The sequence below is a fragment of the Chryseobacterium arthrosphaerae genome, from assembly GCF_001684965.1.
GTDB lineage: Bacteria > Bacteroidota > Bacteroidia > Flavobacteriales > Weeksellaceae > Chryseobacterium > Chryseobacterium arthrosphaerae.
In genome coordinates this window covers 288358-1211103 of sequence record NZ_MAYG01000001.1, presented here as the reverse complement: position 1 = coordinate 1211103, position 922746 = coordinate 288358, and the positions used below count along the sequence as shown (strand labels likewise).

Here is a 922746-nt window from a genome sequence, read left to right as displayed (position 1 = left end):
GGATTTCTCCATTCAGCCGGAAGTATTGTACAGTGCAACGGGTGCAAAATCAAAAACCGACAGCAATACCAAGCTCAATCTGGAATACCTGTCTGTACCTGTTATGTTCCAATACAACATCATTCCTGATTTATATGTAGAAGCCGGTCCACAGTTCAACTTCTTAATTGATGCAAGATTGAAAAAGAGTGTATCAACCGCAGCTTATAAAAACGGAACCAAATCTTTTGATTTTGGAATCGGACTGGGAGCAGGTTATAATATTACCAAGAATATCGGAGTTAACGCACGATATGTTGCAGGACTATCCGATATTGTAAAAACGAGGTACTATTATGGTTATGACAATACCAATCCCGTGAAAAACGGAGTGTTCCAGATCGGTGCATCTTATAAATTCTAAATAAGAAATACCTTTAAGCCTTTACAGGAGACAGATCAGATCAGATCTATTCTGGTCTGTCTTTTCTTTTTTATCATAAAATATGTTAATAAACAGGTCCGCTATTTTAAAAACAGCTAAAAATAAAATGAACTACTCTAGCTCTTAAAAAACTGTAAACCATCACGGTAAAAGTATTTTTTGATTTTCTATTACTTTTCTGGCACAGGATTTGATAGTAAAAAAAGTGTTAAATAAAACTTAAATAACTATTAAATTAATATCTTATGAAAAAGATTCTTTTTGGCTTAGCTCTTGTAGCAGGTACTTTCACTTTCGCTCAGAAGACAGCAGCTTCTTCTCCTGTAAGATTCGGATTAAAAGCAGGTCTTAATATTTCAACGGTTTCCGGTGGTGATTCCAGTTCTAAGGCAGGATTCTACGGAGGTGCATTTGCCAATATCCCTGTAGCTCAGGACTTCTCTTTCCAACCGGAGGTTTTATACAGCGGAATGGGTGCTAAGGCTAAAGCCAACAGCGATTTAAAAGTAAACCTTGATTATATTTCCATACCGTTAATGCTTCAGTATAACGCTTTACCTAACTTATATCTTGAAGCAGGACCTCAATTCAGCTTTTTGATCAACTCAAAATTAAAGTATAAATCAAATTCTACCGACGGTAAAGATGTATTCAAAGGATTTGATTTCGGTCTTGGTATTGGTGCAGGATATTACTTCACACAAAACATCGGTGTAAGCGCAAGATATGTTGCAGGTTTAACGGATGTTATCAAAAACAGACCCGATCTTTCTGATGACAAATCTAAAAATGGAGTATTCCAGATTGGTTTAGCGTACAAATTCTAAACTGCGGTTTATTCCCGATAACAAATTTTTACATGTATACAACCCGGATGGTATCGTCCGGGTTTTGTATTGATGACCTCCTATCTTTTTATTTTTCAGTATAATAAATAAGTACCGCTCTCTCCCGGAAACTATACCAGTAAATTTTTCATCTTTAAATTTATTTTTGGCAAGAAATTTGCGTATACTATAAAGATTGTACCTATTCCAAAATGACTCCAATTCACGGTTCCGGTTTTATGGAAGATATGGTGATCTGTTAAAGATTACTGTATGATTCAGAAGCATGTCAACAGGACGGTATGGAAAGGATAGATGCAATTAGGGAGAATTTCTCCCGTAAGCATTAAAATACATTTTGATTTCAATAGAAAAAGTCAGGTTTATTCATTTAAGCCTGACTTTTTCGCTTATTTGTAAATACTCCATAAAGTGTTCAGTCTGTCTGTAGACAAATCTTTTTTCGGCTATGTACTTTCTATTTGAAATGTAGAAAATTATTTTTTAAACCATTAAGAATGATTGAAGAAGATAAGATTATCAAGAAGAGCTTCGCCTGATTTTTTTTTTAAATCTTGAGATTCCTTAATGGTTTTAAATTTCAGATTGTTTTTTTCAAATAAAATTTCATGTAAAATACCCGGATTTTGAGATAAAAGACAGTATCATCTGTACTTTTTGATGAATATTTGCCCTGATTTATCAATTTATTTTTTAAAATATTTCACTTTTTTCCAAAAAAAGACTATTTAAATTATAAACAGGAAAGGTTTTTTAGTATTAAAATGTTTTCAAAAAAATGATGTTAATGATATGTTTTTATATAAAAAACAGTTAAAAGCATAAAAGAAACCCACAGCAAAAACCACCGTAAAAGCCCTTTAAATAAGACTTTTTCAACTTTGGCAAGCAATTTGCAAAATAATTCAAGTCTGATTGAGAAATCATTCGCATAAAAAAAGCAAATAGTAAAAATTAAAAAATAAAATTATGAAGAAGTTATTTTTAGGATTAGCATTAACTGCTGGTACTTTAGCTTTCGCACAGGAAACGACAGAAACAAAAACAGTAAATGCATCACCTCTTAAAAACGATGTAAAACCGGTTAGATTCGGTATCAAAGCGGGTGGTAACTCAGCCTATTTCAGTGAGCAGAAGTTTGGTATGAATACCCAGAAGCTTGGTTTCCATGCAGGTGCATTCGTAAACATTCCGATTTCTAAGCAGTTCAGCCTTCAACCGGAAGTATTATACAACCAAATGGGAGCAAAAGATGTAGCGTATTCTACTGAAGTAACCTCAGGTGCAACGACTGTAAAAACTAAAGGAGAAAGTAAAGTTACAATGAACTATATTTCCGTTCCTTTAATGCTTCAGATGAGACCTGCGGATAATTTCTACATTGAGGCTGGTCCGGAATTCAGTTACTTCATCAACGGAAAAACAAAAAGTGAAGCTACTGTATCTACCACAACCGGAGGTGTTACTACCACTACATCACAATCTAACTCTAATGATTTAGAGAAAGATAATATCAACAGGTTCAACTTTGGTCTTGGTCTAGGTTTAGGATATGATATTACCAACAATATCGGAATCAGTGCAAGATATACCAACAGCTTGACAAAGATCGACAAAAGCAGACCTGCTGCTGAAAACAACAACAGAGTTTTCCAATTAGGTCTGAACTATAAGTTCTAATTAAAAGAAACCAATTTTTTAACCCAGATACAGATTTCTGTATCGTATAAAATAGCCGGAAGAAATTCTTCCGGCTATTTATATGGATAAGCTATTTTTTATGGCATTTACTCAAAAATCCTCGGATCATCGCTGATTACGCCATCTATTCCCATTTCTTTTAGCTCCTGTAATCTTTCTTTGGTATTGACAGTCCATGGAATTACTTTCATTCCTAATGCATGGCACTCCTTCACCAGCTGAGATGTTACAAGATGATGTTCCGGGCTGTAAATTGAAGGTGTAAAGCTTAGAAATTTCATATCTCCCGTTACCCCATTCATATGATCAGGATAAAGCCTGAACTTTTCAACAGGTATACTGCTGAAATGGGTCCGCTGCTGGGCCAGTTTTTTATCATCTACTTTTTCCACCAGTAAGGCAGTCATGATTTCAGGGTATTCTTTATGAATGATTTCCAGTGTTCTCGGATCAAAAGACTGGATAATTACCCTGTCCTGAATCTTTTTTTCTGCAATCACCTTCATCATCAGGTCTACAAATTCTTTGGGTTCAGGATGGAAGATATTATCGGAGAAAGGTCGGGTTTTGGTTTCTATATTATAAAAAGGCAATGGTCTTTTCAGTTCACGGGCATAGGTTTCACATGCATCTATCACGTCTGAGAAAAGAGGTTTCTGAGCCTTCATTTTCTTCTGATCAGGATAATTGTCCAGTTTCTTTAAGCCTACATCAAAGGTTTGGATCTTTGCATAAGGCATTTCATAAATTTTATAATAAAAACCGGAGTCTTTCGGAATATAAGTTCCATCAGGCCTTGTTACCAGCTCAGGATACAGGAAGGCATCATGGGATAAAATTACCTTTTTGTCTTTTGTAATGGCAAGGTCCATTTCCAGAGTAGTGATATTCATTTTTAAAGCATTCTTCATCGCCGGGATGGTATTTTCAGGATACAGGGACTTTCCTCCACGGTGGGCCTGCTTATCGAAAGACTGGGCGTTATAAAATTGGGTAAACGCAAGAAATAAACCGGCAAAAAGTACATTTTTCATTCTTCAGATTTTAATCCCGTAAAATTAAAAGCTGCATCTATACTGTATACTACAGGAATATTAAGCTTTTGCTACATTTAGTGCTCCGGATATGAAATGTAGGAGGAATGAAAGTTTGTAAAGAAAATTCAGGGAGTCGCATTGTATAAAAAATAAAGAGCCGGATAATACATATCCTGCTCTCTATTTTTATGTAAGAAATATTAATTGAATAATTCCGTCTCTTCTCCTTTTCCTACCGGATATTCTTCTGTAAAGCATCCGAAGCAGTGATTGGCAGACCCTAAAATTTCTTTCAGGTTGTCTATGCTTAAAAACTCTAAAGAGTCTACTCCCAGGTAATTTTTAAGCTCTTCTGTAGACATGTTTGCGGAAATCAGATCATCTTTTGACGGTGTATCAATCCCCAGATAACATGGAGCAATGATTGGTGGAGAAACACTTCTGAAGTGGATCTCTTTTACTCCTGCATCTTTTAAGATCTTAACAAGTCTTTTAGACGTTGTCCCACGAACGATTGAGTCGTCAATGATCACTACCCTTTTATCTTTCATTTCTGAAATAATCGGGTTCAGCTTAAGGTTTACTACCCTTTCTCTCATTTCCTGGGTAGGAACGATGAAACTTCTTCCGATATATCTGTTTTTGATCAGAACAGGACGGAAAGGTATTCCTGAAGCCTTGGAGAAACCAATAGCAGCCGGAACTCCGGAATCCGGAACGCCTATTACCAGATCAGCATCTACAGGAGCCTGTTCCCAGATCTTCTCCCCTGATTTTTCTCTGATCTCATAGACATTGATATTTTCTAAGGTAGAGTCAGGTCTTGCAAAGTAAATATATTCAAAAGAACAGATTCTTTGTTTTCCTTTGGCTTCATCCATCATATAAGAATGAAGTTTTCCAGGTTCATTTTCATTGGTGTAAATGATCTCACCCGGAAGAATATCACGTACATACTGAGCTCCTACAGCATCTAATGCAACAGATTCTGAAGCTACTACATAAGAGTTCTCATTGATTGCTCCTAAAACCAACGGACGGATTCCGTTGAAATCCCTGAAAGCAAAAAACTTGTTTCTTGTCATTCCGACAACGGAATAAGCCCCTTCAATTTTTTCCATGGTGGCTCTGATGGCACCACGAAGACCTAAATCAAGGTTCTTCTGGATGAGTCTCAGAATTACTTCAGAATCGGAAGTTGCTCTGAAAACCACGCCTTCAGCTTCTAATTCCGCTTTCAGTTCTTTTGCATTGGTAAGGTTACCGTTGTGCGCTATAGAAAGTATAATCTGGTCATATTCGTTTTTAGCGAAAAATGGCTGGAAATTATATTTCTTTTTATCTCCTGCAGTCGTATAACGGGTATGACCGATTGCAGAATTTCCCATAAAAGTTTCAGGTTCCTGAATGTCTTTATAAACGTCTAAAACCAGTCCTTCATCTTTCATATTGGTAATTTTTCCATCTTTTAAAACGGAAATACCACAAGCTTCCTGACCTCTGTGCTGTAATGCAAAAAGCCCGAATTGTGAAAGAGAAAACGTATCCAGATCATTATCCGAATACAATCCGAAAATTCCACATTCTTCGTTAGGGGCATCTAATCTTTCCTCCTCCTGAGTTCTGAAAAGATTCCTTCCGTAAACCTGGTTTTCAAACTGTTTTAAATATTCACTTTTATGAATGTCTAAACTTTTCATTTCTATTTTTTCTAATGATTAGAAGTTAGATATTAGATGTTAGAAATTAGTCTAAGTTAACTTCAATTATAATTTTAAACTTGCTTTTAATGAATAAAGCATTTCTGAATTTCAGCTAAAAGTTCTTTTATTGGAGCTGTTTTACTTTCAGAAATAAAATTCAAATCAATCAGTAACTGAAGTTGGGCTTGTAATTCATAAGTAGAACCAAACGCCATTCCGAGAAACTGACAGAACTCATTTTTATTATTTCTTCCGGCTCCTTCAGCAATATTAAATATCTGACTTCTAATTTCTGAAATTATTTTGCAAGTAAATTTTTAAGACGGTTATAGATTTCAACATAGGCTTCAGTTACTTCCCCTAAGTCTCTTCTGAATCTGTCTTTATCCAGCTTCTTCATGGTATCTTTATCCCAAAGTCTGCAGGTATCCGGAGAGATTTCGTCTGCAAGGATGATCTCACCGTCTGAAGTTTTCCCTAATTCGATTTTGAAATCTACCAGGATGATGTTGATTTTATCAAAAAGGTCGATAAGGATTTCATTGATATCCGAAGTAAGCTCATACATTTCGTCAAGCTCTTCATAAGTAGCAGCTCCTAAGAAAACGGCATGGTGATCGTTGATAAGCGGATCTCCCAACTCGTCTTTCTTGTAGCAGATATCGAAGATGGTTACCGGAGACTTGATCCCTTCTTCCACTCCTAATCTTTGTGCCATACTTCCTGCAGAGTAGTTTCTCACCACCATTTCAAGAGGAATGATTGATACTTTTCTTACCAGCTGCTCTCTTTCGTCTAATTGTTTAATGAAATGAGTTTTGATTCCTTTTTCATTTAAGTATTCAAAAATAAGAGTAGTGATGGCGTTGTTCATCTCTCCTTTCAGGTCTACCTGACCTTTCTTTTGAGCGTTAAATGCTGTAGCATCGTCTTTGAAACGTACTACTACTTCATCAGGATTATCGGTAGCAAATACCTGTTTTGCTTTCCCCTCGTACAACATTTCTTTCTTTTGACTCATAATTTTACTTTCTAAATTGTAGTTAGATTTATTGATTTATTTTATTATTATTCCTGTTAAGACAGCCAGCCCAAAACTCAGCAGTGTACCAATCAATACATATTCTGTAAGTTTTCTCTGTTTTGCCTGTGCAAGGTCGCTGAACCTGAAAACAGATTTGGCGGCGACCATGAAACCTACGCCTTCCCAGTGATTCACCATGATAAAAGTGAAGACCAGAAGACGTTCTAAAATTCCGATATATTTTCCGGCACTCGTTAAAGATTCGGTCTGAATCGTGTTGGGGCCATCCGGAGCAGGCGTCCATGATGACAAAAGGATCTTGATAAAAACAGAAGCCGGTGTTGTGAGAAACAAAGCTGCCATCAGTATCTTTAAAAATTCCTGATTCTGTAAAAAGCTGAAATTAAATTCCCCGAAATAAAAAGAGATCCCGGCAATTACCAGAATATGAAGCAGCTGATCGATAAAAAACCAGCTTTTTTTTGTTTTCACAGTCTGGAAACTAAGTTTGGCTGCATCAATGATAAAATGGCTGATCCCCACTAAAACAGCTACCCACCAAAGCTGCAGATCCCAAAGAAAAACCAGGCTTAATACCGTATGAATCAGAACATGAAGGTATAAAAACTTACTTTTCAGTTTATAGTGCTCCTTATCAGCAACCCATGAATTTGGCTGAAGTATAAAATCTCCGAGTAGATGTGCCAATATGAGTTTGATAAAGATCATGCTATAGTTCTGAGATTTTCTTTTTAAAATACTGATTGGTTTCCACGATGAGCTCATAGTTGGCCCGTTTCAGTCTCTGGCTTACAGAGGACTGTGAAATAGCAAATCTCCTGGCAAGATCTTCCTGGGTAATATCCTGGTTCATGATCATCTCATGAATAATTTCTGCCGTAGCCATCGTCCAGTTATCAAAATCTTTGGAAGACCATTTCAGGAGGATGTTAAGATCTCTGTCTACAGAATCGCTGGAGGTTTTGATGGCAACGGTGTGGCCGTCATTCTTCAGGTCATTCAGTAATCTTCCGGAGTTGACATAGGCTGTACCATTGGATTCAGTGATCTTTTCAGAAGAAAAACTTTCTTCACCTATGCCTATGGCCATCCTTACATCCAGGTTTTCCTGACTTTTAATGAGAGATTTTATGGCTAGAAAATGCCAGAAAACGGAGTCAATACTGCATTTGAACTGAAACTCATCTCCCCGGTAGATCTCCCATGTGTAAGGAGCGCTTCCCCAGGTTTCGAGAAGATTTTTAAGTCTGGTAATCCAAACCTCAGTGTCTGCATGCTGTGAATTTATAATATCACCGGTAATGACCGCTATCATACTGCAAATATAAGCATAATTACTTATAAATAAAAAATATAAGCAGAAACACTTATAGATATTGATTATTAGTGAATCTGCTTATATCGATTATATTGTAAACATAAGGTTTTTAAGGCTTTAAATAAAATTGTAAAATTACAGAAGACGGAATAATTGGATTATTTTTTTACAGTGACTGCATATGATCCTCCCTATTGCTTCGTACTTTATTTGTATATAAAACCAATAAACCTAACAGGTTTTAGAAACCTGTTAGGTTTAGAGAATAAGTCAGGGAAACGGTATGACTTTATTTACTTTTTAATAAACTGTTCTGCTCTATCATCCAGTCTTAACATGTACATTCCCGCTGGAATTCCCTGTACGGAAATATTTTTCTTATTTCTGAACGGATCTTTCTCTGTATAGATCACTCTTCCTGAAAAATCAAGGATTTGAGCCATCTTCACCTTTTCAACATCACCGCTTACGTAAATATTTTCATAAACAGGATTCGGGTAAATTTTAAATTCTTTGTCAGCAGATGCAATCAGCTCTGAAGTAGATAATGTACCCAGGTTCTGACAGTAATCAGACGGATAAGAATCCCATTCACTAATATTAAAGGTACTGGTCGGGCTATTGACTGCGCTTTTTCTATATAAAGATACGTTTCCGTTGTTATTGGTGGTATATTTTACTCCAATCGCATCTACGGTAACGGTTTTATTGTAGGCCAGTTCCACATAGTTCTCTCCTTTAAACGTCAGGGGATCAGATGCCGTTACGAACTTTGCCTGTGCCGGAGTATAACATGATAAAGTAGATTTCGGGTTTAAAATAACAAAAGTTTCATTGTTCGCTACTTTACCTTCCAGTTCATAGGTATCACCATTATAGATAGCCCCTGTGCTATTGTTCTTAAACTGAATATTAATCCTGTAATTATTTAAATTAACTTCATGACCAGTTTTATTAACGATTTCCAGGGCATTATTCTTAATGGTATTGGTACTATTATTGGTACCTGATATATACTTTGTAATGATAAGATCAGGAGCATAGGAATCTGAAGCAATTGTTGCAGCTGTAACCGTATTGCTGAATGGAGATTCCAGATATCCTTTATCAAAAGCCTTTACCGTAAAAGTATACGTTGTGGACGGGCTCAGGTGATCTATGGTTATAGAAGTTTCCTTTGTTACAGCCACAGGAATGGTTGAGCCATTCATATATATTCTGTACCCCAGAACATCAGTATCAGGAGAAGCCGTCCAGTTCAGGTTGACAAAATATGCATTCTGCTGTGTTGAAGTCAGTGATCCCGGAGCTGCCGGTGCAATATTGTCAGGATTTTCAGACCAGATCATATCGATCCATTCAGGATGATCAATAAATGGGTTCCTGTTTTTCTGAATAGCATATACCGCATTATTCCTGTCAATTTCCCTTTGTGAAACCGGATCTGCGGCACTCCACTGCTTCAGCATGGCCACATAGGGAAGATCTATAGCTCTTTCTTCGGTTCCATCCAGCGGGCACTGATCTGTAGCGGGCGTAATATTGGCAGAGGTAGTGTAAGCAGTATTGAATGATCCCAGCTTACCTTCGTATCTTACCGCAAAATAAAGCAAAGTCCTTGCAATATCACCTTTGAATTCATTAATAGGCTCATATACCCTTCCCGCATAAGGATAATTGGGAATCGCAGCATTAGCCATTTTTGAACCATTAGTAAAATTATAGTAGACTGTATTCCCTCCTATTCCGTAAGGATAATTATTTCTCCTCTGATTAATATAGGCATCAACGGGAATAATAAAATTAAGATCCGAATACATGGGATAATCGCTGATGGAAGAACTTGTACTGAATGTACTTTGTGGCATCATATGCTCCCTGTTGTACCCCAGACCTTCAGCTCCGGCAGTTGATATAAGCTGAGCCGTTGTATATTCGTAAGCATCCTGTCCTGAAGGAATTTCCGAATAAATATCCAGTAAAAACTCTGTATTGGCAGCAGTGTGATCATAATACTTATCAAGATCAGTCTGAGTATAAAATCCCGGAAGGTCATCATAGTGCCAGTTGACCGTCTTTTCCGAAATAATATCGTGAAGTTTCGTTTTCAGGGCATAGCCTGTCAGTCCAGCTGTTCCGTTATAATATCCGGCAGGAGCCTGCGCAGCGATATAAGAGGAAATTAAAATAATAGGAAGTAGAATTTTTTTCATGCCTTAAAAATTGGGCGACTAAAATAGTGAAATAAAACATGTAAAAGGCTGAAAATTTTATTAAGGAAATATTAATTCTCAAAATTTAAAAAACTGGGAATTAAAATATTGAGCTTATAATGGCAGGTATGAAATAATTTTTTTAGCATTCCGTCAATTTGGTTATCTTTGGGAACTAACTATTATCTATATGAATACAGAGACTATTGACAACATCAAAATGATAGCGGAGACAGCTAAAGAATTTGCAGAGAAGAATATCCGACCGAATATTATGGAGTGGGATGAAAGCCAGACATTTCCAAAAGATCTGTTTCACCAATTGGGGGAAATGGGATTTATGGGGATTGTAGTTCCTGAACAATACGGCGGTTCCGGTTTGGGATATCATGAGTATGTTGCTATTCTTGACGAAATTTCTCAGGTGGATCCATCAATCGGTCTTTCTGTAGCAGCTCACAATTCACTTTGTACCAACCACATCTATGAATTTGGAAATGAAGAGCAAAGAAACAAATGGCTTCCTCAGCTGGCCACCGGAAAAGTAATCGGAGCATGGGGATTGACAGAACACAATACAGGTTCGGATTCAGGAGGAATGTCTACAACTGCTGTAAAAGACGGGGATGAATGGATCATCAACGGAGCTAAAAACTTTATTACACACGCTATTTCAGGAGATATCGCAGTGGTAATGACCAGAACAGGTGAAAAAGGAGCCAAAAACAATTCTACAGCTTTCGTTTTGGAAAAAGGAATGCTTGGTTTCACTTCCGGAAAAAAAGAAAACAAATTGGGAATGCGTGCTTCCGAAACAGCAGAACTTATCTTTGATAACGTACGTGTACCGGACTCTCACCGTTTGGGAGAAGTAGGCGAAGGCTTCAAACAGGCTATGAAAATTCTTGACGGAGGTAGAATCTCTATCGCGGCTTTAAGCTTAGGAACAGCAAGAGGAGCTTATAAAGCGGCTTTAAAATATGCTAAAGAAAGACACCAGTTCGGAAAATCAATCTCTGAATTCCAGGCGATCAACTTTATGCTTGCTGATATGGCCACGGAAATTGATGCTGCAGAACTTTTGATCCAAAGAGCGGCAACATTGAAAAATGCTAAGCAGAAAATGACAAAAGAAGGAGCCATGGCAAAATTATACGCTTCTGAAGCTTGTGTAAGAATTTCCAACAATGCAGTACAGATCTTCGGAGGTTACGGATATACAAAAGACTTCCCTGCTGAGAAATTCTACAGAGATTCCAAGCTTTGTACAATTGGTGAGGGAACTTCTGAGATCCAGAGACTGGTGATCGGAAGAGATATTACGAAATAACCCAAAAACTGAATACCAATGATTAAACAGGCACTTTTAGGTGAATTTCTGTATGAAGCAGAAAACACCAGAAAAATTTTAAAAGCAATCCCTGACAGCGCCCTGGACTGGAAACCGTCTGAGAAAAACTGGACGACTGCTCAGCTTGCTTCTCATATTGCAGAAGTATACAACTGGTATGAACCCACCTTCAGCCAGGACATTTTTGATATGGGAAAATACGAGTACAACAAGGGAGATATTTCCAAAGCTGAAAACATCGTTGCAAAATTTGAAGAAAATGTCGCCAAAGCGCAGAAAGCCCTGGAAAACTCTGATGAATCCACTTATTTCAATGAATGGAAAATGGAAATGAATGGTAATGTCCTTTTCCCTCCTTCTCCAAGAATACAGGTGGTAAGAGGTTTTCTGTATAATCATTTGTACCATCACAGAGGCGAGCTGGTTGTTTATTTAAGATCAACCGGAAATGCAGTTCCCGGACTTTACGGGCCTACCGCTGATGATAAAATGTAACTGAATATTGATTATTCAACATAAAACAAGGCTGTTTCACTTTTTGAAACAGCTTTTTTTGTTACCGACTACAGAATTGTAGAAAATTCTATAAAAATATTATCTGCAAAAAAAACATACAATTTGGCGTCAAAAACACACTGTTGATTTTGTGAATTAATGATGTTTTTTCAATCAATATTATTGTCTCTTTTTTATAAAATAATTAAAAAAGTCACTTTAGTTTGATTTTTTCATAATAAAAAATTCAGTTTCCCAATTTCATTTTTCTTTTATTGATCGGCTTATTCAATTATATTCAATGTATTGCATAATAAATTAAACAGATAGTCAGAAATATTCTTAAATAATTTTATTTTTCGTAACATATTTTTTATTAGCTTTGATATTCCACAATCAAAACTTATATTTCGTATGAAAAAACAATTAACCCTGATTGGAATGCTCCTTATGAGTGGTATTTCTTTCGCACAAACTGACCGCCTTTGGTCTGAAAGCTCCAGAAAAGCTTCAACAGAGATCTTTGAAAACAAAGCAGGCATTGAAAATCCGAGGGTGTACAGCCTTAATATAGACGGATTGAAAAGTGTTCTGGCAAAAGCTCCTAAAAGGTTGGCAGCCGGCGAAAAATCCGAAATCATCATTTCTTTTCCCAATTCTGAAGGCAGAATGGAAAATTTCAAAGTAAGAGAGAATTCCAACTTCACTCCGGAACTGGCCGCAAAATATCCGGACATTAAATCTTACGTAGGTCAGGGTCTTGATGATCCGAATTCTACAGTTTATTTCAGTGTTTCCCCACTTGGTCTATCTTCAATGGAAATCTACGGCGACAAATCAGCTGTATTTATTGAACCTTATTCCAAAGACCTTTCCACTTATGTTGTATACAGAAAATCTGATAAGAAGGACGATCTTAACAAATTTGAATGTACCGTAGTGGATGCTGCACAAAAAGGGGTGGCGAATTCCGGACTTGCTGCAAGACCTAACGCAGACGATGCCAAACTGAGAACCTTCAGACTGGCTTTATCCTGTACAGGGGAATATACTGCGTATTTCGGGGGCACCAAAGCGCTGGCACTTGCTGCAATGAACACTACGATGACCCGTGTAAACGGTGTTTTTGAGAAAGATTTTGCTGCGAGAATGGTTCTGATCGCCAATAACGATGCCGTCATTTATACCAATGCTTCCACAGACCCTTATTCTGCCGCTTCAGGAATGAGCAACTGGAATTCTCAGCTTCAAAGTACCCTTACTTCTGTAATCGGTGAAGCCAATTATGACATCGGGCACTTGTTCGGAGCTTCCGGAGGCGGAGGAAATGCAGGCTGCATCGGCTGTATCTGTACCAACGGCTCAAAAGGAAGCGGATATACTTCGCCGGCAGATGCGATTCCTTCAGGGGATAATTTTGATATCGACTATGTAGCTCACGAAATGGGACACCAGTTCGGAGGAAACCATACTTTCTCAATGAATAATGAAGGAACCGGAGCCAATATGGAGCCTGGTTCAGGATCAACCATCATGGGATATGCCGGAATTACCAGCCAGGATATTCAGCCACACTCTGATGCATTTTTCCATGCTATAAGCATTCAGCAGATCACCAATAATATCAAAGCTAAAACCTGCTCTGTCAATACCAACACAGGAAACTCAATTCCAACCGCGAACGCAGGTGCAGATTATACCATTCCAAAAGGAACTCCGTTTATGCTGACAGGTACAGCAACGGATGCCGACGGAGATTCTCTGACTTACATCTGGGAACAAATGGATAACGCTTCTTCTTCTCAGACAGGAGCAAGCTCTGCAGCCAGCGCTACGAAGGCTTCAGGACCTAACTTCAGATCTTGGACACCTACCACTTCTCCTGTAAGATACTTCCCGAGAATGGCTTCCATATTAACAGGGGCCACTACCACAGCAGGATCCGAAATCACTGTTGAAGCGCTTTCTTCAGTAGCCAGAACACTCAACTTCAGATTCACTGCCCGTGATAACAGAGCCGGAGGTTCAGGAAACAACTCTGACGATGCGGTAATCACTGTAAACGGAACTGCAGGGCCATTCTCTGTAACTTCACAAAACTCAGCGACAACTTACGCAGGGGGAAGCTCTCAAACCATTACATGGAACGTAGCAGGAACTACTGCAAACGGTGTTAATGCAGCCAATGTAGATATTCTTTGGTCTACAGATAACGGAAATACATGGACTACCCTATTGGCGGGAACTCCTAATGACGGTACACAAGATGTGACAATTCCTAATGTTACCACTACAACAGGTAGAATCATGGTAAAAGGATCTAATCATATCTTCTTTGATGTGAATAATGCCAATATTTCAGTAAACGCCGGTTCAGGAACTCCTGATACGGTTGCTCCTACAGCTCCTACCCTTGCCGCTTCAGGAACAACTTCTACCAGCACAAATCTTTCATGGTCAGGTGCTACGGATAATGTAGGGGTTACAGGATATGATGTATACATGAATGCTTCATTGATAGGATCTACAGCTACTACAACGTATACCGTAACCGGATTGACTCCTTCTACATCTTACTCTTTCTCTGTGAAGGCAAAAGACGCAGCAGGAAACACATCCGTTTCAAGCAATACAGTAAATGTTACTACTCTTGCAGGAGGCGGAACAGTGACTTATTGCTCTGCTTCAGCATCCAACACAGCTGATGAGAGAATCGGAAATGTAAAATTCGGAACCATCAACAATACCTCTACAGGAACTGCAGGGTATGAAAACTTCACTTCAGTTTCTACCAATGTAACAGCAGGAAGTACTTATACGATTTCGATAACTCCGGTTTGGACTTCTACAAAATATAGCGAAGCCTATGCTGTGTACATTGATTATAACGGAGACGGAGACTTTACAGACAGCGGAGAACTGGCCTGGACAAAAGCAGGATCTACAACAACTCCGGTTACAGGATCTATTACCATTCCGGCGACCGCTACAGCAGGATCTACAAGAATGAGAGTGATGATGAAATACAGCTCTATTCCTACCTCATCGTGTGAAGCTTATACTTACGGACAGGTTGAAGACTATACCCTTAATATCGCTTCTTCAGGAAGAGGTATTACCGCTGATACCAAAGACCTGATTACCGATATTAAACTGTTCCCTAACCCTGCAAAAGATGTACTGCATATCTCAAACACTACTTCTGAAGAATATAAAATCTTCGATATGGGTGGGAAACTGGTTGACTCAGGAAAACTTCAAAGAGGCTCCATCAATGTAAGCAGCCTGATCAAAGGTGCTTATATGGTACAGGTTGGAGAAACCGCCAAGAGATTCATTAAAGACTAATACCCTTTAAAATTAAACGATGTTGAAACTGCCCTCACAGGGCAGTTTTTTTATTACTGTATTGAATCGGTTCCATTCTAAAATTCCGCAGAAGACAACAAGTAAAAAATAACGTCAATAAAATTGTTTTACGAAATTAATTTTAATAAACAATCTTATTTCAAACAAAACTACACATATTTAAGTTTTTTAGTTTAATTTTATCACCTGACTTTATTGTATCGTTTAATCCAGTTGGTATTGCAGAGGACGCATCATTTCTGATTGAAAATTCCGTACCTCTTCTGATTCTGTTTTTTTAAAATAATATTAAAAAACATGTATTCAGATCTGCTGTTGAACATTTCCGGGTACAACCATTTCCCGAAGATAATAATCCTGAAAAAACATTGAAAAGAGACATTGTTTCCAAGAGGTATCATTGCTATTCTCCGTAATACCTGTTTAATTTTTTAAATAATTTAAAATTTTTTATATGAAACATGTATTTAAGTACCTCTTTTTTTTCACTGCTGTTTTTTCCTCAATAGCCTGTAGCTCAGACAGAGAAGAGGAAGTTCAGCCTCCGAGCGATGTTACGACCGTTTTCTATAAATCTGCAGACGAACTTGCAGTAACCTATGACCCGAACGGCAATGTGAATGCCAGTGTCAGAAGCCAGATATTTGAGCTCTACAGGCAAGGTAAATGGAGCGAACTGGAAGCTCTTTTCAAAGCCAACAACCTGAATGGCGGATGGCCACCTGCCAATGGCGGTTATAATATCGTTGATGAAGTTCCCCTTCAGGCCGGCCAGAAATTCGACAGGTACAGCGGAGCGGTTGGCAGCTATAACGGAACCGGAGTTCCTACTTTAGGAGGAAGCTTTACCAGCCCTATTATTAATGGCTATGTCTATACTTTTACCCAAAGAGCATTAAACCAGCCCGAAAACAAGTATGATTTTTATTACGAAATTGATGTGCTGAACAATGCAATGCAGTTTAAAACCCAGACCGCAGATATTATTCCCTGGTTCAATCAAACCGGAAAGGGAAAACAGACCATGTGGAAAATTCCTATCGATATCAATACCGGCTATCAGAAAACATGGAACAAATTAGCGGAAGAAGGTTATATTAAAGTTACGATTAAAAAAAGCCCAAGCGGAAAATATCCTAACTTAGCAGGCACGGTTATTCAGCCTTAAAATAAACTCAGATGTACCCAATATCAAACAGAATCAACATTCTCCAAAAAGCTGCTGCAGCTAAAAGTACATTCATCAACGATGAAGCATTACCGTCTGCTGTAACCACATTCACCTGTTGTGACTGCAGCCATGAAAATCCCATTGAAATACAGCCTTATTCTTCAGGATTTCCGGTTATCCAGCTCTATCATGAGGATAAAGTACTTTCCGGAGATGAATTATTACAAAACGGAATGGTCTCAGAAACTTCAGACCGAATGCTACATTTCGGAGCCTTTACACTCGATGATCTGCCGACTTTATACTTTGGAACCGGCTGTTCATCCTGCCGTTCAAAATACATCTGTGTATTCAGCTATGGAGAAAAACAGCCTGGACTGATGAAATTAAATATTTCAGGCATCTGGAAATATGAGGATCTGTAATACTTTTGAATACAGTCAGTCATTTCAATAAAATATAAGATAAACGCCCGCAGCTCTCGATTGCGGGCGTTTATTAAAAGATGATATAGCATATAACAACTCTATCTAAACAAAAAAATCCCGTTGATCCGGGATTTTAATTTTTTTATATTGCAATTTATTTGATCTCTACAGGAACTGAGATTTTATCCCAATCCATTGTGAAACCATTACTGTTTATTTTATACACTAAATTTTCCTGTGTTGCCGGTAAAGCTTTTGTTTTTACATCCACACGTAAGGCATCTTTAGATTCTTCATATTTATAAGCACCCCATTGCTTTGGTTCTTTGTTAAAAATCGCAGTCCAGGTTCCGGACTCTTTAGGGATCAGGAAAAAGCTATATTTACCTGCAGGCAGCGGTTTACCCTGAACGGTAATATTTTTATCCGTTTCAAAGGTAGTTGCTTCATTGGCACCTGCACGCCAAACTTTATTATAAGCTTCTAAACCACCCCAGATGGTACGGCCTTTAACAGAAGGACTGCTATAGTTTATTGTAATGGTTGCATCTTTAATTTTTCCCGTAGCTGTAGCCGGAGGGCTGGCAGGTTTTTTAGTATCCTGTGCAAAGGCATTCACTGAAACAGTCATGACAGCCATAAGTACGGCAGCAGATTTAATAATCGTTTTCATAAATATTTTTATTTGTTTGTTTTTGTTATTGTTAGTTTACGAATTTACTATTTTCTGCTTATAAAACAGCAACCCGATTGCAGAAAATATAATCACTGCTGCTGCTCCGATGACGTTAAGCCAAAGGAAGGAAATGATATCAAACTGATAGACCGCAATAACTGTAATTTCTGATAAAACTGCAGCGATAAATACATTGGAGCCGGTAATTTTTTTATAATAAAAGGCGACAAGGAAGATTCCCAATATCGGACCGTAAAAAAGAGAACCCAATACATTAACCGCTTCAATAAGGGAACCCATCTGCGTGGCAAACATGGCTACCCCAATGGAGAAAATCCCCCAGGCTAAAGTATGCAGACGGCTATATTTCAATTCTGTGGCATCATCAGGAATTTCTTTGCTGAATAGTAAATGAACATCTTTTAATGAGCAGGCAGCAAGGGAATTCAGGGCCGCAGAAATTGAGCCCCAACTGGCCAGGAAAATGACGGCAAACAGTAAACCGATCATTCCTGCAGGTAAGGTACTTTTCACGAAATGCAGGAAAATATAATTCGTATCTGTTTTCTCCGCATTATAGTTTGAATTATTAATTGCTTCTTCTACCCTGCCGTGAAGTGCTTTTACCTGGGTTTGTGTGTTTTTAAAATCCTGAATGGCTTTTATAAGTTGAGGAGAATCATTTTCTTTCAATTTTAGGATTTCTTTCGAATCTGCATTAAATTGTATTTGTAAATTTTGATGCTCCTTTTCAAAAACCGCAGCCTGTTCAGGTTGTGTATCCTTAAAATGCTGATAAGAACGTTCGTTAAAATAGATCGGGGCCGGCTTCAGGGAAAAGAATGCGAAGAGCAAAGCACCAATCAGGAGAATGGCAAACTGCATCGGGATTTTAACCAATCCGTTCAGCAGCAGCCCCATTTTTGCATTGGTATTGTCTTTCGCCGTAATATACCTTCCAACCTGGCTCTGGTCTGTACCGAAATAAGACAAGGCGAGAAAAAAGCCGCCAATCAGCCCGCTCCAGATATTATATTTATCCTTCCAGTCGAATTCTGTGGTGATCACATTAAGCTTTCCGGACTTCCCTGCCAGATACAGCGCATCGTTAAAACCAATACCATCCGGCATATTCTGAATCAGCAGATATCCTGCAAAAGCCATTGTTCCCAGAATAATGAGAAATTGTAGTTTCTGGGTGTGTGCGATTGCTTTTGCCCCGCCAACATAGGTGTAAATCAACAGAATCCCGCCTGTTAAAACATTGGTTACATAAATATTCCAGTTTAAAACGCTTGACAGGATGATACTCGGAGCATAAATACTGATCCCCGTTGATAATCCTCTGGAAAAAAGAAAAAGCAGTGAAGTGAGTACCCTTGTTTTTTTATCAAAACGGTTTTCTAAATATTCATAGGCAGTATAAACATTCAAGCGCTGAAAAATAGGAATGAACGTAATACAGATCACAATCATCGCCAAAGGCAGACCAAAGTAATACTGAACAAAACGCATCCCATCTGTATACGCCTGGCCCGGCGCTGAAAGAAATGTAATGGCACTCGCCTGGGTAGCCATGATACCTAAAAGCACAATGTACCAGGGCATTTTATTATCTGCTTTCAGGTAGGATTCATTGCTTTTTTGACCACGGCCGATGAATACACCGTACACAACCACTACCACGAGGGTAAAGATTAAAACTGTCCAATCTATAGTACTCATGCCCAGAATTTAGTAAACCAATAATACAATGCGATCTGCAATACTAATGCAGCAGCTAATAACAGATACCAGGTATTCCAATTTTTAAGATTCTTGTTCATTAGTTTTTCTGTGCAGATAAAAAGTTTAGAAATAAACGTGCCGCTCCCACATTTCCGGCAGGCAGCTGTCTGAAAAATGCCAATGGGGTATAAATAAAATTACCCTTCCCGTATTTGGCGTATAAAGTTGATCCCTGCAAAGGCTCTTCGCCTGTATCATGCATTTCAAAAAGCGGCTCATAGGCTCCATCCCATTGAGAAGGGAAATAAGCGCCACGCTCCTGTACCCAGCCTTTAAAATCATCTGCAGTAATTTTGTTCGGAAAGTTCAGGAGTTTATGATTGGGATTTAAAAATTTAACCTCAGCATTTTCTTCGGTAACCCGTTTATTGGCAATGCTGAAATTGTACATTCCCAATTGAGCAACGGTTGTATCCTGGTTGGTGTTGTACTGCATCACCAGATTACCGCCGGCTTTTGCATACGACCATAAAAAAGGCATCCAGCGGCCCAGTTTTTTCTCTGTGTTATTGGCACGTACACCTAATATGATGGCATCATATTGCGACAGCTTGTTTTGCGTGTTGCTTCCGCCGGATGGTTCTGTGTAACCATAAAAATCTTCATCTTTCAGTACATCTACCTGAATACCGGCAATACGAAGGAAATCAGGAACAAAATCACCCGCACCTTCTATATAACCCACTTTTTTTACTTTCGCCTGAAGGTCCCCTTTCATTACGGTTACCGTTGCAGGCGAAAAATACTGTAAGGAAGGTAAATGCGGATATTGAATTAATACCTGTTTTTTATTATATGCTACTCCATCTGCAACATAATTGGCATCCAGCTGCAAACGGGAGGAATGGATTGAGGCAAGCTTAGTTTTTGGAATCACGAAATCAATAGTACTATCTTTCCCTGTAAACGAATTGACATCAGTATTTCCTATTTTTTCTCCGTTATGCATCAGGTTTAGCACACCTTTACTGAACTGTTTGCTGGAATTCACCTTAACATTTAAGTTCAAATGTAAATCTTCATTTTCTTTGACTACATAAAGGGGTTGTGTAAATTTCAGCTCCAATGCAGGAACAATACGCAAGGCTTCTACCACATCACCACGCACCGGATCTAGTTTCTTGAAAGATAAAGGAAGTTTAACCTGAAATTTTTCTGATCCGATTTTTAAACCAAGCAAAACATTCAAAGGTGATTCAGCCTCAGGTAAACCGATTAACGTATCATTGGGCACAGAGAAAGTCCCTGTGTTCGCAGGAGGTTTTGCCAGCCAGTAAGGTTCCGTAAGTGCTGCATCGGCAGGAATCTGAATGGTATGTTCAATGGTAATTAAAGAATCCTTTGAAAGTTCCCTGTTGAAGTTCTCCGATTGGCTTAACCATTGTACATTTTCTAAAATCACAGGATTCACAGCTCTTGAAATCAGATTTAACCTGAAACTGTAATCATCCCCGGCAACAGCTTCAGCCTGATTGGTAACGACCTCGCCCATAAACCCTGCACAGCTTAAAATGATACGGTCGAGCGATTTGATTTTATCTTTTTTCACTTCAGTATCTTTCAATGCCATGACCTTTTTTCGCAAAGCAAGCAAAGCCGGTAAGCTGAGATCAGGATTATTAAAATTGAAAGCGGAAATAATTTTATCCAATGCCAGATCAATGTCTGCATTTCCTTCTGAGGTCCAGGTTTTAACGACACCATCAAAAAGTGTTGCTTTTGCAGGTTCACCGGCAACGTGGGCAAAATATTCAGTTCTGATACCGGCTACAGACTGTGTTCCCGCTCCCTGGCTTTTATGTAAACTTCTGCTTAATCCTGCGAGCTCACCATAGCCCATTCCCAATTGTGCATCATATTGTCCAACGGTGACTTTCAGTTGATTTTCAGCTGTCGTATTGACCCCGCCAAACCGGAAAGTATTCCACAATACACGTTTTGGCTGCCATGCATTGACGTATTTCAGCTGATCCGGAAAAGCGGTTTTATCACCTGCCAGCTTAAAAGCTTTTTCCGCCACCACAGCCGAAGCGGCATGCTGCCCATGACCTGCCGCAGCAGTAGGAGGAAAACGACAAATAATAACATCCGGGCGGAATTTACGGATCACCCAGACTACATCTGCTATAATGCTGTTTTCATCCCATTGTTTAAAGGTATCGGTCGTATTTTTAGAGAAGCCGAAATCAATTGCCCGGGTAAAAAACTGTTGGGCACCGTCTAACTTTCTTGCTTCTAAAAGCTCATGTGTTCTGATTAAGCCCAATGCAGCCCCCTGTTCTGTACCTAATAAATTCTGACCACCATCTCCTCTGGTTAAGGACAGATAGCCCGTTTCTACATTCTGATCGTTGATTAACCAGGAAAGTAATCCTGTATTTTCATCATCGGGATGAGCTGCAAGGTATAGAACTTTAGGAAGATGTTTAAGGGTTTTGAGTTCACGGTAAATGTCAGATGATTTGGAAGGCCGTACCTGCTGGGCCAAACAAAAAACCGTATTAAAGCCAAGAATAAATACAGTGCTTACTTTTTTGAACATTTAAATTTGCTTTGCGACAAATATAAGTAAATCATCTTTCTTTCAGCCTTAAAAAGAAAAAGCAATGAATAATTCAAACATTTTATTATATCAAAGCTAATAAGAAAGCAAAAGTTGGAAAATAGAATATTGTTTATACCGGACTTGAAATTTAACACAAAACTTTATTTCCCTGCGGTATATTTCCAGGCAGCAAACAAAGAATCAACTCCCTTAATTCGATGAAAGGAATATGGCAAGATCATAATTTTTTACAATTAATAGAATTCTTACCCTGTGTCAACTTTATTCCGGTTACCTCCCCTTTTTTATTGAGTAGGAATTGAAATTTTGCGTTGGTTTCAAAAGAATAAAATTCATTTTCTCCTGTCCTTTTCAGCAGAGCCTTGCGGCTTTCCTTACCATTATCTTTTTCGCTGCTATGCATTTCAATATATAAATGATTTTTTCCTGCCTGTATTATTTTGAACTTTAAACCGCTTTCCTTAGAACGTTTTGCCAAAAGCATCCACAAAGCCACTCAATTCTTAAGACCGGTACAGCAGAACCACCCGCCCGTCGTCACAGAAAAAGGAAATGACTGCTTTTATGTGAAAAGTGATAAGTGTCTGGTGAAAATCAACCCTGCAGAATTAATTTATATTGAAGGAATGCGAAATTATATTAATCTGCACACCGAAACAGGTACAATAATGATTCACGCCACTTTAACTTCTTTTGAAGAAAATATAAAGCATCTCAATTACATTGGCAGAGTTCATAAATCATTTTTTATCAACTTCAACAAAATAAATTATCTCGAACAGCATGTCATTATATTGAGCAATAAAAAAACGATTCCTATAGGACTCAGTTACCGTGAAGAGTTTTATGCTCAATTAAAAATAATGAATATTAAATAAGCGGAAAAATAGGAAAACAACTATCTCAAGTAACTCTACAAAAAGATTGACACAAAGTTCATGAGTAATTCCGCTTTATTTTAGGTGGGTAATGTGGTGTAACTTTGTCGCTGATCAAGCGGCATGCCTAGTCATAAGGCTTCTACAAAAGTGAAAAACTTATAGAATATCCGTTGAGACACTTTTTAAAATATGTGAAGCAAAAAAATTAGCTTGTCTGATTTCTTTAAACTTATAAATGAATAATGCTGACGAAAGTTGGGATTTTTTTTGTTTTATGGAAAACCGTAATACTTAAAAGAAATAATAAAATAAGTTTGTACTGCGAAACCGTAAAAATTTTAATTATAACTTAATAATAAATCCATGAAAAAAATCGCTTTTTTTTTGATAATTCTATTATCAATGGCCTCTTGTACAAATTACTATACGGTATTACTAACTGAAGATACCAATGTATATGCAACCAGCAGTAATGAAAATATTATAACCACAATACCCAAAGACACTCAAGTCTATATATCAAATAAGCCAAACAAAAAGAATTACAAAAAAATAAAATGGGGAAATTATTATGGCTTGGCTTATAATCCAAGTTATACTTCTTATAGTGCTTATACATCGACTAGACACTACAATACATCCACTCCTTCCTACAATTACAGTCCCAGCACAAGCAGCGGAGGAACAGTGCATGTAAAAGGCTACACAAGAAAAGATGGGACTTATGTAAGTCCACATACCAGAAGTGCTCCGAAAAGAAGATAATGAATCATGTCGAAAAATAAAATTGAAAGTCTCTGACAGTCTTTAGAATATTTGCTCCCCAAATCTGTTGACTTGAGAATAATTTTAAACATTTAGCCTGTTTTGATGTAGTTCTGACTTTTAATGAGGTTCTTATTTGTAGTTTATGGAGTATTGTTCCAATCTAAATAATTTAACGATTCATTTTATTTATAAATTTGTGGCAGCCAACTATCAAATGTTCAATATATGAAGCTTTTCAATGTTGTAAATTCTCAACAAAATTACGGAAAAATTAAAATTCAAAGAGATATTTTAAAAACAAATCCCAATTGGGAAAAACATATCGAAGAAATTGAGTTAATAGATTATCAAGATGTGAAAGTTAATATTTACTCTCATACTTATGTAGATTTTTTTAAAATTTTCAAAGACTTCGAATTTAATTATTACCTAATAGAAAAAGAAAAAAACCAATTTTTAACACCAGAGAAATATATTGAAAAGCATTATTTTGGTGATATTAAAATTTTAGAGAACATTCTTTTTTCAAAGAATAGTCAAGAAGAACATAACGGGCAACTAAAACGAGAAATAGAAGTATCTCACTTTCCCAAACATTTTGAAGCTATAGCAGGTGATTTAATTTATACTTATGAGAAAAAACAACAAAAAGTTATTGATTATGTTTTCATAATAAGTGAAAAAGGTTTCTATCATTACAATAAAAAAGATTATTTTAATCATTTATACAAATTTTTGAAAGAAGATGTTTATCTATTGTTTAATGAATTAGAAAAAAAACATCATTCAGTTGTAGAACAACAATTAAATGATGGCAGCCTTATATCTCAAAATAAATTGTCAGATTTTATAAATGAAGTGGAAGTTTTTAAAGCTGATAAATTGTCCGATTTTGAAATAAGCATTGGAAAAAATGGAAATCACGATTACAATTATTTTTTGGATTATATAAATTCGACTGAAAATAAATTTGACAACAATAATTTAATAAAATATGTGATAATTTCTTATTTTACTGAAGATAATGTAATTAAATATCTTCGAGAAAGTTTTAAAAATTTTAAGAAAAAATATATTTATGCAACCATACATAATTATTTCGAAAAAAATGACAACTTCAAATTTTTAGCCAGTCGAATAAAAGAAATTGATTATTATATACTTGGAAATAATCCGTATCAAGATTTTTGGGGATCTAAGGATAAATTTAATGATTATGGTACATATAAAAATCACTTAGTATATTATTACAATAAAACCTTTTATTTTTTTGATTTAAAATATTTTGATTCAGATAATATTGATATGCATTTTAAACATATGAACAAAATATTTGATCGAGATTCGGAAAACCTTTTACGACGCAATACTACTGGTTACAAAGGAGATGGTTTAGAAAAGAGAGTTACCTCAGAAATAGAGTCTCAATTATCAAATTCCTCTGATATTGAAAAAATTACAGTTCCTCAAAAAATAAAAATCAAAGGAAGTTTACAATCAATTGGTTACTTATTTTCTGAATTAATCGAAAAAGGGTTCATTGAAGCTCCAAAAAGAAATGGAAAAGATAATACCAGCGCCATATCTAGAATGATTTTAGACCATTTTGAATTTATTGATAAAGAAGAGCAACCAAAGCCTGAAGATATACGCAAAACTCTTTTTACAGAAAATAAACTTTCAGCTGACAAACAAAATCAATTTAGAATTCCTCACTGTAAGATTATCAATACGGATTAAAACGTCAAAAATTAATTTACAGTTAATTATCACCTTTTTTGGATAAACTGGATAATGTTTTGGATAACACTCATATTCTGCAATAATTAATCTTTGTACTATCAATTAAAAAATATTGCAAATGAGTACAATTAAACTTATTGAGAAAAGTCAGACAAAATTTAATGAAGAAATCTTAACAAATTCTTATCAAGAATACAGAAGCAACATTTTTTTTAAAGATACTTCTGAAATACAAATCATTGTAGCTACGTACTTAATTTTTAAAATTTTTCAAAGAATCAAAATGAATTTCGATATCAATTTGAGAATTTCTGGAAGAAAAAAAAACTAAAGTAGTAACAAAAAAAATCCCAACTTTCGTTGGGATTTTTAAGCAAAAGATATCTAATCTTATAATCTTTACATTATTTTTTCACCAGCTCTACTCTACGGTTTTGCGCCTTCCCTTGTTCATGTTATGTTTTTCTGACGCAAAGATTTTATTTTTGAAACTGTTGATTTTTAAGGGAGCAAAGCATAAAATCAACAAAGTTGATTCGTTAAAGCGTATGGATAAGCACGCCTCTTCATCAGCGACAAAGTCGCAACTTTGCTCACTTAAAATAAACGGAATTCTTCATGAACTTTGCGTTAAAAATGATTCCAGGCATGATCTATGAAAGGCCAAAAACTTATGTTTTTCTGATTGTATCCTGCGTAAGATTAATATAATTAAACATACAAAACGTCGCTGCCGCCCCGAAAGTATGCCATAAAAAATGGGTCCCGAAACTGAACCAGTCCCATTTATCAGCGATACGGAAGGTCAATGCTAAAACAAACGACAATAAAGCAAAACCAACCCATTTACCGGCTTTCCATTGGGTATAAATCAAATAACTCAATACCGAGAAAAGGACAAATGAAGCCATGATTGCATAATTTACATTGATAAAAAGAGACATGTTATCTGCCAAAAGCCAGTTTCTCAATGCAAACATCAGGACCAGATATCCCAAGACCGTTACAACTGCATAATACCATCTGGTGCTCTGGGCTACAAAATAAAATCCGGCAGACAAACAGAGCAGCATGATGGGCAGCCAGTCCATCATAATAAATACCGGCCATTGCCTGAAAGAATGGTAAATGGTTCCCCCTATGGCACCAATGTATAATAAAACCAGGCAATAGGCTAAAAAAGGATATTGTTTAACATTACCTTTTATTTTAATGGTCCAGAAAATGGCTAAGGCTAAAAAAAACACAGCAGTTATTGCATTTAGCGGCTCAGGGAAAAGCTGAGCCATATCTGTTTCTTTGTATAACATACCTCCGTCCGGAGGTAATTGATTTATTGGCATCGTCCTCTTTATATTTGTTCTGCAAATACTTATTTACTTCTCTAAAGATAGAAAATTGATTTAATTTTTTAATTCATTCTTTAAAAATATTTTCTTCACAGCAATAATTAAAGTGTCTAGAACCCAATCATCTGCACATTTTTTTAATATTCGCAGATTGAACAGATAACGCAGTTTTATCTCATTTGTATTTGTGTAATCATTGCATTTCAGATTCCTGTTATCCCCTTTCATCAATACATTTTTTCCTGCTGTATATTTCCCTTTTTACAAATCCTTTTCTATCTTTGTGGGAAATAAAAAAATTCATGGATAAAATTGATAGTCTGAACCAAGTAGCAGAATTCCATACTACTTTCAAAGCCCCTATTTTAGATACCCCACAAATTCCTTCCCCTGAAAGATGCAATCTCAGAGTAGAACTTCTTCAGGAAGAGCTGAATGAGCTGAAACAGGCCATCGCAGACAATAATATTGTAGAGATTGCTGATGCACTGTGTGATTTACAGTATGTTTTGAGTGGTGCCGTACTTGAATTCGGACTTGGCAATAAATTTGTAGAGTTATTCAACGAGGTTCAGCGTTCCAATATGTCGAAGGCATGTGATAATGAAGAGCAGGCAAAGGAAACAGTTGAATTCTATAAAGAAAAAGAGGTAGAGTCTTTTTATGAGAAGTCTGGCGAAAAATTCAATGTATACAGACAGGCAGATCATAAAGTATTAAAGAATAAATACTACTCTCCTGCTGATTTAAAATCAATTATTGAGAAATAAAATATGAAGAAATTTATTACAAATCTTGTTGCCTTTTCAAGCTTATTTCTAGCTGCCCAGCAATTCAGTGCCCAGAAAGTGGTGGTCAACCGTGAGGTTACTACTGAGAAGGATGGAAAAATGCTTTTGGGTCATCAGCTGAAAGAGCAGTTTCTGAAAGCCCCTTATTCAGACTGGTATGTAAAGGAACATGACGAGTATAGCATTGATCAGAAAGCTGTCAGTGAACTTAAAAAAGGAAAACTCGGTTCCTACGACCTGATTGTTTTCATGGGAACATGGTGCGAAGACAGCCACAGGGATATTCCTAGACTGATGAAGATCCTTGAGGAAGCTAATTATCCGGAAAGTAAACTGACCATTATTGCCGTGAACCGCAAAAAAGAATCTCCTTCCGGGGATGAAGGTCTGTATAATGTACAGAAAGTCCCTACCATTATTGTAAAAAGATATGGTAAAGAAGTGGGCCGAATTGTAGAAATGCCTACCACAGGATATATTGAAAGAGATCTGGTTCAGATTTTGAAAAAAAATGATTCTTCTGTCATCAAAGAAATTTTTAAATAGATTTTGAGAAATTATAAAACAATTGTATCATTTGTAGCTGGTGCAGGAGTAATGGTACTTCTGTTCTTCGGCCTTAAATCCTGTCTGAATCTTGGCAATAAAACGGAAAAATCGGATTATTATATTCTGACCAACCAGATTTCCAAGATGAATAAGATGGTGGTGATGGAGCAGAATACTTCCAGTATGCAGAAAACCAAAATGGGCTATGAAGTATTCGGGAAAGAAATTTCCAGTAACAGCATTATTACCTATACAAAAACCAATGCCCAGGTTTCTTATGATCTTAATAAAATGAAGATCGAAGTAGACTCCATCAACAAAAAACTGGTGATCACAGAACTACCTGATGCGGACATAAGAATTACCCCAAGCGTTGAGATCCAGTCTCTGGACGACTCCTTTATCAACAGGATTTCAGAGAAAGATATCAAAAACGTAACGGAAAAAGCCAAAGAAACAGCGCTTAAATCAATTGACCAGAATCAGCTGAGAAGTGAAGGGCGTAAGCAGCTGATGGAAAACCTGGATAATATTTTTGTGTTGGCAAAAGCTCTGAATTATACGATAGAAGATAAGACCGGAAAGATTGGTATTTTGGGACTTTAGCATACAAGAATTCCGTTTGGCAAATACTTTGAATGATAGATATAAATTTAAAGTTATGAATTCAAAAGGAAACAGCCCAAAGAAAGAATCTGCCAATACTGCAGAAACGAAAAAGCAGAATCAGGATTTCCAGGATATTCCTGCTTCATCGAAAAAGACCAATCCACCTGAGATTGATAAGGAAGACATTCAGAAAGCTTCAAAAAACAAATCAGGAAAAACGGATAATACAAAAAATAAAAGTTAACCATTCAGGTTTGTAATATTCTTTAAAAACAAAAATTCTGTCTTATGATGAGGCAGGATTTTTTATTTTAACGGATCAAGGTAAAGCTTTCTTGTTCACATCTACTTTGTCATTCTGCAAGTATAACCGGCCAATTGAACTTAGCATTTTTTGTCAACCACAAAAGATACAAAAGCTTTTAAACACTTTAGTTTTTAAGTTATAAGCTATACGTATAACAAGTACACAGAAGTTCTTGAAAATCTCTGATTTTCTTTATTTTGCACCGTCTTTGTAACCTCAATACACACTTTGTCATTCCGCAAGGAATCTAGCCTTACCAATTGAACTTAGCATTTTTTTTAACCACAAAAGATACAAAAGCTCTTAAACACTTTAGTTTTTTAAGTTATAAGCTATACGTATAAAAAGTACACAGAAGTTCTTGAAAATCTCTGATTTTCTTTATTTTGTACCGTCTTTGTAACTCAATACACATTTTGTCATTCCACAATAATCTAATACAAATAGGATTTAACAAAAGATTAAACTCTCCCCCTTTGCTGAGTGAAACGCCCTTGCGACCGAAAAAATATACAGCATGAAAAATCCATAAGCGGACTCTTGCGTTTAACTTATTCCTTATTTATAAGTATTAAGATTGATCTTAACCTTCCTTAAATAGCTTCATTATTCTTAATGTTTTAAAATAAATTTAAAAATCTGTGCTATCTGCGTGAGAAACAGAAAATACTCATTATTCAAAGCGAAAGGTTCCGTCTCATACGAGGCGGAACCTTTCTTCTAACTATCTATCTAAGTGAACTTTGTTTTCTTTTATACAATCGTTGATTTTCCGATCTTTACATTTTCAAAATTATAATAAGACTTCTCTGAATATCTGATATAATCTGCAATAAAGCTTCCTACCTCACTGGTAGAATAATATTGCTTGGTATTCAGATCAATGGTGACATATTTATTTTCAATAGCATGTTCTACAGACTGTCTCAGCTTGGCGGCGGCCGGCTGTAACCCAAGATGATCCAGCATCATTGCCACACTTAGAATGGATGCTATAGGATTTGCAATTCCTTTTCCTTTCGCTTGCGGATAAGATCCGTGTATCGGCTCAAACAGTGAATTTTTCTCTCCAACGGATGCCGAAGGAAGCAATCCTATTGAACCACCGATAACGCTTGCTTCATCAGAAATGATATCGCCAAACATATTTTCCGTAAGGATCACATCAAACTGCTTTGGATTCAGGATCAACTGCATCGCTGCATTATCTACAAACATATAATCCAACTGTACTTCAGAATATTCCGGGGCAATTTCCTGACAGATTTTCCGCCATAATCTCGAAGTATCCAATACATTGGCTTTATCAATCAGGGTCAGCTTTTTATTTCTTTTCTGTGCTTCCTGAAAGGCCATATGGGCAATCGGAATAATGTCTTCTCTGCTGTATTTGCATACATCGTAAGCATATTCACCGTCCGGATCTGTAAATTTTTCGCCAAAATAAATCCCGCTTACCAGTTCTCTGAAAATCTGGATATCAGCCCCTTCAATGATTTCTCTTTTGAGCGGGCTCTTATCGATCAGGGATGCATAAGTCTTTAAAGGACGTATATTGGCAAATAATCCTAATTCTTTACGAAGTTTTAAAAGTCCCTGTTCCGGTCTTACTTTAGCTTCAGGATTATTATCAAAAGCAGGATCGCCAATAGCTCCGAAAAGCACAGCATCAGATTCTTTACAGATCTTCAGGGTTTCTTCGGGAAGGGGATTTCCTGTCTGAAAAATAGCTTCAGCGCCAATCAGACCATATTCAAAATGGAATTTGTATTGAAAAGCTTCAGCAATTACATCCAGGATTTTGATGCTTTCACTGATGATTTCCGGACCGATTCCGTCTCCGGGAAGGACTGCGATTTTAAAATAATTGTTGCTCATTGGTTTTTTGTGTTTTTAGTTCAAATTCTGTGATCGCCTGTTTTCTGCTGATTAAAAAATCAATATCGTCATAGCCGTTTAAAAGGCATATTTTCTTATAGGAATCAATCTCAAAAGTTTCGGTGGTATCTTTAAAGCTGATGGATTGTAATTCAACATCAATAGCAATTTCGTTATCCGGGTTTTCATGAATGCCTTCCAGGATTTCTTTTAAAAATCCTTCAGAAACTTTTACAGGAAGAAGTCCGTTATTCAGTGCATTGCCTTTGAAAATATCAGCAAAATAACTTGAAACAATTACCTTAAAACCATAATCGGTTAAAGACCAGGCGGCGTGCTCACGGCTGCTTCCACATCCGAAGTTGTTTCCCGCCACTAAAATTTCACCTTTAAATTTCGGATTATTCAGGACAAAGTCCGGATTCGGTTCCCCGGTGTGGATATTGAACCTCCAGTCTCTGAAAAGATTTTCTCCAAAACCTTTTCTGTCTATACTTTTTAAAAATCTTGCCGGAATAATCTGATCCGTATCTATATTTTCTGCCGGTAATGGAACCGCAGGGGATTTTATGACAACTAATTTTTGCATCTGTCTTTTAATCTGTTTAGTTTAAGCTTTCAAAAGCTGAGATTCTACCTTCTATAGCAGCTTTGGCAGCCGTTAACGGACTTGCCAGGATCGTTCTTGCTCCCTGTCCCTGTCTTCCTTCAAAATTCCTGTTGGAAGTGGAAACACAGTACTCTCCTTCCGGGATTTTATCATCATTCATGGCAAGACATGCCGAACAGCCGGGCTGGCGGATTTGGAATCCGGCATCACTGAATATTTTATCCAGTCCTTCTTCATAGATCTGTTTTACTACCTGCTGTGAGCCGGGAACGATCAGTGCTTTTACTGCTTCAGATTTACTTTTACCTTTGATATATTGGGCTGCCGAACGGAAATCTTCTATTCTTGCATTGGTACAGCTGCCTATGAAAACATAGTTCACTTTGATGCTCGAAAGTGCCTGACCGGCTTCCAATCCCATATACTTCAGGGCTTTTTCTTCTGATTCATTTTGAGGCGCAGGAATTGTTTCATTCAAAGAAATTCCCATTCCCGGATTGGTTCCGTAAGTAACCATAGGATAAATATCGGAAGCATCAAAATTGAGTTCATGATCAAAAACAGCTCCTTCATCCGTTTTTAAAGTAGTCCAATAGGCTACCTTTTCTTCCCATTCTTCACCTGTCGGGGCAAATTTCCTTCCTTTTACATAGTTGAAAGTAGTTTCATCAGGAGCAATCATACCTCCTCTGGCGCCCATTTCAATGCTCATGTTGCAGACGGTCATTCTTCCTTCCATCGACATTTCTTCGAATACATTTCCTGCATATTCACAGAAATAGCCGGTTCCGCCATCTGTTCCAATCTTTGAAATGATATATAAAATCACATCTTTAGGCTGTACATTCTCATTAAGCTTACCATTTACGGTAATCCTCATTGATTTGGGTTTATTGAGCAAAAGGCACTGGCTTGCAAACACCTGTGCGACCTGGCTTGTTCCGATTCCGAAAGCAATAGATCCAAATGCCCCATGGGTTGATGTATGGCTGTCTCCACATACGATGCTCATTCCCGGTTGTGTAATTCCAAGTTCCGGAGCAATGATGTGAACAATTCCCTGATACGGGTGCCCCAGCCCGAAGAGTTCTATATTATTTTTGGTACAGTTTTCTGTAAGCTGCTGAACCTGATTTCTTGATAATTCATCACGGATCGGCTGTTCCTGGTTAAGTGTGGGAACATTATGATCGGCTGTAGCTACAATCTGTTCCGGTCTGAAGATTTCCAGATTCCTGGATTCCAGTTCTGCAAAGGCCTGCGGACTGGTTACTTCATGGATCAGATGTTTGTCAATATAAATGATCTGCGGACCGTCAGGTACCGTTTCTACGACATGAGCGTCCCAAACCTTATCAAAAAGAGTCTTTTTACTGTTGTTCATTTTTTACTTTTTCCTGATTAAATCAAACCTATCCGATTTTTCTGCTGAAAGCTTCCATGATAAGGTTCAGATCGTCATTTCCTATTTCTTTTTTTAGATCAGCGATTTTTAAGAACTCCTGATACAGATAATCCAGCTCATTCTTCGTAACATCATGACCAATATGCTTAAATCTGTAGGCCAGTGCTGAACGTCCGCTCCTCGCCGTAAGAACGATGGAAGAAGCATTCACTCCTACTTCGGCCGGATCAATGATCTCATACGTTTCCCTGTTTTTGATAACACCGTCCTGGTGGATTCCTGAACTGTGAGCAAAAGCATTGGCTCCTACTATCGCTTTGTTGGGCTGTACAGACATTCCCATCAGATCAGAGACCATTGTGCTCATTTCATTCAGCATTTTTGAGTTCACATCCGTATGAAGGTTTAATTTTTTATGCTGCTTTAAGATCATCACAACCTCTTCCAACGCTGTATTTCCTGCTCTCTCTCCCAATCCGTTGATGGTACATTCAATCTGGCGGGCTCCGTTGATGGCTCCTGCTATGGAATTGGCTGTTGCCAACCCAAGATCGTTGTGACAATGGCAGGATAAAACTGCTTTTTCAATTCCTTTTACGTTTTCTTTCAGGTATTTTATTTTCTGGCCATACTCTTCCGGCAGGCAGTATCCTGTTGTATCAGGAATATTCAATACCGTTGCTCCTGCTTTGATCACGGCTTCACATACCTGTGCCAGATATTCATTGTCTGTTCTTCCGGCGTCTTCTGCATAAAATTCAACATCTTCCACATAGCTTTTTGCATACCTTACCGCTTCTGCCGCTCTTTCTATGATATCTTCTCTGGTAGAGTTGAATTTATACCTGATATGTGAATCTGAAGTTCCTATTCCGGTATGTATTCTTGGTCTTTTAGCATATTTCAGTGCTTCAGCGGCAGTGTCAATATCTTTTTTGTTGGCTCTTGTCAGGCCGCAAACCTTAGCATTTCTTACCAGTTTTGAAATTTCAGAAACAGATTCAAAATCTCCCGGACTGGAAATCGGAAATCCCGCCTCAATGATATCAACCCCCAATTCATCCAGCTTTTCGGCAATAACCAGTTTTTGCCCCGTGTTCAGTTTACATCCCGGAACCTGTTCCCCATCCCTTAGTGTGGTATCAAAAATTTCAATTTTTTCGGAATTCATAAATGAAGTTTTTTACTTAATTTTGGCTCAAAACTACAGCTTGCAATATTTTTTTGTTTTCAGTTTTCCTGAAAATTACAATATTCAATCGTTGAAGAAATACTCATATCTATTTATTAATCAATATTTTAATATTTAAAAATTTACAATGGCAGAATTGCAGAAAGATTTTTTGTTTGTACTGGTAAAGTCATTGACTACTTCAGAAAAACGACAGTTTAAGCTGTATGTGAACCGTCTCGGAATAAACGTAGATGCCAAATTTCTTCTGCTGTTTTCCGAGATTGATAAAATGAAGGAATACGATGAAAGTATCATCATAGAGAAGAAAATCTCAACAAAACAGCAGCTATCCAATCTTAAGGCCCACCTTTACAAGCAGATCCTGGTAAGTCTGCGCATGAACCCGAGTCATCAGAATTATAGAATCCAGCTTCGTGAGCAGTTGGATTTTGCAAATATTTTATACCAGAAAGGACTTTATAAACAGGCTTTAAAAATTCTTGATAAAACCAAACAAACAGCTTTGGAACTGGATGAAAAAAGCATTGCTTCCGAAGTTATAGACCTTGAGAAAGTCATTGAATCCCAATTCATTACCCGGAGTATCGTAGGCCGTGCAGATGAACTGATCCGGGAATCCAGGGAAATAAGCAGACAGAACCGTTACACCACAAAACTCTCCAATCTGTCGCTGAAACTTTACAGCGAAATGCTTACCCATGGCTATGTAAAAAATGATGCAGACCGGGAAGAAGTTATGGATCTCTTTAACGAAGAAATCAAAAACATAAGGCTTGATAAACTGAATTTCACTGAAAAACTATGGTATTTCAAAGCTCATGTATGGAAAAACCAGCTTCTTCAGGATTATAAGTATACTTTGAAATACGCTTATCAGTGGGTGGATCTTTTCCATAAAAAGCCCGAAATGATCTACAGTCATCCGGTATGGTATATCAAAGGAAATACTTACCTTCTGAAGATTCTTTTTCTATACGGAAATATTGATATCCTGGAGGAGCATTTTGAAAATTTCAATACAATGGTTCATGCTGAGAATTTTGCCCAGAATGAAAACCTTCAGTCGCTCATCTTTCTTACCCATTACAATACCTTGATGAATATTCATTTTGTGAAAGGTGAGTTTTTTACAGGAACCAAGCTTATTCCTGAAATTGAACTCAAGATGGAAAAGCTAAGGGAACGGATTGACGAGCATCATTTCATGATTCTTTATCTGAAAATGGCGGCGATGTTCTTTGGCAGCAAAATGTTTGAAAAATCAATAGAATATTCGATGCGGGTGATTGAGTCGAAAGGAAACGTACAGGAAGACCTGTTATTTCACACAAGAATTCTGATCCTGATGGCCAAATATGAATCCGGAAACGATGAAGATTATGACGAGTTTATTGCTTCTACTTTAAAATTTGCCAAAAAAATGAAGAAACCTGAGGAATTTCACTTTGAAAGCATTCAATTCTTTAAAACCCTGAATAATCAGGTCCCTGATCAGAGGCAGAAAGCTTTTGAAAGTTTTGATAAGAAACTTGAGGAATTTTCTAAAAATGAGTATTATAGAAGATCCTTATTTTATATTGATATTCATGGATGGATAAAGTCTAAGGTTCAGCATGTGGATGTGATTGAGATCATCAAACAGAAAGTCAAATACAAAAGGAAAAGCTAGTCGGCAATTGAATTTCCGGCTAGCTTTTTTATTTTTTACCTCTCGCTGATCAAACAAATTTCGCAGATCTTTTGATATTACTTATACATGCGCTCTATAAAGTTCAAAGCATTTTGGTGGCTTATCTTTTCTGTCAGTTCAGGTGAAAACCTTTCTTCAATTTCTTTGTTGAGAGCCGGATAAACTGAAGCATTGGAATGCTCAGGGAAGAAAAACGGATGACGGGATTTGTCCGGGTGATCTTTCCAGTAGAAATAATCTGCACCGTAAGCCATGCAGTCCTCAGCTCCAAGATCTAAGCCGTATTGAATATGTTCATACAGCCTTTCCGGGCTTTTGTTATCAACATAGTCTTTGATAAAATTGAGCCCGATCAGCCCTTTTCTTTTGATCAGTTCTTTGGCCAGTTCATCAGGAAGGTTTCTGTTGTTTTTATAAACGGTCCTGTAATTTGAATGGCTGGCAAGGATAGGAATTGAATAGTTTCTCTGATCCGTATAGTTGAAGATATCATAAGCCAGCTGATCGCTTGTATGCGCCAGGTCGATGGCAATTTTCCTGTCAGCGATATAATCTATTAAAACTTTCCCATCCTCTTTCAGACCTGCTGTAGCATTGTTTCCGCCTCCGAAACGGTTTTCCAGATGGTGTGTAATCCCGATATAGAAGATTTTCTGAGTATTTTCTATGATCTTTTCAAGGTTTTTAAACCCTGAATCCAGGCTTTGGGTTTCATCACAGAAAGCGGATCCGTTTTCAATGGCAGCGATCACGCCTACACGGCTTTCATTTTCCCTGTTTTTATAGTTATCACCGTCAAACAGGAAAAAGTTCTCATTTTTGATCAGATCTGAGAATATTTCACTCTGTTCAAGTCCGTTGGCTGTGCTTCCGGCACCTGTTCCTGCGTACATGGCCATGATCTGGAGTTTCACATTTCCTTCTTTTAAATAAGGTACTGAAGCGCCCATTTCCCTGTCGTCCAGGGCAGCATCCGATCTCAGCAGGTAACATAACAGATCACAGTGCAGATCAACATTTATCGTATTCATAATGGTTTATATTGGTATGATGTTATTTTTTGATTGGGGTAAGCTTGCTGTTGATAAACTCAACGGAACTGTTCTCAAAAACGTCCAGCAACTGAGGAACAAAGTCCCCGAATGTTTTATATTTTTTCCTGTTAGACTTATATTCTGTCAGCTTTTCTTCTAATTGAGGCAGGAAAATAAAATTGTTTTTCAGATGATATTCTTTCAGTTTTTCAGCTCTTTCAGCATCTTTCTGAATTTTTGCCGTTTCCATTTCTCCCAGTCTTACCAGATGTTCCACCACACACGTCTGGTAATCCCCATACCCACCGGTTTTGATCATGGCTTCTTTTAATTTTGATTTTTCAAACAGATCTTTAAACTGTATGAGCTGATCTTTACGCTTATCAACTTCTTTATTCACAAATGAATGCCCAAATTCATGAACACTTAAAAATCTCGCCTGAAACTGATTGTCATATCCGAACTGGCCCGGCTTTTCTACTCTCACAAACGGGCTTGCTATTTCGTAAATGTCTTTTTTTCCCGATTTTAAAACGACTTCCGCAGCAATTCCCCGCCCTTCGTTATCTTCTATAGGCCACATCATCATCGGAGAAATCAAAACGGTATAAGTATGAAACTTTTCTCCATAAAACTGTTCCATGGCATGGGTAAAACCAGCCGGAATCTGTTTGCTGTATTCCTCAATTCCGCCGCTATAAAAATCTTTATTATCTTTAAAAAACTGCTCAATATTCTCCTGGGTATAAAATTTGGAGAGTTCTGTGAGGTAATTTTTAATCAGATCAGTCGCTTCCCTGTTTTGTTCTTTGGTGAGATTATTGTTTTCAAAATGATATTCACTCACCCATTCAACGGACGGAAATTCTTTATGATACATTAGCGGTTTCATCAGAATATCATTTCCCGAACCATATTTTTCCATCAGAATATCATTAAGTTTTGCTGTTGAAACGGCAATAGCTGAATTTTTCAGACGGTCATATTTCTGTAAGGCATTTCTTACAACAGGCTGATAAACAGAACATTCTTTTATTTTGTAGAGTTCGAAATCCCTGTTATTTCTTCTGTGTTCTGCAGAAAGAATCTCTGCAAGAAAATAGGTTTCAATATTTTTGTTGTAACCTACTGAAAATTCAGACGTATTTTTCTGTGAAAAACCAAGTGTGAAACTCAGTGAGACAAAAACAACAAGGATCTTTTTCATTTTTAATATTAATTCTCATTCTAAATATATGCTAATATAGTATTTTATCTAAAAAATGCGTATTTTTGCATCTTAAAAATTTCTTAGTAAACAATGATAAAAATTACACTTCCAGACAATAGTGTCAAAGAATTCGAGGGAGCAGTTACTCCCCTAGATGTGGCAAAATCTATAAGCGAGGGATTGGCTAGAAACACCATTTCCGCAATTGTTAATGACAAACAAGTAGAAACAACCACACCTATAACCACGGATTCTACGGTACAACTTTTGACCTGGAATGATGATCTTGGAAAGAAGGCTTTCTGGCACTCTTCTGCCCACCTTCTGGCGCAGGCTATCCTTGAGTTTTATCCTGATGCTAAGTTGACCATTGGTCCGGCGATCGAAAGCGGATTCTACTATGATGTAGATTTCGGGGATGAAAGCTTATCTGAAAAAGATTTTGAGAAGATCGAAAAAAAGATCCTTGAAAATGCAAAGAAAGGATCAACATTCTCTTTGTATCCGGTTTCTAAAGAAGAAGCTTTAAAGACGTATGCAGACAATCCTTACAAAGTGGAACTGATCTCTAATCTTAATGATGGAGAAATCACTTTTGTGACCCATGATAACTTTACCGACTTATGTCGTGGAGGACACATTCCGAACACAGGAATTGTGAAAGCCGTAAAGATTTTAAATGCAGCAGGAGCTTACTGGAGAGGAAACGAAAAAAATCCTCAGCTGACAAGAGTATATGGTATTTCTTTCCCTAAGCAGAAAGATCTTACTGAATACCTTGAAAGACTGGAAGAAGCTAAAAGAAGGGACCACAGAAAATTAGGAAAAGAACTTGGTATTTTTGCATTCTCTGAAAAAGTAGGTGCCGGTCTTCCGCTATGGTTACCCAAAGGGACGGCTTTAAGAAGAAAGCTGGAGAATTTCCTTTCTGACGCTCAGAAAAAAGGAGGTTATGAATTTGTAATGTCTCCACATATCGGGGCAAAAGAATTATATGTAACTTCAGGACACTGGGATAAATACGGAGAAGACAGCTTCCAGCCGATCAAAACTCCGAATGAAGGAGAAGAATTCTTACTGAAGCCAATGAACTGTCCTCACCACTGTGAAATTTACAAAACTTCACAATGGAGCTACAGGGATTTGCCAAAAAGATATGCAGAATTCGGTACGGTATACAGATATGAGCAAAGTGGAGAGCTTCACGGACTGACAAGGGTTCGTGGGTTTACTCAGGATGATGCTCACTTATTCTGTACTCCGGATCAGCTTTCTGAAGAATTTGAAAAAGTAATTGACCTTACGCTTTATGTATTCAAATCTTTAGGGTTTGAAGATTTTGTAACTCAGGTTTCATTAAGAGATCCTGAAAACAAACAAAAGTATATCGGTTCTGATGAGAACTGGGAGAAAGCAGAAAGTGCGATCATCAATGCAGCGGAAAAGAAAGGCTTAAAAACGGTTATTGAATACGGAGAAGCAGCATTCTACGGTCCTAAGCTTGACTTTATGGTGAAAGATGCATTAGGAAGAAAATGGCAGCTGGGAACTATTCAGGTAGACTACAACTTACCGGAAAGATTTGACCTTCATTATATCGGAAGTGACAATGAAAAGCACAGACCGGTCATGATCCACAGAGCACCTTTCGGATCTATGGAGCGTTTCATTGCGATCTTATTAGAAAATACTGCAGGAGATTTTCCACTATGGTTAAGCCCTGATCAGTTTATTATTCTACCGATCAGTGAAAAATATGTAGATTATTCAAAAAAAGTTTCACAATTTTTGGAAAATCACGATATTAGCGGTCAGATTGATGACAGAAACGAGAAGACAGGTAAGAAGATCCGTGATGCTGAATTGAAGAAGATTCCTTTCATGCTTGTAGTAGGAGAAAATGAAGAAAAAGAAGGCACGATTTCTGTAAGAAGACGTGGTGAAGGAGACCTTGGAGTGATGAAACTGGAGGATTTCGTAGCTTACTTTAAAAAAGAAGCGGCAATATAAATTTAAAGATTCAAAGATTTAAAAACTTAAAGGGATCTTTCAATTTTTAAATTAAATCAATTAAATAGTAATTAACCAATAAAATTATAATACAATAGCACAAAGATTTAACAACAGGGGCCCACAAAGACGTCCTGTACAGGAGGACTTACACTTGATCAACGATAAAATTCGTGTGAGAGAGCTTCGTTTGGTGGGCGATAACGTAGAGCCGGGAATTTATCCAATTGACAAAGCAAGACAGATTGCTGCAGAACAGGAATTGGATTTAGTAGTAATTTCCGATAAGGCAGAACCTTTTATTGCAAGAATATTAGAATACAAAAAATTCTTATATGAGCAAAAGAAAAAACAGAAGGAACTTAAAGCTAAGCAGGTAAAAGTGGTAGTAAAAGAGATCCGTTTCGGACCTCAGACTGATGATCACGATTATGAATTCAAGAAGAAGCACGCTGAAAAATTCCTTGAAGAAGGTTCTAAATTAAAGACCTACGTATTTTTTAAAGGACGTTCGATTATCTTTAAGGATCAGGGAGAAATCCTGCTTTTAAAACTGGCTCAGGAACTGGAGCACGTTGGTAAAGTAGATCAGCTTCCTAAGCTTGAAGGAAAAAGAATGATTATGATGATGAGTCCTAAAAAACCGGCAAAATAATTCAATCATTATTTTACATATTAAAACCTCAAATTACTTTGAGGTTTTTTTTATTTTAATTTTTAGATGTAAGATTTTCAGCAGAGAATACAAAATTAAAATCTCCCGCGGATATAACAGATTTTATTCAGTGCAGAAATCTGCGTAATCTGTATGATCTGCGAGAGATAAGATAATCATTTGTTTTTTTTAAGGCCTCCAAACCTTCTGCAGGCTACCCTTCAAAATCGCCGCAATCATGCTCTTTGAAAAGAGATAAAGCCTTTTTGGTTGTAAAATACTTAGCGGGTCTCTTATTATTCAGTTCCAGTTTTTTACCTTCTATCGTCAATTCATAAACAGGTGCTGGATCGATCTGAGTGATAATATAAATTCTGTCTGATGTTTTCAGAATCGTTTTGTTTCCTTCGGCAGAAACGGAGAAATCACTGATTTCAAAAGTATCTTTCTGATCACAGATATTAGCCCAGACTATTTTAGTATTGGTTACAGATAAGCTTGCCAGATCACAGGAATAACAGTTCCCGGAGAATTCTATTCCATATTTCTCAAATACATCTGTGCTTTTGGTATTCAATACATCAATAGGAACCAATGCTGAAAGATCAGCCGGTACATCTGTTTTTGGAATGACCGTTTTTTGGAGAGTAATTTGAGAAACTGTATCTGTTTTTGCGGCTGTAGAGTCTGCTTTATCCACTTTTTTTCCCGTGGATGGTGAACAGGAAGCTAACAAAACTATTGCAACAGAAAAGCCGGTTATTATGTTTTTCATCTAATAAAAAAGAATTTGTAATACTTAAATTTATTGTTTGTAAAATTCTCCAAAATATGCGACTCCATATATCCCTGTTTTCAGCCATTTATTCCCTATTTCAAACGGTTTTATTGGTCTCTGCCATGAATACTGATACCTTTGCTGAAAAAAATTAAAATGAAACGCTTACACCCTTTCTTCCTGTCCTCTGCTATTGCTTTGATGGCCTGTAATCCTAAAAATACAACGGCAGAGACCAATAAGGCAGGCACAGAAACCAGGCAAAAAGCCATAACATTTGCTGATTTTAAAAAGATAAAAGGAGTAGATAATGTACAGGATGTACCCTTTGAGCTAACTGCCAAGCTGGATTCTGTACAGTTTTTTATGTCTCCGGATAAAGATGCTGCCCACCTGAAAATAGCTTACAGTAAACTTGATAACTATTACGGATTCGAAGAGTTTGATGACTTCTACTCTATTCATTACAGCATTAATAACAATATTTCAAACACCATAGAAGCTTTTGTTTTGAAATCAGAATTCACGGCAGCTTTTGATCTTACTTTAAATGGTGTGGATCTTTATGAAATCAGAAGCAGTACATTCAAGGAATCAAGTGATTTTAAAAATAAATCTTTTAAAAAATTCGGGAGTATTACTGAGGTATCAGAACAGGAATTTAAAGCGAGTTCAAAAAGACAAATCGGTGAAAACCTTGTAAGAAACCCAAATATACGACTACAGGAAGATAACTGGGTATACGAAGAAAATGGCAGAAAAGAAGTGATTACACAGCACGAAAACATCTCTACAGAGACCGGACCGCTTGCCAATGAATATGTTGGACGGTCACCTTATTTAAACCTGGAAGTATTCAAAGAGAATTCTGATGAAGTTGCAGACTCCTACTATTCTTTTTACAGTATAAAAAATGCAGTTATGTTTGAACTGGGCACAGAAGGGTATCCGCAAATCCTTCCAACTAAAGGCTGGGTTACCTTTGTCTCATCCAACAATGATGTAGGGAGTAATTTTGTTATTTCCAAATATTTTCCGCAAACAAAGAAACAGGATAATCTTTTGTATGTGAATTTCACCAACTTCAAAATAGCAGATGATAAAAAGGCATTCTGGACCGATAACGATACTTTTTATGCAGAAGTCTATCCTCTTAATTCAGCTTCCGGCAATGGTAAAAAACAGAAAACGGCTTATATAAAAATCCAGCTTAAACCCGGTTTGCTATAAAAGCTAAAGCTGGAATAAGATCAAAAACCCCTGAAACCAGCCAGTGTTTATGGAAGTAAAGTCTAATATCTTTGCAGCAGTTATTTAAAGAGATACAATGAAAAAAATAAGCTTAACAATCCTTTTCTGCTTACTGAGTTTTATGACTTTTGCACAATCGCTGAAAGTTATTATTAAACAGGACGGAAAAGTAATTGAACCTGTAAATGATGTTTACGATCTGAAAAAAGCACCTTTTCAATTTGAATTTACCGCTGCTAATCTTGAAGGTTTTTTAGTGGGAGCAACAACAAATAAGGATATTTATGCAGGTGCTTTAGGAGTTTTTGATACCGAAGTTCCATGGTTCCAGAGTACAGGGATGGCAGAGGAAATGTATAATAAGGATAAAGAGATGTTCCTGATGGATTCAGCGCCATCGTACTGGTACTACACAGATGTGAAAGATCACAGATTTGATAAAAATCCCAAGGGAAATTTAAAACAATGGACCGCTACCCGTACGATTACAAGGTTTTATGATATTATGGTAGCCCAACCTGTCAATTTAAAAGATTTTAACGGACGGGTTTACTTATTAATGTATCAGCCTGAATATAACGAGGATTATGATTTAACAGGAAAGAAAAACCTGTTCCAGGGTACACTGAGGTTCAAAGATTAATTATTGAAACACCTAATTTTTAATTTATATAGAGAAAAGGTCTGCTTTTACGATGTAAGCAGGCCTTTTTGTTTATTCTGACAGCTTAATTTGATGAAGCTGATGCTGAAACCTTGAAAATGTTTTAAGCCATTAAGATTTTTAAGATGATTTGTTCTGTAGCAGGTTTTTAACGCAAAGATTTATTTGTAATTCCGGATATTTGAAGGAAGCAAAGCCTGGAATCAATTTCATTGATTCTTTTTGAGCGTACGTATATCTAAGCTTATCCTACAGCTTTGCTGTCTCTTTTTTATTCTATAATTAAACCATATTCTATGGCCAGTTTAATGGCTGAACTCAGATTGGAGGTCTGAAACTTTTCGATAAGGTTTTTCCGGTGGCTCTCTACAGTGTGAGGGCTGATGAACAGCTTTTCTGCCATTTGATTGGTCGTTAGTCCTTTTGCTGCTTCCGCCAGAATTTCTTTTTCCCGTCGGGTCAGCTTGGGAACCTGATTCAGTCCATCCGGGGACTTTTTCTCCAATACAGCCCTGGTTTGTGAGCATAGAAACTGTTTTCCTTCATATACGGTATTGACCCCTTCCAGAATTTCGGAAACGGAAGCATTTTTTTGAATGTATCCCAAAGCTCCTTCGGCCAAAGTACTGTTAATGACAGGCAGTTCATTGTGAACGCTTAACATGATAATCTGGAGGTTGCCATATTTTTTCTTTAAAGGCTTTATGAGTTCAATGCTGTTGATATCTGCTAAATTGATGTCCAGCAACAGAATATCAACCGCCTGTTTCTTAAGACCAGCATTCATTTCTGAAACGTTTTTGAAGCAGTCTACGACGTCTATGGTATCGCTGTTTCCTAAAATATTCTTTAATCCTTCCAACAGAAGCGGATGATCGTCTGTTATGGCTACTTTTATCATATTTAATGAATGGGAATTTGAAGTTCTATACTGGTACCGATATTTAATTCGGAGGTGATATTCATCGTTCCTTTTAAAAACTGTACTCTTGATTCTATATTATGAAAACCTGCTGTTTTTCTCACCTCTACATGGGCAGGGTCAAAACCTTTACCGTTATCTTCCACCGTGAGATGCAATACGTGGTCTTCTTCACTTATCTGAATTATGATTTCCGAAGTATCGGCATGTTTTATGGCATTGTTTACCAGCTCCTGAATGATCCTGTAAATGATCAGCTGCTTTTCCTCCGACAGAGAATCTGTATACCCGATAAATTCGGTATGGATCTCCAGTGCGGGATTGGAGATTCGGGAGGCAAATTCCTGGATAGCTACTTTTAAACCGTATTTTACCAGTAAATCAGGCATCAGGTTATGGGCTACCCGTCTCAATTCTTCTACGGCACCATCGATCTGGCTGATTGATTTTGAAATTCCGTCTTCTATATTGTCAGATTGCTGAGGGTTTAAAGTAGACAACTGAAGTTTAGTTCCAGAAAGCAATCCTCCCAATCCATCATGAAGATCCCGGGCCAGGCGGCCACGCTCCTGCTCCTGCCCTTCCAGCAATGCGGTAAGCGTAGATATTTTAGAGTTTTGCTTCTCTTTTTCCATCGCAAGGGCATGCAGCTCGTCTCTTTGCTTGATCGATTTCACACGCTGCTTATAGGCATACAGCAATAAAAAGATCAAAACAATGAAAATCACAATAAAAATAATGTAATAGGTATTGATCTTTTCCTTGAATGCCAGAAGCTTTTTATAGCTGTTGATATCGTTATTTTTCTGTTCTGTCTCTAACTTTGCCAGACGAAGCTGCTGCTCTTTTTTCTCTGATTCAAGCTCTGAAAATTTCAATCGTTCCCGTTGGTTTTCCTCTACCAGTTTTAAGTTGTTGTACACCTGCTCACGCTGTGCCCTGAGAATGTTGATCAGCTTGATCTGCTGTGCTTTTTTATCACTTTCCAGCTGCAGCTTTATGTATTTCTGTTCCTGTCTTTCTTTTTCAAACTGGGATTCCAGTCTTTTGGTAATATCCAGTTTTTCCTGATCGTAAACGCTTTTGTACTGATCTACGTAACTTTTATAATAAGTCAGTGCTTCTTTGTAATTGCCCTGCTCTTCACTGATCCGCGACAGAGATTCAAGAATAGACAATTCAATATTATGGTCTCTCACCGGACTTCTCCCTATTTCCATGGAAGCTTTCAGAAAGTAAGATTTGGCTAAATCGTAATCTTTATGCTGCATGGCCAATTCTGCCAGGATCCCGAATGAAGAAGCAATATGGATAGCATTACCGGTTTCCAGACTCGCCCTGTTGGCTAACTGAGCATATTGCATCGCTTTATCCGGATTAAAATCGATATATAAATTGGCTAAATTAATGGCTGCATACGAAAGATTGGTCTTGTTGAGCATGGCCTCTTTACTTTTGTTGAACGTTGCAATAGCCAGCAGGTAATACTGTTCTGTTTTACTTCTTAAATCTGTATTTGAAGGGTTTTGAGCATATTTCTGTTCATACATATACCCCATTCTCATATAGGCATCGAAGATCAGATTAGGATCATTTTGTCTGGATGCCAATAACATAAACTGCTTGCTGTACTTTTCCTCCAGCTGATATTCATTGAGGTTAGAATAGATTGCAGACAGTTCTTTGACTGCAGAGGCAAATCTTGCGTAAAGTGTAGAAGTGGTTGGCGAATTCTCATAATAATGAATAGCTTTCAGATAAGCGGCAACGGCATCGGTTGTTTTATTATTACGCACAGCAACCCATCCCCTTGCATATTCATAATAGCCTTTGGCTTCAGTGCTATTCGTTTTTAAGCTGTAGGTTCTTGCTTTTTCCAGGCTTTTTAAAGATTCAGTTTCTTTATTATCCAGACGGTAGTTCATAGCCTGAACGGCATACAAAACAGTGGCGTATTTCCCATCAGGCTGTCTGGCTGCGATAGGAATACTGGTTTCTAAAATCTGATAAGATCTGGATTTAAAATCCCGGAAAAACAAAGCAGTTGCATATTTGGGTGCAACGTTCAGCTGCTCTGTCGTCTTGCCTGAAGCATTGTGATATTCCTTCTCTAATCTGCTTACAACATCTTGTGCCAGGGCAAAAAACGGACAAATAAGTAACGTAAATATAAATAATAACCTGTACCTCAAATCCTTCTCTTTATTAAGCTGTATTACATTATGGAACGTAAATATAAGTAAAAAATACCTGCTCATCGATTTTTAAAAACCATGTTATCCAACCAAAAGCTCAGGCTGCAATAAATAGATAAAAGGTAAAGACTCATTAAGAATCACCTCTTTGTCCTCAAGCTTCCTGTTCGCATCTTCCATCCTGCTTATTAAAAAACGCTATTTTCTTGTTAACCTGAGCTTCGCTTTTTCTTTTGAAATCTGAAAAGTCATAACTTTTACCGGTTTAAAAATCTTCGCAGGAGCTTCACATGTTCCCCTGGTAGTGATACTATCCACTTCCATTTCTATCTGTTCAGGCTCAGTAAAATAATATCTTCCATGTACTTCTGTGAAACAGTCATTTCCACATTCCCAGCTATCATAGCTTCTGAATTTTTCTTCGTCCAGAAAATCTATTGCGTGAAAGTTCAAGATCAGTGCAGTATCTATTCTTTTAGAAAGATAATAGGCTTTTTCTCCTTCCGGGGCAATCAGCCCCCCACTGTCAATGATCCAGTGTGTATTTTTCAGAGTATTCGGAAAATCTGTTTTTTTCTTTTCTTTTTTTCCGCAGCTGAATGTCATACTCAAAATGACACTGCAAAATACGAGGGCACAGTTTTTTTTCATTGCGTTTTTATTTACGGGCACTCATTCTATTCTGTATAATCGAATTTTGTATTTAATTTTTCAAATCTAATCTTCTGATTAATCAGTGTTTCAAGCTCATCAAAAGTAAGCAATCCTTCTGCCTCGAACTCCCTGCCACTGGGTGTTTTGTAGGAATATTCAAAAATATCACGTTGGTAGATATCTTCTAAAATCTCAATTTGTTCAGATGTTAAATATTTACGATGCGTGTTCAGCTGATTGTGCAGATCTTTTTTGATGTCGTCCTCAGAGTCTCCGTCAAACATAGAATATTCATCAATTTCCGTCAAAGATTCCAGGAGCTGCCTGAAGATAAAATCCTGAAGATTTTTGGCTAAAATCTCCGCTTCTGTTTCGTCATGAGGAAAAAAAGTAACAGGCACATCACCATTTACTTCCATATCCAATTGAAAAACATACAGATCGCCGGCACCGTTTTTTGCAAAAGGAACCATCCGGTATTTCGGGCTGATGTCGTAGATTTCACGGTTAATAATTTCCCTGATTCCATCATGGTAAACGACAGGGTCCCAGATTTCAATATCATTTCCGAACAAAAGCAAAGGAGGATTTTCCTTTAAAGCGGGAAAAACATTTTTATACCACCCGTCACCATCCGCTCCCCAATCAAGCATTTTATCATCATACAATTGCCTGTAAAGTGCCGGATAGGTAAAATTAAATTCTTTTTCTAAGTCTTGTAAAGTGTTCATAAGCATTTTTTAAACAGGTTTTCTGAAATTTCCGGTGTTTCCCATGCATTTTTTCTCTTTCTTGCAATCAGCTTTTTCATCAGTTTGAGGGGTATAGCTCAAAACCTTAAATAATATTTTCAAAATGATCCGCTAAAACAGGATTTATGGTGTACAAACTCTGTTGCATTGCTTTTTGAAGGGCAATGGTAATCAGGTATTTTTCCTGAATACGGTCCAGTTTCTGCAGCAGAAAACAAAGCTGAAGCCATTGATCAAAATGGATATTCATTTTTTGGGAAACCAGTTCTTCATCGATCTGTTCGTAATAAATAATATTCTGTTGATCGTCAAATGTCCAGTAATCATCAGCTGTGCTTGTAGCAAAAACCCATTCAGACGCTCTTTTCTGATTCTGATTTATATTTACTGCTTCTTCTATGCTTAGCAGTTTTGCTTCTACAGAAATAACCTGTGTTGCAATATCTGAAATGGTTTGAATATACAAATCGGGCAGCCAGGATGGCAAGGATCCCGTTAAAATGACATCGCACTGCTGTCTGACAAGCTGGTCTTTGAGCTGTTCAGCAGGTGTAACTTCTAAGTCAATATCACAGACTGTCTGATGCTCCTCTTTAATTTTATCATAACAGACTGCGCATATCATTTTAAAATCACACAGTTCTTCCCATTGTTCTCTTTCTGCTTCCGATTGGTTCATCAACTGCCAGCGCTCATGGCATTCATTGCACCAGGCATCAGGTTTCCCATGGCCTTCATCTTCCTGCTCATGAAAACCTGACTTCTTTTCATTCGTTAGAAGATGGGTACAAACTACCCCAAATGGCTGTGCTCCATGGCTGGAACATTCAATTAATTCCATATTTATAAACTACACATTTTGTTTTACATCAATAGATGATTTCTCTTTATTTATATCAGATGAAGCTGATGTTCCGTAATCCGTTTTCCATTCAATCAAAAAAATCCGTTCCAAGTTTTTCAGATCGAGAATACCTCCAGATATTTTTTGTGTAAGGACTGATTTTTCAGAGCTTCAATAAAAGACGTGAAATCCTGGGAAACCCATTCTGTTTCTTCAAATTCAGGTTCCTCACCATAATAGATTTTTCCAAAATTTTCTTCTGAGACATTGATCGCAAAATAAGCATATCCGTTTTTAACAGATAAAATAATGGGCAGATGCTGATCCCAAAATGCTTTTATCTTTTCCTGATTTTCAGAATCTCCTTCTAAAGCTTCCAATGACTGAAGTTCAAACTCATTCCAGCTAAAGGCACTTTCATCATTGGTCCCGTTAAAATCAGAAATACTGTTGAACCATGTAGTATCTGAAAGATTGGTGAGCAGGGAGAATGTATTTAAAAAAGTAAGATAATCATCCGGAATATGCGGATAACGAAGGTGAAATTCTTTATGTAAAGATTCATTTACATCGTCCTTTGTAAAAAAATCCGGAGATGTGCTTAATGCATTCATAGTATCGTTTTGAAACGTTTAGATTTTGGCAAAGAGATTAAATATCTTTTGGGCAATAGGTTTTTGTTTTGTATTTGAGGTATCATTGATCCGGTCTTCATACAGTTCGATTTTTATTGATTTAACATCATCAGGAAGTCTGTAGGTTTCATCTTTTGTATAATTATAACCGTTTACACCGGCACTTTCTTTACCGGGATATTTTCTGATTTCCGCATAATATCTCAGTGTAATGGTATGGCCATTTTGTTCTCCTTTTTCAAAACGGAGCTTTTCCACCTTATTTATAGTATGTCCGCCGGAACTGATGCTCCCCTGTATACGGAGTGTTATAGCTTCTTTAGTTTTAGAAATCATAACAATTCCGGGCTCAAGGCGCTCTGTTACTTCCTTCCGGGTTGAATAAGTGTGCACAGAACCTGTTTCCGTAACCTCTTTTGTTATCCTGCCAGGTTCTGTATAAATGGCAGAAACCTGTAATTTCTGTCCATTGTTTCTGCAGCTCAACAAGGTCAGAAATGAGGTCAGAATCACAAAATGCTTCACTTTTTAATTTTTAAAAATACCTGAACGAAAGATAATAAAAAGGATTAAATGAAAATATCCCTGATACCGGTGGTTTTTTGATGCCTGACCGGTTAGAACAAGATGTTTATGATTATTGTCCCTTTTCCGGTTCTCATTATTCTTTATATTCTTTTCCGGAATAAATATCAATATAATAATTAATGGTCTGCCCTGAAGGAAGTTGAACGTTTACCCAACCATCCGAATTAATGGACTGATACGCTTTTGATCCGATATTTTTTTTGGTCTTATTATCAAAAAGCATATACGGCCCGTCCTGCTCTGTCTGAAGCGCATAGATCTGTTTTTCAGTATCCAAAACCGAAATATCATGATAATCAGGCTTTATTTCCCATATTTTTTTACTGCTGTTCCACAATCCCATGGTTCTCAGTTGTTTTTCATCCTCAATCCGGATAAGGTAGTTATCCTGCATTCCTTCATAAGCGTTTATTTTCCCGAATTTCCAGTTTTTGCCTATGTACTGATCCGGTAAAATCATTTTTCTGTCAGGCCAGACCAGATTTCCAAGCTGATCCAGAACTTTAAAATGATAAGTACCAATGGAGTCTGTAACCTTCCCTTCCGTATCTACATAAAGCCAATCATACGCCCAGACCTCATGATCGTAATTAAAAACACCCAGCAGAAAATAAGGGGAATTGGTGACAGAATATACTAAAGATGTTTTTTTAATGAAATCAATCTGTGAAGCCGTTGCTTTGGTAATTTTCTTCGGAAATACTTTTTCATATTGCGGAAAAGGATAAACGTCACGGGTTTTATGATCCACCAAAAGCTTTGGAACATCCGGCTCATAACGTTCTTTATTCACTTCATCCAATGTTATGATTTCGTTTCCGTATTGTATTGAAAGCGTTTCGGAACCTTCCAGTTCACTGTGGACCGCTTTTTTCTGATTCAGCTCATATATAGAAAAACTTTTACCGGATGCTTTGATAAAGCGTTTATTCTCTAACAGCTCAGCAATATTATTTTCTATTTTATTTAAGCTGTTTTTTTTGATCCGGTAAAGAGCTCCATTCCAAAAAACGTGGTCTTCATCTACGGAAATAAAATTCAGGGCATAATTATCCTCCAGATACGGAATATCTTCTTTCAGTAAGATCTGCCGGCTTTCTATAATTCCGATCTCTATTGTATGGTAAGTCTGTTCTTTGCTGATGCCGCTTCCCATAATATTCCATTCCCATTTCCAGAAAGGCATTTTCTTATCATATTCAATATCTTTTTTATAGAAAGTGAGCCCGTTGACCACATTTAAACCGATCTGGCTGGGTGAAAAATCCAATACCACTTTTCCGGTTCCGTCTATGACAGCATATTCCCCTTTTTCATTCTCAACAACGGCATAGCCTGTAGGCGTAAATACCGATGCGCTTTTGAATTTTTGATTGATAACAGATTTCAGATTTGTTTTGTTTACATAGACAAAATCATTCTGCCGGGTTAAAAACGGAACAGCAGGTATGGCTTTCATTGCTGAAGGTCTGTCCTGTTTTTCCTGTGTACAGGCTATTATTGAATTCAACATAAAAAAACCACTCAATACTATCGTTTTCATACTTCAAAATTTTATTCATCCTATTCATCAATATTAAAGAGAAGTGAAGAATGCCGCAATCCCGATTATCAGCTATATTTTGTCGTTGTGCCTTTGATATTGCTTTTTACAATTGATTTTGAGAGGTGTAAGCTATCTGTTTGCTGTTAAATTAACGTTAATCATGCATTGGCTTGGGCTGTATATTCCGGTCAATTATTATCTTAGATCAATAAACAGTGAAAATTTTCTATCTAGATTTGTGGATATCAAAATTCAATCAACTATTTATACAACAACATTAAAATAAAAACAATGAACACACTTACCTTAAAAGACGGAACCGAAATTTATTATAAAGACTGGGGAAAAGGTCAGCCTATCTTCTTTCACCACGGATGGCCATTATCCAGTGATGACTGGGATGCACAAATGTTTTTCTTCCTGGAACAGGGCTACAGGGTGATTGCTCATGACAGAAGAGGACACGGAAGATCTGAGCAGACTCCTTACGGGCATGATATGGATACCTATGCTTCGGATGTAGCGGAAATTGTTGAGGCCCTGGATCTGAAAGATGCCATCCACGTAGGCCATTCTACAGGTGGTGGTGAAGTCATCCGGTATGTTGCCAAACATGGAAACGGCAGAGTTTCAAAAGCTGTTCTGATCAGTGCAGTCACTCCCATTATGGTTCAGAATGAGAATAATCCTGACGGAGTTCCTCTATCTGTTTTTGATGATATCAGAAACAATACAGCTCAACACAGAGCACAGTTCTATATTGATATTACTTTCCCTTTTTACGGCTATAACAGAGAAGGCGCCAAGGTTTCCGAAGGAATCCAGAGAAATTGGTGGAGACAGGGAATGAATGGTTCCATCAAGGCCCATTATGACTGTGTGAAGGCTTTTTCGGAAACAGATTTTACGGAAGACCTTAAAAGTGTAGATGTTCCTGTATTGGTCATGCATGGTGAGGACGACCAGATCGTACCGTTTGAAACAACAGGTAAGGTGGCCGCCACACTGGTTAAAAATGGTAAGCTTATCTCCTATCCAGGTTTCCCGCACGGGATGCCGACTACGGAAGCTGAGACGATTAACAGGGATCTTTTAGAGTTTATTAAATCCTAGCTCAGGCAGGAAGATTTATAGCGTCACCCACTCACGAACTTATTCTATGTCTCTGTGTTGTTAGGAAAAGAAATAACACAGAGACATAGTTTTTATTGTGTATCAATTATTGTACAGCCTTTGTACCGATACAATACTTACTTTCAAGCTTAAAAATTACTTTCAGGTATCAGTTTTTTTTTGTAATTTTGCAAACTATTATTCCTAATATCCTTAGGGGTAGCCAAAACAGATATTGATAACAAAAACAATAAAAAAGCAAGACAATGCCAAAATTAAAAACGAAATCAGGTGCTAAGAAACGTTTTGCTCTTACCGGAACAGGTAAGATCAAAAGAAAAAACGCTTACAAAAGCCACATCTTAACTAAAAAAGAAACTAAGCAGAAGAGAAATCTTACTACTACTTCTTACGTAGCTAAAGTGGATGAGAAAAGCGTTCAACGTCAATTAGCCATTAAGTAGTTTTTATAAATCTATATTCGGTTTATAAGAATTCAAACAAATTCAACATTTTAACCCTGAAATGGAGCAGCCAAGCACAATGAAACAGTTTGTCGCACATTTCAAAAAAACAATTTAAATTATGCCAAGATCAGTAAATGCGGTAGCTTCAAGAGCTCGCAGAAAGAAAATTTTTAAGCAAGCTAAAGGTTATTTCGGTAGAAGAAAGAACGTTTGGACTGTAGCTAAAAACGCGGTAGAAAAAGCAATGCAATATGCTTACCGTGGTAGAAAAGAGAAGAAAAGAAACTTCAGAGCACTTTGGATCACTCGTATCAATGCGGGAACCAGAGAGCACGGAATGTCTTACTCTCAGTTTATGGGAGCTCTTAAAAAGAACAACATTGAGCTTAACAGAAAAGTTTTAGCAGATTTAGCAATGAATCACCCTGAAGCTTTCAAAGCTGTTGTAGATCAAGTAAAATAATGTAGAATACTATTTTTGTTATCAATATAAGTCCCGGGTTTCCCGGGATTTTTTGTTTATATACGGAAAGCAGCGGATCAGACACAAAAATCCCCAAATCTTTCTTTCCGTAAAGAATTCAGACTTCTGAAAGTATTCTTTTTTAAGAAATTACATTTTGAATATTCCCGATATCCATCAATTTTGAAAAAATTTATCATACAAATAAAATAAAAAGAGAAAAAAATTAAATAAAAATCATGATTAAATGACTTTCAGACTATTATAATAATAAACTGCATAAAAAGATATATTATTATTGAAAAAACAATTAAAACACAATAAGCAATATATAATTATCAGTAAAAAGTCTTTATTTATTATTATATTAGCAATCTATAAAGAGAACAAGAAAAATGAAAAGAATTGCAGCTTTTTTGCTGACCTCTGTTGTGGTACAAAGTATTAGTGCACAAAGTTTTATTCAGGCTTATCAGGACAGGGCCAATATGGTTACCCAAGCAAATATTACAGCCAATCTTCAGGGCTTTGCCGGGCTGGGAGTAAAAACCACCGGTTCGCAAGCTAATACCAATGCACTGACCTGGCTTAAAAATAAATACCTCTCCTATGGGTATACAGCCGGTGATATGACAGAAGATTCATTTACTTACGGAAACGCAACTTCAAAAAATTTAATTATTACCAAAACCGGAACGTTATATCCTAACCAATATGTCATTATTTGCGGACATTACGATACGATTACAGGACCGGGAGTAAGCGACAACGGAAGCGGCACATCCATTATTCTGGAAGCTGCGAGGATTTTAAAAGATGTTCCTACAGAATATTCAGTAAAATTCATTCATTTTTCCGGCGAAGAGCAAAACCTGGTAGGCAGCGGACATTATGTAAACAATGTAGCTTATGTGGGAGGAGTCCGTCAGCTGGATATAAAACTTGTTTTCAATATTGATCAGGTAGGCGGGCTTATAGGAAACAATAACAATACGATCAAATGTGAGAGAGATACCGGCGGAGCAACTTCTTCCAATAATGCAGCGTCCGACACTGTAACCCAGGAACTGGCTACATGTACCGGACTTTACTCTCCCCTGCAAACTGTTATTTCCAATACCTACGGTTCTGACTATATGCCTTTTGAAGCGAAAGGATATACCATTACCGGGTTTTATGAGCATATCAGAAGTAATAATGAACACACCTCCAATGATACCTTTGCCAATATAGATCCGGTGTATGTCTTTAATGTAGGAAAAGCAGCTGTAGGTGCGTTGCAGCATTTTGCCGTAGCCAGTACCACCAACAATCTTTTAGGTACTCATGATGCTTCTGTAAAAAATTCACCAGACGCTATCAGAATTTATCCTAATCCGGCTAAAGATGCTATTCATATTGAGTTTCCGCAAAATGTAAAGCCATCTTTTAAAGCAGAAATCAGTGATATGACCGGTAATATTGTAATGAATGTTGAAAACCAGGAAAAAATAAATACTTCCGGGCTTACAAACGGAGTTTATATGGTTACGGTAAAGACAGATCAGGGAAATACTTCCAGAAAGCTTATCATTGAAAAATAAACATCAGCATTATTTTGTGAATATCTATTATATACCAATCTAAAATACGAATGAAAAAAATCACTACTTTATTAGTGGCTTCTTTAGCTTTACACAGTATAGAAGCTCAAAGTTTTATTCAGGCTTACCAGGACAGGGCCAATATGGTAACCCAGACCAATATTACGGCCAATCTTCAGGCATTTGCCAATTTAGGTGTGAAAACTACAGGCTCACAGGCGAATGCGAATGCGCTGACATGGCTTAAGGATCAGTATACTTCTTACGGATATTCAGCCAGCCAGATGGCCGAGGATTCTTTTCCTTATGGAAACGGGACATCAAAAAATCTGATCGTTACCAAAACCGGCACATTATATCCCAATACTTTTGTGGTTATCTGCGGGCATTTTGACAGCATCTACGGCCAGGGAGTAAACGATAATGGAAGCGGAACTTCTGTTATCCTTGAAGCAGCAAGGATCCTGAAGGATGTTCCAACCGAATATTCCGTAAAATTTATTCATTTCTCAGGGGAAGAACAGGGACTTATCGGAAGCAAGCATTATGTCAACTCAGTGGCTTATCAGGGTACCAGCCGTCTTCTGGACATCAAACTGGTCATTAATCTTGATCAGGTAGGAGGTGTCATGGGAAATAACAATAATACGGTCTTTTGTGATCAGGACCTGGGAGGTGTTTCTTCAAACAATGCAGCTTCTGCCACAGCCACCCAGGAACTCAGAAACTGCACAACGCTTTATTCTCCTCTTCTGACTGATGTGGATCCTGCGGAAAATTCCGATTATATTCCTTTTGAAGCCAAAGGTTATACGATTACCGGCTTTTTTGAAAAAATAAGAAGTTCTTATCCGCATTCTACACAAGACACATTTGCCAATACAGATCCCGTCTATATTTATAATATCGGAAAAGCAACGGTAGGAGCAATCCAGCACTTTGCTGTTGCCACCGGTACACTGGGAACCCGGGAAACGGTTGTAAAGAATTCTCTGGAAGATGTGAAGATCTATCCCAATCCGGTAAAAAACACCATCAATATTGAGCTTCCGGATCCGGGTATAAGAAATTTCAGTTTTGAAATCACAGACTTTCCGGGGCGGTCAATCCTGAAAACGAATAATGAAACCAAAATCAACGTCTCTGGATTAGAAAACGGTGCTTATCTCGGTATTTTAAAAGCAGGTGATAAGACGGTGGTAAGGAAAATACTGATTGAAAAATAACCATTGATTTATGAATGAATCAGTTTCACCGCAAAAGTCACAAAAGTTATTTTAAACACTTTAGCCCCCTTAAGTAAGTGTGAAATAATGCCTGAGAAAAGTTCATCAAAGATTTTTATAAAAATTAATTGGGGTTAAAAAACTCAAATACCTGTAACCTTTGGATCTTTTGTGGTTAGAGATTTCTACAAAAAGATTCTGCTTTTATGGCATTTACCATATAACCTTTGGATTTTTTCAAAGGTTTTTCTTTTTAAAGAGAAGAGTTAGCAGGAAATACAGCACTCACACTAAACTGATTTAATTTTTAAAATATTTTTAAATCATTAAACACTTTATTGTGATTTATTCACTACATTCGTGTCACCAAACTAAAATAAATAATATGAAAAAACTTACCACATTATTGTGTACTTCTCTGATCGTACAGGGAATTGGTGCTCAAACTTTTATTCAGACTTATAAGAACAGGGCCGATATGGTGACTCAGACCAACATCACAACCAATCTTCAGGAGTTTGCGAATCTGGGGGTGAAAACTACAGGTTCCCAGGCCAACACCAATACTTTAAACTGGATCAAAAACAAATATATTTCCTACGGGTATACAGCCAGTCAGATGGAGGAAAGCCCCTTCACTTTCGGATCAACAAGTTCTAAAAATCTGATCATCACCAAAACCGGAACATTATATCCCAATAAGTATGTGATTATCTGCGGGCATTTTGACACCATCTATGGCCCGGGGGTGAATGACAACGGCAGCGGAACCTCTATTATCCTGGAAGCAGCAAGAATATTACAAAACGTTCCTACTGAATATTCAATCAAATTCATTCACTTTTCCGGAGAGGAACAGGGGCTCAGAGGAAGCAGCCATTACGTGAATAATGTTGTATACCAGGGAGGTGTTCGTAAACTGGATATCAAACTGGTCTTTAACCTCGACCAGGTAGGCGGTGTAAAAGGAAATAACAACAATACGGTATATTGTGATGAAGACCAGGGAGGCCTTTCTTCCAACAATGCAGCCTCTGCCGCTGTTACCCAGCAACTCAGAAATTGCACAGCACTCTACTCTCCTCTTCAGACTGCCGTAGATCCTGCTGCCGATACGGATTATATTCCTTTTGAACAAAAAGGTGAAGTGATTACCGGTTTTTTTGAAAGAATAAGAAGTACCTATCCTCACTCTTCCAAAGATACTTTTGCCAATGTAGACCCTGTATATGTCTATAATATCGGAAAAGCAACGGTAGGCGCACTGCAGCATTTTGCAACAGCATCCACTGTTTCAGGAACCAATAAAACGGCTTCAAATCACACACTGGAAGGCACAAAGTTCTACCCTAACCCTGCCAATACGACTCTCAATATTGAACTTCCGGATTCTAAAGAAACCAACTTCAGTTTTGAAATCAGCAATTCAGTAGGAAGAACACTGCTGAAAGTGAACAATGAAAGAAAGATTGATGTTTCCGGTCTTCAAAACGGCGTGTATATCGGGACGTTAAAAGCAGGTGATCAGACCCTGGTTAAGAATATAATGATCGAAAGATAATTTCAAATAAAAAAACAGAGCAAAAACGTACATTTTTGCTCTGTTCTTCTTTATCAGGTATAAGCTTTTAAAGCTCTTCTACGATTTGTTCTTCCGATTTATTTTTCAGATCAATTTTTTTAACAGGAATAAGTTTGTTGGGCAAAATGTTTCCTGCAGGTCTTATCCATTCTTTTACTCCAAAAAGAAAATCCAGTTTTGTATTGGGCGTCCGGAAACTTATGAGTTCACCAAAATGATTAGGATGTCCTTTTTCCGGGATTTCACCCACCACTTCTGCCAGTTTATTATCCAGCACCATAGCTCCAAACATCATGGCACTTGAAAATGTATTTTTACCAATCACCACATAAGTTTTTCCGTTGAATCTTACCGGGTTCTCTCCGGCTTTGACCACTCTTGATCTGATAGGATAAAAATCCCCGTCTTTTACACTTTCATATTCAGGTACCGTCTTATTATTCGATTTTAGAAAATCAGAATATTCCTTACTTTTTTTCCATTTCCCCTGATAGCTGTTGTAGTTTTTATCTGAAAAATAGCTGATCAGAAGGTTTCCTATTGCTGAATTTCCCCCGGAATTGTTGTGAACATCAATCACAAGAGCCTGTACCTGGTCTTTTTTGATGCGGGTAAAAATACTGTCGAACTTCAGTTTCCATTCTTCCACAGAAAAAGTACGCTTATCATCAAACGTATTCACTGTTAAATAAGCAACGTTTTTAATTTTTTTATAATCAACGGGTTTCAATTCTTCTTTTCTCTGAGGCTGAGACTTTGAAGCATTGGCTTTCAGCTGTTCCAAAGAAATACTTTTCACAAGAGCTTCCTGCCTTCCTTTGAACTTCAGCTTATAATCGTCTGTAATAAAATAGCAGTATTTGTTGATCATGATCCAGAACTTATCAACCGCGATCGGAATACGCTCTTCCTTTGCTCCGGGAATCACCCTGGCGCAGGTTTCCAATACTTCATTGATTGGCATCCCGTTTAATGAAATTAATTCATCGCCGATATTTAAACTTGTATCAGAGAAATTTTCGGTCAGGATCATTTTCCCTTCTTCATATCTGAATTTTAAAGGCAAAACTTTCATACTGTTTCTGATACTGTCGGTCACGCAATAATCGGACATTCCGCTGTGTTCATCATTCAGGGTAACAATTAAGGGTTTCGCCAGATAATAGAAATCCTTTTGAGTCATTCCGTCCTGTAATGATTTCCGGATCTCCGAATATTTTTTTTCGAATTCTGATTTTGAAATTTCAGTGAACGGATTGATATGGACATTAACAATTTTCTCTCTTATAAAATCTACATCCTGCTCCAACTGCTGTTTTGTAAATTTCTGATTATACAATTCATTACAAGTTTTCTGAGCAAAGATTGAGCTGGCAGATAATGCCAGTAATAGCGCTAGCTTTAGTTTCATGGGAAGTTAGTCTTTGAGATGATTAGTAATGTCATGGTTTGTTTTGTTACAAAGTAAAGCTTCTCTGAAACCATTGCGAAGATACTGTAACAATAAAACAGAACCGGAAATTCCAGTTCCGTTTTTGTCATTTATTTTATTCATTTACAATGACTTTCTGAATCTCAGAAACTATTCTTTCGCTGATCCATTCTCTATCTTCCTGGGATAGCTCATTGAGAAAATTTCCGTTATTTTCATTGAAATCTGTGAAAACATCCTGTAAAAACTCTTCTTTTATATCAGCAATCCGGGCAAGATTATTCAGGTCAAGGGCACCAACTTTAGAAAGTACACTTTCCAGCCGGTTCTTTGTCACATATGTTCTTAATTCATCTGTAATGAAAGATAAATTTTCGGTTTTAGAAGAAATGTCGGGGATAAATGACCATTTTTCAGCTTTGTGAAATTTATCTTCTTCATCAAACTCCGGATTTTTCAGCTTGATAACCGGCCGGTCAGACAATAATGCTTTGTCCTTCAGATCATATGGTTTTATGACCACTCCTTCAATAAGGTTCTGCTCCAGTTCCGGAAGCCCTATTTGCATGGGAACAGGTGAATTGATGCGGGTATTAAAGTTTAAGGCGTCATTGAATTTACCTATCAGCAGGGGTTCTGCATGAGGAATTTCAAACTGTACAAAATAGGATACCGCCGATTCATAATCTAAATAATTCTTTACTCCATGTTCATCTACGATGGCAATGTCAAAGGCATAAAAATGAATATCCGGAGTATAGTAAACCCCTGTTTGTATGGCCTGTAAATGTTCTACCGCTTTCACATCGGGATGAGGGTATTTTCCTCCAAATAATTCTCCATAAACAATATATCGGGACCCGGGATTCATTATTCTCAGTTCCTCAAATAAGCGGACCATCTTACTCTCCAATCTGCCAACAACGATCTGGAAACCAAAGAAATCATCTGTCCAGTTAAGATACTCTCTCCTTTTGGCATATTTCAGCTGATTATTTTCATAAGAAAAACTAAAGTTGGCACCGTGGATCTTCTCCGTAACTACCCATTTTAATTTTTCCATTTTCAACATATCCCTCTCATTAAGGCCTATCTTCTTCAGGGAATCAGGCATCTTTTCATATCCTGAAAATTCATTCATATTCATTGGTTTTATAATGGTTATAATTTCCGGCAAAAATATACATTTGAATTTAGATTATAAGATACCGGCATCAGGTAATAACTGGTTTATTCTTCAGATCTTAATTTTATAATTTCATCAACCAGCAAAGGAATTACATTTCTTGCCATTGCAATAAAATCCTGATCTTCAGGTTTTATTTTTATAAATTCAATATCATAATCCCTATCGTCATGGCTGCCCGTCATGATAAAATCTGATCCTGATTCAAAATCCCTGCCTTCGATGCAGGAAACCCATGGCGATTTTGTCGCTTTATTACATATATCAAGAATGTTCTTTAAATCTAATTCTGTCATGATTATTGTATAGTTTTTTTCGTTTGGTTAGTTTATTATTTATAGTGTAGAATATGGGACTGTTCTTTGGAGATGAAGGTACAACATTCCTCTAAAAGATTTATTTGTGAGACACAAGCTAGAAGCTTACGGAAGCGAGGGAAGAATACTGCTTAATCAGTTATCCATTTTATTTTTTTCAAAAATATTTATTGAAAAAATATTGTTAATACAAAACTTCTGCATTTTGCAAGGGGGTTATGTTAGGCACCACACGATAGAATCGTGCGGGAGCGGGGAGAGCCTAGGAATTTAGGAAAGTTATTTCGATTCTATAAACTCTACTACTTCCTGTTTTGAGTTATAAATTCTACTGTCTTATGAGTTAAAGAGACTGTATTAAAAAACTCTCTAGCTTTTTGGATACTTTCACAGATATAGTATATTTCTTGATTTTTTGCATCATTTTGATAAATATTAAAATTTAGATCCAAAATAATACCTGTCTCTCTGTTCGCCATAACAATAGCAAACTCATATTCTTTTAAAATGGGAAAGTTCATATTTTTTATCTTTCTAATTTAACTTTTTTTTACATTCGCACCTTTTTATAAAACCTTCAACTAATATTTGTTACACTATTATTAAATAGTTCTTGTAAAATATCAGCTTGGGACTGTGACCAGTTGGGAGATATATTAAGCTTAAGGATCAGGAGAGTTTAATTTATCAATAAAATCTTTGTTAAAGGGATTTGTTAACTCATCCCCATAAATAAGGTCTAAATATTTTATTATATCGCCATCTTCATAATTAAAATTAATCTTAATTAAATGAAATGATGCATTCTTCGGTATTCTTTTTTTATTAAAAATTGTAACTATACTTTCTAAAGTTAGATTTTTACCTTTTTTGATTTCTTCTATAGTTTCTAAATGTTTCATTATTTAATTTCGAATTTTTTTGAATTTTGAACTCTTCCTGTTATCTTACCTGTCGCTCTTTGCCCATAATAACTAATTGATTTAATCCTTTATTTTTAGCCCAGGCTTCGATGCTATTCCTATAATCTTTTACCGGCATATCTGGAATATGCTTCTTCTAACGTGATTTCTCCAGATAATACCTTCGTTGGGATTATATCGACTTTCGCATTTATATGGGTGCCTTGTGGTTCTAAATTTGTGTATATAGTCATATCCGGTGCTTCACCATTTCCTTCAAATGAAAAAATAGCAAAATCCTCCCTTATTTCATCAATATTTAGGATTGTAGAAATATTTGATTCTACTTCTGCTGCGTTATAAATCCTCGCTCCATAATCTATATCTCTATCTTCTGGAGTTCCTCGCCATTGCACTTGTACTTTTTTGAAACATATCCCTGTCTCTTCTAATTCCTTGCCGTTGCAGTTGTAATTTAATAAAGCCACTATCCAGTGGCCTTATTGTTTAAATCCTAAATTTTATTCATCATCTTCTAAATTCTCATACTTATAGTCTGTCAAAACAAGTATTCCAAAATATTTCCACTCAAATTCATCTTGATAATTAATTCTTAATATTAATTTTTTTTTTGTTTTTTGAAGAACCTCAATGGATTTAATTATTTGAACATGTGATGGATATTTCCCGTATGGAGAAGAAGCAATGAAGCTTTTAGGATCTTGTTGGGTTAAATTAAATTCATGGAAGATCCCTAATTTTATTTTTTCCCGTGGTCTCAAATCTTCTGATTTTAAACAGATTATTTTTTGAAATGCCTTATTATCATTGTCATATTTAAATACACTTTCTTCGTCTGAATCATATTTTAAATATTCGTATTTCATCTTCGCAGTATCTTGTTTAAAATAATCAAAAATTCCACAGTCTATCTTTTCCTTATTTAACAATCCTGACCTGTAACTTATTATAATTGGCTTATAAAATTCCAAAATTTGACCTTTCGTTCTATTAGTAAAACTAATTATGAGTAATAAATATAAGAATATTATGAAATTATTTCTTTTTCTCATTTTTTTTATTTTTATTTTCTTCTCTAACTTTTAAAAGTTGATTTGTAATTACATCTGAAGGAGATCCAGTCGTACGGGGAGCTATAAGCTTGAATGCATCAGTACCATATTTTATGTGATCCTCATCAACATCACCAGTTGAATCTTCTATATGTGATTTTAATTCATGATAAAACTATATCATTGAATAATTGTTTTTTCTTTATTTGGAGTAAACTTTCTAATAGAACAGGTTATAGTATCCATTTTGTAATAACCAATTTCATTCCTGTTCTCTATTGCAAATTGTTTTTTATTCAAGTTTATTGTCTTACCAGATAGAGAATAGCAATTCTGATACTTATATTTTTTGTCTGTATATAGAAATATTGTATCTTTTTCCAAAACCTGAAAACCAACAAAATTTGTAGACGTTGGAGATTCTTGATGTTTCACTATCTCACAAATATTTTCTTGATTATCAGTAAATAAACTAACTATATAAACATTTGGAGTATCCGAAACTTTTTGATCTAATTTGATTTCTTTTAAAATATTTTCATTAAGTATTATCTCTTTGAAAGTCACTTTTTCTTTACAAGAGATGAGAATATTTAATATAATTAATATCCAATATTTATTCATTTTAAAATTATTTATTCGTGAACATTTTCTTTTCTCTGGTTTGGGAACCAATATCTTTGATCATTATAGTGAATTATATTAGGATTATTCTGTGTAGGCAAAAATATCCAAGCCTTTTCTGGCATTATTGTTTTATTAGATTCAAAAGACATTCTATCTCCGCCCTCACCAGATTTAATACTTCCATTAGGATTAAATCCTGACGGCCAATTAACCCCAAAGTACCCTGATTCTTTCATAAGAACCCCAAATGGATGATTATGACCAGTTTCTAACCATTTATATCCTTTGTCAACATAACTCTTTGGTATTCCATAATTAGTAACATCACCTATACGATGCTGAGATGTAATTAAATATACTGTTGTATTTCCAAATATTCCATCCTTAGAAAGTTTATCAAAACTCCATTCCTTATTAGTATTTGAGGCAAGGAAATAATAATAATTTTTAATTTGTTTAGAAGAAATATTAGGATTCTCTAGTGTTACCTTTGTTTCTATAGGAACATCTCCCTGTCCATATGATCTCCATTCTGTAGTTTGTTTAAAATTTTGTGTAAACTCTTTGTTCACTTTAATGGATTTGCTACCATCTTCATTATAGTATCTATCAAAACTATCTTGAGTCCTTCTCATTAATTCTAATCGACCATTTTTACGAAGTTTATAATCATCTTTAGGCTCTCTTCCATCCGGATCAATAAATCTCAAAGGATTATTAAACGCATAATTATAAGGACTATGTCTTGTCATTTTCTCCGCCAACGGATCTATCACACCCCATCTTCATAAATCCGGCATATACATCCTCGCTCCATAATCATACATCCCTGTTTCTTGCAGCTCCTTGCCATTGTACTTATACTTTTTGAAACTATTCTGTCCAAAATAAGCATTTCCGGTTTTCAAATGATTCATCCCAATGGATAATAATCATTAGGATCTGTGATTTCAAGAGCGCCTGTACTGTTTCTTCCGAAACTGATCTTCACATTTCCTAAATGATTTTACACTTACAAATAATGATTTCTTATATTGAAAATAAAGACCATTTCAAGTGCAATGATCTTTATTTATTTGTGAGACACAAGCTATATATTTTCATTACAGTTTTATTTTGCCCATTAATCACTATTTTTTCTCAACTTTATTTAAAGAGATACTAAATTTTTCAAAAATTTCTAATATCTTATTCTCTTGTTCAGGTAAAGAATAATTTATTAAATTCATTTTCTTATCAAAAAGAAGAAACCACTGATAAGGATCACTAGAAATGTTATTATTAGGTATAGTGAATTTTAAGTTTGAATTGTTTGTAATAGATTTATTGATTATAACTTTATTTAAAAATTCAAGATCTTTAGCAGTACCGCCCTTTAATATTAGATTAAATTTCTTATACTTAAAAAAGCTTAAATTTTTAGCTTTAGGATTAATCATAATATTACTATTATTTTCCCTAGTAATTGATATCATATATCCTTCATTATCATAATATAGGCTCGATATATAAATTGATGATAAAATCGGTGTAAAATTTTCATCGTTGTTTACATAAATAAAAGCATCAATAAAATTATTAATTTTATAATTATTTGATACGCAAGGAATTTGCGACCAACTTAACTGAAATATCAGAATAAAAAGTATTACTAATTTATTTTTCATATGCTCCGTTTTTATCATATATTATGATCCACAACTCCCTATCTCCCAATATCCGGTATATCCATCCTCGCCCCATAATCATACATACCTGTCTCCTGAAGCTCTTTACCGTTGTACTTGTATTGATAAATAGCCACCAATTTGGCGACTATATTTTTTATGATTATAGAGTTTATTTTTTTCCCAATGTTAGTTTTATCATGTATTCTCTCAAACTATCATTTACAAGATATTTTTTTCCATTTAATTCTATAACTCCAATACCGGAACAAAAATCTAACTTTTTAGAGCCGTCATAAACAAATCCATATAATCTTACATCTACATCTAGATTATTTTTTACTGGTATTAACTTAGAAAAAATATTTATTAATTTATTATTTTCATCGTTAGACAAAGTAAGTTGTTTTTTATTGGGATGTAATCTTAAACTATCGCAATTTATTGACCTTACCGGACTAATTCCCATATCAATATAATATATTTGTCCCTCTTGCTTTTGACAGCTAAGAACTAAAAACAAAAAAATTGTGAGAAATAATTTAAATATAACTTTCATTACTATTTTTTCTTTTTAACGGTTATTATCACCTCTTGGATTTCAGTTGGTTTTGGTTTTGTTGTATTTACCCCTGCTGTATCATATAATTCTCCTCTATGATCTTTCCTTGTAACTTCTTTTCCTTTTATTAACCCTAGTTTTTTAGCCGTGGTTTGTTCACTTACTTGTATAACTCGCATTTCTTCTGCATTATCATAATTATCTCCAGTAGGTTTTAAGACATTCATTATATGTTTTTCTGGATCCTTAAAGTAATTATTTGCATGATCAAATTCGTGGTCTAAAATAGCTGTTGCTGTTAGTTCTTTGCCATTTGTAGTTCTTAAACCTTTAGTAGGTTTCCATCTAATTTTATCTTTATTGTCGAAATTAGGTCCATCCTTATCATTATAACCATTATCTGTTACATATACTTTTTCCATTCTTGAATCTAAAGCCTTAAGGTTACCTTCTGCCCCAGATTCGATTAATGCCTTTGCTGCTCTATGAAAGGCAATCAAGTACTTATTTTTTCCAATATAACCTGCACCATATTTATAATCATATGTATGCATTTTTCCATCTGAAGCCAGATACCAAATTATAACATCATTTCCATCTGGATCCAAATATTTAATCGGATTATTGATGGCATAATTATAACCAGAGAAAGGAAAATATTTTTCAGCTTTATTATCAATCACACCCCATCTGCCGATATCCGGCATATACATCCTCGCCCCATAATCATACATCCCTGTTTCTTGCAGCTCCTTGCCATTGTACTTATAACTATAACCAATCTCATAAAATAGGAGATTATCTACCACACCATAGAATCGTGCGGTAGCTACCGGGGTACTTATAATTATAAGTAACCTCATAAAATACGAGGTTACTTATTATCTACCACACGATGCAATAGTGCAACAGAGTTATTTCGATTCTATAAACTCTACTACTTCCTGTTTTGAGTTATAAATTATAAATTCTACTGTCTTATGAGTTAAAGAGACTGTATTAACAAATTCTCTAGCTTTTTGGATACTTTCACAGATATAGTATATTTCTTGATTTTTTGCATCATTTTGATAAATATTAAAATTTAGATCCAAAATAATACCTGTCTCTCTGTTCGCCATTACAATAGCAAACTCATATTCTTTTAAAATGGGAAAGTTCATATTTTTTATCTTTCTAATTTAACTTTTTTTACATTCGCACCTTTTATAACACCTTCAACTAATGTTTCAGATTCACTTACAATTGTTCCTGGAGATTGAACTAGATTAACTGACTTTAAGTTTGGGCTTTGAACTAATTGATTATTAGGAATGTCAGCTGTTAAAACAACCCCCTCTCCACTTGTTCTTAAAGCAAAATTTTCAGCTACAGCTGGATTTGAGGACCAAGATGTATAAGGGCTTTCTGTTGTAAGAGTATTATGTTCTAAAGGTGTTGCTTTTCCACCTCTTGGAATTGCTACACCTTCAACAGCTTGACTATATGCGGGACTTGTACTATTTACTCCTCTATATAAAGTTGTGGTTCCTGTTTCAGCAGCCACTGTTTTCATACCACCTGTTTTAGAAAGAGCTTTACCACTTGCCACAATAACTGCTGCAGATCCAATTGCTTCAGGATCTCCTTTTGCAATACCTTTTGCAGTATGTACGACTGCTTTTACTCCAGTACTTTCATATAAAATATTTCCAGCCTCTCTTGTAGCAGCTTTCGCTCCTCCTTTCTGATAAGAGCCATAAACTCTTTTTCCTGCTTGATATGTATCATATATCCCAGCATAGCTCATCGTAACAGGATTGTATTTTACACCTGTTGAAGCAATACCTTTTATTGCATTTCCTGCACCTCTTGCAAATCCACCAGCAAAACTCTTAACTTGTTTCCATGTTGGCCACGGCCACATTCCATCCGGATCAATAAACATTACAGGATTGTCAAAAGCATAATTATATGGAGAAAATCTTCTTCCTAATTCAGCTGCAGGGTCTATCACTCCCCATCTTCCTAAATCCGGCATATACATCCTCGCTCCATAATCATACATCCCTGTTTCTTGCAGCTCCTTGCCATTGTACTTATACTTTTTGAAACTATTCTGTCCAAAATAAGCATTCCCGGTTTTCAAATGATTCATTCCAAAAGGGTAATAATCGTTGTTATCTACAATATCGATACCTCCTGCAAGATTCTTTTCAAAACTTACCCGCACATTGCCCAAATGATCTTTATATTGGTAAATATAAAGATCATTTGGGTAATCATAAAATCCTTCTGAAGTAGGAAAAAACTGTAAATCAGGAGTCATTACTGAGACTGTTCCAATCGGGCTATTTATACCTACAGGTGAAAACGCCTGTGGCTCAAATGCCCTTACTGTCATGAGTTCCGGCACTTCGATTCCACCACCTCCTGAAGTGTTGATATCCTTTTTATAATATTGAAATCCGTCCAGGTAATCTATATTTTCTGTTGTGACAGTAATGGTATTAAATCCTGAAACAGTACTTGTATTGGTTTTTTTCAATTTTATGCCATCGGCTCTATATAAACTATTGCTATAAGTTCCCAAATTTCCAAAATCAAAAACCAGTTCTTCAGGAAGATTCAAGTGATTGTATTTAACTTCTGTGATTTGCTTATCAGGTATGGATATCATATTCCCATTGGCATCATAACTGAAAGGATATCCGGAAGTTCCTTCATAGCCTGTAGAATTTGAGCTGGCATCCTTGATTTTAAAAGTACGGTTTCCATTGTAAGTATACGTTAAATCATCAATTTTAGTTGCTATAGTACTTCCGTTTTCCACCACTGAAGTTCTGTACAGGTGGGTGATGTTCCCATTCGCATCATAGGCCAGAGACTCTGTATTTTCTTTCGAAAACGGATTCAGAGGATTCTGATAGAATCCTGCCGTAATCCTGTTTAAAGAATCATATACATAACCATATCTTTTGGGAGTGAGCGAAGGATATACGCCAGGAGTTTCTACCGATCTCCAGTCGACTTCTGCAATATTCCCGTTATACCTGGGCTTTACATCTTTTCCGGGGAATAGAACAGGATCCGGATTTGTAATGCCACTCATTTGGTTATATTTGATTTTATAGGAGAACAGCTTTCCTCCTAAATCAGTAAGCCCCATCTGATCTTTGTTGATATCTGTCATCCATCCCCTTATATTGTAGGTATAATCAATGCTTTGCAGATTGTTGCCTACTTTTTTATTGATAAGTTGCGACAAATCATTATAAGTATTTTCTGCAAGAAGCTCTTCAGGCTGGGAATTCACCTGATGATAATGATACTTTACCCTGTTCTGGTCATCATATATAAATCTTTCCTTGACGGTAACTCCAACTTCGTCAGATTTTCTTTTGTGAACAGTTGCGGTTCTTAAAATATTTCCTGTAAAATCAAGTTCAGATTCCGTTTTTGTGTAACCTCCAAGATGATTCCAGCTCTGATTGCCCACCATTCTACCTTTGGTATCATAATAGAAGTATGTTCTGGTCCAGTTATCATCCTCAATATTTTTGGTGTAGACAGCTGTCGGCATACTTAGTGTTGAGACTCCTCCATTGTCGGCACCTATGTGATTTACTACATACTGGTTAAGGATTTTAGCAGGGGGAAATTCCTTGGTATCTCTTGGGTAAAAGTCATAATAGTGAATGGTAAGAACCGTTGAAAAATTTGAAAAGAAGGTATTGGTATAATACACCATCAATCCGTTTCTGTTAAACCCTGTTGCGATCTGTGTTTCACTGACCACCTGATTTCCGATCTGAGCCTGCATACCGGCTCTGCTTCCTCCTGCTAAAAGTCCGGTGTAGGCAATCCGTCCAAAAGAATCATATTTTGTCAGCATCCACAACCCCTGATTCTTCAGATTGGGATCCTGGGTAAGCACCGGGCGGTCTGCAGCATCATAAACAATAAATTCCCAGTCATCTTTTCCCGGCAGCCTCTTTTCCACCTGCCTTCCCTGGCCGTCATAGCGGTATTGATAGCAGAGTTCATTCAAAATATTCTGGGTAACCATATTGTTATTCTGTTCGATCTGCTGTACGGCCTTTGGGGGAATAACAAACGCCTGTTGTCCATACTCATTATAAACATAGTAGGTATCTGTATTTTGTATTCCATCTGAACGCCGTATGAGTACAACTTGTCCCCTTCCATTTTGAAATTGGGTTACCGGAGTGCCATCTTCATCTGTCACCGTATTTTTGTATAATGTTCCGGCATCATAAAAGATGTTTCCGGCTATAAAGGGTACAGAAGATTCTGTATTGGTAACCGTACCTACAGTATTCGTAGTTGTAGTAGTTAAAAATTTCTTTACTTCTGAAGACTCATTGACTTGATATCTGTACTTTACGGTATGCCCTGCGCCCATCTTCCAGTCATCACCAGGCTGGGCCTGCTGTAAAATCCTGTCCAGCGGAGAATTTTCAATTTCTTTTTCTGCATAAGCGTTGGCTACGCCATAATAGGAATTGGCAGAATTTTCATTGACAATTCCGGTATGAATTGCAGCATTGAGCGAACTAACCGGCACCGGGAGAATGTCTTTGGTTTGCCTTCCGGCTCCATCATAAACAACAGGGGTTACCAGGTCCTTTCCCGTGGATGTTGCTTTTATATTGACAATCTGCTTGGCCCGACCCAAACCATCAAAGTAAGTAATGATCTCGGTTTTCTTACTGCAATCCCCATTCAGGCAGGTTCCGGATTGTATGTAGTTTTCTGATACGCTTTGTGCATAGCCTACTGTAGCTGTAAACAGTAAACCTAATATCATTATATTTTTCATACTGTGTTTTACTGTTTATAGTTATACTTAAATTCTTTAACCTTCTTCAAAACATAGTTACCTGCATTATCCCTTTCCCTTGCTTGTATTTCCTGTAGCCGGTTCGCATTATCATAGATATACACTTCCCTTATTCCTGAAGGCGGGGTGACTGTGGTAATACCTATCAACGGGTCATAGGTGTAAGTGGTCTTCATTCCGGTGGGATTAAAGGCGTCTAATGCCAGCAGAAGATCTGCTTCCTTCGCAGGGTCCACAGCATCCTGATCGGATTTGGCCACAATATCGACGATCAGGTTTTCAACCTGACTATACAATGCTCCCACTATTTTGGCAATCGGTTTTGTTTTATGATACCCCCAGACAATACTTACAGGAGTACCGTCTTTGGTAGTATATTGCAGTATATTTCCATTCTGGTCATATTTATCATAGTTGACATCTTTGTAGGAAATAGTACTGCTCAGGTTATCAAACGTATGTTCAGATAAAGGGAGAATGAGATTCCCGGTTGTTGTATGAGGCAATGTTCCCGGATATATACTTTCTGTTCTGGAAATTACCTTGGTTACATTATCCACTGTTTGCTGCTGTTGCTTTTCTAATGGAAGACCCACTATATTTTTGCTGATCAGCAACGGATTGTTTTTCTCATAAGCATACTGATAGCTGGTTTCTGTAGAAGATAAATCCGGAAAAACGGTTTTCTGTGCTGTAAGCTGAGTATGCTGTGGATTGTTGTAGAAATACTGCGTTTCGGTTTTCATAGCAGTTCCGTTGAGGTATTCTGTGGTTTTTTGCGACTTCAGATGTTCAAAATAAGAAATGTTCTTATACTGAACGATATCAAGATTATCCATCCTCTCATCAAATGCAATAACATCTCCGATATTCCTTCCATAGCAAAGGTCCTTATAAACCTGCGTCACATTCTGGGCACCCATGGCATAGCAGTTCTTATAAAAGTCAGCGACCCGGTAATGATGCGAATGATTGGCTGTACAATAGGTCGTCTCCAGGGTTTTTGTAATGTCTGCTGCTTTACATGTTTTAGTGACATTCATCCCAATAGGGTTATCATAATTTTTTAGGATCGCAAAACCGTCAATCTGGATTTTTCTTGCCGGATCTTCTTCATAGCTGTTCTCTACAGATCTCACAAGGTTATTATTGCTGTCAAGGTATTTGGTAAGAATCTCTTTTCCATTTTTCCATCCAAAATTTGTGCGGGGTGCAGAATTAATATTATTACCATAGATAGTTTTACCAAAATAATCCGTATCTATTGCATAATAATGGACAGTATTAGATTTACCTTCTACAATTTCCTGTACGGTTTTATAAAAAGTATTCGGATGCAGTGCATTGAGCTCATGAATATTAGAGGAAGTCAATACATTATAAGTAAATCTTTCTATCCCTGTAGGAATACCACCTCCTATAGTTCCTGGTGAGGAATTGTTAAGACATGTTCTGGTTTTAAACAATGATTCTGAAAAAGAAGGCTGGCTGGCCGTTATAACACTTGCAAACGGCTCATTGAGATCTTTATATAAGAATTTCCGGGTGACAGCCACTCCGCTTTCTGAGTTATCTGTGATCTTACTGATTCTTAATCCTGCCGTAATGTCTTCTACATATCCCCATTCCGCTTCACCAGCTGTATAAGTAATGGCGACAGATGATCTGGTACATTCAAAACTGGTGGTGATGGTTAAGGTCAGTGGTATATCTTTTGGAATCCTTGCATAAAAAGGGCTTCCGTTCACCGGCAATGTATGTACGGTTCCGGTAACCGTCTCCCATCCGTTTGAAGCTCTTGTGTAAAAAGGAATCAACTCACCGGTAGCCTTTCTAAGGGTAACCCTTCCTCTGTGTTTCCCGGTAACGTGTAATTCAGGCGGACATTTCCATGCATTAAAAGAAGCGCCTCCTCCAAGAATCACTTCTTCATCTCTTATTGAGGTAAAGGTCACTGATTTGGACTGAAGGCTGGACCCAAAATCAATATCTGTACTTTCCGCACCTATCGAATGTCCTGCGGTATATGCAGGGACAACAACCTTGTAAGTTGATAGCGTATTGTTTTCGTAGAAAAATTCTGAGTTTCCTTTGGTAGGATACACCACTTTTGTCAGCATTCCGATTTGTGATTTTGCAGGCACCACATGCTGTTGAGCTCCGGAATAAGATATGGCCGAAGTAGGCATCTGAGGAATCAGATGAGTATTCGTCATCACCCCATTGTAATACCCTCCCGTATCCCGTGCAAATGAAAGCCTTACAGGAAATTCTTCAGGAGCATTATAGGTAAAGCTATGAACAGCTTTTGATACAATATCATTAACACTGTTCAGGAATAATCTTTTGTTGGCTGTAAGGGTATAATCGAAACTGATATCATTGATTGCAACTGAATTTATCTTCTTCTGTATCCTGCTCAGTTTTCCATAGTCCTCACTTCCGGTAGACGGAGTATAATCAAAAATAATTTCCCCATACCCGGGATTATTACTGTAGATCCTCCTGATCTGTTTCCCGTTGACAGATTGCAAATGACTGACCAGTCCGCTGATGACCGGAGGGAGAGAAAAGGCAGAGCCCCCACAGACAGACTGCTGTGCCGGACCAACGGTATATTTCAAAGTCTGGGAATTGCTTAATGTTGTGGAATACCCCGCATTCTGATTCTCAATCATAATATTTTCACCGCTCGACGGGTCTTCTATTTTGCTAAGGTACCAGGCAGTTGTATTATTGGATAAAAGAGAATGTCCGTCTCCAAGGGTACGGTTATTGGTCATTTCTTTATCCGTGAAGTAATATTTAACCCCATCATCCATCGTAATAGTGAAAGAGTCTCCCCCGCTACGGCCCTCTATCTTAACATCCTGTTGAGAATATACTACAGGCATTCCCCTCCTGTCAAAGAGAAAGCGTATGCTGTGCCCATTAAAGCTTGCCATATACATATCCTGTTCTGAATCTACCAGATCATTAGAAGCATCCTGAAAATACTGCATGACAACCGGATGACGAATACCCAGAGCGTCAATATCGGTAGGAAATGTGATATTTACATTGTCTTCATCAGCAAGGTCCCTGATCGTTCTGGTAATGACTCCCCCTGTTATCAAGCTCCATCCGAGGCCTGCAGAGCCATTCATATCATCAATTTTGATTCCGTTTGAGGAATAGTTGATGGCTACGGGAAGACTTAAATTCTTAGTTCTGAATTCCGTTAAAGGGATATTTACGTTCGCTTTGCCTGTAAATAAACTCACAGGAATATTTCCGTAGCTTCCTAACTTATAGGCTTCCGGTGAAGGAGGACGCAGATTGGGCAGAACCGATGGATCACTTCCCGTTATTTGTGGCCCTGAAGGCCCTCCGCCCTGTCCGGCAACAGTAATCACTGCTGAAAGCCCCAGAACAGTAAAAAATTTTTTTTTCATGATTTATGTTTATTGAAGAGTATTGTATGCGTTAGTTTTTATTTAAACATCTATCAGCACCATACTAAAAAGGCATAGTGATTGAGTACTTTAGTTTTGAATTTCAGAACTTTGAAATCGGTGAACCGTTTAAATTTTTATGTGTTGTAAATAGGTTTAGAGACCGCTAAGCAGCCATAATTATGCACAGAGTATGCATATAAAGGTATTTTCATTTTTTGTGTTTTTTTGTTATTAATAGTTTTTACTGATCGTAAATTTAATATTTTTAAAACATTATCATAATATATTAACACAAATTAACAATAATTTCACATCCCAACCTGATTTTCTTTAAATTTACACAAAAGGGATTTTAATATTCAAAGCAGGTCTGCATGCGCAATAAGCCGAATTGGATCAGAACCCGCTTTTTTCCATAAAAAAACCTTTGAAAAATTCAAAGGTTAGCGGTTTCTGTTTTGAAGAGCTTCTTCTATTTCTTCCAGTGAAAATCCTTTTGCTTTCAGTAAAATCAAAAAGTGATACAGCAGGTCGGCAGCTTCGTTTTTGAAAAGATTTTCATCATCATCCTTCGCTTCAATTACCAGCTCTACAGCTTCTTCCCCTACTTTCTGGGCAACTTTATTGATTCCCCTTTGGTAAAGTGAATACGTATAGGAACCTTCTGCCTTCGTGTCGATTCTCTGGCCGATCTTCTCTTCAAGCTCATATAAAAAGCCTTTAGACTCTTTCTCACCAAAGCAGCTGAAGCTTCCGGTGTGGCAAACTACATTCTTCGGAACAGCTTTGATCAGGACTGTATCCTGGTCACAGTCGACGGCGATGCTCTTTACCGTCAGAAAATTACCGGACTCCTCGCCTTTTGTCCATAACCTGTTTTTGGAACGGCTGAAAAAAGTGACTATCCCTTCCCGCTTTGTTTTTTCAAAGGCTTCTTCATTCATGTAACCCAGCATCAGGACCTGTAAGGTTCTTTCATCCTGAATAATGACAGGCACAAGACCATTATCTTTATTAAAATCTATATTCATCGTACTTCAATTTTTTGCGTTTTCAGCTGTTGTTTTAAATCCTGAATTCCTATTTCATTAAAATGGAATACACTGGCTGCCAATGCTCCCGTAGCTTTAGTTTCATCAAATACTTTAATAAAATCATCCACGGCTCCGGCACCTCCTGAAGCAATTACCGGAATACTGACAGCTTCAGAAACCAGCTTTGTAATCCTGAGATCAAATCCGTTTTTGGTTCCGTCACCATCCATAGAAGTAAGCAGGATTTCACCCGCTCCCAAAGCCGCAGCCTCTTTTGCCCACTCTACCGTATTCAGAGCTGTTGCCTGTCTTCCTCCTTTGACATGTACAAGATCTGTCTGCTCAACCCGTTTGGTATCAATAGCAACCACGATACACTGGCTTCCAAATTCTTTTGCCAATGCGGAGATCAGCTGCGGATCCTTTACCGCAGAAGAATTGATACTGATCTTGTCTGCACCAGCCTCCAGAAGTCTTCTCACATCTTCAACCGAAGAAATACCACCTCCTACCGTGAACGGAATGCTCAGTTCTTTTGCAATATCTTTTACCAGTTCTGCAAATGTTTTTCTGTTTTCAAGGGTTGCTGTAATATCGAGAAAGACCAGTTCATCCGCCCCTTCCAGCTCATATCTTTTGGCCAGTTCTACAGGATCTCCTGCATTCTTGAGATCTTCAAAGTTGATTCCTTTTACCGTGCATCCGTCTTTTATATCCAGACACGGAATAATTCTTTTTTTAAGCATTTTCAATAAAATTCTGAAGTTGTTGCAGGCTTATTTTGCCTTCATAAATTGCTTTTCCTATGATGGTCCCGGCACATCCGATATCTTTCATTTTATAGACGTCTTTGATGCCCGAAATACCACCGCTTGCCGTAAGCTGTACTGCCGTTTTATATAAAATTTCAATATAAAGGCCGGTGGAAGGTCCTTCCAGCATTCCATCCTTTGAAATATCGGTGCATATTGCCGACTGAATTCCTTTTTTCTGATACTGAAGAATGAAATCCACCACATCTTCATCACTTCCTTCCAGCCAGCCCGAGGTTCTGATCTTTCTGTTTTCAAAGTCTGCCCCCAGAATGATCTTTTCAGGGCCGTATTTTTGAATCATTTCAACACAAAATTCAGGGTTCTGAACGGCGATGCTTCCCAATGTGATCTGCCGGGCTCCCGAATTAAAGGCGGTTTCTATATCATCAGCACTTTTTAATCCGCCTCCGAAATCAATATGCAAGTCCGTTGACGATGCGATATTCTCCAGAACCTTTTGGTTGACAATATGCTTTGATTTCGCCCCATCGAGGTCTACCACGTGAAGAAACCGGATTCCGAAGCTTTCAAATTCCTTCGCTACTTCTACAGGATCTTCATTGTATATTTTCTTTGTACTGTAATCTCCTTTTGAAAGGCGGACACATTTGCCGTCGATAATATCAATTGCCGGAATAATTTTCATTTGTTTATTTTATTAGTTTGCTGCGGGTTACAGCTATTATTTCCTGAGTAAAATCTTGTAATCATCATTTGTTGTGAGGTGCCTCGCAGAGACATTTCATTATAGCAGGATAAAGTTCTTTAAAATCCGGTTGCCTACATTTCCCGATTTTTCCGGGTGAAACTGTACTGCATAGAAATTGTCCTTCTGCAATGAAGCGCTGAACGGCAGAATATAATCACAAACCGAAGTAGTACACTCTGAAAGCTCACAATAATAACTGTGAACAAAATAGACATCATTCTCCTGTTCCACCCCTGAAAATAATGGAGAAGTCTGGCCGGAAACGCTGTTCCATCCCATATGCGGAACAATATCCCTGGCCGGAAATTTTCTGACATTGATATCAAAAATCCCCATTCCTTCGGTGTTTCCTTCTTCATTCCCTTTACACATCAGCTGCATGCCGAGGCATATTCCCAGGACAGGCTGTTTCAAAGCCGGAATCAGCAAATCAAGTTCTTTCTCTTTCAATAGCTTCATCGTGGATGAGGCTTCCCCTACACCCGGGAAGATAACTTTATCAGCCTTCAGGATCAGCTCCGGGTCATCTGTAATGATGGAATCGGCCTCCAGTCTGTTCAGTGCATTCTGAACGGAATTTACATTTCCACCGTTATATTTTATTATTGCAATCATCGTTTTTAATAATTTGAGTGTCTAACATAATTAAGAGGAAAGCCAGAAGCTGGAAGTTATTTCCTCCCTCAAGAGCTTCACACCTGTTTTGTAAGTACTCCTATCTTAATTTTTAAACTTAATATAAGTTTTTACCTCTTTATAAACTTCCTTTTGTAGAGGGTAAACTGTAATTCGCATCCGACTGGTTCACTGCCATTTTAACCGCCTTGGCAAAAGCTTTGAAAATGGATTCTATCTTGTGATGCTCATTATCACCTTCCGCTTTGATATTCAGGTTTGATTTTGAAGAATCTGTAAAGGATTTGAAAAAGTGAAAGAACATTTCAGTAGGCATATCCCCGATTTTTTCTCTTCTGAACTCAGCATCCCAGACCAGCCACGGCCTTCCACCGAAGTCAATGGCCACCTGAGAAAGGCAATCATCCATCGGAAGGAGAAAACCATATCTTTCAATCCCTTTTTTCTTTCCTAATGCCTTTACAATAGCTTCACCCAGAACAATTCCCGTATCTTCTATGGTGTGGTGTTCGTCTACTGCAAGATCCCCATTGACTTTTATGGTAAGATCCATATTTCCATGCCTGGCGATCTGATCCAGCATGTGATCAAAAAAATGAAGTCCTGTTGAGATATCAGACTTTCCTTTACCATCAAGATTCACTTCAATTTCGATATCTGTTTCATTGGTCTTTCTGCTTATTCTGGCTGTCCGCATTCCTGATTTCAGGAACTGATAAATCTCTGCCCATGAAGTGGTGACCAAGCTCGCATCTGCATTAAAGTTTTTATTGAGAAAGACAGATTTAGTTCCCATATTTTTAGCCAGTTGTATATCGCTACCTCTATCACCAATTACATAGGAATTTTCCAGATCATAATTCCCGTAGATATATTTCCCCAGCATTCCGGTTCCCGGTTTCCGGGTTGGAAGATTTTCATGTTCAAAACTTTTGTCGATCAGAATGTCATTGAAGATAATTCCTTCATTTCTGAATGCTTCCAGCATCTTTTCATGGGGTGTAATAAAATCCTCAAACGGAAAACTTTCAGTTCCCAGACCATCCTGATTGGTTACCATCACAAGCTCATAATCAAGCTCATTGGCAATTCTGGAAAGGTTCTGAAACACTCCGGGGTAAAACTCAAGTTTTTCCAGAGAATCCACCTGAAAATCCATAGGCGGTTCAATGATCAGCGTGCCGTCCCGGTCTATAAAGAGTACTTTTTTCATAAAGATATAGTTTTCAACAGATTGATTAATTTTTCATTTTCCTGACGGCTTCCTACATTGATCCTGATGCATCCCGGGATCGCAGGATCTCTTCTGCTTGTCAGAATTTCGTTTTCCAGCATTTTTCCGTACACTTTTCCCACTTCCTTCATTTTAATTAAAAAGAAGTTGGCATCTGTAGGAAATACCTTGGTAATGCACTCCATTCCTTCCAGCTCTTGCTGCAGCCATGCTCTTTCTGCAAGAATAGTCTTTACATTTTCATTAAGCCGGTTCTCATCCAATATTTTCAGGATCAATTCCTGGCTCAATACATTAACGTTATAAGGTGCTTTTACGGTATTGACGAGCCTGATAATCTCTTCGGATGCATAAGCCATTCCTACCCTTGCCCCTGCAGTTCCCCACGCTTTTGAAAATGTCTGAAGAACGATCAGATTAGGATACTGATCCAGCAGTTCCAGGCTTGACTTCCTACCGGAAAACTCAATATAAGCCTCATCTACCACTACTATTCCATTAAAGTTCTGAAGATAGAATTCAATATCATCGATGCTGTTTCCTGTGGGATTATTGGGAGAGCATAAAAAGAAAACCTTTATAGATTCTTCTTTTACTTTATTCAGAAACTCATCTTTTACGATCTCAAAATTTTCATCCAGCTGAAGCTGTACAACCCTGTTTTCATTGATAGCCGCATAGAAACCGTACATCGCAAAGGAAGGATTCATCATTAAGATCGAATCTTTTTTAGGTTCACAAAAAATTTTAATAATCAGATCAATAAGCTCATCACTGCCGTTTCCGATGGCAATTTGCGACGGTGAAAGATTCTTAAGCTCTGCCAGACGGTTCTTAAGCTTTTTCTGGGTAGAATCCGGGTAACGGTTACACTCCCCAAAAGGACTTTCATTAGCATCCAGAAATACAGGCGCATTGAACTGGTTATGATCCCTAAAGCTGATATAAGGCTGTAATTTTAAAATATTTTCTCTTACTAAGCTCTTAATATTGATTGTTGTATTATTCATTGTATTGATTTTCATTCTTGATTGGTATAAATTCTTTAAGATGTCAGTTTGTGTTTTTGATCATCGCAAGGCAAAAAGATTAAGATAGTAAAGCTCTCGCAGATCACACAGATTTCGCAGATGTTTACGCTGAAATAGATCTGCTAAATTGCGAGCAATAAAAAAATAAGCGGCATCCTATTTTCTCTCTGATACAATTATTGCTTATTTTAAAACAGATTTTTCATTAATCTTTATGTCTTTTTGCTTCCAATTATAAAGATTTTAACCGTATTGATACTGCATTTTTGTGGGCAAGCAGTCCTTCTGCTTCTGCCATAACCTCTATTGTTTTTCCCAGGTTCTGAAGCCCTTCTTCTGAAAGATGCTGGAATGTAATTTTCTTTACAAAACTGTCCAGGGATACACCGCTGTAATTCTTTGCATAGGCATTGGTAGGAAGGGTGTGATTGGTCCCGCTGGCATAGTCTCCGGCACTTTCACAGGAATAGTTCCCGAGGAAAACCGATCCTGCATTCCGCACTTCAGGAATATATTTTTCAAAATCACCCAGGGCAAGGATAAGGTGTTCCGGTGCATACAGATTGCTGAATTCCACTGCTTCTTCAATAGAATTCATGACAATAAAAGAACTGTTTTCCAAAGCATTTCCGGCAAACTCACTTCTAGGTAAATCTTTTATTTGACGTTCAATAGCACCTATTGTCTCATCAAAAACTTTAAGATCTGTCGTGATAAAAACCACCTGACTGTCACTTCCGTGTTCTGCCTGAGAAAGAAGATCTGCGGCACAGAATTCAGGGACAGCCTGCTCATCTGCAATCACAAGGACCTCACTTGGACCTGCCGGCATATCAATGGCCACCCCGTAACGCTGGGCATATTCTTTAGCAGCCACTACAAACTGGTTACCCGGTCCAAAGATTTTGGACACTCCAGGAATACTTTCTGTTCCCAGGGTCATTGCTGCGATAGCCTGCGCTCCTCCGGTTTTAAATATTCCGGAAACCCCGCAAAGCTTTGCCGTATAGAGAATAGCCGGATTGATATTTCCGTTTTGATCCGGTGGCGTGCAGAGAACAATTTCTTTACAGCCAGCAAGATTGGCAGGAACGGCCAGCATCAGAACTGTGGAGAATAGAGGTGCCGTACCTCCCGGAATATAGATCCCTACCTTTTCTACAGCCCGGTTCTCTCTCCAGCAAACCACTCCTTTTGTGGTTTCAATTTTCTGGATCTCCTGCTTCTGAGAAGCGTGAAATTTTGAAATATTTTCTTTAGCCTGCCGGATAGCCTTTTTCAGGTCATCACTAATCAGATTTTCTGCGTTTTCAATTTCTTCTTCGGTCACTGAGATGCTTTGAGTGTCTGCTTTATCAAATTTTTTATTGAACTCTGTCAAAGCTTTATCTCCGTTTTTTTTAACTTCTGCAAATATTTCTGCAATAAGCTCTGAAATTTCCTTCTGCTCAAGAACAGGGCGCTTTACTAAGTCTTTCCAAGTGTCTTTTGTGGGATATCTGTATATTTTCATTCTATTACTTTTTAATTTTTGAACCATTAAACTGTTGGCTCATTTTTTTGATAAACGCAAAGGCGCAGGTTATTTGAATATTGTATTTTTTAAGGCGCAAAGGTTCTATCTCCGGTAAAATTGAATACTGTATCTTAATGATTAATTATATTTTCTAAATAACCATTTTATCTATGGGGATGATTAAAATATCCTGGGCTCCATTCTCTTTCAGTTCGTCAATGACTTCCCAGAAACGCTCTTCATCAATCACAGAATGAATACTGCTCCAGCCTTCTTCTGCGAGGGGAATTACCGTAGGACTTTTCAATACCGGAAGAACTTGCGATACTTTCTGTATTTTTTCATTGGGAACATTCATCAGGATGTATTTTGAGTTTTTTGCTTTTAAAACAGCCTGAATTCTGAACAGAAATTTCTGAAGAACAGCTTCCTTTTCAGGAGAGAGCTGTTGGGTCTGAGCAAGAACAGCCTCGGATTTCAGTAAAGTAACGGTTTCTCTTAATCCGTTTTTGAATAAAGTACTTCCTGAGCTTACAATATCACAGATCCCGTCTGCAAGGCCGATATTAGGTGCAATTTCCACAGATCCGGAAATGACGTGAATATCTGATGTAATTCCCTTTTTTTCCAGGAAATTTTTTAAAGTATTCGGGTAGGAAGTTGCTATTTTTTTACCCTGGAAGTAAGTGAGATCATCGGTTTCGATTTCTTTGGGAACAGCGATGGAAACACGGCATTTTGAAAAGCCAAGCTTCTCTACAATTCTGATGTCTTTCTGTTTTTCGATCAGAAGGTTTTCGCCCACAATGGCAACATCCACTACCCCGTCTTCAAGGTATTGCGGAATGTCGGAATTCCGGAGGTACATGATTTCCATCGGGAAATTGTCTACCGAAACTTTGAGCTGGTCTTTCCCGTTGTTGACAAAGATTCCGCAATCTTTGAGAAGCTGTAAAGATTCTTCGTAAAGCCGGCCGCTTTTCTGAATTGCAATTTTTAATTTACTCATTTCGTCTTGTATGAGTCTGAGTAAATAAAACTGATCTGATGAAATTTCTGAGGAGAATTCAGGAAACAAAAAAACCGTCTATTTACTCAGACGGTTTTTAATTATTTTTGATTTCAGCACAATCCTATATCAATCAATTCCGTCTAACAGATATGATGATGATAATGATGTAATGCTAAAAATATTGGCTTCATTGTATTGAATTATGATGCAAATGTAGGATTTATTTTTAAAATGCAAAGTTTTTTCAGATAATTTTTTGATAAAAATTCATTAATTCTCTGGCGATGGCCTCATCATTAAACTTCTGAACAAACTCAAAACCCTTTTCAGCACGGCGTTTTCTTTCGGATTCATTTTCCCATAAAAATTTAATCTTAGCCCTGATGTCAAGCTCATTATCAGGATTGATATAGACTGAATCTTTTCCACCCGCTTCGGGCAGGCAGCTTGTATTGCTCGTTACGACCACTGTATTGGAAAAAAGGGCTTCAATGACAGGTATCCCGAAACCTTCAAAGAAGCTGGGATACACCAATATATCAGCCAGTTTATAGATTGCAGCCAGCTCATCCATGGAAACTCCTTCCAGGAACAGCACCTGTTGCTGCATCTTGTTTTTCTTCAGGAAATTTTCTATTTTCCGATAGTATTTTGTCTTTCTCCCCACCACTACCAGTGGGATTCCGGTTCCGTTAATGGCTTTTACAATATTCAAAAGGTTTTTACGTTCTTCGATGGTTCCAACATTCAGAATGAATCTTTCGGGAAGGCTGAATTTCTCTCTGGTTTCCTGAATCATTTCCGGAGACTGCTGCTCTTTAAAAGCTTTGTGACAGCCCTGGTAAATGACTTCAATTTTATTTTCAGGGACTTTTAAAAATTCAATGATATCTCTTTTTGTCTGTTCTGAAATGGCAATGATCTTATCTGCTGTATCTGCCGCTTTTTTAAATTTCCAGAAATGGATCTTCCGGTCAAAAAAAGAATAATACTGCGGGTAACGTACAAAGATCAGATCATGAATGGTAACGACTTTTTTTATTGGCCTTTTGTCCCATTTCAAAGGGAGTTCACCGGATAAGCCATGAAAGATATCAGCGCCCTGCTTCTGGGCATCCTTTCCCATTTTAAACTGCCGGGAAAGGCTTCCTTTTGAAGTCTGTATAAATTTTACATCCGGCCGGTCCAGAATATCTTTTCCCCGCTCAGATCTGTTCTTATTGAGCAGCAGATATTCATTCTCCGGAAAGTACCGGGAAAGTATTCTTACAAGGTCTCTGGAATAGTTTCCCAGACCGGATGTGTTATGGAAAAAACGTTTGGCATCAAAAGCAATCTTCATCGTTGTATCTGTTTTTGAAATTCCTGAAATGTTCCGAATGTATGGCCTTTCTCTTTCAGCCAGCCTACAAACGAATCAAATCTTTCTACCATATCTTTTCCTGAGTTCTTTACTGTAAAACCAGGGAGTTTAAAGGCTTCGTCTTTGATCTCCGCAAATTCCCACGGATGGAAATAAATATTGAGATACTGATCTTTTTTCAGCGTATCAGAAGCCAGTTTTTTATAGACTGCCAGAGGAAAATTATGAAAGCTCAGCCAGAATAAAGGAATTCTGAAATGAGGAGATACCGATGCCGGCACCTGTGTTACATTCCCTTCCTTGAAATAGGTTCTGGATACTTTCAAATTATTATATCTTCCCGGTAAAAATGTAGGGTTGATGGAAGAATTGTATGAATATCCGGCTTTTTCAACCTCTTTTTCATCTACAGGCATCATTCTCGGCATTCTTAATCCGGTTACTTTTGTGGAAAATAATTCTTCCAGTTTTTCTCTCGATTCCTTCAGATGCCTTTCTTCAAACTCTGAATGAAACCATGTGTGAGAAGCCAGCTCATGGCCCTCCTCCAGTAATCTTGCAATAAGATGCTTACTGTTTTCTGCAAAAACTACCGTAGAGAAAAAGGTAGCTTTGGCGTTATGTTTTTTCAGGATATCGAGAATTCTTTCCAATCCTGTCTGTGAAATTGAAATCTGCTTTTCAAAGGGGATTTCCCCCTTATATTCTAACGGCATATCAAATTCTTCAATGTCAAAACTCAATAATACCATTCTAAAAATTTTTGTTTTTAATAATATAATTAGGTCTGTCTTTCACCTGTTTAAATATTTTGCCCAAATAAATTCCCATGATTCCCATAATGATCAGTTGCAGCCCCCCAAAGAAAACAATGGTCATGATCAATGATGCCCAACCTGAGATCTCGGTTTTTGCAATAAATGAATGGATAACATACGCCCCGTATCCAATTACAGAAAGAGCAGAGAATAAAAAGCCCAGATAAGCTGCCAGATACAGTGGTTTTACACTGAAAGCTGTAATTCCTGTAAAAGCGAAAGTAAACATTTTTTTAAGGTTGTAGCTGCTTTTTCCTGAAAGTCTTTCTGCAGCGGTGAAATCTATCCCTATCTGCCTGAAACCCATCCAGCTCGTCAGTCCCCTGAGGAACAGGTCGTCTTCATTAAAGTTTCTCATGACTTCTACGGCTTTTGCATCCAGTAATCTGAAATCTGAGCCTCCGCCTTTCGTTAAGTTAACATCCGATAAGCTTGATAAAAGTTTATAAAACAGGTCAGAGGTTTTTCTTTTAAAAAAGGAAATTTCCTTGGGATAGGTTCTGAAGGTAAAAACCACATCATATCCTTCTTCCCATTTTCTGATCATTTCAGGGATAATTTCCGGTGGATGCTGAAGGTCTCCATCCATAGAGATCACTGCATTTCCCTGAGCATTGTCCATTCCGGCCTTTACAGCAGGCTGATGTCCGAAATTCCTGGAAAATTCAATGAATTTAACTTCCTGATACCGATGGGAAAGCTCTTCAAGCTTTTGTTGTGTATTGTCTCTGCTGCCGTCATTTACAAATATGATTTCAAAGTCATAGCTGCTCAGACCATCAAAAACCTCTTTGATCTTCTGATGGATCATGGCAACATTTCCTTCTTCGTTATAGGCGGGAATTACAATTGAAATTTTCTTCATATGTACTAATTCAGGCTGTAATTTTTCTCAAAATCTTTTGTTAAAAGCTCATAAGCCACTCTCAACCAGATTACAATACAAGGTACTGCTTTTAATGAATATTTAATAATATAATTTTCTTTTACAAATTTTGGAAATAAATCTGACGTTGAAAAGCATGTAAAAATGATGACGAAAACCAGCAGTCCGATGATCAGCGGAGTTCTTTCTTTCTGAAGGAAAAACCATATCAGCACCCCTACCACCGCAATAATATAGGTAGGAGATTCTGAGCTGGAACTGAACAGTACCAGAAACAGTAGTGTTGAAGCCAGAATCATCAGTTGGAAAGCGTAATGTTTATACTGCTTAATCCTTACATAGGGTAAAGCAAACAACGGTAATCCGAATGCCAGAAATACAAGGTTGGAAATGGATGCATCCCCAAGGATCCTTCTTACAAATCCCATCAGGGAAATGTCCTGCATATTTCCAAGCACCTGATTTTCACTATTCTTTTCTACAATAGACTGAAACCAGTCTGTGTAACACTGGATGACAAATTTCGGGCTTGAATAGGCCATTGGAAGCACGAAAAACAAAATGGCAATTCCAATTCCTGAAAAAATAAATTTAGTTTTGTTTTTAATAAAGAAAAACTGGGTAAGCCCTACAATTCCGTAGATCTTCACGAATACTCCTATTAAAATTGCCGTAACCGATTTTACTTCTTTTCTTTCATAAATGTATACTGCAGATAACAGCAGAAGACCCGTCAGCGCCACATTGAACTGTAGACTTAAAGCTGCCGTAATGTATTCCTGAAGACAAAGCAGCCCGAAAACAGCTTTTTTTGCATCCGAAAACGGCAGTTTATAGACTCCGTAGATGAAGATAAAAGTATTGGCGATATTCCAGAGTGAAATTCCCAGCCAGTCAGGCATCATGGCAAACGGGGCAATCAGTGCACTGAAAAATACGCCGTAATGGTTTAAATCAAAATAAAGATCGGGATAATGGATGAATAAATTTTTCTGATGGATGGTATTAAAGAATACGTTTTTAAAAATCAGATAGTTATTGATCGCATAATCTCCTCTCAGATATTTGGAAATTGCTGTAACAACCGATATAATAAGATAAACCCCAAATATATATTTAGGGTTTAGCAATATTTTAAGAAATTTTTCTTTCAAGATTGGTGGTATTAGCTTAGAATATTAATCTTAAACAGCTACATTATTATCTCTCAATGCATCATTCAGAGATGTTTTCTTGTCTGTAGACTCTTTTCTCTGGCCAATGATCAATGCACAAGGAACCTGATATTCTCCGGCCGGATACTGTTTTGTATAGCTTCCAGGGATTACTACAGAACGTGCAGGAACTCTTCCTTTGATTTCCACAGGCTGATCTCCTGTCACATCAATAATTTTTGTGGATGCAGTTAAAACAACATTAGCTCCCAATACAGCTTCTTTTTCTACATGTACTCCTTCCACAACGATACATCTTGAACCGATGAAACAGTCATCTTCAATGATAACCGGTGCTGCCTGTAACGGCTCCAATACTCCACCGATACCTACACCACCACTCAGGTGAACGTTTTTACCGATCTGTGCACAGCTTCCTACTGTAGCCCATGTATCTACCATTGTTCCTGAATCTACGTATGCACCGATATTTACATAAGAAGGCATCATGATCACTCCTGGAGCAATATAAGCCCCTTCTCTCGCCACCGCATGAGGTACAACTCTTACTCCTTTTTCAGCATAATTTCTCTTTAAAGGCATCTTGTCATGAAATTCAAACGGACCTACTTCAATAGTTTCCATTTTCTGGATCGGGAAATACATTACTACGGCCTTTTTCACCCATTCATTTACCTGCCATCCGTTTTCAGTAGGCTCTGCTGTACGAAGTTCCCCTTTATCAACCAAAGAAATCACTTCTCTGATAGCCTTCTGGCTGTCTTCATTCTGCAATAAATCTCTGTTGTCCCAGATATTTTCAATAGTTTGTTGTAACGACATGTTTCTTATTTAAATTAGTTTGAAAAATTATACTGGCCAAAGATACAAAAAAGTTCAGCAAAATGATTTTTAACGTTATGCTTTTAATAAAGGCGTAGCATACGGTTCACCTTCATTTTATAAGCCTGATAGACCTCTCCGTGCTGTTTCAGCAGATGCTCTTCTTCAAGCCGGATCTGAATCTGCATCAAAACAGATCCAATAACAGCAAAAAAGAAAGCAATGGCAGTAGGAAAAGCTAAGAAAAAACCTGACAGGCTTACGCTCATTCCCAGAAAAACCGGATTTCTCGAAAACCTGAACAACCCGGTGGTAATGAGCTTTGTATTCACCTGATCATCAATACCAATCCTCCACGAGTCTTTCATCTGAAACTGTGCTATTACCACCCAGATAAATGCAAGAATCATCAGGATCGCGCCCGCATACTGAATGAATACAGTCTCCAGAAGCGTTATTTTAAAAGCTTTATCCATGGTTGCGGGAAACCATAAAAGCAGCAGGGTATATATAAAAAGAGCTGCCAGAACCAGCTTAAAATACCACCCGATCAAAGCATAAGCCGAGTCGTCTTTTGGTAAAACATTTGGATTTTTCCCGATTTTCTTAGCAACCGCTATACTGATTCCTAACAATGAGACTGTAAAGAATAAGATAAAGTAAATAGGGATAAAGAATCTGATGAAATCTGTCATGGTTAAATTTATTTATGGCAAATTTCAGCGGTTTTGCAGTGCAATCCTATTGCAATTTCTGACGAGGTAGTTTCCTAATCTCCTCAATAAGTTTTGCTAAAGCCCGTTTCTTTTTGAATTCAATATTATTAAAAAACAATAATTTGCATGTCCTAAATTAAACCATAGATTTAATATGTCCTTTTGTTTTTTTAAATTCAGTGAGGCTCATCTTATGTTGTTTTTTAAAGAACTTATTCAGGTGGCTTTCATCCGAAAATCCAAACTCGGTGACAATCTCATTAATCCTCATGTCACTGAACAGAAGCCTGTGTTCAATTAACCTCAATTTATAATTCAGGATATAATGGGTGATGGTTTCTCCACACTGGTTTTTGAAATAGCTGCCGAGATAGGTTTCCGAAAGCCCGAATTCCCCGGCAATCACAGACACTTTTAAAAGTGCCGGATCATGGATGTTTCCCTGAATATAATTAATAATATCCACAATTCTTTTATCTGTATTGGATGCTGTATGCTCAGCCCGCATTTTTGATATATTCCTTGCAGCGATCACTATCAATGCGTTCACATAATGCAGCGTCAACTCTTCCTGATAAAGATCCGGATGCTTCAGACCATGGAGCAGTGAAGTGACAATAGAGTCTACCAAAACAATATCGGGTTTATTCTGTAAAATACAGCCGGAAAGATAAGATGCACCATACAGCAAGCATCCTATCGAATTAATGTTATTCCATTTATAATCCTTTACATAGCGTTCACTGAACTTTACGAGTAACAGTTCGGTCTTTTGCTCAATTTCCAGGTGATGTTTATCATCAGGGGTCAGTAATATCAGGCTGCCTTTACCATATGACGCCATATTGTTATTGATTGTAAAGGAACCCCGCCCGGAAATTACATAAATGATCTGAAAAAAGGAGTATTGATTGCCTTTTAAAGGGCAATTTTCTGTGACATGATACTCTACCTTTACCAGTTGATCTATATTCTCTCTTTTCATGCGGTAAAAGTACTTATTTATCATTAAAATATACTGATTTTTTACAATTTTTCTGTTCAAATTTGCTACGTCAAAATTATTACAATCAATGAAAAGATCAATCTATGTACTGGCACTTGGGGCTTTCGGCATTATCACCACCGAATTCGGAGTTGTGGGTATTCTTCCTACCATCAGCAGACAGTTCGGCGTATCTATTGATACAGCAGGATGGTTATTGAGCGCTTTTGCCATTACCGTTGCCGTTTCTTCCCCTTTTATTACTTCGTTTACCAGTAAAATAAACCGTAAGTTCCTTTTATGCCTTGTGATGAGCATATTTGTACTTTCCAATCTTATATCGGCTTTTTCCACCAACTTTACCATGCTTATGATTGCCCGTGTATTGCCCGCGATACTGCATCCGCTGTTCTGGAATATTTCCATTGCCATTGCCTTCAAAGAAAAGGGTGCCAAAGGAGTATCTACCGTAATGCTTGGACTGAGCCTTGCCACGGTTCTCGGTATTCCGATGACGACCTATGCGGCTGATCTGTTTCATAATTGGAAGGCTTCCTTTTTCCTAAGCAGCGCCATCAGTTTAATTGCATTTATCGGGTTATTACTGTTTATTCCCTCCATGCCTGCAGAAAAGGAAAAACACGAACAGAACCAGTTCACTGTATTAAAAAATCCTCTTTTGTGGATCAACCTGATCTCAACCATCGGTACACTGGCAGCAATGTTCTCCAGCTATACCTATCTTACGGCTTATCTTGAAGAGATCACCAGGATGAATGGTGCCCAGATCAGCATTATGCTGCTTCTTTTCGGGGGAATGGGAACTCTTGGCAACTGGCTCATGGGGCTGGCTTTGAACAGGAATGTAAAGATCACAACAAGAGTATTCTTACTCCTGCTCATTACAGTACAGGTCCTGGCCTATTTCCTGGGTGGAATTTTTATTCCAATGATCATTATTGTATCTCTTTGGGGCATGATTCACACCGGCGGTTTTCTTGTGTGTAATATCCGGACTACCCAAACTATTCCTCATCATGCATTGGAATTTGTGAACAGCCTGCTTACCTCCTCCTTTAATATCGGAATTTCATTAGGAGCATTTCTTGGAGGAATTGTCAGTTCCTATTATGGTGTTGAGCATGTTCTTTCCGTGAGTGTTCTGCTCCTGGCTGCTACATTTTTCCTGAGCTTCTTTTCTTTTCCTGAAAAGATTACGGCTGATGAAGAAAATGAAGACAAAAAAGAACTTGCTATATCTGTTTGTGAACACATGTAGACCTTTATTATATTAAGAAAGCAACTCCACGAAAAATGGAGTTGCTTCTCATTAGGTTCCGGCTAAAGCCAATGGATTTAATTTTTCATATTAAACAGGCTAAAGCCCGATTCTATTGAATTGGCATTCAAAACAATATATCAGCTTATACTGAAAGAATTATTATTCAGATCATGATGTGTGACAGCTGTATTATCTTTCATCACAGATGACAAATTCCATGGTCTTTTGAATGTGTTTTCCTTTGATAATCCCTTCTGCGTATTTCCTGTTTCTTTCGCTATTGTATTTTGTCATATAGGCCTGGTTGATTTCAGCGGTAAGCTCATCAATATCTTCCGGGATCACTGCCTGTATATTGCAGGTCTCTTCGCCACATCTGATCTGCCCTTCAGGATTTTTCAAAAAAGCAGTATACCAGCTTCTTTCAGCCAGTCCCCAGGAACGTGCAAAAATTCTATTGCGGACGATAACCATCCATATTTCAAGAAAATCCGGTCTTTCTGCTCCGGCTTTTATCCCTATAAGGTTATGGGATTGGATATATGCATGTGCGCTGTCTTTGTTCATAGCTTCATTTTTTTTATAAAGCTAAGAGAATGGAAAATGAATAAAAACTTTTTTATATACATCAGCAGAAATCTGATGCGGATGTATGGTCTACTGATGCAGATGATTTTCAGAGCATCATCTTGTGGAGAACGTTCGTAAGGCATTCTTTATAGCTTTTGGCAAACGTGACTTTCAAATCACCGCATAGCAGTTGATTATCTTCAAAGGAATCAATATTGACCAGGTTGACAATATACGAATGGTGAACCCGCATAAATTCTTCCGGAAGACTTTCGATAAGATCTTTGAGGCTTTTATAATAAATGTATTTTTTATGGTCTGCAGTATGTATTTCTACATAGTTTCCCAGTCCTTTAATTACATTGATATCTTTAAAGAATAGTCTGACCAGCTTCTTATCTGTTTTAATGAAGGCAAATGTAGTATTCTTCATTGGCATCTGTTACAAAACCCGTTGAGCGTGAAGATAGGCTTTATTCCAGTATTTTTCATTGAGTGACGAGATAATAACCCCTTTGGAGGTTGAGGCATGAATGAATTTCACTTCTCCGTCAGGTCCGATATCATGAACGATCCCTACATGGGACACCCGGCTTCCTCCTGCTGTGGCAAAAAAGAGTAAATCTCCCGGCTTCACATCACTGATGTCTATATTTTTTCCTGTTTCCGCCTGATCAGAAGACCTTCTGGGAAGGGTAAAGGCATTTTCTTCAAAAACTTTTACGGTAAATCCTGAGCAATCGAATCCTGATGATGTATTTCCTCCGAATTTATAGGGAGTTCCAATATATTTTTCAGCGTCTTTCAATATATCATTGACCGATCTTGGTACTTTACCATCAAATTTTGAATCCAGTTTTCTGAGGTTTTCAGATTTGGTTACTGTTTTAGTTCCGGATTTCTTACCGGCAGAAGCATTTTTGGAAGAGCCGCAGGAAACCACCAAAGCAGAGGCAATCAGTAAAACAGACAGCTGCTTTATTCTCATTTTTTTCTGAAATAATCCCGTTCCCATATTCATCTGATTTATACTTGGTTAAGCAATTCCTGACAAATATACATTTTATATTTTAATTATACTATAACTATACTACAACTATATTATAAATATATGTTAAAATTTTGTTTTCAGGTATTTATTGGTATATTTGAGGCTAAGTTTGATAATATGGCAACTTATGAAAGTCTGATCAAGATCACAGGCGCTGTAGGCGACCTTGTATTCTATAACCTGAACGGGAAAAATGTGGTTCGGAAGAAAAGCGGGTTCAATAAAACTGCCTTTAAAAAGAATCCGTCTTATGAGAAGGTACGGCAAAACAGCTCGGAATTCGGACATTGCTCCAAAATAGGTAAAGCTATAAGGAAAAGTCTTGACCGTTATATAAAAAAAGCCGGTGATCCCCTACTCTATCAGAGGTTTGCAAAGCTGATGACTGAGATTAAAGACCTGGACCGGACTTCCGGAAGAGGTCAGCGAACGGTAGAAAATGGTTTAAAGACTGAGGAAGGAAAAAAGCTCCTGAAGACATTCCGGTTTGGAAATACGGAAAATATAAACGGCGGTGTTACCATTCAGGAACAAACATTATATGTGACCGGAAACTATAATACGGATAAAGCTGTAATCATAACGATAAAGCTGGACTCTGAAAACTACAGTACGGAATATAGAGAAGAAACAGTTTCTCTGGATCACCGGAAACCGGTTTTTGAAAAGCATTTCCAGGAAGAGGATTTTCTGCTTTATGTATTAGTCGTTGAGAATGAAAATGAAGAAATAACCCATATGGGATTCATATAAAAAAAGTCTGCATTGGGTAATGCAGACTTTTTATTTTATTTTTTCTCTCCTTTCCAGGATCCTGATTTTGCAGGAGTGGGAAGTGAATTGGCCCAGCTTCCGCTTCCTTTTTTATCCGTACCCAGTGTTCCTCTGAAATCACCTCCTGACGACGGAAAACCTACTTTTGCATTAAGATCTCCTGTCTCACTTAAATTTCCGGAAATACTATAGTTTTCATTATTAACATCAGAATGCATGGTTCCTACCACCTTACCATTGGTATCTACCACGAAGTTCCATACTCCTTTATCGCTCCCGTCATAGCTACCAGACCATGTTCCCACATAATCATAAATGGTATCATCATTAGAACTGCAGCCAATAAATAAAAACGCCGTTAATAAAAGTAAAAAAAGTTTCTTCATAGTTTCAGTAGTTTATATCCTAAAATTTTCTGGTTTCCTCTTCACCGTTCATTATGAATGCTGTAGAGAATAGACCTAATATGTATTATTTTTTGTTCCGTGCAAATCTACTAATTTTTTATTCAAATTATCTGAATTTTAATCAGGCTCCAATATGTTTATTAAAAAACAACATATTTCGGCTAAAATACAAATATTTTTCAAACAAAAAGAGGATACAACTATTTCAAGGTATTCCTACCCATAAAATACAAATAATGCAAAATTCACCACAATTAACACGTTATAATTTTAAAATTCATTTCATATTGCATTTAAAATATTTTTTTATTTCAATTTACAATATATTTCATAACTTAGTGAAAAAATAAACCTATTCAAATTTTAATATGAAAACAAAAACTTTCTTTTTGGCAGCAATTGCTTTGTATGGTGGCTTGGAAGCCCAGGTTGGGATTAACACAAATACTCCGACTCAAACTTTAGATGTGAATGGTCTGGTAAGAGTAAGAGGACTTGCAAATGCTGAAAAAAAAATTGTTGCAGCAGATGCACAGGGTGTTTTAACCCTTATTTCTCCTGAAGAAATCTTTGCTCCCAAAGCTGTATTGAATACTTCAACTTCTTCGGCTGAACAAAGATCCACCGTCTACGAAGGAAAATGCTTTCAGCCTGGTGACAATGCGTCATCCTGTACAGTTTCTATCAATCATTATACTTCCTGTGCCGGTTTTACCAACCCTGTAGACACCCAGATAATTGTGGGACAGGGTATCAATACCTCTAATGGTCAGTTTTTAGGAACATGGACAGCCCGTTATGTAGACAACAAAGGTTATAATACAGTGACGGCAATTGCCAATCAGACGGCACCGGATTATCCAAGAATCACTTATCCTGTTGATAATACGGTTAACTATCTGGGAAGCGGTAATTTTGGTGGGCAATGCAATACTGATCTTGTTACAACCATCAATCAGACCACCGGAAATATAAAAGTAGAGTCTGTAAAACGAAATATGTATGCACACCTTGTATACCTCATTAATATAGCGCGTTCCAGATCTTTATAATACTCAATATCTGATTTCAAGAAAGCAGCCATAATACCAATTGTGGCTGTTTTTGCTTTTACTCAATACAATTCTCTTTTTCAGGAAACCGGTAACTATCATCTCAAATTCCTCCCTATCTGCACTCATAATGAAATCCAGTTTCATATCGATGAACCGCCATGCCCTCCCCTTGACTGTACCTGTTTTCAGAATATTTTGATATGGGCTTCATATGATATTTTGTTTGACTATATTTGATTTAAATATGAAATATGAAAGTAGTTTTTGTGTCTGATGATTTCAAGGAAATTGATATTAACATTCCAGCGGTTGAATTTGAAACTGTACCGGTTGTTGGTGACTGGGTGAATATAGAATCATATATAGATGAAATGCAGTGGCAGGAAATTGAAAAGTATTTGTATTCCGTCAATAAACTGGCTTTTGGTTTGATTAACGGCCGAACATGGACCAGAGAAGCTAATGAAAATATACTCTATGTTCATTTAACGTTCAGTTCTCTTGATGAATAAATAGTCAAAAAACATCAATTATTGTTTTAAAAACGATCCTGTTCCTCATTTTTTTGTTCTCATCATCATTACCGAAAAAGAGGCCAACAGAAATAAGACTCCTGCCATCATAATGGCTGCTGCCGGATTGCCGCCCAGAATATATCTGTAAAAAGCTCCAAACGTCAGGGTCTGAATAAGCATCGGAATCACAATCATCATATTGATCACTCCCATATAAATTCCCCTTTTGTTTGCAGGAACAGATGGAGACACCATAGAATAAGGGAGGCCCATCATGGCAGCCCATCCAATTCCAAAAAGAACCATAGGCAGTAAAATCAGGTATTCGTTGGTAATGAATGGTAATACCAGCAATGATAATCCTGTACCTACCAGACAGAAAGCATATACATTTTTTGCAGAGTATTTCAGCGCAAACGGAATCAGAAGAAGTGCAGAGATCAGTGTAATAAAATTATAAAATCCATTCATAAGGCCGGTCTGCCCCACTGCTTTTTCTACCAGATTAAGTATATTTTTCGCCCACAAGAGATCATTCTGAGAAACAGCAAGTCCGTTTTTGGAAAGCTCAACCATCATGTTTGCCGTTTCTTCATCCGTTTCTGAAACATGATAAAGGGTCTGTTTGATCATCGGGGTAACAAACTGCCAATAACAGAACAGTGCATACCATTGAAACAGGTAAACCAATGCCAGCTGCCAGAGTATTTTCGGCATGTTCAGAATGGCCCTGGCAATATCGGTAAATGGCGTGAAGAGTGTATCGTTTTCTTTTTCAGCTTTTAGTTGAATAAGTTCTTCATCTGTAGGTGGTATTTCCGGTGTTTTATACACAGACCATACTACAGAAGCAATTGAACAGAATGAACCCAGGAAAAATGAATAATAGACCCATGCAGGAATTCCTCCTGCTTCCGTATTTCCTCCAAAATATTTCTGGAAAATAAAAAGAGAAAGATTAGCCAGTGTAATACCACCTCCTACGAAGAGACTCTGCATCTGAAAACCAAAAGTCTGCTGTTCTTCCGGAAGTTTATCTCCGATAAAAGCTCTGTAAGGCTCCATAGCCGTATTATTGGCAGCATCAAGGATCCAAAGAAGCCCCACCGCCATCCAGATGGAAGAACTGAACGGAAAAATAAATAACGCAAGGCTGCACAGTACAGCTCCCATCAGGAAAAAAGGTTTCCGGCGGCCCCATTTCACGCTCCATGTTTTATCACTTATTGCTCCTATCAGTGGCTGGATGAGCAATCCCGTAACAGGGCCTGCCAGGTTAAGGATAGGAAGCTGCTCTGCATGTGCTCCCAAAAAGGAATACAACGGGTTCACAGCTGTCTGCTGCAGTCCAAAGCTATACTGAATGCCGAAAAAACCGACATTCATATTCCATATCTGCCAAAAACTCAGTCTTGGTATTATTTTCTTATTCATAGCTCAGACTTTATGATATGATAATTCTTGTCCAGTATCAGATCTGCTTTTTCTTTCAACTGGCGGATGATTCCATGCTCAATCTGTAATACTCTTTCAATAAAATCACTCTGTACATCACGGTTTCTTTTCATCCTGTTTTCATAGGTATCTTTATAAGTACGGTCAATGAAAATACTGACATCAAAATCATCGATATCCAGCACATAAGTTCCTTCAACAATAAGAACCTGAATATCTTCTGCTTTAAGAACCTCTTCGGTGACAGAATTTTCAATATAATGAACAAGGGGTTTCGTGATGAAAGATTCTCCTTCTTTAAAGTTTTTTACTGTTTCCTGAATTTTATCCAGATATACTTCATGTACCCCAACATTTTTCAGGCTTTTCTGCCGGTTCTCGTGATTGCTTTTAGGCGGAAGCTTAAAATAATCATCCATCTGTATGACCAGGCTTTTTATCCCTTTTTCTTCCAAAACTTTTTTTAGGGCAAATGCGGTGACTGATTTTCCGCTGCCACTTTCCCCACAAATTCCTACCGACCATTTTTGAGGCTTCTGATGGGTTTCGCTGATTATTTTATAAATATTTTCAGCCGTCTCCAAATGCTTCTGCTCAAGATTTATGACATCTCCAATCATCTTTTAATCCGTTTTAAAAATATATAAATTGTATTGTAAACTGATCCGGGTCTCTACATCAGATCTTCATCAAAAGATACCCGGATGCTGAAAAACACAGAAACTCCGTTCCGGAAGGGATAAGCTGATCTGTAGAATAATATTCCCTGAAGTCAGCCCCTTTCTCTGCAAGAAGTTTCTCATATTGGTTGAGAATTTTTAATGGTATTTCATCATATCCCCTTTTCTTCAGCCCCAGACAAAGCCACCCAAGGTGGATGGGCCATGATCCGCCATTATGAAAATGATAAGGATGATTTTTAAATTGATAGCTGTAGTTATTTTCCAGCAAGTTCCAGTCAGCATCGTCAGGAAAAATAATGGGATAAAATACGGGCAGCATCCAATGCCCAGACTCTAGTTTTAATTCTTCCAGAAAACGAGTGAAGTCATTTAAATTCAGTTCCAGGCCTAAAAGAACAGCCAGAGCATTTCCCGCAAGGTCAAACCTTTCATCATACCCATTGGCATTCAATGATGCCCACAGATAAGGTTTTTCGCTGGCTTTTTGATAGGCGGACTCATGGTACCGGTCTGCCTTATCATTTTTTCTAAAATTATTTTCTATCAGCTCTTTTGTTGTTCCGGCAAGAGATTGCAGCTGCGCATCTTCATATACCTTTGCTGCAGTTCTGAATGCCCAGTAGCGGAGAACATTATCATATAAAACATAGCCTGAAGTAACATATTCATCTGCCCAGTTTCCTCCCAGCGGGCTGTAAAGTAAACCTCTCTGGTTGAATTCCCAGGTCTTCAAACAGGAAAATGCCTTATCTATTTTTTCTTTTAATTCTTTTTTTAAATCTTCATCTCCGGAATATAGGATGTATTCACAGGCTCCGATAATCCACCAGACCGTTGCATCCGTACGCCCTGCAAGTGTTCCGTAACTTACTTTTTCACCATCAACATTCGAAGGAATCTGACCATTTTCAGCCTGATGCTTTACGAGTGTTTGTATAGATTTTTTCAAGCCATCTGTAATTGTCCGGTTTTTGATTAAAATCCCGGTAATTCCTGTCATCATGGAATCTCTGGCCCATACCCTGGCATAATTATCCTTTCTTTCACAAGAGGCCAGAATCCCCTGCTCTGAAATGGATTGTTCTATAACCTGTAAAGCTTTCTGTGTAAACATAGTATTGAATCAATTGTTTTTATAAAAATCAGCGTAATGATTTCAGTGAGCTCACTATTATCCGGCTAGAAATCAAATTTCACACTTGCCCCTATTGTTCTTCCGGGCAGTGTTCTTGCCCTGACAATTCCATTGGTTCCCTGTAATGATCCTTCTTCCGCCTCAGTAATGGCAAGCGCATTGAATACATTATTAGCATTCACATTCAGAGTCAGGTTATTCAGAAGCCTGTATGAAATGTATGGATTTATAATGATATAACCGGACATGATCAGCTTATTGTTATCCTGGGTAAATGCTTTTGCAGATCCCACGGCAAAGAATCCCAAACTCAGCTTTTCTATATTGATATTAGGATTGAATGAATACATCAACCTCGGGGTTCTTCTTGGCATATTCCCTATTATTGAAGGATCAATTGCATTTTTAATTTCGGCATGAGTATAGGTAAGGCCTGCTTTGATATCAAAATTTTTATTGATCTTATAAAACCCGTCGAACTCAATTCCCCAGGACTGGTATTTATTTTCTGTTCTTAACTGTGTGGTTGCTTCGTAATTCGCTTCAATGGTTTTTGCGTAAAAGAAAGTTGTATTCAGAAAATAACTGGCTCCTCTCAATTTATAACCGGCTTCAAACTGGTTGAGTTTATTCACTTTTACAGCATCTAAAGCCGGGTCATCATTATTGGTATAATTGTAGCCGGCAAAAAGAATCCTGTCGGCTGAAGCACTTCCCCCCTGGCTTATTCTTGCAAACACCGCATGATGGGAGCTTAAAGTATAATTGGCTCCGAATGAGTACCCGAAAATACCATATTGATAATCCACAGGAACTGTTCCGTCTACCACAGCCACCGCAAGTTCGGGAGTTTCGATCATTCCGTTCTGATTTACATCTATAATGCGTGTTGTGTTTTTGGTTCCGGAAAAACTTCCCGATACATTTCCAAAATCATAACGGGCTCCCAGATCGAGGGTCAAGTTGGCAACCGGATTAATTTCTACCTGAGCGTGAGGTGCAATCACGGAATATTTCGTGTCATAATTTCTATTCACTCCTCCCCAATCCGGAACTCCGTAATGAAGCAGGCCGTTATCTGTAATTTTGGTTCCTGTATTGCTGATCACATCTACCAATCTTGCGTTATTATCTGAAACCTCCATCAAATAAGTATTCCAGTTCCAGGACAGGTTGATGTTTTGTGTACTGTTATAAACGCCGGCATTGAGTTTTACCTTACTCCATTTTTTACTGATGTTCAAATCACTGAAAAAGTTGTTCAGGTTATTCAGCTGGGTATTGAATAAAACTGTTTTCATATACTTTTTATCGTTATCTACGTCGGTGTTGGTTCCTGCATAGACCGCGCTTCCATATCCGGGAACCGATTCCAAAATTTCAGACTTGCTGCCCACTGCAGCTGGAAAAGGCGCTAAAAACTGTCCGTCATTTGCAGCATATCTTGCCCTGGCATCTAATTTCCATCCGGCACCCAGATCATAATTAAATTCCAAACCTGCCGTCCTGGATACTGAGTGCATCCCATCACGGATATCACTTTTAAGGATCTGTCCGTTTCCACCGAAAGTAAGGTCATTTTTAAAATGAGAAGACTGAAGGGCTCCGGTTAGGATATTATAATTGCTCAGAGAGCTGTAATCAGGGTTGGAATCTGAACCTGATACTGCAACCGGCATCGGCATATAAGCTGCAGTTCTGTCGTCAAGATATTTACCATAAATTCTGATACTTCCTTTTTCAAACTTCTTCAGTAAAGATATACGGAACTGTCCTCCGTTATTAGAGATATATCCTGCTTTTCTGGGACCGTCCCCACCCCTGTAAAAGCCGCCTACTCCAATATAAAAATCTTTTCCCAGCGGAGTTCCGTAGTCTACATCTGTTCTGAAGTTGTTATAATTCAAACCTACCTGCTGGGTAATGCTGCCTCCTTTCTTTTCTCCTGTTTTCGTAATAAAATTGATGATCCCTGCCGGGGAATTGGATGCAAAGACAGATGCAGATCCTCCTCTCAGGGCTTCAACCCTGGACACAAATGAATCAAATCTTGTAAACTGATCCTGCGTTCCAAAGGCAATATCTCCAAACTGCATGACAGGAAGGCCATCCTCCTGAATCAGCAGATATCTTGATCCTCCCGCAGAAACAGGAACTCCTCTTACCGTAATGTTCGAGTTTCCTTCACCTCCTGAAGATTCACTCCGGATCCCGGGGATCGTTCTGAAAATTTCAGCCGTAGTTCTTGGTGCGGCATTGATGATATCAGCCTGTTTTAACGTTGAAATTGAAGTACTTGTCCTGATGGAAGTTTTAGGATTGGAATTACCTGTAATAACAACTTCATCTATAACCTTGTTTCTGGCTGAAATCGTATCATGAACGGTCTCCTGAGAGAACATCAATGCAGCTGTATTGATCGTCCCTAAAATCAGCAATTTCTTTATCGACTGTGCTTCCATAGTATTTCTAATTTTTTGTTATGTCTCAAAAGTATTTTTTTTAGGGTCTCAAAAAAGAATTTTGAACAGGGTATGAACGCTATATTAATTTCAAACGATTGCGCAAACGGTTGCGGTGGATAAGTTTTTATGAAATTAACTTTTCTTTAACAAATTAAAGCTATTTATTTAACAAATATTAACAAAACATTTTGCTACAATTATTCTTAATTTCTCCCAATAATTAACATGAACTCTTACAATGAAAAGAATTACTATAAAAGATCTTGCGAAAATGCTCAACATTAGTACTTCAACGGTCTCCAGAGCATTGAAGGATCATCCTGATATAAGCAGTTCTGTTAAACGCAAAGTAAAGGAAGCAGCTGAAGCACTTAATTATGTTCCGAATGATTTTGCCATCAGTTTCAGGAAAAATTCTTCCAAGGTGATTGGTCTCATTGTTCCGGAAATCTCCATGTTCTTTTTACCGTCTATCATTAATGGAATTTCATCAGTTCTCAATAAAGAAGGATACCGGTTTTTCATCCTGTCTTCCAATGATTCCTATGAGACTGAAAAGGAACATATAGAAACCTGCATCAATTCCAGAGTAGATGGTGTTCTGATTTCATTAACAAATGAGACCAAAGATGCTGAACATCTGAAAAGACTGAAAGAAATGGAAATTCCCGTTATCATTTTCGATAAAACTGTTCCCCAGCATACTTTTGAATCTGTAATTTTTGACAATATAAAAACGGCTGAACAGTGTGCAGAAAAGCTCATGGATCAAAACTGCAACAATATACTGGCTATTTTTGGTGATGAAAACCTTGAAATCACCCAAAGCAGGCTCAGGTCTTTTGAAAACAGAATCAGACAGTCTCCGGCTGTACAACTGCACATTCTATTCTGCAAATCTGCTGATATGGTAAAACAGAAACTGGATATATTATTAGATGATCATTCATTTGATGGCTTTTTTGCAATGAGCGACGAAACATTAATGGGGCTTCACAGCTCATTAATCAAAAGAAATCTCAACAATACGAACAAAAAAGTGGTTGCTATAAGTGAAGGCACCCTTCCAAAATATCTTGATGAAACGTATGAATATCAAATCAATGACGGGTACAGAATGGGAACATTTGCTGCAACAAAACTAATGGAGGCGATCAGGAAATCAACGCCTGATCTTTCGGAGAAACCTGATAGCTGTTATTATTTATAATTTTACGTCTAAAAGCTTTTTTTATTTTATCTGGCTTCTGTTTTTATTAACAAGTTCCAGGTCTTTGATTATTAATTTGTTATGCAATAAGAAAGCAGCTTTTCCCCATAATGATTATATTTTCATTTAATATAATTGAATAAAAAGCTATAAAATATTTGGAAATATCATTTAAATACTTACTTTTGTACCGCTTTAAATAAAACGGGGGATTGGCGCAGTTGGCTAGCGCGTTTGACTGGCAGTCAAAAGGTCACGGGTTCGAATCCCGTATTCTCCACTACAGCTAAGCCCTTCCCACAAGGGCTTTTTTGGGATTCATACTTTTTGGAAGCGTATTAATCAGTAACAAAATTAATACGTATGAAAAACCTCAATTTCGGATGCAAGAGATCCGATTTCCTAGTGACCAGCTCAAAAGATGATTGGTTTATTCCATGTCGCTTTTACGAACCAGATCGGGAAAAACCATTTACCTACCGGCGAAGACTAAACAGGTTTAAGGATGAAAAAGAACAGAAGCAAATCGAAAAGCTGCTATTAAAGCAGATGACTACCCTACTCGACGAGAAAGATTATAATCCCAGAACTAAGCAATTCGTGTTTATGGAGGAAGAATTGAATCCCAATCTTTCATTGACCGAAGCATTAGAGAGAAAAACCTACACTCCGGAACATGTAAAAGTTGTTGAGTCGGCTTTGAATCGATTTAAACTGAATCTGACTAAACTGGAATTGGATTTCCTAAAAATCAAAGATGTTGAGCTCATCCATATAAAAAAGGTATTGGAAGCATGCAGTTTGTCAAATTACAGCTACAATCAGTACAAGAAAATGCTATCGTCGCTCTTCACTGATCTTGTTGATGAATCATGCAATTGTTCAGGAATTTGGAAAGAATGGCAGATATGACGCTCCGGGATGTAATGGAAGCGTCTCACCTGGTAGAATTATCGAAGTCAATATCTCTTACTTTGGATCAGTTCTGCCAGATAATCGGAAAGCCTAGAAGACGTGTTTACTCCTTAATCGACAACAAACTTTTACCTGAAGAATTGATTATAGGAGGCTATGAAAATAGAAAGCAGAAAACTAAATTAATGTTCCACACTCATAAGGTAATTGAGTGGCTTAAAAAATAAAAGATATGTTATCGGGAAAAGCAAAAACAGATTTTGAACAATGGCTGAAAGACGAAATTATTTTTCATCCTGAAGGCGGATTCGATAAACTGGCTGACAAGTTTCAGGACACTTTAATAATTGAATGGCTAGACTCAATAAACATATTTCTTATTCCATGGAAAGGAATATGTAGTATATATCCGTGGCAATACAAAATAAATGAGAACATTTACTGTGGAATACCTAACCGATTTGAAACAAGGCAACAAGCATTAGAAAAAGGGATTAGCCGTGCAATCGAAATTTATAATATGTGATGAAGAAATGCAGCTACTTCCCAACGGTAAAAAGAATTTGAAACCAAGAACTTTAAACCTAATTCCTTCTAAAATGCCCACATATGTATGCAAAATAAGACAGAATAATCGCAATTATTACGCAAACATAGGATAAAAGTAAATAGAATCTCTGGTTAAACTTAAAGTGAGCAACCCTTTTGTCAAACTGCTTGTCATTTTTCTCTCTTTTAAGAGTTCTAAGTATAGTAGGCCTGCTGTTTAAAGTGTCTTTGTAATATTGATGTTGTGCTGATGCATTAATTATTAAATCACTAATCTGATCTTCGATTTTATCGTTCTTTTTTATTTTATGCCTGAAGTAATTTTCTAAACTTTTAGAAAGCTGGTATTGAGAATTTATATATCTCAAATTTATTTCATACTCTGCTCCCCTCTCCTGAAGGTCAATTCCAGAATAAGCCTGTAATTTTCCAATGTCAAAAGGTAGTAGTGTATTAATGGACTTCAATTCACGCGCATAGTATTTAGAGGAATCCATCCTTTTCCCTTTACGGTTATAAAAAGCAACAGATTTTAATAATACATCCAGCTGTTTAGAATTTCTTTTAAAAACTGAGTCTTGAACCTGTTTAAAAGAAACCATTTTCGTTAATTTATACACATCTCTTTCCGTATTTTCTGCGATTGAGTCCAGTTCGCTAGATCTTTTATTATAAAGGTTCTCAATGTGTTCAATATTATATTGATTATAAAAGACAGCGAACATTGTTAAAGACGCAGAAAAAAAGAAAGAAATTAGCGCAATACTAATGTTTGCAGATATGTTTGTAAAATACCAAATTTTAAATTTTCTCATCATTTATAAAAATGCAAAATAGATAATAAAATATATAAAAACAAAATATAATTCTATGAGCAACTTTAATTTCTACAACTTCCTAACAGAAAACGGATATCAAAAAGAGACTATCCGGGAAGCAAACGGAACTACTTTCTGTACCAACTACCAGAAAGAACTTACAGAGAATATTTGGAACTCTCTGACGGTCCATAAGGACAAAACAATAACTGGCGCATCTCCTAAGGATGGAATTGTTTTTAAACAGATTCCGCAGCCAACAATAATTGAAGACGCAAATCTTCTTTTAAAGCAAATTGAAGAATATTAAACTCATATATTGTTTGCTTAGCAAAACCTAATTCTTTTTAAATCTTTGTATTATTGTAAAAAAATTACCTTATGAACAGTAACGAATTTAGATTGGGGAATTATATAAACTTTGGAAGTACACTATCTGAAATAACCGGTATTATGGCTGAGGAAATTATGTTTAGATATAAGTCCGGAGGAGAAAACCGATATGCTTTGCTTCAAACGCCAGGAATTAACTTAATTCCATTAACTGAGGAATGGCTACTAGGTTTTGGATTTGAAAGCAATGACGGTACAAAGTATAATCCAAGTGATGAATATGCAAGCCAATTTGAATACACTTTAGACAGTGGAATTTCTCACAGAGATTTTGTTTGTCGTCCGTCTAAAGGCTGGATCATAAAGTTGGGCGATTATGATGATGAATTAGAAGTAAAGTATGTTCATGAATTCCAAAATCTTTTCTACGCACTTAAAGGAAAAGAGTTATATTTGAAGAAAAACGATCATGAATAATCACTTTTTTAAAGCAGGTAATTTTGCTAACAATTCTGGAAATCATAATTACATTATATCAGAGCATGATGTTGAACAAATGGAAAAATTCGATGCTAATGCGTTTCAGCCAATACCATTATCAGAGGAATGGTTGGTTAAATTAGGATTTGAATTGGATGAAAAGAAAGGAAAAATTAAAACATACAGCAAAGATGTTAATGTCCAAGAAATATTGAAAATTGTCGTAGAAGAAGAGGATATTAAAGAATTTAATCTTTTATGCACTAATAACTTTGGTGAAACAAGCTATGAGCACATTACTAATCAAAAACATTTCTTTACAGTTCATTATCTTCAGAACTTAATAAAAGATCTAGAGAACCCTGGATATCCTTCTAGATATAAATAAAGCCCCCGATCAAGGGGGTTATTCTTTATGAATAGGAAGATCACTTTAGCCTTCTACTTACTAGTTTTTTAGCGAACATAATAAAAAAAACTTATGCATAAATATAGGTCATTTAAGGGGTTGCGTCTACAATTTATTATTATTTAGTCGATCAATTTTAAGATCACCCTGTACTTTCTTAATGAATTGATTACATTCGTATATAGATTTGGTTAGCGCTTCTTTGTATTGTTCTTCAGTATCATTTGTTTTATATGCTGGATTTAGTGTTTCAAGATACACTATAGAAAAAATAGCATCATGTATTGTTGATAAATCCTTAGATGTTTTATCACTCATAAATAATGCCTGCTCTGCTGTTAATTTTCTAAAATCATCCCAAATTTCACTACTTTTCTTCCTAGGTGTCGAGAATGTCAAAAAATTATCATTTCTTATTTTTTCTAATTCTCTTTTTGCATCGATCACCCCTTCAACTAATGCAGAATAAGTCTTAACTTTGTAAGTAAATAAATGGTCTCTTATTTTATCTTTTTTTTGAAACCTATATGTAAGATATGCACCAGCCATTGCTGCAAATAAAGGAATTATTGTTCGGCTAGTGTCTGTTAAAAAAGTCATTTCCTCTTTTGTCAAACTCAATAATAACATAGTTTAGTTTTCAACAAATATAACAAAAAGCCCTCTCAAAGAGAAGGCTGATGTAATTTTTCCATAGTACATTACTGAAAAGTTATTTCACCGAATTTATTTTCTCCATCACTACTTCTAGACTTTCCTTGCAAAATACATTATTACTGTCGTTCATTTTTATAAGTGCACCACCGCCACTCCAATTTTCAACTGTACATATGTTTTTTACATTAATAAAACATATTGAATCTTTCTTTGTGACTTGAATAAACATGTTTATAAATTTTAAGGTTATTTAATCAAATCTAGCAATTTTATTAATTAGTTGTTGACTGATTATTTAATTCTTTGCTTTTTATAGTTACCATTTCTTTCTTAATTTCCTCTTGCATTTTATCCACGTCCTTGATTCCGGCTTTCTCCATTGTTGCTTTTTGACTAAATAATGGCTGATTTCCATTGACTGACATTAGCATTTCATAGAACGTAGCCTCGTTATTGATAATGTAAGGAATTATTACAGGTTCTGCGTCCAAATCGCTATTGCGGAAACCTGTATTCATTAATTGGAAGAAAGATTTAACGATAGACATTCTACGTTTAAGGGCCGGCACGTAAACACTCATTTTGTCCATTACCTTAAGATGCGGTAGCATGAATAGGAAAGCAGCGTTTTCAGTCGCAAGCATATTCCCTAATCCCTCTAAAGCTTCTGGGGAAATGTTTACGGAATTGGTCATTTTGTATATAATGCTTTCAAGGTCTTTCTTCTCATTAGAAAGAGATTCGCTTGCATTAGGTGGTTGTACAAAGTTTGCACTGGCTTTATCTCCGTTAAGCTGCAGGACCTTACCGGTTTTGTCTTTGGAAAAACTTCCTGTCACTTCACCTGTAAGTGCTAATATTGGTGCCGAGAACTTCTTGTTAACCTCACCAGTATCACTGGCAATTTCCTCTAACCTTTCAATGGCTTTCTGAACTTTTGACCACTTTACGTTTTCAAACGAATACCAAACAATCGAAATTTTACCAATTGAATTGACAGTTTCTGAGACAAGTTCTATTCCACCGTTTGCATCCGCAGTATGGCAATCCTTTTTGCACCATTGATACGCTTCTCATATTCTCCGAGGAAAGCTATCATGTCGCTCTGGTCGTTAAAATATGGATACATTTTGTTTTATCTGGTGAAAGCAAAGTCACTTTCATTCGGAATTGAGAAGGAAATCCATAGAACTCATTGGGCTCATCACGTTGAATAAAATAAACTATTATAAAAAACGCAAAGAGAGATCATTTGAATGTTTTATTTTTAAGGTAGCAAAGAATGAAAAGCTTCGCCGTTGAAGGAGGTGTATGGCTATATGTCCGCTTCATAAGAATCAAATTCATTAATTCCATTCTTTGCACCCTCAGGAATATCAGAAAAGGTGATAAAACTTTGCATTAATTCAATTCATCAATACAAATAATATTATCCCCCAACTTTTGTACCTGCCCCATTTGTTTCCAAATATTTACGGGCATTGATATACTTGGAAAGTCTTTCAGCATCTTTCACTGTCACTTCATTAAGCCTGTTTACGTTCATATTGTCATCGAGGTCATTTAATTTAATTGCGACGGCCAGAGGATTTCCGGAAATTCGTTGGATAAAATCTGAATATTTTTCTCTGTCTTTTCTTGTCACAAGCTCCAATGCGGCGATGATATGCTGTGGAAACCCTTCTTCTTTCAGTTGTTCAAACGTCCAGTCGGTATCTTCCACCAGATCATGCAATATCCCTCCTATCATTTCATCTTCGCTTTTTCCTTTCATCATCACCCGCAAGACATGCAGAATATAAGGTTTCCCGGATTTATCTGTCTGGCCTGCGTGGGCCTGTACGGCAATAGCGATTGCTTTCTCAAGTAAATTTAAATTCATTGTTTAGCTTTTTGTAAATAAATATAATAAAAACCCTATAATAAATAAAACAATGTACTTATCACAATTTAAAAACATGTAAAAAATCATCAATATTCTTTAAAAACATTTATTTTATCCTAATTATCAAAGACAACTAATTATTAATTAAAATATTATGTAAAATTAACAGACCTGAAAAACAGTCTGTCAACTGCTCTATTCCCCTCTTTATCAAATCACATGATAAAGATTTAATACTCAATTCAAAAATAAATTTTCATCTTTGCAGCCTTAAAAATCAAACACGCTAGTTTATTTCATGAGCATTATTTTTAAAAAGCGACTATTTATAGCGCTTGTATTACCAACGGCCGCCTTATATTACGGGCAGAGTACGAAGGATTCTTTAGAAAAATCCAAATCTATTGATGAGGTGATGTTAGTGGGAAGAAACCTTTCCCAAACCGCCAAAGAAAGAAAAACTCCTGTTGCGGTTTCCACTATTAAATCTGCAGAAATTCAGGAAAAGCTGGGAAACAGGGAATTTCCGGAAATTATGAAGTCTACCCCATCCGTGTACGTTACCAAAGTAGGTGGCGGATTTGGAGACAGCAGGATCAACATGAGAGGATTTGATGGGGCCAATATTGCGGTTATCATCAATGGTCAGCCTGTTAATGACATGCAGGGAGGTACTGTGTACTGGTCAAACTGGACCGGGTTGGCTGATATTGCGAGCTCTATCCAGATCCAGAGAGGTCTTGGGGCTTCCAAATTTGTAGTTCCTTCTGTAGGAGGAACGATCAATATTGTGACGAAAGCTACCGATGCTGAACAAAAAGCAATGATCAAGGGTGAAGTTGGTAATGACAACTACTCCAGATTATCAGCAATGTATTCTTCCGGATTAAAAAACAAATGGGGAACCACAGTATTGCTTTCCCGCTGGCAAGGTGACGGATACATCAACGGAACCAAAGGAGAAGGTTACTCATGGTTTTTCTCTACAGGATTTAAGCCTAATGAAAAGCATGCCTTCAACTTCATTGCTACGGGAGCGCCTCAGGTACACGATACAAGAAGGTCTTCAGCAACCGGAGCGAATGTGGCTACCCTGAGACAATTGGATACCTACGGCAGAAGATATAATCCTCAAACGGGAATGCTGAACGGATCTCAATTCAATTTAGCACCGAACTTTTACCATAAGCCTATTGCCTCTCTTAACTGGGACTGGAATATTAATGATGCCCTGAAACTTTCCACTGTGGTTTACGGATCATGGGGACGTGGCGGCGGTGGTACCGGACTTAACGGTTCCATTAAAAACGCCAGCGGACAGACCATGAACTTCATGAACTACGGTCCGGGCGGAGACGGTACTATTAATTGGGATATGATTTACCGTTACAACAGAGGTGGTCTGGTAACCGATTATAATGGAAACAACTTCCAGAAATCAACATTTACGGCACCTGCAGGTTCCCCGTCTGATTATAACGGACAATATGTAGCGACCTTAAACGGAACCAGTGGTATTGTAAGAAAGCAAAGTATCAATGCTCATGACTGGTACGGAGCGATCGCAGACCTTAATTATAAGAAAAACAACTGGACCTTCAACGGAGGGATTGATCTTAAAACATACAAAGGAGCGCTTTATGATATCGTTACAGATATGTTAGGCTCGGATGCACTATTTGTTCCCGGTACAGCGAATGCTCCAAAAGGATATTATATTGACCGTACAGTAAAGCCTGAACCTCTTACAAAGGTTAATAATGCTCAGAAAGTATCGATCTACAACGAAGGGCTGGTAAAATGGGCCGGCGTATACGGAATGGTGGAATACAGTTCTGAAAAACTAAGTGCATCAGTTCAGGGATCGGTTTCCGAACAATATTATAAGCGAAGAGACTATATGCTGTATACTCCCGGAAATCAGGAAACCAAATGGTATCACAAAACGGGTTATATTGTAAAAGGAGGTGCCAACTATAATATAGATGATCACCACAATGTATTTTTCAATACCGGAGTGATCTCAAGACAGCCTTTATTTAATGCATTGTTCCCTTCCAACCAGAATATCTATAACGATGCGAAGAATGAAAGAATTTTCTCTGTAGAATTGGGATATGGGTTCAAATCACGTTATGTGGATGTGAACATCAATGCCTACAGGACGCAATGGGATGACAGATTCATCTCAAGAACATTCAATGCCACGGCAGCGGATGTTGCCAAGTTCTCTCAATTAAAACCTGGAAATGCTTATTTCTACAATGCCCTGAATGTGGGACAGCTTCACCAGGGAGTTGAGCTGGAAGCTAAAGCAAGACCTTTCTCCAACCTTAGACTGAGAGGGATGGTATCATTGGGTAACTGGAAATATAAAGGAAATGCAAATTTCAACATTCTGGATGTTCAAAGCAACCAGGAAGTTTCCGGAGCAACAGGGATGATCAACATCAAAGATCTTAAAGTGGGAGATGCAGCCCAGACAACGGCAAGCCTTGGTATTGACTATAATATTACCAAAGCTTTCAGCATTGATGCCAACTGGGAATATTATGACAAATTATATGCCCAGTTCAACCCTATCAACTTCCTTACTGAAGCAGATAGAGAAAGAGGAATTGTAAAATTACCAAGCTATAATCTTTTTGATGTAGGGGCTTCTTACAAGTTCACAATTGATGCGAAAAAATCTCTTACATTAAGAGCTAATGTGTACAACTTATTCAATAAATATTATATTTCTGAATTAAGTTCCAACATTTTCGCAGGGGATAAAATTGCCAATGGCCCTGATGCAGGAAAAACTTATCAGCAGGCCGGCAGAGTATATCAGGGAATTGCAGACGGCAATACAGGATTCTTAGGATTCGGAAGAACGTGGTCTGTAGCAGCGACCTTGAGATTCTAAAAAAAAATCATTGAAATGATAAAAAGAACAGTTGTAATTCAGGTAATTACAACTGTTTTTATTGATAATGGATTCTGATCCTGAAATAACCGATCATCTTAAAAGCGGTATAAAGAATTTCAGGCTAATATTGTTCAAGGAAAAATGATTGAGTCTCCGTAAGAAATATTCTTCAATAACTGTCTGAAATATGAAAAACCGGCCCATACTCCTTATGCAAAACTATGCAGATATTGAGCCTGTCATTGGACTCCTGACAATAACTGAAGTTATTCAGTATACAACCAGCCATGACCTATACTTCTTCCCATTCCCCATTTTGCGGATCATATTTGGCAAATTCCCCAGAGTCGGTAAACTCTGAAGCGATCATACCGATTTCAAAAATTGAATTGTGATTCCATCCGGCACTAAAATAAAGGCCGTGCGAAGTAAGTAATACCATGCCGTAATCTTCATCTTCATGATTAAAATGAAGTCCGTATTCATCTTCTTTTGTCAGATGATATCCATATTGCAGAAGTCTTTCTTTCAGTTCCTGAAACTGCTGATCTGTAAAGGGAACCAGGTTTTCATCATTCTCAAAAAAATCCTCTGACTTTAATTTTTGTTCCCGTTCTTTAGTTTCAATTCTGAATATTTGAATATTATAACTCATGTCTGATCTTTATAAATTATGCAATAATGATTATACATACTTTTCAAGAATGAATATTTTACAAGCGTCTTACGTTTGTCAATCATAAATCTACATTTATTTTTCATGTTATAGAAATAGAATTACAAATGCTTAATGAAATATTTTCCCAAGCTGGTGCGAGCATCTTGCCCGTACCAAAAATAATTTCTAAAATTAGATTTATTTCTATACTTCAAAAAATCATACTGGCAGCTCTTAGAGTAAACAACACTTTACGAAATAGTAAAGTGTTGTTATTTCATACAGATACGAGCGAGACACTTGCATCAATTGAGGGAAAAAATACGGTTTAATCAGTTATTCATTTTATATTTTTCAAAATATTTACTGAAAATATATTGTTAATACAAAGCCTCTGCATTTTGCCCCGCTGCTGGTGCGAGCATCTTGCTCGTACCAAAAATAATTTCTAAAATTACATTTATTTCTATACTTCAAAAAATCATACTAGCAGCTCTTACAGTAAACAACACTCTACAAAATAGTAAAGTGTTGTTATTTCATACAGATACAAGCGAGACGCTCGCACCAGCTTAGGGGAACATCTTGCCCGTACCAAACATAATTTCTAAAATTACACCTATCTTCTAAACTTCAAAAAATCATACTAGCAGTTCTAACAGTAAACAATACTCTACAAAATAGTAAAGTGTTGTTATTTCATACAGATACGAGCGCTCGCACCAGTTGAGGAAAGAATACTACTAAATCAGTTATTCATTTTATATTTTTCAAAAATATTTATTGAAAATATATTGTTAATATAAAACCCCTGCATTTGCAAGGAGTTTTATGTTATCCACCACACGATACAATCGTGCGGGAGCGGGGGGCACTTTATCCTTTAATTAGATTCTAAATCATTTTCAATTGGAGATGTAAAATCAAAAAAAACTTTTGAATAGTCTTCAGCGAAAACAAACAGCCTACTCGTAATATTATATCTTACAACAACAAATTTTACATATTCAACTGATTCGTTTTTAATTAAAAGAAGATTTTTTAATATCTCATATGTTAATTCTTTTATACTTTCGCTTTTGGCTAATTTATTTCTTCCTTTATAGGACAAAATTACATCATCCAACAATAGAGGATGATTTGAGTATGAGATTTCAAAATCATGTAATTGAGGATCAAATTCTTTTATTTTAGAATAAATTAATTCTTTCATTTTTAGATAGTATTTTATAATAAATTATTAAATTAAATCTACTTATTGTCCAGGTCTAGGAAGGACATATTCTACTTTTGCACCATAAACTACACCAGGAACAAGCCACTCGTTTTCACCCAAAGTATAGGGATTAGGATTTGCTACACCAACCTTAAAACTTTTTGACATTATAATTCCAGGAACTGCTGGTCCAAAAGCTATTCCTGTAGCAAAATCTCTAGCAGTTTCCTTACTAGTAGTCCAACTTGTCCAAATACTATAATTATCACTGTCTGCGTGTGCTTGCATATCTTGGTGGGGACCATAAAGTGAATTAACCTGTAAATATCCTTTCGGAATTGCAATTCCAAAATGTGCATTTATATATTGGCTATTATCATTATGAAATATTTTTGATGAAACGCCTCTATATAATGTAATCCTTTGCTCTGGGTCTGATTCATCAGTCGTTGTTGTAGCAGGAATATCAATAGTACCACTTATCGGCTTAGAATTCGCAGAAAAACTGCTATCTCCATTTAACATTAAAGGTAACCCCCATACGCCTAATCTTGCATAACCCGCCATTCTTGCTATAATTCGGCCAAATTCTACTGGAGGAGCAAAGCCTTCAAATGTAGCGGCACCGACAGAGACAACGCCTACAACTGCACTTTTACTCTTTCCAAAAAGCCTTCCAAAGAATTTTCCAATTTTTTTTATTAATCCTGGCCCAGTATTATTTTTAGGTTTAGGATTACTTACTCTTGAATCACTCATTCCTCCGCCTCCTTTTTTTTCCCATCGTTCCTGTCAGCAGATCCTGAAACGCTCCCATTCCATTATTCTGGGCTATAAATTCATTGAGCTCCGCACCATTGCCCCCGCCGTTGGCATAAAAAGACCACAATGACATTGGAAACATCCATTGAGCTTGGTCCTGGTCCGGAGCCTGGGGTTTTATTGTAAGCATAGTTATACGGTGAATATCCCCAACCGAGCATCTTGCTCATACCACATACCAAACAATAATAATTTTAAATTACACTTATTTTCTATACTTCAAAAAATCATACTGGCAGCTCTTACAGTAAACAACACTTTACAAAATAGTAAAGTGTTGTTATTTCATACAGATACGGGCAAGACGCTCGCACCAGCTTAAAGGGGGGATTAGAGTCTTGAAAGTTCAATTCACTAATTTTTACCCAATTGATACATTACTTATCGAGTTCCTTGTTTAAGCATATTTGAAATTTTCCATTCATCATTATTATCTCTTCTTTTTAAATAAATAACAATCCCTTCTTCTCTATCTGAATTTAAAAAAGTTAAACATGTCAAATTTCGATTGAGAATAAAATTTTTAATAGTTATATATTGATTATTTTGTGGTTTTAAAATCACTATATCAACTCTTTTAGATGCTGTATTAAAAGTTTTACCTGCTTTTACTAGCACTTTATTTTCATCATAAATAGTGATAGTTTCTCCACTATAAAAAGATTCTAGACTATTTATTATTCCATCATTATTAATAAATTGTTGGAGAAAAATATCTTTTTGTTTGTTCTCTTTTATAGATGCACACGAATTTAAAAAAGAGAATAAAAACAGGATTATTATAAAAAAAATGACTCTATTTTTCATATTTATTTGAATATTGATTGTAATAATTTAAAATTAGCCTTTACGTAGTTTCTAATACTCCCTGATATTCCTACAGAATATGAACCCATTCTACCACCGAAAGCTCTTTGTTCGAAAAAATTTCCTACATCACCATAAGTTGCTCCTAAACCAGTACTACCATATTTTACAGTTCTTTTTATATCGTCCCCCCAATGTGCTGATTCATGACCGATAAGAGCAGACATATACATTAGATTAGTTAAACCTTCTATTGACTGAGGATTTCTATTTGCTTTTTCAAACCAAGCTAAGACCGGTGTATCGATAGCTGCCATATTTCTGGTATTACTTTCTGTAATACCTCCATATAGGTATTCAGCATCTCCTAAAGTTAAATCCATAACTTTCAAAAACATTCCTTTTCCATATTTAAAGGACTCTGTAAGTTCTTCTACAGAAAATCCGCTGGCACTGCTTAAAGCTTTCATAAAATTACCATCCCCCACCATATTAGGTAATTGATTTTTTATAAAGTTATAGAAACCAGGATAATTTTTCTGATAAAAAGCCTCTGTTCCTTCTGGAAACCTGAAATTAGGCCCCATATTATTTCCCCCACCATTATTTCCATTCACCCATTCATCAAAAGACATCTGTCCTCCATTGCTTAATACAACTGCTCGTTCATAAGGGACCCCATTTTTCACAAAAGAATCAACATTTTTAGCATTCATTCCTCCACCTCCTTTTTTCCCCATCGTTCCTGTCAGCAGATCCTGAAACGCTCCCATTCCATTATTCTGGGCTATAAATTCATTAAGCTCCGCACCATTGCCCCCGCCGTTGGCATAAAAAGACCAAAGAGACATTGGAAACATCCATTGAGCCTGTTCCTGGTCCGGAGCCATAGGCTTCCTTCCATCCGGATCTGTAAACGTCACAGGATTATTGTAAGCATAGTTATACGGTGAGTATCTCCTCATCTGTTCGGCCAATGGATCTATCACGCCCCATCTTCCCAGATCCGGCATATAGAATCTGGCTCCAAAATCAAACATACCGGTTTCCTGAAGCTCTTTACCGCCGAACTTATAATTCAGATAACCGCCTAAAAGGCCTTTATCCTGTCCTATATGGCTCAATCCAAAAGGATAGTAATTGTTGGTATCTGTAATCTGAGGAGCACCTTCGCTGTTTCTTGTAAAACTTACCCTTACATTTCCTAAATGGTCACGGTATTGGTAAATATAACGGTTTTCCGTGAAACTGTAAAAACCTTCTGAAGTGGCTACAAAATCGAGGGTCCAGTCAGAGTTCACCGGTTGTAAAACTCCTGCTTTGGTGTAGGCCTGTTCCTCATAAGCTGACTCTGTCTTACAGGTCAGACAGGGCTGAATTCCCCCCAAATCCCTAAAATCATACTGAAAGCCATCCAGATAATCCGTCATAACAGTGCTCAAGGTACTTCCTCTTCCGCTTCTCTGGCTGGTATGGATTTTTCTTAGTTTTGTTCCGTCAGTACGGTATAAATAATTCAGATTCACGTAGCTTGTCTCTCCCAGAAAGGTCTGTATAATATTAAACGTATCAGGGAGATTCATAAAATTATAACCGACGGACTGTATGCCTTTATCCGGCATGGTCGTCATATTTCCATTGGCATCATAGCTCATGGTATTATTTCCCCCTTCATATCCGGTGTCATTCAATGCATTTTCAATTACCTTATCCAGGCGGTTTCCTGTATACTGATACACCAGATCATCTACCATGGTTGCTGTATTTCCAAAAATAGCAAAACCGTTTCTTTTCAGGGTTTTGATATTTCCATTAAGGTCATAAGTGACATGCTCATTATATTTATTGTTATAAGGAACCGTTGTTCCGGGTTCGGAGTAAATGGCATCTTTAAGGCGGTTCAGCGGATCGTATACATAAGAATACCTTTTAAGGATACCGTCTGAAGATACTTTCCAGTCTACCTCAGAGATATTCCCATTGCTTTTTCCCGGAGCTACATTGGCATATTCGGGGTTCTGGTATTTCACTTCATATCCGAAAAGCTTATTTCCCAGGTTGGCAGGATCATTAATTTTGGTAATCACGCCACGGATATCATAGCCATAATCTATTGTCTGAAGACCGTTTCCTACTTTTTTCTGTGAAAGCTGTGAAAGTTCGTTATAGGTATTTTCCGCCAGTATTTCTGTGGCACCACTATCTACCTGATGGGTTTGTTTCTTTAAACGGTTCTGACTGTCATACTCAAAATTCTGAGTAAGAACTTTTTCAGTATCGGTACTGAGTCTTTTATGATACACTTTGGTCTGCTTCACCACTCCGGCAAAATCAAGTTCCGATTCTGTTCTGGTATAGCCTCCAAGGTGATTGATGCTATGGGATCCCACCGATCTTCCTTTGACATCATAATAAACATAACTTTTGGTCCAGTTATCATCCTCTATATTTTTTACCAGGCTTAAGGTTGGCATAGCCTGGGTATTCACAGGAGCATTCTGGATATCGGTAATCACAGATTGCCCAAGTATTGACGTCGGAAAAGCAGGACTAAAACTATATTGTGGATAGGTATCATAATAGTTTAAGGATAATAGTGTCACCCACTTTGATGAATTGGGATATGTGGCATCCGGATTATCATAATAAACATCCATCCCCTGCCTCTCAAAAAAAGCGGTATTGATTCTATTGACTCTGTTTGCACTGTATCCATTGGCAATATCCTGCTCCTGAGACCTCTCGCTTCCTGTACATATTCCGGTAATAGCAACTCTCCCCAATCCGTCATATTTGGTATAGAGCCATTGTCCTTTTTTCTTTAATTCGGCATCCTGGGTAGCAATCAGTCGGTCTGCTTTATCATAGACCATATATTCCCAGCCTTTTCCGGGAAGTTTTTTCTCTACAAGCCTTCCCAGCCCGTCGTAACGGTATTGGTAACAAAGGTTATTCAATGCAGTCTGATCAGGAACAGCATCGCCAACGGCTAAAGGCGGAAGTACATACACCAATTGACCATATTCATTGTACAGATAATAAGTATCCACTTCTTTTGTTCCGTCATTCTTTCTTACCAGAACTGTCTGGCCTTCTCCATTCTGAAATTCAGTAGTGACGTTGCCATCAGGATCTGCGGCGGAAGTTTTCATCAACTGGTTGGCGGTATAGCTTCCGGATAGGGAAATCCCGGAATCGGTTCTTCCGTCCAGCCATCCGGTCGTGATGATAAACTTTCGGACTTCTCCGTCAGTATTGGTTCCGTAAGACATATTCGAAGGTTTCTGGGACCAGGAATTCCCTGGCGGCACCAACTGGTTCACTCTTCCTGTATAAATATGATCATAGATCTTTTCAGAATAGATCCTTTCATTTCCGTATCCGGCGGAAGATGCATTTCCCAACGGGTTGGTATAGATTGCCCCGTTCTGTGTTCCACTTTGAGGAACAGGAAGGTAATTCTTAGCCTCACGGCCTTTGGAATCATATTCTATAGGGGTTACCACATCTCTCCCTAAAGGAGTGGCTTTCAAGGCAATGGACTGAACGGGTCTTCCCAGGCCGTCAAAATATTGTACGGCTTCGGATCTTTTGATACAGTCTGCATCCAGGCAGGATTTTGTATAGATAAAGTTTTCTGAGGTACTCAGGTTGGTCTGCGCAATAATATTGAATGAAAAAAGAAGAATGAAAAGTGAAAAATATTTCCGGTTTTGCTTCCTTTTCAAGACTGGAGACCCAAAGAGTATTATTATATTTTTTTTCATGGTGTGTTAGTGTTTATAGTTGTACTGGTTCTCCTTCAATACCTTTCCCTGCGCATCGGTCACCTTAATTAACCGGTTGGCACTGTCATAAATATTGCTCGTCCTGATCCCATTGGCTGATATAGAATTGGTAACCCCTATCATCAGGTCGTAAGTGGATGCGCTGATGCTGAAGTTTTTGAGGGCAGGATCTTTCCTTAGGTTTTCCAATGCCTGCAGCAAAGCCGGCTCATTAGCTGGATTGTCATGATCTGCATCAGACGCTGAAATAGCAGCTGTAACAACCGGAAGTGCTGCTACCTGGGAATAGGAGGCTCCCGTGATCACGGCAATAGGCTGCGTCTGATAATATCCCCAGATCGTAGTGACCGGTATACCGTCTTTACCTGTAACCTGCACAAGGTTTCCTTTAGCATCATATACATCGAGTGTGGAAGCTGTAAAAGGGGCTTGGGTCTGCATATTATAACCTATAACAGAAGTTGGATACAAATGGGATGAGTCGTCAAACTTAGTTTCTGCTTTTCCGACTAGTTTACCATTTCTTTTGGTAGAAGTTTCCAAAGGAATATTGATCATATTGGCATTTACCAGTTTTTGTACGCCCTTATCAGCAGGATAAAGAAGGGTCTTTTCTACCACCGTACCATCCTGAAGGGTTTCTTTGGAAGCAATCATATTGCTGTAGGTATCATCAAAAATACTTTCTGAGCTTGTAACCAGTTTTTTAACAGTGCCAGAAATATAATTCTCCGTAGTAGATCCTTGTTTTGCAATGACAATCTTTTTCACAGGTGAAGGTGGGTAGCTGCCTTGCATAATATTTGGAAGCATCACTTCTTTAAACTGATAGTTTATCTCTGTTTTCTGAAGCATTTGCCCCTCGCTGTACGTTTCTTTTTTTTCAAGCAACCCCATCATGGAGAGGTAAGTATTCATCTCTTCTTCACCAGTATAAGAAGGCGTTATGCCAGGGGTAATGTTATAGGGATCTCTATAATAATATTTTGAATAACTCCCATTTATCATATCTGTAACCTTGATATTTGTGTATCCAACAGGCTTTATTTCCTTTCGGTCACCAATATAGTCTACATTCGGGCTAAAATCAAGTTCTTTTCCACTGGAGCGTGTTGGCTCTTCAAATATATTATATTCATATTTTGTGTAGGAAATTGGTGTGGAAGATCCGGGATTAAAATTTTTGATGCTTTTAATACGGAGGCCGTTTCCATACTCATTAGGATCAAACGCTGTTTTTTTGTACGCATAGAGCTCTATTCCACCTATACTTTTACCAGAAACACTGAAATTAAGCGTTCCCTGGCCTCCTCCTGTAAACACACGCTCACAGCTAAAATCCGTACCGTTATTTGTATAAGTATAAGGGGTAACTTCATAACCATTAACAGAAAGAAATGATTCCAATGGTGGTAATCCCGGCTTAACGGGACCATATGGATCATAATAAAATCTTATAAAAGCAACTTTATAATCTGCAGGCACAGTATAAGGTGCAGGGCCTTGACCCGGCTCTGTTTTATAGGTGATCGTATGGATTTTCTCCAAGGGAGAATAGGGATAGAAATTATAAGTCCCTGTTGTAGTGTAAGGTGATGATGTCGCCTGAGATTCAAATTCATACTCAGTTCTTCCTCCTGTGGGTAAAATAATGCTCTTTAATGCGCCATAGGAACAAGCATCATGGTATCTCTGACTCTCAATACGATAAACCCCGCTGTCAAAATCACAAGGTTTAAATCCATTGTGATAACCATATGAATCAACTCCTAATCCTGCCTGCGTGGGTATCGAATTATACTCAAAAGAGAATTTCTGAATCTGGTTACCATTCTTATCCAAATTAATGAGTCCTATTAGATTGCCTGATTTCTGAAATGTATATTGATTTACAACAGCATTTCTGGCATCTTTAAGGACAAGTTTGTTTAATTGGTACCAATCTTCATACTGATCCATACTTAATGATGGGTGCGACCCTACATTATTGTACAAATATTCCATACTTCCTACTCCTAGAACTGCAATCTTTTTTATTTTATGCCGTTGTAAAAAATCTGTTCCATTAAACGGTTCTGTAGTTGTTTCATAATCAATAGCAGCAACTTCTTCATTTTTAACATTGAAAATCTTTGAGAGAAGGAAAGCACTATTAACTGTTTTTGTGGTTGCAGTAATATCTGATATTACTATTTTGTTGACATTCACTTTATCAAACAGGTACGTATTTCCTTTTGTATCCGTAATAGTAAAAGATTTTATTTTCCCTTCTTTTGAGTCCTTAGTAATATTGATTTTATCATTAGATGGGGAAAGATGTAGGGCTATGGGTTCATTAGAAATACTATGGTTGGTGATAAAAAATTTTCCACCACCACCTGGATAGTTGTAGTTAAAAACATCAGAAGTTATCACATTACTGTTTTTAGCTTTCTTATAATCTTCTGCCATACGGGTTTTGTTCCTTACAATACTTCCCACACTGGAAATATTCCAGCCTTTACCAACATCACTGATAAGACTATAAGCAGCTAAACTTTCTGTAGTGTAATTTACCGAAAGATTAATTCCTACTCCTGCAGTCGGGATATCCAACCCAAATAATGGCAGGGAAATATTAGGTATTCCCTGATATATATTAGCATCTCCATTCGTTACATAATCATATTTCTGAAGTCCTATTTTTTCCTGCCCGGAAACCTCAATATTTCCTAAAAGCGCAGTCAGTAAAAAGGCACTCAATAGTATTTTTTTCATGATTCTCAGTTTTTTATTTCTTAATCAGCTTTGCATTCGCTGTTTTATTATTATCAGTTTTTATGGTCACCAGATAAGCGCCCTGTACCAAAGCTTGTGTATTAATCTTGGTCACATTATTCTTTGTCTTCAGACTCTGAAGTTGTCTTCCGCTCATATCATACAACAGAATATAAGCTTCTTTGAAATCAAAGCCGATTTCTACATAAGCATAATCAGATACGGGGTTCGGATAAATCTTGATATCCTGTTTTTCGATCAATTGGCTGACCTGCTTGTCTCCCAGCTTCACAATTTTCCAGTTCTCTTTCCCCAGTTCTTTGGCACTGGTCCCGGCCAGGATAATGGAACCATCCCGGTTCAGTTTCAAATCTGAAAGTCTTTCTTCTCTCTGCCTTGATTCTCCTGTCACATGCTTTCTCCACTGTTCATTACCATTCTGATCCAGGTACAGCATCCAGAAGGTTTCATCATCTTTTTCTATTCTGCCTTCAGCCTGGGTATAACCGCCTAGCAATATTCCTGTTGTAACATCTTGGCTCTTGGTTCTTGATTCCTGGGTCTTTGTAATCACACTCATTCCCATCAGAACATCACGGTTTTTGAAGTTGTATGACTTTTGCCACTGCTCATCGCCTCTTTCGTTTAGGGCGATTAACCATAAGTCAGTACCTTCTTGGGTACCTACTGTTTTGGTTCCTGATCTTTCGGATCTGGATTCGCCACCAATGACATAACCTGCGGATGTCAAAGCTAAAGTTCTGATATGGTCATCTCCTTTCCCGCCATAGTTCTTTTCCCATTCTACTTTTCCGTTCTTGTCCAGTTTTACGATCCAGTAGTCGCCTTCACCGAAATTGCTGCTGGCTTTTGGCATCTGGCTAATGGCTGTAGAGGTGGCAGATGAAAGGTTGCGGCTTGCAGTATTTGTAGTTGATGATTTGCTTTCAGAGGTGCTGATACCGGAACCTGAATCATGTACCTCGGAGCTTCTGGAATAAATTCCCAGTAAGGCTCCGCCATCTTTGGTTGGGATCATTTTTTCAACTTCATCCAGACCTTTTCCACCTAAAATAAGCTGTGAGAGTTCTTTTCCATCTTTATCAAGTCTTGTAATCCAGACGTCTTTGGAACCATAGCCTTTGGATGAGTTCTGGACATTGCCGGCAACAAAGAATCCTAAATCTGTGGCTTGAATGACTGATCGGGCTTCTTCATCTGAGGAAGTTCCTAATGTTTTCTGCCATAGTTCATCCCCGAATTCATTCAACCTGATCAGCCAGATATCGGATCCTCCTCTGGAATCCTCTTTCTTATCGAGTCCTTTCCCGGAATAGGAGGTTCCGGCCAGAAGGAATCCTCCGTCCTGGGTGGTAACGGTGGCTGACAGATAGTCATGATTCTGCCCTGAAAAATATTTTTCCCAGACCTGATCTCCCTGCTGGTTGAGTTTTACCAGATGGAAATCATAGCCATTATTCTGCTTTTGGCTGTTAGCTTCTGGCGACTGGCTTTTGGAGTGTATAGAGCTTCCCGTGATAAGGTATTGCTGATCAATGGTGGTGGTAACCTGGCTGAGAAAATCCTGGGTGGAGGACTGGATGTCTTTCTGCCATACCACTTCCTGGGCAGATAGCCCAAGGATTGTGCATAAGGTAAATGCACAGAGATACTTTTTTTTCATTCCCGTGTTTTTTATGAGTTAACAATTAGTTTTTTTAAAGCTTCGCAAATTTAACTTTTTTTAACACAATACAATCAAATTATTACAATTTAATATTAAATTTTCATCAACAACAGATATCTTTCATTGTCATCTATTGATTCTAAACGTCTTTATTGCAAAGTTAAATCCGCACTGCGACAGAAGCTGTCGTAATTGATTTTAATTCTTACAAAATCAAAATCCGGAATAATCAACTAAAAAAAACAATTAAAAAAACGCAAAGAAAGATTATTTGAATATTATGAAGAGGTGCATGGTTATATACACTTCATAAGAATCAATTTCATTGATTCCATTCTTTGCATCCTCAGGAATACGAGGTAAGGTGATAAAAACTTTGCGTTAATTCAATTCCATCAATACAAAGAATGAAAAGCAAATGCTTCAGCAGATGAAGTTCTAGTTTGTGGTAAGCTTTTCACGACTGTTATTCAGAAAAAATATTCACTCAAGCCTATTGTTACCCTCCTTTAAAATATAAGGAACATATATTTTTAAGGGACAATCAATGGCCTTATACTATTTATTTTGCTCAACAAAAATAGTGTACATTCTGTAATGCTCCCCTGTTTTGAATTTAATCCTCATTTCTTCGATAGCTCTTCGATACTTCTTCGGATGAGCTTCGGAAAAAGAATCATTTTATCGAAGCTCATCCGAACAACACCCGAAGGAAACCCGAAGATAAGCGTAAGAAGAATGTAGTCTGTAGCAGCGACTCTGAAATTCTAATAATATATCATTTTAACGGTCAACTAATTGAGTGTTCTGTAACGGAACAGCCTGTTTCTTTTCATATAAGACACCCTTAAAAATTTTTAGGCTTCTTGTTCTGAGCTGCCAGTATGGCTATTTCATCAATGCGTTTCTTCCGGGTTTCAGTTCTTTTGGCAAGAACAATCCATTGCAGCAGCATTTTTTTTACCGATTTACTCAGGCTAAGAAAATATGCTTCTGAACCGTCATGCATTTTAAATGCTTCATTCAGATCTTCAGGGATAACAAGTTCTTCCACACTGTCTAAAATATTCCAGGAGCCGTTCTCTTTTGCAATTCTGATCGTTTCAAATCCTGCCTTTGTCATCAGATTACTGTCTATGAGTTTCTGAACTTTCTCTTTATTGATCTTTGACCAGGTACTATTGGGTTTGCGTCTGCTGAACAGCTGCATAAATGAGCCTTCATCCACAGTTTTTCTTGTACTGTCAATCCAGCCGAAACAAAGCGCTTCATCCACCAGTTCACTCCAGGAAACAATGGGTAAATTTGATTTCCGCGTATTGCAGATAAGCCATACAGACTGTTCAATATGATGGTTCTGCTCCAGCCAATGCCGCCATTCTGCCTTTGTGCTGACATGAAAGGTCTGTTTCTCCGCAGTTTTTCCCATAGCTTTTCTTTTATTGATAATGTAAAGTTAGACTACTTTAGTGACAATAAGCTGTCAGTATTAAATTTCTATTTCCCAATGATGAGATCCTGTAATATAAGTTGATTTAAAAGAAAAATAATAAATTAGTCAGAATAAATTATTGAAAACGTTTTTACTTTTACAATCGAATATGGACCGGGAAACTATTAATTATGTGATCAGATATTTTAGTGAATTACTGACTGAAGATGAAGCATTAGCACTGAATCACCATATGTACACTTTAAAGAGTGCTGAAAATACTTCTTTAAGAAATAAAATGGCAGAACTCGGCTGGATCAATTCTGATCCTGAAATAACCAGACTATTGGAATTGGGATATGAAGTTTTTGAACAGAATGTTGTCACCCGGATAATGGTAGAAGTTCCCCAAAAAGTCTTCTTCAACAATTGCCCCAAATGCAATAAACTTGCCCGCACTCCATATGCAAAGCAATGCCGACATTGCGGTTATAGCTGGCATCATTTAACCTGACAAATAATCTGCTTATTTCGAATTCTTCACCTGCATCGCCCTCTGGTAAAAAGACTGGCTGGCAAGTTGATCTTCAGCTTCATCAATAGCCGTCAGCAGGTTGTTTTTATTATCCGCTATATCTCCCAGAACAGCCGCCATGAGTTCCCATACCGGTTTCATCTTTTCAATCAGGTCTTTACCTTTGGTTGTCAGACTGAATAATCTTTTACGTTCATCCTGTTTATCTTTTTGCCACTGTATCAGTTCCAGTTTTTCCAGTTCCTTCAGCAGTGTTATGGTGGATGGATGGGTATACCCTATTTCATTGGCAATTTCTACAACACTGGCCAGTTCTTTCTGATAAATGGTAAAAATGACAGGAAACCACTTCAGTTCAAAATCGATACCGAAAGCTTTATAGATCATCGCCCCATCTTTTCTCAGCTGTTCACTGAGGCGGTGAAGCCTTGTAGATATGGCAAGAATTCCTGCCTCGTTGATCACATTCATATTGAATCATTTTTTAAGTTTAAATGATAAAAAATATCGTCAGCACTCATTAACGGGAATAGAACCGGAAGCATTTCTTTTTCGATCTTTGTAAAATGATTTCTTTCATAGAAACGCTGGGCAGCCTTCAATACTGTTATTGTTCCTAAATACAGATCATCAATTCCGTTTTCATGGCAGAATGAGATTAAGATCTGCAGTAATATCTGTGCTATATTCAGTTCTTTTCCCCTGAAATCTTTTTTCACAAACATTTTTCTGATCGCTCCTGCCCTTTTGTCAAATTTCACCAGAGCAATAGATCCCACAAGCTCTCCATCAATAAAAGCGCCCCAGAAGTTTCCCCCTTTTTCCTGATAAAAGCTTTCAATCTGCATCAGGTCCGGCTGGTCTTCTACCGTAATAGGAATATTAAATTCCTTCTGCTGAATCGTCAGAATCAGATCTACAGCCTGTTCTGAATATGAATTGTTTAAAGATTGAATCTGTAATTTCATAGCGTAAATATTAAAGTATAAAACTACGTAGTTAAATACATATATACAAATAAATTGTAATCTTTAAAAGATTTTAACACAGCTTAAATAACCATGAAAGGAATTTCCATATATGGGCATAATTAACTAATTTTCTGCATCATAATAATTAAGCTCAAGCCCTTACATAATGAAAATAGAAAACCTGAAGCCTTTTAACGGCCAGCATTGTGAAACTACAGCCACTGGAACCTTATTGCAGCAAATCGGAATTGAGCTTTCCGAACCTATGCTTTTCGGCCTGGGGGAAGGCCTGGGCTTTATCTATTGGAATATGAAAACAATGGATTCTCCTTTTATCGGGGGCCGGATAAAAACAGACCTGCTGACCCGGAATATTGCCAGAAATTTACATCTTGAATTAACGGTTAAGGAAACGTCTTCCTCACAAAAAGCCTGGACTGAGGTAAAAAAACTTCTTGATAACGGACAGACGGTAGGTTTGAAACTGGACTGTTACCACCTGGAATATTTTTCAAATCCTTTTCATTTTGCAGGGCATTATGCTGCCATTTACGGCTATGATCATCAAAACGCTTTCCTGGTAGATACCATACAACAGGGCGGATTGGTGCATACCTCTTTAGAAAGCCTGGCGTTGGCAAGAGCAGAAAAAGGCCCCATGGCGTCTAAAAATCTGTATTATACCCTACAGAAAACAGACAGAGAAACCGACCTGAAAGAGATAATACCCATAGCGATCAGAAATAATGCCACCGAATATCTGAACCCTCCTATCACTAATATTTCTTATAAAGGAATTGTAAAAACCGGTAATGAAATTGTCAAATGGTTTCATGCAAGCAAAGATATTGAAGGTGAATTTAAGCTAACGGCCATGATGATGGAAAAAGCAGGAACAGGAGGGGCACTGTTCAGAAATCTGTACCGTGATTTTCTAAAGGAAAGTAATGAGTTACTCCAGCTTGATCTGTTAAAGACCGGTTATGAAGCCTTCAAAGAAACGGCAGAACTCTGGACCTCTGTGGCAAAACTGTTTGAAAAAGTAAGCGAAACAAAAGAATTAAGATACATCCGGCAGGCTTCAGATCTCTTAAAAACCATATCAGAAAAAGAAAGGCGTACCATGGAACTGCTGGCAACCCTATAACCGGATCCCGGAAATCTTTACCATAAAAAACGTGTGCCATTGCTGACACACGTTTTTATGATCTACTGCAAAATATTTCTATTTCCAGCCCCCGCCTAAAGCCTGGTAAAGCTCAACGGCCGCTTTCATTTTATTATATTGTGCATTGGAAATATTAAGTTCCGCATTCAATGAGTTCACGCTTGCGTTCAATACTTCAAGGTAGTTGGCCATACCATAGTTGACCAGTTCCTGGGAATAGTCAACTGATTTTTTGTAGGCATCCAGCTCTTTTTGTTTCAATTCTATGAAAGAATCCTGAACAGAGAAAACCCTGATGGCATCGGAAACTTCTTTTCCTGCTGTAAGCACTGTTTTTCTGAAGTTAAGATAAGCCGTTTCCTTATTGGCAAGACTTACATCATAATTCGTTTTAATCGTTCTTCTGTTCAGAATAGGCTGCGCCAGCCCTCCTACAATATTGGCAAATAATGAATTTACACTGAAGAGATGGTCAATGTCCACAGACTGTACCCCACCTGTTCCTGTAAGCTTCAATGTTGGATAAAACTGAGCTTTGGCCGCATTGGTCAGCTCAAATGCATTCATTAAGTTGTATTCTGCCCTCATCACATCCGGACGGTTAGCCAGTAACTGGGCGGGATATCCCAACCTAAGATCTATTGGAAGCTTCTGTCCCTGCAGGGTAGATCTTTCAATGGTGTGAGAAGATTCTCCCATCAAAAGGCTCATTGTATTTTCAAGCAACTGGATCTGCGTATCGATATCGATCAGTAAAGATTTCGCATTGAAAACAAGGGCTTCACTCTGCTGTACGGCAACTTCAGTAAGCGTTCCGGAAGCTTTGAGCGCTCTTGTAGTCTCCAGGTTCTTTTCACGTACCGCAATGGTCTCTGTAATGATCTTTTTCTGAGCATCGAAAGTCAGCAGCTGATAATAGGCAGAAGCAATAGAGGCAACAAGACTGCTTTTTACTGCTTTGTGAGCTGCAACGGTCCCCAGATAAGTGGCCAGCTGTGCTTTCTCCTGTGCTCTCAGTTTTCCCCAGATATCTGCTTCCCATCCGATACTTGCCGTAATGTCAAATTGGTTGACATACCGTCTTTCTCCGATGATCTGCCCGAACTGAGTATTGATAGACTGAGTCTGGAATGTATAATTGGGCCCGATAGAAAGGGTCGGCTGATAAGCTGCCTTGCTTTGTTTAAGGTATGCCTCCGCAGAGTTAATACTTTCTAAAGCAATTCTGATATCCAGATTATTCTCAAGTGCTTTGGAAATATGCCCCTGCAGTATAGGATCGGTAAATATTTCCTTCCACGAAATATTGGCGATGCTGGCACTGTCTGAAGGAAGCATATCTGTACGGAAAAGCTTCTCATCTACAACGTTTTTGGGCCTTTCATACTCTTTTCTGGCCATACAGGAAGTGACAGTCCCCAATATAACCGCTGAAAAAGTGATTCCTTTTATAATATTTAATAAACTCTTCATTGTTTTTAATTAGAAGTTAGAGTTTAGAAGTCAGAAGTTAGTTTTTAGATTCATCTCTAATTTCTAACTTCTAATTTCTTAAATCTTAATTTTATTCGGCTAAACTGATATCTTCTTTTTTAATAGGTTTGATCTTCTCCTGTATGGTTTCAAAGATCACATACAGAACAGGAATCACGAAAAGCCCTAAAACAGTACCGATCAGCAATCCGATAGCCGCACCGGTTGCAATAGACCTGTTACCTACCGCCCCGATTCCGCTTGCCAGAACCAATGGTAATAAACCGAAAATAAAGGCAAATGATGTCATCAGAATCGGTCTTACCCTGGCTTTGGCTGCATTGATCGCTGACATGACAATGGTTTCCCCATGATGCCTTCTCTGAACGGCAAATTCCACAATAAGGATCGCATTTTTCGCCAGTAGCCCCACAAGCATGATCAGTGCAATCTGGAAATAAATATTATTTTCCAGCCCCATGATCTTCTGCCCGAAATACGCTCCCATTACCCCAAGAGGAAGAGAGATCACAACGATCAGCGGAAGAATATAACTTTCATACTGTGCAGAAAGGATAAAGTAAACGAAGATCAGACTTAATCCGAAAATCAGAAGGGTCTGAGATCCTGAATTTAATTCTTCTCTTGTCAGTCCTGTAAATTCTACTGCATAGTTTTGGTTCAGGGTTTCGTCAGCTACCTGCTGTACAGCGGCAATGGCATCACCGGAACTGTATCCGTCAGAGTTGGCACCCGTCACCTTCACTGAGGTAAAGAGGTTATAACGGCTTACAGATTGTGGCCCATACGCTTTTTTCAACGTTACAAATTGCGAAATAGGAGACATTATACCGGAACCTGTTCTTATATAAAGCTCGTTTAGGTTTTCTATATTTTTCCTGTTTTCAGGAAGTGCCTGAACCATTACCCTGAACTGCTTCCCGTACTTGGTAAAGTCAGCGGTATAAATACCCCCGATATACCCCTGCATGGTTGCCAGAATTTCATTTACAGACACTCCAAGCTGTTTGCTCAGAGGCACATTGATCTCCATCTGATACTGAGGATATTTTGTATTGAATGAGGTTTGTGCAAACTGAATCTCCGGTCTCTGCATCAGCTTACCGATAAATTCATTCGTTTTATTATCCAGATCAGCATATTCCCCTCCTGATTTATCCAGCAATACCATTTCAAAACCGGCACTGTTACCAAATCCCGGTACACTTGGCGGCTGGAAGAATACTACTTTGGCATCAGGAACAGCCCCTACAATTCCAAATAGTCTTTTGGTGATCTCTTCAGAGGTCTGACCGTCTTTTTTTCTTTCTTCGAATGGTTTCAGCTTAACAAAGGCGAGACCGTTGTTACTTCCGTTTCCGGATAAGAATCCTCTCCCCGTAGAAATCGTTACGTTCTGCACGCCCGGAACTTTCAATGCTTTAGCCTGAAGTGTTTTCAGTGCATTATACGTTCTTTCCATGGAAGCTCCCGGAGGAAGCTGAACATCTGTAAAGATGATCCCTCTGTCTTCCGTAGGTACAAACCCTTTCTTCATACTGCTGCTTGCCCAGAACAGGATTACTCCGGTAACAGCGAAAATAACAAGGGTTACCCATTTATGTCTTAACAGAAATACAAATCCTCTTCCGTAACGTTCAGTAGTTGTTTTAAAAGCAATATTAAACTTATAGAAGAACTTCTGTAACAGGTTCAGGTTCTTATATTCTGCATGATGCGCTTCGTGAGGTTTCAGGAATAATGAACATAAAACCGGACTCAAGGTTAATGCGTTAATCGCAGAAATGATGATGGCTATGATCAGTGTAATCCCAAACTGCTGGTAGAATACCCCTGTAGGCCCCGTAATGAACGTTACCGGAATAAATACGGCCGCCATTACCAAGGTAATCGAAATAATAGCTCCTGTAATCTCATCCATCGCTTCTACCGTAGCTTTCTTAGCATCAGAAATACCGTGCTCCATCTTAGCATGAACCGCCTCGACGACCACAATGGCATCATCCACCACAATACCGATCGCAAGTACCAATGCAAACAGGGTTAACAGGTTTAATGAATATCCGAAGAGATTCAGGAAGAAGAACGCCCCTACAATAGATACCGGAACCGCAATGGCCGGGATCAGGGTGGATCTGAAGTCCTGAAGGAAAATATATACTACAATAAATACAAGGATGAAGGCTTCTATAAGGGTATGCACTACCTTTTCAATAGAAGCTTCCAGGAATTCATTGGTATCAAAGTTGAAAGTATATTTGATTCCCTGCGGAAAAGTTCCTTCTGCTGATTTCAGATAAGCTTTGATATTTTTAATAATCTCCTGGGCATTGGATCCCGGAGTCTGGAAAATCCCCATACTGATGGAAGGGTTGTTTCCGTTCTCCCCGATACCAGTATAAGACTGACCTGCCAGTTCTACTTTGGCAACGTCTTTCAGCATCAGGTTTTGTCCGTTTGCAAGAGATTTGATGATGATATTATCGTACTGTTCCTTATCGTTGAACTTCCCTACATATTTGATGATATATTCAAAAGAGCTTCCGCTGTTCTGGCCAATTGAACCTGCCGCAGCTTCTCTACTCTGCTCGTTGATCGCATTGGTAACATCTGTAGGCGTTACACTATAGGCAGCCATTTTTGCAGGATCCAGCCAGATTCTCATGGAATAGTTTTTACCACCGAAAACGTTGGCATCCCCTACACCATTCACCCTTTTAAGGTTGGGAATAATATTGATATTCAAAAAGTTCTGAAGGTATACGTCATCAAGGTCTTTGTTTTCAGAATAGAAAGACATATACATCAGGGCACTTGTCTGCTGTTTCTGGGTTACCACCCCCGAACGTGTTACTTCGGCAGGCAGCAAAGGTGTAGCTCTGGCCACACGGTTCTGTACGTTTACCGCAGCAATATCAGGATCTATCCCCTGTTTGAAGAACACCTGAATCTGGGCAGAACCGTCATTCCCGGCACTGGAAGTGATATAATCCATTCCTTCCACCCCGTTGATCTGTTCTTCCAAAGGTACAACTACACTTTTCATCACCGTTTCAGCATTCGCTCCCGTATAGTTTGCAGAAACACTTACGGTGGGTGGTGCAATATCCGGATACTGTGTAACCGGTAACGAGATCAGTCCCAGCACACCGAGAATCACAATCAGAATTGAGATTACGGTAGATAAAACCGGTCTGTTAATAAAGTTTTTTATCATTAGAATTTCGGTTTTATTGATTGAACAAGACTATCCATTTTAATAGGTTTCGGCTTTACTGCTGTTCCCGGTTTCAGACCTCCGATACCTGCCGCAATCACAGTTTCACCTTTATTCACCCCTGATTTGATAAGAGCCATATTGTCGATCCTGTCGATAACATTTACCACAACGTTTCTTGCAGTATCTCCTTTATCTACTTTGTATACGTAAACAATGCCCTGCTGTTCGTAAGTAGCACTTTCAGGAACTACCAGAACATTATCATATTGCTGAGGGAATCTGATGGTTCCACTGTTTCCGTTGCTTAATAATTTCTGAGCATTGGAGAATGCCACCCTGAACTGAATGGTCCCCGTTGTAGGATCAATCTGCCCTGTAATGGCTTCTATTCTTCCTTTTTCAGGATAAAGACTTCCGTTAGCCAGCTGAAGCTCCACCATCGGCAGGTTTTTGATTTTTTCAGGCATTGATGCCCCTGGTACCTTTTCAAGGAAATTAAAATATTCCTTTTCATTCATGGCAAAATAGGCAAAGATCTCAGAAGTATCAGAAATCGTTGTAAGAGGGGTCTGATCAGACGGTCCTACCAAACTTCCCACTTTCAAAGGAAGTCTTCCGATCACTCCGGAAATAGGCGCACGGATGATAGAATACTCGATATTGGCCTCTACGCCTTTATAATTGGCAACAGCCTGTTTTTTGGCTGCGGTTGCCTGCTGCAACTGAGCCTGAGCCTGGGCAAGATTGGCCTGAGCGGTTTGCAATTGTACGTTACTGATAATGTTTTTCTGTACCAGAGGTTTCAGTTTGTTTACTTCAACCTGAGCTGCATTCACAGAAGCCTGAGCTGCTGCAATACTGGATTCTGATGCTGCAATTCCTGCTTTGGAAGCGGCTGCATTTTCACTCAGAATATTGGTTTCAAGACGGAACAGAGGCTGTCCTTTGGTCACATACTGTCCCTCATCCACCAATACCTGGGTAATGTACCCCTGTATTTTTGCACGCACATCATTGTTTACCCTACCCTGTATGGTAGCCGGAAACGTCTGGTAACCCACTATATTTTTTGACTCCACAGAAACAACAGGGTAAGGCTTGGCACCATCCTGTTTCGGAGCTTCTTTTTTGCAGGCCGTAAGTGAAAGCGCTGCAATGGAAAGTATAACTAGCTTATTATTCATTTTATAGTTTATTAAGAGATTCCTGAATATTTTCTATGTTTTTATTTAAGAGTGCTTTGTAAACTTCTATTCTTTCGTTGTATCCATCGTCTTTACTTTTTTTAAAATTGTTTAAATCATCTAGTAGTTTTAATTCGTCCTGCATTTTCTGGACAATTTTCTCGAACCGAATTTTCTTGTATTCGTCATTGATAAAAAAATACCGTTTCCGTTCATCCATCTTGTTATGATCAACGATAAGCTGAGCATTGAGCAAGAGTGAAATACTTGTGGAAACAGAACTTTTGCTCGCAGAGAGCACTTCAACAAACTCATCAAAAGTAATTCCTACTTTCTCATAATCAAAAAGAAGGTAGGAATATATTTTTGAAGCTAAAGGAGGTAAGCTGAACACGGTGCCATAGAATTTTACGGCATCCTGAAAAATTTTTTCATCAATTTCTATACTTTGGTGCATAATATAAAAATTTGAACAAAAGTAAAAATTAGTTCAGAACCAAACGAACAAAGCTGATAGAGTTTATAAATACAGTCTCTTTTAAAAATTCAATGAAAGTTGATTTAACTTTTTACTTAAATAACAATCTTCTCAAAAGCTTTCCTTAATCCGTCCGCCAGAACAACTTCTCCGCAATAAGAATATCCTTTGCTTTCAAGGATTTTCAGCATGGCAATATTATCGTAGTTGGTATCTACTTTAATGCTCTGAATATCATGCGATCTGGCAAAGTCTTCAATGTGGTCAAACAGTTTTTTCGTCATTCCCTGGCCTGCAAATTTTTCATCAATGGCCACCCTGTGCACCACCACAAATTCTCCGTCACTCAGCCATGCTCCTTCAATTTTGCTGTACGCCGGCTCATCATTCAGAATCAGGGCACCATATACTGCAATGTCACCATCTACCGTAAGAACATATCCGAATCCTTTCGCAATATCACTTTCTACCGTACCCAGATTAGGATAGCCATTCTGCCACTGTGTACTCCCGTCCTGTTTTCTTCTTTCAATAGACTGCTGGATGATTCCCCAGATAGTGTCTCTGTCTTCAATTTGCGCTTTTCTTAGTTTGATTTCTGAATTCATGTTGCAAAATTTGATTTAAGAATTTAAAGATTAAAGAATTAAAAAAAATTAGAGAGGCTATATTTTACAGATTTCAATCTATTGGTAGCCATCTTTTCATCATTCAATTTTTTAATCTTTAAATGATAATATGATTAATTAAAAAACCGAAAACTAATTAAAATTAATTTTCGGTTCGAAGTAGTAAAATTTAAAATTATGAAATTGTTTATTGATTTTCACTTTGTTGAAGATAAGCATCAATAATTTCAAAGGCTTTCTTCTCATCTTCCAGATCTACCATTACTTTCAGCGAGGTTGCTGTGGGTGTTGTGGTAAATGTAAGATAGTTGTTTTCAACTGTATTTGTAATTTGCGCATCATCCAATTTAGACTTAACCAACTGAATTTCTGAAGGTTTGTCACTTTCATAAACAGATACTCTCGTGCTTCTTTCCATACTCTAAATGTTTGAATATCTAAATATACAATGTTTTTCTGAAAATTACAAATCTTTAGTTTTAAATCTTATTAATATTGTTTTCAATTTTATCCAAAGCCAGCTGAATTTCTTCTTTGGTTACATTCAGATGCGGTCTGAAACGCAAAGACTGATCTCCGCAAGGAAGAATGATCAATCTGTCATTGAAAAGTTCATTCATCAGCAGGTTTCTCTGTGCAGCCGTTGGAAGGTCGATGGCACACATCAATCCTCTTCCTCTTGCATTTGAAATTTTCTCAGGATATTTTTCTGCCAATGCTTTAAGGCTTTCCAGTAAGAAATCTCCAACTACTCTTGCATTCTCCACAAGGTTTTCTTTTTCGATTACTTCCATTACCAGCTGGAAACGAAGCATATCGATAAAGTTTCCTCCGAATGTAGAGTTGATTCTTGAGCTTTCTCTGAAAACGTTGTTCGGAACTTCGTCAAACTTTTCTTTATTGGCAAGAACACCGCATACCTGAGCTTTTTTACCGAAAGAAATGATATCCGGTTTTGCTGTAAAGTGCTGGAATGCCCACATTTTTCCTGTAATAGCGATTCCTGTCTGAACTTCATCAAAAATAAGTAAGATTTCGTTGTCATCACAGATTCTTCTTAATCCCAACAGGAATTCGTCTCTGAAATGGTTGTCACCTCCTTCTGCCTGAATAGGTTCAATAATGATGCAGGCCACTTTATCAGGGTTCATCAGAATAGCCTCTTCGATCTGAAGTAAAGCAAGGTTTTCATTTTTGATTGTTTCTTCAAGGTTCTCTTCTGTGATCGGGAACTTTAATTTCGGATTTAAGATTCTCGGCCAGTTGAACATTGGGAAATATTGGTATTTTCTCGGATCAGAAGTATTCGTTAAGCTTAAAGTATAACCGCTTCTTCCGTGGAATGCCTGTTTGAAGTGGATACAGATTCCTGCTTCAGTCTCAAGTCCTTTTGCAAAATTTTTGCGGGTCTTCCAGTCGAAACATGCCTTCATTGCATTTTCAACGCCTAAAGTCCCACCTTCGATAAAGAAAGCGTATTGTAATTCTTCAGGGATCACTACTCTTTCGAATACTTCAAGAAACTGAGCATATTCTTCTGAGTAAACGTCTGCCAGGGTCGGTTTGTTCACCGCCATTCTTCCCAGCCATTCTGATCTTTCTACAAGATAAGGGTGATTGTACCCTACAGATGCTGAGGCAAACATAGAGAACATATCCAGGTATTCCCTGTCTGTAAGTTTGTCATACAACCATGATCCGTGGGATTTTTCAATATCCATCACGAAATCGAAGCCGTCTGCCAGAACGTGTTTTCCTACTGTTTCTTTTACTTTATTTGCTTTTATATCCAATGTTTGTTCCATAATAAATTTGTTGTGTGATTTAATAAGTGAACGATCAGATGATCCGGAGAATGAAGCATCTGATCATTCAGGTTATTAAGTTTTATAGTTTTTTGTACGCTTTAAGTAAAGCTTTTATAAATCGAATTTAATTCCCTGTGCTAAAGGAAGTTGAGCCGTGTAATTTATAGTATTAGTTTGCCTTCTCATATAATACTTCCAGGCATCAGATCCTGATTCTCTTCCTCCTCCGGTTTCTTTTTCTCCACCGAAAGCACCTCCGATTTCAGCACCTGAAGTACCGATGTTTACGTTGGCAATACCACAGTCTGAACCTGCATGCGAAAGGAATAGTTCTGCTTCTCTAAGGTTCTGCGTCATGATGGCAGAAGATAATCCCTGAGGAACATCATTCTGAATCGCAATCGCTTCTTCTAATGTTTTGTATTTGATCAGGTATAGAATAGGAGCAAATGTTTCATGCTGAACGATCTCGTAAGAGTTTTTAACTTCTGCAACGCAAGGCTTCACATAGCATCCGGATTCATACTCTTTGCCGGATAAAACGCCGCCTTCAACAACAAATTTACCGCCTTCTTTTTTACATTTCTTAATGGCTTCCTCATACTGATTGACAGCATCCGTATCAATAAGTGGTCCTACGTGGTTATTTTCATCCAGCGGGTTTCCGATTTTCAACTGTCCGTAAGCTTTTGTCAGTCTTGTTTTCACTTCATTGTAAACGCTTTCGTGGATGATCAGCCTTCTTGTTGAAGTACATCTCTGACCAGCTGTTCCTACGGCTCCGAAAACGGCTCCGATGATAGACATATCAAGATCCGCTTCTTTTGTAATGATAATGGCGTTGTTTCCACCCAGTTCAAGGATAGATTTTCCGAATCTTTCCGCTACTTTGGAAGAAACCATTCTTCCTACTCTTGTAGATCCTGTGAAAGAAATCAAAGCAACTCTTTTATCATCTACCAGCTTCTGTCCTATTTCATGGTCAGCGATCAATACGCTGGAAATTCCTTCCGGAAGGTTGTTTTCCTTCAGAACTTCAGCCATGATATTCTGACATGCGACAGCACAAAGCGGTGTTTTTTCTGATGGCTTCCAGATCGTAACGTTACCGCAGATCCATGCTAACGCTGTATTCCACGACCAAACGGCTACCGGGAAGTTGAAAGCTGTGATGATTCCCACCACGCCAAGCGGATGGTATTGTTCGTACATTCTGTGACCAGGTCTTTCAGAGTGCATGGTATATCCCTGAAGCTGTCTTGAAAGTCCTACAGCGAAATCACAGATATCGATCATTTCCTGAACTTCACCAAGTCCTTCCTGCAGAGATTTACCCATTTCGTAAGAAACAAGTTTACCAAGGTCTTCTTTATATTCTCTTAATTTTAAACCAAGCTGCCTTACAATTTCTCCTCTTTTCGGAGCCGGGATCAGCCTGAATTCCTGAAATGCCTCTTGAGCGGTTTCAATTACTTTGTCATAATCACTTTCTCCGGAAGTCTTTACTTTAGCGATCAGCTTTCCGTCTACAGGAGAGATGCTTTCGATCACCTTTCCTGAAGCGAAATATTTTCCGCCTACCGAGGTACCTTTGTTTTCTTCTTTAATACCTAAGTTTTTTAATGTTTTTTCGATTCCGAAATCCTTTACTTTTTTTGACATAAAATCTTACTTTTCGTTCTCTCTAAAGATAAAAATATTATGTGAACCTCAAAACTTTAATTTTTAATAGGCTTTTTATTTGGACTAATTATAAACATGCTTATCTTTGCAGGGTAATCTTTTTGATATTCACCAATGGAAAATTCACAAGAAAATAACTCAAAGTTTAAAAAATGGTTCAAGCGTGTGGGATGGGCAGGATTGGCTTTCTTTACCATTAAAGGCTTGGTTTGGCTCGTAATATTCTACTTTGGAGCAGATACTCTTCAAAGCTGTATAAAATAAAAAAGCAGAGAAAAATTTCTCTGCTTTCTTTTTTACCGTAAAGACACCGAATTGTTATCTTTTCATTGAAAAGTTCAAAAAAAGTATCTTTTTTGTGTATTTCATAATTTAAAACCCGGAACGAAAGAACATTTTTCATTTATTCATCTTCCGAAAAAGCCTTTTAAATCTCAAAAAAAGGAGTTTCCAACTCAGTCATTCTTCTTTCTTCCGGCATTGACCAGGCTCTGATGTAAGAGGTATTCAATCTGTCCGTTCACACTTCTGAACTCATCGCCTGCCCACTTTTCAAGAAGTTTATACGTTGATTCATCTATTCTTATGACAAAGGATTTTTTGCCTTTAGCTTCTGAAGGGTTCTGAGCTTTTCCTGCTTTCATTTTTTAAATTTCTCTAGGATGATTATTTTAATTATTTCAGTGCAGATCTTCCCCACCTGACAATTGTAATTACTGATTTTCCATTCTTAATTATAAAGTGTTCCGGCATTCAGGATGGGTGTAGCTGCTTTTTCACCACAAAGAACGACCATCAGATTGCTTACCATGGCTGCTTTTCTTTCATCGTCAAGTTCAACGATATTTTCTTCGGAAAGTTTTTTCAAAGCAAGGTCTACCATTCCTACAGCTCCTTCTACAATTTTGGTTCTTGCCGCTACAATTGCCGTTGCCTGCTGTCTCTGAAGCATTGCTCCGGCGATTTCGGAAGCATAGGCAAGGTGAGAAATTCTAGCTTCCTGAATGACAATTCCTGCCTTTGAAAGACGGTCTGTAAGTTCCTGCTCCAAAATAGAGTTGATCTTGTCACCTCCTTCTCTTAAAGTAATCGGTGCATGATCGTCTTCTAAATTATCATAAGGAAAGCTCATAGCCAAATGACGGACTGCCGCTTCACTCTGCATTTTTACGAAATCAGAATAGCGTTCTACATCAAAAGCCGCTTTATAGGTATCTCCTACCTTCCATACCATTACCACTGCAATTTCGATAGGATTACCCATTTTATCATTTACTTTCAAAGTCTGCCCCTGTAAGTTTTCGGAACGCAATGACATTTTCTGGGATGAATACAAAGGATTGATAAAGAACAATCCGTTCTCTTTTACAGTTCCTACGTACTTTCCGAAGAAGTTCAATACCCGTGAATGGTTGGGCTGAATGATCATTAATCCTTTTAAGAAAAAGCATGATAACAGAAAGCAAAGCATGGCAATCACCACAAATGTGATACTCTGGTCTACTCCGCTGATGAAGAAGTATACTGCTGCTACAAACAAAGCCAGACAAATAACTAAGGTAAGATAACCTGACATAGGTTTTAATGTTTTTTCCATGATTGAATTTTTAATTTGATATTATTTTGATATCATAAAGATAGTAGTAAATTTTGAATTTTGAAATATAATTTCTGGATTTTTACGGATGAGTTCCGGGTGCTTTATCTAAACGCAAGGTTCGCTGGGTTTTTATTACTTTGCGTTTTATGTATGTCCGCAAAGCCACTTCGTTTAGCAACGAACACTATTTTATTTTGCTGAGTGAAACCGCCTTTGCGAACGATAAAATCAACACAATAAAAATATCATTGCGACCCTTTGCGCTAGAAAATATTTCAGGCTCTATTTTTTTCATGAACAATTAACTAAGCCTCTTTCTTTTTGCTGAGTGAAACGCCTTTGCGAACGATAAAATCAACACAATAAAAATATCATTGCGACCCTTTGCGCTAAAAAATATTTCACGCTGTATTTTTTTCATTAACAATTAACTAAGACTCTTTCTTCTTGCCGATTGAAGTGCCTTTACGAAGGATGCTTATTAATACACAAAATCATGAATTCAGGGTTTAGAAAAGCCACTCCAAAGCCAAAAACAATTGAACAAAAAAATCCCGGAAGATAACTTCCGGGATTGTAAATAATATGTTTGAAATTACTTCTTCGTTAACGCTTTAAACTTGAAATAAGAAACTGCTGATAAAGTAATCATCGTAGCGATTCCGATGTATACCCAAGCCGGTACCGGCACAGGATCTCCTGCTGCATAAGAGTGAAGACCACTCAGGTAATAATTTACCCCGAAATAGGTCATTACCATAGAGCAGAATGCAAACATCGTTGCCACGTGGAATGCCCATCTGCTTCTTAATCCCGGTACCAATCTCATGTGCAGTACAAAAGCATAGACCATGATAGAGATGAAAGCCCATGTTTCTTTAGGGTCCCAGCTCCAGTATCTACCCCATGATTCATTCGCCCAGATTCCTCCCAGGAAGTTTCCTACTGTAAGAGCAAAAAGACCGATCGTTAATGACATTTCAGAAACAACAACCAATTCCTTCAATGTGGTATCGTGGTGAATCTTATAGGTATCTTTATTGGAAATAATATAAAATACCAGAGAGATTACAGCAATGATCATTGAGAGGGCAAAGAAACCATAACTTGAGGTAATAATCGCTACGTGAACAATCAGCCAGTACGATTTCAATACCGGAACCAGCGGCGTGATCTGCGGATCAAGTGCTGAACCACCGTGAGCAAACCCCATCATGATAACTGCTACCATAAATCCTGCTGCAGGAATCAGCGCATTGACTCCAGCTCCGCCTTTAGGATTCACTGAATCTTCAGCAGTCAAAACTGTTTTTTTCCCAAGATTAGGTTTTGTAAATCCAAAATAGAACAACAATCCGGCAGTAATACCCACCCATGAAATAAAGATAATCGCTTCATATCCGTTACTCCAAGGAGCGTGTCCCGAGATATACCATCTTGCCACAAGACCTAAGAAATGACAGATATATCCTATCAATCCAACATAAATAGTTGCTTTGATAACCTTTTTTAATACTTTATTAGGTTTGAACAATTCAACAAATCCCAAAACCAGAAGAAGTCCGCCAATAATGGTGTAGAAAATCAATAGTTTAAAATTGATATCGGCTTTATTCATGAAAACCTCAAGATCCACTTTCGATTTTGCCGGAACCACTGCTTTCCCCCATTTCTGCTGGTAGTCTGAAAGCTTAGCTAATTCTTTATCTGCCTTGGTCCAGTCGTTTGTTTTCTGAGCATTAAGGGCTTCAGCAAAATAAGGTCCCATTACCTGCTGAGATTCCATATCCGGTTCAAATTTCTGATCCAGCCATGAATGCCATGTGTGGTTGGCATCGTTTTTCACAGGAACGATTCTCATAAACTGCCCGCTGAAGAATTCGTTGAAAATTTGAACTCTTTCGTTTACGGCAATAACTTCTTTATCATAATTCGTCTGATCCGCAGGTTTTTTACGGAAAGCCGTGTTATAATCATGCTCAAGAATATAGGTCAGGTTACCATTGGCATCTGCAGGGAAAAGATTCATTAAAGAAGTATACCCGTCATCATCAGCTTTTGTTTTATTCTTTAACTCATCCCCTCCTTTAGGTCCTACTTTGATTATAGGAACCATGGTCCAGCTTGGCGTGTCTGTATTGATAGAAAGGAACCATTGGTTAGCCGTCAGGTATTTTCCGTCTGTTCCTTTGAAACGATCATGCTTGTAAAGTTTTCTTAAAACATCTAAAGCCTGTGTATTGATCGGAACAATTCTTCCTTCAAAACTCTGAACCAAAAGATATCCGAATTTATCAGCGTGTTCTTTGCTGATTTTATTTCTTGCAATGATCTCATCGGGAGTAATTGTTCTCATTTTCCCCATTGGAGTAGCCAGTGAATTCTGCTTCGGAGCAGCACCGTCAAGCGGCTGAACATTCTGAGCCGGCGCATGAGAGTGGTCATCTCCCTGTACATGAACGTGGTCTCTGCTTCCGTCAGTTGTACCGTGAGTTTCAATTTTCTGGGCATTCAATCCTAAGCTAAGGAATATTAAAAGAACTGCCGCTGCTTTCTTTTTGTTTACATCCGTCAACATTTTGCTTAATTTCCAGAAATGTGTTCCCTTCCAGAAGAAAATGACAAACATTCCTAAGAAAAGCAATCCATATCCGATATAAGAAATCAATGTTCCCCAATAATCATGGTTTACGGATAATACGGTTCCCATTCTGTCCGGATCAAAACTTGCCTGGAAGAAACGGTATCCTTTATGATTCAGAACGTGGTTCATATAGATTTTATATGGAGTTTCTTTTCCTTCGTCAATGATTTTCACATGGCTTTCATAAGCACTTGGGGATGAACTTCCGGGATACGTTTCCATAACGAAGTCATCCAGCTTCAATGCAAAAGGTGTATTGTAGACTTTAGGTCCGAAACCTACCATGATGTTCAGACCATCCATTGTGATCTGCTTGTAGGCATTCGGGTTTCCTTTTTCCACAGAAAGATCTACCAGTTGCTTTGTTTTTGGCCCCTGCAGCTCAATCTGAAGCATATCCGGAACATTAGCATCTTTCTTTCTGTCTCCTTCAAAAGCGATAAGCCTTCCTTTTTTAAGTCCCTCAGGCACTACAAGTTTCAATTCGTTGATTGTATATAAACTTCTCAATGCCAGCGGCTGGAATTCGTCTTTCTTTGTGGTTCCCGTTGCCTGTGTTGCCATCGTCATATAGCTGGCATCTACAGGGGTTTTGATAGAGAGCTTACCTCCGTCATTTCTGAATTCAACCGCACCGTCAATAGCTCTGTTGAACGTTACCAAAGTTCCGTTGATTGATTTGGTTTCTCCCGGTTTGATGTATATATTCTGTCTTCCGGTATTCCCTGTAGAAACCAGATGAAGGTATTCTTTTCCGTTGGGTTCAGCTACCAGGCTGTCTTTCTTTCTCTGGATATACTCTTTTGCGATCACCTTTACTTCCTTTCCGTGGAAATCATAGGTTGCAGTAAGGTCTTTATGCAGTGGAGACATTAAATAAGGGATATCCTGATAGTTAAGGACATCTCCTTTTTCTTCGATCTGGATTTTAAGGAAGTTTTTATCTGTTATGATCTCATTGGAGGTCTCTCCTTCCCTGATGTGCATCGTTCCTTCGAAACTGATATAGCGGGTAATGGCTCCCCCCACAAAAATGAAAACAAAGGCAAGGTGAAAAACCAAAACCGGCCACTTATCCTTTTTCCACAGTCTGTATCTTCCGATATTTCCTATGAAGTTGAGAATAAGCAGAACCATGATCAGTTCAAACCATTTTGCCTCATAAATTAATGCTTTTGCTGTAGGAGTTCCGTAGTCGTTTTCTAAGAACGTTGCATAGGCCATAGCGAATGCGTACACCAGCAACAATACAGCCATTGTCCTGGTTGAGATAAGAATATCTTGGAGCTTCTTCATGATTTATATGTACTTGACATGCAAAAATAAGGATGATAAACTACAAAGAGCTGAAAAAAAGCTGTTTTTTATCACTTTGGCCTTGGTTTTGCTTATTTTGAAACATTCTTAATAAGCCCGAAAACATTAGGAAAAATTCAATTTTTAAAACCGAAGAAATACAGATTTATAATACCTATCCTGCCGATTGAAGGCTTCTATCTACCATTCTATAACCAACCACAACTGCTTGATATTAAATAATTTAAGAAAAGTGAAAATTTACAAAACAAAAACTAATCTGTAAAATCACTTTTCAAAAGCTATCTTTTTTCTGATTTTACTTAAAAACTCATGAGTAATCCCAAGATAGGAAGCAACCTGCTGTTGCGTCAGTCTTTGCTCCAGTCCCGGATATTTTTCTAAAAATTCCAGATAGCGCTTATCGGCTGTTTTACCCGTTAATGATAAAATTCTTCTTTGCAGGGCAACGGACGACTGCTGATTCATCATCCTGAAGAGTTTTTCTATCTGCGGCATGGTTTCATACAGACGTTCCTTCTCTTTTTTGGAAATCATCAGCACTTCGCTGTCTTCAAGCGCTTCAATATTCAGGATGCTGGGCACATGATTGATGAGGCTGTCTATATCTGTAATCCACCAATCTGTTACCGCAAAATACAATGTCTGCTCAGAACCGTTTTCGTTCAGGTAGTATATTTTAAAACATCCGTTCAGAACAAATCCTTCAAAAAGACAATAATCCCCTTCCCGGAGTACCTGATCCTTTTTAGTGAATTTTTTATACTCAAAAGGTTTTGCAAACTGAAGAAACTCTTCTTCTGAAAGGCTGATATATCTGCTGATATTTTTGTAAAGTAAACCGTACATTCTTTTTGATAAACAGAATAAAAGTACCAAAATTATAACACTTTGTGGTAAATATAATTGTAAAAGACAGAAACCGGAAGCTTGAACAGAGAGAGTCTTAAAGTCGGGAATCAGTAATTTCCAGCCTCCTGCTTCCATCTTTCTACTAAATATAAGTTTTATTAAGTTATTTTCTTTCTATAAAATCTTCGGTATTTGCAATACGGGCATAAAGATTTCCTAATGCTGATATTCCTGCAAGAAAAGACTTTTGAACTTCTGAAGCTTTTACCGTTTCACCGTTCAGTTCCCGATCCTTTGTTGCTGTAGCATTTCCGATAATCGTAGTATTGAATCCGAAATCAAAAGCCGCCCTTGTGGTAGATTCCACACAGACATCGGTCATCATCCCTGTAATGACGAGATTTTCTATATTCTCTGATTTGAGATATTCCAGTAGGTCCGTTTCCCTGAAGCTGTTCGGGAAATGTTTGGTAATAACTTTCTCACCCATATGTGGTGCAACCAACCGATTAATTTCAGCGCCGGAAGTTCCGGGAAGGAAAAAAGCAGCGCCTTCATTGGTAGAAATATGCATGATATGAACCACCGGAAGTTTATTCTGTCTGAAATACTGAAGAACTTTCCGGGTGTTTTGCCCCGCTTCTTCAGCGTTTTCCAATGTCATTTTTCCACCTGGGAAATAATCATTCTGTACGTCAATAATTAATAATGTAGTGTTTTCCATTTTTCTTTTTTGTTGTGCGTTTATTGTTACCAGTGAAGTTAAAACCAGGCATAGGGCCAGAACAGATCTGAATGTATTTTTCATTGATAAAATTTTATGGTACAAAACTACAGCGGCTGCAACTCCTGACCTTTGAACTAGTTCAAAAAAAAACAATGATAAATGGTCTTACAATGTGAATGGTATGATCTTATATTTTCAGAAGATTTTTAAGAAGATTTATAATGCTTATTAAAAGTAATATAATTATGATGATCTGTCAATTAATATAATTTAACAAATCCGGATTTGGAAAAACAAAAAAAAATGCCTTATTTTATTACTTACAATAACGGAAAAAGTTCTTCTCACCAATTTTAAATAATCACAGTAAAAATCGGGAATTGCAAAATGTTTTTTGAAGAAAAAAGATTCTTTTAGTATTGAAAAAACATTAAATTTGCGACATTGATATTATGGACAAAAAGACACAAAAAAAACCGACTGAATCGCCTGATAAAGGCAGAATTTTATCTAAGCCACGTATCTTTTTCGGGCTTAGTTTTATACTTTTCTCTGCCGTACTTGCATTTTCCTTCATTTCTTATTTAATGAACTGGAAAGCAGACCAAAGCCAGGCAGGAACCATGCTTGACAAGAGTATAAAATCTTCCAATATTTTTGGTAAAGTAGGCGACTGGTTAGGAAATATTTTCATCTTTGAAAGTATCGGTATCGCCTCATTCATTATTGCCTTCCTCTTTATGGTGGTAGGCACCCTTATTCTTAAAAAGAAGATCTTCAAACCATGGAAGACCATTGGTCATTCTCTGTTTTTCATCTGCTGGCTTCCGATCTTTATGGGAGCACTTACAAAAGGACAGGGCGTTCTGGGGGGGGTGTACGGTTATCAGATCATGGATTATCTGAATTCCATTATCGGTACTGTAGGTCTATGGACTGTACTGGCGGCAAGTATTCTTCTTTATTTTATTCTTGAATTCAACCTGCGTCCGAGCTCTATCAAAGCAAAGCTGAATACCATCAATGAAAACACCATAGGAAAGGTAAAATCTATGATGCCGGATTCTAATGAAGATTTCGAAGCAGATGAAGAGCTGAAAGAAGAACTTGAGGAAGTGGAAGAAGAAAAAGATGCAGCTCCTCATGTTACCGTAAGTGATGTTACCAACCCTGCTCCTGCCAATCCTGTCTCTACAATGAAAGTACAGGAACCGGTAAGTATACCTAAAGGATTCCCTGAGGTTCCGGTTGCAGCCGATATAGAAACGATTACAACGCCTAATCATACTTCTTTTGAGACAGAACCTAAAGAGGCGGCACAACCTGTAAGCTTAAATCTTTCTACCAAACCATCTGTTCCGCTATCATCTCCGGAAGAAGCATTTGATATCAGACCTTCTGCTCCGGTATCTGCAGTGGCTTCTGCCCCGGCTCAGGAAAACATTAAATTTAATGTGGAAGTTGCTCCGGTGATCGATATTCTGGATGATTCTGACAAAAAATCCCAGGAACTTGTAGAAAAACACGGTCTTTATGATCACAAGCTGGATCTTGCCAATTTCCAGATGCCTCCTGTTGATTTACTGAAAGATTACGGAAGTGAAGAAATTTCTATCAACAAAGAAGAATTAGAAGAAAATAAAAACAAGATCGTTGGACTTCTTAAAAATTTCAACGTAGGAATTGCAGAGATCAAAGCAACGATCGGGCCTACCGTTACCTTATATGAAATTGTACCGGAAGCAGGGATCAGAGTGGCAGCCATTAAAAAGCTGCAGGATGATATCGCCCTTAACCTTTCAGCTTTGGGGATCAGAATCATTGCTCCGATGCCAGGAAAAGGAACGATCGGAATTGAAGTACCCAGAAAGAATCCTACCATGGTCTCTATGCGTTCTGTAATTGCTTCTCAGAAATTCCAGAATACCGACATGGATCTTCCGGTGGTTTTCGGAAAAACGATTTCCAATGAAATTTTCATGGCCGACCTTTCCAAGATGCCTCACTTACTGATGGCAGGTGCTACAGGACAGGGTAAATCTGTTGGTATTAATGCCATCCTGACTTCTCTTCTTTATAAAAAACATCCTAGTGAGCTGAAGTTCGTCATGGTTGACCCTAAAAAGGTAGAACTTTCATTATATTCAAAAATTGAAAGACATTATCTGGCTAAACTACCGGATGCTGAGGAAGCCATCATCACGGATACCAACAAAGTAATCAATACCCTGAATTCATTGTGTATTGAAATGGACACCCGCTATGATCTTCTTAAAAATGCTTTCTGTAAAAACCTGAAAGAATACAACAAAAAGTTTACAGAAAGAAAACTGAACCCAGAGAACGGACACAGGTACCTGCCTTATATCGTATTGGTAGTGGACGAATTTGCGGATCTGATCATGACCGCAGGAAAAGAGGTGGAATTACCGATCGCCAGACTGGCACAGCTGGCAAGAGCCGTGGGAATTCACCTTATTGTAGCAACCCAGAGACCTTCCGTAAATGTAATTACAGGGATGATCAAGGCTAACTTCCCGGCAAGGGCAGCCTTCAGGGTAATCTCCAGTGTGGATTCAAGAACGATCCTTGACTCACCCGGAGCTGATCAGCTGATTGGTAAAGGAGATATGCTTTACTTCAACGGAAATGAGATTTTAAGACTTCAGTGTGCTTTCGTAGATACTCCGGAGGTGGAAAGAATTGCTGAGTTCATCGGGGAACAAAAAGGATATTCATCTGCGTTCCTTCTTCCTGAATATGTTTCTGAAGATGCCAACAGCTCGGCAGCAGGTTCTTTTGATCCTAATGAAAAGGATGCCTTATTTGAAGACGCAGCGAGAATCATTGTTTCTACACAGCAGGGCTCTACTTCAATGCTTCAGAGACAGCTTAAGCTTGGGTACAACAGAGCCGGAAGAATTATGGACCAGCTTGAGGCCAGTGGCATTGTGGGAGGTTTCAACGGAGCCAAGGCAAGAGAGGTCCTGATCAGCGATCTTCATTCTTTGGAACAGTTTTTGGAAGATCTGCGTAGTTAAAGGGAAATCTGATGATTTTAACCTTTCAAACTAAAAAATGTCTAAAAGATTATTAAATTAAAAAAATGAGAAATATTATTTCAAAAGTTATATTAGGAAGTTTTGTTGTAGGTGCGGTAGGAATGGCCAACGCTCAGAAGATTGATGCCAAAGCTAAAAAGATCCTGGATGATGTTACAGCCAACTACAAGTCTAAAAAGAATTCTTACTTCAAATTTTCTTTTGGAAGCGGCCTTAACGGGCAGGTTACAAAAACAGAGCCTGGTATTTATTATGTTGCCGGAGAAAAATACAAACTGAAGATCATGGATACAGAACAGATCTTCGACGGGAATAAAATCTACAACATCAATTCTGATGATATGGAAGTAACGGTTGCAAAGCCTAACGGAAGCAGCAGCATGTTCTCCCCTATCAACTACCTTAGCACTTACAGAAACGACTATAATGTAACCTATAACGGTAAGAAAATGGTAAACGGGGTTAATTCTGATTTTATCAAACTTACTCCGGTGAAAGCAAACGGAATACAGCATGTATATCTTTTCATAGATTCTGCGAAGAAACAAATGGTAAAACTGGAGCAGCACGGAAGCAACAAAGATGTAGCAGTAATTGCCATTAAAGAATATAAAGAGAACCAGGAACTGGATCCCAATATGTTTGTTTTTGACAAAAATAAGTTTAAAAACTACGTCGTTACAGAACTTTAAAATAAAAAAGTAAAACTGCAATTTTGCCCATCCGGCTTTCTGGAGTTTTACTATTGAAAAAAAATAACAAAATATGAAAAGCCACAAGTAAACTTTGTGGCTTTTTGATTAATTTTGACGCATGTTAAAAATACTAGACCGATATATCATAAAAACCTTCTTTGGACCGTTTTTCTTTATATTCAGCGTATTGTTTTTCATCTTTATTGTAAACATTATCTGGGTTCAGCTGGGGCAATTTATGGGTAAAGGATTAAGCTACTGGCAGATCCTTAAACTTCTTTTCTATCTTGGTGTAAGTGTTGTCAGTATGGTACTGCCGCTTACCATTCTTCTGGCAAGCATCATGTCCTTCGGGGAATTTGGTGAAAGATACGAGCTGGCAGCCATGAAAGCAGCAGGAATTTCACTGACAAGGGTAATGACACCACTGCTGGGAGTAGCAACCGGTCTCGCCATTATCCTCTATTTTTTCTCGAATAATATCAGTCCGGATTTTCAGAAGAAGGCCAAGAATATGCTTTTCAATATTGCACAGACCAAACCTGCACTTAACTTTACTCCCGGACAGTTCATTGATCAGATTCCAAGCTATATGGTAAAGTTTGACAAGATCTATGGTGATAACGGAGAAAATATTGACGGGGTTTTTATTCACAAAAAAGCAAACACATACGAAAACCAGCAGTCTATTGTTGCGGAAAAGGGAAAATTTGTTCCCGCAGCCAATAAGAACTTCCTGAAGCTTGTTCTGTACAACGGGTATGTATTTGAAGATACCTATGCAGGGAAAGGAGATAATGTAAGGCAGAAACAGCCGGATCAGGCTATTAAATTTGACACCCTGGTTTCTCACTTTGACATCAGTGAGATCATCAATAAAGCCATCGAAAAAGAGCAGATTACGGATGACTACCGTTTCCAGAGCTATAATCAGGTCAACGAAACGATTGCCAGAAGTAAAAAAGAAAACCAGCAGTTCTTTGATAACGTAGGTTCTGAGGTTCTGAACCAGACCAATTCTGTAATCAGCTACATGGATAAAGGGAATAAACATAAGGTGGCCCCAAAAGCCCAGATCAAATTAGATACGGTAAAGGGCGATAAAAAGCTGGAAATGATCTATTACTCCTACAACAGGCTGGACAACCTGAAATCTACCCTGGAATCTAAAAAGAATGAAGTCAACAATAATGTAAAATATTTCAGCAAGATTGTAATTTACCAGCAGAGAATTATTTCCTATTCTGTAACCTGTATCATCTTTTTCCTGATCGGAGCCAGTTTGGGATCTATTATCAGAAAAGGAGGTATGGGACTTCCTGTGATCATAGCCATTGTTATTTTCATCATTTTTTATGTAATGAACGTGGGAGTGGAAAACATGTCATGGAGCGGAAAAATGAATCCTTATCTGGCTGCATGGCTTCCGAATTTCATTCTCTTTCCTTTTGGAATATGGATGACTTATAAAGCACTTACTGATTCGCAGTTATTTGATGCGGAAAAATACAAAGCATTCTTTAAGCCGGTTACCAGGCTATTTGTTAAGGATAAAGAGCATAAAAGATATCAGTAATCTTTTCAATCAAGATATCATAAAAAAGACCCGGATTTTCCCGGGTCTTTTTTTGTAATTATCAAGATTTCCTTTTTAAATGTTGGGATGTATTCTTACGTTTAAAACTGATACACAAATGCATTGATATTCATTCCGGCTCCTACAGAAGCAAATAAAACCACATCATTTTTTCTGATCTCATGATGTTCCAGTTCTCCTTTTAAAATCATTGTGAGTAAAGACGGAATGGTTGCTACACTGCTGTTCCCAAGCTTCTGAATCACCATAGGCATGATATTTTCAGGAACCGGGACTCCATACAACTGATAAAACCGGTTGACGATGGCTTCATCCATTTTTTCATTGGCCTGGTGAATGATGATCTTATTCAGCTGATCGATGGAATATCCACTGCTGTCAAAGCACTTTTTCATGGCTGCAGGAACATTCAGCAGGGCAAACTCATATATTTTCCTGCCATCCATTTTGATATATCTGGTATCAGGGCATCTTTCATTGTTATATGATTTTCCGAAATACAGGTAATCTTTTTCATTGAGGGTATATGAAGCAGAGAGATGGGATTTTATACCTGCTTCATCCTCATTATTCACTTGCAGTACTGCTGCTCCTGCTCCATCAGCATAGATCATACTGTCCCTGTCATGAATATCCACTACCCGGGAAAGGGTTTCGGCACCAATGACCAGGCATCTTTTTGCAATCCCCGACTTAATAAATGCATTGGCCTGTATTACTCCTTCAATCCAGCCCGGGCATCCGAACAACACATCGTAGGCAACACAAAAATTATTTCTGATTCCCAGCAAATGCTTTACCCTGGCCGCAAGACTGGGCACCATATCAGACTGTACGGTTCCAAACCGGACATCTCCAAAGTTATGGGCAAATATTATATAGTCTAAGCTTTCAGGATCTATTCCTGCATTCTCAATGGCAGAACGGGCCGCAATGAACCCAAGGTCTGAAGTAACCTCTGTACTGTGTGCATATCTTCTTTCTTCAATACCGGTTATTTTTTTTAATTTATCCGTAATAGAAGCATTATTTTCTTTTAATAATACACCTTCTTCATTCAGGAAAATATGTTTATCAAAAAATAAATTGGTAATTGTTTCTGAAGGGATGTAGTTGCCTACACCAATAATCTTAGTCATCATCTTAAATTTTAAATTCCTGTTTTTTATAAGGTTACAGGAATAATATTATAAATATAATCAATTAACGGTAATACTTATCAATATATTATTATGCTACTCCTTGATTTCGATAAAAATCTAAAATAACTCAACAGAATGCATATATAAAAAAAGAGGCTTCCCACAGGAAACCTCTTTTTATTATTTTTCAGAGACTGAAAATTATACTTTCATAATTTCAGCTTCTTTAGTCTTAAGATGCTCGTCGCAAAGTTTTACATATTTATCAGTATAGTTCTGAATCTCTTCTTCCACTCCTTTTACAATATCTTCAGAAACCCCGTCAAGCTTTTTAAGTTCTTTCAAACCGTCCTGTCTTGCGTTTCTTACCGTCACTTTAGTCTGCTCAGCCTCCACTTTAGCCTGCTTTGCCAGTTCTTTTCTTCTTTCCTCAGTTAAAGGCGGAACATTAAGGATAATATTTTCCCCGTTATTAGAAGGAGCAAAACCTAAGTTTGAGTTGATAATCGCTTTTTCAATAGCGTTGATTGCAGTTCTGTCCCAAGGTTGAATAGAGATGGTCATTGCATCCGGAACAGAAACATTGGCAACCTGGTTGATAGGAGTCATCGCTCCATAGTATTCTACCATCACATCCTGAACCATCGCTGTAGAAGCACGTCCTGCTCTAATTCTTTGAAATGCGTGATCCAAATGCTTTACAGCTGCATCCATGTCCTGCTTTACAGATTCTAATATAAGATCTAATTCTTCCATTATTATAGTATAGTTTGATAAATTGCACATTAACTAGCTACTGAATATCAGATAATTAACACTTCCAACACTGTAAAAATTACGTTGTCGCCTGCTTTTTTACTATCCAGTGGTGCAAAAATAATGATTGTTTTCGATATTTCACTAAGCTTGTGATATCTATTTTAAGGTTATCTAATTATTTAAAAAGAAAAAAGAACTTCGCCAGGTTCTTTTGGATTACATACGTTACTTATTTCGTTTTTTATCCGGTATATTAATTACAAAAGCTTTTCTTCATACTTAAAATCTTATACAGAATAATAAAGCCCCTTAATCGGGACTGTAAATATGTCGCGGTGATTCAAAAATGTCTAATCTTTCTTTCCTATATTTTCAGCAAATAAAAGAATCTCTTTATTTACTGCATCAGCATTGGCTTTATTCGTAATGATACTGCCATGGCTTGCATTCATTACAATCTGTTTTCCATTAGAAGAGAGTTCTTTAAGTTCTTTTTGCATCTCAAACCATAATTGAACCTGTTTTTCAGGATCAATTCCCTCTTTTCTGTATCTGTCTTTCTGGGACTGCTTATACTGTTCTGTAGCAGTGAATACCAGGAGAGGCAATGAATCTAACCCTTTTGACTGACCTGCCCGAGCCAGTACATCATTAGTTAATTGATTCTCTCTTAAAAACATACGGAAAACATCCCCGGAACTATACGTCAGCGATTGTGAACGGCTGTAGACTTCCTGCGGTAAACCATCACCCTGATAAGTTGGCTTACTGATTATTTTATTATAAACACCCCAAATACCTAAATCCGCAAGTATAGATCCGATTTTTAGCAGCCTGGCCTGGCCGGCAGGAACCAATTCTTTCTGTGCCAATCGCTTCCATTGCTCGGGATGACTTGAGTCTATGAAAACCATTCCTTCTACTTCATTGGGATAGAGGTCTCTGAAGATTCTGCTGTAAGGACCTCCCATAGAATGCCCCACCAGGATATAAGGTGGCTTTTCGCCAGTTTTTTGTAATAATTCATGAAGCTGACGGGCATAAAATTCAGGAGATACAGTATCTTTATTACTTGATTCACTAAACCATTTTCCATCTCTATCATAGCGAATAACTCTGGTGTTATTTTTCAAACCTTCTGCTACCCAATGCAGCATATCTGTATTGCTGTGCGCACCGGCTTCAATAATAACTGTAGGCAAAGATTTCTTTTCACCTTCTACCCTTACATGAATATTGGTTCCGTTAACATTCACCAATTTACCTGGTGGAACTGTTTTGGGGCTGAATAGTTTGTAACACAGACCCAGGAACACTAATAATATCAGAATTCCCACAATAAGTTTACCTGTAAACTTAAAGGTTTTTAAAATTAATTTCATAGTTATTTTTAAATTTCATATTGACAATAGCAGAAATGCCGAAGCAGAATTTTTTTGAGAGAGACAAGGTGTCGATTATCTTTTCAGAATGAACATTATGGTATTACTGTTCACAATTGGATGTAAGATTTGTATCCACATTAGATAGAATCTTTAGTATGGGCATGGTTATTAATTTTCCTGCAAATATAGCAAAAAGCCCTCTCAAAGAGAAGGCAGCTCTATAATATAAATAGTCCGGTAATAGAAATTACAGCAGCTAATTTCCTTCCATCCATGTTTCCATTAAAGAACACGTACAAATACCTACCCCCTATTTCGGATGTTTACACTCGCATACATCCCATCTTTTATAGCTTATTTTACAGTATTCTTTTAATAGAACTTCTTAGCAGATATGGGAAGCTCAGATAGAAAAGATATTGCATGCAATTCCGGAAGAGAAATACATCAGGCAGGTGACTCCATTCCATGGAAATAAACAATTCTTACCCATTTTTCAACTCACTTAAAACATTCAAATCATGACAAATCCATCTTTAGACGCCTATCAGCAGGTTTTTAGCCTTGCATGTCTGGCCAACCGCGCCGGAGATTACAACGGCACCGGCAGTGAACTGCAACAACAGCTTCAATATGATCTGTCTTATTACCTGAACAACGTCCCCCCGGTTTCAGTAATGAGACAGCAAAGCCCGTCCATTGCCAATTCATCCGTTACTTCACAACTGGGCAGCTGGAACCTGGTCTGGGGTCCGGCCCTTATTGAAGAAACTGATGAAAATGGTCACCCAACAGGAGTTGCAGACAATGCATTATATGTAGCACAGTGTGATAATGTGGCCTTTCCCGGAGGACCATCATTGCCTGTTTATGTAGTAGCAATAGCAGCAACCAATCCTGCGTCGCTTTACGATTGGGAAACAGAGGATTTTTCCGTATCGCAGGTGGTCAACTGGACTACTTATGCCCCTTCAGATTTTACAACCTCAGATTATAACAGGGATTTCCCGTACATATCAAAAGGAACAGCCACAGGAACAGGGATTCTTCTCAGCCTTATAAGCCCGGATACAGCAGCGTCGCCTAACACTTCACTTCAACAGTTCCTGGCAGATTTAAAACTCACTCAGGAAACTGCAATTATCTTTTGTGGCCACAGTCTTGCCGGAGCTTTATCTCCTACCCTTGCCCTCTATCTGAAAGAGCAGAATCAGCTGGAAGCATTTAATACTACCCTGGTATATCCTACCGCCGGACCTACTCCGGGAGATGTCAATTTTGCCGGTTTATTCAATGCTGCATTTCCATCATTGCCAGCCGGATGGGATCCGCAGCCGGGCGATTACCAGAACTGGAATACCATGCACTGGAATACCCTGGATGTAGTTCCCCATGCGTGGCAGGAATCTACCCTGAAACTGATTGCCGATTTATATGGTCAATCACCTGACTCTTATACCGCCGATATCCTGACTGCGCTACAGGATTTTGCAATCATTGATTCGCTAAGATCAGGTGCCCCCTATACCATGATCAGAAATCAGTCATTGCCCGGTACACTTCAGCATTCCGGACCTTTGGGCAACATCAATGTTCCTCCTCAATCTTTACCGGATTACTTCAGCCAGCTCAGCTTACAACATGTAGAAATCTACTCCGGTCTTCCAGGTCTTCCCGGCCTTATTCTCAACAGTCCATTACCCGAACCGCCACCTCCGGTCCAACTCGTTCCGGGAGTCGTTAAAGTACCCAAAGACGAAATGATCATCAATATCATCAATCAGATCAAGGAATGGATTCAGTCTCATATTCATGTAACAAACCAGCAACCGGTAAAAACCGAAGCGGATGAATAAGGGACAATTTAATCATTAATAAGGAATAAGGAGAAAGCCGAAAATCCGGAAAAGAGTAGGCATATAATGAATACCCGTAAAAAATGAACTCATTACAACAAATCACAGATGCCTGGGGTAAATGGTACTCCCAGCAGCATGGTACTACCTGCAGATTTACTGCAAGTACAGATTATTCAAGTCAAAGTTTTCTTGATGACTATCATCAGTATCAGGTAAGCACAACGGCTCAGAACATTGTCTATGATGACAATTCGCTTCCTACCAACGGTTCAGAAATTGCTTTCAAAACTATTTATAACAACAATACACAGGCTGCTAATCAGCAAAGCCTTATAGAAACAGCAACATCAACCCAATCATTTGAATGGTCCATCACAGAAGCAGTTTCAATTGGTGTTGAAATATCAGCTACTGAAGGAGTCCCTGCCGTTGCCTCCAGTACGCAAAAAGTAACCGTTAACCTGTCGCTTTCCTCAACCCAGAAGAGCACCGTTACCAATACCCAGTCATGGTCCGTGAATACTATATTAACTATCCCTCCGCAAAGTACAATAAAAGCGGATATCGTAATCGGCACTCAAAGTTACAACATCAATTTTACACTATCTGTGATGCTGAACGGATATGTAGCGATCTGGAATAATGACAAAGTGAATGGCCACTGGCTGTGGTTTATTCCTATTACCCAGGTTTTTTCAGATTGTATAGCGAATAATATTATTGATACTTCAGGATACGATTTTGTAGGCGGAGGAATTTCAACAACGGCCAGCGGTGTTTTTACAGGAAGCCAGGGTATCAGTGTGGGTGTCAACACTACTCAATATCCTTTAAACAGCAATACTGATGCTGCAAAAGAGCCCGGTTTTATTGATACTCCTGCAGTTAGCAAAATAGTCGCTATGGCAGGTAAAGAGTAATATAATTTCATAAAAAAACCACCTGTCACAGCAGTTGAAGCTATGACAGGTGGTTTCAATTTTTATAGAAGTCTGATCGGGCAGGGAAAATAAAGGGAATAGTAAAATAATTTATTCTGATACCTATTATCGGCTACCTGCTGTCTCACTACAAATCTACTAAAGTTCCTACATTTTCGCCGTCTACAATTCTTTCCAGGTTTCCATCTTTATTCATATCGAATACAATGATCGGCAGTTTGTTTTCGTGGCTCAGGGTAAATGCAGTCATATCCATTACCTTTAGGTTTTTCTCAAATACTTCATCAAAAGATAATGAATTGTATTTTACAGCATCCGCATTCTTTTCAGGATCGCTGTCATAGATTCCGTCTACTCTAGTACCTTTTAAGATCACATCTGCTCCTATTTCGATGGCTCTCAGTGTAGCAGCGGTATCTGTTGTAAAATAAGGGTTTCCTGTTCCTGCACCGAAGATCACTACTCTTCCTTTTTCAAGGTGTCTTACCGCTCTTCTTTTGATGAAAGGTTCAGCTACTTTATCCATTTCAATGGCAGACTGAAGTCTTGTTTTGATTCCGGCATCTTCCAGCGCTCCCTGTAATGCCATCCCGTTGATCACGGTTGCAAGCATTCCCATATAGTCCCCCTGTACTCTGTCCATTCCTTTTGCAGCTCCGGCTACTCCACGGAAAATATTTCCTCCTCCAATGACGATCGCTACCTCACAGCCTTTCTCAACTACTTTTTTGATCTCAGCAGCATATTCCTGCAGTCTTTCGTTGTCAATACCGTACTGTCTGTTCCCCATTAATGCCTCTCCACTTAGTTTCAGAAGGATTCTTTTATATTTCATCTTTTATTTTTAATAACTTTTATTAGCGTTGTTTTCCCCAGAATTTGGTTTTGCAAATATAATCATTAAAAATATTGATAAAAGAAAAATATTTAAATAGAAATAATGTCCGAAATATTTTGAAAAGTACGAAAAAGGATTATTTTTGCATTAATTATAAATTGAGTTGAAGAAAATTATCATTTTTTCATTATTTCTATCAGGAATTGTTTCTTATGCACAAACAGGAACAAATGTTTATCCTTTCTTAAATGTACCTGTATCTGCAAGACAGGCTGCTTTGGGTGGAGATGCGATTTCGATAAGAGATTATGATGTTTCCTTTGCTATTGCAAACCCGGCCCTGTTAAATAAAGATTCAGACAAGCAGCTTTCTGTAAATGCCACGGCTTATCTTGCCGACTCAAAATACGGAACCATAGCGTATGCCAAAGATTTTGAGAATGGTCATATGGCGACCATCAATGCCCGGTATATGAGCTACGGAAGTACTCCGAGAACGGATGAGAGTGGTTTTCAGGACGGAGAATTCAAGGCTTCGGACGTTGCCATTGGTGCCGGCTATGCCTACCAGTTTGAAGAAGACTGGACGATTGGCGGAGGACTTAATTTCGTTACCTCAAAAATTGACAACTATACTTCTTCCGCTATTTCAGGAACTGCGGGGGTTACCTATCATAATAAAAAGAATAAGGAAGTACTTTCCCTGGTACTGAGAAATTTCGGTTTCCAGCTGAAATCATTCAACGGAGTAAGAGAAAACCTTCCGTTCAGAATTGACCTTGGATATACCAAAACGATCAAGAACTTCCCTCTTGCAGTTACCATTACAGCACACGACCTTCAGAAGTTTGATATTTCTTCAGAATATAATAAAGACGGGCAAAAGGTGAATGCAGGAAGAAAAATTGCAGACCATTTCTCATTAGGAGCTGAACTTTTCCCTGAAAAAAACTTCAACATCAGGCTTGGGTATAACGTAAGAAGAGGGAATGAGCTTGCCGTGGCAGATCAAAGAAACTTCTCCGGACTTTCTGCAGGATTTGGGGTGAAAGTATCCAGATTCCGTATCGATTATGCTCATGTAAGATATCACAACTCTTCGAACGTCAATCAGATAGGAATCTCCATGGACCTTTCCAGCCACAGAGGAGAATAAGCTACCTCCTGAAAAATCTTAAAATAAGTAAGAAATTTCTTAGCTTTTCTTGATTTTCTAAAAAAAATCTTGAAATTTGCAGTATGAAAAAACCTGTAATAGCTATCGATGGGTACTCGTCTACCGGAAAAAGTTCTATTTCTAAAATCATTGCTGATAAACTAGGACTTATCCATATGGACACAGGAGCGCTTTACAGAGGTGTTACCTGGTATGCACTGCAGCACTGCCTGAATGATAACGGCGAAATTGACCTGAATACCTTATTCTCTTCTTTCGGACGGATTCATCTTGAATTCAAAAACAATGAAGGAACACTGATCCTTTTCCTGAATGATACCGATATCTCCAAAGAAATCCGTACCAATATCGTTTCTGACAACGTAAGCCTTGTCGCCAAACAGAAAGAAGTAAGAGACTTCCTCTTGCAGTCACAGCGTTCTTTGGCAGAAAAAGGCGGCGTTATTATGGACGGACGTGACATTGGGACAGTAGTTCTGCCAAATGCAGACTATAAATTCTTCCTTACTGCCAGTATTGATGAAAGAACCAACAGAAGATTCCTGGAATTAAAAGGACTGGGTATAGAGGCAGATAAAGAGCAGGTAAAGCAGAACCTTATTGAACGGGACAAAATCGACAGTGAGCGTGAAATAGCTCCATTGAAGCAGGCTAACGATGCTATTGTTATTGACAATTCTGAACTGACCAAAGACGAAACGATTGAGCTTATTTTATCTCACATCGAAAAGATTTAACAATTTTTAATAGGCTTACAGCCTCCTTTGGTATACAAATTGTAAGTTTTATTACTGTAAAAACTAATCTATTATTAATTATTAAAAAACTTAAAATGTCTAGAAAAGGAAATAATACAGCAGGTATATTGGCAGGACTTCTTGCAGGTGCTGCGGCGGGTGTAATCTTAGGAATGCTTTACGCACCGGAAGAAGGAAAAGAAACCAGAAAAAAAATCAAAACAAAGGCCAATGATCTGAAAGACCAGGCTAAAAACAAATACGGTGAGGTTTCTGAAAAAGTAAAAGACCAATACAGCAATATTTCTTCTACTTTCAAAGAAACGGCAAACAGTGTGGCACATACTGTAAAAGACGGATATGACAAATACAAAGATCAGATCGTTTCTAAAACTGCAGACGTAGTAAAGGATGTAGAAGCGGAACTGAATGATCTTAAAAAATAATAAGTAATTTATCTTTTCAAGTAAATTACGGAAAGGAACTTTTGTGCGAAAGTTCCTTTTTTTGTAACTTTAAAAAAAAACAATGATAGAAACTATTAAAGAATACGCCTCAAAGAGAATAGATCTTCTGAAAATAGAAGCTACAGAAAAGTCTTCTCTTTCTGCCGGGCTCATTACCTACTTTGTAGTACTGCTTGTTGCTTTTGCTTTTTTTATTATCCTTTTTAACTTTGGAATCGCTTTCCTTATCGGAAAAGCGCTGGATAATTATTCCTATGGATTCTTAATTGTTGCTGCATTTTATGCGCTGGTAATGGCGTTTGTTGTTGCCTTCAAAACAAAGATCGTGAATACTGTTGCAGATCAGGTTATTAAATTTTTAAATCACTAAACTATGGGCAGAAAATACGAAAGCATAGAAGAATTAAGAAGAAAGAAAAAACTGCTCCAGGGTGAGATCAGTGATCTTGAAAACCTTCTTACCTTCAAAAATACAAAAGAAAGTTTAAGTGCCTTTACCAACGGACTGAGTGATCAGTATCTGCAGGAAAAAGTAGATGAAGACGGTGATGAAAAAGTAGTTCTGAGAAAAGATGTCATTGCCAGGCAGCTTACTTCAGAAGTAAAAGACCTGCTGATCAGTAAAAATACAGCTGTAGGACTTGCCAGTTCAGCGTTCAAAGGTTCCAATATCACAGACAGCCTTGTCAAACTTGGGGTAACAGCCATTGTAGGAAACTATGCCAAAAAGAATATGAAAAGCTCCAACTGGAAGAAAAAACTGATTGGTGCTGCCCTGATCTATCTTGCTCCCATTGCACTGAAATATGTCAGAAAGAAAATGGAAGTCTATCAGAAAAATAAAAGTGTCTCCAGTATGGAACAGCTTATTTAGAGGTTAGAAGTTAGATATTAGAAATTAGTGATGAAAGTCAAAATATCCTTACTTTATATTTTACTAAAATTTCTGGCCTCTAATATCTAACTTCTGATTTCTATTTTGAAAACAACTGTCCTAAAATAATCCCTGCAGCCATTGAAACATTCAGGCTTTCTGTAGACTGGGATTTTCCAAACCTTGGAATGGTGATGCATTTTTGCAGAAGCTTTTCTGTCTCAGGTCTCATTCCGTTCCCTTCATTTCCTAAAATCAGGTTGATTTTTTCAGGTCTTTCAAATGTATAGAGGTTTTCCCCTTCCATATCCGTCCCGATATTTACATTTTCCGTTTCAGAAAGATATTTCACAATATCAGTATACACCACATTCACCCTGGTGAAAGATCCCATACTGGCCTGGATGACTTTCGGATTGTAAACGTCTACCGTATCTTCACTGCAGATGATCTGTTCTATTCCGAACCAGTCTGCCAGACGGATAATTGTTCCCAGATTTCCCGGATCCTGGATTCCGTCCAAAACAAGCTGTATGTTTTTATCAGCCATCCTTTTTTCTTCTGCCAGATAACACACGGCAACAGAATCTTTAGGGGTTTTAAGAAAACTGATTTTTTTTAACTCATTTTCAGAGATATGGGTCACGGGGATATCAGTACGGTCCAATTTTTGTGGATCGGTTGATAATATTTCTTTAACTTTAAAGTTAGAATTGAAAAGTTCACAAATGATTTTATTACCTTCAACCAAAAACAAATTGTATTTTTGTCTGAACTTCTTTTTATCTAAAGATTGTAAAACTTTTATTGTATGAGCTGTAAGCATTATAAGAATTCTCCTCAAAAATATTATAAAATTATCTCATTTGCAACATTTGTTGGTCTCCTTTATGCTTGTAGTACGACAAAAAAAGTTCCTGACGGCGAATATCTGCTTACCAAGAACACTTTTGAATTCGAAGATAAGAAAGAGTTTTTCGACGAGGAACTGAAAGATTATATACAGCAAAAACCCAATAAGAAGCAGTTTCTATTTATGCCGCTGAGTCTTGCTCTTTACAATATGGCAGACCCGAAATATGACACGATCCTGAATGAATATATGACCTACCCCCGTGAAATGAGGAATCAAAAGCTGAGGGATTCATTATTCGTTAAGTATAATATGAAAAGCAGTGTAGGGAAAAGTCTGTTTTTCGACCGTCTGCTGCACAGCTGGGGAACTCCTCCGGTCATTCTGGATCAGGGAAAAACAGAAAAAAGTGCAGAATCTGTAAAGAAAAGACTTACGTACAGGGGATATTGGGATGCGGATGTAAAATTTAAACAAAACCTGGATTCTTCATCCAAAAAGGCTGCGGTCAATTATTTCATCAAGCATAATGACCCTACCCGTATTAAGGATTATTATTACAATATTCCCGACCAGGGGATCAAAGGGTATTATACTTATAATCTCAACAGAAGCCTTGTACGTTCAGGACAGGTTCTTGATCAGACGGTACTTGAAAAAGAAGTAACGAGAATTACGGATCTGATGCGGGAGTTTGGGTTTTACAAATTTAACAACCTTAATGATGAAGTGTATTTTGTTGCTGATTCCCTGAAAAGCAGAAAAAATATTCCTCTTACCCTGGAAATACACAAAGATTCATTAGATACTCCATATAAAATCTCAACATTCGGAAATATAGATGTTGCCATTGTGGATGAGACCGGTGACTATCCTAAAAATACAAAAAAAGACAGTTTAAGGAGAATACGGTTCCATACGATGAATAATAAATACAAACTTTCATCGATCTGGAGGGCTATCATCCCGGACAGCAAAAAGGTATTTGACCAGTCTAAACTGGATGTGACGAAAAGGAATATCCTGGCCATGAACAACTTCAGCATTGTAAAAGCAAGAGACTCCCTGAGACAAGGAGGAATATCTGCTCCCAATGACAGTATTGTGGATGTTCTGTATGTTCTGAAACCGCTTCCGAAATATGAGCTTAAAGTAGGAACCGACGTCAATTACTCCCAGATACTCAATCTGGGGATATCTCCTTCTGTAGACCTTACCACCAGAAATGTTTTCGGGGGGGCAGAAAACCTTTCTACCAGTCTTTCCGGAACATTCGGATCTATAAGAAGTACTGAAGATATCAGCAAAAGGGCTCTGGCTTATGAAATTGCTGCTCAGGTATCACTTAATTTCCCGAGATTATTATTGCCTTTCAACTATTACAAATTTATCCCGAAAAGATACACCCCTACTTCGTCTATCCTTCTGGGGTCTTCGATACAGACTAATATAGGTCTGGGAAGGGTCAACTTCAATGCCGGACTGAATTACCAGTTTAATGTGAATGATCAGATCTATCATAAGCTAACACTATTCAATACACAGGTCAGTCTTACTAAAAACAAAAATGCATATTATGATTATTTCGTCAACGACGGAGTTGTAAAAGATGCCACTTTTGCCAGTTATTTTAATGAATATCCTACATACGGACAGGAATTTATCGCCGGACAGCATACGATAGATGAGGTTTCTGAGAGAATTCTAAATGATAAAGCCTATCAGGCAGGGCTTGACCAGCAGGGTCTTGACCTATTGACTACATTCAGAGGGAGTCTTATCAACAAAGAAAGACAGACGGAAGATGTCCTGATCTCTTCAATGATCTATAACTTCGTATATAGCGAAATCGGTAAAAAAGATTATCCCAATGCCTTTTATTTTAACGGAAAAGTAGAGCTTGCCGGAAATGCTTTAAGTTTATTCAACAAAAAAAGTAATGACGGCGGAGTGGTTTCCGGACCACAAAAGACCATCTTTGGAATACCTTATGCGCAATTTGTGAAATTTGATGTGGATGCAAGAAAATATTTCAAATTCAATGGAAATCAGACTTTAGTTCTCCGCCAGTTTATCGGGGTAGGTGTACCTTACGGAAATTCCAGGGATATGCCTATCATCAAATCCTATTTCAACGGAGGATCCAATGATATCAGAGCATGGGTAGCATTCGGTGGATTGGGACCTGCAGAGTCTCAGGTAGATGAAAGAGTACGTACTTACATGACAAATGACGTAAAACTGACAACCAACATAGAATACCGGATTCCTTTTAACAATATGTACGAAGGGGCTTTATTTACGGATATCGGAAATACCTGGAGCCTTCGTAATCATGAAGATGCCCATAATGATCAGTTTAAATTTAATAAATTCCTGGGTCAGATGGGTATTGGTAGTGGATTCGGATTGAGGGTGAATGTAGCTTATATCACGCTCAGATTAGACTTTGCTTATAAAATCTATGATCCTAATAAACCGCAAGGCGACCGATGGAGATTTAAAAACTTCCAGCCGTTCAAGCCTACTCTTAATATAGCTTTCGGATATCCTTTCTAATCCGGAGAAATACCCAGAATAAAATATACTACAGCAATCACCCGGGCGAGGATTTCCCTCGTCTGGTTTCTGTAGAAACTTTCAGGTTTGGTTACATCCTGGGCATCAAACCCCAAGGCATTCATATCATTGTTTCTTGCAAAAAACAGGGCACGGAGATTATGGAATCCCTGGGACACAATAATGACATTTTTCTTTTTATAGACATCTTTACAGCGAAGAATACTTTTATAGGTATTAAAGCCTTTAGGATCTTCTATAATGATATCTCCGGGAACCCCTTCCTGATACACCAGATAGTTTTTCATGGCAGCAGGTTCGTTATACCCTTTGCTTTTTTCGCCGCTTACAATGATCTTTTTGATCTTACCATGATGGTAAAGAAGAGCTGCGGCATCCATTCTTTTGGTAAAATAAGGATTGGAAAGTCCGGATCTCATTTTAGGGGAAGTTCCGAGAACCAGTGCAATTTCCCTTGGCGGAATCTTGGATATTTTGGTATAGGTACGTCCATTTGTAAGCCCGAAAACCCAGACATTACAAAAACATATCATCAGAATTCCCAACTCTAATGATATAAAACCTAAATTGAATATGTTTCTAATAATTCTCAACTAAGATCAAAGTTAAGCTTTATTTTTTTACTTTTCACAATTGACATGCAGGCAAGTATATGCCCCTGCTGTTCTTCTTTTTCCGTAAGGTATTCATTTTCCAGCAGTTCCACTTCTCCTTCTTCCAGAGCACATTCACAACTTCCGCAAATTCCGGATTTGCAGGAATAAGGAACAGGAAATTTCTGTAACAGAAGCTGTTGAAGAATTTTATCTTTATTATCAGGAAGATGGGTGGTATAATTTTTTCCCAACATGGTAAATTCCACTTCTATATTTTTAATAAGAGGAAATTCTTTTTCTACAGGATAAATATCATCATTGAATTCTTCAAAAAGTTCAAAATGAATATTTTTTTTCGGAATTCCATGGTGATAGCAGGCATTAGCCAGGGTCCTGATCATTTCTCCTTTTCCGCAGATCAGCACTTCATCCACAGCGTCCCAGATGGTAGACTCTTCATCTGTATCGTCCAGGTGCAGGATCTGGTTGATAATAAGATTAAGTTTTTTTTCATCCAGCCTGCCATAGAAAAACTGATCCGCTGTTTTTTCCTGTGAGAAAAAATAAAAGATCTGCAGCCTGTCACCACAGGTTCTGGCAAGACTGTCCAATTGATCACGATAGATCAGGTCTTCTGAGCTTTTATTTCCGAAAAACAAAAACAGTCTTGTTCTGTGCTCATTATGAAGGATATTTTTAAAATGGCTTAAGATCGGGGTAATTCCGATGCCGGCAGCAAAAGCCACAATAGTTCTGAACTCACTGGGCTTGGAAACGAGCGTAAATCTTCCGTTAGGCTCACTTACCAGCAATTCATCTCCAGCCTGGTAATTCTGAAACAACTGTGAAGTTGCTCCCTCAGGAGAATTTACTTTTATTCCTAAAGATATTTTTTTCTCATAAGGTGCAGAAGTCATCGAATAGTCATTAATAACATCTTCACCATGAGACTGAAACTTTACACTGACAAACTGACCTGCTTCAAATGTAAAATTTTCTTTTAAATTCTCAGGAATATCAAACTCCAGAGAAAAAGTATTTTTGGTCAGCTCTTCCTTTTTCGCTATTTTTAACCGATGAAACCGTATAAGTTTCCCTTTGTAGATTTGTTGTTCCATAACTTCAATTCAAAAATAGATAAAAAATAATTTATGAAGAAGATAATTTTATCCACTTTAGTCATTACTGCACTTTACAGCTGTAAAAAAGACGGACAAAAAACTGAAGGTACAGCCACTGCAGACAGTCTTTCAGCAGCGCAAAACTCAAATACCGGAAGCCGTCCAAATATTCCGGTGGAAGTTTCTCCCGAAGACCTGAGTAAATACCTGGCTAAAAATAATGATACACTGTACATAACAAATTTTTTTGCAACCTGGTGCGGACCATGCATGAGAGAAATCCCGAGCTTTAAAGATAAAATGGAGCAATTAAAAGATAAACCGGTGAAATTCACTTTCGTCAACCTTGATGAAAGAACAGAATGGAATACTTCCGTTAAGGATTTCGCAACAGAAAATAACCTGGGCGGAAATATCATTTTACTGGACGGACAAAAGCTAAACCAGGATTTTTTCACGAATAATTTCAAACAATGGGACGGCGGATCTATTCCTTTTACATTGATGAGAAAAGGAGATAAAGCCGATGAATATTTAGGAATGATGACAGAAGACGTATTGGATTCAAAAATTAATTCGTTTTTAAAATAAAGCAGACTGCACTCTTTCTGAAACATGTCAACAAGATTTAAAATCCTGTGTTTATTTTTAATTATTGCTATCATTCTGGGAGCAGTCATTAATCTAAATACAGGATTTCTTAGTTTAAATATACAGGACTTTTTCCTGGATTCTTCCCAAAGCCAGATCGCTGAAATACGAGTCAACCGTGTTCTGGTTATGCTGCTGGCAGGAATTTCTATTCCCACTTCAGGCTTCCTGATGCAGGAATACTTCCAGAATCCACTTGCAGGACCGGATATCCTCGGCATTACTTCGGTAGCCAGTTTATCGGTAGCTTTTTATATTTTCTTTTCACACAATATTTTGCTGCCTGAATTTCTTCAGAACAGTTTTCTAAGTTTATCATCCATTGGCGGGAGTATTATTCTGATGCTGTTGCTGTTGTCGATGTCTAATAAGTTTCAGGATAAATCCTATCTTATTATTTTCGGATTTCTGGTATCTGCTTTTGCGGGAGCTATTGTTTCACTGCTTCAGTTTTATGCGGAGAATCAAAGCCTTAAAAATTACATTCTATGGTCGTTCGGAGCTAATAATATGGTGACCAGAAACCAGATCTATGTATTATTTACTTTAGTCCTGATTGGATTATTCTTCTGTTTCAAAACGATCAAACCGCTTATTGGAAATTCATTGGGGACTTCCTACGCACAAAGCCTGGGCGTCAACCTGAGACAGCTGAAGTTTCTGATCATTATTGCTTCTACCCTGCTTTCGGCTTCTATTACTGCTTTTTTAGGACCAATCCTGTTTATCGGAATTGTTGTTCCTCATTTCTGCAGACTGATCTATAATCCGTCTAAACTATGGCAGCAATGGATTCTTAATATGTTTCTGGGAATGCTGATCATGCTTTTTTTCTCTGTGATTGCAGAAAAAACACAGATTCCTTTGAATGTGATAAGCTCTGTATTCGGAATTCCTGTGATTTTGCTGATGCTTTTGAAACAGAATAAGGTGTAACTGTTTTATTCGTTAATCGCTAAGGCGCAAGGTTATTTGCTTTCTTCGTTATTGTAAATTTCCCGCAGATTAAGCAGATAGCGCAGATTCTTAAGAATAATTTTATAACTTTCTCTATATTTATAATAGGATAAAAAATCTCTTTGTGTCATTCCGTAGGAATCTAAACTAACGTTAAAAACAGACTTAATCATTATTTTTAATTCTTATTTTTATAAACATGCATTTACAGATCAGACAAGCCAATATCGGTTACAATTCAATTTTAATTTCCAATGCTCATGCAGATCTTAAATTGGGTGATGTATGTTTATTAATCGGGAATAATGGAGTGGGAAAAACAACGCTGATCAAATCGATTCTCCATCAGGTTCATTTGTTGGAGGGCGAAATATTAATCAATGGAAAAAATGTAAAACATCTTTCTGTAAAGGAAATTGCAGAAAATATTGCCATTGTCTTTTCAAAATCGCTGGTACCGCAGCATTATACGGTTGAAGATCTTATTTCTTTGGGAAAATACATCTACTATCCGTTTTATTTTGAACTTAAAAAGGAAGACCGTGAAGAGGTAAGTCATATCATTGATGAGCTGGAGCTGGGACAATACAGACATACGCTGTTGAAAAATCTTTCGGACGGGAATCTTCAGAAAGCATTTATCGGAAGGGCAATCACCCAGAATTCTCCTGTTATTATCCTGGATGAACCTACTACACACCTCGATGAAAAAAATAAGGTGATCATCCTTAAAACGCTTAGAAAGCTTGCCAAAGAACAAAAAAAACTGATCCTGTTTTCTTCCCATGACTGGCGTCTGGCTAAAGAATTTGCGGATAAAATATGGTATGTAAAAAATTCAAAGCTGTATTCCGGAATTGTTGAGGATATTTTGCTTCAGCATGATGAACTTACGAACGCTTCATTGTTTCAGATCAATGAGAGCTTTATTCCCCCTCATATCTCTGCCCCGCAGTTTCACAAGGAAATGCTGTATTCTTTGCTTCAAAAAAACTTCTCAAAAGACCTTTCTGCCCTTAATTTTGAATTCCAAAACGGTTTTTGGGTAATTACTAAGGATTCCTCAGTATACAAATGTGAATCTTTTGAAGAAATCATTAATTTCATTGTAAACATTTATTAATCTGTACTTTTCTTTGATTATTTCACATACTATGCATGCATAGTATTATGCAAGTCATACAATTTAATCTGTTTATTTTCAGTCCATTAACAAAATTTAACGTTAATAAATACTATGCATGCATAATATTTACTAAATTTGGGTAAAACCATTAGCGCAAAAATGATGGATCATAACAAGGAAAAAATAGAAAACGTAGACTTAATTTTAAAACAGACCTGGTTGGCTGTTTCGAAAATGTACACAGAACTGGCTCAGGAACATGATTCTACAGCAGTACAGGCCCTTACTCTTCTTAAAATTGATCCCAAAGAAGGAACCCGAAGCACGAATCTTGGTCCCAAGATGGCCATAGAGCCTACTTCTTTGACGAGAATCATTAAACTTCTGGAGGACAATGGCTATATCTATAAGGAAAAGACGACCACTGATAAAAGGGAGGTGATCATTAAGCTTACAGATAAAGGGCTTAACTCAAGAAATATGTCTAAAGAAGTTGTGGTCAACTTCAATAAGAAGGTTATGGAGAAAATAGCTCCGGAAAAGATGGAAACATTCAAAGAAGTAATGGCAGAGGTCATGAAAATCGCCAACGAATTATTAAACAACAGGAAATAAATGATATTGAAACCGTAAAGGTTCCATATGATCTCATTAAATAATAAAAATTTACATATGAAAAGAAGAATCAAACATGTAACGGTTCTTGGTTCAGGAATTATGGGCAGCGGTATTGCAGCTCACTTCGCTAATATCGGCGTTGAAGTGTCACTTTTAGACATTGTTCCTTTTGAACTGACTGAGGCTGAACAGAAAAAAGGTTTGACCAAAGATGATAAGGCAGTAAGAAACAGAATTGCTACCGAAAACTTTGAAAAACTAAAAAAAGCAAGTCCTGCACTTCTTTATTCTCCGAAATTTGCAGACAGAATCAAAGTTGGAAATTTTGACGATGATTTACAGAAAATAAAAAATACGGACTGGATCATTGAAGTAGTTGTAGAAAGACTTGATATCAAGAAGTCGGTATACGAAAAGATTGAGCAGTTCAGAAAGCCGGGAACTTTAATTTCTTCTAACACATCCGGAATTCCTATTCATCTACTGACAGAAGGGAGAAGTGAAGATTTCAAAAAATATTTTGCCGGGACCCACTTCTTCAACCCGGTAAGATACCTTCCTCTTCTTGAAATTATACCTACCAACGATACAGATCCTGAGATCATAGATTTCTATATGAACTATGGTGCTAAATTCTTAGGAAAAACTACCGTTTTAGCAAAAGATACTCCTGCATTCATTGCCAACAGAATCGGCGTATTCTCTATGATGGACCTTCTTCACAATGTACAGAAGTTAGGTTTAACTGTTTCTGATGTTGATAAACTGACAGGACCTGTCATCGGACGCCCGAAATCTGCAACGTTCAGAACTGCTGACGTTGTAGGTCTTGATACTTTAGTAATGGTAGCCAACGGCGTTCGCCAGAGCGGTGCTGAAGCCAATGATTTCAATGATGTCTTTGCCCTTCCTGACTACATCCAGAAAATGATGGATAATAAATGGTTAGGTTCAAAAACAGAGCAAGGTTTTTATAAAAAAGTAAAAAATGCTGAAGGAAAATCTGAAATCCACGGATTGAACCTTGATACATTAGAATACGAGCTTCAGGGGAAATCTTCATTCCCTACCCTGGAATTAACAAAGGCGATCGACAAACCAATCGACAGGTTTAAAGTACTGATCGGAGGTAAAGATAAAGCCGGTGAGCTATACAGAAAGTCTTTAGGGGCATTATTCGCTTATGTTTCGCATAAAGTTCCTGAAATCTCTGATGAAGTTTACAAAATTGACGATGCCATGAGAGCCGGTTTCGGATGGGAAAACGGACCATTCGAGATCTGGGATGCCGTGGGAGTTCAGAAAGGTATTGAACTGGCTAAAGATGCCGGATATGAAGTTTCCGACTGGGTGAAAAACGTAGAAACTTTCTACAAAGTGAATGATGAAGGACAAAGCATTTACGTTGATAAAAATTCAGGAGAATACAACAAAATCCCTGGTCAGGATGCCTTCATTATCCTGGATAACATCAGAAAAAATAAAACCCTTTGGAGCAATTCAGGGGCTGCCATTGAAGATCTTGGTGACGGTATCATCAATTTCGAGATCCGTTCAAAAATGAACTCTCTTGGAGGCGAAGTTCTTGACGGATTGAACAGAGCAATTGATCTTGCAGAAAAAGAATACGATGGACTGGTAGTAGGAAATCAAGGAGCTAACTTCTCTGTAGGAGCCAACCTTGCCATGATCCTTATGATGGCTATTGAGCAGGACTGGGATGATCTGAATATGGCTATCGCCTACTTCCAGAAATCAATGATGAGAGTACGCTACTCTTCTATTCCTGTAGTAGTTGCTCCTCACGGAATGACTTTGGGAGGCGGTTGCGAAATGACCATGCACGCAGACAGAGTGGTTGCAGCAGCAGAAACTTATATCGGTCTTGTAGAAACAGGTGTTGGGGTAATCCCTGGCGGAGGCGGAACGAAAGAGCTTACTCTGAGAACCTCCAGAGAGTTCCACAATGATGATGTTAAAAACAACAGACTTCGCGATGCCTTCATGAATATCGCTATGGGTAAAGTAGCCACTTCAGCCTATGAAGCGTATGATATGGGAATTCTTGAAAAAGGAAAAGATATTGTTTCCGTAAGCAAAAACAGACAGATTGCAGAAGCTAAAAAAGTAGCCAAACTATTGGCAGAACAGGGATATACCCAACCTATTGAACAGAAAGTAAAAGTTCTTGGTAAAGATGCATTAGGAATGTTTTATGTAGGAACAGACCAGATGTTAACAGGAAACTATATTTCCGCACACGATAAAAAGATTGCAGACAAATTAGCCAACGTAATGGTAGGTGGAAATTTATCTGAACCGACTGTAGTTACCGAGCAATACTTATTGAATCTTGAAAGAGAAACATTCCTTCAGCTTTGCGGTGAAAGAAAAACTTTAGAGAGAATTCAGTATATGTTGCAAAACGGAAAGCCTTTGAGAAACTAACGGGGAGCTCCGTAGGAGCGAACTGTTAATAGCAGAATAATTTTAAAAGTTGGAGAGCCTCGTAGAGGCGGCCTGTTAATTTATGGCAAATACCTACACTCAGATTTATATTCAAATTGTTTTCGCTGTAAAAGGAAGACAAAATCTGATTTCAAAAGAAAACAGAGAAGAATTACATCGGTTTATTACAGGTATTGTTTCCAATAGAAACCAAAAATTATTCGCAGTTTTTGCAATGCCGGACCATGTCCATATTCTTGTAAGTATGAATCCTGCACTTTCGGTTTCAGATTTAGTAAGAGATATTAAAGCGGGTTCTTCAAAATTCATCAATGAAAAAGGATGGATCAATGGAAAATTCAATTGGCAGGAAGGGTATGGAGCTTTTTCTTATTCTAAAAGCAGTGTTGATTCTGTTGTAAAATATATTTTAGATCAGGAAGAACATCATAAAAAGAAAACTTTTAGAGAAGAATATCTGGATTTTATGTCAAAATTTGAGATAGAATATGATCCCCGATATTTATTTGAATGGATTAATGATTAACAGGTCGCTCCTACGGAGCTCCACAAAAGCATAAACAAATATCTATGAACAGTTTACCTCTACGAGGCAAAAAATTCTTAAAACAATTTAATTAAACAAAAAAATGAAAACAGCATACATCGTAAAAGGATTCAGATCAGCAGTAGGAAAAGCACCAAAAGGTTCTCTGCGCTTTACACGTCCTGACGTAATGGCGGCTACCGTGATTGAAAAATTAATGGCTGAGCTTCCGCAATTAGATAAAAACAGAATTGATGACCTTATTGTAGGAAATGCAATGCCTGAGGCCGAGCAAGGGCTAAATGTAGCCCGTCTGATCTCCTTAATGGGATTAAATACAGATAAAGTTCCGGGAGTAACCGTAAACAGATATTGTGCATCAGGAAGTGAGGCTATTGCTATTGCTTCTGCAAAAATACAGGCGGGAATGGCAGATTGTATCATTGCCGGAGGTACTGAGTCCATGTCTTATATTCCGATGGGTGGTTATAAGCCGGTTCCCGAAACGGATATTGCAAAAACCAACCCTGATTATTATTGGGGAATGGGTTATACTGCTGAAGAAGTAGCGAAACAATACAATATTTCAAGAGAGGAACAGGATCAGTTTGCTTTTGAATCTCATATGAAAGCTTTAAAAGCTAACCAGGAAGGAAAATTTGCCAATCAGATCGTTCCGATTCCTGTACAATATAATTTCCTGGATGAAAACCAGAAAATGCAGACTAAAAAGTTTGATTTCTCTGTTGATGAAGGACCAAGAGCTGATACTTCACTGGCTGGTCTGGCAAAACTCAGACCTGTATTTGCCAATGGAGGAAGTGTAACAGCCGGAAACTCTTCTCAGATGAGTGACGGAGCAGCTTTCGTCATGGTCATGAGCGAGGAAATGGTAAAAGAATTAGGGTTGGAACCGGAAGCAAGATTGGTAGCTTATGCTGCTGCAGGTCTTGAACCGAGAATTATGGGTATGGGACCCATCTATGCTATTCCAAAAGCATTGAAACAGGCGGGATTAGAATTAAAGGATATTGATTTGATCGAGCTTAATGAAGCTTTCGCATCTCAATCAGTAGCAATCAAAAAAGAACTGGGTTTAAATCCTGAGATTCTAAACGTAAACGGGGGGGCAATTGCTTTAGGTCACCCACTGGGCTGTACAGGAACAAAACTGACGGTTCAGCTTCTGGATGAAATGAGAAGACGTGGAAACAAATACGGAATGGTTTCTATGTGTGTAGGAACTGGACAAGGAGCGGCAAGTATTTTTGAACTTCTTTAAAATAAATTGGGAAGACTGAATTTTCTTTCTTCCCAAATTTTAATTTTTTATGACAAACAAAGTATCTTTTTTTTCTCTTTTTGTGGTCATTCTGGTGAATTCTCAGCAGAAAAAAACGACGTATTTTGACAAATCCTGGAAAGAGACAACAAAAGATAAAGCAGCTTTTTACAGACCTGCTCCTGTTATATTAAATGATTCAATAGAATTTATCCGGGATTACTTTATCAATGGAAAACTACAGTATCAGGGATATTCTTTGAAAAAAGAAAATGATAAAAAAAGTATTGGTTCAGAATACTGGTATGACGAAAAGGGGTTTGACAACGGCTCAAAATATTCCCAAAGTAGTTTTAAAAATGTCAAAGATTTAGAACTTAAATTTTACTATCCGAACGGAAAACTCTGGAAAATTCAGAAACCGGATGGAAAAAAGGCATGGGAAGAAATTTATTTTGAAAACGGAAGTCTGAAAAGTAAGGATTCGGTAGATTACCAATCAAGAACTTCCGATACTGAAAAGGTATATTGGAACAATAGTAACACCCTCGCCTATGAGAAATTTTACAATACTGAAAAGCAGCTGGTTAAAATAAGAAATTATAAGCAGGATGGAACTCTGATCAGTGAAATAAATGCTGATAATATTATTGATGGCTATGTAATTAATCATGAATATTTTAAGTATGACATCCTTAATGGATTTGCCGTTGCTTCTGAAAAGCTTTCATTGAATGATAAAATATCTGTAAATCAATCAATTGATTTTCCCGGAGCTCATTTTATAGTATATGGTAAATATTCAGATATTCTTCAGAAAAAAGGAGATGAATATACTTTTTATACCTATAAAAGCTGGATTTCAGATGATCAGCGAAAAAACAGGGCATATACGGAACTGGAAAATGATGATAGAATTTTTAAACTCAAAGATATACAGGACTATTTAGGTGAAGAAAGTTTTCTTTTAGATGTTAATAAAATTAAAAAAGAAACTATTGGGAATTTTAAAAAAGAGATAACCAAAAAAGTCTTCAGCTATTATGACAAGGGCGAAGAATTATTATATAAATATTTTTTTCCTACCCCTGAAATAATGAGCAAACAAGTATATAAGTTTGAAGATAATGAGGCCAATGGATTTGGATATCATGAAACCGGTAAGGATGACCATGAAAAAAAATGGAGACTCTATTATTCGGAATCCTACCCGGCTTTCATATTTAATTTTCAAACCGATAGACCCATTATATCTTTTAAAGATTCATCAGAAAATTTCTTTATACCTCTTGAGGATGGATATTTATTAAATAATATCAATGTAAAGGCAGCAGATAAATCAGACAGTAAGGTTGATCATCATCTCGATGTTCAGAAGCATTATACCATTGTCGAAGAAAATGGCAAAAAGAAATTGTATTCAGTATTTGGAAATCCGATCATTTCAGACCGTTATGATGAAATTTTAATGAATGATTATTTTATTATAACTAAAAAAGGTTCCGATTATTCCATTTACGATTCATTTCTTAATAAATTGAATATCAACAATATAAAAAGTGTTCATCTAAAAGGTGACTATATTAATGTTTTATATGAGGGAAAAGTAAGAAGTCTCAATTCATCATTGGAAGATACTTTACCTAAAAAATATTTTTATATGACATGCAGCCAGGATCCGAATACCTATTATAAATTTTCCCCGGCTTATGATAAGAATTCAAAACGAGATGTAATTGTAAGAATAAGAAACAGATGGGATTCTTCTGAAACAGAATCATATGCTCTAAAAAATCTGCCTCAAAAGGCAAAACTAAATTATATCTATAATGACATAAAAGCAGGCAGAAAGGATATTCTACATTATTTTAAATACGATGATTATGATATTGAAGATTTTTTTATAACAGCAGAGTATCAGGGTAAAAAAGGACTTTTCTCTTTTGATAAGGAAAAAAGAAATTTTGTAAGAGACTCAAGAATAACAATTAAAGATAGAGAATTTGAAAAAAAATATTCTGAGATCACCCAGCAGGCACGTTTCAGCAAATATGATAAGGAGGATGAGGATGATCGTAAATTCAGGTATTATGATTTCAATTATGAACTTGATGCTATTACCCTATTACCAATGCAATATGATGATATTATTTTCAGAGATGAACTGATCATTTTTTACAAAGACAAAAAATACGGAGTTTATAAACTCAGCAAAGAACCAAAATACAAGAAAACAGGAATCCGAAAAGATAACTTTTTGGAAATAACAAACGAAAAAAATCAGCAAGGCTGGCTTGATCTTGCAACAAACACTGAATATTATAATTAAAAAATAAAAAATAAATATGGCTACACTAAAAGGAGGTGAATTCCTAATCAAACAAATTCCTGCAAACGAAATTTTCAGCATTGAAGAATTGAATGAAGAACAAAAAATGCTTCGTGATTCTGCAAAAGAATTTATAGACAGAGAAGTAGTTCCTCAAAGAGAGCGTTTCGAAAAGAAAGACTACGCATTTACGGAAGAAACAATGCGTAAACTTGGTGAAATGGGTATGTTGGGAATTGCAGTTCCTGAAGAATACGGAGGTCTTGGAATGGGCTTTGTGACTACAATGTTAGCTTGTGATTACCTATCAGGAACTACAGGTTCATTGGCAACGGCTTATGGAGCACACACCGGAATCGGTACCCTGCCGATCGTTCTTTACGGAACTGAAGAACAGAAGAAAAAATATCTTCCGGACTTGGCAACAGGAACAAAATTCGGGGCTTACTGCTTAACTGAGCCGGATGCTGGTTCTGACGCAAATTCTGGAAAAACAAAAGCTAAGCTTTCTGAAGACGGAAAACATTATATCATCAATGGTCAGAAAATGTGGATCTCTAATGCAGGCTTTGCAGATACATTCACTTTATTCGCTAAGATTGATGATGATAAAAACATCACTGGTTTCGTTATTAACCGTTCTGAACTTGAAAATCCTGAGAGCTTAACTTTCGGTGAGGAAGAACATAAATTAGGTATCCGTGCATCTTCTACCCGTCAGGTTTTCTTCAATGATATGAAAGTTCCTGTGGAAAATCTTCTGGGAGAAAGAAACAATGGTTTCAAAATCGCTCTGAATGCATTGAACGTTGGCCGTATTAAATTAGCGGCAGCTTGTCTGGATGCCCAGAGAAGAATCCTGAATCATTCTATTCAATATTCTAACGAAAGAAAACAGTTTGGTGTTTCTATCTCCACTTTCGGAGCAATCAGAAAGAAACTGGCTGAAATGGCAACCGGAGTTTTCGTAAGTGAGGCTGGTTCTTACAGAGCTGCTAAAAACATTCAGGATAAAATTGATGAATTGGTAGCAGGTGGTTTGGATCACCAGGCTGCTGAGCTTAAAGGTGTTGAAGAATTCGCTGTAGAATGTTCTATCCTTAAAGTATTCGTTTCTGACCTTGCACAGCACACTGCTGATGAAGGGATCCAGGTATACGGAGGTATGGGATTCTCTGAAGATACTCCTATGGAAGCAGCATGGAGAGATTCAAGAATTTCAAGAATCTATGAAGGAACTAACGAAATCAACAGACTATTAGCAGTAGGAATGCTGATCAAGAGAGCAATGAAAGGTGAATTGGATCTTTTATCTCCTGCAATGGCAATCAGCAAAGAACTGATGGGAATTCCTTCATTCGAAGTGCCTGATTATTCAGAATTCATGAGCGAAGAAAAAGCCATTATTGCTAACCTTAAGAAAGTATTCCTTATGGTTTCCGGAGCTGCTCTTCAGAAATATATGATGGATATTGAAAAGCAACAGCACTTATTACTGAATGCATCTGAAATCCTTAACCAGATCTATATGGCGGAATCTGCAGTATTAAGAGCAGAGAAACACTTCTCCCCTGAATCTGTAGAAGCAGCTATGGCTCAGTTAAACCTTTATAAAGCAGTTGAAAAAATCATCGTTGCAGCTAAAGAAGGAATTATTTCTTTCGCTGAAGGAGATGAGCAGAGAATGATGCTGTCAGGATTAAGAAGATTCACGAAGTACACCAACCATCCGAATGTAGTAGCATTAACTGAAAAAGTGGCGGCTCACTATATTGAAAAAGGAGTTTATTAGTCTTTATAACATAAATTTGATTTAAAACGTCCCGTTCCTGGGGCGTTTTTTATATATTTAATTATAAATATGATTCTTATTAATGAAATTAAAATTATATGCTCTTACAGCAATTTTTACCTCCGGAATTGTCTTTTCACAAATTAAAAAAAATGATACTTTACCGTGCGGCGGTCGTCTGGAAGATCCAGTTGTAAACAAAATAGTAGATGCCTACGGAAATAAGCCTGAAAAACCTAAGAAAACATTCACCAAAAACAGGTATGCCTACTGTGGAACTGAACTGATGAAAGAATTCGAAAAAACAGTATGTGATCATGCAAAGACCGTTCTTAAAGACTATCCTTTTTTGGTAGATGAAATGAAGAAGCTGGCTAAAGATCATTCTGATTATCTAAAATCAGATCTATTCTGGATAGACAGAAAAAAGGACACAAAAGATAAAAGCCTGCAGCGCTACAGAGAAGAGGCATTAAAAAAATGGATGCTTAAGGGCAATCATTCCTATTTTTCAGTGGTCATTATTTCAGATATAACAGATGACAGATATGAAAAAATAACCCTTACGGTAGGACTTCCGAAACAGTGATTACAAAACATTACAAATTATTATCTAAAACTTGATAATTTTTGCTAATTTTATTAAACTAAAAATCTAAACTCAGAGAGCACACATGAAAACCTTATTATTTCCCCTACTCTTACTTTCCGTTACACTTACAGCACAAGAAAAAGAAAAGTCCGAGCCTTTTTTCAAAAAAAGAGATACAACAAAGAAGTATAATAAAGAACAAATTGCTGGAATTTCCGGACCCGATGCCGATAAGAAACAAAAAGACCTTTATAAGATACTCGCTGTCAAACCAAAGGACACAGCTCTGTATGCCGCTTTAAAAGAGCAGAAAAAAGATCATTCAAAATTTAAAATTCTGAATCCTACCACTCCTGAAAAAATAAAATTGAATACCGACAAGGCAACAGCGCCTTCCAAATAACCACACTAAAAACTATTAACTATGGGAAAATTTATTATTTCAAAAAGAACGAACGGTGAGTTTCAGTTCAACCTTAAGGCAGGAAACGGGCAGGTCATTCTAACCAGCCAGGGATACAGCACCAAACCTTCCTGCGAAAACGGAATCGGATCAGTAAAAACCAATTCACAGGAAGATGCCAAATTTGAAAGAAATACGGCAAAAGACGGCAGATGTTATTTCAACCTTAAAGCAGGTAACGGACAGATCATCGGAACCAGCCAGATGTATGAATCTGACAACGGCATGGAAAACGGAATAGAATCTGTAAAGAACAATGCTCCACATGCTTCTGTAGAAGATGAAACAAGCCTGTAAAATCATCTGAAATAATATTCTAAAAATGTCTTATTTTTTTAAGGCATTTTTTATTTTTGTAGTCTATTTTTTTAGAAAAAATGACAAAAGAAGAATTACTGAATAAAGCCATCAAAATAGCCGATAAGGCACACAAAGGACAGACTGATAAATACCATGCTCCCTACATTGCCCACGTAATGCGTGTAATGGAATATGGCAAAACCATGGATGAAAAGATCGTAGGTGTGCTGCACGACGTAGTAGAGGACCATCCGCTGGAATTCAGCCTGGATTATCTGAGATCCGAGGGCTTTCCCGAATACATTATTTTCGCGGTGAGCTGCCTTACAAAATTTGATCCGGAAGAAGATTATGATGAGTTCGTCAAAAGAACAGAAAGATCTCCTTTAGCAGTGGCGGTCAAGTTAAACGACCTTCGTGATAATATGGACCTGAGAAGAGTCAACAGAGAGCTGACGCCCAAGGATATTAAAAGATTCAATAAATACCTGAAAGCCTATCGTTATCTGATAGAGAAATATTAATCTGCACCCGGGAAATGGTAAGTTTTCTCCTGATGATCCGTACCATCGATATTGATGTTCAGGGCAAGATAAATAAAATGTAAATTCTTGTTGCCTTTAGCCTCAAATTCACGCTGCCAGAGGTACCCGGTTACAATTCCGAAATAATCATCGATCTGATAGCCGAAACCGCCATAGACCCTGTTTCTGGCAAAAGTAGGCTTCATCGGGGATACGAAGAATATTTCGTCATAAGCATTAGCGAAAACAGTTCCTTTCTTAATGGTTTTAGAGTTTAAAGGCACACTTATATTCAAACGGTAACGGTAACGCATTCTCTGCGAAGTCTGGTCTGTTTTAGGCTCATAAAACCAGCTTTTCTCAGCACGTAAACGGTTTTCAAACTTAACGATACCTTTTTTAAAATCGATGATATCCTGAAGCCATACCCTGAACTCCTCTCTGCTTAAGCTGTGATCTTTGTAATTGACATATCTTCCAAGTCCTACAAAGGGTTTGTGATTTTTAGTAAGATTATACCCCAGCCCTCCTTTTATCTCATAATAATCGGGATAGGTATAATCTTCGTTACCACGCATCTGCCCTTCTGCATAAAGGAAAAACTTCGGATGAAACTTATAGGTGAGGGTCACTGCATTGAAGCTGGAAATATGTTCCTGAGCTTTGAAAAAAGAAATACCAAGTAGTAAACCTAAGCCTAAAAGACGTTTCATAAAAAATTTTTGCAAATGTAATTTTTTTAACAATTTGTTAATATTAAGTTTAATTAATACTAGATTAATATCTAATTAACATTGATCGTATAAGAAAAACCAATGTGGAACCACCTTTGCGGCATTCCTACCCCAAACGCTTCCGTATATTTTGTATTCGTAATATTATTAACCAAAACGTATACAGAATAGTCTTTCTTACTGAAACTCAGCTTCTCATCAACAAGATTATAGGTTCCGAGATTCACCCTTTCATTGTATCTGTAGACAAGCTCATTCGTAAAATTTTTCAGGAACTTTAGTTCCAGCCTGGAAATAAACTGATGCCTTAAATTATCAAGAATATACCTTGAAACAAGACCGTTCGTTTCCTCATATTTACTGTCGATATAGGTATATCCTACCGTGTATTTCAACCAATCCAAAGGTCTGTGGCTCCACTCTGCTTCAATTCCTTTTGTTTTGATTTCCCCTACATTCTGAGCATACCAAACCTTGTCATTTACATCTTTTTTAACCCAGTCAATAGAATTGCTGGAATTTCTTAAAAATCCGCTGACTTTGGCCAAAATATTTTTATTCTGGTACTGATAGCCAACTTCAGAAGAAACCGCATTTTCAGGCTGCAAATCAGGGTTTCCCTGTTCTGTTCTGCTGACATAATAAAGATCGGTAAAGGTAGGTACACGATGTACTTTCGCAATATTTCCGTAAATTTTACTGTTCGGATTGAAGTTATAGCCCACATCAAGCCCGGGATAAAAGAAATTACCTTCCTTAGAATAATTGGCCCATGAAATCCCCGGACTGATATTCAGTTTTTTGTCCAGTAATGAAAAATGATGTTCAAAGAAAACCTGGGAAACAAAACGGTTTCTGTCTCCCAAATTGCTGCTCACCAAAAGTTCCTTTCTCAGTTCAACCCCGATTCCGGTAGTTCCCAATCCCCACTGGTAGCTGGTATTCACTTCTCCGCCTACGTTATTTCCAATGTGCATATTTCTGTAAAAACCCGGATTCCATCTGTCATACAGATACATATCCTGCCCTCTTCTCCAATATACATTTGAGTTAAGTTTAAGCTTTCCGAAAGTCTGCTGGTGAGCCACACTTACAATAGAAGCCTGGGTCTCCTCATACTGTTTGGTCGCATCTTTGGACGCATAAAATCCATTGGCCCCGAATTTCTTTTCTGAAAAACCAGCCTGTACTCTTACATCCCCGTTTTTGATATTCAGTTTTCCCTGATAAAAAACATTTCGGATCTCATAATCCGTATTATACATATACCCTTCTGAGGCATTGGAATTGGCCTGAAGCGTATTTGAAAATTTTTCATTACCTATCTGGGCATTAAATCCTAAACTATAAGAACCGTAATCACCGCCTTCTGCGCTTATTTTGACCTTTTTTCCCGGTGTTGGCCTGGTAATGATATTGATGACTCCTGCATAAGCATTCTGCCCGAAACGTCTTGCTGCAGGTCCCTTGATGATCTCAATCTTCTCAACGTCTTCAAGATCTACCGGAACATTCATATTATTATGCCCTGTCTGGGAATCATTCATCCTGATCCCGTTCAGCAATAAGAGAACCTGCTCAAAAGAACTTCCACGAAAACCGATATCACTCTGTACCCCATTGGCACCTCTCCTTCTGATATCCATTCCCGGTACCTGCTGAAGAATCTCATCAATACTTTTAGCCGGCGAATTTTCAATTTCTTCCTTAGTAATGACACTGATGTTCTGATTGGCACTTTTGTAAGGGGTAGAGATAAATTTCCCTTGAAATTCAATGCTTTCAATATCTGTAGTCTTCTCCTGTGCATTTACCCAAAGTAAAGATCCCAGAAAAAAAGCACTTCCTATCTTTTTGATCATAATCGTTTCCGTAGTTTTCTTTTAACAGGATTCAAAAGTAAGGGAGTTCATCAATACGGGCAAATGATACTTGTCATAAAAAAAGATGCAGTGATATGCTGCATCTTGATTTTGAGGGAGTAATGACTATCTTTTTCTCATTAAATGTGTAACCAGATCTCTGAATAATTTTCTCATTTCTCTATTACATATTTATGAATACAATTTTAAAAATTTTTAAAATATAAAACAATACTCTGGTAAAAAATCATAATGAAATTCGCCTAACCATTTCAAATACAATAAAAATAAATGCAAAAAAATAAATAAGTCTACAAAACACTGTTTTATTTTTCATTTTTACAGGGTTTATTTCTTCATGATAAATCCTGTTTTCGTTTAAATTCATAAAATTTTAGTCATGAGAGAAGCATCTGATTTTCATCAAAAATTCGTAATTTTGTGGGTCTTAATTTTACGATGAAAATATTCTTTTTTTCAACTGTATTCAGGAGAAATGAAACCAGAAACAGATGAAGCTGAGAAGGATACCTCAAAGTTCAGTTGATGACGAAGGCCTGGAATATTCTATGCCCAAAACACCGGTACCGGAAGACCATAATATATCCGGTTACTTATATGAATAAACAAAATATGGCTAACACAACAGATATTGATATAAAAAAACAGATTTTCGTTAAGAATGCCCATCTTAACAATCTGAAGCATATAGACGTCCTTATCCCGAAAAACAAACTGATCGTTATTACAGGAGTTTCGGGAAGCGGTAAGTCTTCTCTTGCCTTTGATACCATCTATGCGGAAGGACAGAGAAGATATGTTGAAAGTTTAAGTTCCTATGCACGCCAGTTCTTGGGAAAACTTGAAAAACCTAAAGTGGATGATATTAAAGGGCTTGCCCCTTCTATCGCCATCCAGCAGAAAGTAATTTCTTCCAACCCGAGATCTACTGTGGGAACTTCTACCGAGATCTATGATTATATGAAACTTCTTTTTGCCAGAATCGGGAAAACCTATTCTCCCGTTTCCGGTGAAGAAGTAAAGAAAGATTCCGTTTCGGATGTTGTAGACTTCATTAAGGCCTCTGAAAAAGACACCTCCTTTCTATTGACAGCTCCTCTGGAATACGATGCTGAAAACTTTAAGGAAACACTGAATATCTTAAAACTGGCAGGTTTTACAAGACTGGAAATCAATGGAAATGTAGCAGGAATTGAAGATCTGGAAAGTTTCGGATTTACTCCGGAAAAAGGCATGGAGATCAATCTTGTCATTGACCGTTTTTCTTACGAAGATGATGAAAGTTTTCTCCAGCGGCTTGCAGATTCTATTCAGATGGCATTTTATGAAGGCCGTGGTTACTGCTCATTGAAGAATGCAGATACAGGGAAAGTAAAAGAATTCTCCAACAAATTTGAACTGGACGGAATAGAATTCCTGGAGCCGAATGTACACTTTTTCAGCTTCAACAATCCCTATGGTGCCTGCCCGGCCTGTGAAGGATACGGAAAGGTAATCGGTATTGATGAAGATCTTGTGGTACCGAATAAAACCCTCTCAGTATATGAAGATGCCGTAGTTTGCTGGAGAGGGGAAACCATGAGCGAATGGAAGAAAGATTTCATCAAAAAAGCAGGTGACTTTCCTATTCATAAGCCTTATCACCAACTGACCAAAGAACAGAAAAATTTCCTTTGGAAAGGTGACGGCAGAAGCAATTTCCCCTGTATCAATAATTTCTTCAAAATGCTTGAAGAAAACCTATATAAAATCCAGTACCGTGTGATGCTTTCCCGCTACAGGGGCAAAACCCTGTGCCCTACCTGTGAAGGATTAAGGCTTCGTGAGGAAACAAGCTGGGTAAAGGTTGACGGACATAATATCCAGTCGATGATTGAACTTCCTCTGGATGAGCTTGAACCAATGATTAATGGATTAAAACTTTCCGAACATGATAAGGAAGTAGCCAAAAGATTATTATACGAAATCTCTACCCGGCTGGAATTTTTACTGAAAGTCGGTTTAGGATATTTAACATTAAACAGGACTTCGAATACCCTATCCGGAGGAGAAAGCCAAAGGATCAACCTTGCCACGAGCCTGGGAAGTTCTCTGGTGGGATCTATTTATATTCTGGATGAACCTTCCATCGGTCTTCATTCCAAAGATACGGAAAACCTCATCGAAGTATTGAAAAACCTTCGTGACCTGGGCAATACTGTTATTGTGGTGGAGCATGATGAGGATGTTATGAGAGCTGCGGATTATATTATTGATATCGGCCCGGAGGCCGGCTACCTTGGTGGTGAGCTTGTATTTGCCGGGGATTACAAAGATCTGAAAAAAGCGGACACCCTTACTTCTGAATATCTTACAGGAAGACTGGAAATAGAAGTTCCGAAAAAACGAAGAAAAGCTAAAGAATGGATCCATATCAAAGGTGCCCGCCAGAATAACCTTAAAAACATTGATGTAGATGTTCCTTTGGAAAATCTGGTAGTGATTTCAGGGGTTTCCGGAAGTGGAAAATCGACCCTGATGAAGGAAATCCTGACCAACGATATTCAGATCCAATTGGGAATGGGTGGTAAAAAAGGAGATTATGATTCAGTGGAATTCCCGAAAAAGCTGATCAAAAATATTGAACTGATCGACCAGAATCCGATCGGTAAATCATCCCGTTCTAATCCGGTGACCTATCTGAAGGCTTATGATGACATCCGTGATCTTTTTGCCAAGCAGAAAGTAGCAAAAATGATGGGCTACAAACCTAAACATTTCTCTTTCAACGTAGACGGCGGAAGATGTGATGAGTGTAAAGGAGAAGGAGTCATCAATGTTTCTATGCAGTTCATGGCAGATATTGAGCTGGAATGTGAAGTCTGCAAAGGAACCCGTTTCAAAAGCGAGATTCTTGAAGTGAAATTCGATGAGAAAAGCATCTCAGATATTCTTCATATGACGGTAGATGAAGCTCTGGCATTCTTTAAGGATAATAATGAAGAGAAGATCGTAACGAAATTAAAACCGCTTCAGGAAGTAGGATTAGGCTATTTACAGCTTGGGCAGAGCTCTTCTACCCTTTCCGGCGGTGAGGCACAGCGTGTAAAGCTGGCTTCATTCCTTGTAAAAGGTGTAACGACGGATAAAACTTTATTTATCTTTGATGAACCTTCTACAGGACTTCATTTCCATGATATTCAGAAACTGCTGAAATCTTTACAGGCGCTGATAGACCTTGGACATTCCGTAATTGTTATCGAACACCAGCCGGATATCATCAAATGTGCCGACTATATCATCGATATCGGTCCGGAAGCAGGGAAACATGGTGGAGAAGTCGTGTTTGCAGGTACCCCTGAAGACCTGACAAAAAATAAAAAGTCTTATACTGCAAAATATATCAAAGAAAAACTTGAGCAATAAATTAGGTGGCTATTGACCATATGATAATGGTATCAGCAAAATTTGTTTACAGATAATTAAAAGCGACTGTTTCAGGCAGTCGCTTTTTTATGAAATAGTGCTAATAGATTTAAAGACTTGAATTTTTTATTTTAAAAATTTTAGGCAGGATTTTTGACTGATCAGATAATCATAGAGATCAATATTTATCTTATTTTTAACTATCAAAAATCACTTTTATTATGCCATGGAATCCGGAATTATATGATCAATACAAAGATGTACGATACCGACCTTTTTATGATCTTGCAGCATTGATCCAGCCTGAAGACGATATAAAAGCAATTGATTTAGGCTGCGGTACGGGAGAGCAAACCTCTATTTTAGCTGAAAAGCTGAAAGGCTCAGTATTTTTAGGGATTGACTCATCTCCCCAAATGCTTGAAAAATCTAAAAAGTATGAAAATGAACACCTGCATTTTGCACTTCAGACCATTGAGGAGGCAGCAGCTTCAGAACAGCAATGGGGCCTCGTCTTCAGTAATGCCGCTTTACAGTGGGCAGATGATCACGAAAAGCTGTTTCCTGAAATTATCGGACTTTTAAAGCCTTCCGGTCAGCTGGCCATCCAAATGCCTGTTCAGAATGAGAATGTACTCAATCAGATTCTCATGCAGATGGTGGATGAAGAACCTTACGCATCCTATTTACAGCATTTTAAACGCAATTCTCCTGTACTTTCCATGGATGATTATGCACAGATCCTGTTTGATAACGGAATTCAGGATATAGAGATCTTCCAAAAAGTATATCCCATTATTGCAGATGACCATGAAGCTTTGTATACCTTCATTTCCGGGACTGCATTGCTGCCTTATCTGGAACGGTTGAATGAAGCGCAAAAGGAAATATTCATTACGGAATTTAAAGCACGTATAGCCAGAAGGTTTCCGAAATATCCAGCTATTTATGCATTTAAGCGTATTCTGATGTACGGACGTAAAAAATAATAGGTATTGAAAATAAAAAAGAAGCCATTACCAATCAGTAACAGCTTCTTCCATTATTGGGTTTCCCCTGACCGATATTTATTTTATATTATATAAAAACGGACTTTCCCTGTAATAGGTTTTGTCATCGATCTGTAGAACCAGAAATTCTGCCAGGTCTGCAGCACTTATGCTTTCCCCTTTACAATCGGTGAGATTTGCTTCTGTTGTAAAGCTTTCTTCTGTAAGATTGATGAGTGGCAGCCTTACCAATGTCCAATCCAGATCAGTTTCCGAAAGGAATTCATACTCTTTCTGTTTGTCTCCTGTAGTTTCAGGATAATTCTGATACATCCAGTCAGTGGCCATTTTCACTCCGGGATTCTTTTGGTCGGCAGGAGTATTTACACTTAAGCCCGTTGTTACAATATACCTTCGGATTCCATGGTCATGCATGGCACGGTTGATATTTTTTGTAGCATCACTGAAGATTGATTTCTCTCCTTTTGGTTGCCCCAGCGTACTCATAACTATATTGCAGCCCCCGACTAATAAGTCAATGGCTTTTTGATCTCTTGCGTCACCTTTGACCAGTTCAATAAGAGGGTTTTCAACCATGAAATTTTCGGGATGTCTTAATAATAATCTTACCGGATACTCTCTTTTCAGAAGATGCTGTACAAGATATTTTCCGGATTTTCCGGTTCCGCCGATCACAGCGATTTTATTTGTTTTCATAATGATTCTTTTTAATGGTATTGATATATCCATCAGAGCCCTTCAATCACAGGCAGCAATGAATATGCGATGAAACAATATGGCGTTCATCTTTTTTAACTTTAAAACAATAGACAGATACGGCTCAGAAAATTGAACCTTAGAGTTTCAGGTCTTCGAATATAACCTGAACGGTGTCATATGTACTACGAGATTTTAATGCTCTAAAGTTACATTTTTAAATCAATAAAAATTTATGATTTTGGAAACTTATTTTAAGATTTAAAGTATTTAACTTCGATAATTATTTTAATACCAGATCATTACCCAACATCACTATAATGTACACCCATAAATTTAATTAATATGAAACCTTTTATCGTAAACATTCCTGAAGAAGTCATTACTGACCTTAAGACCCGCATCGCCAATACAAGATGGCCGGGAGAACCTGAACATTCCGACTGGAGCTACGGCACAAGTGAAAAATACATGAAAGAACTCGCCGATTACTGGATGAATGAATATGACTGGTCTTTATATGAAGAACAGCTGAACCGCTTCCCTCAGTATACGGTTGAGATCAACGGAATTCTCATTCATTTTCAGTATATCAAAGGAAAAGGTCCTGATCCCAAGCCTCTGATCCTTACCCACGGCTGGCCAGACAGCTATTACCGTTTCCATAAAATTATTCCTCTGCTGACGGAGGGTGAGCAGAGTTTTGATCTCATTATTCCTTCTATTCCCGGTTTTGGTTTTTCTGATAAAACAGCGGTCAGCAGTACAGAAGTAGCAGCAATCTGGAAAAAGCTGATGACTGAAGTTCTGGGCTATGGAAAATTCTGTGCTGCAGGCGGCGATATAGGAATGGGAGTCGTAAAGGCGCTTGCTTCCCGATATCCGGATGTGGTAGAGGCCGTTCATCTTACGGACGTGGGCTACCCGACAGGCCAGGAAGATCCTGCAACGATGAGTGAGGATGAAAAAGAATTTGCACGGTTTGTTCAGCAGTGGTGGTACAGTCAGGGAGCCTATGCAATGGTACAGTCTACGAAGCCACAATCCATCGCCTATGGCTTGAATGATTCCCCCGTCGGATTAGCAGCATGGATGATAAGCTTTGTAAATGCCGGTACCCCTCCGGAAATGATAGAAACGGCATGCGGGGGAAAAGATGAAATGCTTACTAATATTATGATCTACTGGGTAACCCAAACAATAGGATCGTCGGCAAGAATGTATAAAGCGGACGCTGAAGCTTTATGGAGCGGTTCACAAAATCCTCAAAAAACCGATGTTCCTGCCGGTGTTCTGGTGTTTCCCCGTGAAGCACAATTTCCTAAAGAATGGGCAGAACGTTTCGTAAATGTAGTAAGTTTCAAAAAAATGAATGAGGGTGGGCATTTTGCTGCGTTGGAATTACCCCATATATTTGCTGATGAATTAAGATCTTTCTTCTATTCGATCAGATAATTAAATAATATCCATGCAAAACACTTCATTTGCCTTCCTTGCCATTTCTTTTTTGATCATTGGCTGTACAACTCAGAACCCACACAGCCAGGGCAAAGATTATGACGTAAAACTCGATACGCTCACGATGTTTGATCAAAGCAGAAACCGGAAAATCCCTGTAGCCTTTTATACGCCTAACGTCAAAAAGCCAATTCCAAACCAGCAGGTGATTATCTTCAATCACGGATACGGTTTTAATAAAGGCGGAGATTATTTTGTGTATTCTTACCTCACTGAAAAACTTGCCTCAAAAGGATATTTCACGGTAAGCATCCAGCATGAGCAAACAACTGACCAGCCCTTACCTACTGAAGGTCATTTGCAGACGGTGAGAAGACCTTTCTGGCAGCTGGGCTCGGATAACATTCTGTATGTTTTGAATGAGCTGAAAAAAATAAAACCGGATCTTGATTATAAACACCTCTCCCTTATCGGGCATTCCAATGGCGGTGATATGGCTGCCCTGTTCTGCAACCAGCATCCTAACCTGGTTTATAAAATCATTACAATGGATAACCGGAGAATGTTTCTGCCCAGAACTTCCGTTCCTAAGATTTATACGCTCCGTTCCAATGATTATCCGGCTGATGAAGGCGTATTACCCAATGATGAAGAGCAGAAGAAATACCATATGACTGTACAGCCTACCCTGATTAATCATAGCCATATGGATAATAAAGGAGATGAAAAGGAACAAGAAATGTTGAATAATTTTATTCTGAGATACCTGAATGAAGGATAATGATCTCTTTATTCAGGGCTTCTTAATAGGCTAATGAATGAAACAACACAAAGTTATCCACAAAAAAAAGTGGATAACTTGTGAATTTTAACATTAAATTCATATTTCGTATTAAAAATATCACTACATTTACTATGTAATAAACATCGAAGTGGAAACTTTATTTGCTTTTCTTACTACTATTGAAATTGCAATTAAATTTGAAATAAAAATTTAAGCACAGCATTGTCGGCTGTGCTTTTTATTGTTGTCTAATTAAAAAAATGAGATGTCTTATCTACTGAATCTGCCCCTAAAGGGCAGATTCTTTTATAATTAAGGCAATACCCGACTCAATCCTGGATCTGATTCGTTTTCATATTAAGATACATGCATTAACATGATTCATGAATATTTTGTAAATTTATTTTCTTAACGGCCTCATAGTTCAATGGATAGAATAAGAGTTTCCTAAACTTTAGATCCAAGTTCGATTCTTGGTGGGGCTATTTCATAAATTCCTTTCAACTTTTTAAAAATCTTACTCTTAATATGGAACGTTTCGTCTGAGAATTCCGATATTTGCTGCTGAATCTGAATGAATAGTAATGGAAGAATTTGAAGTCCCGGTAAGTTATAAAGGTAAAGAATATGTTTTCAACGGAAGACTGGCAACATTCACTTATGGATATAAAATCTATGTAGATGTGAATGGTACTGAAGTGGTATTTGAACGGGACGACTCAGGAAATTTACGGGCATTGCTCCCGGAAAGCACTTCGGAAACAACGATAGAAAAAGGACTTATTGAAGCTATTATTGAGGTGTTTACTGCTCTTTAGATGGCCAGGTTTATCAATTTTTTGAATGATAAAGATCAGCAACAACAAAATCTGTCATCCGATAAGATCTTCCTGTTCTTTTAATGTTTTATCTTTTTCTTTTTTTTAGCCTTCTTCTTACCTTGTTCCCTTACGATATTGATATAGCCGAACATAAAGAGTAAACTTCCTGCTGCAATAGCAATATGAATCCAGAAACGGCTTGAAAAATCATTCTTCAGATAATAATTATAAGCAGAATTCCCAAAGAAATATCCTCCTCCAATAATGATCAGGGGAATGACAATATAAAAAGTACTGACAAGGCCGAAGGTCTGAAGATTACGGGTATTCAATGTAAGTGCATAATCTGTAATTCCGGTTAATATTATTATTCCAAAGAAAATAAATATTACTTCCCCCACAATCAATATTGGTCTTACCTGAGTAATAAGCCGTACTTCATCATTGCTTTCATCCACCACTACTTTTACAGTTTCCTGAAGTTCCGGAGCCGATGAATACTGAAATCCTGTATCTACAACAGCTGTTTTTTGCTGTCCATTACCGTTCATATAGCTAACAACGGGATAATATAATGGTTTTTTATTACGTCTGTTCTGCTCTTTTTTATAATCTATAACATTCGCCTCCTGAGCTTCAGACAATATATGATCTTTAGCGGTATGAACCAGATATACACCTACTGAAACTACAGAAATAACGACCTGATAAAATATAAACCCCATTACTGCAATGACGATGACTTTCCATAAGCTTCTCATCTGCTTTTCCTTAATCCACCACCTGTAAGAAATGAACAGGATCATAAGCAAGGTAATAATGCTTATATAGATCGATTGATATTCTTTAATATGGTTTCCAAACATGACTGCTTATTTTTGATCAACTTTAAAAAGAGTGAACAAAGCTACTATTCCCGACGGAAATACGGATAAGTTCATTATAAAAAGTGGTTAACATCACTATAAATCCCTGGCTTAGTATTATTTAAACAGACATATTTCTATACCGGTCGGAATAATAAATTGACACTATAAAAAATAGATTATACAACAGATTGATAAGATAGCCGTAGTTATATCCCTTAGGGAATACTTCAGTCCCCAAAGAGTGTCCTGAAATACTTATAACGACACCAATCACCAATATTCCCAACCAAAAGACGGTAAAGCATCCTGTATTTCCCTTTAAGCTGTCTATTGCTTTTTTATCTTTTATAGAATAAGAATAAATATAATTGGGAAGCCATGAAGCTACAGTAAATACCATCGCAAGATTATAGGCTATAAAAAAGGGAAACAAGGTAAAAACCAATAATGCACAAAAAAAATAAATAGCCACAAACTTATTTTTACCCTCCTTTTCATTTTCCTTATAGATAAACAGAGGAATATTCATGAGCAATAAAAAAAACATCACCCAAAAGTTGAAGAATGAAGATTTCTCAACCGTTCTATTTTCCAGAAACATATACATATTAAAAACAACCCACAGGAAATTGACTCCCATCTGCATCAGCGCAGGCCGGGTCAAAGGCATTGCCTTCGCTTTATTATCCTGATATTGTTCCTGGACTTTTTGGAGCTCTTTCTGCAGCTTTTTATTTTTATTGAGCATCTTTGCTACTTAAGTTTGAGCTTATCAGAGGGCACACTCTTGTAAATTATTTTAATTTATTTACGAATGATTACAAAATCATTGCTGCCTTGCGGAAGATATAATAATATACGGTAATCAGCTGCTCCGGACTTCTGTCCTTTTCTAATTAATGCTCCCCAGCCTTTTATATCAAGTGGAGATTTATTGTTGAACTCCATAGTATGATTCTTTCTTTCTAATGTAACCAGCTTTCCCTGAGCATACAATTTCAATTCATAATCCTCCAAAGGAACCATATTATTGGTACAGTATTTTTCAACACTTAATTTATTTTCATTAACTGACTTTTCATATTGTTCATTGCTACTGTAATAAAATGATGCGGTTTCCTTCGCCCTTGTTTTTGTTAAGGCAGCCCATTTATCTCCATTCCCTTGATTTAGAACCTCTCTGACTTTTTCATGAAAATCTACGACTTTCTTTTCAAGTTCTTTTTTGTCCATTTTAGACAAATCCTGTCCTTTACTCCATCCTTCAAGATCATATGGAAGTTCTTTCACCTCCACTTCCCATTCCTGCTCAAAGTAAGGTACAGGTGCATCAGGTACTTTGATGGATAACCTGTTATAGGTTTTAGGATCCAGAATATCTCCGGTATCTCTATTTCGGATAAAGCTTCCGAAACTAAACTGGCAGGATTTAATATCTTCAGGGTTTACCATAGTATCACCACGTCTGAATACAGGGAAAATCTGAATTTTGATCTTATATTTTCCATTCTTCAATGCGTAACCATTCAGATCTATGGATGTATTGAGGGGTGTATTTTCTTCTGATACTTTTATATCATTAAAATAGATAACTACCGGGATGGCTGCAGTTGCTGCAATAGTATATGTGATTTGTTTTTCTTTGGCTACTTGATTTGTCATCTCTTCCTTAATTTTCTCATTGTTGTTTTTATAATCTTTACATCCTGCATTCACCATGGTTAAAATGCATATAACTATTAATTTTTTCATATTAATCAAGTTTAAATTCATACGAAAAGCCGTCATGCAAAAGGTATTTGTTTTCAGATGGCTCCGCATCATTGTCTTCTACGTTACTATTAAGGTTATCACTATCAGTCTTCACACTTGTTTTAATTGTTGCATATAATCCCTGATATTTACATTCCAATGAATTTGTCTCCGCATTTTTAGCAATATTTAAAACGGCATAAGCACTTCCTTGAAATTCTGCCTCCAAAGAATAGACATTTCCAAATTTAGCGGTTAAACTTCCTCCACATTCAATCCCGAATTTTATTTCTACAGACGGGCTAATATCATTTTCTTTAAAGCCATCTACTGTGTGATATTTCGTTGCCGTAGCTTCTATCTTAAATGCTCCGGAAACAAACAGATCCAAATAATAATCTATATCCAGTTGAATCTTATAATCATTTCCGCCTCCAAAAAAATCAACTACTTTATTCCAAAAATCATCTGCAGAACCCACCGTATCTGCTACCGCAGTAATCCCCTTTATTGCCTGTCCTACATATGGAATTTTAGTAGCTACAAAAAGAAGATCAAGACTTCCTTTTACTTCTATCAAAGGATCAGCTTTGAATTTCACCTCATAAAGGGTGCCTACTTCGCCACCTTCTTTTTCACTGGCAACATAACTCCATTTAACAGCTCCTGCAAAAGCAGGTTGTCCTATTTCTATTTTAAATGGTATTTTACTGAGTGTCTTATTTTTCCCGGCAAGATAAGCATTTCGTTTTTTATTTCTCTTCTTTACCTGGTCCGGCCGTTTATTTTTATTTTCAGCTATGGCTTCATCTGCTTCCTTGTTAAAACTTAATAAACTTATCTTATTGATGACCCACATTGCGCTATCAATAATATTAAAAACCGGATGTTCACCAGAAAATGTAATGGCTTCCTGTTTAAAATCATTATATCCCCATTCCAAAGCGACTTCAAACTGACTATAACTTAGCCTTCCCTCACTTACTTCCTGCTTATCATTTTTATAGTTTTCTTCACGAGCCTGTCTCTGTTCCTTTCTAATTTTTTTGTTTGTTTTTTTATTAAAAAAACCACCTTTTCCCAAATATTTTCTTTGGGTGTAAGATTTTGTCTGTCCGGTAAAGAAGGGGTTTTCTGCTGCCAGTTTAAAGCCGACTTCATAATATATTGCAGGAAAAACTTCTACATTTAACGGTTTGGAGATCGCACATGAGTTCAGACTGATAGGATAAATCAGTTTTCTTACTCCACTTAAATTCATCATATCAAGTGCTTGTGCATGGGTAGGCTTAGGATATGAGGCTAAGAAACTTATATCATTTCTTCCAATATTTAATCCTTTATAAAGGGATGGATTGTTTTTTACAGTTATTGCCTTTTTTTCATGCCATAGTTCCGGCTTTTCTTCATATGCACAGTCATCTGTTTTTAAATCGGTTATAGTAATGACAACAGGTTTTTCTTCTTCGCTTGCTACAATTCTGTAATAAATATCATTTTTATATTTATCCTTTATCCGCTGAAATAAAGTTGACTTCTTCTTATTATAATCACCTGTAATTTCAGAGTATTGACAGGGATGAAAAAAAGCAATATCAGTTTCCACCTGGCTGAGAACAACCACCTGGTTTGAATTGGAAGAATCTACTTTTATTTCGTCAGTTGCATTTTTATCGATTTTCAGAAGGCATTCCTGAAGGACTTTCTTCCCCCCAGGGATTTTATTATGATATACCACAGGATAGATTTCCAAAGATTCCCCTCCCATAGTCTGCCATAGCGGATCTATAAATACAACGAACTTAGACTTCTGTATATTAATTTTTGTTGCAGGAACACCGTCGTATTTGTTGCCATCCTCCTCTATAAGAAGGCCTTTTTTTGCAGTGGATGGTGCCTTTTTTGCGTCATGCACAGAAACAGCTCTTTCAAAGTAAGTTCCCTGTTTTGAGATATCTTCATTGGTTCTTTCTTCTGCATTATTATTAAGATATTCTACAGCATAAAGGTCATCATCTGCGTTGGTAAGCCCCAGCGTAATTAACCTTATAATCTTGTCTTTATCTTTTAACTGTACTTTTATATTATTTCCATATAATGCACTGGTATAAACATTCAGATATACCGATGATCCGAATTTCAATGTTTTGCTAATCACATTATTGTCTGCATCCTCCCATTGTGCCAACATTACATCAGGACTCTCACCTTTCGCATTGATAATGACACCATGCGGGTATTTACCCTGAGGTTTTGTACCACTCCAAAACGGTTCCAGATATACTGCCCCTCCGCCTTCTAAAAATTCTTCAAAGGTAAATTTCATAGCAGCAGTTCCCATCGTAACCGATTCATTGAAGCTTTCTGCAGTAAGCTCCGGTCTCCGGTCTCCTATGAGCTGCTGTACCCACCGTACGGAGCCATAATCAGCTGTAATAACGGCTAAATCATCATCATATTTTTTGTTGATATTTTTAACAGCCTCACTATTATCATTGTTAATTTTTTTTCTTTTCTTTTCACGGGCCGCCATTCCTTCTTCCCGTTTTTTCACATTGGCATCATAAGTTTCAGCTTTTACTTTCCCTGCATTGTAGTCATTATAATTTTTAAGGATAAAATCATAGCTTTCTTTTTCTTCTTTTTCAATATCACTGATCTTCTTTGTATGATTTTTCCTGGCAGCATTTAAATCTTTTTCTTTCTGCTGATCCAAAACATCTTTTCTGTCTTTATATTCTTTTATATAAACATTGAAACTTTCTGCTTTCTTTAGCTCCAGCCATCCAATATCTTTATGAAATACCTGCCCCGGGTTCGTTTCTATATAGATATGCAGCGGAGCTTTATCTTTATTTTCCGATGTTTTTGTTGTGTTTTCCATGGCAGTATATTAGTTGATTGGAATATATTTTTTCACCTTACTTTTAGTGTTAACAAACGGTAACAATTCAGCCAGAACCTCATCATCCGCATTCTTCACATTCTGGGCAGAAGCTTCAGCGGTCTGTCCATGATTGATGATCGTAATACAATCCGGCCCTCCAACCGGGCAGGTGGCTTTACTGTCTTCTAAAAGGGCTTTTCCGTTATTATCCTCCAGTTTAATTTTTTCATAATAGCCACTCCATTGGGTAACGACTGCCTGGCATGGGTTATTATTCATTTTTTTGCAGGATCCGAAAGTATTTTTCTCAAAAGTAGGTCCGATATCTACATGGGTAGCCATCAGTTTTTTGCTCCCATCCTTCTCATTGATGTAGCGTTTACTTTGTGTTTTTACGGTAAGCTTATCAGGAGTTGTTCCAAATTTGCACTGGCAGGTAGCTCCCTGGCAAACCAAATGTTTCTCACTCATAGTATATTGTGTTTTTGTTTTTACATATTACTGTTCATACAGCTGAAAATCAACCTTATACTCAATTCCTTTTTCAAAAGCTGAACAATAACCGGTAACTGAAAATAATTCTCTTGTTTCTCTATGAAATTTATATAAGAAGTTCACCTGTCCTTTAGCTTTGTTTTTATTAAAGGGGTTATCTTCTTCCGTTCCCGTTATTTTTAATGCTATTTTGTTTCCTCTTGTATATTCCCTGCTCAGTGCAAATTCTGTTTCATATCCTATCTGCTGTGACAATCCTGAAAAGTAAATCTCCAGAAAATCTTTTTTCAGAAACTGGGGATATCCCTTATAAACAGGCAGGAAGAATAACTTATAAAACAAATTCCTGTCAAAGAGGTCTTTCTTCAGGTTAAGATCTGCGTAAGCCTGGTCCATTTGTGCCAATATCTTATCCGTTGTCTCAGACCGGTAATATTCTTTCAGTTTGGGATGGCAGTCTGTTTTCCATCGATGGAATATTTGTTCATGATTGATAATTCTGTCAAGTCCGCCATTGTTTTTGACCGAAATCTGCAGTGGATATAAAACCTGTTCTGCTTTTTCAAACAGCTGTTCTATAACTTTATCAATCCCATGATTGTTTACATATGTTTTTTCCTTAGCAAGTTCAATATAAGCTGGAGTTCTTTTTACTTTTATCTTATAGTGGATCTGAAGGTTTTTAGGAAAAAATTTAATAATAACTCCATATACTTTATCGCTGAGATCAGTAGGAAGTTTTAATGTTGCAGTTTTCAGCAGCTTCTTATCTCTTACTTCAAATTTATCTGAAGGGATATAAACGTATTCAACATATTTGGGCAGAGATACCGTCAGTAATTCCTGAATACTGCAATATTGATTATGGAAACCCACCACTTCTTCCGGGGTCATTTCGTATTCCCCGGAAAATTCTTTAAGGTTCAGGATTCCTTCTATTTTTACCTTCCTGTATTCTTTTGTTTCAGAGTTTTTCATCCTATTGGCGTATGCAATATCATTTCTGGGTCTAAAATGCCGGTACCGATATTACTTATACGATCATCTGCCATCATAATATCAGGATGTCATTCCTTTCTTTATTTTAATTTTTTGTAATTATTATTTCTTAGCTTTTCTTTCTTCAAAAGAAGCTTCTGTCCCCATTCTATTTTTCATAGACCGATTAGGCTTATAACCCAAATTATTGTCTTAAACCCTTACCTGTTTTTCAATGGTCCTATACTTTAACTCCGATAATGAAAATATTTTCTACCATTTCTGATATAATCTAAACAAATAATACAATGCAATTTAAAAATATGGGCTATCATCCCCTTTTGCCCTGTAACCTACTTTAATATATTCCAATTCAGAATCACTGTACTGAACACTGTTGAGGAAATAATAATTTTGCTTGTTACCACAGTCATTTTTTCTGTTATCATTCCAATATTCTCCATTATCTCCTTTGGTACTTCCTGTTTCATTGACACCATCCATATTGTCATCCCTGAAAGTGAAAATCTGAAGGTCTTTTTCCTTACGGTTTTTATTCAACTCTTTCAATAACATTCCTCCACGTACTTCTGCTCCATCTATCGTTACAGATTGTTTGTAAGTCGTATAGGGATAAATATACTTATCAGGGCCTTCTTTTCCACCTATAGATTTCAACTGGATAAATTCTTGTTCCAGCTCTTTTGTAAGTGCACTAGGGTTGTTCTTTTTATATTCACTTATTAAATAAGTTTCTGATTCTCTTTCATATGCAAACTTTAATTTTCCTTTATGACCCGCGGGACTCGTAAGATTAGAATAAAAAATATACATTTTTGTGGTCTTTTTGGGGTTATTGCTATTATGTCCCTCTTCTTCTACAACAATTCCCAAATCGTCCCAGATATAGCGTTTATAATAAGATTTAGCATCATCAGGAATATTACGGTATTTATTTCCAAATATATTAATCCATTCTTCTACAGGCTTACCAAAAGGAAGTTTTTTATTTTTATATAGAGCTTCACATTCTGTCAGTTGAAAATCTGTTGTCATTACTTTTTGTTGGGATTTACTTTTTGTGCAAGATAAGCATACCATTAATATGCTAAATATTATTAAATACTTTTTCATTACTTAAGGAAATGTCGTTTCAGTTCTTCTATTTTATCCAATCCTATTTTTACTTTTCTTTTTGCTGTATCATGAGCGTGAGCAACAGGAGTAGGATGATATAATTTATTCAAAAAAGCAGGATCTTTAGATACTCTATTAACCCAATTTTCGATCTCTTGATCCATCCAATTTACAGCTCTGGGATGCCTGGAATAGGTATTTTGCACATAAGAGACCAAATTGGATCCGTTAGGATCTGATACCCTTCCTTCCCAAATATCTTTCATACGCTGACCTACATCCTTTACGGCAATTGTAGCCAATATAGCAGCCAATCCGTTTAACGGATTCTCATGGGCATCTTTTCCAATCTGGGTATGGGTAGGGTCTTCTCCATAATTTACATTGGTACCGTGCGTCTGGGCTTCTTTAATATCATCATCTACTGATTCTATCAATATATTAAAGACTACATTGGTAAAATTCATTAAAATTTCTCCCATATAATGTGATACAAAACCTAAACTTCTCATAACCCAGCCAACAGCATCTTTTCTTTGTTTCTGTGTAGTCATCCAGTCTGAAAGTTCCAATAATTTTTTATAGTATTCAAAAAGATCTACAGAATCCATTCCAAGATACTGTACACTTTTCTGTGTAGGGTCTTCTTTCTGTCCCTGTGCAAGGTCTTTCAATACAGTATAAATCGTTTGCTGTCCAAAAGTTCTCTCCCCGGGATTGCCTACCTCATAACTAGAAAAGCCTATAGGCAGAAGCATATCTGCCATTTTCGGAACTACACTGGCACAGGTATCATCCAATAAGAATTTACCTGTCACAACAGGAATTTTTGAATAATCTGTACCCTGCCGGTTCTGTACCCATGGATACACTTTTTTAAGGTGTTCGAAGCCCTTTTTTGTCCAGCCTAATTTACATAATGATAATTCAACAAAATTAGTATGTGAAAAATAATCCTCCAAAACATGCAGAGCGGCTCCAAAATGTCTGAATCCATCCCTATTTTTTCCTTTCATTACGGCAAGCCTTAGCTGATTGGACATATATGAATCTGATGACGGGCGTAAGGGATCTGCCTTTATCATTGTTTTCTCACCCATTTTTCTCTGGGCATCTTCATCATCTCTGTAAATATAATATTTCTGTCCAAAGCTGTTGACTCTGAAGCATTCTTCGCTCTCTCCAATGTAGAAACTTATCTCCTCAAAGCCTCCGGGAACTTCTCTTTTTACACGGGTCTCATCGTATACAGCCTGAGGTTCTCTTTCTAAACCTCTCGGATTATCAATATGCTCTTCAGGACGGTAGATCCCTAAAATATCTTTGGTAAGCTGTCCGTATGTAGCTCTGAAGCGCTCGAGATGTTTAACGTAATTTTCGGTTTTAATTTTGTCTCCTCCTTTGGTATACACAAATTCTTTGGCTGCAAACAGCTCTATAATCTCTACCCAGCCATCATGAGAAAATTTAGCTGTATTCCCTGCCTGGATATGCTGGGTTCTGCCCTTTGTCTTTTCATTATGATTTTCTACTACGGCTCTCACCTCCTTCGTAAAACGGATCGTGAAAGGAACCAAGACCTGAGACACATCCCGAAGCCAGTTTCCATAATAGATCTGTAAAATTTCGGATTGTTGAAATCCTACTTTAGATAATGCATCCATCTCAATTCCACCATGGGTGCCGTGGGCAAAACCAAAACCAAAATTTTCAATATCATCCTCATTGGGATCATCGTCGTACCATTGATCCTGATTGGCATACTGAGAGAGATCCTGACTTTCTTTTTCAAGATCTAAAATAAGTTTACCCTTGTATTCTGGTATCTCGGCCTCAGCAAATTCCAGTTGGGGGGTCTTGGCAAGATCAACTGTTAAAAAATAGTAGGCAAATTTGGCTCCCTCATCTATTCTGTCTTTATCTTCCTTTCCATTGGTAGCATAATCGGTACGCAAAAGATTATCTATATGATGACCATACTCTTCCAGTAATGCAACCATTAATTGTGCCTTTACTTCATTGTCTTTAACTGCCTCTTCTACAAATCCTTTACTTACCAATATTTTTTTCCGTTTATTGGTATAATTGGCTTTATAATTTTTAATAGGATCTTTTGTGACGATAATCTCAGGAGGTTCCAGCTTATCATCACATAAATCTTTATAAAGCTTTCCTATAGCTTCCACTTCAATCTCCTCGCCAAAAATCTGCAGCATAAGAAGTATGAAAGTCATTTCGGACAGCTCTTTTGCCGTATTTTTCAATTGCTCATGGGCCAGCGGGCTTTTCAATTTATATTCAGTCGGTTCATATACCAAATCAGGAAAGTCAGGTGTACCATAGACAACCCCTTTTTCATCTCCCTTTTGAATAACTTTTGTAGCGCCATTATTCACAATGGAGCCTCTTGAAAATATAAAATGATCTTCATGAGTTACTTTGGTAAGTTTACCTTTTACAATACGTGTCCTACTCATATACCAATCGTTTAAAAGTTATTACTTTTCTCCCCGCTATTATTTTTTACTTCAACTTTCGCATTTTGATGAATAGTTCCATTGCTTGAAGAGTTTTCAACTTCCCCTGCATATTCTTTTCTTTCTTTTTTCACTTCACTCTGTACATCACCTTCAATTACTTCCGTCAGTTTCCCGGCAATCATCATACTGGCATCTCCCACTACAGAAGTTATCTTCATGGCACCGATACTTTGTGAACTGTTCATGGTAATACTTTCTGTTTTATTCATTCCCACGATGTTACTCTGGTCAGCGCCTACCGTAGTATTCATATTCTGGCCCACATTCACTGTAAGATTCTCGCCAACGTTGAAGGTCATATTTTTAGGAGCAGTAACGGTAATATTGCCTTTCCCATCCATTAAATAAGTATTTCCGCTTGGGTCTTCAATAAAAATACTGCCTTCCGCATCGTTAAAAATCACTTTGTTGCCGCTCCGGGTCTGAATAGATTTGATATGGTTGTTTACTCCGCCGCCTAATCCCACCTGACCATGGAACATTCCTCCCATCGCAAAAGGAAAATCCGGATGATGATATTCAAAACCAACCATTACCTGATCTCCTACTTCAGGAACCGCAACATATCCTCTGTTTTGGGTGATCTGATCTGTACCTCCGGCATCCGGGCTCATCATCCTGATAAATTGGGTGGTATTGCTTTTTTGCCAGTCAAACTGTACCTGTATACGTCCCTGGTTCAATGGATCTGTGTTCGAGATAACGGTTGCGATCTGAGGCTCAGCTTTAGGCACATGGAAATCCGGACGTGGAAGAAAACCTGTGTCTGCAGCAATAGATTCAAAATATCCGTTATAATATCCTCGGGCATCCACTTCATGGGTTACTTCCGTCAGCATCAGCTTGGTAAAATAGGAAGTATCATTAGTATCGGTTTTACGCATTTCAAGATCTACAATACATCCCGGGTATAAAAACGGAACAGTCATAAACCCTGAGGTAATGAAAACCTCAGCAGCCTTGCTTCCTGTAGTTCCTTTCTGGGATGAATCAACATCCATGAAGGTAGAAGCATTGATAGGTGCAATTCTTAATGATGGTGTTTTAAAAGTATTTTCTGAGATTTCATAGGCTCTTCTTGCAATGTCTGAAGTATGGCTTACTTTGGACGCTCCGGTAGTCAGCTTTTCGTGCTGACTGCTGTTGTAGCCGTAAAATGTAGGATTAACGTGCTGTGCCTTCATTTTGATCTTCACATCGCTCAGGTTACTTCCGTAAACAAGTTTTACCGGTTTTTCCTGTGGCGGAAGCTGTCCGAAGTGAAGAATTTCCCCATCGTAGAAAAACTGTTCACCATAAGATTCGGCAATTCTTGCCAGGTAATTATAATGGGTCTCTTCGTATTGAGAACTGTAAGGTACATTTCCATAGCGGGCATCTACCCTGAAATCAAATTTTTCCTGTCCCAGCCCTTCCTTGATCACCTCACTGGCAATACTGTTCAGACTGATCGGCTGGCTTCCACCAAAACTCTGAATATGCGGGGCCGCATCCAAAAGAATCGTCGGGCTGAAACCTGTCAGCACAATATTCCCCAGACTTCCTTTTTCCTGACTGAAGCCCACCTCGGTAATAACCCCTACAAAGTTTCGTTCAGGACCTCTTTCAACATCTTTATACCTGAAAATAACGGTAATTCTTTTTCCTAAGAAGCTTTGTGCCTCTTCAAGATTATGATTTTCAGCACTTCCTAAGGTATCATGGGCAAGAATAAGATCAAATTCATGATGCTTTACCGCACTTTGCTTAAGTTTAAAATGTTTGAAAAATTTAATAGCTTTACCTTCTACGAAGATTTCCAGCTTCACTACCCTGTTGATTCCTGCAACGGCATTGTCGGGAATTCCCTGGGCGTTAAATATTTTGGAAGTAGGTTGTTTTGACCACACTTTATCTTCAGAAACAGTAGGATTATTGGTATGCATGGTCTTGCCCATGAACTTTGCTGTAGTGTCTGATGTATGGGCAGAATTTGTATTTATTTTCTTTTTGGAAAGATTCTCATTGGGTTCCTTAAACATGGTATAATTTTTTTGCTGGTGTGTTTATATTTTTTCTGGAAAAATACCAGAGAGATACGGCCGTTCATTCAAAACAGTTCAGACAAATTACTTACCGGCTCCCATGTATTATTTGTCGGTACAGAGCTGTTTGTATACATTCATATCAGGCAAATCGGCTAATGCTTTTTTATGCTTAATATGATTATTCTCAATGGTTTATTATGCTATTCATTCCTATATTTTATGACTTGATAGGGCTAATATATCACCATAAAAAATCACGGCAAAATGAAATAGGCTTTTTTTGAAAAATTGTAGTAATTCTACGATTTTTGAGATTATAAAAATATTATCTTCAGATCATTACAAAACCTGAAAAAGATTCCAGACATTTATAAAATTATTTAAAATGCCCAAAGTACGCTAATTTTCAGGTATAAAAAGCTGTCAAACGGCTACGAACACTGAAACGGGGATCAGACCAGCAGATCAATCAGGATGTTTTTTGTTTTTTTATGGAGGCAATTTTATCCAAATACTGAACCTGAGGATTTTCTTGCAGAATTGGCTATTGTAAGCCAGAAATAAAATATCAAAAAGGCAGGGAGCTGGAAGGAGGCAGGGTTTTATTTTTTAATTGTATTGATTGTTGTTCCAAAAATCTGATCCCCTTAATAACTTCCTTCTTCAAGCTCCCGGCTGTCTGTCAGCTACAACAATTATTCAAAAACTACATAGTTTACCTTATCTACTCCTGTATTTCCTGTTTTCTTATCGTAAGCGTACAATATCAGCTCATAATTTCCCGGTGTATTGATGAGATGGTTCCCTTCAAAAAGGTTCGTAGAAACCAGAGACATATCAACATTTTTAATGACTTTGCCATCTTTTTTAAGGATTCCTTTTACTTCTATTTCATCGGAGTTCCATACCCCACCTTTATCAATTACACAGCCACACATCATAACAATATTGGCCTGAAACAGGAACGGTTTGTCTTTGATGGTGTTCAGAGCAATATACTGATGGGTTCTTGGTTTCAGAATATCAATAATATATCCCGGAATTTCCAGAATAAGTCCTTCTCCCAGGATGTCTTTTCCGGGAATCAGCCATAGTTCTGTAGTTACTGTGGCTTGTGCCTGCCTGCTGTTCAGGGGTGAAATAACTTCTACGGTAACAAATGTGGGTTCATCTATGTCAATATTGGCGATAAAACCTCCGGTTTGTTCGTCTGCAATTGAATTACCTCTGATTTTAGGTGTTTTCATGATCAGATCGGTATTGCCTGTGCTTCCGGTTGTATTACCTTCTGCCAGAATTTTCCCGTTTAGTTTGTTTCTTACAATAATATGAGCCCCTCCCAGTGAAGTCCCTATAAATTTAGCGTCCCTTGCCTTTGCTCTGATCATCACTTTTGTTTCTGTAGCGGAAACCATCAGATTACCCAAAAGGAATGCAGCAATAAGAATAAATGTTTTCATGAATGTATTGATTTTAAGTATTGTTGTCTGAATCTGTTGTAAAATGATTCACTCTTAAGCTCCTGATCTATACTGTCCAGATAAGACAGAATCGCAAGATCTTCAGATAACAGCTGGAGAATTGCCTTTTCACAGCTGTCCCAGATTTTTTCCAGCTGAGGAAGCATCTCTATGGCTTTCGGGGAAAGTGAAATGATCTGCTTGCGTTTGTCCGTACGGTCTTTTTTGATAAGCAGATAGCCTTTGTCTGTCATCTTTTTGACAATCACTACTACGGAAGGATGGGAATACCCCAAAGGCTCCGCAATATCCGTGATAGAGATCTCTCCTTTCTTCTGCAACAGCATCAGTACAAGATACCAGTTGGGTTCTACATCTATTCCGAATTCTTTATAAAACTTCCTGACATCATGAGACATCCGGCCACTGATCCTTTTAAGCCTGCTATCCAGTGCTTTATAACCAAGCTCTTTAATAAAGTCAAAATCCATAGTTCAATATTTGCTGTAAATATAAAAAAAAATACAGCTAACTATATAGTTAACTATATAATTAGCTGTATTAATTTAATAATAAAATCATAACACTATAATAATCAATAATATAAAATTAAAAACAATTGAATTATTGTTTCATTTTTAAGCATTAGAAAGCTATTTTCTATTCTCTTCACCTGAACTTTTTCCTGTATTCACCAGGCGTAACTCCTCTGTATTTTTTAAATAATCTGGAGAGGTGACTTTCATCACTGAACTGAAGTTCATAAGCAATCTCACTCAACCGTACACTGCTGTATTTTAAATAGGTTTCAGCAAGTTTAAGCCTATAGTCCAGTAAATAATCCTGATAAGAAACTCCGGTCTGCTGTTTAAAATACTCACCAAAATAGTTTCCGGAAATTCCAAAATGACCGGAAATAGCTGGAATACCTGTTTTTTCCCTATCCTTTACATGCTGTTGAATATAAGTAATGATCTTCATGATGGAAAATGCTTTCCTGTTCTCCTGCAGATCAGAAGTTTCACTTTTAATGATATTACGGGCAATAAGATTCAGTAAAATAGAAATACAGTTCCGGATAATAAGATAATCTTCCGTCTTGCTTCTGAGCTCCCTGGCAATCTGCACGATCAAAGTTCCGGCAAATTTCTCATCATCCTTATTACGGAATACACATCCGGCTCTCGCATGGTAATTATTACTTATATACCTTAACTTATACAGGTTCTCACAGCTTTCGATACGATCCGCTTCCATCCTAATTTTATCAATAAATTCCATTGGACACTGGATGGTGGTAAGTATGGCATTTTCGCTTTCAAAACGATACGTTTCATGTTGAGGAATAATAAAAAGTTTACCTTCCGTAAAATCAATTCTTCTTTCATCATAGGTCAGACTACCCTTTCCTTTTACAACATATACCAGTGAAAGAAAAGCTTTTGCTTTAAAAACAGCCTCATCTTCCTTCAATTGTATTTCCCGGACATCGATGCCTTCAAGATCTGCTCCTTTCATTTCTGCACTCTATTTTTTCCTCCAAAAATACAATTTTCACAGAACTTCAAGAGGTTAATTTTGCATAAAAAAATTATGAACACCTATCCGAAACGCTGGCAGGCACTCCAGTTTCTTGTTGCCGGAGCATTTCTATCTCCGCTGGATTATTTCATTGTCAATATGGCATTACCCTCTATAAAAAAAACATTCAGTGCCAGCGATCATCAGCTTCAGATGGTGGTTGCTATTTACGGGCTCACTTATGCAGCGCTTGTTGTCTGCGGAGGGAGGCTTGGAGATTTGTATGGCAGAAAAAAAGCTTTTACATCAGGTTTATATATCTTTTTGCTGTCTTCTCTTGCGTGTGCTCTCTCTCCTGATATTACCTGGCTGATTATTGCCCGGATGTTTCAGGGTGTTGGTGCATCTATGCTTGCCCCTCAGGTATTGGCTTCTATAAAAGTCTTATTCAGCAGCCGGGAACAACCGAAAGCAATAAGTATTTTCAGTGCTGTTTTCGGGCTGGCTTCTGTCATCGGACAATTGCTTGGCGGGTTGCTTCTCAGTATGCACTGGGGAAATTTTTCCTGGGAAATGGTATTTCTTGTTAATGTTCCGGTAACCCTCATCTGTATTTTGGGTATTCATTTCACCATGGACAATAACCATAGAGAGGAAAATACAGGAATAGATCTTCCAGGTTCCCTGTTGTTGATACTGGCTTTACTGATGCTGATCTGTCCTTTGATTTTCGGACAAAAATACCACTGGGCATGGTGGATATTTGGGGTTATATTTACAGGAATAATCCTATTGGCCGTTTTCCTTAAATATGAAATATACAGGCTGAAACACGGACAATCCATACTCATCGATGTCAGTTTGCTGAAGAACCTTCCTTTTGCATTAAGTCTGATCATCATCTTTTTTTACAATTTTACATCCGGTCTGTTTATCTGCTATCCCTATTATCTTCAACAATTTCTTCATCAGAATTCTATGCAGGCAGGACTTGCTATCGTTCCCTATGGAATCGCTTTTTTTATTGGTCCTTTGATCATGCCTAAACTCAAGCTACCTCTCTATAAAATGATTTTCATAGGTTTAGGATTACTGATGACAGGGTTTATCTCAAGTGCAATTGCTTTTTATATTCTGCAAAAACCTTCTCTGATTACAACTATAACATTATTCATAGCAGGATTAGGTCATGGCACCATTATGCCTGTAATGATGCGGACAGCGATTTCAACCGTATCGGGAAGTCAGGTGGGACAGGCATCAGGTCTGATCAGTATCGGAATACAGATAGGCAGTGTAACCGGAGGAGCCATTATCGGAACTGTATTTTTCAACATGATCAAAACATTGGGGTTTCCTGAAGCATTTGCTTCAGCCATTGCCCTGATTGGAGTTTTTCAGATTATGGGAACAGGAATCAGTATTCGATTAAAAAAATATATCTGTGTCTGAAAATTGACAAAAAAATCAAACAACAAGTAAAAATAATTATATTTAAATCTATGAGCAACAAAGAAAAAATTATCGAAGAAATAACGGAATTCCATAAGAATATTGAAAAATGGTTCCGGGGAGACTCTGAGAATCAGACCGCTCTTTACCAAAATCTGGTTTCAGGATTTTCAAAAGATTTTAAAATGATCAACGGAAATAGCGATATCGTTACCTTAGATATGCTTTCTGAATGGCTACCAACAGTATTTGGAAAATTTCCCGGGCGCAGCATTCAGGTTGAAAATATAGAGATCAGCTATTCTGATCATCATGGATTGGCAACTTATACAGAAATTCAGGTAACCGGAGACGCAACCAACAAAAGAAAATCATCAGCCGTTTTTCTTTTGGATGAAGAAAAAGCTTCCTGGCTGCACCTTATTGAAGACCGGATAGAACGGTAAAATCCGAATACAGTCCGATGATGTGTGCAAATACTACATTGGACTGTATTTTTAAAATAAATAAATTTATAACTGATCAGAAAACAGATCACTTTTTATTTCTGAATATTTCCATCTGTCCGGCAATTACTGCCAGCAGAATACCAAAACACGCAAAAAGACCATAGGAATACCTGAGATCAAAAGCCTCAGCAATATATCCGATCAAAGGAGGTCCCATCAGAAATCCTAAGAACGAAATACTGGATACAAAAGACAATGCAATGCTGGGCGCAACTGTACTCACCTGTCCCACGGCACTGTAAACCGATGGAACACTCAGAGACCCTCCGAGACCAATGATCATAAAAGCAATAATGCATATCCATAATTCCGGAAAGAAAACGCTGAGGAAAAGACCGCAGCTCATCAGGAGACCACAGCCCTGCAAAACGGTCTTTTTTCCATATTTTTCAATCACACGGTTTCCTGCAAATCTGCCTAAAGTCATCATGAAGATAAAGCTTGTATATCCCAGGATGACAAGTCCATCCGGTGCTTTTACAATTGTCTGAAAATATACTCCGCTCCAGTCGAACATAGCACCTTCAATAGCCATGCTTAAAAACCCGATCACTCCAAGCCCTACCAAAGTAGGGGTTACTGTTTTAAAAATAGATTGCCTTTGCGGTTCAACCTTATGGATGATATTGGTTAAATTTCCTTTGCCGTACATCCATAGCACTGCCACCAGGATAAAAATGAATACGAAATGATAAAAAGTCCCTACATGGATATTAATCGCCAATAATCCTACAACTGCTCCCACCAATCCTGCGAGGCACCAGGCACCGTGATAAGAGGAAAGAAGTGTTCTTTTGGTGATCGATTCTATTTCAATCGCCTGCGTATTCATCGCAATATTGCACAGATTCCCGGAAACTCCAAAGAAAAAAAGAACCACAGCAAGCGCCCAGTAAGATGGTGAAAGCCCGATCAGCAACAGAAAAACAGGATACAGCAAAAAACAGCTTTTAATAATCCGGCTGCTTCCGAACCTGCTGATCAGTTTTCCGGCAGGAACCATAGTAAAAAGCTGTCCTATCGGCATCAGCAGTAATAGAGTTCCCAGCTCCGCTTCACTGATTGAGAGCGCATTTTTGATCACCGGGATCCTGCTGGCCCAGGAAGAAAAAACAAGCCCGTGGGCAAAGAAAAGTAAAAAGCAGGCTGCAGGCATTTTCGTATTGTAAGATTCTCTATCGTGCATTTTGACTGTTATTTGATTCAGATTTCCGGATGCGAAGTTAGGCACAGTTCACCAATAAAATATATTCCATTTTTGATATTTTATATTCCATTTTAAACACTGCAGAGAAAAAGAAAAATTTACTGCTTACATTTGATCACTGGAAATAATGTATAAGCATTCTGAGAAGTAACCATCTCCATCATGATAGATATTAAGCCAACATTCGAAGGGTTATATATTGAGAAATATAAAGCAAATGATATCAAAGCGTTTGATCAAAGAGCCGGAAAGCTCCATAAACTGATATTCTGCTTTGTTTCAGAAGGTGCTCTGGATTTTCAGATCAGTACCTTTCCTTTTAAGATCGGGAATAATTCGGTCATTATGCTTCTGCCTGATACGGATCTGGCTGATGTTTCCTGTAGTGATGATCTGGATATGACCGTTTTTTTCATTTCGTTGGATTTTATCAGTTCTTATAGTTTTCTGACCGTTCTGCTTGCCAGTGAAGAAATTAAGCTCAATCCGGGAATACGGATGGGGTCTCCGGCCGGAAAGCTCATTTGGTCAACGGTAAAACTGATAGAGGAATACCATTATCAAACAAAAGAAGAAAGTACTGTAGAAGCTGTACAATATCTGCTTTATGCACTTCTTGAAGTGATTTCAAAACTTTATCTTCCGGTTATCAAAGACAACAGCCTTCTGCAGACCCGAAGCAAAGATATTATAGACCACTTTTTTGAATTACTGAATGAGCAGGGACATCTGCAAAGAAGCGTGATCTTCTATTCTGACCAGCTCCATCTTTCTCCTCAGTATCTGAGCAGTCTGATCAAAAAGGAAACCGGAAAGCCTATTAAACAGTGGATCAGCTACATGGTGATAAAACATGCCAAAGAACTCCTTAAGACCACTTCCCTTTCCATCAAAGAAGTCAGTAACCGGCTGCAATTTGTAGACTCTTCTCTTTTTTGCAGATATTTCAGACGATGCACAGGGATTACAGCCAATGCATACAGACAAAATTATAAGATCCGGAAATAACCGGAAAATATCTTGTATAACAGATTGTGGCCATTTTTCTCTTTTTTATTTTTTGTAAGTTAGCCCTTTGAAAAAAGAAAACATCCATGATCAAAAAAACGTGTTTTGCATTGGTGATCGTCACCTCATTCATCCAGTGTAAAAAAGAAAGTGTTTCAAACAATATTCAGACAAAAGATACTGTTAAACAATTCCATACGGAAAATAAAGTAATAGAAACACAGGATGAATCTCCGGCTGAAACCGTAAAAACATTTCTCAAATGGTACAGGGATCATGAGCAGGAACTTGATCAGTTCGCTACTGTAAAAGGAGGAACCATTGCAGAAAAAGATGAAGCAGCCAATTATGAGGTGGATTTTGATGAGGTGGAAAAGGAATTAAAGTTCCTTAGAAATACAGGTTTATTCTCATCCCACTTCCTTTCTGCTTACCAACAGCATTACAGGGACGGAGATCAATATTTCAGGCAAAACCCGGCAAGCGATGGCCCACCGGTTAATTTTGATTACAATTATTTCTTTCTCACCCAGGAAGACTATCAGGCTGATCTCAAAAACATAGACCGCATAAAATTGACATTGAAGCCTGCAAATGCCCAGCTATGTTATGTAGAATGCCATCTGGAACACTGCGGGATGAAACTCAGATACACACTGATCAAAAAAGATCACTGGATGATTGACTCTATAGAAAACATAAGCTAGAGAAGCATTTGAATAAAAAGGCAGAGACAGTATGAGTTTCATACTGTCCCTGATTGAAAAACTTCCCCAAACCGAATTTTTACTTTATTTTTTAATAATTTTTTTCGAAACGGAACCTCCTTTTTTCAGTTCACCCTGAAGGATATACACTCCTTTCTGAAGCTTTGAAATGTCTATATTCTTAGGATTCTCTGCTGTTAAAACAACTTTTCCTTCCAAAGACATCACCTTTATTTTCTTAATATCTTCTTTTGATGTTAAACTGATCATATCTGAACCAGGATTCGGGTATACGGAAATACCTTCTTTTTCAGCATCCAAATCAACAGTAGACAACGCTCCCGCAGCTGGATAAGAAATGCTTTTTGTGACATTGGTAGTTCCGTTAAATGTAAAAGTATTGATTGCAAAATTAAATACAATTCCTGCACTCTGGCTGATCCACATATAGGATTCATTGGTATAGGTGAAAGGACCGGGTGTTTGCGTACCCGTTCTCATTCTTTTGATTCTCAGAACATTGGAATAAGTCCCTGTAGGAGTTGTAATCGTACCATAAGCATCTGCAGTATAGTCTACCTGCCCTGTTTCGGCTGAGCTTCCTGTACCGCCTGTTGTGCTGATCTGATAATTATCGGTAAACTGCTGCAGGTAAGTAGCCGGAAATTTAAAATCAATTAAAGGATCTGTATAGGTCATTGTAATATCTCCCAATCCTACACCTGCATACGTTCCCAGCATTCTGGCTTCGGTATCCGTGATAGAAACAAAGTCATAGGTATCGGAAAGTGTCGGTTTGGTAATCCTGTTGGCTTCAGGAAACCTGAAACAGTTGGCTTCCCCGGGGCATACATTCATAGTAGAGGTAGAAGTATTGGCTCCTGCATAGGCAGAAAAATCCCAGTTCACATTAGCGCCCGAAGGACCGGGAGTCGCCGTCAGCGCTACATCTCCGGCTTTAAATGTAACAGGTATATTGATTCTTTCAATGGCAGATCTTGTAATGGAAGGCTGTGCATACGCTGCTATTCCTGCAACAAGAAATAAGATAGAATTTAGCTTTTTCATATTATTTATTTTTAAAATTGGATGTGGAGTCTCATTGTACCTGCAAATTTACTTCCCATTACAGTGGCTATCAATCCTGAAAAAAAAGTATTTTCATCTACCTGAAATCCGGTATTTTTTATACGGTGGTAAATGATTACATTATGGCAAGCACATCAAAAAATATCCGGCCTCTCGGACCGGATATTTTTTTAATTAAAAGACTGCCTGTAGCTTAAAGGGGTTTCATCAGTTTTCTTTTTAAACAGTTTATTGAACGATTGCGGATGTTCGAATCCCAGTGCATATGCTACCTCAGAAACTGAAAAACTGGTGGTTGTAAGGTATTCTTTAGCTTTTTCGATCAGCTTTTCATGAATATGCTGCTGTGCATTCTGTCCGGTAAGGTTTCTTAGCATATCACTCAGATAATGTGGGGAAAGGTGAAGGGCAGAAGCAAGAAATTCCACTGTAGGAAGCCCTTTCGTCAATGTTTCCTGCTGGTTGAAGTAATCTTCCAGTATATGATCCATTTTAGCTAACAAATCGCTGTTTACGGCTTTTCGTGTAATGAACTGCCGCTTATAGAAACGGTTGCTGTAATTGAGAAGCACTTCAATATAGGAGATGATCACATCCTGTGTCACTTCATCAATGGCAGTGTTCAGTTCATTGGTAATACTGTCCAGAAGCCCCGTAACAGTAGTTTTTTCCTGATCTGACAAGTGAAGGGCCTCATTCGTATCATAAGAAAAGAAACCGAAGTTTTTGATATTCTTTGCCAGCGGATAGTTCCGGATAAAATCAGGATGCACCAGTAAAGTATACCCGCAATATTCAGCACCTTCATCTGTTGAAAGAATCTGGCCGGGTGAGGTAAACATCATTCCGCCCTCATTAAAGTCATAATAGCCTCTTCCGTATCCCATTTTACCGACCGTGGAGTATTTATAGGAAATTTTATAAAAATTCAAAATAAAGCTTCTGCTCAGCATGTCTTTACTGATGGTCATTTTGGTATTGTCCACAAGGCTTACCAGGGGATGAAGCGGCTTAGGAAGCTGCAGCAGGTCATGCATCTCTGAAATGGATGAAATTTTCAGGGGACTGTTGTCTCTCTTTTCCATGATATAAATGTAAGTTATTTAAGAGAAATGATCATCTCAAAAAATCAGTAATTATGTATCCAGCCCTGAAATTACAAAGCCCTTGAAATGATCAGTATTTTATATGAACTGTTTACCCAATTGTTCCCTGAAAACTTCGTCTCCCAGTTCAAGACGCTGGGCGTACAAAGCTTTTGCATCTTCTCCCGCCACATATCTCAGTTGTTTTTTACCATCCGTAGCGGCTTCATAAACCACTGCTGCAATCTGTTCAGGGGTGGAAGCGGCATCCATCATACCTTCCATCTTAGAAAACTTGGAAGCTGTCATTCCTTCATAGGCCTGGCTTGTTGCAGTGTCTAAAGACCGGCTGACGAAATCTGTTTTGATTCCTCCGGGAGAAACTGTTTTGATATCAATACCCAACGGATTAAGCTCAAAAGCAAGGCTTTCGCTCCAACCCTCCAGGGCCCATTTTGTAGCATGATACGTAGAGCTTAAAGGAAAGGTGATCAGTCCGCCTATGGAAGTTGTAGCGATAAACATTCCGTTTTTTCTTTCTCTGAAGTAAGGAATAAAGGCCTGTGTAACACGGATTACTCCCAGCAGATTCGTGTCCAGCTGTTTTACGATCTGCTCATCCTTCAAAGCTTCCAGCGGTCCTATAAGCCCATATCCGGCATTGTTAAAAACCACATCAATATCCCCGGTCTCAAGTGCCTTATTTACCGTAGATTTTATCTGTTCAGGGTTGGTAACATCCAGTGGAAGCACCGTTACATTATCCAACGAAGCCAGGTCTGCATCAGCATCGGGATTTCTCATCGTAGCAATGACGTTCCACCCTTTACTCTGAAATAACTGAGCGGTTGCTTTTCCCAATCCTGTAGAAGCACCCGTTATAAAAATTGTTTTCATTTTTTCTTTGTTTAAAATTACATGACAAAGGTCTGCAATAGGAAAAAGGGTGATGTTGCCAAAACGGATTAAGCTGTAGCCAAAACGGATTTTACCTCACTCTTTCATTCATCCTTTTTTTGTAAGTTTGCTTCTATCAATTTTTATGGCAGAATATATTCTTGAAAACATCAGTATCGGCACCCTTTCCGTCTATGATCTTCTGAAACATACTACAGACACTACCTTTATCGGAATCAGGGATTTTCATGAAATTTATCCTGCTGCTATTGAAAATAATACCGGTATTTTTACGAAGAAATCTCCACTTCAGGATTTTCCTGTGGTTACCATAAGCCTGATTGGCAGCTCTCTTCTATGTTCCTGTACATGTGACAGCCCTCATGGACAGCTTTGTTCACATCAGACAGAAATTATTCATGCTATTTTGGAAGAGAAGAAATTCCGGGTCTTTTTTGATGATATTCTCCGCAGAAAAATGCTGATTCCTAAGGCTAAAAGTTATGGTCTGGAACACGAACCGGATCTTGACACCTATTTCCGGATAGAATATAACGATGGAAAAATTGAGATCCTGCCCAAAATCAAAGAAATGCTTCCGGTTGATGAGATCATGTTTCAGAGAGACCTTCTTCCTCAGGAACCTTCGGGGCCGGATGAACTGACCGTAACAGAAACAGGCAAGAAACAGATCCTGGTAATGGGCAAACACCGCTATTACAATCATCTGGTATTTTCTCTGATGGAAGCAGAAAGTACACAGACGGGAAAAATTAAAAATCCCGTGACTCCTGTGGATGCCATGCAGCTGATATGGAAGGCTGAGAAGCCTCAGGAAATCAAATTCTATACAGCCATTCATTCTTTCCAAAGTAATTACAATGAAGACTATAATGCTTCCGAACTGGAGGCATTAAAACGTATTGTAGAGAATCCACTGGGACTGGAAGTATATTATCATGACCGGAAAATTGCAGAAAACATGTCTGCCAAGTCCCTGACTCCTGTTGAATTAAATACTTTAGATGCAGAGGTACAACTTTCTGTATTTAAGAAAGATCCGTTTTTTGAAATAACAGGAGAATTACAGTTTAATGATATTTCTGTTCCTTTTAAAAATATTGTTCTCAGAAATGAATACTTCGTATATAACCAAAACATTTTCAGCCTAGTAGCCCATCCGGACATGCTGAAAATCATCAGGTTTTTTAAAGCTAATAATGAGATTCTGCTGATTCATTCTTCTAAATATGAGGCATTTATGAAGAACATACTCTCCAACCTGGAAGAACGTATCCAAATCAATTACAGCTACATACAAAAAGCAACGAAAGTACAACTTGAAGACAGGAATTATCAGATAGAAAAGGTTATTTATCTGCGTCAACAGGAAAATTATATCGGCATTACTCCTGTCATGAAATATGGTGAAGTAGAAGTTCCGGTGTATTCCAGGAAGCAGATTTTTGATACGGATCAGAATGGAAATCCTTTTAAGATCGAAAGAAATGAAGCAGCCGAAGCACGTTTTACTTCCCTGGTCATGATGCAGCATCCTGATTTTGAAGACCAGATGGATGGCTATCAGTATTTTTATCTGCACAGGGATAAATTCCTGGACAATAACTGGTTTCTTGATGCCTTTGAAATATGGAGAAACGAAGGGGTAACCATTCTTGGCTTCAACGAACTAAAAAACAATAAGCTGAATCCGCACCGGGCGAAGATCAACATCCAGATTACCAGCGGGCTCGATTGGTTTAATGCAAAACTGAAAGTGGGATTTGGCCCCAAAGAAGCTACATTAAAACAGCTTCACAGAACCCTTCGCAATAAAAGTAAATTCGTACAGCTGGATGACGGTTCCCTCGGGATTCTTCCCGAAGAATGGATTGATAAGCTTACCGCCTATTTCCAGGCCGGGGAAATTGATGAGGACTTACTTAAAATTCCCAAGATCAGCTTTACAGAAATTTCTTCCCTTTTTGAAAAAGAAGTATTGAGTAAGGAAGTTCAGAATGAAGTAATGACCTATTCTTCAAAGTTTTCAAAGGTGAAAAGTATTCCTGAAGTAAAAGTTCCGGATGCATTGAAAGCTGAATTAAGAGATTACCAGCATCATGGCCTCAACTGGCTGAATTTTCTTGACGAGTTCAATTTCGGAGGATGTCTGGCTGACGATATGGGGCTGGGAAAAACGGTTCAGATCATTGCTTTTATCCTGTCGCAGAGAGAAAAACGGGGTCACACCACCAACCTTATTGTAGTTCCTACTTCCCTGCTCTTCAACTGGCAGGAAGAGATCAGCAGGTTTGCACCTTCTGTGAAAGTTTTACTGCATTATGGAGCTGACAGGCCGAAAACAACCGGTCATATGGCAGATTACGAAGTAGTTCTTACCAGCTATGGAATGCTGCTTTCTGACATCAGATTCCTTAAGGCTTTTCATTTTAATTATATTTTCCTTGATGAATCGCAAACGATCAAGAACCCTAATTCTGAAAGATATAAAGCAGCACGCCTCCTCCAGGCCCGGAACAGGATCGTACTGACAGGAACTCCGGTCGAAAACAGCACCTTTGACCTGTATAGCCAGCTTTCTTTTGCCTGTCCGGGACTTCTGGGCAGCAAACAGTATTTTAAGGACATTTACGCCATCCCTATTGATAAATTTGAGTACAGCAAACGTGCTCTTGAGCTTCAGCAGAAGATCAGGCCGTTCATTCTCCGCAGAACCAAGAAACAGGTAGCCAGAGAACTGCCTGAAAAAACGGAAACGGTGATCTATTGTGAAATGAATGCTGAACAGCGCAGAATCTATGATGCCTACGAAAAAGAACTCCGTGAATTTATTGCAGCCAATGACGATGATGAGCTGAATAAAAACAGTATGCATGTTCTTACCGGGCTTACCAGACTGCGGCAGATCTGTAATTCTCCGGTCCTTATCAAAGAAGGCTATTCCGGGGAGCATGCGGTAAAGGTTGAAATTCTGATGGAGCAGATCCTGGGAAAATCAAAAGATCATAAAATACTCGTATTCTCACAGTTTGTGGGAATGCTCGACCTTATCAAAGCAGAACTGGAAAAACACAATATCCGGTTTGAGTATCTCACCGGGCAAACTAAAGACAGAGGGGAAAAAGTTACTAATTTCCAAACCAATAAAGAAGTAAGGGTCTTTTTAATCAGTTTAAAAGCCGGAGGTATCGGGCTGAACCTTACCCAGGCTGATTATATATACCTTGTAGATCCCTGGTGGAATCCGGCGATTGAAAACCAGGCCATCGACCGCAGTTACAGGATTGGCCAGACTAAAAATGTCATTGCTGTGCGTATGATCTGTTCCAATACTGTAGAAGAGAAAATACTGACCCTGCAGAAAAAGAAGCAGCAGCTGGCCCAGAATCTCCTCAAAACGGATGGTACAACGCTTCAGGGATTATCAAAACAGGACCTTATGGACCTGCTGGAATCCGATTCTTAAAATTAAGTTCTTTAATTCCTGATGCACAGACTAAAGAATCTGAACATCAGGAACATAAAACAGCAGTACACTTCGAATGATCTTCAAAACTTTTCAGTCTGCCTCCTGCAACCTGCTTACTGATAATTAATTTTCGTATCCAGATTGATAGGATTGTTATATTTTTTGATATTTTCTCTCATTCTGTCATTGATCTCTCTTCTGTTGGAAGCATTCACTTTAGTTCCGTCATTCAGGAAAAACTGATCACCTTCCTGTCCGTTTCTGATGAAATTGACAGGAGAATCATAGTACGCAAGCTTTGTGCTTTTATATTTTTCTAATGTAACAGGAACACTCATTTCCTTAGACATCTTAATGAACATATTGTTGACCGGCTGATCCAGCTTAACGGATTTTACGAGTTCAAATTTATAGTTACTTTTATCATCGTACAGCTCTACGATCAGTCCCGGAAGTCCATGAAATTTATAGGGTCCGTCCTGGAAAGGAATTTCTTTGGAAAACCATGCAGTCCAGTTTCTGCCGCCGTAGTGGGTGGTTGCTTTTTGCAGGGTGAGATCTTTTACTTTTTTGTTTTCGTTGGTCAGTTGCCAGGTTTGAGTGTCTTTCGACTGAAGTTTAAGCACTGTATTTTCAAGCAGATCATATTCATCGTAAAACTCCTCTCCTTTTTTGTGGGAAACAATAGTGGAAGTGTTGAGTTTCGAGCCTTTCGGGAAAGGAATATTATTCGTGATCAGTGAATCGGCGACGAAAAAATCCCTCTGATAATACTCACTTCTGTCCGGATGAATATCAAGGTGATAATTTTCTTTGGTCACAACTTCTGAAGCTGCATCCTTTTTATACATAACATCGTAGACAAAACGGTGAGTTTGAGCTTTTGCCCAGAATCCGGCAGCCGCCGCTGCAATAAGTACTGTTTTCTTCATGGTATCAGATTTCTTTATTCATAATCAAGCTTATTTTCAAAAGCCTGCTGTAAGAAATAAGGGTTAAAATTTTTGTGTAAAAATAAATTCAATTTTCCAATCACAGAAGGGCCTGGCGTGATAAAGTTTTAATAAAATTTTCTCCTAATGTTAAAGATCTTCCATTAAAAATTAACAACTTCTCTCCAAAACCATGTTTTAGTTAAAATATTATTAAAGCCTCTTCATTTAAAACAAAAAAACCGGCAGAACAAAACCTGCCGATAAAAAAACAAAAATTGATATGGATATGATTAGATATGTGTTTTACTTTTTAATGATCTTTTCTGTGATCACCTTTTTATCCTTTGTCAGGATCCTGATCATATAAGTGCCCGGAGTAAGACTTTCCGTATTGACAGGTAAAGAACTTCCTTCAAGAACTTTCTGTCCTGATGCTCCGTAAATCTCATATTTTTCCAGCCCTTCTTTCATCTTAATAGTTACAGAACCTGTAGCAGGATTGGGATAGACCTTTGGCTTTACGGATGAATCTTTGGAAACCTCAAGTGTAGAAAGGGTCTCCGGCATAATATTTATGGTATAATCTTCTACCTGACCGATAAACCAGCCTCTGGGACATGGAAGGTTTTCCAGTGTGCCCATCCATGAACTTGATTCATAGGCTTTCACCAGCCGGAAACGGGTTTCTCCCAGCAAAGCATTTAAAGGAATGAGAATATTCCCGGATACGGTTCCGGATTGGGTATTAGGCACCGGATTGGAATTGTCCAGATATCCGATATTGAATACTTCATCAGCGTCAAATACATTATTGTGGTTAAAATCAATATACGCATAAGCAGACACTGTAGCCTGTCCCTGGGTACCTCCCGTCACTGTAACAGGATAAGTGTTTCCACGGTTCACACTGAACTTCACAGCTGTAAAGTTCTCCAGAACATCTGAATTACCATCCAAAGCACTGTTATTAGTAATTCCTGCAAATTCAACCCCGCTGATCTCACTCACCGTAAGGCTTGTCACCTTGTCAGTCCCACAGTAAGGCGCAGGAAAACCGGCTGTATTGCCTGCGATATTGACTGTATAATCTTCAGTCTGCCCTGCCCTTAAGCCGGTATCGCATGCGGAACTGATAGAAACAGCTGCATTAGGATCCGAATAGGCTGCAAGATTCGTGTTTTTAAGAACTCTCATTCTCGTACTGCCGGTAGCGGCATTTGCAGGTACCGTAATGGTATTGCTGACAGTAAAAGCATTGAAAGGGGTTGCTGCGCCCAGCCTTCCGATATAAAAACTTTCCCCGGCATCATCAAAACTACCATTCTGATTAAAATCAATATAAACCATTACATCACTTGGAAAAGTACTCGATGGGCCTTTTACAGAGACCGGATAAGAATTTCCCGCCTGAAGATCAGTTGACATTGAAGTGAAATCTTCATAAGCCGGAGCTGATCCGGTCTGATCCGGTGAAGTGTTATTAATGCTCCCGAAAGTCACATTACGGATCATATTGCTGTCGGCTCCATACTGGAATGAAGGTTTACAATATTGTAATTGTGCATTCATGAATGTACAGAGAACAACAGCAGAAAAGGTAGTTAGTTTTTTCATATATTCTTTAAATTTCCTGAGACAAATTTATATTTATTTAGAATCAATAAAAATAAGAATGTGATGATTTTTGTCAGCTTATTAAAATTAACTGGCACTTAAAACGCAATTAACTGATATTGTTCATTTTTTATGAATAATTAAAACATTGTGATAAGAAATAATACTTCATTTTATAAAGCAACACAGATGATCATAAAAAAAATCTGCGAAATCTGCGTGATCTGCGAGAGATTATAAACAAACAGTTTAAACATTTACATCAATAATATCTAAACACAGCTATTGTAAACAATTAAGTGTTTTGCAAGTCCTTGATTGTCATCTTGCAAAGTTAGCCCATATTTTCAATAAGAACTGCCGATGCTCCTCCTCCACCATTGCAGATTGCCGCTATACCATACCTTCCTTTTTCCTGACGAAGTACATTGATTAAGGTAGCTATTATTCTTGCTCCTGAGGCCCCTATCGGATGTCCTAATGCAACCGCTCCGCCATACACGTTTACTCTATTCAGGTCGTATCCTAGAATCTGCTGGTTGGACAGAATCACAGAGGAATATGCTTCATTAATCTCCAGATAATCAATATCAGCTAAGCTGAGACCAGCCTGCTTCAAAACTTTATTAATAGCTATAGAAGGTGAAGTAGTGAACCACTCAGGAGATTGAGCGGCATCAGCGTATGCAATAATCCTCGCCAGGGGAACCAGCTCATGCTGTTGTACAGCTTCTGACGACCCTAATAGTATCGCCGCGGCCCCATCATTCAGATTGCTGGAATTGGCAGCGGTAAGTGCTCCGTCGTTTTCAAAGGCCGGTTTCAGCAAAGCAATTTTTTCAGGGATAAGCTTGTCAATATCTTCATCCCTTGATATAACGGAAGTTCCTTTTCTTCCTTCTACCGATATACTGATCAATTCATTACTGAATTTATTTTTAGAAGTGGCCTCCTGAGCTCTTTGGTAGGAAAGCAAAGCATAGTCATCCAGCTGTTGCCTTGTTAGTCCGTATTTTTTAACTCCAAGCTCTGCAGCACTTCCCATATGAAAGTCATTGTAAACATCCCATAATCCATCTTTAATTAATCCGTCGGTGAGTACAGAATCTCCTAATTTTTTTCCCTGCCGAACATCAGCATAGTGAGGTACATTGCTCATACTTTCCATACCGCCTGTCATGACGATTTTCTCAAGCCCCAACTGAATCTGCTGTGCACCTAACATCGTCGCTTTCATCCCTGAGGCACACACTTTATTAATGGTTGCAGCATCTTTATCCACAGGGATTTCAGCGAAAACAGCTGCTTGTCTCGCCGGGGATTGCCCTAAACCGGCACTCAAAACATTCCCCATATACACACTGTCTATATATTCCGGGGCCAACTGTACGCTTTCATAAGCATTTTGTATAGCTGCAGCTCCCAGTTGAGGAGCAGTTAACCCGGAAAGACTTCCCATAAATCCGCCAACCGGAGTCCGTTTTGCTGCGATTATAAATACTTCTTTCATATGATCTAATTTTACAATATACCAATCGGTATTTTAATAGTTAAACAATTCCTTTTCTCACAAAGGATTATTCAAAGATAATAATTTATACCGATCGGTATAAATAAAACTGCAAAAATTAGTCTTTAAAAATTATCAGTAAAATTTACAAACAAAAGGGTAAAATGATAGAAAAAAGGTTATTCCCTGCTAAGCTGATCGAGCTTTTTCAACAAAGTGGGCATCCTGTAGGCTCCATGCATTTGCTCTACCCTGGTTTTGATCTCATCAACGTCTATTCCCTTTGCTGTTAAAAAAAGTGGTGTCCTGCTTTCCCCCCGAAACACGCTCCTTCTTTCCGTATCAGGAGTGGTAAATTCATTTTTTGCAATTCCTACAACGGGATATTTTTCGTCCAGAGCTTTATAAAGGTGGCCACCTAAGCCAGATTTTCCTTCATTATCCAGGGTTACGTATCCATCCACAATGATAATATCACCGGATTTTAATGTAATTTTCTGCAATAGGCTCAGAATACAGGGCAGTTCTCTCTTGTAAAATGCTCCGCTTTCATATTCTGAATTTATTTTGGTCTGTTCTATAAAGGTTTCTACCTCTTTTTCCGACTCCCAGTCTTCAAATGCAATACAGACTGTATTGGCAAAATCTTCATAATAGTAGGTATCAAATGCGTAAATCATATTCTTTTTCGCTTAAAAAAACTCTCCGAAATGCCATAAAATTCCTGACGGATCATGTACAAAGCATTCTTTTCCCCATTCCATTGTTCGTATGGGAGTAAGTCTTACATTATCATATTTTTCAGTAAGCTGCAAAGATGAAATCTCTTTCCAGAATTCTTCCGTATCAGCAACTTCCATAAAAATCATCGTATTATCTACCCAATCTTTTGCATAATAATCCTGAAGATAAAATCCGGTTTCTTCCCGCTTAAACAATGAAAGCTTAGGTTCAAGAACAACCTCCTCAAATCCAAGATCCCGGTAAAAATTCCTACTGATGGCGAAATTTTTTGCTCCGATGAAAGGTCTTATTGATTTTATACGATTTTTCATTATATTTTGTTTTTCCAGTTGTTGCAGGTCATTTCAAGCTTTATCAACCACACATTTAATAAAATATGATCCGGTACAATATAGTTTTAAATTGCCACGAATGCACTCATAAATAACCGGTGCACTCGTGGCATAGTATTATCTTTAATTTTACTGTATTTTGAAACAATGCAGTAAAATGCTTTTTACTGACAAACTGATACGGTCATTATTTTTTGTCCACTACAATTCTTTCTGCTCTGTTGGCGATATCCCAGGCCGTGGTGAAAATAAGCTGTGTTCTTTTTTCCAAAAGCTTATAATCAATCTTCTCCGGATCATCGGTAGGCTTGTGGTAGTCTTCATGAATTCCGTCAAAGAAAAACGCAACCGGAATATTATGCTTCGCAAAATTGTAGTGGTCTGAACGGTAATACAGTTGTTCAGGATCATTCAGATCATCATATTTATAATTAAGTTCCAGATTATTGGTTCTCTTATTAGCTGCTTCATTGATGACCTTAAGCTCTGAGCTCAGCATTTCGGATCCGATCACGTAAACGTATTGTTTTCCTCTGTTCGCCGGATCATCACGCCCGATCATATCGATATTAAGATCAACTACTGTATTCGCTAACGGAAAAACAGGATTTTCGGAATAGTATTCTGAGCCAAAGAGACCGTGCTCTTCTCCGGTAACGTGTAAAAAGAGAACAGATCTTTTAGGACCTTTACCCGCTTTCTTAGCCTGCTGGAATGCTTTTGCTATTTCCATTACCGCAACAGTTCCGCTTCCGTCATCATCGGCTCCGTTATATACCACACCTCCTTTGGTTCCCACGTGGTCATAATGGGCAGAAACAACAACGATCTCTTCCGGTTTTTCGCTTCCTTCGATGAAGGCCAGAATATTTTCAGAATCAGGAAGATTACCTCCACCTCTTTTCTTCATGAACTCAGATGGTACTTTCTGGTAAAATGAATTTAATGCCTTTGGACCTGAAATTCCCAGGTTTTTATAATAATTGACAATATACTCACCCGCTTTTTTCTGTCCTTTGCTTCCAGTATCCCTTCCTTCCATTTCATCAGAAGCAATGACATACAGATTCTTCTTCAAATCCTCCGAATTAATCATTTTATAGGCATTGGAAAAAGCTTTGTCATGTTTTGCAGAGACAGAAGGTGAAGCTGTTCCATCAGACATTTTTGCCGTTCCACAGCTGGCTAATACAGCAATAGAAAACAGCGGAATAAGTAGTTTTTTCATAAAGAATAAATTTCTTTTAAAAATAATAATTTTTATTGAATGTGAGCCATAAAGCTTAAAAAGCAATTACTGATAACAAAGAATCTATATTTTTAACATATTAATAAAAATAAAACCATTACCATATTAATTTTTTATTACATTTGAGAAAAAACAAAATAGATGGAAGAAATTCATAGGTTTACCCACTATTCCTTTTTCACAGAGATGTCCGGGTTGGCATCAGAACATGGAAGTTTTGATCTTTCTTTAGGGCTGCCTGATTTTGATATTGATGAACGGCTCAAATATTTTCTGAAAGAAGCTGCTGATCTTGATACCTACCATTATGAACCACTGGCCGGTAATCCTCTGCTGCTTGAAAATATCATCGCTTTTAATGCTCAACGTAAAAATAAAATAGTAGTAAAAAACCAGGAAGTCACCGTTATCCCATGTGCAACCTTTGCTTTATATACCGCTCTCAAATCTGTTTTAAATCAGAATGATGAAGTGATCATTATTCAGCCCTCCTATTACACCTACGGGCCTGCAGTAGCAATGAACGGGGGAATTCCGGTCTACTATGATCTTGATTATGATTTCAGTATCAACTGGGAAATATTTAAATCCTGTATTACAGAGAAAACAAAAGCCATCATTATCAATTCACCCCAGAATCCGACCGGAAAAATATGGAAAAAGGAAGACTGGAACCAGCTGTATGAATTGATCAGGGACCGTGAAATTTATTTGATCTCAGAAGAAATCTATGATACCTACTGCTATGATGAAGCAGAACATTACAGCTCTTTTATTCATCCCGGGCTCAGAAACCGGACATTCTGTATTTTTTCTTTTGGAAAAATGTTTCATACCTCAGGCTGGAAAGTCAGTTATATGCTTGCTTCAGAAGATCTGACTGCATTATTCCGCTGTCACCAGCAATATATTTCCTACAGTGCCAATGCGCCTGCACAATATGCGCTGGCCAAATACCTGGAAGTGTTTGATCCCGCTGCCAGTAAAGCTGTAATGCAGAGGAAAAGAGATATTTTCAATGAGCTTATCAAGGAAACGCCTTTACAGGTTGAGCAGCAGGCTGAAGGAAGTGTTTTTCAAATAGTCAATTTCAGGAATATCTCCGGAACAATGACTGATGTAGAGTTCTCAAAATGGCTTACTGTAGAGAAAAAGGTGGCCTGTCTTCCCCTTTCGGCATTCTATCATTCTAAACAAAATTCGGATTATATCAGGTTCAGTTTTGCAAAGAAGGATGAGCTGATTATTCAGGCATTGGAACATTTGAGAAAGAATCTTTAATTTAAATGGAAATGCTTTAAATAGTAAAAAGTTTTTTTGGGGAATAACGCAAAGCCGCAAGGAAACTTTAATAGCTTATGTTTTTAAGACGCAATGATTTTATCTGCGATAAAATTGTGGAATGCTTGAGTATTTTTATAGGTTGAAAGATTATTACAATAAGTGATAAAAAAAGCACCGCAGATGCGATGCTTTTTTGATTGATATTTCAACTGATCTTAAAGAGCGAGAACCCTTACGTCGATTCTTCTGTTTTTAGCCTTACACTCTTCTGTGTCATTAGCCTCACACACCGGATGCTGTGATCCATAGCCTTCTGCTTCTACTCTGTCTGAAGAAACACCCAGCTCAAGGAGTTTCAGCTTTGCCGTCTGGGCTCTCAGATTGGATAGTTTCTGGTTACTGTCTTCATTACCGCTGTTATCAGTATATCCTCCTAATTTTATTTTCAGGCCGGGATAAGCATTTAAAATTTCTGCAATATTGTTCAGCTGAAGTTCGTAACCTGGTTTCAAATCACTGGATCCTGTTTCAAAATAAAGATTTTCTATGGTATACCATTTATTAGGATCTAAAACAGACTGATCTTTTTGTTTCACAGCATTATACAGCTGGTAAAGCTGACTTCCGTCTCCTATGGCAATGGTTTTCCCGCCGTTCAGTTTTATCTGTTGTATATTTCCGGTCTCATATACAAAATCGCCGTTTTCATTAAGATGACCTTTAATTTCACCGGAAGACGGTGAAACAGTTTTCAGATCAGTAGTTGCCGTTGAAGTTCCGGTATTTGTAATTCCGGTCAGGCTTTCTATTTTAGCCTTTCTGTTGGCTTCAATCTTATCTTTATGTATGACTGCTAAAGTAGGGGCAATCACCAGGGAAACAATTGACATCAGCTTGATCAGAATATTCATAGATGGTCCTGAAGTATCTTTAAACGGGTCTCCTACGGTATCTCCGGTTACGGATGCTTTGTGCGGTTCAGAACCTTTGTAATAGGTCTGCCCGTTGATGTCCACACCTTTTTCAAAAGACTTCTTAGCATTATCCCAGGCACCTCCTGCATTGTTCTGGAACATTCCCATCAAAACACCGCTTACTGTAGCACCTGCCAGAAATCCACCCAATACTTCAGGGCCAAAAATAAACCCGATCAGCAATGGAGAAATAATGGCAATAGCTCCCGGAAGCATCATTTTTCTGATGGAAGCATCGGTAGAAATGGCTACACACTTTTCATATTCCGGTTGCGCCTTTCCTTCTAGAATTCCCGGAATTTCACGGAACTGCCGTCTTACTTCTTCCACCATGGCCATAGCTGCCTGTCCTACCGCTGTGATTGCCAATGAGGAGAATATGAAAGGAATCATCCCACCAACAAACAGCCCGGCTAATACATCTGCTCTGTAAATATCAATCCCGTCGATACCTGCAATTCCCACAAAAGCGGCAAATAATGCCAATGCCGTCAATGCTGCTGAAGCAATAGCAAACCCTTTTCCTGTAGCGGCAGTTGTATTCCCTACGGCATCCAGAATGTCTGTTTTTTCACGCACTTCTTTCGGTAGCTCACTCATTTCAGCAATTCCTCCTGCGTTATCAGCAATTGGTCCGAAGGCGTCAATCGCCAGCTGCATCGCTGTGGTAGCCATCATTCCTGCTGCTGCAATCGCAACACCGTAAAGCCCGGCACACAGATAAGACCCATAAATTCCACCTGCTAATACAATAATCGGAAGTAAAGTAGATTCCATTCCCACGGAAAGTCCGCCAATAATATTGGTTGCATGGCCTGTAGACGACTGTCTCACAATGCTTGAAACAGGTCTTTTTCCCATAGCTGTATAATATTCTGTAATAATACTCATTAAGGTTCCTACAACCAGACCTACCATAATAGCCCCGAATACACCCATTTTAGTAAATTCGTGCCCTCTCAAAACCATTTTTTCAGGAAGAATATAGGTCACCAGGAAATAAGATGCGATAGCCGTAATAACAATACTTCCCCAGTTTCCCAGGTTTAATGCATTTTGCACACTGGAAGTGGAAGAACCTTCATTATCATTGATCTTTACAAATAAGGTTCCTATCATTGAAAAGATAATACCTGTTCCTGCAATCAGCATCGGTAAAAGAATGGGTGCAAAGCCCCCGAAAGCATCATCAGAAACCGTTTCCCTTCCCAATACCATGGTTGCAAGAACCGTTGCAACATAAGAACCGAAAAGGTCGGCGCCCATTCCGGCAACATCCCCTACGTTATCTCCTACGTTATCTGCAATAGTAGCAGGGTTTCTGGGATCATCCTCAGGGATTCCCGCTTCTACTTTCCCAACCAGGTCGGCACCCACGTCTGCTGCTTTTGTATAGATACCGCCTCCTACTCTTGCAAAAAGTGCTATAGATTCGGCACCTAGGGAAAATCCTGTCAGGATTTCAATGGTCCTTTCCATTTCATGAGAATCTACCGTAGCATCCGGAGCAAAGATCTGCTTAATGATCAGGAATAACGCTCCCAATCCTAAAACAGCCAGCCCGGCAACACCCATTCCCATTACGGAACCTCCTGTGAATGATACTTTCAGCGCTTTGGAAAGTGAGGTTTTAGCGGCTTCAGCGGTTCTTACATTGGCTTTTGTTGCGATTTTCATCCCGATAAAACCTGCAGTAGCAGAAAATACAGCTCCCACAGCAAAGGCTATTCCTATACTCCAATGCGAATTGGCATTACTGGAGCCCATTACAGCCAGTAAGATAGCAACCACGACCACGAAATAGGTTAAAATTTTATATTCGGCTTTTAGAAAAGCCATTGCACCGTCAGCAATATGCCCGCTGATCGTTTTCATTTTTTCATTTCCGGCATTCTGTTTACTTACCCAGTTGCTCTGAAGAAATGTGTAAAGCAAAGCTACGACACCAAAAATTGGCACTAACACAAATAGATCCATAGTTTAATATTTTTTTGGTAATAGAAAATTAAATATAATAAATAATTACCATCAAAGCATTAAAAAAATCATGAGTTTAGTAGTATCCATTAAATAAAGATGGTATATAAATGAATATTTTACTACGAATCAGAAAGCTTCAGACTTAACGGAAGAGCTTATAGAATAAGGGTTGGAAGCATCTGAAATTTTAAACGACTAAAAGATATTAAAGGGGGAAGAGCCGTAAGGTAAGTCTTGATCAAGAAGTAGAAATTTTTACACTTATTTTAATAATTTCAATAAAAAAGGATAAACAGTTTCCCGTTTATCCTTTTTGTATTTTGGATCAGAAGATTATTATCCTCCGAATTTTTCAGAGTAGTCAACCTGAGAAGCTTTGATTACTTTTCTTGCATGCTCAGCTCCGTATACTTCATGAATTCTGCATTTTGCAGGCTCATCCGGTAAGTTTTTATAAGTAAGGAAGTAGTGCATCAATCTTTTTACTTCTGCTTCAGGTAATTCAGAAATATCTCTGAAGTGTCCGAAAGCGTGGTCGTTGATCATTACTGCTACAATCTTATCATCAGCTTCCCCTCCGTCGATCATTTTAAAACCTCCGATTGGAATAGCTTCCATCAATAAACCTCCTGCATGAATATTGTGAGAGCTTAAAACACAAATATCAAGCGGATCATGATCTCCCATCGTCACATCATCAGCTCCTGCTTCCACAGCAAGTTTCATCACTTCGTTATGACAATACGTTCTTGGAACGAAACCATATAAAGCCGGGATGATATTAGAGAATTTCTGTGGTCTGTCTACCTTTAAATATCCTGTTTCTTTATCTACTTCATATTTAATAGTATCTGAAGGAACAATTTCCACAAATACATTTACAACATTTGGCGCATCTTCCCCTGCAGAAATCCCGTGCCATGGATGTGCTTTAAAATTTGGAATCATTATTTATCTGTTATTTTTTAAGTTATTATTAAAATTTCTTTTCTTAAATCCTCTAGGGTTGCTGCAATAAAATCGTTGCCTTCCATATAATTCATAATGAAAATGGTTTTGAACTCTTCCAGCTCAGCATTTCCTTTCAGGCCATCATACGTTTTATGAAGCAGGTCTATAATTGCATTTTTAGAGTCTACAATATTTTTCCATGAGTTTTTTGTCACATACAGCTGTTGCGAAGAGTTATATTCAAATTCATCATTGATCGTCTTTTCTGTAAGGAAAATAAATTCATGAACCGCCAGTCCTTTATCAAACTTCTGAACAAGGTTTGATGGTTTTATCCTATCGAGAAACAGAGTCATTCTTTCGTATGAATGGGCCTTATTCTCCGAATTTGATTTCATGCTAAGCAGCTTGATTTCCTGATTTTTAAGGGTAATGTACGAGTGTACAAATTGTCTTAGCAAAACCAGAAAAGGAATTGCGATGATCAATGCAAATGCATATGGTAAATATCCTGAAAGACTCGTCATAATTTTAGACTGCAAAATTACTAATTATTTTCCGTGTTGTAAAGAGTTTTTACATATATCGACTTTAGAATTCTGTATATAGATCATAGAGAGGATCATTAACAGATAAAAGCCCAGCATCATCCTGTTGGTTAATGAAGGAAAAACTAAAAATCTCAGGAAAACGGTTCCATAAATAATTACAAAAAACAAGACCTGCGCCTGATTTTTTTTATTTCTCAGGGAAAAATTATTGGCAAGAAGGATGACTAAAAAAAGTAACAATAGCGGAAAGTAGGAACCATTGAACTCAAGCAGGATCTTACTTTTTATATACTGCAGATAGTCTGGAAAATAAAACGGATCAGGAGCAGATACAGGATAAAGCTGAACCTGTGTAAACTGATTCATAAATAAAGTAGCCCAGGAAATCTGATTAAAATACTGTATCAGAAAGAAACTGAGAAAAAGATAGGTATATGAAAGGAACAAAGCTCTTGTACCAACCTGAAGGTTTTTTCTATAGATGTAAATGAAAACATACAGAAAAGAATAGAGGATAAAATACTCAGGCCGGGTCAGGATGCATAACATGGCAAAAATACAGGCGGAAAATATATTCTTCCTGACAGCAAATGCATAAAAGCTAAGCAACAGCAACAAACAGGATAAGGAATCTGCCGATGCATGTCTGCTCGATTCAAGAAGAGGCTTAAATAATGAAAGCAACACCGTTATGATGAAAGCCAGGGTATAATTCTTCAGTATTTTGATAAGAAAAACGAAAATCAGGATGAGAATCAGCGCATAGGATACCACTGAAATCATAAATGTAGAGGCAGAGGCACTGAAACCGAGCTTAAAAAATGACCAATTGACAAAATTGTAAAAAGGTTTTACCACAAAAAGCTGCAGTTCTTCTTCATAGGCTTTGGGGTTTTCCGATAAAGTTTTATAATAGGTACTCTCCCCTTTGGCCAATTCCTCCACCATTGGATCTACTGGATCAAATCCTGCAAAGTGAGGATTCTTCTCTTTCAATTCCGTATATACCTTCTCATGGATTTCCTCTATCTTCATCCCGGGATACTCCGTTTTATAGATCAGCCCCATATAGGCCTCCATATCCGTATTATAATACTGGTGGGTATACAGATAATACGACATGATACCCAGGTAGACTGAAAATATAAAAACAAGAATATTTTCCCTTTTTTTCATACAGAAATATTATAAAACAGATAAGAATACAAATGTAAAAAAACTATCTTTTTAAACCTGTATTCTTATAAAACCTTTGTTGATAAGGAAAATTCTATTAAAGTTCAAACAGTGCCGGCCTCTGGGTCACTTCATGATAACATACGCTGTTTTCATCAAAGAAGTGGTACACAAGGCTCTTTCTTGTTCTGTTTTTGTCGATGTGAGGTTCTCCGCCATGAAGAATATTGGCATGCCAGATCAGTAAATCTCCTTTTTTAGCTTTAAAAATCTCTTTTTTCAATCCCAGTTCCTTTACTTTATCTTCAAGAAATGCTTCATACGCCCTGTAGCTTTTCTTACCGATTTTAAAAGCGGTTCCTTCATTATCATAATCAGAATTCAGGAAATAAGGCAGCTTATGGCTTTTAGGAATATAATGTAATGCACCGTTGTTCTCGTCCACATCTTCCAAGGCAATCCATACTCCCAGTAGTCCACCCAGAGGATAGGTAGTCATATGAATACTGTCAGAATGGGTTTTCTGCTGGCTTCCATTAATAAAATTGATGCTTTGGAAAAGTTTGGACCGGCCATTCAGCAGGACAGATAAAAAGTCTGACAACTCCTTGTCATTACCTATATTTTTTATGATTTCCGAGTGGTGAATCGCAAACATCAGTTTTCCTCCGTAAATAAATTTCAGGGTTCCGTCTTTCATCAGTTTATCAATTTCAGCATTGATCTGATCGGCAGTTTCCGGAGTCAGAAAGTTTCTCAGAATCATGTAGCCATTATCATCATACTGAAGGGCGCTTTTCTTATTTTCTTCAGATAATTTCTTAAAAAAAGAAGTTTCTGTAAGCTTTTCCTGATCTATCGTTCTTTCATTGGCAGGAAGGTGGGCAAAATCCTTGCTCGAAATACTGGAAAAATAGCTTTTGTTGATTCCGTATTTCTTATACAATGGAATATTGTGCTTCAACTTACTTTTCTTAAATAAGTTATACAGCATATAGGATAGTTTATAATGGCGAATCTGTTGTAACATAACTGTCTTAATAAGGTTTTATAAAGTTACGGAATATTACTTAATTAGAACTGATCTAAACAAAGCTTTTCATTATAAGAATGGCTTACCTTTTACAGTGAGATAGCCTAGTTTTTTAAAAAGGTTCTTTTTCGAATTTTCAATGATGGCATAAGGTCTCAGTTCCGGCCGGAATCCTCTGAAAAACTCTTCGATATTCGGGAGTTCTCCCCCTTCAAAATCAAAAATATGAGTTCCGATCATTTCTTTAATAATCTGGTCAATCAATACCGAGGCTCCTGATAGTTTCACATAATCTTTGTCATTAAAATTCCCCAAGAGCGCTACCATCTTGTCATCGGAATAGGTTGCAATAATATTCACAATTTTCTCCTGATAATAAAAAGCGGTAAATCTAAGGTGGTTTAACTGATAAAAACTTTCAAAAATCCTCATAAACTCAGATAAGTCATGATCCTTATTCAGCCCTATTGTATTGGCTTCGATAAAAGCTTTTGCCTGATCATAGGAAATCGTTTTTATTTCGGAATCTTTCCTCACTTCTTCGCTCAGCCGAAGTTTTCTTTTTCTTTTCGGAGAATATTTTGAGTAAACATTCTCATAAGAATCCGGATAAAGTAAAAAATTCTTTTTGGTTCTGATGGGGGTACGAAACTGATTAACATCATTGAACGAATAGATCCTTATCATATAATTTTTTCCCAGATATTCTAAAAAAGACTCGTTAAGATCAATATGATCCTTCTCTGAAAAAATTCCCAACTGCTGGCAAAGTTTTGGATTGTGCACAATTTTCATCCCGTATTTTCTTACATAAGGTACGGGCATTACTGCTTCATAGTCTTTATAAACCAGGAGCTCCCACTGTTTGCCGGAAGTAATATCCAGAAATTCCCTAGAGGCACTGTATTTTTTCTGCTCAGAATTTTCTAAACACCGGGTATATTTTATAAAATCAATTTCATTGTATTTCAATCGTCTAATCATAGCAATCCTGAATCCGAGAAACTAAAATAAGAATCCTGGGTAATAATAAGGTGGTCCAGAAGCTGAATGCTTAATGTGTTGCCAGCTTCTTTTATTTTTTGTGTAATATTGAGATCTTCCCGGCTTGGTTTCAAACTGCCGGATGGATGATTATGGGCAATGATCACCCCGGTTGAAAAATGATCCAGAGCTGTTTTAAATAAAACTCTTACATCTACGACAGACTGGCTGATTCCACCTTGTGTGAGCTGTGAAAGATGAATCACTTTATTGCTGTTATTCAGAAAAATAGCCCAGAATTCTTCAGTTCTTAAATCGGAAAGCTGGTTTTTAAGTAATAAATAAGCATCATTACTGTTTCCTATTGTAGGTTTTTCCGGAATTTCCTGTCCTGATTTTCTTCGTCCTATTTCTAAGGCTGAAGTAATAGATATGGCTTTTGCTTCACCAATTCCTTTGAACTTCATCAGATCTTTAACGGAAAGAAGACTGAGCTGGTGCCAGCTGTTATCAACCGAAATTAAAATTTTCCTTGCCAGTTCCACTGCACTTTCCCCTCTGTTTCCACTTCCCATGATGATGGCCAGCAATTCAGAATCAGAAAGTGAGCCTTTACCTTTCTGTAAAAGCTTTTCTCTGGGTCTGTCATCTTCAGCAAGAAATTTAATGGTCATAGCAAATTGAAATATTAGAGGTTATGAACTAATAGAATGCGTACAAAATGATCGGCATCCTGGATTGATCAATATACTCTGCTGATTTTTTGAGAGCATTAACTGAAAGCATGGGGCAGCCTAAGCTCAGGCAGACCGGATTTTCAGATTCTGTATCGGGAACACATCCAAAAGAATGGAGAACAATAGCTCTTTGCATCGCATTGCTGTTGGTAGCATCCAGGCCTTTTAAACGATAGGCTTTTCCAAATTGTCCGATATAGCTTTCCCCGATTGAATATTTACCTAAAGAAGACTGATAAGAGCCTTCTACATTGCTGAACCGTAAAGCATCTGATTTGGGAATCACAGAACCTGAACCATGGGAAACAACTGCTTTTTGTACTATTTTATCATTTTTCAGATCATAAATGAAATAACGGTACTTCCCGGAAGGGATTTTAAAATTAATAAAAACAGCCAGCTCCTGATTGTACTCTTTTCCTTTGATATAATTTTTAATTTCAGAAATTCTTGCTTTAGGCAAATCTAAGGTATTCAACTGCTGGGAATCAGCTTTTGAACAGGAAATTAAAAATAGTAAAATAAAAAGGAAAGGTTTCATCATTTTGTGTGTACTGTTATTCTATAATCATTCCATCTTTCATGACGAGCTTCCGGTCTGTAATTTCAGCTAGGTTCGGATTGTGGGTTACAATCACAAAAGTCTGATTGTACTTATCTCTCAGATCAAAAAATAACCTGTGGAGATCATCCGCATTTTTTGAATCCAGGTTTCCGGTTGGCTCATCTGCAAAGATGATTTTTGGCGAATTGATTAAAGCTCTTGCTACGGCCACCCTCTGAGCTTCTCCACCGGAAAGCTGATTGGGTTTATGATTCAGCCTCTGCTCTATCTTTAAGTCTTCAAACAAAGCATAGGCCTTTTCTATAGCTTCTCTTTCATTAGCTCCTGCAATTCTCGTAGGAAGCAATACGTTTTCCAGAGCAGTAAACTCCGGAAGAAGCTGGTGAAACTGAAATACAAAACCGATATTCTGATTTCTGAATTTTGAAAGCTGCTTGTCATTCATATTAATAAATGATTCTCCTGCGATCGCAATTTCAGTATCATATTTACCGGATTGGGTAGGATGATCAAGAGTTCCCAGAATCTGCAGCAACGTAGATTTACCTGCTCCCGATTCTCCTACAATAGAAACAACTTCTCCTGTTTTGATATGAATATCAACTCCTTTCAGTACTTCTAAATTTCCATAAGATTTATGGATATTTCTCGCTTTAATCATGATTCAAAAATACTAATTTGATTTTGATTTCCATAAAGAACAACCATGATAATTCCAAAAAAATAACATGCAATAACCATAAAACCTTTCAGCATGAAAAGTTTTATCATTTTCTATGATCTCCTGTTGAAATTAATTACCGTTATTTATTTACGGTAAAACAGAAATTAGTTTAAGTACAGTTATTTTTCCGGGTGTTTCTGGTGTTTACTATATATTATACAAAAAAGCCTCCCGATTGGGAGGCTTTTATATTCTAAATTAGAAAATTACAGTAACAATGTCAATGGACTTTCTAAATAGGTTCTTAATGTCTGTAAGAACTGAGCACCTGTAGCGCCGTCTACTACTCTGTGGTCACATGCCAATGAAAGTTTCATGGTGTTTCCTACTACGATCTGACCGTCCTTAACGATTGGTTTCTCGATGATTGCTCCTACTGAAAGGATTGCAGAGTTAGGCTGATTGATAATACTTGTAAAGGTCTCGATCCCGAACATTCCCAGGTTAGAAATAGAGAAGGTAGAACCTTCCATTTCGTTAGCTTTAAGACCTTTGTTTTTAGCTCTTGAAGCCATATCTTTAACAGCTGCAGAAATCTGGGTATAAGACATCTGGTCGGTATTCTTCAATACAGGAACAACCAATCCGTCAGGAATAGCAACTGCTACACCAATATTGATATTTCCTCTGTGGATGATCTTATCTCCCGCCCAGCTTGAATTTACCTGTGGATGTTTTCTTAAAGCAATGGCAGTTGCTTTAATGATCATATCGTTGAATGAAATCTTCGTATCCGGAAGAGAGTTGATCTCTTTTCTAGCTTCGATAGCTTTATCCATGTTGATCTCAACCATCAGGTAATAGTGAGGAGCAGAGAACTTACTTTCAGAAAGACGTTTTGCAATGATATTTCTTACCTGTGAGTTTGGAGTCTCTGTATCTTCTCCCTGAACGAAGTTTACTGCAACCTGAGCAGCAGCACTTGCAGCCGGAGCTGAAGCAGCTGGTTGGGCAGCAGGCTGATAGTTTTCAATATCTTTTTTAACGATTCTTCCGTTTTCTCCGGAACCCTGAACAGCATTGATGTCAACTCCTTTATCCTGAGCCATTTTCTTAGCTAATGGAGAAATCGCCACTCTGTCAGAAGATGAAGTGTTAGCAGCCGGAGCAGCTTTTTCTTCAGTTTTAGCTTCTGCCTTTTGTTCAGCCGGTTTTTCTGACGCCGGAGCAGCCGCTTTAGGAGCTCCTACTGCTGAAACATCAGTTCCTTCAGGGCCAATGATTGCCAATACGGAATCTACCGGGGCAGCACCACCTTCTTCTACACCTTGCTTCAACAGTACTCCGTTGAATTCAGATTCGAAGTCCTGTACTGCTTTATCTGTTTCGATCTCAGCTAGAAGATCTCCTTCTTTTACTGTATCGCCAACATTTTTGTGCCATTTAGCGACTTTCCCTTCTGTCATAGTATCGGAAAGTCTTGGCATTGTAATCACTTCTACTCCTGCCGGAACTTCCGCTGAAGCAGTTTCCACAGCTTCTGTTTTAGGCTGTTCTTCTGATTTTTTTTCTTCAGAACCGGCACTGGGAGCAGCAGCTCCGCCTGTTAATCCTGAAATATCTTCTCCTTCATTACCGATAATTGCTAAAACAGAGTCTACAGCAGCGGCACTTCCTTCTTCTACACCTACGTATAAAAGAGTACCTTCTACTTCAGATTCGAAATCCTGAACTGCCTTGTCAGTTTCAATTTCAGCTAAAATATCTCCTTCCTTTACTTTATCTCCTACTTTTTTATGCCATTTCGCCACTTTACCTTCCGTCATAGTGTCGGAAAGGCGGGGCATCGTAATTACTTCTGCCATAATTTATTTTAATTTGAAAATTTAGCAATCTGAAAATTTGAAAATTAAAAAAGGACATACTCTATCACATTTTCAAATTCTCAAATTGTCAAATTAACTCATTATCTTTTAGTTTTCTAATTTGTCTAAGAATGGATAATCTTCCTGAGCATATACATACTCATAAATTTTCTCAGCGTCCGGATATGGAGAGTTCTCCATGAATTCGATGCATTCTTCAACGAAGTCTCTTGACTTGTTGTCGATAGCTTCCAATTCAGCTTCTGTAGCCCAGCCGTTTTCAAGAATTCTGTGTTTTACCAATTCAATTGGATCATCATTCTTATGAATTGCTACTTCTTCTTTAGATCTGTAAGGCTCAGCATCAGACATAGAGTGACCTCTGTAACGGTAAGTTCTTGCTTCAATGAATGTAGGCCCGTCTCCTCTTCTTGCTCTTTCAATAGCCTCGTAAGCAGCTTCAGCCACTTTTACAGGATCCATTGCATCTACAGCAAGACAAGGCATTTCGTATCCTAATCCTAATTTATAGATATCTTCGTGGTTGGCTGTTCTTTTTACAGAAGTTCCCATTGCATATTGGTTGTTTTCTACCACAAATACTACAGGAAGCTTCCAGTTCATTGCCATGTTGAATGTTTCATGTAAAGAACCTTGTCTTGCAGCACCATCTCCGAAGAAGCAAATGTTTACAGCTTTTCTGTCGAAATATTTATCAGCAAAAGCAATACCTGCTCCTAAAGGAATTTGTCCTCCAACAATACCATGACCTCCGTAAAAACGGTGCTCTTTGCTGAAAATGTGCATAGATCCACCCATACCTCCGGATGTACCTGTAGCTTTACCACAAAGTTCAGCCATGATTCTCTTAGGATCTACTCCCATCGCCATTGGATGGATGTGGCATCTGTAAGCAGTGATCATACTGTCTTTTGTAAGATCCATTGCATGTGTAAATCCGGCAGGGATTGCTTCCTGACCGTTATACAAATGTAAAAATCCTCTGATCTTTTGTTTTAGGTAAAGAGAACGGCATTTGTCTTCAAACCTTCTCCACATTGTCATATCTTCATACCACTTCAGGTATACCTCTTTAGAAAATTCTTTCATGTGTTAGCTCTTGCTTTTTTATGATGAAATAGTTGAGCAAAATTATGAAAAAAACTTTGTTTTTATTGTATGCATAAGTAACTTTTCGTTTTTTATGTAAAATCTATTTGCAGGCGGAAAGGATTATTCTTAATTTTCGACCCTGAGAAAGGCTCATGCAAAAGCATTTTTACAGTTATTTCCATAGTGCAGTATCTGAAAAATCTGCCTCTATAGGTAGCTTTCCGAAAACAACCAACAGAATAAGACATCAGTAAAACATCCCGTTTTTTTCTCGATCTCTGTTCATCTTTAATTATTGTTAACATATCTTTTGGTTATTTCAACAGCTTCTTTTGTGGTGAAAATTCCGTCAATTTCAGTTTTCTGTCTTCAATATTATTAACAAAACTGCCATGTAATTTTGCCGTTTCAGCTTTAATTTCTTTCCATTCCTTATCTGCCATAAATTTATCCCAGGCTGCTTTCATTGTATCTTCATCTTTCCATTCAAGCAGGTAGACAAATTCTGTTTTTTCATTGAATTCCGATTCCCATATGCTGATAATATGAAAACCGTATTTTTTCATGATCCTGAGTGCATGATCCCTGAACCGGTCCAGAAATACCTGTCTGTTTTCTTTGGGAATTTCGTAGATCCTTAATTGATGAACCGGAAGTTTATTGTGAATGTTTTTTTCCCCGGTCTTTTCCTGTCCGAAAATCAGACAGCCGGATATAATGAATAATGAGATGAACAAGCGCTTCATGGTTTATATCAAATGATTGTTTTTTATTCTCATTCAGAAATCAGAATCATCTGATCTAAATAAGTAGAAAAACTAAAATTATGACTTTTATCTGGAAACAGGCTATATTTCAAAATAAGTACATTAAAATTATTTTATGATCTGAAATTATTAACACTTACAGCCGTTAACTCACTTCCTCCTCTTCTTTTACGGCTTTCTTTCATTTGTTTTCTGATCTTATAGTATTATATTTGATGCTTAAACCTGAATATGGAAGAAACACCGTCTCCAACGCTGCTCAGAATATCAAAAGTCATTTCTGATTTTTTCAACCCCCTGACTTCGTTGATTATATTTTTTATCTGTATGAGTGTCAGAGAATCTTCTCTCAAGGAAACACTCCTCTATTTCCTGCCCGTATTATTAATGATCATTGTTCCTGTGATCATATGGCTGACCTGGAATGTAAAAACAGGAAGATATACCAATATGGATGTCTCTAACAGGGTTCAGCGCAAAACATTATATATATTTATCGCAGCCTGTGTGGTGACCTATCTGATTTTCAATTATACCAGGAAAGGATATATTGATCTGGTTATGCTGTTTATTTTAATACTGCTTTTCACTCTTCAGATCAGCAATTATTTTATTAAAAGTTCAATGCATACGGCGTTCAATATATTTGTAGCTGCATTATTTTTCACATTAGACTGGAAGATGGGTCTTATATGGCTGGGCATTTCCATCCTGGTCGGAATTACCCGGGTTATCTTAAAAAGACACACCGTAAAAGAGGTATTTATGGGAGCCGGAATAGCTTTTATGGTATCTTTTCTTTATCTTTATTGCAATATTCAATTTCAACATTAGAACTCTATATGAAAATTAATCATCTTACTTCCGCAGAGGAAAACTTTATGAAGCTGTTTTGGAAAATGGAATCTTTCTATCTGAAGGACGTTATGGAGCAGCATCCCGAACCCAAACCACATCAGAATACGGTTTCCACCTATCTGAAAATACTGGTTGAAAAGGGATATCTGTCTACTGTAAAAGAAGGGAGAATATTCAAATACACCGTGCTTGTTCCTTTGGAAGAATATAAAAAATTTCTGCTGAAAGAGCTTTCCCACAACTTCTTTAATGATTCCGGTAAAGAGATTCTGGACTTTTTATTCATTGAAAAACTAATATCCCAGAATGATCTTACAGGATATTTTGATCTTAAGATCGAGATGAAACCGACAAAAACAGAAGAACCTACTTTCGAATATGCCAATGAGGTCCTGAGTCCTAAAAAAGAGAAAAAAACAAAAGGAAAGGAAAAGGAAAAAGACAAGGAGAAAAAGAAAAAAAAGAAAAAAGATTCATAGGAATCACCCCAACACCAAATCATGAAATCAAAATTTTACGAAACCCTAAGCCGGGCTAATGAAACAGTCTTCCGCTACCCGTTGGTTTTGACCATGGCTTTATTAGCTTCAGCAGGTGCAATCTGCATTGCTGAGAGTAACACGGAACACTCCACCGTCTTTACAAAATTCACGATCTGTGCAGCCATGGGAATTTCCCTGATGTTTGCGATGAAAATGCTTTCACAGAGAATAGGGAAAGAGCTGCTGTTACAAGTTTCGGCAATCGCTTTTCTTATCGGTTTCTATTACATTCTGCCGGATAAACAGAAAAATTTTACCGACATCCACTTTTACATTATAGCAGTTACCGTTCTTCTCACCCACCTTCTGGTTTCTTTCATTCCGTTTTTAGAGAAGAATAAGGAATCAGGATTCTGGCAGTACAATAAAAATCTTTTTGTCAATATCTTCCTTACCGCTGTATTTACAGGTATACTGACAGGCGGTGTTGAGCTGGCTATTCTGGCAATCGATAAACTCTTTGATTTTAATTTCAACGGCAAAGTTTATACAGATACTTTTTCCGTTCTTGCCATTTCCGGAAGCTGTTTTATTTTTCTTTTATTTAATGAAAAAGGAATAAGCACCCTTGAAAAAGAGAGCCCCTATCCTGTAGTTCTGAAATTCTTCACTCAGTTTATCCTGATCCCCTTACTGCTTATTTATGCTGCTATACTTTACTTTTATTCATTTAAAATCCTGATCAGCTGGGAACTTCCGAGAGGCTGGGTTTCTTATCTGATTCTAGCGTATAGTATTGTGGGTATTTTGGCATTGCTTCTTGTGTATCCCCTGAGAGCAGAAAATGCAAAATCCTGGGTCAGAATATTTTCCAAAGCATTCTATTATACCATTATTCCTCTGATTATTTTGCTTTTTACGGCTATTTTCACAAGAATTTTAGAGTATGGATATACAGAGCCGAGATATTTTGTACTCCTGCTTGCCTTATGGCTTTTAAGTACTGTTGTTTATTTTATATCAGGCAAAAGAGCTACGATTAAATTCATCCCGGTCAGCTTATTTTTATTGGGAACTTTTGCTTTAATATTTCCTTATTTCAATGCTTTCAGTGTCGCAAAAAGAAGTCAGAAAAAAGAACTTTTAAAGGTGCTGAATCAACATCAGCTGATCCATAACGGAAAATTGGATTTCCAGAAGAAAATTACCGATACGGTGCGTAATGAAATTGCAGATAAATTTGAGTTTCTGGCTGAAAGAAAACAGAATGAGTTTTTATATGGCTTTCTGAATAAAAAAGACGGGAAAGAGCTGGCTGATACGATGGAAAGCGGCAATTTTTACAACATAAGAAATACCATTCAGAACAAATTTACCAATGTTCAAAAAACATCAAAAGATATCTGGGATGAAACCATGCGACTCGTTATCACCTCCGAAAAACAAGCCATAGAAATTGGCAGCTATCAATACCTTCTCAACTTTACTCCCTATAAAAAAGGACCTCAGAAAGTCAACGGAGATACTTTCGAAGTAACAAACCTGTTAGAAAAAGAGTCATCATTGAAATTAAAATTAAACACCGAAGAAATAGATTTTGGTCCGCAGGTGATGAAACTGCTTGAGGACAACAAAAATAAAACCGGTATCGTAAAAGTCCCGGATATTTCTATGGAATCGGATTTGGGAAAATACCATATCAGGCTTATCCTTAATGAAATTGTGCGGGAAAAATTCCCTTATGACCATCACATCAACATTTACTATGATAATGCCTATCTCCTGATAAAACCAAAGCAGTAAGTACATAAAAAAATAAACTGCTCCGGAGTCGGAACAGTTTATTTTTTTGATTCAGTTTATCATTCTTAATTCCTGATCCTGAAAAAGAATCATCAAAAAAGAGGTTTAACTGAAATATATTCAATAAAAAAAGCGGCTAAAAGCCGCTTCATATTTTTACCAACGATTTCCGCCTCCGCCACGGTTGTTACCATAGCCTCCGCCTCTATTATTGTTGTTACCATAACCTCCACCTCTGTTGTTATCGAAGCTTCTTCTAGGTTTTTCTTCTCTTGGCTTAGCTTCAGATACATTTAGGGTTTTTCCGTTGAATTCTTTTTGGTTAAGAGCTTCAATAGCCTGCTTTCCTTCATCATCACCCATCTCTACGAAACCGAAACCTCTGGAACGACCAGTTTCTCTGTCTGTAACGATTTTAGCTGATGATACATCTCCAAATTCTGCGAATAGATCGTGCAACTCATACTCTTTAGTTGCGTAATTGATGTTTGAAACAAAAATGTTCATTTTGAATAAATTAAAAAATTAATAAAAATTTGGTATATAAAAGAAAAACAACATAAATTAATGAACAAATATTGATTCCAAATATAAACGTATGCAAGATACAATTAAAAATTTCAAATCAAAGCTTTTTTTATGTATTTCTCACATTATGTTGAATCCAAAAAACAGCATTCATTGAAAAAGAATAAAAAATTATCGTTTTTCAATGAATTTTTATTGATATTTGTATTCAATTAAAAATACAGATCATATGAAAACACAAAAAATCCTTTGCTTATCAACGCTGTAACCTGGAACATATGTATAGATTCATGTACCATAATCATTACCCTCAATTTTTATCCTGACGGAGTAAAGAACCTGTATAAAAAGCTCAAATTGACCTGAGCTTTGCCAATATAATCTGAAAACAGACTAACAATATAAAGTATGCCGATTATTATAAACCTTGATGTCGTCATGGCGAAAAGAAAAATATCACTGAACGAACTCTCCAAAAAAGTAGACCTTACCCTTTCCAACCTTTCTGTATTGAAGACCGGAAAAGCAAAAGCAGTCCGCTTCAGTACCCTGGAAGCCATCTGCAAAGCCCTTGACTGTCAGCCGGGCGAAATTTTAGAATATAAAGAATAATATCTATAGCTAAAAATCAGGATCTTTGTACTTCACATTTCAACACCCATCATCAATTGATATGAAACAGCACACCACCAACTACACCAATACTTTTATCGAAGTAGCCGAGGACTGCCCGGTTTCCCACTCTCAGATACCTCCTGAAAAGAAGGAAAAGACACTGGCCAATCTTCAATATGAAAGGCTTATAAAAAATCCTTATCAGTATACATCAGACGACATTATCTTTGAGTGTTTTGCCATCAAAAATGATCTTTCAGAAAATGAAAAGGAAGAAGCTCGAAATTTATTTTTTTCTAAAGGTCAGGCCTGCCTCAGATCTTCACCTTTAGCCAAAAGATACGGGTTCGGAATTCACCATAATGAAGAAGGAAAAATTGCCCTGTACCCTGTGGAGAGTGAAGAATATCAGAAATTCTTACAGGATTCATCTGTCCAAAAGACAAAAGCCATGCGTTCCAAAAGAAAATGATTGAGAAAATGAATGATTCTTTTCAGATCAATAAATACTTTTCCTATTGACCACATCAGCATTTAACAGTAAATTTGTGGTATAAATTATTAAAAAATATGAACTATCATACGAGAAAATGGGTAAAACCGGAAGATTTAAATCCCAACCACTCTCTTTTCGGAGGAAGACTGCTGCAATGGATTGATGAAGAAGCTGCCTTATATGCTATTATCCAGCTGGAAAATACAAAAGTAGTCACCAAATTCATTTCTGAAATCAATTTTGTAAGTTCTGCCAAACAGGGGGATATTATCGAAATCGGGATTGAGGCCACCCATTTCGGTTCTTCTTCTATTACCTTAAGATGTGATGTCCGGAATAAAATGACCCACCAGACGATCATCACCGTTGATAAAATCGTAATGGTGAACCTTGACAGTGACGGAAACCCGGCTCCTCATGGTAAAACACAGATCGAATTTGTAAAAGACAGGCTAAACAGCGGACAATGAAAATTTTTATCAAAAACATGGTCTGCAACAGGTGTATCGCTGCTGTGGAAAACATCTTCAGTACTTCAGATGTAAAAACAACCTCCATTATCCTCGGTGAAGTAGAAACAGCAACTGAAGTTTCTGCTGAAAAAATGCAGGCCATTGAGAAAAAACTTCTTGATACCGGCTTTGAAAGAATCATGGATTCAGCCCATCAGCTTGCAGAAAAGATCAAAAATCTGATTATTGTAAAAATAAGCGAGCTTGATATTGATGAAGACTTCCTTCTTTCGGAGTTTTTAAGTTCAAAACTTCATAAAGACTACAGTTCGCTTTCAAAAACATTCTCACAAAATGAGAATATTACCCTGGAACAGTTTTTCATCCTTCAAAAGATCGAAAAGGTAAAAGAACTGCTTCTGTACAATGAATTCAACCTTACTGAAATTGCGGGAAAGCTTGGCTACAAAAGCGTTCAGCATCTTTCTTCCCAATTCCGTAATACCACCGGATTTACCCCTACCGAGTTCAAGAAACTGAAGGAACACAACCGGAAGTCGCTGGACAACCTGTAGGGATAAGGTTTAAGAGTGTAAATATCTGAGTGTTTGAGAATAATGAACAATTATTTAAAAGCACTCCCACAGCGTATGCCCTGTTTTCCAGACAAATCTTTCACTTTTCAGTCCCAATTCCTATAGATATCTCCCTTACCTCTTCCACCCTCTAACCTTCTCATCCTCTAACCCTCCAACTCTCAAACTCTATAACACAACAAAACACTCACCCCAACTCCCATTCCAAATTCTATAACTATTATCCTTAAATTTATAACAACCTTACAATTTCATTTTGGAAATTTGTACTATAAATTTAGAATCATGGAACGACAGTATAAAATACTTGGAATGACCTGTTCCGGCTGCCAGAAAAAAATAGCCAATCAACTGAACAGTGTTCAGGGGGTAACAGCCGATGTTAATCTGGAAAATCATATAGCAACCATCACTTCCGAGCATGAAATTGAGCTATCTGCCTTAAATGATGCTTTAGCTGAAATAGGAAAATACAGACTGGAAGATCCGGATCAGCCGGAAAACACCTTTGTAAAACCTCAGGACCGGGTATCCCCGTCTTCAGTATATTACTGCCCAATGGAATGTGAAGGGGAAAAGGTATACTTCAAACAGGGAGAAAGATGTCCCGTATGCAAAATGTACCTGGTTCCTGTTGAGGAAAAAACAGCTAAAGATCCTCATCATAAGCCTACTTATTCATCTTCCAATCTTCCCGGGAATTTTAAAGACAGTGTTGGGAAATATTACTGCCCGATGTTTTGTGAGGGAGATAAAGTTTATGATGAAAAAGGAGACTGTCCCGTATGCCATATGCACCTGGAAGAAATCACAAATGATCTTGTAAAAAATGCAAAATCTCATTCTCATTCTCATTCTCATTCTCATTCTCATTCTCATTCTCATTCTCATAATCATAATCATCACCACGACCATCACCACCACAACCATCATCATGAAGCACCCAGAGTTACTGATGAAATGGCCGGCAGATACTATTGCCCGATGTATTGTGAAGGCGACAAAACTTATGACTCAAATGTAGGATGCCCGGTTTGCGGAATGGACCTTGTAAAATACCCTGAAAAGAAAACAGCACAATATACCTGTCCTATGCACCCCGAAATCATCCGTGATGAACCGGGAGACTGCCCGATCTGCGGAATGGATCTGGTAAGAATGCCGGATTCCGGTGAGGATGAAGAGGACGAGACCTACAATATCCTGAAAAGGAAATTCATCATCTCATTAGCCTTTACCATCCCTGTTTTTATTCTTTCGATGGGTGGAATGTTTATCAATTTTCCGTTTTCACATCAGATCCAGGGATTTATTGAGTTGGCACTTACCCTTCCGGTAATGTTTTATTCCGGCTGGTTCCTGTTAAAAAGAGGCTGGACTTCTTTTAAAACATGGAATCTTAATATGTTCAGCCTTATTGCACTGGGGGTTGCAGCTGCATTTATCTTCAGCATTGTGGCTTTGATTTTTCCGGATATGATTCCTCATGAGATCCGGGGGCACAATCATGAAATTCCATTGTATTTTGAGGCGGTCTGTGTTATTTTAACATTGGTTATTTTAGGACAGCTTATGGAAGCGGCAGCGCATAAAAAAACAGGAAATGCCATCAAAGAACTCATGAATCTTTCGCCTGATGAAGCCAACCTTATGGTAAACGGAGAAGAAAAAAGAGTTCTTCTTTCCCAGGTAAAAATCGGGGACCTCTTAAAAGTAAAACCGGGTGAAAAAATTCCGGTTGACGGGAAAATCGTGGAAGGAAGCTCAATCGTAGATGAAAGTATGATTACCGGAGAACCTGTACCGGTTGAAAAAACGACCGATGACAAAGTCTCTTCAGGAACCCTCAACGGCAACCAGGTATTCATTATGAAAGCTGAAAAGGTAGGTGATGAAACCCTGCTTTCCCAGATCATCAAAATGGTGAATGAAGCCAGCCGCAGCAAAGCTCCTATTCAGAAACTGACGGATAAAGTTTCAAAAGTTTTTGTCCCTGTAGTGATCCTTATCGCAGTACTTACTTTTGTTCTGTGGCAGTTCTTCGGACCTGAAGGAAAAAGAAGCTTGTTTGCCTTCGTAAATGCTGTTGCAGTACTGATCGTAGCATGTCCGTGTGCCCTTGGACTGGCAACTCCGATGTCTCTGATGGTAGGAATTGGAAAAGGGGCCAAAAATGGTATCCTGATCAAGAACGCTGAAGCCCTGGAGCAGATGAATAAGGTCAATGTCCTGATTACTGATAAAACCGGCACATTAACGGAAGGAAAACCATCTGTAGAGTATATTGAAACAATCCATAACGGAGATAGAAATCAGATTTTAAAGCTGGCTTTTTCATTAAATCAAAATTCGGAACACCCGCTTTCCAATGCCGTTATCAAAAAAGCAAAGGATGAAAATACAGCTGCAGAAAAAGTAGATCAGTTCGAAAATATTTCCGGAAAAGGAGTAAAAGGAAAAATCAATGGCAAAACAGCTTACCTGGGTAATGAAAACCTTCTTACTTCGCATCAGATCAGCATTCCGGACAGCTTAAAACAAAAAGCCACAGAAGTACAGTCCAAAGCGCATACGATCTCTTATATCGCAGAGGATCAACAGGTTTTAGGATTCATCAGTTTCACAGATAAAATCAAAGAAAGCTCCAAGAAAGCGGTAAAGCAGCTGATGAGCGAAGGTATTGATGTCATTATGATGACCGGTGACAATGAACATACTGCTAAAGCTGTAGCTGAGGAGTTGGGGATCAAACATTTCAAAGCCAACTGTCTTCCCGAAGATAAACTGAATGAAGTCAAAAGATTACAGCAACAGGGCAAAATCGTAGCCATGACCGGAGACGGGATCAACGACTCTCCTGCCCTTGCGCAATCTGATGTAGGAATTGCTATGGGAACAGGAACCGATGTTGCCATTGAAAGTGCAGAAATCACATTACTGAAAGGAGATATTCTTGGCGTTGCAAAAGCAAAGCTCTTAAGCGAGAAGCTTCTTAAAAACATCAAAGAAAACTTATTCTTCGCATTTATATATAATGTACTGGGAGTTCCCGTAGCGGCAGGATTATTGTATCCATTCTTTGGAATTCTGTTATCACCGATGATCGCCGCTGCTGCTATGAGCTTCAGTTCCTTATCTGTGATTCTGAATTCACTGCGGTTAAACTCAGTGGATCTGGATATAAAATAAAGAATATGAAAAAAGAAAATCTTTACATAGGGTGTTCGGGATTTTATAATAATGACTGGAAAGGTTCATTATATCCTGAGAATGCTGCGAGTAAAGATTTTCTTTCCTTATATGCCGGAGTTTTTAATGCTGTGGAAATCAATTCCACCTTTTACAGGAAACCTACCGGCAAAACCCTTTCAAAGTGGTATGATGAAACTCCTGATCAGTTCAGGTTTTTTATTAAAATTCCCAAATTGATCACCCACCAAAACCGGCTGGCGGAATCAAAGGAAGAAATTACAGCCTTCTGTGAGCATATTCAGACTCACCTTAAAGATAAACTTTCAGGCTTTTTATACCAGCTTCCTCCTTCTTTTAAAAACACTCCCCAACATCAGGAACTCATCATCCAAAACCTTGATCCCAACTACCTGAATGTTATAGAATTCCGGCACGAATCCTGGTGGACACAGGAAATATTTGATCTTTTAAAAAATATGGGTGTTGTTTTTTCAGGAGTAAGCTTTCCCGGTAATCTTCCGGAAGATGTTATCATCAATCATCCTGAGGTACTTTATTACAGGCTTCACGGAAAACCTATCCTTTACAAGTCCGAATACAGCACTGACTTCCTTGATCATCTTGCTGAAAAGATCAGCGGTCCGCAACATACAGTTTATATTTTTTTCAATAACACCTGGGGAACTTCTGCCATTAAAAATGCTTTGTATTTAAAAAAGATATTAAGTTAAATGCTCTATGTCACACCTGACAGTTATAAAATTCTGACGCACTGTCAAAATAATTTCGAACCCTCTATCAGCATTGTTAAAAAAACAATAATTCCCAAAGAAAGGAAGAATGCTGTTATTGTAATAAAAATAGAGAAAGACTATCGTTTTACTATTTATAAATGTTAATATTTAACGAAACCCAAACCGTAAATTCCCAATCACCGATTATTAAAAATTTACCTTAAAATAAAGTTCTTAAAATAACCTTAAAAAGATAAAATACGACTTCAAGTGGCATATAATTTGTTAACATTCAATCGTTATTTTTAACGATTTTTAACAATTTAAATTTCCCATCACATTTATGAGAAAAATTTTTGCGGGAAGGTCAGAAAATAAGACTCTTCTCGGGATGTTTGCATTGATGAGTGCAACTTCAGTTTTATTGAACAGCTGTAATTTCAAGAATGATGTGAATGATTCCATCCATTCACAGGAAAATCCCACCGCAAATGCCGTCCCCAAAATGGACGATGAAAGTGTAGATTCTGACAAAAGAGTGATCTACCTTACCTTTGACGATGGCCCCAATCAGGGAACGGAAAACCTTCTCAGAATACTTGACAAAAGAAATGTTTGTGCAACCGCTTTTCTGGTAGGAAAACATGCCTATGGGAGCATCAGGCAAAAAAATGATCTGGAACTTCTGAAAAGAAATCCTCTGATAGAACTGGCAAATCACAGTTTTACCCACGCACATAACAAATACACAGATTTTTATAAGAACGCCGATGCTGTTGTTCATGATTTTGACATCGCTAAAGACAGCCTGAAGCTTTATGATAAAATAGCAAGAACTCCGGGCAGAAATATCTGGAGACTTAACAATATTAACGTTACTGATATTAAAAGCACTACTGCAGCAGCTGACGGTCTGAAGAAAGCAGGCTATAAAGTGATCGGCTGGGATCTGGAATGGAGACCTTCCCAAAAAATGACACTGAAGGGAAGCCATGAAGCCATGCTTAAAAAAGTAGACAGCATTTTTCTTAATGATCTGGAAAAAACCTCAAGACACCTTGTGTTTCTTACCCATGATCAGTATCTGAGAGATGCAGATTCCATCAACGAACTGGATCTGTTTATTGAAAAACTTCAGAAGAGCAATAAATTTGTTTTCAGAAAGATTTCCCAATATCCGAAAATCAATGAAGTGCTGAACTGATTTTTTGCAGAAAGTATCCTGTAAAACGTTTCATGATTAGCAACTGTCAGCTAAATTTCGGAAATTTGCATTTATGAGTATTAAAGAAAATTATCAGGCTATAAAAAATCAGCTTCCTGCAGAAGTTCAGCTGGTTGCTGTTTCAAAAACGCATCCGGCATCTGCCGTACAGGAAGCTTATGATCTGGGACAGAAAGTCTTTGGTGAAAACAAAGTTCAGGAACTGATGGAAAAAGCACCCTTACTTCCTGAAGATATTCAGTGGCATCTGATCGGTCATTTACAGACCAATAAAGTAAAGTATATTGCTCCGTTCATAGACACCATCCAAAGTGTGGATTCTGAAAAACTATTGGCTGAAATCAACAAAGAGTCAGGTAAAAACAACAGAATCATTAAAGTTCTTCTTCAGGTGAAAATTGCTGCTGAAGACACAAAATTCGGACTTGAAATCTCAGAGGCGAAAGAACTGTTCCAACAGTACCTTGCCGGAAAATATCCGAATACAGAAATTACCGGTCTTATGGGAATGGCTACATTTACGGATGATGAGCAACAGATCAGAAAAGAATTTTTAACTCTGAAAAGGCTTTTTGATGAATTAAATCAATTAAAAACACTGAATACCTTATCAATGGGAATGAGCGATGATTTCCCGTTGGCTATTGAGTGCGGGGCTAACTCGATAAGGGTGGGATCTGCAATTTTTGGGAAAAGAGACTATTCAATATAGAATTTTTAGGTACAGTTTTTGCTAATAATTGAAACAAAAAATTTAAATTTGCAACTATGCAAAAAATCCTTATAGTAGAAGACGAAAAAGCAATCTCGGGAGTACTTCACAGTATTCTTTCGGATGAACTTACAGATTATGAATTTGTTATCGCCGAAGACGGCCTTGAAGGTTACAAACAGGTAGAGAAAGAAGATTTCGCACTGGTGATTTCTGATATCAAAATGCCTAAACTTTCGGGAACGGAGCTTTTAAAACAAAGTCTTGCCCTAAAACCAGAAACTACTTTTATCATGATCTCGGGACACGCAGACATCGATTCTGCTGTTTCCTGCCTGAAAGAGGGTGCATATGATTTCATTTCCAAGCCAATTGACATCAACAGACTGATCACCAGTGTGAAGAATGCTTTAGCAAAGGAATCCCTGAAGAAAGAAAACAAAAATCTTCAGACAGAAAACAAAACGTTAAAGAAAAAAGTAAATAAAAAATACCAGATGATCGGTACTTCTCCTGCGCTTCAAAAGATCCAGGATATGATCGAAAAGGTAGCCGCTTCTGATGCCAGAGTTCTGATCACAGGACCTAACGGTGCCGGAAAAGAACTGGTAGCCCACGCCATTCACAATCAGAGTGACCGTGCAAGAGGCCCAATGGTAGAAGTAAACTGTGCTGCTATCCCATCTGAACTTATTGAATCTGAACTTTTCGGGCACGTAAAAGGATCTTTTACCGGTGCGATCAAAGATAAGCAGGGTAAATTTGAACAGGCCAACGGAGGTACAATCTTCCTTGATGAGATTGGTGATATGAGCCTTATTGCTCAGGCTAAGGTATTGAGAGCACTTCAGGAGAGTAAAGTTTCCCCTGTAGGTAGCGATAAAGAAATAAAAGTTGACGTAAGGGTAATTGCGGCAACCAATAAGAATATGCAGAAAGAAATTGAAGAAGGTAAATTCAGAGAAGACCTTTATCACAGACTTTCCGTGATTGAAATTTATGTTCCGCCATTGGACGAAAGAAAAGAAGATATCAAGTTGTTGGTTGAGCACTTCTCCGGTATGATTGCCGATGAGCACGGTACTGCAGTGAAAAAGTTCGATGATAAAGCTGTTGATGCTTTAAAAGCTCTTTCCTGGACTGGAAATATCAGAGAATTAAGGAATGTCGTAGAAAGATTAATCATTCTTGGAGGGAACACTGTTTCCGAAAGTGACGTTGCAAGTTTTGTAAGGAAATAATTTAGCGATTATTCACCATAAATTATAAAAATTTGCAGTTGATCACTGCAAATTTTTTTTTGCCCTATTTTAAATTATAAACTATATGAATCTTAAAATATTATGAACTTTTTAAACAAAAACTATACAAAAGAATGCCTGACTTTGGCTCTGCCTGTGATGCTTACCCAGGTAGGGCAGGTTTCAGTAAATTTATTCGATAATATTATTGTCGGAAAACTTCTGGGTGCCGATGCACTGGCATCCGTTTCATTAGGAAATGCTGTTTTTTTCTCCATATTTGTTCTGGCACTCGGATTTTCGTTTGCTATTCCGCCATTGGTTTCAGAAGCACATTCCAGAGAAGATCATGCAACCATCAATTCTGTTTTCAGCCATGGCTTTATAATCAATATGTCTGTGGGAATTATCCTGATGGTGGTCCTGCTTTTAGCAATGCCACTCCTCTACCACTCCGGACAGCCTGCCAAGATCATTCCTGATACGGTAAGCTTTTTAAGTATTATGGTGATCAGTATGATCCCGTTTATGGCATTTCAGACGCTCCGCGAAGTCTCTGAAGGGTTATCTTATACGATTGGAGTAACCAAAGCAACGATTATTGCCAATATCATCAATATTGCCTTAAACTATGTATTTATCAAAGGACTTTGGGGAATACCTCCCATGGGCGTAAAAGGATCTGCCCTGGCTACTCTGATCTCCAGAATTTTCATGGTTGTTTTCCTTTATTTTGTATTGCTGAAAGAGAAAAGAACGAGACGTTATATCAAAGATTTTTCATTGAAAATACAGGATTTCTCTAAGAAAATGTTTGATAAAATGATAAAACTCGGCTTACCTACCGCTTTACAGATGTTTTTTGAAGTAACCGCTTTTGCCGGAGCTGCATTCATCTGCGGACTGATCTCAGCTCATGATATTGCTTCTCACCAGATTGCTTTGAGCATGGCTTCTTTTACCTTTAACCTGTGTGTAGGATTCAGCGTAGCTTCTACAGTAATGATTGGCAGAAAGCTGGGCGAGCAGAATTTTGTTGAATTAAGAAAAGTCGGGATCAATAACCTGAAGATTGCCTTTATTTTCATGTGCATCTGTGGATTGGTATTTATCTTAGGGCGAAATATACTGCCTACTTTCTTCACCAAAAAAGAAGAAGTGGAAGTTATTGCCCTGGCAGCAAAACTAATGATCATTGCAGCTTTATTCCAGCTTTCTGACGGAATTCAGGTGACAGCCTTAGGGATGCTCAGAGGTTTACAGGACGTGAAAATACCGTCTATCTACACCTTTATTGCCTATTGGATCATTACCATTCCTTTAGGGTATTTCTTCTGTGTAACATTGGAAATGGGAGCTTTCGGAATGTGGATCGCTCTGGGATTAGGGCTTACAGTATCGGCAGTATTCCTTGTTAAACGATTTTTGAATATGTCTGCGAAACGAATCAAGCAGAACATCTCAACAGAACACCAGTAAAAATTGACGCAGAGTTTTTTAGCTCTGCGTTTTTTATTGAATTTTGTTATTTTTAAATCTTTAATCATGAAAATAAAAATTAAACAATGGATCTAACCAGAGAAGAACTCAGAAGACATGCACTCTCCTATGATTTTAGTATCGGAAGGTTAAAGACGATCATTAAAGGGCTGAATGAAGCTGTAGCTTACTTACGAAACAGTGAACTTAGTATTGATTGGTGGGGAACAATGGACGAAAAATATGAACACGAATCAATATATAATCTGGCGATTCTGGCGTTTGAGCATTATTTAGAAACAGTCCTGTCAGATTTTAAAATGGCTAATGAAGACAGCTGTCAACTTTACTATTCCGAGCCAGCTATTTCATTAATTTTCACCCTCGCAAAGTACATAAAAAACGATCCAGACTTTTCATACAAAACGTTGAATCATTATCACTTAAATATTCACGATTATCCTGTTTACAATGGTATCATTGCCCTAAATCCTCAACAAGACCTGGAAGAAATCATCAAGCAGCTGCAAAAATGGAGAGCTAAGATTATTAATATATATTATAAGGAACCGGAAGCACAATAAAAAAAATACTGCTTCAAATCACAAACAGTATTTTAATATTTTCTCACCTATCTTGATAGGCAGCTGTCCTTTTTATAAATTTGCTGATTTACCCTTTTACTTAATCAATTCTCTTTCCTAAAATCTTAAGACTCCTTTCCACACCGTCCAAAACAGCCACGTTTGGAAGGCTTCCCCAATCTTCAAATCCGAAATGTCTGAACAGTTTCAAACTCGGCTCATTGTGCAGGAAAATAAGAGCAACCAGATTCTTGACCCCGAATTTGCCGGCGTTATCAATACAGTACTGAAGAATGATTTTACCATACCCTTTCCCTCTGCAGCTTTCGTCAAGATAAATACTTACCTCTACCGTACCGCTATAGGCTGCCCTTTCATGAAATGAACTGAAACTTACCCATCCGATCGTTTGGTTCCGATCATCTTCAACTACCCAAAGCGGCCTTGTCTGAGGGTTGTGTTCTTCGAACCATTTCAGTTTGCTTTCTACGGAAACTTCTTCCATATCTGCAGTGACCATCCTTGAAGCAACTGTTGAATTATATATGGCTACAATTTTATCTAAATCTGCCAATTCAGCATTCCTGAATTTTAACTTTTCCATTGAAATAATACTCGACTTATTTTTATACAAAAATAATAAATTTTAGAAACACCCCTATAAAATTATAGCTTAAATTATTCAATCATAAGTTTAAAAGCATAAACACCCCTAAAAAAAACAACAAAAATAAAAATTTTTTCAATTACACAAAGACGCAATGGAACCAGAAGGGAATATGTTTTAAAGCGCAAGGATTTTATCTTCGATAAAATTGAATGCCGGTTAATTTGTAATTATTCGATTTTTTGTGTCTTGAAAAGTACAAATAGTAATTGGAAAGTCTTTATGTTTCTGCGATTTTCCAACAAAATTATTTCAGATCCTTTAAGATTCTGTTCAGGCTCCTCACTGTAATTCCCAGATAAGCGGCCATATCTTCTTTTGAAATCTTAATGCCCTGTTTAGTCTGCATATCAATCAGTTGTATTAAGGTATGTTCTACTGTATAAAGCTGTTGATAGGATGCCCGGCTCGAAGTATTAACGATCCGTTCTGCAAAAGAATCCAAAAGCAAGTGATTCAGAGTAAGGTCTTCCCGGATCAGGGATTTGAAATACGGAATATGGGTTTCATATACTACAAGATCAGACAGAGCCTGTACACCGCATAAACAATTGATATTTTTAATCAGCTCGACTTCACCAAGAATTTCGCCACTGCCCAGAAATTCAACGATAAATTCTTTACCGTTTTCTTCGGTGAAATAGCATTTGGCAATACCTTCTTTAATCAGTATCAGTCTGGAAAGCGGACGGTCCTGTATCAATATCTTTTCATCTCTTGAAAAAGATTTTACAGTTATACTTCCCTCCTGTTTCTGATTTCTGTAAAGCTCTTCAAAATAGTTCAGAAAAGCCTGATTGGTTCTTACCATACTGATCCCGGGACAAATGTCCTTTTTTAATTTATTTTTTATACTGAATTTTGCGGATAGAAAATTACAAAACAAAAATGAATAATCATATTACAACCATCGCCTTTGATGCCGACGATACCCTTTGGATCAACGAACCTTATTTCCAGGAAGCAGAAAAAGAATTCTGTATACTTCTTGAGGATTATCTTCCACAGCATTCGGTATCACAGGAATTATTCAGAACAGAAATGCAGAATCTTCACCTGTATGGCTACGGCGTAAAGGGATTTATGCTGTGTATGGTTGAAACCATCGGCAGGGTTACCAATAATACAGCCTCTCTGGAGCTGGTTAATAAAGCCATTCAGCTTGGGCAGGATCTTCTTCAGAAACCGATCGAGCTCCTGGAAGGGGTAACAGATACTCTGGAAAGCCTGAAAGGGAAATACAGACTGGTAGTGGCTACAAAAGGAGATCTGCTGGATCAGGAACGCAAACTGAAGAATTCCGGATTACAGGAATATTTCCACCATATTGAAATCATGAGTGATAAAAAAGAAAATGACTATAAAAAGTTATTGAAACATCTGGACTGTCAGCCGGAAAACTTTCTGATGCTTGGCAATTCTATAAAGTCAGATATTTTGCCGGTACTTGAAATAGGAGGATCTGCAGCGCACATTCCTTATCATGTGACGTGGAGCCATGAGCAGCATGATGTCAATTTAGAGCATCCGGATTTTATGGAGCTTAAAAGTATTGATGAGATTCTGAAGCATCTTTAAACGTCCTTCAACTTCCCAATATATTTTTAATCAAAAAGAGACTGTTTTATGATAAAACAGTCTCTTTTTATAATTATTTTTTCAGACACTTTTCAAGGAACTGATCCTGCTCCCATAAAAGGTGTAAGATATTTTCTTTGGCCTGGTAACCATGGGCTTCTTTAGGAAGAAGAACCATTTTTACAGGAGCTCCAAGATTTTTCAATGCCTGGAAGTATCTTTCCGTCTGCAGTGTGAAAGTTCCCGGGTTATTATCCGCATCACCGTGTATCAAAAGAAGCGGTGTTTTCATTTGGTCTGCATGCATGAATGGAGACATCGTATTGTAGATCTCCGGAACATCCCAGTAGTTTCTCTGCTCACTCTGGAATCCGAACGGCGTCAGTGTTCTGTTATAAGCCCCACTCCTTGCAATACCGCAGGCAAAAAGTTTGGAATGCGTCAGAAGGTTTGCCGTCATAAAAGCACCGTAAGAATGTCCTCCTACAGCCACTTTTTTTCTATCGATATATCCTAGTTTGTCTACAGCTTCAATAGCAGCTTCAGCATTGGCCACAAGCTGAGGGATGAAAGTATCGTTCGGCTCTGTTTTTCCTTCCCCGATGATCGGGAACGCTGCATCATCAAGAACGGCATATCCTTTCGTTGTCCAGTAAATAAAAGATCCGTAAGACGGGAAAGTGAAATCATTCGGGTTCTGGGTATTCTGCCCTGCCGTATTTTTGTCTTTATATTCGGTAGGATATGCCCAGATCAGTAAAGGAAGTTTCTCTTTTTTCGCTTTTCTGTCATAGTTGGCAGGAAGGTAAAGCGTTCCTGTAAGGGTAACCCCGTCATTTCTTTTGTAAGTGATCACTTCTTTGTAAACATCCTTAATGCTTTCAAAAGGATTGGCAAAGTTGGTGACTGCTTCTGCCTTATTGGATTTAATATTCTTTTTAAAATAATTCGGATACTGGCTGGACGACTGCTGAGTGGTAAGGATTTCTCCTTTTGAAGGATTCAGGATATCAATAATGGCCTCTTTTCCGTTTTTCAGATTTGAGGTATAGAGTCTTTTCTTTTTAAGAGATTTCACATCCATTTCATCAATAAACGGATGCTGTCCGTCTTTTGTGAAGCCTTCTCCTATCAGATAGGCTTTTCCACCTTTCATATCGACAACATATCTTCCGTACTGGTTTTTAACGGTATTAAAATTCCCCGGATCGCTATACACATCCTGAGAATTTCTGTCATCAATCACTTTTGATTCTCCGTTATTCAGATCAACCAGGAAAGATTTTGTATTTCTTGTATCATACCAATCTTCTGAAACAATAGCGTAGTGATCATTCGTCCATGTCACCCCGTCATACCTTTGTTTTGTTTTGAAAAAAGATTTCGGTGCTGCAGTAAACGGAACTTCCCATGTGAAAATTTCGTCTCTGTATTCAGCTGCTTTCGACTGATCACCACCATCAAGCGCTTCAGCAAAAACCAATGTTGCCGGAGCGTCGCTTCTCCACGCCATATTTCTCTTTCCTGTTCTTACAGATGAGAAACCTTTAGGCATAATTTCATTCAGAGGAACTTCATTCACTACTTTTACTGTATTTCCCTTCATGTCATACACCGTAGTTGTAACAGGAAATCTGCTTAGCGGCACAATATAAGAGAATGGCTTTCTGATTACAGATGCCATTAAATAATTTCCGTCAGGAGAAAAACTCAATCCGGCATACATATCCTGATCTTTCACTTTTTTAAGGTTTCCGTTCAGATCTGCACTGTAGAGTTCGGACGCTGTAAGAACTTCAAAATTTTTCTCATCCTGAGGATTCTTCAGAAGATCCTGGTAAGTTCTGTTTTGTGATACTTTCCCGTCAGCTGTAGAAACAATAGGTCCCGTTGGTAAATCCTTACTTGAATCAATCAGGGCAGCTCTGTTCTGAGGAAGAGTTTTAATCAGCAGGCTTTGGGAATCATTATACCACATGTATGGCATTCCTAAATTGGCATTGAGGTTATCTGAAGTAATTTTCTTAGCAGTAGCCGATTCCATGTCAATAATCCAAAGCTCTACCCCTTTATCCGTAGTATTGGTGAAAGCAAGTTTTTTCTCATCAGGTGAAAATGAAGTATATGTAATTCTCGCATTTGCCGGAAGGTTCTTTACCTGCGTCTCTTTTTTATCATTGATCTTACGGATTTTCAGATCATTAAAATAAGTAACCGTACTCGCAATATTGGTTACCGGGTTGATTCTCAGGCCTCCGAGTTTCATTTCCTGCTGATTCAGATCCTGCAGGGTCTTATAGGTAGGACGGTAGGTAAAAACCACCCAATCTTTTTTGCTGTTCATCAGGACACTTGGCGGTCTCTGATAATCTGCCAGTTTCAGGATTTCAGCAGACGGTTTCTGGTAAGTAATATTTTCCTGTGCATCATAAAAATTGAGAAATGCCAGAAGGCAAATAGTCAGTTTTATCTTCATATAAATTCATTTTCTACGAATGTAGTGAATTTTGGAAGATTGATAAAATTAAAAAAATAAGACACTTTTTAGTGTCATATAATATTTTTTACTATTTTTATTTTACAAATTAAAATCAATATGAAAAATTTAAGAAAATTATCAAAAGTAAATCTGAAAAAGATCAACGGAGGAAGTGCCCCATTATGTGAATCAGGATTCATGGCCTGCAGAGTAAGGGACGAAAACGGAAACCTGATCTGGGAATGCTTGCCTCACTGCAATTATTAAAACAGAAAACGGCACCTTTACAGTGCCGTTTTATTTTATATCTATTACTATTTTACCAGTCTGAAGCTCTTTTTCTTCTTTCAATCATGTGATCTACAGAAACTTTTCCGGCACCCATCACCATCAGAAGCAGATAGACAGACAGGTAAATAAGGCTCATCTCTCTTTTCTCAAACGGATCTGCTCCATGCACAACAAAAGCTGCCATTACCATCGTGAAGATCAGAAATCCTAAGGAAATTCTTGTAAAAAGACCTAATATCAGCAGGATTGAACAAACAAATTCGGCAAATACAGTAAGGATAAGAGAGATCTGAGGTCCCAATCCCATAAAATCGAAAAACTCAATCTTACCGCCTGCCAATAGCATCTGAAGTTTTGGAAACCCGTGCGAAAGCATTGCAAAACCTACAAACACCCTCACGACGAATACAATAATATCTTTAGCTATTGAGCCAGAATTTGAATTGTTATAGTTCATTTACTAAAAAATTTATACTAAGGTAATAAAAATCTTTTAATACAACGGGATTACAACGATTTTAGTTTAGCGGTAACCGAAATTTTTAAGGTCCCTGTCATTCTTCCTCCAGTCTTTTTTCACTTTTACAAATAAGTTCAGGTGAATTTTTTTAGAGAAGAACTTTTCCAGGTCCAGTCTTGCTTCAGTTCCTACCTTTTTGATGGCTTCTCCCTTGTGACCAATGATAATTCCTTTCTGGGTATCTCTTTCCACATAGATGATAGAGTCTATAAAAATGATCCCTTCTTTTTCTTTAAACTGCTCTGTAACCACCTCTACAGAATATGGAATCTCTTTATCATAATTCAGAAGAATTTTCTCACGGATCGCCTCATTTACAAAGAATCTTTCAGGCTTATCTGTAAACTGATCCTTATCATAGTAAGGTGGATTCTCCGGTAATAAAGATTTTATTTTAGGTAAGATAATTTCTGTATTGAAGGCATTCAGGGCAGAAATAGGAAGAATTTCCGCTTTGGGAATTCTGTTGTGCCAGTCTTCTACCAGTTTTTCAAGACCTGCCTGATCCGTCTGGTCTACTTTATTCAACAGCAGAAGTACAGGTACAGGGATTTTATTAAGTTTGTCTATCAAAAATTCTGAAGGTTCCGCCTTGTCGGTAACATCTACGATAAACAGGAATACATCTGCATCCTGCAGAGAATCTTTTACAAAATCCATCATCTTTTCCTGCAGACCATATTTAGGATCCAATACTCCCGGAGTATCAGAGAATACAATCTGAAGGTCATCTTCATTATAAATACCAAAAATTCTGTGACGGGTTGTCTGGGCCTTTTGCGTTACAATCGCCAGCTTCTCCCCCATTAATTGGTTGAGTAAGGTCGATTTTCCGGCATTGGGCTTTCCAACTATATTTACAAATCCAGCTTTGTGCATAAAAATAATATTACGAACTGCAAAGTTAGTAAAACAAAATCGGTCTTTACGGGTAATCTCAATTTTTAAAAGAAAAAAGAGAGTTATTGGGCTTTATGTTACTTTGAGAAAGCACTTTGAGAGAAGACATATTCTTTCAAACATATTGGTTTAAACCACAAAGACAAAAAATTTTTAACACTGAAGGGCACTTTAGAAAGTATAATAGCGTAATGGTAAGTTCACAGAAGGTGAAAATCAAAGATTTTCTTTGCTAAAGCACTGATTTTTAATCACTATAAGCTATTGAACCACAAAAGTCACAAAAGTTTTAAGGGCACTTTAGAAAGTGTAGTAGCGTAATAGTGAGAAGTTCACAGAAGTTGAAAATCAAAGATTTTCTTCGGTATCAGAGTAGAACAACGTTATTAAAGGGATGCGTATTTTTCTTTTTGCAGGGTTGAAGATTCAAGATTTGAAGAAATGCATACTCTAAAAAAATATTAAATAATCTTGTATCGCATTGCCTAAAACTGATATTTTTGAATATTAGAATTCATCTTTATGAATATAGACCAGATTCTCGATTCCATTTATCTGCTTCCTGAAGCTTCCAAAAACAGCTTAAAAGAATACATTACTGAAGTTTCATATCCTAAGGGGTTTTGTCTGATGGAGGCCGACAAGGTAATTCCTTATGTCTATTTCATCCGTAAAGGCATTGCCCGTGCCTATTCTTCCACTTCGGAAAATGATATCACATTCTGGTTCGGAAGCGAAGGCCAATGCGTACTTTCTATGAAAAGCTATGTAGAAGACAAGCCTGGCTATGAAAGCATTGAACTGCTGGAAGATTGCGACCTTTACAGACTGGAAACAGAAAATCTCAAAAAACTTTTCAATGAAGATATTCATATAGCCAACTGGGGCAGAAAGCTTGCAGAAGCTGAAATGATAAAATCTGAGGAACTTATTATTTCAAGACAGTTTAAAACTTCCCTTGAACGGTATAAAGACATTATTACTTATCAACCGGATTTGCTTAAAAGGGTTCAGCTTGGGTATATTGCGTCTTATCTGGGTATTACCCAGGTGAGCCTGAGCAGAATTCGGGCAGAGATTAAGTAAAATGTTGTTTTAAAAATGGAAACGGGAAGATGGATGATGGAAGTCCTGACAGTCGTGACAATGCCTGAAATTTTATTACCCAATCTAAAGGCACAGGGAAATTCAGGTTTTGGCTAAAGCCAATGGAATAGAAATTTATATTGAAAGCGGACTAAAGTCCGCTCCTATTGATAGTATCGGGTATATTGTATTAATGATTACTTATTGAGAGAAAAATAATAAATGATTGCTTCCTTTCTAAAAAACATTCATTGATTAAGGCCATTGGAATATTTCCCATTCAGACTACTATAACTTCTCTATTCCAGCATCCAGCTTCCTTACTGAACATCATTTTTTAACAATTGTAAAATTTTTTCTCCCGTTAAATCCTGAAATTTGCAGAAGAAAAATTTAAAAAAATGAATTGGATAATATTAGTTATCGCAGGTTTATTTGAAGTGGCATTCGCTTCATGTTTAGGAAAGGCGAAAGAAACATCAGGAACTGAAATGTACCTTTGGTATACAGGGTTTCTGATTACGATGACCATCAGTATGCTGTTGCTGATCAAAGCAACCCAGACATTGCCTATCGGTACAGCCTATGCAGTATGGACGGGAATCGGAGCAGTGGGGACTGCCTTAATGGGAATTATTTTCTTTAAGGATCCTGTAAGTTTCTGGAGAGTATTCTTTATCATAACCCTTATCGGTTCTGTGGTAGGATTGAAAGCAGTATCTTCATCACACTAAAAGCATAAACTTCTATCTATATTTAAAAATGAAACCGTCTTCTCTATCGAAGGCGGTTTCGCTTTGTTGAGGAATATCCTTTCCTAAAAGTTCTTATTTCAGACAGCATTCATCGGGAATGTTGACCTGATTACATTGATCTATAAAAAAAACCGTTTTCAAGATGAAAACGGTTTCTATTTTTTAGCTTTTCAGCGCCTGTTACTTTATTATTTTTTATAGACCAATGGCAAGATCTCATTGGTTCTCAGCCCGTATCTTTTAATTTCATCTTCAGAAAATTTCTGAGAATAGAAGTTAATTTCTGTTTCGAAACCTGCTTTTTCCAGGCGGTCAAAGTAATCCATTCCGTACCAGCGAACGTGATCGTACTGCCCGAAATGTTTCTGACGTTCTTTAGGGTCTGTGATACTGAAATCTTCATAAGTTTTCTCCAGTGAATTTTTCATCGGAACCTGAAGAATCCCCCAGCCTCCCGGCTTCATTACCCTGTACAGTTCGCTCATCGCTTTGGCATCATCTTCAATATGCTCAAGAACATGGTTACAGAAAATGATATCAAAGCTTTCATCTTCAAATGGTAAAGCCAGAATATCAGCCTTTACATCCACAATAGGAGAATAAAGGTCTGCAGAAATATAGTTCAGGTTGCTCATTCTTTTGAACTTCCTCAGAAATTCCTGTTCGGGAGCAATGTGCAGCACTTTATAATTTTTGATAAAGAAATCGGTTTCATTCTGAAGATACAGCCACATCTGACGGTGCCTCTCCAGGCTTAATGTCCCCGGAGAAAGGGCATTTTCCCTCTGTTTTCCATATCCGTATGGAAGAAATTTCCGGTACGATCTTCCGTCAATAGGGTCATAAAACTGATCTCCTTTGAAAAGCTGATAGATAAGCGGTCTTGCCCAGATACTCAATTTGATCAGCATCGGGCGTGGAATTTTATTCAGTAAAAGCTTGGCAACCTTTTTCATTAAAAATCCAGTTGGAACGGCTTTTCTTCGTCACTTACAATACCCAGAGCTTCGTAAACGTATTCAAAAGTAGAAAGCAATACAGGTTTACCGTTAATTACCGCTACGTCATGTTCAAAGTGAGCTGATGGCATATTGTCCAGTGTAGTTACCGTCCAGCCGTCATTATGGAATTTCACTTTTTCCGTACCAAGGTTGATCATCGGTTCAATAGCGATAGCCAAACCGTCTTTGATTACTTTACCGCTTCCCTGTCTTCCATAGTTGGGAACCTGAGGATCTTCGTGCATCTTTCTTCCCAAGCCATGACCTACAAGCTCTCTTACGACACCATATCCTTCTTTTTCACAATGTGCCTGGATCGCATGGGAAATATCCCCGATTCTTTTTCCTCTGATACACTGCTCGATCCCTTTGTAAAGAGATTCTTTGGTTACCTGTAATAATTTTTTAACCTCAGGTTTCACTTCACCGATCTCGAAGGTATAGGCATGATCACCTACAAATCCGTTCAGGATCACCCCACAGTCTACAGAAAGAACATCTCCTTCTTTTACCACTTCATTATTCGGGAAACCGTGAACTACCTGCTCGTTTGGAGAGATGCAAAGAGAATTCGGGAAACCTCCGTATCCTAAGAATGCAGGTTCTGCCCCATGATCTTTAATGAAATCATGAGCCAGTTTATCTAAATATAAAGTTGTAATTCCCGGTTTAATTTCTTTTGCCAACATTCCCAATGTTTTAGAAACCAATCGGGCGCTCTCCTTCATGAGACGTAATTCGTCTATCGTTTTTAATTGAATCATCGTATATAGATATATTAGATATGAGATGTTAGAAATTAGATTACAGCATGAGGCGTATTTCTATATTATAACAATCTACAAACTTTTTTGATAAAAAACAGAAACTTTGATCAGCCGTTAAAACTAACTTCTAATATCCGGCTTCTCATTTCTATATTCTACCAGAAAAGTCCTTTTTTCTTTTCTTTTTTTAGTTTTGAGTAGGCAAGAACTTCTTTTCCTTCTACACGGAATTCTATTCTTTCCTGAATAATATTGTAGATTTCACCCCATCCCGGAAATCCTCCTAAATTCCTGTCATCAATGAACCAGTCTGCATCCAGTTTTCTGGACTGATTCTCAGAATCGAATACTTCCCCTTCAAAACTGGAATTCACAGCATAAAATTCAATACCATTCTTTGCACAGAATTCTACTGCTTCGTCTAACGTTTTCCCGTGTCTGTAGGTCCAAAGAATTAATCTATAGCCTTCAGCCTGAAGCCTTTTCAACGTTTCAAAAGCAAAGGTTTTCGGTTTTCCGATTGCAGGATAAGCATCATCCACAATGGTTCCGTCAAAGTCAACAGCAATCTTTTTATTATTTAACATTTTGTTTATTTTTTAGCTTTGCAAAGATAAGAAATAAAAAGAGTGCCAAAAAGAAAGGCACTCAATACTTTTATATTTTAATAATAATATAGAACTACTAGCTTTTTACCCAGCTGAACTGGAACTGAAGATCCGGAGTAGCAACCCTGTCTGTGATCTTCTGTAATCTTGCAGGAAGCTTCATCAGGTATTCCTGGGCTTTCTCTGCTTTTTCTGTAAGACCTTTTACGTGTTCAATCTTCCATTCATCCAGGAGATCTTTCATAATATTGATATAATCCTGACCGGTATATACCATACATCTCTGTGCAGCATCTGAGAAATGGCCCCAAAGCTCTCCTGCCTTCTGTCCTGACTGTCTCATCAGGTGAGCCGGCATTACGATTTTTTTACGCATCATATCTTCAAAGGCAAGGATCATTTCCGAAGGATCTATTTCAAGGATTTTAGCTACGAAATGCTTATAAGCTTTGGCGTGTCTGGCTTCATCTGCTGCAATTACGCCACACATTTTAGCCAGTTTTCCGTTCCCTGACTGCTTAGCCAGTGTACCTACTCTTCTGTGAGAGATGTTGGTTGCTGTTTCCTGAAAACTTGTATAAATGAAGTTTCTGTACGGGTCCATGCTGGTTCCAAGATCGAAACCGTCATTGATCAGGTATTGAGTCGTAATTTCTACTTCTCTCATATTGACTCTACCGCACAGGTAAAGGTACTTGTTTAATAAATCTCCGTGTCTGTTTTCTTCGGCAGTCCAGGCTCTCACCCAGTTGGCCCAGCCCACTTTTTCTTCCTGATTGATCCCGTCAACTCCCATCAACCAGGACTCGTAGGAAGGTAATGCTTCTTCTGTAATACAGTCGCCGATCAGGGTCACAAAAAGATCGTAAGGCATTTCACGGGCAAAAGTCTGAATTTCTTCTAAATCGTGTTTAAATTCTTCGCTTGAAGGATCAGGCAAATAATCGGAAGGCTGCCAAATTTTTTCAATTGGCGTTAAAAATTTATCAAGAAAAGAACTCACTTCCTTTTCCAATATTCCCATTACTTCTTTCCTAACAAGCTTTTGATACATTTTTATATTCAGTTTTAATTAACAAAGATATGATTTATTTATTATTTAGCGCATAATAAAGTATGCAAGTCATACTTTATCTGACATAAATCATAAAAAAATGCCGATATATCAATATAACGGCATTTTTTTAACATTATTATCGAATTTTAGCTCACTAAAATATCTCCTGTCATAGCATTTGGTCTTTCTACCCCCATTACTTTCAGTATGGTAGGGGCTACATCGCCCAGTTTTCCTGGCTTTAGCGTCCATTCATGGTCTTTATCCATTACGATGAAAGGTACCAGATTAGTAGAGTGTTGGGTATTGGGTGTTCCGTCTGCATTGATCATGACGTCTGAATTTCCATGGTCTGCAAGAATGAAGACTGCATATCCGTTTTCGTAAGCGGCTGTTGCCACTTTTTCAATGCACTTATCTACGGTTTCGGCAGCTTTTACAGCAGCTTCAAAAACACCGGTATGGCCTACCATATCTGTATTGGCAAAGTTCAGGCAGACAAAATCAGCTGTTCCCTGCTCCAGTTCCGGAACAATAGCATTGGTAATATCATAAGCAGACATTTCCGGTTTTAAATCGTAGGTAGGAACATCTTTCGGGCTTGGACATAACAGTCTTCTTTCCCCGTTAAACTCCAGTTCTCTTCCTCCTGAAAAGAAGAAGGTAACGTGAGGGTATTTTTCTGTCTCTGCAATTCTGATCTGGGTTTTCCCGTTTTTCTCAAGAACTTCCCCCATTGTTTCCGTCAGTACATTTTCATCAAAGACAACCTGAACATTCTGGAATGTCTTATCATAATTCGTCAGCGTAATATAATAAAGGTTCAGTTTCTTCATACCATATTCAGGGAAATCTTTCTGTGAAAGTACTTCTGTAATTTCTCTACCTCTGTCTGTACGGAAATTGAAACAGATCACCACATCATTATCAATGATCTTTGCAACCGGCACCACGTTCCCTGTTGCGGTTGTATTCACTAAAATGATCGGTTTCAGGAACTCATCGGTTACATTATTATCGTAAGAAGCACGGATCGCTGCCAAAGCATCGGTAGTCTGCTCTCCTATTCCTTCTACAAGGGCATCATATGCAAGCTTTACACGTTCCCATCTTTTATCTCTGTCCATCGCATAATATCTTCCTACAACGGTTGCCAGCTTTCCGATGGTAGCCTCCATATGTTTCTGAAGCTCATCAATGAATCCAAGTCCTGAATGCGGATCGCAATCTCTTCCGTCTGTAAAGGCGTGAACGAAGACATTTTCATTCAGACCGGAATCTTTTGCAGCAGTCAGTAGCCCTTTTAAGTGATTGATATGTGAATGCACCCCTCCATTGGAAACCAAACCGATGAAGTGTACTTTTTTGTTTTCTTTTTTAGCATATTCAAATGCATCCTGGATGACCTTTTCCTGTCCTAATGTTCCGTTCTCCACTGCCATATTCAGTTTTACCAGGTTCTGGTACACTACTCTTCCGGCTCCAAGGTTCATATGCCCTACTTCAGAATTTCCCATCTGACCTGCAGGAAGACCTACGGCAAGACCACTTGCTTCAAGGGTTGTATGGGGAAATTTCTGGTAACAGCTGTCTATAAATGGTGTATTTGCTTTATCTATTGCGGAAACGTCCGGGTTTGTTCCCAATCCCCATCCGTCAAGAATTGCCAGTATTGCTTTTTTCGACATTTTGTAAAACTTTTGTTATACAAATTTACCGAATTTCCGATGAATAGAAGAATTTGGACTCCTGAATTTTATTTGCCTCCGGTTTCTTTATGAAAAGGCATAAAAAATCTGCGTCTTCAAAAGGATCTGCAAGCTCTATTGTTTTTCCCTTAGCAGATTTTAATGATGACGCAGACTGGAATTTTATCTTCTATTGGTTATTCTTTAAAAAAGTCGTCGAATTTCATATTGTTTTTCTTTGTATATTCTTTGATATAGCTATCCAGAAAGCCGCTTTCTTTCAGAAACAGCAATGGATTTTTAATATTCAGGATATCATGAATTGCCTTTTGCTTGTCTGCCTGTTTATTGAAATAAGCTTCGGTTATTCTGTAACCTATCCAGTATCCCAGGTCATTGGGGCGGTCATCTTTTTTGCTCACGCCGTACAGCCAGTCTTTCTGCTCTTCCTGTTTCAGAATGGATACAAATTCTTTAAACAACCGGTCAGAATGCGATTCCCCATATTGGAACGGCACGGGATTGATATGTTCTCCGGAGATAAACTCTCCTATAAAATCTGCTCCGCCTTCTACCAAACATTGCTTCAGTAAGGTATTCTTTCCTTCTGCGTTCTGTTCGAAATGGATCAGCTCATGGGCAATAAGTCCGGTAACGCCGTCAAGATTTTTGAGCATTTCAGTTCCGATGATAATGCCATCGTCAGAGGTTGTTCCGCCTGAATTGAATCTTCCGTAAACAAAATATACCGGTGGAAATTTTGCCTCCGGATACCAGTATTTCAGGGCACTGTAGATCGCTCGTGTCTTTTTTTCCTTTTGCTTTATCCCGGCCAGCACATTGCGGCTTTTCAAATAGTCTTCCCTTCTCTTTTTTACTTTTGAATATAATGAATCGGCATTGATGATTCTGAATTTCGTAAAGCCTTTTACTCCCGGAGAACCGTCTTTTACGTAGTCTGCAAACGGGTTTTCTTTAGAGGTTTCCATCTTGTCAAATGCTTTCCAGAAGCGGTCGGTATCCCTGGTTTCAAATACGGCATTCAACGGATCGTTGGAAAAACCTGTCTGGGCTTTGGAGATTCCAAAAGTTAACAGCAGGACTGCAAGGAAATAATTGGTTTTCATATTAGCTTTTAAAGTTTAAATATCAGCCAAAAATATAAAAAACTTAAACACCATCTGAGGTTTATCTTATATGAAAAAAGTAAACTGTAAGCCGGAATAAGGAAGTAACTGAAATACAACACCATCCATTCTGTGGTCATTCAGTGTGTACTGCGGATATCTCTATTTCAAATGACTTCAGAAGGTTATCAGACCCAATATCTCCGGAAAAAGCCAGTACATTATTTTATAAAATATATTTATTAATCGGCAAATCTTTTTAATTTTGCTTTATGGATTTACGAGATCAACTGAAGAACCTTTTTCCTGATCATGAAGAGCAGGATTTTGAGATGCCTGAAGAAGCATTCAAGCAGAAAGAGCCTTTGGTATGCAAATTTGAGAAAAAAGGGAGAAACGGTAAGCCTGTAACAATTGTTGAAGGCTGGGAAGGCAGTGAAGAAGACCTGAAAAAAATCTCAAAGAAAATAAAAACCACCTTAGGCATAGGCGGTTCTGAGAAGGATGGAACGATCATCATTCAAGGAGACAACCGTGATAAAATAATGAATATCCTTAAAGAGATGGGATACAAGACCAAACGGGTTGGCGGGTAGATCTAGAAATAGATCCGGGTGTCCGGCAGTAAGGTCTTTAAATTTTCAATTTTATTTTTTTCTATAGGATTTCCTGTAAGAATCAGAGTTTTCAGATTTTTCAGCTGACTGATTTCTACAGGAATATCTTTCAGATTGTTGTTGGCCAGATTGATGCTGACTACATTTTTCAATCCTTTTATTGCGGGGGATATTTCCGTGATATTGTTTCCGCTTACATTCAGAAACTCAAGATTTTTAGCCTTGAACAGATTTTCCGGAAGTTTTGCCATCGCATTCTGCTGGAGTTCGAGATATTTTAAGTTTTTGGGAAAAGATAAGTTTCCGAGATCATTGATCTGGTTATCGGAAAGGTTCAGGAATTTTAAATTTTTGATTTTATCAAGTCCATCTGCAATAAAGCTGATCTGATTTCCCTGGAGATTAATTTCTTCCAGCGCAGGAATGTTCATCAATGCCTCGGGAAAGACATTAAGGTTATTGGCATCAAAATGAACAACCTTTAAATTCTGCAGCTTTGCCAGATTAGGATTAATGTTGGTGAGGCTGTTCAGATTCATGGAGAAAGTGGTCAGTTTTTTAAGCTGTCCTATTTCATCAGGAATATATTTAATGCTGTTTTCGTTGACGTTCAGTATTTCCAGCTCTTTTAATGCAAACAGTTCCTGATCCATTTTTTCAAGCTTATTGGCCATAATATTCAGGAAAAACAATGAATCCAGCTTTACGATCTGTGGAGGAAGGTTGAACATTCCTTTCTCTCTGAAGCTTACGCTGTAAACAGCTTTTTTACTGTTCAAAGCATCTTCAATATTGGTAAAAGTGGGATATTTTACCGGATCGATCTGGGCTTTTGCCTGAGAAAGCACCAGGATGGAGATGAATAAAAAAAGCTTTTTCATATGAAAATGTTTGTAGTTTTTTAAACGCGCTGTGCAACCGCATCATCTTACGCTGTGTCTGAGATTGCTATATCATTTGATTTAATGACGCAGGCGGTTTAATAAACAGAAGGGATTTCCGGCAGCTTTGCTGCCGGAAATCCCTGATTACTGATGATTTACTTCTTTAAAAGTTTTACCGTTTTCTGGAAACCTCCTTCTGCTTCAATATTCAAAACCAAAACACGTGAACCTTCCAGCTGCTGGGTAAAGTCCAGATTCAAAGAGGTATTGGTACCGTTGAACTTTTTCGTATAAACGATTTTTCCGTCTAAACTGTAAGCTGTTACTGTAATATCTTTCAATCCTTTGGCTGAATTGATTTTCACCATTCCTGAAGTAGGATTCGGTGCTACTGTTACTGTATTTTCAGCAGCTTTGTTTTCAATTGTTCCCAAAGAACCTTCGATTCCCAAGTTATTTTTAAGTGCAATCACAATGGTTGCCGATTTCCCTTTATAGTTGATGGTATTTCCTGTAGCGTCCACATCCGTAGAGATTGTTGAATCCGGGTGCTGGATTGAGAAGAAGCCAAATTTATGATCCGGGGTAAATGTAAGTCCTGTAGGTTCTGCACCAGCCGGCATAGAAGCAAACAGTTTCACTTTCGGGTTAGCCTGTGTATGGTCCGGGGCAATTACCCAGATATAGTTTTTACCACCATCCTGAAGCACCCAAAGGTTACCAAGCTCATCAAAAGTCAGGTTATCATTTCCATCCCCCCATGCTTCAGACTTCATTCCCTGCGCAGTATTGAAAGAATATACAGAGTTCGCTCCTCCTACAAATGTTTCTACCTGCGATGCCGTTGCTCCGTCATCCTTTAAACGGTATACTTTATCCAATCCTTTTGCTGTGAAATAGATTTTACCATCCAGTGGGCTGATATCCACATCTTCCACCCCATTGAACCTTGTTCCTCCTAATGACAATGCCAGTTGCGCCGTATTGTTCTGATCTGCTTTCTCCTTATTCGGAACCTGAATCCACGTTGCAGTTGAAACTGTAGGATCTCCTGCCGTTAATCCCTGATCCAGTTTTAATACATAAAGGTTTCCTGAAGAAAGGTCATTCGGAGTATCCATTACATATTTATACACCATGTGTGTTCCACCGTCTTCTCCGTAGTAAGCTACAGTTCCTGCATTGTTGATCACTACATTTTCGTGGTTCATGATTCCCATCTGCCAAAGCTTACCTTTGGTTCCGTTAGGGTTTTTAGAGATCACCTGAGCCGTTGCAGGATCTATTTCAACCAGCCAGCCGTAATCTTTGTATCCGTCAGCATTTACATCGTTTGAAGTAACAGATTCTTCAGCAGTCACGATAGTTCCCCAAGGGGTAACACCTCCTGAACAGTTTCTGATCGTCTGTACAAGACTCGGATCTGAGAAGCTTACTGCTCTTGATTTCGTTAGTTCCCAAAGCTTGGTTAAACCGTTATAGTTGATCTCTGCCATGGTAACTCCACCAGGGTTGGTTTCATGGTTTACGGAAAGATACCCATTGGTACTGCTTCCTGCTTTGGCAACATATCCCGTAAAGTCATTCTGCCCTCCTACCAAACCTCCGCCTTCTGTGTAGCTGTCACCTTCTTTTAAAATAAGCTGGTATTTGTGTTCTGCCGGAATGATCAACTTGTCTGTCTGTGCGGTAGGCACAATAGAAGTAAAGCAGCTGATATGGGTTCCGTTACAGGCTACAGGCGTTGTAGTATTGGATGTTGTTTTAAGATAGGCATCAATTCTGAGATCTGAACTGGTTGCACTTCTGTTATGCAATTCAACAGAAATCCTGTTGACACCGTTTACAAATTTTGATTTTGGAATAGAGAAAATATTGTATACATTTTCTGCCGCTCCATCAATGATTGTGCTGGAAAAAGTATTGAAAGTGATCACTCCTGCAGGCATGTTGTCTCTTACTACTTCCTCACCGTTCAGATATACCACAATCCCGTCATCTCTCATCACTCCAAGCTCCATATTATCGGAAAGTGCAGAAAGGTCTACCGTGAAGTCCTTTGCAAAATATGCTGTTGTAAGTCCTGAATTGATCGTAGTTGTTACCGGATCACCATATCCCAGTGGTGCATTTCCCACTGCCCAGGATGAAACATCATAGGTTTTAGCATTCCAGCCGGTTGGCTGAGCCTGGTTGTTGTCTTTGTAGCTCCAGGCTGTCCCCTGATTGAACAGGAAAGTCTGTGCATGGATTCCCGTACTCGCCAATAAAGCCAGGGCCCCAACTGTTAGTAGTTTTTTCTTCATTTTTTATTTGATTTATTAGACCCTGCAAAACTATTTTTTTCGGAACCGTCCTCTGTTAATAGGATTTTAAATCTAAATCATCCAATATTAACTTATCAAAAACCTAATGTTAAGAGGGTTAATTTTTTGTTACAAAAACATAAGGTCCCGAGCTTCCTTTCGGATACAAGTGCCTGAAATCTTTATGGGCTTCATGAAATTTCAGAAACGGACCACTCAAAAAATAAGGTATGCCAACTGACATACCTTATAAACCAAATATTATTTTTAAAATTTATTTAATCATGAATTTTTCCTGAGATGTATCGGTTTTAGATATATAGGATGCGATATATGCTCCCTTAGGAAGGTTCAGCATAATGTTTTCTTCAGATCTTAAACTGAATATTTCTGCTACTTTTTTACCGGACATATCATAAATAATCAATTGTGAGCCTACCCAGGCTTTTGGTACGCGGACCAAAATTGGAGTACCCTGAGCAGAAGGGTTGGGAACAATTCTTGGCAACTGATTTTTCATAACTTCGGAATTAACTCTGGATAATACAGAAGAAGAAGAAGAATTGGTAAGGAAAAACTGGCTGAAAGAATTAACATTTAAATTTGTGTTAAAGGTTACTTTTGTATTAAGACCTGTACCGGAAACCTGATCTGCATTATCGATACTTGCCCCCCAGGTACTTCCAAAATCATTACTTCCTCTTTTGAAAAGACTGTAAGAAGATGCATTCGGATAATTGCCCAATCCTGCATTTTTATAAAATGATAAGGATGCAAGCGGTGAGAATGTAAGATTTGTCCCATAATTGTTTATAATCGTATAAAACCCGAAATTAGTATCCGTATTGGGTAATTGATCCGGATTAATCGTACCTCTTGATATCCATACATCTCCATTCGGATAAGTGCCTGAATTAAACTCCATAGCAACTCCGGCAGTTGTAAAATCTTTTACACCAGAAGACGTAACATTCATTTTTTCACTTACTCCTTCAAAAACAGGAGCATTTGAAGTTAATCTTGTATAGCCTGTTCCCTGATAGGATGCAAAAGTTCCCGAGTTGTTTTTATTAACCGTAATATTCCCGGCCGATTCATTGAACTGAAGATAATACACCAATCCATTTAAAATAGGATCTCCGGCAATACTTTTTGTCAAATGTCTCCATTGTCTGATTTCATCAATAGATAATGGTCTGTTCCAGATTGCCACTTCATCCATTTCCAATTGGGTAAATCTGTTCGTATACCCTCTTCCATAGCTTCCTAAAAACAAGAGGTTGAAAACTTCAGACGGTAATGCTGTATTATTTACACTTTCTTTTCCGTTAACATATATTTTTACATTCGTTCCGTTGCTTACCAATGCGATGTGCGACCATTGCCCTACCGGAGCCTGTAAACCGGAAGACCAGCTCCAGCCCGGATGGAAGCCGATAGTATTGTTGCCTCCTCTGAAATTCATTCCAAATGGATTGCTGCCATCCTGGGACATAAAAATGCCACTGTAATCGGTCTGGATACCGTTTGGTTTTATCCAGCAAGAGAATGTAAACGAATTTTTATTAAGGTTCGCATTATCTATTTTAATATAATCGCCTGTGGTTTGACCAGTAAGTTTTATGCTGTTTCCAGGAAATGTGTCCGGTTGGCTTGTCCCACACTGATTATTGATTTCAATAAAATTATTGAGTGTCTGCGTACTTGTCCCGTACTGATCTGTTACCGTTAAAGTTACGGGATAGGTTCCGTTTGCGGCTCCCGCATAAGAAACCAATGGATTTTCTAATGTGGAAGTAGAAGGTGTTCCTCCCGGAAAACTCCATTGCCATGTAGCACTTGCATTACGTACAACGGAATAATCTTTAAACTGGACTTTTTCTGCAACCGGACAGCCAATTTTATTATTTCCAACTGATATTAAAGCACTGGGAGGACTTATCTCATATAAATCGTGCTCAAATGCGCCTCTGGATGTTCCGATTTTTAATTTATTTTCGTTGTAATTGATAAACATAAAACGGACATCACACATGGGCAAACCATTACCCAGCATTACCCAATTCTGCATCACATTATTTCTGTAAAATATTCCTGCTTTATTACCCACATACACGCCACCGTTTGATCCTCTCTGGAAAATAATTTTCGTAATCGGAGAAGTTGTAAGTACAGAAGAACTAAGATTAGTCCAGGTTGCTCCTCCGTCACCTGACTTTAATACTTTGCATACAGACTGGACGCCGCTGTAAGTTATCCATATTTTGTCAGGATCCTCATCTCCTATAGCAATATCCGATATATTGGTTTGTCCGGAAGTTACCGTGGTATTAGGGGTAATATCAGTCCATGTAACCCCGGCATCTGTCGTCTTCCAAAGTTTATTATTGGTTAAACCTTCAACAACAATCATTACATTGGGATTTTTAGCAGAGATCTTTTCTCTGAATACCTGATTGCCAAAGGTTTTTACAATAGATATACTATTTCCGTTGTCTTCAGTTTTAATAAGAGAGTTTTTCCATGTTGCCAAATTCGGATTGCCTGTAGGATATTGACCTGCGTGATGGGTAATCATGGTATAATATTTATTGGGATGGAATTCTATGGAATTAAAATAAGCATAAATTCCTCCTAAATCCAGGAAATTAGGTTCATTAATCAGTGTATTCACGCCGGTCCTGAAATACCGGTAATTACTATATCCCTGGCTGTAAATATACCGGTCATCCAACGGATTAACGTCTGTATTCCCCTGATCTGCCCCTGTTCCGTTATACCAATCAAAACCATTGGCACTTTCTTTAATCATTACCGGGCCGTGATTATTTCCCGATGCCACCAGATTGCTTTTGAAAGCACTTCCGAAACCCCAAAGCTCATGATTACCGATACTGTTTGTTAAAGTAGTCATTGTGACTCCCAAATTGCCGGATGCTGCCATTTCCCCATCAGTTCCTGTCACAAATTTTCCGTTCACAAAATCCATGGATCTGATATCAGAATGGGTGTATGACGCAGGAGTAGTAAAGGTAGCTCCATTATCTGTGGAAATCCTGATTTGATCCACTCCATAAGTTCCATATACAATCTTATTTTCATCATTACGGTCCATTTGTATGTCGCCATGATGCAGACTGTTAATTCCTCCGGAACCAGGAACCATATTGATTCTTGAATTTTCAACTGCTCCAGTAGCTTTATTAAATTTATAAAGATGAGCCGCCTGATGCCCATAAGCATTAGCACCGCTGCCTGCTGCTACATAGAACGAAGAAGTATTATTTGTTGGTAAAAAAACTTTAACCCAGCCAATAACCTGCCCATTGGCAGTAGTATCCAGGGTTGTAGAATTTAATTGGGTAAAACTTACTCCCTGATTGGTTGATTTATAAACTTTAAAAATATTATTGTTTGATGAGCTGGCAAAATAAACAGAATTCTCATCATTCGGATCCCATTCCAAAGATTCACTCTGCGTTGAAGAGTCCCCAATCTGATAATCTGCAGGAAGACCGGTTTGAACGGCACTCCAGGTATTTCCGCCATCACTCGTTCTGTACAATGAGGTTCCCCAGTGAACAACAACAATATCAGCATTTGAAGGAGAAACTGCAATATCATAAGCTTTTCCGGAATAGTTCGCGGAAGTCATTGTGGTTGCAGTCCAGTTAAGCCCTCCATCTGTAGATTTAATGAGCTGGGTATTGCTTAATGCATACACTGTTTGCGGATTAGCAATACATACGTCAATGTCATTATACTTAGAATCAGGAAAACCGTTGTCTACCAGAGTCCAGGACGTTCCTCCATCTATGGTACGCCACAGCCCTCCGGTTACGAAGGATACAAACATCTTTTGAGCATTGGTAGGATCTATCCTGGTTAAAAACACATACCCTCCATGATTATATTTACTGGAATAATTTGTACTCGCACTATTTACCGGTCCTATTATTGTCCAGTCACCAACTTGTGTCTGTGTGGATGATAAGGCAATATTTTTTACTTTAGGTTGATTAAACAATAAAGGTTCAGAGGTAACTTTCCCCTGATTATCCAGATAAAACAATTTTGTTCTTAACCAGTCTTCGCCAATGCTTCTCGGCTTGCTTTTTTCCCACCTGTGATTACCAAAATACTTGTCGAAACTGGCTTTTACTTTGAAGTAATCGGCATTGTCCTTCATTTCAGAAAACCAGGGTTGGGACTTGTGTCTTAATTCGTATTCGATGTCTTCATCCTCCTCAGTTTCGTTTCTTGCTGCCGGAAGAGTTTGAGCATGATAAATTGCTGAGATCAGCAAAGCAGGTAAAAGAAGTCGTGTTGTTTTCATTATTATTATTTAATTATTAAACCATTATCAATGAAGTAAATTTAAACATTACCAACAATACTTAAACAATATGTGAAAATTTTACTAATATTTTACACTTTTGGTTAATTTAAAAATTACATGATTATGGTAATTCAGTGTTTATCATACACCTACACAAACTTCAATAGATTTAATGTACCGAAAAGCCTGAAAACATTTTATGTAAAACAGAACAATTAAAGAAAAAAATTCTTGATCGTGGTAAGGAAAATGAATAAATACTATGGCTTTTGCCCTGAATACCTGTATTTGCCCAATGGGTTGATGGTTTAAAGCAAAACCATATCTCGCAACTCCCACTCCGAATCTCATACCGCTAAACCGGCCCGCCTATTTCGCCTTGCTTGTATCTGTAAGGGCATTCAGAAAGGCGATGATCTGCTTTATTTCTGTTTCGGTGAGGTTCAATTTATCCGGTGCCAGCGTTTGGTTTTTCATATTTAATCCTAATCCTTCTCCTCCACCTTCATTATAAAAATCCAGGACCTCTTCCAGGGTATTGAAAGCTCCGTTATGAAAATAAGGTTTTGTAAGGGCAATATTTCTGACCGTCACAGTTTTGAATGAGTAATCGTAAATCCAGGATTTTTCTTTTTTCACCGGGCTGTTTCCACGTCCCAGGTCATGATCCAGCTCCACAGGCAACTGTTTTACCGGCCTGGTGGTCACTCCAAGTACTTCAGACTCATTTTCATTGAAAAACGGAGGTACCAATCCTGAAAAATGAGGCGCAAAATGGCAGGTTGCACAATTGGCTTTTCCCATAAACAGGTTGAAACCTTTTTTCACATCATCAGAAACATTCTTTTCATTTCTCATAAAACGGTCAAAGTCACTGTCAAAAGAATATAAAGAGGCAACATACGAGCTTAAAGCTTTTGAAAAGTTCTCTTTACTGATATTCCCGTCTTTGAATGCATTGCGGAATGCCTTCCTGTACTCAGGTTTTGCTGTAAGTTTCCTGATGATGCTTTCATAGCTTGTATTGAACTCCTCTTCATTATAGATCACGTGCTCTGCCTGCTGCTCAAGATAGAAAGCCCGCAGGTCATAGAAGAATCTTTTGGCAAAAACTGCATTGTATAAGGATGGCGAGTTTCTCAGTACTGTTTTCCCTTCCACATTGCTTTGTGACTTTGCCTTAAGGTCTGTAAATGCATTTTCCTGAAGATGACAGGTTGCACAGCTCATTTTTCCGTTTCCGCTTAAATTCTGATCATAGAAAATGGACTTCCCCAGATTACGGAGTTCGGAATTGTCTTCTGAAGATTTCAGTAAAGTATAAAAATAAGGATCTAAGAAATCACTGCTGAAAAAATTTTTATTGCCTACATTCCAGCCGGAAAATTCTTTGAGATCGTCCGGTCTTCCGTCCCATTTCCCCAGCTCTTCGTATAATGGCTGTATGTATTTCTTATAAAATTCTATCCTGTCGAAAGTTTCAAAATCAGTATTTTCTGAAAGGTAGCTTATCGCTTCCGTTAAAGTATGATCAGCCTTCCGGGTATCATAATTCCTGAAATAAGGATCATCACTGATGTATTTCTGCATTCCCGAAAGTGCGTGCCTTGTTTCTTCAGAAATATTTAAAGATCCCGGCGTATCGAACCCGGTTACCCCTAACGAATAGATTCTGATAAGCTCAATGCGCAAAGGTAATGTCCTGTTGTTTCCTTTACTCAGACCGTTCTTCACTGAGCTCAGGTAGAATTTTGAATAGCTGTTGTATAAAAAATCGGTGATGGTCTTTATTTTTTCTTTTTCATCTCTGGCTTCTTCTGAAAAAATCAGTTCATCAAGTACCTGTAAGCCTTCCGGAGGCAATGTATAGGCTGAGGTTCCCGCTGCTTCTATATGGAATAACGGCGCTGCATTCAGGTGGGTTTTGGTAAATTCCGGGTAATGATAGGCAATGTAAAATTCAATTTCTTTGAAAGAGTTTCTCGTGCGGCTTAACGATTTCCGCAATTCTTCAAGGGTAATCCGGTCTTCTGAGAACTTCCGGACATCTGATTTCAGCTGCTCAAGCTGAGTCTTAAAGTCAGAAAGTCCCTGGTTAACAAATGTATTTTCACTTTCTTTTCCTTTATCAACCGGGTTGAAAGACATTACTGCAAATCCTATCAGAAGGATGACAACAAGCAGTGGATACGATCTCATGAATTTTTAGCCGCAAAAGTATTCATCTGATATTATCCCAGTTTTAAGAGCAGATTAAATAATGTTTATATTTCCGGTATCATATTTTTCACTAATTTTAAACCCCGAAATCAAAATTCATTATTCTGAAAAGCCGGTTGTTCCAAAATACCGGTACAATGATGGTGAGGAGATATTGGGAGAGGTTTTTTTAAAATTAAATTCAACACATCAAAAACTAAATAGTATTATGAAAACAAAGCTATTGATTGCCTTTGCTGCCAGCTTCCTTTCTATGACGGCATTTTCCCAAAAGAAAAAACCGCAGCAGCAGGTACAGCAATCCGAAAAGAAAGAGGAAATGGCGGTATATGCTGAGAAAAAAGGAAATGATTATTACCTGGTACGCCTTGAGAAAGATAAAGCCATTCCTAATGTTTATGTCTATTCCAACGGGGTTACGAAACCTTATAAGACCTATACGGATCTGAAAGACATTGTGATGGAGTTTCCCGGCATGATGGCTTCCAACAATTCCACCAAAGAAGAACTGATTTCCATATTGAAAAAAGACAATCATTTCTACGAAGTCACTTCACAGAGAAAAGACCCTAAAAACATCGAAAAAACCGTAGTTACCGTATATGAAGTAATGAACGGCCAGAAAAGAATTGTAGAAGAATACAATGACATCTACGAGGTGATGGCATCTCCTTATAAAGAAGCCATTATGATTAATTAAAAAAACAAAAATATACATATTATGCTAAACAAACTTGCTGCCTCAGAACTTGTTCTGAATGAAGACGGAAGTGTATACCACCTGAATCTTTTACCTGAAGATATTGCTGACAAAATCATCCTTGTAGGTGATCCTGACAGAGTGGCAAAAGTTTCAAAATACTTTGATACCGTAGAAATCAAAAAAAATAAAAGAGAATTTTATACGCATACAGGAACCCTTCGTGGAGAAAGAATTACAGTAATGTCAACCGGTATCGGAACTGAGAACATCGATATCGTGATGAATGAGCTGGATGCTTTGGTGAACATCGACCTGAAGAACAAAGAGTTCAAAACTGAGCACAAAGCCCTTGAGCTATTCCGTATGGGAACATGCGGCAGTGTAAATCCTGATGTACAGGTAGACAATATGCTGGTTACCCAGAATGTTGTAGGATTGGACGGGCTAATGCATTTCTACCAGGATTATAACTTTGAAAATGAGTTTTCTAAAAGCTTCCTGGAAAGATTCCCTTACGAAAGAATCAAGCCTATGCTGTATTTCTCAGACTGGGCAGAAGAAATGGGAGAATATTATAAAGATGCCAAATACCACGGAAATACGGCAACATTCCCGGGATTCTATGCTCCGCAGGGAAGACAGCTTCGTTTAAAAGCAGTAGATGATCAATTCCTTGAAACATTGAATGACCTTGGAATTACCAATTTCGAAATGGAAACCTCTGCGATCTATGCGCTTTCAAAATTATTAGGACATAAAGCAATTACAGTGAATAACGTTATTGCCAACAGAAGACGTGGAGAATTCTCTGCAGATCATCACGCTTCTGAAAAGAACCTGATTACCTGGGTGCTTGACAGAATCATTAAATAAATCAGTACAGAAATGGGCCAGGACATCAGTTGTTTTATCACCGATCAGTCTATTGAATTAGATAAAAACATTGTTCATTTTAAGATCAGGAATGTCCTGTTTGTACCTTTTGATATTCCCGGATCTTCTATATCCTGGTTTATTGAGGAAGCCCGGAAATATGATCATGTTCAGGATCTTCTTGATCATTTCAGGAAATACCAACCGGACGATCTGCTCTTATGGGGAGAAGATGAGAAACATACCGTTTTGGATATTATAAAACTCATTGAGGAACATCATATCAAAAACTTTCTCATTGAGCACACATCTGATTTTGGAGATATGCCTATGGATGATTATTTTCTGGGAGTATTTGATGATAAAATCGTAAAGGATTCTATTATTTTTGACGAAGACTCTTTAAAGAAGAATTATTCCAATATTGAAAAATACCGTGAGAAGCTCGGACTGAACTTCAACTGGATCGGAATGAATAAGTTTCATGCATATAGTTTTGCAGAAAAAGAATATTTTCAAACCCTACAATAAAAAGCATTCGGTTTTAATCAATACAAAGCCTTTGGATTTTTCCAGAGGCTTTTTTGTTATTTTTTCTGCAGATTTTGCTGATTCAGCAAATTTTTCCCTTTCAGTCAGTGATGTCTTTTAATGTTTCATATGAACTTCATGAAACTTCCTTGGATCAGGATACTGAAAAACAAAATCCAGTTCAGTCATCATTTTTGCAGAATTAATCTTTCTGCCTTCCGGTTCTTTTTCCCCGGCAAATGGCAGATTTTTCTGGGCATGAACCACAGCATCTTTGGAGGGGTGAAGAGGTGCGCTGATATTGTAGAGCTTTCCTTCCGATCCATTTTCAATCATTTTTATGATCACCGAGCAGATATCAGAATAATGAATATGATTGACAGGAGCATCCAAAACAGCTATATTATAATTTTTAAGCAGTCTGTTATCTCCCATCAAACCGGCTAATCTCAGAATATTGGCCTGTGGATATGTATTTCTTATCATCCTTTCTCCTGAAACTTTTTCAACGGGCATGTCTTCCTCTGTCAGTTCTTTCGGAAGATCCGGGTAGACTCCGGTGGAGCTCATCAGAAATACCTGTCCTTTAAAATCTCCGATAAATGATGATAAATTCCGTATCCTGTTATATAAAGAACTTACACAGCAGCTTTTTTCTGAAAGCGGAATGGTAATGATTAAAACATCAAGATTCTCTACGATGTTCCATTGAGGCAAAGGTTTTTCCAACTGAAAATCCGGAAAAGAAACTGTGGCTGCATTCATCCCTCTGCCATTCAGTTCGTTTGCTTTATCCGGTGTGGTGGTCGTGGCATACAATTCATATTTACCGGACATGGCATTGGCAATTCTTTCCCCCAGCCAGCCGTAGCCGATGATTCCTATTTTCTTCATATCCCAAAAATAATGATATTACCGATATCTATTTCAAAAATAAACAGGATAAAACGCTGTACGGAAAGATAAAAGGACTTCCCAAAGGAAGCCCTAACACCATATCAACTATAATAAAACTTATTATCTCTATTAAAACTCATTGATCATCACATAAAAATGTCCTGAATATAAGCTGTCTGCATTTCCCGATATATTGGTAAGATTAATCGCAATCCTGGACGTTGAAACCAGCCTTGGATTTGAGATTGAAAAGGAAGTATTTCCAGCAAAATCCCCTGCAGGAGAAACTGTTACTACAGCTCTTACAGACCCGGGTTGCATGGCTGCCGGAACTGCAATCTCAACAGTTGTAGATTTTCCCGGCGGCATATTATTGATGGAAACTCCGGGCCATACTTCGAAAGTAATCTGGTTTTTCTGTACAGTACCCTTTTCTCCCAGTTTATATTGCCCGTTCACATCCAGTTTTGCAGACATATTCGGAGCCCCCGTACCAATACCTACATTTACATTATTATTCCCCAGCACAATGGTATTGGCCTGTGAGGTTGTTGCTCCATATCCTATCGCTGTTGAATATTGCCCTGAAGCATTGGCTCCCGAACCTATTGCAGTTGAGTTTTCACTATTGGTAACTGCATTATACCCTAAAGCTGTCTCATTATTTGTATTGGTTTTCGCATTATATCCCAGCGCCATCGACTGAAAACCTGTTGCCGAAGCATGGTTCCCGATGGCAGTAGATTCATTATTGCCTGTTTGTGCATTATATCCTATGGCTGTTGATCTGAATCCTCCGGCTGTAGATTTATTTCCTATTGCCAATGCATCATTAGCTGAGACTGCTGCTGCACTACCAATTGATATGCCTTGAAATGCTGAACTTGAACTTCCAATGGCAATTCCGTTCTGCCCTGCATCTGCTCCGAGTCCTAAACTCACAGAATTATCAACGCCTAATCTCCCGGCTTTTAAAGAATTCACCTTAAAGATGAGGTCATCCCGTGTTTTGGTTCCTAATGAAAGATTGGTATTCGCCCCACCATAATTTCCAACATTTGTCGCGGTAAGATTCCAGCTTTCTCCATCACCTTTGCTGGTTTCAGCAGTACCGGATAAAAGTTTATTCCATTTTGAATGATACCAGTAATAAAATCCTGCTTCTGCAAAACCACCGTTGCCGTTATTCCATACGATCAGCCCGTCTGCCGGAGCAGGTACGGTAATATTATCTGTAGCTGAGGTCAGAGCAATACTGGGTAACAGGACTCCTTTATCTATTGCGCTGATATGCAGCATCGCTGAACGGTCCGGATTCGGTAATCCGATCCCCACCTGAGCATGCACTACAAAACTAAGCAGCAGTGAAAGAAGGCTTAACCAGAATTTATATTTTTTTTGCATCATCTATGTTTTTTGAGGATGCAAATATACATATTTTTTAATAAATCAATAATATTATTAACAATTCAATAATTAAAAACACACAAGAGTGAGTAATCGCGTATTTACTCACCAATTATTGAAAATTGTTTAAATAACAACATGTTATAAAACACAGCATTCATGACTATTAAGAAAAATCCGGGTTAAAGTGATTAATAACAGATTCAATTATTACTAAAAAAATCACTTAAATATGATTAATATTTAAATTCCTCATATTCTTGTAAAACAACTTTCAATATGATCATTCACCATACCGGTAGCCTGCATATGGGCATAAACAACAGTAGATCCCATAAACTTAAATCCTCTCTTCTTCAAATCTTTAGAAATAGCATCAGAAATTTCTGTAGTTGCCGGAACATCAGCCAGAGATTCTGGCGCGCGGTCAAGAGGCTTTCCGTCTACAAATCCCCATATGTACCGGGAAAAGCTTCCAAATTCCGTCTGAACATCCATGAATCTTTGAGCATTGGTAATGGCAGCCAGTATTTTAAGTCTGTTCCGGATGATACCCGGATTATTCATCAGCTCTTCTGTTTTCTGATCAGAATAAGCAGCCATTTTCCGGTAATCAAAATTATCAAAAGCTTTTCTGAAGTTTTCTCTTTTAGAAAGAATCGTATACCAGCTCAGTCCGGCCTGAAAACTTTCCAGGATCAGAAATTCAAATATTGTCTCATCATCATATACAGGTCTTCCCCACTCTTCATCATGGTATTTCCTGTACAGATCATCTTTTTCGCACCATCCGCAACGTATTTTTTCCATAATTATCAATTTTTACAGGTTAAAGTTAATACTGATTTAGAAAAGTATAACAAAAGATTATGAAAAGTTTAACAGAATCAACTGATTTTAGGAATGGTTATTGTTTAATTACGTTTACCAAACCAAATTTATACTATTATGAATAATTCAGATTACAACAAAGCGGAAAACGCAGTAAATAATGTAGAAAATTCTTTACAGAATGCAGCGGATAACGCCAAATGGAAAATCAATGAACTGGCAGACAAGGCCAAGGATTATATTAAAGAAAAACGTAATAACGATGAGGAAGCTAACCAGGAAGACTGGTTCGACAGGGTAAAAGCTAATGTATCGGATGCCTGGGAAGACATCAAAGATAAGGCAGATGAGGCTTGGGAAAAAACTAAGGATGCAGCGGAAGATGTAAAAGCAGAATGGAACAAGAAAACCAATTAAAATTTCAGTCATATAAATATTTTCAAGAAAATGGAGTCTTAAATTGATAAGGCTCCATTTTTTATTATGTCATAACCACAATTATTGCTACATTTGTATTATAATAAACATTAAAAAATTATGTCATACGGTTTACTTAAAGGCAAAAAGGGAATTATTTTTGGAGCCCTTAATGAACAATCTATCGCATGGAAAGTTGCTGAAAGATGCCATGAGGAAGGTGCTGAATTTATCTTATCGAATGCTCCTATTGCTTTGAGAATGGGAGAACTTAATGGTTTAGCAGAAAAAACAGGTTCTGAAGTGATAGGTGCTGATGCTACTTCTATAGAAGATCTTGAAAAACTTTTTGATGCCGCTGTTGCAAAATTTGGAAAAATCGACTTTATCCTTCACTCTATCGGAATGTCTATCAATGTAAGAAAAGGAAAACACTATACAGAAATGAACTACGACTGGTTGGAAAAAGGCTGGGATATTTCAGCTGTTTCTTTCCATAAAGTAATGCGTGTAGCCTGGGAAAAAGACTGTATGAACGAATGGGGAAGTATCCTGGCACTTACTTATATTGCTGCTCAGAGAACATTCCCGGATTATAATGATATGTCTGATAACAAAGCTTATCTGGAAAGTATTGCAAGAACTTTCGGAAACTATTGGGGTGAAAGAAAAGTACGTGTAAATACAGTTTCCCAGTCTCCTACCATGACTACTGCCGGTAGCGGTGTAAAAGGCTTCGGAGGATTCCTTGGATATGCTGAAGATATGTCTCCTCTTGGAAATGCTACCGCTCTTGAATGCGCAGACTACTGTGTAACCTTATTCTCTGATCTGACGAAGAAAGTAACCATGCAGAATCTTTTCCACGACGGAGGTTTCAGCAGCTCAGGGGTTACCCAGAAAGTGATCAGTAAATATGACGCTGAATAAATCATTCATATAAAAACAACGGACTGCAAAGTTTCGTTTACAATACATAGAAAACCCATGATCAGTTTCATGGGTTTTTATTTTGCAGAATTGGCCTGAGGGTTTAAAGAAAGCAATTAAGAATCATTCTGATTTTATTGTTTTTCCAATACTCTGATCTATCATAATAAACAATGCATTAAAACAATATCCTTACCGTATAAATTGTATCGGCGGCCTCTTCGAGGCCGCCGATACTGTCAAAAAATATATTAATATGAAATTACAGGATCACCGTCTGTATTGAATGCGCAGGAGCATTCAGTCTGGCAGCCATTCCTTCGATCCAGAGATTGGTTTCAATATCGTTGTCTGAATCATTCATGATCACTGTTACCAGCTGTCCGTTTTCATTCATAAATGCTGAAGAGGTCAGAGCAGCTCTGTTGGAGGAACTTCCGATTCTCTGGGCATTGGGCTTGATGTACTTTGATACATGGCCTATATAATAATATTCATAGGTGTAGTATACTTCTCCTGTTTTGGTATCAGCGATAATCGGAGCAAAGCAGAAGTTTCCTTTATGGTTAGGGCCTCCGGTTTCATCCAGCAGAATATTCCAGTCTGTCCATAAAGCATTTCCTTTATTGAAATCGTTCAGCATGTTTTTACCGTATAATTCACCCAGGCTTACATCGTAGATTTTATCCATTTTGAACTGTTCTTTGCAGCCTTCTGTAAATGCCAGGAATTTATCCGGAAAAGCTCTGTGTGTTTCTGCCAGATTGTCAAAAAGCTGGGTTTTGTTATTCCAGGTTTCGTACCAGTGGTATCCGATTCCGTGAGCGTACTTTGATGTTTCAGGATCAGCCAGGGTGGTCGTTGCTCTTTGATAGATAAGATCTCTGTTATGATCCCAGATCATGACTTTCTTATCTTTGTATCCGTTTTTCCAGAGAGTGGGTCCCAGATTGTTTTTCAGGAAATCTCCTTCTTCTTTAGCCGTATAGATACAGGATTCCCAGGATTGCGTAGCCATAGGCTCATTCTGAACTGTTAATCCCCAGACATTGATTCCCCTTTTTTCGTATTCCCTTATGAATTTAATATAATAATCTGCCCAGGTCTGGTAATACTGATTTTCGAGCCTCCCTCCTTTGTATAAGCTTTTATTGGACTTCATCCATGCCGGCGGGCTCCACGGGGAAAAATAAAAGGTGAAATTCTTTCCGATCGCTTTCTGGGCTTCTCTGATCATCGGGATCTTATATTTCTCATCATGAGCAACATTGAAAGTCTTCAGAGCCGTATCATTATCTTCCACATAAGTATAGGAATCACTGGAGAAATCACAGGAATTCATATTGGTACGAACCACCGTATATCCCAATCCGTTTTTACCAAAATACGCATCCAGAATCTCTTTTTGCCTGTTCTTCGGCATTTTGTAAAAAGTCTCTGCTGAAGCGTCTGTAATAGCTCCACCTATCCCTATCAGTTTCTGATATTTAAAATCAGGTGCTATAAAAATACAGGCTTCCGTTTCTTTCGGCTGTCCGAATTGTTCAAACGTAACCGACCCTTTGTCAACCATCCTTTCTTCCGCCTTAGCATGGGTCAGGATTACTTTAGCTGTTTTGCCTTCATGCTTTTTCCAATAATTCTGAGCGTTGACATTCACTACAACACCCACTACAAAACAACTTACAATTAGTTTTCTCATGATTTTTTTATTTTGGACAATTGCGTCCCCTATTCATTATTTATTTTGATAGACCCTAACATAGTCTATATAATACTTCTGTGGAAAAACAGAATCATCTATGCCCTCTTTTCCACCCCAAAAACCGCCGACTGCCAGATTTAAAATGATAAAACAGGGCTGATCAAAGGGCCAGGACTCATAGCTCTTCTCTTTATTTTCGTACGTGAAAAATTTCTTATCATCAATGTAGACCTCTATTTTTTCAGGGGTCCAGTCTGCTTTATAGACATGAAATTTTTCACTGGCATCTTTTACAAATAAAGTGTCTGTTTTCTGTGTTCCCTGGATGTGGTTATATTTTTTGGTATGAACCGAAGCATGAATATAGCCCTGGTTAAAACCAACATGTTCCATAATATCCAGTTCTCCGTCATCCGGCCACTTCTTCATGTTTTCACTCATCATCCATATGGCAGGCCAGGTTCCCCTACCTTTGGGAAGTTTCGCCCTTACCTCAACGGTTCCATATTGAAAAGAGAACTTTCCTTTGGTCAGAAGCCTTGCTGAAGTATATTTATTCTTTTCCCAATTCTCTTTTTTGGCTTCAATTACGAGATTTCCTTTTTCCATTCTGGCATTTTCAGGCCTGTTTTTGGTATAAAACTGGGCTTCCTCATTTCCAAAGCCACCTCCGCCTACATCGTAATTCCATTTTGACGGATCCGGAAGGCCTTTTCCGTTAAATTCATCACTCCAGATCAGGGTTCTGTGAGAGGCAGATTGGTGTGAGGCACAGTTCAAAACACAAAGGAAGAAAGCAGCTGCTGCACCTATTCTGATCATATTCTTAATTTTGAGGTTCATCTCTATAGTTTTGACTAAAGTCTTTTCCGACTCTTCTATTATATGGATTAAAGCCCGTTCCTATTGAATTATTTTGTCCAGTTGATTCTTTTGGCCTGTACATTTTGCGAATCGGTTCCGATCATAATATCGAATGCTCCACTCTCCCAGTCAAAGTTCAGATGATCATCGAAGAATTTCAGATCTTCCGGGGTCAGTGTAAAGTCAACTTTTTTACTTTCTCCTTTCTTAATGAATACTTTCCGGAAGCCTTTCAATTCCTTTACAGGTCTTACTACTTTTCCGAAAAGATCCCTGATGTAAAGCTGAACCACCTCTTCCCCATCATACTTTCCGGTATTGGAAACGGTAACACTGATGTTCAGAGTCTGATTTCCTGTAAGATTCACAGAACTTAATACCATATCGGAATATTTAAAATCCGTGTAGCTTAAGCCGTAACCGAAGGGGAATTCCGGATCATTATTAAGATCGATATAAGCGGAAACATAATTTCTGTCCGTATTGTTTTTGGCCGGTCTTCCAGTGTTGTAATGATTATAATAGATCGGGATCTGCCCTTCGGTTCTCGGGAAGCTCATCGGAAGTTTTCCTCCGGGATTCACCGTTCCGAAAAGAACATCAGCAATAGAATTTCCGGCCTCCGTTCCCAGCCACCATGTATACATAATAGCAGGAATATTATCGGCAGCCCAGTTGAAGATCAGAGGTCTTCCCGCATTGATCATTAAAACAACCGGTTTTCCTGTTTTTGCAATTTCTTTTAAAAGATCTTCCTGTACTCCCGAAAAACCGATATTGCTTCTGCTTTTCGCCTCACCACTCATGGCATGGCCTTCGCCTAATGTCATAATGACAATATCAGCTTTTTTTGCAGTTTCCACAGCTTCTGCAAACATGGTTTTATCCTGATCATCTACGTTACAGCCCTTTGCATAGAGTAACGTTGAGTTTTTGTCAAGCTGCGCTTTAATTCCGTCAAACTGTGAAACAATTCTTTGGTTATCATCTTTGAAAGCCACAGACCAGAACCCGTGGTTAGCCACAGTTTCTTTCCCGAAAGGCCCTATCAGAGCAACGGTTTTCACTGTCTTTGAAAGCGGAAGAATATTTCCCTGATTTTTAAGAAGAACAATACTTTTAGAGCCAAATTCTCTTCCGAATTTTCTGTTCTCCTGATTATTGGTCTGATCTTTTTGTCTTTTTTCATTACTGAATCTGTAAGGATCGTCGAAGAGCCCCATTTCAAACTTCTTGGTCAGAATTCTTCCCGCCGCATCATCTACCAATCTGGCATCAACTTTTCCTTCTTTCACCAGTTTTGGAAGTTCAGCCATATAGACACGGCTTTCCATATCCATATCACTGCCCCCAAAAACAGCTTTTTCAGCAGCTTCAGCAGAATCTCTGGCGTATCCGTGAGGGATCATTTCCCCGATGCTGCCCCAGTCTGAAACGACAAAACCTTTATAATTCCATTTTCCCTTCAGCAGATCTCTCTGAATATATGAGTTGGCCGTTGCCGGAATTCCATTAATATCATTAAAAGAATTCATAAAAGTAGCCACGCCTGCTTCTGCAGCCGCTTTGAAAGGAGGAAGATAGGTTTCATTCAGCTGTCTGAGGCTCATATCTACCGAGTTGTAATCTCTTCCGCCCACAGCCGCACCATACGCTGCAAAATGCTTTGCACATGCCATGACCGCATCAAGACTCCCCAGACCTGCTCCCTGGAATCCTTTAATCCTGGCCAAACCTATTTTTGTTCCCAAATATGTATCTTCCCCGGAACCTTCCATCACTCTACCCCATCTCGGATCTCTGGCAATATCTACCATAGGAGCAAAAGTCCAGTGAATTCCATAAGCGGATGCTTCGGTAGCAGCAATTCTTTCCGATTTTTCTATCAGTCCCAGATCCCAACTTGCTGCCTGGCCAAGATTAACAGGAAAAGTAGTACGATACCCATGAATCACATCCTGCCCGAACAGCAAAGGGATTTTCAGTCTGGACTGCATGGCCAGTTTCTGAAAGGCCCTGGTTTCTTCAGATCCGGCTACATTCAGCATAGAGCCTACCTTTCCTTTTTTAATCTCTTCCAAAACCGCTGCCGAATTGGAGTGCTGGGGTCCTGTGGCATATTCAAATCCGCTGTACTGAACCATTTGCCCTACTTTTTCTTCAAGGGTCATTTTAGAAAGCAGTTCTGCTACTTTCTGATCTACTGTTTTCTGTCCGTAGACATTCATTCCCAAAGCTGAAAATGCCAATAAGAAGTACACTCTTTTCATAATGTCCGATTAAAAATATAAGTAGCTGCCGAACGTCCGGGAATTGCTACTGCAGCCGTTTTACCGGCAAATTTAATATTAAAATTCTCATCCGCCTGATGATCATTCTGAACAATTAAGATTATTTTCCCAGATTGAGTCATAAATGCAGCCGATGACAGATGTTCCGTCTGTGTTGAAGCGATTCTTTGAGAACCTGCCGGAACAAATTTGGATGCATGGGCAATGATGTAATAAGAGACATTTCTGGTGAAATGCTCACGATCAGAAACGGTAATGGCTCCTTTGCATTCGGTACAGCCTCCGTCGGTATGAGGACCGTACTGAGGATCATTGGCCAGATTCCATTCCAAAGCAGTTTTGCTCCAGTTTCTCATGGATCCGATAATGACATTCTTAACATGCCAGTTCAGATCCTCCCCGAAAGTTCCTTTTGAGCCTGTCCATTGCTCTGTAAAATAGAGATTTTTATCAGGAAAAGCATTGTGAACGGTGCTTAATGCTGAGATATCACCTTCATACAGATGAAAAGCTGAACCGTCTATATATGGATAGGCTTCAGGGTCTTTCAGAATGTCAACAGCATATTCCGGTTTGTTGCAGTTATGATCGTAGACCACAATTTTTGTTTTGATATGACTGGCTTTAAAAGCCGGCCCCAAATGATTTTTGATAAATTCCCCCTGTTTTTCTGACGGCATATACAAGCTTGGGTTATTTCCGGGATGTAATGGTTCGTTCTGAGGGGTGACCGCATCAATGGTAATGCCTTCTTTTTTCATTTCCTGAATGTATTTTACAAAGTAACTGGCATAGGCTGCATAGAATTCCGGCTTTAAGCTTCCTCCTTTTGATTTTCCATTATCTTTCATCCAGACCGGCGGAGACCATGGTGCTGCTATAATTTTAATGTTTGGATTTATTTTTAAAATTTCTTTTACCATAGCAATCAGGAACTTATCCTTTTCCAGACTAAACTTTGAAAGAGAAGGATCAGTCTGACCTTCAGGCAGATCGTCATATGAAAAGACCTCGCCATCAAGATCTGAAGCACCAATACTCAGTCTTAAATAGCTGATGGAAACAGAGTTCCGGCCTGTCCCGAACAGTTCATGAAGTAAAGCATTTCTCCTGGAAGGTGATAAACGGTTGATTACCTCAACACTTCCGCCCGTCAGTGTATATCCGAAACCGTCAATATATTGAAACTTTTGAGAAGCATCAATTTCAATATTCTGAAAGTTGTTGGAAGCAGCTACAAATCTGACCGGTTTCTGAGGCTGTAATTTTACGCTTTCATCTCCTTTGGTAAGCCAATACTGAACTTCATTTCCTCTACTTTGAGCAACAGAGCTGCATGATAAAGGAAAAAGTACCACACCGCATAGCAGTGCAGTACCTTTAAAGAAACTATATAAGTTGTGAAACTCCATATTTAATATCCCGGATTTTGATGCATGATCGTATTGGGCAGCTCATTAAACGGAATCGGCAAAATTTCATTTTTACCGGCTTTAAATCCTTTGAATGCCAGTTTAGCAGGTGCATCTCCCCATCTTACGAGGTCAAACCAACGGTGTCCTTCACCCGCCAGCTCTCTCCTTCTTTCATCTTTAATGGCCTGAAGGGAAACAGGAACTGACGGCAGGCCTACTCTGGCCCGTACTGCATCCAAAAGTGCCTGTGCTCTTGCTCCTGCGCCTCCTAATGCTTCAGCTTCCATCAGATAGGTATCTGCCAGTCTTATTGCAATATAATTCTGTCTGAAATTCAGCTCTGTAGCTCCGGGAAGTGAACTTCTGAGGTCATTGGTGGGTAAATACTTTTTCAGGAAATATCCGGTATCTGCAAATGCCGGGCTGTACGTGATTTTCCCTTCACTTACGAGTTTTTTCGCATTAAAAACCGTTACATCCAATCTGGGATCGGCTCCCATGAAAGTAACAAAGTTCTCGGTTACCGTATTGAATGCCCAGGCTGAATAGATATCCGGAGCATCATTACCCGGAATATCTGTCCGGGAATAAGAACGGGGTCCTACCATTGCATTGATAGAGTTTCCTTCATCTTTCCCCTGTCCCCAGAATCCCCAGTCAGAATTTCCTTTATTGGTATGCATTACTTCAAGGATAGATTCTGTAGAAAATTTATAAGGATCTGACGTTTCCGGCCCTACCTTGAACAAATCGGCGTAGTTCGCAACAAGTTTGTACCCGAACTGGCTGGTTCCACCGGGTGCACCGTTCACTTCAGCCAACTGGGCTGCTGCTTCGGGCATTTTTTTATCATAAAGATAGATTTTCCCCAATATCGCTTTGGCTGTTCCCTGGGTAATTCTTCCCCTGTCATTACCGCTTGCCGTCATCATCAGATCCGGTATTGCAGCAACAATATCATTTTCTATCTGGGTGTAGATCTCACTTGGTTTTGCCTGAGGTATATTCCAGTAGTCGTCATCATATTTTATTGTTTTGAGGATCAGCGGAATATTTCCAAACATTCTTACAAGTTCGAAATAGTACAGCGAACGCAGCACTTTTGCTTCAGCAATGTATCTTTTTTTAATATTTTCATTCATAGAAGCTCCCGGAACTCTTTCAATCACAAGAGTAGCACGGGCAATCCCCTGATAATAATCTCTCCAATAGCTTGCAGGCATTGTATTAGGGTTGATCGCATAATTATTGATTCCCTGAATACCTGCTCCGTCATTGGAATTTCCGCCTCCTGAATAAAAATCATCAGATCCTGCATTAAAGAAAGTCACCGTATTCTCGAAACCTCCCGAATATTTCCTTAAAACATCATAGACGGAAACCAATGCACTAAATGATTGCGTTTCATTCTGAAAATACTCTTCCGTTTTAAAAGCTCCTGAATTTTCTACTTCATCCAGATAGGAACCACTACAGGCAATGTTGCCTAAACTTAACCCTGCCAGCAATGTTACAGCAAGTCCTTTATATATAAATCTCTTATTTTTCATGTTATTTACGTATTAAAATTGAATATTGGCTCCAAGCATGAAAGTTCTGGCCTGTGGATAGTAAGCTCTGTCAACTCCAATGATGTCCTGCTCAGAATTGTTTCTTCCTGCAATTTCCGGGTCATATCCCGTATATTTTGTGAATGTCAGAAGATTCTCTCCGGTGATATACAGTCTTACTTTATTCATTCCAAAGCGGCTGGTAACGTCCTTAGGAAGGGTATAGCCCACCTGAACGATTTTCAGGCGCACATAATCTCCTTTCTGAAGGTAATAGTTTGACATCCATGAATAATTATGGTTAGGGTCATTTCGGGTCACCCTTGGATTATCGTTGGTAGAGCCCTCTCCTGTCCAGCGATCCAGGATTCTTGTCTGATAATTGGCATCGGGAAGGTCTAATCTTCTCAGCCCCTGGAATATTTTGTTACCAGCCTGCCCCTGTGCAAACATCATAAAATCAAAATCTTTGTACGTTAAATTAACCGTAAGTCCGAATGTATATTTTGGGATAGAACTTCCCAGGTTCACTTTATCATTTTCATCAATTTTACCGTCCCCGTTGTTGTCCTGCCAGATGAAATCTCCAGGTCTTGCATCCGGTAATAATTTTTCCCCGTTAGAATTCACATAGCTGTCAACTTGTGCCTGGTTCTGGAAAACACCGCTATAGGTCTGCCCATAGAATGATCCGTAAGGCTGCCCTACCTGCACTCTTGATACAGGCCCCATCGTCTGGAAGGAAGCAAGGTTGAAATAATCAATATCATCCTCTAAGCGCAGTACTTTGTTTTTGATCGTGGCAAAGTTGGCATTCACCGATAAGGTGAAATCTTCCCAGTTCTTTTTGTATCCCAGCTCAAGTTCAAGTCCTGAATTCTGCATATCTCCTACGTTTGACCATGGTAAATTAGGAACTCCCACATACCCCGGAATATTGATTTGTCTCAGGATATCGGTTGTTTTCTTCTTATACCAGTCTGCCGTAAGCGTGAAGTTGTTGAACAATTTAAAATCTGCTGCAATATTCAGCTGGCTGGTCTGCTCCCATTTCAGGTGTGGATTGGCAAGCGTACTTGGTGCATATCCGATGATGATATTATTTCCTGAATTGGTGTAATTGCTACCTGAAACCATAAAATTGGCAAATCTGAAGTTTTCCATCTCATCATTTCCCAGCACTCCGTAACCTCCTCTCAGCTTCATACTGTTGACTACTTTATTTTCCGGCCAGAAATTCTCCTTGTGTACATTCCATCCCAAAGACATAGACGGGAAAGTTCCCCAATGCTGATTGGTTGCAAATTTTGAAGAACCATCCCTACGGATTGTTCCTGTAAATAAATATTTATCTGCGTAATCGTAAATAATCCTTCCAAAGTAAGAGGCTTTACGGGTCTGGATTCCGTCCCATCCTTTTGCTGTAATATTATCCTGAGAAATATCAAAGTTAAAGGAAGCGTCCTGCCAGTTTTCTATAGGCAGATTACTATACGTTAAGCTTGTTCCTCCTGATACGTTATAACGGTATACTCCCTGACCTACCAGAATATTAAAATTGTGATCGCCGATTTTGTTCTGATAGGTTAAAGTATTCTCCATACTCCACTCAAATTTATTTTCATCTACCTTATTCAGGCTGTTGAAATTTGTATTGCTGTAGTTGGGACTTAAATAATATTTTGGAGTAAAGGTGCGGCTTCCCCAATATGACTTCTTCCCATTCAGACTGGTTTTGAAAGTGAAATGATCAAGGAACTTAAGCTCTGCAAATATGTTTCCTACAAAATCATCTGACCAGCTGTAATTCCCTTGCTGGATAGAACGGAAAGCCCGTGGATTCGTCATTTCATTATTTACATACCTTGAAATTCCATAAGGGTTGCCATTGGGATCACGGATAATATAGGGATTTGTATAGCCGCTCGGATCTACCTGTGACCAGTTGGTTACCACTTCCGGGGTAATAGGATCCAGATTGACAGCAGAGGCCAGCGGTCCCCCGAATTCTTCATTGGCACTTACTCCCTGGGATTTTGTATGGGTATAAGCAAAAGTCTGCCCTAATGTCAGGTAATCCGTTACCTTATGACTGGAGTTGAATCTGCCGTTTATTCTTTTGTAATAAGAAATATCGCTCATGACAATCCCCGACTGATCAAAATATCCGAATGAGGTATAATAACTTGACTTATCATTTCCTCCGGTGATGCTTACCTCATGAGAAGTTTTTTCTCCCGTTCCGAAAATAGTATCCTGCCAGTTGGTTCCTTTTCCGAAGGAATCGGGATTGGCAAATCTTGGTGCGCCTCCGTCATTCACAAAACCTTCATTAATAATTCTGGCATATTGACTGGCATCCAGAAGATCCAGTTTTTTGGCAGCATTGGAAAAACCATAGAATCCGTTATAGGAAAGGGTAAGTTTTCCTTTTTTACCTTTTTTTGTTGTTACCAGGATCACCCCTTTGGCTGCAGAAACTCCATAGATGGCAGAGGATGCACCGTCTTTCAGTACTTCAATACTTTCTATATCAGACTGATTCAGCCATCCGATGTTATCCACTACGATACCATCTACCACCCATAAAGGGCTGTTACTTCCCGCCCCGAAGCTGGTAATCCCCCGTACCCTTACCGTGGCAGCCGCACCAGGCTGTCCGGAATTGGTGACTACAGAAACCCCTGCAGCTCTTCCCTGTAATACCTGTTCGGGTTTACCGGCCGGAATATTTTCTATATCACTGGCCTTAATACTGGCAATAGCTCCGGTTACATTACTTTTTTTCTGGGTACCATAACCGATTACTACGATTTCGTCTATTTTATTTTCCCTGGAAAGCGTGTCCTTCTTCTGGGTCTGGGCACTGAAGCTGGCCGTAAAATAGAGGACGGCAACCGCTCCTAAGCTTCTTGATATTCTTACATTCATATACAGTTATTGTTTAATTCTCAAATTGAGACAATAAAAATATATTTTTTTTCAATTAATTAACATTCCATTCATAAATATTTTAAATTTTCTTTTATTTCTGAGGGTTAAAAGCTATATCTTCGCATTAATAATTCATAAAAACCTATAAATATTCAATCAAGTTAATCCCCAAAAATGACTGTCAGGCTTTCAAAAATTTCTCTTCCGCTCAAATTGACCTTTCTTATTTTTTCCATGGTCTTAAACTGTATGGGACTTATCATTCTGCAGCTTGCAGATGCTAATATCACCTACGGAGAACTTGGCTTTCTGGAATCATTCAAAGATCTTCCTATTGCTTTTATTTCTCTTTTTGCCGTAAGTTTCATCAATAAAACCGGAGCTAAAAAAGCTTTGATCCTGGCTCTGGCCATTGTTGGAGTCTGTTCCTGCCTTCTACCGTTTGTTGAAGTCTTCTGGTTTTACAAACTGTGGTTTGCCATTATCGGGGCCTGTTTTGCCATCGGAAAGATCTGTGTTTTTGGGATTATCAGGAATAATATTTCGGATGAAAAATCACTGGCGAAGACCATGAACAGCGTGGAAGCTTCTTTTATGATCGGAATTTTTGTGGTGAATACCGGCTTTGGGTGGCTGATCTCCAGCCCGTATTCCGAATTCTGGAAGTTTGGTTTTTTACTGATCGCCGTTTTGTCTGCCATCACCATTTTCCTTCTTTCAAAAGCCCCTATTTCAGAGGCCCAGCCTTTGGAAAATAAAAATATCTTCTCAGAGCTTTCAGGATTTACCACTCCGGCGGTGGCATTATTTCTGGCAGTGATCTTCTGTATTGTCTTTGTGGAACAGGGATTCAATTCATGGCTGCCTTCTTTCTATAAAAACCATCTGAAGGTAAATTCTTTTTTTGCGCTTCAGGCCACTTCTTTCCTGTCGCTGTTTTCCTATGCAGGAAGAACAGTAACGGCCAATATCATCAGAAGATTCTCACTTCCTGGATATTATATTACCTGTATGATTTTCATTACCCTTTTGCTGATAACCATTGTAGGTATACAGTATTTCGACTCTGAAGATTCAAGGCTTATTCTTTTTTTATTTCCGGTGATAGGCTTATTCCTCTCGCCGCTCTACCCTGTTATCAACTCAAAGATGATTGCACAGGTTGATAAAGAAAAAGTCAATCTTTTCACCTCCCTTATCGTCATTTTCTCCTCCCTGGGCAGTTCTGTAAGCTCCATTATCATGGCTGTACTGTTCGGAAAACAGATGCTCAACTTTTATCCGCTGTATATTTTATCCTGTATTATTCTTCTTTTTGTGATTAGTTTAGTGTATTTTAATCTCGCAAAAAGGAAAATTTAGAAAATAGTTTTATTTTTACTGCCATGAAAATCAAAGACACAAAAAGCAAAGAAACACTTCGGGAACTTATTGACACCAAAGATTTCGTAGCCCATATTTCGGTAGACTGCACCATATTCGGCTTTCATAATAATATTCTGAAAGTACTGCTTCTCAAGTATCATGATCTGGACCTGTGGTCACTTCCCGGTGGTTTTGTTTTCAATGATGAAGACCTTCGTGAAGCTGCAGCAAGGGTTTTGTATGAAAGAACGCATCTTAAAGATTTATTCTTAAAACAGTTTCATACCTTCGGAAGAATAGACCGTACCGAGAACAATGTACATCAGATTCTTCTGAAAAACAAAGGAATAGAAGTTCCGGAAGATCACTGGATTTTTCAGAGATTCATCACGGTAGGCTACTGCAGCCTTATTGATTTTTCAATAGCGGATACTTTTCCTGATGCTTTCAACGAAAGCTGTGAATGGTTTGAAGTGAATAAACTGCCTAAAATGGCTTTTGACCACGACAGGATCATAGAAACCGGCCTGGAATATCTGCGGATGAACATCAATACGGAAGTGGCAGCCAGTAATCTGCTTCCGGAAAAGTTTACGATGAAAGACCTTCAGGCTCTTTACGAAACCATTTTAGGGCAGAAATTCAGAAGAAACAATTTCCAGAGAAAAATCTTAAGCTTAAATATTCTCGACAGGCTGGAGAAGCTTTACGACGGCTCTGCCAACAAAGCGCCCTACCTGTATAAATTCAAAACCAAGGTTCACAACGCTGTCAACCAGTACCCGATCTCCAATGATGAGGAGGTTTAAAATACAGATTTTCTCCATTAAACAGGAAAATCATGCATTATCTCTTTGAAAACCAGCGTAAAGATAAGTTTTCAAAAAAATTTTCCAGACACCACGAAAAATGTTATTTTTAACAAAATCAAAAAATCATGTCATATTATCCTCTTACAAGCATCCCTGATTATTATGGAATTGATGCTTTACTTACTGAAGAACACAAACTGATCCGCCAATCTGTAAGAGACTGGGTGGAAAGTTTTGTAATGCCGCAGATTGATCAGGCAGCTCAAAATCATACAGATCTTCCTGGCCTTATGAGAGAATTAGGGAAAATCGGGGCTTTAGGACCTTATATTCCTGTTGAATATGGTGGTTCAGGATTAGACCAGATTTCTTACGGTCTTATCATGCAGGAGTTGGAAAGAGGAGATTCTGCAGTACGTTCTGCTGCTTCAGTACAGAGCTCTCTGGTCATGTTCCCGATTAATGAATTTGGATCTGAAGAACAGAAAAAGAAATATCTTCCTAAGCTTGCTGCAGGAGAAATGATAGGATCTTTTGGATTGACTGAGCCTAACCACGGTTCTGATCCGGGCTCTATGGAAACCTATTTTAAAGATATGGGTGATCATTATCTTTTGAACGGTGCTAAAATGTGGATCACCAACTCTCCTCTTTGCGATATTGCCGTAGTATGGGCAAAGAATGAGGAGGGAAAAGTACAGGGATTGATCGTTGAAAGAGGAATGGAAGGCTTCACAACTCCGGAAACACACAATAAATGGAGCTTAAGAGCTTCCAAAACCGGGGAACTGGTATTCAATGACGTAAAGGTACCTAAAGAAAACCTTCTTCCGGGGGTTACTGGACTGAAAGGACCTCTTTCCTGTCTGAATTCTGCAAGATATGGAATTTCATGGGGAGTAATCGGTGCGGCTATCGACTGTTACTGTACAGCTGTTCAGTATTCTAAAGAAAGAAAACAGTTTGGAAAACCTATTGGTTCTTACCAGCTTCAACAGAAAAAATTAGCTGAGTTCTTAACGGAGATCACCAAAGCTCAGTTATTATGCCTTCAGTTAGGAAACCTTAAGAATGATCATAAAGCAACTCCTGCACAAATCTCAATGGCTAAGCGTAACAACGTAAAAATGGCTATTGACATCGCAAGAGAATCAAGACAGATTCTTGGAGGTATGGGAATCATGGGTGAATTCCCGATGATGAGACACGCTGCCAACCTGGAGTCTGTGATTACGTATGAAGGAACTCACGACGTTCACTTACTGATCACCGGTTTAGACATTACAGGTATCAACGCTTTCTAAGAAAAAGAAAAATACAGCATCAAGAGTCTGGTCTTCGGATCAGACTCTTTTATTTTACTCACTTTCCGGAGAATTGATATTCAATGAATAATTATTAATGTCATAATATTTTTGTGAATTTAATAAAGTTATTACCTTGACGTTAATAAAAATTCACTACATGAAGAAAATCACAACTTTTTTAATAGGACTTACTGCTCCCTTCTATTTTGCCCAACAGGCAGGGGATCTGGTAAGCGCTGAACAGAAACTGGATTTGACCCCGCAGGGAGTTGTCAATTTCATTGCCAATAATCTGGGTGAGCAGAACGCACCGGATTTTGTAAGTTACCTCAATAGTTTCAATGTTGGGTTGAAAGGCTATAAAATAACGTACTACACCAAAAATGAAAACAATGTTCTTGTAAAAGCTACCGGACTTCTGATGTATCCCAATGTAGGATTCAAGCTGTCTACCGTTGTCTCTGATCACGGAACTACCGACAGCAGGCATAATGTTCCTTCCAATTTCAAAGGAGCCCTTACTGCAGGATTTGTTGTGGAGCTTTCTTACGTGCTGAACGGTTATATTTTAATGGCCCCTGACTATGTAGGGATGGGTACTGGTGAAGGAACTCACCCTTATGTAGACTACGCAACAGAAGCCGGAGCCACTATTGATTTCATTACAGCTGCCAATAAAGCTTTGGCACAACTGAATGTAAAGCGTTATGATGAATACTTTCTGGCCGGCTATTCGCAGGGGGCACACGCTGCCATGTCTACACTCAAAAGATTAAGTATTTCCAACCCGGACAATATAAAATTCAGATATGCCTACATGGGTGACGGCCCTTATGATATGTCGGAAACAACTTTAAAGAAAGGGGTATTAGAAAAGGATATCTATCCGTTCAGCTCATTTCTGGCCAATGTTCTTCACAGCTGCAATAATACAGGATATCAAGCCTATACTAATGATATTTCAGAAGTTATTTCTGCCGAGTATCTGGATCGATACAACTATCATGTAGTACAGGACAACGGAGGCCTGCTTTGGGGGCCTGTGATCTGGAGAAAGCTATTCACCACTAATTTTGTGAATGATGTCACCAATAATCCCAACCATAAATTCAGACAATGCCTGAAGCCTAAAGATGTCTACGACTGGTACAATAAAACTCCTATGACGCTTGGGCATTCTACAGTAGACCTGGCCATTCCACCTGAAAATACTTCTAAAACGATTGACGTTCAGCGGGGATACTATCCGTGGTGGGACCTGAACAAATATAAGCTGGATTCTTTTTACTGGGGACCTATAGGCCATGTAGGCGGCATTGTACCGTTTACCCTGGCTTCCAATGCCAAGTTTAATACCCTGAGAAGCGGCGGACTGCTCAATCAGTGGGCTATAGCAGGTTCTATCTTTGGAAAGCAGGTTGCAACAACTCCGACTGAAGAACCCACTCTATCTTCTTCCCAGATCAAACCGGATCTTGGAAATATGCAGCTGCTTGAAATCACTGATTTTAATAAAGAAAAAACAGAAAAAAGATCAGCCGGTGAACGAAGTTTATCGTCTTTGAAAGACGGAGTCTATCTTTTGAAAGTATCGGAAAACAATGAAAATAAAATAATTCCTTACATCAAAGCTACCCCCAAAGAGATTGCAGAAAACGAAATCGTACAATCCGAGAACAATGCGGTTTTAAAGTTAAAAACTGATCAGGAAGAGCTTACTGCAGTCTATATTTTCGACGAAAATAAAAATCTGGTTAAAACGGTTTCCAATGAGCAGTACAGAGAAACCGGAGGCATCAGTCTGCAGGATCTGGAGGGTAAAAACTATACTTTTGAAGTGGCAACCCCATTCTATAATCTCCAATTCAGGAAAGCAATATCAGATCAGATAACAGAAAGTAATACAGATATCTTCACGCAAAACAGACAGATTAAGGTGAAAGCAAATAGTGATATCAGAAATATCAGCATTTACAGCATTTCAGGTGCACTGGTTGTTCAGCAGGAAATCAATAAGCCTGTATTTGAATCATCCAGCCTTGAATCCGGCGTATATGTGGTACAGCTGACCCTTACCAACGGAAAAATTATTCATAAAAAAGTAAAATTATAAAAGACAGAACACTATTTCATTTTCTATAATATCATTTCAAGTTAATTTTTGGCACTTCAGCAATGGAGTGCTTTTTCATTTAATACCAAACGAAAAATCCACCATCATTTTATAAATACAACATACTGATTATAAACCAACAAAATTATTTATGTAAACTTTTAATTTAAAACGTTTCTTTGAATCATGCTTAGAATTTAAAGCCGATACTGAAATAGATCCGTGAGAAATCAAGCTGATTGTTTCTTGAAATATTAAGACTTATTGGCCCTAAAAGAGATTCATATCCCAGATTGACTCCGTAGCCGAACATATCAAAACTGTTATCAAACGGAGAATATTCTTCACTTACTTTACCATAGCTGAATGAAGGGGTAAGATACAGTCTTTTCATGATTCTGTACTGAAATGATATCCCTGCTTTCGCTACAGAGGTCATAGGCAGTTCTTTCTGTCTGAGACCGTTGAATTCCGGGCTTAGCAGGTCATAATTATATTCGCTTCCCCCCAGGTTGTATTTCTGGTTCAGAAAAAGATAAGGAACCCTTTCTTCTTTCTTAGAGCCGAAGCTTGTTCCAAGAAACAAATTAACTTTGGCAGCAAGCCTTCTTGTGACAGGATAGGCAAAGTTTTCATTTAACGTAAAAGCAACCAGATTCTTAGGCTGATAATAATAAGGTTCTTCAGGATTTAATATGGGATAAAGCAATGGCTGTACCGTATTCAGATCATACAGGTCATACCGGTCACCATAATAGAATCTTGTGCTTACCTGCAGATGGTTTCCTTTTGTGAAGAAATATCTTTTATTAAGATTATTCTGTTCGAATTTCAGGAACGTATTAAAATTGCTGTGATTGTAAAGCTTTTTACTGTAGTTGTCTATTTTGGCCTGATCTACCTTATCCAGCAAACTGTACATTCTTTCTGTACTGAATTCCGTACCCAGGGAAATCACAGCATTCGGGCTTATATTATAATTCAGGGCAATTTTACCGGTTATATTACGGTACATATGGTTAGGAAAATTATCACTGCTGCTCTCATTTCCTACATCGTACAGCCTAAAGTTAAGATCATTACTCTTAAGATGGATCATTTTAGCCTCCAGATCCAGCCATAAACGCTCTCCGCTGTCTAAGAACTGCTGATAGGCCAGTCTTGCTTTAAAACGCTCTGAAATGTCAACCGTTGCCAAAAATCTGGACCTGTTCAGAATGATATTCCTGTAGGTATAGTTGACAATAATCCCGACAGACTGTTCAGTATCATAATGCAGGGCAAGCTTAAAGGCCCCTTTCTTAGCTCTTTTCACAAAAATATTCATGGTAAGCGCATCCCCGGTATTGGTATAGGTATAATACACTTTGACGTACTGTCTCATTCCAAAAACCCTGTCTATTGCTTCGTTGACGGTTTTTACATCATAGTACTTCCCTTCCGCAAGTCCCATCTGTTTCTTAATCACTTCAATTTCAGCTTTATCTGCCATGGGCGTCCCGTCTTCTTCGTTGAAAGTGAATTTTGTTGTAGGGAGTTTCACTTCTTCAATCATATTGTGCTCATATTGAATGCCTAACCTGCGCTGTGTCTCTGCCAGAGCTACAAATTCAGGGAGGTGCTTTCTGGCTTCTATCTCGCCGATTTTAATGATCTTCCTGTAACGGGCAAAGTCTTTGGTGGTAATATCCCCTAATGGATCCACAAAATCTACCAGGATGTTCGACAATTCTTTCTGGTGCTTGAAATCTTCCACTGAACGGATGGCATGGGTCTGATAGATCATCTTCATCGGGTTTTCAATTTCTTTTTTGGTAAAAAGCCTGAACCCTGTATACCCTCCGATCACAAAATCAGCTCCCATTTCCCGGACTTCATTGGCCGGATAATTTCTGTCGAGCCCTCCGTCTACAAGTAATTTCCCATCGATATAAACGGGAGCAAAAGCTGCAGGAATGGCCAGTGTTGAACGGATAGCCAGAGGTAGGGATCCCTGTTTCTGCATGATCAGCCCTCCGTTTTCAATATCTGAAGACGTGAGTTCTACAGGAATTCTCAGTTTGCTGAAATCATTGATATGCTTGGCATTAAAAGTAAGGGTATTCAATACTTCGCCCATATACTGCCCTTCAATATAGGAACTGGGAAGGGTTGGAATTCCTTTGACCACAGGAAATTCAAGAATATATTTATCATATTCGTCTTTTTCACTGATATTCACTTTGTTGTAAGGGATCTTATTGCTCAGAATCCTGTTCCAGTCTACTTTATAGATCGTATGCTTCAGCTGGTCAGCATTATAGCCCATAGCGTAAAGGCCTCCCAGAATCCCTCCCATACTGGTTCCGGTAATATAATCTACCTTAATCCCCAGAGAATCGATCATTTTCAGAATACCGATATGGGCAAAACCTTTGGCTCCGCCGCCACTGAGCGCCAGACCGAACCTGGTGTCTTTGGTTACATTCTGAAGAGCAAGATTCAGAGAATCATTCTTTTGCTGAGATTTGATAATAAGAGAGACAACAACAGCTAAAAATATCAGGATTTTTTTCATGAGTACTCCTAAGTTTATTCCTTGTAAACTTTAAAAATGTTAGTAAAGAGTAAAGATACATAAAAAACGTACTGATCGATTTACCGTTTTGCTTTAAGAAATAAACAGAAAATAAAACATTGATTATTAATCGAAAGCGTATAATTATGAATATTAAATATTCTTAATATGCTTTTACCGTCTCCACAAAATTGATATCCGGATTCAGAATTTCAAGGATAAGACTTTTTACAGATTTCATGGCATCATCAATATCTCCCTTATCAAACTGCAGGGAAACCATACCTTTCCTGGCATCGGCAAAACTCCAGATCCCGGTTTCTATCGGAAATCCCCAGAACTCAGGAAGGTGCTGTACTACATAGTGGTAAATACAAAGCTGCAGCGCCTGTTTTCTTTCACTGTTGTGGAAATACCGGTCAACGTTTTCTTCATCAATTTTTACGTTAAGGTTTTTGATCTTTGCCGTTTTATAATCAATGATTCTTAAAGTTCCGTTCAGTTTATCAATTCTGTCTATAAATCCGAAGAAGGAAATTTTATCATTTCCGTCAAGGTAGAATTCCACATTTTCAAACCTTCTTTCAATGTCAATAATCTCCAGCTTATTCCCTTGCTTTATCAGTTCAAGGTCATGGTTGAGAACGTTTTCGATCACCTTTTTAGCAATCGCTTTATGGATGTAATTCATCCCCTTTTCGTAGAACTCAGGCTGATGTTTAAGCTTCTCGATAGCGATGTTTATATATTGATCTATCGCTTTAATTGAATTATTTAAATCACTTTCTTTTAATACCTTACCTTTCAGAACTTCATATACTTCTTGAAGTGAATAATGGACAAGGTTTCCGTAATTCTTCACAGACAATTCCTCTTCGATCTCATCCGTTTCCGAAGTGTTCAGAATCTTTGACAAATAGAAATCTATCGGATTATAAAGATAACTTGTAAGGTGTGAAGCGGATACTTTTTCTTTCCATTTCAGAAGTCGCTCCTGTACAATGTGCGTCTTTGGAATTTCAATAGGTTGGGTTGCAATAGGCTCGGAAGAATTCTCGATGATCAGGTGTTCGATCTGATGGGAACTCTCCATTTCAATCTGGGTAATAAAACGGCTTTTCTCACCGGTATTGACCCCTGAGCTTAATGCATTATAGAGCAAATGCACATTCCGGGCATCCTGGATCAGCCTGTAAAAGTGATAGGCATAAATACTGTCATTTTCCAGGAAAGTATGAAGGTCAAAAAAGCGTCGGATATCAAACGGAATGTAGGTATTCTGGGAATTTCCCAATGGCAGTTTCCCTTCGTTTACAGAAAGCATGATCACGTTCTCAAAATTCAGAAGACGGGTTTCCAGCAGCCCCATGATCTGCAATCCTCTTAAAGGTTCCCCCTGAAAGTCTATACTCTCGGAATTGATATGCTGATTGATCAGAATCTCCAGCGTTTCCATTCTGATCTCGATATTGTACGGCGTCAGCTGGTTTTTGATGATCCTGAAAGCATTCTCAAAATGAGAGACATTCTCGTACTGAATATCGTCTATATCCAGCCATTTTACCTGCTGGCAGAATGAGATCAGCATATCCAGGTAAGCATTGGTACTTACGGCCTTTTCAAGCAGGTTTGCATAAGAAAGTCCGTTCAAAAGTTCCTGTAGAAGCTTTCTTGAAATATAGACAATATTCCGTTCTTCTACTTTCGCCCTGAAATCATTGATGATCTGCTCATCCTCCACCGACTTGGGAAGTTCTTCCAGAATAGGAAAAATATCCCTGTAATAGTAAGATGATTTATTTTTTTCGAGCTGTTTCTGCAGATAAAAGAGTCTTTTCACAGCGTTGGAGAAAGACAGGTTTTTCAACGGAAACCCCATTGTAATATTCAGGTTTTCCACCCCGTGCATTACATCAAGGCTTGCAGGAAGAAGATTTTCATCCAGCAGCACCACAGCAGTATTGGAATAGGTTTTATTGTTGATCTCTTTGAATATTTCCGGCAGTACCTTAGTTTGGGTTACATTTCCGGAAACTTCATATACTTTGATATTCTTAGGTTGGTTAAAGTCATCTTCAATCCACTGGAAAGCTCTGTTATCGTCGAACTCTTTCCACATTTTATGATTTCTGAGGAATTTCCCGGCTTCCTGTCTTTCATCATCAAAATAATAACGGTCTGCCTGAAAGAAACACTGCGCTTTATTCCACTGCAAAAGACTTCTTACAAGCTTTTCCTCAACCGGCGTAAAGGCATTGAAACCACAGAAAACAAACTGCTCGGTAGTATTTTGGGCAAAATCACCGATGCTGGCTTTAGCTGTTTCATGGATCATTCCGGAGGTAGCCCAGTTCTTTTCCTGTAACCGGCTTTTGAGTTCCGGAAGGAAAACGTTCATATTCTGCCAGAAATTAAGGAACTTCTTTCTTGGGACATCATCATCTTCACCAAGGTTCTGAGCCCATTCCTTGATCCTTTCCTCATCAAACATGTACTGCAGAACTGCCTGGTCACTGTCTGAAAATTTCAGAATATCATCCCAGTCTTTCTGCAGGGTTGGAAACCACTTCAGGAAATCCGAAAAATCATCTCTTGGAATAAGGTTCAGACTCCTGTACACATCAAATGAGAAAAGCCATAGTGGAATCCCCTGGATAGGCTGTTTATCTGCAATTTTATTAATCAGTTCCTCTATGGTAAAGAAATTGGGCAGAAATCCCGAATAATTGTTTTCTTCCAGGATCTGTCTGATAAACACAATCGGACGTTTCCCGGGAAGCACAATATTGAACGCAGAAAGGTCTGTATCCTGCGCCAGGAGCTCGTGGATGATCTTATTGAGGAATTTCAAAGGGATTGATAGCTTTTTAAATTGTCTAATTCTTGAGAAATAGCAGCATTATACTCAGCCTGCTTTTCTTTGTCCATCCCATGACGGGTGTCTCTGTCATAAGAAATCTGGAAGTTTTTATAATCGATAGATATTCCGTTGTAAATGGTTTTAAAATATTTATTATAATCTCCTGAAGTACTGATTTTTTCGGCAACAGCCTTTCTGAACTTCCTTACAAACAGCTCAGCAATATCAAAATGCTTCTGCTCATGCAGTAAAATATAATCATTGATCTTTTTTACATCTTTCCAGGATTTATCTTCATTGAATATGGCCTGGATCTTAATGGTAACGGGTGATTTCGGATTGCTGGATTTCACAACGGAGAATTCCCAGCCACAATTGGTATAGGCTGCAACATCCGGATTATTCTTTCTGTTGACAGGACTTTTAAAATTATCCCACACCAGCTTTTGTTCTTCCTGCCACATGATTTTCTGGCTGAATGCCATCTGAACAGAAAACAAACAAAATATAAAAGTCATCTTCATTATTCCACCACAATTGTTTTGGTGATCCAGCTGTTTCCGCCGTTCCAGAATTTAAAGGTATAGGTTCCTTTCTTCTGAGGACTGAAATTGATCTGGTTGGCTCCTACATAATTTCCCTGGGTACAAGGCCCGTTGGTTCTGTATTTATAGGCAGTAACCGTTCTTTCGAGATTATTGTTATAAATATAATCATAGCCATAAAATCCTTCGCATTGAGACGGATAGGTAGAATAGGTTTTTATGCTTTGTATTGCAAAAACATCCATAGTATCGCTTACGATCTTTACACTGTCTATTTTGATCTTATCAACAGATTCAATGGTTTCATAATCATCGTCATTACAGGAGACCAGAAAAAAGCCTGCTGCCAATATCGAAAATCCAAGATTTAAAAACTTTTTCATAACCTTCAATTTTGTGATTATTAATAAATATTCAGCAAAAATTATTCCCCAATCTTATGAAATCAGGAATTGAAATTACCTTTTGATACATAAACTACTTTTTTAGTATCAAAAAACTCTTCATCAAAATAGTGTTTAAGGTTGAATATCTCACATTTAAGTCCGGCAAGTTCTTCTGCAAGGTCTCCGCCTTTTAAATATAAAATTCCGTTATGCTTGGGATTAAACTGTTCTTTTTCAAATTTTCCTTTCAGCCATCTTAAAAACTCCGGCATCTGGGTTACAGCTCTGCTGACTACAAAGTGGAATTTTTCTTTCAGTTTTTCCGCTCTTCCGTGAATAGCCGTTACATTGGTAAGGCCTACCCCTTCTGCTACCGCGTTTACCACACTGATCTTCTTACCGATAGAATCAATTAAGGTAAATTCTGTTTCAGGAAAAAGAATAGCCAGAGGAATTCCCGGAAAACCGCCACCGGTTCCGATATCCAGGACTTTGGTCCCCGGAGCAAATTCCATCACTTTTGCAATTCCAAGAGAATGCAGGATATGCTTTTCATACAGCGATTCCATATCTTTTCTGGAAATTACGTTGATCTTTTCATTCCATTCATTATACAAAGTCTCCAGTTGTGCAAACTGTTTCAACTGTGTTTCTGTAAGATCCGGAAAGTATTTTAATAGTAACGATGTAGACATGTGAATTATTATAGTCTGCAAAAATAAGTTTTTATTGGCTTTATTCAAATTTTCAGGAGAGGTATATCAAAAAACATGAACGATTACGTGCTAATCAGTACTTTTCTCCCGAATTGTTTTTGGATAATATCATTTTAAACTATAGCCTGAAATTAAGCAGATGACAGTATTTCCGATATGTCGAATCGTCAGAAACCTGATAAAAATCTTCAAAAAGTCCCCCTACTTTATTACCCCCACAAAACGTTTTTATTATATATTTGTTAAAATTCAAAAAATACATGGATAAACTTTCAGATAGAGTAAAAAGATTAGGATACTCACAGACTTTTGTAATGTCAAACAAAGCCAGGGAAATGAAAGCCAGCGGAATAGACGTGATCAGCTTAACTCTTGGTGAACCGGATTTTGATGTTCCGGATAATATCAAACAGGCCGCTTTCGATGCCATCAACCAAAACTACAGCCACTACTCTCCTGTTCCCGGATTTCTGGAATTGCGTGAGGCGATTGCCTATAAATTAAAAAGAGATAACAATTTAGAATACAAGCCTACTCAGATCTGTGTTTCCAACGGGGCAAAACAGGCTATTTTAAATGTATTGGCAGCGATCATCAATGACGGGGACGAAGTATTGCTTCCTGCACCTTACTGGGTAAGCTATGATGAAATGGTGAAAATGATGGGCGGAAATTCTGTGATGCTTCCCACTTCCTATGTAACGGATTTTAAAGTAACGGCAGAACAGGTGGAAGAAGCGATCACTGACAAAACCAAAGCCATCCTTTTCAGCTCTCCATGTAACCCATCCGGAGGATATTACACTTATGATGAATTGAAGTCTATTGCCAAAGTAATAGCGAAATATCCGAATGTAACGGTTATTTCGGATGAGATCTATGAATTCATCAATTATGAAACAAAGACTACTTCTATTGCCCAGTTCCCGGAGGTATATGAGCAGACCGCAGTAATCAACGGAATGTCAAAAGCCTTTGCTATGACAGGCTGGAGAATCGGGTACTCCGCATGTCCTGAATGGCTGGCTAAAGCTTGTGAGAAAGTTCAGGGGCAGATGACCAGCGGAGCCAACACTATGGCTCAGAGAGCATCCATCACAGCATTAAAAACAGATCCGTCCGAATACAGATACATGATCGACGCCTTTAAAAAGAGAAGAGACCTGGTATATGAGCTGATCAAAGAAATTCCAGGGTTCAAGGTATTACTTCCAAAAGCCGCCTTCTACTTCTTCCCGGATATTTCTCACTATATCGGTAAAACATTGAACGGAACTGAAATCAAAAATTCAGATGACTTTGCCATGTTCCTTCTTGAAAATGCCCATGTGGGATGCGTGGGCGGTTATTCTTTCGGAAGCCCTGAATGTATCAGGTTTTCCTATGCCGCTTCTGAAGAAGATCTTAGAGAGGCTATGAAAAGAATCAAAGAAACCCTTGAAAAATACAGTTAAGGATCATACGGTACGCAAACAGTCTTAAAGATTAAAAAACAAATTCTTCAAGTCAAAGTAAATGAGACAAATATGAAGAAACTGAATGGAGTAAAAACCCAATTCAGCAGAAAATATTCTGATGTTGAAATAAGCAAAAGCCCTGGTTTCAGGGCTTTTTCATGTAACCGCTATCAAAAACAATTATAGATTTTATTTATCAAAATTCATTTGTTCGATAGATAAATCTTTTCTATATTTGCATAAGAAATTTAAATATAAAAACAGAAAATTATGTCTTTAGTAGGAAAAAAATTCCCAAACTTAACAATTGATGCAATGTCTGAAATGGGTGACGATCTAAGAATCAACATCCTTGACGAAGCAGTAAACAACCAACAAAAAGTTCTTTTATTCTGGTACCCTAAAGATTTCACTTTTGTATGCCCTACTGAGCTTCACGCTTTCCAGGAGGCTTTAGGTGAGTTCGAAAAAAGAAACACTAAAGTAATCGGTGCATCTTGTGATACCAATGAAGTACACTTCGCATGGCTGAACACACCAAAAGATAACGGAGGTATTGAAGGAGTAACTTACCCGCTTTTGGCTGATACACACAGACAACTGGCTAACACATTAGGAATCGTAGATCAGGATTTCGAATACAATGAAGAAGGAGAAGAAGTTTTCACAGGTTCTAACGTAACGTACAGAGCAACTTACCTTATCGACGAAACAGGAAAAATTTTCCACGAAGCGGTAAACGATATGCCTCTTGGAAGAAACGTAAAAGAATTCTTAAGATTAATCGACGCTTACACACACGTTCAGAAACACGGTGAAGTATGCCCTGCAAACTGGGAAGAAGGAAAAGACGCTATGAAAGCTGACAGAACTTCTACTGCAGAATACCTAGCTAAGAACTAATATATTCTAAAAATATGAAAATGAGATAAACTGAAATGAATTTCATGATGCTGTAAGCTTATCTCATTTTCTATTATTCCAATACCCTTATTCTTTACTTTATTCAGGTGAAATTTTACGTTCACCTAAGAATAGCTATTACCAATTATTTAACCAACACACAACTATTATGTACACAGAATTAACCGAAGATACATTACAGAATATAGTCAATGACAACGAAAAAGTAGTCGTTCAATATGGAGCAACATGGTGCGGAAACTGCAGAATCATGAAGCCTAAATTCAAAAAACTGGCTTCTGAAAATGAGAGCATTCCATTTTTATATGTTGACGCAGAAAAACTTCCTGAAAGCAGAAAATTAGCTAAAGTAGACAACCTTCCTACTTTCGCAATCTTCAAAAACGGTGAATTGGTGAACCAGGTTCAATCTAACCAGGCAGAAAGTTTAATTAACCTTTTTAACGAATTACAATAATGAAATTACCGATCATAAGACAATTCTATCAAAACCAGACTCCTGAAAACCTTGAAAAGACACTGGAAGTTTTGGAAAGCTTCTGTGAATTCAGAGGAACCAGCGAAGAAGATCTGAATGTAGCAGGAGAACTTATTACCAATATTTGCGGTGCTTTGGAAGTTCATGGCAATGTCCGCAACGGAATGAGCGAAAAGGATGCCTTAAACTCATTCGCTCAAAAGGTATTAGGATCAATTGATAAATAATTAAATTATACTCTATATAATTTGTTAAAATTAGCTCTATATTTGTTAAAACTTATATAGAGTTTTTTTATTAATCACAAAAAGCAAATTATTTATGAAAAAAAAACAACTCGCCATCTGCATGGCTACATTATGCTTCGTGGCCGTACAGGCGCAAGTAGGCATCAACACCACAACTCCTCACGCTAATGCAGTACTACAGTTAAAAACCGGCAGCGGCGCTACAGCAACTGCAAAAACATTCATGCTCCCTCAGCTTCCCGATCAGAAAAACGGCGGCATCACACCGGCATCAAATGCATCCAACATTACTCCAACCAATCAGCTTGACAACGGCATGATGTATTACAATACAGATTCCGGATGTATTGATTACTGGATTGCCTCCAAAGGTAAATGGGGATCCCTCTGCTCTACACCGCCACCCAATCCTGCAGTTACCAAGATCACCAACGATCAGGATACTTATCTTTACGTCTTCAACTCGCTGGCCGGAACTAAAACTCCTCCTTCCATCAACCTGTTAGCAGATATTACTGCTGCCGGAGGTATGGTGATCAATACTTCAGATGCAACCCAGCAAACCAACGGAATCAATTATACTTACAGCGGACAGGTATATGCCGGAAACAATCAGGCTATTCCCCTGGTAACTGCCCAGGGATACCCTCAGACCACTGGTGTTTTCCAGTATAAAGCGGTCTATGATTCAAACGGAGATGGCATCCCGGATACCGTTGTAGCCAACCAGGCCGGTAATCCATATACCTTTATTGTGAAGTATCAGGATGTCATTACAGGATTATCGAAAGTAACGACTGCTCCAGTGAACACTCCTCCTTTCACCAATCCAAGCTCTGTCACTACACTGAATGATCTTACCATTCCCGTAGCAGCAGGCCAGAAACTGGATGCAACATACACCATCAACGTTAACAATACTAATAATTTATTCGCTGCCGGTTTTGCTTTACCGGCAATCACTGACGCAACGGCGGTTCCTTCAAGTGCATTCTCCCTTACCGGATCCTATACCAATAAAAACAGTACCGGAGGGACAATCAATTCAGGAACTCTTGATAATAATACGAACAGAGACAGAAATCCCGTACAGGGAAGAGGGATAGACCTTACCACCTCCGGTCTTAAACAAACCATTACGGTGACTGTGTCTTACACTAATAAAACAACATCAACAGTGAACTTCTCTATAGCGCTGACACAGGATATCAATTATAATGATGCCTCTCAGTCACTTTCCGTACCCTCCGCATCCGTTACCTATACGACAACAATGCCAGGCGTAATATAAACACAGGACAAGTATAAAACAAAAAATCCTGATAGTACTATCAGGATTTTTTTATGTGTTTAAGATTAGAAGATTAACTTCTTCTGCTCATCAAAATATTCAGGATATACCAGAACAACAGCATAATAGAAGCAAAAAGCTGTAATGCAGCTCCTACGTACTGATGGGTTCCATATGAATCTTTCAGTTTACTTGTCTGGTATAAGATCGTCGCAGAAGCCAGTATAACCATTCCTACAGAGAACCACAATCCAAGATTAAAACCGAAGATCATTCCGCCAACAATCAGGCCGATAGAAATAAAACCTCCGATGATGATGATATTTCTTAAAAAAGAAAAATCCCGTTTAGAAGTAAATGCTACCGCTGAAATACCGGCAAACATAGCAATGGTCAAAGTGGCAGCCTGGAAAATTACATTAGCCCCTCCTGCCATATTCGTAGCAATAAAAAGCAACGGCATAAAAATAACCGCTTCAAGCAGAATATAAAACCCTAACCCAAGGTACTGAGTGGATTTACTTTGCGAAAGAGACCATTTGGAAGCCAGAATAGAAGCTAACCAGAATACACCGATGATCAAAAGCCAGGTAAGCCTTCCCTGAAACATCATTGCAATAACTTCTACAGGCACAGTCTTCAACAAAACTGTTTCCACTCCAATAAATGCAAGAATAGACAAAGCAACATGCAAATAGGTCTTCTTGTAAAAATCCGCTTTTTCCACTTCTGTAGAATGAGCGACTAAAACATCTGTCATCATAGTTAATATTTTTTTTAATTTAATTCGAAATTAATTTTCATTTTTCACTCTTAGCCGGTAATACGCCAAGAATTTTTCCATCATCATCAAAAACAGCACTGATCGCTTCTTTTGAAGACTTATCTCCGGCATATTTATATTTGATATTAGGATGACTGATGCCATCCATGGTTACATAATATCCCACTTTCAGTATTTCAAGTTTTTTACTGTAATCAATACCGTCTTTTACTTTTTTAAGAACATCGTCTGTAACAATCTCTTTTACTTTATCAGAAAGTAGTCCGTCCATTGTTTTACGGTCGGAAGACTGCAGTGCATTGATAAATGCAAGGAAATTATCATTATAAGTATTTACCTTTTCTTTGCTTATAGTGGCAGGCTGTTCTTTTTTCTGATTGTTCTCAACCTTAAGGTCAACAACTTTCTGTGCAAACATCAGCTGTCCGCCTATAAGCGCAAGGCCCAGAAATAATTTTTTCATATGATTCATTTTGTTATTAGGTGAAATAGGTGATGGAAGATACGAAAATCAGACCAATTCCAAAAACTTCATGGTATCCACATTATCGGCATAGGTATCAAGCCCGGGATTCTGTGCTTCACCAAATGAAACTGAATTCAGCCCAAGTTCATCCTTTGCCACTACACACTGAATATTTTCTTCATTTTCAGCAATAAAATCTTTCACCTCCTCCAAAAACTTATACCGGCTGAAATTGATCACGGAAAGCGGGCTGAACAGCTTATCATCTTCCTTCAGCATCACAAAATTATTATCCCAGAATTTATCCTGATTCAACAGGTAAACCGCTCTGTTATAATCATAATTGTTAGCATACTTATTATGATTGATGATATCCTGGAAGCCCAAAAAGTTTTCAAAAAGCCTGTCGATCACGAAATCTTCCGGAATAAAAATTCTGGTTACATTTCTGCATCCCAGCCCGAAATACTGGAAAATATCTTTTGCCAGAAGCTGAAGCTCTTGATCCGTTTCATCTCCTTTTAAAACAGCAATTGAAGTCCTGTTTTTACGGATGATACTTAAATGGTTTTTAAAATAATATTCCAGATATCTTGCTGTATTATTACTTCCTGTAGCAATCACTGCATCAAAATTCTCCAGCCTCTCTACAAACTCAAACCGGACCTGATCATCAGAGAATTCTTTCCATTTTTTTAACAGAAACGGAATCAGGTATTTGTCTTTTGAAGACAGTTTGATCACAGGAATATGATTGCTCAGCACTACTGAAATCACATCATGAAAACCCACCAGAGGAATATTTCCGGCAAGAATAAGTCCCACTCTCTTCGAAATCCTTGAGACTGAATATTTTTTAAGCCAGTTTTTGATCTGCTCTTCCGTAAGAAGATCTGCCCATTGCTGTAAAGCAAATTTCTGATTATCAACCGTAAACCACGGATTCTCTATTTCAGATCTTTTTAACAATAATTCAATATTTGCATCATCTTCATTGTAATCTTCTGTTTTCTTAGCTAAAAACGCTTTTATATAATCACTTAATTTAATAAGTCCTAAAACTTGATTTTCGGTATTCATAATTACTTTAAAATTGGGGAATATTTTGTAATTTTGTGCAAATTTAAAAAAAATTAGCGATGGCTATTAAAATAACTGATGAATGCATTAACTGCGGGGCTTGCGAACCGGAATGTCCAAATAATGCAATATATGAAGGAGCCGTAGACTGGAAAGCTTCTGAAGGTACAACACTTCAAGGTACTGTAACGCTTCCTTCAGGACTTACTGTAGATGCGAACGCACCTCAGGAACCTGTAAGTGATGATGTTTATTTCATTGTTACAGACAAATGTACTGAATGTAAAGGATTCCATGAGGAGCCGCAATGTGCTGCCGTATGTCCGGTAGACTGCTGCGTACCTGATGAAGACCATGTAGAATCTGAAGAAGCACTGCTTAATAAAAAAGCATTCTTACACGGCGAATAAAAGAACTCCGTCTCATGCTTTTGAGGCGGCTTTTTTTAATAAAAACCTCAGTAAACCTAATAGAAAACCACAAACAAAGCTAAAGGAATGAAAAATATTCCGGAGGCAACCAAAAAATAAAAATATGAACAAAAAGCACAACTTCAGCGCAGGACCATGTATTTTACCACAAGAGGTATTCGAAAAATCAGCACAGGCTATCCTGGACTTCAATGGTATCGGGCTATCCCTTCTTGAAATCTCCCACAGAAGCAAGGATTTCGTTGCTGTAATGGACGAAGCACGTGCAATTGTAAAAAGATTGATGAATCTTGGTGATGATTATGAGGTACTTTATTTGGGAAGCGGTGCCAGCATGCAGTTTGCCATGGTACCCTACAACCTGATGAAAGTAGGCGGAAAAGCAGCTTACCTGGATACGGGAACATGGGCTGCAGGAGCTATTAAAGAAGCAAAAAAACTAGGAACAGTAGACGTAGTAGGTTCTTCAAAGGAAGAAAACTATTCTTTCATTCCTAAAGATTATACGGTGGGATCAGAATATGATTATTTCCACTGCACATCCAACAATACAATATACGGAACCCAGATGAAGTCCTTCCCTGAAGTGGATACTCTGATGGTGTGTGATATGAGTTCTGATATTTTCTCCAGACAGCTTGATTTTTCCAAATTTGATCTGATCTATGCCGGAGCCCAGAAGAATATGGGACCTGCAGGGGTTACTCTGGTAGTGATCAAAAAAGAGATCCTTGGTAAAACCGGAAGAGAAAATATGCTTTCTATGCTGGATTACTCACAGCACATTTCTAAAGAATCGATGTACAATACCCCGCCGGTGTTCCCGATCTATGCTTCTTTACTGACGCTTCAGCACCTGGAAAATAATGGCGGAATTGCAGCTGCAGAACAAAGAAATGAAGCAAAAGCCAAACTTCTGTATGATGAAATCGACAGCAACCCTCTTTTTGAAACGTTCTGCGTAAAAGAAGACCGTTCTCTGATGAATGTTTCTTTCAAAATTACAGACGAAAGCAAAAAAGAAGAATTTGACAATGCCTGGAAAGCTGCAGGAATCAGCGGACTGAACGGACACAGAAGCCTGGGCGGATACAGAGCCAGCCTGTACAACGCACTTCCTATTGAGAGTGTGCAGGTATTGGTGGATGTAATGAAGTCGATAAAATAGCTTATATTAGGCGACCGAAAAAATAAAAAGATATCAGACAGCAGATACCAGACAGCAGACCTTCAAAGTCTGATCTCTGACATCTTAAATCTAACATCTGTAATAAAATAACACATGAAAGTTTTAGCAAACGATGGAATCTCAAAAGCAGGAGAACTCGCTTTAAAAGAAGCCGGAATTGAAGTTCTGGACAATAGAGTGGCCCAGGATCACGTTATTAATTTTATCAACGATAATAATGTGGATGTTCTTCTTGTAAGAAGTGCAACGAAGGTAAAACAAAACCTGATTGATGCGTGCCCTGGTCTTAAAATCATTGGAAGAGGTGGTATCGGGATGGATAATATTGATGTTGAATATGCAAAAAGCAAAGGAATCAAGGTCATCAATACCCCTACAGCATCTTCAAAATCAGTAGCTGAATTGGTTTTCGGACACTTTATTGCACTGGCAAGGTTTCTTCATGAATCGAACAGGCTGATGCCTCTGGAGGGAGAAACACACTTCAATGCGATGAAAAAATCATTCAGCAATGCTTATGAACTTTCAGGAAAAACATTAGGAGTAATCGGCTTCGGAAGCATTGGCCAGGAAGTCGTGAAAATAGGAATCGCTTTAGGAATGAAAATACAGGTTCTCACAAGAAGCCCGAAAACAGAAGTAATTACATTACATTTTTTTGACGGGCAGGCGGTGAACTTTGAAATCACTTCCACCAATGATATGGATGCGTTCCTTAGAGAAGCTGATTTTATCAGTATCAACACTCCGAAAACGAATGAATACATTATAGACACCCCACAGTTTGAGAAAATGAAGGACGGTGTGTATATTGTGAATACTGCACGAGGCGGTGTGATGAATGAAGTGGCACTGATTGATTTTATAGATTCAGGAAAAGTAGCCGGAGCGGCATTGGATGTTTTTGAAAATGAGCCAAGCCCCGAACTGCCTTTATTAATGAATCCGGCACTTTCACTTTCCCCTCATGTAGGCGGAAATACGATAGATGCGCAAGAGAAAATCGGTACCGAACTTGCAGAACAAATTATTAAGCTACAAAAAGAAACTATAAGATAAATATGCCTGTTTTTAAACCTTTCCGTGGAATAAGACCTCATAGAGACATCGAGAGTACTTTCCCTACCCATCCACTGGATAATTTTACCCAGGAGGAGATCGCAGAGAAGGCTCAAGTTGAAAATACTTACATCAATATGATCAAACCATACGTTGTAAGTAAATCTAAAGATATTGACCGGAACCTGAGAAAAATCCGTTCTACTTTTGAAGAACTCCTGGAAGAAAAGAAACTGATCCAGGACAATTCAGCGTATTATCTCTATGAACAGATCTACCCGAACAAACAGATCTTCAGAGGCCTTCTCGGACTAGCAAGTATTGAAGATTTCTGGAATGGAAAAATAAAAAGACACGAAAGTACCATTCCCCAGAAAAAAGAAAAACTGGCTCACTACCTTGAAAAAGTAAGCCTGCAGGCAGAACCTGTACTGCTTACCTACCCTGCCAACTCAAAAATTGAGTTGCTGATGAACCATGAGGAAAAAAATGTTCCTATCTTTAACCACGTAGATTCCATCGGGATCAGACACAAGATCTGGAGAATAGACAACCGCCTGAAGCTGCAGCAGTTTAAAGAGGTGATTGATCAGATCGATTCATTCTATATTGCTGACGGACACCACAGGATTGGCTCTACTGCCCTGAATGCAAAACGTCATAAAGAGAAAAACAAAAGACATAACGGAACTGAGCTTTACAATTTCGTATACAGCTTCATCGTTTCCAATCAGTCTATCAAAATCCATGATTACAACAGGCTCTTACACGACCTGAACGGTATTTCCAATGAAGAATTCCTGAAGCAGCTTGATCAGTATTTCCTGATCCATGAAAAAGGAGAAACCCCTTACTACCCTTCCCAGAAATTCCACATCTCGATGTATATGGGTGGTAAGTTCTACTCACTTCACGTAAAACATGATCTGCGTTCCAAAGAAATGTCTCTGGATAACCTGGATCACCATCTTTTAGATAAATATATTTTTAAAAATATTCTTAAGATCGAAGATCCGGACAGCTCGGAACTTATTTCTTATGTAAAAGGAACCTCCAATATCAACGGAATCAATATTTTAAAAGAGAAAGTTGACAGTGGTGAAGGAAAAGTAGGCTTCGGTATCTACCCGGTAAGTTTTAACGATATGATTAAAATTTCAGACCTGAAACTGAGCATGCCTCCGAAATGTACATTTATTGAGCCAAAATTGATTACGGCACTGTTAATGTACGATATGAAACCTTAATAATTTCCTATTTTTTCCCTACTTTTATCATCGGTAAAAGAAAGGTAAATAAAAAATGAAAAAAATATTCATTATACTTCCACTCTTTTTGAGTGGATTTTTATTTTCTCAAAAAAAAATCCAGAAAAAGCCTGCAGGTAAAACAGCGATTCCTGTAAAATTAAACTATCACGATGAATTCAGAAAGATCTCAGACGAGATCATGACCAATGGTAAGGCTTATGAAAATCTCGGAGAACTTACAAAAGGCATCGGGCCCCGTTTCAGCGCTACTCCCGGCTATGCAAAAGCAGTAGAATGGGCTGAAAAAAAATTTAAGGAGATCGGCATCAATATGATCTGGAGACAGGAAGCCAAAGCTCCGGTATGGATCAGAGGAAAAGAATCCCTGCATATAAAAACAGGAAACGGAGACTGGAAAAATATCAGAATGCTTTCTTTCGGAAACTCGGAAGGAACCGGAGGAAAAGACCTGACCGGGGAAATTGTTTTGATCAATTCCACTGCGGAACTAAACGCCATGTCAATAGGCCAGCTAAAAGACAAAATAGTTTTCGTGAATGTTCCTATGGACCCGAAAATCATCAATACCAGTGATTCTTATTTACTGACGGCCAAATCAAAATTAATCTCCGCTTCAGTAATTGCCAAAACAGGCGCAAAAGCATTGATTATAAGATCACTGACAACCGCTAATGATGATACTCCGCATGCCAAAATGATTTACTATGAGCCGGATGATAAAATTAAAATTCCTGCTTTATCAATAGGAACAAGATCCGCAGATGAGCTGGAAAGGACCATAAAAAAGCAAAAGGTTACGGCTAAAATCAACATGACTGCCGAATCAAAAGGAGACACCACCAATCCGAATATCATTGCTGAAATTCAGGGTAAAAAAGATTCTAAAGTAATTGTTCTGGGTGCTCAGCTTGATTCATGGGATATTGGCGAAGGGGCTATTGATGACGGAACAGGTGTCGCCCAATGCATCGAAGTTTTAAGAACACTCAAAGCACTTGGGTATGAAAATAACCATACCATCCGGGTGGTTTTATATGCGAACAGCGAAAACGGAGGTCAGGGTCGTGAGATGTATGCTGCTTATGTAAAAAAGAGGGATGAAAAACACATATTTGCACTGGGAACAGATGCCGGAGGATATTCCCCAAGAGGGTTTTCTTTAGATATGTCTCCTCAAAGAAGAAGATTGATTTTCCCATGGAAAGAATATTTTCTGCCTTATGGCGTTTATGATTTCGACCAAACAGAGGCCATCCAGGATATTTCGCCTTTAAAAAAACTGGACATTCCCTTGGCTGAGCTTGTTGTAGACACCCAAAGATATTTCGATTACCATCATTCCGAACAGGATACTTTTGATAAAGTGAATAAAAGGGAACTTCTTCTCGGTGCAGTTGCCATGACACAGATGATTTTGATGGTTGATAAAAACTGGTAATATGAAAAAGATAGCAAGCCTTTCATCATTAATTTTAGGACTGGTCTTTTTATCCGGCCAGACTAAAGAAGACTCTTTACAGTTCAGGAAAATATCCGCAGAGATCCTGAATAACGGAAAAGGATACACTGAACTGAAGGAACTTACAAAAAGTATCGGCCATCGTCTAAGTGGCTCAGAAGCGTATGAAAAATCCGTACAGTGGGCAGCACAGAAACTCCGTGATGCCGGTGCAGATAAAGTATGGCTTCAGGAAGTCATGATCCCTGTCTGGGAAAGGGGGAAAGAATCTTTACACATCAAAACGTCCAATGGCAATTGGAAAAATATAAAAATGCTTTCTTTGGGTAATTCCGAAGGAACAGGCGGAAAAGATGTTTCAGGTGAGATCATTATGGTGAGATCACTGGAAGAATACGATCAGCTGCCTGCAGAGAAAATTAAAGACAAAATCGTTTTTTTTAACTACCCTTTTAATCAGGAGCATGTACAGACCTTTATTGCCTACCGCGAGGCTGGTGCTTACAGAAGAACGGCAGCATCTTTAACCGCTAAAAAAGGAGGTAAATTTGCCATTATCAGATCTCTTTCATCGGCATTTGACGATGTTCCCCATACAGGTAATATGCGTTATGAAGATCATATTTCCAAAGTTCCCGCTATTACTATCGGCAATACGTCAGCAGACGAACTTGAAGCCTTATTAAGAACACAGAAAGTAACAGCCAAACTTAATTCCAATTGCGGGATGAAAGGTGAAAAACTTTCTCACTCCGTTATCGGTGAAATTACTGGCAAAAAAGACAACAGCGTCATTGTAATGGGTGGACATCTTGATTCCTGGGATGTAGGTGAAGGGGCCCATGATGACGGAGCCGGAATTGTACAGAGTATTGAAGTCTTAAGAACCTTTAAAAAATTAGGACTTCAAAATAACCACACGATCAGAGCAGTTTGCTTTGCCAACGAAGAAAACGGCACCAAAGGCGGCAAACAATATGGAAAAACAGCCAAAGAAAAGAACGAAAAACATCTTTTTGCCATAGAATCCGATGCCGGAGGATTTTCCCCGAGAGGAATTTCCCTGGAAATGGGTGACGCCCAAAGAAACCAGATCAAAAGCTGGGGCCGTTTATTCTTACCTTACGGCGTTTACAATTTTGAAGGAAAATATTCAGGATCGGATATTGCACCGCTTCATGAGATGGGTGTTCCCACAGCAGAACTGGTTCCCGATCCGCAGCGTTATTTTGATATTCACCATACTGCTGAAGATACTTTTGAAAAAGTGAACCGGAGAGAACTTCTCCTCGGTTCCGTTGTAATGACACAACTTATTTATATGATTGATAAAAATTGGTAACAATGAAAAAGATATTAGGAACCTCATTATTGCTTATCGGAATGGCTGCATTCGGCCAGTCTAAAGAAGATTCCGTTCAGTTTAAAAAAATTTCCAATGAGATTTTAAATAACGGAAAAGGATACACCGAGCTGAGAGAGCTCACAAAAACCATCGGCCACCGCTTAAGCGGATCAGAAGCTTACGAAAAGTCTGTAAAATGGGCTGAGCAGAAACTCCGTGACGCCGGAGCAGATAAGGTCTGGCTTCAGGAAGTCATGATCCCGGTCTGGGAAAGAGGGAAAGAATCGCTGCACATCAAAACTGCCAACGGAAGCTGGAAAAGTCTTAAAATGCTTTCTTTAGGAAATTCTGAAGGCACCGGCGGAAAAGATGTTTCAGGCGAGATCATTATGGTCAAATCTATGGAGGAATATGATAAACTTCCTGCTGACAAGGTCAAAGATAAAATTCTGTTCTTCAACTACCCTTTCAGCCAATCGTTCATAGAAACATTCAAGGGATATGGTGATGCCGCTAAGTACAGAACAACTGCCGCTTCTTTAACTGCCAAAAAAGGCGGTAAATTTGCCATTATCCGTTCTCTTTCTTCAGCTTTTGACGATGTTCCCCATACCGGAGCAATGCGCTATGAAAACAATGTTTCAAAAATACCTGCCGTAGCTGTCGGCAGTACTACAGCTGACGAACTGGAAGCATTATTAAAGAATCAAAAGATCACTGCCAAACTGAACTCCAACTGTGGAATGAAAGGCGAAAAACTCTCCCATTCCGTAATCGGTGAAATCACCGGTAAAAAAGACCAGAGTGTCATCGTTGTAGGCGGACACCTCGATTCCTGGGACGTAGGTGAAGGGGCCCATGATGACGGAGCCGGAATTGTACAAAGCATCGAAGTATTGAGGACTTTTAAAAAGCTGGGCATCCCCAACAACCATACCATCAGGGTCGTTTGTTTTGCCAATGAAGAAAACGGAGTAAAGGGTGGCATTCAATATGGTAAAGTAGCCAAAGAAAAGAATGAAAAGCATCTTTTTGCCATAGAATCCGATGCAGGAGGATTTGCTCCGAGAGGAATCGCCCTCGATATGGATGAGACTAAGAGAAAACAGATTCAGGGATGGTCGAAATTATTCCTTCCTTACGGGGTGTATAACTTTGAAGAACAGTTCTCAGGAACAGATCTTTATCCGCTTCATGATATGGGCGTTCCTGCGGCTGAACTGATGCCGGATTCGCAACGTTATTTTGATATTCATCATACAGAAGAAGATACTTTTGAGAAAGTGAACCGGAGAGAGCTTTTATTAGGTGCTGCCGCAATGACGCAGATTATTTATATGATTGATAAAAACTGGTAACAGATAAAACCGTCTTTAGAGACGGTTTTTTTTCTTTTTTAATTTTCGCATCTCTTTTTTAGTCATTATTTTACAAATAGAATATGCTGTCCCATAAAATCTATAGCAAATTGCTTTAATTTCTGAATCGAATTTTTTAATCAAAGCTGCCACAGCAGTGGCTTTTTCAATATCATCCGTAATATTCATAATGATTTTACTTTCAGGTATATTTTGAAAACCGGGAGTCCAATATTTTTTGTAAATATAATGCTGGTCTATATTAGATTCTATATCGATTACATTACCATCAAAACCTTGTATCCAGCCTTTTATTTTAGAATCTGTGGGAAAATGATCTATATCATATTGATTAATAATATTAAAAACATTCTCTGTCTGGTCATGGCTCAATTCATAAGATTTTCTAAAATAACTTTCATTATCCTGATTTTTAACAGCCAATACTACCTTACCTTTCACAGTTCCATTGATATTGGAAACTTCAATACATGTTCTGGTATTCCAAAATCTATAAATTATGCCTCCTGGGCTTTTAACAATACTTTCAAGGCCAAAAAATTGATTCCGGTCTATAATTGATTTAAGGTACAAAGAGTTTTCCGGAACAGAAAAATCTATCCCTGTACTATTATTCTGTGTGAAGAATAAACCCGGCAAAAAACATACAGATAGCACAATCGTTTTCATTGATTGATTTTAATTAATTTAATACGAACGGATTTAGCCTGTTTTCTAATAAATATTATTCAAGTTTAGTTTAAACCTTAATTACCTCTAATTTCCCCCCCTGGCTTTACGTCTGTACATAAAAGTTTTAAATAAAAAACTCTTCCACGCATGATGCCATCCTCCACCTGATTCCCAGTTCACATCAAATTTGCCGCCTTCCAATGCATAAGCCGGTATTGAAATTTTAGAGTGGAACATTGGAGGATGATCCTTTATCAAAGCAAAATAATCAGCATCAAAATTGGATTTACGGTAAAACTGAATCTCTATGATCGTTTCCCTCTTAAATGATCTGAAAACATATAAATTAACATCATAGAGATCATGGTAATCCTTCTTTAAAATTTCTACTGCAGCATCTAAACCAAGAAGTTCTTTTGAATTATTAATTCTGTTTCTCAATCCTCTTTGCTCTGTGCCATTCTCTCCTTTATATTCATTAAAATCGGATACGATATAGAAGATATTACGGGAGATTGTATTCCGGCAAGACATCTTTGCCAATCGTAAAAGACGGTCTACAGAATTTTGAATGCTTTTATTTAGATCTTCCCTGATCACAATGAAATGTTTATTTTTCTTTTTTAAAAATCAATCCGTCAATATCAGGTATTTCCAAACCATTGTCATTGCCAAAGGAACAGTCTGTAATCTCAGAATGATAACTGAAGGAAACAGAATCATTCTCTAACCTTTTAAGGTTGATTACAGCATCTTTGATTTTACAGTTCTTATATTGTTCAAATCCTGCGTTGAGTATATTTATCTTAAATTCAGACCCGGAAGGTGATACCACTTTACTTTCACTGACTACAAATTTTTCGCCAGTGAGGTTGATTAATGAAATCTGAATATATTCTTTCCCTTTATTTTTTTCCAGACTGATATCCAGAGTCAGGGGACTTCCTTGCACTTCTGTCTTCCAGATCCCTGCTAATTCAGTCATCTTTTTTTCTGCTTCCGAAAGTTGTTGTCCAAATCCCAAGAAACTGAACAAAAATACCAACCCGGTATATATTTTTTTCATAGTATACAAATTCATTTAAAAATAAGTCTTTTTCTTTGTTTAAGGAAATAACGATCAAAAAACACTGAAAAACAATCCGGTACAACCGTCAAAACAAAAGTGTTAATAGTGAAATAGTCACTTTGGCATGATATTAGCATGTACAGTATTGAGAAAAAATTAAAAAAGCACTAAGGATGAGAAAGAAGGTTTTCTGTGGATTTTCAGTTTTCCACTGATTCAAGTTCATATTGATGTATATGAATCCTTTTTTTTCTACGATGCCGTAAAAGATACGGGAACGTGATTGATTAACCTCCGTTGATTTTTCACAGCAGTTTTGCGCCCCCGTATCTGACTGGTATCATCAATAAAACCCATGAATCTTTTGATTCAGAATTGAAATATATCCCGGACGTAAAGCCCGGTATTATGATATAAATAAATGGCAAAGTCATCGTGAACCTTAGCCCAGTAAAAGAATATGCCATTCTTTTTACCGCAATGCGTATGCCTTTATAATAATTAATTGTATAACCCTTAAAATGTTAGTAATGATGAGAGCCTTTTTTGAAATGATTTTTAAGAGAAATGAAGATGCTGCAAAAATGCATATCTGGAGCCTGCTTTTGGTATTGAGTTTTGCTGCCTTTTCGGTATTGGTATACACCTCAAATCCAAGCTTAAACAGCTTAATTATATATCTGACAGCATTTGCTGCTTATATCGGCTTTGGCCTTGTATTCATCAGTTCCCTGGCCGGAACAGGAATGAAGAAAAGATCAGGCAGAAACATATAACTTTTTAATCTTTCTTTTACTGAAAACCGCCCTTTTTGAAAGGGCGGTTTTTTTATACAATTTTACAAATTACTCTTTAAAAATATCCTTCATCATTTTCTCAAGAAACTTCGTAGTCTCCTCCTCTACCATTTTTTCAGATTTTGCCACGAGCTCCTGATGGAAAGGTTCGCAGCAGGCTCTTATTCCGAAGCCTTCGTCGGTTTTTACAAATTCCGGATGCAGATTGTGCTCTTTACAGGTTTCTGCTTCTATCTCCTGTTTTATTACATCGTAATTCAGATCAAACATATTCTTATTTTGTTTTTTAGGTGCCGGATAAAGATAGAAATTATTTGCATGTATACAACATCCGTATTTCTACGGGACTTTTCTCAACAAAAAAGCCGCTCCTTCCGGAACGGCTTCATATCTTTAGATGCAATTATTTTACTTTTACAAGCTCAACATCGAAAACCAACCATGAGTTTGGCGGGATCACTCCTCCTGCCCCTCTTTCTCCGTAAGCCATTGCCGGCGGGATCAGTAATGTAGCAGTTTCTCCTTCTTTCAATAACAGGATCCCTTCATCCCATCCTTTGATCACTCTTCCCATTCCGATTGGAATTTCGATCGGCTCATTTCTCTTGAATGAAGAATCGAATTCAGTTCCGTCTACCAATTTACCCGCATAATGTACAGATACATTGTCACCAGCTTTTGGAGCTTTACCGTCAGCTGTTTTTGTGATTTTATAGTAAAGACCTGATTCTGTTTTCTGCATACCGGCTTTTAAGCTTTCAACTAATTTTTCCTGGTTTGCTTTGAACTCTTCTTCTTTTTTCTTCTTTTCAGCTTCTTCTTTAGCGATGAAAGCTTTATTGTTTTCTGCGATTTTAGCTTTTCCTTCGTTGAAAGTTTTAGCAGCATCGTAATTTTTGTACTCGTCACCTTTACTGAAAACAGAAACTTTTTCTAAAACAATATCTGTCTTAGGCTTATCCTGAGCTCCTTTTTCAACATTAGCAATAGCATCAATCACATCGTTACCTTTTACCACTTTTCCGAAGATCGTGTGTCTTCCGTCTAACCAAGGGGTAGCTACTTCAGTAATGAAGAACTGAGACCCGTTTGTATTAGGTCCTGAGTTTGCCATAGAAAGAATACCTTTCCCAGTGTGTTTAAGGTCGTTTCTTTCATCTTCAAATTTATATCCGGGATCTCCCATTCCGGTTCCCTGAGGATCACCTCCCTGGATCATGAAATCTTTGATCACTCTGTGGAAAATAGTTCCGTCATAGTAAGGAACTCCTTTAGCCTTAGCTTTGTTATCGATTTTCCCTTCTGCAAGACCGATAAAGTTGGCTACAGTTACTGGTGCTTTCTTGTCCTCAAACTTCACAATCATGTTACCTTTTGTGGTTTGAAGATTGGCATAAAGTCCGTCATTAAGACCTTCGTAAGTTTCTTTGTCTACGTTCATTTTTTTATAAATTGGGGTACAACTCATCAGCGAAATACTTGCCGCTGCCAGAATTATATTCTTGTTAAACAATTTCATGTATTATAAAGCTTTTAATTTTATGATTAATGGGATATCGTTATCTATTTTCTTTTCGTCTCCGAAAGTTCCATAAGCCAAAGAAGACGGTACCAAAAGCGTTACTTCCTCTCCATCATGTATAAAACGCAAAGCATTCTCCACCGCTTTCAGTTCATCAAAATGACCAAACCTGGCATCTCTTCTTTCAAAAGCCTGATCGTAGATCTTAGTCTGATCAAAATCGTACAGCTCATAAGAATAGGAAATCCGGCTGTCATCCGGCCTTCTTTCTCTTTTATCATAACCTTCTTCCGTCACCCAGTAATTCAGCTGCGTAGGATAATACTTCACAGACTGGCCATTGATCCAATCCTGAATCTGGCTTCTTTCCAGACTGTTCAGATTTTTCATCCTGTTTTTAGAAACATCCAGGTCTTTCTGGCTCAGAACACCGCCTACAGGAGGATGTGCCTTCTGAGTATTTCTGTTACAGCTCAACAGGCTTATGGCTGAAATGAAGAGTATTTTTTTCATAAACTTCTGCGAAAATACACATTTTGCGAATCAATTACAAAAGCTTTTAAACCATTAATGTAAATTATATAAAGCATGTGTTTGTATCTGTGGTTTAAATCCAACCATAAGAGAAACAAAAGTTTTTTTAGACACTTAAGTTTTATAAGTTAAAAAAGTTGCGTTGAGAAGAACACGTAAGTTGAAAAATCCAAAGATTTTTTGGTTGGAACTAATCTATGCTTAATTTATAAACAGAAATTATAGACTGACATCTGTGTATGTACAATCTGTCGTTAATTTAACCACATAAGAAACAAAAGTTTTAGACACTTAAGTTTTATAAGTTAATAAAGTTGCGTTGAGGAGAACACATAAGTTGAAAAAATCCAAGGATTTTTTGATTGAAAATAATCTATGCTTAATTTATAAACAGAAATTATAGACTGACATCTGTGTATGTACAATCTGTCGTTAATCTAACCACAAAAGAAACAAAAGTTTTTTAGACACTTAAGTTTTATAAGTTAATAAAGTTACGTTGAGGAGAACACGTAAGTTGAAAAAATCCAAGGATTTTTTGATTGAAAATAATCTATTCTCAATTACAAACAGAATAACAAAAGCCGGGAAAATTCCCGGCTTTCTATAGTGTATATAAATACGATTAAACTGTTTCAAGTACATGATCTACCACCACTCTCCATCCGAAAGGATCTTCAGAAAGGTTGTTTTGCAGATCTACAAGGTCTTTTTTAAGGATCGCAGCATAGCTTTCTTCATCAGATAATCTTGGAAGCTCCAATTTCTCGCCCTGATATCCTAAAGCCTGGAATTGAGTGGTTACCACAGCAGTTCCTACTCCCCATACTTCCTTAAGAGAACCTGCTTTTAAAGCTTCAATCACTGTTTTCACTGCGATAGGCTCTACTTTCACTTCAATTCCTCTTTTCTTAGCCAGTTGAATGAAGCTGTCTCTTGTTACTCCGTCAAGGATTTTCTCAGAAGTTGGCGGCGTATAGATTGTATCGTTGATTCTTACAAACACGTTCATGGTACCACTTTCTTCAAAATATTCGTGGGTAGCATCATCTGTCCAGATAATCTGCTCATATCCTTCTTCGATGGCCAATTGTGTAGGATAGAATGAAGCAGCATAGTTTCCGGCCGCCTTAGCAGAACCTACCCCTCCGTTGGCAGCTCTTGAATAGTGGTCAGAAATTTTTACAGAAACCGGCTCTGAATAGTAGCTTTTCGCCGGTGTTGCAACGATAGCAAACATATATTTATTAGCTACTCTCGCTTTCAAAGCTTCTTCCGTAGCAAAAATCAATGGTCTGATATATAATGACATTCCCTCTCCTTGCGGAATCCATTCTCTATCGATATCTACCAATGCTTTTAATCCGTCTAAAAACATTTCCTCAGTCACCTCAGGCATGGCAAGACGCTTCGCTGACTTGTTGATACGTTCAAAATTCTTTTCAGGCCTGAAAAGGAAAACCTGCCCGTCTTTGTCTTTGTAGGCTTTCATACCTTCAAAACAAGCTTGTCCATAGTTTACTCCCATCATTGCAGGTGTAAACGGTATCGGACCGTAAGGAACTAATTTTACATCACCCCATTTTCCGTTTTCGTACTCGCATATGATCATATGATCAATGAAAGTACCACCAAATGAAAAATTGTTCGGGTCGAATGTAGAAATTCTGGAGTTTTCAGTTTTTTGAATTATCATTTTTTAAAATTTTTACGATGTTCTACAAATTTAACATAATTTTCTAAATATAAAAATTTTAGAGTAAATTTGACAAAAAATTAGCTTGAAAAGAGAAATTAAGACCACAAACGACGGCAGTAAAACACTGTTTATCAATGAATTGAATGAAAACTACCATTCTCATCACGGGGCACTTCAGGAAGCCGAACACGTGTTTATCAAAAATGGACTGAATCTGATAAATGATTGCGAAATTAATATTTTAGAACTCGGTTTTGGAACAGGTTTGAATGTTTTGGTGACAATTAATGAATATTTAAAAACTGACAAAAATCATGTCATCAATTATTTTTCACTCGAAAAATACCCCATAAATGAATCCGAAGTGAACGATTTGGCATATTTTGAGCTTTTCGATAACCCTGAGTTTAAAAATATTTATCAGAAAATTCATCTGGCAGATTGGGAAAAGTCAGTTGAAATCATTAGTGGATTCCACTTAAAAAAGATAGAATGTGACTTTTTTGACCTGAAGAACATTGATTTGCCGGAAATCAACCTGGTCTACTTCGACTGTTTCGGGGCCAGAGTACAGCCTGATCTTTGGGAAAAACCCTTATTTGAACTGGTGTCTGACAAAATGGCTATTAACGGATTATTAACTACCTATTCTTCCAAAGGAAGTGTAAGAAGGATTCTTCAGGACCTTAACTTCCAGGTAGAGAAAAAGCAGGGGCCGCCGGGCAAACGGGAAATGATTAATGCCATTAAAATGTAGAGCATACCTCTGGCATACATGTGCAGCTGTTTAAGGATATGCTTTGCTTTTATTTTTTTATAATAACATATATAATAAGGATAGGCGGTCCGGGAGTTTTTAGGGGACAGCAGTTGATCTCGAACTTACAGCTTTCTGCTTCCGTTATGCAGCTTTTTTCAACAAAAATTCCTTACCTTAGCTATACAAAATATTATACATTATATATATGATAGACAAGATCAACATTAGAGTGTATGCCTGTGCGGTAAAAGATAAAAAAGTACTGACCTTGTTTGAGGAATATGCCGGTGAACCTTTAATGAAATTTCCGGGAGGCGGTCTGGAGTATGGCGAAGGTGTTCTCGAGTGTCTGCACCGTGAATTTGATGAAGAGCTTAATGTAAAGGTAGAGGTGGTAGAACATTTTTATACCCAGGAAAACTTTCTGGTATCCCGATTCAGAGAAAACGAGCAGCTTCTTACCATCTATTATATTGTGAATATCACCAATGAAGAGGATTTCCTGATCCTGGATCCCTGTATAGAAAAAACAGAATGGATTGAAATAGACAGGCCGGATAACCCTTTTCCCCTTCCTGTAGACAAGATTGTATTTGATAAATTAAAAGAAAAATACCTGTAAGCATCTTACAGGTATTTTTTTATATCTTATTTCTTTACTTTAAAATCATTGGCACCCGGATAAGGCTGCAGATAACCGGAGTTCCAGTTAGACTGAAGCAGTGATTCCACAAATTCATCAGTTCTGTTCTTATGCGGATCATAGCGGTCTTTCAGATCAATATCAGCCATTTTACCTTTTACATTCCACCAGAAGGCGCTCCATCCGCCTCTCATTTCTTTGATGATCTCATAAACGTTTTTCCCTGTAGCCCTGTTCATCAGCTTTGCAAATACCTGCCCTTCAGTAGTGGTAAGATCTCTCAGCTGTTTTTCATACTGATCGGCAAGCATATTCTGTCTTTCTCTTACAAATTTTCTTTTGGCCTTGTTATCCATATCCGTCATATCTTTCTGGATATCCCTGTACTGTTGCAATGCAGTTACAAATAACGGATAGACCCTGTAGAGTTTTTTGTTCAGGAAATAATAGTAATTCCTGTCCAGTTGGTTATTAAATCTCGGTTTATTCACCAAAACCAGCTCATCCAGTACGACCACAGGCTCGCCATTGATTTCGTACACCTTGATCTTTTGCTGCTCATCGTAATAATATTTATTTCCGAATTCGTCTACTTTCAGGGATTCAGGCGGGTACTGGTTGAGTGGCTTCGCCACAATACCATCCTTCTGACCGAAAACACTGACTCCAAAAAAGAAAATAAAAAGACAGATAATCTTACTAAAATTCATTATTTTTACACTTATAAGAACAAAAATTGAACGCAAAAATCATTCCTTTTTATGAAATTTGAAAAGAAATCTTTGAAATTTTTAGAAAAATATCTAAACACATCATCGCCAACAGGTTACGAACATAAGGGACAGGAAGTATGGATGGATTACATCAGACCCTATGTAGATAAAATTGAAGTGGACCATTACGGAACATGCTACGGAATCATTAATCCTGAAGCCGAATTCAAAGTAGTGATTGAAGCCCATGCTGATGAAATTTCATGGTATGTTAATTATATTACGGATGACGGTCTGATCTACGTGATCAGAAACGGAGGATCGGATCAGACCATTGCTCCTTCGAAAGTAGTGCATATCCACGGAGAAAACGGAATTGTAAAGGGAGTATTCGGTTGGCCTGCAATCCATACCAGAACCAATCAGAATGAACCTACTCCTAAAATTGAAAATATCTTTATCGACTGTGGTGCCACTTCCAAAAAAGAAGTGGAGGATCTGGGAATTTTCGTGGGATGTATGATTACCTATCCTGATGAATTCTTTGAAATGAACGAAAGATACTTTGTCTGCAGGGCACTGGATAACAGAATCGGAGGTTTTATGATTGCTGAAGTGGCAAGACTTTTAAAAGAGAATAAAAAATCAATCCCTTTCGGGCTTTATATTACCAATTCCGTACAGGAAGAGGTGGGTCTGTATGGTGCTGATATGATTGCTGATACCATCAAGCCTAATATTGCAATCGTAACGGATGTTACCCATGATACAACAACCCCGATGATCGAGAAGAAAAAGGAAGGTGATCAGAAATGTGGCGCAGGACCTGTTGTATTCTTTGCTCCAAGTATTCATCATACCATCCGTGAACTGATCATTGACACGGCAAAAACGAAAAAGATCCCTTACCAGAGAGCAGCAGCAAGCAGAGCTACAGGAACTGACACCGATGCTTTCGCTCATTCCAATGGCGGTGTGCCAAGTGCTTTAATTTCCTTACCTTTGCGCTATATGCATACAACAGTGGAAATGGTATCTAAAGAAGATGTAGGGAATGTGATAAAACTGATCTACGAAACAATCCTGAAGATCAAGCCGGAAATGAAACTGAAGTATCATTAAAATGGAAAAGTTTTTTTATCATTTAATCCGGAAGCCGACCCTTATATCAGTTTTAACAGCTCTTTTTTTTCTTTATATAGCTTTTTTAACTGTTTATAAGCTGTTTGATCCCCCTAAAGCGGGTTCAGCATATAACATGATCCTTGAAATGTTATTTTTTGTCAGTTTCGTGCCGTTAGGATTATTGATAATTGACAGATTACTGGTGATTAAAGTTAATTATATCAAATTGACCATCATAGAAACAGTGATATTCGGAAGTATTTTCCTGTATCACATTCTGGTTGATAATCCATTTTAAAAGATTGAAATCTAAGTAAAAGTATAAAAAGTAAAAATGAAAACGAAGCTTATTGCTCCATCCCTTTTATCTGCAGACTTCGGGAATCTGCAAAGAGATATTGAAATGCTGAACAGATCTCAGGCCGACTGGTTCCATATTGATGTTATGGACGGAAGATTTGTACCGAACATTTCATTTGGTTTTCCTGTGATGAAGACGGTTCAGCAGCATGCCAAAAAATTTGTGGATGTTCACCTGATGATCGTTGAGCCTGAAAAATATGTTGATGAATTCATCAATCATGGGGCTGATCTTGTATCTGTACATTATGAAGCGTGCACCCATCTTCACAGAACCATTCACCACATCCAGAGCAAAGGAGCTAAGGCAGGTGTTGTTCTGAACCCTTCCACTCCTGTTCTTATGCTGGAAGATATCATTGCAGATGTAGATCTTGTATTGTTGATGAGTGTAAACCCTGGATTTGGCGGACAGAAATTCATCGAAAACACTTACAAGAAAATTGCTGAAACGAAAGATCTTATCTTAAGCAATAACTCTACAGCACTTATTGAAGTGGACGGAGGTGTAAATCTTGACAATGCTTCAAAACTTTTTGAAGCCGGAGCAGATGTTTTAGTGGCCGGAAATGCTGTATTTTCTGCAGAAAGCCCTGAAAGAACTATTGAGCTTTTAAAGATTTAAAACATTAAGATTAATATAGTATAAAAGGCAGCTCTCAGGAGCTGCCTTTTATATTGAAGAAATAGATAGGGTTATTAGTATTAGTCTACCTGTTGAAAATTAAAGCTCAGATCTCCACCATTATAATCCAGAGAAGTCATAGCCGGAAACGTCTGTGCAGTACCACTTCCCCATTTGTATTCCAGAATCTTAATATTTCCTGCAGTGATCGGATACACCGCATTGGTATTATCAGGTTTTGATCTTTTATACCAGTCGTTGGAGTTCATTGTAATCATATATTTTTTATCTTTTTCCAAAGCTAATTCTGATATTTCTTTGGTGATTAAGGTATTGGAAGCAGTAACATTCACCGTTTCTGTTCTCAATACGGTTTTAGCAGTATAATCCCATACGGTCACCCTCAGACTCGCATTCGTATCAGGAAGTTTTACGGTTATTGCCGTCATTTTTCCTTTTACATCGGGAGAAAAAGCAAGACCAAATTCATAATTCCCTGAATTGATAAAATTGGTTGTCACTGTAAAGCCAGCAGCTTCGTGGTATTTATTCAAAGGATTTTCCACGGCATACGTTACAGGCGTAATGATTTCATCATCATCTTTACTGCAGCTGGCTGCAGAAAACACAGCAGCAAGTAAAAGTATACAATAAAGCTTCTTTGAAAATAAAAGCCCGGTTGCCAAAAGTTCTTCTAAATGTTTCATTGGTTTTAATTTTAATTATTATTGAAACAAAGATCAAAATAAACCAATGGTGCATTCACAGGAAAAACACTGTTTCTTAAAGGTTATTCCCCTCTCATACCTATAAAAAAGACAGCCAGAAGGCTGTCTTTCTGTTTGAGTTTGAGTAGTCGTGGTTACTAATTTTTTTTCACAATTTTTAATGTATAAATTCGTGCTGCTATCTATACCAAATGTCCGAATAAAAAACATACCACACATCCGTAGAAATACTGAATTTACCACTAAGTATTTCTACCTGTATTTCATTCATTTTCAGACATCCTTATTCCAGATACAGGCGCAGACTGTCAGAATAATGCTGATGACTGAAAAAACAGTTCGTATATTATTCAGAAAATTCCATCTGCTTTCAAAATTATCACGCATCTGTTTGATGGCATCCGAGGTCGCTCCGGCAATATCAAACCGGTCCAGCATATCGTTCATCGGGACATTTCCAGCCACAGTAACCCCGAAAACACCTACAAGGTAAGCTGCTGATGCAAGCAAAAGGAAAATAAAAGCAGGTTGCCCACGAAAAAGAAAGGCAGATACCGGAAGAAGAATTGCTGTTCCCATAAAGCTTAAGAAAAAAACGGGATTAAGAATTTCCCGGTTGATGTGCTGCATCGCTTTCAGGTATTCTGCATCGGACAGTTTTCCGAGTCCCAGAACCACAGAGCACGAGTAAGCATAAAAAAGCCCTCCTATCAGAGCGGTAAGGACGGCAGTAATGATCAGAACTAAAGTTATCATTTTCATATAATTTGGTTTGTGATTATTAGTAAGATATTAATAAGGATTCCATTTTTTAATGATATTCTGAGCTGTCAGAATCATATCCGGATCCCAGTTTTCTGTTTTAAAATAATGGAATCTCTGTTCTTTGATCATTTCTGCTCCGGAACTGTCAAAAAGAAGTTTTGTCAACCTGGATTGTTCTTCATATAAAGCATCGTCTTCAACAGGACTATTTGAAAATCCCATTTCTTTTTGGCCCCATCTGATCTTCTTTCCGGTTTTAATTTCCGAATCGTCGATTATTCTTCTGGCCCTGGTAAAATCATCAAGGAAAGCTCTCTTTTCCTGATCCGTTTTTATCGTGTGCCCCAGTCTTTCAATAATTACATATTCAAGATTATTACATTGGGTAATCACAGCGGGTAAAACAGAAAAAATTTCTTCAGGAATAAGATCATCGTGGGTATCTCTGCGAATCATCTTTCTGGCATATACACTCTCCTGCCAGCTTCCCCCGGAAAGATGAATTTCCCTTACTTTATCCAACGGATATAAACGGATGATATCCTCCATTTCCACTTCAAAATTACAGGCCTGGCAATATATATTATGAAGATCAAGAATCAGGAAACCATTGATATCTGCTATGAGGTTATCAAGGAATACGCCTTGCTCTTTTACATCCTCTATGGAAAATGAAAAGGCCAGATTTTCTATACCCACAGGAAGCTGAACAGCATCCTGAAGCCTGTAAAGCCTGTCTTTTCCTATCAGCAGTGTTTTCGGATGCAGGGGTACCGGCAAAGGAACTCCCTGGTGGAAATTTTCGGTATTCATAAAACCGAAATGTTCCGTGATATGGTTGTATTTTCTTTTACGGACTTCTTCTTTTAATTTTTTCAGCCAGTTCTCCTGTCTTTCAGTCCATAAGGCATCAAACAGCGAATAGTAAACCCCATGACCGATCAACCGCTGATTTTCTGAATAAAAATTAAGCAGTTCATCCAACCACTCCGGTTCTTTTGCCTCATAAAAAGTGTCAAATGACCACTCCAGTACTTCTACAGAATTACTTTGCAGCAGAGGTAAAATAGCCGAAACAAAATCTGCCTCGGGCATCATTGATAATCCTAAGAGCGGCTTTTTCATCTTTTATCCCATTCCACAGGCCGGACAGCCATGTTCTCCAAGTACAAGTGTATCCTTTTTTACAATAGGTTTGGGTTTACCCGGCTTTGGCTTTTCTGCAGTATCTGCAGCCACAACTTTTTTAACCTTCTTTACCGGCTTCTTGGATTTTGCTGCAGGTTTCGTAGTCTGGGCAGACACTCCTACCGCCAGTAAACTCGCCATTAATAATGCTGGAATTTTCATAACTTCTTTTTAAGTGAAATTTGCAATAAACGTTCCATTTCTTTTCAGATCTAAAAATACAATAATTTATTCTTGAAGAATTTATTTATATTTAGCCTTAAAATTAAAAAATGAAAAACAGGCTGTTTCAAGCAGTTTTCCTTGGCTTAGCTTTATCAGTCGGCAGTAGTGCTATAAAAGCTCAATCTGTTGAAAATAACAAAAAAATGGAATGGTTCAAAAATGCCAAACTGGGTATTTTTATTCACTGGGGAATTTATTCTGTTAACGGAATTTCTGAATCATGGTCTTTCTACAACAATTATATCAATCATGAAAACTACATGAAGCAGCTGAACGGGTTTTCCGCTTCAAAATACCAGCCGGACCAATGGGTAAAGCTGATTAAAGAATCAGGAGCCCAATATGCAGTAATTACCACCAAACATCATGACGGAGTTTCATTATGGAATTCGAATGCAGAAAATGCAATTACCATCCCCCGCCATTCTTCAGCCCAAAAAGATGTTTTAAGCCCTTTCATCAGCAGCCTTAAGAATTCGGGGTTAAAGACAGGGCTTTATTTTTCCCTGCCTGACTGGAGTCATTCCTCTTATGATATTTACACCCGTGCGCAAAAGCGATATGATATCAACAATGATCCGAAACGATGGCAGAATTTTATCCGGTATTATCAAACCCAGCTTACAGAGCTTTCATCCCGGTATCATCCTGATCTCTTCTGGTTCGATGGAGATTGGGAACATACGTCTGAAGAATGGAAAGCCACACAGACTTTAGATCTTTTAAAAAAATACAATCCTGAAATCATTGTCAATTCAAGACTTGATAAGCATGGTGATTACGATACTCCGGAACAGGGGATTCCTGTAACAGCACCCCATACTCCGTTCTGGGAACTTTGCTATACCATGAATGATTCATGGGGATATCAGCCTCATGACTATAATTATAAAAGTTCCAATATGATCATCCGGACATTAACGGATGTGATGAGTATGGGAGGAAATCTCCTGCTTGATATTGGACCGCAGGCCGATGGAAACATTCCCGAAAAGCAGGTGGAAATCCTGAAAGATCTTGGACGATGGACCTCCAGATATAAAAAAGCCATCTATGAAACAGACCGTGGAATTCCTTTTGAAAACTATAAGGGAAAATCTACCGTATCAGCTTCAAAAAAATCGCTGTTTCTTTATCTTGAGGAGGTAAAAAACTTCGCTAAAATTCATGGATTGGCAACAAAGCCTGATGCCGTTAAAATTGTCGGAGATGATCAGTCACCGGTCAATATGGATTATCGGGACAGCACCCTGACATTGGATCTGTCAAAGGTAAAATTTGACAAAGACGTTACCGTTGCTGAGCTTATTTTTAACACACAACCTGTTTTCCTGAAAGATTTTAAGGAGAAAGAACGTCCGCTTGCAGAAATACTGGTGGACAAGAGTACCCAACTGGCAGCTTATGATTTAGCGAATACATTACATCATGGCAAGAATCTGCTGACTCAGTCAGGCCTTACTATTGACGGACTTCACATGAATATCGGCAAAACCTCCAAAACGAATCCTGAAACCTTTCACTGGATCAGCAAGCATGCAGAGGCTTTTTTTGAAACGGAAAAAGGATTGCCTGAAGGACATTATCCTGGAATGAGTGCCTTATCAAAGGACAAACAAACCCTTTATCTTTTTGTTGAAGGAAACCCCACAGGCCCCATTGCACTGAAAGGTATAAAAAATGAAATTGCAAGAATAAGAGTTGTGGGCGAAGGTACCTTACTTTCTCACCAAATTTACAATAAGCTTTACTGGAGCCCGAGACCAGGCAGTGTTTACATTGATTTTCCCAAAGAAAGACTTGACAAGAATATGACGGTCATTGCTGTTCTTCTTACCAGCCCGCTTGAACTCTACAGAGAAAAAGTAGGTGCTGTTGAAAATAATCTTTAAAATTCAGCCTTATTGATATAAAAACAAAATCCGGAGAATTATCTCCGGATCTTTTATTTTGTAAGATGATTTTCTTAGAAAATCTCTCTCCCTGAAAAATGGAACTGAGCTTCGATCAATGCATTCTCGTCAGAATCTGAACCGTGAACCGCATTTTCTCCGATGCTTCTTGCAAACATTTTTCTGATTGTACCTTCAGCTGCTTCAGCAGGGTTAGTAGAACCGATCAATGTTCTGAAATCCTCTACTGCGTTGTCTTTTTCTAAAACAGCAGCAACGATAGGACCTGAACTCATGAATTCTACCAATTCTCCATAAAATGGTCTTTCAGCATGTACTTCATAGAATTTTTTTGCATCAGCAACTGTAAGCTGAGTTAATTTTAAAGCTTTGATTTTAAAACCTCCTTCAGCAATCTTACCCAATATTGCACCGATATGTCCGTCTGCTACTGCATCAGGCTTAATCATAGTGAATGTAATGTTAGACATAAATGTATAATTTTTTTAATGCCGCAAAATTACAAAAAATATCTTTTATTTTTATTTTAATTTTTTTTTAACATAAAAATAACTTTTATTAAGAAATCATGAACCAAACTTTGGCACAGTAATTGTTTATTCTATTGCGATTCTCATGTTTAATTTGAGTTTTCATGGTTATTAGTTTTTACCCAGCTTCGGCTGGGTTTTTTATTTGCAAATAATCCATAGCTTTATTAACAATCCCGTAACATAAAAAACTTTATAAAACCGTATTGTTACGTTATTGCTTCTATTTCAATCAATGAAACAAACCGGAGTTCTTCCTTTTTTATGACATCCTTATTTTAAGAGCAGACATAAATTTGAAAAAAGTAGAGTTATTGTCAGAAAAAGTGAGTCAGAAAAGAAGACTTATTTAAAAATGTAAAAAATTTTTCATTAAAAAACAGAAAAAAATCATTTTTACAAGCTCTTAATTCCCAGATACCCGATCAGATATCATCCGGAAAATATATACAGGATAATAATGAAGAAAGTTCATTCCGGGTAGGTTTTATAAAATCAATTTTTTTATCAAAGGAATATCACAGTTGATCTATCTGGCACATATTTCACAGATCATTATGTACATTTTGTCCGAATGACATAAAGTCACATAATTTATATATGCTTATTTTTTTGAAATCTGTTAGGGAACAGATTGTCGTCCGGTTATTTCTGAGAGGCTTCTTCAGCTTCGTCCATAAGCTTGATATAAGTGGCATAACGGGAATGCTGAATTTCACCTGTTTCCAGAGAGGCTATTACCGCACATTTTGGCTCGTTGACATGCAGGCAGTTGTGGAATTTACATTCTTCCCTCTTTTTAAAAATTTCAGGAAAATAATGCTGTACTTCTTCTTTTTCAATGTCAATCATGGCAAATTCACGAACTCCGGGAGTATCGATCACGTTTCCTCCAAAGTCCCAGAAGTGCATCTGGGCAAAAGTTGTAGTATGCTTTCCTTTTAAATGGGTATCGGAAATTTCTGAAGTTTTAAGGTTTAATCCTGGCTGCAGTGCATTCACCAATGTGGACTTCCCACAACCGGAGTGTCCGAAAAATACGGAAGTTTTATCTTTAAGCAATTCCTGAAGCTGATCAAGATTCAACTTTGAGTATGAAGATATTTCCAGAGTGTCATATCCAATCTCCTGATACAGGAACTCGATGTCTTTTACAATTTCGATTTCTTCTTCGTGTAAAACATCAATTTTGTTAAACAGGATTAATGGGGTGATATTATAGGCTTCACAGCATGCCAGAAACCTGTCAAGGAATCCCAGTGAGGTTTCCGGGTGTTTTAAGGTAAAAATAAAACAGGCAAGATCAATATTGGAAGCAATAATATGAGCCTCTTTTGAAAGGTTGACCGATTTACGGATCAGGTAATTGGTGCGTGGTTCTATTTTAGTAATCCATGCGATATCATCCTGCTCCAGCTGGAACTCAACAAAATCACCTACAGCAAGCGGATTGGTAAGTCTGGTTTTAATTAATTTAAATTTCCCTCTGATTCTGGCCTCGAAAATCTTATTGGTTTCCAATTCCAAAACCTGATACCAACTGCCCGTAGATTTAATGATTTTTCCTTTCATAGATAATACTTGTGCAAATATAAGAAATTAGGGCTTAGGATTCGGAAATTAGGGCTAAACAAATATTTCAGCTTTTCTAAATCCCGATACCTAAGCCCTGATTGTACAGACTTCAGAAAACTTTCATTAAAGATTCGGAGGGAAATAAATTCCCAGCCTTTAACTCCTGTCTTCCATACTCTATTATCTGTTGATCATAATATTATTCTGAACTTCAATAGATTCTTCGTGAATCGCTTTGAAAACCTTTTCAATAAACTCCTGAGACATTCCTGTTTCTTTGGCTTTCTGGGTAGCGTATTCTGTAATCACTTTCCAACGTTCCGGCTGGAAGATGGCAATATCATTTTCTTTTTTAAGTTTCCCGATCTTTTCAGAGATCTTCATCCTTTGAGAAAGAAGTTCAATCAATTGGAAATCAAGATCAGAGATCAATGTTCTGTGCCTTCCCATTTCCCCTTCAAAACCTGCCAGATCTGTACTTCTTACTTTTAAATTCCCAATCATTTCAGCAAGTACTTCCGGAGTAATCTGCTGAGCAGCATCGCTCCATGCTTCATCAGGATTGGAATGTGTTTCAATAATAGCTCCCTGGTAACCTACGTTAAGAGCTTCCTGGGTGATATCTGCCAGTCCTATTCTGTTTCCGCAGATGTGGGATGGGTCGATCAGCATTGGGATATTCGGGAACTGGCTTTTGAAATCAAGGGCAATCTGCCAGTTTGGATTATTTCTGTATTTTGTTTTCTGGTATGTTGAAAATCCTCTGTGGATGACTCCCAGGTTTTTGATATCCTGTCCCAAAAGTCTTTCCAGCGCACCAATCCATAATGCAAGATCCGGGTTTACAGGGTTTTTAACGAATACCGGCTTATCAGTACCTCTTAACGCCATAGCAATTTCCTGTACTGTAAAAGGGTTTACTGTAGAACGTGCTCCAATCCAAAGAACATCTACATCAGCTTCCAGAGCAGCAAAAACGTGGTGAGCATTGGCAACTTCTGTTGCTGTTTTAAAGCCGTATTCTTCTTTTACTTTTTTTAGCCAGTTCAAACCGATCACTCCTACTCCCTCAAATCCGTTAGGTTTTGTACGGGGTTTCCAGATTCCTGCACGGAAAACCGATACCTGAGCATTGGATTCTTTAATTCTTCTGGCTGTTTCAAGCATCTGAGCTTCACTTTCCGCACTGCATGGACCTGCGATCATCAGGGGTTGTGTAAGCCCGTTGATCCACTCATTTTTCAAATCTTTTAAATTCATTATTCTAAATTTTATTGTTTTTAATATTTTTTAAGTTCACAGCAATAGCCCTTTGATTATAAAATTTAATTTATAATTCTTTTCAAAAAATGCCGTTAAAAAATTGTTTAAAGGAAATCAGGATAATAAAAGGGCTCTACTTCTCCTGTATTTTTTGGAAAGAAATTCAGTTAACAGTACCAGTAAAATCGGTAATACGTTCTGAAATTTCTATAATAAGAAGCAGAAAAGCTAAAATAACCGCTAAAAAAGTAATTAGCGGGTGCAAAAAAAGACTGATATGTGTTAGATAATTTTTCCATTTTATTCTGGAAATGTCTTTGTTTTAGCGTTTCTGATTATAATTTGATCCCGTTGAAAATGTATTTTTCTCAGAAATCTTTGACAAAGATATAAAAATTATGTCAAATCAAACTTCATTAAATCATCAAGATCTTTTAAAAGTGGATTTTTTTCAATAAACTTTTCGAAAATTTTTCTTTTGGTAACAACCTCAATCTTCAGATTTTCAACGTCTCTCTCGTATTCTATCTCAATACTGTGGTTCTGAACTTTTGTTCTGAAATGATTGAAAAATTCTCCGCTTATTTTGTCAAATTCCACTTTTGCAGAGTCGGAAGGGAATAAAACCCTGATCTTATGTTCGTCTGCTTTTACCAGTTTGAAGGTTTTTACCGCATTGAAAACAAAATTGTTTTTTACCTGCAGCTGTTTGAGCATGATTTTCCATTCCATCTGCAGATCTGTATCTGTAAAATGGTTCTGGGGCAGGTTTTCGGCTTTCACAGCGATATTTTCTGCTGTTTCTACCTTTTCTTCCTTCGTCAGAAAAGAATTGATGCTGAAACCGGAAGAAATTCCCGGTCTTGATAATGGCTTGTTTGTTTTCGTTACTGAAGTTTCCTGCACTTTTTCAAGGGCAGCAGGCTGTTCTGCCTTAACCTCTTCTTTTTTCTCCTGAACTTTTTCAGGCATTTTCAGTTCCTGCTTCTCACTGAGAAACGGAGCCAGTATCAGGAACTTTTTTTTTTAGTATCACCTGAATTAGCTGTCAGGGAAGCCAGCTGCATCAGTGCAATTTCAACCGTAAGTCTTGGATTTTTTGAGTTTTTATAATTAATGTCTGCATGGTTGCAGATCTCAATACCATCGATCAGCTGTTGGGCGGCCCATTTCTGCCCCTGCTCCACAAATCTGGATTTGGTCTTCTCCCCCACTTCGATCAGATCAATGGTAGAGGTATTCTGTGCCATCATCAGATCTCTGAAATGATTTCCCAATCCGGCAATGAATATATGAGGATCAAATCCTTTCTTGACAATATCATTAAAAGCGGAAAGCACTTCAGGAATTTTATTTTCCTTGGCAAGGTCCACAATATTCAGATATTGGTCATAATCCAGAATATTCAGAACTTCGGCAGCTTTTGCCAGGGTGATATTTTTTTGGGAAAATGTAGAAAGCCTGTCGAAAATGGAAAGTGCATCTCTTAATGCCCCGTCTGCCTTTTGGGCGATCAGGTACAATGCATCATCTTCGTACTGGATGTTTTCTTTCTGGGCAATATTTCTAAGATGTGCCTGGATGTCTTCAATGACGATTCTTTTAAAATCGTAGATCTGGCATCGGGATAAAATCGTAGGAATGATTTTATGCTTTTCCGTAGTTGCCAGAATGAAGATGGCATGAGCCGGCGGTTCCTCAAGCGTCTTAAGGAATGCATTGAAAGCGGCAGAAGACAACATATGCACCTCGTCTATGATATATACCTTGTATTTACCAACCTGAGGGGCAAAGCGTACCTGGTCTATCAGTTCCCTGATATCATCTACAGAGTTATTGGATGCAGCATCCAGCTCATAGATATTGTAAGCAAAGCCGTCTTCTGAAACCGAGCCATCTTTTTCATTGATCTTTCTTGCCAGGATTCTGGCACAAGTAGTTTTACCCACACCACGAGGTCCGCAAAAAAGCAATGCCTGAGCTAACTGGCTTTCTTCAATTGCATGTTCTAAAGTATCCGTAATATGGGATTGTCCTACAACCGTATCAAACTCCTGAGGACGATATTTTCTTGCAGATACTATAAAATTTTCCATTGGCCAAAAATAAGAAATATAGTTTTAATTTGAAAATTAAAAGTTTTCAAATTGTCAACAAAAAACTTATTTCTGCTCAAATTGGAAAACTTTTAATTTTTATTTCTTTTTACTGTATGCAAAATCGATCAGCTCTACGATAGCGCCTTCAATCTCTTTTCTTCCGTCTTCTGTTTTCAGATCAATCCCACAGAACTTATTGGCATTGTATCCCGTGTAAAGATTCAGGTAATAGGCTCCGGAAACGATCAGTGCCATAATTGCCCTGTGTCTCTTAGCCACATCGCCCCCGAAATAAGGATCTGAAATATTCCCGAATAATACTTCACCTACTTCTTCACGTTGTTCTACCAGTTTCTTAAGGATAGGTTTACTTTCTGAAAGCTCCCAAAGGATGATCTTCTGAAGTTCTTTGTTTTTCTTCAGGTTCTCAAACTGATTCAGGACTACCATTTTGGTAAGCTCGTGTCCACCGTCAGAGAAATCCATATCTACATCCTGATTAACCTGGCTCCAGTAATCCTGAGATTTGATGTATTCGTCGATCAGCTTATCTGTACTTCCAAAATACTCATAGATCAGTTTTTTATCGAAGCCTGCTACCGCTGCGATCTTACTTACTTTTAATCCTGAGTATCCTTTTACTCTTAAAATTTTACCAACTGCAGCAAGCAGTTTCTGTTTGGTTTTTTCTTTGTCCCTAATGGGGCCCTGCACTACTTTTCTAGGCATAATTTATTATTTTTTTGCAATATGCAATTTTTTATTAATATCTTCAAACGCGTTCAGTGTTTTGTCAAGATGTTCCTTTTCATGTCTTGCCGTTACACTCATTCTGATACGCGCATCTTTTCTTGGTACTGCCGGATAGAGAATAGGATTCGTATAAATTCCTTTTTCTATTAGTAATTTTCCGGCTTCTCCCGTTACAAACGGATCTCCGATTTTTACCGGAACGATGGCTGAGCGGGTAATTCCTGTATCTAATCCCAGGTCGTCAAGTCCTTTTTTGAAATAATTGATATTATCCCAGAGCTTTTGTCTCCAGATAGGTTCTTCATCAATAAGATCAATAGCTTTAACGATTCCTGCGGATGATGGGGGTGCTGTTGCAGAGAAGATCTGCTGACGGGACTGGAATTTGATGAAAGAAGCCAGTTTGTTATTGGCAATTACGTATCCTCCAAGGTTTCCGAATGTTTTGCTGAATGTTCCGGTGATGATATCTACTTTATCCAGCAATCCTGCTTCTTCCAGTGTACCTCTTCCTGTTTCTCCAAGGATTCCAACGCCATGTACGTCGTCTACCATCAGAAAGGCATTGTACTTTTTCACAAGGTCATAGATCTCATTAATACGTGAAGTATCCCCATCCTGGGAATAAACTCCATCTACAATAACGAGTTTCGTACGGTACAGATTTTCAGATACCTTCAAAATGTGTTCCAAAGATTCCAAATTATTGTGCGGAAATGTTTTTTTATTTGTAAAAGCACATCCTTCGTGCACACTGGCATGTACCGCCATATCTAAAATGGCCAGGTCTTCTTTCAGCATTAAGCATTGTAAAGTAGCACTATTGGCTGTATAGCCAGTGGTAAATACAACGGCCTCATCCTCATTACGGTTAAAGAAACTTGTTATTTTTTTCTCTAGTGCATTATGATAATCAAAGTAGCCGCCGATAAGAGGTGTAGCTCCCGTACCTGTTCCATATTTCTCTATTCCCTCAATTGCGGCCTGTTTTACTTTCGGGTGCTGGGTAAATCCAAGGTAATCACTTGATACAAAGCTAACGAACTCCCTGTTCTGATCCGCAATATTTACGTTCAATACGGCATTGGTCCCTGAAGTGTTCTTCAGTCTGTAATTCATATGCCCGTTAGACTTTACAAAGTCTAAATATTCATAAAATATTTCAGCCCTTTGAGCCATATCATTGTCTGGTATATTCTCAAAGTCTTTAATGGTTGCTGTTGTGAAATTGATGCTCATCCTTAATCTTGTTTGTTGTGGTTCGAAGAAACAAATATATGACTATTTAAAGGGCTTTGATACGCATAAAAGATTAAATATTATTAAAGGCACAATAATTTTATTCTTTTACCCTGTAAACCAAACTCCTTCATTTTATATCTGCAACTCCAGCCGTTTTTTTTATATAAATCAGTTTTTTATTATCTAAATTTAACAAAAAAAGTAAAATAATAAAGCTATATAACTAAATTAATAATAAAAAAACATCATTATTCTTTACAACCCTCTCATTTATAAAAGATTATTTTTTTTACACTGTCTTTGTTTTATTGATGAAAACTATTCATTCCTGCAAAATCAGGAGAAGATTAAGTCTCCTATCCGAGAAGACAGATGCACAAATCACCCTGTTAGCGGGAGTATCAGGAATATTTTACAGAAAAAAATCAAGCTTTGGAGGAAATTCTGAACTGACCGGGAGTGAGTCCTGTCATTTTTTTAAAAAACTTGGAAAAATTGGATGGATCATAAGTGAAAATACGAGCGATTTCTGCTACTGAATGATCGGAAATAACAAGCATTTTTTTGGCTTCTTCAATAATTTTTTCATCATAAAAATAACAGGGATGCTGCCCCGTTTCTTTTTTAATGGTATCGGTAAGATGCTTATGGGAAACGGCAAGCTCTCCTGCGATCTCATTCAGTTCCAAAAATTCGGGAACGGTACCGGCAATAACCTCCTGAATGTGTTTTTCCAAAAAGGCAAAATAGCGGCGGGTAATTTCTTCACTTCTTTTCATCTTGTCTGTTCTTGCAATCAATTTAAACATATAAATTTAATCATAAGAAATAAAACTTCATGGTGAACTTTTCGGATATTTACGCCTATGTTCAGCGAAAGTCTTTAAAGACAGTATACAAAATATAAAAAGATCCCTTTGAAGAGATCTTGATGAGATAACCGTTTGTGTTTTCAGAATCATTTAATGTAAAAACCAATTGTAATGGCCATGAAAACTATTTTGCAAAAGTAGGAATACCTTTTTTCCAAGTCAAAAAATACTGTGTAGAATTTTCACAAAGCCTTTGTAAAATTTTTACTACAAAAACATCAATACATATAAAATATTTAATCAAAACCCAGAATACACCTTTTTTGTATTTTCTGAAGATCATTCCTAAAAATTAAAATATTAAAAACCAATGTAATATATTATAAATCATTACGTTTAATCTATAAATAACAAATACCAACCTGTTCTTAAAAAATACTGAAAAGAAAACTTCCTGTTATCAGAACAGCTATATTCTGTAGAATAAATTTTCACAACCTGTAGAAATATTTCTACAAAAAGCATCCCGTAATTCTGCCTATCCATTACCAATAAAGACAAAACTCATATGAAAACCGTTTGGAACATATCTGTTTATGTCTATAATTTCATTACTTTTACAACTTTAAAAAATAAAACACAGAAGACCACGAAAACTTAATGATAAAAATTTATTCTCAATCGTTCCCACCTACTAAAAAAACTTGGACTTGTACAAAAACTATTATTAACCGTTTTTTGCCCTGATGCAGAAAGCATAGATCAGTTTTGCACATATGAGAGTTTGGGCATTGTTTTTTGCTTGCTTATATATAAATTTCTACGGACAGCGCTATACTTCTACATGGTATAATATAGACAACGGACTTCCGCAAAGCAGCGCCAAGGCCATTGTCAAGGATAAGTACGGCTTTATCTGGATCTCTACAGAAAACGGAATAGTACGGTATGACGGAAGTTCATTCATCACGTTCAATAATTTCAGGGTCAATAATCTTCATTTCGGAGAATTTATCGGAGATCCGCTGCAAGACAGCATTACGGTTCACAATAATTTTCAGCAAAATAAGATCATTATCAAGAACAGATTTCCAAGGCTGACCAGGCTTTACAGCAATGATAAAGCTGCTTTTTCTGAAAACAACAGCTCTCTGCAACGGATCGCCAACAATATCATCAATTCCAGTTTTTATAATGATGTTCAGTATTATATCCGGCTAAAGAACTCAGCCTATCTTTTTAAGGAGAAGAATGCCATCACCTACAGGGATGCAAAAGGGAAAGAAACCAAAATAGCACTTCCCTTCTCCAACAGGGACCTGAACAATATCTTTGTATTCAATGAGGTTCTTTTCATCAATGATATGAAAGCACGGAAGACCTATTCTATAGACCGGGGAAAGCTTTCTGTATCTTCAAAGCCTACCCTGTTTAATGATCCTGAGACCAAAATCTACTGGCAGCAAGTCACTAAACAGACGTTCATCATCAACCGCAGCAATATTTATATTGTGAAATGTAACAGAACGGATCTGGCTTTAAAGTTTCTTGTAAAATATGATGAAATAGGCAGCCATTCCTACTGTTCCATGTATTATGGCAAAGATTTTAACAAGCTTTACCTGGGCACCCTGAACAACGGGCTTAATGTGCTCAAACTTTCGGATTTCCGTGTAGCAAAAAAGGAAACACCCTTTTCCAACAATATTTATTATGCTTCTCTGCCACTCAGTAAGAATACAATCATTACGGAAGATGGGACTGTATTTGACAAAAATGGTGTTGTCAAACGGTATCCGTTTGGAAATAACGACAGCAATCTCATGATGTATGACCGGTCCGGAAATATCCTGATCAGAAAAAGAGGCAGTATCATCAGGTTTGATAAAAATTCGGGGTACAAAAAGAAGGATTCTGTTTTTATGAAGCAGGGATTTGAAGCGTTTTTCCGAAGCGGGGACCTTTATGCTTCTACAATTTCAGATGCTTCCGGCTATCAGCTGAGACTTTCCAGAAAAGATATATTCTCGCAGCCGGATTTTACCTTTCATTTTAAAAATCCTGTGAATACTTTTATTCAATATAATAAAAATGAAATCCTGGCGGGCTGTAGTGATGGTCTTTACTCTGTACATCCTGAGAGCCATACCATCAAACCCATCCAGAGAAATATCCATATCAAAAACATTATAAGAACAAAGGATAACCTGATCTGGGTGACTACCGATAAAGATGGTTTTTATCTTTTCCGGAATCAGAAACTGATCAAGATGCCGAATGACAGGAACAATTACCTTCAGTCTGCCCATTACATCCTTGAAGACCGCAGGGGATCTTACTGGATATCTTCCAATAACGGATTGTTTAAGGTTCCTAAAAAGCAATTGCTGCAGTATGCATCAGACGGTAAAACGCCTGTTTATTATTACCGTTTTACCAAGCGGGACGGTTTTCTGACCAATGAATTCAACGGAATTTCTCAACCTAATGCCTACGCACTGGAGAACGGAGAATTTGTATTTCCTTCCATGGACGGGTTTGTATTTTTCAATCCGGACAGTATCAAAACTTTTTATCCCGATAAAAACAGATTCTATATTGAAAGAATAAAGACCGGAAATTCTGAGACCCGGTATTTTCATAAGAGCCTTGATTTAAAGAACGATTATAAAACAGCAGATATCTTTATCGATATCCCATATTATTCCAACCTGGAAAATCTTTATTTAGAAGCCAAAATATCCGGTAAAGAAAATACAGACTGGGAACCGATCGCCATAGGTAAGGAATTGAAATACAGCATCAGCAATCTCGCCCCCGGAGAATATACGCTCAGCGTAAGAATGCTTATTTCTCCGGACGGGAAGCAAGAAGCAAAAACAATCCGTTTTAAGATCCAGCCATTTTTTTATCAGACGCTGTTGTTCCGGGTATCGCTTTCCATCGTTATTCTGATCATTATTATTGTGATTGTTCAGCTGACGACCAATTTTTTACGGATCAAAAATAAAGTACTTAAGCAGATTGTCCATAATAAAAATTCAGAGCTTAAAGAGACTTCCCTTACCCTTGAAGGGGTAAAAAGTGATCTGCGGAAAGAAACAGAATATCAGAAAAAACTGGTAGAAACCATCAGTCATGATATTACTACACCGATCAGATTCATTGCCATGCTTTCTCAAAAGCTTCACGAGTCTGATGATGTGGAGCTTCAGAAAAAGTATTTTGACAGTATTTACAAATCCTCTGAGCAGCTTTACCAGTTTACCCTGAATCTGAAGGAATATACGGAACTTTATAAAGCCGAAAATATTTTTGAAGAGCAGGAATATCCTGTTCATAAAATCCTGGATACCAAGAAAAGATTATTTCATGAAATTGCAAAAGAGAAAGGTACTTCCATTACCAATATCACGGAACATACCGTTTATTCGAGGGTGAATGAGAGTATTCTTACCGCTATCATTCACAACCTTCTGGATAATGCAGTCAAAAATACCTTTGATGGGGAAATTACCCTGAATATTGTAGAAAACAACCAAAAATCCACGATAACGATTGCTGATACGGGAGCAGGTATGTCTGCAGATCAGATCAGTATCTATATGAACCTCTTCAGAAATCCCAAACTGGAAACTCCCAGCTTTAAAGGGAAAGGACTGGGGCTTCATATGGTGATTCATCTGGTCAAAAAGATAAATGCTGAAATCAGTTTCAGACAGAACCATCCCAGGGGAACTGTTGTGGAAATTATACTCACTAAAAACTAGTTTATATGAAAGAAAGAATTTTAATCGCTGATGATCATTATGTAGTAAGAGCAGGAACGGCACTGGTACTGGAAACGGCCTTTCCCGGTCTTGAAATAGATTTTGCGGAAAACTATGAACAGGTCAAAAAAAAGCTGACAACCCAGCAATACGGCCTTCTTATTCTGGATATTGACATGCCCGGTACCCAATACAAAAAAATGATTACCGAACTGAAAGGGATAAGGAAAGATATAAAAATTCTTGTTTTTTCAGGATATGATAAAGATGTAGCTATACAGTACATCAGAGAAGGTGCCGAAGGTTATCTGAACAAACAGAGCAGTGAAGAAGAGATCAGGACTGCTGTAAAAACCGTAATTGAAAAAGGCTATTTTTATCCGGCCGAGCTGATCGGGCTTATTATTCAGAACAAAAGGGATAACCCTGCAGAAAAACTTTCGACCCGTGAATACGAAATTTTTAAGCTTCTGGCTGACGGAAACGGCAATCTCGAAATCGCCAACAAACTTAATATCCAGATGTCTACGGTAAGTACTTATAAGAAAAGGATCTTCCAGAAACTGGATGTCAGTAATATTGCTGAGCTGATCAAAGTATATGATATGATGCATTAAAAAAGGGGCCGGAATCCTTATTATATTCCAGCCCCGAAAAAATATAAATCTCATTAAAAAGCAGATAATCTGCTGATTTGTTGATTTTTATACATCATTGTATTTTTAGAATCATCAGACGGTTTATTAGTACAATCTTTGTACAGAAAGAAACAGTTCTCTTGTATTATCAGAAGTATTAGAATCTGTAGTTGTAGCATCACTGCTTCCTGTTGTAGATTTATTATCTACGCGAAATGCATAATACACCCTGTACCATCTTGGTTCTGGTTCCTGTACTGTAATATCGAATGTTACAGTTTCGTTATGGGTTTGAGTAAGATAAACACCATCATCAAACTGCCGGTAAGCTCCTGGTGATAATTTAATATTTCCATTATCAGAATCACCGGTATGAGTAGACATTTCTGAAACCCAGATTTTTACATCTGATGTCCCTACATTATAAAGTCTTGGATTAAAAGTCGTAGCGGCTCCTGTACCTGCTGAACTGCTGTTAAATTGAGCGTCAAGTCTCAGGAAACCACCTAAAACCGGAAGATCGGTAAGATAAGTACTGGCTAATGTATTGGCTCCGGAAGTGCCTGCAGGAATACTTCCATGATAATAAATTAAATCTCCAATGGTAATATCATCATCCTGTCCTCCAAACGCAAATTTCCAGGTGGTCCCATTAAACATATAATAACCGGCTTTATCTACTTTTGCAGTTTTTGCAGACGGTACCGTAACAGGCTGAGTCACATAAACCAATGCTCCGGTTTGTGCAGCCAGATAGACATTATCTTTAGCTCTCAGCTGATCCCCGGTTAACCTTGGAGCCATTACTCCGTCGGGAGCTGTTGCAGCATCGGGTTTACCTTCTACCTGCAAAGTTACTTTAGGAGAATTTGTATTAATACCAACCTGGGAATAGATAGACAGTGAAAAACACATCATAATGCCGGAAATAGTGAATTTTATTTTCTTCATTTTAGTATATTTGTTTAAAAATTATTGATTTATTAAAAAGGAATAAACCGTGCAGGCCAACTGACATATCATCAATCAGCCTTTAAGGAGCTAGCCGGTGCAAAGTTATCCGCATAGATCAATCAATTTTATGAATAATCAATGAAAAACCGGAAACGGCTCAATAAAACACAATACACTAGAAATCAAAAATTTAAACCAGTTATTTTCTGAAAACTGACTGCATAAATTATATTGAATGATATAAAAAATTATCTCCTGCCACAAATGACCGCCACAAAAGACATACAAATTGAACAGTACCAAAGACAGCTGATCTATTATTATAACATTCTGATGTCTGTTATTCTTGCTGTCTTTGCATTGATATTTACCTTTATCATTCCGGATCGGATAATGGCCTGGTATCTTTACGGAGGACTTTTTTTGCTGGTATATACTTACCTTATTATACGTAAGACTTACTCTGTAAATGTGATGGTTCATTCCTATATTATTATTGCCACACTTTATAATTTTTATATCATGCTGGTGTTCTGGAATAATTCCATAGCAAGTTTTGTCTGGCTTATCCCTATTCCGCTGGCAGCCTATGTTTTCTTTTCAAGGAAATATGTTTTCATTTACAGTCTCTTTGTTGTACTGAATATTGCAGCAGGATATCTTATATCGAAAAATTTCAGCTTTAACTTCCCTGTGCACAGCCAGGATGACGTAAGAATTACAGATACAATCCTCATGGTTTCCAATGTCGCAGTTATATCACTCCTGCTCTATTTTAAGGATAAAATTAAACGGGTTGAAATTTACCACGAAATTGAAAGCAAGGCTCATGCTCCGGAAACTCAATCCGCTCCGGTGCCGGAAAAAAATCCTTTTGCAGATGAGCTGTTTGAAAAAATCGAATCTGTAATGCAGGAAAAACAACTGTATAAAGATGTAAATTTCAATATTTCAAAGCTTTCTACAGTAATGCATATCAACAGCAGCTATATATCAAAATCAATACGGGCAAAGGGGTACCCTAATTTCAACAATTATCTGAATAGGCACAGGATTGAATGTGTAAAAAGACTTCTTCAGGAAAACGATATAGAAAGGGTTACTCTGATGTACATTTACACCGAGGCAGGCTTCTCCAACCAATCTACTTTCAACAGGGTATTCAAACAGATGGAAAACATTACTCCATCTGAATATATCAGCAATTTGCAGGTACAATGATTTGTTTCACCAATAAAAGTCATTGAGACAATAATTTTTAAGTCAGGAAAAAAATCAGGAAATTTACGGGACTTAATTTTCTGTTTAACCCCCTGCATTGTAATTGCAAACAATAATGAATTCACCTGAAAAAGCAGACCAGGGAAGCCAGCGTTTCCGGTATATAAAACTTTGTATCTTTTTTTCCGGACTTTCGGTATTTGCGCAGCTTTATCTTTTTCAGCCGCTGCTTCCTATGGCTGCGGAACATTTTAAGGTATCAGTTGGCAATACTTCACTTCTTGTATCTTCTTCTACGATTGGCATGGCCCTGGGACTTCTGTTTTTTGCCTTTAAAGCTGACAGCTATTCCAGGAAAGGGCTGATGGTATTTTCTCTGATCTCATCTGCTTTACTGACCATTATATCAACATGGATTCCCAGCCTCAGTCTTCTGATTGTCATTGGGCTCCTCAAAGGTTTTGTTGTTTCAGGAGTTTCAGCAGTAGCCCTCGCCTATCTTACAGAAGAAGTAAGTGTTTTAGCTGTTCCTATGGCAATCAGCATGTACCTCAGCGGTAATACGATCGGCGGGATGAGCGGAAGAATATTTGCAACCCTTCTTGCAGGAGAATTCGGTTGGCGTCATGCTATTCTGATCATAGGAATAGAAAGTTTAATCCTTGGAATCGTATTCTGGAGATTATTTCCCAAATCTCAATTTTTCAATCCTCAGAAGACAGATTATCATCTGAAGGTAAAGCAGATGAAATTTTTCCTTACGAATCCCTATATGCTTCGGTTGTATTTCACTGCAGCATTGCTGATGGGAGTTTTTGTAAGTGTCTACAATTATCTGACCTTCAGACTAGAGGCTGCTCCCTTCTCTTTAAGCCATTTCATCATTGCGTTTATTTTTTTAATGTATATCTTCGGTGTTTTCGGGACTATGATCACAGGCCGGCTTTCCAAAAGATTCCGAATGAATGATATCCTGAAAGTATCTGTACTTTCCATGCTTTTGGGATGCCTGTTGCTGCTTTCAGAGAATATATTCATCCTTATTTCCGGTCTTGGGCTTTTTACCCTCTCGTTTTTTGCCGCGCATACTATGGCCAGCCAGATGACGGCCCTTTACGCCAAACGGGGAAAATCCTCAGCAACCTCTATCTACTGGCTGTTTTATTATTTTGGTTCAAGTATTTTGGGAAGCGGCACCGGCTATCTTCTCCATGCCTACTCATGGAATGTTTTCATTGGTATTCTTATGATTGCCATTACCACTGCTCTTTTGCTGGCTACAGCCAATTCTGCCCAAAGAGGCCAGAAGACTAGTACCACATAGATACCACATTTATTTTCATGGAATAATCCTCATAAAGGCTGTGGTGCGGTTGTTTTAACACTTTATTAATTTTTTATAATAAAAATTTAACCTAATGTTTCCTGAAACAGGGCTTAACAATACAATGCCGGGCATAGTATTTGCAGTTTCATCTAAACCTTTTCACCATTAAAAATTCAAAATATTATGAATGTAGCAGATCTAAAAATCAGAAACTTAGTCGAGTACAAAAACCAGATTTATACGATCACTGAGATTTTCCAGCGTGTCGGGCAGACATATTTTGTTAAAATTGAAAATGATATCCACAGTGTTTCAGTTCCTGCTGATTCTATCAAACCTATTAAGATTACAGAGGAATGGCTTGAAAAATTCGGTTTTTCAAGAACCTACTCATCGGAACAGCGGATACGGTATGAGCGACCGGAAACATTCATCAAATATGATATCGATCTGAGTTCCAGAAAAATACTGGAAGGGCTTAAGATATATGGTAATGCCATAAAATGCAGGTATATTCATGAGTTTCAGAATATTTTCTCGTGCCTTTTCGGGAAAGAACCTGCTTTACATTTTGGCTACCTGAAGACAGAATCATAGTTTAATAGTTCTTAGTTGTAGAAAACCACAGTGAATAGCCACACTGTGGTTTTCTTCGTTAAGGAGCAGACAGATACCAGGCACAAAAGTTAAAATTGTTTGTATTGATGGAATGGAATTAACGCAAAGATTTTATTTTGAAACTGCTGATCCCAGTTATCGAACCTGGGCCAATAAAAATTCATTAAAAAATAAAAAACCGAAAAATTCACCATTGATCAATCATTCATTTCGTGCAAATTTGTATAAAGAATATAAAAAACACGTCAATGATTATAAAGATTATTAATTCCATACTGATCCTTGCAGCTGTCTTTATGGGTTTCAAGCAAGGATGGGCCATGATTTCAGGAAAACCGGAGATGGCTGAAATGTTCGGCAAATGGGGCTTTGACAAAACCGGCCTTATGATCAATGGTGCCGTTACGGTACTCGCTTCCGTACTGATCCTGTTCCCTAAAACATTTGTCTGGGGAAATTTTCTGATGGCAGCAGGTATATTGCTGATCATCTGTTTTCACTTTCTGAGCAGAGACTTAAAGGGGGTTGCCATCGAACTTCCGTTTCTCTGTCTGAATCTGCTTATCATTTACCTTCAGCACCCATTCAAAAACTAAAGTGATGATAAAAAAATACAAACTCATGAGCATGCTGGCGATAAGCTTCTCATGCATAGCCTGCGGGCAGAAAACAGATCATCAACAATTACAATCCAAAACACAACTTCAAAAAAAACAACAGACAATGGATGTATCAAAAATAACAGATCCTGCCGTAAAACAGGCGATAGAAGCATTACAGGCAGGCGATAAAAGATGGTATGGCTTTTTCACAGAAAATCCTGTCATGACAGATGACGGCAATACCGTAGACTTCGAATCTTTCTTTTCCAATGCTCTGGGAAAAGAGTCTTTTCTCAGCATAGATAGGGTTGAAAATAACGGACAGGCTCTTTACGGAAAATTTAATGCCGGAAAATGGGGCACATTCCCGGTGTTTTTTAAGTTCCACAAAAATCCTGAAGGAAAATTTGACAGATTAGATATTGGACAGGCCAGATAACTTGCCGTATCCAATATTGATTGATGATATAGCAGAAATATATCAGCAACTTATAAAGTATTATTTTACCTGATCATACAGTGAATTTATGAAACAAAAAATCCGGTTCATCTGAACCGGATCCTATGCTTAAGTAGCTTATACGCTAATGGCTAATAAATATTCTTTTCCGATTGCTTTTTTAGCTTTTGAAAACCAATTTATTGGCAAGTTTCAGGGTGTAAGTATTTTTTACTTTGGTCAGTGTATACTTTCCTTTTGTATAGATAACCGCTTTTTTAGATGCTTTCTTATCCAGTACAAGGCTTCCTTCGGATTCAGGCAGGAACAATTCCGCCTGCTTGCCGTCTTCACTCATGATGATGGCAGCATTGGAAGTATAACTTTTCTTATTATCCACTTCTTTAAGCTGTATTTTTTGCTCAAAAAGCCTTACACAGTCATTTTTTAAAACTGAAAAGGTATACCCTGCCGAGCCTTTGCATCCGTGTTTGTCTTTATCGGAACCTGCCCCTTTTGGACTAAGCTGTGCTGAAACTCCTGAAGCAAACATGAGAACAGTCATTGCTGTAATAAAAATTTTTACGTTTTTCATATGTTTTTAATTTATCGAATTTTATTATAATTTATCATTTTATTTTCTTCTTTCAAAATGAATGCCGAATAAAGTTTTATTGAACATAACATAAGAAAAAAGTTATTTCAGGATTTGAAACAACCTTTTTACAGTTATGCGATTTCGCAATTATTCATGTATTATAGATCAATTAAAAAAAACAGGTAATTTATTTTATTTTTTTAAACTCTACATTGGCTATATTGGCTCCAGCAAGTATAAATCCTGTAACATTTCCTTTTTTATCTTTTCTGAAATCCAATTGCCCAAGAAATGATTTATGGGAATAAAAATTGGTTGGACTTAAAGGATACAACAGAACATCAGGGTTAATATAATGCCTTGCGATCAATGTGTTATCTTCTACTAGTAATTGATAGATAGTATTGAATTCTTCATTTCTATAAAAACCTGTCAGCTTATTAAGATCTGCTTTATTCACTTTTATTGGTTCCAGCTTTACTTTTTTACAGACAAATGCAAAATCTCCTACGTTAAAAGTAAGGGTCTCTTTATGAAATGTTACACTCGCTGTGGGTATGGCAGGAATACCAAACTGATCATCTCCCATGATTGTTAAGAGCATTTTGCTTTTTCCCTGATAAAGATTTTTCCCGTCCGATAATATCTCAAGATAATTTCCAGGGTTAATTTCATACATCCCTTCAAATTTTTTCAGTTCGGCAGAGGTGTAGCTCATCTTCTGTGGTTGCGCAGATAGTACCTGATGATTTCCAAGAAACAGGTCAACAAGTTTATAGGCGATAAAAAGACCGTCAAAATTCCCCTTATTTCCAGCCAGCACAACAGATAACCGGTAGGCAGGTATGTGCAGTATATAAGACCTGTACCCCGCTGTACCACCACCATGGAAGACAATATTCAATCCTTTATACTTTCCGGTCTGCAGACCAAGGCCGTACTCTACTCTGTTTCCTGAATTCAGAAAAGTATTTTGCTGCATTTTATCATAGATCTCCCGGCTTCCGATCACAGGTTTCTGATAGTTCAAAGCCCATATACACAAGTCATTCAGCGTGGTGAAAATATTGGAAGACCCGTTTTCCATCTGTCCCAGAGGATATTTAAAAAATGTAGCATTGCTTTCCTGATAAGATTCTGCCCTGTTAGGAGTTATTTTCAATGGATCATCAACAGCTGTGGAACTGTTCATCTTCAGCGGTTGGAAAATATATTCCTTAAGAAGTTCTCTGAATTCTTTTTTGTAGACCCTGCGCAGAATTTCAGCAAGAAGCATAAAACCTGTATTGTTGTAAGCGTATCGTTCTCCCGGTTTAAAGTTGATACTTTTAATAGCTAAAACCGTCTTTATCGCCTGATCATTCGTTACCCGGAATTCATCTCCAAATCCCTGAAGTCTTTTAATGCTTGTAAAGTCCGGCAATCCGTGGGTATGGTTAGCCAGCTGCCTGACCGTTATTTTATAAGGCAGACTTTTCAATTCCGGCAGATATTTTCTGATATCATCTTCCAAAAACAGTCTGCCTTCACGCTCGGCTAAAAGCATAATAAATGCAGTAAATTGTTTAGAAACCGATGCAATATCAAACGCCGTAGAGTCTGTTACCGGAATTTTATCTTCAAGATTAGCAAGTCCGTATGTTTTTTTGTAAATAATCTTTCCGTCTCTTATAATCCCTACTGCCATTCCGGGAGCGTTGGGATCAGAATAATTGCTGATAAGAGAATCAGCTTTCCGGATTTCGTCTCTTGTTCCGGATTGTGCAGAAAGGATTCCGAAATTCAGGGCATAAAAAAGAAATAATGTAAGTTTAATTGTTGGCTTCATTTGTTGTAGTATTTAATGATGAAGCAAAGCTGAAACTTTGTGATGATTTAAACATCCGGGTACCGGAAAGCGGACACTTTTTTAGAAGAAAATCAGTCCGACTTTAAATCGGACATCTATTAAACATCTGATTTCCTGTAATCTGTAGGAGTCACTCCTGTTTCTTTTTTGAATGCTGTATAAAAAGAAGATCTGGAATTAAATCCCACTTCATACAATATTTCCAGTACAGTAAGTTGGGGTTGATCTTTGAGCAATCTTTTAGCATCATTAATTCTAAATTCATTAATAAAATCGAAGAAGTGTTTACCTGTATACTGATTGATCAGTACCGACAGTTGTTTTTCCGGAAGCTGAATCTGCTCTGAAAGTTTCTGAAGGGTAAGCTTATCATCCAGGTAAGGTTTTTCAGCCTGCATAAAATTCAGGAGTACTTTCAGCTGTTCAGGTTCTTCTTTGGGTTTTTCTACAGATTTTACAGGCTCCAGATCTTTGTTGATTCCTGCCAGAAGATTGGGACGGTATAGTGCATTCAATACAAACCAGCTGATGACAAATAATACAAACAGGGATGACAACGTATACAAATACATAAAAACCTCTTCATTATCTTTTACAAAACCTCTCAGCATAACAAAACAGTTTCCGATCAGAAAAATAATCGTGGTCTGCATGAGCCATTTATAAGTAAGATGATAATTACCGGAGTAATTTTCCCTGTACAGTCTTCTGAATGTTCTGAGGGTGATAAAGACAGCAATGATATAGCCATAATACTGAACGGTAGAAACAATATCAAGTATGCGGTCATTTTGCCCGGTAATTCCTGTTATCCCAAACCATACCCAAAAGAATATAAAAGGCAAAGCATGTACAAGGTGCTTTCCCTTAAGTTTAAAATTATAATAGCAGGCTGCGTTAACGTATAGAAAATACAAAGGAAGCTGTAATAAGATACTGGACAGTTTGAATCCTTTAATGATGCTGTAATCTGAAGGTGGCAGGAAAAAGCCGGAAAGATCAACTATCGAAATTAAAAGAAAGGCAGCAAACAAATAATTGGGAAGTTTGCGCTCTGCTTTTGCTGTTATCAGGAAAACACTCAACAGTAAAAACAGAAATACAATAATTTTACCTAAATCGTTTATTAATGCCATAGTTTATTTTCAATATGATAAATGAGCCTTTTCCTAAAGATGGTCCAAACTCTTTATCAGGGAAATTGTCCGGAATCTGACTGCCTTCAATTCACGCAGTTAAATATAATAAAATTTCAGCATCTATCTGCCTCCAAATACCGGATGCGTCGTTATTTTAACTTAATTAACAGCTCAGGAAGTCCCGTAATATTTGCATACATTTGTAACGCTGCAATATTCACTGAAACTGCAGTTTTCAATTCTTCACTATGGACACAGATATCATTATTTCTCAACTGATTCAGCATTTTCAGGAAATCATTGCTTTAAGAAAGAACGAAATTGACCTGATCACTCAAAAGTTGGAGTTTATCAGGCTTAAAAAGAAGGATTACCTGCTCCGTGAAGGGCAGATTTCAAGACATATGCGTTTCATTGCTACGGGAAGCCTGTATGCCTATCATATTGATGAAAAAGGTAAAGAAAATATTACTCAGCTGGGTATTGAGAACTGGTGGGTGAATGATCTGTACAGTTATCTGAGTGAGCTGCCTTCCAGAATGTTTATCCAGGCCAATGAAGATACTACGATCGTACAGATCAGCAAAAGTAACCTGGAATTGCTTTACAGGGAAGTTCCTGCCATTTCTGAATTCTGGCGGCTGAAAATGCAGTCGGCCTATGTTACCCTGCAGGAAAGGACGTTTGAACATTCCAGGGCAGATGCCTATACCAAATACAGAAACTTCGTTACCGCTTACCGTAATATCGAACAGCGGTTTCCCCAATATATGATTGCTTCTTTTCTGGGAATCACCGTAGAATATCTGAGCTATCTCAGAAAAAAACACCTCTCAGACGTTTCTTAAGATATCTTAAGTTTATTCCGTTCCGGCCTGAATAATTTTGCTCACAGATTTTTAATGAGTGAATTATGAAGGCTAAATTAATCGCCGTAACAACACTTGCTTCGGCTGCTTTAGGGCTGAATGCACAGAAACTTTCCTATACTCCCGATCTTGTCTTAGGGAACCGTTCCTATACCTATATGCACACTATCAATTATCAGCTGAATGACAGACTGAAATTGAGCAACCTTACTCTATTCGACACGGAATATACTCAGGACAGGGAGAATATATTCTTTATCCGAAACACCTTCGCATATAATCTTAGCAAAAAACTGAGCGTGAATGCTGCTTTCGGAATGAAAAATCCGGGTGCCTTCTTCAGTGCTTATGTACAATACAAAATTACCCGACCCACTTATTCGCTTTCCTACGCTATAGGAACAACTTACCAGAAAGGCTTTTCACTGGAACAGTCTGTCTCATTGGAATATATGCCATACCTGAAAGAAAACCTGCAGGGATATTTCAGTATACTGGCTATCGGAAACATTGACAACAGCGGTTATCCGAGAGGATTACAGTTGATCAGATTAGGAATAAAACAGAATAAAATGATGTACGGTGTGGCTACTAATTTTGACCAGTTCAACAACGGAAAAAAGACCCTGGAAAATATCGGGGCATTTGTAAAATATAACTTTTAAATAATTTAAGAAATGAAAAAAAACATTGATCTAGGAATTTTAATCAGCAGAATAGCCATTGGCTTTCCAATGTCGGTATACGGAATTAATAAACTGATCCACGGTATCGGATTTATTGAAGATATGATGACCATGCATGGTTTACCTTCTTTTTTTGCCTATGGTGTATTTGCGGGTGAGATTATTGCACCGGTGATGCTGATCATAGGGTTCAGGGCAAGGCTGGCAGGTGTGGTTTTTGCAGCAAACTGTTTTACGGCCATCATTCTTGCACAGACAGCCAATATTTTTAAGCTTAATGATTTTGGAGGCTGGGCTCTGGAACTTTTAGCAATCTATATGTTAATCGGTTTAAGTTTTTTCTTTACCGGAGCAGGAAAATATGCCGTTTCTGCCGGTAATAAATGGGATTGATGAATGCTTCCTGAGAATAAAAGCAATCTATTCCCGATCTTTTATCTGCAATAAAATTGTAAGCTGTAGATTTTAAACAGTATAACCTCCCGCAGATTTTTCAGATCCTCGTAAAAAATCTGCAAAATCTGCGGGAAGATTTAATAGCTGTGAATATAAAATACAAATCTCAACGTCATCCTGACTCTGATTTCCGGAAGCTAATCTATTGACAAGTATCTTCCGTTTCCCTTTTATTACTATATTTACTTTACGTTTAATAATTGATGATGAAGGAAATCATTGTACATCAGATTGATTCTTTTACAAAAGAAAAATTTAAAGGAAATCCTGCCGGAGTGGTACTGAATGCTGAACATCTGACTGATGAAGAAATGCAGCTGATCGCCAGAGAACTGAATAATTCAGAAACAGCCTTTATAAAAGGCTCTGACAGTGATAATTATGAATATTCCATACGGTATTTTACTCCAACAACAGAAGTCCCGATCTGCGGACATGCCACCATTGGAGCTTTATATGCGAAAGCCATAGAAGACCGGATGGATTCCTGTACCGTAAGAATACATACCCAGGTAGGAATTTTACCGATCGATATTATACGCCAGGACGATGATTATCAGATCACCATGACCCAGGGAGATTTTAGTATGAATCCTGTTTTTGACTCTTCAACAACTCAAAAAATTGTTCATGCTTTAGGCTTAGGAATGGAAGAACTTGACGAAAGATGCCCGGTACAGATTGCTTCTACAGGCCATTCAAAAGTAATGATCGGGATCACAGGCAGGGACCTGCTCAATAATCTGTCTCCGGATTTTACAGCACTCGCAGATCTTAGCAGGGAAATCAAATGTAACGGTTATTTCGTATTTACTTTTGATTCTGACGACAGAGAAATTCTTACTTATGGCAGAATGTTTGCCCCTGCGATCGGAATTCAGGAAGATCCTGTTACCGGAAATGCCAACGGACCATTGGGCGGCTATCTCATTCAGAATCAAATCATCAATATATCTGATGGTGTTTTTACATTTACGGGAAGACAGGGTGAAACCATCAACCGGATGGGAGAAATGAAGGTAGAAGTTACCGTTGCCAACAGCATCCCCCAAAGAGTAAGAATTACAGGAAATGCGGTAAGTGTATTCCGGACGATTATATCTGTTTAATCGGTATGGGTCTCTTCCAGCTTTTTGCGATAGTTTTTCGGTGTGGAACCTGTTTTAATCCTGAATAGATATGAGAAGTGGGAAAAGTTCTGAAAGCCCAGCTCAAAAGCTATTTCTTTAATTGATTTATCTGAACTGTGAAGTAAGTTTTTGGCTTCAAGAATGATTCTTTCTTTTATGAACTCGAGTGGAGATATATTGTATTGTTTTCTGCATATTACTCCCAGATAATTAGGCGTAATACATAGTTCTTCAGCATAGAAAGCTACATTTTTCTGGGTTTTGTAGTATTTGTCTACCAGCATATGAAAGCGGAAAGCAAGATTATCCGGAGTGCTCAGGGCTTTATTACCATAAGCATGCTCTACCCACAGGTTGATAATGAGTGCCAGAAGCCTTACCCTTGCATTGATCAGTTCCGGAAAAACGACATCTGCAGCAATTTCCTTTCTGATCGCATTAAATTCAAGACTGAACCTGTGATACGTTTCGTCATCAGGCTGTATCATTTCATATTTGCTGTAGGAAGAGAAAGTAAATTTAAGAGTCGGTGAAAATGTTTTAAGAATAGCATCGTTGACGATAAGCCTGCGGCCTTTGGTAGCCGGCGAAAGATCCCATCTGTATTCTCTTTTGGGAAGGTGTATGAATAACTGCTGCGCTTTCAGATCATATTTATTAAGACCGGTTATGCATTTTCCACCGTCACATTCATCCAGTAAAATAATGGTAAAGCAATTCTCAGGAAAAAAGTTTAATGATTCCCCACTGATCTCATCCTGAAAAACAACATCTATACCTTTGTTAAATACCTCCTCTACCGAGTCTTTATTGATCAATTCTTTTTCTATTATCATACCTTCTCTTTTTCAATACAATACTGAAATGCACTTACTAATTTATGAAAATACCCATACATTATTTTCCTTACTCAAAATTATCATGCCCATTAAAGCGTACAAAGATACATCCTTCTTATCTGTTTGAAACTATCAGAAACCGTGAGAAGAATGTCACCTTTTCATACCATTAATAATGAACAGCTGTATACGGAAACAAAAACAAAACCTGTATATATTTAAAAATAAGATACTTATAAAACACAAAAACCTCTTTTTACTCATTACTTTCAGTACCGGGATTTTTGCTTTACCATGTAAACAATACGTATATTTGTATAAGGCTTTTCCCGTAAAAACATGTTAACAGACAAATTCGGAAGACATATCAATTATTTAAGACTCGCTGTTGTAGACCGGTGCAATCTCCGATGTACCTACTGTATGCCGGAAAACGGACTTTCCTGGATCAAACAGAATGAGCTGATGACGGATGAGGAAATGCTCAGAATATGCTCCGTATTTACAGAACTTGGTGTAGATAAAATCAGAATTACAGGAGGTGAACCTTTTGTAAGAAAAAACTGCATCCGGCTTATTGAAAAGATATCCCATCTTAAGGGGCTGTCTGATCTCAGTATAACGACAAACGGGCTCCTTACGGAACAGTATATTCCTCAGCTTAAAGAATTTGGCATCAGATCCGTTAATCTGAGCCTTGATACACTGGATGAAGAACGCTTCTTCAGAATCACCCGCCGGAGAAGCTTTGATAAAGTGATGAAAACACTGGAAAGCCTGCTGGAGCATGATATCAGGGTAAAGATCAACACCGTAGTGATGGAAAATCAGAACACAGAAGATATCATTCCTCTGGTTCAGCTCGCAAAAGATCTTCCGGTGGATGTACGCTTCATTGAGGAAATGCCTTTCAACGGAAATAACACCGCTGATATGGTCCCGAAATGGAATTATCCACAGATCTATCGTTATATCAAAACCTATTTTCCCGATATAGAGAAGGCGGAAGATCCGAAAAGTTCTACATCATACAACTATAAAATACCAGGTTTTGCAGGAGATATCGGCATCATTGCGGCCTATACCCGGTCATTCTGCGGAGACTGCAACAGGATACGCATCACTCCCGCCGGTATATTGAGAACCTGCCTGTATGAAGGCGGCGGCATAAATTTAAAAGAAAAAATCCGCTCCGGAGCTACTGACGAAGACCTTAAAAATATAATTATCAACAGTATACACCATAAACCCAAAGACGGATGGGAAGCTGAGAAGCAGGACACCACTGCCCGATCCATTCACCAGTCGATGGCTACAATAGGAGGATAACTATGGAAATGATCACCGTACAACAGGCAGAAGATATTATACTTTCCCAGAGTCAGGACTTTGGAACAGAGACTATTTCTTATCTCCATGCATCAGGAAGAATTCTGGCAGAGGATCTCACAGCAGACCGGGATTTACCTCCTTTTGACAGACCTACCGTAGACGGAATTGCCATCCGCTATGAAGCTTATGAAAAAGGAGTCCGTTCATTTGGCATTAAAGCCATACAGTCTGCCGGAGAGCCACCCCTCTCTGTAGATTCAGAAACTGAATGCATAGAAATCATGACAGGCGCAGCCTTAGACCATTCGATGGACACTGTCATCCGGTATGAGGATATAACAATACATAACGGAAGCGCTGCAATAAACGCTGATATCAAGAAAGGTCAGAATATCCATCTGAAAGGCAGGGATAAAAAAGCAGGTGAAGTACTGGTAAAAGCTGATCAGGTGATCACTCCTGTCATCATGGGAATCCTTTCTTCTATTGGAAAAACTTCTGTTTCTGTAAAAAAGCTGCCTAAGATCATCATCATCTCTACCGGAGATGAAATGGTAAGCGCAGAATCTGTTCCCAATCATTATCAATTGAGACGTTCCAACGGAATTACCATACAGTCGGTGATAAAGAAATACAATATTGAAGCGGATATCCTTCACCTTCAGGATGATTATGAGGAGATCAGAAATGAGCTCTCCCGCTGTATCCGAACCTATGATATACTCCTGATGAGTGGCGGTGTATCTATGGGAAAATTCGATTATCTGCCGGAGGTTTGTGAAGAACTCGGAATAGAAAAGCTCTTTCATAAAATCAAACAAAGACCGGGCAAGCCTTTCTGGTTTGGAAAAAATAAAGACCAAAAGCTTGTTTTTGCATTTCCGGGCAATCCTGTATCCGTCTTTATGTGTCTGCACAGGTATTTTATTCCCTGGCTGGAAAGATCTTTGGGACTATCCGGAAGCTCACCTCAGTATGCAGTTTTGCAGAATGATATGCAGGTAAGTTTTCCCCTGCAGTATTTTGTACAGGTAAAGCTTTCTGTCAATCAGGCGGGACAGCTTACGGCTGAATCGGTTGAAACCAACGGATCCGGAGACTTTTCCCATCTTGCCGATACGGATGCTTTTATGGAACTTCCGCTGGAAAAGGAGATTTTCAGGAAAGGGGAAGTTTATAAAATATGGAAATATAATGACCAGTAAAAACCGGAGATTTCAAAACAATTTATTATTACAGATAAAAAACATATCAATATGCAGCTTACAATGAGCTTCACAGCAAGATAGATAAAATAAAACATGTCAGAATTTACTCACCTCGATAAAGACGGCCAACCTGCAATTGTAGATGTTGGCGGCAAGAAAATCACCAGCAGAAAAGCTGTTGCCCAGGCTGTCATTTCGTTGCCAGAGGCTGTTTTACATGCCTTACAGCAGGATGATTTTCAAACAAAAAAAGGCTCAGTATTTCAGATTGCCATCATTGCCGGAATAATGGGCGCCAAAAAGACGAGTGAACTTATTCCTCTTTGCCATCCGATCGGCCTTGACAATTGTAACCTCCACATAAAACTGAATGACAACAATGAAATTGTAATTGAATGCACCGCAAGCATAGAGGCCAAAACCGGAGTGGAAATGGAAGCCCTCACCGGAGCCTCCGTTGCAGCGCTCACCATTTATGATATGTGCAAAGCATTGAGCCATGATATTGTCATCAAAGAAATTAAATTAATAGAAAAATCAGGCGGAAAAAATGATTTCAAAAGAACATAATACAATTCCTCCCGTTAACGGTCTTGTTCTCGCCGGTGGAAAAAGTGTGAGAATGGGAAAGGCTAAAGATCTTCTTCACTGGCATGGAAAGGAGCAGCGCTATTTTGCCGCCGATCTTATCGCTCCGTTTTGTGAGGAGGTTTTTATCTCCTGCAGACAGGATCAGCTGGAAAATTTTGATCCCGGCTACAAAGCCCTTACGGATACATTTCTGAATATGGGCCCATTCGGCGGGATTCTTTCTGCGTTGCGCTCCCGGAGAGATACAGCATGGCTTGTTGTGGCCTGTGATCTTCCTCTGCTGGATCCGAAATCTTTGGAGTTTTTACTCCGGTCCCGGGATCCTGAAAAGGCAGCGACAACATATGAAAGTCCTTTTGATGGGCTGCCGGAGCCTTTGATTACGATCTGGGAGCCTAAAAGCTATCCTTTGTTACTCCATTTTCTGGGAATGGGAAATACATGTCCCAGGAAAGTATTGATCAATAGTGATACGCTTATTTTAAAACCGGAAAATCCGGATGCTTTAATGAATGTGAATACACCTGAGGATGCGGAAAAAGCAAAACAAATCATGAAAAAGTGACCTTACCAATAAATCACTGTGAGGAACGAAATGACGAAACAGTCTCCAAAAAATACTATTCTGTAGATCGTATTGGTAAATGTAAAGGCGTTAGTGAGTGAGTTTGTCGTATTTTAAAGCGCAAGGATTTTATCTGTGATAAAATTGAATGCTGTATATTGATGGTTTTCTTGCTCGCTGATTTTGCTGATCACGTGGATAGTTCTAGAAAATCTGCGTAATCCGTGTGATCTGCGAGAAAATATTAATCTTCACAAATCATAAATACTGTGAACAAATGACGAAACAATCTCCAAAAAATACTATTCTGTAGATCGTATTGGTAAACACAAAGGCGCTAAGTGAGTAAGTTTGTCGTATTTTTAAGGCGCAAGGATTTTATCTGCGATAAAACTGAATGCTGTATATTGATAGTTTTTTTGCTCGCTGATTTTGCTGATCATGCAGATGTTTGTGGAAAATCTGTGTGATCCTTGGAATCTGCGGGAAAGATATATAATCATTGAGATAACGAAATTAAAAGTGATATTTGAAAATCAGAAAGAATATACACTTACAACGTATTACTAAAAACAGGAACAATTATGAGTGCTTCATTTGAACGCTATCAGTGTCAGATGGCTTTACCCGGATTTGGTATTGCTTCCCAGGAATTACTTCAGAGTGCAAGGATCCTCATCGTCGGCATGGGAGGTCTCGGCTGTCCATCAGCACAATATCTTGCTTCTTCCGGTGTGGGAACTATTGGTATTGCAGATGATGATATTGTTTCTCTCAGCAATCTGCACCGTCAGATTTTATACACACCTGATGATATCGGAAGCTACAAAGTGGATATTGCAGCCCAAAAACTACAACAGCAGAATCCTTCTGTTTCCGTTATTCCTTACAGATTACGGATTACCTCATCCAATGTTATGGATCTGATATCAGAGTTTGATCTGATCATTGAAGGAACTGATAATTTTGAAACCAAATGCCTGCTGAATGATGCCTGTGTTCTGGCTGGAAAGCCTTTGGTGTACGGAGCCATTTATCAGCATGAAGGTCAGGTAAGCATCTGGAATGTTTTACAGAAAGACGGCAGCTACTCTCCTCATTATCGTGATGTTTTCCCTAATGCAGAAGAATCCCAGGTTCCTAATTGCAGAGAAGGGGGTGTAATTCCTACACTCGCCGGAATAACAGGCTGTATGCAGGCCAATGAAGCGATAAAATACATCACCCGTTCAGAGGATACTTTAGCCGGAAAATTATGGATGATGAATGTCATGAGTGGCAAAACACAGATCATTAAGCTCAAGAAAACTTCTGTTCAGGTTACAGAGCTTCCCCAGACAATTCAGGTAATTGGTCTTGAGCAGTTTTTACAGGAAAAGAGCAATTTTGAAATCATAGATGTACGCACTGAAGAAGAACATCAGAAATTCAATATCGGAGGAAAAAATATTCCATTGAACAGGTTGCAGGATCACATTCCTCTGATCTCTTCTGCTTCAAAGCCTGTAGTCTTTTATTGTCAGTCCGGAAGACGAAGCATGGAAGCTGCCAGAACAATAAAAAAGGTTTTCCCTGAAAAGGAGCTGTTTTCTTTAAAAAATGGAATCAGTGGAATACAGGAAAGAACTCCCGGTACTTGAAATAAGTCAGTTTTTGATTTTTTTAATTTTTAACGCCAGGAATCGCAAAGGTCCTACAGAACAAACGGAATATTTTTCGTTCGCAAGGGCATTTCATTCAGCTAAGTACTTACTACACATTTGCTGAGTAGAACGCCTTTGCGAACGAATAAAATCTTTTTTTTTAAAATCTTTGCGAACGCCCCGTTAAAAGAGATATTGCAAACATCTTTATTTTAAATCTTCATAAAGGCAGATTTTTTATGGGCAACAATATAATCTGATTTATCACTTTTGATTTTTTTAATTTTTAACGCCAGGAATCGCAAAGGGCCGAACAAAACAGACGGAATATTTTTCGTTCGCAAGGGCATTTCATTCAGCTAAGTACGTACTACACGTTTGCTGAGTAGAACGCCTTTGCGAACGAATAAAATCTTTTTTTTTAAAATCGTTGTGAACACTCCGTTAAAAAAGATATTGCAAACATCTTACATTTAAATCTTCGTAAGGGCAGATTCTTTATGGGCAGCGATATGAACTGATTTAAAATTTTTAACGCCACGAATCGCAAAGGACCGAACAAAACAGACTGAATATTGTTCGTTCGCAAGGGCATTTCATTCAGCTAAGTACTTACTACACGTTTGCTGAGTAGAACGCCTTTGCGAACGAATAAAATCTTTTTTTTTTAAAATCTTTGCGAACACTCCGTTAAAAAAGATACTGCAAACATCTTTATTTTAAATCTTCGTAAGAACAGATTCTTTAGGGGCAACAATATAATCTGATTTATCACTTTTGATTTTTTTAATTTTTAACGCCAGGAATCGCAAAGGACCGAACAAAACAGACGGAATATTTTTCGTTCGCAAGGGCATTTCATTCAGCTAAGTACTTACTACACGTTTGCTGAGTAGAACGCCTTTGCGAACGAATAAAATCTTTTTTTTAAAATCTTTGCGAACACTCCGTTAAAAAAGATACTGCAAACATCTTTCTTTTAAATCTTCGTAAGGGCAGATTCTTTATGGACAGCGATATGAGCTGATTTATCACTTTTGATTTCATATTGCGGACTGTCTTCACTCGCATGATGAGTATAGCCTTTATAATCAAAATCTCTGGTATGGATTTTAATAATGGTTCCGGAAACCCTTCCTGCTTCGGAATTCCAGCTTACCTTGTCCCCTCTTTTGAATTTTGGTTTCATAATTTCTAGATTTTAAGCTACTGACTCTAATGATTTCTATGATGATACGCTAAGTGAACCACAAAAGGCACAAAAGTTTTTGTTTTGGACACCTGAATTTACTTTAGAAGTTTAATATAATGCTGTTGAGTAGAACACATAAGATGAAAATCAAAGATTTTCATTGTTTAAACGGGCTTGGTTAGTTAAAAGAATACATCAGTCAAATAAACTTTCATCGGAGTAAAAGACATTTCCGTCCCGTATTCTTGCAGGTGCTGTATAAGGATGTTCTTCCGCTTTATTGATGTTCATGATATGTTCTACCTTCCATCCTTTTGCTTTCAGATCATCGGAGATCATAGATCTGTGGCAGCTCCACCACACTGCTTCTGAACACATAAAAGCTGTTGTTTTTTTCATGGCGATACCCTCGAGTTTTTCAACGGCTTTGATAAATTCAGGGGTTTGCATATAATCCGCATATCCGCGAAAGGATTCATTTTTCCAACGGCTGTTGACAGAATCGGGCTGTACTTTTCTCCGCCCGCCCAGCTCTTCAAGATGAATATATTCAATATTATTTTCCGGCAGTACTTTTTCAAGGTTTTCTTTACTGAACCAGGGGTATCGTTTTGAGCCTGCAAACCTCCTTACATCTGCAAGGATTTCAATATGAAACGACGTCAGCATTTTTAAAAATTCTTCCAAAGAACGATTGGAATGTCCAATGGTATAAATTACCGGTTTTTTCTGAGGCTCCATACGCTTATAATCTTCTGATGAATCAGTCTATAATGGTCTGTTTCACTTTCTGAGAAACCGCAATCTCCTCCCCTGCCATTTCATGAATGGTTTCATCAATCATGATACACATACTGTTTAAGGCTAAGTCATTGGCTTCGGTGCCGAATGGTTCTTCAATTTCATCTGCTATTGCTTCAAAAGCTACAAATGTATAGGCAACAAATACTACAATAAGCGGTGTAAACCATCTCAGAGAGTCTACCAACCCGAATGGCAGAAGAAAACAGTAAATATATACAGTACGATGCAGTAACACACGATAACTGTAAGGAATGGGGGTAGAAACAATTCTTTCGCATCCGCCTACAATATCGGAAAGTTTATCAAAATTTTCATCGAAACGGGCCTGCCGGATAGAATCTATGCTGCCCTCAGCTTTTACCTTCTGTACCCATTCACCCAATAGCTTCATAATGACAGCCGGTTTATATTTTGATGCAGCAACGGTTTTCAACTGGTCTTCATTAAGCCTGTGCTGTAAATCTTCATAAGCATCTGTTCCTCTCAGCTGATGTTTCAATGCAAAAACAAAAGCTCCTAACAATTGTATAAATTCAGGCACTGAAACATTGCTTCCTTTTATATCCTTTAAGGTTAAAGCTTGCCTGGTCAGTGACCGTGCAGTATTCAATAAAGCGCCCCACAGTTTACGTCCTTCCCAGAATCTTTCATAGCTGACATTATTCCTAAATCCCAGAAACAAAGCCAGCACAAATCCAAATAGCGTTAAAGGTGCCGGATTGAGCGGAATCTTAAAAGAAAAAATAACACCACGCAGGTATACGACTCCCAACGATAGAATAAGAAGTAAAAAAAGGCGTGGCAGCAATCCCGGAAGTACAGAGCCATGCCAGACAAAAAGCATTTTGAACCAATGTTCCTTCTTCCTTATAATCATATTGTTTTTGTAAAGCCTTTATTTGAAATTTATTTTTTTATCTGTCCTACTACTAAAGCTTCCAGTTGATAAGAACTGCGTGCAGTTTTTTTCTCTCCCTCGGCAATGAGGCGAAGCGGCCCTTTTGACTCCGGTAAAGGTTTTCCGTCAACGGTATCTGCTACAATTACATTTTTGTCTGCAATGGAAGCATCCAGCTCTGCCAGTGAAAATAATACCTGATATCCGTCTGTACATTTGGCCAGCAGATATTTTGAGATATTTTCCCCATGCAGTGCTTTACCTGAAGGAGCTCCTGCCTTTGCAAGGATATCCTGAACGGAAACACCGGTATATTTGTGAATACTTCCGTCTTTATCTTTTAGTGAAGCTTCTTTTCTGGGCATCTCTGACAGATCGGTCAGACTCAATTCTAAAGGATCAGGAACTTCCCCGCTCACTTTAAGTCTGAATCCTGACTGGCAGAAGGCGTAGCCGGAAAGCAAAAGCAGTACTACAGGCACTATTTTTTTCATATAACAGTATAAGAATTTTATGGTCTTTGAACAGCCCCTTTATAAAGCATTTCATCTACTTTTTTGTAGACTTCAGGGTCGTGTTTTCTGATTTTGATCTTCACATATTTGGAGGCCGGCATATTGCTTTCTTTCACTACATTATTTACCGATACCAAAACATTGGTTTCCGGGAAATAGGTGACTGTATTTTTTTCCGGGATCTGATAGGAAACAATGATAAACAGAGGGGCTACCCTTTCTATTCCGTCATCATAGTTGTAAAGATCCACTTTATCTCCTGCTTTAAATCCTGCCCTGTCTATATCTTTCTGATTCATAAAGATGACACGGCGTTCATTCTTAATCCCCCGATAGCGGTCGTCTAGCCCGTAAATGGTGGTATTGAACTGATCATGGGTACGGGTAGTTGCCATCATATACTCATCATGGGCAAGGCTGTTATCCGGTATTTCAGTCAGTGTAAACGGAGCCCTTCCGCCAAGTTCTTTTGAAAATTTTTGCTCGTCTCTTGCTGCATTGGGAAGATAAAATCCTCCTTTTTGTCTGACCCGAACGTTATAGTCTGTAAATCCCGGAATACACTGCTCTATATCATCTCTTACCGCATCATAGCTGTCATGATACCGTTGCCAGTTGACTACAGAACGGCTTCCTAAAGTTGCCATTGCCATACGGCATACGATCTGGGTTTCATTGATGAGGTTATCTGATACGGCATCCAGCATTCCTTTAGAGGTCTGAACAACTCCCATTGAATTTTCCGTCGTTACGATCTGCACTTCTCCATTCACGATGTCTTTATCACTCCGTCCGTAAGTAGGCAGAATCAGAGCTTCTTTCCCATGAACAAGATGTCCTCTGTTCAGCTTTGTAGAAACGGACACCAACAGGTTAAGCTTTCTTAAAGCATGGGCTGTATAGGTTGTATCCGGTGTTGCGGAAATGAAATTCCCTCCCATGCAGAACATTACTTTGATTTTTTCTTCATGAATTGCCTTTATCGCACGTACCACATCATATCCATGTTTGCGGGGTACTTTGAAGCCGTAGAAGTTTTCAAGACGGTCAAGCTGTTCATCCGTAGGCTTTTCGTCAATCATCATGGTTCTGTTTCCCTGCACGTTACTGTGGCCACGTACGGGACATACTCCTGCTCCGGGTTTACCAATACTTCCTTTAAGCAGAAGGATATTAAGAATCTCCCTGATCATATCCACTCCATTCGGCTGCTGGGTCAATCCCATTCCCCAGCTGATGATGATCCGTTTTTTAAAGGCAATCATTTCAGCTGCTTTATAAAGGTCTTCTTCAGAAACTCCCGCCAATTGAGCCAGCTCCTCTAATTTATAATGATCAAACTGCTTCATAAAGTCTTCATAACCCACTGTTTTATCTCTGATAAAATCTTCATCAAATACTTTGCCCGGGTTTTTCTTTTCAAACTCTATCAGTAAAAGCTCAAGCGCTTTCAGCAATGCCATATCTCCATTGATCTTCACCGGTAAATACAGATCTGCCAGTTGCACTCCTCCCGTCAGAATAGCTTTTACATTCTGGGGGTTGATAAATCCCATCAGTCCTGCTTCCGGTAACGGATTAACGGCAATAATTTTGGCTCCGTTCTTTTTCCCTTTTGCCAAAGCGCTCATCATTCTCGGAGCATTGGTTCCCGGGTTTTGTCCTATGATCACAATCACTTCAGCATCATAAAAGTCTTCCAGTGTTACGGTACCTTTACCGATTCCTATGGTTGGACGCAGGGCAGAACCTGAGGTTTCATGGCACATATTGGAACAGTCAGGCATATTATTGGTCCCGAATTCTTTCGCAAACAGCTGATAAACAAATGATGCTTCATTGCTTGTACGGCCGGAAGTGTAAAAAGCGGCTTCATCAGGAGATTCCAAAGCATTCAAATGTTCTGCTATCTTTTTGAAAGCATTATCCCAGCTGATGGGTTCATAATGAGAAGCTCCCGGAGCCAGGTACATAGGATCTGTAAGCCTTCCCATCTTTCCGATCTGATAATCATCCAGTTTAGCCAGATCAAATACCGAATTCTGTTTAAAGAATTCAGGTGTTACTCTTTTGGTAGTAGCTTCTTCTGCAAGGGCTTTTGCTCCGTTTTCACAATATTCACCAAGTACAGACCGCTCATCATCAGGATCGGGCCATGCACAGCTGGGACAATCGAAACCGCCCATCTGATTCATTCTGAACAGGGCTCTCATTCCGCGAACGGGAGTTTTTTCTTCAAACAAATCGCCAAAGGCAGCCATTACCGCAGGAATACCCGCTGCTGCTTTTTCAACATGGGTCAGTTTAAGATCGAGTAAAGTAAACGGATTTTCAGCATTAGGCTCTTTACTGATTTCCTCTTCTACTTTCTTCTTGTTATTTTCTTCCATAGCCTTTTATTTTGTAAAGTGATCAACAGGTAAGATTGGGATTCGGGTAGTTATCGCTCTGGTCTTCCATTGTATTATCTATACATACGAAGTCTTTTTCAACCAAAAGCTTTACCAGTCCTGCCTGCCCGTCAAAGCCTACCGTATCTGTAGATACGAGTTCTTCAATCATTGCTTCCGGCATTTTCATCACAATCCTATTCTCAATGAATGATGCAGATAATACCGCATCCTCTGATTTTTCTATCGTATAAATGAAGGGTCTGTCAACAAATTCGGTAAAGCTTGATACGATACCGTTTCTTCCTAATTCCGAAACTTCCGATTGGGTTAAACGGAATCTGATGGAGTTATCTTTTATTCTTATTTTCATTGCTAATGTCTGTTTTATCAATTCTCAAAAATACAGGACTTTTAATTTTTAAAGAGACCTGTAAAAATTCAGGTATCATATCTTTTCTATGTGCAGATCGGGCTTTCCACAAATATCTGCTTAATCTGTAAATCAGCGAGGGGTAAAATATTATTCTTTATTCATTATTTTATGGAAACTGCTTTCATTATAAATATTAAAGCGGTTTTCACGAAGAAATCCCAGTAATGTCATATCAAATTCTTTTGCCAGATCTACCGCCAGACTGGATGGCGCTCCTATTGCTGCAACAGCAGAAATACCTGCCATGGCTGCTTTCTGAATAAGCTCAAAGCTTGCTCTTCCGCTAAGGACTAAAATTTTATCCTTCAGGGGAAGCTGTCCTGTAGCTAATGCATGTCCGATAAGTTTATCCAAAGCGTTATGTCTTCCTACATCTTCCCGTAAGGCAAGCAAACGCCCTTCAAAGTCAAAAATACCTGAAGCATGGATGCCTCCCGTAGCGCTGAAATTATTCTGAAAAGACTGTAAGTTTCCGGATAGCTGATACAGGACGTCAAATAACAGCGTGTACTGTTCCCGTTCAATATTCTGAAAGGTACTTACCGTTTTTATAGATTCAATAGATCCTTTTCCGCATACTCCACAGCTGGAGGTGGTATAAAAATTTCTGTCTGCACTTTTGAGCTGAGGAATATAATCTTCTGCCAGCTCCACCTCTATTATATTCTCCCTGTTTCTGGAACATTCTGCCTGTGGATGCGCTATATTTCTGATCTGATGATCTCCTGAAATAATTCCTTCCGTAAAAAGGAAGCCTGCTGCCAGTTCTGCATCATGACCGGGAGTTCTCATCGTTACAGATATATTTTTACTGATCCTCTGCTCTTTCGGGCCATAGGAAATACGGATTTCGAGCGGTTCTTCCACAGAAATATCATCGGTATAAGAGAAACAGGCGCCCTCTTTTACTTTGACAATATCTATCTTCTGTACAGATTGGTTTTCTAATAGATTGGTTTTCATATCTGAATAATCTGGTATAGTAAATATACGAAATTTAGCTCTTCGATTACGGATGGGCTGAAACCCATTCTTCACCATTTTCAAAAATCTCTTTTTTCCATATGGGAACGGTTTGCTTTATGGTATCAATGATGTAGCGGCATGCATCGAAAACAGCGTCCCGGTGGCCGTCACTCACCACAATTATTACGGCAGCATCACCAGGAAATAAAATTCCGGTACGATGATGAACAACGATATTTCTTACAGAAAAGAGTGATAAAGCCTGATCTGCAATTTTTCTGATCTCTTTTTCAGCCATAGACTTATAGCACTCATATTCTAGGCGGACTACCGGTTTATTTTTGGTGATATTACGAACGGTGCCGATAAAGGTAGCAACTCCTCCACTACTCAGATCCTGGGCTATGCCAAGACATCCGGTAATACTTAATGGGTTTTCTGTTATTTGGATATCAATCATTTCTTTTTATTTTACGCACTCCTCTGTATTCAGGTGGCTGTAGCTGATATTGTTACTATAAAATTCTTATCCTCCGCTTACCGGGGGAATGATTGCCACTTCATCTGTACCTGTAATCACCTGATCATCCCCGGCATATTCCTCATTTACTGCGATGAAATAAGATTTCAGTTTTATGAGTTGGGGGAAATCATTTTCCAGTTTATCTTTCAGCTGTTTTACATTCAAACCTTCCTGTACTTCCAGTTCTTTTTCTGATGTTCCAAGAATATCTTTTGTTATTCCAAAAGCCAATATTTTAAGTTTCATTTTTATATTACCAATATTTAATTAAGACATTTATCCCGGCCACAAGGACAAGTATAGCCGTCATTCTTTTTATGATCAGGGGATTCCAGTTCAGTGACATTCTGGAGCCGATCTGTCCGCCCACAAAAACAGCCAGACACAGGCTGGCAATCCTGAAAACATCCATACCCACAGATAATTTTGACAGTTGACCCAAAATACCGGATACTGAATTCACCAATATGAAAACACTGGACGTAGCCGCAATTTTCCTTGCAGTATCCCATTTCATGAGATTAAGCAAAGGAGAAAGGAAAATTCCGCCACCGATTCCTACCAGTCCGGACAAAAAACCTGTTCCTCCCCCTAAAAAGCTATTTCCCAACAATGAAGAGCCTGAATCCAGGGCTGCTTTTTCATCATTTCCTGCTTCTGTTTTTACCCACAATAATACCGCAGCAATGATCAGGGTGATCCCTAAAATCAGGAAAAAGGTTTCCTGGCTTATTTTCAGCACCGCTCCCAGATACGCCATCGGAACACTCACTAAGGTTATCGGCAGTACTTTTTTCCATTCGATCTGGTTATTTTTAATATAAATATAAACGCCCCCGATCACCACAATGACATTGCATATCAATGCTGTGAGACGTATTTCCTGATAAGGGAGATTATACATCGCCAATACCGCCAGGTAGCTGGAGCCACCCCCAAATCCTACCGATGAATACACAAAGGCAATCATCAAAAAGAAGAGAAAGATCTCCCAATGCCCCATATTATTTTATTGAAGGTTAATTTTAATACAATATTACTCATTTTACGGCTTGTTTTGCGAGAGAATATATAAAAGTCTATACATTGATTTGTGAAAAAAATGTCATAAATTGTTTATCTCATTCATAAAGTAATGGGGTACCGTTATCATTTACTAAATTTGATTCATTAGAAAAAATAAAAATGCCAGCAAACGAAACACAAAAAAACATGAATGCTCAAAATGTCACCGATTATCCCAACAACAATACGTATTTTCTGGTTTGGAATTTCAGGCAGGATGCAGACCCTTCCAAAATAAAATCTGTTTTCCAGAGAATGTGTGCTCTTATCATTAATCTGAATAACTCTGCCCTTGACCGTTTCCCGGATTCCAAAGCAAGCTGTGTAATGGGGATCGGCTATGAGGCATGGCTGCAGCTCGAATTGCCTGCTCCGCTGCCAAAAGAATTCAAAAAATTCGAAGCTATACAGGGTAGCAGACATACGGCGGTAAGTACCAGAGGTGATCTTCACTTCCACATCCGTGCCGATGAAAAAAGCTTTGCCTATGATATGGCTTCCACCATTTCAGATTTTATGAAAGATATTGCAGACTGTGTGGTTGAGGTGCAGGGATTCCGTTACTGGGACAGCAGATCGATCTTAGGTTTTGTGGACGGTACTGAAAACCCACATGGCAAAGACCGTGATTATTTCGCCATCATCGGAGATGCAGACCCACAATATGAAGGCGGAAGCTACCTGTTTGTACAGAAATACCTCCATAATATGAATGCCTGGAAATCTCTTTCTGTAGAAGATCAGGAAAAGGTCATCGGCCGGTCGAAGGAACACGATATCGAAATGGACGATGAGGTGAAGCCTAAAAACTCCCATATCGCCCTGGCCAATGTAGGTGATGATTTTAAGGTTGTCCGGGATAATATGCCTTTCGGGAATGTTTCTACCAATGAAATGGGAACGTACTTTATCTGCTATGCAAGCACCTTCAGTACGGTAGAGAAAATGCTTACGAATATGTTCATCGGAGATCCGGCAGGAAATTACGACCGTATTTTGGACTTCAGCACTGCTCAAACCGGCACTTTATTTTTTGTTCCTTCAGCAGATATGCTGGATGATTTTTCGTCTTAATTTTTTAAATAGAAAACTGTTTTATCAATACAAAAAGGACCATTTCGGGTGCAATGGTCCTTACTTTTATTCGGCATCAATGGCTTCATCTTTATTCAATACGCTTTTCAGCTTTGCCTTATGAACCTGAACAGTATCATCATTTTTAATTTTATGTTTCTTTTGGAGAGGTTTTCCATCCAACCATATGGCATCAGTTTCAATAAGCCGTTTCAGTTGAGCTGATGAAAGATTCAGGCCTTCTCTGATTACAGCTGACATTCTGAGATTACAATCAAAAGGACATTTTATTTTGAATGTAAGCATTTCACTGTCCGGATTCAGCATTTCTTCTTCCTGTATTTCATTGTGCCGTATTTCATATTCTACGCTATCCGGATCGGCTTCAACATTATTTTTACGTCTTATATCATGGGAAAAAGCATATTCCCAGGCCATTTCTTTATTATTTTCAGACATTTTATTGAATATTTCTTTACTGACGGATTCTGTTCTGATCCTTGAAAACAACGTCATATTGTACGTACTGCTGCATTTTACACACCTGTAAATCAGCCAGATATCAATATTCTTTTTTTGGGCATTTAATCTGAATTTATCGCTGCAGGCAAATCTGTCACTGTCACAATGGCTGCATTTCTTTTTTAACAAGGGAGTATTTTTCACTCTGATCTCCCATATATGCTGGATACTCATTACTTATAATCGTGCTTAATATTCTTTGGTAAGTTTTGCCTATTATTCACGCATTACAAGGTTCTGAGAAAGATACTCAGACAAAAGATACAGACTGTTTCCTGCTCCGGGTACTGATCGGTAAAACCGGCCATATCGGAATAGCAAAATAGTTATGCTCCTACAAGCAATGTGGACAATAATAGGGTGAAATGAAAACCTGTTCAGATAGGATTATCCGAACGAAAGAATGATCAGCCTGTGGTTACTGAGACTGATACTAAGCTGTAATAAGTTTAAGAGTTTTTCTCAAAACGAGCTGTTTACTTGGTTGTGATAAAAGTAGTGATTTTTTCCTTACAACAGTAATTTTCAGAGATCAGTCCATTTTTTTTGATTATAGTTGGCACCTTCTAGGCTTTTTTATTCAGATCACCATATCTTAAGTTTCCTTCGGGTTTCCTTCGAGTGTTCTTCGGATGAGCTTCGATAAAATGATTCTTTTTCCGAAGCTCATCCGAAGAAGTATCGAAGAGCTATCGAAGAAATGATGGATTAAATTCAAAAACAGGGAGCATTACAGAACGTACACTATTTTTGTTGAGTACAGTAAACAATTAAAAAAATGCAAAGAAAGATCCCCTCGCTGGTGCGAGCGTCTCGCTCGTATCTGTATGAAATAACAACACTTTACTATTTTGTAAAGTATTTTTTACTGTAAGAGCTGCTAGTATGATTTTTTGAAACACGGAAAATAAGTATAATTTTAAAATTATTATTTTGGTACGAGCAAGATGCTCGCACCAGCTTGGAGGAATAATTATTTTGATACCATAAAAAACTTCATCACAGAAATAAAAAAAGAGGCAATCCAAAAGAATTACCTCTCCTATCTATAGTCAGTCGACTGAATCATTTAACCGCCAGAAAATAATTTACCGGATAGTTGCTTCCGGATTCATACTTCCCTACTTCCAGCTTTTAACAATCCGCATATTCAACAGATGCTTCCTTAGCAGCAGCAACCATTGCTATTAAAGCTTTTTCAGTCTCTTCCCAATGTCTGGTTTTCAGCCCACAATCCGGGTTTACCCAAAGCTGACTGGCAGAGATTACATGCTGCGCTTTTCTCAACAGCTCAACCATCTCTTCTTTGGACGGCACTCTTGGCGAATGAATATCATAAACACCGGGGCCTATTTCATTCGGATAGCGGAAGTCGGCAAAGGCATTCAGAAGTTCCATCTGAGAGCGGGAACATTCTATGGTAATCACGTCTGCATCCATAGCGGCAATATTTTCAATAATATCATTGAATTCAGAATAGCACATATGTGTATGGATCTGTGTGGCATCTTCTACTCCGCTTGCAGAAATTCTGAAAGCTTCCACAGCCCATTTCAGATAGTTCTGCCAGTCGGTTCTTCTCAAAGGAAGACCTTCCCTGATTGCCGGCTCATCAATCTGGATAATTCTGATTCCTGCTTTCTCCAGATCCACTACTTCATCACGTATCGCTAATGCAATCTGCTTACAGGTTTCAGAGCGGGGCTGGTCGTCACGAACAAAAGACCATTGTAAGATGGTAACGGGCCCTGTGAGCATTCCTTTCACCCATTTTTCAGTCTGAGACTGTGCATATTGTGACCAGTACACTGTCATAGGTACCGGCCGTGATACATCCCCAAAAATCACAGGAGGTTTTACACAACGGCTTCCGTAGCTCTGTACCCAGCCGTTTTTAGTAAATGTAAACCCTTCCAGTTGTTCCCCAAAATATTCCACCATATCATTGCGTTCAAACTCTCCGTGAACCAGCACATCAATTCCTATATCTTCCTGCCAGCGGATGGTTCTTTGGGTTTCTTCTTTCAGTAATGCATCATATTGTACTGCCGTAAGGTCTCCTTTTTTAAATTGAGCCCTCCAGCTTCTTACTTCTGCAGTCTGCGGAAATGATCCGATGGTGGTGGTAGGAAACAAAGGAAGCTGTAATGTTTTTTGCTGCTCTTCCTTACGGATTTTAAAAGTATTTTTCCTTTGGGTATCTTCCTTGGTGACAGCCTGAGCTCTTTGTTTTACCTGATCATTATGAATAAGGGAAGATGTTTTTCTTCCTTCAACTGCCTTTTTATTGTCTTCAAAATCTGTAAGACTGTTTTCATTATCTGTACCCGCAGCTAGTGCTTTAAGGGTAACAACTTCTTTTACTTTCTGTTTTGCAAAAGCCAGCCAGTTTTTAATTTCAGGATTAAGGGCTGTCTCTGCATCCAGATCACAGGGTGAATGAAGCAGAGAACAGGATGGAGCAATGAAAACTCTTTCAGAGCCAAGTTTCTCAATGGCTTTTGTAATGAAGCGCAAAGACTTTTCATAATCATTCTTCCAGATATTTCTTCCGTCCACAAGACCTAGTGAAAGGCTTAGATTTTCAGGAATGATCTTCAATATTTCTTCCAGTTGCTCAGGATTTCTTACCAGATCTATATGCAATACCTCTACCGGAAGTGAAACGGCAAGAGACCGGTTGTCTTTTAATCCGTCAAAATAAGTAGCAATAATAAGCTTTAGCTTAGGGAATTTTTTTCTTATCTCCGCATACACCAGCTGATAGGTTTGTTTTGCTTTCTCCGTCAGATCCAGTGCTAAAAACGGTTCATCCAGCTGAATCCACTCAGCGCCCTGTTCCTGAAGTCTTGTAAGGATTTCAATATACACAGGAAGAAGGTTTTCTGCCAGATCCAGCTTATCAAACCCCTCCTCTTTTTCTTTTCCCAAAAGAAGATAGGAAACAGGTCCTATGATCACAGGTTTTGCATTGATTCCAGCCTGTCTGGCCCCGGCAAATTCATTGAATATTTTATCCGAACTCAGTTTAAACTTTTGGTTTTTGTAAAACTCAGGAACAATATAATGGTAATTAGTGTCAAACCATTTGGTCATTTCCATTGCTGTGATATCCAATCCGTCTTTTTGATACCCTCTTGCCATGGCAAAGTAAAGATCCAGCTCTGTATTGTTTTTCTTAAGCACTACTTCATGGTAACGGGATGGCACGGCCCCTACAATGAGGCTCATGTCCAGTACCTGATCATAATATGAAAAGTCATTACATGGGATAAGATCTATCCCGGCCTCCTTTTGGATATTCCAGTTGTGGTTACAGATCGTTCTTCCTGCAGCAAGAAGTTCTTCCAAAACAATTTTGCCGGACCAATACTGTTCGCAGGCTTTTTTAAGTTCTCTTTTGCTACCAATACGCGGATAGCCCAGAATGTGAGTTTGCATTTTTTTAAACTTTTTAATTAAACTTAACGATAAAGTTCTTTGAAATGCTTCGTAGTACTTCTGCGGAAATCTATGGAAAACAATAATATACTGAATGCTGCAGATTCTTACAAAAAGAAAATGCATCCGATATATCATCTGTATGACCCAAAGCTTCAGACCGCGAAAGCACTGTCAATTCAGTAAAGGCAGGTCTCCTGGCTTGCAGCGGTTTTCCGTCATCCTTCCCGCTTTTCGCAGTGGATATCTTTGGACGGAAACCTTTGGCATGCTGCTTACAGTTGCGCGACAGCTCATGATTTTCACATGATTCCCTATTAATTTACCTTAAGTAAAACCTCTCCTGTTTGATGAAGTAGATAAAGAACGGTTTCTTTTACGAACACTCAGCAGCATTAATAAAAGATTTTAATTTTGTGTAAAATTAACTATACAGAATAAACAAACAATAAAATACAGTAAATTAAGCAAATAAAACTTAAAATAATAATTTAAAAAGAATATAATTCTGTACATTTGATTGATTTTATAATGTAAAAGAATAATATTCTGTGGAACAACTCGATGATAAAGACCTGCAGCTGCTCAGACTGCTTCAAAAAAATGCAAAACTTACCGTGAAAGAACTCGCCAGAGAGGTAAGCCTTTCCCCATCTCCTGTTTTTGAAAGGGTAAAAAGACTCGAACAGGAAGGCTATGTAAAAAGATATGCTGCTGTTTTAGATGCTGAGAAGCTTAACCGTGGATTCACCGTTTTCTGCCAGATCAAATTAAAGATCCATGACCGTTCTGTGGGATATGATTTTGTAAAAGAAATCCTGGAAATCGAAGAGGTTGCTGAATGCTATAATATTTCCGGGGATTTTGATTTTCTGCTTAAAGTTCAGGTCCGGGATATGAAACATTATCAGGATTTTGTGTTCAATAAACTGGGATCAGTAGATTCCATCGGGAGTACACACAGTACATTTGTCATGGCCGAAGTCAAAAACAACCATGGGCTGACCATATAAAATCTCTGATTATATTTTTTAAACACCCTGTTTTAGCTTTATTCTTCAATCTATTTCCGGAAGGTAGCGGTATTGCTTCGGATTTAACAACAGAGATTTTGTAACTCAACATCATCACAATGATTTTAGTATATTTGATAAAAAACGAAAGTCTACAAAAACTATAAGAGATGACATCCCCGATTTCAAATAAGATAACCCCCTTTCGTTTTCCTTTGAATACAGGAAAGTTATTCATGATACTTTCCGGAATCATTATTGTCATTACAACTATAAATATGTTTCAGGATTTCTGGGAGGCCAAGAGAAGCGGCTATAGTTTTCATTTCAGCGAATCATTGTTGTTTAAGATCGTTTGGATCCTCTACATTCCCATAATAATGGTTCTATATCAAAAGTTGAAATCTGAAACGCATATAAGCTATACAAAAACAGCACTATTCATCATATTACCGATTACGGTGCATCTTATAATGCTTCCTTTTATTGCAACTATTTTGTCTCTCTTTTTTTATCAGGGCAGATATGATCTTTTTAAATTCTTTTCTTACACCCTCACCCACGACTTTTCTATAGCCGTTCTTATCTATGCAGGATTTGTTCTAGGTTATCAATATCTCCCGGTCCGGAAACCTAATGCTGTGTATACAGAAAAAGCCACAGTCTCTCCTACATTCGTTATCCATAATGGAAAAGATAATGTGATCATCCATACGGAAGACATTATACAGATCACTTCTGCCACTCCTTATGTTTCTATTCACCTTGAAAACAAAAGGTATCTGCATTCTGAAACGTTGAAATCAATGCTTGAACAATTGGATGATCAGATCTTTATCCGTGTACACAAATCCGCTGTAGTTAATTTTTCCAAAATACGCTCATTCAAATCCCGTCTGAATGGCGATTATGATCTGCAGATGACAGATGGTACTCTGGTAAGATTGAGCAGGACCTATACTTCTGAATTCAAAAAACGCTTTACGACAGGGACCTCAGGTCAGCTTACCAATTCATCAGGATAAAACATTTTATTTTTACAACCTTTTTTCAGTCCATAATTTCGCAAATACATTCACATAAAAAACATGACAAGCTATGGACTTAAAAAAACAAAGTATTTCTTTCTGGATTCTACTGACGATATCAGGTTTAACATCCTGCCAAGGTCAGACCAAAAAAAATATAGGAGGACCTTGTGAAGGCTGTGAAGCGATCTATGAGTACCAAAATAAAACATTGACTCCCGTAGATACACTTCCAAAATTCATGCAAAACAAACCCCAGCTAAAGGTAACCGGAACTGTTTTCAAAAAAGACGGAAAAACACCGGCAGAAAATGTCATTGTATACATTTATCACACCAATAGACAAGGAATTTATGAAACCAGAGGCAATGAAACAGGCTGGGCAAAACGGCATGGATTTTTCCGGGGTTGGGTAAAGACCGGAAAAAACGGGCAATATACATTTTATACCTTCAGGCCTGCTGCTTATCCTGACGGCAGTGAACCTGAGCACATCCATATCACCATCAAAGAACCGGATAAAAATGAATACTATCTGGATGAATACCTGTTTGATGATGATCCTTCCCTGAAAAAAGCCATGAGAAAAAAACAACCCGGAAGAGGAGGCTCAGGAATCGTAAAGCCTTATATGCAAGATGGGCTTATGACCATCAGAAGAGATATCATTCTGGGTAAAAACATTCCTGATTATCCATAAGACAGAAAAGCAGATCAATTCATGCTTATTTTTAACGACTACGGCAAAGGATTCCCTTTTTGCAAGGCCTCTTATCGGGAAAAAATAATGTAAATTTGCTTATCCTATCCACAAAGGATAGTTTTTTTAGCTTAAAAAAATGAAAAAAACAGCACTTTCTTTATTGGCCTTCATCATACACATGACCTGCCAGGCACAAAATTTCGATCTTATTCCATTAGGTATTTATGGCGGAGAACAGGAAGATAACCTATCTGCGTATTTAGTAGGAGCCCCCAAAGACAATACATTTATCTGCCTTGATGCAGGTACAGTGAATACCGGCATAAGAAAAGCCATTCAGATGAACAGCCTCAGCGGGCCGGAAGAAACGGTTTTGAAAGATCAGATCAAAGGTTATTTTATCTCACATGGCCATCTGGATCATTTGTCAGGCCTTATTATCAATTCTCCTGCTGATTCTAAAAAGGACATTTTTGCCATCTCACCGGTGATTCAAATTTTACAAAATCATTATTTCATTACAGATATCTGGATCAATTTTGCTGACCAGGGTCAAAAACCGATGCTGGGAAAATATCATTATAATGAGCTTAAAGAAGGAACAGAGATCCCGGCGCCCCAAACCCCGTTTTTTATAACCGGCTATGAACTGAGCCACGTAAATCCCTATAAAAGCAGTGCTGCCCTTGTCAGAAGGGATGACCATTACCTTCTTTACCTGGGCGATACAGGAGCTGACAGGATTGAGAAGTCTGAACAGCTCAATAAACTCTGGGAACGCATTGCTCCTTTGGTGAAGAAGAAGCAATTGAACACCATACTGATAGAAGTATCATTCCCGAACAGCCAGCCGGAACATCTTTTGTTTGGCCACCTTACGCCCAATCTCTTATTGGAAGAACTGGAAAAACTCAAAGAAAAAACGGGACAAAAAAATCTACAGGGGCTGAATATTGTAGTTACCCACAGAAAACCGACGAAGGATAATCCGGAGATTATAAAAAAAGAACTCCTGGAAAACAATCCATTAAAGGTTAATTACATCTTCCCTGAACAGGGTAAAAAAATTAGTTTACCTTAATAAAGATCAAAAGATGGGGCAAGAATTTGCCTCATCTTTCATTATCTGCCTGTTATTACTGAAAATATACTGGCAGCTTTCGCAAGATAGTATGCGATACCCCACATGAAATTGAATTCAGTCTACTATTTTGAGCATCTTTATTTAAATTTTCACAGTTAGCAAACATAGTATTTAAGTAACTGAAAGTTAGGTTTTAGCATTAAGCTTTTTCTTCTTATACTGCTGTAAACCCTGATGACAACTGAAAAAAAATCAATTTTATTGAAAAAATATTTTGTCAGTATTAAAAATGTTTCTATATTTGCACCACTGAAAACAACGGTACTACCGGAGTTTAAGGAGAGTTGGCAGAGTGGTCGATTGCGGCAGTCTTGAAAACTGTTGACTGTAACAGGTCCGGGGGTTCGAATCCCTCACTCTCCGCAAGTTGTGAAAACGGAAGTTTTCAAAAAACAACAAAAAATATATAAATCCTGCAAAATCAATGATTTGCAGGATTTTTTTGTTTATAGTAATTGCTAAAATTATCAGAAATACCCTAAAAGTTTGTGCCCAATTCATACTAATCAGAATTTTGATACATAAGCGTATAATTCTTCTTCTGGAGTAAGATTTAGCTTTTTTCTAAGACGATATTTCTTTGCATCCACAGATCGGATGGTAGAATTAGTAAAAACTGCAATTTGTTTCGTGTCAAAATTCATTTTTAAATATGCGCATAATCTAATGTCAGCAGTAGATAGTTTTGGAAACTTTTCGGTTATATTTATTATAAAATGAGGGTATATTTCCTGGAATTTTGTATAAAAAGCTTGTTCATTTTTTGTAGCAAGATCTGTAAGCTGATTCAGCTGTTCTATAGTTGTATATGATAAAATATTTTGTTTTTGATTTTCTTTTTCAGTAATTACCATTATCTCTGATTTGGATGCTTCTACTATATCTTGCTTAGGTACAATCATAAGTGTGATCAGCAATAAACATACTCCAAAAATACTGTAGTCAAAGGAATCAAACCTTCGGTAATCTTTATTTGGAAGATTTTTTATTTTATTTATTACTTTTTTTGTTTCGAAATTCAAACTGTCATTGATTTTCTTGTAATTATCATGTTGATGAAGAGCTTTTTGATAATCTTTTAATGCCTCATAAGCTTTTGATACCATTGGATAGATATTTTTTAACTCATCATTTTGATTGTATTTTTTTGCAAGAAAAACAGACTTATTAAAATAATCTAGTGCCAGCTCGTGTTGATGCTCTTTCATCGAAATTATTCCTAATGCTTTGTATATTTTTACCAGAGTCGCTTTATCTGGACTATTAATAAGATTTTCTTCGGCATTAAGAATATATTTTTTAGCATCTTTTACATTTCCTTTATATAATAAAATATGGCCTATTACAGTGGCTGTTGCTGAAAGGTATTTTTTTTTATCTGGATTTGAACTTTTAATATTGGAAGCATAGTGATACGCTTTGTTGGCATAGGACAGCATTGAATCAGTATCTGATTTATAAGCTTCGTAATAAGAGGCCATAGTAGAACTAATATTCATTAAAGACTTGTATTTCTGATCATTGTCAATAATATCTGAAGCAATTTCTGCTGCTTTTTTTAATTCATATTTTGCGAGATTATATTTGCCTATTTTAATATACATCCATGCTCTGTATCTTAATGCTCTGCTTAGAATATAATTATTATCCAGCTCTGTAGCCAGCCTGATGGCCTCATCTACTTTTTCGTATATACCATTGATATTGTTCGTGTTATAATATATTTCCAGAAACTTAATTAGCGATTCTAAACGTCCTCCGTCATATCCCAGGTCCTTTGAAAGATAATAAGCTTCGGTAATTAATCTCAGCATTTCTTTATCTCCTAAATTTGAATATGCATTTTTATTGTTTGCTATATTGATCAGGCTATCAATTTGCTGCCGGGACGGATCTTTAGCATTCACGATTACTATCATGAATGAAAACATTAAAGCAAAAAATTTCATAATCTAATTTATTGTATAAATTATTTGTGTTTATAGCATGGAACTGCTGAATTGCAGGTGCAAAATTATATATATTTTTTTAAAAAATGAATCTATAATATTTCTTTATAAGCGCAAAACAAAAAACAAGGATCTAGCAAATCTAAACCCTTGTTTTAATAAATGTACAGACATTAAACACTCCAAATGATTATCAAATATTAAACATTAATCCTAACAAGATCATAAAAATTGTGGATTTATTGCACTAAGATACTTCTATGTTTTGAACTACTTACATTTTAGGGTAAATATGAGTTTTTATGGTGGTTAATAAGTTACTTTACTTTTCTAAAAAAAATTCCGATAAATGTTTCATTAGTGATAATGAATTAATGTAAGTATAAATGAGTATTTGTGGATAGGTAATTTTTTTTCAAAACAGAATTTTCTTTCGATTATTGCGATACAAAATAAATCGATTGGTATTGGGGCAAGTTTAGTGAATGGCTTGTCAAAATTTACAAAGTCGGAGTATCATACCAGACAGAAGCTTTCAAAGTATAAAGTCCGGGTATGTATGTCTTAGAGATTACATTTTTAAATTCAATTTATAATTAAATTACATTTACTCATGAAAAAGGTTACTTTTATGGTAAGTTTTTGTTTATCAGTCAGTACTTTTAGTCAGGTAGGGATAAACACTACTAAACCTCATGCAAGCTTAGATGTCGTAGGCAAACCAGCAAATCCTGCTTTTTATGATGGTATTATTGCTCCAAGAATTACAGGGAATCAGCTTTCTGATAAAACTTATACTTCAAGTCAGAAAGGTGCAATAGTATATGTTACCTCAGCAGCTAATAACCCCACAGTACAAACTAAAAACGTTAAAGAAGAAGGCTATTATTACTTTGATGGCAGTATCTGGGTGCGGTTCAGTTCTGCCTTAGATTCCACAACTTATTCAGGAAGTGGCATATATGCTAAGATCAGGGAAGGAAGTGGTTCTGTACTGGATGATGATCATACTATTATCCTTAAAGGAAATATAACTTTACCTCCGCCAGGCGGCAAAAATATTAATAGAATCCTGGTTTTGTGTACAGCAAATTCTGGAGGAAAGTTAATATCATCTTCCTCCGGGTCACAAATATATTTACCGTTACATGGACCAACTCCAAGCACAATAGTCAATCCTAACACTAATAAATGTTTAACATTTCATTCGAAAGGAAATTACTGGTATATAACAAGCTCCTATTAAGAATATATTCTTTTTAGCTTTAGAAAAGCATCGAAAATTATGTATTTTACTTGAAGGCAGTTAATTGTTTTCCCTCAATATTGACCGCAGTTCAAGAACATTAGCCCATTTCATTCGTAGATTCTAAAGACGTAAGTGACCAGAATAAAATAAAAACCGATTTGAAGAAAATTGAATATTTGGACTATAATACAAATTGAATCTCTCAACAGTTTCCTGATCAATTATCATGTTTTATTAAAAAAGTAAATGATTCTCCCGGATCATTTATCCATTAAAATATTGATTCTGGGAAAAGCTTAAAATTTGTAATGATGATCAGTATACTATTATTGAGATTTTAATATTTCATATACAACATGATACCGGTAGTTATTACCAGTACACAGTGTTATTTCTTCAAAATATGCCGGAAAGAAAAATGACAGGTATGATTATGTTTACTTTATGGTATTGTACTATACAGTAACTTTTTGGATTTTTTTCATTTAAAATGTTTTGTCTTTTTGGTGGATCCTGTCTCTTAATAGAGGCAGGATTTTTTAATCGATACTATGAAATCAGACACAATGATTTTGAGTATTCATCATTAGTAATTCTTCAAAAAAACTACATTCAAAGTCTAAAAACGGTTCAGGATTATAAATCAGAACGCACAACCACTTTAAATACCTTATTTTCAGTCAATTAAAATACACCAATTTAATAGGTTCGCATTTATCTTGCGGAACATTTCAGCCTTTTCCCATGCCTAATTTTGCATTACAGATTCTATATGAATGCAGAAGGAAAAATGTATTTATCCGAATAAACATTCCGAACCTGCGAACAATAAGAAATCTTATAAAAGAAATTGTTAATTATTTTAAAGAATACATATCATGAAAGCACTCCTGATTTTTTCAATACTGTTGCCCGGTTATTTTCAGCCTAATCTGGCAATGTCTGCCAAAGAATATCTGAATTATTCTATTATAAAAGATGATAAGAACATTGGTACTATCCGTGTAGAACGTTCTTTAAAAGACCATATTACCGAATATCTTTTTGAATCCCGGGCTCAGGTAAAAATCCTGTACAGCATTGAGATTTACGATAAAATGAACGTTAGCTTTAAACAAAATATTCTGCAACAGGCAAAACTTTACCGGACAATGAACGGGAAAATCAAAGTGAACAATACAGCCATCTGGAACGGGAGTTTTTATAACCTTTCAGATAAGGATGGTCCCAATGGCTTTCTAAAACAGTCTGTTTTATACTCTACCGCAAGCCTGTATTTTAATGAACCAGAAAATGTAAAATCTGTTTTTTCGGAAAAATTCCAGAAAATGGTTCCTGTTCAGAAGATTGATGCCAGAAGATACAGAATCAGTCTTCCCAACGGAAACACTACTACTTATACCTACACCAGCGGAATTTGTACTTTAGTTGAAGCCAGTACAGATTTTGCGAACCTAAAATTTGTTCTTAATACAAAACGTGAATAAAACCCTGCCTGTATATTCCGGATGAAAGGGAAAAAAACATCCTAAGCAGCTTACTCATTTATTTTACTAGCGGCCTGTGCAGAACCCAATGAATCATTTGGGCATCTCTCCTGTCTTCTTCAAAATTCAGTTTGATTAACAGGTTAACAGAGCCTGTATTTTCCGGTAAGCATCGGGCTGTGATATGGGATAAAGTCTCATTTGAAAATGCCCAGCGGATAAGTATTCCTGCAGCCTCTTCGGCATAACCGTTTCTGCGTTCGGATCCAGTGATTCCATAGCCTATATCACAGCTTTTGCTTTCTTCTTCAAAACCTTTAAAGCCAATATCACCGATAACCTCTCCGGTCTCTTTTTTTATGATCATCCAGGATTCAAATCCCGTTGGCCCTTCTACCCTGGATAAATTACTGATGATCCTTGGTAATGTTTCAAGCACATCTGCATCGGGCCAGCCCTTACCTTTTTTCAGCCCCAGGAGATTAAGATCATTAAAGTTATTGTTCAAAAAATTTTCACATAAGGTTACTGTATACGGAATAAGGATCAACCTTTCTGATCTCAGTTCGCTTATTTCTATCGTTTTCATGTTTAATAATAAGGCATAAATGTATGTTGAATTTAATTTAATTCAAAGTCTGATGACGGATTTACCCGGAAATACTGACTCTATACTTAAAATTTTTCAGATCCATGATGCTGTAAAAAGAAAAACCACATCTGTAGAAGATGTGGCCTAAAAACACAAATGATAAAAAAATTCATCATACATTATTCTTCACCTGTTTACACAAAATGATAATAATGCAGTAATCTCCCTGACACAATTACGCAGCTAAATTAGCCTTTAATTGGTAGTCCCGGTAATAGAAATGCGTAAAAAAATGGTACAAATTATTTCCCGTAATTATTTCTGAACTGTGTTGGGGTAAGTCCTGTTTTAATTTTAAAAAATTTGGTAAAATTAGTCACTTCCTTGAAGCCCAGCCCGTAAGCTATCTCGCTTATACTGATCCCGCCATACATCAGGTTTCTTTTAATTTCCAGGATCATTCTGTTGATCAGCCATTGTTTTGGGGTCTGATTTTCCACTTTTAGGAATGCATTCTGAAGTGTTCTTAAGCTCACATTCAATTCACTGCTATAATAATCCAGACCATAATGCTGATTCAGATTCTTATTAACAAGAGATTTAAATCGGGTCACTAAAAGCCTGTTGGTACAAAAATCAAAATTGATTTTGGAACTTACGGATATCTCCTCTGTAATCAGAAGTATATTAAACAGATAATTATTCAGAATAATCCCCTGCATTTCACTGTGTGGCCTGGCCAGCTCATTCTGGATATATTCAAATAAAACACAGACTTCCTCAAACCTTTCACCCAGATCAAAATAAGGCAGAGTCAGAGGATCATTAAACAGATTGGTTTCACTGTAAAACTGTGACTGGATCATACTTTTACAAAAAAAGTCTTCAGTAAAAATCATTACTTTGCTTTTATACTTGGGATCATGCTGAAACTGACTGACCTGATAAGGAGAAACAAAAAGGATATGCCTTGGCTTCACATTGATTGCTTTAAAATCTACATGAAATACTCCTTCTCCTTCAAGGAAAAGATGGATACAGTTGAATAGTATCCTATGCGGCTGAAAAAGCTGATCAGGTCTTGCAATAAGTAAGTCTGACAGTATTTTTGTATTAATATAATGTGAGCTGTTCTCACTGTGCAGGAATGGTTCAATTTTAAAACTCTCCATAAAAATAATGATCTGTGTTTTCTGTATTTAAAGCCAATAAGAAGCCATAGCTTTGGCTATTAAAGCCTGTATTCCTTATTATATCTTAATGCTCTAACAGAAATAAGTATACCAACTTAAAAACAGCCACAGCATTTCTTTCATAAAACACAAAAGAAATGTTCAGGGCAAGGTTCCTGTTTTCTCTGTTTTTAAAGATATCACGCTACGTTACAAACTCTTATGCTTCAGCATTATGAACTTAGCACAATACAGAAACAATTTTAAAAAATTACTGTTTATTTTACAATAAATAGTACAATTATACAAACACATAATGAATTATGATAAAAAAACATCATTTTCCATCATCACAATATACATCATAAAAAAAGCCTACCGCTTTTGCGATAGGCTTTCTTTGTTTACAGTACTTAACTTTACAGGTAAATATTATTTTTTAATGCCAGTTCTTTCATCTTGTAAACAATATCAGTATCAGCAATATTCTCTATTCTGACATCAATTAAAAATTCTTTCAGAATGCTCTTATAAAGATCAGCTTTGTTGTCAGATAAAAAGCTGATGATCTCATTCAATGCACTATCATAATCCTCCAGTTCATAATAGGCTAAATATTTTATCCGGGATGCATATTCATTGGTATGATCATTTTGCAGGAGTTGGCTGGCTGTTTCAATAGCCCAGTCATATTCTTCTGTTTTATAGAAACAGTTTGACAATAACAGCAATCTGAAATTCTCATACTTTAGGGGCAACCCATTCAAATAACTTAAAACATTAATGGCTGATTCATATTGTTCATTCTCCATTAAATCCTTGGCTGTGTGCAGTTCTGCAATCATAATTCAGGAATATTTTCTATCATCATTATTGGTAAGGCAGCTGTCTTTTCCGGTATTGTCCTGATTTCTTATGATCTGAAAGCAGGTAAAGTAAGAGATAGAATCAGAAAAACAAATAACGTTTGCGACACAGGTCATACTACCAATAATTAAAGTATATTACTTAGGAATATCAAAGGCGGGCTTTGGTAAAATTTTAAAATCTTAAGCCACAGATTATTAATTTTTCGGGGCAAAATTACATGAATCTGCATTTTACTTATGATACAAACACGAATATAAATGATAAAAAAACAATCAACACTGGAAGAGTAAAAATAACAATCATTATTATACAGAAAATGTAATATGTACATCTGTTCTGTTAAAATAATTTAAAATATTTTCTTTAATCCTCGCATATTGTGAGGCAGTCCGTGAAAAAGTTTTATAACTTTACCGAAATACAAAACTAATAATGCTTACAATAATTTTCTCAGCATTTCGAGAACTGAAAACGGAGAGATTAAAACCCCGTCGTGCTGATTCCAATTACATTCATGAGCTCTTGGCCTTACGTTCTGATTCTCAAATCATGAATTTTATGACGGAAAATTCATCGGTGCAATCATTTATTCAAAATTAAACAGATAATTATTCAAAATAACAGGTATGGCTTTTAACGAAATTAAAAATGAGATAAGATCCGATATAAAAACCGATAGAAAATTAAGACTGATCTGGTATTGGGGAATTATTTCCATATCGGCTGTTTTCGTATTGAAATGGTTTAGAGCAAGACATTTACAGCTCTCTCCTACCGTTGATTTTCTCCAGGGTACTTTACCCAATTTCTTTGCAGCAACGGGGTTTTGTGCTGTGTTTTTTATTTACTATAAATTGATTTTCCAGACGGATAACTCATTCAATAAAAAACTGATGTTCTCCACCTTATTTACTTTTGCAGGGCTAATTATTTGGGAAATCATTCAATACTTTATGGGGAGCCCGATGGACTTTTACGATATTGTAATGACAACAATAGGATGTATTCTGACAGCAGGTTTTATTCAACAGATCTATAAGGGATAAACAGAAAATTTTCAGATATTTGGATCACCCGAAAGCCAACAATTTTAATACATAAGCTATACTCTAAAGAAAATCTAACGATGAGACATACTGTTTTAATAACCGCATTATTTTTACTGACCCAAAGCGCCATCGCTCAGGAACAACATCAATCCCACAACAGCATTCCTGTTTTTTTTGATGAAATAAAAACAGCTTCAAAACAGAATACCAGTCTCTGGAACAAAGATTTATACGGCCCTATGCTTTTGGTTGATCCTAAAACAAGGGAAATTTTTGCCAATGAAGCGGATACTGAGGGGCTTTTAAAGCTTACCGGAAATGTCTATTCAGGGATTTTACCGGATAAGATCAATATTGCCAATACAGCAATCAACTGGAGTGGGAAAAGATGGGCCATGATCATGCTTCCGCTTCCTCAGAATAAGCAAAACAGACTTAATTTACTGGCTCATGAGTCATTTCACAGCATACAGCCTTCATTAGGTTTTACACTCAGCAACGCTGAAAATAATCATCTGGACCAGAAAGACGGAAGAATGTACCTCCGCCTGGAACTGGAAGCCCTGAAGAAAGCAGTTCAGTCATCATCAGAAAAAGAAAGGCAAAAGCATCTGACTAATGCCCTGATGTTCAGAAAATACAGACATTCGCTTTACAGGAATTCAAACACCACTGAAAATCTGCTGGAACTTAATGAAGGAATTGCTGAATTTACAGGAGCCATGTTCAGCGGGAGAAATAAAGCTCAGATGACCCAATTTTTTACGAACGGAATCGATGAGTTTTTTAAAAATCCCACCTTTGTGCGTTCATTCGCTTATCATACAATTCCGGCTTATGGATACCTGCTGTCTGCCAAAGATAAAAGCTGGAACCGAAAAATTTCTGACACCACCAATCTTACCGATTATTTTGTAAAAGCATTCCGGACCCAAATTCCTGATGACTTAAAAGAAGCTGTAAGCAACCGGACTGCTGATTATAACGGAAAAGTGATCATTGAAGAAGAAACAGCAAGAGAAGAAAAAACGAAAAAACTGATTGCTGAATACACGCTTAAATTCATTGACCAGCCGCATTTCGAGATCAGGTTTGAGAAAATGAACGTCTCTTTTGATCCAAGGAATATGGTTCCGATTGAAGATAAAGGTACTGTATATCCTAACATCAGGGTTACAGATAAATGGGGCATTCTGACTGTTGAAAACGGCGCATTGATGAGCCCGAACTGGGATAAAATTTCAATATCAAATCCCACCCAGATTACAGATAAAAAAATATCGGGAGATGGCTGGACTCTTGAACTCAGCAATGGCTACACTGTAGAAAAAGACCAGACGAGCGGAAATTATAAGCTGAAGAAAACTATACAATAATTGAATAAGAAACAGGCTGTCCCAAGAATGCATTAACAGGCTATAATATTGCCTGATCATCAGCTTTGAGACAGGTTTCATTTTTTACTTTTCCGGAATAATATTCTGCAGGGAGACAACCCCAGCACCTCAAAGGTTATCCGTAATAGTATTCAGAGGTAACATCGCCTTTGAAATCCGGTCTGAAGTCCTGTCTCTGCATATTCAGCTCAAACAGACGCTCACCGTTTTTTCTTCCGGCACGTATTTTCAAAGAATACCATCCGTTTTCCAGAGGAAGGATAATGCTGTTGTCATCACTGATCAAAGTGATATCTTTCAGATAGCCGATCCCCACTACCCGCACTTCATTATTGCTGGTCTGGAAGATCCATCCTGTAGATTGTGCTTCCACTTCACTATGATCCAGAATATATTCTTCCCCTGTGGAGACCTGAAAAGAATAATAGTCGTCTTCCACTCCTATGACCGGGATCGCAATTCCGGATTTGGTTATTTCATCCCCATGTTCGTTTTCGACAAAATATTTTAAGATATTATTACCGGGCAGGTTATATTCCTGCAGGTATTTCGATAAAAGTTCCGGACTGTAGATCACAAAACCTTTCATTTCTGAGAATATTTTCTTCATAATATATTGAGATTGGATTTGGTTAATTTTTTATAATCCTGTGATGGTCTAACAAATATAAAACGCGAATTGATTTTCAAAAAATTTTCCGACATCAATCTGAAAATTTGTAGTAGTTCTACGACTTTTACACCATAACTCCACATTTATCAATCTGATAATCAAACAGAAGAAAGCTACTCATCAGATCTCTATAAAATTACTTCAAATAAAACCCACCTGGATTTCTACCCACTATACGGAGAAATAAATACTGAATTTTCAAAAACGTAATATCACTATTTCCGTAAAATTTATAGTAAATAATAAACGAAGAACTTTATAAGTAAGAAAAAATATTAAGTAAAAGACTATTTACGACAAAGGTTTCACTGCCAGTGGGTGAAACCTTTATTCATGATTTTATTATTTTTTCTTAAGTTCCAGGGCTTTCTTCAGATAAACATCAGTCTGGTCTAAAAATTCCTGACCGGTCTGATGAACTTCAATGTGAGGAATAATCCCCTGCCCTTTTTTCTGATCCGGAAGATTCTGAGCATCCTGAATCACGTGAACAATAGAAAACCCGGTCTGAATTCCTGTATTGGGAAGTTCATAGACAAGAGGAAGATGCCCGTTGTGCTCATAATAGCCTCCAACGGTTTCTTTTCCTATAACAACGGCATTGGTATACGATTTTATCAGTGAAGCCAGATGTGAAGCTGCTGAAGCCACACGGTGGTCTACCAACAAATAAAGCTGGCCTTTGAAAGTTTTTTCATGAGGAAGGACCGAAGGGTTCTTATCATCTGCCCAGTAATACTTTTCCTGGACCGCTTTGGGATATAATGATTTAAGATAGGCATTCAGTCCGTTTTTATCTGTTACCCCATTGGAAAGGAAAAGTGGAGTGATCACCAGCTTTTCTTCCATAGGGACTTCATTGAATTTCGTATAAGCATAATGGCTGTCCCTGAAAGGCCTCTGGGTAAGATAAGAGAATACTTTCTCATAGAGCGCTCCTGTACCTCCGGTATTGCCTCTCAGATCTACAATCAGGTTTTGGATCTTCTCCCTTTCCAGGGTATCCATCATCTGATCAAGAAATATACTGAATTTTTTATAGGCAGGATCTTCTTTTCCGGTTGCAAAATCAAAACCTCTTAAGGACAGACGGTAAATCCCCTCTCCCTCTTTGGTAAAGCTGTATTTTTCAGAAAGCAGTTTTTTGTCAAAGGTGAGTGAATGTCTTGATTCCTGAAGTTTTTTAAATTTTTCCAGAGATATTCCGGGCAGGGAAACTTCATTCTCCTTTCCGTTCCATTGATACCGGATTACATAATTTTTGTGGGTTCCGAATTCAATATAAAACTTATCCAGCATACCTCTTTCAAAGCCTGTAATTTCTTTATAAGGCATTGAATATCCGTCAGAAAAATAATACTGTGAAAAGCGGCTGATCATTTCTTTGGCAGAAACACCGTTAACAGACAGAATTTCAGCACCAAGAGGTAAAGCCACGTCTTTTGAATCCTGCAACAGGCGTCCGTCAACATTTTTTAAAGTAACAGGCAGATATTCCGGCTTCTGAGTCAGATAATAGGAGGCATGGTTTGGCAAATCCGTATAATTATGGCAGCTCCCTTCAAACCCGGTAAGTCTGGCGATTACCTTATAAAAATCAAAAATACTTTTGCAGTTTGCAGCTTCTGTTTCTGCGAGCTGATACATACTGTCTATCTCCTTCTTGCTTCTGTATACGTATAATCCGGAATTTACCTTTTCCCTGATCGTGCGGAAGGTATGAAGGTCTTCTAAAAACTGTTCTGAAGTGATCCGGTCTTTCAGAACCGGTACCATTTTGGATTCGGTAACAGATACTTTAGCGGATTTAGCTTTTTCAAGATAGGATTTAGCCCAGATTTTAAACTCATATTTCCTGCCTTTCTCCGGAGAAAAATATAAGCGTTCAACACTTTTAATTCCTCTGGAATCATCCTGTTCCCTGATCTTTTTGCCATCCATGAATAATGATACTCCAAGATTGGCATCACCGGACTGCACAGATATCCATACAGGTCTGTCCGATTTTGGTGCATATTTCAGGGTATCACCAGGTTTCAGTTCTAAACCGGTCTGCGCATAAGCAGAATTCATCAGCAGTAAAAGAGGAATGAGGAAGGATTTGGTCATTGTCAATTTTTAGTCGGCTAATATACAAATTAACCTCAACCGATCTTTCCCTGAAATTGACTTTCTCCACCTATAGTTTTATACTCATATCCTGTACTTCTTCTGCAGAAAAGCCATAGATCTGAGGTGTTTTTACATCCAGCAGGTTCAGGTAAATATAGATTTCAGCCCTGTGGTGAATTTCGTGTTCTATCATAGCCCGAAGCCATTTCCAGATTGAAATCTCATTGCCGGCAGGCGTTAAGCATTTACGGGTAAGATCTTCATCAGACAGGGCATTGATGATTTCCAGGGTCTGTCTGTGCATTTCATTAAAAAACTGTACGGTTTCATCATAGCCGTCTGCCAGCTCTTTTCCACATCCCGGATAGGCACTTTTTCTTCCTGAGATGGTTTCGCCATACATATACCGTTCAATAGTTGCAATATGCCTGATCTGATCTCCAATGGTAAATTTCCCGGGTTTATAGGAAAAATCAATGTGCCCGGGAGGAACTACTTCAATGATCCGGTTCGTTCTTTCCCTTATTTTCTCATAATACCCGATAAAAGATTTTACTGATTGTATTTCCATGTCCTTCGTTTTTTAATAATCATTAAGCTTCAGTTGCCCTTTTTATTTCTTTCTGTGAATATAAGAAATCTTAAAACGGGATTTAATCCCCTATAAAAATAATTTAAATGTAAAAAATTCCTAATAAGTGCTTTTAAAATTTGGCTGCTTATCAAATATCAGATATTTTAGTAAAAAATAACCATGATGAGAACCTGGATAACGCTGTTGATGCTGCTGTTGAGTTTTGGAGATATGGCTGGTCAGTCGGCAAAGATCAATACTGAAAAACTACTTGAATATTATGAAAATCAGCGTTATGAAGATGCTGCAAAATATCTTCAAAGCATCTATACAGACGACACACGGGATATCAAAGCGCTGAGCCAGATCGCCTACTGCAATATGATGGCAGGAAAGCTTCCGGAAGCGGAAAAAGCATACCTGAAAATCAACGGGATCCAGCCGGACAATCCATCAACTTTATTCAGCCTGGTCAGCATCAATTCCAGAAGAGGAAATGCATCCAAAGCAAAATCTTATCTTCAGCAGATCATCAGGCTGGACAGTATGAATTTTAATGCCTATAAACAGCTGGCAGCTTATGAAGATACTTCAGAGGCCAAACTCAGATTTCTAAAAAAAGCCAATGCGCTTAAAGCAGCCGATCCGGATGTGGCTTATGATCTTTCTATGGTCTACCGTGAGCTTAAGCAGTATCAGCAGGCTTATGATGTTTTACAGACAGCCATCAGTGCTGATCCGGAAAATTTCACCCTGCAGCAGGCCCAGCTCCCTGTATCGAATCAGCTGGGGAAATATACTGAAGTCATTACAACAGGTGAAAAACTACTGAAGATAAATGCTGATGCTAATGTTATGAATGACCTGGGGCAGGCCTATTTTTATCTGAAAGATTATCAGAAATGTGCCAACATATATACAATACTGGAAAACCTTGGTGTGCAGAATGAAGGGACGTTATATTATATGGCCCTGAGCTATCGTGAACTGAAAGATTATGACAAAGCGGCAATCTATGCCCAAAAAACCATTGACGAAGCCATTTCAGACCATACAACATTATATTACGCTGCATTGGCAGGTATCTATGAAGATAAAAATCAGTATCATGAAGCATTAAATGCCTATAAAAGAGGTCTTACTTTTGGTGAGAGCAACATCATCTATTATCGCCTGGGACTTCTTTATGACCTCAACCTTAAACAGCCTAAAAATGCCGTCACCTATTATCAGCTGTACCTCAAAAACAAACCTGACCAGGCAAAAGAAAAGCAGCAGATTGATTATGCAAAAGGGAGAATAGCAGCGTTAGCAGGAACAAAATAGAAAAGAGCCCGGGATGCTATTCCCGGTACATCGACCACATTTCCAACTTGTCAAAATCTTTAATTTCCGAGAGCTTATACAGCTTATCTATTTTAATATTCGTCCATTTTTTTTCGAACACTTCTTCTCCGCTGTCTGCAGCTTCATTGGTATTTTCCTGCGTAAGCATTTTCTTCGTAGAAAAATTGATGCTGGTTGTACTGTTCACCACGGGCCCTGTATTTGAACTGTTATCATAACCAATCAGTTCAAAATCGGAATTCTGATATCTGAAAGTGTATTTCCAATAGCCATATCTTCCATGGGCATAGTGAATATTCAGATTTCCTTTTTCTTCATATACCATCAGTTCGGGAGCATAATACACGCCTCCTTCTTCGTTTTCAGAAGAAAAGCAGCTGTAGTTTTCTGATGCCAGCTGATAACCTTCACCTGTTTTGAAGAGAACAATGATTCCGCGACGGTTACGGTCAAGCTTACCCCGGTTTTCGTCGTTAACAATATTTTTGGGGTCAACTTTCTTGATAATAAGGATACAGTCTTTCACGCCATCCTTATTGAGATCTCCGAATGATTTTTCGAAAAGGGCATATCCTTCCGGAATAAAATCAGTGATTTCCTTTTGTGTTTCCACAGATGGTTTTGCCTGTACAGGAGCTTCCACCGCAGTTTCGTTTTTTTGATGCTGTGGTAACTTTTCCTTTTTATCCGCTTTGGAACAGCTGCAAACTACCATAAGTGACAGTGCTGCCAGCCTGCTGTAATTTTTATTTTTCATATTATTTTATCATGAATTTTTTTGGTTATTGGCTATTAAATAATGTCTGATTAAAAAAATTGTTTTGACCAAATCTAATTATTTAAAAAGCTTTTTGGGCATAAATACGATTTTTTCTGTTGCTGTCATTCATTTTTTTGTAATTTAAACCGAATTTAAATTTCCTGCCGGTATTGAAAACCGGTATCTGAAAAATTAGTTTTTCGCTCCCCCAGTATTATATATTTAAACAGAAGCAGATTATGAAGCAGAATATTTATGACAATCCGGATTTTTTCGCCGGTTACAAAGCGCTCCGTGATGGAGATAAAGGTTTGAATGAATTGTTGGAACAGCCAGCTATGAGAAGCCTTTTGATGCCTGTTCAGGGCAAAACCGTTCTTGATATGGGCTGCGGCCTTGGGCATCAGATTTTGTCATTATTACAGCAAAACCCCATGCAGATTACAGGATTGGATATTTCTCAGAAAATGCTCAGTGAAGCGCAACAAAGAATTTCATCTCCAAAAGTAAACTGGGCGTGTTCTGCTCTCGAAGATTTTGATTTTGGTAAAAGCAGGTTTGATCTGGTCATAAGCTCCATGACCTTACATTATACTGATGATCTTGCCACCCTGTTCCGAAAAGTTTCGGACAGCTTAAAACCTGGTGGGCAGTTTTTATTTTCGATGGAGCATCCGGTGTGTACAGCAGCATTGAAACCGTGGAAAGAACTGGATGGTGAAAAGTACTGGCTGGTAAACCGTTATTCTGAAGAAGGCCTTAGGAAACAGGACTGGCTGGTGAAAGGAGTGGAAAAATACCATCATACATTAAGTACCATAGTCGATGCAGTTTTATCTGCAGGATTGGCATTGAAAAACCTGGTAGAGCCAAGTCCCGATCAGGAACTTCAGAAACTTCGCCCTGATTTTCAGCAGCACATGCACCGCCCTCCTATCCTGATCGTAAATAGTAAAAAAAATTAACCTTTTATTTTGTGACGATAGTCACAAGAAGAAAAGATACTGATCAGCTAATTTTGCTTATATAAAAAACAAGATTATGAGCACAACCGAAAATGTAGCAGAACAGTTTATTCATTATCTGAATGAAGAAGATTTTGATAAGGCAGAAAGCTGTCTTGATCCTGATTTTAAATTCATAGGGGTAATGGGAAGCAGAGAAGGAGCTTCTGTCTATATCAATGACATGAAGAAAATGAAATTCAAATACCGGATAATTAAGATGTTCAGATCCGGGGAAGATGTATGCATCTGGTATGATATTGATATGGGAAAAAAGACCGTGCAGGCGTCCGGGTGGTATCATATCACAGACGGTAAAATCCATACATTCAGAGTATTATTTGATCCAAGGCCATTATTGGATTAATTTTCTCGGAGGTTTATGAGATACTCCTGAAATTGATTGATCATTACAGACCTCTGACAAAATTTTCATGAAGCTCCTTCAAAGGAGCTTCATAAATCATAAAAAAGACTGTCAAAATACTTTAACAGTCTCTTTGTAAAAGATCTTACTTTACAAATTACTTTGGCTGATTAAACATATAGCGTTCAATTTTCCAGTCACTGTTTACTTTTTTCATCAGGAAAAACTCTCTATTCAGCTCTTCGGTTTTCTTACCGGTAGCATGAATAAGCTGAGTGCCCTGAGACTGTGTTCTTACAAAGGCAACCTCACTCCCCAGGAAAACAATTTCTTCAGTTTTGAAGGTTATATTTAATTGCAATGCTTTAAAAACATTCCCGTAAGCGTTATTCAGTTGCTCTGTACCTGATGCTGTGGGCAAACCTGCCGGCATAAAGATCCCATCATTTGTATATTGTCCGACTGCCTGTTCTACGCTTGACTTATTCAGTGCATCAAAATAAATTCCCAGAGATTTTTCGATGGCTGTATTTTCTGTGTTCTGATCCATTTTACTGTGATTTTGAAGATTATTTTTATTTTCGGTTTTATTTTGGCAAGAGGTAAAAATTGATAACAACAGTACCCATACGATTAAGTTCTTCATTATTTAAAAAATTAAGAATTAAAAGCTTTATCCCTGGCTTCCTTCAATGCAACCGGCTTTCCTAATTTCCCGAATTCGTGCAGATCTCCAAAAACTTCAATACGGACAGACTGATCGATTCCTCCTACCTTAAGCGGATCAAAACCACTATCGGCAATAAGCTGTTCAACGTCTTTATCCACGCTGCTGTCATTGCTTGCATAGAATAAGACTGCTTGTTCCGGGCCCTGGAAAGCAGCTGTTTGTAAAGATGCTGCTCCTAAAGTTCCAAATGCCTTTACTAATCTTGTTTCTTCAGGTATTTTTGCAGAAATAATTTCACCGGCACTTTCCGATTCATCAATGATTTTTCTGAAACCACCTTTTTCATCCGGTGCAATAGGATTGGAAGGATCGATGATGATTTTATTTTTCAATAAATCCCGGTATTGTGACAGCAATTCCTGCTCAACATTAAACCAAACCGACATGATGATGATATCAGCATCCACAATTGCTGAGGCTGTATCTTCGGCAGTGGCCAGCGGACCAAGCTGTTTTGCCAGAGATCGGGCGTCCTCTATCTTTCTACCGGCGATAATAATTTCACGGTTTCCTTTGATCAGGTTTCCTGCAATAGTTTTTCCAATGTTTCCAAGGCCGATTACAGCCACTTTGGGTGTTGTTGTTGACATATTATTTATTTTTAGTTATACAATTATGTTTTAACACCACAAATTTATTTTACCGGAATGTCCTGATCCAATGACCTGGTTTAAGAAATACCATTGATCTGGTTTAAGATTATTTATTTTTAACGCGTTTATTTCTGAGCCTGCTTAGAAATTCCGGTGTTACCCCTATGAATGACGCAATCTGTATTTGCGGTAAACGGTTAAGTAAATGGGGATAAACCTCCAGAAATGTAGTATACCGTTCTTCCGCAGTAGAACTGATATTTTCAAGCAGCCGATTTTGTAAAGTGACATATGCATTTTCTATCAGGACCCGAAAAATACGGTCAAATTTACCGGCTTTCCGATATAACTGAATAAGATCCTGATAATTAATCTGCAGAACAACGGTATCTTCAACAGCCTCAATATTCAAACCGGAAGGTTTTTTTTCATGAAAACTTGCGATATCCATAGTCCACCAATTTTCTGTAGCAAACTGCAGGATATGCATGTTTCCTTTTTTATCAATCCTGTAGGTGCGCAAGCAGCCCTTCACCACAAAATTGAATTGTTTACACACATCTCCTTCCTGTAAAATATACTGGCGCTTACGATAAAGCCTTGGTTTAAAATAGTCATTGACTAAATTAATTTCCTCTTTATTTAACGGAATTATATGATTAAAGTAAGAAATTAAAGTCTCTGCATAGATATGTTCGGATTCCTGTTCCATAGTAAAAATTGATACTGTCATTAAAAATATAAAAAAATCCCATTTTATTGCTAAAGCAGCTATTCGTTTACTTTCAAAGCCAGCCTACTTTCTTTCTCCAGACTGTATATCCACTGTCAGCAGCTTCTATTTCAGGAATTCGGTCCGGTTCAGGAATGCTGTTGATTTCTTCCTGTGAGAATTCATGAAGGTTTACTTTTTTGCGTACTTTATTCAGCTGTTCTTTATTTTCTACCGGGAAAGGGACTCCATTGGCTGTCAACTGGGTACCGTATTTTTGAGGTTTGCTTTCAAAAACCTTTATTCTGTCATATAGAAAGGCTTTGTTTTTGGGATTGATATCACCGGAATGTTCTTCCATCATCTGATAGCATTGTTTCATAAAATCAGGTTCACCAATGGAATGCTGGATGATAAGCCATGCAGCATCACTGCCCTTCTCACCTACTTTTGAAATGGTGGGAAAGCCTATGTCTGCAATAATTTCACGCAGTCGTTTTGCATTTTCCCGATGGACTTTTTCCATTTCGGGATGATAGCCTTCAGAAAGTTTTCCCGCCGCCAACAGTTCTTCTCTTATGGCTAAATCATGACCCGCCCGTTCTGTCAGTTCTTTTGCCAGTGTGTCATTCATTTTTCATTTCAGTACTTTTAATGATACAAGTTATAAAATATTCAATTCAGTATAATCAGCTTCAATGATCTCAAGGATAAATCCAGCTCTTTTTTCTACCGGAACTTCAGGAACTTCAATCAGATGATAACCGTACTCCAGATAGATTTCTTTCATATGTTGGTAAGTGGAAACAGCTTCTTCAAAGTTTTGTTTTCTTTCCGGATCATTTTCATAAATTTCTCTCCAGGGCGGAAGAATAAATACATTCTTATGATAGATCATTTCCCGGGCTATTGTGGTCATCTCCTCAGGAACAGGAATATTTTCCAATCTGAGATATCCAATGGAATCCAGTATTCCACGGTCAAAGAAAACGGGTCCGGAACTACCGGTTTCCATCACTTCCTGATAGGATCTTACTGAAGCCTCAAACATCAGCTCTCCAAAAAGTTTTTTATTCATCCACGGCAGGCCTTCTCCATTCACCAGAATCTGTTCTTTGATAATCCTCCGTCCTTCTTCCGGTACGGTACGATATCCGATGCTTTCCAGCTCATTCAGTAATGTTGTTTTTCCAGCTCCGGGGCCACCGGTGATGATGTATAGCGGATAGGTTTTATATTTCATTTTGAATGGTTTACATTAAGCAGACGTCAATATTTCTTTTTAAAATTTAAGTGTAGCCAGCTGGCCGAAGTCTTCTTTATCATATATTCTCTCAATTTTACCGTTCTGCAGCACCGCTATTTTGTCACAGGTATGAAAAAGGGTTTCAATGATATGGGAACTCACAATCACTATTTTATTCTCAGATTTCAACTGACTGATGATATCATACAGAATATGAACACCTTCAAAATCTACTCCGTTGAAAGGTTCATCCAGAATATTAATAGGTTTGTCCAGCATGAGCATTCCTATTAGTGCCAGCTTTTTCTTCATCCCACTGGAATAGTACTGTACATATTTTTTCAGCGGAAGGTTGAATTTTTTGATGATCTCTGTGATGTCAGCTTCTTTTCCAGAAGTAAAATAGGCCAGATACTCTTCGCCTGTGATATAAGGATAAAAATAATTTTCTGTTTCCAGATAAGAGATCATTTTCCTCTGCAAACGCTCATTCTTCCAGGTAATGCTTCCTGAGAATTTCAGAGTCTGGTATAATGATTCAAATAAAGTGGTCTTCCCTGCTCCGTTTTTTCCAAGTATTCCCAATATACAGCCTTCTTCTATGGATAAATGAAGACCGTTCAATACTTTTTGGTTTTTAAATTCTACATTGATGTTTTTAATCTCCAGCATAGGTTCTGATATTTTGTCCGGCATCCTTTATATTGTTTTTCAACAGCAGTATGGCAGGAATAATGGTCATACTGCAAATGAAATATTCAAAGTAAACGCCCATATTGTAATAATTGTTTTTTTCTTTATAGTGGTATTTTTTGTATTTTCTGGTGAGAATCAGTAAAAAATAGAGGTTCATAAAAGCAAAATAATACAGCACATATAAACTTTCGGCCGGATTCAGGATCATAAACAGGCAGTAGGCAGGTAAAAGCAGTCCATTGAAAAACAATGAATTCCTCCTGATCTTCTCTTTTAAGGTATATTTCCTGAAATACATGGCCAGCATTTCTTTATTTTCGTTGGGCTCGTAGATATGCGATACATAATCAAGTGCAAAAACCCCTGCAAGAATTAACGATGCCGGATGATAACAGGAAAGCAGGACAACCATCCATCCCAAAACTGCCATCCAGCTATTTTTTCTCAGAAAGCTTTTCCATTCAAACAGATCTTCAGGGATAAAATTCCATTTCCAGGCAGGTAAAGTTACTGCGCCGGGTGTCAGAAATCCTGATAAAGCGATCAGAAGAAAGCAAACCCCGCCTGTTTTCTCAAACTGATAATGGATATTTCCCAACAGTAAAACGCTGTAAATACATGCCGCCTCAAGCCCAACAACCCACCTCCAGCTGCTTACAAAAACTTTTTTCAGAAAAGGAATATCTTTTCTTTCATAATGAAACAGCAATGTGAGTATAAAAAATAAAGGCGGATAATAATAGCTTTCCGGCAGCTTCATTACTATTAAAATAATAAAAATGAGCAATGCAGGTATACTTGCCCGGGGATTGAGGTTTAAAAGTCTGAAGCTCTGGCTGAGCCTGAATTTAAAATGATTGATTAGTTTTTTCAAAAGGGATCCTGATATTCTCTTCTACAATAATATGAATTTGCCAACTTATTCAGGAATAACCGGGGATTATTTAACTGTTTTTATGATATTCTGCTTTTTTATACTGTTGATAAAAGTACGAGAATTCCAGCAGGTCCCTTCTTTTAAAGATAATTAAAAATCTCTTCAGAAAAATAGTAAACCCTCGCTCAACGGCAAGGGTTTGTTTTATTTCAGAGTCGATAGAATATCAATTTTATTCCTGCATAATTTTTTTCATTTCATCAAATTCACTTTCAATCACTGCATCAGGTTTGTAGGTTAACAGAGAAACAATAATATTGGTGATTAATGAAAGGGTAAATCCAGGGATTATTTCATACCAGTTTTTCAGCGGATGCTGAAGGTATACCCATGCCAGTACTGTTATTCCGCCTACCATCATTCCTGCAAAGCCACCCTGCCAGGTTGTTTTTTTCCATAACAGTGACAATAAAATCAGTGGTCCGAATGCTGAACCAAAACCTGCCCAGGCATTTCCTACCAGGTTTAGGATGCTGTCTTTAGGGTTCAGTGATAACAGGACAGCAATAGCAGCCACTAGCAAAACGGAGATTCTGCTGGCTGTAAGCAATTGTTTTGGAGTTGCTTTTTTATTCAGAAAAGCTTTATAAATATCTTCGGTTAATGAACTGGAAGTTACCAGTAACTGGGAAGAAATAGTACTCATCACCGCAGCCAGAATTGCCGTAAGTAGGAAACCCGCAATAAACGGATGGAACAAAATACGGGAGAAATAAATGAAAATAGTTTCGGCTTCGGTCTTGGAACCATCAAACTTCAGCATCGTTTCCATATCAAATTTCTGCAGGTAAGCAATTCCTACCAGACCTATAGCCAATGCTCCGGCAACTGTAAAGATCATCCAGGTAATCCCGATTCTTCTTGCTTTAACCAGATCTTTAGGTTTATCAATTGCCATAAAGCGTACGAGAATATGGGGCTGCCCGCAATAGCCTAACCCCCAGGCCAGCAAAGAGACAATGCTCACCGTTGTTGTTCCTCTGAAAAGATCCAGGTATTTGGGGTCTTTCGCTTCAATCAATGAAAAAGTCTCCCCTATGCTTCCGATCTGGGTAATCGCTACAATAGGAACAATTACCAGCGCCAGCACCATAATGGTACCCTGTACGAAATCGGTAAGGCTCACCGCCAGGAATCCGCCTAAAAAAGTGTACAATACGACGACCAGGCTTGTGAGAAGTAAACCAAGGGTATAATCCATTCCGAAAGCCGATTCAAAAAGCTTCCCTCCGGACACCATTCCTGCAGAGGTATACAGTGTAAAGAATACCAGAATAAAAACAGATGATGTAATTTTTAAAAGGTGGTTTTTATTTTTAAATCTGTTTTCAAAAAATACGGGTAATGTAATGGCGTTCTGAGCTACTTCTGTATAAATCCTGAGCCTTGGTGCCACAATAATATAGTTGAGATAAGCTCCAATCGTTAAGCCTATAGCGATCCACGAGCTTGAGATCCCGGCCAGATACATTGCTCCCGGAACTCCCATCAGGAGCCATCCGCTCATATCGGCAGCACCGGCAGACAATGCTGTAACCGCAGCTCCCATTTTCCGCCCGCCTATTAAAAATTCTTCTGAATTACTTGTTGATTTTCTATAAGAATAAATGCCTATACCTATCATCAGCAAAAGGTACAGCCCCACAGAAACCGCTTCATATACTTGCATATCATTTTTTTTATGAAGCCGAATATAACCATTTTCCAGGGAGTCACAAAAACTGAAACTTTATCAGGCCACAGCAAAGTTTCATTTAATTTTTATGCTTATATTCTATGTAACTATTTGGTTGAATGTTTTTAACCACATAGTTACATAGTTTTTTCAATGATTTTCCGCTATGAAAATCCCTGTTAAATCTAAACTTCAGAGTTGTCAATATTTTACAGAAAAGTTTTATTTTACAAGTATTTGGGCCCTCTTCAGGTTATCCGTTGCCTGTAATATTTTATTTTTAAGAATGGCATTATAATCCGGGTTTTTCATAAGAAACTGATTGACCGATTCAAGAGCCTTCGGATCCTGATAATTTCCAAATGTGGAACGAAGCCAGTTGTCCGGGAAAAAGATAGCTCCTGTTTTCTGGATCTCCTGTAATAATTCTAAGCTTTCCGGAAGGTAATGGATAGAGGTCTGCTGTCTCAGCGGATGGTGTAAATATCCCAAAGCTGCTCCCACCGCCGACTCGTTGGCCCTGTTCTCTTTCTGTACCAGACCATTAAAGAATTCATCACGTGTTTTCTGATCTGATGAAGCTGCTTTCATAATGATCTTAAAACGGTTGATCCTGTCCGTATTCGTAATTCTGTCAAGCTGTTTCTGTAATAAATCCTTATTCTCCTTACTGCGCAATGATAAGGAAAGGGCAAGATTGGTGAAATCCTCATCATTGAGAGAAACATCCTGAGGGGTTACCTTTGATTCCCAGATCTTGTACAGGGTATTGTATGCCTGCTGAGACTGAAAAATTCCCTGATAGCAATCGAAAAGGATTTTCTTATTATTCTTTGCCGTTTGGGTTTGTAATGCCTGCCATACCGTATTTTCTAAAGTGTCAGATATTTTCAGTCTTTTGCTTTCCGGTAAAAATTCCCAATAGATCGTGGAAATATAACCCGCTATGAGGCGGACATTCAGTTCTGTGGTTTCTTTTTGCAGCTGCTCCGCAAAAAACTGCAATGCTTCTTCCGGTGACACCGACCTGCCTCCCAGCATATTTTCATATAACGAAATATAGGCACTTGCACGGCTTACAGGATCTTTGATCAGTGAAAAGTTTGACATGGCTTTTACATCAATGCTGAACACCCCATATCCTATCCCGGAAGAATTCTGTAAAATAAAAAGTGGTTTTGCTTTTCCTTTCAGTTCAGGGATCTCCTTCTGCATTCCGGACAGCTTTACATCTATTTTTTCAGTACGGTCCGGATAAAACAAGCTGATCTCAAATTCCTGCGGCCAGCTTTTCTGTTCTTTTCCATATTCCGGATGTTGGGAAACCGTAAAATTTTCTATTTTATCTCCTTTATACTTCACCTGGTATTCTACCACAGGTCTTCCCGGATCATTGACCCATACTTTATTCCAGCTTTGGAGGTCTTCCCGGGTACGACGGTCCAGAATATCAATGAGATCCGGCCAGGTTGCGTTGCTGTAAGCATATTTTTTAAGGTACTCTCCTATTCCTTTTCTGAAATTTTCCTCTCCGGTCAGTAATTCCAGCTGGCGCATCATAATAGGTGCTTTGCTGTAAATAATAGGTCCGTACATCATACCTGCATTCTGCAGATTATCCAGCACCTGTCTTATCGGATTAGCTCCCAGGGTACGGTCTACCGAATAAGCGGCAGGAAAGTGTGTGGTCAGGAACTTAAGGTCATAAACACTTTTATCCGAAGCCGCTCCTGTGCTTTTATCTGCCATAAAGTTGGCAAAAACTTCCTTCATCCAAACATCATTGAACCAATCCATGGTAACCATATCCCCGAACCAGAGATGAGCCACTTCATGGGCTATCAGGTTGGAACGGTTGTTGAGCTGATTCTGGGTAGCATTTTTATCTAAAAATAAGGTAGAATTCTGAAACAGGATTGCTCCCGGATGTTCCATTCCGCCAAACTGAAAATCCGGAACCGCTACCATTCCATGCTTTTGAAAGGGATGCGGAATCTGCGTCCATTTTTCAAAATAGTCAAGGGAATTCCTGTACAGAGTAAAAACCGAATCCATGCTGTTTGTGATCTTTGCAGAATCTGTTTCACGGTATAAAATTCTGGAATCCTGCCTGTCAATTTTGTCTGTAAAGGCTTTAAAGTCTCCGGCAGCAAAGGAAAATAAATAAGTAGGAATCAGATCTGATGTTTCAAAATAAAGGGTTTTTGTTCCTTTCTGCGCCCTGGTTTCTTTAAGTTTTCCATTGGCAATGGCATTCCATTTCTCAGGAATCGTTAAGGTTAAGGAATAGTTGGCTTTCAGGTTGGGCTGATCAAAACACGGGAACATGGTCCGGGCACGGTCCGGAACAAATAATGTATAGAGATACCCTTCCCGTCTGTTCAGGGCTCCGTTCCCTGCAAGAAAGGTAAAATGAACCTGATTCAATCCTGATTTCAGGTATTGGGCATCAATGATGATATGTTCATTTTGAAATACAGGCTTTGTCACTTTTCCGTTTACAGCCACGGATACCAATGAAGCGGCCTCTTCCTTGAAATCGATCAGTAATGGGGCTTCATTTTGTTTTTTATAATTGAAAGACAGGACTTCCGTTCCTGAGATCCTTTCTGATTTACTTTCGGGGATCTTCAGATCGAGCTGATATTTGATATCACTTAATACACTTTTTCTAAACTGTGCCAATTCATAAGAAACCCCGGATTCCAATTTGGGCAGCGATTTCATCTGTGCAAGGTATCCGCTGCTCACAATGGCAAAAGATAATGCGAGTAAACCTGTTTTCATAGATCAAATATAAGAATAGAATCGGAATTCTACACTGATTGTTACCTTTGAAAACTCTCGGTTTCACTCAGGAAACCCTGCACATAATGCTCAAAATGCATTGGCCTAATCAGCTTTACTGAGCCTTTGTCTGAAATTTCACAATGAATCTTTCATCTTTCAGTGGATAACCGTCTTTAGATTCAAAGGTTTTATTGGTGAGAACAAATTCATACTCCTTACCGGGCTTCAGATCCATGGACAGGACCAGTGTCTTATCGTTGTTCTCCAAACCTGTTATCTTCGTAATGGGGAAATTCTCTTTTCCTTTATCCGAAAGGCTTATGGAATATTTATTCGGGACGATTTCTTTTGAAAAAGTGATTTTTATCTCCTTGGTATCCGGATTTATATTGACAGCTCCGTTTTCTGGATCTGTTTTTACCACGGTCAGCAGATGATCATGGTATTCTTTGATCAGCTTTACCTTATCAATCTTTTCGCTGAAAAATTTTGATTTCTTCAGGAAGTACTCTACTGCTTTTTCGTCACTATAATTCAGCTCAATAATATCTTTTACGGCCTGTTTTTTATCTTTTGCATTCTGATAATAGGATTTACAGATTTCATATCCTATATAATACCCTAACTCTGCACTTTCACCTTTTTTCCGTCCATTATTCAGCCAGTTTGAAAGCCTGTCGGTGAACATTTCTTTTTTAAACTGATCTTTGATCTGGGATGCGTGTGCGTTTCCGTAAGTCAGATATTTTGTCTGCAAAGGTCTCTGAACTGCCAGTTCAGCAATAAAGTCACATGAACCTTCTTTAATGGAAGCTCCTAAAACGGTTTTGCTGTAGCCATTCTGCTGGGTATGGATATATTCATGAATGTTCAATGATACAATATTGTCTAAAGACTGTGCTGCAAAAAGAGTTTTCAGCCAGTCATCCTTAAATTCGGAAGTATCTGTATCAGGAGTTCCTGTTCCTATTTCTGCTCCTACCAATACCATGTTCTCAACTGTAGTTCCCCCTGCTCCAAGTGCACCTATTGTGAAGTACATGCCTGCTTCTCTCAGCTCAGGATAGATTTGTTTTAAATGGTCTACAGCATCATTAAGTTCTTTATTCTTCTGTTGTACGGTCAGTGTATTGGGTCTTACTGAATTCCAGAATTTCGGATATTCATCGATCAGTTTTACATACGCCGTATCATTATAATCTCTGGCTTTCATAAATGCTTTAAGCCCTTTGGTTCCTTTGCTGATGTAAAGTTCGTTGATCAGATTCACCTTTTTAGAAAAATCATCAGTCTTTTTAATCTGATCATACGCGTTCCAGAAGTTGTCTATATCAGAAGTAAAAATTGTCTTTGAATTTTGAGCAGAGATCCCTGCAAATACAAGGGATAATATAATGGTAAGGCTACGTTTCATGATTATTTTTAACCTGGCAAGTATACAGATAATTATCATATTTCACAACTGTTCTTTCTTATGCAAAGCCTGTTATTTTCCAGTGAAGCCAATTATTTTTTAATGATAATATTAAAATATTTCATTCTCGTGAAATGTGAATGCATATACAGCAGTTTGAATACAAAGCTTATAAGATCTATTTATATCAATTCCAAATAATTTAAATTCTTCTCATTAATTTTCATAAATATTTAATACTTTAGCATAATAATTTGAAAAGAATGGGAATACTCCTTAAACCTATTGATATTGTAGAAGACATTTCGCAGGAAGATTTTCGTGAAAAGTATCTAAAGCCATGTAAGCCAGTGGTAATCAGAAATATGGCAAGAAACTGGCCTGCATATCAAAAATGGACAATGGAGTACATGAAAGAAGTGGTGGGAGATGTAGAAGTACCTTTATACGACAGTGCTAAAGCTGATCCTGCAGCCCCTATCAATACTCCGACAACCAAAATGAAGTTCGGTGAGTATGTAGATCTTATTCAGAGAGAGCCTACAGACCTCAGAATCTTTTTCTTTGATCCTATTAAATTTGCCCCTAAATTACTGGACGACTATGTACCGCCAAAAAATCTGATGGGTGGCTTTTTAGACAAATATCCGAGTATGTTTTTCGGGGGTAAAGGTTCGGTGACGTTCCTTCATTATGATATTGACATGCCTCATATTTTCCATACCCATTTTAATGGCAGAAAGCATGTTCTTCTGTTTGAATATAAATGGAAAACCCGCCTGTATAAGCTTCCTTATGCGACCTATGCACTGGAAGACTATGATATTGCCAATCCGGATTTTGAAAAATTCCCGGCACTGGATGGTATAGAAGGCATTGAGTGTTTCCTGGAACATGGAGATACTTTGTTTATGCCAACCGGCTGGTGGCACTGGATGAAATATCTTGACGGCTCATTCTCTATTTCTCTGCGCGCGTGGGACAAAAGCTGGGCTGTAAAAGCACATTCCCTCTGGAATCTTGCCATTCAGCGTAATTTTGATAATTTCATGAAAGGAAGGTATAAAAAGAGATACATGGACTGGAAGGAGAGAAAAGCCATAGAAAAAGCAAATATTGCTCTGAAGAAAGGACTTCCAAAATAATAAAAAAAACAACAATATGTGAATCAGGATAGACCCTTTCTATTCTGATTTTTTGTATTCAGTTCTTTTCAATATTTATACCTAAATTTTTATATCTCATCTGAAATTTCTTTAAATTGCATAGTGAACCCGTTCCCTTAATACTCTGTATATGTTCGAAAAACTGATTGACAGCTTTGAAAAGCTTTGCCTGCAGATCATCATTGAAATTCTGCTGGTTCCCGTGACTGTTTTCAAATTGTTTCAGGCTCCTCACCGTTGCTATGATCTCTCTGTGCATGAAATGGAAAAGGAAGAAACAGAACGTTTTCGTGATTACCTGTCTCCCATCAAGCTGTCTGTTTATACATCCGTTATTGTTTCCGTTCTTCTTATGGACTACAGCGGGGAAGAAAACTTCATCTCCAGGATCAAAGGATTGAGCATGGTGGAAAAAGCTTTATTTATATTCCTGGTGAATAATTTTACGGCTGTTGTCTTCAGTGTGGTATTATTATGGTACAAAAAGGAAAAGATCAATTCGCCCACATTCCGTACATTACTGTTCTCATTTATTTACACTACAGTATATACTTCTACTCCGTTTTTCATACTGATCATTTCTACAATGTTCCTGGGGCAGACCATGAATGTACAGTCTTATCTGCACCATCTTGAGAAGATTTCTGTTTCAGAAAATTACAGTTCCAGGGATTTGATCTTCTTCATCGTTCTCGCCGTGTTCTTTGTCATTACCATTATCGGTTTAGTAAAACTATTTAAAGCGCTGCATCATATCCTGAAAGAGAACTTCCGGTACCACCCTTATGTTGTATGGTTCTTTACATTGCTGTTTTTCCTTATACAGCTTTATTACGCAAGAGGCTTTATATAAAGTAAAACTGAAATTGCCATTGATATTTTCATTCTATTTCCCGGCTTTAAAATCGGTTAAATAAAAAATAAGCACACAACCTTCTTTCGACGGGAAAACTTCCATTAAAATAAATAAAGGACACAGGTATAATTCCTGTGTTTTTTATATAATAAACCTACCATAATCACTATACATTATTTTATCTCATAGTAATAAAATATTATTTTTAAGATTCTTTTAACAAACATACCAGTCTGTTCATATTTTATTTACATTTGTAAAAAAACATTTGCTCTATGCGTAAACCTCGTGAAAGAATTTTAAGTACCGCTATGGTCCTGTTTCACAGACAGGGTTATAACAGTACCGGCATCAATCAGATCATTGATGATGCTGAAGTCTCGAAAGCAAGTTTTTACCAGCATTTCAAGTCAAAGGACGATCTGTGCATTGAGTTTCTGGATAGAAGATATGCTTACTGGGTATCTGAGCTGGAAAGTTTTACATCCGGAGCACAGACCCTTGAGGAAAAATTCCTGAAATCATTCGATTTTCTGATCTATATGAATGAAAAGGAAGATTTCAGGGGATGCAGTTTTCTGAATATTCTATCTGAAATCCCAGGAGAAAAAACAGAGATCCACAAGGTGATCCGGAATCATAAAAAAACATTGAGGGATGCCTTTATGGGAGATCTCAAAGATCCTTTTTTATCTGATCATATTTATCTTCTCTTTGAAAGCTGCATATTGACCAGCCAGCTTTACCGGTCCAATGAATTAATAGAAACTTCTAAAACAATTGTAAAAAACCTACTCTTAACTTCTTAACACTAAGGAAGAGTTTAATATACCCGAATAAAAAGCAATCAAAAAAACTATGAAAAACTCTATTTTTTTGCAGAAAGAACATTCTGCAGCATTCAGGTTATGCCTTATCGGAAGCATCTCCATCAGCTCAATGATGTTTTCCCAAACCGGTAGAATAGGCATCAACACTCCTAATCCTAAAGCCACTCTGGACATTACAGCCAGAACAGACGGTTCAGCCGCAGCAGAAGGTCTGATGATCCCACGCCTTACAGGTGACCAGATCCAGACCATGACTGCAAATATTCAGCCCGGCACAGAATCCCTGATGATCTACGCCACTGCAGTTCCTGCTTCCCCAACGGCAAAAGTTGCAAGAATCACCCAACCCGGTTATTATTTCTGGAACGGCAGCAACTGGGACAGTATGGCAAGCCAGAATATCTATACAGCAGACGGAAGCATCAGCACTCCACTGGCTGCAAGAAATGTGGACCTGAATGGTAAAAACCTTGTCTTTTCCGGTAGTGGAAGTGTTGGGATCGGGACTACTCCTTCTGCTTCTGCAAAGCTTGATGTGGCCGGAACTGTGAAAGCAAGTGCCATAGATTATAATTCAGATGAAAGATTAAAACAAAATATCGCCTCCATCAATTCTTCCGGTGAACTATTAGGTAAACTGAGACCTGTCTCCTATTTCTGGAATGAAAAAGGAAAAAAGAAAGGCGGAAATACACAGCTTCAGTATGGACTGATAGCACAGGAAGTTGAAAAAGTATTACCCAATATCGTCAGCACAGACAACGAAGGATACAAGTCTGTCAATTATAATGAGCTGATTCCTTTATTATTACAGACCGTACAGGAACAGGATAAAAAAATCACCGAATTACAGAAAGAGATACAACTGCTGAAAAAACCGGAATAACGGAACACGAATTCAGATCATATTCTGATTCTATTCAGTGTCGCTAAGGCTGAGGTAACGACCTCAGTCCATACCAATTTTGTAATTCAAAAAACATGAAACTTAAATTATATATCCTACTGCTCTTTCTGATCGGTAAGAGTTTTTTTGCCCAGAACAATTATTACTGGGTAGGTGGCGCCGGAAGCTGGACGGATCTCAACCACTGGCGTATCGGTTCATCATCAGGGCAGACGGCCACTATTATTCCTTCACGATATGATAATGTATACTTCAATTCAGGAAGCGGATTTCCCGCCAGCGGTTCCGTTACCCTTACGATTCCTTCCAGCGCAACCTGCAAAGATTTCATCATTGATGATTCATTTACAGGAAAAGTGAATTTCCCGGCAGGAAGTATTTTCAACATCTATGGAAATCTGAAGTGGAAATCCAATGCAGGAGCTCTTTACAATATGACCATGAACCTGTACGCTGACAGTTCAAACCCGGCTCCTAACCTGATTGATATTCCGGATAACCTGATTGATCCGAACTACATTTATATCAACTCCACATCTTCTGTTAATCTTAAGGGAAACGGGACCTTCAAACTGGTCAGGAATTTTGCCAGCAACGGTTATTTTCAGTTTAATGTGAGCGAAAGTGCTTTTCTTGATACTGATAATAAAAGTATTACTTCCCAGCAGTTTGTGTACGGTTCCACTACCCCATCTAAGTTCGGAACCTCAACGCTTGCCGGTAATCTTGCCACTTTTAATGCTGCTGCCAATCTTACACAGGCTACCCTTTCTTATTCGAACCTGACGGTTCAGACCACACAGGATATAAAAAAGATTGTATTGCCTGCAATTACCGGGTATGTGCAGATAACAGGGGGAAATTCACTGAAAGTTGATGAAATCCTGGGAACCGGAACCACCGGCGGCAGCATCGGCGGAAACGAATTTATAATCAACAAGATCAGTATGTATGCTTATTCTGTTACTGCCAATGTATTCAAAGCCAATGATATGATTATAGGTGACGGAACAGTTGACCTTTCAGGAATACGGTATGAAATCAATAACCTGACATTGGGTAAAGGAAATCATATCCTTAAGGCCCAGCAGTTTGATATTAATAATCTTACCCTTAATGGCGGGCAGTATAATTTCCGTCAGAATGCCAACCCTGCCCCCAATTATTTCCAGATCAACCAAAGCCTTAGCGCCAATACAGCCTGCAATGGGGCTATTCCAAAATTCGGAGGAATTGATATCACGTATGCTGTTAATCTTATTATTCCCTCCACCATCAATGGAAACGGTACCGCAGCTTTTACAGGATATAATGTTGCTAATACAAAACTCACAGGCGGAGCTTCCGTAACTGCAGGAATAAACGGAGGAAACAACACGGGGAATATTACGTATCCGGGAATCAATCCGAAAACGTATTATTGGATAGGTGGCGGAGGAAACTGGAATGATCCTCTACACTGGTCATTCACTTCGGGAGGGCCTTCTTCCAGCTGTGTTCCCACGATGTATGATGATGTGATTTTCAACACAGATTCCGGCTTCAGCACAGGAAATAATACCGTAAGCGGTACTGCAGGGGTTTCGGTACGGAATATGACCTGGAACAATGCTCCTTCCAATCCTGTTTTCAATGCCACAGCTTCTGTATACGGGAATCTTTACCTTCAGAAAGATATGACGACAGGAATCAATACATCATTCTATATACAGAAATATGCGGCTAATGATCCTGTCACAAACCGATACATGAATTTTGAAGGCCAGAAAGTCTATCAACTGACTATAAGTGGAAATGATAATTTTTATTTATTACCATCAGGCACTGCTACTCCTTATGACGTGGAGGTTGCTGCAACACTCAATTTCGACAATAATGCACTCACAGGTACTATGTATGCAGATGGAAGGAAAATAAAAGCAGGCGAATTCTGGCTGGGAGGGAACAGCGTAAGTATTGACAATGCCGTATTGCGCGCCACAACGCTTTATATCAACACCAAGCAGACTATTACTGCTCCCAATACCACGGTATATGCCGTCAACTATAACGGGCGGTACAATAACCTTGGAAATATCAACCACTTTTTTGGCAAGATCCATAAGGAAGGAACCGCTATAGGAGATATACAGTTTGTAAATACCGGAACATTCCAGGTAAATGCCGGTGATGTCAGATTTTCCTATACCAATAAAGCCAATAATGTAGCCATCAATGCTGGTTCTAACATTACAATGCTTGATTCTTTTACAAAACTGACTGTAACGGACAGTTTTGTTTATAACCGTGCAGACTGTGATCTTGTTCTTAATTTCACAGGCCAAGGAGGGAATAACCTTATACTTGGAAACAATATTAACGGAACCGGATTTATTGAACTCAACCGTATGAATATTACGGGCATCAATGCCGGATATGTAACTCCTGTTGCTGGTTCCAAACCTGTAAATGCAAATAATTCCATTGACGGTGGAAACAATTCAGGGATCAATTTTACCGTTCCTGCGGCTAAAAACTTCTACTGGAAAGGAGGCAGCGGCAGCTGGAACGATATCAACCACTGGTCTCTGGACCCCTCAAGTGCGAGACTGGCTTCCAACTGCGGACTTCCTACGATCAACGATAACGTATTTTTTGATCAGTATTCAGGTTTTACGGTGGGAAATATTACAGGAATTACCCTGTATAGCGATGTTTCTGTAAATGATATTACATTCAGCGGTCTTCCGGCCAATACAAAGTCTCACTTTACAGGTTATAACAATTATTATAAAATACTGGTCAACGGAAATGTGGTTCTCCATCCAGGGTATTATGATGCCGGCTATTTTAGCGGGTTTAATTTCATTAATACCAATAAACCTGCAGGTACCCTCAAAAATATAACTCCCAACGGGGCAACATCTGTGTTTACTTTTGCAGGAAATGCCAGATGGAAAATCAACAGGGGAACAACCCAGTACGACCTTGTGAATTCTGTTATTAATCAGAACAATATTGCAGGAAATATACTGGATATAAGCGGCACGGTCATAAGCCTCAACTCCATGGTACTGAACGGAACCCAGCTGGTCATGGACAATGCTGATCTTGCTGTCAATACAGGAATTACTGTCAATACTGCATTGCCGGTAACCAATACTGCCAACAGTGTTCTGAAACTGGCTAAATCCTATACCAATATGGGAAATGATATAGTTTTCAACAACCTGAATCATTATTTCGAAAAAATAGAGTTTACCAATACCGCAGGATCCGGTGATCAGGCTATTTCTTTCAGCTTTCCGGGAGGTATGATCAATCATTTTATCATTCGCTCCGCATCTGCTCCGAGACTGGATAAAATTAATCCTTCGGTGATCTTCAAATTCGCGATGAATGTAAATAATCTTACGGTAGAAAAGAATAATTACATCGCCTTAGATGCAAGTTTTCAGGTCACCCAATCGCTCGCTATGCTGGGAGATTGTATAGACAGACTGACTTTTGCTTCTTCAAACAATCAGACCAAAACACTTATACTTCCGAATTACGCAACCAACCCTTCCAACTATATAATAGACAGGGTGCAGTTTAAAGCAATTTCTTCTTCAGGCGGGCAAACCTATACGGCATCAAAAGGAACGGATCTTGGGGGTAATACCGGCATCAGTTTCCCAGATATGACAACCTCAGCTCCCAGAAATCTTTACTGGATCGGCGGACAGGGAGAATGGAGAGATCCTTCACACTGGTCACTGAGCTCAGGCGGTACCGCTATTAGCAACTGTGATATTCCGACTTCTGCAGACAATGTATACTTTGATCAGAATTCTGGGTTTACTCCTGCCCAGAACAGGATATTGATGAAAGGAATCAGCCTTTCAAAAGCCAATAACATTACTTTTACCAATACTCCGGGGCAACCGGTTATAGATTTTGGTACCGACGGCAGTAATCCTTACTATCTGACGGTTTATGGAAACCTTACATTACAAAGTGATCTTAAAATCATTGTTCCGTTAAACAGTTACGGACTTATCCGTAATATCATTATGGCCCAGGGAGCTTCAGCAGGAAGAACACGGTATATTGATACCAAAGGAGCCTATACTTATCTTAACATCAATGCTCAGGATTATTTTGAGCTGAAAAGTGCTTACCAGGGAGATATGAACTTTACGAATACTGCCGGATTCAAAACCAACAGCTACCCTATTACCTTGCTTAATTTCAGCTGGAATCAGACCATCAATAATAATCCGGTGGTGGATTTCGGGCAGTCTGTGATTACCGGTACCAGAACAAACAGTGCAGGAACAGCTAATTATTATATGGCTTCACTTCCTTTTTACGGTTTCTACAGTCCTTATTTTTATGTCAATTCCGGAAACAACCCGTTAACCCTGAACACAGCTGATGTAAAAGCAGATATAGGATATCTGACAACCACTACGCCCGACCCCTTCAGCTTTGGAGATCTTACTATATGGAAAGACGGCAGTGTAAATACCGGATCCAAAGTATGGAATTTTAATAAACTGACCTTCCTGGGAAGTACTACCGGAAGCTCTGTAAGTACACTTATCTCTGCCGGAAAATATAAAACGCTGTATTTCAATCCCGGATCTTACCAGGTTGATAATAACCAGACGGTAACTGAAAACCTCTTTATGACAGGGACACCGTGCAACAGGATTTCCGTAGTCAGATCCAACGCAGGCCAGAATACCATCAGCCTTGATCCGGCAGCCCTCTATACCATGTTCTATGCTTCCATTAAAGATATGAACTTCTCCCGTCCTGTAAATGCTTTTGGAAACAGCCAGGATCTGGGAAACACCAGTAATCTTACCATCATTCCTACCAATGTACAGGCAGCAGGTTTCGGGGGAAATAAAACCCTCTGTGCTTCGGAATTTCCCAAAACGTATGATGCCTCCACCTTGTTCGGAACAGATACCAATGCAGCATATACGTGGACTAAAACCAACAGCCCTAACCAGGGAACCATCAGCACAGGCCGTATGGTTACCTTCACACAGCCGGGAACCTACAGGGTAAATGTTACATACAGCCAGGATGGATGCAATATTACAGAAGACTTTACGATTTCATCTGTTGCTTTGCCTGCTGATAACACAGCTTCTTCCGTAACCAGTGCCATAAAGCAGCCTACAGGTGATGTACAGGTAAAGTTTAAAGGATCTCTTGCACAAAGCTATATTTTCACCTATACCCTTAATAATGGTCCGGATCAGGAGATTACTTCCGCAGCGAATGGTGAAGCCATTATCCTGCATGCTAAAAACCAGACCGGAACATTTGTTTACCGTCTCAAAGGGATCAGATTTGCCGGCGGAGATGCCTGTCCCGTGGTTATTAACAATAAAGAGATTATTGTGAATATCAATCCTGAGTGTCCTGCTCCCGGAGTAATGATGCTGATGGATAATGTTCTGAGAGGATGTACGGCTTCTATGGGAGCAAGACGCTTATCAGAATTAAATCCTGCAACGGTATTGAATCCACCAGCTGATGCAGGTGTTACAAGACTTATTTCAGGAACAGGAATTGTAATAAAAGAAGGAAATGAGCTCTACATGATCCGTAATACTGATGCCATACCGGAAACGCTTACTCTTCCGGCAAACAAAACACATATTCAGGGAGCAATCATCTATCATAACGATCATTTCTATGAAGGTGTAGAAAACGGAAAGTGGATCAGAGTGGATAACGACTAAACAGGATCTGCTTCTTCATTAAAACTGACTGATCATGATAAACCGCATTGGAATTGTTTCAATGCGGTTTTATATTTTCTGCCGGTTATTTTTCCTTAGTATTTTTCATCTTACAGAATTTCCGGGAATGTGTTCATAGTATAATAATCTATGTATTAGTTTACAACAAATCTTTTATCTTAATAAAAACTGTCACATTATCTTTACTAAGTTTGTCTTAAAAAGAAATATCATGCAGGAAAATTACAGCAGGCTGCTTACCTATGCCTATAATATTACCGGTTCATATGAGGATTCCCAGGATCTGGTACAGGATGTAATAGAAAAATATATTTCTTTGGACCAGTCAGAGATTAGAAATGAAACCAATTTTCTGATCAAAAGCACCGTCAACCATGCTATTAATTTTAAAAACCGCCACAGCAAAAAAATGGTGTACGGAGAATGGCTTCCTGAGCCCATATCTTTTGATAATGCAGAAAATAAACTGATTAAAGAACAAACAACCCGATATACCCTGCTGGTTCTTTTAGAAAAGCTGAATGCAAGGGAACGTGCCGTATACATTCTCAAAGAAGCCTTTGATTATTCCCATCAGGAAATTGCACAAATCCTTGATATTTCGGCAGAAAATTCCCGTAAACTGCTGAGCCGTGCCGGCAAGCAACTGCAGAATATACAATACCGCCCGGATCATATTAACACATCCGCTGATCCCAATATTCTCCAACAGTATCAGCAGGCATTAAGCGACGGCAATATTCCGAAAATAGAGGAACTTCTCCTGGATGATATCAGGCTCTCGGCAGATGGAGGAAAGCGGATTCGTGTAATCAAAGCGGTTGAAGTTGGAAAATCTGCTGCTGCGCAGCTTCTGGCTTTTGTACAGCAACAGTTTTTGGGCAATAAACCTTTTAGCTTTCATACTTTCAATCATCAGCCGGCAGTCTGCTTCTGGCAGGGAGATCGCATTTATAATTGTCACATTCTGGATATTGATGCCCAGGGGATGATCCGTGAAATCTACTCCATTGTAGATCCTGAAAAATTAAAAAGGCTGCAATAAATGTCACATTTCTCAAAAGCAGTGTGTCTTTAAAGAAAAAAAGTATGAACACACTACTCAGAATCGACAGCAGTCTAAGAACTGAAGGTTCTTATTCAAGAGCACTTGGAGATTATTTTATCAGGCAATGGAAAGTAAAGAATCCTAATGGAATCATCCTTGAAAGAGATGTTACCAGATCGCCTCTACCGCATATTACCCAGCAGACCGTGGAGGCCTTTTTCAGTGAAAATCCGGACTCAGAAAACATCAGCCTGTCTGATGAACTGGTCAGTGAGCTTTACGGATGTAATGAAATTCTCATTACCTGCCCGATGTATAACTATGGTATTCCTTCATCTTTAAAAGCCTATTTTGACCTGGTGATCAGAACGAAGAAAACATTTTCAGGATACAATATTCCAAAAGGATTGCTGGAAAATAAAAAGGCCTTCATTATTTCTTCCATGGGCGGCATTCCTACGGGGGCATTGAATCCTTTGGAAAGTCATCTAACCCAGCTGTTGAATCACATGGGAATTGCCGATATTTCCTACTTTCCTCTTGAAGGAACGGTAGATCAGGCAAAAGTTTATGATACAATCAGTTTACAGCAATCACAAATTTTAAAACACTTTAATTAATTATGGAAAAAATAAAACAAGCCATTGAAAGTTTTATCAAAGGAGGTGATAACAGCGACGCTGAACTTCTGGAACATATTCTTCACCCCAATTATCAGAACATTCAGGATGGATTTTTTGATCAGACGGGGATCTTTGTTATTTCCAAAGAAGAATATATCAGCCTGGTACGGGATAAGATTTTTGGAGGGAAGCCCCGTGAAATTATTTATCAGTCTATTGAAAAGAAAAATAATATTGCCTATGCACAGGTTTCTCTGGAGAGTTCTGTTCTGCGATTCTCATCTCTTATTACCTGTGTACAGAACCATGGGAGATGGCAGATCATTACGAATATTCCTTCAATAGAAAACAAGTGATCTCAATTCCAGTTACCTGTTATGTGTTTTTAAGACATAATGATTTATAGTTTTAAACCATTAAGATCGGATAAGAGTTTAAGGATAGCTAAGTAAAACATCGCTTTAAGAAAACGCCTGCTGTCTGACTTCCTTTTGTCTTCAAAAATCTTAATGGTTTATTATTATTTCAGATGCTTTCTTAAAAACTGACCAGTATAGGAGATTTTATCCTTCAGCAGCTCTTCCGGAGTTCCTTCAAACATAATTTCCCCGCCCAATTTTCCTGCTCCCGGTCCTATATCAATGATCCAGTCTGCCTGGGCAATAATGTCCAGATTATGTTCTATAACGATCAGGGTATTATGCTGATCTGTAAGTTCACTGAAAAAAGATAAAAGCTTCCGGGTATCGCTGGGATGCAGCCCTGTGCTCGGTTCATCCAGAATGATTGTCTGATGGCTGTGTCTGAGTTCTCTGGTTAATTTCAACCGTTGTCTTTCTCCTCCGGAAAAACTGTCTAAACGCTGTCCCAAAATAAGATAATCCAGCCCTAACCTAATCAGTACCTCAAAATGTCTGATGACCGATTGATCCGTAAAAAAAGAGATAGCTTCTGAGACAGTCATATTCATTACCTCTACGATGGTTTTTTGGTGATACCTGTACTTTAATACTTTGGGGTCAAAACCGGAGCCGCCACATTCTTCACAAGGCTGCTCAATATCATCCATAAAGGCAAGATCTATTCTTTCAACACCCAATCCTTTACAATTTTTACAGGCCCCTTCACTGTTTCTGCTGAAAAGTTTCTCCGAAACATGATTAGAATGGGCAAAAAGCTGACGCACAGTATCGGATATATTTAAATACGTGAGCAGATTGGAACGGGCACTGGCAGCAAACATAGACTGGTCTATCACCGTAATATCCGGATAAAACATTGGTAAAACCCTATTGATCAAAGAACTTTTCCCTGAACCGGCCACACCGGTTACCACCGTCATCACCCCGGTTGGAATATTGACATTTATATTTTTTAAATTATGAAGATCTGCATTTCTGATTTCCAGATAACCTGAGTGCGGCCTTGGTTGCTTATTGATGACAGGCTTCTGTGCAAAATACGATCCTGTTTTTCCTTTGGACCTCATCAGCTCACGGAATGTCCCTTCAAATATTACTTCACCGCCGTTTTTTCCGGAGCCGGGACCTATATCGATCACCCAGTCTGCCGTTTTGATAATATCAGGGTCATGTTCCACAATCAGTACAGAATTTCCTTTGTCCCTGATCTGCTCAATGATGCTGATAATGTTTTGTAAGTCTTTCGGGTGAAGTCCAATACTCGGCTCATCAAAAATATACAGCAGGTCTACCAGGCTGTTTCCCAGATTCCGGACCATTTTTATCCGTTGGGATTCACCGCCGGAAAGCGTATTGGTACTTCTGTCCAGTGTCAGATACTGCAATCCGATATTGATGATATTCTGTAATTTCCCGGAAAGTTCTTTAATGATCACTTCATAGGTTTTTGATTCTAAAGAATTGATAAATCCGGACAATTCATCAATAGAGAGTGCCGTACAGTCGGCAATACTTTTTCCCTGGATTGTACAGGACAATACCTTTTCATTAAGGCGTTTCCCGTGGCAGGATGGACAGGTTTTCGTAATGACAACATTTTTGAGGGCCTCTTTTCTTGATATATTTTCCTTCGAATCTTTTTTAAGGAATGCTTTTTCTATTCTTGGAATAATTCCTTCATATTTTACAGTTTTTCCCCAATCTTTATGAGGATGTTTAGGTTTATGTTCTTCCGCATACAGCAGAATTTCCCATTCTTTACCGGTAAAGTCTTTAAGCTTTTTATCATTATCAAAATAACCGGACAGAGTATATCTGGTTAATCGCCATCCTCCCGGCTGAAAGGTTGGAAATTGTACCGCTCCCTCGTTTAAAGATTTATTCTTATCAATCAGGGTTGTAATATTAACGGTCTGAATAAATCCCAATCCTTCACATTCCGGGCACATCCCCTGAGGGTTGTTGAAAGAAAAAACATTGGAATATCCCACAAACGGTCTTCCCATTCTTGAAAACAGAAGTCTCAGAGAAGCATAAACATCAGCAGCCGTTCCTACCGTTGACCTTGCATTCCCTCCTAACCTTTTCTGATTGATGATAATAGGAACATTGAGGTTTTCAATTTTATCTACATCCGGTACGCCATAATGCTGCAGCCTGTTTCTTACAAAGCTGTTCTGCGTTTCATTGATCTGCCGCTGGGCTTCTGCACCAATGGTTTCAAATACCAGCGATGATTTTCCTGAACCTGATACGCCCGTAAAAACAACCATCTTATTTTTTGGAATATGTATGGAAATATTTTTAAGATTATTCTGCCTTGCATTCGTAATTTTTATATTTTCCATGATACAATGATTATCTTTGTTAATAATTAACTAAGTTAAGTATATTTATCATGAAACCGATTGAAAAAGAATTTTTTAACACATTTACTGATTTTCAGTGCCTTATTCTGGCTCATATGAACAGAGGGAACATTAATGGAGTGACGGCAGCTCATTATAATATTATTGAGTTTATTCTCCGCAAAAAGGGAGCAACGGGAAAAGAAATCTCAGCAGCTTTTAATATAAGCCAGGCAGCCATTTCAAAACAGCTGAAGTTTTTGATCACGCATGATCTTATTATTCAGAAACAAGACGAAACGGATCGCCGGAAATTTAATCTTTCTGTCACGGAAAAAGGGAGATTTATCATCGAGAACTCAGAAACTTTCCGGAAAAATATCACCCGGCAGACCTCTGCAATACTGTCCCCGAAAGAACTGGATCAATTTAATTACCTGCTGGGTAAGGTTTTAGATCATCTCAGGTTTTAATATTGGATCCGGAAGATCTTGACTGCGCAGATGCATGGTATGATTCGAAGTGAGAGTCTTAACCACATAGGTACATAGCATGCTTTTTTATTAAATATTTAAATAATAAGCAATCCCAATCATCTGCGAAATCCGCAAAATCTGCGAGAAATAATTACTCCATAATTTTTTTAACGCAAAGTTCATTTTTGTTTATGCTGAATTGTAAGGGAGCTAAGAATACATCGATTTGCAATCGATCAGATGAAGAGAGTGTGAAATAATTCTTATTTATAAGTTCCAAACAGCCTGTCCCAGAGAGATGTATAAAATCCAAAGTTTTTGGTTTCATCCTGATGGTGCAGATTATGAAATCTTGTTGTTCCCACGAAAAACCTGTCGAAGGAGGCTGGAAAAAATTCTCTGTTCAGATGGCCAACAGTTCCCCATATCAGATTGATCAGCAGATAAACGGAAATTGAAATTACAGAAAAATCATAGCTCATCAGCAATACCAGCATCATCAATCCGAAACCGATCGTTTCTAACGGATGAAGTACAAAAAGGCTCAGATAATTGGTGCTTACATGCTCATGGTGTTTTCCATGCAACAGCTTGTAAACAAAAGGTAAATGAGCTGCATAATGAAAGAAATACATCAGAAGATCCATCAACAGAAGCAGTACAGCCACTTCCAGGATAACCGTCATTGCCGACTGTCCTGATCCCAGCTGAATCCAGCCGTTTTTCCATAAAAAAACACCGATCAGCATGACGAGACTATTACAAATGATGGTAAGAAAGCTCAGATACAAGTCAGATTTTGTGACAGGATGATCCTTTTCCTGCAAAGCCCTTTTGCGGCAGGTCCTGTCTATAAAAAGATAAAGTCCTATGGAAAACAGATACAGAAAAACATTGATGATAAGACTGAACACCAGCCACTGCGGCCAGGAAAACTGCCAAAACAGGTGCAGATATCCCGATAAATCTGATGCATAGTAATTCATAAATACCTCCTCTCAACTTGAAGTCATAAATGTATGAATTTAAAAATAAAAGAAGAGATGTAACAATGGCTGGCTATATCAAAACGCACTAAAATTTTCTTAGAAGAATTAATTCAATTAATTGATTTTTGAAAATCTTAGTTTTTTATGTACAAACATCTGCGTAATCTGCGTCATCTGCGAGAAATAAAAAATAACACCAAAAAGACCCTGCTTTGATTTGCAAATGAAATTTTATATTTTTTATTTGAACCATTAAGAGATAATTAAGAAGATAAGAATATTAAGAAGAGCTTCGCTTTAAGTGCTGCACCGTAAAAATCTTTGATTTTTACCTTAACTTAGCTTAAAAACTTCATTCTCCTTAATGGTTTTAAAATATGGTTTAATTACAAAAGAGCTTTGAAAATCTCAAACATCTGCATAATCTGTGAGAGAATAAAATAATACCACAAAAGATTCTGTGTTGATCTGCAAATAAATTTTATATTTTTTATTTGAACCATTAAGAGCAAATTAAGAAGATAAGAATATTAAGAAGAGCTTCGCTTTATTTAAGAGCTGCACCGTAAAAATCTTTGATTTTTACCTTAACTTAGCTTAAAAACATCATTCTCCTTAATGGTTTAAAAATATGGTTTAATTACAAAAGAGCTTTGAAAATCTCTGTTTTCTTATCCACAGACATCCATACAATCTGTGAAATCTCCAAGAGAATAAAATATCCGCATCATTTTTACTCGTTTAACCTGATGGCAGGCAATACGCTATTTCTGTCTTTCTTTTCTTCTGAGTTCCCGGAGTCTTAAAGTCAGTTTCTTTCTTAAATCATTATGATATGCCCTGTAGTTCTTAATGCTCTGTTCAAGATTCTTTTTATTAAGCAGATACTCTTCATACAGATGGCCCAATTCTGAAATCTGGGTGGCTACATCGGATGATCCGGCTTCAGGATCATTTACCGCTTCTATCAGCAGGCGGTAATATTCGATACGGCTGGTCAGGCTCGTGTGAAGTTTTGGCTCTATTCCCTGCATACTATTATTTTTTGTGATTATTTTTAAATAAAGATTTGTCTTTCCACTTCCCGGCTTTTCCTCTTATCTTCCTTTTCCAAAAACCATGGGAGGTACATCACTCTGGAACAGGATTCTGGTTTTTCCTGAAACGGTTGCTCCACTGGCTGTTTTAAAGTAATTGCCGTTCAGGACGGAGGAAATCAAGGTTTCATTGGGGTCACCTAAGGGCAATAAGGGAAGCTCACCATATTCATTTACAGAAATCTGTGGTGTAATTCCACTGCTGTATTCTCCGGCTCCATTGGCGTTATACACTTTATAAATGACGGGATGAATCTGCCATGGGATTTTTCTCGGCTTACGGCGGTCTTCTACAACAAATCCGGCCATATCTTTTCCCAGCGTTACATCCCCGATCTGGATAACCTGCATATAAGGTTTCAGATTATTGATGACTATTTCAGCTGCAGAAGCGGTACTGTTTGACGTAAGAATATAGACTTTGCCCAACCCTAATGCATTCGCCCGTAATGTATTGAAACCAATTGCTTTGGGCTCATAGGCAATCTGTTGAGAGAAAGTCCTTTTCACTTCACCACCGTTTTTGTTTCCCTTAAAAATAATGAATGGAGAATCGGATGATATTCCTGAAGGGATCAGTGCACAAAGAGCAGCAGCGGCGGATACCGATCCTCCGTAGTTGTACCTCAGGTCCAGGATAAGTTCCTGCACGCCGGCAGCTTTAAACTCGGCAAATTTCTGACTGAGAACCGGCATCATTCCTTCCGGGAAATCGTAGATATAAAGGTAACCTGCCTTTTTACCGTTTTTTTCAAATATTTTAGATAAGGTAGACTGCGGGAAAGAAAGACCGTAGTATACTTTAATGTCCTTTTCATCAGTCACCGTCCCGTTTTTCCAGCTTCCTACGGTAAGGTCCAGAACAGTAAAATCTTTCATAGATGCTGCAATGGTTTCTGCATTGGCTGCGGTTACGGCTTTTCCGTTGATTTTGGTAATGACTGTTCCCCGTTCCAGTCCGGCATTGAAAGCAGGAGAATTCTGGAGAACCAGCTTCACCACGGTAACCACTTTCCCATTTCCCAACTGGATCACGGTATAATCAAAACCGTACATATTGCGTACAGAACGTGGATAGGTGGAAGAATCTTCTGTATTCACAATAAAAGAAAACCGGTCCTGAGGAGACAGAAGGCTCTGAAAAAAGTCTTTTACAGGTAAATGATAATCCGGTTGGGCAGGCATCTGATCTGCCCAATAATAATATCTTCTCATGCTATCCTGTACCCAGAGATTGACAGATTCCGTACTTCCTTCAGGAAAAACAGGAGCATTTTCATCATTATTTGTACAGGAAATAAGGATAAAAACAAAAGCTATGCATTGAAGTTTAAAAAAATTCCTCATCAGTTATTATAGATATTCTGCAATATCAATGTCACCTTTTACAACCCATACTCCATTTTCTGTTTTTTCCTGAAGTACGATCATATTGGCACCTATACGCTGTTTTAGTTTAACTCTAATGGGCTGGGATCCTGTGTAGGGTTCTGTAGTTCCCGGTTTATATAATTCAAGGTATACAGGAGCTGTAATGCTGAAATTACTATAAATTTTAACAGACGTAAAGCTGTCTTTTCCGATGTTGTCAAATTCTGCCAGCACTACCCCGTTTTCTCTTTTTAAAACCCCTTTTACATTTTTAAGGGCAGATCCGGAATATTCTCCCAGGTTCGGAAAAATAAACTCAAAGCCTACTTTTCCCAGATTCACCTGTGGTTTTACAGCATCTGCCTGTAGAAAAATACCGGGCAGGTTAAAGAAATATATATTTTTATAATCCTCTACATTATCATAACTGATATTGTATCTTGCTATTTCCGAGCCTGTTTCATTATTATAAAGGGCCAGCCTGTTGGTTTCTCCCTGGTCAAGGACAAACTGGAGTCTGGTTTCTATTTTATCGGTATAGGAAGTCTTCCCGCCTATAGCCACAGGCTCCCCGTTGAACCTCAGCTGAAGCACTTCAGGCCTGGAATATCCTTTAATGGTTACTTCACCCGGTTTCTGAACAGCATCATATCTTTCCATCACGGTATTATCTGTGCAGGAAAATAGCAGGGTCAATAACAGAAGTACAAAGATCTTATTCATCTTTTATTTTATTTTAACTTAAAAAATATTGCCCCGCCCATTGTGCAGGGCAATATATAATTATAAAAAAACTAGTTGGATATGTTCTGGATAGCTTTACTCAACAGCTACCCATTATTGTATATAAAATTTCATGTATTTCTAAAAATCAGTTTTGAAGGGAAGACTATTTATCTTTTAATAAAATTCAGGTGTTCTGTAGTTTTTCCATCCGTAACTTCCGCTGTGTATACCCCTTCAGGTAAACCTGCAATATGGATTGCTCCGGAATAGGGAACAGTAATAACTTTCTGCCCTGCCCTGTTATAAATAACTATCGTGGTCTTGTTTTCTTTCAATGCCGGATTCAGTTTCAGGCGCAGGAAATCTTTCGCAGGGTTTTCTGCTATTTTAGTAACAATTTCGTTCTTTTTTACATCCTTTGTGCTTAAGGTAACTGATGAAGCATAAATAGCCATTTCATCAATATTGATATTCTGAATATTGCTTCCGGCTGATTTTCTGTTGGACCAGATCCCGATGTAGATTTTCTTTCCTGCAAAAGCAGACAGATCTACAAGACTTTCCACAAACTGGGTAAGATCTGCAGGAAAAGGATTTTCAGTATATCCACCTTTGATTTTATAGGGATTAGGAAGGTCATTCCCGTTCGCATCTACTGCAAGTGCCTGGAAATCTGCCAAGGAAGGAACAGGTTTCTGAGGAGTGCTTACGTAGATATAAAGGTCTCTGGCAACAGCTGTCTGACTTGCTCTCTGTCTTCCTACATAAGCTGCTAAAGTAACAGTTCCTGAAGCTGAAGAAAGGTCAATCTCCGGAGAGGTGATCCAGTCGTTTTCTGTAGCAAAATTAGCGGCAGTTCCTGAAGGTACCAGATTGATAGAATGTCGGATTGTTCCTGACGTTCCGTACGCCATTGCAGTTCCGTTATGATAGATATTTTTTCCCTGAATCCATCCGTTTCCGTTGTTGTTCAGATCATGGAGCGTCCAGCCCTGAAGATCATCAGCCGTTTCAAAAGAATTGCTCCATACCAGTTCCTGTGCAAATGCGGCCTGTGAAACCAATACAATAGATAATAAAAATAATTTTTTCATAATACTTATTATTAAGATGTTTTGAAGAATAAAAGCAGGGAAAGACACAATGCTTTCCCTGTTTTTTAGGTTTTATTCCTGAACTGAGAAGTCATATTTTGTCCAGATTCCCTGGAAGTTTCCACAGTTTCTAGGAGAAACATTCCATGGTCCTTCGTTGAAGAACGGCTGGCTCATCCCCCATACTGAAGCAAGAGTACCTGTCAACAGGTTGGCTGCAGGAATTCCGGCAGTTCCGGCTCCCGTTACAGAAGTTCCGAATCCGTGTACAAAAATTGAGTTAAGTGTAGAAGCTGAAGAAAGTTCAGAACCTGTTCCTTCCACTTTAATCCCTACAGGATATCCTGTAACTACGGCATTGTTCAATGTCAATTTTCCGTGTCTTCTGATGTGGATACCATTTTCATAAGCAAGACCCTGTCCTGCCAATCCGTTTTTAGCTCCGATGATGGTAAGGTTGTTGATCACAGGATTGGTAATCAATGATGTAGAAGTACCACCGGCGTTGTTATCAAGTTCGATACCGTTAGAATCAGGATCCCCTCCGCTCACGGTATGAGCTGATCTGTAGTCTGCTAAAGATAAAGCACATGTAATGGTTCCTGTATATCCGTTATCAAAGTCGAAGTTATCATCTTCAGCGGCGAAAGAGATCAGGTTGGAAGCATTTACGGTTCCTCCGAAGAATTCAAAAGAATCATCCTGACCGTAAGATACCTGGATATGATCTAAAGTAGTACCGTTACCCACACCTCCTAATGATAATGCATTCACTTCGTTTCCTGAGTTCGCTCCTACGAAGTCGTATCCTGCAAACTCAATACGTACATATTTCATTGTTCCTGCATTGTGAGAAGGATTGGTTCCTCCGAAATAATAATCACTACCGCTTAATCCTTCGATTGTAGTGGTAGCAGGTACATTGGTAGGTGCATCACCCAACAGGATCACTCCTCCGAAATCTCCAGGAGTAGCTGTAGTAAGATCATCACCATCCAATAACCTATAACTTGTAAAAACAATTGGCTGAGATTCAGTTCCTGTAGCATTGATCTTACCTGTTTTGGTAATAACAAGGATTCCTGAACCTTCTCCTATAGCATTAGGTTTTGCCTTGATAAAAGTTCCGGGCTGAATCGTAAGAGTTGCTCCGTTTTTCACGGCTACCGTACCATCAATTTCTATTACCCCGCTCCATGTTGTATCGGAAGTAATAGGACCGCTTACCTTCGTTACAGGAAGTGCAGAAGCTGTAAGGTATTCAGCTGAAGTAGGCTTCATTTCGAAAGGAGTCGAAGAATCTGCCAAATGATCGTTCTGACAAGCAGTAAGGGATAATGCAGCAACTGCAATTAAAGTTAATCTTTTCATTGTTATAATTTTTTGGTCATTCCGGTTATTTATTTTTATGACCGGAAGTTTTTAATATTCAGAAATATCCGCCTCTATATCTCTGCGATTTGGTTTTTGTTTCACCCGGTATTTCATGAGGAGCTGATATACAGGAGTTCCCTTCTGTTCCGCTACTGCCCGGGAAAAGACAATAGCGTCCGGTTTCTGCTGATCCGGTACTGCTGTGCGCATCATCAGTATAAATCCGGCTCATGTTCAGGATTCCGAAACCTGTACACTTCTATATCAAGAGCTCTTTTTATCTTATCTTTTTCAAAAGCAGAGTATGACCTCCACTTTTAAACATCTTATTCTACAATAGAGAAATCATATTTCGTCCAGTTTCCCTGGAAGTTTCCGCAGTTTCTGGGTGATATATTCCATGATCCTTCATTATAGAAAGGCTGTTTCATACCAAAAAATGCAGCTACAGAGCCTGTAAGCAGGTTAGCTGCAGGAATACCGGCCGTACCGGGTCCTGTAACACTTGTTGAAAATCCATGGACCTGAATGGTACTGAAATCAGATGCTGAAGAAAGCTGAGAACCGGTTCCTTCTACCCTGATCCCTGTAGGATAACCTGTCACTACGGCGTTATTTAATGTAAGTCTGCCATTTCTACGGATATGAATTCCGTTTTCGTATTTATTGCCCCAATTGCTGTATTTCACTCCTATTATCGTCAGATTATTGATCACAGGATGTGTTATCAAGCTGGTAGCCGTACCTGTAGAATTATTATCCAGCTCAATCCCGTTAGAATCCGGCACGATCCCGCTTAGTGAGTGATATGCGTTGTAATCTGCCAAAGAAACAGCGCAGGTAATTGTACCTGTATATCCGTTATCAAAATCAAAATTATCGTCTTCGGCTGCTAAGGAGATGAGATTGGATGCATTCACTGTTCCTCCGAAAAATTCAAAAGAATCATCTTTGCTGTAAGAAACCTGGATATGATCTAAAGTCGTTCCGTTCCCAACTCCGCCTAATGACAATGCATTCACTTCGTTGCCGGAATTCCCGCCCAAATAGTCATAGCCCGCAAACTCAATGCGCACATACTTCATTACTCCTGCATTGTGAGAAGGATTGGAGCCGCCGAAGTAACGGTCACTATTCAGACTTAGTCCCTCGATGGATGTTGTGGAAGGAACATTGGTAGGCGCATCACCCAACAGGATTACCCCGCCAAAATCACCGGGTGCAGGATAAGTATCTTCAGTTCCGTCCAGCAGCTTATAGCTTGTAAATACAATAGGCTGATTTTCCGTACCGGCCGCATTGATCTTTCCGGTTTTAGAAATAATCAGAATACCTGTGGCGGCTCCGGTTGTATTAGGTTTAGCCTTAATGTAAGTTCCCGGAAGAATCGTTAATGTTGCTCCGTTTTTCACTGTAATGATTCCGTCCATTTCAATCACCCCGCTCCATGTTGTATTGGAGGTAATATCTCCACTTACAGGTGTTACCGGTAAAGATGAAACCGTAATATACTCTGCAGAAACAGGTTTTAAATCAAAAGATTCTGAAGAACCTGACAGCTGGTCACTCTGGCAGGCTGTAAGAGATAGCCCGGTTATTGCAGTGAGGATTAATTTTTTCATTCTTAATGAGTTTATTGGTTTATGTATTAGTTTAAAGAAGCATCAAAATGTATAGTTTACACTCAACCCGAATATTCTTCCGCTGTACGCCCGGAACAGAATTTTATCAATATCCCTGTCGTATTTATTGGTGGCACCCGGCAGCAGTTCCATTGATTCCCTTACCGTGTCCAGATTACTTCCTGCATCTTTTTTGCTGACATAGGAATTATAATTGTTGTAATATTCTTTTACCCTGTTGAAAAGATTTCTTACGTTCAGTTTCACTTCAAGGTTTCTGTTTCTAAGGAATTTATAGGAGATCTGTGCATCTGCCACCGCATAGGCTCTCTGTATCTCTTCTCCGTTGTAAGCATATCCTACCGTGATGTATTGGTCGCCCTTTGCATTATACAAAAAGCTTAATCCCAGTCTCTGCCCATCATACATTAATCCAACATTATAAGCGTAAGGAGTCTGCCCGTAAAGAGGCCTTTCCACTTCGTAGGTAGCATCATTTTCTCCGTTTTTTTCTTTGTCTTTAAAAGCAATGACTTTGGTGTCATTGTAGGTAAAGTTTCCGCTGACGAAAAGTTTTGAAAGAAAAGTATCCGGAGCAATAAAGCCTAAGTTTTTTCTCACTTCCGCCTCAAATCCTTTCAGTTTGGCGTTTTTTGAATTTCCGTTGTAGAGATAAAGGTTTCCTTCACTGGAAATGAATCCTTCCCGTTCAATAGGATTATCTATATTTTTATAATACAATCCTGCTGAAAATATCTCCCCAAGCCCGGGGAACCATTCAAATTTAAAATCATAGTTGTTGACCACCGACGATACCATCTCCGTATTGAAAATCTGCCCATTGGCAACAGGATCAAAATAAGGCAATCCTGTTCTTTCATTAAACTGAGGACGAATCACCGTTTTGTTGTAAGCCAGTCTCAGATTGATCTTATTGGTGGGGCTATAGGTAAAATTGGCTGACGGCATCCATTGCCACGGTTTATCATCAAGCCCAAAGCGGGTAAAATTCCGGGAGTCTTTGGAATCCATTTGCTGGGAAATCAGGTCGTACTGGAAATATTCAGCCCGTAATCCCCAGACCAGCCTGAATTTATTTTTCCACCGGTTGTCAAACATTACATACATTGCATGCTGCTCCACTTCCCCTTCATATTTACCATCTACAAATAAGGGTCTGGTCTCCCAGCCAATTCCTCCGGGTACATAATGAGAACCATCAAACCAATCGGCAAGGGCACCGTACATATGGAGAATTTTCGGATTCGGAACGGCTCTGTTTTCATCAACTCTCAGTAAAAATTTCTGCTGCTGATTGGTATTGGTCTTGGATGCTCCGGCATATCCTATTTTAATATCATTTTTAAAGTTTTGTCTGTCAAAACTCCATTTGAAAGAGGCACCGTAATTATAATCCGTTTCTTTGCTGGCGATGTATCCTCTGGCAAAATCACTTGATGAATTGTTAACCTCATAATAGCTTAAAATTTCACGCCCCACAAAACTGTACAGGTTCTTGTGCAAAGTATAATCTTTGGTATCTGAGGAAACGCCCGTTCTGGCGGCAAACCAGCTGACTTCCATATTGCTGAACTTATGACTCCCTTCCAGCTTATTCTGCAGGAATGTCTGATACACAGGATAATCTGTATTTCCGGTAAAAGGTTTGTCTAGAGAAGGAATCTGTGACGGATCATTATTGGGAATAATCCCGTGATAAAAGTAATTATAGGAGGCTTCTGCATTGGAAGGCAAGCCGCTTCCTCCGGTGTATTCATCCCAACCTGTAATTCTCGTCAGTGTATTATCATAGATATGGGTATACGAATTACGGAATGATATTCTGGTTTTATTCAGCTGCAGACCGAAGTTTAGCATTCCTGCGACTGTAGAATTATAATTGTAGGATGCCCCTTTGTTTTTAAAGTTATAAAAAGGAATTTTTCCGTTGGCATCCGGCACCCCGGTCGTATCCAGCCAGTTTCCCCTTCCTGTATGATCTATGTCCAGTTTATTCTGCTCATTCCTGATGACAAATGCTCCTGCAAATCCCCATTTGTTATTATTTTTAAGGGCATAAGTTCTTCCCAATGCGAGCTGCAGGTTAGAACCCATATCGCCTCTTGTTTTATAAGTGGTGAAATTGTCATTGGTAAACTGTCTGGACTGCTCGAAAAACCTGGGACCGGTCAATCCAACAGCTTCAAGACCTTTCGGGAAATCCCGGGTTCCGTCATCATACCCGAAATAATCATATTTTCCCCGCTGCCGGGTCAGAAACTCTTTGAAAGCCGCCTGGTCATTATAGGAAGTTCCCATGCTTACCGTTGTAAAATTTTCATTGGGAATATCTTTGGTCCGTACTTCCACATAGCCTCCTGCAAAGTTGGCATTCATATCGGGAGTTGCCGATTTGCTCACCACAACACTTTCTACCATTGCCGTAGGAATGATATCAAAAGAGAAATTCTGATTATAGGTTTCAGTGCTGGGAAGGTTTATTCCGTCCATCGCCGCCGTATTCCAGCGTTCTCCCATAGACCTTACCACCACATATTTATTATCGATGGTCGTAATTCCCGTTACTCTTTTCAAAGTTCCTCCTACATCATTATCAGGGGTTTTGGCAATCTGTTCGGCTGAGATTCCGTCGCTCATCTGAGCCGCTTTTTTCTGTTGCGTCAGCAATCCGGCCTGGGTATCTGCTTTGCGGGTAGCGGTAACTACCACTTCTTTAATATCTGTAACTTTATCTGAAGCTCGGTTCAGGGCAAATGAAACCGTGTTGGTTTCTTTATGATTAACTACTAATTTTTCTACCCTCAGTGTATTGTATTGAGAAGCTTTTATCGTCAGATTATACATTCCCGAAGGAAGATCTATAGAGAAATCACCGTTATTATCTGTTGCGGCAGTTCTTCCTGCGATATTTACCTCAGCTCCGGCAACAGGATTTCCCACTTCATCTACTATTTTTCCTGATATACGTCCGTTGCCCGGTACAGAAACCGCAGAGTTCTCATATTTTATTGAAATAAGGTCCCCATGTAAGCGGAATACTACGGGAAGCCCGCTGGTAATGTCTTTCAGGCAGCTATTGATTGTGGAATTTTCACATTTTATCCCTTTTACCTTCAGCTCTTTGATATCTACCTTTGAATAGGCCAGCCTCATTCCTGTTTTTCCTGCAAACTCCTCCAGAACTTCAATTAAAGACCTGCTGGAAGGAACGGAAAACGAAACTTTCTGAACCAGTTCCTGTGCTTCTGCTGCAACAGTAAAAAATAAGGCTGCTATGGTAAAACCACATTTCAAACTTTTCATACGTAAGTGTTCTCTTTTAGATTTAAGAATTATCTGATTATTATTTTTATGATTTATTTCTTCAGGATGTAGACATTATCTTGTTTCTGAACTTCAAATCCGAGTATAAAGGCCAGGGATTCTATATTCTCTCCCACTGTTCCTCCGGTAAAGTCTGCTGTGATCTTCTTATCTCCAGCTTCCTTAGGATAATGGATTTTTGTGCTGTAATTGCCTTCGAGAACGGCGATCACTTCTTTTAAAGGAACATCATTGAAGCTTAAAGACAATAGTTCAGGAGTTGGTTTTCCGGAAACCCTGTTAAGTTCAAATGAAATCACCGCATTGGTATGAGCGACTCCGAAATTGGTCCATTTCTGATTCGGTGTAAGGAAAGCTACAGGTCCTCCGGCTGCAGACACCGCCACTTTACCTTCATAAAGATCTACAGCCTTTTTCTTCCCGGATTGGGAAATTTTAAATATCGTTCCCAACACTTTGGTACTGAACCCATCAGCCTGAACAATAAAAGGATGGTTCTTTGATTTTGCTACGGAAAATAATGCATCACCTTTCAGGTTCACCCTTCTGGTATCAGCAGGAAATGATTTTTCAACCGTAAGTTCTGAACCTGGCAATAAGGTAACTACCGATCCGTCTTCAAGCTGAATGATCCTGTTCCCGGATCCGGCAAGGTAAACATCCGCCCTGATGTAGGTATGATAGGCAAAGAACCCACCTAACGAGATCAGCAGAATGATAACTGCTGCAATTTTATAGGCATTCTTCTGAAACCTGCTGACAGGAATTATTTTTTCACCAGATACAAAATAATGATTCAGTCCGGCCAATATTCTTTCTCTGGCTTCCGACATATGAACAGGATCCAGGTCTTTTTCTGCCCGGAGCTTCCACTGGTTTAAAATTTCATTTTCTTTTTCAGAGATCTTTTCCCCTGAAACTTCCCGTGTCCAAAGTCTGAAAACAAAGGCTTCTATATTTTTATAGGTAAAACGTTTCATAAAATATTTCATCGTATTCACAGATGCTTCTATGTATAAGACAGTGAAAATGAAAAACTTCCCCAGGCTATTCTTAACATTCTATTCATATTAAAGCCGGATTCATTATTATTTTCAACCTATTTTACATTTACTCAACATTAACTTCATATTCACGCCCGGTTTTTCAGAAATATTTAACCTTACCATAATTAAAGTTCACAAAAAGTTAATTTTCCTTTAGGTAATTTTGTTGCAGCAATATGAACCTAACAGACTCTACTTTATTAAAGAAAATAAAATCAGGCGACCGCCCTGCATTTATGCTTCTGTACGACCGTTACTGGGATAGTCTGTACCGCTTTGTTTTTATACGCACAAAGGACAAGGAAGTTTCTGAAGAACTGCTTCAGAACTTATGGGTGAAGATCCTTGAAAATACAGATGCCATACAAACGGATGAATCGGAAAGTGCCAAAGGCTATCTGCTACGCCATCTTCATTATCGGATTCTGGATTATTATAACAGCTATAAAAAAGCTCCGCCAACACTGAGTATTGACGAGTTTGACATGCCTGCAGAAACAGACATCTCCGATACTGAATATTTTGAAATCCTGGAAGAGAATGAAATCTCCGTTTTATTATCCATGATTGATGAAGTGGTTTCACGTCTTCCTTCTACAGAGCAGCAGGTATATGACATGAGAATCCGGCAGAATATGTCGGTCAATGAAACGGCAGAAGCTTTGGGAATCAGTAATAAAACCGTAAGCAATAAACTGAGTAAGGCTCTTGGAGAGATCCGGGAACAGCTGGCTCCGGATTATCAGTCATCAAAAAAGCTGATCTCTATTCTGATGCTGATGGAAATATTGACCCAATATTAATTCTCGGACAGATTATTTTGTTTTTGTTAAATTGCAGAATATTATCTGTTAAAGTATCAAATGATATCGCCTGAATATTTGCCTTTAATCATTTTTCTAATGTTTTTCGTTACTTTAGGTATCGGAATATTCATGACTGTACGGATGATCCGTAAAATTCGGAACAAACAGAATGAACCGCTGAGCCAGGACGCCGGCAAAACCGTCAATGTTCCTCTTATAGCTTCATTTACCCTGATTAAAGGGCTTTATCCGCTTTCCCTGTCCAACAACAGTATCTCACCCCGCCTTTTGCTGCATGAAAGTTATGCAGAATATAAAGTCCTGTTCTCAAGAAAAAGGCCATACAGTGATATTGAGCAGGTACATATTCTGTTGGCGCCTGCAACAACCAATATCATCCTGGAATTTAAGGACAGCAGGAAATCTTTTGCCGGAAACCTCAATAACAGACAAAAACTGGCAGAAGTACTCAGAATACTGAAACAAAAATGCAGACTTTCTCCTAAAGCACAGGAGTTTTTGGAAGAAACAGATAAAAATTTATCCTGATCACTGGTATTTCAGCTGATCTTATATACGCAGCGCTGCCCTCCGGAGATAATGTGGTCTACCCTTTCAACGGTATATTCTTTTCCGATCAGAGACTGAAAATTGGAAAGTTCGGCACGGCAAAACCCCTGGCATTCCGTAGCGGCAGCACAGATCGGGCAATGGTTTTCAATAAGGAAATATTCGTTTCCTTCTTTTTTCCATTCTGCCATATAGCCTTCTTTGCTTCGGGCTTGTGCAAGTACTTCAAGACGCTGCTCCAGATTTCTGGTTTTTGAAAGTGCTTTTTCATACCGGTCATGGGTATTTTTTTCACGGTCACTGATCAGGAGTTCCAGTGCATTTTCACCCAGTAGATTTTTTACCGATTTCAGAAGCTGTACCGTCACGTCGGCATGAGTATCCGGAAACTGTGCCAGTCCTTTTTCTGTAAGAATATAGTAAGTAGATGGGCGGCCTACTCCTTCGCTCTTCACATCAGGCCGGATCAGTCCTTCCTGGGCAAGATTCAGCAGATGCTTTCTCGCTCCTTCCTTGGTGATGGAGAGTTCTTCGGAAATAAGAAGTGATGTTGCCTCCCCTCTCATCTTCAAAAACATCAGAATGCGGTCTGCCGCTGATTTCTTCATTTGACAATATTTTGGTTGTTTTATTTTTCAACAACAAAGATAGTCATTTTCTATAATTTCAAAAAATAAAGAATAAATCACACACTAACAACAAGTTACATCAATTAAAATCCAAATATATAAAACAACTAAAAAGTTGTTTTATTCAAATATATTATTACCTTTGTCACACAGTAATCAAAAAAATAAACAGAATGAAACCATTTACATTACCTCAGCTTTCCTATGCTTATGATGCCCTGACTCCTTTTATCGATACAGAAACAATGACCATTCACCATCAGCGCCATCACCAGGCCTATGTAGATAATCTTAATACTGCCCTGGCACAAACCAGTGAGACCAATCCGGATCTGGATTCATTATTACAGAGAATAAGTGAATACAGCCCGGCGGTCAGGAATAATGGCGGTGGCCACTACAATCATTCTTTATTCTGGGAAATCCTTTCTCCACAGCCTAAACTGAAGCCTGAAGGAAAACTTAATGATGCAATTACTTCCACTTTCGGAAGCCTGGAAGAATTAAAGGCTGAAATGAAGAAAACAGGTCTTGCTCAGTTTGGTTCAGGATGGGTTTGGCTGTATGTAAAATTCAACGGCTCGCTGGCAGTAAGCTCTACTCCCAATCAGGATAACCCGATGATGGATGTTCTTCCGGTGAACAGAGGTTTTCCAATCCTTGGAATTGATATCTGGGAACACGCTTACTATCTGAATTATCAGAACAAGAGAGCAGATTACCTTGACGCTTTCTGGTCTGTGCTGGACTGGTCTGCTGTAGAAAAAAAATATGAGGAAGCCCTTTCGAAAGTAAGGTAACCGATACGGACTGGAAAATCAATTATCAATGGAAACTTTTATCAATAAAGCAAAAGCATCGGGTATCATTGCTTTTGATCTTTTAACCTATAAACCTACTACGGAAATTGTAGAACTGGATATCAAAGACCATCTTTTCATGGGAATGATCGTCAGGGAAAAGGAATTTAAAGAATCGATTGCTGCTGTGGATTTTTCCATCTATGAAGGAAAAGCAGTGGGGATCGTCTGCTCTACGGAGGCCATTATTCCGCCATGGGCTTATATGTTCCTTATGGAAAAGCTGTATCCCTACGCAGTTTATACAGATCTGAACAACGCCGGAACAATTCTGCTGGATCTGTGGAAACGCCGGCTCATCTATGCAGACCTGAAGTGCTATAAGGATCAGAAAGTAGTAGTAAGAGCGAATGCAGACCATGACCCTGCCCTGTATCTACTGGCCGCCGGGCTTTTACAGCCTTTGGTCAAAAGTCTGATGTATGGTGAAATAGGTTTGCCCAAAGTAATTTTCAAAAAATAAAACAACATGAAAGCAATCCTTTTCAACGGATCACTGGAAAGAAGAAGTGAGTCTACTTCAGGAATTATTTCCAGCTATTTTTCTGACCGTCTGGAAGCGCTGGGAGTACAGACTGACATTTTTACCCTTGCGGATTCCGGGATTCCCCTGTTTGATGTCACACTTACCAAAACGCCTTTAGCGGTAGAACGCATGGCCCAGATGTTTACAGATGCTGATCTTCACATCTGGCTGGCACCTTTATACCACGGGAGCATCCCGGGAGTGATGAAAAACTGCCTCGACTGGCTTGAAGTTACCGCTAACAGGTATGAGCCTTACCTGACAGATAAAACGGTGGGACTGGTATGCTGGGCAGACGGCTTGCAGGCTATGCAGGGCATTAATGCGATGGATGTTATAGCCAAATCATTACGGGCATGGCCACTCCCGTTCAGTGTCCCTATTGTTCGGTCTGCATTATTTAACGGAGACGATAAAAAGGAAATTTCCCCGCTGTATATCAATAAGTTTGAAAAGCTTATCAGCATTGCAGCCTCAAAAAAAATAGAAAAAACAACTATAAATCATTTGTAACATGATAGAAACAGATATACTGATCATTGGAGCCGGCCCTGCAGGGTTATTTACGGTATTTGAAGCCGGCCTTCTCAAAATGCGGTGCCATATTATAGATGCATTACCCCAGATGGGAGGCCAGTTATCAGAATTATATCCCAAGAAACCTATTTTCGATATTCCGGGATTTCCCAGTGTGCTTGCCGGTGATCTGATTGATCAACTTTATGAGCAGATCCGGCAGTTTGAACCTGGTTTTACTTTCAATGAAACGGCGGTACATCTTCTGAAGCTGGAAGAAAACCTGTTTGAGGTGATCACAGATAAAGGAACAAGACACAGAGCCAAAGCCGTTATTATTGCAGGAGGTCTGGGAAGCTTTGAGCCTAAAAAACCACCCATTGAAAATATCGCTGACTTTGAGGAAAAAGGTGTCAGCTATTTCATTAAGCGTCCGGAGGATTATGTAGGGAAACATGTTGTCATAGCCGGAGGAGGTGACTCTGCTCTGGACTGGTCTGTTCATCTTGCTGAAATAGCATCTTCCCTTACTCTGATTCACAGACGGAATGAATTCAGAGGAGCTTTAGACTCCGTTGAAAAAGTGAAAAAACTGAAGCATCAGGGAAAAATCAATCTGATTACACCGGCTGAAGTTATCGGACTTGAAGGTAATGGTGCTTTACAAAGAATCATTGTGGAGAAGGAAGGAACTCTCCAGACTATAGAAACGGATCACTTCATTCCTCTGTTCGGATTGGTACCTAAACTGGGACCTTTGACAGATTGGGGGCTGGAACTGGAAAAGAACGCCATAAAGGTGGATAACAGCACTGATTTCCAGACCAGCATTCCTGGAGTTTATGCTGTAGGTGACATCAATACCTATCCTTATAAAATGAAACTGATCCTCTGTGGTTTTCACGAAACAGCTATCGCCTGCCAGAGCATTTATCAGCGCCTTAACCCAAACAAAAAGTTTGTTTTGAAATATACCACCGTAAGCGGGATTGAAGGTTTTGACGGAACAAAAAAGCAGGCAGAAAAACAAGTAGTAGCAACGATCGACTGATGCCATGGAGAATGAAATTACAATTACCGTAACAGATCAGGATGGTCATGAGCATGCCCTGGTCTGCCCGCTGGAGATGGGTCTTACTTTAAAGGATATTTGTAAAGCCTGCGATCTGCCTATGGAAGCAATGTGCGGCGGAATGGCCATGTGCGCTACCTGCCACTGCTACATTCTTGATGGGGAAACAACATTACCTGAAAAAAGTGATATTGAAGAAGCACTTCTATCTGAGCTTTTCAATTCCGGGGAAAACAGCAGGCTAGCCTGTCAGATTCACCTTACCGCTCAAATGGACGGACTTTCTGTAAAAATCGCAGCAGATTAACAGATTTAAGATACAGGTTTGCACAGTTTATGATGTATATAAATTGTTGAAACTGTTTTAATTAAGTTAGCAGGGATTTCTAAAGCAGTACAAGCTGAAGAAATCCCTTTTACAAACTCTTAAAATACATAATATGGCTATAAAAATAACCGATGACTGCATCAACTGCGGAGCCTGCGAGCCCGAATGCCCCAATTCAGCCATTTATGAAGGGGCTATCGACTGGCGCTGGCAGGACAAAACCAAACTCTCAGGAACCATCACTTTTCCGGATGGTACAACAGCAGATGCTAATGCTTATAATCAGGCTGTCTCAGATGAAGTCTATTATATTGTGTCCGGAAAATGTACTGAGTGCAAGGGCTTTCATGAAGAACCGCAATGTAAAGCCGTATGTCCTGTAGACTGCTGTATCGACGATCCCGACCACCGGGAAACAGAGGAAGTATTACTGAGCAGGCAAAAATTCATGCATGGGACATGATTTTTGATTGATAATACTCTATTAGTTTTCATAGAAAACAGAAAATTACAGAAGCTTTAAAATCTGTAGTAATATATTTAAATTTCTATTTCTGATATTCAAATCAGGCCGGCTGGAGCCGGCCTGATTTGTTCGTTACTTGTATGGCATCAGTTCTGTTTACTTTTAATCTCATTATATATTTTTTGAGTAAACGGAGTTTTGCTATGAAGCTCTGCTCCATATTTCAACACTGCTCCTGCAAATAATTCAAGCTCATTTTCTTTTTTTCCGGAATGAATATCAAGCTGTAAAGAAGTGGGTGTTTCAAAAGGAAAAGCAGAGGCTTTCTCAAATGTCTTTTCTATAATATCTTCCGGCAGGTGAATTTCTTTTTGGGCTGCGATCTGTCTGATTTCTTTCATTATTTCTGTCGCTTCATATTTCTGTTCCTCATCAGTACATACTTTCCCGATTGACGAGTTATGTTTTGCAGTCACCAGTCCGAAGCTGGCAATGAAAATGAATTTGGTCCAGATATCCGATAAAGAATTGTCTTTAAAATCAAAATCAATCTTACTTTCTTCAAGCAGGTCACTGATCCAGTTCACCTCTGCAGAAAAGTGTTCCGGATCTCTTCCTATTATCATCTTCCCAGCTTTTCCCTTATGTTCCACCGTTCCTCTTTCCTTAATATGGGAAGCCACATACAGACAGGTAGGCAAAATAACATGATCAGGAATGATCTTCCGGATTCTGTCATAAATATCTGCACCATTCATCATCGGAAGCAGTACAGTGTCTTTGCTGATCACCGGCAATAGCTGCCTGCATACATTTTCCAGATCATATTCCTTTACACATATAAGGATCAGATCAGGATTCTGAACATCCTCAATATTTTTCTCAATAGCATCAGGATGCGTGGTATGATCAGGATGTTCGGGAGATAGAAGCACCAATCCGTTTTCTTTTACTTTTTCATAGGTTTCTCCTCTGGCCACAAAAGTAATTTTATATTTTCCGGAAGTTTCGTTCGCCTGATTTATTTTAAAGCCAAAATATCCGCCTACACCTCCCAATCCGATAACTACAATATGTTTTCTGTTCATGAAATTATTTTTGACAAAGATGCAGGACAAATTCTGATCTATCACTTGACAAATGAAAAGAAATGAGATTTTGTTACCGGAAGCAGAAAAAGAGTTTGGATAACTAATCCCCTAAAATTAATAAAGCAAAGATTATAGTTGCTATAAAGATTCAAATTACTTCCTTCTTCCAGCTTCCTGACTTCACACTATTTAATCTCTCTCCTTATCCTGCTCAGTGAGCTGTCTTTGATGCCCAGGTAAGACGCAATAATCTTTAAGGGAACATGCTGAAAGATATCCGGATCTTTCTTCATCAGATTGGAATACCTCGTTGATGCTTTCTGGCTGGCCATTTCGATCAGCCGGTCATGGATGCTGTAATAATTCAGAACAAAGAGAAGTCTGCTGAACTCTCTGAATTCAGGAATATTATGGAAGTTATGCTGTACATTTTCCAGCCCGGTTGCCCAAAATGTACAGTCGGTAACCGTTTGGTAAATTTCTCTGGTAGGCTGCTGCCTGAAAAAGGATAAAAAATCATTCACAAAACAGGGGGCAGCATAAATATTGGTAGTAATTTCTTCGTTATCTTCATTCAACAGATAAGACCTCACATATCCCTTTTCCAGAAAGAATGTCCGGGTGCTGATGGTATCTTTATCCAGCAAAACAGCATTCGCTTTCAAATCAAAATGGCTGAAAGTTTCTGTAATCTGCTCCACCACTTCATCTTTGATGCTGAATAAGGAATGAAAATAATTGTTGATCGATGATTTATCCATGGAATACTGCAATAATACAGGCTAAAATAGGAATAATTCTAATGAATGGGCCTATAAATAAATGTCATATTGTCTTTTTGACTCAAATTGTATTTATTGGATGATCTGCAATTCCTTACCTTTATCTTTGTATTTTCATACACAAGAATATAACGATTTATGGATAACGGTTTTCATTTCCACTTCATTGAGCCTGAACGGAGTATTTCGGATTTTGTAGAAAATCTGGGAACATTCTCTAATCAGTCGCAGGAAGCGAAAGAAGTGGTTATCATTCCGGATGGGAGAATTGATTTGTTTTTTATCCAGTCTTCCGCCCAGCCCTTTCAGGTAGCCCTTATAGGTCTTGAAACCTACCCGGATCAAAGGCTGATCCTTCCGTTTACCAAGGCTTTTGTAGTGAGTTTCAAGCCTCTTGCTGTTGAATATATTTTAAAAACTTCCATTGCCGATATATTAAATACAGCCAGGAATCTTCCGGATGATTTCTGGGATTTTAAGGCGGACGATCTTCAAAATTTTGAACTCTGTTGTACAAAAGCGGTACAAAAGATCAAAGAACTGATTCCTCAGAAAAGGGATGAAAGAAAACACAAACTTTTTGAACTTATCTACGCTTCAAAAGGTGAAATGAGTGTGCATGAACTTTCTGAAAAAACAGGATGGAGCAGCAGACAGATCAATCGTTATTTCACAAAACAGCTGGGGCTTTCATTAAAAGCCTACTCTACAGTTTTACGTTTCAGGGCCTCTTTGGAACATATTGCTCACGGTAAATTGTTTCCTGAACTTAATTATACGGATCAAAACCATTTCATCAAAGAAGTGAAAAAATTTTCAGGGGTTGCGCCCCGGGAATTATCAAAAAATAAAAACGACCGATTTATACTATTATCAGTACTGAAGGGAAAGTAATTTTGTCCTGTAAAATTTAAAAGAAATGCTGATAAACAATAAATCAATCGCCATTATTGGCGGTGGTCCTGCCGGGCTTACCCTGGCCAGACTTTTACAGTTGAAAAATGCCAATGTAAAAGTCTATGAAAGAGATATCAATCAATATGCCCGTGTACAGGGCTCTCCTCTCGATATGCATGAAGATTCCGGGCTGGCGGCCATCCGTAAGGCCGGACTTCTGGAAGAGTTTAAAAACACCTTCCGGCCGGGAGCTGATAAAACCCTGATCGTCAATGAACAAGCTGAAATCCTGTTCAGCGATCATCAAATGAAACCTGATGAAGATTTTGGTGCGGAACACTTCCGGCCTGAAATAGACCGGGCGCCTCTAAGAAAGATGCTGCTGAATTCGCTGAAACCCGAAACCGTGGTCTGGGACAGTCATTTCACCGCTATGGAACCTCACCATGAAGGCTGGCTGCTTCATTTTAAAAACGGAACCTCAGAGTATGCGGACCTCGTTATTGCTTCTGATGGTGCCAATTCCAAAATACGCCATTATCTTAATGATAATCAACCTGTTTACTCAGGAATCATCATGCTTGAAGGAAATGTTTCAAAAGAAAAAGCACCCCATATTAACGCCCTGATCAATGGTGGTAAAATCATGGCTTTCGGGAACACAAAAAATATATTGATGGGCCAAAAAGGCAATGGTGACCTGGGCTTCTATGCCAGCTTTAAAGCGGATGAAAACTGGGTTTCTGAAAGCGGGCTGGACTTTTCTGATCCTTTACAGGTCCTGAATTGGTTTAAAGAAACGTATCCGGAATGGAGCGAAGTATGGTACGAATTGTTTGAAAATGCCATGTCTCCTTTCGTTCCAAGACCCATCTATTATATGCCATTGGATCAGACCTGGGAAGCCAGACCCAACCTGACGATGATAGGTGATGCTGCACACGTAATGCCGCCATTTGCCGGTGAAGGTGCTAATATGGCCATGCTTGATGCTCTGGAATTGAGTGAATGTTTAACAGACAACCGCTACAATACTTTACAGGACGCTATTTTCGATTATGAGAACAATATGCGCAAACGGGCAGCAGCAGCCACAAAAGATTCTCTTGAAAATGGGGAAAGAATGCATTCTGAAAATGCTCTGACGACAATGCTGGAATTCTTCAACGGTCATTTGGAGTCATAATAAAAAAAGGCTGTCTCCATAGCAGAGACAGCGACTTTTTCCCTCTTAAGTAATTTTTTTTCTCTCCATTTTTAGATCCTGATTCGGAGATTCATTTGTGTTATACTTTCACTGATTAATGGAATAATTAATTAAAAAAATCAGTTCAGCAACTATTTTGTATTAAAAATCTTCCACAAAACTATATTTTAAATTCAAAAACACATAAAAACATCCTACTACACATATACAACATTCGCTCAAACAATTGATAAACAGAAAATTATAAATAAGTGCATTTTTGGATCAATTTTAAAATAAAATCAGAAACACAGAAAAAACAATAGGATACGTAGAAAAAAACAGACAAAATCTGATCTTGAATTTACTGCAAAAGATTATCATTTATTATCAGGTTATCTGTAAAATATGAATGTATAGAGATACAATCTCCGGTTGGTACAAATTTTTTACGGCATTTCAACATAAAATGTAAACAACTACATATCAAACATTTACATTTTTATTTTTGAACTGTAGTATTCGTGTAGTATAGTTTTTTTTTCTTATCTGGTCAAAATTTTTCAAATTTGAGCAAATGCCACTAAAAAATACAGGTGGCGAAAAGAGAATATTTCGAGTGCTGTCTGACCTGATGAATCAGACAGTTTTTTTTTATCCTAAAGCATCAAAAAAATCATAGGTATCAATTTCTCCGGGAATATTCAGTTTTTTCCTGATCCTGTATTTTTTTTGCTGAACGGTTCTGTGCTGTACCAAAGTATAGTTTGCAATCTCCTTGGAGGTAAAATGAAGTTTCAACATGGCACAAAAAACAAGTTCTGAGTTTTCCAGACCTGAATTGATGGTAAGGAGCTTGTCTATGAAGCCGGGATAGACTTCTTTAAAACGGTTCAGAAAGTCAGGATCATTGCTTCGTCCCAGCTCTATGATTTCGTCCTGTTTATTATCATTCATCCTGGTTTTCAACTGCTCTGCTTCGAGTTTAAGATCCTTTTTTCTTTTTCTGAGCAGACTTATTACCCTCCAGGCATATATTCCTAGTAATGAAAGACCCGCTATTGAGAAGAGAATCACCCACTGTAAATTGTTTTTATGCTTTTCCGTATTTTCTTCAGTAAGGGTAATAAAGGATTGCATATCCTGATTAATTGTTGCCAGTAAAGCGGTATTGGTCCTGCTTTTAGCTTCTGTATAGGCATTGAGATAAAAATAGGCTTTCTCCTTATTCCCCATCCTGTCATACAGGGTCCTGAGATCGTTATAGATATATTTGGTATACTGAGAAAAGATACGGCGGGTTTTTTTATCAATCTCCAGAGCCCGTAAAAATTCTTTTTCGGCGTTTTCAGGCTGTCCGTAGGTAAGGTAATATTCCCCCATAATGGTGTGTATATTGAGAGTAATGGCATCTTCCCGTTTTTTTAAACTCATTTGGTTATAGGCCCTGGTAATATACTTATAGGCAGAATCTTTATTCTTGTGCATGTATACATAATCACTTATGGCACAATCAGCAATACCGGTATCATCAAATTTTCTTGCTTTATTAAAGTATTCTAAAGCTTTTTTATATTGTTCTTTCTGCACATAATATTCGCCCTGTCTGATATAGACATTATAAAGAACCGTATTTTTCAGTTGGGAACCTGTGACCTTTTGAATACAGCTCAGTGCTGTATTATTATATTCAAGAGCTTTGTCCCTTCTTCCCAGCTCATTATTAAGCCGGCCATAATTATTATAAAATATAGCTTTATGAATATTACTTTCCGAGTCTTTTAATATTTTTCCTGCATTATCAAACAGTATTTTTGATTTCTGATAATTTTCCAGGGAGATATTAATCTGTGCCAGATTTATATAGCATAATGCTTTACCGTCCTCATATCCTTCCTGCTCTGCTTTTTTATAATATTGTTTATTAAGACTGACCAGTGAATCATATTCCCCTGAAAGCCGAAGTCTTTCATTTTTCGTCATCAATGGAATATCAAAGTTTTTTTCACGTTCTTTCTGAGAATGAGAATGGCATGAAACTAAGACAATAAGTAAAACCAAAAGAAAAATACGTATCATATACTTCTTTAATTTAAGCTGAAATTCCTGTATAAATTAAGTTAAAAGAATAACTTTATAAAGTGATAAATATTATATTTTCTTTAATTATTTATGATATTTTTTGAAAAACTATGCAATACACAATGTTCAAAAAGCAGAATTCTCTATATCTTCATCCTGTTATATTGTCGAAGAATTCGTAGATATCTGTTTCACCGGAGATACTGAGCCTTTTTCTGATCCTGTATTTTTTTTGCTGAACAGATTTATGTTGTACGAAAGTATAATCTGCAATTTCTTTAGATGAAAAGCGCAGTTTCAGCATGGCACAGAAAGCCAGTTCCGAATTTTCAAGATCAGGATTTATTTTTAAAAGTGTACTGATAAAATCCGGATATAACTCTCTGAATTTCAATAAAAAAGCCGAATCATTTTTTTTAGCCAGTCCAATCACTTCTTCAAGCTGTTTGGTATGCACATGATTTTTGAGTTCATCCGTTTCTATCTTCAGCTTTCTTTTTTTCTGCTTCATGTCATTGACTACCTTTCTGACATATACTCCTGAGACTGTGAGTACGGTAATAGACAGAGCGATAAACAAAGGCAGCTCATTTTTATGCCAGTCGGATTCTTTTTTCACTTCAGAGATAAAAATTTCCGTAGCCTTATTCATTGAAGCCATACGGGCAGCATTGATCCTTCCTTCTTCTTCCATATACAGTTTTAGATAGTGGTAGGCTTTGCCCCCGTCATTCTTTTTCCTGTACAGTTCTGCCAAAGCTTTATACACCCCGTTGATATGGGTAGAATAGGTACGTCTTGTTTTTATATTGATCTCAAGTGCCTTTTTCAGGGCTTCTTCAGCTTTGCTGTTATTATTGACCTCATTGTAATAATACCCCATCGTAAAATATACCCAGAGGGATTCTACATCACTTGTTTTCTGGCTGAGCATTTTCTGATCTGCCCTTGATACATATACTCCTGCAGAATCCGGCTGGCGGGTATACAGATAATATTGGGCAACCATACAGTTGCTGTACGCTGAATTTTCCAGTGCATTACCTTTAAGGAAACATTTCAGGGAGGTTCCCGGCCATCCTTTTTTAGCATAATAAATCCCCCGGTTGATATACAGCCTTGACTGCAGCTTTGTTTTCAGCGCAGAATTTTTCGCCTGCTTCAAATAATAAAATGCTTTATTGTCATATGCTATTGCCTTATCATACAATTCAAGATGAGAATAATACAAACCATAGTCGTTATAGAACAGTGCCTTATGATACATATTCCCGGAGTTTTCCAGATCTTTTTCCGCCTTGTTGAAAAAGAACAGGGCTTTTTCATAATTTCCGGCAGAAACATTGACATCTGCAATATTGAGATAGCAAAGTCCTTTCCCTGCGGGATAGTTCATCTTTGCAGCTTTCTTCAGATATTCTATATTAAACCTGATAAGGGCTTCGTATTCACCGGAAAGCTGAAGTTCTGAATTCCGTTTGAGCAGTGTAGTATCGAAATGGTCTCTCTCCTTTTCTCCGGAACTTTTGCTGCACGATATCATAAGCAGCAGTAGCCCCATAAAAATTGAGCTGATGATGGCTTTAGCCAAGATCTCCAGATATGTTTTATAATTTTTAATACGGTCAGGTTTTGAATTGATTATCATTCTGCCGGTATATAAGCCTAAACATTAAATACTGACATCTGATTCTTTTTTAACATTATTTGTTATAAATATACATAATTTCAATAAAAAAACAGGGCATTCTTACCAAATATTAACATCAGCAATACTCTACTTTTTTAGTGAAATAAGAAGACAATAATCCCTGATAAAGCCGGTATTAACAAAACAATCCGGCTAAAATCAAATGATATCCTGATGAGCATTATATCCGGATAATAGTACTTATTTTTTACAAAAAAAAGGGTTCAGACAGATAGTTGAAACAGACACTATTCCGCTCTGTTTTTCACCTCAGATTGATTCATAACGAAATAGACATATAAAACAAAAAAGAACTACTGTGTGAGTAGTTCTTTTTATTTGTGACCCGGCTGGGATTCGAACCCAGGACCCATACATTAAAAGTGTATTGCTCTACCAGCTGAGCTACCGAGTCGGCCACTTATTTCTAAGTAATTTTTGTTTAAGGAACTGCCTTATGAGGTGTTCTCTTTTGTTTGTGACCCGGCTGGGATTCGAACCCAGGACCCATACATTAAAAGTGTATTGCTCTACCAGCTGAGCTACCGAGTCGGCCACTTATTTCTAAGTAATTTTTATTTAAGGAACTGCCTTATAAAGTGTTCTCTTTTATTTGTGACCCGGCTGGGATTCGAACCCAGGACCCATACATTAAAAGTGTATTGCTCTACCAGCTGAGCTACCGAGTCGGCCACTTACTTTTCTAAGTAAATCCCTTTGTTTAAGGGACTGCAAAGATAGGAAAATCTCCTTTAAATACAAGCTTTTCACGCTTTTTTATCAGGAAAGTTTGATTAAAATAATTAAACATCTGTTTATAAATTAATTACGGAAAATTATTTTTTCAGAAAATCATAACCGTCCCCCATTTTTAATGGATGAAAAATTATTTTGTCAGTTTAAAAATAAAATATATCTTAGCAACTAAGATATTAATACAATAAGATAATTATGAAAAAAAATATTCATGAACAATTCAGGGAAGCCAGCAGACAATATTCAGATGCTTCTATTTTCATGCATGAAGCTATTGCGAGAAAAGCGGGATTATCCAGCGCTGATCATAAGTATCTGGGTCTGATCTTGCCATATGATACCATAACAGCCGGTGAAATTTCAAAACTGACAGGGCTTACTACCGGAGCGGTCACGGGATTAATCGACCGCCTGGAAAAAAAAGAGCTTGTTAAAAGGCAATTCACAAAAGAAGACCGGAGAAAGGTGCTCATCATTCCCCATGTTGAAAACAGTATGAAATTGCTGGGGCCTGTTTTTGAAACACTACAGCAGAAAACCATGCAGCTGGTCTCAACTTTTTCTGAAGATGAAATAAAAACCATCGAACGCTATTTCAAAGGAGCTACAGCAATCATGCAGGAAACCGCCAATGACTTAAACAAAACATAATATAAATCATGGAAAGCTTAACAACAACTGATGTAGCACGTGCAGAGATCTGGCTCTGCATCACAACACTACTCTATTTTATGATGAATGGTGCCCAGATCTTTGAGACACTTGTATTTGTACCGCAATGGGTGTCTTCACCTCCGCAGAATTTTAAATTACTGCTGGATGGAAAAGGAGTAAGCCTGAAAATATTCTGGATTATATTTCATTCTGTACACGAAATCGCCTTTATTCTTGCTCTTGTCTTTTGCTGGAAAATAGATCCGGTAAGAAACTGGCTTTTGATTCTGTTTATTGCACATATTGCAGTAAGAGCCTGGACGCTGATATTTTTTGCCCCCAACATTATCGATTTTCAAAAGCTGGCAGAAACTTCAGTTATCCCAGAGAATCTGGCTTCCAGAACCTCAGCCTGGCAAACCCTTAATTATATACGTGTTACCATTTTCATTGCTATTTCTATAGGATTGATTCCTCTGTGTATCAAAGTATTGAATCTCCGGTCATAAGCAGATCAGATAGTAAGATCAGACTATTCCAGGTTTCCAGAGACTTATCTTTGTATTTCTTCCAGAGATGTGCTATTTTTGAAAGAAATAGAGCTAAAGACCTTTAACTGATTTATTCTTCAACAGATAAATCACCATATTCTCAGTTCTCTGTTTTAAATCGTTCAATATTTATGAAATTAATTACACCCAAGAGATTAACCAGCGGTGATAAAGTAGCCACTATTTCCATGTCATGGGGAGCTGCCGGTGAACTGCCACACCGTTATCTGAAAGGAAAAGAAAGATTAGACCGGATTTTCAATCTGGAAGTCACTGAAACTAAAAATGCTTTGCAACCGGCCCAATGGATTTATGAGCATCCGGAAGCCAGAGCTCAGGATCTTATGGAAGCATTTTCAGATCCTTCCATAAAAGCTGTTATTTCCAATATTGGTGGTGATGACAGTATCCGAATGCTGAAATATATTGATCTGGAGATTATTAAAAACAACCCTAAAATATTTCTGGGATTTTCTGACAGTACGATTACTCATTTTATCTGTCTGAAAGCAGGTTTAGGTTCTTTCTACGGCACTTCCCTATTGGTAGGATTTGCTGAAAACGAAGCCATGCATAAATATCAGATCGATGATATCAACAGAACCTTATTTTCACCTTCCGTAATCGGACAGGTTCATCCGAACAAAGAAGGCTGGACTACAGAATTTCTTGACTGGTTTGATATTTCCCTACAGGACATAAAAAGAAAACTGACACCTCCTGCAGGTTGGCGCTTTATCAGAGGAAACTCTATCGTACAAGGACCACTGATCGGAGGTTGCATGGAGGTTCTGGAAATGCTGAAAGGAACAGATTACTGGCCAGATCAGGAAGTTTGGAAAGGCTGCATCCTGTTTTTTGAAACTTCAGAAGATAAACCCAAGCCGGAATACGTAAGATGGTGGCTGAGAAACTATGCCTCTATGGGAATTCTGGGAAATGCCAAAGGTATTATTTTCGGACGTCCTTACGATAATCTGTACGCGGAAGCCTATGAAACGGAAATCCTTAAAGTACTTGACGAAGAAGGTTTATATGATTTTCCTGTGATCACTCAGATGGATTTCGGGCATACCTGTCCTACGTTTACACTTCCTTATGGAAGGCTTGCAGAGATCAATTGTATAGAGCAGACATTTTCAATCCTGGAAAGTGGGGTTCTTTAAAATTAAAAATAGGGATTAAAAGTAAATTTCCGGCGGCTTTCAGCCGCCGGAAATCAATCCCGAAATCTCATCTTTTATTCATTATTACGTTTTACTGTAGCTGTATCCCTAATTATACCGTACAATATACTGAGAATGCTTCTAAGCTTCAATGACAAAAAAGACAGTTCCGGTCATTCTATTCTACCATTGACAATAAAAAAGACTGCCTTCTAAAGACAGTCTTACCACTCTTACTATAAAATTAGCTAATAAGCTATACTTTCCGGTATAAAAACCTTTATAATTATAAAAGGAAAAGAAATCCCGCCATCCCTGCATGATCAACAGAATAAATAAAACCCGTAAGTGAAAGGAGCTGATTTAATCATACATTATGGTTACGCAGGAGATAATCTGCGGGATTTCAAATAAAGTGCCGTACGGTTCAGATAGGGGAAAAGCACGATCAGCAACAGAAAACCTGCAAGAAGCCATATCATCATTTCATAATAATCCATAGCAAAACGTACATGATCCTGTACATTCATCCTTCCCAGCAATAGTTTATTGGAAGCCTTTACAGCGTGATCTTCGGGCATCCCTCTTGCGGTAAGCTTAGCTGTCTGCTTATGAAGAAAGTCTTTTACAAAAGGCTCTACCGCACTCAGATGATCCTGAAAGGCATTGTAATGACGGCTCTTTTCATAAAGTTCAAAAAAGTTGATCAGGGCAATGCTGACACAAAAACCCAGATAACGTATTGCTAACCCCATTGCTGCAGCTGACGGACCAATAGAAGCGGGAACGGAGGATATAATAAAAATAATAGTAGGAACCATGATCAGCCCCACACCCAATCCCTGTAGCAATAACGGAATATAGTAATTGAACTCATCCGCCTGCACATCAAAGGAATAATACATCAAAACATAAAACAGCAGCAGCATTAAAAACCCCGGTACCCAGATATACTGTATTCTCTTCTTCTGCAAAACCATACAGCACGCAATAATGACCCCAATGATCAGTCCTGAAAGATTGAAAACATTGATATACGATATATAAAACGGATCAAGATGCAGTTCTGTGGCAAAATAAGTATTGGTAATCCCGGAAGCAAAACGGCAGATATACATTACGAAGAGGACCATCAGCCCTACTTTAAAATTCCTGTAGCGGAAAACTCTCAGATCAATATAGGGTCTTTTGATCGAATGCTGACGGAATAAAGATATTCCTCCCAGAATAATGATCGCAATGACGCTTCCTGAAATCCGTTGATCTTCCAGCCAGTAATACTCCTGTCCGAAAATAGCAATGTACCCGATAAGCACCAGAATGGTACTGAGCACCGCAAAACTCTGCCAATCCAGCTTATACAAATGAAACCGGGCGTGAGTCCTGTAATTGCTCATGGCAAAGGTCAGGAAAATAAGCCCCGGCAGGTATGAAAATATAGCGGTTTTGTAGACGATATTAAAATTATAGGAGTCTATAAGATCCACTGTAATCAGATTATTGAAAGGCAGGGCGCAGATCAGGATACCGAAGAATACCGAGAAACTGATCTCCCGCCCTCTTTCACTGCTCAGCCTGGTGAAAATCAGCGTAAGTGAAAGGTTTACATTTCCGGCAAACAGCATCCCCTGAATAAAACGTACCGGAAAGAGCACATATATTTCACGGGTGAAATAGCAGATAAGGCAAGCCATTATCTGTAAGGTTGTAAATAATAGAAAATATTCTTTAGCAGCCAGAAAACTGAAAAATCTTCTTTCCAGACTGTAAAAGCCAACGTATCCTGCATAGAACAGAGCTACTGCAAACTGAATATCAGCAGGCTCGCTTCCGTAATATCCTGCGGCAGCATTCACATTGGCCAGCGGCAGAAAGAATATAATGATTCCCGGCAGCGTCATGGCAAAAAGGATGATTTTCACAAGCCATTCCGGGGCCCATCTTTTAAAGAAAGGCATTTGTCTTTTAGTCATCAGGAATGCTTTTTATTAGCATATACATTCACGTTCATTCCCATTTTAAGGATATCAATATCTTTTCGTTTCCCATCCACTCTGATCCTCACAGGAATACGCTGTACAATTTTCACATAATTTCCGGTAGAATTATCGGGTGGCAGCAGTGAGAAACTGGACCCCGTAGCGGGTGAAAGTGAGATTATCGTTCCCTGAAACTCCCTGTCCGGATAGGAATCAGCAACTATTTTCACACGATCGCCAATATGCATATCTCTGATCTGAGTTTCTTTATAATTGGCCACTACCCATTTATCGGTTTCATTATTAACGATAAATGCAAGGGTTTCTCCGGCGTCAATCATCTGCCCCACTTCAACGGTTCTCCGTCCCATTCTTCCATCATACGAAGCTACAACTGCCGTATAGCTCACATCCAGTTTGTGGCGGTTCAGCAGTGCTTCCAATCTGGCAATTTCTGCCTGTACTACTGTTTTCTCAGCCCGGATGTCATTTATTTTAGATAAGGATGCAGCGTAATTGTCCTGTGACGACTGATATTCGCTTTCATTCACATCCAATGCTGCTTTCACATCTTCAAGGCGCTGTTTTGTGGCAGATTCCTCGTCATAAAGCTTTTTGTAACGGTTGTAATCAAGCTGCTGCTTCCATACTTTTGCTTTGCCGGCTTCTACCTGTGCCTGTGCAGAAGCTGCTTCTTTTTCGGTAGTGCCGGTGTTGCTCTCCAGTACTTTCAGTTCGGCACGGGCTTTCTGAAGGGCGGCCTGGGTCTGCTGCTGCTGAAGAACATATTCACGGTTGTCTATCAGCAAAAGGGTATCACCTTTCTTTACTTCCTGATTTTCTTCAAATTTTACTGCTACAATAAATCCTCCGGCTCTTGAAATTACCGGATTGATGTATTCCTGAACCTGCGCATCATTGGTTTGCTCATACTGGTAATAGCTTTTAAGGGTAAAAGCGCCCCAGACAGCAAGTGCGGCAACGATAAAGACGGAAATCCAGCCTGTAATTTTTGTAATCAGCCTGTCGGTGGGAGTATATTTTTTTTTCATTGTTTATAAAACGCCTGTGATATTTTGTAGTAAATAATAATTGTTCTGGGCCATGATTTTTGCGGCTTCCAATTCAAACTTTGTCTGAAGAAGCTGTATATCTGCATCCAGAAGTTCTGTAATGAGGGAAGTCTGGTTGAAGTAGGTATTTTTGATAATTCTGGCATTTTCCTTTGCCTGGGCTACATTGGTTTCAGCAACTCTGATCTGTTCCAAAGCTTCCTGATATCGCAAATAGGCTTCTTTTACCTGTTGTCTTACTTTATCTTCCGTATCTTTATGTACCTCTTCCTCTTTTTCAAATTCCAGTGCTGCGGCTTTCACTTTCTGCGTGTTGTGATAAAGGGAGGAAATGGAAAACGAAGCTTTTACCCCGATAATTCCCAATGAGTACCAATACGGATTGTAAGGATAAAGGAAGATCTGCGGATTGGCATAATAAAACTCCCCGTACATACCTATTTTCGGTCTTACATTGGCTTTTACCTGCTTGAGTTTAATCCTGCTCAATTCTGTCTGCTGCTCTGAAACATGATAATCAAAAGAGTGATCCAGTGCCATTTTCAGATATTCATGATAGGTTGTATTTTCATCCCACTCACTGAAGGGAGCTTCAGGGATGACCACCTGCTCATCAGGAATTCCCAGAATAATATTCAGCTTCTGGGTGGCGATAAGGATATCATTTTCAATGGTCGTCAAAGTCATTTTCCGTTTGGAAAGTTCAAGCTCTACCCTCAGCACATCACTTTTCAGAACCACACCGTTTTTATACAGGGCCTTTATTTCCTTCAGCTGGGTCATCTGGTCCGCAATATCCTGTCTTATAAGATCTCTGAAAATGAGAGTTTTCTGGAGCTCAAGATAAAGCGCTGCTGTTTTGTAATGAATATCGGAAACGGACTGTTCTTTCCGGATGTCACTGATTTTCTGAAGCGTCTGGTTTTCCTTGATTTTAAGGTTCAGCTTGTTTCCATTGTAAATATTTAAATAAAAATCTGCTCCGGCTCTGTAAAGCGTGTGTATAACTTCGTGTTGGGTAGGTTTGGAAAAAATTCCGTTTTCATAGATGGGAATGTTGGAGGCTTTTTCTGCAGATCCTTTTACTTCTATTTCAGGGAACCTTTCCCTTTTGGCATCTTTTACTTCGGCTTCTGCAATGTCTACACTGATGGTTTTGATTTTAATGTGACGGCTGTTTTCTTCAGCTCTCTGCCATGCTTCTTTTAGGGAAATCCGGATGGTATCGTTCTTTGGACTGCCTGTCTGGGCTGATATAGCATAGGAAGTTCCCAGTATCAGCAGTCCGGTGACATAGATTTTCATTTGAATTTTTCGAATTATTGCACTGCAAATTTATCCTCAATCCGGAAATTTTATTTATCTAAAATAGTCAAGTTTTACATGATTCCGGCCAAATGACTATATTTGCATTTTCATTACCACCAGTTTCTTTTTATGGGATTAATTGCTGCACTTCCGGATATAGACAGGCATGATAAAAGTGTATTTGTCATGCATGAAAAATCAGAAAAACTGATTCCGTTCCACAAACATACCAAAGGACAGCTGAGCTATGTAGAGGGTGGTATTGCTTATATTACCATTGATAACCGCACATATGTGGTTCCTGCCAGACATTTCTTCTGGATTCCGCAGGGAATGGAGCATATTTTAGAGATTGGCCATACCGCCACTGTACTCCGGTCGCTTTATTTCTATGCCCACGATGATGTTTCGGATCCTTTTTATGGTAAACTGGGAATTTATCCTGCCTCGGAATTACTGATTCAAATGATCAAATACACGGAAATCTGGGATGAAAAACATGTAACGGATAAGGATGAAAATTTTGAATTTTTAGTAGCATTAAAGAAGATCTTACCCAAAACCCACAAACAGCCTTTACCGATTATTCTTCCGGCCACTCACAATAAACAGATGATGAGGATAGTCTCCTACCTTGAATGGAATATCAGCGAAAAACTCACATTAGGCAATGTAAGCGCCAGATTCGGGTTGAGTGAACGTTCCATGTCCCGTCTTTTCAAGGCAGATATGGATATTTCCTTTCTTCAGTACCTGAAAACGTTAAGGATCATCAAGGCGATTGAGCTGCTTTTAAATACCGATAAACCCATTAATGAAATTGCGGATGATGTGGGTTACAGCTCCATCAGTGCTTTCAGCGATACTTTTCATGAGTTTACCCGATCCAGGCCATCGGATCTCAGGAAAAGCAGTAAGGCGTTTAAGAATCCTGTATGATAATAAAGTTTTTTTATCACCATCCAAAATCTTTTATCTGACACCTTTTCTTTGAAGGGGAATATTCAGTTGGATGAGTTGAGCATATTTATCTGGAAAAATAATGGCAGGAAAAGTATCGTTTCGCAGATGTCAGTCAAAAAGCCTTAACCATTGAAGGTTAAGGCTTTTTTTAATTACAAACTATATTAAATGAACTTTTAATATCTGATAAAGACTAAGAACTCAAAAAGTTTTTTAAGATGATTCTGCGAAAGAAACAGCTTTTCTTCATAGCACCTTAGTACGTCTTATGGTTTAAATTATTTTTCAAAATCCCATGATTCCATTTACTGTGTAGCTTTGATCATTGCTTTGGTAATCTGTTCTTCCTTCATTTTTGAATAGTTAGAATCCAAAGGTTTTATCACGTCAAATAAATATTGATAAAAAGGAACGATCTGCTGAATATTTTCAGATTCCTTCATGGCTTTTTCTCTTCCCATCTGCTGAAGCCCCTTCACAAAGGAATTGAATTTCTGATCTATCGGCACCACTGATTTCAGTACATAAGCATGAGCCTTTTCATCCTGTCCGGTCATTCTGTAAGCTTCTGTAACGGCAGATACTACCAGTGCATATTCCATAGGTTTTGTGCGTATCTGTTTTCTTGCAGCTGCCCGGAATGAAGGGGAAAGTTTCTGATAATATTCATATTCATCAAATATTCCTTTTTTAAGCCTTTCTGCCAGCTGAAGCCCTTTCTGTTCCTGCCCGGCAACAATATAGCCGGTAACAAGGGAACTCAGTGAGCGTGGATCATCGTATTTTTCAGCAGGAATTTCTCTGGCTGCAAGATCCAACAGTTCCAATGCTTTGGCTTTCTGACCACTGGCCACAAGGGCAGAGACCGCTCTGCTTACAGACATCCTGTACCCAATAATATTGGAAGTAGCTGTTTCATCATAATAAATACCCAGGTCTTTGAAATTTCCCCATTTGTAGTTTTTCACGATATTATAAAGATCATTTGCGTCTACTCTTCCTTTATCTCCATCAGGACCTTGCGGCGTACGGATCGGCACAAGCCTGTAGCTGAACCCGTCAAACTGCAGATAATCATCCAGGTAAAAAATATTTTCACTGTCATACATTCCTCCTGATGAGAAATTGACCGGTCGTTTCCAGTCGAAGTTGGCCAGCATATCAAGCATCATAAGGTTGCTCTTATAAAGCGTATTGGCTTCATAGCTGATTGTAATGTGATCCACTGTAACAGGGAGATCTTCTTTCTTTATAATTCCGGCCTTCACCGCATTTTCTTTGTTGACAGGAAGAATAAATTTATTGACCGGAATAATATTGTATTTCTCATATTCTTTTTCCCCGAAATACATTTTCAGCAGCTCATCTTTTGTGGGAGATTTGGATTTCAGAAATTGTATCGCTTCTTTTAATGTCAGGGAATCCTGGGTCAGATATTTCCTGAATTCCTGGAATTCCGTTTCCGGAGCTCCCTGCTCTTTTAACATGGCAAACAAACCTTCCCAATCTTCTTTCTTCATCAGATAAACCTGATCATTGACCCCGTCTCTGTATTCCTCATGGGTTAGCTCTCCGGGAATTCCCATCGCATTGTAAGTTCTTCTTTTTACCTGGTCAATATTCCATGGAGTGGCCAGAAGTGTAAAATTGACCGTCTTCACATCATCCCTGAACCTCTCTGTTTCCTGAATGGCCCACACCGGGAAAGTATCATTATCACCATAAATGAAAAAAATATCATTTTTTGGCAATGATGCCAGGAATGAATATGCCGAATCATAAGCCGCCGTCTTTTTACTTCTGTCGTGCGGTTTGTAATTCTGGAACCCCATCATAAAAGGAATTCCCAACAGAAGAACTCCCAATACTACATGAGCAGCATTGGACCTTATCCTGGATTGCAGAAACCACAAAACAGCACCGGCTCCGAGGCCGATCCAGATAGCAAAAGCATAGAATGACCCTACCATGGCATAATCTCTTTCCCTTACTTCAAACGGTTTCACGCCTGTATAAAAAACAATACCTACGCTCGTCAGAATAAAAAGGGAAAGAAGGGCATAAAATCTCCCGAAATCCCTGTTCAGCTGAAAAAAGAATCCGATCAGGCCTAAAATCAATGGCAAAAAGAAGAATTTTACGGTACTTTCATTTTTAAATTTGGCGGGAAGATGGTCCTGATTCCCCAGTAAAGCATTATCGATGAATGAAAATCCTGAGATCCAGTTTCCATGGGTATTTTCCATATGCCCCTGAAGGTCGTTCTGTCTTCCTACAAAGTTCCACATCAGATACCGCACAAAATAATATCCGTTCTGAAAGGAAATAAAATAATCCATATTCTGAGCAAAAGAAGGTCTCTGTACTTTGATCAGGTCATAAGGTTTTACCTTCATATAATCTTCTACCATAATGGAATCGTCCTCATATTTGGTCCTCAGCCCGTCAAAGATCTGCTGAGCCTGAGGATTATCTGCCACATCTTCATTATCATAATTGAATGTAAAATCAGGCGCTCCGTACAAAGCAATATAATTGGCCATCACCTCCTTATCTTCTTTAAACATTCTCGGCATAAAGCTTATATGGGATTTATTGAAAACATAATTGAAACGTTCTCCAGTTTTCCTGTACGTTCCGGTTTTCTCATCTTTTTCATAAATATCTCCGGTTATATCTCTTTTATAGCTTCCGTCTTCATTTTTCTCTATTCCGTTTCTATCAAGGAATGCGGTATAATTCTGCCCATAGATGGTAGGCCAGTCTCCGTATTGTTCCCTGTTGTAATAATCCCTCATCCCGATAGCCGTGTCCGGATCGTTCAGGTTCATAGGCGGATTGGCATTGGCCCGGATCGGAATCACCAGCCAGCATGAAAAGCCTATGATCATGTACACAACTGATAAAGCAATGGTCTGATAGATATTTTTTTTTGTTTTTCCTGCATATCTGATCACCAGGTAACAGATAACCGCCATTATAACAAATGCTGCAATCGTCCCGGAATGGAAAGGAAGCCCCAATCCATTGACAAAGAAAATTTCCAGCTTCCCGAACATTGTCATGATCAGAGGGAAAATCATTTTGAACACAAAGGCCAGGACGCCGAGGGTCATCAGGTTGGCGAGTATAAAACTCTTCCAGGTAAAGGTATAGTTTCTGGCATAATAGATCAGGCAGATAGCCGGTATAGCCAGCATACACATCATGTGTACGCCCACGGAAAGACCTATGATAAAGAAAATAAGAATGATCCACCGTTCACTGTCAGCAGCCTTATATTCGTTCTCCCATTTTGTAACAAGCCATACCAGCAATGCGATAAACATAGACGCCATGGAATATACTTCTCCTTCAACTGCTGAAAACCAGAATGTATCGGAAAAGGTAAAGCATAAAGCACCCGTTACTCCTGCAAACAGAATGGCAATTCCCTGATGCCTGGTAATTTCTTCAAAATCTTTATGTAATAGCCGTCTTACGAAATGAGTAATGGTCCAGAACAGGAACAAAATGGTAAATGAACTGCATATTGCCGACATTGCATTGATAACAACTGAATAATTTTCTGCTTTGCCCAATGCAAAAATACTGGCCACGGCTCCCAGAATCTGAAATAAAGCAGCTCCCGGTGCATGGGTAACTTCCAGCTTTACTGCTGAAGAAATATACTCCCCGCAATCCCAGAAACTGAGGGAATGCTCCATGGTAGACAGATAAGTAATCAATGCAATAGCGAAGAGGAACCATCCGAGTACGGTGTTCCATTTTTTAAAAGACCAGTTTTTCATATACTATTTTCCAATAATAGATAGGACAACTGATGGAAAGAATTTATTACATGAAGAAATAAAAATTTTTATTAAATGAGGAGCTGGAATCTGAAAGAAAGAGGCTGGAAATGTTTAGAAACAGGAACATCAACCATCTTGAATTCAATATATAAATCTCATTATCAACAGATTAATACGTATTATTCAGCCCGCCATCCAAAGGAATGCTTGTGCCGGTAAGATAAGAGGCGTATTCAGAAGCCAGAAAGGCGACCAGATGACCATATTCTTCAGTTTTGCCCAGTCTTTTCATAGGAATTTTATTTTCCCTTGCTTTTTTTATTTCTTCTGTAGAATTTCCTGTCTGTTGTGACTCATGGCGGATAAGGTTCTGAATCCTTTCCGTATCGAAATAGCCTGTCAGAACATTATTGACCGTGATTTGGTGCTGAGCGACCTCGTTGGATAAGGTTTTGGCCCAGGCAATCACTGCTGAGCGTATGGAATTCGAAAGCGCCAGATTCCCTATGGGTTCTTTCACAGAGAGTGAGGACACATTGATGATGCGGCCGCTTCCCTGTTTGATCATATGAGGTAAAGCCAGCAAAGTAGTCTCACAGACAGTCTTAAAAAGCAGATCGAAGGCTTTCTGATAATCTTCAACGTTTTTTTCAAGAGCCAGCCCCGGTTCCGGGCCATTGGTATTATTCACAAGAATATCAATAGAATGGATATTAAAATATTCAGTAATGGTTTTCTTATAGCTTTCAAAATCTGAAAAATCTACCGTAAGATACTGATGTCTCTGCTCCGGAGTCACTACAGGTAACGTAGCGATGAAATCCTTAAGTTTTGCTTCATTCCGGGCCATTACAGTGACATTGGCTCCGCATTTTGCCAGTTCAGTGGCTATTCCTGCTCCTATTCCCTGCGTAGCTCCTCCTACCAGTGCATTTTTCGAAAAAAGTTGAATATTCATACCTTTCTATGATTAGAATTTAGTTATATAAAGGTAATAAAAAACCTTCAGAATAATGGGAGCTGAGGTTGGAGATTGTTAAGGATAAGGAATGACTTTCTCCTTCAATTGGTTGTACTAAGGTTAATATCAAAAAAGATTTCTTTTGTGTATCCAATACCTTCGCCCCCAACTTCTTACCTCAATCTTCTTTTTTTTAATCTTCAAACTAAATTCTAAACGGATAATTTTCACTAAGTCCGGGGTGTATACCATTCAAAGCAGCATAAAAATCTTGCTGTACGGGTTCCGGGATCTCGTCCAATTCGTCAAAATACCGATCCAGCTGGTGAATGATAAATGCCATTTGTAACCATTGATCAAAATGAATATCCATAGGCTGTAAGCTTTCTTCATCATGATCATAAAAAAATACGTTCTCATTCCGGTCAAGAAACCATCGGTCTCCCTGTCCGTTCGCCGCAAAGCACCAGTGTTCCCTGAACCCCGATTCCTTATTTTCATTAACAGATTCTACAGAACTGAAAAGGATTGCTTCTGAAGCCAGTTCAATGGTTCTGATCCGGGTAACTATTTTTTTATACCGCTCCGGAAATGAAAAATCAATGGTTGCCGGAAAGTTTTGAAAGATTCCTTTATTGTTTAGAATTTCAGCTTCTGCTTCTTCAATATCCGGTATTTTAAATAAGTTCATAACAGGTTGAATTCTGTATTCTTTTGATGTGAAAATCTCAATTGGTACTGGTCTGACCGGGGAGCCTTGCTTGCAGTCAATGCGTTATTAAAATCAAGACGGGATGCAGCTGACCATTTTTTATCCAATAATATGTGAGCAGATCTCTCATGAGGTATGTAATGTAAACTCAATTTTCAATTGGTGTTTTTCCACGAGGTCTGCAAAGGCTTGTGTACAGAGCTTAATCCCTTTGCTTTCATCCTGAACCGCATATTTAATGGGTAAAGGCTGTTTTTCTTCAAATGTAAATCCCATTCCGTCAAAATCTTTTACAATAGGGGCCGTTTTGAGAAATAATGCAGCGTAAACGGGAACCGGCTTTCCTTTCAGCACGCAGGGTATGAACTCTATTTCATCTTTCAACTCTTCTCTGAGGACAACAACTGCTTTTTCGGAGAATAAATCTCCTACGCCGCCCGTGTAGCAGGTATACAGATCGTATTCGTCCAGAAAAGCTTCCAGGTTTACATGATGTTTCTCTGTAAATTCTTCTTTAACAGGAATACAATTGTTTCTTAAAGGGATATCCCTGCATTCCTGAAACTGGAATTTATCAAATATAACTCCCTTTTTATCAATAACAGAAAAATAATAATCTTCTTTGGGATGGAAAGAAAATAAGGTATACCAGTTCATCATCTCATTCTTTAACACGGTACAATATAATCATTCAATCGTATTTTACCTCAGCAGTCTGTCAATTTCTCTATAAAAAGATTCCTTGCTGTAATCAGCCACTCCTGTATGATGGAGCCTTATTTCTCCTTTTTTATCCAAAACCACGGTGGTAGGTAATGATCCGTCATAAATTTCTTTCGGAACGGGTCCCACTGCAGTCAGCAATGGAACTGTAAACCCGTTTTTCTTCAGGTAAGCCTGCCCCAAAGCAGGATCATCATCCAGATTCACCGTCAGAAAAACCATATCAGGATCTGAGTGATATTTTGCATAAAACTTCTGAATGGAAGGAAATTCTGCCCGGCACGGCGGACACCATGATGCCCAAAAATTGATAAAAACAACTTTTCCTCTCAAATCTGATATCTGAACAGTTTTGCCCGCCTCATTCTTCAGAATGAAATCTGCATAAGATACGCCCGAAACAGTTTCCGGACTCTTTTTAGCCTCAGATATACTGGAATTTAATAATCCGGTTGATGCTACCTGCCTCATCAGCCATGCTTTGGCATCCGGACTGACCAACAATACTACAAAGAGCATTGTTAAGATGAGTGTAGACCAATTATTGATGATCCATTTTTTCAGATTTTCCATGTTTTTTATTTGAATATAGGGCTCTTATCTTCTGTATTAAAGTGTTTTCAGAGCTTTTGCTGCATTTTCATTTTCAGGATTTATTTCCAGCGCTTTACGATAAGCCTGTTTTGCGTTTTCTTTCTTTCCTGCTTTCAGATAGGCTTCTCCTAAACTTTCATACACGGTTTTATTTTCAGGATATAATGCATTAATGGTTCTGAAAACATCAATGGCCTTTGTATACTTTTTTTCCCGGAGCTGGCTGTAGGCTACATTATTCAGAAAATCTTCAGAAAGAAAGTAATGATCGGAATTTTCAGTTTTAGCTTTCCGGAAAGCTGCCAGTCCTTTATCAAAGTTCCCTTCCAGTATAAGCTCTAAAGGTGTATTTTCATCCTTACCCAATTGTGGATTTCTTGAGTGGATGGTCTTATCCTGCAAAACCTGTACTAGCTCCGGTTTTCCGGTCTCAGGATTTTTCACAAATTCTGACCTGTAATCCCAGTTTCGGGTGGTATACGCATTTTCTCCTACTTTTATAAGTTCCACCGGGTTCTCAATATCATTGATGCTCATCATCAGCTTTCCTTTTTCACGGTAGACCCTGTAAAGCCCGTAATTATTAAATCTGTAGCGGCCTACGCTATGTCTGAAATCTTCTTCTTTTAAAGGTAAAATCTTATTTACAGGATTGGTATATCCCGGCCAATGATACACTGCGGCTACTGACCGCACTAATTCTTCTATAAAATCAGGCTTATTGGTATTGGTAAGAACCACTACCCCATCACCACTGGTTTTGCCTGCGATAAATCTGCTGGAAAACCCTTCATTCCAGCCGCCATGGGTAAAATAAGTTTCTCCTTTCCGGTTTTCAAGGAAAATTCCCAGTCCTTCAAATTTATCAAAGAAAGGGCTTGTAAACTCTTCTGCTGTTTTCTGAGAAACGATATTTGTACTTTTATTGCCCAGTGTATTTTGGATATCGATAACAAATCCGGCAAGATCTTCAGCGGTGGTCCATAGTCCTGCAGCGGCCATTTCAGGGTAGGTATGATATCTTCCCTGCACTCTTTTCCCATCCATATTATAGGCTGTTGCAGCCCATTGAACCTGGGATTCCGGTAATGGCTGAACGAAAGTACTGTTTTTCATATCCAGTGGCTGAAGTACATTTTCCTTCATGATGGTGGGAAAATCTTTCTTTTCGATATCGATAAGCATCTGCTGCATTACACAATATCCGCCACCGGCATACCGGAAGGATTTTCCGGGAACCTGATCCACGACCACAGCTGAAGTATTGGCAGGGTTCTGGCCATTCAGCACCTGGATGAGTGTGGGTACAGGTTTTCCCGGCTCATATCCGGGAAAGCCGCTCACCGTAAAACCGGCAGTATGGCTGGCAATATTTTTAAGGCTGACCTTTTTATCTTTTGTAAATTGATTGTCGGGGATCTTCCATGAGGTCAGATAGGTATTCACGTCTGCATCAGGATCAAGTTTTCTTTTTTCCAGGATGCTTAATGCCGCATAAACGCTTACGGGCTTACTCATAGAGGCTGCCTGAAACAAAGTCCGTGAGTTCACCGGAATGTTAGATTCAACGTCTGCCAGTCCGTATGTTTTACTCCAGATTACTTTGGAGTTTTTGATCACGGCGATACTTACGCCGGGAACATTATAATGTTTCATCCGGGAAGCTAATGTCCAGAGTTTTTCTCCTTCAAAACGGGTAACGGGCATCAGCCCTGATTCTACTTTAGCAATTTCACGATCTGTTTCAGTTTGATTTTGGGCAGAGAGAGGGTTCCCCAGTATTCCCAGGGCAATTGCCATATAAAAACTTGTTCTGGCTTTCATGGATTTTATATTAAGTTGTCAAAAATATGATTTTACCGGAATCCGGATTCCCTAATTGGGTTAATTAACTAAAAATTATGATAACACCCCCGGTGTGAAGCGGGTTTGAACAGACACCTCAAAAATAAATCCCTTTTAAAAAACATCTATATTAATATTATCATACAGTGAATTATTATTTGTTAAAAAAAGAAATATACACTACATAATATAAGATTTTATGATATTTGCGTTTATATTTGCCTCTGAAAATCCCGGAAGGACAGATGAAAACAGGAAATATGTGCTTCACGATAATTTAATTTTAAAATTATTTTTTTCGTGTAACTAATCCACTTTCTCTTCAACTAATTCAACATCAACAAACTATAACCTCCTATAAGAAAATCTTTACTACTTTAAAACAATAAACTTAATGCAAACATCTTTTTTTAAAATTGCTGCTGCCTCAGCCGCACTCTGCTTCAGCAGTTGGGCTATGGCACAACAAAAATACCAGGTAAGCGGAACTGTTAAGGATCAAAAAAACGGTGAACTCCTGATCGGAGTAAGTGTAAAAGTAGCTGAAGACCCTTCTATCAATGTGATTGCCAATGAATATGGCTTCTATTCTCTATCGTTACCGGAAGGAAATTACAAGGTTATTATTTCCTATCCGGGCTATAAAGATTTTGAACAGGACATCACCGTTAACCAGAATATGAAACTGGATCTTCCGCTCAGTCCGCAGGAACAGATTGCCAAGGCAATTGATGAAGTGGTAATAACAGGAATAAAAAAGGATAAAAACTTAACGTCTGCCCAAATGGGTGCAGAAACATTAAGCATTAAGAATATAGAAAAGCTTCCGGTTCTTTTCGGTGAAAAGGATGTGATGAAAACCATACAGCTCCTTCCTGGTATTAAAAGCAATGGTGAAGGAAGCAGCGGGTTCAGTGTAAGAGGAGGTGCCACTGATCAGAATCTGATCTTGCTGGATGAAGCTCCCGTGTACAATGCTTCTCACTTACTTGGATTCTTCAGTACATTCAACAGTGACGCCTTAAAAGATGCCAGCATCATTAAAGGAAACAGTCCTGCACAATATGGAGGACGTCTTGCTTCCGTACTGGATGTGAAAATGAAGGACGGAAATAATAAAGATTACAACATCAACGGAGGGATTGGGCTGATCAGCAGCAGATTAAGTGTGGAAGGTCCTATTCAAAAGGAAAAATCTTCTTTCATTGTTTCCGGAAGAAGAACGTATGCCGACCTGTTCCTGAAAACGTCTAAAGATTATAAAGACAACAAACTTTATTTTTACGATCTCAATTTAAAGGCCAATTACCAGCTCAATGAAAACAACCGTCTTTATCTTTCGGGATATTTCGGAAGGGATGTGCTGGGCCTGGGAGATACCTTCTCAACAGATTGGGGAAATACTACAGCTACTTTGCGCTGGAACAGCATTATCAACAGCAAGCTGTTCTCCAATACTTCTTTTATTTACAGCAATTATGATTATAAGATCAGTCTGAAAAATGATGACAGCGTTTTTGACCTGAACTCTAAAATACAGGACTGGAATCTGAAGCAGGATTTTACATGGTTTGCAGGAAACAAACATTCTGTACGTTTCGGTCTTCAGTCTATTTATCATACGATCACTCCAAGCAGTGCCGGAGGTACAAGTGTAAGCAGCTACCCGAGAAATCCCAGAAAATCCTGGGAAAATGCACTTTATATCAATGATGATTTTAAAGCTACGGAAAAGCTGACCATCAATTACGGAGCAAGGCTTTCTATGTTCAGTGTCCTGGGGGGTGATACCTTCAATACCTATGAAAACGGCGTGCTTACAGACAGCAGGTTTCTGGAAAAAGGGAAATTCGGAAAAACGTACGTGAATCTTGAACCGAGAGTTTCAGCCAATTACCGTATCAACGAAGTAAGCAGTGTGAAGGGAGCGTATGCCCGGAATACCCAAAACCTCCATCTTTTAAGCAACAGCAACAGCGGAAATCCTACAGACCAATGGATCGGAAGCAGCTATACTGTAAAACCTGAAATTGCAGATCAGATCAGTGTGGGCTACAGCAGGAATTTCAACAACAATAATTATGAGCTGAATGCTGAAATTTATTACAAGTCCATGCAAAACCAGATCGACTTCAAAAACGGAGCTGAGATCGCCTTTGATACAGGAGCAGATGTAGAAAGTGAACTGCTGTTTGGAAAAGGCAGAGCATACGGTCTGGAACTTATTGCCAAAAAGAAAAGCGGAAAGCTTACAGGATGGATCTCCTATACCTTATCCAAAACGGAAAGAAAGATCAACGGAATCAATAACAACGAATGGTATAATGCCAGAATGGACAAAACCCACGATCTTTCCATAGTAGCTACGTATCAGCTGAATCCCAAGTGGACTTTCTCCGGACTGTTTGTTTACAGTACAGGAAATGCAGTGACCTTTCCTACCGGGAAATATGAGCTGAACGGACAAACAGTATTCCAATACAGTAACAGGAATGCCGACAGAATGCCGGCATATCACAGAATGGATCTCAGTGCGACCTATGAACCGGAATCCAACAAACGTTTCCGTGGTTCCTGGACTTTCGGAATTTATAACCTGTATGGCCGTGAGAATGCCTACATTATTAATTTCGAAGATAATCCTGACCGTCCCGGAACAACACGTGCCATGCAGACCTCCTTATTCCGCTGGGTACCTAATATCACTTATAACTTCAAATTCTAAATCATGAAAAATACATATTTTATCATATTATCCCTGTTTGCTTTAACTTCCTGTGAAAAAGAGATTGATCTGGATCTCAACAATCAGAGCGGAAATATCGTTATTGAAGGAAATGTAACGGATAAAGTGGGCCCTTACACGGTGAAAATAACAAAATCTGTCAATGTTTCGGATCCCAATCAGTATCCAGCTGTTACCGGCGCCACAGTTGTTTTAAGTGATGATAACGGACAGACTGAAACGCTTCACTATGTAGGAAACGGAATGTACCAGACGACTGCTTTCTATGGTGATCCGGGCAGAACCTATACCCTGAAAGTACAGGCCGAAGGAAAGGAATATACCGCTCAGAGCACGATGCCTGAACCGGTACCTTTACTGAATCTGGCACAGAGCTCTTTTAAATTTGGAGACAAGACTACCTATACACTTTTACCGGTTTTTACAGACCCGGCACCGTTGGGCAACCGCTATTTATTCAGCTTTACGATCAATAATCTGACTAAAAAATATATGAATGTCTCTTCAGACAACGTCAATAACGGATTACCGAATCAGCAACCTCTGATTCTGCCTAATGATGACAACAAAGGCAGAGATCACGAGGTAGTGCCAGGAGATACCATCCACGTAGAAATGCAGTGCATCAGTCCTAATATATTTACCTATTATAATGCCCTGCTTCAGATCACCGGTGGTAACGGCGGGGGAACTACCCCTGCCAATCCGCCAAGCAACATCAGCAATGGTGCCCTGGGTTATTTTTCTGCCCATACGGTGGACCGGCAAAGCTATGTCATTCAGCAAGTGACAACTCCATAAAATTTAAAAAGGATATTCCGGTGTTTTGGAATATCCTTTTTTTAATGATGTATAGATTGGGATCTACGCCTTCAAAAAGCCTTCAAAGGAATCTCCAAATTCAGTTTCCAATCCTTTAGCCAATGCAATTCTGCTGTTACCAATTAGTTCAAAATCGGCTTTATGATCCCGTATTTTATATTCATTTTCTGAATGTTCAATATTAAAAACCATACTCACCAACAGGTCAGGATTTTTCCATGAAAAATTTCCTTTTATATACAAGCAACTTCCCATCACCAAATAAATAACGTCTTCATTTTCATTTGAATAAAGTTTTATGGCCAGTTTTCTATGGGTTATATCAAATAGCCATATTCCGGCCTGATCATAATCAGCCTTCCTTAAAATTTCATTGATAGTATCCAAATCCGTTACGATTTCCATAAGCTTTTTGAGTTTGAAAAGGATTTTTACAATCCATTATGATCTTAAAATTACATTTATTTTCATTACAATCGCTTGTTTTTATTTGAGCCTATTTTTTCAGGTTTTTTTTGGTCATTTCCTTCTCTTCTGATAAAGCATGAATAAAAGCAGTCTTCAAAATAATGAAGACCGCTTTCCTAAAAATATGACTGATCTGAAATTTAAAATTCTGTTTGTAATACTTTGAGTAATTCTGTCTGCTGAATCACATCATTTCTGCTGGTGATGAGGTTAAAATTAGCCTGAAGCCATCCGTTCCTGACTACGAAAAAAGTATAGGCATCCATTAATCCTTCTTTATATTTTTCCTCAGATTTCTGGAAGGATAGTTTTTGATTTTCAAAATTAGCATCCAGCAGGCTGTATTTCTCCTGGGCATTTAAAAACTGTGCCTTAATGGAATTTATATTCTGAGTAAGATCATTAATAACCAGCTCTTTATCGTATTGTGCACTGATACTGTTCAGTTTTGCGGTTTCCACATTGGTTTTTACCTGAAGTTTATTGAAAATGGGAATGCTGAGCCCAACATTCAGAGACTGATTTTTATTCTGTGAAAACTGATCAGAGAAACTGACGGTAGAACCGTTATCTTTCCCCAATACTTTATTATAAAAGGTTGACCAGCTGTAGCTGCCGTTTAAAGTCGGCAGGTAGCCTGCCCTTGCAATAGCTTCTTTTTTTTCCTGGGCTTTTATTTCTGCGATTGCCGATTGGTAAGCGGGATTTACTTCCAGGAGTTTCCGGGTAAAGTCCGGATCATGAAACTCGGCCTCTGAAGAAAGATTTTCATCGGCCATCACAAAATCCAGGGAATCTTCGGCTATGGACAAGGCATTCAACAGGTTAATTTTTGACTGATCCCGCTGATTTTTAGCAGAGACCCACTGCTCCTGTAAAGTTCCCAGGTTCGCTTTGATATCGTAAATATCACTTTTAGGCCTGTTCCCGATCTCCACTTCTTTTTCGGTACGTTTGATCTGTTCCTGCATTCCGGATATCTGGGTTTCCAGTACTTCAAGCCAGCTTCTGCCGTTCTGATAGGCAAAAAACATCTGGATCACATTCAGTTTTACCTTATTCCGGGCCTGCTTAAGTTTATAGATGCTGGTTTCTTTATTCAGTTTAGACAGAGAAATATCCAGAATATTTTTCCAGTTAAAGAGATTCCAGTCTGCCTGGGCATAAAACTGATCATATTGGGTATTGAGAGCTTCTCTCTGGTTACTGGACTGGTTGATAGAAGATCCAAAACTGTAAGTATGCCTCACTCCTGCTTCTACTGAGGGTAAAAGCATTCCTTTTGATCCCGTAATAAGCTTTTCATTCCTGCTGACGTTTACTGTAGCCTGCTTTACCAAAGGATGATGACTGGAAGCATAGTCGAGACACTGCTGCAGGTTCCATGCCTGCTGTGCCGGATAAAGGCCAACAAAAAATAGGAAAATGAAATTTTTCATGAGTACGTTGCGGTTTTAATCATTAATGAGCCATACGCTCAATTATTCATACTTCAGATATTTTATAAGGTTTACCTTGGTTGCTTTATACGCTTTGATACTTACGACAGCAAACGTTAATCCCAGTAATGTTAAAAAGCTTACGATGAACGGCCATACCGGCATATCTATTCTGTAGGCGAAATCTTTCAGCCATTCGTTCATCAGAAAATAGCAGATCGGAACGCTGATCAGAACAGCAATCACAGCAATCCACAGGAACTGTCTTGTCAATCCGAAAACAAGTGTATGATCTGAAGCTCCCAATGTTTTTCTGATCGCTACATCTTTCAGTTTCTGTTCGATCATTAATGAAGACAGTGCAAAAAGTCCCAGCAGAGCTACCATAAGTACCATAGCATTCAGAATGGTGAATAAGGTCTGCTGTTTTTGATAGACTTCAAAAGTTTTGGCAAATCGCTGATCTACAAAATAATAGGTAAAAGGATAGCCCGGTTCCACGTTGGTCTGCCAATAGGTTTTCAGCCTTTTTACGGTCCCGTCAATATCGTTCGGAGCTATTTTCAGCTGAATGTTATAGATATTGTACCGCTTCCATCCTGTCTGCCTGTAATGGAAAAATACGATGGGTTCTACTTCTCTTTTAAGGCTTCTTATATTGAAATCTTTTACAATACCTACAATTTTATATTTTTTGTCATCAAATCCGGGTTGTATTTCATTCTTCAGGGCCTGATCATCATTCCATCCGAATTTTCTTACAAAAGCTTCATTCACTAAAATATTGCTGATTGTATCAGATGATAGGTTCGGATCCAGCCAGCGTCCTTTTATAAGTTTTACATTCATAAACTTCAGGTAATTATAGTCCATAGAACCATGCTGGGCCTGAATGCTTTTATCCATAAAATCCATATTGGAACTGCCATATCTTCCTTCTCCCGGCACAGCTTCCCCGTAAGAGACATCGGTCACTCCCTGAATATTTCTCATATCAGTCTTAAGGCGCTCATATTTCAGCCACGGTTTCGGATTACTTTCACTGAAGTTGATCATCATTACCTGTTTTCCGTTAAAGCCAAGATCTTTGTTCATCATGTATTTCACCTGCTGATTAACGATAAGCCCGCCAATAATAAAAAATGAAGAGATGATTAACTGTAAGGTGAGAATTCCGTTTCTCATCCAAACGCCATGCTTGCTTCTGGCAAAATTTCCTTTCAGGGTCTCTATCGCTTTGAAATTTGAAAGATAAACTGCCGGAATAAGTCCTGAAATCAGCGTAACCAGAAGGATCATCCCAAAAGAGTAAAAGTAAATATGCCAGTCGGTCATCTTGATTTCTTTACCAAAGAATTTATTGAAGCCTGGCAGGAGCAGCTCCGTTAAAGCCAGTGAAAGCAGATAAGATGAAATACAGATTACAAATGTTTCCAGCAAAAACTGCAGGACAAGATGTGTTTTGGTACTGCCGATTGCCTTTCTCACGCCAATTTCTTTAGCACGTTGAGAGGCCTGTGCCGTCTTCAGGTTGATAAAGTTGATGGCTGATAAAACAACAATAAGAACAGAAAGCGTAAAGAGGATCATCAGTGTTTTGAAATCAGGATTTCCAAACCAGGAAGATTTTGCGTGGAGTTTCAGCCCATCCAGTGGCGTCAATAGGCTGTCTGTAGGACCATACAGATCAAGATACTGCTGTACTGACAATCCTGAGGATTTTCCATCCCGGGCTGCACGGTATTCAAAGATATCTTTTATAAATTTTTGCCGTACTACAGCAAGATCAGTACCTTCCTTAAGCATAAAGAAACAGCCATAACTGAAATTTCCCCAACTGTTCTCATTCTCCTTCATCTGCTGAACAGGATTGAAAACGAATTCCGGTTTTATCTGTGAATTTCCTTCCGGAAGTTCATACACAGCAGTTACACTGTAATTCTTGCCATCAAATTTGATACTTTCCCCTACCACATCGGTTTTGCCGAAAATATTCCGGGCAGCAGTAGTGGAAAGCGCTGCGGAACTCTCCCCCTTCAGCGCATCTTTATAGCTTCCTGCAATCAGTTTGAATGGAAAGAAATTGAAAAAGCTTTCAGAAACCGCCATTCCATCTTTCTGATACACCGATTTGTCTTTTGCAGTTATCTTCACCCCTATTCCTGATCCGCTGAACAGGACGTAATCCTGAACTCCCGGAATCATTTCCTTAGCCCGTTTGGCCATTGGAATAGAAATATTATTTCCATAGGAATTGTCTTTTTTGGAGTAAGACTGAAAAGCATAGATATGATCTTTTTTGGGGTTCCATCTTTCATAGGATTCTTCATCATTCCAGTGCATCAGAATGAGCATAAAGCCGGTTAAGCCAATGGTGAGTCCAAATAAATTAATACCTGTCGACAGCCAGTTTTTTTTATAATTGATCAGGGCAATTTTGAGCCAGTTGGTAAGCATAATAGTAATATTGTAATTAATGATAGTTGATGAAACACTTCTGATTTATTCGAATGCTCCGGCATCAGCCTTTGCAAAGACATCTTTTCTCTGGGAAGCGTGTTCTTCATTAAAAATTTCACCGTCTTTCATATTGATGATACGGGAGGCAAAACCTGCATCATAGGAAGAGTGGGTCACCATTACAATGGTAGATCCTTCTCTGTGAAGTTCTGCCAGCAGGTTCATGACTTCATTACCATTAGAGCTGTCCAGGTTTCCTGTGGGTTCATCTGCGAGAATCAGTTTGGGTTTTGTTACCAAAGCTCTTGCGACTGCCGCTCTCTGCTGCTGCCCGCCGGAAAGCTGCTGCGGATAATGCTTGGCCCGGTGGGAAATATTGATCTTATCCATGATCTCTTCTACTTTTCTTTTTCTTTCGGAAGGGGAAACTCCGTTGTAGATCAGGGGCAATTCAATATTTTCATAGACTGTCAGTTCATCGATCAGATTAAAATTCTGGAAAATAAAGCCTATATTTTTCTTACGGACATCAGATTTCTTTCTTTCGCTCAGCCCCATCATTTCTGCCGTTTCAAATTTATAGGAGCCTGACGAAGCAGTATCCAGAAGCCCGATAATATTCAGGAAGGTTGATTTTCCACATCCGGAAGGTCCCATTATAGCGAGAAATTCACCTTCTTTAATGCTCAGGCTCACCTCATTTAAGGCATGCGTCTGTACGTCTTCGGCTCTGTATATTTTTGAAAGGTTGTGTATATTGATCATGATAATGTTTTTTTATGGGTTTAATTGATTAAGTTCTTTTTTAAATGACGAAAACAAAAGGTTAAAAATATTCATCTTTTTACTTTTTAATAGCAAGGATCTCATATTTTTTCAGATCTGCATAATCTGATGTGATCACCGTTTCACCGGCCTTCAATCCTGACATTACCTCGTAATAGAGCGGATTTTCCCGGCCAAGGCTGATTGTTCTTCTTTCTGCTTTATTTCCTTTGACCACAAAGATCCATTTTCCGCCGGTATCTTTTGAGAAACTGCCCTTGGGAAGCATGATGCTTTGGGTATCTGCGGAAAGCTTCAGCTTCAGTCCGAAAGTCATTCCTATTGTAAGGTTGTCCGGTTTCTTTTCTGTAAAATTCAGTTCAACCAGAAACTGACCGTCCTTTACTTCCGGCAGGATTTTGGTAATGATGACTTCATAAGGCTGATTATTATTATCGAGCACACCTTTGATGCCGTTATGAAGTTTATTGATATAGTATTCATCTACTTTAGCCACCAGTTTATAGCCGTCCATCAGATCGATCTTTCCGATGCTCTGCCCTGTTGTCAGGTTTTCGCCCAATGAAATGGAAAATGATGAAAGCCTTCCGGAAACAGGAGCCATGATCAGGAAATTGTTTTTGTTGGAACGTAAGATCTGAAGGCTCTTATCCATCTGCCCCATTGAAGTATTGATGGCTGACATCTGTGCATTTCTTGAATTCTTCTCAGCAGAAAACCCTTTTTCAACAATTGATTTTCTTTGTTTCTGATAGGTAAGATTCTGTACACTGACGTCGTAATCTGTTTTTTTTCCGATTTCTGCATCATACAGTCTCTTTTGCAGGTTAAAATTCTGAAGTGCCGTATTGTAGTCATTCTGTGCCAGCAGCAGTTCTTTATCCTGAGCCAGTTCCTGGTTTTTCAGCTCAAGAAGCGTATTCCACATCTGGCTGATCTGCTGCATAATTCCTGTTTCCTGGCTCATATACGTAAATTCCGTATTGGGATTGTATACCCTTGCAATGGGCTGGTCTTTGGTGAGCATCTGCCCGTCTTCTGCAAAGATCTCTTTCACGGCACCACCTTCCAGAACATTGACCAGTGAAGAATTAAGCGACTGGGTCTGTGCCGTTACCATCAGCATATCTTCAAATTTCCCCTGGGTAACCACATCAGTCTGAATACTTTCGGCAGAAACATTGTATGTTTTTTTCTGCAGCAGAAAATACCAGCTGGAGAGTATCACAACTCCCAACAGAATCAATCCGCCTAAAACAAATTTTAATTTCGATTTCTTTTTTACTATTTTCGTATCCATATTAAAGATAACTCATTTTGTTACAATAGATTACACAAGGCAGATGCCAGAAAAATATAAGCCTGTAAGTCCTTGAAAATCTGCAGTAATGTTTTTAATACCTTTCCGGGAACTGTTCATTATCGGACACTTTTTGTACGGAAATGAACAGTTTTAACCATTTTAAAAGAGCAATACCACAATATGCGTAAAAAAGAAGCTCATATCCTGATTGTAGATGATGACGAAGATATCCTGTTTTCAGCAAGAGTCTGGCTGAAAAAGTTTTTTTCACAGGTAAGCTGCCTGAGTAAGCCGGCAGAAATTTTAAAATTCATGACGGAAAACCAGGTAGACGCTGTTGTACTGGACATGAATTTCAGAAAAGGTTTTGAAAGCGGGCAGGACGGTCTTTACTGGATGAACGAGATAAAGACACTGGAACCTCAGCTGCCTATCATACTCATGACGGCTTACGGTGAAGTGGAACTGGCTGTGGAAGCACTGAAAAACGGGGCCTCAGACTTTATTCTGAAACCGTGGAACAATGAGAAACTGTATGCCTCTGTCAATCTTGCTGTAGATATTTCAAGAAAAAACAGAAAGCTCAGCCAATGGGAAAATGTACATCATAAAAACAGCCAATATCAGCTGGAAAGCCGTTCTCCGGGGATGCAGGAAGTGCTCGAACAGATCAGGCGGGTTGCTCCCACTGATGCCAATGTATTGTTATTGGGTGAAAACGGAACAGGAAAATATGTTCTTGCCGAATCTATTCATGAGCAGTCTGAAAGGAAAAACCAACCGTTTGTGCATATTGACCTGGGAAGTATTTCGGAGAATCTTTTTGAATCTGAACTGTTCGGGTATAAAAAAGGAGCTTTTACAGATGCCAACCAGGATTATACGGGAAAAATTGAAAATGCCCAGAACGGAACTGTTTTTCTTGATGAAATCGGCAACCTGCCTCTTCAGCTTCAGGCGAAATTACTCAGCCTGATCCAGAACAGGAAATTATCCAGACTGGGAGAATCTAAAGAAAGGATACTGGATGTACGTTTTATTTTTGCCACCAATGAAAACCTGAAAAAAGCCGTTGCAGAAAACCGTTTCCGCCAGGATCTGTATTACAGGATCAATACTGTGGAAGTGAAGATCCCTGCTTTACGGGAAAGACAGGAAGATATCGGGCTGCTGGCTCAATATTTCCTGGACCGTTACAAACAAAAGTACCATAAACCCGGTCTTGAACTTACCCATGAGCTCATGGCCGGACTTACCCAGTTTCCATGGCCGGGAAATATCCGGGAACTTGATCACTGTCTTGAAAGAAGTGTTATTTTATCCAACGATAATAAGCTTCAGGTATTGATCCCACAGCTGGAGGAACAGGAAAACACTATTGTCAACCTCAATATTGAAGAGATGGAAGAAGTCCTTATCAGGAAAGCGCTAAGGAAACACAAAGGAAATATTTCCCTGGCCGCAGAAGACCTGGGACTTTCCCGGGCTGCTTTGTACAGGAGAATGGAGAAATTTGGACTGTAAGTGAAGTGATAGGCCGGAAGTATTGCGCACCTGTAATTCCTGACTGCCATCACAAACCAATTTTAAATATGAATAAAAATTTGTTTTTACATAATGAATAAAAGCTATCATTTAGGACTCATCTACAATTTGCTTGCTATTGCTTGTGGAATTGGTGCCTATCACTTTTTTTCGGAAGGAAAATGGTTCAATACCCTGCTCTTTATCCTGCTTACGATTGTTTTTGTGGCATTGATGTATTATTCATTCCTTGCCCGTACTTCAAAAGCGGAAAAAATCATTTATGCTGTCAGAAAGAAAGATTTTTCACTATTTCCCCGGATGGAAGGTGATCCGCTGCTTGATAACAGTATCCGTCTGTATTACCAGAGCAAAGAGGAACAGTTTTCTTTATCTTCCTATAAACTCCTCTATGAAAGTATCCTGGATCAAATGGAAACGGGATTGATCATCCTGTCTGAAAAAGATAAAAACTGGGATGTATTTTATGTAAACAACACCTTTCTTGATATTTTAAAGGTTCCCAAATACAACCGCTGGGAACTGTATGCCGCCAAAGTACCTGAATTTTACAGAATTATTGAAGAAACAGGCTATAAGAGTTCACAGGAGTTTTTTGATATTTCCATTCATAATAATACCAAACAGTCTTTTTCCCTCAGGACCAAGCAGATAAAAAACACCCAGCACCGTTTCTATGTCATCACCATGGAATCTGTGCAGAAAATCATAGAACAAAAAGAAAAACTGGCCTGGAACAATCTGATGAAAGTGATCTCCCATGAGCTCCTGAATACTTTAACTCCGGTCAACAGCCTGATCCAGAATCTTGAATACATCAGCAACCAGGAAGTGATAGATCCCGAAGATCAGCAGGAAATGAAAGACAGCCTCATGATCATCAATTCCAAATCAAAGCAGCTTTTAAATTTCGTGGATCACTACCGCCAGATTGCAGAATTGCCTAAGCCTGTCCTTTCCCCTGTTCCACTCAAAAAAGTTATTGAAGCTGCCATCAGTTTTCTGAAACCGGAATTTGAGAAGCATAATATCCGGATGAGCTCAGACCTTGGAAACCATATTGTGTCCGCAGATGAAAAAATGGTTGAACGCAGCCTGATCAATGTTTATCTCAATGCAATTCATGCCCTTTCTGAAAAAGAAAACAAAATCATCACTACCGTTGTAAGGTCTCACAACAACCGGATTATTATAAGCATCACGGATAACGGCTCAGGAGTTCCTTCTGAGATCAAAGACAAGATATTCCTCCCGTTTTTTACAACGAGGTCCAATGGCTCCGGAATCGGGCTTACGCTTACTAAAAGTATCATGGAAGCTCATGGCGGTTATCTTAATTATAAAGCCCTGCAGGAAGGGAGCTGTTTTGAATTGTGGTTTCTGGAATAAATAGGAATTCATCTGTACCTTTTGGCTACGATCCTCCCGAAGACCTTGCCGGATAGTTTTAATGATTGATGAGATCAATGGAAAATAAAAACAGAAGCTGCTGACATCCTGTTGTCACTACTCCACTCTACCTTTGTTTAAAATTATTCAATAACACAATTTTAAACCAATGAAATTAACATCATTAAGGATCATCACACAGGACATCAGACAATCTGTTCAGTTTTATGAAAATACTATAGGGTTGAAAGCCCGCTGGTATACGGAAGACTTTGCTGAACTCTCCACAGATTCCATTACCATTGCCATTGGCAGTACCCGCACCATGCAAATGTTCGGGACTGAACATCAGACTGCTGCTGAAAGTTCTAAAAATACCATTATAGAATTTCTGGTAGCCAGTGTAGATGAGGAATATGAAAGAATTAAAAACCTTACGGACCGCATTGTTCAGGAGCCTGCCACCATGCCATGGGGTAACCGCTCACTCCTGTTCTCAGATCCGGATGGAAATCTTATTAATTTTTTCACCCCTGTGAGCCCTGAAGCCATTCAGAAGTTCAGTTAAATCCCTGCATTGAACTCAAAAAAATGGAGCGGATTCATAACTTTAGATTCTTAATTCAAGAGTTTTTTACAGGTGATCTCTCCATTTTTCTCTTTAAAGGCCGTCAAATCTGAGTGTATTGGAGATTACGGTCTTTGTATAAAGATTTTTATACTGTTTCTGCTGCTCTGTTGTCATCAACTGATATACATCCTCATTCAGGATGACCTTGAAGTTAACATCATAAGGTAATCCGGGTTTAAGCCCGTCATAAAATTCATGATAACAGTAATGGCAGAGTTTTTTGAAAAAAGGATTGAAATACATTTTGTAATGAATGCTTTCTTTGGGTTTCAGGGTTCTCATATTCTTCATGATGTACCAATTATTCACCAGCTGTTTTTCATTCACAAAGTCATTTTCTTTTTTCCATGTACTGATCATCATTTCTCTTTCTTCCCTGTCTTTTTTGCTTTCCGGATGTTCTGTCACATCAGGCATTGAACATCCTATGTCTCCTTCAGGAATATACCCGTTCTGATTGATGAATCCGTACACTCCCAGACGATACAGCCTGTCAGGGGCCGAAGATATATTATCTTCCTGATAATAAACACTTGTATCTTCGGCAAAAGGTATTGCATAGCTGCGGGTATCCAAAGGAAAGGAAACAGCCTGCGAAGAAGTATTGGTGAGGATGAATTCTAAAATATATCCTTTTGGGGACGCCCCGGATGTATACATTTTAAAAGTTTCCGGTATCATAGATTCATTGGGTTCATCATCTGCTATCTTTACCCCGAGCTTCAACTGAGAACAGATATGAACAGCAGAAAGCAAAGACAGAAATGTAAGAATTTTCAGCATGGCTCTTAGTTTCCTGAAAGATAGATATTTTCTTCTTTTCAGCAAGACTTTTCCGTAAATACGGCTACTAATTGATTATATTTGAAAAATAAAAATATTCTAAACAGACCATGAACCTGAAATCTTACCTGGAAATTAACGTAAGTGATGATGATATAGATATGATATTTGATATTAAAGGCTCCAACACTGTTTTCTCCGGAGAAACGTGGGGTTACGGGGATCGCAAAGCCTTTGAGCACTTTACCGACAGCCTCACTGATTTCCCACAAAATAATACAATTCCTTTTTTTGAATTTGGGCATAAAGATTCTACCCTGTCCTATTTCTCTATGAAGCTTTATCCGGCCTCTTCACTTTCTCAGATTGGTATTCAGATTACCATGGCCACTGATGCCACCTTCCGGCCTGAAACCCAATGTAAAATTCAGTTTGAGATTATTGCGGAACCTCATGCTGTTGACGAATTTCAGAAGGCACTGCGTCAGATTGTACGTAAAAAATCTGGAGTTGCCATTCTGTATGGAAATGATAACCGCCTGTAATGAATATCTGCTGTAGAATATTTTAATAAAACCGGTACATTTCCGGCAAAAAAGATTTTTTAGTTCAAAGGAAATCTGATCCACCAAAAGAATAGTTATCTTTGAATAAACATCCAAATCATACGAAATGGCTCCTCAATACGAAGGTATAGTAAACCACATCAGCCAGTACGTCCTCCTGTCGGATCAGGAAAAAGAGCTTTTCTGCTCTGCATTGGTTTACCGGAAATTCCGCAGAAAACAGTATCTGTTACAGGAAGGTAACATCTGTACCTATGATTCTTTTGTGATCAAAGGCTGTCTGAGACAATATGAGGTCAGCGAGAACGGCCGGGAAAATACGGTTCAGTTTGCATTTGAAAACTGGTGGATCTCCGACTGGTACAGTATGATGCATGCCCAGCCCTCCGTCTATAATATTGAAGCTATTGAAAATACTGAGGTTTTGATGATTGAAAAAAACAGACTGGAGCAGCTTTTTATAGAAATTCCTGCCTTGGAAAGTTACTTTCGTCAGATCTTCCTGAGCGCTTTCATTTCTCTTCAGAAAAGGATCCTGTTCCAGCAGAAGCCGGCTGAAGAGCGGTATCAGGAATTTGCAAGATCATACGGCTGGTTTGAGCAGCGTCTTTCCCAACAGCACATAGCTTCTTTCCTGGGTATTACCCGTGAAACACTGAGCAGGCTCAAAGGTCAGCAATATAGAGACGAGCCTTCCAACGTGTGACAAACCGCACAACTTTTTTGTACCAAAAATCACAGGAAAAACAACAGATGCTGCATTAATTTTGTTCATCAAAACCTGTAAAAAAAATGAACAAAGCAATCAAACAGTGGATTGTATCTGGAGATGATACATGGTCCCCGCTTATTCTAAGGCTCACTTTAGGAATCGTATTATTTCCCCATGCAGCCCAAAAATTATTCGGTTGGTTTGAAGGACCGGGGCTAAAAGGAGAAATGGATTATATGACCACCCATGTGGGACTTTCACCAATCGTTGCTGCTACTGCAATCGCCATCGAATGTCTGGGAACTTTATTTCTGTTACTGGGAGCATGGACAAAAATTACGGCCATAGCTGTTTTTTCTTTATTTGTAGGAATGATTGTTACAGATCATGCTTCCCATGGTTTCTTCATGAACTGGTTCGGAAAGATGCCTGCCGGTGCCGAAGGGTTTGAATATCATCTGCTGGTACTGGGAATCTGTCTTTCGCTTATGACATTGGGAGGCGGAAAATACTCCATTGACCGATCAGTAAACAGGTAAAAATATTAGTCTCCGAATGGCATAAAAAAAGGAGACACTGCAGTCTCCTTTTTACTTGTACTAATAACCTGTATGAACTTCCCTATAGTAATTTGTGTTTTTTTTATCATTTGGCTTTTTTCAAGAAGCTCTTACTAAAGGCTATTATACGCTTATGTATTTTATTTCATCACTTGCATAATTCTTCTTCATCACTTGTGTTTTATATAACTATAGTTTATTATTTTTATAGTTATGATCATTGTGTGTTTTTGCTTAAAAATTGACCTTTTTAAAAAAGCATTTTTATGGACTTCCATACTTTTTTTTATTTGGTAAATTTTATACTACAAAGTAACAACATTGCGAAATAAAATCATCTACAAAAACCATCGATACATGTCGGCAATTCTATAGATATTTATCGATAAAACACAGGAAATAAGGAATACCCCTTCCGGGAGCTATATTTTGTGATGGGTTTTTATGAGTTCGATCAACTCAACCAGGTTTTCAATTTTCAGTTTCTCAAAGATATTTTTTTTGATGGTACTTACAGTATTTTGCTTTATGTTTAAATTATTTGCAATTTCCAGATTACCATAGCCTTCTGCATACATTTCTGCAATTTCCATTTCTCTTTTGGTAAGGCTGCTGAGAGGGCTGATCAGATTGGGATTATAGACAAACTGCACCAATAAATTTCTGGACAGCTCAGAGAAATACTCTCCTTTTTGTATAAAGGTTGTAAGTGCTTCTTTTATTTCTTCCTCTTCACTCAGTTTACTCAAATATCCGTTCGCTCCTGCTTTAATAAATTTTAGAACGTGCAGATCTTCTTCAAGACCTGTAAAGATCAAAATCTTGAGATCAGGATTGGCGGCTTTCATCTGTGGCAAAATGTGTAAGCTGTTTCCATCCGGAAAATGGGCATCTATGATAGCCATCTCTATTCCTTTGGATTCTATAAGCTCTACCACCTGTTGTAAAGATGAAGTCTGGTAGATTTTAGCATCCGGAACAATATCACTGATGACGATCTCCATCCCCTGTCTTACAATACTGTGGTCATCTGCTAAAAGAAATACAATTTCCTTATTTTCCATTGGCTGTTCCATTATGATTTATATTTAAGTTGATCCTGAAAGTTATTTTTGTGCCTTTATGCAGCTTGCTCGTTACTGATATTTCTCCATCGAAAAGTTCTACAATCTCTTTTACCAGGTTCAGACCCAGTCCTGCTCCCAGATTATCAACCTCATCAGATACCATTCCCTGATAGTAAGGGTCAAAAATTTTACCCAGATCAGATTCGGAGATTCCAATTCCGGTATCTCCTACCGTGGTGATCAGTGCAATGGTATTTTTATCCACCGGTTCTGTGAACATAGTAAGATCCACCTGTCCGTTTTCTGTGAATTTGTTGGCATTCCCCAGAATATTCATGAAAATCTGATTGATCCTGATATTATCCGAGTACACCACCACATCTTCAGGAATCCTGTCCGTTACTACAAATTTATTGTTTCTCGTTTCCAGATAAGGGTTAATCACCTTTACAATAGAACTGATCTCTTCTTTAAGATTAAAGACAGACTGTATCAGTTTCTTTTCAGCATCCTGATTCTTCGTATATTCCAGGATCTGATTAGACTGCAGCAGCAAAGTACTGTTGGTAAACTTTATCGACTTCAGATAGTCTTTTATGGTCTCATCACCGGTAGATCTGTGAATTTTATCAATAAAAATATTAATAATCTTCAAAGGAGATCTCAGATCATGGCTCAGCATTCCCAGTATTCTGTTCTTGAAATTAAGATTCTTTTTAATTTCATTATTGGCTACATTAAGCTTCTGCTCATAAATAAATGCCATTCTTGTAAAATACATGATCAGGATAGATACAATGAACATCAGAACCATCAATCCGAGGACAAGGTTAGTTCTTATTCTGTTATTATCCGAGCTTTGTTTGTTGTATTCTTTTTCCAGTTCGGCTTTAAAATCCCTGATGGCACTTTCATACACATCGATAAGACCGTTGCTGTAGACCAGCAGCTTACCAAATGTACTGTAAAACCTTAAATTATCTTTCTGGCTCTGTGCGGCATACTGCTGAACCTTCTTCACTTCTGCGGCATAATGCTTATCCATAGACTTTATGGTATTGTCCATCTTTGATTTTACCTGAGAAATATCTATGGTTTTGTTATTCGTTAATGTAATAACCGTGCTTTCCTTCTGAACATCCACTTTACCGGTTACCGCATCCTTTAAACGTCCGAAAAAGCCTTTCTTTTTAATTGTATCTGCATAAGTACGGGTCTGTATATTGAAATCTTCAAAATCATTCTTATACTTCTCCGGCTCATACTTTTTATCCTCAATTTTTGAAGGAGGGTTCAGGGAAGTCTGGTATACAGAATCGATCAGGGTTTTCAGTTGCGTCACTTTCAGCGTATCCTTTTTATGCTGTGCAAGAGCGTTTTTCAGCCTCGGGCTGGTATTTTCATATTCACTGATTTTATCAAAATTCAGCTTAAGCTTTTTCAGCGACTGAAAATACGACTGAAGATCCTTATCATCCTGGGTAGCCATATATTTCTGGAAATGTTCCTGGGCGGCCATAAAATCTTTCCTTGAATCATCCGTTAATCCTCCCAGGGCTCTGCTGTCTTCCAGCTGGTTTTTGATAAACTGAAGTTTCTTTCCGTTGACAAATTCGTTATAAAAGAATATGGCGATAATCACCTGTATTGATAAAATACATATGATCAGCGAGTAATGAACTACTTTCCTCAATTTAAAATTTAAGAATTTATTCTTCATATCTATTTGTCAGCTAATTAATTTTCCGGATAATTTAAATTCACTTCTTATTAATTTTCAATGATATACCATTATTGTCAAAAATTCTGCAATATGTATGATACCATACAATTTACAAAGTTAAAGTAAATTTTCACTTCTTTATAATAGTAAATATCAGACAAAATCGGTAAAACTCAATATAAGTTGACAGTAAAATCCTTTTACAGCTTAAAAATTTTGTTCCGGGCAGGATATTTTCAGAATAAGATGCAAAAATCGGTGTTCAACAAAATATTTAATACTTTCTTCAGATCCCTGATCAGGAGCCGGATTCCGCTATCCATTCATACTCCTCACACCTATGTGTCGCATCTCTACCCTGTCTGTATTTCTGAGTAATTATTTTTATAGGATTGAGAGTAATCAATAAGAAGCACTACATATTTATTCTTATTGTCTTTTACCGGTTTTTGCTTAATATCATTATGAAATATTAAAAATAAAAAAACCTGCTGTTACCAGCAGGTTTTTCTTATCCCGGAAGGAAAATGTCAGAGTTTTCAGCAGATCAATTTTCGGATGAGCTTTCTGTTAATTGATCAGAAGTTTTTTGGTTTCCACTTTACCTTGTTGTGTAATAACTTCCACTATGACCACCTGCCTGTTCAGACCTATATCCGGAATAGAGAATATATTAGCATTGATATTTTTCTTTTTGTACAGATGACGTCCTGACATATCAAAAAGCTCCACTGAAAGAATTTTCTGAACAGAAGAGGCCACTACAATATTGCGGGCATCGGAATATATCCTGATCTCATCATTCTTTGCGGCCGGATTATTCGCAGCTAAAGTACTGCCAATGGAAAAATCCGTATTAGAAATATCGAAGAAGATCCCCGGAACATTTCCGGACACCGTACTTGTACCCGGTGTTATTTTTAATCTTGCATGACTCGTCGTCACATTAGGTAAAATAACGTTCGCTGTTCCCGAATTAGGCAGTGCTGAAGCCAGCAGTGTAAATGTATATCCGCCATCGGTTGAAAGCCAGATATCAACCAGCTTGCAATTCACCGGAGCATTATTCGTACCGTTCACGCTCCAATGCACAGGGAGATTATAGCCCGGAGTATAAGTGCCGGATGGATCATTCGTAATAAGGAAAGGACCTGAATTATCTACATTCACTACAACATTTTTTGTTACTGTTCCTCCTCTGCCGTCACGAACGGTAAGGGTATGGGTGGTTTCAACAGCTACTGATGGCAGCTTATCCCCTTTTGAATAGTTTGTTCCACCTAATACAGCAGCAAGCAGCGGATAATATCTCAGCCCGGGATCTGTACCTGCCGTAACCGGGGGATAAGACCTGAAGAACGGCGGATGGGTTGTATTTTCAAGAACAGTTCCGTCAAGGCCCGGAGGCGCAGCAGGAGATCCGTTACTTCCCGTTACATCCTGCAGATCACTGATGTTAGTACCTTCCCATGAATAGCTTAACGGATCATTATCGCCATCCGTTGCTGTTCCTTTAAGGTAGAACGGCGTTGATTTAGGGACGGTATAGGAAGCCTGCATAGCATTAATCACCGGAATGGTATTTCCTGAAGCCACAGTAGTGTAACAGCTTAGCGTAGAGATATAATCCAGAGCCTGTTTTATACTCGCTGTATGAAAATTAAGGAAAGGGCCTATCTTTTTTCCCGTTCCGTCATAGCTGTCAGAATAATCATCATCTCCAGTCACTCCGTTAGCCGGGTTATTATTGGCACAGGTAAAACCATAGCTCATTACGGTAGCACCGGATCCCGGTTCCACTGAGGTCGTATATCTTCGGGTAGTACACACCGGAATATTACTGTTGTAGGAGTGTGACATTCCGAACTGATGGCCTATCTCATGAGCGATCAGCTGAATAGAAAATACTCTCGCATAATTCACTTCATCACCGATATCCGATACACCCCCACCTTTATAGGTATCATTACACACTGCCGGCGAAAAGGCCACTCCTCCTCCGGACCCGCTGCCTCCGGCTCCAAACACATGCCCTACGTCATAATTGGCGTTCCCGATTACATTGGCAAGGTTTGCCCTGTTTTCATCCAGCATTGTCCCCTGATCATTCGCCGTATAGGGATCGGAAGCAGGGTCGGTATACACTACATTTGTACCGCTTACCAGCTGTAAATTAACGCCCAGTTCCGCTTCGTAAACTGCATTCACCTCATTGACATAAGCTACAATGGTAGCATAGGCAACATTGGCATTTCCCCCTCCGAAAGCAGCAGTATATTCTCCTGTAGCTGCTATGGCAAGTTTAAATTTTTTAATATGGTCACCATTTGACAATTTTCCGTTGGCAAGACTGGCATTATTCTGCAGTTTTTGGGTAAATGCCCCAAGATCAAGGCTGGTACCACATCTGTTTTGAGAAACAGGCTGGGCTGGCAACAGGGCGTCTTTGGAAAAATAGCTTTTGTACAGATTATTTACATTCCTGATTTTTTCTATAATAACAGTATCTCCTCCTACTCCCAGGATAATAGCATTAAAACCTTCTGAAGTAAGACTGAATCTGATTTTATAGCCCGGATTCCGGGTTCCTTCTCCCTTATATGTTCTGATATCCGGATGTAGCGCCTGAAGTTCGGGAGCAAGAACTGATGATTCATAAATAACAAAGGTTTCTGTCTTTCCGTTGGGTAAAGGAATTTCTAATGATATTCCGGATTTTTTGTACTGGCTGGCTGAAGGAGCGGATGATAGGTACGTTTTTAATGCGGTATCATTCATTTCCAGGATAGAATATTTTTTTATATTCTCAACAGGAACTGTTTTCATTTTTTCAGCCTTTTCACCATGAGAAAGATCTTTAAAAAAACCACGCTGTGCATAAGTCATCTGCAGGCTCATTGCAGTGGTGGCAATGGCTAACAAAAATGGTCTTGTTCTTTTATTCATACATTAAATTTTAGTCAAATTTATTTCACAATATTGTGTACGACAACTGAACAAAGGAAAGATTATAGAAATCCTTCTACCATTCTCCTTCTTAAAAACTGTCTTCCGGAGACTTCAGCAAATCACACCGCAAACATATGACAGCCAAACAAATACAATAAAATTAAAATAGAATAATTTCAGTAATCATTGCATAAAATCAAAAATTTTTAAGGCAAAATATTTTAATTTTAACACCGTAAATGAATTGAAAAATAATGATCAAAAGTTTTTCCCTGATATCTTTTTTATTACCCTTATTTATTTTCCACCCACTTCCTGCACAGGATATCAGAAGTAAAGAAAAACAGCTCATGAAGCAATATGACCTGATTGAGTATAATGATGTAGGAAAGATCACCAATATGGATGATATCCGGCAAATGATCCATAAGTCGAAAGAGATTAATTTCAGATCCGGAGAGCTCCGAGGACTTATACTTTTGCAACGGAATGCTCTGAGAAGGGGAAATTACAGCCTTTCTGAGAAATACGGGGATGAAGCGGAAAAATTGGCCCAGGAAGAGAATGACAATTATTCACTAAGCCTGATCCATCTCAACAAAGCCTGTGCAGCAGTAGACCTGGGTCTGCAGCCTGAAGCCAGAATGCTATTGGAAGATACCACATACGCAGACAGAATTGAGAATAAGACAGACAAAGATCTTTATTACGCCAATGCATATATGCTTCTTGCAGGAGTATTTTCAAGGATTAATGCTAAAGATTCCATGGTATATTATACACAAAAAAGCCTGAACAGGCTGAAATCAATACCTTCTTCAGGTCTTACGGCCTACCAGGAAATCAGATGTTATTATCTTACCATATTTCAGCTGATGAATATGGGGATTGCCTATGCCTACCATCCCCAAAAACCCAGGCCCGGTCTTGCAGAAAAATATTTTCAGAAGGCACTTGTCTATTCTGTTACTCATCCGCAGTATTTCAAACTTTGTGATATTGAAGTGTATGAAGCAGTAAGTTATTTTTATTTTACCCAAAAAGATTATCACAAAAGTATAGGATATTCCAGAAAGGTGCTGGAACTTGAAAAAGTAAAGAAAAAACCACAGGAAAGACTTTCTGCCTATGACATCATTAAAGATTCTTATAATGCTTTAGGAAATTCAGAGGAAGAGCTTACATACCTGAAGCTATACACCCACCTGAATGACAGCATCAATAAAGCCCAGAATATCAGCGTGATCAATCAGTCCAGAAAAAAAATCAATACCTTCAGGGATGTTTACAGCAGAAACAGACTGGCCATCATTATCACTGCAGCAGTCATTATTTTTATGATTATTGCCGTATCATGGAAATACAATAAAAAAAGAGCCGATGAATACCGTAAAAAATATAATGAACTCATCCACGAGCTGTATCAGAACAATCCCGGGCCTGAGGATGAAAATAAAGATCATTTAACAACCTGTATTTCCTCTGAGACCGAAAAAAGAATTTTAAAGAAGCTGGAAACCTTCGAAAATTCTGAAAAGTTCCTCAAAAAAGGAATCAATATTGCCTATTTGTCGAATCTGCTCAGTACCAATCCCAAATACCTGTCTGAAGTAATCAGAAATAATAAATCGCAGAATTTCAATGCCTATATCAATAGTTTAAGAATCAATTATATTGTTCACAACCTGTATAATGATCCTAAATACAGAGAATATAAAATAAGTTACCTTGCAGAAGAATGCGGGTATGCTTCATCCCAGGTCTTCGTGATCGCATTCAAAAAAGAAAAAGGAGTTACCCCTTCTTACTTTATTAACGAGCTGAACAGCCATCATTCAGCAGCATCTGATATTTAGGTATTACGATGAAACTAAAGTCTGGCCAACTATATTTCGATTTTATATAACCACCATTAGTTTTTTCTATTTTTCATAAGAGTTCCTGAAATGATATTTTGCTAACTTGTCTCTTTAAAAAAGTAAAGCAATACTGAATACCTGCCGGTCATCATAATGCACTGTCAGTGAAATTCAAAAGCAGATAACAGCAAAAAAGCTTCATCATCTTATGACCAATAAAGAATTTAGTCCCCAGAGAGGCTTTATATTCAGCAAACATGTACCGGAAGAAATATCGCATTTTGACCGGGTCTTTGATGTGTTCAAAGATTTGCTTACCCACACCTCCGGGGATATTGAAGAAGCCTTCGAATGGCTTGATATGCTTGATAAAGAATATGATATTTTTGATGATGAATATTCTTTACAGGATTTTGAGGAAGATTTGAGAAAACGGGGATACATCAGGAAAGATGATTCCGAAGAGGGCAATTCCGGAAATGGGAAAGGCAAAAATATCTTGACCCCAAAACTGGAGGCTGCCCTCCGTGAATATGCTCTGGATCAGATTTTCGGAAAACTGAAAAAAAGCGGCACCGGAAATCACCGCACTTCCAGGACAGGCATCGGTGATGAACGGGATGGTGAAAGCAGGTCTTACCAATATGGAGACGACCTGTCTGCCGTCAATATGACCGAAAGCCTGAAAAACGCACAGGTGAATAACGGAATTTCTGACCTGCGGCTAACTGAAGATGATCTTGTAGTGGAAGAAACCAAACACAAGGCACAGATGAGTACCGTACTGATGATTGACATCAGCCATTCTATGATCCTGTATGGTGAAGACCGGATTACTCCGGCCAAAAAGGTAGCTATGGCACTGGTAGAACTGATCAAACGGAAATATCCTAAAGATTCTATAGATATCATCGTGTTCGGAAACGAAGCATGGCCTATCAAAATCAAAGACCTTCCCTATTTAAAAGTCGGGCCCTACCATACCAATACGGTAGCCGGTTTAGAACTCGCCATGGATATTCTTCGCAGGAAAAGAAATACCAACAAACAGATCTTTATGATTACTGACGGAAAGCCCAGCTGCATCCAGCTTCCTACAGGAGAATTTTATATGAACAGCTATGGTCTTGACGAAATGATCGTGAACCAATGTCTCAACCGGGCTGCGCAGGCCAGAAAACTGAAAATCCCGATCACAACCTTTATGATTGCCCAGGATCCTTACCTCCGCCAGTTTGTGGAAGCTTTCACAGCCCAGAATAAAGGGAAAGCGTTCTTAACCGGCCTGTCAGGTCTTGGACAGATGATTTTTGAAGATTACGAAAAAAACAGAATAAAGAGAATATAGAAAACTGATTTACCCATCACAGTACTTAAGTTTTAGCGCTGAAATTCTCACCAGATACTAATTTAAAAAGAAATGAAAAACGATATTACATTCAAGGAACTGAAAGATTCCGGATATATTCATAAAACAGTCAACGAAGAAATTCAGGCCAACCTGATTGCAAGGATCAGGGCCGGACAACCTGTATTTGAAGGACTCTGGGGATATGAAGACACGGTAATTCCTCAGTTGAAAAAAGCAATTCTCGCCGGCCATCATATCAACCTGCTCGGTTTAAGGGGACAGGCAAAAACCAGGATTGCAAGAAGCATGGTAGATCTGCTTGATGAATACATGCCTGTTGTAAAAGGTTCTGAAATCAATGACAGTCCGTTTCATCCTATCTCTAAATTTGCCAGAGATCTTATTGCAGAACTGGGAGATGAAACACCTGTCTCTTGGGTACACCGCTCCGACCGTTTCTTTGAAAAGCTGGCAACACCGGATGTGAATGTTGCAGATTTAATTGGAGATATAGATCCTATTAAAGCAGCAACTTTAAAACTGCCCTATTCTGATGAAAGGGTTTTACACTACGGAATGATTCCACGGGCAAACCGTTCTATATTTGTATTGAATGAACTTCCCGATCTGCAGGCAAGGATTCAGGTTTCCCTGTTCAATATTTTACAGGAAGGGGATGTTCAGATCCGTGGTTTCCAGCTGAGAATGCCGTTGGATATCCAGTTTGTCTTTACCGCCAATCCGGAAGATTATACCAACCGGGGAAGCATTGTAACCCCACTGAAAGACAGGATCGGATCACAGATTTTCACCCATTATCCTAAAACCATTGCCCTTGCCCGCCAGATTACTGAACAGGAAGCCATGATTTCGTCCGAAGACCAATCCAGTATCCGGATTCCTGATCTGGCTAAAGATCTTTTGGAAGAAGTTGCTTTTGCAGCCCGTGAAAGTGAATATGTAGATGCAAAAAGCGGTGTAAGTGCCCGGCTGACCATCAGTGCAATGGAAAACCTGATAGCTGCAGCAAAATTACGACTCATTGAGTCCGGAGCTGAAAAAACCACGGTCCGTTTGCTTGATTTCATGTCTATTATCCCGTCTATTACCGGAAAAATCGAGCTGGTATATGAAGGTGAGCAGGAAGGTGCAGATTATGTGGCCAGGATATTAATTGACAAGGCGGTCATGAGACAGTTTGAAACGCTTTTCCCCCGTATTCCCAAACTGGAGAAAGAAGATATCAGGACACCTTATACAGACCTGATCCGCTGGTTCAACAAAAATCATCTGGAACTTCATTATAATGATACTGATAAGGAGTTTTATGCTAAACTTGATAAAGTAGCACCATTGGCTGCAGTAATTGAGGAAAATGTACCGGAATTAAGCAAAGAAGATCAGAATTTCTGCAAGGAACTGGTGTTGTGGGCTTTAACGATCAGCAGTAAAATAGATAAGTCTGAAAGTCAGTCGGTTTTTACGTTTGATTCTGCCGGAATTGGTCAGTTTCTGCGTAACTAAATGATTCCATTCAGTATAGAAGATATTTTTTGCCACGGATATACGGATAAAAAAATCCGTGCATCCGTGGCAATTAAAATTTCCCGTTGATCAGGAAGATTTTTATGAAGTCAGGCTTCTTAAAAAATAGATCAGTTTGCTGCAGGATCTGCAAGCTCTTTCGTAAGGCCTATAGATTTTAAAAGACTCTTGCTGTCAAAAAGTAAAGTCGTATAATGTCTGCCTTTTTTGAAGGTCAGTTTTGAACCTCCGGAAAATTCACTGTCGTCTCCCAGTTTCTGAACTTTCGCTCCATATTTCCCCAGTTTTCTTTTAGCCTCTTCTAAAGTTGTTTTATTCATTGCAAGACCAAAAGGAAGGCCTTCTACTACTACAGGTTTATCATCAGGAATGTCAAAAAACATTTCGCTGATCATATTATTTTTTCCTAAACCACAGTATAGCTCAAGACCTGATTTGGTCAGCCATTTTGCATATTTCTGTTCATTGGCATCTTCATAGAAAATTGTTTTTGCCTGCAGAGCTTTTGAAATTTTATCAGGAGTCTGCGGGAAAATAAATTCTGACTCTTTAGTAAGTAAAGAATTGAGTCCTGCTGTTTTCTGCGAAAATGCGGTTATACTTACCAATTGAAAAAACACAGCCAAAATCAGAGTGAATCGTTTCATTGTCATAAGGATACTATTAAATTTTATAATTCGGTGCCTAAAAATAATAAAAAGTAATGTTACAGACTAAAATTATCTAAAAAGCTTTTCAGCTCGTCAATAGGAACATTATTGCCTGATGAAACTACAGAATACCTGTTCCCTTCCAGATATTGGATGCTGGTATGTTGATCACTGTCAAACATACTGTAATCAAAATATACCTGCCAGCCCTTATAGCTTTTGATATTGGTTTTATCTCCGGGTTCTACATATTTTTTTGTTTCCAGGTAATTAAGCAGACTTGATTTTACCTGTTCAGCTCCGGGTCCGGCCCCGTCTGTAACCATCAGATAAATGTTTTTACCTGCTTTTGCATAATTTCCTGTAGCGAAGGAACCCGTTTCATTATCTTCAGAAGCGGTTACTTCCGTAAGCTTGTATCCGTTAATCTCTTTTTTAAATTTACTTTTAAATGCATCAGAACCAAGAGGTTTCAGCTTCTTCAGTTCTTTAGCCAGACTTTCAACTTTTAATGAATCTGAATTCGCACTGACTTTTTCAAAAACGGGTTTCAGACCTTTTTTAGCAAAAACAACATTTGAGCTTAATGCAAGTACTAATGCTGTACCTACAATTCCGGCTCCCCAATAAGAGATTTTCATAATTTTTTATTTATTTTTTTAATCCATCACTCACTACAAAAAGCAAACCAAATCCAAAAGAGAAGAAATACTTTATGAAAACAATGATTTTTGATTAAAAAGAAGAAATATTTTCTGAAACCTTTCACCCATGCTGCAGATTGAAGACCGTACCTGCCGGGTCTGTGATCCAGTGCATCCCTTCAGGAAGTTCTTCAATTTCATCGCAGGTCTCTACTCCGTTCAGTTTCAGATATTCCGTTGCAGCTTCTACGTCAGGTACAGTAAGCTGCAGCCATGTTTCGGAATGGGTATAGTTATCTACACAGTCGAGCCATATCACATTGTGTCCGAATTTTACTTCATGTGTTCTGGAAACCGTAGGATTGGTAATCGGCTTTTCTTCAACCTCAAGTTTCAGAATATCCCTGTAAAAAGCGACCGTTTTTTGATATTTATTTTTTGGAATTTTGATGGCGATATTGATTCCTGCTTCAAATTTTGTATTCATATGGTATGGTATTAATGAAAGAAAATATGGGCTGTTACAGCTTCAGATTATTTTAAGAAATTATTCAGGTAGCCAAGTATTGTTGCGGTCTGCATCATCAGGCTTACATGGCTTTGTCCCGGTACAATAGCCAGCTGGGACTTTGGCATGGGAGCCATATCAGCGGCAATACCCCCGCCCAATAACTTATAGGTTTTTGCGAGTTCGGTTTTATCCAGTCCGTCATTATCACCTGCTATGATCAGCACAGGAGCGGTAATTTTAGCAATATTGGAATCTCCCATATCATATGGCGTTCCGGCAGAAGCAATCATCTGCTCCAGGAATTTTGTCCATTTTGTCTTATCAGGAGCTACTGCATTATAAGCTGTATGCATAGGACTATTTTCAAAAAGAGCCGGTTTCATGGTTTTAAAGACACTGTTGATCTCAGGGATCCAGCCACTGCTTTTATATGTGGCAGAAATAATGACCAGATTTTTTAACCGTTTAGGGCTCTGGATGGCAAACTGATAGGCTATGGCGCCTCCAAAACTGTATCCTACCACATCCGCACTTTCAACCTTCAGATGATCCATTACTCCTGCCACATCACTCGCCAATGTGGTATGAGATAATTTTCTGTCTGAGTACGGGCTGTGCCCATGGCCCTGCAATTCGACGGCAATTACTTTTCTGTTTTTTGAAAGCTCGGGAATCAGTTCTCCCCAGTTTGTATCAATGGTCATAAAAGCGCCATGCAGCAAAATTACAGGGCGGCCTTCGCCATATACTTCATAGTAAACTTTGATCCCGTTCACAGGAGCATAGCCACTGTCAGAAGGTTTTATTTTCTGAGCATTCATCTGTGATACAGTCAGTAAAATAAGTACAGCGGCGATGAATAACGTATAAGATTTGAATAGATTTTTCATAATATTCCGGATTTAGTTAAGTAATATGTTGAATCAAAATTACCAAGTCATTATGAAATCCCACTTGCCACAAGACAAGATTTTTATCTCAGAGTATGTTCTGATGAACTTCATTCCGGGAAAACTTTCAGAGCTGATATATTTTACCTGATTTAAAAGGCTTATCCATCAATATCACACCGGTAAACTCACACGGATAATAAATATTTTTTAAGAATAATTTACCTCAGTAAATAAAAATTGATTAATTTCGAACAGAACTAAACCTAAATATTATGAAAAATTTAAAAAAAATCGAAAGACAGGAACTGAAAGCTATTAAAGGAGGTATTAACTGCCCTGGAGGTCAGATATGCCTAATCAACGGGAAATGGCAATGCATGCCGTACGATGGATGTGGCGGCGGAAATCAGCCTTAAATTGTAACGCTTAAATGACTTGACTATGAAAAATTGTAAGAAAATTTCAAGAGACCAGTTGAAAAACATCAATGGCGGAGCACTCAGCTGCTCCGAAGCATGCTGCCCGCCACCGGGAATAAAAAAATGTCCATGGATACTTTGCTATGCACCATGTGATATACTAAGCTGATATTAATTAATGAAAATAACAGCGCCTTAGGATCTTTGATCTTAAGGCGTTTTTTTATGGGTTTTCCGGGGCCTGTACGACGCAAAAGGAATTTCCTTCGGGATCCAGCAGGACCACATAGTCTGCATCCTGTTCGTAATTCCAGTCTTTCATCCTTTCGGCTCCTAAATGGAGTAAACGTTCCACTTCCCGATCCTGATGATCCGTTATAAGATCTATGTGATGCCTTTTCGGTTCCGGGGATGTGGTCAGTTTTAATGATAACTGAATTCCCTGCCCGTCTTCAGGAATCAGGATGGCAAAATCCGGTTCGGGATCTTTTTTGAGTTTATAGTTCAGGGCTTCAGACCAGAAAGCAACAGCTCTGTTCATATCCTGCACTCCCCAGACGACTGATAATATTTTTAAATCCATATTTCATTGTTTATGATGTATAGCCTGAAATGTAACAGATAAGTCCTATTTTGTAAAGGTTATCCTCAGATCAGTGTCACAGAATCACACAAAAACCCTCTTATCAGGAGGGTTACTAAGATGCAGAGATTGATACTACAACTATTATGGTGATTCAAAATTAAAATTTGTAACAGAAAAACTTTATGACTGTATGCATAAAAGTGGATTAATACCAAAAATGTGTATTGATACAAAACCCTCAATATCAGCATTTCAATACCATAGAGAACTACTTTTCTTTAATCGCATTAAAAAAAGCGGTCTGGTAAGTTTTCCCGATCGGAATGATGGTGTCTTTAATATGAATTAAATTACCTTCCACTTTGATTATTTTATTAAAATTAATAAGATATGATCTGTGTACTCTTATAAAGCCATCTTCTTTTAATTTATTTTCCCAGTTATTCATACTGTCCTGTACAAGAAGTTGGTTGTGTTCATAAAAAATATTCACATAATCTACTTCTGCCTTAATATAATAGATCTCGTTTTTATTGATTTTGAAGAACGTTTTATCTGTATAAACAAAAAGTTCGTTCTTATTTTCGTCTTTTTCAGATTTTGTGTCTTCCTGCAACCTGTAGATGGATTTCAAAAACCGTTCATATGAAAATGGTTTAAGCAGATAATCATCCACTGCCAGCTCAAAGGCATCTACTGCATAATCCCTATGCGCAGTTGTAATAATGACTTTCGGCTTTTTATCAATGCTTTTTAAAAAATCAAGGCCGTTTATTCCCGGCAGCTGAACGTCTAAAAAAATAAAATCTACTTTCGTCAGTATACCGGAAGGCAGTTCAGAAACTGACTGAAATACGCCCAGGCATTCTAAAAACAATGTTTTGTCTACATAGGTCTTCAGTAATTTTATAGCGGGCAGCTCATCTTCTATTATGATACATTTCATCGTGTGTTTATTATTAAATTAACTAAAAACTGGTCTTCATTTTCTGTAATCTTAATTTCGTGTCTGGAAGGGAAAAGTATTTCCAGCCTCTGTTTTACATTTTCTATTCCAATACCGCTGTCTTTCCATTCTTTCTTTTGATTCTCCCTGTATTTTGCATTGAATTTATTGCTGACCTTCAGGCTGATGATCCCTTTGGAAGAATGAATATCTATTAAAACAGGAGCTTCCTTTCCTTCAAGCATGCTTGAATATTTGAAGGCATTTTCTATAAACGGAATAAATAATAAAGGTGGAATAAGCTGTGACTGATCATCAATATGCACATGAAACTGAATATCTACACGGTCTCCTATTCTTGATTTCTGCAGGACCAGATAATTTTCAATAAAATGAACTTCTGTCTCCAGTAATATTTCCTTTTTCTGGCCTTCATGTATCAGGTAATGAAGATTATCTGAAAGTTTGAGAATTTTATCTGCAATATCTTCATTTACAGCAATTGCGTCTGAATACAGCATATTTAAAGTATTAAACAGAAAATGAGGGTTGATCTGGGCTTTTAAAGCTTTGAGCTCGGCATCTACCCTAGCCTGCTCTGCATGAGCCAGTGATTTTATATGGGTGATATTTCTTTTTATGAAAAATATGGCGGTAAATAGACTGCTGACAAATATTAATCCGATCATTTTATTAATTGTGCAATACTTGAGATTACACACACAATCATATGTACAGACAAAATATATCGCAATACCCGTCAATATCAGCAGTATGATCCAGTAAACCGGATTTTTAATGTTTTTCAGAAGGAAGAAATATATGACATATGACGGTATTCCAATAGTCGCAATATCAACGAGCGATTTAATAAGATCAAATCTAAAACAGCTCGCTTTTCCAAATATCAAGACAGGATACACCACATAAAAAGTCCAGAACAGCAGATGTCCAACAGATTCTATGAGTAAAGGGGTGTGTTTTTTCATACGATTTATTTTATACAGGCTATTTCATTCTGCCTTTTTGTAATACAGAACTTTTCTGTTCACTTATTTCTTTTTCTTACCGGTATTTATGGTGATCCCGGATTCTGGTTTATCATACCGCTGACCATCATTCCCAAGAATGATACAGGAGCACGTTTTAAAGTTACAAAAGATAAACACATGGTTTTAGGAAATTTTATATTTCGGTGCATGGAATCTTTATTTTTCAGTGTTTTTATTTTTCTCTACCTCTGTTTTAGTATTTTCTTTTACTTTCTGGTTTCCAAAACGTTTCACAAATGAAAGTGAGAATCCGTACCAGTCTGCTCTCATCTCCGATCTGAAAGTTCCGGTCTCGCTATACATTGTATTGTCGAAAACAGGTCGTTTAAAAATATTCATCAGCTGCAAACTTACCTCCATCTGTGTTTTCGGGAATATTTTGGTAGCAGAGATGTTATGGAAGACATTTGTTGTATTGGCGAGAGAGTTTCCATAGTTCTGATTGAAAACATTTACCGAGGCACTCAGGTTTATATTTTTGTTAAAAAGATTGGTATAAGAAAGATTGGCTGAAGCTTCCATATAACTGATATAGTCTCTGCTTGCGAGATTATTCACTTCATTGAAATCATGGTTGTCTATATAATTCCATCCTACCCCTAGATTGATGTTCAGCCTGTTTTTGAGGAAAGTCTGGTTCGTATTGGCAAAAAGGTTATATTTCTGCACTTTTCCGTTCAGATTAACCGGCAGGGAAACCATTTTGCCACCCTCTTCTACAAAAGACCTCCAGTAATCCCTGTCTGTGTAGTTATACCTTGCCGAGATGAAATATTTTTTCAGGAATCCGAATTTCATGTAAAGCCTGTGGCTCAGGTTTGGGTTGATATCCATATTGCCACGGAAGAAAGTACCGTCATTGGAAGGAAAAAGGAAAGGATTAAACTCATGATACAATGGTCGCCACAGAACACGGTTATAGGTTAAACTCAGGTCATAATTCTTTGAGAAAGAATATTTCAGCAATAAGTCAGGAAGGAAGTTGCCGTAGGACTCTTTTCTTTCCGTGCCGGCCACATCCTGCTTCGCTGTGTAATTGATATGCTCATACCGTAGCCCAACCCTTGTTTCCAGTTTTCCGAAGAATGTTTTGCTGTAGTTCATATAGAGGGAACTGATATTTTCCTCATAATGAAAAACATCGTGCGGACGCAGGTTATCAGCATTGTTTCCGGAAAGTGTATTCCGGATCATATTGTTATTGAAATCCATTTTTCCGCCTGCTTCAAAACTTCCCCCGGTTCCAAGCGAATGAACATAATCTGCCTTAAAATAATAATTGCGTAACTGTGCATCAGAATTTATACCCAATTGATTGATAATGCCTGAGGCGGGAGAGGTTTTTAAAAAGGTGCTCAGCTCATTCTGGGAATTATAATTGAAGCCCAGATTAATATCCAGAATCCTGTTTTTTTCTTTATCATAATACTTGTAAAAAGCATTTGTCCCCAATGTACGGTTACGGCCGATGACATCCTGATCCTGGCGGTAGGCATCAAAGAATTCCCCGTTTTTGGTCCTGCTGATATCAGCATAAGAACCTGAAGTATTTTTACTCTGAAAATATTCAAGAATAAGTCCTATCTTATTTTTAGCATTCAGGTCATATTCGGAAGTGGAAGACAGAGAAGGTGTCTTATCATACCCTACCGATTCGTTGGCAGTGGTGGTAACGTCATTATCTTTATACAAACTGTTTACAAAGGTATTTCTCTGGAAACCAGCACCGTTATTATAACTTCCGATCAGGGTCTGGGTAAAATTTTTCTTATGGTAGTTAAGATTGGCATTAGTATACTGTATATTTTTGTTTCTCTGTTTGTTATTAAACGTCACACTGCCTTTAATTCCCTCATCATCATTTTTTTTCAATACGATATTCACTACCGGTCCTCTGGCTTCATAACGGGATGACGGGCTTGTGATCACCTCAATTTTCATCAGGTTATCAGCAGGAATCGTTTGCAGATAATCTTTTAACTGCTTGCCTGTAAATACCGATTTTCTGTCATTAATGTAAACTGTCACCAATTCTCCCCCGGCATTTATATTATCATTATTATCAATATTCAGCAAGGGAGTCAGTTTCAGGACATCCCAGGTGGCATTTCCTGCCAGGATAGAACTGTTGGACACATTAAAAACAGTTCGGTCAGCTTTTGATTCTACTGTAGGTTTTCTTGCGGTAATGGTAACTCCTTCTATTTGATTTTCCGGCTTCCTGATGGTATCGTTTGTTGACTGTGCAAGGGTAGGAATTCCTGCTAATAAAGCAATAGAAACTATAATTTTTTTCATTCAATGATATTTTTTTAATCGAACTTTTTTTCATCTACGTTTAAAGCCATAGGGATATCCAGAACTGTATCTTTTCGGAAAAGAACACAGAAACTTTTTGTTTTATATCCTTTTAAGCTTATTTCAAATTCATAATTACCTTTTTCAAAAGATTCGGGAAGCTGATAAACACCTTTGTCATTCGCTGATATTTTGCCTGTTACATTATCATCAACCCTTTTAAAAGTGATCAATGCTCCAGCCAAAGGTTTTGCTGTTTTTTCATCTGTGATCTTCCCTTTTAATATTTGGCCGGTAAGGTCATGAAATGGCAATAAGCTCAGAACGATGAATAAAATTTTGATCGATTTCATATTTAAATGTTTTTTAATGGTAGCAAAAGTAGTTTCATTGCGTAAGGAGCCATAATTATATCTGTTAATGACTGTATTTTATCTGTGAATGGTTTAATAAGATTCAGACGGCCATACATCTTACAGAATCGCAATGTGCCAAGGGTAAAGGATCTGATTTAAATATACATCGTTTGCCTTTAACAGGCATTCCATCACATGTATTTCAACTTGTCCTGCCGGATCGTCCGGATACAATATTTATACTTTTCAGAAAATCAACTTATGACCCATGAGACACAAATGGTCCTAGAATTGCAGCAGATTAAAAATAATCACACAAAATATAATATTATGGCAACCAAAAACGTAACAAAAAAAGCTTCTGTAAAAAAGGTACCGGCAGGTAATACAAAAAAAGCTCCTGCTAAAAAGAATGCTTCTAAAGGATTGGAAGATTTATTTGAAGATGGTCTCAAAGACATCTACTGGGCAGAAAAAGCATTGGTAAAGGCCTTACCCAGAATGCATAAAAATGCGACAGACAAAAAGCTCAGGCTAGCTATTGAAAATCATTTAATGGAAACTGAAATGCACGTAAAAAGACTCACAGAATGTTTCAAAGCACTGAAAAAGAAAGCACAGGCAAAAAAATGCGATGCCATGCAGGGCCTTCTTGATGAAGGAAAGAGCATCATTGAAGAAACTGAAGCAGGGACTGTAAGAGATGCAGGAATAATAGCTGCCGCACAGAAAATAGAACATTATGAGATTGCAACCTATGGTACACTGGCTGCTTATGCAAAAGTCCTTAAGGAAAATGTATGTCTGAAAAATCTTTTAGCCACCCTCAATGAAGAAAAAAAATGTGATAAATTACTTAGTAAAATTGCAGACGTTGGCCTGAATACTAAAGCGCTGTAATCATTCCGCATAAAAACCGGAATCTGAAAAAGACAAAGAATATATAAAAAATAAAACCTTGAAAATCCAGGATTTTCGAGGTTTTATTTGCAGAAATTGAGGGATGACAGCCTTTGCAAATAACTGCTGTCTCGATTCTGCCATAGTTAGCTATGACCAAATTATTAATCAGTAATTTAAGCTTTATCACAGGACAAACCACAGCTCCGGCAACATACCTTCGATGGTTAGAATCCGTATCATTTCAGTTTTTTATTGTATCAGATTTTTAATTAACTGTAAACCGGTTTTTATCTCCTGGATAATTTCTTCTTCCATGGAAATAAAATCCATCTCAGGATCTGTTTTATTTTCCCAACTTGCAGTACGTTCAGTAAGACTTATCAGTCCTGCTGTTCCTGCCGTTCCTTTGAGCTTGTGAAGAATCAGTTTCAAGCCGGCACTGTCTTTTTCAGCTGTGCTTTTTTTGATATTTTCCTCAGCCTGAGTAAGTTGATCTATTACAAGGTTCAAAAATGTTTTTCTGAAATCCTCATCGTCATCCCCTATTTGTTCATTCAGGAGGTTGATATCCAGGTAGGTTTTCTTAGTAGCAGAATCTCCGGAAAGAGTATTATTTTCATTACCGATATGATTTTTCAGCATTTCCAGTAGATCAGCCTGTCTTAAAGGTTTAGGCAGGAAGTCATTCATCCCGGAATCCAGGCACTTTTCTTTCTCTCCAAGAACATTACCTGCAGTTACACCAATAATCGGAACATTGGAATATTCCGGGAGTAAACGGATTTGTTTAGTAGCTTCAATACCATCCATTACCGGCATCTGAACATCCATTAAAATGATGTCGAATGTTTTTTCTTTACACTGCAAAACAGCCTGCAGCCCATCCGTAGCTTCTGTAAGCTGTGCATCCGGAACCAGTGAACGCATCATTTTATGGTTAAGAACCATATTGACCGGGTTATCATCTACCAGTAAAACTTTCGGAGACTGCATCAGTATGGATATTTCTGTTTCAGGTTGTACGGTAACGGTTGTCTCTTTTTCTGTATTTTTCACAGCTGTTCTTAATGTTTTATAAAGCTCTTCAGACTTGATAGGCTTCAGCAGGAAATATGAATTGTTTTCCTGGCGGAAAGAATTAATAACATCGTGTTCCTCAGAAGACGTGTGAAGAATAATCAAAGGAGAAGATTCATGCTGTTTGTTGAAGAGTTCCCTGATTTTTTCGATCGTTTCCAGCCCGGAAATAACCGGCATATGATAATCCATCAGAATGACATCAAAACGCTCTCCTGCAAGTAATATCTGAAGAGCTTCCATTCCGTTGGCTGCAAGCTTTGAATCTATATTTTTATAGGCAAGCATATGCTGAATAATAATCCTGTTGGCTTCATTATCATCTACAATCAGCACCTTGTTTATTTTCAGGTCCTCATTTTCATGACGGTCAGATATTTCGTAAGGTACTTCTATGTCAAAATAGAAAACAGATCCTTTCTGAACTTCGCTCAACAATGACAGGCTACTTCCCATATATTTCAGAATATTATTTGAAATGGTCAGTCCGAGACCTGTTCCTCCATACCGTTTGCTGATAGAACTGTTTTCCTGGGTAAATGCATTGAAAATATGCTGCTGTTTTTCCTTGGGGATACCAATTCCCGTATCTCTTACGGAAAATCTCAATTTGATATTCTTACTGTCCAGATTCAGTTTTTCTACTTTAAGTTCTATTTCTCCCTGTTCTGTAAATTTCACTGCATTTCCAAGAAGGTTGACCAAAATCTGTTTCAGCCGTGATTCATCCAGCCAGATGGTTTCAGGGAGTCCCTGTTCTATATTCAGCAGTAACTCAATATTTTTTTTCTGCGACTGGTAAAGAATTACATTGATGACCTGGCTTACCATGTCATAAATATTGGACCTGTCAACAACCAGATCCATTTTTCCGGATTCTACCTTGGAAAAATCAAGTATATCGTTGATGATATTCAGTAAATTCTCCCCTGATTCATTGATATAATTGAGGTATTGAGTCTGTATATCATTCAATGGCGTTTTCAAAAGAAGATCAGAGAACCCGATAACACCGTTCAGCGGGGTTCGGATTTCATGGCTCATATTGGCTAAGAATTCAGTCTTTGCTTTACTCGCAATATCTGCCATTTTCTTCGCATTTTTCAGCTCTTTATTGATTTTCACAGAGGCTGTAATATTCTGTGCAGAAACAATAATTCCGCCTATGACATTACTCGAAAGATACCATGGAGTAACTTCTATATTATAATGCTGAATGATGCCTTTACCTGGAACTTCGATGGCCATATCTTCATTTTTGTAAGCCTTTCCTGCCAGTGCATCCTGGTATATTTTTATTCTTTCATCCGGTACATTGGGGGAAATCTTAAACATGTTTTCGCCAATAAGCCTGATGTCGTTCATCTGGAATTCATCTTTCCAGCTTCTGCTTACGGAAAGGTAATTAAGATCTTTGTCAAACATCGCTACTGTAGAAGGTACGTATTTTACAAAAGACTGCAGCATAGCCTCTTTTTTGGCCAGTTCAAGATAAATATTCTTGAAGTTATCAATATTCTGAATGATTCCATAGACCCTGGTGCATACTCCGTCTTCAAATTCCGGTATGCCTTTTACCCTTACCCAGATCATCATACCGTCATTTTGCACAAGCTGTAATTCTTCATCATAGGGAATGCCTTCTTTTACAGCTTTTTCGAACAATAATTCCAGTTTCTCACGGCTTTTCTCACTGTAGAAACCCAGTGCATTTTCAAGATCGGGCTGGAAATTTTTATCTATTTTATGGATTTCCCTGGTAGACTGTGACCAGAGAACAGTATTGTTTTTCAGGTTAACTTCCCATCCTCCCACCTGGGCAACGGCACTGGTCTGTTCCAACATCTTTTTGGTATGAACAAGATCTTTTTCCAAGGTAATTCTTTCAGTCACATTCAGGGCAGTACTCACCACATATGGATTTCCTTCTTTATCGATCTCCACGAGATTATGATACATCCAGACAATATCCTCACCTCCTTTTGTTCTCAGGATCATAGTTCCGAAATCTTCCTGACTTTTGTTGATTCGTTCGAGATATTGCTCCAAAAGAGGCCAGTTTTTTTGGGGAACAAGGTCTTTTAAATTCAACTTTTCAACCTCTTCGGCAGAATATTGAAGGGTTTCCCTGCCTTTTTCGTTGACAGCAATGATATTTCCTTCCATATCATGCATGCTCATCAGGCCAATAGCATTTTCAAAGAAGCTTCTGAAGCGGCGTTCAGAGCTTTCAAGTTTAAGCTTTTCTTCGATTCGCTGAGTGATGTTAATTCCGAAACAAAAAATCTCTGAATGATTTTGATTGAGTTTTAAATACCATTCAATAATGATGGTTTGGGTGTTACCTATGTTTGTTGAAGTAGTAAATGTCACTTCTTCATCTGTATCGGGTAGATTTTTGGAAAATAGTTGAAGTTGAGAATTATGACTTCCGATCAGATCGAGAAAATTCTGATTGAGAAGATGCCCTTTATCCATTTGAAAGGTTTTTTCAAAGGCCGGGTTACTCTCTTTCAATAAAAAATCTTTATCCAGAACACAGATCAGATTATTAGAAATGGTAAACGTTTTTTGAAAATACTCAGCCTCAATATTCTTCCTTTTTGCCATCAGTATTTTGGTGATGGCCTCTCCTATTTTTTTTAGGGTTGAAATCTGATCGCTGGTAATTGTTTTGGGTTTATAATCAATAACACAGATGGTTCCTAATACGAATCCTTCATCATCAATAAGTGGTATTCCTGCATAAAACCGAATGCCACCAGCCAGAATAAGCGGGTTATCAGATGATCTTTCGTCTAACAGAGTATCATTGATAATGAGGATATCTCCACTTGCAATAGAATACTGGCATACCGTGTTTTTTCTGTCTACAAAGTCAAGGGCAAGTCCTACACAGCTCTGAATGGTCTGGGTTTCGCTTTCCATCATAGCAATAAGCGCTGCGGGGCAGTCTGTCACCAGGCATGCTGTTTCTGCAAAAATGTCTAACTGGGGATCTTTTTCAAGGTTTAAAAGATCAAAATACTCCAGTTTTTTCATTCTCCCTTCTTCATTCGCAGGAATTGGATACTTCTTCATATATTATATCAACAATTAGAGATTTTTCTATTTCAATTATTAAAAAATGATAATCACCGCATTAAAGTTTATATTTTAAATATTTTTAAATGCTTTGAATTATTATTTTAACAGGCAAACCAAAATACGAAATTATTTGTATTACATTACAGTAAATTTGACAATAAACATTTATACATGATTATTTCAAATGAATTGAAGCAAATTCCGGATTTTTCAGAGAAGTCATTGGTATTATGAAACTAAAAAAAGTACCCTTGAGATATAAAAATCTTCTGGAATCTCTATTTGGCAGCGTAGATTGATAACAACAGCAAACACTCCATATCTCTCTCATCTGCATTGCAAAATCCGCTGCAGCATTTAATATAATCCCATTGAATTTCAATCAGATTTTTATGATAGAATATCTATTGGTTATACATCCTGAGGATCTCCACCAATTCGGGTATAGACCGTATTTTTAACTTCTCAAACAACCTTATTTTGTAGGTGCTGATCGTTGATGAATGGAGATTCAGCTGGTTAGAGATTTCTTTAAGGGGAAGACCTTCTGCAAGCTTATTCGCAATTTGCAATTCGCGGTCCGATAACGCTTCAAAAGGAGAATTTTTGGCTGTGCCATTTAATGATTCTAAGAAAACAGCTTCTTTTATATGGTCACTTACATACCGGCCCTTAGTAAGCATCGCCGTTAAAGCAGTCTCAATTACTTCAGTAGAGCTTAGTTTGCTTAAGTAGCCACCGGCACCCATTTTCAGGTAACGCATCCCATACAGTTCTTCATCCTGTGAAGAAAATATCAGAATTTTCAATTCAGGTTGGTGAATTTTTACATAATCTATCGCTTCCTGCACAGTACCATTAGGCATATTTACATCCATAATAGCCAGGTCCGGTTTTTCATTCAGAATTAATTTGTACAGTGATTTATAATCCTCTACTTCTGAAATGACGGCATCGGGTCTTAACCGTTTGATCGTCTGTATCAAACCCATCCGAACGATACCATGATCATCTGCTACTACAATACGAATGTTTACTTTTGAACCCATTATTCTATAAATTTATGTAAAAAAAGGGAAACCGTAGTGCCTTTATTTTCAGCGGAAATGATTTGGATGTTTCCATTCAGCAAGGATATAAAATTTTTTACAATTTTCAAACTTAATCCAACGCCTTTCTCACCGGCAGTTCCCAGGAATACAGGATGATCATAGGTGTAGATCGCAGGTAAATACTTTTCATTCATTCCGGTTCCGAAATCAATTACAGACAGTACAACCTGATTACCTTCTGTAACTTCCTGCAGATAAACATCCTGCCCCGGAAAGGAGTATTTTACCGCATTATCAAAAATTTTGTCTAAAACATATTCGAGCAATATACGGTCGCCTGTCACCAATGCATTGTGATCTCCTTTAAAATAAAATCTGATGTTTTTTTCTTTTAATTTAGCCGCATATTTCTCTTCTAAATGATGAAAAAGATCCATCACCATAATTTTGACGGGCTTAATCTTAAATTCCCCGTATTGCGTTTTTAGCCATGCAACGCTGTCCTGAATAGTTTGCAGGTTTTTCCGGGCATCTTTTTTTATCTGTGGCAACAACTTAAAAAAATCTTCCTCACTTATGGTCTTCTGCTCCAGCTCTTCTAAAAGCCACAGAAGGGTTCCAAACAGTTCTTTTGAATCATGAGACAATAGCGAGATCAGTCCGTTCTTGAAATTGATTTCGTTTTCCAGTCTTTCAATTTTTAATTGTAGTTCGTTGATAAAATCATTCATAAAATCCGTTTCAAAGGTTTTAGAAGCTGTTTGAATTATTTTTTTTGAAAGAAGGCAGAAAGGATTGCATTGTTTAAATGCAAATAAAACTATAGTTCAGGCCTTTCTTCCAGGAGCCGGCAAGTTATAAAAAATATCATATTGGTAAAAAGAAAAATCAAATAGGATTTACCTAAAATTACAAATACCGTATTTTATTTAACTTAAAACAGCTTTGTGCGGCATAATATTCCGGAAGACTTCCACCTAATAAACTGTTACTTGCATTACGGGAAACGGGTAAAAGATGAAACATGGGGCAATATCACATCTACAGGTTCTGAAAATATGGCGTGATGAAGGAAAAATCATCAAAGGAAGAAACGTATCTGCAGAGATACTTTAAGAAATCTTTTGAACAGTTTTATGGCCTATATCAATTGTGATGACGGAACCACAGCCCTAAAATGCTGGCACAGCATGGAATGAGAAACGAATTATTGGAAGGCCTCCCGCTTATTTTATGCGCATGAAGGAATTTTTCGCCAACCGATGAAAGCAAAACCGTTCATCTTAGAAGCCGCAAGCACAAAAAATCAAAAACCAGATTTTTTTTGAATACCGTTAATATTATGCTGATCCGGCGATTAAGTATTACAAGAGTTACTTCAGAAAGTTAAATTGCCGTAAAGCTATAATAAACATTGACAGAGTAAGTGGTGTTTTCCTTCCCTACCAAACTTTGGGCACCTGCAGGAGGTATGGTATATCTTATGTTCAGCCCCCGGTCCAAAACCGGTGCTCCGTTAAAAAGTATTTTTTGAGGAGTTTTGGATAAAGGTACATTTACAGAGCCTCCATCTACACCAATTTGTAAAATGTTTGAATTGATGTCGGTCTGCAGGCCGCCTTTCTTGAAGTAATTTTCGTCCGATTTTACATAGAGTTCAAAATTTTCATTATTGGACAACATAATCTGGTTGGGAATCATTTGTGACTGGCCGTCGGTATATTGGGCAGCGGTATTGAAATTGAAGTTGACGTTACGCCCGGAACTGGGGATGGTAATCTCGGACAGAGGAAGCACCTTCAACTGAACAGCCGTATTTTGCAGACTGTTAATTGAATTATCCGTACTTCCGGCATTGAAGTTCAATTCAAACGTATAGGTTCCGGCTTCAAAAAAAAGGTTTTTAAAGTCATCCGCAGACACATAAAGCTGCGGAATAAAGCTGCTTCTGTTTCCCGCTACAACACTGAAATTAGCAGCTGAAAAATTCTGAAAGTCGGAAGACAGGGCCTTGGTTGTGAGTGCAGATCCGTTACTCCCCAATTTAAGGCTGGCTATATTTCTGGTTCCCGGAACACCTTTGGAAGAAGTGAACTGAATGTTTGCGGAAGCAGCTTTCGCCCAAAAATTAAAATCGACCGTATGCGCAATTTCCGTATTCCCCAGATCCCATACGCGCGTAGCTGTATTGCGGTAGTCATTCAGAGAAGATATTTCTATGTATTTTGTTAAAGAGTTGGCGATCCATCGTATAGAGGAAGGAATGACCAAAATTGTTTTAAAGTTTCGTGGGGTGAAGTCATTATAATTCTGAGTGATATCCATGGAGTAATTTCCGGCCCGGAAGGCATTGGCCGTAAATTGTGCGGCAGGAATTTTAAATGTAAAATTGATATTTCCCCGGTTAAATCCTCCCCCGAGGCTGGTTGATGGCGGTTCAAACCATCTTACAGCGCTTGTACTGAACGACTGAAAACCTGGTAAATAACCTGAAAATCCAATAGACGGCAGCTGCCCGCCCATGCTTTCCAACTGCCAAAGAAGCGTGGAACTGGGTAAAGTAAGTGAGGACGAAGAGTGAGTAAAAGTTGGCCCGGAAACAGAGGTAAATGTAGGCGCTGTAGGAAGTAATCCCAAAAAGGCATAATCCCAGTTTGTTCTGTTGGCGTTTGTCATTACCCTTGTAGGTACTGAGGTAAATTCACTTCTGTTAAAAATATTATTTTCAGGAACCGACAGGTACACATCCTGAGCTTTCGTGGCTGCAGACCCGCATAACACCGTAAAAATTCCTATTAGAAAAGCCCTCATCTTTTTCATACTTTTAAATTTAAAACTTTTTCACCTTAATGGTAGTGTCTTTCTTCTTATATTCAAAAATCACGGTTTTTGAGTATCCTTCTTTTGTCACCTGAATAGTCTGGATAGGGTGTGTATAGCTGTATTTGTCATTTTCAATATAGAGGTTGTATTTTCCATCTTTCAGGAAAAACTCAAACTCATTTTTCTGATTAACCACGGCAGTAGAGATCGTACCATCTTCACTTTTTGCATACACCACTATTCCGGTCACATCCGTTTCCACAGTATCGTAAGCCTGTTTGATCTCTGTCAATCTCCCACTTACCCTGATGTTTTTTACCAGGCCTACTTTGCGGTTGATACTGTTATGTACCATAATGACAGGATCCATCATCAACCGTGCACCCGCACTTTCGTTCACCTTCAGGGTGTAAGTGCCATCAGGCACATTCAGAAAAACTACTTTTCCATTCCTATCTGTCATCGCTACATAATTGTCCAGCTTTACAATTTCATTAGCAAGTACCGGTTCGCCCGACTCCAGAAGTCCATTGAAATTTTTATCTTCAAAGAACTGGAACGCCACTTTATGGTTTCCGAAAGCTGTAGCTGTGGTAAAATATTTTTTAATTCCCACTCTGAACTGGTAATAACTGCCACTGGTTGCATATTCGGCCGTAGATTTATAACCTGAAAGATTAAAATACCCTGTGGTGGACCAGGAAGGCGAGATCTTATATTCCAGATTACCGGTGATATTGCTGTTTAAATTTTTATAAAGTTCCGAATAGAAGGCTCCTGCTGAAAATGACCCGGTCAGATTATGGTTAAACATCTGGAAATTATACGAGGCGTATACGTTATAGTTGGCAAAATTACGGTTCACATCATAATAATAAGAATTTAAATCAAAGACACTGGTTGCATTCCACTGGGCTGTTCCGTTGAGGGAGAATGATTTATATCTGTAAGACAAAGTTGTTTTCAGACTGTTGAACCAGTCCGGTTTATTATTCTCTTTTGAATAAGAATATTCCGCCGTCAGGTTCAACCCGTGGGCACCTAATGTAGTGCTGATATTGGCTTCCAACCGGTATGAAAAAAGTTCCTGAGATGTGTAAAAATTAGCGGTTTTCTGCTTTTCAACCTTTGGAGAAAATAGAAAATTCCACTTCTTTAAAGAAAACTGATATCCTAATCCCAAAGCTTCTGTGCTGTTGAAATAATAACGCAAATCCGAGGTATTCCCAGCTTGGGCCGGTTCACTCTGGAAGCTCAGGAACTCAGGTTCTATCTGCGAATTCTGATATTGTATAAAAGCACGCTGAGCAGCAGAAAACTGGCGGCCGATCCGCTGATTTGAGAAAAAGGATCCCCGTTTGATTCCTGCATAACTTTTAGTGGCAAATGAATTTACAGATTGTATATCCCATTTTCCTATTTTCCCTTCGTAATGGGCTCCCATTGAAGCTCCTGCATTTTCATCATTGTTCAAAAGTCCTTTTTCGTGGCTCAAGCCTATCTCCGTCCGCACGGTATGTTTATCGTTAATCAGAAACGATGTCACCGCATTCGCTACCTGCGTATCTACGTGAAAGCGCGGATCATGATCGAATATATAAGATACTTTCCCATGGAAAGATTGGGCATTCCCAAAACCATATTTTGCCCCTACCATGGTAGATCCTTCCGTTTGCTGGAAATAAGTGCCGTAGAGGTTATAATTATTTTCAAGCGCAAGAATTTCAACCTGGTTATTTTTTCCAAATCTGGTAGAAACCTTCCCTCCTCTTCCGAAAACCGGGTAATCGTAATCGCTGCTATTCACATTTCCCACCCTCAATACCGTATTTTTTCGCTCCAGTTCCAGCCAGGTATCATACAGGTTATAGCGGCCGTCTTCATGATAGTAATCTGCACCAATATTGAAACGTGATTTCAAATTATCAGTCATCCGGAACGCTGTATTTCCCCTCAATTGAAGATAATTGAAACCGGAACTGTTTTCATTATAGCTAAATTCCGCAAAATTACTTCCGCTCGCCGCTTCGTTTCCCCGGGCAATTTGTCTGTTATGCGATAAAATAACTAAGTAAAGTGTGTTGCTTCCCACGATTTTATTATCAAGCAGGTCTGTAACAGTTGCATTAATATTAAATTCCGGATAAAGTGTATTCTGTTTTCTGACTGCAATTCTGATCTCTACCGTTTGCTTTTCTAAACCTTCCAGAGTTATGGTTTGCTGTTTTGGCAAAATTTCCAGACCATCAGGAATAGATTGCAAATCAATCTTAACGGTCCGTTTACTATATCCCTGGTTTTCTACAATCAGCAGAATTGAGGATTGGGGCAAAGCAGGATTAATGAAATTTTCGTATGTGTCGGTATAAATTGCAATGTTTTTGTTCTCGCCTTTAGCAACGAAGAACGATGTGCTTTCAGTTCCGGTGAGCGTTGGGGTGGCATACGAAACCTGGAATTGGATCTTATTGGATCTCAGTTTCATAAAATCCAGGTTGGCGATCAGTTTTACAGGAAGAGTTTTAGACTGACCCGCACCTAAAGTAAAGTCATTTTTGGGATAGAAAAGCAATCCCGGATATTTTTCCTGAGGTAAGATATTCTGAATGATAATCTCTTCAGAACTTTTATTCTCAATGACCAGGAAATTAGTAAAAGTAGAACCCTTCTCAACAGCTACACTGTCATTTTCAAAATGGATTTGAATGTCCTTTTTTTCCTGCGCAAAGGCCAACGACATATGCAGAAGAACAAATACAAAAAATAAGATTGTTCTTCTCAGGACTGATATTGATATTCCATTCTGTGGTTTCAAGACTTAATTTTAAAATTTAAAGTTTTTTTCTCCTACACGTAAATCGTTGGATTCTGCCATTTTGACGATAACCACGCCAAGAAAGTTCCCTGAAATGTTCTCCGGTAAAGAAAACTGAACAACCTGATCGGTATCCGGAAGCATGGAGATGGAAATTGCGGGTAATTTCATTTCCTTACCACTGTCTGTATTGGTGAGTTCAAACTCAACGGTGGCATCATTGACCGTGTTTCCATCATTATGAATGCTTACTGCGACTTTTCTGTTCGCTGCATTCTGATTACTCACCTCTGCAATATTGGTAATATCCAGACTTTTCACATGGTTTCCCGGTGGAGTATAAAAGATATGAAGCCCCACCTCAAATAAGGTAATAATACCAATACCGTTCTGAACACGTGCCTTATCTGCCTGCTGAGGAAGTTGGGTGAAAAACAGCATACTGTTTGTAACGGCAGACTGTGATGCGTTTGCCGGAATCTGCATGGTTACTACAATCTCCTTTGTACTTTTCGCAGGAACCGTTACAGCGTTTTCTAAAGTAGACACCCAGGAAGCATTGGAAGTTTTTGAACTGCCTGCTTCAAGATAAACCTTATTTCCGTCTTCTTCTCTAAACCAATCTTTATAGTTGAGATTAAAAACATAATCTTTATCCGAGCTGTTTTGAAGCGTAACAGTCTTTGTTACTTTTTCTCCCGGATTACCGGTAAAAAACAAGCGTGTAGGCGACATAGAGATACTTTGTGCCAGAAGTGAAGAAGATCCTGTGAGGAGAAAGAAAATGAATAGGTGAATAAACTTGTGCATGGTGTAAATAGTTTAATGATAAAAGAACCCAAAACTACTGAAAACATAGCAAAAAGGAGCTTTTGAAACTAAAAATTTTATTATAAGGCAGTCGCCGTATACGTTACTGTTTGAGTATAAGTTCCGGCCGGTTTACCTAAAATATCAGATGATGATGATTTTGCTGCGGGAATAGTGTAATCCAGATTCAATGTTAACGCACTTCCAAGAGGAGCATTGGTAACTAAATTCTGATCCGTTGCAGATAAAACTACAGCATTTTTTGTTCCGCCCATGGTTCCGGCAGCTGTTGCTGCTTTGATAGTCAAAACATTGACAGGGATTAAGTTCGTTCCATTCATGAAATTAGCACCCCCTGCTTTTACTTTTACATTAAAGTTCTTCGTTGAAGTTACCTTCAGAGAGTTGGCTTTAGTAATCGTCTGATCAGAATTATAGTCTGCTGCAGTTACATAGTTAAAATCAACCGTATTACCAATTGCAGTACTTCCGGCATCAATAGAGATTACATCGTTCAGGGTAATGTTTACGGTTGTAGTTGCGGTAGTATTTTGAGCCTGAACATTATCTGTTCCCAATATGATCGCTCCGATAGTTAAGGCTGTGATTAAGATTTGTTTTGTCATGGCAGTATTATTTAATTGTTATTCTTTTTTAATTGTTCCTTTTGAACACTACAAATCTACAGCGGCTATAAAAGTTTCCTTGTAGTGGAAAGAGGAAGCTTATGTAGTAAAATCACTACAGCATTACGCATTGGGCTAAACAGAAAAACCCTCAATACCTGGAAAGTACTGAGGGCAAATATATTGATGTGTTTTTTTATTATAAAGCAGTCGCTGTATACGTTACTGTTTGCGTATAGGTTCCGGCCGGTTTACCTAAAATATCAGAAGATGATGATTTTGCTGCGGGAATAGTATAATCCAGATTCAGTGTTAACGCACTTCCAAGAGGAGCATTGGTAACTAAATTCTGATCCGTTGCAGATAAAACTACAGCATTTTTTGTTCCGCCCATGGTTCCGCCAGCTGTTGCTGCTTTGATTGTCAAAACATTGACAGGGATTAAATTGGTTCCATTCATGAAATTAGCACCCCCTGCTTTTACTTTTACATTAAAGTTCTTTGTTGAAGTTACCTTCAGAGAGTTGGCTTTAGTAATCGTCTGATCAGAATTATAATCTGCTGCAGTTACATAGTTAAAATCAACCGTATTACCAATTGCAGTACTTCCGGCATCAATAGAGATTACATCGTTAAGGGTAATGTTTACGGTTGTAGTTGCAGTAGTATTTTGAGCCTGAACATTATCTGTTCCCAATATGATCGCTCCGATAGTTAAGGCTGTGATTAAGATTTGTTTTGTCATGGCAGTATTATTTAATTGTTATTCTTTTTTTATTGTTCCTTTTGAACACTACAAATCTACAGCGGCTATAAAAGTTTCCTTGTAGTGGAAAAAGGAAGTTCATGTAGTAAAATCACTACACGGTTTATTCATTTTTGAATTAAATAATAAAGCCCCCAACACTTTCTAAGTATTGAGGGCTTATATAAATTCTGTTACTATTATAAAGCAATCATAATATAAATCACCATTTGCGTATAATTTTTCTTCAGGTTTTCACAAAAATCTACTGAATGTTTGGGTGTGATGTATTAATTAGATTTAAATGTCCAGAAATGCATACAAAATCAAAGGCCTCCTGAGGAAGCCTTCGAAACACCAAATCACAAAATATTAATATGAAAAATTAACTTATAAAGCAGTCGCCGTATAAGTTACTGTTTGAGTATAAGTTCCGGCCGGTTTACCTAAAATATCAGATGATGATGATTTTGCTGCGGGAATAGTGTAATCCAGATTCAGTGTTAATGCGCTTCCAAGAGGAGCATTGGTAACTAAATTCTGATCCGTTGCAGATAAAACTACAGCATTTTTTGTTCCGCCCATGGTTCCGGCAGCTGTGGCAGCTTTGATAGTCAAAACATTGACAGGGATTAAGTTTGTTCCATTCATGAAATTAGCACCCCCTGCTTTTACTTTTACATTAAAGTTCTTTGTTGAAGTAACCTTCAGAGAGTTGGCTTTAGTAATCGTCTGATCAGAATTATAATCTGCTGCAGTAGCATAATTAAAATCAACCGTATTACCAATTGCAGTACTTCCGGCATCAATAGAGATTACATCGTTCAGGGTAATGTTTACGGTTGTAGTTGCAGTAGTATTTTGAGCCTGAACATTATCTGTTCCCAATATGATCGCTCCGATAGTTAAGGCTGTGATTAAGATTTGTTTTGTCATGGCAGTATTATTTAATTGTTATTCTTTTTTTATTGTTCCTTTTGAACACTACAAATCTACAGCGGCAATAAAAGTTTCTTTGTAGTGGAAAAAGGAAGTTCATGTAGTAAAATCACTACAGCATTACACATTGGGCCTAAACAGAAAGCCCTCAATACTTTTGACAGTATTGAGGGCTTTCTGTTTGGATTGGTATTTTATTTACAATGCAGTGGCAGTATACGTTATTTTCTGTGTGTAAGTTCCATGGGGTTTTCCCAGAAGAACCCTGGATGCATTTTCTGCCGAAATGGAGTAAGCAATATTTAAAGACTGTCTGGTACCTAAACTTGCATTACTCACCAGCACCTGATCATTTGCAGATAAAGTAACCTCATTCAGGGTTCCTACCAGGCTTCCGCCCGGTATTGCTTTTACCTGTAATATATCTACAGGAATTAAGTTTGCTCCGCTTACAAAGTGTGTCCCTTCAGATTTTACTTTTACATCAAAATTTTTGGATGAAATGATGACTAAACTATTGGGAACGGTAATATTTTTCGGTGAATTGTAATCTTTTGTATTCGCATAATTAAAATCTACAGCTCCCTCTGAAGCAGCAGAGCCAATGTCCATAGCAATAACGTCCGATAAAATAATATTTACTGATGTACTCACCCGCTCTGAATTTTGTGCCATAACCTGTTGGGTTCCCAGGACAATTGCTCCCAGAGACAGCGCAGAGATAAAGATCTTTTTTTTCATGATTAATAAATTTAAAGAGGTGTAATAAAATATTGTGATTCAGGAACTCATTATAAATTTAATAACATTATCTGACATTACCAAAGCCTTTTTCATCATTGATCAAGTATTGTCATCATAAAGTTTACGGATATTCAATCTAACAGCTGATTATTATTACAATCTTACACCGGTAAAAGTATCCTGATGCGTAAGGAAATTGTTGAACGGCCCTACAACTGATATCAGTATTCATGACCGGGCCACTATTTTTTAATTTTCCAAAATTTATTCTGATTCTTAATTGAATGTTTTAAATTCTTAAAGCCAGATACTTCGGACAGGGTACAAAAGTTGGGGAATAGTATTATCTGTATTGATGGAATTGAATTAACGCAAAGATTTTATTGTTGAAACTGCTGGTTTTTAAGGAGGCAAAGAATGGAATCAATTTCATTGATTCTTATGAAGCGGATATAGGCATGCACCTTCTTTAACGGCGAAGCATCCATTCTTCCTTAAAAATCCTTATGGCTAAAAAATAAAAAAACCTTCAGATAAAATCTGAAGGTTTTTCTGCGGAGAGTGAGGGATTCGAACCCCCGGACCTGTTACAGTCAACAGTTTTCAAGACTGCCGCAATCGACCACTCTGCCAACTCTCCTTAAACTCCGGTAATACCGTTGTTTTCAGTGGTGCAAATATAGAACGATTTTTAATTCCTGCAAAACTTTTAGAACATAAATTTTAACAAAACTTAATAATAGACTAGAAATCAAGGGAATTATTTTACATAAAATATTTAACTATTCCCTGTAAGGTAATATTAATGTCTCTATTCTCTGTCAACTATTGCGATGAAGCTGTTTTTTAAAAGATCGGAAGGGTATACAAACTGATCTCCATCCTTACCTTTTATTACAATGGCTCCCTGCTCATCGTTCAGGCATTTGTCCAGTTGGGTTTTCAGGTCATTGAGCTGTCCGTGGGGAGCTTCAATGGTGTAGGTTCCGGTAACGTGTGTTATTTTGATGACTTTTGTTTCCATATTTTTTTGATTAGTTGCTAAATGTAGGAATTTTATCTGAAGTATGAAGACATTTATGACCATCAACGGGCATCAACTGGCTTGGTAAAAACTGGGGTTCAATCTTAAGGAGAAGAAAATTTATATTCTGGATTAAGCATTATACAAATACTGTAAACAGTCATCTGATGTAGGAAAAACCTTATAAATGTCTGGGATTTTTCCTACGCCTGAATGACAATGGGAAAAGGTGTATGGGTAAAACCATCACCCTTTTACTCTCCTGCCGGTTCGAACAATTCAATTTTATTGCCTTCCGGATCCATGATATGAACAAATTTTCCATATTCATAAGTGGCGATCTCATCCAGGACGGTAACTCCTTCTTTTTTTAATTCTTCTACCAGTGCTTCAATATTTGCTACGTGGTAATTGATCATAAAGTCTTTCTCCGAAGGCTCAAAATACTGGGTAGATTCTTTGAACGGGCTCCATAAGGTATATCCCTTTTTTTCGGAGTCTGTTTCTCTCCAGTCGAATTTGGTTCCATATGGGCTGGTTTCTACTCCCAAATGGGTTTTATACCAATCGTTTACCTGTTCAGGATCTTTACACTTGAAGAAGATTCCTCCGATGGCTGTTACTTTTTTCATTTTTATCCGTTTTTATTTAGTGAAAACTGAGATTTTCACAAGGTTTAGGTGTTCTGTTAGCATACATCTCGCTCTAAAAACTTAAGGGTCTAAAAGTCTGTAAATATATTAATGTTTTTATTACCTGTTTTATAAATCCAATGAAATATTTGTATTAAATATTATGTATGGGTTGGTTAATCGCAAAGGCGCAAGTAATATTAAAAGAATGCTTTTTAAGGCGCAAGGATTTTATCTCCGATAAAATTAAGGCCATTTATAACTGCCATGAGTACAAATAATTTATACAAAATAAAAAACTATGTCTCTGCGGTTGAAAAAATAAACAACATAGAAACATAGATTACAGTTGTAAAAATCACGTAAACTCTTGCTGAAAATCTCTGATTTTCTTGCGCCTTAAAATATACATCAAGTTAGAAAAAAAACTTGCGCCTTTGCGTTTAACAAAGAAGATAAAAATCTAACTGAACTGCGATACGTCCAAAAGAAAAGCGCACCCTAAGGCACGCTTTATATTATTTTTAAAAACTGAATATTAATGCAATTCAGCTAAGTATTTCTCCGCATCCATTGCAGCCATGCACCCGCTTCCTGCAGCAGTAATAGCCTGTCTGTAGATATGATCCTGTACATCTCCTGCAGCAAATACTCCCGGAAGATTGGTTCTTGAAGATCCTTTTTCTGTAAGAATATAGCCGTTCTCATCAAGATCTACCTGGCCTGTGAAGATATCCGTATTCGGCTTGTGACCGATAGCGATGAAGATCCCTTCCACATCCACTGTAGATTTTTCCTGAGTCTGGTTGTTGATGATCACTGCTCTTTCTACCAGGCTGTTTTCACCTTCAATACCGATCAGCTCGTGGTGGAATTTCACTTCGATATTCGGAGTATTTTCCACTCTGTGGATCATTGCTTTTGAAGCTCTGAAAACATCTTTTCTTACCAGCATGGTAACTTTCTTACATAATTTGGCAAGATAAGTGGCTTCTTCAGCCGCCGTATCACCTGCACCTACTACTACCACGTCTTTTCCTCTGTAGAAGAAGCCATCACATGTAGCACAGGCAGAAACCCCGCCTCCTGCATATTTTTTCTCGTCTTCAAGGCCCAGATATTTTGCCGTAGCTCCTGTAGAGATGATAACTGTTTTGGCAAGAATCTCTTTGTTTCCTGCATATAGTTTGTGAACACCGCCTCTTTCTTTAGAGAATTCAGCTTTGGTGATCATTTCATAATGTACCTTTGTTTCAAATCTTTCTGCCTGTTTTTGCAGATCCATCATCATTTCAGGACCTGTAATCCCGGCCGGATACCCTGGAAAGTTATCAACTTCCGTAGTGGTTGTTAATTGTCCGCCCGGCTCCAGACCTGTATACAATTCAGGTTTTAAGTCTGCTCTTGCTGCATAGATAGCAGCTGTGAAACCAGAAGGCCCGGATCCTACGATCACACAATCTAAAATGTTTTGCTCCATAATTTATTTTGTTCGAAAAAAGATTTTAATTTAATTAAGACCGCTAATTTCGTAATTTTTACCGTCTTTTTAAAGTTATTTTAATGATACTTGTCAATATCAGATATGCGGATTGTCAATGAAGGGTTGGAAGACAGATACGGGTTAAAGCTGATCAATAAAAACATCTGTACCTTATCTATCATCTCTCCGTCTAGATCCATCATCTCCTCACTATACTTTCATCTTGATCTTATCCACATTAATGATCTTATAGACCAGTTCTTTGATCAGCTCTGCTTCTCCCATATTCACAGCTCCCAGTCCTTTTCCTTTCATATCAAACTCCCTTAGAATAGAAATGACCCTTGTCGCATGTTTTAAAGGATACAGTCTTGCACTTTCCGCATAATCTTTGATGAAATAAGGATGAACGCCCATCTGGGAGGCAATCGTCTGCTGAGGCTGCCCTGCCATGGTCTGGTAAATAATGACGTTAGAAAAATAGTTGTAAAGGCTTGCAAGCATCATTACAAAAGGGTTGTTTTTAGGATTCTTTCCCATAAAATGAGCAATCTTAAAGGCTGCATTGGCATTTTTGGTTCCTAAAGCTTTCTGAAGCTCAAAAATATTGTATTCTTTACTGATCCCGATATGATTTTCAATAATCGTTCCGTCCAGCACTTCATTTTCTTTAAGGATGATCTTCAGCTTGTTCAGTTCATTGGCAATTCTTGAAAGGTCATTCCCGAGATATTCTGCCAGAAGGTGGGAAATATTGGGTGCTGTTTTGATGTTGAGCCTGGTACATTCATCAGCAATCCATTTGGGAAGATTTCCGTCCTTTACCGATTCGCTCAGAAAAAGTGCTTTGGCTTTATCCAGGGCCTTGGCCGCTTTTTTTCTGCTGTCCAGTTTTTTGTGTTTATGGGCAAAAACCAGTACAGTAGAAGGTACGGGATTTTCTACATAAGCTTCCAGAATCCTGTTTTCCTCTTCATTAAATTTCAGATCCTGGGCCTCCTTCACAATGATCACCTGCTTATCACCCATCATCGGAAACTGTCTTGCCAGAGAAAGCACTTCCTGATAAGAAGTATCTTTTCCGTAAGTAACGGTTTGGTTGAAAGCTTTTTCATCTTCCTCCAGGAAATTGTGTTCAAGGGCTTTTACGGCAAGGTCAATAAAGTAGGCTTCTTCTCCGTGAAAAAAATAAATAGGTAAAACTTCTTTATTTTTAATATTTTTGAGGATTAAATCTAATTCTTTCATCTTATTAATGGAACTTCCAAAACTGAATTTTCAGGAAACTTTTGATTTTAAATTCAAGAAAGACAAAGATAAGTTTTTTATTTATGATTTGGTTCGTAAAACTTATCTTCTGCTCACTCCTGAGGAATGGGTAAGACAGCACTGGGTCCACTATTATCTTACGGTAAAATCCTATTCTACCTCAGCACTGATCACGGAAAAAAAGATCGTTCTGAACGGTCTTACCAAGAGAGTTGATCTGCTGATTACTGAAAAAACAGAACCCGTAGTCCTGATCGAATGTAAAGCTCCCCAGATCAAATTAACCGAAAAAACATTTGAGCAGACCGCCAGGTATAATTCCATTATCGGAGCCAGGGAAATTATCCTGACCAACGGATTGCAGCATATCAATGCTTATTATGAAGATGGGCAGTACCGGTTTTACAGACCGGAATAAAAAAAACAGGAATTCACAGCAATAGTAATTATTATGAAAATAAAAAACATTATATTCGATTTTGGTGGTGTATTAATGGACTGGAACCCAAGATATTTCTTTAAAGATTACTTCAATGATGACGATAAAATGGAATATTTTCTGGAAAATATCGCTCAGGATGAATGGAATATTGAACAGGACAGAGGAAGAAGCCTATCGGAAGGGACTGAAATTCAGATAAAAAAATTCCCTGAATGGGAAAAAGAGATCAGAGCTTACTATGATAACTGGACGGTGATGCTGAAGAGTGACATTCCTCAGAATGTAGATGTTTTAAGAAAACTGAAGAATACGGATTATCAGTTATTCGGTTTGACAAACTGGTCTGCAGAAACGTTTCCTTATGCGTTGGAAAATTATGATTTTTTCCAGATTTTTGATGGTAAAATTGTTGTTTCGGGCACAGAAAAACTCATCAAACCTGATCCTGCAATCTGGCACATCCTATTAGAAAGATACCATATACAGGCCGGTGAATCTGTTTTTATTGATGACAATCCAAAGAATATTGAAATGGCCCGGTCGTTAGGTTTTGCAACCATTCATGTAACACTCGATACCAATCTTGAGCAGGAGCTTACTGTTTTAGGGGTAAAAATGTAATGATTTTATATACAATATATTTCATCCTCAATTAAGTTATTTTAAGTAATTTAGTTGAGGATTTCTTATAGATATAAGAAAAAAAATTTCACCTTACCATTACAAAATAACGATATGATACGATCCATTTTACTCACCACATTGATGGTAGCTTCAGGAACTCTTTTCAGCCAGAAGCTCAAAACAGTAACCTATCAGGACGGCCCACAGAAACTGAACGGCCTGATCACATCAAATGCAGGAAAAAAACTTCCGGGAGTACTGATTCTCCCAGCCTGGAAAGGGATTGATGAAGAAGCCAAAACAGCAGCCATAGAGCTGGAAAAACAAGGTTATATTGCCTTCATTGCCGATATTTATGGCGAAGGCAAGATCCCGGCAGATAATGAATCTGCAGCCAAAAGCTCTGGTTATTACAAACAGAATTACCAGGAATACCAAAAACGGATTTCGCTGGCATTAGAGCAGCTGAAGAAAAACGGAGCGATAGCTGATAAGACAGCGGTCATCGGGTATTGTTTCGGGGGAACCGGTGCTTTGGAATCCGCAAGAGGAAATCTGCCTGTTGCAGGCGTTGTTTCCATTCACGGAAGCCTGGGCAGAGATCAGAGCAGAAAAAATGAAAAACTTACTGCTAAAATCCTGGTTGAAAACCCAGCTGACGACAGAGGCGTAACCCCTGAGGATTACAACAACCTGATCAAAGAAATGAATGACGGAAATGCAGACTGGCAGATCATCACGTATGCCCACTCAAAACATACCTTCACCGATCCGAAGTCTCCGGATTATAATGAAGTGATGGCTAAGAGAGCATGGAACCATACGCTGATGTTCCTGAAAGAAATACTGAAATAAAACTCAGTGTAACAATGTACCAATATCAAAATTGGTACATTGTTATATTATATACTAATCTACTCCTTCCTCTTCCCTGTTCACCAGCTCCATAGAAAACGCAGGAAGACAGATCGCAAGGTATTCACAAGCTTCTGAGAACGGGTTGCTGTACCGGATTCTGGCACCTTTTTCAATCAGGATGCTCTGCCCTTTTTCCAGTGTAACGATCTCACCATCTATTTCAAACTGTTTTTTCCCTGAAATAATGTAGGTGAACTCATCAAACTCAGGGGTCTGGTGAGGCTCACTCCAATCCGGAGGTGCCACCATATGAGCAATGGAAACATTGGAATTGCCTGTAGAATTTCCCCAATGTTCCTCAATAAGCTTTCCATCCGTAGTAGGCACTACAAACGGCGATTGCTGGATCTTATATTTTTTCATATCCAATTTTCTTTTTTGATTTCGTATACAAAATTAGTACGGGTAGGTTCGGCAAAATAAGCCACCTCCTCTTCTGCAATCCTGATGCCTCCCAATCTTTCCAAAGCGGTTTGTGAGCGGAAGTTCTCTTTCCCGATATGAAAATGTACCTTATCTACAAACTGGAAGATATAATCCAGCATCAGCTTTTTGATCTGTGGATTGATGCCTTTTCCCCAGGATTTCGTGCCGTAAAAAGTATAGCCGATGAAAATATGATGATCTGCTTCATCAAAATTATAATAGCGGCTGCTTCCCAATACATCTCCTGTAGCTTTCTCTACAATTTTAAAAGCTCCCTTACTCTCCATAGCTCCTCTGAAAAAGCTTTCAAACACTTCCCTTTTGTACCGGTCTTTGTTGGGATGCTGTTCCCAAACCTTTGGATCGGAGGCTACTTCATATAAAGACTCAAAATCCCCTTGCTGTAAGGGGATTAATTGATATTCTTCATTCTCTAAAACAGTCTGAACAGAAAAATTCATGCTAGCTTTTTTTAGTGGAATCTGATTCTATTTTCTTGATTTCTTTCAGTTTATCAGAAATCTTGATCACGGTATCCAGTTTGGATGGCTTCAACGGAACCTCAGCCTGAGCCATATCCCACTTGATCACAAGATTTCCAGAGTTTTCGTCTGTAGGATTCAGGGTAATTTCAAACCACTCCTGCTTGTCTGCCAGTTTGTTCACCGGTACGGTAACGTCTACTACATCCTGCTTAGGATCATAGGTATAAGCGCCCCATTGCTGGAAGTCTTTATTCAGGATCACTTTCCATTCTTTTTCTGTAGGAACGATGAATAGTCCGTAGGTACCTGCAGGAACTGTTTTTCCTCCGAAATTAACGGCCTGTCCGAATGTAATTTTTGTAGAGGAGTTTGCTCCTGCTCTCCAAACCTGACCATAAGGAACCAATTCTCCGAAGATCTTACGTCCTTTCACTCCCGGTCTTCCGTAGTCGATCGTGATCTTGGACATTGAAAACTGCTGCTCTACCTTCTGACGCGGACTTGCTGCCGGTACTGAATAGTCCTGTGCAAAACTGAATGCTGAAACTGAAATGCAAACTGCTGCTAATAACTTTTTCACGTGTAAATTTTTGTTTAAAATTACAAAAATCAAAATAAAATAGCTTTCTCCGGCTTCAATAATTTTTGTTTTACCGATATAATTCTATAACAGTATCGCTTTAAAAGTTCCTGTTAAAACAAGTTAAAATCTATTGAAAATAAAGGTATTAAAACAAAATCGCCTTTTCCAGTTCCAGCAGTTTTTGTTTTCTCCAGATCCCTCCCCCATATCCGGTCAACTGTCCATTACTTCCTACCACGCGATGACAAGGTATGAGAATAGATATTTTATTCAGACCATTCGCATTTGCCACCGCTCTTACTGATTTAGGATTTCCCAGGATATCAGCCTGTTCCCGGTAGCTCCTGGTTGCACCATAGGGAATCTCCTGCAGAATATTCCATACCTCCTTCTGAAAAGCTGTTCCTACCAGGGAAAGGGGCACTGTAAATTTGGTTCTTTTTCCTTCAAAATATTCGGAAAGCTGTTTTTCCAGGGTATGAAAATGGGGATTTTCACCTTGTATGATATTCGCTTTACAATATTCCGCAATACTCTTCAGTTCTGTGGGAAGCGCTTTTCTGTCAGAAAACTCGAGAAGGCAGATTCCATTTTCATCGGCACAGGCTATCATCGTTCCCAGCATTGTTTCAATTCTCTTCAGATCAATAATTTTCTCCATCGTATTATTCTTAGGCGACACTCCAAAGATATTTTTAAAGCTGTCATTAAAACCACTGAGACTTTCATAACCTGTATCAAATGCAACGTCAGTAACTGATGCTCCCTGCTGTAGTTTTTTAAATGCTGTATTAAGCTTTGACATTCTCTGAAAAGCATGAAACGTTAGTCCATGATGTTTCAAAAACCATCTGCGGACAGTCGCCGGCTCCAGCCCTCTTTTGACAAGGTCATAATCTTTAAATTTCAAGGTGGGATCCTCTGCAATTTCTTTAAGCAGTTCTTTGATATATTGCGGTGTTGCATTGAGGTTTTCCAAAGGCCTGCATACTTTACAGGGCCGGTAACCTTTTAGCATTGCATCTTTGGTACTGAAGAAAAACTCTACATTTTCAAATTTAGGTTTCCTTGCTGTACAGGTCGGTCTGCAGAATATTCCTGTAGTCTTCACTCCCATCCAGAATATTCCTTCAAAGGAAACATCTTTGGTATAAGATGCTTCGTACATTATTTTTCCTGTGAGTTTCATAATTAAATAAAAAGGGTAGAAAAGCTTCTCTCATCTGTAATCTTCTGAACTGTTTTTTCCAGCTCTTTATAAATTTGTCTGTACACAAAAGCACCTGAAGTAATTCTTTTGACCCCCAATTTTTTAAGCGTGTCAAAATCCGGTAAATCAGGAAGTCCCATCACATTCACAGGAAGACCCGTAGATGCTGCAATTGTTCTGATATCATTTTCAGAAATCACTCCGGGAACGAAAACACCATCAGCCTTAAGTTCTTCAAAGAGTTTAATTCTCTCCAGGGTTTCTTCCAGTGCATTCTCCATATTCAGTAAAAAAGGATCTGTCCGTACATTGATAAAAATTTTGTCTCTGTTTTCACCTAATTTGATAAAAATGTCTTTCAGTCTTTCGCAGAAGATATTTTTTTCTGTCAATTTTCTTTCTCCTTCAATAACATAAGTATCTTCAATATTAATTCCTGATACTCCTATTTCTAAAAGTTTCAGAATATTGGATACGATGGTATCATTTTCAAGACCATATCCTGCTTCCAGATCTACTGATAAAGGAATTGATACAGAAGCTTTTATCCTCTTAATGATATAAAAATATTCTTCGAAAGATATCTGTTCTCCGTCCTCGTATCCTAAGCTAAGTGCCACCGCCGAGCTTGAAGTTGCCAGTGCTTTATAGCCCAGCTTTTCGTATACTCCTGCACTTTCAACATTCCATACATTACCCAAAAGTAATGGCTCTTCACCATAATGTAACTGTTTAAAACTGATCATATTTTTTTATTCAAAAGTAGAAGGATTAACAGATGTCATACAACCGAAAAATGAACATCTATTTTTTATTACTCTTTGAAAGTAAAGTTCAGGTTCAAAACAAAATCGCCTTTTCCAGTTCCAGCAGTTTTTGTTTTCTCCAGATCCCGCCGGCATAGCCTACCAGTTCTCCGTTGGAACCAATTACACGGTGACAGGGAATCAGGATGGCAATTTTATTGATTCCGTTAGCCGTTCCTACCGCACGGATCGCTTTCGGGTTGCCCAGGAATTCTGACTGCTGTTTATAGGTCCTTATCTCACCCATCGGAATTTCACGCAGAAGCTGCCATACTTTCTCCTGAAATTCTGTTCCCGTTGTAAACAGCGGAACTTCGAAATGACTTCTTTTTCCTTCAAAGTATTCTTTCAGCTCTGCTTCCAGCTGCCTGAAATGAGGATGTTCTTTTTCCGCAATGTCAGCTTTCAAAGCTTTTGATAATGACTTTAACTGTTTTTCAATATTCTTCCGGTCTGTGAATTCAAGCAGGCAGATTCCCTGATCTACAGCACAGGCGATCATTTCACCCAGCGGGGTTTGTATTGTTTTTTGAGATATAAATTCCATTAGCTTAAAATTAAGCTTTTTGGGAGATTTTCTCTTCTTTTTTATGTACTAAAATTCTTTTTATCTGTTCAATATGCCTTTCATTATGATAAATAACAAACCGGAAAGTATCCCCCAGCTTCAGTCTGATCAGCTTTGAAATACTGATCGCTGTTTTTGTCTTTTCCAGGTCAACATACTGTGCGTCTTCTAATAATTGAAGTAATTTTTTCTGCTGCTCTGTGAATGTATCAATTACGGTTTTATCCAAACGACTGTAAATAGGATTCATTTGTTTAAGCGTTTTCATTGGATTCAGTTTCTCTTTGGGAAGCATGCTTTTGGCAAAATAGTTCCCAAGAATCCCCGGTTTAAAATAAGGTCGTGAAGGTTTCCCGGCTGAATTAATATTGTGTTTGATCTCAGGGATATAAAAATCTCCATACCGATTGAGGTGCTCCAGGCATTCCAATGCACTCCAGCTGTCTTCTGAAAGTCTGAAATTAAGATCACCTTCCGGCTTTACAGACAACATTTCAGCAAAGTGTAAATGCTGCTGTGTCCTGTTTTTTAATTCATCCAATAATTCTGAGGTTGAAAATTTCATTTTTATTCTTTTATACAAATTTCCGGATCTGTCTGTTCTTAAATATTGACTGAACTCAAGATTTTTTAAGCCTTGATAAGGTTTCCGGTGACATTCTCAGATAATTGGCGATATATTTATTGGGAACTTCCTGAAACAGCTTCGGACTCCGCTTTAAAACTCTTTCAAAACGTTCTCCGGGAGCACTGGTAAGCAGGTCCTTTTCCCTTTCCAGCTGCTGGAGCACAAGATCTTCCAGAATATGCATCCAGAATTTCATATGTGCTTCATCCGACTGTATGAACTCATAAAAATCCTTTTTTGAAGCAACTTTAACTGATGTTTTTTTAATCGCCTGAATATAAAAATCCGATGGTTTTCCTGATAAAAAGGAATCCATACTGACAATGATATTACCGGTGTATCCGAAACGGATGATTCTCTCTTCATTTTCATCCATTATAAAAATCCGGATACTGCCGCTTTCAATAAAATAGATAGAAGTGTCTGTACTGCCGGAGATCTTCAGGAACTCATTCCGTCTGAATTCTTTCTTTTCCCAACGGATTCCGCTTTGTAGCAATTTTTCAACCATTTCACTTTTATTATTTGCTTTTCCAAAGATAATAGGTAATTTTAAGGTTTAAACACTAATCACTATAATGCTCAAAAAAACAACGCTCTTTTTGCTTATCACTGCCGGATGCTTTGGTATAAAAGCGCAGCATACCATTCCTTTCCGGATCACCAGACATAACAATATCATTGTAAAGACCCTGGTCAACAAAAAAGATTCCCTGGATCTTATGTTCCAGATTGCCATGAAGGACTGCTCTATCTCTCCTCAAAGACAGCGGAAAGCGGATCATATCGTTTTCAACAAAGAAGAAGTCAGTGATGGCAATACCGTAGAAATCGGCAATCTTACGCTGCAAAACGTCCGTTTTTTTGATAATGAGCTTACAGGACATGAAGCGGATGGAAAGATCGGAACCGGCCTTTTCCAGGGAAAAGCCTTTAAAATAGATTACGACAATAATCAGTTTGTTATTTATGACCAGCAGCCTGATGTAAAGGAATTCCAGCCTCTTCAGATTTTTGCAGATCATGACTTTTTTTATATTTCCGGTGATAATGTTGTTGATGGAAAGCACCAGCAGGAAGAATACTTCTTACTTCAGTCCGGTTATTCAGGTGGCCTTCTTTACAGTAACAGCTTTGCGGAGGAAAAAGAACTGGATAAAAAACTGAAAGTAACAGGTGAAAAAACACTGAAAAATTCTAAAGGACAAAGCCTGATTACAAAGCAGGCCGTACTTCCTTTTTTTAAACTGGGAAATACTGTGTTTAAAAATCCTTCTGTAGGTTTTTTCGCAGGAGAGCTCAAAACACAGAAAACCAGCTATTTTGGAGCAGATATGCTTCGGAGGTTTATCTGGATCATTGATGCCGACAGAAAAACAGCCTATATTAAACCCAGCAAATATTTCTCAGAACCTTATTACCAATTATAACTCAAAATAACAATTATGCAAAGAATGCGTATGAAGATCAAAACAGCCCTGGTGCTTTTATCTCTTCCACTGGCCATTGTCAGTTGTAAGAAAGAAGAAAAGAAAGCAGTGGAGAATACAGCAAAACCAACTGCCGATTCTATTAAAACAGCAAAAGCTGAAGATAAAATAAACTACAGCAATTTCAATATTTACAGCATCAGCCTGATTTCTTCCGCACAGAAGGACGCTCTGGCAGATGTTTTTATTTCCGTATCAGATATTTATACCGAACCTCACTCTATACAGGAAGATGTCTTTAAAAACCAAAAGAATGTTCCTTATGAACAGCTGCAATACCTGGAACTCGATCCACAGCACAGAAAGAAAATGCTGGATGGTCTTCATCTTACCGAAAATGATTCGCTTTACCTCTATAATTATGAATTCAACAGGCTTCAGAAGCTTCCGTTACATAAGCTGAAAGCCGTTGCTTATCTGGATACCTATTCTATGGAAGGTAATGAAGTGGACCCGGCTTCTTATATGGTAGGTTTTCAACTTGCCGCCCGACAGAATAACGATATTTATGACCAATATAACAATGCTGTTGCCTATTTTGGAAATAAAAACCCCTTCATCGAAGGTAAAATGAAGCCTTTTGCATGGAAGAAATCAAGCCCTGATGTTTCAAAAAAATATTTTGGCGCATCCAAACTTAAAGCAGGAAATACTTATCAGGCTCAATATGAAAACCTTACCTATTATCTGCAGGAATATCTTGAAGATGATATCGTGATGGAACGTAAGCTCGCAGTCATCAATGACCGCAATGAAAAAACATTTGAAAAAACAATAACCATAGCAGGCAGCGACGGTGCAGAATTCTCTCCACTCAACGGAATAGGTACTGATGGTGCCAATGCCATGCAATGGACCGGTTATCTTTTCAAAGGGAAACCTCCTGTAGCTTTCGGATTTATGGTGCAGTCTTTCGGTTGCCCTTCCATTACTTTTTTAGATAAAAACGAGAAAGATCTTACCATTAATTGTGATAACAGGCATTAAGGAATCAAAACAAACTGGTAAAATAGTACCGAAAAAACCGCATCTCTCTGCGGGAATATGATTCAACGGGAACGGGCTTCAGCCCGTTTTCTGTTTTATAAACCATTCCATTGGCTTTAGCCAAAACCTGATCAATAATAAGCCATCCATCAATTCTGCAAGAAACTCAAATACTTAATCGGAATACCTGCTCATCTCCGTTTTTAAACGACTGCCATCATTGACATATAATAATTGGCGCAATGTAATGAGTTGAGTAACAATATTTCTTTATTTGACAGTACATCAAAGCTTTCAGAGGTAATAATCTGATATTCATAATTCAGGGTATTCCATTTCAGATGCGGCTTCATTACAAAAAGTTCTGTCCCGTGCTGATCTGTCAATACAAATGAGTCTTTAAAAATTCCTCTATGCTTAAAAAGATAACCACTCTTTATCTCATCAAAATAAGTCTGCATCACAATTTCCCCGTTCCAGTTCATACGGAACTTAAGCAGTACCTTATCATTATCTTTCAGTTCTATGGTTGTTCCCCAGAATCCCTTTGGCTCAACCTGATAAGTGTGATCCAAAGTCTCTATTTCAGCGTTAAAACTAAACCAGCTGCTGTAGGTAAGTTTCCCTAGCGGCTGATCATCATCCATCACTTCGAAAGATAAAGAATTGTTTGATTTTGCGTAATATTCTGCCATGGCTGTTGCTTAGTTTGATGAAATTTTTTATCCGTTTTTTACTATGGTTGAAGCTTTTATTTATAACGCTCTAATTTATAAATAAATCCGCAAAAAAATAACAGATTTTACATCCTGTTTTTTTCATCTTCCATTGCCGGAAAATCCTAAAATTTAAAATATTCCTGTTTACTGAAAACGTTCACTTTTATCCCAATTATGAACTGCTTCCTCTGAATAAAGATCCGGAAACTCTTATTTACTTTGATTATTATCACTCCAAAAACAGCCCACGATCAACAATCTGAATAACAGATACTTAAAATAAAGACCACCTTATAGGATGGAGCGTTTAGACTCAATGACGCCATTACTTTTGCATTGTCAACATTAAAGAAAATGCTGCAGTAAAAACCGATCTCAATGAAAATATCAATTATCACATGCCTTGGTATCATGCTGTTTTTCCTGATCTCCTGCCGGGAAGATGAATTTGATCAGCAATATGTAAGGGAATTTAGTTTTACCTCCTCTATCAACGGAAGTACTTATCCTATCAAAGTGGCATTGCCAAAAAATTATTCTGCTGCCTCAAAATATAAAACATTGTATGTTTTAGATTCGAAATGGGATTTTGATTTTGCAGCCCGGGAGGTTCAAAAACAATCTGAAAATTTCCAACGTTATGATATTCTTGTTGTGGGTATCGGCTGGGGCAATGACAGATTAGATGATTATCTTCCCGTTCCTTATAAAGATGGGAAAGGCCGTGCGGATGAATTTGTAAGGGTCATTAATGAAGAACTGATTCCCAAACTGGAAAAGGATTTCCATGCTGCTTCTGCACGGGAAGACCGGACTATTTTAGGGCATTCGGCCGGGGGACTTCTGGGCACCTATTGCTTTACCAATTATCCTGATACTTTTGGAAATTATCTTTGCCTGAGCCCCTCTCTTTGGATTGGAGACCAGATCGCTCTTCTTAACGAAAAAAAAAACAGGGCCGGAAACCAGTCCCGAAATGGTAGATTCTTTCTAGCCGCAGGGGGACTTGAAGAAGGGGGAATGCTTCCGCCTATAGAAGCCTTTCGCCAGGTCCTCCATCAACATTATAAAGGATTTTCCCAGGGATATCATATGGCCGTCGGACTGGACCATCTGGGTTCTAAAAAACCCAATATCCGAAAAGCAATCTCTTTTTATTTTCACCAACCTTAATATCTTATATGCGTTTATTATTGATTTGTCTTCCTGCAATTATCGGTATGCAGTTACAGGCACAGGATACCATCAGGCAGGAAAAGATCCTTGAAATAAAGCCTGCTATCGGTGCTACAGGAAGTCCGGTAAAACCAACCATATCCGTTATGGTGCTCCGGCCGTTAAACTACAGATTCTCTGCAGCTTCCCACTCTATGACCAGCTTTTTGATATTCGGCAATAATCCTCAATACATCAAAACCCACTACAATTATTCTTTGTCCCAGAAATTCGGGATTGGTTATTCGCTGTATGGAAAAAAAGGAAAAACCCGGCATACTTTACTGGCGTTGGGAGGGGTAAGGCATATTGCCTTTAAAGAAACACTGGAACATCCGGAACTTGACAGAATAAGCATCAGCACTCATCAAACAGTTACCGATTACGGGCTAATGTATGAGCTTTCGGTGGGAAAAAAGAGATATACGTTTGATACAAGGCTGTATCTTCCTTTCAGCCCCATAAGGTATTATCCACAGGGAACACTAACCCATCTGGTCTATCTGGAAGTGGGACTTGGAATCAAACTCTATAAATAAAAAATATAATATAAATAAATCGCTGAGCAGAAATATATACGTCTGATTATTTGCTATTTTTACTTTTTGATTTTTTATAACAATGGCAATAGGCTGGGAGCTTATTTATATAGGCGGAATTTCAATATCACTGTTTCTTTTCATTATACTGATCAGCAAACAGCACAAAAGTACTGCTGACAGGATTCTTTGTGCCTGGTTCTTTTTTGCCGTGATCCATCTGCTGTTTATTGCAGGCTATGCTTCCGGAGTTATTTATAAAGTACCTATGCTACTGGGATGGGAATTACCATTGCCTTTTCTTCATGGTCCTTTTCTCTATCTGTATATTTTATTTTTAAGTGGGCAGCAACGTAATGAGAGACGGTATATTATTCATTTTATTCCGGCGGTATCTGTGGCAGGTCTACTGATTTTTATACTTCCGTCAGTACAGTTCAATACATTATCAACCCAGCCCTTTTTCAAAACTTTATTTAAAGGTATGGTTGCTGCCATTATGATTTCAGGTGTTGCTTATGTAGCAGGATCACTCATTCTATTGCACAAACACCGGCGCAATATTGTGGGGCAGTTTTCGAATACAGACAAGATTACTCTTAACTGGATGCGGTATCTTATTTTCGGGATGGGACTTATATGGGTTGTTGTGATTTTTATACAACCGGTACAGGTTCTTTATATTGCCGTTGGATTATTTATTTTTTTCATCGGGTATTTCGGAATCCGTCAGGTTGGTATTTTTTCTAACGTATCATCAGCTCATGAGGTAATCCGTCCCATTGTACTTGAAAGTGATGTATTGTCAGCAGCGGAATCCGTTTCAGAAGCAGCTGACCATATAAAATATGAAAAAACAAAGCTTGAGGACTCCAAAGCCATTGAAATTCAGGAAAGACTTACACTTTTGATGAAGGAAAAAGAATGCTATAAAGATTCCGAACTTACATTAGGAGATCTGGCCAAAATGTTGGATATACAGCCCGGCATGCTTTCCCAGGTCATTAATTCCAAAGAAGGAAAAAATTTTTATGATTATATCAATACCCTAAGGGCAGAAGCTTTCAAACAGCTGCTTTTACAGCCTGAAAGCAAGCAGTATACATTACTGTCACTGGCTTTTGAATGTGGCTTTAATTCCAAAACAAGTTTTAACCGGAACTTTAAAAAGATGACGGGAATGTCTCCAAGTCAATATGCAAAACAACTCAAAATCGAAATACAGTCTGGATATGAAAAATGAGAACCCTAATTATATTCCTTCTTCTGCACGCCCTTCTCTTTCTTCCTCTTTTTCTATTTCTAAATCGAAACGTTCGTCTTCGGTAAGAATGCGTGGTAATGTATTCCCGCCTTTATGGGGAAACTGAATATAATTTTCCGGAGGTTCAGGCAGACTGTTCTTACAGTATTCTGAACATACGTTGGCCAGTAATGGCAATACATCTGTCCCGACCCATAAGGAAATCCAAAACTGATTGGTTTGTTCATACGTCATGATCTTATTACAAACACTACAATTTACCGTTCGTCCAAAATACCGGACCGGGTTATGATCTAAAAGAGGAAAAACCAACCTGTTTTTTTTATTTCCATACAATGCCCTTGTACTCACGGTACTGTTGACAAGCTTCCTGCATTTTGTAATCTCGTAAGGAAACCAATGCAAATCATATGAAGTGTACGGAACAAAGTTTTCAAGGGCTTCCATTTCCCCGATTTCCGGTGGAATTCTTTTCAGTTTGCTGCCATAAAGTATCATATTTTTTACATTCTTCAGCTTTGATATGGTTTCCGGCAGAGTATGGATCTGAGAAAACAGTTCCCACCCAAGCTCTTCTGCCGGTAAAAATTCTTCACCGTTTTCCGAAGCTGTTTTATCTATATAGTCACAAAGCTTCTTCCAGGCCAGAGAACTTCTGTCCTGTATATCGTTTTCTATTACAGATATTTTTTCAGCCATGTTTATATTCAGATCTTTATTATACTTATTTTATTTTTTTCCAATCCCTGTCATAGAGCTTTTTCAGCTTATTTTTCAGATCGGGCTGAAAAACTTCTTTTGGGGTTTCGGACTGGTCCAGGATAATTTCAAAGGTTGAAATTTCATCTTCATTATCAAATATGTCATTTTTATTGCTGTCTTTTGTAGCCGTCATAATGACTTTATTAGAAGACTGAATATATTTCCAGCTGTTCAGGTCATAGTCTGCCGGTGAAATCTGTCTTAATTTTTTACCTGACTTATCAGAAACAAAAAGGTAAACCGGATCTTTTTCATTAAGCAGCTTATCTTTATTATAATCCTTGCTTCTTATATTATAAAAAATATGATCTGTTTTTTTGGATATATCAGTGCCTTCGTGAGTATTATATTTATAATCATAATTAATGATCATGACTTTATTCTCAGTAAGCAGATGATATTCGTTGGTATTTGAGTTCAGAAAGACAATGTTCCAATATCCGTTATCCGGCATTTGCTTATAGGAATATTCACCGTCTTTTCTGGGATTCTGTCCCATTTGCAACGGAAACATGAGCATTCCCGTACTATCAATTTCTGTAAAAGAATTGGTCTGAATATTCAAATTGTCAATGGAAACCGGATCTGTCTGAGAAGATGAAGAGCTTTCAAAATTTTCAGTGTTTTTACTGCAGGAAAATAGTACAGCAAGCAGACTTGAGCTTAGTATAATTTTTTTCATGGAATGTTTTTACAGTTTTCTTTCAGGTAAACTTACTAAAAAAACAAAATTAACCGGAAATTACTTTTCAATTTTAAAGATATAATCGTCCTTAATCTTTTCAGATTTCTCTTCCAGATCTTTACTGTTGTATCTTTTACCGTCAATTTCAATATTTTCAATATTCCAGCTCCAGTAGAAATTGTGCGTTTTTTCGATCCGTACGGTTGAATGGGCTTCTATTGTAATGGTTGTACCGGAACTGTCTGCCTTTTTTTCCAGGGACTTCAGGTTTTTTCTATTCTTTTTGAAAAACTTTGGGCTTACAATATCATTTTCATAGTTGAAACTGAATGTACCGTAAGAATCTTCAGAAAACCTGTCGAAAGCCCCTTTTTTATAATTGATCTTTAATACCTTAGGTGTCCCGGTCAGATTTTGAATGTAAAAATCTGTCGGGATGGAACACCCTGAAAAAATAAAGACAAAGAAAATTCCCAATATAATCCAGGTTCTTTTTATACTATTCATCTTTTTTAATGTGAATGATGCATTGTCAATCATCCGACTGTATAATCTGTTACAGCCGGATCTGTACAATTTGATTTATCTTACCACGGATTAAACGTTCCGTATCCTAAATTATTATTTTGTCTTTACATATATCCCTTCAACCGTCGCATTCATTCCGAATTGCCCGCTACATGCTCCCTGAGTATACTGAACGACAGCAAATCCTTTATAGAACTTTACCCTGAATTCACAGTCTTCTGCATCAGACAGCTTATAGGTAAAACCGGTTGTTTTCAGACTGATGGTATCCTCATCTATCTGTGCAAGATTTCTTGCAGGTTCCCCGGTAACGGATGTAATTCCAAAAACGGCTTTTGAATCCGGTAATTTTTTAATTTCCAGATCTCCCTGATAGCCGGCATCGCCATACTGATAATGATAATGCCCGAAAATATCGTCCAGTTTTGCTTCTGTCTGCTTTGAGATGGCAGCTGTATCCTTCTTGACAAGGTTAAGTACAAGTTCTTTTTTAATTTTGGGTGAAAACCAGCTTCCCGTGAAAGTACCATCTGTTGGCTTTCCGGTGATAATACCCGTTATATTTCCTGACTTTTCAAATTCTAAAATCCTGTAGCTATGGTCATCCTCAATGGTTCCTAAAATCGTGATAGGTAATTTGTTTTTAGTATTCAGGTAGGTGATTTCTCCAGCAATTAAATTACCATCCAGCTGGTAATGCATAAATACAGGCGTCTTTCCATTCAGAAGACCTTTCCAGGATATTTCTTTCTCTCCCTCTTTTTGTACTGATGACAATGCAACTGATGGTTCCGGAGTCACAGAATCAGAATTCTTCGCTTTTTGCTCTGACTTATTACAGGAAATAATTGTAAGTAGCGGAATGTAAAGTAAATATTTGTATTTCATTGGGCTGTAAATCTCTTTATGCTAATATACGGCCTGGATAGTAATTTAAAAATATTTTACAGTTTTTTTTTAACCTGCCATTAAACAAATTGTTCTGCTAATTTACCAATCATCCATGGCGCCGTACCATCTTCCTCTCCTTCATTGCTGTTATCAACATGGGTAAAATCCCAGTTTCCATCCAAAAAATCAGCAGCGTGAACACTTTCGTGAATCAGTGTATTGACTGCAGTTTTTAAATTGTTGCTGAAGCAGCGTGTATTAAGCTTTATTAAAGTGGCACTCACCGTTTTGGCATTTACACAGGTTCCCGGTCTAAACGGGTTGAGCCTCCAATATGTTTCTACCTGAACGTCCTGTTTGGCATCTCTGAGAATATCAGAAATCTGAACAGGGGTTAATTGTGTATTATAAAACGCAGGGATTTTTTTAATTTCCTCAAAAAATGCTGGATTATTCAGGATTTCATTTGCTTTATCAACAGCAGTCTTAATATTGGTCTGATCTCCTTTAAAAATTAGTTTCATGGTTTTTGTTTTTTTGTTGAATGCTATGGGCCTCTAAACCTGACAGGTTTCATTTTTATTTCCAATTATTGAGATACCTTTTCAAAAAGTTCTTTCCATTTTCAGATAAAAATTTGTCTACACACTGTACAAGATAGTTTTCTTCTATAGGCTCAGAATTTTTGTTTTTAAATGCTCTGATGTCTTTCAGTGGTTCCAGTCTTTTGTCTACAATAGGTAAGTAGACCAGAAGATCGTTTCTAAGTTTTCCTAAAGTTGTCACATCATCATAAGGATTAATAGGATTGATAAGCCCGTCATAGTCAGATCCTATGCAGATATGATCCCATGGACTGCGCTCTCCTACCCAATTCATTTCCGAATATCCTAATCTTACTGCATACAGGATATGTGCACACAGCAGATAGATATGTCTTATCTCCCGGTCCGTTTTATCTTCAGTAATGAAAGCCTCTTTCAGATCAAATGTTCCCTCCTTAAACCACTTGCGCCATTCATACAGAGGGATTGCTTCCGGATCTTTGAAATATTCAGGCCTGGAGCCATCCATCATACTTTTGGCAGCTCCCAAAATCCGCTGATCCATTGAGATTCCTATAAGACCGTTGCTTTTCATGATTTCCAGAATTTCTTCATCAAAGAGATTGATGGTCCATGGATTGCCAAATAATTTATTGTTCAAAAGAAAATCTGTTTTGCCTATTACCTGGTTTTTAGCCTGAATTTCACAAATTGTTTTTCCCTGAACATACCTGAAAGTGGAACGATAGTTTTTCTGTTCTAAAAAGTCTTTTATTGACGAAAATGTAAAGCCGGTATGGGAGGAAATAATCGGTAAACGGAGTATTTCCGGATGCTCTGCCCCTAATTCTTCCCTGAACTGATAAAATTTGTGCCGGGAAAAAACACTCATATGCTTAATATCAATAAGAGAGGGATGTAAATGCAGGAATACGGTACGGATAAAGTCTTTTCCCTTATCTGAAATTCCAAAACCTGATTTGGGGATAAAGTCTTCGCTTCGAAAGGCTATCTGTGCCGTTCCGTTCAGAGCCTGCGCAAAACCACACATATGCTGCTCAGGAATTTCGCTGAGATGAACCAGATTGATGCTGAAAAGATCTACATTATCGGGGTCATCCTGAATTTCACGATAGCATTTTTCCGGGTCTGTAGCTGCTGCCGTATCTCTTATTTTAGCATCCGAAAAATTATGGGCGCCTTCCACAGAAAATGCAAGATAGGTATACTGCTGATTGCTAAAAATATCTTCGGCAGGAGGTCTTTTACGGCTGATAAATTTTATTTTGAAATCATTTTCCAGCACAGCATAATTGGATTGGTAATAGGCTATTTCTTCTTTTAACAGATCAAAATAGGTAGTTTCCCTGTTTTTCACACGATCTATAAAATCCCAGCTGATGGGAAGTTTCGAAGGGCTAAAGCCTTTAAAAAAACCATTGATGTTTTCGGCAAACGCATATTCCATCGCCATCAGAGCCGTCACTCCGTATCCCAGGGAACTGTTTTTCACCATTGCTGGTGAAGACTGGCTGTCGAATGCATTGCCCATAAACTCATCGATGACGCTCATTAGCCCTTTGGTTTTAAAGTTTGAGTTCAGTGGAAGACGGCCGGTATCTTTTTTACTGATCAGATGTTTAAATAACAAATGAAAGTGAAAATCAAATATATTTTTCATACTGGGTGTTTTATGGGTGAAGTACTTTTTCTCTTATCGCATTGAATGTGGCCAGCGACTGGTCTTGTTTATCACTTATGCTTTCTACAGCAGCTTTACCCTTTGGGGCATTACGCAAGACAACTTTTTTGGCATGATCAGACATTTCATAGCCTTCAGACTGAAGGCTTTCTTCAGCTCTGATTCCTGTCATAATACTTCTCATGATTCCGTTCCAGAGCATCTTTAAGCTTTCTCCTACGGTTCTGAATCCCATAGCAATACGGTTTATATCTTCACCATCGTAAGCATTTTTTAAGCCGGAAGCAGCCGGAAGCTTGGTTTTTAAAAGCTTATCAATATCTAAAACACCTGCTCCGAAACCACTACGGGGAAGACTGTGTTTGGTTCTTGCTGAATCTTTAATACTTTTTCTGAAGGCTTCAACAATCTGGTAACCGTGATAACCTTTTAAGTCTTCTCTGTTTTTGTAGAGCCAGAGTACAGCCGCAGAAGAAACGTGGGGAGCGGCATAGCTTGTTCCGTGGCCATATGCCATTCCGTAGCGGAACAGCCCGGAATCTTGTTGTAAGGATTTCGGGACATATACATGCATTCCCGGAGCTGTAATATCTACGGTTTCTCCTCTGCAGGATCCCTTCCATTCTCTGTCATCAGGATTAGATGCTGCAACGGCAATGGTTCCCGGATGTACTGCGGGTGCAACAACTTCTTTTACTTCATTACCTGCCGCACAACACCATATAATCCCTCTTTCATAGACTTTTTTGGACAGGTTATAGGTCGTCATTGTAGGTGGTAATCCCATACTTGTGGTAATTACTTTTGCTCCGGTTGCAATGGCTGCATCAACTGCTTTGGCGAGTTCTTCCTGTCTTCCTATGATCACAACATCCTGTGCAACCCGGTAAGGAATGAGTTTAACGCCATTTTGATTTATTAACCCCCGATTGCCGTTTTCTTCTGCATCAGAATAAAGGTTTCCAATAATAATACTTCCTGTTCTGGCACCGTGGCCTGCATCTGCCAGGGTAAATATTTTGTGGTGTTCTTCCTCCCTTGAGTTGTCATCATTATCTACAAAATCAAAGTCTTCTGTAAGGTCAAACGATCCGTAATTTTTCGGATGATGAGAATAGCCTGTGTCAAACTGGACAATTTTTACTGAATTTCCGATGACATCTGTTATACCTCCTTTATAATTCACGGCTTCCCAGTTCCATTTCCTGTAATCTTCCTTGGACTTTCCTCTTACATATTGACTGGATTGGCTGTATAATTCAAGAAAATGTTTTTCGTTGTTAAAGTCTTTTGAACCTGAGCTCTCCAATGCCTTAAATTCTTCTTCATAGGTCACTTCCATATTCAGATAAATTTCACTGTCATATTCTGCATGCATAATTTCTTCCAGTGAAAGTAATTCTCTGGCAAATTCGTTCGGATTTTTGCCACCGGCAGAAATATCCAGCACAAATAATTCTTCTTCACCTTCTTTTGCAGAAACCGGGGTGGCAAGACTGAGACTGAAATCTCTGCCATAGTTCAATACAAGTTCTGCCTCTAGCCTGTCAAAATTCTCAGGGCTGTTTTTGGCAAGAATAATGAATGGAAACTTTTTTGATTCATCCGCAATATCTGCAGCTTTATTTGTGTTCACCACCTGATGATCAACCACCGGAACTGTCTCCTTCAGTTTTTGGGCTTCATTCTTTGCTTCAGCAAGAGAGATTTCCGGCTGATTCTTAACAACTTCTCTGAGTTCTTTTTTGATTTTATGGGTTCTTGCAAGAATTTCATTTTTCTTAAGGTTGTGCGCCGGATCATCAAAATTTTTCTTTTGCAGCAATTCCAGTATTCTGCTGATACGAATTCCGGCATTGGCTACCCATTCAATTTCATCATCCGGTGTATCTAAGGTGGCAACAGCTCCTGATTTTGTAAGAGGTCTTTTATTATCGTCCATTTTAGGCACGCCTGTCTGATGCAGGGCTACTATCTCACAGGTATCTAATGCTATGACCGGCGCGCCTGATGACCCCGACAAAGAATCGGTTTCATACATAATAAGGTCCTGGGTTTCTGAAAAAAAAGAATTGTTATTCAGGGAGGTCTTTTTAGGCTGGCCATTGGGATGCTGTATGATGATACATGTTCCGCCTTTCGTTATTTTACCTGCGTTACCGTCTATTTCCAAAGAAGGGATATCCGTAATCTTTTTTCCCTTAACGTTAAGTTCTTCTAATGCCACCATCGTAAAGTCTAATCCTGAAAACTCATCTCCGGGTTTCTTTTCAATATCTGAAGTAAAGAAAAACGTTTCCGGTTCGGGCCTGAACTGGATAGGATTCAGGATCCTCCCTTCTTCGTCAATTTCATAGAAAAACTCGGCTTTAATGTTTGCACATTCTTCTTTACTGGAAATCACATGATTATTGGTGATTAAAATATTTCCATTGATTAAAAACCCGGATCCCAAAGGTTGGTTGTTATACAAAATTCTGCACACTGATTGGGAAATCTGAAGTATTTTTGAAAGGTTTACAATGTCTACAAGATCATTGCCTCCGATTATTTTTTCAATGCCCAGACGAAAATTAATATCCTCACGGGCCATTCTGATTTCAAAACGTTTCTGATCATCCTCCAGATTGATGAGGGGATAATTTAACGAACGTAATTCTTCAAGTTTATTGTGATCTTTGATGATCTGATCATACTGATTCGCCAGCCTGTCCACAATGACCGCTTTTGTTTCCCCAGTATTTAAAAAATTAAACATAGTATAAGTTTTTAGGGTTATTCATTCAAAAAACCAGAGAAACTGAAACTACGCCTGACTTACCATCAATATACTGTAAAGTATGCCATGAACACCTCAACAACCAACAATTTCCCTGATAAGTATTCTTAAAAAAAGCAATTAAAAATTACGGAAAAATGCTCAATAATCTGTAACTATTTCTCAGAATATTTTATTCGAAGTTACCTTAAATGATTGAAGCAAGAAATAGCACTTTTGTGTAATAAAAAGGTATAAGTAATCTAGCAGGTTTTAATAACAAATGGTTGCTACAGACCAATATCATTTTCAATCATAATGGCTGACATTCTTTTGAACGGATTTGATCTTATTATTTTGGAATATAATTAAATAATGCTCTCCTTTTGTCATAGAATATCCGGTGAACGGGTTGGCTAAAATTTCAGCTCTCAATGAATCATTTCTGATTTCCGAGAAATATATATACTGTAATGGCCCATGGAATTTCTTCAACTCAGAAATGGGTATGGTTCTGTACTTATGGTCTTTTCGCCAGTCCGATTTTGTATATTTTTCTGAAAGTTTTCTGATCATTGAATTCGAAAATGAATTTTCATTTTTAAAATTCTCACTTCCATAAATGGCATAGTTCTGAATTTTATAGATTTCAGGTATTATTTTCACTCCGGATGCATCAGAATGGTATTCTTTGAGAAATGGTTTTTCCTGGTTAAACTTATGGGTAATGGTATTATAGGCTAATTCATATTTCTGGAATTCAGCAGGATTCTCAGCAGTTTTTTTTGCTGTACAGGAACATATAGAGACAGTAACAAAAAAGACAGTCACATTTTTAATCATGGCATCACAGACAATTACTCAATTTCAAAACCTTATCAATTAATTTAGAATCCTAATATACACAAATAGCATCACATTTTATTTTGTTTCGTCTTCTGTTTCATCTATACCCTTGGCTGCCAATTCTTTTTTCAACTTTCCTAAAGTTATAATTCCAATCAAAAATCCGCTTACAAGTCCACCAATATGAGCAGCATTATCAATTCCCCCCATAAGTCCCATAATCAGGCTAATACCTACAAATACAAGTGTAATAATTAAAAATATTCTCCCAAATTCAGGTGAAAATATTTTCATTAACAAACAAGCCAAAACAAAACCATAAAGTCCGAATATTGCTCCTGAAGCCCCCACGCTTATCACTCCATTATACCATAAAGTACTTGTTATACTTGCCAAAACTCCTGTTACAAGATATAACAGGAAATACCTTGCTCTACCCAACAGAGGCTCAATGAAAATTCCGACAAAAAAAAGTGCCATCATATTGTTTGCAATATGTATTATTCCACCGTGCAAAAATATATTTGTCAGCAAGCGCCACCATTGCCCCTCAATAATTAAAGGTCTGAAATTAGCTCCCCATTTTAATAAATCATCACTTTTGAATGATATCAATCCCAAACCTGAAACAACCATTATAATGTATATCAATATATTCAGGTTAATAAGGATTGGAGTTATAAAAAATCCTTCTTTTGGAATAAAAACGTCCAATAATTCCTTCAAATCATCATTATTTCCAGCTTTACCACTTTTTTTAAAAGTTTCTAATTCTTTTTCCTGAAACTTAGGAAACAGTAAAAGGATAAAATAGCTTAAAAGTCCAATTCCTAACGAACCCAGAATCCAAGAAAGTTTTTTACCGTTCCGAACTTCAAAAGGCTCAGTTTTTGGTTCAAAGATAATGTTATCAGTTGATGAATATTTTTCTATTTTCTCAAGTGCTTTATTGTATTCATCATGGTCCTCCGTATTACCAATTTTTTCTAAATAAGAGAATCTATTAAAATTTGCTGTATCAAAGTTTTTTTCTGACTCTTCTGCAAATAATTTGTATTCTCTTTCTTTTTCCTCGTCGGAAAGTCTGTTGCTGACTTGTTTGAAATATTTTTTACCAAGCCAATATTGATGAATATGATTATTTGTACCGGATTTATTATCTAAAATCGGCATCACAACATAAATAAACATATCAAATTTTTCATTATACCTTCCTGACACAGAAACTGTATTTTGTATCGCAATATGCTGCTTATCTATATCATAATTTTTGAGAGCATAAAATTTTGTATCCTTAATTTTTGACAGTTGCGAAATATGGTCAAGCTTAGTTAGCTCCCCTGTTGAAGTAACCAAATACTCCTGTGCAATTATCGTGGGAACAGCAATAGCAATACAAGCCAAAAGCTGATAGAAAAACGAAGCATTTTCATTTTTGAATTTCAACAGTTTTATTCTTGGACGCAACCAAATCAAAACAGGAATATAAGGCAGTCCAAAAGGTAACCAGAATTTTATGATATTTTCTTTTAATGGGATTCCTGCTTTTATAAATAGTAACCAGTGTAAAAAGGTATAGGTAACAAGAAAACCTAACGCAATAAGAAAAAATGGTTTGTAAATAATGTGTAATTTATCTTTCATCTCAAACTCCCGATATGGTCTATTAACTTGTAAAGATACTCAGATTTGCCATTCAAATAAAATGTGTGCTTATGTTGATTTTACATGTGTACAGGAACAGTATTTTTAAGAGGAATTCAAAACTAAACCTAACAGGTTTTGAAAACCTGTTAGGTTTAAAAATAAAAACGCACCCCAATTATTCATTAAGGTACGTTTTAAATATTTATTGGCTAACGATTACATCGTTTCCATCTTGAAGCTCATGCTCTCGATTACTTTCAGGATCGCTTCTACCGTATCCATTGAAGTTAAACAAGGTACACCGTTCTCTACGCTCATTCTTCTGATCTGGAATCCGTCTCTTTCTGCCTGTTTTCCTTTTGTAGTGGTATTGACCACATACTGAACTTTTCCTTTCTGGATCAGGTCGATAAGGTTGACGTCCTCTTCTCCGATTTTGTATCCTATTTTGCAAGGAATTCCTTTTTCTTCAAAGAATTTCGCTGTTCCTTCCGTAGCCCAGATTCTGAATCCTACCTCATGGAATCTTGCAGCCAGATCAGCAGCTTCCTGCTTGTGCTTATCTGCTACCGTGAACAGGATGGACCCGTGCATAGGAACTTTTCTGCCTGCTGCTACAAGACCTTTGTAAAGTGCTTTTTCCAGAGTGGTATCTTTCCCCATTACCTCTCCGGTAGACTTCATTTCAGGGCCTAAGGAGATATCAACTTTCGTTAGTTTAGAGAATGAGAATACAGGTACTTTCACAAATACTCCTTCTTTGTTCGGAACCAATCCGTTTTCGTAGCCCAGATCTTTCAGTTTTTGTCCTAAAATTGCTTTTGTAGCAAGGTTGGCCATCGGAACATCTGTAATTTTGGATAAGAAAGGAACTGTTCTTGAAGAACGTGGGTTTACTTCGATCACATATACATTTCCTTCGAAAAGAACGTACTGGATATTCATCAACCCGATTACATTCAGTCCTTTTGCGAGTCTCTTTGTATAATCTACCAAAGTATCGATTTCGCTCTGGGAGATATTCTGTGGCGGATATACTGCGATAGAGTCTCCGGAGTGAACTCCTGCTCTTTCGATGTGCTCCATAATTCCCGGAATCACTACTGTTTCACCGTCGCAGATGGCATCTACTTCGATTTCTTTTCCTACCATGTATTTGTCAACCAAAACAGGGTGCTCAGGGCTTGCGTCTACCGCATGTTCCATATAGTGGGCCAATTCTGCTTCAGCATATACGATTTCCATTGCTCTACCTCCTAAAACGTAGCTTGGACGTACCAATACCGGGTAACCGATTTCATTGGCGATTTTTATCGCTTCTTCTTTAGAAGTGGAAGTTCTTCCTTTTGGTTGAGGAATACCCATTTCCTGTAAAGCTTTCTCAAATTTATCTCTGTTTTCAGCTCTGTCAAGATCTTCCAGTGAAGTTCCCAGGATCTGTACTCCGTGAGAAGCTAATTTATCTGCAAGGTTGATCGCTGTCTGCCCACCAAACTGTACGACTACCCCTTTAGGTTTTTCAAGCTCGATGATGTTCATCACATCCTCTTCTGTAAGCGGCTCGAAGTATAGTTTATCTGAGATTGAGAAGTCTGTGGAAACCGTTTCAGGGTTGTTGTTGATGATGATCGCTTCATACCCCATTTCTTTGATTGCCCAAACAGAGTGAACCGTTGCGTAGTCAAATTCAACTCCCTGCCCGATTCTGATAGGTCCGGACCCTAATACGATGATCTTCTCTTTAGCTGAAACCACGCTTTCGTTTTCTTCCTCGTATGTTCCGTAGAAGTAAGGTGTTTCAGATTCGAATTCTGCTGCACAGGTATCTACCATTTTGTAAACCGGCATTACTCCGTTTTCTTTTCTGAAATTGAAGACTTCACGCTCTGTTACCTCCCAAAGAACTGCAATGTTGATATCGGCAAAACCCAGTTTCTTCGCTTCAGTTAATGTTTCTTTATCAAATTTGTTGGCAGCGATTACTTTTTCGAAATCAACCAGCTTTTTCAGTTTCCAGATAAAGAATTTGTCGATTTTACTCCATTCTACAATCTGCTCCCAATCATATCCTCTTCTTAAAGCATCTCCGATAATGAATAACCTCTCATCATCACACACTCTGATTCTTCTTTCGATTTCCTCAGCAGTAAGGGCCTGAGCCTGTTTTGTTTTTAATCCTAAATGCTTGATCCCTGTTTCCAGTGAACGGATTGCCTTCTGCAGAGATTCTTCGAAGTTTCTTCCGATGGCCATTACTTCTCCGGTAGCTTTCATCTGAGTAGAAAGTCTTCTGTCTGCTGTTTCGAATTTATCGAACGGGAATCTTGGGAATTTGGTTACCACATAGTCAAGAGCAGGCTCGAAACATGCGTATGTTTTTCCTGTTACCGGGTTCATGATTTCATCCAGCGTTAATCCTACAGCAATCTTTGCAGCAATTTTTGCAATCGGATAGCCTGTTGCCTTACTTGCCAGTGCTGATGAACGGGAAACTCTCGGGTTTACCTCAATGATATAATAATCGAATGAATGTGGGTCTAAAGCTAACTGTACGTTACATCCTCCTTCAATTCCCAATGCTCTGATGATCTTTAAAGAAGCATTTCTCAACAACTGATATTCTCTGTCTGAAAGAGTCTGAGAAGGCGCCACTACGATGGAGTCACCGGTGTGAACTCCTACCGGGTCAATATTTTCCATGTTACAAACTACAATAGCGTTGTCGTTTGCATCACGCATTACTTCATATTCTATTTCTTTGAAACCTGCAATTGATTTCTCGATAAGACATTGTGTCACCGGGCTATGCTTTAATCCCAGTTCTGCAATTTCTTTTAATTCTGCTTCAGTGGAAGCGATACCACCTCCTGTACCTCCCATGGTAAAGGCAGGACGAACAATTACAGGATATCCGATCTCATCTGCGAAAGCCAATGCTCCTTCTACCGTATTTACGATATCAGATTCAGGAACCGGTTCGTTCAATTCTCTCATCAGCTCACGGAAAAGGTCTCTGTCTTCTGCTCTGTTGATGGCAGAAAGCTTGGTTCCCAGTACTTCCACTTTGCATTCTTCAAGAATTCCTGATTTCTCCAGTTCTACTGCCATATTCAGACCTGTCTGGCCTCCAAGAGTAGGCAGTAATGCATCCGGACGTTCTTTTCTGATGATGTGGCTTACAAACTGTAGTGAAATCGGCTCGATATATACTTTATCAGCGATTTCCACATCCGTCATGATCGTTGCAGGGTTTGAGTTGATCAAAATAACCTTGTAGCCTTCTTCTTTCAGAGACAGACAAGCCTGCGTTCCTGCGTAATCAAATTCAGCTGCCTGACCGATGATGATAGGTCCTGAACCGATTACTAAAATTGTTTTTATATCTGTACGTTTTGCCATTTTTCTTTTTTTAGATACTAAAAGTTTGAATTTAAACTTCCAGCATTATGCTTTTTATTTAAATTGAATTAACACACTTTGTCATTCCGAGGAATCTAATTCTATTGTTAAGATTCTTCATTCCGCTTCTGCTTCATTCAGAATGACAAATGGGGTGTCTTACTTCTTAAAATCTTCCATCATTTGAATAAACTCGTCAAATAAGTAGTTTGCATCTTCAGGTCCCGGGCTCGCCTCAGGGTGATACTGAACGGAGAAACAAGGGTGAATTTTGTGTTTCAGACCTTCGTTTGTTCTGTCATTCAATGCAATGTGTGTTTCAATAAGGTCTGTTCCTTTTAAACTTTCCTGATCTACAGCATACCCATGGTTCTGAGACGTGATTGCTACTTTGTTTTTCTCTAAATCCAATACAGGATGGTTTCCTCCTCTGTGACCGAATTTCAGTTTGAATGTTTTAGCTCCGCAAGCAAGACCGATCAGCTGATGTCCTAAACAGATTCCGAAGATCGGGACTTTTCCCAATAAGCCACGGATCATATCTAAAGCATGTGGTACATCTTCCGGGTCACCAGGGCCGTTGGATAACATGATTCCGTCCGGATTCATCAGCAGGATTTCTTCTGCCGTAGTATCCTGAGAAACTACAATGATATCACAGTTTCTTTGAGATAATTCTCTGATGATCCCTAATTTTGCTCCAAAATCCACCAATACCACTTTGAAACCTCTGTTAGGGTTGGCATACGGTGTTTTTGTAGAAACCTCCTCTACCTGATTTGTTGGGAAGCTGGTTGATTTCAATTCTGAAGCTACAGCGTTTTCATCGGCATCTGCATTCACAATTTTTCCTTTCACTACTCCTGAGTTACGCAGAATTCTTGTCAGTCTTCTTGTATCGATTCCTGAGATTCCGGAAAGGTTTTTCTTTTTAAATAATTCATCTAAAGTGATCTGAGTACGGAAATTGGAAGGCAGGTCGCAAAGTTCTTTTACGATAAGCCCCTTGATTGCCGGCTCGATACTTTCATAATCATCACGGTTAATACCATAATTCCCGATAAGCGGATAGGTCATACAAACTATCTGACCACAGTAAGACGGGTCAGAGATCAATTCCTGATACCCTGTCATTCCGGTATTGAAAACTACTTCCCCTGCAGTTTCCAAATCTGCTCCGAAACCTTCTCCATGAAACACTTCACCGGACTCCAGTATTAATTTTTTCTTCATTTTTTCTATTTAGATTTTCTTTTTTATTAACAGGTCGCCCCTACGGGGCTCATATTATATTTTTTCTTTTGTTGCAGGGGCTTCACCCCTTGCTATTAACAGGTCGCCCCTACGGGGCTCGCCTATTTTTACCCTGGCTATTAGCTATTTAAAGGTAAACCCTTTTTCTTCCAGTGCTTCTTTAAGGATTGCCATTCTGGCGAATACTCCGTTCTGCATTTGTTTGAATACTCTTGATCTTTCGCACTCCACTAAGTCTGAGTCTATCTCAACACCTCTGTTGATGGGTGCCGGATGCATGATGATCGCTTCTTTTTTCATAGCCTGTTCTCTTTCTTTGGTCAACCCGTATCTTTTATGATATTCGGAAGCGGTGAAGCTCATGGCAGAGTCATGTCTTTCGTGCTGGATTCTCAGTAACATCAGAACATCCACTTCAGCGATCAGCTCATCTACTGAAAGGTAGGTTCCGTTGATCAGAGCACCTTCGTCAAACCATTGTTCCGGTCCTGAAAAATATACTTTAGCGCCTAACCTTCTTAAAGCTTCTGCATTTGAATTGGCTACACGGCTGTGTTTTACATCTCCTACAATTCCTACTTTCAATCCTTCAAATTTTCCGAATTCCTGGTAGATTGTCAGCAGGTCCAGCATACACTGTGAAGGATGGTTACCTGTTCCGTCTCCCCCGTTGATTACCGGAATGCTGATATTCTTCAGTTCCTCAAAGTATCTGTCTTTCTTATCACGGATCACCACAAGGTTTACGCCTATGCTTTCAATGGTTTTTACAGTATCATAAAGACTCTCACCTTTATTTACAGAGCTGTGCGAGGCATCAAAAGGAACTACCTGAAGTCCCAGTTTTCTTTCTGCAAGATCAAAACTTGTTTTCGTTCTTGTGCTGTCTTCGAAGAAAAGGTTTGAGCAAAAAACTTCTCCTTCAATTTTGGCAGTTTTACCGTTTGCAAAAGCCATTGCTTCTGTCAGTATACTGTTGATTCTCTCGGTGCTTAGTTCTGTAATCGTAAACATAATTCTTATTTTTGGGCATAAAAAAAGCGAAGACAACTATCTTCGCTTAATAACAATAAATATCGTAAAGGGCGCTTTCGCCCGGTAAATCTAATGATATAAATGCTTTTTTATTCATTAGGTGCAAAGATACAACAATTTTATGAACCCACAAAAATTAAGTTTAAAATAAATTAAAAACTTCAGTACTTCCTTATTCTCATTTAAAATTAATATTTTTGTTACAACTCAAGTTTAGTATATGGATTTAAAAGACAAAATGATTCTCAGCATTATTCAGGAAGACTCTACTTTATCTGTTAAGGAAATTTCCGAAAAGATAGGTCTTACCTTCACTCCTACGTATGAAAGAATCAAACAGCTGGAGAAGCAGGGAGTCATTGAAAAGTATGTAGGTCTTTTAAACCGTGAAAAACTGGGGTTGAACATTATTGTATATTGTAATGTGCGTCTTAAGGAGCAATCTAAAAAAGTACTGGAGACTTTTGAGAAAAACATTTCCAAATACGATGAGGTTCAGGAGATCACCAGTCTTTCCGGCGAGTATGATTATATGCTGAAAATTATCGCAAAGGATATCAACTCTTATAATGAATTTGCAGTAAGTGTTATTTCCAATCTTCCCAATATCGGGCAGTACCACAGTTCCATTGTTCTTCATGAAGTAAAAAAATCCACGAAATTTAAAATCGATCTGGAATAATCCTTTTTATCAAACCATTGAGAGCTAGTGGTGAGAAGTATAATTCGTAAACGAATTTTAAGACAATGCTGCTAAAAAATCACAGGTTTCCTAATAGACCATAAGTTTTTCATCTACCTTAATGGTTCTGTTCATCAATCATCAAATTCAAAGAGCGGAATAAAATCCAACCATTAAGATCTCTTAAGCTATAAGATTTATTAAGATTAAGGATTCACAAACGAATGTGTAAGACAGTATTAAAGTAATTTTTTAAATTGCTGCTCATTCAGCTTAAGGTGCCTTGATCTTAATGGTTCAGATTCTAACCCAATAATTTGTTCTTCAGTTTATTGAACTGGTATTCTATTTTATCCAGGCAAAGGTTTCCGATACTTCCCTGATGGGTATGGTCCAGATTTCCCGGCTCAAATTCAAATTCATTATTCTCGATCTCCTGCCCCACTTTCACATAAGCATCACGGAATGAGCTTCCGTTTTTGACTTCTTCATTGATCTTTTCTACACTGAACAGGTATTTATACTTTTCATCTTCCAGAATTCCGTCTTTCACCTTAATATTAGGTAAGGTATAGCTTAGTATTTCCAGACATTCCTTTAAGGAGTCAATCGCCGGAAAAAGAATTTCTTTGGTCAGCTGCACATCTCTGTGATATCCTGACGGCAGATTATTCGTCAGCAGGATCAGTTCGTTCGGGAGCGACTGGATTCTGTTGCATCTTGCACGAACCAGCTCAAAAATATCCGGATTCTTCTTATGCGGCATAATGCTGCTTCCTGTTGTAAATTCTTTCGGAAAGCTGATAAAATCAAAATTCTGATTCAGATACAGGCAAACATCATAAGCAAACTTCCCAAGGGTTCCCGCCAAGGTAGCCATTGCCATTGCCAGCATTTTTTCAGACTTACCACGGGTCATCTGAGCATACACCGAATTATAATTCATTGACTGGAACCCCAGATTGTAGGTTGTACTCTCACGATTGATCGGAAATGAAGAGCCATATCCTGCCGCTGATCCCAACGGGTTTTTATTGATGATATTCTTCACCGAGAACAGCATTTCCACATCATCCAAAAGGGCTTCTGCATACGCTCCGAACCATAATCCGAAAGAGGAAGGCATTGCGATCTGCAAATGGGTATACCCCGGAAGCAGTATGTTTTTGTGCTGATCTGCCAGCTGAATCAGAATCTGGAAGAACTCATCCGTAAGCGCTGTGATCTCACGGATCTCATCCAACAGATACAATTTGATATCCAGCAGAATCTGATCATTTCTGGATCTTGCCGTATGAATTTTCTTTCCTGTGTCTCCCAATTCTGCAATCAGGATTGCTTCTATCTGAGAATGGATATCCTCAGCTTCTTTATCAATTTCAAAAGTCCCATTCTCAATTGTATTTAAAATATCATCTAAAACAGCCAGCATCTGTACTGATTCTTCTTCTGATATAATCCCTGTCTCTGCAAGCATTTTACAGTGAGCCATAGAGCCTTTGACATCATATTTAGCCAGACGCTCATCAAAATCGAGGTCTTTCCCTACTGTAAAATTATTGACTAATATATTAGTGGCCAGGTCATCCTTTTGCCATATTTTTTTCATAAGTAATGATTGATTTTTAAGGCTGTACTATCGATAACGATCTGATCACAGCCCGATTTAAAATTTTTTGACTGATTTTGACAAGCCCAGCAAGACTATCCTTATTATTTATTAACTATAAAAAAACATTTCCTTATTCTGTAAAGTCACAATTTTCAATGGTCATTTTTGCATAAATCTTTATTAAAAATGTAAACTTTATCGCTTGCTGAGCGTTAGTCAAAATATTTATTGAGCCAGAAGGTTGAAGCCGGAGACTGAAAATTAATCACCACTTCCTTCTTTTTCTTCCCGCTTCCATCCTTTATAACACTTTCTCCAAAACCCGGATGTAGATATCAATTCCTTCTTCTATTTCGTTTATATAGATGAATTCATCCGCTGTATGGGAGCGCCTGCTGTCTCCAGGCCCCATTTTCACTGAGGTACATGGAATAATCGCCTGATCTGAGGATGTAGGAGAACCATATGTTGTCCTGCCCATTTCCAATCCTGCTTTTACAAACGGATGATCCATTTCGATCTTTGAGGAATTCAGCCTGAAAGACCTCGCAGTGAGGGTAGATTTCATCTGCGACTGAATGATTTCAAAGGCTTCTTTATTAGAATATTCGTCGGTTACCCTTACATCTAATGTGAAGTTGCATGATTCCGGCACTACATTATGCTGAACTCCTGCATGGATCCCTGATAAAGTAATTTTAACTTCTCCCAGATATTCTGAAACTTTAGGAAATTTAAAGTTTAAAATATTCTGCAGATCCTGCATACATTTCACGATGGAATTATCATCATTAGGATGAGCAGCATGAGAAGGAGTCCCCTTCATTTCCCCGTCTATCACAAGCAATCCTTTTTCTGCAATCGCCAGATTCATCTGCGTGGGTTCTCCTACAATGGCGAGTTCAATATTGGGAAGCTGTGGAAACAGGGCCTCAATTCCGTCAAAACCAGAAATCTCCTCCTCTGCCGTCAAAGCAATCACTAAATTATATTTTAAATCTTCTTTCTCATAAAAATGTAAAAAAACCTGAGCCATAGATACCAGTGAAGCTCCGGCATCGTTGCTTCCCAACCCATAGAGTTTGCCGTCTTTTTCAACGGGCACAAACGGATCGAGCGTGTAAGCCTTGTTGGGTTTTACGGTATCATGATGAGTATTCAATAAAACTGACGGTTTAAATACATCAAAGTTTTTGTTAACTGCCCAGATGTTGTTTTTAAAACGTTTGGTCGGGATCTGATGTTTTTTGAAAAAATTCTCGATCTCTACCGAGGTATTGAATTCATCTTTGCTGAATGAAGGGATTTCAATCAGATTTTTAAGCAATCCAACGGCATTATTCAACAACTCTTCTTTATTATAAACAGATTTCAGTTCCTGCATGATGATTCTCTATATGGTTTTTCAGTTCGGTTTCCTTGATCAGAAACACTTTATTTACATTATTTTTTATCGCTCCAAGAGCGTTTTCAAGTTTGGGCAAAATTCCTTTGTGCAATTTTCCTTCTTCTTTCAATGTGGTAAATTCCTGTTCGTTTACACTTTTTATAACAGATTCAGGATCATTCACATCTTCTAAAACACCTTCTTTGTCGAAACAATACAGTAATTCAACTTCATATTTCTCAGACAGTGCCTGAGCCATCACCGAGGCAATGGTATCTGCATTGGTATTGAAAAGGTTCCCTTTTTTATCGTGTGTAATTGCAGAAAACACAGGAACAAGATCAAGTTTGATTAATTTTGAAACAAGTTTCCTGTTCACACTTTTCTTATTAATATCTCCCACAAATCCGAAATCAATTTCAGGATGTTCTCTCTTTTTTGCCTTAATTAAATTTCCGTCTGCCCCGGAAAATCCTATGGCATTACATTTTTTCTGCTGTAGTTTTTCAACAATATTTTTATTGATCCCTCCTGCATACACCATCGTTACAATATCCAGAGTATCTTTATCCGTAATCCTCCTTCCGTTGATCATTTTCTGTTCTATACCAAGCTTATCAGCCAGAGTTGTTGCCAGTTTCCCTCCGCCGTGAACAAGGATTTTCTTTTCTTTAATACCTGAAAACTGATCTAAAAACTGATCCAGCAACCGCTCATCATCAATGAGCGCTCCGCCTATTTTTACGATGTATATTTTCTGTTTCATGTGATGGTTTATTGGACTTCATCCAATCTTGGGATTAAGACGTCCCTTCGGGACTTTTTGGATATTGTTATTTTATATTGCTCAAAATTACTGACTTCATCCAATCTTGGGATTAAGACGTCCCTTCGGGACTTTTTGAGTATTGTTATTTTATATTGCTCAAAATTACTGACTTCATCCAATCTTGGGATTAAGACGTCCCTTCGGGACTTTTTGGATATTGTTATTTTATATTGCTCAAAATTACTGACTTTATCCAATCTTGGGATTAAGACGTCCCTTCGGGACTTTTTGGGTATTGTTATTTTATATTCCTCAAAATTACTGACTTCATCCAATCTTGGGATTAAGACGTCCCTTCGGGACTTTTTGGATATTGTTATTTTATATTGTTCAGGATTTCACTGAATACAGCCTGTGCAGAGAAAATACGGTTCTTTGCCTGCTGGTAGATAATGGAATTTTCTCCGTCCATTACCTCATCACTCAATTCTACATTACGGCGAACGGGTAAACAGTGCATTACTTTGGCCTGATTGGTATTTTCCAGTTTTTCATTCGTCAGCATCCAGTTTTCTTTCACTTCCGGCATTGCAGCATAATCATCGAATGAAGACCAGTTTTTCACATAGATAAAATCTGCATCTTTCAATGCTTCATCCTGATTGTGGATCACTTTTGTATCTTTTGTAAATGCAGGATCCAAATCATAACCTTCAGGATTTGTGATAACAAATTCCACATCCATTTCCTGCATCCATTCTGCAAAAGAATTTCCAACGGCCTGGGCGATCGGTTTAATATGCGGTGCCCAGGTAAGAACTACTTTCGGTTTATGTTCTTTTTTCCAGTTTTCGGTAATGGTAATGCAGTCTGCAAGGCTTTGTAACGGGTGACGTGTTGCCGATTCCAAAGAAACAACCGGCACTTTCGCATGTTGCTCGAACTGGCTCAGAATGCTTTCATTTACATCATCTTCTTTACTTTTCATTCCTGCAAAGCAACGTACGGCAATGATATCACAATATTGATTAAGAACCTCGATGGCATCTTTGATATGTTCTACGGTATCTCCATTCATTACCGCGCCGTCAGCGAACTCAAGGTTCCAGGCTTCCTGTGCCGCATTTAACGTCAATACATTCAGGCCTAAGTTCTGTGCTGCAATCTGGCTGCTCAAACGGGTTCTTAAGCTTGAGTTTAAAAATACAAGTCCTATTGTTTTTCCTTTTCCTTTTTCTGTTTCGGAAAGTGGATTTTCTTTTATCTGTAAAGCTTTTTTTATAATTTCCTGTAAGTTTTCCACATCACTTACAGAGGTGAATTTTTTCATTTTTGAATTGATTTTAAAGATTTTGTTTACACATTCATTGTTGATCTGACCGTAAAAGACACAAAAGTTTTTATTAAAATACTTTAGAATACTTGAGTTTTAAAAGTTTATTATTTTTTCAAAAACTTAAGTACACTCCTTAAGCATTTGGTATTTTCTTAAAATCATTTAAGTGTTTAAACTTTTTTGTGACTTTTGTGGTTTAAATTTTCTCCAATACTGTTTTCAAAGCATTGATGAAAAGATCTGTTTCCTCTTTTTTGATATTCAATGCCGGAAGAATCCTTAACACGGCTTTATCATTTGAGTTTCCCGTAAAAATATGATGATCAAACAGTAAGCTTTTCCTTACTTCAGAACAGTCTCTGTCAAGTTCTATTCCGATCATCAGTCCTTTCCTTCGGATGGCTTTAATATGAGGTAAATCTTTAATTTCATTTTCTATATACTCACCCATCTGCTGAGCATTTTCAATAAGGTTTTCATCTTTCATTACGTCCAGGACGGCTATTGAAGCTACACAGGCCAGATGATTTCCTCCGAATGTTGTTCCCAGCAAACCGTTGCTTGCTTCAAATTTAGGATGAATCAGCACTCCGCCAACCGGAAAACCGTTCCCCATTCCTTTTGCTGTTGTAATGATATCCGGCTCTATTCCGAACTCCTGATGGGCGAAGAAATATCCGCTTCTTCCATATCCCGACTGCACCTCATCCAGGATCAGAACAGCATCATGTTTTTCACACAATTCTTTGATTTTGGACAAAAACTCAGATGTTGGAATCATAATTCCTCCTACTCCCTGAATGCCTTCAATGATCACAGAAGAGATTTCATTTCCATGAATGGCAAAGGTTTCTTCAAGCTGTTCCACATCATTCCATTCTGATTTGATAAATCTTTCTGAAAAGTTGACCGGTGCCACAATCTTCGGGTTATCAGTAACCGAAACCGCAGCAGATGTTCTTCCGTGAAATGATCCTGAAAAATAAAGGACTTTTGTTTTTCCGTTATGAAAAGAAGCCAGTTTCAATGCGTTCTCATTGGCTTCAGCTCCAGAATTACACAGGAAAAGGTTATAATTTTCATATCCTGAAATTTCACCCAACTTTTCTGCCAGCTCAGTCTGCAGTTCATTCTGAACAGAATTGGAATAGAAAGAGATTTTCTCTAACTGCTCTTTCAGTTTATTCTGATAATGCGGATGGTTATGCCCGATAGAGATCACTGCATGACCGCCATAAAAATCAAGATATTGTTCTCCTTTGTCATCCCAGAGAAAAGATCCCTGAGCTTTAACCGGATTTATATTAAATAATGGATATACGTTGAATAAATTCATTTTTTTGTTTTTTTATTTTTCTTTTGTCTTCAAACAAAAGAAACAAAAGTTAAAGACCCTGAAGCTTCCGTTAAAATGCTATCGGTTTCAGGTTCAGACCTGTATTTTCTTCCCATCCCATGGCGATATTCATATTCTGTACCGCCTGTCCTGAAGCTCCTTTCAACAAATTGTCAATCGCTGAGTGAATAACTGCTACATTTCCACTTTTTTCAATCTGAATCACACAGCGATTCGTATTGACAACCTGCTTTAAATCAATTGCCTTCTCACTTACCGTAACGAAAGGCTCCGCTGCATAAAAATCCTGATATAACTGTTCTATTTCCTTCAGCTCCAGATCTGTCTTCAGTGTAGAACTTGTAAAAATCCCTCTTGCAAAATCTCCTCTCCATGGAACAAAATTCAGGTTTACTTCTTTATTATTATATGAAATCAGCTGGTGTAAAATTTCATCCACATGCTGATGGGTTAATGTTTTATAAGCTGATACATTATCATTTCTCCAGGTAAAATGGGTGGTTGCCTGTAAAGACTGCCCTGCTCCTGTAGATCCGGTAATACCTGTTGTAAAAACTTCATCAAGCAGGCCTTTTTCAGCCAGTGGCAGAAGACCTAATTGAATTGCTGTTGCAAAGCATCCCGGATTGGCAATACTTTTTGAACCCATCAGTTGTTTTTTATTGATTTCAGGTAATCCGTAGATAAAATCTCTGTCTCCGAAATTGCCTTCCAGGCGGAAATCATTTCCGAGATCAATGACAAGCGTTTGTTCATTAACGGGGTTTTGAGTCAGCCAATTCTGACTTTCCTTGTGTGGAAGGCACAGAAAAAGGATATCAACCTCTTCTGTCTTGTCAGTCAATAACTGATCACAAACCGTCGTTAAATCCGGGTACAGATCCGAAATTCTTGTCCCCGAATTCGAACGACTATATAAAAAACTCAATGTCACATGGGGATGAAAAGCCAGCAAGCGTATCAATTCACTTCCTGTATAACCGTTGGCACCGATTATTCCTACTGTTTTTTTCATTTTTATATTAACAGGACTGCTTCCTGTTTTGGGTTAAACCGTTCCTTCGGAACTTTAATTGATATTCTGGTTGATCTGGTGATATATATTTAAAGAATTGCTTACAATCTTCGTGTATCCTTTCACGTCTTCTCCCGTCCATGCTCTGTTTGCTTCTCCATAGCTTCCGAATTTATCGGACATCAGATCATGGTCAGATTCAATTCCATTCAGGATAAATCTGTAAGGATGAAGGGTTACAAATACTTTCCCGCTTACTGTTTTTTGAGAATCAGTAAGGAAAGATTCTATATTTCTCATCACAGGATCCAGGAAAAGGGCTTCATGCAGCCAGTTCCCATACCAGTCTGACAATTGTGATTTCATCATTTGCTGGTATTTTGAAAGGGTATGTTTTTCCAGCAAATGATGGGCTTTAATAATCACTGATGCTGCCGCCGCCTCAAATCCTACTCTTCCCTTAATTCCTACAATAGTATCTCCTACATGGATATCACGGCCAATTCCGTATGCAGAAGCCAATGCTTCTATTTTCTGAATCGCATAAACCGGATGTTCGAAAGATTCTCCATTAACCGCTATGATTTCACCGTTCTTAAATTCTATTTCAAGCTCTGAAGGCTGGGTTTCCTGTATTTGTGAAGGAAAAGCTTCTTCAGGCAGATAATTTCTTGAGGTCAAGGTTTCTTTTCCACCTACAGAAGTACCCCAAAGTCCTTTATTCACAGAATACTGTGCTTTATGAAACTCCATTTCATATCCGTAGCTCTTCAGGAAATCAATTTCTTCTTCACGGGACAGGGCCATATCACGGATCGGCGTGATAATTTCCACATCCGGGCACATTACCTGAAAGATCAGATCAAAACGAACCTGGTCATTACCGGCTCCCGTACTTCCGTGTGCGATTGCATCAGCATTCACTTCGATTGCATATTTTGCAATTTCCTGTGCCTGGATGGTACGTTCAGCACTTACAGAAAGCGGATAGGTATTGTTTTTCAAAACATTCCCGAAAATCAAATACTTCACACATGAATTGTAATAATCTTCCTGAGCATCTATGCACCTGTATTCTTTAACGCCAAGGTTTAAAGCTTTCCTTTCCAGTTCTTTTTCTTCTTCTTTGGAAAAACCTCCGGTATTTACAGTAACCGCATATACATCATACCCCAGTGTTTCACTAAGATATTTTGCACAGTAGGAAGTATCCAAACCTCCACTAAACGCTAAGATGACTTTCTTGTTCATTGTTATATTCAATTTCTGGCTGCTCATTCACAACACTGTTTACTTTATTATTTTCCGGAACGAAAAGCATTGCTGTACACAGGCAGTTTTTACGTTCCTTTTTCATTAAAATTTCATAATTCACACAGTTCTTACAACCGTTCCAGAATTCTTCATCCTGAGTCAGTTCAGAATAAATTACCGGTTTGTAACCCAAATCACTATTGATCTTCATTACTGCAAGCCCTGTTGTTAATCCGAATACTTTTGCTTCAGGATATTTTTCTCTAGATAACTGGAAAACCTTCTGCTTGATCTGAGTTGCTACTCCTCCGTTCCTGAATTTCGGAGACACAATCAGTCCCGAGTTGGCCACAAATTTCCCATGTGACCAGGTCTCTATATAGCAGAAACCTACCCACTCGCCATTTTCAGTGGCTACCACAGCATTGCCCTCTGAAATCTTCTTACTCAAATATTCTATAGAACGTTTTGCGATTCCCGTTCCTCTACGCTGTGCAGAATCATACATTTCCTGTTGTATTTCACTCACATACATCAGATGTTCGCATGAGGAAATTTCTATTTCCATTTATTTATCTAAATTTTTTGGCAAATTTAAAATATAATTTCTTTCAAAACCAAATAAAAAAGATATTTTTTTTGTTTTAAAATTTTAAGCAGGTAAAATTATCTTTGAAAGAAAATATATTTTTGCTAAATTATTATATATTTGCTAAAAAGATATAGTTATGGAAAATACCTGTCCGAAATGCAACAGCAATAAAGTGGTAAAAAGCGGAATTGTCAATGAGAAACAACGCTTTCTCTGCAAAAGCTGTAACTATTATTTTACCGTTAAAAAACTGGGAAAACAGATTGATGATTATTATGTAACAAAGGCCCTTCAGCTTTATCTTGAAGGCTTAAGTTACCGTGAAATAGAGCGGATCATCGGGGTCTCCCACGTCACGATCAGCTCCTGGATCAAGAAATACAACATCACAAGACCTCCTCATTCAGAATTCCATCCTGTTTACAAAATCCTGAAACAAAGCGAGCTGATTGAGTATATTGCCCAGGAAGAAAATATTAAAAACGCAGGTATTATTATCACCCAGTTTGCAGATAAGTATATGCTGATTAAATGGGAAAGGTTTAAGAAGTAGGTTCGGGATTCGGGGAATATTCTATGTTCCGTGTTTTGAAATCCATAACAGATAGTGTTAAATATCAAAAAAACTGCACAATCAATCCTGAAAACTGTACAAATTCGGCACGAATCTGCAATATGTATCACGCTTTATAAAACTTTTTATTCCGGATACCTATACTCTTACCATTAATATATATTAAATTTTCATAAACAAATTATTAATTACAATTTGGCTTTCACAAAAAACAACGCCAAAAATTGATAATTTATGAAGAAATTACTTACATTCATTGGAGCAGCCTTAATCAGCACTTCCCTATATGCTCAAGGTTCTCCTGATTACGGCAGCGGACTGAAATTAAATCTTAATCCGGAAGGAGATAAATTTATCAGATTTATTTTATGGGACCAGCTTTGGCTAAGGAACACTTCTATGAACCCGGGGACCATGGTAGGCGGAGAGCCCACAGACAACTCCTGGAGCATAGGAAACAGAAGGTTACGGGCTTTGACCTATGCACAAATTTCCAAAAGATACATGATCCTCCTTCACTTTGGAATCAACAATCAGACCTTCATCAACGGAGGAGCTACAGGCACTTCAGGAACGGGCGGCTATGGAAACGGAAAGAAAACCCAACTGTTTTTTCATGATGCCTGGAACGAATACGCAGTGATTTTACCTGGAGAAGCCGGAAAATTCAGTTTATCTTTGGGGGCAGGGCTTCATTATTATATGGGACTTTCCCGGATGACCATGGCTTCCACCCTTAATTTCCTCACCATTGACTCTCCTGTGTTTTCATGGCCTTTAATTGATAATTCCGATCAGTTTGCGAGACAACTGGGAATGTTTGCCAAGGGAAAATATGGAAAACTGGAATACCGCTTCAGCTTAAATAAACCTTTTGCTACGGACCTTACTCCTGTAAATGTAACAGATCCTTCAAGAGCCGTTGCCGTAGACAACAACGGAAATCCAAGTTTCTCAAAGGCAGGATATCTTGAATATCAGTTTCTTGATGAGGAGTCCAATACCCTTCCTTTCAAGGTAGGCTCTTATTTGGGAACAAAAAAAGTATTCAATGTAGGGGCGGGTTTTTATCACCAGGCGGATGGAACGAGGACCTCTGTAAATTCAAATATTGAAAAGCACGACATTACCCTCGTTGCTGTAGATGCTTTTGCCGATATTCCATTGGGCGAGGCGAAGAATAAAATGGCAGTTTCTGCTTATGCAGGATATTATAACTACAATTTCGGGCCGAATTATGTAAGAAACCTGGGAACGATGAATATAGGAGCCAACGATCCGAATTTTATCGGCAACAAAGCGATTGCAGGACCGGGAAATCTGCAGCCCACTATAGGAACAGGTAATATTATCTACGCACAAGCCGGATTGCTGCTGCCAAGCCAGGCAGAAAAACCTAAAATCAGAATTCAGCCTTTCGCCGCTTACACCCACAAAAATTTTGAAGCATTCGACAAGTCTTCCAATCAGTTTGACATAGGAGCTAACTGGTTTATAGATGGCCATCATGCTAAAATTACAACACAATACTCAACAAGACCGGTTTATACCAGCCCTACAGAAAGCCCTTCTTCAAAAGGAGAATTCATTGTACAGTTTCAAATCTATTTATAAAATAATTGAACCCTTAAGAAAAGTAAAGGTTTTTAAGAGAAGTTAAGCATCATCAGGCATAACTGTAAAACTGGGTTAAAAAAAGAAATCCCCATACGATTCAAGATGAATTAATATCATTTTCACTAACATCAAAAACTAATCTATATGAGCGAAAATCATCACGAAAGCTACGAAAATATGACCGACAGGCAAAAGAACCGCACGATCTGGAGCGTGATCACTGCCTCATCCCTCGGCACCCTGATAGAATGGTATGACTTCTATATTTTCGGAAGTTTAGCCGTCGTTTTAGCTACTAAATTTTTCCCGGCAGATAATCCCACCGCTGCATTTTTATCTACATTGGCAACATTTGCAGCCGGATTTGTTGTAAGACCTTTCGGAGCTCTATTTTTCGGAAGACTGGGAGACATTATCGGAAGAAAATACACGTTCCTTGTGACTTTACTGATCATGGGATTTTCTACATTCCTGATCGGATGTATCCCAAGTTATGAAGCTATCGGGTTTATGGCTCCCGTTCTGGTTTTAATTTTAAGATTATTACAGGGATTGGCACTGGGAGGTGAATACGGAGGGGCTGCTACCTACGTTGCAGAATATGCACAACCTCACCGCAGGGGTTACTGGACATCCTGGATCCAGACTACTGCGACTGCAGGACTGTTCATTTCCCTTATCGTTATTTTAATTACAAAGACCACTCTTTCTGCAGAAGATTTTGATAACTGGGGATGGAGGGTTCCTTTCTGGATTTCTATTTTAATGGTAGGGGTTTCTTATATCATCAGAAAAAACATGAAGGAATCTCCGCTTTTTGCAAAGGCGAAAAGTGAAGGAAAAACCTCTAAAAATCCATTAAAAGAAAGCTTCGGAAATAAATACAACTTCAAATTTGTTCTTCTTGCTTTGTTTGGAGCAGCTATGGGACAAGGGGTCATCTGGTACACGGGACAATTCTATGCGATGAGCTTTCTACAAAAGGTAATGAATGTGGAATCTTCCCAGGTAGATATGCTGATGGCAACAGCTTTACTTTTAGGTACTCCTTTCTTTGTGTTTTTCGGCTGGCTTTCTGATAAAATCGGAAGAAAAGCAGTCATGATGACCGGAATGCTGGTAGCGATCCTTGCTTACCGACCTATTTACGACAGTATGTTTAAAAGTGTGAACCTGGAAAATAAAACAGTGGCAGCCAACGGAATTTCGGAGAAAAGAACAGCCAAAATTCATCACGAGATTGCAACAGACAGCCTTGTCACTTTTCATAAAGAAACTCTTTTCACAGACGGAACTCTGGTCAAAAAAGACAGCATCACCCATTGGTCTCCAGGCGGCACGGTCATGAAAGACGGAAAGGCTGAAGAGGCAAAAGTCTCCCAAACTGTAAAATTAAATGATGATACAAAATGGTATCTTGTCTTCCTGGTGTTTATTCAGGTAATATTTGTAACGATGGTTTACGGCCCTATTGCAGCATTCCTTGTAGAAATGTTCCCGGTAAGAATCCGATATACCTCAATGTCTCTGCCTTATCACATCGGAAACGGAGTGTTTGGAGGTCTTCTTCCGGCAGTAGCCACCTATCTGGTAACGACAGGAAAAGAGGCAGGCCATGCGACATGGTATCTGGAAGGACTTTGGTATCCGATAGGAGTAGCTACCGTCTGTCTGATCATCGGATTATTTTATCTTAAAAATAAGAACAATAATCTTCACGATTAAGTACTGAATCACTCAAATTTTTATTAATTTTAAAACTACTAAAATGAACGGACTAAAAAAAATATTAGGTGTACTCTGGATCGTAATAGCAATAGTGGTAGGCTACTTCGGAACTACTGTAATGGGAATTCCCAAAATCACCTCAGGAAAACAGGAAGATCTGGTTTTCGGCATTATCATCCTGTTTGTATTGATGCCGATCATATCGGGAGGAATGGCAGTCTTTGGCTATTATGCATTAACCGGAGAGTATTCCGACGACAAAATATAAAAAGACCCCAACAGATAATTGATGAATCCCGCATTCATCAATTATCTTTTATCAATGAGTATTTATGAAAAAAAGACACGAACAAAAACTGGTTATCCTGAGCATCGGATTAATGATTGCTTTCAGCATTCCCATCTCTCTTCTTTTCAACAGTGAGAAGGAAGTTTTCGGCTATCCTATGATCCTGATCTATCTGTTCGCTGTCTGGATGGTTTCCATCGTCATCTCATTAGTAATTGTAAAGAGATATGATGAATAGTTTTGCATTATTTTTCGTAGTCTTGTTTTATCTGGCCCTTCTGTTCTTAGTTGCCCATCTGGCAGAGAAGAAGAGAAGTAAGCTATGGATCAACAATCCCTACATCTATGCATTATCTCTTGCAGTGTACTGCACGGCCTGGACCTATTACGGAAGTATCGGGGTGGCAGCCACCAGCGGACTGAACTATCTTCCGATCTACATCGGACCTGTTATGATCATTCCGGCCTGGATCTATATCAACACCAGAATTGTAAGAATTTCGAGAGTCAACAAAATCAGCAGCCTTGCTGACTTTATTGCTTTACGGTACGGAAACAGCAGAAGCTTCAGTGCCATCATCACCATTGTTTGCCTTTTGGCTATTGTTCCTTACATCGGGCTGCAGATCAAAGCCATTTCCGAAACCTTCCACCTGGTAACGGAAACTCCGATGTCAAATGATATCCTGACTGACAATGCCACATTTGTAGTGGTTCTTATTGCTTTGTTTTCATCCTATTACGGAACCAGATATGTGGATGCTTCGGAAAAGCGTCTGGGAATTATTTCCGCCATTGCCCTGGAAAGTTTTTTAAAGCTTTTCTTTATTATTATTCTTGGCCTTTTTGTGATCTATTATGTATTCGACGGGTTTTCGGATATCTACCAGAAAGCGAGTAGGTTTGGAGATTTTAAAGCAAAAAACACATTCAATGGTGTAGAAGGCGCCATGAACTGGATGGTATTGTGCATGATCTCAGCTACAGCCATCTGTATATTGCCCAGACAGTTCCACACTGCCATCATTGAAAACAGACAGGAAAAGCACATCAGAACAGCCATCTGGTTTTTCCCGCTCTATCTTCTGATATTTACCGTATTTATTTTTCCTATTGCATGGGGAGGAAGGTTAATTTTTGACGGGCAGAAGGTAAATCCTGAATTCTATTCGATCTTAATTCCGCAACATTTTGACAATACCCTGATTACAGTCCTGGTGTTTCTCGGCGGGTTGAGCTCATGTATTTCAATGATCATTATTTCTGCTATTACTTTATCCATCATGCTTTCCAATAACCTTATCATTCCTTACGGGCTGCTGGGAAAATTCAAATCTGAAAATGAAGAACAGAATACCAGGAGTATTACCAACATCAGAAAATTCAGCATTTTTGCCCTGATTATCATGGCTTTTGCATTCTACAAATATTTTATTTTAAAAACATCACTGGATTCTGTTGGTTTAATTTCATTTGTAGTGATCGGCCAACTTGCACCTTCATTTTTCGGAGCTCTGTTCTGGAGAAGAGGAAGCTACAGAGGAGCTGTTGCCGGATTAGCTGCAGGACTGATTATCTGCTATTTCGGACTGATCATTCCGCAGTATTATTTTTCCTATAATCAGGAATTCAAAGGAGTTTTGAGGGAAATGTATGATGCATTTGGTTTTTTCACGATTCCGTATTTGGGAAGAATTCCACAGATTTTTTTCTGGTCGCTTCTGGTGAATACCGGTTTATTTACCGTCATTTCAGTAAGCACTAAAGGAAATTACCGTGAAAGAAACTTTGCAGAGCTGTATGTAGATATCGACAAGTATATTCAGAATCATGAAAATGCTTTTATCTGGCGCGGAACCGCTTATATTTCAGATATCCGGAATATTCTTGAACGTTTTTTAGGCAAAAGCAAAACAGAGCAGGCGCTGAGAATCTTCAATCTGAAATATAATATTGATTCGAAGACAGAAACTGCCGATTCCAGATTCATCAAATTCTCCGAAAATCTTCTTGCAGGAAGGATAGGAACGGCTTCTGCGAAAATATTGATTGAAGGTGTAACCAAAGAAGATAAAATATCTTTAAAAGAGGTATTGAATATTCTTGAAGAATCTAAAGAAAATATCAGCCTGAACAAAAAACTGACGGAACAGTCTGAAGAACTGCAGAAACTGTCTGACGACCTGAGAACAGCCAACGAAAGCCTGATCATCAAAGACCGCCAGAAAGATGACTTCCTGGATTCCGTAGCCCATGAATTAAGAACTCCGATTACCGCTATCCGCTCTGCAGGGGAAATTCTGGCTGATGATGATGATATTCCGTTTGATATCAAACAGGAGTTTTTAAATAATATCATCACAGAATCTGACCGGCTCAGTGAAATCATCAATGATATTCTTTACCTGGATAAACTTCAGCACGGGGAAATTTCTCTGCATATTCAGGAAAACAATATTATTGAAACCTATAAAAAGGCTTTAAACCCGCTCCTCCATCTGATACAGCAGAAAAATATACACTTAAGTGAAGTCAATCTCCTGAATCAGGTTATCTTTGAGTATGACGAGGCCAGAATGATTCAGCTGCTCCAGAATATCTGGGGAAATGCTTTAAAGTTTACCGAAGAACAGGGAACGATACAAACGAAACTTTTTGAAAGGGAAAACCAGCTGATGATCTCCATTTTCAATACAGGAAAACACATTCCCGAAGAAGATCTTGAACTGATCTTTGATAAATTTTATCAGTCTAAAAATCAGAATATTTTAAAACCTACGGGAAGTGGGCTCGGGCTGGCCATTTCCAAAAAAATCATTCAGGCCCACGGAGGAAGTATAAAAGCAGAAAACAGCGGACTGGGTGTAACTTTTACCATCACCCTTCCCGAAAAAACTATAAAAAAGATTATAAATGAAGTTGAACACCATTAAAACCCACTTATGAGAAAGATAATCATTGCAGATGATGAACACAAAATATTAATGTCGCTGGAGTACAGTTTTAAGAAAAACGGCTATGATGTTTATATCGCACGGGACGGAACGGAAGTACTGGACTTTCTGAAAAACATGGTTCCGGATGTCATTTTACTGGACATTATGATGCCTAACCTTGACGGATACAGTACCCTGGACCTGATCAGGCAGGATGAAAAACTGAAAGACACCAAAGTCATCTTTCTGAGTGCAAAAAACAACCCGAGAGACATTGAAAAAGGATTGGAAATGGGAGCTGATGCTTACGTAACGAAACCTTATTCTATCAAAAAACTTATGCAGCAGATTGAGGAGATGTTTTAACAGATAAAATTAAACCATTAAGATTCATAAAGGAATTAAGATGATTAAGAAATTGCTTCGCCTTCGGCCCGCAATGACTTACAGACACTAATACAATGAAATTACTATGGATACAGATACCTTATTTAAACAAAGCATAGATCATAAAGAAGATTTCTGGAAGCAGCAGGCCGAAGCAATACAATGGTTCGAGTTTCCACAGCAGATCCTTTCCAAAGATCAGAATAATTACCCGCAGTGGTACTCTGACGGCAGGCTCAACATGTGTCACCTCTGCATTGATCAGCATATTGAAGACGGGTTTGGAGATCAGACAGCCATCGTCTATGATTCACCCGTTACCGGCCAGAAGAAAACCTATACTTTCAGACAGGCCCAGGAAGAAATCTCAAAATTAGCCGGTGGACTCGCTTCTTTAGGATTAAAAAAGGGAGATACTGCAGTTATCTACATGCCCATGATCCCGCAGACCCTTTTTGCCATGCTTGCCTGTGCAAGGATCGGGGTGATTCACAATGTGGTTTTCGGAGGTTTTGCTCCTCACGAACTGGTGGTGAGAATTGATGACTGTAAACCCAAAGTCCTGATCACAGCAACAGCAGGAATTGAAATTGCCAAAAGAATCCCCTATCTCCCACTGGTAGAAAAAGCAATTGAACTGGCTCAGGATAAAGTAGACAATATCATTGTTTACAACAGAAAGCTGGTTGACAATCAACATGAAATGTTTGACGGACTGATTGATTACGAAGAGCTTGTTCAAAAATCCGAACCTGCAGACTGTGTTTCCGTAGAATCTACCCATCCTTTATATTTGCTTTACACTTCAGGAACTACCGGGAAACCAAAGGGTATTGTACGGGATACCGGCGGCTATGCCACAGCACTGAAATTTTCCATGAAATACATCTATGGCGTTGAACCCGGTGAAACCTATTGGGCGGCCTCAGATTTTGGCTGGGCGGTAGGACATAGTTTTTCCGTTTACGGGCCATTGATCAATAGAAATACAACCATTATTTTTGAAGGGAAACCTATCATGACCCCGGATGCGGGAACTTTCTGGAGAATCATTTCAGAATATAAGGTATCCGTCATGTTTACCGCTCCTACAGCCATCAGAGCCATTAAAAAAGAAGATCCTGACGGAGAGCTGGTAAAGAAATACGACCTGTCTCACTTTAAAAAACAATTCCTCGCCGGCGAACGTTGTGATGTTGCTACTCTGGACTGGTTTGCAGAACATATCGGGGTTCCGGCTATTGACCACTGGTGGCAGACGGAATCCGGCTGGCCCATGTTGGGTTTAATGACCTTTGATGAAAATTACAAAATCAAAAGAGCTTCAGCCGGAAAACCGGTTCCGGGTTATGATATTAAAATTTTTGACGAAAACGGATATGAACTGGATGCTCATCAGGAAGGCTATTTAATTATAAAACTTCCGCTTCCTCCTGGAGCTATGCTGGGAATCTGGAACGATTATGAACGTTTTCATAACAGCTACCTGTCTCAATACAACGGATATTATTTTTCCGGAGATGGCGCCATACAGGATGAAGACGGCTATATCTTCATTACAGGAAGAGTGGACGATGTAATCAATGTTGCAGGACACCGGCTTTCCACGTCTGAAATGGAAGAAATTGTATCATCACATCCTGATGTTGCAGAATGTGCCGTAGTAGGAATTGATGATGACCTGAAAGGGCAGATTCCTTTTGCTTCTGTGGTATTGAAGAACGGAGCTGCAATCTCCGAAGAACAGGTTGAAAAAGACATTATCCGGATGGTTCGTGAAAAAATAGGAGCCGTTGCTTTTTTAAAGAATGCAATGGTTGTCAAACGCTTACCCAAAACACGGTCCGGAAAGACACTGAGAAAACTGATAAGAACATTACTGGACGGAAAGGATTTTCAGGTTCCGTCTACGATTGATGATGAGAAAATCATTGAAGAAATTCAGGAAAAAATCAGGGATTATAGGGCTTAAGCCAGAAATTAAACATAAATTTAAAATATAATAATTCAAATTTCAAAAACGAAAGGGATATGAGAAATTACTTAATAGAAGATCTGCCACATTATTTTGAAGAATATAAAAAGTCGATCAAAAATCCTAAAAAATTCTGGGACAAAGTAGCTGACCAGAATTTCGTGTGGTACCAGAGATGGAGCAAGGTCGTTAAGTACGATATGAATGAAGCTAAGATCACTTGGTTTAAAAATGCCAAACTTAATATTACCAAAAACTGTATAGACAGACACCTATCCGTAAGAGGAGACAAGACTGCCATTATCTGGGAACCGAATGATCCCAAGGAAGAAGCACAACATATTTCCTACAACGAGCTGTATACCCGTGTGAATAAAACCGCCAACGTTTTGCGTGATATGGGCATTGAAAAAGGCGACAGGGTGTGTATTTACCTTCCGATGATCCCCGAACTGGCCATTACCATGCTGGCATGTGCTAAACTGGGAGCCGTTCATTCCGTAATTTTTGCAGGATTTTCAGCTTCTGCAGTAGCTTCAAGAGTCAATGACTGTGAAGCGAAAATGATTATTACTTCGGACGGAAGCTATAGAGGTAATAAAGTTCTTGATCTGAAAAGCATCGTTGATGAAGCTTTGGAAAAAAGCCCTACCATCGAAAAAGTACTGGTAGTGAAAAGAACCCACAACGAGATCAGAATGAAGGAAGGCAGAGATTACTGGATGGCTGATCTGTATGAAAAAGCCTCTCCTGATTTCGTTACTGTTATCATGGATTCTGAAGATCCGCTGTTCATTCTGTATACTTCCGGCTCTACGGGGAAACCTAAGGGAATGCTTCATACCTGCGCCGGTTATATGGTGTACACAGCATACACTTTCAAAAACGTATTCAATTATAAAGAAAATGATATTTACTGGTGTACTGCCGATATCGGATGGATTACGGGGCACTCCTATATCCTTTACGGACCTTTACTGAACGGGGCTACCACGGTAATTTTTGAAGGCGTTCCCACTTATCCTGAGCCGGACCGTTTCTGGGAAGTTATTGAAAAACATAAGATCACCCAGTTCTACACCGCTCCTACAGCAATCCGCTCATTGGCAAAAGAAAGTACGGAATGGGTAGACAAGCATGACCTGAGCACCTTAAAAGTAATCGGATCTGTGGGTGAACCCATCAACGACGAAGCATGGCATTGGTTCAATGATCATGTAGGAAAAAAGAAATGCCCGATTGTAGATACCTGGTGGCAGACTGAAACAGGAGGAATCATGATCTCTCCTCTCCCATTCGTTACCCCTACAAAACCTACCTACGCAACCCTTCCACTACCGGGAATCCAGCCTGTTTTAATGGATGACAAACGTAACGAAATCACCGGAAACCAGGTGACAGGAAATCTTTGTATCCGTTTTCCATGGCCGGGAATTGCAAGAACGATCTGGGGCGACCATCAAAGGTATAAAGAGACTTATTTCACTGCTTTTCCTGGAAAATATTTCACAGGTGACGGCGCTTTGAGAGATGAAGTGGGGTATTATAGAATCACGGGCCGTGTAGACGATGTGATTATTGTTTCCGGACACAATCTGGGAACAGCACCGATTGAAGACAGTATCAACCAGCACCCTGCTGTAGCAGAATCTGCCATTGTAGGATATCCGCATGACATCAAAGGAAATGCACTGTATGGCTATGTAACGCTGAAAGAAACAGGTGAAAGCCGTGATAAAGAAAACCTGAAGAAAGAGATCAACCAGCTGATTTCAGACCAGATAGGCCCTATTGCCAAGCTGGATAAAATTCAGTTTGTTTCCGGGCTTCCTAAAACACGTTCAGGAAAAATTATGCGTAGGATTCTGAGGAAGATTGCGGAAGGAGACTTTAGTAATTTCGGAGATATCTCAACGCTTCTGAATCCGGAAATTGTAGAAGAAATCAAGAACGAAAGGATTTAATTAAATTTTCAATCATCCCCTTAAAAGCATTTTTTAAGGGGATTTTTTTACCTGAGTGAATATATCGATAAAGCTTAAAAAACAAAACACAAACCGCTATAAATAAACCACTTAAGAATTTAAAAATCTATTTTTAATTTTATAAAATAATCAAAATTAAACACGCGTTCAATAAAATTTGTTAAAATAAATCATTTTATTATATAAATGAAATGTTAATTAACATACTTTATTGATTTAACCGCAATGGAAATCAGAAAATAATCATTAACTTTAATCATAACTTTAAACCTATTAATTATGTCAAATATACTAGCTGGACTATTTGATCATCACAGCGACTACAAAAAACTGGAAAGTGATCTGGAAAATTCAGGATTTGAAAATGAAGATTACATTGTATACCTTAATAGTGATTCTAACCATTCCCAATATCTGGCAAGTGTTACCGTAAAAGATGATAGCCAGATTGACCTTGCCCGGAATATTTTCATTCAGAATACGGCTCTGAAGTCTTATTTATTTGAAAATATGAGTGTGAGCGAAACGAATTATGACACTATAAAAAAATACATAGACGCAAGAAACAGGGCCGAAATTCACAACAGTCCTGATATCAAAATCAAAACATCAAGTGACGGAATGAATTCGGAAGTAAAATTCTAACCGGCATAAAACTAATAACCACAGATCCGTAGACGCTTCTACGGATCTTTTATATTTGAAAAAACTAAAAATTTTCGTATTTTCGTTGTATTATAGGCATCTGCACAAATGAGTTACGATTTAGAACAAGAGAATAAAGAGATCCTTGCCAGATATAAGGATCTGATTTCTAACACATACAGAACGCTGGATGAGGAAAACAACAAACTCATCCGGAAAGCATTCGATATTGCATTGGATGCACATAAAGATCAAAGGAGAAAGTCTGGGGAACCTTACATCTACCACCCTATCGCCGTGGCCAAAATTGTGGCAACAGAGATTGGGCTGGGAGCAACTTCTATTGCCTGTGCACTGCTTCATGACGTCATTGAGGATTCTGACTATACCTATGAAGACCTGAAAAAAATCTTCGGGGAAAAGATTGCCAATATCGTCAACGGGCTTACCAAGATCTCCATCATGAACCACCAGAATATTTCTGTACAGTCTGAAAACTACAGAAAGCTTTTGCTGACTCTTTCCGAAGATTTCAGAGTGATTCTGATCAAGATTGCAGACCGCCTTCACAATATGAGGACCCTGGAAAGCATGGCTCCGGACAAGCAGAAAAAAATTGCTTCGGAAACCGTGTATATCTATGCTCCCATGGCACACCGTCTGGGATTGTACAACATCAAATCCGAGCTGGAAGATCTTTCTCTAAAATACAATAATCCTGAAGTATACAGTGAAATCACGGAAAAACTGGAACTTGCCAAAGAAAGCCGTGAGCGGTATATTGAGGAATTTAAAACCGAAGTTTCGGAGAAACTGAAGGAAGAAGGTCTGAATTTTACGATCAAAGGCCGTGCGAAAGCTATTTCTTCCATATACAGAAAGATGCTGAAACAGGGCGTTTCTTTTGAAGAGGTCTTTGACAACTATGCAATCAGGATTATCTATAAATCCGACGCCAAGAATGAGAAGTTCCTGGCCTGGAAGATCTATTCCATCGTTACGGATGTCTATCACAGCAACCCTTCAAGAATGCGTGACTGGATCACCCAGCCCCGTTCCACAGGCTATGAAAGTCTGCATTTAACGGTTCTTGGGCCTGATAAAAAATGGATCGAAGTTCAGATCCGTTCAGAGCGAATGGATGAGATCGCTGAAAAAGGGGTGGCTGCCCATTACAAATACAAAGAAGGTTATAAACAAAGCAGTGATGACAGGAATTTTGAAAAATGGGTCACTGAGATCCGTGAAGTTCTTGAGCAGCAGCAGAACCTTTCTACTTCTGAGCTTTTAGACAATATCAAGCTTAATCTCTATTCGAAAGAGGTCTTTGTCTTTACACCGAAGGGGGAAATTAAAATTCTTCCAACGAATGCAACGGCTCTGGATTTTGCTTTTTCCGTTCACTCCGACCTGGGAATGAAATGTTTAGGCGCTAAGATCAACGGAAAACTGGTTCCTATTTCCTATATTCTTCAAAATGGAGATCAGGTAGATATCCTCTCTTCGCAAAATCAAAAGCCGAAGTCTGACTGGCTGGAATTTGTAGTAACTTCAAAAGCCAAGTCCAAGATCAAGAGTTACCTGAACTCCCAGAAAAACCAATTGGTAGATGAAGGTAAAGAAATCCTGCAGAGAAAACTTCGTCATGCGAAAATCAACTTCAATGATGAAGAGGTCAATAAGCTTCAGAAATTCTTTAATCTGAAATCATCCCAGGAGCTGTTCCTTAAATTCCAGAGCAACGAGCTGGATGCGAGCAGCCTGAGAAAATATATAGAAAGTAAAAACGTTTTCAACAATTTACTTTCCAGATTCAGAAAATCACCATCCAAGAATCAGCAATTCGAAGAACCGAAAGAGCAGAATCTGGACATGATCGTCTTCGGAAAAGACGAGGAAAAACTCAACTACAGCTATGCAAAATGCTGTACTGTAATTCCTGGAGATAAGATCTTCGGGTTTATTACCATCTCGGACGGTATCAAGGTACACAGTGACAACTGCCCGAATGCTATTAACCTCAGAGCACAATATGACTATCGTGTCATCCCGGCCAAATGGGTCAATGCCGAAAGCTTCAAAAACAGGGTAAAAATTGAAATTGAAGGGCTCGACAGAATGGGAATGATCAACGATATCACCACGGTCATCAGTGGAAGCATGGGAATGGATATGAAAAGCATGTCCATTGAATCCAACAACGGCGTTTTCACCGGAAACATCAACTTGGAAGTAAAAAATAAAGGTCAGCTTGAAGAGACCTTTAAAAAACTTAAAAGTATTAACGGCGTTTCAAGAGTGAGACGATTACAATCTTAAATATGAATTTATCTCTTTATTTTAAAAAATTTTTCAACAACAGTCAGGCATCAGGAATCATCCTTATCTTCTGTGTGCTTATTTCATTGCTTATCGCCAATTCAGCAGCAGCAGAAACTTTTCAACATTTTTTAGATAAAGTAGTAGGTACTCACCTCTTTGGGCTTGAATATCCTGTCAGCATCTGGATCAACGACGGATTGATGGCTGTATTTTTTCTTCTGGTTGGTCTTGAGATCAAAAGAGAGCTTGTAGAGGGTGAGCTTTCATCTTTCAAAAACGCTTCACTGCCTATTTTTGCAGCAGTAGGCGGAATGCTGGTTCCGGCTGTTATTTACAGCATTTTCAACTCCGGAACCGAATACAGCAATGGCTGGGGAATTCCTATGGCTACGGATATTGCCTTCTCACTGGCTATTATTTCTATGCTCGGAAAAAAAATTCCCAATTCGATCAAGATATTTTTAGCGGCATTGGCTATTGTAGATGACCTTGGAGCTATTCTTGTGATCGCTGTTTTCTATACGGAACAGATTCACTGGAGCTATCTCCTGCTGTCTTTGGGAGTAACAGCGCTTCTGTTTCTTCTGAACTTTTTAAAAGTTACCAAAACGATATTTTATATTATACCGGGACTGTTTTTATGGTACTTCCTTCATCATTCCGGGATACATGCGACAATAGCAGGGGTTTTGCTGGCATTTTCCATTCCCACGAATGCTTCCAATGTGGAAATTTCACCTTTAGAAAAACTGGAACATCAGCTTCACATTCCGGTAAGCTTTCTGATCATGCCGATCTTCGCCCTTACAAATACCAATATTACTTTTTCAGGAGATATGGTTGCCGGGATCAGCAGTACTTTAGGATTAGGGATTATCTGCGGCCTGATTCTCGGGAAACTGATAGGAATCAATCTATTCTCCCTGATTGCTATTAAATTAAAGCTGAGTTCCTTACCGCAGAACAGCAACTGGCTTCAAATGATTGGTGTAGGACTTCTGGCGGGAATAGGATTTACGATGTCTATCTTTATCGCTTTATTATCCTTTAAAAATGAAATTCACATCCAGGATGAGGCTAAATTTGCGATCCTTATCGCTTCTTTTGTAGCTGCCATTTTAGGATTTACCATTTTAAGCATAAGCTCTAAAGGAAATACAGTGCCGGAAGAAGATTAATTTTTCTTCCTGTCCTCCAGTTTTCTTTTATGATCTTCATTACTCTCAAAATCAGGCTCTGATACAGGAGTACGATACTGAACAGCTTCTTTCTGGATCTCATCGGAAAGAAGCTTTTCTATTCTGAGCTTTCTGATAGCCATATTCAGCTCATTTCCGAACAGAAGAAGATATACATTCACGTTCACCCATACCATCAGCAGGATCATACTTCCAATGGACCCGTAAAGAACATTGTAACGGGCAATATCTTTTACATAAATCGCAAAAATATAGGTGGTAACCACAAACAATACGGTAGTAAGAATGGCCCCGGGAATCGCCTGTCTGAATCTCGTGATCTTAACCGTTCCCAGCCAGTAAAACAGGGTAAGAAGAATAAAATAAAAAAGAGGGAAGGAAACAAATCCGATAATTTTGGAAAGGTTATTCACCAGCCACGAAATATCATAAGCCGGAGTAAAAGGTTTCATCACCACTTCCGCATAATACACGCCGAAAAGTGCTAAAAATACAATGGTAATAAAGCCGATCGTAATGAAAAAGGACAGAATAAATTCTTTTACATCGCTCAGCTTTTCATCGGAGTTTTCATTAAATCCGTTGATGAGTGAAAAAGTCCCGTTGGTTGCAAAAAGCAACGCCAGTACAATCGTCAGATTACTGATTCCTTTCATATTGGGAACAATATTAGCCTCGATATATCCGCGTATATCTCCTTCCATATTGGATGGAAATACATTATGCATCAGCACATCAAAAATATAAAACTGCAGTTTGGCATAATGCGGCATATACGGTAAAACCGACAATAGAAACAGAATAAAAGGAAATAAACTTATGGTAAAGCTCCAGGAAATAGCAGCTGCCTTACGCCCAATATTCCCTTTGAAAATTCCGGAGATATAAATCTGAAACATCTGCCAAAGCGATATTCCCAAAACAGGAATATGGATGTCATCAAAAAACTCTTGAATTTTCAGGATAAATCTGGGAACTTTTACACTCATCTATTGTTATATTAATGAAAGGCTTAATCTCTGAAACCATCATCTTTTTCAGATATTCTGCAGATCTTTTCATACAAATATAAACATTTTCCCTCTCCTATTTCCAAAGCTGGATTATATACAATTCAGTCTGACAGATCAGAAATATTCAAATTCCGATTTTTTTCCGTTTATCGCTGTCATGCTTTTTACATTCAATAAAATTTGGTTGGAATATTCCAATTGTTATTGTCACCTGAATTCAGGATAAGAACATCTGATCTTCAGGTGGCAGGAAGTTACCAAGTCCGCAAAAGAATAATCTTTGCATTTCCATTATTTTTAATAATTATTGGTAGCTAATGCATGACTAAAAGCACATTCCTGCCTCATTCTTCCAGCCGTTGACCTGCCGCATGAAAATTATCACTTTGAGCCTTGAACACAAAAGCGCTATCTTTGCATTCTGAAACTATCATCAATGCGAATCAGTTTACTTTGTATCGGCAAAACAGACGATAAAGAGATCACTTCTTTAATTCATTATTATCTCAACCGTTTACCCAAACACTGGAATTTTGAAATCACGGAAATTCCTGATGTAAAAAATGCTAAAAACCTTTCCCCCGATCTTCTTAAAAAGGAGGAAGCCAAGCTGTTTCTGAATCATATCGATAAAAACGATCTTGTTGTAATCCTTGATGAAAAGGGAAAACAGTTTACCAGCCGGGAATTTTCCCAGAAAATCGATACCTGGATGAATTCTTCTGTAAAAAAGGTTCACATCCTGATCGGCGGTGCTTATGGTTTTTCAGAGGAAATGTACAGCAGAGCAAATGAAAAACTTTCTTTATCAAAAATGACCTTTACCCACCAGATGATCCGCCTGTTTATTGTAGAGCAATTGTACAGGGCAGACCAGATCCTGCAGGGGAAACCTTATCATAATGACTAATAAAAAATGGCCTCCGGAGAGGCCATTTTCAATATATAATACTGTTTTTTATTTCTTTTTAAAACAAATCGTATTGATGCCGGAACTGTAACAGTAAGTTCCTTTTTTAAGTCCCTTCTTAATGGCTGAGAAATGCTTATTCAGATTTTCTTCGCGATCTATGATACCTAACCAATTCTGAACTTTAAGCCTTAAAGGTGTTGTTTCCGCTTTTTGCTGAGCAGAAGGATAAAGCTCAGGAAATGCAAAACTTTCTATTTTATTGTTTCTCAAAAGCTTCAGAGTCAGAGCATCTCCATCCAGATAAGTCACGCTTTCATCATTATATGTTTCATCTGCTGAATCAATGCCTGCTTCCTTCAATTTTAAAATCATCTCCTTAGCTGTTCCCGGAAAAAGGGTGGTCTCCGAGACGATTTCAAGATCGCTTCCTTCTTTTTTCAGATGGGTATTGATGGTTGCCGAATAGGTATCATCCTTATAATGTTTCAATATAATGACCTGAGGTGAATCGCAAAGGCCGAATTCATAATAGCTGAGATATTCTCCGGCTTCCTGCCCTTTTGAAAATCCATACCACAAAAGTGTCGTTATACAAAGTATTTTGATGATTATTCTATTCATTCTTTATCTGAAATGACTTAAAGAAAGTCCTTATTTTTTCACACATTTGGTGTAATATTCTGTCAGCACTGCTTTTTCATATCCTAATGTTACCGCTTTATCAAGGTTGTCACAGGCTTCTTTAGGTTTGCCGGTATCAAACAGGATTAAAGCTCTGGTCACATACGATTGTGAAAACTTCGGATCAATGGAAACAGCTTTATTGACATCTGTTAGAGCTTCCCTGTATTTTTTCATTTTCAGATAAACATCTGCCCTGCCGTTGTATAACAGTGATTCAGGTTTTTCCGAAATAAGCTGATTGTAGTCTTTTAAAGCGCCATCAAGATCACCATTATTCTTCTTAAGCGTTGCCAGTCCTGTTTTGGCAAAAATATTATCGGGGGCAAAGGTCAGAATCTGATTAAGGTCATTGATCGCGAGATCTTTTTTCCCCTGGCTATCATAAATTTTGGAACGTGTAAGGTATAAATCAGGATTTTTATCATCTACCTGAAGACCTTTTTGAATGTATTCCAATGCTTTGATCTTATTTCCCTTCATACTATGTAGTGAAGCAAGATTGGCATATACAGATACCGACATGGGATTGGCTTTTAAGGCAGATTCATAGGATTTAAAAGCAAGGGCTGCTTTTCCCGATCTTCTTTGAGCGGTCCCTAGATAATCATAATATTCGGATTTGAATTTCTGAATCTGTTCTTTTTCAGCCAGTTTGGAATACTGTTCTTCAGCACATTTGTAATCGCCCTTATTGAAACAGTCTTCGGCTATTTTTTTGTCCTGGGAATACGCATTGAATGAAAAGCAAATACATGCTGTCAGTAATAAAGTTTTTTTCATGAGGTTATCGTTTGTTTGTTAATCACTTTTCTGGCGAGTGCACCAAATATCACTCCCAATAAAGATCCAACAAACGCTCCCACCAAAATATCAATTGGAAAATGCACTCCTAAATAAATACGGCTGTAGGAAACCACTAAAGCCCATACAAATATAGCATATGGAAACCATTTAAGTTTATTTTTAAGCAAAATACTTAAAAAAGATGCTAAAAAGAATGTATTAGAGGCATGAGCAGAATAAAATCCATACTGCCCGCCACATTTCACGATCCTCATGTGATGTTCCAATGTCGGGTCATGGCAGGGCCTTAATCTTGCCACACCATATTTGAATACCCCGGCAAGCTGATCAGATACTGTAGCTCCGATGGCGAGAAATATAAGAATAAAAACTAAAGATCTCAGCTGATAGTTTTTATATAAAAAATAAAGGAATATAATGTAGAGGGGAACCCAGATCCAGGTACTGGAAATCATCATCCAGAACTGATCGAAAGAAGAGTCTCCCAAATTGTTAAGGTACAGAAATACCTTTTTATCTTCCTGAATAAGCTCCTCCATATTATCTGCTTACAGGACCTTCGTAGGTTTCATCTTCGGAAGGCTTGATTTTTGGAGGTTCATTGGATGAAGCAGGTTCTGTAAGAATATCTTTTTTGATATCGTTCACAGGATTGAAATCTTTAGCAGCATCTTTTACCTTTTCGATTTCACGTTTGATCTCAGAAACAGGATTATCTGTTTCCTTCATGATCTCTGTTTTGATATCTTCCACTGCTCCACGCATTTTTCTTACCCCTGACCCGAGGTCACGTGCGATCTGAGGAAGTTTATCCGGTCCGAATAATACAACGATTGCAATGGCAATGAGTGCCATTTCTCCAATGCTTAATTCCATGCTGTAAAATTACGAAAGATTATAGACTTATGTTAGCGTAAATGAAAAATTTAAACAAATTTTAAGATTTTAGGGTTAGCGATGTGGGATTCGTGATGTGTGTCATAGGTTACAGGTTGACAGATTGTTTATTACACCCGCTATTGGTGACCTTATACAACCAAATGTTTAATTATTAATAAATAATTAACTCAAAACATTGAGAATTATACAACGATTCAGTATATTTACCTTACACAACAAAAAAAATTAATATGAAAAAATTAGTAACTACTTTTAAAGTTTTTGCCGTACTATCGGTATTGACGCTAAGCAGCTGCAGTGATGAGAACAATGAAATCACCAGGCAGGAAACAGTTCAGGCTAAAGTAAGCACTGAAGATCTGAAAAAGGAAACCACTCCCCTTCCTTCAAAAGTTGTTCCTGAAACAGTACAGGTTCAGCTGGATGAGTCTGAAAAGAATCTTGAAACCTATCTGAAAGGTGATATACAGATTGCAGGCGTTAACATTATCGGAAAAATCTCTACCCAGAAAGGAATTGAAATTTCCCAAAGCTTGGTTTCTGACCCAAGCCGGTTTATTGCGCTGGGAAATATTATGGAAACATCTTCTGTAAAAATCGGAAAGATCGGAGACCTGTATACCGGTGATGATCTGGCGACTGCTCAGCAAGGACTGAAAGATGCGATCACAGAAGAAGTAAAAGCCGGAACCAACGTCATGGAAATAACCTGGAACAGCAAAAACGGAACGTTCAGTACACTTTGTTTTTACAATGAGTCCGGGATTATCTGGGATAACATCCTGGGTGGATTGGTCATGATGGATACAAGGGCCAATACGGAAACTTCTAACGAAGCCCAGGCTTCAAAGGTTGTCTCTAAATGGTACAAGCAATGGTGGACCGCCAACTGGCTTTGGGGATCTAAAAGAGGTGAAATCGGATATCAGATCACGATCTATTACTCAGGATCTACAGTTTCCAATGCGGATGTGAGCGACTGGGGCTCAATAAGTTTAGGAAAGGCGAAAAGCGAAAGTAAGATCATCAGAAGAACAGGTGCTTACGGACAGTGCCAATATGCATTGGGTCTTTGTACTCCTACCGGTTCTCTGAGCTTTAATGCCAGCAAATTCTCGGTATCATTCTCAGGATTAGGAAGCAATATTGTGAGCAACGGAACAAAATCTTTATATCCTTAATCTTCATACAGAATTGAATTTCTAAACAAAGGGAAGCCGATGGCTTCCCTTTTATTTTATAGTTCAGAATATCATCATTCATTCAGTTTTTTCTTCAAAAGATCAATCGCATTACCTCTTAACCCGAAGGTATTTTTTATTATTTCAAATAGCTGCAGATCACTATCTATGGAGACCGATTCTTTTAATCCTTCATTTGACCGGATATTCAGCACGTGATCTGTATAGGTATAACGGGCATTTTCATCAACTTTTGAAAGAACCAGATTTTTCTTAAAACCTGAGCCGGGAAATGTTGCAAGGTACCAGTTGGCAATTTCCAGATCAGCGGTTTCTACATGGTCAAGGGCAAAACGATAAACCGGAAACCATTCCTCCCGTAAGGTCCAGAGCAGGTAGCCCTCCTCTTTTCGTGAAATTTTAAATAACCCGTTTGGAGTCTGCTGAGCTTTTTCATCATTCAAAACTAAAGGCGCAGTGAGTGTTGCTGTACCAAAACCACAATCTACAAGATATTTCTGTCCTTCGAAATCAACAGTCAGGAACAAATGGGTCTTTGCAGCAGTACTGTTTTCTTCTCTTTTCCAAACAACCCTGCCCAACTGCAACTGAACATGGAATCCTATATATTTCAGCACTTCACTTAAAAGCAGATTCTGCTCGTAGCAATATCCTCCTCTGCCATGAACGACCAGTTTCTGAAAAACATCCTCTGTATTCAGAGAGGGAACTGTTCCGGTATAAGGATCTATATTTTCAAAAGGTATATGTTTGGGATGCCATTGATGGATTTTTTTCAATGTATCCAGACTGGCGTCATAGGTTCCGGAATAATGAATCCGTTGCAGGTATTTTTCTAATTTCAATTCATTCATAATGTCGGCTTTAACATTAAAAACATAACAGGGGTCAGCTAGCCAAAGGCACTGTAACTCTATGACAATTTACACAAATATTCAGAATTAGTCTCTAAAAAAATAAGGTTAAGATGTTTCAATGTATCTTAACCTTATCCTTTTTATTTTGAGTATTTATCTTCCGGGAATGTATCCAGATGTTTCGGTTTTTTCTGAAAAGCAGCATAGGTAATAACAACACTGATGGCCATCAGAATAAACGCTAAAAAGAACGGTGCTCCTGAAAATTTAAACGGTGCTTCATCGTGGGTGAAAAAGTAAAACAGGTTGGTCATCATCGGAGGCCCGATAATGGAAGTGGCACTCATTAAACTGGTTAAGGCACCCTGTAATTCACCCTGTTCATTGGAAGGAACACTTTTCGTAATCACAGACTGCAAAGCCGGTCCACAAATCCCTCCAAGGCAATACGGAATCAGGAATACAAACATCATCCAGCCTTCAGAAGCAAATGCAAACAACAGCATCCCTACAGCATAAAATGCCAATCCGTAATAGATACTTTTCTGTTCTCCCAGTTTTGGTGTTGTCCATCTGATCAGAACTCCCTGTACCAATCCTACCAGTAGTCCTACAACCCCTAATGAAATTCCTACCATTCTTTCTGTCCAGCTGAATTTATACATAGTAAAGAAGCTCCAGTTACTCTGTACAGCATGGCCTGCTATATAAATTAAAATCAACGAGACAATTAATCCTGAAATTTCGGGATGTTTACCTAAAAATTTAAATGAACCTACTGGGTTGGCACGCTTCCAGTCAAATTCTCTTCTTTTATCTTTATCCAAACTTTCCGGAAGGATGAAATAACCATACAGGAAATTCAGCAGACAAAGGCCTGCAGCCGCATAGAAAGGAACCCTCGCTCCATAATGTCCGAGAACTCCTCCCAGAACCGGTCCGATAATAAATCCAAGTCCGAAGGCAGCTCCTATCAGTCCAAAGTTTTTGGCCCGGTCTTCATCAGTAGAAATATCTGCAATATAAGCACTTGCCGTGGTGACGCTTGCTCCAGTAATTCCTGCTATTATTCTTCCCAAAAACAGCCACCAGATTGTGGGTGCCAGTGCCAGAAAGATATAATCTACAGCAAACCCGAAAAGTGAAATCAGGATAATAGGTCTCCGCCCATACTTATCACTCAGGTTTCCGACAAGAGGGGAAAAAATGAACTGTGTGAAAGCGTAGGCAAATCCCAGCCAGCCTCCATACTTTGCAGCTTCACTGATATCTGCATGAATCAGTTCCTCGATCAGTTTCGGAACCACAGGAATAATGATGCCCCATCCAGTAATATCAATCAGTAAAGTAATAAATATAAAGCCTATAGCCGCTTTTTTCTTTGAATTTTCCATGATGGTGCAAAATTAATCAAATCTTAAAAATAATGATTCTAAATTTCACTGTATTAAAGAAGTATAACACAAAATAACTAATCTACAGTAAAATAATAGAATTTTTCTCTAATTTTTCCAATCCAAAATAAGAACAGATTATTAGATATTCGGCAGTGATAAATAAAAAAAACTATTCTAAAAATAAATCAAAAGCAGGTTTGAGAACGCCTGTTGAATCTTATTTTTGATGAGCAATAGCAGATAACTCCGAGTCCATATGTTTTCATTGGTGTAATTAAAATAAAAAAGCCTTTCGAAAGAAAGGCTTTTACTAATTTATTGTAGTTCGTATTACTTTGAAGCTAGCACTTCTTTGTCAGAAGTTGTTTTACCATGTACTTCTTCTTCTTTTCCTTTCTTCAGGAAATCATAAGCAATTGCTGATGCAATAAAGATGGATGAATAAGTACCGAATCCGATACCGATCAACAGGGCAAACATGAACCCTCTAAGGTTGTCTCCTCCAAAGATGAAGATCGCAAGGATCACAAGGATTGTAGTAAATGAAGTGTTGAATGTTCTACCCAATGTACTTGAAATAGAGTCATCAAACAAGCCAGCCAATGTCAGTGATTTCTTCTCTCTCAGGTACTCCCTGATTCTGTCGAAGATAATTACCGTATCGTTGATAGAATACCCCAATACCGTAAGGATCGCAGCAATGAAATCCTGGTTGATCTCCATATTGAACGGCATATATTTGTGAAGTAATGAATACGTTCCCAAAATGATAACCGCATCGTGGAACAGGGCAGCAACTGCCCCCAGTGAGAACTGCCATTTTCTGAATCGGAATAAGATATAGATAAAGATACCGGCCAATGCTGCTACTACAGCAAGAATACCGTGCGTCTGAATATCATCAGCCACTGTAGGTCCTACTTTTTCAGAAGAAATAATTCCTGCATGGTCTTTATCCGCAGATTTGAAATCATTCAGGGTAATATTAGCAGGAAGCTCTCCTTTTAATCCTTCGTATAGTTTTTGTTCAATCGTCTGGTCAGCTTTTAAAGACTCATCTTCGATAAGGTAATCTGTAGAAATCTTCAACTGGTTCGAGTTTCCGAAAGTCTTAGCTTCTACAGAAGAGTTTTTCCCATCTTCGGTTTTGAAAAGTTTTACAAGCTTCTCTTCAACGTCATTAGCATTTACTTCTTTATCAAATCTTACCACATAGTTTCTACCTCCTGTAAAGTCGATACCGTACTTGAACCCGTGAGTAACCATAGAAATAATACACACTACAGTCAATACCGCAGAAATGATATAAGCATATTTTCTCTTTCCGATGAAATCGATCCATGTATTTCTGAATAGGTTTTTCGTAGGCGGAGTCCATACAGAAAGGCTCTTCCCTTTATTCAGTCTGCTGAAGATCATTACTCTTGATAACAATACAGAGGTGAACAATGTCATGATAATACCGATCATCAGTGTCAAAGCAAATCCTTTAATAGGCCCTGTTCCGAAGAAGAATAATACTACCGCAGTCAGTAACGTAGTTGAGTGACCGTCAATAATTGCACTTAATGCATGTTTGAAACCGTCTTTATAAGCTTCCAGGATGCTCTTACCGGCAAATAGTTCTTCTTTCGTTCTTTCATAGATAATTACGTTGGTATCTACCGCCATCGCCATCGTCAATACGATACCTGCGATACCAGGAAGAGTCAGCGTAAAGTCTCCGGAATCCATAATTCCGAAAATATAGAATAAGTTGATTACCATCGCAATTACAGCGTACACACCGGCACCACCGTAATAGAAAATGATATAAACAATAATAATTAAGAATGCGATCGCAAATGAAATCATACCGGCATTGATAGATTCCTGCCCAAGAGACGGACCTACCTGAGTAGCCTGAACTACTTTTGCCCCTGCAGGTAATTTACCAGCACCTAAAACGTCAACCAATTCTTTAGCTTCTTCCTGAGAGAAGTTACCAGAGATTTGAGTTCTCCCGTTAGGAATAGCACCTACAACGTTTGGAGCAGTGTATACTCTGTTATCAAGTGTTACAGCTACTGGTTTTCCAACGTTTTTCTCCGTTAAAGTTTTCCATTCTTTAGCACCTTTAGAATCCATCTGCATGTCTACCACTATTCTTCCAAGTTCGTCATAGCTGATGTTTGCAGTTTCTACGGCACCGTCTACCGGAGCTTTCTGGTTAATGTTACTTCTGATTGCATACAATACCAAATCATCAGGACTTGTAGCTTCAGGTTTGTAACCCCACATGAACTGTGTATATTTAATGTTGGCCGGACGTAAAGCCTGTCCTACTTTGCTGTTTAAAATTTTATTTACAACAGCAGTATCAGATAGTTTTACATTGGCAACACCATTTGTTCTTAATTTGTCAAGCTGTAAAAGATTCATGAAGTTTACATTCTTTGCTACTCCCATAGAATCTCCTTTTGCAGCAACCATAGTTGTCAAAGTCTGGAAATAAGGTGCAATTTCAGGAACCTGCTGTACTTCCCAGAATTGAAGTTTTGCAGAAGTCTGAAGCATTTTCTTCACTTTGTCAATATCTTTCATACCAGGCATTTCCACAGAAATTCTCGCTGTACCAGGTACTCTCTGAACGTTTGGCTGGATGGCTCCAAGCTTGTCAATTCTCGTTCTGATTACCTCGAAAGCTGTTCCTACAGAAAGATCGATTCTTCTCTTTATAATACTTTTTACCTGCTCATCAGTAGTGTTGTACTTGATTTCAGACAGGTTTGTATTTCCGAAAAGTTCCGGATCAGCAAGCTTCAGGTTTGTTCCTTTTGCTTTGTTTACCGCATCGAACTGTTCAAAGAAATTGTCGATGTAAGATTTTGTTGAGTTTTTCTGAGCTTCATCAGTCTTGTTTAAAGCCTCAATAAGAACAGGGTTGGTAGAATAATTGGTCAAATCATTTACCAGATCTCTCTGGTTGATTTCCAACAGAACGTTGATCCCTCCTTTTAAGTCAAGACCCAGTTTCATTTCCTTGTCCTTCGCTTTAGAATAATAAAGCTTTGTATACCCAAGATTAAGAGTATCTTCCTTGATTCGTTTGATCTCTTTCTCGTTTCCTTTCGCAGCTTCAATCTGCGATTCAATTTTGCTGGTGTACCAGGTTGGCAATAGCTCGTTTAAGCAGATCAACCCCAGGACAATAGCAACAATTGTAATAAGTCCTTTTCCTTGCATTTTGTTATAACTACGTTAAATTAAGTCGGCAAATATAATGATTTTCTTGTATTTTATGAATTTTTAACAACAGAAATGGTTTATTTTCAGATATATTGGTATTCTGATTTCTATTTAAGATTTAACAATTATTTGACAGTATCATCATAAAGTCTGCAAAAACTGATTGGTATAAAATTTTCATTCATATTTCAACACCTTAACTATCAAAATATTATGAAAAAACTACTTTTTTGCATCAGTATTTTTTCTTCCTTAATCGGTAATGCCCAAAGCATTAATCTGGAAGAATTTGTGAGCGGACTGACCAGTCCTGTAGAGATTACCAACGCAAATGACAGCCGTCTGTTTGTCGTTCAGCAAAACGGAATTATTAAGATTATTCAACCCAATGGGACCGTTAATGCCACCAATTTCCTGAATATTTCGTCCAAGATTAATTTTGGTGGTGAAAGAGGACTTCTCGGGCTTGCATTCCATCCACAATACTCTGTCAACGGGTATTTTTTTGTGTATTATAACAACCCTGCCGGAAATATTATCGTGGCAAGATACAGTGTAAGCTCCACAGATCCCAATGTAGCCAATGCCAGTTCTGAAAAGATCCTGCTGAATATCCCCAAACCTTTTGCCAACCATAACGGCGGAAGCATTCATTTTGCGCCTGACGGAAAATTGTGGATCATCACAGGAGACGGTGGAAGCGGCGGAGACCCCAACAATAATGCCCAAAATAAAAATTCACTGCTGGGAAAAATGCTGCGGATAGATGTGGATGCCACTGATCCTACTCCTTACAACATCCCTCCTGACAATCCTTTTGCGGGTGCCGGGGTAGACGGAGCCGATGAAATATGGGCTTACGGACTCCGAAACGCCTGGAAGTATTCCTTTGATCTCACTACAGGAAATGCGATGATTGCTGATGTGGGACAGGAAAACATAGAAGAGATCAACAAAATGCCCATTACACAGGCAGGTATAAATTATGGCTGGCGCTGCTATGAAGGAAATAATGCTTACAATACAGCGGGATGTCCTGCCCAGTCTACGATGACATTCCCGATTGCAGTTTACGACCATTCCGGAAATAAATGCTCCATCACGGGAGGCTACGTCTACAGGGGAACCCAATATCCTGCTCTTCAGGGGAAATATTTTTTTGCAGATTACTGCTCCACACAGATCGGAATTCTGGACAGCAACAATACCATAACCTGGACTTCTGCCTACAGCGGGAATAACTTCTCCACTTTCGGACAGGATTCACAAAAAGAACTGTATGTAGCCGCAGTGAATAGCGGGAAAATTTTTAAAATTACAACCGGAACGCTATCAACAAAGGAAAATGATCCTTTAGCCACCGTGAAAATCTATCCCAATCCGGCCTCGAAAGAAATCTTCATCAAGGGCATAAAAGATAAAAAAATAACAGCTGAGATCATCAGTGCAGAAGGAAGAAAAGTTCTGGAAACCGGTCAGGTTACCAGCGGTAAAAGCATTGATATTTCCGGAATAGCTGCCGGTGTTTATTTTATCAATGTAAAATCCGGTGATCTGAAATCTTACAGCCAGAAAATTGTCATTAAGTAGGATTTGTTAGCAGTTAAGAACACACCCGCTGCTCGACGAAGTGCCGTTGCGATCGAAAATGTTAAAGCAAATAAAAAAGCGGTTCATTGTTGAACCGCTTTTGTTTTTATATCGTCATGGAGAAAATTCTCGTTTCCGGTTTATTTCTCATCATTCTCAGGTCGAAAACCATTGCAACATTTCTGGTGAAGGCTCTTCCTGCTTCTGTAATTTTTATTTCATGCCCATTGATTTCAACTAAACCGTCATTTTCCATCTCTTTCAGCATATCTAATGCATTTTCAAGCTCCGGGAATGAATTGGTTTCATTGAAAGTCGTTTCAAGCTGGCACATCAGGTTCAGAATATGTCTTCTTACCACCAGGTCTTCTTCATTCAGTACATGGCCTTTCACTACAGGAATCTTGCCTTCTTCCACCATTTTCTGGTATTCTTCCACGGTTTTTACATTCTGGGCAAAAGCATACCAGGAATCTGAGATCGCAGACATCCCCAGTCCTACCATCAGTTGGGTATTGCTTGAAGTATAGCCCATAAAGTTTCTGTGAAGTTTTTTGTGGATCAGAGACTGGTATAAATCATCATGTTCCAGAGAGAAATGATCCATTCCAACCTCAATATATCCCAGATCCTGAAGCAGTTTTTTACCATCTTCATACAGACGTCTCTTTTCTTCCCCGCTTGGCAGGTCATTTTCATCAAATCCTCTTTGCCCTACTCCTTTCACCCATGGAACGTGTGCATAAGAATAGAAAGCAAGTCTGTCCGGTTTCAGTTCCATCGTTTTTCTGATGGTATGTTCCATTGCTTCCCAGGTCTGATGCGGAAGACCGAAGACCAGATCATGACTGATACCTCTGTAACCGATTTCTTTTGCCCATTCCGTCACGTTTTTCACATTTTCAAAAGGCTGGATTCTGTTGATCGCTTTCTGTACTTTAGGATCGTAATCCTGTACCCCAAAGCTCACCCTTCTGAAACCAAGATCATACAAAGTCTGAAGATGTTCCCTGGTGGTGTTATTCGGGTGGCCTTCAAAAGAGAATTCAGGATGTTCTGCAATATCTACGGTTGAAAAAATACCCTCCAGCAAAGTTCTTAAGTTTTCAGGAGAGAAAAATGTTGGTGTACCGCCCCCCAGGTGAAGTTCTTTCAGCCTGGGCCTTTCATCGAAAAGCTCAAGGTAAAGTTTCCATTCTTTTAATACGCTTTCCAGATAAGGAACTTCAACGCTATGCTGCTTCGTAATTCTTTTATGACATGCACAGAATGTACATAACGCCTCACAAAAAGGCAAATGGATATAAATAGAAATCCCCTCCTCCGCATTGGTTTCATGAAAAGACCTGATCACGGTTTCCTTCCATTGTTCCGGTGAAAATGTAGTTTCATCCCAGTAAGGAACGGTCGGATAAGAGGTGTAACGAGGTCCAGGGATATTATATTTATCTATTAAAGAGTTCATTTTGAAAAATTAAATTGATCAGATGATGAAATTTAACATAATTAAAATTTCGTCCTGCAAAATTAACCATTAGTTGTGAAATATAACCTATGAATTATATTAGGTTGTATTTTATAATGAGTCTAAATACGCATTATCAATACCTTTCCTCAATAATGATAATTTCTATCCATATTATTTAAAATTTTAATTTCACTACTGAAATCTTTCCATTGCCAGCAGCTACAATCCTATTGGCATCTATCCATTCACAGACAAAAAAACCTTTTTCATCTGAAATTTTCTTCCACGTTTTTCCGAAATCAGAAGAATAACTGATGTGCCGGTCGCCTACAGCAATGATTTCTTTTCCTTTTGAGCCCGGCTTGATTTTCACACAGGTCGTATATCCTGCATTCTGTCCTGAAGCCTGAATCTGCCATGTTTTACCTCCATCATGGGTTGTTGCAATATTGTTGATATTGGCTTCCTGCTTTGTATAATCACCTCCTGCTGCAATTCCGAAATGGTCATCATTAAAATCAATGGAATACATTCCCTGTGAAGATTCTCCCTGAATAAACGGGGTATTGAACACTTCAATTTTTTCATTCTTCAGGTCCATCCTTAAAATTCTTGAAGCTTTACCCCCTGTCGCAATCCACAGGTATTTCCGGGTAGAAGAAATATTGGTATTACTGGCAGCAAAAGCGGCTTCTCCTTCATTCAGTTTCAAATCACTTTTCAGCATACTCCAGCTGCCATTTCTGTAAACGGCAAGCTTCAGTAAATTATCCTTGTCTGCATCACTGAATGTATATCCCAACTTATCGTTCACAAAATGTAAAGCATCATAAAAAGCGGTTTGGGAGGTATCTGTGAAGACAACCTGTGACTTCATGTCCTTTTTGTCTATTGTAAAGAAACGGCCCGGACTTCCGATATTGATGGCATAGAAGGAAGTTTTACTCTGACCCAGAGTACGGAACTCAAGTTTTTCGTCCGAAAGCCTGATCTGCTTCTGGTTTTTATAATCTTTAAGATCCACAAAACCGAATTTAGCATCCGTACCACTGTACCAGACCTTATGATCATACAGCTCAATCGCTCTGATGCTTATTTTATCATTTAGGATCGTTTCAATATTTTCTACCTGTTGAGAAAATGCGCCTATTCCTGCAGAAAGGAATATAATGGAAAGTATTTTTTTCATAAGCTCCTGCTTTTTAAGAACAAAAAAACCGCCGAAGCGGTTTATATATTGATTTAGTCTACGTTTTTATATTTTTCCGGATTATTAAGTTTACTGTTTGATTTTCCATAAAGGAAATACACTAAACCACCTAAGAATAACCATACCGCAGAAAGTTCCAATGCATGGGCACTTAAGTTAAAAATCAGATAAAGATTGATGATTACCCCCAATGCTACTACCACTTTATAAGCAGGAACCTTGAAAGGTCTGATCAGTGCAGGTTCTTTCTTTCTCATTACCCAAACAGCGATACATACCAGTGTAAATGCAAACAGGGTTCCGAAGCTCGTCATATCTGCAAGAGTGGAAATTGGAGTAAAGGCCGCAATGAACGCTACGACAATTCCCAACAGAATAATTCCCTTGTAAGGAGTCTTTGTTTTAGGATGAAGCTCCCCGAAGAACTTAGGAATCAATCCGTCTTTTGCCATACCGATGAAGATTCTGGACTGTCCCATCATCATTACCATTACTACAGAAATCAATCCTACCGTAGCAGCGATTGTTACCACATTACTTGCCCAGTGTTTTCCTGCAATTTCAAATGCATAGGCTACAGGTGCTTTGATCGCATCAGGATATTTTCCTTCCGGATTGAAGTCGGTATAATGCATCATTCCTGTCAATACAAGAGATACACAGATATATAAAGCAGTACAGATCAATAATGAAGCAATAATAGCAAAAGGTACATCCTTTTTAGGATTGATTGCCTCTCCTGCCTGGGTAGAAACAGCATCAAAACCGATATAGGCAAAGAAAATTGCTGCTGCTCCGGAAATGATCCCTTTGATCCCATAGGCAGAGACCATATCACCTTCAGAATTCTTGATTCTGATCTGATCAGGAATAAACGGCTTCCAGTTTTTTACTCCGTCCACTGCATTATAAAGGTCAGTATTCGAAAAGATAATATAAACCCCTGCTATGATCACGAAAATAACCGCAGAAGTTTTCATCAGAACGATCAGGTTATTGGCACCCGCTGCTTCTTTAGTTCCTTTTACCAGTAAAGCTGTAATCAATAGAACAAGGATAAATGCAGGCAGGTTCATAGAGAAACCGTCACCGGTATAACTTGCCGGGTCCGAAGTAAGATACGCCGGTAAGTGAATATTGAATATCTTCAGAAATTTATTAAAATAGCCGGACCAGCTTACCGAGACTGCCATACTGGCCATAGCATACTCCAGGATGAGACACCACCCCATTGCCCAGGCAAAAATCTCTCCTACTGTTCCATACGCATACGCATACGCTGAACCTTCTACAGGAATAATCGATGCAAATTCTGCATAACATAATGCTGCAAAAACGCAGGCAATACCTGCTATGATAAAGGAAATTGCAAGTGCTGGACCTGCGTGGTAATAGGCTCCGGTTCCGGTAAGAACAAAAATTCCACCACCAATGATAGCTCCCACTCCAATTGCTGTTAAACTCCATTTTCCAAGGACTTTTTTCAGCTCACTTTTCTTCATATCTGCCTCATAGGCACTTAGTGGTTTTTTAACCCAAATTTTCGACATGTTTTTTTATTTATTAAGGATTCACGAAAATATAAAAAATTTAGGAACTCTCACGTTTATCGTTAAACTTTCATGATTTATTTTACATTAATATCTCAAAAACCCAAACAACATATTATTTAATCCATTTTAAAAAGTCCATATTTTTGCTTATTTTTGATCGCATGAATTTATATGATCTTTTTGTAAAGCCTTATGAAAGCTACGATTCTTTACAAATTATGCTGGAAACGGCAGGTGCTGTTTTCGGAACTTTGAGCGTATATTTTTCCATAAAAAAAAATATATGGGTATATCCTACCGGCATTATTTCAACCCTGATCTATGTATACATTCTTTTTAATTTCGGATTACTGGGAGATTGCCTGATCAATGTATATTATACGGTAATGAGTGTCTATGGCTGGATTTTATGGGCAAAGAACTCAGAAGATCATATACACGTAGACGTTACATGGGCTACCAGGAAAGAATGGCTGTATGCAGGCATTCTTTTTGTACTCAGTTTAGCATTGGTTACCCTTATTTACTACTACAAACCTTATATAGATAATAAATTTTCCATGGAGGGCGCTAATCTTGGACTGTATCATCTGGACTGGGCCAATTGGATGGATGTTTTCACAACTTCCATATTTTTAGCAGGAATGTGGTTTATGGCCAAACAGCGCATAGAGAACTGGATTTTCTGGATTATCGGAGATCTTATTTGCATCCCGATGATGATTTTTAAGGGACTTGGTATCACTTCGGTTCAATATTTGGTATTTACTATAATGGCTATCTTAGGATACGTCAATTGGAAAAAAAGTTTTAAAGAAAAAAGTACAATAAAGTCATGAAAAATTTATTAAAAATAGCACTCAGTATTTTTGCTATTAGCAGTTTAACTTCTTGTTTAGCATATTCAGACGGATACGCCAATAATGGCTATGGTTATGGTGATCCTTATTATAATAACGGATACTACTATGCTCCTTCCGGATATTATGGAAGCGGAGGATATTGGGGTAATGACGGCTATTACTATAGAAATAATATTAATTATTATTATGATAATGGTATTCCTTACTATTATGACAGTTACAACAACTCCAGAAGAAAAGTGTATGTGGAAAGAAGGTCTTCCACAACCACCACCCAGAGACCTAACAACGGTTTCAGGAATAATAACGGATCATACAATAATAATAGCGGGGGATTCAATAATAACAGAAACTCCAATAATAACAGCGGGTTCAGAAACCAGAACAGCCAGGGAAATCAGAATAACCAAAACAGTGGCGGGTTCAGAAATCAGAACAGCAGCGGTAACAGCGGATTCAGAAACCAAAGCAGCGGTTCTCAGAACAACCAAAACAGTGGCGGGTTCAGAAACCAGAACAGTGGCGGATTCAGAAACAGCGAAAGCAGTACGAGATCAGAATCATCCAGCGGGTTCAGAAACAGCTCAAGCAGCCAAAGCAGCGATGCCAACAGACAGAGCAGCGGAAGAGGCTTCAGATAATTTAGATAAAACGATTATAAATAAGGAAACGAACAGTTAACACTGTTCGTTTTTCATTTTAAATATATTAATTTTGCTGCTTCATTTAGACAAAAAAAGTATGGAATTCTATAAATATCAGGGAACAGGAAATGATTTTGTGATGGTAGACAACCGTGACCTTCAGTTTCCAAAAGATAAAACAATCATTGAAAAACTATGTGACAGACGTTTTGGGATAGGAGCTGACGGGCTTATCCTGCTTGAAAATGATCCGGATTATGATTTTAAAATGGTCTACTACAATTCTGACGGCGGAGAGAGTACAATGTGCGGAAACGGAGGAAGATGCCTGGTAGCTTTTGCTTTTTTCCTGGATATTTTTGAGGATAAATGTAAGTTCATGGCGATAGACGGAGAACATGAAGCAGAAGTACACAACGGAATCATTAAACTGAAAATGATCAATGTAGATACGATTTCTCACGACGGAAATGATTTTGTGCTGAACACCGGATCTCCTCATTATGTAAAATATGTAGAAAATCTTTCGGATTATAACGTGTATACCGAAGGAAACGGGATCAGAAATTCTGAAAATTACAGAGAAAAAGGGATCAATGTGAACTTTGTGGAAAAAATTTCGGATCAGGAAATTTTTGTAAGAACCTATGAACGAGGCGTTGAGGACGAAACTTACAGTTGCGGGACAGGAGTTACGGCTTCCGCTTTAACTTTTCTTCAAAAGCACCATCTAACCTCTGTAAAAGTTAAAACTTTGGGGGGTAACCTTAAGGTATATGCTGAAAAAAACGGAGATTCTTTCCAGAACATATGGCTGGAGGGCCCTGCAAAGCAGGTTTTTAGAGGTAAAACAGATATTCTTTAAAAACAGAAGACTTTTAATCAACATTTAATAAGAATGAAAAAAGCTATTCTCATTATCATTCTGCTGGTTTTTGTAGTCGCAGGATTTTTTGGTTTGAGATTTTATAATAAATACTTCGGGAATAACGTAGAAAAAGAAGGCTATGTTCTGATCCCCCACAATGCGGGTTTCAAACAGATCCTTGATTCTGTTGCCCCCTATATTAAGGATAAGGAATCTTTTGAGGCGGTCGCTAAGGACAAAGGTCTTCCTGCCAATTTCAAAGCGGGGCGTTACCAGATCAAAAGCGGAACAGGAAATACGGACCTTGTGAATATGATCAAAGCAGGTAACCAGACTGCAAATTCTTTCAGAATCGGGGATTTTGGAGATATGTATCAGATGATCGGAAAGGTGAGCAAAAAAACGGAGATTGATTCATTACATTTCGTAAATGATCTGGATGTTGTTGCCCAGGCGAAGGGGTATAAAAATGTTGAAGATTTAAAGAAATATTTTTTCATCGATACGTATAATTTTTTCTGGACAGTAAGTCCGAGAGAATTTTTTGCAAAATTCGAAGATCAGTACAATAGTTTCTGGACCGGTGAAAGAAAGAATAAGGAGCAGCAGTCCGGTCTTACAAGAGACCAGATCTATGCACTGGCTTCCATTGTTTATAAAGAATCCGGAGGAAAAAAAGATGAAATGAAGACGATTGCCGGGTTATACCTGAACCGTTACAGAAAAGGAATGAAACTTCAGTCTGATCCCACGGTGATCTATGCAATCAATAAACAGACTAATTTTAAAGAACCTATAAAAAGAGTATTATATAAGCATCTGTCTACGCCATCGCCGTACAACACTTATGCTAATGCAGGAATTCCTCCGGGACCGATCTGTGTGGTAGATAAAAATTCGGTAGATGCTGTTTTGAATGCGGAAAACAACAATTATATATTCATGTGTGCCGATCCTGCAAGATTCGGATATCATAAGTTTACGGCTAGTGCTGAAGAGCATGCTGTAAATGCAAAAGCTTATCAGGACTGGCTCAACTCCAGGAATATAAAATAAGTTTAGCAGGCACCTAAAATTTTATACAGCTAAAAAACAATAAACAAATCATAATATTTTGAAAATCAGGTTGATATAGAAATTCAAAATATTAAGGGTTATCCTTTCACGATTTTATACAAAAAAATAACCTATGAAGAATAAGACAGAAATTGTCGGTATTTTCACCAGAAAAACTTTAGGGCTTACCTTGGTACTTTCGGCAGCGGCTATGGCCTTTGCCCAGGAGAAAGCAGGCGTTTCGGGAACGATTGTCAATAAGAAGAACCAGCCGGTTCCTTATGCCTCCGTTACTTTCAGCAATAAGGCCAACACTGCGTTGAGTGACGCGGTTCTTACTGATGAAAAGGGGCAGTACAAACTTCAGCTTGCTCCCGGAGATTACGACATTACAGTAGAGGCTATTGACTACAAGAAAAGTGTGGTCAGCAAAAATATTACTGCAGCAGGTAATATTGGTGCATTATCTATAGAACCTGAAGCTACAACTACTATTGATGGCAAAACCAAAGAGATTCAGGGAGTCGTTATTACGGCATCTGCAGCAAAGCCTTACAAGGTAGAGCTTGATAAAAAAACATATGATCCTTCACAGGATATTGTAAGTAAAGGAGGAAGCCTTCAGGATGTCCTTACGAATGTTCCTTCGGTTTCTGTGGATACTGACGGAACGGTTTCCATGAGAGGAAGCACCAATGTAAAATTCCTGATCAACGGGAAACCTTCTGCCCTTCTGGGAATTGATGACGGCGCCAATGCTTTGCAGAGTATTCCGGCAGATCAGATTGAAAGAATTGAAGTGATCACCAACCCTTCTTCTAAATTTGAAGCCAGCGGAACTTCGGGAATTCTGAATATTATCCTTAAAAAGAGCAAGAAAGTAGGATTCAACGGTAGTGTTGTAGGATCGTTGGGATATTTCCCGAGAACCTCCCTTAACACCAATTTGAGCTGGAGAAAAAACAACTGGACCTGGTTTCTGAACGGCGGCGGCGGTTACACTGAAAATAAGACAAAAAATAATTCTGAAACGACTTACCACAGCATTAATTTCCCGAAAATCGTAAAAGGTGAACAGCCTAACGATGTTCTTCTTCATCAGCTGCAAAATTCCACGAATAAAACCTATAACAAAAATTATAACGTAAGTGCCGGTTTTGTGCATGATCTGTCTGAAAAAACGTCGATCAACCTAACAGGTTTGGTAAGAACATTTGAAGGGGATGGAAATGAACTGCTGAATACGGAAGAAAGTTTTCACCGTTTCTTTAAAGATTCTTCTGATCCAGAAGGTGTAGCGGGAACCTGGAAGCTGTTAAACCCTTTCGGGCTGAGAGATTCCAAGAGTGTCTTCAACAACCTGGCATTCCAGGGAGATCTGGGATTGGATCATAAATTTGATGATAAAGGTCAGAACTTATCCGTATCATTGAGTTTACAGAGAAACAGAAGCAACAACAATGCAGACATTCTGGAAACAAATGACCTTCTGCCTGACATCCACGATGTGACCAGAAGACATTCTGTAAGCAAAACGGTTATAGGAAAAGCCGATTATGAACTTCCAATAGGTGAGAAATCTAAGCTTGAAGCAGGATACAGAATAGACATCAACGACAATAAGTATGACAATTTTGTAAGCAGTACTTCAAACAACCCTTTTATTTCGGATTTTAATAACAATACGGATTACAGGGAGACTTTCAATGCATTTTATCTGCAGTTTAAAAGTAAGATCGGAAATTTTGCCTATCAGCTTGGATTAAGGGATGAGCTTTCCAATGTGAAGATCAATTACATCAGCCAAAACCCGGAAAAAGAACCTTTGAACAAAACAAAGAATTACAACAATCTGTTCCCGAGTGTTTTCTTAAGCTATGATGTATCTAAGAACAATCAGATTTTGGTCAACTATTCCAGAAGAATTGACAGACCAAGGTCATTCTTCATGGTTCCTTTCCCCAATTACAGCAACAGCCAGAATATTTTTGAAGGGAATATTGACCTGAACCCGTCTTATGTAGACTCATTTGAGGTAGGTTATAACATCACCAGAAAGAAATTCACGGTAAACCCTACCCTGTACTACAGACATGCCACGGATGATACCAAAATGCTTGTGTACAGACCGGATGAAAGTAAGAGTGTTTTCTATACGAAACCTATCAACCTTGGTAATGATGACCGTTATGGTTTAGACCTTAACTTCACGTATGATCCTTTCGCATGGTTAAAAATAATGGGTAGTTTGGATATGTTCGGATATAAAACCACCGGAATTGCTTATTATGATGCGAAGGACAAGAATGGTAATGCCAAAGTAGGTGATATGAATTTTACCGGAAGCGGTTTTTCTACCAGAGCCCGTCTTAACACAACCTTCAAGCTTGATAAAACTTTAAGTGTACAGTTACAGGGATTCTATAGAGGGGCACAGAAATCGGCCAACCAGGATACACAGGATATGTATGCCCTGAACCTTGGAGCTTCCAAAACCATCTGGAAAGGAGACGGAACAATTTCCTTCAATATCCAGGATATCTTCAATACAAGAAGCAGAGAAGTTTACAGCTTCAACAGTGATTATACCCGTAGAAATTATATGCAGTGGCAGCCAAGGCAGTTTTCTATTTCATTAACCTACAGATTTAAGCAGGGTGAAAAGATAGAACAGCCTAAAAAGAAAAAAGACATCAATGCCAATGAGGCCGGTGATGATCAGCAAGGCGGTCCAATGTAATACAATAAAAAATCCCGAAAATTAATTTTCGGGATTTTTTTATTTTTTATTGTTCTTATTTTACCTGTTCTGCTTTGGAGTATTTCTCTTTTTCAGCTTCGTAAATTCTTTTTCTCAGGTCGCTGGTGGAAAACCTGTGATCTCTTTTGTTATAAAAGATCTCAATTCCTTTTTCTTCACAGTATTGCTTACCTGTAAAGTCTCTGTCCATATAATCGTCACCAATGATCCTTACATCAATAACGAATGATTTTAAAATATCCAGCAGGTCTTCTTCTGTATAATACGGAATGATCTCGTCTACAGCATTTACTGCTTTCAGCTGAATATAACGTTCTACAATCGTCTGGCTCGGTTTGTTTTTGTTGGGACGATCGTGAGACGGGTCAATCTGAAGTCCTACGATTAAATAATCACATACGGTCTTAGCTTCTTCAAGCATTTTGATGTGCCCTGCATGTAATAAATCAAATGAGGAAAATGTAATACCTATTCTTTGTGTCTTCATATTAATATAAAATTAATTAAAATTTCGCCGGAACAAAGGTTCTTTTAAATGCATAAAAGGCCGGAGATTCAGGGAAGATATTTTGTAATTTGTTTTATCGTTGTTTTTAAATTGTCTGTTTTATGAATTTCTGGTATTCAGGTACTTCTGCCATTCCCAAACTGTTCTTAAAGATTCTTCCAGGGAAGTTTCAGATTTCCAGTGAAGCTCTTTTTCGGCTTTCTGCGGGTCTGCATAGGCAATGGTAATATCGCCTTCCCTTCTGGCACAGATCTGATAAGGCACCTCTACTCCATTTGCCTCTTCAAATGCCCTGATAACCTCCAATACTGATGAGCCTTTTCCTGTTCCCAGGTTATAGGTATCGATCACAGCATCCGAGGACGGGTCTTTCATCAGCTTTTTTAATGCTGCCACGTGCGCTTTTGCCAGATCAACCACATAAATATAGTCACGGATCGGGGTTCCGTCTTCTGTATCATAATCATTACCCCATACGCTTAGTTTCTCACGGATTCCAGCCGCCGTTTGCATAACGTAAGGTACTAAATTATTAGGAATTCCCGAAGGCAATTCTCCGATCTTTGCAGACGGATGTGCCCCAATCGGGTTGAAGTATCTCAGTAACGATATTTTCCGGTGATAGGCCTTTGCAAAATCGATCAGGATTTCTTCCCCCATCTGTTTGGTCTTTCCGTATACGCTTTCCGGCATTTTCAAAGGAGTACTTTCGTCAATTGGCATTGTATCTGCCTGCCCGTAAACCGTACAGGATGAGCTGAAAATAAAATTAGATATTTCCCTTTCTTTAAATTCCTGAAGGATATTGATAAGGGAGAATAGATTATTTTCATAATAATCCACAGGCTTCACCTGGCTCTCGCCCACGGCTTTAGAAGCAGCAAAATTGATGCACCCGTCAATCTGATGGGCATCAAAAACCTGGCTGAGAAGTTCTTTTCTTCTCAGGTCAAAAGGATAAAAAACCGGCTTTTTGCCTGTAATTTCCTCAATATTATTTAAAATAAACCTTTCTGAGTTGGATAAATCATCTACAATAACCACTTCAAAGCCGTTATTGAGAAGTTCTACTACAGTGTGGGAACCAATGTATCCAAGTCCTCCGGTAACAAGTATTGCCATTTTATTTTTAATCTTTGTGTTTTCCTATATCTTCTAATTCTAAAAATTGTACTTTTTTATTTTTAAAAATATTTGTCATCAAAAGAAAGGCTGATGTAATAGAAAAAATCAGAAATAATATTAAAACATCAACCTCCTCAAACGAGGTTTCGATCATAAACTTTATATATTCAAAAATAAAAAACGATAAAACTAAAATATAGTTTATATTTAAATATAGAATAACTTTTCTCCTTTTATAGAATGCTGTCAGACTTAAAAATGCACTTATAAATACCGTCAGGGTAAAGAGAAAAATAAAGTTTTCTGTTGAAAAGATCCTCTCTGTACTGATTTCTGAAAAAGACCTGTAAGTGCCAAAGCCAAAAAACAAAAATAAAAGCAACTGAAATACCAATATGACGATTCCAATTATTCTATATTTAAATATTGTATTTTTCATTATTTCATAAACTCAAGCACTGCATCCGTAATATACTTCAGCTGCTCTTCGTCTAATTCCGTATGCATCGGTAAAGAAATCACCTGATCCAGAAGTTTGTCTGTATTCACAAAGTCTGCAGCGTTGCTTTCCTGGAAGTAAGCCTTCTGCTTTCTCAGTGCTACCGGATAGTAGATCATTGCAGGAATTTCTTTTTCCGTTAAAAATTTCTGAAGTTCATTACGCTTTCCATTCAGAATTCTTAAAGTATACTGGTGGAATACGTGGGTAGAGTTTTCTGATCTTTTCGGAGTAAGAATATTCGGGTTTCCGGCGAATGCTTCATCATAGTAATCTGCAGCTTTTCTTCTTGCTTCGTTATAAGAGTCAAGGTGTGGAAGTTTTTTTCTTAAAACAGCTGCCTGAATACTGTCTAAACGGGAGTTCACACCTACCTCATCATGATAGTATCTTTCGTACATTCCGTGGTTGACGATCCCTCTTAAACGGTGTGCCAATTCGTCATTATTGGTAAAGATTGCACCACCATCTCCATAGCATCCAAGGTTTTTCGACGGGAAGAAAGAGGTTGTACCCACAGTAGCCATTGTTCCGGCCTGTTTTACACTTCCGTCAGAGAATGTATATTCTGAACCGATTGCCTGAGCATTGTCTTCAATTACGTATAAATTGTGCTCTTCAGCAATTTTCAAAATCTCTTCCATATTGGCGCACTGCCCAAAAATATGTACAGGAATGATCGCTTTTGTTCTTGGCGTAATCGCTTTTTTAATCTGTTCTGTAGAAATAGTGAAGGTATCATAATCCACATCTACCAGTACTGATTTTAATTTAAGCAGGTGAATTACTTCTACAGTAGCCGCAAAAGTAAAATCTGCAGTGATGATCTCGTCTCCTTCTTTCAGATCTAAAGCCATCAGGGCAATCTGTAATGCATCTGTACCATTGGCACAAGGAATCACGTGTTTTACGTCTAAATAAGACTCCAATTCATTCTGGAAAGACTTTACTTCAGGACCGTTGATGAATGCCGCCGAATCCATTACATTTAAAACCGCATTGTCTACATCATTCTTTATTTTGTAATACTGACTTTGCAAGTCAACCATCTGAATTTTTTTCATATAACAAATATTTCTGTAAAAATAAGGAATTTAATATCCTATCAAAAATTTTATTGATTTTGTTTTTATCTTTATACAAATTAATCATATGAAAAAACTTTTACTCTTTTGTTTCCTAACAGGTTACCTCAGTGTATCTGCACAAACTGAACTTGTTTTTGTCTATTTCACAGACAAGCCCAATAAAGCCGCATTCTATGCCAATCCGCTCTCGGAACTTTCCCAAAAGTCGCTTAACAGGCGCACAGCCCTGGGAATTCCGCTGAATGATCAGGATGCTCCTATTGAACCTTCATACCTTCAAAACTTACAGAATTTAGGGTTTACGGTTACCGATTATTCCAAATGGCTCAATGGTGCTGCGGTCAATGCCACTCCTGCGCAGAAAGCACAGCTGCAGGCCCAGCCTTTTGTACATTCTGTGGAAAGTTTTGCGAGGAACAGCAATTCAACGGGGCTTAAAAAAGCACCTAGCAAATGGAAGGACGATACAAGTCTTAACAAAATTCTGACAAATTTTAATTACGGATCAGGTTCTGCACAGATCGACCAGGTGAATATACGTCCGCTTCACCTGGCAGGATATACCGGAACGGGCGTTTCTATTGCCGTTATTGATGCAGGATTTCCTACCGTAAATACCGGAGCTGCTTTTTCAAGATTATGGAACGGCAATCAGATAAAGGCCGCCTATGATTTCGTTGCGAAAACCGGAGATATCTATAATACTTCTCTGAGTACTCATGGCAGCGTGGTGCTGGGAGCAATCGGCGGTTTTATTGAAAACACCTTTGTAGGAGCTGCACCCGATGCTGATTTCTACCTTTACCGCAGTGAAAATGCTGCGGTTGAAGTCCCTGAAGAAGAGATCTACTGGATTGAAGCCGCTGAAGAAGCAGACAGAAAAGGCGTAGATATTATTACTTCATCTCTTGGATACCATGTTTTTGATGATACCCGGTACAATTATACTTATGCAGATATGAACGGAAATACCTCCTTCATTGCCCGTGGAGCCGAGATTGCAGCTAATAAAGGCATCTTTGTACTTGCGGCTGCCGGAAATTCAGGAACACAGCCATGGCATTACCTTACAACGCCGTCGGACAATGCCAAAGTTTTTTCTATCGGTTCTGTAGATTCTGCTGGAAATGCTTCGGATTTCTCCTCTTTCGGGCCTAATTCACTGGGAGTGGTAAAACCGGACGGAAGTGCCCAGGGAACCTTTACTACAACGGTTTATGATAATACTACAATCATTGTAAACGGAACTTCTATTTCTACTCCGATTGCAGCCGGAGGTGTGGCATGCTTTATCCAGGCTTTCCCGACGATGAACCGGGAACAGATCAGAAGCAGGCTGAGACAAACAGCTTCTCTTTATCCTAATCATAACGATCAGATGGGATATGGCATTCTCAATTTCGGAAACGTGTATAACGCAGTGCTCAATACTTCTGAAACTGTAAAAAAAGACCGTTTGACCTTATTCCCGAATCCTGTTAAAAATATTCTGACTGTAGTGTCAGAAAATGACATCCAGGCTCTTGAAGTGTATGACAATCTGGGAAGACTTATCAGAAAAAACAGCAACCGGAAAGCTGTAAAAGTTGATGACTTTGCAAAAGGAGTATATTATCTGAAAATTCAGACTCAGGGTAAAGTTTATTATGAAAAGTTTATAAAAGAATAATTTTTTCTCTCGTCCATTGGACAAACTGAGCCGTATTCAATTTGTTTAATGGACGGGAGGTTTACTATGTTTTGGCTAAAGCCAATGGTTTATTTAATAAAAAAGAATGGACTAAAGCCCATTCCTGTTTATATTACCGTAGAATCCGTATTCAATAAATTTATGCTGAATTTCTGCTTGCATTGATATTTCCGAACAATGATCTTGTGACCAGCTTTTCATAAGCCTCTTTATTTCCTTCTCCTTTCTGAATCTTCATTAATGCATATTGCTGAATACTCAGTAACGGAAGTACAATCTTCTCACGGATCTTCACCGATTTTCTGGATAAAGGATCTTCTTCCTGAAGCATTTTGAAACCTGTAAGTTCCAGCATGATTTCTCTGGACAGCTCATATTCATCGAAGAGTACATTCCAGAATGCCCCGAATTTCGGATTGTTTCTGATATAATACGTCAGGGGAAAATAAGACTTGTTCATACTCATCATAGAATTCAGAACTAATGTTTTAAAGAAATCAGAACCTTTGTAAAGTTCTCTCACCTCCTCAAACCTACCCTGCTCTTTCATCTTCTGCATCGCATATCCAAAACCGAAAAACCCAGGTACATTCTGCTTCAGCTGTGACCATGATCCTACAAACGGAATGGCTCTCAGGTCTTCAAATTTCAATTCACTTCCGTTTCCTCTCTTGGACGGACGGCTTCCTATATTCGTTTTCCCGTAATATTCCAGAGTACTCATTTCCTGAAGATAAGGTACAAACATCGGATGGGCTTTCAGATCCGAGTATTTCTGATAGCTGATATCTGCCAGCTCTATAATTAAGGCTCTTTCTTTCTCTGTAAGCTCTTTTTTGGCATTCTTAAACACATCATTTTCAACTCCGGCTGTCAGGAGCTGCTCAAAGTTATATTTTGCCTGTTCTTTATTTCCGAAGATACTGGTAATGGTCTGCCCCTGGATCGTCAGCTCAATTTTGTTATTGGCAATGGTTTTTCCCTGAGAAGCATAGAAATCGTGGGTCTTTCCTCCCCCTCTTGCCGGTGGCCCTCCTCTTCCATCGAAGAATACCACTTTGATATTATTCTGTTCTGAAAGTCTGGTCAGGACTTCTTTTGCCTTATAAATCTCCCAGTTGGCCTTTAAATATCCTCCGTCTTTGGTACCATCGGAGAACCCAAGCATAATGGTCTGCTGGTTTCCTCTTTTTTCAAGGTGCTTTTTATAGACCGGATGCTGATACAGCTCATTCATGACATGTTCGGCATTGGCAAGGCCTTCCATTGTTTCAAAAAGCGGAACGATGTCCATATTGATGTCTTCATCTTTATACCCACAGATTGTAAAGAATGCGTACACATTCATTACATCTTTTACAGCATCGGAATTGGAGATGATATAACGGTTCATCCCTCTCAACCCATTCAGTTTCTGAATTTCTGAAACCTGGGAAACCGTCAGTAAGGTATCTTTTACAATATCTTCAAAATCATCGGCATTCACTTTCTCTGAAACCTGAATCAGCTTACTGAATTTTTCTTCCTGGGTAGCTTCTTCATTTCCATAGAGTTTAGCAAAGACCTCATCAATCACTTTCTGATGAATTCTGCTATCCTGGCGGATATCCAATGTTGCAAAGTGGGTTCCGAAGATCTTCACACGGTCTTTGAAGTTTACTAGGAGATCCAGAAACAGAGAATTATGATCGTTGATCAGGATTTTTTCCGCCTCATCTGCTTTTTTCAGGATATTTTCTGCTGTGATGGTTTTTCCATCAAAAATAGCAGCATACAGCTCCTCGCTCAGTTGTGTCAAAACTTCAGCCACGCCACGGAAACTTAATCTCCTTCTGATGTATTTCAGGTGACTGTAATAAGATTTGAGGATGGCTGAACGAAGCTCTTCCGCCACTCTTCTGGTAACATCTGCCGTTACAAAAGGATTTCCGTCTCTGTCACCTCCCGGCCAGAATCCAAGCTGGATAATATCTTCATGAAGATGGAAATGCCCGTTTCCGAAAGTCTTTTTAATTTTCGTAAACAGTTCGCCAATCGTATCATAATATACATATCTCAAGTAGGAAATGATGCTGAGTGCTTCATCTATAGGAGTAGGTTTTTCTTTATTCACAAAAGGGGTTTTCCCAAGCTGCTGCAGAAGCATATCGATCTGGGTCACAGAATCACTGGTAATTGCTCCTCTTAAATCCTGAATGATTCTTTGAACCGAGCTTGGATAAAACTGGGTCGGGTGTGCGGTAAACACCACCTTTACACTAAAATCTTTTAATTTCTCCCGTACCTTTTCAATCTTATGGTCCTGAAAAGAGCGCTCAAAAAGATTGGTAACGGTTCCGCTGTCACTTTCAGAATGAAGATTCGGGAAGGCTGCATCTTCAATACTGTCAAACAGTACTACCTGTCTTTCTATATATTGGATGATCTTAAAAAGCAGTTCGAGTTTCTGCTCTTCCGTCTGAAGATCCGTATGGTTTTTAAAAAATTCTTCAACGATTTCTTCGGGTGTCTTGCCGGCTTCATAGCCTATTTTACTTTCTTCACAAAGAAACGGAAGAAGCATCCCGATATTCGTCATTTTATCATAAGGCAGGCTCATAAATAATGAATTGTAGATCTGGAATTTATTTTCCACGATCTGCCTGAATTTTTCTGTGCGTTGGTCGTGTCTCATACTCACAAATGTAAGTGATTTTAGGATGAGTTGAATTGACAAATGACAAAAATTAAGGAATGATATACAAAAAAAATTCGCTTTTGCTTTGGAAAATTACCTAGTTTTGGCATCCATCTGAATTCTTATGATCAAATTCAATTTCAACGCCAATGTGAATATTAAAACGAACGGGGCACCGGTTCATAGGAAATCCTTAAAGATCTTCCTTATCGTTTCTGCTGTTTTTATATTCATCTGCATTTCTTCAATGATGGTATTGGGTTCTCTGATCTCCAGCCTTGGTTCAATGGATCAGGATGAAGAATATAGCCAGCACATGGAGGAGATAGCAGCGTTGCCGGGACTGAAATGTACCATCCATACGAATACAACGGTAAAAGCTCCTTTATCCGGAAAAGAAGCAGCATTTTATGCCCTGCGGGTAGGTACTGCCCTGCAAAGTAAAGATCCGGTAGAAATTTATGAAACTTTTGACTACAGTATTATTGCAGGATATCCGAAAGGCACTCAGGTATCTGTGGACGGAAAATTATATGACATCGATTTTAAATTATGGATGGCGGATGGTATGATCGACCAGAACCATTTTACCCAAAAAGTTTATGCCACCAATTATAAAACACCTTATTATCTACAAAATTACCAACCCACTGAAAACCCCAAGGTATCTTTACTCAAAGGCCGGCATCCATGGATCAGTTCTTTTCTGGGAACCAGTGGTTTAAACAATATTCTGGTCAGCGAATATGTTTTTCAGGACGGGGATCAGGTATATATCAAAGGAAGGATTCACCATAACAGAATTGTTCCTTTTGTGGAACATATGGTACATTAAATCTTTAATGATGAAATGTCTTTCTGTTACAAAAATTTGATTTTCCTTACCTTTACCTGATCATACACAATCCTATGGGGTATATCAGAGAATATTACGAACAGATCGTCAAACTTCAGGAATCGGAATGGGCATTTATAGCAGGGCATTTTCACAGAAAAGTATATGCTAAAAACGAGATCATCACTCAACAGGGCAACACTGAAAACTTTTTATCTTTTATAGAATCCGGGCTGGTAAGGTTTTATCTTCCGGATGATGAATATGGCTATACTTTCAGTTTCAGTTTTGAGAAAGAATTTACCTGTGCCTATGATTCTTTCCTTACCCGGACTCCTTCTGAATATGAAATGCAGGCATTAGCGGAAACCACAGTATGGCAGATCTCTCATGATGACCTGCAGAAAGTTTACGACAACACCCATGTGGGTAATCATCTGGGGCGTTTTGCTTCCGAAAAGCTGTTTCTGGCTAAAAATAAAAGAGAGCTTTCCCTGCTGAAGTTTACGGCTAAAGAGCGGTATTTAAGGTTGTTCACAGAACAGCCGGAACTTTTGAGGCGCGTTCCTCTGAAATATATAGCATCGTATATCGGCATTACTCCGCAGGCTTTAAGCAGGATCAGAAGACAGATTAATTAACATAGGTTCATTGTATATCTTTTCTCTTCTGCTGAACTTTGCAGGAAACCGAAGACAATGAATTTACCTATTATAGCGTATGGAAATCCTATTTTAAAGCAAAAATGCTTAAAAACCGAAGGCAATACTCCGGAGATCCAAAAACTTATTGATGATATGTGGAACAGTATGGAAAATGCCAATGGCTGCGGCCTCTCCTCTTCCCAGATCGGAAATCCTTTACAGCTTTTCATCGTCGACAGCCAGATTATTTATGAAAACCTTGATATGGAAGATCAGATTCTGTATTTTGAAAAAAATGATAAAGGAATAAAAGAAACTTTCATCAATGCAAGAATCATCTATTCTTCTGAAGAAACCTGGCACGATTACGAAGGATGCCTGAGCATTCCCGGACTTTCACAAAAGGTGGAAAGACCCTGGAAAATTACTATTGAATACCTGGACAGAGATTTCATGATGCAGAACAAAACCTTTTCCGGTCTTACGGCAAGAATCATCCAGCATGAATACGACCATACATTGGGAATTTTATATACCGACCACCTGAAACCTCTGACAAAAAAAATGATGGAATCAAAACTGAAGAAAATTTCCCATGGGAATATTACGGTGAAATATCCGATGAAGTTTTTATAAATTTCACATCAGTATAGTATAATTTTGACTACAAAATATTATTCATTAATTTTACTCTTCACATCAGTTACAATCTATGAAAAAAATATTTACTTTCTTACTTATACTGCTTCTGTTCATCTCTTGTGAAAAAGACTGTTACAATGCACCACAACCCATTGTTTTTGAGTTCACCAATTCCAATAATGAAAATCTTATTACCAACGGGACATTAACCTCCTATTCTGTTCAGGACGAAAATAATGTTAATGTAGAATTAACCAAAACATCTGAGAACAGGGTTATTTTAGAAAATGTAGGGGCTTATAACGGAACAAAAAAATATAAATTTTATTCTAATATTAAAAACCTTGATTTTTCAATCCAGTCATCAGAATTTAACGGAGGCTGTGATGGTTTTCAAATCAATAAATTAACGTTTACAGGCATTGGAATTGATGTAAAAGATGAAAAAGGCTATTACAGAATTGTATTGCAATAATTCTCTTTACATTTGCACTGTAAACCCATTCTCCTATGAAAGTTATCATCACATTTTCCCTGATCTTCTCCCATCTGTTTTACAGCCAGATCAAGGTTCCTGATGATTATAAAAAAATTCCTGATATCCTGGATACGACAGACTACCTTTACCCTTTCATCGTTCCCGATAAAGACTATGCTTACTGGCGTGTTCTCAGTAATGATCCTGATTATGAAAAAGCTGTGATCTATGAAAGCCAGGCTCCTGATTTCATGACCATCAATGAACCTGTTCCGGAAAAAGGTTTTTTTCAGAAATGTATTGGAAACAACTGTTTTTCATATATTCTTGCCTGTAAAAATGAGAGGGCTGTTTATTTTTCCAATGAGCAGCAGCTGAGAGATTTTATCGGAACTGTAGACAATCTTCCGGAAGCTATTTTACTGGCCCAGACTTATGGTTATCGGGTAGATACGGGTAATCGTTTTTCCGGAACTTACAAAATTGAAGACCGCTATATCTCCATGTATCTGATGCAGTCAAAAGGGTGTCCTGCTGTAAAAGAGTCTTTTTTAATTAAAATCAACAGAAAAACCGGAAAGCTGGCAGCAAAAAGCAATGGCGTGTTTGCTAAAGATGAGAACTGTTCTTTTAATTTTTGAAAACGCAGGGGCGCAAATTAATTTACAATCTTACTGTCTTTAAGGCACGAAGATTTTATCTGCGATACAATTGATGATCTTATATTTTTAACCATCAAGATTTTGAAGAAAGTAAGGATAATAAGATCCTTCTTTAACGGAAAAATGAAACGCCGAGCCACATAAAATAGCTTTAGTTATTCCCTTAACTATTCTTACCTGCTTAAAAAATCTTAATGGTTTAAATTTTAATATTATTTCTTTAGATATTAATTGCGCCTTGTCCGGAGGCAATCAGGTAAGCTTCTTTTAACGCTTCGGAATAGGTTGGGTGTGCATAGGAAATACGGAACATATCTTCAGCTGTTACTTCATATTCCTGAGCAATGACGCCTTGTGCAATGAGGTCTGCCGCTCTGGCTCCAATAATATGAACGCCCAGCACTTCACCATATTTCGGATCAACCAGAACTTTGGCAAAGCCCTCCAAATCCATTGAAGCCCTGGCTCTGGCACTTGCAGAAAACGGAAACTTCCCTGCCTTATACAGAATATTATTTCTCTTTAAATATTCTTCAGAATGCCCTACAGAAGCCACTTCCGGCCATGTATAGACTACAGAAGGAATACGGCTGTAATGAATATGACGTTTCTGCCCGCTGATTGTTTCTGCAACCAACACTCCCTCTTCTTCTGCCTTATGGGCGAGCATTGCTCCACCAATAACATCACCAATGGCATAAATAGAAGGAACTGAAGTCCGGCAGCTTTCATTCACTTTAATAAATCCGCGGTCATCAATTTCCACCCCTGTATTTTCAAGCCCCAGACCTTTTATATAAGGAGCTCTTCCTACAGCGACCAGAATATATTCGGCTTCCATCACGGCTTCTTTTCCGGTTTCATCTTTAAAGAAGACTTTGGCTGCAGAATCTGAACTTTCAGTTTTATAAACGGCATGATTGAGACGGATATCCACTCCTTCTTTTTTCAGGATTTTCTGAAGATTTTTCCCTAATTCATGGTCCATAGCAGCAATCAGGTGGTCTGCATATTCCAGAATGGTTACCCGGGTTCCTATCCTGTTGAAAACAGAAGCCATCTCCACTCCTATTACACCTCCGCCAATGATTACGATAGATTGGGGTTTTTCCTGTAAAGACAACGCTTCAGTGGAAGTAATGATTCTTTTTTTATCGATTTCCACTCCCGGAATTGTTGAGGGTTTCGATCCGGTTGCAATGATATAATTTTCAGCAGTAATACTGACGGTTTCCTTATCATTAAAGATTTTCAATACTGTATTGCTTTCAAAACAGGCCGTTCCTTTCAAACGGATAATCTTATTTTTATTCATCAGAAAGTCGAGTCCGGCTGTATTTTTTGAAACAACCTCTGTTTTTCGCCTGTACATCTGAGTGAAATCCAGATTTACCTGTTCAAGACTGATCCCATGGTCTTTCAGTTTATGCCTGGCTTCTGAGTAGTGATGAGTACTGTCCAACAATGCTTTTGTTGGTATACACCCCACATTGGTACAGGTTCCGCCCAGTGTATCATATTTTTCTATAATGACTGTTTTATAGCCCAATTGTGCGCTTCTTACAGCAGCTACATATCCGCCGGGGCCTGAACCTATCACGGCAATATCATAATGTTCCATTTGATTTATTAATTTTTTATGATTAAATTTACTTGCAAAACAAAAGCAAATTTAAATTAAACACTTTCAATTTGCAAGTATTATTTTAAAATTCGTATTGATGAGCAAAAAAAGATCCGACTGTCCTATCAGCTGCTCACTGGAAATGTGGGGTGATAAATGGTCCCTGCTGATCATCCGTGATCTCATGCTGAAAAAAGAATGTACTTATGGAGACTTTCTGAAAGCCGATGAAAAAATAGCCACCAATATTCTGGCTTCCAGACTTCAGAATTTATTGGACCATGGAATTATTGATAAAAAAGACCATCCTGATAACAAACTGAAGATCATCTATTTTCTGACACAAAAAGGCATAGATCTTATTCCCGTGATTGTTGAGATCAATCTCTGGGGTGATCAGTACCTTACTATTCCTGAAGAGAGAAAAAAGCTCCTGGAAGATATTAAAAGGGATAAAGAAGGTTTTATAAAAAGAGCCAAAGATTATCTCTCCGGGAATATTTAGTGGAAAGAAGGAAGTGATGAAGGTGTAAAAACTCATATTATTTTTTAAAGTATCTTCATTCTGTACTACTGATGTGTATGATAGCTTTCATGAAAATTAATCATAGAATTTTAAAATTTCATTAACTCAATATTCTTTTTTCATTCCGTAAATTTGGATTAAAATAAATTTAGAACAATGCTTAATTTCGAGTTCAAAAACCCAACTAAAATACTTTTCGGAAAAGGTGAAATCGCTAAAATTCCCAATGAAATCCCTACAGATGCCAGAATATTAATGATCTACGGAGGCGGAAGCATCAAAAACAACGGAGTCTATGACCAGGTAAAAGCAGCTTTGAAAGATCATACCGTTTATGAATTCGGAGGAGTTCCTGCCAACCCGGAATACGAAGTGCTGATCAATGCCATAAGCTTTATCAAAGAAAATAATATCACTTATCTTCTTGCCGTAGGAGGCGGATCCGTCATTGACGGAACCAAATTCATCTCTGCAGCGGCCCACTATGATGGTGAGCCATGGGATATCCTGAGAAAACAGGTAAGAACTTTTGAAGGCGAAGGAATGCCGTTCGGAAGTATCTTAACACTTCCTGCAACCGGTTCGGAAATGAATTCGGGATATGTGATCTCAAGAAGGGAAACAAACGAAAAACTGTCTTCAGGAGGTCCCGGACTTTTCCCTCAGTTTTCTGTGCTGGATCCGGAAGTGATCCGGTCAATTCCTAAAAATCAGATCGTCAACGGAATTACGGATGCCTACACCCACGTATTGGAACAATATATGACCGCTCCTTCTTCTGCTGATCTTCAGGAAAGAATTGCGGAAAGTATCCTGATAAGCCTTCAGGAAACGGCTCCAAAAGTGCTGGCAGATGACTTCAACTACGATGCAGCCGGAAACTTTATGTGGTGCTGTACAATGGCCCTGAACGGACTTATCCAGAAAGGTGTAATCACTGACTGGGCAGTACACGCTATGGGGCACGAATTAACTGCTTATTTCGGTATAGACCATGCAAGAACGCTGGCAATTATTGCTCCGTCCCACTACCGCTATAATTTTGAGGATAAAAAAGGAAAACTGGCTCAATATGCAGAGAGAGTCTGGGGAATCAAAGAGGGAACGATAGAAGAAAAAGCAGAATCAGGAATCAAAAAGCTTGAAGAGTTCTTCCACAGCCTTCATATCAAAACCAGACTTTCTGAATATACGGAGGAGTATAAAGGTACTGCAGAAAAAGTGGAAAAAGCTTTTACAGACAGAAACTGGCTTGGCCTTGGAGAGTATAAAAAGCTGACTCCAAAGGATGCTTATAAGATTGTGGAAATGAGCTATTAATTAGATTTGAAATTTGAAGTTGTAAATTTGAGATTCATTCTCTTAAGTTTTGGCTAAAGCCTTAGAGATTAAATTATTATAGTTGAGCGGGCTAAAGCCCGCTCCTATTGATGTTGATATCCTGATGGTTATAAGACTAAAAATTGTTTAACGGCAATATCTTGTATCTTGTATCTTGTATCTTGTAAACAATATTCTTTTCTAAAGCCAGACACCTTTAAAAATCTCATATTCTTTTTTCAGAAAGCTCTTATTTATAAACATTTGTTTAAAAAACAGTAATTTCATTACGGATATTTCAAATTTATTTATATTTTAGCATATTCTTAAATTTGTGAAAATGAAAAAACAGCTACTTTTATTTGCCTTTTCAGCCCTGGCACTTACTTCTTGTAAAGATGAAAATCTTGAAGCTTACGATATGGAAATCATGCAGGGAGACTGGAAGGAAGTTAAAAGGGAACTAATTTCCGGGAAAGATAAAACTGTGCTTAAGACTGAGGTACTTACAGGATGTGAAGCTAAGAACACATTATATTTAAAAACAGACTATTACGTGAGCTATACAGCATATACAGGGACAGGTACAGACTGCCAGCTGGATACAAAAACGGAAGGAAGATATACTTATGATGCAGGAACTAAAGTGATAGGAATCAAACTTGGTGGTGAAGGCTCTGTAGACTTTAAAATTGAAGTACTCACAAGCAAGGATTTAAAAATGGTTCAGCAATCCGGGCTGATGGATATGAATGGAGATAAAGTTCCGGACTACACCTATATTACCTATAAAAGATAAATCAACTATAAAAACTCCCTTTTAACCGGGAGTTTTTTATTACTTTTATCTCAAATTTAAAACTGAATATAATGAAGAAGATTCTATCAGCATTTCTACTGCTGTATTTTACCATTGCCTTTTCTCAGGAAAAAAAACCGATGTTCTGGCAGGACATTCAGGAATTCAAAAAACAGGATCAGCAAAACCCGCCTCCTAAAGATGCCATATTATTCCTGGGAAGCTCATCATTTACCAAATGGACTGACATCGCAGATTATTTTCCCGATAAAACCATTATCAACAGAGGATTCGGAGGATCCAGACTTACAGACCTGAATGATTTTGCTGACGATCTTTTAGCTCCTTATCAGCCGAAGCAGATCATTATTTATTGTGGTGAAAACGACTTTGCAGACAATCATCAGCTGAAAGCTCAGGTGGTAGTTGACAGGTACAAAAGTTTTTACAAAAAAATAAGGGAGAGATTTCCCAATATCGAAGTGGATTATATATCCATCAAGTATTCTCCGAGCAGAGAAGTGATCTGGCCGCAAATGAAAATTGCCAATAAAAAGATTGCTGCTTTTATGAAAAAAGAACCTCATGCAGAATTCATTGATGTTACCAAAGCTATGGAAGATTCCAACGGAAACGTTAGAAAAGACATCTTTGTAGAAGATATGCTTCACTTTAAACCGGAAGGATATAAAATCTGGACTAAGGTGATCTATCCTTATTTAAAATAAACTACAACCATGATAAAAAAACGACTAACCATTCTATTTTCAATTTTCATTTGCATACTGACTTTGGCTCAGAAACAGGACGCTAAGCTACCCGATACAAAGCAGATTTTAAAAGAAGTTTCAGAGACAAGCTGCAAATGTATTGACTCTATTAATTCTTACAATAAAACAAGGGAAGCGATCAATCAAGAAGTTCACTCATGCATTGATCCAAAAGTGCTACCTTATATGCTGAGTAAAGGCCTGAGCCAGGCTAATACACATATTGAACAGGACAACATTAAAAATAAGAAAGTAAATGTGACTATTAATTCCAATCCTGAGTCAGATGAATATAAAAAAGCTTATTATGAGATTGAAGCTTATTTGATGAAAAACTGTAATACGGCCAGAGAACTTGCCACCACTGCTGAAAGTAAACATGATAAAATCTCAAATGACCCTATAGCTCACGATTTTTATAAAAAAGCAATACAGGCTTCGGAAAAAGAAGATTGGAAAGAGGCGATTAAAAATTATAAATCGGCTCTGGAAAAAGACCCAAAGTTCGTCTATGCCTGGGATAATCTGGGAATCTGCTATAGAAGAACCGGGGACTATGACAAGGCGCTGGAAGCTTATAAAAAGTCATTAGCTATTGATCCCAAAGGTAAAATGCCTTTACAGAATATAGCGATTACCTATATCTACAAAAAGGAATATCAGAAAGCTATAGATGCTTATTCTGACTTCGATAAGATATACCCCGGGGATCCGGAAGTATATTATGGAATCGGGCAGATCTATTATGAGTATTTAAAGGATAATGAAAAAGCACTGAATTATATATGCAAGGCCTATTCTATTTACATAGAGCAAAAATCTCCTTACAGATCAGATGCCGAAACCATTATAGGGTACATCTACAAAAAAATGAAGGAAGAAAATAAACTTGATAAGTTTAAAGAAATTTTGAAAAGTAATAAACTTAATTTTGAATAAAATAAAAAAACTCCCGATGGGAGTTTTTTTATTTTATTTCTTTTTCTTCGATTTAGAAATCGCTTTTTGCTGTGCCCTGTTAGCTCCGAACTTTTTAGGTGCTTTTCTTTTGGAAGGCCCGCCCCAGTTTTCTTTCATGTTTTTGGCTTTTTTCTCGTGGAAAGCGCCTCCACCTTCATTCAGTTTTACCTGTGCAGGGTTTTTCATGATCACTTCATCTTTTTCAGAAGCAATCTTGTTCGGGTTAATTTTAACCTCTCCAGGGAAATCATTGAACTTTAATTCCTTATCCATCAGCAATTCAATGTCAAGGATTAAAGGTTCTTCCTTTTTGGTCACAAAAGTAATGGCTTTTCCATCTTTATCTGCTCTACCCGTTCTACCGATTCTGTGAATATACTGCTCAGGAATATCAGGAGTTTCAAAGTTGATCACGTGAGTAATATTGGAGATATCAAGTCCTCTCGCCATTACGTCTGTAGTAATCAGACCTCTGATCTCTTCATTTTCAAAGCTTTTCATAGCCTTCAACCTGTAATTCTGTGATTTATTGGAGTGGATCACATCGAACTGTTCAGGGAAAAGTTCATCAATTTTGGTAAAAAGAAGATCGGCATGTTTTTTATTGTTATTGAAGATCAACACCTTAGACATATCCGCATTGTTCTTCAACAGGTATTCCAATAAATTGATCTTCGTATTGAAGTTTTCAACTTTATAAGCAGTCTGTTCAATTTTCTCAAGCGGTGTTCCGGATTTTGCCAATGAAATTTCTACCGGGCTTGCAAAATATTCGTCCAGCATTTCATCTACAGCTTCCGTCATCGTTGCAGAAAACAGAATATTCTGCCTTTTCTCTTTCATCATTTCAAAAATGTGAGTCAGCTGTGGCCTGAAACCCAGGTTCAGCATTTCATCAAATTCATCAATGATCAGTTTCTGAACTTCTTTCAGAGAGATGGCATTGTCTATGGAAAGGTCCATCACTCTTCCCGGAGTTCCTACCAATATATCACATCCGTCATTGAATAACAGTTTTTGAGTATTGATATTCTTACCACCATATATACCGATAACTCTTGCGGTGATGTTTTCTGTAAGCTTCTCAAGGATTTCCGTTACCTGAACTACCAGTTCCCTTGTAGGAACAAGCACCAAAACAGTTGGATTTCCTGTTTTACTGTATTTCCATGTTTTCAGAACGGGCAGAAGGTAAGCTAATGTTTTCCCGGTTCCGGTCTGTGCAATTCCCATTACATCCCTACCGGAAAGGATAGGCTTCAGACTCTTCTCCTGAATGGGAGTAGGCTCAAATAATTCCAGATCCGCTAAAACATCAAGAATTTTAACCGGAAGGTCAAAATCCGCAAAAGTGAGTTTTTCCATTTTGCAAAGATAGGCAAATTAATTTTTTAAACTTTTGCCGGAAACATGAAGCTTTGTATGTTGAATTTTTTTCAGCTTTTTAGTTCACTTTCACACTTTTGCTGATAACTTTAATATCTTCATTTTCCCATTTGCTGGTTGTGATGATAACATTTCCTTTCTTTTTCGGGTCTTTTCTGATGGGAAACCGGTCTGCTTCCCACTGATTACAATGGGTGGCAATAGAAGGTACCAGAGGTTTCCAGCCTGTTTTACTTAAAGTATAGACATAGAAAGGATGCCAGCAGCTTGTACACCAGTTGGGAAAAAAACCGATATCATCTTTCCCGTCACCATTCAGATCTCCCAGATTGTATACAGCACCGCCTTTAGCAGGGGCAATCGTGAAAGGTTTTATAGTTTTATCGCTGAAATAGATCGTGGTTTCACATTTTCCGTCACATTCGTCACTGCAATCGGTGACTTTTGCATCAACATATTCTTTTGTTCCGTTTCCATCAAAGTCTCCCAGGATCTTTTCCTGTTTTTCTTCCTGGCCCATCATGAATGAACCGGAGAACAGTACAATGGGTATAATCAGTTTTTTCATAGTTATTTTTTTGGGGTGTGATTTTAAGTGCATGATGCGAGGTCCGGGATCAGGACTGTAAATACAGTATAAGTTCCCTAAATTATTCTTCCGGATTTCTTCGAATGCACTATTTTCTCGTTACTCTCAGCAAAAGTATCAAAACTAAAATAACTGAAAAGACAAATCCTAAGATAGCAACCAGAGACAATTCTCCTATTCTCGGGCCGGATTCGGAAGCAAAAACTATAGCGGTGGCAATGATATTGGCTCCGAGAATCATCGCTAAAATAAGGTTGATCACACTGGATTTAATCAGCTGATTCGTTTTTTCTATATTCTTGATCTCGCTGGAGACGGTAAATTTATTTTCATCCAGCTTCTGAAGAACGGAACGGAGCTCTTTTGGAATTTCATCAACGTTGTCCGTGAAGTTCATCATCCGGTCCATTCCTGTCTTTAAAATATTTTTCGGGCTGATCTTTTTGGTGAATATCTTTTTGGTATAAGGATGAAGGCTCTTTACGATATCAAGGTCAGGATTGATGTTTCTCCCTACACCTTCTATCAGGCTTATTCCTTTGAACAGGAGGTAAAAATAATCCGGCATGTACAGCCTGTTGTCCTTTAAAATATCCTTCATTTTGTTGATGATCACCTGTACATTGATTTCCTGTAATGAAGAACTGTGAACAAAGTTCAGGATATCTTCCACATCATTTTCGAATCTTCTTTCATCGGGAATTTCGTAGCTCACAGCCATTTTCTTCAGATAACGGACTATTTTATGGGAATTTTTGGCAACAAAGCTTACGATCAGATTTTCAAGGATTTCTTTATCATTAGGCTGGATTTTTCCTACGGCCCCGAAATCAATAAAAACAATTTTACCGTCTTTTTTTACCAGGATATTTCCGGCATGCGGATCGGCGTGAAAGAATCCGTAATCTAAAATCTGGGATACAAAGAGCCTCAATCCGGTTTCAGAAACTTTTACAGGATCAATACCATTGGCTAAAAGAATGGATTTATCCGTGACTTTTATTCCATCAATGAATTCCATACAAAGGATATTGTTGTTGGAAAATTCTTCGTAAACTTTTGGAACGTAAGTTTCCTTATTGTTTTTAAAATTAAGACGGAACTGCTGAATATTGTTTTTTTCGTTGATGAGGGATACTTCCTCCAGCAATGATTTTTCAAAAGTGGAAATCGCCTGCTTCAGATTAAGCTTCTCTCCTATTTCCGAATAGGCAGACAAGAGTTTTTCAAGGTCTTTGATCAGGAGCAGATCATCTTCTATCACAGACTGTACATCCGGTTTTCTGAGCTTCAGGATGACCGGGCTGCCGTCTTTTAAAACAGCCTTATACACCTGTGCAATAGAAGCAGTAGCCAAAGGCTCCTTCTCAATCTCCAGGAAATGGTCTTTCACGGAAATATTGAATTCATTTTCCAATGCTTCCTCTACATCCATATCTACAGTTTCCACCTTATCCTGAAGTTTCTGAAGCTCCTGGATCAGTTCGGGCGGCAAAAGGTCTTCCCGGCTGCTGAAGGTCTGTCCAAGCTTTACAAAGGTAGGTCCCAGTTCTTCAAGAGCCAGTCTGATCCTTTCATAGACGGTGCCTTTGGAAATAATTTCATCCGGATTTCCTGAAGTTTCTTCCTGTTTATTTCCTCCGTTCATCCTTGCCAGAAGGTCTTTAAAACCATATTTACTCAATACGGATATCAGTCTGGCGGATCTTTTCAGTTTTCTTTGCTGCTTGTCAAACATAGTCTATTAATAATAAGTGCAATTTACTCCAAAAAGCATTCCTATTTTTCATTATATTCGGACAAAGTTCTCGCATTAGATCCAAAAATTATCAGGGAGAAGTATTATTATCATCAGGACAGAAAGAAAAAGCCTGTAAAAGTTTATTGAAAAGTAAGCAGCTAGGCAACAATAGGATTGATGATGTCATTGCCAAAGCAAAGTGCACAGAGATTAAAAATTAAAAATATCAACACGATATCAGTATTTTAGAATAATAAATTCAATCATAATAAGAAAACACTACAACATATCGTATATTTTTCTATATTTACAATGTACAAAACATTAAAACAAACCAAAAAGTATTTACAACATGAAAAATTTACGTAACAGCAAACTTTCAAGAGAACAATTAAAAGGAATTTCAGGAAGCGGTATTATCATCGGTGGCAGCTGTTCAAATGAATGCTGTCCAACTGACGGAAGACCAAGATGTCCAAGACTGATCTGCCCAGCTGTAGTTTGCCCTCAGTATTTATAGGATTAAATTTAAGGTAAAAACAGGGTACAGTGTATGCTGTTTGTAATTAAGTACTATTAAACCAATCAAAAAAATCAGCATGAAAAATTTACACAAAAGCAAACTTTCGAGAGCTCAGTTAAAAAAGGTTTCAGGGAATGGTATTATCATCGGTGGCAACTGCTCATACGAGTGCTGTCCTACTGACGGAAGACCTTCATGTCCGGGACTTATCTGCCCTGACGTTCTTTGCCCACAGTATGTATAAGATAATCATTAAATTTTAGGTAAATAAAAACAGAATGCTCCCGGGTATTCTGTTTTGTTATATAAACCTTAACGCAACGCCCACAAGGAGCAGAGAATATTATTTTTCCGATGGCAGGGCACTATGTTCCATTAAGCATTTTACAGAGTATATTCTTTCTTTGTTTTTACCACAATAAACCTGATAAGACATCGTTTTTATAGTACACTATTAAAACTAATCAAAAATATTCAACATGAAAAATGTACGTAACAACAGACTTTCAAGAGAGCAATTAAAAAAAGTCTCAGGAAACGGCCTTATCATCAGTGGCTGCACCTACGAGTGCTGCCCTAAGGATGGAAGACCTTTATGCCCGGGCTATTACTGTCCTGCTGTAATCTGTCCGGAATACATGTAGGAAAAACGCCATATTATTATTAAAGAGCAGAATTTATCTGCTCTTTTTTGTTTTTCAGACTCAGGTTAGGAAAGCTGGAAGCTGATAGCTTTCAAAACTTTCAGCTCCCGGCTTTAATCATATTAAATCAGAAATCTTATTTAAGGTAAGTATCATAAAGGTCTTTCCGGCGGTCTTTCATCACCTGAACGGAACCGTTATGATGAAGGTCTTTCAGCAGATTCAGATCTACGTCTACAATTAAGGTCATTTCGGTATTGGGAGTGGCTTCTCCTTTTACAGCATTGGAAGGGAAAGCAAAATCTGAAGGGGTAAATACCGCAGCCTGCCCGAACTGGATATCCATATTGTTCACTTTCGGGAGGTTCCCTACGCAGCCGGCAATAGCCACATAACATTCGTTTTCTATTGCTCTTGCAGCAGCGCAATGGCGAACTCTCATATAAGCATTCTGGGTATCTGTCAGGTAAGGAACAAACAGGATTTTCATCCCCTGATCAGCGAGGATTCTTGGTAACTCCGGGAACTCTACGTCATAACAGATGACCAGGCCTATTTTACCACAGTCGGTATCAAATACTTTGATTTCATTACCGCCTTTCATTCCGTAATATCTCTTTTCATTCGGGGTGATATGAATTTTTCTGTATTCATCCATACGGCCGTCACGGTGAAGGAGATAGCTCACATTATACAATTCATTGTTTTCAAAAACAGGCATACTTCCGGAAATAATATTCACGTTGTAACTGATGGCCAGCTCTGAAATTCTTTCTTTGATATCTTCAGTAAGTTTTGCCAGTTCTATCATACTGTCTCTTTCCGAAAGGTTATTGAAGGGAGCCAGCAGAGGGGTGTTGAAGAGTTCCGGGAACAGCACGAAGTCTGATTTATAGTCTCCCATTACATTCACAAAGAATTCCACCTGCTCATAAAAAGCGTCTATATCTTTAAAATGCCTCATCTGCCATTGTACCAATCCCAGGCGGATGATGCTGTCCTGCATGGTATTCGGGTTTTTGCTGTAATAGATATTATTCCACTGCAAAAGAACTGCATTCTCCTGTGAAGCTTCATCTTCGGGAAGGTATTTTTTCAGTACTCTGATCGGCAGGAAATTATTTGAAAGCTGAAAAGACAGTACAGGATCATAAATTTCTTTATCCCTCACCTTTCGAATATATTCTCTTGGAGAAAGCTCATGGCTGTATTTATGATAGTTCGGGATTCTTCCGCCCAGAATGATTGATTTTAAATTTAATAATTCGCACAATTCTTTTCTGGCATCGTACAATCTTCTTCCCAGACGCAGTTCTCTGAATTCGGGATCTACAAAAACCTCTATTCCATATAAAACATTTCCTTTTGAAGTGTGGGTATTGAAGGTATAATTTCCAGTAATATCACTATAGGTATGATCATCCCCGAATTCGTCATAATTCACAATAATAGACAGCGCCACTGCAGCCAGTTTTCCGTCTACTGTAATACAAATCTGGCCATCCGGAAACATTCTCGTGAGTTTTTCAATACTTTTCTTAGACCATATTGATTCGGACATTTGCGGATAAGCCCTTTTCATTGTTTGTGCCAGTTCATCATAATCCTGAACGTTCAGGGGTCTTGTTTCTATTTGCATCTGATGTAATTTTACTTAAATTTAAGGAAAATTTTGCAACTTATAAACTTCCCTTTTAGACGGGATTGTAAACTCCGTCACATTGCATTTTTCATTTCTATATGAAACCATATACATGGATGTCAGTAAGCCTTATATTTATTTTAATATTTTTACTCCGATACAATAATTAATGAATAAAGGCTCTCATTATAAGCCTTAAACAACATTTTTTTTAATAGCTTTATGATTAAATTAATAATTTGTTCTTCTTGAAGCCAGATATATAATGTAAAAGAAATTCTGGATAAATACCGAACAATAAAACCCAAATGACTATGACCCCTAAAGAAGTTCTGAAAGAATGGATTGATAACTTTAATGCAGCTGACGCAGCTGGTATTGCGGAACTATATGCAGAAGACGCAGTAAACCATCAGGTTTCAAATGAGCCGGTAGTAGGTAAGGCCGCTATTTATGAAATGTTTGTAAATGAATTTGCAACTGCTAAAATGGTTTGCAACGTAGAAAATATTTTTGAAGATGGAGAGTGGACTATAATGGAATGGAAGGACCCTCTCGGACTTCGCGGATGTGGTTTTTTTCATGTAAAAAACGATAAAATCATATTTCAGAGAGGATACTGGGATAAACTCTCATTTTTAAAGCTACATCATCTCCCTATTGAATAATAAAGTAATCGTCATTTACAAGAACATTTGAACAGGTATTGAATATAAAAAAATCCCACCCAAACGGGCAGGATTTATATATGAAATTCAAGTCTAAATTATTCCCACTCAATGGTTGCAGGTGGTTTGCTTGAAATATCGTAAGCTACTCTGTTGATTCCTCTTACTTCGTTGATGATTCTGCTGGAAACAGTATCTAGGAACTCGTAAGGAAGTCTGCTCCACGTTGCCGTCATAAAGTCGATGGTGTTGGCAGAACGTACTACTGCTGTGTACTCATAAGTTCTTTCGTCACCCATTACTCCTACAGATTTTACAGGAAGAAGCACTACGAAAGCCTGAGATACTTTTTCATAAAGGTCATTTTTGTACAGTTCCTCGATGAAGATATCATCAGCTTCCTGAAGGATTCTTACTTTTTCAGCGTCTACAGCTCCCAATACTCTGATTCCCAGTCCAGGTCCAGGGAACGGGTGTCTGTATACCAAATGGTGAGGAATTCCCAATTCTTCTCCTACTTTTCTTACTTCGTCCTTGAAAAGCTCTCTTAACGGCTCCAGTAATTCGAATTCCATATCTTCAGGAAGTCCTCCAACGTTATGGTGAGATTTGATCACTGCAGATGGCCCGTTAACAGACTGGCTTTCGATAACATCAGGATAAATGGTACCCTGTGCAAGGAATTTAGCGCCTTCAATTTTATGGGATTCTTCATCAAAAACATGGATAAACTCGTTTCCGATGATCTTTCTCTTCGCTTCAGGATCATCTACTCCTGCTAATTTTGAAAGGAACCTTTCTTTAGCATCCACCATTTTAATGTTCATATGGAAATGTTCTCCATACTGGTCCATTACTTTTTTACCTTCATCCTTTCTCAATAATCCCGTATCTACGAAGATACAAGTCAACTGATCCCCGATTGCTTTATGGATCAGAACAGCCGCTACAGAAGAGTCAACACCACCGGAAAGTCCAAGGATCACTTTATTGTCTCCTACTTTCTCACGGATTTCTTCAACTGTTTTTTCGATATAGTTTGTCAGTTTCCAGTTTTTCTCTGCATTACAGATTCCGAAAACGAAATTTTCAAGCATTTTTCCTCCTTCTTCCGTATGAGAAACTTCAGGGTGGAACTGAACACAGTAGATTTTCTGATCTTCATTGGAGATAGAAGCAATCACTCCGGATTTTGCATTCAACTCAAAGCCTGCAGGCAGCTCTCCTACTTCGTCAAAGTGGCTCATCCAAACTACAGAGTTCTGGGTAACACCTTTCAATAAAGAGCTTTCCTTAACGATCTCAAGATTAGCTTTTCCGTACTCTCCTTTTTCCCCTTTGTTTACTTTTCCTCCTAAAAGGTGAGCGGTCATCTGCATTCCGTAGCAGATTCCCAAAACAGGAACTCCCTGCTCATATAAGGCTTTTTCAACCAAGTGGGCATTTTCTGCGTTCACAGAGCTCGGTCCGCCGGAAAGGATAATTCCTTTCGGCTGTTTTGCTAAAATATCTTGTAATGGTGTATTGTAAGGTAAGATTTCAGAATATACCCCCATCTCACGGATTCTTCTTCCGATAAGCTGGTTGTACTGGGATCCGAAATCTAAAATAATAATACCGTTGTTCATTTTTGATAATTGATAAATGATAATTAATTTAATGGCTTCAAGCAATAAGCTTTAGGCAGTAAGCTGTTTTATAATACAATAAGCTTACTGCCTTTAGCATACAGCTTACTGCTTACTTAACTGTTTTACAAAAAAAGACTTGGAATGGCTCCAAATCTTTTTTCGTGATTTTTATTAAAACTTTCCGATGTCTTCTCTGTAGAAGCCGTAATCGAAATGTACGTGACCTGCGTCTTCGTAAACCTTTTTGCGGGCATCTTCGAAAGTAGCACCTGTAGCTACAATGTTGAGAACTCTACCACCGTTGGAAACCACTTTGTCTCCTTTTCTGACAGCACCTGCGTATAATAGTTTACTGTGTTTTACTTTATCTTCTCCTGTAATTTCGAACCCTGTTTCGATGTTTCTAGGATATCCTCCTGAGCACATTACCAGACAAACTGCTTTTTCGTCTTTAAATTTAAGCTCAATATCTTTTCCTTCCATACAGTCCTGGATCACGTCTAAAAGATTGTTTTCCATAAGCGCCATCAACACCTGAGTTTCAGGATCTCCGAATCTCATGTTGTATTCAAGAAGGTAGGCACCGTTCTTAGTTACCATCAGTCCGAAGAAGATGATTCCCTTGAAGCTGAATCCTTCTGCTTTAAGACCTTTGATGGTAGGCTCAAGGATATTCTGCTCGAAGTCTGCATAGTGTTCCTGAGTGAATTCCGGGCTTGGTGCCACAGATCCCATACCTCCTGTATTCGGTCCTGAATCACCGTTTCCGGCTTTTTTATAGTCTTTTGCCGCTACACATGGGAAAAGTTTTTCACCATTAGAAAAAGCAATGATAGAAGCTTCAAAACCTTGTAAATATTCTTCGATAACTAAACGGATACCGGCATCTCCATAGATTCTTCTGATCATAAAATCATGAATCGTAGCTTCAGCTTCTTCAAGGGTGTCACAGATAACAACTCCTTTACCGCCTGCCAAACCGCTGGCCTTGATCACTAAAGGATACTGCTGTGTCTGAACGTATTCTTTAGCTTCGTTATATGAATCAAATACTACAGCTTTAGCTGTTTTGATATCATAGGTCTGCATAAATTTCTTAGAAAAAGCCTTACTTCCTTCCAGGCTTGCCACTTTCTGAGTAGGGCCGAAAACTTTAAGATCGTGTTTTTTAAACTCATCCTTTAAACCAGCTACCAACGGAGCTTCAGGACCTACGATCGTAAGATCAACTTTTTCTTTAATAGCGAAATCTCTAAGTTCTTTGATTTCTGATAAATGAACATTTTTCCCTATTACATCGGTAGTAGCATTCCCGTTGGCGAAAAACATTTTAGAAATTCTCGGGTCATTCTGAAGCTTAGCTGCTAAAGCAGATTCTCTACCGCCTTCACCTATGATTAATATTCTCATACTTTATTTATTATCTAGTCTTAATTTACAAATATATAATTTTGAATGCTAAAAATACAATCCCTTATTATTTTTTAATTCTATTTTAATTAGTGGAAAAAGTGTCTTACTCCTGTAAACATCATTGGGATACCGTGCTCATTTGCAGCTTCTATACTATCCTGATCTTTTACACTTCCACCCGGCTGAATAATTGCCTTGATGCCTTCCTGAGCGCAGAAATCTACCACATCACGGAAAGGGAAAAATGCATCTGAAGCCAATACCAAGTCTCCGGAGAATTTCTCTTTTGCTCTTTCAATCGCCTGCTGGGTAGCCCAGATTCTGTTGACCTGTCCGCCACCGATCCCGAATGCCTGGATTCCGTTGGAAACAACAATAGCGTTAGACTTCACATATTTTACGACTCTCTGAGAGAAAAGCAATGCTTTTTTCTGCTCTTCCGTAGGCTGTACCTGTGTAACTACTTTGATATCATCAGAGAAATGAAGGTCGTTATCCTGAACCAGGATTCCACCGTCTACTTTCACCCAGGTCTGTTTGTCAGAAACAGGATTTACAATTCTGATGATTCTTAGGTTTTTCTTTTTTCTTAAAATTTCAAGAGCTTCCTCATCGAATTCCGGAGCCATTACGATCTCAAGGAATGTTTTGTTTAATTCTTCTGCTGTTACCGCATCGATTTTATAGTTCATTGCAACAATTCCGCCAAAGATGGAAACCGGATCACATTCGAAGGTCTTCTGGTAAGTTTCCAATGCTGTAGTTCCGATCGCTACTCCACAAGGTGTAGAATGTTTTACGGCACAACAAGCCATCTCTTCTTTGAACTCGTTTACTACTTTCCAGCAAAGGTCCATATCACGAAGGTTATTGAAAGAAAGCTCTTTACCTCCAAGCTGTTCGAAGTCTTTCATTGCTCCGTTCTCGAAAGTAGAAACGTAGTACGCTGCTGTCTGATGAGGGTTTTCACCATATCTCAGGTCAGAAACTTTTTTGTAGGAAGCATTTAAATACGTAGGATATTCCTCGTCTAAAAGCATTCTTGAAATAGCAGCATCATAAGCTGAAGTAAGGTTGAATACTTTTCCTGCAAGCTTTTTACGGGTTTCAATGTATGTATCCCCGTTTTGCTCCATTTCCAGTTTTACTGTTGTATAATCTTCCACATCAGTAATTACCGTCACAGAATCAAAGTTTTTTGCTGCAGAACGAAGCATTGAAGGACCACCGATATCGATAAACTCTACTTTCTCATGTAAGGAAATGTCTTTGTTTACATTTTCAAAGAAAGGGTAAAGGTTTACGATCACCATGTCGATCAATCCGATCCCGTGCTCCTGAACGGTTTTCATGTGCTCTTCATTGGCACGTACAGCAAGAAGTCCTCCGTGAACTTTCGGGTGTAATGTTTTCACTCTTCCGTCCAGCATTTCAGGAAAATCGGTTACCTCATCAATCTGAATAGGATTTAAACCAGCGTCTTTCAAATGTTTGAACGTTCCTCCTGTGGAGATCAACTCATAATTCTGAGCTTCCAAAAACTGTGCGAATTCTGTTAATCCACTTTTGTCAGAAACACTGATTAAAACTCTCTTTTTACTCATTTTACTTTCAATTTTTTACTTTTTACAGCTATTTCAAACTGTGTCCGGGTCTTTCACCTCCGAACTTACTTTTATTTTACTTAGATTTTTTTTACTATTAAAGCTGATCTTTAAAACTTTAATATCATATTATTATTTTGATCATAGGAAAACTTCCACTTGCCTCCATTTTCTCCCCATTTCACATTATTTTCATCATATACTTCAGTTTTAATCTCACGATAATTATTTTCTGAAAGACTGCGATAAAAATAAGTATCTAACAAGCCTAACCTTTTAAAAGGATTTTTAGCATTATCATAATCCAAAAAAGTAATCTCTGTTCTAATGCTATTATTTTCATTATAATTATGCAAATACTGACTTACTATTTTCTTCAAATTTGCCCCTTCATATATAAAAATATCAACTTTTTCTAAAAAGCCAAGCGAAGGATAATTTGGAGTTCCAGGAGTAATATTGGGATATTTCAATGTAATTTTAGACAATTTACCATCAGAATTATACTCGTAAAAATATTTTCTTACATCGTAAACATTACCTCCATTCGAAACAGGAATATATTTTTCAATAACCTTTCCATTGGAATTTAAAGTATATATAATATTTTTAGAAACAACTAAACTGCCATCATTACTTTTATTTTCTACAACAACTATATTTCCCATATATGACAGATTAGTATATATTGGATATATATACCCATAATCCTTGTAGGTTTTTATTAGTTTCCCCTGGCTATCATAGGTGAACAATTGATAATAATCATGTGGTGGATTAGGCTCATCTTCGTCAAATCCTACAATTGACTTCAATAGTTTATCAGGCATTAAATCATGAACATTAACTCCTATATTTACCTCTTGAGAATCCTCATTAGAAGTACAGGAAGACAATGTTATTGACATTAATAATGCTATTAAAACTGTTTTATTCATATATGATTTACAATTATTCTCAGTTTCCCAGGACCTTATTGATCGCTAAAGGAAATATCTCATATTCAATCTGGTGAACTTTCTGAGCAAGTGTTTCAGGAGTATCATCAGCGGTTACTTCAAAAGATTTCTGAAGAATAGCTTCTCCCTCATCAATGCCAGATGTTACAAAATGTACAGTCGCCCCACTTTCTGTTTCTTTAGCTTCAATAACAGCATTGTGAACGTTCATTCCCCACATTCCTTTTCCTCCGAATTTCGGAAGCAGTGCAGGATGAATATTGATGATTTTACCATTCCAGTTTTCACAGAACTCAGGTTTCAGAATAGACAGGAATCCTGCCAATACAATCAGATCGGTATCCTGCGGGATTACTTTTGCCAATTCGCTGCTGAAGTTCTTTCCTCTCGGAATGAGTATGTTTTCTATATGATGATTTTTCGCTCTCTCCAGTCCGAAACATTCTCTGTCAGCAACCACCAGACTTACTTTTGCATTCCGGATTTCTCCAGCTTCAATAGTATCAATGATTCTCTGCAGATTGGTTCCTGAACCGGATACGAGTACAACGATGTTCTTCATTATTCAGATGTTAGATGTCAGATTGAGGGGGTACAGACTTACAGCCTGATGCCTGGTATCTGAAATCTGATGTCATTTAAAATTTCAAATCAATTTTTTCAGCTCCTTCCGTAATTTCTCCGATTTCGTAAGCATCATCTAAAAGGTGTAATACTTTTTCAGCGTGCTGTGCATCTACTACAATCACCATTCCTACTCCCATGTTGAATGTACCGAACATTTCTTCACGTGCGATTGCTCCTCTTTTTTCCAGTTCAAGCATTACACTTGGAATTCTGATAGCAGAAGCGTCAATAGAAGCACAAAGTCCTTCAGGGATGATTCTCGGAACGTTTTCATAAAGACCTCCTCCTGTAATGTGAGCAATTCCGCTTACTTTTACTTCTTCCAATACTTTATGAATATCTTTATAATATAATCTGGTAGGTACCAAAAGTGTTTCGTATAGAGGTTTCCCTTCAAACTCTTCTTCGAAGTTCGGGAATACTTTTCTTACTAAAGAGAATCCGTTGGAATGAAATCCTGAGCTTGGCAATGCGATAATTCTGTTACCGGCTTTAATTGCAGATCCGTCAATGATCTGGTCTTTTTCCACGATTCCTACACAGAATCCTGCAACATCATAATCTCCCGGCTGGTACATCCCCGGCATTTCAGCAGTTTCTCCACCAATCAGTGCACAGTTGTTGTCCTTACATGCGTTTACCATTCCCAGAACGATTTCAGCAGCGATTTCAGAATCAAGTTTTCCGCAAGCCAGATAATCCAGGAAAAATAAAGGTTTAGCGCCGTGGCAAAGAATATCGTTGGCACACATTGCAAAACAGTCGATCCCGATAGAGTCATATTTTTTGGTATCCAAAGCTACTTTCAGCTTGGTACCTACTCCATCTGTTCCTGAAACAAGAACCGGATTTTTGTATCCGCCGATCTCATAGAAAGCTCCAAAGCTTCCCAAATGGTTCAATACATTGGAATTGTGGGTTTCACCAACCGCTTTTTTGATCTTGTCAACCGTTTTGTATCCTTCTTCTTTGTCTACTCCTGCTGATTTGTAAGTGTTGCTCATGTCTGCTTAGATTTTTAGATATTAGATTTCAGATGATGTATGGTCTTATACCTGATGTCTGGCTTCTCTTATCTTTTAATATTTCAATTACTTTTTATATTCGATTTGGAAAACAAAAAAGCCGACAATCTTTGCAGATTATCGGCCGTTATTTTATCTCAGAATTTCAGAGCCCACAATTTTCCCTTTATGAGAAAAACATTGTTTATAGGAGGTCTGAATTTTCATCTCTTTTCTTTTTGCAAAAATAGTAATTTTAAATGAATATTCAAATTCTATTTTTCAAGGATGGTTTCGATGGCTGCAATCTTCTTGATTTTTTCTTTTAACTCGTTGTTTTTCTCTTCATTAGAAATTGTCTGAGTGGCTTTATCAAAGTTGTCATTGAAGAAAGGAAGTGAAAAAGTTTCCACCACATTTCCACCATGGAAAGGGAAACGCTTGGATGCTGCTTCCAAAACTCCTGCTCCGCCTCTGCCTCCCGGCGATGTAGACATCAGCAACATGGGTACTTCGTTCCATACGGTTCTGTCTTTGATTCTGGATACCCAGTCGAATACATTTTTGAATGCCGTAGAATAGGTTCCGTTGTGCTCTCCCAAAGAAACCAAGAGTACGTTTGCGCTGTCAATCTTAGCGGCAAAATCATGGGCTTCCTGCGGTACACCACCTGCTAATTCTCTTTCATGTTTGTAGATTGGCATTTCGAAAGGATTTAAATCAATTACTTCTACTTCTGCATTTTCAAATAATGTTGAAGCATACGCCACCAACTGTTTGTTCATTGAAGCTTCCGAGTTACTTCCTGCTATTGCTAAAATTTTCATATATAGTATTATTTTTTATGGTATGAAATTGCTGCCTGGTATTAGGCAGCAGTTTCACACTCTTTTAATTTTAAGGATACAAATTTAGTTTTTTATTTAAGATAAGAAGGCAATTCCATTGGGACTTCCATCAATAATATTTCGGCATCTTCCACTGCTTCGATATTAAAGCTCTGGGTATCCCAGATCCCCAAGCCGTCTCTTTCGTTCAGAACACGGTCTCCTACTTTGGCACTTCCTTTTAACACAAAGGCATAAACCCCGTTCCCTTTTTTGTTCAGCATATAGTTTTTGCCGTTTCCTTTTTTGAAATTGGCCAGGTTGAACCATGCATCCTGATGGATCCATACGCCGTCATCATTTTTATCCGGCGATAAAATCTGCTGGAATCCGTTGATCTTCTCTCCTTCTTTGATGCTTTTCTGATCATATCTCGGCTCAACATCCAATTCTCTCGGGAAGACCCAGATCTGTAAAAATTTTACCTCTTCATCTTTATTCTTGTTGTATTCGCTGTGCATTACCCCGGTTCCGGCACTCATCACCTGAATTTCTCCTTTTCTGATCACCGCAGTGGTACCCATTGAATCTTTATGTTCCAGATCTCCTTCTAAAGGGATGGAGATAATTTCCATATCCCTGTGCGGGTGTGTTCCGAATCCCATTCCCTGAGAAACGGTGTCATCGTTCAATACTCTCAAAACTCCAAAGTTCATTCTGTCTCTGTTCTGATAATTTGCAAAACTGAATGTGTGATAAGAGTTTAACCAACCATGATTTGCATGGCCTCTTGAATCTGCTTTATGATATACTGTTTTCATTTCTGTGATTATTTTATGGTACAAATGTACGGGATATGTCGGCTGAAAAATGTTGATGTAGGATAAGAAAGGAAATTGGGGCTGAAGAAGGCCATTATAAGTTTTGGCTAAAGCCGTTGCCGTATCTATAATATGAAAGCGGGCTAAAGCCCGCCTCTAGTGAATTGATAATATTTTTTTATATAAAACCGCATGATCTATCCGGTCTGATTTTTCTTTTTAAAAATGCACCTGTTTAATTTCTTCTTCAATTTCTTTTGGCGTTTCTTCTTCCGACTTGATGAATACCATGGTAACAATGGCTCCTATCAGCATACAAACGCCTCCTACGACAACATAATCGATCGCCATTTTTCCGAAAACATTGCTTACGACAGGGCCACCGAAAATTCCGTTGATAATCTGCGGGATAACGATGAAGAAATTGAATATCCCCATATAAACTCCCATTTTTCTTTGCGGGATTACTTCAATTAACATCGCATAAGGCATTGCCAGGATGCTGGCCCAGGCAAAACCTAACCCTATCATGGAAATCCAAAGGTTGCCGACATCTTTAATAAAGTACATGGAGATCAACCCTAAACCTCCACACAGTAAAGCCAGGGCGTGGGTCTGTTTTTTGCCAATCCATTTGGCAATAGGTGTTAACAGGAATGCAAACGGGATGGCCCACAGATTATACATTCCGAAAAGTTTACCGGTAAGGTCACCCGCATCATTGAATGCTTTTGAATGGGTATCATCGGGGGAAAGCCCGAAATGATGGGTTGCCAGGGCACTGGTAGTAAACACCCACATGGTAAACAGGGCAAACCATGAGAAAAACTGAACAATTCCCAGCTTTTTCATCTGAGCAGGAATCGTGGCAAAGTCTTTAAATATATCTGAAAATTTAGAAGGCTCTGCAGTTTCTTTTTTATCTTCTTCAAAATCTGCAAACTCCTGCGGTGAATATTCCCTGGTGGTAATGATGGTGTATAATATCGCTGCCAAAAGTAATCCTGCTCCTGCATAGAAAGAATAAATCACGTTGTCTGCCACAAAGCCTTTGGGAGCAACATTGGATACTCCAAGTTTCGTGAGCCAGTCCGGAAGGTAAGAACCCAATACAGCTCCTACTCCGATCAGGATCGTCTGTACTGAAAATCCTATGGTTCCCTGATGTTTCGGAAGCATATCTCCTACCAAAGCCCTGAAGGGTTCCATGGCAATATTCACGGAAGCATCCATCATTGCCAGGAAAATGACGGCCAATAAAAGTGCACTGGCAGCAAACATCTGCGTTACAGAGGCGGCATTAGGAAGCAATACCAATCCTATGGCACACAGGACAGCACCAATTAAAAAGTAGGGTTTTCTTCTTCCCAACGGGCTCCATGTATTGTCTCCCATATGCCCGATGATGGGCTGTACAATAAGCCCTGTAACAGGGGCAACCAGCCAGAACCATGATAATTCATGAACATCTGCGCCTAAATTGGCAAGGATCCGGCTTGCATTTCCGTTCTGTAATCCAAAAGCCATCTGAATTCCTAAGAATCCCATACTCATATTGATGATCTGAGTAAGTGAAAGTTCCGGTTTTATTTTTTTAGCCATTGCTGTTGTATGATTATTTTGTTTTTAATTCCTCGATCAGCACATCTTCCAGCGCTGTTTTTTCAGCAACCACTTTGTCTACAACGTCATTAGGAACCGTCATGGAAAGCACATACTGCTTCACTTTCCACTGCCCGTTGATTTTTTCTACGACTCCTGATCCTCTGCAGATCTTCATCTGGGTATCCAACAATTCGTCAAACCATGCAAGCTTCCCGTCTTTACTGAAGTAAATATTTCTTTTCAGAGCGGTAAAATTCCATGTTTTCTTTTTATCGAAATGTGGTTTTGCCCAGACCATAAATGCTTTTTTATCCCAGATTTCAGTAGCATCTGTTCCGATAAAGGTAGATTCATCGGCAAAGTAACTGAAGTAGGTATTGTAATCTGCTTTGGCAGCAGCCTCATTAAAGGCGTCGAGCATGGCACTGATTTCCTTCTTTTCTTTATCAAATGTTGTTCGGGTTTGTGCTGAAACCATTGTAAACCCAAGTAAAAAAAGGATCAATGTATGAGCAGCTATTAATTTTTTCATAGAGAGTTATTTTTCAAGTTCAATGATCAACGAAGTTTTAGCAGGAATTGTTATTCCTTTCTGTAAGTTTAATTCTTTTCCGGAAATAATTTCTTTCCCTTTGGAAAAACCTTTTAAGGCTTCTTCAAAATACTTCAGGTCCAGCGTCTGGTCTTTTTTATTATTATTCAGGATCACCATTACACTTTCCCTGTCATTGTATCTGAAATATGTAAATACCCCATCTTTAGGAACGAAATTTTTAGTTTTCCCGTTGTGGATTACGTCTTTCCCTTTTCTCCAATTCAGTAATTTCTGTGTAAAACTGAAGAATTCTTTCTGTTCGGGAGTTTGTGATGAAAGATTGAAGGCACTCTGTTTATCAGATTTCCAGCCGCCCGGAAAATCCCTTCGGATATCAGCATCTCCTCCTTTTTTCTTATTGCCCCGCATTCCTATTTCTGACCCGTAGTAGATCTGTGGAATTCCGCGCACAGTGGAGATCAGTGTCAGCCCCATTTTGTAAGCAGCGGGGTCTGCATTAAAGATCTCGTTCCATCTTTCGGTATCATGATTTTCAAAGAACACCAGCAAATTCCGGGTGTCCGGGTAAAGGAAATCGCTTGTAAAAGCATCATAAAGCTTTATCATTCCTTTATCCCAGCTTTCTTCTTCCTGAAGAGCTTTAGGCATTTCGCTAAACAGTACAAAATCCATTACGGAAGGCAGATTCGAATTGTATCCTGCGGCTTCCCCAGTTTTGGAGTCTTTCTGCCAGGCTGAAATATGGCCGGCTGTAGACAACCAGGTTTCGCCTACAATATTAAATTTCGGATATTCGTCGGTAATTGCTTTGGCCCATTTTGCCATTGCTTCTTTGTCATTGTAAGGATAAGTATCCACACGGAAACCTCCCAATTCGGCATATTCAATCCACCAGATTGCGTTTTGGGTCAGGTATTTCAGTACCAGCGGATTTTTCTGGTTGATGTCCGGCATTGTGGTATCAAACCATCCGTCCAGCGCATATTTTCTATCGATTTCAGAAGCGTTGGTATCGAATTGAGAAGTTATTTTATAATTGGATCTTTTGAAACCGTTTTCGCCATCGCTGAACCAATGAATCCAGTCTTTGGAAGGCAGATCTTTGATCATCCAGTGTGATACCCCCCAGTGGTTGGTGACATAATCCATCACCAGTTTCATATTCCTCTTATTCAGTTGCTGTGAAAGGGTCTTATAGTCTTCGTTGGTTCCGTAGCGGGCATCTATTTTGTACAGATCGGTCTGGGCATAGCCATGATAGGAATAGACTTTTTCGTTATCTTCATTCACCGGAGTCAGCCATACGGCAGTTGCGCCCAGTTTCTGAATATAGTCGAGGTTATTGATAATCCCCTGAAGATCTCCGCCGTGTCTTCCGTTAGGTAATTTACGATCAGCTTTTTCCGTTAAAGCCGGGCTTGAATCATTCTTTTCGTCGCCATTGGCAAAACGATCGGGCATGATCAGGTACATCACATCTTTTGAGGTATATGATTCGCGGCCGGCAGATCCCGGATTCCGTTCTTTCAGTTCATAGGTATAATTGGCGAGATCCTTACCGTTCTTCTTAATATTGATTGTAAACTTCGGGACCTTGATTTCACTGGTATTGACCGTTATAAAAACATAGTTGGGATTTTCTACTTTCTGAATGCCTTTGATGGATATTCCGTCTGAAAGGCTGATCTCATTATTGGCAATCCCTTTCCCGTAAACAAGAATCTGAAGCTCAGGGTTTTTCATCCCTTTCCACCAGAAGGCCGGCTCTACTCTTTCCAGGTTTTGCTGGGAAAAAGCGGCAGAAGCTACGGAAAGGGCTAATGCTAAACATATTTTCTTCATAATAGAGTTCAATTTAGCATTAAATTTTTACATATAAACTACTGTGAAACGGAATTTTAATAAAAAATCTTCCCCTTTTTAAGAGCGGTGTTATCTATTATATAATCGTAAGCAGCAATGTTCCTGTTCACCCCTATTCAATCATAATTATTTTCAATTATTTTTTAGTTTTTACGGAAAATTCACACTGAAAACACACTTTCTATTTCTTTTATTTTTAGTTTTACAGAAAAAATGTTGAATTTCAGCAATATATTCAAAACTGAGGGACCGGATGTTGTTTACACATGGACCATCCCTGTATTTGCTGCTATTATTTTCATAGAAATGGCTTACAGCCACTTTAATAAAGAAAAAATCTATGAGACGAAAGATGTGGCAACCAATGTTCTTTTCGCCCTGCTCAACTACGGGTTAGACATTATCATGAAAGGTTTCTCTTTATTTGTTATGATGTTCTTTTACCAACATCGCATTTTTGACTGGCAGGAAGGGATATGGTACTGGATTGCGGTATTTCTTGCCCAGGATTTTGCTTATTACGTTCATCATTATGTGGATCATCACTCCAGGGTATTCTGGGCGGTACACATTACGCATCACAATTCTGATTATTTCAATATCAGTACGGGATTCAGAAGTCCTGTATTTCAGCCCTTATACAGATATCTGTTTTTTTCTCCATTAGCTTTCATGGGGTTTCATCCGTGGCATATTCTGGTAGCCTATTCTTCCATACAGATCTACGGGACTTTTGTGCATACCCAATCGATTAAAAGTATGGGATTTTTAGAATACATTCTGGTTACTCCTTCACATCACAGGGTACATCATGCCTGCAATATCAAATATCTTGACCGCAATATGGGAATGGGCCTGATCATCTGGGACAAAATCTTCGGGACTTTTGAAAAAGAAGACCCTGAAGTTCCCGTGAAGTATGGTATTTATCCTAAAATGGAGTCTAAAGATCCTGCAACCACCCTTTTCTATGAATGGCGAAGGATAGGGAAAGATCTGAGGCAGCCCGGCATTTCTTTTAAAACCCGGCTCAAGTACCTTTTCTATTCTCCGGGATGGAGACATGATGGTACAGGCAAAACGGTGAAGCAGTTTCAAAAGGAATATCTCGAGAAAATAAAAAATAAGACTTCAGCAGAAAAAGAAGAACTTGTTTCTGAAGCAGAATATGAGTATACGGAAGCATTGGATAAGTAAGAAAATAAAAGAAATCTCTTAACACCTGCTCCTTATGAAATGGAATAAAAAAGTAGCCCCGGGACACTGAATAATCAATGAACCGGGGCACCTTAGTGTATCTTCAAATTATTTTACAGGCTTGATAGAAATTGCGAAACCGCCGCTTCTTGCCATTTTAAAATTAATTTTTGATTTGCCGGTAATCTCTTTCTTGTAGATATTATAGCTTTGAGGGTTGTCGATATAATCAGCATCTTTTCCATCTTCATAGATTGTTGCTTCATATTTCTTTCCTTTATCCAGGAATGAGAAATCTACAGTGTATTCACGTTTGTTCTCATCGGTAATCCCCCCTACGAACCAGTTTTCTGTACCTTTTGCTTTTCTGGCAGTAATGACATAATCTCCCGGCTCTGCAGATAAGATCCTGGTATCATCCCAATCTGCTGCCACATCTTTGATAAACTGGAAAGCATCCATGTGCTTTTTATAGTTTTCAGGAAGATCCGCTGCCATCTGTAACGGCATATACATCGTTACATATAATGCAAGCTGCTTTACCAAAGTAGTTTTTACAAAACGTTTATCTCCAGGGAAGTAATAGTCTAATTTGGTCTGGAAAATTCCCGGAGTGTAATCCATGGAACCTCCCATCCATCTTGTGAACGGAAGAACGGTCTGGTGATCAGGCTTATTTCCTCCGAATGCTTCGTATTCCGTTCCACGGGCTGCTTCTGCAGAGATATAGTTCGGGTAGGTACGGCTTTCTCCTGTAGGACGTACAGATTCGTGAGAATTGACCATGATCTTATATTCATTGGCTTTTTCAGCAATTCTATAGTAATGGTTAATCGTCCATTGGGAATAATGGTGTTCTCCTCTTGGAATAATATCTCCTACGTATCCTGTTTTCACGGCATCATATCCGTATTTATTCATCGTCTGGAAAGCTTTGTCTGCCCATCTTTCATAATTCGTTGCAGACCCTGAAGTTTCATGGTGCATGATCAGCTTGATTCCTTTTGAATGGGCATAGTCATTCAGCATTTTGATATCAAAATCAGGATAAGGGGTAATGAAGTCGAAAACAAATTCTTTGGAATGACCGAACCAGTCTTCCCAACCGATATTCCAACCTTCAATCAAAAGTCCCTGGAATCCGTTTTCTGCAGCAAAATCGATATATTCTTTCACTTTTGTATTATTCGCAGCGTGTTTTCCGTTTGGAGTCAGTTTTGTAAAATCTGTCTTATCCAAATGAACATTCTCTGCTGTAGAATAAGCCCACTGAGATTTTCCGATGATCATTTCCCACCAGACACCCATGTATTTTGTAGGGTGAATGTAAGAGGTATCGGTATATTTTGTAGGTTCGTTCAGGTTGAAGATCATTTTGGAATCCATCACTTCTTCGGCTTTCGGCGCTACTATGATCGTTCTCCAAGGGGTTACCGAAGGGGTTTGGATGTATCCTTTTGCTCCCTGTCTGTCTGCAGTAAGGTGTGTTTTGAATTTAAAATTCTGTGCATCTACCTCAAGGTGTGAAGCCGGGTAATCCAGTACTGCAGCTTCAGCTACGTTGATGTATAAAGGGGTTTTTCCTTCTTTTTTCAGCATCAGCGGGGACTGCACTGCATTTTTGATCAGTTTCTGGGATGCATTGGCGTCCGCAGCCTGAGTCCATTTTGCAGGTATTTCAGAAACTTTGGTTTCCTGATACTGATATTCCTGAGAATCGTAATCCGCTACCATCCACCAGGCCTTCATATCGGTTGGGAAATCAATTTCAGAATCTTCTTCTCTGATTACGAAATAATTAAGGTTCTTTTGTTGCGGGAATTCATATCTGAATCCAAGACCGTCATTGAACAATCTGAATTTCACTACAATGCTTCTGTCTGTGGAAGCCTGATTCAGCGTAAGTGCCAATTCGTTATAGTTGTTGATATAATTTTTCTTTTCTCCAAGAACCGGCTGCCAGGTCTCATTTTTAGAGTCTCTTTTTTCATCTACTTTTGCAAAACCGTTGTTCAGGTCGTATTTTGCATCTTCCGGTTTGGCAATTTCGGAAGCAAATTTTATGGCTGTGTCTTTAAATAATCTCAATCCTAATTTAGAATCTTCAACCACTACTGCCCCGTTGTATTTCAGGTTATAGTAAGGTACTCCTTCTTTCAGCTGGAAATTCATTTCAAACTTTCCATCGGGAGACTTTAAGGATTGGGCTTTCACCCCTACAAACATCATTGAGAGCAAAAGCGCTCCAACAGTAATTTTCTTCATAATGACTATTTATTAACTTAAAAAATAAATAAAGTGCTGCGGTAAAGCAGCACTTTGCTTTTATATCAGATTAAATCTATTATAACGGTTTAATGGTGTAAACACCTAATTTTAAATCTACAGTGATTTTATAATTTGCTCCTGTACCTGTCAATTTAATATTTCCATTGCTACCTTTAGGGGCCAGATATCCTGTATTGCTATCTGCTTTGATATCTCCCCATTCAAGCTCTGCCCAGGCCTGCTGACCTAAAAACTTCAATTGAGTTTCACCAGAAAGTGCAATTGTGTGCTCAAATTTACCATTCCCCAGACTCGTCATTGGAATAGCTGTTCCGGCATTCCAGCCATTCACAGAACCTACAAGGTATAAGTTTGCCGGATTCCAGATATTAATTGAAGAAGGAGCTGCCTCTATTGTCTTTTTGGCAAGGTCTGCATCAATCGTAATCTTATACATTCCAGAAGTTCCGGTAAACTGAATATTTTCAGCGGGTGAAGCTATTAAATTCGAAGACCATGTTTTAAAGTATCTGTTGGAGGCCTGCGTATCCGGAGTGTCTAAGCTATAATTATTCGGGCCCCAATCCTGCTGTCCTAAAAACCTGAATGATTTTCCGCTTTCAAGATAGGTATAGATTGTAGAAATATTTTCCTGTTTGTATAACATCTGTGCACTTCCCGCACTCCAACCCACAGCAGATGCATCTCCTACAAGATAGAAAGAAGGAAACTCGGTAAGATAAGGAGTAACAGTCATTTTCACTGTATTGGAATATAAAACAATACTTCCCACAGAAGATTTCATTCTTATTTCAATTTCATTGGCTTTACCTGGTAAGAACCCGGCATCAAGAATTATTTTATTAAATGCTCCTACGGTATAAGTGACGGCTTTGTCTAAGGTAGTGACATTTACACTTGATGCGTTCTTGAAATTACTTCCTGCAGTTGCAATCTCCAGAGCATCTTTTACGACTACCTGGGTATTAAATGTCGGATTTTCCCAACTGAACTTGACCGCCTTATTAGCTTCCGTATCTTTTGTCAGCACAAGAGTTGTTGCATCTGAAGACAAACTGGGATTTGAAGTTACATCCAGCATTACATTATCATCTTTTTCACAGGAAACAACCCAAAGAGCAAGAAGGGTAAGTGCTACTATTTTAAATAAATGTTTCATTTTAAATTTCTTTTTTTAAAGATTAATAGCCAGGATTTTGCGTCAGATTAGGATTTGCTGCCAAAGCTGAGTTCGGAATCGGGAAAAGATTGTAATTAGCAGAAATTGCAGTACCGTCTTTTACTCCACCTTTCCAAGGCCATAGATATGACCCCCCGGTAAATTTATCAAATCTGATCAGATCTGTTCTTCTCTGCCCTTCAAGATTAAATTCTCTTCCTCTTTCTGCCAGTATGAAATCAAGGCTCAGGTTACCTGCGTTAACCTGAGATGCTGTTCTTTTGGTTCTTAATTCATTTATATACGTCAGTGCTTGTCCTAAATTTGCTGTAGATGCACCTCTTACAGCACATTCAGCGTAAGTAAGATACGCTTCTGCCAGTCTGAAAACCGGGAAATCCGATCCTGAAAAGTCAGTTGCTTCAGAACTTCCTGTTGTTCTCAGGTTTCTGAATTTAGTGGAAGGATAACCGTCTGTCCATTTTTTATAATCAGTCATTTCATATTCATGACCGGTCTGCCAGAAAAGTTTCCCTCTCTGATCCAGCGTATTGGTTACCGCAGATGAGCTTCCCCCATTGTAATCTGTAAGGCTGCTTCCAAATAATCCGTACCATGCTTTTGTAGCTCTGTGACCTCCCCATCCGTCACCTTTAATTCCAAGAATAGCCGGGTTCAGGGTTGAAGGAGTTCCACCTGTATTTCCATTAATAATATAAGTAGAGTTACCATAACTCTGAGTACCGATAGGATCGGCAATTAAAGGAAAAATAATTTCAGATGATGTATTATTATCAGCAGAAAACATTTTAACATAATTAGTTTCCAATGAATAGCCACCTTCATCAATCACCTTTTTAGCATAAGCAGCTGCATCATTCCATCTTGCTGTACCGGTATACACCTGAGCGTTAAGGTATAATCTTGACAATAACATCTGTACAGTAGCTCTGTTTACGTGACCATATTCTGTAGTCTTTGCAATAGTGGGTTCAATAGCCAACAATTCACTTTCTACATAATCAAACAGTTCTTTTCTTGATGCCTGACCTTTTGGAACCGGATTTGCCAGATCTTTTTCTGTAACAATCACTCCTTTTCCGAAGCAATCAATCATATAGTAATAAGAAAAAGCTCTTATAAATCTTAATTCACTGATATACTGATCTTTATTATTAATATTTACTTTACCGAAAGCATCAATCAATGCATTAGCCTGAGGTACCGTATAATATACTCTGTCGAAAAGATATCTGAAAAACTTGTTATCTGCCGTCCAGTTAGCCGTTGTAGTCAACTGATCCAAGCCATTGTCTCCCCATCTGTTCTTCATTCCGTCTGCCGTGAAATCTTCAAGATTGATAATTCCTCTCAGAAATACCGTCTCTCCTTTATCATCCCCGGTGATATCTGCCTCTCCCGGTCCTTTTGCACTGGACATAGACAAAGACGCATATACCTTAGCCAGAAGACCATTTGCTGCATTAGGCTGTGATTCAAGAAGCTGCTCCAGGGTCAAAAGATATTCAGGCTCTGTATTCAATTCATTCAGACATGAAGTTGTAGAAATCAGTGCGAATGATAATAGTATAATTTTAAATTTATTAAGTTTCATTGTGTATCAAATTTTAAAAATCAACATTAACTCCAAATGTGTATATTCTAGGTCTTGGATAGAAATTGGCATCTATCGCATTGAAGTTTTCAGGATCCTGTCCTACATAATTATTGGTAATAATAAATGCATTATTGACAGAGCCATAAATTCTTAATGTTGTACCTTTAAACAACTTGTCAAATCTGTATCCTAATGTAATATTTTCACAACGAAGGAATGTGGCATCGTGTAAGTTATAATCAGATAATCCTTCTGCACTTGCCTTAGTATTAAACCTTGGATCTGCAGCTCCGTCATAGAAGTTAAGGACGTTATATAAGCTATTACTGTTTACAGGATTAGAAGCTTCAGTAAAACCTCTGTTTACTCTAGCTGCATAATATACTTTTCCTCCAAGCTGTCCTCTGAAACTTGCTGATAAGTCAAAATTCTTATAATTTACAGAAGTTCCGAATCCGAATGTCCATTTTGGTCTTAAAGGAACAAAAGATTTATCTGCATCATTGATAATTCCATCTCCATTTTTGTCTACAAAGACCCCTGGTAAAACTCTTCCGTCACTGTCATATACCTGCTGATATACCCAGGCAGAATATGGCTGTTGACCTACAGCATGCTGTGCTAAGATCACACCGGTTCCTGCAAATGCTAAAGAAGATTCAGTAGCTCCAACTTTATCTCTGCCTTTCAGGTCATCTACATTTCCTATATTATATGCGATATTCCCATTCAAATCCCAGTTAAGGTTCTGAGTTTTCACAGGAGTGACGTTGAAAGAAGCTTCAAAACCTTTATTCGTTAAACTTCCTACATTATCAATAAACTGGTTGGTCAGCATCTGTCCTGAAGGGAAAGGAACCTGCGCCAACAAATCAGTAGTTTTTCTGTGATAATACTCAATAGATCCTGATATTCTTCTGTTTCTGGTACCAAAATCAATTCCAGCATTATATGTTGTTGTCTTCTCCCATGTCAGGTTAGGATTATAAGCCAATGCCGTATACAGCTCAGGCATAATTGTCCCGTTTGATAAAACCGTTCTGGGAAAATAGAAATATCTGATATCTCCGATTTCATATAAAGGACTGTATGGATAGAATCCTGCTGAACCTGTGATATCCTGCTGTCCTGTTTTACCCCATCCTAATCTCAGCTTCAATTCTGAGAAACCTGAGTTTTCCATCCACTTTTCATCATTAATCTTCCACGCAAAAGCAGCAGCCGGGAAATGCCCCCATCTTTTATTGGAAGGGAAAAGAGATGAACCATCAGCACGGTAACTCAAAGTAAATAAATATTTATTCTGAATATCAATATTGGCTCTTCCGAAGAAGGACTGGATATTCAATACATTTCTGTAGTTATTGGCATATTTACTGTAAGGAGATTCTTCACGGATTCCTGTTGGAGAATCCATATTAAACAACTGCTTCTTTCCTTTATTATCAAAATTCTGATAAGAGTAACCTCCCTGAATGTCAAACTTCGAGATAAACTTGTCATCAAACTTTTTACTATATGCCAAATAAGCATCCATAAGCCTGTTGAAAATATTCTGATCTTCCCCGTAATTCAACCCAGGATTATAAACACCACCTACGGCAACATCACCCTGATAAACAGGCCTGTATGACTGTAAAGCATTTTGGCCGTATACTTCACGGATTTTGGCATAAGAAGATTCAGCCCCCAGGTTCACCACCGCTCTTAAATCCGGTAAAAAGTGCATTTTATAGTCAAGCTCAACATTTCCTAAGAATTTTTGCACTTCTTCAGGTCTTGTACGCTGCATCAATACAGCCACAGGATTTCTTGCCCCGGTCATTACATATCCGTTGAAAGTCTGGTAATAACTTCCGTCTGTATTATATATTGGCTTTGTAGGATCCGCCGTGATTGCTCCGCCAATAGCTCCTTCAGCATCAATTGTATTTTTCTTGGAAATGATATTTTTAATATTAATATCAATTTTCAAATGATTGTCTAACAAAGTCGGATTCAACTTCATTGAAGCTGTGTATCTGTCATAATCATTTGTCTTTACAATTCCTTGTGTATTATTATAACCGAATGAAAATCTGGCCGGAATTGATTTAAAAAGATTAGATCTTACACTCAGGTTGTGATCTGTAGAAACAGAAGTTCTGAAAATTTCATCCTGCCAATTGGTATTGTACATGACCTGCTTCCCATTTTCTGTAACCCCCAGCATATTGGCATAAGTAGGATTATATTCATTCATGAACCTTTCAAAAGTAGGCCCATCCATTACATCAATGATTTTTGTAACCTTACCTATAGATATATTTCCGCTATAGTTAATTCTCATTTTCCCTGAAGATCCTTTCTTTGTTGTAATGATAATTACCCCATTGGAAGCTCTGGAACCGTAAATTGCTGTAGCAGAAGCATCTTTTAATATTGAAAATGATTCAATATCATTCGGATTGACCAATGACAGCGGATTGGATACCCCAGCCGGATTGGATGAATCCAAAGGAACTCCATCAATTACAATAAGTGGATTATTATTCGCTGTCAGAGAAGCTCCACCTCTAATCCTGATGTTAGGTTTCGAATCCGGAGCCCCACCATCACTGGTAATTCTAACCCCGGGAGCTTTACCGTTGATCAGCTGGTCTGCCGAGACAATGGCTCCTTTATTGAAGTCCTTTTCAGAAACTGCAGTGATAGATCCCGTCAGGTCAGACTTCTTTTTAGCACCATACCCGATCAGTACCACCTCGTCGATTTTTTTCTCCTTAGGCAGGCTGTCTTGTTTCTGCGCGTGCATTACTGTGCTGGCCAGTAAGAAGGCAGGCGCTATTTTTAATACCGTTGTAAAATTCTTCACAATCTTATTTTTATAGTTTCGTTTCAGTCATATTCTGGCATGAAGCCAGTTTTGCAATTTATAAAAAAATTAGAATTATTATAATTTTAATATAATTTATGATAAATTTATGTATATTACGAAACAGGTTTTAGTTAATTATTTACGCTTCAATAATTTACAAGAAGCTATGCTTTGCATACTATTTGTTTCGGATTAACAAAAAGTTAAACATACGTTTAACTTAATTTCATATTGAGGACTAAAAAACACGAACCTTGGCCATAATAAGTCCACAAAGAGCGGTATTCGAGAGATAATCCTTATCTTTGCAGTCAAAACTTTACTATAAATGTCAAACAGAAAGATGATTACGGCAGCTTTGCCTTATGCAAACGGGCCGGTTCATATAGGGCATTTGGCAGGTGTTTATATTCCTGCGGATGTTTACGCAAGATTTCAGAGAAGATCAGGAAAAGATGTAGCGTTTATCTGTGGTTCAGATGAGCACGGAATTCCTATTACCATAAGAGCAAAAAAAGAAGGGGTTACCCCTCAGGATATCGTTGACAAGTATCACGAGATCATTAAAAAGTCTTTTGCTGACCTGGGAATTTCATTCGATGAATATTCAAGAACAACTTCCAAGAACCATTATGAAACCAGCCAGGATTTTTTCAAGGTTTTATATGAAAAAGGGAAATTCACGGAAGAGATGTCTGAGCAGTATTTTGATGAGCAGGCAGGGGAATTCCTTGCTGACCGCTATATTGTAGGAACATGTCCTAACTGTGGCAACGAAAATGCTTACGGTGACCAGTGTGAGAAATGCGGTTCTACCCTTTCCCCTTCAGAACTGATCAATCCGAAATCTATGCTGAGCGGAAATGTCCCGATCCTTAAAGAAACCAAAAACTGGTACCTGCCTTTAAATGAATATGAAGATTTCCTGAATGAATGGATCATTGAAGGTCATAAAGACGACTGGAAACCTAATGTATACGGACAGGTAAAATCATGGCTGAATGATGGCCTGAAACCACGTGCCATGACCAGAGATTTGAACTGGGGAGTTCCGGTACCGCTTCCTGATGCAGAAGGAAAAGTTCTTTACGTGTGGTTTGATGCACCTATAGGATATATTTCATTCACTAAAGAATGGGCTGAAAAAAACGGAAAAAACTGGAAAGATTACTGGCAGAGTGAAGACAGTGATCTGGTACACTTCATCGGAAAAGATAATATTGTGTTCCACTGCATCATTTTCCCTTCAATGATGAAAGCTCATGGAGATTATATTATGCCTGAAAATGTACCCGCTTTTGAATTCCTGAACCTTGAGAACGATAAGATATCTACGTCAAGAAACTGGGCGGTATGGGCACATGAATATGTAGAAGACTTCCCTGGTCAGCAGGATGTGTTAAGATATGCATTGCTTTCTTCAGCACCTGAAACTAAGGATAATAACTTTACATGGAAGGACTTCCAGACGAAGAATAATTCAGAATTGGTAGGAATCTTTGGAAACTTTATCAATAGAGTTGCAGTTCTTATTCATAAATATTACGACGGTGTTGTTCCTCAGGGAGACGTAAACAGTCCGGAATTAAAAGAGATCAATAAAGCAGCTACAGAAATTTCAGGATTCTTAGAGCATTATGAATTCAGAAATGCTTTATCTGCATTAATGAACCTTGCAAGATTTGGAAACCAGTATCTTCAGACTGAAGAGCCTTGGAAAACCATCAAGGACAATCCGGAAAAGGCAGCTCAATCTCTATTTGTAGGAGCACAGATCGCTGTTGCTCTAGCACAATTATGTGAACCATTCATGCCTTTCAGCTCTGAAAAGCTACTGAACATGTTCAATGCAGAAAAATTAAGCTGGAGCGATATAGAAACTAAATCCGTTTTAATTGAAACCGGACATAAGATCAACGAAGCATCTCTTCTTTTCTCTAAAATTGAAGACAGCGTAATCGAAGCCCAGATCCAGAAACTGGAAGATACCAAACAAAACAATAAAAAAACAAACCCTAACGCCAACCCTATGAAAGAAGAGATCACATTTGATGATTTTACTAAAGTAGACCTTAGAACTGCAACCATTTTAGAAGCTGAAAAAGTAGAAAAAGCTGATAAGCTACTGAAACTTACTGTAGATACAGGAGTAGACGTAAGAACAGTTGTTTCTGGAATTGCAGAAAGCTTTACTCCTGAAGAAATAATCGGTAAACAGGTAATGATTTTATTAAACCTTGCTCCGAGAAAGATCAGAGGAATTGAATCTCAGGGAATGTTATTATTAACAACCAAACCAGACGGAAAATTATCTTTCGTAACACCGGATGACAGCAATGTTGAAAACGGTATTGAGATTGGATAATCAGTATTTTCATTCATGAAAAAAATATTGTTACTTTTTATTCTGTTTTTATATTCATCAGTATTGAATGCACAAGAGCGTGAATACCATAAAATAGGAAACGATCAGTCCGGAGCGGTATGGAATTATTCATTTGATAAACAAACAAAGGATGGTTTCTACTCCTGGATCCAGGTTGTTAATACCATAAAACAGGATCCCGTTATTGAATCCGTAGAATATTTTATGGAATATAAATGTAAAGATAAAACAGCCTCTGATGAGATCGTTAAAATCAATTACAGAGATGATGAGAAACCTCTGATTGATCATAAGAAAATGCCTTTCAGATCGATATCAGAAGGGAGTGTTTTCAACAGCTTATTAGAAAAATACTGTAAATAAAACAGGAGACCGTCTTAATGGCGGTCTTTTTTATGGCTTGTCCCACAATTCTCTTTTATTCTATATTTGTGCTCTCATCTATGGTCAATAAAAGTGTTTTAAGAAAACTCTCCGGTTCCGAGCTGGAAAACTACCTGAAAGAAGGAAACCGCTTTGTTCCGGAAGCGGTACAGATGGCTTTTGAAATTTTAGAAGAAAGGGGCCGAATCTTTACAGAGCAGGAAAGATCTTCCATTCAGCAAATGATACAGGACAAAAGAAATGCAGAGGAAGCCAAACTTACGGAAGAAAAAGAAACCTGGAAAGATCATGTTACGGACGATCCTGGTGCTATCAGGCTGTATTCAAGGACTACCATTCTGGTGAGCAGTGTTTTTTTCAGTACTGTTCCGGGATCTATTTTGTTATTTCTGAATTTAATAAAACTCAAAAAGTATTTTGCCGCTTTCTTTGCTCTGGCATTTGGTTTTACTTTTTTTATGTTTCAGAAATACGTTCTGCAATCCCGTTTTGATACCCTTTCCCTTTCCCGGTATAGCCCGGAAATAGGAGTTATTGCTGTTGGAGTTCTGGGTTTAATGATCATCAGTGTTTTAGCTACTCCCAGGAAACTTCCTTACCGTGCAGAATCCTATATCCTTCCTGTGATTGTATGCGCAGGAACGGTAGTTCTTATGTATTTTTATTTCCAGGAATGGTTTGCTTATTTTCCGTTTGTAAGGGTTATCCATATGCTCAGGAATTATTAGGAGCTGATTCCCGCTATGCACTTTTACTCCTCGCTCCCTGCTAATCCTTAGCCTGCTGTGGGGTAACCGTTTCTATCGGGGCTAGGAAGAACTACAAAATAAAAATTGTCATCCCGGTGTACAGAATGACAATATATGATTATTGATGAATTGCTTTTAACCCGCAATGACATCTATAGGTTTTATTCTTTGGTCAGTTTTGCCAGATAAGAATCCTCATCTTTCAATACTCTTTCTATTTTGAATCCGTTGTTTTCAGCTGCATTTTTCAATGTATTGAAATCTAGATACAGCCAGGTGATCGGTTCCTCAGACTCTCCTTTATAATGAACCACATAATCCAGTTCTCCGTAATAACCGCCGGCCGGGATATACACCCCGCCATCCTTATCACGGTCAAACATATAAAGAATATCCGTACTGTCGATCAGGATCTGTCCGTTTTCATTTAACAGCGCATGCAGTTTCTGAAGATAGATATCAATTTTCCCAAGCCCTTCAAAAATTCCGGTACCGTTCATCAGCAACAGAATCGTATCAAAGGTTTGTCCTGAAAAATCCAGGATATTTTCACATACTGCTTTTCTGATCCCTCTCAGTTGGCAGACTTCGATAGATTTTGGTGAAATATCCAAAGCTGTCACGTCCAGGTTTCTTTCATTCTGAAGATACAATGTGTGAGAGCCGGCTCCGGCTCCGATATCCAGAGTTTTCCCTTCAGATAGCTGCAATGCCTTTTGCTCAATAGCATTCATTTCTTCAAAATCCCTGAATAAATACTCTACCGGAAGTTCATCCACTTCAGAAATTGATGTTTCGGTCTGCAGATCTTCAGGATCTTCATTGTGATAATAATCCCAGATGGCTCTGCCCATTAAATCTTTCATAGCTGCAAAGATACGGTTTCAGGGTCTAAAGTTCAAAGTTTTGGTTCCTGTCCACAAGATCAATATCGATTAACATCAGGCAGTATAAAGAAACAGTTCTCCCCATTACCTGCCACCTGCTACCTACCACCTATTACCTATTATCTATTATCTATTATCTATTACCTACCACCTAAAACTCAAAAGTATAAGACAGATTAAATGTTCTTCCTCTTCCTTTGTAACTGAACAGTTCAGGTAACCCGTAAGTAGAATATAAAATCTGGGAACGTTTGCTCCATATTGTCTGATAATCCGTATTAAAGAGATTCTGGATGCCCAGGTTGAATTTCCCCCAGCTTAAACGGTATCCTATCATCAGATCGGAAGTATTATAGCCTTCAATAACATTATTTAGCTCGTCCTTCTGCTTGAAATTCTGCAGTGACTGGAATCTGAATGACCAGTTCTGAACATTATACCCGATATAGGTTACCAGTTTGGAAGGGGAAGCATTATAAACCTCCTGCTTTTTCCATTCTCCTTTGCTGTCTACTTCAGATTTGATCAGTAGCCCGCTTGCCCCGAAATAAACTCCGTTGCTTAATGAATAGGAAACCTCAGCTTCAATTCCCATATTTCTAAGCTTCAGATCATTGACCAGGATCTGGAATGTTTTTCTGTCTACAGCAACCGTTTTATCAGAAGTACTTAAGAACCCTGCCACCTGAGCCCTGAATCCCCCTCTGTTCACACGATACCCTACTTCAAACTGGTTGGTTTTGATCGCCTGCAGAGGCTGGTCTTTTACATTGATACTTGAAACCACATCCCAGTGGGTTCCGTTCAGCTTATAGGTACCTATCCCATAATATTTGGCAGGATCCGCCAGACTTACCCCCTGCGAAAATGTTCCCCAGGCCTGATGCTGCTCATTGAATTTGTATAGTAATCCGGCATTGGCTAAAGTCACGTTATAAGAACTTTTCCCTCCAGGAATAGCAGATGCTGACTTCCCGTATCCTACCGCAATCTGGGTCTGCTGTTCTGAACCAACAAAATCATCCACTTTTACCTTGATATTCTGATAACGGATTCCTCCGTTGATCTGCAGTTTAGGAAGGATGTTATATTTCGCCTGCACATATCCTGCATAACTTTGTGAATGGTTGGTAGGATATCTGCCTAAGCTGTATTTCGTTTCATTCGTCAATCCTCCGCTTGACATGGTTTTGGCTATATCATATACGGATTGAGTTCCTTCAAACTTTTCAAAGTCTATGTCTACTCCGTACGTCACATTCAGCCCACGCCATGATTTTGACAATAAAGCTTTAAGTCCTGAGTAATACGTATCCTGCTGTGATGAAGACATATAAGCGATGCTTCCTTTTTCAAGTTTCAGATTTCCAGGGAACGGATAGAAACCAAGCTTTTCTCCACGGGTGGCAAACTGCACATAAAGATCCTGCCCGCCAAGAATTCCGTTTCCGGTATAAGCTACTGTTCCCATATAACGCTCCGTTCCTACATTTTTATCAGAAGAAAAACCGTCCCTCATTTCCAGTAAAGAGGCATTTTTTGTAGTGAAAGCACTCAGGTTTTCACCTAAAAATAAACTTCTGTCACCATTGAACTTAGAATTATAATACTGAAGTGAAGCTGTTATTTTATGTTTATTATTAAACTGATAGCCTCCGGTAGCCAAAATGTCTATCGACTGGTTATACTGAAGGTCTGTCTGGGTAATATCTGTAAAAAGCTGTTTCTGGTCTGCTCCATAAGCGCCGCCATTCTGCTGGTAAGCCACTCCCAGCCTTCCGAAGAACTTCTCTCCTTTTCCTGCAATAGATTGTGCAGCACGGAAATCATGATCATCTTTTCCCATAAAACCAGTACGTATTCCTACTTCGGTTTCACCACTGATTCCTTTTTTGGAAGGTATTTTTGTGATAATATTGATGATTCCCCCGGTAGCATTTCCACCATAGATAGAGCTTGCTCCGGAAAGCACTTCAATTCTTTCGATATTGAAAGGATCAATGGCATCCAGCTGACGGCTGATCGCACGGATACTGTTCAGAGACACCCCGTCAATCATCACCAAAGCAGAACGTCCTCTCATATTCTGTCCGTAATTGGTTCTTCCCTGAGGGCCGATATCCATACCAGGAATCAGGATCGAAAGCATTTCTTTAATAGGAACGCCGTTTTTTGCCTGTTCCTGGATTTTCTCTTTCTGTACTACCCAAACCGTACCTGGAATCTCAGAGATTTTTGTAGGTTTTCTGGAAGCTACAATTACGACATCCTCAATACCTTTAGAGGCTACACTGTCCTTAACGTTCTGGGAAAACATGAACCCCGAAGCCAAAAGACCTATGAATGCATAGTGCTTTTTCATTCTTTCTAATCAAAGTTTTATAATTCAGCAAAAGTAATTTTTATTTAGAAATGATAAAAATAAGAAAAGATGAAATTTTTCACCTTTTCAAAAAAAAGTAAGAAATGAAACTGTAGGTTATTGATATACTCATACCGTTAAAAAGGGATAACGGATAAGGTATCAAAACATCATTGAAATAATAAAAGTTATACACTTTGACTGTTGTCAGTGTGACGCAGTAAGAAATCTCATATTTTAACTTTTCAGTTTCCATTCCCCATAAAAAACGCAAGATCCCAACCCAACAAAGGACCAGGATCTTGCTGTGAAAAACAAGGTATCTTTAAACCGCAGGCCCGGCTGCGTCTTTTATCTCTTCTAATAATTTTTTCCGTTCACGGAGTCTTCTTCTGGCAATCACAGATTTACCGCCAAGCACTCTCACAAATCTGAAATACTGGAACCGTTTTGCACCAAAGTGATGAGTGGCTACATAGAACAATACTCCAAAACCAGCCAGAATAATATATCCGAATATTTTTTTAGTGGCAATAATAATGGCATTAAGCTGAATGGCTTTCATATTGGCAGCAACATTCTGAGGGCTTACCGTCATTCCATCCATATATACCGCAAGGTCACCTATCGCTGTCACCTGAAAACGGTACTGGAACCAGGAATACAAGGTTGAAAAGATCCCTACTGCAAGGAAAGTTCTCCAAACCAGCACCAGCCCGATCGCAGCAAGCATTTCATCCATCTCAAGCTTATCCAGGGTATAAAACCATACGGAAATAAACAGTGAACACATTCCGTAACCTTTTAAGAACATGGGAAGGTACCAGTTGTCATAACTGAATTCCAATACCATGGAAAAGTACATGATGATTGCGTATCCCATCATTCCTGCAAAACCTGAGAAAATATACATTTTCAGCGGCTTTTCTTTTTTAAACCAGAAAATGGCAATGATACCGGCTACAATAATCCCGGGGATCATCAGGACACTAAGTCTGGCATTGGTCAGCTGGTCATATCCCAATACTCCTACTGCAAAAGTATTCTGAATGGAGGCGGTCCCCAGAAACATTCCCAGCCAGAACAGCATAAACAACCCATGCTGTACGTTATTTTTGGTAAATATTCTGAATGAAAGATAAGGTCTCTTTAAAGTCAGCTGACGGATGGAGAGCAAAGCAAAACTTACAAAAGCCGCTATGCTTGCGTTAATGATGTTCCTTGAATTCAGCCAGTCCTGCTGTCTCCCGAATGAATAGACATAAGCCGAGAACATAAAGGTGGATATGAAAAGCAGGATACTCAGCCAGTCGATATAATGTAACGGAACTTTCAGCGCAAAGTATTTGTTATGCATGAAAATCCAGTGTATCAATGCGAGTATAAAACATAAGACCGAAGTAAAAAGGTAGAACTGCTGCCAGTTGTAAAGGAGTGAAAATTCAGCAGCATAATACACAGCCACCTGGTTCATCACCAATACAAATGTATAGAATACGCCATAAAACATTCCACGGTTTCCGATCATTACCATCAGTGGCAGAAACAGCTCTATTGTCACCATCATTTTCATAAACCCGATGAACAAAGAAGTAGCTACGAAAATCATTGGCTGTAAGGTTGTAGCATTGATATAGCTCATCAATCCAAGTAATACCAGCAGCAATACCATTTTGTCTCTTACTTTAAATCTCATCTTGATTCTGATCACGACAGGCATACAGGCTCCCATCCCGATTGTGGTTGCATAATTCGCCCACATAAAATATTCTGTCATTGCTCCGGTACCACTCACCAGATGGCTGATATTCCCCGTATACACCCCACCGAGCGGCATCACTACTGCAAGCAGCAATACGATCAGCAGAAGCTGTACAGGTTTGGGTACCCAGTCGCTGTATAATCCTTTATTGTACATGATTGTTTGAGATAATAGATTTCAGATATCAGACGGCAGGCTTCCGGCTTCAACTTAGATTTCCACGGCATAGCACCCGGAATCTGATATCTTCCATCTTCTAGTCTTTATTAATGTTCACGTTCATATTCATTCCCGCACTCAGCTTATCCAGATTTTCTTTTTTATTGGCAGCGGTAAACTCAATTCTTACCGGGATTCTTTGCTGTACTTTAATGAAGTTTCCGGTAGAGTTATCTGTAGGTACACTTGAGTATCTTGATCCTGTAGCCGCAGAAACAGCCGTTACCACCCCTTCAAATTTTTGTCCGCCTAAGGCATCAGCCGTCATCGATATTTTTTCTCCTACCTTAATGTTTGGCATCTGGCTTTCCAGGAAGTTGGCAGTTACCCATTTCTGGCCATTCAGAACAATAGTTGCCACCTGTTGTCCCGGCTGGATCAGCTGTCCTTCAGAAATCGTTCTTCTTCCCATCACTCCGTCATATGGTGCGGTGATCACCGTGTAAGAAAGGTTGATTCTTGCCATATCCAGTGCAGATTTTGTTCTTTTGATCTCCGCATCATTGATTCCTAACCTGCTTTTTACTTCTGTAGTAGAAAGGCTGGCAGATTGTTTCTGATTCACTAAGGTTTCGTAAGCTGCCTTTTGAGCATCATATTCTGTTTTTACCTGATCATACTGCTGTCTTGTCACTGCTTCTGCAGCCAAAAGGTTTTTGTAACGGTTCAGATTCTGCTCTGCATTCCATAATCTGGCTTTGGCTCCTGCAATATTGGACTGCATCACATTGATATTGTTTGAAACGGTATTCACAGAAGAACTTGTAGCGGTTTTCTGTGCCATTGCATTCTGATAAGCCGCTTCAGCCTGTCCCAGCTGGGTAAGGATCTCACGTTCATCCAGAATGACCAGCGTATCCCCTTTTTTTACCCTTTGGTGCTCAATAAATTTAATTTCTTTGATATAAGCAGAAACCCTGGTATTGATGGGGTTGATAAATTCCTCTACCTGTGCCGCTTCCGTATAGGTTTTGTTTCCGATGTGGAAATATTCACGGATCAGCCAGAATAACCCGAACCCGATCACCAGAAAAACAATGATATTTGAAATGATTGCTCTGACCTTATTGGTTTTATTTTTCTTTTTGTTTCCCTCTCCGCCAGGTCTTGAAGGAGTTGGAGCTGTATTTTGAGTAGTTTGTTCCTTGTTTTCCATTGTGTTGATTTTCAGTTTTAAAAAATTAAAGAGTTCCGGTAGATTTCAAAAGATTGTAATATTGGTACAAAACATTGATTTCAGCATTTGCATAATCCAATTCTGACTGCAGTTTCTGGTTCTGTGCATCTATCATCTCGGCCTGTACTGCCAGTTGATTCAGGTATTTAGCTTCAGTAATCTTATAGTTTTCTTCAGCCAGTCTTTTGGAATCATTCAGGATTTCAGCCTGCTGAATAGCTTCCTGATATTTTGTATAGGCAGCATTTACGCCCATATCTACATTCTGCTGTACCAGTATCATCGCATCATTGGCTTGGGCCTTCTGCAGTTCACCTATTTTTACTTTCTCCTTTGTTCTATACAGATTATCTATATTATAGCTAAGAGAAACTCCTGTCTGCCATCCGCCTGAATACATATCCAGAACAGGATTTCTTGTCGTTACAGGTCTTTGTAAGGTATATCCTCCAAATCCCGCTACGGTAGGCATATTATCGGTTTTTATAATCTCAATATTCTTATCTGCTACGTCAATATTCTTTTTAGCCGACTTCAGCAAAGGATTGCTTTCGTGGGCAAGGTCCGTGTAATATTCCATGCCAATCCCGGCTTCTTTATTCTCCAAACTTTCTGTAGGGATAATTTCAGTATCCGCAGATAAGCCTAAGGCAATGCTTAAATTATAATTAAGGATTTTTTTATTGTTTGCCAGGGTAAGAATTCCCTGATCCAGGTTTTTGATAGCAAGTTCTCCACGAATCACTTCGTTTCTAGTCACCATTCCCTGCTGGTAGAATTTCTGAATATTTTTCAGACGCTCCTGAGCCAGTTTTTTATTGTTCCGGAACACTTCTTCCTGGTTGATGATCTTATAGACATCCAGATAGTTGGAAATTACTAAAAATTTCACATCCTGTTTATTTTTCTCCAGATCCAGTTCAGAAAGCTGCTCACGAAGTCCTGCCATTTCAACAGATTTGTTTACCAATCCTCCCTTAAAGATCAGCTGAGTGGCCTGTACGGCATAAGAACTTCCGTAATGAGGCATCGGAATCTTTGTTGAATTTGAAAAATCTTTATCAATAGCTACTGCATCCCCCAGATAGAACTGGCTTGTGGAAGCCGTAATGGTGGGTAGTTTCTGGAGCTTTACCACATTGATATTCTGTTTGGCGATATCAATATTCTGAGCGGAAACCTTTAACTGCTGATGATTCTGAACGGCCAGTTCGGCCACCTCGCCTGCGGTCATCTGTTTGATCTGTTGCGAAAAAAACAGCGCAGGAAAAGCTGCTATCAAAACTGATAGTGCTGTTTTTATTTTCTTTGTCATTTTACCTTGTTTTACAGATGCAAAGTTAGGTGAACCACAAAATCAATCAAATGTTTGATTTTTGGAAAAAGATGTTCAAATGTAAGATTTTAATTTTCGAACTGATGTCTGTATTGTCTCGGGCTTACTTCCAGATGCTTTTTAAAAAAGTGAGAAAATGCATATTGATCACTAAAACCAAGGATTGACGAAATCTCAGAAACCGGTTTATTAGACGAGTTTAAAAGTACTTTTGCTTCATTGATGACAATTAAAGCAATAATATGACTCGCCGTTTTTCCTGTTACCTCCTTTACCACTGATGAAAGATGTCTGGTTGTAATTGACTGCCGCTCGGCATAAAATTCTACGGTCTTCTCTGTAAGATGATATTCTGCAAGATCAGTAAGAAAAACAAATACGATCTCTTCCTGTCTGGACATCTGATTCATCGAATTGTTATCTTCTTTGGATATGATCCCCGCCATCTGATAGCAGAATACAGAGAAAAGATGCTCTACCATTTCTTTTTTATAAAGCATTTCGGTCTCGGAATCCAGAATATATTTCAGAAAATTGACACTTTTCCATACCACTTCCATTTCACTTTCCGGAAAAGGCACCCCTTTGTTCATCTGCTGCCTGAAATAACGATAGGTAATAAGGCGGTTAAATTTCAGCGATAAAGCGGAGATAAATTCTCTTTTATAAGAAACCATCCTTGACTGGAAATCGTCACTCACTGATACTACTTCATAAATGGTCTGAGGATCCGTCACCATAAACATATTGGCAGAAACCTCCAGGTCACTGAAATGCTGACGAAGTTTTATTGTACCTGATTTAATGAAGATGAAAGCCGGATTTTCGGGACGGAAGGGTTTATCCACGGCAATCCTTTCGAAAATATTCCTTTCCGTAAAAATATCAACGCCAAACTTTTCCAGGGCAGACATAGCACAAATGTAAGCAATCTTACGAGTGATTGCAAAATTTTATTATTTTAGCGATTATCAAATTCATGTTCCTATGAGAAAGGTTGATTTATTATTTGCAGAGTACAGCAAGAGCCATAGAAACGCAACCAACAAGTTGATCCACTGGATTTGTGTACCCTTGATTTTCTGGACGATTCTGGGGTTTATTTCCCTTATTCCGTCCCCTCACGTATGCATTTCCTATTTCGGCTGTATCAGTATTGTAAGTAGCATTACAGTAGTTCTTATTACCCTGTTTTATCTGAGATTATCATTACGCATCAGTATTATTATGCTCATTTTGACAGCAGCTACGGAACATTTTATTTATCTTACCAATATCTATTTTGAAAAACAGTCATGGATGGTTTATCTTGCTGTTTTTGTGATTACATGGATTTTACAGTTCATAGGGCATAAGATTGAAGGGAAAAAGCCTTCATTCCTTAAGGATCTTCAGTTTTTACTGGTGGGACCGATCTGGCTTTTGAGTTTTATTCTGAAAAAAACAGGGATCAGATATTAAGTGACCTTTGTGATTTTCTTGTAAGAAATTGAACCGGTTTTTATATATTATATATTTCGCTCGCAGATATAGCAGATGACGCAGATTTTTTCTTTATCCTTTACGTTTTACGATAATAAATATTTTAGCTGTATGAGATAACTCTAATAAATAGAATTTCTAATCAAAATAAAAACAAATGAATGAAAATGAAATTTCTTATATCGTAAGAAAATGTATCTTCAATGTCTATAATCATTTAGGACCAGGCTTACTTGAAATTATATATCAAAAAATTTTGATTTACGAACTTGAAGAAAACGGATTGACTGTTAAATCAGAAATGGAAGTTCCTGTTTTCTATGATGGTAAAAAATTCGATTTTAATTTCAGACTTGATATTTTGGTTGAAGATAAAGTTATTCTAGAACTTAAATCAGTAAAAGGTCTTGAAGATATACATTTCAAACAGTTACATACATATCTTAAGCTATCCGATAAAAAACTTGGATTACTGGTTAATTTTAATACTGCTAATATACTGGATGGAATAAAAAGGGTGGTTAATAATCTTTAACACTGTTCAAACAAATAATTATTTTAATTTTTGCAATTAAAATCTGCGTAATTTGCGAGATCTGCGAGAAAATATATTCCAATTCAAACAGAGTATAATGATTCTATAATTAATTATATCGCTCGCAGATATAGCAGATGACGCAGATTTAATTACACATTAATCAATATAATCGCCGGGGCATCTTCGATGCCCCGGCGATTATATTGCATGATCAATGATTTAATAATTAAAATGATCCTTTACTGTTTCCAGTACTTTTTCATCGGTCATCTTCTGTGAAGTTCCCATTGTAATCTTCAGATCTCTGAACTGGGCTGTATCATGAAGAAAATGTTTCAGTTCTTCCTGCATCACCCCGGGGCCTGTGATATATAATTCCTGGGAATTGGTCAAAAGATGTTCAATTTCTTTAAAAAACTTATTCCTATTGGTGATCTCAGCATTATTTCCCGCATTTTCGCTGGAATTACCATGCTGGATTTCTGCTTTTACAGGCTTGCAAAGAGAGAATTCAAAAGTACGTTGGGCGTCGTGATTCTTTACGACCACGGCTCTCTCTGTATCAATCCAGATTCCTGCTAATTTTTTGTCAGACATATCGATATATTTTTTAAGTGATGTCTGATAAAAAACAAGAATAGTGCAATACAGACGTTAAGGGCTGTTAAATATTCCCGAAAAAAAGCCAATCAGTTCATTTGCCTTTTTATCATTTACTCTTAGATATTATTTTCCCAATACAAATACGGCAGGAATCTTGTGAAGTTCAGGTTTCTGCTTCTGCCATTCCTTTATGGTTTTTGTTTTGATGAATTCGTGTTCCGGGTCATTGATGTTGGCTGCAATACAAAGCTTTGTATTGGGTGATAAAAACTTGCAAAGGTCTTCAAACAGCTGATTATTTCTGTAGGGTGTTTCCATAAAAATCTGTGAGTATCCGGTTTTCTGAACCAGACCTTCCAGGTTTACAATCTGCCTTTTTTTCTCTCCTTTATCAATAGGAAGGTATCCGTGGAACGTAAATTCCTGCCCGTTGAACCCACTGGAAATTAAGGCAAGGATAATGGATGAAGGACCTGAGACCGGAATCACCCTGATGTTTTTCTCATGGCACCATTTTACGATCAGATTTCCGGGGTCGGCAATGCACGGCAGACCTGCTTCTGATAACAGTCCGAAGTCCTGCCCTTTCAGCATCAGTTCCTGAGCTTCTTTGATGTCTGCGTTCTCTGTATATTTATCCAGCAGAAACAATTTCAGATCAGCCTGTTTTTTCTCCGGGGCAAAAAACTTCACCACTTTTCTGGCTGTTTTTTCATTCTCTACAAAGAAATAATCAGTCTGCATGATATAATCCTTTATAACAGAAGAGAAATGGTTAATAGACGTATTTTCTGATAAATAAGCAGGGAGTAAGAAAAGCATTGTATTATTTTTTAGTTCTTTCGTTTAATGAGGGTTGCGGATAGTATTTTGCGAGGTCCATGGAGAAGGTAACGGAAGTGATCTTCCATGTTCCGTTGATCTTCATCAGGGTCCAGATTTCCTTTCCCCAGTTTTCCATTCTGCCATCATACCAAAAGCTGTAATCGAAGTTGGCAGAAGCTATGGCACCGTCTTCAATGATTTTAATATTATCAAATCTTTCTTCAGATTTATCATCTTTAAAGCCTCTGATAAAAGCTTTATAGTCATCTGCAAAGTAATATTCCGCTTTAGGATTTTTTTCCAGACGTTTAGCCTGTGTTCTGTCTTTATAAATTCCGGTCCAGAGCACGGGCTCCTGAAATAAAGATAAAAATTTAGCTTCATCCCTGGTTTTAATGCATCCCATAAAATCATCCATTACTTTACGGATCTCTGTTTCATTTTGGGTTTGCGCAAAAGAGAAATGAAAGCTTAATAAAAGCAGTAACAGTGTTCTTTTCATGGCAATTATTTCTGTATTTGGTTTTTAATAGCATCACAACCTCTGTCCAATAACTGGAAAACCTTTTCAAAATCACTCATGTCCCCCCAGTAAGGATCCGGTACTTCAGCGTTTTTATGATCACCCAGTGCTTCCAAGAATAAAGAGATCTTTTGACGTTCTTCTTCGTTTTCAGCTTTGGATACCACATCTGCAAGTACATCTACGTCCATACAGTATATTTTATCAAAGGTCTTAAAATCAGCTCTTGTAATGGGTCTTGACCTCTGTTTGGATATATCTATATGATGGTTGGCGGCTGTTTTTATGGCTCTTTTATCCGGATGCTCGCCTTCGTGCATAGAAATGGTTCCTGCAGAGTCCACCATAAAGCTTTCCGGTAATTTTGTTTTCATGATTCCTTCAGCTAAAGGGCTTCTGCATATATTTCCAAGGCAGACCATCAATATATTCATATTCTGTTATTTAAAATTGAAAAGATCAAAATGATAAAGGCTCTAAGGTTTGCTGTAACAAAACTAAATAAAAAATGAAGAATACCACGATTCTTCATTTCAATTTATATAAGCTTTACAGGAATTATTGTTTGATTCTTTCTGTAAGGTCTTTTACGTATTTTTTGATCTCTTTATCGATTTTCGATACATCTTTAATGGTATCGCAGGCGTACATTACCGTAGAGTGATCTTTTCCTCCCATTTCTTCACCGATTTTTGTAAATGTAGAATTGGTGAATGCTTTGGAAAAATACATCGCAAGCTGTCTTGGCAATGCAATCTCTCTTTTTCTTGTTTTTGATAAAAGCTGCTCTTTTTTGATTCCAAAATAATCACATACCACATCCTGGATATAAGGAATATTGATCACTTTTTTCTGGTTGGCAGCAATTCTGTTGATGGTTTCTTTCAGCAATTCAAGACTCAGGTCTCTCTTATATACTGTAGAGTAAGCGATCACTGAGTTGATCACCCCGATCAGTTCTCTTACATTGGTCTTCGCTTCAGCAGCAAGGAAGTCAAGCATATCATCAGGAAGTGCAATTCCGTCTCTGCTCAGTTTATCTTCAATGATCTGTCTTCTTGTAGACAGGTCCGGAGATTTGATTTCTGCAGAAAGTCCCCATTTGAAACGGGAAACAATCCTGTCCTGGATATCCATAATGTCAGCCGGAGCTTTATCTGAAGTAAGGATGATCTGCTTTCCGTTCTGGTGAAGATGATCAAAAATATGGAAGAAGCTGTCCTGAGTTGCTGATTTTCCTGATAAGAACTGAATATCATCAATGATCAGTACATCCACCATCTGGTAGAAATTGGCAAATTCCGTTTGCTTGTGAGCTTTAGCAGCAGAAATAAACTGCTGGATAAATTTTTCTGAAGACAGATACAGTACGACTTTATCCGGAAACTGGTTCTTCACTTCAAGACCTACAGCCTGGCCTAAGTGGGTTTTACCTACTCCGTAACCTCCATATAAAAACAATGGGTTAAAAGCTGTTGCACCGGGTCTCTTGGCAATTGATCTTGCTACAGTGGCAGCAAATTTATTACTTTCCCCTTCTACATAACTATCAAATGAATAGTCAGGCTTCAGGTTGGAATCTATGTTTACTTTTCTTATTCCAGGAACCACAAAAGGGTTTACAATATTAGCGGAGAATCCTTGTGGCATTGTTTCCTGTGTTTTAGGAGTAGGAACGCTTTGTCCCTTCATATTCATGGTAACCGGCTTTTCTTCGCCTTTTGGTCTGTTTTCCATTACAGAATACCATAATTTCACTCCTTTTCCTATATTTTTCTTCAGGGCAGCAGAAAGCAGGGACAGGTAGTTGTCCTCAATATATTCCTTGTAAAAATCACTCGGTACGATAAGTGTAAGGTTGTTGGCCACCAATGAAAGCGGCTGTACCTTATCAAATAACATATCGAAAGATTTTTCAAGTTTTTTCAGGTCAGAATTATCTTCAGCTGCGTTCAAGTTATCGCGCATAAACTGAAGGCACTTCTGCCATATCATCATTAAATTGTCATCCATTTTTATGCCCTGATTATTCTTTTGTTTGTACTGTTTTTAGAAGGGAGACAAAGGTCCAATTTTTTCTTTTTAAAAAAAAATATTGCAGCTATTGATTATTTAAAAATATATTTGTATGTATAATTTAGCACTCAAAATGATACACACAACACACTCAATACGAGTACGTTACGCAGAAACAGACCCTATGAAATATGTATACTACGGTAACTATGCCACGTACTTCGAAGTAGGCAGGGTGGAGCTCTTCAGAAGCATAGGAATTTCATACGATGAAATTGAAAACCAAGGAATTTGGCTTCCCGTTTCGGACTACAAAATTAAGTATATCCGCCCGGCTCTGTATGATCAGAAATTAGAAATTCATACCTATGTAAAAAAAATTCCGGGAGTGAGAATTGAATTCGAATATGAAATTTACAATGAAGAGCATATTAAAATAACGGAGGCCTCCACTACCCTTTTCTTTCTGGATGCCAAAACAGGCAAGATTATCAGGTGCCCGGATTTTTTAATGGAAATGATTGAAGCCAACTGGAAAGAAGAAAAATAGCGGAAGATGACAGAACCCGAACGGTCAGAACCTGAAACCCTCCGGTTCTCAAACTTTACCTCAAAAACCTTAAGCTGTTTGTGAATTAATTCGCACCTTTGTGCTTTGTATTAATCATACCTTATATATTATTTATGAAGATTGCATTTTTAGGGCCTCATGCCAGCTTTACCCAGCTTGCCGCTGCACAGCTCTTTCCGGATGAAGAGCTTTTACCACAAGCCAGTATTCTGGATTGTTTCAATGCAGTAGAAAATGGCGACGCTGTAAAGGCCGTTGTTCCTTTGGAAAACTCTATAGAAGGAACCGTTTCGATGACGCTGGATTATTTATATAAGACCCCGTCTGTTAAGATTGAAGCTGAAGCGGTAATGCCTATCGCCCATCACCTGATGATTCATCCGGACAACGCTATAGAGGATGTGGAAAGAATATACTCACACCCACAGGCTCTGGCTCAAAGTTTCCATTTCCTGGATACCCATTATAAGGAAATACCCAAACAGGATTTTTCGTCTACTGCCGCTGCAGCAAAATACGTTTCTGAAAACAGGGAAAGCAAAATAGCAGCTGTAGCCAATCAGTTTGCTGCCAATTTATATGGACTGAAGATCATCAGCCGCAATATTCAGGATTTTGAACAGAACCATACAAGGTTCATCATCATTTCAAAACAGCAGAACCGGTATGATAACAGCCAGCTTGAAACGTTGGGAGAGAAATCCGGCATGCTCATCACACTGCCCGAAGATCACCCGGGCGGTCTCCATCAGGTATTATCTGTTTTTGCATGGCGAAAAATGAACCTCAGCAAAATAGAATCCAGGACTTTAAAGACAGGACTGGGAAATTATTTCTTCTTCATCAATGTAGAAGGACCGTGGAATGAGGTTTTACATGGAAATGCACTTCAGGAGCTGGAATCGATCCATGCTAACGTTGATTTCCTTGGAAATTATAAAGAATTTCTTCTGGAAAGCTAAAATAAAGCAGCCAATTTGCTTAAAATTCAACACTGACTTCATGGTCGGTGTTTTTTTTTGCACAACTTTCACTTCAATAAATACCTAGTTGACAACTGTTTATCTCTAAAAAAATAACCCACACAAAAGGGATAATTATATTTCTTAAAGCGCTTAAATACACAGGTTTACAACGATATTAAAAAAAATAACTCGTAAATTGATTATGCAATAATGTACATTAAAATATAAACATATGTTTAAATATATCATACCATAATAACGTTAAAATTGAAAAATTCACAATGAAGAGTATAATTTTTGTTGTATATTTGCTTAGCAACTAATTAAAAATCTTGATCATGAAAACTAAAATCTACAGTTTGCTGTTTGCTTGTGCAACACTTCCCTTACTTTCACAAGTTGGTATTAATACAACCACACCAACAGCAACCCTCGACGTAAATGGAACTTTAAAAGTTAGAGACACCCCTGCAGCCACAGCGTTACCCGGATATCAGGTTTTAGCAATCAACCAGGGAAGTTCAGAAGTTTATAAAATGGACCCTCTGCTACTGATGGCTGGTGGATCAACGAGCAACACTACAGTATATGCAGCTAAAAAATCAACCACCCTTAGTGTACTGTCTGTAGGAGTCTTTCCCGGAGGTTTCAAAGCGCTGAACTTTAAAGCTACTGACAGAACCGTAGGTAATGCCGCATTATTTGATGATAATGATGGTTCTTACATCATCCCATCAACCGGAGTATATGCCGTTGGATTTGCATTTAAATATTCAACAGGATTAGTAGCATCCTTATTGTCTGAAGGCGGTATCGGAATCGCACGAACAAGGGGAGGAACATCTGCTATAATAGACAGCAGTATGTTCAGTGGTCTTAATGTATTGGTAACCGGTTTATCCTTCGCTGATACAAGGATCAATTCACTGTATTCGTTTCAGGCAGGTGATAAAATTAATTTCGGGACTATAGAAACCGGCCTGCTTAATTTAGGTGCACTGAGTACCAGTAATGCTTCGATCTATATTTACAAAGTGTCCGACTAAGAAGAACATATTGTTAGTTATCTATACTGTTAGCCCATCACTTCCCTTGTGATGGGCTAATTTTTTTAAGAGCATTCAAACACATTTCTTTATATTTGATAAAAACTATCTGATGAGTGAATATCTTGCGGCCATATTAATTGTAGTAATCATCATCGTTTTCAATAACCTGAATAATAAAATAAGGAAACTTGAAAAAGAAGTGTCTGATCTTAATGCTAAAATCAACAGAGATTCAGCTTCATCCGTGCTGACCGGAGAAAAAAACCAAACAGAAGAAATTACCATTCCCCGGCCAGTACAGTCTCACGAACCGGACCGCACAAACTTACAGCAGCCTCAAAATGAAGAAATCCCGCCGGTTGTTCAAAAAGACCGGCTTGCTCCTGTGTTTGATTTCCTGAAACAGAACGCCCTTACCATTATCGGTATTTTCACTCTTGTTCTCGGAATCGGTTACTTTGTAAAATATGCTATCGACAAAAACTGGATCGGGGAACCTGCAAGAGCAGGCATTGGCTTCTGTACCGGAGCAGGAATTATCCTTATCAGTCATTTTCTCAGAAAAAATTACACCACATTTGCATCTATTATTACAGGAGGAGGGATTGCTGTACTCTACTTTACCGCTACAATAGCTTTCCGGGAATACCACCTTTTTTCCCAGAATACAGCCTTTGCCATAACTACTTTCATTACTGTTATTTCTATTGTCCTTTCCTATTATTACAAAAGTGAAGTTCTGATCATTTTCTCATTAATAGGCGGCTTCTCTGCGCCGTTGATGATCAGTACGGGACACAGTAATTATCTTTTCCTTTTCATCTACCTGACCCTTCTCAATACCGGGATGCTGGTGGCTGCTTTCCTCCGTCATTGGAAAAGTGTGGGATGGACGGCCTATATTTTTACCGGTCTCTATCTTTTTTCGTGGACCGTTAACAGTCCGGAACTTTTAAGTGTTACCTTTTATATCATCAGCTACATCATTTTCTATATTTTTGCGCTGCTTGATTATTTTAGAAAAAATACGCTTTCCACTTCAGATATCTTAATGCTTGCGTTCATTAATTTTTCAAGCATTATCGGGCTTGTTTATACTTTCAATGAATTAAAATATGAACCTGTCATTATTTTCCCGATTATTTTTGCAGTCATCAATTCTGTTTTTCTCTTCAGAGAATACGGAAGGAAAAGTTTTGGAACTTCTTATTCTGTATTTACAGGGATCACCGCCAGTCTTATCACCATTGCCGTTGCGCTTCAGTTTAAAACCCATCTCATCACCAGCGTATGGGCTATAGAAGCAACGCTTCTTCTCTTCATCTGGAAAAAGACAGGCCATACCATTTTCAAAACCTTCTTTTATATTCTGTTTCCATTGGTTATCATCGCACAAATCATCACCTGGACAGAATATCTCCACACTGAAAAGATGGGCATCATTTTCAACCCTGTATTTTTAACAAGCTTCGTCACGGTAGTTTCTGCAGTCATTAATTTATACCTGTTAAAAAATAACGGAAAAGAAATGCAGAATAAAACAAATAGCTTTTTTGAAGATCTGATCACCCTGGCCAGCTACGGAATTATTTATGCTGCACTTCTTTTTGAGATCACTTATCATATTTCCGGAATGGCCTGGGCAGCAATCACAAGTGTTGGATTGTTATTCAGCGTTTATTATATCTTCGTCTTATTAATATTCAGAAAAACACTGGGCATCGAAAATAACATTCAGGTACCCCTGATCTATGCGACCCTTTTTCTGGTGATCATTACTATTTCCACCGTCACTTCATCTGTGGTCACTGCAGTTTTATCAAAACAATTACAGCCCGGCTTCTATTGGCTGCATCTGCTTCAGTGGATTCCTTTTATATATATATGTATTAAGATCATCCCCGGTTCAGCTTTCCATAAGAATACAATCTCATACTGGATCCTCTGTCTGGCTATTATTACCGCTGTAAGTTGTGAACTGCATCATTCATATGTTTTAACAGCATCTCATGACAATCTTCATGCTTACGAAGTAAAGAAACATTTCAACATCCTTTATCTGCCTATTATATGGACAGTTCTTGCCAGTATTTTTATTTACCTGGGATTGAAAAAAAATATCCCGGAGTATAATAAAATCGGCTTTGCCCTGGTAGGTCTTATGGCATTAAAGCTTTATGCCTATGATGTTTGGCAAATGGATAATATTTCCAGAATCAGTGCATTTATTGCTTTGGGGATTATCTTACTATTCAGTTCTTTCACATTTCAGCGACTTAAGAATATTATTAAAAATATGGTTGACAAAAAGGATGAAAATCCTGAAAATAAGGACCAATTTTCAGGGTAAAACTTTTTATTTATAAATAAAACTCAAAACAATTCAATATTTCATTCACATTTTATAAAAAATAACTATATTTATCACGTTTTTAATATTTACATATTCTGATTATGAAAAAATTACTCTACTCTTTTTTACTATTGTCTTCTGCAACTCTGTTTGCACAGCAAAAAAATCCTGCTGTAAAGTTTGCAGTAGCGGACAACGTGATTGGAACAGTTGAATTATTCAACTCATACAAAGATAGACTACAGGTTTCGAAAGTATACAATACTGCTTCGAACCTTCCTTCAGCTTTAAAAAAATACAGTTCTGTTTTTACGAAAGGAGTAACTGAATATAAGTTTAAAAACGGAGGAAATGCTTTTGACAGAATGTCTCTGGCCGAAATAAATACCCAGTACAAACTTCCGGAAGATAATCCGGTATTCATTGAAGGATATGAATTTACAGACCCTAAAAACACGCAAATCTATCCGCAAATAAACAAAAGAACTGAGATCAAGGATTACAACGGTAAGAAAACCCTGTTTATCTATACTACCGGTGAGTAATTTATCAAAATAAAAAAAGGATGCTGTCTGTACAGTATCCTTTTTTATGTTTTAATATTTATTATTCCATTTTTTCTTAAGCTCTTCGTAGATCTTCTTTTCAGTGGAATTGTTTCCGGGCTCATAAAGCTTCACATCTTTAATCTCCTGAGGAAGAAAATCCTGTTCTACAAAATTTCCTTCATAGGAATGGGCATATTTATATTCTTTTCCATAATCCAGATCTTTCATCAGCTTTGTGGGGGCATTCCTTAAATGAAGCGGCACAGGTAGGTTTCCGGTTTGTTTTACCAGTGCCAGCGCATCATTAATAGCCATATAAGCGGAGTTACTTTTAGGAGACACCGCCAGATAAACGGCTGTTTCACTTAATATAATCCTTGCTTCCGGATTCCCGATTACATTCACTGCCTGAAAGCAGTTGTTCGCCATCACCAGCGCATTGGGATTGGCCAGACCAATATCTTCAGCTGCCAGAATGAGCATTCTCCTTGCAATAAATTTGATATCCTCTCCTCCTGCGATCATTCTTGCCAGCCAGTAGACGGCACCATTCGGATCACTTCCCCGCATAGATTTGATAAAAGCCGAAATGATATCATAATGCTGCTCTCCGTTTTTGTCATAAAGTGCCATTGTTTCCTGAAGCACTTCAAGAACATCGGAATTAATAATTTCTACAGTGTCTGAATTTTTATACTGATTCAAAACCAGCTCTACAGAATTGATCAGCTTTCTGGCATCTCCTCCCGAATATTGGATGAAAGCTTCTTTTTCAAGAATTTTAAACTGCGTTCCTTCATCTTTATTATATCTTTCAGAGGCAATATCAATAAGTTCTTCCAGCTTTTCATAGCTCAGGGCTTTCAGAACATACACCTGACTTCTTGAAAGCAGTGCGGATACCACTTCAAAGCTTGGATTTTCTGTAGTAGCTCCTATCAAAACAATCCAGCCTTTCTCTACAGCATGCAGCAAAGAATCCTGCTGCGATTTGTTGAAACGGTGAATTTCATCAATGAAAAGGATGGGTGATTTTCCTGAAAATAAATTCTGCTTCTTGGCATCTTCAATGACATCCCGTACATCTTTCACTCCTGAAGAAACTGCTGAAAGTTTATAGAATTTTCTCCCGGACTGTTCAGAAATAATCTCTGCCAGCGTAGTTTTCCCTGTACCCGGAGGTCCCCAAAATATCAGTGAATTCAGGGTATTGTTTTCGATCATCTTTCTGATCGTTCCTTTTTCGCCGGTAAGATGTTCCTGTCCCAATACATCAGTAAGGGTTTTCGGTCTTAATTTTTCAGCTAATGGAATATTTTGATTCAAGATAATTTTATTTTTTTAAGATCAATAATTCAGATTTCGATGGTCTGAAACTTATAACAAAATTAAACTAATTTTCATTTTTTTACCCTATTTTTGCATTGTTTTGAAACTTACATTCAATAAAATCATTACATTTCCTTTGGTAATTCTGATCAAATTTTACCAATGGTTTATTTCGCCCATACTTCCCAAAAACTGCCGTTATGAACCTACCTGCTCTCACTATATGCTGGAGTCGCTCAGAGTTCATGGTTTATTTAAAGGCTTCTGGCTGGGATTCAGGAGGATCTTAAGATGCCACCCCTGGGGAGGAAGCGGTTACGACCCTGTACCTCCCAAACATGAACATTAATAATCAAACTATTAAATCAATAGAAATATGAGTAATATTTTTTTCAGAATTTACCTTGTACTCTTTGCATTGATCACTCAATGTCTTATGGCACAGGAATACCCTGGAGGCTTATCCGACGGTACTTTAGATATCAACGGGAACAATATTCCGGTAAAGATCTACTCTACTACGGAATTGGGTGACCTCAGCGCTTTTCCGGACAGAGCCATCACCAATAATGTGGTCGTGATCCTTAATGAATCTAATTTCGAACCTGCTTATTATAATTTCGGAGCTTCAACGCTGTCAAGGTTCAGGGATTCAAAATATCAGTTTTTTGATAAAAACTTTAAACTGATTGACACGCCTGTAACCAAGGACAATATTACAACATTCAAGTATGCCGTAAAATCGGCCAAACCGATCACCGATTCTGATAAAGTAGAACTTGAGACCCCATTTAAAATCTGGGATCCGTCAAAGGGACTTCAACTGGGACCTATTACTTTGCACTTCTATAGCCTGATGTTTGTGTTTGCGTTCGGTTTCGGATATGTTTTAATGAACAGGATATTCAAAATTGATAATGTCAATCAAAAATACCTGGAACCTCTTTTTACCTGGACATTGATAGGTACCATCCTTGGAGCAAGACTGGGACACGTTATTTTTTACCAACCTGAATTGTTTAAAGAAGATTTCTGGAGTGTCTTTTTACCGATAAGCACGAAAAACGGTCTTAAGTTCACAGGATTTTCCGGATTAGCCAGCCATGGGGCGACCATTGCACTGATCTTTACAACACTGTATTATTCATTTAAGATTATTAAAAAGAATCCTTTCTGGGTATATGACAGACTGGGAATCGTAGTGGCTTTAGGTGGTGCATTTGTAAGAATGGGGAATTTTTTCAATTCTGAAATTGTAGGAAAGCCAGCAGATCCCAACTCTCCGTTTGCGTTACTTTTCCCTCAGCAGAGCAGTGAATACGGTCTTACCGTACCGCGTTACCCGAGTCAACTGTTTGAAGCTGTAGGATATGTTGCTCTTTTCATTCTGCTATGGATCTTATATAGAAAAACTGATAAAAAATACCAGCAGGGCTGGCTATTCGGGCTGTTTTTTATCATTCTGTGGGCCATCAGGTTCTTTGTAGAATTCCTGAAAGAGCCACAAGGTGATGAATTTATCCAGATCGGAAATTTAAATACAGGACAGGTGCTTTCTATTCCGTTTATGATTGCCGGAGTCATTATTATGATCATCTCCAAAAAGTTTAAAATTACCCAGGCAGAGAATGAAAAACCTGAATAATTTTTCATGTAAAAAGCAAAAACAGAAGGCCTGATCCTTACAATAAAAAGACAAATTTGTATCATACAGATTTGTCTTTTATTTTTTACACTTCTCATTTTGTATATGATCTGCGCAATCTGCCGGATCAGTGAGAAATTTAAATTACCACAAGCGTACTAATTATTGTGTTCTCTGTTTCTATGCTGTTAAAAAAATAAACCACATAGAAACATAGTTTTCCAGCTTATAGATTTTTTACGGATTTTCTGTTCAATTCCTGAAAAACCGCTCCCAGCTCATCAATCACATCCGTAGGGAGCATTGCTTCTTTTGAATGTTTTTCCGAAGCCAGATCAGCAGCTCTTCCATGCAGCCAAACACCCAAAATACAGGTATGTTCTCCTGAATATCCCTGTGCTGAAAGCGAAGTAAGGATTCCGGTGAGAATATCTCCGCTTCCCCCTTTGGCCAGCCCTGCATTTCCTGTAATATTATAATAAACATTTCTCCCCGGAGTAATGATTTGTGTATGATGATCTTTCAGGATGATATACATATTCAGTTCCTGTGCTTTCTCTCTGGCCAGTTCAAGTCTTTTAAAAGAATTATCCGTGCTTCCGAACATTCTTTCAAACTCTTTGGGATGGGGTGTGATGATGGATCCTTGTGGAATTAATTCCAGATTTTTTCCATCTTTTGAAATAATATTCAGTGCATCTGCATCCAGGATTAAGGGGTTAGTGTTCCCTTTCAGAAAATTAAGAAATGCTTTTTCTGTTTCTGCGTGGGTTCCCAGACCAGGCCCGATGCCGTAAGTTAAAGCCTTATCTTCTTCGAATTCTTTTATAAAATCTTTTCCGCTTTTCATAAACATTGCTTCAGGGCAAGAGGTCTGCAGGATTTCATAGCCACATTCAGGAGCCATTGTAAAAGTCAATCCTGCGCCCGTCTTCAAAGCTGACCGGGTTGCCAACACTGCTGCCCCCATCTTTCCATAGCTTCCTCCGGCAATGACTGCTCTTCCATAGTTTCCTTTATGAGAAAAATCGGATCTGGGCTTAAAGATACGCTCAATCAGATCATCATCTGTTACAAAGTATTCCGTTGGGGTTGTTTCTGAATATTCTTTGCTTAAATCAATATCGAGAATAACTATTTTACCTGCATATTTTCCGGATTCGGGATGAAGAAAGCTCCGTTTCCAGCATTGAAAACTTAATGTATAATCAGCCTTCAGGACAGCATCATGCTCTCCTGGCATTTCATCTGCAGATAATCCTGAGGGAATATCAACCGATATTCTGATATTCTCTTTCCGGTTCAGCTGATCAGCCAGAAGCTTGTATTTCCCTTCCAGCGCTCTGGACAGACCCGTTCCGAAAAGCGCATCAATGATAATGGTTTTGTCATCAAAAGAATACTGTTCGATATCACTGAATTTTCTCACTGAGATCCCTGAAAAATCCCGCAGCCTTTTCAAGTTAACCAAAGCATCATCAGAAAACCTGCCTTTAGGATCATCCACAAAAACATCAGCATCGAAACCTTTCAGGTAAAGCAGTCTTGCAACAGCTAAACCGTCACCGCCATTGTTTCCGTTCCCACAAAATACAACCATCTTCTTATGATTTTTACAATGGTCGGAAATCCAGTTGGCTACAGCCACAGAAGCCCTTTCCATAAGCTGAACGGAAGAAACGGGCTCATGAGAAATGGTAAACTGATCCCAACTGCGTATTTGTTCTGCGGTAAATATTTTCATAGGTGATCAAACTTTTAAGCAAATTACAAAAGATTTTTCATTACGATGTGACCTCAGTAATAAAATTATAATACGGTCATGAATGGATTAATGAATGAAAGTAAACGCATAAATACCATTAAAGGAGATTGTATCATTTTAGAATAAAAATCTATCTTTTTTAAATAAAAAACGATAAAAGGTGATGTTTTTTACATTTTTTAATTATATTTTTGTATATATAACTAATTAAAAAAATATAAATTATGGGATTTGTCAAAGAATTTAAAGAGTTTGCCTTCAAGGGTAATGTTCTTGATCTGGCTGTCGGTGTGATCATTGGAGCAGCATTTGGTAAAATTGTTTCATCTCTGGTAGAAGATGTGATTACACCTCTTATTTTAAACCCTGCCCTAAAAGCTGCAGGTGCTGAAAACATTGCCAAGCTTACCTGGAATGGGGTTGCTTATGGAAATTTCCTTTCAGCTGTGATCAGTTTCCTTTGTATTGCCATGGTTCTTTTCTGGATCATTAAACTGGCTAATAAAGTTAACAAAAAAGAAGCTCCAGCCCCTGCAGGACCTACTGAAGATCAGAAATTACTGACAGAGATCAGAGATTTGCTGAAAAGCAAAAACAGCCTATAATCTATTGCATCCAGCAATTTACAATAAAAAAGCACCTCTTTCTGAGGTGCTTTTGTTATATACTTTCATTCTAATGAATCTGTAAAATACTTGAAATCTGCTCTGCCAGGGAAAGCCCGATCCTGTCCTGCGCTTCAAGAGTAGAAGCTCCTGTATGAGGCGTAAGAGAAATCCTGGAGTGATTAAGGATCTCTTTAGAAGGTGTAGGCTCATTGATGAAAACATCCAATCCTGCAAATCTTACCTTCCCGGAATCAAGTGCTGCTATTAAAGCTGTTTCGTCAATTACTCCCCCTCTGGAACAATTGACAATCGCCACCCCTTCCTTCATTATATCAAACTCATTCTGCCCGATCATATAACCGTCTTTCTGAGCAGGAACATGCAGGGTAATAAAGTCCGAATGTTTCAGAACATCCTGTAATGGCTCGGTTTCGATATCAACATTGATAAACTGATTGTTGTAGAACTTCACTTTGATGCTTGCTCTTCCTACATTATTATCTGCAGCCACAACCCTCATTCCAAGTCCCAGGGCAATCCTGGCAACCTCCTGCCCGATTCTTCCCATTCCGATAATTCCGATGGTCTTTCCTCTCAGCTCAATTCCTGCGGCGTATGCTTTTTTAAGTCCGGCAAACTCAGTATCTCCTACTAACGGCATTTTCCTGTTTGAATCCTGAAGGAATCTGGCCCCGGAGAATAAATGGGCAAAAACAAGTTCCGCTACCGATTCTGAAGAAGCTGAAGGTGTGTTGATCACATGGATCCCTTTCTCTCTTGCATAATCTACATCGATATTATCCATTCCGACACCTCCTCTTCCGATAATACCAAGCGAAGGGCAGTTGTCTATAATATCTTTTCTTACCTGGGTAGCACTTCTTACCAATAGGGTACGGATCTTATGCTCATTAATATAATCTACCAAAAACTCCTGCGGAACTTTTGTAGTAATAACCTCAAAACCTTTTTCCGTTAAGGCATCAATTCCTGATTGATCAAGGCCGTCGTTTGCTAAAACTTTCATAAATACATCTATATTAAAAATTAAAAGATTTAAAAATCAATGGAACAGGTTCACATTTAATCTTTAAATCTTTGAATGATATTTGTTATTCTCCATCTTCTCTGAAGACTTCAATCGTTACTTGTTTTTCTACCAGATCCGTAAATCTTCCTTTGTATCTTGTAGCTCTTACCAGGTGGTTGTCTATCCAGTGATAGTTTCCTCCTCTCGGTTTGCCGCAAAGCACGCTGTGGTATTTGAAACCATGCTTATCCAGCCAGTCTATTGTGATTTGTTTCAGATTTTCGGTTCTTGAAGTGAAGAAGCAGATCTGATGACCTTCGTCATACCATTTGTTAATGGTTTCCAGGGCATCGGGATAAGGTTCACAGGTAACCATTCTTTCCGGTTCTTCGTTCGGAACGTCGTCAGTAATGGTTCCGTCAATATCGATCAGGTAATTTTTTACTCCATCCTTCAGAATGGGACTAATGTGTTCTATGTACTCTAACTCCATCGTTAAATATTAAGTAACAAAGTTAGCGTTTTTACAACTATCAGGCACATTAAACTTGGTTTATATTAAAAATTTACTATAAAAAACATTATCCAATGAATAATATAAACATTTTATTCATTATTTTACTATTAATGATTAAAAATTTTCGTTACAGCAATTCAATTTACCACGGAATATATCTGTTTACGCTCTTCTCTTTTTATAAAAAACATGATGTTTCCCTAAAAATTTCCAAAATACATTTATTACGCTTACATTTGTAGAAATGGAAGAATTTGTAGTTTTAGTAAATCCTGAAGATGAAGTTCTGGGTCTGATGGAAAAGCAGCAGGCACACATCAACGGTCTGTTGCACCGTGCTTTTTCTGTATTTCTGTTCAACAGCAAAGGAGAAATGCTTCTTCAGAAAAGAGCTTCCGGAAAATACCATTCTCCCAACCAGTGGACCAATGCTGTATGCTCCCATCCCAGAGAAGGCGAAACCTACCTGGCCGGTGCCATACGCAGGCTGAAAGAAGAACTGGGAATTGAAACGGAACTTACTGAAAAATTCAGCTTTATCTACAAAGCAGATGTAGGCGGTGGACTTTGGGAACACGAGCTTGATCATGTTTTTGTAGGGAATCATGAAACTGACTTCAATCTTAATAAGGAAGAAGTAGAGGAAGTGAGATTCATATCTCCTGAAGATCTGGATAAGGAAATTGCTGAACACCCTGAAAACTTTACGGAATGGTTTAAGATCATTCTTGAAGAATATAAACACCATTTTTAATAATGAAAAAAATCCTTCTTTTTTCTGCCTTATTATCAGGAAGCCTGTTTTTTGCCCAAAAAGGCAAGGTTTATGAAAGCCCAAACTATACCATCAACGTTCCTGAGGGGTGGAAATCCACCAATGACAGTGAAATTGTCAATATTTTCCCTACCAATGAAATCGGGGCCATCACCATCTCCGAATATCATGATCTTAATCTTCCCAAAGCCGAAACGAAAAAATTCATCTTGGCTTTATACAAATCTGAAGATGCGGAAACCAAAGTAAAAGAAAATAAAAGCAAAAAAGGATTTACAGAATATTATTATGAGTATTTCGATCCGAAAGAAAAACTATTCTGGATTACCAGAGCCTTTCAGAAAGATAAAGAGCTGTATCTGGTAACCATCAACTGTGGCCAGAAATTCTGGAACGGAAATTATATGACCCTATTCAATGAGACTTTCAACAGTTTTAAAATAAAGAAATAAAAATTAAATATGAAGAAAACAGCATTGTACGACAAACATGTTTCTTTGGGAGCTAAGATCGTACCTTTCGCAGGTTTTGAGATGCCTGTACAATATTCGGGAGTAACGGAGGAACACTTTGCAGTAAGAGAAAAAGCCGGATTATTTGATGTTTCCCATATGGGGCAGTTTTTCATCGAAGGGCCGGGTTCAAAAGATCTTTTACAGTTTGTTACCACCAATAATGTAGATGCTCTTGAAAACGGAAAAGCTCAGTACTCCTGCCTTCCGAACGAAAACGGAGGTATTGTGGACGACCTTATCGTTTACAAAATGGACGATGACAAATATTTCGTGGTTGTGAATGCTTCCAACATAGACAAAGACTGGAATCATATTTCAAAATATAATACTTTCGGAGCTAAGATGACCAATGCTTCTGACGAGATGTCGTTATTGGCGGTTCAGGGACCTAAAGCTACTGAAATTCTTCAGAAACTTACGGATGTAAATCTTTCTGAAATCCCTTACTATCATTTCACTGTAGGAAGTGTTGCGGGAGAAAAAGACGTGATCATTTCAAACACAGGATATACCGGAAGCGGTGGTTTTGAGATCTATTTCAACAACGAAAGTGCTGAAAAACTTTGGGATGCTGTAATGGAAGCGGGTAAAGAAGAAGGAATCATTCCTTGCGGACTGGCTGCCAGAGATACTTTGAGACTTGAAAAAGGATTCTGTCTTTACGGAAATGACATCGATGACACCACTTCTCCTATTGAAGCCGGCTTAGGATGGATCACAAAATTCGATAAAGATTTTGTGTCTAAAGAGGTTTTCGCAAAGCAGAAAGAAGAAGGTGTTACCAGAAAATTAGTAGGTTTTGAGCTTACAGACAAAGGGGTTCCAAGACATGATTATCCTGTTGTAGATGCTGAAGGAAACGTAATCGGGAAAGTAACTTCCGGAACGCAGTCTCCAATGAAGAAGATCGGTTTGGGTCTTGCTTATGTAGACAAACCTCACTTCAAACTAGGTTCTGAAATCTTTATCCAGGTAAGAAATAAGAACATTCCTGCAAAAGTGGTGAAGGCTCCTTTTGTATAAATGTTCTCCTAGAGTTAAAAAAAGAGACTATCCGGAGATAGTTTCTTTTTTTAACTCTATTCTTCAGAAAGAGAGTGTAACATTTACAATCTCTATATTCTTACCTGCAGTAGCAGCAAAGTGATCTGTCCGGAGTGCACATATCTCCTACTCCCGGATGCCCTGATACAACTCCTCCTGCTTCACCACAAAGTGTATAACAGTTGGGTACAATCACTTTTCCGCCACCTTTAATTTCTTTTAAAGCTGTCCTGTTAAGGTTTCTTGTTTGTAAAAAGCTTTTCGTCATGATTTTATTTTTTATTATTATAAATATAACTATTTAATAATTAACTCATTAAAAACAAATTACAAATTATGGATGACCTTAATTATTGGGAAGATGCTGAAAACAGTAATCATTTCCGATCCGGGTATAATGCTTACATCTGGTTCCTGCTTTTGTTGTTCCCAGACACCGGTTTCCTTTATTGGTTCCGTTGGTCTTTTTAGGATGAGAAACAATACCATAGACGGATGGTGTAACGCCGGGATTGCAAATTTTACAAGGTTGAAGCCCCATTTTCAATGCTTCGTTTACAGAAAGGCCGGAAGAAACATTTTTCACCATTCTGCATGATGAATCATGAAACTTTGAGCCTGAAGGTGTCCTGTAAACTGTCTGCCCTTTTAAATTGATGGCAAGACAAAGCAATATGGAGATCAGATATTTCATTCACTCACTCCGAAGAATGTTTTTAAAGCCTCTATATTCTTTTTATCATTCCCTACAAAAATCTCTTTATCCGTCATAAAAACAGGTCTTTTCAAAAAGGTGTAATGATCCAGCAGCAATTCTTTGAAATCTTTTTCGCCTAAAGACTTTACATCCAGACCTCTCAATTTGATCTGGGTAGATTTTCTGCTAAACAAAGCTTCGTAAGACTTTGTCTGTTTATACATTTCTGCTAATTCTTCTTTAGTGATGGGTTCTTTTTTGATTTCACGAAGCTCCCAGCCCGTAAGGTCAAACTGTGCTAAAATTTTTCTGCAGGTATCACATGTGTTGAGATAAAATACTTTCTTCATTGCAATGTCTAAATCTTTTATTCTGTTAAATTTCTCTTTCATTGAAAGTTTCGTTTTCAAAAGTAGGATTTAATCTAAAACTTTGGAAATTATTAAATAACTTTATTCAAATTTTATAAAAATGCAGAACAAGCCTATTACTTTTCAGTTTATTTCAGAGCCTTCAGATGTTAATTACGGGGGAAATGTACATGGGGGAAGTGTCATGAAATGGATTGACCAGGCTGGATATGCCTGTGCGACAACCTGGAGCGGTAATTATTCCGTAACAGTCTATGTGGGAGGAATCCGCTTTTATGAGCCCATTAAGATCGGGGAAGTAGTCAAAGTAGATGCACAGGTGATTTACACCGGGACTTCAAGTATGCACATTGCAATCAATGTTTTCTCAAGAAATCTGAAGCAGCCTACTTTCGATAAAAAGACGCACTGTATCATTGTATTCGTTGCTGTAGATGAAAATGGTAAAAAGCTTCCGGTACCCAAATGGATTCCTGAAACAGAGGAGGAAAAGCAGCAGGAAATGTATGCCAAGCGCCTGATGGAGCTGAGAACACAGATTGAAGATGAGATGAAACCGTTTTTGTAAAGTGCGTGTTTCGTATTTTCGGGATAAATTTAAGTACATAACCTGTTGTAAAACAATTTGATATTACTTAATTTAGCGTCAACCATTCTGATATAGTATGAAAAATATTTTTACCATCACTGCTCTGCTGATCATGGCAGTAGCTCAGGCTCAGATCCATCGGTTCATTTATCAGCTTCAATATAAGATGGATTCTACTCAGGGTCATCACGAAAAGCAGAATATGATTCTTGATATTACCCCGAAAGAAGTTAAATTTTACGGGCAGGATCTGGCCATTACCGATTCTTTAAATAAAAAATTCGGGATGAACTCCAGCTATACGGATATGTCCGGACAGGTAGTGAAGAGAAAAATCAATTCCTATGATCATGAGAACTACCTCAATATCAAGCAGGGATACTACTCTTTCAAAACAACAGACAAGATCAACTGGACGATCTCTGAAGAGACCAAAAAAGTAGAAAATTACACCCTGCAGAAAGCCACTACAAAGTTTGGAGGCAGAAACTGGACTGCATGGTTTTCCAAAGATATTCCTTTCAATGAAGGACCTTTTAAGTTCAGGGGATTACCGGGGCTTATCTTTGAAATGTCGGATGACAAAAATAATTTTATATATACTCTCATTAAAAGTCAGAAGCTGAAAGGCGATTACTCTACACAAAATTTTGTAGAATCCAGTTTCGGAAATAAAGCCGTCCCGATCAATGAAAAGCAGAAATACAAGCTGGCTATGGAGTTTTACAATGATCCTTTTGCTTTTGAACGGAATAATTTCAGCAAAACCAATAACGATCTGAGAATTAATATCAACGGGACGGAGATCCGTACAGTGGATGAGCTGAATACACAGACCAAAAACATGCAGGAAGTTATCAGAAAATACAATAATCCTGTGGAAATAGACAAGGCAATGCATTATCCTGTTTATTAGACCTACCGAAACAATATGATTTAAGTTTCGGCTAAAGCCAAAGGAATTACATATTATAGTTTGAGCGGGCTAAAGCCCGCTCCTATTGATGCTGACAACCATTTTAAATAATGTTTAACAGCAACATCTTTTATCTTTTATCTTTTATCTTTATTCATTATCTTTGCAATATCAAAAGGAAATGGTGTTCTTCCTTCCCCGAACCGCTTTACAAAAGCTGATGACGCCTGATTAATAGATTATTAACAGATAACTAATCAGGATTATTATGTCAAAAAATCAACGGACACTTGGCAAAAAAGCAATTTTTCACACTCATTTTTTCTTCAGAAAATTTCCGGCCCTGCCTTATATTGTCAAATGGTTAGCGATCAGTATTATTATTGGTGCTTTGGTGGGAACAGCTTCGGCAGGATTTCTACTGTCTCTGGAATGGGCTACTGATTTCAGGGAAAGTCATTGGTGGCTCATTGCATTCCTTCCGGTTGCAGGTTTTCTGATCGGACTTCTGTATTATTATTGGGGAAAAGAGGTTGAAGCCGGAAATAATCTTCTGATCAGTACCATTCACGAGCCGAAAGGAATTATACCTTTCAAAATGGCTCCTTTCGTTTATATAGGAACAATTGTCACTCATTTTTTCGGTGGATCTGCAGGGCGTGAAGGAACAGCTCTTCAGATGGCGGGTGCTATTGCCGATCAGCTCAGCAAACCTTTTCAACTGGACAAAAATGAAAGGAAGACATTAATGATTGCAGCCATTGCAGCCGGATTTGGGTCGGTATTCGGGACTCCTCTCGCCGGGGCTGTTTTCGGGCTTGAGGTTTTTCTGATCGGAAGAATCCGTTATAATGCTATCTTCCCGACTTTTGCTTCAGCAATACTGGCAGACCTGACTACTAATCTCTGGAATGTAAAGCATACCCATTATCATATTGATTTTATACCCAAACTGGAATTTTTTCCTATCCTGTATAGTATTCTGGCAGGTATTGTTTTTGGGATCTGTGCTGCAGGTTTCAGCAGGATCATTCATTGGATGGGATCTTTTTTTAAATCGAAAATTCACTATCCACCTCTCCGGCCGGTTATAGGGGGTATTATTATTGCTTTAGCTGTTTTTGCAATGGGAACAACCCGGTATATAGGACTGGGAGTTCCGGTTATCGTAGAATCTTTTGAAAAGCAGCTTCCGTTGTATGATTTTGCTTTAAAAATGATCTTTACAATTGTTACGCTTTCGGCAGGATTCAAAGGAGGGGAAGTTACGCCTTTGTTTTTCATTGGTGCCACGCTGGGCAGCGCTTTATCCCTTTTTATTCCGTTACCTTTCGGATTATTGGCAGGAATGGGTTTTGTTGCTGTATTTGCCGGCGCAACAAATACTCCTCTGGCCTGTATGCTGATGGGAATTGAGTTGTTTGGTTCAGAATGCGGAGTGTATATAGTCATTGCCTGTGTGGTATCTTATCTTCTTTCCGGTCACAACAGCATTTATACCCAACAAAAGATCGGGGAAGCTAAGAACAGGAGGTATGAAAACCAGCAGGAGAAATCGATTTCAGAGTTTTTATAATAATATCCGTTGATTATCATCCCGTCAAAAATTCTTTGAATTTTTGACACCTCTCCAAAGGACGGAAATTGTTGTCCTTTGAAAAAACTATCATCAATAGAAGAGTTGATGACCTATCATTAATTTCAAAACTAACAATCACCCTTTTCCCTTCACACACTCTCCTTTACTCTCTTACTCTCTTACTCTCTTACTCCACCACCTCAAACTCCCAACTATAATTCGTACTTTTACGCTATGTTTGATTACCGATTAAAAGTTTTCCATACGGTGGCATCCAGGCTTAGCTTTACAAAAGCATCCGAGGAGCTTCATATTTCCCAGCCTGCCGTCACAAAGCATATCAAAGAGATTGAAACCCAGGTAGGATCTAAATTATTTGACCGCAAGGGTACTTCTATACAGCTTACCCGCAGCGGAAAAATTCTTTATGAATACGCTGAAAAAATCAGAAATATCTATCGTGACCTGGAATTTGAAATCGGCCAGATCAATCAACAGCACAAGGGAAAACTGATTATCGGGGCAAGCACTACCGTTGCCCAGTATATTTTACCGGAAATTTTAGCCAAATTCAACAGTTACTATAAAGATATCAAGATCGAGCTTCTTACGGGGAATACTGAAGCTGTTTCAGCTCTTTTGAAAGACGAAAAAGTAGACCTGGGAATTATTGAAGGCGAATCCCAGTCTTCGTATTTTGATTACAGAACTTTTAAAGCAGATGAAATTGTATTGGCGGCAAAGTCAGATCATCCGCTGGCTCATAAAACTTTACAACTAAAGGATCTGTATGACCTTGATCTGATTTTCCGTGAACCGGGATCCGGAACCCTCGAGTTTATACAAAACCGTTTAAAGGAGAAAGGAATTAACGTTAACGAACTGAATACTGTCATGCAGCTGGGAAGCAGTGAAAGTATCAAAAATTACCTTCTTCATTCTGATGCAATGGCTTTTCTTTCCATCAGTACTATTGTCAGTGAATTAAAAAATAACAGTCTGGTCATTGTTGACATTAAAAACTTCAGCATTGAAAGGGATTTTCATTTTATTCTTCCAAAAGGGGAACAGTCTGAGCTGATCAAGCTATTTCTGAGATTTGCAGAATGAGGCCCGGGCAATAGGCAATAGGCAATAGGCAATAGGCAATAGGCAATAGGCAATAGGCAATAGGCAATAGGCAAAGATATAACTTCCAGTTATCAGACATAACAAAATACAATCTACTTTGTAATACTATATTCCGGAACTTTGGTGCAGATTTTAAAAGTTCGCATTATGAAAGATTTCATTCAGAATGAAATGACCCGGAAAATAATTTTTACAGTATTGGCTGTTTTGTGTTTAACTCCGCTTATATCTTCTCCCATAGCCCTTGCATTAGGTTTTGCACTGGCTGTCTTTATAGGAAACCCTTTTGAAAAGCACCTTCATCAGTATATCCATCTCCTGCTTCAGATTTCTATTGTAGGATTAGGATTCGGATTAAAGTTAGATGAGGCACTTCATGCCGGAAAAACGGGATTGATGCTGACTGTTGCAAGTATAGTGACCGTCATGGTTCTCGGCTATTTCTTAGGAAAGATATTCAAACTGGAGAGGCCACTGTCTTATCTTCTCTCTGCAGGAACGGCTATTTGTGGCGGAAGCGCTATTGCTGCGGTATCTCCCATCATCAAGCCCAACACAAAACAGATTTCTCTGGCATTGGCCATTGTGTTTACTTTGAATTCCATTGCCCTGTTCATTTATCCTGCGATCGGTCATCTGCTGAATCTTTCACAGGAGCAATTCGGGTTGTGGTGCGCTGTGGGCATTCATGATACCAGTTCTGTAGTGGGCGCTGCCGGTAAATATGGTGATGAAGCTCTGAAAGTTGCCACCACGGTAAAACTCGCCCGTGCTTTATGGATCATCCCGGTATCCCTGATTACCATGTTTATTTTTAAAAGTAAGGATTCGAAGATCAAAATCCCCTGGTTTATCGGTTATTTTATCATAGCAATTTTACTGAACACTTATTTCCCTATCCTTGACCGTTTCAGCAGTTCGATCACTGTCCTGGCCAAATCCGGACTGAATCTTACTTTATTTTTCATCGGTTCCACGCTTTCTATCCAGACGTTGAAAACAATTGGTGCTAAGCCTTTACTGACTGCTGTACTTCTTTGGGTAACCATCAGTGTAGGAAGTCTCCTTTACATTATCCGTTAAAAAGCAGCAGCACCCTCTTGAAATCAAAAGGGTGCTGCCTATTAAATGTGGAAATGTTTATTTCATAGTGAAGTCATAATTTATATAGCTGCCTCACCACAAGTGTATACCTGCGGACAAGCTATATATTGAATACAATATTTAGGTCCGGTTACAGCGCCTGAGCAGCTGCATCCGCAAAGGGACAGATCTATTTCAATATTGGCCCAGCTGTCAAGACCTCCGGTAATATTTTTAAGCTCTTCCTTTCTTAGTTTTTTAGCATTTTTCATAATGTTCACGTGAATTAGTTTTGGATTAAACAATATAGTTTTAGTTACCTCCCAAAGTTAAACAAATATTAAATATACGCAACAAATTTTAATATAAATTTTAATAATATATTGATTTTAACCTCATTAATCTATTCAAAATCCGGAATACATTATTTTTATTTATTAAACAAATTTAAAAATTTCTATAAGCACAGGCATTTTTTAAAGGCTGGAAGAAGGAGACTGAATGTTATTATTGAGCAAATTACTTCTCATTGTTTTCTCTAAACCGATGAGAGTATTAAAAAATAGAATAGCTGATTTTCCTGCTTTCCAAGTCTCATCGCTTCCTTTCCATCAAAAAAACCTCCCGGTTTCCCGAAAGGCTTATACGAATAAAGATTATTTTACGATTAACAGGTCATTACCTGAAGACAACTTCTATATTTTGTACAGTATGACGGACCTGTTACGGCTCCTGTACAGCTGCATCCGCAAAGAGACAGATCCGGGGTACCGCTTATTCCCCCTACAATTTCTTTAAGGTTATCCCTTTCTAGTTTTTTAGCATTTTTTAAAATTTTCTGTGACATGATGATTTGATTTTTAGTTAAACAATTTGATTAGTTATCTTATTTTCATATCATTAGAACGTAATTAATCCATAATTATTTTATTCGGTAAACTCAAGATCCCTGTCGTGGGTTTCTGAAATGGTAAGTGACGAATAAAAGGCAAGCCCGAAAACCACTGCACCAACAATAGCCGCACTTTCAACAACAGAAAAACTTCCTTTGAAAAAGTCAAATGCCAGAATCATGACAGGCACCAGCCCTCTTACCATATTCGGGACGGTTGTTGTTGCTGTATTTCTGATATTGGTTCCAAACTGTTCCGCAGCCAGGGTAACAAACATGGCCCAATACCCTGTACCAAAGCCCAGCCATACACAGAACAGATAATATTTGGTCTCGGTATCGGTATTTCCGAACAGCATGACTGCCACTCCGATCAATGTAAAGATCAGCATATAGAAAATGGCCATTTTACGGGATTTTAAGGCATGGGAAATAAAACCGCTCAGCAGGTCACCGACAGAAATCCCCACATAAGCCCACATAATTGCTTTCCCGGGGTTGATATCCCGGATTCCCAATTCAGGAGCAAACTGGTTGGCTAAAACAGCCAGAATGCCTATACAGTACCAGGTAGGTAATCCTACGGCTATACATTTTAAATACCTTATCAGCCTGTCTTTATTGGTAAAAAAGGACAGAAAATTCCCTTTAGACACATTTTTATGTTCCAGATTCTTATAAATTCCGGATTCTGACACACTGATCCTGAGCAGTAACAGCAGGATTCCCATCACCCCTCCGATGATATAGGAGATATTCCATCCGCCTGCCAATTCTACCGTCAGTTGGGCTACAACTGCTCCCATCAACCCAAAACCCGCGACCACTGAGGTTCCAATGGCCCGTAAATTCTTCGGGAGGCTTTCAGAAACCAGGGTAATTCCTGCTCCAAGCTCTCCTGCCAGCCCTATCCCTGCTATAAACCTTAAAGCAGCGTATTGATACACCAAATGCTCTTTCGGAAAATACGGAAGAAAACCACAGGCAATATTGGCTAACGAATAGACCAGGATAGATCCGAACAGTACGGAAAGTCTTCCTTTTTTGTCACCGAAAATTCCCCAGAATACTCCTCCCAGAAGAAGCCCCACCATCTGGCAGTTCAGAATAAACGTTCCGTCTGCATCAGGGTTCAGCCCCAAGGCTTTTAAACTTGGGATTCTTACAATTCCAAACAGAAGGAGGTCATAAATGTCAACAAAATAGCCTAGGGCTGAAATAATAACGGGAATAGAAAAAATGTACTTCAGTTTTGAAGACAGGGACAGTTCTTGCATTTTTAAGTTTTGATAAAAATAAAAAACCTTTCAATTTCTTGAAAGGTTTTTATCAAATATCTTAATCCGATTATTATCTGGCAATATTCACGGCTCTTGTTTCTCTGATTACCGTTACTTTTACCTGTCCCGGATATGTCAGTTCGTTCTGGATCTTTTCAGAAATGTCGTAAGATAACTGAGAAGCTACTTCATCATTTACCTTTCCGCTTTCTACCATTACTCTCAGTTCTCTACCTGCCTGGATTGCATAAGCGCTGGACACCCCGTCGAAGCTTAATGCGGCAGATTCAAGATCTTTCAGTCTCTGGATATAAGATTCCAATACCTGTCTTCTTGCTCCCGGTCTTGCTCCTGAAATAGCATCGGCTACCTGAATGATCGGAGATAACAGAGACTTCATTTCGATTTCGTCGTGGTGAGCACCAATAGCGTTGACCACTTCCGGGTTCTCACCGTATTTCTCAGCCCACTGCATTCCTAATAATGCGTGTGGTAATTCTGATTCCTGCTCAGGAACTTTACCGATATCGTGTAAAAGACCTGCTCTTTTGGCTAATTTTACATTCAGACCTAATTCAGCAGCCATGGTTGCAGCAATATTGGCAACTTCTCTTGAGTGCTGCAGTAAGTTTTGTCCGTAAGATGAACGGTATTTCATTCTACCTACAATCTTGATCAGTTCAGGGTGCAATCCGTGGATTCCTAAATCAATGATCGTTCTCTTTCCTACTTCAATGATCTCTTCTTCAATTTGTTTTCTGGTTTTCTCAACCACTTCTTCAATTCTTGCCGGGTGAATTCTACCATCCGTTACCAATCTGTGAAGGGATAGTCTTGCGATCTCTCTTCTTACCGGATCGAAGCATGAAAGAAGAATGGCTTCCGGAGTGTCATCAACGATGATCTCTACTCCTGTTACAGCTTCCAAAGCACGGATGTTTCTACCTTCTCTACCGATGATTCTACCTTTTACCTCATCAGATTCAATATTGAAAACAGACACTGAGTTTTCGATAGCCTGCTCGGTTCCGATTCTCTGGATCGTCTGGATAACGATTTTTCTCGCTTCATTTTTAGCGTTCATCTGAGCTTCTTCCATGATGCTCTGAACGTGTGCCTGAGCTCTTGTTTTAGCTTCAGCTCTCATTGTTTCTACCAATTCAGCTTTAGCTTCTTCAGCTGTATAATTTGAAATTTTTTCAAGAATTTCAACTTTTTTAGCCGTTGCCGTATCCAGTTCCTGCTGTTTCTTTTCCAGGATTTCATTCTTTTTAGAATAGTCTGCAATCTGCTTATCCAGATCTTTTTCCAGCTTTCCTATCTTGCTAAGCTCGTCATTCAGCTTGTGCTCCTTGTCTTTGGTTCTTTTCTCAACCTCCTGCATTTTCTTTTCACGGGACTGGATGTCTGCATCATGCTGGGATTTCAGTTCCAGGAATTTTTCTTTAGCCTGAAGGTTCTTTTCTTTCTTTATGGATTCAGCCTGTACGTTAGCTTTTTCTATAAGGTTTTCGGCATTTTTCTTGGCATCATCTATGATGAATTTTGCTTTAGTATTCAGAGAGCTTCTGGAAAAAAACATTCCCACTGCGGCTCCGATTACCAAACAAACAACACCTACTATAACTTCTATCATAATGTATATTGAGTTTTAATTGTATTCATATCCTTGTTAAAAATAAAAAAGCCCACAACAATTCAGAGATTGAGAGTAAACTCCTAATCAACACGATTTGAACTGATTTCCATTGTCTGTAATCCGGAGAACCGGCACGCCATTCAATGGACATTTGTTCGGTAATTGTTTAGCGTTGAGTTTACCTTTAATGTGTTAGAATTATTGTAGGCAGTTTTGTTCAGGAAAAAAAATCTATTTCCCGATTTCATTCAACGATTGATTGATCTGTTGTAATCTTTCGTTGGTAGAATTAATATTTTTCTCGTAGTTAAGAGATACCACTTCTGCATTGGTTCCCAGTTTCAGGGCACACATCGCCAAAGCGTCCTGTTTATCTCTTACATCGAAGTTCTGTTCAAAATCTTTAATCATATTCTCTATCTGCTTCCCTACTTTACGCAAAGTCTCTTCCTCTGCTGCCGGTACGTTCAGCGGATATACTCTTCCTGCAATGTTGACGGTTATTCTCCTTACCTCCATTATAATCCACTGTTTTGAAGCTGAGCAATACAGAAATCAATTTCTTTTACCAATCTGTTGATATGGTTCTTCATTAATCTATTGTGTTCAGGATTTCCTGATATTGCTGAATAAAGTTTTATATTTTTTTGTTCTTCTGCTAATACCTGATTTCTTCTTCTTTCCTCATCATACTTCTTCTTCAACTCTTCATGCTCAATATTTAATTCTGCTAAGTTTTCTGTAAGACTTTTATAGTTCTTTTGCAGAGTCGAAATTTTTCTCTCTAATTCTGAAAAATTGTTTTCTAAATCTTGAAGCATTTCAGGTTTGTATATTCTAACTAAAAGCAAAAATAAAAAAATAATAACACTAACAAAAATAAAACACTCTATATTTTGATATAACAACAAAAAAGGAGGTGCTAATGCACCTCCGGTATATTTTTAATGAAATATTTTTTATTCGAATTTCAGAACGAACATCACAGCTCTCGTCTGCAATGTAGATACGGCAGATGCCCAGTAAGGAGGGGTATTGGCATTATCAGCCACTTTTTCATTATTCATGAAGAAAGTTCCCCTAACGGCAGGAGTCAGTTTAAATTTGTTGAAATAAAACTGAATTCCCATTTCAGCAGACCATGCAAAGTTGTGCGTGGTTGATCTGAAAATTCCCTGCTGGTTATCATCGGTAGAAGTTGCATTAGACTGAAGGTTTACAACGTAGTTTACCCCAGCGGCAACGTAAGGCCTTGAATTGTACCATCTCTGCCCGTGAAGTTCCAGAAGAACAGGAATATCAACCAGAGTAGATTTAATTTCTCTTACTTTGTCTTTTTCCTGTAACGGAATCGGCATGAAAGGAGGATTGGTTAAAGATCCGCCGGCATAGATGTCATTAGATTGCGTATTAAAAGTCAACTGTCTTTGTGCAAACTGTAAACCCGGTTCTAATCTCACGTCAAGATAGTCGTTCAGTCTCCATTTTGCAATAAGCCCGGCACCGAAACTGTAACTTTCTTTAGAGGTAACAAGATTTTGATTATCGCTCATTCCGTATCTCGGATGCAACACGATGCGGTAGTCCAGTCTGTTCCCGTTCAAATAAAACCCCCAGCTGAATTTCTGTTCGTCGAAATCTTCCAACTTATCCATTCTGTTTCGGGTTCTGAATTGCGCATTTGCAAAAATGGCAACATTTACTGAGGTTAAAACCAGTGCTTTTAATAGAAATTTATTCATAGGTTACTTTGTTGCTTTATAAATTGTGGCTATACCTAAACTTAGTTTTTTATATTCTACTTTCTTAAATCCCGTATCTAAAAGAATTTGCTTCATCTTCTCCCCGAAAGGAAAAGCATTTACAGAATCCGGAAGGTATGTATACGCCCTATTATCTTTAGAAACCAGCCTGCCTATTGCAGGTAATATGTTTTTGAAATAAAACATATAGAATGGCCCCATGAAACCCTCAACCTTTGAAAACTCCAGTATATAAACACTTTTGTTATCTTTAACTACTCTTCTTAATTCTGCCAAACCTTTGGTAAGGTTTTCAAAATTCCTCACTCCAAATGCAACGGAAACAGCATCAAATCTATTGTCCTCGAAAGGTAAATTTTCTGCATCTCCTTTTTGCATTGAAATTTTGCCGTCTAATTTAAGTTTTTTTATTTTAATAACGCCAACATTCAGCATTTGTTGTGATAAATCTAAACCAACTACTTTAGAACCGGTTCCTTTTTCAATGGTAATAGCCAGATCTCCCGTTCCTGTAGCCACATCCAGCACTTCCTGCGGTTGATCATTTTTCATCCATCTTACCAGTTTATTTCTCCATAAAACATCAATTTTCATGGATAAAACATGGTTCAGAAGGTCATACTTCGGTGCAATGTTGTCGAACATATCCTCTACCTGGCTCTTTTTTGTAGCCTCTGAATTGTAGGGAGTAACTTTGGTGATATCTTTTGTCAAAACTTAAAACTTGTAATATTCTTTGTAATAATTTAGGTAATCCTGCTTTCTGAAGATCTTGGATCTCGATTCCACTTTCTGAATGTTTTTGATTACCTTATCGTAATCTTCATCTACATTGTAATAAAAGTCTTCTGTGTAAAGCTTGTTGAAGCGTTTTGCTCCTCCGTAATAATCTTTTCCGTCTATCACGGTTTTATCAAGGGCCATCAGCAACGAATCTTTCTTAAGGTTGTATCCGTAATACTGTTCGTTGACGTAATAATCCTGGTGGGCAATATTAAGCAGCCCCCGAAGTTTATTCACTTCGAATGCCGAATCATAAAGCATTTTTTTATTCTGATCAAATACCTGAATAGAGTTTTTCCCTTTATTCAGATCCACATGCACATACTGCCCCGCTGAAATGATTCCTTCTGAACCGTTATTGATTTTAAAGTAATACGTATTGGGGGTAGGATTATCTACAACATAATAATTCTTCTTGGCTAAAAAAAGGAAGTAGATCCCAAAGGCACCGATAAACGCCACAGCTGCAATGAGTAAGCCTTTTAAGGACGGATTGTTTTTCATAGATTGTAAAGTACAATTTTTGCAAATTTAATAATATTTTTAATTCTCCGTTATTAATATTAATTATTAACTTTGCAACTTTAAAAAAATCATATAAACGAATGCCGAATACGATCATTATAGGCTCTGGATCTTATATTCCGAACAGAGTTATTGGTAGGGATTATTTCATGAATTCCGAGTTCTACACAGAGGATGGTGTAAAGATTGAAAAGCCTGTGGAAGAAACTATTGCGAAATTTGTAGAGATTACAGAAATCGAAAACAGGAGATTCATAGAAGACGATCTTTCCAACTCACAAATCGGGTATGAAGCCGCAAAAATTGCCCTTGAGGATGCAAAAGTAGACGGCGAAGATCTGGATTATATCATTTATGCAAGCAATTTCGGGGAAGTTACAGAAAACGGTTATGCCGATTTCATGCCGACAATGGCTGCAAGAGTAAAGAATAAACTGGGCATAAAAAACAGAAAATGTGTAACCTATGACATGATTTTCGGTTGTCCGGGATGGGTAGAAGGAATGATTTTAGCAGACAACCTGATCAAAGCTCAAGTTGCCAAAACCATTCTTGTTATCGGAGCTGAAACACTGAGCCGTGTAACAGACCCACATGACAGAAACAGAATGATCTTTGCTGACGGTGCAGGCGCTGTAGTGGTAAAAGCTACGGATGATGAAAATGTAGGAATTATTGCTCACAATACCATCTGCGACAATGGCCCTGAGCTGAACTATCTTGAAAACCAACCTTCTATCAATAAAAATGTAGATCAAAAACGTTTGTATGTAAGAATGCTGGGTAGAAAAATCTACGAATATGCTCTTAAAAACGTGCCGGTTGCCATTAAAGACACCATCACCGATGCAGGTCTTTCTATTGAAGATATAGATAAAATCTTAATTCACCAGGCTAACGCTAAAATGGATTATGCCATGATCGAGAGACTTCACAGGCTTTACGATGTAAAAGAGTACGATCATGCGATCTCCCCTATGACCATTCAGGACCTTGGCAACACCTCTGTAGCAACCATTCCTACAATGTATGATTTAATAATTAAAGGAAAAATGGAAGGTCAAACGTTTAAGGATAAAGGTAACATTGTAATGACTTCGGTAGGTGCCGGAATGAACATCAATGCTATCGTTTACAGACTCCCTTAATAATTTATAAAAACAAAATAAAAAAGCACAAAGGAAGTCTTCTTTTGTGCTTTTTTTAAATCAGAATATGCCAAAAAATCTTTTCATCACCGCCAGTATTTTCCTGTTTCTGGAAATTTATATCTACCAGGCCATAAGAACGCTTACAGATAACTTCTGGATAAGAACCGGCTATTGGGCAGTATCTTTAATCATCTATGCTGTTTTTGCGTACGAGATCACTCATTACCAGAGAACAGACAGGAGTATGGTAAGAGCTCAGATCATGATCTCCCTGTTCCTGATATTTATTTTACCCAAGATCTTTATTGTTCTATTCTTACTGATCGATGATATTGTCCGCATCGGCGGATACCTGATCGGCTTTGCCGGACCGTCTGAGAATTTCTTCCCGGAAAGGAGAAAGTTCCTGAGCCTGGTCGGATTAGGAATGAGCGGAGTTTTGTCTGCCCTCTTCATCGATGGGATCACTTTCGGGAAATACCGCCACAAGGTAAGAAGGGTAAAAGTAAAATTCCCTAACCTTCCTGAAAGCTTTAAAGGCTATAAAATCATCCAGATTTCTGACGTTCACAGCGGAAGTTTTTCAGATCCCGGCAAACTGCAGCATGCTGTGGAACTTATCAATGAACAAAACCCTGACCTCGTGTTGTTTACCGGAGATATGGTGAATAATGTTGCGGATGAATTCAAACCGTTTATTCCCTTATTTTCAAAAATCAAGGCTAAAGACGGCAAATTTGCGGTTCTTGGAAACCATGATTATGCAGACTATGTAACCTGGGCCTCCCTGGATGCCAAAAAGAAAAACCTGGATACGCTGATCGACTATGAAAAGCAAGCCGGTTTTGACATGCTGAGAAACGAGCACAGGGTGATTGAGAAAAACGGAGAGAAATTATATATTCTGGGTGTTGAAAACTGGGGATTGAAACCCTTCCCTCAATTTGGAAGAATTGATGACGCCTTAAAAGGAGTACCGGAATCCGCTGCAAAGATCTTAATGAGCCACGACCCTACCCACTTTGATTATGTGGTAAAAAAACACCCCGGAAACATCCATCTGACCCTTTCGGGACACACCCACGGGATGCAGTTCGGACTGGATCTTAAAAATGTAAAATGGTCACCGGTTCAGTACCGTTACCCGAAATGGGCAGACTTGTACGAAAGTGAAGGAAAACTATTGTACGTCAACAGAGGGTTTGGAGTACTGGGATATCCGGGAAGAGTCGGTGTACTGCCGGAAATTACGCTTTTTGAATTGAGCTAGTTTAAGGTTTAAAACAAAATCAGAAATTTAGAAACTGAGTAGATGTTATGTTACAGGAAAAACAACTATAGCGTCACACCTGCTACCTAACACCTGCAACCTAAAAAATATAATCTTTCATACGGGAAGTAGCCATATCTTTCTCGTTGATAAAAGTAAGGAGGGCATCTAATTTGTCCTCCATTTTTTTACCCGAAAACAAACGTCGGTAAAAAGGGATATCGAAGCGGTATTTCTTAAAATCCGTAAACTGCCATGAGTTGAGATAGATCAGGACAAATTCTTCGTTTTGCAGTGTCTCTACAACCATGCCCTGATAATACTTCATTGGCAGGATCTGAAACACAAAATCATTATACGGCAGCTGGCTGTATGGAGAAATACTTTCCGGCACAATGCTCAGCCCATCCTCTTCTGTTATTTCAGTATCTCTTTTCAAACGCTTGAACGGAAAAAGAATGTTGGCATTATCAATATTGGAAACATAATTAAATTCCATCATCTTCAATTCTTCCTGCGGCACTTTTACATCTTTCTGACGGATTCCCCGAATCTGCTTTTCCAGAAGATCCTGAATATTCTTCTTGGCATTTTCAATTTCATCCGGTTTTGAACCTTTATTATAAAAAGCAATTTCATGCCCTTTGGATGAAATTGCTTTTATAAGATTCTGCAGTTTTTCAGCGAGTGAAACCTCAACAAAAAAACTGGCTTTAATATCATGAATATCTAAAACCCTGAGAATTGCTCTGGTGTTATCTTCTGCAATTTTCAGCCTTTCTTCATCAGTGACCTGAAAGCCATTTTTTACTTCAGCCTCAATATTCACGATGTTAAAAGTCAATAATATCATTTAAATTAAATTTTAGATAAAAAATATAATACATTAAAAATCAGATGTTAAAATAATATTCAATTAAAGTATTACTTCACATTATTAATTCTTAGCTAATTTTACTTTAAGATTCCTGATCATGTCTTTTGTCATTTCAGAAATTCCGAAATCGTAAGACAGTCCCCAATCTTTTTTAGCCACGGAATCATCAATAGAAGCCGGCCATGAATCTGCAATCGCCTGTCTGAAATCCGGGTTGTAACCGATGGTAAAATCCGGGATTTCTTTCTTGATTTCTTCCGCCAGTTCTTTTGGAGTAAATGACATTCCACCCAGATTATAAGAAGAACGAACCGTAAGACTTTCTTTCGAAGCTTCCATCAGTTTCAGGGTTGCATTGATCGCATCGTCCATATACAACATCGGCATTCCTGTATTCTCAGAAATGAAACTTGTATATTTTCCTTCTTCAATTGCTTTGTAGAAAATCTCAACGGCATAATCGGTAGTTCCACCCCCTGCCGGTGTCTTCCAGGAGATCAATCCGGGATATCTGATACTTCTTACGTCTACTCCATGCTTATCAAAATAGTATTCACACCATTTCTCCCCTGCCATTTTAGAGATTCCGTAAACAGTTGTAGGATTCAATACTACATCCTGTCCCACATCATGCTTCGGAATTCCTTTTCCAAATACAGCGATAGAACTAGGCCAGAAAATCTTTTTAATAAGCCCCTCTTTCGCCATTTCACAAAAATGAAGCAGAGGTTCAAGATTTAATTTCCATGCGAAAATAGGCTGCTTTTCTGAGGTTCCGGATAAAAGCGAGGCAAGATGATACACTGTAGTGATATCGTAATCTTTGATCACCTGTCTTACTAATTGCGTATTAGTAACGTCCATTCTTTCGTAATGCCCTGCAGAAGTAATGCCTTCCTGCCATCTGTCCAGCCCTGAAGCAACAACATTGTCTGCTCCGTGCATTTCAACAAGTCTGTTGGTAAGTTCGGTGCCGATCTGTCCCAGTGCACCTGTAATCAGTATTCTTTCCGTATAGGATTCCATTTTTGAGATTTTTTTTAGAATTGTACAAAAGTAAAAAAATCAAGCTTATCAAAATAAAAAAGGTGGATTTAAAATAAATCAGGAGATTTACATAAAAATTATTCCGGCCATTTTTTTGTTAACCTCCTCATTTCATTCATATTCAACAAAAATAGATATCAACGATATATGCGATCATCAACAGTACTTTAGATAAAAATTCAATAATTTTGTAATAAAGAAACAATCATATGAAGAAGCTTTTAATCGTTTCGGTACTGTTAGCAGGACAATTGAGCTGGGCTCAGTTCAAAGATTTCAATATCGTAAAGGAAGTACAGGTCAAGAATAAAGGTGTAGTGGTATCTGCCCATCCCTTAGCCAGTGAGGCAGGAGCAAAGATCCTCAGAATGGGCGGAAATGCCTATGATGCAGTTACCGCCACACAATACGCTCTGGCAGTAGTATATCCTCAGGCCGGAAATATCGGTGGCGGCGGATTTTTGGTAGGGGTAAAAAACAATGGTGAAAAGTTTACCCTAGACTACAGGGAAACAGCTCCTAAGAAAGCTTCAAGAGATATGTATCTTGACAAAAAAGGAAAAGCAGATACTGACCTATCGCAAAACGGACGGCTGGCCGTAGGTATTCCCGGAAGTGTAGCCGGTTTTTTTGCTACCCTGAAATACTGTAAGCTTCCTATGGAAAAAATCATCCAGCCTGCTATTGATCTGGCCGAGCAGGGATTTGCCATCACAGATAAGGAAGCGGATATGCTCAACAGCCAGCGGGAAAAGTTTCAGAAGCATAATAAATCTTCCATTATTTTCGTCAAAGACACCCCATGGAAAGCCGGCGATATCCTGGTTCAGAAAGATCTGGCGGAAACTTTAAAGCTGATCCAGAAATCAGGAGCCAAAGGTTTTTATGAAGGAAAAACAGCTGATCTGCTGGTTGCTGAAATGAAAAGAGGTAACGGAATCATCACGCTGGAAGATCTTAAAAATTATAAAGTGGCAGAAAGAAAAGCTCTGGAGTTTGATTATAAAGGGAACAATGTAGTTTCCATGCCTTTGCCATCCAGCGGCGGCCTTCTTCTGGCTCAGATGCTCAGAATGGCAAGTTTTGAAAATCTTGAAAAATACCAGCAGAATTCAACAAAAGCGGTTCAGATCATGGCAGAAGCAGAACGAAGGGCTTTTGCTGACCGTGCAGAATATATGGGTGATCCGGATTTCATTCAGGATAAAACATCCTATCTGATTTCTGATGAATACCTGAAGAACAGATGGAAAAGCTTCAGTTTTGACAAAGCAACTCCAAGTGCAGAAGTTGGAAAAATCATTGAACAGCCTAAGGAATCTACACAAACCACTCATATTTCCGTACTCGATAAAGATGGCAATGCAGCTTCTGTAACAACAACCCTTAACGGCTATTACGGAAGTAAGGTTCTGGTTACCGGTGCCGGATTCTTTTTAAATAATGAAATGGACGATTTCTCCATTAAGCCGGGAGTCCCTAATATGTTCGGTGCTGTGGGCGGAGAAGCCAATGCCATCCAGCCTAATAAAAGAATGCTTTCTTCCATGACCCCAACAATCCTCCTGAAGAATGGTAAACCTTATATGGTTGTGGGCACTCCGGGTGGAACAACGATCCCTACTTCCGTCTATCAGTCTATTGTGAATGTGGTTGATTTTAAACTGAACGCCAACATGTCAGTGAACTCCCCTAAATTCCACCATCAGTGGCTTCCGGAAACGATCAGTGTAGAAAACAATTTCCCTGAAAGTACGATTGCCGAACTGAAAAGCAAAAACTATGTGATTGAAAAGATAAAGCAGATCGGAAAAACAGAAATGATCGTCATTGACGACAAAGGAAACATTCACGCTGTAGCAGACGGCCGCGGAGACGACTCTGTAGCGACCGAATAATTTGATAATCCTACATATTAAAAGATAAAAGGGCTGAATTTAAGTATTTAGCCCTTTTTATATTTAAAATAGGCAGGCAATAAAGCTCTTAACTGTAAACAGACCACATATAATCTATTCAAAAAAAATATGATTTTAATCATGTTTTGGGAAAAATTCATAATTTCGCCCTTTCAAAAAACATTGTATTGAAAGCAAAAAAATTTTACCAGCAGCTTTATTTTCAGGTGATCATTGCAATTATTGCAGGGATTCTTCTAGGAAAATTTTACCCTGAAATAGGAGAGAAAATGAAACCTCTGGGGGATGGATTTATCAAACTGGTCAAAATGATTATCGCTCCGGTTATTTTCATCACCCTTACCTTAGGAATTGCCCATATGACAGATCTGAAAAAGGTAGGAAGAATTGCCATAAAAGCCATGATCTATTTTTTCACATTTTCAACGCTGGCTCTTATTATCGGCCTGATCGTGGGAAATATCCTGCAACCCGGTCATGGCCTTAATATTGATCCAGCCAGCCTTTCAGGTGATGTATCGCAGTATCAGGAAAAAGCTCATGAATCTACCCTTACAGGCTTCATGATGAACATTATTCCTGAAACCCTGTTCAGCCCGTTGGTTGGTGACAACATCCTGCAGGTTCTTCTTGTAGCTATTTTAATGGGAGTGGCTTTAGTTCTTACCAAAGAAAAAAGTCAGAAAGTCACTGATTTTCTTCAGGATCTGTCTACGCCTGTGTTTAAGATCGTTCATATGCTTATGAAGCTTGCCCCTATCGGTGCTTTTGGAGCCATGGCTTTTACGATCGGAAAATACGGGCTTCATTCTGTACTGAATCTTCTGTTTCTAGTGGCTACATTTTATATCACCTCTATCCTTTTTGTGGTGGTTATCCTGGGGGCAGTAGCCTGGTATAATGGTTTTAATATTTTTAAACTTCTTTTTTACCTTAAAGAAGAGCTGCTTCTGGTTTTAGGAACAAGTTCCTCAGAATCTGCCCTGCCGGGAATCATGGAAAAAATGGAAAAAGCAGGCTGTTCAAGGGCAATTGTAGGGCTTGTAGTGCCTACCGGATATTCCTTCAATCTCGACGGCACCAATATTTACATGACCCTGGCCTCACTTTTTATTGCACAGGCTTTAAATATTCACCTTCCGGTTGAAAAGCAGCTGATGCTTCTTCTGGTCGCAATGCTGAGCTCAAAAGGAGCTGCAGGAGTTACCGGAGCCGGATTTGTAACCCTGGCAGCCACCTTAGCCGTAGTTCCGGAAATTCCGATCGCTGGGATGACCCTGATTCTGGGAATCGATAAATTTATGAGTGAGTGCAGGGCGCTAACCAATGTAATAGGCAATTCTGTAGCTACAGTAGTTGTGGCAAACTGGGAAAAACAGCTTGATAAAGAACAGTTTCATTATTGCCTGGATCACCCTGCTGAAATAGAGAAGAAACTGGAGGTTTAAGCACAAAGATTTCTGAAAATAAAAAACCGGAGTTTATAAAAATAAGCCCCGGTTTTTCTTAATAGTTTCATTAGATGAAGATTTATCGTTTTTCTATTTTTTTCATCACTTTGTTTTTGCCGTCTGATATCACGATAAAGTAAACTCCTTTTGACAAATCCGAGATATTGTAAGATTCTCTGGCTGTCTCAAAAGTTTTCACTCTTTTTCCGGTCATATCAACAATTTCAATGTTTGGATTTTTCCCGTAAGCTGTTGGCATGTTTAACCGGAATGAATCTGTAACAGGGTTAGGATAAACCAACAGATCATCATTTTTAAGCTTGTTTTCAGAGACTCCTAAGGTTGTTGCTGTAACACTTATATCGTCTATTCTCCATTGTGCACCATCGTTTCCAATATAATTAAAAGCTATTTTTACGTTGGCCTGCCCTATCAGAGAGGTTAAAGGGATGGTAATATTGTAGGTGGCAAACCCTGCAGGTGTAGGCACTGTGATATCATTTTCACTCCAGATCTGCGTCCATGTTGCTCCATTATTTGTAGAAACCTTCACTACTGTATCATAGTTATTATTAGGTGTGATCGCCCAATAGGGATTAAAATTTGATTTGAAGGTCAAAACAGGATTTGATACATTGGTCAGGTTAAGGGATGGAGTTATCAGTTTTTCATCCTGCGCCACAAGGTCAGGATCATAGGCCACTCCGGCAGATTTTGTCCCTGAAAAACCGGTAGTTGATACCCATGTAAAAGCGGTGTTGGTAGTTTGAACCGTCCATCCGGTAGGCGGAAATGTTGCAGATTCAAAATTCTCAGTCAGAAGCTGGCTTTTTATCATAATACCCATAAAAAGCACAAGAATAAAGTAATATTTTTTCATAGGAAATGTTTTATTAATAAAAATATAACCATTTCACAATAAAAACAAAACAAATAGAAATAATCAATAAATATTTAATGATTTAAATAAATAAAAAACAATAAAATACGTTAAATTATTAATATATCAACATTCAGAACCATTCCAAAATGTACTGTTAATAGTTGTTATTGCGTATTGAGCCTATGATTTTATCACAAAAAAGAGAATAAACATTATTGATAAAATCAACAATTAACCATTGAATATCAATCATTTATTTCTGATATATGGAAAATTTATGGTTAAAAAATAGACCTTACCGGCCTTTAAATCCCATAAGGTTGTAGTATTATTTTAAAAAGGTAATTTCTACCGTCTTTTTTGACTGTAAAAACCTTATACCAATATGTTTAAGCTTGAGGGCTGCACCTTAACATGAACCGGGGACTGAATTTTATTAAACTCTCCATCCAGATGCCAGTTCTTGGTATTGACTTTGAATGAAATCTCGGAAACCGGAAGGTAAGTAACATATTCATCATCTTTCAGACGTTTGGTAAACATTCTGAAAGCGAAAAGTGCCGAGTAAGTCAACGGAAATTTTTTAACCAGAACCATGTCTACCAAACCATCACTTTTGCTTGCCTTGGGAGCAATATAAGCGTTGTTACCAAACTGACGGGTATTGGCGATGTTCAGCATCAGGTATCTGCCGTTGTACTGCTGGTATTTTTCATCAAAGAACTTTACTTTGATCGGTTTATAGTTGAAGAAGGTCTTCAGTGATACTTTGATATAATTTTTGAATCCCCTGCTTGTTTTTTCAAACTCCTTAACCACTTTGCCATCGAAACCGGTTCCTGAAACATTAATGGAAAGCCTGTCATTCACGGTAAAAGTATCAATCTTCCTGGACTTTTTCGCTTTTATTTTGTTTAAAAGCTCATCAAGATTTTTACTGAAACGGGTTTCATTGGAGAATCCGTTTCCTGAACCTGCCGGGAAAATAGCCAGGATTTTATCGGTATTGATCAGGTTTTTAGCCACAGTAGAAATTGTTCCGTCTCCCCCAATAGCCACAAAGATATCCACTTCCTCAAAATGGGCCTGAATAAACTCATCTGTTCCCGGGATCGATTCGGAAACATAATACAGTGGATTCTCAACCTTGGTTTTAAGCTCGTTCAGAAACGGCTGGTAATTTTTTTTGGCTGAAAAGGGATTGATAATAAAAGCTACTTTGTTCATCACCGCAAAAATAGAAAATGCTTCCTGAACTGGAAGCATTAATTTACTTAATTTTCATTCTTTCTTTAAATTCTGCATTTAATGTACCTTTCAGATCCTCCCAAGAAACAGGTATTGTGATATCTCCGGCCGCAAAAGCAGCAATTTCATAGGGGCTGTAATGGAAATACAGGTTTTTGTCATCAAAATAAAAATTGTCGGAAGCGGGAATTTTATCCACGAGCAGCATCTCTGAGTTTTTCACGGCTCCGTCACCATCCATCGTTCCGCTGTTAATGGTATTGATATTCTTCATCAGAATGGCTTCAATTTTATTTTTAGGCATTGAAGTGATGTCTTTCAGCTCAAGTCTTTTGCTGTTTTTAAGATCAAAAATTCTTTCTGAAAATCCGTAATTGTCATGTGCTCCGCCTTCATATCCGCTTCCTGTATACTGAATATGCATATATCCGTTGGTATTGGATATCAAATTCATGTGGGAACTCGAATACCATTCCTGCGAATAAGTAATATCTGAAACCCAGTCTTTATTATCTTCTTTCACAGAGCTGAAATAGTCAGCTTTTTCTTTGTTCAGATAAGCCTGAAGCCCGGTTTTGGAGAAATCCCTGATTTTACTATGCTGGAAATAGATACTGTCCAGCAGCTTTTTATCTTTCAGAGAAGGAAAAACCAGCAGTTTTGAGGTGTACTTTACTTTTAATGAGTCTGTGATCCGGGTAGAGTCACTTACTTTTACAGAGTCTACCACCAATTCTCCAGAAGGTTTATTTTCTGTTTTTTCTGCTACCGTTCCTTTGGTTTCATTTTTTTTGCAGGCTGTAAAAGCAAGGAAGGAAGACAGTGCCAAAACAGCTATTGTATTTTTCATAATTCTCATTTTTCCGGTACCAATACAAAAACCATTCAAAAGATGAATGGTTTTTAATTTTTTTGTTGATTATTTTTCTTAAAACGTAAGATATTACTTCCTGATAAGGCTTATCACCTGGTTTTCAAATTTGGAAGCCACTCCCCATATCTGTTTGAATGCGACATAATATTCTTTCGGATAATCTGCACTGCCCACTTTTGTAACAGAAGTAACCTCCAGTTTATTTCCTTTTTGCTGAACCGAATAGCTGTATTCGATTTCTTTGTCTTCGGTTACTATTTTTTTCTCTTTCGGCATTTCTTCGATCACAAATCCTTCCGGAATTTCAAGAGTGATCTTTTTTGTTCTTGTGGTAGGAGATCCGAAATCAATCGTATATTTTCTGGCCTCCGTCTGATCAAATTCATTGGAATTTTTGCTTAAAAACAACATCGGATTGATGATCATTTTCTTTCCTACCCTGTCTATCAGGTTCATGGAAGAGAAATTCATGGTGCTTTCAAACTCCCCGTTTTCCAGTACTTTCGGCTGAATATCCGTAAAATCTATTGCATAATTGTCTTTATAGGCTTTGTTATATTTTTCGGCATTCTCATCATAACGGTCCTTGGCCAACATAGCAAAAGCGCCGGTATCCCGGTCTGAATAGGTTCCCGAAATACTGCCGTCACTATTAATCTTTGCTTCTGCCGCAAGGAAAGTATTGCTTGGTTTGGTATTGTTCATCTGAATAAGCTGGGCTTTGGTTTTAGTAACTAAAACACCATATTGGTTCCAGCCCTGCAAAGGAATCTCATCTATTGAAGACTGTCTGGAAGTAGCATCGTAAATATGAAGGGTCCCGTCAATATCTATTGCACCCAGCACAAAATTCATTTTGGAAACATTGGGAGAAGCCAGATTTAACAGTCCGTTATCTACGGTAGAAATAATAAGCGGATCTGCTTTAAGTCCCGCTTCACGCAGCATCATGACCAGAAAAAGATTGATTTCAGCGGCGTTTCCCACTTTACTTTCGAGCATCTTTCTGATTCCGTTTTCAGGATAAATTCCCCTGTCTTTATTCCAAGTAAATGTTTTCTGAATGTATGAAAAAACAGCATTGGCTTTCTCGAGGTCAGTTTTCATCTCCGATATTCCTGCAGGCATATTTTCTTTAGCCAGTTTTGTTTTTTTCAGTTCGCCTCCAAAATCTTCATCCTGATAAAGTCTTTTACCAATCTGATCCCAGGATGATGAATACAGTTTAAGCTCTCTGAAGTTTGTAGAGTTCAGTTCTGCGCTGATTTTCGTGCGGAAGTTCCTGTCATTCCTCACCCATTTTTCACTTTTAAATCCTTTCAGGTTTTCATATCCGAATCTAAAGGTCTTAGATTGTGTTCCGTACAGGAAACGTTCCTCAATTTCCCTGTATTTAGGAGGAACTTCTCCGGTATAATTAATATTGTAGGCGATATTAAGCGGGGCGTCCAAAACATATTCCGTATTCAGGGAAGGGATATCTGTTTCTATAAGCACTTCCGGTATTGAGAACAGAAATGGAGAGGTAACTTCATACTGATACTCCAGAACCGAACCGTTTTTCACATTGGGAAATGCAAATTTGGTAATTGTCACGTATTTGCTTTCCTTGCTTTTATACTGAGAGCTCTTTTCCACTTTCACCGGCACCACGTTTCCATTTTCCAGGTTGTAAGTAAAAGCTTTGAACTTCCCCAATGATTCCCTGTTGGCATTGTAACTGTAAAGAGGGATTTCAATATTCATCCAGTCCAATGCCTTATCTTTATTATAAATTTTTACCCTGTAAAAATATTTTTTGCTCAGGTTTCCTGTAGAGGTATCCACCATAAAATGTACGGATTTATACAGAATTTCAGCGGGGGCATTTTCATCCAATAATGATTTTGCCTTAGACAGGTCGGCATCATTGAATTTAGGAGGATTCAGAAACTGATATTTCTGTGCACTGACCAGTATGGCATTTGCGGAGCAAAAAACCACTACCATTATTTTTTTCATCATTATATTTTCGTAATTAAAATTTTCGAATTATCCATGTTCATGATCTTCTTTCTGAAGTTTACATAGTCATTATACTTTTCTTTGGGATAGATTCCTTTATTGATCTGTATTTTCCGTGTTACTTTTATCTGGCCGTTATCTTTTACAAAGCTTAATGTATAGTTTCCAAATTCGGAACTGATATTGGAATCTCCGGGTATTTCATCAATTTTATAGCCTTTAGGAATGGTGAAAGCGATATCATGATCATCCTGATAAGACTGCCAGATCTCAAAGGGCAGCTCACGGCTTTCATCTGTTTTATACACTTCAGGCTCCAGGATAGGAATAGCCCTGAACAAAATACTGCTTCCTGCATTTTTGGAAAAATTGTTGGTTTTGAAGTCTAAATCATAAGTGATCACAGCTTTATTCCTGTCATTGTTAAAATTTTTCACTTCAATTTTTTCAAAATTCAAAACATTGAACCTGTTTTTTATGGCATCATTTTTTTCTTTAGGATCAAGGTTTGCAAACCTTAAATTGGTGTCATATTGGTTTCCCGTATAAAAAAAATTTCCTTCTCCTGTGATGCTGTTATCTTCATTAATATTGATTTTCAGCATCTGTTTTTCCCTGTTCTCTTCCGCTTTATAAGCAGGAGTATTAATCAGCTCAATTCCTTTCGGGGTCATTGCCAATACGTTTCTATCCGTTGTATGATAACTTAAGTGATTGAAAGCTGTTTGCTGGGAAGTATTCTCAAGCCATATATTTCCTTTTTCTGTAGGAACCATCAGAATAGCATGATTCCCTCCCATTGAAGGAAAGTCAGGATCGAAAGAAACGGAGGAAGTACTGGAATTTATCACACAGTAAGTAGAAGGAATACCTGCTTCATTCAGAAGTACTTTCATATAATTGGTAAGTCCCTTACAATCGCCATATCCTTTTCTATGAACTTCATCAGGCTGCATAGGAAGCCATCCTCCGATTCCCAATCCTACATAGATATAACGGGTTTTCGACTGCATGTGCTGATAAAGTTTTCTGACTTTGTCTTCTGTAGATCCCTCCAGTTTTAAGGCGGCTACTTCAGCTTTAATGGCAGGACCGGAAGCCGCAACGGGTTCTATGAGATTGGTATAACACCAGGTTCCGAAATCTTTCCAGTTATTCAACGAGCCTTTTTTTCCTGCCAGGTTAAACTGCGCCAGGGAAAAGTCTACTTTAGGCAATATTTTCACCGGGTCCGGCATCAATAAAGCATTTTCAATAGCCGGAACATTTTTAAAGGTATATGTTTTTTCAGCTCCGCTACCACTTTCTGTAACCGACGCATAATTATATTTTGAAGGATAGATTTTAGTTCTAAGCTCAATTCCTGATTTATTTATGATTTTAAACTGACCTTCTTCCAAAGAGGTATTGGTGGAAGAAAAAGGTTCAAAATCCGGAATAAAAATAGTGTTTTCATCAGTAAGCTCGTATGAGAAATCTACTGTATAAGGATAGTGAGCGGAAGTGTAAGGCAATACCAGAACTCTATTGTCTGAATAAAATACACCATTAGAATTATTCGCAAAATCCGTGAAGTCAGATTTTGAAAAGCTCTTTACTTTTTTACCCGCTTCATCATAAATGGTCACTTTTACATTGGAAATACCATCTCCTTTCTGATACGGGATATAAATTGCTGCTTTGGAATCTCCATCCTTATTCAGGACAGTAGTTACTTTATTATACTGATAAACGATTTCATCTATTTTATTGATCTGAGCTGTTGTGAAGTTTTTCCTGATAACAGCATCAGCATTTTTCTTTAAATTTTCAGGAATTGCAGAAGCCGGATAGCTTTGTGCAAAATATACAGAGGCTGTAGACAATGCCCCTAAAATTAAAAATTTCATCATAATTGTTAATTGGACTTCCTCAGGTCTGCTTCGTTAAATTCAGGTATAGAAAGAAATTGATGCTGCTGTGCAAAAAACATATGGACAGCAAGGCAACCCACGGTCACCATGATTTTAGAATTGATTTTCATCAGTCTTTTTATTATCAGTTTTTTTATTTAATGAGAATCTCCTGAAACAGAGAAGGAAGGTTGATTGAAGCGAAAGAAACTTCTGGAAATACTTTTTTCATCATGGTTATTAAAATTAGACAAAAATAATAAAATCTTAATAACTGTTAAAATTATATAAAGAAAAAGACTCCAAAAAAACATGGAGCCCTTAATACTGTAAAAAGTACTATCCTAAAATTGCCCGTACAGGCTTAAAACAAAAATAATGAAAGATGATAACTCCTTATCTGGGAGGCCTCACTCTTTGATAATCATTATCATATATCTATGGTTTCAAATTTAAGATAATTGCATTGATAAGTAATTCAAACAGTGTAGAATTAATACTAAGTCACTGTACAATTAATTCTATTATTTTGCATCAACAAAAAAGACTTCATTTCTGAAGTCTTTTGATCTTTATTTTTCATTAGTCATTTGGAATTCTCTTACTGTCATAGATATCACTTCCAAGTCCGAGCACCGGAATGAAAATAAACCCGAACAGGAGAATCAGAATGGTATACAATGGTGTTTCTTTCCCAAATCCTTTGGCAAGTCTGTCATAAACCACCCAACAGGCAAAGATATTTACCAAAGGAATACAGAATAAGATAAACCACCAGATTGGTTTCTTCACAATATCCAGCAATACGATGAGATTGTAAATCGGGATAAAAGCCGCCCATGCATCTTGTCTTCCCGCCTTCTGGAAGATCTTATACATACAATATCCATAGAACAGATATATCACGATGCTCATGATCATTGTTCCAATTCCTAGTCCTGCTGCCGCAGCACCAGAGACTGCATCAACCCCTTCATAAGGGTCTGTTTGTAAAAGAGTTAACATATTATTGTTTTTTTGGTTTATCCAAATATAAAAAAAGCTTCTAAATAATCAGAAGCTTTTTTTATTATATTTTTAAGAAGGTTTATGCATCAATTTTTGCATATTTTGCATTCTTTTCAATAAACTCTCTTCTTGGCGGCACCTCATCCCCCATCAGCATAGAGAAAATACTGTCTGCTTCTACAGCATTGTCAATTGTCACCTGCTTCAGAATTCTGTGCTCAGGATTAAGGGTTGTTTCCCAAAGCTGTTCAGGGTTCATTTCTCCAAGACCTTTGTAACGCTGTACTTCCACACCTTTTCCGTCCGGAGACATTTCCAATGTGAATTCTTCACGTTCTTTTTCGTTATAAGCGTATACTTTCTTATTTCCTTTTTTTAACAGATATAAAGGTGGCTGGGCAATATAGATATATCCGTTCTCAATAAGTTCCTTCATATACCTGAAGAAGAAAGTAAGGATCAGCGTAGAGATGTGAGACCCGTCAATATCGGCATCGGTCATGATAACGATTTTGTGGTATCTCAGTTTTGCCATATTTAATGCCTTGCTATCTTCCTCTGTTCCTACAGAAACGCCAAGTGCGGTATAAATATTTCTGATCTCTTCGTTATCATATACTTTGTGAAGCATAGATTTCTCTACGTTCAGAATCTTACCTCTCAATGGCAGAATTGCCTGGAAATGTCTGTCTCTCCCCTGTTTGGCTGTTCCTCCTGCGGAGTCTCCCTCTACAAGGAAGATTTCAGATTCAGCCGGGTCTTTTGATGAACAGTCAGACAGTTTCCCCGGAAGACCGGAACCTCCCATCGGAGATTTTCTCTGAACCATTTCACGGGCTTTTTTAGCCGCTTGTCTCGCTTTTGCAGCAAGAACTACTTTTTGTACGATCTGTTTTGCTTCGGTAGGGTTTTCTTCCAGGAAATTGGTAAGCATTTCCCCTACAATTTTATCTACAGCACCGGAAACTTCGGAGTTACCTAATTTTGTTTTGGTCTGTCCTTCAAATTGCGGTTCCATTACTTTTACAGAAACAACCGCCGTTAATCCTTCACGGAAGTCATCCCCTGTAATCTCTACTTTTTCTTTCTGTGGAATTCCCAGATCGTCTGCATATTTCTTTAACGTTCTCGTTAAGGCTCTTCTGAAACCTGCAAGGTGGGTACCTCCTTCATGGGTATTGATATTGTTTACGTAAGAGTGAAGATTCTCATTGAAAGAAGTATTGTAACGCATCGCTACTTCCACAGGAATATCATCTCTTTCGCCTTCCATGAAGATCACGTGTTCCATAATAGATTCACGGTTACCGTCAATGTAAGCAACAAATTCTTTCAGACCGCCTTCAGAATGAAAAACTTCTGAACGGAAAGACCCGTCTTCCAGTTTTTCTCTTTCGTCAGTAAGCGTAATCGTAATCCCTTTGTTCAGGTAAGAAAGTTCTCTTAAACGGCTTGCTAATGTATCGTAATTATAAATTAACTCTGTAAATATAGTATCATCCGGCTGGAAAAACTGTTTGGTTCCTCTTCTTTCACTGTGCCCGATTTCTTCAACACCTGTCTGTGCTTTTCCTCTGGAATAAATCTGCTGATAAACATTTCCATCCCTGTAAACCGTAGTGATCATCTCATTGGAAAGTGCATTCACACACGAAACCCCTACTCCATGAAGACCTCCTGAAACCTTATAAGAGTCTTTATCAAACTTACCTCCGGCTCCAATTTTTGTCATTACCACTTCAAGGGCAGATTTCTGCTCTTTTTCGTGGAAATCAACCGGGATACCTCTACCGTTATCACTTACTTCAATTCCGTTTCCTTCCTTGATGCTAACGAAGATCGTGTCACAGTACCCTGCCAATGCCTCGTCAATAGAGTTATCTACTACTTCATAAACCAAGTGGTGAAGTCCTCTGACTCCTACATCACCAATGTACATTGAAGGACGCATACGAACGTGCTCCATTCCTTCCAATGCCTGAATACTACTAGCTGTATATTGTTTTTGACTCATATTAAATATTAAAAATCCTGCTCTATGCAAAGACTTACAAATATCGTGATTTTTTTCGAGGTATGAAAGTTAAAAAGTGTCAAAAAAATGTAGAGTTTTCTCAGTGAAAACAAAAGAAAAAGTAATCCTGTAAAAGATTCAAAATTAAAACGTATTGGTGAAATATCAACTGTTGTAAATCATATTCAACATCAATAATTTATGCGTAAATTTATTTACTGAAAAGTTGATATTATGGATGATTTTATAGCAGCACGTGCCCAGATGGCACTTTCCCTGGGCTTTCATATCATATTCTCCTGTGTGGGTATGGTAATGCCTTTCCTGATGGCTTTTGCCCACTGGAAGTACTTAAAGACCAATAATGAAGTGTATAAAGGACTTACCAAAGCATGGAGCAAGGGTGTGGCCATTCTGTTTGCTACAGGAGCCGTTTCCGGAACTATGCTTTCTTTTGAGCTCGGACTTCTGTGGCCCGGCTTTATGAAGCATGCCGGTCCTATCTTCGGGATGCCTTTTTCTTTGGAAGGGACAGCCTTTTTTATTGAAGCTATTGCCATCGGTTTCTTTCTGTATGGCTGGGACAGATTCAATAAATGGTTCCATTGGTTCTGCGGTTTTCTTGTTGGGGTAAGCGGACTGGCTTCCGGAATTCTGGTAGTGGCAGCCAATGCCTGGATGAACTCCCCTGCAGGGTTTGATTATATTAACGGACAATATCTTAATATAGATCCTATCAAAGCCATGTTCAATGATGCATGGTTTCCACAGGCGCTTCATATGACTGTTGCTGCGTTTTGTGCAACAGGTTTTGCCGTAGCCGGAGTTCATGCTTTTTTAATTATGAGAAAAAAGAATGTTGAGTTCCACACCAAGGCTTTCAGAATTGCTGTAGGTTTCGCTCTTATCGGGGCATTCGGTGCTCCTCTGAGTGGTGATGTTGCAGCCAAATCCGTAGCGGAAAGACAGCCTATCAAGCTGGCCGCCATGGAGGCTCATTTTGAAACAGAGAAAGGGGCTTCATTTGTTCTTGGAGGAATTCCGGATGAAAAGAACGAAGAAGTAAAATATGCCATTAAAATTCCTAAGGTTTTAAGTTTCCTTGTAAGCAATGATTTTAATGCTGAAGTGAAGGGTCTTAAAGATTTTCCAAGAGACGAATGGCCGCCAATTGCTGTTACCCATTATGCTTTTCAGATCATGATTTTCTTTGGTGTTGTGATGATCTGTATCGGAACTGTTTATTTATATGCATTTTTCTTTAAAAAGGAATGGCTGACTAAAAACTGGCTTTTAAAAACCTTTTTAATTGCAACTCCTTTTGGGTATATTGCCCTGGAAGCCGGATGGACGGTTACCGAAGTGGGAAGACAGCCATGGATTATCTACGGCATTATGAGAACGGTAGATGCTGTGACTCCGATGCCCGGAATACAGTATTCATTTTACTTTTTCACCGCTATTTTCGTATCATTATCACTGATCCTTATTTTCCTTTTAAGAAGACAGATCCAGATGGTACCAAAACTTTATGATCCTACCGACGCTCAGTTTAACGATAAAAACAAAAAATCATGATTTACATTGTTATAGGCTTTCTCTGGCTTTCCATCTGTCTTTATATTATCCTGGGAGGTGCTGATTTCGGGGCCGGTATCGTAGAGCTTTTCACAAATAAAAAAGCCCGTCATAAGACCCAGGAGATCATGTATGAATCTATCGCTCCGGTATGGGAAGCCAATCATATGTGGCTGATCATTGCCATTGTAATTCTTTTTGTGGGATTTCCTGAAATATACACAACCATGTCAACCTATCTCCATATTCCCCTGGTACTGATGCTTGTAGGTATTATTGCGAGAGGAACAGCATTCACCTTCAGGCATTATGACGCTGTGAAAGACAACTGGCAGGTTCTGTATACTCAGATCTTTTATTTTGCCAGTTTACTGACGCCTTTCTTTCTGGGATTGATTGCTGCTGCAACCGTTTCCCACTCTATCAATCCTGACGCGGTTGGTTTCCTGGATCTGTACGTTTTCAGCTGGCTGAACTGGTTTGGAGTATCTGTAGGTTTATTTACCGTTTCCCTTTGTGCTTATCTTGCATCTATCTTTTCATTAAGAGAAACCAGAGATAAACAGGAACTTCTGCTGATGATCAGAAAATCTAAACAGACCATGATCTTTGTAGTGGTTACCGGTATTTTAGTATTTGTTACCGCTTATATTTCCGATATTCCGCTTTTAATGTGGGTATTTTCAAAGCCTTTGGGTATTATGGCGATTGCTTTTGCTACGATTGCGTTATTGCTTATTCTAAGAGCGATGAACCGGCAAAAACTGCTTCCGGTGCGTGCCCTGGCCGGCTTCCAAATGGTTATGATCCTTGTTGCAGCAACGTATCAGCATAATCCGGATATTATCCTGTTAGGAAACGGACAGCATCTTTCGTTATTGGAACATATGGCTCCACCAAAAACCATTGCTGCGTTAGGATGGGCATTAATGCTCGGGTCACTGTTTATTCTTCCTTTCCTGTTTTATCTGATGGCTTCGTTCAGTAAACTGAGAAAATAAGCAATATGCAAAGCTACAAAGACAGCAATGAGCTTATTGAAGAGCTTAAAAAGAGATATCAGCTGTATGATCAGGAATTTGATGATATAAAAGAAACAGATAAAGACCTGTTTAAGGCCAATGTTGATAAAACACCTTCACAAAATATCTCTTATCAGATCGGCTGGACTCAGCTGCTTCTAAAATGGGAGTCTGATGAAAGAAGAGGAATTGAGGTAAAAACACCTACCCCTGATTATAAATGGAATAACTTAAAAGGACTGTACCAATCATTTTATGAGCAATATGGTTCATACAGCTTACAACAGCAGAGAGAGCTGTTAAAAAATCAGGTAAATGAAATTATAAGCTGGATCGAAAACCTTGACCACGAGACCTTATTTGTTCCTGAGCAAAGAAAGTGGGCAACAACAGCTGCCAGGTGGCCGGTATGGAAATGGATACACATCAATACTGTAGCTCCGTTTATAAACTTCAGGACGCAGCTTCGGAAATGGAAAAAAGAAAAAGGTACAGCATAACACTGTACCTTTTTCTTTATATTTAGATTTTCTGAAATTTAAGCCAGTTTCATCAAAAGGCTCTCATCAATCTTCTCTACTTTCACAATATTGTTCTTTGTCAGAGTTTTAGAAGCTTTATCCCATTTTTTGCCGGATAACTGGCTTCTTTCTTTTACTTCAGCCAAAGCCATCGGCTCTTCCTGAGAATTTAGGATTTCAAGGATTACTTTCTCGTCCTCTCCCAGTTCAATCTGTGGTGCTGCTTTTTCAGGTCTCATCTGAGGGAAGAATAATACTTCCTGAATGGAGGCATTGTTTGTAAGGAACATGATCAATCTGTCCATACCGATACCTAATCCTGAAGTTGGCGGCATACCATATTCCAATGCTCTGAGGAAATCCTGGTCGATGAACATTGCTTCATCGTCTCCTCTTTCCGATAAGGCCATCTGGGCTTCAAAACGCTCTCTCTGATCGATAGGATCGTTAAGCTCTGAATAAGCATTGGCGATTTCTTTACCACATACCATTAATTCAAAACGCTCTGTTAAGCCTTCTTTACTTCTGTGTTTCTTTGTTAACGGAGACATTTCAACCGGGTAATCTGTAATGAAAGTCGGCTGGATAAAGTTTCCTTCACATTTCTCACCGAAGATCTCATCAATCAATTTACCTTTCCCCATCGTTTCATTCACTTCAATTCCGATAGACTTCGCAAAATCATATAATTCCTGCTCAGTTTTACCGGTAATATCGAATCCTGTGAATTTCAGGATCGCTTCTGTCATGGAAACTCTTGGATAAGGAGCTTTGAAATCCACTTCATGCTCTCCGAATGTAGCTTTTGTAGTTCCGTTTACCTGGATTGCACAGAATTCCAATAATTTCTCAGTGAAATCCATCATCCAGTTGTAGTCTTTATAAGCCACATAGATTTCCATTGCGGTAAATTCCGGGTTGTGGGTTCTGTCCATCCCTTCATTTCTGAAGTTTTTAGAGAACTCGTATACTCCGTCAAAGCCACCTACGATCAATCTTTTCAGATACAATTCGTTGGCAATTCTTAAATATAATGGAATATCCAAAGCATTGTGATGCGTGATAAAAGGTTTAGCAGCAGCTCCCCCAGGAATCGACTGCAGGATTGGAGTTTCTACTTCAAAATACCCTGCATCATTAAAGAACGTTCTCATGGCATTGAACAGTTTTGTTCTTTTCACGAAAATTTCTTTTACCTGTGGGTTTACCGTTAAATCTACATAACGCTGTCTGTATCTTAATTCCGGATCTGTAAACCCGTCGTGTACTACTCCGTTTTCATCAGTTTTTGCCTGAGGTAAAGGACGTAAAGCCTTAGTAAGAAGCGTAAAGTTTTTTACTAAAACAGTCTTCTCTCCTACCTGAGTGGTAAACAGTTCTCCTTCAATACCGATAATATCACCGATATCCAGAAGATGCTTGTATACTTCGTTGTATAATTCTTTATCTTCTCCAGGACAGATCTCGTCTCTGTTGAAGTAAACCTGAATTTTTCCTTTAGAATCCTGCAATTCTGCAAAAGAAGCCTTCCCTTGAATTCTGCGTGACATCAATCTACCAGCGATCTTCACCTGTTTACTTTCAGAAAAGTCCTGTTTTATAGATTCTGTAGTATCTGTAATGGTATACTCATCCGCAGGGAACGCATTAATCCCCATTTCAGTAAGCTTGTTCAGCTTTTCTCTTCTAATGATTTCTTGTTCTGATAATTGCATTTCTTATTTTTCTAAAAGCGTACAAATTTAGGGATTTTTGAGCTGACCGTCAATGAGTTTTTTCAGAAATTTTAAAATGTGAACGGAATGGAGTTGGGATGCGGGATTGAGATAGTGAGATACGGGATATCACTATCATATCTATAATTTAAGCCAGCCAGGCTTTTCTCTCTTTTGGAGAAATAAATGTCCAGGCCAGCATTCTGCTTACTTTTTGTCCCTGGGCCATATCAATTGTTTTAACCTCTATTGCTTTTACTTTTTTTAAAAGCGCAATTAGTTTAGGCAGATTATCTTTTTTGGAAACCAGGCAGGTAAACCAAAGAATCTGAGATGAATACAGAACACTTTCAGTAATCATCTTTGAGATAAAAGCCAGCTCACCGCCTTCACACCATAATTCTGACTGCTGTCCGCCAAAATTAAGCAACGGCTGTTTCGGTTTTCCTTTTTTAAGTTTTTTTGTCTTCCTTATATTTCCTTTCATGGCAGCCTCCTCAGAATCGTGGAAAGGAGGATTACACATCGAAAATGTAAACCGCTCACCGGCACCAATGATATTTTTGAAAATATGATGGGAATCAGGTTGCTGTTTCAGTTGGATGACGGATACAAGATCCGGATTCTGATCCAGGATCAACTGAGCATTTTTCAAAGATCCTTCATTGATGTCAGTTCCAAGCATATTCCAGCCGTAAGATGCATGGGCAATTAAAGGATAGACAAGATTGGCTCCTGTACCTATATCTAGCCCTTTTACAGAGTTTCCTGAAGGAATTTCATCAGAACCTTCCGCTAATAAGTCTGCAATATAATGCACATAGTCAGCTCTTCCGGGAATGGGAGGACATAAATTGGTATCCGGGATATCCCATTCTTTAATCTTATAAAAGTGCAGGAGAAGGGCTTTGTTGAGCAGCTTAACTGCTTTGGGAATACTGAAGTTAATGGTTACCGTCTGATAAGCATTAGTAAAAACATAGTGTTTCAGTTCCGGCACACAAGAAATAAGCTGATCAAAATCATAGGGATCACGATGCAGATTTCTTGTGTGCAGACTGGATTTTTCGGCAGACATATTTTATTTCTTCTGACTCAGGATATATTCTACCATTTTTTTGGCATCTTCTTTAGATACCTGTGGATGGGGAGCCATAGGAACACCTCCCCAAACTCCACTTCCGCCTTCTATGATCTTGGAAGCCAGCAGCTCAATATCCTTATCGGAATATTTAGCGGCAATTTCCTGATAAGAAGGTCCTATCATTCTCTCATTCACAGAGTGGCATCCTGAACAGTCTAATGTTTCCATGATCTGATCACCGGAAAGATTAGCTTTTGCAGGTTCCGAAACAGCAGCTGTTTCAGAAGAAGATGCAACTTCTGTGGTATTTTCTTTTTTAGAACAGGAAAGCATCAGAAACCCCAATGCCCCTGCCAAAAATATTTTTTTCATTATTTTTTCGCTGTAGAGTCTGTTTTAGCAGCTTCAGGAGCAGGTGTAGCCGGGGTTGCAGCAGCCGGAGCAGCAGCCTTAGCAGTAGAGTCTACAACAGTAGTTGTTTCAGGCTCTTCAAGCATGGTGTTGCTGTCTTGTAATGAATGGTCAACTTTTTTAGAACAGTTTACAACTAATAAACCTCCGATAAATGCAATTGCTAATACTTTTTTCATTGTTTTCTAATTTGGTAGCAAAAATATAAAAAATAAACTTTTAAACTTATGACAAATGTTTTCTTTGAAAGAAATTTTAAAGGTATGTACACACAGTGATGATAAAAAAATAATTCAAAATGAAGGGAAAATTAAATAAGCTGATTATTTTTGTGTAATCAATCATAGAGATTAAAACAACAGTATCTAATTTAAAAACTTATGACCACAAAAAATTTATTTAAAGCCGCCCTGGCCGGCACTTTGTTATCCGGTATTGTATCCTGTGACAATTCTTCTTCTGATCCTCAGGCTTCGGACTATCCCGATAAAATAGAATCCATAACCTTATTAAAAGCAACAAAATCATGGGATGGTACTACTTACGGCAGCTATCCGGCCGGTCAACCGGAAATATCGGTTCTTAAAATTGCAGTTCCTCCCAATTCTGCCCTGGATTGGCATAAACACGCTGTCATTAATGCAGCTTATGTGGAAAAAGGCGAAATCCAGATCGAAAGAAAAGAAGACGGAAAAACCCAGTGGGTAAAGAGAGGACAGGTACTTCCGGAAGTCGTCAATACTGCACACAGAGGTAAAACAGGAGACCAGGGTGCTATCCTGATCGTTTTCTACAGCGGAACAACAGACCTTCCGATCACAGAGCCTGTACATTAAATTAGTTTCAATGCTGGGTTCACAAAAAGATCCAATAGAAAGACAGCCTTTAATCCGGGTGTAAAGCAACATCCATACAGCAAAAGAAGCTCAGTATATCCTGATGAAAAGACATTGTGAGCCCGGCGTTGAAAAGTTATTTCTAATATGAAAAGATAATAGTACATTTAAACATGATTTTACTTTCAAAAATTCTGTTTTTTACCAGTCATCATGGTTTTTACACTGTGATCATTATCCTTTTATTTTTTGTTCTGCTGTCGTATCTGACAAAAAAAGCATGGCTTCTGATTCCGGTCATTCCACTGGCTGTTTTAAATGGATTTGGCGGGCAGTTCCTGAATGCCTGGTTTTTGAATCAATACGGAGTGGAAAGTACTGCCATTATTACTTCAGATGTAGAAACCAACTCTACCTTGAATGATATGTACATCCACGATTATGAAGCTATTGTCAGAAAACAGGACGGAAAATATGTATCAACATTCTTTTCGACCACTACAGCAGCCATTTATCCGATTGAAAATGCGATCCGGATCCCCAGAACGGAAGTACCATTCCCGGTCAAGTACATCCCCGGATATGAAAAGAATATCGTAATCCTCTATACACAGTCTGAAGAAGGAAAAGCAGCCGAAAGGTACTCAAAACTGGCTCCTGTAAATTCTGCCAAAATCAAATATGAAGCAGACAGAAGCAATAAAGAATTTGTTGAGGAATATATTTCTGCCCTGGAAGAGTATACAGCCTCGTATCATGATGAAGAGTATGAAACAAAACTCCGTGAACTGAAACAGGAACTTGAACATTTGAAATAGACTTTTTTGACAGGCAGTTTCAAAATTTTTCACTTTTTTATTTTTTGTATTAAAAAAATTTATAATTTTGTCACATGTTTAACATGAGCAACAATATTTGGTGGTGGCTTTCAAACTCTTCGTCGGGTCTGGAAGGATTGTCATGTTATTAACTGTACAGCAGAAATAATCAAAATAAACAATATATAGGCTTTGACGGATACCGTTGAAGCCTTTTTTTATTCCTTTAATCTAAAAAAATACAACAGCAGATGTTTACTGATACAATCAAAATAAAAACCGTTTCGAAAAAAACTCTGGGAGACCTTCACACTCCCATGAATATTTACCTTAAAATCAGGGATAAATTCAGAGATACCATTCTTCTGGAAAGTTCCGATTCAAAAAGTATTGACAATAATTTTTCCTTCATCGCCATCAATGCCATCGCCGGAATTGAGGTAAAAAACCTTAGTGAATATGAAATTAAGCTTCCTGATTCCGCTCCGGTAAAACATCAGATCATGGAACGCAGTATCACGGATATATTTGAAGATTTCCGTAAAACCTTTGACTGTGAAAAGACCCATGACCCGATAGAGCAGACTGCCCAGAGCCTTTTTGGATATACCAGTTTTGAAGCGGTACAGTTCTTTGAAAACATCAATTTAAAGGCACAGAGTCCTGAAGTGGAAATTCCGGTTTTAAGATACAGGCTGTACCAATATGTAATTGCCATCAACCACTTCAATGATGAGATGTACCTTATTGAAAACCAGATCAGCGGAATAAAGTCTGAATTTCACCTGCTGGAAAACCTTATCAAAAATCAGAATACTCCGGTCTACCCTTTTGAAAAGAATGGCCAGGAAACGTCAAACATTACCGCCGAAGAGTATATCGAACTGGTAAAAACGGCTCAGAAGCACTGTATGAGAGGTGATGTTTTTCAATTGGTTTTAAGCAGAAGATTTGAGCAGAAATTTAAAGGTGATGAATTTAATGTGTATAGGGCTTTAAGAAATATCAATCCTTCCCCTTACCTTTTTTATTTTGATTACGGAAGCTATAAATTATTCGGATCAAGCCCTGAAAGCCAGCTGATTATTAAAAACAACAAAGCGGTTATTCATCCAATTGCCGGAACATCTAAAAGAACAGGAAATTTCGAGGCTGATCTTCAGGCTATTGAAGTTTTAAAGGCTGATCCCAAAGAAAATGCAGAACATACTATGCTGGTAGATCTGGCCAGAAATGATTTGGGAAAACTCGGAAGCAATGTGACGGTCACCAAACTTAAAGAAATACAGCTTTTCTCTCACGTGATTCATATGGTAAGCGAGGTGACTGCAGATGTTGCCGAGGATATCAATCCTCTTGAAATGGTTTCTGCAACCTTCCCTCAGGGCACCTTAAGCGGAGCTCCAAAACATAAAGCCCTTCAGCTGATCAATCAATATGAAAAAGACTCGCGTGGATATTATGGCGGTTGTATAGGAATGATCGGTTTAAACGGCACCTGCAACCAGGCGATTATGATCAGAACATTTTTAAGCAAAAACAATACCCTGTATTATCAGGCCGGCGCAGGTCTTGTAGCCAAATCAGTTCCTGAAAATGAACTGCAGGAAGTGAACAATAAGCTGAATGCATTGAAAAAAGCTGTAGAAAAAGCTGAAAAAATCGTAGAAAATTAACAGTTACCCTTAAAAACAAAAAAATGAGCAACTCTATAAATACTCCATCGGCATCTAAAGTTCTGGTATTTGATAACTATGACAGCTTTACCTATAACCTGGTTCAGATTATTGAAAGGATCTTAAACCAGAAAGTGGATGTGGTGAGAAATGATAAAATAACCCTGGAAGAGATAGACCAATATGACAAGATCATCCTTTCTCCAGGTCCTGGAATTCCGGAAGAGGCAGGCATTCTGCTGGATCTGATAAAAGCTTACGCCCCAACTAAAAGTATTCTGGGAGTATGTCTTGGCCAGCAGGCCATTGCCGAAGCCTTCGGAGGAAGCCTGATCAACCTTTCTGAAATCTTCCACGGTGTAGCAACCACTACAGACCTTGTAAAGGAAAATACAAAGCTATTTAAGGACCTTAATTCAGGAATTGAAGTGGGAAGATACCACAGCTGGGCTGTAAATCCTGACAATTTCCCTGAAGAACTGGAAATTACAGCGGTCGATAAAGACGGAATGATCATGGCCCTGCAGCACAGAACCTATGATGTGCACGGAGTACAATTCCATCCTGAAAGTATTTTGACTCCTGACGGAGAAGTAATCATCAAAAATTTTCTTCTGTCATGAAAACAACAGCAACTTTACCCACAATAAAAACACCACAAATGAAAGAAATACTGCAATACCTGTTTAATCATCATACACTCTCAAAATCTGAGGCTAAAGCCATGATGATCGAAATTGCTCAGAATAAATTCAATGCTGCGGAAGTAACGGCTTTCATCAGTGTTTTTCTGATGCGGAACATTACACTGAACGAGCTGGAAGGTTTCAGGGAAGCCCTGCTTCAGATGGCTGTTCCTGTAGATCTTGATGCCAGTGATGCCATTGACATCGTAGGAACCGGAGGTGACGGAAAAAACACAATCAATATATCAACATTGGCCAGCTTTGTAGTGGCCGGAGCCGGACAGAAGGTAACAAAACATGGTAATTACGGGGCTTCTACCACTACAGGCTCTTCCAATGTACTGGAAGAACTTGGATATCAGTTTAAAAACAATACTGAACAGCTGAATGAAGATCTGAACAGGGCCAACATCTGCTTTTTACATGCTCCTTACTTCCACCCTGCCCTGCAATCCGTTGGTTTATTGAGAAAATCCCTGGGATTGAGAACATTTTTTAACCTTTTAGGTCCATTGGTCAATCCTGCAAAACCTCAGTTTTCGATGATCGGGGTTTATAATCTGGAGATTGCAAGGATCTATCAGTATCTTCTTCAGAAGGAGAAGCGAGAGTTTATCCTGGTACATGGGCTCGACGGCTATGATGAGATCAGTTTAACCGGCGACAGTAAAATTATTACTAAAAGCGGTGAAAGCATCTACTCTGCAGAAGACCTGGGTTTTAATCCTGTCACTTTAGAAGATATTAAAGCAGGAAACAGCATTCAGGAAACGGCAAAAATCTTCATGAATATCCTGAAAGGGAAAGGAAGTGAACAGCAAAATTCCGTGGTTCTGGCTAACGCATCCACAGCTCTTTATCACACCGGAAAATTCGACACTTATGAGAATTGCCTTCTTCTTGCCCGGGAAAGTCTGCAAAGCGGAAAAGCATTAAATAGCTTTGAACTTTTAATTAATGCATAAGAAATCAGCGGTTAAATAATTTTTAAGCACAAAAATGACAATACTCGATACCATTATTAAAAGGAAAAAAGAAGAAGTAGCAATAGCAAAATCTGCCATTTCTGTTGAACAGTTAAAAAACACTGACTTTTTCAGAAGAGATACTTATTCCCTGAAAGCGTCTGTAAAAAATAAAAACGGAATCATTGCCGAGTTTAAAAGACAATCTCCATCAAAAGGCATTATCAATAATACTGTGCAGCCTCAGGAAGTGGTTTCTGCTTACGAAAAATTCGGGGCCAGCGGGATTTCCATCTTAACGGACCGGGATTTCTTCGGAGGAAGTTTTAATGATATGATAAGCGTAAGAAATAAGGTCAATATTCCTGTTCTCCGAAAAGATTTTATGATTGATGAATATCAGTTTTATGAAGCCAAAAGTATAGGGGCAGATGTTGTATTATTGATTGCTTCCTGCCTTTCTCCTGATCAGGTTCAGGAATTTACAGAGCTGGCTCATGAACTTAACATGGAGGTTTTGCTGGAAATTCATACAGAAGAAGAGCTAAAACATTTTAACGCAAAGGTGGATCTGGTAGGAATTAATAACAGGAATTTAAAAGATTTTAAAGTAGATCTCCAGCACTCTGTTCAGCTTAAAAATCTGCTTCCGAAAGAAGTTCTGTCTGTTGCCGAAAGTGGGATTTACCATCTTGATGATTTTACATTTTTGAAAGAAAAAGGTTTTGACAGCTTTCTGATGGGAGAATATTTCATGAAAAATACCAATCCTGCCAAAGCATTTGAAGACTTTGCCGCACACATCTGAAAAAATGAATTAAAACATAACAACGGTATAATCAATATCCATCATTATATAATATTTATGAACCATCAGCATTCCCCTAAATTAAAAGTCTGCGGTTTAACACAACCAGACCAGATCCAGGAGCTCATAACGATGAACACTGATTTTCTGGGTTTTATTTTCTATGAAAAATCACCGAGATACGTTCTGAATCATTTGACATTAGAAGATATTTCAAAGATTGATCATCAGGGAAAAACGGGTGTTTTCGTCAATGAAAAAATTGATAAAGTGGTGGAAATTGCTGAAAAAGCCCGTCTCAATATAATTCAGCTTCACGGTGATGAGGATTCAGGGTTTATCAGAAGTTTAAAGGAAAAGCTTCCTGAAATACAAATTATAAAAGTGATCAGGATCAGTTCAGTGATTTCAGAGGACAAAGAATCGCTACTTAATTTTAAGCATCAGTTTTCAGGTTTGCTTCATTCCATTCAGAATGCTATTGACTTTATCCTTTTCGATACTGATTCCAAAGCTTTCGGAGGTACAGGACACGCTTTTGACTGGAGTATTCTGCAACAGCTGGAACTGAGCAAACCCTATTTTCTGAGCGGCGGGATTTCGGAAGAAAATATAACCGAAACAGAAACCTTGCATCCAAGGCCTTTTGCATTGGATATCAATTCAAAATTTGAGACAGAACCCGGCCATAAAGACATTAGCAAAATAAAAAAATTCATGTCTGTATTATCCATAGAGAGTCCCAACGGGAAGACTTAACTCAAAATTGGACACCGTCCAATTAACAAAAAACACAAAAACATGCCCCAATCACTAGTCAAAAACTACGTTCATATTGTATTCAGCACAAAATACAGGAACGATTTCATCGATGAAGAAATAGAACAGGAATTGTATTCCTACATTGCAGTGCTATGCAGAGATTTTGAATGCAGGGCATTGCAGATAGGCGGAACAGATAACCATATTCACATCCTGTGCAGGCTTTCCCAGAAAATTCCATTAATGAAACTGGTTCAGGAAGTAAAAGCCCATTCATCAAAATGGATCAAAACAAAAGGTAAGAAATATGAATTTTTTCTGGCAGGATGGGTACGGAGCTTTTTCGGTGAGTGAAAAGGATGTTCAGATGATAACCAATTATATAAAGAAACAACGCCAGCACCATCAGAAACATGATTTTAAAAATGAACTGATTGGTATTCTGGAAAAACATAAAATGGATTATTATGAAAAATATTTGTGGGATTGATGGTTGAATATCTTATCGCCAAGGATTTTATCCTTTGCTGTTTTTTTTAAATCGTCCCTTTGGGACTCATTTAATAATATTGAATATAATAGCTGTTTCTAAATCCTCCCTTTGAGACTCTTTGCTAACTTTGAATATATAAAAACGATCTTATGAGATATCAGATTAAATCAACAGATGAACTGACAGAGAATGAAATAGAACATATTCTTCAGCTTTGGGATATTGACGTGTGGAATACAATGAAGGCTGATTATTTCCGGACGTTTTTCAAAAATTCGGAATTTCATTTCCTGCTGGATGCTGAAGAAAGTATACTGGCCGTGATCCGTGTCAATTTTGATTTTACGCTGGAGATTTCGGGGAAAGCGCTGCCTTTTGCGGAAGCAGTCGGACTGGTTTCTGCCCACAGGAAAAAAGGATATGGCGCTCAGTTGGTCCGTCATTTCAGGAATCATGTTACGCTGCAAAAGATGGAGACGATAGGATTCTGTCATCAGGAGCTCCGTCCGTTCTATGAAAAATGCGATATTGAAATCGTATATGATAAAGCTAAAATGATCAAAGAAAGTATAGGCTCAGAATGGGTGAATTCCGAAGATGATGATATTTTGATTTTTAATGTTTCCCAGGAGCGGAAAGAACTGCTCAGACAGCTGAGCGCACAAAACAATGCTTATTTAATTACTAAAGAATAAAAAAATGAATTATAAAAACCCCGATGAAAACGGATATTATGGAGATTTTGGAGGTGCTTTTATCCCCGAAATGCTGTATCCTAATGTTGAAGAGTTACAGAAAAACTATCTTGACATCATAGAATCTGAAGATTTTCAGAATGAATATCAGGATCTGCTTACCAATTATGTAGGCCGTGCCACCCCTCTTTATCTGGCTAAAAACCTAAGTAAGAAATATAAAACCCAGATCTATCTGAAAAGAGAAGACCTCAACCATACCGGAGCTCACAAGATCAATAATGCTTTGGGGCAGGTTTTACTGGCAAAGCGTTTAGGAAAAACCAGGATTATTGCTGAAACCGGTGCCGGGCAGCATGGAGTGGCTACGGCTACGGCCTGTGCATTATTGGGGCTTGAATGTATTGTCTACATGGGTGAGATCGATATTCAGAGACAGGCACCGAACGTGGCAAGGATGAAAATGCTGGGAGCGGAAGTTGTTGCAGCCACTTCAGGATCAAAAACCCTGAAAGATGCAGTAAACGAAGCGCTGAGAGACTGGATCAACAATCCTGTTACTACTCATTATGTCATTGGAAGTGTAGTGGGGCCACACCCTTTCCCGGATCTTGTAGCAAGATTTCAGAGTGTCATTTCAAAAGAGATCAGGGAACAGCTGAAAGAGAAGACCGGAAGGGAAAATCCTGATTATGTGATTGCCTGTGTGGGAGGCGGAAGTAATGCTGCCGGGACTTTTTATCATTTTGTAGAAGAAAAGGACGTAAAGATTATTGCTGCAGAAGCCGGAGGTCTGGGAGTGGATTCAGGAAAATCTGCCGCCACTACTTTTCTGGGAACATTGGGCGTATTGCATGGAAGCAAAAGTCTTGTGATGCAGACGGCAGATGGACAGGTTATAGAACCCCACTCTATCTCTGCAGGATTGGATTATCCGGGAATCGGGCCTTTCCATGCGCATCTGTTCAAGGAAAAACGTGCTGAATTCTTCAGTATTAATGATGATGAAGCCTTAAAATGCGCTTTTGAACTGACCAGACTGGAAGGCATTATCCCGGCACTGGAAAGCTCTCACGCTCTGGCTGTGCTGGATAAAAAACAGTTTAATGAAGACGATATCATTGTCATCTGCCTGAGTGGCCGTGGCGATAAGGATATGGAAACTTATTTGAAAAATCTTTAAAATGTAAAGTATGATGTAAACTTTTGCATCCGTACACAAATACAATATAAAAATGAAAAAACTAAATATATATTTCACAGCAGGGATCCCGCAACTGGAAGATACTGCTGATATCATACAGCTGATTCAGGATTCGGGAGCAGATATGATCGAGATCGGTATGCCCTATTCTGACCCGGTGGCAGACGGCCCTGTCATTCAGAAGGCCCACGAACTGGCATTACAGAACGGAATGACCATTGAGAAGCTTTTCGCTCAATTAAAAACAATCAAAGACAAGATCAGAATTCCTGTCATTTTAATGGGGTATATCAATCCCGTATTAAGTTTCGGGTTCGAAAGATTTTGTGAGGAATGCTCAGAAAGTGGAGTTTCAGGATTAATTCTTCCGGATCTCCCTCCTATTGAATTTGAGAAAAATTATCAGCAGATTTTAAAAAAATACAATCTTGATTTTACATTTCTGGTTACCCCTGAAACACCGAATGAAAGAATTCAATATCTTGATTCATTAAGCTCAGGGTTTCTGTATGCTGTAAGCTCTTCTTCAACCACAGGAAATGAAAATGCCGTTTTGAAGAATGAAAACTATCTCTCCAGATTATCCGGACTTCCCCTTAAAAATCCGGTGATGATCGGGTTCGGGATCAGGTCAAAAGAAGATTTTGAAAATGTTACGGAAAAAGCAGCCGGAGGGATCATTGGAACAGCTTTTGTGAATACTTTGCTGCAGCATAAAGACTGGAAGAAGAATGCCATAGATTTTATCCATTCCATAAAAGGGTAAAATTCACTAAATTTGTATATCAAAAAATGGTATGAATACAAATCAGAATAAAGCAGTCGAATTTGAGGATTTAGGGGTAAAGGAATATCAGCCCGCCTGGGATTATCAGGAAAAGCTGATGAAAGATATTATCGATACCAAAATAAAAAACCGTGATCTGCCTGCCGAACAGCATATTACCACTCCCAACCACCTTCTTCTGGTAGAGCATCCGCATGTGTACACTTTAGGAAAAAGCGGCCATGAGGAAAACATGCTCGCCGGTATGGATAAGCTGAAAGAACTGGATGCTACTTATGTAAAGACCAACCGTGGGGGCGATATTACTTATCATGGATACGGACAGATCGTTGGATATCCTGTTCTGGATCTTGAAAATTTCTTCACAGATATCCATTTGTATATGAGAAATCTGGAAGAAGTGATCATCCGAACGATTGGGGAATACGGGCTGAAAGGAGAACGCTCTTCAGGAGAAACCGGAGTATGGCTGGATGTAGGAAAACCTTATGCCAGAAAAATCTGTGCTATGGGGGTAAAAGCTTCCCGCTGGGTTACTCTTCATGGTTTTGCGCTGAACGTCAATACGGATATGCGGTATTTTGAATACATTATCCCATGCGGAATCAAAGACAAACAGGTGACTTCCCTGAAAAGAGAGCTTGAAAGAGAGCTTACCCCGGAGGAAATGGAAGATATCAAGGCAAAGATCAGAAAACACTTTGCAGATGTATTCCAGGCTGAATTGATTTACAGGTAATAAAAATAAAAACACCAGTTTCAGATCTTGAAACTGGTGTTTTGCTTAAAGGGTATTCCAATGCCTTCATTCTTTACTGCTTAAAAGTTTTTTAAACTTCTATTCTACTAGAAAGACAGTCTGTCAGACAATAATCTTTGTTTTAATCATCAGGATCATTAAGTATTTTAAATTTTTATTAAAAAATATTTGCCTGTATTTTAAATTTTGTTACTTTTATTATCACAAAATTGTGAACTATTATTGATTTAATAATTCATAAAAAACACCACTAATCAAAAACTTATGAGAATTATGAAAAAATTCCTGTTATCCATGATGGTATTCGTGACGGTTCTGTCATTCAATGCCTGCGCTGATTCAAGCGCCAATCAAGAACAAAATTTAACATCCAAAGAGGCCGGCGAAATTGCAATGAAAGATTTCGGCAGAACTGTCCCGGTAGGGATAGAGAAAGAGAATGGAAAGTTTAAAGTTTCATTTATGGTCAGTGCCCAGCCTTACGAAATAGCGGACACTCAAGAAAATGAAAGCTACATTTCTATGATCAGACAGGCTGTAAAAGATGAATCTCCGGTTCATGTTTTCCTGAAAAACAATTCTAACGAAATTGCAAAAGTAGAGAAAGCAACCGAGGAAGACATCCGTTATTTCAGATCTGTTCTTACTAAAGAAGTTCAGGAAGAAAGCAGAAAACTGACAAGTGTTATTCCTGACCTGGCAACATTGAACAGTTTATTTGCTCAGATCAAAAATCAGGCATGCGGTACCTCTACAGCATCTTCACCTTGTATCACATTCAGATATCCTGTAGACGGATGCTATGCAAGAGCGCACAAAATGAGACAGATCTTAATCAATGCAGGTTATGACTGTGAGAAGCAGTTTGTATACGGAAACCTTAGAGCTTCTACAGGTACCTGCTGCGTATCGTGGGTTTATCACGTTGCCATTCTTGTAAGCTTTAAAAATGCATCGGGAGTTGTTGAGAAAAGAATCATAGATCCATCATTATTCTCAAGCGGCCCTGTAACCGATACAGCATGGAGAGCGGCATGTACTAATACTTCATGCGGATCTGCTTCTGTCTCTTCATATGCCAATACGGCTGGAAATGTTTACTACAGAAGCCCTTCAGGATCTTTATTGTATGACAACAATTACGTGAACACCAACTGTGTACTGACTAAGTTTTCAGCACTTTCCGGATGTTCTCCTTCTCCGGCTCCTAGTGTATCAAGCTGCGGATTCTAATTCACATTTATAAAGCTCCTGCAGTCAATTTATACTGTAGGAGCTTTTTATTTAATATATTGCGATATGAAACTCTGGAACTATCTTTTATTACTGTTTATTATGATTACATCATGCTCCGGAAATTCCGGTTCACAAAACCTGACCTGGTATAACAATTCCACCATTACCAATATTCTTGAAGATCCTGATAAACCGGATGAAGTTGTACGGGTTGCTATCGGGATAAGCGCTCAGGTTTTTTATATTTCAAAAAAATCACCGGATTATAATGCCCTTTTTGAAAAGGCAAAACAAAGCTATAAGCAAGGTAAAGTATTTAATATAGGAATTGAAAACAAAACCCATATCATCAGGCAGATCAATGAAGTAAAAAAATAGCTGCATCTGCGATCAGACTGTAATAAGAAGTTCAGTTATTTATCTGATCATGGAAATTCCGGCATCCACTTTCACTTCTGCTCCATGAATGTATGAAGCATCTTCCGAAGCCAGAAACAGTACCACACTGGCAATTTCCGACGGTTCTCCCTGTCTTTTGAAAGGTATGGTAGGAATGATATCTTCGATGGCGCTTTCAATCTGTTCGGAAGTCAAGCCTGTATTGTTAAAAATATTGGTTTTAATATGTCCCGGGCTCACTCCGTTTACCCGTATCCCACGCTCTGTAAGTTCTACAGCAAATGTTTTGATGAAAGACTGAACCGCTGACTTTGCAGCTGAATACACAGAAAAGTTATGCATGGCAATTTCAGTAGCTACCGATGTATTAAAGATCACAGAGCTGCCACTTTTCATGAGGGGTAAAACCTGCTGAACCGTAAAAAAAGATCCTTTCACCAGCATATTGAAAAGCTCATCAAAGTGACTTCCGTCAACATGCTCAACCGGAGCAAATCTTCCATAACCTGCATTGGCAAAAACCCAATCGATCTGGTCCGTATATTTTCTGATTTCCTGCTGCAGATTCATCAGATCATTCATGTTTCCGGCATCTGAAACAATCCCAAAAGCTTTTTCGCCCAATATTTCCAAAGCCCGGTTTACTGTTTCTTTACTTCTTCCCGTAATGATCACTCTTCCTCCCTCCTCAATCATTTTCTGTGCGGTTGCCAATCCCATTCCGTTGGTTCCTCCGGTAATTAATGCTGTTTTGTTGTTAAATCTCTGCATTGTTTTAGTATTAAAATTCTGATACAAAGATTGACATATTGCAGCGCTCAAAAAATCCGGATCTTGCGGAAAATCATATATCTTAAAAAAAGTTAAAATAATTGACAACAATAAAATTTTTCAAAATTAAATTGTGTACAATATAAATTGTTGTATATTTGCAATGTTATTTTAATCCAGAAAAATGAAATTCCGGATTTTATAATCACCAAGTAGTTTAATTTAAAACCAAAAGAAAATGTCATTAATAGAAAATCTTAACTGGAGACATGCCGTAAAAGCATATGATCCTGCAAAAAAAGTTTCATCCGAAAACTTAAATACCATTTTAGAAGCTGCAAGGCTTGCCCCTACTTCTTCAGGATTACAGCCTTTCCGCATCATTGTGGTTGAAAACCAGGAACTGAAAGAAAAAATGGTTGCAGGTGCTTTAAACCCTGAAGTAATGAGAGATTCTTCTCATGTTCTGGTTTTTGCCGCATGGGACAGCTATTCTGATGAAAAAATAGATAAGGTTTACGATTATCATACCGATGTAAGAGATCTTCCAAGAGGCCGTTTCGGAAGCTATACTGATAAAATCAAGGAAATATACGGAAGCCAGACTCCTGAACAACATTTTGCCCATACTGCCCGCCAGACCTATATTGCATTAGGAATTGCCCTTGCCCAGGCCGCAGAACTTAAAATAGATAGTACTCCGGCAGAAGGCTTCAACAATGCTGTAGTAGACGAAGTACTGGGATTGAAAGAATTAGGATTGAAAAGTGTAAGTCTTTTATACCTTGGATACCGTGATGAGGCCAATGACTGGCTTTCTAATATGAAAAAAGTCCGTATTCCAATGGATGAATTTATCATAAAAAAGTAATACCTTCATCGAATCTTTCGTACCCCGACTCTATGGAAAATTCAAATGCCCCAAAATTAGAAAACCAGATCTGCTTCCCTTTATATGTGATTGCCAAAGAGATTACCGGACTTTACCGTCCTTTTCTTGATGAGCTGGACATCACTTATCCTCAGTACCTCGTGATGATGGTATTGTGGGGTGGCGACGGCCTTACCGTAACGCATATCGGTGAAAAGCTGTTTCTGGATAGCGGAACACTGACTCCGCTTCTCAAAAGGCTTGAAGCTAAAGGATTTATCATAAGAAAAAGAAAAAAAGAAGACGAAAGAGTCGTTGAAGTATTTTTAGCAGATGCCGGAAAGCAATTACGTAAAAAAGCCTGTGAAATTCCCGGAAAAATACAGGAAAGACTTGGCATACAACCGGAAGAGCTCCTCCATCTCAAAGACACCGTACTGAAAATATTAAACAAAATAGAAAATAAATGAAAACGTTATATACCACAAAAGTCACTGCCACAGGCGGAAGAAACGGCCACGTAAAAAGTGAAAACGCTGTGCTGGACCTTGAAGTAAGAATGCCGAAAGCTTTAGGCGGAGCCAATGACGACTTTACCAATCCGGAGATGCTTTTTGCTGCCGGATATTCAGCTTGTTTTGACAGCGCACTGAACAGGGTGATCAGCTTAGCCAAAGTAAAGACCGGCGAAACAAAGGTTACGGCTCAGATCAGCATAGGCCAGCTTGAAAACGGAGGTTTCGGATTGGCTGCAGAGCTGGATGTCAATATTCCCGGGGTTTCTCTTGAGGAAGCACAGGCTTTAACAGAAAAAGCACATCAGATCTGTCCGTATTCTAATGCTACAAGAAACAATATGGAGGTGAAACTTTCAGTAACCAACAACGGTTAATCCAATTTTTTTAAGCATAGTTATAGCGAAAGGAGCTGTTTTTTATCAAAACAGCTCCTTTTATTTTTTTAGTTTAATCACGGATTTTTAAAGATGAATACAAGCTGTTGAATGCATTGTTTTTCTTAAACACAAAATTTAATTTTGATCATGTTGTATTTTTAAGGGAGCTAAGAATGCATCGATTTTCAATCGATTTGATGAAGGAGAATTCGTAATAGCCCTGATGCACTCATTACTCATTACTCATTACTCATTACTCATTAGTCATTACTCATTACTCATTACTCATTACTCATTACCCCTATTTCATCTTCTGTTCAGATCACTTTTCTGATAGGCGTCTACCTTTTTATAAGAATCGTTTTTTTCTTTTTCTTTTTTATCGGAAATCAGAATTCCGAAGAGGTGATCAATTTCGTGCTGGAAAATGACGGCAGTAAATCCTTCTACAATTTCAGAATATTTCTGGCCCTTCAGATCCACATATTCCAGCTGAATGACCTTACTTCTGTAAAACTGATCTCTGAAATCAGGGATAGACAGATCTCCCTCAGGTCCCAGATTCTGCAAATCTGACTTCCAGACGATCACAGGATTGATAAAGTATTCCAGCGGAGCACCTTCCTTATCGAAACGCTGTACCCAGATAATCCTCCTGTTGATACCCACCTGTGGTGCAGCAATACCCACTCCTCCATCTGTTGAGAGAAGAGATTCTTTCATTCTTTTTACCAGGACTGCTGTATTCGGATCAAGTGGATCGGCTTCTGTGGAAAGACTCAGTAAGGTTTTATGCTGATGGCTATCTGTGGTCTGGTAAATTGGTAATGCCGTGTTCACGTCTCCCTGATTGATGATAGAGCGTTCATTTGCAGTAAGCTTTTGAGCATGGACGAAACCCATAACAAGAATCAAAAGAGCAGACAGATTTTTCATATGTTTTTGAATGTTATACAAAGGTAAATATTGTGAGGTAAAAATACTTCATGGGGCTGACTTAATTCTCTGCTGAAAATTTTTAACCTCATTTTTAGGTTTTGGCTAAAGCCGATGGAATTTTCATCTATAAAAAAACGGGCTAAAGCCCGTCACTATTGAATTTTGATATGATTCACTATTATAAATCTGTTTATCAGATGTACAAAATTGCTGTTTTCTTCGAATGTAAACCTAATCCGGAGGTAAATCAAAAGGTCTTTGTCATATCTGAAGGAATAATCAGATTGAATTCTGTCGGAACATAATCTTCTGCCGGAATTTTTAATTCAGGGTCGTCTGATTCAAACACAGAGATCACCGCCATTTTCAGATTAGGGTTTTTCTGTCTGATATACCAATAGATTCCGCCGAATTCTTTGCTGTGGTAGTTTCCGTTATAATGGATAAAGGTTTTACCGGCCTGCAGATTTTTCAGGATAGATTCTGCCATTGTTGCATCTTTGGTAGCCTGTGCAGAGATAAAGTTCATCACTTTTGTTCCTTCTGCATGATCACCCATCATTTTTTTCATTTCCTGGTATCCCGGGGTATCCAGCGTCACTTTAATCGGTAACTGAGCAATATACGTTTTCTCTTTATCGCTGAGCTTATTTAAAGATTCCAGCCCTTCTTTCGAGGTCTGTGAAGCGTATCTCCTAGGAATATTGGTAGCAATGAAGCTCAGCTTTTTACTTTTTGCAAAATCTACCAGAGGTTTATAATCCGTTGCATAATTATTCCACAAACGGGCGGAGTCTTTCAGGGTTTTTGCATCCAATGTACCGTTCAGGTATTGGTTCAACTGAGGCTGATTGTCTCTTTCAAACATTTCCGCTCCCAAGATAAGCTGTCCGTTTTTCTTTGCATACAAAGCTTCGGTGATCCTGAGCTGAAGCCAGTGATTGATAGAGCTGTTATGATTTTCGCCGAAAAAAACCACATCATAATCAGCCAGATCTTTAACAACCTTGTCTGTTTTTACTTCTTTCCCTTTTTTATCATAAAACTGATAGGCCTTAAAGTCCTGTGCACTTATGGTACAGAAACCTGCGAGCAGTATCGCTACAAGGATATTCTTCATCTTAATTATTTAAACACAAATTACACAAATATTTTGGCACGGAAAGTAAATTTACACCTACCCTTCCGCATAAAAAAGACCGCTTTGAATTTTACAAACAAAACGGTCTCCATTCAAATCATCTAATTATTATTGTTCTAATCCTGCCACCAGGTCCTTCCACTCCTGAAGTTCAGGAATTCCCGGCTTTCTTTTTCCGAAGAACTGAACGATGAAATCACCTTCTTTGTTGAATACTTCGATAGCGGTTACTTCCCCGTCTTCCGTAGGTTTTTTCACGATCCATGCTTCTGCGATCTTGGTAACATCCAGATGTAAATTGAAATCAGGATCCATTACGTTGAACCACTGCTGGTGCCAAAGGGTTTTCTTCACATTCCCGGTATGAATCTGGATAATTCCCCTGTTCCCTACGAACACCATGATAGGTGTGCCCTTTTCAGAAGCATCTTCAAGGATATTCACCACTTTTGCATTATCAATTTTCTTTGCGAAACCTTCCGGAGCCAGCCTCAGCGCCTGAGTTCTGCTTACACCGAATTTTCTTGTCATCATGAAGAAATCGTGGGTATCTTTTAATTCTGTCCATGCTTTTTTGAATCCTTCTACATCAATTTCAGCATCTGCTTTTTCTGCCTGTTTCGGAGCTACTGCTTCAAAAGTGAATGCCTGGTCCTGATCTTCTGCTTTAAATTTTTCTACAATGGCATCGAAAGCTTCTTCATTACTGTTCTTCGTCAGATAGATTTTATGAAGTGCCAGTCCGTCCTTACCAAAGAACTGAAGACTTTTTTTATCTCCTTCCACTACTGCGAAGGCAGACTTCCAGTGGTTAAGGAAAATTCTGAGATCGATATCCTCGCCTACAAAAAGCTGCGCATGCGGACTGCTGAAATCTCCATTCTGGTACACTCCTTTTCTCTCATGGACGCATTCCTCATTACGGGTAAGAGCCATTACTTTTCCCAATTGCTCAGCTTCAGTAAGAATTCCCGGGAAATCAGGGTTCAGAACAGTTACTCCTTCCCCGATTCCTGTAACCAGTAGCGCGGCTTCGCTTACTCCTAATTGTGCTGCGGCATTTCTTATTCTTATATGTGGATTTTCTGCTTTCAGAGCTTCCCATTTTTCCTTTAAATCATTCACTAATGTGCTCATTATTTTATTTTTTTATGGTTAAAATTGTATAAATTCTATGTATTGTTTCGTTTCCTGTTTTACTTTTTATCTCTTCTTCTTTTTCAGTGATTTTCATTCTTTTAAAATGGCTTTTGGAAATCAGCTCTTCCATTTCATTATTGTTGTATAATGTAAAATCATATGCTGTAAACGGCAGTTTCTCCATAAAATCCCTTTGCCCGAAAGTAAGAACGAAGGTTCCGCTGTCTTTCAGGACCCTGTAGATCTCATTTAAAAAATCAACCGGCTTTTCCCAGAAATACACGGTATTGACTGTAAATATTTTATCAAAGGTCTCATCCTGAAAAGGAAGCTTTTTCCCTTCATACAATATGAAATCTGCCTGGTCAAGAAAGTCTTTATTCAGTCTTTTGGCTTCCTGATTCATAGTTTCGGAAATATCAATTCCTGTATAGGCAAGGTTTTGGGCCAGGTCCAAAATATGTTTCAGATGTCCTGCATTTCCGTGTCCTATTTCCAGGATATGCTCACCGTCTTCAATCAGAAGAGTTCTGACGCTCTCCATTGTCATACTGATGTTAGTGGCATTCATCATTTCACCTACTTCAATGCCTTTTTCTCCCTGAGGATTGGCAAGGTTCTGTGCGAGGGTTTTTAGTTCTTCTTTTTCCATGGTTATCCAAAAATGATCATTGGGTTATTCGTAATGGGGTGCTCACAGATCGTACACGGAAAGTTATAAGCGCTGCTGATGGTCTCAGCAGTGAAGACTTCCTGTGGGGTGCCATAAGCGGATACTTTTCCTGATTTCATTAGCAGGATTTTGTCTGCAAACTGGGCTGCGAGGTTCAGGTCATGTAAAACAACAATGGCGCTGTTGGCTTTTTCTGTAAATTTTTTGATGATCTCCAATGCTTTATACTGGTGTTTTATATCCAGATTGTTGAGCGGCTCATCCAGAAAAACCAGTTTGTGGGCAATTTCATTCTGCAGCTGTGCCATTACTCTTGAGAGATGTACACGCTGTTTTTCCCCTCCGGATAAAGTATTGTAATCTCTGTCTTTCAGATGAAAAATATCGGTTTCATACATCATACGGTTCAGCGCTTCCAGATCTTCCTTTCCGGGCTGGGCATCAAAATAAGGATATCTTCCCATCATGATCACATCTTTTACTTCAAGAGGAATATCATTGCTGTTATGCTGCGAAAATTTGGCCTTATGCTTTGAAAGTTCTTTTACATTCCATTCTCCGATGGGTTTATCTTTAAACAGAATCTTTGGTCTTCCGGCTTTCACTTCATCTGCCAAAACACTCAGAAGGCTTGACTTCCCGGCTCCGTTGGGTCCTACAATCGCCAGAAACTCTCCATATCCCAGGGAGACATCTATCCCATCCAGAATCCGGAACTCTTTATGCTTATAATTAATCTGGTGTGCCTTTATCATTACAGCGTTTTTTTAAATTTAATCAAAATAGCAATAAAAATAGGTCCTCCCATCAGCGCTGTCAGAATCCCGATAGGTAATTCGGAGGGTGCTACAATACTTCTGCTGAATGTATCTGCCGTCAACAGCAAAATACTTCCGCATACGGCTGACAACGGCAGGATAAAGGCATAATTGGACTTGAACAAAAGCCTTAAAATATAAGGTACGATAAGTCCTACAAAGCCAATGGTTCCTGAAAATGCCACGCATGTACCAACCATTAAGGCAACAGCAATAATGATCTGCTTCTTAAGCTTTTCCACATTGATTCCCAGGTGCTGCGCATCTTTTTCTCCCAACATCATTGCATTGAGCGCTTTTCCTTTAGGGAGCAGAATGCTGTAGGCAATAACGGCTACGATGGTTAAAATACTATTTTTCGTCCAGGTAGCTGCCGCCAGACTTCCTAAATTCCAGAATGTCAAATCCCTGAGTTGCTCATCTTTTGAAATATAAATCAAAAAACCGGTAATGGAAAACCCAATCGCCGTAATGGCAACTCCCGTCAGAAGCATCATCACCACATTGGTCTTTCCGCCATTGGTTGAAATCCTGTATACCAGCATCATTGATAAAAAGGAGCCTATAAAAGCAGCGATACCTACCAATGAAAACTGAACAGCCTCAGGAAGATAGTGCTTGAAATGTCCTCCTAAAACAATCGCAATTGCCGCAAGCAGTGTTGCTCCTGATGTAAGTCCTATTAAATCTCCCGTCGCCAGAGGATTTTTGAAAAGCCCCTGCAGGCTTGTTCCTGAAACCGACAACATACTTCCTATTAAAATCGCCATTATAATCCTGGCTGCTCTTACATCCCATACCACATATGCATCACTGAGTGACACCGTGGAATCTCCTCTGATAACCTGCCATAAAATCTTGAACGCAGATGCTCCGCCAAAATCATAGACTCCGGTATTAAGTGACAGCACTGCAATGGTAACCAGCAGCACTGCACTTATAATAAGATAAAAGTATAGTTTACTTTGTGCTTTCAATTAAAAGTTTGTTTAATCCTACTGCTGCTTCTCCCAGTCTCGGTCCGAAACCTGAGACTAAACCTCCGTCCATTGCGATGATCTTCTTATTCTTTCCTGCATTGGTCTGGGAAACTCCCGGCATTTTAAGCGCTCCTTCGTTTCCTCCTGCTCCCTGCAGGCCTGTTTCGAAAAAGAAAAGGACATCAGGATTGGCTTTTACAACGGCTTCCGGTGTCAGTGGTTTAAAGTCTTCAAAATCATTCACGGCATTTTCTCCGCCTGCAAGAGTGATCAGGGAAGCCATTGGGGTATTTTTACCGGACACCATCAGCATATTTCCTCTGGCATAGATGAATAATACTTTCGGTTTTTTAGCGATAGGCTGTACCTGTTTCAGATCTGCATCAATCTTATCATTTAATTTCTGATATTCTTTACTCCCGATAGCTTTTGCTACCTGTTCAATCAGTTTTTTAGTTCCTTCTACCGTATATTCCTGCTTAAAAACTTCGGCTTGAATTCCTGAAGATTTGATTTTCTCCATTAGTTCCGGATTGATATCTTTATCGGAAGCTAAAATTAATGTGGGACTTACTGCCATGATCGGTTCAATCGTCATGGATCTCATGTGTCCTAAATCTTTAGCGGTAGCTTTTAAGGAAGCCGGATAGGTGCTTGTAACATCTGTTGCAACAATTTCTTTTTCGTGGCCCAAAGCTGCTACGATTTCTGTAATTCCTCCGTTTAATGTTACGATTTTATTGTTGGTTTTCGGTGCTTCAGAACTGGCTTCTGCAGTATTTTCTTTGGCTGCTCCTTCTGCTTTTTTGCAAGAGTATACTGCTACAAGAACAGAAGCTGCAAGGATGAATTTTTTCATGATCTACTATTATTTGATTATTTTATAAAGGTTTGTATTCAAATTGAGGTCTTCCACGTTCTCCTGCCGTGTTTGTGATTCTTGTAAATCTCAGTTTAAAGTAATATCCCTCGGCATCTTTGATAACATAGAACCGGTCACCATAGACTTCAAGCCCGTTGGCACCTACAGGATTTCTCCAGTTTCCACCAATAGCCCTCTGGTCATTATAAATAAACCTGGAAGGGTCAATGTCCGAAGTTTTGAAGTTATTATAAGCTTCCACCCCTGATCCTGAAGTTACTTTCACTTCATAAGCGCCCACTCCGCCTACATTATTGGTAAGAACGAAATCGGCATAGATGTAACTTCCCGCACCGGCAATCAGATTGGTAAACACGGTAAAACACAGATCCCATTTCTTTTTTTCCGGCTGTATTGTGACTTCACTGTTTTTAGCCAGGCTCACAAAGTTATAATTGTAGTTTGTATTTTTGGTGATGATTAATTCTTTATGGGTGGTAGCATTCAGTTCGGCATACTTTATCTTGTAATTGATGCCTGATCTCACCACCTGTACTTTCATCCATCCTCTGCTGTCACCTCCTGTAGTAACAGATCCTGCAGGAACGCTACCTGTGTAGATCTTTTTCCCCATATTAACGAGATAAACGGCATTATCAGAATCGTTGTATTTAATTTCTTCTATGGCAGTATATCCTGAAGGAAAATCTCCTTTTACGTCATCAATATAGGTTTCGTTGGCAGGATTGAAATTAGCTACCTGAACCTGATCTTTCAATGCTGCAACACTGGATTCTGTTACCAGATCTATATTGGTAGCATCAGGTATTTTACCTGCTGCCATCATGACAGAAGAATTCAAAACTACTTTAAATGAATTTCCTGTATAGAATGCAAAATCCCAATCTGTTCTTGTGGTTGCAACTTCGGTATTGGTACCCAGATCAATCCAAACCTGGTTGGGCTGGGTTGCCCCTCCTACTTTTGGACTGACAACGGCTCCGTCAGAAGGTGCTACCATAACAGCGTCTTCATTATCATTAATGCATGACTGAGAAATAAAAGAAGCACCTATTAAAAGGGTAAATAGTATTTTTTTCATTCTTAATCCGTTAAAAGTTATAATTTAATCTCGCAAAATAGCTTCTGCCATAGAATAGATTCTGTTGACTCGCAGCAGCATTGTGGCTGTTTCCAGCCTGTACTGTATTTCTGACACTGGTCACATCAAAAATATTTTTCACACCGGCACTGATTTCGAAATGATTTTTAAAGAAAGGCTGGCTCACTGTAAAATTCAGCATATTGTAGTCCCCGACTTCCCCTAATATATACTGTCCCGGATCTTTTGGATCCTGCGCATTTCCCTGATGGGTATACCGCTTCTGGGTTCCTGTATACTTATAATAAAGAGCAAATAGCGTTTTTGTGTAAGGCAATGTATAATTGGCCGCCAGATTGGCTTCTGCATAGAAATTATAATCGTTGGGGGAATAAACATTTCCTGTGTTGAGAACCTGGGAAATCCCCATCACTGAAACGCCTGCATTTACGCTAAGATCACCTTTCCTGACATTTATCCCTCCTCCAAATAACAAAGATTTATAATTATCAATATTCAAAAAGGTCATTTGTAAAGGGCTGTTGTTTACAATTACACTCTCAATTCTGTCTTTTACATCTAAGAACATTCCTGATGCACTGAAATTAAATTTCCAGTCATTGGAATTGGTCATTGCATAATCCCAGAATATACCTGTTGAGTACCCTGTTTCAGGCTTCAGATTTTCATTCCCTCTGATATCGTGGTTGTTGTCAACAACAAAAGTATAGAGCTCATCGTACGTCGGGAACCTGTTGGCAGAACCAAAAACTAAACGGATATCAGATTTTTCAGTTGTTTTAAACCTTAAGGTGGCGGAGTAATTATACTGGGAATCAAATTTATCACTCAAAGCCAGCCTTACCCCAGGGCGTATAGAAAGCCAATGGGTGGCATTCCATTCTGCAGACAAGAAATTGGCGTAATTGAAGATGGATCGTTCAATATCTTTTCCGTTATTATTGCTTTCAAACGTTGTAGATCCGGCAAAACCTTTTGTTCTGTCCAGCTCATACCCTATCTGGAAATTGATTTTTTCACTGTCTAAAAAATTGCTGAACATCCCTCTTGAATAGAATACATCCGATTTGTAAAAAGTCTTATCCGGATCTCTTGATAACTCCTGCCTTGCGGGAACATCATAACTGTACTGCTGGGACTTTCTTTCCTGCGTCTGATAGGAAAAATCACCGTTATAATTGATTCTTCCCATTTTTGTCTGGATGTTAAACTGATGGATCCATCTTTTGGTATCGTAATCGGTATCTTTTGATGTGTAGGTCCTGTTACCGCCTCCAAGGTAAAACTCTTCTACCAGCGGGTTGTAATAATGGATTTTTTCTGAAAGAAAATTCAGTTTATAATAAAAACTGGTGTTATTTTTACTGTAACGGATGACTCCATTGGTTGTGATCTGATCTTTGGGTTGCCAGTCGTAGCCGCGCAGCCCGTCATTACTTTCACTGAAGTACTTATATCCCCGGAGTTGCCCTTTATAGCCCTTAAAATCATTATGATTAATATCTGCCGCAACAGACCAGTTATCATTGATCCTGTATCCTACATTTAAAGACTGGATATGACGGCCGTTTCCTTTCTTAAACCAATCATAGTCTTTATTGACCGTCTCTTCCTGTAAAGAAGCCTGGATGCTTACTTTTTTACTGTAATTCTTTTTGGTAATAATATTGATGACTCCTGCCAAAGCATTATTTCCGTATTCTACCCCCATCGCACCTTTTACCACTTCAATACGCTCAACATTGTTAACGTTGATTTTCGTAAGGTCTACCAGATTACCCAAACCTTCATCACTTACAACGGGAATATTATCAATAAGGATCTTCGTATAGGCACCACTCAGTCCCATAATATTGGCACTGGAGTTTCCGGAGCCTTTATTAGGTTCTATTAAGATATTAAGGTTCTGATTTAATACTTCGGCAACATTGGTTACAGCCATATTTTTAATCTGCTGTGCATCAATTACTTCTACTTTGTATATTGATTTACTGATCGACTGCTGTTTATATTGCCCTGTTATGACAACTTCATCAATATCCTGTTGATTCAGGGAATCCTTTTGCTGAGCATTCATCCAAAAACCAAACGACAGTGACAAAACGGTAATCACTTTCTTCTTCATAACTGTTGAGAAAAATTTTCAGCAAATATAAAACTTTATTTAGAATGATTAAAAATAAATATATATTTTTGTGGAATAATTCTAAATAAAAATAATCTCATGAAACTAAAATTACTTTTAGGAACTCTGCTGTTTACGGCCTTATCGGCTAATGCACAGGTATCTGCCATCAATGAAAATTTCGATAATTTTACTGCCGGGAACACTACTTTCCCACAGTCTGGATGGTCTGCCATAGTTGCCCCTATGACCGGAGCAATGCCACCGGTATCTCCCCGGATGATTGTTGCTGGTGATTCCAACAAATTTATACAGTCGTATGCAGGAAACAATGCAACAGGATCTTCATACCTGATTTCTCCACAAATTGAAACACCCACGGGAAATAAAACATTGACTTTTGATACAACGCTTGTATCTCCATCGCCCGGTCCGGGAAGCATCCAGGTAGGCGTTGCGTCCAATCCTGCAGACATGTCAACATTTGTTGCGGTAGGAAACCCTGTTAATGTAACCACTATTGGGACAGTTCAGAATATAAGTATGAACATTCCGGCATCAGCAGGTTCGTATATTGTATTTAAATTCACTCCTACAGCAACGCACGTTGCCATCCAAATTGATAATGTAGTTTATAGCACAACTGCATCCTTAGGAGTATCAGACAGCCATAAAGCAGCAGAAAACTTCAGATTTGCCCTGAACTCTGACCAGACAGCATTGGAGTTTGCATCAAAAAAAGATCTTAAAAACATCCGTATCTACTCTTCTGCAGGTCAAAAAGCGGCAGAAGGAAAACCCAGCGGACATCGATTTGACATCAGTACACTTCAGACAGGGGTGTATTATATGAATATTGAAACCGCAGATGGTAAAACGGTTCAATCCAGGTTCATTAAAAAATAAGATGTATCAGACTATTATTTTCTTCTTAAAGCCGGTGGGACCTTTCCTTCCGGCTTTTTTAACCTCTTTTACATTTTATAAGAATATCAGAACACGATAAAAATCATGTTTTTATTTAGACTGATTAAAAATAATTATATATTTTTGTGGAATCATTCTAAATAAGGATTTAAAAAATAAGTTATGAAAGCAAAATTACTTTTGACTTCCCTGTTTGCACTTTCTGTTCAACAAACAGCACTGGCACAAACTGATGCTAACGGTTACACAACCGTTAACATGTCTATGGGAGCTAATTATCAGAACCGTGTGTTTTTTGATTTCAGTACCAACAATATGGTTTCACAGCCTGCAGGCTCATGGGATGTAGCGTTTTACAGAGCTTCTGCAACCAACTTTGGAACAAGAATTAATGATGCTCATGATATCAAAGTATATCAGGCTTCAGCCAACCCGGCAGACTGGAACACTATCACAACCAATAGCGTAGCTTCTTACGGGGCACCTCTTTTTAATCCTGACAATACTACGGCAATTCAGGAAGGAGCTTTCGAACAGGGGTCTGCAGCTTATGGATGGGGAGATTATAATTTTACCAACCACCATGTGGAAGGAAAAGTGATATTCATTATGCAGTATGCCTCAGGAGCATCCGTTAAATTTATGATTGAGGACTATTTCGGAGGATATACTTTCAAATATGCAAAGTGGAATGCTGCCACTTCTTCATGGGATGCCACACAGACCAAAACCATTGCCAACGGATCTGATGATGCCTATTTCAATTATTTCTCATTCAACACCAATGAAAAGGTTGCCAGCCTTGAGCCGGCTAAAGCAAACTGGGACCTGATGTTTACAAGATATTATACAGATTATCCTTACACCGATCCGCAGGGGAACCCTCAAACGATGAAATACAGAATGTCCGGAGTTATTCAGAATCCGAATATTTCTGTAGCAAAAGTAAGACCTGAGACACAGGAAACAGCAACATCCGCAATTCCGGCAGGCACAGCGTTCTCAAAAAACATCACTACTGTCGGCCATTCCTGGAAGCCCACATCAGGAGTTTATTCTGATGCAGTATATTATATCAAAAAGGGATCAGATTACTACAGAATGTACTTTACTTCCAATGGAGGGTCCTCCACCGGAAATATGTACTTCAAATACAAGAAGATTACTGAAACATTAGGAATCACCGAGGTGGGCAAAAAAGCAAGCTTCGGAATCTATCCTAACCCTGCTTCGGCTGACAAAAAAGTAACAGTTCTGTTTGACGTAAAAGAAAAAGCAGGAAACAAAGGAAGTGCGGAAGTATATGATCTTACAGGGAAAAAGGTATACACCACAGAGCTAAGCCATCAGGCAGGGTTCTATAAACAGGATATGAACCTTTCCCACCTTCCTTCAGGAACTTACCTGGTAAAAATCACATACGGTGGTCAATCGGAAACGAAAAAGCTTATCGTGAGATAAACATTTTATTTTAATACTTTCTATTTTTTCTAATAAAAAGGCGGTTTCAGAAATTTGAAACCGCCTTTTGTTTTTTTTGATAAGATATTCTGACTGCCAGAATTTCTTATTTCTCAGTATATTTTAAAACCTTTATAGACTTCTACCGAACTTTCCATCATTTTGGAAGCATCTTTGCGGAAGTCCAGCAGATGATCCTGCCCGTTGTGCCTGTTGTGATGATCAACACTTTCCCACAGCTCGATCAGGAAAAAGGTCCCTTTATTATCTTTATCCTCAATAAGGTCATACTGCAGACAGCCTTCTTCTTTTCTGGTTTCTTTCACCAGGTTCTGAAACAGCTCCACCGCCTCCATCAGATAATTTTCATTAAACTTAAAAAGTGCAATGATATGTAAATTCATGTTCTAATATTTAGTGGTGTAAAAGTAAAATATTTTCAAAACCAAATAGATTTTCAGAGCAATTATTTTTCAATACGGGCTGTATTTTTTAATTGAAAACTGATTTATAAATAGTTATGGAACTCATAATGATCACCAGCAGTCCGATAATCAGAAACATTTTCTTCACAGGCAGCTTAGCCGTAAGCATGGCGGAAAAAGGAGCAGTAATAATTCCACCGATTAAAAGACCGAGAATAATATTCCAGTGCTGAATACCCAGAGTAAAGAAAAAAGTGACTGCAGCAGTGATGGTGAGGATAAATTTGGCTACCGTAGAACTTCCCACCGCAAACCTTGGGGTAAAGGCATTTTTTATCAGCGTTCCGGTAACCAGAGGCCCCCATCCCCCGCCGGCAAATGAGTCTATGAAACCACCGATGACGCCGAGCCTGGTAAGATTTGTTTTTCTTTTCAGCGCTTTATTCTGCTTTTTTTTAAATGCATTTGAAAAGATCTGTATTCCCAGATACAATGTATAGAAAGCGATCAGGGTTTTGGTGATTTTAGCATAATATTCTCCCAGATAGGTTAGTGAAACAGCGCCGATGATAGCCCCGATCACAGCCGGAATGGCCAGTTTTTTCACAAGACTTTTGCTTACGTTTTTTAGTCTGATGTGGCTTGCACTTCCTGCAGCTGTGGTAAAGCTCTCTGCGGAATGGATGCTGGCGCTTACAATATGAGGCGGGATATTAAGCAGCATTAAAGTGGTCGTACAGATCACTCCATATCCCATTCCCATTGATCCGGCTACAATTTCAGCAAAAACACCTACCAGAAGCATCCAGTAAAAAATATAGTTGTCTTTGGCCAGAATATTGAAAAGCTCATCCAGGTATCCCAGCTCATACATAGAAAATATCGCAATGCCTACAATAGCAACAGTTACAAAAAGTACATTAAGCCTTACCTGAATTTTTCTTGAGATTACCATAAATAATATATCGTTTCGGTGTATTGGTGCTTCTGTTGAAGCAATGCAAATATCTGATAAAAATATTATCCTACCAAAAAGATAGACTGATAATTCAAAAAAAAGGACCGGGTCAGTCGACCAGATCCATTAAAGTTTTTTTCTCCAGAATGTTGAGAGAAGCATCCCGCACTTCGATCAGTACGTCATGGAGCCCGCAGTGATCTTCATTACAGTCTTCACATTTTTCATAGAAATTCAGACTTACACAGGGAAGCATCGCAATAGGGCCATTCACCAGACGGATGATCTTGGCTAATTTTACATTTTCAGGGTTTTCTCTTAAAAAATATCCTCCCCCTTTTCCTTTTTTACTGTCGAGAATATCCGCTTTTTTCAGTTCAAGCAGGATATTTTCCAAAAACTTTAAGGGAATCTTTTTATGTTCCGCAATTTCGGAAATCAGAATCGGGCCTTCATTTCTTTTTTCTACAAGATATGAAAGAGCCTTAAACGCATATTGAGATTTTTTTGAAAGCATTACAGCAAAAATAAGAAAATTGTTTAATATGTGAAAAGGGAAAAATAAAAGCAGGTTAGGTGGCCGGAAGCCGGAATAATGAGGCTGGAAGTGCATTGCAATGATTAAATAAAATAAAAATGATCAACGGTTATTTTTAACACCTTTATTATTTACATCCTTCACCTCCCTGCTTCCTGCCTCCAGCTCATCCAAACCTCACGTTAAAATAAAATCCTTCTTTGCCTTTTTGCCATTAAATCATTATGTTTGTCCCATGTTCAGTAAACAGGAAGCACAACAGTTAAAAAAAGACTTTTGGACGGCTTTTGGGAAGTCTTTCCCGAGAAAGTGGATTCTCTATGATACCAAAGTCAAGGATATGGCATTCAAATTTTCTGCAGACAACAAAAAAGCAGAAGTGTCATTAGATATTGAAATGAAGGATGAAATCTTCCGGAATGCTTATTATGAAAAGATATGGTCTCTGGAAGATATTTTAAAGGAATTCATCGGAGATTTTCATAAGGACGAATATTACAGTCTGGAAAACGGAAAGGTCATCAGCAGGATCTGGGTTGAAAAATCCGGCGTCTCGGTCTTCAACAAAAACACCTGGCAGGAAATTTTTGAATTTTTTGTCGACAAAATGGATGGCTTTGAAAGATTTTACTATGAATATGAGGATTTTATAAAGGATATTTGATATACTTACGAAAATAATACTAAAATACACTTAGGAATAAGATAAAAAAGAAAACTTATCTTTGCTTCATACCACTTAAACTAATAGATGAAACTAACTAACGTGATTAAAAATGAGAAAAGTGTACAAAAACATTTTTGGGGAGGTCATCTCCAAAAGCAGCGCTGTAAAGCAAAGTGAATATCATCTGTATTATTACGAAGAGGGTTCAGATTTTTTGAAAGAAATCGAATTTATCAGTGAAGACAGCATATACAACATCAATTATTTTCTGAGTGACGGAGAAAATGAAGAGCAGGTATTGTATTACCTGAAAGAAAAGTCTGATTTTTTCGATATTGAGAAAAGAGAAACAGTTGATGGATTTATTATTTCCACCAACAAGCTTTATTCCCTGTCTGTAGATGAACTGCCTTTGGTATCTAAAACCGTATTTAAAACGGATGATCCGGAAAATTTTATCTGTTCGCAGGTTATTGACAACGAAAGCGGGGAACCCCAACTTGAGAAAACTATAAAATGCTGGTATACTACCGATAAAAACGGTGAAATATATGCCGCTATAGAATGCAGCTACCAGGAAGACGGAAAGCTTGAACTGGCCGTTGATAAGACTTCAGATCCGGATCATGAAGAAAACTGGATGCATTACGATTTTGATACATTCCAGGACCTTCAGGAACAATGTCCTTCCGATATCAGCTATTACAGAACCGCAGCATTACTTCCAAAAGAGACTTACCAGAAATAGCCCTTTCAACACACCTTATTATCTAACCACATTTTTTTTTATGGAAAGCAACTCAATTTTTTTTGCAGACGGCAGTGATCCTGACATGCTTAAAGCCTATCAAAAGGCTCAGGAAACTTTTAAATATTTCTGGCGTGAGCAGTCATGGGAATATAGAAGAATTATTCCCGGCCTTGATGTAGCCTGTGTAAAAACCCTTTTTGAGGAACAGGATGCGGAAACCGGGGAAAGCCTGGCAGAACATATGTGGATCAATGAAGTGGCTTTTGACGGTGAAAACGTTAAGGGTTACCTGATCAACGAACCTCACAGCCTCCAAAACATACAGGTGGGCGATTATGTTGAAATTCCACTGAGCCATCTCACCGACTGGCTTTTTGCGATCACCCCAAGTGTACCACAGTCTAAAGGCCTTTCTAAATTATTTTCGTCCTCCAAGCCTGTTCTCCCTAAAACATACGGAGGATTTACCATTCAAAAGATGCGGGCCGATATGTCTGATCCGGAAAGAAAAGAGCATGATGATGCCTGGCAGCTGGATTTCGGGGACTATAATGATATTCAGGTAGTCAATAACCAAAAAGAGAATCCGGAGAACCTTATCGAACATCCGATGAGCAAAAATATGAAGGAAAAATTTATTGAATTTTTACAGCAGAATCCTGATGAACTCCTTCATGCGGATGAGGACGGACTAACGCTGCTTCACAGAGAGACCATCGCCGGAAATCTCACCATTGTGCAGGCCGCACTGGATGCAGGAGCTGATAAAAACGTACTTTCCGGAAAAGGGAAAACCGCTCTTGACTATGCCAGAGAACTGAAATGGGAACACATTATTCCGGTACTGGAACACTGATTTCAAAACATAAACAATTCCTCAAAAAAATAGATTCATATCATTTAAATTCAATATCTTAGAGTACAACTACAAAACCTTGTAATCATGAAAAAAATAATATGTTTCCTGTCTGTTATTCTTTCATTCACGGTGATCTGTGCACAGGTTAAGAAAGAAAAAAAGTTTGTAGAAATCTATAATTCGGCTCCTGAAAGCTACAGCAATCCTATTTTGGATCTCCAGAAAAAGTATTATCTGGAAATGAAGAGCTCTATTTTACAGAATGAAAAAGAATTGGGTGAAAGTAATGTTAATGCGATGCTGATTTACAATCAGGATGAGTTTTACAAGGCTGTACGAAACAGTAATTCAAAGTTCGGTATGAACAGCCAACAGACAAAAACTGCAGATCTTGTCTATTCCAGCAATATTACTTCTAAACTGGATCTTTATAAGGATGTGGTTTTAGAAAAGTTACATTCACTTCTGGCCGGCAAATAAACAGGATCGAATATTGAAACAGAGGGGGCTTACACTCTCTTTTTATTTACAGGTTCTGATCTAAGACCGGATTACACAAGTAACGATCGCAAAAACATACATTGGTATAACCGCTTACAAAAAGAGACGCTCATGAGCGTCTCTTTTTTTATGATGTGCCACAAATGCACGAGTTATTTTTAAGTATTATGGCTTACAATAAAGCTGACAGATTCATGCGGATACTTTTCTATCCAAACTTTTTCTTTCTCAACCAGAAGAACAATCCTCCAATCAATCCGATAATCGCCAGCGGAAGCAATAAATTCAGCCACTGCCAGTTTGATTTTTCTTCGGTAATTCTTTGTCTGTCCAGAAGTCTTTCTTCTATATTTCTGTTTCTCAGCTCCATCAGATTGCTGTCATCCAAAAGATAATCCAAAGCATTTCGAAGGAACTGTTCGTTTCCAAACTGTTCGTTGGTCAGAAGATCTACTCCTAATGGAAGCGGTTTTCCTTTGATCACTTTATTTCTTCCCACATCTCCGTCTGCAATCACGATCATTTTATTCTCCGGGCTTGATGTTTTGAATCCAGGATACGATTTTCTTTCAATCCTTGAAGCGTAAGCGGAATTGAATTTCCCTTCCAAAGCCACGGCGAAGATCTTAGGGGTGCTTGGCTTTTCCATTTGCCCAAGGCTGTCTACACTTGCAATTTCTTTCAGGTCTACATAATTCGGGACCTGTTTCAATAATGTTCTTTCACTGGATTCGAAAAGAACTTTTGTTCTGATATTCTTTCTTCCTCCCAAAGTATCAATGGAAGTCGGGAATTCAAATTTTACAGGATTGATATTTTTAGTAACCGGATTATTATCTTCAGCAATACCAAGCGGATAATACGGCCATGGTAAGCTTGTATACTGCGGATTTCCGCTTACCTCTCCCGTTACCAGTCTTAATAAAGCAAACTTTTTAACATCTTTTACCAGGGCTGGATTAATTCTTATCCCATAATTAAAGAAAAAGTCTGTCATATTGATATCAACAGGAAAAGGCATTACTTTTTTAGCTCTTGTCAGGGTATCCATTTCAGCATTTACCGCATCAATCATCCAAAGGGTCTTGCCGCCGTTCATGATGTACTGGTCAAGAATTACCTTTTCATTATCAGTAAAAGCTTTTCTCGGTTTAGCAATAACCAAAGCGCTCATCTGCTTCAGCAAAGGAACGTCTTCCAGTGAAAGCTCAGTCTGATTTTTAGGAATAACAGGTCCGGCATCATAGTTCTCCATAGCCAGCTGTACAAATCCCTGGAATTCATCAGGATTCAATTCATCATGATTAACCAGGATTCCCACTTTTTTTCTCTTATCAGCAGCGATGTTTTTAATGTTTGAAACAAGGTTATATTCCAGTCCTTCAATAGATCTTGTAAGCTGCTGGTCGGCATCAATTCCCGCCTGCTGTACTACCAGAGGTATCGAAACCCCATCATTTCCATGTTTGATAACCGCATACGGGAACAGGGTGATCTGTGAAATTTTTCCGTCTTTTACATCCGGCAGAATCGACGGCTGCATTCCCATTGCCATCAGGGTATCCTGAGACATTTTTGTTTTGATGGGATCAATAAATTTAAAGTCGATCTTCGGATTGATCTTTCTGAATTCTTCAAGCATGAATTTCGTTTCACTCTGAAGCTGCTTAAAGCTTGCCGGAAAGTCACCTTCCAGATATACTTCAACCGTCAAAGGTTTTTTTACGGATTCCAGTACTTTAATGGTACTGTCGGAAAGGGTATATCTCTTTTCTTTTGTTAAATCTAATCTGATCCCCGAATAGGCCAGGATAATAACTAAAGGAAGAATGGCAAACAGGAAAATTCCCAATGGAGATTTAGCATTGAACTTCTTCATAATTCTACTTCTTTTTGTTAATGAAATGATTCGACAATACTAAGGAAGCCCCGATAACCAGAATGAAGTAAGCCACATCTTTGAAATCTACAAGTCCTCTGGTAAAACCTAAGAAGTGCTGGTAAAAGCCTATATTCTGAAGAATAAAGTCTGCACCGCCCAAAAGTTTATAACTGGCCAGCTGCTCAATTCCGAAATACATGATGAAGCACATAAAAACGCCCAACAGGTAAGCCATGATCTGGTTCTGGGATAATGAAGATGCCAGAATTCCCACTGCTGAAAAAGCTGCAATTAAAATAATCAGTCCTATATAACTTCCGAACGTCATTCCAAGATCAATATTCCCGGCAGGAACTCCCAGCACATACACCGTATAAAGGTAGATCAAAGACGGAATCAGGCATAAAATACCTACAATCCATACGGAAAGGAATTTTCCTGTCACCAGATCTGATACCTTTAAAGGTTGTGAAAAAAGCCAGTTTAATGTTCCCGTCTGCTGCTCTTCCGCAAAAGTTTTCATCGAAAGGGCCGGAATAATGAACATCAGCAGCCATGGAACCAATACGAAATAGCTCTGCAAAGATGCCATCCCGATCTCAAAAATATTAGAATCGTTGTCGAAAAAGAACAGAAAAAGAGTGGCGATCAGACTGAATGCTGCAATGATTACCCATGCGCTCCAGTTTCCGAAGTAACTCCAAAGTTCTTTCTTTAAAATTGCAATCATAGTTTTTTAGTAAAATGTAGCAGGCTGCATATGAGATACCCCCTGCTCCACAATTATTTGTTTTTTTTGTTTTTATTTACAAGTTTCACTGTCATCATGATCAGAAATACAAGAACGAAAAATCCTGTGATTAATTGCCACCAATATTCAATGACCATAGATTTCAGGATCACGGTAAATACCACCAGGAACAGGATGAATGTTGCAATTTCATTTGCCTGTCTCAGTTTGATATTGGCAATGGGCAATGTACTTCCGTTGATGTCTTTTAATTGAAGGACCTTTTTCCAGCACCAGTAATGATACGCTGCCAGCCCGATCAGAAAAGTCAGCTTCATGTGAAACCATCCCATTTTCATCAGCCCCGGATTCAAAAAGATCATAACGAGTCCGCAAACCGCCATAATTACCCCCGCCGGAACCGTAATAATATTCCACAGCCTTCTGGCCATAAAGGTATACTGCTCTCTGAGAATTCTTTTCTTTTCTTCCGGAAATTCATCGGTGTCTTTATAGTAAACGAAAATCCTTACGAGATAAAAAATTCCCGCAAAGTAACTTACCATAAAAATAATATGCAAAGCTTTGATGACGGTATACAGCATCCTAAAAATTTGTTTGCAAAGATAGTTTATTTCGGAAAAAAAGAGAATTTAATCTAAAATCTTTAGCTTAAAATAATAAAGATTAAATATTTTTTAGAATTTGAAAATGAATTTCATATCAACATTAAAATTGAAACGAAGATTGGAACCCTGCCGATTGGAATGATAATCAAAAGGAAGACCGTCTACAGGAGCATAATCTTCTTCCTTTCCTATCATATTGGTATAAGAAACATTTTTCTGTCTGAGACCAATGCCAATTTTCGGCATAAAGCCAAACCATGAAGACTCCTTATGAAGCAGAATGCTGTAGTTGATATTTAATCCGTATTTGGTTCTTTTATAATCTGCTGAACTGAAAGAATAATATACCTCATTTTCGTCATAATATTTTCCTGAAATATTTTTTCCGGTTTGATGTAAATAAAAAACTTCTGCAGATACAAAATGTTTTAATTTGGAATGAGGTGCCAGGCTGTAATAAACTTCCGGTTTTATCTCGAAAATCCGGTTTTTCCCTTCAAAATTACTGATATGTACAGGAGTTATTTTGTCGGTTCCGTATGCCAATTCGGTTCCAACCCACCATCTTTCATTTATTTTCCGCATATACCCTATATTATAGCGTTGGTCACGAAAAGGAGCAAAAGCACTTACAGTAAGTATGGATTTGTAATCCTCAGATTGAGCGTAAGCTGTTTCAAAAAAGCTGAAAAAAATAGAAAGGAGTAAATATTTTTTCACAAAATGGCTATTAGAATTAATGTTTCGAATATAATGTATTTCATAATATCCACCAATAGCACTTTTTTAACGGTATTAATTCAATGATTAAAAGTAATTGCATCAATCATTTTACCCCTGATATATTTTACAATGTATTTCATGATGCTCATCTTGAAATTTCAAGCCCAATCCGTCTTTCCTGATGCCGGTTGATCTGGTAATGAATATTTTTCTCATAAAAAAACAGGATTTCTCTAATATGAGAAATCCTGTTTTTATTCTATACTGTAAAACGTTTTTTATCTTAAGAGATCACGCCCAGTTCTTTTCCTACTTTTTCAAAAGCAGCAATGGCTTTATCCAAATGTTCTTTTGTGTGAGCAGCAGAAAGCTGTACTCTGATTCTTGCCTTTCCTTTCGGAACTACAGGATAGAAGAATCCGATGACATAGATTCCTTCATCCATCAGTTTTTCTGCCATTTTCTGAGAAAGTGGCGCATCATAAAGCATTACCGGTACAATAGCAGCATCTCCGTCCGGGATATCAAACCCTTTCGCTTTCATTTCCGTTCTGAAATAGTCTGCATTTTCCATTACTTTATCACGAAGCGTGGTATCATCAGAAATCATGTCCAATACTTTCAAAGCAGCCCCTACGATTCCCGGCGCCAGAGAGTTTGAGAACAGATAAGGTCTTGAACGCTGTCTCAGCATATCGATGATCTCTTTTTTACCGGAAGTAAATCCTCCCAAAGCACCTCCCAGCGCTTTTCCTAATGTAGAAGTGATGATATCTACCCTACCCATTACTTCATTAGCCTCATGAGTACCACGGCCAGTTTTCCCGATGAAACCTGTTGCGTGGGAATCATCCACCATTACCAAAGCATCATATTTGTCTGCAAGGTCACATACTCCTTTCAGATCGGCAACAATACCGTCCATAGAGAAAACACCGTCTGTAACGATAATTTTGAAACGGTGGTTCTTTTCAGAAGCTGCGATCAGCTGGGCTTCCAGATCCGCCATATCATTGTTTTTATATCTGTATCTTGCGGCTTTACAAAGACGAACCCCGTCAATGATGGAAGCGTGATTCAGTTCATCTGAAATAATAGCATCCTCTTCGGTGAATAAAGGTTCAAAAACACCACCGTTTGCATCAAAAGCAGCTGCATAAAGGATCGTGTCTTCAAGACCTAAGAAATCAGCAATTTTTTTCTCCAGTTCTTTGTGAATATCCTGAGTTCCGCAGATAAAACGAACAGAAGACATCCCGTATCCGTGAGACTGGATCATATCCTGGGAAGCTTTCATCACTTCCGGATTGTTGGATAATCCCAGATAATTGTTTGCACAGAAGTTCAGAAGCTTTTTCCCGTTTGCTTCTATTTCTGCACTCTGCTGAGAAGTGATGATTCTTTCTCTTTTGTAAAGTCCGTCATTCTCAATATTCTGAAGTTCATTCTGTAAATGTTGAAGGTATTTTTCAGAGATCATTTTTCGTTATTTTTTAGATGTGCTAATTTACTAAAAAGGCAGTAAAATAAAACCTTTTATAAGTTTAATTCTAAAAATTTGATCCTGTGTTCAGTTTTAACATTATTAGTCTATAAATTTAGTAGGATAATATTTATATTTGTTTAAAATTTGTGAGCATGAGATTAAAGCCGGTACAGAAAATTCATACAATACATTCAGAAAACTTTATCAGAAGCTATATGAAACCAAGGCTTCCCGTCATTCTTGAAGATTTTGTAAGTCCCGAAAGTCCTGCTTTTAAAAAGTGGAATTATGATTATTTTAAAGAAATTGCCGGAGATGAGATTGTGAATGTATACGGCAACGAACTCGACTCCCTGGATAAAGTGGCCAGCGATCCCGTCACCCGGACTAAATTTTCAGAATATCTTGATCTGATCAAAACCACCCCTACCGAGCACAGACTTTTTCTTTTTAATCTTTTAAAAATAAGGCCCGAGCTTAAAAATGATCTCGTATACAATGATGTAACAGGAGGAAAAATACTGAAATGGCTGCCTTTTATGTTCTTTGGAGGTGAAGGCTCTGTCACCAGAAATCATATTGATATCGATATGTCCCATGTTTTTATTACCCAGTTTCAGGGAATCAAGAGAATATGGCTGTTTCCCTGGGAGCAGTCGGATCTGATGTACAAATTGCCTTACAATTTTCACAGTCTGGCCCAGATCAAAGATCCCGATTACAGAAAGTATCCTGCTCTGCTCTATTTAAATGGTTATGAAGCCCTTCTTCACCCCGGTGAAACCCTTTATATTCCTTCCGGCTGGTGGCATTACATCCAGTATGACACGGAAGGCTATTCGGTTTCCGTCAGAGCATTACCATCAACCTCCCTTGAAAAATGGCGAGGCTTTAAAAACCTGGTAATTACAAGGCATTTTGATAACTTTATGCGTCACTTATTTAAAGAAACATGGTTCAGATACAAAGTAAAAACAGCTATGAAAAGAGGTTCAAAAGCTGCCAGAAAACAAAGAAGCTTTCAGATCTGAAAGCTTCTTTAAAGTTATATTTCAATTTCTAATGCTTAATAAACTTAATATTTTTCTCATCAACCGTAAAAATATAGGCTCCCGGAACAAGTTCTGAAATCCCAATTGCTTTCCCAGGCTGATAATTTCCTTTTCTTACCAGTTTTCCATCTATCGCATGAATTGAGAAATCTATAGTCCTGTTAACACCTTTAAGGTACAATTCATTCTTAGCCGGATTAGGATATAAGCCGAAATCTTCTTTTTCTACGGATGAAACACTTAATGTATTGTCTTTGATAACGGAAGAGTTTTTTTCAAGAATCTGATAGTCATAATTGAACTGTACACTTGCTATAGGGAAAGATACAGTCTGCGGAAAATATTGATTATTGGAGGTATTATCAAGCACAAAATAAGCAGTTTCACCACCTGTCCCGTTTACTTTTACCGGCAAAGGCATTTCAAAAAAACTGACCGTAGGACTGCTCTGTGTCTGGGAAACTTTAAATAAAGTCTGAGTGCCGGATTGCTGCCATCTTATCGTGTAAGTAGGATACCCTTCGCCTGTAACCCAATCATTAAAAAATTCTGTAAAATCTTTTCCTGTAGACTGAAGAAATGAAGCATTAAGATCTGAAGTTCTTACATAATTGTAGGCAAGAGCCGGTCTTGCATGATATTCCTTAAGAGCCTGATAAAAAGCGGCATCTCCCAGGATCCATTTCATCATTCTCAGCACATAACCTCCTTTCGCATAGGAAAGTCTGCTGTCAAATATCCTGTTGACACTCGAAAGTCCGGAATCAGGAACATACACACTTCCTCCTGCACTGCTCGTAATAAAATCGATCTGGCTTCTCAGATAATTTAAAAATTCCGTATTGGTCATGATCAGCTTCTCGTAAGCCACATGTTCTCCAAAGGTAGCAAAACCTTCATTCAGCCAGATATCATTCCATGCCCCGCAGGTTACTTTATCTCCAAACCACTGATGAGCCAGCTCATGAGCAATAAGTGTTTTATTAAAACCTCCCATGGAAGACATGGTCTGATGCTCCATTCCGCCTCCGTAAGTATACTGCATATGCCCGTATTTTTCATTACGGAAAGGATATGCCCCGAAATAGGTTTCAAAAGTATTCATAATCTGCTTGGTCCATTCAATATCGGTCATATTGGATGGGTTTGCGGAAGTGGAAGGATAGATATAGTTCACAAAAGGAAAAGGAGGATTTCCGATCGTATCATTCAGCACAACAAAATTAGTAATAGACAGGGCTATCAGATAAGCTGCCGTAGGATACATTGTTCTCCAGAAAGTAAGTTTCTTATTGTTGGGGAGAGCAGTTTCGGACATCAGTTTCCCATTAGCCGCCACACTGTAGTTTTGAGGAGTTGTAATTTTAAAATCAAACTTTTCGATCTTATCATTCAGACTCTGTTTGGTAGGAAACCAGTCTTGTGCACCATAAGGCTCACTCAGCGTGGAAAGAACAGCAGTTCCTCCCTGGGACCCGGTAGTAAAGGCACCGCCAGCTGTAGCCGGAGCTCCGGAATAATAGATGGTAAGAGAGTCTAAAGTATTGGCAGGAATAGAAGCCGGAAAATCAATCTTCAGTTCCTTTGTCGGCAATTGCTGAAAAGAGGTGATATTGGCTCCATGGTACTTTACCTGGGAAACCGTCAACGAATTGGAAAGGTCAAAGTAAATGCTTCCCATATTCTGAGTGGGCTTAAAATGAGAAGTTACAGATCCGGAAATATTATACACTGCAGGATCCAGGCTGACATCCATTCTCTGATACTGCAGATCATAATTCAGGGTGTTGGGATTGGTATTACCCGCATTCATTTTGTGGGCAAAGGATTTTTTTTCTTTTTCAAGCAATCCTTTTTTATCCGTATTTTCTCCTTGTTTCTGCCCGTAGAACTGCTGGCATAATAAAGAAACAAACAGCAGGAGATAGATTTTTTTCATACTTCGAAATATTTAATCAAATATAAAAAAAACCTTTTAATCAATGATTAAAAGGCTGTAATAATATATAAAACAAAATATTTTCAGAGATCCAGTGCGGGTTCAAGAATTTTTTCCATTCTTTTCTTGACCATATCTACCGAACCGGAATAGTTGTTGACCATTAAAGAAAAAACAAGGGTTTTACCTGAATTGGTCTTCAGATATCCTGCCAGTGTTTTTACTTTATTCAGAGTTCCGGTTTTAGCAAATACCTGTCCGTTACCTTGCCCTAAAAACATTCTTTTTAAAGTCCCTGACTGTCCACCGATCGGCAGAGAAGTCAGATAAGCTCTGTAATACTTTTCATCCATTAAAGAAGTCAGGAATTTCACCTGAGAAATAGGAGTCACGTTATTTCCTCTTGAAAGACCGCTTCCGTCCATATAATTTAGCCCCATCATATCGAAGCCGGCTTCTTTCAGGTGGTCCGTAACAACCATTCTACCTGATTCAGAAGTCTGATCTCCCATTTTCTGGAATCCTACTGTTCTTAATAAAGCTTCTGCTAATGAATTATCACTGTGCTGATTGGTATAATAAACGATATCAGCCAGAGTAGGAGATTTGTAGGCAGATAGCATTTTTCTGCTTTCAGGAGCTGCATCCGTCATTTTTGGAGTTACTTTTCCGGTAACCGGAATTCCGCTTTTCACCAGGGTGGTTCTGAAAGAATTGGCCAGGTAAGCCGGTGCGTCCGGGAGTTTTGTGGTCAGGATACCGTCTCCGTCATATTTTTCAGCGTATACCATCTGGTGGGCATAAGGAGAAACGTAGAAAAATTTCTTTTCAGCAGAAAAGCCTCCTTTTTTTACAATCAGTTTTTCATTGGCAGGATTGATTCCACGGGTTGTGCCGGCCGGCAGATAATAATTATTGTTTTCCAACCATACAACATTTTCCGGAAGCATTGAAATATTGCCTTTGAAAAGCGCTGTCTGAATGATAATATCACCATTTACCTTTCGGATTCCCTCTCGTGAAAGTCCGCCTACGAAGTCTGAAATAATGTCCCTGTACGACCATGCTCCTGCCTTATTGGTTCCCAAAGAAGGATCTCCGCTTCCTACGATGTAAAGGTTTCCGTTCAGGGTTCCCGTTTCATCAACGGTTCCGGAGTATTCCAGCTGGGTCATCCACCTGTAGTTTTCACCAAGGAGATTTAAAGCCGTTTCTGTGGTCAGTAATTTGGTCGTTGAAGCAGGAACCAGTGGACTGCTTTCATTGTACGAAGAAATCACTTTCTTCGTTTTCGGATCATACACAACAAATCCCCATTGCGCATTTTTCAGCACCGGATCCGACATCATTGTGTTTACATTAATATCTACAAGCTCTTTTGCTGACAAAACAGTCTTTTCCACCGAAGTAACGGGGGAAGGCAGATTCAAACTGTTTTTCTGATTGTCATAATTCTGAGAATAAAGAACGGTAGAAACGGTAGATTGAGCCAGGAAGAAACCGGAAGCCAACACCGCTGCACTTGAAATATATTTTCTGTAATTTACCATCTATCTTCTTTTTGTTCTATAGTTTTTGACTCTGTAAAAAATGACAGGTTAAATCATTCCGTTAAAAAGCCAAACACTTAATCAACGTCCAAAAGTAGAAATTATTGTTATATAACAGGTTACAGCCGTCTTATAAAAGAGTCTAAAGTTTGTTAAAAATTGTTAAAAATCCACAAAAACATCTTTTTTAATGCTTTGATATGCAGTGATTTCATCAAATTCTTTCAAACTTATCAAAACCATATTCTTGAACTTTTCATAGTTTTTACCACGGGGCAGTTTAAGCATAATCTGGAACTGATATAAATTATTCAGCCTGGCAATCTGGGCTCTTTCGGGTCCTAAAACACAATCTTCCGGAAGGTATTTTCTTAAGATGGAACCCAGAAACTGCGAAGCACGGTCTGTTTTATCTTCTTTTCTGTGCTTCAGCTCAATCATAATCAGTTTGGTAAACGGCGGATAATGGAATTTCTGGCGTTCTGTAAGGATATATTTATAGATCTTCGCCGGGTTATTCATCTTGATCAGCTGAAATACGGAATGATCAGGATTATACGTCTGAATCAGGATCTTTCCTTTTCCGGAAACCCTTCCCGCTCTTCCTGAAACCTGCGTGATCAGCTGATAAGCTCTTTCTTCCGCTCTGAAATCCTGCACATACAGAAGAGAATCAGCTTTCGGAATGGCTACCAGCTCAATATGGTCAAAATCAAGTCCTTTGGAAATCATCTGTGTGCCTACCACAATATCCGTTTCTCTTTCTTCTATTTTTTCGTAGAGCTTTTCGTAGGCAAATTTCTTGCGCATGGAATCCACATCCATCCTGTCTACCTCATGATCCGGGAATAATTTGGAAACTTCCTCATGAATCTGCTCTACTCCCACACCTCTTTCATTCAGGTTTTCAGAATGACATTTCGGACAGGTTTTCGGTTTTGAGGCTCTTTGCCCGCAGTAATGGCATTTCATTTCATTGGCTGCTTTATGATAGGTCATCACCACATCACAGTTGGAACAGTAATTCACGTAACCACAGCTTTCGCATTCCACAACATTGGCGTAACCCCGGCGGTTGTGAAGCACAATCACCTGATTATGATCATCCACCGTCTTTTTCATTTCCTCAATAAGCCTTGAAGAAAAATTTCCGGAGACTTTTTTGGAATCCTGTGCTTCCTTAAAATTGATCAGCTCGTATTCCGGCAGGCTCACATTCCCGAACCTTTCATCCAGGAAAACATATTTCATCTTATCTTTTCTTGCCCTGTAATAGCTTTCAACGGAAGGGGTTGCAGAGCCTAAAATAACTCCGGCCTTATAAAATCCGCCCAAAACCAATGCCGAATCTTTAGCATTGAAATAAGGAGAAACTTCTCTCGGTCTGTATGCGGAATCGTGCTCTTCATCTACCACGATCAATCCTAAGTTCTGATAAGGCAGAAACAGGGCATTACGGGTCCCGATCAGAATACGGATATCATTCTGTCTGATTCTTCTCCATACTTCCACCTTTTCGAAATCCGTGAGCTTCTGATGGTAAAATCCAAGCTGTCTTCCGTATTTCTTCTCCAGCCGTTGGGTAATCTGTTTGGTGAGCGAAATTTCAGGAAGGAGAAACAGGACGTTCTTTCCGGATCTGATGCATTCGTCTATTTTCTCCAGATAAATATGGGTTTTCCCGGAAGAAGTCACCCCGTGAAGCAGTACATTTTTACCTTCTTCAAAGGCTTCATCTATTTCAGATTTAGCGGTTTTCTGCTGTTCAGAGAGTTCTTCAAGCTCTTCAAGCTCTCCTTCATAGCTCTCAATCCTGTCTTTCTGCATATAGTATTCCTCTACCAGGCCTTTATCTGCAAGAGGTTTAAAATGAGAGCTTCCGAAATAGCCATCTTCAAACAGTTCGGCTTTTTTGATAGGAATTTCAGGATGTTCTGTCTGCTTTTCAAGAATCGCAAGGAAAAGGTCCTTCTGTTTTCTTGCTTTATTCAGCCTGATCAGGATATCCGGAAGGTTCTGCTGCAAGACCTCATCATTGATCCTGACATAGGCCACTTCTTTGGCTTTATATTTCTCAGCAATTTTCTCATCAATTTCAATGTATTGCAGATCGATCAGAGAATTGATCGTTTTGATAATATCTTTTTTGGGAATGAATGCTTCAATATCTGTCAGATTAATCAGCTGACGCACTTCCAGTGCCTGGATCAGATACATTTCATTCACATCCAGATTTTCAAAATCAACTACCGCTCCCGGTTTCAGTTTTAAATACGTTTCACTTTCCAGCTTTAAAGACGAAGGAAAGGCAAAGCGATAAATTTCTCCAAGCCCGCACAGGTAATAATCAGAAAGCCAGCTCCAGAAACGAAGCTGTTCTTCCGGAAGAATAGGTTGATCATCCAGCATACTGATCACTTCCTTTGCCACAAAACTTTCCGGAGCATTATCGTGAAGTTCAAATACAATTCCGGTATAGATTTTCTTTCCTCCAAACGGAACGAGCACTCTCATCCCGGGCTGGATCTCAGACATCAGTTCTTCAGGAACTTTATAGGTAAAAGATCCTTTTAAATTCAGTGGTAAAACAATTTGAGCGTATTGCAAGAGAAATATTTAAAGTGTAAAATTAGATCTTTCTTCAGAAAACTGCAACTTTGCAGGAATTTCTTTTGGCTTTAGGGTTCAGTGAAAATGATGACGGTAAATCTTCTTACTATTTCCATTCAGGCAAGAATAACGCAACATTCACAACGGATATACAATGCTCTGTGTTTTCGTTCGCAAAGGCGTTTCACTCAGCTAAGATAAAGGAGTAATCCTATCGGAATGACAAATCCGTATGATTTACAAAAGAGGTAAACAATAAAAAACCGAAGGTTTTAAAACTGATGTGTACTTCTATGCGCAAAGCTTTTCACTTTAAATAACTTAAGTGTTTAAAAAACTTTTGTGCCTTTTGTGGCTAAAAAAGCAGCTCGGTAATTTTATACCAAAATGCTGATGTAAAAAATCCTACGATAATGCTGACCCCGATGATCAGGTTGGTCAGTTTTGTGTTTAATCTGAACTGTTCTGCAATGATACTTGAAGTCACCAGCGTTGGCATTGCCGCTTCAAATACCGTGATTTTGGCAACATCACCTTTGATCTTAAACAACAAAGCTAACCCTACAACGATTGCCGGCGCCAGAATCAGCTTGTAAAGCATTGACATCGACATCTGCGGAATCAGCTTTTTCCATCCGTTAAATTTCAGCTGCAACCCTACTGAAAATAAGGCCAGCGGGCTCACTGTAGCAGCCAACTTATCAAAGAACGGCTCTGCAACCGTAAAATCAATAAACTGTGACAACACCAAAGCTGAGATACACCCTATTAATGGCGGAAAAGTGATCAGTCTTTTTAAAATAAACAGAGCACTCACCTTTCCTGATTTGCTGCCTCCTTTTACAGCGGCAATTATTCCTAGCGTAGAAAGGGCAAAAAACATGGTCTGGTCACAGATAATGGCAATGCTTAATAATCCTTCCCCATAAAAAGCGCTGATAAGGGGAAAACCGATGAAAGAAGTATTGCTATAACCGCTTGCCAATTCCAGAGTACTTCTGGAGCGCCTTGAATATCCTTTACTTTTACTGTAAAACATCATAAAAAAGAAGCAGAAAACAGAGATCAGGAAGGTAGCCACAATCGGGAACAGCATTTCTGTTGTCCATTGTACTTTTGGCAGGTATTTAAAGGAAACGGCCGGAAGAGCAAGATAAAGAATCCAGGTATTGATACCTTTGTGAGCATCCGGGTGGATAGATTTTGTTGCTTTGAATACCATCCCTGCCACAATGCACACTGCAATCAGAACAAAATTTACCATAACTGTAAAGAAATATGCTGCAAATTTACGGCTGATTTTTCAGTTGGAAAGGTAAAATTTATATTTTTTTGGGTAGAATTCCTGCAAACACACAAAGGTATTGGAATGTACTCAGATGTGATAGTTTTTGCATTGAGTTTAATCTTTTTTAATTTCCGGTATCCCAAAGGCTCATCACTTCTATGTTTTCCAAAGATTTTGAAAGGGTAATCCTTTTCGAAGTTTTGGGAAGAAGATCAAAGAAATTATCACTGAAATGCGTATCTCCTACCAGATAGACATCTTTTGCGAAAACATCGGCTGAAACTTCGATTTCCGTCGGGGATATTTTTTTAATTGTAATATCCGGTTTGGTAAGCTTTAAATCTTTTGGTTTTTTAAAGAAAAATAACTTTTCCTGGTGCAGAGATCCATTCTTAACATACATTTTCAATACCGCTTTTGATAAATCAAATTTTGCAAATTCTGTTTTTGAAATTTCAAAGTGCTTCTCACTGGAATTGGCCTTTATCATATCTGCTGCATCTATTCCCCACAGAAAATTACCGTCAAAATCTAACAGCTCTACCCCTGAAGTTGCTGATACAGCATTCATTAAATCATTAATAAAGTAAATATCATAAGCTTTTTCTGTTTCTGCAACGGATATCAGCAGAGGTTCAAAGCTTCTTTTTGCCTGATAATGGAAAGCTTTCCAATTTCCGAGGTAATCAATAGAAGACCATGAAACCACCGGCCAGCAGTCATTAAGCTGCCAATATAAAGTCCCCATATTGTATGGTTTTGCACGACGGTGGGCTTCAATCGCAATCTGCATCCCACGGGCCTGTAATAACTGGGAAACATAATTGTATTTCACAAAGTCTGCAGGAACGTTATAATCCCGCTTCATATATTCATTGATAATCTCCCAGCCTCTCGCATGCTTTTCGTGAGCTTTTATGGTTGCATTCTGTAAGCTCAGGTCCGGAACTCCTGAAAACATAGTTTTTGTGGTTGCAAGCGTCGGCATTCCCTGAAAGCCATATTCAGACATGAACCGTCCTACTTTTTCGTTATAAATTTCAAATGGCTGTTCGCCCCACCACACGCCCCAGTAATGGGAATCTCCTTCTGTAAGGCTTTCCTTATGGCCCCATCCGATAGAGGGAGAGCTGGGCCAATAGATATTTTTATCTGCCGTAAGATTTTCTTTTAAGGTACGGGGAATCACCTCATGAAACAGCTTTTTATAATCTTTCCAAACCTGGAGGGAATCATTTTTTGAATATTTGAACTGTTTCTGATATCCCCAGTTGACAATGGCTTCATCTATTTCGTTATTTCCGCACCATAAAGCGATTGAAGGGTGATTCTGAAGCCTGCTGACCTGATCTTTCACTTCTTCTTTTACATTGGCTAAAAACGTTTCGTCTCCCGGATAAAAGCTTCCTGCAAACATAAAGTCCTGCCATACCAGAATTCCGTTTTCATCACAGGCTTTGTAGAACTCATCATCTTCATAAATTCCTCCGCCCCAGATACGAATCATATTCATATTGGCCTCTTTGGCATCCCTGATCAGCTTCTGATATTTTCCTTTGGTTATTCTTGGTGAAAAACTATCTGCCGGAATCCAGTTGGTTCCCTTAATATAGACAGGGTTTCCATTCACTTTAAAATAAAACGATTTTCCTCCGGCATCTTTTTCCTGTACCAGCTCTATTGTTCTTAACCCCAATTTCAATGTTTGGGCAGAAAGTATTTCCGAGGCATTCTGAAGTGAAAATTTCATATCATAAAGAAATGCTTCCCCCCATCCGTTAGGCTGCCACAGTTTCGGATTCCGAATGGTAAAAGGAATAGCCAGCCGGTTGTTTCCTTTTTTTAGCTGAACCGTATTCGCCTTATCATTAATTCTAAAAGTATACTTTCCTTCTTTTTCAGCCAAAATTGAAGTATGAATATATAAATCGGCACTTTTACCGGATAATTTTTTTTGTTCAATCTTAATGGTTTCAATCCTGGCAGTATTCCAGAATTCAATTTTTACATCCTTCCAGATTCCTGCCGTTACCAGTCTCGGACCCCAATCCCATCCAAACTGATACTGTGCTTTTCTTACAAAACTTCTCGGCGACTCCGGCATTGTGAACGGAACCTGCTTAGCCCGTTTTTTTCCTTCTTCCACCGCAGATCTGAATGTAATTTTCAGTTCATTATCCCCTTTTCTCAGCAAATTTTTCACCGGAATTTCCCACTTCCTGAACATATTATCTGTTTTTTTCAGCAGTTTTCCATTCAGATAAATCTCTGAAAAAGTATCCAGTCCGTTGAATACCAGGTTGGCATGCTGGTTTTCCAGTTCTTTCTGAGAAATACTGAAATGGGTCTGATAGTGCCAATCCTCATTTTCTATCCATTGTACTTTCTTCTCATTTTCATCTTTAAAAGGGTCAGGAATCGCTTTATTATTCATCAGATCCAGATGAACAGTCCCCGGTACTTTTGCGGGAAGCCAGTGCTGATCTTTTGAATTTCTGAACTGCCAGTTTTCAGAAGACAGGTTCTTTTCCGAAGACTGGGCGGCAATAAATGTCTGAATGAAAATGAAAGCAAAAAGGATAGTTTTATTCATTAATAAGTTTGTTTACGATTCTATGAATTCCATATTTATTTACTTTATGTTATATTTTTAAGGCAGCAAAGGGGGAAATCAATGGAATTGATTCTTTCTAAGCGGACGCTTTACTTTCAGCTTCTTCAGCGACAATGTCACTTTTTCTTTACTCACTTAGAAGTCAGGCTGCAATTATCAAAAAACTTTGCGTTAAATAATTCTATTCATTCCAATCATTTTACTATTCCTCACTATTCTTAGAATGACAAAGTGAAGGGTAATTCTAGTTTATTTATTCTTCAGGGCAACAACCTCAGCAGGATTGGCAAAAGCACCACCATCCGTAATGGCTGAAGAATGGAAATATCCTGCATTGGTGAAAGCTCTCAGTTCTTCGATATTCGAAGATCGAAGTCCGCCTCCTACCAGAATTTCTATTCTGCCGTCAGAAAGCTCAACCAGTTTTTTCAGATTCTCTTTCCCTTCTGATACGTTAGGCTTCTGACCTGAAGTAAGGATGGTTGTAAAACCGCATTCTATTACTTTTTCTAAAGAATCTTCCAGATTTTTTGCCCGGTCGAATGCCCTATGAAATGTACATTGAAACGGTGCAGCCAGTTCTACCAAAGCTTTGTTTTGCGCTATATCCACCTCATCATTTTCATTCAGGATTCCAAACACAAAGCCATCTACGTTTAAGGATTTCAATTGAACCAGATCTTTTTTCATCTGTTCCAATTCAGATTCAGAATACGTAAAGTCTCCTCCTCTTGGACGAATCATGACAAAAATCGGAATGTTGATTTTCTCACGAAGCTGTCTGGTGGTTTCAAAACCCGGAGTTGTTCCTCCCTCACTCAGCCCGTCACATAATTCGATTCTGTCTGCTCCGTTCTCAAAAGCGATGATTGCCGATTCCGGATTAAAGCATGCTATTTCTATTTTTGACATTGTATCTGTTTAATTTTATTTCGGTTCATCCTGCAGTACATCTGCAATCAGAAAGCCTCTGTTTTCTTTGACTACTTTTATTACTGATGGATATTCAGCTTTAAAGCCCTCATCTTTCAGCACTACATTAAAGGTATAGTCATCTTTTGAAGAGGATTTCAATTCACAGCTTTCCACTTCAATTTTGTTCCAATCCTGCGCAGGGATAAGAAACCCGATCCCGATTCCGGCTTTATCTGTATTGAATTTGTTTTTCCATTTGTCTTTAAATTCTTTTTCAGTAAGGCTTCCGTCTATATCAAGATCTACATTTGTGGCATCGGTTTTATAATCATAATAGTCTTTCGTGGTCATTTTCTCCATATTTTTGTCCTGCCCCACAAGATCTGATTTAAAATATTCTACAATACTCTTCTCCAGCCACTTTTTAGCTTCTCCTGAATCATTATCCGGTGCTGCTGCAGTATTCAAAACTACTTTTTCTTTTACCTGCTGAATTTCAGGTTCTGCCGTTGTTGTACTCTCCTTCTTCTCCTCCTTACACGCTATGATTAAAAATAAGGAAGCGATAATCATTCTTTTCATATTCTGTCTTGGTCTATATTCCTGATAAAGATTGTCTTTGTACCTTTACATATTTATTATTATTTCAACGCAAATTCAGGTTTCTCAAGACGGTTTCCTTTCTGGTCGTAAACCGCAAAGTTGAACCCATCCTGAATACAGTAAGAACCGTATTCACCTTTTTTGTTGATGGCAATAAAGCCTACCTGAATGTCCTTCAGGTTTTTATTTCTTCTCTGATTGATCTTTACAATTCGGTCCACTGCTTCTTTACAGGCTTCCTGCGGATTTCTGCCCTGTCTCATCAGTTCAACAACCAGATGGGTGCCCACAGTTCTTATCACTTCTTCACCATGGCCGGTGGCCGTGGCCGCCCCTACTTCATTATCTACGAATAAACCGGCGCCAATAATAGGAGAATCTCCTACTCTTCCGTGCATCTTAAAGGCCATCCCGCTCGTTGTACAGGCACCTGAAAGATTTCCCTGGGCATCCAGAGCGATCATTCCGATGGTATCATGGTTTTCAATATTGGCGACAGGCTTATACTGACTGGTTTTCAGCCATTCTTTCCATTCTTTTTCTGATTCGGGAGTGAGAAGATTTTCTTTTTTAAAACCTTGTGAAAGGGCAAACTGTAAGGCACCATCTCCTACAAGCATTACGTGAGGGGTCTTTTCCATCACTGCTCTGGCAACGGAAATCGGGTTTTTGATATGTTCCAGACATGCTACCGAACCGATATTATAATTTTCGTCCATGATACAGGCATCCAGCGTTACTCTTCCGTCTCTGTCCGGCCGGCCTCCATACCCTACACTTCTTTCCTTAGGATCCAGTTCTACAAGACGCACTCCTTTTTCAACGGCATCCAAAGCTTTCCCTCCTTTTCCCAGGACAGTCCAGGCTTCTTCGTTGGCTTTAAGACCGAAATTCCAGGTAGAAAGTACAATCGGTTTACTGATTGCTTCAGCGGGTGTATTTTCCGGTAATCCGGCAGCCATCAGATCCAGCGGGTTTACGGCAAGTGCTGCTGTTGCAATTCCCAGCTTTTTTATAAAACTTCTTCGGTTATTGTTCATGGTATCTCAAATTATTAATCCCCAACAAATCTAAAAAAAACTTCTATGAAATCCTCAGACGAATCAAGGAATATCTGTTTGTTATTTTTATTTATCTTTACTGCTGTCATGGATTCTTTTAAAATATTCAGGAATATTCCTTTCTTTCTGGAGCTGTCTGATGAAGAAATTAATATCCTGGTCAGCATCAGTACTCCGAAGCTTCTTCGTAAAAAAGAGAAGCTGGCAGAGCCTGGTCAGTCTTTTAATCATTTATTCATTATGTCTCACGGGTTGCTGAGATTTTTCTTTGATGATGAAAACGGAATTGAAAGTAACCTTTTTCTTCCCTCAGAAAAGGAAGCTGTCATTATGGAAACTCCGGAATCCTATGCTGGTGAGACTGAAAGAAAATATACTATAGAAGCCGTTATTGAAAGCCAGCTTTTCCTGTTCAGTAAAAATGAATTTGAAGACATCGCTTTTCAGCACAAGGGCATTTATAATGTATACCTCAAGTCTCTGAAGATGATCATCACTATATCAAAGACACGCATTGAGCAGTTTTGTTCCACCTCTCCGCATTCACGCTATGAAGAGTTTCTGGAAACAAGACCATTTACTTCTCAAAATGCCAACAGAAAGTATATTGCCAATTTTCTGGGCATTACTCCTAACTCTCTTTCAAGGATGACAGCCCGCATTCATAAAAAAAGGAACGAAAGAAAAAAATAACTTAGGAATATTTTTTCTCACTTTATTCGATCTAATTTTGCTTCATCAAAATACGAACACACCATTCGTTTAAAAAAGCAAAATGAGAAAATATCACCTGAAAAACACAACCTTTATTGAGTAAGCTTTAATCTTCCTAAGATTCAAAGTAACCGGCTGCGTGTTTGTTGACCATCAGGTTACTGCCTTGTTTTACATCAAATATCATTTTTACCTTATACAATTTATTTATGCAAAGAATATCAATACTTCTCTGCCTGCTGTTATCATGCAATTTTGTTCAGGCATCAACAGGCCATTTGGAAGACAATATAGCTAATGCTGCATCATGGTTCATTTTACTTGTTTTACCCGTTGCAGGCATTTATCTTTTCTGGAAAGTTCATATTTATCCGGAAAAAGTAGCTGAGAAAAGGAACCACCCTCAGCTTAACGCCATAAAAAGTATGTGCCTCCTTTCCCTTGTTTTTGGAGGCCTTTTATGGCCGGTTGCCTTAATCTGGGCCAATTATAATTACGGTAATCAGAACGATCAGAAAAAAGACACAGACCCTACTGAAGAAGAAAAAGAATCTATAACCCCCGAAAATTAACACTTATGCTGGAATTACTCATCGCCATATATGCCGGAATATGCTGGCTTCTTATTAAAAAATTAAAACTGATCCCCTGGACATTTACGACACAGGTTGTGGTGTATTCACTGCCTATTTTCGGGTCTATAGCCCTTATATTAAGTTTAAATTATTACTGCCCCATTACTTCTGATGTCAAAGTAGGAAACAGAAGTGTGGATATTACCACCCAGGTTTTGGGAAAAGTAAAGAAAGTGTATGTAAGTACCAATCAGGAAGTAAAGAAAGGAGACACCTTATTTGTGCTGGACAGGGAGCCTTACCTGCAGGAAATCAAATCCCTGGAAGCTAAACTGAGCAGTATGAAAGCTACGGTAAGCTCCTACAATACGGATATTTCTGCTTCCCGGAAAAATATTGCCGGTTTACAGTCTCAGCTGGATCTTGCCCACAAAAGAACGGCACAATATAAGGAACTGGTAGAAGCCGGGGCAGCCAATAAGTTTGACCTTGAACAAGCGGAGACCAATGTCAGGGATCTTCAATCCCGGATCAGTGCAGCACAGGCACAACAGCAGTCTTTGGAAACGAAATCCAATGCCTCTTATGGTGGTGAGAATTCATCAGTTTCCGAGATTCAGGCGAAACTGGACCAGGCAAAATGGAATTTATCCCAAACAGTGATTCTTGCCCCTACAGATGGTATTATTCCCAATGTACAGCTGAATGAAGGTGCTATTATGGCTCCTTTTAAATCGGCCTTTGTTCTGATCCAGAAGCAGCAGTCTGTTGTCGGTTTTTTTGCTCAGAATGAACTGGAAACGGTAAAAAAAGGAGATGAAGTAGAGCTTGCCCTTAAAACAGAACCTGGAAAAGTAGTAAAAGCCAGACTTGAATACGTAATTGATGCTACCAGCCAGGGAATTATGAATAATGCAGGAGGAATGCTTGGAGGAAACGGATCTGTAGCCGGACTTCCCGACACGGCCAGACAATTACCGGAAACAGACGGGAAACTTATTGCCAAGTTTGTACTGGAAGATGATCAGAAACAGCTGACCGTAGGAGCAAGAGGTACTGCCGTGATTTATTCGGATCACCTCAAACCTTTACATCTCATCCGAAAAGTAATGGTACGCATTAACAGTAAAATCAATTACCTGATCCCTAAACTTCATTAAAATGTACAGAAAGTTAATTTTACTTGGGATGATTTCCGTTGGCTTAAGCTCATGTATAGGATACAAAGAACCTACCAAAGAAAGTATGGATCAGCTCAAAGAAAAAAGCGAAATCGCCGCCCATATTGAAATCCCGGATGACTGGATTTTTGACAGAAAGGCTCATTCAAGATCACTTTCGTATGATTGGATTACCGAACTTAAGACTCCTCAGCTGGAAGGTTTACTGAAAGAAGGCATGCTGTATAATGCAGATCTCATCATTGCCAAAGAGAAGCTTAATCAGATCGAACTGGCTATGGAAATTGCGGGAAGCAATCTTTACCCAAGTGTAAGTGCTGTTGCCAATACCTCCAATAATCTGGTAAGTGATGCCCAAATCCGGCGTCTCGCCCTGAAAGCCAGCTGGGAAATTGACCTGTGGGGTAAAAATAAATCTTCACAAATGGCAGCCACCAGCAGTTACTTTTCTGCCAGGCATCAGAATACACTGCTGCACCAGTCTGTTGCAGGAATGATCGCTAAGGCATATTTCCTGAATATTGCAGGAAATATTCAGGAGGATATGATTCAAAGTTATATTCAGAAATCCAGAGAACTGGAAAAGCTCTATATCATTCAGAAAAAAGTGGGAACGGCCAACGCTTTGGACATCTCCAATATATCAGCTGAAATCATTTCCCTTGAAGGATATCTGGAAAAGGTAAAAAATGCCAACGCCCAATCCAGAAGATCACTGGAGCTTCTTACCGGAAAATACCCGGAAGGGAAACTGGCTACACAGAATTTCTTTACTCCTGTAAAAAATGATATTCCCGGATCTTTCCCGCTTCAGCTTCTGGAAAACAGATCTGATATACAAGCCGGCCAGTTTCAGATAGAAAAAGCTTTTTATGAAGTACAGGAGGCCAAAGCAGCCAGACTTCCGTCTCTGAGTATAAGTTCTTCTTTGGGAACTGCCGGGAGTAATGTGGAGTCTGTCAATTCACTGTTTTCAAATCCTTTATTAAAGGTGGGCAGCGGACTGGTTTCCCCGATCTTCAACAACGGAAAACTAAAAAAGAATGTAGAAATAAAGAATGCTCAACAAAAACAGATTGTTGAAGAGTATTCAAAAGCGGTTCTGAATGCTTTGAACGAGGTTGAATCATCCTTAGCCAACCTCCATTCTATCGAAAAACAGCTTACCTACAATGTCAGTGCAGTGAATGGACTTAAAAACAATATCAGTCTGACTCAAAAGCAGATCAAGGTAGGAACCAACAGCAGCTTTGTACTCATCCGGAAGCAAAGGGACCTGCTTAAAAATGAAATGAACCTCATCAATCTGGAACTTCAGTACAGGATAGAACGTATCAACCTGTATCTGGCGCTGGGAGCCGGGAACTTCATTTATTCATAATTTTATACTGCGAAAGCCTGCGGATCATTTCCACAGGCTTTTTTTGATCAACCCGTCAAATCTTCGGTATTCAGAATGATTTTAATACTTTAATGAGGTAATTTATCTCTGAAATAACCATAAACCCATGTTCCGGCGATAGCACTCAAAAGGGTAACAGATACGGCTAAAGCTCCTGTTCCGATCTGGGCGAAAAGCGGTCCCGGACAGGCTCCCGTAATGGCCCACCCAAAACCGAAGATGAGTCCGCCATAAACCTGGCCTTTACTGAATTTTTTAGAAGCTATTGTGATGGGTTCACCATGGATGGTTTTGATATTGAATTTCCTGATCAGCCCTACAGAGATCATCCCTACCAAAACTGCGCTTCCGATAATTCCGTACATATGGAAAGACTGTAAACGGAACATTTCCTGTATTCTGAACCAGCTGATCACCTCTGCCTTTACGAAGATAATTCCAAATACAATTCCCGCAGCAAGATATTTCAGATTGTGATACCATTTATAGTCATGCCCTTCCCCTTTGATACGGTTTGTATCACAGGAAAGGCTGTTATTTTCTCTTTCTTTGATCATGATTTAAATCTTTTTAAAATGAAGTTTACAGGGAAAGTATTACAGGCAGAATAAGATTCGCCATTAAAAATCCTCCTATCATAAAGCAGATGGTTGCTACCAGAGATGGCCACTGCAAATTGGAAAGTCCCATAATGGCATGGCCGCTGGTGCATCCGCCGGCATATCTTGTTCCGAAGCCTACCAGAAATCCCCCTATGACCATCATGATAAATCCTCTCAGCGTCAACAGACTTTCAAAATTCATCAGCTGTACCGGTACCAGATTGCTGTAATCTGTAATTCCGTATCCGGCCAGCTCGGCTTTCAGATCAGGATTCACTTTGATATCTGAAGGATTGAGCAGGAAACCGGCAGCAATCATTCCGCCCAGAAAAATTCCAAGGACGAAAAACAGATTCCAGGCTTCTTTTTTCCAGTCATATCTGAAAAAATTCACATTTGCCGGTACACAGGCTGCACAGATGTGCCTTAATGAGGAGCTGATCCCAAAGGATCTGTTTCCCATCAACAGTAAAGCAGGCACGGTAAGTCCTATCAAAGGGCCAGCAATATACCATGGCCACGGTTCTTTTATAATCTCCCACATATTTTTATCTATTTATTTAAAATTTTCGTCTGACACACAAAATCACTTTTAGGAACTGATGTAGAAGCAATGGCTTTAAAACCTCCTTCAATTTCGGTAAAATTTCTGTAACCTCGCGCCTGAAGAATACTTGCTGCCATGGTGCTTCTGTAACCGCTTCCGCAATGCATATAAAAATGTTCCTGCGGCTGTAGCTCATGAATCCATTCATTAATATACGCCAAAGGTTTGTTGTAGGCTTCATGAATATGCTCTGCAATGTATTCGCTTTCCCGTCTTATATCTATGATCTTTACTTCTTTACCACTGATTTCCTTTTCAAACTGACCGGCAGAAATACGGCTGACCGAATCTGTTTCTTTCCCTGCTTTTACCCATGCTTCAAAACCTCCTTTCAGAAATCCCAACACATGATCAAATCCTACCCTGCTCAAACGGGTTACCGCTTCTTCCTCGTCTCCTTTTTCTGTCACCAGAACAATAGGCTGGCTGACATCAGCAATTAACGCACCTACCCAAGGGGCAAAATCACCGTCTAATCCTATATTCACAGACTGCGGAATAAAACCTTTGGCAAAGGTACGGTTGTTTCTTACATCCAGAATCAAAGCTCCTGATGCTTCCGCTATTTCTTCAAACTGTTCCGGAACAAGGGTATGTAACCCCTGTGAAAGCACTTCATCAAAGCTGTGATATCCTTTTTTATTCATCATCACATTCATTCCGAAGTAAGCAGGTGGCGGCAAAAGCCCGTCCGTAACTTCTTTTATGAAGCTCTCTTTATCTTTTTGGTTTAGGGCATAATTGGTTTTCTTCTGGTTTCCCAATGTATCTACTGTTTCTTTCTGCATATTTTTACCACAGGCAGAACCGGCTCCATGAGCGGGATATACGGTAATATCATCATGCAAAGGCAGGATTTTATGATGTAGACTTTCATAAAGCAACCCTGCAAGTTCTTCCTGAGTCATCTGAGCTCCTTTCTGGGCAAGATCCGGACGTCCCACATCACCAAGGAATAAAGTGTCCCCACTGAAAAGGGCTGTTTCCGCTCCATTTTCATCAATCAGAAGGTAACAGGTACTTTCGAGCGTATGTCCTGGTGTATGAAGGACCTTAATTTTAATATCGCCTACTTTAAACAACTGACCGTCTGCTGCAATGATGGCTTCAAATTCGGGATTTGCTGTAGGCCCGTAAACTATCGGAGCATGGGTTTTTCTGCTTAAATCAAGATGCCCGCTGACAAAATCTGCATGAAAATGGGTTTCAAAAATGTATTTCAGCTGTACGTTTTCTTCTTCCAGTCTCTCAATATAAGGCTGGGTTTCCCGCAACGGATCAATGATTGCCGCTTCGCCGGCTGAAGTGATGTAATAAGCTCCCTGCGCAAGACATCCTGTATAAATCTGTTCTATTTTCATTTTACTTTTTTTATTTGAAATGGTTTAACTTTTTGCTGTTCTAAACAATTTTCCTGTTATCTGTTACAAATCTCCTCCTTTATTTTTTCCTCTACAGCTACTTTTGTTACATAAAGATTGGAGAAGATTAAAAAATTGCAATATCAGCCGATTCTTGATGTAACTTTCAGCCTATCTACCTGACTTATTGAATATAAAATCTAAAATCATGGTCAGATTACTATTTACTTCCAGCCTTATTCTGTTAAGTCTATTCTCCTGCAAGAAATCGGAGGCAGGTATTGTCATTGATTATTATAATAAAGGAAAATTTAACGGAACTGTTCTTATTGTAAAGGAAGGTAAAGTAGTCTGTGATACAGCATTGGGTTACAAAAATTTTGAAAAGAAGACCGTTTTAACGGAAAACACACCCTTTTGCATTGCATCTATCAGCAAGCCTTTTACTGCTGTAGGAATTATGCTTCTACAGCAGGAACATCTGTTGTCATATGACGACAAAGCAAGCCTCTATGTTCCTGATCTTCCTGCCTATGCACAAAATATCAGTATCCGGCAGCTACTTACCCATACATCCGGTCTGGCAGATTATGAAAACATATTGATCCTGAAGTCTAAGATTACCAATGATGATGTGCTGAACTTCCTGAAAAAGCAGCCCGGATTAAAATTCCCTTCCGGAAGTAAGTTTGAGTATAGCAATAGCGGGTATATCGTACTGGGAAGAATTATAGAGACTCTATCAGGACAATCATACCGCAGATTCATGCAAAACAGAATTTTTAATCCTTTGAAAATGGAACATTCCTTTGTTTATGATTCCGAAACTATTCCACACTCTTACAGGGCTAAAGGTTATGACGCCAATAAAAAGCCTGATGATTATGATCTTCTGACAACAGGTGATGGCAGCATCTATTCTACCCCATGGGATCTTTACAAGTTTGATCAGGCATTAAGGAAACATCTGCTGTTGAATGAAGAGAATTCTAAAATCATGTATGAACTGCCCGTTTTAAAAGACGGAAAACGGAGTGAGTATGCTTTTGGTTGGTATGTCTCTGAGAATACAACCATGCATACAGGCGGAGTAGATGGCTTCAGGAGTGTCATGTGGCGGGATATGAAAAATAACAGCTGTATTATTGCACTGACCAGTCAGGGAAATAGCTTTCCGGTATATCAATTTCTGGATGCTGAGAAAAAAGCGATGAAAGAAAATAAATAACCTTTTTATCAGTATCAAAAGAATAAATATCCATTATATATTATGAAGTGCACACACTGTAATTTAAAACAGATGGCGGACTTCTTTCCCAATAATATAAATTCCCATTATCAGAATAAACCATCCAAATACAGGTTTCAGTTTCTTACCATCTATTTTCTTTGATAAATGGGTGCCTATCATTATTCCGGCAACGGCGATAGCGGCAATGGAGATCAGTATCTTCCAATCCGTTTTTTCCGTTTCTGCGGAAGCTATGAAACCAATAAGAGAATTAAAGGAAATAATCACCAAAGAAGTTCCGACCGCTGTTTTCATAGGAATTTTTAAGAGGTTGACCAACGCCGGAATGATCATAAAACCTCCTCCAGCACCCACGAGCCCTGTTAAAACCCCTACTATTGAACCCTGTCCCATTGCCAGCAAAGTATTTTCTTCATCAGGAATACCCACCTTTACTGTATTTCTGATCATTTTATAAGAAGCCAGGATCATCAGGCCTGCAAAAACCAGTAGCAGGAAAATGTTTTTGGTGAATGTAAGGCCCTTTACACTCATGAGTACATCGGGGATGAGAGGCAGCAGATACATTCTGGTCAGGAAAATTGAAATAATGGAAGGAAGTCCGAAGAGGAGAGCCATTTTAAGATTGACTAATCCTTTTTTAAAATAAGACACAGAACCGACAAGACTGCTGATCCCTACGATAAAAAGTGAATATTCCGTGGCAATCAATGCATCAAATCCAAATAAATAAACCAGTACGGGAACTGTAAGTATACTTCCCCCACCTCCGATTAAACCGAGAGAGATCCCTATTAAAACCGATGCTGCATAGCCTAAGATTTCCATTTTTTATCATTTAAACAATGATGCAAAAATGGGATTGTCCGGGAAGATCTACAGCTACTTTTGTTACAGAACGGATATTTTTTAATTACTTATCTGAGGTCTTCAGAAGGGCTATCTTATTTCTGCCAAGTTTTACTTTTCCATCTTCTTCAAGCTGTTTGAGTAGTCTGGACACCACCACTCTGGCTGTTCCCAGCTCATTGGCAAGCTGTTCATGGGTAGTATGGATCGTATCTGAATGCGTAAGTTCTGATTTTTTATGAAGAAGGTTCAGGAGCCTTTCGTCTACTTTTTTGAAGGCAATGGCATTGATGATATCCAGCAATTCTTCAAACCGCTTATGGTAAAGTCTGAAAATATAATCCAGCCATTCCGGATGTTCTTTGATGAACAGGGAGACTTTATCTACCGGTAAAAAAAGGATTTCGGCATCTTCTTCTACTTCGGCTTTTACGATACTTTTTTCATTGTGCATCCCACCCAGAAAAGACATGATGCAGCTCTCCCCGGCTTTGATATAATACAGCAGGATCTCTCTGCCATCTTCTTCAGTTCTGATCACTTTGATCATCCCCTTCATTACAATAGGAATGGAACGGATAGAGGCATTTTCATCCAAAATGAGATCTCCTTCCCTATAATTTTTCGTTATCCCGTTCCGGTACAGCTTTTCCACAAGGTCCGGTGAAGATGAAAATTCTGAAGAAAGTATGGTATCCTGCATGTTGTATAATTCTGTAGGGCTAATTTACGCCAATTTCATCTACAAACAGCCATGCTTTTGAATCTGCCCCCGGATTTCCTGCCGGAATGATGCCTGCATTTTCAATAAAAACTTTAAGATATTTTGCATTCTGAGTTCCTACATTCAACCTGATCTTTCCTTTGGCATTCAGAATCTCTTCTTTTCCGATCTCTCTGATCAGTGTAAAGTTTTTCTGATCGTCAGAAACAAAGATTTTAGCTGATTTCGCAAGATGGATCCAGCTTCCTTTATTCTCCAGGGTATTGAAATAAACTTCAGAAAACCCTGTTTTTTGCCCAAAATCTATTGTCGCTGTAACGTCTTTTCCCTGGAATCCTAACCATGTTTTTCCCAATTGTCTCGGATTGCCTATAATCCCGTCAATAAGGGTAAATGCACCGCCGAAAGAATAGTTTTCACTTGGCTGCTGCTCCAGCGTAATTTTTTTCCCTGTAGTTTTTGAAACTGTAAATTCCTGTGCAGATACAGCACTTTTCAGCTGCCCGTCCTCAAAATAAGCAGATTTCACCGTTAAAGAATTCGGAACAGATACGGGATTTCTATACGTCTGAGAATCTATTGTAGGATCTGTTCCATCCAGCGTGTATCGTATTCCGTTTGAGTTTTGTGAGGTAGAAAGTTCATAAGCAATACCATTACCGGCAGGAATTACTTTTCCCGAGATATTATAGATGCTTTTTGCATAGTTTACCTTCATTTTATCCAGGACTTTGAACTGGCTGATCACCCTGCTTTCAAATTCTTTATAATTTTTAGGATCCGATGTTCCCCAACCTACTTCGGAAAGTGCCATCAGCCTTGGAAAGATCATATATTGCACCTGTTTAAAATCTAAAATATATTCAGTCCACAGATTAGCCTGAACCCCCATGATGTATTGGGCCTGTTCTGCATTCAGCTCGGAAGGTACAGGATTATAGGAATATACTTTATCCAGCGGTGTGAAGCCACCGAAAGCATTCGGTTCTGACTGTGGATCCCCCTGATAGTGATCAAAATAGCAATACGCTCCCGGCGTCATTACTGCAAAATGTTTTGATTTTGCCGCTTCAATACCTCCGTTTACCCCGGTCCAGCTCATGACAGCAGCATTCGGTGCCAGCCCTCCTTCCAGGATTTCATCCCAACCAATGATTTTCCGGCCTTTACTGTTGACAAATTTTTCAATCCTTTGAATAAAATAGCTCTGTAAGCCATGCTCATCTTTCAGGTTATTCTTTTTGATCAGTTCCTGGCAATGTGCGCATTCTTTCCATCTGGTTTTCGGGCATTCATCACCTCCGATGTGGATATACTGAGACGGGAACAGCTGAATCACTTCATTCAGAACATTTTCCAGAAATGCAAATGTCTCGTCTTTCGGACAGAAAACATCATCAAAAACACCCCATTTTGTAGCCGGTTCAAAAGGTCCTTTTGTACAGGCAAGTTCAGGATAAGCTGATAGCGCAGCCAATGCATGGCCCGGCATTTCTATTTCCGGAACCACTGTAATATGTCTTTCCTGCGCATATTTTACCACTTCTTTTATTTGTTCCTGCGTATAAAAATACGGTCCGTAAGGCTTTCCGTCAAAAGTATTGTCAACATAAGCCCCGATCATGGATTCTTTACGTTTTGCACCGATCTGTGTAAGTTTCGGATATTTTTTAATTTCAATTCTCCATCCCTGATCATCCGTGAGATGCCAGTGAAAAGTATTCAGCTTATACATGGCCAGATAATCAATATACTGCTTCACCTCATCCACGGTGAAAAAGTGACGGCAGACATCCAGGTGCATCCCGCGCCAAGCAAATTTTGGCTGATCTTCAATTTTTAAAGCCGGAATCTTCTTTTCCGTTTTATAATTTTCGAACAACTGGCTCAGCGTCTGAAGTGCCAGGAAATACCCCTGCTTTGTATACGACTGAATATGAATCTGCTTTGGAGAAACTTCAAGTATATAAAACTCTTCTTTTCCTGACTGAACTTTTGGCAGCTGTGAATAGATCAGTTGGGCTTCGGCTTTCTTTGATACCTTAAACCGGATCTCTGAGTTTAATCGTTTTTTAAAATATTCCGTTTCATTTTCAGGCAGATCACCGCTTAGCATCAATACATTGGGAATGGAAAAACTTCCGTTGTTTATCTTTACATTTTGAGGATAAGGGATTACATTCAGTTTATTCTGAGCAAAAATTAGTGTGGAAAGTAACATGAAAAATGCTAAAAAGGTCCGTGTCATCAGATAAGGTTAAGGTTTTAGCTAAGATACTTATTTTTCAAAACTCTTTGAGGCTTTTAAAATATAAAGTCGTAAAGGCTTTTAAATTCTTATTTTTTAAAGGGTGCATTATATAAAACTGCAGCAATAAACTGATATTCTATATTACTGCATGGAAGCTGAGAAAAGTACCATTCCGAATAAAATTCAATGTGATGAAAATTCTTCTCGAATTAATTCTATATCTATTTTAAATAAAACTAAAAACTATGGTTTGTTTTTTGATAAGTTTAGACCATTTAAAAAAATAACGTTTAAATTTGTAAAAAAATACGATGAAAAAAAGCATTTTTCTTGCAGCCGGATTATTCTTCTCAATCTCTACACAAGCACAACTTCTGGATATCATCAAATCTACTGTTAAAGATAAAACAGGTGTAGATCTGAATGTTCCTGTGAAAAATAACGGAACAGCCACTTCTACTACAACAAATACAGGCATCAGCACTCCAAAAACCACCAATAATTCATCTTCCAATACTGTCAATCTCGGAAATCTTACTTCAACACAAATTTCTTCAGGACTAAAAGAAGCCCTGAATATCGGTGTAACAGATGGTGTAAAAAAACTGGCAGTTACCGATGGTTTTTTCAGAAATGAAGCGGTAAAGATCCTGATGCCGGAAAAGTTAAGAAAAATTGATACTACGTTGAGATCTATCGGTATGGGAAGCCTTGCTGATGAAGGGGTAAAGCTTTTGAACAGAGCCGCTGAAGATGCCGTAACGGAAGCAGCTCCTATTTTCACCAAAGCGATCACTTCCATGACCATTACCGATGCCAAAAATATTTTACTGAGCAGCGATAATGCAGCCACCAACTATCTTCAGACTAAGACGCAAAGCCAGTTATTCAGTGCTTTTCAGCCTAAAGTAAAAGCTTCCTTAGGTAAGGTTGGTGCGGATGCCGTTTGGAAAAACCTGATTTCAAAATACAATACGTTCACCGGCCAGTCTGTAACAACCGATCTGAATGAATATGTAACGACTGAAACCATCAATGGTGTTTTTAAAATGGTAGCTGATAAAGAAAGCGGAATCAGAAATACTCCTGCCATGAGGACTACGAGTATCCTGCAGAAGGTTTTCGGGGCTCAGGATAATAAATAATACTCAGATTGTTAAAATATAAAGCTGTTTCGTTATGAAGCAGCTTTTTTGTTTAACCTCAATTTCTTTTGTCTCGAAACAAAAGAAGCAAAAATTCAAGACCGGGATCTCTCCGCTAAAAACAATTCCTGTTCTCTAAAGAAAATCAAAGATTTTCAAATACTTATGTGTACTTCTTATGCAGGAAATTTATAACTTAAAAATAACTAAAGTGTTTAAAAAACTTTTGTGACTTTTGTGGTTTAAAAGATAATTTATAAACTTTTGTTTGACCTTTTTCTTTTGTCTTGAAACAAAAGAAACAAAAATTCAAGACCGGGATCTCTCCCCTAAAAATAATTCCTGTTCTCTAAAAATTCTAAACTTGTGCGAATTCTATGTAAGTTAATCGATTCTGAATGAGTCTCGCACTTCGGACAATAGAATTTTCTTAACGTTCACAGGATTTATTTTCTTAACGCTACGATCTCCTATGTCGATTGATGTCATAATCAGAAGTATTTTTCAACGTAGTAAAGAAGTCTACAGAAGAAGAAAATCGTAGGTTTTCAAAAAGCTTATGTGAACTTCTTATGCAGGAAGCTTGTAACTTAAAAATAACTAAAGTGTTTAAAAACTTTTGTGACTTTGTGGTTTCCCAAGTAATTTATAAAGCATAAAAAAACCTTGCCAGTGACAAGGTTCATGTTTTATAAAGATTAGAACTGCATTTCAGGAATTTCTCCTTCAATAATCAGATCTGCTTCTGTAGCTTTAATGATGTCTTCTACTGAAACTCCAGGCGCTCTTTCCAACAGTTTGAATCCTGCAGGGGTCACATCCAGAACGGCTAATTCAGTAACTACTTTTTTTACACAGTTTACTCCGGTTAGCGGAAGTGTGCATTTTTTTAAGATTTTGCTTTCTCCTGCTTTGTTTACGTGCATCATCGCTACGATAATATTTTCAGCAGAAGCCACCAAATCCATGGCGCCTCCCATTCCTTTTACCATTTTCCCCGGAATTTTCCAGTTGGCAATATCTCCGTTCTCTGAAACTTCCATCGCTCCAAGGATGGTAAGGTCTACTTTCTGGCCACGGATCATCCCGAAACTGAAAGCAGAATCGAAGAACGAACCTCCGTCTAAGATGGTAATGGTCTGTTTTCCGGCATTGATGACATCAGCATCTTCTTCTCCTTCGAAAGGGAAAGGTCCCATCCCCAGAACTCCATTTTCACTCTGGAATTCTACGGAAATACCTTCCGGAACATAGTTGGCAACCAAAGTAGGAATCCCAATTCCCAGGTTTACATAATAACGATCTTTCAGTTCTTTTGAAATTCTTTTGGCAATTTGTTCTTTTGTAAGCATAATAAAAACTTAGACTGCAATTTAATTATTTTAAACTGAATACAAAAGGGCTTTGTTGTGTTCAACAATTAACACTGTTAGTTAAAATAATATCTGTAATTTTGTTCCATTATTTTTTAATAGAATGAAAATACTTTTTAGATATCTAAAACCTTATCAGTGGCTGATTATCATTTCTTTATTTCTGGCTACTGTTAATCAGGTTTTCTCGTTATTTGCCCCTGCTATTACCGGAAATATTCTTGATCAGCTGGTGACGCATCCTAATTTTTTTGATAAAGAAAAGTTATTACCCAGAAGTCTGAATGAATATCTGTATGGAAGTCCGGTTTATCACGGTGCTTTTTATTTTTTAGGACTGCTTATCGGGACTGCTATGGTAAGCAGGATTGCCAAGGCATTTCAGGATTATGTGGTAAGTGTGATTACCCAGAAGTTTGGAGCCAAAATATTTACAGACGGTTTAAAACACTCTATGGCTCTGCCTTATCAGGAATTTGAGGATCAGAGAAGTGGTGAAACTTTATCGATTTTAACGAAAGTAAGAGAAGATACTGTGAAATTCATTACCAATTTCATCAATATTTTCTTTGGAATTTTAGTCAGTATTATTTTCGTTTCAGTCTATGCAATCCGTTTACACTGGTCAATCATGCCTGTTTATATCTGTGGTATTTTCCTGATTGCCTTTGTTACCAATTTATTGAGCAAGAGGATAAAAAGCATCCAGAAGAATATTGTTACCGAAACTACAGCCTTAGCCGGAAGCACAACAGAAAGCTTGAGAAATATTGAAATTGTTAAAAGTTTAGGATTAACCCATCAGGAAGTGATCCGTCTGAATAACAATACGTATAAAATTCTTGGGCTTGAACTCAGAAAGGTAAAAAGCATCCGTTCTTTAAGTTTCATACAGGGAACAATGGTGAATTTTCTTCAGCAGATGATTACCCTGACTTTACTGTATTTAATTTTTAAAAATATTGTAACTCCGGGTCAATACCTGTCTCTTATGTTTTATGGCTTCTTTATTTTCGGGCCAATGCAGGAAATCGGGAATATCATCATTTCTTACCGTGAAGCTGAAGCCTCTCTATTTAATTTTGACCGCCTGATGAAAAAAGAAGTGGAAGAAAAGCCTCTTCATCCGAAGAAGATCGGGGCCATTGAGGAACTGGAGTTTAAAAATGTGGCTTTCAAGCATCAGTCTGCACAGTATAAAGCCCTGAACTCTATCTCTTTTGATGTTAAAAATGGAGAAACCATCGCTTTTGTGGGGCCAAGCGGCTCCGGGAAAAGTACATTGGTAAAACTGCTGGTGGGACTTTACAGACCTCAGGAAGGAAATATATTTTATAACGGCATCAATGGAAAGGAGTTTGATTTTGATGAACTGAGAAACCAGATCGGTTTCGTTACCCAGGATACCCAGCTTTTTGCAGGAACAATCAAGGAAAATCTTCTTTTTGTAAATCCTGATGCAACGGATCAGGAACTTGCCATTGCTTTACAGAAATCGAGCTGTATGGCATTACTGGAAAGGGCTGAAAAGGGAATAGAAACCGTCATTGGGGAAGGTGGGCTGAAGCTGAGCGGTGGTGAAAAGCAGAGAATTGCCATTGCAAGGGCGCTTTTAAGAAGACCTCATTTATTGATCTTTGACGAGGCCACTTCAGCGCTGGACAGCATCACTGAAGAGGAAATCACTTCTACGATCAAAGACATTTCGAAGGAAAGAGAGCAGATCACCGTTCTCATTGCCCACCGATTAAGCACCATCATGCATGCTGACAAAATCTATGTACTGGAACGCGGACAGGTTATAGAAACCGGATCCCATGAAAGGCTCATTGCTGAAAAAGGATTATATTACGCCATGTGGCGGCAACAGATCGGGGAAAGAAAAACACTTACTCCCCAGTCCTAAAAAAACAAAAGCGCTGAATGTTTCTTCAGCGCTTTTTTATGGTTATGGTTTGAGCTTATTCCTTAGTTCTTACCGTTCTCTGCTCAATTCTCTTTTCAAATTTTTCTCCCTGGAAGATCCTCTGAATCATGATCCCCGGAATGTGGATCTGGTTCGGGTCCAGTTCTCCCGGCTCTACCAATTCTTCTACCTCGGCAATGGTAATCTTCCCAGCACCAGCCATAGGATGGTTGAAGTTTCTTGCTGATCCTTTAAAGATAAGGTTTCCTGCATGATCTCCTTTCCATGCTTTTACGATAGAAAAGTCTGCTTCATAGGCATGCTCCAGGATATGAGGTTTTCCTTTGAATTCTTTCACCTCCTTCCCTTCTGCTACCTCGGTTCCATAGCCTGCCGGAGTATAAAAAGCAGGAATACCCGCCTGAGCCGCTCTGCACTTTTCAGCCAGAGTACCCTGTGGAGTAAGCTCTACTTCCAGTTCTCCTGAAAGCATCTGTCTTTCAAACTCAGCATTTTCACCCACATAGGAAGAGATCATTTTTTTGATCTGTCTTTTGTGAAGCAATAATCCCAATCCGAAATCATCTACTCCTGCATTGTTTGAAATACAGGTAAGGTCTTTCACATCACTTTCTACCAGTGCATTAATTGAGTTTTCAGGAATTCCGCAAAGTCCAAAACCGCCAAGCATCAGCGTCATCCCATCTTTAATTCCTTCGATGGCTTCCTTTGCATTTTTTACTCTTTTATCTATCATGAAATATTAGATTTTTCTGTTGGCTAAATTTAATAAAATTTTCCCGGATATCCGGTGAACGGAACTGATGTGAATTTTTCCCTTTTTGAATGCTATTTTTTAACGATTTAAATGCATTAAAAATCAAAGTCTTACTTAAAAAAACGAACAGATCGGTTCACTTTTTTATATTCTTCTCATCAAATTGATTTATATTTGGGGCTTCAAATCTAAAAACACAGTATATTTTACAGCGTGATGAAACAATTTATTGAATACAGCCTTATGTAAAAAATATGATGGAATGACTTACAGCCGTTTTATCTTCGTCCTTAATCTGTATTTATATACCGTATCCGGACTCCGGTCCTCAAAATCCAAAATCATTTAACTTAATAAAAAAACATGAAAAAATTATTTGCATCGGCGCTGTTTGTATTGGTATTCGGCTTCAATGTACTGGCACAGGAAAAGACCTATTTTGATGAAAACTGGGAAAAAACCACCCAGGATAAAATGGAATATTATCGTGAAACATCTCCGAAAGGTAAACTGACTTTAATTAAAGATTATTATAAGGACGGGAACCTTCAGATGGAAGGTCTGGCTTCTGATACCACTCCCAACAGTGAAGTTTTTGACGGAAAAGTTACCTGGTATACTCCTGAAGGAAAAGTGATGAATACCATTACTTATTCTAATGGTAAGCAGGTAGGGCCTTCCCAAAATTTTGACGCCAGCGGAAGACTCCTGGAAGATATGGTCTATAAAGCAGACGGAAGCTTCTCCGGAAAAATGTTCGGCTATAAAGATCCTGAAGATGAAAACAGCTTCAACAGCCTTACGGTTTATGAAAATTCCTTGCCTGTAAAAACAACGGTTTATGATGAAGATATCAAAGGAATCAGACATGAAACGATTACGGATAAAGACGGGAACTATGAAACTAAATATTACGGCGAAAAAGGGAAATATTTAGGAAGCGGCTATTCCAAATCCGGGGAAAATATGCTGGTAGACTATTATCCTAACCCAATGAGAGTCTCTAAAATTGAAAAATATAAAAGTGACGGCAGCGTAAAGGAAGGAATTATCTACGGTAAAAACGGAAAAGTCCTGCAGGAACAGAAAAGGAATAAGAAAGACGGTTACAAAACCACTTATGACGAGTCCGGAAAAAAAATAGGCCATCTCATTTACCAGTATGATAAGGAAAATGATACTTACACTCCTATGGAGGGTGAAGACTATCAGCTAAGTTATGACTATACTCTGATATCCTCCATTGATGTATATAAAAACGGGTCTATCATAACAAGTAAATATTTTGATGAAGCAGGAAAATTAACTTCAGAAAAAATCCTGAAGGATGATATTACCCAGGAAATAAAATACTATAGCCCTGACGGCAAACTGAAATCAACATTGACGTATAAGGATGATATGCCTTATAATGGTATTTCCTACGAAGGTCTTACCGAAATGCAGTATAAGGAGGGCGTTCTGGTAAATACAAAAAACTATTTTGATGATCATAAGCTAAAGTCTGAGAAGAAATTAAATTCCAAACAAAATGCTTACGATGCTACAATTTATGACAATAAAGGTGCTGTTTTATACACTTATAACCAACCTGTACATGATGAAGAATACGACTACAGTTTCACTGCCCAGATTGTACAGTATGTAAAAGGGAAACCAGCCAACAAAGCATCTGTAAAAGAGGGTGTTCTGCAAAATGGAAAAATCAGAATAAAAGATTATTACGGGGCAAAAGAGCTTGAACGCAGCGGAAAATGGATCTTATTAAAGGTGTATAATGCAGAAGGAAAGCTTGTTCAGGATTCTAAGATTCTTGCTGATAGCGGTGAAAATTTATCCACTGATAGCAATACTGCCATTCAGGAAGATCAACTGTACAGTGATGCTGAATAGATCTGAAAGGACTTATTACATAAAAAACAGGCCATCATTTCTGATGGCCTGTTTATTTTTACGGTTATATATTGATTACTGGATAATCAGCTTCAGTGTAAACAGTTTTCTTGCGTGAACTTTTACAAAATACACCCCTTTCGGAAGATTTTCATTCACTAAAGAAAAACGTTGGTTATGAATATTCTTTGACTCATACAGTAATTCTCCGGCTGCAGACACCAATTCAATTTTCTCGATCGGATAATCACTCTTGATGAAGGTAGGCTCTCCCGGTTTTGTAGGGTTTGGATACAGAATGACATTTTTCTCTGTGCTTTTTGCCTCTTCCAGGCCTAAAGATCCTGAGCTCACCTGAAACTGTACCCTGTTTGAAACCTCCGTATAAGAATCGTTGGTAAACATCACCATATAATAATTACCAGGTGTGGTTGGTACGCCGTTTACATTTCCTGTAATCGTTTTGGTACCCTGAGTCACTCCATCAAAATAAGTGTAGGAAACGAAGTTATCATCCGGTGTCTGGACATTCTGAGGATAGATTCCTAACCAGTCTTTGATGATTCCGGGAGAATCCGTCCATGAAGCTGTAATATTTTCTCCTAATGAATATACAGGTTTGTTGGTCCACAGTTCCGTTACGATATCGCCTACTTTAAAGAATACTTTTTCTCCGATTCCGTTATAGCCGTCTTCCAGTAAGTACTGGGCATAGTAATATCCTTTTGGCAGTCCTGTAAAATTAAGAGTTCCGGAAGCTGTGGTGACATAGCTCCATTTTATAGAAGCTGTGGTTCCCGGGGTCTGTCCCATTTTATAAATTCCGATCCAGTCTTTCTGTAAACTTGGGGCATTGGTAAAGTTGATGGTTACGGTTCCGCCTACCGGATACGTATCTGCCGTAGCCTGCAGCTGTACTTTTGGACCTACGTAGAAGCTTTTTCTTGATGCAATGTCTGTATATCCGTTATTGGCAAAGAATCCTGCGAAATATTGTCCTTTATTAGGGAGACCGTTATTAAAAGTGGCTGTTCCTGCTGTCTGTCCGTTGGTGTAAACATAGGTCTGTGCAGTTGCCCCTCCTCCCGGTGTCTGGCCTTTTTTATAAATTCCTACCCAGTCCTGCTGATTTCCGGGACCTCCTGTGAAAGTAGCAACAATAGGTTCGTTCTGAGTATATTCAGTTTTATCTAATGTAAATGTAGGGTTTGAAACCACACTTCCTGTAACTTCAAACTGTTTTACCTCACTCCAGTCGCTCCACTCGAGGTTTCTGTCCCTGTAGCGGGTTTTCACATAATAAGTTCCGTTCGGGATTGAATTCGCTGCCAGCGTTGCTTTTGTAATATCCACGCCTTCATTCAGGTTTCTGGTTTTATCCGGATTTCCGTTTCCATCTTTTCCAAACCAGTTTTCAAAGTCACGGTAAAATTCTTTTTCAATCACAGAAAAATCGGCTGCTTTACTGATTAAAAACTGTGTTGTATTCAAAAGCTCGCCGTTAGAGGATGAGAAAGCACTTCCATTCAACGTTAAAGGCAATGTAACCGGCCCTGAGAATGTATTGGTAACAGACGGTTTTGCCGGCTTCGGCTGATTTTTATACCTGTGGAAAGAATCTATCAGTTCATTATGTTTCGTGGTATATTTTCCACCAATAGAGTAACATTCTATATCTACTTTTCCGGTTGGAATATCTACCTCAACAATCTGATAGGTCCAATCCGTCAATGTTTTCTGAACATCATCAAAATCCTGCTCATTAGACATTCCCCAGTACTGATCCCAAGCCGTTCCCCCTGAAATAATCTGGTAATTCGGGGTATTTTTAAGCTGTCCTCTGTGATACAGGTGATGATGCGCTCCAACGTGCATCAAATATTTACTGGAAGTTACCAAAAGCGGAACAGCATTGTTTCTCACCCAGGTTGAAATATCCCCTACATACTGTTCTGCCTGGTAAGGTCTGTGGCTTAATGAGATGATCCAGTCTACTGTAGAATCATTATTGGCCTCATTCAGAACCTGCTGCAACCAGGTCTGTTGTGCAGATCCGGTGTGCTCGGAGCTTAAACTGATGAACAGTACATTCCCTGCCTGCTGGGCATAATAATTCTCGTTTCCTGAAGCGATGCCTTTGTATTTGATCTCGTCAATATAAAAATGGGCATAGTAAGAATTCATTCCCAAAGTTCCGTAGGTCTCATGGTTTCCTACAGTTGTCTGAATGGGAAGATAAGGTGATAATTTGATATTCTTTTTGAAGTGAACATTCTCGTAATGATCCAGTGTTCCTACATCCACCTGGTCTCCCACCATAAAAGTAAGGGCAATATTATCGGACGGATCTGAACCGGCTCCGAATTTTTCTTTTAATTTTTTAAAAGCATTCAGGGTAAGGCTGTCATACCTCGGTTCTGCCTTGATCTGGTTATCTCCCATGATCAGGAATCGGATCTTTCCATTGGCTGTTACCGGCTGTCCCGGTAAAGGAAGTGTTCTGAAATTGTAAACCGCAGATTCACTGGCTCCGGTTTTAATCTTATAGTAATACTTGGTATTAGGCTGTAAGTTGGTAATTTTTGCCGTGTGATAGTAATAGTTATTATTGTATCCTGTATCCGAAAAGATATTGGTAGTTCCGGTTACCGTTACATTCAGATTCGTTGGGGAATCCCCGTAGATCACGGTTGTTTCGTTATCGGAAGCCGTCTTCCAGTTGACGATCATAGAATTCGGAGTCGGGTTTTGCAGATATGGGAACAAAACCTGCCCGAACGCCATCTGAGCCACGAAACAAAAAAAGAAGAAATAGTGTTTCATAATCGCTTAATTTTAAAATGACATATAGAGTTTTAATTTGTGAATCAAGAATTTAAAAAATCATCACTCTGATTTTTATTTCGGGCAAAAGTATGCTTCCCATATAAACCCTGTCTGATGGAATCTTAAAGAAACTGTTAATTCTTTGACAAAACCGGAATGAAAAAATTATAGTTTTTAGCACATTAAATATTTGGTGTATTCAAAAACTATTTTGTACATTTGCAACCTGTTATTCAACCTCTGACGATAACCGTGTAAGTTGCTTAGCTTTAACATTTTATTTTATTAATAATGGATTTATTAAAGTACGTACAAGACAAGTACATTGCGAAAAAAGAATTCCCTGAATTCAAAGCAGGTGATACAATTACTGTGTATTACGAAATTAAAGAAGGACAAAAGACAAGAACTCAGTTCTTCAAAGGAACAGTTATCCAATTAAGAGGTACTGGTTCTACAAAAACTTTCACCATCAGAAAAATGTCTGGTGATGTAGGTGTAGAAAGAGTATTCCCTATCAACATGCCTGCACTTCAAAAAATCGAGGTTGACAGAAGAGGTAGAGTTAGAAGAGCTAGAATCTACTACTTCAGAGATCTTAGAGGTAAAAAAGCGAGAATCAAAGACGCTGCTTACAAGAAGAAATAATTCAGACAACAATAAATGCAAAAAGAGGCTGTTTACCCCGAGTAGACAGCTTCTTTTTTTATGGGTCATCGTTATGCTGATAAGTAATGAGTGATTTTTAAATAAAAAACCTAACAGGTTTTATGATCCGTCAATTGATTAATATTACGCTTTATAAGGATTTCCCTTACCCGTTTCCAGAAACACGCTCAGGCTATTAACAAACTGAAGCCAGCCGGCGGAACAGATGGTATAGCATTCCACCGCGGGATGTAAGCCAACGTGTGTCACCTTCAGCTGCGTGAAATTCTCCTTCTGCCCTATTTCCCAAACGATCGTTGTTCCGATCCATTCTGTCTGATCGTTTAATTCAGGTAAGGCTATCAATGAATCTTTAACATACCAGACTACCCTTGAATCCGGTATTAATTCTTTTACCTGCATTGTTTTATAAATACTGTCACCAAATCTTATAGTGAATATATCATCCGTTTTTGCCGATGATCCTTCGAACATTTCAGTCCACCAAAGAGGAATCTGACGGGTAAGAGCATCAAAGGCTTTATCTGCTGTAGTTTTTATCTCTACGGAAAGAGTGTAATTTTCTATGTCCGTATTGTGTATGGTTTTCATAAAATTATTGTATTGGTAGTACAATTTTATGAAAATTATCTTTCAGGGGAGTTGGCATAGGACAAGAAATATCAAACTATCCCTTCAAAAATTCTTTGAATTTTTGACACTCTTTCATAGAAGGGAAATACCAAACTTTTTGATTGCAATATGGGTTAAGGTTATTTATTCGTTCTTCATCAGGTATTGCAATGGTGTAGATCCGGTATGCTTTTTAAAAAAGTCTATAAAAGCACTGTCTGATGAGAAATCTAAAATATGTGCCGTTTCCCCTATTGAGTTCCCGTCTACCAGAAGCTCAATGGATCGTTGAAGCCGCCATTGCTGCCGCCACTCCTGATAAGAAAGCCCGGTTTCTTTCTTAAAAATACGGCTGATTGTTTTTTCCACAGCTCCGGTCTTTTCCGATAATTTTTTCAATAAAGGCGGCATAGATATTCTCTTTGTCCACTCTTCTGCCATTTTTATAAACCGTCGGTCCTGGGGCATTTTTAATTCCAGTTTCTCTTCGGGAGCTGTATTGATCTCATCCCAGAGAACTTTGAGGATATTTTCCTGATCCTTATTAAAAGGTGTCCATTCCCAAAAGCAGATCCTTTCAATAATTTCCTTTAATAAAGGGTTTACATGCAATACTTTGAGACCGGAATTCAGGTATTTTCCCGCATTATTTTCATCAAAATAAATAGATCTGTATGCTACAATATTCCGGAAGTTTACCCGGTGTACTTCATGGGCAGGAATCCACAGCATACGGAATGGGGGCAATACAAACTGCCTGTCAGAAGTTGTTACCGTCATACATCCGGATGGTGCATACAGCAACTGGGCCTTTGTCTGATGAAAATGAAAACCGGAGTCATGCATCACCATGTCAGAGGCGATTCCGATCACTTTTTCAGGAATGGAATCGGCATCAAATTCTTCGTTCTGTTTCAATACAGCCATGTCCTATTTTTGATGTTTTTTGTTTTTATATCATTATAAATATACATTGAATAATTTGAAACTTTGCAGAAAAAAATGAAAAAGACAAATCCGCTCTGGCTGCTGACCCTGCTCGTAATGCTTCCACAGTTTGTAGAAACCATTTACAGCCCTGTTTTACCAATGGTACAGGAACAGTTTGGAGTGAAGGAAGAATCTGCCACCCTGACGATAAGCTTATACTTCATTGCATTTGCCCTTGGCGTCGCATTCTGGGGGGTGCAATGTGACAGGATCGGAAGGAAAAAAGCCCTTGAATATGGTCTGATCACTTATGGAATCGGGACTCTTGCCGCTGTTTTTGCTCCGGATTTTATCCTGCTGCTTGCTGCCCGGGTTATTTCCGCTTTTGGGATTGCGGTGGGTTCTATTGTTACCCAGACCATTTTACGTGATATGTATGATAAAGACAGTATCAGCAAAGTATTTTCATGGATTGGGATCGGTTTATCCATCAGTCCTGTCATCGGGATGATCACTGGTTCTGCACTGGCCACCACTGCCGGTTACAAGGGTGTTTTTATCACTTTATATCTTCTGGCGATTTTATTTTATCTCCTTTCCAGAAAAAAAGTCTCTGAAACCCATCTTCCGGGAAAAGAAACCAACATCCGCACCCTCTGGAATTTATTAAAACGAATGCTGTGTGATCATGAAATCATCAGGTGCTGCTTACTGATCATGAGCTTCAATGTACTGCTGTTTTCATATTATTCACTGGCTCCGTTTTTATTTAAAGAGCAGCAGTATTCTTCCTATGCTTTTGGATACAGTAGTATTATTCTGGCTGCAGGCACTTTTGCAGGGGCAAAGCTTAACAGATACCTGCTCTTGAATAATGTACAATCTAAAACCTTAGTCAGGGTAAGCACGTGGGCAGCGTTTATTGCTTCAGTTTTTGTGTGGGTTTTATCAGGCCGGGAAATTTATTTTCTAATCCCTTATTTCTTCATTGTGATGGCATTCAGTATTGCCATTCCTAACATCTTAAGCACAGCCTTGATCAGGTATAAGAATGAAACAGGGAGCGCAGGAGCACTGCTGGGGCTTATCTATTATGTATTGATCGGAGCCGGGCTCATCAGCATTGGCTTCATCCGGAACCTCGGGATCTCATGCATTATTTTTTCAGCAACAGGGGTACTTTCCCTGCTGATGTTCAGGCCAAAAGAAAAGACCGTTTAGCTACCAACGTTTTTTTCTTTTATATAGTGACTTTATATAATAATTAAGAACAAACAATACTATTCCCAATGGAATCATAGATAGGCACAGTATCACAAACGGCCAGAACCACAGGTGCCAAAAACCACCACGAATGGCTTTTGAATGATTTTCTTTATCAAAATACACGGTTACATCATTAGACCATTCCCTCATGTTGCTGCTATAGTCTGCATGGAGTGTATACGAATGATTGGAAGAATCGTAATAAGTGATCACCGGAGAATACATTTTGGTACTTCCATTCCCGTCACTATCCTTCGACCAGCTTTCTTCATATCCCGTGATCCTTGCTTCCGTTTTGACTCCATCAGATACTAAAATGATATGACTGTAAAATTTATTTACACTATAATAAATTCCGCCAACTCCCATTCCAAGGAACAAAAGTATAAATACAACATAGAAAAAGACTATCCAGAAACCATCATTATTCCCCTGTTTATTTTTGATTTTCATCCTTCTTTTTATTTATTTTTTCTTTTACCTGTAAAACCGGTATCCCCTTAAATACAGAAAATAACTTTTCGCTCCGAAATTACTGTATTAATCAGTTATTTAATAAAATTATACAGAGCATCAAAAAATTGAGGATAAACTTCTATATGAGGTAAATGTCCTACATTGTCCAGTTCTACCAGCTTTGAGCCTGCAATTTCACGCTGTGTCTTCTTTCCTAGCTCCTGGTACTGTCCCATTTTCGGCTGAAGCTCTTTAGGAGCCCTGTCTTTTCCAATGGCTGTTCTGTCTCTTGTCCCAATGATAAGCAACGTGGGAGTTTTTATATTTTTAAGCTCATAACATACGGGCTGATTATAGATCATATCAGACGTCAGTGCTGCATCCCATGCCACCTGAGGATAGTCTTTATGAAGCGTCCATCCTGCAATAAGATCCAGCCATGGCTGATATTCTTCTTTCCATTTATTGTCATAATAAAATTTCAGCTGGTAGTTTTTATAGGTTTCCGCTGTATTTTTAAGTTCGGACTGATAAGCCTGATCAATAGTCTGGTAAGCAGCAAACGTTTTGTAATCTTCCAGCCCGATCGGATTTTCAAGAATCAGCTTCTGAACTCTTTCCGGATAGAGCAATGTGAATCTCGTTGCTACCATCCCTCCCATTGAGTGACCTAAAACAATTGCTTTCTCAATTTTCAATTCATCCAGCACTGCTTTGGTATTGTCAGCAAGCTGGGAAAAAGAAAACTGGTAACTATGCGGCTTTGATGATTTACCAAATCCGATCTGATCAGGAATGACCACTCTGAAACCTCTGGCAGATAAATCCCCGGCTGTTTTTTCCCAGTACGCTCCGTTAAAATTCTTGCCATGCAGCAGCATTATTGTTTTTCCATTCGGTTTTGCCGGCTTTACATCCATATAAGCCATTTTGAGATCATTGTCCTGAGATTTCAGACTGAGAAAATGAACTTCATATGGGTATTGATAATCAGACAGCATGGCATCCAGGGGCTTAAGCTGTGAAAACACCAGTCCCGGCACTGCTGCGAGCATAATGACAGACATCAGATTTCTGAAATAGTTCATGAAGTTTTGTTTTAGATTTTTAAAATTAAAAAAACCGCTCCAAAAGGAACGGTTTTCAACTGTTATTTTTATTTAATTTTTTTTAAGATGATTACGCCATTGAAACTTCTTTCTCTTTTTTGGAAGGAAGGTTCATTAAAACAATCGCAAACAGGATTAAAACAATTCCTATCCACTGTATCAGGAATACCTGCTCACCCAATAGCACAAAAGCCATGGTCACAGAAACCGGAAGTTCCAGTGATGAAACGATACTTCCCAGCCCCAAACCGGCATTCGGGAAACCGATATTGAACAAAACCGGTGGAATAATGGTTCCGAACAATGCCAGAACAGCTCCGTAAGTCCAGAATATTGAATAGTTGAATGGGTGGATGTGTTCTGTATTTTCAGTAAAATTCATATAGAAAGCCTTTAATCCGTCAAAATACATTGGCCCTATCTGTGCAAAAAACAGGAATGCAAAAACAACAACGGATCCTCCTGTCAGCATAATGATACTCTTTCTGAAAACCGGAAGATGGGTTGCCAGCGTATTGGACGTAAACATGGTCAGCGTATAGGAAGCTGCCGCCATCAGTCCCCAGAAAACCCCATGCCAGTCGAGTTCAATCTCCATATTGATCAGATTGGTTGCCAGAACAGTTCCCACCAATACGATAATAACGGAAACTACTTTTCTTGCGTTAGGCAGTTTTTTTGTGAGAATACTTTCCACTACTACACTGAACCATACAGACTGCATGAGCAATACAATTGCAATGGAAACGTTGATGTACTGAACGGCAATATAATAGAATAAACTTGTTCCTCCCAGCGATGTTCCCGCAAGCATCAGCATTCTGACTTCTTTAGAGCTCGGTAATGATAATTTCTGTTTTGAGGTTAAGGTCTGAATAAAATTCAGGATTAAAAGCCCGGCCAGTCCCAATACGAATTGAGAGGTAGTTACTTCAGAAGTTGTAAAGCCATCATGATAGGCCATTTTCACAAAAGTGGCTAACATCCCGTATATACTCGCTCCAATTCCTACAAATAAAACACCTTTTAGTATATTTTTCTTCTTCATAATTTTTTTAACAGCCTGCAAAGTTACAATATATAAATTAAAACCACCGGAAGCGTTGCCATGATAGATAAATAAAATCGCCGCAAGCTTTGCTTGCGGCGATTCTGAAACTGATTATATGAATCCGTTATTTTCTGACGATTACTTTTGAAGAAGATTCAAAGCCTAAACCTTTTACTTTTACAATGTAAGTTCCGTTGATCATTTTCTCTGTAGAAATTGCTTTTTTAGCATCCGGTGATATTTTATCTTCCGAAGAAACCATTTTGCCGGACATATCATAAATTTCCACACTTACTTTTCCAAGGGTATTCGTTGGGAAGCTGATATAGAATTCATTGCTGGCAGGATTCGGATAGATTGAAATTTTATTTTCTTTCACCGATTTTACTTCATTGGTTGCCAATAAGCATTCTTCAGGCACTGCGAAGTTTTCAACCTGGTCGGTAATAACATTTTTAGCTCCTGCTAAAGCATTGACTCCCAGTCCTCTTTTAGCAAAAACACTCCATATCATACATTTATCCTCTCCTTGGGTTGTAGCCATTTCTGCGCTAAGGATGGCATCTCTTCCTTCAATAAAGCTAGGATTACACTGCTGTAATTTCAAAGCATCTGTCACCAGCTGCAATACTCTTGTACTTCCGTTCGTAGTATTTGACAATACATCTGAAGAATAGCCGTATTTTTCAACATATTTCCAGTGAAGATCCCAAAGCATCGTAGCCCATACAAATCCGATAGAGTGTACATCGGTGCTCAAACCACCGCTTGAATTGGTATACTGCATGGTGTTGGTATCTCCATAAGTAAAATCATTCACTGCAAAATTAGGTGAATATCTTGCCGGTCTGATTCCCGGACCTTCGTTGGTCTGTCCTCCCACGTAGGTTCCTACGCCTCTTGGCACTGAAGCATTATCGCCATCTTTATTGGTTAACATCAACGCAAAGAAGTCAGACCATCCTTCTCCCATCTGTTCTTTACTGGTATTAACGTTCAGACAGGCTGACCCTGTACCTGTCAATCTGTTTGAAATTCCGTGTCCGTATTCGTGAATAACAATTCCGTTATCAAAACTTCCATCAGGAACTACATTATAGGCAGGATCTTTTTTCAGGGTAACATTTACTGTTGCATTAGCTGCAAGCTGGCTTTTTATATATTCTCCCTCAGAGTTCTGAACAAGTACTGAAGGAATTGTAATAGAACCATCTACCCCGCCCATTACAGGAGGAATGCTAACAGCGCCTACATTACTGTATACAATAACTCCTATGGCTCCTGCATTCTGTGCATTTTTTACTTTTACAGCAAATCCGCAGTTGGCCCCTCCACCTCTTTCAATAAGTCCGATCTTTCCGGTAAGAGATCCTGCAGGTAATGCCTGGCAAGCCTGAAGATCCGTTGACAGCTTTACTTCTCCGGTTACTCCGGTTGCGTTCAATGCAGGACCAAACTGGGCGCTTCCTACAATCGGTGCACGGCCTGTTGCTGTACCAGGGGTATTATAGAACAATAATCTGCTGTTGGTTGCAGACCAAAGATACATCTGCATTTTAGGATTATACCCATCTTCCGGAGAAGAGAAGTTAGCGTTATTGGTACCTCCTCCATCCTGTGCTTCGGCAAATACAACATCATCATCTCCTCCTACAGGACCGTTTCCAAAATTGTTCTGCTGGAAGTTTCTTGCCGTTTCTGTAAATCCGAACTTATAGAAAATATCATGAACTTTATTATTCAGATAGAATAAATTAGTGATGGATGCATTTCTGTTGGCAGCTGCGGTAGCATATATCCCGAAAGGAAAGTCAAAATTTCTTGATGCCCCACCATCTGCCGGTGTTCCCGGTATATAAGTAGGATATGACATTGAATTTCCTGCTACGTCCTCATATGCAAACACATTGTTTCCTCTGGTTGTATTATAGTGATTCGTTCCGTCTGAATGCCACCCTTCAGGAGAAGCAGCAAGAATCCAGGGATTGGAAACAATAGATCTCGATCCGAAAGTTGCTGATTCAACAGGCAGAGGAAATACATTATAAGTAGCATTATCCGGTGCCAAAAAAGAGGTTTTATTTTCAGCGATCAGATTCTGAGGTCCGATAAATTTATTTTCAAAATGATCGGCATGGTTATGATCAATATCTGAAGCATAGGCATCCGGATGGAAGCTGCATGACAGTGTCAGGTTGTTTTTTTCTAAAATACTTCCGTTGGTAGCATCTACCACAATGTTCCAGTAATTGGGAGATTGGGGTTCCATCAGCGTATACTCATAGGCAAGACGCAGATTTCCCTTTCCGTCATTCGCATATACCAGTCTCTGATTGGCGGAGGTAGCTCTGTTGGCATTTTTTTCACGGTATCCAAGAATCGTAAAGCCGGCAATATCGGAATTGTTCAGCTCTTCGGCAATTTTCTTCAGGGCAGCATTTTTGCTGATCACTGCAGTACCTGGTGTAGAACTGGTGTAATCTTTCACAAAATTGTCTGTATAATAAACAATTTTGCTGTCCTTAATCAATGCTGTCCCTACAGAACTGTAAACCGGCAAGCCGTTGTATGTCTGTAAAAATTTCACAACATCACCGTTCATTGATTTTGAAGGATCCACATTGTCTATGATAATATTATTAAGATCTGATTTTTTATATTCTCTTATTTTATTTTGAGAAATATAGTCTTTAATCAGCCTTTCATTATCCTGTCCAAACAATATAGCCGGAAATGCAGAAAATACCGCAAACAAAAGAGGTAGAGTTTTATTTTTCATATCCATTATTAAAGGCGCTAATCTACAAATATTTCACATATAAATAACGCATTCATTTGTATAAATTGTAAAAATAATAAAATACGAATACATAAAAATAACTTAAAAACATTAACCATTTCTCAGCATAGAGAATTCATTATTGATTTTATGCCTTCCATACCACATTTACAGCATTTTTAATAATTTCATTACTATTATACGGTGAAAAAACGTTCATAAAAAAAACTGCCCTTGCGAACAGTTTTTTATTTAAAATTATTTTTTAATGATCTTTTCTGAGAAGGTTTCGTTTTTATCGGTGATCACATTGACGATGTAGATTCCTTCTTTTCGGGAACTTAGATTCACTTCAACCTGTTTTTCATTGCGTAATTGTTTATGGTAAACCAGGTTTCCTGTAAGATCTCTTACTTCTACTTTTCCGGATGCCATTTCTTTGGTAAGAACTATTGAAAACAGTCCATTAGTAGGATTTGGTGTCAGTTTGAAAATTTTCTCCTCCGGCTGCGTCTTTGCCGCTCTTAAATGCACGCAATCCATATCGATGTCATGGTCGAAATATGGATAATTATTCCAACTATAAACAGCTTTATGCTCATTACCATCTAAATAATTCATTGTCATTCTGAATTTATGCAATCCCGTTGATCCTGCATTTACTATTGCATCAAAATCTGAAGGCTGGAATTGATAACTAAAAAAATCACCGCTTCCGAATGTTGGGTTAAATCCAACAGGATATACATTACCTGTTTCCAAACTTACCAGATCTAACTTAAAATCCACCAACGTTGTATATGGAGGAAGATAATAATGCGCCCCAATATTGGAAGGCTGATATATACAATCATGAGGCTCATATTGGAAATTCAGATACCTCGCATTACTGTCATAATCACATATCTCTTTGGCCATTTCTTTCCAGAAGTTCATTTCGCCAGGGACAATTTCAAATCCATTCGGTCTATTATAATATAATCGGGGAGTCGTCATACTTTCAGGATCTCCCGAAATAGGCTCCACTGGTCCTAAATAGTTTCCGCCAGGAGTAGCAATAACCGCCGCTGCATTTTTTGCTGAAGAACTTGCATTAGCATGAATTACCGTAAACCTGGCATACCTTTCATTTTTGAATTTCAACACATTCAAAAATGCCTGTGGAGAACTAAAGGTTGTATTGTTAAAATTAACAAGATACGAACCATCAATACCTCCTAAATTTCTTTCTGCATCAGTAAATACTATAACCCTCAAGGGCTGTGTATTATTTAATATTGTTTGATTACTGATAATACCGGTATTCGAATTTCCATCTAAGGCATCACTTACAATTCCCAATGATTCATGCAAATGATCTCCAAAATCCAGTCGTCTTTCAAAATTCTGAGCGGTAAAGTGATCACTTGTAAAATCAGACTCAATATAAATCACAGGTGTATTCATACTATTGGTTTCACCATACTTCCCAGTTCCATATTGAACAACTGCTATCCTATGATCAGGTCTGCAAGCCCAAAGCTGCTCCATTAGCTTTACTGCACCTAGTTTCATCTTGGCATATTCTTTATCAGTAACAGAACTTCCATTATCCAACATGATAATATAATCAAGTCCCTGCGCCTTAAAAGAATACCATGACATAAGAAATGCCATGAAGAAAAATAAGAATGTTTTTTTCATAGTTAAAAGTTTTAAATTTAGTTCCGTTAAAGTAATATTTTTTCCATAACAAGTGAAATAAATTTAAAATTTTAACATTTACGTGTAAAATAATTTAATATATACTATAAATCCACTATTTATAAAAATAAAAAACTGCCCGGATGGACAGTTTTTTTATTTAAAATTATTTTTTAATAATCTTTTCTGAGAAGGTTTCGTTTTTATCGGTGATCACATTGACGATGTAGATTCCTTCTTTTCGGGAACTTAGATTCACGTCCACCTGTTTTTCATTGCGTAATTGTTTATGGTAAACCAGGTTTCCTGTAAGATCTCTTACTTCCACTTTTCCGGATGCCATTTCTTTGGTAAGAACTATTGAAAACAATCCACTGGTAGGATTTGGAGTCAGCTTGAAAATCTTCTCTTTTTCTGAAGCAACAGCTTCAACTGATCTTGGACAATCCATATTAATATCATACTCAAAATACGGATAGTTGTTCCAGCTATAGACAGAACCGATCTGACCGTTATTGTCATAGTTCAAAGTCAATCTGAACTTATGCCAGCCTGTAGCACCTGCATACTTTAGAACAACGAGATCAGAAGCCTGAAGATTATAAGAAAAACCACCTGAACCTATAGATACAGGATTAGCAGGTATAGAATACACCTGGCCTGTAGACAGACTTACCACATCCACTTTTAAATCTATCAAAGTTGTACCGGACGGAAGGTTATATTCTCCGTTAAACGACGCAAAATCAGCCCCACAGGCTCCCGGCTCATACAGAAAGTTGAATGTTGGCTGGCCTTTAATAGGTTGACAGATCTTCTCTGCCATATCTTTCCAATAATTAATTTCCGAACTATACAAACCGAATCCATTAGTTCTGTTATAATACATTCTAGGACCATTATTATCATTTCCGGAAACCCATTCAGCTGTACCGGTATAAGGTCCTGCAATATTTCTACTTGCAACTGCCGCTGCAGCCTGTATATCTACGGGTTTAGTATTCAGATGAACTATTGTGAATTTCGCCTCTCTTTCGTTTTTAAACTTCAGCATATTGAAAAATTCTGAAGAAGCATTCGGGTCACTGTTTGTAATAAATGATGAGTTGATAATATTAATCCCTCCTGTACTCCTTTCAGCATCAGTGAGAACGATAACATTGAGTGGCTGTGCCACATCCAGTGTTTTCTGGGCGCTTACAATATCTGCATTGGGAGTTCCGTTTAAAGCATCATCTACCAAACCTAAAGATTCATCGAAGAAATCCCCGAAATTCAGCCGTCTTTCAAAATTCTGTGCTGTAAAATGATCCTTGGTAAAATCAGACTCAATATAAATCAATGGTTTATAGATGCCTGTATTATTGCCCTGTATTCCTGCTCCGTATTGTACTACTGCTACTCTGTTCTCCGGGTTACAGGCTAGAAGCTGTTCTATTAATTTAATGCCACCCAGTCTCATCTGCATGTATGCGAGTTCATCTGTTGAAGAACCATTGTCCAACATAATAATATAATCAGACTGTGCCTTGAGTTGACTCCACGACATAAGAAATGCCATGAAGAAAAATAAGAATGTTTTTTTCATAGTTAAAAGTTTTAAATTTAGTTTCGTTAAAGTAATATTTTTTCCATAACAAGTGAAATAAATTTAAAAATTTAACATTTAAATGTAAAATAATTTAACACATACTATAAATCCAATATTTATAAAAATAAAAAACTGCCCGGATGGACAGTTTTTTTATTTTATTTATTTTTTAGTGATTTTTTCTGAATAGGTTTCGTTCTTATCTGTTGTTATATTGACTATGTATATTCCCTGTCGCTGGTTTTTCAAATCTGCATCAAATATTTTCCCCCTGACCACCTTTGTAAGTACTGTATTACCATTTAAATCCAATACCTCCAGTTTTCCGGATTCAATTTCTCTGGTCAATGTACCCCTGAATGCACCATCCGTAGGATTAGGGCTTACGGTAAGAGATTTGGCCGCCGCTCCAGAAGCAGATCTTGAACAAACTGCTGCCAGATCCAGATCATAATTGAACATGGTATAATGATTCCAGCTCATAATTTCTACGGTTCCGCCGGAAGTACTGTATTGTAATGTCATTATAAATTTATACTTCCCCGTTGATCCGGCAGGGATATTGATGTCTGAAGGAGAAAAGTGATAATATATTTCATTTCCAATCACATTACCTGTAGTGGAAATACCATAATCTATCCCGGTACTGATATCTCTGAGGGCAAGTTTATTATTCAGAACAACAGCTCCCTGAGGTAAAGAAAACCCGCCTGTAATATTAAAATCACCAGGCATGCCACAGTTGAAAGGTTCATACCTGAATGCAAGCGATCCCACCCATGATGAAGGGGTACATACATTACTCACGATCTCATCCACCTTAGGCATTTCTAAAACGGAATCAAAAACAAAAGTAGAAGGTCTCGGATAATACAGCCTGGGTAATATACCATAATCAGGATCATCAACATTACTTTCAACCGCTCCGGTATAGGAACCTCCTGCACTCGCAATAGAAGCTCCAGCCATAGAAGACTGGCTGTTGGGACTCATATGGATCATGGCAAATTTGGCACCTCTGTCTACTTTAAATCTGGTTACATTTTTAAAGGCTGCAGGATCATTCAGTGCCGTATCATAATAATTGACAAGATAAGAGCCTGTGGATAGATCCCCACTATTTCTGGAACCGTCGGTAATGACAATAACAACAAGATTAAAGCCTGCCGCTCTATGCAAAGAGGTCTGCGGACTTACAATTTCCGGATTATATGTTCCATCCAGAGCATTTCCTATCAGTCCTAAAGCTTCATGAAAATGCTGGCCATAATTTAACCTTCTTGTCACATATGGTTCCGGAAATGAATTGGTTGTAAAATCGCTCTCAATATATATTCTTGGAATAAGCCCCAGGCTGGGACCATTATTCAGAGCGGCTCCGTAATGAACCACTGCATATCTGTTTTTAGGATGACAGGCCACCAGGCGTTCAATTAATTTAACAGCAGTGAGCCGCATTTCTTTGAACCTCGTGTCACTCACGGTAGATCCGTTATCCAGGCAGATAATATAATCAGTCTGCGCCTGTAAAGAATTCCAGGATGCACACAATGCAAAAAGGAGAAGTAAAAGTGTTTTTTTCATAATGAATATTTTAAATTAGATCTAATCAAAAATAACAGTAAAAACAATCATAATTTAAAAACACAAGATCATTAACCTTTCATTAACCCAAAAAGAGATGAAAAACTCAAAATACAGACCACTATTTTAACAAATCATCAATAACCACCCAACATCTTTAAAAATAAATGATCAGCAGGAAGCTCCTGAAAAATTAAAATAAAAAAGCCACTCAAATGAGTGGCTCCTATTTATGAATGGTTCAAAGATTATTTACCTTCTTCCATTTTTCTTTTCAACTCTGCTAATGCATCGATGTCTCCAAGAGTAGATCTTTCTTCGTTGTTAGAAGAAGAAGATACGTTTCTAGAAGAAGCTTCTTTTACGTTTTTCTTCTCTTCGTCTCTGAAGATCCCTGTGTGAGAAACTACAACTCTCTTGAATTCTTTGTTGAATTCAATTACTTTGAAATCAGCTTCTTCACCTTTTTTGATTTTAGATCCATCTTCTTTCTCTAATAATCTTGAAGGGCAGAATGCTTCAACCTCAGCATCTTCGAATTGTACAGAAGCTCCTTTATCGTGAACTTCTACTGCTTTACCAGCGTGGATAGTTCCTTCAGCATATTTAGTTTCGAATTTATCCCATGGGTTTTCAGTCAATTGCTTGTGACCTAGAGATAATCTTCTAGCCTGGATATCTAATTCAAGAACTACAACATCTAATTTATCACCTACTGCACAGAACTCAGACGGGTGCTTGATTTTCTTAGTCCAAGAAAGATCAGAGATGTAGATTAATCCGTCGATACCTTCTTCTAACTCTACGAATACACCAAAGTTAGTGAAGTTTCTTACAGTTCCTACATGCTGAGATCCTACCGGATACTTAGCTTCGATGTTTTCCCATGGATCTTTAGATAACTGCTTGATACCAAGAGAAATTTTTCTTTCTTCTCTGTCTAAAGTTAATACTTCAGCTTCAACTTCATCACCTACTTTTACGAAATCTCCAGCAGATCTTAAGTGAGTAGACCAAGACATTTCAGAAACGTGGATTAATCCTTCAACACCTGGAGCGATTTCTACGAATGCACCATAGTCAGCAAGAACTACTACTTTTCCTTTTACTTTGTCACCTACTTTCAGGTCAGCAGAAAGAGCATCCCAAGGATGAGCTTCTAATTGCTTCATACCTAACTGGATTCTTGTTTTCTCATCATCGAAATCAAGGATTACAACTTTTACAGTCTGTCCGTCCTCAAGGATTTCAGATGGGTGGTTCACTCTAGACCAAGAAAGGTCTGTAATGTGGATCAATCCATCTACACCACCTAAGTCAATGAATACACCGTAAGAAGTGATGTTCTTAACAGTTCCTTCAAGAACCTGACCTTTTTCAAGCTGAGCGATGATTTCTTTTTTCTGACCTTCGATATCTGCTTCGATCAATGCTTTGTGAGAAACTACTACGTTTTTGAACTCAGGGTTGATTTTCACAACTTTGAACTCCATAGTTTTTCCTACGAACTGATCGTAATCTTTAATTGGCTTAACGTCAATTTGAGAACCAGGTAAGAATGCTTCGATTCCGTGAACGTCAACGATCATACCACCTTTAGTTCTAGACTTAACAAAACCGTTAACGATTTCACCAGTTTCGTGAAGTTCGTTTACTTTATCCCAAGCTTTAAGCGTTCTAGCTTTTCTGTGAGATAACTGTAACTGACCAGTTTTGTCTTCTCTCTTGTCAACCATTACTTCTACCTCATCACCTACACTTAGGCCCTGGTTGTAACGGAATTCGTTAAGAGAAATAACACCTTCAGATTTGAAGTTGATGTCTACGATAGCTTCTTTATCAGTTAATCTTACAACTTTACCAATTAGAACGTCGTTATCGTCTAAGTTGTTTAATGATCCGTTGTAGATCTCTTCTAAATCACTTTTCTCTTTTCTAGCATCAGCATCAAGACCAGATTCGAATGAATCCCAGTCAAATTGTTCAGGTGCTACGTTTTGGTTTAATAATAATTCTGCTGAATTTGTCTCTTTTGACATAATTCTAAATAAATTTGTATTCCTTCTCTTCCAACGGTCTTAACAAATGTGATTGAAAAATACGGAAGTTATTAATATTTAATATTTTACTTTCTCAGACCTTTACCACAAAAAGTGGGTGCAAAGATACGTTTTTTATTTGAGATAAGCAATAGTTTTTCCGTTTCATATTTACCTGATAAACAACTGGAGATCAACGAGATTGATTCAAAGATTTAAAATTTAAAGAGAAAAAGAAAGTTGGAGGATCAGCTGGTAAGCGTTTTTTCCAAGGCTCTTTCAAAGTCTCTTTCATTTTCATGATTATAAAACGGTACAGCGGTGATTAAATACTCATCTGTATGAATGGTAACGGTTTTCTTTTTGTCTCCCATTTCCCTCAAGAAGTCATCTTTCCATCTGTCATAATCCATTAGATGCGTTCCTTTAGGTTCTATAAAAACCTGATAGGTCAGCCGCTTATCTTTCTTCTGACTGCAAAACAGGATAAAATCCGGTTCAAAAGCACGCCCTGATTTATCAAAAATCTTAATTTCTCTTTCATTACGGATCAGATGAATGTCCTGAAATTTTTGCTTAAGTCCTTTAAAACGTCTGGAAAACAGTTCTACAAATCTTTTTTCTTCAATCGTTCCGTAATTAGCGTTATAAGCATACCAGGGTTCACCGGAAACCACATCCTCCTGCCCTCTTGCTCTTTCGCTGTTTTTGGTAACCCTGATTTCTTTATCTCTGAAAACTTCCCGGACAGGTTGTGCCTGGAACGGTGAACCTTCATAATCCGGAGCATTATGTTTAATATCGGCTTCTATATTCTGCAATAACCCGTTCAGTGCCTGCAGGTAATCAAAATGTGAAATTTCCTGAAGGCGGTTTGAGGTTCCGTAGAATATGATTTCCATTCCGCCCAGATATTTTTCATCCTCTATAAAGTCCCGGATGGAGGTGATATGCGGAAAATAACGGGAGAGGTTATCAAAATAATAAAACGGATTCCGGCTTAAGGCATACCTCACTACATGTTTCTGAATATCCCGGATTTTTACTTCTTTTGGTTTCATTCCTTCATCAAGTGGCACCGGTTTCTCCAATTCAAAAAATACACTGGATGTTTTTCCGCTTCCCGAAGAGAGCCGGTAACTGAACCTGGGTTTCATAATTCCCAGGTCTTTAAAGGATTTTATTTTCCCAAAGTTCTTGGGTATCTTTTTATTGGAAAACACCACCCCGTTTTTATATAATTCTGTGATTTTAAAGATAGGTTTGAGCTTTAACTGTCTGGTTTCAAGACCGGCCTCGTCTTCATATATTCCGGAGTCAACCAATGCTTTTTTAAGTTCTGAGATGTAACGGCTGTCCTCTTTGGTATGGTAATACAATTCTTCTAAAATTTTCAGATCATTTGAAATATCATCATCGTATTTCCGGACAAATTTATCTTCTCCCTCTTCCACAGCAAACGGGTAATATCTTGCTCCACGACCTATTAACTGAGCTTCGGAAAGTGTGGTTTTTCCCGGTTTCCCCTCTTTCCCGTCACGGTCTTCGTATAATCTGACGATATCAAATAAATTAAGGACATCCCAGCCTTCATTAAGTTTCTGAACGGCAAATACAGCACGGATCGGATTATTTTCTTCCTCCAGCGTATTGAGTAAAATCTGGTTTTTCTCTGCTTCTGAGTCGTTATTAGCACTCAGACAGTTTTCTTCTCTGAAGTTAGCCTGTATCCGTTTTACCATATCACTCCCTGAAATATTTCTGGCTGCAAAAAAATCAAATGCCTTTTGAACAATGGTAACTGTAGATGTTTTCCTGATTTTCTCTATCATCGACTCGGAAAGAAGCTCCACCAGCTTATGAAAATTTTCTTTGTTCTGTTCAGATTCCTTGATGGTTTTCTTAGCTTTGAACAGAATGACAGGTTTCAGGTTAATATGATGAATTGTCGCCAATTCCTGTCTGTATAAATTCAGAATCAGAGCCTGAATGACTCTTTCCTGCTCATCATACATGGAACGGACAAGATTGATTTCCTTGGAAAATTTATCGGTTCTGAACTGAGCCAGATCATATTTATAAAGGACTTTATCCTGATATTTCTCTGCAATTTCCCGGCTTTCATAATCTAAAGTGGCCGTAAACTCCAGAAGGATATTCTCAAAATTCTGATGCAGGATCTCCAGAACGGTTTCTTCCCAGCTTCCGAACAGGTTTCCACTTTTAGTACCACTGTTCAGATGATGAGCCTCATCAGCAATCAGTACTATTTTTTTATCCTGAAAATCTTCATAGGTAACACTGTTTTCTTTGGTATTATTCAAGTCAATATGAAGCTGCTGAATGGTGGTAAATTTAATATTGATGTTTTCATGATCGGATTCATCAAAATTATCAATCTGTTTCAAAAAAACTTCTTTACCACTGATGACAATTTTCTCCTGAAATAAATATTTGGACGTCTGAGGATTGAGAAAGTTATCTTTCGTTTTCTGAATGATATTGTTGCTGTTGACAAAGAACAAAAAGTTCCTGTATCCTTTTTCATAAAGATGAAGCATCAGACCACCCATTACCATGGTCTTCCCGCTTCCTGTTGCCATATTATAAAGAAGATGCAGGGGTTTCCTGGGTTTCCCGTCAAAATCTTCCCGTTCAGTATACAAATAACGCCGGAATGCTTCTTCCTGGTACGGACGGATTCCGAATTTCAGATTATCTGTAATTCCATTGGGTAAGGTAACTTCCGCCAAAGCCTTTCGGGCAAAGGGATTATTGAATATTTCATGTAAAAATGCCATGTGCTTAGTTTTTAAGTTGATAAAATTCCCGGGTTACTTTTTGTTCTTCCAAAGTGCACTCAAAGTTCTTATCGTTAAGGGAAGAAAGGTTGACATAAAGCTGGTTTTTATCGAGCAGTTCGCAAAGGTGCTGCTTTTGTTTCTGCAAGCTTAATGTTCTGAAATCTTCAATATGCTGTTCCTGCTTCTGAATATCTACATTATAGTTCAGAAAAGATTTAGCTTTCATTTCCTCCCAAATCTGAAGGAGTGTTTTTTCATCTTTAGCCTCTTCTATTTTTTCTATGAAAGTTTGGTTGTATTTTTTGAGTTCAAGGTAGATGAATGAGCCGCCGCCTTGCCAGTTGACGGATTTTGAGATGCCGCCCTGTTCTCCATCAATTACTTTTTTCAAACGTTCTACAGCAACGGTTTCTATATAATCCATCTGCTCTATCCCTATATATTGACGCTTCATTTTGTGAGCGGTGGATGCTGTGGTACCGCTGCCGAGATGGTAGTCTAGGATGATGTCGTTTTCAGTTGTAACACTTTCAATAATCCTTTCTAATAATCTTTCAGGTTTTTGAGTATTAAAATCAACCTGTTCTTTTGCCATTGGATTAACAATTGGAATATCTGTCCAAATATTTTGGATAACTTGCCCTTTATAGTTTTTTAGAAAAATTTTACGATATATTCTCGCATCAGCATCTTTAGGTATAATTAGTTCATTATTCTCATAAAATTCTTGCATCCTTTCTTTTGAATATAACCAACCATTTTTAGGAGGATTTACCCCTTCAAATACATATTTTAAATTAGGTCTATTTAAAGAATTAACTAATGGAGACTTCATATATTTATGGCCATCACCATCATCATAAACAAATCTTTCTTTGATGTAATTTTGTGTATTTTCATCATCCAAAGAGTAAATTGGGTAAAAATCGTAAACTTGCGAATTAGAATAAAACAATATGGTATCGTTTGTAATTCCAAACTTTGAATTGCCAAATGATGTTGCTTGCTTTCTTCTCCAGATAATTTCATTAATAAAGTTATCCTCACCAAAAATTTCATCCATAAGCAACTTACAATAATGTATGGCATTATAATCTAAATGAATAAAAATAACACCATTTTTATGTAACATTTCTTTTGCTATATAAAGTCGATTTTTCATAAATGTCAGCCAAGAGGAACGATTAAAGCTATCGTTATACCTAAAACTATCATTTCCTGTATTATAAGGCGGATCTATATAAATCAGCTTCACTTTACCTGCAAATTCTTTTTTCAGAGAATGCAATGCCAGGAGATTGTTTCCTTTAATGATTAAATTATCGGTAATAGTTCCGTTTTCATCTCTATTGAATTGGTCAAAATGATGGTCACCTTCTTTATCAAACCGTTTGGCATTCGTTAATACTTTTGGGTCAAGAAGTTCGGTAATTTCGTCCTGCGCAAGGGTTTCATTAAAGAAAATTTCTTCTCTTTTATCTTCCTCACGGCTTTGTCCGCCTTCCAGGATACAGTCTTTAAATGGCCAGACCAACGAAACTTCATTTCTCTGTTTCAGATGTTTACCATCAATCGTTAATCCCACTTTATTTTTAAATTGGGTATAGCTGTCATTCAGATAGTTTTTCTGTTCAAGAAACTGAATAAAGAGATTTTGTTTAAATACCCGGATATCTTTTACTTTTACAAAAAATTTTTCTTTCAGATCAGCATCTTCCAAAAGCAATGCGATCAGTTCTTCATCAAAGTTCTGAGCTTTGTTAAGCACTACCCATTTTTTTATTTCTCCGTTATCGGATACATAGTTAGGTTCTTTCTTAATTTGATTTTCCAGGATTTGATAGAGTTTCATAGTATTAAGTTTATTGATTCAAATGTATCCTGAAAACAAACCAAAACATTATGGGAAACCGTAAGTGAAACTGTCAATAGTGAATTTTGCTTCGCAAATGAATTGTCAATTATTATAGTATAAAAACCACAATTTCTGTGCGGCTCATTTATTCTTGAGACTCTCTTATATCTTAAAAAAGCTTACTTCGCTCAGTCTTACAATATATGCTTCAATTGAACAGTATCAGAGTTATCATGCTGGACAGGGTCGAAGCAACTCATTTTATGAAGAAACTATTATCAAAAGCTGAGATTCTTCATTACGATTTGCTCCGTTCAGAATGACAGCAGCATAATAAAAAGAACTGTTTGCAAATCCTCAAACTCTCAAACACACATCCTCTCAAACCCTCGAACCTCCCAACCTCCCAACGCTAAGATCCTCTCACTCTAAACCCTCAAAATCCAAAATTCACTACCTTTGCACCATGGAACTACAATCTATCTATCAAAAACTGCAGATTCAGGACATGAATCAGATGCAGAAATCTGCTTATAAAGCGTCCGAAAACAATACGGATATTGTGCTGCTCTCTCCTACCGGTTCGGGGAAAACCCTTGCTTTTTTATTTCCGGTTCTCAGAAATCTGAAAAAGGATGTTCAGGGCGTACAGGCATTGATATTGGTTCCTGCCAGAGAACTGGCGTTACAGATTGAGCAGGTTTTCAAATCGATGGGAACAGACTTTAAAGTTTCCGTTTGCTATGGCGGACATGATAAAAAGATTGAAGTCAATAATTTAATCGAAGCTCCCGCGGTTTTAATCGGAACTCCGGGAAGGGTTACTTACCACGTAAGAAATAATAATTTTGATCCAAAAACAGTTAAGACACTGGTTCTGGACGAATTTGACAAAGCTTTGGAACTGGGCTTTCATGATGATATGGAATTTATCTGCAGTGCATTAAAGGGACTTTCTCAAAGGGTTTTAACCTCTGCAACAGCAATGGATGAAATTCCTGCATTTACCGGATTAAAAGATGAAAAAATCATCAGCTTCCTTAAAGAAAATGAAGTAAAACCTGATATTCAGTTAAGAAAAGTAATGACGATTCCGGAAGAAAAGCTGGATACCCTGTTTAACCTGGTTTGTAAAATCGGGAACAAAAGAACACTGATCTTCTGTAATCACCGTGAAGCAGTAGACCGTATCTCGGAACTTCTTCATCAGATGGGAATCGACAGAGAAACCTTCCATGGCGGGATGGAACAGGATGAAAGGGAACGTGCATTATTGAAATTCAGAAATGATTCCGCAAGAATTCTTATTACAACCGACCTGGCAGCCCGTGGACTTGATATTCCTGAAGTGGAATCTATTGTACATTATCAGCTTCCTCCAAAAGAAGATGCCTTCATCCACAGAAACGGCCGTACAGCAAGAATGAATGCCAAAGGTTTCGTATACCTCATTATGACTGAGGAAGAAAACTTCCCGTTCATTAAAAACAATACTCCTGAAGAAAGTGTTGCCGGATTCACCAGGGTTCCGCAAAAAACCCCTTTCCAGACAATTTACATCAGTGCAGGAAAAAAGGATAAAGTGAACAAGGTGGATATCGTTGGCTATTTAATTAAAAAAGGAGAACTGCAAAAAGAAGATGTGGGTATTATTGAAGTAAAGGATACAACATCTTACGTTGCGGTTGCCAGAAATAAAGTGAATGCTGTTTTGCGAAAGCTTCAGAATGAAAAACTGAAAGGGAAAAAGGTAAAAATGGAGGTGGCTTATTAAAATTTGTCATCAACAATGTAAGTTATGAACAACAAAAGGCACAAAAGGTTTAAATACTTAAGTTATTTAAGTTTAAATGCTTTGCCGGGATAAATTTCATATAAGTCTTTGAAAATTGAGATTTGATATGACACAAAAAATATTCAATTGAAAACGTAGCCATTCACCTTTCGTGGAGGAGCGTCAAAAATTCTTTGAATTTTTGACGGAATGGTTTACAATATTATAAAAAGCGCTCAAAGGTTTATAAAGACAAATCTTTGAGCGCTTTTACTGTAAATCCTTTGTGATTATTTTATTCCTCTCACTTTCGTTGGAAAAATATACACCGATTCTGAGGCGGTAATGAATAAAACATCATTGTTTTCTCCTCCGAATGTTACATTGGAAGTCCATTTTTCAGGAATGGAAATATGATAGATTTTCTTTCCGGAGCGGTTGAAAACATGTACGCCGTCTCCGGTTAAATAAAGATTTCCATGTTTATCCAGTATCATTCCGTCGGAACCCATCTCGCAGAACAGTTTTTTTTCTGATAATTTCCCTTCGTCCAAAATATCATACACATACGTTTTCCCGGCATCAATGTCGGAAACATATAATTTTTTCAGGATCTCACTTCCTGCAATCCCGTTCGGCTGTGTAAAGGTATCCAGTTTGGAAATCTTCCCGTCCTTACTTCTGTAATAAAGACTTTTATGAGGCAGTTCCTGCTTAAAGTTTACCCAATAATCTCTTTCATACAGGGGATCTGTAAAATACATTCCACCAGAAGCATCATTCCATACATCATTCGGGCCGTTTAATCTTTTCCCTTCAAATCCTTTCAGCAGGACTTCCACTTTTTTATCTTTTGATATTTTCCAGATTTCTCCCTGATCATCAGAGCAGGTGATCAGATACCCGTCTTTATCGAAATGGGTACCGTTGGCCCTCCCTGTTTTATCCAGAAACATCATAACCTTATTGCTTTTCCAGTCCCAGTAATAAATTTTATCATTAGGCTGATCGGTAAAATAAACATTCCCTTCCTTATCTGCTGACGGCCCTTCTGTAAAGCTAAACTGATCCGAAATTTTCTCCGGCTTCACACCTTCATAAAACATTTTACTACTATTTACTGATTGACAGTTTACCAATGCGAAAACCAAACCAATCATTCCTATTTTACAGATATTCTTCATGCTTCATTTTTAGAACTGCAATTTACAATATGCTTTACCGGTTTCAAAAATATTTTCTCATTTTGATATCATGGTTATTCAAATCACAAATGTCCCAATTGTCCTATTTTGTAAGTAGATACTGTTAGTACCTCATCTATATAATCCGGAGCTTTGCAGTATCAGGATTGATCACTTTTTTTCTATAAAAAAACAAGACCGGTCCGGATGAAAAACAACAGTAAAATATCTTTATAGCATACGATAATGAGTGTAGAGTCCAATAATATCAAATCTTTAGAAATTGAAAATGAAGATTTCAGAAATTCAGTAGGCACCATGGATGAAACAGGGAAAAGAAAATGGATTTTCCCCAGAAAACCTAAAGGAAAGTATACCAATTACAGGAATTACACCAGCTACTTTCTTCTTGCTTTATTTTTCGGATTGCCTTTCGTAAAAATCAATAATAATCCTTTTTTGCTGATCAATGTTATAGACAGAAGATTCTTTATCCTGGGACAGCCCTTTTATCTTCAGGATTTCTTCATCTTAGCTTTAGGAGCGGTAACTTCCGTGATTTTCGTCATGCTGTTTACCGTGGTTTTCGGAAGAATATTCTGCGGATGGCTATGCCCTCAGACTCTTTTCATGGAAATGGTTTTCCGTAAAATTGAATACTGGATCGAAGGTGACCGGAATAAGCAGATGAAGCTTGACAGACAGGAATGGGATGCTGAAAAAATAAGGAAAAGGCTGACGAAATGGTCCGTATTTATCCTGATTTCAATGGTCATCTCTACTTTCATGTTTATGTATATCGTAGGCTACGAGCAGGTTTTCCAGATCATGATTGAAGGTCCTTCGGAACATCCTTTAAAATTCATCACGATGATCTTTTTCACGATGACTTTTTATTTTGTTTTTGCATGGCTCCGTGAGCAGGTATGTACCCTGGTTTGCCCATACGGAAGGCTTCAGGGAGTATTAATTGATAAACAGACGATCAACGTATATTATGATTTCAGAAGAGGAGAAGGCCGATCAAAATGGAGAAATAATGAAGACAGGAAAGCAGCCGGAAAAGGAGATTGTATAGATTGTAACCAATGCGTTGTAGTCTGTCCTACGGGAATTGACATCAGAAACGGACAGCAGTTGGAATGCGTCAACTGTACTGCGTGTATTGATGCCTGTGATGAAATCATGGATAAAGTAGGCCTGCCTAAAGGGCTCATCCGCTATGCTACTGAATCTGAAATTGAAAATCGTGAGAAGTTTAAATTTACCTCGAGAATGAAGGCGACCACGGTTATATTAGCACTGCTCATCGGATTTCTTGGATTTTTAATGTATGACCGTGGTTCTATGGAAGCCAAGTTTATAAAACCTGCCGGATCTACATTCTTTATTAAAAACGGTAAGATCACCAATACTTTTATTTATACTTTACTGAATAAATCGAACGAGAAAAAAACACTGACCATTAAAGTTATCACTCCTGCCCATGCAGAGATCACCTATTTCGGAAATGAAAAAATTATTCTGAAAGGCGATGAAATTCTGAAAGGAAATATCAATATCACCTTCCCTGAAGAAGATATTAAATTATCGAAACAAAATATGGTCATTGGGGTTTTTGATGAAAACGGAAAACTCGTGGATTCCTTTGAAACTACTTTTGAAGGACCGTTTAAGCTGGTGCTTTAGAGGCAGGATCAGGCGATGGATTGCAGGAATAAAATTAATGATACGGTAAACAGCACCATATTAACATTAAACTTTAAACTCATTAAGCCTTATATTTCCTCATAAACTGAGTAGGGGTCATTCCGGAGCTTTTCCGGAAGACTCTTACAAAGTAGGAATACTCTTCATAGCCTAATCTGAAAGCAATCTCCACCAGACTTTCGTCAAGATACATCAACATTCGTTTGGCTTCCAGCACTACTCTTTCAGTAATGACCTCTGTAGCTGTTTTCTGAACAACCGTCTGCACGATCCTGTTCAGATGCTTTGATGAAATCCCCAGTAAAGAAGCATAATAAGCAATGGATTTCTGTTCGGTAAAATGCAGCTCGATAAGATTTTCAAATTCCTGATAATGTTTAAAATAGGACAAAGCTGCAGAAGAAGCCATCGTATCAGAATCTTTTGAAAACAGCCGGGTGGCATTGATAAAGATCTGAGACATTAAGGACAGGATGAGACCTTCTTTCATGATATGATTCTTCGCCTGATGCTCTTTCCCCAGTTCCCTGAACAGACTGATATTTTTCTTCAGTTCAGAAGCATTCAGCTGAAGTTTTCTCGGAAAGGACACCGACCCGAAAAAAGGAAAGTTTCTCAGTTTCTGATTGACATAATGCATTTCATAAAACTCCTGCGAACAGAAAAAAATATATCCCTCTATATCCTCTGAAAGTTCCCAGCTATGGATCTGACCGGGCGACAGGAAAAAAAGACTTCCTTCCGAAACATCATATTTCTGGAAATCGATCTCGTGCACTCCTCTACCTCCGGTAAAAAGAACTGCAGCATAAAAATCATGCCTGTGAGGCCTTTCTATATGCCGATGCCCCACTACCAGATGATTTTTCATCGTATTAAAATAAAAATCCGAAGTATTTTTACCTGCCTGAAAAAGTTCGATATGAAGAACGGAGATTGAATTCATCACCTGTATATTTTAGCAAAAACAATTATATCATCTGATCCGTAAGAGCCCATATCTTAAGGATTCACAAATTTAGACAAAAAAAGGACCGGTAAGTACCGGCCCTTTATATCTGGAAAAAATAATATGCTGTATTATTTGATCACCAGTTTAGTATTGTAAATTCCCTTAGAAGAATTGATGCTGATCACATATACTCCTTTCGGTACATTTACACTCAATGCTTTGGTATCATTACCTTCAACCTTATAAGCGGATGAATAAACCAATCTTCCGCTGGCGTCAAGCATGGACACTTTAATATCTCCTTTTAAGTTTCTTGATTTGATAAAGAAATTACCGTCACTTGGATTAGGATAGACTTTAACGTCATCTGCTATTGGAGAAACCGTTTCTTTAGTTCCCAATACCTGTGTTTCTCTGGTACATACTTCAAGAGACCAGGCAGTAACCGTTCCGGCACTACCGGCATTATTATCAGTTGCAAAAAGCTTCCATTCTCCCTGTGCTGAATGTCCTTTAAATATACCTAAAGATTCATATGATCTGGCATCTCCCTGAATCGGTGAAGCACAGGTAGCAGCCCCAGCCGAATCGCTGAAAGAAGCTGTAATTCCAGAGCTGTTGGCACAACTTCGGTTCCAGAACAAAGCGGAAGACCCTACCGGGCTTTCAATTCCTACAGCCAGCTGGCTTACATTGGGATGTGTAATGGAAGGGGTTACTTTTATCTTGGTAATGGTTCCGGTATTATTAACCATTAGAGGAATTGTTATGCGGGGAGCAGATATACCACCTCCGCCCGGGCCGTCTGTAATGGGTACTGCAGCTCCGTTATAAGTATAGGTATTACAGTTTTCACCCGTCACATTGTAGTCAATAACAAAACTTGGGCTTACTGCATAATAGATATTATCGGCGGCCTCAATCAGAATATAGGCATTGGCTGAAGTAGAACCGGCCGGTATAGTGATCTGTTCGTTACCATCATTCGGGGTATTGGCCACAATTGTTGTAAAGGTTTGCCCACCGTCCTTAGACAGTTTAATGTTTACATTGGCTGTATTCACCGGGGCGGCATTGGTACCGGCGACATCCCATGTCACATTTACAGTTCCTCCTGAGTTTAATGACTGTCCAAATACAGGCGCAGTCACCTGGAAAGGTCCTGATACAGCATCCACCGTTACCATCATTGCATCTTTTGAAACCTGTGGCTGCAACGGATTATTGTTTCTTACAGTAACTGCAAAATTAAGACCTCTTGCTATACTTGAAGCGGCTTCCCAACGGGTAGACAACACCCCGGCCAATACTTTGTTAAAATCCGGAAAATATCTTACCAATGAATTTACCGGTGCAAATGATCTGAAAGTAGGGCCTGTTGGCTTTGCAGGATAGGCAGCAGAAATATCACCAGCTCCGATCTGAGCTGCCGCTGCCTGGTCTGTCTGTTCCCAAACATAAGTATAGGCGGCATTCGCAACATCTGTAGTGGTAGCTTTTAAAACAAATGGTGTGGATTTAGGAATTGTATAATCCAATCCTGCGTTGATATTGGGAGCAGCATCTGCAAAAGGGGTATTCACACCGCAGGTAAGGCTATTCAGTTTATTCCTGATTTGGGTGATACTATTGGTATGGTAATAGTCATTGGAATTAAACTGCACATCGGATAATGTAGTGATTCCCGTATATGCCATGATGGTACTTCCACTTCCCGGCTCTACCTTCTGATCTGCCTGCGAAGACCTGTATGTATAAGTATGTCCTGCTCCCAGCTGATGTCCCATTTCATGAGCAACATAATCTATATCAAATTTATCACCTTCCGGAAAGTTATGGGCAGTCCATCCTGCTCCTTTTGAATTATTATTACAAATAACGCCTACTCCTGCAGATCCGTTACCTCCTTTTTTATCAATGAGATGTCCCATATCATAATTCTCGGCTGCAATTCTTGCCGATATCTGGGCATGGGCTTCGTTCGGGCCACCATTAGTGTAAGGATCTGAGGCAGCATCCAGGAAAATAAGGATATCGTTATCAGCAATAAGGTTAAAATGGAAAGAAAGATCTTTCTCAAAAACACCATTAAGCCGGGTAACGCTGGCATTCATGGCAGCTAAGACCACAGCTTTCTTTTCTATATCTGTAGCTGTAGCAGGGGTACCGGCAGCTGTCAGGTGATACTGAGCATATTCGCCTGTACAGGATAATGCCAGCCTGAATATATTAAACCCTGCTAATTTTTTATCGGCAGCCCCGTTTTTTCCGGCCGTATTTTTTTCTGCTTCATCAATGACAGAACATTCAAAAGGCTCCTTGTCCTGACCTCTTCTCGCATTGGAATCAAATACAGCATAAACGGTTCTGTCTTCTGTATAGGGCTCGATAAATTCTGAAATACCTGAGCGGGTAATCATGGAAGAAAATCCTACCGGAGACAGACTGAACCTTAGATAGACCGTTGGATCTTCCAATGCGGTTCCTACATAAGATCTGATCTCGGGAAATTTTGCCTGCAACTCAGGTGCCATATTGGAAAATTCCCACACCCGGAACTTTTCTAAACCTCCATTGGCTGTAGGAAGCGAAATGATAATTCCTTTTCCATTTGAAAAGCGTGCCGGGGCATCTTTTAAATTTTGCCTGAGCTGATCCGCATTCAACGAATAAAGTCCTGCAAATTCTAATTTTTCCTGTGATTGTTTTACTTTTTGAGACCTGAGCTCAGTTCTTGACCACTGCGAAAATCCTAAAAAGGGGACCAGCAGGGATAAAATTAAGAAATAGTGTTTCATAATAGATTTGGTTTTTTAATGCTGCCAAATTAACAAAATAAAACCACATTAATTATAAAAACAAGAATAAAATAAACGAATAAATAAAAATAAAATAAAAATATACAGTATGTATTTAAAAAATCAACAAACAAACAGTCATATATTAATCATTTATAACAAATAATGAATTATGTAGAAAAATAATAACAATAAAAAAACAATATCCTTATTTTTCCTGATCCTACAATAAAGAATTAACACTTCTTTATATTTTATACTATGGTTTATATCAATAGAAGCGTATCATTTTCTAGATGTATGATACAAAGCAAAAAGGACCGGTAAAATACCGGTCCTTTATAACTGAGAAAATAATAGGCTCTATTATTTGATCACCAGTTTAGTATTGTAGATTCCCTTGGAAGAATTGATGCTGATCACATACACTCCCTTCGGTATATTTACATTGAATGCTTTGGTATCATTGCCCTCAGTCTTATAAGCTGATGAATAAACCAGTCTTCCGCTGGCATCAAGCATGGTCACTTTAATATCTCCTTTTAAGTTTCTTGACTTGATAAAGAAGTTTCCGTCACTTGGATTAGGATAAACTTTAATATCGTCAGCCAATGGAGAAGTTCCTTCCTTAGTTCCTAAAGCCTGTGTTTCCTGAGTACAGACTTCAAGAGACCACCCGGTAATAGTTCCTGCACTTCCCGGATTGTTGTCTGAAGCAAATAATTTCCATTCTCCCTGAGCTTTATGACCTTTAAAAACACTTAACGATTCATAAGACCTGGTCTCCCCCTGGATAGGTGATACACATGCTACAGTATTTCCTGCATCACTAAATGAAGCCGTAATACCTGATTTTGCCAGGCATTGTCTGTTCCAGACGAGTGCTGAAGTTCCCACCGGGCTTTCAATACCGATTGAAATATGGCTCACATTTGGGTGCGTAACAGCAGGAGTAACTTTTATTTTGGTAATAGTCCCAGGATTATTAACCATCAACGGAATGTTTATTCTGGGAGAAGAAATGTTACTTCCTCCAGGACCATCTTTAATTGCTACAGGATTTCCACTGTAAGTATAAGTATTACAGTTTTCACCTGAAACAGTATAATCCACTACAAAGCTTGGGCTTACTGCATAGTAAACATTCCCGACAGCCTCTATCATGATAAAAGCATTCGCTGATGCAGATCCGGAAGGAATGGTAATCTGCTCACTGCCATCATTAGGGGTATTGCCTGCAATGGTAGTAAACGTCTGGCCGCCGTCTGTAGATAATTTGATATTGATATTAGCTGTATTCACCGGGGCGGCATTGGTACCCGCAACATCCCAGGTTACCGTAAAGGTTCCCGCAGAAGACAATGACTGTCCAAATGTTGGAGCCGTCACCCGGAAGGGACCGGAAGCAGCATTTATAGTAACCACCATATCATCCCTGCTCGTTTGTGGAGCTACTGGATTGTTATTTCGCAAAGTTAATGTAAAATTAAGATTCCTCGCTACACCTGATACACTTTCCCAGGTTGTAGTTAATACACCAGCCAGTACAGTATTAAAATCCGGGAAATATCTTACCGGAGAGCTGACAGGTGAAAACGATCTAAAAACCGGACCGGCCGGCTTTGTAGGAAAAGCGTTGGAATTGGCCTCTGTCTGCGCATCTCCTGCAGCATCCATTTGTTCCCAGGCATAGGTGTAGGAAGAAGTATTGGAATCAGTTGTCGTCCCTTTCAACACAAACGGAGTAGATTTTGGTATAATATAATCTGCTCCTGCATTAACATTGGGGGCCGGACTGGCGAAAGGCGTATTCACACCACAGGCAACACTATTTATTTTATTTTTAATCTCTGTCACATTAAAACCCTGAAAATAATCGTTGGAATTGAACTGAACGTCAAGATTATCTCCAAAAATACCGGTATATGCCATAATAGTAGTTCCACTTCCCGGCTCCACTTCTGAGGTTCCTGAACCTGCCAAATATCCGGTAAATGTATGGTTAGCTCCCATCTGATGCCCCATTTCATGAGCAACATAGTCTATATCGAAAGTATCACCTTCAGGAAAATTACACGAGGTATAGCCTGCTGCCTTTATATTACCGCATATAGATCCTAACATGGCAACACCATTAGCACCTCTTTTATCAAGCAGATGTCCCATGTCATAATCAGTCGCAGGAATACGAGCTGATATAACATAATATGCACCTGCATGATCAAAATCGTTTGTATTATCAGCATCTGTATCATCATACGGATCTGTAGCCGGATCCAGAAATACAATAGCGTCATTATTGGCAATCAGATTAAAATGAACTGACAGATCTTTTTCAAAAACACCGTTCATTCTTGTTAGTGAAGCATTCATTGCTGCCAGAATCACTGCTTTTTTCTGAGCATCCGTAGCTGTTGCAGGGGTATTGGTAGCGGTAAGGTGATATTGTGCATATTCTCCTGAACAGGATAATGCCATTCTGAATACATTGAAGCCTGCAGCCTTTTTATTCGCTGTATTGGAATTTTTTCCTGCTGCAATTTTCTCCATCTCGTCTTTAGTGCCACATTCAAAAGGTTCCTTGTCCTGCCCTCTTCTCGCCTTGGAATCAAATACAGCATAAACGGTTCTGTCTTCTGTATAGGGCTCGATAAATTCTGAAATACCTGAGCGGGTAATCATGGAAGAAAATCCTACCGGAGACAGACTGAACCTTAGATAGACCGTTGGATCTTCCAATGCGGTTCCTACATAAGATCTGATCTCGGGAAATTTTGCCTGCAACTCAGGTGCCATATTGGAAAATTCCCACACCCGGAACTTTTCTAAACCTCCATTGGCTGTAGGAAGCGAAATGATAATTCCTTTTCCATTTGAAAAGCGTGCCGGGGCATCTTTTAAATTTTGCCTGAGCTGATCCGCATTCAACGAATAAAGTCCTGCAAATTCTAATTTTTCCTGTGATTGTTTTACTTTTTGAGACCTGAGCTCAGTTCTTGACCACTGCGAGAATCCTAAAAAAGGAAACAACAGTGATAAAACGAAGAAATAATGTTTCATAATAGATGTGATTTTAGTACTGCCAAATTAGCAAAATTAAATCACAACAATTGTGAAAAACAAAATAAAATCAACTTAAAAATACAAATAATCAATTAATCAACATTATATATTTAAAATATCAACAAATAAAAAACACTATATTAATCATTTATCGCAAATAGACATTTATACAGAAAAATATCAACAACTCCAATAAACGATTATTAGAGCATTACTTTTGAGTCTTCATCAGCAAAGGCTAAGGTCAGAGGTGTTTTTTACTTTACTTACAGCGTCTTTTCTTTTTCAATGGCATTTTTTCCGGTTCCTTGATGGTGGGCTTTTCAAAAGGTACTTTATCCTGTCCCCGTCTCGCATTGGAATCAAATACAGCATAGATGGTGCGGTCTTCCGTATAAGGCTCAATAAATTCTGAAATTCCGGAGCGGGTGATCATGGAAGAAAATCCTGTCGGGGACATGCTAAACGTCAGATAAGCGGTTGGATCTTCAATCCCCGTTCCAACATATGATCTGATGTCCGGATATTTAGCCTGCAGTTCGGGAGCCATATTTGAAGATTCCCATACCTGAAAGTGCTCTGTTTTTCCACTTGCAACAGGAAGTAAGATGGTTATTCCCTTTTCTTTGGAAAAACGCAAAGGTGCATTCTTTAAACTCTGTCTGAATTGGTCGGCATCCAGCGTATAAAGTGCTGCAAATTCCAGTTTCTCCTGGGATTGTTTCACCTTTTTAGATCCAAGCTCCGTTTTTGTCCACTGTGAAAATCCGGAAAAAGGAATCATCAATAATAAAATTAAGAAGTACTGTTTCATATCATTATAGTGTTTTGAGGTTCACCAAGTTATTAAAAAAAATATTCATTTTTATATTTTTCAGATATTTCTGAACAGAACCCCGGTAGGCTCTCAAACAAAAGTCATACCGCAGTTTTAAAGATATATTTGGTTCAGATTTTAAAAAATTTTATCTTTGAAGTTTAGGAGCCGTAAAATGAAAATAAATTTACCTGATAAATTATACTATTCAATAGGAGAAGTCGCTAAAGCATTTGACGTAAACACTTCATTAATACGTTATTGGGAACAGGAATTTCCGATCATTAAGCCTAAAAAGAATAAAAAAGGAAACCGGTATTTCACTCCTGAAGATATCAAGAACCTGCAGATGATCTATCACCTGGTGAAAGAGAAAGGCTATACCCTTGATGGAGCCCGCGTTGCCCTGACCACCAACAGTAAGATTTCAGAAACCATTACCATTATCGACCGTCTTGAATTTGTAAAGGCAGAACTTTTAAAACTTAAAGAGTCTCTGGGAGATAAAGAAGAATAACTGGATATCGTCATTTGGGTGCTTTATATCTTTAAATAATTCTATATTAAGATGCTATAAGTATATTTTGGAAACAAATATACTTAATCTATATTTCAAACTTAACCATTTCAACCCTCATCATTGTGGCATATTGGTTTTATCCATATGTTTACTCTATGATGAGAAAAAATTATTACCGTAAACTGGCCTGCATGGTGCTGCTTCTTAGTGGCCTCTTAATTTATCAAAGCTATACCAGCAGAAATAAAGAGCCTTTTCCTGATGTTAAATTTATTGTGGCGGCTCCCGTCTCTGAAAATTTGTCAGCATTCGATCCCAATACTTTGAATCACGAGCAATGGCAGAAGCTGGGGTTCTCTGAAAAACAGGTATCCACTATTCTTAAATATAAAGACATAGTAGGCGGCAAGTTTGTTTCAAAAGAACAGCTGAAAAAGTGTTATGCAATTTCTGAAGAGAAATTTGCAATATTGGCCCCTTTTATCTTACTTCCTGAAAATACGGGGAATAATCCGGCCCGGGCTTTTAAAAGTTTTGAAAAAAGAAGTATTTCGGTAACCGGAAAATTTAATCCGGATCTTTATTCTGAACAGGATTGGGTGAAAATGGGCTTCAGTGAGAAACAGGCTGAAGCAATTTTAAAATATAAAAAATACCTGGGGGGAAGTTTTGTGAGCAAAGAAAAGTTTAAAGAGTGCTTTATTATTTCTTCTGAGCATTACAGTAAGCTTGAACCCTATCTGCTTCTACCGGTCAATACCCCCGCAGAGTTCAGGAATTCAATCAGAAATACTTCGTTTAAAGAAAAGATCCGATACACTTATTTTGATCCCAATCTATTGGATACCGAAGGCTGGAAAGCCCTTGGATTTTCTGAAAAACAGGCAGTTACTATTGTCAATTACCGGGACAGAAATTTAAAGGGAAGTTTTAAAAGCCCGGAAGATCTTCAAAAATGTTTCGTTATTTCTACTGAGAAATTCCAGGAACTGAAACCTTACATCAAAATAAATCCTGCTGCTGACAGGAAACAGGAGCTTAAACAGGAAAAGACAGATTTTTCAAAGACAGATCTCAATACGATCACTTTCAGACAGCTGCTGGAATTTGGTCTGGATGAAAAAAGCGCCGGATCTATCATCGGATTCCGGAAAAAGCTCGGTGGCTTTGTCTACAAGCAACAGATTATGGATACCTACAATATTGATAAAGAGCTGGTGCAAAAGCTGATCAGCATTGCTCCACTGGACGCCTCAGGTGTTCCCAAATACAGTTTGACAGAGGCTCCTGAAGAATGGCTTAAAAATCATCCTTATTTTAAATATTCGGCGGATAAAATCATCTACTACCGGATCAGTAATCCTGACGACAGGAAAATCTGGAAATTTTTAAAACTCAAGCCGGAATATGAGACAAGGATGAGGTGGTATGTGAAATAAATCCAGATTTAATGTGTGCTTTCTGCTACAAAAAGCATTTAAATAAACACAAAAACATCCCGGAACAGCAGATTCTATTTTGGGATGTTCTTATATTCTAAACTTTATTTTTAGTGGTGCATATAGCTGCTGGGACCATTGGTTCCTTCAATAGATTCCGGAAGTATTCCATATTTTGCCCGTAAATCTACTGTCCCTAAGGTTTTTCCTGTCTGAATTTCAATGACACTTATCGTTCCGGAGTTGAGATTAGGAAGGTTTAACAGATTGTTTTGTACAGCGACTACTTCTTTTCCGGATCTGGTTTTAAAGAATGCCATATGATGGGCTCCTTTATCTGCGGTAAATGTTTTTAAAAGTTTCAACTGAGGAAGATTACTGATATCAAAGACAAGCACTTTACCCGGATCTGCAAAACTTACGTAAAGCTTGCTGTTATCATCAATATACATTTCGAGAGCCCATCCCAGCCCTTGGGTACTTCCGTCAAAAACTTTGCTGAAAGCATCGTATTTTTTAGTGGCCGTATTATAGGGTGCAATCCAGATATCACCTCCAAGCATTGTCGTAGCAAGGGCAAACTGCGGAAACTTCCCACGCAGCAACAGGACTTCCACAGGACTTGATAAATCTGCCGGGGAGTCTGCTACCTGATAGGTTTCTTTTAGTTCATAGGTATTCAGATCTATGAGGGTGCAGGTATTCCCCATGCCGCTGGTAAGATCCGGATGAATCGTTGAGGTAACCATCATGAGTCCTTTTTCCTCATTTACGGAAATACCGTGCGGATACATAATAAATTTATTCGGATTGGTTTCTATCGATCCTTTGATCGTTTTGATAAGCTGATTATTATTGGCGTTAAACACCCCTACACTGCCATCTTTCAGGCCTCCTGCCCCTCCCATAAAGGTCATAAAAAAACGTCCGTCATTGGTAAAAAATAAATTTTCGCCCACTGTATTTTCACCCGTATCAACAGCAGTGGCACTGATCAGTTTCGGCATACCATTCTGGTCTTCCTCTGCTTTTATCTGATAGAGGTATTTCCCTCCTAAAGCAGTTGTGTAAAGCTTTTTTGCATCTTTATTATAATAAATATGGTGCGGCAAAACTCCGACTCCCAATTCAAGTTTGCTGATAATGCTGCCAAATCTTGGTGAGTCAGGATCAAGGTCGATGACAGCCATTCCGTCCGGTGCTCCGTTCAGGCTTCTGTAGTCAATAAAAAAAGAAGTATTGTGGTCTTTTGTATGATTCTCACTTTCGCTCTGACAATCAGTAAGTATTGCAAAAGCAGCAATAAGCAGAATAAATGGTTTAAATTTTGTTTTCATGGTGTAAAATTTTCAGTTATTATTTAATTACAATAAATATAATACATAAAACAGAAAGCCACAATATATTACACCAAGGTGTGAAAATTATATAAAACTGAATTTTATAAACTGTAAATCTGCTGATGAATAGCCATTATAAGAACAATAAAAAAGCAGAGAAACCTATTCTCTGCCTTTATATTTTATTTTGTCTTCTTTTAATCGACTGTCTTACTTGAACCTTCGAGTAATGCATTAAGTGTTGAAAGCTCTTCATCCGTCATATCTCTCCATTTTCCGATCGGAAGGTCCAGTTTAATATTCATAATACGGATTCTCTTCAGCTTTTTCACTTCATATCCAAGGTATTCGCACATTCTTCGGATCTGCCTGTTGAGTCCCTGCGTAAGGATGATCCTGAAGTTCATTTCATCAATCTTCTCTACTTCACATTTTTTGGTTACCGTATCCAGAATTGGTACCCCGTTTCTCATTTTTTCAAGAAATCTTGGAGTAATGGGTTTATCTACCCTTACCAGATATTCTTTTTCGTGATTGTTTCTTGCTCTCAGGATTTTATTGACGATATCTCCGTCACTTGTGAGCAGGATAAGGCCTTCACTGGGTTTATCCAGTCTTCCGATGGGGAAAATCCTTTTCGGGTGGTTGATATAGTCAATGATATTGTTTTTTTCACGCTTCGTATCTGTGGTACAGACAATTCCTACCGGTTTGTTGAAAACAATATAAACAGGGTTTTCCTGAGGTTCTCTTACAGGTTTTCCGTCTACTTCTACAAGATCTTCATCAGAAACTTTTGTGCCCAGTTCAGGAATTTTACCGTTGATTTTTATTCTGCCTTCTTCTAACAGTTTATCTGCTGCCCTTCTTGAGCAGTATCCTACTTCTGATAAATATTTATTGATACGTGTTTTTTCCATTAGTCTTCACCGTAACCGGTATAATTTTTATTGCTGAAAACAGAGATTCCATAGCTTAGCCCGATGAAAAAGCCATCCACTCCTTCTTTCAGTTTATGTGATTCAAGAACAATTCCTCCTTCCTGGCTCAGCCTTTTTGAATAGGAAACCTGCATTCCGAGTCTTGCTCCCCAAAATTCTGTTTTTGAAACAGCAGAATGATTCAGCTGCTTACCATAGTTAATGTCTATATAAAAAGGACGGTCTCCCGGAGAAAAAATAAACTTCGGCTGGATCACCCAATACAGCAAATGATAATTGTCCTGTATAAAGCTATACTTCAAGCCGGTTCCTATGGCAAAGTTAGGAAGAAAATTGTAACCTCCGATGGCTGTAATACCATAGGTCATATTGCCTAATACGGATTTTTTCTCGATATACTGCGAATTGTTACTCTGATTTTTATTATTAATATTAAACCCTACGTTAAGGGATGGGTTAACATAAAAATCCATTTTAGGTTTTTTCGTCTCAGCATCCTGAGAAAAAGCTTTACAAAAAGCAAAACCCAATAAGAAAAGAGATAATTTTATTTTCATAAGCTCTCAAAACGGAAATCATTATTTAAAAACTGGTCTGTGGCATTTTCAATAGCATAATCCCCGATTTTTGTACGCCTTAACTGGGTCAGATACGCCCCCACTCCGAGTTCCTGCCCGATATCGTGAGCAAGACTTCTGATGTAAGTTCCTTTGGAGCAGCCTACCGTAAAGCTTATCAAAGGAAAATTTACTGTAATATCCTTTATATAATGAATGGTGGTCTTTCTCGATTTCATTTCTACTTCCTCTCCGGCTCTCGCCAGGTTATAAGCTCTTTCACCATCAATTTTAATAGCAGAATACACTGGTGGTTTCTGTTCGATCTCTCCTACAAATTTTTCCAGAGTTTCATTCACCTGTTCCTCAGAAATATGAGTGATATCCTGGTGAAGTATTTCCGGTTTTTCCGTGTCATAAGACTCCGTCTGCACTCCTATTTTGATCTCTGTCCAGTATTCTTTCGGAGCATCCTGGATCTCAGGAATCTTTTTTGTAAATTTTCCGCAACATACAATAAGAAGCCCTGTAGCCCTGGGATCTAAGGTTCCTGCATGTCCTATTTTAAATTTTTTAGGAAGGTCAAATTCCCTTTTAAGTTTATATTTCATTTTATTGACAGCCTGAAAAGAAGTCCAGTCCAAAGGCTTGTCCAATAAAAAAATGTATCCCGATTTCAGTTCTTCAGCTGTCATGAATGGATATGTGAATATATTTATTTAAAGAAATAGAAATAGATCAGCAAAGCAACACCTACAAAAATACGATACCATCCCCATGGTTTGAAACCGTATTTATTAAGCACTCCAATGAATGCTTTAATCGCTATTAATGCTACAATAAATGCCACAACATTTCCTACCACGAAAATCATAATGTGGTCCTGTGAAGCCATGATCATTTCATATCCTTTCTGTGGATTGGCAGTTTCTTTACCCCATGTTTTCACAAAAACGGAGTATACGGTTACTGCAAGCATGGTAGGTACAGCAAGAAAGAAAGAGAATTCAGCAGCAGCCTTCCTCGTTAACCCCTGTGCCATCCCTCCAATGATGGAAGCAGCACTACGGCTCGTTCCCGGCATCATCGCCAGACACTGCCAGAAACCGATGGTAACAGCATTTCTTACGGTAATTCCCTTTTCGTCATCAATTTTAGGATTTTTAAACCACTTATCAGCAAACAGTAAAACAACACCTCCCAAAACCAATACTGAAGAAATTGCAATCTGATTTCCAAGTACGGCTTCAATTTTATCATCGAACAGATAGCCCAGGACCAGTGCCGGAACTACAGCAAAAGCCAGCTTAAAATAGAACTGAATATTGTTTAAATCAAAAAACTTTTTCCAGTATGCTACTACAACAGAAAGGATTGCTCCAAACTGAATCGATACCTGAAACATTTTTAAAAACTCTGTTTCTTCAAGCCCCATCAGATTGGCGGTAAATCCCATGTGTGCAGTTGAAGAAATCGGAAGATACTCTGTTAATCCCTCTACAATGGCAATAATAATTGCTTTAATTAAATCCATATTCTTTCAAAAAATTAAAAGATTAAGAAATCCGGAAATTCAGAATGCTCTGAAATTCGTAATCTCTTAATCTCTAAATATAAAAATCTATTTATTTTCTTTTTAAAATAGCGTACACTTCTATTGCAAATCCTATTACGACAAAAAGCGGTGCTATTCTGATCCTTCTGATAGAGAAGATATCGTCGTTCCATGCATTGGGGTCAAATTTACCGTCTACCGTATTGGCATCAGGTCCCATCATCAATAGAAAACCGACAATAATAAATGCTAATCCGATCAGCATCCATTTGAAGTTCTGCTGTCCGAAATAGAAAGAGTTTTCCTGTGGCACTTCTGCTTCATTTCCGAAATCTGAAGCGGAAAGTTTATTTGTTTTTTTGCTCATTATTAAGAGTAATATAAGTCGTCAACGTTTGATTTTAAGAATCTCCAGGTAGCGAAAATAGTACTTAAGACAGAAATGAAAATCCCTACACCAAGTACCAGAATCACTAACCAGAAATACTGGTTGTTATCCTGTACGAAAGCAGAACCGATCTGACTTGTAAAGTAATACCAAACACCTCCCAGAGCAAGAAGACCAATTACGGAACCAATAGCTCCCAGGATAACAGCTTCTATGATAAAAGGTTTAAGGATAAATCTTCTCTTCGCCCCTACCAGCTGCATGGTTTTAATAATAAATCTCTTCGAAAATATTTTCAGACGGATTGAATTGTTGATCAGTACCACAGCCAATACCAAAAACAGTATTGAAAATCCTAAGATCCATTTTAAGATTCTGCTCAGGTTATTGTAAACATCTACCATCAAAGTACTGTCGTTTTTCACATCTATGATCCCGGGAACAGATTTGATCACTTTGATCGCTTCATCAATTTTTGCAGGATCTACATATTCCGGTTTTAAAGCAACTTCAATAGATGAAGGGAAAATATTCTCTTCAAATAAAGCATCACTGTCTATCCCCATACTTTTTTTAGCTTCCTTCGCTGCCATAGCTCTGGAGATATAAGTTGCCTTTTTTACAGGAGCTAACGTCTGTACCTTTTTAAAAGTTTCATCCTCCAGTTTCGCAATTTTTACAGAGTCTTTTGCGTCATAATTTTCATCAAAGTAGGCATTCACTACCAATTGTTCTTTGATATAGTCAGAATACTTTTGGGCATTAATTAAAATAAGCCCCATTAATCCCAACAAAAACAGCACTAAGGCAATACTTATCACTACAGTAATATTGCTGGACCGAAGCCTTTTCTTATTAAACTCATCTACAGATTTAGCCATTAATATTAAAATTTTTGGCTAAAATAGAAAAAAACTTCCGAAATTTGGGACGAAATAAAGAAAATCATTGTTAATAAAATCATAAAAAACTTTGAGTGTAAAAGCAAAAAAACATCTGGGGCAGCACTTCCTGACCGATGAAAATATCGCAAGAAAAATCGTAGAAGGTCTTAGTTTTGAGAACTATAATAACATCATGGAAGTAGGTCCCGGAATGGGCGTGCTTACCAAATATCTTCTTGAAAAAGACCAGACCATTTACCTTGCCGAAATCGATACGGAATCTATCGAATATCTGAAAAACAATTATCCTAAGGTTACGGAAAATACTTTTGTAGGTGACTTTCTGAAACAGGATTTTAATTTCATCAAAGATGAGCAGATAGCCATTATCGGTAATTTCCCTTATAATATTTCTTCACAGATATTATTCCAGATTGTGGATCACTACGAGCTGATTCCTGAAATGGTAGGAATGTTCCAGAAAGAGGTTGCAGAAAGAACGGCTGCCGTACCGAGAACTAAAGATTACGGTATACTTTCTGTACTGATCCAGGCTTATTATGACGTATCCTATATGTTTACAGTACATGAGAACGTTTTCAATCCGCCGCCAAAAGTAAAATCAGGAGTGATCAGGCTTACCAGAAATCCTAAAGAAGGCCTGGCCGGGAACGAAGTGCTTTTTAAGCAGATCGTAAAAACAGGATTCAACCAAAGACGGAAAAAGCTGTCCAATGCGCTGAAAACCTTAAACATTCCTGAAGCTTTGAAAGGACACGAGTTCCTGGATAAAAGAGCTGAAGAGCTGAGTGTCGCAGATTTCATTCTTTTTGCCAACCTTTGGAAAGATAATCAGTAAGACAATATCTTATACAGATAAAAAATCAGAAAGCCTTTCAAACGTATTTGAAAGGCTTTCTTAATTATATTACATTATCAATTAATCTCTGTTTTTCAGCATAATCCATCCTGACCAGTTCATCTGAGCTTTCGATCTCGGATATTCAAAATTGAATTTGTACCAATAGGTAGCTGTTGGGAGTCTCTTACCTCCTACTGTTCCGTCCCAAACCGGGGTTTCTTTTGAGAATCTGAACATTTCAACTCCATATCTGTCATATACCGACCCTGTAAAGTTGTTGAATTCCCCAAGAGCTTTAAGGTCCAGCACATCATTGATTCCGTCTTCATTCGGTGTAATGATATTATTGATCTGCAGGGTAAAGAATTCAAGACTTCCTACGCAATGGGTACCTACTCTTCTTACCAGGACCGTATATTTGGTATTATCCAAAAGGCTGGTAAATACATTAGATTCCTGCCATGAAATTCCGTTATCGATAGAATATTCTAAACTGCTTGGCAAATTATTCATTGCAGGGTTTTCTGCAGTAACGGTAACTGTTTTTTTAATACTTTCATAACTCAATGCAGTAACGAACGGCTTTGCTGCACCTATTACTTTAGCTTCAAATGTTTTCTTACAGGTTCCGTTATCAATTTCTACACTGTAAACGCCCCACTGGTCTACATCTATTTTCTGTGTAGTTGCTCCTGTACTCCAAAGATATTTAAAGTTAGGCCCTGCTCCGGCATCTAATGTAACCACATCTCCCATACACATTTCAACATCTTTTAATGGGGAGGTGAGTTCAGGGGTTACTTCTATTCTTATGGTTGCAGGGTTCAGAGATCTGCATCCTTTCTGTCCCACCGCATATACGGTAAATGTAGTGGTCTGGTATAGTGTTACCGTCTGCATATTTCCGGTTCCCATAAAGTTGCTCCATTGGTAAGTATCACCACCTTCTGCGGTTAATGTCACTGATTCTCCCGGACATATTTTTATTCTGGAAGATTTTACCTTTGCAGTAGGTGTTGTTTCCTTCAGCAACTTCAATTCAACCATTTTACTGCAGAAGCTGCCATTGGAGACTACTACATACAGGATCTGACCGTCATTACCGTTATAGTTGAGTATATTCTGGATATAATTATTATTCTGCGCAACAGCATCAGCCTGATTCACATAGAATTTAAAGATTGCCCCTGGCGTCGGACTGATATCCGGTTTCACGGTACTTAAATCAAATGTGGTAATATCAGGGGTTGTACACAGCAGCAATGTTGCATCCTGAGCCTGGGGTGTAGTTCCACCGTGAATCTCTATTGACGCTTTACCCGGACAAGGGTTCCCCGGCACACTTACTTCAATGGTATAGGTACCTGGCTGTACTGCCGTAATGCTATTGGTGGTGGCATTCGGAATCGGTGCTCCGTTATGGAACCACTGATATACCAGGTTAGGGTCATTCACTGAGGCTGTAATTACCTGAGGTGTATTGTCACATACATTGATATCGGAAGGCAGTTTTGTACCGGAAGGATCTAAAAGATCTACCCCGATGTTGAAAGAACCTCCTTCCAGAAATACTGCTGAATCATAACTGCTATCTCTAAAATCGGAAATCACCATTTTAAAATGATACTCCTGTCCTGCCACTACGGTTGCCGTAGCAGTAAGCGGAACTGTTCTACCGTTAAAGTTCGTTTCAATATTAGTTGTATTATATCCTGCAAAATACTGCTCATTAACTGCTCCACACACCGGATAAACAGTAATCGCCGGGTGAATATTGGTAACACTTACCGGCCCTGCTCCATTAGGAAGAACAGCCATATTGATATAAGGTCCTCCTGCGGTAGGTCTTAGTAAGATGGCAAATGCATCCGCATATTCACAAGGATATCCTTCGTAATATTCTTCAGAAGCCAATATATAATTGAATTTAATCTGAGAAGTTGTAGGTACAAAATCAAATTCCAACAGTACAGCATCTCTTAAAGAGGCTGCTGACACTCCGGTAGCCTGTGCCAGATCATTATCAGATCCTCCGCCGTTAGGATCACTAAGCGTATTACTTTCAAAAGCATTTCCTGCTTTTCTTGCAAGCCCTGTAGAAAGTAAAAGCCCGTCTTTAAAAGGGAAATTGGTAGAAGCCTTATGAAAATATCCCCATGCCCTGTTGGCATTATCCGGAGCGTGATTAGGCGTGATCTTTACATTCTTTACATTCGGGGTAAGGCAGGTATTGGTTCCTGAAGAGATCAATACATCTTTTACCATCTTCTCTATGGTATAAGTTGTTTCTATATAAGCCGGAGAATTTACATCAATAAAAGATCCTGCTTTTTTAGACTGTACAGAAGGGAGTTCTTTTACTGATTTTCTGGATTGTACCGGTTGATTTTGTGAAAATAAAAAAGTCGAGACGACTGTAAAAAATAAACAAAGCGGTAGATATCTTCTCATAATATTTTTGTTTCAACAAATTTAATTTTTTTTAAAATATACCACATACATATTTATATTATTTATAACAAAAAACTAAAAATACAAACATATAACAGCAAATCTTCATTAAAAAATACGACAATTTATAAAATATAAATAACATCGTTCGTTTCAAAACATTACGTATTTGATAAAAACGACGTATCGGAATAGCCAATGCTTTTCTGTATCAATGTTATTAGTTTTAGAGAAACTGTGGGAATAAGAATAAAACGGTAAAACAAATATAAAGTGACTGCCCGAAAATTCCGGAGATCCTCTCTTCCATCTTACCCATTTATAATCTTCTAACGGATAAAAACAAAAAATCTTTCATTGCTGAAAGATTTTTTATGATAGGTTTTATTAATTATTTAATTTCTGTTTTTCAAAAGGATCCAGCCTGATCGCTGCTCCAGCTTTTTGCTGGCCGGATTCTCCCACTGTACCCTATACCAGTAAGTACCTGTAGGAAGGTTAATTCCTTTTAAGGATCCTCTCCATACCACATCTCCTTTTGAAGCTTTGTATACTTCTGCTCCGTATCTGTCGAAAATGGAAGCTGCAAAATCTTTATAACCACTGATCCCTGAGAAATCTATCGTATCATTGATCCCATCCATATTAGGAGTAATGGCATTGCTGATAACGAATGTAAAGAAGCTCAATGAAGTACCACATTTTGCATTTTTCACTCTCACCATCAGATTATACATATTATTGTTCAAAAGCCCACTAAATATATTAGATGGCTGCCAGGTCAATCCGCCGTCTATCGAATATTCCAAAGTACCGCCTGTAGGGTTACTGGCTGTAACAGTAAGAATATGGTTATCATAAACCACATTGGTGAACTGTGGCAGGTCAGGATTAATCAGCTGCGCTGTAAAAGTTTTTGAGCACACTCCATTGCTGATGGTTACAGAATACGTTCCAGGCAGATTGGTTGTGATCGTCTGTGTGGTTGCTCCCGTACTCCACAGATAAGTATATTTTGGTCCTGCGCCTGCATCAAGAGTTCCGCTATCTCCGGCACAAACGTATACATCTTCTAAGGTAGAAACGATAGCCGGAACTACTTCAATAGTAACTTTAGCCGGATCCACAGAGCTACATCCGTTTCCGCCCAATGCATATACTGAATATTCTGTTGTGGTTGTAGGGGTAACAACCTGTGTATTCCCGTTTCCTGTAAGACCTACCCAGTTATACGTAATTCCTCCTGTAGCCGTTAATGTTACAGATTCTCCTTCACAAATCTTTAATTTGGAGGCTGTAAGTCCTGCTATAGGCGGGCCTACCTGAACAGTAACTGTTGCCGGTGTTGCAGAAATACATCCGTTAGCTCCCACGGCAAACACAGTATAAACCGTAGTGGTTGTAGGAGAAACGACCTGGGTATTTCCGTTTCCTGTAAGACCTCCTCCCCAGTTGTAGGTAACACCTCCTGAAGCGGTGAGGGTAACAGATTCACCCAAGCATATACGAGGCTGTGATGATACAAGTGTTGCAACCGGTGCAGTTTTATCCAGCACTACAACTACATTGGATGTATAAGTACAGCTCAGGTTTCCTGGTTGGGACACATTAGTCACCGTCAGTGTATAAGTTCCCCCTGCACTTACTACAGGAGTAAGCGTTGTTCCACCTGATACAATAGTTCCGCCTACAGTTGTCCATGCAATGGTAGAACCTGCCGGAACTACTGAGGAAGAAGCATCCAGTGTAATCTGCGGATTGGTACAGGTGATGGTTTGCGGGGCTGCAATGGTCAGCGTGGTTTCAGCAGTTCTTATCAGCTGTAAGGAAACCACATAGCTACATCCTCCGTTGCTTACCAGCACATAGATCGTCTGATTTCCCGGTGGGGAATATGTTGTAGGTGTTGCAATAAAGTTGTTGTTGGCAGCATTGGCATCTGCCTGATTCACATAATAGGTAAAAGTAACTCCTGCCGTAGTGGTAATCTGACTCTGTGCTTCCGTAAGATCATAAGTCAGTCCCGGCTGATAACACTTATGCAGGACAGCATTCTGTGCAGTGAACGGTTCTGATACCTGAATGGTAATTGTAGCCGGAGTCTGAGAGACACAGCCATTAGCTCCTACAGCAGTTACCGTATAGGTAGTCGTAGTTGTAGGAGATACTGTCTGGGTATTTCCGGTTCCCGGAAGTCCCGTCCAGCTGTAGGTAACACCTCCTGAAGCGGTAAGGGTAACAGATTCCCCGTTACAGATATGTATTTTAGTTGCCGTAAGTACCGGAGTTGGCGGTGCACTGTTTCCTGTTACGGTAACATTGGCAACGGCGGTACAATTGACGTTCCCGGGTTGATAATTTTGTGATATTGTTAAAGTATAGGTTCCCGGGGCGTCAATAACAGGAGTAAGCGTATTTCCCCCAGAAACAATATTCCCTCCGGTAGTTGTCCAGTTGAACGTAGATCCTGCAGGATAAACCGAAGCGGATGCATCCAGAGTGATCTGGGAATTGGCACAGGTCAGCACTGTTGGCGGCGCAATAGACGCTGTCATTTGCGGTGCCTTTACCAGTTGTAATTGGGCAACTTTAGAGCAGAAGCCGTTTTTCACCAAAACATATACGGTTTGCCCACCCGGGCTTGAATACGTTGCAGGGGTTGGAATTGTATTGGCATTTCCGGCATTGGCATCTGCCTGATTCGCATAATAGGAGAATGTAGCTCCCGGAGTGGTACTTATCGCTGCCTGGGCTGACGGCAAATTAAACACAGCATTTCCAGCTGTATAACAAGCGGTTAAAGTTGCATTTTGTACTGTAGGAGAAGTTCCTCCCACTATGGTAACAGTAGCTTCTCCGGGACATGAATTTCCCGGGATGGTCACTTTAATGGTATAGGTCCCCGGTTGCGTTGCTGTATAAGTAGCAGCAGTGGCTCCCGGAATCGGATTGCCGTTTAAAAACCACTGATAGGTTGCATTGGAAGCCTGAACAGAAGCGGTAAAAACCTGTGGAGCATTGTCACACACATTGATAGACGCCGGAAGCTGAGCTCCTGCTGCATCCAGAATCTTTACCCCGATATCAAATGAGCCGGCTTCGAAGAATACTGCTGAATCAAAGCTTGAGTCATCGTAATCTGCCAAAACAATTTTAAAATGGTAAGTTTCCCCCGGTATAACATTCGCTTTTGATGTCAAAGGAATGGTACGCCCATCGAAATTTGTTTCAATATGGGCTGAATTTATGCCGGCAAAATAAGCTGCATTCTGAGCAGCACATCCCGGTGATGAAGTCCCTGCCGGAATTAGCGGGTGAATATTGGTCACACTCACAGGTCCGGCACCTCCCGGAAGTACGGCAAGATTTGTGTAGGTAGGATCACCGACTTTCTTCAGCAATAGTGCAAAACCATCTGTAATTCTACACGGAAACTGATAGGCAGGATCATATTCTTTGGAAGCAAACAGGTACCGGAATGTAACCTCAGTAGAAGCTGCCACGAAATCGAACTCTATAAAAGTGGCATCCTTTAATCTTGAATTATCAATTCCTAAAGCAGTAGCAAGGTCCATATCTCCTCCTGTTCCGATATCATCACTCAGGTTAGGATAGTACGTATTTCCTGTTTTATTGGCATATCCTGTAGTAAGCACAACTCCTTTAGCAAAAGGGAAATTGGTGGATGCCTTATTAAAGAAGCCCCAGCTTCTGTTTGGATTGCTTGCCGCTAAATTGGGAGAGACCACAACATTGCTCACACTGGTGGAAACACAGTTTCCTCCCGAAATAAGAACATTCTTTACCAAGTTGGTAATATTATAGCTTGATTCAGGATAGCTGGCCGCATTGACATCAATAAAATTTCCGGCCTTCATGGCAGCAGCTCCGGGCTTTTTTGTAGAAAGTAACTTACTTCTGTCCTGGGCAAAGATGAAGGTTCCTATAAAAGCAAAAAGCAATACTAAAAATAAATTTCCCGTCCTCCTGTTTAACATTTTATATTATTTTAAACAAAAATACTATTTTTTTTAATTAAAATTCAGGTTAACACAATTTACATTGTTACTAACGCAAATTTATTTATCATAGAATATCAACTCTGTTTATTTCATTATCATAAAAAAAGACTGACAAAACCGTCAGTCTTTTAATAATTGTTTAATTACTCTATGTTTTTAAGCAATATCCAACCCGTTTTTACTGTAGTCTGCTTACTTGCAGGATCTTCGTAGGTTACCTGATACCAGTATGAAGCAGTAGGCAGCTTTTTGCCCTGGAAATATCCATCCCAGTAAGGTCTTATTTTTTCTGCTTTGAACACTTCTTTTCCGTATCGGTCAAAAACCTGTCCGCTGAAGTCTTTATAATCAATTACTCCGCTGAAATCGATAACATCATTGATATTATCCCCGTTTGGCGTAATTACATTTTTCATTACAAACGTAAAGAATTCAAGGAAGCCTACACAGCTGGTATATTTTACTCTTACACGAATGGAAATCACTTTGTTTTTCGGCACATTGGTAAAGATATTGGAGGATTTCCATGTAACACCGTTATCTATTGAATATTCCAGGATCCCGTTACTAGGATTGGTTGCTGTAATAATGATGGTTCCCCTGTCATCAAAATCCACTTTTACGATTTCAGGAATGACTGCATCGATAACCTTTGTTTTGAACGTCTGCGAGCACACTCCATTGCTGATGGTTACGGAATATTCACCCGGAGTACCTGCTACAATGGTCTGAGTTGTATCTCCTGTACTCCACAGGTAGGTATATCCGGGACCTGTACCTGCATCAAGCGTAATTTTGTCTCCTTTACAGATATGTCCTCCTTTTAATGTGGAAACAATAGCCGGCACTACTTCTACCGTAACACGGGCTGGCTGTAAAGATTTACATCCCTGAGCTCCTATAGCATATACTGTATAGGTAGTGGTTTTGGTAGGAGTTACTGTTCTTGTTGCTCCCGTGGCTGAAGTATCGCCCCATTCATAGGTAACCCCTCCGCCTGCCGTCAACAGTACAGATTCTCCCAAACAAATTTTAAGCTTTGCTGCATTAAGTATCGCAACAGGTAATTCTTCTTTTCTTAGCGTCAATGTGGCAATTCTGCTACAGAACGCACCATTGGAAACAAGAACATGCAGCACCTGCCCGTCTGTTCCGTTATAATTGGTAAGATTCGTAATATTACTGTTATTTTGTGCCTGTGCATCAGCCAGATTCGCATAGAATTTAAATACAGCTCCAGGAGTTGTACTGATCATTGGTTTTGCATCTTCCAGGTTGAAAGTGGTAAGTGTAGGGGTTGTACAGAGCTTCAAAGTAGCGTTCTGCACGGTTGGACTGGTTCCTCCCACCACTTTAATGGTAGCTTCTCCCGGGCAGTTGTTACCGGGAACCATTACTTTTACAGTATATACCCCTGCTGAAGTTGCCACATAAGAAATACTGGTTGCCCCAGGAATTAAAACACCGTCTTTATACCACTGGAAAGTCATGTTGGGAATAGTGGCAACCTGTGCTTTTATTACTTTTGGAGTGTTGTCACACATTTTTATTTCTGCAGGCAGAAGCACTCCGTTTTCATCAACAATTTTAATACCGATATCAAAAGAACCTCCTTCGATAAATACGGCAGAATCATAGCTATGATCTTTATAATCGGACAAAACCATTTTAAAATGGTATGCCACACCTGGTGTTACATCTGCCACAGCAGTTAAAGGAGTTGTTCTTCCGTCATAATTGGTCACAATATTAGGCGAAGAATTATATCCCCCGAAATACTGTTCATTAATCGCAGGACAGCCTCCAAAGCCTGTAATAAGAGGGTGAATATTGGTCATGGCAACAGGTCCTGCATTATTCGGCAATATAGCCAGGTTTACATAAGGACCTCCCGCAACAGGCTTGATCAATAAAGCAAATGCATCTGAATACTCACACGGATAAGTTCCTGAATATTCTTCGGAAGCAAAAATATAATTAAATTTTACCTGAGTGGAATTGGGTACAAAATCAAACTCTAACATTACATTATCGTTATAATGTTCAGTAGGGTCAGGATTAGGAACTGCAACCAAAAGGTCCGGATCATCCATTCCCGCTCCTGGTATGGTATAACTTGCACCAGAGGCAACGTTTCCTGCCTGGTCAGCACGGCCTGTTGTTAAAACAATACCATCTTTAAAAGGGAAATTGGTAGTTCCCTTATGAAAATATCCCCAAAAACGGGTGTTACTTGTGTTGGGCTGATTCGGAGTTATTGATACATTGGTTACGTTAGGTACAGAACAGGTGGATCCTCCGTTGATCAGGATGTCTTTCACGAGCTGTTCGGGTGTATAATTGGAAGGCGCATACCCGGCCGCATTCACGTCTATAAATGCTCCGGCCTTCTTATTCACGGCAGATACCAGATTTTTAGGAGGTTTTCTTTGAGAGAATAAAGAAGCAGAGACCAACAATAATACTAATAGAAAAAGGTAGTTTTTTATTCTATAATTCAGCATTTTATTTTTATTTGCTCAAATGTAACAAAAAAAATGCATAAAATCAGCTTCCTGTAAGAGTATTTTCTGATTTATCCTCCACATTCTCAACGTTTTTTTCTTATCATTACATTTTTTACAAATCAGCAATATTGGAATTATGATAAAAAAAGCAGGTCAATATATATCGACCTGCCTGTTTTTTAAGAAAGAAACTTTCTGTATTGTATTACTCTTTTTTCAGCTGGTCTATTTCGTTCTGCAGCTGTGAGATAATATCTTTTAAAGCTTTTATTTCGTTTTTATTGGAGCTTACATTGCTTCTCAGCATTACATTTCTTGCCCTTTCATTGTGGTCTTCTTCTTCCTCTTCTTCATTGATCTCCTCAATATCTTCCTGGATGTCTTCGATATCTTCGTTGATCTCCTCAATGTCTTCACTGATTTCCTCAATGTCTTCGCTGATCTCTTCGATATCTTCCTGAATGTCTTCAATATCCTCGCTGATCTCTTCAATATCTTCCTGAATGTCTTCAATTTTTTCATGGCTTTTGTTGACCGACATCTGGATAAAGATCGCAAGATAGATCGCTTCCAATGAAAGCACTGTAGTGAGAATGAGAAGCATTTTATCAAACTCTATCAGGCCTACCATGGGAAGCAGAAAGGAAGTCAGGAAAAGCAGGGTATGCACAATCAGCGATTGAATAGAACCTATCCACGCCGTAATGCTGTCTGCTATTTTCTCCAGAACTTCTGTTTTTTCGTTATATTTTTTCATCCTTAGTTATTTTTACAACAGTTCTTTGGTCACTCCCAGCCCAAACAATGCAAAATCATATTTGGCAGGATCATTCTCATCAAATTGCCGGATTGCTTTATCCAGCTCAGCTACTGTTTTCCAGTCATTTTGTGTTCTTGAAACCAAGCCTAATTTTCTGGATATATTTCCTGTATGCACATCCAGAGGAATGGACAGGTATTTCTGATCTGTGTTTTCCCAGATTCCAAAGTCTACTCCTCTTTTATCTTTTCGCACCATCCATCTCAGGAACATAACAATCCTCTTGGCAGAGGAATTTTTATAGGGCGAACTGATATGTTTATGGCTCCGGTGCTTTTCAGCTTCCAGAAAACTGTTTCTGAACCGTTCTATAGCGTGCAGAAAGCTGATTTCATTTTCTTTTACTTCAAATAAGTTTTCCAGGCTTTCATTTTCTTTATAAATCCGGTTGAACTGCCTGATAAAATATGAGAAGTCCTGCCCGTTAAAAGTTCTGTGAATGCTTTTATCCTGAAGACTCTCCAGATCTTTTTCCGAATAATTCAGTACGAAATCATAAGGAGAATTCCCCATGATATCCAGCATTTTTTCAGCAGACTTAATGATCGATTTTCTGTTTCCCCACGAAATGGTTGCTGCTAAAAATCCTGCAATTTCAATATCCTGTTTTACGGAAAAACGATGCGGAATCTGTATCGGATCATTTTCAATAAAATCAGGAGCATTATATTGATCAGCCTTTTCGTCAAGAAAACTTCTTAATTCTTCAAACTTCAGCATACTTATGAAATCTTTACGCTTTCCAACGCTTTGGGCAGGTAAGAGTTGGGAAAGACATTTCTTGCTTCATCCGTAAATACGGTCAGGTCAGCATACCGGTTAGAAAAATGTCCCAGAATCAACTTCCCTACCTGTGCCTTCTGGGCAATCGTTGCGGCTTCCAATGCAGTTGTATGTCCCGTATAATCAGCCATTTCCTTCAGGTCATGCAAAAAAGTGGATTCATGATACAGAACCGTAGCATCCTTAATAATCGGAATAACACTTTCCAGATAACGGGTATCACTGCAGAATGCATAGGATACTGATGGAGCAGGTTCTACCGTTAATATTTCATTTTTCAGAACATAGCCGTCACTCAATACAAAATCTTTTCCTGCTTTGATGTTGTGGTAATCACAGGTTTCAATCTCGCTGTATTTAGCAATCTCTTTCATGTTAAGATGCCTGTCTTTCGGTTTTTCCTTAAAAAGATAACCGTTGCAGTAAATTCTGTGATCCAGAGGGATGGTATATACCTCTACCCTGTTATCTTCATAGATTTTTTCAGAATAATCCTTATCCAGCTCATGATAAACCACTTCAAAACCACGATGGGTTTCCGTAATCTGAAAAATGGTTTCCAGCATTTTTTTAATTCCTTTCGGACCGTAAACATGCAAAGGGTTTTCTCTTCCTAAAAGACGGAACGAAGCTATAAGCCCCGGAAGCCCGAAACAATGGTCCCCATGAAGGTGGGAAATAAAAATATGATTGATCTTTGAAAATCTTGCCTTTGCTTTTCTCAGCTGTACCTGTGTACCTTCTCCGCAATCGATCAGAAAAAGCCTTTCCTCCATCTCCAGCAGCTGGGCTGTTGGTGACGAATTAATGGTTGGAATCGCTGAATTAAAGCCTAATATCGTTAAATAAGTACTCAAATCAATAGTTTATTGTAGCAAATGTACGACAGAAAATCTAAACAGGAATTTCTCCTTTATTGTTAAACTTAATCTGTCACTTTTAAAAAATCCATAAACAAATCTAATGCCTGCTTACGGTGGCTGATCTTATTTTTGTCTTCAGGATCCATTTCTGCAAAAGTTCTGTCATATCCCTCAGGAACGAAAATAGGATCATATCCGAATCCTTTGAAACCTTTGTTTTCCGTCAGCAGATTTCCGTGTACCCTGCCTTCAAAATATTGGGCTCCGTTTTCATCATAATAGCAAAGAACCGTAACGAAATACGCTTTTCTGTTTTCTATTCCCTGCATTTCCTCCAATACTTTTTCAATGTTCTTGGCAAAATCATGATCTCCGGCATAGCGGGCAGAGAATATTCCGGGTCTTCCGTCCAGAGATTCCACTACCAGACCGCTGTCATCCCCTAAGCTTGGAATTCCTGTTTTTTCGAAACAGTATTTTGCTTTGATCAGGGCATTGGCATGAAAAGAGTCTCCGTCTTCCACAATTTCCTCATGGATATTATAATCCGTAAGGCTTTTCACTGTGCAGTCGCTGCCCAGGATCTGCTGAATCTCTTCTTTTTTATGTTCGTTGTGTGTAGCTACTAATAATTCCATTTCTATATTCATTTTCAATTTTACTTCTTTAGCTCTGACGGGTTAAATTTCCGCATAATGTACTTTATACTTCTTCATAAAAAGATAATAGAACAAAGAAAAAAGTACTATTCCTATCGCCAGTATCACCCATTCTGACACGTTAAATGCTTTTGCAAAGCTTTCATTTTTCCCGTAAATCACCAGTAGTGAAAGCGTAAGATTGTTAAAACCATGCAGCAGCATCGGTACCAGTAAAGATTTTGTTTTATAATATACCAGCCCCAATACATATCCCAACATTACCGCACTGATAAACTGCCATGGATTTCCGTGAACGATGCCAAAAATAACAGAAGCATATAAAATAGCTTTCCATGGCTTGACTCCCTTATTGATAAGCCCTTTCTGAATAATCCCCCTGAAGATAATTTCTTCAAAGATGGAAGCCATAATGACCGTCATGATCAGCATGGTAACGGGATCATCGGTCAGCTGATTCATAAGCTGTACAAAATAGTCATAAAACTCTCCGAAAAAAGGCCCTGAAGTAGGAATCTGGGCTGTAATAAATTCTGAAATAAACATCATCCCTGCCATCATAGGAAAAACAAGGAGATAGGTATAAAAATTGACCGACGAGAAATTGAAATTGAGCTTCATCTTCGTCGTACGTCTTACAATAAAAAAATCAAAAAAAGCAATAGCAGTAAGGAAACCGGCAGAATTGGCCAACATAAGAAACCAGTCTTTAAGTTCCAGGTTTTCTTTGAAAACGACTTTCCAAAAAGTGCTGAATAAAGAAACAGCCATAGTTCCCACAAATAATCCAACCACCAAAGTCACAGCGCCCAGCCATGTGAACGTAAACTTCGGATATCTGCTATTTTCCATTCTTTTCTCTGTAAGGGTTTATTGAAACAAAGATAATTTTTTTGCCTGCGACAGGCAACTAAAAAAGAAAATACTTAAATTCGCTCCTCTGCCATGAATACCACCCAATCTAATACAAAATTTTCTTTTCCAACTGTTGAATCTAAGATCAGCAGGTTTTCTACGATTGTTTTGAATCTGACATTGTTCGGACTTCTTTTTTCTTTATTTGTGCTTTTTGTACTGGGACCTGTTTACGGAATTTATAAAAGAGGATGGGATCAGATGCTTTATCCTGCCCTGGTCTGCTGGGGAATTTCGCTTCTGATTTTAGTTCCGGCTGTTAACTTTTACATTGTGCAGAGAAAAAAAATTGCCTGTAAAATTATTGTTGATGATCGTGGACTTCTGTTTTATAATGCAAAAAATGAGATGACAGATCAGATTCTTTATGAAGAGCTTCAGGTTTCAGATCAAAATTTTGATGTGTATACAGTAACACCTGTGGGCGGAAGCATCGTTCCGTTGCTTGAGATCACTGTAAAGCCTGATAAAAAGGTAAAAGCAGCAAGGCGTATCGATATGAATCTTTCTCTTCGGGTTGTTAAAAACAAATTTACGCTGTACGCTCATTTTCTACATGGAATTTCCGTTTTCCGTCCGGATTTAACAATAGATCCTATGGTCCTCAGGAGCTTCTCTATTGATCCCAATACCTGGGAGGTCAATAAAAAAGGTACTTCATTGGGAGGCTGGCTTTTAATTTTAGCAGCGTTTATTATTTGTGCAGTGATAACAGGAATTGCTTTTTTATTATAAAATCCAATGGTGATGACAGAAAAATTCCGGACTTTAGAATCTACGATCAATAAACCTTTTACCTACTTTATTACAGGAATAATATGGCTGAGTATCATTTTGATTCTTTTCGTCATCGGCTCAGTCTTCGACTATATTTTCAGACACTGGAAAGACGATACCGGTCTATTTATTATTCTTGTGATTGCACAGATTCTTCTGATATCCTGCTGTACAGCACTGATCACATCGTTGACGTACCGGAGAAAGCAAAAAATAAGGAAAGTCACTCTCGACGAAAAAGGGGCTACTTTTTACAACAGCCGGAATCAAATTGTGGATACCGTATTATACAGTGAGCTGCAGCATTCCAGAAGCTCATCAGCTGATATTTATCTGCACAATACCCAGACTGTAAAGTACGGCAAAATAACGTTGAAGGTCTTCCTGCGGGATAAAACAGGCGAAATGATATTGAAAACCATAGACTTCAGTTTTGAATATGTCATTCTCAGCAATACATATGATCTGTACCGTCATTTTCTGAAAGGGGTGCAGCACTTTCGTCCCGACCTTGCAATAGACCGGCAGACCATTGAACATTACAGTCTCACCACCGAAGATCCGCCTGCCGGTAAATGGGGTGCATTTGAATATATTATGGCTACCTTTTTTCTGCTTGTTGTTTTGGGAGTGATCTATGCTTTCATAGTCATTATAAAAACTTTAGTTTAAGCAAAAATAAATACCATTCTCCACCACTCTTACCCTTCAGTCTGCGACCGTGACATCATTGCCGTAATTTAAATTTGAAAACCTCGTAAAAAATCACGATTTTTGCAACTTCAAAATACGATATGTCAGACTTAATCAAAGAAATACAAAAAAGAAAGACCTTCGGGATCATTTCCCACCCGGATGCCGGAAAAACTACTCTTACTGAAAAGTTACTTCTTTTCGGGGGAGCCATTCAGGAAGCCGGTGCGGTAAAATCCAACAAAATAAAAAAAGGAGCAACCTCCGACTTTATGGAAATTGAAAGACAGAGAGGAATCTCCGTAGCAACTTCCGTATTGGCTTTTGAATATAGAGACCACAAGATCAACATTCTTGATACCCCCGGTCACAAAGACTTTGCAGAAGATACCTACAGAACATTAACAGCTGTAGATTCAGTAATTGTAGTGATTGACGTGGCAAAAGGGGTTGAGGAACAGACTGAAAAACTGGTTCAGGTGTGCAGAATGAGAAACATTCCGATGCTGGTATTCATCAATAAGCTTGACCGTGAGGGTAAAGATGCCTTCGATCTTTTGGATGAAGTGGAACAGAAATTAGGCTTAACGGTTTGTCCTCTTTCTTTACCTATTGGTATGGGAAGCGACTTCCAGGGAATTTATAATATCTGGGAAAACAATATCCAGCTGTTCCTGGAAGAGAAAAAACAGAAAGTTGGAGACTCCATTAAATTTGATGATATTAATGACCCTTCAATAGACGAGGTTATCGGGGAAAAAGCTGCCGCTACTTTAAGAGAAGAGCTTGATCTGATTCAATCCGTTTACCCTGAATTTAATCGTGAAGATTATATGAAAGGTGACTTGCAGCCGGTTTTCTTCGGCTCAGCGTTGAACAACTTCGGAGTTCGTGAATTATTGGATGCTTTCATCGATATTGCTCCGATGCCACAGCCCAAAGAAAGTGATACCCGTTTGGTAAAACCCGAAGAAAGCACATTTACCGGGTTTGTATTCAAGATCCATGCGAACATGGATCCGAAACACAGAGACAGGCTTGCTTTCGTAAAAATTGTTTCCGGAACTTTCAAAAGAAATGAAAATTACCTGTTGGTAAGAGAAGGTAAAAAGATGAAGTTCTCCTCTCCTAACGCTTTCTTTGCCGATAAAAAAGAAGTGGTGGAAGAAAGTTTCCCAGGAGATATCGTTGGTCTTCATGATACCGGAAGCTTCAGAATCGGTGATACGCTGACCGGGGGTGAAAAGCTTAGCTTCAAAGGGATTCCAAGCTTCTCTCCTGAGCATTTCCGTTATATCAATAATAATGATCCGCTTAAGGCTAAGCAATTGGCCAAAGGTATTGATCAGCTGATGGATGAAGGAGTTGCACAGCTGTTTACCCTGGAAATGAACGGAAGAAAGATCATCGGAACTGTAGGAGCCCTTCAGTACGAGGTTATCCAATATCGTCTAGAACACGAATACGGGGCAAAATGTACTTATGAGCCTCTTTCAATGCACAAAGCCTGTTGGGTGGAGGCTGATGAAAAATCGGAAGAGTTCAAAGAATTTGCCAGATTAAAACAAAGATTCCTTGCCAGAGATAAGTACAATCAACTGGTATTTTTAGCAGACTCTTCGTTTACCATTCATATGACCCAGGAGAAATTCCCGAATGTGAAACTGCACTTCATCAGTGAGTTCAGAGAAAATTAATACCAGGCGAAATCGCTGAAACATATAATCCACAGAAGTTTTTCTGTGGATTTTTTTATTGACCTAAATATGTTTTAACCATAAAAGTTTTTAAACACTTTAGTCCACCTAAGTAAGTTGACAACTGTACCGCATAAGAAGTACACAAAAGTTTTGAAAATCTTTGATTTTCTTATGATTGAAATAGTAAGGAGATTTAAGAAGATAAGAATAGTAAGAAGGAGCTTCGCTTTATGAGTTACAGCTTAAAAAATCTTTGATTTTTCACCTTAACTTATCTTAAAACCTTCATTCTTCTTAATGGTTTAAAATGTTTTTAACCACAAAAGGCACAAAAGTTTTTAAACACTTTAGTTCACGTAAGGAAGTTGACAACTGTACCGCATAAGAAGTACACAGAAGTTTTGAAAATCTTTGATTTTCTTATGATTGAAATATTAAGGAAATTTAAGAAGATAAGAATATTAAGAAGGAGCTTCGCTTTATGAGTTACAGCTCAAAAAATCTTTGATTTTTCACCTTAACTTATCTTAAAACCTTCATTTTTCTTAATGGTTTAAAAATATTGTTAACCACAAAAGGCACAAAAGTTTTTAAACACTTTAGTTCACCTAAGGAAGTTGACAACTGTACCACATAAGAAGTACACAGAAGTTTTGAAAATCTTTGATTTTCTTATGATTGAACCAAAATCAGAAATTCAACACGATAGAAGCTTTGTAATATGATATAAACCTATATTATTTTAACATCCAAAAAATAAAGAAACCTTTGTAAATCTTTTGTAAAACAAATACAAAACACTGAAAATACATCAGTTACCATTTTACCAGCACAATACATTCTATTTACAATCTTTACAAGAACTTCCTCTCTAATTTTACTTCATCAAAAAATTAACATTATGAAAAAGTTCGTATTACTGGTTGCTATATCAAGTACATTTATCATGTGTCAGAAGGGAACTTCTAAGTTTGAAGAAGTATCCCGATCTATAGACAGTGCTTCTACAGTAGCCACCGATGCTATAGATCACGCAGGTAAAACAGCAGACCTGGCTCTTGACTCAGCCAGCATCAAAATAAAAGATTTTGAAAACACCAAAAATGATATTCAGGAAAAAATAGAAAATACCTCAAAAATCGTAGATTCCCTGTCTGATAAGATCGCTTCTGCAAAACTGGAATCTAAAATTGAGAAAAAAGATTCAGCAGCAAAAAAAACAGAAAAGATCGTGGTGAATGTTCCGGCTCCAAAAGTAATGAAGGAAACCAAGATCGTTTACAGGGATAAGCCTGACAAAGACAGCTATGAACTGAAGGATAAAATGGTAAAATCCGGCTATATTTCTGTAAAGGCGGATAATGCTGAAACGGTAAAGGAGATAATCCGGGAAGAAGCTATCAGAAATAACGGTTATATTAAAAGTGAAAACCTTTCGTATGTAGAATCTGCCAACCGCCGTGAAGAAGATCAGAAAATGTACAGTCTGGACATCAAGGTACCCATCCAGCATTTCGATGGTCTGATGGAAGCTTTAAACAGTAATATCGGGGATATTGAAACCAGAGATATCCAGGTTTCCGGGCGTCAGTATGCAGACAATACGATCTGCAGTATCAATGTAAGTATCCTTGATAAGGCAGGGGCTGAAAAAAATCCTGAAACTTTCGGAGGAAAATCACTGGCCGCCATTGAATCGGGCTGGGACGTTATCACATCCGTTTTCCTTTTTATTCTTCCGTTATGGCCATTATTCCTGATCGGAGGGATTGGATATTATTTTTATAAAAAAAGAAACAAAAACATTCCTGATTAAAGATCAACCATAGATTTACAAAGTTCATCCTCCGGGATGGATTTTTTTAATTTTTTTTTAATGCTTTTTAGCATTTATAATCAATTCTTTTATTAATTTTATCAGACAAAGAATTCCCGTTATTATACGAAGTTCGACATAAACCCGGAAATTATTATTTCATATATTAATATTTTGTGATTTGGTGTAAAAATAAGGCCCTCAACTGAGAGCCTTATTTGTTTTATTTCATATTCACTACTTTGTCTACTACAAACTTTGTGTTTCCTCTCCAGGGAAGAGCACCATTGTATTCTTTGTAATGGAGATCAAAGGTTTTACCACTATTGGTTTCCAGTTGTTTGAAAACCTCCGGGTCATCTACAGAAAACTCAAACTCGTAGCTTGTAAGCCCTCCTGTCTTTCCTTTTCCAAAACCTTCCTGAATCAGTTTACCTTCATACGTTTTGAAGATATAGCCTTTTTTCATGGCATAATTCAGGTATCCGGATTTCACTCCTTCGCCAAAGACGAAGTAATATTTATACCATACAAATACTCCTAACAATAGCAGTACGACACCAAGGGTGATCCACAAAGATTTTTTCATAAGCAGTGTGTTTTAAAATGTTTATTTTGCGATACTTCTGGAGATCACGATTTTCTGGATTTCAGAGGTTCCTTCGTAAATCTGAGTGATTTTTGCATCTCTCATTAATCTTTCTACGTGGTATTCTTTCACATATCCGTATCCACCGTGGATCTGTACAGCTTCAATGGTAGTATCCATTGCTACCTGAGAAGCATATAATTTTGCCATAGCTCCGCTTTCAGAGATATCTTTTCCGGCATCTTTTTCACATGCAGCCTTAAAGCAAAGCATTCTTGCAGCAGTGATCTGAGTTGCCATATCAGCCAGTTTGAAGGCAATTGCCTGGTGGTTGATGATTTCTGTTTTGAAAGCTTTTCTTGTTTTCGCATATTTCAATGCCAGTTCGTAAGCTCCTGAAGCAATTCCTAAAGCCTGGGAAGCGATCCCGATTCTTCCTCCGTTCAATACAGCCATCGCAAAGTTGAACCCGAATCCGTCTTCACCGATTCTGTTTTCTTTTGGCACTTTTACGTTGTTGAAGATCAAAGAGTGTGTATCACTTCCTCTGATTCCCAGTTTGTCTTCTTTCGGTCCGATTTCAAAACCTTCCCATCCTCTTTCTACGATGAAAGCGTTGATCCCTTTGTGTTTTTTCTCAGGATCAGTCTGAGCGATTACGATATAATAAGTAGCTGTACCACCGTTTGTGATCCAGTTTTTAATACCATTCAAAAGGTAGTAATCTCCTTTATCTTCAGCAGTTGTTTTCTGAGAAGTTGCATCAGAACCAGCTTCCGGCTCAGATAATGCAAAAGCTCCGATTACCTGTCCGCTTGCAAGCGGTGTAAGATATTTTACTTTTTGCTCTTCAGAAGCAAATTTTTCAAGACCGGCACAAACCAATGAGTTGTTTACAGACATTACAACAGCTGCAGAAGCATCCACTTTTGCAATTTCCTCCATAGCCAGTACGTAAGAAACACTGTCCATACCTGCACCGCCGTATTTTGGATCCACCATCATTCCCAAAAGACCCATTTCTCCCATTTTCTTCACCTGCTCTACAGGGAATTTCTGGTCACGGTCTCTTTCAATCACTTCAGGTAATAGTTCGTTTTGTGCAAAGTCTCTTGCCGCCTGCTGAATCATCAGCTGTTCTTCCGATAAATTAAAGTCCATAAAAAAAATAATTAGATAGCCGTAAATTTACACTTTTTAAGCAAATCTGAAAAAATTAAATTGGAAGCGACAAAAACGGTATGTTGACGGGGTTTGGGATATGAGATTAAGATTGTGGGATTCTCGATGCAGATTGCGGGATGCGGGATGTAAGTTGTAGATTTTATAGTATGGAGCTCAGGCAATCCGGTCTCCAATAACTCCACAATTCCTGTTTACGGCCTTCTTTTTGATAGAAGATGTTATGGTAAGCATTTAACTAATTTCCAATTATTACAATCAGAGGTCTACAATTAAAAAAAATGCTTATATTTAGATTTCTTTATAAATTATTTAAAAAATCATGACGATCAAGAGATTATTCGATATTCCACACTACGCTTTAGAGAAATATCCTAAAACGGATATGTTTGTAACCAAATATCATGGTGAATGGAAAAAAACTTCTACGCAGGAGTTTATCAATGAGGGAAATAAGATTTCCAGAGGGTTGCTGAAGCTGGGCATAAAACCGGGGGATAAGATTGCTCTGATTACGACTAATTCCCGTACAGAATGGGCTATTATGGACTTTGGACTGTCTCAGATCGGGGTGGTTTCCGTGCCGGTTTATCCAAGTATTTCTCCGGAAGATTATGAATTTATCTTCAACAATGCCGAAATTCAGTATTGTTTTGTGTCTGATAAGGAGCTTTTGAATAAAGTGATGAAAGTAAAGCACAATATTCCGAGCCTTCAGGGCATTTTTACTTTTGACAATATCAGCGGAGCTGCCAACTGGAGAGAAATACTGGATCTCGGAAAAGATGAATCCACACAGATTGAAGTAGATGACCTTTCCAATGCCATCAATACGGAAGATCTGGCTACTATTATTTATACATCCGGAACTACGGGAAGACCTAAAGGGGTAATGCTTACCCATAATAATATTGTTTCCAACGTTCTGGGTTCCATTCCGAGAATTCCAAAGAAAAGAAGCCTGGACTATAAAGAAGCAAGGGCATTAAGCTTCCTTCCTATCTGCCATATTTTTGAAAGAATGCTGTTTTACCTTTACCAATACAACGGTTTTTCTCTCTATTTTGCTGAAAGCATTGAAAAAATGGGTGAAAACGTGAAAGAAGTGAAGCCCCACTATATGACGGTAGTTCCCAGACTGGTAGAAAAGGTATACGATAAAATCTATAATACAGGTTCTTCTGCAGGAGGATTAAAATCAAAAATATTCTTCTGGGCACTGAACCTGATCTCCAAAAAGAAAACTATTTCAAAACCCTCAGGACTTCAGGAAATCATTGCTGATAAATTGGTTTTCTCTAAATGGAGAGAAGGTTTAGGTGGTGAGATCGTAACTCTGGTTTCCGGGTCTGCAGCATTGTCTACAAGGCTTAATTTAATATTTCAGAATGCCGGAATTCCTATTCTTGAAGGATATGGTTTAACGGAAACTTCACCGGTAATCTCAGTAAACAGCTTTGAAAAAATGAAAGTGGGTACGGTAGGAATTCCGCTGGATAATTTAAAGGTAAAAATCCAGGAAGACGGCGAAATTACTGTAAAAGGGCCATCCGTATTCAAAGGGTATTTCCAGAACGAAGAAATGACCAAAGAAGCGTTTACCGAAGATGGATTCTTTAAAACCGGAGATATCGGCCATATCGACAGCGACGGATTTTTACAGATCACCGACCGTAAGAAAGAGATGTTCAAAACATCCGGTGGAAAATATATTGCTCCTCAAACCATTGAAAATTTAGCCAAAGCTTCAAAATTCATTGAGCAGATCATGGTAGTAGGTGACGGTGAAAAAATGCCATGTGCCCTGGTACAGCCTGATTTTGAATTTGCTAAAAGCTGGGCGATGAGGAATAACCTGAACATCGGTTCTACGCCGGAAGAAATTGCAAAGAGTGCAGAATTGAAGCAGAGAATTGAAAAAGAGATTGACGGGATCAATGAACACCTTGGCAACTGGGAGAAAATCAAAAAGATTGAGCTTACACCTGAAGTATGGAGCATTGAAAGCGGATTGCTTACTCCAACGTTAAAACTGAAGAGAAAAGCTGTAAAAGAGAAGTTTATAGCGCTTTACAACAAGATGTATGACCATCATGAATAATAATATCAACCGTTTCATTTTGAAGCGGTTTTTTTATGTTTTGGCTAAAGCCAATAGGAAGATTTATTTTTTTTAGTTAAACGGGCTAAAGCCCGTTTCTATTGATTATTCTTCGGTGAGGTTTTTCAATACAGGACATTCCGCAGGAATCCTTACTATAATCAAAAAGCGGCATTGAAATTCTGAGGAATGACAAAGACACCACAAAAAAAAGCTGTCTCATATGAGACAGCTTTTATATTTTAAAAATCAGTAATTAGAATTTAATTACAGACTTCATTTTTTCGTTTTCTTCCATTACCAACTCGTCATCAACAAGGATTTTCCCAGAGTGCTCATCAATAATGATTTTCTTTCTCTGAGCGATTTCCATTTGCTTTTGAGGCGGAATAGTAAAGAAAGATCCTTTCGGAGCTCCTCTTTCCAATCCTACTACGGCAAGACCGTTGATAGAGTTTGTTCTGATTCTGTTGTAAGAAGCCAATAATCTTTCATCAATTTTACCGGCGAATTCTTTAGACTGCTCCAGAAGATATTCTTCTTCTTTCTGAGTTTCAGAAATCAAACCTTCCAATTCTTCTTTCTTGAATTTCAGGTGATTTTTCAGATCGTTGATCTTAGCATTCAGTTCACTTAAAGTTTCGTTTTTGTGAGCGATTTTAGCTCCGAATTCTTTAATTCTTTTTTCAGCAAGCTGAATTTCAAGATCCTGGAATTCAATTTCTTTTCCTAATGCTTCAAATTCTTTATTGTTTCTTACATTATCCTGCTGAGATTTGTATTTCTCAATTAAAGTTTTTGCATGGTTGATTACTTCATGCTTCGTTTTGATCTGATCTTCCTGATCTTTGATATCTGCATGAAATTTTTCAGCTCTTTTTTCAAGACCTTCAATCTCGATTTCAAGATCTTCAACTTCAATTGGCAATTCTCCTCTAGTATTTCGGATTTCATCCAATCTTGAATCAATGATCTGTAAATCGTATAAAGCTCTTAATTTTTCTTCAACTGAAATATCGTTGGTTTTTGCCATATTTAAATGAAATAATTTACTGGGTTTGTTTTTTCAATAGATTTTGAAATTGCAAATGTACTAAATTTTTGTGATAAAATTTCAAATAATTGTTGACTTACAAATTGTTCTGATTCATAATGTCCTATATCACAGATCAGCATTTTAGACTCCGCCAGAAAATAATCGTGATATTTAAGATCTCCGGTAAGGTAAGCATCACATTTCCTGGAAGCTGCAGCTCTTATTCCGCTGGCCCCGGATCCTCCAAGCACCCCTACTCTTCTGATCTTTTTATCGTTAAATGCCGAGTGCTTGATCACTTCCAGTCCGAATTTTTCTTTCACCATTTGTAAGAAATCTCTTTCGTCCATTTCTTCTTCCAGCTCACCGTACATTCCCAATCCTGCATGATGGTTTTTGTTATCGAGACTGTATATCTGATAGGCTACCTCTTCGTAAGGATGGGCAGCTTTCATCATTCCTACAATCTGACCTTCCTTATAGTTTTCAAAGATCACGGAAATCATATCTTCATCTGCATTCTCACGGATGTTCTGCTGTCCGGAAAACGGATTTGAGCCTTCAATGGGTCTGAAGGTACCTTTTCCGTTAACGGTGAAGCTGCATTCATCATAAAATCCGATATTTCCTGCTCCGGCTGAAAACATAGCTTCTTTTACCTTTTCAGTATACTCTTTCGGTACAAAAACCGTCAGCTGTTTCAGGTTATTTTCCTTCGGCTGAAGAATTTTCATATTCTTTAATCCCAACTGGCTGCAAATGCCGTGATTGACTCCAAAGAAATCGTTATCAAATGCCGTATGAATAGCATAGATTGCAATTTTATTTTCAATAGCCTTTAAAACTGCTCTTTCTACATAGTTTTTCCCGGTCAGGGATTTCAGGCCGGAAAATATAATGGGATGAAAACATACAATCAGATTGCAGTTTCTTTCTATGGCTTCCTCCACCACATTTTCCAGGGCATCATGGCACACTAAAATTCCGGACACATCACGATCGGGAACTCCGCACAACAATCCTACATTATCAAAATCCTCTGCCTGTCTGATGCTGATTTCTTCTTCTATCCTTGCAATAACGGTTCTTAGCTTCATACGTTTCTATTTTACAGTACAGCGAAGATATTAATTTTAGTAAAATTCTCCGGAAAAATTCTTTACAATAAAAAAACCGGTATAAAACAACCGGTTTGAACCTAATATGAAATCAAAAACTATTAATCTTTAAACAAAGATACTCTTGTAAAGGAATTCACCACTACACCACAATTTAAATCGGCCTCCATAAAAAGCTGGTAGCCTCTTCCCGGAGCAAGACTGGCAGGGTCTGCAATGGTATAAAAATAGAAGGTAAGGATATTACCTACTCCTGAACCACTTGGAACAAGCTGAATTGAATTGACTTCAAAAAGAGAATCCGGATTTTTAAACGTAGCCTTCACTGAGCCTGAGGAATTGGCATTAGGAGTAACCGTTGCAATCAATCTCCAGACATGAACCTGCCCGTTAATTTCGTTTTCTCTCCATTTGCCGGTAGCATCAATATAGATATTAGAGGTAACTCCCGGAAAGGGAACTGTGGTTTCCGGCCAGCTTGTAGTAGGGCTTGCAGCAAAGACCAGCGGTGTGGCATAGATCACCTGTTGTCTGGCGCCATAGCCGCTTCCTGATGCGCTTAAGCTGAAAGAGGGTTTTGCACTTGCGTTTCCAGAATCAATTTTAACGACACCGTCATTACCAGCCTGGGAGGATGTGGGAACAAAAAGCTGTCTCCAGAGGGTACCGTCCCAATACTGGAAGTTATTCGTTGTCGTATTAAAAATAAGGGTTCCTGCAATAAGATTAGCATTCGGCATACCTGCAGGCGGTACTGTAGATGCATCGTTATCAGCCAGATTAGTATCTCTGTCGTTATCCGTAAGACGGGGAATTAAAACACCTTTCTGATTGGAAGCAATATCTAATACTGTTGCTCCGTTCGGAGACGTAGTATTAATCCCAACCTGTCCAGACATAAAACTGTACATTAAAATCGGGATAAACAAGGTTAAAAATTTTCTCATGATATAATGCTTTTGTAGAATAAAATTACAAACAACAATTAAAAAAATGTTAAAAAATAAATTTTTATATCTCATATTTTATCCGTATTTTACTAAATATAAAACATTAAAAACCAGTAAATTAAGTATATATAATTCACTTTTTGATGACGAAAAAAGTTTTAACATTTGCAAAATTCTTTTAACAATCATATATTTACCCTGGTCTTTATTTAATTTACTAACTTCGCTGTGAAATAACCCTATACAAATGGAGAAAGAACATAATCTTATTCCTGAGGACATTCTTTGGAAAAGATTCCTTTATCGAATAATTTATCGCTCAGATACGAAGCTCGGAAAACTGTTCGACATCATATTATTATCCTTAATTCTTGTAAGCACAGCCATTATTATGATGGAAAGTGTTCCCCAGCTTGACAAAAGGTTTCATTATACTTTCCTGGTCCTTGAATGGATTATTTCCATTTTTTTCACTCTTGAATATTCTATGCGGATCGCTGTGGTAAAAAATAAAAGGAGCTATATTTTCAGCTTTATGGGAATCATAGATTTTCTTGCCCTCGCTCCGTTCTTCCTCAGCTTTTTCTTTCCCGTCACCAAATATTTCCTGATCTTCAGGATGCTGAGAATGCTGAGAATTTTCAGGATCTTTAATCTGCTGGACTTTATGAATGACGGTTACCTCATCGTGCGGGCCCTGAAAAACAGCTCCAGGAAGATCTATATTTTCCTTTTGTTTCTGATTATTTTTTCGGTCATTGTAGGTTCGCTTATGTTTATGGTAGAGGGCGGCAGACCGGGGTTTGAAACCATACCACAATCCATTTACTGGGCTGTGGTCACAGTAACCACTGTAGGCTATGGAGATGTCTCCCCTATTACCCCTATGGGAAAGTTTTTTGCAGTAGTCCTGATGCTGGCAGGTTATTCCATTATTGCAGTTCCTACCGGGATCGTTACTGCTGAAATGCGGAATAAAAGACAGAACCTTGAAAAGGTTTGTGACCGATGTGGTAACGAAGATATTGATGATGATGCAAGGTACTGCAAACAGTGTGGCAAGAAATTAGCTTGATATTTGGTATAAGTGTAATTTATTCACCAAAATACCACAAAATCATGGAACCAAAAAAGAAAAACAAACCGAATAGTTTAGTAGTCATTCTCTTTGCACTCATAGTGCTGATGATCATTATCTACTTTATCCTAGTAATGTTCTTCCCTACTGTTTTTGACCTTATGAATACAGGAGATATACAGCCTGTACCTGATAAGTGATGAATGAATGATGAGTAGTACTATATAAAAATCAATATAAAAGATGGGAAAAGAATTTTGCTTATTTTTTATTTAACAAAAAAAGACGGATCAAAATGATCCGTCTTTCCTTTTTTATTGAAGTGATTAATTATTTTTTGATTGCTTTAAGGGTTTGCTTGGTTCCGTCATTCATATTCAGTACTACTAAATACATTCCTTCTTTCAGATCTCTCAATTGAAGTACAGCAGAAGGGTTTTCGATGGTTTTCACCAATCTTCCCGCAACGTCAACAATGGAAACTGATTTTACTTTGGATACGTCTGAAATATTCAGCACATCAGAGAATGGATTAGGATAAGCTTTAATTTCATTTTTAGCGGCCGCTACCTCTGAAGTAGACAGGTTTCCAAGCTGATATACGAAATCATCAATCAACAGGCTATATGCACTTGAGCCGGTATGCTTAAATACAAGTTTAGTAACTCCGGCAGGAACCCCTGTAATGTTTAATGAATAATCATTTAGTGCTGTAGTACTTGTTGCTGTATAGGTACCTAATACAACAAAGCTTGAGGTATTTGCAGGATCTGTTAAATAACCAATCTGAACAGTTCCATTAGCAGTAGAATTAGCTCTTCCTTTGAAACTGATCATCGCATTATTGCTATCTAAGCCTACTAAATCTGGAGTAGACACCATACCTATACTTGAGCCGCTTGTATAAAGATATAAGGCATTAGGAGCACTTGCTACAGTTCCGGTATAAGCGATTACTTTTGCATAGCCAAGATTAGATCCTATACTTGTCCAGCATGGAGGAAGTGAGTCAACAGTCGTACTATCAAAGTTTTGCGAATATGTCTGTGCCGGAACACAGTTCGTAGTAAATACTTGTACTGGAGTCCAGACACTCTTATCAGAAGCTCCACATACGGATCTGATCCATAGATAATAAATAGTTCCCGGCAATAAACCAGACAATTGTGCTGAAGTTGTAGTGCTGCTTCCTGAAGCAGAAGTTGCTGCAGTAGGAGCTGTATTGGTTGTAGAATAATAATATTCATATCCACTGCCCGGTACCACTGAAGGTGCCGTCCAGGCCACATCAGCTCCCGAAGTTGTAATAGCAGAAACTACAATATTTGAAGGCTCAAAACAAGTAGGCGTAACAGCGATATTAATATCATCAATATAGATCTGATTCATATCTGCTGCAGAATAAGCCTGGAATCCGAAATAATATACTCCTGACGCAGCCGGTGTAAAATCTGTAAAGGTACTTGTAGGAACCCCGCCTGTGGTAATACTTGGGTGATCTGCTATTGTATTTGTCATATCAGTAGCAGTGGCTGAAGTTCCGTAGGCAACTTTTACTTTTTCCGCATAAACCGCTCCTGATGAATTGGCGTATTTGTATTTTATACGGTAGCTCACTCCTGCCGTAAGATTAAGCCCTTGTGTAAAGAACCATGTATTTGCCGCACTACTGGTATTGTATGAATAATTAAGAACTTTACCTGTAAATCCGCTTGGAGCAGTGGCTGTCTTCCAAAGGTTTCCAGAACCACTATTAATTACCGTTGTGCATGCAGGTAAGGCCGGCGTAGTAACGTTATCAAAATCTAATGTATAAGGTAAACCGGTAGATACACATGCAGTAAAGAATGATCTCACTGTACATGCTGTGGCAGGACCTGGATTATTGGCCGTATATGCTGATACAGAATAATAATAGGTAGTTGCATTATTTAAAGGAGTTCCTAAGGTATAAGTATTATTAGAACCTCCTGTAATATCAGTATCAAGGATATCATTACCTCCTGAGGTTGTTCCTACTTTTAATTTGTAACCGGCAGCACCATTAATTGCATTCCATGTTATTGTAGGGGTGACACTTACCCCGGAAGCACCGGATGCAGGGGCAGTTACTGTAGGACAAAGTCCTAATGTTGTAAAGTTTGCAGAACTGGACCATTGCCCTTTATCTGTTCCGTTACAATTTGCCCGTACCCAATAATAATATTGAGTAGAAGGATTCAGACCTGATAAATTAGCAGAAATTGTACCGGCACCTACAGAACCTGAAGGAGTAGTAGATATTCCCGGAGCAGTAGATGATGTAGAATAATAGTATTCATATCCGCTTCCCGGTGGCGTAGCAGAAGCCGTCCAGTTAATAGTTGCTGCTTCCGGAGTTAATCCTGACGAGGTAAGTCCTGTTGTAGCAACTGAACAGTTAAAAGCAGTTGTAAAAGAACCTGCAGTAGCATATCCGTTCCCGGTTCCTGCTGAATTCGGGATATGAGAATACATTGCCTGTTCACCGCCGTTTAAGGCCTGAACCTGTACCTGGTAAGTTGTATTTTGTGTCAAACCTGTAATAGAAGCAGAGGTAGCGGCAACCGGATTACCACTGAAGTCAGTCCAATCACAGTTTCCTAAAATTCTGTATTGAACATTATAAGCAGTAGCTCCCGTTGGAGCAGTCCAGTTTACAGTAGCTCCCACATTGGTTATTGCATTGGTCGCTGAAAAAGTTCTTACCGGCAACAGCGTCCCCGGAGTCCATGAGTATTGTAATCCTGCAGGGATTTTAACATTAGCATTTGTACCACCGGAAAAGAGCATTGTACTACTGTTCGCATTACCGGTAACAGCTTTGGACCAGTCACAAGTGGTTCCGGACGGTGTATTTCCAATCATCAGAGCACTTACATTGGTTGCAAAGGTATTGTTGTTTCCTCTAATCCCTACCTGTGGAGTTGTGCCGGAACTAGCGGTTCCCGGATCAGTACAGTTTCCATAGATAATCTTTATTTCTCCGGTAGCGTACACAAGACGAATCTGGAAGTTCAGCCTTTCGGTAGCTCTGTTATGATAATTGGCATGATCCTGCCATTGTACAACAAATTCGGTACCTAGATCTTCATACCTTACCTCATGATTCCCTACCGGTTGTGTAGTATCCGATGAACTAAAACCTCCATCCTGCCCAAAAGCAGAAATAGCACCTGTAGTAGTGCCTACAGTTGATAAAGGGCTATAGTTTGTACCTGACGGAGCGGCTCCAAAAGTTATAAAACCGTTGGCACTCACGTAACAGGTTGTCATGGCAACACCCCCGAAGTTGAAAGGTGAAGAAAGCGTAATGGCTGTAGAAACCTCATTATCGTAAGTAGTATTGGTTCCTGTGGGAAATAATTTTGTTCCTCCCGTAATGGGTACATAAGCTACCCCTGTGCTTTTAGAGAAAGCATAGCTGGCAACGTTGGTTTGTGCGTAGGCTTCCATACTGAGAGAAGCCAGACACGACAGTAAAAGTTTTTTCATATAAATAACAAATAATAGTTAGGGAGGTAAATGTAAGTAAATATTCAATTAAAAATCAAAATTTATATTAAATCATTACATTAAAAACATTAAAAAAAGCAATTAATTCGCAATAAATTAAACAATTATTTAATTTTAACTAATAATTCACAATATCGACATATATTACAAAATATTGATTTACAGAATTTTAAAAATCATATCGTAAAATTTGAAACCATGAGAACTTTCAATTTAACATAATATATTTCCTGATAAATTTTATAGACTATTTCATTTTACGGACTCCAAAAAACAAAAAGAGCGGCAAAAAGCCACTCTTTCAAATCGTTATATTATCTTTTTAATTGAGATAGAACTCATATTTATTCAGTAACTGAATTTCTTTGATGAGATCTCCGTTCAGATCCACGGAATGTTTCATCGACTGTACTTCAATATGCGAGTCATCTTCTACATTTTTAATGAAAAACTTCAGCTTCTGATTTCCTTTGTTCCTTTCCAGCACTGTTCTGAAGAAATCAAGGTCTTCAGGCCTTACATCCATCACATCCATTACCAGAGAAATACTTTTCGCAAATCTTTCAAAGGCTTCCTGAAGTTCTATAACATCATTTACATTTACGAAAACCCTTCCGTCTTTTACCTGAGCAAATTTTATTTTAAAAATCACAAACCTCTGAACCTCCAGTTTTTCTTTCAGCCTCATATAATCCCTGTCTCCCAGTCTGAACGAGTAAGAGCCGGAATAGTCTTCCAATGTCACAAAAGCTACCTTTTCACCGCTTCTGAAGCCATCCTGAACTCTGTATTCCGTGATCAGCCCTGCAACTGTATATTCTTTACCGCCACCGCCATTTTCTCTTTCTTTCTGAAGCGTTTTCCAGTCTTTTTTCTTTTCTTCGAACAGCTCTTCCTGCTTATTGGCAAAAGCCTGCTCTTTGTAAGCATCCACCTCATCAAGGTTCAGGAACAGAAAATTACCTTTAGGTTCAGCCTTTTTCGTGACTTCTTCTATGACTTCCTCCTCTCCTGCCGACAGATCATCTGATACAATTTCGGTAAGGTCCACACTATCATCCTGCGAATCCTGCTCTAAAACCGGAGCCTCATCAGCCGTTGTTTTCTGTTCATCTTCTTTTTCCAGCACTGATTTTTTGGACAGCTGTCCCTGCATAAACTGATACTGATACTTGAATTCATCCAACGGATGTGCAGAAAGGTAGAATCCGATGATCTCCTTTTCTTTATTCAATTTATGCATGTTCGGCCATTCCGGGCATGGGGGCAGCTTGGGCTGTTCGATCTGAACTTCTTCTGCAAAATCTGCAAACAGGGAATGCTCCATCTCATTCTTGCTTTCCTGGAAGCTCTGCCCATACCGGATCAGTCTTTCCAGATTAGTTCTCCCTGCCATATCAATATCAAAATACTGACCTCTGTGGAAGGAATCCAATTCATCAAAAGCTCCTGCAAGCACTAAACTTTCCGCCACTCTTTTGTTCATCTGAGAAGGCAATATCCTTTCAAAGAAGTCATAAATATTTTTAAATCTTCCGTTTTCTCTTTCCCTGGTAATTGCTTCACTCGGCCCTTCCCCGATTCCTTTGATCGCTCCCAGTCCGAAACGGATCTGTCCTTTTTCGTTTACCGAAAATTTATATTGGGATTCATTCACGTCCGGTCCCAAAACATCTACTCCCATACTCTTACAGTCTTCCATGAACATGGTGATAGAGTCTGTGTTGTTAATGTTATTACTCATCACACTCGCCATATATTCTGCCGGATAATTGGCTTTTAAATAGGCTGTCTGATAAGCAATAAATGCATAACATGTTGAGTGAGACTTGTTGAAGGCGTATTCGGCAAAGGCTTTCCAGTCATTCCAGATCTTTTCCAACCTTTCTTCATTCAGGTTGTTCTTACGTCCTCCTTCAATGAATTTAGGATACATTTTATTCAGAACATCGATCTGCTTTTTACCCATTGCTTTTCTCAGCGTATCGGCTTCACCTTTTGTAAAGTTGGCCAGTTTCTGGGATAAAAGCATTACCTGCTCCTGATAAACGGTAATACCGTAAGTTTCCTTCAGGTATTCTTCAGTTTCCGGTAGGTCATAGACGATCTCCTCAATACCATGCTTCCTGTTGATGAAGTTCGGGATATACTTGATCGGTCCGGGACGGTACAATGCATTCATGGCAATAAGATCGGCAAAAACCGTAGGCTTAAGTTCTCTCATGTATTTTTGCATCCCGGGACTTTCATACTGGAAAATCCCGACTGTTCTCCCTTCTTTAAATAACTGATAGGTTTTCGTATCATCGAGTGGAATCAGATCCGGATCAATATCCACTCCATGTCTTGCTTTTACGAGCTTCAAAGCATCTTTAATGATCGTCAGCGTTCTAAGCCCCAGGAAGTCCATCTTCAGAAGTCCGGCACTTTCAGCCACCGAGTTATCAAACTGTGATACCAGGATATCAGCATCTTTCGCAGCAATGGTTACCGGAACCAGGTTACTTACATCCTCCGGTGTAATAATTACCCCACAGGCATGAATCCCTGTATTTCTGATACAGCCTTCCATCTTTTTCGCGCTGGCAAGTACATCATGACGGGCATCATCAGGGCTCTCAAGAACATACCTCATCTCATCGACAAGCATCTGTTCTTCAGGCTTCAATTTATCATATTTTGCCAGGGCCTTCGCAATATTCATCCCTGGTGTGGAAGGAATAAGTTTGGCTATATTATTGGTATCGGGAATCGGGACATCCAGCACCCTTCCGGCATCTTTAATGGCAGATTTACCACCAAGTACCGAATAGGTGATGATCTGTGCCACCTGGCTCTGGCCATACTTCTCAATTACCCATTTGATCACCCTGTCTCTGCCTTCATCATCAAAGTCGATATCAATATCTGGCATCGATACCCTTTCCGGGTTCAGGAACCTCTCAAAAAGGAGATCATATTTAATCGGGTCCACATTGGTAATCCCGATACAGTAGGCAACGGCAGATCCCGCAGCAGATCCCCTCCCCGGGCCTACCCAGACTCCCATATTACGGGCTTCATTACAGAAATCCTGCACAATAAGGAAGTATCCCGGATACCCGGTATTGGCAATTACTTCAAGCTCAAAGTCGAGTCGTTCTTTAATTTCATCAGTAATACCAGTATCAACATATCTTCTTTTAGCTCCTTCGTATGTCAAATGCGTAAGATAAGCCATCTCCCCTCTTTTTCCTCCGTCTACCTCATCTTCTGCATGGATAAATTCCTCAGGAATATCAAACTTCGGAAGGAGAACATCTCTTTTTAAGGTATAAGGTTTAAATTTTGCCGTAAATTCTTCATAGGCATCAAAAGCATCAGGATACGCCAGAAAAGCTTCTTTTATTTCGTCAGAATTTTTGATGTAATATTCCCCCGTTGCAAGCCCTCTTCTTTTACCAAAGCCTTTCCCGATAGGAGTTGTCAGTTTCTCCCCGTCTTTGATACAGCTTACGATGTCCTGAATATTGGCATCATCTTTATTGGAATAGAAAGTCTCGTTCTGGGCCAGGATCTTCACATTATATTTATCTGCCAGGTAAAGAAGTACTTCATTTAAGTGTTCCTCTTCAGGCAGTTTATGGTTTTGAAGCTGCACATAGAAATCATCTTCAAAGGTGTCTTTCCACCATTTAAACAGTTCTTCCCCTTTTTGCTCCCCGGTATTCAGGATAGCGTCGGGAATATCTCCCATAATTCCGGAAGTCAGAGCAATGACTCCTTCTTTATATTGCGCAATCAGCTCACGGCTTACCCTCGGAACTCCGAAATAGAATCCTTTCAGAAATCCGATGCTCGAAAGTTTTGCTAAATTTTTATACCCGTTAAAATCTTTTGCCAGAAGCACCACCTGTGTCCTTCTGTCAGGATCATCTTTGGTAAATTGCTTCTGTTCGTAACGGTCTGAAATATAAAACTCACAGCCTACAACGGGAATCAGAGGTTCAGAAACAGGTTCCGGTTCATTGAATTCCGTTCCGTTCTCTTCTGCTTCCTGTTTTTTTGCTAAATATTCTTTATGCTTTTTCGCTCGGTCAGCGTTAGCACCTTCTACTGCAGAAACGAACTTGAAAGCCCCCATCATATTGCCGAGGTCTACCATGCCGACGGCCGGGAAGTTTTCTTCAGATGCTTTTTTAATCAGATCACTGATGCTTGAGGTTGCCATCAGTGTAGAGAAAACACTATGGTTATTAAAGTTGAAATATTTACCGAGATCAATTTCATCAATACTTCCGAAATCCTGCTGCTTTTTCTTGTTATGGAAATCAGCAACCTGCCTTCTGATGACAATATTGAAGGGTTTGATGGGATCAGGATAAAGACTTTTGAAATAAGCCAGCTGATCTTCTGAAATCTTCAATGTTTCAGCAGGAACCACTCCAATTCTTACCATTTCGAAGAAAGCTCTGGCTGTAGCGTTTACGTCGGCTGCTGCATTATGGGCTTCATCAAATTTATTCCCATACAGTTTTTCGTAAAGCTCCTCAAGCTTCGGAGGTTTGAAACGGCCTCCACGACCTCCTCCCAGCTGACAGAAGTCGGTTCCCAGGATCATTGTATCAGCCTTTGGCTTTTCCTGTAAATTATCTTTTAAATTTTTTCTGTAAAATTCAGCTCCTACGATATTGTAGTCGAATTCCACATTGTGCCCGGACACCACTCTTACTCTTTCAAGTACTCTGGAAAATTCTTCCAGGATCTCCTGCAGGTCGCGTCCTTCATCGTTGGCTATCTTGGTGGTAATTCCGTGAATTCTGGCTGCGTTGAAGGGAATATCATACCCTTCAGGTTTTATAATATAATCCTGGTTTTCAATTAAATTACCATCATCATCATGCAATTGCCAGGCAATCTGAACCATTCTTGGCCAGTTATCCGAATCTGAAAGCGGAGCGTTGAAATTTTTTGGTAAACCGGTTGTTTCTGTGTCAAAAATTAAATACATATAATTTTCTAACTTTTTTAATACAAAAGAGAATGTAAAGTTACTTCATTTTTTCCAAATACGGCTTTAGCATCACCATTTAAACGATCAATAGTATTGAAAAACAGCATTGAAATTATCAATAAAATGCAGCAATCACTCATACGGCTGTAACAGTTTATAAAAATCATTTAATTATCCTGATTCCCTGACGTAACTTTTATCCGATGCGGTATCCGGGGCATTTATTCTCCCTGCATACTGTTGAAAAAAAACCTTATTTCTAAAAAAATAAAAAAGGAATCAGCAGTAAATCAATGGATTTCCCACAAAACACTAACAACTGTTAGTATTTTGTTTTTTTAATGTATATTTGCTTCCTATGGAAAATACACTTCACGAAAAAGTTTCTCAGGATATTTTACTTAAAGCGTACAATCATATGATGCTGGCGAAAGCAATGGCTGACATTTATGAAGAAAACAGGAATGTGTGTAAATACGTTCACAGTACTTCAAGAGGTCATGAAGCCATCCAGCTGGCAACGGCTTACCAGCTTAAAAAAGAAGACTGGGTTTCTCCTTATTACAGGGATGAAAGTATTCTTCTGGGAATTGGCTTTGAACCTTATCAGCTGATGCTTCAGCTATTGGCGAAGGCTGATGATCCTTTTTCAGGAGGAAGATCTTATTATTCCCACCCTTCCAGCAGGGATGAAAACAAACCGAAAATCATTCACCAGAGCTCCGCAACGGGAATGCAGACCATTCCTACTACCGGAGTAGCACAAGGGATAAAATACATTCAGGATTTTGATCTACAGCATTTTGAAAACAATCCTGTGGTGGTTTGCAGCCTTGGAGATAATTCCGTGACTGAAGGTGAAGTGAGTGAGGCTTTACAGTTTGCAGCATTACACCAGCTTCCTATTATTTTCCTTGTGCAGGACAACGAATGGGGAATTTCTGTAACAAAGGATGAAGCAAGAACCTGCGACGCTTATGATTTTGTAGCAGGATTTACAGGTTTAAGCAGAATGAGAGTAGACGGAACTGATTTCGTGGAAAGTTTCGAAGCCATGAAAAAGGCTGTTGATTTTGTAAGAACGGAGAGAAAGCCTTTGGTAGTCTGTGCTAAAACCGTATTGATCGGACATCATACTTCCGGTGTAAGAAGAGAATTCTATAGAGACGAAGAAGATTTAACCAAACATAGGGCTAAAGATCCGGGAGAAATCCTTAGAAAACATTTGCTGGAAACAGGAGTGGATGAGGATCTTTTAAAACAAATCACAAAAAAAGCACGCCTGGAAGCGGAAGAAGCTTTTGAAAAGGCCAAAAATGCAGAGGATCCTAAACCTGAAACGGTAATGCAGCATGTCTTCGCTCCTACCCCGATTACGGAAGAAACGGGAACCCGTGAGCCTGCTGACGGTGAGAAGATCGTTATGGTAGATGCTGCCATTCATGCAATTCAGGAACTGATGTGGAAACACCCGGAAGCGCTTCTTTACGGACAGGATGTAGGAGAAAGAATTGGCGGGGTTTTCCGTGAAACGGTTACATTAGGAAAGAAATTCGGAAGTAAAAGAGTTTTCAACACAGCTATTCAGGAAGCTTATATCATTGGATCTACAGCTGGGATGAGTGCTGTGGGATTAAAACCTATCGTTGAAGTTCAGTTTGCAGACTATATCTACCCTGGTATTAACCAGCTGATTACAGAAATTTCAAAATCAAACTATCTGAGTGGCGGAAAATATCCTGTCAGCAACATCATCCGTGTTCCGATCGGAGCTTACGGTGGCGGTGGCCCATACCACAGCGGCAGTGTTGAAAGTATTTTAGCCAATATCAAAGGAATTAAAATAGCCTATCCAAGTAACGCTGCGGACTTCAAAGGCTTGCTTAAGGCAGCTTATTACGACCCTAATCCGGTGGTAATGCTTGAACACAAAGGATTATACTGGAGTAAGGTTCCTGGAACTGAAGACGCCAAAACTGTAGAGCCTGCAGAAGATTATGTTCTTCCGTTCGGAAAAGGAAAAGTAATCATTGAAGCGGATAAGAATGAAACCGAAAAAGGAAGAACCTTATTGGTTGTTACCTACGGAATGGGAGTTTACTGGGCTAAAGAAGCTGTAAAACAATTCAGCGGAAGAGTTGAAGTAATTGACCTGAGAACCCTGATTCCTCTTGATGAAGAACTTGTGTTTGAAAGAGTAAAAGCACATGGAAAATGTATTGTTCTTACAGAAGAGCAGCTTAACAATTCCTTTGCAGAGGCGTTTGCCCACCGTATTTCTAAAAACTGCTTCAAATATCTGGATGCTCCGGTAGAAACAATGGGATCTCTGGATGTACCTGCGGTTCCGATCAACCTGGTTCTGGAAAAAGAAATGCTTCCGAATGCAGAAAAGCTTTCGAAAAAAATCGAAGAAATGCTGAAATATTAAATTTCTATATTTTAAAACCTCTAAATTTTTTTAGAGGTTTTTTTATGCATTTTTTTTATTACTTTTATTTAAGATTACCAATCACAAAATTAGACTATTATCAACCAGAAAACCTGAAACAATTTCTGTAAAAGGCATTATAAAGCTGACTTTATCCAAGTTTGGTACTTATTTTGTCTGTACACGCAAAACACATCCATCTTTATGATCACAACCAAATACGTCAATTATAAACAGGTTCTCAATCTATCCGGTGTACATCTTATTTTAATTTCTATCTGGTGTACACTGATTGCTGTTCTTTTCTATTTCTTCAACTGGCACTGGATGACCATTCCGTGGGTTCCTGTGGCCCTGATCGGTACAGCAGAGGCATTCCTGGTGGGTTTCAAAAACAACCAGGCTTATGACAGACTTTGGGAAGCCCGCAAGATCTGGGGCGGAATTGTGAATTCCAGCCGTTCATTTGCTTCCATGGTGTATGCCTTTGATACCCAAAATGAACAAATTGGTGTTTTTGATCTTGAAGACCGTAAGAAAAGAATTGTCAATCGTCATATTGCATGGCTATACACCTTCCGTGAGCAGCTTCTGATCCCTACAGAATGGGAACATATCAGCAGCAATGAAAATAATAAATTCGGTAATATCAACAGGAGAAGAAACAGGCTGATCAAGGCAGGGTTTCCGGATTACGGAAGAGCCCCTATTTTCCTGCACAAATACCTTTCAGAAGAAGAATATGATCTTAAAAGTCACTATAAAAACTTTGCCACTTACCTGATCGCCCAACAGGCTAAAGATATCAATGAGCTGAAAAACATGAATGCCATCACAGACTTCAATCAGACCCAGCTTCAAAACAGCCTGAACGAATTCTATAATTTCCAGGGACAGGCAGAAAGGATCAAAAAATTCCCGTCTCCGAGACAGTTTGCCAGTACTGCATTTGTCTTTAATATCCTTTTTATTACCTTGCTTCCTCTCGGATTAGTGAATGAATTTGCAAAATTGGGAGACTGGGGAATCTGGACCTCTATTCCTTTCTGTATCATCATAGGATGGATCTATATTATCATGGAACTGGTGGGAGATTATTCTGAAAACCCTTTTGCCGGACTGATGTTCGACGTTCCGATGCTCTCCATCTGCAGAACTATAGAAATAGACCTTCTTCAAATGGGTGGTGAAACAGACCTTCCGGATCCTATTGCTTCTAAAAACGGAGTATTGGTATAGTCTTTACTTACAATAGTCTGTAGGAAAGCTACAACAATTTTATCTCAACTAATAAACCCGATACAACTTCAATGAATGTGAAATTATTTCTGATCTGCTCATTATTATCCTTTACAGTGCCGGCTTTTGCACAGTCTAACGGAATCCTTAAAAAGGTAAGGGAAAAACAGCTGAAAATACAGAATAAGCCCGAATTCCTGGACTTCAAAAGAATGGAAGAAGAACTCAGAAACCAGACTAAAGATGATAAACCTCTTATCTATGGAATCTTTCCTTATCCGGTGTATGACAGCATTCAGAAAGATGGTTTCAGGGGAGCGGGAACCTATGGCAATTTTTTCGGACTGGATCTGAAAGGAAAAAAGATCGTCTACAGCAGCTTTGGAGAAAAAAGATCAGACCTGAACTCCCATAAGGTAAAAGACAAAGACAGGATATTCTTTACGATCCTTGTACTCACCGACTTTATTGATACTAAAGAATATACATCAAACAAGACTCAGATTGTTTCAAGAAACTTTCCGGACATGATCGGACAGGGATTTATAAAAACATCCCGTAACAAAATCGATTTCACTGCTTTTACAACGCTTGAAAATGATGATTTTGCCATTGTCAATATGAAGCTCTATCATCTTAAATACGGGAATGTTATCCTGATCGCTCCTCAAAAAGACGGCAGCTTGCGAAGTATGCAGATTTCCAGCGGACCTGACCTGACAGCTGAAACCCTGAAGCCATTTGTTCAGCAATTAATACTGAAGCCTGAAATAACAGATTTTTTTATCAATGAAAATACTATCTGAATTCACATCTATGAAATAAAAATGGCTAATTCTGAATAACCCCTTCTTCTTTATTTTACAAAATGATTGCCGTAGTATTTTTCACCTCAGAAATCATAAACGAGCTGTGTGTACTGGCGATATGCTGAAGCGTTGTAAGCTTGGTCAGCATAAAATTACGGTAATCTTCAATATCTTTCACTCCTATTTTAAGGATATAGTCATAATCCCCGCTTACATGAAAGCATTCGGTAACTTCCTGCAGGTTCATCACTTCTTTCTCAAACTGTAATACAAACTCTTTTTTATGCTGCGTAAGTTTTACATGGCACAAAACGATAAAGTTTCGCTTCACCTTATTTTTATCCAGCAAAGCAACATATTTTGAAATCACGCCTGCATTTTCAAGCTTTTTGATACGCTCATAAATCGCTGTAACCGATAATCCAAGCTTACCGGACAGTTCTTTGGTGGTTTGTTTACAGTCCTGCTGCAAAAACCCCAGTAATTTCTTATCTGTTTCGTCAAGTTCCATAGATAATTTTTTGGTAAGAATTTAATATTTCCGAATATACCAATTATTTTTTCTAAATAAATAATATTTTACAGTTTTATATTCTATAAATTCAACTTTATGTTGTGATAATTATGAAAATAATGCAAATTAGGCCGATAAAATAAAAACAACGCTTATGGAAAACTTTAACGCAGCCAACGAGATCCAGGATCTTCAGTATTTTGGTGAATTCGGAGGAGTGAATCCTTCTATCTCTGACAGTTCTACCTATACTTTCCTTTCTGCAAAAACGATGTTTGATACCTTTGAAGGGAATGCGGAAGGTTGCTACCTGTACTCCAGACATTCATCACCGATGAATCTGTACCTGGCACAGGCACTTGCCAAAATGGAAAATACAGAGTCGGCCAATGTTACCGCATCCGGAATGGGAGCGATTACCTCTGTTCTGATGCAGGTGTGCAAAAGTGGAGACCATATCATCTCAAGCAGAACCATCTATGGCGGAACGTATGCTTTCCTGAAAAATTTTCTTCCCCAGTTCAATGTAGCAACCACTTTTGTAGACATCAATAATTTTGATGTGATCGAAAATGCAATTACTCCCGCCACAAAAGTGATCTATTGCGAAAGTGTGAGCAACCCGCTTCTTGAGGTAGCAGACCTCAGAAAACTTTCGGAGATCTGTAAAAAACATAATTTAAAACTTATCGTTGACAATACTTTTTCACCGCTTTCTATCAGTCCGCAGCTATTCGGAGCTGATGTGGTGATTCACAGTTTAACGAAATTCATCAATGGAAGCAGTGATACAGTGGGCGGTGTATACTGTGCCTCACAGGCATTTATCGACGATACCAAAAATGTAAATTCCGGAGCCTGTATGCTTCTTGGTCCTACTATGGACAGTTTAAGAGCGTCAAGCATCCTGAAAAACCTGAGAACGCTTCATATCAGGATAAAACAGCACAGCCATAATGCCATGTATCTGGCAGAAAGGTTTGAAAAAGACGGTCTGAAAGTTTCATATCCGGGATTACCGTCCCATAAGAATCATGAATTAATGAAAAGCATGATCGATAAAGAATACGGATTCGGAGGATTATTGACCCTGGATGCCGGAACAACGGAAAAAGCCAACGAACTGATGGAAATGATGCAGGCAGAAAACCTGGGTTATCTTGCTGTAAGCTTAGGTTTCTATAAAACATTATTCTCCTGCTCAGGAAAATCCACGTCATCTGAAATTCCGGAAGAAGAAAGAGCTTCCATCGGTATTTCTGACGGACTGATCAGATTCTCCATCGGCTTAGACCACGACATTAAAAGAACTTACCATAAAATGAAAGAGTGTATGCTGAAAGTAGGCGTTCTCAACCACCATGAAAACATTTCTATATCCTAAATTTTATTGAAAAAGAAGGCTGTTTCACCTGAAACAGCCTTCTTTGTTTTATATTCAATAATAAACGGCTTCAGCGCAAACCTGTTTTTATTTATTTTTTATAATAATGATGCGGAAAAGCCTCCTCAGGTTTCATTCTGAACACATTCAGCAAAATCCAGGATTTTAGGAATCCATATCCATAGGAAAACATCTGAATATAGGTGGAAATAACCGCCATCCCTGCAATACTTATATTTTTGGTCAGCAGAAGGGCGTGGAACAGCACCAGAAAAGTATACAGCCCATAGAAAGAAAGAATTACGCCTCTTCCCAAAATAAAATATTCTAAAAAGCCCATAATATATCCCAGCATAAATAAGGTAGGAAAAGCAAAGGAAGCCTTTACGTAATTCGGATGCCTCTGATTAAGGATAGGCCTTGCACAACCGAACTGGTAAACCTGTTTGGAGAATTTCCCAAAATCTACCCTGCGTTTATGGTATACTGCAATATCATCAAAAAAGGCTGTTGTATATCCGTTTTCCCAAAGGGTCATCGAAAGATCCGGATCCTCCCCTATTCTCATCTCTGAAAATCCTCCTACTTTTTCAAAAACAGCTTTCTTCACTCCCATATTAAAACTTCTGGGCTGGAATTTCGAAACGGCTTTCTTACTTCCCCTTATTCCTCCTGTTGTAAACACAGAGGTCATAGAATAGGAAATAGCTTTCTGCATCAGATTAAATCCTTTATGCGCTTTATCTGCTCCCCCGAATGCATCACAGGGAATAGTAAGGATATCATTTTTAATATGTTCAATATAATCTTTCTCTACGATCACATCACTGTCTACGAACACCAGCCATTCGTTGGCAGCTCTTGCTGCACCGTAATTTCTGGTAAGTCCCGGACCCGAGTTATCTTTTCTGAAATATTTAATATCCAGGCTGCCTTCAAAATTCCTGACCGTAGGTTTCAGATCGATCAGAGAACCGTCATCTACGATAATGATTTCAAAAGCTCTGTCAGTCTGCAGGGTCAACGAGGTCAGCAACTCGAAAAGTTCATCTTTTCGGTTGTAAATGGCAACAACAATGGAAATAGTAGGCTTCAAATTGAAAATTTTTCAAAATTACTTATTCACGAAAAAAACCGCAAATAGTTTAACTGCTTATTCGGAGAAATTAACTTTTATTATTTAAATAAATATTCCCGACTTAAAATAAATACACAGGACCAACGAAATACAAAAAGCAATTACCGAGCTGCTAAAAAGAAGCAGTTTAAAAAGGTTTTTAAAATAATAAAGCTCCATCACATGCAGAATAAAAAACAGCAAAAATGCAATTCCCAACCCGATGATGCAAGCGACTGCCAAAGTCTGTCTATAATTTTCCGCCGGAAGCGGATCTTTAAAAACCATAAAAAAAGATAATGCCGCTGCTGCAATAAACATAGCACTCACTTTCTCTGTAAAATATTGAGATCTCTTCGGCTCCTGTTTTTGTGGCTTCTCATCGTAATTCAGATTTTTCCGGTCTGACGTTGAACGGAAACGAGAACTGGAATTAGAACTTAAAAGTTCTATCGCATCGAAAATAAAACCAAATACATCGAGAAGATTCCAGCCCATAAGTTTATTATTTTAAAACAGTACTGCTCTTATTTATTTCAGTTTTGTGACTTTTCCTGGCTCCTTCATCAATCTTACCCGCTGATTCAGATTCTTTTGACATTTGCTTCTGAGATTTCCCGTCAGAGTTCAGAATTTTCTTATCTGAAGCAGCACGGGAACCGGAAGTAAACAATTCTATCGCATCGAAAAAATAATCAAGTAAATCGAGAGGATTCCAGGCCATAAGTTTATTATTTTAAACGGTAACAGTCTTTATTTATTTCCTTCTATTTTATGTATTTTCTTCGTTCCTTCATACATTTCGTACTGTAAGAATCTCGTTTCGAGCTTTCCGTTGAAAAGCTTGATCTTTCTTGAAGGACGCAGACCAATCTTTTTCACCGCTTCCAGATCAGAAGAGATCAGCCATGCCAATGTGTTCGGATAACTTGTTTTAAAGGTGTCTCCTATTTTCTTGTAGAAATCATCATCATTAATAGAGATTCTCTCATCATACGGCGGATTGAATACCATCAGCAATGGGAAAAGTTCTTTCTTAGAATCAAAGAAATTCTGTTTTCTGATCTCAATCACATCTTCCATTTCAGCGGCCTCTACATTCATTCTGGCAGCATTCAGCATTCTTGCATCAATGTCATAGCCAACAATTTTACCATCAAACTGTCTGATTCTGTTGACCCTGAATTCTTTAATTTTAGAAAACAGGTCTGCATCATAATTTTTCCAGTTCTGGAATCCGAATCTCTTTCTGAAAATCTGTGCAGGAAGATCCATCGCAATCATAGCCGCTTCAATCAATAATGTTCCTGAACCGCACATAGGATCCAGGAAATTCCCTTTTCCATCCCAGCCTGCAAGCTGAAGCATACCGCTCGCCAGCACTTCATTGATCGGAGCTTCCCCCTGTTCTCTTCTGTACCCTCTTTTGAATAGCGGGTCACCTGAAGAATCCATGGAGATCATTACCAACTCCCTGTCAATATGAAGATGAAATTTGATATCCGGGTTTCTTGTTTCTACATTCGGACGTCTTTTGAACTTATCCTGGAAATAATCTACAATAGCATCCTTCATTTTCAACGTCACAAACTGGGAATGCTTGAACGTTTCAGAGTTTACCGTAGCATCAATGGAGAAAGACTGGTCAACATCCATAAATTCCGCCCAGTCAAACTTGAACAGCCTGTCATAAAACTGGTGTTGATTAAAAGCTTTAAATTCATGAATCGGCACTAAAATTTTTAATGCTGTTCTTGCAGAGTAATTGATCTTATAAAGGAAACCAAGATCGCCTTCACAATTTACCGCCCTGTTTTTTATTTCAACCTTTCTTCCGCCTAATTTCTTTATTTCTTCTGCAAGAATCTGCTCCAGTCCGAAGAATGTTTTTATCTGTATCTGTAGATTTTCTATATCCATAATTTTGACTTAAAATATTTAAAGCTTTAAGTATTAAAGGATTACCCTTTCACCCTATTATACAATTGAATTTTTCAATCTTTTAATGTTGTAAAATACTTTGCTTTTAAGACCACAAATTTAGTTATTTTTGCATTATGGAATGGTTTGAATCTTGGTTTGATACCCCTTATTATCATTTGCTCTATAGCAACAGAGACTATACTGAAGCAGAAAACTTCATCACAAAACTTACTGCAGACCTGCAGCTTCCGCCTCAGTCTAAAATCATAGATCTTGCCTGTGGTAAAGGAAGACACTCTGTTTTTCTCAATAAATTAGGATACGATGTTTTGGGCCTTGACCTTTCAAGACAGAGTATTGAATCTGACAAACAGTATGAAAATCAGACGCTGATTTTTGACGTTCATGATATGAGAAACCCGATTGATGCAGATCCTATGGACGCTGTTTTCAATCTGTTTACAAGCTTTGGATATTTTGACAATGAAAATGACGACAGAAAAGTTTTCCAGTCGGTGTACAATGTCCTGAAGCCCGGAGGATATTTTGTTCTGGATTATCTGAATGAAGAATATGTAAGAAAAAACTTAGTTTCGGAAACAGTGGTTACCCGCGGGGATATAGATTTTAAAATTCTGAAAAAAATCGAAGGCAGACATGTGATCAAGGACATCCGTTTTGAAACGGAAGGTAAACCTTATCATTTCTTTGAAAAGGTGAAACTTCATACTTTGGAGGCCATTCATGCCTATGCATCAGAATGTGGCTTTGAAAGAATTAAAATCTGGGGTGATTATCAGTTGAATGAATTTAACAAGGATACTTCCCCACGATGCATCAATTTATTTAAGAAAAAATAATGATAACAGTACTTTTACTGATTTTAAGTGTCATCACAGGAGTATTCCTGGGCAAATACTTTGGTAAAAAAGAGAAACTGGCCAAAAATCTTTTGATATTGAGTGCCGGTTTTTTGATTACGATCTGCCTCAATGAGGTTTTTCCGCAGGTCTACACTTCTGAAGCGGGCAGCAGCCTCGGGATATTCGTGATTGCAGGGGTACTTCTTCAGATGATCCTGGAGGCCCTTACCAAAGGTTTTGAACACGGGCACTTCCATCATCATAATGAGCATAATATCCTTCCTTTTGCTTTAATGGCAGGCTTATTTGTACATGCCTTTATTGAAGGAATTCCTCTTGCCAATGAAGAGCATGCGCTTTCACCCTATCTTTTGGGAATTGTATTTCACAATCTCCCTATTTCTTTCATTCTTGGGGCGTTTTTATTCAATGGTAAAAAAGACTCAAAAAGCTCATCATATCCTTCCCTGCTGATTGTAGCACTTTTCGCCCTGGCATCTCCTATGGGAATGCTGCTGGGAAATTATTTCAATCCGGATCTCCAGCCTTATTTTCTGGCGATCGTCGGCGGGATCTTCCTGCATATTTCATCAGTGATTATATTTGAAAGCAATAAAAACCACAATATCGACTGGGTAAAAATAGGACTGGTTGTTTTAGGCGTTTCACTGGCTCTGGTGATGCATCTTTTTCATCAGCATCCCGTTGCCCATTCCCATTAAAAACATAAAAAGCTCCGGAATTTCCGGAGCTTTTTTATTGTATGTAATTTCTTATTGACTTTAGAATTTCCATCCTACGGTAAGGAAGAAATTGTTTCTGGTGTTTTTAACATCGCTTACAGCATAAGAATCACTTTCGAAAATTCCGGTTCTGGAATAATAAGCAGAATCAAAATTATCACCGATATAACCTCTCATAAAAGGGTTGCTATATTTAGATGTTATATTCTGATAAGAGGCATCAATATAGAATGATTTGAAATCATAACCGATACCCAATGAAAGTGTATTTCTGTCATTCAGCATCAGGTTGCTGTAAGACTGATCACCTGCATCCCCGTCTGCATTAAATCTACTGATCGTAAGGGCATCAAACGGACTCGACTGGTAAGCATATCCTCCTCTCAGTCTGAACTGCTGTACTCTATATTCCGCTCCTACTCTTACTTCTGAAAGATTTTTGTAATTATCTTTAAAGAAGTCATTCAGTTCTCTTTCTGCAGATCCATATACCTTATAATCAGGCTTTGTAAGTCCTAAGGTATAGTCTACGTTCAAAGAGAAGTTTTTGCTGGCTACAAAAGCAGCACTCACTGTAGCTTTAAGCGGTGAAGTAAACTTTCGGCTTTCAGCGCCTCTGTCATCACCATACACAGGGTCGTTATAGAAATCATATGTTCGGTCTATATTCCAGAATGTAGGCGTTTCGAGGGAAGCACCAAGTCTGAAATTAGGACTCAGTTTTCCGATTACCCCAAGGGATGCTGAAAAACCTGTAGACCTTTCAAAGAAAGGGGTATCCTGCTTTCTGTATTCTTCTATATTGTCAGTTTGAAGCGGTCTGTAGAATAACCGGTCATACTGATCCACCGAAGCATTGAAAAAGTTCAATCCTGCCCCGATATAAAGGCTGTGATTATAGTTAGCACCTACCCCAAAACTCATTTTAGACAGATTCCCGTATCTTTCGTAGTTATGTCCTGTCAGAGATCTTCCTGTAGTAGGGTCATTAAGATCCGTATAATACACTACATTACTATTACCGGGAGACTGTATTACATTATCAAGGGACTGATTAGAGAAATTAATACCGATATTAATAAACTTCCATGCAGATTCCGTCATCAGCTGGAAAGCGATAATTCCACCTGCATTTCCCAGGTCGCCTCTTGTTTTGCTATAATCTATTGTAGATCCCGCCAGGGTACTGCTGTTTTTATTTCCTGAAACAGATAAAGTTCCGGAAACCTCTCCTGAAATAGCAACTCCCAATCCCGCAGGGTTAGTCAGCAGGGAGTTTGCATCACCTCCTAACGCCCCATTTGATCCGGCCATTGCATTAAACTTGGCTGATCCCACCATAGGAGTAGTTGAATAAGCCTCTACAGTATTTCTGATGATAGAAACATCCTGAGCCTGTGCAAAAAATGCAGCAGAAATACTCATGAATACTAAAGATTTTTTTAACATTATTTTTTAATAGTTTATTAGTTTGATAAATTACCTGAAGCCACCTCTGCCTCCGCCACCGGATCTGAAACCGCCACCGCCGCCGGAACCTCCTCTGAAGCCACCACCGGAATTAAAGCCTCCGCTGGATCTGAAACCTCCAGAATCATTGGATCTGAAGCCTCCGTTATTATATCTTGGCTGTGATGGCTGCTGATAATCTGGTCTTGACTGAGGAACAGAATTACGGAATCCTCCGTTGGACTGAGTATTTCTGAAACCTCCTGAGTTACCGCTTCTAAAGCCTCCGGTATTTCCCTGCTGTCTGAATCCTCCAGAATTGCCGTTTCTGAATCCTCCATTCGAATTAGAGTCTCTGAAACCACCGGAATTACCATTTCTAAAGCCTCCGTTGTTGGTATCTCTGAAACCGTTATTATTTCTAAATCCTGAATTAGCCGTATTCGTTCTGTAAACAGCATTTCCTATTCCAGGGTTCACGAAACCTCTTCCGCTCGCTCCGCTTCTTCTGTATACAGGGGCATAATAGCCACCACCCCAGTAGCCGCCGTATCCCCAAGGACTTCCATAGTAGCCGCCCCAGAACGGATCATAGTATCCTCCCCAATAAGGAGAATATCCCCAGTAAGGGCTACCCCATCCGAAAGAGCCTCCCCAGCCCCAGCCGAATGAACCACCCCAACCCCAGGACAGACTTCCACCCCAGCCCCAGCCACGGTTCCAGCCCCAATATGGGTTATAGCCACCGTACCAGCCCCAAGGAGATCCCCATCCCCATGAATTGTCATAATAATTGGTTTGTGAACCGGCATACATCCCCCAGTCAGAGTCTGTAGCATTGGAGCCCCAGTTCGGATTGGTTCCGCTCCATTCGTTATATCTGTTTTGCTGCTCTCTGGAATTCGCCTCTGCATTCTGAATCACATTGGAATCCTGATAGTAGTCATAATATTCACCTACTCTGTTTCCGCTATCATTGATGATAACTCCTTCAGGTAGCGTATCCTTGTTGGGGTCATAATACACCCCATCGGTCTCGCTATACCCTCCCATCTGAGCACCACAAGACACAAGCAATAATCCGCCTGATATTGCCAGAACCCCTTTGGATTTTAGCAGCCCAAGCAAATTTTTATGTATATTTCTTTTCATGATAACGTAAAAATTTTTAATTTAAATTATATTTGCAATCTGTACCAAAAATGTACCAAATACTGATTAAAAAATCTATCAAAAATAGATTTTTATTTTTAGATAACAATAATGTGCAAAAGTTAAAAAAATTTTAAAAAATAATGGCAAAATTAACCTCAAGAAGCGAAGATTACAGCAAATGGTATAATGAGCTTGTTGTAAAAGCTGACTTAGCTGAAAATTCAGGTGTGCGGGGATGTATGGTAATCAAACCGTACGGCTATGCAATCTGGGAAAAAATGCGTGATGAAATGGATAAGAAATTCAAAGAAACAGGTCACGTAAACGCATACTTCCCGCTTTTTGTGCCCAAAAGCTTGTTTGAGGCAGAGGAGAAAAATGCGGAAGGTTTTGCAAAAGAATGTGCGGTAGTTACACACTACAGACTAAAAACAGATCCGGACAACCCTTCAAAACTTATTGTAGACCCGGATGCCAAACTGGAAGAAGAGCTTATTGTACGTCCTACTTCTGAGGCAATTATCTGGAATACCTATAAAAACTGGATTCAATCTTACAGAGATTTACCGATACTGATCAACCAATGGGCCAACGTTGTACGTTGGGAAATGAGAACCCGTCTTTTCCTTAGAACAGCAGAATTCTTATGGCAGGAAGGGCATACTGCTCACGCTACAAAAGAAGAAGCTGTAGAAGAAGCTGAAAAGATGAATAAGGTATATGCCGATTTTGCAGAAAACTTTATGGCTATTCCGGTTATTCAGGGATTGAAAACACCGTCTGAGAGATTTGCAGGTGCTGATGAAACGTATTGTATTGAAGCATTGATGCAGGACGGGAAAGCGCTTCAGGCAGGAACTTCTCATTTTTTAGGTCAGAATTTTGCCAAAGCATTTGATGTAAAATTCACCAACAAAGAAGGAAAAATAGAGCATGCATGGGCAACTTCATGGGGAACATCAACCCGTCTGATGGGAGCTTTGATCATGACCCACTCTGATGATTTCGGACTGGTATTGCCTCCTACCCTGGCTCCTATCCAAGTAGTGATTGTTCCTATCTTCAAAGGAGAAGAGCAGTTAGCACAGATCAGTGAAGTGGCTCTTGACATTCAGGCTAAGCTGAGAGCAAAAGGAATTTCTGTGAAATTTGACAATGATACTCAAAATAAACCGGGATGGAAATTTGCAGAATATGAACTGAAAGGAGTTCCTGTAAGAATTGCCATGGGACCAAGAGACCTTGAAAATAAATCTGTTGAAATTGCAAGAAGAGACAACCTTACCAAAGAAGTACGTTCTATTGAAGGTCTTGATTCTTACATCGAAGAATTGCTGCAAACAATTCAGCAGGATATCTTCAACAAGGCACTGAATTTCAGAAAAGACAATATTACAAAGGTTGATTCTTATGAAGAATTCAAGAAAGTTCTGGAAGAGAAAGGAGGCTTCATCTATGCGCACTGGGATGGTACCGCTGAAGAGGAAGAGCAGATCAAGGAAGAAACAAAAGCAACGATCAGATGTATTCCTCTGGATGATGATGTAGAAGAAGGCGTATCACTGCTCTCCGGAAAACCTTCCAGAAGACGTGTATTATTCGCAAAAGCGTACTAATAATTTTAACGATTTAAAAAAAATCCGTTAATTTTTAAAGAAAAATTCAAAAAAAAGTGACATTTGGACAGATTTTTGTTTAAATTTATCTCAACATTAATCTAAAAAAATTTATTATGTCTTTAAATGTCATTGATTTAATTAAAGGACAATTAGGTCCCGCTTTGGTTTCACAGGCTGCAGCTCAGTTTGGAGAAAGCGAATCAGGAATTTCTAAAGCAATTGGTGGCTTATTACCTGCCGTGGTAGGTGGATTGGCCAATAACGCAGACAACCCTGGCGTTGTGGATGCTATTACGAAAGCCTCTTCAAGTGGTATCTTGGGAAATTTATTAGGTGGATCATCTAATAATCCTCTCATCACCAGTTTACTGTCTTCACTTTTTGGAGATAAGATAGGCGGACTAGTCAATTCCATTGCCAGTTTTTCAGGAATCAGCAACAACTCTGCGGGTTCTTTGTTAAACCTGGTTACCGGGGCTACAGTAGGTACTGTGGGAAAATATGCAGCAGACAATAATTTGGGTGCTTCAGGTATTTCCAGCCTGCTGAATGATCAGAAAGGCATTGTCTCTTCTTTGCTGCCGGCAGGTCTTTCTCTGGCTTCCTTCGGATTAGGGGCTGAAAACTGGTTCGGTCAGGCTAAGGAAACTGTTTCATCAGTAGCTTCCACTACCAGAGACAATATCGCTGAAGATGTTGCCACTGCAAGAGAAAATGTTACTGAAAGAGCAAGAGAAGTAAGAGAACAATTTGAAAATAACAACAATAATAATCAAGGCGGAGGTTCAATCTGGAAATGGTTGCTTCCGCTTTTATTATTGATTGCAGCTGCCTATTTCCTATGGAAGCAATGTGAGAAAAAAGAAACAACTACCACTACCACAACTACATCTGACTCAGCAAGCACCGGATCTACTGCAGATACAGCTTCTGTAACCGGAACCGGAACTGCAACGCCAGCTCCAGCCACTGCAAAAACTGATGAAAACATTGACCTGAACGGAGTAATGTTGAAAGGTTACAAAGGAGGAATGGAAGACCAGATGATTGCATTCCTGAAATCTGACGGCTATAAAAATGCAGCAGACGATTCAGCATTGAAAGATAAGTGGTATGATTTTGACCATGTGAATTTCAAAATTGGAAAATCCAATGAGCTGGAAGCAGGATCGCAAGGTCAGCTTGATAATCTGGTAGCAATTCTTAAAGCTTTCCCTGATGCTAAAATTAAAATCGGTGGTTATACTGATAAGACAGGAGACGAAGCGAAAAACGTAAAACTATCCAAAGAAAGAGCTGAATACATCAAAGCTGCTTTAGTAAAAGCAGGAGTTGGTGCTCAGGTACTGGAAGCTGAAGGATATGGAAGTAAATTTGCTAAAGTAGATGCATCAGCATCTGATGCAGAAAGAGCTGCCGACAGAAAAATGGCAGTAAGATTTGCTAAATAATCTTTAGAATCAATAAAAATTGAATCCCGGGAAGTGATTTCCGGGATTTTTTATGGCCATGATTTTTGTGTTTACATTTATTTAATTAAATTTGTTAGTCATTTCTAACATTTATGAATTTCAATATAAAAAGCGCCTGGCGAAAAGATAAAACATCCCACTCCCTATCGGAAGTCTATTCTTCTATAAAAGTACCTAAAAAAGCAAGTTTTTGGAGGAAGTATCTTGCTTTTGCAGGCCCCGGACTTATGGTAGCAGTAGGCTATATGGATCCAGGGAACTGGGCTACGGATATTGCCGGAGGAGCGCAGTTCGGGTATACGTTACTTTCAGTGATCCTTATATCCAATATTTTTGCGATGGTTTTACAGCATCTATCTGTTAAGCTCGGAGTTGTTGCCGAAAGAGATCTTGCACAGGCCTGCAGGGATCACTTCAGTCCTACCACAAATTTTATCCTCTGGGTATTCTGTGAAATAGCGATTGCCGCCTGTGATCTCGCCGAGGTCATTGGTTCTGCCATTGCCTTAAACCTCTTATTTCATATTCCGCTGACATGGGGAATCGTGATTACAACCGTTGATGTTCTTGTCATTCTTTTGCTTCAGGCTAAAGGATTCCGTTGGATAGAAAGTATCGTCGGCGGACTTATCTTTATCATTCTGGCTTGTTTTGTCTACGAAATTGTGATTTCTCAACCTGCATTCAACGAAATTCTTGGGGGATTGGTTCCGCAAAAGGAAATTATTCAGAACCCTGCAATGCTGTATATTGCCATAGGAATTCTGGGAGCCACCGTTATGCCGCATAATCTTTACCTTCACAGCAGTATTGTTCAGACCAGAGACTATACCCGTGACAGGGAAGGAAAAAAAGAAGCAATAAAATTTGCCACTTTAGACAGTACGGTTTCCCTGATGCTCGCATTCTTCATCAATGCGGCAATTCTTATCCTGGCAGCAGCAACTTTTCATACCACAGGCAATGAACATGTCGCAGATATTCACGATGCCTATAAAATGCTGACTCCTATTTTAGGGGCTTCAATGGCAAGTATTGCTTTTGCAATTGCTTTACTGGCATCCGGTCAGAACTCAACACTTACCGGTACCCTTGCAGGACAGATCGTGATGGAGGGATTCCTCAACATCAGATTAAAACCATGGCTCCGAAGACTGATCACAAGACTTATTGCAGTAGTTCCCGCACTGATTGTAGCGATTCTCTATGGAGAACAGGGCACCACAGAATTATTGGTTTTAAGCCAGGTTATCCTCTCTATGCAGCTGAGTTTTGCTGTTGTTCCCTTGGTGATGTTTACGAATGACAAGGCGAAAATGGGGGAATTCGTCAACAAGCCTTTTCTGAAAGTCTGTGTATGGATTATTTCCGTTATTATCATTATTTTAAATCTTTATCTGCTGTATCAGACATTCACGGGAGAGTAATAATGCTTCAATGTACTAAGAACCGGGTAAACAATATGTTCAAATTCGGCCATTTGCATTTTCCTCTTTTCTGCCTAAATGTCTTCTTTTTTCCTTTGGCAGGTTCTTTGTCAAACAATTCTGTAAATAAATATTGAATTATGGAAAATCAGGATATTAACGAAGAAAGCATCAATAATCAGGAAGATAACAACGTTCAGAATGAAGCAACACCTCAGGACAATGTGACAGCTGCTCCTTCTGCTGAGGAACTTTTGGCAGAAGAAAAAGACCGTTACATCAGATTGTATGCTGAATTCGAAAATTATAAAAAAAGAACCTCTAAAGAAAAAATGGAGTTTTTCCAATATGCCAACCAGGATATGATGGTTTCTATGCTGGGCGTTTTGGATGATTTTGAAAGAGCATTGAAAGAAATCGCTAAAAACGGAAATCCATCTGATCTGCAAGGGGTGGAATTGATCTATCAGAAATTCAAAAATAAACTTACCGAAAAAGGATTAAAAGCAATGGAAGTAAATGCCGGTGACAGCTTTAATGTGGATTTCCATGAGGCTATTACCCAGATTCCTGCTCCATCGGAAGAGTTGAAAGGAAAGATCGTAGACGTTATTGAAACAGGATATACTTTGAATGATAAAGTGATCCGTTTCGCAAAAGTAGTAACAGGAAACTAAAATTCATAAATGATAAATGATGGGTGATAATTGATGACGTTCATTTATTAAACTTTAAAATATCTTTTATCATTTATCAACAATCAATTATTTAATTGTCATGTCAAAAAGAGATTATTACGAGGTTCTTGAGATCAGCAAATCTGCATCAGGCGACGAAATAAAAAAAGCATACCGTAAAATGGCCATCAAATATCACCCTGATAAAAATCCGGGAGATAAAGAGGCCGAAGAGAAATTTAAAGAAGCTGCTGAAGCCTATGAGGTATTGAGCGACGATCAGAAACGTGCCAGATACGACCAGTTCGGACATGCCGGAATGGGCGGAAACGGTGGTTTCGGAGGCGGAGGCTTCGGAGGTGGTATGAACATGGAAGATATCTTCAGCCAGTTTGGTGATATTTTCGGTGGAGGTTTCGGAGGTTTCGGCGGTGGCGGAGGCGGCCGTCAGCAGGTGAAAGGTTCTAATTTAAGAATCAGAATCAAGCTGAACCTTGAGGAAATGGTAAACGGAACTCACAAAACCATTAAAGTAAAAAAAATGAAGATGGCAGAAGGTGCCACTTCAAAAACCTGTCCTACCTGTAACGGTTCGGGTGTTCAGCTTAAAGTAATGAACACGATGTTCGGCCAGATGCAGACCCAAACAACCTGTGGAACGTGCCAGGGAATCGGTAAAGTTGCCGATAAAATTCCGGCAGGCGCAAACGCTCAGGGTCTTGTAAAAGACGAAGAGGAAATTACGATCAATATTCCTGCAGGAGCAAGAGACGGAATCCAGCTTAATGTAAGAGGAAAAGGAAATGATGCTCCGTTTGGCGGAACTCCGGGTGACCTTTTGGTGATCATTGAAGAGGAAGTGGATCAGACCATCAAAAGAGAAGGTGACAACCTTCACCAGGAATTGTATGTATCGTTTGCTGAAGCTGCTTTAGGAACTAAAAAAGAAATCCCTACAGTAGGCGGGAAAGTAAAAATCACCGTTGATCCGGGAACACAATCCGGAAAAATTCTGAGATTAGCCGGAAAAGGACTTCCTAGCATTGACAGCTATGGTAAAGGAGACATGTTCATCCACATCAATGTATGGACTCCTCAAAAGCTTACCAAAGATCAGAAAGAATTCTTTGAAAAGCAGATGTCCAGCGGCGAAATGGTTGCAGAACCGTCCGGAAAGGAAAAAACTTTTTTTGATAAAGTGAAAGATTTATTCAATTAATATATGAGAGACCCTAGGGTCTCTTTTTTTATAATGTGTATATTAGGCTTCAACAAAAAGTCTGAAAATGAAAGGAATATATATTTGCCTATTCTTCTGTATTTTCCAGTTGAAGACATTTGGCCAGCAAGCTGCAGACACAGAGTTTAATCATACGATTGCCCAATGGTTTTCAGCATGGACACTGGTTTATAAAGACATTTATAAGATCAATAAGCTTCAGCCTGTAGAATTTGTTTTCTTTGATGAGAAATATATCTACTCTACTTCTTCCGTTTCAATAAGTGATGGTGAAGCTATCAAAGGGCCGGATCTTTTAAACCTGAAATTACACTGGAAAAAAGCCCTGCACCATGACAGCCTTACATTACCGGACAAAACGAAAGTTGCGGTAGGAATTATGTCTTTTGCCTCAGAGATCCCCAATACTAAACATCACTCATTTTTTGTAATGCCTTTGCCGGGCTTCTGGAAAAAAGCAGGTGTAGAAAGTAAAGAACTTGGGCTTAATAATTTAATTACCGGAGTTTTTATTCATGAATTTTCCCATTCTCAGCAAATGCAGAATTTTGGGATGAAGATCTCCCTGTTCGAAAAACAGGTTAATTTCGGGATCGGTATCAGTGATGATATTATTCAAAATATTTTCAGCAAACAAGATACCTATATGAATCTTTACAATATTGAGGTCAATAGTTTTTACAGCAGTATTGCAGATAACCGCTTCAATATAGAAAAGGTATTAAAAGGATTGGATCTTATGGATCAAAGGCAGGAAAAATACTTTAAAAACGAATATAAAAGTCTGGCTGAAATGGATGATTTATTCCTTACGATGGAAGGGCTCGGGCAATATTCCATGTATTTATGGCTTATCGATCCCAAAGGCGGTAATATTGACAAAAATGTAGCCTTAGAAGGAGTCAGAAGAAATAAAAAATGGTGGTCGCAGGATGAGGGTTTTGCTCTTTTCCTGATTCTGGAAAAACTCAAGTCCCCTAAAATCTGGGCAAAGGAAATGTTTGGAAGCAAAACAGTTACAGTGTCGCAATTAATTCGTTTGTATTTGAATAAAAACTAAAAAATCCTGCTTCATGTGAAACAGGATTCTATATCTCTTTGAAACGGATTTTTATTTCTTTGTTACTAAAGAATAGATTCCTTTTCCTATGGTAAATACAGCTACAGCAGCCAATCCTCCTACAATTCCGAAAGTAAATTCTTTTAACATGGAAGGCCACGTCGGAAGCAGCTCATGCAGGTAATGGATATTGTGGGCAAAAATACCTCCTGAAACCAGGATTAAAGCAATTGTTCCCACCACACCTAATATCTTGATAATAACAGGAAGCGCTTTTACCAATAAGTGTCCAAGTTTTGAAATCACTCCTTTATCATGGCTTTTTTTGATCAGTTTGAATCCTGCATCATCCATTCTCACGATAAGCGCAACGATTCCATATACACCAACAGTAGCGATGAATGACACAAAAGTAACGGTTAAAATCTGTGTAAGAAGCGGGTGTTCCTGCTGAATCACAGTTCCCAGTGCAATAATGACGATTTCGATCGAAAGAATAAAATCTGTTCTGATCGCAGAATTTATTTTTGCTTTTTCAGAAACCTCAGAATTCTCATCTTCTTTGCTTTCTTCCATCACTTCATGCCCTTTTTTGGAACGGTGAAACAGGAATTCTATGATTTTTTCCACCCCTTCAAAGGCAAGATACAGACCACCCAGAATAAGAATCATCTCAATTGCCGGTTTGTACAGCCAGTTGAGCAGAAACGCAATGGGAAGAATAATAAGTTTGTTGATGAATGAACCTTTAGTAATCGCCCATAAGACCGGAAGTTCCCTGGAAGAAAGAAAACCCGTGGCTTTTTCTGCATTTACAGCCAGATCGTCTCCCAAAATACCTGCAGTCTTTTGTGTAGCTATTTTACTGGTAACCGCCACATCATCCATCAATGCTGCAATATCATCTAAAATTGCAAAAAAGCCTGATGCCATATTTTAATAATTTTTTAATCTTTGTTAAGTTCAGCAAAAATAAATATTTAATTCTATTTACAGACGTTTCTTAAAACAATAATTTTAAGGATCCTTCTTTAGGATCATTTTGTACCTTTCAAATTAAAATAAATATGCTGAATAGATGAAAATAAACTTACTCCTTCTCTTATTCCCTATCCTGTTCCCGGCCCAGAAAGAGCCGGATTATCTTCCAATGCTATTTAAAATCTCTCACCACTGTCTGTAATGAAAACAGCCAAAAAATCATTTCCGAAATCAACAGCGACCGGGGTGTTAAAATTTACGGAAGATTCACTGACCTTCAAAAAGGCTTATCTGAAAGAGCATTTGAAAAATACAAGGACAAGATCAGCCTCCATTGCCCTGAAAATATCAGATATGACGCTCTGAATAAAGTTTATTACTCACAGGAATCCGGTGATAACAGAAAATTCTATTTTATATACGAAGGCTCACCCTCAAAAATACGGTATAAAGGCACTGAAAACAATATTAGTCTACAGCCCGTTGATCTGAATTCCGGCGAAAAGTATCTCCGGCTTTACAATCAGGAAAAAAAGGATGATCTCAATTATGAAGCTTCATTCTATTACTACAATTCACAGGATCAGCTGACATACCATTTTCATCAGCATGGAAATGAATTTGATGAATACACCTATTTTTACAGAGATTCTTTTTATGGCCCATCGCTTTCCGAGGTCTACAAAAATGGAATTCTCACTGAAGAATATTCTTACGCGAAGGAAGATGGTACGTTTGAAAAAAGAATCAGAGAATACAATGTTAATGATTCCTATCAATTCAATCGGAAGAACCAGGCTGTCTTAAAAAAATCCCGTTACAGCAATAATCAAAATCCGTGTCACTGTAAGGCTGGATATTCTACAACCATTATTTACCGGGCAGACACTCAATGCGCCAGAAATACAATTCCTGAATGAAATAATTCTGATATCCAAAAATCTATAATTTCCAATAAGGTGAATATAAAATACTAAAGAAGAATATCTTTTAAATATTTTATGCTCAAGCTGTTGATATAAACAAAAGTCTGCTTACTTTTAACTGTTTTTTTAAAACCAGATATTATGCGGTCTCAATCTTATATTTTAGCTTTAGGGTGTTTGATTTTTATATCAGGAACAGCCTGCTCATCTTTAAAAGCTCAGGCTAAGCTGAATATCAGCACTACGAATCAGGAAAAGAAAAAACAGGAGACAGACAGCATTATAAAAGCCTACGCTTCAATTAATAAGTTTAATGGAACCGCTTTGGTGCATTATCAGAATACAACCATTTTTGAAAAGTCCTACGGCTGGCAAGATGCCGGGAAAAAGATCCCGAATCAGAATAAAAGTATTTATCAGATTGCTTCTTTAACCAAATCTTTCACAGCCTTAATGATCGTAAAGTTAAATGAAGAGGGGAAACTTTCCGTTAAAGATCCTGTTTCAAAGTTTATTCCGGATTATCCCAGAGGAAATGAAATTACAATTGAGCACCTCCTCACCCATACCTCAGGAATCTATGAGGCATTACGGAATAAAGAATACTTCCGTCTGCTTCACACAGGAGAAACTATTCCCAAAAACAGAGAACTTTCTTTTTTTAAAAATGAACCCCTGGATTTTGAACCCGGTACCCAATTCTCTTATACCAATTCAGGATATATTCTGCTGGGAATCATCATTGAAAAAGTAACAGGACTCTCCTATGAAAATGCTATAAGAAAAAATATTCTGGAGCCTCTGAAGATGCCCCACACCGGTTTTGATTACCTAGCTTTAAAGAGCCCGTATAAAACAGTTCCCTACTCCTATATTTCAAAAACAAAACAGGAAAAAACAGAAATCTGGAATCCTTCATTAACAGGACCTGCAGGCCAGATCTACAGTACCGTGGAGGACCTTTACCATTATTATAAAGGATTGAGGGATTATAAAATTGTTTCCAAAGAAGCATTTAAAAAGGCGACCACGCCCTATTTAAGCAGTTACGGCTATGGATGGTTCATTGACGATCTTTATGGAAAGAAACTCATTAATCATGGTGGAAATATAGAAGGCTCCACCAGTTATTTTGCCATGCTCCCTGATGATGACCTCTGCATTATTCTTCTCAACAATATCACGAGTAAAAAGCTGGAGAAAGCAGGAAATACTATCCTGGCAGCGCTATTAGGGCAGCCCTACCAGCTTCCTCAGCCCAGGAAGGAAATAACACTGGGGGATGATGTGCTTAAAAAATACGCCGGCAATTATGCACTTTCAGAAAATGATGTGATTCATATCCTGTATGAAAACGGCCGGCTTTTCATGCAGAACAATAATGATCCTAAAATACAGATACGGGCTGAAAAAGAGAATGTATTTTTTGTGCAGGATGATGACACGGAAGTAACTTTTATTTTCAAAAAGGGTGAAAAAGATGCTGTCATGATCAAAAAAGGGCTTTCATCAAAAACTGCAGAAAGGCTTTAGGCACTATTCCGATCCTAAATCACTTCATTATCAATGGAATTTTCAGTATTTTTACTTTATGAAAAAGCTCATTCTCAGGTATCATTTTTTCGTTATGGGACTCGTCAGTTTTCTTCTGCAGTCCTGTAATACGAGATTCAGGGTTTGGGTAGGTCCTGATGGCCAGCAGAAGATCTATAATTTTAAATACGGAGAGCATAAAAGGCAGAAAATGGATATTTTTCTTCCAAAAGATTATGCAAAAGATGCTCCTGTTGTTTTAATCGTACATGGTGGCGCCTGGACCCTGGGAAGGAAGGAACATATGATCCAGATTCAGAAAATGCTTTTCAGCAATAAGATCCCAAGCATCAATATGAATTACCGGCTGGTGTCTACCCGGAAAAAGATCACCTATAAGCAACAGCTTGATGATATCGGTTCTGCAATTGAAAGGTTCAATGCTTTAACGGAAAAAGCAGAACTTCTTCCCAACAATTATATCATCCTGGGAGAAAGTGCCGGTGGACATCTCGCCCTGCTCTACGGATACCAGCATCCCGATCAGATCAAAAAAATCATTTCTCTGAGCGGCCCGACTGATTTTTACAGTCCGGAATATCTTAATTCTTTTTATTCAAAATATACCTCTCCTACTTTTCAGAAAGTAGTAGGAACTAAATTTGACCGGAAAAATATCGCTGAAGCCTTTAAAGAAGCCAGTCCCATTGCCAATATCACCAATGTACCCACTCTTTTATTCCAGGGGAACAATGATTTTCTGGTCAATCAGCATCAGGGAATAGCGATGGATTCTGCCCTTACCCATATGAACGTTCTTCATAAGTTTATCTTTATGGAAAGAACAGGCCATGTACCGAGGTTTTTCAACAAAAGAAAAAGGGACAGTATTATTTATCCTAATATCCTGAATTGGATCAAAACGGATACCTAACCTGTTTTTCGGATTGGAAAAATACGTTGGAAAAACGCAAGGGCGCAAGATAATTCTCTGCTAAGTTTTTTTTAAGTTGCAAAGATTTTATCTCCGATAAAACTGAATGCTGTTTATTTCTAGTTTTCTCATCCTTTTTCAAACTCCCGCAGATCATATAGATTATGCAGATTTTACATCATCTGCGTGATCTGTGAAATCAGCGAGAAAATAATATAATCTTAAATATCCGGATCTTTTTTGCGAATCTGGAATACCTTTTTTGCTCTTGCAGATTATGCAGATTACGCAGATTTTTTATAACCCTCATGCATTGGGAAAAACCTATGTACAAAATAAACAACAAGATACATAGAATGACATAGTTCGTGTACTTGTGATCAATAAAAAAGCTGCCTCAAATGAAGCAGCTTCGTATATTTTTACTTGAAATTTTTATTCAAAATCTTTGTTCTCGTATTTAGAGAAATCTTCTTTTTTCCCGAACATAAATTTAATGATCACCGGAAGTGTCGTCACAAGAACGATAACAATAATGATGTATTCCAGCTTTTCTTTTAAATTGATCCCAAACTGTTCCATGAAAAGTTTATCCAGATAATGTCCTGCAAAGATCAGAATAAATGACCATAGCACTGCTCCGATGATATTATCTCTTAAGAATTCTTTTTTGTCCATTTTTACAATCCCTGCTACAATTGGAGTAAAGGTTCTCACTACCGGCAGGAATCTTGCCATAATAATAGCTAATGCACCATGTTTTTCAAAAAAATCATGGGCCTGATACAGATATTTCTTTTTGAAAAGCATTGAATCCGGTCTCTTATATAAAGCCGGACCGGTCTTTCTTCCGAAATAGTATCCCACTTCATTTCCTATAACGGCTGCAATAGCGACTCCTGTGGCTAAAAGTGTTGTATCCAGGAAATCACTTCCTGTGGAGCCAAAAGTCTCTTTGATGATTTCAACGGCATAAATCCCTGAAACAAACAGTAATGAGTCTCCGGGAAGAAAAAAACCTACAAAAAGGCCTGTTTCCGCAAAAACAATGAACAAAATAAGCCAAAACCCTCCCATTTTGATATAAAACTCCGGGTTTAATAAATCCTTCCAGCTATTGAAATCTTCCATATATATCGATGAACAACAAAAATAAGTCTAAAATGTCTGAAACAAAAATTAATTATAAGATTTTAACTAAAATTCATGTGATATTTTACAGGTCGAGGTCATCATCGGAAACTGCCGTCCCATCGGCCATCAGGAATGCTTTCAGGAATGGAGTGATATTTCCGTTCATGACTGCATCCACATCTGATGTTTCATGGCCTGAGCGTACATCTTTTACCAATTTGTACGGGTGCATCACATAGTTTCTGATCTGGCTTCCCCATTCGATCTTCATTTTGTTGGCTTCGATTTCATTTCTGGCTTTCATACGCTCTTCAAGTTCCATTTCGTATAATCTGGAACGGAGGAGCTGCATGGCTTTTTCTTTGTTCTGAAGCTGGGAACGGGATTCTGAGTTTTCAATGATAATTCCGGTAGGTGCGTGACGCAGACGTACTGCTGTTTCTACTTTGTTTACGTTCTGACCTCCGGCTCCGGAAGACCTCATCGTTTCAAAAGAGATATCGGCAGGGTTAATATTGATTTCGATCGTATCGTCTACCAAAGGATAAACATATACGGAAACAAAGCTGGTATGACGTTTTGCATTACTGTCGAAAGGTGAAATCCTTACCAAACGGTGAACCCCATTTTCGCCTCTTAAATATCCAAAGGCAAATTCGCCTTCTATTTCCAGTGTAACAGTCTTTACTCCGGCAACGTCTCCTTCCTGGAAGTTGAGCTCACGGATTTTATACCCCTGTTTTTCTGCCCACATCGTATACATTCTCATCAGCATAGAAGCCCAGTCACAGCTTTCTGTACCACCGGCTCCGGCAGTAATCTGAAGAACCGCAGAAAGCTCGTCCCCTTCGTTAGAAAGCATATTCTTGAATTCCAGGTCTTCAATTTTCTCTACCAACTGCGGGAAAGTTTCATCCAGTTCTTTTTCTGAATCTGCATCTTCTTTGGCAAAATCTACCAGAACCTGCATATCTTCAAACTGGGTCTGAATTTCATCATAGCTTTCTACCCATTTTTTCTTGGAACGAAGCTGTTTCAGAAATGCTTCTGCCGTTTTAGGATTATCCCAAAATTCAGGAGCCGCTGTTTTTTCATCATCGTTGGCAATTTCTATCTTCTTTTTATCAATCTGAAGGTATCTGTGCAAATCTTCAATTCTGGATTGAACTTCTTTTATCTGGTCGTTGTTGATCACGATTTTTTCTTTTTTGCAAAAATAAGGAATTCTTTTAGAGTGGAAATACAGGAATTGAAAGTTAAAAACGCTAAAAAGAGGAGTCCTCACATTTTATTTATGATTATTAACTTATCCTGTTTTGAGCTTGCAAGTTAATCATTAAAATAAATCATCTTTCTTCAGCATAAAAACAGTGAAAACACAAAGTACATGTATTATAAAAACAAAAGGTAAAACTTTTCTTGGATTCATTTTGTCTAGTAAAAAACCATACACAAAAAATTGTAATAGTCCTGCTACAAACAGGTAAGTAGAAATGCTCTCATTAAAGAAACTTCCGGTCATACTGAAAGGAAAAAACACCAGAAAAGGCCAATAACTTCCGTGTCCTCCTCCGGCTAAGGCTATAACAAAAACCATAAGAGGTAGGCTAAGTAAAGAAAAAGTCATTGTATATTTATATTGATTCATCTAATAATATTCCTGTCAAATTTAATTAAATCATCTTGTAATGATTACCAGAATATTAAATCTTTATTTCTGCCTCAAAACTTTTTCTCAGAAATTCTTTTGATTTTCTACTTTCAGCTTTAAAGCCCGCCATTGTTAAAATATAAACAAATAGCAGCATCAGCAGGGGCATCAATGAAATGATTGATATTTGATGATCTCTTATCATCATCCCACACATCCCTACGAAAAACAGACTTGCCACCGAGCACCAAATGATTAAAAAAAACAATACAAACACGTTCAGCTTCATGGTAACGTCAATCTGAGTGCCGTTGCTGATGGTATGCAATGTTCCGTTTATTTGAGGAAGGAAAGAATTCCTGTAATTGATAATACGGCTGATTTCAAAACTGTTACGGTTCACATATCCTTCATATTCTTTTGTATACGTCTTTCCAAAACCAAATTGTTTGGGGTCAACAAATTCATTCAGTGTTTTTATGACTTTCTCTTCCGGCCAGTCCGTTCTGTAAGTAATACGTTCAAAAGGTAAATATTTCATGGTTATAATAGTATTTATATCAGTTCCGCTATCTTCTCTCCCATCACAGGAGCCAGTGCCACTCCCATTCCTGAAAGCCTTACGGCGCAGAACTGTCTTTCTGAGATTTGTTTTATAATTGGGGTCTTTTCATGGCCCATAGCCATTATCCCTGACCAGCGTAAAGCAATTTTAACATCTTTGCCGGCTAAAATGACTTCTTTTAAAAAATCTTCCAGGTGGCGCTGCAGGAATTCTGTGGTTTCAAAGGCTGTTGTTTCTTCAGTTTTAAAATCCCTGTTTCTTCCACCTCCCAACAATACACGGTTTTCAAGGTTTCTGAAGTAGTAAAAACCTTCATCATAATGAAACGTTCCGTTAAGCTTTAATCCATCTATTGGTTCGGTCAGTAAAATCTGTCCACGGGCAGGAATAATGTTTTCGTTTTTCAGGAATTCTGAGCTGAATGCATTGGTACAGTAAATAAGCTGATCTGTCTTTACGGAAATTCCGTCCGGAAGATGAACTTCAATTTCGTCTGATTGCTCTTCAATACTTTTTACTTCCGTTCCGAATAAGAATTCCACCTTTATTTCATGGCATTTTTCCAAAAGTTTCTGCAGCAGTTTTCCCGAATGCAGACTTCCTTCACACGGATTTTCGATCAGAAACGGAGATTTCCCCAATCCAAACTCCTTTATTTTATCCTGTTTCAGAGAATAGGTTTCCTCAAACCCTGTAATGGATTTCAGTTTTTGATTAACCTCTTTGATATGATGCAAAGGTTCATCATTGTTTAATATTTCGTAGCCACCGTTCAGCTTAAAGTCTATTTCACTATTTTTAAAATACTGCCTGATCTTCTGCAACCCGTCAAACCTCATCTTCACCAGGTCCAATGTTTTTTCCCAGCCCATTTTCTGAGCATCGGCAATCACTTCCGTAAGGCTTCCGAAACAGGCAAAACCTGCATTTCTTGTGGAGGCACCTAATGGGATCGTATTCCGTTCAATAATTAAAACAGATTTTTCAGGATATTTTTCTTTTACCGCAATGGCAGTCCAAAGCCCGGAAAACCCTGAACCAATAATGACGATATTTCTTTTCCGGTAAAAGGTTTCAAGTTCCCAAACGCTGTTCATGAGTAATGAATGATTAGTAATGAGTAATTTTTTTTTAATGCAGTTATAATGAAAATCAGGAAGAAATGAAATTGAGATAAAGACAGCATAACAAAGCAGTAAAATAGCAAGCTACCTTACTCCTTTACTCTCCCACTTTCTCACTCTCCTACACTTCCTTCTCCCCGTTATGATGAAAGCCGATAGCCCGTCTCGGTTCTTCAACGACTTTGTATGTTTCCAGCTCATTTCTCAGCGCCTGGATCCTGAACCTGAATTCATCCAGATTATTGATAATAGCATCGGCAAGGAACCTGGCAACCTGATCAAGATATTCTTCGGTCAGTTTTCCGGCAGCATCCCGTAGCGCACCCTCCAGGAGTCTTTGATCTATTTTCAGTTTTTCATTTCTGGTTCTCTGGTAAAGGTTTTTAATGCGTTTCTTCAGGCTTTGCGTAAAATCGATCAGCATTGTATTGCTGAATGCTTTCATTTTTGAAGCAATCTCATGCCAGAAAGGAACTTTATCCGCTTTGTTGTTCTTAAGTATTTTATAGAGCAGGGAATCTTCTTCAAGCCCTTTGGTCATTGCATATAATATAATTTCGGAACGTTCTGATGCATTGGGTGGAAAGATCGGAATCATCACATCAAATCTTCCGGGTGCCAGGATTTCTTCATCAATTTCTGAAACAGAATTGGCTGAACCTACCATCAGTACGCCTTCTTTCTCAAATTTTCCGATATAATGAAGAATGAGTTCCTGGGCTTCAAGGTTGCATGAGGCTATATCTGTCTCGGCAGTTCTCTGTCTCATGATTTCATCAAAATCGTCAAGAAACAGCAGCATCTTATTTTCTTTCATCATCTTCAGCAGGAAGTCGCTGAAATTGATTTCATTTCCGTCAATAAGTGAAGTTCCGAGATAATGTTTTTTAACTTCTTTAAACTGATATCCTATAATTTCAGCAATTTTGTTCGCCCAGAAAATTTTGCCGCTTCCGGGAGGGCCGTACAAAATGATTCCTGCCGGTTTATTGATTCCCCAATCTTTGATCTGCTGAGGATTCAGGAAAGGTTCTAAAACGGCAGAAGTATAGAAGAAAAGGTCTCTGTACCCAATAAAATCTCTTTGCTGCAAGCTGGTTTTGTGCCCGAAATAATCATAGACGAACTGATAGTTTCCTCCTAATTTATTATCAATTCCATAGCTTGAAATAGAAGATTTAAAGAAACCGTTATCAAAAATATTCGGGTTATTATCTTTTATTGCTTTTTCAACTTTGTCTTTAGGCTGATTGATCACTTCTGCAATCTGCTCCAAGGTTTTATTTTTATCCAGATCCTTTTCATACAGTCTTAAAAAATCTACATTTTCACGGGCAAATTTTTCAAAATCCTCTTTTACTTCAAAATTGGTGCTGATACAGTCTACCAATTCAAGATCAAAATCCTGTATAAATTGTTTGATGGCTTCTGCAGAGACATTCAGTTCTTCTGCCAGTTCAATTAACTTCATAAACTTTTCATTAATTCTATCAAATTTAATGCATTTACAATTAAATTTAAATTGATTTATGATAATTCTGTAACATTCCCTAATTTACATAGACTACTACTATGTAAAACAAATTACATGGAAAAAATTTTATCAGTAAAGAATCTGACAAAAAAATTCAAAAGAGTTGTAGTCAACAATATTTCTTTTGACGTAGAGAAAGGGAATGTCTACGGACTTCTGGGACCCAACGGAAGTGGAAAATCCACAACTTTCGGAATGCTGCTTTCCACCATTAATCCTACCAGCGGAGACTGGTTCTGGTTTGGAAAAAAAGGAACAGATCCTGAAACTTTAAAGAAAATCGGGGCCATTATTGAGCAGCCTAACTTTTATCCTTATCTGAGTGCGGAAACCAATCTTAAAATTGTTGCTGAGATCAAAGAAACTCCTTATTCAAGGATTGAAGAGGTGTTGAAAACCGTTAATCTGTATGAAAGAAGAAAAGATGCTTTCAAAACCTTCTCTTTAGGGATGAAACAGCGCCTCGCCATTGCTTCTGCCATGCTGAATACTCCTGAAGTACTGATTCTGGATGAACCTACCAACGGCCTGGATCCTGAAGGAATTATCCAGATCAGGGAGATCATCAGCAATATTGCAAAACAAGGCATTACGATCATTATAGCCAGCCACCTTCTGGATGAAATTGAAAAGATCTGCAGCCATGTGATTGTACTGAAAGAAGGAAATTCCATCTATTGCGGCAGAGTGGATGAAATGACGGCCAATAACGGTTATTTTGAATTAAAAGCTGACAACAATGTATTACTTTTCAATGCATTGAATGAACTTCCCTGGTTCAGTTTCGTCAATCAGGACAGGGATTATATTAAGGCCCAGCTTCGTGACGATGCATCTGTATCAGCATCAGCGCTGAATCAGAAACTGGCTGAAAAAGGGATTTTCCTATCTCATTTAACCAAGAAAAAACTGTCTCTTGAATCTCAATTCCTTGAACTTGTAAAAAACACCAACTAATTATGATGAAACTATTAAAACTGGAATACTATAAAAATCTGAATTACAGACCATTCAAGATTTTCACACTCCTCTATTTTGCCATTCTTATTGCACTGCTTTTCATTGGTTTGATAGATTTTGATATTTTGGGAGGAACGGTAAACCTGAAAGAACAGGGTATTTATAACTTCCCTGAAATCTGGAATTTTACCACATGGATCGTTGCTTTGCTGAAAATTTTCTTAGGATTGATCATTGTTTTCTCCATCTCACAGGAATTCAGCAACAGAATGTTTAAGCAAAATACCATTGACGGGCTGAGCAGGAAAGAATTTATCACTTCAAAACTGCTGACGATCAGCATTTTTACCATTGTCTCTACGATCATTGTGCTGGCCATTACGATGTTTTTGGGATATCAGTATTCAAAAACAACGGAGTCTGCAAAGGTTTTCGGAGAAATATTCTTCATTGGAAATTACTTTGTGAAACTGTTTACGTTCTTCTGTTTTTTAATGTTCTTATCCATTTTACTGAGAAAATCGGTCTTTGTATTTCTGGCTCTTTTTGTTTTCTGGATTGGGGAGGGAATTTTATCTACCGTTGAAGTATTCACCAAAGTAAAAGGCCTGCAGGGACCTCAAAGAAATGAAATCCTTCAAAATGATTTCTTTATAAGCCATCTTTTACCGCTGGAAAGCATGTCTAGTCTTATTCCTAATCCTATGATGAGACTGAATATGGCTAAAATGATGGGCATCAAATATGAATTCCACTACCCTACAGAAAGCCTTATTGCCTGTTTGGTATGGTGCGCCGTTTTTATTTTCGGATCCTACTGGATTCTGAGAAAAAGGGATTGGTAAGCAATCTTCAATTGAGAAAATAATACTATTTCATAACAATTATTAATAAAAGTGGCTCATTCCGGGTCACTTTTTATTTTTTGGCTTAAGATTTTCATTCGGTTCTGATAAAAATACTATCCATGAAAAAATTATACTATTTTCCCGGACTGATCAGTGCGGTACTGATACCGGTTTTATTCTGGTATTATGGGAATCAGAGAGTTCATCCGCAATATACTGTAATGGATCTTGGACTTCCTGCTAAAATCAAGGCCAATACACCCCTCGACAATACTTTTGAACCTTATAGGAACTGGAATTACAAGAAAATTTTAGTTAAGCCCCATACTGCTCTTCAAAATCAGGAATTCTATATTTCTGAATTGAAAAAACTTCAGGCAGGAAATAAGAAAGAATCAGGAATTGAATTTATCATCAACGATAAAAACACATATCAGGATTTCATTGCTCTGATGGATGTAATGCAACTTGCTCAACAGGAAACTTATGGTGTGGATATGGAAAAAACAGGCCATTTTTTTGCTGTTCATTTTTATAAAGATCCGGACAAGGAAAAGGGTCCGATCTGTGGAGGATCAATTGGCCCTGAATATCATCGTAAAAAAGGAACTCTCAGTTTAATCCAACCGGAAACATTTGTCAATCACATTCCAAAGCAATCTTTTTACATGATTTTCGGGTTTCTATTATTGGTGAATATTTCCATGTTCAGTATTAAAGAAAATCTTCAGATTAACAGAAAAAGGCTGATATGATAAGAGTCTATTATTTTCCGGGATTAATAAGCGCATTAGTAATTCCTGTACTATTGTGGTATTACGGCAACAAAAAAATCGAAGAAGTAACAACATCGGTGATGGATATTAGAATTCCGGCCAAACTAAATCAGGATAACAGCAATTATAACGATACGCTTGAGCCATTAAGAAACTGGAACTATAAAAAAATATTTATTCCCTCTGGTAAGGCAAAAGAAAATTCAGGCTTATATATTTCGGAAGTCAGGGCGCTACAGCAAAGAAATGAACAAAAAACAGGTATTGAATTTATATTAGGAGAAGGAAATACCTATGGTGATTTTGTTTCTCTTTTAAATGACATGCACATAACAAAACATGAAGAATACGGATTAGATCTTGAAAAAACAGGGCATTTGCTGGTTCCCGTTATGTATCAGAAACCGAATTCTGAACCATGCTATCTTTGTAATGATGTAGTGATTGAAGCAATAGATTCAGGTTCAATTGTAGATGACAATATACCGAAGCCTAATCTTTTTGATAAGACCCGTGAATTTTTCATTCACCTTACCAAAGAAGCCTATTATCTTTTCATGGGCTTTATGATCCTGTTCAGTATTTCCCTGTTCAGCATTAAACAAAATCTTCAAATCAACAAAAAGAGATTTGTATGAAAAAGATCTGCTATTTTCCGGGCCTGATCAGTGCCCTGATCATTCCTGTATTATTCTGGTATTACGGTAATAAGAAGTTTGAGGAGATCAACGTCCGTGTAATGGATATTGGTATTCCTGCAAAAATAAGAGAAGACATACAAAGCCCCATCTCATTTGTGCCCTACAGAAACTGGAATTATAAAAGAATAGCAATAGCTCCCGGTACTGCCAAGCAGAACTCAGAACTGTATGTTACCGAACTCCGGAACCTTCAGAAAAGGAATGAAAAGCATACAGGCATTGAGTTTATCTTAAACAATAATAATACGTATGGTGATTTTGTATCTGTGATGAATGATATGGAAATAGCAAAGCAATATCAGTATGAAATTGACCTGGAGGAAACAGGGCATATTTTTGCGGTCCATTCTTTTATAGACCCCACTCTTAAAGATATTGATATGTCACTCATGTTCAGATGCGGAACCCTTTCCCATTTTCCTGAAGAATATTACTTCAGAGGGTTTCAAAAATTTGAATATCAGCTATCCCATTTACCACAACAGTCTTTTTACATGATTTTCGGGTTTTTACTATTTTTAAATATCTCGATGCTCAGCATTAAAGAAAGATTCCAGATGTACTTGAGCCGGAACAGAATTTAAATAACCGGATGCAATCTTTATCCTTCATTCATTGAGAATTGTATACTTACACCGGTGCACAAATCTCCGTTGTTACAAAATAGTTCCGGCTGAACCTTCAGGTTCAGCCGGAACTTTAATCATATACTCTCAAAAAATATTATTTTTTATCCAGCAGCGGAAGGTATTCTCCATACCCTTTTGTTTCCATTTCCGCTTTGGGAATAAACTTCAAGGAAGCACTGTTGATACAATACCGAAGACCTCCTTTATCTTTAGGACCATCCGTAAATACGTGTCCCAGATGGGCATCTCCTGTTTTACTTCTGACTTCTACTCTTGTCATACCGTGGGTACGGTCAAGTTTTTCATCAATCAGACTTTTGGTAATCGGTTTTGAAAAGCTTGGCCATCCACACCCCGACTCAAATTTATCTGTAGAAACAAATAAAGGTTCCCCGGTGGTGATATCTACATATATTCCTTCTCGGGTTTCATCCCAGTACTCGTTTTGGAAAGGTCTTTCAGTGCCGTTTTCCTGGGTAACATTATATTGCTCGGCAGTCAGTTTTTCTTTTAAAACTTTTTTATCCTGCTTTTGATAAGAGGTTGCTTTTGTTGCTGCCGGAAGCGGATTGGCTTTTTTGGCCATTTCAAACAGTCCCGGTTCAATATGGCAGTATCCGCCCGGATTTTTATCCAGGTAATCCTGGTGATAATCTTCCGCTTTGTAGAAGTTTTTCAGAGGAATGGTTTCCACCAATATAGGTTTGCTGTAATTTTTTGCCAGCTTCTGCACTTCGCCTTTTACTACGGCTTCATCCGTTTTATCGGTAAAATAAATTCCCGTTCTGTACTGATTACCTCTGTCATTTCCCTGCTGATCCTTACTTGTAGGATCAATTGTTTTAAAGTACAGATCAATCAGAAGCTTCAGATCTACCTGTTCCGGATCATACTTCACTTTTACCGTTTCGGCAAAACCTGTAGTATGGCTTACCACTTCTTCATAAGTAGGATTCTGGGTATTTCCGTTGGCATATCCCACTTCCGTTCCTACTACTCCACGGATCTGTTGAAAAAAATGTTCTGTTCCCCAGAAACATCCGCCTGCAAAATAAATCTCTCTGACGTTTTTGTTATCCATAATTTCCTGTTTTTCTTTTTTAGTTTCAGCTTCATTGGGCTTCGTCTTCTTAAAAAGCCCGGATCCTGCAGCAAATACTGCTATACCCAGAATAATCCCGAGTACAATTAATATATTTTTCATATTTAGCTTTTTATTCATTATTTATTACTTTGAACGATCATCAATCCAAATCCTAAAAGCATAAGGTCTTTTAAAATAAAAAAATCTGTCACGGGCACCCCATCTACCACCCTCCAGACTCCCGGCGTAGTAAACAGATAGCTCAATGTTACCATGAAAGTGACGATCATACCTATTCCGGCATACTTTTTCAGTACAGCAAATTTCGCACTAAATACCAGTAATAAGGCAATGATAATTTCTATCGCTCCGATAAGGTTTGACACTGTCTGAACACTCATTACTCTATATACGAAAAATGTCAGAAAATGGTTTTCTACCAGAGGTTTTATTGCTGCCGCTTCAGTTGGGGTAAATTTGAAAATTCCTATCCATAACAGGATGAGGGCTGCCCCGAAAAGTGAAAGGTAATACCCGATGGTATAGGTTGATTGGCTTGGGGTAATTTTGTGTGTAGTTCCGACCATGTCTTTAAGATTTTAATTGATACTTTATTGTTTTCAAAAGTATAGTCGGAGCCATTTTAAAATCCTGACAAAATTTTCTTAAAAATTCAATTTCTCAATCATTTTATTTTTAAAATCCTGAATTTCAGATTCATTTATTTCAGTTTTTTGCTGAGAAAATGTCTTTTCAAAAAGCTTATCGAGAAGCTTTAACTTTTCATTATAGGCCTTACACCATTTACAGATCATGATATGCAGGTTAAGCTTTCTGTTTTCTCCGGCAGAAATCAATCCCGCATTACGCTTTTCCATCAGCAGAGTGGCCTCGCTGCATGGAAGAAATAATATATGTAAAATCTTTTTTATCATTTAAATCACTTATACTCTTGAAAACCAGTTAAATTCCAGACATTCCCGAAGCTGCATCCGGGTCCTCTGAAGGATCTTCCAAAGGTTAGTCGTTGAAACATTTAATTCCTGACTCACTTCTGGTGCTTTTTTTTCTTCGATATAATACATTTTTAGCAAAATTTTCCACCTTGCAGGCAATTCTTCAATACATTCTTCAAGTGTTTTGTTGAAATCATTATTATCTAAAAGTTCATCACCGGTATCTGATGCATCCCAGCTTTTCAGTACATCATTCCTTTTCCAGGATCCCGTTTCGTCAAAAAAATGGTCAAGTCTTACATGAGGCTCAGATTTGTATTTTTTTCGGTAAAAATCAGCAACTTTCCGTTGCAGTATCGCCATCAGCCAGGTTAAAGGCTGGCTTTTCCCCTCAAAGGAATCATAGGCTGAGTAGGCAGCCAGAAAAACATCCTGAACCACATCCTGGGCATCTTCTTTATCGGAAAGCAGATACAGTGCTTTTTTCAGAAGCGGCCCGGAATACTGCTCTATCCAGTTTTTCAACTCTTCGTCTTTTGTCATGGGAAGGATTTTTTGTCTTATCTCAGATCATAACGAAGATAATAAGTTAAGTGGGAAATTGCAAAATTTATGAATAACCTGATTTTACATATAATTAAATCTGCATCTTCTCTATTGGGAACAACCATTTCCCATCCCTCAAACCTTACATGTTTTTGAACCCTGTAAGCTTTATCAACGGTTTGTACCGGAAAAAACAAATATCCTGAAAGCTAATGCCGGCACCATTCAAAACATAGCATAAAATTATTACAAATCGCTTAAAAATAGTAAATTTGCATCTTATCAAAATTTGATATTAAAAAAAGCAAAAGCAATACTATGACATCACAAGAGATACGTCAAAAATTTTTAGATTATTTTAAAAGTAAGGAGCACCTTATCGTTCCTTCAGCTCCTATTGTGCTGAAAGACGATCCTACCCTTATGTTTTCCAACTCAGGAATGACGCAGTTTAAGGATTTTTTCCTTGGCTACAAAACCCCTACCGCCCCTAGAATTGCCGATACACAGAAGTGTCTGAGAGTTTCGGGGAAGCATAATGACCTGGATGATGTAGGGAGAGATACCTATCACCACACCATGTTCGAAATGTTAGGAAACTGGTCTTTTGGGGATTACTTCAAGAAAGAGGCTATTGCTTTTGCCTGGGAATTACTGACTGAAGTATACGGAATTCCAAAAGAAAATTTATACGTAACGATTTTTGAAGGAGATGCTTCGGAAAATCTGGACAGAGACCAGGATGCTTATGATTTCTGGAAGTCTCACATTTCAGAAGACAGGATCATCAACGGAAATAAGAAAGATAACTTCTGGGAAATGGGGGAAAGCGGACCTTGCGGACCTTGCTCAGAGATCCATATCGACCTGAGAACTCCTGAAGAAAAAGCAGCTGTTCCGGGGATTACATTAGTGAACCAGGACCATCCGCAGGTAGTGGAAGTCTGGAACCTGGTATTCATGGAATTCAACAGAAAGGCAGATAAATCTCTGGAAAAACTTCCGGCTCAGCATGTAGATACGGGAATGGGCTTTGAGCGTCTTTGCATGGCGCTTCAGGGAAAATCTTCCAACTATGATACAGACGTTTTCACTCCGCTTATTGCTAAAGTTGAAGAGCTTTCAGGTAAGAAATATACAGGAATTTTAGAAGACGAAAAAGATATTGCGATCCGTGTAGTGGTAGACCATATCAGAGCGGTTTCTTTTGCAATTGCAGACGGTCAGCTTCCTGCAAGCGGAGGAGCTGGATATGTAATCAGAAGAATTCTGAGAAGAGCTATCTCTTATTCTTACAGATTCTTAGGAATAAAAGAACCTTTCCTTTATAAACTTGTAGCTGTACTGCAAAAGGAAATGGGAGCGGTATTCCCGGAAATCGAAAAACAAGGTAAACTGGTTACTGAAGTAATCAAAAGTGAAGAAGATTCATTCCTGAATACGATTGAAACAGGACTGATCCGTGTTGAGAAATTAATTCAGCAAACTATTGCTGACAATCAGAAAGTTTTACCTACTCTTGAGGTTTTCGAATTGTATGATACTTATGGTTTCCCTGATGATTTAACAAGAATCATTGCGGAAGAAAAAGGGTTAACAATTGATGAGGAAGGCTTCAAAGCTGAAAGAGAAAAGCAGAGAAAACGCTCTCAGCAGGATTCTGCTCAGAAAGTGTATGACTGGGTTGTATTAGAAGAAAGAGATGAAAATTTTGTAGGGTACGATCAGACTGAATCTGAAACCTATATCACAAGATACAGAAAGGTAGAAAATAAAGACGGGGAATTTTATCAGGTAGTACTGAGCAGCTCTCCTTTCTACCCTGAAGGAGGTGGACAGGTTGGAGACAAAGGTGTTCTTGAGAATGCCGTTGAAAGCTTTGAAGTACTGGAAACTAAAAAAGAGAACGGATTGATCATTTCGCTGATCAGCGGTCTTCCGAAAGATGCAGGAGCCGTTTTTTATGCTAAGGTAAATGTTTCCGACAGAAAGAATTCTCAGGCAAACCACTCCGGAACTCACCTTCTGCATGAAGCTTTAAGAGATGTTTTAGGAACTCACGTAGAACAGAAAGGTTCTTATGTAGGTCCTGATTATCTTCGTTTCGACTTCTCTCATTTCAATAAAATGACTGAAGAAGAACTGGCTTTAATTGAAGAAAAAGTAAACCAGAAAATCAAAGACAGCATTGCATTGCAGGAGTTCAGAAGTATTCCTATCCAGGAGGCTTTGGATAAGGGAGCAATGGCTTTATTTGGTGAAAAATATGGTGATAACGTGAGAATGATTCAGTTTGGAACGTCGAAAGAACTTTGTGGAGGAACTCACGTAAAAAACACCAGCGAGATCGGTCATTTCAAAATTACCTCAGAAGGTTCTGCAGCAGCAGGAATCAGAAGGATTGAAGCAATTTCAGGAGATAAATCCGAAGAGTATTTCAAAAATCTTGAAAAGCAGATCACTGAGCTTTCCCAGCTGCTGAAGTCTAAAGATGTGGTAAGATCTATTGAAAAACTAATCGAAGAAAATGCTTCACTGAAATCTGAAGTAGATGCTCTTAAGAAAGAGAAAGCAAAAGGAGAAATCGGGGAATGGAAGAATGCTTATGAGCAGAAAGGCAACAAGCAGCTTTTAGTAAAGAAAACTTCTTTGGATGCCGGTTCTGTAAAAGATATCGTATTCCAGTTGAAAAAAGAAATTCCAACTTCGGTAACGGTTATCCTTTCTGATGCAGACGGAAAACCGATGATCACTGTAGGAGTTTCTGATGATCTGGCAGCAGATTACCAGGCCGGTGCCATCGTAAAAGATCTTGCAAAAGAGATCCAGGGAGGCGGCGGCGGAAACCCGGGCTTTGCAACAGCAGGTGGTAAAAACCTTGATGGACTGGAAAATGCCTATCAGAAAGCTTTGAATATCTGAGAATAATATAGCTATTATAACACTGGGCTGCCTCGTTTCGAGGCAGCCCAGTTTCTTTGATCATTGATCAGTATAACCATGATAAAATTCTTCATTCATCAGACCGGAAGGGTTTCAGCATGATCCATATTTCGGTCGCAAAAGTCAGTTTATTCAGTAAAAAAGGTAATTATTTCATAGCTTTAGTTGAGTGTAATGCCATTGCAAACGACAAAAATGCAAGAAAAACTTTGCATTCGCTGTGTCATCAACTGATGATATTAATTTTTCAACAAAAAGCTTTTTTATTTATATCCATTCTAATTATTGATCTTATCTTAACAAATCCTGACGTAATCTTAAACTAATTGTTTCGTCCCCGTAAAATACAATTCACAATAGACCTCTAGTTTTGTCGTAATCGAAATTCAAAAAAAACAATTATGAAAATCAACAGAACTATCGGTGCTTTATTCCTTGCAGCCCTTATCTTTCAGAGCTGTAATGATGATAATAACGATGGAGGAAATACTCCGGTCAATGACAATATTAAGATTGACAACTTTTCTAAGGAATCAGCTTTCGTTTTTGGAATGCCAGGTTTTGAAAATCTGAACATCACCACACTTATTTCAAGTTCAGATGTACTTCCGGGATCTCCCAACTTTGTTTTCGGGGGCCAGCCGGATGGGATGGGAATCATGAAGGACCCTAATTCTGACGGATACCTGATGATCACCAATCATGAGATCAAGCAGTCTGTATCCAGAGTCTATTTGGATAAAACATTCAGACCTGTAAAAGGAGAATACATTCTTAATGGTACCGGAGGAATCACCAGATTATGTTCTGCAACACTGGCAACTCCTGAAATTCACGGTTTCAGTGCATTCCTTACTGCAGGAGAATCCGGGGAAGAGAGTATGGTGCATGCTTTAAACCCTTTAGCACCTGTTTCCCAGGCTTCGGATAAGACCAGGGTAAAGCCGGCTTTAGGAAAAGCGTCTATGGAAAATGCCGTTCCGCTTCCTAAAGACGTATCCAACGGGAAATCTTATATCATCATTGGTGAAGATCAGTCCTATTCTACTTCACACCAATCTGCAGGACAGCTGATCATGTACGTAGCCGATACCCAGGGAGATCTTGATAACGGAAAACTATATGCCTTAAAAAGAACCAACAATAACTACAAAGAAACTGACATGAACAAAGGAGGCAGCTACGATGTGGAATTTGTTGAAATTACAGGAGCAAAAAACCTTACAGGAGCCCAGATCAACCAGGCCAATATCAATAATAATGCAATCCGTTTTTCAAGAGTGGAAGATGTAGATTACAGAAAAGGGGCAGGAAAAGGAAGAGAGATCTATTTTACAGCAACCGGTGAATCTTCAGACGGTGTTAATCCAAAACCGGGATTAACCATGTGGGGAAGGGTTTACAAGCTTGTTTTAAATTCCAACAATATGCTGACCGGGAAACTGGAAGTAGTAGCTGAAGGAGATTCTAATCCTGGAAACAACCTGATCAATCCTGATAACCTTTGCGTGACTGAAAACTATGTTTACATTCAGGAAGACGGTGATTCTTATTACAAAGCAGCCAATCACGACTCTTACATATGGCAGCTGAATATTGCAACAAAACAATATAAACCGTGGCTGAATATGAAGCACAACAGAGGTAATTCAGCATGGCAGACGGCTTACAACCAGTCCGGAGATCTTCAGAAATTTGGTTCGTGGGAATTCGGGGCAATGGTTGACATTTCAGATATCATTGGAGTTCCTAATACATTTACCGTGAATATCCATTCTCATACATGGCAATCGGATAAATTTATGAATCCTGACGGTTCCGGAGTGAATACCAATAAAGAGGGCGGACAGGTTGTCATCATCAGAAACGTAGAAAAATAGCTTTAATTACTCATAAAAAATCAAAGTATCAGCAGAAAATATTCTGTTGGTACTTTTTCATGCAATGAAGAAACTCTCAAAATATCCGGTACTCCTGTTTTTGTATGCGGCAACGGCACTTTTGGTTTTGGCCTACTGTAAAAACGAAAAACCTCAGCCTGTATATGAAGATTTAGGTTCCGTAAAAAAAGAAATCCTTACCAACAATGCTGAGTTTGAAAAACAGGTCAATGCACTTACAGATCTTGTTTCTAATAATGCTGATGAAAAACTTCTTCAGGAAAAGTTTGCAACACTCAGAAAGACTTACAAAAAAATGGAATGGGCTGTAGAATATTTCCTCCCCCATTCTGCAAGATTCATCAACGGACCGGCCCTTCCTGAGATTGAAATGGATGAGCATACGGAAATAGAACCGGAGGGATTACAGCTTCTGGAAGAAATGCTCTACCCATATGATCAGGCCAATAAAGATGAGGTGATCAGGTTTCTGAAAAAGCTGATCAATAAAAGCAATGCTATTAAAACCAACTTTCAGGTAATTACGGTAAGTAAAAATCAGGTTTTTGATGCATTAAGGCAGGAAGTATTCAGAATTGCCAGTTTAGGAATTGCAGGATTCGATACTCCTGTTTCCGGAACATCTTTGCAGGAAATGCCCTATGCACTTGAAGCAATACAGCAGACTTTACAGCAAATTTCTACCGGCACGTCAAAAGATAAGGCTTTGAAAAGTATCAGTGCTGAAATCAGTTCCGCTGTTGAAATACTGAAAAAGAATCCGGATAAGAATTCTTTTGATTATGTCAGTTTCATCCCTGATCATCTTAACAAGATCACTTCCCTGCTGCTGGACTTCCAGAAACAGGAACAGATCCCGGATGTTGAAGTAACGACTGCTCTGAACAAAAATGCCGCTACATTTTTTTCAAAGAATGCTTTCAATCCCAATGCATTCACTCCGGGTAATGAATTTGCATTTTCAGAAGAAAAAGCCGCACTGGGTCACAGACTTTTTAACGATAAAATACTTTCCAACAATAACAACAGGAGCTGTGCCACCTGCCATATCCCTGAAAAAGCATTTACTGACGGGCTGGCAAAATCAATGTCCCTTGAAAATGCAGAGCTTGCAAGAAATGCTCCTTCACTTAATTACGCAGGCTACCAGCATGGGCAGTTCTGGGATATGCGGAAGGAGGATCTGGAAGGCCAGAGCTCTGATGTGATCTCCAATAAGGAAGAAATGCATGGTGACCTTAATGTTATTCTTGCAAAGATCAATCAGGATAAGGAATATCAGGCGGCCTTTAAAAAGGTGTATCAATCTCAGAAAACAGAAATCTGGCAGCTTCAGAATGTACTGGCAAGCTATATCCGTTCGCTGGCAAAATTCAATTCGGGTTTTGATGAATATATGCGGGGCAATAAATCGGCAATGACAGAAAGCCAGAAACGCGGTTTTAATCTTTTTGTAGGAAAGGCTCAGTGTGCCATATGCCACTTTATCCCGTTATTTAACGGAACCGTACCCCCCACATTCAAAAAGACAGAACAGGAGGTACTGGGAACAGCTACCAACGGAGCGAACAAAACTTTTGACCAGGATCCGGGCAGAGGAAAATTCCATGAAACAGTGGCATCGCTTCAGCATTCCTTTAAAACTCCTACGCTCAGAAACATCAGCAGGACGGCTCCTTATATGCATAACGGAGGTTATAAAACATTGAAAGAAGTCATGAATTTTTATAATAAAGGCGGAGGAAAAGGCTTTGGATTCAAAGTAGAAAACCAGACGCTTTCAGATGCTCCGTTACAGCTTACGGATCAGGAAATTGATGATATTATTGATTTTATGAGAGCATTGGATGACAGATAGTAAGTAAGATGGAAGCTGGAAGAATGAAGCTGGAAGTTATGATCCGGCTATCATATCATTCTCTTTCTTTTTTCACTGCTTTATGGAAATTTGATTAAACCACCGCAGATTAATGAGATTGCGAAGTTTTTTATCTGTGCAACTCCCCGGAGTATACACCTCCAGTCTTAAGATTTAATCATGTAACCTGGAAAAATTAATAAGGTCTGAAAGTTCTGCTTTCGGACCTCATAACTTTCAGCCTCCAGCTTCGGACTTCCTGGTTAAACATCTCAATCATCAATAACATTTCACCGTTCTTAATTTTCCATTGCAGAATTAGATTAAATCAATGTTATACTCTGTTAAAAACTTTTACAGGCCAATAAATATGATTAATTTTGATCCAGTTTTTTTACATGAAAAGGGTTTTATTGTTATTATTATTTCTGATGAGCTTTTTGGGGTATTCACAACTGAAAATAAAGGTTGTGGATGACACCAGCCAAAAGCCTGTCTCTAATGCGAAAATATCGTGTGATAACAAGATTATCGGGTATACCAATGCACTGGGGTTCCTTGAATTCAAAACAGAATGTAAGGACATAGAAATTGATGCCGAATCTTATCAGAAGGAAGTCGTTGCGATTGAAAGCAGTATGGAAGTTTCCCTGATCAGAAAATCTTCAAAAACTACCAATATTGAAGCGGTGGTTATAGAAGATAAAAGTGATCCGAGAGCATTGGAAATTCTGAAAAAAGTAAACAAACTGTTCAAGGAAAATTCACCCAAAAGCCTTGGCTCCTACTCTTATAAATCTTATGAGAAAATCTCCCTGGATATTGACGAAGACAGTATTTCCCAATTTCAGGAGTACTTCAACGATCTGAATGTTTTCAAGAAAAAGAGAACAAAGGATTCTTTAAACAACATCAACGCAAGAAAGATATTTTCTAAAAGCAAACTGTTTCTGTGGGAAAGAGCCCAGGAGTTTTTATACTCAAAAAAATACGGGGAAAAGATCAATATTCTCGACAACAGAATTTCCGGCCTGAAGCAGCCGATCTACGAAATGATCGCCCTTCAGCAAAGTAACAGGGACATCGTTCCGGAACAGGTGAAGCCTGAAAACAGAGGACTTTACAGATTCTTTCTTTCCGATACTGTTGACATTGACGGAAGGAAAAATTTTGTGATCCGCTTCCGTGAGGTTAATTATAAAAATCCGGACAGAAAAAGAAAGTACAACGGTGCAATCTATGTAGACACCGAGACTTACGGAATCAAGAAAATTGAAAACTTCAGCAAAAATAAAAACGACGGGATCATTACCAGCACCTGGGTATTTTACAACAACAAATGGTTCCTTGCACAGGAAAAAGCAAAGCTTAAAATGGGTAAAATGGCCATGGATGATAAAGACCGTCTCAACAAAAAAGACAAAAAAAGCTTTGGTACCTATGCCTTCCTGACTTCCAAATATTTTGATTTTGAATCTCCTATTGAAGAAGACCGGAAAGATTTTAAAGGCTATACTTTCTCGGTAAAGAGTATCGACGGCCATTCGTTGGATAAATACCGTACCGACCCTCTCACCAACAGGGAACAAAATACTTATAAAACAATTGACAGTTTAGGAAAACAATATAAAATAGACGGTAAAGCACAGATTTTATCTGGTTTGCTTAATGGGCAGATCAGGGTCAATTCCGTAGATTTTGCAGTAGATGAGGTTGTGAACTATAACTCGTATGAAGGTTTCAGACTGGGATTAAAGGCCAAAATGAATGAAAATTTCAATCCCTATTTCTCTCCCGATTATTATTTTGCCTATGGTGTGAAAGACCGCAGATGGAAATACGGTATGGGACTGGATATGAAGACCTCTTTAGAAAAAAATTCCTTTTTCAGATTTGAATTTTATGATGATGTAACAGCATCCGGCGAATTCTACAGAAGACTCTGGAACTTCAAAATGAGGATGATGAATTTCGGGAACAACCTGAATAATGACAAATATTTCCACTTCAAAGGAGCCTCATTATCTTATCTGAATGATGTCACAAACGGTCTTACCCTTGCCCTTGCGGTAAGAAGAAATATAGAAGAAGCTGAATTTGATTATCAGTTCAGGGACGGAGGATCTTCCTTCAAAAACTTCAATACGCTGTTTACATTGAAGTACTCTCCCAATTCTACCAATATCATGACCCCACAGGGGAAATCACTGATTGACCAGAAATATCCTGAGCTTTATTTTAATTATGAGCAGAGTTACAAAATGCTGGGCGGAAGCTTTAACTACTCCCGTTTTGATGCTCTTTTTGTTCATAACTTTAAAACTCCGATCGGAACTACAGGCTTCAGGCTTTACGGCGGAGTTGTTTTGGGGCAGGCACCTATCTGGAAAAATTTTACGATGAACGGACTGGCTTCTCCGGGAAAAGATTTCAACTTCAACCTGACTTCTTTCCTCGGTTTTGCAACACTGGAGGGCGGAAAGTATTATAATGACAAGTTCGTAGCCTATTATTTCACCCACAAATTGCCCTTTTACTTCAAAAGTTTCGGACATAATGTTTCCAGCTTTGATTTTGTACTGAGGGGAACCATCGGGGATATGAAGCATCCGGAATACCACCAGTTTAGGTTCAGAAAACTAGACCACCTGTATCAGGAAGTAGGTCTGGAATGGAACAATTTCCTTTCCAGCTATTTCAACCTCGGGGTATTCTACAGGGTAGGCTACTATGCTACTCCATATTTCAATCAGAATTTTGCCGTTCAGTTTAAACTGAAGTTTTTGGAATTTTAATGGTCCGGGAAAGGCAAAATCTTTAATTTTGAAATATATTTCAACAGCATTCAACGATAATATATAAAAAAGAACATGCAGAAAATCGAAATCAAAGCAGAACAGTTTTTTGAATTATTAAAATTAAAAGACACTCCGATGTGGGAGATTTTCTCACAGATGATCGATGGAAATGAAAAGGAAATCATCTTTTTAGACAACGAAGACAAAATCCTTTTTAATTATATTTTGCCTTCCAACCAGGAAAAACTGGAAGAGGACAGAAAAGAGTTTTCAAAACAGTTCTCTGATAAACTTGCCAATCTGAATTAAGAAACAGATGAATAAAAATTATATTCTTTCACTATTGGGCCTGTTCCTGTTCAGTATAGGCAATGCTCAAAGCTATAAAAAGCCTTTGGTTTCTGCTATTAAAGAAGCTGATCTCCGTAAGGATATGTATGAACTTGCAGCAGACCAGTTCTGGGGCCGTGAAGCCGGAACTTTGGACGAGCTGAAAGTGTCTATGTGGCTTGCTGACAAAGCGAAGGAGGCCGGAATGAAACCTGCGGGAGACAACGGAACTTTCTTCCAGTTCTTTGATATGTACAGACATCAGATTATTCCGCAAAGCAGTCTGAAAATAGGAGATCAGAATCTTAAATTGTGGAAAGACTTCCTTGTTGCCGAACCTGTAAATGCATCCATTGATGCTGAAATTGTATACGCAGGAAATGCTGAACCTGAAGATCTCCCTACACTGAATATCAAGGGAAAAGTACTTGCTGTAAATGCTTCTGATAAAAATATAGAGAAAGAAATGACTCTTTTTGTAAGAAGATACCCTGGATTTGTAAGAACAAAATACTATAATAAAGCTGCTGAACTGGGAGCAAAAGCCATCATTTTCATTACCGATGATACCTCTGAAAAAAGCTGGGTAGAAGTACTTCCCCAGATGACCAGGGGAAGCTATGGTGTGGAAGGCCTGAGAGAAAAAATCACCAATAACATTCCTGTTTTATGGATCAAAAGAGAAAATGCAGGCTGGGTGAAAAATAATCCTAAAGCATCATTGAACCTGATTACAGAAACCTACAAATACCCTTCTGTGAACATCATCGGAAAAATAGACGGTACAGATCCGGTCCTTAAAAATGAATATGTTCTGCTCAGCGGACATCAGGACCACGACGGAATCAGACATCCTGTAAAAAATGATACCATTTATAACGGAGCCGACGACAATGCAAGTACCTGTGTTGCTATGCTGGCAATGGCAAGAGCCTATAAAAAACAGCCGGGAAAGAGAAGCATCCTTTTTGTTTTCCATGGTGCTGAAGAAAGAGGATTGCTGGGCTCCAGATGGCATGCAGCCCACCCTGTAGTTCCTAAAGAAAAAATTGTAGCGGTGCTGAATGGTGACATGATCGGAAGAAATGATAATAATGAAGCGGCCTTATTAGGAGGAAATGCCCCTCACAAAAATTCTGAAGAGCTTGTAAAAATGGCTGAAGAAGCCAATAATGAGAGTACCAGATTTAAATATCTGAAAGATTGGGATTCTCCCAACCACGCTGAATATTTTTACTTCAGAAGTGATCATCTTCCGTATGCTAAAATCGGGATTCCTGCCGTATTCTTCACCAGTGTACTGCATGACCAATACCATACCCCACAGGATGAATCCGAGAACATCAACTATAAAAAGCTGTACAAAATGACAGAATGGATGTACAGAACATCCTGGAAAGTTGCTAATGAAACGGAACGCCCGAAAATCATTCCGAATTTTACGCTTGAAAGATAAAAACATAAAAGCTTCACAAAAATTTGTGAAGCTTCTTTTTTCATCATTGTGTTTTTAGAATCATGAACGTACCGGATACCTCTCTCGCCGATTGAGCTGATTCCTCAGATTTTTTTAATGAAAATCAGAGATTTTCAAAGGCTTATGTGTACTTAATATACACAAGAAATATCACTTAAAATAACTTAAGCATTAAAAACGTTTGTGCCTTTTGTGGTTCAATCGGCCCCTCTACTTCTCCAGCTTTTCTAAATAAGCAGGTTCATCAGAGACGGATCATTGTTCAGGTAATTGACAAAAAAATCATATTGTTTCATTTTACTGATCAACGGACTGAAATCTCTGTTCTGTTTCAATGCAATTCCTACCACAGCAATTCCCTTTTCTTTTGAGTTTTTTTGGGTGTACTCAAAATACGTAATGTCATCATCGGGCCCCAGCACTTCCATCACAAAAGTTTTCAGCGCACCGGGACGCTGGGGAAATCTGACCAGGAAATAATGCTTCAGGCCGGCATACAGCAAAGCTTTTTCCTTGATTTCTTCCATACGGGTGATATCATTATTGCTTCCACTGATGATGCATACTACATTTTTACCTTTTATCTCGTCTCTGTACTTTTCCAAAGCGGCTACTGAGAGTGCTCCCGCAGGCTCTGCTACAATGGCATCTTTGTTGTAAAGCGATAAGATCGTTTCGCATACCAGGCCTTCATCTACGGTCACCATATCAAATAAGGCATTCTTACACAGTTCAAAAGTGATGGCACCCACCTGCTGAACTGCCGCACCATCTACAAACCTGCTTATTTTTTCAAGAAGAACGGGCTTGCCTTTTTCCATGGCTTTTTTCATACTTGCCGCCGCTGATGGTTCCACTCCTATGATTTTGGTGTGCGGAGAAAGCTTTTCAAACACAGAACAGACTCCGGCCGCTAATCCTCCGCCTCCAACGGGAACAAAAAGAAAATCTACAGGTTCATCCGACTGTTCAAGGATTTCCATTCCTACCGTTGCCTGACCTGCAATGATCGCAGGATCGTCAAACGGATGAATGAATACTCCGTCATGCTGATCACAAAACCTCAATGCGGCATTTTTTGCTTCATCAAAGGTATCTCCATACAGCACTACATCAATATAGCTTCCTCCGAACATCTTTACCTGTTCCAGCTTCTGCCCGGGAGTAGGCAAAGGCATGAAAATCGTTCCATTCACTTTCATCCTGCTGCATGCAAAAGCTACTCCCTGGGCGTGATTTCCTGCACTTGCACAAACCACTCCTTTCGCAAGGCTTTCCGGAGACATCGTTGCCATTTTATTATAAGCACCTCTGATTTTGTATGATCTTACCTGCTGAAGATCTTCTCTTTTAAAGCTTATGTTGGCTCCGTAAACAGCCGAAAGATTATTGTTGACGGCTAAAGGTGTTTTAACAACAACATTTTTAAGTCTTTCCTCAGCTTTACAGACCTCTTCCAGTACAGAAGAGCCTATTTCTTCTTTCATCATTTTCCAGGGATATTAATTGTTTTCCGGTCTGAGGCTTCGTACGGTTTTTCCTGCTTTCCACATTTCGCTTTCTCTCAGCTCTGTCAGTTCAGCTTCCAGCTTTTCTCTGTAATCAGGTTTGCTGTTGCTGTCGATAGAACGTTGGGCTTCATTCCCTTTTGCCACATTATCATACAGTTCTTCAAATAAAGGAGAAGTAGCATCTCTGAAGCGTTTCCACCAGTCCAGGGCGCCTCTTTGTGCGGTTGTACTGCAGTTGGCATACATCCAGTCCATACCGTTTTCAGCCACTAGCGGCATTAATGATTGGGTAAGTTCTTCTACGGTTTCGTTAAAGGCTTCGGACGGGCTGTGGCCGTTTTTCCTCAAAACATCATATTGTGCAGCAAATATTCCCTGTACAGCGCCCATCAGGGTTCCTCTTTCCCCTGCAAGATCACTGTATACTTCTTTTTTAAAATCCGTTTCAAACAGATAACCGCTTCCAATGGCTATTCCCAATGCAGTTACCCTGTCCCTGGCTTTACCTGTAGCATCCTGATATACGGCAAAACTGCTGTTCAGCCCTCTGTTCTGAAGAAACATTCTCCTCAGTGAGGTTCCTGATCCTTTAGGTGCTACCAGAAATACATCCACATCTGCCGGAGGTACAATCCCCGTACGTTCGTTAAAGGTTATTCCGAAACCGTGGGAAAAATACAGTGCTTTCCCCGGGGTAAGATGCTGTTTTACCTTTGGCCAGTATTCGATCTGCGCAGCATCACTCAAAAGGTAGCAGATAATGGTTCCTTTCTGCAGGGCCTCTTCAATTTCAAACAGGGTTTCGCCTGGTACAAACCCGTCTGCTACAGCCTTGTCCCACGATTTTGAATTTTTTCTCTGCCCTACAATGACATTGATCCCGTTATCTTTCTGATTCAGTGCCTGCCCTGGTCCCTGTACTCCATAGCCGATCACAGCTACCACCTCATCTTTTAATACTTCCTGTGCTTTTTTTAATGGAAATTCTTCTCTTGTTACTACGTTTTCCTCTACTCCTCCAAAATTCAATTTTGCCATTTTCTTTGATTTTATTTATTATTCTTTTGATTTAACTGTATTGTTAGTTGGCAAACTCTATTGCCGTGAAATATGGATTTTTATGATAATGCACTTCCAGTACATCCACCTGTTTTTCCATTTGTCTGGTAATTTTCTGTACCGATTCTTCCGTTTCCCGGATCACGATGACAAATTTTTTCACACGTTCCGTTTCAGAAGGTCCCACATTAAAGGTCACCATGGAAATTCTTCTTCTTGAAAAAATGGCATTGATCCTGCTGATCAGTCCTAGATAGTCTTCTGTATAAGCCGTAATGGTATATTCTTTATGTTCTGTTCTCATCTTTTTATTTTTTACAATTTATTATTCAGCACAATCTCTGAAACACTTTTCCCCTGTGGGATCATGGGAAATACATTATGCTCTTTTCCGGTCATCACCTCAAGAAGAAAAGCTCCTTTATGATCCAGCATTCTGTGCAGGGCAGTGTCAAGATCTTCCCGTTCGGATACCCTGCATCCTTCAATTCCATATCCTTTAGCTACCTGTACAAAATCCGGACTCTGAATATCTACAGACGAATATCTTTCCTCGTGGAACAGTTCCTGCCATTGCCTTACCATGCCCAGATAACAATTGTTGAGAATCAAGATCTTAACATCGGGACGGTACTGCATAATGGTTCCCAGCTCCTGTATATTCATCTGCGCTCCTCCATCACCCATTACAGCAATCACTTTACGGCCGGTTTCCGCATACGAGGCTCCTATTGCTGCCGGAAGACAGAATCCCATTGTACCTAATCCGCCGCTTGTCACATTGGTTCGGGAATGTTTGAAGCTTGAATACCTGCAGGTAGCCATCTGGTGCTGGCCTACATCCGTTACAATCACGGCTTCCCCGTCTGTGATATCATTAAGGCGCCGGATCACTTCACCCATTGTAATTTCTCCTTCCAGCGGATATAATTCTTTCCTGATGAGCGTGCTGTCTTCAATTTCGAAACAGTAGGTAAACTTCTTATGCCATCCGGAGTGATCTCTTTTCTCAATCAAATCCGTAAGGAGCGGAAGCGTTTCTTTACAGTTTCCCAGTACCGGAATATCTGCCTTTACGTTTTTATCAATCTCTGCCCTGTCAATATCCAGGTGAACGATTTTTGCCTGCTTCGCATACTGGTCCAGCTTTCCTGTCACCCTGTCATCAAAGCGCATCCCGACAGCAATCAGGACATCACATTCATTGGTAAGAACATTCGGTCCGTAATTTCCATGCATTCCTACCATTCCTACGGCTTGCGGATGACCGGTAGGAATGGCACTCATTCCTAAAACCGTCCAGGCAACCGGAATTCCTGATTTCTCGGCAAAATTCAAAAACTCTTTTTCTGCTTTTCCCAGCATAATTCCCTGTCCGGCAATCACAAAAGGTTTCTCTGCATAATTAATCAGAGCGGCGGCTTTTTCGATATTTTCCATATCAGGTTTGGGATCGGGATTATAGCTCCTTAATGAGTAGCATGGGGAATATCCTCTGAACAGAATATGCTGTAACTGGGCATTTTTGGTAACATCAATAAGCACAGGTCCCGGACGTCCTGATTTTGCAATGTAGAACGCTTTTGCCAGCACTTCGGGAAGCTCATGGGCATCTGTAACCTGGTAATTCCATTTGGTGACAGGGCTTGTAATATTCATCACATCAATCTCCTGAAAGGCATCGGTACCCAAAAGGTGCTCAAAGACCTGACCTGTGATGCATACCAAAGGGGTATTGTCCAGTAAGGCATCTGCAAGACCTGTTACCAGATTGGTTGCTCCCGGCCCGCTGGTTGCCAGTACAACGCCTACTTCGCCCGAAACTCTCGCAAGTCCTTGTGCAGCGTGTACTGCTGCCTGCTCATGGCGGACCAGAATATGTTCCAGCTGCTCCTTATAGTCATACAATGCATCATAAATGGGAATGATGGCTCCTCCCGGATACCCGAAAACCGTTTTTACACCTTCCTGAATAAAAGCTTCCAGAATGATCCGGCTTCCGCTAAGTTCTGTTTCATTAGATCTGTTTAAATGCTCCATGATATTGTGATTATGAGATTTCATCCGTTACACAGCCTTCAGCAGCTGATGATACGGTTAATGCATATTTATAGAGTAATCCTTTCTGTACTTTCAGTGAAGGTTTTTGCCAGCCCTGTTTTCGTTTTTTGATTTCTTCTTCTGAAACTTTAAGCTGTATGGTATTGTTGACAGCATCTATTTCGATAAGGTCATCATTTTCTACAAAAGCAATCAAGCCTCCTTCATAAGCTTCAGGGCTGATATGTCCCACTACGAAGCCATGGGTTCCTCCACTGAACCGGCCATCTGTGATCAGGGCAACACTGCTTCCCAGCCCTGCTCCTATCAAAGCGCTGGTAGGTTTCAGCATTTCCGGCATTCCCGGAGCTCCTTTCGGGCCTTCATTGCGGATGACAATGACGTCACCTTTCTGTACGGTTCCATCCTGAATTCCCCTGATGAGATTTTTCTCGCCGTCAAATACCCGGGCTTTTCCGGCAAAACGTTCTCCTTCTTTCCCTGTAATTTTAGCTACACTTCCTTTTTCGGCAAGATTGCCATACAGTATTCTCAAATGTCCGGTCTCTTTTACCGGCTCTGAAAGAGGTTTTATAATTTTCTGCGTATTGAAATCCAGATCCGGAACATTTTCCAGATTTTCTGCCAATGTTTTTCCTGTCACTGTAAGGCATTCACCGTGCAGAAGTCCTTCCTGTAAAAGGTATTTCATCACCGCAGGGGTTCCACCATGCTCATGAAGGTCCTGCATCAGGTATTTTCCGCTGGGTTTAAGATCTGCCAGAACCGGTGTACAGTCGCTCATCTTTTGAAAATCATCCTGGGTAACCTGTACTCCTACACTTTTAGCCATCGCTATAAAATGCAGGACAGCATTGGTACTTCCTCCGAGGATTACAATCAGCCGTAATGCATTTTCAAAAGCTTTACGGGTCATGATATCGGAGGGTTTGATATCTTTTTCCAATAATATTTTCAAGTATTTTCCTGCTTCATGGCATTCTTCCTGTTTTTCTTTGCTTAAAGCAGGATTGGAAGAGGAATATGGCAGACTCATCCCCAACGCTTCTATTGCTGAAGCCATTGTATTGGCAGTGTACATTCCGCCACAGGCTCCTGCACCCGGGCATGAATTTTTTACAACGCCATCAAAATCTTCCTCAGAAATCTCGCCCGCGATTTTTTTACCTAAAGCTTCAAAAGCAGAAACAATATTGAGCTGTTCTCCTTTATAGCATCCCGGAGCAATGGTTCCGCCATATACCATGATGGAAGGTCTGTTCAGTCTTCCCATGGCCATAATGGTTCCCGGCATATTTTTGTCACATCCCGGCAGTGCGATAAGACCGTCGTAGTATTGTGCTCCGCAGATCGCTTCAATGCTGTCGGCGATCACATCACGGCTTACTAAAGAATAGCGCATTCCTTCTGTCCCGTTGCTCATCCCGTCACTTACACCGATTGTATTGAATATCAATCCGGCCAGGCCATGACTCCAGGTTCCTTTTTTGACCATTTTTGCCAGATCGTTAAGATGCATATTACAGGTATTCCCGTCATAGCCCATGCTTGCAATTCCGACCTGGGCTTTATGCATATCTTCTTCTGTAAAACCTATCCCGTATAACATGGCTTTTGCGGCGGGCTGTTCGCTGTTCTGTGTAAATGTTTTTGAATATTTATTTAACATATTATCCTGCATTTGCTTTTCTTTATCCTGTTTTTATAATGAAGTCTTTGCTTAATTCCGACCCAAAACTACAGCTTGTTATATTTTTATCATTTTCAAATTTCCCGAAAACTACAATATCCAACCGTTTGAAAAACAGATTTATTTAATTGAAAATCAATTGTTTAAATTTTTAAAATTTACAATGACAAAACTCTTACTCTTTTCTGATAAGCCTGCTGTACAAGAGCACTTGCGGTATCATCCCAGTTTTTGGTAAAAGGAACATCATCAAGAGAATCCAGGGCAACGATCTCAGCGGCTGTTCCGCAGAAAAATCCTGCATCGGCCCCTCTCATTTCTTCCGGTGAAAAGAACTCTTCTTTTACTGGAATACTCAGCTCGTTACAGATCTCAAAGACCGTCTGCCTCGTGATTCCGGGAAGAATGCTTCCTTTTGCAGGGGTAAACAGCATTCCGTCTTTTTCGTAGAATACATTGGCTCCCGAACTTTCAGCTACATTTCCGTTTTCATCCAGAACAAGG

The 922746-nt window shown here is 38.4% G+C and carries 816 protein-coding genes, 7 tRNA genes, 1 pseudogene and 2 riboswitches (2 of these 826 cut by a window edge); of the genes and pseudogenes, 336 read left to right on the top strand and 488 right to left on the bottom strand.

Going from position 1 to position 922746, the window contains the following annotated elements; genetic code table 11:
- From BBI00_RS05415 to BBI00_RS05405, 3 genes are all read left to right on the top strand, one after another.
- Nucleotides 1-403, top strand: the 3' portion of a protein-coding gene (locus tag BBI00_RS05415) for a porin family protein (RefSeq protein WP_065397810.1). 209 nt of this gene lie to the left of the window's left edge; only the last 403 of its 612 coding nucleotides appear in the window; its start codon lies off the left edge, out of view; it ends in the stop codon at nt 401-403.
- Nucleotides 404-669: 266 nt separating this feature from the next.
- The gene (locus tag BBI00_RS05410) at nt 670-1251 is read left to right on the top strand and encodes a porin family protein (protein WP_065397809.1); all 582 of its coding nucleotides are present in this window, start codon (nt 670-672) and stop codon (nt 1249-1251) included.
- 990 nt (nt 1252-2241) lie between these two features.
- Nucleotides 2242-2952: a porin family protein gene (locus tag BBI00_RS05405; protein WP_065397808.1), complete on the top strand. Its 711-nt coding sequence runs from the start codon at nt 2242-2244 to the stop codon at nt 2950-2952.
- A gap of 107 nt (nt 2953-3059) precedes the next feature.
- Here the strand turns inward: BBI00_RS05405 and BBI00_RS05400 are convergent, their stop codons facing one another.
- The 7 genes from BBI00_RS05400 to BBI00_RS05375 form a co-directional block, all read right to left on the bottom strand.
- The gene (locus BBI00_RS05400) at nt 3060-4007 is read right to left on the bottom strand and encodes a glycerophosphodiester phosphodiesterase family protein (protein WP_065397807.1); all 948 of its coding nucleotides are present in this window, start codon (nt 4005-4007) and stop codon (nt 3060-3062) included.
- 203 nt (nt 4008-4210) lie between these two features.
- Entirely contained in the window at nt 4211-5710 is a 1500-nt protein-coding gene (gene purF / locus BBI00_RS05395; RefSeq protein ID WP_065397806.1) for an amidophosphoribosyltransferase, read from the bottom strand.
- An 86-nt stretch (nt 5711-5796) separates the two neighbouring features.
- Complete coding sequence (locus BBI00_RS22895) at nt 5797-5982, bottom strand: four helix bundle protein (protein WP_394363634.1); 186 nt, start codon at nt 5980-5982, stop codon at nt 5797-5799.
- 29 nt (nt 5983-6011) lie between these two features.
- Nucleotides 6012-6734, bottom strand: a complete 723-nt coding sequence (purC, locus tag BBI00_RS05390) for a phosphoribosylaminoimidazolesuccinocarboxamide synthase (RefSeq protein WP_065397805.1) — start codon at nt 6732-6734, stop codon at nt 6012-6014.
- A gap of 36 nt (nt 6735-6770) precedes the next feature.
- On the bottom strand, nt 6771-7466 hold the full coding sequence (locus BBI00_RS05385) for a DUF3307 domain-containing protein (RefSeq protein ID WP_065397804.1): 696 nt from the start codon (nt 7464-7466) through the stop codon (nt 6771-6773).
- Between the two features lies 1 nt (nt 7467).
- A complete protein-coding gene (locus tag BBI00_RS05380; RefSeq protein ID WP_065397803.1) occupies nt 7468-8073 on the bottom strand; it encodes a SatD family protein in 606 nt (201 codons plus the stop codon).
- A 296-nt stretch (nt 8074-8369) separates the two neighbouring features.
- On the bottom strand, nt 8370-10289 hold the full coding sequence (locus BBI00_RS05375; RefSeq protein ID WP_065397802.1) for an endonuclease: 1920 nt from the start codon (nt 10287-10289) through the stop codon (nt 8370-8372).
- A gap of 190 nt (nt 10290-10479) precedes the next feature.
- Here BBI00_RS05375 and BBI00_RS05370 point away from each other — a divergent pair, with 190 nt between their 5' ends.
- The 5 genes from BBI00_RS05370 to BBI00_RS05350 all read left to right on the top strand — a co-directional run bounded on the left by BBI00_RS05370 (nt 10480) and on the right by BBI00_RS05350 (nt 17100).
- Nucleotides 10480-11619, top strand: a complete 1140-nt coding sequence (locus BBI00_RS05370) for an acyl-CoA dehydrogenase family protein (protein ID WP_065397801.1) — start codon at nt 10480-10482, stop codon at nt 11617-11619.
- Between the two features lie 18 nt (nt 11620-11637).
- Complete coding sequence (locus BBI00_RS05365) at nt 11638-12135, top strand: DinB family protein (RefSeq protein WP_065397800.1); 498 nt, start codon at nt 11638-11640, stop codon at nt 12133-12135.
- A gap of 414 nt (nt 12136-12549) precedes the next feature.
- Nucleotides 12550-15483, top strand: a complete 2934-nt coding sequence (locus BBI00_RS05360) for a reprolysin-like metallopeptidase (RefSeq protein ID WP_065397799.1) — start codon at nt 12550-12552, stop codon at nt 15481-15483.
- Between the two features lie 475 nt (nt 15484-15958).
- Nucleotides 15959-16672 carry a glycohydrolase toxin TNT-related protein gene (locus BBI00_RS05355; protein ID WP_065397798.1) on the top strand — a complete coding sequence of 238 codons (714 nt, stop codon included), beginning with the start codon at nt 15959-15961 and terminating at the stop codon, nt 16670-16672.
- Nucleotides 16673-16683: 11 nt separating this feature from the next.
- Complete coding sequence (locus tag BBI00_RS05350; protein WP_065397797.1) at nt 16684-17100, top strand: hypothetical protein; 417 nt, start codon at nt 16684-16686, stop codon at nt 17098-17100.
- Between the two features lie 157 nt (nt 17101-17257).
- Here BBI00_RS05350 and BBI00_RS05345 read toward each other — a convergent pair whose 3' ends face one another.
- The 3 genes from BBI00_RS05345 to BBI00_RS05335 all read right to left on the bottom strand — a co-directional run bounded on the left by BBI00_RS05345 (nt 17258) and on the right by BBI00_RS05335 (nt 22109).
- Nucleotides 17258-17776, bottom strand: a complete 519-nt coding sequence (locus BBI00_RS05345) for a DUF2911 domain-containing protein (RefSeq protein ID WP_065397796.1) — start codon at nt 17774-17776, stop codon at nt 17258-17260.
- A 36-nt stretch (nt 17777-17812) separates the two neighbouring features.
- Nucleotides 17813-19504 carry a sodium:solute symporter gene (locus BBI00_RS05340; RefSeq protein ID WP_065397795.1) on the bottom strand — a complete coding sequence of 564 codons (1692 nt, stop codon included), beginning with the start codon at nt 19502-19504 and terminating at the stop codon, nt 17813-17815.
- A gap of 100 nt (nt 19505-19604) precedes the next feature.
- Nucleotides 19605-22109, bottom strand: a complete 2505-nt coding sequence (locus BBI00_RS05335; protein ID WP_065397794.1) for a PIG-L family deacetylase — start codon at nt 22107-22109, stop codon at nt 19605-19607.
- 464 nt (nt 22110-22573) lie between these two features.
- On the opposite strand from BBI00_RS05335, the gene BBI00_RS05325 reads away from it, so the two are divergent.
- The 3 genes from BBI00_RS05325 (at nt 22574) to BBI00_RS05315 (ending at nt 25522) form a co-directional block, all read left to right on the top strand.
- Entirely contained in the window at nt 22574-23011 is a 438-nt protein-coding gene (locus tag BBI00_RS05325; protein WP_065397792.1) for a LytR/AlgR family response regulator transcription factor, read from the top strand.
- Nucleotides 23012-23416: 405 nt separating this feature from the next.
- Complete coding sequence (locus BBI00_RS05320; protein ID WP_065397791.1) at nt 23417-23779, top strand: hypothetical protein; 363 nt, start codon at nt 23417-23419, stop codon at nt 23777-23779.
- Nucleotides 23780-24007: 228 nt separating this feature from the next.
- A complete protein-coding gene (locus tag BBI00_RS05315; RefSeq protein WP_065397790.1) occupies nt 24008-25522 on the top strand; it encodes a hypothetical protein in 1515 nt (504 codons plus the stop codon).
- A gap of 674 nt (nt 25523-26196) precedes the next feature.
- Here BBI00_RS05315 and BBI00_RS05300 read toward each other — a convergent pair.
- Nucleotides 26197-26868, bottom strand: coding sequence for a hypothetical protein (locus tag BBI00_RS05300; RefSeq protein ID WP_065397787.1), 672 nt, complete (start codon nt 26866-26868; stop codon nt 26197-26199).
- Nucleotides 26869-27176: 308 nt separating this feature from the next.
- Here BBI00_RS05300 and BBI00_RS05295 point away from each other — a divergent pair, with 308 nt between their 5' ends.
- From BBI00_RS05295 to BBI00_RS05280, 4 genes are read left to right on the top strand one after another with little or no spacing between them, the layout of a single operon-like run.
- Nucleotides 27177-27644 (top strand): pyrophosphohydrolase domain-containing protein, encoded by a 468-nt coding sequence (locus BBI00_RS05295; protein ID WP_034694493.1) that lies wholly within the window; start codon nt 27177-27179, stop codon nt 27642-27644.
- A gap of 3 nt (nt 27645-27647) precedes the next feature.
- Nucleotides 27648-28211, top strand: coding sequence for a TlpA family protein disulfide reductase (locus BBI00_RS05290; RefSeq protein WP_065397786.1), 564 nt, complete (start codon nt 27648-27650; stop codon nt 28209-28211).
- Between the two features lie 3 nt (nt 28212-28214).
- On the top strand, nt 28215-28820 hold the full coding sequence (locus BBI00_RS05285) for a DUF4230 domain-containing protein (RefSeq protein WP_065397785.1): 606 nt from the start codon (nt 28215-28217) through the stop codon (nt 28818-28820).
- A gap of 55 nt (nt 28821-28875) precedes the next feature.
- A complete protein-coding gene (locus BBI00_RS05280; protein WP_065397784.1) occupies nt 28876-29067 on the top strand; it encodes a hypothetical protein in 192 nt (63 codons plus the stop codon).
- Nucleotides 29068-29883: 816 nt separating this feature from the next.
- Here BBI00_RS05280 and leuB read toward each other — a convergent pair.
- Genes leuB through BBI00_RS05260 form a run of 4 tightly spaced genes read right to left on the bottom strand, consistent with a single transcriptional unit; the run spans nt 29884 to nt 34194 of the window.
- On the bottom strand, nt 29884-31008 hold the full coding sequence (gene leuB, locus BBI00_RS05275; RefSeq protein WP_065397783.1) for a 3-isopropylmalate dehydrogenase: 1125 nt from the start codon (nt 31006-31008) through the stop codon (nt 29884-29886).
- A complete protein-coding gene (leuD, locus tag BBI00_RS05270; RefSeq protein WP_065397782.1) occupies nt 30989-31597 on the bottom strand; it encodes a 3-isopropylmalate dehydratase small subunit in 609 nt (202 codons plus the stop codon). Before leuD ends, leuB begins: the two co-directional genes overlap by 20 nt.
- Nucleotides 31598-31613: 16 nt before the next feature.
- Nucleotides 31614-33002, bottom strand: a complete 1389-nt coding sequence (leuC, locus tag BBI00_RS05265) for a 3-isopropylmalate dehydratase large subunit (RefSeq protein ID WP_065397781.1) — start codon at nt 33000-33002, stop codon at nt 31614-31616.
- Between the two features lie 28 nt (nt 33003-33030).
- Entirely contained in the window at nt 33031-34194 is a 1164-nt protein-coding gene (locus BBI00_RS05260) for a 2-isopropylmalate synthase (protein WP_083988429.1), read from the bottom strand.
- Between the two features lie 148 nt (nt 34195-34342).
- Here BBI00_RS05260 and BBI00_RS05255 point away from each other — a divergent pair, with 148 nt between their 5' ends.
- On the top strand, nt 34343-35887 hold the full coding sequence (locus tag BBI00_RS05255) for a hypothetical protein (protein WP_065397780.1): 1545 nt from the start codon (nt 34343-34345) through the stop codon (nt 35885-35887).
- Between the two features lie 77 nt (nt 35888-35964).
- Here the strand turns inward: BBI00_RS05255 and BBI00_RS05250 are convergent, their stop codons facing one another.
- Together BBI00_RS05250 and BBI00_RS05245 are read right to left on the bottom strand one after the other, a co-directional pair.
- Nucleotides 35965-36939, bottom strand: a complete 975-nt coding sequence (locus BBI00_RS05250) for a dipeptidase (protein ID WP_065397779.1) — start codon at nt 36937-36939, stop codon at nt 35965-35967.
- A 22-nt stretch (nt 36940-36961) separates the two neighbouring features.
- Nucleotides 36962-38149 (bottom strand): DUF4932 domain-containing protein, encoded by a 1188-nt coding sequence (locus BBI00_RS05245; protein ID WP_065397778.1) that lies wholly within the window; start codon nt 38147-38149, stop codon nt 36962-36964.
- Nucleotides 38150-38242: 93 nt separating this feature from the next.
- Here BBI00_RS05245 and thrS point away from each other — a divergent pair, with 93 nt between their 5' ends.
- Both thrS and infC read left to right on the top strand, forming a co-directional pair.
- Nucleotides 38243-40162: a threonine--tRNA ligase gene (gene thrS / locus BBI00_RS05240; protein WP_002979651.1), complete on the top strand. Its 1920-nt coding sequence runs from the start codon at nt 38243-38245 to the stop codon at nt 40160-40162.
- 154 nt (nt 40163-40316) lie between these two features.
- Complete coding sequence (gene infC, locus BBI00_RS05235) at nt 40317-40817, top strand: translation initiation factor IF-3 (RefSeq protein WP_172625635.1); 501 nt, start codon at nt 40317-40319, stop codon at nt 40815-40817.
- Between the two features lie 214 nt (nt 40818-41031).
- Here infC and BBI00_RS05230 read toward each other — a convergent pair whose 3' ends face one another.
- Complete coding sequence (locus tag BBI00_RS05230) at nt 41032-41592, bottom strand: hypothetical protein (protein ID WP_065397777.1); 561 nt, start codon at nt 41590-41592, stop codon at nt 41032-41034.
- A 159-nt stretch (nt 41593-41751) separates the two neighbouring features.
- Between BBI00_RS05230 and BBI00_RS05225 the strand changes: the two genes are divergently transcribed.
- Both BBI00_RS05225 and BBI00_RS05220 read left to right on the top strand, forming a co-directional pair.
- Entirely contained in the window at nt 41752-42825 is a 1074-nt protein-coding gene (locus tag BBI00_RS05225) for a resolvase (protein ID WP_065397776.1), read from the top strand.
- A 97-nt stretch (nt 42826-42922) separates the two neighbouring features.
- Entirely contained in the window at nt 42923-43489 is a 567-nt protein-coding gene (locus BBI00_RS05220) for a hypothetical protein (RefSeq protein WP_065397775.1), read from the top strand.
- Nucleotides 43490-43781: 292 nt separating this feature from the next.
- Here the strand turns inward: BBI00_RS05220 and BBI00_RS05215 are convergent, their stop codons facing one another.
- From BBI00_RS05215 to BBI00_RS05180, 8 genes are all read right to left on the bottom strand, one after another.
- On the bottom strand, nt 43782-44411 hold the full coding sequence (locus tag BBI00_RS05215; protein ID WP_065397774.1) for a response regulator transcription factor: 630 nt from the start codon (nt 44409-44411) through the stop codon (nt 43782-43784).
- A gap of 2 nt (nt 44412-44413) precedes the next feature.
- Nucleotides 44414-46690 (bottom strand): ATP-binding protein, encoded by a 2277-nt coding sequence (locus tag BBI00_RS05210; RefSeq protein WP_083988428.1) that lies wholly within the window; start codon nt 46688-46690, stop codon nt 44414-44416.
- A gap of 135 nt (nt 46691-46825) precedes the next feature.
- On the bottom strand, nt 46826-47278 hold the full coding sequence (locus BBI00_RS05205; protein ID WP_065397773.1) for a hypothetical protein: 453 nt from the start codon (nt 47276-47278) through the stop codon (nt 46826-46828).
- 26 nt (nt 47279-47304) lie between these two features.
- Entirely contained in the window at nt 47305-48012 is a 708-nt protein-coding gene (locus tag BBI00_RS05200; protein ID WP_065397772.1) for an SMI1/KNR4 family protein, read from the bottom strand.
- A 106-nt stretch (nt 48013-48118) separates the two neighbouring features.
- Nucleotides 48119-48874: a hypothetical protein gene (locus BBI00_RS05195; protein WP_065397771.1), complete on the bottom strand. Its 756-nt coding sequence runs from the start codon at nt 48872-48874 to the stop codon at nt 48119-48121.
- Nucleotides 48875-48993: 119 nt separating this feature from the next.
- A complete protein-coding gene (locus BBI00_RS05190) occupies nt 48994-49491 on the bottom strand; it encodes an SMI1/KNR4 family protein (protein WP_065397770.1) in 498 nt (165 codons plus the stop codon).
- An 18-nt stretch (nt 49492-49509) separates the two neighbouring features.
- A complete protein-coding gene (locus BBI00_RS05185) occupies nt 49510-50037 on the bottom strand; it encodes a hypothetical protein (RefSeq protein WP_228394718.1) in 528 nt (175 codons plus the stop codon).
- Between the two features lie 136 nt (nt 50038-50173).
- Nucleotides 50174-51643 carry a hypothetical protein gene (locus BBI00_RS05180; RefSeq protein WP_065397769.1) on the bottom strand — a complete coding sequence of 490 codons (1470 nt, stop codon included), beginning with the start codon at nt 51641-51643 and terminating at the stop codon, nt 50174-50176.
- A gap of 294 nt (nt 51644-51937) precedes the next feature.
- On the opposite strand from BBI00_RS05180, the gene BBI00_RS05175 reads away from it, so the two are divergent.
- From BBI00_RS05175 to BBI00_RS05150, 6 genes are all read left to right on the top strand, one after another.
- Entirely contained in the window at nt 51938-52759 is an 822-nt protein-coding gene (locus BBI00_RS05175) for an alpha/beta fold hydrolase (protein WP_065397768.1), read from the top strand.
- A 266-nt stretch (nt 52760-53025) separates the two neighbouring features.
- A complete protein-coding gene (gene rpmI / locus BBI00_RS05170) occupies nt 53026-53223 on the top strand; it encodes a 50S ribosomal protein L35 (RefSeq protein ID WP_034676300.1) in 198 nt (65 codons plus the stop codon).
- A 121-nt stretch (nt 53224-53344) separates the two neighbouring features.
- Nucleotides 53345-53689 (top strand): 50S ribosomal protein L20, encoded by a 345-nt coding sequence (rplT, locus tag BBI00_RS05165; protein WP_050020978.1) that lies wholly within the window; start codon nt 53345-53347, stop codon nt 53687-53689.
- A 395-nt stretch (nt 53690-54084) separates the two neighbouring features.
- A complete protein-coding gene (locus BBI00_RS05160; protein ID WP_065397767.1) occupies nt 54085-55272 on the top strand; it encodes a M28 family peptidase in 1188 nt (395 codons plus the stop codon).
- A 50-nt stretch (nt 55273-55322) separates the two neighbouring features.
- Entirely contained in the window at nt 55323-56498 is a 1176-nt protein-coding gene (locus BBI00_RS05155; protein WP_065397766.1) for a M28 family peptidase, read from the top strand.
- Nucleotides 56499-56883: 385 nt separating this feature from the next.
- A complete protein-coding gene (locus BBI00_RS05150; RefSeq protein WP_065397765.1) occupies nt 56884-58059 on the top strand; it encodes a M28 family peptidase in 1176 nt (391 codons plus the stop codon).
- Nucleotides 58060-58126: 67 nt separating this feature from the next.
- Here BBI00_RS05150 and BBI00_RS05145 read toward each other — a convergent pair whose 3' ends face one another.
- The 30 genes from BBI00_RS05145 to BBI00_RS05000 form a co-directional block, all read right to left on the bottom strand.
- The gene (locus tag BBI00_RS05145) at nt 58127-59491 is read right to left on the bottom strand and encodes a S41 family peptidase (RefSeq protein ID WP_083988427.1); all 1365 of its coding nucleotides are present in this window, start codon (nt 59489-59491) and stop codon (nt 58127-58129) included.
- Nucleotides 59492-59627: 136 nt separating this feature from the next.
- Complete coding sequence (locus BBI00_RS05140; RefSeq protein WP_228394717.1) at nt 59628-60653, bottom strand: RNA ligase family protein; 1026 nt, start codon at nt 60651-60653, stop codon at nt 59628-59630.
- Between the two features lie 89 nt (nt 60654-60742).
- Nucleotides 60743-60994: a hypothetical protein gene (locus BBI00_RS05135; protein ID WP_083988426.1), complete on the bottom strand. Its 252-nt coding sequence runs from the start codon at nt 60992-60994 to the stop codon at nt 60743-60745.
- A 323-nt stretch (nt 60995-61317) separates the two neighbouring features.
- Nucleotides 61318-61536, bottom strand: a complete 219-nt coding sequence (locus tag BBI00_RS05130; protein WP_065397761.1) for a hypothetical protein — start codon at nt 61534-61536, stop codon at nt 61318-61320.
- Nucleotides 61537-61677: 141 nt separating this feature from the next.
- The gene (locus BBI00_RS05125; RefSeq protein WP_065397760.1) at nt 61678-61917 is read right to left on the bottom strand and encodes a hypothetical protein; all 240 of its coding nucleotides are present in this window, start codon (nt 61915-61917) and stop codon (nt 61678-61680) included.
- Between the two features lie 119 nt (nt 61918-62036).
- Nucleotides 62037-62405, bottom strand: coding sequence for a hypothetical protein (locus BBI00_RS05120; protein WP_065397759.1), 369 nt, complete (start codon nt 62403-62405; stop codon nt 62037-62039).
- Nucleotides 62406-62438: 33 nt separating this feature from the next.
- Entirely contained in the window at nt 62439-62990 is a 552-nt protein-coding gene (locus BBI00_RS05115; RefSeq protein ID WP_065397758.1) for a hypothetical protein, read from the bottom strand.
- A 180-nt stretch (nt 62991-63170) separates the two neighbouring features.
- Nucleotides 63171-63614: a hypothetical protein gene (locus BBI00_RS05110; RefSeq protein WP_065397757.1), complete on the bottom strand. Its 444-nt coding sequence runs from the start codon at nt 63612-63614 to the stop codon at nt 63171-63173.
- A gap of 11 nt (nt 63615-63625) precedes the next feature.
- Nucleotides 63626-64369, bottom strand: coding sequence for a JAB-like toxin 1 domain-containing protein (locus BBI00_RS23500; RefSeq protein ID WP_065397756.1), 744 nt, complete (start codon nt 64367-64369; stop codon nt 63626-63628).
- A 378-nt stretch (nt 64370-64747) separates the two neighbouring features.
- Nucleotides 64748-65284 carry a hypothetical protein gene (locus BBI00_RS05100; protein ID WP_123902223.1) on the bottom strand — a complete coding sequence of 179 codons (537 nt, stop codon included), beginning with the start codon at nt 65282-65284 and terminating at the stop codon, nt 64748-64750.
- A 172-nt stretch (nt 65285-65456) separates the two neighbouring features.
- Nucleotides 65457-65843: a hypothetical protein gene (locus BBI00_RS05095; RefSeq protein WP_065397754.1), complete on the bottom strand. Its 387-nt coding sequence runs from the start codon at nt 65841-65843 to the stop codon at nt 65457-65459.
- A gap of 2 nt (nt 65844-65845) precedes the next feature.
- Nucleotides 65846-66709 carry an RHS repeat-associated core domain-containing protein gene (locus BBI00_RS05090; protein WP_065397753.1) on the bottom strand — a complete coding sequence of 288 codons (864 nt, stop codon included), beginning with the start codon at nt 66707-66709 and terminating at the stop codon, nt 65846-65848.
- Between the two features lie 51 nt (nt 66710-66760).
- Nucleotides 66761-67009: a hypothetical protein gene (locus BBI00_RS05085; protein ID WP_065397752.1), complete on the bottom strand. Its 249-nt coding sequence runs from the start codon at nt 67007-67009 to the stop codon at nt 66761-66763.
- Between the two features lie 5 nt (nt 67010-67014).
- Nucleotides 67015-70668 carry a DUF6443 domain-containing protein gene (locus BBI00_RS05080; RefSeq protein ID WP_065397751.1) on the bottom strand — a complete coding sequence of 1218 codons (3654 nt, stop codon included), beginning with the start codon at nt 70666-70668 and terminating at the stop codon, nt 67015-67017.
- Nucleotides 70669-70676: 8 nt separating this feature from the next.
- Entirely contained in the window at nt 70677-74123 is a 3447-nt protein-coding gene (locus BBI00_RS05075) for a hypothetical protein (RefSeq protein ID WP_065397750.1), read from the bottom strand.
- A 446-nt stretch (nt 74124-74569) separates the two neighbouring features.
- A complete protein-coding gene (hisIE, locus tag BBI00_RS05070) occupies nt 74570-75157 on the bottom strand; it encodes a bifunctional phosphoribosyl-AMP cyclohydrolase/phosphoribosyl-ATP diphosphatase HisIE (RefSeq protein ID WP_065397749.1) in 588 nt (195 codons plus the stop codon).
- Nucleotides 75154-75906, bottom strand: a complete 753-nt coding sequence (hisF, locus tag BBI00_RS05065) for an imidazole glycerol phosphate synthase subunit HisF (protein ID WP_065397748.1) — start codon at nt 75904-75906, stop codon at nt 75154-75156. Before hisF ends, hisIE begins: the two co-directional genes overlap by 4 nt.
- Nucleotides 75899-76621 carry a 1-(5-phosphoribosyl)-5-[(5-phosphoribosylamino)methylideneamino]imidazole-4-carboxamide isomerase gene (gene hisA / locus BBI00_RS05060; protein ID WP_065397747.1) on the bottom strand — a complete coding sequence of 241 codons (723 nt, stop codon included), beginning with the start codon at nt 76619-76621 and terminating at the stop codon, nt 75899-75901. Before hisA ends, hisF begins: the two co-directional genes overlap by 8 nt.
- Nucleotides 76622-76720: 99 nt before the next feature.
- On the bottom strand, nt 76721-77299 hold the full coding sequence (gene hisH / locus BBI00_RS05055) for an imidazole glycerol phosphate synthase subunit HisH (RefSeq protein WP_065397746.1): 579 nt from the start codon (nt 77297-77299) through the stop codon (nt 76721-76723).
- A 139-nt stretch (nt 77300-77438) separates the two neighbouring features.
- Nucleotides 77439-78533 (bottom strand): bifunctional histidinol-phosphatase/imidazoleglycerol-phosphate dehydratase HisB, encoded by a 1095-nt coding sequence (gene hisB / locus BBI00_RS05050; protein WP_065397745.1) that lies wholly within the window; start codon nt 78531-78533, stop codon nt 77439-77441.
- A complete protein-coding gene (gene hisC, locus BBI00_RS05045; protein WP_083988526.1) occupies nt 78530-79564 on the bottom strand; it encodes a histidinol-phosphate transaminase in 1035 nt (344 codons plus the stop codon). The genes hisB and hisC overlap by 4 nt, the downstream gene beginning before the upstream one ends.
- Before the next feature lie 253 nt (nt 79565-79817).
- Entirely contained in the window at nt 79818-81098 is a 1281-nt protein-coding gene (gene hisD / locus BBI00_RS05040) for a histidinol dehydrogenase (RefSeq protein WP_065399621.1), read from the bottom strand.
- Between the two features lie 154 nt (nt 81099-81252).
- Nucleotides 81253-82110 (bottom strand): ATP phosphoribosyltransferase, encoded by an 858-nt coding sequence (gene hisG / locus BBI00_RS05035; RefSeq protein WP_065397744.1) that lies wholly within the window; start codon nt 82108-82110, stop codon nt 81253-81255.
- Nucleotides 82111-82357: 247 nt separating this feature from the next.
- A complete protein-coding gene (locus tag BBI00_RS05030) occupies nt 82358-83455 on the bottom strand; it encodes a glycosyltransferase family 4 protein (RefSeq protein WP_065397743.1) in 1098 nt (365 codons plus the stop codon).
- Entirely contained in the window at nt 83452-84228 is a 777-nt protein-coding gene (locus BBI00_RS05025) for a polysaccharide deacetylase family protein (protein ID WP_065397742.1), read from the bottom strand. The genes BBI00_RS05030 and BBI00_RS05025 overlap by 4 nt, the downstream gene beginning before the upstream one ends.
- Before the next feature lies 1 nt (nt 84229).
- The gene (locus BBI00_RS05020) at nt 84230-85159 is read right to left on the bottom strand and encodes a glycosyltransferase family 2 protein (protein WP_065397741.1); all 930 of its coding nucleotides are present in this window, start codon (nt 85157-85159) and stop codon (nt 84230-84232) included.
- Between the two features lie 5 nt (nt 85160-85164).
- Complete coding sequence (locus tag BBI00_RS05015; RefSeq protein ID WP_065397740.1) at nt 85165-86334, bottom strand: glycosyltransferase family 87 protein; 1170 nt, start codon at nt 86332-86334, stop codon at nt 85165-85167.
- 30 nt (nt 86335-86364) lie between these two features.
- Entirely contained in the window at nt 86365-87177 is an 813-nt protein-coding gene (locus BBI00_RS05010; protein WP_065397739.1) for a 2,3,4,5-tetrahydropyridine-2,6-dicarboxylate N-succinyltransferase, read from the bottom strand.
- Between the two features lie 83 nt (nt 87178-87260).
- Complete coding sequence (locus BBI00_RS05005; protein WP_065397738.1) at nt 87261-87872, bottom strand: methyltransferase family protein; 612 nt, start codon at nt 87870-87872, stop codon at nt 87261-87263.
- A gap of 157 nt (nt 87873-88029) precedes the next feature.
- Nucleotides 88030-88878 (bottom strand): AraC family transcriptional regulator, encoded by an 849-nt coding sequence (locus BBI00_RS05000; protein WP_065399620.1) that lies wholly within the window; start codon nt 88876-88878, stop codon nt 88030-88032.
- Nucleotides 88879-88966: 88 nt separating this feature from the next.
- Between BBI00_RS05000 and BBI00_RS04995 the strand changes: the two genes are divergently transcribed.
- The gene (locus BBI00_RS04995) at nt 88967-90157 is read left to right on the top strand and encodes an MFS transporter (protein WP_065397737.1); all 1191 of its coding nucleotides are present in this window, start codon (nt 88967-88969) and stop codon (nt 90155-90157) included.
- Between the two features lie 192 nt (nt 90158-90349).
- Here BBI00_RS04995 and BBI00_RS04990 read toward each other — a convergent pair whose 3' ends face one another.
- The 3 genes from BBI00_RS04990 to BBI00_RS04980 form a co-directional block, all read right to left on the bottom strand.
- A complete protein-coding gene (locus BBI00_RS04990) occupies nt 90350-90727 on the bottom strand; it encodes a DUF2255 family protein (RefSeq protein ID WP_065397736.1) in 378 nt (125 codons plus the stop codon).
- A 109-nt stretch (nt 90728-90836) separates the two neighbouring features.
- Nucleotides 90837-91163 carry a LytR/AlgR family response regulator transcription factor gene (locus tag BBI00_RS04985; protein WP_065397735.1) on the bottom strand — a complete coding sequence of 109 codons (327 nt, stop codon included), beginning with the start codon at nt 91161-91163 and terminating at the stop codon, nt 90837-90839.
- A 9-nt stretch (nt 91164-91172) separates the two neighbouring features.
- Nucleotides 91173-91718: a C40 family peptidase gene (locus BBI00_RS04980; RefSeq protein ID WP_394363630.1), complete on the bottom strand. Its 546-nt coding sequence runs from the start codon at nt 91716-91718 to the stop codon at nt 91173-91175.
- Nucleotides 91719-91898: 180 nt separating this feature from the next.
- Here BBI00_RS04980 and BBI00_RS04975 point away from each other — a divergent pair, with 180 nt between their 5' ends.
- Nucleotides 91899-92534 carry a hypothetical protein gene (locus BBI00_RS04975; RefSeq protein ID WP_065397734.1) on the top strand — a complete coding sequence of 212 codons (636 nt, stop codon included), beginning with the start codon at nt 91899-91901 and terminating at the stop codon, nt 92532-92534.
- 35 nt (nt 92535-92569) lie between these two features.
- On the opposite strand, the gene BBI00_RS04970 is transcribed toward BBI00_RS04975, so the two are convergent.
- On the bottom strand, nt 92570-92941 hold the full coding sequence (locus BBI00_RS04970) for a hypothetical protein (RefSeq protein WP_065397733.1): 372 nt from the start codon (nt 92939-92941) through the stop codon (nt 92570-92572).
- A gap of 389 nt (nt 92942-93330) precedes the next feature.
- On the opposite strand from BBI00_RS04970, the gene BBI00_RS04965 reads away from it, so the two are divergent.
- Together BBI00_RS04965 and BBI00_RS04960 are read left to right on the top strand one after the other, a co-directional pair.
- The gene (locus tag BBI00_RS04965; protein WP_065397732.1) at nt 93331-94014 is read left to right on the top strand and encodes a hypothetical protein; all 684 of its coding nucleotides are present in this window, start codon (nt 93331-93333) and stop codon (nt 94012-94014) included.
- A 254-nt stretch (nt 94015-94268) separates the two neighbouring features.
- Entirely contained in the window at nt 94269-94529 is a 261-nt protein-coding gene (locus BBI00_RS04960; protein WP_065397731.1) for a hypothetical protein, read from the top strand.
- Nucleotides 94530-94574: 45 nt separating this feature from the next.
- On the opposite strand, the gene BBI00_RS04955 is transcribed toward BBI00_RS04960, so the two are convergent.
- From BBI00_RS04955 to BBI00_RS04940, 4 genes are all read right to left on the bottom strand, one after another.
- A complete protein-coding gene (locus BBI00_RS04955; protein ID WP_065397730.1) occupies nt 94575-95966 on the bottom strand; it encodes an MFS transporter in 1392 nt (463 codons plus the stop codon).
- Nucleotides 95963-96607, bottom strand: a complete 645-nt coding sequence (locus BBI00_RS04950) for a uridine kinase family protein (protein ID WP_065397729.1) — start codon at nt 96605-96607, stop codon at nt 95963-95965. Before BBI00_RS04950 ends, BBI00_RS04955 begins: the two co-directional genes overlap by 4 nt.
- 58 nt (nt 96608-96665) lie before the next feature.
- Nucleotides 96666-97784 carry an amylo-alpha-1,6-glucosidase gene (locus tag BBI00_RS04945; protein WP_065397728.1) on the bottom strand — a complete coding sequence of 373 codons (1119 nt, stop codon included), beginning with the start codon at nt 97782-97784 and terminating at the stop codon, nt 96666-96668.
- 65 nt (nt 97785-97849) lie between these two features.
- A complete protein-coding gene (locus BBI00_RS04940; protein WP_065397727.1) occupies nt 97850-100267 on the bottom strand; it encodes a TonB-dependent receptor in 2418 nt (805 codons plus the stop codon).
- 241 nt (nt 100268-100508) lie between these two features.
- Between BBI00_RS04940 and BBI00_RS04935 the strand changes: the two genes are divergently transcribed.
- The 5 genes from BBI00_RS04935 to BBI00_RS04915 all read left to right on the top strand — a co-directional run bounded on the left by BBI00_RS04935 (nt 100509) and on the right by BBI00_RS04915 (nt 102921).
- The gene (locus tag BBI00_RS04935) at nt 100509-101480 is read left to right on the top strand and encodes a LacI family DNA-binding transcriptional regulator (RefSeq protein WP_065397726.1); all 972 of its coding nucleotides are present in this window, start codon (nt 100509-100511) and stop codon (nt 101478-101480) included.
- A gap of 206 nt (nt 101481-101686) precedes the next feature.
- Nucleotides 101687-101760: transfer RNA gene (locus tag BBI00_RS04930), tRNA-Ala, on the top strand.
- A gap of 83 nt (nt 101761-101843) precedes the next feature.
- Complete coding sequence (locus BBI00_RS04925) at nt 101844-102392, top strand: hypothetical protein (RefSeq protein ID WP_065397725.1); 549 nt, start codon at nt 101844-101846, stop codon at nt 102390-102392.
- Nucleotides 102380-102622 carry a hypothetical protein gene (locus BBI00_RS04920; protein WP_083988425.1) on the top strand — a complete coding sequence of 81 codons (243 nt, stop codon included), beginning with the start codon at nt 102380-102382 and terminating at the stop codon, nt 102620-102622. Before BBI00_RS04925 ends, BBI00_RS04920 begins: the two co-directional genes overlap by 13 nt.
- Before the next feature lie 5 nt (nt 102623-102627).
- Complete coding sequence (locus BBI00_RS04915; protein ID WP_065397723.1) at nt 102628-102921, top strand: hypothetical protein; 294 nt, start codon at nt 102628-102630, stop codon at nt 102919-102921.
- Between the two features lie 58 nt (nt 102922-102979).
- Here the strand turns inward: BBI00_RS04915 and BBI00_RS04910 are convergent, their stop codons facing one another.
- Nucleotides 102980-103762, bottom strand: coding sequence for a hypothetical protein (locus BBI00_RS04910; RefSeq protein ID WP_065397722.1), 783 nt, complete (start codon nt 103760-103762; stop codon nt 102980-102982).
- A 52-nt stretch (nt 103763-103814) separates the two neighbouring features.
- On the opposite strand from BBI00_RS04910, the gene BBI00_RS04905 reads away from it, so the two are divergent.
- The 3 genes from BBI00_RS04905 (at nt 103815) to BBI00_RS04895 (ending at nt 104963) form a co-directional block, all read left to right on the top strand.
- Nucleotides 103815-104072, top strand: coding sequence for a hypothetical protein (locus BBI00_RS04905; protein WP_065397721.1), 258 nt, complete (start codon nt 103815-103817; stop codon nt 104070-104072).
- A 71-nt stretch (nt 104073-104143) separates the two neighbouring features.
- Entirely contained in the window at nt 104144-104572 is a 429-nt protein-coding gene (locus tag BBI00_RS04900; RefSeq protein ID WP_065397720.1) for a hypothetical protein, read from the top strand.
- Entirely contained in the window at nt 104565-104963 is a 399-nt protein-coding gene (locus BBI00_RS04895; RefSeq protein ID WP_065397719.1) for a hypothetical protein, read from the top strand. The genes BBI00_RS04900 and BBI00_RS04895 overlap by 8 nt, the downstream gene beginning before the upstream one ends.
- Nucleotides 104964-105089: 126 nt before the next feature.
- On the opposite strand, the gene BBI00_RS04890 is transcribed toward BBI00_RS04895, so the two are convergent.
- From BBI00_RS04890 to BBI00_RS04880, 3 genes and pseudogenes are all read right to left on the bottom strand, one after another.
- On the bottom strand, nt 105090-105614 hold the full coding sequence (locus BBI00_RS04890) for a hypothetical protein (protein WP_065397718.1): 525 nt from the start codon (nt 105612-105614) through the stop codon (nt 105090-105092).
- A gap of 299 nt (nt 105615-105913) precedes the next feature.
- Nucleotides 105914-106690 (bottom strand): annotated as a pseudogene (locus BBI00_RS04885) (phage portal protein); the annotation flags it as partial.
- A gap of 380 nt (nt 106691-107070) precedes the next feature.
- Complete coding sequence (locus BBI00_RS04880) at nt 107071-107523, bottom strand: HD domain-containing protein (RefSeq protein WP_065397716.1); 453 nt, start codon at nt 107521-107523, stop codon at nt 107071-107073.
- A 301-nt stretch (nt 107524-107824) separates the two neighbouring features.
- On the opposite strand from BBI00_RS04880, the gene BBI00_RS04875 reads away from it, so the two are divergent.
- Nucleotides 107825-110434 carry a TonB-dependent receptor gene (locus BBI00_RS04875; protein WP_065397715.1) on the top strand — a complete coding sequence of 870 codons (2610 nt, stop codon included), beginning with the start codon at nt 107825-107827 and terminating at the stop codon, nt 110432-110434.
- A 295-nt stretch (nt 110435-110729) separates the two neighbouring features.
- Here the strand turns inward: BBI00_RS04875 and BBI00_RS04870 are convergent, their stop codons facing one another.
- The 9 genes from BBI00_RS04870 to BBI00_RS04825 form a co-directional block, all read right to left on the bottom strand.
- Nucleotides 110730-111092, bottom strand: a complete 363-nt coding sequence (locus tag BBI00_RS04870; RefSeq protein ID WP_065397714.1) for a hypothetical protein — start codon at nt 111090-111092, stop codon at nt 110730-110732.
- An 886-nt stretch (nt 111093-111978) separates the two neighbouring features.
- Complete coding sequence (locus tag BBI00_RS04860) at nt 111979-112308, bottom strand: hypothetical protein (protein WP_065397712.1); 330 nt, start codon at nt 112306-112308, stop codon at nt 111979-111981.
- A gap of 42 nt (nt 112309-112350) precedes the next feature.
- Nucleotides 112351-113070 carry a hypothetical protein gene (locus BBI00_RS04855; RefSeq protein ID WP_065397711.1) on the bottom strand — a complete coding sequence of 240 codons (720 nt, stop codon included), beginning with the start codon at nt 113068-113070 and terminating at the stop codon, nt 112351-112353.
- Nucleotides 113063-113263: a hypothetical protein gene (locus BBI00_RS04850; RefSeq protein WP_065397710.1), complete on the bottom strand. Its 201-nt coding sequence runs from the start codon at nt 113261-113263 to the stop codon at nt 113063-113065. The genes BBI00_RS04855 and BBI00_RS04850 overlap by 8 nt, the downstream gene beginning before the upstream one ends.
- Nucleotides 113264-113514: 251 nt before the next feature.
- The gene (locus tag BBI00_RS04845) at nt 113515-113940 is read right to left on the bottom strand and encodes a hypothetical protein (protein ID WP_065397709.1); all 426 of its coding nucleotides are present in this window, start codon (nt 113938-113940) and stop codon (nt 113515-113517) included.
- Between the two features lie 2 nt (nt 113941-113942).
- Complete coding sequence (locus BBI00_RS23245; protein ID WP_065397708.1) at nt 113943-117707, bottom strand: DUF6443 domain-containing protein; 3765 nt, start codon at nt 117705-117707, stop codon at nt 113943-113945.
- Nucleotides 117708-117713: 6 nt separating this feature from the next.
- Nucleotides 117714-120485, bottom strand: a complete 2772-nt coding sequence (locus tag BBI00_RS04835) for a hypothetical protein (RefSeq protein ID WP_065397707.1) — start codon at nt 120483-120485, stop codon at nt 117714-117716.
- 13 nt (nt 120486-120498) lie between these two features.
- On the bottom strand, nt 120499-122169 hold the full coding sequence (locus BBI00_RS04830; RefSeq protein WP_065397706.1) for a T9SS type A sorting domain-containing protein: 1671 nt from the start codon (nt 122167-122169) through the stop codon (nt 120499-120501).
- A gap of 850 nt (nt 122170-123019) precedes the next feature.
- On the bottom strand, nt 123020-123601 hold the full coding sequence (locus BBI00_RS04825; protein WP_065397705.1) for a YdeI/OmpD-associated family protein: 582 nt from the start codon (nt 123599-123601) through the stop codon (nt 123020-123022).
- Between the two features lie 142 nt (nt 123602-123743).
- Between BBI00_RS04825 and BBI00_RS04820 the strand changes: the two genes are divergently transcribed.
- Entirely contained in the window at nt 123744-124118 is a 375-nt protein-coding gene (locus BBI00_RS04820; protein ID WP_228394716.1) for a hypothetical protein, read from the top strand.
- 12 nt (nt 124119-124130) lie between these two features.
- On the opposite strand, the gene BBI00_RS04815 is transcribed toward BBI00_RS04820, so the two are convergent.
- Together BBI00_RS04815 and BBI00_RS04810 are read right to left on the bottom strand one after the other, a co-directional pair.
- The gene (locus tag BBI00_RS04815) at nt 124131-124610 is read right to left on the bottom strand and encodes a MarR family winged helix-turn-helix transcriptional regulator (protein WP_065397703.1); all 480 of its coding nucleotides are present in this window, start codon (nt 124608-124610) and stop codon (nt 124131-124133) included.
- On the bottom strand, nt 124607-125107 hold the full coding sequence (locus BBI00_RS04810) for a GNAT family N-acetyltransferase (RefSeq protein WP_065397702.1): 501 nt from the start codon (nt 125105-125107) through the stop codon (nt 124607-124609). The genes BBI00_RS04815 and BBI00_RS04810 overlap by 4 nt, the downstream gene beginning before the upstream one ends.
- A 169-nt stretch (nt 125108-125276) precedes the next feature.
- Between BBI00_RS04810 and BBI00_RS04805 the strand changes: the two genes are divergently transcribed.
- On the top strand, nt 125277-126257 hold the full coding sequence (locus tag BBI00_RS04805) for a BtrH N-terminal domain-containing protein (protein ID WP_065397701.1): 981 nt from the start codon (nt 125277-125279) through the stop codon (nt 126255-126257).
- Nucleotides 126258-126335: 78 nt separating this feature from the next.
- Here BBI00_RS04805 and BBI00_RS04800 read toward each other — a convergent pair whose 3' ends face one another.
- From BBI00_RS04800 to amaB, 8 genes are all read right to left on the bottom strand, one after another.
- Nucleotides 126336-127751, bottom strand: coding sequence for an efflux transporter outer membrane subunit (locus BBI00_RS04800; protein ID WP_065397700.1), 1416 nt, complete (start codon nt 127749-127751; stop codon nt 126336-126338).
- Nucleotides 127752-127842: 91 nt separating this feature from the next.
- Nucleotides 127843-130989: an efflux RND transporter permease subunit gene (locus BBI00_RS04795; RefSeq protein ID WP_065397699.1), complete on the bottom strand. Its 3147-nt coding sequence runs from the start codon at nt 130987-130989 to the stop codon at nt 127843-127845.
- Nucleotides 130989-132176: an efflux RND transporter periplasmic adaptor subunit gene (locus BBI00_RS04790; protein WP_065397698.1), complete on the bottom strand. Its 1188-nt coding sequence runs from the start codon at nt 132174-132176 to the stop codon at nt 130989-130991. The genes BBI00_RS04795 and BBI00_RS04790 overlap by 1 nt, the downstream gene beginning before the upstream one ends.
- A 1-nt stretch (nt 132177) precedes the next feature.
- Complete coding sequence (locus BBI00_RS04785; RefSeq protein ID WP_065394571.1) at nt 132178-132633, bottom strand: transcriptional regulator; 456 nt, start codon at nt 132631-132633, stop codon at nt 132178-132180.
- A 116-nt stretch (nt 132634-132749) separates the two neighbouring features.
- Nucleotides 132750-133262 (bottom strand): GNAT family N-acetyltransferase, encoded by a 513-nt coding sequence (locus tag BBI00_RS04780; protein ID WP_065397697.1) that lies wholly within the window; start codon nt 133260-133262, stop codon nt 132750-132752.
- Nucleotides 133263-133470: 208 nt separating this feature from the next.
- Complete coding sequence (locus BBI00_RS04775; RefSeq protein ID WP_065397696.1) at nt 133471-133701, bottom strand: DUF2007 domain-containing protein; 231 nt, start codon at nt 133699-133701, stop codon at nt 133471-133473.
- A gap of 61 nt (nt 133702-133762) precedes the next feature.
- The gene (gene lat / locus BBI00_RS04770) at nt 133763-135088 is read right to left on the bottom strand and encodes an L-lysine 6-transaminase (RefSeq protein WP_065397695.1); all 1326 of its coding nucleotides are present in this window, start codon (nt 135086-135088) and stop codon (nt 133763-133765) included.
- Between the two features lie 114 nt (nt 135089-135202).
- Nucleotides 135203-136753 (bottom strand): L-piperidine-6-carboxylate dehydrogenase, encoded by a 1551-nt coding sequence (gene amaB / locus BBI00_RS04765; protein WP_065397694.1) that lies wholly within the window; start codon nt 136751-136753, stop codon nt 135203-135205.
- Nucleotides 136754-136888: 135 nt separating this feature from the next.
- On the opposite strand from amaB, the gene BBI00_RS23240 reads away from it, so the two are divergent.
- Nucleotides 136889-137038 carry a histidine kinase gene (locus tag BBI00_RS23240; protein WP_065397693.1) on the top strand — a complete coding sequence of 50 codons (150 nt, stop codon included), beginning with the start codon at nt 136889-136891 and terminating at the stop codon, nt 137036-137038.
- Between the two features lie 191 nt (nt 137039-137229).
- On the opposite strand, the gene BBI00_RS04755 is transcribed toward BBI00_RS23240, so the two are convergent.
- The 5 genes from BBI00_RS04755 to BBI00_RS04735 all read right to left on the bottom strand — a co-directional run bounded on the left by BBI00_RS04755 (nt 137230) and on the right by BBI00_RS04735 (nt 143995).
- Entirely contained in the window at nt 137230-137418 is a 189-nt protein-coding gene (locus BBI00_RS04755; protein ID WP_065397692.1) for an Arc family DNA binding domain-containing protein, read from the bottom strand.
- A gap of 86 nt (nt 137419-137504) precedes the next feature.
- The gene (locus BBI00_RS04750) at nt 137505-138371 is read right to left on the bottom strand and encodes an SPFH domain-containing protein (RefSeq protein ID WP_065397691.1); all 867 of its coding nucleotides are present in this window, start codon (nt 138369-138371) and stop codon (nt 137505-137507) included.
- 598 nt (nt 138372-138969) lie between these two features.
- Nucleotides 138970-142314 (bottom strand): cytochrome c biogenesis protein CcsA, encoded by a 3345-nt coding sequence (gene ccsA / locus BBI00_RS04745; RefSeq protein WP_065397690.1) that lies wholly within the window; start codon nt 142312-142314, stop codon nt 138970-138972.
- A 288-nt stretch (nt 142315-142602) separates the two neighbouring features.
- Nucleotides 142603-143184, bottom strand: a complete 582-nt coding sequence (locus BBI00_RS04740; RefSeq protein WP_065397689.1) for a Crp/Fnr family transcriptional regulator — start codon at nt 143182-143184, stop codon at nt 142603-142605.
- 166 nt (nt 143185-143350) lie between these two features.
- Nucleotides 143351-143995 carry a cysteine hydrolase family protein gene (locus BBI00_RS04735; protein WP_083988423.1) on the bottom strand — a complete coding sequence of 215 codons (645 nt, stop codon included), beginning with the start codon at nt 143993-143995 and terminating at the stop codon, nt 143351-143353.
- A 371-nt stretch (nt 143996-144366) separates the two neighbouring features.
- Between BBI00_RS04735 and BBI00_RS04730 the strand changes: the two genes are divergently transcribed.
- From BBI00_RS04730 to BBI00_RS04720, 3 genes are all read left to right on the top strand, one after another.
- The gene (locus BBI00_RS04730) at nt 144367-146955 is read left to right on the top strand and encodes an FtsK/SpoIIIE family DNA translocase (RefSeq protein ID WP_065397688.1); all 2589 of its coding nucleotides are present in this window, start codon (nt 144367-144369) and stop codon (nt 146953-146955) included.
- Between the two features lie 65 nt (nt 146956-147020).
- The gene (locus BBI00_RS04725) at nt 147021-147668 is read left to right on the top strand and encodes a LolA family protein (protein WP_065397687.1); all 648 of its coding nucleotides are present in this window, start codon (nt 147021-147023) and stop codon (nt 147666-147668) included.
- 121 nt (nt 147669-147789) lie between these two features.
- Nucleotides 147790-149247, top strand: coding sequence for an LptF/LptG family permease (locus tag BBI00_RS04720; protein ID WP_065397686.1), 1458 nt, complete (start codon nt 147790-147792; stop codon nt 149245-149247).
- A gap of 101 nt (nt 149248-149348) precedes the next feature.
- On the opposite strand, the gene BBI00_RS04715 is transcribed toward BBI00_RS04720, so the two are convergent.
- The 3 genes from BBI00_RS04715 to BBI00_RS04705 form a co-directional block, all read right to left on the bottom strand.
- Nucleotides 149349-150410 carry a 3-oxoacyl-ACP synthase III family protein gene (locus tag BBI00_RS04715; RefSeq protein ID WP_065397685.1) on the bottom strand — a complete coding sequence of 354 codons (1062 nt, stop codon included), beginning with the start codon at nt 150408-150410 and terminating at the stop codon, nt 149349-149351.
- A gap of 201 nt (nt 150411-150611) precedes the next feature.
- The gene (frr, locus tag BBI00_RS04710; RefSeq protein ID WP_065397684.1) at nt 150612-151166 is read right to left on the bottom strand and encodes a ribosome recycling factor; all 555 of its coding nucleotides are present in this window, start codon (nt 151164-151166) and stop codon (nt 150612-150614) included.
- 353 nt (nt 151167-151519) lie between these two features.
- Entirely contained in the window at nt 151520-152551 is a 1032-nt protein-coding gene (locus BBI00_RS04705) for an alpha/beta fold hydrolase (protein ID WP_065397683.1), read from the bottom strand.
- A gap of 524 nt (nt 152552-153075) precedes the next feature.
- Here BBI00_RS04705 and BBI00_RS04700 point away from each other — a divergent pair.
- Nucleotides 153076-154410 carry a lipase family protein gene (locus BBI00_RS04700; protein WP_065397682.1) on the top strand — a complete coding sequence of 445 codons (1335 nt, stop codon included), beginning with the start codon at nt 153076-153078 and terminating at the stop codon, nt 154408-154410.
- A gap of 83 nt (nt 154411-154493) precedes the next feature.
- Nucleotides 154494-155333, top strand: a complete 840-nt coding sequence (locus BBI00_RS04695; protein ID WP_065397681.1) for an ETX/MTX2 family pore-forming toxin — start codon at nt 154494-154496, stop codon at nt 155331-155333.
- Between the two features lie 148 nt (nt 155334-155481).
- Here the strand turns inward: BBI00_RS04695 and pyrH are convergent, their stop codons facing one another.
- Entirely contained in the window at nt 155482-156189 is a 708-nt protein-coding gene (gene pyrH, locus BBI00_RS04690) for a UMP kinase (RefSeq protein ID WP_065397680.1), read from the bottom strand.
- Nucleotides 156190-156355: 166 nt separating this feature from the next.
- On the opposite strand from pyrH, the gene porQ reads away from it, so the two are divergent.
- From porQ to BBI00_RS04665, 5 genes are all read left to right on the top strand, one after another.
- Nucleotides 156356-157348: a type IX secretion system protein PorQ gene (porQ, locus tag BBI00_RS04685; RefSeq protein ID WP_065397679.1), complete on the top strand. Its 993-nt coding sequence runs from the start codon at nt 156356-156358 to the stop codon at nt 157346-157348.
- 83 nt (nt 157349-157431) lie between these two features.
- The gene (gene cmk / locus BBI00_RS04680) at nt 157432-158106 is read left to right on the top strand and encodes a (d)CMP kinase (protein ID WP_065397678.1); all 675 of its coding nucleotides are present in this window, start codon (nt 157432-157434) and stop codon (nt 158104-158106) included.
- A 95-nt stretch (nt 158107-158201) separates the two neighbouring features.
- The gene (locus BBI00_RS04675; RefSeq protein ID WP_065397677.1) at nt 158202-158552 is read left to right on the top strand and encodes a YtxH domain-containing protein; all 351 of its coding nucleotides are present in this window, start codon (nt 158202-158204) and stop codon (nt 158550-158552) included.
- An 82-nt stretch (nt 158553-158634) separates the two neighbouring features.
- Nucleotides 158635-158943 (top strand): phage holin family protein, encoded by a 309-nt coding sequence (locus BBI00_RS04670; RefSeq protein WP_034694332.1) that lies wholly within the window; start codon nt 158635-158637, stop codon nt 158941-158943.
- Between the two features lie 3 nt (nt 158944-158946).
- Nucleotides 158947-159447 carry a phosphoribosyl-ATP pyrophosphatase gene (locus BBI00_RS04665; RefSeq protein WP_065397676.1) on the top strand — a complete coding sequence of 167 codons (501 nt, stop codon included), beginning with the start codon at nt 158947-158949 and terminating at the stop codon, nt 159445-159447.
- Between the two features lie 100 nt (nt 159448-159547).
- Here the strand turns inward: BBI00_RS04665 and BBI00_RS04660 are convergent, their stop codons facing one another.
- Nucleotides 159548-160273, bottom strand: a complete 726-nt coding sequence (locus BBI00_RS04660; RefSeq protein WP_065397675.1) for a TrmH family RNA methyltransferase — start codon at nt 160271-160273, stop codon at nt 159548-159550.
- Between BBI00_RS04660 and tamL the strand changes: the two genes are divergently transcribed.
- A complete protein-coding gene (tamL, locus tag BBI00_RS04655; RefSeq protein ID WP_065397674.1) occupies nt 160259-162859 on the top strand; it encodes a translocation and assembly module lipoprotein TamL in 2601 nt (866 codons plus the stop codon). The genes BBI00_RS04660 and tamL overlap by 15 nt on opposite strands.
- Here the strand turns inward: tamL and BBI00_RS04650 are convergent.
- On the bottom strand, nt 162856-163413 hold the full coding sequence (locus BBI00_RS04650; protein ID WP_376786418.1) for a SanA/YdcF family protein: 558 nt from the start codon (nt 163411-163413) through the stop codon (nt 162856-162858). The genes tamL and BBI00_RS04650 overlap by 4 nt on opposite strands.
- A gap of 56 nt (nt 163414-163469) precedes the next feature.
- Nucleotides 163470-164594 carry a ferredoxin--NADP reductase gene (locus BBI00_RS04645; RefSeq protein ID WP_065397672.1) on the bottom strand — a complete coding sequence of 375 codons (1125 nt, stop codon included), beginning with the start codon at nt 164592-164594 and terminating at the stop codon, nt 163470-163472.
- Between the two features lie 33 nt (nt 164595-164627).
- Between BBI00_RS04645 and BBI00_RS04640 the strand changes: the two genes are divergently transcribed.
- The 13 genes from BBI00_RS04640 (at nt 164628) to BBI00_RS04580 (ending at nt 178226) form a co-directional block, all read left to right on the top strand.
- Nucleotides 164628-165188, top strand: coding sequence for a TlpA family protein disulfide reductase (locus BBI00_RS04640; protein ID WP_065397671.1), 561 nt, complete (start codon nt 164628-164630; stop codon nt 165186-165188).
- 24 nt (nt 165189-165212) lie between these two features.
- Entirely contained in the window at nt 165213-166184 is a 972-nt protein-coding gene (locus BBI00_RS04635; protein ID WP_065397670.1) for an iron ABC transporter permease, read from the top strand.
- Nucleotides 166185-166404: 220 nt separating this feature from the next.
- Nucleotides 166405-167328, top strand: a complete 924-nt coding sequence (locus tag BBI00_RS04630) for an ABC transporter ATP-binding protein (protein WP_065397669.1) — start codon at nt 166405-166407, stop codon at nt 167326-167328.
- Nucleotides 167329-167493: 165 nt separating this feature from the next.
- Nucleotides 167494-167946: a MarR family winged helix-turn-helix transcriptional regulator gene (locus BBI00_RS04625; protein ID WP_065399617.1), complete on the top strand. Its 453-nt coding sequence runs from the start codon at nt 167494-167496 to the stop codon at nt 167944-167946.
- Nucleotides 167947-168003: 57 nt separating this feature from the next.
- The gene (locus BBI00_RS04620) at nt 168004-170397 is read left to right on the top strand and encodes a 3-hydroxyacyl-CoA dehydrogenase/enoyl-CoA hydratase family protein (protein ID WP_065399616.1); all 2394 of its coding nucleotides are present in this window, start codon (nt 168004-168006) and stop codon (nt 170395-170397) included.
- An 82-nt stretch (nt 170398-170479) separates the two neighbouring features.
- The gene (gene tnpA / locus BBI00_RS04615) at nt 170480-170944 is read left to right on the top strand and encodes an IS200/IS605 family transposase (RefSeq protein WP_065397668.1); all 465 of its coding nucleotides are present in this window, start codon (nt 170480-170482) and stop codon (nt 170942-170944) included.
- A 103-nt stretch (nt 170945-171047) separates the two neighbouring features.
- The gene (locus BBI00_RS04610) at nt 171048-172226 is read left to right on the top strand and encodes a thiolase family protein (RefSeq protein WP_065397667.1); all 1179 of its coding nucleotides are present in this window, start codon (nt 171048-171050) and stop codon (nt 172224-172226) included.
- 49 nt (nt 172227-172275) lie between these two features.
- Complete coding sequence (locus BBI00_RS04605; protein WP_065397666.1) at nt 172276-174555, top strand: hypothetical protein; 2280 nt, start codon at nt 172276-172278, stop codon at nt 174553-174555.
- 16 nt (nt 174556-174571) lie between these two features.
- On the top strand, nt 174572-176347 hold the full coding sequence (locus tag BBI00_RS04600; RefSeq protein WP_065397665.1) for an acyl-CoA dehydrogenase family protein: 1776 nt from the start codon (nt 174572-174574) through the stop codon (nt 176345-176347).
- Between the two features lie 82 nt (nt 176348-176429).
- A complete protein-coding gene (locus tag BBI00_RS04595) occupies nt 176430-176936 on the top strand; it encodes a hypothetical protein (RefSeq protein ID WP_065397664.1) in 507 nt (168 codons plus the stop codon).
- An 85-nt stretch (nt 176937-177021) separates the two neighbouring features.
- Complete coding sequence (locus BBI00_RS04590; protein ID WP_065397663.1) at nt 177022-177342, top strand: hypothetical protein; 321 nt, start codon at nt 177022-177024, stop codon at nt 177340-177342.
- Nucleotides 177343-177363: 21 nt separating this feature from the next.
- Nucleotides 177364-177699, top strand: a complete 336-nt coding sequence (locus tag BBI00_RS04585) for a YegP family protein (RefSeq protein ID WP_065397662.1) — start codon at nt 177364-177366, stop codon at nt 177697-177699.
- An 80-nt stretch (nt 177700-177779) separates the two neighbouring features.
- Nucleotides 177780-178226: a phosphohydrolase gene (locus BBI00_RS04580; protein WP_065397661.1), complete on the top strand. Its 447-nt coding sequence runs from the start codon at nt 177780-177782 to the stop codon at nt 178224-178226.
- Here BBI00_RS04580 and BBI00_RS04575 read toward each other — a convergent pair.
- Both BBI00_RS04575 and BBI00_RS04570 read right to left on the bottom strand, forming a co-directional pair.
- Complete coding sequence (locus BBI00_RS04575) at nt 178223-178939, bottom strand: DUF2490 domain-containing protein (protein ID WP_065397660.1); 717 nt, start codon at nt 178937-178939, stop codon at nt 178223-178225. The two genes, BBI00_RS04580 and BBI00_RS04575, sit on opposite strands and share 4 nt — an antisense overlap.
- 71 nt (nt 178940-179010) lie before the next feature.
- Entirely contained in the window at nt 179011-180822 is a 1812-nt protein-coding gene (locus BBI00_RS04570; RefSeq protein WP_065397659.1) for a TonB-dependent receptor plug domain-containing protein, read from the bottom strand.
- Between the two features lie 633 nt (nt 180823-181455).
- Here BBI00_RS04570 and uvrA point away from each other — a divergent pair.
- On the top strand, nt 181456-184248 hold the full coding sequence (uvrA, locus tag BBI00_RS04565) for an excinuclease ABC subunit UvrA (RefSeq protein WP_065399615.1): 2793 nt from the start codon (nt 181456-181458) through the stop codon (nt 184246-184248).
- A gap of 221 nt (nt 184249-184469) precedes the next feature.
- Nucleotides 184470-185237, top strand: coding sequence for a methyltransferase domain-containing protein (locus tag BBI00_RS04560; RefSeq protein ID WP_065397658.1), 768 nt, complete (start codon nt 184470-184472; stop codon nt 185235-185237).
- Nucleotides 185238-185315: 78 nt separating this feature from the next.
- On the opposite strand, the gene BBI00_RS04555 is transcribed toward BBI00_RS04560, so the two are convergent.
- Nucleotides 185316-185954, bottom strand: a complete 639-nt coding sequence (locus tag BBI00_RS04555; RefSeq protein ID WP_065397657.1) for an NAD(P)-dependent oxidoreductase — start codon at nt 185952-185954, stop codon at nt 185316-185318.
- 345 nt (nt 185955-186299) lie between these two features.
- Here BBI00_RS04555 and BBI00_RS04550 point away from each other — a divergent pair, with 345 nt between their 5' ends.
- The 4 genes from BBI00_RS04550 to BBI00_RS04535 all read left to right on the top strand — a co-directional run bounded on the left by BBI00_RS04550 (nt 186300) and on the right by BBI00_RS04535 (nt 189014).
- Complete coding sequence (locus BBI00_RS04550; protein WP_065397656.1) at nt 186300-187409, top strand: epoxide hydrolase family protein; 1110 nt, start codon at nt 186300-186302, stop codon at nt 187407-187409.
- A gap of 13 nt (nt 187410-187422) precedes the next feature.
- Complete coding sequence (locus BBI00_RS04545) at nt 187423-188193, top strand: alpha/beta hydrolase family protein (protein WP_065397655.1); 771 nt, start codon at nt 187423-187425, stop codon at nt 188191-188193.
- Between the two features lie 416 nt (nt 188194-188609).
- Nucleotides 188610-188681: transfer RNA gene (locus BBI00_RS04540), tRNA-Arg, on the top strand.
- 99 nt (nt 188682-188780) lie between these two features.
- Complete coding sequence (locus BBI00_RS04535) at nt 188781-189014, top strand: hypothetical protein (RefSeq protein ID WP_065397654.1); 234 nt, start codon at nt 188781-188783, stop codon at nt 189012-189014.
- Nucleotides 189015-189094: 80 nt separating this feature from the next.
- On the opposite strand, the gene BBI00_RS04530 is transcribed toward BBI00_RS04535, so the two are convergent.
- The 12 genes from BBI00_RS04530 to BBI00_RS04475 all read right to left on the bottom strand — a co-directional run bounded on the left by BBI00_RS04530 (nt 189095) and on the right by BBI00_RS04475 (nt 204680).
- Nucleotides 189095-189883 (bottom strand): hypothetical protein, encoded by a 789-nt coding sequence (locus tag BBI00_RS04530; protein WP_065397653.1) that lies wholly within the window; start codon nt 189881-189883, stop codon nt 189095-189097.
- Nucleotides 189884-190004: 121 nt separating this feature from the next.
- Complete coding sequence (locus BBI00_RS04525; RefSeq protein WP_065397652.1) at nt 190005-190634, bottom strand: hypothetical protein; 630 nt, start codon at nt 190632-190634, stop codon at nt 190005-190007.
- Between the two features lie 56 nt (nt 190635-190690).
- On the bottom strand, nt 190691-191638 hold the full coding sequence (locus BBI00_RS04520) for a hypothetical protein (RefSeq protein ID WP_228394715.1): 948 nt from the start codon (nt 191636-191638) through the stop codon (nt 190691-190693).
- 1 nt (nt 191639) lies between these two features.
- Nucleotides 191640-194522 (bottom strand): hypothetical protein, encoded by a 2883-nt coding sequence (locus tag BBI00_RS04515; protein WP_065397651.1) that lies wholly within the window; start codon nt 194520-194522, stop codon nt 191640-191642.
- A 9-nt stretch (nt 194523-194531) separates the two neighbouring features.
- Nucleotides 194532-194996 carry a DUF4280 domain-containing protein gene (locus tag BBI00_RS04510; protein ID WP_065397650.1) on the bottom strand — a complete coding sequence of 155 codons (465 nt, stop codon included), beginning with the start codon at nt 194994-194996 and terminating at the stop codon, nt 194532-194534.
- Between the two features lie 27 nt (nt 194997-195023).
- On the bottom strand, nt 195024-195998 hold the full coding sequence (locus tag BBI00_RS04505) for a hypothetical protein (protein WP_065397649.1): 975 nt from the start codon (nt 195996-195998) through the stop codon (nt 195024-195026).
- Nucleotides 195999-196313: 315 nt separating this feature from the next.
- Nucleotides 196314-197054 (bottom strand): DUF7738 domain-containing protein, encoded by a 741-nt coding sequence (locus BBI00_RS04500; protein ID WP_228394714.1) that lies wholly within the window; start codon nt 197052-197054, stop codon nt 196314-196316.
- Between the two features lie 77 nt (nt 197055-197131).
- Nucleotides 197132-199612: an HET-C-related protein gene (locus BBI00_RS04495; RefSeq protein ID WP_065397647.1), complete on the bottom strand. Its 2481-nt coding sequence runs from the start codon at nt 199610-199612 to the stop codon at nt 197132-197134.
- A gap of 11 nt (nt 199613-199623) precedes the next feature.
- Entirely contained in the window at nt 199624-201696 is a 2073-nt protein-coding gene (locus BBI00_RS04490; RefSeq protein ID WP_185116314.1) for a type VI secretion system Vgr family protein, read from the bottom strand.
- Nucleotides 201697-202397: 701 nt separating this feature from the next.
- Nucleotides 202398-203162 carry a hypothetical protein gene (locus BBI00_RS04485; protein WP_065397646.1) on the bottom strand — a complete coding sequence of 255 codons (765 nt, stop codon included), beginning with the start codon at nt 203160-203162 and terminating at the stop codon, nt 202398-202400.
- The gene (locus BBI00_RS04480) at nt 203159-203653 is read right to left on the bottom strand and encodes a MarR family winged helix-turn-helix transcriptional regulator (protein WP_065397645.1); all 495 of its coding nucleotides are present in this window, start codon (nt 203651-203653) and stop codon (nt 203159-203161) included. The genes BBI00_RS04485 and BBI00_RS04480 overlap by 4 nt, the downstream gene beginning before the upstream one ends.
- A gap of 178 nt (nt 203654-203831) precedes the next feature.
- Nucleotides 203832-204680 carry an AraC family transcriptional regulator gene (locus BBI00_RS04475; protein WP_065397644.1) on the bottom strand — a complete coding sequence of 283 codons (849 nt, stop codon included), beginning with the start codon at nt 204678-204680 and terminating at the stop codon, nt 203832-203834.
- A gap of 75 nt (nt 204681-204755) precedes the next feature.
- On the opposite strand from BBI00_RS04475, the gene BBI00_RS04470 reads away from it, so the two are divergent.
- Together BBI00_RS04470 and BBI00_RS04465 are read left to right on the top strand one after the other, a co-directional pair.
- Entirely contained in the window at nt 204756-206135 is a 1380-nt protein-coding gene (locus tag BBI00_RS04470) for an MFS transporter (RefSeq protein ID WP_065397643.1), read from the top strand.
- Nucleotides 206136-206185: 50 nt separating this feature from the next.
- Nucleotides 206186-206581: a hypothetical protein gene (locus BBI00_RS04465; protein WP_065397642.1), complete on the top strand. Its 396-nt coding sequence runs from the start codon at nt 206186-206188 to the stop codon at nt 206579-206581.
- Nucleotides 206582-206669: 88 nt separating this feature from the next.
- Here BBI00_RS04465 and BBI00_RS04460 read toward each other — a convergent pair whose 3' ends face one another.
- Nucleotides 206670-207830, bottom strand: coding sequence for an MFS transporter (locus BBI00_RS04460; protein WP_065397641.1), 1161 nt, complete (start codon nt 207828-207830; stop codon nt 206670-206672).
- Between the two features lie 183 nt (nt 207831-208013).
- Between BBI00_RS04460 and BBI00_RS04455 the strand changes: the two genes are divergently transcribed.
- Both BBI00_RS04455 and BBI00_RS04450 read left to right on the top strand, forming a co-directional pair.
- Nucleotides 208014-208859, top strand: a complete 846-nt coding sequence (locus tag BBI00_RS04455; protein WP_228394713.1) for a helix-turn-helix domain-containing protein — start codon at nt 208014-208016, stop codon at nt 208857-208859.
- A gap of 86 nt (nt 208860-208945) precedes the next feature.
- A complete protein-coding gene (locus BBI00_RS04450) occupies nt 208946-209566 on the top strand; it encodes a hypothetical protein (protein ID WP_065397640.1) in 621 nt (206 codons plus the stop codon).
- Between the two features lie 84 nt (nt 209567-209650).
- On the opposite strand, the gene BBI00_RS04445 is transcribed toward BBI00_RS04450, so the two are convergent.
- The 3 genes from BBI00_RS04445 to BBI00_RS04435 all read right to left on the bottom strand — a co-directional run bounded on the left by BBI00_RS04445 (nt 209651) and on the right by BBI00_RS04435 (nt 212637).
- On the bottom strand, nt 209651-210634 hold the full coding sequence (locus tag BBI00_RS04445) for a T9SS type A sorting domain-containing protein (RefSeq protein ID WP_065397639.1): 984 nt from the start codon (nt 210632-210634) through the stop codon (nt 209651-209653).
- A 191-nt stretch (nt 210635-210825) separates the two neighbouring features.
- Entirely contained in the window at nt 210826-211740 is a 915-nt protein-coding gene (locus BBI00_RS04440; protein WP_065397638.1) for a helix-turn-helix domain-containing protein, read from the bottom strand.
- 99 nt (nt 211741-211839) lie between these two features.
- Nucleotides 211840-212637: an SDR family oxidoreductase gene (locus tag BBI00_RS04435; protein WP_065397637.1), complete on the bottom strand. Its 798-nt coding sequence runs from the start codon at nt 212635-212637 to the stop codon at nt 211840-211842.
- Between the two features lie 145 nt (nt 212638-212782).
- Between BBI00_RS04435 and BBI00_RS04430 the strand changes: the two genes are divergently transcribed.
- Nucleotides 212783-216124 (top strand): DEAD/DEAH box helicase, encoded by a 3342-nt coding sequence (locus BBI00_RS04430; protein ID WP_065397636.1) that lies wholly within the window; start codon nt 212783-212785, stop codon nt 216122-216124.
- A gap of 116 nt (nt 216125-216240) precedes the next feature.
- Here BBI00_RS04430 and BBI00_RS04425 read toward each other — a convergent pair whose 3' ends face one another.
- The 6 genes from BBI00_RS04425 to BBI00_RS04400 form a co-directional block, all read right to left on the bottom strand.
- Nucleotides 216241-217059 carry a GLPGLI family protein gene (locus BBI00_RS04425; RefSeq protein WP_065397635.1) on the bottom strand — a complete coding sequence of 273 codons (819 nt, stop codon included), beginning with the start codon at nt 217057-217059 and terminating at the stop codon, nt 216241-216243.
- A 306-nt stretch (nt 217060-217365) separates the two neighbouring features.
- A complete protein-coding gene (locus BBI00_RS04420; RefSeq protein ID WP_065397634.1) occupies nt 217366-218676 on the bottom strand; it encodes a GEVED domain-containing protein in 1311 nt (436 codons plus the stop codon).
- A 334-nt stretch (nt 218677-219010) separates the two neighbouring features.
- Complete coding sequence (locus BBI00_RS04415; RefSeq protein WP_065397633.1) at nt 219011-220186, bottom strand: acetyl-CoA C-acyltransferase; 1176 nt, start codon at nt 220184-220186, stop codon at nt 219011-219013.
- 179 nt (nt 220187-220365) lie between these two features.
- Nucleotides 220366-220866 (bottom strand): endonuclease V, encoded by a 501-nt coding sequence (locus BBI00_RS04410; protein WP_065397632.1) that lies wholly within the window; start codon nt 220864-220866, stop codon nt 220366-220368.
- Between the two features lie 12 nt (nt 220867-220878).
- Nucleotides 220879-221241 (bottom strand): VOC family protein, encoded by a 363-nt coding sequence (locus tag BBI00_RS04405; RefSeq protein ID WP_065397631.1) that lies wholly within the window; start codon nt 221239-221241, stop codon nt 220879-220881.
- Nucleotides 221242-221449: 208 nt separating this feature from the next.
- A complete protein-coding gene (locus BBI00_RS04400) occupies nt 221450-222490 on the bottom strand; it encodes a M28 family metallopeptidase (protein ID WP_065397630.1) in 1041 nt (346 codons plus the stop codon).
- A gap of 162 nt (nt 222491-222652) precedes the next feature.
- On the opposite strand from BBI00_RS04400, the gene BBI00_RS04395 reads away from it, so the two are divergent.
- Nucleotides 222653-223792: an aminotransferase class I/II-fold pyridoxal phosphate-dependent enzyme gene (locus BBI00_RS04395; protein ID WP_065397629.1), complete on the top strand. Its 1140-nt coding sequence runs from the start codon at nt 222653-222655 to the stop codon at nt 223790-223792.
- Between the two features lie 218 nt (nt 223793-224010).
- Here the strand turns inward: BBI00_RS04395 and BBI00_RS04390 are convergent, their stop codons facing one another.
- The 12 genes from BBI00_RS04390 to BBI00_RS04335 form a co-directional block, all read right to left on the bottom strand.
- On the bottom strand, nt 224011-226746 hold the full coding sequence (locus BBI00_RS04390) for a sodium-translocating pyrophosphatase (protein ID WP_065397628.1): 2736 nt from the start codon (nt 226744-226746) through the stop codon (nt 224011-224013).
- Nucleotides 226747-227085: 339 nt separating this feature from the next.
- On the bottom strand, nt 227086-227697 hold the full coding sequence (locus BBI00_RS04385) for an inorganic pyrophosphatase (RefSeq protein ID WP_065397627.1): 612 nt from the start codon (nt 227695-227697) through the stop codon (nt 227086-227088).
- A 17-nt stretch (nt 227698-227714) separates the two neighbouring features.
- Entirely contained in the window at nt 227715-228227 is a 513-nt protein-coding gene (locus tag BBI00_RS04380) for a DUF7935 family protein (protein ID WP_065397626.1), read from the bottom strand.
- 24 nt (nt 228228-228251) lie between these two features.
- On the bottom strand, nt 228252-229427 hold the full coding sequence (locus tag BBI00_RS04375) for a hypothetical protein (RefSeq protein ID WP_065397625.1): 1176 nt from the start codon (nt 229425-229427) through the stop codon (nt 228252-228254).
- Nucleotides 229428-229524: 97 nt separating this feature from the next.
- A complete protein-coding gene (locus BBI00_RS04370) occupies nt 229525-230457 on the bottom strand; it encodes a phytanoyl-CoA dioxygenase family protein (protein ID WP_065397624.1) in 933 nt (310 codons plus the stop codon).
- A gap of 72 nt (nt 230458-230529) precedes the next feature.
- A complete protein-coding gene (locus tag BBI00_RS04365; RefSeq protein WP_065397623.1) occupies nt 230530-231444 on the bottom strand; it encodes a hypothetical protein in 915 nt (304 codons plus the stop codon).
- Nucleotides 231441-232118, bottom strand: a complete 678-nt coding sequence (radC, locus tag BBI00_RS04360) for a RadC family protein (RefSeq protein ID WP_065397622.1) — start codon at nt 232116-232118, stop codon at nt 231441-231443. Before radC ends, BBI00_RS04365 begins: the two co-directional genes overlap by 4 nt.
- A 28-nt stretch (nt 232119-232146) precedes the next feature.
- Nucleotides 232147-232725 carry a murein L,D-transpeptidase catalytic domain-containing protein gene (locus BBI00_RS04355; RefSeq protein ID WP_065397621.1) on the bottom strand — a complete coding sequence of 193 codons (579 nt, stop codon included), beginning with the start codon at nt 232723-232725 and terminating at the stop codon, nt 232147-232149.
- 13 nt (nt 232726-232738) lie between these two features.
- A complete protein-coding gene (locus BBI00_RS04350) occupies nt 232739-233407 on the bottom strand; it encodes an ABC transporter ATP-binding protein (protein WP_065397620.1) in 669 nt (222 codons plus the stop codon).
- Between the two features lie 269 nt (nt 233408-233676).
- Entirely contained in the window at nt 233677-235275 is a 1599-nt protein-coding gene (locus BBI00_RS04345) for a pyruvate dehydrogenase complex dihydrolipoamide acetyltransferase (protein ID WP_065397619.1), read from the bottom strand.
- Nucleotides 235276-235383: 108 nt separating this feature from the next.
- Entirely contained in the window at nt 235384-236385 is a 1002-nt protein-coding gene (pdhA, locus tag BBI00_RS04340; RefSeq protein ID WP_065397618.1) for a pyruvate dehydrogenase (acetyl-transferring) E1 component subunit alpha, read from the bottom strand.
- Nucleotides 236386-236702: 317 nt separating this feature from the next.
- Nucleotides 236703-237134 carry an NIPSNAP family protein gene (locus BBI00_RS04335; RefSeq protein ID WP_083988422.1) on the bottom strand — a complete coding sequence of 144 codons (432 nt, stop codon included), beginning with the start codon at nt 237132-237134 and terminating at the stop codon, nt 236703-236705.
- A 348-nt stretch (nt 237135-237482) separates the two neighbouring features.
- Here BBI00_RS04335 and BBI00_RS04330 point away from each other — a divergent pair, with 348 nt between their 5' ends.
- From BBI00_RS04330 to BBI00_RS04320, 3 genes are read left to right on the top strand one after another with little or no spacing between them, the layout of a single operon-like run.
- On the top strand, nt 237483-237989 hold the full coding sequence (locus tag BBI00_RS04330; protein WP_228394712.1) for a phosphatase PAP2 family protein: 507 nt from the start codon (nt 237483-237485) through the stop codon (nt 237987-237989).
- A gap of 8 nt (nt 237990-237997) precedes the next feature.
- A complete protein-coding gene (locus BBI00_RS04325) occupies nt 237998-238492 on the top strand; it encodes a BlaI/MecI/CopY family transcriptional regulator (RefSeq protein WP_065397616.1) in 495 nt (164 codons plus the stop codon).
- 21 nt (nt 238493-238513) lie between these two features.
- Complete coding sequence (locus BBI00_RS04320; RefSeq protein ID WP_065397615.1) at nt 238514-240298, top strand: DUF4153 domain-containing protein; 1785 nt, start codon at nt 238514-238516, stop codon at nt 240296-240298.
- A 156-nt stretch (nt 240299-240454) separates the two neighbouring features.
- On the opposite strand, the gene BBI00_RS04315 is transcribed toward BBI00_RS04320, so the two are convergent.
- Nucleotides 240455-240805 carry an RNA recognition motif domain-containing protein gene (locus BBI00_RS04315; protein ID WP_065397614.1) on the bottom strand — a complete coding sequence of 117 codons (351 nt, stop codon included), beginning with the start codon at nt 240803-240805 and terminating at the stop codon, nt 240455-240457.
- Nucleotides 240806-241234: 429 nt separating this feature from the next.
- On the opposite strand from BBI00_RS04315, the gene BBI00_RS04310 reads away from it, so the two are divergent.
- From BBI00_RS04310 to BBI00_RS04260, 11 genes are all read left to right on the top strand, one after another.
- A complete protein-coding gene (locus BBI00_RS04310; protein WP_065397613.1) occupies nt 241235-241438 on the top strand; it encodes a helix-turn-helix domain-containing protein in 204 nt (67 codons plus the stop codon).
- Nucleotides 241439-241499: 61 nt separating this feature from the next.
- Nucleotides 241500-241913: a DUF6157 family protein gene (locus BBI00_RS04305; protein ID WP_065397612.1), complete on the top strand. Its 414-nt coding sequence runs from the start codon at nt 241500-241502 to the stop codon at nt 241911-241913.
- A gap of 98 nt (nt 241914-242011) precedes the next feature.
- Nucleotides 242012-242407, top strand: a complete 396-nt coding sequence (locus tag BBI00_RS04300; protein ID WP_065397611.1) for an acyl-CoA thioesterase — start codon at nt 242012-242014, stop codon at nt 242405-242407.
- Complete coding sequence (locus BBI00_RS04295; RefSeq protein ID WP_065397610.1) at nt 242404-242964, top strand: helix-turn-helix domain-containing protein; 561 nt, start codon at nt 242404-242406, stop codon at nt 242962-242964. The genes BBI00_RS04300 and BBI00_RS04295 overlap by 4 nt, the downstream gene beginning before the upstream one ends.
- A gap of 306 nt (nt 242965-243270) precedes the next feature.
- Nucleotides 243271-246174, top strand: a complete 2904-nt coding sequence (locus tag BBI00_RS04290; RefSeq protein WP_065397609.1) for a heavy metal translocating P-type ATPase — start codon at nt 243271-243273, stop codon at nt 246172-246174.
- Between the two features lie 5 nt (nt 246175-246179).
- Nucleotides 246180-246908 (top strand): DUF72 domain-containing protein, encoded by a 729-nt coding sequence (locus BBI00_RS04285; protein WP_065397608.1) that lies wholly within the window; start codon nt 246180-246182, stop codon nt 246906-246908.
- 346 nt (nt 246909-247254) lie between these two features.
- On the top strand, nt 247255-248115 hold the full coding sequence (locus BBI00_RS04280; protein ID WP_065397607.1) for a polysaccharide deacetylase family protein: 861 nt from the start codon (nt 247255-247257) through the stop codon (nt 248113-248115).
- 73 nt (nt 248116-248188) lie between these two features.
- Nucleotides 248189-248848: a YggS family pyridoxal phosphate-dependent enzyme gene (locus BBI00_RS04275; protein WP_065397606.1), complete on the top strand. Its 660-nt coding sequence runs from the start codon at nt 248189-248191 to the stop codon at nt 248846-248848.
- A 56-nt stretch (nt 248849-248904) separates the two neighbouring features.
- Nucleotides 248905-250089 (top strand): sigma-54-dependent transcriptional regulator, encoded by a 1185-nt coding sequence (locus tag BBI00_RS04270; RefSeq protein WP_065397605.1) that lies wholly within the window; start codon nt 248905-248907, stop codon nt 250087-250089.
- A gap of 102 nt (nt 250090-250191) precedes the next feature.
- Entirely contained in the window at nt 250192-251568 is a 1377-nt protein-coding gene (locus tag BBI00_RS04265; protein WP_065397604.1) for an MATE family efflux transporter, read from the top strand.
- Between the two features lie 86 nt (nt 251569-251654).
- Nucleotides 251655-252152 (top strand): hypothetical protein, encoded by a 498-nt coding sequence (locus BBI00_RS04260; RefSeq protein WP_065397603.1) that lies wholly within the window; start codon nt 251655-251657, stop codon nt 252150-252152.
- A gap of 100 nt (nt 252153-252252) precedes the next feature.
- Here the strand turns inward: BBI00_RS04260 and BBI00_RS04255 are convergent, their stop codons facing one another.
- Entirely contained in the window at nt 252253-252756 is a 504-nt protein-coding gene (locus BBI00_RS04255) for a GNAT family N-acetyltransferase (protein WP_065397602.1), read from the bottom strand.
- Between the two features lie 310 nt (nt 252757-253066).
- The gene (locus tag BBI00_RS04250) at nt 253067-253630 is read right to left on the bottom strand and encodes a Crp/Fnr family transcriptional regulator (protein ID WP_065397601.1); all 564 of its coding nucleotides are present in this window, start codon (nt 253628-253630) and stop codon (nt 253067-253069) included.
- Nucleotides 253631-253707: 77 nt separating this feature from the next.
- Here BBI00_RS04250 and BBI00_RS04245 point away from each other — a divergent pair, with 77 nt between their 5' ends.
- Nucleotides 253708-254397, top strand: a complete 690-nt coding sequence (locus BBI00_RS04245) for an HAD family hydrolase (RefSeq protein WP_065397600.1) — start codon at nt 253708-253710, stop codon at nt 254395-254397.
- Nucleotides 254398-254470: 73 nt separating this feature from the next.
- Here the strand turns inward: BBI00_RS04245 and BBI00_RS04240 are convergent, their stop codons facing one another.
- Nucleotides 254471-256873, bottom strand: a complete 2403-nt coding sequence (locus BBI00_RS04240) for a S9 family peptidase (RefSeq protein WP_065397599.1) — start codon at nt 256871-256873, stop codon at nt 254471-254473.
- Nucleotides 256874-256993: 120 nt separating this feature from the next.
- On the opposite strand from BBI00_RS04240, the gene BBI00_RS23235 reads away from it, so the two are divergent.
- On the top strand, nt 256994-257143 hold the full coding sequence (locus BBI00_RS23235) for a bacteriocin-like protein (protein WP_165602493.1): 150 nt from the start codon (nt 256994-256996) through the stop codon (nt 257141-257143).
- Nucleotides 257144-257195: 52 nt separating this feature from the next.
- Here BBI00_RS23235 and BBI00_RS04235 read toward each other — a convergent pair whose 3' ends face one another.
- Nucleotides 257196-257624, bottom strand: a complete 429-nt coding sequence (locus tag BBI00_RS04235; RefSeq protein ID WP_065397598.1) for a DoxX family protein — start codon at nt 257622-257624, stop codon at nt 257196-257198.
- A 66-nt stretch (nt 257625-257690) separates the two neighbouring features.
- Nucleotides 257691-258566: a GTPase Era gene (gene era / locus BBI00_RS04230; RefSeq protein ID WP_065397597.1), complete on the bottom strand. Its 876-nt coding sequence runs from the start codon at nt 258564-258566 to the stop codon at nt 257691-257693.
- Between the two features lie 543 nt (nt 258567-259109).
- On the opposite strand from era, the gene BBI00_RS04225 reads away from it, so the two are divergent.
- Together BBI00_RS04225 and BBI00_RS04220 are read left to right on the top strand one after the other, a co-directional pair.
- Nucleotides 259110-259673, top strand: a complete 564-nt coding sequence (locus BBI00_RS04225; protein WP_065397596.1) for a Crp/Fnr family transcriptional regulator — start codon at nt 259110-259112, stop codon at nt 259671-259673.
- Between the two features lie 401 nt (nt 259674-260074).
- Entirely contained in the window at nt 260075-260407 is a 333-nt protein-coding gene (locus tag BBI00_RS04220; RefSeq protein WP_065397595.1) for a DMT family transporter, read from the top strand.
- 209 nt (nt 260408-260616) lie between these two features.
- Here the strand turns inward: BBI00_RS04220 and BBI00_RS04215 are convergent, their stop codons facing one another.
- The 6 genes from BBI00_RS04215 to BBI00_RS04190 all read right to left on the bottom strand — a co-directional run bounded on the left by BBI00_RS04215 (nt 260617) and on the right by BBI00_RS04190 (nt 266676).
- Nucleotides 260617-261384, bottom strand: coding sequence for a class I SAM-dependent methyltransferase (locus tag BBI00_RS04215; RefSeq protein ID WP_065397594.1), 768 nt, complete (start codon nt 261382-261384; stop codon nt 260617-260619).
- A complete protein-coding gene (map, locus tag BBI00_RS04210) occupies nt 261384-262193 on the bottom strand; it encodes a type I methionyl aminopeptidase (protein WP_065397593.1) in 810 nt (269 codons plus the stop codon). The genes BBI00_RS04215 and map overlap by 1 nt, the downstream gene beginning before the upstream one ends.
- A gap of 158 nt (nt 262194-262351) precedes the next feature.
- A complete protein-coding gene (locus tag BBI00_RS04205) occupies nt 262352-262783 on the bottom strand; it encodes a BT0820 family HAD-type phosphatase (RefSeq protein ID WP_065397592.1) in 432 nt (143 codons plus the stop codon).
- 97 nt (nt 262784-262880) lie between these two features.
- Complete coding sequence (locus BBI00_RS04200) at nt 262881-263858, bottom strand: acyl-ACP desaturase (RefSeq protein WP_065397591.1); 978 nt, start codon at nt 263856-263858, stop codon at nt 262881-262883.
- 149 nt (nt 263859-264007) lie between these two features.
- Nucleotides 264008-265549 (bottom strand): 2,3-bisphosphoglycerate-independent phosphoglycerate mutase, encoded by a 1542-nt coding sequence (gene gpmI, locus BBI00_RS04195; protein WP_065397590.1) that lies wholly within the window; start codon nt 265547-265549, stop codon nt 264008-264010.
- Between the two features lie 197 nt (nt 265550-265746).
- Entirely contained in the window at nt 265747-266676 is a 930-nt protein-coding gene (locus BBI00_RS04190) for a DUF2268 domain-containing putative Zn-dependent protease (protein ID WP_065397589.1), read from the bottom strand.
- A gap of 272 nt (nt 266677-266948) precedes the next feature.
- On the opposite strand from BBI00_RS04190, the gene BBI00_RS04185 reads away from it, so the two are divergent.
- A complete protein-coding gene (locus tag BBI00_RS04185) occupies nt 266949-267272 on the top strand; it encodes a translation initiation factor (protein ID WP_047099033.1) in 324 nt (107 codons plus the stop codon).
- 2 nt (nt 267273-267274) lie between these two features.
- Here the strand turns inward: BBI00_RS04185 and BBI00_RS04180 are convergent, their stop codons facing one another.
- The 4 genes from BBI00_RS04180 to BBI00_RS04165 form a co-directional block, all read right to left on the bottom strand.
- The gene (locus tag BBI00_RS04180) at nt 267275-268174 is read right to left on the bottom strand and encodes a leucine-rich repeat domain-containing protein (protein WP_065397588.1); all 900 of its coding nucleotides are present in this window, start codon (nt 268172-268174) and stop codon (nt 267275-267277) included.
- A gap of 158 nt (nt 268175-268332) precedes the next feature.
- Complete coding sequence (locus tag BBI00_RS04175; protein ID WP_065397587.1) at nt 268333-270483, bottom strand: alkaline phosphatase PhoX; 2151 nt, start codon at nt 270481-270483, stop codon at nt 268333-268335.
- A 274-nt stretch (nt 270484-270757) separates the two neighbouring features.
- Nucleotides 270758-274819, bottom strand: coding sequence for a LamG-like jellyroll fold domain-containing protein (locus BBI00_RS04170; RefSeq protein ID WP_065397586.1), 4062 nt, complete (start codon nt 274817-274819; stop codon nt 270758-270760).
- 372 nt (nt 274820-275191) lie between these two features.
- Nucleotides 275192-277021, bottom strand: coding sequence for a cytochrome-c peroxidase (locus BBI00_RS04165; protein ID WP_065397585.1), 1830 nt, complete (start codon nt 277019-277021; stop codon nt 275192-275194).
- 229 nt (nt 277022-277250) lie between these two features.
- Here BBI00_RS04165 and BBI00_RS04160 point away from each other — a divergent pair, with 229 nt between their 5' ends.
- The 3 genes from BBI00_RS04160 to BBI00_RS04150 are packed head-to-tail and all read left to right on the top strand — an operon-like array spanning nt 277251 to nt 279149.
- Entirely contained in the window at nt 277251-277742 is a 492-nt protein-coding gene (locus BBI00_RS04160; protein WP_065399610.1) for a hypothetical protein, read from the top strand.
- Nucleotides 277743-277763: 21 nt separating this feature from the next.
- Nucleotides 277764-278618, top strand: a complete 855-nt coding sequence (locus tag BBI00_RS04155; protein ID WP_065397584.1) for a nucleoside phosphorylase — start codon at nt 277764-277766, stop codon at nt 278616-278618.
- A gap of 12 nt (nt 278619-278630) precedes the next feature.
- Nucleotides 278631-279149 carry a hypothetical protein gene (locus tag BBI00_RS04150; RefSeq protein ID WP_065397583.1) on the top strand — a complete coding sequence of 173 codons (519 nt, stop codon included), beginning with the start codon at nt 278631-278633 and terminating at the stop codon, nt 279147-279149.
- Between the two features lie 117 nt (nt 279150-279266).
- Here the strand turns inward: BBI00_RS04150 and BBI00_RS04145 are convergent, their stop codons facing one another.
- The 3 genes from BBI00_RS04145 to BBI00_RS04135 form a co-directional block, all read right to left on the bottom strand.
- A complete protein-coding gene (locus BBI00_RS04145) occupies nt 279267-280043 on the bottom strand; it encodes a Rossmann-fold NAD(P)-binding domain-containing protein (protein ID WP_065397582.1) in 777 nt (258 codons plus the stop codon).
- 132 nt (nt 280044-280175) lie between these two features.
- On the bottom strand, nt 280176-281453 hold the full coding sequence (locus BBI00_RS04140; protein ID WP_083988421.1) for a hypothetical protein: 1278 nt from the start codon (nt 281451-281453) through the stop codon (nt 280176-280178).
- Nucleotides 281454-281705: 252 nt separating this feature from the next.
- Nucleotides 281706-282263, bottom strand: a complete 558-nt coding sequence (locus BBI00_RS04135; RefSeq protein WP_065397580.1) for a DNA-3-methyladenine glycosylase I — start codon at nt 282261-282263, stop codon at nt 281706-281708.
- A 138-nt stretch (nt 282264-282401) separates the two neighbouring features.
- On the opposite strand from BBI00_RS04135, the gene BBI00_RS04130 reads away from it, so the two are divergent.
- Nucleotides 282402-282701: a hypothetical protein gene (locus BBI00_RS04130; protein WP_083988420.1), complete on the top strand. Its 300-nt coding sequence runs from the start codon at nt 282402-282404 to the stop codon at nt 282699-282701.
- A gap of 120 nt (nt 282702-282821) precedes the next feature.
- A complete protein-coding gene (locus tag BBI00_RS04125; RefSeq protein WP_034697597.1) occupies nt 282822-283631 on the top strand; it encodes an enoyl-ACP reductase FabI in 810 nt (269 codons plus the stop codon).
- Nucleotides 283632-283893: 262 nt separating this feature from the next.
- Here the strand turns inward: BBI00_RS04125 and BBI00_RS04120 are convergent, their stop codons facing one another.
- From BBI00_RS04120 to BBI00_RS04095, 6 genes are all read right to left on the bottom strand, one after another.
- Nucleotides 283894-285333: a glycoside hydrolase family 30 protein gene (locus BBI00_RS04120; protein WP_065397579.1), complete on the bottom strand. Its 1440-nt coding sequence runs from the start codon at nt 285331-285333 to the stop codon at nt 283894-283896.
- Between the two features lie 36 nt (nt 285334-285369).
- Nucleotides 285370-286179 (bottom strand): glycoside hydrolase family 16 protein, encoded by an 810-nt coding sequence (locus BBI00_RS04115; protein WP_065397578.1) that lies wholly within the window; start codon nt 286177-286179, stop codon nt 285370-285372.
- 68 nt (nt 286180-286247) lie between these two features.
- Nucleotides 286248-288470: a beta-glucosidase BglX gene (gene bglX / locus BBI00_RS04110; RefSeq protein ID WP_065397577.1), complete on the bottom strand. Its 2223-nt coding sequence runs from the start codon at nt 288468-288470 to the stop codon at nt 286248-286250.
- Entirely contained in the window at nt 288467-289903 is a 1437-nt protein-coding gene (locus BBI00_RS04105) for a glycoside hydrolase family 30 protein (protein ID WP_065397576.1), read from the bottom strand. Before BBI00_RS04105 ends, bglX begins: the two co-directional genes overlap by 4 nt.
- A 2-nt stretch (nt 289904-289905) precedes the next feature.
- Nucleotides 289906-291456: a RagB/SusD family nutrient uptake outer membrane protein gene (locus BBI00_RS04100; RefSeq protein ID WP_065397575.1), complete on the bottom strand. Its 1551-nt coding sequence runs from the start codon at nt 291454-291456 to the stop codon at nt 289906-289908.
- Nucleotides 291457-291468: 12 nt separating this feature from the next.
- On the bottom strand, nt 291469-294387 hold the full coding sequence (locus BBI00_RS04095; RefSeq protein WP_065397574.1) for a SusC/RagA family TonB-linked outer membrane protein: 2919 nt from the start codon (nt 294385-294387) through the stop codon (nt 291469-291471).
- Between the two features lie 177 nt (nt 294388-294564).
- Between BBI00_RS04095 and BBI00_RS04090 the strand changes: the two genes are divergently transcribed.
- The 4 genes from BBI00_RS04090 (at nt 294565) to BBI00_RS04075 (ending at nt 299987) form a co-directional block, all read left to right on the top strand.
- Nucleotides 294565-295752, top strand: coding sequence for an MFS transporter (locus tag BBI00_RS04090; protein ID WP_083988419.1), 1188 nt, complete (start codon nt 294565-294567; stop codon nt 295750-295752).
- Nucleotides 295753-295775: 23 nt separating this feature from the next.
- Nucleotides 295776-296564, top strand: coding sequence for an NUDIX hydrolase (locus BBI00_RS04085; RefSeq protein ID WP_065397572.1), 789 nt, complete (start codon nt 295776-295778; stop codon nt 296562-296564).
- Between the two features lie 128 nt (nt 296565-296692).
- On the top strand, nt 296693-297871 hold the full coding sequence (locus BBI00_RS04080) for an acyl-CoA dehydrogenase family protein (protein WP_065397571.1): 1179 nt from the start codon (nt 296693-296695) through the stop codon (nt 297869-297871).
- A 160-nt stretch (nt 297872-298031) separates the two neighbouring features.
- On the top strand, nt 298032-299987 hold the full coding sequence (locus tag BBI00_RS04075) for a T9SS type A sorting domain-containing protein (protein WP_065397570.1): 1956 nt from the start codon (nt 298032-298034) through the stop codon (nt 299985-299987).
- Between the two features lie 190 nt (nt 299988-300177).
- Here the strand turns inward: BBI00_RS04075 and BBI00_RS04070 are convergent, their stop codons facing one another.
- The 5 genes from BBI00_RS04070 to rsmG all read right to left on the bottom strand — a co-directional run bounded on the left by BBI00_RS04070 (nt 300178) and on the right by rsmG (nt 307030).
- Nucleotides 300178-302544: a patatin-like phospholipase family protein gene (locus BBI00_RS04070; protein WP_065397569.1), complete on the bottom strand. Its 2367-nt coding sequence runs from the start codon at nt 302542-302544 to the stop codon at nt 300178-300180.
- A gap of 163 nt (nt 302545-302707) precedes the next feature.
- Nucleotides 302708-305395 (bottom strand): PD-(D/E)XK nuclease family protein, encoded by a 2688-nt coding sequence (locus BBI00_RS04065; RefSeq protein ID WP_065397568.1) that lies wholly within the window; start codon nt 305393-305395, stop codon nt 302708-302710.
- Nucleotides 305392-305928 carry a DUF922 domain-containing protein gene (locus tag BBI00_RS04060; protein ID WP_065397567.1) on the bottom strand — a complete coding sequence of 179 codons (537 nt, stop codon included), beginning with the start codon at nt 305926-305928 and terminating at the stop codon, nt 305392-305394. The genes BBI00_RS04065 and BBI00_RS04060 overlap by 4 nt, the downstream gene beginning before the upstream one ends.
- Nucleotides 305928-306332, bottom strand: a complete 405-nt coding sequence (locus BBI00_RS04055) for a hypothetical protein (RefSeq protein ID WP_065397566.1) — start codon at nt 306330-306332, stop codon at nt 305928-305930. The genes BBI00_RS04060 and BBI00_RS04055 overlap by 1 nt, the downstream gene beginning before the upstream one ends.
- Before the next feature lie 62 nt (nt 306333-306394).
- Nucleotides 306395-307030, bottom strand: coding sequence for a 16S rRNA (guanine(527)-N(7))-methyltransferase RsmG (gene rsmG, locus BBI00_RS04050; protein ID WP_065397565.1), 636 nt, complete (start codon nt 307028-307030; stop codon nt 306395-306397).
- Between the two features lie 281 nt (nt 307031-307311).
- On the opposite strand from rsmG, the gene BBI00_RS04045 reads away from it, so the two are divergent.
- From BBI00_RS04045 to BBI00_RS04025, 5 genes are all read left to right on the top strand, one after another.
- Nucleotides 307312-308505 carry a pyridoxal phosphate-dependent aminotransferase gene (locus BBI00_RS04045; protein ID WP_065397564.1) on the top strand — a complete coding sequence of 398 codons (1194 nt, stop codon included), beginning with the start codon at nt 307312-307314 and terminating at the stop codon, nt 308503-308505.
- Between the two features lie 273 nt (nt 308506-308778).
- Nucleotides 308779-309411 (top strand): peroxiredoxin, encoded by a 633-nt coding sequence (locus BBI00_RS04040; protein ID WP_047098363.1) that lies wholly within the window; start codon nt 308779-308781, stop codon nt 309409-309411.
- A gap of 169 nt (nt 309412-309580) precedes the next feature.
- Nucleotides 309581-309889 (top strand): thioredoxin family protein, encoded by a 309-nt coding sequence (locus BBI00_RS04035; protein WP_065397563.1) that lies wholly within the window; start codon nt 309581-309583, stop codon nt 309887-309889.
- Nucleotides 309889-310137, top strand: a complete 249-nt coding sequence (locus BBI00_RS04030) for a DUF6952 family protein (RefSeq protein WP_065397562.1) — start codon at nt 309889-309891, stop codon at nt 310135-310137. The genes BBI00_RS04035 and BBI00_RS04030 overlap by 1 nt, the downstream gene beginning before the upstream one ends.
- Before the next feature lie 94 nt (nt 310138-310231).
- A complete protein-coding gene (locus tag BBI00_RS04025) occupies nt 310232-311449 on the top strand; it encodes a hypothetical protein (RefSeq protein ID WP_065397561.1) in 1218 nt (405 codons plus the stop codon).
- Nucleotides 311450-311522: 73 nt separating this feature from the next.
- On the opposite strand, the gene BBI00_RS04020 is transcribed toward BBI00_RS04025, so the two are convergent.
- The 3 genes from BBI00_RS04020 to BBI00_RS04010 are packed head-to-tail and all read right to left on the bottom strand — an operon-like array spanning nt 311523 to nt 313779.
- The gene (locus BBI00_RS04020) at nt 311523-312212 is read right to left on the bottom strand and encodes a Bax inhibitor-1/YccA family protein (RefSeq protein WP_065397560.1); all 690 of its coding nucleotides are present in this window, start codon (nt 312210-312212) and stop codon (nt 311523-311525) included.
- 37 nt (nt 312213-312249) lie between these two features.
- Entirely contained in the window at nt 312250-312696 is a 447-nt protein-coding gene (locus tag BBI00_RS04015) for a peptidylprolyl isomerase (RefSeq protein ID WP_228394711.1), read from the bottom strand.
- 48 nt (nt 312697-312744) lie between these two features.
- Nucleotides 312745-313779 carry an acyl-CoA reductase gene (locus tag BBI00_RS04010; RefSeq protein ID WP_065397558.1) on the bottom strand — a complete coding sequence of 345 codons (1035 nt, stop codon included), beginning with the start codon at nt 313777-313779 and terminating at the stop codon, nt 312745-312747.
- Between the two features lie 59 nt (nt 313780-313838).
- On the opposite strand from BBI00_RS04010, the gene BBI00_RS04005 reads away from it, so the two are divergent.
- The 7 genes from BBI00_RS04005 to BBI00_RS03975 all read left to right on the top strand — a co-directional run bounded on the left by BBI00_RS04005 (nt 313839) and on the right by BBI00_RS03975 (nt 321891).
- Complete coding sequence (locus BBI00_RS04005; protein ID WP_047098990.1) at nt 313839-314189, top strand: 4Fe-4S binding protein; 351 nt, start codon at nt 313839-313841, stop codon at nt 314187-314189.
- 124 nt (nt 314190-314313) lie between these two features.
- Nucleotides 314314-315378, top strand: a complete 1065-nt coding sequence (gene serC, locus BBI00_RS04000) for a 3-phosphoserine/phosphohydroxythreonine transaminase (RefSeq protein WP_065397557.1) — start codon at nt 314314-314316, stop codon at nt 315376-315378.
- A 114-nt stretch (nt 315379-315492) separates the two neighbouring features.
- The gene (locus tag BBI00_RS03995; RefSeq protein ID WP_065397556.1) at nt 315493-316458 is read left to right on the top strand and encodes a D-2-hydroxyacid dehydrogenase; all 966 of its coding nucleotides are present in this window, start codon (nt 315493-315495) and stop codon (nt 316456-316458) included.
- A 2-nt stretch (nt 316459-316460) separates the two neighbouring features.
- Entirely contained in the window at nt 316461-317705 is a 1245-nt protein-coding gene (locus BBI00_RS03990) for a DUF1015 domain-containing protein (protein ID WP_065397555.1), read from the top strand.
- A 55-nt stretch (nt 317706-317760) separates the two neighbouring features.
- Nucleotides 317761-319167 carry a M28 family peptidase gene (locus BBI00_RS03985; protein ID WP_065397554.1) on the top strand — a complete coding sequence of 469 codons (1407 nt, stop codon included), beginning with the start codon at nt 317761-317763 and terminating at the stop codon, nt 319165-319167.
- A gap of 1 nt (nt 319168) precedes the next feature.
- The gene (locus tag BBI00_RS03980) at nt 319169-320530 is read left to right on the top strand and encodes a M20/M25/M40 family metallo-hydrolase (protein ID WP_065397553.1); all 1362 of its coding nucleotides are present in this window, start codon (nt 319169-319171) and stop codon (nt 320528-320530) included.
- Nucleotides 320531-320532: 2 nt separating this feature from the next.
- Nucleotides 320533-321891: a M28 family peptidase gene (locus tag BBI00_RS03975; RefSeq protein WP_083988418.1), complete on the top strand. Its 1359-nt coding sequence runs from the start codon at nt 320533-320535 to the stop codon at nt 321889-321891.
- Between the two features lie 15 nt (nt 321892-321906).
- Here the strand turns inward: BBI00_RS03975 and BBI00_RS03970 are convergent, their stop codons facing one another.
- From BBI00_RS03970 to BBI00_RS03960, 3 genes are all read right to left on the bottom strand, one after another.
- Nucleotides 321907-322581: a hypothetical protein gene (locus BBI00_RS03970; RefSeq protein WP_065397552.1), complete on the bottom strand. Its 675-nt coding sequence runs from the start codon at nt 322579-322581 to the stop codon at nt 321907-321909.
- Between the two features lie 87 nt (nt 322582-322668).
- Nucleotides 322669-323184 carry a hypothetical protein gene (locus tag BBI00_RS03965; RefSeq protein WP_123902222.1) on the bottom strand — a complete coding sequence of 172 codons (516 nt, stop codon included), beginning with the start codon at nt 323182-323184 and terminating at the stop codon, nt 322669-322671.
- Nucleotides 323185-323194: 10 nt separating this feature from the next.
- The gene (locus BBI00_RS03960) at nt 323195-323569 is read right to left on the bottom strand and encodes a hypothetical protein (RefSeq protein WP_123902221.1); all 375 of its coding nucleotides are present in this window, start codon (nt 323567-323569) and stop codon (nt 323195-323197) included.
- Nucleotides 323570-324183: 614 nt separating this feature from the next.
- Here BBI00_RS03960 and BBI00_RS03955 point away from each other — a divergent pair.
- Nucleotides 324184-324429, top strand: coding sequence for a hypothetical protein (locus tag BBI00_RS03955; RefSeq protein WP_123841948.1), 246 nt, complete (start codon nt 324184-324186; stop codon nt 324427-324429).
- 69 nt (nt 324430-324498) lie between these two features.
- On the opposite strand, the gene BBI00_RS03950 is transcribed toward BBI00_RS03955, so the two are convergent.
- The 4 genes from BBI00_RS03950 to BBI00_RS03935 form a co-directional block, all read right to left on the bottom strand.
- Entirely contained in the window at nt 324499-324720 is a 222-nt protein-coding gene (locus tag BBI00_RS03950) for a hypothetical protein (RefSeq protein WP_065397548.1), read from the bottom strand.
- A gap of 133 nt (nt 324721-324853) precedes the next feature.
- On the bottom strand, nt 324854-325891 hold the full coding sequence (locus BBI00_RS03945; protein WP_228394710.1) for a peptidylprolyl isomerase: 1038 nt from the start codon (nt 325889-325891) through the stop codon (nt 324854-324856).
- Between the two features lie 81 nt (nt 325892-325972).
- Nucleotides 325973-326485 carry an FKBP-type peptidyl-prolyl cis-trans isomerase gene (locus BBI00_RS03940; RefSeq protein ID WP_065397546.1) on the bottom strand — a complete coding sequence of 171 codons (513 nt, stop codon included), beginning with the start codon at nt 326483-326485 and terminating at the stop codon, nt 325973-325975.
- A 646-nt stretch (nt 326486-327131) separates the two neighbouring features.
- On the bottom strand, nt 327132-328202 hold the full coding sequence (locus BBI00_RS03935; protein WP_065397545.1) for a branched-chain amino acid aminotransferase: 1071 nt from the start codon (nt 328200-328202) through the stop codon (nt 327132-327134).
- Between the two features lie 85 nt (nt 328203-328287).
- On the opposite strand from BBI00_RS03935, the gene mnmD reads away from it, so the two are divergent.
- Entirely contained in the window at nt 328288-328962 is a 675-nt protein-coding gene (gene mnmD / locus BBI00_RS03930; protein WP_065397544.1) for a tRNA (5-methylaminomethyl-2-thiouridine)(34)-methyltransferase MnmD, read from the top strand.
- Nucleotides 328963-329170: 208 nt separating this feature from the next.
- Nucleotides 329171-329587: an NUDIX domain-containing protein gene (locus BBI00_RS03925; RefSeq protein ID WP_065397543.1), complete on the top strand. Its 417-nt coding sequence runs from the start codon at nt 329171-329173 to the stop codon at nt 329585-329587.
- 26 nt (nt 329588-329613) lie between these two features.
- Here BBI00_RS03925 and BBI00_RS03920 read toward each other — a convergent pair whose 3' ends face one another.
- A complete protein-coding gene (locus BBI00_RS03920) occupies nt 329614-330318 on the bottom strand; it encodes a DUF4294 domain-containing protein (protein WP_065397542.1) in 705 nt (234 codons plus the stop codon).
- A gap of 51 nt (nt 330319-330369) precedes the next feature.
- On the opposite strand from BBI00_RS03920, the gene chrP reads away from it, so the two are divergent.
- Entirely contained in the window at nt 330370-331443 is a 1074-nt protein-coding gene (gene chrP, locus BBI00_RS03915; protein WP_065397541.1) for a chryseobasin maturation metalloprotease ChrP, read from the top strand.
- Between the two features lie 337 nt (nt 331444-331780).
- The gene (gene rpe, locus BBI00_RS03905) at nt 331781-332431 is read left to right on the top strand and encodes a ribulose-phosphate 3-epimerase (protein WP_065397539.1); all 651 of its coding nucleotides are present in this window, start codon (nt 331781-331783) and stop codon (nt 332429-332431) included.
- Between the two features lie 80 nt (nt 332432-332511).
- Here the strand turns inward: rpe and BBI00_RS03900 are convergent, their stop codons facing one another.
- The 4 genes from BBI00_RS03900 to chrA form a co-directional block, all read right to left on the bottom strand.
- On the bottom strand, nt 332512-333138 hold the full coding sequence (locus BBI00_RS03900) for a DUF4082 domain-containing protein (protein ID WP_065397538.1): 627 nt from the start codon (nt 333136-333138) through the stop codon (nt 332512-332514).
- A gap of 294 nt (nt 333139-333432) precedes the next feature.
- Nucleotides 333433-333921, bottom strand: coding sequence for a chryseobasin maturation helper ChrI (chrI, locus tag BBI00_RS03895; protein WP_065397537.1), 489 nt, complete (start codon nt 333919-333921; stop codon nt 333433-333435).
- Nucleotides 333922-333951: 30 nt separating this feature from the next.
- Nucleotides 333952-335049, bottom strand: a complete 1098-nt coding sequence (chrH, locus tag BBI00_RS03890) for an MNIO family chryseobactin maturase (protein WP_065397536.1) — start codon at nt 335047-335049, stop codon at nt 333952-333954.
- Nucleotides 335050-335052: 3 nt separating this feature from the next.
- Nucleotides 335053-335274, bottom strand: a complete 222-nt coding sequence (chrA, locus tag BBI00_RS03885) for an MNIO class RiPP chryseobasin precursor ChrA (protein WP_065397535.1) — start codon at nt 335272-335274, stop codon at nt 335053-335055.
- 206 nt (nt 335275-335480) lie between these two features.
- Here chrA and BBI00_RS03880 point away from each other — a divergent pair, with 206 nt between their 5' ends.
- Nucleotides 335481-337229 (top strand): alpha-L-fucosidase, encoded by a 1749-nt coding sequence (locus tag BBI00_RS03880; protein ID WP_262487231.1) that lies wholly within the window; start codon nt 335481-335483, stop codon nt 337227-337229.
- A 74-nt stretch (nt 337230-337303) separates the two neighbouring features.
- Here BBI00_RS03880 and BBI00_RS03875 read toward each other — a convergent pair whose 3' ends face one another.
- From BBI00_RS03875 to BBI00_RS03840, 8 genes are all read right to left on the bottom strand, one after another.
- Nucleotides 337304-337720: a nucleoside-diphosphate kinase gene (locus BBI00_RS03875; protein WP_034722935.1), complete on the bottom strand. Its 417-nt coding sequence runs from the start codon at nt 337718-337720 to the stop codon at nt 337304-337306.
- Between the two features lie 705 nt (nt 337721-338425).
- A complete protein-coding gene (gene rsgA, locus BBI00_RS03870; RefSeq protein ID WP_065397533.1) occupies nt 338426-339352 on the bottom strand; it encodes a ribosome small subunit-dependent GTPase A in 927 nt (308 codons plus the stop codon).
- A 183-nt stretch (nt 339353-339535) separates the two neighbouring features.
- Nucleotides 339536-340615, bottom strand: coding sequence for a chorismate mutase (locus tag BBI00_RS03865; protein ID WP_065397532.1), 1080 nt, complete (start codon nt 340613-340615; stop codon nt 339536-339538).
- A gap of 399 nt (nt 340616-341014) precedes the next feature.
- Entirely contained in the window at nt 341015-341590 is a 576-nt protein-coding gene (locus BBI00_RS23520; protein WP_228394709.1) for a hypothetical protein, read from the bottom strand.
- A 38-nt stretch (nt 341591-341628) separates the two neighbouring features.
- Complete coding sequence (gene dnaX / locus BBI00_RS03855) at nt 341629-342714, bottom strand: DNA polymerase III subunit gamma/tau (protein WP_065397531.1); 1086 nt, start codon at nt 342712-342714, stop codon at nt 341629-341631.
- 99 nt (nt 342715-342813) lie between these two features.
- Nucleotides 342814-343446, bottom strand: a complete 633-nt coding sequence (locus BBI00_RS03850; protein ID WP_065397530.1) for a TetR/AcrR family transcriptional regulator — start codon at nt 343444-343446, stop codon at nt 342814-342816.
- 6 nt (nt 343447-343452) lie between these two features.
- Nucleotides 343453-344709, bottom strand: a complete 1257-nt coding sequence (locus tag BBI00_RS03845; protein WP_065397529.1) for an aminotransferase class I/II-fold pyridoxal phosphate-dependent enzyme — start codon at nt 344707-344709, stop codon at nt 343453-343455.
- A gap of 428 nt (nt 344710-345137) precedes the next feature.
- Complete coding sequence (locus tag BBI00_RS03840; RefSeq protein ID WP_065397528.1) at nt 345138-345521, bottom strand: helix-turn-helix domain-containing protein; 384 nt, start codon at nt 345519-345521, stop codon at nt 345138-345140.
- Between the two features lie 779 nt (nt 345522-346300).
- Between BBI00_RS03840 and BBI00_RS03835 the strand changes: the two genes are divergently transcribed.
- The gene (locus BBI00_RS03835) at nt 346301-349294 is read left to right on the top strand and encodes a sensor histidine kinase (RefSeq protein ID WP_065397527.1); all 2994 of its coding nucleotides are present in this window, start codon (nt 346301-346303) and stop codon (nt 349292-349294) included.
- A 5-nt stretch (nt 349295-349299) separates the two neighbouring features.
- A complete protein-coding gene (locus BBI00_RS03830) occupies nt 349300-349911 on the top strand; it encodes a response regulator transcription factor (protein WP_065397526.1) in 612 nt (203 codons plus the stop codon).
- Between the two features lie 126 nt (nt 349912-350037).
- On the opposite strand, the gene BBI00_RS03825 is transcribed toward BBI00_RS03830, so the two are convergent.
- A complete protein-coding gene (locus BBI00_RS03825) occupies nt 350038-350883 on the bottom strand; it encodes a hypothetical protein (protein ID WP_065397525.1) in 846 nt (281 codons plus the stop codon).
- 267 nt (nt 350884-351150) lie between these two features.
- Here BBI00_RS03825 and BBI00_RS03820 point away from each other — a divergent pair, with 267 nt between their 5' ends.
- The 5 genes from BBI00_RS03820 (at nt 351151) to BBI00_RS03800 (ending at nt 355093) form a co-directional block, all read left to right on the top strand.
- Nucleotides 351151-352107, top strand: coding sequence for a helix-turn-helix domain-containing protein (locus tag BBI00_RS03820; RefSeq protein ID WP_065397524.1), 957 nt, complete (start codon nt 351151-351153; stop codon nt 352105-352107).
- Between the two features lie 115 nt (nt 352108-352222).
- Nucleotides 352223-353431 carry an MFS transporter gene (locus BBI00_RS03815; RefSeq protein WP_065397523.1) on the top strand — a complete coding sequence of 403 codons (1209 nt, stop codon included), beginning with the start codon at nt 352223-352225 and terminating at the stop codon, nt 353429-353431.
- Nucleotides 353432-353617: 186 nt separating this feature from the next.
- A complete protein-coding gene (locus BBI00_RS03810; RefSeq protein ID WP_065397522.1) occupies nt 353618-354031 on the top strand; it encodes a hypothetical protein in 414 nt (137 codons plus the stop codon).
- 269 nt (nt 354032-354300) lie between these two features.
- Nucleotides 354301-354648, top strand: coding sequence for a DoxX family protein (locus BBI00_RS03805; RefSeq protein ID WP_065397521.1), 348 nt, complete (start codon nt 354301-354303; stop codon nt 354646-354648).
- Nucleotides 354649-354652: 4 nt separating this feature from the next.
- Entirely contained in the window at nt 354653-355093 is a 441-nt protein-coding gene (locus tag BBI00_RS03800; protein ID WP_083988417.1) for a hypothetical protein, read from the top strand.
- A 181-nt stretch (nt 355094-355274) separates the two neighbouring features.
- On the opposite strand, the gene BBI00_RS03795 is transcribed toward BBI00_RS03800, so the two are convergent.
- The 3 genes from BBI00_RS03795 to BBI00_RS03785 form a co-directional block, all read right to left on the bottom strand.
- The gene (locus tag BBI00_RS03795; RefSeq protein WP_065397519.1) at nt 355275-355688 is read right to left on the bottom strand and encodes a hypothetical protein; all 414 of its coding nucleotides are present in this window, start codon (nt 355686-355688) and stop codon (nt 355275-355277) included.
- A 190-nt stretch (nt 355689-355878) separates the two neighbouring features.
- Nucleotides 355879-357519 (bottom strand): serine hydrolase domain-containing protein, encoded by a 1641-nt coding sequence (locus BBI00_RS03790; protein WP_065397518.1) that lies wholly within the window; start codon nt 357517-357519, stop codon nt 355879-355881.
- Nucleotides 357520-357638: 119 nt separating this feature from the next.
- Nucleotides 357639-358676, bottom strand: a complete 1038-nt coding sequence (locus BBI00_RS03785; protein WP_065397517.1) for a helix-turn-helix domain-containing protein — start codon at nt 358674-358676, stop codon at nt 357639-357641.
- A 251-nt stretch (nt 358677-358927) separates the two neighbouring features.
- Between BBI00_RS03785 and BBI00_RS03780 the strand changes: the two genes are divergently transcribed.
- From BBI00_RS03780 to BBI00_RS03765, 4 genes are all read left to right on the top strand, one after another.
- The gene (locus BBI00_RS03780; protein WP_065397516.1) at nt 358928-359527 is read left to right on the top strand and encodes a Crp/Fnr family transcriptional regulator; all 600 of its coding nucleotides are present in this window, start codon (nt 358928-358930) and stop codon (nt 359525-359527) included.
- 65 nt (nt 359528-359592) lie between these two features.
- A complete protein-coding gene (locus BBI00_RS03775) occupies nt 359593-360213 on the top strand; it encodes a hypothetical protein (protein WP_065397515.1) in 621 nt (206 codons plus the stop codon).
- A gap of 12 nt (nt 360214-360225) precedes the next feature.
- A complete protein-coding gene (locus tag BBI00_RS03770; protein ID WP_065397514.1) occupies nt 360226-360627 on the top strand; it encodes a DoxX family protein in 402 nt (133 codons plus the stop codon).
- A gap of 266 nt (nt 360628-360893) precedes the next feature.
- The gene (locus BBI00_RS03765; RefSeq protein ID WP_065397513.1) at nt 360894-361799 is read left to right on the top strand and encodes a PhzF family isomerase; all 906 of its coding nucleotides are present in this window, start codon (nt 360894-360896) and stop codon (nt 361797-361799) included.
- On the opposite strand, the gene BBI00_RS03760 is transcribed toward BBI00_RS03765, so the two are convergent.
- Nucleotides 361796-362656 carry a helix-turn-helix domain-containing protein gene (locus BBI00_RS03760; protein WP_065397512.1) on the bottom strand — a complete coding sequence of 287 codons (861 nt, stop codon included), beginning with the start codon at nt 362654-362656 and terminating at the stop codon, nt 361796-361798. The genes BBI00_RS03765 and BBI00_RS03760 overlap by 4 nt on opposite strands.
- A gap of 342 nt (nt 362657-362998) precedes the next feature.
- Between BBI00_RS03760 and moaA the strand changes: the two genes are divergently transcribed.
- The 5 genes from moaA to BBI00_RS03735 all read left to right on the top strand — a co-directional run bounded on the left by moaA (nt 362999) and on the right by BBI00_RS03735 (nt 367995).
- Entirely contained in the window at nt 362999-363988 is a 990-nt protein-coding gene (gene moaA, locus BBI00_RS03755) for a GTP 3',8-cyclase MoaA (protein WP_065397511.1), read from the top strand.
- An 8-nt stretch (nt 363989-363996) separates the two neighbouring features.
- Nucleotides 363997-365196 carry a molybdopterin molybdotransferase MoeA gene (locus BBI00_RS03750; protein WP_065399606.1) on the top strand — a complete coding sequence of 400 codons (1200 nt, stop codon included), beginning with the start codon at nt 363997-363999 and terminating at the stop codon, nt 365194-365196.
- Between the two features lie 96 nt (nt 365197-365292).
- Entirely contained in the window at nt 365293-365769 is a 477-nt protein-coding gene (gene moaC / locus BBI00_RS03745) for a cyclic pyranopterin monophosphate synthase MoaC (protein WP_065397510.1), read from the top strand.
- Complete coding sequence (locus tag BBI00_RS03740) at nt 365750-366355, top strand: NTP transferase domain-containing protein (protein WP_065397509.1); 606 nt, start codon at nt 365750-365752, stop codon at nt 366353-366355. The genes moaC and BBI00_RS03740 overlap by 20 nt, the downstream gene beginning before the upstream one ends.
- A gap of 584 nt (nt 366356-366939) precedes the next feature.
- The gene (locus BBI00_RS03735; RefSeq protein WP_065397508.1) at nt 366940-367995 is read left to right on the top strand and encodes a HesA/MoeB/ThiF family protein; all 1056 of its coding nucleotides are present in this window, start codon (nt 366940-366942) and stop codon (nt 367993-367995) included.
- Nucleotides 367996-368977: 982 nt separating this feature from the next.
- Here the strand turns inward: BBI00_RS03735 and BBI00_RS03730 are convergent.
- From BBI00_RS03730 to BBI00_RS03685, 10 genes are all read right to left on the bottom strand, one after another.
- The gene (locus tag BBI00_RS03730) at nt 368978-369187 is read right to left on the bottom strand and encodes a hypervirulence associated TUDOR domain-containing protein (protein WP_065397507.1); all 210 of its coding nucleotides are present in this window, start codon (nt 369185-369187) and stop codon (nt 368978-368980) included.
- 198 nt (nt 369188-369385) lie between these two features.
- Nucleotides 369386-369931, bottom strand: coding sequence for a DUF488 domain-containing protein (locus BBI00_RS03725; RefSeq protein ID WP_065397506.1), 546 nt, complete (start codon nt 369929-369931; stop codon nt 369386-369388).
- Nucleotides 369932-369953: 22 nt separating this feature from the next.
- On the bottom strand, nt 369954-370871 hold the full coding sequence (locus tag BBI00_RS03720; protein WP_065397505.1) for a bestrophin family protein: 918 nt from the start codon (nt 370869-370871) through the stop codon (nt 369954-369956).
- 29 nt (nt 370872-370900) lie between these two features.
- Nucleotides 370901-371386, bottom strand: a complete 486-nt coding sequence (locus BBI00_RS03715) for a molybdopterin-dependent oxidoreductase (protein WP_065397504.1) — start codon at nt 371384-371386, stop codon at nt 370901-370903.
- Nucleotides 371387-371403: 17 nt separating this feature from the next.
- A complete protein-coding gene (locus BBI00_RS03710; RefSeq protein ID WP_065397503.1) occupies nt 371404-373797 on the bottom strand; it encodes an FdhF/YdeP family oxidoreductase in 2394 nt (797 codons plus the stop codon).
- A 22-nt stretch (nt 373798-373819) separates the two neighbouring features.
- The gene (locus tag BBI00_RS03705; protein ID WP_065397502.1) at nt 373820-374170 is read right to left on the bottom strand and encodes a DUF7009 family protein; all 351 of its coding nucleotides are present in this window, start codon (nt 374168-374170) and stop codon (nt 373820-373822) included.
- Between the two features lie 150 nt (nt 374171-374320).
- Nucleotides 374321-375196: a formate dehydrogenase accessory sulfurtransferase FdhD gene (gene fdhD / locus BBI00_RS03700; protein ID WP_065397501.1), complete on the bottom strand. Its 876-nt coding sequence runs from the start codon at nt 375194-375196 to the stop codon at nt 374321-374323.
- A 46-nt stretch (nt 375197-375242) separates the two neighbouring features.
- Nucleotides 375243-375659, bottom strand: a complete 417-nt coding sequence (locus BBI00_RS03695; RefSeq protein ID WP_065397500.1) for a molybdenum cofactor biosynthesis protein MoaE — start codon at nt 375657-375659, stop codon at nt 375243-375245.
- A 66-nt stretch (nt 375660-375725) separates the two neighbouring features.
- Nucleotides 375726-375968, bottom strand: a complete 243-nt coding sequence (locus BBI00_RS03690; protein WP_065397499.1) for a MoaD/ThiS family protein — start codon at nt 375966-375968, stop codon at nt 375726-375728.
- Nucleotides 375969-375975: 7 nt separating this feature from the next.
- Nucleotides 375976-376725 (bottom strand): sulfite exporter TauE/SafE family protein, encoded by a 750-nt coding sequence (locus BBI00_RS03685; RefSeq protein WP_065397498.1) that lies wholly within the window; start codon nt 376723-376725, stop codon nt 375976-375978.
- Between the two features lie 209 nt (nt 376726-376934).
- Here BBI00_RS03685 and BBI00_RS03680 point away from each other — a divergent pair, with 209 nt between their 5' ends.
- On the top strand, nt 376935-377861 hold the full coding sequence (locus BBI00_RS03680) for a Dyp-type peroxidase (RefSeq protein WP_065399605.1): 927 nt from the start codon (nt 376935-376937) through the stop codon (nt 377859-377861).
- Between the two features lie 66 nt (nt 377862-377927).
- Here the strand turns inward: BBI00_RS03680 and BBI00_RS03675 are convergent, their stop codons facing one another.
- Together BBI00_RS03675 and metE are read right to left on the bottom strand one after the other, a co-directional pair.
- Complete coding sequence (locus BBI00_RS03675) at nt 377928-378557, bottom strand: DUF1062 domain-containing protein (RefSeq protein WP_065397497.1); 630 nt, start codon at nt 378555-378557, stop codon at nt 377928-377930.
- A 960-nt stretch (nt 378558-379517) separates the two neighbouring features.
- The gene (metE, locus tag BBI00_RS03670) at nt 379518-381824 is read right to left on the bottom strand and encodes a 5-methyltetrahydropteroyltriglutamate--homocysteine S-methyltransferase (protein ID WP_065399604.1); all 2307 of its coding nucleotides are present in this window, start codon (nt 381822-381824) and stop codon (nt 379518-379520) included.
- Between the two features lie 170 nt (nt 381825-381994).
- A riboswitch (cobalamin riboswitch) is annotated at nt 381995-382181 on the bottom strand.
- A 194-nt stretch (nt 382182-382375) separates the two neighbouring features.
- Here metE and BBI00_RS03665 point away from each other — a divergent pair.
- From BBI00_RS03665 to BBI00_RS03640, 5 genes are all read left to right on the top strand, one after another.
- On the top strand, nt 382376-382837 hold the full coding sequence (locus BBI00_RS03665) for an Lrp/AsnC family transcriptional regulator (RefSeq protein WP_065397496.1): 462 nt from the start codon (nt 382376-382378) through the stop codon (nt 382835-382837).
- Between the two features lie 236 nt (nt 382838-383073).
- Nucleotides 383074-383862: a LytTR family DNA-binding domain-containing protein gene (locus BBI00_RS03655; RefSeq protein WP_065397494.1), complete on the top strand. Its 789-nt coding sequence runs from the start codon at nt 383074-383076 to the stop codon at nt 383860-383862.
- 73 nt (nt 383863-383935) lie between these two features.
- A complete protein-coding gene (locus BBI00_RS03650; RefSeq protein ID WP_065397493.1) occupies nt 383936-384565 on the top strand; it encodes a dioxygenase family protein in 630 nt (209 codons plus the stop codon).
- A 139-nt stretch (nt 384566-384704) separates the two neighbouring features.
- On the top strand, nt 384705-385649 hold the full coding sequence (locus BBI00_RS03645) for an MBL fold metallo-hydrolase (RefSeq protein ID WP_065397492.1): 945 nt from the start codon (nt 384705-384707) through the stop codon (nt 385647-385649).
- A 341-nt stretch (nt 385650-385990) separates the two neighbouring features.
- Nucleotides 385991-386075 (top strand) — tRNA-Ser (locus tag BBI00_RS03640).
- A gap of 143 nt (nt 386076-386218) precedes the next feature.
- On the opposite strand, the gene BBI00_RS03635 is transcribed toward BBI00_RS03640, so the two are convergent.
- Complete coding sequence (locus BBI00_RS03635; protein WP_065397491.1) at nt 386219-387661, bottom strand: helix-turn-helix transcriptional regulator; 1443 nt, start codon at nt 387659-387661, stop codon at nt 386219-386221.
- A 613-nt stretch (nt 387662-388274) separates the two neighbouring features.
- Between BBI00_RS03635 and BBI00_RS03630 the strand changes: the two genes are divergently transcribed.
- Complete coding sequence (locus BBI00_RS03630; protein ID WP_065397490.1) at nt 388275-388907, top strand: hypothetical protein; 633 nt, start codon at nt 388275-388277, stop codon at nt 388905-388907.
- An 881-nt stretch (nt 388908-389788) separates the two neighbouring features.
- On the top strand, nt 389789-390397 hold the full coding sequence (locus BBI00_RS03625) for a DUF6134 family protein (protein WP_065397489.1): 609 nt from the start codon (nt 389789-389791) through the stop codon (nt 390395-390397).
- Nucleotides 390398-390455: 58 nt separating this feature from the next.
- On the opposite strand, the gene BBI00_RS03620 is transcribed toward BBI00_RS03625, so the two are convergent.
- The 3 genes from BBI00_RS03620 to BBI00_RS03610 all read right to left on the bottom strand — a co-directional run bounded on the left by BBI00_RS03620 (nt 390456) and on the right by BBI00_RS03610 (nt 393006).
- Nucleotides 390456-390986 (bottom strand): GNAT family N-acetyltransferase, encoded by a 531-nt coding sequence (locus BBI00_RS03620; RefSeq protein ID WP_065397488.1) that lies wholly within the window; start codon nt 390984-390986, stop codon nt 390456-390458.
- A 305-nt stretch (nt 390987-391291) separates the two neighbouring features.
- The gene (locus BBI00_RS03615) at nt 391292-392161 is read right to left on the bottom strand and encodes an AraC family transcriptional regulator (protein ID WP_065397487.1); all 870 of its coding nucleotides are present in this window, start codon (nt 392159-392161) and stop codon (nt 391292-391294) included.
- 419 nt (nt 392162-392580) lie between these two features.
- Complete coding sequence (locus BBI00_RS03610; protein WP_123841906.1) at nt 392581-393006, bottom strand: tetratricopeptide repeat protein; 426 nt, start codon at nt 393004-393006, stop codon at nt 392581-392583.
- 651 nt (nt 393007-393657) lie between these two features.
- On the opposite strand from BBI00_RS03610, the gene BBI00_RS03605 reads away from it, so the two are divergent.
- Both BBI00_RS03605 and BBI00_RS03600 read left to right on the top strand, forming a co-directional pair.
- Nucleotides 393658-394077: a hypothetical protein gene (locus BBI00_RS03605; protein WP_065397485.1), complete on the top strand. Its 420-nt coding sequence runs from the start codon at nt 393658-393660 to the stop codon at nt 394075-394077.
- Nucleotides 394078-394157: 80 nt separating this feature from the next.
- Nucleotides 394158-395456, top strand: a complete 1299-nt coding sequence (locus BBI00_RS03600) for a hypothetical protein (RefSeq protein WP_065397484.1) — start codon at nt 394158-394160, stop codon at nt 395454-395456.
- 136 nt (nt 395457-395592) lie between these two features.
- Here BBI00_RS03600 and BBI00_RS03595 read toward each other — a convergent pair whose 3' ends face one another.
- From BBI00_RS03595 to BBI00_RS03585, 3 genes are all read right to left on the bottom strand, one after another.
- Nucleotides 395593-396087 carry a hypothetical protein gene (locus BBI00_RS03595; protein ID WP_065397483.1) on the bottom strand — a complete coding sequence of 165 codons (495 nt, stop codon included), beginning with the start codon at nt 396085-396087 and terminating at the stop codon, nt 395593-395595.
- Nucleotides 396088-396492: 405 nt separating this feature from the next.
- Nucleotides 396493-398259, bottom strand: coding sequence for a S41 family peptidase (locus BBI00_RS03590; RefSeq protein WP_065397482.1), 1767 nt, complete (start codon nt 398257-398259; stop codon nt 396493-396495).
- A 70-nt stretch (nt 398260-398329) separates the two neighbouring features.
- The gene (locus BBI00_RS03585) at nt 398330-398833 is read right to left on the bottom strand and encodes a DinB family protein (RefSeq protein WP_065397481.1); all 504 of its coding nucleotides are present in this window, start codon (nt 398831-398833) and stop codon (nt 398330-398332) included.
- Nucleotides 398834-399016: 183 nt separating this feature from the next.
- Here BBI00_RS03585 and BBI00_RS03580 point away from each other — a divergent pair, with 183 nt between their 5' ends.
- Nucleotides 399017-400162 (top strand): tetratricopeptide repeat protein, encoded by a 1146-nt coding sequence (locus BBI00_RS03580; protein ID WP_083988414.1) that lies wholly within the window; start codon nt 399017-399019, stop codon nt 400160-400162.
- Between the two features lie 16 nt (nt 400163-400178).
- Here the strand turns inward: BBI00_RS03580 and BBI00_RS03575 are convergent, their stop codons facing one another.
- Nucleotides 400179-400940, bottom strand: a complete 762-nt coding sequence (locus tag BBI00_RS03575; RefSeq protein ID WP_228394708.1) for a hypothetical protein — start codon at nt 400938-400940, stop codon at nt 400179-400181.
- Nucleotides 400941-401182: 242 nt separating this feature from the next.
- On the opposite strand from BBI00_RS03575, the gene BBI00_RS03570 reads away from it, so the two are divergent.
- Nucleotides 401183-401908, top strand: a complete 726-nt coding sequence (locus BBI00_RS03570; protein ID WP_065397479.1) for a class I SAM-dependent methyltransferase — start codon at nt 401183-401185, stop codon at nt 401906-401908.
- A gap of 76 nt (nt 401909-401984) precedes the next feature.
- A complete protein-coding gene (locus tag BBI00_RS03565; protein WP_065397478.1) occupies nt 401985-402314 on the top strand; it encodes a nuclear transport factor 2 family protein in 330 nt (109 codons plus the stop codon).
- A gap of 157 nt (nt 402315-402471) precedes the next feature.
- On the opposite strand, the gene BBI00_RS03560 is transcribed toward BBI00_RS03565, so the two are convergent.
- From BBI00_RS03560 to BBI00_RS03515, 10 genes are all read right to left on the bottom strand, one after another.
- Nucleotides 402472-402864: a YybH family protein gene (locus tag BBI00_RS03560; RefSeq protein ID WP_123902219.1), complete on the bottom strand. Its 393-nt coding sequence runs from the start codon at nt 402862-402864 to the stop codon at nt 402472-402474.
- A 107-nt stretch (nt 402865-402971) separates the two neighbouring features.
- Nucleotides 402972-403634: an NADPH-dependent F420 reductase gene (locus BBI00_RS03555; protein ID WP_065397476.1), complete on the bottom strand. Its 663-nt coding sequence runs from the start codon at nt 403632-403634 to the stop codon at nt 402972-402974.
- 109 nt (nt 403635-403743) lie between these two features.
- The gene (locus BBI00_RS03550; protein ID WP_065397475.1) at nt 403744-404349 is read right to left on the bottom strand and encodes a Crp/Fnr family transcriptional regulator; all 606 of its coding nucleotides are present in this window, start codon (nt 404347-404349) and stop codon (nt 403744-403746) included.
- A gap of 73 nt (nt 404350-404422) precedes the next feature.
- Nucleotides 404423-404983, bottom strand: a complete 561-nt coding sequence (locus tag BBI00_RS03545) for a DUF6624 domain-containing protein (RefSeq protein ID WP_065397474.1) — start codon at nt 404981-404983, stop codon at nt 404423-404425.
- 30 nt (nt 404984-405013) lie between these two features.
- Nucleotides 405014-405592 (bottom strand): AAA family ATPase, encoded by a 579-nt coding sequence (locus tag BBI00_RS03540; protein WP_065397473.1) that lies wholly within the window; start codon nt 405590-405592, stop codon nt 405014-405016.
- Between the two features lie 39 nt (nt 405593-405631).
- Complete coding sequence (locus BBI00_RS03535; protein ID WP_228394707.1) at nt 405632-406291, bottom strand: ABC transporter ATP-binding protein; 660 nt, start codon at nt 406289-406291, stop codon at nt 405632-405634.
- Nucleotides 406254-407165, bottom strand: a complete 912-nt coding sequence (locus BBI00_RS03530; RefSeq protein ID WP_065397472.1) for a hypothetical protein — start codon at nt 407163-407165, stop codon at nt 406254-406256. The genes BBI00_RS03535 and BBI00_RS03530 overlap by 38 nt, the downstream gene beginning before the upstream one ends.
- A 235-nt stretch (nt 407166-407400) precedes the next feature.
- Nucleotides 407401-408897 carry a sodium/proline symporter PutP gene (gene putP / locus BBI00_RS03525; RefSeq protein ID WP_065397471.1) on the bottom strand — a complete coding sequence of 499 codons (1497 nt, stop codon included), beginning with the start codon at nt 408895-408897 and terminating at the stop codon, nt 407401-407403.
- Nucleotides 408898-409125: 228 nt separating this feature from the next.
- Nucleotides 409126-411690 carry a M1 family aminopeptidase gene (locus tag BBI00_RS03520; RefSeq protein ID WP_065397470.1) on the bottom strand — a complete coding sequence of 855 codons (2565 nt, stop codon included), beginning with the start codon at nt 411688-411690 and terminating at the stop codon, nt 409126-409128.
- Between the two features lie 115 nt (nt 411691-411805).
- The gene (locus tag BBI00_RS03515) at nt 411806-413107 is read right to left on the bottom strand and encodes an Ig-like domain-containing protein (RefSeq protein WP_165602492.1); all 1302 of its coding nucleotides are present in this window, start codon (nt 413105-413107) and stop codon (nt 411806-411808) included.
- A 263-nt stretch (nt 413108-413370) separates the two neighbouring features.
- Here BBI00_RS03515 and BBI00_RS03510 point away from each other — a divergent pair, with 263 nt between their 5' ends.
- From BBI00_RS03510 to BBI00_RS03475, 8 genes are all read left to right on the top strand, one after another.
- Nucleotides 413371-414252, top strand: coding sequence for a cupin-like domain-containing protein (locus tag BBI00_RS03510; protein ID WP_065397468.1), 882 nt, complete (start codon nt 413371-413373; stop codon nt 414250-414252).
- A 151-nt stretch (nt 414253-414403) separates the two neighbouring features.
- Nucleotides 414404-415126 (top strand): hypothetical protein, encoded by a 723-nt coding sequence (locus BBI00_RS03505; protein WP_065397467.1) that lies wholly within the window; start codon nt 414404-414406, stop codon nt 415124-415126.
- A 278-nt stretch (nt 415127-415404) separates the two neighbouring features.
- The gene (locus BBI00_RS03500; RefSeq protein ID WP_065397466.1) at nt 415405-415938 is read left to right on the top strand and encodes a TetR/AcrR family transcriptional regulator; all 534 of its coding nucleotides are present in this window, start codon (nt 415405-415407) and stop codon (nt 415936-415938) included.
- 49 nt (nt 415939-415987) lie between these two features.
- The gene (locus BBI00_RS03495; RefSeq protein WP_065397465.1) at nt 415988-416845 is read left to right on the top strand and encodes a tail fiber domain-containing protein; all 858 of its coding nucleotides are present in this window, start codon (nt 415988-415990) and stop codon (nt 416843-416845) included.
- 95 nt (nt 416846-416940) lie between these two features.
- Nucleotides 416941-422592: a hypothetical protein gene (locus tag BBI00_RS03490; protein WP_065397464.1), complete on the top strand. Its 5652-nt coding sequence runs from the start codon at nt 416941-416943 to the stop codon at nt 422590-422592.
- A gap of 232 nt (nt 422593-422824) precedes the next feature.
- Nucleotides 422825-423658 (top strand): sigma-70 family RNA polymerase sigma factor, encoded by an 834-nt coding sequence (locus tag BBI00_RS03485; protein WP_065397463.1) that lies wholly within the window; start codon nt 422825-422827, stop codon nt 423656-423658.
- A 44-nt stretch (nt 423659-423702) separates the two neighbouring features.
- The gene (locus BBI00_RS03480) at nt 423703-424281 is read left to right on the top strand and encodes an FMN-dependent NADH-azoreductase (protein WP_065397462.1); all 579 of its coding nucleotides are present in this window, start codon (nt 423703-423705) and stop codon (nt 424279-424281) included.
- 2 nt (nt 424282-424283) lie between these two features.
- Nucleotides 424284-424640 (top strand): nuclear transport factor 2 family protein, encoded by a 357-nt coding sequence (locus BBI00_RS03475; RefSeq protein ID WP_065397461.1) that lies wholly within the window; start codon nt 424284-424286, stop codon nt 424638-424640.
- Nucleotides 424641-424804: 164 nt separating this feature from the next.
- Here the strand turns inward: BBI00_RS03475 and BBI00_RS03470 are convergent, their stop codons facing one another.
- A complete protein-coding gene (locus BBI00_RS03470; protein WP_065397460.1) occupies nt 424805-427054 on the bottom strand; it encodes an ATP-binding cassette domain-containing protein in 2250 nt (749 codons plus the stop codon).
- A 50-nt stretch (nt 427055-427104) separates the two neighbouring features.
- Here BBI00_RS03470 and BBI00_RS03465 point away from each other — a divergent pair, with 50 nt between their 5' ends.
- Nucleotides 427105-427527 (top strand): MarR family winged helix-turn-helix transcriptional regulator, encoded by a 423-nt coding sequence (locus tag BBI00_RS03465; protein ID WP_065397459.1) that lies wholly within the window; start codon nt 427105-427107, stop codon nt 427525-427527.
- 266 nt (nt 427528-427793) lie between these two features.
- Here BBI00_RS03465 and BBI00_RS03460 read toward each other — a convergent pair whose 3' ends face one another.
- From BBI00_RS03460 to BBI00_RS03420, 10 genes are all read right to left on the bottom strand, one after another.
- Complete coding sequence (locus BBI00_RS03460; protein WP_083988412.1) at nt 427794-428516, bottom strand: sterol desaturase family protein; 723 nt, start codon at nt 428514-428516, stop codon at nt 427794-427796.
- A gap of 767 nt (nt 428517-429283) precedes the next feature.
- The gene (locus tag BBI00_RS03455; protein ID WP_065397458.1) at nt 429284-429553 is read right to left on the bottom strand and encodes a hypothetical protein; all 270 of its coding nucleotides are present in this window, start codon (nt 429551-429553) and stop codon (nt 429284-429286) included.
- A gap of 63 nt (nt 429554-429616) precedes the next feature.
- Nucleotides 429617-430963 (bottom strand): S41 family peptidase, encoded by a 1347-nt coding sequence (locus BBI00_RS03450; protein WP_083988411.1) that lies wholly within the window; start codon nt 430961-430963, stop codon nt 429617-429619.
- Nucleotides 430964-430969: 6 nt separating this feature from the next.
- Nucleotides 430970-431710, bottom strand: a complete 741-nt coding sequence (locus BBI00_RS03445; RefSeq protein ID WP_228394706.1) for a hypothetical protein — start codon at nt 431708-431710, stop codon at nt 430970-430972.
- A 170-nt stretch (nt 431711-431880) separates the two neighbouring features.
- Nucleotides 431881-432807 carry a T9SS-dependent choice-of-anchor J family protein gene (locus BBI00_RS03440; RefSeq protein ID WP_065397457.1) on the bottom strand — a complete coding sequence of 309 codons (927 nt, stop codon included), beginning with the start codon at nt 432805-432807 and terminating at the stop codon, nt 431881-431883.
- 72 nt (nt 432808-432879) lie between these two features.
- Complete coding sequence (locus BBI00_RS03435) at nt 432880-434178, bottom strand: hypothetical protein (RefSeq protein WP_065397456.1); 1299 nt, start codon at nt 434176-434178, stop codon at nt 432880-432882.
- Nucleotides 434179-434229: 51 nt separating this feature from the next.
- A complete protein-coding gene (locus BBI00_RS23230; RefSeq protein ID WP_165602491.1) occupies nt 434230-434394 on the bottom strand; it encodes a hypothetical protein in 165 nt (54 codons plus the stop codon).
- A gap of 113 nt (nt 434395-434507) precedes the next feature.
- Nucleotides 434508-435803 (bottom strand): hypothetical protein, encoded by a 1296-nt coding sequence (locus tag BBI00_RS03430; protein ID WP_065397455.1) that lies wholly within the window; start codon nt 435801-435803, stop codon nt 434508-434510.
- 42 nt (nt 435804-435845) lie between these two features.
- Complete coding sequence (locus BBI00_RS03425) at nt 435846-439127, bottom strand: TonB-dependent receptor (RefSeq protein WP_065397454.1); 3282 nt, start codon at nt 439125-439127, stop codon at nt 435846-435848.
- Between the two features lie 53 nt (nt 439128-439180).
- The gene (locus BBI00_RS03420) at nt 439181-440128 is read right to left on the bottom strand and encodes a FecR family protein (protein WP_228394705.1); all 948 of its coding nucleotides are present in this window, start codon (nt 440126-440128) and stop codon (nt 439181-439183) included.
- A 242-nt stretch (nt 440129-440370) separates the two neighbouring features.
- On the opposite strand from BBI00_RS03420, the gene BBI00_RS03415 reads away from it, so the two are divergent.
- Nucleotides 440371-440997 carry an RNA polymerase sigma factor gene (locus tag BBI00_RS03415; RefSeq protein ID WP_065397452.1) on the top strand — a complete coding sequence of 209 codons (627 nt, stop codon included), beginning with the start codon at nt 440371-440373 and terminating at the stop codon, nt 440995-440997.
- 99 nt (nt 440998-441096) lie between these two features.
- Nucleotides 441097-441549, top strand: a complete 453-nt coding sequence (locus BBI00_RS03410) for a hypothetical protein (protein WP_065397451.1) — start codon at nt 441097-441099, stop codon at nt 441547-441549.
- A gap of 11 nt (nt 441550-441560) precedes the next feature.
- Here BBI00_RS03410 and BBI00_RS03405 read toward each other — a convergent pair whose 3' ends face one another.
- Nucleotides 441561-442178 carry a helix-turn-helix transcriptional regulator gene (locus BBI00_RS03405; protein ID WP_065397450.1) on the bottom strand — a complete coding sequence of 206 codons (618 nt, stop codon included), beginning with the start codon at nt 442176-442178 and terminating at the stop codon, nt 441561-441563.
- A 194-nt stretch (nt 442179-442372) separates the two neighbouring features.
- Here BBI00_RS03405 and BBI00_RS03400 point away from each other — a divergent pair, with 194 nt between their 5' ends.
- From BBI00_RS03400 to BBI00_RS03375, 6 genes are all read left to right on the top strand, one after another.
- Nucleotides 442373-442999, top strand: coding sequence for a superoxide dismutase (locus BBI00_RS03400; protein WP_065397449.1), 627 nt, complete (start codon nt 442373-442375; stop codon nt 442997-442999).
- 28 nt (nt 443000-443027) lie between these two features.
- Nucleotides 443028-443522, top strand: coding sequence for a DUF2480 family protein (locus tag BBI00_RS03395; protein WP_065397448.1), 495 nt, complete (start codon nt 443028-443030; stop codon nt 443520-443522).
- Nucleotides 443523-443528: 6 nt separating this feature from the next.
- Nucleotides 443529-444098 carry an NADPH-dependent FMN reductase gene (locus BBI00_RS03390; RefSeq protein WP_065397447.1) on the top strand — a complete coding sequence of 190 codons (570 nt, stop codon included), beginning with the start codon at nt 443529-443531 and terminating at the stop codon, nt 444096-444098.
- Nucleotide 444099: 1 nt separating this feature from the next.
- Nucleotides 444100-445152: an NAD(P)/FAD-dependent oxidoreductase gene (locus tag BBI00_RS03385; protein WP_065397446.1), complete on the top strand. Its 1053-nt coding sequence runs from the start codon at nt 444100-444102 to the stop codon at nt 445150-445152.
- Between the two features lie 4 nt (nt 445153-445156).
- The gene (locus tag BBI00_RS03380) at nt 445157-445480 is read left to right on the top strand and encodes a 2Fe-2S iron-sulfur cluster-binding protein (RefSeq protein WP_065397445.1); all 324 of its coding nucleotides are present in this window, start codon (nt 445157-445159) and stop codon (nt 445478-445480) included.
- Between the two features lie 133 nt (nt 445481-445613).
- Nucleotides 445614-445964 carry a 4Fe-4S dicluster domain-containing protein gene (locus tag BBI00_RS03375; RefSeq protein ID WP_065397444.1) on the top strand — a complete coding sequence of 117 codons (351 nt, stop codon included), beginning with the start codon at nt 445614-445616 and terminating at the stop codon, nt 445962-445964.
- 149 nt (nt 445965-446113) lie between these two features.
- Here the strand turns inward: BBI00_RS03375 and BBI00_RS03370 are convergent, their stop codons facing one another.
- Both BBI00_RS03370 and BBI00_RS03365 read right to left on the bottom strand, forming a co-directional pair.
- Entirely contained in the window at nt 446114-447055 is a 942-nt protein-coding gene (locus BBI00_RS03370) for a ketopantoate reductase family protein (RefSeq protein WP_065397443.1), read from the bottom strand.
- Nucleotides 447056-447243: 188 nt separating this feature from the next.
- A complete protein-coding gene (locus BBI00_RS03365; RefSeq protein WP_065397442.1) occupies nt 447244-447819 on the bottom strand; it encodes a Crp/Fnr family transcriptional regulator in 576 nt (191 codons plus the stop codon).
- Nucleotides 447820-447978: 159 nt separating this feature from the next.
- Between BBI00_RS03365 and BBI00_RS03360 the strand changes: the two genes are divergently transcribed.
- Both BBI00_RS03360 and BBI00_RS03355 read left to right on the top strand, forming a co-directional pair.
- Nucleotides 447979-448734, top strand: coding sequence for a helix-turn-helix domain-containing protein (locus tag BBI00_RS03360; protein ID WP_065397441.1), 756 nt, complete (start codon nt 447979-447981; stop codon nt 448732-448734).
- A gap of 25 nt (nt 448735-448759) precedes the next feature.
- Nucleotides 448760-449923 carry an FAD-dependent oxidoreductase gene (locus BBI00_RS03355; protein ID WP_065397440.1) on the top strand — a complete coding sequence of 388 codons (1164 nt, stop codon included), beginning with the start codon at nt 448760-448762 and terminating at the stop codon, nt 449921-449923.
- A gap of 654 nt (nt 449924-450577) precedes the next feature.
- Here the strand turns inward: BBI00_RS03355 and BBI00_RS22890 are convergent.
- The 5 genes from BBI00_RS22890 to BBI00_RS03330 form a co-directional block, all read right to left on the bottom strand.
- Nucleotides 450578-452002 carry a tetratricopeptide repeat protein gene (locus BBI00_RS22890; RefSeq protein ID WP_083988410.1) on the bottom strand — a complete coding sequence of 475 codons (1425 nt, stop codon included), beginning with the start codon at nt 452000-452002 and terminating at the stop codon, nt 450578-450580.
- Nucleotides 452003-452156: 154 nt separating this feature from the next.
- Nucleotides 452157-453653, bottom strand: coding sequence for a tetratricopeptide repeat protein (locus BBI00_RS03345; RefSeq protein WP_065397439.1), 1497 nt, complete (start codon nt 453651-453653; stop codon nt 452157-452159).
- Between the two features lie 384 nt (nt 453654-454037).
- A tRNA-Lys gene (locus tag BBI00_RS03340) sits at nt 454038-454110 on the bottom strand.
- A gap of 64 nt (nt 454111-454174) precedes the next feature.
- Nucleotides 454175-454247 (bottom strand) — tRNA-Lys (locus tag BBI00_RS03335).
- 64 nt (nt 454248-454311) lie between these two features.
- A tRNA-Lys gene (locus BBI00_RS03330) sits at nt 454312-454384 on the bottom strand.
- A 262-nt stretch (nt 454385-454646) separates the two neighbouring features.
- Between BBI00_RS03330 and BBI00_RS03325 the strand changes: the two genes are divergently transcribed.
- From BBI00_RS03325 to BBI00_RS03315, 3 genes are all read left to right on the top strand, one after another.
- Nucleotides 454647-455102: a MarR family winged helix-turn-helix transcriptional regulator gene (locus tag BBI00_RS03325; protein WP_065397438.1), complete on the top strand. Its 456-nt coding sequence runs from the start codon at nt 454647-454649 to the stop codon at nt 455100-455102.
- 8 nt (nt 455103-455110) lie between these two features.
- Nucleotides 455111-455614 carry a transposase gene (locus BBI00_RS03320; RefSeq protein ID WP_065397437.1) on the top strand — a complete coding sequence of 168 codons (504 nt, stop codon included), beginning with the start codon at nt 455111-455113 and terminating at the stop codon, nt 455612-455614.
- A gap of 173 nt (nt 455615-455787) precedes the next feature.
- Nucleotides 455788-456822, top strand: coding sequence for a S66 family peptidase (locus tag BBI00_RS03315; protein ID WP_065397436.1), 1035 nt, complete (start codon nt 455788-455790; stop codon nt 456820-456822).
- A gap of 380 nt (nt 456823-457202) precedes the next feature.
- Here the strand turns inward: BBI00_RS03315 and BBI00_RS03310 are convergent, their stop codons facing one another.
- The 3 genes from BBI00_RS03310 to BBI00_RS03300 are packed head-to-tail and all read right to left on the bottom strand — an operon-like array spanning nt 457203 to nt 461179.
- A complete protein-coding gene (locus BBI00_RS03310; protein WP_065397435.1) occupies nt 457203-458795 on the bottom strand; it encodes an efflux MFS transporter permease in 1593 nt (530 codons plus the stop codon).
- Complete coding sequence (locus BBI00_RS03305) at nt 458795-459853, bottom strand: HlyD family secretion protein (protein ID WP_065397434.1); 1059 nt, start codon at nt 459851-459853, stop codon at nt 458795-458797. Before BBI00_RS03305 ends, BBI00_RS03310 begins: the two co-directional genes overlap by 1 nt.
- Nucleotides 459854-459856: 3 nt before the next feature.
- Nucleotides 459857-461179: a TolC family protein gene (locus BBI00_RS03300; protein ID WP_065397433.1), complete on the bottom strand. Its 1323-nt coding sequence runs from the start codon at nt 461177-461179 to the stop codon at nt 459857-459859.
- Nucleotides 461180-461311: 132 nt separating this feature from the next.
- Here BBI00_RS03300 and BBI00_RS03295 point away from each other — a divergent pair, with 132 nt between their 5' ends.
- Nucleotides 461312-462121 carry an AraC family transcriptional regulator gene (locus tag BBI00_RS03295; RefSeq protein ID WP_065397432.1) on the top strand — a complete coding sequence of 270 codons (810 nt, stop codon included), beginning with the start codon at nt 461312-461314 and terminating at the stop codon, nt 462119-462121.
- 329 nt (nt 462122-462450) lie between these two features.
- Here the strand turns inward: BBI00_RS03295 and BBI00_RS03290 are convergent, their stop codons facing one another.
- The 6 genes from BBI00_RS03290 to BBI00_RS03265 all read right to left on the bottom strand — a co-directional run bounded on the left by BBI00_RS03290 (nt 462451) and on the right by BBI00_RS03265 (nt 470753).
- Nucleotides 462451-465936 (bottom strand): glycosyltransferase family 117 protein, encoded by a 3486-nt coding sequence (locus BBI00_RS03290; protein WP_065397431.1) that lies wholly within the window; start codon nt 465934-465936, stop codon nt 462451-462453.
- Between the two features lie 172 nt (nt 465937-466108).
- Nucleotides 466109-466897, bottom strand: a complete 789-nt coding sequence (locus BBI00_RS03285; protein ID WP_065397430.1) for an SDR family oxidoreductase — start codon at nt 466895-466897, stop codon at nt 466109-466111.
- A gap of 208 nt (nt 466898-467105) precedes the next feature.
- Nucleotides 467106-467591: an SMI1/KNR4 family protein gene (locus BBI00_RS03280; RefSeq protein ID WP_065397429.1), complete on the bottom strand. Its 486-nt coding sequence runs from the start codon at nt 467589-467591 to the stop codon at nt 467106-467108.
- Between the two features lie 147 nt (nt 467592-467738).
- Complete coding sequence (locus BBI00_RS03275; RefSeq protein ID WP_123902218.1) at nt 467739-468272, bottom strand: hypothetical protein; 534 nt, start codon at nt 468270-468272, stop codon at nt 467739-467741.
- A gap of 42 nt (nt 468273-468314) precedes the next feature.
- On the bottom strand, nt 468315-468908 hold the full coding sequence (locus tag BBI00_RS03270) for a TlpA family protein disulfide reductase (protein WP_065397427.1): 594 nt from the start codon (nt 468906-468908) through the stop codon (nt 468315-468317).
- A gap of 36 nt (nt 468909-468944) precedes the next feature.
- A complete protein-coding gene (locus BBI00_RS03265; protein ID WP_065397426.1) occupies nt 468945-470753 on the bottom strand; it encodes a serine hydrolase in 1809 nt (602 codons plus the stop codon).
- A 415-nt stretch (nt 470754-471168) separates the two neighbouring features.
- Between BBI00_RS03265 and BBI00_RS03260 the strand changes: the two genes are divergently transcribed.
- A complete protein-coding gene (locus tag BBI00_RS03260) occupies nt 471169-473499 on the top strand; it encodes a TonB-dependent receptor (protein WP_065397425.1) in 2331 nt (776 codons plus the stop codon).
- A 3-nt stretch (nt 473500-473502) separates the two neighbouring features.
- A complete protein-coding gene (locus BBI00_RS03255) occupies nt 473503-474321 on the top strand; it encodes a DUF4249 domain-containing protein (RefSeq protein ID WP_065397424.1) in 819 nt (272 codons plus the stop codon).
- 63 nt (nt 474322-474384) lie between these two features.
- Here the strand turns inward: BBI00_RS03255 and BBI00_RS03250 are convergent, their stop codons facing one another.
- The 5 genes from BBI00_RS03250 to BBI00_RS03230 all read right to left on the bottom strand — a co-directional run bounded on the left by BBI00_RS03250 (nt 474385) and on the right by BBI00_RS03230 (nt 480795).
- Nucleotides 474385-474747, bottom strand: a complete 363-nt coding sequence (locus tag BBI00_RS03250; RefSeq protein ID WP_065397423.1) for a hypothetical protein — start codon at nt 474745-474747, stop codon at nt 474385-474387.
- A gap of 203 nt (nt 474748-474950) precedes the next feature.
- Nucleotides 474951-476249 (bottom strand): TolC family protein, encoded by a 1299-nt coding sequence (locus tag BBI00_RS03245; RefSeq protein ID WP_065397422.1) that lies wholly within the window; start codon nt 476247-476249, stop codon nt 474951-474953.
- A gap of 42 nt (nt 476250-476291) precedes the next feature.
- Nucleotides 476292-478706 carry an ABC transporter permease gene (locus BBI00_RS03240; RefSeq protein ID WP_065397421.1) on the bottom strand — a complete coding sequence of 805 codons (2415 nt, stop codon included), beginning with the start codon at nt 478704-478706 and terminating at the stop codon, nt 476292-476294.
- Nucleotides 478707-478751: 45 nt separating this feature from the next.
- Nucleotides 478752-479474 carry an ABC transporter ATP-binding protein gene (locus BBI00_RS03235; RefSeq protein ID WP_065397420.1) on the bottom strand — a complete coding sequence of 241 codons (723 nt, stop codon included), beginning with the start codon at nt 479472-479474 and terminating at the stop codon, nt 478752-478754.
- Nucleotides 479475-479553: 79 nt separating this feature from the next.
- Nucleotides 479554-480795 (bottom strand): efflux RND transporter periplasmic adaptor subunit, encoded by a 1242-nt coding sequence (locus BBI00_RS03230; RefSeq protein WP_065397419.1) that lies wholly within the window; start codon nt 480793-480795, stop codon nt 479554-479556.
- 183 nt (nt 480796-480978) lie between these two features.
- On the opposite strand from BBI00_RS03230, the gene BBI00_RS03225 reads away from it, so the two are divergent.
- The 3 genes from BBI00_RS03225 to BBI00_RS03215 all read left to right on the top strand — a co-directional run bounded on the left by BBI00_RS03225 (nt 480979) and on the right by BBI00_RS03215 (nt 484300).
- Complete coding sequence (locus BBI00_RS03225; protein WP_065397418.1) at nt 480979-482322, top strand: sigma-54-dependent transcriptional regulator; 1344 nt, start codon at nt 480979-480981, stop codon at nt 482320-482322.
- Between the two features lie 93 nt (nt 482323-482415).
- The gene (locus BBI00_RS03220) at nt 482416-483732 is read left to right on the top strand and encodes a sensor histidine kinase (protein ID WP_228394704.1); all 1317 of its coding nucleotides are present in this window, start codon (nt 482416-482418) and stop codon (nt 483730-483732) included.
- 169 nt (nt 483733-483901) lie between these two features.
- Nucleotides 483902-484300 (top strand): VOC family protein, encoded by a 399-nt coding sequence (locus BBI00_RS03215; RefSeq protein ID WP_065397416.1) that lies wholly within the window; start codon nt 483902-483904, stop codon nt 484298-484300.
- 93 nt (nt 484301-484393) lie between these two features.
- Here the strand turns inward: BBI00_RS03215 and BBI00_RS03210 are convergent, their stop codons facing one another.
- The gene (locus BBI00_RS03210) at nt 484394-485146 is read right to left on the bottom strand and encodes a hypothetical protein (RefSeq protein WP_065397415.1); all 753 of its coding nucleotides are present in this window, start codon (nt 485144-485146) and stop codon (nt 484394-484396) included.
- A gap of 110 nt (nt 485147-485256) precedes the next feature.
- Between BBI00_RS03210 and BBI00_RS03205 the strand changes: the two genes are divergently transcribed.
- The 3 genes from BBI00_RS03205 (at nt 485257) to BBI00_RS03195 (ending at nt 486963) form a co-directional block, all read left to right on the top strand.
- Nucleotides 485257-485691, top strand: coding sequence for a hypothetical protein (locus tag BBI00_RS03205; protein ID WP_065397414.1), 435 nt, complete (start codon nt 485257-485259; stop codon nt 485689-485691).
- A 127-nt stretch (nt 485692-485818) separates the two neighbouring features.
- Entirely contained in the window at nt 485819-486418 is a 600-nt protein-coding gene (locus tag BBI00_RS03200) for a Crp/Fnr family transcriptional regulator (protein ID WP_065397413.1), read from the top strand.
- Nucleotides 486419-486504: 86 nt separating this feature from the next.
- A complete protein-coding gene (locus BBI00_RS03195) occupies nt 486505-486963 on the top strand; it encodes a DoxX family protein (RefSeq protein ID WP_065397412.1) in 459 nt (152 codons plus the stop codon).
- A 443-nt stretch (nt 486964-487406) separates the two neighbouring features.
- On the opposite strand, the gene BBI00_RS03190 is transcribed toward BBI00_RS03195, so the two are convergent.
- The 3 genes from BBI00_RS03190 to BBI00_RS03180 all read right to left on the bottom strand — a co-directional run bounded on the left by BBI00_RS03190 (nt 487407) and on the right by BBI00_RS03180 (nt 492720).
- Nucleotides 487407-488060, bottom strand: coding sequence for a response regulator transcription factor (locus BBI00_RS03190; protein WP_228394703.1), 654 nt, complete (start codon nt 488058-488060; stop codon nt 487407-487409).
- Nucleotides 488038-489771 (bottom strand): sensor histidine kinase, encoded by a 1734-nt coding sequence (locus BBI00_RS03185; RefSeq protein WP_065397411.1) that lies wholly within the window; start codon nt 489769-489771, stop codon nt 488038-488040. The genes BBI00_RS03190 and BBI00_RS03185 overlap by 23 nt, the downstream gene beginning before the upstream one ends.
- 573 nt (nt 489772-490344) lie before the next feature.
- Nucleotides 490345-492720 carry a reprolysin-like metallopeptidase gene (locus BBI00_RS03180; protein WP_065397410.1) on the bottom strand — a complete coding sequence of 792 codons (2376 nt, stop codon included), beginning with the start codon at nt 492718-492720 and terminating at the stop codon, nt 490345-490347.
- Between the two features lie 257 nt (nt 492721-492977).
- Between BBI00_RS03180 and BBI00_RS03175 the strand changes: the two genes are divergently transcribed.
- From BBI00_RS03175 to BBI00_RS03165, 3 genes are all read left to right on the top strand, one after another.
- Nucleotides 492978-494579: a helix-turn-helix domain-containing protein gene (locus BBI00_RS03175; RefSeq protein ID WP_083988409.1), complete on the top strand. Its 1602-nt coding sequence runs from the start codon at nt 492978-492980 to the stop codon at nt 494577-494579.
- Nucleotides 494580-494790: 211 nt separating this feature from the next.
- A complete protein-coding gene (locus BBI00_RS03170) occupies nt 494791-495930 on the top strand; it encodes a vWA domain-containing protein (RefSeq protein ID WP_065397409.1) in 1140 nt (379 codons plus the stop codon).
- Nucleotides 495931-496002: 72 nt separating this feature from the next.
- On the top strand, nt 496003-497457 hold the full coding sequence (locus tag BBI00_RS03165) for a sigma 54-interacting transcriptional regulator (protein WP_065397408.1): 1455 nt from the start codon (nt 496003-496005) through the stop codon (nt 497455-497457).
- Between the two features lie 131 nt (nt 497458-497588).
- Here BBI00_RS03165 and BBI00_RS03160 read toward each other — a convergent pair whose 3' ends face one another.
- From BBI00_RS03160 to BBI00_RS03145, 4 genes are all read right to left on the bottom strand, one after another.
- Nucleotides 497589-498131: a hypothetical protein gene (locus BBI00_RS03160; protein WP_065397407.1), complete on the bottom strand. Its 543-nt coding sequence runs from the start codon at nt 498129-498131 to the stop codon at nt 497589-497591.
- A gap of 53 nt (nt 498132-498184) precedes the next feature.
- Nucleotides 498185-498769 (bottom strand): hypothetical protein, encoded by a 585-nt coding sequence (locus BBI00_RS03155; RefSeq protein WP_065397406.1) that lies wholly within the window; start codon nt 498767-498769, stop codon nt 498185-498187.
- 124 nt (nt 498770-498893) lie between these two features.
- Nucleotides 498894-499259, bottom strand: coding sequence for a VOC family protein (locus BBI00_RS03150; protein WP_065397405.1), 366 nt, complete (start codon nt 499257-499259; stop codon nt 498894-498896).
- A gap of 47 nt (nt 499260-499306) precedes the next feature.
- Nucleotides 499307-500173: an alpha/beta fold hydrolase gene (locus tag BBI00_RS03145; RefSeq protein WP_065397404.1), complete on the bottom strand. Its 867-nt coding sequence runs from the start codon at nt 500171-500173 to the stop codon at nt 499307-499309.
- 275 nt (nt 500174-500448) lie between these two features.
- On the opposite strand from BBI00_RS03145, the gene BBI00_RS23225 reads away from it, so the two are divergent.
- Both BBI00_RS23225 and BBI00_RS23220 read left to right on the top strand, forming a co-directional pair.
- Nucleotides 500449-500592, top strand: coding sequence for a bacteriocin-like protein (locus BBI00_RS23225; RefSeq protein WP_156173307.1), 144 nt, complete (start codon nt 500449-500451; stop codon nt 500590-500592).
- Between the two features lie 25 nt (nt 500593-500617).
- Nucleotides 500618-500764, top strand: coding sequence for a bacteriocin-like protein (locus BBI00_RS23220; RefSeq protein WP_165602490.1), 147 nt, complete (start codon nt 500618-500620; stop codon nt 500762-500764).
- 54 nt (nt 500765-500818) lie between these two features.
- On the opposite strand, the gene BBI00_RS03140 is transcribed toward BBI00_RS23220, so the two are convergent.
- From BBI00_RS03140 to BBI00_RS03120, 5 genes are all read right to left on the bottom strand, one after another.
- Complete coding sequence (locus BBI00_RS03140) at nt 500819-501178, bottom strand: VOC family protein (protein WP_065397403.1); 360 nt, start codon at nt 501176-501178, stop codon at nt 500819-500821.
- 271 nt (nt 501179-501449) lie between these two features.
- On the bottom strand, nt 501450-502127 hold the full coding sequence (locus BBI00_RS03135; protein ID WP_065397402.1) for a LytR/AlgR family response regulator transcription factor: 678 nt from the start codon (nt 502125-502127) through the stop codon (nt 501450-501452).
- Complete coding sequence (locus BBI00_RS03130) at nt 502124-502816, bottom strand: sensor histidine kinase (RefSeq protein ID WP_065397401.1); 693 nt, start codon at nt 502814-502816, stop codon at nt 502124-502126. Before BBI00_RS03130 ends, BBI00_RS03135 begins: the two co-directional genes overlap by 4 nt.
- 519 nt (nt 502817-503335) lie before the next feature.
- Complete coding sequence (locus BBI00_RS03125; RefSeq protein WP_065397400.1) at nt 503336-505477, bottom strand: outer membrane beta-barrel family protein; 2142 nt, start codon at nt 505475-505477, stop codon at nt 503336-503338.
- A gap of 14 nt (nt 505478-505491) precedes the next feature.
- Nucleotides 505492-505830 (bottom strand): carboxypeptidase-like regulatory domain-containing protein, encoded by a 339-nt coding sequence (locus tag BBI00_RS03120; RefSeq protein WP_065397399.1) that lies wholly within the window; start codon nt 505828-505830, stop codon nt 505492-505494.
- Between the two features lie 333 nt (nt 505831-506163).
- On the opposite strand from BBI00_RS03120, the gene BBI00_RS03115 reads away from it, so the two are divergent.
- Nucleotides 506164-506733: a YciE/YciF ferroxidase family protein gene (locus BBI00_RS03115; protein ID WP_065399595.1), complete on the top strand. Its 570-nt coding sequence runs from the start codon at nt 506164-506166 to the stop codon at nt 506731-506733.
- Between the two features lie 252 nt (nt 506734-506985).
- Here the strand turns inward: BBI00_RS03115 and BBI00_RS03110 are convergent, their stop codons facing one another.
- The 15 genes from BBI00_RS03110 to holA all read right to left on the bottom strand — a co-directional run bounded on the left by BBI00_RS03110 (nt 506986) and on the right by holA (nt 525841).
- Nucleotides 506986-510894, bottom strand: coding sequence for a response regulator (locus tag BBI00_RS03110; protein WP_065397398.1), 3909 nt, complete (start codon nt 510892-510894; stop codon nt 506986-506988).
- A 410-nt stretch (nt 510895-511304) separates the two neighbouring features.
- The gene (locus BBI00_RS03105; protein WP_065397397.1) at nt 511305-511949 is read right to left on the bottom strand and encodes a response regulator; all 645 of its coding nucleotides are present in this window, start codon (nt 511947-511949) and stop codon (nt 511305-511307) included.
- The gene (locus tag BBI00_RS03100) at nt 511949-512683 is read right to left on the bottom strand and encodes a sensor histidine kinase (RefSeq protein ID WP_065397396.1); all 735 of its coding nucleotides are present in this window, start codon (nt 512681-512683) and stop codon (nt 511949-511951) included. Before BBI00_RS03100 ends, BBI00_RS03105 begins: the two co-directional genes overlap by 1 nt.
- Before the next feature lie 655 nt (nt 512684-513338).
- Entirely contained in the window at nt 513339-514772 is a 1434-nt protein-coding gene (locus BBI00_RS03095; protein ID WP_065397395.1) for a hypothetical protein, read from the bottom strand.
- A gap of 10 nt (nt 514773-514782) precedes the next feature.
- Nucleotides 514783-517590 carry a TonB-dependent receptor gene (locus tag BBI00_RS03090; protein ID WP_065397394.1) on the bottom strand — a complete coding sequence of 936 codons (2808 nt, stop codon included), beginning with the start codon at nt 517588-517590 and terminating at the stop codon, nt 514783-514785.
- A 9-nt stretch (nt 517591-517599) separates the two neighbouring features.
- Nucleotides 517600-518400, bottom strand: coding sequence for a fimbrial biogenesis chaperone (locus BBI00_RS03085; protein WP_228394702.1), 801 nt, complete (start codon nt 518398-518400; stop codon nt 517600-517602).
- A gap of 80 nt (nt 518401-518480) precedes the next feature.
- Nucleotides 518481-519026: a peptidoglycan-binding protein LysM gene (locus tag BBI00_RS03080; protein WP_065397392.1), complete on the bottom strand. Its 546-nt coding sequence runs from the start codon at nt 519024-519026 to the stop codon at nt 518481-518483.
- 199 nt (nt 519027-519225) lie between these two features.
- Nucleotides 519226-519771: a peptidoglycan-binding protein LysM gene (locus BBI00_RS03075; RefSeq protein ID WP_065397391.1), complete on the bottom strand. Its 546-nt coding sequence runs from the start codon at nt 519769-519771 to the stop codon at nt 519226-519228.
- Nucleotides 519772-520161: 390 nt separating this feature from the next.
- Entirely contained in the window at nt 520162-520707 is a 546-nt protein-coding gene (locus BBI00_RS03070) for a peptidoglycan-binding protein LysM (protein WP_065397390.1), read from the bottom strand.
- A 201-nt stretch (nt 520708-520908) separates the two neighbouring features.
- Nucleotides 520909-521451: a peptidoglycan-binding protein LysM gene (locus BBI00_RS03065; protein WP_065397389.1), complete on the bottom strand. Its 543-nt coding sequence runs from the start codon at nt 521449-521451 to the stop codon at nt 520909-520911.
- A 558-nt stretch (nt 521452-522009) separates the two neighbouring features.
- Nucleotides 522010-522094 (bottom strand) — tRNA-Ser (locus BBI00_RS03060).
- 171 nt (nt 522095-522265) lie between these two features.
- Complete coding sequence (locus BBI00_RS03055) at nt 522266-522478, bottom strand: glyceraldehyde-3-phosphate dehydrogenase (protein ID WP_065397388.1); 213 nt, start codon at nt 522476-522478, stop codon at nt 522266-522268.
- A 254-nt stretch (nt 522479-522732) separates the two neighbouring features.
- Nucleotides 522733-523110, bottom strand: a complete 378-nt coding sequence (locus BBI00_RS03050; RefSeq protein ID WP_065397387.1) for a VOC family protein — start codon at nt 523108-523110, stop codon at nt 522733-522735.
- Nucleotides 523111-523648: 538 nt separating this feature from the next.
- On the bottom strand, nt 523649-524590 hold the full coding sequence (trxB, locus tag BBI00_RS03045) for a thioredoxin-disulfide reductase (RefSeq protein ID WP_065397386.1): 942 nt from the start codon (nt 524588-524590) through the stop codon (nt 523649-523651).
- A gap of 213 nt (nt 524591-524803) precedes the next feature.
- Nucleotides 524804-525841 (bottom strand): DNA polymerase III subunit delta, encoded by a 1038-nt coding sequence (gene holA / locus BBI00_RS03040; protein ID WP_065397385.1) that lies wholly within the window; start codon nt 525839-525841, stop codon nt 524804-524806.
- A gap of 7 nt (nt 525842-525848) precedes the next feature.
- On the opposite strand from holA, the gene BBI00_RS03035 reads away from it, so the two are divergent.
- From BBI00_RS03035 to BBI00_RS03025, 3 genes are all read left to right on the top strand, one after another.
- On the top strand, nt 525849-526280 hold the full coding sequence (locus BBI00_RS03035) for a type I restriction enzyme HsdR N-terminal domain-containing protein (RefSeq protein ID WP_065397384.1): 432 nt from the start codon (nt 525849-525851) through the stop codon (nt 526278-526280).
- A gap of 33 nt (nt 526281-526313) precedes the next feature.
- On the top strand, nt 526314-526925 hold the full coding sequence (locus tag BBI00_RS03030) for an HAD family hydrolase (RefSeq protein WP_065397383.1): 612 nt from the start codon (nt 526314-526316) through the stop codon (nt 526923-526925).
- Nucleotides 526926-527039: 114 nt separating this feature from the next.
- Nucleotides 527040-527783: a dienelactone hydrolase family protein gene (locus BBI00_RS03025; RefSeq protein WP_065397382.1), complete on the top strand. Its 744-nt coding sequence runs from the start codon at nt 527040-527042 to the stop codon at nt 527781-527783.
- Nucleotides 527784-527837: 54 nt separating this feature from the next.
- On the opposite strand, the gene BBI00_RS03020 is transcribed toward BBI00_RS03025, so the two are convergent.
- From BBI00_RS03020 to BBI00_RS02985, 8 genes are all read right to left on the bottom strand, one after another.
- Nucleotides 527838-528209 (bottom strand): cupin domain-containing protein, encoded by a 372-nt coding sequence (locus BBI00_RS03020; protein WP_065397381.1) that lies wholly within the window; start codon nt 528207-528209, stop codon nt 527838-527840.
- On the bottom strand, nt 528206-528733 hold the full coding sequence (locus BBI00_RS03015) for a GNAT family N-acetyltransferase (RefSeq protein ID WP_065397380.1): 528 nt from the start codon (nt 528731-528733) through the stop codon (nt 528206-528208). Before BBI00_RS03015 ends, BBI00_RS03020 begins: the two co-directional genes overlap by 4 nt.
- A gap of 1 nt (nt 528734) precedes the next feature.
- Nucleotides 528735-529337, bottom strand: coding sequence for a DUF2911 domain-containing protein (locus tag BBI00_RS03010; RefSeq protein WP_065399594.1), 603 nt, complete (start codon nt 529335-529337; stop codon nt 528735-528737).
- A gap of 148 nt (nt 529338-529485) precedes the next feature.
- Nucleotides 529486-530529 carry a bifunctional transcriptional activator/DNA repair enzyme AdaA gene (locus tag BBI00_RS23710; protein WP_065397379.1) on the bottom strand — a complete coding sequence of 348 codons (1044 nt, stop codon included), beginning with the start codon at nt 530527-530529 and terminating at the stop codon, nt 529486-529488.
- Between the two features lie 2 nt (nt 530530-530531).
- The gene (locus BBI00_RS03000; protein ID WP_065397378.1) at nt 530532-531296 is read right to left on the bottom strand and encodes an isocitrate lyase/PEP mutase family protein; all 765 of its coding nucleotides are present in this window, start codon (nt 531294-531296) and stop codon (nt 530532-530534) included.
- 94 nt (nt 531297-531390) lie between these two features.
- Nucleotides 531391-531903, bottom strand: coding sequence for a methylated-DNA--[protein]-cysteine S-methyltransferase (locus BBI00_RS02995; RefSeq protein ID WP_065397377.1), 513 nt, complete (start codon nt 531901-531903; stop codon nt 531391-531393).
- A 10-nt stretch (nt 531904-531913) separates the two neighbouring features.
- Nucleotides 531914-532489 carry a DinB family protein gene (locus BBI00_RS02990; protein ID WP_065397376.1) on the bottom strand — a complete coding sequence of 192 codons (576 nt, stop codon included), beginning with the start codon at nt 532487-532489 and terminating at the stop codon, nt 531914-531916.
- A 55-nt stretch (nt 532490-532544) separates the two neighbouring features.
- Nucleotides 532545-533063 (bottom strand): Crp/Fnr family transcriptional regulator, encoded by a 519-nt coding sequence (locus BBI00_RS02985; protein ID WP_065397375.1) that lies wholly within the window; start codon nt 533061-533063, stop codon nt 532545-532547.
- 67 nt (nt 533064-533130) lie between these two features.
- Here BBI00_RS02985 and BBI00_RS02980 point away from each other — a divergent pair, with 67 nt between their 5' ends.
- Both BBI00_RS02980 and BBI00_RS02975 read left to right on the top strand, forming a co-directional pair.
- Nucleotides 533131-533982 carry a hypothetical protein gene (locus BBI00_RS02980; RefSeq protein ID WP_065397374.1) on the top strand — a complete coding sequence of 284 codons (852 nt, stop codon included), beginning with the start codon at nt 533131-533133 and terminating at the stop codon, nt 533980-533982.
- A gap of 30 nt (nt 533983-534012) precedes the next feature.
- The gene (locus BBI00_RS02975) at nt 534013-535029 is read left to right on the top strand and encodes a hypothetical protein (protein WP_065397373.1); all 1017 of its coding nucleotides are present in this window, start codon (nt 534013-534015) and stop codon (nt 535027-535029) included.
- 203 nt (nt 535030-535232) lie between these two features.
- On the opposite strand, the gene BBI00_RS02970 is transcribed toward BBI00_RS02975, so the two are convergent.
- Nucleotides 535233-535724, bottom strand: a complete 492-nt coding sequence (locus BBI00_RS02970) for a hypothetical protein (RefSeq protein WP_065397372.1) — start codon at nt 535722-535724, stop codon at nt 535233-535235.
- Between the two features lie 402 nt (nt 535725-536126).
- Between BBI00_RS02970 and BBI00_RS02965 the strand changes: the two genes are divergently transcribed.
- The 3 genes from BBI00_RS02965 to BBI00_RS02955 all read left to right on the top strand — a co-directional run bounded on the left by BBI00_RS02965 (nt 536127) and on the right by BBI00_RS02955 (nt 538745).
- Nucleotides 536127-536921: an alpha/beta hydrolase gene (locus BBI00_RS02965; protein WP_083988407.1), complete on the top strand. Its 795-nt coding sequence runs from the start codon at nt 536127-536129 to the stop codon at nt 536919-536921.
- Between the two features lie 8 nt (nt 536922-536929).
- On the top strand, nt 536930-537502 hold the full coding sequence (locus BBI00_RS02960) for a hypothetical protein (protein ID WP_123902216.1): 573 nt from the start codon (nt 536930-536932) through the stop codon (nt 537500-537502).
- Nucleotides 537503-537584: 82 nt separating this feature from the next.
- Entirely contained in the window at nt 537585-538745 is a 1161-nt protein-coding gene (locus BBI00_RS02955; protein ID WP_065397369.1) for an AraC family transcriptional regulator, read from the top strand.
- Between the two features lie 9 nt (nt 538746-538754).
- Here BBI00_RS02955 and BBI00_RS02950 read toward each other — a convergent pair whose 3' ends face one another.
- The 12 genes from BBI00_RS02950 to BBI00_RS02895 all read right to left on the bottom strand — a co-directional run bounded on the left by BBI00_RS02950 (nt 538755) and on the right by BBI00_RS02895 (nt 554797).
- The gene (locus BBI00_RS02950) at nt 538755-539465 is read right to left on the bottom strand and encodes a hypothetical protein (RefSeq protein ID WP_083988406.1); all 711 of its coding nucleotides are present in this window, start codon (nt 539463-539465) and stop codon (nt 538755-538757) included.
- 25 nt (nt 539466-539490) lie between these two features.
- Complete coding sequence (locus BBI00_RS02945; protein WP_065397367.1) at nt 539491-540210, bottom strand: hypothetical protein; 720 nt, start codon at nt 540208-540210, stop codon at nt 539491-539493.
- A gap of 60 nt (nt 540211-540270) precedes the next feature.
- Nucleotides 540271-540720: a hypothetical protein gene (locus BBI00_RS02940; RefSeq protein WP_065399593.1), complete on the bottom strand. Its 450-nt coding sequence runs from the start codon at nt 540718-540720 to the stop codon at nt 540271-540273.
- Between the two features lie 114 nt (nt 540721-540834).
- Complete coding sequence (locus BBI00_RS02935; RefSeq protein ID WP_065397366.1) at nt 540835-541629, bottom strand: hypothetical protein; 795 nt, start codon at nt 541627-541629, stop codon at nt 540835-540837.
- Between the two features lie 80 nt (nt 541630-541709).
- Nucleotides 541710-542156, bottom strand: coding sequence for a hypothetical protein (locus BBI00_RS02930; RefSeq protein WP_065397365.1), 447 nt, complete (start codon nt 542154-542156; stop codon nt 541710-541712).
- A gap of 55 nt (nt 542157-542211) precedes the next feature.
- Nucleotides 542212-543858, bottom strand: coding sequence for an amidohydrolase family protein (locus tag BBI00_RS02925; RefSeq protein ID WP_065397364.1), 1647 nt, complete (start codon nt 543856-543858; stop codon nt 542212-542214).
- 10 nt (nt 543859-543868) lie between these two features.
- A complete protein-coding gene (locus tag BBI00_RS02920; RefSeq protein ID WP_065397363.1) occupies nt 543869-546637 on the bottom strand; it encodes a S8 family serine peptidase in 2769 nt (922 codons plus the stop codon).
- A gap of 309 nt (nt 546638-546946) precedes the next feature.
- Nucleotides 546947-547468 carry a hypothetical protein gene (locus BBI00_RS02915; RefSeq protein WP_123902215.1) on the bottom strand — a complete coding sequence of 174 codons (522 nt, stop codon included), beginning with the start codon at nt 547466-547468 and terminating at the stop codon, nt 546947-546949.
- Between the two features lie 90 nt (nt 547469-547558).
- Nucleotides 547559-549127 carry a rhomboid family intramembrane serine protease gene (locus BBI00_RS02910; protein ID WP_065397361.1) on the bottom strand — a complete coding sequence of 523 codons (1569 nt, stop codon included), beginning with the start codon at nt 549125-549127 and terminating at the stop codon, nt 547559-547561.
- A 219-nt stretch (nt 549128-549346) separates the two neighbouring features.
- Entirely contained in the window at nt 549347-552529 is a 3183-nt protein-coding gene (gene carB / locus BBI00_RS02905) for a carbamoyl-phosphate synthase large subunit (protein ID WP_065397360.1), read from the bottom strand.
- A 159-nt stretch (nt 552530-552688) separates the two neighbouring features.
- Entirely contained in the window at nt 552689-553762 is a 1074-nt protein-coding gene (locus BBI00_RS02900; protein ID WP_065397359.1) for a carbamoyl phosphate synthase small subunit, read from the bottom strand.
- 144 nt (nt 553763-553906) lie between these two features.
- The gene (locus tag BBI00_RS02895; protein ID WP_065397358.1) at nt 553907-554797 is read right to left on the bottom strand and encodes an aspartate carbamoyltransferase catalytic subunit; all 891 of its coding nucleotides are present in this window, start codon (nt 554795-554797) and stop codon (nt 553907-553909) included.
- A 241-nt stretch (nt 554798-555038) separates the two neighbouring features.
- Here BBI00_RS02895 and BBI00_RS02890 point away from each other — a divergent pair, with 241 nt between their 5' ends.
- Nucleotides 555039-555500, top strand: a complete 462-nt coding sequence (locus BBI00_RS02890; protein ID WP_050021307.1) for an Lrp/AsnC family transcriptional regulator — start codon at nt 555039-555041, stop codon at nt 555498-555500.
- Nucleotides 555501-555804: 304 nt separating this feature from the next.
- On the opposite strand, the gene argH is transcribed toward BBI00_RS02890, so the two are convergent.
- The 8 genes from argH to BBI00_RS02850 all read right to left on the bottom strand — a co-directional run bounded on the left by argH (nt 555805) and on the right by BBI00_RS02850 (nt 564798).
- Entirely contained in the window at nt 555805-557109 is a 1305-nt protein-coding gene (gene argH, locus BBI00_RS02885; protein WP_065397357.1) for an argininosuccinate lyase, read from the bottom strand.
- 304 nt (nt 557110-557413) lie between these two features.
- On the bottom strand, nt 557414-558496 hold the full coding sequence (locus BBI00_RS02880; protein WP_065397356.1) for a M20 family metallo-hydrolase: 1083 nt from the start codon (nt 558494-558496) through the stop codon (nt 557414-557416).
- Entirely contained in the window at nt 558471-559265 is a 795-nt protein-coding gene (gene argB, locus BBI00_RS02875) for an acetylglutamate kinase (protein WP_065397355.1), read from the bottom strand. Before argB ends, BBI00_RS02880 begins: the two co-directional genes overlap by 26 nt.
- Before the next feature lie 379 nt (nt 559266-559644).
- A complete protein-coding gene (locus BBI00_RS02870; RefSeq protein ID WP_065397354.1) occupies nt 559645-560598 on the bottom strand; it encodes a Rossmann-fold NAD(P)-binding domain-containing protein in 954 nt (317 codons plus the stop codon).
- A gap of 202 nt (nt 560599-560800) precedes the next feature.
- Complete coding sequence (locus BBI00_RS02865; RefSeq protein WP_065397353.1) at nt 560801-561940, bottom strand: aspartate aminotransferase family protein; 1140 nt, start codon at nt 561938-561940, stop codon at nt 560801-560803.
- A 70-nt stretch (nt 561941-562010) separates the two neighbouring features.
- Entirely contained in the window at nt 562011-562976 is a 966-nt protein-coding gene (argC, locus tag BBI00_RS02860; RefSeq protein WP_083988404.1) for an N-acetyl-gamma-glutamyl-phosphate reductase, read from the bottom strand.
- A gap of 54 nt (nt 562977-563030) precedes the next feature.
- Nucleotides 563031-564227 carry an argininosuccinate synthase gene (locus BBI00_RS02855; protein WP_065399592.1) on the bottom strand — a complete coding sequence of 399 codons (1197 nt, stop codon included), beginning with the start codon at nt 564225-564227 and terminating at the stop codon, nt 563031-563033.
- The gene (locus BBI00_RS02850; protein ID WP_228394701.1) at nt 564199-564798 is read right to left on the bottom strand and encodes a GNAT family N-acetyltransferase; all 600 of its coding nucleotides are present in this window, start codon (nt 564796-564798) and stop codon (nt 564199-564201) included. The genes BBI00_RS02855 and BBI00_RS02850 overlap by 29 nt, the downstream gene beginning before the upstream one ends.
- Nucleotides 564799-564958: 160 nt before the next feature.
- On the opposite strand from BBI00_RS02850, the gene BBI00_RS02845 reads away from it, so the two are divergent.
- The 12 genes from BBI00_RS02845 (at nt 564959) to nhaA (ending at nt 580458) form a co-directional block, all read left to right on the top strand.
- Nucleotides 564959-565375, top strand: a complete 417-nt coding sequence (locus BBI00_RS02845) for an IS1/IS1595 family N-terminal zinc-binding domain-containing protein (RefSeq protein ID WP_065397351.1) — start codon at nt 564959-564961, stop codon at nt 565373-565375.
- Between the two features lie 255 nt (nt 565376-565630).
- Nucleotides 565631-567010, top strand: a complete 1380-nt coding sequence (locus BBI00_RS02840; RefSeq protein WP_065397350.1) for a porin — start codon at nt 565631-565633, stop codon at nt 567008-567010.
- 147 nt (nt 567011-567157) lie between these two features.
- Nucleotides 567158-568738 (top strand): MFS transporter, encoded by a 1581-nt coding sequence (locus tag BBI00_RS02835; protein ID WP_065397349.1) that lies wholly within the window; start codon nt 567158-567160, stop codon nt 568736-568738.
- A 43-nt stretch (nt 568739-568781) separates the two neighbouring features.
- Complete coding sequence (locus BBI00_RS02830) at nt 568782-569009, top strand: DUF6814 family protein (protein ID WP_065397348.1); 228 nt, start codon at nt 568782-568784, stop codon at nt 569007-569009.
- Between the two features lie 64 nt (nt 569010-569073).
- On the top strand, nt 569074-569268 hold the full coding sequence (locus tag BBI00_RS02825) for a hypothetical protein (protein ID WP_065397347.1): 195 nt from the start codon (nt 569074-569076) through the stop codon (nt 569266-569268).
- Nucleotides 569261-571963, top strand: coding sequence for an ATP-binding protein (locus BBI00_RS02820; protein ID WP_065397346.1), 2703 nt, complete (start codon nt 569261-569263; stop codon nt 571961-571963). Before BBI00_RS02825 ends, BBI00_RS02820 begins: the two co-directional genes overlap by 8 nt.
- A 9-nt stretch (nt 571964-571972) precedes the next feature.
- Nucleotides 571973-572332, top strand: a complete 360-nt coding sequence (locus tag BBI00_RS02815) for a response regulator transcription factor (RefSeq protein WP_065397345.1) — start codon at nt 571973-571975, stop codon at nt 572330-572332.
- 106 nt (nt 572333-572438) lie between these two features.
- Nucleotides 572439-574325, top strand: coding sequence for an AMP-binding protein (locus BBI00_RS02810; RefSeq protein WP_065397344.1), 1887 nt, complete (start codon nt 572439-572441; stop codon nt 574323-574325).
- A gap of 14 nt (nt 574326-574339) precedes the next feature.
- Nucleotides 574340-576292, top strand: coding sequence for an acetate--CoA ligase (acs, locus tag BBI00_RS02805; protein WP_228394771.1), 1953 nt, complete (start codon nt 574340-574342; stop codon nt 576290-576292).
- A 300-nt stretch (nt 576293-576592) separates the two neighbouring features.
- Nucleotides 576593-576958, top strand: coding sequence for a hypothetical protein (locus BBI00_RS02800; protein ID WP_065397342.1), 366 nt, complete (start codon nt 576593-576595; stop codon nt 576956-576958).
- 108 nt (nt 576959-577066) lie between these two features.
- A complete protein-coding gene (locus BBI00_RS02795) occupies nt 577067-579277 on the top strand; it encodes a RelA/SpoT family protein (protein ID WP_065397341.1) in 2211 nt (736 codons plus the stop codon).
- 2 nt (nt 579278-579279) lie between these two features.
- On the top strand, nt 579280-580458 hold the full coding sequence (gene nhaA / locus BBI00_RS02790; protein WP_065397340.1) for a Na+/H+ antiporter NhaA: 1179 nt from the start codon (nt 579280-579282) through the stop codon (nt 580456-580458).
- Here nhaA and BBI00_RS02785 read toward each other — a convergent pair.
- Complete coding sequence (locus tag BBI00_RS02785; protein ID WP_083988402.1) at nt 580455-581468, bottom strand: YihY/virulence factor BrkB family protein; 1014 nt, start codon at nt 581466-581468, stop codon at nt 580455-580457. The genes nhaA and BBI00_RS02785 overlap by 4 nt on opposite strands.
- Before the next feature lie 460 nt (nt 581469-581928).
- Between BBI00_RS02785 and BBI00_RS02780 the strand changes: the two genes are divergently transcribed.
- On the top strand, nt 581929-582402 hold the full coding sequence (locus tag BBI00_RS02780) for a 23S rRNA (pseudouridine(1915)-N(3))-methyltransferase RlmH (RefSeq protein WP_065397339.1): 474 nt from the start codon (nt 581929-581931) through the stop codon (nt 582400-582402).
- 48 nt (nt 582403-582450) lie between these two features.
- Here the strand turns inward: BBI00_RS02780 and BBI00_RS02775 are convergent, their stop codons facing one another.
- Genes BBI00_RS02775 through BBI00_RS02760 form a run of 4 tightly spaced genes read right to left on the bottom strand, consistent with a single transcriptional unit; the run spans nt 582451 to nt 584769 of the window.
- Complete coding sequence (locus tag BBI00_RS02775) at nt 582451-583026, bottom strand: hypothetical protein (protein ID WP_123902214.1); 576 nt, start codon at nt 583024-583026, stop codon at nt 582451-582453.
- A 30-nt stretch (nt 583027-583056) separates the two neighbouring features.
- On the bottom strand, nt 583057-583869 hold the full coding sequence (locus BBI00_RS02770; protein WP_065397337.1) for a tetratricopeptide repeat protein: 813 nt from the start codon (nt 583867-583869) through the stop codon (nt 583057-583059).
- Nucleotides 583866-584432: a phosphatase PAP2 family protein gene (locus BBI00_RS02765; RefSeq protein ID WP_065397336.1), complete on the bottom strand. Its 567-nt coding sequence runs from the start codon at nt 584430-584432 to the stop codon at nt 583866-583868. Before BBI00_RS02765 ends, BBI00_RS02770 begins: the two co-directional genes overlap by 4 nt.
- Before the next feature lies 1 nt (nt 584433).
- The gene (locus BBI00_RS02760) at nt 584434-584769 is read right to left on the bottom strand and encodes a Sec-independent protein translocase subunit TatA/TatB (RefSeq protein WP_065397335.1); all 336 of its coding nucleotides are present in this window, start codon (nt 584767-584769) and stop codon (nt 584434-584436) included.
- A 254-nt stretch (nt 584770-585023) separates the two neighbouring features.
- Here BBI00_RS02760 and BBI00_RS02755 point away from each other — a divergent pair, with 254 nt between their 5' ends.
- The gene (locus tag BBI00_RS02755) at nt 585024-585974 is read left to right on the top strand and encodes a hypothetical protein (RefSeq protein WP_065397334.1); all 951 of its coding nucleotides are present in this window, start codon (nt 585024-585026) and stop codon (nt 585972-585974) included.
- Between the two features lie 74 nt (nt 585975-586048).
- Here BBI00_RS02755 and BBI00_RS02750 read toward each other — a convergent pair whose 3' ends face one another.
- From BBI00_RS02750 to secD, 3 genes are all read right to left on the bottom strand, one after another.
- Nucleotides 586049-586849 carry an arylamine N-acetyltransferase family protein gene (locus BBI00_RS02750; protein WP_065397333.1) on the bottom strand — a complete coding sequence of 267 codons (801 nt, stop codon included), beginning with the start codon at nt 586847-586849 and terminating at the stop codon, nt 586049-586051.
- 143 nt (nt 586850-586992) lie between these two features.
- Nucleotides 586993-588246 (bottom strand): TCR/Tet family MFS transporter, encoded by a 1254-nt coding sequence (locus BBI00_RS02745; RefSeq protein ID WP_065397332.1) that lies wholly within the window; start codon nt 588244-588246, stop codon nt 586993-586995.
- Nucleotides 588247-588579: 333 nt separating this feature from the next.
- On the bottom strand, nt 588580-591474 hold the full coding sequence (secD, locus tag BBI00_RS02740) for a protein translocase subunit SecD (RefSeq protein ID WP_065397331.1): 2895 nt from the start codon (nt 591472-591474) through the stop codon (nt 588580-588582).
- A gap of 216 nt (nt 591475-591690) precedes the next feature.
- Between secD and BBI00_RS02735 the strand changes: the two genes are divergently transcribed.
- The gene (locus BBI00_RS02735; RefSeq protein ID WP_065397330.1) at nt 591691-593067 is read left to right on the top strand and encodes a PQQ-dependent sugar dehydrogenase; all 1377 of its coding nucleotides are present in this window, start codon (nt 591691-591693) and stop codon (nt 593065-593067) included.
- Nucleotides 593068-593173: 106 nt separating this feature from the next.
- Here BBI00_RS02735 and hemN read toward each other — a convergent pair whose 3' ends face one another.
- The 3 genes from hemN to BBI00_RS02720 form a co-directional block, all read right to left on the bottom strand.
- Nucleotides 593174-594532, bottom strand: a complete 1359-nt coding sequence (hemN, locus tag BBI00_RS02730; protein WP_065397329.1) for an oxygen-independent coproporphyrinogen III oxidase — start codon at nt 594530-594532, stop codon at nt 593174-593176.
- Nucleotides 594533-594710: 178 nt separating this feature from the next.
- Complete coding sequence (locus tag BBI00_RS02725; RefSeq protein WP_065397328.1) at nt 594711-595724, bottom strand: WD40/YVTN/BNR-like repeat-containing protein; 1014 nt, start codon at nt 595722-595724, stop codon at nt 594711-594713.
- Nucleotides 595725-595777: 53 nt separating this feature from the next.
- Nucleotides 595778-597295: an amino acid permease gene (locus tag BBI00_RS02720; protein ID WP_065397327.1), complete on the bottom strand. Its 1518-nt coding sequence runs from the start codon at nt 597293-597295 to the stop codon at nt 595778-595780.
- 164 nt (nt 597296-597459) lie between these two features.
- On the opposite strand from BBI00_RS02720, the gene pnuC reads away from it, so the two are divergent.
- The 5 genes from pnuC (at nt 597460) to BBI00_RS02695 (ending at nt 603469) form a co-directional block, all read left to right on the top strand.
- Nucleotides 597460-598137: a nicotinamide riboside transporter PnuC gene (gene pnuC, locus BBI00_RS02715; protein WP_065397326.1), complete on the top strand. Its 678-nt coding sequence runs from the start codon at nt 597460-597462 to the stop codon at nt 598135-598137.
- Entirely contained in the window at nt 598134-598802 is a 669-nt protein-coding gene (locus BBI00_RS02710) for a hypothetical protein (RefSeq protein WP_065397325.1), read from the top strand. Before pnuC ends, BBI00_RS02710 begins: the two co-directional genes overlap by 4 nt.
- Nucleotides 598803-598902: 100 nt before the next feature.
- Nucleotides 598903-599670, top strand: coding sequence for a diaminopimelate epimerase (dapF, locus tag BBI00_RS02705; RefSeq protein WP_065399590.1), 768 nt, complete (start codon nt 598903-598905; stop codon nt 599668-599670).
- A 33-nt stretch (nt 599671-599703) separates the two neighbouring features.
- Complete coding sequence (gene mltG / locus BBI00_RS02700) at nt 599704-600729, top strand: endolytic transglycosylase MltG (RefSeq protein ID WP_065397324.1); 1026 nt, start codon at nt 599704-599706, stop codon at nt 600727-600729.
- Nucleotides 600730-600862: 133 nt separating this feature from the next.
- On the top strand, nt 600863-603469 hold the full coding sequence (locus tag BBI00_RS02695; RefSeq protein ID WP_065397323.1) for a TonB-dependent receptor: 2607 nt from the start codon (nt 600863-600865) through the stop codon (nt 603467-603469).
- A gap of 55 nt (nt 603470-603524) precedes the next feature.
- On the opposite strand, the gene BBI00_RS02690 is transcribed toward BBI00_RS02695, so the two are convergent.
- The 4 genes from BBI00_RS02690 to BBI00_RS02675 all read right to left on the bottom strand — a co-directional run bounded on the left by BBI00_RS02690 (nt 603525) and on the right by BBI00_RS02675 (nt 606686).
- Nucleotides 603525-603977 (bottom strand): adenylyltransferase/cytidyltransferase family protein, encoded by a 453-nt coding sequence (locus BBI00_RS02690; RefSeq protein ID WP_065397322.1) that lies wholly within the window; start codon nt 603975-603977, stop codon nt 603525-603527.
- 120 nt (nt 603978-604097) lie between these two features.
- Nucleotides 604098-605120, bottom strand: coding sequence for a UDP-glucose 4-epimerase GalE (gene galE, locus BBI00_RS02685; protein ID WP_065397321.1), 1023 nt, complete (start codon nt 605118-605120; stop codon nt 604098-604100).
- Nucleotides 605121-605127: 7 nt separating this feature from the next.
- A complete protein-coding gene (locus BBI00_RS02680; RefSeq protein WP_065397320.1) occupies nt 605128-605562 on the bottom strand; it encodes a hypothetical protein in 435 nt (144 codons plus the stop codon).
- Nucleotides 605562-606686 carry a DegT/DnrJ/EryC1/StrS family aminotransferase gene (locus BBI00_RS02675; protein ID WP_065397319.1) on the bottom strand — a complete coding sequence of 375 codons (1125 nt, stop codon included), beginning with the start codon at nt 606684-606686 and terminating at the stop codon, nt 605562-605564. The genes BBI00_RS02680 and BBI00_RS02675 overlap by 1 nt, the downstream gene beginning before the upstream one ends.
- Nucleotides 606687-606774: 88 nt before the next feature.
- Here BBI00_RS02675 and BBI00_RS02670 point away from each other — a divergent pair, with 88 nt between their 5' ends.
- Nucleotides 606775-608379: a S8 family peptidase gene (locus BBI00_RS02670; RefSeq protein ID WP_065397318.1), complete on the top strand. Its 1605-nt coding sequence runs from the start codon at nt 606775-606777 to the stop codon at nt 608377-608379.
- 160 nt (nt 608380-608539) lie between these two features.
- Here BBI00_RS02670 and BBI00_RS02665 read toward each other — a convergent pair whose 3' ends face one another.
- On the bottom strand, nt 608540-611074 hold the full coding sequence (locus tag BBI00_RS02665; RefSeq protein ID WP_065397317.1) for a phosphoenolpyruvate carboxylase: 2535 nt from the start codon (nt 611072-611074) through the stop codon (nt 608540-608542).
- Nucleotides 611075-611201: 127 nt separating this feature from the next.
- Between BBI00_RS02665 and BBI00_RS02660 the strand changes: the two genes are divergently transcribed.
- The 5 genes from BBI00_RS02660 (at nt 611202) to BBI00_RS02640 (ending at nt 614317) form a co-directional block, all read left to right on the top strand.
- On the top strand, nt 611202-611912 hold the full coding sequence (locus tag BBI00_RS02660) for a hypothetical protein (RefSeq protein WP_065397316.1): 711 nt from the start codon (nt 611202-611204) through the stop codon (nt 611910-611912).
- A gap of 74 nt (nt 611913-611986) precedes the next feature.
- A complete protein-coding gene (locus tag BBI00_RS02655; RefSeq protein WP_065397315.1) occupies nt 611987-612553 on the top strand; it encodes a Crp/Fnr family transcriptional regulator in 567 nt (188 codons plus the stop codon).
- A gap of 57 nt (nt 612554-612610) precedes the next feature.
- Nucleotides 612611-613192 (top strand): peptide deformylase, encoded by a 582-nt coding sequence (locus tag BBI00_RS02650; protein ID WP_065397314.1) that lies wholly within the window; start codon nt 612611-612613, stop codon nt 613190-613192.
- A 76-nt stretch (nt 613193-613268) separates the two neighbouring features.
- Entirely contained in the window at nt 613269-613673 is a 405-nt protein-coding gene (locus tag BBI00_RS02645; protein WP_065397313.1) for a hypothetical protein, read from the top strand.
- A 35-nt stretch (nt 613674-613708) separates the two neighbouring features.
- The gene (locus tag BBI00_RS02640) at nt 613709-614317 is read left to right on the top strand and encodes a hypothetical protein (RefSeq protein WP_065397312.1); all 609 of its coding nucleotides are present in this window, start codon (nt 613709-613711) and stop codon (nt 614315-614317) included.
- A gap of 241 nt (nt 614318-614558) precedes the next feature.
- Here the strand turns inward: BBI00_RS02640 and lpdA are convergent, their stop codons facing one another.
- Nucleotides 614559-615959, bottom strand: coding sequence for a dihydrolipoyl dehydrogenase (gene lpdA / locus BBI00_RS02635; protein ID WP_065397311.1), 1401 nt, complete (start codon nt 615957-615959; stop codon nt 614559-614561).
- 100 nt (nt 615960-616059) lie between these two features.
- On the opposite strand from lpdA, the gene BBI00_RS02630 reads away from it, so the two are divergent.
- From BBI00_RS02630 to BBI00_RS02610, 5 genes are all read left to right on the top strand, one after another.
- A complete protein-coding gene (locus tag BBI00_RS02630) occupies nt 616060-616467 on the top strand; it encodes a winged helix-turn-helix transcriptional regulator (protein ID WP_065397310.1) in 408 nt (135 codons plus the stop codon).
- 177 nt (nt 616468-616644) lie between these two features.
- On the top strand, nt 616645-617808 hold the full coding sequence (locus BBI00_RS02625) for an iron-containing alcohol dehydrogenase (protein ID WP_065397309.1): 1164 nt from the start codon (nt 616645-616647) through the stop codon (nt 617806-617808).
- Between the two features lie 340 nt (nt 617809-618148).
- Nucleotides 618149-618607 (top strand): lipocalin-like domain-containing protein, encoded by a 459-nt coding sequence (locus tag BBI00_RS02620; protein WP_065397308.1) that lies wholly within the window; start codon nt 618149-618151, stop codon nt 618605-618607.
- Between the two features lie 71 nt (nt 618608-618678).
- A complete protein-coding gene (locus BBI00_RS02615; protein ID WP_065397307.1) occupies nt 618679-619335 on the top strand; it encodes a GDSL-type esterase/lipase family protein in 657 nt (218 codons plus the stop codon).
- Between the two features lie 9 nt (nt 619336-619344).
- The gene (locus BBI00_RS02610) at nt 619345-620316 is read left to right on the top strand and encodes a tetratricopeptide repeat protein (protein ID WP_083988401.1); all 972 of its coding nucleotides are present in this window, start codon (nt 619345-619347) and stop codon (nt 620314-620316) included.
- Nucleotides 620317-620349: 33 nt separating this feature from the next.
- On the opposite strand, the gene BBI00_RS02605 is transcribed toward BBI00_RS02610, so the two are convergent.
- From BBI00_RS02605 to BBI00_RS02595, 3 genes are all read right to left on the bottom strand, one after another.
- Entirely contained in the window at nt 620350-621702 is a 1353-nt protein-coding gene (locus BBI00_RS02605) for a DEAD/DEAH box helicase (protein ID WP_065397305.1), read from the bottom strand.
- 79 nt (nt 621703-621781) lie between these two features.
- Nucleotides 621782-622291: a hypothetical protein gene (locus BBI00_RS02600; RefSeq protein WP_065399589.1), complete on the bottom strand. Its 510-nt coding sequence runs from the start codon at nt 622289-622291 to the stop codon at nt 621782-621784.
- A gap of 109 nt (nt 622292-622400) precedes the next feature.
- Nucleotides 622401-624050 carry an ABC1 kinase family protein gene (locus BBI00_RS02595; protein WP_065397304.1) on the bottom strand — a complete coding sequence of 550 codons (1650 nt, stop codon included), beginning with the start codon at nt 624048-624050 and terminating at the stop codon, nt 622401-622403.
- Between the two features lie 355 nt (nt 624051-624405).
- On the opposite strand from BBI00_RS02595, the gene BBI00_RS23215 reads away from it, so the two are divergent.
- The 3 genes from BBI00_RS23215 to BBI00_RS23205 all read left to right on the top strand — a co-directional run bounded on the left by BBI00_RS23215 (nt 624406) and on the right by BBI00_RS23205 (nt 625220).
- Nucleotides 624406-624573 (top strand): hypothetical protein, encoded by a 168-nt coding sequence (locus BBI00_RS23215; RefSeq protein WP_165602489.1) that lies wholly within the window; start codon nt 624406-624408, stop codon nt 624571-624573.
- 79 nt (nt 624574-624652) lie between these two features.
- Nucleotides 624653-624820, top strand: a complete 168-nt coding sequence (locus BBI00_RS23210; protein ID WP_165602488.1) for a hypothetical protein — start codon at nt 624653-624655, stop codon at nt 624818-624820.
- Between the two features lie 235 nt (nt 624821-625055).
- The gene (locus BBI00_RS23205; RefSeq protein ID WP_165602487.1) at nt 625056-625220 is read left to right on the top strand and encodes a hypothetical protein; all 165 of its coding nucleotides are present in this window, start codon (nt 625056-625058) and stop codon (nt 625218-625220) included.
- Between the two features lie 136 nt (nt 625221-625356).
- Here BBI00_RS23205 and BBI00_RS02590 read toward each other — a convergent pair whose 3' ends face one another.
- Complete coding sequence (locus BBI00_RS02590) at nt 625357-626859, bottom strand: carbon-nitrogen hydrolase family protein (RefSeq protein WP_065397303.1); 1503 nt, start codon at nt 626857-626859, stop codon at nt 625357-625359.
- A gap of 317 nt (nt 626860-627176) precedes the next feature.
- Between BBI00_RS02590 and BBI00_RS02585 the strand changes: the two genes are divergently transcribed.
- The gene (locus tag BBI00_RS02585; RefSeq protein WP_065399588.1) at nt 627177-627530 is read left to right on the top strand and encodes a nuclear transport factor 2 family protein; all 354 of its coding nucleotides are present in this window, start codon (nt 627177-627179) and stop codon (nt 627528-627530) included.
- 98 nt (nt 627531-627628) lie between these two features.
- Here BBI00_RS02585 and guaA read toward each other — a convergent pair whose 3' ends face one another.
- The 11 genes from guaA to BBI00_RS02530 all read right to left on the bottom strand — a co-directional run bounded on the left by guaA (nt 627629) and on the right by BBI00_RS02530 (nt 640419).
- A complete protein-coding gene (guaA, locus tag BBI00_RS02580; protein WP_065399587.1) occupies nt 627629-629158 on the bottom strand; it encodes a glutamine-hydrolyzing GMP synthase in 1530 nt (509 codons plus the stop codon).
- 174 nt (nt 629159-629332) lie between these two features.
- On the bottom strand, nt 629333-630571 hold the full coding sequence (gene purD / locus BBI00_RS02575; protein WP_065397302.1) for a phosphoribosylamine--glycine ligase: 1239 nt from the start codon (nt 630569-630571) through the stop codon (nt 629333-629335).
- An 89-nt stretch (nt 630572-630660) separates the two neighbouring features.
- A complete protein-coding gene (gene purH, locus BBI00_RS02570) occupies nt 630661-632178 on the bottom strand; it encodes a bifunctional phosphoribosylaminoimidazolecarboxamide formyltransferase/IMP cyclohydrolase (protein ID WP_065397301.1) in 1518 nt (505 codons plus the stop codon).
- A gap of 110 nt (nt 632179-632288) precedes the next feature.
- A complete protein-coding gene (locus BBI00_RS02565; RefSeq protein ID WP_065397300.1) occupies nt 632289-633116 on the bottom strand; it encodes a hypothetical protein in 828 nt (275 codons plus the stop codon).
- A 19-nt stretch (nt 633117-633135) separates the two neighbouring features.
- Nucleotides 633136-633699 (bottom strand): phosphoribosylglycinamide formyltransferase, encoded by a 564-nt coding sequence (gene purN, locus BBI00_RS02560; RefSeq protein WP_065397299.1) that lies wholly within the window; start codon nt 633697-633699, stop codon nt 633136-633138.
- A 76-nt stretch (nt 633700-633775) separates the two neighbouring features.
- Nucleotides 633776-634768 carry a phosphoribosylformylglycinamidine cyclo-ligase gene (purM, locus tag BBI00_RS02555; protein ID WP_065397298.1) on the bottom strand — a complete coding sequence of 331 codons (993 nt, stop codon included), beginning with the start codon at nt 634766-634768 and terminating at the stop codon, nt 633776-633778.
- A gap of 275 nt (nt 634769-635043) precedes the next feature.
- A complete protein-coding gene (locus BBI00_RS02550) occupies nt 635044-635595 on the bottom strand; it encodes an NADPH-dependent FMN reductase (RefSeq protein WP_065397297.1) in 552 nt (183 codons plus the stop codon).
- Between the two features lie 92 nt (nt 635596-635687).
- Nucleotides 635688-636416 (bottom strand): pirin family protein, encoded by a 729-nt coding sequence (locus BBI00_RS02545; RefSeq protein WP_065397296.1) that lies wholly within the window; start codon nt 636414-636416, stop codon nt 635688-635690.
- 219 nt (nt 636417-636635) lie between these two features.
- A complete protein-coding gene (locus tag BBI00_RS02540) occupies nt 636636-638018 on the bottom strand; it encodes an MFS transporter (RefSeq protein ID WP_065397295.1) in 1383 nt (460 codons plus the stop codon).
- Between the two features lie 13 nt (nt 638019-638031).
- The gene (locus BBI00_RS02535) at nt 638032-638553 is read right to left on the bottom strand and encodes a nuclear transport factor 2 family protein (RefSeq protein ID WP_065397294.1); all 522 of its coding nucleotides are present in this window, start codon (nt 638551-638553) and stop codon (nt 638032-638034) included.
- 6 nt (nt 638554-638559) lie between these two features.
- On the bottom strand, nt 638560-640419 hold the full coding sequence (locus BBI00_RS02530; protein WP_065397293.1) for a glycoside hydrolase family 13 protein: 1860 nt from the start codon (nt 640417-640419) through the stop codon (nt 638560-638562).
- 234 nt (nt 640420-640653) lie between these two features.
- On the opposite strand from BBI00_RS02530, the gene BBI00_RS02525 reads away from it, so the two are divergent.
- Nucleotides 640654-641637: a sterol desaturase family protein gene (locus tag BBI00_RS02525; protein WP_065397292.1), complete on the top strand. Its 984-nt coding sequence runs from the start codon at nt 640654-640656 to the stop codon at nt 641635-641637.
- 108 nt (nt 641638-641745) lie between these two features.
- Here BBI00_RS02525 and BBI00_RS02520 read toward each other — a convergent pair whose 3' ends face one another.
- The 4 genes from BBI00_RS02520 to BBI00_RS02505 form a co-directional block, all read right to left on the bottom strand.
- Nucleotides 641746-643902 (bottom strand): glycoside hydrolase family 97 protein, encoded by a 2157-nt coding sequence (locus tag BBI00_RS02520; RefSeq protein WP_065397291.1) that lies wholly within the window; start codon nt 643900-643902, stop codon nt 641746-641748.
- Between the two features lie 79 nt (nt 643903-643981).
- Nucleotides 643982-645085, bottom strand: coding sequence for a SusE domain-containing protein (locus BBI00_RS02515; RefSeq protein WP_065397290.1), 1104 nt, complete (start codon nt 645083-645085; stop codon nt 643982-643984).
- Nucleotides 645086-645107: 22 nt separating this feature from the next.
- Nucleotides 645108-646700 carry a RagB/SusD family nutrient uptake outer membrane protein gene (locus BBI00_RS02510; RefSeq protein ID WP_065397289.1) on the bottom strand — a complete coding sequence of 531 codons (1593 nt, stop codon included), beginning with the start codon at nt 646698-646700 and terminating at the stop codon, nt 645108-645110.
- 13 nt (nt 646701-646713) lie between these two features.
- Nucleotides 646714-649557, bottom strand: a complete 2844-nt coding sequence (locus BBI00_RS02505) for a SusC/RagA family TonB-linked outer membrane protein (RefSeq protein ID WP_065397288.1) — start codon at nt 649555-649557, stop codon at nt 646714-646716.
- A 331-nt stretch (nt 649558-649888) separates the two neighbouring features.
- Between BBI00_RS02505 and metG the strand changes: the two genes are divergently transcribed.
- The 3 genes from metG (at nt 649889) to BBI00_RS02490 (ending at nt 653058) form a co-directional block, all read left to right on the top strand.
- Nucleotides 649889-651925: a methionine--tRNA ligase gene (gene metG / locus BBI00_RS02500; RefSeq protein ID WP_065397287.1), complete on the top strand. Its 2037-nt coding sequence runs from the start codon at nt 649889-649891 to the stop codon at nt 651923-651925.
- A gap of 15 nt (nt 651926-651940) precedes the next feature.
- Nucleotides 651941-652309: a hypothetical protein gene (locus tag BBI00_RS02495; RefSeq protein ID WP_065397286.1), complete on the top strand. Its 369-nt coding sequence runs from the start codon at nt 651941-651943 to the stop codon at nt 652307-652309.
- A gap of 80 nt (nt 652310-652389) precedes the next feature.
- Nucleotides 652390-653058, top strand: a complete 669-nt coding sequence (locus BBI00_RS02490) for a hypothetical protein (protein ID WP_065397285.1) — start codon at nt 652390-652392, stop codon at nt 653056-653058.
- A gap of 182 nt (nt 653059-653240) precedes the next feature.
- On the opposite strand, the gene BBI00_RS02485 is transcribed toward BBI00_RS02490, so the two are convergent.
- From BBI00_RS02485 to BBI00_RS02460, 6 genes are all read right to left on the bottom strand, one after another.
- Nucleotides 653241-653945, bottom strand: a complete 705-nt coding sequence (locus BBI00_RS02485; RefSeq protein ID WP_065397284.1) for a class I SAM-dependent methyltransferase — start codon at nt 653943-653945, stop codon at nt 653241-653243.
- Between the two features lie 172 nt (nt 653946-654117).
- On the bottom strand, nt 654118-656328 hold the full coding sequence (locus BBI00_RS02480; RefSeq protein ID WP_065397283.1) for a TonB-dependent receptor: 2211 nt from the start codon (nt 656326-656328) through the stop codon (nt 654118-654120).
- A 325-nt stretch (nt 656329-656653) separates the two neighbouring features.
- Nucleotides 656654-658246 (bottom strand): efflux MFS transporter permease, encoded by a 1593-nt coding sequence (locus BBI00_RS02475; protein WP_065397282.1) that lies wholly within the window; start codon nt 658244-658246, stop codon nt 656654-656656.
- A gap of 100 nt (nt 658247-658346) precedes the next feature.
- Entirely contained in the window at nt 658347-659465 is a 1119-nt protein-coding gene (locus tag BBI00_RS02470) for an HlyD family secretion protein (protein ID WP_065397281.1), read from the bottom strand.
- A 25-nt stretch (nt 659466-659490) separates the two neighbouring features.
- Nucleotides 659491-660801: a TolC family protein gene (locus tag BBI00_RS02465; protein ID WP_065397280.1), complete on the bottom strand. Its 1311-nt coding sequence runs from the start codon at nt 660799-660801 to the stop codon at nt 659491-659493.
- A gap of 89 nt (nt 660802-660890) precedes the next feature.
- Nucleotides 660891-661736, bottom strand: coding sequence for a helix-turn-helix domain-containing protein (locus tag BBI00_RS02460; RefSeq protein WP_065397279.1), 846 nt, complete (start codon nt 661734-661736; stop codon nt 660891-660893).
- 73 nt (nt 661737-661809) lie between these two features.
- Here BBI00_RS02460 and BBI00_RS02455 point away from each other — a divergent pair, with 73 nt between their 5' ends.
- Together BBI00_RS02455 and BBI00_RS02450 are read left to right on the top strand one after the other, a co-directional pair.
- Nucleotides 661810-662283, top strand: a complete 474-nt coding sequence (locus BBI00_RS02455) for an Mpo1 family 2-hydroxy fatty acid dioxygenase (RefSeq protein WP_065397278.1) — start codon at nt 661810-661812, stop codon at nt 662281-662283.
- Nucleotides 662284-662461: 178 nt separating this feature from the next.
- Nucleotides 662462-662839: a GxxExxY protein gene (locus BBI00_RS02450; protein WP_065397277.1), complete on the top strand. Its 378-nt coding sequence runs from the start codon at nt 662462-662464 to the stop codon at nt 662837-662839.
- Nucleotides 662840-663061: 222 nt separating this feature from the next.
- Here the strand turns inward: BBI00_RS02450 and BBI00_RS02445 are convergent, their stop codons facing one another.
- The 5 genes from BBI00_RS02445 to dnaA form a co-directional block, all read right to left on the bottom strand.
- Nucleotides 663062-663439 carry a hypothetical protein gene (locus BBI00_RS02445; protein ID WP_065397276.1) on the bottom strand — a complete coding sequence of 126 codons (378 nt, stop codon included), beginning with the start codon at nt 663437-663439 and terminating at the stop codon, nt 663062-663064.
- A gap of 129 nt (nt 663440-663568) precedes the next feature.
- Complete coding sequence (locus tag BBI00_RS02440; RefSeq protein ID WP_065397275.1) at nt 663569-664267, bottom strand: SAM-dependent methyltransferase; 699 nt, start codon at nt 664265-664267, stop codon at nt 663569-663571.
- A 4-nt stretch (nt 664268-664271) separates the two neighbouring features.
- Nucleotides 664272-664772, bottom strand: a complete 501-nt coding sequence (locus BBI00_RS02435; RefSeq protein ID WP_065397274.1) for a nuclear transport factor 2 family protein — start codon at nt 664770-664772, stop codon at nt 664272-664274.
- Nucleotides 664773-664777: 5 nt separating this feature from the next.
- The gene (locus tag BBI00_RS02430; RefSeq protein ID WP_065397273.1) at nt 664778-665227 is read right to left on the bottom strand and encodes a low molecular weight protein-tyrosine-phosphatase; all 450 of its coding nucleotides are present in this window, start codon (nt 665225-665227) and stop codon (nt 664778-664780) included.
- 124 nt (nt 665228-665351) lie between these two features.
- The gene (dnaA, locus tag BBI00_RS02425) at nt 665352-666806 is read right to left on the bottom strand and encodes a chromosomal replication initiator protein DnaA (protein ID WP_047095010.1); all 1455 of its coding nucleotides are present in this window, start codon (nt 666804-666806) and stop codon (nt 665352-665354) included.
- Between the two features lie 136 nt (nt 666807-666942).
- On the opposite strand from dnaA, the gene BBI00_RS02420 reads away from it, so the two are divergent.
- The 5 genes from BBI00_RS02420 to BBI00_RS02400 all read left to right on the top strand — a co-directional run bounded on the left by BBI00_RS02420 (nt 666943) and on the right by BBI00_RS02400 (nt 672292).
- Nucleotides 666943-667359, top strand: a complete 417-nt coding sequence (locus BBI00_RS02420) for an acyl-CoA thioesterase (RefSeq protein WP_065397272.1) — start codon at nt 666943-666945, stop codon at nt 667357-667359.
- A gap of 134 nt (nt 667360-667493) precedes the next feature.
- Entirely contained in the window at nt 667494-668342 is an 849-nt protein-coding gene (gene pheA / locus BBI00_RS02415; protein WP_065397271.1) for a prephenate dehydratase, read from the top strand.
- Nucleotides 668343-668683: 341 nt separating this feature from the next.
- A complete protein-coding gene (locus tag BBI00_RS02410; protein ID WP_065397270.1) occupies nt 668684-669391 on the top strand; it encodes a hypothetical protein in 708 nt (235 codons plus the stop codon).
- A 112-nt stretch (nt 669392-669503) separates the two neighbouring features.
- On the top strand, nt 669504-671744 hold the full coding sequence (locus tag BBI00_RS02405; protein WP_065397269.1) for a DUF2339 domain-containing protein: 2241 nt from the start codon (nt 669504-669506) through the stop codon (nt 671742-671744).
- A gap of 104 nt (nt 671745-671848) precedes the next feature.
- Entirely contained in the window at nt 671849-672292 is a 444-nt protein-coding gene (locus BBI00_RS02400) for a hypothetical protein (protein ID WP_065397268.1), read from the top strand.
- 51 nt (nt 672293-672343) lie between these two features.
- Here the strand turns inward: BBI00_RS02400 and BBI00_RS02395 are convergent, their stop codons facing one another.
- Nucleotides 672344-673621, bottom strand: coding sequence for a replication-associated recombination protein A (locus BBI00_RS02395; protein ID WP_065397267.1), 1278 nt, complete (start codon nt 673619-673621; stop codon nt 672344-672346).
- A 103-nt stretch (nt 673622-673724) separates the two neighbouring features.
- Between BBI00_RS02395 and yidD the strand changes: the two genes are divergently transcribed.
- Nucleotides 673725-673973: a membrane protein insertion efficiency factor YidD gene (gene yidD / locus BBI00_RS02390; RefSeq protein WP_065397266.1), complete on the top strand. Its 249-nt coding sequence runs from the start codon at nt 673725-673727 to the stop codon at nt 673971-673973.
- 447 nt (nt 673974-674420) lie between these two features.
- Nucleotides 674421-675269 carry a prolipoprotein diacylglyceryl transferase gene (lgt, locus tag BBI00_RS02385; protein WP_065399586.1) on the top strand — a complete coding sequence of 283 codons (849 nt, stop codon included), beginning with the start codon at nt 674421-674423 and terminating at the stop codon, nt 675267-675269.
- A gap of 226 nt (nt 675270-675495) precedes the next feature.
- Here the strand turns inward: lgt and BBI00_RS02380 are convergent, their stop codons facing one another.
- A complete protein-coding gene (locus BBI00_RS02380; RefSeq protein WP_065397265.1) occupies nt 675496-677013 on the bottom strand; it encodes an NAD(P)H-hydrate dehydratase in 1518 nt (505 codons plus the stop codon).
- A gap of 245 nt (nt 677014-677258) precedes the next feature.
- Here BBI00_RS02380 and mscL point away from each other — a divergent pair, with 245 nt between their 5' ends.
- Entirely contained in the window at nt 677259-677639 is a 381-nt protein-coding gene (gene mscL, locus BBI00_RS02375; RefSeq protein WP_065397264.1) for a large conductance mechanosensitive channel protein MscL, read from the top strand.
- Nucleotides 677640-677709: 70 nt separating this feature from the next.
- Here the strand turns inward: mscL and BBI00_RS02370 are convergent, their stop codons facing one another.
- Together BBI00_RS02370 and BBI00_RS02365 are read right to left on the bottom strand one after the other, a co-directional pair.
- The gene (locus BBI00_RS02370) at nt 677710-678669 is read right to left on the bottom strand and encodes a D-2-hydroxyacid dehydrogenase (RefSeq protein ID WP_065397263.1); all 960 of its coding nucleotides are present in this window, start codon (nt 678667-678669) and stop codon (nt 677710-677712) included.
- An 85-nt stretch (nt 678670-678754) separates the two neighbouring features.
- Entirely contained in the window at nt 678755-679165 is a 411-nt protein-coding gene (locus BBI00_RS02365; RefSeq protein WP_065397262.1) for an LNS2 domain-containing protein, read from the bottom strand.
- Nucleotides 679166-679433: 268 nt separating this feature from the next.
- Here BBI00_RS02365 and idi point away from each other — a divergent pair, with 268 nt between their 5' ends.
- The 3 genes from idi to gcvT are packed head-to-tail and all read left to right on the top strand — an operon-like array spanning nt 679434 to nt 681502.
- Complete coding sequence (gene idi / locus BBI00_RS02360) at nt 679434-679943, top strand: isopentenyl-diphosphate Delta-isomerase (protein WP_065397261.1); 510 nt, start codon at nt 679434-679436, stop codon at nt 679941-679943.
- A 2-nt stretch (nt 679944-679945) separates the two neighbouring features.
- The gene (locus BBI00_RS02355; protein ID WP_228394700.1) at nt 679946-680416 is read left to right on the top strand and encodes a hypothetical protein; all 471 of its coding nucleotides are present in this window, start codon (nt 679946-679948) and stop codon (nt 680414-680416) included.
- A 9-nt stretch (nt 680417-680425) separates the two neighbouring features.
- Complete coding sequence (gene gcvT / locus BBI00_RS02350; protein WP_065397259.1) at nt 680426-681502, top strand: glycine cleavage system aminomethyltransferase GcvT; 1077 nt, start codon at nt 680426-680428, stop codon at nt 681500-681502.
- A gap of 100 nt (nt 681503-681602) precedes the next feature.
- On the opposite strand, the gene BBI00_RS02345 is transcribed toward gcvT, so the two are convergent.
- The 3 genes from BBI00_RS02345 to BBI00_RS02335 all read right to left on the bottom strand — a co-directional run bounded on the left by BBI00_RS02345 (nt 681603) and on the right by BBI00_RS02335 (nt 682570).
- On the bottom strand, nt 681603-681791 hold the full coding sequence (locus BBI00_RS02345) for a hypothetical protein (protein WP_065397258.1): 189 nt from the start codon (nt 681789-681791) through the stop codon (nt 681603-681605).
- A 78-nt stretch (nt 681792-681869) separates the two neighbouring features.
- Complete coding sequence (locus tag BBI00_RS02340; RefSeq protein WP_065397257.1) at nt 681870-682217, bottom strand: hypothetical protein; 348 nt, start codon at nt 682215-682217, stop codon at nt 681870-681872.
- On the bottom strand, nt 682214-682570 hold the full coding sequence (locus BBI00_RS02335; RefSeq protein ID WP_065399585.1) for an arsenate reductase family protein: 357 nt from the start codon (nt 682568-682570) through the stop codon (nt 682214-682216). The genes BBI00_RS02340 and BBI00_RS02335 overlap by 4 nt, the downstream gene beginning before the upstream one ends.
- 121 nt (nt 682571-682691) lie before the next feature.
- On the opposite strand from BBI00_RS02335, the gene BBI00_RS02330 reads away from it, so the two are divergent.
- From BBI00_RS02330 to BBI00_RS02310, 5 genes are all read left to right on the top strand, one after another.
- Nucleotides 682692-683159, top strand: coding sequence for an acyl-CoA thioesterase (locus tag BBI00_RS02330; protein WP_065397256.1), 468 nt, complete (start codon nt 682692-682694; stop codon nt 683157-683159).
- 97 nt (nt 683160-683256) lie between these two features.
- Nucleotides 683257-684096 carry a GLPGLI family protein gene (locus tag BBI00_RS02325; RefSeq protein ID WP_083988400.1) on the top strand — a complete coding sequence of 280 codons (840 nt, stop codon included), beginning with the start codon at nt 683257-683259 and terminating at the stop codon, nt 684094-684096.
- Nucleotides 684097-684264: 168 nt separating this feature from the next.
- A riboswitch (Fluoride riboswitch) is annotated at nt 684265-684333 on the top strand.
- 31 nt (nt 684334-684364) lie between these two features.
- The gene (locus BBI00_RS02320) at nt 684365-685672 is read left to right on the top strand and encodes a voltage-gated chloride channel family protein (RefSeq protein ID WP_185116312.1); all 1308 of its coding nucleotides are present in this window, start codon (nt 684365-684367) and stop codon (nt 685670-685672) included.
- A 237-nt stretch (nt 685673-685909) separates the two neighbouring features.
- A complete protein-coding gene (locus tag BBI00_RS02315; protein ID WP_065397255.1) occupies nt 685910-686785 on the top strand; it encodes a LysR family transcriptional regulator in 876 nt (291 codons plus the stop codon).
- Between the two features lie 168 nt (nt 686786-686953).
- Complete coding sequence (locus BBI00_RS02310) at nt 686954-687889, top strand: YeiH family protein (protein ID WP_065397254.1); 936 nt, start codon at nt 686954-686956, stop codon at nt 687887-687889.
- A gap of 80 nt (nt 687890-687969) precedes the next feature.
- Here BBI00_RS02310 and BBI00_RS02305 read toward each other — a convergent pair whose 3' ends face one another.
- From BBI00_RS02305 to BBI00_RS02265, 9 genes are all read right to left on the bottom strand, one after another.
- Nucleotides 687970-688161 (bottom strand): bacteriocin, encoded by a 192-nt coding sequence (locus BBI00_RS02305; RefSeq protein ID WP_228394769.1) that lies wholly within the window; start codon nt 688159-688161, stop codon nt 687970-687972.
- 395 nt (nt 688162-688556) lie between these two features.
- Complete coding sequence (locus BBI00_RS02300) at nt 688557-688736, bottom strand: hypothetical protein (RefSeq protein ID WP_065397253.1); 180 nt, start codon at nt 688734-688736, stop codon at nt 688557-688559.
- An 80-nt stretch (nt 688737-688816) separates the two neighbouring features.
- A complete protein-coding gene (locus tag BBI00_RS02295) occupies nt 688817-690058 on the bottom strand; it encodes an MFS transporter (RefSeq protein ID WP_065397252.1) in 1242 nt (413 codons plus the stop codon).
- Between the two features lie 73 nt (nt 690059-690131).
- Complete coding sequence (gene rny, locus BBI00_RS02290) at nt 690132-691697, bottom strand: ribonuclease Y (RefSeq protein ID WP_065397251.1); 1566 nt, start codon at nt 691695-691697, stop codon at nt 690132-690134.
- A 234-nt stretch (nt 691698-691931) separates the two neighbouring features.
- Nucleotides 691932-692219 carry a cell division protein ZapA gene (locus BBI00_RS02285; RefSeq protein ID WP_045495179.1) on the bottom strand — a complete coding sequence of 96 codons (288 nt, stop codon included), beginning with the start codon at nt 692217-692219 and terminating at the stop codon, nt 691932-691934.
- Nucleotides 692219-692521 (bottom strand): hypothetical protein, encoded by a 303-nt coding sequence (locus BBI00_RS02280; RefSeq protein ID WP_065393881.1) that lies wholly within the window; start codon nt 692519-692521, stop codon nt 692219-692221. Before BBI00_RS02280 ends, BBI00_RS02285 begins: the two co-directional genes overlap by 1 nt.
- A 138-nt stretch (nt 692522-692659) precedes the next feature.
- The gene (porT, locus tag BBI00_RS02275) at nt 692660-693442 is read right to left on the bottom strand and encodes a type IX secretion/gliding motility protein PorT/SprT (protein ID WP_065397250.1); all 783 of its coding nucleotides are present in this window, start codon (nt 693440-693442) and stop codon (nt 692660-692662) included.
- Between the two features lie 3 nt (nt 693443-693445).
- Nucleotides 693446-694177: a bifunctional demethylmenaquinone methyltransferase/2-methoxy-6-polyprenyl-1,4-benzoquinol methylase UbiE gene (ubiE, locus tag BBI00_RS02270; RefSeq protein ID WP_065397249.1), complete on the bottom strand. Its 732-nt coding sequence runs from the start codon at nt 694175-694177 to the stop codon at nt 693446-693448.
- 3 nt (nt 694178-694180) lie between these two features.
- A complete protein-coding gene (locus BBI00_RS02265) occupies nt 694181-694750 on the bottom strand; it encodes a hypothetical protein (RefSeq protein ID WP_065397248.1) in 570 nt (189 codons plus the stop codon).
- A gap of 101 nt (nt 694751-694851) precedes the next feature.
- Between BBI00_RS02265 and BBI00_RS02260 the strand changes: the two genes are divergently transcribed.
- Both BBI00_RS02260 and BBI00_RS02255 read left to right on the top strand, forming a co-directional pair.
- Nucleotides 694852-695919: a 3-oxoacyl-ACP synthase III family protein gene (locus BBI00_RS02260; RefSeq protein ID WP_065397247.1), complete on the top strand. Its 1068-nt coding sequence runs from the start codon at nt 694852-694854 to the stop codon at nt 695917-695919.
- 67 nt (nt 695920-695986) lie between these two features.
- Nucleotides 695987-697192, top strand: a complete 1206-nt coding sequence (locus tag BBI00_RS02255; protein WP_065397246.1) for a metallophosphoesterase — start codon at nt 695987-695989, stop codon at nt 697190-697192.
- A gap of 100 nt (nt 697193-697292) precedes the next feature.
- Here the strand turns inward: BBI00_RS02255 and BBI00_RS02250 are convergent, their stop codons facing one another.
- Nucleotides 697293-698045, bottom strand: a complete 753-nt coding sequence (locus BBI00_RS02250; RefSeq protein WP_065397245.1) for a polysaccharide deacetylase family protein — start codon at nt 698043-698045, stop codon at nt 697293-697295.
- A gap of 84 nt (nt 698046-698129) precedes the next feature.
- On the bottom strand, nt 698130-699095 hold the full coding sequence (locus BBI00_RS02245; RefSeq protein ID WP_065397244.1) for an NAD-dependent epimerase/dehydratase family protein: 966 nt from the start codon (nt 699093-699095) through the stop codon (nt 698130-698132).
- Nucleotides 699096-699325: 230 nt separating this feature from the next.
- Between BBI00_RS02245 and ggt the strand changes: the two genes are divergently transcribed.
- Nucleotides 699326-701014: a gamma-glutamyltransferase gene (ggt, locus tag BBI00_RS02240; RefSeq protein ID WP_065397243.1), complete on the top strand. Its 1689-nt coding sequence runs from the start codon at nt 699326-699328 to the stop codon at nt 701012-701014.
- Nucleotides 701015-701202: 188 nt separating this feature from the next.
- A complete protein-coding gene (locus BBI00_RS02235; RefSeq protein WP_083988520.1) occupies nt 701203-702483 on the top strand; it encodes a dicarboxylate/amino acid:cation symporter in 1281 nt (426 codons plus the stop codon).
- Between the two features lie 82 nt (nt 702484-702565).
- Here BBI00_RS02235 and BBI00_RS02230 read toward each other — a convergent pair whose 3' ends face one another.
- The 7 genes from BBI00_RS02230 to gyrB form a co-directional block, all read right to left on the bottom strand.
- Nucleotides 702566-703366, bottom strand: a complete 801-nt coding sequence (locus tag BBI00_RS02230) for a T9SS-dependent choice-of-anchor J family protein (protein ID WP_065397241.1) — start codon at nt 703364-703366, stop codon at nt 702566-702568.
- Between the two features lie 378 nt (nt 703367-703744).
- Entirely contained in the window at nt 703745-704635 is an 891-nt protein-coding gene (locus tag BBI00_RS02225; RefSeq protein WP_394363627.1) for a diacylglycerol/lipid kinase family protein, read from the bottom strand.
- A 4-nt stretch (nt 704636-704639) separates the two neighbouring features.
- Entirely contained in the window at nt 704640-705467 is an 828-nt protein-coding gene (locus BBI00_RS02220) for an RsiV family protein (protein WP_065399580.1), read from the bottom strand.
- 93 nt (nt 705468-705560) lie between these two features.
- The gene (locus BBI00_RS02215) at nt 705561-707495 is read right to left on the bottom strand and encodes a DUF3857 domain-containing protein (protein ID WP_228394699.1); all 1935 of its coding nucleotides are present in this window, start codon (nt 707493-707495) and stop codon (nt 705561-705563) included.
- Nucleotides 707495-709387 carry a DUF3857 domain-containing protein gene (locus BBI00_RS02210; protein WP_065397240.1) on the bottom strand — a complete coding sequence of 631 codons (1893 nt, stop codon included), beginning with the start codon at nt 709385-709387 and terminating at the stop codon, nt 707495-707497. The genes BBI00_RS02215 and BBI00_RS02210 overlap by 1 nt, the downstream gene beginning before the upstream one ends.
- A gap of 582 nt (nt 709388-709969) precedes the next feature.
- Entirely contained in the window at nt 709970-710392 is a 423-nt protein-coding gene (locus BBI00_RS02205; RefSeq protein ID WP_065397239.1) for a DUF5684 domain-containing protein, read from the bottom strand.
- An 82-nt stretch (nt 710393-710474) separates the two neighbouring features.
- Entirely contained in the window at nt 710475-712409 is a 1935-nt protein-coding gene (gene gyrB / locus BBI00_RS02200) for a DNA topoisomerase (ATP-hydrolyzing) subunit B (RefSeq protein ID WP_065397238.1), read from the bottom strand.
- Nucleotides 712410-712643: 234 nt separating this feature from the next.
- Between gyrB and BBI00_RS02195 the strand changes: the two genes are divergently transcribed.
- From BBI00_RS02195 to BBI00_RS02185, 3 genes are read left to right on the top strand one after another with little or no spacing between them, the layout of a single operon-like run.
- Entirely contained in the window at nt 712644-713987 is a 1344-nt protein-coding gene (locus BBI00_RS02195) for a cytochrome ubiquinol oxidase subunit I (RefSeq protein ID WP_065397237.1), read from the top strand.
- On the top strand, nt 713984-714988 hold the full coding sequence (locus BBI00_RS02190) for a cytochrome d ubiquinol oxidase subunit II (RefSeq protein WP_065397236.1): 1005 nt from the start codon (nt 713984-713986) through the stop codon (nt 714986-714988). The genes BBI00_RS02195 and BBI00_RS02190 overlap by 4 nt, the downstream gene beginning before the upstream one ends.
- A 5-nt stretch (nt 714989-714993) precedes the next feature.
- On the top strand, nt 714994-715509 hold the full coding sequence (locus tag BBI00_RS02185) for a ClbS/DfsB family four-helix bundle protein (protein ID WP_065397235.1): 516 nt from the start codon (nt 714994-714996) through the stop codon (nt 715507-715509).
- Nucleotides 715510-715547: 38 nt separating this feature from the next.
- Here the strand turns inward: BBI00_RS02185 and lysS are convergent, their stop codons facing one another.
- From lysS to BBI00_RS02165, 4 genes are all read right to left on the bottom strand, one after another.
- Nucleotides 715548-717245, bottom strand: coding sequence for a lysine--tRNA ligase (gene lysS / locus BBI00_RS02180; RefSeq protein ID WP_065397234.1), 1698 nt, complete (start codon nt 717243-717245; stop codon nt 715548-715550).
- A 148-nt stretch (nt 717246-717393) separates the two neighbouring features.
- A complete protein-coding gene (gene rlmF / locus BBI00_RS02175; protein ID WP_065397233.1) occupies nt 717394-718323 on the bottom strand; it encodes a 23S rRNA (adenine(1618)-N(6))-methyltransferase RlmF in 930 nt (309 codons plus the stop codon).
- A 3-nt stretch (nt 718324-718326) separates the two neighbouring features.
- On the bottom strand, nt 718327-718701 hold the full coding sequence (locus tag BBI00_RS02170; RefSeq protein WP_065397232.1) for a c-type cytochrome: 375 nt from the start codon (nt 718699-718701) through the stop codon (nt 718327-718329).
- Nucleotides 718701-718919 carry a hypothetical protein gene (locus tag BBI00_RS02165; protein WP_065397231.1) on the bottom strand — a complete coding sequence of 73 codons (219 nt, stop codon included), beginning with the start codon at nt 718917-718919 and terminating at the stop codon, nt 718701-718703. The genes BBI00_RS02170 and BBI00_RS02165 overlap by 1 nt, the downstream gene beginning before the upstream one ends.
- A gap of 201 nt (nt 718920-719120) precedes the next feature.
- Between BBI00_RS02165 and BBI00_RS02160 the strand changes: the two genes are divergently transcribed.
- The 15 genes from BBI00_RS02160 (at nt 719121) to BBI00_RS02095 (ending at nt 730844) form a co-directional block, all read left to right on the top strand.
- Nucleotides 719121-719576: a cupin domain-containing protein gene (locus tag BBI00_RS02160; RefSeq protein WP_065397230.1), complete on the top strand. Its 456-nt coding sequence runs from the start codon at nt 719121-719123 to the stop codon at nt 719574-719576.
- Nucleotides 719577-719749: 173 nt separating this feature from the next.
- A complete protein-coding gene (locus tag BBI00_RS02155) occupies nt 719750-720394 on the top strand; it encodes a hypothetical protein (protein ID WP_065397229.1) in 645 nt (214 codons plus the stop codon).
- A 251-nt stretch (nt 720395-720645) separates the two neighbouring features.
- Nucleotides 720646-722070, top strand: a complete 1425-nt coding sequence (locus tag BBI00_RS02150; RefSeq protein WP_065397228.1) for an anthranilate synthase component I family protein — start codon at nt 720646-720648, stop codon at nt 722068-722070.
- Nucleotides 722071-722093: 23 nt separating this feature from the next.
- Nucleotides 722094-722693, top strand: a complete 600-nt coding sequence (locus BBI00_RS02145; RefSeq protein WP_065397227.1) for an anthranilate synthase component II — start codon at nt 722094-722096, stop codon at nt 722691-722693.
- A 38-nt stretch (nt 722694-722731) separates the two neighbouring features.
- Nucleotides 722732-723721: an anthranilate phosphoribosyltransferase gene (trpD, locus tag BBI00_RS02140; protein ID WP_065397226.1), complete on the top strand. Its 990-nt coding sequence runs from the start codon at nt 722732-722734 to the stop codon at nt 723719-723721.
- Nucleotides 723722-723755: 34 nt separating this feature from the next.
- Entirely contained in the window at nt 723756-724529 is a 774-nt protein-coding gene (gene trpC / locus BBI00_RS02135; protein ID WP_065397225.1) for an indole-3-glycerol phosphate synthase TrpC, read from the top strand.
- 57 nt (nt 724530-724586) lie between these two features.
- Nucleotides 724587-725288: a phosphoribosylanthranilate isomerase gene (locus BBI00_RS02130; protein WP_065397224.1), complete on the top strand. Its 702-nt coding sequence runs from the start codon at nt 724587-724589 to the stop codon at nt 725286-725288.
- Between the two features lie 42 nt (nt 725289-725330).
- On the top strand, nt 725331-725645 hold the full coding sequence (gene tnpA, locus BBI00_RS02125; protein WP_083988399.1) for an IS200/IS605 family transposase: 315 nt from the start codon (nt 725331-725333) through the stop codon (nt 725643-725645).
- Complete coding sequence (locus tag BBI00_RS23630; protein ID WP_083988398.1) at nt 725599-725781, top strand: transposase; 183 nt, start codon at nt 725599-725601, stop codon at nt 725779-725781. The genes tnpA (BBI00_RS02125) and BBI00_RS23630 overlap by 47 nt, the downstream gene beginning before the upstream one ends.
- A 152-nt stretch (nt 725782-725933) precedes the next feature.
- Nucleotides 725934-726479, top strand: a complete 546-nt coding sequence (locus BBI00_RS02120; protein WP_065397223.1) for a GNAT family N-acetyltransferase — start codon at nt 725934-725936, stop codon at nt 726477-726479.
- Between the two features lie 4 nt (nt 726480-726483).
- Nucleotides 726484-727662: a tryptophan synthase subunit beta gene (gene trpB / locus BBI00_RS02115; protein WP_065397222.1), complete on the top strand. Its 1179-nt coding sequence runs from the start codon at nt 726484-726486 to the stop codon at nt 727660-727662.
- Between the two features lie 52 nt (nt 727663-727714).
- Nucleotides 727715-728449 carry a tryptophan synthase subunit alpha gene (gene trpA / locus BBI00_RS02110; protein WP_065397221.1) on the top strand — a complete coding sequence of 245 codons (735 nt, stop codon included), beginning with the start codon at nt 727715-727717 and terminating at the stop codon, nt 728447-728449.
- A 31-nt stretch (nt 728450-728480) separates the two neighbouring features.
- Nucleotides 728481-729209 (top strand): lipoyl(octanoyl) transferase LipB, encoded by a 729-nt coding sequence (lipB, locus tag BBI00_RS02105; RefSeq protein ID WP_065397220.1) that lies wholly within the window; start codon nt 728481-728483, stop codon nt 729207-729209.
- Between the two features lie 294 nt (nt 729210-729503).
- On the top strand, nt 729504-730463 hold the full coding sequence (locus BBI00_RS02100; RefSeq protein WP_123841686.1) for a protein-glutamine glutaminase: 960 nt from the start codon (nt 729504-729506) through the stop codon (nt 730461-730463).
- Nucleotides 730464-730529: 66 nt separating this feature from the next.
- Nucleotides 730530-730844 (top strand): hypothetical protein, encoded by a 315-nt coding sequence (locus BBI00_RS02095; RefSeq protein ID WP_065397218.1) that lies wholly within the window; start codon nt 730530-730532, stop codon nt 730842-730844.
- 39 nt (nt 730845-730883) lie between these two features.
- On the opposite strand, the gene BBI00_RS02090 is transcribed toward BBI00_RS02095, so the two are convergent.
- A complete protein-coding gene (locus BBI00_RS02090) occupies nt 730884-731636 on the bottom strand; it encodes an SDR family oxidoreductase (RefSeq protein ID WP_065397217.1) in 753 nt (250 codons plus the stop codon).
- Between the two features lie 238 nt (nt 731637-731874).
- Between BBI00_RS02090 and BBI00_RS02085 the strand changes: the two genes are divergently transcribed.
- The 3 genes from BBI00_RS02085 to BBI00_RS02075 are packed head-to-tail and all read left to right on the top strand — an operon-like array spanning nt 731875 to nt 733399.
- Nucleotides 731875-732507, top strand: a complete 633-nt coding sequence (locus BBI00_RS02085; RefSeq protein ID WP_065397216.1) for an NAD(P)H-dependent oxidoreductase — start codon at nt 731875-731877, stop codon at nt 732505-732507.
- A 32-nt stretch (nt 732508-732539) separates the two neighbouring features.
- A complete protein-coding gene (locus tag BBI00_RS02080) occupies nt 732540-732977 on the top strand; it encodes a MarR family winged helix-turn-helix transcriptional regulator (RefSeq protein WP_065397215.1) in 438 nt (145 codons plus the stop codon).
- Nucleotides 732974-733399, top strand: a complete 426-nt coding sequence (locus tag BBI00_RS02075; RefSeq protein WP_065397214.1) for an organic hydroperoxide resistance protein — start codon at nt 732974-732976, stop codon at nt 733397-733399. Before BBI00_RS02080 ends, BBI00_RS02075 begins: the two co-directional genes overlap by 4 nt.
- 309 nt (nt 733400-733708) lie before the next feature.
- Here BBI00_RS02075 and BBI00_RS02070 read toward each other — a convergent pair whose 3' ends face one another.
- The 9 genes from BBI00_RS02070 to BBI00_RS02030 all read right to left on the bottom strand — a co-directional run bounded on the left by BBI00_RS02070 (nt 733709) and on the right by BBI00_RS02030 (nt 743203).
- A complete protein-coding gene (locus BBI00_RS02070) occupies nt 733709-734338 on the bottom strand; it encodes a peptide deformylase (RefSeq protein WP_065397213.1) in 630 nt (209 codons plus the stop codon).
- A 250-nt stretch (nt 734339-734588) separates the two neighbouring features.
- Entirely contained in the window at nt 734589-735461 is an 873-nt protein-coding gene (locus BBI00_RS02065) for a ChaN family lipoprotein (RefSeq protein WP_065397212.1), read from the bottom strand.
- Between the two features lie 129 nt (nt 735462-735590).
- A complete protein-coding gene (locus BBI00_RS02060; RefSeq protein WP_065397211.1) occupies nt 735591-736619 on the bottom strand; it encodes a hemin-degrading factor in 1029 nt (342 codons plus the stop codon).
- A 4-nt stretch (nt 736620-736623) separates the two neighbouring features.
- Nucleotides 736624-737274, bottom strand: coding sequence for a class I SAM-dependent methyltransferase (locus BBI00_RS02055; protein ID WP_065397210.1), 651 nt, complete (start codon nt 737272-737274; stop codon nt 736624-736626).
- Between the two features lie 2 nt (nt 737275-737276).
- Nucleotides 737277-738050 carry a heme ABC transporter ATP-binding protein gene (locus tag BBI00_RS02050; RefSeq protein ID WP_065397209.1) on the bottom strand — a complete coding sequence of 258 codons (774 nt, stop codon included), beginning with the start codon at nt 738048-738050 and terminating at the stop codon, nt 737277-737279.
- Complete coding sequence (locus BBI00_RS02045; RefSeq protein WP_065397208.1) at nt 738050-739090, bottom strand: FecCD family ABC transporter permease; 1041 nt, start codon at nt 739088-739090, stop codon at nt 738050-738052. The genes BBI00_RS02050 and BBI00_RS02045 overlap by 1 nt, the downstream gene beginning before the upstream one ends.
- A complete protein-coding gene (locus BBI00_RS02040; RefSeq protein WP_065397207.1) occupies nt 739074-739952 on the bottom strand; it encodes a heme/hemin ABC transporter substrate-binding protein in 879 nt (292 codons plus the stop codon). Before BBI00_RS02040 ends, BBI00_RS02045 begins: the two co-directional genes overlap by 17 nt.
- A gap of 22 nt (nt 739953-739974) precedes the next feature.
- The gene (locus BBI00_RS02035; RefSeq protein ID WP_065397206.1) at nt 739975-741057 is read right to left on the bottom strand and encodes an HmuY family protein; all 1083 of its coding nucleotides are present in this window, start codon (nt 741055-741057) and stop codon (nt 739975-739977) included.
- 10 nt (nt 741058-741067) lie between these two features.
- The gene (locus BBI00_RS02030) at nt 741068-743203 is read right to left on the bottom strand and encodes a TonB-dependent receptor plug domain-containing protein (RefSeq protein WP_065397205.1); all 2136 of its coding nucleotides are present in this window, start codon (nt 743201-743203) and stop codon (nt 741068-741070) included.
- Between the two features lie 99 nt (nt 743204-743302).
- Here BBI00_RS02030 and BBI00_RS02025 point away from each other — a divergent pair, with 99 nt between their 5' ends.
- Entirely contained in the window at nt 743303-744109 is an 807-nt protein-coding gene (locus BBI00_RS02025) for a T9SS-dependent choice-of-anchor J family protein (protein WP_065397204.1), read from the top strand.
- A gap of 183 nt (nt 744110-744292) precedes the next feature.
- The gene (locus BBI00_RS02020; RefSeq protein ID WP_065397203.1) at nt 744293-745591 is read left to right on the top strand and encodes a T9SS type A sorting domain-containing protein; all 1299 of its coding nucleotides are present in this window, start codon (nt 744293-744295) and stop codon (nt 745589-745591) included.
- 113 nt (nt 745592-745704) lie between these two features.
- Here the strand turns inward: BBI00_RS02020 and BBI00_RS02015 are convergent, their stop codons facing one another.
- The 3 genes from BBI00_RS02015 to BBI00_RS02005 all read right to left on the bottom strand — a co-directional run bounded on the left by BBI00_RS02015 (nt 745705) and on the right by BBI00_RS02005 (nt 747491).
- The gene (locus tag BBI00_RS02015) at nt 745705-745995 is read right to left on the bottom strand and encodes a putative quinol monooxygenase (protein WP_065397202.1); all 291 of its coding nucleotides are present in this window, start codon (nt 745993-745995) and stop codon (nt 745705-745707) included.
- 88 nt (nt 745996-746083) lie between these two features.
- Entirely contained in the window at nt 746084-746971 is an 888-nt protein-coding gene (locus BBI00_RS02010; protein ID WP_065397201.1) for a sulfite exporter TauE/SafE family protein, read from the bottom strand.
- A 112-nt stretch (nt 746972-747083) separates the two neighbouring features.
- Nucleotides 747084-747491 carry an RrF2 family transcriptional regulator gene (locus BBI00_RS02005; protein ID WP_065399578.1) on the bottom strand — a complete coding sequence of 136 codons (408 nt, stop codon included), beginning with the start codon at nt 747489-747491 and terminating at the stop codon, nt 747084-747086.
- Nucleotides 747492-747747: 256 nt separating this feature from the next.
- Between BBI00_RS02005 and BBI00_RS02000 the strand changes: the two genes are divergently transcribed.
- From BBI00_RS02000 to BBI00_RS01985, 4 genes are all read left to right on the top strand, one after another.
- Nucleotides 747748-748176, top strand: a complete 429-nt coding sequence (locus BBI00_RS02000; RefSeq protein ID WP_065397200.1) for a DUF4268 domain-containing protein — start codon at nt 747748-747750, stop codon at nt 748174-748176.
- A gap of 112 nt (nt 748177-748288) precedes the next feature.
- Complete coding sequence (locus BBI00_RS01995; RefSeq protein ID WP_065397199.1) at nt 748289-748927, top strand: hypothetical protein; 639 nt, start codon at nt 748289-748291, stop codon at nt 748925-748927.
- Between the two features lie 40 nt (nt 748928-748967).
- Nucleotides 748968-749786: a DUF2314 domain-containing protein gene (locus BBI00_RS01990; RefSeq protein ID WP_065397198.1), complete on the top strand. Its 819-nt coding sequence runs from the start codon at nt 748968-748970 to the stop codon at nt 749784-749786.
- A gap of 87 nt (nt 749787-749873) precedes the next feature.
- Complete coding sequence (locus BBI00_RS01985; protein WP_065397197.1) at nt 749874-750269, top strand: hypothetical protein; 396 nt, start codon at nt 749874-749876, stop codon at nt 750267-750269.
- Between the two features lie 229 nt (nt 750270-750498).
- Here the strand turns inward: BBI00_RS01985 and gldG are convergent, their stop codons facing one another.
- The 5 genes from gldG to kbl form a co-directional block, all read right to left on the bottom strand.
- On the bottom strand, nt 750499-752169 hold the full coding sequence (gene gldG, locus BBI00_RS01980) for a gliding motility-associated ABC transporter substrate-binding protein GldG (RefSeq protein ID WP_065397196.1): 1671 nt from the start codon (nt 752167-752169) through the stop codon (nt 750499-750501).
- Between the two features lie 4 nt (nt 752170-752173).
- Entirely contained in the window at nt 752174-752902 is a 729-nt protein-coding gene (locus BBI00_RS01975; protein WP_065397195.1) for an ABC transporter permease, read from the bottom strand.
- A 53-nt stretch (nt 752903-752955) separates the two neighbouring features.
- Complete coding sequence (locus BBI00_RS01970; RefSeq protein WP_065397194.1) at nt 752956-753507, bottom strand: CopD family protein; 552 nt, start codon at nt 753505-753507, stop codon at nt 752956-752958.
- A 93-nt stretch (nt 753508-753600) separates the two neighbouring features.
- Nucleotides 753601-754251: a hypothetical protein gene (locus tag BBI00_RS01965; RefSeq protein WP_123902213.1), complete on the bottom strand. Its 651-nt coding sequence runs from the start codon at nt 754249-754251 to the stop codon at nt 753601-753603.
- Between the two features lie 286 nt (nt 754252-754537).
- Nucleotides 754538-755734 carry a glycine C-acetyltransferase gene (gene kbl, locus BBI00_RS01960; protein ID WP_065397192.1) on the bottom strand — a complete coding sequence of 399 codons (1197 nt, stop codon included), beginning with the start codon at nt 755732-755734 and terminating at the stop codon, nt 754538-754540.
- A 158-nt stretch (nt 755735-755892) separates the two neighbouring features.
- On the opposite strand from kbl, the gene BBI00_RS01955 reads away from it, so the two are divergent.
- Nucleotides 755893-756771 (top strand): cupin-like domain-containing protein, encoded by an 879-nt coding sequence (locus BBI00_RS01955; protein ID WP_065397191.1) that lies wholly within the window; start codon nt 755893-755895, stop codon nt 756769-756771.
- Nucleotides 756772-756799: 28 nt separating this feature from the next.
- Here BBI00_RS01955 and BBI00_RS01950 read toward each other — a convergent pair whose 3' ends face one another.
- The 8 genes from BBI00_RS01950 to BBI00_RS01915 all read right to left on the bottom strand — a co-directional run bounded on the left by BBI00_RS01950 (nt 756800) and on the right by BBI00_RS01915 (nt 769351).
- On the bottom strand, nt 756800-758731 hold the full coding sequence (locus tag BBI00_RS01950; RefSeq protein WP_065397190.1) for a M1 family aminopeptidase: 1932 nt from the start codon (nt 758729-758731) through the stop codon (nt 756800-756802).
- 83 nt (nt 758732-758814) lie between these two features.
- Nucleotides 758815-760281: a D-alanyl-D-alanine carboxypeptidase/D-alanyl-D-alanine endopeptidase gene (gene dacB, locus BBI00_RS01945; RefSeq protein ID WP_065397189.1), complete on the bottom strand. Its 1467-nt coding sequence runs from the start codon at nt 760279-760281 to the stop codon at nt 758815-758817.
- 162 nt (nt 760282-760443) lie between these two features.
- Nucleotides 760444-762888, bottom strand: coding sequence for a replication restart helicase PriA (gene priA / locus BBI00_RS01940; protein ID WP_065397188.1), 2445 nt, complete (start codon nt 762886-762888; stop codon nt 760444-760446).
- Between the two features lie 358 nt (nt 762889-763246).
- A complete protein-coding gene (locus tag BBI00_RS01935) occupies nt 763247-764155 on the bottom strand; it encodes an AEC family transporter (RefSeq protein WP_065397187.1) in 909 nt (302 codons plus the stop codon).
- Between the two features lie 148 nt (nt 764156-764303).
- Nucleotides 764304-766772, bottom strand: coding sequence for a beta-mannosidase (locus BBI00_RS01930; protein ID WP_065397186.1), 2469 nt, complete (start codon nt 766770-766772; stop codon nt 764304-764306).
- Nucleotides 766773-767042: 270 nt separating this feature from the next.
- Nucleotides 767043-767705 carry a copper homeostasis protein CutC gene (locus tag BBI00_RS01925; RefSeq protein WP_065397185.1) on the bottom strand — a complete coding sequence of 221 codons (663 nt, stop codon included), beginning with the start codon at nt 767703-767705 and terminating at the stop codon, nt 767043-767045.
- 15 nt (nt 767706-767720) lie between these two features.
- Nucleotides 767721-768290 (bottom strand): hypothetical protein, encoded by a 570-nt coding sequence (locus tag BBI00_RS01920; protein WP_065397184.1) that lies wholly within the window; start codon nt 768288-768290, stop codon nt 767721-767723.
- 59 nt (nt 768291-768349) lie between these two features.
- Entirely contained in the window at nt 768350-769351 is a 1002-nt protein-coding gene (locus tag BBI00_RS01915) for an isoaspartyl peptidase/L-asparaginase family protein (protein WP_065397183.1), read from the bottom strand.
- Nucleotides 769352-769396: 45 nt separating this feature from the next.
- Between BBI00_RS01915 and BBI00_RS01910 the strand changes: the two genes are divergently transcribed.
- The 4 genes from BBI00_RS01910 (at nt 769397) to BBI00_RS01895 (ending at nt 773223) form a co-directional block, all read left to right on the top strand.
- Nucleotides 769397-770065, top strand: a complete 669-nt coding sequence (locus BBI00_RS01910) for a Crp/Fnr family transcriptional regulator (protein ID WP_065397182.1) — start codon at nt 769397-769399, stop codon at nt 770063-770065.
- A gap of 230 nt (nt 770066-770295) precedes the next feature.
- Complete coding sequence (locus BBI00_RS01905) at nt 770296-770658, top strand: DUF3302 domain-containing protein (RefSeq protein WP_065397181.1); 363 nt, start codon at nt 770296-770298, stop codon at nt 770656-770658.
- Between the two features lie 5 nt (nt 770659-770663).
- On the top strand, nt 770664-771821 hold the full coding sequence (locus BBI00_RS01900) for an HlyD family secretion protein (RefSeq protein WP_065397180.1): 1158 nt from the start codon (nt 770664-770666) through the stop codon (nt 771819-771821).
- A 1-nt stretch (nt 771822) separates the two neighbouring features.
- Nucleotides 771823-773223, top strand: a complete 1401-nt coding sequence (locus BBI00_RS01895) for a TolC family protein (protein ID WP_065397179.1) — start codon at nt 771823-771825, stop codon at nt 773221-773223.
- An 89-nt stretch (nt 773224-773312) separates the two neighbouring features.
- On the opposite strand, the gene BBI00_RS01890 is transcribed toward BBI00_RS01895, so the two are convergent.
- The 3 genes from BBI00_RS01890 to BBI00_RS01880 are packed head-to-tail and all read right to left on the bottom strand — an operon-like array spanning nt 773313 to nt 775814.
- Nucleotides 773313-773801: a DUF6691 family protein gene (locus BBI00_RS01890; protein ID WP_065397178.1), complete on the bottom strand. Its 489-nt coding sequence runs from the start codon at nt 773799-773801 to the stop codon at nt 773313-773315.
- A 25-nt stretch (nt 773802-773826) separates the two neighbouring features.
- Nucleotides 773827-774390, bottom strand: coding sequence for a YeeE/YedE family protein (locus BBI00_RS01885; RefSeq protein ID WP_065397177.1), 564 nt, complete (start codon nt 774388-774390; stop codon nt 773827-773829).
- A gap of 8 nt (nt 774391-774398) precedes the next feature.
- A complete protein-coding gene (locus BBI00_RS01880) occupies nt 774399-775814 on the bottom strand; it encodes an MBL fold metallo-hydrolase (RefSeq protein ID WP_065397176.1) in 1416 nt (471 codons plus the stop codon).
- 208 nt (nt 775815-776022) lie between these two features.
- On the opposite strand from BBI00_RS01880, the gene BBI00_RS01875 reads away from it, so the two are divergent.
- Nucleotides 776023-777042, top strand: coding sequence for a serine hydrolase domain-containing protein (locus BBI00_RS01875; protein WP_065397175.1), 1020 nt, complete (start codon nt 776023-776025; stop codon nt 777040-777042).
- Between the two features lie 63 nt (nt 777043-777105).
- On the opposite strand, the gene BBI00_RS01870 is transcribed toward BBI00_RS01875, so the two are convergent.
- The 3 genes from BBI00_RS01870 to BBI00_RS01860 form a co-directional block, all read right to left on the bottom strand.
- Entirely contained in the window at nt 777106-777894 is a 789-nt protein-coding gene (locus BBI00_RS01870; RefSeq protein WP_065397174.1) for a sulfite exporter TauE/SafE family protein, read from the bottom strand.
- An 85-nt stretch (nt 777895-777979) separates the two neighbouring features.
- Nucleotides 777980-778618: a Crp/Fnr family transcriptional regulator gene (locus tag BBI00_RS01865; protein WP_065397173.1), complete on the bottom strand. Its 639-nt coding sequence runs from the start codon at nt 778616-778618 to the stop codon at nt 777980-777982.
- Nucleotides 778619-778637: 19 nt separating this feature from the next.
- Nucleotides 778638-780887, bottom strand: a complete 2250-nt coding sequence (locus tag BBI00_RS01860; protein WP_065397172.1) for a family 20 glycosylhydrolase — start codon at nt 780885-780887, stop codon at nt 778638-778640.
- Between the two features lie 314 nt (nt 780888-781201).
- Between BBI00_RS01860 and BBI00_RS01855 the strand changes: the two genes are divergently transcribed.
- Nucleotides 781202-782035 (top strand): DUF4197 domain-containing protein, encoded by an 834-nt coding sequence (locus BBI00_RS01855; protein WP_065397171.1) that lies wholly within the window; start codon nt 781202-781204, stop codon nt 782033-782035.
- A 698-nt stretch (nt 782036-782733) separates the two neighbouring features.
- Here BBI00_RS01855 and BBI00_RS01850 read toward each other — a convergent pair.
- Complete coding sequence (locus BBI00_RS01850) at nt 782734-783387, bottom strand: CoA transferase subunit B (protein ID WP_065397170.1); 654 nt, start codon at nt 783385-783387, stop codon at nt 782734-782736.
- 124 nt (nt 783388-783511) lie between these two features.
- Between BBI00_RS01850 and BBI00_RS01845 the strand changes: the two genes are divergently transcribed.
- The gene (locus BBI00_RS01845) at nt 783512-785314 is read left to right on the top strand and encodes an ABC transporter ATP-binding protein (protein WP_065397169.1); all 1803 of its coding nucleotides are present in this window, start codon (nt 783512-783514) and stop codon (nt 785312-785314) included.
- A gap of 55 nt (nt 785315-785369) precedes the next feature.
- Here BBI00_RS01845 and BBI00_RS01840 read toward each other — a convergent pair whose 3' ends face one another.
- Nucleotides 785370-786071: a CoA transferase subunit A gene (locus tag BBI00_RS01840; protein ID WP_065397168.1), complete on the bottom strand. Its 702-nt coding sequence runs from the start codon at nt 786069-786071 to the stop codon at nt 785370-785372.
- A gap of 384 nt (nt 786072-786455) precedes the next feature.
- On the opposite strand from BBI00_RS01840, the gene BBI00_RS01835 reads away from it, so the two are divergent.
- Nucleotides 786456-787985, top strand: a complete 1530-nt coding sequence (locus tag BBI00_RS01835; RefSeq protein ID WP_065397167.1) for a toxin-antitoxin system YwqK family antitoxin — start codon at nt 786456-786458, stop codon at nt 787983-787985.
- 75 nt (nt 787986-788060) lie between these two features.
- Here BBI00_RS01835 and BBI00_RS01830 read toward each other — a convergent pair whose 3' ends face one another.
- On the bottom strand, nt 788061-790808 hold the full coding sequence (locus BBI00_RS01830; RefSeq protein ID WP_065397166.1) for a fibronectin type III domain-containing protein: 2748 nt from the start codon (nt 790806-790808) through the stop codon (nt 788061-788063).
- 294 nt (nt 790809-791102) lie between these two features.
- Here BBI00_RS01830 and rplS point away from each other — a divergent pair, with 294 nt between their 5' ends.
- Entirely contained in the window at nt 791103-791459 is a 357-nt protein-coding gene (gene rplS / locus BBI00_RS01825; RefSeq protein ID WP_002980648.1) for a 50S ribosomal protein L19, read from the top strand.
- A 144-nt stretch (nt 791460-791603) separates the two neighbouring features.
- On the opposite strand, the gene BBI00_RS01820 is transcribed toward rplS, so the two are convergent.
- Together BBI00_RS01820 and BBI00_RS01815 are read right to left on the bottom strand one after the other, a co-directional pair.
- Nucleotides 791604-792071, bottom strand: coding sequence for an SRPBCC family protein (locus BBI00_RS01820; RefSeq protein WP_065397165.1), 468 nt, complete (start codon nt 792069-792071; stop codon nt 791604-791606).
- 165 nt (nt 792072-792236) lie between these two features.
- A complete protein-coding gene (locus BBI00_RS01815; RefSeq protein WP_065397164.1) occupies nt 792237-793019 on the bottom strand; it encodes an AraC family transcriptional regulator in 783 nt (260 codons plus the stop codon).
- Between the two features lie 75 nt (nt 793020-793094).
- Here BBI00_RS01815 and BBI00_RS01810 point away from each other — a divergent pair, with 75 nt between their 5' ends.
- Nucleotides 793095-794243 carry an MFS transporter gene (locus BBI00_RS01810; RefSeq protein WP_065397163.1) on the top strand — a complete coding sequence of 383 codons (1149 nt, stop codon included), beginning with the start codon at nt 793095-793097 and terminating at the stop codon, nt 794241-794243.
- On the opposite strand, the gene BBI00_RS01805 is transcribed toward BBI00_RS01810, so the two are convergent.
- From BBI00_RS01805 to BBI00_RS01760, 10 genes are all read right to left on the bottom strand, one after another.
- Nucleotides 794244-794741 carry a DUF3592 domain-containing protein gene (locus BBI00_RS01805; protein ID WP_065397162.1) on the bottom strand — a complete coding sequence of 166 codons (498 nt, stop codon included), beginning with the start codon at nt 794739-794741 and terminating at the stop codon, nt 794244-794246.
- 95 nt (nt 794742-794836) lie between these two features.
- Nucleotides 794837-795832, bottom strand: coding sequence for an alpha/beta fold hydrolase (locus tag BBI00_RS01800; RefSeq protein WP_065397161.1), 996 nt, complete (start codon nt 795830-795832; stop codon nt 794837-794839).
- 91 nt (nt 795833-795923) lie between these two features.
- Nucleotides 795924-796901, bottom strand: a complete 978-nt coding sequence (locus BBI00_RS01795) for an EamA family transporter (RefSeq protein ID WP_065397160.1) — start codon at nt 796899-796901, stop codon at nt 795924-795926.
- Between the two features lie 127 nt (nt 796902-797028).
- A complete protein-coding gene (locus BBI00_RS01790; RefSeq protein WP_228394698.1) occupies nt 797029-799683 on the bottom strand; it encodes a T9SS-dependent M36 family metallopeptidase in 2655 nt (884 codons plus the stop codon).
- A gap of 258 nt (nt 799684-799941) precedes the next feature.
- Nucleotides 799942-801366, bottom strand: coding sequence for a T9SS type A sorting domain-containing protein (locus tag BBI00_RS01785; protein WP_065397158.1), 1425 nt, complete (start codon nt 801364-801366; stop codon nt 799942-799944).
- A gap of 166 nt (nt 801367-801532) precedes the next feature.
- Entirely contained in the window at nt 801533-802954 is a 1422-nt protein-coding gene (locus BBI00_RS01780) for a T9SS type A sorting domain-containing protein (protein ID WP_065397157.1), read from the bottom strand.
- Nucleotides 802955-803119: 165 nt separating this feature from the next.
- A complete protein-coding gene (locus tag BBI00_RS01775) occupies nt 803120-804541 on the bottom strand; it encodes a T9SS type A sorting domain-containing protein (RefSeq protein ID WP_065397156.1) in 1422 nt (473 codons plus the stop codon).
- Between the two features lie 248 nt (nt 804542-804789).
- Nucleotides 804790-806580, bottom strand: coding sequence for a 30S ribosomal protein S1 (gene rpsA / locus BBI00_RS01770; RefSeq protein WP_065397155.1), 1791 nt, complete (start codon nt 806578-806580; stop codon nt 804790-804792).
- 248 nt (nt 806581-806828) lie between these two features.
- Nucleotides 806829-809381 carry a DEAD/DEAH box helicase family protein gene (locus BBI00_RS01765; protein ID WP_065397154.1) on the bottom strand — a complete coding sequence of 851 codons (2553 nt, stop codon included), beginning with the start codon at nt 809379-809381 and terminating at the stop codon, nt 806829-806831.
- Between the two features lie 4 nt (nt 809382-809385).
- A complete protein-coding gene (locus BBI00_RS01760) occupies nt 809386-811236 on the bottom strand; it encodes a DNA methyltransferase (protein ID WP_065397153.1) in 1851 nt (616 codons plus the stop codon).
- Nucleotides 811237-811705: 469 nt separating this feature from the next.
- Here BBI00_RS01760 and BBI00_RS01755 point away from each other — a divergent pair, with 469 nt between their 5' ends.
- Nucleotides 811706-813013 carry a DEAD/DEAH box helicase gene (locus tag BBI00_RS01755; protein ID WP_065397152.1) on the top strand — a complete coding sequence of 436 codons (1308 nt, stop codon included), beginning with the start codon at nt 811706-811708 and terminating at the stop codon, nt 813011-813013.
- Nucleotides 813014-813303: 290 nt separating this feature from the next.
- Here BBI00_RS01755 and BBI00_RS01750 read toward each other — a convergent pair whose 3' ends face one another.
- Nucleotides 813304-814197 (bottom strand): SMP-30/gluconolactonase/LRE family protein, encoded by an 894-nt coding sequence (locus BBI00_RS01750; protein ID WP_065397151.1) that lies wholly within the window; start codon nt 814195-814197, stop codon nt 813304-813306.
- Nucleotides 814198-814443: 246 nt separating this feature from the next.
- On the opposite strand from BBI00_RS01750, the gene ccoG reads away from it, so the two are divergent.
- A complete protein-coding gene (gene ccoG, locus BBI00_RS01745; protein ID WP_065397150.1) occupies nt 814444-815886 on the top strand; it encodes a cytochrome c oxidase accessory protein CcoG in 1443 nt (480 codons plus the stop codon).
- An 82-nt stretch (nt 815887-815968) separates the two neighbouring features.
- On the opposite strand, the gene BBI00_RS01740 is transcribed toward ccoG, so the two are convergent.
- The 4 genes from BBI00_RS01740 to BBI00_RS01725 form a co-directional block, all read right to left on the bottom strand.
- Complete coding sequence (locus tag BBI00_RS01740; protein WP_065397149.1) at nt 815969-816853, bottom strand: AraC family transcriptional regulator; 885 nt, start codon at nt 816851-816853, stop codon at nt 815969-815971.
- A gap of 134 nt (nt 816854-816987) precedes the next feature.
- Complete coding sequence (locus BBI00_RS01735; protein ID WP_065397148.1) at nt 816988-819657, bottom strand: reprolysin-like metallopeptidase; 2670 nt, start codon at nt 819655-819657, stop codon at nt 816988-816990.
- A gap of 366 nt (nt 819658-820023) precedes the next feature.
- Nucleotides 820024-822717, bottom strand: a complete 2694-nt coding sequence (locus tag BBI00_RS01730; RefSeq protein WP_065397147.1) for a reprolysin-like metallopeptidase — start codon at nt 822715-822717, stop codon at nt 820024-820026.
- 265 nt (nt 822718-822982) lie between these two features.
- Entirely contained in the window at nt 822983-823534 is a 552-nt protein-coding gene (locus tag BBI00_RS01725) for a hypothetical protein (RefSeq protein WP_065397146.1), read from the bottom strand.
- Between the two features lie 178 nt (nt 823535-823712).
- Here BBI00_RS01725 and BBI00_RS01720 point away from each other — a divergent pair, with 178 nt between their 5' ends.
- Both BBI00_RS01720 and BBI00_RS01715 read left to right on the top strand, forming a co-directional pair.
- Entirely contained in the window at nt 823713-824054 is a 342-nt protein-coding gene (locus BBI00_RS01720; RefSeq protein WP_065397145.1) for a MerR family transcriptional regulator, read from the top strand.
- Between the two features lie 158 nt (nt 824055-824212).
- Entirely contained in the window at nt 824213-825496 is a 1284-nt protein-coding gene (locus BBI00_RS01715; RefSeq protein WP_083988397.1) for a helix-hairpin-helix domain-containing protein, read from the top strand.
- 110 nt (nt 825497-825606) lie between these two features.
- On the opposite strand, the gene BBI00_RS01710 is transcribed toward BBI00_RS01715, so the two are convergent.
- The 7 genes from BBI00_RS01710 to BBI00_RS01680 all read right to left on the bottom strand — a co-directional run bounded on the left by BBI00_RS01710 (nt 825607) and on the right by BBI00_RS01680 (nt 831158).
- The gene (locus BBI00_RS01710; protein WP_065397143.1) at nt 825607-826833 is read right to left on the bottom strand and encodes a YncE family protein; all 1227 of its coding nucleotides are present in this window, start codon (nt 826831-826833) and stop codon (nt 825607-825609) included.
- 200 nt (nt 826834-827033) lie between these two features.
- Nucleotides 827034-827756: a 23S rRNA pseudouridine(2604) synthase RluF gene (gene rluF, locus BBI00_RS01705; protein WP_065397142.1), complete on the bottom strand. Its 723-nt coding sequence runs from the start codon at nt 827754-827756 to the stop codon at nt 827034-827036.
- Nucleotides 827756-828250: a hypothetical protein gene (locus BBI00_RS01700; RefSeq protein ID WP_123902212.1), complete on the bottom strand. Its 495-nt coding sequence runs from the start codon at nt 828248-828250 to the stop codon at nt 827756-827758. Before BBI00_RS01700 ends, rluF begins: the two co-directional genes overlap by 1 nt.
- A gap of 80 nt (nt 828251-828330) precedes the next feature.
- A complete protein-coding gene (gene truB, locus BBI00_RS01695; RefSeq protein ID WP_065397140.1) occupies nt 828331-829029 on the bottom strand; it encodes a tRNA pseudouridine(55) synthase TruB in 699 nt (232 codons plus the stop codon).
- A 20-nt stretch (nt 829030-829049) separates the two neighbouring features.
- A complete protein-coding gene (locus BBI00_RS01690; protein ID WP_065397139.1) occupies nt 829050-829868 on the bottom strand; it encodes an undecaprenyl-diphosphate phosphatase in 819 nt (272 codons plus the stop codon).
- A gap of 91 nt (nt 829869-829959) precedes the next feature.
- Nucleotides 829960-830256 (bottom strand): DUF3098 domain-containing protein, encoded by a 297-nt coding sequence (locus tag BBI00_RS01685; protein WP_174715405.1) that lies wholly within the window; start codon nt 830254-830256, stop codon nt 829960-829962.
- 2 nt (nt 830257-830258) lie between these two features.
- Nucleotides 830259-831158, bottom strand: a complete 900-nt coding sequence (locus BBI00_RS01680; RefSeq protein WP_065397138.1) for a cell division protein FtsX — start codon at nt 831156-831158, stop codon at nt 830259-830261.
- A gap of 91 nt (nt 831159-831249) precedes the next feature.
- Between BBI00_RS01680 and rsmA the strand changes: the two genes are divergently transcribed.
- Nucleotides 831250-832020, top strand: coding sequence for a 16S rRNA (adenine(1518)-N(6)/adenine(1519)-N(6))-dimethyltransferase RsmA (gene rsmA / locus BBI00_RS01675; RefSeq protein WP_065397137.1), 771 nt, complete (start codon nt 831250-831252; stop codon nt 832018-832020).
- Nucleotides 832021-832101: 81 nt separating this feature from the next.
- Here rsmA and BBI00_RS01670 read toward each other — a convergent pair whose 3' ends face one another.
- The 8 genes from BBI00_RS01670 to BBI00_RS01635 all read right to left on the bottom strand — a co-directional run bounded on the left by BBI00_RS01670 (nt 832102) and on the right by BBI00_RS01635 (nt 844980).
- Nucleotides 832102-834474: a choice-of-anchor L domain-containing protein gene (locus tag BBI00_RS01670; RefSeq protein WP_065397136.1), complete on the bottom strand. Its 2373-nt coding sequence runs from the start codon at nt 834472-834474 to the stop codon at nt 832102-832104.
- A gap of 395 nt (nt 834475-834869) precedes the next feature.
- Nucleotides 834870-838472 carry a choice-of-anchor L domain-containing protein gene (locus BBI00_RS01665; protein ID WP_065397135.1) on the bottom strand — a complete coding sequence of 1201 codons (3603 nt, stop codon included), beginning with the start codon at nt 838470-838472 and terminating at the stop codon, nt 834870-834872.
- 167 nt (nt 838473-838639) lie between these two features.
- Nucleotides 838640-841000 (bottom strand): choice-of-anchor L domain-containing protein, encoded by a 2361-nt coding sequence (locus BBI00_RS01660; RefSeq protein ID WP_065397134.1) that lies wholly within the window; start codon nt 840998-841000, stop codon nt 838640-838642.
- 208 nt (nt 841001-841208) lie between these two features.
- Nucleotides 841209-841760, bottom strand: a complete 552-nt coding sequence (locus BBI00_RS01655) for a DUF1003 domain-containing protein (protein ID WP_065397133.1) — start codon at nt 841758-841760, stop codon at nt 841209-841211.
- A 12-nt stretch (nt 841761-841772) separates the two neighbouring features.
- Nucleotides 841773-842543, bottom strand: a complete 771-nt coding sequence (locus tag BBI00_RS01650) for a TIGR02757 family protein (RefSeq protein WP_065397132.1) — start codon at nt 842541-842543, stop codon at nt 841773-841775.
- Nucleotides 842544-842545: 2 nt separating this feature from the next.
- Nucleotides 842546-843463, bottom strand: coding sequence for a ribonuclease Z (locus BBI00_RS01645; protein ID WP_065397131.1), 918 nt, complete (start codon nt 843461-843463; stop codon nt 842546-842548).
- A gap of 68 nt (nt 843464-843531) precedes the next feature.
- Nucleotides 843532-844107 (bottom strand): RdgB/HAM1 family non-canonical purine NTP pyrophosphatase, encoded by a 576-nt coding sequence (gene rdgB / locus BBI00_RS01640; protein ID WP_277622264.1) that lies wholly within the window; start codon nt 844105-844107, stop codon nt 843532-843534.
- A 42-nt stretch (nt 844108-844149) separates the two neighbouring features.
- A complete protein-coding gene (locus BBI00_RS01635) occupies nt 844150-844980 on the bottom strand; it encodes a CPBP family intramembrane glutamic endopeptidase (RefSeq protein ID WP_065397130.1) in 831 nt (276 codons plus the stop codon).
- 93 nt (nt 844981-845073) lie between these two features.
- Here BBI00_RS01635 and BBI00_RS01630 point away from each other — a divergent pair, with 93 nt between their 5' ends.
- The 4 genes from BBI00_RS01630 to BBI00_RS01615 all read left to right on the top strand — a co-directional run bounded on the left by BBI00_RS01630 (nt 845074) and on the right by BBI00_RS01615 (nt 850029).
- Nucleotides 845074-845778, top strand: coding sequence for a hypothetical protein (locus tag BBI00_RS01630; protein ID WP_065397129.1), 705 nt, complete (start codon nt 845074-845076; stop codon nt 845776-845778).
- Nucleotides 845779-845790: 12 nt separating this feature from the next.
- Nucleotides 845791-846492, top strand: coding sequence for a hypothetical protein (locus BBI00_RS01625; protein WP_065397128.1), 702 nt, complete (start codon nt 845791-845793; stop codon nt 846490-846492).
- 122 nt (nt 846493-846614) lie between these two features.
- A complete protein-coding gene (locus BBI00_RS01620; RefSeq protein ID WP_065397127.1) occupies nt 846615-848210 on the top strand; it encodes a peptide chain release factor 3 in 1596 nt (531 codons plus the stop codon).
- Nucleotides 848211-849114: 904 nt separating this feature from the next.
- A complete protein-coding gene (locus tag BBI00_RS01615) occupies nt 849115-850029 on the top strand; it encodes a DUF4349 domain-containing protein (protein WP_065397126.1) in 915 nt (304 codons plus the stop codon).
- Nucleotides 850030-850252: 223 nt separating this feature from the next.
- On the opposite strand, the gene BBI00_RS01610 is transcribed toward BBI00_RS01615, so the two are convergent.
- Nucleotides 850253-850618, bottom strand: a complete 366-nt coding sequence (locus BBI00_RS01610) for a hypothetical protein (protein WP_065397125.1) — start codon at nt 850616-850618, stop codon at nt 850253-850255.
- Between the two features lie 21 nt (nt 850619-850639).
- Nucleotides 850640-851779 carry an acyl-CoA dehydrogenase gene (locus BBI00_RS01605; RefSeq protein ID WP_065397124.1) on the bottom strand — a complete coding sequence of 380 codons (1140 nt, stop codon included), beginning with the start codon at nt 851777-851779 and terminating at the stop codon, nt 850640-850642.
- Between the two features lie 343 nt (nt 851780-852122).
- Between BBI00_RS01605 and BBI00_RS01600 the strand changes: the two genes are divergently transcribed.
- On the top strand, nt 852123-853901 hold the full coding sequence (locus BBI00_RS01600; protein WP_065397123.1) for an AMP-dependent synthetase/ligase: 1779 nt from the start codon (nt 852123-852125) through the stop codon (nt 853899-853901).
- Nucleotides 853902-854157: 256 nt separating this feature from the next.
- On the opposite strand, the gene BBI00_RS01595 is transcribed toward BBI00_RS01600, so the two are convergent.
- The 3 genes from BBI00_RS01595 to BBI00_RS01585 all read right to left on the bottom strand — a co-directional run bounded on the left by BBI00_RS01595 (nt 854158) and on the right by BBI00_RS01585 (nt 857002).
- Nucleotides 854158-854934 (bottom strand): zinc ribbon domain-containing protein, encoded by a 777-nt coding sequence (locus BBI00_RS01595; RefSeq protein WP_065397122.1) that lies wholly within the window; start codon nt 854932-854934, stop codon nt 854158-854160.
- A 2-nt stretch (nt 854935-854936) separates the two neighbouring features.
- Nucleotides 854937-856034 carry a Nif3-like dinuclear metal center hexameric protein gene (locus BBI00_RS01590; protein ID WP_065397121.1) on the bottom strand — a complete coding sequence of 366 codons (1098 nt, stop codon included), beginning with the start codon at nt 856032-856034 and terminating at the stop codon, nt 854937-854939.
- Between the two features lie 122 nt (nt 856035-856156).
- Nucleotides 856157-857002, bottom strand: a complete 846-nt coding sequence (locus tag BBI00_RS01585; RefSeq protein WP_228394697.1) for a hypothetical protein — start codon at nt 857000-857002, stop codon at nt 856157-856159.
- Between the two features lie 250 nt (nt 857003-857252).
- Here BBI00_RS01585 and BBI00_RS01580 point away from each other — a divergent pair, with 250 nt between their 5' ends.
- Together BBI00_RS01580 and BBI00_RS23200 are read left to right on the top strand one after the other, a co-directional pair.
- Nucleotides 857253-858080 (top strand): ion transporter, encoded by an 828-nt coding sequence (locus BBI00_RS01580; protein ID WP_065397119.1) that lies wholly within the window; start codon nt 857253-857255, stop codon nt 858078-858080.
- A gap of 44 nt (nt 858081-858124) precedes the next feature.
- Nucleotides 858125-858283 carry a hypothetical protein gene (locus BBI00_RS23200; RefSeq protein ID WP_165602486.1) on the top strand — a complete coding sequence of 53 codons (159 nt, stop codon included), beginning with the start codon at nt 858125-858127 and terminating at the stop codon, nt 858281-858283.
- Between the two features lie 130 nt (nt 858284-858413).
- Here the strand turns inward: BBI00_RS23200 and BBI00_RS01575 are convergent, their stop codons facing one another.
- Nucleotides 858414-861596: a fibronectin type III domain-containing protein gene (locus BBI00_RS01575; RefSeq protein ID WP_065397118.1), complete on the bottom strand. Its 3183-nt coding sequence runs from the start codon at nt 861594-861596 to the stop codon at nt 858414-858416.
- 343 nt (nt 861597-861939) lie between these two features.
- Nucleotides 861940-866607 (bottom strand): DNA polymerase III subunit alpha, encoded by a 4668-nt coding sequence (gene dnaE / locus BBI00_RS01570; RefSeq protein WP_065397117.1) that lies wholly within the window; start codon nt 866605-866607, stop codon nt 861940-861942.
- Between the two features lie 361 nt (nt 866608-866968).
- Between dnaE and BBI00_RS01565 the strand changes: the two genes are divergently transcribed.
- The 3 genes from BBI00_RS01565 (at nt 866969) to BBI00_RS01555 (ending at nt 871086) form a co-directional block, all read left to right on the top strand.
- Nucleotides 866969-869041, top strand: coding sequence for an alpha-ketoacid dehydrogenase subunit alpha/beta (locus tag BBI00_RS01565; RefSeq protein ID WP_065397116.1), 2073 nt, complete (start codon nt 866969-866971; stop codon nt 869039-869041).
- Nucleotides 869042-869245: 204 nt separating this feature from the next.
- The gene (locus BBI00_RS01560) at nt 869246-870280 is read left to right on the top strand and encodes a bestrophin family protein (RefSeq protein ID WP_065397115.1); all 1035 of its coding nucleotides are present in this window, start codon (nt 869246-869248) and stop codon (nt 870278-870280) included.
- 71 nt (nt 870281-870351) lie between these two features.
- Nucleotides 870352-871086, top strand: coding sequence for a hypothetical protein (locus BBI00_RS01555; RefSeq protein ID WP_065397114.1), 735 nt, complete (start codon nt 870352-870354; stop codon nt 871084-871086).
- 55 nt (nt 871087-871141) lie between these two features.
- Here BBI00_RS01555 and BBI00_RS01550 read toward each other — a convergent pair whose 3' ends face one another.
- On the bottom strand, nt 871142-871600 hold the full coding sequence (locus tag BBI00_RS01550) for an Lrp/AsnC family transcriptional regulator (RefSeq protein WP_065397113.1): 459 nt from the start codon (nt 871598-871600) through the stop codon (nt 871142-871144).
- Nucleotides 871601-871757: 157 nt separating this feature from the next.
- Between BBI00_RS01550 and BBI00_RS01545 the strand changes: the two genes are divergently transcribed.
- Nucleotides 871758-872987: an aminotransferase class I/II-fold pyridoxal phosphate-dependent enzyme gene (locus tag BBI00_RS01545; RefSeq protein WP_065397112.1), complete on the top strand. Its 1230-nt coding sequence runs from the start codon at nt 871758-871760 to the stop codon at nt 872985-872987.
- Between the two features lie 91 nt (nt 872988-873078).
- On the opposite strand, the gene BBI00_RS01540 is transcribed toward BBI00_RS01545, so the two are convergent.
- The 4 genes from BBI00_RS01540 to BBI00_RS01525 all read right to left on the bottom strand — a co-directional run bounded on the left by BBI00_RS01540 (nt 873079) and on the right by BBI00_RS01525 (nt 876024).
- On the bottom strand, nt 873079-874083 hold the full coding sequence (locus BBI00_RS01540; protein WP_065397111.1) for a glycosyltransferase: 1005 nt from the start codon (nt 874081-874083) through the stop codon (nt 873079-873081).
- An 84-nt stretch (nt 874084-874167) separates the two neighbouring features.
- The gene (locus BBI00_RS01535) at nt 874168-874602 is read right to left on the bottom strand and encodes a branched-chain amino acid ABC transporter substrate-binding protein (RefSeq protein WP_065397110.1); all 435 of its coding nucleotides are present in this window, start codon (nt 874600-874602) and stop codon (nt 874168-874170) included.
- A gap of 7 nt (nt 874603-874609) precedes the next feature.
- Nucleotides 874610-874828, bottom strand: coding sequence for a hypothetical protein (locus BBI00_RS01530; RefSeq protein WP_065397109.1), 219 nt, complete (start codon nt 874826-874828; stop codon nt 874610-874612).
- Between the two features lie 29 nt (nt 874829-874857).
- Nucleotides 874858-876024 carry a THUMP domain-containing class I SAM-dependent RNA methyltransferase gene (locus tag BBI00_RS01525; RefSeq protein ID WP_065397108.1) on the bottom strand — a complete coding sequence of 389 codons (1167 nt, stop codon included), beginning with the start codon at nt 876022-876024 and terminating at the stop codon, nt 874858-874860.
- 137 nt (nt 876025-876161) lie between these two features.
- On the opposite strand from BBI00_RS01525, the gene BBI00_RS01520 reads away from it, so the two are divergent.
- Nucleotides 876162-876887 (top strand): class I SAM-dependent DNA methyltransferase, encoded by a 726-nt coding sequence (locus tag BBI00_RS01520; RefSeq protein ID WP_065397107.1) that lies wholly within the window; start codon nt 876162-876164, stop codon nt 876885-876887.
- A 2-nt stretch (nt 876888-876889) separates the two neighbouring features.
- A complete protein-coding gene (locus tag BBI00_RS01515; protein WP_065399575.1) occupies nt 876890-877612 on the top strand; it encodes a ZIP family metal transporter in 723 nt (240 codons plus the stop codon).
- A gap of 60 nt (nt 877613-877672) precedes the next feature.
- Here BBI00_RS01515 and BBI00_RS01510 read toward each other — a convergent pair whose 3' ends face one another.
- Nucleotides 877673-879058, bottom strand: coding sequence for an OmpP1/FadL family transporter (locus BBI00_RS01510; RefSeq protein ID WP_228394696.1), 1386 nt, complete (start codon nt 879056-879058; stop codon nt 877673-877675).
- Nucleotides 879059-879112: 54 nt separating this feature from the next.
- Nucleotides 879113-880234: a prolyl-tRNA synthetase gene (locus tag BBI00_RS01505; protein WP_065397105.1), complete on the bottom strand. Its 1122-nt coding sequence runs from the start codon at nt 880232-880234 to the stop codon at nt 879113-879115.
- Between the two features lie 143 nt (nt 880235-880377).
- On the opposite strand from BBI00_RS01505, the gene proS reads away from it, so the two are divergent.
- From proS to BBI00_RS01475, 6 genes are all read left to right on the top strand, one after another.
- Nucleotides 880378-881853, top strand: a complete 1476-nt coding sequence (gene proS, locus BBI00_RS01500) for a proline--tRNA ligase (protein WP_065397104.1) — start codon at nt 880378-880380, stop codon at nt 881851-881853.
- A 116-nt stretch (nt 881854-881969) separates the two neighbouring features.
- Nucleotides 881970-883307, top strand: a complete 1338-nt coding sequence (locus tag BBI00_RS01495; RefSeq protein WP_065397103.1) for an OmpA family protein — start codon at nt 881970-881972, stop codon at nt 883305-883307.
- A 113-nt stretch (nt 883308-883420) separates the two neighbouring features.
- On the top strand, nt 883421-884755 hold the full coding sequence (locus tag BBI00_RS01490; protein WP_065397102.1) for an Nramp family divalent metal transporter: 1335 nt from the start codon (nt 883421-883423) through the stop codon (nt 884753-884755).
- A 140-nt stretch (nt 884756-884895) separates the two neighbouring features.
- Nucleotides 884896-885432: a nucleotide exchange factor GrpE gene (locus BBI00_RS01485; protein ID WP_065397101.1), complete on the top strand. Its 537-nt coding sequence runs from the start codon at nt 884896-884898 to the stop codon at nt 885430-885432.
- 100 nt (nt 885433-885532) lie between these two features.
- Entirely contained in the window at nt 885533-886651 is a 1119-nt protein-coding gene (gene dnaJ / locus BBI00_RS01480) for a molecular chaperone DnaJ (RefSeq protein WP_065397100.1), read from the top strand.
- A gap of 67 nt (nt 886652-886718) precedes the next feature.
- Complete coding sequence (locus BBI00_RS01475) at nt 886719-887732, top strand: hypothetical protein (protein WP_065397099.1); 1014 nt, start codon at nt 886719-886721, stop codon at nt 887730-887732.
- Between the two features lie 51 nt (nt 887733-887783).
- Here the strand turns inward: BBI00_RS01475 and BBI00_RS01470 are convergent, their stop codons facing one another.
- Nucleotides 887784-888665: a DUF808 domain-containing protein gene (locus BBI00_RS01470; protein WP_065397098.1), complete on the bottom strand. Its 882-nt coding sequence runs from the start codon at nt 888663-888665 to the stop codon at nt 887784-887786.
- 672 nt (nt 888666-889337) lie between these two features.
- Between BBI00_RS01470 and BBI00_RS23030 the strand changes: the two genes are divergently transcribed.
- From BBI00_RS23030 to BBI00_RS01455, 3 genes are all read left to right on the top strand, one after another.
- Complete coding sequence (locus BBI00_RS23030; RefSeq protein WP_123902211.1) at nt 889338-889520, top strand: hypothetical protein; 183 nt, start codon at nt 889338-889340, stop codon at nt 889518-889520.
- 260 nt (nt 889521-889780) lie between these two features.
- Nucleotides 889781-891172 carry a serine hydrolase gene (locus tag BBI00_RS01460; protein ID WP_065397096.1) on the top strand — a complete coding sequence of 464 codons (1392 nt, stop codon included), beginning with the start codon at nt 889781-889783 and terminating at the stop codon, nt 891170-891172.
- Between the two features lie 58 nt (nt 891173-891230).
- On the top strand, nt 891231-892106 hold the full coding sequence (locus tag BBI00_RS01455) for an alpha/beta hydrolase (RefSeq protein ID WP_065397095.1): 876 nt from the start codon (nt 891231-891233) through the stop codon (nt 892104-892106).
- 435 nt (nt 892107-892541) lie between these two features.
- On the opposite strand, the gene BBI00_RS01450 is transcribed toward BBI00_RS01455, so the two are convergent.
- The 6 genes from BBI00_RS01450 to BBI00_RS01425 form a co-directional block, all read right to left on the bottom strand.
- Nucleotides 892542-893237 (bottom strand): DedA family protein, encoded by a 696-nt coding sequence (locus BBI00_RS01450; RefSeq protein WP_065397094.1) that lies wholly within the window; start codon nt 893235-893237, stop codon nt 892542-892544.
- An 85-nt stretch (nt 893238-893322) separates the two neighbouring features.
- Nucleotides 893323-894435, bottom strand: coding sequence for a peptide chain release factor 2 (prfB, locus tag BBI00_RS01445; protein WP_065397093.1), 1113 nt, complete (start codon nt 894433-894435; stop codon nt 893323-893325).
- Nucleotides 894436-894576: 141 nt separating this feature from the next.
- Nucleotides 894577-894888 (bottom strand): hypothetical protein, encoded by a 312-nt coding sequence (locus BBI00_RS01440; RefSeq protein WP_123841596.1) that lies wholly within the window; start codon nt 894886-894888, stop codon nt 894577-894579.
- Nucleotides 894889-894943: 55 nt separating this feature from the next.
- Entirely contained in the window at nt 894944-895432 is a 489-nt protein-coding gene (locus BBI00_RS01435; RefSeq protein ID WP_065397091.1) for a hypothetical protein, read from the bottom strand.
- 14 nt (nt 895433-895446) lie between these two features.
- The gene (locus BBI00_RS01430) at nt 895447-896553 is read right to left on the bottom strand and encodes an NAD(P)/FAD-dependent oxidoreductase (protein ID WP_065397090.1); all 1107 of its coding nucleotides are present in this window, start codon (nt 896551-896553) and stop codon (nt 895447-895449) included.
- A 148-nt stretch (nt 896554-896701) separates the two neighbouring features.
- Complete coding sequence (locus BBI00_RS01425) at nt 896702-898051, bottom strand: AAA family ATPase (RefSeq protein WP_065397089.1); 1350 nt, start codon at nt 898049-898051, stop codon at nt 896702-896704.
- 117 nt (nt 898052-898168) lie between these two features.
- Here BBI00_RS01425 and BBI00_RS01420 point away from each other — a divergent pair, with 117 nt between their 5' ends.
- The 5 genes from BBI00_RS01420 to BBI00_RS01400 all read left to right on the top strand — a co-directional run bounded on the left by BBI00_RS01420 (nt 898169) and on the right by BBI00_RS01400 (nt 901983).
- A complete protein-coding gene (locus BBI00_RS01420; RefSeq protein WP_065397088.1) occupies nt 898169-899071 on the top strand; it encodes an ABC transporter ATP-binding protein in 903 nt (300 codons plus the stop codon).
- 2 nt (nt 899072-899073) lie between these two features.
- Nucleotides 899074-899919, top strand: coding sequence for an ABC transporter permease (locus tag BBI00_RS01415; protein ID WP_065397087.1), 846 nt, complete (start codon nt 899074-899076; stop codon nt 899917-899919).
- Between the two features lie 122 nt (nt 899920-900041).
- Nucleotides 900042-900677 (top strand): hypothetical protein, encoded by a 636-nt coding sequence (locus tag BBI00_RS01410; protein WP_065397086.1) that lies wholly within the window; start codon nt 900042-900044, stop codon nt 900675-900677.
- Entirely contained in the window at nt 900674-901336 is a 663-nt protein-coding gene (locus BBI00_RS01405; RefSeq protein ID WP_065397085.1) for a hypothetical protein, read from the top strand. The genes BBI00_RS01410 and BBI00_RS01405 overlap by 4 nt, the downstream gene beginning before the upstream one ends.
- Nucleotides 901333-901983, top strand: coding sequence for a hypothetical protein (locus BBI00_RS01400; RefSeq protein WP_065397084.1), 651 nt, complete (start codon nt 901333-901335; stop codon nt 901981-901983). Before BBI00_RS01405 ends, BBI00_RS01400 begins: the two co-directional genes overlap by 4 nt.
- A gap of 139 nt (nt 901984-902122) precedes the next feature.
- Here BBI00_RS01400 and msrB read toward each other — a convergent pair whose 3' ends face one another.
- The 4 genes from msrB to BBI00_RS01380 all read right to left on the bottom strand — a co-directional run bounded on the left by msrB (nt 902123) and on the right by BBI00_RS01380 (nt 904611).
- A complete protein-coding gene (gene msrB / locus BBI00_RS01395; protein WP_083988519.1) occupies nt 902123-903232 on the bottom strand; it encodes a peptide-methionine (R)-S-oxide reductase MsrB in 1110 nt (369 codons plus the stop codon).
- Between the two features lie 17 nt (nt 903233-903249).
- Complete coding sequence (locus tag BBI00_RS01390; protein WP_065397083.1) at nt 903250-903699, bottom strand: DUF417 family protein; 450 nt, start codon at nt 903697-903699, stop codon at nt 903250-903252.
- Between the two features lie 78 nt (nt 903700-903777).
- Entirely contained in the window at nt 903778-904047 is a 270-nt protein-coding gene (locus tag BBI00_RS01385; RefSeq protein WP_065397082.1) for a hypothetical protein, read from the bottom strand.
- A 9-nt stretch (nt 904048-904056) separates the two neighbouring features.
- Complete coding sequence (locus BBI00_RS01380; RefSeq protein WP_065397081.1) at nt 904057-904611, bottom strand: sigma-70 family RNA polymerase sigma factor; 555 nt, start codon at nt 904609-904611, stop codon at nt 904057-904059.
- 321 nt (nt 904612-904932) lie between these two features.
- Here BBI00_RS01380 and alaS point away from each other — a divergent pair, with 321 nt between their 5' ends.
- From alaS to BBI00_RS01340, 6 genes are all read left to right on the top strand, one after another.
- Nucleotides 904933-907536 carry an alanine--tRNA ligase gene (gene alaS / locus BBI00_RS01370; RefSeq protein ID WP_065397079.1) on the top strand — a complete coding sequence of 868 codons (2604 nt, stop codon included), beginning with the start codon at nt 904933-904935 and terminating at the stop codon, nt 907534-907536.
- 422 nt (nt 907537-907958) lie between these two features.
- The gene (locus BBI00_RS01360) at nt 907959-909437 is read left to right on the top strand and encodes a PhoX family protein (protein WP_065397077.1); all 1479 of its coding nucleotides are present in this window, start codon (nt 907959-907961) and stop codon (nt 909435-909437) included.
- Between the two features lie 64 nt (nt 909438-909501).
- Nucleotides 909502-911316 carry a cytochrome-c peroxidase gene (locus BBI00_RS01355; RefSeq protein WP_065397076.1) on the top strand — a complete coding sequence of 605 codons (1815 nt, stop codon included), beginning with the start codon at nt 909502-909504 and terminating at the stop codon, nt 911314-911316.
- Nucleotides 911317-911729: 413 nt separating this feature from the next.
- Entirely contained in the window at nt 911730-914111 is a 2382-nt protein-coding gene (locus BBI00_RS01350) for a hypothetical protein (RefSeq protein WP_228394695.1), read from the top strand.
- 75 nt (nt 914112-914186) lie between these two features.
- Nucleotides 914187-914423, top strand: coding sequence for a hypothetical protein (locus BBI00_RS01345; RefSeq protein ID WP_065397074.1), 237 nt, complete (start codon nt 914187-914189; stop codon nt 914421-914423).
- A gap of 7 nt (nt 914424-914430) precedes the next feature.
- Nucleotides 914431-915900 carry a M20/M25/M40 family metallo-hydrolase gene (locus BBI00_RS01340; protein WP_065397073.1) on the top strand — a complete coding sequence of 490 codons (1470 nt, stop codon included), beginning with the start codon at nt 914431-914433 and terminating at the stop codon, nt 915898-915900.
- A gap of 248 nt (nt 915901-916148) precedes the next feature.
- Here BBI00_RS01340 and ilvA read toward each other — a convergent pair whose 3' ends face one another.
- The 6 genes from ilvA to ilvE all read right to left on the bottom strand — a co-directional run.
- Nucleotides 916149-917411, bottom strand: a complete 1263-nt coding sequence (ilvA, locus tag BBI00_RS01335; protein ID WP_083988396.1) for a threonine ammonia-lyase IlvA — start codon at nt 917409-917411, stop codon at nt 916149-916151.
- Between the two features lie 12 nt (nt 917412-917423).
- Nucleotides 917424-918470, bottom strand: a complete 1047-nt coding sequence (gene ilvC, locus BBI00_RS01330; protein WP_065397072.1) for a ketol-acid reductoisomerase — start codon at nt 918468-918470, stop codon at nt 917424-917426.
- A gap of 43 nt (nt 918471-918513) precedes the next feature.
- Nucleotides 918514-918795, bottom strand: a complete 282-nt coding sequence (locus BBI00_RS01325) for an ACT domain-containing protein (protein WP_065397071.1) — start codon at nt 918793-918795, stop codon at nt 918514-918516.
- A gap of 11 nt (nt 918796-918806) precedes the next feature.
- Nucleotides 918807-920531, bottom strand: a complete 1725-nt coding sequence (gene ilvB / locus BBI00_RS01320) for a biosynthetic-type acetolactate synthase large subunit (protein ID WP_065399572.1) — start codon at nt 920529-920531, stop codon at nt 918807-918809.
- A gap of 10 nt (nt 920532-920541) precedes the next feature.
- Nucleotides 920542-922221: a dihydroxy-acid dehydratase gene (ilvD, locus tag BBI00_RS01315; protein ID WP_185116311.1), complete on the bottom strand. Its 1680-nt coding sequence runs from the start codon at nt 922219-922221 to the stop codon at nt 920542-920544.
- A 179-nt stretch (nt 922222-922400) separates the two neighbouring features.
- Nucleotides 922401-922746, bottom strand: the final stretch of a protein-coding gene (gene ilvE, locus BBI00_RS01310) for a branched-chain-amino-acid transaminase (protein WP_065397069.1). The gene runs 527 nt beyond the window's last position; the window shows 346 of its 873 coding nt (coding positions 528-873); its start codon lies beyond the right edge, outside the window — the gene reads right to left on this strand; its stop codon occupies nt 922401-922403.

Excerpts from the sequence above, each read along its gene's own strand:
- BBI00_RS05410 (WP_065397809.1), top strand. The coding sequence starts at position 670 with ATGAAAAAGATTCTTTTTGGCTTAGCTCTTGTAGCAGGTACTTTCACT.
- BBI00_RS05405 (WP_065397808.1), top strand. The coding sequence starts at position 2,242 with ATGAAGAAGTTATTTTTAGGATTAGCATTAACTGCTGGTACTTTAGCT.
- BBI00_RS05400 (WP_065397807.1), bottom strand. The coding sequence starts at position 4,007 with ATGAAAAATGTACTTTTTGCCGGTTTATTTCTTGCGTTTACCCAATTT.
- purF (WP_065397806.1), bottom strand. The coding sequence starts at position 5,710 with ATGAAAAGTTTAGACATTCATAAAAGTGAATATTTAAAACAGTTTGAA.
- purC (WP_065397805.1), bottom strand. The coding sequence starts at position 6,734 with ATGAGTCAAAAGAAAGAAATGTTGTACGAGGGGAAAGCAAAACAGGTA.
- BBI00_RS05385 (WP_065397804.1), bottom strand. The coding sequence starts at position 7,466 with ATGATCTTTATCAAACTCATATTGGCACATCTACTCGGAGATTTTATA.
- BBI00_RS05380 (WP_065397803.1), bottom strand. The coding sequence starts at position 8,073 with ATGATAGCGGTCATTACCGGTGATATTATAAATTCACAGCATGCAGAC.
- BBI00_RS05375 (WP_065397802.1), bottom strand. The coding sequence starts at position 10,289 with ATGAAAAAAATTCTACTTCCTATTATTTTAATTTCCTCTTATATCGCT.
- BBI00_RS05370 (WP_065397801.1), top strand. The coding sequence starts at position 10,480 with ATGAATACAGAGACTATTGACAACATCAAAATGATAGCGGAGACAGCT.
- BBI00_RS05365 (WP_065397800.1), top strand. The coding sequence starts at position 11,638 with ATGATTAAACAGGCACTTTTAGGTGAATTTCTGTATGAAGCAGAAAAC.
- BBI00_RS05360 (WP_065397799.1), top strand. The coding sequence starts at position 12,550 with ATGAAAAAACAATTAACCCTGATTGGAATGCTCCTTATGAGTGGTATT.
- BBI00_RS05355 (WP_065397798.1), top strand. The coding sequence starts at position 15,959 with ATGAAACATGTATTTAAGTACCTCTTTTTTTTCACTGCTGTTTTTTCC.
- BBI00_RS05350 (WP_065397797.1), top strand. The coding sequence starts at position 16,684 with ATGTACCCAATATCAAACAGAATCAACATTCTCCAAAAAGCTGCTGCA.
- BBI00_RS05345 (WP_065397796.1), bottom strand. The coding sequence starts at position 17,776 with ATGAAAACGATTATTAAATCTGCTGCCGTACTTATGGCTGTCATGACT.
- BBI00_RS05340 (WP_065397795.1), bottom strand. The coding sequence starts at position 19,504 with ATGAGTACTATAGATTGGACAGTTTTAATCTTTACCCTCGTGGTAGTG.
- BBI00_RS05335 (WP_065397794.1), bottom strand. The coding sequence starts at position 22,109 with ATGTTCAAAAAAGTAAGCACTGTATTTATTCTTGGCTTTAATACGGTT.
- BBI00_RS05320 (WP_065397791.1), top strand. The coding sequence starts at position 23,417 with ATGGCCTCTTGTACAAATTACTATACGGTATTACTAACTGAAGATACC.
- BBI00_RS05315 (WP_065397790.1), top strand. The coding sequence starts at position 24,008 with ATGAAGCTTTTCAATGTTGTAAATTCTCAACAAAATTACGGAAAAATT.
- BBI00_RS05300 (WP_065397787.1), bottom strand. The coding sequence starts at position 26,868 with ATGCCAATAAATCAATTACCTCCGGACGGAGGTATGTTATACAAAGAA.
- BBI00_RS05295 (WP_034694493.1), top strand. The coding sequence starts at position 27,177 with ATGGATAAAATTGATAGTCTGAACCAAGTAGCAGAATTCCATACTACT.
- BBI00_RS05290 (WP_065397786.1), top strand. The coding sequence starts at position 27,648 with ATGAAGAAATTTATTACAAATCTTGTTGCCTTTTCAAGCTTATTTCTA.
- BBI00_RS05280 (WP_065397784.1), top strand. The coding sequence starts at position 28,876 with ATGAATTCAAAAGGAAACAGCCCAAAGAAAGAATCTGCCAATACTGCA.
- leuB (WP_065397783.1), bottom strand. The coding sequence starts at position 31,008 with ATGAGCAACAATTATTTTAAAATCGCAGTCCTTCCCGGAGACGGAATC.
- leuD (WP_065397782.1), bottom strand. The coding sequence starts at position 31,597 with ATGCAAAAATTAGTTGTCATAAAATCCCCTGCGGTTCCATTACCGGCA.
- leuC (WP_065397781.1), bottom strand. The coding sequence starts at position 33,002 with ATGAACAACAGTAAAAAGACTCTTTTTGATAAGGTTTGGGACGCTCAT.
- BBI00_RS05260 (WP_083988429.1), bottom strand. The coding sequence starts at position 34,194 with ATGAATTCCGAAAAAATTGAAATTTTTGATACCACACTAAGGGATGGG.
- BBI00_RS05255 (WP_065397780.1), top strand. The coding sequence starts at position 34,343 with ATGGCAGAATTGCAGAAAGATTTTTTGTTTGTACTGGTAAAGTCATTG.
- BBI00_RS05250 (WP_065397779.1), bottom strand. The coding sequence starts at position 36,939 with ATGAATACGATAAATGTTGATCTGCACTGTGATCTGTTATGTTACCTG.
- BBI00_RS05245 (WP_065397778.1), bottom strand. The coding sequence starts at position 38,149 with ATGAAAAAGATCCTTGTTGTTTTTGTCTCACTGAGTTTCACACTTGGT.
- thrS (WP_002979651.1), top strand. The coding sequence starts at position 38,243 with ATGATAAAAATTACACTTCCAGACAATAGTGTCAAAGAATTCGAGGGA.
- BBI00_RS05230 (WP_065397777.1), bottom strand. The coding sequence starts at position 41,592 with ATGAAAAACATAATAACCGGCTTTTCTGTTGCAATAGTTTTGTTAGCT.
- BBI00_RS05225 (WP_065397776.1), top strand. The coding sequence starts at position 41,752 with ATGAAACGCTTACACCCTTTCTTCCTGTCCTCTGCTATTGCTTTGATG.
- BBI00_RS05220 (WP_065397775.1), top strand. The coding sequence starts at position 42,923 with ATGAAAAAAATAAGCTTAACAATCCTTTTCTGCTTACTGAGTTTTATG.
- BBI00_RS05215 (WP_065397774.1), bottom strand. The coding sequence starts at position 44,411 with ATGATAAAAGTAGCCATAACAGACGATCATCCGCTTCTGTTGGAAGGA.
- BBI00_RS05210 (WP_083988428.1), bottom strand. The coding sequence starts at position 46,690 with ATGAGCAGGTATTTTTTACTTATATTTACGTTCCATAATGTAATACAG.
- BBI00_RS05205 (WP_065397773.1), bottom strand. The coding sequence starts at position 47,278 with ATGAAAAAAAACTGTGCCCTCGTATTTTGCAGTGTCATTTTGAGTATG.
- BBI00_RS05200 (WP_065397772.1), bottom strand. The coding sequence starts at position 48,012 with ATGAACACTTTACAAGACTTAGAAAAAGAATTTAATTTTACCTATCCG.
- BBI00_RS05195 (WP_065397771.1), bottom strand. The coding sequence starts at position 48,874 with ATGGAATTAATTGAATGTTCCAGCCATGGAGCACAGCCATTTGGGGTA.
- BBI00_RS05190 (WP_065397770.1), bottom strand. The coding sequence starts at position 49,491 with ATGAATGCATTAAGCACATCTCCGGATTTTTTTACAAAGGACGATGTA.
- BBI00_RS05180 (WP_065397769.1), bottom strand. The coding sequence starts at position 51,643 with ATGAAAACGATAGTATTGAGTGGTTTTTTTATGTTGAATTCAATAATA.
- BBI00_RS05175 (WP_065397768.1), top strand. The coding sequence starts at position 51,938 with ATGAACACACTTACCTTAAAAGACGGAACCGAAATTTATTATAAAGAC.
- rpmI (WP_034676300.1), top strand. The coding sequence starts at position 53,026 with ATGCCAAAATTAAAAACGAAATCAGGTGCTAAGAAACGTTTTGCTCTT.
- rplT (WP_050020978.1), top strand. The coding sequence starts at position 53,345 with ATGCCAAGATCAGTAAATGCGGTAGCTTCAAGAGCTCGCAGAAAGAAA.
- BBI00_RS05160 (WP_065397767.1), top strand. The coding sequence starts at position 54,085 with ATGAAAAGAATTGCAGCTTTTTTGCTGACCTCTGTTGTGGTACAAAGT.
- BBI00_RS05155 (WP_065397766.1), top strand. The coding sequence starts at position 55,323 with ATGAAAAAAATCACTACTTTATTAGTGGCTTCTTTAGCTTTACACAGT.
- BBI00_RS05150 (WP_065397765.1), top strand. The coding sequence starts at position 56,884 with ATGAAAAAACTTACCACATTATTGTGTACTTCTCTGATCGTACAGGGA.
- BBI00_RS05145 (WP_083988427.1), bottom strand. The coding sequence starts at position 59,491 with ATGAAACTAAAGCTAGCGCTATTACTGGCATTATCTGCCAGCTCAATC.
- BBI00_RS05140 (WP_228394717.1), bottom strand. The coding sequence starts at position 60,653 with ATGAATGAATTTTCAGGATATGAAAAGATGCCTGATTCCCTGAAGAAG.
- BBI00_RS05135 (WP_083988426.1), bottom strand. The coding sequence starts at position 60,994 with ATGACAGAATTAGATTTAAAGAACATTCTTGATATATGTAATAAAGCG.
- BBI00_RS05130 (WP_065397761.1), bottom strand. The coding sequence starts at position 61,536 with ATGAACTTTCCCATTTTAAAAGAATATGAGTTTGCTATTGTTATGGCG.
- BBI00_RS05125 (WP_065397760.1), bottom strand. The coding sequence starts at position 61,917 with ATGAAACATTTAGAAACTATAGAAGAAATCAAAAAAGGTAAAAATCTA.
- BBI00_RS05115 (WP_065397758.1), bottom strand. The coding sequence starts at position 62,990 with ATGAGAAAAAGAAATAATTTCATAATATTCTTATATTTATTACTCATA.
- BBI00_RS05110 (WP_065397757.1), bottom strand. The coding sequence starts at position 63,614 with ATGAATAAATATTGGATATTAATTATATTAAATATTCTCATCTCTTGT.
- BBI00_RS23500 (WP_065397756.1), bottom strand. The coding sequence starts at position 64,369 with ATGACAAGACATAGTCCTTATAATTATGCGTTTAATAATCCTTTGAGA.
- BBI00_RS05100 (WP_123902223.1), bottom strand. The coding sequence starts at position 65,284 with ATGAAAAATAAATTAGTAATACTTTTTATTCTGATATTTCAGTTAAGT.
- BBI00_RS05095 (WP_065397754.1), bottom strand. The coding sequence starts at position 65,843 with ATGAAAGTTATATTTAAATTATTTCTCACAATTTTTTTGTTTTTAGTT.
- BBI00_RS05090 (WP_065397753.1), bottom strand. The coding sequence starts at position 66,709 with ATGAGGTTACTTATAATTATAAGTACCCCGGTAGCTACCGCACGATTC.
- BBI00_RS05085 (WP_065397752.1), bottom strand. The coding sequence starts at position 67,009 with ATGAACTTTCCCATTTTAAAAGAATATGAGTTTGCTATTGTAATGGCG.
- BBI00_RS05080 (WP_065397751.1), bottom strand. The coding sequence starts at position 70,668 with ATGAAAAATATAATGATATTAGGTTTACTGTTTACAGCTACAGTAGGC.
- BBI00_RS05075 (WP_065397750.1), bottom strand. The coding sequence starts at position 74,123 with ATGAAAAAAAAATTTTTTACTGTTCTGGGGCTTTCAGCAGTGATTACT.
- hisIE (WP_065397749.1), bottom strand. The coding sequence starts at position 75,157 with ATGAATATAGATTTTAATAAAGATAATGGTCTTGTGCCTGTCATTATT.
- hisF (WP_065397748.1), bottom strand. The coding sequence starts at position 75,906 with ATGCTTAAAAAAAGAATTATTCCGTGTCTGGATATAAAAGACGGATGC.
- hisA (WP_065397747.1), bottom strand. The coding sequence starts at position 76,621 with ATGAAAATTATTCCGGCAATTGATATTATCGACGGCAAATGTGTCCGC.
- hisH (WP_065397746.1), bottom strand. The coding sequence starts at position 77,299 with ATGATTGCAATAATAAAATATAACGGTGGAAATGTAAATTCCGTTCAG.
- hisB (WP_065397745.1), bottom strand. The coding sequence starts at position 78,533 with ATGAAAAAAGTACTCTTTATAGACCGGGACGGCACGCTGATCATTGAA.
- hisC (WP_083988526.1), bottom strand. The coding sequence starts at position 79,564 with ATGAATAATACAACAATCAATATTAAGAGCTTAGTAAGAGAAAATATT.
- hisD (WP_065399621.1), bottom strand. The coding sequence starts at position 81,098 with ATGAAAATATACAGATATCCCACAAAAGACACTTGGAAAGACTTAGTA.
- hisG (WP_065397744.1), bottom strand. The coding sequence starts at position 82,110 with ATGAGTAAATTAAAAATTGCAATTCAGAAAAGCGGCCGGCTTTACGAA.
- BBI00_RS05030 (WP_065397743.1), bottom strand. The coding sequence starts at position 83,455 with ATGAAGATTGCTTTTGATGCCAAACGTTTTTTCCATAACACATCCGGT.
- BBI00_RS05025 (WP_065397742.1), bottom strand. The coding sequence starts at position 84,228 with ATGGTATTATTGAGTTTTGACATTGAAGAATTTGATATGCCGTTAGAA.
- BBI00_RS05020 (WP_065397741.1), bottom strand. The coding sequence starts at position 85,159 with ATGAAGAAAATTTCAATTGTAATTCCCGCCTATAACGAAGAAGGAAAT.
- BBI00_RS05010 (WP_065397739.1), bottom strand. The coding sequence starts at position 87,177 with ATGTCGTTACAACAAACTATTGAAAATATCTGGGACAACAGAGATTTA.
- BBI00_RS05005 (WP_065397738.1), bottom strand. The coding sequence starts at position 87,872 with ATGACAGATTTCATCAGATTCTTTATCCCTATTTACTTTATCTTATTC.
- BBI00_RS05000 (WP_065399620.1), bottom strand. The coding sequence starts at position 88,878 with ATGAAAAGAGAGAATATAGATCAACTGGTAAAGGTAGAGTATCATGTC.
- BBI00_RS04995 (WP_065397737.1), top strand. The coding sequence starts at position 88,967 with ATGAAAAGATCAATCTATGTACTGGCACTTGGGGCTTTCGGCATTATC.
- BBI00_RS04990 (WP_065397736.1), bottom strand. The coding sequence starts at position 90,727 with ATGAACAAAGACAGCGCACATGCATATATCCAATCCCATAACCTTATA.
- BBI00_RS04985 (WP_065397735.1), bottom strand. The coding sequence starts at position 91,163 with ATGAAGAATACTACATTTGCCTTCATTAAAACAGATAAGAAGCTGGTC.
- BBI00_RS04980 (WP_394363630.1), bottom strand. The coding sequence starts at position 91,718 with ATGAGAATAAAGCAGCTGTCTGTTTTACTGATTGCCTCTGCTTTGGTG.
- BBI00_RS04975 (WP_065397734.1), top strand. The coding sequence starts at position 91,899 with ATGGCAACTTATGAAAGTCTGATCAAGATCACAGGCGCTGTAGGCGAC.
- BBI00_RS04970 (WP_065397733.1), bottom strand. The coding sequence starts at position 92,941 with ATGAAGAAACTTTTTTTACTTTTATTAACGGCGTTTTTATTTATTGGC.
- BBI00_RS04965 (WP_065397732.1), top strand. The coding sequence starts at position 93,331 with ATGAAAACAAAAACTTTCTTTTTGGCAGCAATTGCTTTGTATGGTGGC.
- BBI00_RS04960 (WP_065397731.1), top strand. The coding sequence starts at position 94,269 with ATGAAAGTAGTTTTTGTGTCTGATGATTTCAAGGAAATTGATATTAAC.
- BBI00_RS04955 (WP_065397730.1), bottom strand. The coding sequence starts at position 95,966 with ATGAATAAGAAAATAATACCAAGACTGAGTTTTTGGCAGATATGGAAT.
- BBI00_RS04950 (WP_065397729.1), bottom strand. The coding sequence starts at position 96,607 with ATGATTGGAGATGTCATAAATCTTGAGCAGAAGCATTTGGAGACGGCT.
- BBI00_RS04945 (WP_065397728.1), bottom strand. The coding sequence starts at position 97,784 with ATGTTTACACAGAAAGCTTTACAGGTTATAGAACAATCCATTTCAGAG.
- BBI00_RS04940 (WP_065397727.1), bottom strand. The coding sequence starts at position 100,267 with ATGGAAGCACAGTCGATAAAGAAATTGCTGATTTTAGGGACGATCAAT.
- BBI00_RS04935 (WP_065397726.1), top strand. The coding sequence starts at position 100,509 with ATGAAAAGAATTACTATAAAAGATCTTGCGAAAATGCTCAACATTAGT.
- BBI00_RS04925 (WP_065397725.1), top strand. The coding sequence starts at position 101,844 with ATGAAAAACCTCAATTTCGGATGCAAGAGATCCGATTTCCTAGTGACC.
- BBI00_RS04920 (WP_083988425.1), top strand. The coding sequence starts at position 102,380 with ATGGCAGATATGACGCTCCGGGATGTAATGGAAGCGTCTCACCTGGTA.
- BBI00_RS04915 (WP_065397723.1), top strand. The coding sequence starts at position 102,628 with ATGTTATCGGGAAAAGCAAAAACAGATTTTGAACAATGGCTGAAAGAC.
- BBI00_RS04910 (WP_065397722.1), bottom strand. The coding sequence starts at position 103,762 with ATGATGAGAAAATTTAAAATTTGGTATTTTACAAACATATCTGCAAAC.
- BBI00_RS04905 (WP_065397721.1), top strand. The coding sequence starts at position 103,815 with ATGAGCAACTTTAATTTCTACAACTTCCTAACAGAAAACGGATATCAA.
- BBI00_RS04900 (WP_065397720.1), top strand. The coding sequence starts at position 104,144 with ATGAACAGTAACGAATTTAGATTGGGGAATTATATAAACTTTGGAAGT.
- BBI00_RS04895 (WP_065397719.1), top strand. The coding sequence starts at position 104,565 with ATGAATAATCACTTTTTTAAAGCAGGTAATTTTGCTAACAATTCTGGA.
- BBI00_RS04890 (WP_065397718.1), bottom strand. The coding sequence starts at position 105,614 with ATGTTATTATTGAGTTTGACAAAAGAGGAAATGACTTTTTTAACAGAC.
- BBI00_RS04880 (WP_065397716.1), bottom strand. The coding sequence starts at position 107,523 with ATGAATTTAAATTTACTTGAGAAAGCAATCGCTATTGCCGTACAGGCC.
- BBI00_RS04875 (WP_065397715.1), top strand. The coding sequence starts at position 107,825 with ATGAGCATTATTTTTAAAAAGCGACTATTTATAGCGCTTGTATTACCA.
- BBI00_RS04870 (WP_065397714.1), bottom strand. The coding sequence starts at position 111,092 with ATGAGTTATAATATTCAAATATTCAGAATTGAAACTAAAGAACGGGAA.
- BBI00_RS04860 (WP_065397712.1), bottom strand. The coding sequence starts at position 112,308 with ATGAAAGAATTAATTTATTCTAAAATAAAAGAATTTGATCCTCAATTA.
- BBI00_RS04855 (WP_065397711.1), bottom strand. The coding sequence starts at position 113,070 with ATGAGTGATTCAAGAGTAAGTAATCCTAAACCTAAAAATAATACTGGG.
- BBI00_RS04850 (WP_065397710.1), bottom strand. The coding sequence starts at position 113,263 with ATGCTTACAATAAAACCCCAGGCTCCGGACCAGGACCAAGCTCAATGG.
- BBI00_RS04845 (WP_065397709.1), bottom strand. The coding sequence starts at position 113,940 with ATGAAAAATAGAGTCATTTTTTTTATAATAATCCTGTTTTTATTCTCT.
- BBI00_RS23245 (WP_065397708.1), bottom strand. The coding sequence starts at position 117,707 with ATGAAAAAAAATATAATAATACTCTTTGGGTCTCCAGTCTTGAAAAGG.
- BBI00_RS04835 (WP_065397707.1), bottom strand. The coding sequence starts at position 120,485 with ATGAAAAAAATACTATTGAGTGCCTTTTTACTGACTGCGCTTTTAGGA.
- BBI00_RS04830 (WP_065397706.1), bottom strand. The coding sequence starts at position 122,169 with ATGAAAAAAAAGTATCTCTGTGCATTTACCTTATGCACAATCCTTGGG.
- BBI00_RS04825 (WP_065397705.1), bottom strand. The coding sequence starts at position 123,601 with ATGGGAAAAACTGCGGAGAAACAGACCTTTCATGTCAGCACAAAGGCA.
- BBI00_RS04815 (WP_065397703.1), bottom strand. The coding sequence starts at position 124,610 with ATGAATGTGATCAACGAGGCAGGAATTCTTGCCATATCTACAAGGCTT.
- BBI00_RS04810 (WP_065397702.1), bottom strand. The coding sequence starts at position 125,107 with ATGAAATTACAGATTCAATCTTTAAACAATTCATATTCAGAACAGGCT.
- BBI00_RS04805 (WP_065397701.1), top strand. The coding sequence starts at position 125,277 with ATGAAAATAGAAAACCTGAAGCCTTTTAACGGCCAGCATTGTGAAACT.
- BBI00_RS04800 (WP_065397700.1), bottom strand. The coding sequence starts at position 127,751 with ATGAAGAGTTTATTAAATATTATAAAAGGAATCACTTTTTCAGCGGTT.
- BBI00_RS04795 (WP_065397699.1), bottom strand. The coding sequence starts at position 130,989 with ATGATAAAAAACTTTATTAACAGACCGGTTTTATCTACCGTAATCTCA.
- BBI00_RS04790 (WP_065397698.1), bottom strand. The coding sequence starts at position 132,176 with ATGAATAATAAGCTAGTTATACTTTCCATTGCAGCGCTTTCACTTACG.
- BBI00_RS04785 (WP_065394571.1), bottom strand. The coding sequence starts at position 132,633 with ATGCACCAAAGTATAGAAATTGATGAAAAAATTTTTCAGGATGCCGTA.
- BBI00_RS04780 (WP_065397697.1), bottom strand. The coding sequence starts at position 133,262 with ATGAATTCAGAAATCAAACTAAGAAAAGCGCAAATTGAAGACAGAGAC.
- BBI00_RS04775 (WP_065397696.1), bottom strand. The coding sequence starts at position 133,701 with ATGGAAAGAAGCACGAGAGTATCTGTTTATGAAAGTGACAAACCTTCA.
- lat (WP_065397695.1), bottom strand. The coding sequence starts at position 135,088 with ATGGAACAAACATTGGATATAAAAGCAAATAAAGTAAAAGAAACAGTA.
- amaB (WP_065397694.1), bottom strand. The coding sequence starts at position 136,753 with ATGTCAAAAAAAGTAAAGGATTTCGGAATCGAAAAAACATTAAAAAAC.
- BBI00_RS23240 (WP_065397693.1), top strand. The coding sequence starts at position 136,889 with ATGGAAAATTCACAAGAAAATAACTCAAAGTTTAAAAAATGGTTCAAG.
- BBI00_RS04755 (WP_065397692.1), bottom strand. The coding sequence starts at position 137,418 with ATGAAAGCAGGAAAAGCTCAGAACCCTTCAGAAGCTAAAGGCAAAAAA.
- BBI00_RS04750 (WP_065397691.1), bottom strand. The coding sequence starts at position 138,371 with ATGGAAAAAACATTAAAACCTATGTCAGGTTATCTTACCTTAGTTATT.
- ccsA (WP_065397690.1), bottom strand. The coding sequence starts at position 142,314 with ATGAAGAAGCTCCAAGATATTCTTATCTCAACCAGGACAATGGCTGTA.
- BBI00_RS04740 (WP_065397689.1), bottom strand. The coding sequence starts at position 143,184 with ATGTACGGTTTACTTTACAAAAATATCAGCAGATATATCAGCCTTTCA.
- BBI00_RS04735 (WP_083988423.1), bottom strand. The coding sequence starts at position 143,995 with ATGAAAAATACATTCAGATCTGTTCTGGCCCTATGCCTGGTTTTAACT.
- BBI00_RS04730 (WP_065397688.1), top strand. The coding sequence starts at position 144,367 with ATGGACAAAAAGACACAAAAAAAACCGACTGAATCGCCTGATAAAGGC.
- BBI00_RS04725 (WP_065397687.1), top strand. The coding sequence starts at position 147,021 with ATGAGAAATATTATTTCAAAAGTTATATTAGGAAGTTTTGTTGTAGGT.
- BBI00_RS04720 (WP_065397686.1), top strand. The coding sequence starts at position 147,790 with ATGTTAAAAATACTAGACCGATATATCATAAAAACCTTCTTTGGACCG.
- BBI00_RS04715 (WP_065397685.1), bottom strand. The coding sequence starts at position 150,410 with ATGATGACTAAGATTATTGGTGTAGGCAACTACATCCCTTCAGAAACA.
- frr (WP_065397684.1), bottom strand. The coding sequence starts at position 151,166 with ATGGAAGAATTAGATCTTATATTAGAATCTGTAAAGCAGGACATGGAT.
- BBI00_RS04705 (WP_065397683.1), bottom strand. The coding sequence starts at position 152,551 with ATGAAATTAATTTTAAAAACCTTTAAGTTTACAGGTAAACTTATTGTG.
- BBI00_RS04700 (WP_065397682.1), top strand. The coding sequence starts at position 153,076 with ATGACAAATCCATCTTTAGACGCCTATCAGCAGGTTTTTAGCCTTGCA.
- BBI00_RS04695 (WP_065397681.1), top strand. The coding sequence starts at position 154,494 with ATGAACTCATTACAACAAATCACAGATGCCTGGGGTAAATGGTACTCC.
- pyrH (WP_065397680.1), bottom strand. The coding sequence starts at position 156,189 with ATGAAATATAAAAGAATCCTTCTGAAACTAAGTGGAGAGGCATTAATG.
- cmk (WP_065397678.1), top strand. The coding sequence starts at position 157,432 with ATGAAAAAACCTGTAATAGCTATCGATGGGTACTCGTCTACCGGAAAA.
- BBI00_RS04675 (WP_065397677.1), top strand. The coding sequence starts at position 158,202 with ATGTCTAGAAAAGGAAATAATACAGCAGGTATATTGGCAGGACTTCTT.
- BBI00_RS04670 (WP_034694332.1), top strand. The coding sequence starts at position 158,635 with ATGATAGAAACTATTAAAGAATACGCCTCAAAGAGAATAGATCTTCTG.
- BBI00_RS04665 (WP_065397676.1), top strand. The coding sequence starts at position 158,947 with ATGGGCAGAAAATACGAAAGCATAGAAGAATTAAGAAGAAAGAAAAAA.
- tamL (WP_065397674.1), top strand. The coding sequence starts at position 160,259 with ATGAGCTGTAAGCATTATAAGAATTCTCCTCAAAAATATTATAAAATT.
- BBI00_RS04660 (WP_065397675.1), bottom strand. The coding sequence starts at position 160,273 with ATGCTTACAGCTCATACAATAAAAGTTTTACAATCTTTAGATAAAAAG.
- BBI00_RS04650 (WP_376786418.1), bottom strand. The coding sequence starts at position 163,413 with ATGATATGTTTTTGTAATGTCTGGGTTTTCGGGCTTACAAATGGACGT.
- BBI00_RS04645 (WP_065397672.1), bottom strand. The coding sequence starts at position 164,594 with ATGGAACAACAAATCTACAAAGGGAAACTTATACGGTTTCATCGGTTA.
- BBI00_RS04640 (WP_065397671.1), top strand. The coding sequence starts at position 164,628 with ATGAAGAAGATAATTTTATCCACTTTAGTCATTACTGCACTTTACAGC.
- BBI00_RS04635 (WP_065397670.1), top strand. The coding sequence starts at position 165,213 with ATGTCAACAAGATTTAAAATCCTGTGTTTATTTTTAATTATTGCTATC.
- BBI00_RS04630 (WP_065397669.1), top strand. The coding sequence starts at position 166,405 with ATGCATTTACAGATCAGACAAGCCAATATCGGTTACAATTCAATTTTA.
- BBI00_RS04625 (WP_065399617.1), top strand. The coding sequence starts at position 167,494 with ATGGATCATAACAAGGAAAAAATAGAAAACGTAGACTTAATTTTAAAA.
- BBI00_RS04620 (WP_065399616.1), top strand. The coding sequence starts at position 168,004 with ATGAAAAGAAGAATCAAACATGTAACGGTTCTTGGTTCAGGAATTATG.
- tnpA (WP_065397668.1), top strand. The coding sequence starts at position 170,480 with ATGGCAAATACCTACACTCAGATTTATATTCAAATTGTTTTCGCTGTA.
- BBI00_RS04610 (WP_065397667.1), top strand. The coding sequence starts at position 171,048 with ATGAAAACAGCATACATCGTAAAAGGATTCAGATCAGCAGTAGGAAAA.
- BBI00_RS04605 (WP_065397666.1), top strand. The coding sequence starts at position 172,276 with ATGACAAACAAAGTATCTTTTTTTTCTCTTTTTGTGGTCATTCTGGTG.
- BBI00_RS04600 (WP_065397665.1), top strand. The coding sequence starts at position 174,572 with ATGGCTACACTAAAAGGAGGTGAATTCCTAATCAAACAAATTCCTGCA.
- BBI00_RS04595 (WP_065397664.1), top strand. The coding sequence starts at position 176,430 with ATGAAATTAAAATTATATGCTCTTACAGCAATTTTTACCTCCGGAATT.
- BBI00_RS04590 (WP_065397663.1), top strand. The coding sequence starts at position 177,022 with ATGAAAACCTTATTATTTCCCCTACTCTTACTTTCCGTTACACTTACA.
- BBI00_RS04585 (WP_065397662.1), top strand. The coding sequence starts at position 177,364 with ATGGGAAAATTTATTATTTCAAAAAGAACGAACGGTGAGTTTCAGTTC.
- BBI00_RS04580 (WP_065397661.1), top strand. The coding sequence starts at position 177,780 with ATGACAAAAGAAGAATTACTGAATAAAGCCATCAAAATAGCCGATAAG.
- BBI00_RS04575 (WP_065397660.1), bottom strand. The coding sequence starts at position 178,939 with ATGAAACGTCTTTTAGGCTTAGGTTTACTACTTGGTATTTCTTTTTTC.
- BBI00_RS04570 (WP_065397659.1), bottom strand. The coding sequence starts at position 180,822 with ATGATCAAAAAGATAGGAAGTGCTTTTTTTCTGGGATCTTTACTTTGG.
- uvrA (WP_065399615.1), top strand. The coding sequence starts at position 181,456 with ATGGCTAACACAACAGATATTGATATAAAAAAACAGATTTTCGTTAAG.
- BBI00_RS04560 (WP_065397658.1), top strand. The coding sequence starts at position 184,470 with ATGCCATGGAATCCGGAATTATATGATCAATACAAAGATGTACGATAC.
- BBI00_RS04555 (WP_065397657.1), bottom strand. The coding sequence starts at position 185,954 with ATGAAAACAAATAAAATCGCTGTGATCGGCGGAACCGGAAAATCCGGA.
- BBI00_RS04550 (WP_065397656.1), top strand. The coding sequence starts at position 186,300 with ATGAAACCTTTTATCGTAAACATTCCTGAAGAAGTCATTACTGACCTT.
- BBI00_RS04545 (WP_065397655.1), top strand. The coding sequence starts at position 187,423 with ATGCAAAACACTTCATTTGCCTTCCTTGCCATTTCTTTTTTGATCATT.
- BBI00_RS04535 (WP_065397654.1), top strand. The coding sequence starts at position 188,781 with ATGGAAGAATTTGAAGTCCCGGTAAGTTATAAAGGTAAAGAATATGTT.
- BBI00_RS04530 (WP_065397653.1), bottom strand. The coding sequence starts at position 189,883 with ATGTTTGGAAACCATATTAAAGAATATCAATCGATCTATATAAGCATT.
- BBI00_RS04525 (WP_065397652.1), bottom strand. The coding sequence starts at position 190,634 with ATGCTCAATAAAAATAAAAAGCTGCAGAAAGAGCTCCAAAAAGTCCAG.
- BBI00_RS04520 (WP_228394715.1), bottom strand. The coding sequence starts at position 191,638 with ATGAAAAAATTAATAGTTATATGCATTTTAACCATGGTGAATGCAGGA.
- BBI00_RS04515 (WP_065397651.1), bottom strand. The coding sequence starts at position 194,522 with ATGGAAAACACAACAAAAACATCGGAAAATAAAGATAAAGCTCCGCTG.
- BBI00_RS04510 (WP_065397650.1), bottom strand. The coding sequence starts at position 194,996 with ATGAGTGAGAAACATTTGGTTTGCCAGGGAGCTACCTGCCAGTGCAAA.
- BBI00_RS04505 (WP_065397649.1), bottom strand. The coding sequence starts at position 195,998 with ATGAAAAACTCTGAAACAAAAGAATACAGGAAGGTAAAAATAGAAGGA.
- BBI00_RS04500 (WP_228394714.1), bottom strand. The coding sequence starts at position 197,054 with ATGACAACAGATTTTCAACTGACAGAATGTGAAGCTCTATATAAAAAT.
- BBI00_RS04495 (WP_065397647.1), bottom strand. The coding sequence starts at position 199,612 with ATGAGTAGGACACGTATTGTAAAAGGTAAACTTACCAAAGTAACTCAT.
- BBI00_RS04490 (WP_185116314.1), bottom strand. The coding sequence starts at position 201,696 with ATGTTTAAGGAACCCAATGAGAATCTTTCCAAAAAGAAAATAAATACA.
- BBI00_RS04485 (WP_065397646.1), bottom strand. The coding sequence starts at position 203,162 with ATGAAAACATTTATTCTTATTGCTGCATTCCTTTTGGGTAATCTGATG.
- BBI00_RS04480 (WP_065397645.1), bottom strand. The coding sequence starts at position 203,653 with ATGGATTTTGACTTTATTAAAGAGCTTGGTTATAAAGCACTGGATAGC.
- BBI00_RS04475 (WP_065397644.1), bottom strand. The coding sequence starts at position 204,680 with ATGAAAGGAGCAGATCTTGAAGGCATCGATGTCCGGGAAATACAATTG.
- BBI00_RS04470 (WP_065397643.1), top strand. The coding sequence starts at position 204,756 with ATGAACACCTATCCGAAACGCTGGCAGGCACTCCAGTTTCTTGTTGCC.
- BBI00_RS04465 (WP_065397642.1), top strand. The coding sequence starts at position 206,186 with ATGAGCAACAAAGAAAAAATTATCGAAGAAATAACGGAATTCCATAAG.
- BBI00_RS04460 (WP_065397641.1), bottom strand. The coding sequence starts at position 207,830 with ATGCACGATAGAGAATCTTACAATACGAAAATGCCTGCAGCCTGCTTT.
- BBI00_RS04455 (WP_228394713.1), top strand. The coding sequence starts at position 208,014 with ATGATAGATATTAAGCCAACATTCGAAGGGTTATATATTGAGAAATAT.
- BBI00_RS04450 (WP_065397640.1), top strand. The coding sequence starts at position 208,946 with ATGATCAAAAAAACGTGTTTTGCATTGGTGATCGTCACCTCATTCATC.
- BBI00_RS04445 (WP_065397639.1), bottom strand. The coding sequence starts at position 210,634 with ATGAAAAAGCTAAATTCTATCTTATTTCTTGTTGCAGGAATAGCAGCG.
- BBI00_RS04440 (WP_065397638.1), bottom strand. The coding sequence starts at position 211,740 with ATGGAAAAGAGAGACAACAGTCCCCTGAAAATTTCATCCATTTCAGAG.
- BBI00_RS04435 (WP_065397637.1), bottom strand. The coding sequence starts at position 212,637 with ATGAAAACAATTTTTATAACGGGTGCTTCTACAGGATTGGGAAAAGCA.
- BBI00_RS04430 (WP_065397636.1), top strand. The coding sequence starts at position 212,783 with ATGGCAGAATATATTCTTGAAAACATCAGTATCGGCACCCTTTCCGTC.
- BBI00_RS04425 (WP_065397635.1), bottom strand. The coding sequence starts at position 217,059 with ATGAAGAAAACAGTACTTATTGCAGCGGCGGCTGCCGGATTCTGGGCA.
- BBI00_RS04420 (WP_065397634.1), bottom strand. The coding sequence starts at position 218,676 with ATGAAAAAACTAACTACCTTTTCTGCTGTTGTTCTCTGTACATTCATG.
- BBI00_RS04415 (WP_065397633.1), bottom strand. The coding sequence starts at position 220,186 with ATGAAAGAAGTATTTATAATCGCAGCAAAACGGACTCCGGTTGGCGGA.
- BBI00_RS04410 (WP_065397632.1), bottom strand. The coding sequence starts at position 220,866 with ATGATTTACGCATTTGATACCTACTATTATGAAGATTTTGCCAATACA.
- BBI00_RS04405 (WP_065397631.1), bottom strand. The coding sequence starts at position 221,241 with ATGAAAAATCGTATAAAATCAATAAGACCTTTCATCGGAGCAAAAAAT.
- BBI00_RS04400 (WP_065397630.1), bottom strand. The coding sequence starts at position 222,490 with ATGAAAAAACTACTTATTCCGCTGTTTTCTATTGCTGTATTAGCCAGC.
- BBI00_RS04395 (WP_065397629.1), top strand. The coding sequence starts at position 222,653 with ATGGAAGAAATTCATAGGTTTACCCACTATTCCTTTTTCACAGAGATG.
- BBI00_RS04390 (WP_065397628.1), bottom strand. The coding sequence starts at position 226,746 with ATGGATCTATTTGTGTTAGTGCCAATTTTTGGTGTCGTAGCTTTGCTT.
- BBI00_RS04385 (WP_065397627.1), bottom strand. The coding sequence starts at position 227,697 with ATGATTCCAAATTTTAAAGCACATCCATGGCACGGGATTTCTGCAGGG.
- BBI00_RS04380 (WP_065397626.1), bottom strand. The coding sequence starts at position 228,227 with ATGACGAGTCTTTCAGGATATTTACCATATGCATTTGCATTGATCATC.
- BBI00_RS04375 (WP_065397625.1), bottom strand. The coding sequence starts at position 229,427 with ATGAAAAAAAGGGAAAATATTCTTGTTTTTATATTTTCAGTCTACCTG.
- BBI00_RS04370 (WP_065397624.1), bottom strand. The coding sequence starts at position 230,457 with ATGTTACAACAGATTCGCCATTATAAACTATCCTATATGCTGTATAAC.
- BBI00_RS04365 (WP_065397623.1), bottom strand. The coding sequence starts at position 231,444 with ATGATTAGACGATTGAAATACAATGAAATTGATTTTATAAAATATACC.
- radC (WP_065397622.1), bottom strand. The coding sequence starts at position 232,118 with ATGACCATTAAATTTCTTGCTGAAGATGACAGACCCAGAGAAAAGCTT.
- BBI00_RS04355 (WP_065397621.1), bottom strand. The coding sequence starts at position 232,725 with ATGATGAAACCTTTCCTTTTTATTTTACTATTTTTAATTTCCTGTTCA.
- BBI00_RS04350 (WP_065397620.1), bottom strand. The coding sequence starts at position 233,407 with ATGATTAAAGCGAGAAATATCCATAAATCTTATGGAAATTTAGAAGTA.
- BBI00_RS04345 (WP_065397619.1), bottom strand. The coding sequence starts at position 235,275 with ATGGCAGAAGTAATTACGATGCCCCGCCTTTCCGACACTATGACGGAA.
- pdhA (WP_065397618.1), bottom strand. The coding sequence starts at position 236,385 with ATGAAAGAATTTTCTAAAGAGGTATACCTGAAGTGGTATGAAGATATG.
- BBI00_RS04335 (WP_083988422.1), bottom strand. The coding sequence starts at position 237,134 with ATGAAGCGCTTGTTCATCTCATTATTCATTATATCCGGCTGTCTGATT.
- BBI00_RS04330 (WP_228394712.1), top strand. The coding sequence starts at position 237,483 with ATGAGTGTCAGAGAATCTTCTCTCAAGGAAACACTCCTCTATTTCCTG.
- BBI00_RS04325 (WP_065397616.1), top strand. The coding sequence starts at position 237,998 with ATGAAAATTAATCATCTTACTTCCGCAGAGGAAAACTTTATGAAGCTG.
- BBI00_RS04320 (WP_065397615.1), top strand. The coding sequence starts at position 238,514 with ATGAAATCAAAATTTTACGAAACCCTAAGCCGGGCTAATGAAACAGTC.
- BBI00_RS04315 (WP_065397614.1), bottom strand. The coding sequence starts at position 240,805 with ATGAACATTTTTGTTTCAAACATCAATTACGCAACTAAAGAGTATGAG.
- BBI00_RS04310 (WP_065397613.1), top strand. The coding sequence starts at position 241,235 with ATGCCGATTATTATAAACCTTGATGTCGTCATGGCGAAAAGAAAAATA.
- BBI00_RS04305 (WP_065397612.1), top strand. The coding sequence starts at position 241,500 with ATGAAACAGCACACCACCAACTACACCAATACTTTTATCGAAGTAGCC.
- BBI00_RS04300 (WP_065397611.1), top strand. The coding sequence starts at position 242,012 with ATGAACTATCATACGAGAAAATGGGTAAAACCGGAAGATTTAAATCCC.
- BBI00_RS04295 (WP_065397610.1), top strand. The coding sequence starts at position 242,404 with ATGAAAATTTTTATCAAAAACATGGTCTGCAACAGGTGTATCGCTGCT.
- BBI00_RS04290 (WP_065397609.1), top strand. The coding sequence starts at position 243,271 with ATGGAACGACAGTATAAAATACTTGGAATGACCTGTTCCGGCTGCCAG.
- BBI00_RS04285 (WP_065397608.1), top strand. The coding sequence starts at position 246,180 with ATGAAAAAAGAAAATCTTTACATAGGGTGTTCGGGATTTTATAATAAT.
- BBI00_RS04280 (WP_065397607.1), top strand. The coding sequence starts at position 247,255 with ATGAGAAAAATTTTTGCGGGAAGGTCAGAAAATAAGACTCTTCTCGGG.
- BBI00_RS04275 (WP_065397606.1), top strand. The coding sequence starts at position 248,189 with ATGAGTATTAAAGAAAATTATCAGGCTATAAAAAATCAGCTTCCTGCA.
- BBI00_RS04270 (WP_065397605.1), top strand. The coding sequence starts at position 248,905 with ATGCAAAAAATCCTTATAGTAGAAGACGAAAAAGCAATCTCGGGAGTA.
- BBI00_RS04265 (WP_065397604.1), top strand. The coding sequence starts at position 250,192 with ATGAACTTTTTAAACAAAAACTATACAAAAGAATGCCTGACTTTGGCT.
- BBI00_RS04260 (WP_065397603.1), top strand. The coding sequence starts at position 251,655 with ATGGATCTAACCAGAGAAGAACTCAGAAGACATGCACTCTCCTATGAT.
- BBI00_RS04255 (WP_065397602.1), bottom strand. The coding sequence starts at position 252,756 with ATGGAAAAGTTAAAATTCAGGAATGCTGAATTGGCAGATTTAGATAAA.
- BBI00_RS04250 (WP_065397601.1), bottom strand. The coding sequence starts at position 253,630 with ATGGTAAGAACCAATCAGGCTTTTCTGAACTATTTTGAAGAGCTTTAC.
- BBI00_RS04245 (WP_065397600.1), top strand. The coding sequence starts at position 253,708 with ATGAATAATCATATTACAACCATCGCCTTTGATGCCGACGATACCCTT.
- BBI00_RS04240 (WP_065397599.1), bottom strand. The coding sequence starts at position 256,873 with ATGAAGATAAAACTGACTATTTGCCTTCTGGCATTTCTCAATTTTTAT.
- BBI00_RS23235 (WP_165602493.1), top strand. The coding sequence starts at position 256,994 with ATGAAAAATTTAAGAAAATTATCAAAAGTAAATCTGAAAAAGATCAAC.
- BBI00_RS04235 (WP_065397598.1), bottom strand. The coding sequence starts at position 257,624 with ATGAACTATAACAATTCAAATTCTGGCTCAATAGCTAAAGATATTATT.
- era (WP_065397597.1), bottom strand. The coding sequence starts at position 258,566 with ATGCACAAAGCTGGATTTGTAAATATAGTTGGAAAGCCCAATGCCGGA.
- BBI00_RS04225 (WP_065397596.1), top strand. The coding sequence starts at position 259,110 with ATGAATATAGACCAGATTCTCGATTCCATTTATCTGCTTCCTGAAGCT.
- BBI00_RS04220 (WP_065397595.1), top strand. The coding sequence starts at position 260,075 with ATGAATTGGATAATATTAGTTATCGCAGGTTTATTTGAAGTGGCATTC.
- BBI00_RS04215 (WP_065397594.1), bottom strand. The coding sequence starts at position 261,384 with ATGAAAAAGGTTGCCAAGCTTTTACTGAATAAAATTCCACGCCCGATG.
- map (WP_065397593.1), bottom strand. The coding sequence starts at position 262,193 with ATGATTCAATTAAAAACGATAGACGAATTACGTCTCATGAAGGAGAGC.
- BBI00_RS04205 (WP_065397592.1), bottom strand. The coding sequence starts at position 262,783 with ATGTTAAATAATAAAAAGATTGCTGTTGACTTTGACGGAACCATTGTG.
- BBI00_RS04200 (WP_065397591.1), bottom strand. The coding sequence starts at position 263,858 with ATGTATCAAAAGCTTGTTAGGAAAGAAGTAATGGGAATATTGGAAAAG.
- gpmI (WP_065397590.1), bottom strand. The coding sequence starts at position 265,549 with ATGTCGAAAAAAGCAATACTGGCAATTCTTGACGGATGGGGATTGGGA.
- BBI00_RS04190 (WP_065397589.1), bottom strand. The coding sequence starts at position 266,676 with ATGAAAACCAATTATTTCCTTGCAGTCCTGCTGTTAACTTTTGGAATC.
- BBI00_RS04185 (WP_047099033.1), top strand. The coding sequence starts at position 266,949 with ATGGATTTACGAGATCAACTGAAGAACCTTTTTCCTGATCATGAAGAG.
- BBI00_RS04180 (WP_065397588.1), bottom strand. The coding sequence starts at position 268,174 with ATGAAAAAGCTTTTTTTATTCATCTCCATCCTGGTGCTTTCTCAGGCA.
- BBI00_RS04175 (WP_065397587.1), bottom strand. The coding sequence starts at position 270,483 with ATGAAGAAAAAACTACTAACAGTTGGGGCCCTGGCTTTATTGGCGAGT.
- BBI00_RS04170 (WP_065397586.1), bottom strand. The coding sequence starts at position 274,819 with ATGAAAACAACACGACTTCTTTTACCTGCTTTGCTGATCTCAGCAATT.
- BBI00_RS04165 (WP_065397585.1), bottom strand. The coding sequence starts at position 277,021 with ATGAGATCGTATCCACTGCTTGTTGTCATCCTTCTGATAGGATTTGCA.
- BBI00_RS04160 (WP_065399610.1), top strand. The coding sequence starts at position 277,251 with ATGAAAACAAAGCTATTGATTGCCTTTGCTGCCAGCTTCCTTTCTATG.
- BBI00_RS04155 (WP_065397584.1), top strand. The coding sequence starts at position 277,764 with ATGCTAAACAAACTTGCTGCCTCAGAACTTGTTCTGAATGAAGACGGA.
- BBI00_RS04150 (WP_065397583.1), top strand. The coding sequence starts at position 278,631 with ATGGGCCAGGACATCAGTTGTTTTATCACCGATCAGTCTATTGAATTA.
- BBI00_RS04145 (WP_065397582.1), bottom strand. The coding sequence starts at position 280,043 with ATGAAGAAAATAGGAATCATCGGCTACGGCTGGCTGGGGGAAAGAATT.
- BBI00_RS04140 (WP_083988421.1), bottom strand. The coding sequence starts at position 281,453 with ATGATGCAAAAAAAATATAAATTCTGGTTAAGCCTTCTTTCACTGCTG.
- BBI00_RS04135 (WP_065397580.1), bottom strand. The coding sequence starts at position 282,263 with ATGGAAAAAATACGTTGCGGATGGTGCGAAAAAGATGATCTGTACAGG.
- BBI00_RS04130 (WP_083988420.1), top strand. The coding sequence starts at position 282,402 with ATGAATAATTCAGATTACAACAAAGCGGAAAACGCAGTAAATAATGTA.
- BBI00_RS04125 (WP_034697597.1), top strand. The coding sequence starts at position 282,822 with ATGTCATACGGTTTACTTAAAGGCAAAAAGGGAATTATTTTTGGAGCC.
- BBI00_RS04120 (WP_065397579.1), bottom strand. The coding sequence starts at position 285,333 with ATGAGAAAACTAATTGTAAGTTGTTTTGTAGTGGGTGTTGTAGTGAAT.
- BBI00_RS04115 (WP_065397578.1), bottom strand. The coding sequence starts at position 286,179 with ATGAACCTCAAAATTAAGAATATGATCAGAATAGGTGCAGCAGCTGCT.
- bglX (WP_065397577.1), bottom strand. The coding sequence starts at position 288,470 with ATGAAAAGAGTGTACTTCTTATTGGCATTTTCAGCTTTGGGAATGAAT.
- BBI00_RS04105 (WP_065397576.1), bottom strand. The coding sequence starts at position 289,903 with ATGGAGTTTCACAACTTATATAGTTTCTTTAAAGGTACTGCACTGCTA.
- BBI00_RS04100 (WP_065397575.1), bottom strand. The coding sequence starts at position 291,456 with ATGAAAAATAAGAGATTTATATATAAAGGACTTGCTGTAACATTGCTG.
- BBI00_RS04095 (WP_065397574.1), bottom strand. The coding sequence starts at position 294,387 with ATGAATGTAAGAATATCAAGAAGCTTAGGAGCGGTTGCCGTCCTCTAT.
- BBI00_RS04090 (WP_083988419.1), top strand. The coding sequence starts at position 294,565 with ATGACTGTCAGGCTTTCAAAAATTTCTCTTCCGCTCAAATTGACCTTT.
- BBI00_RS04085 (WP_065397572.1), top strand. The coding sequence starts at position 295,776 with ATGAAAATCAAAGACACAAAAAGCAAAGAAACACTTCGGGAACTTATT.
- BBI00_RS04080 (WP_065397571.1), top strand. The coding sequence starts at position 296,693 with ATGTCATATTATCCTCTTACAAGCATCCCTGATTATTATGGAATTGAT.
- BBI00_RS04075 (WP_065397570.1), top strand. The coding sequence starts at position 298,032 with ATGAAGAAAATCACAACTTTTTTAATAGGACTTACTGCTCCCTTCTAT.
- BBI00_RS04070 (WP_065397569.1), bottom strand. The coding sequence starts at position 302,544 with ATGAAAAAAATCCTGATATTTTTAGCTGTTGTTGTCTCTCTTATTATC.
- BBI00_RS04060 (WP_065397567.1), bottom strand. The coding sequence starts at position 305,928 with ATGAAGATGACTTTTATATTTTGTTTGTTTTCTGTTCAGATGGCATTC.
- BBI00_RS04055 (WP_065397566.1), bottom strand. The coding sequence starts at position 306,332 with ATGAAAAAGTTTTTAAATCTTGGATTTTCGATATTGGCAGCAGGCTTT.
- rsmG (WP_065397565.1), bottom strand. The coding sequence starts at position 307,030 with ATGTCTACATCGTTACTATTAAAATACTTTCCGGATCTTACAGAAACA.
- BBI00_RS04045 (WP_065397564.1), top strand. The coding sequence starts at position 307,312 with ATGGATAAACTTTCAGATAGAGTAAAAAGATTAGGATACTCACAGACT.
- BBI00_RS04040 (WP_047098363.1), top strand. The coding sequence starts at position 308,779 with ATGTCTTTAGTAGGAAAAAAATTCCCAAACTTAACAATTGATGCAATG.
- BBI00_RS04035 (WP_065397563.1), top strand. The coding sequence starts at position 309,581 with ATGTACACAGAATTAACCGAAGATACATTACAGAATATAGTCAATGAC.
- BBI00_RS04030 (WP_065397562.1), top strand. The coding sequence starts at position 309,889 with ATGAAATTACCGATCATAAGACAATTCTATCAAAACCAGACTCCTGAA.
- BBI00_RS04025 (WP_065397561.1), top strand. The coding sequence starts at position 310,232 with ATGAAAAAAAAACAACTCGCCATCTGCATGGCTACATTATGCTTCGTG.
- BBI00_RS04020 (WP_065397560.1), bottom strand. The coding sequence starts at position 312,212 with ATGATGACAGATGTTTTAGTCGCTCATTCTACAGAAGTGGAAAAAGCG.
- BBI00_RS04015 (WP_228394711.1), bottom strand. The coding sequence starts at position 312,696 with ATGAAAAAATTATTTCTGGGCCTTGCGCTTATAGGCGGACAGCTGATG.
- BBI00_RS04010 (WP_065397558.1), bottom strand. The coding sequence starts at position 313,779 with ATGAATACCGAAAATCAAGTTTTAGGACTTATTAAATTAAGTGATTAT.
- BBI00_RS04005 (WP_047098990.1), top strand. The coding sequence starts at position 313,839 with ATGGCTATTAAAATAACTGATGAATGCATTAACTGCGGGGCTTGCGAA.
- serC (WP_065397557.1), top strand. The coding sequence starts at position 314,314 with ATGAACAAAAAGCACAACTTCAGCGCAGGACCATGTATTTTACCACAA.
- BBI00_RS03995 (WP_065397556.1), top strand. The coding sequence starts at position 315,493 with ATGAAAGTTTTAGCAAACGATGGAATCTCAAAAGCAGGAGAACTCGCT.
- BBI00_RS03990 (WP_065397555.1), top strand. The coding sequence starts at position 316,461 with ATGCCTGTTTTTAAACCTTTCCGTGGAATAAGACCTCATAGAGACATC.
- BBI00_RS03985 (WP_065397554.1), top strand. The coding sequence starts at position 317,761 with ATGAAAAAAATATTCATTATACTTCCACTCTTTTTGAGTGGATTTTTA.
- BBI00_RS03980 (WP_065397553.1), top strand. The coding sequence starts at position 319,169 with ATGAAAAAGATAGCAAGCCTTTCATCATTAATTTTAGGACTGGTCTTT.
- BBI00_RS03975 (WP_083988418.1), top strand. The coding sequence starts at position 320,533 with ATGAAAAAGATATTAGGAACCTCATTATTGCTTATCGGAATGGCTGCA.
- BBI00_RS03970 (WP_065397552.1), bottom strand. The coding sequence starts at position 322,581 with ATGAAAACGATTGTGCTATCTGTATGTTTTTTGCCGGGTTTATTCTTC.
- BBI00_RS03960 (WP_123902221.1), bottom strand. The coding sequence starts at position 323,569 with ATGACTGAATTAGCAGGGATCTGGAAGACAGAAGTGCAAGGAAGTCCC.
- BBI00_RS03955 (WP_123841948.1), top strand. The coding sequence starts at position 324,184 with ATGATGAGAGCCTTTTTTGAAATGATTTTTAAGAGAAATGAAGATGCT.
- BBI00_RS03950 (WP_065397548.1), bottom strand. The coding sequence starts at position 324,720 with ATGTTTGATCTGAATTACGATGTAATAAAACAGGAGATAGAAGCAGAA.
- BBI00_RS03945 (WP_228394710.1), bottom strand. The coding sequence starts at position 325,891 with ATGAACGTAGACAAAGAAACTTACGAAGGTCTTAATGACGGACTTTAT.
- BBI00_RS03940 (WP_065397546.1), bottom strand. The coding sequence starts at position 326,485 with ATGAAAAAAATACTCTTCATTTCAGCCATAAGCCTGTTGAGCTGTAAC.
- BBI00_RS03935 (WP_065397545.1), bottom strand. The coding sequence starts at position 328,202 with ATGATAATTCAAAAAACTGAAAACTCCAGAATTTCTACATTCGACCCG.
- BBI00_RS03925 (WP_065397543.1), top strand. The coding sequence starts at position 329,171 with ATGATAGACAAGATCAACATTAGAGTGTATGCCTGTGCGGTAAAAGAT.
- BBI00_RS03920 (WP_065397542.1), bottom strand. The coding sequence starts at position 330,318 with ATGAATTTTAGTAAGATTATCTGTCTTTTTATTTTCTTTTTTGGAGTC.
- chrP (WP_065397541.1), top strand. The coding sequence starts at position 330,370 with ATGAAATTTGAAAAGAAATCTTTGAAATTTTTAGAAAAATATCTAAAC.
- rpe (WP_065397539.1), top strand. The coding sequence starts at position 331,781 with ATGAAAACGAAGCTTATTGCTCCATCCCTTTTATCTGCAGACTTCGGG.
- BBI00_RS03900 (WP_065397538.1), bottom strand. The coding sequence starts at position 333,138 with ATGAAACATTTAGAAGAACTTTTGGCAACCGGGCTTTTATTTTCAAAG.
- chrI (WP_065397537.1), bottom strand. The coding sequence starts at position 333,921 with ATGAAAATGATAACTTTAGTTCTGATCATTACTGCCGTCCTTACCGCT.
- chrH (WP_065397536.1), bottom strand. The coding sequence starts at position 335,049 with ATGAAAAAGCCGCTCTTAGGATTATCAATGATGCCCGAGGCAGATTTT.
- chrA (WP_065397535.1), bottom strand. The coding sequence starts at position 335,274 with ATGAAAATTCCAGCATTATTAATGGCGAGTTTACTGGCGGTAGGAGTG.
- BBI00_RS03880 (WP_262487231.1), top strand. The coding sequence starts at position 335,481 with ATGGAATGGTTCAAAAATGCCAAACTGGGTATTTTTATTCACTGGGGA.
- BBI00_RS03875 (WP_034722935.1), bottom strand. The coding sequence starts at position 337,720 with ATGTCTAACATTACATTCACTATGATTAAGCCTGATGCAGTAGCAGAC.
- rsgA (WP_065397533.1), bottom strand. The coding sequence starts at position 339,352 with ATGAAAGGAAAAATCATTAAATCTACGGGCAGTTGGTATCAGGTTTTG.
- BBI00_RS03865 (WP_065397532.1), bottom strand. The coding sequence starts at position 340,615 with ATGAATTTAAAAGATTTGAAAAATGAGTGGATCAACGGGCTTACACAA.
- BBI00_RS23520 (WP_228394709.1), bottom strand. The coding sequence starts at position 341,590 with ATGCCTGAAAAAGTTCAGGAGAAAAAAGAAGAGGTTAAGGCAGAACAG.
- dnaX (WP_065397531.1), bottom strand. The coding sequence starts at position 342,714 with ATGGAAAATTTTATAGTATCTGCAAGAAAATATCGTCCTCAGGAGTTT.
- BBI00_RS03850 (WP_065397530.1), bottom strand. The coding sequence starts at position 343,446 with ATGCCTAGAAAAGTAGTGCAGGGCCCCATTAGGGACAAAGAAAAAACC.
- BBI00_RS03845 (WP_065397529.1), bottom strand. The coding sequence starts at position 344,709 with ATGAGCATCAATTTCACAACAGCAACCATTAAAGACTTTGAGAATATA.
- BBI00_RS03840 (WP_065397528.1), bottom strand. The coding sequence starts at position 345,521 with ATGTTTAAATTGATTGCAAGAACAGACAAGATGAAAAGAAGTGAAGAA.
- BBI00_RS03835 (WP_065397527.1), top strand. The coding sequence starts at position 346,301 with ATGAGAGTTTGGGCATTGTTTTTTGCTTGCTTATATATAAATTTCTAC.
- BBI00_RS03830 (WP_065397526.1), top strand. The coding sequence starts at position 349,300 with ATGAAAGAAAGAATTTTAATCGCTGATGATCATTATGTAGTAAGAGCA.
- BBI00_RS03825 (WP_065397525.1), bottom strand. The coding sequence starts at position 350,883 with ATGAAGAAAATAAAATTCACTATTTCCGGCATTATGATGTGTTTTTCA.
- BBI00_RS03820 (WP_065397524.1), top strand. The coding sequence starts at position 351,151 with ATGACCGCCACAAAAGACATACAAATTGAACAGTACCAAAGACAGCTG.
- BBI00_RS03815 (WP_065397523.1), top strand. The coding sequence starts at position 352,223 with ATGAATTCACCTGAAAAAGCAGACCAGGGAAGCCAGCGTTTCCGGTAT.
- BBI00_RS03810 (WP_065397522.1), top strand. The coding sequence starts at position 353,618 with ATGAATGTAGCAGATCTAAAAATCAGAAACTTAGTCGAGTACAAAAAC.
- BBI00_RS03805 (WP_065397521.1), top strand. The coding sequence starts at position 354,301 with ATGATTATAAAGATTATTAATTCCATACTGATCCTTGCAGCTGTCTTT.
- BBI00_RS03800 (WP_083988417.1), top strand. The coding sequence starts at position 354,653 with ATGATAAAAAAATACAAACTCATGAGCATGCTGGCGATAAGCTTCTCA.
- BBI00_RS03795 (WP_065397519.1), bottom strand. The coding sequence starts at position 355,688 with ATGAAAAACGTAAAAATTTTTATTACAGCAATGACTGTTCTCATGTTT.
- BBI00_RS03790 (WP_065397518.1), bottom strand. The coding sequence starts at position 357,519 with ATGAAGCCAACAATTAAACTTACATTATTTCTTTTTTATGCCCTGAAT.
- BBI00_RS03785 (WP_065397517.1), bottom strand. The coding sequence starts at position 358,676 with ATGGCATTAATAAACGATTTAGGTAAAATTATTGTATTTCTGTTTTTA.
- BBI00_RS03780 (WP_065397516.1), top strand. The coding sequence starts at position 358,928 with ATGGACACAGATATCATTATTTCTCAACTGATTCAGCATTTTCAGGAA.
- BBI00_RS03775 (WP_065397515.1), top strand. The coding sequence starts at position 359,593 with ATGAAGGCTAAATTAATCGCCGTAACAACACTTGCTTCGGCTGCTTTA.
- BBI00_RS03770 (WP_065397514.1), top strand. The coding sequence starts at position 360,226 with ATGAAAAAAAACATTGATCTAGGAATTTTAATCAGCAGAATAGCCATT.
- BBI00_RS03765 (WP_065397513.1), top strand. The coding sequence starts at position 360,894 with ATGATGAAGGAAATCATTGTACATCAGATTGATTCTTTTACAAAAGAA.
- BBI00_RS03760 (WP_065397512.1), bottom strand. The coding sequence starts at position 362,656 with ATGATAATAGAAAAAGAATTGATCAATAAAGACTCGGTAGAGGAGGTA.
- moaA (WP_065397511.1), top strand. The coding sequence starts at position 362,999 with ATGTTAACAGACAAATTCGGAAGACATATCAATTATTTAAGACTCGCT.
- BBI00_RS03750 (WP_065399606.1), top strand. The coding sequence starts at position 363,997 with ATGATCACCGTACAACAGGCAGAAGATATTATACTTTCCCAGAGTCAG.
- moaC (WP_065397510.1), top strand. The coding sequence starts at position 365,293 with ATGTCAGAATTTACTCACCTCGATAAAGACGGCCAACCTGCAATTGTA.
- BBI00_RS03740 (WP_065397509.1), top strand. The coding sequence starts at position 365,750 with ATGATTTCAAAAGAACATAATACAATTCCTCCCGTTAACGGTCTTGTT.
- BBI00_RS03735 (WP_065397508.1), top strand. The coding sequence starts at position 366,940 with ATGAGTGCTTCATTTGAACGCTATCAGTGTCAGATGGCTTTACCCGGA.
- BBI00_RS03730 (WP_065397507.1), bottom strand. The coding sequence starts at position 369,187 with ATGAAACCAAAATTCAAAAGAGGGGACAAGGTAAGCTGGAATTCCGAA.
- BBI00_RS03725 (WP_065397506.1), bottom strand. The coding sequence starts at position 369,931 with ATGGAGCCTCAGAAAAAACCGGTAATTTATACCATTGGACATTCCAAT.
- BBI00_RS03720 (WP_065397505.1), bottom strand. The coding sequence starts at position 370,871 with ATGATTATAAGGAAGAAGGAACATTGGTTCAAAATGCTTTTTGTCTGG.
- BBI00_RS03715 (WP_065397504.1), bottom strand. The coding sequence starts at position 371,386 with ATGAAAAAAATAGTGCCTGTAGTACTGCTTTTGCTTTCCGGCTACGCC.
- BBI00_RS03710 (WP_065397503.1), bottom strand. The coding sequence starts at position 373,797 with ATGGAAGAAAATAACAAGAAGAAAGTAGAAGAGGAAATCAGTAAAGAG.
- BBI00_RS03705 (WP_065397502.1), bottom strand. The coding sequence starts at position 374,170 with ATGAAAATAAGAATAAAAGATAACTCCATCAGATTCCGTTTAACCCAA.
- fdhD (WP_065397501.1), bottom strand. The coding sequence starts at position 375,196 with ATGAAAACCAATCTATTAGAAAACCAATCTGTACAGAAGATAGATATT.
- BBI00_RS03695 (WP_065397500.1), bottom strand. The coding sequence starts at position 375,659 with ATGATTGATATCCAAATAACAGAAAACCCATTAAGTATTACCGGATGT.
- BBI00_RS03690 (WP_065397499.1), bottom strand. The coding sequence starts at position 375,968 with ATGAAACTTAAAATATTGGCTTTTGGAATAACAAAAGATATTCTTGGA.
- BBI00_RS03685 (WP_065397498.1), bottom strand. The coding sequence starts at position 376,725 with ATGGGGCATTGGGAGATCTTTCTCTTCTTTTTGATGATTGCCTTTGTG.
- BBI00_RS03680 (WP_065399605.1), top strand. The coding sequence starts at position 376,935 with ATGAATGCTCAAAATGTCACCGATTATCCCAACAACAATACGTATTTT.
- BBI00_RS03675 (WP_065397497.1), bottom strand. The coding sequence starts at position 378,557 with ATGAGTATCCAGCATATATGGGAGATCAGAGTGAAAAATACTCCCTTG.
- metE (WP_065399604.1), bottom strand. The coding sequence starts at position 381,824 with ATGCAAACTCACATTCTGGGCTATCCGCGTATTGGTAGCAAAAGAGAA.
- BBI00_RS03655 (WP_065397494.1), top strand. The coding sequence starts at position 383,074 with ATGATACTTTCCGGAATCATTATTGTCATTACAACTATAAATATGTTT.
- BBI00_RS03650 (WP_065397493.1), top strand. The coding sequence starts at position 383,936 with ATGGACTTAAAAAAACAAAGTATTTCTTTCTGGATTCTACTGACGATA.
- BBI00_RS03645 (WP_065397492.1), top strand. The coding sequence starts at position 384,705 with ATGAAAAAAACAGCACTTTCTTTATTGGCCTTCATCATACACATGACC.
- BBI00_RS03635 (WP_065397491.1), bottom strand. The coding sequence starts at position 387,661 with ATGAAATTTTTTGCTTTAATGTTTTCATTCATGATAGTAATCGTGAAT.
- BBI00_RS03630 (WP_065397490.1), top strand. The coding sequence starts at position 388,275 with ATGAAAAAGGTTACTTTTATGGTAAGTTTTTGTTTATCAGTCAGTACT.
- BBI00_RS03625 (WP_065397489.1), top strand. The coding sequence starts at position 389,789 with ATGAAAGCACTCCTGATTTTTTCAATACTGTTGCCCGGTTATTTTCAG.
- BBI00_RS03620 (WP_065397488.1), bottom strand. The coding sequence starts at position 390,986 with ATGAAAACGATAGAAATAAGCGAACTGAGATCAGAAAGGTTGATCCTT.
- BBI00_RS03615 (WP_065397487.1), bottom strand. The coding sequence starts at position 392,161 with ATGGAGAGTTTTAAAATTGAACCATTCCTGCACAGTGAGAACAGCTCA.
- BBI00_RS03610 (WP_123841906.1), bottom strand. The coding sequence starts at position 393,006 with ATGATTGCAGAACTGCACACAGCCAAGGATTTAATGGAGAATGAACAA.
- BBI00_RS03605 (WP_065397485.1), top strand. The coding sequence starts at position 393,658 with ATGGCTTTTAACGAAATTAAAAATGAGATAAGATCCGATATAAAAACC.
- BBI00_RS03600 (WP_065397484.1), top strand. The coding sequence starts at position 394,158 with ATGAGACATACTGTTTTAATAACCGCATTATTTTTACTGACCCAAAGC.
- BBI00_RS03595 (WP_065397483.1), bottom strand. The coding sequence starts at position 396,087 with ATGAAGAAAATATTCTCAGAAATGAAAGGTTTTGTGATCTACAGTCCG.
- BBI00_RS03590 (WP_065397482.1), bottom strand. The coding sequence starts at position 398,259 with ATGACCAAATCCTTCCTCATTCCTCTTTTACTGCTGATGAATTCTGCT.
- BBI00_RS03585 (WP_065397481.1), bottom strand. The coding sequence starts at position 398,833 with ATGGAAATACAATCAGTAAAATCTTTTATCGGGTATTATGAGAAAATA.
- BBI00_RS03580 (WP_083988414.1), top strand. The coding sequence starts at position 399,017 with ATGATGAGAACCTGGATAACGCTGTTGATGCTGCTGTTGAGTTTTGGA.
- BBI00_RS03575 (WP_228394708.1), bottom strand. The coding sequence starts at position 400,940 with ATGAAAAATAAAAATTACAGCAGGCTGGCAGCACTGTCACTTATGGTA.
- BBI00_RS03570 (WP_065397479.1), top strand. The coding sequence starts at position 401,183 with ATGAAGCAGAATATTTATGACAATCCGGATTTTTTCGCCGGTTACAAA.
- BBI00_RS03565 (WP_065397478.1), top strand. The coding sequence starts at position 401,985 with ATGAGCACAACCGAAAATGTAGCAGAACAGTTTATTCATTATCTGAAT.
- BBI00_RS03560 (WP_123902219.1), bottom strand. The coding sequence starts at position 402,864 with ATGGATCAGAACACAGAAAATACAGCCATCGAAAAATCTCTGGGAATT.
- BBI00_RS03555 (WP_065397476.1), bottom strand. The coding sequence starts at position 403,634 with ATGTCAACAACAACACCCAAAGTGGCTGTAATCGGCCTTGGAAACATT.
- BBI00_RS03550 (WP_065397475.1), bottom strand. The coding sequence starts at position 404,349 with ATGGAACAGGAATCCGAACATATCTATGCAGAGACTTTAATTTCTTAC.
- BBI00_RS03545 (WP_065397474.1), bottom strand. The coding sequence starts at position 404,983 with ATGAATGACACACTGGCAAAAGAACTGACAGAACGGGCGGGTCATGAT.
- BBI00_RS03540 (WP_065397473.1), bottom strand. The coding sequence starts at position 405,592 with ATGAAATATAAAACCTATCCGCTATACATCATCACCGGTGGCCCCGGA.
- BBI00_RS03535 (WP_228394707.1), bottom strand. The coding sequence starts at position 406,291 with ATGCCGGACAAAATATCAGAACCTATGCTGGAGATTAAAAACATCAAT.
- putP (WP_065397471.1), bottom strand. The coding sequence starts at position 408,897 with ATGCAAGTATATGAAGCGGTTTCTGTGGGGCTGTACCTTTTGCTGATG.
- BBI00_RS03520 (WP_065397470.1), bottom strand. The coding sequence starts at position 411,690 with ATGAAAACAGGTTTACTCGCATTATCTTTTGCCATTGTGAGCAGCGGA.
- BBI00_RS03515 (WP_165602492.1), bottom strand. The coding sequence starts at position 413,107 with ATGAAACGTAGCCTTACCATTATATTATCCCTTGTATTTGCAGGGATC.
- BBI00_RS03510 (WP_065397468.1), top strand. The coding sequence starts at position 413,371 with ATGGGAATACTCCTTAAACCTATTGATATTGTAGAAGACATTTCGCAG.
- BBI00_RS03505 (WP_065397467.1), top strand. The coding sequence starts at position 414,404 with ATGTTCGAAAAACTGATTGACAGCTTTGAAAAGCTTTGCCTGCAGATC.
- BBI00_RS03500 (WP_065397466.1), top strand. The coding sequence starts at position 415,405 with ATGCGTAAACCTCGTGAAAGAATTTTAAGTACCGCTATGGTCCTGTTT.
- BBI00_RS03495 (WP_065397465.1), top strand. The coding sequence starts at position 415,988 with ATGAAAAACTCTATTTTTTTGCAGAAAGAACATTCTGCAGCATTCAGG.
- BBI00_RS03490 (WP_065397464.1), top strand. The coding sequence starts at position 416,941 with ATGAAACTTAAATTATATATCCTACTGCTCTTTCTGATCGGTAAGAGT.
- BBI00_RS03485 (WP_065397463.1), top strand. The coding sequence starts at position 422,825 with ATGCAGGAAAATTACAGCAGGCTGCTTACCTATGCCTATAATATTACC.
- BBI00_RS03480 (WP_065397462.1), top strand. The coding sequence starts at position 423,703 with ATGAACACACTACTCAGAATCGACAGCAGTCTAAGAACTGAAGGTTCT.
- BBI00_RS03475 (WP_065397461.1), top strand. The coding sequence starts at position 424,284 with ATGGAAAAAATAAAACAAGCCATTGAAAGTTTTATCAAAGGAGGTGAT.
- BBI00_RS03470 (WP_065397460.1), bottom strand. The coding sequence starts at position 427,054 with ATGGAAAATATAAAAATTACGAATGCAAGGCAGAATAATCTTAAAAAT.
- BBI00_RS03465 (WP_065397459.1), top strand. The coding sequence starts at position 427,105 with ATGAAACCGATTGAAAAAGAATTTTTTAACACATTTACTGATTTTCAG.
- BBI00_RS03460 (WP_083988412.1), bottom strand. The coding sequence starts at position 428,516 with ATGAATTACTATGCATCAGATTTATCGGGATATCTGCACCTGTTTTGG.
- BBI00_RS03455 (WP_065397458.1), bottom strand. The coding sequence starts at position 429,553 with ATGCAGGGAATAGAGCCAAAACTTCACACGAGCCTGACCAGCCGTATC.
- BBI00_RS03450 (WP_083988411.1), bottom strand. The coding sequence starts at position 430,963 with ATGAGGAATTTTTTTAAACTTCAATGCATAGCTTTTGTTTTTATCCTT.
- BBI00_RS03445 (WP_228394706.1), bottom strand. The coding sequence starts at position 431,710 with ATGAATAAGATCTTTGTACTTCTGTTATTGACCCTGCTATTTTCCTGC.
- BBI00_RS03440 (WP_065397457.1), bottom strand. The coding sequence starts at position 432,807 with ATGAAAAAATTATTTTTATTATCTATTGTATTGGTTTCACAGGCCGCA.
- BBI00_RS03435 (WP_065397456.1), bottom strand. The coding sequence starts at position 434,178 with ATGAAAAGATTAACTTTAATTGCAGTTGCTGCATTATCCCTTACTGCT.
- BBI00_RS23230 (WP_165602491.1), bottom strand. The coding sequence starts at position 434,394 with ATGATGCGCACAGCAGTACCGGATCAGCAGAAACCGGACGCTATTGTC.
- BBI00_RS03430 (WP_065397455.1), bottom strand. The coding sequence starts at position 435,803 with ATGAAAAAATTAATCCTCACTGCAATAACCGGGCTATCTCTTACAGCC.
- BBI00_RS03425 (WP_065397454.1), bottom strand. The coding sequence starts at position 439,127 with ATGAAAAGTTTGAAATGTGGTTTTACCATAGCAGCCTTATTTTTTACT.
- BBI00_RS03420 (WP_228394705.1), bottom strand. The coding sequence starts at position 440,128 with ATGAAACGTTTTACCTATAAAAATATAGAAGCCTTTGTTTTCAGACTT.
- BBI00_RS03415 (WP_065397452.1), top strand. The coding sequence starts at position 440,371 with ATGAACCTAACAGACTCTACTTTATTAAAGAAAATAAAATCAGGCGAC.
- BBI00_RS03410 (WP_065397451.1), top strand. The coding sequence starts at position 441,097 with ATGTTTTTCGTTACTTTAGGTATCGGAATATTCATGACTGTACGGATG.
- BBI00_RS03405 (WP_065397450.1), bottom strand. The coding sequence starts at position 442,178 with ATGAAGAAATCAGCGGCAGACCGCATTCTGATGTTTTTGAAGATGAGA.
- BBI00_RS03400 (WP_065397449.1), top strand. The coding sequence starts at position 442,373 with ATGAAACCATTTACATTACCTCAGCTTTCCTATGCTTATGATGCCCTG.
- BBI00_RS03395 (WP_065397448.1), top strand. The coding sequence starts at position 443,028 with ATGGAAACTTTTATCAATAAAGCAAAAGCATCGGGTATCATTGCTTTT.
- BBI00_RS03390 (WP_065397447.1), top strand. The coding sequence starts at position 443,529 with ATGAAAGCAATCCTTTTCAACGGATCACTGGAAAGAAGAAGTGAGTCT.
- BBI00_RS03385 (WP_065397446.1), top strand. The coding sequence starts at position 444,100 with ATGATAGAAACAGATATACTGATCATTGGAGCCGGCCCTGCAGGGTTA.
- BBI00_RS03380 (WP_065397445.1), top strand. The coding sequence starts at position 445,157 with ATGGAGAATGAAATTACAATTACCGTAACAGATCAGGATGGTCATGAG.
- BBI00_RS03375 (WP_065397444.1), top strand. The coding sequence starts at position 445,614 with ATGGCTATAAAAATAACCGATGACTGCATCAACTGCGGAGCCTGCGAG.
- BBI00_RS03370 (WP_065397443.1), bottom strand. The coding sequence starts at position 447,055 with ATGAACAGAAAACATATTGTAGTTATCGGATTGGGAGGTGTAGGCGGA.
- BBI00_RS03365 (WP_065397442.1), bottom strand. The coding sequence starts at position 447,819 with ATGGATAAATCATCGATCAACAATTATTTTCATTCCTTATTCAGCATC.
- BBI00_RS03360 (WP_065397441.1), top strand. The coding sequence starts at position 447,979 with ATGGATAACGGTTTTCATTTCCACTTCATTGAGCCTGAACGGAGTATT.
- BBI00_RS03355 (WP_065397440.1), top strand. The coding sequence starts at position 448,760 with ATGCTGATAAACAATAAATCAATCGCCATTATTGGCGGTGGTCCTGCC.
- BBI00_RS22890 (WP_083988410.1), bottom strand. The coding sequence starts at position 452,002 with ATGATACGTATTTTTCTTTTGGTTTTACTTATTGTCTTAGTTTCATGC.
- BBI00_RS03345 (WP_065397439.1), bottom strand. The coding sequence starts at position 453,653 with ATGATAATCAATTCAAAACCTGACCGTATTAAAAATTATAAAACATAT.
- BBI00_RS03325 (WP_065397438.1), top strand. The coding sequence starts at position 454,647 with ATGAAAAAAAATATTCATGAACAATTCAGGGAAGCCAGCAGACAATAT.
- BBI00_RS03320 (WP_065397437.1), top strand. The coding sequence starts at position 455,111 with ATGGAAAGCTTAACAACAACTGATGTAGCACGTGCAGAGATCTGGCTC.
- BBI00_RS03315 (WP_065397436.1), top strand. The coding sequence starts at position 455,788 with ATGAAATTAATTACACCCAAGAGATTAACCAGCGGTGATAAAGTAGCC.
- BBI00_RS03310 (WP_065397435.1), bottom strand. The coding sequence starts at position 458,795 with ATGACTAAAAGACAAATGCCTTTCTTTAAAAGATGGGCCCCGGAATGG.
- BBI00_RS03305 (WP_065397434.1), bottom strand. The coding sequence starts at position 459,853 with ATGAAAAAAAAATATACTCCCACCGACAGGCTGATTACAAAAATTACA.
- BBI00_RS03300 (WP_065397433.1), bottom strand. The coding sequence starts at position 461,179 with ATGAAAATCTATGTCACCGGACTGCTGATACTGGGAACTTCCTATGCT.
- BBI00_RS03295 (WP_065397432.1), top strand. The coding sequence starts at position 461,312 with ATGGGATTAATTGCTGCACTTCCGGATATAGACAGGCATGATAAAAGT.
- BBI00_RS03290 (WP_065397431.1), bottom strand. The coding sequence starts at position 465,936 with ATGAAAAACTGGTCTTTTAAAAAATGGAACACCGTACTCGGATGGTTC.
- BBI00_RS03285 (WP_065397430.1), bottom strand. The coding sequence starts at position 466,897 with ATGAATATTCAACTTTTTTCGAAAAATGCACTGGTAGGAGGAGCTACG.
- BBI00_RS03280 (WP_065397429.1), bottom strand. The coding sequence starts at position 467,591 with ATGAACTTATTTAAAATACCGGATATTGAAGAAGCAGAAGCTGAAATT.
- BBI00_RS03275 (WP_123902218.1), bottom strand. The coding sequence starts at position 468,272 with ATGATGAACTGGTATACCTTATTTTCTTTCCATCCCAAAGAAGATTAT.
- BBI00_RS03270 (WP_065397427.1), bottom strand. The coding sequence starts at position 468,908 with ATGGAAAATCTGAAAAAATGGATCATCAATAATTGGTCTACACTCATC.
- BBI00_RS03265 (WP_065397426.1), bottom strand. The coding sequence starts at position 470,753 with ATGAAAGCCAGAACAAGTTTTTATATGGCAATTGCCCTGGGAATACTG.
- BBI00_RS03260 (WP_065397425.1), top strand. The coding sequence starts at position 471,169 with ATGCAAACATCTTTTTTTAAAATTGCTGCTGCCTCAGCCGCACTCTGC.
- BBI00_RS03255 (WP_065397424.1), top strand. The coding sequence starts at position 473,503 with ATGAAAAATACATATTTTATCATATTATCCCTGTTTGCTTTAACTTCC.
- BBI00_RS03250 (WP_065397423.1), bottom strand. The coding sequence starts at position 474,747 with ATGGAAATCGTAACGGATTTGGATACTATCAATGAAATTTTAAGGAAG.
- BBI00_RS03245 (WP_065397422.1), bottom strand. The coding sequence starts at position 476,249 with ATGAAAAATTTCATTTTCCTATTTTTTGTTGGCCTTTATCCGGCACAG.
- BBI00_RS03240 (WP_065397421.1), bottom strand. The coding sequence starts at position 478,706 with ATGCTTACCAACTGGCTCAAAATTGCCCTGATCAATTATAAAAAAAAC.
- BBI00_RS03235 (WP_065397420.1), bottom strand. The coding sequence starts at position 479,474 with ATGATCAATATACACAACCTTTCAAAAATATACAGAGCCGAAGACGTA.
- BBI00_RS03230 (WP_065397419.1), bottom strand. The coding sequence starts at position 480,795 with ATGGATACGAAAATAGTAAAAAAGAAATCGAAATTAAAATTTGTTTTA.
- BBI00_RS03225 (WP_065397418.1), top strand. The coding sequence starts at position 480,979 with ATGCGTAAAAAAGAAGCTCATATCCTGATTGTAGATGATGACGAAGAT.
- BBI00_RS03220 (WP_228394704.1), top strand. The coding sequence starts at position 482,416 with ATGAATAAAAGCTATCATTTAGGACTCATCTACAATTTGCTTGCTATT.
- BBI00_RS03215 (WP_065397416.1), top strand. The coding sequence starts at position 483,902 with ATGAAATTAACATCATTAAGGATCATCACACAGGACATCAGACAATCT.
- BBI00_RS03210 (WP_065397415.1), bottom strand. The coding sequence starts at position 485,146 with ATGCTGAAAATTCTTACATTTCTGTCTTTGCTTTCTGCTGTTCATATC.
- BBI00_RS03205 (WP_065397414.1), top strand. The coding sequence starts at position 485,257 with ATGAACCTGAAATCTTACCTGGAAATTAACGTAAGTGATGATGATATA.
- BBI00_RS03200 (WP_065397413.1), top strand. The coding sequence starts at position 485,819 with ATGGCTCCTCAATACGAAGGTATAGTAAACCACATCAGCCAGTACGTC.
- BBI00_RS03195 (WP_065397412.1), top strand. The coding sequence starts at position 486,505 with ATGAACAAAGCAATCAAACAGTGGATTGTATCTGGAGATGATACATGG.
- BBI00_RS03190 (WP_228394703.1), bottom strand. The coding sequence starts at position 488,060 with ATGGAACAGCCAATGGAAAATAAGGAAATTGTATTTCTTTTAGCAGAT.
- BBI00_RS03185 (WP_065397411.1), bottom strand. The coding sequence starts at position 489,771 with ATGAAGAATAAATTCTTAAATTTTAAATTGAGGAAAGTAGTTCATTAC.
- BBI00_RS03180 (WP_065397410.1), bottom strand. The coding sequence starts at position 492,720 with ATGAATAAAAGAACAAGACCATTTTTGTTAGCCATTGCCACCACTGCA.
- BBI00_RS03175 (WP_083988409.1), top strand. The coding sequence starts at position 492,978 with ATGATCAAAAGTTTTTCCCTGATATCTTTTTTATTACCCTTATTTATT.
- BBI00_RS03170 (WP_065397409.1), top strand. The coding sequence starts at position 494,791 with ATGACCAATAAAGAATTTAGTCCCCAGAGAGGCTTTATATTCAGCAAA.
- BBI00_RS03165 (WP_065397408.1), top strand. The coding sequence starts at position 496,003 with ATGAAAAACGATATTACATTCAAGGAACTGAAAGATTCCGGATATATT.
- BBI00_RS03160 (WP_065397407.1), bottom strand. The coding sequence starts at position 498,131 with ATGACAATGAAACGATTCACTCTGATTTTGGCTGTGTTTTTTCAATTG.
- BBI00_RS03155 (WP_065397406.1), bottom strand. The coding sequence starts at position 498,769 with ATGAAAATCTCTTATTGGGGAGCCGGAATTGTAGGTACAGCATTAGTA.
- BBI00_RS03150 (WP_065397405.1), bottom strand. The coding sequence starts at position 499,259 with ATGAATACAAAATTTGAAGCAGGAATCAATATCGCCATCAAAATTCCA.
- BBI00_RS03145 (WP_065397404.1), bottom strand. The coding sequence starts at position 500,173 with ATGAAAAATCTATTCAAATCTTATACGTTATTCATCGCCGCTGTACTT.
- BBI00_RS23225 (WP_156173307.1), top strand. The coding sequence starts at position 500,449 with ATGAAAAATTTAAAAAAAATCGAAAGACAGGAACTGAAAGCTATTAAA.
- BBI00_RS23220 (WP_165602490.1), top strand. The coding sequence starts at position 500,618 with ATGAAAAATTGTAAGAAAATTTCAAGAGACCAGTTGAAAAACATCAAT.
- BBI00_RS03140 (WP_065397403.1), bottom strand. The coding sequence starts at position 501,178 with ATGGATTTAAAAATATTATCAGTCGTCTGGGGAGTGCAGGATATGAAC.
- BBI00_RS03135 (WP_065397402.1), bottom strand. The coding sequence starts at position 502,127 with ATGAAATGTATCATAATAGAAGATGAGCTGCCCGCTATAAAATTACTG.
- BBI00_RS03130 (WP_065397401.1), bottom strand. The coding sequence starts at position 502,816 with ATGATCGGATTAATATTTGTCAGCAGTCTATTTACCGCCATATTTTTC.
- BBI00_RS03125 (WP_065397400.1), bottom strand. The coding sequence starts at position 505,477 with ATGAAAAAAATTATAGTTTCTATTGCTTTATTAGCAGGAATTCCTACC.
- BBI00_RS03120 (WP_065397399.1), bottom strand. The coding sequence starts at position 505,830 with ATGAAATCGATCAAAATTTTATTCATCGTTCTGAGCTTATTGCCATTT.
- BBI00_RS03115 (WP_065399595.1), top strand. The coding sequence starts at position 506,164 with ATGGCAACCAAAAACGTAACAAAAAAAGCTTCTGTAAAAAAGGTACCG.
- BBI00_RS03110 (WP_065397398.1), bottom strand. The coding sequence starts at position 510,894 with ATGAAGAAGTATCCAATTCCTGCGAATGAAGAAGGGAGAATGAAAAAA.
- BBI00_RS03105 (WP_065397397.1), bottom strand. The coding sequence starts at position 511,949 with ATGGGTTCAAAAGTAAACATTCGTATTGTAGTAGCAGATGATCATGGT.
- BBI00_RS03100 (WP_065397396.1), bottom strand. The coding sequence starts at position 512,683 with ATGAATGATTTTATCAACGAACTACAATTAAAAATTGAAAGACTGGAA.
- BBI00_RS03095 (WP_065397395.1), bottom strand. The coding sequence starts at position 514,772 with ATGAAAAAGATGAGGGCTTTTCTAATAGGAATTTTTACGGTGTTATGC.
- BBI00_RS03085 (WP_228394702.1), bottom strand. The coding sequence starts at position 518,400 with ATGCACAAGTTTATTCACCTATTCATTTTCTTTCTCCTCACAGGATCT.
- BBI00_RS03080 (WP_065397392.1), bottom strand. The coding sequence starts at position 519,026 with ATGACAAAACAAATCTTAATCACAGCCTTAACTATCGGAGCGATCATA.
- BBI00_RS03075 (WP_065397391.1), bottom strand. The coding sequence starts at position 519,771 with ATGACAAAACAAATCTTAATCACAGCCTTAACTATCGGAGCGATCATA.
- BBI00_RS03070 (WP_065397390.1), bottom strand. The coding sequence starts at position 520,707 with ATGACAAAACAAATCTTAATCACAGCCTTAACTATCGGAGCGATCATA.
- BBI00_RS03065 (WP_065397389.1), bottom strand. The coding sequence starts at position 521,451 with ATGAAAAAAAAGATCTTTATCTCTGCGCTGTCTCTGGGAGCAATTGTC.
- BBI00_RS03055 (WP_065397388.1), bottom strand. The coding sequence starts at position 522,478 with ATGGAAACAAAAGTCATCAAAATAACACACGTTACCGGAACCTACACC.
- BBI00_RS03050 (WP_065397387.1), bottom strand. The coding sequence starts at position 523,110 with ATGAAAAAAGTAACAGCCATCGGAGGAATCTTCTTCAAGTGTAAAGAT.
- trxB (WP_065397386.1), bottom strand. The coding sequence starts at position 524,590 with ATGGAGCAAAACATTTTAGATTGTGTGATCGTAGGATCCGGGCCTTCT.
- holA (WP_065397385.1), bottom strand. The coding sequence starts at position 525,841 with ATGAAAGAATTAGATTTAATCCTCAAAAATATTAAAAATAAAGAAGTT.
- BBI00_RS03035 (WP_065397384.1), top strand. The coding sequence starts at position 525,849 with ATGGAACTTCCAAAACTGAATTTTCAGGAAACTTTTGATTTTAAATTC.
- BBI00_RS03030 (WP_065397383.1), top strand. The coding sequence starts at position 526,314 with ATGAAAATAAAAAACATTATATTCGATTTTGGTGGTGTATTAATGGAC.
- BBI00_RS03025 (WP_065397382.1), top strand. The coding sequence starts at position 527,040 with ATGATACGATCCATTTTACTCACCACATTGATGGTAGCTTCAGGAACT.
- BBI00_RS03020 (WP_065397381.1), bottom strand. The coding sequence starts at position 528,209 with ATGAAAAAATATAAGATCCAGCAATCGCCGTTTGTAGTGCCTACTACG.
- BBI00_RS03015 (WP_065397380.1), bottom strand. The coding sequence starts at position 528,733 with ATGAATTTTTCTGTTCAGACTGTTTTAGAGAATGAAGAATATCAATTA.
- BBI00_RS23710 (WP_065397379.1), bottom strand. The coding sequence starts at position 530,529 with ATGAAACTCACAGGAAAAATAATGTACGAAGCATCTTATACCAAAGAT.
- BBI00_RS03000 (WP_065397378.1), bottom strand. The coding sequence starts at position 531,296 with ATGATCAGTTTTAAACAGTTACATTATGGTGAAGAGCCATTACTTTTG.
- BBI00_RS02995 (WP_065397377.1), bottom strand. The coding sequence starts at position 531,903 with ATGGAATTTATATCTCAAAAAACAATACAAACCCCGCTGGGTGAAATG.
- BBI00_RS02990 (WP_065397376.1), bottom strand. The coding sequence starts at position 532,489 with ATGAAATTTTCAACCTCAGAATTATTGGATGAATTAAAAAACAGGACA.
- BBI00_RS02985 (WP_065397375.1), bottom strand. The coding sequence starts at position 533,063 with ATGGTTGAAAAATTGCTACAAAGCGGAATCCGTTGGGAAAAGAAAGAA.
- BBI00_RS02980 (WP_065397374.1), top strand. The coding sequence starts at position 533,131 with ATGCTCAAAAAAACAACGCTCTTTTTGCTTATCACTGCCGGATGCTTT.
- BBI00_RS02975 (WP_065397373.1), top strand. The coding sequence starts at position 534,013 with ATGAAGATCAAAACAGCCCTGGTGCTTTTATCTCTTCCACTGGCCATT.
- BBI00_RS02970 (WP_065397372.1), bottom strand. The coding sequence starts at position 535,724 with ATGGCAGAATATTACGCAAAATCAAACAATTCTTTATCTTTCGAAGTG.
- BBI00_RS02965 (WP_083988407.1), top strand. The coding sequence starts at position 536,127 with ATGAAAATATCAATTATCACATGCCTTGGTATCATGCTGTTTTTCCTG.
- BBI00_RS02960 (WP_123902216.1), top strand. The coding sequence starts at position 536,930 with ATGCGTTTATTATTGATTTGTCTTCCTGCAATTATCGGTATGCAGTTA.
- BBI00_RS02955 (WP_065397369.1), top strand. The coding sequence starts at position 537,585 with ATGGCAATAGGCTGGGAGCTTATTTATATAGGCGGAATTTCAATATCA.
- BBI00_RS02950 (WP_083988406.1), bottom strand. The coding sequence starts at position 539,465 with ATGGCTGAAAAAATATCTGTAATAGAAAACGATATACAGGACAGAAGT.
- BBI00_RS02945 (WP_065397367.1), bottom strand. The coding sequence starts at position 540,210 with ATGAAAAAAATTATACTAAGCTCAAGTCTGCTTGCTGTACTATTTTCC.
- BBI00_RS02940 (WP_065399593.1), bottom strand. The coding sequence starts at position 540,720 with ATGAATAGTATAAAAAGAACCTGGATTATATTGGGAATTTTCTTTGTC.
- BBI00_RS02935 (WP_065397366.1), bottom strand. The coding sequence starts at position 541,629 with ATGAAATACAAATATTTACTTTACATTCCGCTACTTACAATTATTTCC.
- BBI00_RS02930 (WP_065397365.1), bottom strand. The coding sequence starts at position 542,156 with ATGAAACTAATTTTTAAAGGAGATCAGACCAATATTAAGACTGCTGTT.
- BBI00_RS02925 (WP_065397364.1), bottom strand. The coding sequence starts at position 543,858 with ATGAAAAATATATTTGATTTTCACTTTCATTTGTTATTTAAACATCTG.
- BBI00_RS02920 (WP_065397363.1), bottom strand. The coding sequence starts at position 546,637 with ATGTTTAATTTTTTAAATACTGGGGAAACAAAAGCGGTCATTGTGGAC.
- BBI00_RS02910 (WP_065397361.1), bottom strand. The coding sequence starts at position 549,127 with ATGAAAGATAAATTACACATTATTTACAAACCATTTTTTCTTATTGCG.
- carB (WP_065397360.1), bottom strand. The coding sequence starts at position 552,529 with ATGGCAAAACGTACAGATATAAAAACAATTTTAGTAATCGGTTCAGGA.
- BBI00_RS02900 (WP_065397359.1), bottom strand. The coding sequence starts at position 553,762 with ATGAAGAAAAAATTAATACTGGAGTCCGGTGAAGTGTTTCATGGAGAA.
- BBI00_RS02895 (WP_065397358.1), bottom strand. The coding sequence starts at position 554,797 with ATGTTTACGATTACAGAACTAAGCACCGAGAGAATCAACAGTATACTG.
- BBI00_RS02890 (WP_050021307.1), top strand. The coding sequence starts at position 555,039 with ATGGATTTAAAAGACAAAATGATTCTCAGCATTATTCAGGAAGACTCT.
- argH (WP_065397357.1), bottom strand. The coding sequence starts at position 557,109 with ATGAAAAAAATATGGCAAAAGGATGACCTGGCCACTAATATATTAGTC.
- BBI00_RS02880 (WP_065397356.1), bottom strand. The coding sequence starts at position 558,496 with ATGCAGGAACTGAAATCTGTTTATAATAAAGAAGAGTTGTTGAATAAT.
- argB (WP_065397355.1), bottom strand. The coding sequence starts at position 559,265 with ATGAAACAGAAAATATACATCGTAAAAATAGGCGGAGCGCTCATTGAT.
- BBI00_RS02870 (WP_065397354.1), bottom strand. The coding sequence starts at position 560,598 with ATGAAAAAATTCACCTCTGTAAGTGATGTGGAAAACTTACAGGAAATT.
- BBI00_RS02865 (WP_065397353.1), bottom strand. The coding sequence starts at position 561,940 with ATGAATTTATTCAACGTATATCCATTATTTAATATAAATCCGGTTAAA.
- argC (WP_083988404.1), bottom strand. The coding sequence starts at position 562,976 with ATGAAAAAAACAGTAGGAATAATCGGTGCCAACGGTTATACAGGAAGT.
- BBI00_RS02855 (WP_065399592.1), bottom strand. The coding sequence starts at position 564,227 with ATGAACAAGAAAGTCATCTTAGCGTTTAGTGGAGGTTTGGATACTTCC.
- BBI00_RS02850 (WP_228394701.1), bottom strand. The coding sequence starts at position 564,798 with ATGGAAATAGAAATTTCCTCATGCGAACATCTGATGTATGTGAGTGAA.
- BBI00_RS02845 (WP_065397351.1), top strand. The coding sequence starts at position 564,959 with ATGGAAAATACCTGTCCGAAATGCAACAGCAATAAAGTGGTAAAAAGC.
- BBI00_RS02840 (WP_065397350.1), top strand. The coding sequence starts at position 565,631 with ATGAAGAAATTACTTACATTCATTGGAGCAGCCTTAATCAGCACTTCC.
- BBI00_RS02835 (WP_065397349.1), top strand. The coding sequence starts at position 567,158 with ATGAGCGAAAATCATCACGAAAGCTACGAAAATATGACCGACAGGCAA.
- BBI00_RS02830 (WP_065397348.1), top strand. The coding sequence starts at position 568,782 with ATGAACGGACTAAAAAAAATATTAGGTGTACTCTGGATCGTAATAGCA.
- BBI00_RS02825 (WP_065397347.1), top strand. The coding sequence starts at position 569,074 with ATGAAAAAAAGACACGAACAAAAACTGGTTATCCTGAGCATCGGATTA.
- BBI00_RS02820 (WP_065397346.1), top strand. The coding sequence starts at position 569,261 with ATGAATAGTTTTGCATTATTTTTCGTAGTCTTGTTTTATCTGGCCCTT.
- BBI00_RS02815 (WP_065397345.1), top strand. The coding sequence starts at position 571,973 with ATGAGAAAGATAATCATTGCAGATGATGAACACAAAATATTAATGTCG.
- BBI00_RS02810 (WP_065397344.1), top strand. The coding sequence starts at position 572,439 with ATGGATACAGATACCTTATTTAAACAAAGCATAGATCATAAAGAAGAT.
- BBI00_RS02800 (WP_065397342.1), top strand. The coding sequence starts at position 576,593 with ATGTCAAATATACTAGCTGGACTATTTGATCATCACAGCGACTACAAA.
- BBI00_RS02795 (WP_065397341.1), top strand. The coding sequence starts at position 577,067 with ATGAGTTACGATTTAGAACAAGAGAATAAAGAGATCCTTGCCAGATAT.
- nhaA (WP_065397340.1), top strand. The coding sequence starts at position 579,280 with ATGAATTTATCTCTTTATTTTAAAAAATTTTTCAACAACAGTCAGGCA.
- BBI00_RS02785 (WP_083988402.1), bottom strand. The coding sequence starts at position 581,468 with ATGAGTGTAAAAGTTCCCAGATTTATCCTGAAAATTCAAGAGTTTTTT.
- BBI00_RS02780 (WP_065397339.1), top strand. The coding sequence starts at position 581,929 with ATGCGAATCAGTTTACTTTGTATCGGCAAAACAGACGATAAAGAGATC.
- BBI00_RS02775 (WP_123902214.1), bottom strand. The coding sequence starts at position 583,026 with ATGAATAGAATAATCATCAAAATACTTTGTATAACGACACTTTTGTGG.
- BBI00_RS02770 (WP_065397337.1), bottom strand. The coding sequence starts at position 583,869 with ATGAAAAAAACTTTATTACTGACAGCATGTATTTGCTTTTCATTCAAT.
- BBI00_RS02765 (WP_065397336.1), bottom strand. The coding sequence starts at position 584,432 with ATGGAGGAGCTTATTCAGGAAGATAAAAAGGTATTTCTGTACCTTAAC.
- BBI00_RS02760 (WP_065397335.1), bottom strand. The coding sequence starts at position 584,769 with ATGGAATTAAGCATTGGAGAAATGGCACTCATTGCCATTGCAATCGTT.
- BBI00_RS02755 (WP_065397334.1), top strand. The coding sequence starts at position 585,024 with ATGAAAAAATTAGTAACTACTTTTAAAGTTTTTGCCGTACTATCGGTA.
- BBI00_RS02750 (WP_065397333.1), bottom strand. The coding sequence starts at position 586,849 with ATGAATGAATTGAAATTAGAAAAATACCTGCAACGGATTCATTATTCC.
- BBI00_RS02745 (WP_065397332.1), bottom strand. The coding sequence starts at position 588,246 with ATGGAAAATTCAAAGAAAAAAGCGGCTATAGGCTTTATATTTATTACT.
- secD (WP_065397331.1), bottom strand. The coding sequence starts at position 591,474 with ATGCAAGGAAAAGGACTTATTACAATTGTTGCTATTGTCCTGGGGTTG.
- BBI00_RS02735 (WP_065397330.1), top strand. The coding sequence starts at position 591,691 with ATGAAAAAACTACTTTTTTGCATCAGTATTTTTTCTTCCTTAATCGGT.
- hemN (WP_065397329.1), bottom strand. The coding sequence starts at position 594,532 with ATGAACTCTTTAATAGATAAATATAATATCCCTGGACCTCGTTACACC.
- BBI00_RS02725 (WP_065397328.1), bottom strand. The coding sequence starts at position 595,724 with ATGAAAAAAATACTTTCCATTATATTCCTTTCTGCAGGAATAGGCGCA.
- BBI00_RS02720 (WP_065397327.1), bottom strand. The coding sequence starts at position 597,295 with ATGTCGAAAATTTGGGTTAAAAAACCACTAAGTGCCTATGAGGCAGAT.
- pnuC (WP_065397326.1), top strand. The coding sequence starts at position 597,460 with ATGAATTTATATGATCTTTTTGTAAAGCCTTATGAAAGCTACGATTCT.
- BBI00_RS02710 (WP_065397325.1), top strand. The coding sequence starts at position 598,134 with ATGAAAAATTTATTAAAAATAGCACTCAGTATTTTTGCTATTAGCAGT.
- dapF (WP_065399590.1), top strand. The coding sequence starts at position 598,903 with ATGGAATTCTATAAATATCAGGGAACAGGAAATGATTTTGTGATGGTA.
- mltG (WP_065397324.1), top strand. The coding sequence starts at position 599,704 with ATGAAAAAAGCTATTCTCATTATCATTCTGCTGGTTTTTGTAGTCGCA.
- BBI00_RS02695 (WP_065397323.1), top strand. The coding sequence starts at position 600,863 with ATGAAGAATAAGACAGAAATTGTCGGTATTTTCACCAGAAAAACTTTA.
- BBI00_RS02690 (WP_065397322.1), bottom strand. The coding sequence starts at position 603,977 with ATGAAGACACAAAGAATAGGTATTACATTTTCCTCATTTGATTTATTA.
- galE (WP_065397321.1), bottom strand. The coding sequence starts at position 605,120 with ATGGCAATACTTGTTACCGGAGGACTTGGATACATTGGTTCCCACACT.
- BBI00_RS02680 (WP_065397320.1), bottom strand. The coding sequence starts at position 605,562 with ATGAAAAATACAATATTTAAATATAGAATAATTGGAATCGTCATATTG.
- BBI00_RS02675 (WP_065397319.1), bottom strand. The coding sequence starts at position 606,686 with ATGAAAAAAATTCAGATGGTTGACTTGCAAAGTCAGTATTACAAAATA.
- BBI00_RS02670 (WP_065397318.1), top strand. The coding sequence starts at position 606,775 with ATGAAAAAACTTTTACTCTTTTGTTTCCTAACAGGTTACCTCAGTGTA.
- BBI00_RS02665 (WP_065397317.1), bottom strand. The coding sequence starts at position 611,074 with ATGAGACACGACCAACGCACAGAAAAATTCAGGCAGATCGTGGAAAAT.
- BBI00_RS02660 (WP_065397316.1), top strand. The coding sequence starts at position 611,202 with ATGATCAAATTCAATTTCAACGCCAATGTGAATATTAAAACGAACGGG.
- BBI00_RS02655 (WP_065397315.1), top strand. The coding sequence starts at position 611,987 with ATGGGGTATATCAGAGAATATTACGAACAGATCGTCAAACTTCAGGAA.
- BBI00_RS02650 (WP_065397314.1), top strand. The coding sequence starts at position 612,611 with ATGAATTTACCTATTATAGCGTATGGAAATCCTATTTTAAAGCAAAAA.
- BBI00_RS02645 (WP_065397313.1), top strand. The coding sequence starts at position 613,269 with ATGAAAAAAATATTTACTTTCTTACTTATACTGCTTCTGTTCATCTCT.
- BBI00_RS02640 (WP_065397312.1), top strand. The coding sequence starts at position 613,709 with ATGAAAGTTATCATCACATTTTCCCTGATCTTCTCCCATCTGTTTTAC.
- lpdA (WP_065397311.1), bottom strand. The coding sequence starts at position 615,959 with ATGGAACATTATGATATTGCCGTGATAGGTTCAGGCCCCGGCGGATAT.
- BBI00_RS02630 (WP_065397310.1), top strand. The coding sequence starts at position 616,060 with ATGAGCAAAAAAAGATCCGACTGTCCTATCAGCTGCTCACTGGAAATG.
- BBI00_RS02625 (WP_065397309.1), top strand. The coding sequence starts at position 616,645 with ATGCTTAATTTCGAGTTCAAAAACCCAACTAAAATACTTTTCGGAAAA.
- BBI00_RS02620 (WP_065397308.1), top strand. The coding sequence starts at position 618,149 with ATGAAAAAACAGCTACTTTTATTTGCCTTTTCAGCCCTGGCACTTACT.
- BBI00_RS02615 (WP_065397307.1), top strand. The coding sequence starts at position 618,679 with ATGAAGAAGATTCTATCAGCATTTCTACTGCTGTATTTTACCATTGCC.
- BBI00_RS02610 (WP_083988401.1), top strand. The coding sequence starts at position 619,345 with ATGATAAAAAAACGACTAACCATTCTATTTTCAATTTTCATTTGCATA.
- BBI00_RS02605 (WP_065397305.1), bottom strand. The coding sequence starts at position 621,702 with ATGGAAAAACTCACTTTTGCGGATTTTGACCTTCCGGTTAAAATTCTT.
- BBI00_RS02600 (WP_065399589.1), bottom strand. The coding sequence starts at position 622,291 with ATGAAAAAACTGATTATACCCATTGTACTGTTCTCCGGTTCATTCATG.
- BBI00_RS02595 (WP_065397304.1), bottom strand. The coding sequence starts at position 624,050 with ATGTTTGACAAGCAGCAAAGAAAACTGAAAAGATCCGCCAGACTGATA.
- BBI00_RS23215 (WP_165602489.1), top strand. The coding sequence starts at position 624,406 with ATGAAAAATTTACGTAACAGCAAACTTTCAAGAGAACAATTAAAAGGA.
- BBI00_RS23210 (WP_165602488.1), top strand. The coding sequence starts at position 624,653 with ATGAAAAATTTACACAAAAGCAAACTTTCGAGAGCTCAGTTAAAAAAG.
- BBI00_RS23205 (WP_165602487.1), top strand. The coding sequence starts at position 625,056 with ATGAAAAATGTACGTAACAACAGACTTTCAAGAGAGCAATTAAAAAAA.
- BBI00_RS02590 (WP_065397303.1), bottom strand. The coding sequence starts at position 626,859 with ATGCAAATAGAAACAAGACCCCTGAACGTTCAGGATTATGATGAACTG.
- BBI00_RS02585 (WP_065399588.1), top strand. The coding sequence starts at position 627,177 with ATGACCCCTAAAGAAGTTCTGAAAGAATGGATTGATAACTTTAATGCA.
- guaA (WP_065399587.1), bottom strand. The coding sequence starts at position 629,158 with ATGAACAACGGTATTATTATTTTAGATTTCGGATCCCAGTACAACCAG.
- purD (WP_065397302.1), bottom strand. The coding sequence starts at position 630,571 with ATGAGAATATTAATCATAGGTGAAGGCGGTAGAGAATCTGCTTTAGCA.
- purH (WP_065397301.1), bottom strand. The coding sequence starts at position 632,178 with ATGAGTAAAAAGAGAGTTTTAATCAGTGTTTCTGACAAAAGTGGATTA.
- BBI00_RS02565 (WP_065397300.1), bottom strand. The coding sequence starts at position 633,116 with ATGAATAAAACAGTTTTAATAGCATTATTAATGTCAATAACATTGTCT.
- purN (WP_065397299.1), bottom strand. The coding sequence starts at position 633,699 with ATGAAGAACATCGTTGTACTCGTATCCGGTTCAGGAACCAATCTGCAG.
- purM (WP_065397298.1), bottom strand. The coding sequence starts at position 634,768 with ATGAGCAACACTTACAAATCAGCAGGAGTAGACAAAGAAGAAGGATAC.
- BBI00_RS02550 (WP_065397297.1), bottom strand. The coding sequence starts at position 635,595 with ATGAAAATTTTAGCAATAGCAGGAAGTAACTCGGAAGCTTCAATGAAC.
- BBI00_RS02545 (WP_065397296.1), bottom strand. The coding sequence starts at position 636,416 with ATGAAAACAGTATATCATAAAGCAGATTCAAGAGGCCATGCAAATCAT.
- BBI00_RS02540 (WP_065397295.1), bottom strand. The coding sequence starts at position 638,018 with ATGGCTAAAAAAATAAAACCGGAACTTTCACTTACTCAGATCATCAAT.
- BBI00_RS02535 (WP_065397294.1), bottom strand. The coding sequence starts at position 638,553 with ATGAAAAAATTAATAGCTGCTCATACATTGATCCTTTTTTTACTTGGG.
- BBI00_RS02530 (WP_065397293.1), bottom strand. The coding sequence starts at position 640,419 with ATGAAGAAAATATGTTTAGCATTAGCCCTTTCCGTAGCTTCTGCCGCT.
- BBI00_RS02525 (WP_065397292.1), top strand. The coding sequence starts at position 640,654 with ATGTTGAATTTCAGCAATATATTCAAAACTGAGGGACCGGATGTTGTT.
- BBI00_RS02520 (WP_065397291.1), bottom strand. The coding sequence starts at position 643,902 with ATGAAGAAAATTACTGTTGGAGCGCTTTTGCTCTCAATGATGTTTGTA.
- BBI00_RS02515 (WP_065397290.1), bottom strand. The coding sequence starts at position 645,085 with ATGAAACATTTATTTAAAATAGTAGCACTTACCCTTCTTGCTCTTTGG.
- BBI00_RS02510 (WP_065397289.1), bottom strand. The coding sequence starts at position 646,700 with ATGAAACTTAATAAATTTAAAATTATACTATTATCATTCGCACTGATT.
- metG (WP_065397287.1), top strand. The coding sequence starts at position 649,889 with ATGTCAAACAGAAAGATGATTACGGCAGCTTTGCCTTATGCAAACGGG.
- BBI00_RS02495 (WP_065397286.1), top strand. The coding sequence starts at position 651,941 with ATGAAAAAAATATTGTTACTTTTTATTCTGTTTTTATATTCATCAGTA.
- BBI00_RS02490 (WP_065397285.1), top strand. The coding sequence starts at position 652,390 with ATGGTCAATAAAAGTGTTTTAAGAAAACTCTCCGGTTCCGAGCTGGAA.
- BBI00_RS02485 (WP_065397284.1), bottom strand. The coding sequence starts at position 653,945 with ATGAAAGATTTAATGGGCAGAGCCATCTGGGATTATTATCACAATGAA.
- BBI00_RS02480 (WP_065397283.1), bottom strand. The coding sequence starts at position 656,328 with ATGAAAAAGCACTATGCATTCATAGGTCTTTTGGCTTCGGGGTTCATG.
- BBI00_RS02475 (WP_065397282.1), bottom strand. The coding sequence starts at position 658,246 with ATGTACAATAAAGGATTATACAGCGACTGGGTACCCAAACCTGTACAG.
- BBI00_RS02470 (WP_065397281.1), bottom strand. The coding sequence starts at position 659,465 with ATGGAAAACAAGGAACAAACTACTCAAAATACAGCTCCAACTCCTTCA.
- BBI00_RS02465 (WP_065397280.1), bottom strand. The coding sequence starts at position 660,801 with ATGACAAAGAAAATAAAAACAGCACTATCAGTTTTGATAGCAGCTTTT.
- BBI00_RS02460 (WP_065397279.1), bottom strand. The coding sequence starts at position 661,736 with ATGTCTGCCCTGGAAAAGTTTGGCGTTGATATTTTTACGGAAAGGAAT.
- BBI00_RS02455 (WP_065397278.1), top strand. The coding sequence starts at position 661,810 with ATGAGAAAGGTTGATTTATTATTTGCAGAGTACAGCAAGAGCCATAGA.
- BBI00_RS02450 (WP_065397277.1), top strand. The coding sequence starts at position 662,462 with ATGAATGAAAATGAAATTTCTTATATCGTAAGAAAATGTATCTTCAAT.
- BBI00_RS02445 (WP_065397276.1), bottom strand. The coding sequence starts at position 663,439 with ATGTCTGACAAAAAATTAGCAGGAATCTGGATTGATACAGAGAGAGCC.
- BBI00_RS02440 (WP_065397275.1), bottom strand. The coding sequence starts at position 664,267 with ATGCTTTTCTTACTCCCTGCTTATTTATCAGAAAATACGTCTATTAAC.
- BBI00_RS02435 (WP_065397274.1), bottom strand. The coding sequence starts at position 664,772 with ATGAAAAGAACACTGTTACTGCTTTTATTAAGCTTTCATTTCTCTTTT.
- BBI00_RS02430 (WP_065397273.1), bottom strand. The coding sequence starts at position 665,227 with ATGAATATATTGATGGTCTGCCTTGGAAATATATGCAGAAGCCCTTTA.
- dnaA (WP_047095010.1), bottom strand. The coding sequence starts at position 666,806 with ATGGATGACAATTTAATGATGATATGGCAGAAGTGCCTTCAGTTTATG.
- BBI00_RS02420 (WP_065397272.1), top strand. The coding sequence starts at position 666,943 with ATGATACACACAACACACTCAATACGAGTACGTTACGCAGAAACAGAC.
- pheA (WP_065397271.1), top strand. The coding sequence starts at position 667,494 with ATGAAGATTGCATTTTTAGGGCCTCATGCCAGCTTTACCCAGCTTGCC.
- BBI00_RS02410 (WP_065397270.1), top strand. The coding sequence starts at position 668,684 with ATGAAAACTAAAATCTACAGTTTGCTGTTTGCTTGTGCAACACTTCCC.
- BBI00_RS02405 (WP_065397269.1), top strand. The coding sequence starts at position 669,504 with ATGAGTGAATATCTTGCGGCCATATTAATTGTAGTAATCATCATCGTT.
- BBI00_RS02400 (WP_065397268.1), top strand. The coding sequence starts at position 671,849 with ATGAAAAAATTACTCTACTCTTTTTTACTATTGTCTTCTGCAACTCTG.
- BBI00_RS02380 (WP_065397265.1), bottom strand. The coding sequence starts at position 677,013 with ATGAAAATATTTACCGCAGAACAAATACGCAGTTGGGATCAGTTTACC.
- mscL (WP_065397264.1), top strand. The coding sequence starts at position 677,259 with ATGGGATTTGTCAAAGAATTTAAAGAGTTTGCCTTCAAGGGTAATGTT.
- BBI00_RS02370 (WP_065397263.1), bottom strand. The coding sequence starts at position 678,669 with ATGAAAGTTTTAGCAAACGACGGCCTTGATCAATCAGGAATTGATGCC.
- BBI00_RS02365 (WP_065397262.1), bottom strand. The coding sequence starts at position 679,165 with ATGGAGTTAGAGTACATAGAACACATTAGTCCCATTCTGAAGGATGGA.
- idi (WP_065397261.1), top strand. The coding sequence starts at position 679,434 with ATGGAAGAATTTGTAGTTTTAGTAAATCCTGAAGATGAAGTTCTGGGT.
- BBI00_RS02355 (WP_228394700.1), top strand. The coding sequence starts at position 679,946 with ATGAAAAAAATCCTTCTTTTTTCTGCCTTATTATCAGGAAGCCTGTTT.
- gcvT (WP_065397259.1), top strand. The coding sequence starts at position 680,426 with ATGAAGAAAACAGCATTGTACGACAAACATGTTTCTTTGGGAGCTAAG.
- BBI00_RS02345 (WP_065397258.1), bottom strand. The coding sequence starts at position 681,791 with ATGACGAAAAGCTTTTTACAAACAAGAAACCTTAACAGGACAGCTTTA.
- BBI00_RS02340 (WP_065397257.1), bottom strand. The coding sequence starts at position 682,217 with ATGAAATATCTGATCTCCATATTGCTTTGTCTTGCCATCAATTTAAAA.
- BBI00_RS02335 (WP_065399585.1), bottom strand. The coding sequence starts at position 682,570 with ATGAAGAAAGTATTTTATCTCAACACATGTGATACCTGCAGAAAAATT.
- BBI00_RS02330 (WP_065397256.1), top strand. The coding sequence starts at position 682,692 with ATGCAGAACAAGCCTATTACTTTTCAGTTTATTTCAGAGCCTTCAGAT.
- BBI00_RS02325 (WP_083988400.1), top strand. The coding sequence starts at position 683,257 with ATGAAAAATATTTTTACCATCACTGCTCTGCTGATCATGGCAGTAGCT.
- BBI00_RS02320 (WP_185116312.1), top strand. The coding sequence starts at position 684,365 with ATGTCAAAAAATCAACGGACACTTGGCAAAAAAGCAATTTTTCACACT.
- BBI00_RS02315 (WP_065397255.1), top strand. The coding sequence starts at position 685,910 with ATGTTTGATTACCGATTAAAAGTTTTCCATACGGTGGCATCCAGGCTT.
- BBI00_RS02310 (WP_065397254.1), top strand. The coding sequence starts at position 686,954 with ATGAAAGATTTCATTCAGAATGAAATGACCCGGAAAATAATTTTTACA.
- BBI00_RS02305 (WP_228394769.1), bottom strand. The coding sequence starts at position 688,161 with ATGAAAAATGCTAAAAAACTAAGAAAGGAAGAGCTTAAAAATATTACC.
- BBI00_RS02300 (WP_065397253.1), bottom strand. The coding sequence starts at position 688,736 with ATGTCACAGAAAATTTTAAAAAATGCTAAAAAACTAGAAAGGGATAAC.
- BBI00_RS02295 (WP_065397252.1), bottom strand. The coding sequence starts at position 690,058 with ATGCAAGAACTGTCCCTGTCTTCAAAACTGAAGTACATTTTTTCTATT.
- rny (WP_065397251.1), bottom strand. The coding sequence starts at position 691,697 with ATGATAGAAGTTATAGTAGGTGTTGTTTGTTTGGTAATCGGAGCCGCA.
- BBI00_RS02285 (WP_045495179.1), bottom strand. The coding sequence starts at position 692,219 with ATGGAGGTAAGGAGAATAACCGTCAACATTGCAGGAAGAGTATATCCG.
- BBI00_RS02280 (WP_065393881.1), bottom strand. The coding sequence starts at position 692,521 with ATGCTTCAAGATTTAGAAAACAATTTTTCAGAATTAGAGAGAAAAATT.
- porT (WP_065397250.1), bottom strand. The coding sequence starts at position 693,442 with ATGAATAAATTTCTATTAAAAGCACTGGTTTTAACCTCAGTAAATGTT.
- BBI00_RS02265 (WP_065397248.1), bottom strand. The coding sequence starts at position 694,750 with ATGAAAAACAATCCGTCCTTAAAAGGCTTACTCATTGCAGCTGTGGCG.
- BBI00_RS02260 (WP_065397247.1), top strand. The coding sequence starts at position 694,852 with ATGCCGAATACGATCATTATAGGCTCTGGATCTTATATTCCGAACAGA.
- BBI00_RS02255 (WP_065397246.1), top strand. The coding sequence starts at position 695,987 with ATGCCAAAAAATCTTTTCATCACCGCCAGTATTTTCCTGTTTCTGGAA.
- BBI00_RS02250 (WP_065397245.1), bottom strand. The coding sequence starts at position 698,045 with ATGATATTATTGACTTTTAACATCGTGAATATTGAGGCTGAAGTAAAA.
- BBI00_RS02245 (WP_065397244.1), bottom strand. The coding sequence starts at position 699,095 with ATGGAATCCTATACGGAAAGAATACTGATTACAGGTGCACTGGGACAG.
- ggt (WP_065397243.1), top strand. The coding sequence starts at position 699,326 with ATGAAGAAGCTTTTAATCGTTTCGGTACTGTTAGCAGGACAATTGAGC.
- BBI00_RS02230 (WP_065397241.1), bottom strand. The coding sequence starts at position 703,366 with ATGAAAAAATATTACTTTATTCTTGTGCTTTTTATGGGTATTATGATA.
- BBI00_RS02225 (WP_394363627.1), bottom strand. The coding sequence starts at position 704,635 with ATGCTTCCAGTTCAGGAAGCATTTTCTATTTTTGCGGTGATGAACAAA.
- BBI00_RS02220 (WP_065399580.1), bottom strand. The coding sequence starts at position 705,467 with ATGAAAAATACAATAGCTGTTTTGGCACTGTCTTCCTTCCTTGCTTTT.
- BBI00_RS02215 (WP_228394699.1), bottom strand. The coding sequence starts at position 707,495 with ATGATGAAAAAAATAATGGTAGTGGTTTTTTGCTCCGCAAATGCCATA.
- BBI00_RS02210 (WP_065397240.1), bottom strand. The coding sequence starts at position 709,387 with ATGATGAAATTTTTAATTTTAGGGGCATTGTCTACAGCCTCTGTATAT.
- BBI00_RS02205 (WP_065397239.1), bottom strand. The coding sequence starts at position 710,392 with ATGTTAACTCTTTTACAAACAGACCCTTATGAAGGGGTTGATGCAGTC.
- gyrB (WP_065397238.1), bottom strand. The coding sequence starts at position 712,409 with ATGAGTCAAAAACAATATACAGCTAGTAGTATTCAGGCATTGGAAGGA.
- BBI00_RS02195 (WP_065397237.1), top strand. The coding sequence starts at position 712,644 with ATGGATGATTTTATAGCAGCACGTGCCCAGATGGCACTTTCCCTGGGC.
- BBI00_RS02190 (WP_065397236.1), top strand. The coding sequence starts at position 713,984 with ATGATTTACATTGTTATAGGCTTTCTCTGGCTTTCCATCTGTCTTTAT.
- BBI00_RS02185 (WP_065397235.1), top strand. The coding sequence starts at position 714,994 with ATGCAAAGCTACAAAGACAGCAATGAGCTTATTGAAGAGCTTAAAAAG.
- lysS (WP_065397234.1), bottom strand. The coding sequence starts at position 717,245 with ATGCAATTATCAGAACAAGAAATCATTAGAAGAGAAAAGCTGAACAAG.
- rlmF (WP_065397233.1), bottom strand. The coding sequence starts at position 718,323 with ATGTCTGCCGAAAAATCCAGTCTGCACACAAGAAATCTGCATCGTGAT.
- BBI00_RS02170 (WP_065397232.1), bottom strand. The coding sequence starts at position 718,701 with ATGAAAAAAATATTTTTGGCAGGGGCATTGGGGTTTCTGATGCTTTCC.
- BBI00_RS02165 (WP_065397231.1), bottom strand. The coding sequence starts at position 718,919 with ATGAAAAAAGTATTAGCAATTGCATTTATCGGAGGTTTATTAGTTGTA.
- BBI00_RS02160 (WP_065397230.1), top strand. The coding sequence starts at position 719,121 with ATGACCACAAAAAATTTATTTAAAGCCGCCCTGGCCGGCACTTTGTTA.
- BBI00_RS02155 (WP_065397229.1), top strand. The coding sequence starts at position 719,750 with ATGATTTTACTTTCAAAAATTCTGTTTTTTACCAGTCATCATGGTTTT.
- BBI00_RS02150 (WP_065397228.1), top strand. The coding sequence starts at position 720,646 with ATGTTTACTGATACAATCAAAATAAAAACCGTTTCGAAAAAAACTCTG.
- BBI00_RS02145 (WP_065397227.1), top strand. The coding sequence starts at position 722,094 with ATGAGCAACTCTATAAATACTCCATCGGCATCTAAAGTTCTGGTATTT.
- trpD (WP_065397226.1), top strand. The coding sequence starts at position 722,732 with ATGAAAGAAATACTGCAATACCTGTTTAATCATCATACACTCTCAAAA.
- trpC (WP_065397225.1), top strand. The coding sequence starts at position 723,756 with ATGACAATACTCGATACCATTATTAAAAGGAAAAAAGAAGAAGTAGCA.
- BBI00_RS02130 (WP_065397224.1), top strand. The coding sequence starts at position 724,587 with ATGAACCATCAGCATTCCCCTAAATTAAAAGTCTGCGGTTTAACACAA.
- tnpA (WP_083988399.1), top strand. The coding sequence starts at position 725,331 with ATGCCCCAATCACTAGTCAAAAACTACGTTCATATTGTATTCAGCACA.
- BBI00_RS23630 (WP_083988398.1), top strand. The coding sequence starts at position 725,599 with ATGAATTTTTTCTGGCAGGATGGGTACGGAGCTTTTTCGGTGAGTGAA.
- BBI00_RS02120 (WP_065397223.1), top strand. The coding sequence starts at position 725,934 with ATGAGATATCAGATTAAATCAACAGATGAACTGACAGAGAATGAAATA.
- trpB (WP_065397222.1), top strand. The coding sequence starts at position 726,484 with ATGAATTATAAAAACCCCGATGAAAACGGATATTATGGAGATTTTGGA.
- trpA (WP_065397221.1), top strand. The coding sequence starts at position 727,715 with ATGAAAAAACTAAATATATATTTCACAGCAGGGATCCCGCAACTGGAA.
- lipB (WP_065397220.1), top strand. The coding sequence starts at position 728,481 with ATGAATACAAATCAGAATAAAGCAGTCGAATTTGAGGATTTAGGGGTA.
- BBI00_RS02100 (WP_123841686.1), top strand. The coding sequence starts at position 729,504 with ATGAAAAAATTCCTGTTATCCATGATGGTATTCGTGACGGTTCTGTCA.
- BBI00_RS02095 (WP_065397218.1), top strand. The coding sequence starts at position 730,530 with ATGAAACTCTGGAACTATCTTTTATTACTGTTTATTATGATTACATCA.
- BBI00_RS02090 (WP_065397217.1), bottom strand. The coding sequence starts at position 731,636 with ATGCAGAGATTTAACAACAAAACAGCATTAATTACCGGAGGAACCAAC.
- BBI00_RS02085 (WP_065397216.1), top strand. The coding sequence starts at position 731,875 with ATGTCATTAATAGAAAATCTTAACTGGAGACATGCCGTAAAAGCATAT.
- BBI00_RS02080 (WP_065397215.1), top strand. The coding sequence starts at position 732,540 with ATGGAAAATTCAAATGCCCCAAAATTAGAAAACCAGATCTGCTTCCCT.
- BBI00_RS02075 (WP_065397214.1), top strand. The coding sequence starts at position 732,974 with ATGAAAACGTTATATACCACAAAAGTCACTGCCACAGGCGGAAGAAAC.
- BBI00_RS02070 (WP_065397213.1), bottom strand. The coding sequence starts at position 734,338 with ATGAAAAATCTGTCTGCTCTTTTGATTCTTGTTATGGGTTTCGTCCAT.
- BBI00_RS02065 (WP_065397212.1), bottom strand. The coding sequence starts at position 735,461 with ATGAAGAATATCCTTGTAGCGATACTGCTCGCAGGTTTCTGTACCATA.
- BBI00_RS02060 (WP_065397211.1), bottom strand. The coding sequence starts at position 736,619 with ATGAGCACATTAGTGAATGATTTAAAGGAAAAATGGGAAGCTCTGAAA.
- BBI00_RS02055 (WP_065397210.1), bottom strand. The coding sequence starts at position 737,274 with ATGGAAAAAGAAGAACTAAAAACCCTCGCACAGAACCTTGCCAATCCT.
- BBI00_RS02050 (WP_065397209.1), bottom strand. The coding sequence starts at position 738,050 with ATGATAAAGGCACACCAGATTAATTATAAGCATAAAGAGTTCCGGATT.
- BBI00_RS02040 (WP_065397207.1), bottom strand. The coding sequence starts at position 739,952 with ATGAAAAAATTCATCCTTGCAGCTTCTGTTCTTGTAGCAGTATACTCT.
- BBI00_RS02035 (WP_065397206.1), bottom strand. The coding sequence starts at position 741,057 with ATGAAAAAAATACTATTTACCCTTTTAATAGGTGCTTCTTTTATTTCT.
- BBI00_RS02030 (WP_065397205.1), bottom strand. The coding sequence starts at position 743,203 with ATGAAGAAGAAAGTGATTACCGTTTTGTCACTGTCGTTTGGTTTTTGG.
- BBI00_RS02025 (WP_065397204.1), top strand. The coding sequence starts at position 743,303 with ATGAAACTAAAATTACTTTTAGGAACTCTGCTGTTTACGGCCTTATCG.
- BBI00_RS02020 (WP_065397203.1), top strand. The coding sequence starts at position 744,293 with ATGAAAGCAAAATTACTTTTGACTTCCCTGTTTGCACTTTCTGTTCAA.
- BBI00_RS02015 (WP_065397202.1), bottom strand. The coding sequence starts at position 745,995 with ATGAATTTACATATCATTGCACTTTTTAAGTTTAATGAAAATTATCTG.
- BBI00_RS02010 (WP_065397201.1), bottom strand. The coding sequence starts at position 746,971 with ATGGTAATCTCAAGAAAAATTCAGGTAAGGCTTAATGTACTTTTTGTA.
- BBI00_RS02005 (WP_065399578.1), bottom strand. The coding sequence starts at position 747,491 with ATGCTTTCAAAAAAATCTCAATATGCGTTTAAGGCTCTTTCATATCTT.
- BBI00_RS02000 (WP_065397200.1), top strand. The coding sequence starts at position 747,748 with ATGTTCAGTAAACAGGAAGCACAACAGTTAAAAAAAGACTTTTGGACG.
- BBI00_RS01995 (WP_065397199.1), top strand. The coding sequence starts at position 748,289 with ATGAGAAAAGTGTACAAAAACATTTTTGGGGAGGTCATCTCCAAAAGC.
- BBI00_RS01990 (WP_065397198.1), top strand. The coding sequence starts at position 748,968 with ATGGAAAGCAACTCAATTTTTTTTGCAGACGGCAGTGATCCTGACATG.
- BBI00_RS01985 (WP_065397197.1), top strand. The coding sequence starts at position 749,874 with ATGAAAAAAATAATATGTTTCCTGTCTGTTATTCTTTCATTCACGGTG.
- gldG (WP_065397196.1), bottom strand. The coding sequence starts at position 752,169 with ATGAAGAAGTTCAATGCTAAATCTCCATTGGGAATTTTCCTGTTTGCC.
- BBI00_RS01975 (WP_065397195.1), bottom strand. The coding sequence starts at position 752,902 with ATGATTGCAATTTTAAAGAAAGAACTTTGGAGTTACTTCGGAAACTGG.
- BBI00_RS01970 (WP_065397194.1), bottom strand. The coding sequence starts at position 753,507 with ATGCTGTATACCGTCATCAAAGCTTTGCATATTATTTTTATGGTAAGT.
- kbl (WP_065397192.1), bottom strand. The coding sequence starts at position 755,734 with ATGATCTCTGAAAAATACCTTCAACATTTACAGAATGAACTTCAGAAT.
- BBI00_RS01955 (WP_065397191.1), top strand. The coding sequence starts at position 755,893 with ATGAGATTAAAGCCGGTACAGAAAATTCATACAATACATTCAGAAAAC.
- BBI00_RS01950 (WP_065397190.1), bottom strand. The coding sequence starts at position 758,731 with ATGAAAAAAATCTATCTCCTGCTGTTTGTTTCTTTATTATGCCAGCAG.
- dacB (WP_065397189.1), bottom strand. The coding sequence starts at position 760,281 with ATGGTAAATTACAGAAAATATATTTCAAGTGCAGCGGTGTTGGCTTCC.
- BBI00_RS01935 (WP_065397187.1), bottom strand. The coding sequence starts at position 764,155 with ATGGTAAATTTTGTTCTGATTGCAGTGTGCATTGTGGCAGGGATGGTA.
- BBI00_RS01930 (WP_065397186.1), bottom strand. The coding sequence starts at position 766,772 with ATGAATAAAACTATCCTTTTTGCTTTCATTTTCATTCAGACATTTATT.
- BBI00_RS01925 (WP_065397185.1), bottom strand. The coding sequence starts at position 767,705 with ATGTCAAAAATAGAAATAGCATGCTTTAATCCGGAATCGGCAATCATC.
- BBI00_RS01920 (WP_065397184.1), bottom strand. The coding sequence starts at position 768,290 with ATGAAAAGAATGATTATCGCTTCCTTATTTTTAATCATAGCGTGTAAG.
- BBI00_RS01915 (WP_065397183.1), bottom strand. The coding sequence starts at position 769,351 with ATGAACAATAACCGAAGAAGTTTTATAAAAAAGCTGGGAATTGCAACA.
- BBI00_RS01910 (WP_065397182.1), top strand. The coding sequence starts at position 769,397 with ATGAAATCCTCAGACGAATCAAGGAATATCTGTTTGTTATTTTTATTT.
- BBI00_RS01905 (WP_065397181.1), top strand. The coding sequence starts at position 770,296 with ATGCAAAGAATATCAATACTTCTCTGCCTGCTGTTATCATGCAATTTT.
- BBI00_RS01900 (WP_065397180.1), top strand. The coding sequence starts at position 770,664 with ATGCTGGAATTACTCATCGCCATATATGCCGGAATATGCTGGCTTCTT.
- BBI00_RS01895 (WP_065397179.1), top strand. The coding sequence starts at position 771,823 with ATGTACAGAAAGTTAATTTTACTTGGGATGATTTCCGTTGGCTTAAGC.
- BBI00_RS01890 (WP_065397178.1), bottom strand. The coding sequence starts at position 773,801 with ATGATCAAAGAAAGAGAAAATAACAGCCTTTCCTGTGATACAAACCGT.
- BBI00_RS01885 (WP_065397177.1), bottom strand. The coding sequence starts at position 774,390 with ATGTGGGAGATTATAAAAGAACCGTGGCCATGGTATATTGCTGGCCCT.
- BBI00_RS01880 (WP_065397176.1), bottom strand. The coding sequence starts at position 775,814 with ATGAAAATAGAACAGATTTATACAGGATGTCTTGCGCAGGGAGCTTAT.
- BBI00_RS01875 (WP_065397175.1), top strand. The coding sequence starts at position 776,023 with ATGGTCAGATTACTATTTACTTCCAGCCTTATTCTGTTAAGTCTATTC.
- BBI00_RS01870 (WP_065397174.1), bottom strand. The coding sequence starts at position 777,894 with ATGGAAATCTTAGGCTATGCAGCATCGGTTTTAATAGGGATCTCTCTC.
- BBI00_RS01865 (WP_065397173.1), bottom strand. The coding sequence starts at position 778,618 with ATGCAGGATACCATACTTTCTTCAGAATTTTCATCTTCACCGGACCTT.
- BBI00_RS01860 (WP_065397172.1), bottom strand. The coding sequence starts at position 780,887 with ATGACACGGACCTTTTTAGCATTTTTCATGTTACTTTCCACACTAATT.
- BBI00_RS01855 (WP_065397171.1), top strand. The coding sequence starts at position 781,202 with ATGAAAAAAAGCATTTTTCTTGCAGCCGGATTATTCTTCTCAATCTCT.
- BBI00_RS01850 (WP_065397170.1), bottom strand. The coding sequence starts at position 783,387 with ATGCTTACAAAAGAACAAATTGCCAAAAGAATTTCAAAAGAACTGAAA.
- BBI00_RS01845 (WP_065397169.1), top strand. The coding sequence starts at position 783,512 with ATGAAAATACTTTTTAGATATCTAAAACCTTATCAGTGGCTGATTATC.
- BBI00_RS01840 (WP_065397168.1), bottom strand. The coding sequence starts at position 786,071 with ATGATAGATAAAAGAGTAAAAAATGCAAAGGAAGCCATCGAAGGAATT.
- BBI00_RS01835 (WP_065397167.1), top strand. The coding sequence starts at position 786,456 with ATGAAAAAATTATTTGCATCGGCGCTGTTTGTATTGGTATTCGGCTTC.
- BBI00_RS01830 (WP_065397166.1), bottom strand. The coding sequence starts at position 790,808 with ATGAAACACTATTTCTTCTTTTTTTGTTTCGTGGCTCAGATGGCGTTC.
- rplS (WP_002980648.1), top strand. The coding sequence starts at position 791,103 with ATGGATTTATTAAAGTACGTACAAGACAAGTACATTGCGAAAAAAGAA.
- BBI00_RS01820 (WP_065397165.1), bottom strand. The coding sequence starts at position 792,071 with ATGAAAACCATACACAATACGGACATAGAAAATTACACTCTTTCCGTA.
- BBI00_RS01815 (WP_065397164.1), bottom strand. The coding sequence starts at position 793,019 with ATGGCTGTATTGAAACAGAACGAAGAATTTGATGCCGATTCCATTCCT.
- BBI00_RS01810 (WP_065397163.1), top strand. The coding sequence starts at position 793,095 with ATGAAAAAGACAAATCCGCTCTGGCTGCTGACCCTGCTCGTAATGCTT.
- BBI00_RS01805 (WP_065397162.1), bottom strand. The coding sequence starts at position 794,741 with ATGAAAATCAAAAATAAACAGGGGAATAATGATGGTTTCTGGATAGTC.
- BBI00_RS01800 (WP_065397161.1), bottom strand. The coding sequence starts at position 795,832 with ATGAACTATTTCAGAAATCTGATGTCTGTCATTATGCTCGCAGCAGTG.
- BBI00_RS01795 (WP_065397160.1), bottom strand. The coding sequence starts at position 796,901 with ATGAAGAAGAAAAATATACTAAAAGGTGTTTTATTTGTAGGAATTGGA.
- BBI00_RS01790 (WP_228394698.1), bottom strand. The coding sequence starts at position 799,683 with ATGAAAAATAAAACTCTACCTCTTTTGTTTGCGGTATTTTCTGCATTT.
- BBI00_RS01785 (WP_065397158.1), bottom strand. The coding sequence starts at position 801,366 with ATGAAAAAAACATTCTTATTTTTCTTCATGGCATTTCTTATGTCATGG.
- BBI00_RS01780 (WP_065397157.1), bottom strand. The coding sequence starts at position 802,954 with ATGAAAAAAACATTCTTATTTTTCTTCATGGCATTTCTTATGTCGTGG.
- BBI00_RS01775 (WP_065397156.1), bottom strand. The coding sequence starts at position 804,541 with ATGAAAAAAACACTTTTACTTCTCCTTTTTGCATTGTGTGCATCCTGG.
- rpsA (WP_065397155.1), bottom strand. The coding sequence starts at position 806,580 with ATGTCAAAAGAGACAAATTCAGCAGAATTATTATTAAACCAAAACGTA.
- BBI00_RS01765 (WP_065397154.1), bottom strand. The coding sequence starts at position 809,381 with ATGGCATTTTTACATGAAATATTCAATAATCCCTTTGCCCGAAAGGCT.
- BBI00_RS01760 (WP_065397153.1), bottom strand. The coding sequence starts at position 811,236 with ATGAAACTCTATCAAATCCTGGAAAATCAAATTAAGAAAGAACCTAAC.
- BBI00_RS01755 (WP_065397152.1), top strand. The coding sequence starts at position 811,706 with ATGGAACTACAATCTATCTATCAAAAACTGCAGATTCAGGACATGAAT.
- BBI00_RS01750 (WP_065397151.1), bottom strand. The coding sequence starts at position 814,197 with ATGAAGAATATCTGTAAAATAGGAATGATTGGTTTGGTTTTCGCATTG.
- ccoG (WP_065397150.1), top strand. The coding sequence starts at position 814,444 with ATGAGTGTAGAGTCCAATAATATCAAATCTTTAGAAATTGAAAATGAA.
- BBI00_RS01740 (WP_065397149.1), bottom strand. The coding sequence starts at position 816,853 with ATGAATTCAATCTCCGTTCTTCATATCGAACTTTTTCAGGCAGGTAAA.
- BBI00_RS01735 (WP_065397148.1), bottom strand. The coding sequence starts at position 819,657 with ATGAAACACTATTTCTTAATTTTATCCCTGCTGGTCCCCTTTTTAGGA.
- BBI00_RS01730 (WP_065397147.1), bottom strand. The coding sequence starts at position 822,717 with ATGAAACATTATTTCTTCGTTTTATCACTGTTGTTTCCTTTTTTAGGA.
- BBI00_RS01725 (WP_065397146.1), bottom strand. The coding sequence starts at position 823,534 with ATGAAACAGTACTTCTTAATTTTATTATTGATGATTCCTTTTTCCGGA.
- BBI00_RS01720 (WP_065397145.1), top strand. The coding sequence starts at position 823,713 with ATGAAAATAAATTTACCTGATAAATTATACTATTCAATAGGAGAAGTC.
- BBI00_RS01715 (WP_083988397.1), top strand. The coding sequence starts at position 824,213 with ATGATGAGAAAAAATTATTACCGTAAACTGGCCTGCATGGTGCTGCTT.
- BBI00_RS01710 (WP_065397143.1), bottom strand. The coding sequence starts at position 826,833 with ATGAAAACAAAATTTAAACCATTTATTCTGCTTATTGCTGCTTTTGCA.
- rluF (WP_065397142.1), bottom strand. The coding sequence starts at position 827,756 with ATGGAAAAAACACGTATCAATAAATATTTATCAGAAGTAGGATACTGC.
- BBI00_RS01700 (WP_123902212.1), bottom strand. The coding sequence starts at position 828,250 with ATGGATTTTTATGTTAACCCATCCCTTAACGTAGGGTTTAATATTAAT.
- truB (WP_065397140.1), bottom strand. The coding sequence starts at position 829,029 with ATGACAGCTGAAGAACTGAAATCGGGATACATTTTTTTATTGGACAAG.
- BBI00_RS01690 (WP_065397139.1), bottom strand. The coding sequence starts at position 829,868 with ATGGATTTAATTAAAGCAATTATTATTGCCATTGTAGAGGGATTAACA.
- BBI00_RS01685 (WP_174715405.1), bottom strand. The coding sequence starts at position 830,256 with ATGAGCAAAAAAACAAATAAACTTTCCGCTTCAGATTTCGGAAATGAA.
- BBI00_RS01680 (WP_065397138.1), bottom strand. The coding sequence starts at position 831,158 with ATGGCTAAATCTGTAGATGAGTTTAATAAGAAAAGGCTTCGGTCCAGC.
- BBI00_RS01670 (WP_065397136.1), bottom strand. The coding sequence starts at position 834,474 with ATGAGAAGATATCTACCGCTTTGTTTATTTTTTACAGTCGTCTCGACT.
- BBI00_RS01665 (WP_065397135.1), bottom strand. The coding sequence starts at position 838,472 with ATGTTAAACAGGAGGACGGGAAATTTATTTTTAGTATTGCTTTTTGCT.
- BBI00_RS01660 (WP_065397134.1), bottom strand. The coding sequence starts at position 841,000 with ATGCTGAATTATAGAATAAAAAACTACCTTTTTCTATTAGTATTATTG.
- BBI00_RS01655 (WP_065397133.1), bottom strand. The coding sequence starts at position 841,760 with ATGAAAAAATATAACGAAAAAACAGAAGTTCTGGAGAAAATAGCAGAC.
- BBI00_RS01650 (WP_065397132.1), bottom strand. The coding sequence starts at position 842,543 with ATGCTGAAGTTTGAAGAATTAAGAAGTTTTCTTGACGAAAAGGCTGAT.
- rdgB (WP_277622264.1), bottom strand. The coding sequence starts at position 844,107 with ATGGAATTATTAGTAGCTACACACAACGAACATAAAAAAGAAGAGATT.
- BBI00_RS01635 (WP_065397130.1), bottom strand. The coding sequence starts at position 844,980 with ATGGAAAATAGCAGATATCCGAAGTTTACGTTCACATGGCTGGGCGCT.
- BBI00_RS01630 (WP_065397129.1), top strand. The coding sequence starts at position 845,074 with ATGAATACCACCCAATCTAATACAAAATTTTCTTTTCCAACTGTTGAA.
- BBI00_RS01625 (WP_065397128.1), top strand. The coding sequence starts at position 845,791 with ATGACAGAAAAATTCCGGACTTTAGAATCTACGATCAATAAACCTTTT.
- BBI00_RS01620 (WP_065397127.1), top strand. The coding sequence starts at position 846,615 with ATGTCAGACTTAATCAAAGAAATACAAAAAAGAAAGACCTTCGGGATC.
- BBI00_RS01615 (WP_065397126.1), top strand. The coding sequence starts at position 849,115 with ATGAAAAAGTTCGTATTACTGGTTGCTATATCAAGTACATTTATCATG.
- BBI00_RS01610 (WP_065397125.1), bottom strand. The coding sequence starts at position 850,618 with ATGAAAAAATCTTTGTGGATCACCCTTGGTGTCGTACTGCTATTGTTA.
- BBI00_RS01605 (WP_065397124.1), bottom strand. The coding sequence starts at position 851,779 with ATGGACTTTAATTTATCGGAAGAACAGCTGATGATTCAGCAGGCGGCA.
- BBI00_RS01600 (WP_065397123.1), top strand. The coding sequence starts at position 852,123 with ATGACGATCAAGAGATTATTCGATATTCCACACTACGCTTTAGAGAAA.
- BBI00_RS01595 (WP_065397122.1), bottom strand. The coding sequence starts at position 854,934 with ATGGCAAAAACCAACGATATTTCAGTTGAAGAAAAATTAAGAGCTTTA.
- BBI00_RS01590 (WP_065397121.1), bottom strand. The coding sequence starts at position 856,034 with ATGAAGCTAAGAACCGTTATTGCAAGGATAGAAGAAGAAATCAGCATC.
- BBI00_RS01585 (WP_228394697.1), bottom strand. The coding sequence starts at position 857,002 with ATGAGAAAATTTTTAACCTTGTTTATCCCGATTTTAATGTACAGTTTT.
- BBI00_RS01580 (WP_065397119.1), top strand. The coding sequence starts at position 857,253 with ATGGAGAAAGAACATAATCTTATTCCTGAGGACATTCTTTGGAAAAGA.
- BBI00_RS23200 (WP_165602486.1), top strand. The coding sequence starts at position 858,125 with ATGGAACCAAAAAAGAAAAACAAACCGAATAGTTTAGTAGTCATTCTC.
- BBI00_RS01575 (WP_065397118.1), bottom strand. The coding sequence starts at position 861,596 with ATGAAAAAACTTTTACTGTCGTGTCTGGCTTCTCTCAGTATGGAAGCC.
- dnaE (WP_065397117.1), bottom strand. The coding sequence starts at position 866,607 with ATGTATTTAATTTTTGACACAGAAACAACCGGTTTACCAAAAAATTTC.
- BBI00_RS01565 (WP_065397116.1), top strand. The coding sequence starts at position 866,969 with ATGGAAAATACACTTCACGAAAAAGTTTCTCAGGATATTTTACTTAAA.
- BBI00_RS01560 (WP_065397115.1), top strand. The coding sequence starts at position 869,246 with ATGATCACAACCAAATACGTCAATTATAAACAGGTTCTCAATCTATCC.
- BBI00_RS01555 (WP_065397114.1), top strand. The coding sequence starts at position 870,352 with ATGAATGTGAAATTATTTCTGATCTGCTCATTATTATCCTTTACAGTG.
- BBI00_RS01550 (WP_065397113.1), bottom strand. The coding sequence starts at position 871,600 with ATGGAACTTGACGAAACAGATAAGAAATTACTGGGGTTTTTGCAGCAG.
- BBI00_RS01545 (WP_065397112.1), top strand. The coding sequence starts at position 871,758 with ATGGAAAACTTTAACGCAGCCAACGAGATCCAGGATCTTCAGTATTTT.
- BBI00_RS01535 (WP_065397110.1), bottom strand. The coding sequence starts at position 874,602 with ATGGGCTGGAATCTTCTCGATGTATTTGGTTTTATTTTCGATGCGATA.
- BBI00_RS01530 (WP_065397109.1), bottom strand. The coding sequence starts at position 874,828 with ATGGCCTGGAATCCTCTCGATTTACTTGATTATTTTTTCGATGCGATA.
- BBI00_RS01525 (WP_065397108.1), bottom strand. The coding sequence starts at position 876,024 with ATGGATATAGAAAATCTACAGATACAGATAAAAACATTCTTCGGACTG.
- BBI00_RS01520 (WP_065397107.1), top strand. The coding sequence starts at position 876,162 with ATGGAATGGTTTGAATCTTGGTTTGATACCCCTTATTATCATTTGCTC.
- BBI00_RS01510 (WP_228394696.1), bottom strand. The coding sequence starts at position 879,058 with ATGAGTATTTCTGCTGCATTTTTTGCACAGGCTCAGGATGTTTCTATC.
- BBI00_RS01505 (WP_065397105.1), bottom strand. The coding sequence starts at position 880,234 with ATGAAAAGAAATATACATAAAAATTTGCTTGGGCTGCTAAAATCCAAA.
- proS (WP_065397104.1), top strand. The coding sequence starts at position 880,378 with ATGGCAAAATTAACCTCAAGAAGCGAAGATTACAGCAAATGGTATAAT.
- BBI00_RS01495 (WP_065397103.1), top strand. The coding sequence starts at position 881,970 with ATGTCTTTAAATGTCATTGATTTAATTAAAGGACAATTAGGTCCCGCT.
- BBI00_RS01490 (WP_065397102.1), top strand. The coding sequence starts at position 883,421 with ATGAATTTCAATATAAAAAGCGCCTGGCGAAAAGATAAAACATCCCAC.
- BBI00_RS01485 (WP_065397101.1), top strand. The coding sequence starts at position 884,896 with ATGGAAAATCAGGATATTAACGAAGAAAGCATCAATAATCAGGAAGAT.
- dnaJ (WP_065397100.1), top strand. The coding sequence starts at position 885,533 with ATGTCAAAAAGAGATTATTACGAGGTTCTTGAGATCAGCAAATCTGCA.
- BBI00_RS01475 (WP_065397099.1), top strand. The coding sequence starts at position 886,719 with ATGAAAGGAATATATATTTGCCTATTCTTCTGTATTTTCCAGTTGAAG.
- BBI00_RS01470 (WP_065397098.1), bottom strand. The coding sequence starts at position 888,665 with ATGGCATCAGGCTTTTTTGCAATTTTAGATGATATTGCAGCATTGATG.
- BBI00_RS23030 (WP_123902211.1), top strand. The coding sequence starts at position 889,338 with ATGAATACACCTATTTTTACAGAGATTCTTTTTATGGCCCATCGCTTT.
- BBI00_RS01460 (WP_065397096.1), top strand. The coding sequence starts at position 889,781 with ATGCGGTCTCAATCTTATATTTTAGCTTTAGGGTGTTTGATTTTTATA.
- BBI00_RS01455 (WP_065397095.1), top strand. The coding sequence starts at position 891,231 with ATGAAAAAGCTCATTCTCAGGTATCATTTTTTCGTTATGGGACTCGTC.
- BBI00_RS01450 (WP_065397094.1), bottom strand. The coding sequence starts at position 893,237 with ATGGAAGATTTCAATAGCTGGAAGGATTTATTAAACCCGGAGTTTTAT.
- BBI00_RS01440 (WP_123841596.1), bottom strand. The coding sequence starts at position 894,888 with ATGAATCAATATAAATATACAATGACTTTTTCTTTACTTAGCCTACCT.
- BBI00_RS01435 (WP_065397091.1), bottom strand. The coding sequence starts at position 895,432 with ATGAAATATTTACCTTTTGAACGTATTACTTACAGAACGGACTGGCCG.
- BBI00_RS01430 (WP_065397090.1), bottom strand. The coding sequence starts at position 896,553 with ATGAACAGCGTTTGGGAACTTGAAACCTTTTACCGGAAAAGAAATATC.
- BBI00_RS01425 (WP_065397089.1), bottom strand. The coding sequence starts at position 898,051 with ATGAAGTTAATTGAACTGGCAGAAGAACTGAATGTCTCTGCAGAAGCC.
- BBI00_RS01420 (WP_065397088.1), top strand. The coding sequence starts at position 898,169 with ATGGAAAAAATTTTATCAGTAAAGAATCTGACAAAAAAATTCAAAAGA.
- BBI00_RS01415 (WP_065397087.1), top strand. The coding sequence starts at position 899,074 with ATGATGAAACTATTAAAACTGGAATACTATAAAAATCTGAATTACAGA.
- BBI00_RS01410 (WP_065397086.1), top strand. The coding sequence starts at position 900,042 with ATGAAAAAATTATACTATTTTCCCGGACTGATCAGTGCGGTACTGATA.
- BBI00_RS01405 (WP_065397085.1), top strand. The coding sequence starts at position 900,674 with ATGATAAGAGTCTATTATTTTCCGGGATTAATAAGCGCATTAGTAATT.
- BBI00_RS01400 (WP_065397084.1), top strand. The coding sequence starts at position 901,333 with ATGAAAAAGATCTGCTATTTTCCGGGCCTGATCAGTGCCCTGATCATT.
- msrB (WP_083988519.1), bottom strand. The coding sequence starts at position 903,232 with ATGAAAAATATATTAATTGTACTCGGGATTATTCTGGGTATAGCAGTA.
- BBI00_RS01390 (WP_065397083.1), bottom strand. The coding sequence starts at position 903,699 with ATGGTCGGAACTACACACAAAATTACCCCAAGCCAATCAACCTATACC.
- BBI00_RS01385 (WP_065397082.1), bottom strand. The coding sequence starts at position 904,047 with ATGATAAAAAAGATTTTACATATATTATTTCTTCCATGCAGCGAGGCC.
- BBI00_RS01380 (WP_065397081.1), bottom strand. The coding sequence starts at position 904,611 with ATGACAAAAGACGAAGAGTTGAAAAACTGGATAGAGCAGTATTCCGGG.
- alaS (WP_065397079.1), top strand. The coding sequence starts at position 904,933 with ATGACATCACAAGAGATACGTCAAAAATTTTTAGATTATTTTAAAAGT.
- BBI00_RS01360 (WP_065397077.1), top strand. The coding sequence starts at position 907,959 with ATGAAAATCAACAGAACTATCGGTGCTTTATTCCTTGCAGCCCTTATC.
- BBI00_RS01355 (WP_065397076.1), top strand. The coding sequence starts at position 909,502 with ATGAAGAAACTCTCAAAATATCCGGTACTCCTGTTTTTGTATGCGGCA.
- BBI00_RS01345 (WP_065397074.1), top strand. The coding sequence starts at position 914,187 with ATGCAGAAAATCGAAATCAAAGCAGAACAGTTTTTTGAATTATTAAAA.
- BBI00_RS01340 (WP_065397073.1), top strand. The coding sequence starts at position 914,431 with ATGAATAAAAATTATATTCTTTCACTATTGGGCCTGTTCCTGTTCAGT.
- ilvA (WP_083988396.1), bottom strand. The coding sequence starts at position 917,411 with ATGATGAAAGAAGAAATAGGCTCTTCTGTACTGGAAGAGGTCTGTAAA.
- ilvC (WP_065397072.1), bottom strand. The coding sequence starts at position 918,470 with ATGGCAAAATTGAATTTTGGAGGAGTAGAGGAAAACGTAGTAACAAGA.
- BBI00_RS01325 (WP_065397071.1), bottom strand. The coding sequence starts at position 918,795 with ATGAGAACAGAACATAAAGAATATACCATTACGGCTTATACAGAAGAC.
- ilvB (WP_065399572.1), bottom strand. The coding sequence starts at position 920,531 with ATGGAGCATTTAAACAGATCTAATGAAACAGAACTTAGCGGAAGCCGG.
- ilvD (WP_185116311.1), bottom strand. The coding sequence starts at position 922,221 with ATGTTAAATAAATATTCAAAAACATTTACACAGAACAGCGAACAGCCC.